The 911,872-nt window shown below is 65.7% G+C and carries 829 protein-coding genes, 18 tRNA genes, 3 rRNA genes, 3 other RNA genes, 5 pseudogenes, 3 riboswitches and 1 other annotated feature (2 of these 862 running past the window's edge); of the genes and pseudogenes, 372 read left to right on the top strand and 486 right to left on the bottom strand.

Going from position 1 to position 911,872, the window contains the following annotated elements; genetic code table 11:
- A protein-coding gene (locus tag GO608_RS16010; protein WP_169200196.1) for a DNA translocase FtsK crosses the window boundary here: on the bottom strand, window positions 1-1,061 show its 5' end (the start). The gene continues 1,240 nt to the left of window position 1, outside the view; only the first 1,061 of its 2,301 coding nucleotides appear in the window; its start codon is at window positions 1,059-1,061; its stop codon lies off the left edge, out of view.
- Window positions 1,062-1,163: 102 nt separating this feature from the next.
- Window positions 1,164-1,835, bottom strand: a complete 672-nt coding sequence (locus GO608_RS16005) for a Crp/Fnr family transcriptional regulator (RefSeq protein ID WP_169200195.1) — start codon at window positions 1,833-1,835, stop codon at window positions 1,164-1,166.
- A 271-nt stretch (window positions 1,836-2,106) separates the two neighbouring features.
- Between GO608_RS16005 and trxB the strand changes: the two genes are divergently transcribed.
- Window positions 2,107-3,060, top strand: coding sequence for a thioredoxin-disulfide reductase (trxB, locus tag GO608_RS16000; protein ID WP_169200194.1), 954 nt, complete (start codon window positions 2,107-2,109; stop codon window positions 3,058-3,060).
- 8 nt (window positions 3,061-3,068) lie between these two features.
- A complete protein-coding gene (locus tag GO608_RS15995) occupies window positions 3,069-4,160 on the top strand; it encodes a Smr/MutS family protein (protein WP_169200193.1) in 1,092 nt (363 codons plus the stop codon).
- 36 nt (window positions 4,161-4,196) lie between these two features.
- Here the strand turns inward: GO608_RS15995 and GO608_RS15990 are convergent, their stop codons facing one another.
- Window positions 4,197-4,535 (bottom strand): P-II family nitrogen regulator, encoded by a 339-nt coding sequence (locus GO608_RS15990; RefSeq protein WP_011239769.1) that lies wholly within the window; start codon window positions 4,533-4,535, stop codon window positions 4,197-4,199.
- A gap of 54 nt (window positions 4,536-4,589) precedes the next feature.
- Window positions 4,590-6,206, bottom strand: coding sequence for an NAD+ synthase (locus tag GO608_RS15985; RefSeq protein ID WP_211159574.1), 1,617 nt, complete (start codon window positions 6,204-6,206; stop codon window positions 4,590-4,592).
- A gap of 132 nt (window positions 6,207-6,338) precedes the next feature.
- On the opposite strand from GO608_RS15985, the gene chrA reads away from it, so the two are divergent.
- A complete protein-coding gene (gene chrA, locus GO608_RS15980; RefSeq protein ID WP_169200192.1) occupies window positions 6,339-7,559 on the top strand; it encodes a chromate efflux transporter in 1,221 nt (406 codons plus the stop codon).
- 271 nt (window positions 7,560-7,830) lie between these two features.
- The gene (locus GO608_RS15975; RefSeq protein ID WP_169200191.1) at window positions 7,831-8,976 is read left to right on the top strand and encodes a GNAT family N-acetyltransferase; all 1,146 of its coding nucleotides are present in this window, start codon (window positions 7,831-7,833) and stop codon (window positions 8,974-8,976) included.
- A 52-nt stretch (window positions 8,977-9,028) separates the two neighbouring features.
- Here GO608_RS15975 and ppa read toward each other — a convergent pair whose 3' ends face one another.
- Window positions 9,029-9,556 (bottom strand): inorganic diphosphatase, encoded by a 528-nt coding sequence (ppa, locus tag GO608_RS15970; RefSeq protein ID WP_053419553.1) that lies wholly within the window; start codon window positions 9,554-9,556, stop codon window positions 9,029-9,031.
- Between the two features lie 323 nt (window positions 9,557-9,879).
- Here ppa and GO608_RS15965 point away from each other — a divergent pair, with 323 nt between their 5' ends.
- The 15 genes from GO608_RS15965 to fabG all read left to right on the top strand — a co-directional run bounded on the left by GO608_RS15965 (window position 9,880) and on the right by fabG (window position 23,546).
- Window positions 9,880-11,157 carry an HD-GYP domain-containing protein gene (locus GO608_RS15965; RefSeq protein ID WP_169200190.1) on the top strand — a complete coding sequence of 426 codons (1,278 nt, stop codon included), beginning with the start codon at window positions 9,880-9,882 and terminating at the stop codon, window positions 11,155-11,157.
- Between the two features lie 112 nt (window positions 11,158-11,269).
- Window positions 11,270-12,130 carry an HDOD domain-containing protein gene (locus GO608_RS15960; RefSeq protein WP_169200189.1) on the top strand — a complete coding sequence of 287 codons (861 nt, stop codon included), beginning with the start codon at window positions 11,270-11,272 and terminating at the stop codon, window positions 12,128-12,130.
- A gap of 73 nt (window positions 12,131-12,203) precedes the next feature.
- Window positions 12,204-12,500, top strand: coding sequence for a phosphopantetheine-binding protein (locus tag GO608_RS15955; protein ID WP_169200188.1), 297 nt, complete (start codon window positions 12,204-12,206; stop codon window positions 12,498-12,500).
- Window positions 12,497-13,189, top strand: a complete 693-nt coding sequence (locus GO608_RS15950; protein ID WP_169200187.1) for a COG4648 family protein — start codon at window positions 12,497-12,499, stop codon at window positions 13,187-13,189. Before GO608_RS15955 ends, GO608_RS15950 begins: the two co-directional genes overlap by 4 nt.
- Window positions 13,186-14,526, top strand: a complete 1,341-nt coding sequence (locus GO608_RS15945) for an AMP-binding protein (RefSeq protein WP_169200186.1) — start codon at window positions 13,186-13,188, stop codon at window positions 14,524-14,526. Before GO608_RS15950 ends, GO608_RS15945 begins: the two co-directional genes overlap by 4 nt.
- Complete coding sequence (locus GO608_RS15940) at window positions 14,523-14,825, top strand: 3-hydroxyacyl-ACP dehydratase FabZ family protein (protein ID WP_169200185.1); 303 nt, start codon at window positions 14,523-14,525, stop codon at window positions 14,823-14,825. Before GO608_RS15945 ends, GO608_RS15940 begins: the two co-directional genes overlap by 4 nt.
- Window positions 14,822-15,805, top strand: a complete 984-nt coding sequence (locus tag GO608_RS15935; protein WP_343316848.1) for a lysophospholipid acyltransferase family protein — start codon at window positions 14,822-14,824, stop codon at window positions 15,803-15,805. The genes GO608_RS15940 and GO608_RS15935 overlap by 4 nt, the downstream gene beginning before the upstream one ends.
- A 16-nt stretch (window positions 15,806-15,821) precedes the next feature.
- Entirely contained in the window at window positions 15,822-16,409 is a 588-nt protein-coding gene (locus GO608_RS15930) for an outer membrane lipoprotein carrier protein LolA (protein WP_169200183.1), read from the top strand.
- Window positions 16,406-18,760 carry an MMPL family transporter gene (locus GO608_RS15925; RefSeq protein WP_169200182.1) on the top strand — a complete coding sequence of 785 codons (2,355 nt, stop codon included), beginning with the start codon at window positions 16,406-16,408 and terminating at the stop codon, window positions 18,758-18,760. The genes GO608_RS15930 and GO608_RS15925 overlap by 4 nt, the downstream gene beginning before the upstream one ends.
- A complete protein-coding gene (locus GO608_RS15920) occupies window positions 18,760-19,560 on the top strand; it encodes a polysaccharide deacetylase family protein (RefSeq protein WP_169200181.1) in 801 nt (266 codons plus the stop codon). Before GO608_RS15925 ends, GO608_RS15920 begins: the two co-directional genes overlap by 1 nt.
- The gene (locus GO608_RS15915) at window positions 19,557-20,288 is read left to right on the top strand and encodes a class I SAM-dependent methyltransferase (protein WP_169200180.1); all 732 of its coding nucleotides are present in this window, start codon (window positions 19,557-19,559) and stop codon (window positions 20,286-20,288) included. Before GO608_RS15920 ends, GO608_RS15915 begins: the two co-directional genes overlap by 4 nt.
- A 72-nt stretch (window positions 20,289-20,360) precedes the next feature.
- A complete protein-coding gene (locus GO608_RS15910) occupies window positions 20,361-21,548 on the top strand; it encodes a beta-ketoacyl-[acyl-carrier-protein] synthase family protein (protein WP_169200179.1) in 1,188 nt (395 codons plus the stop codon).
- On the top strand, window positions 21,545-22,354 hold the full coding sequence (locus GO608_RS15905; RefSeq protein ID WP_169200178.1) for a beta-ketoacyl synthase chain length factor: 810 nt from the start codon (window positions 21,545-21,547) through the stop codon (window positions 22,352-22,354). Before GO608_RS15910 ends, GO608_RS15905 begins: the two co-directional genes overlap by 4 nt.
- Entirely contained in the window at window positions 22,351-22,830 is a 480-nt protein-coding gene (locus GO608_RS15900; protein WP_169200177.1) for a hotdog family protein, read from the top strand. The genes GO608_RS15905 and GO608_RS15900 overlap by 4 nt, the downstream gene beginning before the upstream one ends.
- A complete protein-coding gene (fabG, locus tag GO608_RS15895) occupies window positions 22,827-23,546 on the top strand; it encodes a 3-oxoacyl-ACP reductase FabG (protein ID WP_169200176.1) in 720 nt (239 codons plus the stop codon). The genes GO608_RS15900 and fabG overlap by 4 nt, the downstream gene beginning before the upstream one ends.
- Here fabG and GO608_RS15890 read toward each other — a convergent pair.
- From GO608_RS15890 to GO608_RS15875, 4 genes are all read right to left on the bottom strand, one after another.
- A complete protein-coding gene (locus tag GO608_RS15890) occupies window positions 23,543-24,406 on the bottom strand; it encodes a glycosyltransferase family 2 protein (protein WP_211159572.1) in 864 nt (287 codons plus the stop codon). The genes fabG and GO608_RS15890 overlap by 4 nt on opposite strands.
- Complete coding sequence (locus GO608_RS15885) at window positions 24,324-25,154, bottom strand: lysophospholipid acyltransferase family protein (protein WP_169200175.1); 831 nt, start codon at window positions 25,152-25,154, stop codon at window positions 24,324-24,326. Before GO608_RS15885 ends, GO608_RS15890 begins: the two co-directional genes overlap by 83 nt.
- Complete coding sequence (locus GO608_RS15880) at window positions 25,147-25,959, bottom strand: MipA/OmpV family protein (protein ID WP_247003205.1); 813 nt, start codon at window positions 25,957-25,959, stop codon at window positions 25,147-25,149. Before GO608_RS15880 ends, GO608_RS15885 begins: the two co-directional genes overlap by 8 nt.
- Window positions 25,960-26,257: 298 nt before the next feature.
- Window positions 26,258-27,172, bottom strand: coding sequence for a DNA ligase (locus tag GO608_RS15875; RefSeq protein WP_211159571.1), 915 nt, complete (start codon window positions 27,170-27,172; stop codon window positions 26,258-26,260).
- Window positions 27,173-27,372: 200 nt separating this feature from the next.
- Here GO608_RS15875 and miaA point away from each other — a divergent pair, with 200 nt between their 5' ends.
- A complete protein-coding gene (gene miaA / locus GO608_RS15870) occupies window positions 27,373-28,335 on the top strand; it encodes a tRNA (adenosine(37)-N6)-dimethylallyltransferase MiaA (RefSeq protein ID WP_169199422.1) in 963 nt (320 codons plus the stop codon).
- Here miaA and GO608_RS15865 read toward each other — a convergent pair.
- The 4 genes from GO608_RS15865 to purM form a co-directional block, all read right to left on the bottom strand.
- A complete protein-coding gene (locus GO608_RS15865) occupies window positions 28,315-29,583 on the bottom strand; it encodes a hypothetical protein (protein WP_247003204.1) in 1,269 nt (422 codons plus the stop codon). The genes miaA and GO608_RS15865 overlap by 21 nt on opposite strands.
- 63 nt (window positions 29,584-29,646) lie before the next feature.
- Window positions 29,647-32,721, bottom strand: a complete 3,075-nt coding sequence (locus tag GO608_RS15860; protein ID WP_169199420.1) for an efflux RND transporter permease subunit — start codon at window positions 32,719-32,721, stop codon at window positions 29,647-29,649.
- Between the two features lie 13 nt (window positions 32,722-32,734).
- Complete coding sequence (locus GO608_RS15855) at window positions 32,735-33,895, bottom strand: efflux RND transporter periplasmic adaptor subunit (RefSeq protein ID WP_169199419.1); 1,161 nt, start codon at window positions 33,893-33,895, stop codon at window positions 32,735-32,737.
- Between the two features lie 156 nt (window positions 33,896-34,051).
- A complete protein-coding gene (gene purM / locus GO608_RS15850; protein WP_169199418.1) occupies window positions 34,052-35,098 on the bottom strand; it encodes a phosphoribosylformylglycinamidine cyclo-ligase in 1,047 nt (348 codons plus the stop codon).
- 152 nt (window positions 35,099-35,250) lie between these two features.
- Here purM and GO608_RS15845 point away from each other — a divergent pair, with 152 nt between their 5' ends.
- The 10 genes from GO608_RS15845 to GO608_RS15800 all read left to right on the top strand — a co-directional run bounded on the left by GO608_RS15845 (window position 35,251) and on the right by GO608_RS15800 (window position 43,101).
- Window positions 35,251-36,348 (top strand): AI-2E family transporter, encoded by a 1,098-nt coding sequence (locus tag GO608_RS15845; protein ID WP_169199417.1) that lies wholly within the window; start codon window positions 35,251-35,253, stop codon window positions 36,346-36,348.
- Entirely contained in the window at window positions 36,345-37,016 is a 672-nt protein-coding gene (gene hda / locus GO608_RS15840; RefSeq protein ID WP_169199416.1) for a DnaA regulatory inactivator Hda, read from the top strand. Before GO608_RS15845 ends, hda begins: the two co-directional genes overlap by 4 nt.
- A 77-nt stretch (window positions 37,017-37,093) precedes the next feature.
- Complete coding sequence (locus GO608_RS15835; protein ID WP_169199415.1) at window positions 37,094-37,756, top strand: histidinol-phosphatase; 663 nt, start codon at window positions 37,094-37,096, stop codon at window positions 37,754-37,756.
- Window positions 37,757-37,833: 77 nt separating this feature from the next.
- Window positions 37,834-39,192, top strand: coding sequence for a polynucleotide adenylyltransferase PcnB (pcnB, locus tag GO608_RS15830; RefSeq protein ID WP_169199414.1), 1,359 nt, complete (start codon window positions 37,834-37,836; stop codon window positions 39,190-39,192).
- Window positions 39,189-39,713 carry a 2-amino-4-hydroxy-6-hydroxymethyldihydropteridine diphosphokinase gene (gene folK, locus GO608_RS15825; RefSeq protein ID WP_169199413.1) on the top strand — a complete coding sequence of 175 codons (525 nt, stop codon included), beginning with the start codon at window positions 39,189-39,191 and terminating at the stop codon, window positions 39,711-39,713. Before pcnB ends, folK begins: the two co-directional genes overlap by 4 nt.
- 8 nt (window positions 39,714-39,721) lie before the next feature.
- A complete protein-coding gene (locus GO608_RS15820; RefSeq protein WP_169199412.1) occupies window positions 39,722-40,084 on the top strand; it encodes a DMT family protein in 363 nt (120 codons plus the stop codon).
- 15 nt (window positions 40,085-40,099) lie between these two features.
- On the top strand, window positions 40,100-40,741 hold the full coding sequence (locus tag GO608_RS15815) for a deoxynucleoside kinase (protein WP_169199411.1): 642 nt from the start codon (window positions 40,100-40,102) through the stop codon (window positions 40,739-40,741).
- A 100-nt stretch (window positions 40,742-40,841) separates the two neighbouring features.
- Entirely contained in the window at window positions 40,842-41,657 is an 816-nt protein-coding gene (gene panB / locus GO608_RS15810; RefSeq protein WP_169199410.1) for a 3-methyl-2-oxobutanoate hydroxymethyltransferase, read from the top strand.
- A 30-nt stretch (window positions 41,658-41,687) separates the two neighbouring features.
- Window positions 41,688-42,518, top strand: a complete 831-nt coding sequence (gene panC, locus GO608_RS15805) for a pantoate--beta-alanine ligase (RefSeq protein ID WP_169199409.1) — start codon at window positions 41,688-41,690, stop codon at window positions 42,516-42,518.
- A 136-nt stretch (window positions 42,519-42,654) separates the two neighbouring features.
- Entirely contained in the window at window positions 42,655-43,101 is a 447-nt protein-coding gene (locus GO608_RS15800) for a CBS domain-containing protein (protein WP_169199408.1), read from the top strand.
- 110 nt (window positions 43,102-43,211) lie between these two features.
- Here the strand turns inward: GO608_RS15800 and pepN are convergent, their stop codons facing one another.
- From pepN to GO608_RS15775, 5 genes are all read right to left on the bottom strand, one after another.
- Window positions 43,212-45,920 (bottom strand): aminopeptidase N, encoded by a 2,709-nt coding sequence (pepN, locus tag GO608_RS15795; RefSeq protein WP_169199407.1) that lies wholly within the window; start codon window positions 45,918-45,920, stop codon window positions 43,212-43,214.
- A 179-nt stretch (window positions 45,921-46,099) separates the two neighbouring features.
- Entirely contained in the window at window positions 46,100-46,546 is a 447-nt protein-coding gene (locus GO608_RS15790; protein WP_169199406.1) for an RDD family protein, read from the bottom strand.
- Between the two features lie 25 nt (window positions 46,547-46,571).
- Entirely contained in the window at window positions 46,572-47,024 is a 453-nt protein-coding gene (locus GO608_RS15785) for a DUF3106 domain-containing protein (RefSeq protein WP_169199405.1), read from the bottom strand.
- On the bottom strand, window positions 46,997-47,371 hold the full coding sequence (locus GO608_RS15780) for a DUF3619 family protein (RefSeq protein WP_169199404.1): 375 nt from the start codon (window positions 47,369-47,371) through the stop codon (window positions 46,997-46,999). Before GO608_RS15780 ends, GO608_RS15785 begins: the two co-directional genes overlap by 28 nt.
- Complete coding sequence (locus GO608_RS15775) at window positions 47,368-47,928, bottom strand: RNA polymerase sigma factor (protein ID WP_169199425.1); 561 nt, start codon at window positions 47,926-47,928, stop codon at window positions 47,368-47,370. Before GO608_RS15775 ends, GO608_RS15780 begins: the two co-directional genes overlap by 4 nt.
- 121 nt (window positions 47,929-48,049) lie before the next feature.
- On the opposite strand from GO608_RS15775, the gene GO608_RS15770 reads away from it, so the two are divergent.
- The 5 genes from GO608_RS15770 to pssA all read left to right on the top strand — a co-directional run bounded on the left by GO608_RS15770 (window position 48,050) and on the right by pssA (window position 53,091).
- Window positions 48,050-49,759: an acetolactate synthase 3 catalytic subunit gene (locus GO608_RS15770; protein ID WP_169199424.1), complete on the top strand. Its 1,710-nt coding sequence runs from the start codon at window positions 48,050-48,052 to the stop codon at window positions 49,757-49,759.
- Window positions 49,760-49,908: 149 nt separating this feature from the next.
- Complete coding sequence (gene ilvN / locus GO608_RS15765) at window positions 49,909-50,400, top strand: acetolactate synthase small subunit (protein WP_053419588.1); 492 nt, start codon at window positions 49,909-49,911, stop codon at window positions 50,398-50,400.
- Window positions 50,401-50,500: 100 nt separating this feature from the next.
- Complete coding sequence (gene ilvC / locus GO608_RS15760; RefSeq protein ID WP_169199403.1) at window positions 50,501-51,517, top strand: ketol-acid reductoisomerase; 1,017 nt, start codon at window positions 50,501-50,503, stop codon at window positions 51,515-51,517.
- Window positions 51,518-51,586: 69 nt separating this feature from the next.
- On the top strand, window positions 51,587-52,234 hold the full coding sequence (locus GO608_RS15755) for a phosphatidylserine decarboxylase (protein ID WP_169199402.1): 648 nt from the start codon (window positions 51,587-51,589) through the stop codon (window positions 52,232-52,234).
- An 83-nt stretch (window positions 52,235-52,317) separates the two neighbouring features.
- A complete protein-coding gene (pssA, locus tag GO608_RS15750; RefSeq protein ID WP_169199401.1) occupies window positions 52,318-53,091 on the top strand; it encodes a CDP-diacylglycerol--serine O-phosphatidyltransferase in 774 nt (257 codons plus the stop codon).
- 121 nt (window positions 53,092-53,212) lie between these two features.
- Here the strand turns inward: pssA and GO608_RS15745 are convergent, their stop codons facing one another.
- From GO608_RS15745 to GO608_RS15730, 4 genes are read right to left on the bottom strand one after another with little or no spacing between them, the layout of a single operon-like run.
- Window positions 53,213-54,145 carry a YcjF family protein gene (locus GO608_RS15745; RefSeq protein WP_169199400.1) on the bottom strand — a complete coding sequence of 311 codons (933 nt, stop codon included), beginning with the start codon at window positions 54,143-54,145 and terminating at the stop codon, window positions 53,213-53,215.
- A gap of 53 nt (window positions 54,146-54,198) precedes the next feature.
- Window positions 54,199-55,563 carry a sensor histidine kinase gene (locus tag GO608_RS15740; RefSeq protein WP_169199423.1) on the bottom strand — a complete coding sequence of 455 codons (1,365 nt, stop codon included), beginning with the start codon at window positions 55,561-55,563 and terminating at the stop codon, window positions 54,199-54,201.
- Window positions 55,564-55,565: 2 nt separating this feature from the next.
- A complete protein-coding gene (locus GO608_RS15735) occupies window positions 55,566-56,228 on the bottom strand; it encodes a response regulator transcription factor (protein WP_169199399.1) in 663 nt (220 codons plus the stop codon).
- On the bottom strand, window positions 56,228-56,563 hold the full coding sequence (locus tag GO608_RS15730) for a PepSY domain-containing protein (RefSeq protein ID WP_041646641.1): 336 nt from the start codon (window positions 56,561-56,563) through the stop codon (window positions 56,228-56,230). The genes GO608_RS15735 and GO608_RS15730 overlap by 1 nt, the downstream gene beginning before the upstream one ends.
- Window positions 56,564-56,760: 197 nt before the next feature.
- Between GO608_RS15730 and GO608_RS15725 the strand changes: the two genes are divergently transcribed.
- The 5 genes from GO608_RS15725 to GO608_RS15705 all read left to right on the top strand — a co-directional run bounded on the left by GO608_RS15725 (window position 56,761) and on the right by GO608_RS15705 (window position 61,542).
- Window positions 56,761-57,177, top strand: coding sequence for a DUF1924 domain-containing protein (locus tag GO608_RS15725; protein ID WP_169199398.1), 417 nt, complete (start codon window positions 56,761-56,763; stop codon window positions 57,175-57,177).
- Between the two features lie 63 nt (window positions 57,178-57,240).
- Window positions 57,241-57,735: a diheme cytochrome c gene (locus tag GO608_RS15720; RefSeq protein ID WP_169199397.1), complete on the top strand. Its 495-nt coding sequence runs from the start codon at window positions 57,241-57,243 to the stop codon at window positions 57,733-57,735.
- 123 nt (window positions 57,736-57,858) lie between these two features.
- Window positions 57,859-58,344, top strand: a complete 486-nt coding sequence (locus GO608_RS15715) for a PepSY domain-containing protein (protein WP_169199396.1) — start codon at window positions 57,859-57,861, stop codon at window positions 58,342-58,344.
- A gap of 68 nt (window positions 58,345-58,412) precedes the next feature.
- Complete coding sequence (locus GO608_RS15710; RefSeq protein ID WP_169199395.1) at window positions 58,413-59,732, top strand: ferredoxin reductase family protein; 1,320 nt, start codon at window positions 58,413-58,415, stop codon at window positions 59,730-59,732.
- A 274-nt stretch (window positions 59,733-60,006) separates the two neighbouring features.
- Window positions 60,007-61,542 carry a 2-isopropylmalate synthase gene (locus GO608_RS15705; protein ID WP_169199394.1) on the top strand — a complete coding sequence of 512 codons (1,536 nt, stop codon included), beginning with the start codon at window positions 60,007-60,009 and terminating at the stop codon, window positions 61,540-61,542.
- Window positions 61,543-61,580: 38 nt separating this feature from the next.
- Here the strand turns inward: GO608_RS15705 and GO608_RS15700 are convergent, their stop codons facing one another.
- Window positions 61,581-61,940 (bottom strand): DUF2069 domain-containing protein, encoded by a 360-nt coding sequence (locus GO608_RS15700; protein WP_169199393.1) that lies wholly within the window; start codon window positions 61,938-61,940, stop codon window positions 61,581-61,583.
- On the bottom strand, window positions 61,940-62,536 hold the full coding sequence (gene wrbA, locus GO608_RS15695; protein WP_169199392.1) for an NAD(P)H:quinone oxidoreductase: 597 nt from the start codon (window positions 62,534-62,536) through the stop codon (window positions 61,940-61,942). The genes GO608_RS15700 and wrbA overlap by 1 nt, the downstream gene beginning before the upstream one ends.
- A gap of 66 nt (window positions 62,537-62,602) precedes the next feature.
- Between wrbA and GO608_RS15690 the strand changes: the two genes are divergently transcribed.
- Entirely contained in the window at window positions 62,603-63,826 is a 1,224-nt protein-coding gene (locus GO608_RS15690) for a YihY family inner membrane protein (RefSeq protein WP_169199391.1), read from the top strand.
- Here the strand turns inward: GO608_RS15690 and GO608_RS15685 are convergent.
- Window positions 63,814-65,337: a hypothetical protein gene (locus GO608_RS15685; RefSeq protein ID WP_169199390.1), complete on the bottom strand. Its 1,524-nt coding sequence runs from the start codon at window positions 65,335-65,337 to the stop codon at window positions 63,814-63,816. The genes GO608_RS15690 and GO608_RS15685 overlap by 13 nt on opposite strands.
- A 190-nt stretch (window positions 65,338-65,527) precedes the next feature.
- Here GO608_RS15685 and rpsP point away from each other — a divergent pair, with 190 nt between their 5' ends.
- The 4 genes from rpsP (at window position 65,528) to rplS (ending at window position 67,578) form a co-directional block, all read left to right on the top strand.
- Window positions 65,528-65,779 carry a 30S ribosomal protein S16 gene (gene rpsP, locus GO608_RS15680; protein WP_169199389.1) on the top strand — a complete coding sequence of 84 codons (252 nt, stop codon included), beginning with the start codon at window positions 65,528-65,530 and terminating at the stop codon, window positions 65,777-65,779.
- Window positions 65,780-65,800: 21 nt separating this feature from the next.
- The gene (rimM, locus tag GO608_RS15675; RefSeq protein ID WP_169199388.1) at window positions 65,801-66,307 is read left to right on the top strand and encodes a ribosome maturation factor RimM; all 507 of its coding nucleotides are present in this window, start codon (window positions 65,801-65,803) and stop codon (window positions 66,305-66,307) included.
- 7 nt (window positions 66,308-66,314) lie between these two features.
- A complete protein-coding gene (gene trmD / locus GO608_RS15670) occupies window positions 66,315-67,106 on the top strand; it encodes a tRNA (guanosine(37)-N1)-methyltransferase TrmD (protein WP_169199387.1) in 792 nt (263 codons plus the stop codon).
- Window positions 67,107-67,191: 85 nt separating this feature from the next.
- A complete protein-coding gene (rplS, locus tag GO608_RS15665) occupies window positions 67,192-67,578 on the top strand; it encodes a 50S ribosomal protein L19 (RefSeq protein WP_011239835.1) in 387 nt (128 codons plus the stop codon).
- Window positions 67,579-67,699: 121 nt separating this feature from the next.
- On the opposite strand, the gene lptG is transcribed toward rplS, so the two are convergent.
- Together lptG and lptF are read right to left on the bottom strand one after the other, a co-directional pair.
- Complete coding sequence (lptG, locus tag GO608_RS15660; protein ID WP_169199386.1) at window positions 67,700-68,779, bottom strand: LPS export ABC transporter permease LptG; 1,080 nt, start codon at window positions 68,777-68,779, stop codon at window positions 67,700-67,702.
- Window positions 68,776-69,855, bottom strand: coding sequence for an LPS export ABC transporter permease LptF (gene lptF, locus GO608_RS15655; protein WP_169199385.1), 1,080 nt, complete (start codon window positions 69,853-69,855; stop codon window positions 68,776-68,778). The genes lptG and lptF overlap by 4 nt, the downstream gene beginning before the upstream one ends.
- 109 nt (window positions 69,856-69,964) lie before the next feature.
- On the opposite strand from lptF, the gene GO608_RS15650 reads away from it, so the two are divergent.
- The 3 genes from GO608_RS15650 to GO608_RS15640 are packed head-to-tail and all read left to right on the top strand — an operon-like array spanning window position 69,965 to window position 72,434.
- Window positions 69,965-71,470: a leucyl aminopeptidase gene (locus GO608_RS15650; RefSeq protein WP_169199384.1), complete on the top strand. Its 1,506-nt coding sequence runs from the start codon at window positions 69,965-69,967 to the stop codon at window positions 71,468-71,470.
- A gap of 17 nt (window positions 71,471-71,487) precedes the next feature.
- Window positions 71,488-71,925: a DNA polymerase III subunit chi gene (locus tag GO608_RS15645; protein WP_169199383.1), complete on the top strand. Its 438-nt coding sequence runs from the start codon at window positions 71,488-71,490 to the stop codon at window positions 71,923-71,925.
- Window positions 71,922-72,434, top strand: a complete 513-nt coding sequence (locus GO608_RS15640; RefSeq protein ID WP_169199382.1) for a hypothetical protein — start codon at window positions 71,922-71,924, stop codon at window positions 72,432-72,434. The genes GO608_RS15645 and GO608_RS15640 overlap by 4 nt, the downstream gene beginning before the upstream one ends.
- An 85-nt stretch (window positions 72,435-72,519) precedes the next feature.
- On the opposite strand, the gene GO608_RS15635 is transcribed toward GO608_RS15640, so the two are convergent.
- The 3 genes from GO608_RS15635 to GO608_RS19545 form a co-directional block, all read right to left on the bottom strand.
- A complete protein-coding gene (locus GO608_RS15635) occupies window positions 72,520-73,824 on the bottom strand; it encodes an HlyD family type I secretion periplasmic adaptor subunit (protein WP_169199381.1) in 1,305 nt (434 codons plus the stop codon).
- Window positions 73,811-75,535: a type I secretion system permease/ATPase gene (locus GO608_RS15630; RefSeq protein WP_169199380.1), complete on the bottom strand. Its 1,725-nt coding sequence runs from the start codon at window positions 75,533-75,535 to the stop codon at window positions 73,811-73,813. Before GO608_RS15630 ends, GO608_RS15635 begins: the two co-directional genes overlap by 14 nt.
- Window positions 75,536-75,706: 171 nt before the next feature.
- A complete protein-coding gene (locus tag GO608_RS19545) occupies window positions 75,707-76,972 on the bottom strand; it encodes a CAP domain-containing protein (protein WP_169199379.1) in 1,266 nt (421 codons plus the stop codon).
- A gap of 318 nt (window positions 76,973-77,290) precedes the next feature.
- On the opposite strand from GO608_RS19545, the gene GO608_RS15615 reads away from it, so the two are divergent.
- A complete protein-coding gene (locus tag GO608_RS15615) occupies window positions 77,291-80,137 on the top strand; it encodes a valine--tRNA ligase (RefSeq protein ID WP_169199378.1) in 2,847 nt (948 codons plus the stop codon).
- Between the two features lie 97 nt (window positions 80,138-80,234).
- Here GO608_RS15615 and GO608_RS15610 read toward each other — a convergent pair whose 3' ends face one another.
- Window positions 80,235-80,465, bottom strand: a complete 231-nt coding sequence (locus GO608_RS15610; protein WP_053421243.1) for a sulfurtransferase TusA family protein — start codon at window positions 80,463-80,465, stop codon at window positions 80,235-80,237.
- 165 nt (window positions 80,466-80,630) lie between these two features.
- On the bottom strand, window positions 80,631-82,070 hold the full coding sequence (locus tag GO608_RS15605; protein WP_169199377.1) for a beta-barrel assembly-enhancing protease: 1,440 nt from the start codon (window positions 82,068-82,070) through the stop codon (window positions 80,631-80,633).
- Between the two features lie 79 nt (window positions 82,071-82,149).
- Here GO608_RS15605 and moaC point away from each other — a divergent pair, with 79 nt between their 5' ends.
- Window positions 82,150-82,665, top strand: a complete 516-nt coding sequence (gene moaC / locus GO608_RS15600) for a cyclic pyranopterin monophosphate synthase MoaC (protein ID WP_169199376.1) — start codon at window positions 82,150-82,152, stop codon at window positions 82,663-82,665.
- 285 nt (window positions 82,666-82,950) lie between these two features.
- Here the strand turns inward: moaC and GO608_RS15595 are convergent, their stop codons facing one another.
- Both GO608_RS15595 and GO608_RS15590 read right to left on the bottom strand, forming a co-directional pair.
- Entirely contained in the window at window positions 82,951-83,853 is a 903-nt protein-coding gene (locus GO608_RS15595; RefSeq protein ID WP_169199375.1) for a DNA-3-methyladenine glycosylase family protein, read from the bottom strand.
- Window positions 83,850-84,377 carry a methylated-DNA--[protein]-cysteine S-methyltransferase gene (locus GO608_RS15590; protein ID WP_169199374.1) on the bottom strand — a complete coding sequence of 176 codons (528 nt, stop codon included), beginning with the start codon at window positions 84,375-84,377 and terminating at the stop codon, window positions 83,850-83,852. Before GO608_RS15590 ends, GO608_RS15595 begins: the two co-directional genes overlap by 4 nt.
- Before the next feature lie 242 nt (window positions 84,378-84,619).
- Here GO608_RS15590 and GO608_RS15585 point away from each other — a divergent pair, with 242 nt between their 5' ends.
- From GO608_RS15585 to GO608_RS15575, 3 genes are read left to right on the top strand one after another with little or no spacing between them, the layout of a single operon-like run.
- Entirely contained in the window at window positions 84,620-85,678 is a 1,059-nt protein-coding gene (locus GO608_RS15585; protein ID WP_247003199.1) for an adenine nucleotide alpha hydrolase family protein, read from the top strand.
- A gap of 1 nt (window position 85,679) precedes the next feature.
- The gene (locus tag GO608_RS15580) at window positions 85,680-87,455 is read left to right on the top strand and encodes an AMP-dependent synthetase/ligase (RefSeq protein WP_169199372.1); all 1,776 of its coding nucleotides are present in this window, start codon (window positions 85,680-85,682) and stop codon (window positions 87,453-87,455) included.
- On the top strand, window positions 87,452-88,582 hold the full coding sequence (locus GO608_RS15575) for an SDR family oxidoreductase (protein ID WP_169199371.1): 1,131 nt from the start codon (window positions 87,452-87,454) through the stop codon (window positions 88,580-88,582). Before GO608_RS15580 ends, GO608_RS15575 begins: the two co-directional genes overlap by 4 nt.
- A gap of 210 nt (window positions 88,583-88,792) precedes the next feature.
- On the opposite strand, the gene GO608_RS15570 is transcribed toward GO608_RS15575, so the two are convergent.
- Both GO608_RS15570 and GO608_RS15565 read right to left on the bottom strand, forming a co-directional pair.
- Window positions 88,793-89,611, bottom strand: coding sequence for a THxN family PEP-CTERM protein (locus tag GO608_RS15570; protein ID WP_169199370.1), 819 nt, complete (start codon window positions 89,609-89,611; stop codon window positions 88,793-88,795).
- Window positions 89,612-90,217: 606 nt separating this feature from the next.
- The gene (locus GO608_RS15565; protein ID WP_169199369.1) at window positions 90,218-91,027 is read right to left on the bottom strand and encodes a THxN family PEP-CTERM protein; all 810 of its coding nucleotides are present in this window, start codon (window positions 91,025-91,027) and stop codon (window positions 90,218-90,220) included.
- 262 nt (window positions 91,028-91,289) lie between these two features.
- Between GO608_RS15565 and GO608_RS15560 the strand changes: the two genes are divergently transcribed.
- A protein-coding gene (locus tag GO608_RS15560) for an IS3 family transposase (RefSeq protein WP_169200665.1) occupies window positions 91,290-92,512 on the top strand; the annotation gives its coding sequence in 2 pieces (ribosomal slippage) (window positions 91,290-91,572 and window positions 91,572-92,512; 1,224 coding nt in all).
- Window positions 91,568-91,684 (top strand) — a sequence feature (AL1L pseudoknot). Its footprint overlaps the gene before it by 117 nt.
- Window positions 92,513-92,776: 264 nt before the next feature.
- Here GO608_RS15560 and GO608_RS15555 read toward each other — a convergent pair.
- The 4 genes from GO608_RS15555 to GO608_RS15540 form a co-directional block, all read right to left on the bottom strand.
- Window positions 92,777-94,669 (bottom strand): propionate--CoA ligase, encoded by a 1,893-nt coding sequence (locus GO608_RS15555; protein WP_169200377.1) that lies wholly within the window; start codon window positions 94,667-94,669, stop codon window positions 92,777-92,779.
- Between the two features lie 124 nt (window positions 94,670-94,793).
- Window positions 94,794-95,975, bottom strand: coding sequence for a GGDEF domain-containing response regulator (locus tag GO608_RS15550; protein ID WP_169200378.1), 1,182 nt, complete (start codon window positions 95,973-95,975; stop codon window positions 94,794-94,796).
- 43 nt (window positions 95,976-96,018) lie between these two features.
- Window positions 96,019-97,050 carry an oxidoreductase gene (locus GO608_RS15545; protein WP_169200379.1) on the bottom strand — a complete coding sequence of 344 codons (1,032 nt, stop codon included), beginning with the start codon at window positions 97,048-97,050 and terminating at the stop codon, window positions 96,019-96,021.
- A gap of 242 nt (window positions 97,051-97,292) precedes the next feature.
- A complete protein-coding gene (locus GO608_RS15540; protein ID WP_169200380.1) occupies window positions 97,293-99,215 on the bottom strand; it encodes an ATP-binding cassette domain-containing protein in 1,923 nt (640 codons plus the stop codon).
- Window positions 99,216-99,326: 111 nt separating this feature from the next.
- On the opposite strand from GO608_RS15540, the gene GO608_RS15535 reads away from it, so the two are divergent.
- Both GO608_RS15535 and GO608_RS15530 read left to right on the top strand, forming a co-directional pair.
- Window positions 99,327-101,450, top strand: coding sequence for a site-specific recombinase (locus GO608_RS15535; RefSeq protein ID WP_169200381.1), 2,124 nt, complete (start codon window positions 99,327-99,329; stop codon window positions 101,448-101,450).
- An 11-nt stretch (window positions 101,451-101,461) separates the two neighbouring features.
- Window positions 101,462-101,536, top strand: a tRNA-Arg gene (locus tag GO608_RS15530).
- Between the two features lie 39 nt (window positions 101,537-101,575).
- Here the strand turns inward: GO608_RS15530 and GO608_RS15525 are convergent.
- The 11 genes from GO608_RS15525 to GO608_RS15475 all read right to left on the bottom strand — a co-directional run bounded on the left by GO608_RS15525 (window position 101,576) and on the right by GO608_RS15475 (window position 117,102).
- Window positions 101,576-102,373: a S1 family peptidase gene (locus GO608_RS15525; protein ID WP_169200382.1), complete on the bottom strand. Its 798-nt coding sequence runs from the start codon at window positions 102,371-102,373 to the stop codon at window positions 101,576-101,578.
- Window positions 102,370-103,326 carry a transglycosylase SLT domain-containing protein gene (locus GO608_RS15520; RefSeq protein ID WP_169200383.1) on the bottom strand — a complete coding sequence of 319 codons (957 nt, stop codon included), beginning with the start codon at window positions 103,324-103,326 and terminating at the stop codon, window positions 102,370-102,372. The genes GO608_RS15525 and GO608_RS15520 overlap by 4 nt, the downstream gene beginning before the upstream one ends.
- Before the next feature lie 56 nt (window positions 103,327-103,382).
- Window positions 103,383-104,663, bottom strand: a complete 1,281-nt coding sequence (locus GO608_RS15515) for a nucleotide sugar dehydrogenase (protein ID WP_169200384.1) — start codon at window positions 104,661-104,663, stop codon at window positions 103,383-103,385.
- Window positions 104,664-104,713: 50 nt separating this feature from the next.
- Window positions 104,714-107,503 (bottom strand): XrtA/PEP-CTERM system TPR-repeat protein PrsT, encoded by a 2,790-nt coding sequence (prsT, locus tag GO608_RS15510; RefSeq protein WP_247003197.1) that lies wholly within the window; start codon window positions 107,501-107,503, stop codon window positions 104,714-104,716.
- Between the two features lie 2 nt (window positions 107,504-107,505).
- Window positions 107,506-108,864, bottom strand: coding sequence for a PEP-CTERM-box response regulator transcription factor (gene prsR / locus GO608_RS15505; protein ID WP_169200385.1), 1,359 nt, complete (start codon window positions 108,862-108,864; stop codon window positions 107,506-107,508).
- Window positions 108,857-110,962 carry an XrtA/PEP-CTERM system histidine kinase PrsK gene (gene prsK, locus GO608_RS15500; protein ID WP_247003194.1) on the bottom strand — a complete coding sequence of 702 codons (2,106 nt, stop codon included), beginning with the start codon at window positions 110,960-110,962 and terminating at the stop codon, window positions 108,857-108,859. Before prsK ends, prsR begins: the two co-directional genes overlap by 8 nt.
- Window positions 110,963-111,053: 91 nt before the next feature.
- A complete protein-coding gene (locus GO608_RS15495) occupies window positions 111,054-112,439 on the bottom strand; it encodes a TIGR03013 family XrtA/PEP-CTERM system glycosyltransferase (RefSeq protein ID WP_247003369.1) in 1,386 nt (461 codons plus the stop codon).
- Between the two features lie 305 nt (window positions 112,440-112,744).
- Window positions 112,745-113,689, bottom strand: a complete 945-nt coding sequence (locus GO608_RS15490; protein ID WP_211159628.1) for an alpha/beta hydrolase — start codon at window positions 113,687-113,689, stop codon at window positions 112,745-112,747.
- A gap of 104 nt (window positions 113,690-113,793) precedes the next feature.
- Window positions 113,794-114,123, bottom strand: coding sequence for a hypothetical protein (locus GO608_RS15485; protein WP_169200479.1), 330 nt, complete (start codon window positions 114,121-114,123; stop codon window positions 113,794-113,796).
- Window positions 114,124-114,210: 87 nt separating this feature from the next.
- Window positions 114,211-114,474, bottom strand: coding sequence for a hypothetical protein (locus GO608_RS15480; RefSeq protein WP_169200478.1), 264 nt, complete (start codon window positions 114,472-114,474; stop codon window positions 114,211-114,213).
- A gap of 201 nt (window positions 114,475-114,675) precedes the next feature.
- Complete coding sequence (locus GO608_RS15475; RefSeq protein ID WP_169200477.1) at window positions 114,676-117,102, bottom strand: DUF3141 domain-containing protein; 2,427 nt, start codon at window positions 117,100-117,102, stop codon at window positions 114,676-114,678.
- Between the two features lie 402 nt (window positions 117,103-117,504).
- On the opposite strand from GO608_RS15475, the gene GO608_RS15470 reads away from it, so the two are divergent.
- The 3 genes from GO608_RS15470 to GO608_RS15460 all read left to right on the top strand — a co-directional run bounded on the left by GO608_RS15470 (window position 117,505) and on the right by GO608_RS15460 (window position 119,501).
- Complete coding sequence (locus GO608_RS15470) at window positions 117,505-118,410, top strand: DUF808 domain-containing protein (RefSeq protein WP_169200476.1); 906 nt, start codon at window positions 117,505-117,507, stop codon at window positions 118,408-118,410.
- 223 nt (window positions 118,411-118,633) lie between these two features.
- Entirely contained in the window at window positions 118,634-118,912 is a 279-nt protein-coding gene (locus GO608_RS15465; protein WP_169200475.1) for a type II toxin-antitoxin system HicA family toxin, read from the top strand.
- Window positions 118,913-119,036: 124 nt separating this feature from the next.
- The gene (locus tag GO608_RS15460) at window positions 119,037-119,501 is read left to right on the top strand and encodes a ferritin-like domain-containing protein (RefSeq protein ID WP_169200474.1); all 465 of its coding nucleotides are present in this window, start codon (window positions 119,037-119,039) and stop codon (window positions 119,499-119,501) included.
- A gap of 27 nt (window positions 119,502-119,528) precedes the next feature.
- Here GO608_RS15460 and GO608_RS15455 read toward each other — a convergent pair whose 3' ends face one another.
- From GO608_RS15455 to GO608_RS15430, 6 genes are all read right to left on the bottom strand, one after another.
- Window positions 119,529-120,389, bottom strand: coding sequence for a PA4780 family RIO1-like protein kinase (locus GO608_RS15455; RefSeq protein WP_169200473.1), 861 nt, complete (start codon window positions 120,387-120,389; stop codon window positions 119,529-119,531).
- 414 nt (window positions 120,390-120,803) lie between these two features.
- A complete protein-coding gene (locus GO608_RS15450) occupies window positions 120,804-121,043 on the bottom strand; it encodes a hypothetical protein (RefSeq protein WP_169200472.1) in 240 nt (79 codons plus the stop codon).
- Window positions 121,044-121,077: 34 nt separating this feature from the next.
- The gene (locus GO608_RS15445; RefSeq protein WP_169200471.1) at window positions 121,078-121,704 is read right to left on the bottom strand and encodes an SAM-dependent methyltransferase; all 627 of its coding nucleotides are present in this window, start codon (window positions 121,702-121,704) and stop codon (window positions 121,078-121,080) included.
- A gap of 256 nt (window positions 121,705-121,960) precedes the next feature.
- A complete protein-coding gene (gene def, locus GO608_RS15440; protein ID WP_169200470.1) occupies window positions 121,961-122,488 on the bottom strand; it encodes a peptide deformylase in 528 nt (175 codons plus the stop codon).
- Window positions 122,489-122,530: 42 nt separating this feature from the next.
- Window positions 122,531-122,950: a D-aminoacyl-tRNA deacylase gene (gene dtd, locus GO608_RS15435; RefSeq protein WP_169200469.1), complete on the bottom strand. Its 420-nt coding sequence runs from the start codon at window positions 122,948-122,950 to the stop codon at window positions 122,531-122,533.
- Window positions 122,951-124,062, bottom strand: a protein-coding gene (locus GO608_RS15430) for an IS3 family transposase (protein ID WP_169200667.1) whose coding sequence is annotated in 2 segments (ribosomal slippage) — window positions 122,951-123,804 and window positions 123,804-124,062 — 1,113 coding nt in all. Because the reading frame shifts where the segments join, the coding sequence is not laid out codon by codon here. It abuts the gene before it with no gap.
- A gap of 69 nt (window positions 124,063-124,131) precedes the next feature.
- Here GO608_RS15430 and istA (GO608_RS15425) point away from each other — a divergent pair.
- From istA (GO608_RS15425) to GO608_RS15410, 4 genes are all read left to right on the top strand, one after another.
- The gene (gene istA, locus GO608_RS15425; RefSeq protein ID WP_169200632.1) at window positions 124,132-125,622 is read left to right on the top strand and encodes an IS21 family transposase; all 1,491 of its coding nucleotides are present in this window, start codon (window positions 124,132-124,134) and stop codon (window positions 125,620-125,622) included.
- Window positions 125,615-126,418, top strand: a complete 804-nt coding sequence (gene istB, locus GO608_RS15420) for an IS21-like element helper ATPase IstB (protein WP_169200631.1) — start codon at window positions 125,615-125,617, stop codon at window positions 126,416-126,418. The genes istA (GO608_RS15425) and istB (GO608_RS15420) overlap by 8 nt, the downstream gene beginning before the upstream one ends.
- A 343-nt stretch (window positions 126,419-126,761) precedes the next feature.
- Window positions 126,762-127,796: an IS630 family transposase gene (locus GO608_RS15415; RefSeq protein WP_247003192.1), complete on the top strand. Its 1,035-nt coding sequence runs from the start codon at window positions 126,762-126,764 to the stop codon at window positions 127,794-127,796.
- Between the two features lie 86 nt (window positions 127,797-127,882).
- Window positions 127,883-128,362, top strand: coding sequence for a hypothetical protein (locus tag GO608_RS15410; protein ID WP_211159603.1), 480 nt, complete (start codon window positions 127,883-127,885; stop codon window positions 128,360-128,362).
- 1,101 nt (window positions 128,363-129,463) lie between these two features.
- Here the strand turns inward: GO608_RS15410 and GO608_RS15405 are convergent.
- The 10 genes from GO608_RS15405 to GO608_RS15360 all read right to left on the bottom strand — a co-directional run bounded on the left by GO608_RS15405 (window position 129,464) and on the right by GO608_RS15360 (window position 140,977).
- Window positions 129,464-129,539: transfer RNA gene (locus GO608_RS15405), tRNA-Ala, on the bottom strand.
- A 50-nt stretch (window positions 129,540-129,589) separates the two neighbouring features.
- Entirely contained in the window at window positions 129,590-130,645 is a 1,056-nt protein-coding gene (locus GO608_RS15400) for an L-threonylcarbamoyladenylate synthase (RefSeq protein WP_169200319.1), read from the bottom strand.
- Window positions 130,632-131,792, bottom strand: coding sequence for a 5-(carboxyamino)imidazole ribonucleotide synthase (locus GO608_RS15395; RefSeq protein ID WP_169200318.1), 1,161 nt, complete (start codon window positions 131,790-131,792; stop codon window positions 130,632-130,634). The genes GO608_RS15400 and GO608_RS15395 overlap by 14 nt, the downstream gene beginning before the upstream one ends.
- Before the next feature lie 82 nt (window positions 131,793-131,874).
- Window positions 131,875-132,369 carry a 5-(carboxyamino)imidazole ribonucleotide mutase gene (purE, locus tag GO608_RS15390; protein ID WP_169119878.1) on the bottom strand — a complete coding sequence of 165 codons (495 nt, stop codon included), beginning with the start codon at window positions 132,367-132,369 and terminating at the stop codon, window positions 131,875-131,877.
- 4 nt (window positions 132,370-132,373) lie between these two features.
- On the bottom strand, window positions 132,374-133,246 hold the full coding sequence (gene folD / locus GO608_RS15385; protein ID WP_169200317.1) for a bifunctional methylenetetrahydrofolate dehydrogenase/methenyltetrahydrofolate cyclohydrolase FolD: 873 nt from the start codon (window positions 133,244-133,246) through the stop codon (window positions 132,374-132,376).
- A gap of 62 nt (window positions 133,247-133,308) precedes the next feature.
- On the bottom strand, window positions 133,309-133,917 hold the full coding sequence (locus GO608_RS15380) for an indolepyruvate oxidoreductase subunit beta (RefSeq protein ID WP_169200316.1): 609 nt from the start codon (window positions 133,915-133,917) through the stop codon (window positions 133,309-133,311).
- Window positions 133,918-133,922: 5 nt separating this feature from the next.
- Entirely contained in the window at window positions 133,923-135,794 is a 1,872-nt protein-coding gene (locus tag GO608_RS15375) for a thiamine pyrophosphate-dependent enzyme (RefSeq protein ID WP_169200315.1), read from the bottom strand.
- Window positions 135,795-135,898: 104 nt separating this feature from the next.
- Window positions 135,899-137,539, bottom strand: coding sequence for a methyl-accepting chemotaxis protein (locus tag GO608_RS15370; RefSeq protein WP_247003190.1), 1,641 nt, complete (start codon window positions 137,537-137,539; stop codon window positions 135,899-135,901).
- A 119-nt stretch (window positions 137,540-137,658) separates the two neighbouring features.
- A complete protein-coding gene (locus tag GO608_RS15365; protein ID WP_169200314.1) occupies window positions 137,659-138,294 on the bottom strand; it encodes a response regulator transcription factor in 636 nt (211 codons plus the stop codon).
- Window positions 138,269-140,977: a PAS domain-containing sensor histidine kinase gene (locus tag GO608_RS15360; protein ID WP_169200321.1), complete on the bottom strand. Its 2,709-nt coding sequence runs from the start codon at window positions 140,975-140,977 to the stop codon at window positions 138,269-138,271. The genes GO608_RS15365 and GO608_RS15360 overlap by 26 nt, the downstream gene beginning before the upstream one ends.
- A 252-nt stretch (window positions 140,978-141,229) precedes the next feature.
- On the opposite strand from GO608_RS15360, the gene GO608_RS15355 reads away from it, so the two are divergent.
- The 4 genes from GO608_RS15355 (at window position 141,230) to lpdA (ending at window position 149,160) form a co-directional block, all read left to right on the top strand.
- On the top strand, window positions 141,230-142,408 hold the full coding sequence (locus GO608_RS15355; protein ID WP_169200313.1) for an ABC transporter substrate-binding protein: 1,179 nt from the start codon (window positions 141,230-141,232) through the stop codon (window positions 142,406-142,408).
- Window positions 142,409-142,824: 416 nt separating this feature from the next.
- Entirely contained in the window at window positions 142,825-145,500 is a 2,676-nt protein-coding gene (gene aceE / locus GO608_RS15350; protein ID WP_169200312.1) for a pyruvate dehydrogenase (acetyl-transferring), homodimeric type, read from the top strand.
- A 21-nt stretch (window positions 145,501-145,521) separates the two neighbouring features.
- The gene (gene aceF / locus GO608_RS15345; protein ID WP_169200311.1) at window positions 145,522-147,288 is read left to right on the top strand and encodes a dihydrolipoyllysine-residue acetyltransferase; all 1,767 of its coding nucleotides are present in this window, start codon (window positions 145,522-145,524) and stop codon (window positions 147,286-147,288) included.
- 12 nt (window positions 147,289-147,300) lie between these two features.
- Complete coding sequence (gene lpdA, locus GO608_RS15340) at window positions 147,301-149,160, top strand: dihydrolipoyl dehydrogenase (protein WP_169200310.1); 1,860 nt, start codon at window positions 147,301-147,303, stop codon at window positions 149,158-149,160.
- A gap of 116 nt (window positions 149,161-149,276) precedes the next feature.
- On the opposite strand, the gene GO608_RS15335 is transcribed toward lpdA, so the two are convergent.
- The 3 genes and pseudogenes from GO608_RS15335 to GO608_RS15320 form a co-directional block, all read right to left on the bottom strand.
- Window positions 149,277-150,665 (bottom strand): DUF3482 domain-containing protein, encoded by a 1,389-nt coding sequence (locus GO608_RS15335; protein ID WP_169200309.1) that lies wholly within the window; start codon window positions 150,663-150,665, stop codon window positions 149,277-149,279.
- Window positions 150,658-151,610 (bottom strand): annotated as a pseudogene (locus tag GO608_RS19590) (DUF2868 domain-containing protein). Before GO608_RS19590 ends, GO608_RS15335 begins: the two are co-directional and overlap by 8 nt.
- Before the next feature lie 780 nt (window positions 151,611-152,390).
- The gene (locus tag GO608_RS15320; protein WP_247002679.1) at window positions 152,391-153,428 is read right to left on the bottom strand and encodes an IS5 family transposase; all 1,038 of its coding nucleotides are present in this window, start codon (window positions 153,426-153,428) and stop codon (window positions 152,391-152,393) included.
- 323 nt (window positions 153,429-153,751) lie between these two features.
- Between GO608_RS15320 and ssrA the strand changes: the two genes are divergently transcribed.
- Window positions 153,752-154,078: a transfer-messenger RNA gene (gene ssrA / locus GO608_RS15315) on the top strand.
- Window positions 154,079-154,156: 78 nt separating this feature from the next.
- Here ssrA and GO608_RS15310 read toward each other — a convergent pair.
- Window positions 154,157-155,395, bottom strand: coding sequence for a glycoside hydrolase family 2 TIM barrel-domain containing protein (locus GO608_RS15310; RefSeq protein WP_169198135.1), 1,239 nt, complete (start codon window positions 155,393-155,395; stop codon window positions 154,157-154,159).
- A gap of 130 nt (window positions 155,396-155,525) precedes the next feature.
- On the bottom strand, window positions 155,526-156,251 hold the full coding sequence (locus GO608_RS15305) for an SOS response-associated peptidase (protein ID WP_169198136.1): 726 nt from the start codon (window positions 156,249-156,251) through the stop codon (window positions 155,526-155,528).
- Between the two features lie 268 nt (window positions 156,252-156,519).
- Here GO608_RS15305 and GO608_RS15300 point away from each other — a divergent pair, with 268 nt between their 5' ends.
- Window positions 156,520-157,014: a methyltransferase family protein gene (locus tag GO608_RS15300; RefSeq protein ID WP_169198137.1), complete on the top strand. Its 495-nt coding sequence runs from the start codon at window positions 156,520-156,522 to the stop codon at window positions 157,012-157,014.
- Here GO608_RS15300 and GO608_RS15295 read toward each other — a convergent pair.
- Window positions 157,008-157,526, bottom strand: coding sequence for an O-acetyl-ADP-ribose deacetylase (locus tag GO608_RS15295; protein WP_247003184.1), 519 nt, complete (start codon window positions 157,524-157,526; stop codon window positions 157,008-157,010). The two genes, GO608_RS15300 and GO608_RS15295, sit on opposite strands and share 7 nt — an antisense overlap.
- Window positions 157,527-157,750: 224 nt before the next feature.
- Between GO608_RS15295 and GO608_RS15290 the strand changes: the two genes are divergently transcribed.
- The 3 genes from GO608_RS15290 (at window position 157,751) to GO608_RS15280 (ending at window position 162,845) form a co-directional block, all read left to right on the top strand.
- On the top strand, window positions 157,751-158,089 hold the full coding sequence (locus tag GO608_RS15290) for a 4a-hydroxytetrahydrobiopterin dehydratase (RefSeq protein ID WP_169198138.1): 339 nt from the start codon (window positions 157,751-157,753) through the stop codon (window positions 158,087-158,089).
- 353 nt (window positions 158,090-158,442) lie between these two features.
- Window positions 158,443-160,239, top strand: coding sequence for a thiamine pyrophosphate-requiring protein (locus GO608_RS15285; RefSeq protein WP_169198139.1), 1,797 nt, complete (start codon window positions 158,443-158,445; stop codon window positions 160,237-160,239).
- A gap of 65 nt (window positions 160,240-160,304) precedes the next feature.
- Window positions 160,305-162,845: an NAD-dependent epimerase/dehydratase family protein gene (locus GO608_RS15280; RefSeq protein WP_169198140.1), complete on the top strand. Its 2,541-nt coding sequence runs from the start codon at window positions 160,305-160,307 to the stop codon at window positions 162,843-162,845.
- A gap of 40 nt (window positions 162,846-162,885) precedes the next feature.
- Here the strand turns inward: GO608_RS15280 and GO608_RS15275 are convergent, their stop codons facing one another.
- The 4 genes from GO608_RS15275 to coxB are packed head-to-tail and all read right to left on the bottom strand — an operon-like array spanning window position 162,886 to window position 167,379.
- Complete coding sequence (locus GO608_RS15275) at window positions 162,886-163,695, bottom strand: cytochrome c oxidase assembly protein (RefSeq protein WP_169198141.1); 810 nt, start codon at window positions 163,693-163,695, stop codon at window positions 162,886-162,888.
- Window positions 163,686-164,033 (bottom strand): hypothetical protein, encoded by a 348-nt coding sequence (locus GO608_RS15270; RefSeq protein WP_169198142.1) that lies wholly within the window; start codon window positions 164,031-164,033, stop codon window positions 163,686-163,688. Before GO608_RS15270 ends, GO608_RS15275 begins: the two co-directional genes overlap by 10 nt.
- Window positions 164,033-166,540, bottom strand: a complete 2,508-nt coding sequence (gene ctaD, locus GO608_RS15265; protein WP_169198143.1) for a cytochrome c oxidase subunit I — start codon at window positions 166,538-166,540, stop codon at window positions 164,033-164,035. The genes GO608_RS15270 and ctaD overlap by 1 nt, the downstream gene beginning before the upstream one ends.
- Entirely contained in the window at window positions 166,537-167,379 is an 843-nt protein-coding gene (gene coxB, locus GO608_RS15260) for a cytochrome c oxidase subunit II (RefSeq protein WP_169198144.1), read from the bottom strand. The genes ctaD and coxB overlap by 4 nt, the downstream gene beginning before the upstream one ends.
- A 30-nt stretch (window positions 167,380-167,409) precedes the next feature.
- Between coxB and GO608_RS15255 the strand changes: the two genes are divergently transcribed.
- A complete protein-coding gene (locus GO608_RS15255) occupies window positions 167,410-167,913 on the top strand; it encodes a DUF2231 domain-containing protein (protein ID WP_169198145.1) in 504 nt (167 codons plus the stop codon).
- On the opposite strand, the gene GO608_RS15250 is transcribed toward GO608_RS15255, so the two are convergent.
- Window positions 167,908-168,321, bottom strand: coding sequence for a CopD family protein (locus GO608_RS15250; RefSeq protein WP_169198146.1), 414 nt, complete (start codon window positions 168,319-168,321; stop codon window positions 167,908-167,910). The genes GO608_RS15255 and GO608_RS15250 overlap by 6 nt on opposite strands.
- A 440-nt stretch (window positions 168,322-168,761) precedes the next feature.
- Here GO608_RS15250 and GO608_RS15245 point away from each other — a divergent pair, with 440 nt between their 5' ends.
- Entirely contained in the window at window positions 168,762-172,727 is a 3,966-nt protein-coding gene (locus GO608_RS15245) for an EAL domain-containing protein (protein ID WP_169198147.1), read from the top strand.
- An 80-nt stretch (window positions 172,728-172,807) separates the two neighbouring features.
- Window positions 172,808-174,220, top strand: a complete 1,413-nt coding sequence (locus tag GO608_RS15240; protein ID WP_169198148.1) for an aminotransferase-like domain-containing protein — start codon at window positions 172,808-172,810, stop codon at window positions 174,218-174,220.
- On the opposite strand, the gene GO608_RS15235 is transcribed toward GO608_RS15240, so the two are convergent.
- From GO608_RS15235 to acs, 6 genes are all read right to left on the bottom strand, one after another.
- Entirely contained in the window at window positions 174,211-176,292 is a 2,082-nt protein-coding gene (locus GO608_RS15235; protein ID WP_169198149.1) for a sodium:solute symporter family protein, read from the bottom strand. The genes GO608_RS15240 and GO608_RS15235 overlap by 10 nt on opposite strands.
- A 70-nt stretch (window positions 176,293-176,362) precedes the next feature.
- A complete protein-coding gene (locus GO608_RS15230; protein ID WP_169198150.1) occupies window positions 176,363-178,531 on the bottom strand; it encodes a 3'-5' exonuclease in 2,169 nt (722 codons plus the stop codon).
- Between the two features lie 3 nt (window positions 178,532-178,534).
- Window positions 178,535-178,906, bottom strand: coding sequence for a response regulator transcription factor (locus tag GO608_RS15225; protein ID WP_169198151.1), 372 nt, complete (start codon window positions 178,904-178,906; stop codon window positions 178,535-178,537).
- A 29-nt stretch (window positions 178,907-178,935) separates the two neighbouring features.
- Window positions 178,936-181,692, bottom strand: a complete 2,757-nt coding sequence (locus GO608_RS15220; protein WP_169198152.1) for a sensor histidine kinase — start codon at window positions 181,690-181,692, stop codon at window positions 178,936-178,938.
- An 11-nt stretch (window positions 181,693-181,703) separates the two neighbouring features.
- The gene (locus tag GO608_RS15215; protein ID WP_169198153.1) at window positions 181,704-181,901 is read right to left on the bottom strand and encodes a hypothetical protein; all 198 of its coding nucleotides are present in this window, start codon (window positions 181,899-181,901) and stop codon (window positions 181,704-181,706) included.
- 199 nt (window positions 181,902-182,100) lie between these two features.
- Window positions 182,101-184,080, bottom strand: coding sequence for an acetate--CoA ligase (acs, locus tag GO608_RS15210; protein WP_169198154.1), 1,980 nt, complete (start codon window positions 184,078-184,080; stop codon window positions 182,101-182,103).
- Between the two features lie 249 nt (window positions 184,081-184,329).
- On the opposite strand from acs, the gene GO608_RS15205 reads away from it, so the two are divergent.
- The 16 genes from GO608_RS15205 to GO608_RS15130 all read left to right on the top strand — a co-directional run bounded on the left by GO608_RS15205 (window position 184,330) and on the right by GO608_RS15130 (window position 199,931).
- Complete coding sequence (locus GO608_RS15205; protein WP_169198155.1) at window positions 184,330-185,862, top strand: fumarate hydratase; 1,533 nt, start codon at window positions 184,330-184,332, stop codon at window positions 185,860-185,862.
- Between the two features lie 203 nt (window positions 185,863-186,065).
- Window positions 186,066-187,058, top strand: coding sequence for a hypothetical protein (locus GO608_RS15200; protein WP_169198156.1), 993 nt, complete (start codon window positions 186,066-186,068; stop codon window positions 187,056-187,058).
- A gap of 97 nt (window positions 187,059-187,155) precedes the next feature.
- Complete coding sequence (locus GO608_RS15195; RefSeq protein ID WP_169198157.1) at window positions 187,156-188,007, top strand: DUF6502 family protein; 852 nt, start codon at window positions 187,156-187,158, stop codon at window positions 188,005-188,007.
- A complete protein-coding gene (locus GO608_RS15190; RefSeq protein ID WP_169198158.1) occupies window positions 188,004-189,566 on the top strand; it encodes a DUF5666 domain-containing protein in 1,563 nt (520 codons plus the stop codon). Before GO608_RS15195 ends, GO608_RS15190 begins: the two co-directional genes overlap by 4 nt.
- On the top strand, window positions 189,563-190,315 hold the full coding sequence (locus GO608_RS15185) for a hypothetical protein (protein WP_169198159.1): 753 nt from the start codon (window positions 189,563-189,565) through the stop codon (window positions 190,313-190,315). The genes GO608_RS15190 and GO608_RS15185 overlap by 4 nt, the downstream gene beginning before the upstream one ends.
- A 291-nt stretch (window positions 190,316-190,606) precedes the next feature.
- Entirely contained in the window at window positions 190,607-191,032 is a 426-nt protein-coding gene (locus GO608_RS15180) for a c-type cytochrome (RefSeq protein WP_169198160.1), read from the top strand.
- Window positions 191,033-191,069: 37 nt separating this feature from the next.
- Entirely contained in the window at window positions 191,070-192,452 is a 1,383-nt protein-coding gene (locus GO608_RS15175; protein WP_169198161.1) for a cbb3-type cytochrome c oxidase subunit I, read from the top strand.
- A gap of 188 nt (window positions 192,453-192,640) precedes the next feature.
- Window positions 192,641-193,237 (top strand): cytochrome c oxidase subunit 3 family protein, encoded by a 597-nt coding sequence (locus tag GO608_RS15170; protein WP_169198162.1) that lies wholly within the window; start codon window positions 192,641-192,643, stop codon window positions 193,235-193,237.
- Between the two features lie 13 nt (window positions 193,238-193,250).
- Entirely contained in the window at window positions 193,251-193,556 is a 306-nt protein-coding gene (locus GO608_RS15165) for a cytochrome C oxidase subunit IV family protein (RefSeq protein WP_169198163.1), read from the top strand.
- Window positions 193,553-194,353, top strand: a complete 801-nt coding sequence (locus tag GO608_RS15160) for a CbbQ/NirQ/NorQ/GpvN family protein (RefSeq protein ID WP_169198164.1) — start codon at window positions 193,553-193,555, stop codon at window positions 194,351-194,353. Before GO608_RS15165 ends, GO608_RS15160 begins: the two co-directional genes overlap by 4 nt.
- A gap of 41 nt (window positions 194,354-194,394) precedes the next feature.
- Window positions 194,395-194,802: a hypothetical protein gene (locus GO608_RS15155; protein WP_169198165.1), complete on the top strand. Its 408-nt coding sequence runs from the start codon at window positions 194,395-194,397 to the stop codon at window positions 194,800-194,802.
- Between the two features lie 3 nt (window positions 194,803-194,805).
- The gene (locus GO608_RS15150) at window positions 194,806-195,876 is read left to right on the top strand and encodes a 4Fe-4S binding protein (protein ID WP_211159331.1); all 1,071 of its coding nucleotides are present in this window, start codon (window positions 194,806-194,808) and stop codon (window positions 195,874-195,876) included.
- Window position 195,877: 1 nt separating this feature from the next.
- Entirely contained in the window at window positions 195,878-197,743 is a 1,866-nt protein-coding gene (locus tag GO608_RS15145) for a nitric oxide reductase activation protein NorD (protein WP_169198166.1), read from the top strand.
- 2 nt (window positions 197,744-197,745) lie between these two features.
- Window positions 197,746-198,525 (top strand): Crp/Fnr family transcriptional regulator, encoded by a 780-nt coding sequence (locus GO608_RS15140; protein WP_169198167.1) that lies wholly within the window; start codon window positions 197,746-197,748, stop codon window positions 198,523-198,525.
- Between the two features lie 52 nt (window positions 198,526-198,577).
- Complete coding sequence (locus tag GO608_RS15135) at window positions 198,578-199,756, top strand: HD-GYP domain-containing protein (protein WP_247003182.1); 1,179 nt, start codon at window positions 198,578-198,580, stop codon at window positions 199,754-199,756.
- A 99-nt stretch (window positions 199,757-199,855) separates the two neighbouring features.
- A tRNA-Thr gene (locus tag GO608_RS15130) sits at window positions 199,856-199,931 on the top strand.
- A 307-nt stretch (window positions 199,932-200,238) separates the two neighbouring features.
- Here GO608_RS15130 and GO608_RS15125 read toward each other — a convergent pair.
- Window positions 200,239-200,673 (bottom strand): nucleoside deaminase, encoded by a 435-nt coding sequence (locus GO608_RS15125; protein ID WP_247003180.1) that lies wholly within the window; start codon window positions 200,671-200,673, stop codon window positions 200,239-200,241.
- 248 nt (window positions 200,674-200,921) lie between these two features.
- Between GO608_RS15125 and GO608_RS19705 the strand changes: the two are divergent.
- Window positions 200,922-201,059 (top strand): annotated as a pseudogene (locus tag GO608_RS19705) (IS21 family transposase); the annotation flags it as partial.
- A gap of 121 nt (window positions 201,060-201,180) precedes the next feature.
- On the opposite strand, the gene GO608_RS15120 reads toward GO608_RS19705, so the two are convergent.
- The gene (locus GO608_RS15120) at window positions 201,181-202,065 is read right to left on the bottom strand and encodes a universal stress protein (RefSeq protein ID WP_169198169.1); all 885 of its coding nucleotides are present in this window, start codon (window positions 202,063-202,065) and stop codon (window positions 201,181-201,183) included.
- A 235-nt stretch (window positions 202,066-202,300) separates the two neighbouring features.
- On the opposite strand from GO608_RS15120, the gene GO608_RS15115 reads away from it, so the two are divergent.
- Window positions 202,301-205,036, top strand: a complete 2,736-nt coding sequence (locus GO608_RS15115; protein WP_169198170.1) for a cation-transporting P-type ATPase — start codon at window positions 202,301-202,303, stop codon at window positions 205,034-205,036.
- A 55-nt stretch (window positions 205,037-205,091) separates the two neighbouring features.
- Window positions 205,092-205,634: a hypothetical protein gene (locus tag GO608_RS15110; protein WP_169198171.1), complete on the top strand. Its 543-nt coding sequence runs from the start codon at window positions 205,092-205,094 to the stop codon at window positions 205,632-205,634.
- A gap of 43 nt (window positions 205,635-205,677) precedes the next feature.
- Here the strand turns inward: GO608_RS15110 and GO608_RS15105 are convergent, their stop codons facing one another.
- Together GO608_RS15105 and GO608_RS15100 are read right to left on the bottom strand one after the other, a co-directional pair.
- Window positions 205,678-206,457 carry an alpha/beta hydrolase gene (locus GO608_RS15105; protein WP_211159332.1) on the bottom strand — a complete coding sequence of 260 codons (780 nt, stop codon included), beginning with the start codon at window positions 206,455-206,457 and terminating at the stop codon, window positions 205,678-205,680.
- A gap of 74 nt (window positions 206,458-206,531) precedes the next feature.
- A complete protein-coding gene (locus GO608_RS15100) occupies window positions 206,532-206,894 on the bottom strand; it encodes a YajD family HNH nuclease (RefSeq protein WP_169198172.1) in 363 nt (120 codons plus the stop codon).
- A gap of 224 nt (window positions 206,895-207,118) precedes the next feature.
- On the opposite strand from GO608_RS15100, the gene GO608_RS15095 reads away from it, so the two are divergent.
- Window positions 207,119-208,015, top strand: coding sequence for a ketopantoate reductase family protein (locus GO608_RS15095; RefSeq protein ID WP_169198173.1), 897 nt, complete (start codon window positions 207,119-207,121; stop codon window positions 208,013-208,015).
- Window positions 208,016-208,072: 57 nt separating this feature from the next.
- Here GO608_RS15095 and aroD read toward each other — a convergent pair whose 3' ends face one another.
- Window positions 208,073-208,855: a type I 3-dehydroquinate dehydratase gene (gene aroD / locus GO608_RS15090; RefSeq protein WP_169198174.1), complete on the bottom strand. Its 783-nt coding sequence runs from the start codon at window positions 208,853-208,855 to the stop codon at window positions 208,073-208,075.
- A gap of 230 nt (window positions 208,856-209,085) precedes the next feature.
- Between aroD and GO608_RS15085 the strand changes: the two genes are divergently transcribed.
- Window positions 209,086-209,162, top strand: a tRNA-Met gene (locus GO608_RS15085).
- 215 nt (window positions 209,163-209,377) lie between these two features.
- On the opposite strand, the gene GO608_RS15080 is transcribed toward GO608_RS15085, so the two are convergent.
- Complete coding sequence (locus GO608_RS15080) at window positions 209,378-210,478, bottom strand: DUF3616 domain-containing protein (RefSeq protein WP_169198175.1); 1,101 nt, start codon at window positions 210,476-210,478, stop codon at window positions 209,378-209,380.
- Between the two features lie 86 nt (window positions 210,479-210,564).
- On the opposite strand from GO608_RS15080, the gene GO608_RS15075 reads away from it, so the two are divergent.
- The gene (locus tag GO608_RS15075) at window positions 210,565-211,401 is read left to right on the top strand and encodes a DODA-type extradiol aromatic ring-opening family dioxygenase (RefSeq protein WP_211159333.1); all 837 of its coding nucleotides are present in this window, start codon (window positions 210,565-210,567) and stop codon (window positions 211,399-211,401) included.
- A 46-nt stretch (window positions 211,402-211,447) separates the two neighbouring features.
- On the opposite strand, the gene GO608_RS15070 is transcribed toward GO608_RS15075, so the two are convergent.
- Entirely contained in the window at window positions 211,448-211,915 is a 468-nt protein-coding gene (locus GO608_RS15070) for an Rrf2 family transcriptional regulator (protein WP_169198176.1), read from the bottom strand.
- Between the two features lie 228 nt (window positions 211,916-212,143).
- Window positions 212,144-214,807 (bottom strand): anaerobic nitric oxide reductase flavorubredoxin, encoded by a 2,664-nt coding sequence (gene norV / locus GO608_RS15065; RefSeq protein ID WP_169198177.1) that lies wholly within the window; start codon window positions 214,805-214,807, stop codon window positions 212,144-212,146.
- Window positions 214,808-215,431: 624 nt separating this feature from the next.
- Here norV and GO608_RS15060 point away from each other — a divergent pair.
- The 5 genes from GO608_RS15060 to GO608_RS15040 all read left to right on the top strand — a co-directional run bounded on the left by GO608_RS15060 (window position 215,432) and on the right by GO608_RS15040 (window position 219,422).
- Window positions 215,432-215,761, top strand: coding sequence for a hypothetical protein (locus GO608_RS15060; protein WP_169198178.1), 330 nt, complete (start codon window positions 215,432-215,434; stop codon window positions 215,759-215,761).
- A 348-nt stretch (window positions 215,762-216,109) separates the two neighbouring features.
- Window positions 216,110-216,868, top strand: a complete 759-nt coding sequence (locus GO608_RS15055; RefSeq protein ID WP_169198179.1) for a Crp/Fnr family transcriptional regulator — start codon at window positions 216,110-216,112, stop codon at window positions 216,866-216,868.
- A 186-nt stretch (window positions 216,869-217,054) separates the two neighbouring features.
- A complete protein-coding gene (locus GO608_RS15050) occupies window positions 217,055-217,204 on the top strand; it encodes a lmo0937 family membrane protein (protein ID WP_168953719.1) in 150 nt (49 codons plus the stop codon).
- A gap of 127 nt (window positions 217,205-217,331) precedes the next feature.
- Window positions 217,332-218,666, top strand: coding sequence for a Crp/Fnr family transcriptional regulator (locus GO608_RS15045; RefSeq protein ID WP_169198180.1), 1,335 nt, complete (start codon window positions 217,332-217,334; stop codon window positions 218,664-218,666).
- Window positions 218,667-218,720: 54 nt separating this feature from the next.
- The gene (locus tag GO608_RS15040) at window positions 218,721-219,422 is read left to right on the top strand and encodes a VIT1/CCC1 transporter family protein (RefSeq protein ID WP_169198181.1); all 702 of its coding nucleotides are present in this window, start codon (window positions 218,721-218,723) and stop codon (window positions 219,420-219,422) included.
- Between the two features lie 26 nt (window positions 219,423-219,448).
- On the opposite strand, the gene GO608_RS15035 is transcribed toward GO608_RS15040, so the two are convergent.
- A complete protein-coding gene (locus GO608_RS15035; protein ID WP_169198182.1) occupies window positions 219,449-220,177 on the bottom strand; it encodes an alpha/beta fold hydrolase in 729 nt (242 codons plus the stop codon).
- A gap of 244 nt (window positions 220,178-220,421) precedes the next feature.
- Between GO608_RS15035 and GO608_RS15030 the strand changes: the two genes are divergently transcribed.
- The 3 genes from GO608_RS15030 (at window position 220,422) to GO608_RS15020 (ending at window position 230,070) form a co-directional block, all read left to right on the top strand.
- Window positions 220,422-220,595: a CsbD family protein gene (locus GO608_RS15030; RefSeq protein ID WP_169198183.1), complete on the top strand. Its 174-nt coding sequence runs from the start codon at window positions 220,422-220,424 to the stop codon at window positions 220,593-220,595.
- 218 nt (window positions 220,596-220,813) lie between these two features.
- Window positions 220,814-221,128 (top strand): BON domain-containing protein, encoded by a 315-nt coding sequence (locus GO608_RS15025; RefSeq protein WP_169198184.1) that lies wholly within the window; start codon window positions 220,814-220,816, stop codon window positions 221,126-221,128.
- Between the two features lie 92 nt (window positions 221,129-221,220).
- The gene (locus GO608_RS15020; protein WP_343316845.1) at window positions 221,221-230,070 is read left to right on the top strand and encodes a GH36-type glycosyl hydrolase domain-containing protein; all 8,850 of its coding nucleotides are present in this window, start codon (window positions 221,221-221,223) and stop codon (window positions 230,068-230,070) included.
- A gap of 93 nt (window positions 230,071-230,163) precedes the next feature.
- Here the strand turns inward: GO608_RS15020 and GO608_RS15015 are convergent, their stop codons facing one another.
- Complete coding sequence (locus GO608_RS15015; RefSeq protein WP_211159334.1) at window positions 230,164-231,441, bottom strand: phospholipase D-like domain-containing protein; 1,278 nt, start codon at window positions 231,439-231,441, stop codon at window positions 230,164-230,166.
- 386 nt (window positions 231,442-231,827) lie between these two features.
- On the opposite strand from GO608_RS15015, the gene putA reads away from it, so the two are divergent.
- Entirely contained in the window at window positions 231,828-235,505 is a 3,678-nt protein-coding gene (gene putA, locus GO608_RS15010) for a trifunctional transcriptional regulator/proline dehydrogenase/L-glutamate gamma-semialdehyde dehydrogenase (RefSeq protein ID WP_169198185.1), read from the top strand.
- Window positions 235,506-235,522: 17 nt separating this feature from the next.
- Here putA and GO608_RS15005 read toward each other — a convergent pair whose 3' ends face one another.
- The 10 genes from GO608_RS15005 to GO608_RS14960 form a co-directional block, all read right to left on the bottom strand.
- Window positions 235,523-236,083 (bottom strand): DUF2889 domain-containing protein, encoded by a 561-nt coding sequence (locus GO608_RS15005; protein WP_169198186.1) that lies wholly within the window; start codon window positions 236,081-236,083, stop codon window positions 235,523-235,525.
- Between the two features lie 94 nt (window positions 236,084-236,177).
- The gene (gene mnhG / locus GO608_RS15000) at window positions 236,178-236,489 is read right to left on the bottom strand and encodes a monovalent cation/H(+) antiporter subunit G (protein WP_169198187.1); all 312 of its coding nucleotides are present in this window, start codon (window positions 236,487-236,489) and stop codon (window positions 236,178-236,180) included.
- The gene (locus GO608_RS14995; protein ID WP_169198188.1) at window positions 236,486-236,767 is read right to left on the bottom strand and encodes a K+/H+ antiporter subunit F; all 282 of its coding nucleotides are present in this window, start codon (window positions 236,765-236,767) and stop codon (window positions 236,486-236,488) included. Before GO608_RS14995 ends, mnhG begins: the two co-directional genes overlap by 4 nt.
- On the bottom strand, window positions 236,764-237,246 hold the full coding sequence (locus GO608_RS14990; RefSeq protein ID WP_169198189.1) for a Na+/H+ antiporter subunit E: 483 nt from the start codon (window positions 237,244-237,246) through the stop codon (window positions 236,764-236,766). Before GO608_RS14990 ends, GO608_RS14995 begins: the two co-directional genes overlap by 4 nt.
- Window positions 237,243-238,865, bottom strand: a complete 1,623-nt coding sequence (locus tag GO608_RS14985) for a monovalent cation/H+ antiporter subunit D (RefSeq protein WP_169198190.1) — start codon at window positions 238,863-238,865, stop codon at window positions 237,243-237,245. Before GO608_RS14985 ends, GO608_RS14990 begins: the two co-directional genes overlap by 4 nt.
- 64 nt (window positions 238,866-238,929) lie before the next feature.
- Entirely contained in the window at window positions 238,930-239,277 is a 348-nt protein-coding gene (locus GO608_RS14980) for a Na+/H+ antiporter subunit C (protein WP_053419697.1), read from the bottom strand.
- Window positions 239,277-242,177: a monovalent cation/H+ antiporter subunit A gene (locus GO608_RS14975; RefSeq protein ID WP_169198191.1), complete on the bottom strand. Its 2,901-nt coding sequence runs from the start codon at window positions 242,175-242,177 to the stop codon at window positions 239,277-239,279. The genes GO608_RS14980 and GO608_RS14975 overlap by 1 nt, the downstream gene beginning before the upstream one ends.
- A 129-nt stretch (window positions 242,178-242,306) precedes the next feature.
- Window positions 242,307-242,383 (bottom strand) — tRNA-Arg (locus GO608_RS14970).
- A 211-nt stretch (window positions 242,384-242,594) separates the two neighbouring features.
- On the bottom strand, window positions 242,595-243,482 hold the full coding sequence (locus GO608_RS14965; RefSeq protein ID WP_211159335.1) for a cache domain-containing protein: 888 nt from the start codon (window positions 243,480-243,482) through the stop codon (window positions 242,595-242,597).
- Between the two features lie 119 nt (window positions 243,483-243,601).
- Complete coding sequence (locus GO608_RS14960) at window positions 243,602-245,290, bottom strand: glycoside hydrolase family 13 protein (protein ID WP_169198192.1); 1,689 nt, start codon at window positions 245,288-245,290, stop codon at window positions 243,602-243,604.
- Between the two features lie 153 nt (window positions 245,291-245,443).
- Here GO608_RS14960 and GO608_RS14955 point away from each other — a divergent pair, with 153 nt between their 5' ends.
- Complete coding sequence (locus tag GO608_RS14955; protein ID WP_169198193.1) at window positions 245,444-246,439, top strand: glucokinase; 996 nt, start codon at window positions 245,444-245,446, stop codon at window positions 246,437-246,439.
- Between the two features lie 33 nt (window positions 246,440-246,472).
- Here the strand turns inward: GO608_RS14955 and GO608_RS14950 are convergent, their stop codons facing one another.
- The 3 genes from GO608_RS14950 to GO608_RS14940 all read right to left on the bottom strand — a co-directional run bounded on the left by GO608_RS14950 (window position 246,473) and on the right by GO608_RS14940 (window position 248,998).
- Window positions 246,473-247,330: a metallophosphoesterase family protein gene (locus GO608_RS14950; protein ID WP_169198194.1), complete on the bottom strand. Its 858-nt coding sequence runs from the start codon at window positions 247,328-247,330 to the stop codon at window positions 246,473-246,475.
- On the bottom strand, window positions 247,330-248,313 hold the full coding sequence (locus tag GO608_RS14945) for a diacylglycerol/lipid kinase family protein (protein WP_169198195.1): 984 nt from the start codon (window positions 248,311-248,313) through the stop codon (window positions 247,330-247,332). The genes GO608_RS14950 and GO608_RS14945 overlap by 1 nt, the downstream gene beginning before the upstream one ends.
- Before the next feature lie 181 nt (window positions 248,314-248,494).
- Complete coding sequence (locus tag GO608_RS14940; RefSeq protein ID WP_169198196.1) at window positions 248,495-248,998, bottom strand: inorganic diphosphatase; 504 nt, start codon at window positions 248,996-248,998, stop codon at window positions 248,495-248,497.
- A 168-nt stretch (window positions 248,999-249,166) separates the two neighbouring features.
- Between GO608_RS14940 and trmA the strand changes: the two genes are divergently transcribed.
- From trmA to GO608_RS14890, 10 genes are all read left to right on the top strand, one after another.
- On the top strand, window positions 249,167-250,267 hold the full coding sequence (trmA, locus tag GO608_RS14935) for a tRNA (uridine(54)-C5)-methyltransferase TrmA (protein WP_169198197.1): 1,101 nt from the start codon (window positions 249,167-249,169) through the stop codon (window positions 250,265-250,267).
- Window positions 250,268-250,314: 47 nt separating this feature from the next.
- Window positions 250,315-251,316 carry an AI-2E family transporter gene (locus GO608_RS14930; RefSeq protein WP_211159336.1) on the top strand — a complete coding sequence of 334 codons (1,002 nt, stop codon included), beginning with the start codon at window positions 250,315-250,317 and terminating at the stop codon, window positions 251,314-251,316.
- 78 nt (window positions 251,317-251,394) lie between these two features.
- Window positions 251,395-252,609 carry an amino acid aminotransferase gene (locus tag GO608_RS14925; protein ID WP_169198198.1) on the top strand — a complete coding sequence of 405 codons (1,215 nt, stop codon included), beginning with the start codon at window positions 251,395-251,397 and terminating at the stop codon, window positions 252,607-252,609.
- 98 nt (window positions 252,610-252,707) lie between these two features.
- Entirely contained in the window at window positions 252,708-253,694 is a 987-nt protein-coding gene (locus tag GO608_RS14920; RefSeq protein ID WP_169198199.1) for a zinc-dependent alcohol dehydrogenase family protein, read from the top strand.
- Between the two features lie 227 nt (window positions 253,695-253,921).
- The gene (locus GO608_RS14915) at window positions 253,922-254,182 is read left to right on the top strand and encodes a PepSY domain-containing protein (RefSeq protein ID WP_169198200.1); all 261 of its coding nucleotides are present in this window, start codon (window positions 253,922-253,924) and stop codon (window positions 254,180-254,182) included.
- A gap of 73 nt (window positions 254,183-254,255) precedes the next feature.
- Entirely contained in the window at window positions 254,256-254,810 is a 555-nt protein-coding gene (locus tag GO608_RS14910; protein WP_169198201.1) for a cytochrome b/b6 domain-containing protein, read from the top strand.
- Window positions 254,807-256,888, top strand: a complete 2,082-nt coding sequence (locus GO608_RS14905) for an LTA synthase family protein (protein ID WP_247003178.1) — start codon at window positions 254,807-254,809, stop codon at window positions 256,886-256,888. The genes GO608_RS14910 and GO608_RS14905 overlap by 4 nt, the downstream gene beginning before the upstream one ends.
- A 181-nt stretch (window positions 256,889-257,069) precedes the next feature.
- Window positions 257,070-257,813: a glycosyltransferase family 2 protein gene (locus GO608_RS14900; protein ID WP_169198202.1), complete on the top strand. Its 744-nt coding sequence runs from the start codon at window positions 257,070-257,072 to the stop codon at window positions 257,811-257,813.
- Window position 257,814: 1 nt separating this feature from the next.
- Complete coding sequence (locus GO608_RS14895; RefSeq protein WP_169198203.1) at window positions 257,815-258,087, top strand: lipid-A-disaccharide synthase N-terminal domain-containing protein; 273 nt, start codon at window positions 257,815-257,817, stop codon at window positions 258,085-258,087.
- A gap of 3 nt (window positions 258,088-258,090) precedes the next feature.
- On the top strand, window positions 258,091-259,614 hold the full coding sequence (locus GO608_RS14890; protein WP_247003176.1) for an ArnT family glycosyltransferase: 1,524 nt from the start codon (window positions 258,091-258,093) through the stop codon (window positions 259,612-259,614).
- 83 nt (window positions 259,615-259,697) lie between these two features.
- On the opposite strand, the gene GO608_RS14885 is transcribed toward GO608_RS14890, so the two are convergent.
- The gene (locus GO608_RS14885) at window positions 259,698-259,901 is read right to left on the bottom strand and encodes a hypothetical protein (protein WP_169198204.1); all 204 of its coding nucleotides are present in this window, start codon (window positions 259,899-259,901) and stop codon (window positions 259,698-259,700) included.
- Window positions 259,902-260,177: 276 nt separating this feature from the next.
- On the opposite strand from GO608_RS14885, the gene GO608_RS14880 reads away from it, so the two are divergent.
- A complete protein-coding gene (locus GO608_RS14880; RefSeq protein WP_169198205.1) occupies window positions 260,178-261,626 on the top strand; it encodes a tryptophanase in 1,449 nt (482 codons plus the stop codon).
- 100 nt (window positions 261,627-261,726) lie between these two features.
- Here the strand turns inward: GO608_RS14880 and GO608_RS14875 are convergent, their stop codons facing one another.
- From GO608_RS14875 to GO608_RS14825, 11 genes are all read right to left on the bottom strand, one after another.
- Entirely contained in the window at window positions 261,727-262,089 is a 363-nt protein-coding gene (locus tag GO608_RS14875; RefSeq protein ID WP_169198206.1) for a diacylglycerol kinase, read from the bottom strand.
- Complete coding sequence (locus GO608_RS14870) at window positions 262,086-262,715, bottom strand: phosphatase PAP2 family protein (RefSeq protein WP_247003174.1); 630 nt, start codon at window positions 262,713-262,715, stop codon at window positions 262,086-262,088. Before GO608_RS14870 ends, GO608_RS14875 begins: the two co-directional genes overlap by 4 nt.
- A gap of 126 nt (window positions 262,716-262,841) precedes the next feature.
- Window positions 262,842-264,926, bottom strand: a complete 2,085-nt coding sequence (locus tag GO608_RS14865) for a heavy metal translocating P-type ATPase (protein WP_169198208.1) — start codon at window positions 264,924-264,926, stop codon at window positions 262,842-262,844.
- Window positions 264,923-265,306: a YtxH domain-containing protein gene (locus tag GO608_RS14860; protein WP_211159338.1), complete on the bottom strand. Its 384-nt coding sequence runs from the start codon at window positions 265,304-265,306 to the stop codon at window positions 264,923-264,925. The genes GO608_RS14865 and GO608_RS14860 overlap by 4 nt, the downstream gene beginning before the upstream one ends.
- Window positions 265,287-265,631, bottom strand: a complete 345-nt coding sequence (locus GO608_RS14855) for a hypothetical protein (protein WP_169198209.1) — start codon at window positions 265,629-265,631, stop codon at window positions 265,287-265,289. Before GO608_RS14855 ends, GO608_RS14860 begins: the two co-directional genes overlap by 20 nt.
- Window positions 265,628-265,990 carry a hypothetical protein gene (locus GO608_RS14850; RefSeq protein ID WP_169198134.1) on the bottom strand — a complete coding sequence of 121 codons (363 nt, stop codon included), beginning with the start codon at window positions 265,988-265,990 and terminating at the stop codon, window positions 265,628-265,630. Before GO608_RS14850 ends, GO608_RS14855 begins: the two co-directional genes overlap by 4 nt.
- A gap of 1 nt (window position 265,991) precedes the next feature.
- Window positions 265,992-266,693 carry a ferritin-like domain-containing protein gene (locus GO608_RS14845; RefSeq protein WP_169198210.1) on the bottom strand — a complete coding sequence of 234 codons (702 nt, stop codon included), beginning with the start codon at window positions 266,691-266,693 and terminating at the stop codon, window positions 265,992-265,994.
- Window positions 266,686-267,021: an HMA2 domain-containing protein gene (locus GO608_RS14840; RefSeq protein WP_053419716.1), complete on the bottom strand. Its 336-nt coding sequence runs from the start codon at window positions 267,019-267,021 to the stop codon at window positions 266,686-266,688. The genes GO608_RS14845 and GO608_RS14840 overlap by 8 nt, the downstream gene beginning before the upstream one ends.
- Before the next feature lie 26 nt (window positions 267,022-267,047).
- Complete coding sequence (locus GO608_RS14835) at window positions 267,048-267,533, bottom strand: HMA2 domain-containing protein (RefSeq protein ID WP_169198211.1); 486 nt, start codon at window positions 267,531-267,533, stop codon at window positions 267,048-267,050.
- Between the two features lie 187 nt (window positions 267,534-267,720).
- The gene (locus GO608_RS14830) at window positions 267,721-268,647 is read right to left on the bottom strand and encodes a c-type cytochrome (RefSeq protein ID WP_169198212.1); all 927 of its coding nucleotides are present in this window, start codon (window positions 268,645-268,647) and stop codon (window positions 267,721-267,723) included.
- Window positions 268,648-268,657: 10 nt separating this feature from the next.
- Window positions 268,658-269,236: a c-type cytochrome gene (locus GO608_RS14825; protein ID WP_281505765.1), complete on the bottom strand. Its 579-nt coding sequence runs from the start codon at window positions 269,234-269,236 to the stop codon at window positions 268,658-268,660.
- A 286-nt stretch (window positions 269,237-269,522) separates the two neighbouring features.
- On the opposite strand from GO608_RS14825, the gene GO608_RS14820 reads away from it, so the two are divergent.
- Complete coding sequence (locus tag GO608_RS14820; protein ID WP_247003168.1) at window positions 269,523-270,242, top strand: mechanosensitive ion channel family protein; 720 nt, start codon at window positions 269,523-269,525, stop codon at window positions 270,240-270,242.
- Between the two features lie 61 nt (window positions 270,243-270,303).
- Here the strand turns inward: GO608_RS14820 and GO608_RS14815 are convergent.
- Window positions 270,304-271,391 (bottom strand): IS3 family transposase gene (locus GO608_RS14815; RefSeq protein WP_169198214.1). Its coding sequence is split into 2 segments (ribosomal slippage): window positions 270,304-271,139 and window positions 271,139-271,391, totalling 1,089 coding nucleotides; the frame shifts between segments, so codons are not numbered across the junction.
- A gap of 373 nt (window positions 271,392-271,764) precedes the next feature.
- On the opposite strand from GO608_RS14815, the gene GO608_RS14810 reads away from it, so the two are divergent.
- A complete protein-coding gene (locus tag GO608_RS14810; RefSeq protein ID WP_169198215.1) occupies window positions 271,765-273,048 on the top strand; it encodes a tyrosine-type recombinase/integrase in 1,284 nt (427 codons plus the stop codon).
- A gap of 257 nt (window positions 273,049-273,305) precedes the next feature.
- Entirely contained in the window at window positions 273,306-274,571 is a 1,266-nt protein-coding gene (locus GO608_RS14805) for an IS256-like element ISAzo34 family transposase (protein ID WP_169200659.1), read from the top strand.
- A gap of 143 nt (window positions 274,572-274,714) precedes the next feature.
- Here the strand turns inward: GO608_RS14805 and GO608_RS14800 are convergent, their stop codons facing one another.
- From GO608_RS14800 to GO608_RS14775, 6 genes are all read right to left on the bottom strand, one after another.
- A complete protein-coding gene (locus tag GO608_RS14800) occupies window positions 274,715-275,518 on the bottom strand; it encodes a hypothetical protein (RefSeq protein WP_169200656.1) in 804 nt (267 codons plus the stop codon).
- A complete protein-coding gene (locus tag GO608_RS14795) occupies window positions 275,496-275,705 on the bottom strand; it encodes a hypothetical protein (protein WP_169200655.1) in 210 nt (69 codons plus the stop codon). Before GO608_RS14795 ends, GO608_RS14800 begins: the two co-directional genes overlap by 23 nt.
- Complete coding sequence (locus GO608_RS14790; protein ID WP_211159660.1) at window positions 275,695-275,886, bottom strand: hypothetical protein; 192 nt, start codon at window positions 275,884-275,886, stop codon at window positions 275,695-275,697. Before GO608_RS14790 ends, GO608_RS14795 begins: the two co-directional genes overlap by 11 nt.
- Window positions 275,887-276,118: 232 nt before the next feature.
- Window positions 276,119-276,853, bottom strand: coding sequence for an IS21-like element ISAzo4 family helper ATPase IstB (istB, locus tag GO608_RS14785; protein ID WP_169200633.1), 735 nt, complete (start codon window positions 276,851-276,853; stop codon window positions 276,119-276,121).
- A gap of 22 nt (window positions 276,854-276,875) precedes the next feature.
- The gene (istA, locus tag GO608_RS14780) at window positions 276,876-278,435 is read right to left on the bottom strand and encodes an IS21 family transposase (protein ID WP_169200634.1); all 1,560 of its coding nucleotides are present in this window, start codon (window positions 278,433-278,435) and stop codon (window positions 276,876-276,878) included.
- A gap of 517 nt (window positions 278,436-278,952) precedes the next feature.
- Window positions 278,953-279,522 carry a recombinase family protein gene (locus GO608_RS14775; protein WP_169200627.1) on the bottom strand — a complete coding sequence of 190 codons (570 nt, stop codon included), beginning with the start codon at window positions 279,520-279,522 and terminating at the stop codon, window positions 278,953-278,955.
- A 784-nt stretch (window positions 279,523-280,306) separates the two neighbouring features.
- Here GO608_RS14775 and GO608_RS14770 point away from each other — a divergent pair.
- Window positions 280,307-281,389 carry a type I restriction endonuclease gene (locus GO608_RS14770; protein ID WP_169200628.1) on the top strand — a complete coding sequence of 361 codons (1,083 nt, stop codon included), beginning with the start codon at window positions 280,307-280,309 and terminating at the stop codon, window positions 281,387-281,389.
- 241 nt (window positions 281,390-281,630) lie between these two features.
- On the opposite strand, the gene GO608_RS14765 is transcribed toward GO608_RS14770, so the two are convergent.
- A tRNA-Ser gene (locus GO608_RS14765) sits at window positions 281,631-281,724 on the bottom strand.
- A gap of 60 nt (window positions 281,725-281,784) precedes the next feature.
- Window positions 281,785-283,008, bottom strand: a complete 1,224-nt coding sequence (locus tag GO608_RS14760; protein WP_169197768.1) for an aspartate kinase — start codon at window positions 283,006-283,008, stop codon at window positions 281,785-281,787.
- Between the two features lie 255 nt (window positions 283,009-283,263).
- Between GO608_RS14760 and GO608_RS14755 the strand changes: the two genes are divergently transcribed.
- Window positions 283,264-283,566: a helix-turn-helix domain-containing protein gene (locus GO608_RS14755; protein WP_011236189.1), complete on the top strand. Its 303-nt coding sequence runs from the start codon at window positions 283,264-283,266 to the stop codon at window positions 283,564-283,566.
- A 23-nt stretch (window positions 283,567-283,589) separates the two neighbouring features.
- On the opposite strand, the gene GO608_RS14750 is transcribed toward GO608_RS14755, so the two are convergent.
- Complete coding sequence (locus GO608_RS14750; RefSeq protein ID WP_169197767.1) at window positions 283,590-284,444, bottom strand: radical SAM protein; 855 nt, start codon at window positions 284,442-284,444, stop codon at window positions 283,590-283,592.
- A 96-nt stretch (window positions 284,445-284,540) separates the two neighbouring features.
- Here GO608_RS14750 and queD point away from each other — a divergent pair, with 96 nt between their 5' ends.
- The gene (gene queD / locus GO608_RS14745) at window positions 284,541-284,990 is read left to right on the top strand and encodes a 6-carboxytetrahydropterin synthase QueD (protein WP_169197766.1); all 450 of its coding nucleotides are present in this window, start codon (window positions 284,541-284,543) and stop codon (window positions 284,988-284,990) included.
- Window positions 284,991-285,043: 53 nt separating this feature from the next.
- Here queD and GO608_RS14740 read toward each other — a convergent pair whose 3' ends face one another.
- The 6 genes from GO608_RS14740 to purN are packed head-to-tail and all read right to left on the bottom strand — an operon-like array spanning window position 285,044 to window position 291,144.
- Window positions 285,044-286,213 (bottom strand): DesA family fatty acid desaturase, encoded by a 1,170-nt coding sequence (locus tag GO608_RS14740; RefSeq protein ID WP_169197765.1) that lies wholly within the window; start codon window positions 286,211-286,213, stop codon window positions 285,044-285,046.
- Between the two features lie 14 nt (window positions 286,214-286,227).
- On the bottom strand, window positions 286,228-287,640 hold the full coding sequence (locus GO608_RS14735; protein ID WP_169197764.1) for a mechanosensitive ion channel family protein: 1,413 nt from the start codon (window positions 287,638-287,640) through the stop codon (window positions 286,228-286,230).
- 2 nt (window positions 287,641-287,642) lie between these two features.
- Complete coding sequence (locus GO608_RS14730; RefSeq protein ID WP_169197763.1) at window positions 287,643-288,218, bottom strand: phospholipase D family nuclease; 576 nt, start codon at window positions 288,216-288,218, stop codon at window positions 287,643-287,645.
- Window positions 288,211-289,494, bottom strand: a complete 1,284-nt coding sequence (locus GO608_RS14725) for an RsmB/NOP family class I SAM-dependent RNA methyltransferase (protein ID WP_169197762.1) — start codon at window positions 289,492-289,494, stop codon at window positions 288,211-288,213. The genes GO608_RS14730 and GO608_RS14725 overlap by 8 nt, the downstream gene beginning before the upstream one ends.
- Before the next feature lie 13 nt (window positions 289,495-289,507).
- The gene (locus tag GO608_RS14720; RefSeq protein WP_169197761.1) at window positions 289,508-290,479 is read right to left on the bottom strand and encodes a DUF3108 domain-containing protein; all 972 of its coding nucleotides are present in this window, start codon (window positions 290,477-290,479) and stop codon (window positions 289,508-289,510) included.
- On the bottom strand, window positions 290,461-291,144 hold the full coding sequence (gene purN / locus GO608_RS14715) for a phosphoribosylglycinamide formyltransferase (protein WP_169197760.1): 684 nt from the start codon (window positions 291,142-291,144) through the stop codon (window positions 290,461-290,463). Before purN ends, GO608_RS14720 begins: the two co-directional genes overlap by 19 nt.
- A 240-nt stretch (window positions 291,145-291,384) precedes the next feature.
- Here purN and mutL point away from each other — a divergent pair, with 240 nt between their 5' ends.
- From mutL to parC, 6 genes are all read left to right on the top strand, one after another.
- Window positions 291,385-293,292, top strand: a complete 1,908-nt coding sequence (gene mutL, locus GO608_RS14710; protein WP_169197759.1) for a DNA mismatch repair endonuclease MutL — start codon at window positions 291,385-291,387, stop codon at window positions 293,290-293,292.
- 100 nt (window positions 293,293-293,392) lie between these two features.
- Window positions 293,393-295,369, top strand: coding sequence for a DNA topoisomerase IV subunit B (locus GO608_RS14705; protein ID WP_169197758.1), 1,977 nt, complete (start codon window positions 293,393-293,395; stop codon window positions 295,367-295,369).
- 135 nt (window positions 295,370-295,504) lie between these two features.
- Window positions 295,505-296,320: a TIGR01458 family HAD-type hydrolase gene (locus tag GO608_RS14700; protein ID WP_169197757.1), complete on the top strand. Its 816-nt coding sequence runs from the start codon at window positions 295,505-295,507 to the stop codon at window positions 296,318-296,320.
- A 122-nt stretch (window positions 296,321-296,442) separates the two neighbouring features.
- Window positions 296,443-296,673, top strand: coding sequence for an antitoxin (locus GO608_RS14695; protein ID WP_169197756.1), 231 nt, complete (start codon window positions 296,443-296,445; stop codon window positions 296,671-296,673).
- A gap of 5 nt (window positions 296,674-296,678) precedes the next feature.
- Window positions 296,679-297,110 carry a type II toxin-antitoxin system tRNA(fMet)-specific endonuclease VapC gene (vapC, locus tag GO608_RS14690; RefSeq protein ID WP_211159276.1) on the top strand — a complete coding sequence of 144 codons (432 nt, stop codon included), beginning with the start codon at window positions 296,679-296,681 and terminating at the stop codon, window positions 297,108-297,110.
- Window positions 297,107-299,467 (top strand): DNA topoisomerase IV subunit A, encoded by a 2,361-nt coding sequence (gene parC / locus GO608_RS14685; protein WP_169197754.1) that lies wholly within the window; start codon window positions 297,107-297,109, stop codon window positions 299,465-299,467. Before vapC ends, parC begins: the two co-directional genes overlap by 4 nt.
- Window positions 299,468-299,540: 73 nt before the next feature.
- On the opposite strand, the gene motD is transcribed toward parC, so the two are convergent.
- The 13 genes from motD to GO608_RS14620 form a co-directional block, all read right to left on the bottom strand.
- On the bottom strand, window positions 299,541-300,389 hold the full coding sequence (gene motD, locus GO608_RS14680; protein WP_169197753.1) for a flagellar motor protein MotD: 849 nt from the start codon (window positions 300,387-300,389) through the stop codon (window positions 299,541-299,543).
- A gap of 54 nt (window positions 300,390-300,443) precedes the next feature.
- Window positions 300,444-301,193, bottom strand: coding sequence for a flagellar motor protein (locus tag GO608_RS14675; protein WP_169197752.1), 750 nt, complete (start codon window positions 301,191-301,193; stop codon window positions 300,444-300,446).
- A gap of 23 nt (window positions 301,194-301,216) precedes the next feature.
- Window positions 301,217-301,984, bottom strand: coding sequence for an RNA polymerase sigma factor FliA (locus GO608_RS14670; RefSeq protein WP_169197777.1), 768 nt, complete (start codon window positions 301,982-301,984; stop codon window positions 301,217-301,219).
- A gap of 113 nt (window positions 301,985-302,097) precedes the next feature.
- The gene (locus tag GO608_RS14665) at window positions 302,098-302,904 is read right to left on the bottom strand and encodes a MinD/ParA family ATP-binding protein (RefSeq protein WP_169197751.1); all 807 of its coding nucleotides are present in this window, start codon (window positions 302,902-302,904) and stop codon (window positions 302,098-302,100) included.
- 1 nt (window position 302,905) lies between these two features.
- A complete protein-coding gene (gene flhF, locus GO608_RS14660; protein ID WP_169197750.1) occupies window positions 302,906-304,450 on the bottom strand; it encodes a flagellar biosynthesis GTPase FlhF in 1,545 nt (514 codons plus the stop codon).
- A 112-nt stretch (window positions 304,451-304,562) separates the two neighbouring features.
- Window positions 304,563-306,668 carry a flagellar biosynthesis protein FlhA gene (gene flhA, locus GO608_RS14655; RefSeq protein ID WP_169197749.1) on the bottom strand — a complete coding sequence of 702 codons (2,106 nt, stop codon included), beginning with the start codon at window positions 306,666-306,668 and terminating at the stop codon, window positions 304,563-304,565.
- Between the two features lie 32 nt (window positions 306,669-306,700).
- Entirely contained in the window at window positions 306,701-307,840 is a 1,140-nt protein-coding gene (gene flhB, locus GO608_RS14650; protein ID WP_169197748.1) for a flagellar biosynthesis protein FlhB, read from the bottom strand.
- Between the two features lie 166 nt (window positions 307,841-308,006).
- A complete protein-coding gene (locus GO608_RS14645; protein ID WP_425532305.1) occupies window positions 308,007-308,465 on the bottom strand; it encodes a DUF192 domain-containing protein in 459 nt (152 codons plus the stop codon).
- A gap of 35 nt (window positions 308,466-308,500) precedes the next feature.
- Complete coding sequence (locus GO608_RS14640; protein ID WP_169197747.1) at window positions 308,501-309,112, bottom strand: rRNA large subunit pseudouridine synthase E; 612 nt, start codon at window positions 309,110-309,112, stop codon at window positions 308,501-308,503.
- A gap of 87 nt (window positions 309,113-309,199) precedes the next feature.
- Complete coding sequence (gene hbdR / locus GO608_RS14635) at window positions 309,200-309,940, bottom strand: HTH-type transcriptional regulator HbdR (RefSeq protein ID WP_169197746.1); 741 nt, start codon at window positions 309,938-309,940, stop codon at window positions 309,200-309,202.
- A 136-nt stretch (window positions 309,941-310,076) separates the two neighbouring features.
- On the bottom strand, window positions 310,077-310,838 hold the full coding sequence (locus GO608_RS14630; RefSeq protein WP_169197745.1) for an enoyl-CoA hydratase/isomerase family protein: 762 nt from the start codon (window positions 310,836-310,838) through the stop codon (window positions 310,077-310,079).
- A gap of 319 nt (window positions 310,839-311,157) precedes the next feature.
- Entirely contained in the window at window positions 311,158-311,976 is an 819-nt protein-coding gene (locus tag GO608_RS14625) for an enoyl-CoA hydratase family protein (RefSeq protein WP_169197744.1), read from the bottom strand.
- A gap of 67 nt (window positions 311,977-312,043) precedes the next feature.
- Window positions 312,044-312,790, bottom strand: a complete 747-nt coding sequence (locus tag GO608_RS14620; protein WP_169197743.1) for an SDR family NAD(P)-dependent oxidoreductase — start codon at window positions 312,788-312,790, stop codon at window positions 312,044-312,046.
- A 451-nt stretch (window positions 312,791-313,241) separates the two neighbouring features.
- On the opposite strand from GO608_RS14620, the gene GO608_RS14615 reads away from it, so the two are divergent.
- Window positions 313,242-314,486, top strand: coding sequence for an MFS transporter (locus tag GO608_RS14615; RefSeq protein WP_169197742.1), 1,245 nt, complete (start codon window positions 313,242-313,244; stop codon window positions 314,484-314,486).
- A 120-nt stretch (window positions 314,487-314,606) separates the two neighbouring features.
- Here GO608_RS14615 and hbdA read toward each other — a convergent pair whose 3' ends face one another.
- From hbdA to rlmD, 13 genes are all read right to left on the bottom strand, one after another.
- Window positions 314,607-316,178, bottom strand: coding sequence for a 3-hydroxybenzoate--CoA ligase HbdA (gene hbdA / locus GO608_RS14610; protein WP_169197741.1), 1,572 nt, complete (start codon window positions 316,176-316,178; stop codon window positions 314,607-314,609).
- Between the two features lie 65 nt (window positions 316,179-316,243).
- Window positions 316,244-317,278, bottom strand: coding sequence for a TRAP transporter substrate-binding protein (locus tag GO608_RS14605; protein ID WP_169197740.1), 1,035 nt, complete (start codon window positions 317,276-317,278; stop codon window positions 316,244-316,246).
- Between the two features lie 40 nt (window positions 317,279-317,318).
- The gene (locus GO608_RS14600; RefSeq protein WP_169197739.1) at window positions 317,319-318,650 is read right to left on the bottom strand and encodes a TRAP transporter large permease; all 1,332 of its coding nucleotides are present in this window, start codon (window positions 318,648-318,650) and stop codon (window positions 317,319-317,321) included.
- A complete protein-coding gene (locus tag GO608_RS14595) occupies window positions 318,647-319,291 on the bottom strand; it encodes a TRAP transporter small permease subunit (protein WP_169197738.1) in 645 nt (214 codons plus the stop codon). Before GO608_RS14595 ends, GO608_RS14600 begins: the two co-directional genes overlap by 4 nt.
- Before the next feature lie 158 nt (window positions 319,292-319,449).
- Window positions 319,450-320,628 carry an acyl-CoA dehydrogenase family protein gene (locus tag GO608_RS14590; protein ID WP_169197737.1) on the bottom strand — a complete coding sequence of 393 codons (1,179 nt, stop codon included), beginning with the start codon at window positions 320,626-320,628 and terminating at the stop codon, window positions 319,450-319,452.
- Between the two features lie 141 nt (window positions 320,629-320,769).
- Entirely contained in the window at window positions 320,770-321,552 is a 783-nt protein-coding gene (locus GO608_RS14585; protein ID WP_169197736.1) for an SDR family NAD(P)-dependent oxidoreductase, read from the bottom strand.
- A gap of 382 nt (window positions 321,553-321,934) precedes the next feature.
- Window positions 321,935-322,387: a GNAT family N-acetyltransferase gene (locus tag GO608_RS14580; RefSeq protein WP_169197735.1), complete on the bottom strand. Its 453-nt coding sequence runs from the start codon at window positions 322,385-322,387 to the stop codon at window positions 321,935-321,937.
- A 62-nt stretch (window positions 322,388-322,449) separates the two neighbouring features.
- Entirely contained in the window at window positions 322,450-322,719 is a 270-nt protein-coding gene (locus GO608_RS19540; RefSeq protein WP_281505741.1) for a BadF/BadG/BcrA/BcrD ATPase family protein, read from the bottom strand.
- Window positions 322,716-322,949 carry a BadF/BadG/BcrA/BcrD ATPase family protein gene (locus GO608_RS19535; protein WP_281505740.1) on the bottom strand — a complete coding sequence of 78 codons (234 nt, stop codon included), beginning with the start codon at window positions 322,947-322,949 and terminating at the stop codon, window positions 322,716-322,718. Before GO608_RS19535 ends, GO608_RS19540 begins: the two co-directional genes overlap by 4 nt.
- A 169-nt stretch (window positions 322,950-323,118) precedes the next feature.
- Window positions 323,119-324,423 carry a benzoyl-CoA reductase, bzd-type, subunit O gene (gene bzdO, locus GO608_RS14570; protein ID WP_169197734.1) on the bottom strand — a complete coding sequence of 435 codons (1,305 nt, stop codon included), beginning with the start codon at window positions 324,421-324,423 and terminating at the stop codon, window positions 323,119-323,121.
- Between the two features lie 19 nt (window positions 324,424-324,442).
- Window positions 324,443-325,582, bottom strand: coding sequence for a benzoyl-CoA reductase, bzd-type, subunit N (gene bzdN, locus GO608_RS14565; protein WP_169197733.1), 1,140 nt, complete (start codon window positions 325,580-325,582; stop codon window positions 324,443-324,445).
- 369 nt (window positions 325,583-325,951) lie between these two features.
- Window positions 325,952-326,039, bottom strand: a tRNA-Ser gene (locus GO608_RS14560).
- Window positions 326,040-326,178: 139 nt separating this feature from the next.
- The gene (gene rlmD, locus GO608_RS14555) at window positions 326,179-327,480 is read right to left on the bottom strand and encodes a 23S rRNA (uracil(1939)-C(5))-methyltransferase RlmD (RefSeq protein ID WP_169197732.1); all 1,302 of its coding nucleotides are present in this window, start codon (window positions 327,478-327,480) and stop codon (window positions 326,179-326,181) included.
- Here rlmD and GO608_RS14550 point away from each other — a divergent pair.
- Window positions 327,464-328,087, top strand: a complete 624-nt coding sequence (locus GO608_RS14550; RefSeq protein WP_247003163.1) for a hypothetical protein — start codon at window positions 327,464-327,466, stop codon at window positions 328,085-328,087. The two genes, rlmD and GO608_RS14550, sit on opposite strands and share 17 nt — an antisense overlap.
- Window positions 328,088-328,188: 101 nt before the next feature.
- Here GO608_RS14550 and bamC read toward each other — a convergent pair whose 3' ends face one another.
- The 3 genes from bamC to GO608_RS14535 form a co-directional block, all read right to left on the bottom strand.
- Complete coding sequence (gene bamC / locus GO608_RS14545) at window positions 328,189-329,325, bottom strand: NlpB/DapX family lipoprotein (protein WP_169197731.1); 1,137 nt, start codon at window positions 329,323-329,325, stop codon at window positions 328,189-328,191.
- A 23-nt stretch (window positions 329,326-329,348) separates the two neighbouring features.
- Window positions 329,349-330,227, bottom strand: coding sequence for a 4-hydroxy-tetrahydrodipicolinate synthase (gene dapA, locus GO608_RS14540; protein ID WP_169197730.1), 879 nt, complete (start codon window positions 330,225-330,227; stop codon window positions 329,349-329,351).
- Between the two features lie 93 nt (window positions 330,228-330,320).
- On the bottom strand, window positions 330,321-331,247 hold the full coding sequence (locus tag GO608_RS14535; protein WP_169197729.1) for a histone deacetylase family protein: 927 nt from the start codon (window positions 331,245-331,247) through the stop codon (window positions 330,321-330,323).
- Between GO608_RS14535 and mltB the strand changes: the two genes are divergently transcribed.
- Window positions 331,228-332,607: a lytic murein transglycosylase B gene (gene mltB, locus GO608_RS14530; protein WP_425532304.1), complete on the top strand. Its 1,380-nt coding sequence runs from the start codon at window positions 331,228-331,230 to the stop codon at window positions 332,605-332,607. The two genes, GO608_RS14535 and mltB, sit on opposite strands and share 20 nt — an antisense overlap.
- A gap of 21 nt (window positions 332,608-332,628) precedes the next feature.
- Here the strand turns inward: mltB and rpoS are convergent, their stop codons facing one another.
- From rpoS to GO608_RS14480, 10 genes are all read right to left on the bottom strand, one after another.
- Window positions 332,629-333,564, bottom strand: a complete 936-nt coding sequence (rpoS, locus tag GO608_RS14525) for an RNA polymerase sigma factor RpoS (RefSeq protein ID WP_169197727.1) — start codon at window positions 333,562-333,564, stop codon at window positions 332,629-332,631.
- Window positions 333,565-333,574: 10 nt separating this feature from the next.
- Complete coding sequence (locus tag GO608_RS14520) at window positions 333,575-334,465, bottom strand: peptidoglycan DD-metalloendopeptidase family protein (protein ID WP_169197726.1); 891 nt, start codon at window positions 334,463-334,465, stop codon at window positions 333,575-333,577.
- Window positions 334,462-335,118: a protein-L-isoaspartate(D-aspartate) O-methyltransferase gene (locus tag GO608_RS14515; RefSeq protein ID WP_169197725.1), complete on the bottom strand. Its 657-nt coding sequence runs from the start codon at window positions 335,116-335,118 to the stop codon at window positions 334,462-334,464. Before GO608_RS14515 ends, GO608_RS14520 begins: the two co-directional genes overlap by 4 nt.
- Complete coding sequence (surE, locus tag GO608_RS14510; protein WP_169197724.1) at window positions 335,115-335,858, bottom strand: 5'/3'-nucleotidase SurE; 744 nt, start codon at window positions 335,856-335,858, stop codon at window positions 335,115-335,117. Before surE ends, GO608_RS14515 begins: the two co-directional genes overlap by 4 nt.
- Before the next feature lie 170 nt (window positions 335,859-336,028).
- On the bottom strand, window positions 336,029-337,186 hold the full coding sequence (locus GO608_RS14505) for a GGDEF domain-containing protein (protein ID WP_169197723.1): 1,158 nt from the start codon (window positions 337,184-337,186) through the stop codon (window positions 336,029-336,031).
- A 291-nt stretch (window positions 337,187-337,477) separates the two neighbouring features.
- Window positions 337,478-338,320, bottom strand: coding sequence for a CheR family methyltransferase (locus GO608_RS14500; RefSeq protein ID WP_169197722.1), 843 nt, complete (start codon window positions 338,318-338,320; stop codon window positions 337,478-337,480).
- Complete coding sequence (locus GO608_RS14495) at window positions 338,313-341,918, bottom strand: response regulator (RefSeq protein ID WP_247003161.1); 3,606 nt, start codon at window positions 341,916-341,918, stop codon at window positions 338,313-338,315. The genes GO608_RS14500 and GO608_RS14495 overlap by 8 nt, the downstream gene beginning before the upstream one ends.
- A gap of 37 nt (window positions 341,919-341,955) precedes the next feature.
- Window positions 341,956-343,872, bottom strand: coding sequence for a putative bifunctional diguanylate cyclase/phosphodiesterase (locus GO608_RS14490; RefSeq protein WP_169197720.1), 1,917 nt, complete (start codon window positions 343,870-343,872; stop codon window positions 341,956-341,958).
- Window positions 343,873-344,269: 397 nt separating this feature from the next.
- A tRNA-Thr gene (locus tag GO608_RS14485) sits at window positions 344,270-344,345 on the bottom strand.
- 123 nt (window positions 344,346-344,468) lie between these two features.
- Window positions 344,469-345,368: a LysR family transcriptional regulator gene (locus GO608_RS14480; RefSeq protein WP_169197719.1), complete on the bottom strand. Its 900-nt coding sequence runs from the start codon at window positions 345,366-345,368 to the stop codon at window positions 344,469-344,471.
- A gap of 167 nt (window positions 345,369-345,535) precedes the next feature.
- On the opposite strand from GO608_RS14480, the gene GO608_RS14475 reads away from it, so the two are divergent.
- From GO608_RS14475 to GO608_RS14455, 5 genes are all read left to right on the top strand, one after another.
- Window positions 345,536-346,249 (top strand): haloacid dehalogenase type II, encoded by a 714-nt coding sequence (locus GO608_RS14475; RefSeq protein ID WP_247003159.1) that lies wholly within the window; start codon window positions 345,536-345,538, stop codon window positions 346,247-346,249.
- A 10-nt stretch (window positions 346,250-346,259) separates the two neighbouring features.
- The gene (locus GO608_RS14470; protein ID WP_169197718.1) at window positions 346,260-347,033 is read left to right on the top strand and encodes a sulfite exporter TauE/SafE family protein; all 774 of its coding nucleotides are present in this window, start codon (window positions 346,260-346,262) and stop codon (window positions 347,031-347,033) included.
- A gap of 15 nt (window positions 347,034-347,048) precedes the next feature.
- A complete protein-coding gene (locus GO608_RS14465) occupies window positions 347,049-349,226 on the top strand; it encodes a malate synthase G (protein ID WP_169197717.1) in 2,178 nt (725 codons plus the stop codon).
- 211 nt (window positions 349,227-349,437) lie between these two features.
- On the top strand, window positions 349,438-349,995 hold the full coding sequence (locus tag GO608_RS14460; RefSeq protein ID WP_169197716.1) for a DUF2946 family protein: 558 nt from the start codon (window positions 349,438-349,440) through the stop codon (window positions 349,993-349,995).
- A 51-nt stretch (window positions 349,996-350,046) separates the two neighbouring features.
- On the top strand, window positions 350,047-350,844 hold the full coding sequence (locus tag GO608_RS14455) for a Mut7-C RNAse domain-containing protein (protein ID WP_169197715.1): 798 nt from the start codon (window positions 350,047-350,049) through the stop codon (window positions 350,842-350,844).
- A 23-nt stretch (window positions 350,845-350,867) separates the two neighbouring features.
- Here GO608_RS14455 and GO608_RS14450 read toward each other — a convergent pair whose 3' ends face one another.
- Window positions 350,868-351,293 carry an acyl-CoA thioesterase gene (locus tag GO608_RS14450; protein WP_011236286.1) on the bottom strand — a complete coding sequence of 142 codons (426 nt, stop codon included), beginning with the start codon at window positions 351,291-351,293 and terminating at the stop codon, window positions 350,868-350,870.
- A gap of 233 nt (window positions 351,294-351,526) precedes the next feature.
- Between GO608_RS14450 and GO608_RS14445 the strand changes: the two genes are divergently transcribed.
- From GO608_RS14445 to GO608_RS14425, 5 genes are all read left to right on the top strand, one after another.
- Complete coding sequence (locus tag GO608_RS14445) at window positions 351,527-351,886, top strand: CidA/LrgA family protein (RefSeq protein ID WP_169197714.1); 360 nt, start codon at window positions 351,527-351,529, stop codon at window positions 351,884-351,886.
- Complete coding sequence (locus GO608_RS14440) at window positions 351,883-352,614, top strand: LrgB family protein (protein ID WP_169197713.1); 732 nt, start codon at window positions 351,883-351,885, stop codon at window positions 352,612-352,614. Before GO608_RS14445 ends, GO608_RS14440 begins: the two co-directional genes overlap by 4 nt.
- A 75-nt stretch (window positions 352,615-352,689) precedes the next feature.
- Complete coding sequence (locus tag GO608_RS14435) at window positions 352,690-354,315, top strand: MFS transporter (RefSeq protein ID WP_169197712.1); 1,626 nt, start codon at window positions 352,690-352,692, stop codon at window positions 354,313-354,315.
- A gap of 83 nt (window positions 354,316-354,398) precedes the next feature.
- Window positions 354,399-356,450, top strand: a complete 2,052-nt coding sequence (fusA, locus tag GO608_RS14430; protein ID WP_169197711.1) for an elongation factor G — start codon at window positions 354,399-354,401, stop codon at window positions 356,448-356,450.
- Window positions 356,451-356,556: 106 nt separating this feature from the next.
- Window positions 356,557-356,817 (top strand): DUF4212 domain-containing protein, encoded by a 261-nt coding sequence (locus tag GO608_RS14425; RefSeq protein WP_169197710.1) that lies wholly within the window; start codon window positions 356,557-356,559, stop codon window positions 356,815-356,817.
- A gap of 89 nt (window positions 356,818-356,906) precedes the next feature.
- On the opposite strand, the gene icd is transcribed toward GO608_RS14425, so the two are convergent.
- Window positions 356,907-358,151 carry an NADP-dependent isocitrate dehydrogenase gene (gene icd / locus GO608_RS14420; RefSeq protein ID WP_169197709.1) on the bottom strand — a complete coding sequence of 415 codons (1,245 nt, stop codon included), beginning with the start codon at window positions 358,149-358,151 and terminating at the stop codon, window positions 356,907-356,909.
- A gap of 231 nt (window positions 358,152-358,382) precedes the next feature.
- Entirely contained in the window at window positions 358,383-360,620 is a 2,238-nt protein-coding gene (locus GO608_RS14415) for an NADP-dependent isocitrate dehydrogenase (protein WP_169197708.1), read from the bottom strand.
- Between the two features lie 326 nt (window positions 360,621-360,946).
- Here GO608_RS14415 and aceK point away from each other — a divergent pair, with 326 nt between their 5' ends.
- Window positions 360,947-362,722: a bifunctional isocitrate dehydrogenase kinase/phosphatase gene (aceK, locus tag GO608_RS14410; RefSeq protein WP_169197707.1), complete on the top strand. Its 1,776-nt coding sequence runs from the start codon at window positions 360,947-360,949 to the stop codon at window positions 362,720-362,722.
- 12 nt (window positions 362,723-362,734) lie between these two features.
- On the opposite strand, the gene GO608_RS14405 is transcribed toward aceK, so the two are convergent.
- From GO608_RS14405 to coaBC, 3 genes are all read right to left on the bottom strand, one after another.
- A complete protein-coding gene (locus tag GO608_RS14405) occupies window positions 362,735-363,169 on the bottom strand; it encodes an NUDIX hydrolase (protein ID WP_169197706.1) in 435 nt (144 codons plus the stop codon).
- A complete protein-coding gene (gene dut, locus GO608_RS14400) occupies window positions 363,170-363,619 on the bottom strand; it encodes a dUTP diphosphatase (protein WP_169197705.1) in 450 nt (149 codons plus the stop codon).
- A gap of 116 nt (window positions 363,620-363,735) precedes the next feature.
- The gene (coaBC, locus tag GO608_RS14395; RefSeq protein WP_169197704.1) at window positions 363,736-364,938 is read right to left on the bottom strand and encodes a bifunctional phosphopantothenoylcysteine decarboxylase/phosphopantothenate--cysteine ligase CoaBC; all 1,203 of its coding nucleotides are present in this window, start codon (window positions 364,936-364,938) and stop codon (window positions 363,736-363,738) included.
- 47 nt (window positions 364,939-364,985) lie between these two features.
- Here coaBC and radC point away from each other — a divergent pair, with 47 nt between their 5' ends.
- The 6 genes from radC to GO608_RS14365 all read left to right on the top strand — a co-directional run bounded on the left by radC (window position 364,986) and on the right by GO608_RS14365 (window position 369,759).
- The gene (radC, locus tag GO608_RS14390; RefSeq protein WP_169197703.1) at window positions 364,986-365,663 is read left to right on the top strand and encodes a RadC family protein; all 678 of its coding nucleotides are present in this window, start codon (window positions 364,986-364,988) and stop codon (window positions 365,661-365,663) included.
- Window positions 365,664-365,870: 207 nt separating this feature from the next.
- Window positions 365,871-366,182, top strand: coding sequence for a 50S ribosomal protein L21 (rplU, locus tag GO608_RS14385; protein ID WP_053419788.1), 312 nt, complete (start codon window positions 365,871-365,873; stop codon window positions 366,180-366,182).
- An 18-nt stretch (window positions 366,183-366,200) separates the two neighbouring features.
- The gene (gene rpmA / locus GO608_RS14380) at window positions 366,201-366,464 is read left to right on the top strand and encodes a 50S ribosomal protein L27 (RefSeq protein ID WP_011236299.1); all 264 of its coding nucleotides are present in this window, start codon (window positions 366,201-366,203) and stop codon (window positions 366,462-366,464) included.
- A 79-nt stretch (window positions 366,465-366,543) separates the two neighbouring features.
- Window positions 366,544-367,758 carry an Obg family GTPase CgtA gene (gene obgE, locus GO608_RS14375; protein WP_169197702.1) on the top strand — a complete coding sequence of 405 codons (1,215 nt, stop codon included), beginning with the start codon at window positions 366,544-366,546 and terminating at the stop codon, window positions 367,756-367,758.
- 18 nt (window positions 367,759-367,776) lie between these two features.
- A complete protein-coding gene (proB, locus tag GO608_RS14370; RefSeq protein ID WP_169197701.1) occupies window positions 367,777-368,892 on the top strand; it encodes a glutamate 5-kinase in 1,116 nt (371 codons plus the stop codon).
- 36 nt (window positions 368,893-368,928) lie between these two features.
- The gene (locus GO608_RS14365; RefSeq protein WP_169197700.1) at window positions 368,929-369,759 is read left to right on the top strand and encodes an HDOD domain-containing protein; all 831 of its coding nucleotides are present in this window, start codon (window positions 368,929-368,931) and stop codon (window positions 369,757-369,759) included.
- Window positions 369,760-369,822: 63 nt separating this feature from the next.
- Here the strand turns inward: GO608_RS14365 and GO608_RS14360 are convergent, their stop codons facing one another.
- Together GO608_RS14360 and GO608_RS14355 are read right to left on the bottom strand one after the other, a co-directional pair.
- Complete coding sequence (locus GO608_RS14360) at window positions 369,823-370,596, bottom strand: PEP-CTERM/exosortase system-associated acyltransferase (RefSeq protein ID WP_169197699.1); 774 nt, start codon at window positions 370,594-370,596, stop codon at window positions 369,823-369,825.
- Between the two features lie 91 nt (window positions 370,597-370,687).
- Window positions 370,688-370,981, bottom strand: a complete 294-nt coding sequence (locus GO608_RS14355) for a hypothetical protein (RefSeq protein ID WP_169197698.1) — start codon at window positions 370,979-370,981, stop codon at window positions 370,688-370,690.
- On the opposite strand from GO608_RS14355, the gene GO608_RS14350 reads away from it, so the two are divergent.
- The gene (locus GO608_RS14350) at window positions 370,980-373,772 is read left to right on the top strand and encodes an AMP-binding protein (RefSeq protein ID WP_169197697.1); all 2,793 of its coding nucleotides are present in this window, start codon (window positions 370,980-370,982) and stop codon (window positions 373,770-373,772) included. The two genes, GO608_RS14355 and GO608_RS14350, sit on opposite strands and share 2 nt — an antisense overlap.
- Before the next feature lie 141 nt (window positions 373,773-373,913).
- On the opposite strand, the gene GO608_RS14345 is transcribed toward GO608_RS14350, so the two are convergent.
- Window positions 373,914-374,705 carry a cytosine permease gene (locus GO608_RS14345; protein ID WP_169197696.1) on the bottom strand — a complete coding sequence of 264 codons (792 nt, stop codon included), beginning with the start codon at window positions 374,703-374,705 and terminating at the stop codon, window positions 373,914-373,916.
- A 41-nt stretch (window positions 374,706-374,746) separates the two neighbouring features.
- On the opposite strand from GO608_RS14345, the gene GO608_RS19530 reads away from it, so the two are divergent.
- The 6 genes and pseudogenes from GO608_RS19530 to GO608_RS14320 all read left to right on the top strand — a co-directional run bounded on the left by GO608_RS19530 (window position 374,747) and on the right by GO608_RS14320 (window position 377,958).
- Complete coding sequence (locus GO608_RS19530; protein ID WP_281505739.1) at window positions 374,747-374,869, top strand: hypothetical protein; 123 nt, start codon at window positions 374,747-374,749, stop codon at window positions 374,867-374,869.
- A gap of 67 nt (window positions 374,870-374,936) precedes the next feature.
- A pseudogene (locus GO608_RS19585) lies at window positions 374,937-375,808 on the top strand (2-hydroxy-3-oxopropionate reductase).
- A gap of 38 nt (window positions 375,809-375,846) precedes the next feature.
- Window positions 375,847-376,472 (top strand): annotated as a pseudogene (locus tag GO608_RS19700) (glycerate kinase type-2 family protein); the annotation flags it as partial.
- A 138-nt stretch (window positions 376,473-376,610) separates the two neighbouring features.
- Window positions 376,611-377,108, top strand: a complete 498-nt coding sequence (locus GO608_RS19695; protein WP_425532314.1) for an MOFRL family protein — start codon at window positions 376,611-376,613, stop codon at window positions 377,106-377,108.
- Window positions 377,109-377,174: 66 nt separating this feature from the next.
- Window positions 377,175-377,579 carry a GlcG/HbpS family heme-binding protein gene (locus GO608_RS14325; RefSeq protein ID WP_169197695.1) on the top strand — a complete coding sequence of 135 codons (405 nt, stop codon included), beginning with the start codon at window positions 377,175-377,177 and terminating at the stop codon, window positions 377,577-377,579.
- Entirely contained in the window at window positions 377,533-377,958 is a 426-nt protein-coding gene (locus GO608_RS14320) for a pyruvate kinase (RefSeq protein ID WP_247003152.1), read from the top strand. The genes GO608_RS14325 and GO608_RS14320 overlap by 47 nt, the downstream gene beginning before the upstream one ends.
- Window positions 377,959-378,043: 85 nt before the next feature.
- Here the strand turns inward: GO608_RS14320 and GO608_RS14315 are convergent.
- From GO608_RS14315 to GO608_RS14270, 10 genes are all read right to left on the bottom strand, one after another.
- A tRNA-Pro gene (locus GO608_RS14315) sits at window positions 378,044-378,120 on the bottom strand.
- Window positions 378,121-378,168: 48 nt separating this feature from the next.
- Window positions 378,169-378,552: a MerR family transcriptional regulator gene (locus GO608_RS14310; protein ID WP_169197694.1), complete on the bottom strand. Its 384-nt coding sequence runs from the start codon at window positions 378,550-378,552 to the stop codon at window positions 378,169-378,171.
- Window positions 378,533-378,844 carry an integration host factor subunit alpha gene (locus GO608_RS14305; protein ID WP_011236311.1) on the bottom strand — a complete coding sequence of 104 codons (312 nt, stop codon included), beginning with the start codon at window positions 378,842-378,844 and terminating at the stop codon, window positions 378,533-378,535. The genes GO608_RS14310 and GO608_RS14305 overlap by 20 nt, the downstream gene beginning before the upstream one ends.
- A gap of 4 nt (window positions 378,845-378,848) precedes the next feature.
- On the bottom strand, window positions 378,849-381,227 hold the full coding sequence (pheT, locus tag GO608_RS14300; protein ID WP_169197693.1) for a phenylalanine--tRNA ligase subunit beta: 2,379 nt from the start codon (window positions 381,225-381,227) through the stop codon (window positions 378,849-378,851).
- A 7-nt stretch (window positions 381,228-381,234) separates the two neighbouring features.
- Window positions 381,235-382,266 carry a phenylalanine--tRNA ligase subunit alpha gene (gene pheS / locus GO608_RS14295; protein ID WP_169197692.1) on the bottom strand — a complete coding sequence of 344 codons (1,032 nt, stop codon included), beginning with the start codon at window positions 382,264-382,266 and terminating at the stop codon, window positions 381,235-381,237.
- Window positions 382,267-382,333: 67 nt separating this feature from the next.
- Window positions 382,334-382,693, bottom strand: a complete 360-nt coding sequence (rplT, locus tag GO608_RS14290) for a 50S ribosomal protein L20 (RefSeq protein ID WP_011236314.1) — start codon at window positions 382,691-382,693, stop codon at window positions 382,334-382,336.
- Window positions 382,694-382,705: 12 nt separating this feature from the next.
- The gene (gene rpmI, locus GO608_RS14285) at window positions 382,706-382,903 is read right to left on the bottom strand and encodes a 50S ribosomal protein L35 (protein WP_011236315.1); all 198 of its coding nucleotides are present in this window, start codon (window positions 382,901-382,903) and stop codon (window positions 382,706-382,708) included.
- Window positions 382,904-383,044: 141 nt separating this feature from the next.
- Window positions 383,045-383,566 carry a translation initiation factor IF-3 gene (gene infC / locus GO608_RS14280; RefSeq protein WP_011236316.1) on the bottom strand — a complete coding sequence of 174 codons (522 nt, stop codon included), beginning with the start codon at window positions 383,564-383,566 and terminating at the stop codon, window positions 383,045-383,047.
- 28 nt (window positions 383,567-383,594) lie between these two features.
- The gene (gene thrS, locus GO608_RS14275) at window positions 383,595-385,511 is read right to left on the bottom strand and encodes a threonine--tRNA ligase (RefSeq protein WP_169197691.1); all 1,917 of its coding nucleotides are present in this window, start codon (window positions 385,509-385,511) and stop codon (window positions 383,595-383,597) included.
- A gap of 153 nt (window positions 385,512-385,664) precedes the next feature.
- Window positions 385,665-385,741 (bottom strand) — tRNA-Val (locus GO608_RS14270).
- Between the two features lie 270 nt (window positions 385,742-386,011).
- On the opposite strand from GO608_RS14270, the gene msrA reads away from it, so the two are divergent.
- Both msrA and msrB read left to right on the top strand, forming a co-directional pair.
- Window positions 386,012-386,611 carry a peptide-methionine (S)-S-oxide reductase MsrA gene (gene msrA / locus GO608_RS14265; RefSeq protein ID WP_247003150.1) on the top strand — a complete coding sequence of 200 codons (600 nt, stop codon included), beginning with the start codon at window positions 386,012-386,014 and terminating at the stop codon, window positions 386,609-386,611.
- Window positions 386,611-387,102 carry a peptide-methionine (R)-S-oxide reductase MsrB gene (msrB, locus tag GO608_RS14260; protein ID WP_169197689.1) on the top strand — a complete coding sequence of 164 codons (492 nt, stop codon included), beginning with the start codon at window positions 386,611-386,613 and terminating at the stop codon, window positions 387,100-387,102. The genes msrA and msrB overlap by 1 nt, the downstream gene beginning before the upstream one ends.
- A 30-nt stretch (window positions 387,103-387,132) precedes the next feature.
- Here the strand turns inward: msrB and GO608_RS14255 are convergent, their stop codons facing one another.
- The 11 genes from GO608_RS14255 to GO608_RS14205 form a co-directional block, all read right to left on the bottom strand.
- Entirely contained in the window at window positions 387,133-388,734 is a 1,602-nt protein-coding gene (locus GO608_RS14255; RefSeq protein WP_169197688.1) for a cytochrome D1 domain-containing protein, read from the bottom strand.
- A gap of 17 nt (window positions 388,735-388,751) precedes the next feature.
- Window positions 388,752-389,957 carry a heme d1 biosynthesis radical SAM protein NirJ gene (nirJ, locus tag GO608_RS14250; RefSeq protein ID WP_169197687.1) on the bottom strand — a complete coding sequence of 402 codons (1,206 nt, stop codon included), beginning with the start codon at window positions 389,955-389,957 and terminating at the stop codon, window positions 388,752-388,754.
- Window positions 389,958-390,144: 187 nt separating this feature from the next.
- Window positions 390,145-390,462 carry a plastocyanin/azurin family copper-binding protein gene (locus tag GO608_RS14245; protein ID WP_169197773.1) on the bottom strand — a complete coding sequence of 106 codons (318 nt, stop codon included), beginning with the start codon at window positions 390,460-390,462 and terminating at the stop codon, window positions 390,145-390,147.
- Window positions 390,463-390,508: 46 nt separating this feature from the next.
- Window positions 390,509-391,387: an ethylbenzene dehydrogenase-related protein gene (locus GO608_RS14240; protein ID WP_169197686.1), complete on the bottom strand. Its 879-nt coding sequence runs from the start codon at window positions 391,385-391,387 to the stop codon at window positions 390,509-390,511.
- 47 nt (window positions 391,388-391,434) lie between these two features.
- Window positions 391,435-392,043, bottom strand: a complete 609-nt coding sequence (locus GO608_RS14235) for a NapC/NirT family cytochrome c (RefSeq protein WP_169197685.1) — start codon at window positions 392,041-392,043, stop codon at window positions 391,435-391,437.
- A 68-nt stretch (window positions 392,044-392,111) separates the two neighbouring features.
- Window positions 392,112-393,776, bottom strand: a complete 1,665-nt coding sequence (locus GO608_RS14230) for a nitrite reductase (protein ID WP_211159279.1) — start codon at window positions 393,774-393,776, stop codon at window positions 392,112-392,114.
- A 264-nt stretch (window positions 393,777-394,040) separates the two neighbouring features.
- The gene (gene ahbB, locus GO608_RS14225) at window positions 394,041-394,625 is read right to left on the bottom strand and encodes a siroheme decarboxylase subunit beta (RefSeq protein WP_169197683.1); all 585 of its coding nucleotides are present in this window, start codon (window positions 394,623-394,625) and stop codon (window positions 394,041-394,043) included.
- Complete coding sequence (locus GO608_RS14220; RefSeq protein WP_169197682.1) at window positions 394,625-395,104, bottom strand: Lrp/AsnC family transcriptional regulator; 480 nt, start codon at window positions 395,102-395,104, stop codon at window positions 394,625-394,627. The genes ahbB (GO608_RS14225) and GO608_RS14220 overlap by 1 nt, the downstream gene beginning before the upstream one ends.
- Complete coding sequence (gene ahbB / locus GO608_RS14215; protein WP_211159275.1) at window positions 395,101-396,138, bottom strand: siroheme decarboxylase subunit beta; 1,038 nt, start codon at window positions 396,136-396,138, stop codon at window positions 395,101-395,103. Before ahbB (GO608_RS14215) ends, GO608_RS14220 begins: the two co-directional genes overlap by 4 nt.
- A gap of 27 nt (window positions 396,139-396,165) precedes the next feature.
- The gene (locus GO608_RS14210; RefSeq protein ID WP_169197681.1) at window positions 396,166-397,359 is read right to left on the bottom strand and encodes a cytochrome D1 domain-containing protein; all 1,194 of its coding nucleotides are present in this window, start codon (window positions 397,357-397,359) and stop codon (window positions 396,166-396,168) included.
- Window positions 397,360-397,406: 47 nt separating this feature from the next.
- Window positions 397,407-397,778: a c-type cytochrome gene (locus tag GO608_RS14205; protein ID WP_425532303.1), complete on the bottom strand. Its 372-nt coding sequence runs from the start codon at window positions 397,776-397,778 to the stop codon at window positions 397,407-397,409.
- Window positions 397,779-398,015: 237 nt separating this feature from the next.
- On the opposite strand from GO608_RS14205, the gene cobA reads away from it, so the two are divergent.
- Together cobA and GO608_RS14195 are read left to right on the top strand one after the other, a co-directional pair.
- Complete coding sequence (cobA, locus tag GO608_RS14200) at window positions 398,016-398,846, top strand: uroporphyrinogen-III C-methyltransferase (protein WP_169197680.1); 831 nt, start codon at window positions 398,016-398,018, stop codon at window positions 398,844-398,846.
- A gap of 66 nt (window positions 398,847-398,912) precedes the next feature.
- Window positions 398,913-400,646 (top strand): nitrite reductase, encoded by a 1,734-nt coding sequence (locus GO608_RS14195; protein ID WP_169197679.1) that lies wholly within the window; start codon window positions 398,913-398,915, stop codon window positions 400,644-400,646.
- Between the two features lie 158 nt (window positions 400,647-400,804).
- Here GO608_RS14195 and GO608_RS14190 read toward each other — a convergent pair whose 3' ends face one another.
- The 17 genes from GO608_RS14190 to gyrA all read right to left on the bottom strand — a co-directional run bounded on the left by GO608_RS14190 (window position 400,805) and on the right by gyrA (window position 419,464).
- Window positions 400,805-401,047: a GlsB/YeaQ/YmgE family stress response membrane protein gene (locus tag GO608_RS14190; protein ID WP_169197678.1), complete on the bottom strand. Its 243-nt coding sequence runs from the start codon at window positions 401,045-401,047 to the stop codon at window positions 400,805-400,807.
- Between the two features lie 19 nt (window positions 401,048-401,066).
- Window positions 401,067-401,855 (bottom strand): 3'-5' exonuclease, encoded by a 789-nt coding sequence (locus GO608_RS14185; protein ID WP_211159274.1) that lies wholly within the window; start codon window positions 401,853-401,855, stop codon window positions 401,067-401,069.
- The gene (locus tag GO608_RS14180; protein WP_247003148.1) at window positions 401,855-402,295 is read right to left on the bottom strand and encodes a YdbL family probable chaperone protein; all 441 of its coding nucleotides are present in this window, start codon (window positions 402,293-402,295) and stop codon (window positions 401,855-401,857) included. Before GO608_RS14180 ends, GO608_RS14185 begins: the two co-directional genes overlap by 1 nt.
- Window positions 402,292-402,483 carry a hypothetical protein gene (locus tag GO608_RS14175; protein WP_169197676.1) on the bottom strand — a complete coding sequence of 64 codons (192 nt, stop codon included), beginning with the start codon at window positions 402,481-402,483 and terminating at the stop codon, window positions 402,292-402,294. The genes GO608_RS14180 and GO608_RS14175 overlap by 4 nt, the downstream gene beginning before the upstream one ends.
- A 64-nt stretch (window positions 402,484-402,547) precedes the next feature.
- A complete protein-coding gene (locus GO608_RS14170) occupies window positions 402,548-404,524 on the bottom strand; it encodes a translocation/assembly module TamB domain-containing protein (protein WP_169197675.1) in 1,977 nt (658 codons plus the stop codon).
- A gap of 19 nt (window positions 404,525-404,543) precedes the next feature.
- Entirely contained in the window at window positions 404,544-405,434 is an 891-nt protein-coding gene (gene cysM / locus GO608_RS14165) for a cysteine synthase CysM (RefSeq protein ID WP_169197674.1), read from the bottom strand.
- Between the two features lie 111 nt (window positions 405,435-405,545).
- A complete protein-coding gene (locus GO608_RS14160; RefSeq protein ID WP_169197673.1) occupies window positions 405,546-406,868 on the bottom strand; it encodes a UDP-glucose dehydrogenase family protein in 1,323 nt (440 codons plus the stop codon).
- Between the two features lie 73 nt (window positions 406,869-406,941).
- Window positions 406,942-408,117 (bottom strand): lipopolysaccharide assembly protein LapB, encoded by a 1,176-nt coding sequence (lapB, locus tag GO608_RS14155; RefSeq protein WP_169197672.1) that lies wholly within the window; start codon window positions 408,115-408,117, stop codon window positions 406,942-406,944.
- A 3-nt stretch (window positions 408,118-408,120) separates the two neighbouring features.
- A complete protein-coding gene (locus tag GO608_RS14150) occupies window positions 408,121-408,429 on the bottom strand; it encodes a LapA family protein (RefSeq protein WP_169197671.1) in 309 nt (102 codons plus the stop codon).
- 92 nt (window positions 408,430-408,521) lie between these two features.
- The gene (locus GO608_RS14145) at window positions 408,522-408,806 is read right to left on the bottom strand and encodes an integration host factor subunit beta (protein ID WP_011236339.1); all 285 of its coding nucleotides are present in this window, start codon (window positions 408,804-408,806) and stop codon (window positions 408,522-408,524) included.
- Between the two features lie 12 nt (window positions 408,807-408,818).
- Complete coding sequence (rpsA, locus tag GO608_RS14140; RefSeq protein ID WP_169197670.1) at window positions 408,819-410,528, bottom strand: 30S ribosomal protein S1; 1,710 nt, start codon at window positions 410,526-410,528, stop codon at window positions 408,819-408,821.
- A 102-nt stretch (window positions 410,529-410,630) separates the two neighbouring features.
- Window positions 410,631-412,565, bottom strand: coding sequence for a bifunctional 3-phosphoshikimate 1-carboxyvinyltransferase/cytidylate kinase (locus GO608_RS14135; protein WP_169197669.1), 1,935 nt, complete (start codon window positions 412,563-412,565; stop codon window positions 410,631-410,633).
- A 2-nt stretch (window positions 412,566-412,567) separates the two neighbouring features.
- Window positions 412,568-413,470 (bottom strand): prephenate dehydrogenase, encoded by a 903-nt coding sequence (locus GO608_RS14130; RefSeq protein ID WP_169197668.1) that lies wholly within the window; start codon window positions 413,468-413,470, stop codon window positions 412,568-412,570.
- A 19-nt stretch (window positions 413,471-413,489) separates the two neighbouring features.
- Window positions 413,490-414,587, bottom strand: coding sequence for a histidinol-phosphate transaminase (gene hisC, locus GO608_RS14125; RefSeq protein ID WP_169197667.1), 1,098 nt, complete (start codon window positions 414,585-414,587; stop codon window positions 413,490-413,492).
- A gap of 31 nt (window positions 414,588-414,618) precedes the next feature.
- Window positions 414,619-415,683: a prephenate dehydratase gene (gene pheA, locus GO608_RS14120; RefSeq protein ID WP_169197666.1), complete on the bottom strand. Its 1,065-nt coding sequence runs from the start codon at window positions 415,681-415,683 to the stop codon at window positions 414,619-414,621.
- 24 nt (window positions 415,684-415,707) lie between these two features.
- On the bottom strand, window positions 415,708-416,808 hold the full coding sequence (gene serC / locus GO608_RS14115) for a 3-phosphoserine/phosphohydroxythreonine transaminase (RefSeq protein WP_169197665.1): 1,101 nt from the start codon (window positions 416,806-416,808) through the stop codon (window positions 415,708-415,710).
- Between the two features lie 25 nt (window positions 416,809-416,833).
- The gene (gene gyrA, locus GO608_RS14110) at window positions 416,834-419,464 is read right to left on the bottom strand and encodes a DNA gyrase subunit A (protein ID WP_169197664.1); all 2,631 of its coding nucleotides are present in this window, start codon (window positions 419,462-419,464) and stop codon (window positions 416,834-416,836) included.
- A gap of 208 nt (window positions 419,465-419,672) precedes the next feature.
- On the opposite strand from gyrA, the gene GO608_RS14105 reads away from it, so the two are divergent.
- The 3 genes from GO608_RS14105 (at window position 419,673) to ubiG (ending at window position 422,633) form a co-directional block, all read left to right on the top strand.
- The gene (locus tag GO608_RS14105; RefSeq protein ID WP_169197663.1) at window positions 419,673-420,992 is read left to right on the top strand and encodes a TRZ/ATZ family hydrolase; all 1,320 of its coding nucleotides are present in this window, start codon (window positions 419,673-419,675) and stop codon (window positions 420,990-420,992) included.
- A 103-nt stretch (window positions 420,993-421,095) separates the two neighbouring features.
- The gene (locus tag GO608_RS14100; RefSeq protein WP_169197769.1) at window positions 421,096-421,812 is read left to right on the top strand and encodes an OmpA family protein; all 717 of its coding nucleotides are present in this window, start codon (window positions 421,096-421,098) and stop codon (window positions 421,810-421,812) included.
- 116 nt (window positions 421,813-421,928) lie between these two features.
- Window positions 421,929-422,633 (top strand): bifunctional 2-polyprenyl-6-hydroxyphenol methylase/3-demethylubiquinol 3-O-methyltransferase UbiG, encoded by a 705-nt coding sequence (gene ubiG, locus GO608_RS14095; RefSeq protein WP_169197662.1) that lies wholly within the window; start codon window positions 421,929-421,931, stop codon window positions 422,631-422,633.
- Window positions 422,634-422,862: 229 nt separating this feature from the next.
- Here the strand turns inward: ubiG and rrf are convergent.
- The 6 genes from rrf to tyrS form a co-directional block, all read right to left on the bottom strand.
- Window positions 422,863-422,976, bottom strand: a 5S ribosomal RNA gene (gene rrf, locus GO608_RS14090).
- Between the two features lie 92 nt (window positions 422,977-423,068).
- A 23S ribosomal RNA gene (locus GO608_RS14085) occupies window positions 423,069-425,953 on the bottom strand.
- A 282-nt stretch (window positions 425,954-426,235) separates the two neighbouring features.
- A tRNA-Ala gene (locus GO608_RS14080) sits at window positions 426,236-426,311 on the bottom strand.
- Window positions 426,312-426,323: 12 nt separating this feature from the next.
- Window positions 426,324-426,400: transfer RNA gene (locus GO608_RS14075), tRNA-Ile, on the bottom strand.
- Between the two features lie 75 nt (window positions 426,401-426,475).
- Window positions 426,476-428,013: ribosomal RNA gene (locus tag GO608_RS14070) — 16S ribosomal RNA — on the bottom strand.
- Together the 16S, 23S and 5S rRNA genes with 2 tRNA genes alongside form the textbook arrangement of a ribosomal RNA operon.
- Before the next feature lie 372 nt (window positions 428,014-428,385).
- On the bottom strand, window positions 428,386-429,585 hold the full coding sequence (gene tyrS / locus GO608_RS14065) for a tyrosine--tRNA ligase (RefSeq protein ID WP_169197896.1): 1,200 nt from the start codon (window positions 429,583-429,585) through the stop codon (window positions 428,386-428,388).
- Between the two features lie 156 nt (window positions 429,586-429,741).
- On the opposite strand from tyrS, the gene GO608_RS14060 reads away from it, so the two are divergent.
- Window positions 429,742-430,983: a peptidoglycan DD-metalloendopeptidase family protein gene (locus GO608_RS14060; RefSeq protein WP_425532302.1), complete on the top strand. Its 1,242-nt coding sequence runs from the start codon at window positions 429,742-429,744 to the stop codon at window positions 430,981-430,983.
- Between the two features lie 96 nt (window positions 430,984-431,079).
- On the opposite strand, the gene erpA is transcribed toward GO608_RS14060, so the two are convergent.
- From erpA to rplM, 4 genes are all read right to left on the bottom strand, one after another.
- The gene (erpA, locus tag GO608_RS14055; protein WP_168954805.1) at window positions 431,080-431,430 is read right to left on the bottom strand and encodes an iron-sulfur cluster insertion protein ErpA; all 351 of its coding nucleotides are present in this window, start codon (window positions 431,428-431,430) and stop codon (window positions 431,080-431,082) included.
- 89 nt (window positions 431,431-431,519) lie between these two features.
- Complete coding sequence (gene argC, locus GO608_RS14050) at window positions 431,520-432,548, bottom strand: N-acetyl-gamma-glutamyl-phosphate reductase (protein WP_169197897.1); 1,029 nt, start codon at window positions 432,546-432,548, stop codon at window positions 431,520-431,522.
- 125 nt (window positions 432,549-432,673) lie between these two features.
- A complete protein-coding gene (gene rpsI / locus GO608_RS14045) occupies window positions 432,674-433,066 on the bottom strand; it encodes a 30S ribosomal protein S9 (protein WP_011236353.1) in 393 nt (130 codons plus the stop codon).
- Window positions 433,067-433,079: 13 nt separating this feature from the next.
- Window positions 433,080-433,508, bottom strand: coding sequence for a 50S ribosomal protein L13 (gene rplM / locus GO608_RS14040; protein WP_011236354.1), 429 nt, complete (start codon window positions 433,506-433,508; stop codon window positions 433,080-433,082).
- Between the two features lie 545 nt (window positions 433,509-434,053).
- On the opposite strand from rplM, the gene GO608_RS14035 reads away from it, so the two are divergent.
- Window positions 434,054-434,473 carry an OsmC family protein gene (locus GO608_RS14035; protein WP_169197898.1) on the top strand — a complete coding sequence of 140 codons (420 nt, stop codon included), beginning with the start codon at window positions 434,054-434,056 and terminating at the stop codon, window positions 434,471-434,473.
- A 36-nt stretch (window positions 434,474-434,509) separates the two neighbouring features.
- Here GO608_RS14035 and coq7 read toward each other — a convergent pair whose 3' ends face one another.
- The 4 genes from coq7 to GO608_RS14015 all read right to left on the bottom strand — a co-directional run bounded on the left by coq7 (window position 434,510) and on the right by GO608_RS14015 (window position 436,620).
- The gene (coq7, locus tag GO608_RS14030; RefSeq protein ID WP_169197899.1) at window positions 434,510-435,130 is read right to left on the bottom strand and encodes a 2-polyprenyl-3-methyl-6-methoxy-1,4-benzoquinone monooxygenase; all 621 of its coding nucleotides are present in this window, start codon (window positions 435,128-435,130) and stop codon (window positions 434,510-434,512) included.
- Between the two features lie 19 nt (window positions 435,131-435,149).
- Window positions 435,150-435,662: a CNP1-like family protein gene (locus tag GO608_RS14025; RefSeq protein ID WP_169197900.1), complete on the bottom strand. Its 513-nt coding sequence runs from the start codon at window positions 435,660-435,662 to the stop codon at window positions 435,150-435,152.
- Between the two features lie 93 nt (window positions 435,663-435,755).
- Window positions 435,756-435,890, bottom strand: a complete 135-nt coding sequence (locus tag GO608_RS14020) for a DUF3501 family protein (RefSeq protein WP_247003146.1) — start codon at window positions 435,888-435,890, stop codon at window positions 435,756-435,758.
- 136 nt (window positions 435,891-436,026) lie between these two features.
- Window positions 436,027-436,620, bottom strand: a complete 594-nt coding sequence (locus tag GO608_RS14015; RefSeq protein WP_169197901.1) for a CBS domain-containing protein — start codon at window positions 436,618-436,620, stop codon at window positions 436,027-436,029.
- A 12-nt stretch (window positions 436,621-436,632) separates the two neighbouring features.
- Between GO608_RS14015 and GO608_RS14010 the strand changes: the two genes are divergently transcribed.
- The gene (locus tag GO608_RS14010) at window positions 436,633-436,818 is read left to right on the top strand and encodes a hypothetical protein (protein ID WP_169197902.1); all 186 of its coding nucleotides are present in this window, start codon (window positions 436,633-436,635) and stop codon (window positions 436,816-436,818) included.
- A gap of 63 nt (window positions 436,819-436,881) precedes the next feature.
- On the opposite strand, the gene GO608_RS14005 is transcribed toward GO608_RS14010, so the two are convergent.
- The gene (locus tag GO608_RS14005) at window positions 436,882-437,412 is read right to left on the bottom strand and encodes an RNA pyrophosphohydrolase (RefSeq protein WP_169197903.1); all 531 of its coding nucleotides are present in this window, start codon (window positions 437,410-437,412) and stop codon (window positions 436,882-436,884) included.
- 199 nt (window positions 437,413-437,611) lie between these two features.
- Here GO608_RS14005 and GO608_RS14000 point away from each other — a divergent pair, with 199 nt between their 5' ends.
- Together GO608_RS14000 and GO608_RS13995 are read left to right on the top strand one after the other, a co-directional pair.
- Entirely contained in the window at window positions 437,612-439,363 is a 1,752-nt protein-coding gene (locus tag GO608_RS14000) for a proline--tRNA ligase (protein ID WP_169197904.1), read from the top strand.
- Between the two features lie 17 nt (window positions 439,364-439,380).
- Window positions 439,381-440,028, top strand: a complete 648-nt coding sequence (locus tag GO608_RS13995; RefSeq protein ID WP_169197905.1) for a transglycosylase SLT domain-containing protein — start codon at window positions 439,381-439,383, stop codon at window positions 440,026-440,028.
- Window positions 440,029-440,106: 78 nt separating this feature from the next.
- On the opposite strand, the gene GO608_RS13990 is transcribed toward GO608_RS13995, so the two are convergent.
- Window positions 440,107-440,724 (bottom strand): bactofilin family protein, encoded by a 618-nt coding sequence (locus GO608_RS13990; protein WP_169197906.1) that lies wholly within the window; start codon window positions 440,722-440,724, stop codon window positions 440,107-440,109.
- A 323-nt stretch (window positions 440,725-441,047) separates the two neighbouring features.
- On the opposite strand from GO608_RS13990, the gene GO608_RS13985 reads away from it, so the two are divergent.
- The 4 genes from GO608_RS13985 (at window position 441,048) to GO608_RS13970 (ending at window position 445,043) form a co-directional block, all read left to right on the top strand.
- Window positions 441,048-442,457: a sensor histidine kinase gene (locus GO608_RS13985; RefSeq protein WP_169197907.1), complete on the top strand. Its 1,410-nt coding sequence runs from the start codon at window positions 441,048-441,050 to the stop codon at window positions 442,455-442,457.
- Entirely contained in the window at window positions 442,447-443,100 is a 654-nt protein-coding gene (locus tag GO608_RS13980) for a hypothetical protein (RefSeq protein WP_169197908.1), read from the top strand. Before GO608_RS13985 ends, GO608_RS13980 begins: the two co-directional genes overlap by 11 nt.
- The gene (locus tag GO608_RS13975; protein ID WP_169197909.1) at window positions 443,097-444,500 is read left to right on the top strand and encodes a sigma 54-interacting transcriptional regulator; all 1,404 of its coding nucleotides are present in this window, start codon (window positions 443,097-443,099) and stop codon (window positions 444,498-444,500) included. Before GO608_RS13980 ends, GO608_RS13975 begins: the two co-directional genes overlap by 4 nt.
- Before the next feature lie 213 nt (window positions 444,501-444,713).
- Window positions 444,714-445,043 carry a BON domain-containing protein gene (locus tag GO608_RS13970; protein WP_247003144.1) on the top strand — a complete coding sequence of 110 codons (330 nt, stop codon included), beginning with the start codon at window positions 444,714-444,716 and terminating at the stop codon, window positions 445,041-445,043.
- A gap of 91 nt (window positions 445,044-445,134) precedes the next feature.
- On the opposite strand, the gene tldD is transcribed toward GO608_RS13970, so the two are convergent.
- From tldD to GO608_RS13955, 3 genes are all read right to left on the bottom strand, one after another.
- On the bottom strand, window positions 445,135-446,580 hold the full coding sequence (gene tldD, locus GO608_RS13965; RefSeq protein WP_169197911.1) for a metalloprotease TldD: 1,446 nt from the start codon (window positions 446,578-446,580) through the stop codon (window positions 445,135-445,137).
- 79 nt (window positions 446,581-446,659) lie between these two features.
- A complete protein-coding gene (locus GO608_RS13960; RefSeq protein WP_169198010.1) occupies window positions 446,660-447,499 on the bottom strand; it encodes a carbon-nitrogen hydrolase family protein in 840 nt (279 codons plus the stop codon).
- The gene (locus GO608_RS13955) at window positions 447,499-451,386 is read right to left on the bottom strand and encodes a YhdP family protein (protein WP_169197912.1); all 3,888 of its coding nucleotides are present in this window, start codon (window positions 451,384-451,386) and stop codon (window positions 447,499-447,501) included. The genes GO608_RS13960 and GO608_RS13955 overlap by 1 nt, the downstream gene beginning before the upstream one ends.
- Before the next feature lie 139 nt (window positions 451,387-451,525).
- On the opposite strand from GO608_RS13955, the gene glnE reads away from it, so the two are divergent.
- From glnE to GO608_RS13930, 5 genes are all read left to right on the top strand, one after another.
- Window positions 451,526-454,210, top strand: a complete 2,685-nt coding sequence (gene glnE, locus GO608_RS13950) for a bifunctional [glutamate--ammonia ligase]-adenylyl-L-tyrosine phosphorylase/[glutamate--ammonia-ligase] adenylyltransferase (RefSeq protein ID WP_247003142.1) — start codon at window positions 451,526-451,528, stop codon at window positions 454,208-454,210.
- 161 nt (window positions 454,211-454,371) lie between these two features.
- Window positions 454,372-455,877 carry a CYTH and CHAD domain-containing protein gene (locus GO608_RS13945; RefSeq protein WP_169197914.1) on the top strand — a complete coding sequence of 502 codons (1,506 nt, stop codon included), beginning with the start codon at window positions 454,372-454,374 and terminating at the stop codon, window positions 455,875-455,877.
- Window positions 455,878-455,974: 97 nt separating this feature from the next.
- Window positions 455,975-456,427 carry a SixA phosphatase family protein gene (locus tag GO608_RS13940; protein WP_169197915.1) on the top strand — a complete coding sequence of 151 codons (453 nt, stop codon included), beginning with the start codon at window positions 455,975-455,977 and terminating at the stop codon, window positions 456,425-456,427.
- 148 nt (window positions 456,428-456,575) lie between these two features.
- A complete protein-coding gene (locus GO608_RS13935) occupies window positions 456,576-457,505 on the top strand; it encodes a hypothetical protein (protein WP_169197916.1) in 930 nt (309 codons plus the stop codon).
- Window positions 457,506-457,553: 48 nt separating this feature from the next.
- Window positions 457,554-457,727 (top strand): hypothetical protein, encoded by a 174-nt coding sequence (locus GO608_RS13930; RefSeq protein ID WP_169197917.1) that lies wholly within the window; start codon window positions 457,554-457,556, stop codon window positions 457,725-457,727.
- A gap of 33 nt (window positions 457,728-457,760) precedes the next feature.
- Here the strand turns inward: GO608_RS13930 and mnmA are convergent, their stop codons facing one another.
- The 3 genes from mnmA to GO608_RS13915 are packed head-to-tail and all read right to left on the bottom strand — an operon-like array spanning window position 457,761 to window position 460,052.
- On the bottom strand, window positions 457,761-458,858 hold the full coding sequence (mnmA, locus tag GO608_RS13925; RefSeq protein WP_169198011.1) for a tRNA 2-thiouridine(34) synthase MnmA: 1,098 nt from the start codon (window positions 458,856-458,858) through the stop codon (window positions 457,761-457,763).
- Window positions 458,859-458,874: 16 nt separating this feature from the next.
- Window positions 458,875-459,585: a hypothetical protein gene (locus GO608_RS13920; RefSeq protein ID WP_169197918.1), complete on the bottom strand. Its 711-nt coding sequence runs from the start codon at window positions 459,583-459,585 to the stop codon at window positions 458,875-458,877.
- Between the two features lie 11 nt (window positions 459,586-459,596).
- Window positions 459,597-460,052: an NUDIX hydrolase gene (locus tag GO608_RS13915; protein WP_169197919.1), complete on the bottom strand. Its 456-nt coding sequence runs from the start codon at window positions 460,050-460,052 to the stop codon at window positions 459,597-459,599.
- Window positions 460,053-460,344: 292 nt separating this feature from the next.
- Here GO608_RS13915 and GO608_RS13910 point away from each other — a divergent pair, with 292 nt between their 5' ends.
- The 4 genes from GO608_RS13910 (at window position 460,345) to GO608_RS13895 (ending at window position 463,518) form a co-directional block, all read left to right on the top strand.
- Entirely contained in the window at window positions 460,345-461,265 is a 921-nt protein-coding gene (locus GO608_RS13910) for a branched-chain amino acid transaminase (RefSeq protein ID WP_169197920.1), read from the top strand.
- A 10-nt stretch (window positions 461,266-461,275) separates the two neighbouring features.
- Window positions 461,276-461,476: a zinc-finger domain-containing protein gene (locus GO608_RS13905; RefSeq protein WP_169197921.1), complete on the top strand. Its 201-nt coding sequence runs from the start codon at window positions 461,276-461,278 to the stop codon at window positions 461,474-461,476.
- A 109-nt stretch (window positions 461,477-461,585) separates the two neighbouring features.
- Window positions 461,586-462,017 carry a YybH family protein gene (locus GO608_RS13900; RefSeq protein WP_169197922.1) on the top strand — a complete coding sequence of 144 codons (432 nt, stop codon included), beginning with the start codon at window positions 461,586-461,588 and terminating at the stop codon, window positions 462,015-462,017.
- An 88-nt stretch (window positions 462,018-462,105) separates the two neighbouring features.
- Window positions 462,106-463,518: a phosphomannomutase/phosphoglucomutase gene (locus tag GO608_RS13895; protein WP_169197923.1), complete on the top strand. Its 1,413-nt coding sequence runs from the start codon at window positions 462,106-462,108 to the stop codon at window positions 463,516-463,518.
- 112 nt (window positions 463,519-463,630) lie between these two features.
- On the opposite strand, the gene alaS is transcribed toward GO608_RS13895, so the two are convergent.
- Window positions 463,631-466,252, bottom strand: a complete 2,622-nt coding sequence (alaS, locus tag GO608_RS13890) for an alanine--tRNA ligase (protein ID WP_169197924.1) — start codon at window positions 466,250-466,252, stop codon at window positions 463,631-463,633.
- Window positions 466,253-466,383: 131 nt separating this feature from the next.
- Between alaS and GO608_RS13885 the strand changes: the two genes are divergently transcribed.
- The gene (locus GO608_RS13885) at window positions 466,384-466,935 is read left to right on the top strand and encodes a cob(I)yrinic acid a,c-diamide adenosyltransferase (RefSeq protein WP_011236389.1); all 552 of its coding nucleotides are present in this window, start codon (window positions 466,384-466,386) and stop codon (window positions 466,933-466,935) included.
- Between the two features lie 8 nt (window positions 466,936-466,943).
- Here GO608_RS13885 and dinB read toward each other — a convergent pair whose 3' ends face one another.
- The 4 genes from dinB to yjgA form a co-directional block, all read right to left on the bottom strand.
- Window positions 466,944-468,029, bottom strand: coding sequence for a DNA polymerase IV (gene dinB / locus GO608_RS13880; protein ID WP_169197925.1), 1,086 nt, complete (start codon window positions 468,027-468,029; stop codon window positions 466,944-466,946).
- Window positions 468,030-468,186: 157 nt separating this feature from the next.
- On the bottom strand, window positions 468,187-469,269 hold the full coding sequence (aroG, locus tag GO608_RS13875; protein WP_169197926.1) for a 3-deoxy-7-phosphoheptulonate synthase AroG: 1,083 nt from the start codon (window positions 469,267-469,269) through the stop codon (window positions 468,187-468,189).
- A gap of 93 nt (window positions 469,270-469,362) precedes the next feature.
- Window positions 469,363-469,953 (bottom strand): molybdopterin adenylyltransferase, encoded by a 591-nt coding sequence (gene mog / locus GO608_RS13870; RefSeq protein ID WP_169197927.1) that lies wholly within the window; start codon window positions 469,951-469,953, stop codon window positions 469,363-469,365.
- A 48-nt stretch (window positions 469,954-470,001) separates the two neighbouring features.
- The gene (yjgA, locus tag GO608_RS13865) at window positions 470,002-470,574 is read right to left on the bottom strand and encodes a ribosome biogenesis factor YjgA (RefSeq protein ID WP_169197928.1); all 573 of its coding nucleotides are present in this window, start codon (window positions 470,572-470,574) and stop codon (window positions 470,002-470,004) included.
- 61 nt (window positions 470,575-470,635) lie between these two features.
- Between yjgA and pmbA the strand changes: the two genes are divergently transcribed.
- The 9 genes from pmbA to ribD all read left to right on the top strand — a co-directional run bounded on the left by pmbA (window position 470,636) and on the right by ribD (window position 480,734).
- Window positions 470,636-471,976: a metalloprotease PmbA gene (gene pmbA / locus GO608_RS13860; RefSeq protein WP_169197929.1), complete on the top strand. Its 1,341-nt coding sequence runs from the start codon at window positions 470,636-470,638 to the stop codon at window positions 471,974-471,976.
- Window positions 471,977-472,128: 152 nt separating this feature from the next.
- Window positions 472,129-473,211 (top strand): TRAP transporter substrate-binding protein, encoded by a 1,083-nt coding sequence (locus tag GO608_RS13855; protein WP_169197930.1) that lies wholly within the window; start codon window positions 472,129-472,131, stop codon window positions 473,209-473,211.
- 234 nt (window positions 473,212-473,445) lie between these two features.
- The gene (locus GO608_RS13850) at window positions 473,446-474,528 is read left to right on the top strand and encodes a TRAP transporter substrate-binding protein (protein WP_169197931.1); all 1,083 of its coding nucleotides are present in this window, start codon (window positions 473,446-473,448) and stop codon (window positions 474,526-474,528) included.
- A gap of 158 nt (window positions 474,529-474,686) precedes the next feature.
- Window positions 474,687-475,295, top strand: coding sequence for a TRAP transporter small permease subunit (locus GO608_RS13845; protein WP_169197932.1), 609 nt, complete (start codon window positions 474,687-474,689; stop codon window positions 475,293-475,295).
- Entirely contained in the window at window positions 475,292-476,980 is a 1,689-nt protein-coding gene (locus GO608_RS13840) for a TRAP transporter large permease (protein ID WP_169197933.1), read from the top strand. Before GO608_RS13845 ends, GO608_RS13840 begins: the two co-directional genes overlap by 4 nt.
- Window positions 476,974-477,633, top strand: a complete 660-nt coding sequence (locus tag GO608_RS13835; protein ID WP_211159303.1) for a histidine phosphatase family protein — start codon at window positions 476,974-476,976, stop codon at window positions 477,631-477,633. Before GO608_RS13840 ends, GO608_RS13835 begins: the two co-directional genes overlap by 7 nt.
- 163 nt (window positions 477,634-477,796) lie before the next feature.
- Window positions 477,797-479,047, top strand: coding sequence for a serine hydroxymethyltransferase (gene glyA, locus GO608_RS13830; RefSeq protein ID WP_169197934.1), 1,251 nt, complete (start codon window positions 477,797-477,799; stop codon window positions 479,045-479,047).
- A 90-nt stretch (window positions 479,048-479,137) separates the two neighbouring features.
- Complete coding sequence (gene nrdR, locus GO608_RS13825; RefSeq protein ID WP_169197935.1) at window positions 479,138-479,653, top strand: transcriptional regulator NrdR; 516 nt, start codon at window positions 479,138-479,140, stop codon at window positions 479,651-479,653.
- A complete protein-coding gene (gene ribD, locus GO608_RS13820; protein ID WP_169197936.1) occupies window positions 479,634-480,734 on the top strand; it encodes a bifunctional diaminohydroxyphosphoribosylaminopyrimidine deaminase/5-amino-6-(5-phosphoribosylamino)uracil reductase RibD in 1,101 nt (366 codons plus the stop codon). The genes nrdR and ribD overlap by 20 nt, the downstream gene beginning before the upstream one ends.
- An 18-nt stretch (window positions 480,735-480,752) precedes the next feature.
- Here the strand turns inward: ribD and GO608_RS13815 are convergent, their stop codons facing one another.
- The 5 genes from GO608_RS13815 to gpmA form a co-directional block, all read right to left on the bottom strand.
- Complete coding sequence (locus GO608_RS13815; RefSeq protein WP_169197937.1) at window positions 480,753-481,508, bottom strand: HesA/MoeB/ThiF family protein; 756 nt, start codon at window positions 481,506-481,508, stop codon at window positions 480,753-480,755.
- Between the two features lie 81 nt (window positions 481,509-481,589).
- On the bottom strand, window positions 481,590-482,039 hold the full coding sequence (locus tag GO608_RS13810) for a hypothetical protein (RefSeq protein WP_169197938.1): 450 nt from the start codon (window positions 482,037-482,039) through the stop codon (window positions 481,590-481,592).
- A 20-nt stretch (window positions 482,040-482,059) separates the two neighbouring features.
- Window positions 482,060-483,445 carry a S41 family peptidase gene (locus GO608_RS13805; RefSeq protein ID WP_169197939.1) on the bottom strand — a complete coding sequence of 462 codons (1,386 nt, stop codon included), beginning with the start codon at window positions 483,443-483,445 and terminating at the stop codon, window positions 482,060-482,062.
- A gap of 42 nt (window positions 483,446-483,487) precedes the next feature.
- Window positions 483,488-484,816 (bottom strand): murein hydrolase activator EnvC family protein, encoded by a 1,329-nt coding sequence (locus GO608_RS13800; RefSeq protein ID WP_247003140.1) that lies wholly within the window; start codon window positions 484,814-484,816, stop codon window positions 483,488-483,490.
- Window positions 484,817-484,829: 13 nt separating this feature from the next.
- Window positions 484,830-485,579 carry a 2,3-diphosphoglycerate-dependent phosphoglycerate mutase gene (gene gpmA, locus GO608_RS13795; protein ID WP_169197941.1) on the bottom strand — a complete coding sequence of 250 codons (750 nt, stop codon included), beginning with the start codon at window positions 485,577-485,579 and terminating at the stop codon, window positions 484,830-484,832.
- A gap of 161 nt (window positions 485,580-485,740) precedes the next feature.
- Between gpmA and GO608_RS13790 the strand changes: the two genes are divergently transcribed.
- From GO608_RS13790 to GO608_RS13765, 6 genes are all read left to right on the top strand, one after another.
- Entirely contained in the window at window positions 485,741-486,070 is a 330-nt protein-coding gene (locus GO608_RS13790) for an ArsR/SmtB family transcription factor (protein WP_169197942.1), read from the top strand.
- Between the two features lie 93 nt (window positions 486,071-486,163).
- A complete protein-coding gene (locus GO608_RS13785; RefSeq protein ID WP_169197943.1) occupies window positions 486,164-486,580 on the top strand; it encodes a rhodanese-like domain-containing protein in 417 nt (138 codons plus the stop codon).
- Window positions 486,581-486,582: 2 nt separating this feature from the next.
- Window positions 486,583-486,843 carry a glutaredoxin 3 gene (grxC, locus tag GO608_RS13780; protein WP_169197944.1) on the top strand — a complete coding sequence of 87 codons (261 nt, stop codon included), beginning with the start codon at window positions 486,583-486,585 and terminating at the stop codon, window positions 486,841-486,843.
- Between the two features lie 118 nt (window positions 486,844-486,961).
- On the top strand, window positions 486,962-487,441 hold the full coding sequence (gene secB, locus GO608_RS13775) for a protein-export chaperone SecB (RefSeq protein WP_169197945.1): 480 nt from the start codon (window positions 486,962-486,964) through the stop codon (window positions 487,439-487,441).
- 5 nt (window positions 487,442-487,446) lie between these two features.
- The gene (locus tag GO608_RS13770) at window positions 487,447-487,896 is read left to right on the top strand and encodes an SH3 domain-containing protein (protein ID WP_169197946.1); all 450 of its coding nucleotides are present in this window, start codon (window positions 487,447-487,449) and stop codon (window positions 487,894-487,896) included.
- Window positions 487,897-487,901: 5 nt separating this feature from the next.
- Window positions 487,902-488,888, top strand: coding sequence for an NAD(P)H-dependent glycerol-3-phosphate dehydrogenase (locus GO608_RS13765; protein ID WP_211159316.1), 987 nt, complete (start codon window positions 487,902-487,904; stop codon window positions 488,886-488,888).
- An 86-nt stretch (window positions 488,889-488,974) separates the two neighbouring features.
- On the opposite strand, the gene GO608_RS13760 is transcribed toward GO608_RS13765, so the two are convergent.
- Entirely contained in the window at window positions 488,975-489,439 is a 465-nt protein-coding gene (locus tag GO608_RS13760) for a tRNA (cytidine(34)-2'-O)-methyltransferase (protein ID WP_169197948.1), read from the bottom strand.
- Window position 489,440: 1 nt separating this feature from the next.
- Entirely contained in the window at window positions 489,441-490,094 is a 654-nt protein-coding gene (locus GO608_RS13755; protein WP_169198013.1) for a ComFC family protein, read from the bottom strand.
- 114 nt (window positions 490,095-490,208) lie between these two features.
- Here GO608_RS13755 and bioB point away from each other — a divergent pair, with 114 nt between their 5' ends.
- From bioB to GO608_RS13740, 3 genes are read left to right on the top strand one after another with little or no spacing between them, the layout of a single operon-like run.
- A complete protein-coding gene (bioB, locus tag GO608_RS13750) occupies window positions 490,209-491,195 on the top strand; it encodes a biotin synthase BioB (RefSeq protein WP_169197949.1) in 987 nt (328 codons plus the stop codon).
- Between the two features lie 5 nt (window positions 491,196-491,200).
- Window positions 491,201-492,094 carry a malonyl-ACP O-methyltransferase BioC gene (bioC, locus tag GO608_RS13745; protein WP_211159305.1) on the top strand — a complete coding sequence of 298 codons (894 nt, stop codon included), beginning with the start codon at window positions 491,201-491,203 and terminating at the stop codon, window positions 492,092-492,094.
- A complete protein-coding gene (locus tag GO608_RS13740; protein WP_169197950.1) occupies window positions 492,091-492,750 on the top strand; it encodes a pyrimidine 5'-nucleotidase in 660 nt (219 codons plus the stop codon). Before bioC ends, GO608_RS13740 begins: the two co-directional genes overlap by 4 nt.
- A 15-nt stretch (window positions 492,751-492,765) precedes the next feature.
- Here the strand turns inward: GO608_RS13740 and hemB are convergent, their stop codons facing one another.
- Together hemB and yihA are read right to left on the bottom strand one after the other, a co-directional pair.
- Window positions 492,766-493,782, bottom strand: a complete 1,017-nt coding sequence (gene hemB / locus GO608_RS13735; RefSeq protein WP_169197951.1) for a porphobilinogen synthase — start codon at window positions 493,780-493,782, stop codon at window positions 492,766-492,768.
- Window positions 493,783-494,000: 218 nt separating this feature from the next.
- Complete coding sequence (gene yihA / locus GO608_RS13730) at window positions 494,001-494,651, bottom strand: ribosome biogenesis GTP-binding protein YihA/YsxC (protein WP_169197952.1); 651 nt, start codon at window positions 494,649-494,651, stop codon at window positions 494,001-494,003.
- Between the two features lie 132 nt (window positions 494,652-494,783).
- Here yihA and GO608_RS13725 point away from each other — a divergent pair, with 132 nt between their 5' ends.
- From GO608_RS13725 to phoU, 4 genes are all read left to right on the top strand, one after another.
- Window positions 494,784-495,410 carry a c-type cytochrome gene (locus GO608_RS13725; RefSeq protein ID WP_169197953.1) on the top strand — a complete coding sequence of 209 codons (627 nt, stop codon included), beginning with the start codon at window positions 494,784-494,786 and terminating at the stop codon, window positions 495,408-495,410.
- Between the two features lie 192 nt (window positions 495,411-495,602).
- Entirely contained in the window at window positions 495,603-496,856 is a 1,254-nt protein-coding gene (moeA, locus tag GO608_RS13720) for a molybdopterin molybdotransferase MoeA (RefSeq protein ID WP_169197954.1), read from the top strand.
- A gap of 30 nt (window positions 496,857-496,886) precedes the next feature.
- Window positions 496,887-497,549 (top strand): ribose-5-phosphate isomerase RpiA, encoded by a 663-nt coding sequence (gene rpiA, locus GO608_RS13715; protein WP_169197955.1) that lies wholly within the window; start codon window positions 496,887-496,889, stop codon window positions 497,547-497,549.
- Window positions 497,550-497,630: 81 nt separating this feature from the next.
- Window positions 497,631-498,335, top strand: coding sequence for a phosphate signaling complex protein PhoU (gene phoU, locus GO608_RS13710; RefSeq protein ID WP_169197956.1), 705 nt, complete (start codon window positions 497,631-497,633; stop codon window positions 498,333-498,335).
- An 82-nt stretch (window positions 498,336-498,417) separates the two neighbouring features.
- Here the strand turns inward: phoU and GO608_RS13705 are convergent, their stop codons facing one another.
- From GO608_RS13705 to GO608_RS13685, 5 genes are all read right to left on the bottom strand, one after another.
- Complete coding sequence (locus GO608_RS13705; RefSeq protein ID WP_169197957.1) at window positions 498,418-498,690, bottom strand: oxidative damage protection protein; 273 nt, start codon at window positions 498,688-498,690, stop codon at window positions 498,418-498,420.
- A gap of 3 nt (window positions 498,691-498,693) precedes the next feature.
- Window positions 498,694-500,451, bottom strand: a complete 1,758-nt coding sequence (locus GO608_RS13700) for a sensor domain-containing diguanylate cyclase (protein WP_211159306.1) — start codon at window positions 500,449-500,451, stop codon at window positions 498,694-498,696.
- A 43-nt stretch (window positions 500,452-500,494) separates the two neighbouring features.
- Window positions 500,495-501,850, bottom strand: a complete 1,356-nt coding sequence (gene argA / locus GO608_RS13695) for an amino-acid N-acetyltransferase (protein ID WP_169197958.1) — start codon at window positions 501,848-501,850, stop codon at window positions 500,495-500,497.
- 102 nt (window positions 501,851-501,952) lie between these two features.
- A complete protein-coding gene (gene pap / locus GO608_RS13690; protein ID WP_169197959.1) occupies window positions 501,953-503,464 on the bottom strand; it encodes a polyphosphate:AMP phosphotransferase in 1,512 nt (503 codons plus the stop codon).
- 18 nt (window positions 503,465-503,482) lie between these two features.
- Window positions 503,483-504,208, bottom strand: a complete 726-nt coding sequence (locus GO608_RS13685) for a 16S rRNA (uracil(1498)-N(3))-methyltransferase (protein ID WP_169197960.1) — start codon at window positions 504,206-504,208, stop codon at window positions 503,483-503,485.
- Between the two features lie 42 nt (window positions 504,209-504,250).
- Here GO608_RS13685 and GO608_RS13680 point away from each other — a divergent pair, with 42 nt between their 5' ends.
- The 8 genes from GO608_RS13680 to fba all read left to right on the top strand — a co-directional run bounded on the left by GO608_RS13680 (window position 504,251) and on the right by fba (window position 513,897).
- Window positions 504,251-504,808, top strand: a complete 558-nt coding sequence (locus tag GO608_RS13680) for a thioredoxin family protein (RefSeq protein WP_169197961.1) — start codon at window positions 504,251-504,253, stop codon at window positions 504,806-504,808.
- Window position 504,809: 1 nt separating this feature from the next.
- Window positions 504,810-505,619 (top strand): inositol monophosphatase family protein, encoded by an 810-nt coding sequence (locus GO608_RS13675; RefSeq protein WP_053419904.1) that lies wholly within the window; start codon window positions 504,810-504,812, stop codon window positions 505,617-505,619.
- Between the two features lie 137 nt (window positions 505,620-505,756).
- Window positions 505,757-506,632, top strand: coding sequence for a phosphoribulokinase (locus GO608_RS13670; protein WP_169197962.1), 876 nt, complete (start codon window positions 505,757-505,759; stop codon window positions 506,630-506,632).
- A gap of 144 nt (window positions 506,633-506,776) precedes the next feature.
- Window positions 506,777-508,810: a transketolase gene (tkt, locus tag GO608_RS13665; RefSeq protein ID WP_169197963.1), complete on the top strand. Its 2,034-nt coding sequence runs from the start codon at window positions 506,777-506,779 to the stop codon at window positions 508,808-508,810.
- Window positions 508,811-508,854: 44 nt separating this feature from the next.
- A complete protein-coding gene (gene gap / locus GO608_RS13660; protein ID WP_169197964.1) occupies window positions 508,855-509,871 on the top strand; it encodes a type I glyceraldehyde-3-phosphate dehydrogenase in 1,017 nt (338 codons plus the stop codon).
- Window positions 509,872-509,934: 63 nt separating this feature from the next.
- Complete coding sequence (locus GO608_RS13655) at window positions 509,935-511,119, top strand: phosphoglycerate kinase (protein WP_169197965.1); 1,185 nt, start codon at window positions 509,935-509,937, stop codon at window positions 511,117-511,119.
- Window positions 511,120-511,153: 34 nt separating this feature from the next.
- The gene (pyk, locus tag GO608_RS13650; protein ID WP_169197966.1) at window positions 511,154-512,602 is read left to right on the top strand and encodes a pyruvate kinase; all 1,449 of its coding nucleotides are present in this window, start codon (window positions 511,154-511,156) and stop codon (window positions 512,600-512,602) included.
- A 230-nt stretch (window positions 512,603-512,832) separates the two neighbouring features.
- Window positions 512,833-513,897 carry a class II fructose-bisphosphate aldolase gene (gene fba / locus GO608_RS13645; protein WP_169197967.1) on the top strand — a complete coding sequence of 355 codons (1,065 nt, stop codon included), beginning with the start codon at window positions 512,833-512,835 and terminating at the stop codon, window positions 513,895-513,897.
- A gap of 12 nt (window positions 513,898-513,909) precedes the next feature.
- Here fba and GO608_RS13640 read toward each other — a convergent pair whose 3' ends face one another.
- Entirely contained in the window at window positions 513,910-514,680 is a 771-nt protein-coding gene (locus tag GO608_RS13640; protein WP_211159307.1) for a DUF3047 domain-containing protein, read from the bottom strand.
- A 172-nt stretch (window positions 514,681-514,852) separates the two neighbouring features.
- Here GO608_RS13640 and GO608_RS13635 point away from each other — a divergent pair, with 172 nt between their 5' ends.
- The 9 genes from GO608_RS13635 (at window position 514,853) to GO608_RS13595 (ending at window position 524,314) form a co-directional block, all read left to right on the top strand.
- The gene (locus GO608_RS13635; RefSeq protein ID WP_247003138.1) at window positions 514,853-515,557 is read left to right on the top strand and encodes a TIGR04283 family arsenosugar biosynthesis glycosyltransferase; all 705 of its coding nucleotides are present in this window, start codon (window positions 514,853-514,855) and stop codon (window positions 515,555-515,557) included.
- Window position 515,558: 1 nt separating this feature from the next.
- Entirely contained in the window at window positions 515,559-516,209 is a 651-nt protein-coding gene (locus tag GO608_RS13630; protein WP_169197969.1) for a TIGR04282 family arsenosugar biosynthesis glycosyltransferase, read from the top strand.
- A gap of 269 nt (window positions 516,210-516,478) precedes the next feature.
- Window positions 516,479-516,880: a PA2779 family protein gene (locus tag GO608_RS13625; RefSeq protein ID WP_169197970.1), complete on the top strand. Its 402-nt coding sequence runs from the start codon at window positions 516,479-516,481 to the stop codon at window positions 516,878-516,880.
- A gap of 16 nt (window positions 516,881-516,896) precedes the next feature.
- Entirely contained in the window at window positions 516,897-517,850 is a 954-nt protein-coding gene (locus GO608_RS13620) for a PA2778 family cysteine peptidase (protein ID WP_247003136.1), read from the top strand.
- 58 nt (window positions 517,851-517,908) lie between these two features.
- Window positions 517,909-518,673: a YiaD family glycine zipper/OmpA-like lipoprotein gene (locus GO608_RS13615; protein ID WP_169197971.1), complete on the top strand. Its 765-nt coding sequence runs from the start codon at window positions 517,909-517,911 to the stop codon at window positions 518,671-518,673.
- A gap of 110 nt (window positions 518,674-518,783) precedes the next feature.
- Entirely contained in the window at window positions 518,784-520,067 is a 1,284-nt protein-coding gene (locus tag GO608_RS13610) for a DUF3422 family protein (RefSeq protein WP_169197972.1), read from the top strand.
- A 66-nt stretch (window positions 520,068-520,133) separates the two neighbouring features.
- The gene (locus tag GO608_RS13605) at window positions 520,134-521,069 is read left to right on the top strand and encodes a phosphoribosylaminoimidazolesuccinocarboxamide synthase (protein ID WP_169197973.1); all 936 of its coding nucleotides are present in this window, start codon (window positions 520,134-520,136) and stop codon (window positions 521,067-521,069) included.
- 286 nt (window positions 521,070-521,355) lie between these two features.
- A complete protein-coding gene (locus GO608_RS13600) occupies window positions 521,356-522,126 on the top strand; it encodes a DUF2189 domain-containing protein (protein WP_169197974.1) in 771 nt (256 codons plus the stop codon).
- Between the two features lie 130 nt (window positions 522,127-522,256).
- A complete protein-coding gene (locus tag GO608_RS13595; RefSeq protein WP_169197975.1) occupies window positions 522,257-524,314 on the top strand; it encodes a M3 family metallopeptidase in 2,058 nt (685 codons plus the stop codon).
- A 46-nt stretch (window positions 524,315-524,360) separates the two neighbouring features.
- Here the strand turns inward: GO608_RS13595 and GO608_RS13590 are convergent, their stop codons facing one another.
- The gene (locus GO608_RS13590; protein WP_211159310.1) at window positions 524,361-524,519 is read right to left on the bottom strand and encodes a hypothetical protein; all 159 of its coding nucleotides are present in this window, start codon (window positions 524,517-524,519) and stop codon (window positions 524,361-524,363) included.
- A 242-nt stretch (window positions 524,520-524,761) separates the two neighbouring features.
- Between GO608_RS13590 and xth the strand changes: the two genes are divergently transcribed.
- The 3 genes from xth to GO608_RS13575 all read left to right on the top strand — a co-directional run bounded on the left by xth (window position 524,762) and on the right by GO608_RS13575 (window position 526,533).
- Window positions 524,762-525,523, top strand: a complete 762-nt coding sequence (gene xth / locus GO608_RS13585) for an exodeoxyribonuclease III (RefSeq protein ID WP_169197977.1) — start codon at window positions 524,762-524,764, stop codon at window positions 525,521-525,523.
- Window positions 525,524-525,557: 34 nt separating this feature from the next.
- On the top strand, window positions 525,558-526,238 hold the full coding sequence (locus GO608_RS13580) for a Crp/Fnr family transcriptional regulator (protein WP_169197978.1): 681 nt from the start codon (window positions 525,558-525,560) through the stop codon (window positions 526,236-526,238).
- Between the two features lie 100 nt (window positions 526,239-526,338).
- Window positions 526,339-526,533 (top strand): YgaP family membrane protein, encoded by a 195-nt coding sequence (locus GO608_RS13575; RefSeq protein WP_169197979.1) that lies wholly within the window; start codon window positions 526,339-526,341, stop codon window positions 526,531-526,533.
- A gap of 29 nt (window positions 526,534-526,562) precedes the next feature.
- Here GO608_RS13575 and rsmA read toward each other — a convergent pair whose 3' ends face one another.
- The 4 genes from rsmA to GO608_RS13555 are packed head-to-tail and all read right to left on the bottom strand — an operon-like array spanning window position 526,563 to window position 532,134.
- Entirely contained in the window at window positions 526,563-527,360 is a 798-nt protein-coding gene (gene rsmA / locus GO608_RS13570) for a 16S rRNA (adenine(1518)-N(6)/adenine(1519)-N(6))-dimethyltransferase RsmA (protein ID WP_169197980.1), read from the bottom strand.
- Window positions 527,357-528,337 (bottom strand): 4-hydroxythreonine-4-phosphate dehydrogenase PdxA, encoded by a 981-nt coding sequence (gene pdxA, locus GO608_RS13565; RefSeq protein WP_169197981.1) that lies wholly within the window; start codon window positions 528,335-528,337, stop codon window positions 527,357-527,359. Before pdxA ends, rsmA begins: the two co-directional genes overlap by 4 nt.
- 9 nt (window positions 528,338-528,346) lie before the next feature.
- Window positions 528,347-529,696 carry a peptidylprolyl isomerase gene (locus GO608_RS13560; protein WP_169197982.1) on the bottom strand — a complete coding sequence of 450 codons (1,350 nt, stop codon included), beginning with the start codon at window positions 529,694-529,696 and terminating at the stop codon, window positions 528,347-528,349.
- Window positions 529,697-529,749: 53 nt separating this feature from the next.
- The gene (locus GO608_RS13555; RefSeq protein WP_211159318.1) at window positions 529,750-532,134 is read right to left on the bottom strand and encodes an LPS-assembly protein LptD; all 2,385 of its coding nucleotides are present in this window, start codon (window positions 532,132-532,134) and stop codon (window positions 529,750-529,752) included.
- Window positions 532,135-532,282: 148 nt separating this feature from the next.
- Between GO608_RS13555 and GO608_RS13550 the strand changes: the two genes are divergently transcribed.
- The 9 genes from GO608_RS13550 (at window position 532,283) to hemF (ending at window position 541,871) form a co-directional block, all read left to right on the top strand.
- Window positions 532,283-533,287, top strand: a complete 1,005-nt coding sequence (locus GO608_RS13550; RefSeq protein WP_169197983.1) for an aminoglycoside phosphotransferase family protein — start codon at window positions 532,283-532,285, stop codon at window positions 533,285-533,287.
- A complete protein-coding gene (gene murU / locus GO608_RS13545) occupies window positions 533,287-533,976 on the top strand; it encodes an N-acetylmuramate alpha-1-phosphate uridylyltransferase MurU (protein WP_247003134.1) in 690 nt (229 codons plus the stop codon). The genes GO608_RS13550 and murU overlap by 1 nt, the downstream gene beginning before the upstream one ends.
- Window positions 533,977-534,045: 69 nt before the next feature.
- A complete protein-coding gene (locus tag GO608_RS13540) occupies window positions 534,046-535,398 on the top strand; it encodes an aminopeptidase P N-terminal domain-containing protein (RefSeq protein WP_169197984.1) in 1,353 nt (450 codons plus the stop codon).
- Window positions 535,385-536,557 carry an FAD-dependent monooxygenase gene (locus GO608_RS13535; protein ID WP_169197985.1) on the top strand — a complete coding sequence of 391 codons (1,173 nt, stop codon included), beginning with the start codon at window positions 535,385-535,387 and terminating at the stop codon, window positions 536,555-536,557. The genes GO608_RS13540 and GO608_RS13535 overlap by 14 nt, the downstream gene beginning before the upstream one ends.
- A gap of 140 nt (window positions 536,558-536,697) precedes the next feature.
- Complete coding sequence (dusB, locus tag GO608_RS13530; protein WP_169197986.1) at window positions 536,698-537,717, top strand: tRNA dihydrouridine synthase DusB; 1,020 nt, start codon at window positions 536,698-536,700, stop codon at window positions 537,715-537,717.
- Window positions 537,714-537,950 (top strand): helix-turn-helix domain-containing protein, encoded by a 237-nt coding sequence (locus GO608_RS13525; RefSeq protein WP_041645644.1) that lies wholly within the window; start codon window positions 537,714-537,716, stop codon window positions 537,948-537,950. Before dusB ends, GO608_RS13525 begins: the two co-directional genes overlap by 4 nt.
- A gap of 74 nt (window positions 537,951-538,024) precedes the next feature.
- On the top strand, window positions 538,025-539,620 hold the full coding sequence (purH, locus tag GO608_RS13520) for a bifunctional phosphoribosylaminoimidazolecarboxamide formyltransferase/IMP cyclohydrolase (protein WP_169197987.1): 1,596 nt from the start codon (window positions 538,025-538,027) through the stop codon (window positions 539,618-539,620).
- Window positions 539,621-539,639: 19 nt separating this feature from the next.
- Window positions 539,640-540,929 carry a phosphoribosylamine--glycine ligase gene (gene purD / locus GO608_RS13515; protein ID WP_169197988.1) on the top strand — a complete coding sequence of 430 codons (1,290 nt, stop codon included), beginning with the start codon at window positions 539,640-539,642 and terminating at the stop codon, window positions 540,927-540,929.
- 3 nt (window positions 540,930-540,932) lie between these two features.
- Window positions 540,933-541,871 carry an oxygen-dependent coproporphyrinogen oxidase gene (gene hemF, locus GO608_RS13510; protein WP_169197989.1) on the top strand — a complete coding sequence of 313 codons (939 nt, stop codon included), beginning with the start codon at window positions 540,933-540,935 and terminating at the stop codon, window positions 541,869-541,871.
- Window positions 541,872-541,893: 22 nt separating this feature from the next.
- Here the strand turns inward: hemF and GO608_RS13505 are convergent, their stop codons facing one another.
- The 4 genes from GO608_RS13505 to hemC all read right to left on the bottom strand — a co-directional run bounded on the left by GO608_RS13505 (window position 541,894) and on the right by hemC (window position 546,129).
- Complete coding sequence (locus GO608_RS13505; protein WP_169197990.1) at window positions 541,894-543,069, bottom strand: heme biosynthesis HemY N-terminal domain-containing protein; 1,176 nt, start codon at window positions 543,067-543,069, stop codon at window positions 541,894-541,896.
- A 9-nt stretch (window positions 543,070-543,078) separates the two neighbouring features.
- Window positions 543,079-544,227: a uroporphyrinogen-III C-methyltransferase gene (locus GO608_RS13500; protein ID WP_247003132.1), complete on the bottom strand. Its 1,149-nt coding sequence runs from the start codon at window positions 544,225-544,227 to the stop codon at window positions 543,079-543,081.
- 125 nt (window positions 544,228-544,352) lie between these two features.
- Window positions 544,353-545,144, bottom strand: coding sequence for a uroporphyrinogen-III synthase (locus GO608_RS13495; RefSeq protein ID WP_169197992.1), 792 nt, complete (start codon window positions 545,142-545,144; stop codon window positions 544,353-544,355).
- 40 nt (window positions 545,145-545,184) lie between these two features.
- Window positions 545,185-546,129: a hydroxymethylbilane synthase gene (gene hemC, locus GO608_RS13490; RefSeq protein WP_169197993.1), complete on the bottom strand. Its 945-nt coding sequence runs from the start codon at window positions 546,127-546,129 to the stop codon at window positions 545,185-545,187.
- Window positions 546,130-546,350: 221 nt separating this feature from the next.
- On the opposite strand from hemC, the gene ppc reads away from it, so the two are divergent.
- Complete coding sequence (gene ppc, locus GO608_RS13485; protein WP_169197994.1) at window positions 546,351-549,101, top strand: phosphoenolpyruvate carboxylase; 2,751 nt, start codon at window positions 546,351-546,353, stop codon at window positions 549,099-549,101.
- Between the two features lie 25 nt (window positions 549,102-549,126).
- Here the strand turns inward: ppc and GO608_RS13480 are convergent, their stop codons facing one another.
- Entirely contained in the window at window positions 549,127-549,888 is a 762-nt protein-coding gene (locus GO608_RS13480) for a LytR/AlgR family response regulator transcription factor (protein WP_169197995.1), read from the bottom strand.
- 169 nt (window positions 549,889-550,057) lie between these two features.
- Here GO608_RS13480 and argH point away from each other — a divergent pair, with 169 nt between their 5' ends.
- The 5 genes from argH (at window position 550,058) to GO608_RS13455 (ending at window position 554,570) form a co-directional block, all read left to right on the top strand.
- Window positions 550,058-551,515, top strand: coding sequence for an argininosuccinate lyase (argH, locus tag GO608_RS13475; protein ID WP_169197996.1), 1,458 nt, complete (start codon window positions 550,058-550,060; stop codon window positions 551,513-551,515).
- Between the two features lie 219 nt (window positions 551,516-551,734).
- Window positions 551,735-552,310 (top strand): hypothetical protein, encoded by a 576-nt coding sequence (locus tag GO608_RS13470; RefSeq protein ID WP_169197997.1) that lies wholly within the window; start codon window positions 551,735-551,737, stop codon window positions 552,308-552,310.
- A gap of 6 nt (window positions 552,311-552,316) precedes the next feature.
- Window positions 552,317-552,598, top strand: a complete 282-nt coding sequence (locus GO608_RS13465) for a hypothetical protein (RefSeq protein WP_169197998.1) — start codon at window positions 552,317-552,319, stop codon at window positions 552,596-552,598.
- The gene (locus tag GO608_RS13460) at window positions 552,595-553,467 is read left to right on the top strand and encodes an HprK-related kinase A (protein WP_169197999.1); all 873 of its coding nucleotides are present in this window, start codon (window positions 552,595-552,597) and stop codon (window positions 553,465-553,467) included. The genes GO608_RS13465 and GO608_RS13460 overlap by 4 nt, the downstream gene beginning before the upstream one ends.
- Window positions 553,464-554,570, top strand: coding sequence for a nucleotidyltransferase domain-containing protein (locus GO608_RS13455; protein WP_169198000.1), 1,107 nt, complete (start codon window positions 553,464-553,466; stop codon window positions 554,568-554,570). Before GO608_RS13460 ends, GO608_RS13455 begins: the two co-directional genes overlap by 4 nt.
- Before the next feature lie 32 nt (window positions 554,571-554,602).
- Here GO608_RS13455 and grxD read toward each other — a convergent pair whose 3' ends face one another.
- The 9 genes from grxD to groES all read right to left on the bottom strand — a co-directional run bounded on the left by grxD (window position 554,603) and on the right by groES (window position 563,008).
- Window positions 554,603-554,926: a Grx4 family monothiol glutaredoxin gene (gene grxD / locus GO608_RS13450; protein WP_169198001.1), complete on the bottom strand. Its 324-nt coding sequence runs from the start codon at window positions 554,924-554,926 to the stop codon at window positions 554,603-554,605.
- A gap of 93 nt (window positions 554,927-555,019) precedes the next feature.
- A complete protein-coding gene (gene prmC, locus GO608_RS13445; RefSeq protein ID WP_169198020.1) occupies window positions 555,020-555,856 on the bottom strand; it encodes a peptide chain release factor N(5)-glutamine methyltransferase in 837 nt (278 codons plus the stop codon).
- Between the two features lie 7 nt (window positions 555,857-555,863).
- Complete coding sequence (gene prfA / locus GO608_RS13440) at window positions 555,864-556,943, bottom strand: peptide chain release factor 1 (protein ID WP_169198002.1); 1,080 nt, start codon at window positions 556,941-556,943, stop codon at window positions 555,864-555,866.
- A 46-nt stretch (window positions 556,944-556,989) separates the two neighbouring features.
- Complete coding sequence (gene hemA, locus GO608_RS13435; RefSeq protein WP_169198003.1) at window positions 556,990-558,243, bottom strand: glutamyl-tRNA reductase; 1,254 nt, start codon at window positions 558,241-558,243, stop codon at window positions 556,990-556,992.
- A 142-nt stretch (window positions 558,244-558,385) separates the two neighbouring features.
- Window positions 558,386-558,461, bottom strand: a tRNA-Phe gene (locus tag GO608_RS13430).
- Window positions 558,462-558,545: 84 nt separating this feature from the next.
- The gene (locus GO608_RS13425) at window positions 558,546-560,033 is read right to left on the bottom strand and encodes a sensor histidine kinase (RefSeq protein WP_169198004.1); all 1,488 of its coding nucleotides are present in this window, start codon (window positions 560,031-560,033) and stop codon (window positions 558,546-558,548) included.
- A complete protein-coding gene (locus GO608_RS13420; RefSeq protein WP_169198005.1) occupies window positions 560,008-560,694 on the bottom strand; it encodes a response regulator in 687 nt (228 codons plus the stop codon). Before GO608_RS13420 ends, GO608_RS13425 begins: the two co-directional genes overlap by 26 nt.
- Window positions 560,695-561,019: 325 nt before the next feature.
- Window positions 561,020-562,672 (bottom strand): chaperonin GroEL, encoded by a 1,653-nt coding sequence (groL, locus tag GO608_RS13415; protein ID WP_169198006.1) that lies wholly within the window; start codon window positions 562,670-562,672, stop codon window positions 561,020-561,022.
- Between the two features lie 45 nt (window positions 562,673-562,717).
- Window positions 562,718-563,008, bottom strand: a complete 291-nt coding sequence (gene groES, locus GO608_RS13410) for a co-chaperone GroES (RefSeq protein WP_053419949.1) — start codon at window positions 563,006-563,008, stop codon at window positions 562,718-562,720.
- 225 nt (window positions 563,009-563,233) lie between these two features.
- Here groES and GO608_RS13405 point away from each other — a divergent pair, with 225 nt between their 5' ends.
- Complete coding sequence (locus GO608_RS13405; RefSeq protein ID WP_169198007.1) at window positions 563,234-563,584, top strand: hypothetical protein; 351 nt, start codon at window positions 563,234-563,236, stop codon at window positions 563,582-563,584.
- An 86-nt stretch (window positions 563,585-563,670) separates the two neighbouring features.
- Here GO608_RS13405 and GO608_RS13400 read toward each other — a convergent pair whose 3' ends face one another.
- Window positions 563,671-565,428 (bottom strand): autotransporter assembly complex protein TamA, encoded by a 1,758-nt coding sequence (locus GO608_RS13400; protein WP_169198008.1) that lies wholly within the window; start codon window positions 565,426-565,428, stop codon window positions 563,671-563,673.
- A gap of 116 nt (window positions 565,429-565,544) precedes the next feature.
- Window positions 565,545-566,546, bottom strand: coding sequence for a class 1 fructose-bisphosphatase (locus tag GO608_RS13395; RefSeq protein WP_169200530.1), 1,002 nt, complete (start codon window positions 566,544-566,546; stop codon window positions 565,545-565,547).
- Window positions 566,547-566,782: 236 nt separating this feature from the next.
- On the opposite strand from GO608_RS13395, the gene GO608_RS13390 reads away from it, so the two are divergent.
- Complete coding sequence (locus tag GO608_RS13390; RefSeq protein WP_169200529.1) at window positions 566,783-568,048, top strand: D-amino acid dehydrogenase; 1,266 nt, start codon at window positions 566,783-566,785, stop codon at window positions 568,046-568,048.
- 152 nt (window positions 568,049-568,200) lie between these two features.
- Here GO608_RS13390 and GO608_RS13385 read toward each other — a convergent pair whose 3' ends face one another.
- The 10 genes and pseudogenes from GO608_RS13385 to GO608_RS13335 form a co-directional block, all read right to left on the bottom strand.
- Window positions 568,201-568,641 (bottom strand): ClpXP protease specificity-enhancing factor, encoded by a 441-nt coding sequence (locus tag GO608_RS13385; RefSeq protein WP_169200528.1) that lies wholly within the window; start codon window positions 568,639-568,641, stop codon window positions 568,201-568,203.
- A 34-nt stretch (window positions 568,642-568,675) separates the two neighbouring features.
- On the bottom strand, window positions 568,676-569,272 hold the full coding sequence (locus GO608_RS13380; RefSeq protein WP_169118182.1) for a glutathione S-transferase N-terminal domain-containing protein: 597 nt from the start codon (window positions 569,270-569,272) through the stop codon (window positions 568,676-568,678).
- A gap of 96 nt (window positions 569,273-569,368) precedes the next feature.
- Window positions 569,369-570,124 (bottom strand): cytochrome c1, encoded by a 756-nt coding sequence (locus GO608_RS13375; protein WP_169118181.1) that lies wholly within the window; start codon window positions 570,122-570,124, stop codon window positions 569,369-569,371.
- Window positions 570,121-571,389 (bottom strand): cytochrome b, encoded by a 1,269-nt coding sequence (locus GO608_RS13370; RefSeq protein WP_169200527.1) that lies wholly within the window; start codon window positions 571,387-571,389, stop codon window positions 570,121-570,123. The genes GO608_RS13375 and GO608_RS13370 overlap by 4 nt, the downstream gene beginning before the upstream one ends.
- Window positions 571,390-571,392: 3 nt before the next feature.
- Window positions 571,393-571,986, bottom strand: a complete 594-nt coding sequence (gene petA, locus GO608_RS13365; RefSeq protein ID WP_169200526.1) for a ubiquinol-cytochrome c reductase iron-sulfur subunit — start codon at window positions 571,984-571,986, stop codon at window positions 571,393-571,395.
- Window positions 571,987-572,174: 188 nt separating this feature from the next.
- Window positions 572,175-572,768, bottom strand: a complete 594-nt coding sequence (gene recR / locus GO608_RS13360; RefSeq protein ID WP_169200525.1) for a recombination mediator RecR — start codon at window positions 572,766-572,768, stop codon at window positions 572,175-572,177.
- Window positions 572,769-573,092 (bottom strand): YbaB/EbfC family nucleoid-associated protein, encoded by a 324-nt coding sequence (locus tag GO608_RS13355; protein WP_011236490.1) that lies wholly within the window; start codon window positions 573,090-573,092, stop codon window positions 572,769-572,771.
- 24 nt (window positions 573,093-573,116) lie between these two features.
- Window positions 573,117-575,094, bottom strand: a pseudogene (gene dnaX / locus GO608_RS13345) (DNA polymerase III subunit gamma/tau).
- 144 nt (window positions 575,095-575,238) lie between these two features.
- An RNA gene (ffs, locus tag GO608_RS13340) (signal recognition particle sRNA small type) lies at window positions 575,239-575,337 on the bottom strand.
- Window positions 575,338-575,468: 131 nt separating this feature from the next.
- Complete coding sequence (locus GO608_RS13335) at window positions 575,469-577,160, bottom strand: AMP-binding protein (RefSeq protein WP_169198124.1); 1,692 nt, start codon at window positions 577,158-577,160, stop codon at window positions 575,469-575,471.
- A gap of 157 nt (window positions 577,161-577,317) precedes the next feature.
- Between GO608_RS13335 and GO608_RS13330 the strand changes: the two genes are divergently transcribed.
- Window positions 577,318-578,616, top strand: a complete 1,299-nt coding sequence (locus GO608_RS13330; protein ID WP_169198123.1) for an SGNH/GDSL hydrolase family protein — start codon at window positions 577,318-577,320, stop codon at window positions 578,614-578,616.
- A 170-nt stretch (window positions 578,617-578,786) separates the two neighbouring features.
- Here GO608_RS13330 and GO608_RS13325 read toward each other — a convergent pair whose 3' ends face one another.
- The 5 genes from GO608_RS13325 to nirB form a co-directional block, all read right to left on the bottom strand.
- Window positions 578,787-581,603: a nitrate reductase gene (locus tag GO608_RS13325; protein ID WP_169198122.1), complete on the bottom strand. Its 2,817-nt coding sequence runs from the start codon at window positions 581,601-581,603 to the stop codon at window positions 578,787-578,789.
- Between the two features lie 32 nt (window positions 581,604-581,635).
- A complete protein-coding gene (locus GO608_RS13320) occupies window positions 581,636-583,423 on the bottom strand; it encodes a bifunctional protein-serine/threonine kinase/phosphatase (protein WP_247003126.1) in 1,788 nt (595 codons plus the stop codon).
- A gap of 20 nt (window positions 583,424-583,443) precedes the next feature.
- Complete coding sequence (locus GO608_RS13315; protein ID WP_169198121.1) at window positions 583,444-584,658, bottom strand: nitrate/nitrite transporter; 1,215 nt, start codon at window positions 584,656-584,658, stop codon at window positions 583,444-583,446.
- A gap of 117 nt (window positions 584,659-584,775) precedes the next feature.
- Window positions 584,776-585,120 (bottom strand): nitrite reductase small subunit NirD, encoded by a 345-nt coding sequence (nirD, locus tag GO608_RS13310; RefSeq protein ID WP_169198132.1) that lies wholly within the window; start codon window positions 585,118-585,120, stop codon window positions 584,776-584,778.
- 17 nt (window positions 585,121-585,137) lie between these two features.
- Window positions 585,138-587,609, bottom strand: a complete 2,472-nt coding sequence (gene nirB, locus GO608_RS13305) for a nitrite reductase large subunit NirB (protein ID WP_169198120.1) — start codon at window positions 587,607-587,609, stop codon at window positions 585,138-585,140.
- Window positions 587,610-587,970: 361 nt separating this feature from the next.
- Window positions 587,971-588,055, top strand: a riboswitch (cyclic di-GMP riboswitch).
- A gap of 102 nt (window positions 588,056-588,157) precedes the next feature.
- Here nirB and GO608_RS13300 point away from each other — a divergent pair.
- Window positions 588,158-589,954 (top strand): S8 family serine peptidase, encoded by a 1,797-nt coding sequence (locus tag GO608_RS13300; RefSeq protein WP_169198119.1) that lies wholly within the window; start codon window positions 588,158-588,160, stop codon window positions 589,952-589,954.
- A gap of 97 nt (window positions 589,955-590,051) precedes the next feature.
- Here GO608_RS13300 and GO608_RS13295 read toward each other — a convergent pair whose 3' ends face one another.
- Window positions 590,052-590,825 (bottom strand): choice-of-anchor N protein, encoded by a 774-nt coding sequence (locus tag GO608_RS13295; RefSeq protein WP_247003124.1) that lies wholly within the window; start codon window positions 590,823-590,825, stop codon window positions 590,052-590,054.
- Window positions 590,826-591,169: 344 nt separating this feature from the next.
- Here GO608_RS13295 and gspG (GO608_RS13290) point away from each other — a divergent pair, with 344 nt between their 5' ends.
- Genes gspG (GO608_RS13290) through GO608_RS13240 form a run of 11 tightly spaced genes read left to right on the top strand, consistent with a single transcriptional unit; the run spans window position 591,170 to window position 600,634 of the window.
- A complete protein-coding gene (gene gspG / locus GO608_RS13290) occupies window positions 591,170-591,616 on the top strand; it encodes a type II secretion system major pseudopilin GspG (protein ID WP_169198117.1) in 447 nt (148 codons plus the stop codon).
- A 15-nt stretch (window positions 591,617-591,631) separates the two neighbouring features.
- Window positions 591,632-592,810: a type II secretion system F family protein gene (locus GO608_RS13285; RefSeq protein ID WP_169198116.1), complete on the top strand. Its 1,179-nt coding sequence runs from the start codon at window positions 591,632-591,634 to the stop codon at window positions 592,808-592,810.
- Window positions 592,807-594,498, top strand: coding sequence for a GspE/PulE family protein (locus GO608_RS13280; protein WP_169198115.1), 1,692 nt, complete (start codon window positions 592,807-592,809; stop codon window positions 594,496-594,498). The genes GO608_RS13285 and GO608_RS13280 overlap by 4 nt, the downstream gene beginning before the upstream one ends.
- A complete protein-coding gene (locus tag GO608_RS13275; protein ID WP_169198114.1) occupies window positions 594,479-595,204 on the top strand; it encodes a hypothetical protein in 726 nt (241 codons plus the stop codon). Before GO608_RS13280 ends, GO608_RS13275 begins: the two co-directional genes overlap by 20 nt.
- The gene (locus GO608_RS13270; protein WP_169198113.1) at window positions 595,195-595,749 is read left to right on the top strand and encodes a hypothetical protein; all 555 of its coding nucleotides are present in this window, start codon (window positions 595,195-595,197) and stop codon (window positions 595,747-595,749) included. The genes GO608_RS13275 and GO608_RS13270 overlap by 10 nt, the downstream gene beginning before the upstream one ends.
- On the top strand, window positions 595,746-596,294 hold the full coding sequence (locus tag GO608_RS13265; RefSeq protein ID WP_169198112.1) for a hypothetical protein: 549 nt from the start codon (window positions 595,746-595,748) through the stop codon (window positions 596,292-596,294). Before GO608_RS13270 ends, GO608_RS13265 begins: the two co-directional genes overlap by 4 nt.
- Window positions 596,291-596,806: a hypothetical protein gene (locus GO608_RS13260; protein ID WP_169198111.1), complete on the top strand. Its 516-nt coding sequence runs from the start codon at window positions 596,291-596,293 to the stop codon at window positions 596,804-596,806. The genes GO608_RS13265 and GO608_RS13260 overlap by 4 nt, the downstream gene beginning before the upstream one ends.
- Before the next feature lie 20 nt (window positions 596,807-596,826).
- Window positions 596,827-599,208, top strand: a complete 2,382-nt coding sequence (locus tag GO608_RS13255) for a secretin N-terminal domain-containing protein (RefSeq protein WP_247003122.1) — start codon at window positions 596,827-596,829, stop codon at window positions 599,206-599,208.
- 10 nt (window positions 599,209-599,218) lie between these two features.
- On the top strand, window positions 599,219-599,698 hold the full coding sequence (locus tag GO608_RS13250) for a type II secretion system protein (RefSeq protein ID WP_169198110.1): 480 nt from the start codon (window positions 599,219-599,221) through the stop codon (window positions 599,696-599,698).
- Between the two features lie 17 nt (window positions 599,699-599,715).
- The gene (locus GO608_RS13245; protein ID WP_169198109.1) at window positions 599,716-600,132 is read left to right on the top strand and encodes a type II secretion system protein; all 417 of its coding nucleotides are present in this window, start codon (window positions 599,716-599,718) and stop codon (window positions 600,130-600,132) included.
- Window positions 600,119-600,634 carry a type II secretion system protein gene (locus GO608_RS13240; RefSeq protein WP_247003120.1) on the top strand — a complete coding sequence of 172 codons (516 nt, stop codon included), beginning with the start codon at window positions 600,119-600,121 and terminating at the stop codon, window positions 600,632-600,634. The genes GO608_RS13245 and GO608_RS13240 overlap by 14 nt, the downstream gene beginning before the upstream one ends.
- A 79-nt stretch (window positions 600,635-600,713) precedes the next feature.
- Here the strand turns inward: GO608_RS13240 and rlmB are convergent, their stop codons facing one another.
- Both rlmB and rnr read right to left on the bottom strand, forming a co-directional pair.
- Window positions 600,714-601,481 carry a 23S rRNA (guanosine(2251)-2'-O)-methyltransferase RlmB gene (gene rlmB / locus GO608_RS13235; protein ID WP_169198130.1) on the bottom strand — a complete coding sequence of 256 codons (768 nt, stop codon included), beginning with the start codon at window positions 601,479-601,481 and terminating at the stop codon, window positions 600,714-600,716.
- Between the two features lie 178 nt (window positions 601,482-601,659).
- Window positions 601,660-604,191 (bottom strand): ribonuclease R, encoded by a 2,532-nt coding sequence (gene rnr / locus GO608_RS13230; protein WP_211159325.1) that lies wholly within the window; start codon window positions 604,189-604,191, stop codon window positions 601,660-601,662.
- A gap of 38 nt (window positions 604,192-604,229) precedes the next feature.
- On the opposite strand from rnr, the gene GO608_RS13225 reads away from it, so the two are divergent.
- Together GO608_RS13225 and GO608_RS13220 are read left to right on the top strand one after the other, a co-directional pair.
- A tRNA-Leu gene (locus GO608_RS13225) sits at window positions 604,230-604,314 on the top strand.
- Between the two features lie 142 nt (window positions 604,315-604,456).
- A tRNA-Leu gene (locus tag GO608_RS13220) sits at window positions 604,457-604,541 on the top strand.
- Between the two features lie 74 nt (window positions 604,542-604,615).
- On the opposite strand, the gene GO608_RS13215 is transcribed toward GO608_RS13220, so the two are convergent.
- The 19 genes from GO608_RS13215 to GO608_RS13125 form a co-directional block, all read right to left on the bottom strand.
- Entirely contained in the window at window positions 604,616-605,926 is a 1,311-nt protein-coding gene (locus GO608_RS13215; protein WP_169198107.1) for an adenylosuccinate synthase, read from the bottom strand.
- 5 nt (window positions 605,927-605,931) lie between these two features.
- Window positions 605,932-607,086, bottom strand: a complete 1,155-nt coding sequence (locus tag GO608_RS13210; protein ID WP_169198106.1) for an ATP phosphoribosyltransferase regulatory subunit — start codon at window positions 607,084-607,086, stop codon at window positions 605,932-605,934.
- A gap of 5 nt (window positions 607,087-607,091) precedes the next feature.
- Window positions 607,092-607,277 carry a DUF2065 domain-containing protein gene (locus tag GO608_RS13205; protein ID WP_053419978.1) on the bottom strand — a complete coding sequence of 62 codons (186 nt, stop codon included), beginning with the start codon at window positions 607,275-607,277 and terminating at the stop codon, window positions 607,092-607,094.
- A 4-nt stretch (window positions 607,278-607,281) separates the two neighbouring features.
- Window positions 607,282-608,163 (bottom strand): protease modulator HflC, encoded by an 882-nt coding sequence (gene hflC, locus GO608_RS13200; RefSeq protein ID WP_169198105.1) that lies wholly within the window; start codon window positions 608,161-608,163, stop codon window positions 607,282-607,284.
- Window positions 608,163-609,425 carry an FtsH protease activity modulator HflK gene (hflK, locus tag GO608_RS13195; protein WP_169198104.1) on the bottom strand — a complete coding sequence of 421 codons (1,263 nt, stop codon included), beginning with the start codon at window positions 609,423-609,425 and terminating at the stop codon, window positions 608,163-608,165. Before hflK ends, hflC begins: the two co-directional genes overlap by 1 nt.
- A 14-nt stretch (window positions 609,426-609,439) precedes the next feature.
- The gene (hflX, locus tag GO608_RS13190; RefSeq protein ID WP_169198103.1) at window positions 609,440-610,597 is read right to left on the bottom strand and encodes a ribosome rescue GTPase HflX; all 1,158 of its coding nucleotides are present in this window, start codon (window positions 610,595-610,597) and stop codon (window positions 609,440-609,442) included.
- A gap of 44 nt (window positions 610,598-610,641) precedes the next feature.
- Window positions 610,642-610,887, bottom strand: a complete 246-nt coding sequence (gene hfq / locus GO608_RS13185) for an RNA chaperone Hfq (RefSeq protein ID WP_011236521.1) — start codon at window positions 610,885-610,887, stop codon at window positions 610,642-610,644.
- 94 nt (window positions 610,888-610,981) lie between these two features.
- Window positions 610,982-612,310 carry a ribosome biogenesis GTPase Der gene (der, locus tag GO608_RS13180; protein WP_169198102.1) on the bottom strand — a complete coding sequence of 443 codons (1,329 nt, stop codon included), beginning with the start codon at window positions 612,308-612,310 and terminating at the stop codon, window positions 610,982-610,984.
- Window positions 612,311-612,324: 14 nt separating this feature from the next.
- Window positions 612,325-613,467 carry an outer membrane protein assembly factor BamB gene (gene bamB, locus GO608_RS13175; RefSeq protein WP_169198101.1) on the bottom strand — a complete coding sequence of 381 codons (1,143 nt, stop codon included), beginning with the start codon at window positions 613,465-613,467 and terminating at the stop codon, window positions 612,325-612,327.
- A gap of 3 nt (window positions 613,468-613,470) precedes the next feature.
- Window positions 613,471-614,118, bottom strand: coding sequence for a tetratricopeptide repeat protein (locus tag GO608_RS13170; RefSeq protein WP_169198100.1), 648 nt, complete (start codon window positions 614,116-614,118; stop codon window positions 613,471-613,473).
- A complete protein-coding gene (gene hisS / locus GO608_RS13165) occupies window positions 614,105-615,403 on the bottom strand; it encodes a histidine--tRNA ligase (protein WP_169198099.1) in 1,299 nt (432 codons plus the stop codon). Before hisS ends, GO608_RS13170 begins: the two co-directional genes overlap by 14 nt.
- A gap of 28 nt (window positions 615,404-615,431) precedes the next feature.
- Window positions 615,432-616,676 (bottom strand): flavodoxin-dependent (E)-4-hydroxy-3-methylbut-2-enyl-diphosphate synthase, encoded by a 1,245-nt coding sequence (ispG, locus tag GO608_RS13160; protein ID WP_169198098.1) that lies wholly within the window; start codon window positions 616,674-616,676, stop codon window positions 615,432-615,434.
- Between the two features lie 6 nt (window positions 616,677-616,682).
- Window positions 616,683-617,618: a RodZ domain-containing protein gene (locus GO608_RS13155; protein ID WP_169198097.1), complete on the bottom strand. Its 936-nt coding sequence runs from the start codon at window positions 617,616-617,618 to the stop codon at window positions 616,683-616,685.
- Window positions 617,615-618,412: a type IV pilus biogenesis/stability protein PilW gene (gene pilW, locus GO608_RS13150; protein WP_169198096.1), complete on the bottom strand. Its 798-nt coding sequence runs from the start codon at window positions 618,410-618,412 to the stop codon at window positions 617,615-617,617. Before pilW ends, GO608_RS13155 begins: the two co-directional genes overlap by 4 nt.
- Window positions 618,413-618,414: 2 nt before the next feature.
- Window positions 618,415-619,641, bottom strand: a complete 1,227-nt coding sequence (gene rlmN, locus GO608_RS13145) for a 23S rRNA (adenine(2503)-C(2))-methyltransferase RlmN (RefSeq protein WP_169198095.1) — start codon at window positions 619,639-619,641, stop codon at window positions 618,415-618,417.
- 87 nt (window positions 619,642-619,728) lie between these two features.
- Window positions 619,729-620,154 (bottom strand): nucleoside-diphosphate kinase, encoded by a 426-nt coding sequence (gene ndk, locus GO608_RS13140; protein WP_053419987.1) that lies wholly within the window; start codon window positions 620,152-620,154, stop codon window positions 619,729-619,731.
- Between the two features lie 131 nt (window positions 620,155-620,285).
- Complete coding sequence (gene sucD / locus GO608_RS13135) at window positions 620,286-621,179, bottom strand: succinate--CoA ligase subunit alpha (RefSeq protein ID WP_169198094.1); 894 nt, start codon at window positions 621,177-621,179, stop codon at window positions 620,286-620,288.
- A gap of 11 nt (window positions 621,180-621,190) precedes the next feature.
- Window positions 621,191-622,351, bottom strand: coding sequence for an ADP-forming succinate--CoA ligase subunit beta (sucC, locus tag GO608_RS13130; RefSeq protein ID WP_169198093.1), 1,161 nt, complete (start codon window positions 622,349-622,351; stop codon window positions 621,191-621,193).
- Window positions 622,352-622,599: 248 nt separating this feature from the next.
- Window positions 622,600-623,154 (bottom strand): DUF2889 domain-containing protein, encoded by a 555-nt coding sequence (locus GO608_RS13125; RefSeq protein WP_169198092.1) that lies wholly within the window; start codon window positions 623,152-623,154, stop codon window positions 622,600-622,602.
- 83 nt (window positions 623,155-623,237) lie between these two features.
- Here GO608_RS13125 and GO608_RS13120 point away from each other — a divergent pair, with 83 nt between their 5' ends.
- Window positions 623,238-625,172, top strand: coding sequence for a type IV pilus assembly protein FimV (locus GO608_RS13120; RefSeq protein WP_247003118.1), 1,935 nt, complete (start codon window positions 623,238-623,240; stop codon window positions 625,170-625,172).
- A 27-nt stretch (window positions 625,173-625,199) separates the two neighbouring features.
- Here the strand turns inward: GO608_RS13120 and GO608_RS13115 are convergent, their stop codons facing one another.
- Window positions 625,200-625,946 (bottom strand): Nif3-like dinuclear metal center hexameric protein, encoded by a 747-nt coding sequence (locus GO608_RS13115; protein WP_169198090.1) that lies wholly within the window; start codon window positions 625,944-625,946, stop codon window positions 625,200-625,202.
- Between the two features lie 84 nt (window positions 625,947-626,030).
- Between GO608_RS13115 and GO608_RS13110 the strand changes: the two genes are divergently transcribed.
- Complete coding sequence (locus tag GO608_RS13110) at window positions 626,031-627,194, top strand: Do family serine endopeptidase (RefSeq protein ID WP_169198089.1); 1,164 nt, start codon at window positions 626,031-626,033, stop codon at window positions 627,192-627,194.
- A 32-nt stretch (window positions 627,195-627,226) separates the two neighbouring features.
- Here the strand turns inward: GO608_RS13110 and tatC are convergent, their stop codons facing one another.
- The 10 genes from tatC to hisB all read right to left on the bottom strand — a co-directional run bounded on the left by tatC (window position 627,227) and on the right by hisB (window position 632,767).
- The gene (gene tatC / locus GO608_RS13105; RefSeq protein WP_169198088.1) at window positions 627,227-628,018 is read right to left on the bottom strand and encodes a twin-arginine translocase subunit TatC; all 792 of its coding nucleotides are present in this window, start codon (window positions 628,016-628,018) and stop codon (window positions 627,227-627,229) included.
- The gene (tatB, locus tag GO608_RS13100; protein WP_169198087.1) at window positions 628,015-628,512 is read right to left on the bottom strand and encodes a Sec-independent protein translocase protein TatB; all 498 of its coding nucleotides are present in this window, start codon (window positions 628,510-628,512) and stop codon (window positions 628,015-628,017) included. Before tatB ends, tatC begins: the two co-directional genes overlap by 4 nt.
- Before the next feature lie 105 nt (window positions 628,513-628,617).
- Window positions 628,618-628,845: a Sec-independent protein translocase subunit TatA gene (tatA, locus tag GO608_RS13095; protein ID WP_169198086.1), complete on the bottom strand. Its 228-nt coding sequence runs from the start codon at window positions 628,843-628,845 to the stop codon at window positions 628,618-628,620.
- An 11-nt stretch (window positions 628,846-628,856) separates the two neighbouring features.
- Window positions 628,857-629,204, bottom strand: coding sequence for a histidine triad nucleotide-binding protein (locus tag GO608_RS13090; RefSeq protein WP_169198085.1), 348 nt, complete (start codon window positions 629,202-629,204; stop codon window positions 628,857-628,859).
- Between the two features lie 10 nt (window positions 629,205-629,214).
- Window positions 629,215-629,541, bottom strand: coding sequence for a phosphoribosyl-ATP diphosphatase (locus GO608_RS13085; RefSeq protein ID WP_169198084.1), 327 nt, complete (start codon window positions 629,539-629,541; stop codon window positions 629,215-629,217).
- Complete coding sequence (gene hisI, locus GO608_RS13080; RefSeq protein WP_169198083.1) at window positions 629,538-629,939, bottom strand: phosphoribosyl-AMP cyclohydrolase; 402 nt, start codon at window positions 629,937-629,939, stop codon at window positions 629,538-629,540. Before hisI ends, GO608_RS13085 begins: the two co-directional genes overlap by 4 nt.
- The gene (hisF, locus tag GO608_RS13075; RefSeq protein ID WP_169198082.1) at window positions 629,936-630,694 is read right to left on the bottom strand and encodes an imidazole glycerol phosphate synthase subunit HisF; all 759 of its coding nucleotides are present in this window, start codon (window positions 630,692-630,694) and stop codon (window positions 629,936-629,938) included. The genes hisI and hisF overlap by 4 nt, the downstream gene beginning before the upstream one ends.
- Entirely contained in the window at window positions 630,694-631,443 is a 750-nt protein-coding gene (gene hisA / locus GO608_RS13070) for a 1-(5-phosphoribosyl)-5-[(5-phosphoribosylamino)methylideneamino]imidazole-4-carboxamide isomerase (RefSeq protein ID WP_169198081.1), read from the bottom strand. Before hisA ends, hisF begins: the two co-directional genes overlap by 1 nt.
- 55 nt (window positions 631,444-631,498) lie before the next feature.
- A complete protein-coding gene (gene hisH, locus GO608_RS13065; RefSeq protein ID WP_169198080.1) occupies window positions 631,499-632,137 on the bottom strand; it encodes an imidazole glycerol phosphate synthase subunit HisH in 639 nt (212 codons plus the stop codon).
- Between the two features lie 42 nt (window positions 632,138-632,179).
- Window positions 632,180-632,767 (bottom strand): imidazoleglycerol-phosphate dehydratase HisB, encoded by a 588-nt coding sequence (gene hisB, locus GO608_RS13060; protein WP_169198079.1) that lies wholly within the window; start codon window positions 632,765-632,767, stop codon window positions 632,180-632,182.
- Window positions 632,768-632,945: 178 nt separating this feature from the next.
- On the opposite strand from hisB, the gene hisC (GO608_RS13055) reads away from it, so the two are divergent.
- Window positions 632,946-634,016: a histidinol-phosphate transaminase gene (hisC, locus tag GO608_RS13055; protein WP_169198078.1), complete on the top strand. Its 1,071-nt coding sequence runs from the start codon at window positions 632,946-632,948 to the stop codon at window positions 634,014-634,016.
- A gap of 45 nt (window positions 634,017-634,061) precedes the next feature.
- Here the strand turns inward: hisC (GO608_RS13055) and hisD are convergent, their stop codons facing one another.
- A complete protein-coding gene (hisD, locus tag GO608_RS13050) occupies window positions 634,062-635,378 on the bottom strand; it encodes a histidinol dehydrogenase (RefSeq protein WP_169198077.1) in 1,317 nt (438 codons plus the stop codon).
- Window positions 635,375-636,016, bottom strand: a complete 642-nt coding sequence (gene hisG, locus GO608_RS13045; RefSeq protein WP_011236550.1) for an ATP phosphoribosyltransferase — start codon at window positions 636,014-636,016, stop codon at window positions 635,375-635,377. Before hisG ends, hisD begins: the two co-directional genes overlap by 4 nt.
- A gap of 132 nt (window positions 636,017-636,148) precedes the next feature.
- Here hisG and rnk point away from each other — a divergent pair, with 132 nt between their 5' ends.
- Entirely contained in the window at window positions 636,149-636,544 is a 396-nt protein-coding gene (rnk, locus tag GO608_RS13040) for a nucleoside diphosphate kinase regulator (RefSeq protein ID WP_169198076.1), read from the top strand.
- 27 nt (window positions 636,545-636,571) lie between these two features.
- Here the strand turns inward: rnk and murA are convergent, their stop codons facing one another.
- The 11 genes from murA to GO608_RS12985 form a co-directional block, all read right to left on the bottom strand.
- Complete coding sequence (murA, locus tag GO608_RS13035) at window positions 636,572-637,822, bottom strand: UDP-N-acetylglucosamine 1-carboxyvinyltransferase (protein ID WP_169198075.1); 1,251 nt, start codon at window positions 637,820-637,822, stop codon at window positions 636,572-636,574.
- A gap of 8 nt (window positions 637,823-637,830) precedes the next feature.
- Window positions 637,831-638,088, bottom strand: a complete 258-nt coding sequence (locus GO608_RS13030) for a BolA family protein (protein WP_169198074.1) — start codon at window positions 638,086-638,088, stop codon at window positions 637,831-637,833.
- Between the two features lie 10 nt (window positions 638,089-638,098).
- Entirely contained in the window at window positions 638,099-638,869 is a 771-nt protein-coding gene (locus GO608_RS13025; protein WP_169198073.1) for an ABC transporter permease, read from the bottom strand.
- Entirely contained in the window at window positions 638,862-639,758 is an 897-nt protein-coding gene (locus tag GO608_RS13020; RefSeq protein ID WP_169198072.1) for an ABC transporter ATP-binding protein, read from the bottom strand. The genes GO608_RS13025 and GO608_RS13020 overlap by 8 nt, the downstream gene beginning before the upstream one ends.
- Window positions 639,755-640,057 carry an STAS domain-containing protein gene (locus tag GO608_RS13015; RefSeq protein ID WP_169198071.1) on the bottom strand — a complete coding sequence of 101 codons (303 nt, stop codon included), beginning with the start codon at window positions 640,055-640,057 and terminating at the stop codon, window positions 639,755-639,757. Before GO608_RS13015 ends, GO608_RS13020 begins: the two co-directional genes overlap by 4 nt.
- Window positions 640,054-640,710: an MlaC/ttg2D family ABC transporter substrate-binding protein gene (locus GO608_RS13010; RefSeq protein WP_169198070.1), complete on the bottom strand. Its 657-nt coding sequence runs from the start codon at window positions 640,708-640,710 to the stop codon at window positions 640,054-640,056. Before GO608_RS13010 ends, GO608_RS13015 begins: the two co-directional genes overlap by 4 nt.
- A gap of 6 nt (window positions 640,711-640,716) precedes the next feature.
- Complete coding sequence (locus GO608_RS13005; RefSeq protein WP_169198069.1) at window positions 640,717-641,556, bottom strand: MlaA family lipoprotein; 840 nt, start codon at window positions 641,554-641,556, stop codon at window positions 640,717-640,719.
- 25 nt (window positions 641,557-641,581) lie between these two features.
- Window positions 641,582-642,049: an outer membrane lipid asymmetry maintenance protein MlaD gene (mlaD, locus tag GO608_RS13000; protein ID WP_169198068.1), complete on the bottom strand. Its 468-nt coding sequence runs from the start codon at window positions 642,047-642,049 to the stop codon at window positions 641,582-641,584.
- Window positions 642,046-642,840 carry a lipid asymmetry maintenance ABC transporter permease subunit MlaE gene (mlaE, locus tag GO608_RS12995; RefSeq protein WP_169198067.1) on the bottom strand — a complete coding sequence of 265 codons (795 nt, stop codon included), beginning with the start codon at window positions 642,838-642,840 and terminating at the stop codon, window positions 642,046-642,048. Before mlaE ends, mlaD begins: the two co-directional genes overlap by 4 nt.
- On the bottom strand, window positions 642,837-643,664 hold the full coding sequence (locus tag GO608_RS12990) for an ABC transporter ATP-binding protein (protein ID WP_211159324.1): 828 nt from the start codon (window positions 643,662-643,664) through the stop codon (window positions 642,837-642,839). Before GO608_RS12990 ends, mlaE begins: the two co-directional genes overlap by 4 nt.
- 148 nt (window positions 643,665-643,812) lie before the next feature.
- Window positions 643,813-645,789: a monovalent cation:proton antiporter family protein gene (locus GO608_RS12985; RefSeq protein WP_169198065.1), complete on the bottom strand. Its 1,977-nt coding sequence runs from the start codon at window positions 645,787-645,789 to the stop codon at window positions 643,813-643,815.
- A gap of 149 nt (window positions 645,790-645,938) precedes the next feature.
- On the opposite strand from GO608_RS12985, the gene GO608_RS12980 reads away from it, so the two are divergent.
- From GO608_RS12980 to GO608_RS12955, 6 genes are all read left to right on the top strand, one after another.
- Window positions 645,939-646,934 (top strand): KpsF/GutQ family sugar-phosphate isomerase, encoded by a 996-nt coding sequence (locus tag GO608_RS12980; RefSeq protein ID WP_169198064.1) that lies wholly within the window; start codon window positions 645,939-645,941, stop codon window positions 646,932-646,934.
- Complete coding sequence (locus GO608_RS12975) at window positions 646,934-647,455, top strand: KdsC family phosphatase (RefSeq protein ID WP_169198063.1); 522 nt, start codon at window positions 646,934-646,936, stop codon at window positions 647,453-647,455. Before GO608_RS12980 ends, GO608_RS12975 begins: the two co-directional genes overlap by 1 nt.
- 8 nt (window positions 647,456-647,463) lie before the next feature.
- The gene (gene lptC / locus GO608_RS12970; RefSeq protein ID WP_169198062.1) at window positions 647,464-648,045 is read left to right on the top strand and encodes an LPS export ABC transporter periplasmic protein LptC; all 582 of its coding nucleotides are present in this window, start codon (window positions 647,464-647,466) and stop codon (window positions 648,043-648,045) included.
- Complete coding sequence (gene lptA, locus GO608_RS12965) at window positions 648,042-648,614, top strand: lipopolysaccharide transport periplasmic protein LptA (RefSeq protein WP_169198061.1); 573 nt, start codon at window positions 648,042-648,044, stop codon at window positions 648,612-648,614. The genes lptC and lptA overlap by 4 nt, the downstream gene beginning before the upstream one ends.
- 72 nt (window positions 648,615-648,686) lie before the next feature.
- Window positions 648,687-649,463 carry an enoyl-CoA hydratase gene (locus GO608_RS12960; RefSeq protein ID WP_053420023.1) on the top strand — a complete coding sequence of 259 codons (777 nt, stop codon included), beginning with the start codon at window positions 648,687-648,689 and terminating at the stop codon, window positions 649,461-649,463.
- 352 nt (window positions 649,464-649,815) lie between these two features.
- A complete protein-coding gene (locus tag GO608_RS12955) occupies window positions 649,816-650,382 on the top strand; it encodes a phasin family protein (RefSeq protein ID WP_169198128.1) in 567 nt (188 codons plus the stop codon).
- A gap of 99 nt (window positions 650,383-650,481) precedes the next feature.
- On the opposite strand, the gene GO608_RS12950 is transcribed toward GO608_RS12955, so the two are convergent.
- The 10 genes from GO608_RS12950 to miaB all read right to left on the bottom strand — a co-directional run bounded on the left by GO608_RS12950 (window position 650,482) and on the right by miaB (window position 661,544).
- A complete protein-coding gene (locus GO608_RS12950; RefSeq protein ID WP_169198060.1) occupies window positions 650,482-651,711 on the bottom strand; it encodes a PilT/PilU family type 4a pilus ATPase in 1,230 nt (409 codons plus the stop codon).
- Between the two features lie 140 nt (window positions 651,712-651,851).
- Window positions 651,852-652,643, bottom strand: a complete 792-nt coding sequence (locus tag GO608_RS12945) for a lysophospholipid acyltransferase family protein (RefSeq protein ID WP_169198059.1) — start codon at window positions 652,641-652,643, stop codon at window positions 651,852-651,854.
- A gap of 8 nt (window positions 652,644-652,651) precedes the next feature.
- Entirely contained in the window at window positions 652,652-653,185 is a 534-nt protein-coding gene (gene gmhB / locus GO608_RS12940) for a D-glycero-beta-D-manno-heptose 1,7-bisphosphate 7-phosphatase (RefSeq protein WP_169198058.1), read from the bottom strand.
- Window positions 653,186-653,200: 15 nt separating this feature from the next.
- Window positions 653,201-655,288, bottom strand: coding sequence for a glycine--tRNA ligase subunit beta (gene glyS / locus GO608_RS12935; RefSeq protein WP_169198057.1), 2,088 nt, complete (start codon window positions 655,286-655,288; stop codon window positions 653,201-653,203).
- Window positions 655,288-656,208 (bottom strand): glycine--tRNA ligase subunit alpha, encoded by a 921-nt coding sequence (gene glyQ / locus GO608_RS12930; RefSeq protein WP_169198056.1) that lies wholly within the window; start codon window positions 656,206-656,208, stop codon window positions 655,288-655,290. Before glyQ ends, glyS begins: the two co-directional genes overlap by 1 nt.
- A gap of 127 nt (window positions 656,209-656,335) precedes the next feature.
- Window positions 656,336-657,835: an apolipoprotein N-acyltransferase gene (lnt, locus tag GO608_RS12925; protein ID WP_169198055.1), complete on the bottom strand. Its 1,500-nt coding sequence runs from the start codon at window positions 657,833-657,835 to the stop codon at window positions 656,336-656,338.
- A gap of 40 nt (window positions 657,836-657,875) precedes the next feature.
- Complete coding sequence (locus tag GO608_RS12920; protein ID WP_211159323.1) at window positions 657,876-658,724, bottom strand: CorC family transporter; 849 nt, start codon at window positions 658,722-658,724, stop codon at window positions 657,876-657,878.
- Between the two features lie 49 nt (window positions 658,725-658,773).
- A complete protein-coding gene (gene ybeY / locus GO608_RS12915) occupies window positions 658,774-659,232 on the bottom strand; it encodes an rRNA maturation RNase YbeY (protein WP_247003116.1) in 459 nt (152 codons plus the stop codon).
- Window positions 659,233-659,234: 2 nt separating this feature from the next.
- Window positions 659,235-660,206 (bottom strand): PhoH family protein, encoded by a 972-nt coding sequence (locus GO608_RS12910; protein ID WP_169198053.1) that lies wholly within the window; start codon window positions 660,204-660,206, stop codon window positions 659,235-659,237.
- Window positions 660,207-661,544 carry a tRNA (N6-isopentenyl adenosine(37)-C2)-methylthiotransferase MiaB gene (gene miaB, locus GO608_RS12905; RefSeq protein ID WP_169198052.1) on the bottom strand — a complete coding sequence of 446 codons (1,338 nt, stop codon included), beginning with the start codon at window positions 661,542-661,544 and terminating at the stop codon, window positions 660,207-660,209. It abuts the gene before it with no gap.
- A 52-nt stretch (window positions 661,545-661,596) separates the two neighbouring features.
- On the opposite strand from miaB, the gene GO608_RS12900 reads away from it, so the two are divergent.
- Window positions 661,597-661,673, top strand: a tRNA-Met gene (locus tag GO608_RS12900).
- A gap of 87 nt (window positions 661,674-661,760) precedes the next feature.
- Here the strand turns inward: GO608_RS12900 and GO608_RS12895 are convergent.
- Together GO608_RS12895 and GO608_RS12890 are read right to left on the bottom strand one after the other, a co-directional pair.
- Entirely contained in the window at window positions 661,761-662,243 is a 483-nt protein-coding gene (locus tag GO608_RS12895; RefSeq protein ID WP_169198051.1) for a cupin domain-containing protein, read from the bottom strand.
- A gap of 276 nt (window positions 662,244-662,519) precedes the next feature.
- Window positions 662,520-663,425, bottom strand: coding sequence for a LysR family transcriptional regulator (locus GO608_RS12890; RefSeq protein WP_169198050.1), 906 nt, complete (start codon window positions 663,423-663,425; stop codon window positions 662,520-662,522).
- A 155-nt stretch (window positions 663,426-663,580) separates the two neighbouring features.
- Between GO608_RS12890 and GO608_RS12885 the strand changes: the two genes are divergently transcribed.
- The 4 genes from GO608_RS12885 to maiA all read left to right on the top strand — a co-directional run bounded on the left by GO608_RS12885 (window position 663,581) and on the right by maiA (window position 667,327).
- The gene (locus GO608_RS12885) at window positions 663,581-664,618 is read left to right on the top strand and encodes a cupin domain-containing protein (RefSeq protein WP_169198049.1); all 1,038 of its coding nucleotides are present in this window, start codon (window positions 663,581-663,583) and stop codon (window positions 664,616-664,618) included.
- Window positions 664,619-664,643: 25 nt separating this feature from the next.
- Complete coding sequence (locus GO608_RS12880) at window positions 664,644-665,354, top strand: fumarylacetoacetate hydrolase family protein (RefSeq protein WP_169198048.1); 711 nt, start codon at window positions 664,644-664,646, stop codon at window positions 665,352-665,354.
- Window positions 665,355-665,456: 102 nt separating this feature from the next.
- On the top strand, window positions 665,457-666,653 hold the full coding sequence (locus tag GO608_RS12875; RefSeq protein WP_169198047.1) for a 3-hydroxybenzoate 6-monooxygenase: 1,197 nt from the start codon (window positions 665,457-665,459) through the stop codon (window positions 666,651-666,653).
- A gap of 11 nt (window positions 666,654-666,664) precedes the next feature.
- The gene (maiA, locus tag GO608_RS12870) at window positions 666,665-667,327 is read left to right on the top strand and encodes a maleylacetoacetate isomerase (protein ID WP_169198046.1); all 663 of its coding nucleotides are present in this window, start codon (window positions 666,665-666,667) and stop codon (window positions 667,325-667,327) included.
- 95 nt (window positions 667,328-667,422) lie between these two features.
- Here maiA and GO608_RS12865 read toward each other — a convergent pair whose 3' ends face one another.
- The gene (locus tag GO608_RS12865; RefSeq protein ID WP_169198045.1) at window positions 667,423-668,268 is read right to left on the bottom strand and encodes a LysR family transcriptional regulator; all 846 of its coding nucleotides are present in this window, start codon (window positions 668,266-668,268) and stop codon (window positions 667,423-667,425) included.
- 100 nt (window positions 668,269-668,368) lie between these two features.
- On the opposite strand from GO608_RS12865, the gene GO608_RS12860 reads away from it, so the two are divergent.
- Window positions 668,369-669,565, top strand: coding sequence for a YbfB/YjiJ family MFS transporter (locus tag GO608_RS12860; protein WP_169198044.1), 1,197 nt, complete (start codon window positions 668,369-668,371; stop codon window positions 669,563-669,565).
- A gap of 70 nt (window positions 669,566-669,635) precedes the next feature.
- On the opposite strand, the gene GO608_RS12855 is transcribed toward GO608_RS12860, so the two are convergent.
- From GO608_RS12855 to ftsY, 4 genes are all read right to left on the bottom strand, one after another.
- Complete coding sequence (locus tag GO608_RS12855; RefSeq protein WP_169198043.1) at window positions 669,636-670,766, bottom strand: radical SAM/SPASM domain-containing protein; 1,131 nt, start codon at window positions 670,764-670,766, stop codon at window positions 669,636-669,638.
- 79 nt (window positions 670,767-670,845) lie between these two features.
- Complete coding sequence (gene ftsX, locus GO608_RS12850; RefSeq protein WP_169198042.1) at window positions 670,846-671,748, bottom strand: permease-like cell division protein FtsX; 903 nt, start codon at window positions 671,746-671,748, stop codon at window positions 670,846-670,848.
- Window positions 671,745-672,407, bottom strand: a complete 663-nt coding sequence (locus GO608_RS12845; RefSeq protein ID WP_169198041.1) for a cell division ATP-binding protein FtsE — start codon at window positions 672,405-672,407, stop codon at window positions 671,745-671,747. The genes ftsX and GO608_RS12845 overlap by 4 nt, the downstream gene beginning before the upstream one ends.
- Window positions 672,404-673,561 carry a signal recognition particle-docking protein FtsY gene (ftsY, locus tag GO608_RS12840; protein WP_169198040.1) on the bottom strand — a complete coding sequence of 386 codons (1,158 nt, stop codon included), beginning with the start codon at window positions 673,559-673,561 and terminating at the stop codon, window positions 672,404-672,406. The genes GO608_RS12845 and ftsY overlap by 4 nt, the downstream gene beginning before the upstream one ends.
- A 140-nt stretch (window positions 673,562-673,701) precedes the next feature.
- Between ftsY and GO608_RS12835 the strand changes: the two genes are divergently transcribed.
- The 5 genes from GO608_RS12835 to GO608_RS12815 are packed head-to-tail and all read left to right on the top strand — an operon-like array spanning window position 673,702 to window position 677,752.
- Entirely contained in the window at window positions 673,702-675,075 is a 1,374-nt protein-coding gene (locus GO608_RS12835) for a M16 family metallopeptidase (protein WP_169198039.1), read from the top strand.
- 1 nt (window position 675,076) lies between these two features.
- Entirely contained in the window at window positions 675,077-676,459 is a 1,383-nt protein-coding gene (locus GO608_RS12830; RefSeq protein ID WP_169198038.1) for a M16 family metallopeptidase, read from the top strand.
- On the top strand, window positions 676,456-676,995 hold the full coding sequence (gene rsmD / locus GO608_RS12825) for a 16S rRNA (guanine(966)-N(2))-methyltransferase RsmD (RefSeq protein ID WP_169198037.1): 540 nt from the start codon (window positions 676,456-676,458) through the stop codon (window positions 676,993-676,995). The genes GO608_RS12830 and rsmD overlap by 4 nt, the downstream gene beginning before the upstream one ends.
- Complete coding sequence (coaD, locus tag GO608_RS12820; RefSeq protein WP_053420047.1) at window positions 676,992-677,483, top strand: pantetheine-phosphate adenylyltransferase; 492 nt, start codon at window positions 676,992-676,994, stop codon at window positions 677,481-677,483. The genes rsmD and coaD overlap by 4 nt, the downstream gene beginning before the upstream one ends.
- Window positions 677,484-677,497: 14 nt before the next feature.
- Window positions 677,498-677,752 carry a YfhL family 4Fe-4S dicluster ferredoxin gene (locus GO608_RS12815; protein ID WP_169198036.1) on the top strand — a complete coding sequence of 85 codons (255 nt, stop codon included), beginning with the start codon at window positions 677,498-677,500 and terminating at the stop codon, window positions 677,750-677,752.
- Window positions 677,753-677,829: 77 nt separating this feature from the next.
- On the opposite strand, the gene GO608_RS12810 is transcribed toward GO608_RS12815, so the two are convergent.
- Window positions 677,830-679,806, bottom strand: coding sequence for a dynamin family protein (locus tag GO608_RS12810; protein WP_169198035.1), 1,977 nt, complete (start codon window positions 679,804-679,806; stop codon window positions 677,830-677,832).
- Window positions 679,807-679,962: 156 nt separating this feature from the next.
- Window positions 679,963-680,778, bottom strand: a complete 816-nt coding sequence (gene mutM / locus GO608_RS12805) for a bifunctional DNA-formamidopyrimidine glycosylase/DNA-(apurinic or apyrimidinic site) lyase (RefSeq protein WP_169198034.1) — start codon at window positions 680,776-680,778, stop codon at window positions 679,963-679,965.
- A gap of 193 nt (window positions 680,779-680,971) precedes the next feature.
- Here mutM and GO608_RS12800 point away from each other — a divergent pair, with 193 nt between their 5' ends.
- The 7 genes from GO608_RS12800 to pth all read left to right on the top strand — a co-directional run bounded on the left by GO608_RS12800 (window position 680,972) and on the right by pth (window position 686,560).
- Window positions 680,972-682,693, top strand: a complete 1,722-nt coding sequence (locus GO608_RS12800; RefSeq protein ID WP_169198033.1) for a tetratricopeptide repeat protein — start codon at window positions 680,972-680,974, stop codon at window positions 682,691-682,693.
- A 29-nt stretch (window positions 682,694-682,722) separates the two neighbouring features.
- Window positions 682,723-683,274 (top strand): lipoprotein insertase outer membrane protein LolB, encoded by a 552-nt coding sequence (gene lolB / locus GO608_RS12795; protein WP_247003113.1) that lies wholly within the window; start codon window positions 682,723-682,725, stop codon window positions 683,272-683,274.
- Window positions 683,256-684,110, top strand: coding sequence for a 4-(cytidine 5'-diphospho)-2-C-methyl-D-erythritol kinase (gene ispE / locus GO608_RS12790; RefSeq protein ID WP_169198031.1), 855 nt, complete (start codon window positions 683,256-683,258; stop codon window positions 684,108-684,110). The genes lolB and ispE overlap by 19 nt, the downstream gene beginning before the upstream one ends.
- Before the next feature lie 19 nt (window positions 684,111-684,129).
- A tRNA-Gln gene (locus GO608_RS12785) sits at window positions 684,130-684,206 on the top strand.
- Window positions 684,207-684,282: 76 nt separating this feature from the next.
- Window positions 684,283-685,233, top strand: coding sequence for a ribose-phosphate pyrophosphokinase (locus tag GO608_RS12780; protein WP_053420051.1), 951 nt, complete (start codon window positions 684,283-684,285; stop codon window positions 685,231-685,233).
- 79 nt (window positions 685,234-685,312) lie between these two features.
- The gene (locus tag GO608_RS12775) at window positions 685,313-685,918 is read left to right on the top strand and encodes a 50S ribosomal protein L25/general stress protein Ctc (RefSeq protein ID WP_169198030.1); all 606 of its coding nucleotides are present in this window, start codon (window positions 685,313-685,315) and stop codon (window positions 685,916-685,918) included.
- Window positions 685,919-685,969: 51 nt separating this feature from the next.
- Window positions 685,970-686,560, top strand: a complete 591-nt coding sequence (gene pth / locus GO608_RS12770) for an aminoacyl-tRNA hydrolase (RefSeq protein ID WP_169198029.1) — start codon at window positions 685,970-685,972, stop codon at window positions 686,558-686,560.
- Between the two features lie 130 nt (window positions 686,561-686,690).
- Here the strand turns inward: pth and GO608_RS12765 are convergent.
- Window positions 686,691-686,777: transfer RNA gene (locus GO608_RS12765), tRNA-Leu, on the bottom strand.
- A 47-nt stretch (window positions 686,778-686,824) separates the two neighbouring features.
- Here GO608_RS12765 and queA point away from each other — a divergent pair.
- The 5 genes from queA (at window position 686,825) to secF (ending at window position 692,336) form a co-directional block, all read left to right on the top strand.
- Window positions 686,825-687,862, top strand: a complete 1,038-nt coding sequence (queA, locus tag GO608_RS12760; protein WP_169198126.1) for a tRNA preQ1(34) S-adenosylmethionine ribosyltransferase-isomerase QueA — start codon at window positions 686,825-686,827, stop codon at window positions 687,860-687,862.
- On the top strand, window positions 687,852-688,964 hold the full coding sequence (gene tgt, locus GO608_RS12755) for a tRNA guanosine(34) transglycosylase Tgt (protein ID WP_169198028.1): 1,113 nt from the start codon (window positions 687,852-687,854) through the stop codon (window positions 688,962-688,964). The genes queA and tgt overlap by 11 nt, the downstream gene beginning before the upstream one ends.
- A 101-nt stretch (window positions 688,965-689,065) precedes the next feature.
- Complete coding sequence (yajC, locus tag GO608_RS12750; protein ID WP_169116586.1) at window positions 689,066-689,392, top strand: preprotein translocase subunit YajC; 327 nt, start codon at window positions 689,066-689,068, stop codon at window positions 689,390-689,392.
- 74 nt (window positions 689,393-689,466) lie between these two features.
- The gene (secD, locus tag GO608_RS12745; RefSeq protein WP_169198027.1) at window positions 689,467-691,332 is read left to right on the top strand and encodes a protein translocase subunit SecD; all 1,866 of its coding nucleotides are present in this window, start codon (window positions 689,467-689,469) and stop codon (window positions 691,330-691,332) included.
- Between the two features lie 71 nt (window positions 691,333-691,403).
- Window positions 691,404-692,336, top strand: coding sequence for a protein translocase subunit SecF (gene secF, locus GO608_RS12740; protein ID WP_169198026.1), 933 nt, complete (start codon window positions 691,404-691,406; stop codon window positions 692,334-692,336).
- Window positions 692,337-692,431: 95 nt separating this feature from the next.
- Here the strand turns inward: secF and GO608_RS12735 are convergent, their stop codons facing one another.
- Window positions 692,432-692,749, bottom strand: coding sequence for a DUF2322 family protein (locus GO608_RS12735; protein WP_169198025.1), 318 nt, complete (start codon window positions 692,747-692,749; stop codon window positions 692,432-692,434).
- A 78-nt stretch (window positions 692,750-692,827) separates the two neighbouring features.
- Window positions 692,828-694,195, bottom strand: coding sequence for an adenylosuccinate lyase (gene purB, locus GO608_RS12730; RefSeq protein ID WP_169198024.1), 1,368 nt, complete (start codon window positions 694,193-694,195; stop codon window positions 692,828-692,830).
- 131 nt (window positions 694,196-694,326) lie between these two features.
- On the opposite strand from purB, the gene apaG reads away from it, so the two are divergent.
- Window positions 694,327-694,710, top strand: a complete 384-nt coding sequence (gene apaG, locus GO608_RS12725; protein ID WP_169198023.1) for a Co2+/Mg2+ efflux protein ApaG — start codon at window positions 694,327-694,329, stop codon at window positions 694,708-694,710.
- A gap of 57 nt (window positions 694,711-694,767) precedes the next feature.
- Here the strand turns inward: apaG and GO608_RS12720 are convergent, their stop codons facing one another.
- From GO608_RS12720 to GO608_RS12670, 11 genes are all read right to left on the bottom strand, one after another.
- On the bottom strand, window positions 694,768-697,839 hold the full coding sequence (locus tag GO608_RS12720) for an EAL domain-containing protein (RefSeq protein ID WP_169198022.1): 3,072 nt from the start codon (window positions 697,837-697,839) through the stop codon (window positions 694,768-694,770).
- 711 nt (window positions 697,840-698,550) lie between these two features.
- Window positions 698,551-699,051, bottom strand: coding sequence for a hypothetical protein (locus tag GO608_RS12715; RefSeq protein WP_169198021.1), 501 nt, complete (start codon window positions 699,049-699,051; stop codon window positions 698,551-698,553).
- Between the two features lie 245 nt (window positions 699,052-699,296).
- Window positions 699,297-700,562, bottom strand: coding sequence for an IS256-like element ISAzo34 family transposase (locus tag GO608_RS12710; protein ID WP_169200659.1), 1,266 nt, complete (start codon window positions 700,560-700,562; stop codon window positions 699,297-699,299).
- A 199-nt stretch (window positions 700,563-700,761) separates the two neighbouring features.
- On the bottom strand, window positions 700,762-701,118 hold the full coding sequence (locus GO608_RS12705) for a hypothetical protein (RefSeq protein ID WP_169200449.1): 357 nt from the start codon (window positions 701,116-701,118) through the stop codon (window positions 700,762-700,764).
- Between the two features lie 106 nt (window positions 701,119-701,224).
- Complete coding sequence (locus GO608_RS12700) at window positions 701,225-709,627, bottom strand: ADP-ribosyltransferase-containing protein (RefSeq protein ID WP_169200450.1); 8,403 nt, start codon at window positions 709,625-709,627, stop codon at window positions 701,225-701,227.
- A 10-nt stretch (window positions 709,628-709,637) separates the two neighbouring features.
- The gene (locus GO608_RS12695) at window positions 709,638-710,834 is read right to left on the bottom strand and encodes a hypothetical protein (protein WP_169200451.1); all 1,197 of its coding nucleotides are present in this window, start codon (window positions 710,832-710,834) and stop codon (window positions 709,638-709,640) included.
- Window positions 710,821-711,069, bottom strand: coding sequence for a hypothetical protein (locus tag GO608_RS12690; RefSeq protein ID WP_169200452.1), 249 nt, complete (start codon window positions 711,067-711,069; stop codon window positions 710,821-710,823). Before GO608_RS12690 ends, GO608_RS12695 begins: the two co-directional genes overlap by 14 nt.
- On the bottom strand, window positions 711,069-711,494 hold the full coding sequence (locus tag GO608_RS12685; protein ID WP_169200453.1) for a hypothetical protein: 426 nt from the start codon (window positions 711,492-711,494) through the stop codon (window positions 711,069-711,071). Before GO608_RS12685 ends, GO608_RS12690 begins: the two co-directional genes overlap by 1 nt.
- A gap of 54 nt (window positions 711,495-711,548) precedes the next feature.
- On the bottom strand, window positions 711,549-711,743 hold the full coding sequence (locus tag GO608_RS12680) for a helix-turn-helix transcriptional regulator (RefSeq protein ID WP_169200454.1): 195 nt from the start codon (window positions 711,741-711,743) through the stop codon (window positions 711,549-711,551).
- A 223-nt stretch (window positions 711,744-711,966) separates the two neighbouring features.
- Window positions 711,967-712,245 carry a MerR family transcriptional regulator gene (locus tag GO608_RS12675; protein WP_169200455.1) on the bottom strand — a complete coding sequence of 93 codons (279 nt, stop codon included), beginning with the start codon at window positions 712,243-712,245 and terminating at the stop codon, window positions 711,967-711,969.
- Window positions 712,246-712,290: 45 nt separating this feature from the next.
- Window positions 712,291-712,644: a hypothetical protein gene (locus tag GO608_RS12670; protein ID WP_169200456.1), complete on the bottom strand. Its 354-nt coding sequence runs from the start codon at window positions 712,642-712,644 to the stop codon at window positions 712,291-712,293.
- A 626-nt stretch (window positions 712,645-713,270) separates the two neighbouring features.
- Here GO608_RS12670 and GO608_RS12665 point away from each other — a divergent pair.
- Complete coding sequence (locus GO608_RS12665; protein ID WP_169200660.1) at window positions 713,271-714,467, top strand: IS256 family transposase; 1,197 nt, start codon at window positions 713,271-713,273, stop codon at window positions 714,465-714,467.
- A 570-nt stretch (window positions 714,468-715,037) separates the two neighbouring features.
- On the opposite strand, the gene GO608_RS12660 is transcribed toward GO608_RS12665, so the two are convergent.
- From GO608_RS12660 to secA, 6 genes are all read right to left on the bottom strand, one after another.
- Window positions 715,038-717,890, bottom strand: a complete 2,853-nt coding sequence (locus GO608_RS12660) for a VapE domain-containing protein (protein ID WP_169200037.1) — start codon at window positions 717,888-717,890, stop codon at window positions 715,038-715,040.
- A 277-nt stretch (window positions 717,891-718,167) separates the two neighbouring features.
- Window positions 718,168-718,389, bottom strand: a complete 222-nt coding sequence (locus tag GO608_RS12655; protein ID WP_169200036.1) for a helix-turn-helix transcriptional regulator — start codon at window positions 718,387-718,389, stop codon at window positions 718,168-718,170.
- Between the two features lie 176 nt (window positions 718,390-718,565).
- A complete protein-coding gene (locus GO608_RS12650) occupies window positions 718,566-719,021 on the bottom strand; it encodes a hypothetical protein (RefSeq protein ID WP_169200035.1) in 456 nt (151 codons plus the stop codon).
- Complete coding sequence (locus GO608_RS12645; RefSeq protein WP_281505732.1) at window positions 719,018-720,223, bottom strand: tyrosine-type recombinase/integrase; 1,206 nt, start codon at window positions 720,221-720,223, stop codon at window positions 719,018-719,020. The genes GO608_RS12650 and GO608_RS12645 overlap by 4 nt, the downstream gene beginning before the upstream one ends.
- A 195-nt stretch (window positions 720,224-720,418) precedes the next feature.
- On the bottom strand, window positions 720,419-721,657 hold the full coding sequence (gene argJ, locus GO608_RS12640; RefSeq protein ID WP_169200033.1) for a bifunctional glutamate N-acetyltransferase/amino-acid acetyltransferase ArgJ: 1,239 nt from the start codon (window positions 721,655-721,657) through the stop codon (window positions 720,419-720,421).
- A 151-nt stretch (window positions 721,658-721,808) separates the two neighbouring features.
- Entirely contained in the window at window positions 721,809-724,532 is a 2,724-nt protein-coding gene (gene secA, locus GO608_RS12635; RefSeq protein WP_169200032.1) for a preprotein translocase subunit SecA, read from the bottom strand.
- A 171-nt stretch (window positions 724,533-724,703) separates the two neighbouring features.
- On the opposite strand from secA, the gene GO608_RS12630 reads away from it, so the two are divergent.
- A complete protein-coding gene (locus GO608_RS12630) occupies window positions 724,704-725,138 on the top strand; it encodes a DciA family protein (protein ID WP_169200031.1) in 435 nt (144 codons plus the stop codon).
- 5 nt (window positions 725,139-725,143) lie between these two features.
- Here GO608_RS12630 and GO608_RS12625 read toward each other — a convergent pair whose 3' ends face one another.
- The 21 genes from GO608_RS12625 to rsmI all read right to left on the bottom strand — a co-directional run bounded on the left by GO608_RS12625 (window position 725,144) and on the right by rsmI (window position 746,564).
- Window positions 725,144-725,332, bottom strand: a complete 189-nt coding sequence (locus tag GO608_RS12625; RefSeq protein ID WP_169200030.1) for a hypothetical protein — start codon at window positions 725,330-725,332, stop codon at window positions 725,144-725,146.
- Between the two features lie 8 nt (window positions 725,333-725,340).
- Entirely contained in the window at window positions 725,341-726,261 is a 921-nt protein-coding gene (gene lpxC, locus GO608_RS12620) for a UDP-3-O-acyl-N-acetylglucosamine deacetylase (protein WP_169200029.1), read from the bottom strand.
- A 263-nt stretch (window positions 726,262-726,524) separates the two neighbouring features.
- Window positions 726,525-727,664 carry a cell division protein FtsZ gene (ftsZ, locus tag GO608_RS12615; protein WP_169200028.1) on the bottom strand — a complete coding sequence of 380 codons (1,140 nt, stop codon included), beginning with the start codon at window positions 727,662-727,664 and terminating at the stop codon, window positions 726,525-726,527.
- A 139-nt stretch (window positions 727,665-727,803) separates the two neighbouring features.
- Complete coding sequence (ftsA, locus tag GO608_RS12610; RefSeq protein ID WP_169200027.1) at window positions 727,804-729,033, bottom strand: cell division protein FtsA; 1,230 nt, start codon at window positions 729,031-729,033, stop codon at window positions 727,804-727,806.
- Window positions 729,030-729,866 carry a cell division protein FtsQ/DivIB gene (locus GO608_RS12605; RefSeq protein ID WP_169200026.1) on the bottom strand — a complete coding sequence of 279 codons (837 nt, stop codon included), beginning with the start codon at window positions 729,864-729,866 and terminating at the stop codon, window positions 729,030-729,032. The genes ftsA and GO608_RS12605 overlap by 4 nt, the downstream gene beginning before the upstream one ends.
- Window positions 729,859-730,773 (bottom strand): D-alanine--D-alanine ligase, encoded by a 915-nt coding sequence (locus GO608_RS12600; protein ID WP_169200025.1) that lies wholly within the window; start codon window positions 730,771-730,773, stop codon window positions 729,859-729,861. Before GO608_RS12600 ends, GO608_RS12605 begins: the two co-directional genes overlap by 8 nt.
- A gap of 11 nt (window positions 730,774-730,784) precedes the next feature.
- A complete protein-coding gene (gene murC / locus GO608_RS12595) occupies window positions 730,785-732,200 on the bottom strand; it encodes a UDP-N-acetylmuramate--L-alanine ligase (RefSeq protein WP_169200024.1) in 1,416 nt (471 codons plus the stop codon).
- Entirely contained in the window at window positions 732,197-733,270 is a 1,074-nt protein-coding gene (gene murG / locus GO608_RS12590) for an undecaprenyldiphospho-muramoylpentapeptide beta-N-acetylglucosaminyltransferase (RefSeq protein ID WP_169200023.1), read from the bottom strand. The genes murC and murG overlap by 4 nt, the downstream gene beginning before the upstream one ends.
- Window positions 733,271-733,343: 73 nt before the next feature.
- Window positions 733,344-734,576, bottom strand: coding sequence for a putative lipid II flippase FtsW (gene ftsW, locus GO608_RS12585; RefSeq protein WP_169200022.1), 1,233 nt, complete (start codon window positions 734,574-734,576; stop codon window positions 733,344-733,346).
- Complete coding sequence (murD, locus tag GO608_RS12580) at window positions 734,573-735,973, bottom strand: UDP-N-acetylmuramoyl-L-alanine--D-glutamate ligase (RefSeq protein ID WP_169200021.1); 1,401 nt, start codon at window positions 735,971-735,973, stop codon at window positions 734,573-734,575. Before murD ends, ftsW begins: the two co-directional genes overlap by 4 nt.
- Window positions 735,970-737,058 carry a phospho-N-acetylmuramoyl-pentapeptide-transferase gene (mraY, locus tag GO608_RS12575; protein WP_169200020.1) on the bottom strand — a complete coding sequence of 363 codons (1,089 nt, stop codon included), beginning with the start codon at window positions 737,056-737,058 and terminating at the stop codon, window positions 735,970-735,972. The genes murD and mraY overlap by 4 nt, the downstream gene beginning before the upstream one ends.
- A gap of 3 nt (window positions 737,059-737,061) precedes the next feature.
- Window positions 737,062-738,465 carry a UDP-N-acetylmuramoyl-tripeptide--D-alanyl-D-alanine ligase gene (locus GO608_RS12570; protein WP_169200019.1) on the bottom strand — a complete coding sequence of 468 codons (1,404 nt, stop codon included), beginning with the start codon at window positions 738,463-738,465 and terminating at the stop codon, window positions 737,062-737,064.
- Window positions 738,462-739,970, bottom strand: coding sequence for a UDP-N-acetylmuramoyl-L-alanyl-D-glutamate--2,6-diaminopimelate ligase (locus GO608_RS12565; protein ID WP_169200018.1), 1,509 nt, complete (start codon window positions 739,968-739,970; stop codon window positions 738,462-738,464). The genes GO608_RS12570 and GO608_RS12565 overlap by 4 nt, the downstream gene beginning before the upstream one ends.
- The gene (locus tag GO608_RS12560) at window positions 739,967-741,721 is read right to left on the bottom strand and encodes a peptidoglycan D,D-transpeptidase FtsI family protein (RefSeq protein ID WP_169200017.1); all 1,755 of its coding nucleotides are present in this window, start codon (window positions 741,719-741,721) and stop codon (window positions 739,967-739,969) included. Before GO608_RS12560 ends, GO608_RS12565 begins: the two co-directional genes overlap by 4 nt.
- Before the next feature lie 10 nt (window positions 741,722-741,731).
- The gene (gene ftsL, locus GO608_RS12555) at window positions 741,732-742,025 is read right to left on the bottom strand and encodes a cell division protein FtsL (RefSeq protein ID WP_169200016.1); all 294 of its coding nucleotides are present in this window, start codon (window positions 742,023-742,025) and stop codon (window positions 741,732-741,734) included.
- Window positions 742,022-742,960 (bottom strand): 16S rRNA (cytosine(1402)-N(4))-methyltransferase RsmH, encoded by a 939-nt coding sequence (gene rsmH / locus GO608_RS12550; protein WP_169200015.1) that lies wholly within the window; start codon window positions 742,958-742,960, stop codon window positions 742,022-742,024. Before rsmH ends, ftsL begins: the two co-directional genes overlap by 4 nt.
- Window positions 742,957-743,400, bottom strand: coding sequence for a division/cell wall cluster transcriptional repressor MraZ (gene mraZ / locus GO608_RS12545; RefSeq protein ID WP_169200014.1), 444 nt, complete (start codon window positions 743,398-743,400; stop codon window positions 742,957-742,959). The genes rsmH and mraZ overlap by 4 nt, the downstream gene beginning before the upstream one ends.
- 282 nt (window positions 743,401-743,682) lie before the next feature.
- An RNA gene (gene rnpB, locus GO608_RS12540) (RNase P RNA component class A) lies at window positions 743,683-744,110 on the bottom strand.
- A 23-nt stretch (window positions 744,111-744,133) separates the two neighbouring features.
- Window positions 744,134-744,556 carry a hypothetical protein gene (locus GO608_RS12535; RefSeq protein WP_169200013.1) on the bottom strand — a complete coding sequence of 141 codons (423 nt, stop codon included), beginning with the start codon at window positions 744,554-744,556 and terminating at the stop codon, window positions 744,134-744,136.
- A gap of 12 nt (window positions 744,557-744,568) precedes the next feature.
- The gene (gene pyrC / locus GO608_RS12530; RefSeq protein WP_169200012.1) at window positions 744,569-745,603 is read right to left on the bottom strand and encodes a dihydroorotase; all 1,035 of its coding nucleotides are present in this window, start codon (window positions 745,601-745,603) and stop codon (window positions 744,569-744,571) included.
- A 100-nt stretch (window positions 745,604-745,703) separates the two neighbouring features.
- Complete coding sequence (rsmI, locus tag GO608_RS12525; RefSeq protein WP_247003108.1) at window positions 745,704-746,564, bottom strand: 16S rRNA (cytidine(1402)-2'-O)-methyltransferase; 861 nt, start codon at window positions 746,562-746,564, stop codon at window positions 745,704-745,706.
- Between rsmI and GO608_RS12520 the strand changes: the two genes are divergently transcribed.
- From GO608_RS12520 to GO608_RS12510, 3 genes are all read left to right on the top strand, one after another.
- Window positions 746,563-746,982, top strand: coding sequence for a YraN family protein (locus tag GO608_RS12520; RefSeq protein WP_169200011.1), 420 nt, complete (start codon window positions 746,563-746,565; stop codon window positions 746,980-746,982). The two genes, rsmI and GO608_RS12520, sit on opposite strands and share 2 nt — an antisense overlap.
- Window positions 746,983-747,080: 98 nt before the next feature.
- A complete protein-coding gene (locus GO608_RS12515; protein WP_169200010.1) occupies window positions 747,081-747,677 on the top strand; it encodes a phosphoheptose isomerase in 597 nt (198 codons plus the stop codon).
- Window positions 747,674-748,315, top strand: a complete 642-nt coding sequence (locus GO608_RS12510) for a BON domain-containing protein (protein ID WP_169200009.1) — start codon at window positions 747,674-747,676, stop codon at window positions 748,313-748,315. The genes GO608_RS12515 and GO608_RS12510 overlap by 4 nt, the downstream gene beginning before the upstream one ends.
- 176 nt (window positions 748,316-748,491) lie before the next feature.
- Here GO608_RS12510 and mpl read toward each other — a convergent pair whose 3' ends face one another.
- A complete protein-coding gene (gene mpl, locus GO608_RS12505) occupies window positions 748,492-749,850 on the bottom strand; it encodes a UDP-N-acetylmuramate:L-alanyl-gamma-D-glutamyl-meso-diaminopimelate ligase (RefSeq protein WP_169200008.1) in 1,359 nt (452 codons plus the stop codon).
- Between the two features lie 97 nt (window positions 749,851-749,947).
- Between mpl and GO608_RS12500 the strand changes: the two genes are divergently transcribed.
- From GO608_RS12500 to GO608_RS12465, 8 genes are all read left to right on the top strand, one after another.
- Window positions 749,948-750,550 (top strand): hypothetical protein, encoded by a 603-nt coding sequence (locus tag GO608_RS12500; protein ID WP_169200007.1) that lies wholly within the window; start codon window positions 749,948-749,950, stop codon window positions 750,548-750,550.
- Entirely contained in the window at window positions 750,547-751,095 is a 549-nt protein-coding gene (locus GO608_RS12495) for a TlpA family protein disulfide reductase (protein ID WP_169200006.1), read from the top strand. Before GO608_RS12500 ends, GO608_RS12495 begins: the two co-directional genes overlap by 4 nt.
- A 62-nt stretch (window positions 751,096-751,157) precedes the next feature.
- Complete coding sequence (gene aroQ, locus GO608_RS12490) at window positions 751,158-751,649, top strand: type II 3-dehydroquinate dehydratase (RefSeq protein ID WP_169200005.1); 492 nt, start codon at window positions 751,158-751,160, stop codon at window positions 751,647-751,649.
- 49 nt (window positions 751,650-751,698) lie between these two features.
- Complete coding sequence (gene accB, locus GO608_RS12485; RefSeq protein ID WP_169200004.1) at window positions 751,699-752,151, top strand: acetyl-CoA carboxylase biotin carboxyl carrier protein; 453 nt, start codon at window positions 751,699-751,701, stop codon at window positions 752,149-752,151.
- A 129-nt stretch (window positions 752,152-752,280) separates the two neighbouring features.
- Entirely contained in the window at window positions 752,281-753,645 is a 1,365-nt protein-coding gene (gene accC / locus GO608_RS12480) for an acetyl-CoA carboxylase biotin carboxylase subunit (RefSeq protein WP_169200003.1), read from the top strand.
- 22 nt (window positions 753,646-753,667) lie between these two features.
- The gene (prmA, locus tag GO608_RS12475; RefSeq protein WP_169200039.1) at window positions 753,668-754,573 is read left to right on the top strand and encodes a 50S ribosomal protein L11 methyltransferase; all 906 of its coding nucleotides are present in this window, start codon (window positions 753,668-753,670) and stop codon (window positions 754,571-754,573) included.
- Window positions 754,573-755,913, top strand: a complete 1,341-nt coding sequence (locus tag GO608_RS12470) for a DUF3426 domain-containing protein (RefSeq protein WP_169200038.1) — start codon at window positions 754,573-754,575, stop codon at window positions 755,911-755,913. Before prmA ends, GO608_RS12470 begins: the two co-directional genes overlap by 1 nt.
- 61 nt (window positions 755,914-755,974) lie before the next feature.
- Window positions 755,975-756,367, top strand: a complete 393-nt coding sequence (locus GO608_RS12465; RefSeq protein ID WP_169200002.1) for a diacylglycerol kinase — start codon at window positions 755,975-755,977, stop codon at window positions 756,365-756,367.
- A 40-nt stretch (window positions 756,368-756,407) separates the two neighbouring features.
- Here the strand turns inward: GO608_RS12465 and GO608_RS12460 are convergent, their stop codons facing one another.
- The 33 genes from GO608_RS12460 to GO608_RS12300 form a co-directional block, all read right to left on the bottom strand.
- Window positions 756,408-756,884 (bottom strand): outer membrane lipoprotein, encoded by a 477-nt coding sequence (locus GO608_RS12460; RefSeq protein WP_169200001.1) that lies wholly within the window; start codon window positions 756,882-756,884, stop codon window positions 756,408-756,410.
- Window positions 756,885-756,889: 5 nt separating this feature from the next.
- Window positions 756,890-757,825 (bottom strand): carbohydrate kinase family protein, encoded by a 936-nt coding sequence (locus GO608_RS12455; protein WP_169200000.1) that lies wholly within the window; start codon window positions 757,823-757,825, stop codon window positions 756,890-756,892.
- A gap of 99 nt (window positions 757,826-757,924) precedes the next feature.
- On the bottom strand, window positions 757,925-758,335 hold the full coding sequence (locus GO608_RS12450) for an HIT family protein (protein ID WP_169199999.1): 411 nt from the start codon (window positions 758,333-758,335) through the stop codon (window positions 757,925-757,927).
- 81 nt (window positions 758,336-758,416) lie between these two features.
- Window positions 758,417-759,292, bottom strand: coding sequence for a glycosyltransferase family 2 protein (locus GO608_RS12445; RefSeq protein WP_169199998.1), 876 nt, complete (start codon window positions 759,290-759,292; stop codon window positions 758,417-758,419).
- Window positions 759,293-759,318: 26 nt separating this feature from the next.
- Complete coding sequence (locus GO608_RS19525; RefSeq protein ID WP_281505730.1) at window positions 759,319-759,852, bottom strand: acyltransferase; 534 nt, start codon at window positions 759,850-759,852, stop codon at window positions 759,319-759,321.
- An 80-nt stretch (window positions 759,853-759,932) separates the two neighbouring features.
- Entirely contained in the window at window positions 759,933-760,832 is a 900-nt protein-coding gene (locus tag GO608_RS12435) for a peptidyl-prolyl cis-trans isomerase (RefSeq protein ID WP_169199996.1), read from the bottom strand.
- 41 nt (window positions 760,833-760,873) lie between these two features.
- Window positions 760,874-761,887, bottom strand: coding sequence for an FG-GAP repeat domain-containing protein (locus GO608_RS12430; RefSeq protein WP_169199995.1), 1,014 nt, complete (start codon window positions 761,885-761,887; stop codon window positions 760,874-760,876).
- Between the two features lie 229 nt (window positions 761,888-762,116).
- A complete protein-coding gene (locus GO608_RS12425; protein ID WP_169199994.1) occupies window positions 762,117-762,965 on the bottom strand; it encodes a hypothetical protein in 849 nt (282 codons plus the stop codon).
- A 223-nt stretch (window positions 762,966-763,188) separates the two neighbouring features.
- Complete coding sequence (locus GO608_RS12420; RefSeq protein ID WP_169199314.1) at window positions 763,189-763,665, bottom strand: hypothetical protein; 477 nt, start codon at window positions 763,663-763,665, stop codon at window positions 763,189-763,191.
- A 53-nt stretch (window positions 763,666-763,718) separates the two neighbouring features.
- Window positions 763,719-764,717, bottom strand: coding sequence for a class I SAM-dependent methyltransferase (locus GO608_RS12415; protein WP_169199315.1), 999 nt, complete (start codon window positions 764,715-764,717; stop codon window positions 763,719-763,721).
- On the bottom strand, window positions 764,714-765,634 hold the full coding sequence (locus GO608_RS12410; protein WP_169199316.1) for an NAD-dependent epimerase/dehydratase family protein: 921 nt from the start codon (window positions 765,632-765,634) through the stop codon (window positions 764,714-764,716). The genes GO608_RS12415 and GO608_RS12410 overlap by 4 nt, the downstream gene beginning before the upstream one ends.
- The gene (locus GO608_RS12405; protein WP_211159468.1) at window positions 765,634-766,545 is read right to left on the bottom strand and encodes a lysophospholipid acyltransferase family protein; all 912 of its coding nucleotides are present in this window, start codon (window positions 766,543-766,545) and stop codon (window positions 765,634-765,636) included. Before GO608_RS12405 ends, GO608_RS12410 begins: the two co-directional genes overlap by 1 nt.
- Complete coding sequence (locus GO608_RS12400; protein ID WP_211159469.1) at window positions 766,527-767,756, bottom strand: ABC transporter ATP-binding protein; 1,230 nt, start codon at window positions 767,754-767,756, stop codon at window positions 766,527-766,529. Before GO608_RS12400 ends, GO608_RS12405 begins: the two co-directional genes overlap by 19 nt.
- On the bottom strand, window positions 767,753-768,523 hold the full coding sequence (locus tag GO608_RS12395) for an ABC transporter permease (protein ID WP_169199318.1): 771 nt from the start codon (window positions 768,521-768,523) through the stop codon (window positions 767,753-767,755). The genes GO608_RS12400 and GO608_RS12395 overlap by 4 nt, the downstream gene beginning before the upstream one ends.
- Window positions 768,523-769,755: a glycosyltransferase family 4 protein gene (locus GO608_RS12390; protein WP_169199319.1), complete on the bottom strand. Its 1,233-nt coding sequence runs from the start codon at window positions 769,753-769,755 to the stop codon at window positions 768,523-768,525. Before GO608_RS12390 ends, GO608_RS12395 begins: the two co-directional genes overlap by 1 nt.
- The gene (locus GO608_RS12385; RefSeq protein WP_211159470.1) at window positions 769,752-770,759 is read right to left on the bottom strand and encodes a glycosyltransferase family 2 protein; all 1,008 of its coding nucleotides are present in this window, start codon (window positions 770,757-770,759) and stop codon (window positions 769,752-769,754) included. The genes GO608_RS12390 and GO608_RS12385 overlap by 4 nt, the downstream gene beginning before the upstream one ends.
- Window positions 770,760-771,411: 652 nt before the next feature.
- Window positions 771,412-773,820 carry a type II secretion system secretin GspD gene (gene gspD / locus GO608_RS12380; protein WP_169199320.1) on the bottom strand — a complete coding sequence of 803 codons (2,409 nt, stop codon included), beginning with the start codon at window positions 773,818-773,820 and terminating at the stop codon, window positions 771,412-771,414.
- A complete protein-coding gene (locus tag GO608_RS12375) occupies window positions 773,817-774,491 on the bottom strand; it encodes a hypothetical protein (RefSeq protein WP_169199321.1) in 675 nt (224 codons plus the stop codon). The genes gspD and GO608_RS12375 overlap by 4 nt, the downstream gene beginning before the upstream one ends.
- Window positions 774,488-775,030 (bottom strand): type II secretion system protein GspM, encoded by a 543-nt coding sequence (gene gspM, locus GO608_RS12370; protein WP_169199322.1) that lies wholly within the window; start codon window positions 775,028-775,030, stop codon window positions 774,488-774,490. Before gspM ends, GO608_RS12375 begins: the two co-directional genes overlap by 4 nt.
- Window positions 775,027-776,055, bottom strand: a complete 1,029-nt coding sequence (locus GO608_RS12365) for a PilN domain-containing protein (protein WP_169199323.1) — start codon at window positions 776,053-776,055, stop codon at window positions 775,027-775,029. The genes gspM and GO608_RS12365 overlap by 4 nt, the downstream gene beginning before the upstream one ends.
- Window positions 776,045-776,902: a type II secretion system minor pseudopilin gene (locus GO608_RS12360; protein WP_247003106.1), complete on the bottom strand. Its 858-nt coding sequence runs from the start codon at window positions 776,900-776,902 to the stop codon at window positions 776,045-776,047. Before GO608_RS12360 ends, GO608_RS12365 begins: the two co-directional genes overlap by 11 nt.
- 91 nt (window positions 776,903-776,993) lie before the next feature.
- Window positions 776,994-777,677 carry a prepilin-type N-terminal cleavage/methylation domain-containing protein gene (locus GO608_RS12355; RefSeq protein WP_169199325.1) on the bottom strand — a complete coding sequence of 228 codons (684 nt, stop codon included), beginning with the start codon at window positions 777,675-777,677 and terminating at the stop codon, window positions 776,994-776,996.
- Window positions 777,677-778,069 (bottom strand): type IV pilus modification PilV family protein, encoded by a 393-nt coding sequence (locus GO608_RS12350; RefSeq protein WP_169199326.1) that lies wholly within the window; start codon window positions 778,067-778,069, stop codon window positions 777,677-777,679. The genes GO608_RS12355 and GO608_RS12350 overlap by 1 nt, the downstream gene beginning before the upstream one ends.
- On the bottom strand, window positions 778,069-778,554 hold the full coding sequence (locus GO608_RS12345) for a GspH/FimT family pseudopilin (protein WP_211159471.1): 486 nt from the start codon (window positions 778,552-778,554) through the stop codon (window positions 778,069-778,071). The genes GO608_RS12350 and GO608_RS12345 overlap by 1 nt, the downstream gene beginning before the upstream one ends.
- A complete protein-coding gene (gspG, locus tag GO608_RS12340) occupies window positions 778,551-778,985 on the bottom strand; it encodes a type II secretion system major pseudopilin GspG (protein ID WP_169199327.1) in 435 nt (144 codons plus the stop codon). The genes GO608_RS12345 and gspG (GO608_RS12340) overlap by 4 nt, the downstream gene beginning before the upstream one ends.
- Window positions 778,986-779,102: 117 nt before the next feature.
- A complete protein-coding gene (locus GO608_RS12335) occupies window positions 779,103-780,392 on the bottom strand; it encodes a type II secretion system F family protein (RefSeq protein ID WP_169199328.1) in 1,290 nt (429 codons plus the stop codon).
- A complete protein-coding gene (gene gspE / locus GO608_RS12330) occupies window positions 780,385-782,124 on the bottom strand; it encodes a type II secretion system ATPase GspE (protein WP_169199329.1) in 1,740 nt (579 codons plus the stop codon). The genes GO608_RS12335 and gspE overlap by 8 nt, the downstream gene beginning before the upstream one ends.
- A 122-nt stretch (window positions 782,125-782,246) precedes the next feature.
- On the bottom strand, window positions 782,247-783,434 hold the full coding sequence (locus tag GO608_RS12325) for a glycosyltransferase family 4 protein (protein ID WP_169199330.1): 1,188 nt from the start codon (window positions 783,432-783,434) through the stop codon (window positions 782,247-782,249).
- Window positions 783,421-784,242, bottom strand: a complete 822-nt coding sequence (locus GO608_RS12320; RefSeq protein ID WP_169199331.1) for a symmetrical bis(5'-nucleosyl)-tetraphosphatase — start codon at window positions 784,240-784,242, stop codon at window positions 783,421-783,423. Before GO608_RS12320 ends, GO608_RS12325 begins: the two co-directional genes overlap by 14 nt.
- A 12-nt stretch (window positions 784,243-784,254) precedes the next feature.
- Window positions 784,255-786,141 (bottom strand): polysaccharide biosynthesis protein, encoded by a 1,887-nt coding sequence (locus GO608_RS12315; protein ID WP_169199332.1) that lies wholly within the window; start codon window positions 786,139-786,141, stop codon window positions 784,255-784,257.
- A complete protein-coding gene (locus GO608_RS12310) occupies window positions 786,138-787,118 on the bottom strand; it encodes an MraY family glycosyltransferase (protein ID WP_169199333.1) in 981 nt (326 codons plus the stop codon). The genes GO608_RS12315 and GO608_RS12310 overlap by 4 nt, the downstream gene beginning before the upstream one ends.
- Entirely contained in the window at window positions 787,115-788,101 is a 987-nt protein-coding gene (locus GO608_RS12305) for a UDP-glucose 4-epimerase family protein (protein WP_169199334.1), read from the bottom strand. Before GO608_RS12305 ends, GO608_RS12310 begins: the two co-directional genes overlap by 4 nt.
- Entirely contained in the window at window positions 788,102-789,109 is a 1,008-nt protein-coding gene (locus GO608_RS12300; protein WP_169199335.1) for an NAD-dependent epimerase, read from the bottom strand.
- A 147-nt stretch (window positions 789,110-789,256) separates the two neighbouring features.
- Between GO608_RS12300 and waaA the strand changes: the two genes are divergently transcribed.
- Window positions 789,257-790,549, top strand: a complete 1,293-nt coding sequence (waaA, locus tag GO608_RS12295; protein WP_169199336.1) for a lipid IV(A) 3-deoxy-D-manno-octulosonic acid transferase — start codon at window positions 789,257-789,259, stop codon at window positions 790,547-790,549.
- 16 nt (window positions 790,550-790,565) lie between these two features.
- Here waaA and GO608_RS12290 read toward each other — a convergent pair whose 3' ends face one another.
- The 5 genes from GO608_RS12290 to GO608_RS12270 all read right to left on the bottom strand — a co-directional run bounded on the left by GO608_RS12290 (window position 790,566) and on the right by GO608_RS12270 (window position 797,436).
- Complete coding sequence (locus GO608_RS12290) at window positions 790,566-791,939, bottom strand: TolC family outer membrane protein (protein WP_169199367.1); 1,374 nt, start codon at window positions 791,937-791,939, stop codon at window positions 790,566-790,568.
- 21 nt (window positions 791,940-791,960) lie between these two features.
- Window positions 791,961-792,284: a rhodanese-like domain-containing protein gene (locus GO608_RS12285; RefSeq protein ID WP_169199337.1), complete on the bottom strand. Its 324-nt coding sequence runs from the start codon at window positions 792,282-792,284 to the stop codon at window positions 791,961-791,963.
- A gap of 84 nt (window positions 792,285-792,368) precedes the next feature.
- On the bottom strand, window positions 792,369-793,022 hold the full coding sequence (locus tag GO608_RS12280) for a protein-L-isoaspartate O-methyltransferase family protein (protein WP_169199338.1): 654 nt from the start codon (window positions 793,020-793,022) through the stop codon (window positions 792,369-792,371).
- 71 nt (window positions 793,023-793,093) lie between these two features.
- Window positions 793,094-796,336, bottom strand: coding sequence for an efflux RND transporter permease subunit (locus GO608_RS12275; RefSeq protein ID WP_169199339.1), 3,243 nt, complete (start codon window positions 796,334-796,336; stop codon window positions 793,094-793,096).
- Window positions 796,333-797,436: an efflux RND transporter periplasmic adaptor subunit gene (locus GO608_RS12270; RefSeq protein WP_169199340.1), complete on the bottom strand. Its 1,104-nt coding sequence runs from the start codon at window positions 797,434-797,436 to the stop codon at window positions 796,333-796,335. The genes GO608_RS12275 and GO608_RS12270 overlap by 4 nt, the downstream gene beginning before the upstream one ends.
- Before the next feature lie 515 nt (window positions 797,437-797,951).
- On the opposite strand from GO608_RS12270, the gene GO608_RS12265 reads away from it, so the two are divergent.
- From GO608_RS12265 to GO608_RS12240, 6 genes are all read left to right on the top strand, one after another.
- Window positions 797,952-798,230: a hypothetical protein gene (locus GO608_RS12265; protein ID WP_169199341.1), complete on the top strand. Its 279-nt coding sequence runs from the start codon at window positions 797,952-797,954 to the stop codon at window positions 798,228-798,230.
- A gap of 52 nt (window positions 798,231-798,282) precedes the next feature.
- On the top strand, window positions 798,283-798,555 hold the full coding sequence (locus tag GO608_RS12260) for a hypothetical protein (RefSeq protein WP_169199312.1): 273 nt from the start codon (window positions 798,283-798,285) through the stop codon (window positions 798,553-798,555).
- Between the two features lie 93 nt (window positions 798,556-798,648).
- On the top strand, window positions 798,649-798,930 hold the full coding sequence (locus tag GO608_RS12255) for a hypothetical protein (protein ID WP_247003104.1): 282 nt from the start codon (window positions 798,649-798,651) through the stop codon (window positions 798,928-798,930).
- Between the two features lie 69 nt (window positions 798,931-798,999).
- Window positions 799,000-799,290, top strand: a complete 291-nt coding sequence (locus tag GO608_RS12250) for a hypothetical protein (protein ID WP_169199342.1) — start codon at window positions 799,000-799,002, stop codon at window positions 799,288-799,290.
- Between the two features lie 159 nt (window positions 799,291-799,449).
- Window positions 799,450-799,641 carry a hypothetical protein gene (locus GO608_RS12245; protein WP_169199343.1) on the top strand — a complete coding sequence of 64 codons (192 nt, stop codon included), beginning with the start codon at window positions 799,450-799,452 and terminating at the stop codon, window positions 799,639-799,641.
- A gap of 77 nt (window positions 799,642-799,718) precedes the next feature.
- Window positions 799,719-800,483, top strand: a complete 765-nt coding sequence (locus tag GO608_RS12240; protein ID WP_169199344.1) for a PP2C family protein-serine/threonine phosphatase — start codon at window positions 799,719-799,721, stop codon at window positions 800,481-800,483.
- 49 nt (window positions 800,484-800,532) lie between these two features.
- Here the strand turns inward: GO608_RS12240 and GO608_RS12235 are convergent, their stop codons facing one another.
- The 8 genes from GO608_RS12235 to GO608_RS19520 form a co-directional block, all read right to left on the bottom strand.
- Window positions 800,533-801,849: a sigma-54 interaction domain-containing protein gene (locus GO608_RS12235; protein ID WP_169199345.1), complete on the bottom strand. Its 1,317-nt coding sequence runs from the start codon at window positions 801,847-801,849 to the stop codon at window positions 800,533-800,535.
- Entirely contained in the window at window positions 801,846-804,911 is a 3,066-nt protein-coding gene (locus tag GO608_RS12230) for a peptidase domain-containing ABC transporter (protein ID WP_169199346.1), read from the bottom strand. Before GO608_RS12230 ends, GO608_RS12235 begins: the two co-directional genes overlap by 4 nt.
- A 16-nt stretch (window positions 804,912-804,927) precedes the next feature.
- Entirely contained in the window at window positions 804,928-805,680 is a 753-nt protein-coding gene (locus tag GO608_RS12225) for a peptidylprolyl isomerase (protein ID WP_169199347.1), read from the bottom strand.
- A 34-nt stretch (window positions 805,681-805,714) separates the two neighbouring features.
- The gene (locus GO608_RS12220; protein ID WP_169199348.1) at window positions 805,715-807,088 is read right to left on the bottom strand and encodes a beta-barrel domain-containing protein; all 1,374 of its coding nucleotides are present in this window, start codon (window positions 807,086-807,088) and stop codon (window positions 805,715-805,717) included.
- Window positions 807,072-809,561 carry an FHA domain-containing protein gene (locus tag GO608_RS12215; protein WP_169199349.1) on the bottom strand — a complete coding sequence of 830 codons (2,490 nt, stop codon included), beginning with the start codon at window positions 809,559-809,561 and terminating at the stop codon, window positions 807,072-807,074. The genes GO608_RS12220 and GO608_RS12215 overlap by 17 nt, the downstream gene beginning before the upstream one ends.
- Before the next feature lie 89 nt (window positions 809,562-809,650).
- A complete protein-coding gene (locus tag GO608_RS12210; RefSeq protein ID WP_247003101.1) occupies window positions 809,651-811,072 on the bottom strand; it encodes an efflux transporter outer membrane subunit in 1,422 nt (473 codons plus the stop codon).
- A 53-nt stretch (window positions 811,073-811,125) separates the two neighbouring features.
- On the bottom strand, window positions 811,126-813,051 hold the full coding sequence (locus GO608_RS12205) for an HD domain-containing phosphohydrolase (RefSeq protein ID WP_247003099.1): 1,926 nt from the start codon (window positions 813,049-813,051) through the stop codon (window positions 811,126-811,128).
- A 31-nt stretch (window positions 813,052-813,082) separates the two neighbouring features.
- A complete protein-coding gene (locus GO608_RS19520) occupies window positions 813,083-813,217 on the bottom strand; it encodes a hypothetical protein (protein WP_281505728.1) in 135 nt (44 codons plus the stop codon).
- Window positions 813,218-813,728: 511 nt separating this feature from the next.
- On the opposite strand from GO608_RS19520, the gene GO608_RS12200 reads away from it, so the two are divergent.
- Together GO608_RS12200 and GO608_RS12195 are read left to right on the top strand one after the other, a co-directional pair.
- Window positions 813,729-815,081 (top strand): serine/threonine-protein kinase, encoded by a 1,353-nt coding sequence (locus tag GO608_RS12200; protein ID WP_247003097.1) that lies wholly within the window; start codon window positions 813,729-813,731, stop codon window positions 815,079-815,081.
- The gene (locus tag GO608_RS12195) at window positions 815,069-815,461 is read left to right on the top strand and encodes a DUF4384 domain-containing protein (protein ID WP_247003095.1); all 393 of its coding nucleotides are present in this window, start codon (window positions 815,069-815,071) and stop codon (window positions 815,459-815,461) included. Before GO608_RS12200 ends, GO608_RS12195 begins: the two co-directional genes overlap by 13 nt.
- Before the next feature lie 48 nt (window positions 815,462-815,509).
- Here GO608_RS12195 and GO608_RS12190 read toward each other — a convergent pair whose 3' ends face one another.
- The gene (locus tag GO608_RS12190) at window positions 815,510-816,691 is read right to left on the bottom strand and encodes a formylglycine-generating enzyme family protein (protein WP_169199352.1); all 1,182 of its coding nucleotides are present in this window, start codon (window positions 816,689-816,691) and stop codon (window positions 815,510-815,512) included.
- Window positions 816,692-816,998: 307 nt separating this feature from the next.
- On the opposite strand from GO608_RS12190, the gene GO608_RS12185 reads away from it, so the two are divergent.
- From GO608_RS12185 to GO608_RS12175, 3 genes are all read left to right on the top strand, one after another.
- Complete coding sequence (locus GO608_RS12185; RefSeq protein ID WP_169199353.1) at window positions 816,999-817,421, top strand: DUF4399 domain-containing protein; 423 nt, start codon at window positions 816,999-817,001, stop codon at window positions 817,419-817,421.
- A gap of 54 nt (window positions 817,422-817,475) precedes the next feature.
- Window positions 817,476-817,907 (top strand): DUF4399 domain-containing protein, encoded by a 432-nt coding sequence (locus tag GO608_RS12180; protein WP_211159472.1) that lies wholly within the window; start codon window positions 817,476-817,478, stop codon window positions 817,905-817,907.
- A gap of 242 nt (window positions 817,908-818,149) precedes the next feature.
- Window positions 818,150-818,740, top strand: coding sequence for a hemerythrin domain-containing protein (locus GO608_RS12175; RefSeq protein ID WP_169199354.1), 591 nt, complete (start codon window positions 818,150-818,152; stop codon window positions 818,738-818,740).
- Between the two features lie 92 nt (window positions 818,741-818,832).
- Here the strand turns inward: GO608_RS12175 and GO608_RS12170 are convergent, their stop codons facing one another.
- Together GO608_RS12170 and GO608_RS12165 are read right to left on the bottom strand one after the other, a co-directional pair.
- Window positions 818,833-819,378, bottom strand: coding sequence for a hypothetical protein (locus GO608_RS12170; protein WP_169199355.1), 546 nt, complete (start codon window positions 819,376-819,378; stop codon window positions 818,833-818,835).
- An 11-nt stretch (window positions 819,379-819,389) separates the two neighbouring features.
- Entirely contained in the window at window positions 819,390-820,559 is a 1,170-nt protein-coding gene (locus tag GO608_RS12165; RefSeq protein WP_169199356.1) for a zinc-dependent alcohol dehydrogenase, read from the bottom strand.
- A 208-nt stretch (window positions 820,560-820,767) separates the two neighbouring features.
- Between GO608_RS12165 and GO608_RS12160 the strand changes: the two genes are divergently transcribed.
- Together GO608_RS12160 and GO608_RS12155 are read left to right on the top strand one after the other, a co-directional pair.
- The gene (locus tag GO608_RS12160; protein WP_169199357.1) at window positions 820,768-821,721 is read left to right on the top strand and encodes a YihY/virulence factor BrkB family protein; all 954 of its coding nucleotides are present in this window, start codon (window positions 820,768-820,770) and stop codon (window positions 821,719-821,721) included.
- A 138-nt stretch (window positions 821,722-821,859) separates the two neighbouring features.
- Complete coding sequence (locus GO608_RS12155) at window positions 821,860-822,873, top strand: c-type cytochrome (protein WP_169199358.1); 1,014 nt, start codon at window positions 821,860-821,862, stop codon at window positions 822,871-822,873.
- 121 nt (window positions 822,874-822,994) lie between these two features.
- On the opposite strand, the gene GO608_RS12150 is transcribed toward GO608_RS12155, so the two are convergent.
- Both GO608_RS12150 and GO608_RS12145 read right to left on the bottom strand, forming a co-directional pair.
- A complete protein-coding gene (locus tag GO608_RS12150) occupies window positions 822,995-824,191 on the bottom strand; it encodes a nickel-dependent hydrogenase large subunit (RefSeq protein WP_169199359.1) in 1,197 nt (398 codons plus the stop codon).
- A 186-nt stretch (window positions 824,192-824,377) separates the two neighbouring features.
- A complete protein-coding gene (locus GO608_RS12145; RefSeq protein ID WP_169199360.1) occupies window positions 824,378-825,805 on the bottom strand; it encodes a carbonic anhydrase in 1,428 nt (475 codons plus the stop codon).
- A 161-nt stretch (window positions 825,806-825,966) separates the two neighbouring features.
- Window positions 825,967-826,154, top strand: a riboswitch (yybP-ykoY riboswitch).
- A gap of 6 nt (window positions 826,155-826,160) precedes the next feature.
- Between GO608_RS12145 and GO608_RS12140 the strand changes: the two genes are divergently transcribed.
- The 3 genes from GO608_RS12140 (at window position 826,161) to thiC (ending at window position 829,785) form a co-directional block, all read left to right on the top strand.
- A complete protein-coding gene (locus GO608_RS12140) occupies window positions 826,161-826,739 on the top strand; it encodes a TMEM165/GDT1 family protein (RefSeq protein WP_169199361.1) in 579 nt (192 codons plus the stop codon).
- Window positions 826,740-826,824: 85 nt separating this feature from the next.
- A riboswitch (TPP riboswitch) is annotated at window positions 826,825-826,926 on the top strand.
- A 45-nt stretch (window positions 826,927-826,971) separates the two neighbouring features.
- On the top strand, window positions 826,972-827,817 hold the full coding sequence (gene thiD / locus GO608_RS12135; protein WP_169199362.1) for a bifunctional hydroxymethylpyrimidine kinase/phosphomethylpyrimidine kinase: 846 nt from the start codon (window positions 826,972-826,974) through the stop codon (window positions 827,815-827,817).
- Between the two features lie 51 nt (window positions 827,818-827,868).
- Window positions 827,869-829,785, top strand: a complete 1,917-nt coding sequence (thiC, locus tag GO608_RS12130; protein WP_169199363.1) for a phosphomethylpyrimidine synthase ThiC — start codon at window positions 827,869-827,871, stop codon at window positions 829,783-829,785.
- A gap of 188 nt (window positions 829,786-829,973) precedes the next feature.
- On the opposite strand, the gene GO608_RS12125 is transcribed toward thiC, so the two are convergent.
- Complete coding sequence (locus GO608_RS12125; RefSeq protein WP_247003093.1) at window positions 829,974-830,531, bottom strand: hypothetical protein; 558 nt, start codon at window positions 830,529-830,531, stop codon at window positions 829,974-829,976.
- Between the two features lie 237 nt (window positions 830,532-830,768).
- On the opposite strand from GO608_RS12125, the gene GO608_RS12120 reads away from it, so the two are divergent.
- Window positions 830,769-831,302, top strand: coding sequence for a DUF2478 domain-containing protein (locus tag GO608_RS12120; protein ID WP_169199128.1), 534 nt, complete (start codon window positions 830,769-830,771; stop codon window positions 831,300-831,302).
- Window positions 831,303-831,392: 90 nt separating this feature from the next.
- Window positions 831,393-831,647: a YkgJ family cysteine cluster protein gene (locus GO608_RS12115; RefSeq protein ID WP_169199133.1), complete on the top strand. Its 255-nt coding sequence runs from the start codon at window positions 831,393-831,395 to the stop codon at window positions 831,645-831,647.
- 90 nt (window positions 831,648-831,737) lie between these two features.
- Here GO608_RS12115 and GO608_RS12110 read toward each other — a convergent pair whose 3' ends face one another.
- Window positions 831,738-833,936: a PhoX family protein gene (locus GO608_RS12110; protein ID WP_169199127.1), complete on the bottom strand. Its 2,199-nt coding sequence runs from the start codon at window positions 833,934-833,936 to the stop codon at window positions 831,738-831,740.
- A 206-nt stretch (window positions 833,937-834,142) separates the two neighbouring features.
- On the opposite strand from GO608_RS12110, the gene GO608_RS12105 reads away from it, so the two are divergent.
- The 8 genes from GO608_RS12105 to mgtE all read left to right on the top strand — a co-directional run bounded on the left by GO608_RS12105 (window position 834,143) and on the right by mgtE (window position 842,617).
- Window positions 834,143-834,967, top strand: a complete 825-nt coding sequence (locus GO608_RS12105) for an undecaprenyl-diphosphate phosphatase (RefSeq protein ID WP_169199126.1) — start codon at window positions 834,143-834,145, stop codon at window positions 834,965-834,967.
- 62 nt (window positions 834,968-835,029) lie between these two features.
- On the top strand, window positions 835,030-835,614 hold the full coding sequence (locus GO608_RS12100) for a YqiA/YcfP family alpha/beta fold hydrolase (RefSeq protein WP_169199125.1): 585 nt from the start codon (window positions 835,030-835,032) through the stop codon (window positions 835,612-835,614).
- The gene (locus tag GO608_RS12095) at window positions 835,611-836,525 is read left to right on the top strand and encodes a methyltransferase domain-containing protein (protein WP_169199124.1); all 915 of its coding nucleotides are present in this window, start codon (window positions 835,611-835,613) and stop codon (window positions 836,523-836,525) included. Before GO608_RS12100 ends, GO608_RS12095 begins: the two co-directional genes overlap by 4 nt.
- Before the next feature lie 93 nt (window positions 836,526-836,618).
- On the top strand, window positions 836,619-838,526 hold the full coding sequence (locus GO608_RS12090; RefSeq protein WP_169199123.1) for a ribonuclease catalytic domain-containing protein: 1,908 nt from the start codon (window positions 836,619-836,621) through the stop codon (window positions 838,524-838,526).
- Between the two features lie 12 nt (window positions 838,527-838,538).
- Entirely contained in the window at window positions 838,539-839,468 is a 930-nt protein-coding gene (locus GO608_RS12085; RefSeq protein WP_169199122.1) for an energy transducer TonB, read from the top strand.
- A complete protein-coding gene (gene aroE / locus GO608_RS12080) occupies window positions 839,465-840,304 on the top strand; it encodes a shikimate dehydrogenase (RefSeq protein WP_169199121.1) in 840 nt (279 codons plus the stop codon). The genes GO608_RS12085 and aroE overlap by 4 nt, the downstream gene beginning before the upstream one ends.
- Entirely contained in the window at window positions 840,301-840,993 is a 693-nt protein-coding gene (gene mtgA / locus GO608_RS12075) for a monofunctional biosynthetic peptidoglycan transglycosylase (RefSeq protein ID WP_169199120.1), read from the top strand. Before aroE ends, mtgA begins: the two co-directional genes overlap by 4 nt.
- 181 nt (window positions 840,994-841,174) lie before the next feature.
- Complete coding sequence (mgtE, locus tag GO608_RS12070) at window positions 841,175-842,617, top strand: magnesium transporter (protein ID WP_169199119.1); 1,443 nt, start codon at window positions 841,175-841,177, stop codon at window positions 842,615-842,617.
- A gap of 46 nt (window positions 842,618-842,663) precedes the next feature.
- On the opposite strand, the gene hemL is transcribed toward mgtE, so the two are convergent.
- Genes hemL through thiD (GO608_RS12055) form a run of 3 tightly spaced genes read right to left on the bottom strand, consistent with a single transcriptional unit; the run spans window position 842,664 to window position 845,459 of the window.
- Entirely contained in the window at window positions 842,664-843,947 is a 1,284-nt protein-coding gene (gene hemL / locus GO608_RS12065) for a glutamate-1-semialdehyde 2,1-aminomutase (protein ID WP_169199118.1), read from the bottom strand.
- A gap of 47 nt (window positions 843,948-843,994) precedes the next feature.
- Complete coding sequence (thiE, locus tag GO608_RS12060; protein ID WP_169199117.1) at window positions 843,995-844,621, bottom strand: thiamine phosphate synthase; 627 nt, start codon at window positions 844,619-844,621, stop codon at window positions 843,995-843,997.
- Complete coding sequence (thiD, locus tag GO608_RS12055) at window positions 844,614-845,459, bottom strand: bifunctional hydroxymethylpyrimidine kinase/phosphomethylpyrimidine kinase (RefSeq protein WP_169199116.1); 846 nt, start codon at window positions 845,457-845,459, stop codon at window positions 844,614-844,616. Before thiD (GO608_RS12055) ends, thiE begins: the two co-directional genes overlap by 8 nt.
- 135 nt (window positions 845,460-845,594) lie before the next feature.
- Here thiD (GO608_RS12055) and GO608_RS12050 point away from each other — a divergent pair, with 135 nt between their 5' ends.
- The 11 genes from GO608_RS12050 to GO608_RS12000 all read left to right on the top strand — a co-directional run bounded on the left by GO608_RS12050 (window position 845,595) and on the right by GO608_RS12000 (window position 858,619).
- Window positions 845,595-845,747, top strand: coding sequence for a rubredoxin (locus tag GO608_RS12050; protein ID WP_211159447.1), 153 nt, complete (start codon window positions 845,595-845,597; stop codon window positions 845,745-845,747).
- Window positions 845,748-845,851: 104 nt separating this feature from the next.
- Window positions 845,852-846,238 (top strand): response regulator, encoded by a 387-nt coding sequence (locus GO608_RS12045; RefSeq protein WP_169199114.1) that lies wholly within the window; start codon window positions 845,852-845,854, stop codon window positions 846,236-846,238.
- A gap of 23 nt (window positions 846,239-846,261) precedes the next feature.
- Complete coding sequence (locus GO608_RS12040) at window positions 846,262-846,627, top strand: response regulator (RefSeq protein WP_169199113.1); 366 nt, start codon at window positions 846,262-846,264, stop codon at window positions 846,625-846,627.
- Between the two features lie 5 nt (window positions 846,628-846,632).
- Window positions 846,633-847,148 carry a chemotaxis protein CheW gene (locus tag GO608_RS12035; RefSeq protein ID WP_169199112.1) on the top strand — a complete coding sequence of 172 codons (516 nt, stop codon included), beginning with the start codon at window positions 846,633-846,635 and terminating at the stop codon, window positions 847,146-847,148.
- Between the two features lie 51 nt (window positions 847,149-847,199).
- Window positions 847,200-849,344 carry a methyl-accepting chemotaxis protein gene (locus tag GO608_RS12030; protein WP_169199111.1) on the top strand — a complete coding sequence of 715 codons (2,145 nt, stop codon included), beginning with the start codon at window positions 847,200-847,202 and terminating at the stop codon, window positions 849,342-849,344.
- Window positions 849,345-849,365: 21 nt separating this feature from the next.
- On the top strand, window positions 849,366-854,732 hold the full coding sequence (locus GO608_RS12025; RefSeq protein WP_169199110.1) for a hybrid sensor histidine kinase/response regulator: 5,367 nt from the start codon (window positions 849,366-849,368) through the stop codon (window positions 854,730-854,732).
- A gap of 128 nt (window positions 854,733-854,860) precedes the next feature.
- Window positions 854,861-855,427, top strand: coding sequence for a YqgE/AlgH family protein (locus tag GO608_RS12020; protein WP_169199109.1), 567 nt, complete (start codon window positions 854,861-854,863; stop codon window positions 855,425-855,427).
- Window positions 855,420-855,890, top strand: a complete 471-nt coding sequence (gene ruvX / locus GO608_RS12015) for a Holliday junction resolvase RuvX (protein ID WP_169199108.1) — start codon at window positions 855,420-855,422, stop codon at window positions 855,888-855,890. The genes GO608_RS12020 and ruvX overlap by 8 nt, the downstream gene beginning before the upstream one ends.
- Window positions 855,877-856,377, top strand: coding sequence for a bifunctional pyr operon transcriptional regulator/uracil phosphoribosyltransferase PyrR (gene pyrR, locus GO608_RS12010; RefSeq protein WP_169199107.1), 501 nt, complete (start codon window positions 855,877-855,879; stop codon window positions 856,375-856,377). The genes ruvX and pyrR overlap by 14 nt, the downstream gene beginning before the upstream one ends.
- Window positions 856,370-857,341: an aspartate carbamoyltransferase catalytic subunit gene (locus tag GO608_RS12005; protein ID WP_169199106.1), complete on the top strand. Its 972-nt coding sequence runs from the start codon at window positions 856,370-856,372 to the stop codon at window positions 857,339-857,341. Before pyrR ends, GO608_RS12005 begins: the two co-directional genes overlap by 8 nt.
- Window positions 857,342-858,619, top strand: coding sequence for a dihydroorotase (locus tag GO608_RS12000; RefSeq protein ID WP_169199105.1), 1,278 nt, complete (start codon window positions 857,342-857,344; stop codon window positions 858,617-858,619).
- A gap of 98 nt (window positions 858,620-858,717) precedes the next feature.
- Here GO608_RS12000 and GO608_RS11995 read toward each other — a convergent pair whose 3' ends face one another.
- The 4 genes from GO608_RS11995 to GO608_RS11980 are packed head-to-tail and all read right to left on the bottom strand — an operon-like array spanning window position 858,718 to window position 861,124.
- Window positions 858,718-859,011 carry a DUF167 domain-containing protein gene (locus GO608_RS11995; protein ID WP_169199104.1) on the bottom strand — a complete coding sequence of 98 codons (294 nt, stop codon included), beginning with the start codon at window positions 859,009-859,011 and terminating at the stop codon, window positions 858,718-858,720.
- Window positions 859,012-859,016: 5 nt separating this feature from the next.
- Window positions 859,017-859,595: a YggT family protein gene (locus tag GO608_RS11990; RefSeq protein ID WP_169199103.1), complete on the bottom strand. Its 579-nt coding sequence runs from the start codon at window positions 859,593-859,595 to the stop codon at window positions 859,017-859,019.
- A 6-nt stretch (window positions 859,596-859,601) separates the two neighbouring features.
- Window positions 859,602-860,414, bottom strand: coding sequence for a pyrroline-5-carboxylate reductase (proC, locus tag GO608_RS11985; RefSeq protein ID WP_169199132.1), 813 nt, complete (start codon window positions 860,412-860,414; stop codon window positions 859,602-859,604).
- An 8-nt stretch (window positions 860,415-860,422) separates the two neighbouring features.
- Window positions 860,423-861,124 (bottom strand): YggS family pyridoxal phosphate-dependent enzyme, encoded by a 702-nt coding sequence (locus GO608_RS11980; protein WP_169199102.1) that lies wholly within the window; start codon window positions 861,122-861,124, stop codon window positions 860,423-860,425.
- A 104-nt stretch (window positions 861,125-861,228) separates the two neighbouring features.
- Between GO608_RS11980 and GO608_RS11975 the strand changes: the two genes are divergently transcribed.
- Both GO608_RS11975 and GO608_RS11970 read left to right on the top strand, forming a co-directional pair.
- A complete protein-coding gene (locus GO608_RS11975) occupies window positions 861,229-862,272 on the top strand; it encodes a type IV pilus twitching motility protein PilT (RefSeq protein ID WP_169199101.1) in 1,044 nt (347 codons plus the stop codon).
- Between the two features lie 150 nt (window positions 862,273-862,422).
- A complete protein-coding gene (locus tag GO608_RS11970) occupies window positions 862,423-863,556 on the top strand; it encodes a PilT/PilU family type 4a pilus ATPase (protein ID WP_169199100.1) in 1,134 nt (377 codons plus the stop codon).
- A gap of 88 nt (window positions 863,557-863,644) precedes the next feature.
- Here GO608_RS11970 and GO608_RS11965 read toward each other — a convergent pair whose 3' ends face one another.
- From GO608_RS11965 to GO608_RS11955, 3 genes are all read right to left on the bottom strand, one after another.
- A complete protein-coding gene (locus GO608_RS11965) occupies window positions 863,645-864,805 on the bottom strand; it encodes a THUMP domain-containing class I SAM-dependent RNA methyltransferase (protein WP_169199099.1) in 1,161 nt (386 codons plus the stop codon).
- A 106-nt stretch (window positions 864,806-864,911) separates the two neighbouring features.
- Entirely contained in the window at window positions 864,912-865,331 is a 420-nt protein-coding gene (locus GO608_RS11960; RefSeq protein WP_169199098.1) for a CopD family protein, read from the bottom strand.
- Window positions 865,331-866,218 (bottom strand): SDR family oxidoreductase, encoded by an 888-nt coding sequence (locus tag GO608_RS11955; RefSeq protein ID WP_169199097.1) that lies wholly within the window; start codon window positions 866,216-866,218, stop codon window positions 865,331-865,333. Before GO608_RS11955 ends, GO608_RS11960 begins: the two co-directional genes overlap by 1 nt.
- Window positions 866,219-866,239: 21 nt before the next feature.
- Here GO608_RS11955 and GO608_RS11950 point away from each other — a divergent pair, with 21 nt between their 5' ends.
- The 4 genes from GO608_RS11950 to GO608_RS11935 all read left to right on the top strand — a co-directional run bounded on the left by GO608_RS11950 (window position 866,240) and on the right by GO608_RS11935 (window position 872,762).
- Window positions 866,240-867,265 carry a CDP-6-deoxy-delta-3,4-glucoseen reductase gene (locus GO608_RS11950; RefSeq protein WP_169199096.1) on the top strand — a complete coding sequence of 342 codons (1,026 nt, stop codon included), beginning with the start codon at window positions 866,240-866,242 and terminating at the stop codon, window positions 867,263-867,265.
- 4 nt (window positions 867,266-867,269) lie between these two features.
- Window positions 867,270-868,406, top strand: a complete 1,137-nt coding sequence (locus GO608_RS11945; protein WP_169199095.1) for an EAL and HDOD domain-containing protein — start codon at window positions 867,270-867,272, stop codon at window positions 868,404-868,406.
- A gap of 153 nt (window positions 868,407-868,559) precedes the next feature.
- The gene (locus tag GO608_RS11940; protein WP_169199094.1) at window positions 868,560-870,554 is read left to right on the top strand and encodes an ATP-binding protein; all 1,995 of its coding nucleotides are present in this window, start codon (window positions 868,560-868,562) and stop codon (window positions 870,552-870,554) included.
- A 51-nt stretch (window positions 870,555-870,605) separates the two neighbouring features.
- Window positions 870,606-872,762, top strand: coding sequence for a putative bifunctional diguanylate cyclase/phosphodiesterase (locus tag GO608_RS11935; protein WP_169199093.1), 2,157 nt, complete (start codon window positions 870,606-870,608; stop codon window positions 872,760-872,762).
- Window positions 872,763-872,843: 81 nt separating this feature from the next.
- Here the strand turns inward: GO608_RS11935 and GO608_RS11930 are convergent, their stop codons facing one another.
- Window positions 872,844-873,152 (bottom strand): c-type cytochrome, encoded by a 309-nt coding sequence (locus GO608_RS11930; RefSeq protein ID WP_169199092.1) that lies wholly within the window; start codon window positions 873,150-873,152, stop codon window positions 872,844-872,846.
- Window positions 873,153-873,553: 401 nt separating this feature from the next.
- Between GO608_RS11930 and GO608_RS11925 the strand changes: the two genes are divergently transcribed.
- Window positions 873,554-873,907 carry a hypothetical protein gene (locus tag GO608_RS11925; RefSeq protein WP_169199091.1) on the top strand — a complete coding sequence of 118 codons (354 nt, stop codon included), beginning with the start codon at window positions 873,554-873,556 and terminating at the stop codon, window positions 873,905-873,907.
- A gap of 48 nt (window positions 873,908-873,955) precedes the next feature.
- Here the strand turns inward: GO608_RS11925 and queF are convergent, their stop codons facing one another.
- The gene (gene queF / locus GO608_RS11920) at window positions 873,956-874,807 is read right to left on the bottom strand and encodes an NADPH-dependent 7-cyano-7-deazaguanine reductase QueF (protein WP_169199090.1); all 852 of its coding nucleotides are present in this window, start codon (window positions 874,805-874,807) and stop codon (window positions 873,956-873,958) included.
- Window positions 874,808-874,968: 161 nt separating this feature from the next.
- Window positions 874,969-876,423: a TolC family outer membrane protein gene (locus GO608_RS11915; RefSeq protein ID WP_169199089.1), complete on the bottom strand. Its 1,455-nt coding sequence runs from the start codon at window positions 876,421-876,423 to the stop codon at window positions 874,969-874,971.
- Window positions 876,424-876,658: 235 nt separating this feature from the next.
- Here GO608_RS11915 and GO608_RS11910 point away from each other — a divergent pair, with 235 nt between their 5' ends.
- Window positions 876,659-877,345, top strand: a complete 687-nt coding sequence (locus tag GO608_RS11910; RefSeq protein WP_247003091.1) for a transglutaminase-like cysteine peptidase — start codon at window positions 876,659-876,661, stop codon at window positions 877,343-877,345.
- A gap of 43 nt (window positions 877,346-877,388) precedes the next feature.
- Window positions 877,389-879,341, top strand: coding sequence for a bifunctional diguanylate cyclase/phosphodiesterase (locus tag GO608_RS11905; RefSeq protein WP_169199088.1), 1,953 nt, complete (start codon window positions 877,389-877,391; stop codon window positions 879,339-879,341).
- Here GO608_RS11905 and GO608_RS11900 read toward each other — a convergent pair whose 3' ends face one another.
- The 6 genes from GO608_RS11900 to GO608_RS11875 all read right to left on the bottom strand — a co-directional run bounded on the left by GO608_RS11900 (window position 879,342) and on the right by GO608_RS11875 (window position 888,335).
- Window positions 879,342-880,565, bottom strand: coding sequence for a glycosyltransferase (locus GO608_RS11900; protein ID WP_169199087.1), 1,224 nt, complete (start codon window positions 880,563-880,565; stop codon window positions 879,342-879,344). It abuts the gene before it with no gap.
- Between the two features lie 73 nt (window positions 880,566-880,638).
- The gene (locus tag GO608_RS11895; RefSeq protein WP_169199086.1) at window positions 880,639-883,554 is read right to left on the bottom strand and encodes a retention module-containing protein; all 2,916 of its coding nucleotides are present in this window, start codon (window positions 883,552-883,554) and stop codon (window positions 880,639-880,641) included.
- A gap of 211 nt (window positions 883,555-883,765) precedes the next feature.
- A complete protein-coding gene (locus tag GO608_RS11890; protein WP_011236823.1) occupies window positions 883,766-884,110 on the bottom strand; it encodes a hypothetical protein in 345 nt (114 codons plus the stop codon).
- A 3-nt stretch (window positions 884,111-884,113) separates the two neighbouring features.
- Entirely contained in the window at window positions 884,114-884,737 is a 624-nt protein-coding gene (locus GO608_RS11885; RefSeq protein ID WP_169199085.1) for a LuxR family transcriptional regulator, read from the bottom strand.
- Window positions 884,734-886,152, bottom strand: a complete 1,419-nt coding sequence (locus GO608_RS11880; RefSeq protein WP_169199084.1) for an HlyD family type I secretion periplasmic adaptor subunit — start codon at window positions 886,150-886,152, stop codon at window positions 884,734-884,736. Before GO608_RS11880 ends, GO608_RS11885 begins: the two co-directional genes overlap by 4 nt.
- Window positions 886,152-888,335, bottom strand: coding sequence for a type I secretion system permease/ATPase (locus tag GO608_RS11875; RefSeq protein WP_211159445.1), 2,184 nt, complete (start codon window positions 888,333-888,335; stop codon window positions 886,152-886,154). The genes GO608_RS11880 and GO608_RS11875 overlap by 1 nt, the downstream gene beginning before the upstream one ends.
- A gap of 232 nt (window positions 888,336-888,567) precedes the next feature.
- Here GO608_RS11875 and GO608_RS11870 point away from each other — a divergent pair, with 232 nt between their 5' ends.
- From GO608_RS11870 to GO608_RS11850, 5 genes are read left to right on the top strand one after another with little or no spacing between them, the layout of a single operon-like run.
- The gene (locus GO608_RS11870) at window positions 888,568-889,020 is read left to right on the top strand and encodes a Fur family transcriptional regulator (protein ID WP_169199082.1); all 453 of its coding nucleotides are present in this window, start codon (window positions 888,568-888,570) and stop codon (window positions 889,018-889,020) included.
- Window positions 889,017-889,277: a hypothetical protein gene (locus GO608_RS11865; protein WP_169199081.1), complete on the top strand. Its 261-nt coding sequence runs from the start codon at window positions 889,017-889,019 to the stop codon at window positions 889,275-889,277. Before GO608_RS11870 ends, GO608_RS11865 begins: the two co-directional genes overlap by 4 nt.
- Window positions 889,274-890,041, top strand: a complete 768-nt coding sequence (locus GO608_RS11860; RefSeq protein ID WP_169199080.1) for a metal ABC transporter ATP-binding protein — start codon at window positions 889,274-889,276, stop codon at window positions 890,039-890,041. The genes GO608_RS11865 and GO608_RS11860 overlap by 4 nt, the downstream gene beginning before the upstream one ends.
- Window positions 890,038-890,907 (top strand): metal ABC transporter permease, encoded by an 870-nt coding sequence (locus tag GO608_RS11855; RefSeq protein WP_169199079.1) that lies wholly within the window; start codon window positions 890,038-890,040, stop codon window positions 890,905-890,907. Before GO608_RS11860 ends, GO608_RS11855 begins: the two co-directional genes overlap by 4 nt.
- A 29-nt stretch (window positions 890,908-890,936) precedes the next feature.
- Window positions 890,937-891,848, top strand: a complete 912-nt coding sequence (locus GO608_RS11850; protein ID WP_169199078.1) for a metal ABC transporter substrate-binding protein — start codon at window positions 890,937-890,939, stop codon at window positions 891,846-891,848.
- A gap of 19 nt (window positions 891,849-891,867) precedes the next feature.
- Here the strand turns inward: GO608_RS11850 and egtB are convergent, their stop codons facing one another.
- The 5 genes from egtB to GO608_RS11825 all read right to left on the bottom strand — a co-directional run bounded on the left by egtB (window position 891,868) and on the right by GO608_RS11825 (window position 895,997).
- Window positions 891,868-893,169: an ergothioneine biosynthesis protein EgtB gene (gene egtB / locus GO608_RS11845; protein ID WP_211159442.1), complete on the bottom strand. Its 1,302-nt coding sequence runs from the start codon at window positions 893,167-893,169 to the stop codon at window positions 891,868-891,870.
- Between the two features lie 36 nt (window positions 893,170-893,205).
- Window positions 893,206-894,012, bottom strand: coding sequence for a sulfite exporter TauE/SafE family protein (locus GO608_RS11840; protein WP_169199077.1), 807 nt, complete (start codon window positions 894,010-894,012; stop codon window positions 893,206-893,208).
- Window positions 894,013-894,431: 419 nt separating this feature from the next.
- Window positions 894,432-894,734 (bottom strand): cell division protein ZapA, encoded by a 303-nt coding sequence (locus GO608_RS11835; protein ID WP_169199076.1) that lies wholly within the window; start codon window positions 894,732-894,734, stop codon window positions 894,432-894,434.
- Window position 894,735: 1 nt separating this feature from the next.
- Window positions 894,736-894,930 (bottom strand): hypothetical protein, encoded by a 195-nt coding sequence (locus GO608_RS11830; protein WP_169199075.1) that lies wholly within the window; start codon window positions 894,928-894,930, stop codon window positions 894,736-894,738.
- Between the two features lie 68 nt (window positions 894,931-894,998).
- On the bottom strand, window positions 894,999-895,997 hold the full coding sequence (locus tag GO608_RS11825; RefSeq protein WP_169199074.1) for an EAL and HDOD domain-containing protein: 999 nt from the start codon (window positions 895,995-895,997) through the stop codon (window positions 894,999-895,001).
- Here GO608_RS11825 and GO608_RS11820 point away from each other — a divergent pair.
- Window positions 895,971-896,318 carry a hypothetical protein gene (locus GO608_RS11820; RefSeq protein WP_169199073.1) on the top strand — a complete coding sequence of 116 codons (348 nt, stop codon included), beginning with the start codon at window positions 895,971-895,973 and terminating at the stop codon, window positions 896,316-896,318. The genes GO608_RS11825 and GO608_RS11820 overlap by 27 nt on opposite strands.
- 163 nt (window positions 896,319-896,481) lie before the next feature.
- Here GO608_RS11820 and ilvD read toward each other — a convergent pair whose 3' ends face one another.
- A complete protein-coding gene (gene ilvD, locus GO608_RS11815; RefSeq protein WP_169199072.1) occupies window positions 896,482-898,332 on the bottom strand; it encodes a dihydroxy-acid dehydratase in 1,851 nt (616 codons plus the stop codon).
- A 165-nt stretch (window positions 898,333-898,497) separates the two neighbouring features.
- On the opposite strand from ilvD, the gene GO608_RS11810 reads away from it, so the two are divergent.
- From GO608_RS11810 to bfr, 10 genes are all read left to right on the top strand, one after another.
- A complete protein-coding gene (locus tag GO608_RS11810) occupies window positions 898,498-899,184 on the top strand; it encodes a YceH family protein (RefSeq protein WP_169199071.1) in 687 nt (228 codons plus the stop codon).
- A gap of 43 nt (window positions 899,185-899,227) precedes the next feature.
- A complete protein-coding gene (lgt, locus tag GO608_RS11805; RefSeq protein ID WP_169199070.1) occupies window positions 899,228-900,022 on the top strand; it encodes a prolipoprotein diacylglyceryl transferase in 795 nt (264 codons plus the stop codon).
- Between the two features lie 18 nt (window positions 900,023-900,040).
- Window positions 900,041-900,424 (top strand): hypothetical protein, encoded by a 384-nt coding sequence (locus tag GO608_RS11800; RefSeq protein WP_169199069.1) that lies wholly within the window; start codon window positions 900,041-900,043, stop codon window positions 900,422-900,424.
- Window positions 900,425-900,703: 279 nt separating this feature from the next.
- Window positions 900,704-902,083, top strand: coding sequence for a malonyl-CoA decarboxylase (locus GO608_RS11795; protein ID WP_247003088.1), 1,380 nt, complete (start codon window positions 900,704-900,706; stop codon window positions 902,081-902,083).
- 12 nt (window positions 902,084-902,095) lie between these two features.
- On the top strand, window positions 902,096-904,543 hold the full coding sequence (locus GO608_RS11790) for an EAL domain-containing protein (RefSeq protein ID WP_169199068.1): 2,448 nt from the start codon (window positions 902,096-902,098) through the stop codon (window positions 904,541-904,543).
- Window positions 904,540-905,766 (top strand): hypothetical protein, encoded by a 1,227-nt coding sequence (locus GO608_RS11785; RefSeq protein ID WP_169199067.1) that lies wholly within the window; start codon window positions 904,540-904,542, stop codon window positions 905,764-905,766. Before GO608_RS11790 ends, GO608_RS11785 begins: the two co-directional genes overlap by 4 nt.
- Window positions 905,767-905,776: 10 nt before the next feature.
- A complete protein-coding gene (locus tag GO608_RS11780; protein ID WP_169199066.1) occupies window positions 905,777-906,202 on the top strand; it encodes a hypothetical protein in 426 nt (141 codons plus the stop codon).
- A 104-nt stretch (window positions 906,203-906,306) separates the two neighbouring features.
- Window positions 906,307-906,513 carry a hemin uptake protein HemP gene (gene hemP, locus GO608_RS19580; protein ID WP_169199065.1) on the top strand — a complete coding sequence of 69 codons (207 nt, stop codon included), beginning with the start codon at window positions 906,307-906,309 and terminating at the stop codon, window positions 906,511-906,513.
- Window positions 906,514-906,557: 44 nt separating this feature from the next.
- Complete coding sequence (locus GO608_RS11770; protein WP_169199064.1) at window positions 906,558-906,788, top strand: bacterioferritin-associated ferredoxin; 231 nt, start codon at window positions 906,558-906,560, stop codon at window positions 906,786-906,788.
- Window positions 906,785-907,261 carry a bacterioferritin gene (bfr, locus tag GO608_RS11765; RefSeq protein WP_169199063.1) on the top strand — a complete coding sequence of 159 codons (477 nt, stop codon included), beginning with the start codon at window positions 906,785-906,787 and terminating at the stop codon, window positions 907,259-907,261. The genes GO608_RS11770 and bfr overlap by 4 nt, the downstream gene beginning before the upstream one ends.
- A gap of 347 nt (window positions 907,262-907,608) precedes the next feature.
- Here the strand turns inward: bfr and GO608_RS11760 are convergent, their stop codons facing one another.
- Together GO608_RS11760 and GO608_RS19515 are read right to left on the bottom strand one after the other, a co-directional pair.
- On the bottom strand, window positions 907,609-907,809 hold the full coding sequence (locus GO608_RS11760; RefSeq protein ID WP_247003384.1) for a hypothetical protein: 201 nt from the start codon (window positions 907,807-907,809) through the stop codon (window positions 907,609-907,611).
- Window positions 907,806-908,018 (bottom strand): hypothetical protein, encoded by a 213-nt coding sequence (locus GO608_RS19515; RefSeq protein WP_281505725.1) that lies wholly within the window; start codon window positions 908,016-908,018, stop codon window positions 907,806-907,808. The genes GO608_RS11760 and GO608_RS19515 overlap by 4 nt, the downstream gene beginning before the upstream one ends.
- A gap of 209 nt (window positions 908,019-908,227) precedes the next feature.
- On the opposite strand from GO608_RS19515, the gene GO608_RS11750 reads away from it, so the two are divergent.
- The 5 genes from GO608_RS11750 to GO608_RS11730 all read left to right on the top strand — a co-directional run.
- Window positions 908,228-908,443 carry an energy transducer TonB gene (locus tag GO608_RS11750; protein WP_247003357.1) on the top strand — a complete coding sequence of 72 codons (216 nt, stop codon included), beginning with the start codon at window positions 908,228-908,230 and terminating at the stop codon, window positions 908,441-908,443.
- A 2-nt stretch (window positions 908,444-908,445) separates the two neighbouring features.
- Window positions 908,446-909,219 carry a MotA/TolQ/ExbB proton channel family protein gene (locus tag GO608_RS11745; RefSeq protein WP_169199675.1) on the top strand — a complete coding sequence of 258 codons (774 nt, stop codon included), beginning with the start codon at window positions 908,446-908,448 and terminating at the stop codon, window positions 909,217-909,219.
- Window positions 909,219-909,635 (top strand): ExbD/TolR family protein, encoded by a 417-nt coding sequence (locus GO608_RS11740; protein ID WP_169199674.1) that lies wholly within the window; start codon window positions 909,219-909,221, stop codon window positions 909,633-909,635. The genes GO608_RS11745 and GO608_RS11740 overlap by 1 nt, the downstream gene beginning before the upstream one ends.
- A gap of 294 nt (window positions 909,636-909,929) precedes the next feature.
- Window positions 909,930-911,141: an efflux RND transporter periplasmic adaptor subunit gene (locus GO608_RS11735; protein ID WP_343316842.1), complete on the top strand. Its 1,212-nt coding sequence runs from the start codon at window positions 909,930-909,932 to the stop codon at window positions 911,139-911,141.
- A protein-coding gene (locus GO608_RS11730; protein ID WP_169199672.1) for a MacB family efflux pump subunit crosses the window boundary here: on the top strand, window positions 911,138-911,872 show its start. Its footprint extends 1,251 nt past the window's final position; the window shows 735 of its 1,986 coding nt (coding positions 1-735); its start codon is at window positions 911,138-911,140; its stop codon lies off the right edge, out of view. The genes GO608_RS11735 and GO608_RS11730 overlap by 4 nt, the downstream gene beginning before the upstream one ends.

The raw sequence follows: 911,872 nt of genomic DNA, 5'->3' as shown, positions 1-911,872 counted from the left end.
AGCGCACGCGAAAGGTCTTTCGCGAGATTCACCACCTGGCTGCCCTTGACGCCGGTCGCCGGCTCGATTTCGTAGCGCGTCACGACCGGCCCGGGATACGCCGCCAGCACTTTGACCTCGACGCCGAAATCCGCGAGCTTCGTTTCGATCAGGCGCGACGTCGACTCCAGCAATTCGGCCGACGGCGGCTCGAGGTCGGCCGACGGCCGATCGAGCAGCGCGAGCGGCGGCATCGATCCGGCCGGCAGATCGACGAAGAGCGGCTGCTGCCGGCCTTTCTCGACGCGCTCGGGCTTTGGCGTGTCGACCATCGCCGGCTCGATCCGCGCCGGCTCGATGCGCCCGGACGGGGACGGCGACGCTTCGGCTTTGCGCCGCTTCGGCTCGACGAGCGCGGCCTTTTGCGCCACCGGTTGCGCCGCCTTGCGCTCGGTTCGGCCACGCCACGCCTGCCGCAGCGTGCTGCACCCGCGCTCGACCGAAGTGCCGATCCGCTCGACGAGCGACAGCCACGAGATGCCCGAGAAAAGACTCAACCCGGACGCGAACAGCGCCAACAACAGCAGCGTGCCGCCCGTAAAGCCGAGATAACGCTGCACCGCCGCGCCCAGTTCCATGCCGACGAGGCCGCCGGGAGCCAGCGGAATGCTTGCGCCGTGCGAGTGAAAGCGCAGCGATTCGAGCGCGCTACTGGCGACCAGCACGACGAAGAAACCTACCAGAACGATGAAGAACGACCGCCTGTCGAGGCGCAGGTCATGCTTCAGCCGGCGAAAGCCCCACACCAGCCCGTAGCCGAGAAAAACCACCCACCACCACGCGGACACGCCGAACAGGTAATACAGCAGATCCGCGAGCCACGCGCCAAAGCGCCCGCCCGGGTTGGCGATACGCGACACTTCGGCGGCGTGCGACCAGCCCGGATCGGCCTTGCTGTAGCCGAGCAGCACGAGGCCGACATACAGCGACATCACGCCGAGAATCAGCCAGCGGGCTTCTTGCAGCAGCAGCGAGATCTTTTCCGGCAAAGGCTGGGAGCGTGAGGACAGGCGGGACGACATGAGGAGAAACTTGAGGCCGGAGGAAAACGACGGTGCGAAATTATATGCGATCCGTCAACATGGCCGTTGCCGCTGTTGCGAAGGGAAACAGACCGGATCGATTCAGACGATCTGCAGGCGATCGCGCAGCACGATGCCGGCGCCGGTTTCCTCGATAAGCCCTTGCGCGGCGAGGTCCTTCATGACCCTGCTGACCATCTCGCGCGACGCACCGATCATTTTCGCGATGTCCTGCTTCGTGATCTTGCGCACCACCACCGTATCCCCGTTCACTTCCTCGGACATTTCAAGCAGCAGGCGCGCGACGCGGCCGTAGACGTCCATCAGCGCGAGGCTCTCGATCTTGCGATCGGCATTGCGCAGGCGTTCGGCGAGGTTGGCCATGATGCGCCAGGCCACTTCGAAGTTGCCCTGCATGATCGTGCGAAAATCGTTTTTCGCGATCATCACGAGGTCGGAAGGCATCACCGCGACGACGGTCGCCGAGCGCGGTTGCTCGCCGAACATGCCCATCTCGCCGAACAGTTCGCCCTGCCCCAGAATCGTCAGGATCACCTCGCGGCCGTCCTCGTCGCTGACGACGACCTTGAGGCTCCCGGTCAGGACCAGGTAGACAAAATCGCAGCGCTCGCCGGCATGCACCACGCTCTGCCCGCGGGGAATGCGGCGCATCATCGCGGAGCGGGAAACCATCGCCAGGGTGTCGTCGGACAAACCTTGAAACAGCGGAAAGGTCTTCAGGGCAGTGGTAGACACCGCGGTAGGCTGGGTCATGGCGACTCCGAAATTAGCTCGAACGTGCGTACCAGAAAACAGGAAAACTGGCGATGGACAATGCCACTGATTATACCGGAATCCACGATTGACTTTCCCGCCCGAACCGCGACATCGCGCGGATTGGGCACGTCATCTCCCCTGACAACGATGCATCTGCACTGGCAAAACTCGCTTTTGCGATCGTCACACGCTATGGACATCATTGAATCGGCGCGATAAACCGCTCGGCTATAATCCCGCTGTCGCCAACCAGGAAGAAGATCACGCTATGACAACCAAGCACGCCCGCCTGCTCATCCTCGGCTCCGGCCCGGCCGGTTACACGGCCGCAGTGTACGCTGCCCGCGCCAACCTCGATCCGGTCCTGATCACCGGACTGGCGCAGGGCGGTCAACTGATGACCACGACCGATGTCGACAACTGGCCTGCGGACGCCGAAGGCGTGATGGGCCCGGACCTCATGGCCCGCTTCCAGAAGCACGCCGAACGCTTCAACACCGAAATGATCTTCGACCACATCCACACCGTGAAGCTCGGCGAGAAACCGTTCAGGCTCATCGGCGACGCCGGGGAATACACGTGTGACGCGTTGATCATCTCGACCGGCGCGACGGCGAAATATCTCGGCATCCCGTCAGAAGAGAAATTTTCCGGCCGCGGCGTCTCCGCATGCGCGACCTGCGACGGCTTTTTCTACAAGAACCAGGACGTCGCAGTGATCGGCGGCGGCAACACGGCAGTCGAAGAAGCGCTGTACCTCGCCAACATCGCGAAGAAGGTCACGGTCGTGCATCGCCGCGAGAAATTCCGCGCCGAGAAGATCCTCATCGACAAGATGATGGAGAAAGTCGCAGCCGGGAAAATCGAGCTTGCGCTCAACTCGACGCTCGACGAAGTGCTGGGCGACAACACCGGCGTGACCGGCATGCGGGTCAGGGATGCGAACACCGGCGCGACCCGAGACGTCGCGTTGCAGGGCGTGTTCATTGCGATCGGCCACAAACCGAACACCGACATCTTCGAAGGCCAGCTCGCGATGGAAAACGGCTACATCGTCACCAAGGGCGGCCGCGAAGGCGACGCCACGGCGACCAGCGTGCCGGGCGTGTTCGCTGCGGGCGACGTGCAGGATCACATCTACCGCCAAGCGGTGACATCCGCCGGCACCGGGTGCATGGCGGCGCTCGACGCGGAGCGCTACCTGGACGCGCTCGCCGGCTGAGCACGACCATGGCCCGGCGGCTTCCCCCTGCTGCACCGAAACCGGGAGGCCGAACCGGGCGCGCGCTGCATACCCTCGAGGAACTTGCCGCGCTGCGCGGCAAGCTGACGCCGGCCGCGAGCAGCCAAAAGCCGGCGCAACCGGAGTCGGCCTCGGCTGCGGCCAAGCCCACCCGCGCCGCGACAGCCAACGGAATTCATCCGGGCGCTTCCCCTGATGACGATCCAGCACTGTTCCGCGACGCCGTGCGCAATGTCGCACCGCTTACCAAAGGGGGCGGGCGAGCGGAAATCGAGACACCGAAGCCACCGCCGCTGCCGCGTCCCCGATCGGTCGAACCCGATGCGCCGTCTCCCGCCAAGGGCTTGCCCGCCGACACACTCGAGGATGCGGCGCTCTTTCGTTCGGCGATCGGCGACGTTACGCCGCTTCGCGACCCGGGGCACGCGGAGCTCGGTCGCGCCCGTCCCTCGCCCTATCCGCTGCACATGCGGGACGAAGATCGGCACCGCATCGAGACCGATCCGACGTCGCTGCTGCTGCCGCCCGATCCCGACGCGCTCGATCCGGCGGAGCTTTTCCGTCATGCGGTGCGCGGCGCCCGGCAGATCGAGTCGCGCGACCGGGTCGAGCTGCAGCCTCCGCCGCCGCCCCCGGAGCCGCTGAAGCACAGCGAAGACGAGCAGGCTGCGTTGCGCGAATCGCTCGACGCGCCGATGAGCCTCGAAGACCGGCTGGAAATGGGGGACGAGGCGATATTCCTGCGCCCCGGCCTGCCGCGCCGCGTGCTCGTGGACTTGCGCCGCGGGCGCTGGGTGCTGCAGGGAGAAGTGGACCTGCACGGCTACAATCGGGACGACGCCCGCGAAGCGCTGGCACGCTTTCTCGCGGCGAGCCTCCAGCAGGGGCGCCGCTGCGTGCGCGTGATTCACGGCAAGGGGCTCGGGTCGCCGGGCAAGCTGTCGATCCTCAAGCACCTGTCGCGCGGCTGGCTCGCGCAACGCGAGGAAATCCTCGCCTTCTGCCAGGCCGGTCCGAACGAAGGCGGCTCCGGGGCGCTGCTGGTGCTGCTGCGGGCCGGCAATCCGCCGAAGGAGTGAACGCGGCCGGCAACCGGGGCGGAAGCAATCAGATAATCAGATCGCGGCTTCGTCCGTTTCGCCGGTGCGGATGCGCACGACCTGCTCGACGGCCGTGACGAAAATCTTGCCGTCGCCGATCTTGCCGGTGCGCGCAGCCTTGATAATCGCTTCGACCGCCTGATCCACGAGGTCGTCGCCGAGGACGATCTCGACCTTGATCTTCGGCAGAAAATCAACGACGTATTCGGCGCCGCGATACAGCTCGGTGTGGCCCTTCTGGCGGCCGAAGCCTTTGACTTCGGACACGGTCAGCCCGGCGATGCCGACTTCGGACAGCGCTTCACGGACCTCGTCGAGCTTGAACGGCTTGATGACGGCTTCGATTTTCTTCATGCAATTTCTCCTCGAGGGCTGGCGGACGCGCCGCTTCGGATCGGTCCTGTGCGGTCAGTATTCGTCCTGATAGCGCGATGTTATCGGATAACGCCAGTCCCTGCCGAAGCCACGCCTCGTCACCCGGATGCCGACCGGTGACTGGCGGCGCTTGTATTCGTTGCGCTTGAGCATCCCCACGGTGCGCCGCACGTCGGCTTCGGGGAAGCCGCGCGCGATGATCTCGCGCGGCGATTCGTCGCGCTCCATGTAGGCCTCGATGATCGCGTCGAGCACGTCGTACGGCGGCAGCGAATCCTGGTCGGTCTGGTCCGGTTTCAGCTCCGCCGACGGCGGGCGGGTGATGATGTTTTCCGGCATCACCGGACTGACCGTGTTGCGCCAGCGCGACAGGCGGAACACGAACGTCTTGTAGAGATCCTTCAGCACCGCGAAGCCGCCTGCCATGTCGCCGTACAGCGTCGCGTAGCCGGTCGCCATCTCGCTCTTGTTGCCCGTCGTCAGCACGATCGCGCCGGTCTTGTTCGACAGCGCCATCAGGATCATGCCGCGAATGCGGCTCTGCAGGTTTTCCTCGGTGGTGTCCGCCGGCAGCCCCTCGAACTGCCGGGCGAGCAGGTCGGCGAAAGTGTTCATCGCCGGCTCGATCGGGATTTCGTCGTAGCGCACGCCGAGGTTCGCGACGAGTGCACGCGAATCGTCGAGGCTCATCTGCGCCGTGTAGGGCGAAGGCATCATCACCGCACGCACCCGCTCCGGCCCGAGCGCGTCGACGGCGATGCACAGCGTCAGCGCGGAATCGATGCCGCCGGACAGGCCGATGATCGCGCCGGGAAAACCGTTCTTGCCGAGGTAGTCGCGCACACCGGTCTTGAGCGCCTCATAGACTTCCTCCTCGATCGGCCGTGCGGGAACGATTTCGCCCGGCTCCCAGCGTCCGCCGCGAAAATGCAGCACGTCGAGCCGCTCCTCGAAGGACGCCGCCTGATACATGACCTTGCCGTCGGCGTCGAGCGCGAACGATGCGCCGTCGAAAACCAGTTCGTCCTGGCCGCCGACCATGTTGCAATACACCACCGGCAGGCCGGTGTCGGCGACGCGCCCGCGCAGCACTTCGTAGCGGCGCGCGAGCTTGTTCATGTGGTACGGCGACGCGTTCAGGCCGAGCAGCAGTTCCGCGCCTTCGGCGCGCAACAGTTCGGCCGGGCCCGACTCCCACAGATCGGCGCAGATATTGACGCCCAGTTTCACGCCGTTCAGTTCGAACACGCACGCGTCGAGGCCGCGGTCGAAATAGCGTTCCTCGTCGAACACTTCGTAGTTCGGCAGCAGATGCTTGTGGTAGGTCGCGAGGACTTCGCCGTCGCGAATCACCGACGCGGCGTTGTAGCGCCAGTCGCGGCGCTCTTCCGGATGCCCGAGCACCAGCGTGATGCCTTGGGTGTGCAGAGCGATGCGGGCCACTTCCCGGCTGCATGCACGGTAGAAATCCGGTCGCAGCAGCAAGTCTTCGGGCGGATAACCGGATAGCGCCAGTTCGGGCGTCAGCAACAGGTCGGCGCCGGCTGCACGGGCCTGGTCGAGGGCGCGGATGATCCGGTCGGCGTTGCCGGTGAGGTCGCCGACGGTGAAATTCAGCTGGGCGACAGCGATAGCGAGCGTTTTGTCCATAGACGCAACTATACCGTTTCAGCCCGCAATCGGCGGAGCCGCAAGCCCAGTCGCCAAGCGCCGCGGCAGGATTCCGGGGCCGCGTCTGGACTATCATGGCCGACCGACATTGCCGACCGACAGGCGAACCGCATGGCCATTCCGGACACCCTCGCGAGGCAGGCCGACGAGCACGGCCCGTGGGCCGTCTTTCTCGTTTTCCTGCGCCTCGGCCTGACCTCGTTCGGCGGCCCGGTTGCACACCTCGGCTACTTTCGTGACGAATTCGTCACCCGCCGGCGCTGGCTCGGCGAACGCAGCTACGCCGACCTCGTCGCGCTGTGCCAGTTCCTGCCGGGGCCGGCGAGCAGCCAAGTCGGCATGGCGCTGGGCCTGGCTCGCGCCGGTTACGCGGGGATGTTCGCAGCGTGGGCAGGCTTCACGCTGCCGTCGGCGATCGCGCTGATCCTGTTCGCGCAAGGCGTGTCGCGTCACGGCGGCGTCCTCTCGCCCGGCGCGCTGCACGGCCTGAAAGTCGTCGCGGTCGCGGTGGTGGCGCAAGCAGTGTGGGGAATGGCGCGAAACCTCTGCACCGACGCGCTGCGCATCACGGTCATGGCGATCGCGACCTGCGTCGTCCTCATCGACTCGACGGCCGGGACGCAGGTCGGCGTAATCGGCGCGGCGGCGATCGCCGGAATGGTCCTGTTCAGACCCGAACCGGCCGTTGCCCACGATCCGCTACCCATTCTCGTCACGCGCCGTGCGGCCGTCGGATGCCTGTGCGCTTTCCTTGCGCTGCTGATCGGCCTGCCCCTCTTCGCGCAGTTCGTGGCGAACCCGGCTGTCGCGATGATCGACGCCTTCTACCGTGCCGGAGCGCTGGTGTTCGGCGGCGGGCATGTCGTCCTGCCGTTGCTGCAGGCCGAGGTGGTGCCGAGCGGATGGGTCGACCGCGAAACTTTCCTCGCCGGCTATGGCGCCGCGCAGGCGGTGCCCGGACCGCTGTTCACGTTCGCGGGGTTTCTCGGTGCAGCGATGAACGATGGGCCCGGGGGCTCGGCGGGAGCTGCGATCTGCCTGGCGGCGATTTTCGCCCCGTCGTTCCTGCTCGTGGTCGGCGCGCTGCCGTTCTGGGAGCAACTGCGCCGCAGTCCCCGAGCACGCTCCGCGCTGGCCGGAGTGAACGCAGCGGTCGTCGGCCTGCTGCTGGCCGCCTTATACCAGCCGGTGTGGACGAGCGCGATCCACCAGCCGCGAGACTTCGGGCTCGCCGTCGTCGCCTTCGTCGCGCTGGTGTTCTGGAAACTCCCGCCGTGGGTCGTCGTCGTCGGCAGCGGCCTTGCAGGATGGCTGATGAGTGCCGCAATTTGACCGGCTTGCCACCCTCGACTGCCGGGTTCAATTCTCCCAGTACGGGGACAGCGAAAGCCGTTCGCCTCGTCCGATCGGTCGTTTTCACCCACAGGGGGCGTGGGGAAAGCTGTGGATAAGACGTGAGCAAGCGCTCCAAGTCCCCTGCCCGCAAGGAAAATACGAGGATGCGCAATAATCGGGCACCTGCGCGAACGCCGCCGGCACGCGACAAACGAACCGCGCCGGCCGCGGTCCCACCGCTCGCTTCGACCACTACCGGGCTGCCAACGTGCCGACATACCGCTTTCGCCGTTTCGACGATGTGAACGGCATCGTTCCCGCCGCCTGGGATGCGCTCACCGACGGGCAGGCCTGCGTGTCGCACGCCTTCCTCGCCACCCTCGAGACGACCGGATGCGTCGGGCTTGGCACGGGCTGGCTGCCGCGCCATGCAACGCTGTGGGAAGGCGCACAACTGGTCGCGGCGATGCCGTTGTACGAGAAGCACCACTCGTACGGCGAATACGTCTTCGACTGGGCGTGGGCCGAGGCGTATTCGCGCCATGGCCTCGCGTACTATCCCAAGTGGCTTGCGGCAGTGCCGTTCACACCGGTGCCCGGGATGCGCCTGCTGGGCCGCGACACGACAAGCCGGCAAGCGCTGCTACAGGCAACGCTGGCGTTGGCCGAGGAAAGCGGCCTGTCGTCGCTGCATGTGCTTTTCCCTACCGAACCCGAGGCCGGATGGATGCGGGAAGCCGGCCTGCTGATCCGCCAGGGCGTGCAGTTCCACTGGTTCAACGCGCGTTACCAGGATTTCAACGACTTTCTCGGCAGTCTGAATCACGAAAAGCGCAAGAAAATCCGCCAGGACAGGCGCCACGCGGCCGCCCATGCGCTGACGTTCCGCTGGCTCGACGGCACGACGGCGAACGCCGCCGACTGGGCGTTCTTCCATCGCTGTTACGCGGCGACTTACGCGCTGCACCGCTCGACGCCCTACCTCCGCGCGCCGTTCTTCACGCAGCTGGCGTCGCGCGCGCCGCACAGCGTGCGCCTGCTGCTCGCCGAACGCGAGGGCAAGCCGGTCGCAAGCGCTTTTTTCCTGTGCGACGGCGAAGCGCTTTACGGCCGCTACTGGGGCGCGACCGAACATCTGCCGTTCCTGCATTTCGAGTTGTGCTATTACCGGGCGATCGACTACTGCATCGGCCATCGCCTGAGCCGCTTCGAAGGCGGCGCACAGGGCGAGCACAAGCTCGCGCGCGGGCTGCTGCCGGTCGTCACGCGCTCCGCGCACTGGATTCGCGAACCGCGCTGGCGCGACGCAGTGGACCGCTTTCTCGCGCAGGAAACGGCGGGCATCGATTTCTATCTCGACGAACTCACCGAGCGCTCCCCGTTCCGCACGTCGCAAAGGACAGCGCCGGAATGAGAACGGCCCGCGCTCGGCGGGCCGTTCTCAGACAAAACTGCTTGCAGTGTATTTATTTTGCGGCGTTCTTCAGGCCGTCGAGGATTTCCTGCTTCGCGTCTTCCACCGTGCCCCAGCCGAGCACCTTGACCCACTTGCCCGGCTCGAGATCCTTGTAATGCTCGAAGAAATGCACCGTCTGCTTCATCAGCAGCTCGGGCAGGTCGTCCGTGGTCTGGACCTTGTCGTACAGCGGCGTGAGCTTCGACACCGGCACCGCGACGACTTTCGCGTCCTGGCCGCCGTCGTCTTCCATCTTCAGCACGCCGACCGGACGGCAGCGGATCACCACGCCCGGCATCAGGGGAAACGGGGTCACCACCAGCACGTCGACCGGATCGCCGTCGCCCGCGACGGTGTGCGGCACGTAGCCGTAGTTGATCGGGTAGCGCATCGACGTGCCCATGAAGCGATCGACGAACACCGCGCCGCTGTCCTTATCCACTTCGAACTTGATCGGCTCGCCCTGCGCCGAAATCTCGATGATGACGTTGATGTCGTTCGGCACATCCTTGCCGGCCTTCACGAGGTCGAAACCCATAATTCCCTCTCCCATGGAAAATGTGGCGCGGATTATAAGGGGAAACGCGTCGCCCGTCGCTGATCGCAACGCCCGCTCAAGCGCGCGCCAGGTTTCGCGACCCACCCTCGACGCGCGGCGTTCGAACCGGACCGGCCGGCGCGCGCTGCAACATTGCGTTGTCATGTGACGAACAACACGGCCGCGGCTGCCGCGGGATGATAGCATCACGCCCGGCTGGCATCTTCGGCACCCTTGCAACCGGCATTCAGCACCGATGAGCACCGCGCAGCGCACGGCGCGTGCCACAGCCATGATCCAGGAAGAATTCCCAGCGGCACACCATGCTATTCAACTCGGTCAACCGGCACTGCCTGCACAACATCGTCCAGCTCGCCCAAACCCATACCGTCGAAGCCGCCGAGGACATCTTCGACGAACGCGGCATCAAGCTGTGGGCCAAGGGCAGGCCGGTGTCGGCGGATCTGCAGGAAAAGCTGCTGCGCCGCAAGCTGGCCAAGCCGCTCGAGGCGACGCTCGCCGTCGAAGGAGCCGTCGCCTTCTCCAACGTCGTCGATGCCTGCCGCGCGCAGGCCGAGGACAATCCGCTGTTCGCCCGTTTCGCCAGTCGCGACGCGCTGGCGCTTCTTGGCGGTCTCAGGACGATACCGCTGCCGCAACCGCTGCGCCTGCTGCTGACGACTGCCCACGCCAACGGCAACCGCAGCTTCGGGCACGCCCTCGCGACGATACTGGTGTGCGCCTGCATCGCGACCCGGCTAAACGCCAGCGAGCACGATGCGCAGACCCTGCTGACGGCCGCGTTGCTGCATGACCTGGGCGAGATGTACATCCATCCCGACTACCTGAGCGGGAGCCAACAGTTGCGGCCACACGACTGGAAGCACGTCGCGAGCCACCCCCGCATCGGGCAGTTGCTGATCCAGGAGCTGACGACGCTCCCGGCCGCAATCGGATTGTGCGTCGCCCATCACCACGAACGGCTCGATGGCAGCGGCTATCCGAACCAGCTCGAACGCAGCAAGCTTCACCGCCTCGGCGGCTGGCTCGCAGTTGCGGAAACAGTCGGCGCGATTCTCTCGGGAGGGCACCCCGGAGCACCGTTGCGCGCGGCGCTCGCGCTGCGCCTGGTGCCGGAAGAGTTCGACCGGGACGCCGTCGCCGCCGTCACCCAGGCGCTGCGCAAGGACGGCGACAGCTTCGGCGAGGACGACTGCCAGGGAGGGGCCGACACTCACGCGACTCATGCCCGGCTCGATCGTGCGATCACCCGTGCCGAAGACTTGCACGCGTCCCTCGACACTCCGTTCGCGCGCCAGAGCGTCGCAATGGCCCTGCAGCAACTGCACAATCTCGAAAAGTCCCTGCGCGCCACCGGCGCGGCCGAAGCCGCTTCGCTCGGCGAAGAACTCGACCGGCAGCTGGTCGCGGAAAGCAGCCAGGTCGCCCGGGAAATCGACTGGCGGATGCGCAGCCTCGCACGCAACCTTTATTTGCGCGCCGAAACCCACGCGGATGGAGCCGACCTGGCACTGCTGGCGCCGCTGATCGAGACGCTGGACGACGCTTCGCCGGCGGGAGCTGCCGCTGCGTCCGCCTGATCGCCCGGAATGGTACGAGCCGCTTTGCACCGGCCGTGCCGCTTATTCGATCACACTTACCGGGCCCGTCCGGGCACGCTAAACTCTTCGCAAGCCTCCAGCAGGAATGGACATGGACGAATTCGAAGCTCAAATGCAGGCGTTTCGCAAACAGATCGAACGGGAACTCGAAGAGGACAACATCAGCTTTCCGACCTCGTTCGACGTTTCGCTGCGCATCAAGCGGCTCGCCGACAATCCCGAATCGACGCTCGACGAGATCACGACCGTGGTCAAGGCGGAACCGGTGCTGAGCGCGAAAGCGGTGCGGATGGCGAACGCCATCGCGCTCAACCCTTACGGCAAGCAGACGACGAATGTCGGCGACGCGGTCGGGCGCATCGGCCTGTCCGCGCTGCGCTGCCTCGCTTTCGCCGTCGCCGCGGAACAGCTCGTGCAGGACCACCGCTCGCGCAACCTTCGCCTGATCGCTTCCGGCCTGTGGATGCATTCGCTCGATGTCGCGGCGTGGGCCTACGCGATCGCCAGGCACCTGAAAGTGGCCAATCCCGATACGGCAATGTTCAGCGGCATGATGACCGACATCGGCCAGTTCTTCCTCGTCGCGCGCGCCGCCGATTATCCGGCGCTCGAGAGCGGCATCGAACGCTTCGCGGAGTTCGCCGCGACGTGGAACGAGCCGGTCGGCCGCGCGGTGCTGGAAGCCTTCGAACTGCCCGACGAGATCCTCGACGCTTTCCCCTACGAAGACCCCTACGGGGGTTCATGGCCACCGGCCGAGCTGGCCGACGTCCTGTTCATCGCGTCGCTGGCCGCCGAGACGCCGCACCCGTTCGACACGCTGCTCGGCATCCGCGGCCGACCGGCGTTGCTCGGCACATCGATTTCGGGCATCGAAAGCACCCAGCTGACGCAGCTGCTCGACACCGCCCGGGCGCAGCGCCAGCACATCCTCAACGCCGTGTGCGCCTGAGCGGCGAGCGGCAGTTTTCGATAGAATCCCGCGGTTTGCTTTCCCGATCGCCCACCCAGACATCGCGCCACTAATGAAAGAAATCGCTCCTGCCCCGCCCGCTCCGGACAACCTCGACGCACTCCGGCTCGAGGTTGCCGGGATCATCGTCGAAGCGCTCAACCTCGAGCAGGCGCCGGAATCGATCCCTCCCGACGACTCCCTGTTCGGCGAAGGCCTCGGGCTCGATTCGATCGACATCCTCGAAGTGGCCCTCGTGGTATCGAAACGCTACGGCTTCCAGCTGCGCGCCGATGACGACGACAACGTCAGGATCTTCCGTTCGCTGCGCAGCCTGACCGGATACATCGCCAGCCACCGCACGCAATGAAGCTCGATTTCGAGCGCGGCACGCATCGCGCCGCACTGGTCTGCATCGTCGTGGCCTGGGCGGTGGCGGCCCATTACACGACCGCGCTGGTCGAGACTTCCTCGTGGGGAGCGCTGCTCGGCGTCGCGCCGTTCGCGTTCGTCGCCGCAACATTCGCCTGGCACTCGCCGTTGCGCACTGCGCTGCTCGCGCTGCTGGCTTTCGCGGCGCTCGGGCTCGCGCTGCTGTGGCCGACGCTCGCGCGCAACGTCGGCTGGATGTATTTCATCCAGCATGTCGGCACCAACGCCCTGCTCGGCATCGCGTTCGGCCGCACCCTGATCGGCGGGCGCGAGCCGATGTGCACGCGCGTCGCGGCGCTCATCCACGGCGCACCCGGTCCCGCGCTCGCCCGCTACACGCGCGGCGTGACGCTCGCCTGGACGCTGTTCTTCGGCCTGATGACGATGGCGTCGGTCGCACTGTTCGCGTTCGGACCGCTCGACGTGTGGTCCGCTTTCGCGAACCTGCTGACTTTTCCGCTCGTGGCGCTGATGTTCGCCAGCGAATACGCGGTGCGCCTGCGAGTCCTGCCGCCCGAAGAGCGCAGCGGCATCCTCGACGCGGTGCGCGCCTACCTGCAGCCGCCGGCAAGCGCTGCGCTCGCAGCATCGCGCGGAACGCCGGCAACGCGCCCGGCCCAACGATGAGCGAGGTTGCGCTGCCGCTGCTGGGCCATACGTGCCTCGGTGCCGCCCTCGCATGGCGTGACGGCGAACGCATCAGCGTCGCGCGCTTTCTCGGCGACGCGCACCGGCTCGCCGCGTTGCTGCCGGCCGGCGGCCACGTGCTCAATATCTGCGCCGACCGCTACCGCTTCACGGTGGGACTCGCGGCCAGCCTGCTCGCCGGCAAGGTCAGCCTGCTGCCGTCGACGCACACGCCGGAGACGGTGCGCCAGCTCGCGGCGTTTGCGCCCGATGCGTTCTGCCTCGCCGACGGCGCGTGCGACATCGACCTGCCGCAGTTCCAATACCCCGAACTCGCCGGCCCGGACCATGCCGGCCCGGTGCCCGCCGTCGCCGCCGACCAGCTCGTCGCCTGCGTGTTCACCTCCGGGTCGACCGGAACGCCGGTGCCGCACCGCAAGACCTGGGGCGCGCTCGTGCGCAACGCCGCGGCCGAAGCCGAGCGCCTCGGACTGTCGCCCGCCGCGCCTCATGCGATCGTCGGCACGGTGCCGCCGCAGCACATGTACGGCTTCGAGTCGACGGTGCTGCTCGCGCTGCAGGGCGGCGGCGCGTTCTGGGCCGGACGGCCGTTCTACCCGGCCGATATCGCCGCCGCGCTCGACGCCGTGCCCCGCCCGCGCGTGCTCGTCTCGACGCCGTTTCACCTGCGCACGCTGCTCGCCGCCGACGTGGCGCTGCCCGTCACCGATCTCGTCGTCTCGGCGACTGCCCCGCTGTCGGGCAACCTGGCCGCCGAAACCGAAGCGCGGCTGCGCGGCCCGCTGCTGGAAATCTACGGCTGTACCGAAACCGGGCAGACCGCGACGCGGCGCACCGCGCTGACAGCGGAATGGCAGCTTTTTCGCGACGTTCGCCTGAGCGTCGAGGACGGCCAGGCGTGGGCATACGGCGGACACGTCGAGCAGCGCACCGCGCTCGGCGACATCCTCGAACCAACCGCCGACGACCGTTTCCTGCTGCACGGACGGTCGGCGGACCTCGTCAACATCGCCGGCAAACGCAGTTCGCTGAGCTATCTGAACCACCAGTTGAACGCGATTCCGGGCGTGGTGGACGGCAGCTTCGTGATGCCGGACGACGAGCAGATCGACGGCGCGACGCGCTTGTGGGCGGTCGTCGTCGCGCCCGGTCTCGACCGGGCCGCGCTGCTGCACGCGTTGCGCGAGCGCATCGACCCGCTGTTCCTGCCGCGCCCGCTGCTGTTCGCCGACCGGCTCCCGCGCAACGCGACCGGCAAGCTGCCGCGCGCGGCGCTCGACGAGCTGTGCCGCCGCTTGCGCGGCGATCACGCATGAAGTTCGAAACCACGATCGTCGTCCCGCCGGACCATCCGGCATTCGCCGGGCATTTCCCCGGTCAGCCGATCCTGCCCGGCGTCGTGCTGCTTGGCTGGGCAGCCGGCGCGCTCGGCACCGCGCTGGGCCGGCCGGTGCCGCCGTGCCAGATCGCCGCGGCAAAGTTCCTGCAGCCGGTCCGTCCCGGCACCTCGCTGCTGATCCGCCATGTGCGCCAGCCCGGCGGTGCGTGGCACTTCGAGATTCTCGCCGGCGATGCGACGGTCGCGTCGGGCACGTTGAAAGTGACGGCGCCGTGACTCGCACCCGAACCGCAGCCGCGCAGCCCCCGGACCTGGACGGTTCGGCGGACGCCCGAGCGCCCGCGGCCGACACCAGCTGGACGCAACGCCCCGAGCGCAGCAACCAGGCGATGTTGCGGCTGATGACGTGGATTTCGCTGCGTCTCGGGCGTCGCGCCGGACGGCTCGTGCTGCGGCTCATCGCCGGCTATTTTCTGCTGTTCGCGCCCGCCGCACGGCGTGCGTCACGGGCGTACCTGGCGCGCGTGCTCGAACGCGCGCCGCGGCCGGCCGAATTGTTCCGGCATTTCCTCGGTTTCGCGACGACGATCCACGACCGCATCTATCTCCTCAACGAACGATTCGACCTGTTCGACATCCGCGTCCACGGCGGCGAACTGATCCGCGACATCGTCGCCGACGGCAATGGCGTGTTCCTGATTGGCGCCCACATCGGGAGCTTCGAGGTGATCCGCGCGGTCGGGCGCCAGCAGCCGGGGATCAGGGTCGCGATGGTGATGTACGAAGACAACGCGCAGAAAATCAACCGCACGCTGGCGGCGATCAATCCGGCCGCGCAGCAGGACATCATCCCGCTCGGCCGACTCGATTCGATGCTGCAGGTGCGCGAACGGCTCGACGACGGCATGCTCGTCGGCATGCTCGCCGACCGCAGCGTGGGTCCGGACGCAGTCGAACGCGTCGATTTTGTCGGCGCGCCGGCAAACTTCCCCGCCGGACCGTGGCGCATCGCGGCGATGCTGAAACGTCCGGTGATCCTGATGGTCGGCCTCTACCGCGGCGGCAACCGCTACGACATCCATTTCGAACAGCTTGCCGATTTCAGCAACGTCACGCGCGAAACCCGCGGCGCGGCGCAGCGCGACGCGATCGTCCGCTACGCCGCGCGGCTCGAACATCACGTGCGGCAAGCACCGTTCAACTGGTTCAACTTCTTCGATTTCTGGCAACCGGCGCGCAGCCGGGACGCCGACTGACGTCCGGGAGCCGCTGGTGCGACGAGCCGGCCTGATCCCGCTGCTGTGTGCTGTCGCGCTCGCGATCGCAGCGCCGCTCGCTGCTGCCGAAGCATGGAGCCTCGAACAGCTGATGCACGCGCTCGGCAAGCAGCGCTCCGGTCGGGCGCACTTCGTCGAACGCAAGCACCTCGCAATCCTCGACGCCCCGGTCGAGTCGTCCGGCGAGCTGCGCTTTCGCGCTCCCGACCGGCTGGAGAAGATCACGCTCGAGCCGCGCCCCGAATCGCTGGTGCTCGAAGGCAACACCTTGACGGTGGTGCGCGGCGAGCGCCGCCACGTCGTGCAGCTGTCCGATTACCGTGAGATCGCCGCGTTCATCGACAGCATCCGCGCGACCCTCGCCGGCGACCGGGCCGCGCTCGAGCGGACTTACGCAACAAGCCTCGCGGGCACGCCCCAGAGCTGGACACTGACGCTGCTGCCGCGCGACCCGAAAATGGCCGAAGTCGTGCTGCGCATCACGATCAGCGGCAGCCATGCGCAATTGGACGGCATCGAGATCCTGCAGGCCGACGGCGACAGCTCGGTGATGGAGATCGTCCCGGAGCGCGTCGCGCGATGACGCGACGCCTCCTGCCGGCGCTGCTGGCGTGGCTCGCGTTCGTCGGGCTGTCCGTCGCGGTCGTCAGCCAGACGCGCTTCACCAGCGATCTGTCGGCCTTCCTGCCCGCCAGCCCGACCGCCGAACAACAGGTCCTCGTCGATCAGCTGCGCGACGGCATGGTGTCGCGCCTGCTGCTGATCGGCATCGAAGGCGGCGACGCCACGATGCGCGCGGCGCTGTCGCGCGAGCTTGCGCGACAGCTGCGGGCCGATCCGGCGTTCGGCGTCGTCGCCAACGGCGAACCGGTCCATCGCGAGCGCGACCAGGCGCTGCTGTTCGGCAACCGCTACCTGCTCAGTCCCGCCGTCACGCCGCAGCGCTTCAGCGTCGAAGGCCTGCATGCCGCGATTAGCGAGTCGGTCGATCTGCTTGCCTCGCCGCTGGGCATGCTGACGAAGTCGCTGCTGCCGCGCGATCCGACCGGCGAGATGATGCAACTCCTCGAACGTCTCGACGGCGACGCCCGTCCTGCGCTCGTCGACGGCACGTGGGCGTCGCGTGACGGGCAGCGCGCGCTGCTGCTCGCGCAGACGCGCGCCGCCGGTTCCGATCTCGACGCCCAGCAGGAAGCGATCGCGAAAGTGCGCGAAGCGTTCACGACCGTCGCGCAGGCGCAGCAGGCCGGCGACGCGCGCTTGCTGCTTTCCGGCCCCGGCGTCTTCGCCGTCGCCTCGCGCGCGACGATCCAGGACGAAGTGCTGCGGCTGACGCTGGTGTCGATCACACTGATCGTCACGCTGCTGCTGTTCATCTACCGTTCCGCGACCGCGCTGCTGCTCGGGCTGCTGCCAGTCGTCTGCGGGGCGCTCGCCGGAGTCGTCGCAGTGAGCCTCGGTTTCGGCGTCGTCCATGGCATCACGCTCGGCTTCGGCACGACGCTGATCGGCGAAGCGGTCGACTACGCGATCTACCTTTTCGTCCAGTCCGCGCCGGCCGGCGAGCGCAACGAAGCGGAGCGCCGCCCCGGCATCGCGGCGTTCTGGCCGACGATCCAGCTCGGCGTGCTGACGTCGATCTGCGGGTTCGCGACGCTGCTGTTCTCCGGCTTCCCGGGGCTCGCGCAGCTCGGTCTGTATTCGGTCGCCGGCCTCGTCGCGGCTGTCGCGACGACGCGCTTCGTGCTGCCTCATCTGCTGCCATCGGGCTTCGCGATCCGCGACGTCGGTCCACTCGGAGTGCAGCTGCAGCACCTGCTGGTGAACGCACGCCATCTGCGCTGGGGAATCGTCGCGCTGGCGCTGGCCGCCGCAGCGGTGATCCACGTCAACCGCGACCGCGTATGGAACCGCGAGCTCGCCGCGCTGAGCCCGGTCCCGGCTGCAGACCAGGCCCTCGACCTCGCACTGCGCAGCGATCTCGGCGCCCCGGATGTGCGCCATCTCGTCGTCGTCAGCGGCCGCGACGCCGAAAGCGCGCTACAAGCCGCCGAAGCAGTCGGCACGCGCCTGCAGCAGCTCGCGAACGAAGGGGCGATCGGAGGATTCGAGAGTCCCGCGCTGTATCTTCCGTCGCAGGCAACGCAGCTCGCCCGCCGCGCGAGCCTTCCCGAACCGCCCGAACTGGGCCGCCGGCTCGAACTCGCGACGACCGGCCTGCCGCTCCCGGCCGCGCGCCTCGGGCCGTTCGTCTCCGATGTCGCCGCCGCACGCGAACGGGCGCCGCTGACGCGCGCCGATCTCGACGGTACGAGCTTCGCCCTCGCCGTCGATTCGCTGCTGATCCCGCAGCGGGACCACTGGATCGCGCTGCTGCCGTTGCGCGCGCCGAGCGACGGGCCCTTTGCGCATGCGATCGACCCGAACCGCGTGCGCACCGCGGTCGAAGCGACCGACGCACGCGCGCTGTTCATCGACCTGAAAGGCGAATCCGACCGCCTCTATTCCGGTTACCTCAACGAAGCGCTGCTCCTCGCGCTCGCCGGTGTTGCGGCAATCGTCGCGCTGCTCGGGCTCGTGCTGCGCTCGGCCGCCCGCGTGCTGCGCGTGCTCGCGCCGCTCGTCGCAGCGGTGCTGGTCGTCGTCGCCGGCCTCGTGCTCGCCGGCGTCACGCTGACGATCCTGCATCTGGTCGGCCTGCTCCTGATCGTCGCGGTCGGCTCGAACTACGCCCTCTTCTTCGACGGCAGCGAAAGCTCCGGGGGACCGACTCCGCGCACGCTCGCGTCGATGCTGTTCGCAAACTTGACCACTGTCGCCGGTTTCGGCGTGCTGGCGTTCTCGTCGGTGCCGGTGCTGCAGGCGATCGGCGGCACCGTCGGCCCCGGTGCGATCCTCGCACTGCTGTTCGCGGCAGTCCTGTCGCGGCCCTGATGCCCCGCCGCTACCGCCCGACCCCGCTGATCGGACTGTCCGTCGCACTGCACGGCGCGGCTGCCGGCGGGCTGCTGCTGCAGCCGGATACATGGCCGTGGGCGGCGGGCGCGCTCTCAGCGAACCACGCGCTGCTGACCACTGCCGGCCTGCTGCCGCGCTGCCGGCTGCTCGGCCCGAACTGGACGCGCCTGCCGACTGCGGCGGCGGGGCGCGGCGAAATCGCGCTGACGATCGATGATGGCCCGGATCCGCACGTGACGCCACGCGTGCTCGACCTGCTCGACCGCCACGGCGCACGGGCGAGCTTCTTCGTCATCGGCCGGCGTGTCGCACAGCATCCGGCGCTCGCGCGCGAGATCGTCGCCCGCGGCCATGCGCTCGAAAACCACAGCGAACAGCACCTGAAAAGCTTCTCGTTGCGCGGGCCACGCTGGTTCGAGCGCGAGATCCGGGCAGCGCAGCAGACGATCGCCGCATGCTGCGGCGACGTCCCGCGCTTCTTCCGCGCCCCAGCCGGACTGCGCAATCCGTTCCTCGAACCGGTGCTGGCCCGCCTCGACCTGCAGCTCGCGGCGTGGACGCGCCGCGCTTACGACACGCGTAATGGCGACGCGGGAAAAATCGGCGACCGCCTGCTCGGCGGGCTCGCGGGCGGCGACATCCTGCTGCTGCACGACGGCAACGCCGCACGCAGCCAAGACGGCACGCCGGTGATCCTCGACGTGCTGCCGCGCCTTCTCGCCGGCTGCGCGGCCGCCGGACTGCGCCCGGTCACTTTGCGGGCGGCGATCCGGTGAGCGACACCCTGTTCCGCGCACTGCTCGATGCGGCGAGCGCCGCGTACCGTCCGGCGGGTCCGTTCGCGTACCACTTCGCGCGCGGCAAGCTCGGGGGGGACCCGCTGTTCCGCAAGGTGCTGCAGCGCGGCATGTTCCCCGCCGCAGCCCGTGTCGTCGATCTGGGCTGCGGCCAGGGGCTTCTGGCGTCGTGGCTGCTCGCTGCGCAGCGCCTTCATGAGGGCGGACGATGGGCGGGAGAGTGGCCGGCACCGCCGAAGCTGCTGGGGCTGCGCGGCATCGACCGCAATCCCCGCGATGTGGCGCGGGCGCGCCGCGCGCTCGCCGAGGATGCGGCGCTCGTCGAGATCCGGCAAGGCGACATCGCGACGCTCGAAGGGGCGGACTTCGGCCCGGTCGACGTCGTCACGGTTCTCGACGTGCTGCACTACCTCGACTTCGCCGCTCAGGAAAGCGTGCTGCGCAAGGTCCGCGCCGCGCTGCCCGCCGGCGGGCTGCTTTTGGCCCGCGTCGGCGACTCAGACGCCGGCCTGCCGCACCGCCTGTCGACCGCGGTCGACCTCGCCGTCGCGTTCGCCCGCGGGCACCGTCTGCCGCGGCTGTACTGCCGATCGTCGCGAAGCTGGATCGCACTTCTCGAAGGGCTCGGCTTTTCAGTGCAGGGCGAGCCGATGGGCCGCGGCAAATCGTTCGCGAACGTGATGCTCGTCGCACAGGTGCCGCTTTGAAGCGGCCGCTGCGCTTCAGGCGCGTTGCCGCGATTTGTTAAACTAGCGCCTTTGTCCGACGCCCGAGCCGCCGTGAACCCGCTGCTGATCTCCCGCTACACCGCCACCTCCTGCCTCGGCAGAGGCATCGGGCCGATGCGCGATGCGCTCGCCGCGGGCCGTTCGGGCCTGAAACACTGTGACTTCGATGGCGTTGCGCTCGAAACCTGGATCGGCGAAGTCGCCGGCGCGGACGACGAGGCGCTGCCGGAGCACCTGCGCGGTTTCGACTGCCGCAACAACCGGCTCGCGCAGATCGGCTTCGAACAGGACGGGTTCGCCGAGGCGGTGCGGGACGCGATAAGGCGCTACGGCCCCGACCGGATCGGCGTGTTTCTCGGCACAAGCACCGCTGGGATCCTCGAAACCGAGCTCGCCTACCAGCGCCGCGATCGGGCCAGCGGCGCGCTACCGGCCGGTTTCAACTATGCCGGCTCACACAATCCGTTTTCAGTCGCCGCGTTCGTGCAGGCCGCGTTCGGACTTGGCGGGCCGGCGAACGTCGTGTCGTCAGCCTGCTCGTCGAGCGCCAAAGTGTTCGCGTCGGCGCGACGCATGATTGAAGCGGGCCTGATCGACGCGGCGATCGTCGGGGGCGTCGATTCGCTGTGCCTGACGACGCTGTACGGCTTCGCTTCGCTGGAACTCACGTCGAAGCAGGCGTGTCGGCCGTTCGACCTGGGCCGCGACGGCATCTCGATCGGCGAAGCGGCTGCGTTCGCGCTGCTCGAACGCGTCAGCGAGCCACTTGCCGACGATGCGATCCTGCTCCTCGGCGTCGGCGAATCGAGCGACGCCTATCACATGTCCTCGCCGCACCCCGAAGGCCTCGGCGCGCGACGGGCGATGGAAGCGGCGCTCACCGCCGCTGGGCTGGAGCCGGGCGACATCGACTACATCAACCTGCACGGCACGGCGACCCCGAGCAACGACAGCGCGGAGAGCAAGGCCGTGCGCGCGCTGTTCGGTGCAGCGACCGCCTGCAGCTCCACGAAAGGGGCAACCGGCCACACGCTCGGCGCGGCCGGCGGCGTCGAAGCGGTGATCGCCGCGCTGGCGCTGCGCGACGGCTTTCTCCCCGGCAGCCCCAACACGTGCGATCCCGAGCCGGACATGAATTACCTCCTCGCCAGCCGCCCGGCACGCGTCCGGCGCGTGCTCAGCAACTCGTTCGGCTTCGGCGGCACGAACTGCAGCCTCGTGATCGGCCGCGCGCAATGACCGGCCCGACCCGTTCGCTGCCCGGCGCGTGGATCAGCGGCATCGGCCTGCTCGGCCCGGGCCTGCGCGACTGGCCCGGCGCCGCCGCGATCCTCGCCGGCGAGGCCCTCTGGGTGCCGGCCGATACCGTGCTCAGCGCGCCGGAACAGCTGCCCGCGGCCGAACGGCGCCGTTCGGTGCGCGTCGTCAAGCTCGCGCTGACCGTCGGCCTCGAAGCCGTGACGGCCGCCGGAGCCGACGCATCGGCTCTCGCAACGGTGTTCAGTTCGTCCGGCGGCGACGGCCACAACTGCCACCTGATCTGCGAAGCGCTGGCATCCGACGATCGCCAGGTCTCGCCGACCCGTTTTCACAACTCGGTGCATAACGCCGCTGCCGGCTACTGGGGCATCGCAACCGGCGCGACGGCTCCGGCAGCCGTGCTGTGCGCGTTCGACGGCAGCTTCGCCGCGGGACTCCTCGAAGCGCTGGTGCAGGTCAGCGTCGAGCGCGTGCCGAGCCTGCTGATCGCCTACGATGCCGACTACCCGGAACCGCTACGCGCGGCGCGCCCGGTGCCCGATGCGTTCGGCACGGCGCTGCTGCTGACGCCGGAGCCGGGCGCGACTCACTTCGGCCGCATCCGTGCCGGGCTGACGACTGCCGCGGCCGACGCGCTCGCCGATCCGGCCCTCGACACGTTGCGCCGCGCGATTCCCGCTGCCCGCAGCCTACCGCTGCTCGCCGCGATCGCGCGCGGCGAAGCGGGGCGGATCGTGCTCGACTATCTCGACCATGCCCGCGTCGCGGTCGACTTCAGCGCATGACCTCGCAACCGGCGCCACTGGACCGCGCCGCGATCGCCGCGCGCATTCCGCATCACGGCTCGATGTGCCTGCTCGACAGGGTCGATGCGTGGGACGCCGAATCGATCCGCTGCCGGGCGACCAGCCACCGTGATCGGGCCAATCCGCTACGCGATACGCGTGGCCTGCCAGCGACTGCCGCAATCGAATATGCGGCGCAGGCGATGGCGGTCCACGGCGCGCTGCTCGCACCAGCCGATGGCACGCCGCGTGCGGGTTACCTCGCCAGCGTGCGCAGCGTCGAGCTCGCCGTGGCGCAGCTCGACACCATTGCCGGTGAACTCGAAGTCCGTGCGGAGCGGCTAACCGGCAACGACAGCCAGGTGCTGTACGGTTTCACCGTCTGCGCCGCAGGCACGACGCTCGTTTCGGGGCGTGCCGCAGTGATTCTCGATGCGGCCGCGCCCGGCGCCGGCCTTTCCCGGAGTCTCCCTTGAAACGCGCCCTGGTCACCGGCGGCAGCGGCGGCATCGGCGCCGCGATCTGCCGCCGCCTCGCAGCCGACGGCTGCCACGTCTTCGTCCATGCTCATCGCAACCTCGACCAGGCGCGCGCGCTCGTCGACGACATCCTGGCGGGCGGCGGCAGCGCAACGCCAGTCGGGTTCGATGTCACCGATGCCGCCGCAACATCGGCCACGCTCGAGACCCTGCTCGCCGAAGCGCCAATCCAGATCCTCGTGAACAATGCCGGCATCCACGACGACGCGGTGTTCCCGGGGATGCGCGCGCAGCAGTGGCAGCGCGTCATCGACGTGTCACTGAACGGGTTCTTCAATGTCACGCAGCCGCTGACGATGCCGATGATCCGCACTCGTTGGGGGCGCATCATCACGATCTCGTCGGTTGCGGCGATCACCGGCAACCGCGGCCAGACGAACTACGCTGCGGCGAAAGGGGCGCTGCATTCGGCGAGCCGCTCGTTGTCGCAGGAACTCGCGAGCCGCGGCATTACCGTCAATGTCGTCGCACCGGGAATCATCGACACGGCGATGAGCGAAGACACGTTCGACGCGGCCGCGATCGCCCGGCTGGTGCCGATGAAACGTGCCGGCCGCCCGGCGGAAGTCGCCGACCTGGTCGGTTTCCTCGCGTCCGACCAGGCCGCGTACATCAGCGGCCAGGTGATCTCGATCAACGGCGGGATGATCTAACTCTGACGCTCGGCGCGCTTGCCGCGGCCGGAAGCGTAGCGCCGCGCGGCGAGCAACGGCAGGCGCAGCAGGAAGCCGAAGAACAGCCGCGTGTGCATCCACGTCAGCAGCAGGTTGTCGCGCAGGTAGTTGAAATGCGATACGCCGCCTTCGTCGGGCGCGAAGTATCGCACCGGCGCCGGCAGGTTCACCGGCGGCACGCCGGCCCAACTCATCCGCACGACCGCTTCGGGGTCGAAATCGAAACGGCGCATCCAGCGCTGCCCGCGCATCACGCGCGCAAGCGGCGCGATCGGATAGACGCGGAAGCCGAACAGCGAATCGCCGATTCCCGTCCACAAGGTTTCGAGGTTCGCCCACCAGTTCGACACGCGCCGGCCCCGCACGCGCAGCGCCGGAGCACCGGCGTCGAACACCGGCACACCAAGAATCATCGCTTCGGGCCGCGCCTGCGACGCCGCCATGAAGTCCGAAATCAGCTCGGCCGGGTGCTGGCCGTCCGAATCCATCGTCAGCACGTGCGTGAAGCCTTCGCCCGCAGCGAGCTCGATACCGTGGAGCACCGCCGCGCCCTTGCCGAGGTTTTTCGGCAGCACGATGACTCGCAGCCCCGGATCGTCGTCCGCCATCGCCCGCAGAGCCTCGGTCGTGCCGTCGGTGCTGCCGTCGACGACGACCCACACCGGCAGCCATTCCCGGCGCGCCGCGCGCACGGTGTCGAAAACCTTGCTTCCCGGGTTGTAGCTCGGGATCAGCAGCAGGTGAGTGGAAGCGGATTCAGCCGCGCTCGGCGCTGGCTGCGGCGTCGTCGTGCCGTCGGGGCGACGCTGCGGATGCCGGAAAGTCGGGAAGCGTTGCATGCTGGAGTTCCGACGCAAAGTAGTGTTCGAGTTCCCGCATGAATTCCTGCACATTGCGTGCCGGCTCGAAGCGTTTGCCGAGCCGCACGTGGTAGGTGACCGGCATTTCAGGCCGGCGGAACAGCGGCCAGCCCTTGCACAGGTACGGCGACGCGGTTTCGATGAAGATCGTCTGCACCGGCACTTTCGCGCGGCGTGCGATCAACCCGACACTGCTCATCAATGGGTTCATAGGCAGTCTAGTCGTGCGCGTCCCTTCCGGAAAGACCAGCAGGTGACTTCCAGCGGCCAAGTCTTCGGTCGCGCGCATGACCATGCGCAGCGGTGAATCGTTGCGGATGTAACGGGCAAGGCGTGCGCCTGCGCCGAGGAAAACGTTGTCCATCAGCCCCGCCTTCATGATGCACGCGACGTCGGGCAGGCGCGAAATCACCATCACGGCGTCGAGCAGGCACGGATGATTCGGCGCGAGGATCAGCGGCCCTTGCCCACGCAGCGCATCGAGTTCGCGCAGATCGAAGCGGCACGCGCCGATCAAGGTCAGGAAGCGCAGATAGCCGTGGAAGTTCCAGCTGATCACGCGACGCCCGAGCTGCCGCCCGAGCGAGCCTGGCAGCAGCGGCTGCAGCGCCATTGCGAACGGCGTCCACAGCAGGCACACCGTCCCGAGGTAGAAGAGGCCGAGGTGCAGCAGCACGGTTTCGTGCGCGACGCGCAGCCAGCTACGCCGGATTGCGGGCTCACTCATCGGCCAGCACCCGCTGCGAGGATTCGCCGATCAGCCAGGTCACGGCAAAGCCCGCGGCGAAGTAATTGCGGCTCGTCACAAGCGGGCTGTCGAGGAATACCGCGCCGGCCAGCGTGTCGTAGCGGACGAAAGCGCCGGCCCACCCACCTGCAAACCGCTTCGACAGCGCTGCGAGGAACTGCGTGCCGGCATAGCCGCCTTGCGCGTCGTATACGGGTCGGGCGGCGGTCGCATCGCGCACATCGACGCCATAGAAATAACGGTGCTGGCGGCGGTCGCCGAACACCGGGCCAGCGACGAGCCCGAGCGTCCAGCCGTCCATCCCGGGAGGGTCACGCCAGTCGAGGTTGAGCTGCGGCGTGAACTGCCACCCGGTCGATTCGGGATGGCTTTCGACCGTCACCCCGACGCGCAGCGGCAAGCGTACGCGCAGCTTCCGGCGCTCGTCGGCGCTCTGCCACAAGCGCACGTCCAGCGAGGGTCCGATCTCGACCGTCGGCTCGAGATCGTCCATGCCGGCGCGCACGTCCACGTCCTCACTGCTGGCCGGGGGCGACGCGGCGAGGCTCAGACTGAGCTCGACCCGCTCGGAGTCGAAGAACGTGCCGCGCAGGCCGCGCCGGTCCGCTTTCAGGAATTCGCCGCGGTAGATCACGTATGGCACGGGAAGCACGAACACCCGGTTCTCGTCCGAGCCGCGATACGCCGGAAACTGCAGCACGCCGACTCCCGCACCGAGTTCCCACAGCGGTTTTTCATCGTCTGCAGCGATGCACGCTCCGGCCGCCACGAGCATGCCTGCCATGACGACTGCGCGTGCCCGCCTCGGCAGGCAACTCCGGCGCACGGCGGTCATTCGGCCACGGCCAGAACGTACGCTCCCGAGTCCGGGCCGCTTGTCGCCGTGATCGACCGGGCCGAAACCCGACCGAACTCCACACCTGCCATCATGCCTCCCGGATGAATCTTCATTTCGCTGATCGCGCGGAATTATACCGGCTGCCCGCACCGATGGTGGTCCCCCGGCCGGTCCCTGACAGGGTCGGCCCGGACACGGCTTAGAATCTGTCCACCTGCATGCGCCGCGACGAATCACGGCCGAATCACGGCAGTTCGCGCACCCGCAGGTAACGGGGAAAGCGCGGCAGGCCTTTCGCGGTGAGTTCGCGGTAACGGTAGGTCACGGTCGCGCCAATGGGCGGAGGAGCGCGCCGTTGCGCGTCGGAGAATCCGCTGCCGATGCGAAAGCGGCGTCCGTCGGGCGTTTCGACTTCGAGCGCCCCGAGCATGCCCTGGAGCCGGCCCTTGCCGGGCCGATGCGCCACGACGCGCGCTTCGGCGTCCAGCCAGGGCGTCAGCTTCAGCAGCACGTCGCTGCGCCCGGCAACCCACTGCGCATCGGCGCGATGCAGCATAAGGCCTTCTCCCCCGGCAGCGACGACACGCTCGAAGCGGCGCTGCAGCGCTGCCGCGTTGGCGACACGAAACTGCTCGACCGCCTCCAGCCACGGCGGCCCGCCGGCCGTGACTGCCCTGATCCTGGCGATGCGCGCGGTGAAGCTGCCGGGTGCTTCCGGCATCTCGAACACCATGTAACGTACCTGCCGCCATTCGTCGTCGACCGGTTGCTGCTTGCGCACCACGCCCGACAGCTGCTCGAAGCTGCGCCGGCCGATCCACAACTCGCCGTCGAGCGCCTCCCGCGGCAAGCCGTCCAGGAACCATTGCGGTGCCGCGATCGGCTGCCCGCTGCGAAAGCGCAACATCCGCCCGTCCCACAGTGCCCTCACGCCGTCGAGCTTTTCGCTGACCCAGTATGCCGCCGGATCGACGTCGTCGCGATACACCATTGCGAGCGTCGCGGCAGGTCCGCTCGCGGTATCGGCAGCCGCCGGCAGCGGCGACGCGAGCAGCACGACGGAAAGAAGCGTCGCAAGGACCTGCGGCCGGACGCCGTTTTCGCGGCTGACTCGACCGATGCGGCGAAAACGGGAAAGCGACAGCGAGAATGGGCTCATCGGGCGCGGGCCTCCGGGTTGTGATGCGATTGGCATTTTACGGCCTTTCGCGCGTGACAGCACCGCGATCGGCGCCCAACGCTTTGGGACCTCGTCCCTTTGCGCGGCCTACGGGAACGCGCGGGACGCCGATCGCGCTTCGCCGCTACAATTCCTTCCCGGATTCTCCGCCACCGCTCCCCGCCACCGCCCAGCCCCCGATGCAGCCCTCCGTCCTCCTCCTGCTCGGCCCCACTGCCAGCGGCAAGACCGCTTCCGCACTGGCACTGGCGCGCGTGCTGCCGATCGAGATCGTCAGTGTCGATTCGGCCCTCGTCTATCACGACATGGACATCGGCACCGCGAAGCCGACCGCAGCGGAACGCGCCGCCTGCCCGCACCACCTGATCGACATCGTGTCGCCCGAAGAAAGCTACTCGGCAGCCCACTTTCGTCGCGACGCGCTGCGGCTGATCGGCGAGATCCACGCGCGCGGGCGCATCCCGCTGCTCGCCGGCGGCACGATGCTGTACTTCAAGGCGCTGCGCGACGGGCTGTCGGACCTGCCCGCTGCCGACGCCGACCTGCGCGCGGACATCGATGCCGCCGCGGCGCGCCTCGGCTGGCCCGCCCTGCATGCGCAACTCGCACAGCTCGATCCGGACGCCGCCGCGCGGCTCGACCCGGCCGACGCGCAGCGCATCCAGCGCGCGCTCGAGATCGTGCGCTTGACCGGACGCCCGCTTGCCGAGAGCTACGCCCGGCGCGAGGCCGCAGCGCTGCCGTTCCGCATGCTGCCGATCGCGCTCGTGCCGTCGGATCGCGCGGTGCTGCATGCGCGCATCGAGCAGCGCTTCGACCAGATGCTCGCGGCCGGCCTCGTCGACGAGCTGCGTGCGCTGCGCGCGCGCTACACGCTCGACGCGGCGCTGCCGTCGATGCGCTGCGTCGGCTACCGGCAGGTATGGGAATATCTCGACGGCCGCGACGATTACGACACGATGCGCTTCAAGGGCATCGCCGCGACGCGCCAGCTCGCCAAGCGGCAGCTCACGTGGCAACGCCAGTTCCGCGACAGCTGGCCCGGGCTCGTCGAGCTCGACTGCCTGCGCGCGGACCTGACCGATGCCGTCGGCGCAGCCGCAACGCGCCTGCTCGCCGCCTCACGGGACGCCGCGCACTAGCGCGACGCCGAACAGCCACACGACCGCGAGCGCGTAGGCCGCGATGCAGTAGCGCAGGTTCGCACGCGCGAGCCCGAGCGCCGGCAGCGCGAAGCGCCCTTGCAGCGACAGATGCACGCCGGACATCGGATTGAGCGCAAGGCCGATGCCCCAGCTCATCAGGAACATCAGCGCGAGCAGCAGCGGGTCGGGCGCGAGCGGCGCGAGCCACGCCGACGCGATGACGATCGTCACCACCGCATGCACGCCGATCGCCGACAGCGCAATCATCAGCCCGAGCACGAGCGCCGCCTGGAGCGGGCCGAATCGCTCGAACGGCAGCCAGCCGGAATCGGTCTGCATCAGCGCCTGCAGGCCGGTCGCGAGCACGCCTGCGGCGAGGAACAGCATCAGCTCGCCGGACATCGCCGGCAGGCGCCGCTGGGCGTGATCGATGATGCGTTCGAGGCCGTCGCCCGGCCCGCTGCGCACAAACACTGCGGTCACGCTGATCGCCAGCGCCGCACCGGTGATGATCGCGAGCGACGACCACGCGGGCAGCAGGAAATGACCCGCGCTCACGATGCCCGTCAGCGCGAGCGGCAGCCACAGCGCCGACAGGCGCATCGGAAAACCGACGAAGTCGGGATCCTCGCCCGCTGCCGCCGGCGGCAGCGTCCGCCCCGCGACCCACACCAGTACCGCTGCCAGCGGGGCGCCGGCAAGCGCTACGTCGGCAAGGCGGGCCTGGGGCGCATACGTCAGCGCGACCGCCATGGCGCCGAAGAACGGCGACCACAGCGCCGCGAGCATGAAGGGGCGCGCGATCGCGGCGGCCTGTCGCGGCGACAGCCGCCCGGCCTGCGCAAGCCGCTCGGCGACGATGAAAATCACCGACATGTTGATCACGGCGCCGAAAACGTGCACGCCGGCCATCGTCTGCCACAACGCGCGTCGCCCGCGCGGAAGGGGTCGGTCGTCGTCGCTCCCCATGCCGACGAGCTGCAGAAAGCTCACCGCGGCGAGCATTCCGAGCAGCGGCGTGTTCTTCGTCAGCAGGCCGCTCCACGAAGGGCTCTGGTCGCGCCACAGCGCAACCGCGAGCGCGACGGCGCCGAGCCCGGAAAGGATGATCGCGAAGCGGTGCTGCTTGTGGTCGAGGCGCGGCCACAGCGCGATTGCCGCACCCCACGCGGCGAGGCCGGCGGGCCAGGCCGGAACGCCGGTGCGCGCACCGTACGCGAGCGACAGCAGCACCAGCGCCATCATCAGCCACGCGGCGAGAGCCGAACGCGGCCGCGAAAGGACTTGTTGAGGCTGCGAATGCGGCACTTATTCTGTCGCCGCGACCGGCTGTTCGGCCTCGATGCGGGTGCGCTCGCGGCGTGCGAGGAGCGTATAGACGGTCGGCACGACGAACAGCGTGAACACCGTGCCGAGCAGCAGGCCGCCGACGATGACCCAGCCGATCTGCTGCCGGCTCTCGGCGCCGGCGCCGGTCGCGAGCGCGAGCGGGATCGAGCCGAGCACCATCGCCCCGGTCGTCATCAGGATCGGGCGCAGCCGCAGCACCGACGCGGCGATGACCGCATCGCGCAGCGCAGCGCCCTCGTCGCGCAGCTGGTTCGCGAACTCGACGATCAGGATGCCGTGCTTCGTGATCAAGCCGACGAGCGTGACGAGCCCGATCTGGCTATACACGTTCAGCGTGCCGCCGGTGAAATACAGCGCCGCGAGCGCGCCGGTCATCGACAGCGGCACCGTCAGCATGATGATGAACGGGTCGCGGAAGCTCTCGAACTGCGCCGCGAGCACGAGGTAGATGAACGCCAGCGCAAGCACGAAAGTCAGCGCGAGGCTCGCCGAGCTGGTCTTGAATTCGCGCGACTGGCCGTCGTAGTCGATCGCGTAGCCGGCGGGCAGCACTCGCGCCGCCGTCTGTTCGAGAAACGCCAGCGCTTCGCCGAGCGCAAGATCCGGCGCGAGGTTTGCCGAGATCGTCACCGACCGCCGCTGGCCGAAGTGGTTGAGCTCGCGCGGGCTGACCGTCTCGCGCACCTGCACGAGGTTCGCGAGCGGCACCATCTCGCCGCTTTTGCCGCGCACGTAGATCTCGCGGATGTCGCGCGCAATGGCGCGGCTTGCCGCCTCGACCTGCACGATCACGTCGTACTGCTCGGCGTCCTTCTTGTAGCGCGTAACCTGCCGCCCGCCGAGCATCGTCTCGAGCGTGCGGCCGATCACGTCGACGGGAATTCCGAGGTCGGCGGCGCGGTCGCGGTCGACGTCGACGGCGAGTTCCGGCTTCGTCAGCTTCAGGTCGGTGTCCGGCGACACGAAGCCCGGATGGGCGCGCAGCTCGTCGAGCATCCGCTCGGTGTGGCGTGCGAGTTCGTCATACGACTCCGACGTTGTGATGACGAAGCTGACCGGACGCGAGCGGGAGCTCTGCCCAAACGCGGCGGGCAGCACGGGGAACGCGAGCAGCCCCGGTACCGCCGAGAGCTTCGGCCGCAGCTCGCCCGCGATCTCGGCGGCGCTGCGCTCGCGCTCGGCCCAGTCGGTGAAGCCGGCGAACGAGATCCCTTGGGACACCGTCGGGTTGCCGGAAATGACGAGGTAGCGGTCGACTTCCGGCGTCTGGGCGAAAATCGCCTCGACCTGTTCGGCGTAGCGCCCCATGAAGTCGATCGTCGCGCCTTCCGGCCCCGAAAAGATGCCGACGACGCGGCCGCGGTCCTCGACCGGCGCGAGTTCCGTCTTCAACGTCTTGAGCAGCACCAGCGACAAGCCGGCGACGACGATGAACGCGAGCACCACGGCCCAGCGCAGTTGCAGCGCGGCGATCAGCGCGCGGCGGTAGCCGTTGGTCAGCCCGCCGAGGAACCGCTCGATCGCGTTGTAGAAGCGGCCGTGCCGCTGCTCGTGGCGCAGCAGCTTCGAGCACATCATCGGCGACAGCGTCAGCGCGACGAAGCCCGACACGATCACCGCGCCGGCGAGCGTCAGCGCGAACTCGGTGAACAGCTTGCCGGTGCGTCCGGTCATGAACGCGACCGGCGCATACACCGCGGCGAGCGTGATCGTCATCGCGACGACAGCGAAGCCGATCTCGCGCGCGCCCCGAAAAGCCGCCTGGACGGGCTCCATGCCGTCCTCGACATGCCGGTAGATGTTCTCGAGCACGACGATGGCGTCGTCGACGACGAGGCCGATCGCGAGCACCAGCGCGAGCAAGGTCAGCGTGTTGATCGAGAAGCCGAACACCAGCATCAGCGTGAACGCGCCGACGAGCGACACCGGAATCGTCACCAGCGGCACCAGCATCGCGCGCCAGTTGCGCAGGAAGAAGAAGCAGATCATCGCGACCAGCAGCACGGCCTCCCAGATCGTCGCGAACACCGATGCGATCGAGCGTTCGATGAACACGGTCGTGTCGTTCGCGATGCTCATCGTCATGCCTTCGGGCAGCTCGGCTTCGAGCACCGGCATCATCTCGACGAGCCCGCGCTTGAGGTCGAGCGGGTTCGCGACCGACTGCTTGATCAGGCCGAGCGACACCGCCGGCTTGCCCATGAAGCGCACCAGCGTGCGCTCGCTCTGCGCGGCGACTTCGACGCGACCGATGTCGCGGATACGGACCGGGCGCCCATCGGCCGTCCCGGGTTCGCGCACGACGATCGCCTCGAACTCCTGCGGCTCGTCGAGATCGGTCTGCGCGACGACAGCGAATTCGCGCTCGCGGCTTTCGATGCGCCCGGCCGGCAGCTCGACGTTCTGGCGCCGGATCGCGTCCTCGACGTCCTGCGGCGTGAGGTTGAACGCCGCCAGCCGGTCGCGATCGAGCCAGATGCGCATCGAATAGCGGCGCTCGCCGAACACGCGCGCGTCGGCGGCGCCGGAGAGCGTCTGCAGCCGCGGCTTGACGATGCGGCTGGCGATGTCGCTCAGTTCGAGCGACGAGTGGCGATCCGACGAGAACGCGATCCAGATGATCGGGCTCGCGTCGGCCTCGACTTTTGCGATCACCGGCTCGTCGATGTCGTCGGGCAGCTGGCGCCGCGCGCGGGACACACGGTCGCGTACGTCGGCCGCGGCGCTGTCGGCGTCGCGCTCGATGCGAAAGCGGATCGTGATCTGGCTGCGCTCCTGGCGGCTGATCGACTGGATCACGTCGACGCCTTCGATGCCGGCGAGCGAATCCTCGAGCGGCTTCGTGACCTGCGATTCGACAATCTCGGCGCTCGCGCCGGTGTAGGTCGTATCGACGGTGACGACCGGCTCGTCGATGTTCGGGTATTCGCGCACCGTCAGGCGCGAATACGACATCAGCCCGACGAGCAGCACCAGCAGCGACAGCACCGTCGCGAACACCGGACGCTTGATGCAGATTTCGGACAGGATCATCGCGCGTCTCCGGTCAACCGGCTCCGCCGGCGACGCCTGCCGAAGGCACCTCGCCGGTCCCGTCCGCGCGCACGACGCGCACCGGCGCCCCGTCGCGCAGCTTGAGCTGGCCCGCCGTCACGACGACGTCGCCGGCCTGCAGGCCGCGCACGACTTCGACGCGGGTGCCGCGCCGCACCCCGGTCGACACCTCGACGCGCTGCGCCTTGCCGTCGACGACGCGATAGACGAACTGCACGTTGCCGGGCGCCGACACCAGCGCCTCCTCGGGCAGGATCGCGACGTCAGCGCGCTGCTGCAGGATCAGCCGCACGCGCGCAAACATCCCCGGGCGCAGCCGCAGTCCTTCGTTCGGCAACGTCGCGCGCATCACGACGGAGCGCCCCTGTTCATCGACGAGCGGGTCGATCGCGGCGACCCGCGCTTCGAAGCGCTGATCGGGAATCGCGTCGGAGGTGAGTTCGAGCGTCTGCCCGGGGCGCACGCGCGCGAGATAGTTTTCCGGCAGGCGGAAATCGACTTTCAGCGTCGCGATGTCCTCGAGATTGACCAGGTCGTCGCCTTCCTTGACGTAGTCGCCGACGCTGACGTTGCGGATCCCGACGACGCCCGCGAACGGCGCGCGGATACGCATGCGCTCGAGATGGGCCTGGGCGAGCGCCATGTTCGCGCGCGCGACTTCGAGCTGCGAAGCGGCTTCGTCGCGCGCGGTGTGGCTAAGGAACTTGCGCTTGAAGAGATCGTCAGTGCGGCCGTAATTCGCCTCCGCGAGCGCGAGGTTCGCTTTCGCCTGCTGCACTTCGGCCTGCTGCACCGCTGCGTCGAGTTCGATCAGCACTTCGCCGCGTCGTACCGGCCCGCCTTCGCGGAACCGGATCGCGGCGATGCGGCCGGCGACTTCGGGCCGCAGCACGACCGATTCGTTCGAGCGCAGCGTGCCGACCGCAGTGACGTCGTCGGCGACGGTCTCGGACGTCACGGTGACGGTCTCGACACTGACCGGCACCGCATTGGCCGCAGCACCGGCTGCGCCGCCACTGCCTCGCTCGGCCACAGGCGCCGCGCCGGGCGGCTGCGGTATCGCCGGGCTGCGGTTCGCGTAATACGCGTAGCTCGCAAGCGCGGCGAGGCCGACGAGGCTGAGGGCGACGATCAGGCGACGAGGGGCGGGCATGAAGGACGGAGGCTCTGGTGACGGACCTGCCCGCGACGGGACTGGCGAAAGTTCGGAAAAACCGCGCGCATCGGATGTCGGCGCGCCCCTGGCGTTTGCCGCGCGCGCCGCGGCGCGGAGAGGCACCCGCGCAACGGACCGCACATCCGGCCGAACTCAGCCGACTGTCGTCTGCGCCGCGCCTTCGGCCCGCGACTCGATCCGGCCGAGCCGATAGACGGTTTCGCCCGCGGCCTCGAGGTTCTGCACGGCCACGTCGGCCTGCGCCGCCGATACGATAACGACCATGCCGACGCCGCAGTTGAAGACGCGATACATTTCCTGCGCGTCGACGTTGCCGGCGTCCCTGAGCCATTGGAACAGCGGCGGCAGCGTCCACGACGACGCCTCCAGCCGCGCCGTGAGCGTCTCGCCGAGGATGCGCGGCACGTTCTCGAGCAGGCCGCCGCCGGTGATGTGCGCCATGCCCTTGACGACGCCGGGGATCGCCTGCATCAGGCCGAGCATCGGCTTCACGTACAGGCGCGTCGGCTCGAGGATCACGTCGCGCAGCGGACGGCCGTGGAAGTCGGCGTCGAGGTCGGGCTTGGCAAGGTCGATGATCTTGCGGATCAGCGAATAGCCGTTCGAATGCGCGCCGCTCGACGCGAGGCCGAGGACGACGTCGCCGGGGACGATCCGCGAGCCGTCGATGATCTCGGACTTCTCGACTGCGCCGACCGCGAAGCCGGCCAGGTCGTATTCGCCGTCGGGGTACATCCCCGGCATCTCGGCGGTCTCGCCGCCGATCAGCGCGCAGCCGGACAGCTCGCAGCCGCGCGCAATGCCGCCGACGACCGCTGCCGCAGTATCGACATCGAGCTTGCCGCAGGCGAAGTAGTCGAGAAAGAACAGCGGTTCGGCGCCCTGGACGAGAATGTCGTTGACGCTCATCGCGACCAGATCCTGGCCGACGGTGTCGTGCCTGTTCAGCTGGAACGCGAGCTTGAGTTTCGTGCCGACGCCGTCGGTGCCCGACACCAGCACCGGCTCGCGGTACTTTTTCGACAGCTCGAACAGCGCGCCGAAGCCGCCGATGCCGCCCAGCACTTCAGGGCGCATGGTGCGTTTGGCGAGCGGCTTGATGCGGTCGACGAGCGCGTCGCCGGCATCGATATCGACACCGGCGTCGCGGTAGGAAAGCGAAGGTTTCGGGGAGCTCAAGTGGGTTCCTCTAGCGTGCGGAATGCGGGGGTCGGCCGGACCTGGCGAGCGGGAAACTTGAGGCCGCAACGCCAAGTGGCTACATTTACGGGTTTCGCGGGTCACTCCGGCACTTGCCGGGCATCCGCGCCAAGCTCGCGATTTTACTCGAAATGACCCAATCCCGCGCCGACCGTCTGCAATCCGCCGTGTGGGTAGGCGTAGCGCTTGCGCTCGTCGCGCTGCTCTACGCGCTCGGGCCGATCCTCGCGCCGTTCGTGATCGCGGCGGTGTTCGCATACATCTGCGACCCGGCGGTGCGCTGGATGGTCCGACGCCGCATCCCACGCCCCCTCGCAGTGCTGCTGGTGATCCTCGGCCTGGGCGCGATGTTGCTGCTGCTGCTGCTGATCCTCGCGCCGATGATCTATCGCGAGGCGATCGCGCTCGTCGGCCGTCTGCCGGATCTGATCGAGCTGCTCAATTCGCGCGTCGCGCCGCGACTGCTGGAGCGCTTCGGCATCGACGTGCAGCTCGATACGGCGTTCGTGCGCACCTGGATCACCGAGAACTGGAGCACTGCGCAGGACCTGGTGCCGGTCATCCTCGGCCACCTCCGCGAAGGCGGCAGCGCGCTGGTCGGCCTCGCGGCGCTCGTGCTGCTGATCCCGGTCGTGATGTTCTACCTGCTGCAGGACTGGCCGCACCTGGTCGCGAACGTGCAGGCCATCATCCCGCGCCCGATGCTGCCGCGCACGTTGCGCATCTTCAACGACATCGACTCGGTGCTGTCGCAGTTCCTGCGCGGCCAGCTCTCCGTGATGCTGCTGCTCGCGGTGTTCTACAGCGTCGGCCTGTGGCTGGCCGGACTGAAGTTCGCGCTGCCGGTCGGCGTCATCACCGGCCTGCTCGTTTTCATCCCGTACGTCGGCTTCGGCGGCGGCCTGATCCTCGCGATCCTCACTGCACTGCTGCAGGCCGACGGCTGGTCGCCGCTGATCGGCGTCGCGATCGTGTATAGCCTCGGGCAGGCAATCGAGAGCTTCGTGCTGACGCCCTACCTCGTCGGCGAGCGCATCGGCCTGCATCCGGTTGCGGTGATCTTTGCGCTGATGGCGTTCGGCCAGCTGTTCGGCTTCGTCGGCGTGCTCGTCGCGCTGCCGGCGAGTGCAGCGATCCTCGTCGGCTTGCGCGAACTGCGTACCGCGTGGGTCGCGAGCCGCCTCTACCAGGGCGACAACGAATCGCGCATCGAGGAGATCGGCAAGTGAAACAGCTCGTGCTCGACATCCGCCCCGATGCGCCGCCGACGCTCGACAACTTCGTCGTCGGCAGCAACGACGAACTGGTCGCCGCGCTCGACGCGATCGGACCCCACGCCGCTCACCTGTATCTTTGGGGCCCCGCAGGCAGCGGTCGCAGCCATCTGTTGCGTGCGGCGGTCGCCGGCGCGCTCGCCGCAGGGCGGCCGGCTCTCTACATCCCGGCCGCCGAGGCGGGTGACGAGCTGTCGCAGACCGGCGGCGCGCTGCTCGCGGTCGACGACGTCGACGCGCTCGACGCCGCGGCGCAGGTCGCGCTGTTCAACGCGTTCAACCGCGCGCGCGGCAACGGCCAGACGCTGCTCCTCGCTGGTGCGACCGCTCCGCTGCAGCTTGCGGTGCGCGAGGATCTGCGCACGCGCGTCGGACAGTGCCTGGTCTATGAAGTCCGCCCGCTCGACGATGAAGCGCGCGCGGCGATCCTGCGCACGCTCGCCGAACGGCGCGGCCTGCCGCTCGCCGACGAAGTGACCGATTTCCTGCTGCGCCACGGCCGTCGCGACCTGCCGAGCCTGCTCGCGGTGCTCGATGCGCTCGACTCCGCGTCGCTCGAACGCAAGCGCGCGGTCACGCTGCCGCTGTTGCGCGAGATGATCCAGGCCGGTCTCGACATATGAGCGCGGGCCCCCATCCTCGCATCGCGCCCGGCACGCCTGCTGCCCCGAACTACCCCCTCCCCTTCAAGGAAACCAGCTTGGACCTCGTACTCTTCGACCTCGACAACACGCTGCTCGACGGCGACTCCGATTTCGCGTGGGCGCAGTTCCTCATCGCCAAGGGCGTGCTCGACCGCGAAGTGCAGGAAGCGAAGAACATCGGCTTCTACGAGCAGTACAAGGCCGGCACGCTCGACATCTTCGAGTTCCTCGACTTTCAGCTCGCCCCGCTCGCGCGCCATCCGCGCGCGCAGCTCGATGCGTGGCACCGCGAATTCATGGCGACCGCCGTCGCGCCGATGATCACCGACAAGGCCCGCCGGCTCGTGCGCGAACAGCTCGACCGCGGCGCGCTGGTCGCAGTGGTCACGGCGACGAACAGCTTCGTCACCGGCCCGATCGTGCGCGAATTCGGCATTCCCCATCTCGTCGCGACGGTCCCGGCGCAGGAACACGGCGCCTTCACCGGCAAGCCGCGCGGCACGCCGGCGTTCAAGGCGGGCAAGATCGAGCGTGTCGACAGCTGGCTCGAGTCGCTCGGCCTGTATCACGGCAGCTTCTCGCGCTCGTGGTTCTACAGCGACTCGCACAACGACCTGCCGCTGATGGCGCGCGTCACCGATCCGGTCGCCGTCGACCCCGACGACACGCTGCGCGCGCAGGCGCTCGCCAACGGCTGGCCGGTCATCTCGCTGCGGTAAGGTGGCAGCAGTGCCCTGCAACCCCTGCGCATCGGTTATGATTGCACGCTTATGTTGACCGCTCCGCCCTCTTTCCAATGATCCGCAAGCTGCTGCGCAAAGTCTTCCAGCGCGCCGCGCTGCCAGTCGTGAATACCGAACCCGCGCTGATTCCCGTCGCTCAGCATGGCGTTCGCCGCGAACAGATCTCGCCGGTCGCGCGCAAGGTCTGCACCGTGCTGCAGGAACACGGCCACAAGGCCTTCGTCGTCGGCGGCGCAGTGCGCGACCTCCTGGTCGGCCACCCGCCGAAAGACTACGACGTCGCGACGAGCGCGACGCCCGAGGAAGTCCGTGCGCTGTTCCGCCGCTCGCGCATCATCGGTCGCCGCTTCAAGATCGTTCATGTCATGAGCGGTCCGGAGACGATCGAAGTGTCGACGTTTCGCGCGAGCCAGGTGGCGGAGAGCACTGAAACCGACGAACACGGCCGGGTGCTGCGCGACAACGTCTTCGGCTCGCAGGCCGAGGACGCAACCCGGCGCGACTTCACCGTCAACGCGCTGTATTACGATCCGACGACCGAGCAGATCGTCGATTACCACCACGGCGTCGCCGACCTGAAGCAGAAGACGCTGCGCATCATCGGCGACCCGCGCGCGCGTTACCGCGAAGACCCGGTGCGGATGTTGCGCGGCGTACGACTCGGCGCCAAGCTCGGGCTGACGCTCGACCCTGCCGCGCGCAACCCGATTCGCGAAATGGCATCGCTGCTCGAAAACGTGCCGGCCGCGCGGCTCTTCGACGAGATGCTGAAGCTGCTGTTCTCCGGCTACGCGCTGAAATGCCTTGAGCAGCTGCGCGAGGAAGGCCTGCACCACGGCCTGCTGCCGCTGCTCGACGTGATCCTTGAACAGCCGATGGGCGAACGCTTCGTCAGGCTGGCCCTCGAGAATACCGACGAGCGCGTGCGCCAGGACAAGTCGGTGTCGCCGGGCTTCCTGTTCGCGACGCTGCTGTGGCACGAAGTGCTCGCCGCGTGGGAAACGCGCAAGCGCAACGGCGAGCACACCCAGCCCGCGTTGTTCGCGGCGATGGACGACGTGCTCGAAGCGCAGGCCGGCAAGCTCGCGATTACGCGGCGCATCGTCGGGGACATCAAGGAAATCTGGGCGCTGCAACCGCGCTTCGACAAGTGCAGCGGCAAGACGCCCTACCGCCTCATCGAACAGCCGCGTTACCGCGCCGCATGGGACTTCCTGCGTTTGCGCGCGCAGTCGGGCGAAATCGACCTGGCGCTCCCCGAGTGGTGGGACCGGTTCGCACACGCCGGTCACGACGCGCGCGAAGCGCTGCTTGCCGAGGCAGCCGGCCGCGGCGAAGCGCCCGAGCGCAAGCGGCGCCGCCGCCGGCGCAAGCCGGCCGAGGCCGACACCGCCGCCGTCGACGCGTCATGAAACGATCCGGCCCCGGCCGGACCGGCGCCCCGCACGCTCCTGTGCGCGCCTTCGTCGCGCTGGGCGCGAACCTCGGCCAGTCGGTCGCGACGCTCCGGACCGCGTTCGAAGCCCTCGACAAGTTGCCCGACACGCATGTTGTCGCGCGCTCGGCGCTGTACCGCACAGCCCCGGTGGGTGTGCGCGGGCAGCCGGACTTCTTCAACGCGGTCGCCGCGCTCGAGACGACGCTGCCCGCACGGACGCTGCTCGACGCCTTGTTTGACATCGAAGCGCGCCTCGGCCGCACCCGCGCGTATCCTCAGGCGCCAAGAACGCTTGATCTCGACCTGCTGCTCTACGGCGACGACTGCGTCGATGAACCCGGACTCCAAATCCCGCATCCGCGCATGCACCTACGCGCCTTCGTGCTCGTCCCGCTCGCGGAAATCGCTCCGGCGGCGACGATCCCCGGCCGCGGGCGCGTCGCCGACCTCCTGTCGGAAGTGCGTGACCAGGCAGTCGAAAGGCTGCCGGACTGACCCCTCCGATGCCTGCGTGGCTGCAGACGATTCCGGTATGGCTTCAGACTGCGCTGCTCCTCGCCGCGTCGAACGTGTTCATGACGTTCGCGTGGTACGGGCACCTCAGGAACATGCAGTCGAAAGCCTGGTTCATCGCGGCGATCGTGAGCTGGGGCATCGCGCTGTTCGAATACCTGCTGCAGGTGCCGGCGAATCGCATCGGCGCGACGCAGTTCAGCCTTGCGCAGCTCAAGATCCTGCAGGAAGTCATCACGCTGCTCGTGTTCATACCGTTCGTCGTGCTTTACATGAAGCAGCCGATGAAGCTTGATTACCTTTGGGCCGCGTTGTGTATGCTGGGTGCGGTATATTTCATTTTCCGCAACTAGAGACGGGTCCGGCACATGCTCGACAAGGCGCGCTACATCGTCATCGAAGGGCCGATCGGCGCCGGCAAGACCTCCCTCGCGCGCCGGCTCGCGGAGCGGCTCGAGGCCGAGACGGTGTTCGAGCAGCCGGAGCGAAACCCGTTTCTCGGGCGTTTCTATCAGGACCCGCAACGCTGGGCGCTGCCGACCCAGCTGTCATTCCTGTTCCAGCGCGTCGACCAGCTCGCCGCGCTCGCCGAACGCGCCGATGCGCACCCGCGCGTCGTGTCGGACTTCGTTCTCGACAAGGATCAGCTGTTCGCAGCGCTCAACCTCGCCGATGACGAACTGGCGCTCTACCGCCGGATCTTCGAGAGCATGCAGCCGGCCGCGGTACGGCACCCCGACCTCGTGATCTATCTCCAGGCGAAACCCGAGACGCTGATCGAGCGTATCCGGCGCCGCGGCGTGGAAAGCGAACGCCGCATCACGGAACGTTACCTGGAACAGGTCGCCGAGCGCTACGCGCGGTTCTTCTACGATTACGAAGCGGCGCCGCTGTTCGTCGTCGACGCCGAGATCCTCAACCCGGTCGAGCAGGACGATGACTTCGAGCTCCTGCTCGACCGGCTGCGCAACATGCGCGGGTACCGCGAGTTCTTCGGCTACGCCGGCTGACCGCCTCCTCGCCCGGAGCTTTTCGCAACCCGCTTTTCGCAGACCCACTTGTGCGCCGCGACATTTTGCGGAAAACTCCGGCTCTCCTCAGGAGTCCCCCATGAGCTACCTCCAGGACGACAAACCCGTCACCCTGTTCGAAATTGGCAAGATGCGCGCCGAAGGGCGCAAGATCAGCATGCTCACCTGCTATGACGCGAGCTTCGCGTCGCTGCTCGAGCGCGCCGGGGTCGACATCCTCCTCGTCGGTGACTCGCTCGGCAACGTCGTGCAGGGACAGAAGTCCACGCTGCCGGTGACGCTGGAGCACATGATCTATCACACCGAATGTGTCGTGCGCGGTGCGACCCGCCCGTTCATCGTCACCGACATGCCGTTCGGTTCGTGTCACGAGAGCTCGTCGCAGGCGATGCGCAACGCTGCCCGCCTGCTCGCCGCCGGCGCGCAAATGGTCAAGCTCGAAGGCGGCGCCTTCATGGCCGAAACCGTCCGCTTCCTCGTCGAACGCGGCATACCGGTATGCGCCCACATCGGGCTCACGCCGCAGTCCGTGCACCAGTTGGGAGGTTATCGCGTGCAGGGGCGCAGCGAGGCCGCAGCGGCGCAGTTGAAGGCCGATGCGCTGGCGCTGCAACAGGCCGGCGCCGCGCTGATGGTCATGGAAATGGTTCCCGCCGCGCTCGCTCGGGAAATCACGGCCAGCCTCGCCTCGATGGCGACGATCGGCATCGGCGCGGGACCGGACTGCGACGGCCAGGTGCTCGTGCTGCACGACATGATCGGCGTCTATCCGGGCAAGAAAGCGCGCTTCGTCAGGAATTTCATGACCGGGAAGACAGGCATCGACGAAGCCGTCGCGAGCTACGTCCGAGCGGTCAGGGACGGCAGTTTTCCCGCCCCCGAACACTGTTATTGAGCCGCGCCCTTCGCGCTCCGAGACCTCGCCATGCAGATCCACACCACCATCCAGAGCCTGCGCACTGCCCGCGCTGCGGCCAACGGCAAAGTCGCCCTCGTGCCCACGATGGGCAACCTGCACGACGGGCACATCGCGCTGATGCGGCAGGCCGCAGGCCATGCCGATTCGATCGTTGCGAGCATTTTCGTCAACCGCCTGCAGTTCGGCCCGCGCGACGACTTCGACCGCTATCCCCGGACATTCAAGGACGACTGCGAAAGGCTCGAGGCGGCGGGCGTCGCCCACCTGTTTGCGCCGGACGAAGGCGAGATGTACCCGCAACCGCAGCAGTACCACGTCGACCCGGCGCCGGCGCACGTCACGATCCTCGAAGGCGAGTTCCGTCCCGGCCACTTCCGCGGCGTCGCGACGGTCGTGCTGAAGCTCCTCAACATCGTGCGCCCGGACGTCGCGCTGTTCGGCAAAAAGGACTACCAGCAGCTGATGGTGTTGACGAACATGGTGCGCGAACTGGCCGTCGCGGTCGAAGTGGTGCCGGGCGAGACGATCCGCGCAACTGACGGGCTCGCGCTGTCGTCGCGAAACGGCTACCTGTCTGCCGAAGAGCGTGCCGAAGCGCCGCGGCTGTACCGCGAACTCGCCCGCATCCGCGATGCGGTGCGGGGCGGCGATCGCGATTTCCTGAAGCTCGAAACCGAGGCGACGGCCGGGCTCGCCGCGCATGGCTGGCACCCCGATTATGTCGCCGTGCGCCGCCGTTCGGACCTGCAGCCTCCGGGTCACGCGGACGATCCGCTGGTCGTCCTCGCCGCGGCGAAGCTCGGCCACACGCGGCTGATCGACAATCTCGAAATCTGAACTGAATCGGGCGCCGCCCGCCCGCTTGCCCGCGCAGGTGGCGCTTGCGTCCGCGCCGAAGTCGATTCAAGCTATGACGACGTGTTCATCGGTGCCACCCGGCACGGCAGCCAGCGACAAGAGGAGGGAAGCAGCAATGACCACCACGACAGTGCGGCAGATTCTGGAAACGAAAGGCGCGGGCGCGCACGCGGTGTCACCGGCCGTCAGCGTGTTCGATGCGCTGGCAGTCATGGCCAAGCACGACATCGGCGCCGTGCTGGTGACGGAAAACGATCACCTCACGGGGATATTCACCGAACGGGACTACGCGCGGAAACTGGTGCTGAAAGGCCTCAGTTCGAAAGAGGCGACGGTTGGCGAGCTGATGACGCCGAACGTCTGCACGATCACGCCATCGCACACCGTCGATGAGGTCATGAACATCATGACCGAGAACCGCTTTCGTCACCTGCCGGTCGTCGAGCGCGGCAAGATCGTTGGCATCGTGACGATCGGCGACGTCGTCAAGTCGATCATCGTCCAGCAGGAAGAGACGATCAGCCACCTGTCGAGCTACATCGCCGGCGACATCACGAACTGAGGGGCAGCGGCGACGCAGTCTGCAGGACCGGCTGCGCGGGCCGCGGAGCACACTGCACCCGGCCCTGCTCACCTCGTCTTCCGATTCCGGCTGGCTGCGCCAGCGTCCCGCTAGCGACCGTCCTGCAGCGCCTTGTCGATGATCTCCGCGACGTCGGGTGACAGTCCGGTGACACTACGCACGCGCTCGAGCTGCACGCCGACACGATCCCGGATTTCCGGAGTGAACCGGCGCCAGCTCTCGAGCGCCCGCGCGACGCGCGACGCGACCTGGGGGTTGCGCCGGTCGAGCGCCCGCACCTGGTCGGCCCAGAACACGTAGCCGCTGCCGTCCGGCAGATGGAACTCTGCAGGGTTGGCGCGGAAAAAACTCCCGAGCAGCGCATAGACCTTGTTCGGATTCTCGATGCTGAACCCCGGATCGTCCATCAGCATGCGCACTCGTTCGAGCACCGGCGCCGCTTCGGCATCCCAACGCCACGCGCCGGCCTGCAGCGCGAACCACTTGTCGAGCACGAGCGCGTCGTCACGGTAGCGGCGGTGAAACGCGTCGAGCGCCGCCTCGCGCGCCGGACTTGCGCTGTTGACCAGCGCGGCGAGCGCGCCGAAGCCTTCCGTCATGTTGTCGAAACGCTCGAACTGCGCGTGCGCCCGCTCGAGACCTTCGCCGACTCCGGCGGCAGCGAGATACTTCAGCGCGAGGTTGCGCAGCGCGCGTCGTCCCGCATCGGCGGGGTGATAGCGGTACGGCCCGCTCACTTCATGCTTGCGGTAAAGCGTCAGCCACTCGTCGCTGAGCGCCCCGCCCAGTTCGCGCATCAGCGCCATCAGCGCCGCGCGCAGCGGCGCCGGATCGGCGACCGCCATCCGTTCGAGCAGATAGGCTTCGGCCGGTAGCGCAGCCGCCTGGGCCCTGAAGGCGGGGTCGAGCGCGTCGTTCGTCAGCAGGGCGCGGAAGGCGCTGACGAAAGCGTCCGGCACCGCCAGCGGACGGCCTGCGGCAGCGTCGGCAGCGAGCGCAAGGACAACCCGTTCCGCATAGCGCTGCGCCGCGTCCCAGCGGTTGAACGCATCGGAGTCGTGGGCCATGCGGAACGCGAGGCGCGCGTCGTCCTCGTCGAGCTCGAGAATCACCGGGGCGGAAAAACCGCGCAGCAGCGAAGGAACGGGCTCGAAGTCGAGGTCCGTGAACTGGAAGCTTTGCTCCGCTTCGGTCAGCTCGACCAGTTTCGTCGTCGCGCCGTGGTTGTCGGCCTGCAGCCGCAGCGGCAGGTCGGTGCCGTCCGGCCCGATCAGGCCTACCGCGACCGGTATCACGAGCGGCAGCTTTTCAGGCTGGCCCGGCGTCGGTGGAGTGTGCTGTGTCAGCGTCAGCGTCAGCGTGTAGCTGCGGCTTTCGGCGTCGTAGCGCCCTTGCGCCGTGACTCGCGGCGTGCCGGCCTGGCCGTACCAGCGCATGAACTGGTCGAGGTCGCGGCCGTTCGCTTCGGCCATGCAGTCGACGAAATCGTCGCAAGTCACCGCCTGCCCGTCGTGATAGCTGAAATACAGGTCCATGCCGTTGCGAAACCCTTCCGCTCCCAGCAGCGTGTGCAGCATGCGGATGACTTCGGCGCCCTTCTCGTACACTGTCGCGGTGTAGAAGTTGTTGATTTCCTGATAGCTATCCGGGCGGATCGGGTGCGCCATCGGCCCCGCATCCTCGGCAAACTGCGCGGTGCGCAGCACGCGCACGTCGTCGATCCGCTTCACCGCGCGCGCCGACGCGGCAGCGGCCTCGCCTCCCGCCTCGGCCATGCGTCCGAGCATGTCAGCGGAGAACTGCTGGTCGCGGAATACCGTCAGCCCTTCTTTGAGTGTGAGCTGGAACCAGTCGCGGCAGGTCACGCGGTTGCCGGTCCAGTTGTGGAAGTACTCGTGCGCGACGACGCTTTCGATATTCTCGTAATCGACGTCGGTGGCCGTGTCGGGCTTCGCCAGCACGTACTTCGAGTTGAAGATGTTGAGGCCCTTGTTCTCCATTGCGCCCATGTTGAAGTCGCTCACGGCGACAATCATGAAGCGGTCAAGATCGAGTTCGAGGCCGAAAGTCTCTTCGTCCCAGCGCATCGAATGGATCAGCGAATCCATCGCGTGCCCGCTGCGGTCGAGATTGCCGTCTTCGACCCATACCTGCAGTAGCACCTCGCGCCCGGACGCGGTGTTCACCCGCCGTTCGAGCGACACCAGATTCGCCGCGACGAGCGCGAAGAGATATGACGGCTTCGGAAACGGATCCTCCCACCTGGCGTAGTGTCGGCCCCCGTCGAGCGGTCCCTGTTCGATCAGGTTGCCGTTCGACAACAAGACCGGGCACGTCGCTGCGTCCGCCTCCAGCGTGACGGTGAAACGCGTCATCGCGTCAGGCCGGTCGGGAAAGAAAGTTATGCGGCGAAAACCTTCCGCTTCGCATTGGGTGAAGAAGCCGCCGCGAGACAGGTAGAGACCCGAAAGCGTGGTGTTCGCCGACGGGTCGATGCGGGTGGCGATTTCGATTTCCGCGCTTTCTCCCGCCAGCGCGATCTCGATTCCGTCAGCGGTCCGCGTCATTGCATCGGGCGCCGGTTGCGCTCCGTTGACCGTCAAGTCGAGCAGCTCGATGTCTTCGCCGAAGAGCCGCAGCGGGGCCGCGGGCGCGAGCGCGTTGCGTACGCAGCGCAGACGGCTTTTGACGATCGTCGCCACCGGATCGAGGTTGAAGTGCAGGTCGAGGTGGTCGATCCGCCACGCGAGGGGCACATAGGCGGAGCGAAGAATGCTGGGGGCGTTTTCCGTTTTCATTGTCGTCTCCGGTCGAACCGGATCCCTTCAGGCAAATTCAAAGTATACGCAGGATTTGGGAGGGACGAATGCGCCGCGCGGAGGGGGGAAGACCAACGACGGTTCGCGTCACGACGCAGAAGGCCGCTTCGCTGCCGCCGCAAGCGGCACCAGCTGCGTAAGTCCGACGCGGCGCGGGGTCAGGCTGGCCGAAACACGACGCGCGTTCCGGCGAGCCGGTCATGCAGGAACTGGCGGTCGCGGTCCACGAGCGCCCACGCCAACCCCAGACCGAAGCACAGCACGGAAGGCCACGCGAGCGTGTAGCGCAGCCAGGCTGTCGCGAGCGGCAGCGCGCGTCCGTCCGTCGCCGTCACGAGCTGCAGGCGCCAGGTCTGCATCGCCAGCGTCTGGCCGTGCCGCCGCCAGTACCAGACGAAGTACGCTCCCAGCACCAGATACACATGCAGCCACGCGAACCATCCCGCGGGAGCGACGTTCAGGACGACGCCGAGCACAAGATACGGGACCATGAACGTCAACCCGAGGACACCGAGCAGGAGCAGTGATTCGTACAGCATGCTGGCGAGGCGGCGACGCAGGCCGGCCAGTTCGACGCGGGGGCGCTGCGGCAAAGGGGTGTTCAATCGAAGATCCAGTCTGGCTAGAGTTTCATTTGTCGTCCGCGCGCAACGGCGAGCGCGGCTCGGAGCGGCGATCGCGCCTGTCGTGCTGCGGCTGGCGTTCTTCCGGCGGGATGCTGCGGTAGCGCTGCCACAGCTCGGGCAGCGACTCCCGCTTGTCGGGGGGAATGTTGCGCAAGGTCCGGTACTGGTCGCGCGCCCGTTCGCGCTGTTCGGGCTGGAGATCGGCCCACGCCTTCATGCGGGCGCGGATGCGCTCCTGCTCCTCGCGCGTGAGCCGGCCATAGCTGTTGGCAATGCCGATCCATTTCTGCCGGTGGGGCTCGCTCAGGCTGTTCCAGTCGTCAGCGAGCGGCGCGAGGATTTGCCTCTGTTCGGCGTTCAAATCGCGCCATCCGGGCGCTCCGATCGGCGTCACCGCTCCCGCAGCACCGGCGAAAACCAGCGTTGCGATCAGGATTGCGAGTCTTGCTGCAGCCATGCCTTGAAATCCGCGTCGAGGTAAGCGTCGATCGGCAGGTCGTCGATCAACAACGCCGTATCCACTTCCTGAAGGGAGTTGACGCGCGACCAAGTCACCCAGTAATCGCCGGCAAGCACCGTCGCGAGGACCGCGAACACCAGTACGGCAGGCCTGAGCACGGCAGGAAGCATCAGGCGAAAACGAAGCTTCCGGCCGAAAAACCGTCCAGACTTTCCGGCCCGGGAACTCGCCCGAAGCGCCTCTTCGCGTGCACTGCGCAGCCGGCAAGCGAGCTCGCCGTCGATTTCGCGGGTTGCGGCCGAAAGATGAACCGCGAGCTTGTGCCCGAACTCCTGTTCGTTCATAACACGATCCCCTTTGCCTTGAGGGCTGCCGCCAACGTTTGCGTGGCGCGCGAACAGTGGGTCTTCACGCTCCCTTCCGAACACCCCATCGCAGCGGCGGTTTCGGAAATATCCATTTCCTCCCAGTAACGCAGCAGGAAGGCTTCGCGTTGACGATTGGGCAGGCGGGCGATTTCCCGTTCGATCGCCGCCATCGTCCTCGCGCGTTCGAACTGCGCGTGCGGCGTGCCGGCGTGAGCGGCATCGGAGTCGGCAGTCAGCGTATCGAGGGGATCCGCATCGTCGTCGCCCGACGTGAATGACGACAGCAGCGTCGTCCACGCGTTACGCACCTTCTGCCGCCGCAGCGCGTCGTAGATCACGTTCTGCAGGATGCGCTGGAACAGCAGCGGGAGTTCGGCGGGCGGACGGTCGGCGTAGCTGACCGAGAGCTTGAGCATCGCGTCCTGCACCGCATCGAGCGCCGCCTCGTCGGTCCTCAGCGCGTACACGGCCTGCTTGAACGCACGCTTTTCGACGCCTTCGAGGAAGGTCGAGAGTTCTACCCGGGAAGCCAGCTGTGAGTCCTTCAGAAGCCCGACTGTTCAGTGGTTTGCTGCAACGCGGCGGCAGCCTTGACCAAATGTCGAGTGACCGGTAACGTTCGCTGTTTAGAACGTAACAATGAGCGAGTTTGTAATGGTGCTGACTGGTGCGGAAATTGTAATCAGGTGTCTTCAGGAAGAAAAGGTCGAATATGTGTTCGGCTACCCTGGCGGCGCCGTCCTCTTCATCTACGACGCACTCTTCAACCAGGACAAGGTACGCCACGTACTGGTGCGCCACGAACAGGCCGCAGTGCACGCGGCCGACGGCTTTGCGCGCAGCACCGAAACCGTAGGCGTCGCGCTGGTAACTTCCGGCCCGGGCGCGACCAACGCCATCACCGGCATCGCCACCGCCTACTGCGACTCGATCCCGATGGTGATCATCAGCGGCCAGGTTCCGACCGCCGCGATCGGCCAGGACGCGTTCCAGGAAGTCGACACCGTCGGCATCACCCGCCCGTGCGTCAAGCACAACTTCCTCGTCAAGGATGTCCGCGACATCGCGACGACGATCAAGAAGGCGTTCTACCTCGCCAAGACCGGCCGTCCGGGGCCCGTGCTGGTCGACATCCCCAAGGATGTCTCGATGCACAAGTGCGAATTCGAGTACCCGCAAGAGGTCTCGATGCGTTCGTACAACCCGGTCGTCAAGGGCCACCAGGGGCAGATCCGCAAAGCCGTGCAGCTGCTGCTCGAAGCCAAGCGCCCGATGATCTACACCGGCGGCGGCGTCGTGCTGTCGGATGCCGCCGAACAGCTCACCAAACTCACCCGCCTGCTCGGGTTCCCGATCACCAACACGCTGATGGGCCTCGGCGGTTACCCGGCGAGCGACCGCCAGTACCTCGGCATGCCCGGCATGCACGGCACGTACGAAGCCAACATGGCGATGCATTACAGCGACGTGCTGCTCGCCATCGGCGCGCGCTTCGACGACCGCGTCATCGGCGACCCGGCCAATTTCGCCGAAGAGCCGCGCAAGATCATCCACGTCGACATCGACCCGTCGTCGATCTCGAAGCGCGTCCGCGTCGATGTCCCGATCGTCGGCGACGTCAAGGAAGTGCTCGAAGAGATGATCCGGCAGATCGAAGCCTCGTCCGCCCGCCCGGATGCCGAGAACGTCGGCACGTGGTGGAAGCAGGTCGACGAATGGCGCCGCCGCGACTGCATGAAGTTCAAGAACTCGGACGAGATCATCAAGCCGCAGTTCGTGATCCAGAAGCTGTGGGAAGTGACCGGTGGTGAGGCCTTCGTCACGTCCGACGTCGGCCAGCATCAGATGTGGGCCTCGCAGTACTACCGCTTCGACAAGCCGCGCCGCTGGCTCAACTCCGGCGGCCTCGGCACGATGGGCGTCGGCCTGCCCTACGCGATGGGGGCGCAGCTCGCGCACCCCGGCTCGCCGGTCGCGTGCGTCACGGGCGAAGCCTCGATCCAGATGAACATCCAGGAACTGTCGACGTGCAAGCAGTTCCGGTTGCCGATCAAGATCGTGAACCTCAACAACCGCTATCTCGGCATGGTGCGCCAGTGGCAGCAGCTCTTCCACGGCGAGCGCTACTCCGAGTCGTACATGGATTCGCTGCCGGATTTCGCGAAACTCGCCGAATCCTACGGTCACGTCGGCTTCAAGATCGAAAAGCCGGCCGACGTCGAAGGCGCGCTGCGTGAAGCGTTCGGCCGCAAGAACGACCTGGTGTTCCTCGACTTCCAGATCGACCAGACCGAAAACGTTTACCCCATGGTCCAGGGCGGCAAGGGTCTCACCGAGATGATCCTGTCCGCCGAAGACCTGTAATCACCGTTCGTTTCGCGGGGCGCGCCGACACAACCCACGGCGCGCCGCGCGACGGGGCGCTTACCGGCTCCCGTCGCCGCGGATGCCGGCCTCCGGCAGTCCGTATCCGCGGGAGCACGGTTCAATCGTAGACCTCGAAAGAGAACATCATGAGACACGTCATCTCCCTGCTGATCGAGAACGAATCCGGCGCGCTGTCGCGTGTCTCGGGGCTGTTCTCGGCGCGCGGCTACAACATCGAATCGCTGACCGTGGCGCCGACCGAAGACGCCTCGATGTCACGCATGACCATCGTCACCTCCGGGTCCGACGACATCATCGAGCAGATTACCAAGCAGCTCAACAAGCTGGTCGAAGTGATCAAGGTCGTCGACATTTCCGAATCGGCGCATATCGAGCGCGAGCTGATGATCACGAAAGTCCGCGCAACCGGCAAGGACCGCGACGAGATGAAGCGCATGGCGGACATCTTTCGCGCCCGCGTCATCGACGTGACCGACACCTCTTACGTGATTGAGCTCACCGGCAGCCAGTCGAAGCTCGATGCCTTCATCGATGCCATCGATCCGGCGCTGATCCTCGAAATTGTCCGCTCCGGCGTATGCGGCATCGGCCGTGGCGACCGCATCCTGAAAGTCTGACGGCGAACTCACCTGCCGAACTAGCCATTTGCGACCGGTGCGAGCGCCGCTACCATGGCGAGCGCCGGAAGCACTCCCATCGAAAGTTGAAAGGAACAACATGAAAGTCTATTACGACAAGGACGCCGACCTCTCCCTGATCAAGGGCAAGCAGATCACCATCGTCGGCTACGGTTCGCAGGGCCATGCGCACGCGCAGAACCTGAAGGATTCCGGCTGCAAGGTCACGGTGGGTCTGCGCAAGAGCGGTGCCTCGTGGAAGAAGGCCGAAGCGGCCGGCCTCGACGTCCGGGAAGTCGCCGAAGCGGTCAGCAGCGCCGACATCGTCATGATCCTGCTGCCCGACGAGAACATCCCCGCGGTGTATTACAACGACGTCGAGCCGAACATCAAGCAGGGCGCGACGCTCGCGTTCGCGCACGGTTTCAATGTGCATTACAACCAGGTCGTGCCGCGCGACGATCTCGACGTCATCATGGTCGCGCCGAAAGGCCCCGGCCACACCGTGCGTTCGGAATACCTCAAGGGCGGTGGCGTACCGTCGCTGATCGCGGTGCATCAGGACCGCTCCGGCAAGGCCAAGGACATCGCGTTGTCGTACGCCGCGGCCAATGGCGGCACCAAGGGCGGCGTCATCGAGACGAACTTCCGCGAAGAAACCGAGACCGATCTCTTCGGCGAACAGGCGGTGCTGTGCGGCGGGGCCGTCGAGCTTGTGAAGATGGGCTTCGAGACGCTGACTGAAGCCGGCTATGCACCGGAGATGGCCTACTTCGAGTGCCTGCACGAGCTCAAGCTGATCGTCGACCTGATGTACGAAGGCGGCATCGCGAACATGAACTACTCGATCTCGAACAACGCCGAGTACGGCGAGTACGTGACCGGCCCGGAAGTCATCAACGAGCAGTCGCGCGAAGCGATGCGCGCCGCGCTGAAGCGCATCCAGACCGGCGAGTACGCGAAGATGTTCATCCAGGAAGGCCGCACGAACTATCCGTCGATGACGGCGCGCCGGCGCCTCAACGCAGCGCATCCGATCGAACAGGTCGGCAGCCAGCTGCGCGACATGATGCCGTGGATCAAGAAGAACAAGCTCGTCGATCAGTCGAAAAACTGAGCTGTCTCGGACAGCAGGCCGGGTTCCGCGTCTTGCCGGAACCCGGCCTTTTTTTATCTCGAGTACATCATGCCCAACAATTATCCCCACCCGCTCCTCGCCCGCGAAGGCTGGCCTTTCATCGCGATCGCGCTCGCAGTCGCGCTGGTCATCAACGGCGCGGCCGGCTTCGGCTGGGCGCTGCCGTTCTGGCTGCTGTTCATCTTCGTCGTGCAGTTCTTCCGCGATCCGCCGCGGCCGATCCCGCAGGGCGCGAAGGACGTGCTGTCGCCTGCCGACGGTCGCATCGTCGCGATCGAGCCGGTACGCGATCCGTATCTCGACCGGGACAGCGTCAAGATCAGCGTGTTCATGAACGTGTTCAACGTTCACTCGAATCGCAGCCCCGTCGATGGCGAAGTCGTCGCACGCTGGTACAACGCCGGCCGTTTCGTCAATGCCGCGCTCGACAAGGCCTCGGTGGAGAACGAACGCAACGCGCTGCACCTGCGCACCCGGGACGGGCACAACGTCACCTGCGTGCAGGTCGCCGGCCTGATCGCACGGCGCATTCTGTGCTATGTCGAAGCGGGAGCGTCGCTTGCCCGTGGACAGCGCTACGGCTTCATCCGTTTCGGCTCCCGCGTCGATGTCTACCTGCCCCCAGGCAGCCGCGCTCGGGTGACGATCGGCGACAAGGTTTCGGCATCGAGCACGATCCTGGCCGAGCTGCCCTGATTGCGCGGGGCATGTCATGACATCCCGGGGCTGCGCTAGAATCGTCATTCGGCATCCCGGCCCATAGCGGAACACGCCTCTTCATGCCCATGATCTCCCCCGAGAAACGCCGGCGCGGCATCTACATACTGCCGAACCTTTTCACCACCGCGGCGCTGTTCGCAGGTTTCTACGCGATCGTGCAGGCGATGAACCTGCGTTTCGAACATGCGGCGGTGGCGATCTTCGTCGCGATGGTCCTCGACGGCCTGGATGGCCGCGTCGCACGCCTGACCCACACCCAGAGCGAATTCGGCGCCGAATATGATTCGCTTTCCGACATGGTTTCGTTCGGCGCGGCCCCGGCGCTAGTGATGTACGAGTGGGCGCTCAAGGACATGGGGAAACTCGGCTGGATCGCGGCGTTCATCTATTGCGCCGGCGCGGCGCTGCGACTGGCGCGCTTCAACACCAACATCGACGTCATCGACAAGCGCTACTTCCAGGGACTCCCAAGCCCTGCGGCCGCGGCGTTGATTGCGGGATTGGTGTGGGTCGTCATCGACAACGGCCTGACGGGCGAAGACGTGCGCTGGTTCGCCGCGGCGCTGACGATCTTCAGCGGCCTGTCGATGGTTAGCAACGTACTGTTCTGGAGCGGCAAGAGCATCAACCTGCGCAAGAGCGTGCCGTTCATCGTCGTCATCGCGCTGGTGCTGGCCTTCGCACTGGTATCGAGTTACCCGCCGGGGGTACTGTTTGCGCTTTTCCTCGGCTATGCCATCTCCGGCTACGTGGTCTACATCTGGCGCTTCATGCAGCGGCGGCGCATGCAAGAAGCGGCCGTCGGACCGCGAGACGACGAATCCGCCCCCTGAGCCCCGCCTGCAAGAGGCGCGCAGCGCAAGGCCGGGAGGCGAGCCCGCCCCACGCTCTGGGAGCGGCGAGTTCCCTGCGGAACTGCACCACCCCTGAGGATTCGCCCGCGCAGGCCGCTCTTCAGGCGCGCAGTTCCGCAGTCAAGCGCTTCAGGTCGAGCGTGCGGGCACGCTGGGCGATTTCCGGCGCGTAACGGTCCTGTAGCCCGCGCGCGCTGTCGGTGAGTTGGGCGAAACTCGTCTTCAGCGCCGCGGCGTCGAGCTTGCGCCCGTCCGCGTAATAGCGCTTCGCGACATGTCCGAGCGCATAAGTCGTCGCGAACGAGAACACCGAGCCCGTCGCCTCGCTACCGATCGTCCGGCCCGCGCCGCCCAGCATCTTGCCGAGCAGTCCGCCGACGAGCTTGCGGCCGAACTGCTCGACGTACTGTGACGTCAGGCCGACTCCGACGGTCGCGAGAAAATCGGCGATGTGCCGCCGGTCCAGTTCGAAGCCGTGCGCCTTGCCGACGCGATACACGAGCCGCGTCTGCAGCGGGATGATCGCCATCGACGCCAGCGACTCGGGCAGCAATTCCAGCGCGCCGTTCAGGATCGCGGCGTTGAGGATCATCTTGTCGAGTTCGGCCTGGTCGGGTCCGGTGGCGGCGGGTATTTCGGTGATCGGCTTGTCGACCGGCGCCTCGGCAAGCGCATCGGCATCGCGCACGATGGCTGCCGACGCGGCCCGCGCCAGTCCGAGCACGCCGCTGAGCCGGTCGAGAAAAGCAGTTTCGCCGGCATCATGCACGCCGTCCGCGTCACACACGCCGACCGCCATCTCGAACGCGAGCTGGCGCAGTTCCGGACTGCCGAGCGCTTCGACCGCCTGCTCGAGGCTGATGCGCTTGAGCAGCACGTCCTGATACAGCGGCATGAAGTCGATGCCGGCTTGCGCCGACAGCGACTCGGCAACGCGGCGGACGTGCTCGCGCTCGCGCGGGTCCTGGTGTCCATCGGCGAACGCCGCCATCAGGCAGATGGTGATCAGGGAGCGGGTCTGTTCTGGATTCATTGCTGTCTCTCACGGTACGTTGGAAAATTCGAGGGCCGACATTGCGGCGAAACCTACGCCGCCGGCAGCGTGAGCACGACGCGCAGGCCGCCGGTCGAGGCCGCGTCGAGCCGCACGTCGCCGCCATAAAGTTGCGCGAGGTCACGCACGATCGCCAACCCGAGCCCAGAGCCGGGCGTGCGTTCGTCGGCGCGCACGCCGCGCCCGAACACGGATTCGCGTTCCGGCGCCGCAAGCCCGGGGCCGTCATCGTCGACGACGATCACGAGCTGGCTGCGCTCGACCGCCACGCGGATCTCGACACGGCGGCGCGCCCATTTGCACGCGTTGTCGACGAGGTTTCCAAGCATTTCCTGGAAATCCTGCTCTTCGCCGCGAAAAGCGGGTTCGCCGGCGCAGGCTTCGATCACAATCTCGAGGTCGCGTTCCGCATGCACGCGCTTCATCACCCGCACCAGCGATTCGACCAGCGGAAGGACTGTCGTGCGCATTCCGGGCACTTGCACCGCGGCGGCAGCGCGCGCGCGCGCCAGATGGTAGTCGACCTGACGCTGGGCGGTCGCGACCTGCTCGGAGACGAGACGGGCGAGCGGGCCGTCCTCGCGCGCCGCAGCGTTGCCGAGCACCGCCAGCGGCGTCTTGACGGCGTGGGCGAGATTGCCTGCCTGGGTACGCGCGCGGGTAACCACTTCGGCGTCGTGCTGCAGCAACGCGTTGAGTTCGTCGACGAGCGGCTGCACTTCGTTCGGATAGGCGCCGTTCAGGCGCCGCGTGCGCCCGTCGCGCACTTCGCCGAGCGCACTGCGCAGCCGGCGCAGCGGCGCAAGCCCGACCGATACCTGGAGCACCACCGCGGCGACGAGACCGGCCGCCAGCACGCCGAGGGCGATCGCAAGCAGGCCGACGAACTCGCGCACCGGGTCCGTCATGACGCGCTCGTCCGCGGCGACGATAAGGCGCAGCGGCTGGTCTGGGAAAGCGGCCGGGCGGACTACACGCTCCATCATCACCACTTGGGCACGATCCGGTCCGGCGATGCGGTGGACGTGGAGTTCGCCGTCGGCCGGGCTATCCGCGGGCACGCGGAGCGTCGTGTCCCACAGTGAACGCGAACGCAGCACCGCGGGCTGCCCCCCGTTCGCAGCGCGGTCGATCTGCCAGTAGAGTCCGGAATACGGCTTCTGCAGCCGCGGGTCGCTCAGTTCGGCGCGCAATCGCGGGGTGCCGTCGATGGCGAAATCGAGATTCGCGGTGAGCTGGTCGAGATGGATGCGCAGTTCGGCTTCGAACCGCTCCGCGGCATGGCGCCGGAAAAGATCGGCGAGAACGAATCCGGTCACCGTCAGCGTCCCGAGGATCCACACCAGGCTGCCCGCGAGCAGCCGCACGCGCAGCGAACCGGGCGGTGCGCCGAACATGTTCACGCGGGACAAACCATGCGGTAGCCGAGGCCTCTGACTGTTTCGATCATCCCGGCGGGAAGCTTCTTGCGCAGACGACCGATAAAGACTTCGATGGTATTCGAATCGCGGTCGAAATCCTGGGCGTAGATGTGCTCGGTGAGATCGCTGCGCGACACGATCTCGCCCTGGTGGTGCATCAGGTAATCCAGCACGCGCAGCTCGTGGCTGGTCAGGTTCACCGCCTGGCCATTCACGCTGACGCGTCCGGCGCGCGTGTCGAGCAATACCGGACCGCAGGCGAGCTCGGCGCTGGCGTGGCCGCCGGCGCGCCGGATCAGTGCCCGCAGGCGCGCGAGAAGCTCTTCCATGTGGAACGGCTTGGTGAGGTAATCGTCGGCGCCGGCATCGATCCCGGCGACTTTTTCATGCCAGTTGTCGCGTGCGGTGAGGATCAGCACGGGCATCGTGCGTCCGGCCGCGCGCCATTTCTTCAGCACCGTGATCCCGTCCATCAGCGGCAGGCCGAGATCGAGCACCACCGCATCGAGCGGCTCCACGTCGCCGATGAAGTGGGCATCCCGCCCGTTGTCGGCACGGTCGACCGCGTAGCCGGCAGCGGCGAGCGCTTCGACAAGCTGCGCGGCGAGTGTCGGTTCGTCTTCGACGACCAGGATATGCATCAGCGCTTTCCCCCTGTTCCCGGTGCACGTTCGCGATCACGCAGGACGACTCCGTCGCGTGCGTCGATCTCCAGTTTGACGAGCGCCCCGCCCGCCTTCAGCACCTTGATTTCGTATATCCAGCGGCCCTTTTCCTGTTCGAGCTCGACTTCGATGACCTGTCCCGGGTGATCGCGCTCGACGTTGTCGAGTATCCGTTGCAGCGGCATCACCTCGCCCTGCTCGACCGCGCGGCGGGCGCGATCGTGGTCGTGCTCGTCATCGGCGAGAAGAGCAGACGGTCCCAAGGCAAGGACGGACGACACGATGACGGCAATGAGGGAAACGAAGCGCACGAGTGACTCCTGGTTGTAGCGATCTGCTGCGAGTGTTCCGGCAGCCCCGTTTTTAGCAGCGTCGCCATGAACGCACCGTGAACGGCTGCTTCAGCTTCGGTTCAGGTAGGTCTTTCCACACTGCAGTCACGGTTCGCAATGGCCCTCACCAGCCCTCTCGCCCGGAACCACAGTGCCGCCACGACAAGGATGGAAACATGACCCCCACACGCTATGCAATCGGTTTCCTTTGCGCCTTCGGCCTCGCATCGACGGCAATCGGCGGCCCGCGGGAAACCCTGATCGATCGCTATGCGGCGGCGGCGAAGGCCGCCGATCCCGGTTTTTCCGGGTTTTCGGCCGCCCGCGGCGAAACCCTGCACCGTACGCAACACAACACGGGCAAGGCCGACACCCCGGCCTGCACGTCCTGCCACGGAAACGACGCCCTCAGCGCCGGCCGCACCCGCACCCGCAAGCCGATCGAGCCGATGGCGCTGTCAGTTTCGCCGGAGCGTTACAAGGACGCCGCGAAAGTCGAAAAGTGGTTCAAACGCAACTGCGACGAAGTGCTGGGGCGCGAATGCACCTCGCTCGAAAAAGGGGACTGGCTCGCCTACATGATGAACCAGTGATCGCCCTTCCCCACCCTTCCACGCCCTTCCGAACCGTTTTGCCTGCAAGGAAAGGAGAATCACATGAACATTCCCATACGTTCGGTCGTCGCCGGCCTGCTCGTCATCGGCCTGACCGCCGCGGTGCTGACCAAGGCCCGTGCCGGCGGCGACGATTATTTCCCGCCCGTCAAGGACAAACCCACTGTCGACGAATGCGGCAGCTGTCACATGGCGTTTCCGCCGGCGATGCTGCCGGCCGCATCCTGGCAACGCATGATGGTCGAGCTCGACGACCATTTCGGTGACAACGCCAGCCTCGACCCCCAGACCGCCGCTCATGTCACACGCTATCTCGTCGATAACGCCGCCGACGCCGGTGGGCGCCGCTACGGACGCAAGCTGATGAAAGGCGTGCCGGCGGGGGCTTCTCCGCAGCGCATCACCGAACTGCCGAAATGGGTCCGCGAGCATGACGAGGTATCCCGCAGCGAATGGCAGCACAAGGACGTCGGCTCGAAGGCCAACTGTCCCGCATGCCACGTGGACGCCAACGACGGCTATTTCGAGGACGACTGACCAATGCCCGGACGATGAATGCAGCATGAACACGCGCTTCAGGCTTCGTTCAGCACCCCCCTCGCACAATGACGTCACGGTCACACCCCGACCGACAACCGAGAAACACAAGGAGATCCAACCATGCGCACTTCACACCTCGTCACCGCCATCGCCCTCAGCGCCGGCCTGCTCGCCACGGGCGTCACGATCGCCCCGGCATTCGCCCAGAACGCCCCCATCGACAGCGCCGCCACCGCCAGCACCGCCGAACGGGGCAACTGGCTGTCGATTCCGCAGATCCACGACAAGGTCGTCGCCGCAGGTTATCGCGACATCAGCGAAATCGAACGCGAAGACAACGCATACGAAGTCAAGGCCATCGACCGCGACGGACGCAAGGTGAAACTCGTCGTCGATCCGACGAACGGCGACCTCGTCCGCGCCGATCGCAAGGGGCGCGACGGGCGCCGTGGCGATGACTCCGGAGCCCGATCGACGAGCGACTCCGACCGCGACACGGAGCGCGACAACCGGCGCGAGGACGGCCGCGAGGCGGAGCGCGGCACCGAACGTAACTCCGAGTTCGACCCCAGCGCCCGGCTGACCCGCCCCGGCCTGGGGGTCTGAGTGAACGGCCCGGTTCGGCCAATGCCGCCGCCGGGCCCTTTTCCGCCCCCCGTCACGCGGACACGGCCATGAAGACTCTACTCGCCAGCTTCCTCGCGCTCGTGACCCTCGCCTGGGCAATCACTTCGTCATCGAGCCCCGCCGAGGGGGCCTCGCTGCCCTGGGCCGTGCGGCAGGAGGCGTTGTACCTCACCGGGCTGTGGGCGTTTTCGCTGATGTCGCTGGCGATCGTGCTGGCGACGCGGCCGGCGTGGCTCGAGCAGCCGCTGGGCGGCATGGACCGGATCTACCGCGTGCACAAATGGTCGGGCATCCTCGCGATCAGCTTCGCTGCGTTGCACTGGCTCATCGAAATGTCCGACGGCGTCATCAAGTCTGTGGTCGGCCGCGAAGGCCGGTTGCCGAAAGAGCACGAAGGCGGCTTTCTCGAAATCATGCGCGACGTTGCCGAGGATTTCGGCGAATGGGCGATCTACGCGCTGATCGCGATGCTCGTGCTGACGCTGTGGAAGCGCCTGCCATACCGGCTGTGGCGCTACCTGCACCATGCGATGCCGATGCTGTACGGCATGCTCGCGATCCACGCCGGGTTCCTCGCGCCCCTCGACTACTGGACGAGCGCGATCGGTGCCCTGCTCGCCCTGTTCATCGCCGCCGGCACCGTTTCGGGCTTGCGCTCGCTGTCCGGACGCATCGGGCGGGCGCGCCAGGTCGAAGGCAATATCGAGGTCGTGCGCGAACAGGCGTCCGGCCTGACGGAGGTCGTCTGCCACCTCGAGGACAGCTGGCGCGGCCATCAGCCCGGGCAGTTCGCGTTCGTCACGTTCGATCACGTCGAAGGCGCCCACCCCTTCACGATCGCCTGCGCCGACCGCGGCGACCGGCGCATCACGTTCCAGATCAAGGCCCTGGGCGACTATACGCAGGGCCTGGCGGCACGGCTCGCCGCCGGCCAGCCGGTAAAGGTCGAAGGACCGTACGGCCGCTTCGACTATCGCCGCGGCACGCGCAAATCGGAACAGGTGTGGATCGCCGGCGGCATCGGCGTCACGCCTTTTCTCGCGTGGCTCGAGTCGCTGCAGGAAGCGCCGGCCGAAGCCCCGGCTGCTCACTTTTACTATTGCACGCGCCAGCGCGACGACGACCCGTTCGTTGCACGCCTCGAATCGCTGTGCGCCGCGCTGCCGACGATCCGCCTGCATGTCGTCAGCACCGACCGCGACCGGCCGCTGACCGCCGAAGCGCTGCATGCCCGTCACGCCGGTGAGCGCCAGCCGGAAATCTGGTTCTGCGGACCACGGGCTTTTGCCCAGGCACTGCGCAGCGGACTGCGTGGTTTGGGCATGGGGCGAGTCCGGTTTCACCAGGAGGCGTTCGAAATGCGCTGAAGCCGGACGCAATCGCGAAGATCGACAAAAACAATCGGCCTCGCGCTTGCGCAATTTCCGGCCCCTGTTTTATAGTCCTGAGCATGACTTTCGAACGCGACCCCTCCCTCCTGTCGCTTCGCCTTCTGCCGGCGGGCCTGCTGCTCGGCCCGCTGCTGCGCCCCGCGCGCTAAATATATTCCCCCTCCCTTCGTGTTGTTTGCCTGCTGCCGGCGTGAAAGCGCCGGCACTTGTCATATCCGCTTTCGCTATCCCATTTCCCCAGGAGCCGACGATGAAAGACCACTTGATCGTATTCGATACCACTTTGCGTGACGGCGAACAAAGCCCCGGAGCGTCGATGACCCGCGACGAGAAACTGCGCATCGCCCGGCAACTGGAGCGGATGCGCGTCGACGTCATCGAAGCCGGTTTTCCTGCCGCCTCCAATGGCGACTTCGAGTCTGTACGCGCGATTGCCGAGGCGATCAGAGAATCGACGGTGTGTGGCCTCGCGCGCGCAAATGAAGCCGACATCCGCCGCGCCGGCGAGGCGATCGCTCCTGCTGTGCGCGGGCGCATCCACACCTTCATCGCGACCAGCCCGATCCACATGGAAATGAAGCTGCGGATGTCGCCCGACCAGGTCGTCGAGCAGGCGGTGCGCGCGATCGGCTGGGCGAAAGAATACACCGACGACATCGAATTCTCGGCCGAGGATGCCGGCCGCTCGGAGATCGACTTTCTCTGTCGCATCTTCGAAGCTGTCATCAAGGCCGGCGCGAAGACGATCAACGTGCCCGACACCGTCGGCTACAACGTCCCCGAGCAATATGCGCAGACCATCCGCACGCTGATCGAGCGCGTGCCTGGTGCCGACAAGGTCGTCTGGTCGGTGCATTGTCACAACGACCTCGGTCTTGCCGTCGCGAATTCGCTCGCTGCGGTCATGGCCGGCGCGCGCCAGGTCGAATGCACGCTCAACGGCCTCGGCGAACGGGCCGGCAACGCGGCCCTTGAGGAACTGGTGATGGCGGTGCGCACGCGCCAGGACGTGTTTCCGTGCGACACGCGCATCGACGCCACGCAGATCGTGCCCGCGTCGAAGCTGGTGTCGGGCGTCACCGGCTTTCCGGTCCAGCCGAACAAGGCGATCGTCGGCGCGAACGCCTTCGCCCATGAATCCGGCATTCACCAGGACGGCGTGCTCAAGCACCGCGAGACCTACGAGATCATGCGCGCAGAAGACGTCGGCTGGGGGGCGAACAAGCTCGTGCTCGGCAAGCATTCCGGACGCAACGCGTTCCGCAGCCGCCTGCAGGAAATCGGCATCGTCGTGGCGTCGGAGGAACACCTGAACCACGCGTTCGCACGCTTCAAGGAACTCGCCGACAAGAAGCACGAGATTTTCGACGAGGATATCCAGGCGCTGATGAGCGACGAGGTCGTCACTCCCGACCAGGAGCACTACCGCCTCGTCGCCTCGCGCTTCCATTCCGAAACCGGCGAGACGCCGCGGGCCGACCTTACGCTGTCCGTCGACGGCCAGGAGACGCGGACTTCAGCAGAAGGATCCGGCCCTGTCGATGCCGCGTTCAAGGCGATCGAGGCGATCGCCAGCAGCGGCACCGAGCTGCTGCTGTATTCGGTCAATGCGATCACCACCGGCACCGATGCGCAGGGCGAAGTCACCGTTCGCCTGGCCCGAGAAGGCAAGGTCGTCAACGGCCAGGGAGCCGATACCGATATCATCGTCGCATCGGCGAAAGCCTATCTCAACGCGCTGAACAAGCTGCACAGCAAGCTCGAGCGGCTGAACCCGCAGTTGTGAACCACGGTGGCCGCCAGCGATGACGCCGGCAGCCACCGTCACGCGTTCGACTGCCGCTGGCGCGACGGGGCCGAGAGCCGTGCATACAGCACGGCGCTCGCAAACAGCAGCATCGCGAGGACCGCTTCGGCGATCGCGAGGGCTCCGGCCAGGCCGGAATCACTCGTGCGCACGACCCCTTCGACGAGATACAGCAGCACCAGCATCGACAGCCACTGGTAAGTGTACCGCCGCCCTTTCAACACGCCGAACAGCGCCGGCATCAACGGCAACACCTTCAGCATCATCCACGAGCCGCCCGGCCGCAGCGGCGCGAGCCGGATTTCCCACAGCAGGCACAGCGCGATCAGGGCGACGAGCAGGACGCTCGATGCGAGGTTCAATGCGCGCAGCGTCATCACCCCTCCGCGAGTTTCAGCGCGCTCGACGCGAGGCGCCGCCCGAGCGCCACCGCGAGGCGGATCTCGTCGTCGCTCGGTTCGGGATTGCCATCCGCGCCCGACACGTGACTCGCGCCATACGGTGTGCCGCCGCTTCGCGTGGCGTTCAGTTCGGGCTCGGAATACGGCAGGCCGACGATCAGCATGCCGTGGTGCAGCAGCGGCAGCATCATCGACAACAGCGTGGATTCCTGCCCGCCGTGCAGGCTGGCGGTCGACGTGAACACCGCTGCCGGCTTGCCGGCGAGCGTGCCATTGACCCAGGCGCCGGCGAGCCCGTCGAGAAAATATTTCAGCGGCGCAGCCATGTTGCCGAACCGGGTCGGGCTGCCGAGCGCGAGGCCGATGCACTCCTGCAGGTCGCGCGCCTCGGCATACGGCGGCCCGGCGGCGGGAATGTCGTCCTCTACCGCTTCGCATACCGTCGACACGCGCGGCACGGTGCGCACGCGCGCCGCGACACCCGGCACCTGGTGGATGCCGCGGGCGACGTGCTCGGCGAGCGCGCGCACCGAGCCGCGATGGCTGTAATACAGGACGAGGATTTCTTTCATATCGGCAGCCGCAGCTAGAATGACGAAATTATACGCGCCTCCCTCGCGCCGCCCGGAACCCACTCGATGATGCCGCTGACCGCCGCCCGGGAGTTCATGCGCCTCCTGGCCGGACGTTTTCTCGCCACCCGCTGCCCGCAGGTCGCAGGCAGCCTCGCCTTCACGACGCTGCTGGCGATCGTTCCGCTGGTCACGGTGATCATCGCGCTGTTCAGCAACTTTCCCGCGTTCTCGCGGCTCGGCGCGTCACTGCGCACTTTCCTGCTCGAAAACCTCCTGCCGGACCGTGCCGGTCAGATCATCGCGACCTACGCGTTCCAATTCTCGCAGCAAGCGGCCGGGCTCACGCTGATCGGCACCGTGCTGCTGGTGCTGACCGCGCTGATGCTGCTCATGACGATCGACCACGTCTTCAATCACATCTGGGGAGTGCGTCGTCCGCGCCCGCTCCTCACGCGCCTCATGGTCCACTGGTTTGCACTGACCCTCGGCCCGCTTGCGCTCGGCGGCAGCGTGCTCGCGACCGGCCATCTGGTCGCGACATCGGTCGCGCTGGCCGGCGAAGGGTCGTGGCTCGGCGCAACGTTTGCCCGCCTCGTGCCGACCGTCCTGCTCGGTTCGCTGTTCAGCGTTCTGTACTACGCGGTTCCGAACCACCCGGTGCGGATGCTCCACGCGCTGGCCGGGGGCGTCGCCGCAGCGGTCGCGTTCGTGCTGATGCAGCGGCTGTTCGGACTCTTCCTCGTCCGCATGCCGACGTATACGCTGATCTACGGTACTTTCGCGGCGCTGCCGATCTTTCTCGTCTGGCTCTATCTGTCGTGGGTCGTGATCCTGCTCGGCGCCGCGCTGTCGGCGACCCTGCCCAGCTTCTTCGAGCGCGCGCGCATCCTGCGCGCATTCCCCGGCGATCGGGCGTGGGCCGCCGTAACGATGCTCATCGCGCTGGCCGACGCCCAGCACGTCGGCACGACGCTGCCATTCGCGACGCTGCAAACCGGCGCGCGCGTCAGCAGCAACGAAGGCGAGGCCCTGCTCGGCGAGATGCGCGACGCGGGCTGGGTTGCGCACACCGAAGAGGGGAACTGGCTGCTGAGCCGGCAAGCCGCGGAGATCGGCTTGGCAGCGGTCGTGAGCCGCTTTGCGCTGTCGCCGGGCGCTTGGCGCGAAGCTGCGGGCGGCGACGAGGCGTCGCGGCGCATCGCCGAGCGGCTCGCCACGGCCCTGCATTCCGCCGATCTGCCGCTGTCCGCGCTGACTTCAGCGGGGAACCGGGTTCAGACGGGGTAGAGATCGATTTCGTACTGGAAGATTTCCACGCTCGCCGTCTGCATGTCCAGACCGAGGACTCGCGCCTGCGCGACATACAGGTGATCGCTCTCCTGCACGAGGCTGAACGCGCGCGACGTGCAGGTGCCAGCCGGGGCGACGAGCGCCGGATGGCGGCGCAAGGGGGGCACCGGCGCCAACCGCAGCGCTGGGACCATCGCATTCGTGTCGCCGCCGCCAAATCCCACCGAGACGGCGCTCCACCCGGATGCGATCACCTGCAGCCCGAGCTCGACCCGATCCGGGCTGTCGTTGCGAATCCAGCGCACGAGGCACAGCGTCCAGGCCTCGGCGGGATCCCGGCGCAGTGCCAGCGGCATCCCCGCCGCCACACTGCCCGTCACACCCGACACCGCGATGATCGCGTACCCACCCGAACTCTCGTTGATCACGGTCCATTCGACAACGCCCGCAGCGTCGGCAGCATCGCCGCTCACATCCCGGATCACCTGCAGCCCGACACACACCTGCACGGGATATCGGCCGGAGCGCCGCACCTCGGTGCGGCTCGGCGGAGACATCCAGCGCTCGCGCATCCGCCCGAGCAGCGACAGCGCCTCGTCCGGAGTCAGCCCGACCGGCAGTCCCGGCCCTTCCACGCCGAACGCCTCACTGTCCGGCGCAAACCCCACCGACTCCTCGGGAGAAATGCCCGCCCTGAGCCATTCGAGCTTCGGCAAAAGCGCACGGGCGACGCCGTAAGCGGAGAAATACAGCAGCTTGTCCGACAGGGGCGGCTTGCCGCGCGCCATCGCCACCGGCGGGGCCCCCGTCGCCTGGTCGATCCAGAATGCGGCCGAGAGCGGCAGGAGTGGCACGCGCGAAAACTCCGCCGCGACTGCCGCCTGTCCGAGGAAATCGTGCGCCCACACGACTTCCCGGGCGGTCAGGGTTTCCGGTTGCAGCGCGGCGAGCGCCAGGAGACGCTTGAACTGCAGCGCCACGTCCGCTGCAGCGGTGCCGGCAAGCGCATCCCCATTTCGGTCCGCATTGTCGCCGGCGACAACGAGTTCGCAAGCGAGGCGCCACAACTCGCCCGGAGCCGGTCTGCCGCACATCATCGCGACCAGGCAGGCTTCCTCCACCAGCCGCAACGCTCGTGCGCAGTAGACGTCCGGATCGCTGCATGTCCGTACTCCCCCGTCACGCACGACCGCCATCACCCGCTGCAGACTTCCGGCGATCTCCAGCAGCGCGACGGTCAGTTCGGCTGCCGCGGCGTGCTGGCTGCGCGGCACCGGCAGCGCCGCGGCGAGAAGCCGGGACTTGAAACGTTCGCAGACATCGAGCACCCGCGCTTCGAACTGTTCGACGCACTGCAGGAACCGCGCGTTGCCGACCGACAGCGCCGAAAGTGCGGTGAAATGGGCGCGCAGCCTTTCCAGGTCCACGACCGGGTCGTCGGCCGGCTCCGCGTCGAGCCACGCAAGTGCCGCGGCGATGCAAACCGGAACGGGTTCGGGGAAAGTCATGCGGATGGGGTTCCGTCCAAAGGACCGGACATTCTATTCAAGAATCACGGCGCCGCGCTCCTTGCACGGTCTCCATATCCGGGAACATTGACCGCGCGTGAAATGCATCACGACGAAGACGGCCCTTGTCCCCGTCACGCATATGCCCTACAATCGTCGGCTTTTCGCACCTACTGATCAGGACACCCAAATGGTCGTCATTCGCCTTGCCCGTGGTGGCGCCAAAAAGCGCCCGTTCTACAACATCGTCGCCGCCGATTCGCGCAACCGTCGCGATGGGCGCTTCATCGAGCGCGTTGGTTTCTACAATCCGATGGCTTCCGAGTCCGAAAAGGGCCTGGTCGTCAACGCCGAGCGCCTGGAATACTGGAAGCAGCACGGCGCGCAGCTGTCGCCGACGGTGCTCCGTCTGGCCAAGCAAGCAGCGAAAGCCGCTGCCTGATCGTTCCGGCGGCTTGCCGACATGATCGTACTGGGGCGCATTGTCGCCCCTTTTGGCGTCAAAGGATGGGTCAGGGTTCATCCTTTCGGGGATGATCCGCTGTCCTGGGGCGAGATGCCGCAGTGGTGGCTCGCGGGCGACGCCGACGCGCCCGAATCGGCGTGGCAACCGGTCAGGCTCGCGGGCTTCAAGGAGCACGGCGCCGGACTGGTCGCAGCCTTCGTCGGCCACGACGATCGCAATGCAGCCGAAGCGCTTCAGGGCCGCTTCATCGGCGCGCCGCGCGAAGCGCTCCCCAAACCCGACGCGGACGAATACTACTGGGGTGACCTCATCGGACTGGCGGTCGTCAACCAGGCCGACGAAGCACTCGGCACGGTCGAAGCCCTGATGTCGACAGGCGCCCACGACGTATTGCAGGTGCGTGACGGGGACGATGAACGGCTGATTCCGTTCGTCGCGGCCTACGTGCTCGACGTGGATCTCGCAGCGCGGACGATCCGTGTCGATTGGCAAAAGGACTGGTGAAGGCAGCGTGAACACCCCGGCGACCGCAAGGCGCTTCGATGTGATCACGCTGTTCCCGGAGATGTTCGCAGCGCTGACGGCGAGTGGCATCACGCGGCGAGCGCTGGAGCGCGGTCTCTACGAGATCGCCTTCCACAGCCCGCGGGATTTCGTCTCCGACCCGCACCGCACGGTGGATGACCGCCCGTATGGCGGCGGGCCGGGGATGGTGATGCTGGCCGAACCGCTCGAAAAAGCGATCGGCAGGGCAAAAACGGCGCAGGAGCAGGCGCTCGGCGCCGCGGGACGCGTGATTTACTTGTCACCGCAAGGCCGACCGCTGGATCATGCCAAGGTCGTGGAGCTGACTGCTCTGCCGGCGCTGACGCTGCTGTGCGGACGGTACGAAGGGGTCGATCAACGGCTGATCGATCGCTGCGTCGACGAAGAACTATCGCTCGGGGATTTCGTCCTTTCGGGCGGCGAACTGCCGGCGATGGTGCTGCTCGACGCGATCGTACGCCAGCTGCCCGGGGCGCTGAACGATGCGGACTCGGCGCAGGAGGACTCGTTTGTGGATGGCCTGCTCGACTGCCCCCACTACACGAGACCCGAGATTTACGAAGGGGAGCGCGTACCGCAGGTGCTGCTCTCCGGCAATCACGCCGCGATCCGTCGCTGGCGGCTCAAGCAGGCGCTGGGCACGACCTGGCGACGGCGCCCCGACCTGCTGCAGGGGCGCACGCTGAGCAAGGAAGAATTGTCGCTGCTTGGAGAATTCAGGCACGAACAAGAAGGGGTCGAAGGCGACATCGCCTGAAGGCCCGCATACAAACCGCATGCATCAGGCTTCTAGCCTGCTCTGCTTGCAAGGCCAAGTGCCATTGAAACGACAGGAGTCGCAAATGAACCTGATTCAGCAGCTCGAACAGGAAGAAATCGCCCGCCTCACGCAGAACAAGACCATCCCCGCGTTCGCTCCCGGTGACACCGTGATCGTGCAGGTGAAAGTCAAGGAAGGCACGCGCGAACGTCTGCAGGCCTACGAAGGCGTCGTGATCGCGAAGCGCAATCGCGGCCTGAACTCCAACTTCATCGTCCGCAAGATCTCCTCGGGCGAAGGCGTAGAACGCACGTTCCAGACCTACTCACCGCTGGTCGACAGCATCGAGGTGAAGCGCCGCGGCGACGTGCGCCGCGCCAAGCTGTACTACCTGCGCGAGCGCTCGGGCAAGTCGGCACGGATCAAGGAAAAGCTCAACTACAAGGCGCCGGCCGCGAAGAAAGCTTGAGCGGACGTCGATCAGTAGCTGGAAACGGGCCTTGCGAGGCCCGTTTTTTTGTCCACCTCACTGTCCACCTCACCGCTCGACTTCACCGCTGGGCGGGCTTCCGCCGCCGCCCGGCGTTACGTCAGCGCCGTTCGACCCAGACCAGCATCCCCGCTGCGGCGGCGAGGAACAGCGCGCTCGGCGTCAGCGCCGCCAGCGCAGGTTGCCAGCTGTTGATCACGCCGAGGCTCGAAAAGAGGCCATTCAGCAAATGAAAGCCGATACCGAGCATGACGCCGAGGAACACTTTCATGCTGACTCCGCCCATGCGGTCGTGGGTGAAGGAAAACGGCAGCGCCAGCGCCATCATGACGAGCGCCGCGAACGGATAGACGAGCTTCTTCCACAGCGCGATTTCATAACGGTCGGCGTTCTGGCGATTCTCGCGCAGGTGGGTGATGTACGCGAAGAGAGTCGTCACCGACATGCGTTCCGGAACGACCATCAGCACGCTCAGGACTTGCGGCGTCAGGTCCGAACGCCACGTGAGCTCCGCCAGATCGACGACGTCGGTGTGGTCGCCGAGGAATCTCGTCTGCCGCACCCCTTCGAGCCGCCACCCCTGCTGCGCGGCGTCGTAACGCCCGGTTGCTGCCTCGCTGATCGACAGCAGCGCGTGTTGCGCATCGAAATCGTAGATCCGCACCTTTTCCATGCTGCGGTCGGGCAGCACTGTGCGCACATTCACGACGCGCGGACCATCCTTGACCCACAGCCCGGAGCGCAACTGGTTCGACACTGCCGAATGCGTCGCCGTGAGCCGCCACTGCTGCGCCGCCTGCTCGGCAGGCGGTGCGACGTATTCGCCGATGACGAACGTCAGCACGACGAAGATCACGCCGATCCCCCCCAGCGCGCGCAGCATCGCTGGCGTCGACATTCCGGAGACTCGCATGACGGTGATTTCGGAGTGGCGCGCGAGCGTCGTCAGCGCGTACAGCGTGCCGATCAGCACTGCGACCGGCAGCAGTTCGTACACCCGGCCCGGGATGAGCATCACGACGAAAATCAGCGCCTGGTGCAGTTCGTAGCCGTCCTTGCCGACCACATCGAGCTCGTTGATGAAGTCGAAGAACACGAACAGGCCGAGGAAGGCCAGCAGCACCATCGCCGTCGCGCCGAGGATTTCCCGCGCGAGATAGCGGGTCAGCACGCGGTTCATGCGCGGGCTCGCCAGAACGGGGAAATCGCCAACCGCCGGTAGAACATCAGCGCAAGAACCGCGAGGACGACGACATGCGGCAGCCAGACCGCCAGCTCGAACCGCAGCCGTCCCTGCGATACCCAGGCCTGGAACACGCTGATCGCATTGCTGTAGACCAGATACGTCAGGATCGCGAACAGCAGGTTGTTCGCGCGCCCGGCACGAGGATTGACAAACGACAGCGGGATCGCCATCAGCGCCAGCAGCAGCGCGGCGACCGGCATGCCGATACGGCCGAGCAGTTCGCCGAGCTTGCGGGGCGTCGGGTCGGTCAGCAGTTCCAGCGTCGGAGTGGTGCTGGCGCGCGAGGCCGGGCCTGCCGCTTCGCGTTCCTCGACGAGAACACTGTAGCGGTCGAACTCGAGCACACGGTATTCGGGCGAACCGGGCTCGCCCTCGTAGCGCCGGCCCTTCTCGAGGACGACGAAACGGTCGCCCTCCGCGTCGGTGCGCAACGACCCTTCGGCCGACACGATGATATCGAGCCGTCCATCCTTCTCGGTGCTGACGAAGACGTTGCGAACCTTGCCATCCTCGCCCGCTCCCGTCTCGACGAAGAACACCCGCTGCGCGCCGACCGACTCCCGGAACACCCCGGGCGCAATGCGCGAGGCGTCGTTGCGCGCATCGATTCGCGCCTGGTATTGCGCGCTCTTCATCTGCGCCCACGGCGCGACGAACAACGTCACCGCCGCGATCGTGAACACGACCGGCAACGCAAAGCGCAGCACGGGACGGATGAACGCGGTCAGCGGCAGCCCGGAGGCGAACCAGACGACCATCTCGGAATCGCGGTACGAGCGCGACAGGGACAGCAGCACCGCGATGAAAACCGTCAGCGACAGCACGATCGGCAGGCGGCTCAACGAACCGAAACCGATCAGTGCGACCACCGCATCGGACGGCAGGCGCCCGCCGGCAGCCTGACCGAGCAGGCGAATCAGCACCACGGTGATCAGAATGGCGAACAGCGCCACGAACACACCGGCGGCCGACTGGAAGAACTCACGCTGAAGAGCGCGGCTGAAAATCATCGCGCGAAGGATTCGATATGCGTTGGGGAAAGTGACTTTTGACGCATTCGCCGGGGACGGGCCATAATCGGCGGCAATCGGAACGTCGCGTCTATCAAAGGAGCTGTGCGTGGAATTTACCATAAAGACCGGGACGCCGGAAAAACTGAAGACCGGCAGCGCGGTGGTCGGCGTCTTTGCCGACGGACAGCTCAGCGACGCTGCAGCCGCCCTCGACAAGGCTTCGAAGGGGAAATTCGCGGCGCTCCTCGGCCGTGGCGATCTGGAAGACAAGGCCGGCTCGGTGCTCGCGATCCACGACCTGCCCGGCAGCGCCTGCGAACGCGTGCTGGCCGTGAGCCTCGGCAAGCGGGACGAGTTCGGCGACAAGGCGTGGCGCGATGCGCTCGCCGCCGTCGGCAAGGCTCTCGCTGCGGGGGCGGCGAACGATGTCGCCGTATGCCTCGCCGACACTCCAGTACCCGGGCGCGACATCGACTGGGCGCTGCAGCAGCTCGTCCGCGCGATCGCGGATGGCGCCTACCGCTTCGACGCGACGAAGAGCAAGGACAAGAACAAGGACTCGAAGCGGCGCGGCGCGGGCAAGGTCGTGCTGCTGACGCGCGAGAAGATCACGGCGAGCATGGAGGTGGCGGTCCAGCGCGGCCAGGCGATTGCAGAAGGCATGGCGCTGGCGAAGGACCTGGGCAACCTCCCCGGCAATTTCTGCACGCCGAGCTATCTCGCGGACACCGCGGTTGCGCTCGGCAAGCAGTACAAGCTCAAGGTCGAAGTGCTCGACCGCGACGACATGGAAAAGCTCGGCATGGGCTCGCTGCTGTCGGTCGCGCGCGGCTCGCACCAGCCGCCCAAGTTCATCGTCATGCACTACAAGGGCGGCAAATCCAAGGACAAGCCGGTCGTGCTGGTCGGCAAAGGCATCACTTTCGATACCGGGGGCATTTCGCTGAAGCCCGGCGCGGAAATGGACGAGATGAAGTTCGACATGTGCGGCGCGGCGAGCGTGCTCGGCACGTTCAAGGCCCTCGCGCGCATGGCGCTGCCTATCAACGTCGTTGGCCTGATCCCGACGACCGAGAACATGCCGGGCGGCGGCGCGACGAAACCGGGCGACGTCGTCACGTCGATGAGCGGGCAGACGATCGAGATCCTCAACACCGACGCCGAAGGCCGGCTGATCCTGTGCGACGCGCTGACTTACGCCGAACGCTTCAAGCCCGTCTGCGTCGTCGATATCGCAACGCTCACCGGCGCCTGCGTCATCGCGCTCGGCAAGATCCCGAGCGGACTGCTGGCGAACGACGACGCGCTCGCGCGCGAACTGCTCGACTGCGGCACCCTCTCCGGCGACCGCGCGTGGCAACTGCCGCTGTGGGACGAATACCAGGAGTTGCTGAAGAGCAATTTCGCCGACATGGGCAACATCGGCGGGCGTTTCGGCGGCACGATCACGGCAGCATGCTTCCTCGCGCGCTTCACGAAGGCGTACAAGTGGGCGCACCTCGATATCGCCGGTACCGCATGGGTGTCGGGCGACGCCAAGGGCGCAACGGGGCGGCCGGTGCCGCTGCTCGCCGAGTTCCTGATCGGCCGCAGCCAAGGGACGCCGAGCTGAACGCGGCGTCGACGCTCATGACGCGGGTGCAGTTCTATCACAACGCCGAGAACCCTCTCGCGCTGGCGTGCGAACTGGCGGCCCGCGCCTACGCGGGGGGGCGCCGGGTTGCGGTGCGGGTACCGGGCGCAGCCGCGGCACGCGAGCTCGATCAACTGCTGTGGACCTTCGATCCGCTGTTGTTCGTCCCCCACGCGATGGCGGACGCGCCCTTGGCAGCCCGCACTCCGATCGTCATCGGCGATGCTGCCCGGACGATCCCCTGGCCGCATGCCGAGTTGCTGTTCAATCTTGCCGACGATATCCCGCCGGATTTCGAGCGCTTTCGCCTGCTCGTCGAGATCGTCGGCCAGAGCGAAGCGCTGAAGCTCCCGGCACGGGCGCGTTGGGCATACTACAAGCAGCGCGAACTGCCGCTGCAGGCGTTCGATGCGGTACGGCGGGAGGCGATATGAGCAGCCGGGGCGAGCCACTGCGGATCGATCAGGACGACGACCTGAAAGCTGCCGACGAACTCCTCGACAAGGCCGATGCGCTGCTGCGCCGGCACAAGGGCGCGGAGCTTCCGGAACCCGACGAATTCGTCGTGCTCGACGACGACGAACTGCCGGTTTTGACCGACATCGTCGACCCGTCCGAACTGGAAAGGCTGGAGCTGGCCGAACCCCGACCTGCAGCAGCGGTGGTGCCGGACGAACCCGTCCCGATCGCGGCGAGCGAACTCGCCGAACAACTCGTCAGCCTCGACGCCACAATTTCACGTGAAGTCGAAACCTGGTTCGCCACCGAACTGCCGCAACTGCTGTCGCGCGAACTCGACAAACTCGCCGATCGCCTGCGGGTCGAAACGCTCGCCCACCTGCGCGCGACCCTGCTGCCGGCCTTGTCGGAGCGCATCTCGCGCAGCCTGGAAGGAGGTCCGGGCAACGACTCCGGATCTCGCACGATCTCGCGCGACAAATAGAGACGGCATCTCGGCGCTCGCGGGCACCCCGAGCCGGACCGGAATTTCTCCAGTCCGCCGAGCGCTTGCGCGTGAGGGGCAAAACTCAGCTCTCCTTGAAGGCGCGGTTGATGCTGTCGATGATCGGGTCGAAAAGGTAGCGCATGGCGCTGCGCTTGCCCGCCACGATTTCGACCTGAGCGAGCATGCCCGGAATCAGCAGGCCGCGCTCCACCTTGTCCAGTTCCTTCGCATCGATCTCGACCCGAGTCTTGTAGAAGGGGCGACCCTGCGCATGTTCGTCGCGGAAGGTGCTGCCCGATACATGGGTCACCGTGCCGACGAGGCTGATATGCGAGCGCGCCTTGTACGCTGTCAGCCGCACCCGCGCCTCCAGCCCCGTCCGCACAACATCGATGTCATCGGGCAGGACACGCGCCTCCACGACCAGGCGTTCAGCGACCGGCACCACATCCAGCACCGCGCCTCCCGGCGGCACGACGCCGCCTATCGTCGTATAACGCAGATCGTTGACGACGCCATCCTGCGGCGCCACGAGACGCGTGCGCGCCAGGCGGTCGCGCGTCACCGTCACTCGCTCGCGCGCCGCCGCCGCGGCCTCCTGGGCACGGCGCAGTTCTTCCAGCAGCGTGCTCATCCAGTCATTCTTCAGCTTTGCGATCGCCACCTCGGTATCGGCCAGACGCTGGCGCGATCGCGCGATTTCAGCCGAGTTTTCCGAGAGCCGGGCGACGCTTTCGGCCTGCTGACCCTGCAGCTGCAGCAGGCGCGGGCGCGAGATGAAGTTCTTGTCGAACAGCCGCTGGTTCAGCCGGCTCTCCTCTTCGGCATTCGCCTGCAGTTCGACCAGTGCGGCTCCCTTGCCTTCCCAGCTCTGCAGCTCGCGGCGGATACCGTCGAGGCGCACGTTCAGGCCGGCCTCTTCCTTTCTCAGCGCGTCCTGGCGCGACTCGAATAGGCGCACCTGCGCCATCACGCTCGAGGAAGCCGCCACGTCGGGCGCAGGACGGTAGGGACGGCCGTCACGCTCGGCCTCCAGTCGCTGCAGCAGGGCCTCCTGCGCAGCACGATCGGTTTCCGCGATACTGAGCTGTGCGCGTGCCTCGGTGTCCTCGAGCCGCAACAGTTCCGTGCCCGCTCTGACGGATTCCCCTTCGCGCACCAGGATTGCCTGGATGATGCCGCCTTCCAGATGCTGAACGGTCTTCACCCGCCCCGCCGGAATCACCTCGCCGTTGGCAATGGCTCCGGAATCGAGTTCGGCGAAAAAGCCCCACAGCAGCAAAAATCCGAAGAAGCATCCCGCGACCGCGTAGAAAGCGCGCGTATCGAAGCGGGTATCGGTCGGAACGACAGCCGTCTCCCGATTCGCGCCGTCAAACGCCGACACGTCTGCCCCCCGGGACTGCCCGCGCTGCGGCCGGCAGTTGCAGGCGCGCGAGCACCTCCTCGCGCGGCCCGAACTGCTGCACTTGTCCGTCCGCCAGCACCGCCAGCATGTCGACATGGGCCAGCACCGAGGGACGATGGCTGATCATGACGATCGTCGCACCGCCTTGGCGCGCGCGGCCAACCGCCTGTAGCAAGGCCGTTTCGCCTTCGTGGTCCAGGCTCGCGTTGGGCTCATCGAGGACGATCAGCCGCGGCTGCCGGAAAAGCGCGCGGGCCAGCCCGATGCGCTGGCGCTGCCCGCCCGACAGCACCGCCCCGCCGGTGCCGATCTGTGTATCGTAGCCATCGGCGAAGCGAAGAATCATGTGATGGCATCCCGCCATCTGCGCCGCTGCGACCACTTCGGCATCATCTGCCGGGCTGAAACGCGCGATGTTGTCGCGGATCGAGCCGGCGAAGAGTTCGACGTCCTGCGGCAGGTAACCGCAGTACCGGCCGAACTCCGCCCGGTTCCAGGCGAACACGTCCGCACCGTCGAGGCGGACCGAACCGGACGCGGGTTGCCACACCCCGCAGATGAGCTTGCCCAGCGTGGACTTGCCGGCAGCGGACGGGCCGATGAGCCCCAGCCAGCAGCCCGGTTCGAGACTGAAGCTGACTCCCTTGATCGTCGGCTGAACGGCCCCGGGCGGCGCATACACCAGGCGTTCGACACTGAGCTCGCCGCGCGGCACGGGCAGCGACATCGCCGATTCAGTGCCGGGAAAGTGCTCCAGGGCGGTATTGATGCGGTCGAGCGCGGCACGCGTCGATACGAAGCCTTTCCAGGCCCCGATCATCGCCTCCAGCGGTGCCAGGCCCCGCGCCGCCAGGATGCCGGCTGCAACCATTACGCCGATGGTGATTTCGTCATGGATCACGTACCACGCACCAGCAGCGGCAAGCAGCAGGTTGAGCAGCAGGCGCACCGCCTTCACCACCCCGGACAGGTGCGCAGCCCGCTCGGCTGCCGCGCTCGCCAGGCTCATCGATTCAGCCTGGGCGACGTGCCAGGATGCCCGCATCGCGGTACGCATCCCCATCGCCTCGACGACTTCGGCATTCTGCATCACGCCCTCGACGCGGCGTTGAGCATCGATACCGGCCTCGCCGGCCGCGCGCAACAGCTTGCCGGTCAGGCCGTCGGTGGCCAGCGCGAGCGCCACCAAGCTCACCATGCCCGCCAGCATCACGCTGCCCAGCCCCGCGTGCATTGCATACACGCCTGTCAGGAAGACCGGGACCAGCGGTGCGTCGATCAGGCTCACCAGGCCGTGCGCTCCGGTCAGGAACGAGCGCATCGTCTGCAAATCGCGCAGCGCCTGCGCCGAGGGTTCGGCCAGGCGCGCCGAATGGGCGATCGACGCATCCATCAGGCGAGGCCCCAACGCCAGCGCGTAGGCATTCCCCACGCGCAGCAGCATGCGGGCGCGCAAGGTGTCGATCAACGCCGACAGCGACAGGGCGACGGCGACGATCAGCGTCAGCAGCCACAAGGTATCGAGGCTGCGCGAGGTCAACACCCGGTCGTACACCTGGAGCGAATAGAGCGGCAGCGCGAAGATGAGCAGGTTGATGACGATGCTGGCGACAGCCACGGTCACCAGCGAGCGACGGTCGAGGCCCGCGAGCGCGGGGGAGCGGAGCAACGCCGCGAGCGATTTAATCATCGAAGAACGTTGCGGGGAGAGTCCGCCACGTGGGCCTGCATTTGTGCAGCGCTGCAGGGGTCCAGGGCGCGGGCGATGGAGGGGCAAGCCCGCCTCGACCCGACGTGCGGATGCAGGGAATGTCGGGCGGCGCGATCTGGGGGAAGCGGGGACCGCTCCGCTCTGACATGCTCAAATGACGTAGAAGTCCGCTTGGGTGACAGCGAGTCCTGGCGTCAACTGAGCGAACTGCTGCGCCGCCATCGCGCCCGTACCGTCGGCGTCAAAATAGACCGCGCCTGTCCCGGCATCGTAGATCACCCGATCCGTCGCATCGTGCGCTTTCGTACCGGCATGGAAGGCAGACGTGCGCAGGCCGCCCGTAACCAGGCCGGTGTAGATCGCGTTCTCCAGGCGGATCGTATCGTCCACCGGCGAAAAGTCGGTAATGCGGTCGACCGCGCCGACAAACGGCGAGTCGAACACGAAGATGTCGGTTCCCGCCCCGCCGCTCAGCACGTCTGCGCCCGCTCCGCCCCACAGCCGGTCGTTACCGGTACTGCCGTACAGCCGATCGTTGCCGCTACCGCCGTACAGCTGGTCGGCGCCGGCCCGGCCGTACAATGTGTCGGCGCCGCCAAGACCGAAGATCACGTCGTTGCCGGTCGTTCCGCTCAGCGTGTTCCCCGCCGACGTGCCGGTAATCGTGCCGGGCTGCGTTGTCGAGGCCACGGTGCCACCGCTGGCGATCGGGTCCACCAGGTCGAGTTTGACGTTCCGCGTGCCGATCGTGGCCTGCTGGCTCGTCGTGGTGAATCCGCTACCGGAAAACGTCACCGTGTAGGTGCCGGCGGCCAGCCCGATGTCGTAACCCCCTGCTGCCGTCGTTGTCGTGGTTGTCACCGCTCCGGTGCTGTTGTTCCTGGCGCTGATGTTGAAGCTGCCCAGGCCTTCGCCGACGTCGTAACGTCGGTCGCCGTCCAGATCGTCGAAGGCGACCCCGGTCAGGAAAGGGCTGGATGCGGTACGGGCGAAGTTCTGCGTGACGAACGCGCCCTCGTAGCTACCGTACTGGCCGACTTCAAGACCGACGCCGATCTCGCGGTAGGTGTCATTCAGGAGGTTGGCGCGGTGGCCGGAGGAGTTCATCAGGTTGGTGTGAAGCTGCAGCACTTCGTCCTGCAGGCCTGCCGGAGCGCGCGTGCTCATCCAGGCAATGTTCTCGGCCCACGCCCACGAGCCGCTGAACACGTAGCCCGCCGCCTTCATGCGCTCACCTGGACTCGATCCGCCTGCGCCGGTATGCGAGAAAGTGTCGGTCGCGATCATCCATGAACTGTGACTCTCGGCCGATTCGTTCAGATCGCCATCGAAGGCCAGCGGCTGCGCGCCCACCTTGGCGCGTTCGCTGTTGATGAGTTCGAGCATGTACTGCTCGTAGGCATTGGCTTGCGACATGCGGACTGTCCTGGTGTTATTCGATCAAGGATTCGGATGGTGCAGGCACTGCGGTCCTTTGGTGCCACACTCAAGCGTTGTTCACAACTCTGCCCGCAACGGGGCGAGACATTAGACATGAGCAGTCCAGACCCTGCAACCCGCTGATCGGCCTGAAAAATGTAAGCAGGAGTAGCGGAGGACAACTACTCGGCGAGGCACGGGCACGACGCTGTCTCTGCGTTCCAATGCAGATTGCCTGACCGATCTGTCGCGTTCCGGGAGCCCGCCCTCGATCCGCTATAATCCGCCTTTTGCCTTCAAGCCCCTGAGCACACCATGGAACTGGCCAAAAGTTTTGAGCCCGCGGCGATCGAAGCCCGCTGGTACCCGGAATGGGAATCGCGCGGTCATTTCGACGCCGGCCTCGACAAGTCGAACCCGAACGCGTTCTGCATCCTGCTGCCGCCGCCAAACGTCACCGGCACGCTGCACATGGGGCACGGCTTCAACCAGACGATCATGGATGCGCTGACCCGCTACCACCGCATGCGCGGCTTCAACACGCTGTGGCAGCCCGGCACCGACCACGCCGGCATCGCGACGCAGATCGTCGTCGAACGCCAGCTCGACGCGAAAGGCATTTCGCGCCACGACCTCGGCCGCGAGAAGTTCGTCGAGAAAGTGTGGGAGTGGAAGGAATACTCGGGCGGCACGATCACACGGCAGATGCGCCGCCTCGGCACGTCGCCCGACTGGAAGCGCGAGCGCTTCACGATGGACGAGGGCCTGTCGAACACCGTCACCGAGACTTTCGTGCGTCTCTACAACGAGGGCCTGATCTACCGCGGCAAGCGGCTCGTAAATTGGGACCCGAAGCTCGGCACCGCGGTGTCCGACCTCGAAGTGGTGTCCGAGGAGGAAGACGGCTTCCTGTGGCACATCACCTATCCGTTCAGCGACGGGCCGGTCGGTGAATTGGAAGGCCTGACCGTCGCGACGACCCGGCCCGAGACGATGCTCGGCGACGTCGCGGTGATGGTGCATCCGGAAGACGAACGCTACGCCCACCTGATCGGCAGGACGGTGCGCCTGCCGCTGTGCGACCGGGACATCCCGATCATCGGCGACGACTACGTCGACCGCGAGTTCGGCACCGGCTGCGTCAAGGTCACGCCAGGGCACGACTTCAACGACTACGCTGTCGGGCTGCGCCACAATCTTCCGATGATCAGCATCCTGCGCCTGGACGCGCACGTCAGCGACGACGCGCCGGAGAAATACCGCGGCCTGGATCGCTTCGTCGCGCGCGAAATCATCGTGCAGGATCTCGAGGCGCAAGGGCTGCTCGCCGGCATCAAGCCGCACAAGCTGATGGTGCCGCGCGGCGACCGCACGAGCGCGGTCATCGAGCCGATGCTGACCGACCAGTGGTTCGTCGCAATGACGAAGCCTGGCGCGGACGGCAGGAGCATCACCGCGAAGGCGCTCGAATGCGTCGCGTCGGGCGAGATCCGCTTCTATCCGGAGAACTGGATCAACACCTACAACCAGTGGCTCAACAACATTCAGGACTGGTGCATCTCGCGCCAGCTGTGGTGGGGCCATCAGATTCCGGCGTGGTACGCGGACGTCGAAGGCGACGCACGCGTGTGGGTCGCGCACGACGAAGCCGAGGCAAAATCGCTTGCCGCGAAGGACGGCTACACCGGCCGCCTGCGCCGTGACGAGGACGTCCTCGACACATGGTATTCATCCGCGCTGTGGCCGTTTTCGACGCTCGACTGGACCGCCGAGTGGCCGGAAAAGTCGAACGACGCGCTCGACCTCTACCTGCCATCATCGGTGCTCGTCACCGGCTTCGATATCATTTTCTTCTGGGTCGCGCGCATGGTGATGATGACGAAACACATCATCGGCCGGATCCCGTTCCGCGACGTCTACGTCCATGGCCTGATCCGTGACGCCGAAGGCCAGAAGATGTCGAAATCGAAAGGGAACGTGCTCGATCCGATCGACCTCATCGACGGCATCTCGGCCGACGAGCTCGCGAAGAAACGCACCGTCGGCCTGATGAACCCGAAGCAGGCGCAGAGCATCGAGAAGAAGACGCGCAAGGAATTCCCGGAAGGCATCCCGGCGTTCGGCACCGACGCGCTGCGCTTCACGTTCGCGTCGCTCGCGACGCCGGGGCGCGACATCAAGTTCGACCTGTCGCGCTGCGAGGGCTACCGCAACTTCTGCAACAAGCTGTGGAACGCGACGCGCTTCGTGCTGATGAACTGCGAAGGCCAGGATTGCGGCATCGGTGCGGCGGCCGGCAGCGCCGCATGCAACGTCGCGAACCTCGATTTCTCGTTCGCCGACCGCTGGATCGTGTCGAAGCTGCAGCGCACCGAAGCCGACGTCGCACAGCACTTCAAGGACTACCGCTTCGATCTCGTCTCGAAGGCGGTGTATGAATTCGTCTGGGACGAATACTGCGACTGGTATCTCGAACTCGCGAAAGTCCAGATCCAGGGCGGCACTGAAGCCCAGCAGCGTGCGACGCGCCGCACCTTGCTGCGCGTGCTCGAGACGGTGCTGCGCCTCGCGCATCCGCTCATTCCGTTCATCACCGAGGAGCTGTGGCAGACGGTCGCGCCGCTCGCCGGGCGCAAGGACACCGACAGCATCATGCTGGCCCGCTATCCGGAGGCCGACCTGTCACGGCTCGACGAAGCGTCTGAGGCGAAGATTGCCGAGCTGAAGGCGATCGTCGGCACCTGCCGCAACCTGCGCAGCGAGATGAACATCTCGCCAGCCCAGCGCATGCCGCTCGTCGCCGCGGGCGACGCGACGACGCTCAAGAGCTATGCGCCCTATCTCGCCGGCCTTGCGCGGCTGTCGGACGTCGCGGTCGTCGACGAGATCGGCACCGACGAACTCGCTCCGGTCGCCGTCGCCGGCCGCTTCAAGCTGATGCTGCGCGTCGAAATCGACATTGCCGCAGAGCGCGAGCGCATCGCGAAAGAGATCGCCCGCCTCGAAGGTGAAATGACGAAGGCTGAGAGCAAGCTCGCCAACGAGAGCTTCGTCGCGCGCGCGCCGGCCACAGTCGTGCAGCAGGAACGCGAGCGCCTCGCCGGCTTCGGCGCCACGCTCGAAAAACTGCGTCCGCAACTGGAAAAACTCGGCGCACGCTGACTTAGCAACGGCACAATGCAAGGGGCCGCCCGCAGTCGATGGGCGGCCCTTTTTTCATGGCGCCGAGGCGCAGCGATAAAAAAGGGGCGGCGGAATCCTACTTGCGCCGCAGGAAAAATTCGAAAGCCTGGTCGGCAGTCTCGCCCTGCTGCAGCAGGTCGTTGCCGGTCTGCTTCGCGAACGCCTGGAAATCCTTCACCGATCCGGGGTCCGTCGCGAGCACGCGCACCACCTGTCCGGGGGTCATTTCCGCGAGCATTTTCTTCGCGCGCAGGATCGGCAACGGGCAGGTGAGCCCGCGTGCATCGACTTCCTTGTCGAAATCCATCAGTCCATTCCTCGTCGCATTCCTCGATCGATCAAGCGCCGGATTCTAAAGGCTCGCCGCCCATTCGCGAAAGGCGACCTGCGCGCCTCACGAGAAAACATCGGGCCGCGCCAAGTTTTTTGCCCCTCTCGGGGGGCGAAAACCGCAAAGCCGCCTCCGAGGCGCTCAATTCCCCTCGCGCCTGTCGAGCCTGCGCTGGCGTTCCTCGGCTTTCAGTTCGCGCACCCGCGCATCGACGGCGGAAAGTTCGTAGAAGTCGCCGTCCCCCGCGCGACGCGCGAGGTCGAGTTGCTCGATCGCCGCCGGCAGACTTCCCTGCAGCACGTACACTTCCGCCTGGGCGCGATGCTGCGCGGTGCGGCGGCCAAGCGCCGCCTCCGAGCGCGCAACGAGCGTCCACATGCGGTCATCGTCAGTGCGACGCAGCGCGTCCGCACGCGCCATCGCGGCCGCCTCGTCGGCGCGGCCGGCCTGCAGCAAGGCATCGATCAGCGCGTAGCGCAGCGCGCGGCTGTCGGGAAACCGCGTCTGCGCCGCCTCGAGAACTTTCACTGCAGCGGCAGGTTCACGCGCGGCAAGCCGCAACTCCGCCGCGAGAGATTCGATGAACGGCGATGCGGGAGCGCGGCGCCGCACCGCGTCGAGCGCCTTGGTCGCCTCATCGATCCGCCCGGCCGCGAGCAGCGCGCGCGCCAGACCATAGTGCGCCGCGGCGTCGGCCTCGGGTTTCGCCGCCCGCGACTGGAATTCCCGCACTGCGTCGAGCGGCGCGACCGCAGTGACGCGCAACTTCGCCCGCACGAAGCCGAAATCCTGCGAATCCGGCACCTGCCGATAGCGCATCTGTGCGACACGGTTGCCCATGTCCGAAATCCGCTCGCCGGTCAGCGGGTGGGTGCGCAGGTAGCTCGGCGCATTGTTTTCATAGAAACGGCTCGCGCGTTGCAGACGCTCGAAAAAGCTCGGCATGCCGCGCACGTCGTAGCCTGCGCCTTCGAGCGTCTGCAGCCCTAGGCGGTCGGCCTCGCGTTCGAAGTCGCGCGTGTAGCCGAGCTGCGACTGGATCGCCCCGGCTTGCCCGGCAGCGATCGCCGCCTCGCTGATCTGCGAATTGCTGCGCGCCGCGAGCACCGCGACGAGCAGCGACGCGAGCATCACCATGCTCGACTGGCTCTGCTTGCCGACCAGTTGGGCAATATGGCGCTGCGTCACGTGGGCGATTTCATGCCCCAGCACCGAAGCGAGCTCGGATTCCGATTCGGCGGCCAGGATCAACCCGCTATGCACGCCGATGAAGCCTCCCGGCAGCGCGAAGGCATTGAGGGTCGCATCACGGATGACGAAAAAGTCGAACTCCTGATACGGCGCCGCACTCGCCGTCACGAGCCGCCGCCCGAGGCGATCGATGTAGTCCTCGATTTCGGCGTCGTCGAGATAGGCGGCATCGCGGAAACGGATCTCGCGAATGATCGATTCGCCGATCCTGCGCTCGGCGAGCGGAGAAAGCTCGGACGCCGCGACGTCGCCGAGATCCGGCAGATCGGCCGCGTTCAGGCGCGGCATCATCGCGACGCACAGCAGCAGGATAAAAAGTCGTTTGATCATCGGGTGCTATGATACCCATCCACTTCCAACCGTTCCGCGCGGAATGTATCGCGCTATGGCCGCGACGCGCACAGAGCTCATGACCCAACCCGGCACGCCTCCGATCGTCACCCCGATCCTCACCCATTTCGACGCCGACGGACAGGCCCACATGGTGGATGTCGGCGACAAGCGCGAAACCCGTCGCGTCGCGGTCGCACAAGGCCGGATCACGATGCAGCCGGCGACCTTCGCGATGATCCAGTCCGGCACCGCGAAAAAGGGCGACGTGCTCGGCATCGCCCGCATCGCCGCGATCCAGGCCTCGAAGCGCGCCAGCGAGCTGATCCCGCTGTGCCACCCGATTGCGCTGACGCGGGTCGCAGTCGAGTTCGCGCTCGACGCCCCGGCGAGCGCGGTCGCCTGCAGCGTGACCGCGGAGACCGTCGGACGCACCGGTGTCGAGATGGAAGCGCTCACCGCGGTCAGCGTCGCGCTGCTGACGATTTACGACATGTGCAAGGCCGTCGACCGCGGCATGCGCATGGACGGCATCCAGCTGGTCGAGAAACTCGGCGGCAAGTCGGGGCACTGGGTCGCCGGGAGCCCCGGGTAGCGGATCCTTGCAGCCACGTGCGGCGACGTGCGCCCTTCCCCCAGGACGCGTCCCCGGGGACAGCCGATTTCACCTCGACCGCAGTTGCGGCAACCCTTAATCGAACCTTGCAAGTTGACGATCGCGAACTAGAATAGGGGTGTGCCCCGCGTGGTCGGTCAACGTCTTTCGGAGGTAGTATTTCGGAAAGACAAGCGTAATTGCAGATCGGCCATAACGCGGGGCTATTTCTTTGTGTCCGGCTGGTTCCACCTCCCCCTTCCCGGAAGCACGCCCGGCCGCATGCTAAGGGAGCTTCCCCAGCCCGACGGCCCAAAGGTGGGCCGCAATCAAGGCGCGCCATGGCGAGAATTCGGCAAGCCAGCGTTTCGTCTGTCCTTCGGTGACGCTGTCCGGGCAATCGAGCACCGCCTGCAGGCTGCGGCGCACCGCGACGTCGCCATGCAGCGATCCATCCAGCCAGCCGAAACCCCGCAGCAGCGCGTAATCGATCGTCCACGGCCCGATGCCGCGCACTCCCATCAGGCGCTCGCGGATCTCGTCGACCGGCAGCGTCGCGATCCACGTATCGAGCGGCAGCTCGTCCTCCACGACGAGACGGCCGAGCCTGATCAGCGTCTGCGCCTTCGCCTGCGAGAAACCGGCTGACCGGAGATCCGTCTCGTTCAGCACGGCAAGCCGTTGCGCATCGGGATAGCAGGCGAGACCGGCCGAATGGCGCAGCCCGGCAACTTCGATCAGCCGGCGTCGTAGCGAGATCGCCGCGCGCACGCTGATCTGCTGTCCGGTGATGGCCCAGCTGAGCGCTTCGAACGGACTCGCAGACAGCGGCACGCGCAGCCCGGGATGGCGGGCGATGAGCGGGCCCAGTTGCGGATGGTCGCGATAGGCCCGCTCGAACACCTCGACGTGCTGAGTCAGGCCCAGCATGCGCGGCAGCAACTGTGCGAGCGCCGCAGGCGCAGCGGCGCTCGGCGCTCCGTCGAGCGTGAGTTCGGCACTCGCCTGTGCGTCGTCGAACCGGATCGTCAGGCATGCCGGGCGGCCTTCCCACGCGACGCCTTTCTGCAGCGTTTGCCCCTCGACTCGTTCTGCAACCGCGAGCGGATCGCGGCGATGGAAAGCGAGCACATCGTCGGTGCGGAAATCCGCCGGCAACCCGACTTCACAAGTCAGCACCGCGGTCATCGCCCGGCCTCGCGATCGAGCAGCGCACGCTTGCGTTCGATCCCCCAGCGGTAACCCGACAGCTGCCCGTCGTTGCGCACGGCGCGATGACACGGAATCGCAACGGCCAGCGGGTTTGCGGCGCACGCTCGCGCCACCGCCCGGACGGCCTTCGGCGCGCCGATTCGCCGCGCGATCTCGGCGTAGCTCGCTGTCTGGCCCGCCGGAATCTCCTGCAACGCCTGCCACACCCGTTGCTGGAATGCCGTGCCGCGAATGTCGAGGGGCAGATCCAGCCCGAGCCCGGGAGCTTCGACAAACCCGACCACAGTCGCGACGCTTCGCTCGAAATCGGGGTCACCGCCACTCAGCATGGCTCGCGGAAAGCGATCCTGCAGATCACACGCGAGCCGCTCCGGATCGTCGCCGATCAGGATCGCGCACACTCCCCGCGTGCTCGCGGCGACGAGAATCGCCCCCAGCGAACATTCGCCGATCGCAAACCGGGCGGTTGCTGCTGCGCGTGTTTCACGTTTTGCCGTCATGATCCTGCATCCTTTCCGTGGTCCGATGGCTAGAATCTAGCGGACGCCGGATAATGGCGCACTCCGGCTCTTGCTTTCGCATTCGGTGGACCGCGAAACTGTGGGGCAGATCCGTAGCGAACGAAGGCCTTCAAGGAGCCGCGAAACTCCCGTTTCGATGAATCATCCGCAGGCGGTGACAGAACTCCCATCGAGCGGCCGGACCCAGGGGATCAATCAGGATGAAAAAATGCAGGACATGCTTGCTGCCGGACATCGTACCCGGAGCTGATATTGACGCCAGCGGAGAGTGCAGCTTCTGCCGCGCCCGGTCGCCCGACACTCAGGCGACTTCCGCGGCTTTGAAGTATCGCGAAAACCTTGAAGCCACCCTGAAAGCAGCGCGCAACCATCCCGGCTCCGAATACGACTGCGTCGTGCCGCTCAGCGGCGGGAAGGACAGTTTGTACCTCCTTCACCGCTTGAAAGTCGATTACGGTTTGCGGGTGCTCGCGTTCACCTGCGATATCGACCTGCCGCCCGTCGCATGGGACAACATCCGCCTTGCGCTGCGCAAGCTCGACATCGATCACGTCGTTTTCAGACCCGCGCACGGGTTCCTGACAAAGCTCTTTCGCTACCTCTTGTGCAACCAGGAAGCGCGGGGCGCGGTGTACACCGTTTCCTATGTCTACGCACCGCTGTTTGAAGGCGCAGCAATCCGCCTGGCGCTGGAGAAAAATATCCCGCTCGTTCTCGCAGGCTATTCGCCGGGCCAGCCCGAACCCGAACGCATGCTCTACGAGTTCGATCCCGCGCTGATCAGAAGCGAGGACTGGACGCCGCCGCACCTCGTCGAGAGCGGGGAATTTTCCGCCGACGAACTCGCGGCTTTCTACAATCCGCTCAAATTGCCGAAAAACACCCCCTTCCCGCGCTATCTCGCTCCTTACCACGCGTGGGACTACGATCAGGAGCAGGTGATTCGCAAGGTGACCGAGCTCGGGCTGGTGCAGCGCAGCTCCCACGCAAACCCGATCGTCAGCAACTACCCGATCAACTGGCTGATGATGTTTTCGGACCTGAAGCACTTCGGTTACAACCCTTATGTGCCCGAGTTCTCGGCGCTGATTCGGGAAGGGAAGGCCAGCCGAAATTACTGGCGGCTGGCGACTCCCCTCGTCAACTTCATGATCCGCAACAAGATCGGTTTGGGACGCGAGGTGCGCCGCAGCATGAACTGGTTGAGTCTGGCCGAAGCCGATCTTCGCATCACATTGCCGAGAGGCGCCTACGACCCTCCGCTGTTGCGCCGCGCCTGAAATGAACGCTTCGTTGCAGACACTGCCGGAGCGCTTGCAGGCTCGAGCCGCCGCATCGCCAGATCAACTCGCATATCTGCATCAGGTCGATGGGCGCGAATGGCAGCCGATCACGTGGCGCGAACTCGCGCGACGGGTCGACACCCTCGCCGGACATTTCTCCGACCTCGGCCTGCAAACCGGCGATCGGGTAGCGATCACGCTGCCCACTTCGCCCGAATGGGAATATTGCCAGCTCGCGGCGCTTGCGGTGGGGGCTGTGGTTGTCGGCATCGACGCACACGACGCGCCGCGCAACGTGCGGCATATCCTGGAGCTCACCAAGCCGCGCCTCCTGATAACTTCCACCGCCGACATGCTTCGGACGTTCGGCGAGCTGTGGCGGATTCCGCAGATCACGATCACCTGCGAGCCGCACCCCTCGGCGGGCCACGCTCGCACTCTCGGACGGCTGCTGGAAACGCAGAGCGGCCCTCGTTCCCCGGCGTCTCCTCCCCTGCCCGAAGACATAGCCACGATCGTCTTCACTTCAGGCAGCACCGGACAGCCGAAAGGTATCGCGTACTCGCATCGGCAGATCGCGCAGGCATGCGACACCATTCTCGAGCGTTTTCCTTCGCTGCGACAGGATTCACGTCTGGCTTGCTGGCTGCCCCTGTCGAACCTCTTTCAGCGCATCATCAACTTCTGCGCGTTGAGCTGCGGGGCGAGATCGTATTTCGTCGACAAGCCGGATCAAATCGTCCGCCTTCTACCCCAGATCCAGCCGACGTTCTTCCTCGGCGTCCCCCGTTTCTTCGAGAAGTTGCACGCCGGGATCCTCGCCGAGCTCGCGAAGCAGCCTGCGCCGGTTCGCGGTCTCATCCATGGAGCATGGACCGTCGGCTGCCGCATTGCCGAAGCGCGCCGCGCCGGGCGACGACCGGCGCTGGTGTGGCGCGCGCTGCACCCGCTCGCGACACCTCTTCTGGGCCGCGTGCGGTCGGTCATGGGGCACGAACTGCAGTTCATGGTTAGCGGCTCTGCGCCGATGCCGCGCTGGCTGCTGGAGCGTTTCCACGGGCTGGGCTGGCTTGTCCTCGAAGCCTACGGCATCAGCGAGAACGTGATTCCGGTCGCCGTGAACACCCCCCAGCGCTTTCGATTCGGAAGCGTCGGTCAGGCGCTTCCCGGCAACGAACTGCGGGTCGCCGACGACCATGAGCTATTGGTCCGCGGTGCCGGCGTGTTTTCGGGCTACTACGGCGAAACAGCCGACGTGGCGCCGCTCAGCGCCGACGGATTCCTGCAGACCGGCGATTACGCCAGGATCGACGACGAAGGCTACGTCTGGCTCGAGGGACGCAAGAGCGAAGTGTTCAAGACCTCGACAGGCCGCCGCATCGCTCCAGCGCCGATCGAGGCAGCACTGAAGCAGCTCGACTACGTCGATCATGCGGTCGTCGTCGGACGCGATCGGCCCTACCCCGTTGCCATTCTCGCGCTCGACTCCCGTCACCCGCGTGCCGGTGAAATTCACACCGCGGCGACATCCGCGGCCATCTCGGCTGATGTCGCTGCCGCCTGTGAAGGCTTTAGCGACTACCAGCGTCCCGGGGCAATCATTCTCAGCCAGCAAGCGTTCACCGTCGCAGGCGGCGAACTCACGGCCAACCTCAAGCTTCGGCGCAAGCCGATCGAAGAACGATTTCGCGCGCAGATCGAGGAAGCATACGACCGTGCATCTCCACGCGCGCCAACCACCCCCTCCCGACCCCGAGTGATCAACGCCCCATGAATACCTATTTCGTCACCGGCGCGTCAGGCGCTGTCGGCAGTGCCCTCGTTCCTCTGCTGTACGCGGATACGCGCACGCGCGTGCGCATTCTCCTGCGAGCAAAGTCGGAACATCACCTGACCGAACGCATGGAAGAGTTGTGCCGGTTCTGGAAGCTGGCGCCGGACGCCGAACCTCGCACGCGGCTCACCGCGCTGCGCGGCGATGCATCGCAGCCCAGGTTCGGCTTGAGCGACAGCGAGTACGCGACCCTGTGCGCCGACACCACGCACATCATTCACTGCGCAGCCAGCGTGCGCATGAACGACACGCTGGACGACGCGCGCCGCTCCGCAGTCGGTTCGGCACAAGAAATTCTGTCGCTGGCCCGCACGCTGGCGCGCAGCGGAACCTTGCGCAAAGTGGATTTCGTCAGCACCGTAGGCATCGCGGGCAAGCGTCCCGGCGCGCTGCCCGAACGCTGGATCGACGAACCGCGCGCGTTTCACAACACCTACGAGCAGTCCAAGGCGGAAGCGGAAGTTCTCGTTCGCGCGGGGATCGAACAGGAGCATCTGCCGATCACGGTGCATCGGCCCAGCATGGTGATAGGCGATTCGCGTGACGGCCGCATCATTCACTTCCAGATCTTCTACTTCATCTGCGAATTTCTTTCCGGCCGCCGCACTTATGGAGTGTTACCGGATCTGGGCGAGGTGCGACTCGACATCATCCCGGTTGATGCCGTTGCCAGTGCAATCGCACGCGCGACCGTCGATGAGCAGACCGTAGGTCGAATCTACCATCTGTGTTCGGGCCCCGACCGTTCGATTCCGCTCAAGACATTGCGATCGCGCGTCCAGGAGACATTCAGGCGCCACGGTCTCGCCGTTCCGTTCGGCATCCTGTTGCCGCACCGCTTGTTCGCGGTGGTGCAACAGGCCGCTATACGTTTCGCTCCGGCGCACCGCAGGGGGGCCCTCGCGACTCTTCCGATCTATGTCGACTACCTCGGCGACCAGCAAGGGTTCGACAATAAAGAATATCTGGCCTGGCTGTCGGCTAGCGGCACGAGCCTACCGCGCTGGGAAGACTATCTGGCGCGGGTTCTCGAGCGCTACCTGGACAAAAAGCATCCGCGTGGATGAAACAAGCGGGACTCTCGAGCGCAGTCCTGCCGAAGAAGCACGGCGCGTGCTGCACGCGCGGCAGGAAAAACGTGAGGAGGGGCATTTCCTGCGAAATGCCCCTCCCGGGTGAAGCCTTGAACACCCTTCAACGAAATGCGGAGTAACCGACAGGGCTTTTCAGATCCTGCCGGTTACTCCGCATCCGGTTAGCAGGCTGAAACTCTCGCTTCAGACCTTCTTCGTGCCAGCCTTTTTCGCCTTGCGCCACATACCCGCTCCGGGTAACGCGGCCAGACCGATACCCAGCAACGCGAGCGTTCCCGGCTCCGGCACCTCGACTTGGTCGATACGTGCCTGGATAAACAATTGGCTTGTCTCCGCTTCCGCAGTGAAGATGATGTTGCCTTCATCGTCGAAGAACGTGCCTGTATCCTCGTCGGGATCAATTTGGAAAGAGAGCATCCACCTCTCGCCCAGGGCGGAGAACAGGAACGTGTTGATCACGGCGTCCAGATTCGGTACTGCGAAAATGTCGTCGCATTCGCTCCCGAGCGGATTCGGCGCGGGGCAGTCAGCCAGGTCCACGTTCCGCGTTTCCGTGAAGCTTACATCCAGAATGACTTCCGGAAGGCTGCTGGTGCCCGTGAGATCGAAGGTTGCGCCGGCGAGACTGAAATTATCGCGCATATCGACAGTGAAATTGAACGTCGAACCAGGAATGACATTGTTCTCGTGCTCAACCAGGGCGACGTTAAACCAGCCGGCATCGGACACGAGGTTAACAGGATCGTTGGTCGGGGGAAGAATACTCAGGAAGCTATGCGCACTGGCTGGGTTACCCGTGTCGCGCCATTGCAACTCATCCTCCGTTGCACTGACAAAGCCGCCGAGTCCGACGCCGGGGTCGACGGAGCCGGGAATAAACGCGAGGAGGTTTTCCGCCTCGAATACTGTTCCCGGCGTTGCATGAGCGACTCCGCCCATGATTAATCCCCCTGCCATCAGGCTTGCTGTCAGCAAAGTGTTACGGAATCTGCTCGTGGTCATGACAAATCTCCTTTTCCAACATCGAACCTTCGGATCTGGCTGGCCAGAGTCGCGCCTCCCTCGAGAAGCTTCGACGTTTCTCCGCCCGGTTCTCCTCCTGCATAGTCCATGCCAGATCACTTATCTCTTTCATTTAACTGGGTTTTATGAATTATGCACGGAGGCAGAGTGTAAAATATTTCGACGGCGCCGGAAGAGTGCTTGCGCCAGCTTTCGAGTGGAGAGAATTCAGGGGATTCGACTTGTCGAGGCACGCGGCCGGACATGACGGGGGAAATTCGCGCCGATTCCAGAGACGACGATCGTCCCGGGCAGCGCTTCGATACGGCAGAGGCGTTACGGTCCCGTGAGCCGTCCCAAATCGGACTCCGCCAAACGGACGAAGGCCCGCGAGGGGCCTTCGCCATCGGGCGAGAGGTTGCGGGTCAGCCCGCCAACGACGTCCTGAGCTGCTCGAGCCGGGCTGGATCGTCGATTATCGTCAGATCGCCCGGGTTACGGCCTTTGGCGAGCGCCCGGATCGAGCGGCGCAACATCCTCCCCGAGCGCGTCTTCGGCAGCGGCGGGACAACGCCGACAATACGTTTCTCGTTGGCACCGCATTCATCAGGCCGTCTTCATGCCAGCCTTTTTCGCCTTGCGCCACATGCCCGCTCCCGGCAATGCGGCCAGGCCGATACCGAGCAATGCGAGCGTACCGGGCTCCGGCACTTCCGCTTGGTCGATACGCGCCGTGATGACGATCTCGCTTACAAAATTTTCGGCGGTGTAGATGATGTTGCCCGCGTCGTCAAAGAACGTTCCCTCGCCCGCGCTGGCGTCTACGTCGAACGTGAGGAGGAATTGTTCTCCATTGGCCGTAAACAGGAACGAGTCGATGACAAGGTCCAGGTTACCAATCTGGAAAATGTCGTCGCAGGTGCTGCCCAGCGGATTCGGGGCGGGACATGGCAGGTCGTTAGGCGTTTCAGTAAAATTCACGTCCAAGATCAGTTCGGGGAGTTGATTGGTTCCAGTGAGGGCGAACGTCGCGCCCGAAAGAGTGAACTGGTCGAGCAGATCGACGGTGAAAGCGAAGCTTCCCACCGGGATGATGTTGTTCGTATGCCGAATCCGCGCGACCTCTTCCGCTCCCAAATCGGAGGAGATGGCCACATCCGTGTTGCTCGGCGGAATAATCGTCAGGAAGCTGTGATTATCGGTGGGGTCCCCCGTGTCGACCCATTCCAACTCGGTGGAGGACACATCGACAAAACTGCCGCCTCCAAGGACCGTGGCGCTGTCGGGGTCGAATGCAAGGCTGTTGTTTCCGGTAAAGAGAGTTCCCGGCGTTGCATGAGCGACCCCGCCCATGATTAATCCGCCTGCCATCAGGCTAGCTGCCAGCAAGGTGTTGCGGACTGTGCTCGTGGTCATGACAAATCTCCTTTTCCAACATCGAACCTTCGGATCTGGCCGGCCAGAGTCGCGGCTCCTTCGAGGAACTTCGACGTTTCTCCGCCCGGCTTTCAGCTTGCATAGTCCATGCCAGACCCCTTATCTCTTTCATTTGAATGGGCTTTATGCCTGATGCACGGAAACGGGGTGTAAAATATCCCGACGCACTCGAAGGCGCACTGACACGAACCTGAATCGCCCCGGGTTTCGCGGAGGCTCCAACTCTTGAGAAGATGGAGCCATGAAGAAATCAGCGAAGTTCTCCCCCGAGGTGATCGAGCGCGCGGTGCGTCTGGTGTTCGAGGCCAAGGATCAGTACGAATCCCAGTGGGCGGCGATCGTGTCGATCGCGGCAAAGATTGGCTGCACGTCGGAAACATTGCGCCGATGGGTTCGGCAGCATGAGCGCGACACGGGCCAGCGCGAGGGGCTCACGAGCGCCGAGCAGCAACGCATCAGGGAGCTCGAGCGCGAGGTGCGCGAGCTCAAGAAGGCCAACGAGATCCTGCGCCTGGCCAGCGCGTATTTCGCGCAGGCGGAGCTCGACCGCCGCAACAAGTGATGAACGGATTCATCGACACGCACCGCGAGCGCTTCGGGGTCGAGCCGATCTGCAAGGTGCTGCAGGTCGCCCCGTCGGCCTATCGGCGCGCCGTGGCACGCCGGCGTGATCCGGCTTTGCGCTGTGCCCGAGCCCGCCGCGACGAGGTGCTGGAAGGTCACATCGAGCGGGTGTGGCAGGCGAATCTGCAGGTGTATGGCACGCGTAAAGTGTGGCGGCAGTTGCAGCGCGAAGGCCTCGAGGTCGCCCGCTGCACCGTCGAGCGACTGATGCGGGCCCAAGGGCTGCGCGGCGCGATGCGTGGCAAGGCGGTTCGGACCACCCGGCCCGATCCTGCTGCACCTTGTCCGCTCGATCGCGTCAATCGGCAGTTCGCCGCCGAGCGGCCAAACCAGCTCTGGGTCTCCGATTTCACCTATGTCTCGACTTGGCAGGGTTTCGTGTACGTGGCCTTCGTCATCGACGTCTTCGCCCGCTACATCGTGGGCTGGCGGGTGAGCCGATCCATGCACACGGAATTCGTTCTCGACGCGTTGGAACAGGCCTTGTGGGCGCGACAACCCGAACGCAACGCCTTGATTCATCATAGCGATCGCGGCTCGCAGTACGTCTCGATCCGCTACAGCGAGCGGCTGGCAGAAGCAGGCATCGAGCCGTCGGTCGGCAGCCGGGGCGACAGCTACGATAACGCCCTGGCCGAGACGATCAACGGGCTGTACAAGGCCGAAGTCATCCACCGGCGTGGCCCGTGGAAAAGCGTCGAAGCGGTCGAGCTGGCCACCCTCGAATGGGTCTCATGGTTCAACCACCACCGCCTGCTTGAGTCGATCGGGTACATTCCCCCAGCCGAAGCCGAGGCAAACTATTACCGCAACCTGAGCGAGCAGGCGGTCGTCGCCTGACTCAAACAAAACCGCCTCCGCGAAACCCGGGGCGATTCAACCTTCGAGTGCGGAGACTTCGTGGGATTCGACTTGTGGAGGCTCGCCGTCACGGGATGACGAAGGAATTCGCCCCGATTCCCGAAGCGAGGATGCTCCCGGGCAGCGCTTTGATGCGGCCGAGGCGATACGGTCCGTGAGCGGTCGTGAATGGGGCTCGACCCACCGCGACGAAGGCGCCCGCGCGAGGGGCCTTCGTCCTGGTGAGAAAAGGTTTCTTTCGGGTCAGCCCGCCAGCGACGTCCTGATCTGCTCGAGCGTCCCCGGATCGTCGATCGTCGTCAGGTCGCCTGGATCACGGCCTTCAGCGAGCGCCTGGATCGAGCGGCGCAACATCTTGCCCGAGCGCGTCTTCGGCAGCCCGGAGATGAAATGCACACGCGCGGGGCGGGCGATCGCACCGAGCAGGGTGTCGACGGTCTTCATGACATCCTTCTCGAGTTGGGCGCGTTTCTCGGCGGTATCGACGCGCGAAGCGTCCTTGACCACCGCGAAAGCCATCGGCATCTGCCCTTTCAGCGGATCGGCGACGCCCACGACTGCGACTTCGGCGATCGCCGCATTCGCCTGGATCGCCTCCTCGATCTCGCGCGTGCCGAGCCGGTGACCCGCCACGTTGATGACGTCGTCCATGCGGCCGAGGATCGTGTGGTAGCCGTCTTCGTCCTTAATGCCCCAGTCGGACGACGAGAACACGACGGGGTCCTGGAACAGCGTGAAATACGTGCTGACGAAACGGTCGTCCTGCCCCCACACGGTCGACAGACAGCCCGGCGGCAACGGCGGGATGACGCCGACGATGCCTTTCTCGTTGGCACCGCATTCACTGCCGTCCTCGCGAAAGATGCGCAGGTCGTAGCCATACACGGGGAAGCTCGGCGAGCCGTACTTGATCGGCGTCTCCTCGATGCCGCGCACCGCGGAGAGCATCGGCCAGCCAGTTTCGGTCTGCCAGTAGTTGTCGATGACCGGGATGCCGAGCTCGTCCATGATCCACTTGTGCGTCGTCTCGTCGAGCGGCTCGCCGGCGAGGAAAAGATGCTTCAGCGACGACAGGTCGTATTTCTTCAGGAAAGCCGGGTCCTGCTTCTTCAGCACGCGCACCGCGGTGGGCGCCGAGAACATGACGTTGACCTTGTATTTCTCGACGATCTGCCACCAGATCCCGGCGTCCGGGCGCAGCGGCGTGCCTTCATACATGATCGTCGCCATGCCGGCGAGCAGCGGTCCGTAGATGATGTAGCTGTGACCGACGACCCAGCCGATGTCGGAGGTCGCGAACATCGTCTCTCCGGCAAAGCCGGTGAAGATGTGCTTCATCGACGACGCGAGCGCAACGGCATAGCCGCCGGTGTCGCGCTGCACGCCCTTCGGCTTGCCGGTGGTGCCGGAGGTGTACAGGATGTAGCTCGGCTCGGAGGACTCGAGCCACGTCACGGGCACTTTCGCGTCGAGGTGCTTCGCGCGCAGCTCGGCATAATCGACGTCGCGGCCTTCGACTTTTGAGAAGCCCTTGTCGAGCCCGCGGTCCACGATCAGGACTTTCTGCGGCGGGAATTCGGCGATCTTGCACGCTTCATCGACGAGGTGCTTGTACGGCACCGGTTTGCCGTTGCGCATGCCGGCATCCGAACTCACCATCAGCACCGGCTTCGCGTCGTCGATGCGCGTCGCGAGCGAACCCGCGGCAAAGCCGCCGAACACGACCGAATGAATTGCCCCGATGCGTGCGCAGGCGAGCATCGCGAACGCCGCTTCGGCGATCATCGGCATGTAAATCAGCACGCGATCGCCCTTGCCGACGCCGAGTTCCTGGTAGATCGCGGCCATGCGTTCGACCTCGCGCTGCAACTGCGCAAACGAGTACACCTTCTCCTCGTCGGTCTCGGTCGAGATATACACCAGCGCGCGGTCGTCGGGGCGCGCGGCGGCATGGCGATCCACGGCGTTGTAGCAGAGGTTCGTCTCGCCTCCCTTGAACCATTTCACGAACGGGGGCTGCGAAAAATCGCAGATCTGCTCGGGCTGCTTGTTCCAGTCGATGAGCCGGGCTTCTTCCGCCCAGAACTCGTCACGGCTGTCGATGGAACGGCGATGAAATTCCTTGTACGTCGTCATGAGCATTCCTCTCCCTTCAAGATTCCCGTCATTTGCGAACGACTTCCAGGCGCTCCTGCGGCTCCCATCCCGGACCTCGGGAGCGCCCCGTGACTGCCTTATATTTTTCTATTGGCAATGCTGTTCAACTTTCCGCCGCGGTGTCGTTTTCCGCACTACCGTCCATTTGGTATTTTTCCAGACGATCGAGCGGGATTCCGCAACGAAGCCGTGATTCTAGCAACTGCAGCAGCGGAAGCAGCGTGGCGATGACCTGCGGCAGCTGCGACGTGAGCTCGGCGCTTTCTCCGGCCCGGATACGCTCGAGAGCCTGGTCGATGCTGACCGCCTGCCTGCTCAGCCGATCGACGAACGCCTGCGCGACTTCTCCCCGGTCGCCGATGACACGGTTGCCTCCGGCTTGCCGGCCGGTCTGTGCTCGCTGCGTTGCGAGCCCGACCAGTTCGCTCACAGTGCCGATGTCGTCGTTCGTCGCATTCGACACGCCGATCGTCACGCTGATGCGAATGCGCTCCTCGCGATAGGTCATCACGAGCTTTTCCATCGCCTTCTGCAGGCGCAGCGCGAACGCGCAGCACCCGCCCCAGCCGCCTGCCGGCGAGAGCACGGCGAACCGTGCCGGGGCAAGCTCCGTGACGGTATCTTCCTTGCGCACTTTGGTGGAAAGTATTTTCGACAGCTTGCGCGTGACGAGCTGGGCGACGTGGGCGCCATGCACCACGACGAGCTGCTCGTAGCGGTCGATCTCGACGACCATCGCACTGATGTTGCCGCGGCGACGCCGCGCCAGCGCGAGTTCCTGCTCCGCGCGCCAGTTCAGGCAGGCCTCGGTGACCAGGCCCGAGACCGGATCGACGGGACTATGCTTCGCGAGCGCCGCCCGGCTTTCCTCGAGCTCGCGCCGCGTCTGCGCGAGTCGGGTCAGCGAATCGAGGCGGGCAAGCAGCTCCGCAGCGCCGATGCCTTTGGTGATGAAATCGTTGGCGCCGAGACGGCGCGCGCGTTCGCGCGCCGAATCGTCCTCATCGCCGGAAATCACGATCACCGGCAGGTCATGGATGCGCGACAGCTTCGACGCGCGGACGCGCTCGAGCAGGCCATACCCGTCGAGCTGCGGCATGCCGATGTCGGTCAGCACCAGGTGAATCGTCGGATCCACCAGCAACGCCTGCCAGCCGGCTTCGCCGTCAGCCTCCTCGCGGAATTCGAAACGCCCGCGGATCAGCTTGATGACCGATGCCCGCACCATGCGCGAGTCGTCGACAATCAGCACTTTCGGCAACGGCTGATGCTCTTCCTCTCTCATGATCGGGAATCTCCGGTAACACGCCCGGGGTCGTCGGGTGTCGTCAGGCGCCTATCCGCACGACGGTACGACCTTTCACTTCGCCCTTCAGGAAGGCGTCGAATGCACCCGGCAATTCGTCGAACGCAATGGTGCGTGTAACGGCCGCGAGGTGACGCGGCTTGAGATCGCCCGCGAGACGCTGCCAGACGCGCTCGCGCGTCGGAAAATTCATGTAGCCCGAATCGACGCCGAGCAGGCTCACGCCACGCAGGATGAACGGAAACACCGTCGTCTCCAGATGAAAGCTCGCGGCGTTGCCGATGCTCGCGACGGTGCCGGCCTGCTTCATCGTCGCGAGGATCCAGTGCAGGATCTTTCCACCGACGTTATCGACCGCGCCGGCCCATTGCGTCGCTTCGAGCGGGCGCACGTTGTCGAAGTCGATCGTGCTGCGCAGTCGCACCTCGGCGGCGCCGAGCATCCGCAGGTAATCATCTTCGGCCTCCTTGCCGGTCAGCGCGACGACGTGATAGCCGAGGCGCGACAGCATGTCGATCGAAAGTCCGCCGACGCCACCCGTCGCACCGCTCACGACGACCGGGCCGCGCTCGGGGGCGAGCCCGTTGTCTTCCATTCGCACGATCCCCAGCGCGGCCGTGAAGCCGGCCGTGCCGAGCGCCATCGCTTCGAAGAGATCCAGTCCATCGGGCAGCGGCACGACCCACCCGGCCGGCACGCGCGCGTATTCGGCATAACCGCCGTGGTGCGACACGCCGATGTCGAAGCTGGTCGCGATCACCTTGTCGCCGGGGCGGAAACGCGCATCCGCGCTTTCCACGACTTCGCCCGACAGGTCGATGCCACCGACGCATGGAAAACGCCGGATGATCTTGCCCGCACCGGTTGCGGCGAGCGCGTCCTTGTAGTTGATGCTGGAATAATGGACCCGGATCAGCACGTCGCCCGCGTCGAGTTGCTCGCGGGTCAGCGTTGTCATGCGGCTGAAGACTTTCCTGCTTTCGTCCTGATCGATCAGGAACGCTTTGAACGGCGCAGTCACTTGGGGCAACTCCTCTCGGTTGGGATGCGTCATGAATATGGACGTCACGGTTTCGGACGCCCCGGTTTTTTGGACCGATTATAGCCAAATCCCCGGCTCGACTTTTTCACGGTCCGTCCGGCCTATGCGACTGCCACTCCGGTTCAGGGGGCCCGCAAGCCGACGAATCGAAGACTCACCCCCAACCCATGCCCTCGTTGACACAGCCCTCGATTCGATCGACGTCGATGTCGCATTTCTGTCCGCGCAGAACGTGCCGGTCCTCTCGCACCCCTTCACCCGCCCGCTCGCGTCTCCAGAGCCTCCCAGCGCGCCAGCGCCTCTTCGATTTCCCGCTCGACGGCATCGAGCCGCTCCTTGATCGGCACGGCTTCCTGCGGCGCTTCCTGGTACAGCGACGGGTCCGCCAGGCGCGATTGCAGCGCTGCCTGCTCCGCCTCCAGCGCCGCAATGCGGTCGGGCAACGCGTCGAGCTCCCTTTTCTCGTTGAACGACAGTTTGCCGCCCCGCGACGCTGTCGCCGCAGCCGCTTTCGGCGCGGGCGCAGCGCTTTTGGCCTGCGTCGCGGCAAGCCGCGCCTGCTCCGCGCCGCGCTCCGCTTCGGCCTGCTTGACCCGCTGCCAGTCGGCGTAGCCTCCAGCGTATTCGCCCCAGCGCCCGTCACCTTCGGCCGCGATCACTTGGGTCACGACGTTGTCGAGAAACGCGCGGTCGTGGCTGACGAGGAACAGCGTGCCTTCGTACGCGGACAGCAATTCCTCGAGCAGATCGAGGGTCTCGATGTCGAGGTCGTTGGTCGGTTCGTCGAGCACCAGAACGTTGGCCGGCCGCGCGAACAGCCGGGCGAGCAGCAGCCGGTTGCGCTCGCCGCCGGACAGCGATTTCACCGGCGAACGCGCACGCTGCGGCGCGAACAGAAAATCGCCGAGGTAACCGATGACGTGCTTGCGCTCGCCGCCGATCTCGACGAAGTCCGAACCCGGGCTGATGACCTCGGTCAGCGGCAGTTCCGGGTCGAGCTGCTCGCGCAGCTGGTCGAAGTAGGCGACGGTCTGGCGCGTGCCGCGGCGCACCGTCCCGGCGTCCGGGGCGATCTCGCCGAGGATCAGCTTCAGCAGCGTCGTCTTGCCGGCGCCGTTCGGGCCGATCAGCCCGATGCGGTCGCCGCGCAGGATGCGCGTCGAGAAGTCGCGCACGACGACGCGATCGCCGAAGCGTTTCGTCACGTCGATCAGTTCGGCGACCATCTGGCCGCTCTGCTCGCCTTTGTCGACGGCGAGCTTCACGTTGCCGAGCCGCTCGCGCCGCGCCGCCCGGTCACGACGCAGCGCCTCGAGCCGCCGTACCCTGCCCTCGTTACGCGTACGCCGCGCCTCGACCCCCTTGCGTATCCACACTTCTTCCTGCGCGAGCACCTTGTCGAATCGCGCGCTCGCTTTCGCCTCCGCGTCGAGCTCCTCCGCCTTGCGCCGCTGATAGTCGCTGAAACGCCCGGGATAGCTCGCGAGTTTGCCGCGGTCGAGCTCGATGATGCGGGTGGCGACGTTGTCGAGAAACACGCGGTCGTGGGTGATCACGACGACCGTGCCGCGGAAATCCCGGATCAGTGCTTCGAGCCACAGGATGCCGTCCAGGTCGAGGTGGTTCGTCGGCTCGTCAAGCAACAGCAGATCGGGCTCGGCCACCAGCGCCCGCGCCAGCGACACGCGCTTGACACCGCCGCCGGAGAGGCTCGAAACCAGCGCGTCACCGGGCAGGCCGAGGCGCAGCAGGATCTCATCGACCCGCTGGTTGAGCCGCCACGCGTCGGCGGCTTCGACCGCGTGCTGCAGCGCCTCGAGCCGCGCCAACGTCTCTTCACTGGCCGATTCGGCGACGGCGTGCATCGCCGCGTGATACTCGACGAGAAGGCGCGCGGCATCCCCCAGGCCGTCGGCGATTGTCGCGAACACGTCGCGTTCGAGCGGGAAATCGGCCTCCTGGGGGACGTACGCCACCTTCAGCCCGGACTGCCGCCACACCGACCCGTCATCGAGAGACGACTGCCCGGCCAACACCCGCAGCAGGCTGGATTTGCCCGAGCCATTACGTCCGATCAGCGCCACGCGCTCGCCCGCGTCGAGCTGGAAGTCCGCATGTGAGAGCAGATCCACGTGCCCGTACGCGAGACAGGCGTTGTCGACAGAAAGCAGCGGCATGGTGAAGGACTCATTGGAATGAAAAGCCATTTTACCGGCCTGCTACCATAGCGGCGCATTCGAGCATAATGCGGTGCAACATTTTGCAGACAACACCATCGACGAGGCAGCATGGAAGCATTGTTGGGGCGATTCCGCGAAGAACACGACGACGATCTCGCACTGTGGGTCGCGCTGGTCGATGAGTTGCGCCCGGCCAAAGCTTCCGACACGCAAGCGGCGATCGCGGGGTTGCGCGGCCTGACGCACACGCTCGCCTCCCGGCACGACCTTGCAGAAGGCCTGTGCGACGCGCTGATCCGCCTCTTTCGCGAGCGCAAGCAGGTGTCGCTGTACGTCTCGTCCGGCCTGCTCCCGTCCACCGGTTTCTTTTCCGAGACGGCACACCGCATTTCCGGGCGCCTGCTGCCCGAAGTCGTCGACACCGACTACATGAAGGACGTGCTGAGTGTCGTCTTCCACCGCAAGGACGACGAGGCCTGGGTCACCGCAATCCCGGACGCGGAGTGGATCGAGTTCCTGCGCAGCGTTTTCGGATCGACTCCGCTCCAAGCGGACAGCACTGAAGAGGGTTACGGGCTGCCGCACGCCGCCGCCGAAATCCTCGAGGCGCTGCGGGTATTGTCGTATCACGTGTCGGCAATCGGGCTGGAGCCCGAGCTGATCCGCGTAGATCCCACACTCGAGGAACACGAATCGCCCTTTCTGGCGCAGAACCAGGAACTGGTCGCCTATCTCGACCACTATCGGCGCGCCTGGAAGGACGGCTCCGAGTTGGTCGAAGACGAAAAACACTTGCAGGTGATGCTCGACCAGTGCGACGACGTCCTCCTGCGGATCCGCAAGCGCGCGGCCAAGATCGGCACCAGCCTGGCGCTCACGTTCAAGCTCGAACGCCTCCGCCAGCACCTCGACCGGATGGCCGACCTGCTGTTCCTGCTCCATCAGCTGCACGCCGAGCGACGCATCGACGCGGTCGCGGCGCAGATCGTCGGGATCTTCAAGCAACTGGTGCATGCCGAGTGCCGCAAGAACAAGCTCTCCGACTACTGGGGGCAGAACGTCGAACTGCTGTCGATGCGCATGACCGAAAGCGCAAGCAAGACCGGCGAGCACTACATCACCTCGACCCGTCGCGAATACTTCGGCATTCTCGGCTCGGCAGCGCTCGGCGGGCTGATCATCGCAGCGATGACGGGCCTGAAGATCGTGCTGGGCCGCGAGGGTTTCGCCCCCATGACCGAAGCCCTGGCGTTCTGTCTCAACTACGGCATCGGCTTCGTGCTGATCCACATTCTCGGCGGCACGGTCGCGACCAAGCAGCCTGCGATGACGGCCAACGCGATCGCCGCTTCGATCGGCGAAGCGCAGGGCAAGAACAGCGACCTCGAGAACCTCGTGGAGCTCATCGCGCGCACCGTGCGCAGCCAGCTTGCCGCAATCCTCGGCAACATCGGCATCGCGATTCCAATGGCGATGCTGATCGCGATCGGGATCCACTGGCTTACCGGGGATCCGTTCACCGAGCCGGGCAAGGCGCGCGAACTGCTCAGGCAGGTCGATCCGGTCAGCGGCGCGGTCCTGTTCGCGGCAATTGCCGGTTTCTGCCTGTTCCTGTCCGGGCTGATCGCAGGCTACTACGACAACCTGTCAGCCTACGAACGCATTCCGCAGCGGCTGTTGCAGCTGCGCTGGCCTCGTCGGGTGTTCGGTGCCGCGCGCATGCAGCGCGTCGCGGCTTATGTCGAGAACAACCTCGGCGCGCTGGCGGCGAATTTCTTCTTCGGCTTCCTGCTCGGCGGCGTGACGGCACTCGGGGTCCTGTTCGGCCTGCCGCTGGACATCCGCCACATCGCCTTCTCGTCCGCCTACGTCGGCTACGCTGCCGTCGGCATGGATTTCACGTTGAGCTGGCAACTCGCGGCGCTGTCGGCAGCCGGCATCGCGCTCATCGGACTCACGAACCTCGGAGTGAGCTTCGCGCTGACCCTCTACGTCGCGCTGCGCGCGCGCCGCATCACCTTCGCGCAGGGACGCGAACTGGGAAAAATGATCGTCCGGCGCTTCGTCTCGCGCCCCCGCGACTTCCTGCTACCGCCTCCCTCGACGGCGCAGGCCGAAGAGCAGAATGGAGAAGCTTCGCTTCCCCAGCGCGAACCCCACAATGGCCACGTCAACCACAAAATCCACGGAAACGGCAAAGGCGTGCTTGGTCACCGGCGCTCGAACGGCTAGAATTGCGCGCTCTCCTCGTAGTTCAATGGATAGAACGAGCGCCTCCTAAGCGCTAGATGTGAGTTCGATTCTCGCCGAGGAGACCACTTCGCAACCTCCAGCACAGCCGGGAGCGCGTCGCCCCGTCATTCCAGCCCTTTCAGCAGCGCCTTCAGGTACTCGACGGGAATCGCGTAGCTGATGCCCGACGGGTCGCTCAGAATGTTTTCCTTGGTGGACTTGACGAACACCATGTTGATCACACCGACCAACCGCCCCGTCTCGGAATCGAATACCGGGCTTCCGCTGTTTCCGGGGTAAGTCGTCGCATCGAGCTGATAAATGCGGAAAGGGTCTTTCGACAAGCGGCGGATCAGCGCCTGATTGAGATGCTGCGCACGTAGCTGCGGAATACCGATCGGGGTGATCGCGGCGACGATGCCACGGTGCGTCACGGGTGACAGTCCCAGGACGCTGCCGATCGGAAAACCGGTCAGGGCGATGCTCTGACCTTCGCGGACGCGGTCCGAAGACACGTCGACGGACAGGGAAGGCAGCGGCGGTCCGCCTTCGAGCCGCAACACTGCCAGATCGTGGTTCTTGTCAATCGCAAGCTTGCTGACCTTGCGGATCGTCGCCTGCCCCTCGCCGGGAACTGCCACCGCGAGGGTTTCCATCTGATCATCGGCCAGCGCATCGGGGACGACGTGCGCATTGGTCGCGATCATCATTCCATCGCCGACTGCGAAACCCGTGCCGAGGAACTTGAAGGCGGGAGCCCGGGTGCGCTGGAAGGTGCCGACCGCGACCACCGATGGCTTGATGCGCGACACCGTGTCGACCAGGTCTGCCACCGCCGGAAGCGGTATCAGCCCTGCAGTGGCCGTCGTGGCGGCGACAACGAGGCTGCGCCGAAGCGCACGGTTCGCCGCGCTGAAATTCATGTATCGCTTGCTCCCTCACTTGCCGCTTGCCCTGCCGGCATTTTTACACTGGGCCGTGCGATGCGGCTGTCGAACGGATGGTCTCGGCGGGCGACGAAGTTCAATATACGGCTCACATAGGCGCGAGTTTCAGGGTAAGGCGGCACACCCCGGTACCGGTCGACGGCGCCCTCGCCGGCATTGTAGCCGGCAGCCGCGAGCGCGATGTCGCCGCGAAAATACGCGAGCAGCCAGCGCAAATAAGCGAGCCCCCCCTTGATGTTTTCGCGCGGATCGAACGGATCGCGGACGTTGAAGCGTGCCGCCGTATCCGGGATCAGCTGCATGACGCCCATTGCATTCTTCGGCGAGACGGCTCCCGCATCGAGCCGTGACTCGGCCACCGCGATCGCCAGCGCGAACCGGGGGCTGATCTGATAGGTGGGGGCGAGCTCGATGATCATGCGCGCAATGCGCTGCCGTTCGGCTGACAGCGAGCGGATGTGGGTCTCCGGATTCCACTCATGGTCGTCGAGCGCGACCGCCGGCGCGGCGTTGAGGCAAGGGGGAACCTGCCCGCTGTGACCGCCGGTGAAGCGCAGCATCCGTCGTGCCTGCACGTCCCCGCGCGCGGCCGCCATCGCGAACAGCGTTCCGGCATATGCATCGTTACGCTGCGTCCCCCGTCCGTTGGCATACATCCAGCCGAGGGCGTACATCGCTTCGGCATCGCCGAGGCGGGCCGCCTCGCAATAATGCGCGACTGCGCGGACCGGATTGCGGGGCACGCCTTCGCCATGCTCGTGGGCGACGCCCTGCTGGACAAGATAGCGTGCATGTGCTGCGAGCTTCGCGTCGGGGATGCCCTGCTCCTTGCGCTCGCCGGCATACGCGGACGGCGCCACGGTGCCGGCCGCGAGGACGAAAAGCAGCGCTGCACGACAGCGATCATGGCGGAGTTTGTAGCGTTTCATCATCCCCCCCAATGGCATTGGCCCGGCTGCCGATACAGGTGTTCTAGCAGATGCTCCTAGAGTCGCCAAACCGTTACACCCGCCTTGGCCAATGCATCGGCGTCATAGGACGATTTCACGTCGGAGAAAACGCCGCCCGGCAGGAGCTTGCCTGCGAACTCATCCAGTTGCATATCGAGATAGGGCGCATGGGAAACGGCCGCCACCATTGCCGCGGCCTTCGGCAGCGCTTCCCACGACTCCAGACGAATGCCGTATTCGCGGGCGGCCTCGGCTGGCGCCGCGACAGGATCATGGACATGCACGGTGCAACCGAAGCTCTCGAGCTCGCGGATCACGTCGATGACCTTGCTGTTGCGCAGGTCGGGGCAATTTTCCTTGAACGTGAGCCCCAGCACGATGACATCGCAGCCCCTGATCGGATGCCCCGCCTGGATCATCTGTTTGACGGTTTGTTCGGCGACGTATTTCCCCATGCCGTCGTTGATGCGCCGCCCGGCGAGAATGACCTGCGGATGATGGCCGAGCATTTCCGCCTTGTGCGTCAGATAATACGGGTCCACTCCGATGCAGTGGCCGCCGACGAGGCCGGGCCTGAACGGCAGGAAGTTCCACTTCGTCCCGGCCGCCTGCAGCACTTCGGTGGTATCGATTCCGATCTTGTGGAAAATCACCGCCAGTTCGTTCATCAGCGCGATATTGAGATCGCGTTGTGTATTCTCGATGACCTTCGCGGCCTCGGCGACCTTGATGGAACTGGCCGCATAAACTCCGGCGCTTATGATTGCGCCATAGATTTCCTTGACCTTCTGCAGCGTCTCCGGCGTATCGCCTGAAACGACCTTGACGATTTTCGTCACCGTGCGCTCCTTGTCGCCCGGATTGATGCGCTCAGGGGAATAACCGACAAAGAAATCCTGCTTCCACTTCAGTCCCGATTCCCGTTCGATGATCGGAATACAGACTTCTTCGGTCGCTCCCGGGTACACAGTGGATTCGAACACCACGACCGCTCCGCGCTTGAGGTTGCGCCCCACCGTTTCGGACGAGCGGATCAACGGAGTGAAATCCGGCTTGTGAGCAATGTCGACCGGCGTCGGCACGGCCACGACGATGAAGTCCGCCTCGCGGATAGAAGCCGGATCGGAATGACAACCGAGATGAATCGCGGCGCGAAGATCGTCTGACGACACTTCCCCGGTCGGATCGACGAAGTCGCGGTAAGCCGCGACCTTGTCGGCCGAAAGATCGAAGCCGATGGTCTTGAATTTCTTCCCGAACTCGACGGCAAGGGGAAGCCCGACGTAGCCGAGGCCGATCACAGCGAGAGTTGTCATGGCGAAGGGTCCTTTTTGGTGTTCGTATCGCGGTGTCCGAATCCTGTGCCTTACAAGCCCTGCTTCAGACTCGTCGCCTGCGCGCGCAGCGGACTGCCCTCGGGCGCCTGCGTGGCAAGATGCTCGAGTTCCTTGAGCGCGTCGCTTTTGCGATCCGCCTTGAGATATGCCTTGGCGAGATTCAGCCGGAGCACCCCCGCGTCCGGTGCCAGGCTGACGGCCTTGCGCAGGTTGTCGAGGCCCTCGTCACGCTGGCCGTGCTCGACCTGAAGCATCCCGAGGGTATCGAGGATCGCGGGATTATCAGGGGACAGGGACAACGCCGTCCGGGCAAGTTCGATCGCCGCCGGATCCCCACGCTGACCTGCGATCCAGGCGAGGTTATTCATCACGGAAGGGTTGTTCGGAACGAGTTCATCGAGCTTTTCGTACAGCTTCCGCGCGTCGTCGAGGCGCCCCTCCGCGACTGCCCGCTCCGCCAGATAGTTGCGCATCGTCACATCCTTTGGATGGGTGCGCATCCAGTCCGCGGCCGTCCTGGCAGCATCCGCCGCTTTCTCGGCCTTGAACTGGGCGGCATGAAGCTTTACGGCTGCCTGCGGCGATGAGGCAAGCTGGAGCGCTTTGCCGTATGCCTGAACCGCCGGCGTCCACGTGCCGGCGGCCATGTGAATATCGCCTTCGGCGAGCAGGCCGATCGACTCTTTCGGACGCTGCCTCTGCACTGTCTTCGAAATGGCCAAGGCCTCCTCGATCCGCTTGTCTTCGACAAACAGGGAGACAAGACGCTGCTGCGCGTCGAGGAGGTCTGCCTTGTGCTCGAGCGCACGCCGCAGCGAGCGTTCTGCTCCCGAATGATCCTTCGCGAGCCGCTGCAGGTCTGACAACTTGATCAGCGGACCCGGGGTCTGGGGCACCAGGCCGGTCAGCTTGTTGAGGGATGAGATCGCCTGCTGCCGATCGCCTGCCGCAAGCTGGGCTTGTGCCAGCAACCCGATCACCTGTACGTCCGACGGATGGGCGACTGCCAGTTCCTGGGCGACGGTCAGCGCCTTTTTCGCCTCCCCGGCCACAAGGTGATGACGCGTCACCGCGAGCCGTGGCGCCACCGCCGCGGGATTGGCGCCGGCTGCGCGTTCCAGTGCCGACAGCACTTCGCCGGGTTTGGCGCCCGTGCGCTCCAGCAGCGTGGCGAGGAACAAATGGGCTTCGATGTTTTTGGGATTGGCTGAAACGATCTTCTCGAATCGCCTCTTGGCATCATCCGGACGACCATCGGCAATATCCATTCGTGCGAGATTGGCAGACGCCGCGAGGTAGTCCGGATTCAGCTCGAGCGCTTTTTCGAACGCCGCGCGGGCACCCGCGACGTCCTTCTTGCCCATCAGGATTCCGCCCTTCAAGATGTGGGTCTGCGGATTTTCCGGCTGCTTGGCTTCGAGCTGCTGCTGGGTACGCATCGCCTTGTCGAATTCCCCGCGCCGCAGATGGACGAGAATCAGCGCGAGATCGGCCTGTCCGCCATCGGATTCGAGTTCGGACGCCGCTTCGAGGTCGGCGATGGCCTGATCGGCGTCGCCGCCCATCAGGCGTGAAACCCCCAGGCGCGTGCGCGCGCTCGCGTTCTCGGGCTCGGCGGCCGAGACCTTCGCGAAATATTCCGCTGCGCGGTCGAGATCACCCGTCGCGGTGTAGATCCTCCCCGCAAGCGCCATCGTCGCACTGTCCACCGACGCTGCATCGAGCAGCGGCTGCAACGTCTCCAAGGCGCGACTCGGTTCGCCCGCAGCCAGTTGCGATGCCGCCAACATCCGGCGCGCCAGCACCTGGCGCGGAGCCCGTGTAAGCACCACGCCGAGGTGTTCCTGCGCGAGCACTTGCTGGTTCAGGCGGCCATAGACGACGCCTGCGAGCAGGCGCGCCGCGAGAAAATCGGGAGCAAGGCGAACGGCCTCGGCAACTTGGTCACGTGCTTCCGTCATCCGGTTGTTACGCAATTCCACCAGCGCCTGCAGGTAACGCGTCGACGCGTGCCGGGGCGCAATTTTTTTCATCGCATCGAGGCGCGAAACCGCTGCATCGAACCGGTTTTCCCGCAGCAGGGCCGACACGAGGGCAAAGTGGTAGTTGACGGCTTCGGGACGTGCCGCGACTGCAGCCTCGAGGGCAGTCACGACCTCTGCAGGCTGATTGCGCAGCATCATCACGTCGGCCCGCAGCGCATGCGCTTGCGCAGCATCGGCCTTGAGCGCGAGAGCACGATCTGCCTCGGCGAGCGCCCCGTCTGGATCACCGCCGAAAAACTTGATGCGCCCCAGGCCGACCCGGGTCTGCGCGTCGGACGGCGCCACCGCAACGGCTGCCTCATACGAGGCTCTCGCCTTTTCGAGTTCCCTCTTGGCGAAATGCGCATCCCCAACCGCACCGAGCAGCGCCGCCTGCCCGGCAGGATCTTCGAGCGCCTTGCCATCGAACGCCTTCAGCACCTCATCGAACTCTCCCGACCGGACAAGGGCGCGCGCGAGCAGCGGACTGACCTGCGCGTCGGGATAACCCCGCTCTGCAGCCCGACGCAGCTCTTTGACCGCGCCGGCAACGTCGCCCTGCTCCAGATTGATCTGTCCGAGGAGGAAACGCGCCTCGGCAAGACTGCCGTCCTTCTGCAGCGCATTCTTCAGCTGGATCGCGGCCGCGTTGGTGTCCCCTTTCGCCAGATATTCCTTCGCCGATCGGAGCATCGTCTCCGGATCGTCGCCGCAGGCCGTGAGCAGCGCCGCGCACAGGGCGGCGGTGACGATGCGACCCGCGAAGGACCGCGCTGAAACTTTCCGCTCGGACACGATCAGTTCTCCTTCTTCAAAGCGAAACGGTTCATGAGGTCGTAAAGCGACGGACGGCTCACGCCGAGAATCTCGGCCGCGCGGGCAATATTGCCGTTGGTGCGCGCCAGCACCCGTACGACGGCCCGCCGTTCCGCCTCGTCGCGCACCTGTCGCAAGTTGAGGTGCTGCAGATCGGGGTCGACGCTGTCCAGACCGAGATCGTCGGCCGTGATGCGGCTTCCCTCGGTCATGATGACGGCGCGCTTGAGGCAGTTCTCCAGTTCCCGCACGTTGCCCGGCCAGCGATGCGATTCGATTGCCGCCACCGCGTCGTCGCCCAGGTGCATCGTTCCCCGTCCATTGGCCTGCGCGAAGCGCTGCACGAACGCATGCGCGAGAAGCACCGCGTCGCCGTCGCGGTCGCGCAGTGGCGGGATTTCGATGACGATTTCGGCAAGCCGGTAATAGAGGTCCTCGCGGAACAGCCCGGCGCTGATCTGCGCCTTCAGATCGCGGTGCGTCGCGCACACGATCCGCACATCGACCGCGATCTCTTCCCTGCCGCCGATCCTCTCGATGACCCGCTCCTGCAGGAAACGCAGCAGCTTCGCCTGCAGCGCCATCGGCAGATCGCCAATTTCGTCGAGGAAAAAAGTCCCCTTGTGCGCAGCTTCGATCTTGCCCTGCGTCTGTTTCACGGCCCCGGTAAAAGCCCCTTTCTCGTAGCCGAACAGTTCGCTCTCGAGCAGAGTCTCCGGGATGGCTGCACAGTTGATCGCGACAAAGCGCTCCTTGGCGCGCGTCGACATCGCGTGCAGGCCGCGCGCCAGGATTTCCTTGCCGGTGCCGCTTTCCCCGAGGAGCGCGACCGTGACGTTCGCCGGCGCCACTTTCTCGACGGTGCGGCAGACCTTGAGCATCGCCGAATCCCGCGTCAGGACGGCGGACAGGCTGCTTCCCTGGAGCGCTGCCAGACGCAGGTTTTCCATTTGCAGGTCGTGCAGGCGAAAAGCGCGGTCGATCGTCAGGCCGAGCAACTCGGGTTCAAAAGGCTTGCCGAAGAAATCATAGGCCCCCATCGCGACCGCCTTCACCGCGTTTTCGCGGTCATGCTGCCCAGTCAGGACGATGACCTTGGTATCGGGGGCCAGCGCGAGCATTTCCCCCAGCAGGCGAAATCCCTCGACGGCGTCATCGGGCGCGGGGGGCAGCCCGAGGTCCATCGTCACGACCGCCGGCTCATGACGCCTCAATTGCGTGATCGCGCTTTCCCGATCGCTCGCAACAACTGTTTCGAAAGCGTCGAAAGCCCAGCGCATCTGTTTCTGAAGCGCCGGATCGTCCTCGACGATCAGCAGCGTACGCCGCTTGTCATTCATGATTTTCGCGTACCTTTTCCCGTGTTGCTGGCAAATCCGGATCGGCCCGGGCAGAAACGGGCAATACCACGGTCACGCAGGTACCGCGCCCCGCTTCACTGTCAAAATGAATACGGCCTCCCAGTTCATGAATGTACTGCTGGGTCTCGTAGACCCCAATACCCATTCCCGTGGATTTACTTGTGTGAAACGGCTTGAACAGGCGCTCTTTCATGAACTCCGATGTCATTCCGCAGCCGCTGTCCTCGACAGTGATACGGGCCGAAGACCGGTCCGGCATATCCACCTTCATTGTCACCTTGCCATGGTCCTGCGTCGCATCGAGCGCGTTCTGCACGAGATGTCCGATCACCCGCTCGAGCCGTTCGGGATGCGCCTGGACTTGGAGGCGCTCATCGCGGTCCGCGAACACCTCCACCGTCGGCTGCTGATGGCGCTTCGCCGCCTGGATACGGTCGGCCAGCGCACAAAGATCGACTCGCCTGTGCGGATCGATCGAACGTTTTTCCTGCAATTGCGCCATCAGCGCGCGCATGCGCGATTCGACATGCGCGACCGTGTCGAGCATGTCTTCCTGGAACGCCGGATTGTGTTTGTGGCGCTCGGCGTTGCGAAGCATCAGCGACAGCTGGGCGACGAGATTCTTCAGGTCGTGAACGACGAACGCCGACATGCGGTTGAAGGAGTCGAACTTGCGCGACTCGAGCAAGGCTTCGGTGACCTGCATGCGGGCGAGATAGCTCGCGGCCTGGCGTTGCGCCGTCTTCAGCAGATCGAGCACTTCCCAGTCGATCTCGAACGCGGTGCGAGGTGAATTGAGCACCACGAAACCGACCAGCGCGCCCGACGATTTGAGCGGCACGACGAGCCACGCGTCGGGTATTGCGGACAGCCACCGCGGCAACGCCAACCCATCATAGTGGGCGGGACGCGAGCGGAACTCCTCGAGATTGATGACCCATTCGCGCTCGTCGAGAAAACGGCATAGAGCACTGCCATCGTCCTCGAAAGCGTCCGAAGCCCCCTGATTGAGGCGCGCATTGACCGAGAAGCGGCCGCTCGCGTCCTTCAGCCAGAGCGTTCCGCCGGAACTCTCGACCAGGTCCGAAAGGGCCTTTATGACCGATTGTCCAAGGTCCAGCGTGCCGCCCGCGGACGATAGCGCTTGGGTGAAGCGCAACCATTCGTTGCGATAATCGTAGCGGTAGGGGAACAGGTGCTTGTTGATGAACACTCTCAGACGGGCCCGCTGCGATCCCGAGAAGAGGAAAACCAGCAGCAGCAGGAGCCCGGCGAACAGCAGGGTCAGCTGCAGCGCCCTGCCCCAGTTCCCGCCGAAATAGCGAACGTAGTATCCGGCCGCCGCGATCACCAGCAGGTACAGGCCCGACACCGCGAGTGCAGTGGAATGGAACGCCATCTCCCGTGATACCGAGATCTGGAGCGTCCACGACGGCGTACGGGCCGCTGAAACGGCGACCAGAGGAATTACCAGAGCATGGGCGATGCCCCGCACCCCCCACACGTCCGGATCGAGCCGGCCGAACAGGAATCCATCGGCGAACAGGTACAGTTCGAACACATAGCCTGCGGCGAGGCCGAGGCACAACGGTTTCAGTCCCCAGCGCGATTCCGTCGGTATCGCACGGAAAAGCTGCTCGACGAGCACCAGGCCGAACACCGCGGCCACCAGAAAGGCAGCTAGCATCAGGCTTGCCGGCTTGAGGTCGACGGGCAGATCGAGGGCGGAAAGCGCTACCGCGATCAGCTCGGCGGCGACCACGAGCCCAGCGAACGCCGCGGGCCACCGCAGCCGATGTCCCCCCAACGGCCGCAGCAATACAAGCAGGAACGCGAACCAACAGGCGCTGCGGAAGACATCCAGCGCCGCGGCCACCACCGCCAGCCACGCGCTCGGATAGAGGACGAGAAAAGTGCCGGCCAGCGCCCATGACGCGCTGCTGCCCACGGCAAGAAGCAGAAAACCGCCCGGAATGCCGCCGCGCCATGCGAGCAGAAGGTACAGACCGAAAAGAAGGTAAGCTCCAGCGGCTCCGCCGTAGCCCCATACCGCGACGTCGGACAGCTCGACACCCATCAGCTCCCCCCCGAGCAAGTCGTTTCGGCGACAACAGGACCTGGATTGTCCCCCTCCGCCGTATCGGCGAAAGGCGGTAGCCGATATCCGGTCAGTTCGCGCCCTCCCCGGTCAGGACGACCCGGACCGTTTCGAACAGCACGAGGGTATCGAGCACGACGGTGTGGTTCTTCACGTAATACAAATCGTATTGCAGCTTTTGAATGGCATCGTCCACCGAAGCGCCATATTGGTATCGAACCTGCGCCCAGCCGGTGACGCCCGGCTTGACGCAGTGGCGAACAGCATAGAAGGGGATCTCCTGCGCCAGTTGATCGACGAAGAACGGGCGCTCCGGGCGGGGTCCGACGAGACTCATTTCACCTTTCAGGACGTTGAAAATCTGCGGGAGCTCGTCGATGCGCAGCTTGCGGATCACCCTCCCGACCCGTGTAACCCGGTCGTCACCGGATACCGCCCACCGCGGCTTGCCGTCCTTTTCGGCGTCGCGCCGCATGCTGCGAAACTTGATGACGCGAAATACCCGCCCGCCCAGCCCGACCCTCTCCTGCCGATAGAAAATCGGCGCGCCATCCTCCAGCGCGATCAGCAGCGCGGTGACCGCCATCACCGGCAGGGCGGCCAGCAACAGGATCGACGATGCAGCCAGATCGAAGCAGCGCTTGACGAACGCGCGCGCGAGGCCTTGCCTGAAACCGTCGCCATAGATCAGCCAGCTGGCCTTCAGCGAATCGATGCGGACCTGTCCCTGCACACGCTCGAAGAAGGACGACAGATCCAGCACCCGCACGCCCCACACCTTGCAGTCGAGCAGTTCACGAATCGGAAGGACACCGCCTCGGCGTTCCCGCACTGCGACGATCACCTCGTTCACCCGAAGCTGCCGGACCGTCTGAAGAAGGTCCTTGCAATCGAGCACGCGGCCCCGGTCGACGTCGACCGAATCCTCCCCTTCCACCGCGTAGAAGCCGACTACTTCCATGCCGCTGCGCATCGGGCTGCCGAGCGATCGCTCCACCGTCAGCGCGTCCGCCCCGGTACCGATAATCAGCACGCGCGGGGCGAACATCGAAGTTGCCCAGTGACGGTTGACCATCGCCCGCATCAGGAGGACGAGACCCAGCAACAGCATTACCGAGATCTGCATTGCCTCGGAGGCGAAATAGTTCCACGGAAGCACGAGGAACACTCCGAAAGCCACCGGGATACTCACCACAATCGAGATCAGCACGCGCCCTATCGTGGTGCGCGTCGACCGCTCCCCTTCAGCCGGCCGATACAGACCCATCGCGCTGTTCAGCAGAATCATCGCGAACGCGAAAAGCAGCGCCGAAGGCACGATGACGCGCCAGTCGACCGCCCCGCCTCGCACCTGTGCCGCCACCGCGAATATCACCGCCATGAAAAGCACGAGGGCGTCGAAAACGACCTGTTGCAGGACGTGGGACGGAAAATAGTGACTGAATATTTTTAGCATCGGCACATCCTGGATTACGCGTGCAATCGGAATCACTTGGCCCCGAAAGGATTCATCCCTTTCCGGACCGAGACACGTACCTACCGCGATTACATCCACTTCCGGCTCGTCCACACGATAGTCCCTGCTGGACGGCATGTACATCAGACCTGCATATTCGCGACGTTCAACCGACACTGTCGGGTCGCGGTGCGCATTGCTCCATGTGCAATTTGGGTTGCGGCATCGCAGCATTCCCCCCTCTACTGCCCACTCCCGCTTCATCCGGTCTTCGGGCTCAGGTAGTGCCCTCGACGAATCGACCGTCAGGCCCGGACTGCCTGGCGCAGGCCGGCAGTGATCCGGTCCACGGCATGCGTGGCTTGCGGAAAAAACTGTCCCAGCGTGATGAACCCGTGGACGACCCCGTCCACCGCGACGTGTTCGATCTCCCCCCCCTCCGCTCGTACCCGCTCTGCAAAGGCCCTGCAATCGTCCGCCAGAGGATCGCATTCCGCCGTGACGAGAAGGATCGGCGGCAATCCGGCCAATGACGGCGCGCGCATCGGGGACGCACGCCAGTCCTCGTCATCGCCTGCCGGAAGGTAGTGACCGTAAAACCATTCGAGGCTCTCCCGGTCGAGGAGATACCCCTGGCTGAAAAGTTGGCGCGACGGGCGCTCGCTGGCGATCTCGGTGCTCGGATAGACCAGGAACATGAACCGGATGGCGACACTTGCCCGTTCATGGGCGAGGAGCGCGCCGACGATCGAAAGGTTTCCGCCCGCACTATCGCCCCCCAATGCAATACATTCACGGTCTATGCCCAACAGTTGCGCCTGTTCTGCTGCCCACTCAATAGAAAAAATAGCATCCTCGACTGCGGCCGGAAAGGGATTCTCGGGCGCGAGCCGATAGTCGATCGACAACACCGCGCAGCCCGAGCCGTTTGCCAGCTGACGGCAAAGAACGTCATAACTTTCGAGGTCTCCGACGCACCAGCCGCCGCCGTGAAAGTAGATCAGCAGCGGAAGCTCGTCGTCCTCCGCGCTCTCCAGCGGGCGGTACAGGCGCGCGTTCAAGGTGCTCCCGTCCGCCCGCGTCATCGCCACTTCCGCTGTCGTCGCAACCGCCGGAGAAGGCAGACCCCATGCCCACTGCAATTTCCGGAATGAATGTCGCGCCTGATCGACGGACAGCTCGTGAAAACGCGGGGCGCCGACACGGTAGACCATGTCCAGCAGTGCCTTGGCCTGGGATGAGAGGGGCATGCGCAGAATCCGGGGCCCGGCGCAGGGCTGAACCCCGATATGAAAATCAGGAGGTCCTGATTCTAACGGAGAGCAGCGGCACGACGGAGAATCGAAACAGACGGTTAATGTTCGGACGGGACAATGCGAGCCCCGGACTGGCGCAGGATGAGCTCCGTTGCCTTGCGGTCGGTGTTCGAGGCGAGCTCCACTGTCAGCACGCACGCTCCGATATGCGCCATGTCGGCAACATCCGGCAATTCCTCGCTCGGCCCCTGCCCCGGCTGATTCGAATACGTCTGGCCGGGAAATTCGGCGGCGACGCCGTCGGCGGTGAGATCCGTGCTGATGGCAATGCAGTTTTCCGCCAGGCCGGCTTCCAGAAGACGCGATTTGGCCTGTTGCGCCTCGCCCGGGCTGGCGAACACTCCCGTCATTACCGTGTTGCGTGTCATCTTCGACTCCTGTTCAGCGTGAAGCCAGAAACGATTTGGCATGGGCGAGTTCAGGCCGCCCGGTATCCGGGCCTCAAGGCGACGCGATCAGTTCGCCGCCGGATCCTTCTTGCCGCCCTCCTTGAACGCCGGATTCGAATGGTCGTTCGCCTGTCCCGGGAGCGGCGTGGGGGGAGTTGGCTCGTTGGGCGGATCCGCTTCCGGAAGCGGCGGAGGCGGGGTCACCGGCGGCGGCGCATTTTCCTGCTGGGCGGGCGGCTCGGCGGGAACGTCGGGAGGCGGCTCCTCTTTCTTCTCGCATGCGGCCATGAACAGTGCCGCGGCGATGACGACCGGTAAGAAGTACGTCATGGTCCGCATCCTTGGAGAATGTGTCGTTTATTCTTAGCATCCACTGTGGTCCGTCGCCACCCGCCAGGCAACGTGCCCAGAGGTGTGCGATTGAAGCGACGCAGCGGCACGAGGTGGTGCGGCTGCGTTCCCTCCCCCGCCGTCCGGCCGATCGGTGACGTTCGGCAGGCGGAGGGGACGTGGCGTGACTGTGAAACGCGATCAGGCGTTGCGCGGTTTGCGCGCCGCGCGTCGTCGCGAGGCAGCGGCGGGCTTGTCGCCGTCCGGCAGGCCGATGTCGCCATCCTGTGCGCCCTGCGCTTCGGCCGCCGGTAGACCGCTCGTCACCGTCTGTTGAGCCTCCGCGGTTCTGGCGATTGGCGCAGGCGAACCAGGCTCGGTCGCGCCGACCGGCGAGGATTCCGGGGCCGCGCCCGCGGAGGTCTGGGCCACAGCCGTAGCGTTCGGGCGGGCACGGTGGAACAGCGACTTGATGCGTTTGAAGCGATCCGCAGCATGGGCGCTGAGGTCACCGCTGGCGGCCAGCACATGCTCGATCTGCGTCAGGTGGCCATCGATATCCGCGGCACTCTGTCCTTTGAGCAAGGTCGGAATCGCCTCCAGCGCCTCCTCGCGGTCGTGCTTGAGAATGAAGAACTGCTCGCGCAGCAGGTGCTTGAAGTCGGCCAGCTTGAGGCTCGGCTCGAGTTCCGCACGCGACGCACGCATCCGCTTGAAGTTGCGCTCGTCGGTGGCAGGGGCTCCGCCCAACACGTAGATGATCGAACGCATCTTGGCCTCGTGACTGCCGCCCGCTGCAACACGGGCGTGAAGCTCGGCCTGACGGCGCTGGATGAAGCGACGATGCTCCAGTTCGGTGCCGGGGCGACGGCGGTGCGCCTGTCCGTCGGCGCGCAGGCCGACGAGAACCTGCAGCAGCGGCTGGCCATAGATGCTCAGGAAAAGCTGTTCGCTGGCCTTGTCGCGCAGGTCTCGCCACGTGTCGAGACCGCGAGCGATCTGCTCGGAAACGAGGGTCTCGGCCCTGCGGAAAACGTTGTCCTCACCGACCGGATGGCGGTCGGACCGCACTTTCTCGGCGAGCGCCGGCAGCGACAGGGTGAGCGGGTTGCGGTCGGAAAGCAGGCGGTAGCCGAGACGGTTCGGATGCATGCGCCGCATCCATTTGGCCGACTCGGGCGTCGACAACGCGCGCACCCAAGGCTGCAAGAACAGGCGATAGAGGCCGAGGTTGATCTCGGAGATGCGGGCGACGGTGGCGAAACGCGCTTCATCGTCGGGCCGATGGCCGATCTCCCTGTCGAGTTCGGCGACAGTGCGCGGCGTGAACTCCAGCAGGTACTCGCGCTCGATCAATCCGGCATCGGCACGCTCATCGGCGCGCGAAATCGACGTCTCGTAGAGCCCCGGCGGCAGCACGTCGATGTAGTCCATGTTGGCGGTGAATTCGGTGTGCTCCTTGCGCGAGACGCTGCCCGAAACGAAGATGCCTAAGTGACCGGTGCTGTCGTGCACGCAATAAACAATCGTCTGCTCGTTGGCAATGATGCCGTCAACCCCTTCATAGAGGTCGCGCACCCAGCCCAAGGCCTGGGGCGGCGGCGTGATGTCGTCGCCCCGCGAGCAGAACACCACGACCGGCGAACGCACGTTGCGCAAGTCGATGCGCCGCCCGTCGGAGGTCATCAGCTGGGCGGTCGAAAGACGGTTGCCGATGAACAGGTTATCGACGATGTACTGGATCTCCTGGCCGCCGAGCACCACGTGGCCGCCCCACCAGCGCTCGAACTCCAGGTAACGCACAGCCTCGGTATCGACGTTCGCGAACACCCGGTACTGCTTGGTCCACCATGTGTTGGCGGGGTTGAGGTTTTCAAAGTTCTGCACCAGCCACGCGCCATCGAACAGCCCGTTGCCCATATCGCTCAACAGCGCCGTCATCCAGCTGCCGCCGGACAGGCCGCCGGTGTAGCGCATCGGCGCCTTGCCACGCTCGCCCGCCCAATACGAAAGCGGCGAACCGGCGATAAGGATCGGGCCGAACAGATCCGGCTCCAGCGCGGCGGCCATCATGATCTGCCAACCGGCCTGGCAATTGCCCACGACCATCGGTTTTTCTGCGGTTTTCGGATGACGTTCGATGACGCAGCGCAGGAATGCGACCTCCGCCTCGACCACGTCTTCGACCGTCTGACCCGGTTCGGGATAGGGCAGAAAACCGACGAAGTAGCATGGATGCCCCGCGCGCAGCGCGACGCCGATCTCGCTGTCGGGCTTGAAACCGCCGATGCCCGGGCCGTGTCCTGCGCGCGGATCGACGACGACGAAAGGCCGCCGCTGCGGGTCGATCTCGATGCCCGCCGGAGGCAGGACCCGCATCAGCTCGTAATTCACCGGCCGCGGCAATTCACGGCCGTCCATCAGCACTTCGGTCTCGAAACCCAGCACGCTGGGCTTGGTCTTCTCGATATGCTCGAGGTACTGGTTGCCACGATGGCGCATCACGTCCATGAACAGCACGCTGCGCTCGACTGCATCCCGCCAGTAGTCGAACGCGGACCGTGCGAAACCGAACGGATCCATCAGGGGCAGTGTCGCTGCCGAAGGTACCGGTATCGGGAAATTCATTCTGAACTCCATGTATTGTCGTGGCGGAAGGCAAGTGCCATGCTCCACGAAATTCTAATCTGCCGCCCGGCCTCGTAAGCCGGGCCATGCCAGTCCTAGGTGACACCCGCAATTGGGAAGTGTTCCAGGCGCTCGCTGTCGATCCTGGCGTCGTCCCGGCAATGGCTGAAAAAAGCGATTGCGGCTGGCGTTCGCTTGGCTTGCCTTTATTGTCCGACGCTCGTGGGCAGCAATGTTCCGCCTACAAGCTCCAGCCGTCTACCCGGACGTCGCATTTCCCCGGCAAGATTTATCCAATGGGCTCGGTTCAGTGCCGTGTTTGCCCGAAACCTGTACGTTCCCTCGTCCGAATCTGCTACAAACTTTCATTTTCTATTTTCTGTCTGTCACGGAGCCTTTGCCATGGCCGGAACCACTTTGCTCGCGCTGATCGACGACATAGCGAGCATCCTGGACGACGTCGCCACGATGACCAAGGTGGCGGCCAAGAAGACGGCCGGAGTGCTTGGCGACGACTTGGCCCTCAATGCACAACAGGTCACGGGGGTACAGCCAGACCGGGAACTCCCGGTCGTCTGGGCAGTGGCAAAAGGTTCACTGCTGAACAAGGTGATCCTCGTCCCGGCGGCACTGCTGATCAGCTGGCTCGCGCCGTGGCTCATCGCCCCGTTGCTGATGATCGGCGGTGCATTCCTGTGTTTCGAAGGCTTCGAAAAGCTGGCCCACAAGTTCCTGCACTCACCCGCCGAGGATGAAGCGGAACATGGGAAAACCTTGCAGGCGCTGAGCGACCCGAGCGTGGACCTGGTTGCGCTCGAAAAGGAAAAGATCAAGGGGGCAGTGCGCACCGATTTCATTCTTTCGGCCGAGATCGTGGTCATCACGCTGGGGACGGTGGCGGCCGCCTCCCTGATGCAGCGGGTGAGCGTACTGGTCGGCATATCGCTGCTGATGACGGCAGGCGTGTATGGTCTGGTGGCCGGCATCGTCAAGCTCGACGACCTCGGGCTACACCTGCAGCGCAGCCCGTCTCGCCTGCGGCGCAGCTTCGGCGCAGGGCTGCTGCGCACCGCGCCTTGGCTGATGAAGACACTCTCGGTCCTGGGCACCGCAGCCATGTTCATGGTGGGCGGCGGCATCCTGCTGCACGGTTGGCCCGCGCTCGCTCACTCCGTGGAAGATTTTTCGGCAGCCTTCGGCGGGCTGTTGAGCGGCTTGCTGTATACGGCGGCAGGAGCGGGGATCGGCGTGATCGCCGGCGCCGTCGTGCTGGGCGCTGTCACCTTGCTGCAACGCCTGCGCCGATGATTCGAATGGCTTGACTGATTGAAGAAAATCGAGCGCGAATCGATGGTCAAACCGATCGCAAATTGCGTGGCAGCCCGCCAGGGACTAGGATTCGTTCATTCACGTCGCATGACCGGGGAGGCTGCGATGGGTTCGGCGAGGCAAGTCTTCGCCATTCTTGCGCGATGCGTGCCGGCATGGACAGCCGACCGACCGTGATGCCCCGTCGATAGGAGGCCGGATCATGAGTCACAAACACCGGGCCGTCTTGGAATCGATTTTTCACGAACCGCCCAAAAGCAACATTCAGTGGCGCGAGGTGGAGTCGCTGCTCAACCATCTCGGCGCCGTCATCGAGCCAGGCCACGGCGGACGCTTCCGCGTCGAGTTGAATCGCCACGAGTTCTTCCTCCATCACCCTCACCACAGCAACGAGTTCAGCAAACAATCCATCAAACAGTTGCGCGAGTTTTTGGCCGACGCCGGAGTCACTCCCTCGCTCTACGACGCGAATCACCAATAAGGCATGCCGACCCCAGCGACGAGCCTCCGGAGTTGCACTCCCTGCGCCGGCAGCGCAGCGGGCCGTGGTCTAGAGTGAATCCACACGCGAGCGCGTCTCGCGAAGTGTCACAACGGAGGACGTCATGGGGGAATTCGACAAGGAACCGGTCGTCGCGGTCCTGAACCGCATCCTCGAATCCGAGCTGGCTGGCGTCGTGCGCTACACGCATTACTCCTTCCTCGTGTTCGGCTTCGGCCGCATCCCGATTGTCTCGTGGCTGCGCGAGCAGGCCGACGAGTCGCTGATGCATGCGCGCACGGTCGGCGAATGGGTCACGACGCTCGGCGCCTACCCGTCGCTCGCGATCGGCCCGCTGCTCGACTCGCACAAGCACGACATCGGGGCGATCCTGCGCGAGTCCCTCGAAGCCGAGCGCGCCGCGCTGCAGCTGTACCGCGATCTCCTCACGCTCGTCACGGACCGCTCGGTCGCGCTCGAGGAATTCGCGCGGCGGATGATCGAGGTCGAGGAATTGCACCATGCGGAAGTCGACAAGATGTTGCGCAAACCCGGCGACGTGTCGGCGTTCACCCCGCAGTCGCCGTAAGAAGGGATGCTGGTCGCGGCGCCGGGTTCAGGCAGCGGGAGTCTCCGCAGCCGCTCTACCCGCTTGCCGCACCGCCTCCTCCTTGCGCGCCGCCTCGATGACCTGCATGACTTCGTCGAGATCGGCGAGCCCTTGTTCGACTTGGAAGACGCCGGTGAGCGCGCTCTCGGGCTGCAGCTTCCCGGATTCGTACAGCGACCAGATCTCCTTGCCGTAGGCGGTATCCCGCAGCTCCGGGGCGAACTGACTGAAGTACGCGGCGAGGTTGTCGACGTCGCGCTCGAGCATGGCGCGGGCGTTGTTGTTGGCCGCTGCATCGACGGCCTGCGGCAGATCGATGATCACCGGGCCGGCCCGGTCGACGAGCACGTTGTACTCGGAGAGATCGCCGTGGACGATCCCGGCGCAAAGCATGCGCACGACCTGTCGCACGAGATCGGCGTGATACTGCCGCGCATCGTCCTCGCCCAGCACCACATCGTTGAGCCGCGGAGCCGGTTCGCCGTCTTCATCGGTCACCAGTTCCATCAGCAACACGCCTTCGTGGAAGTCGTAAGGCATCGGCACACGCACGCCCGCCGCGGCGAGGACGCGCAGCGCATCGACCTCGGCGTGCTGCCATGCGGCTTCCTGTTCCTGCCGCCCGTAGCGCGAGCCCTTGGCCATTGCACGCGCCTGGCGGCTGTTCTTGATCTTGCGCCCTTCGGTGTAGTCGACCGCCTTGTGGAAACCGCGCTTGTTGGCCTCCTTGTAGACCTTCGCACAGCGCACTTCATCACCACACTGGACGACATAGACCATAGCTTCCTTGCCGCTCATGAGCTGACGAATGACGTGGTCGACGAGACCATCGGCCACCAGCGGTTCGATTCTGCTCGGAGTTTTCATGCGTGCGAATCCGCTCCTGTGCGGGTTACATTTGTGCATGCGCGATTGCTGCGCAGCGTGGGGAAGGCGGCGAAGGTCGATCGGTAGTCGCCCCATCCGCCCCAGCATGGTACGTCACCCCGTCAGGAAGCTGGCAAAAGGCTTCCACCGGGCTTTCCACAGGTTGCGCACCGCATCATGTCATTCCCTTATCCTTGGCGCGGGAGTGTCAGAGTGGCAGAGGGAACGGGGAAGATTTATCGAAGGATAAAAAAATTCATTGCTTATCTTGTTGCAACGCACAAGCTCTTCGCCTACTCTTCAGTTGTCTCCTCCACCCTCCTCCTTTGGTGTGGATTTCAGCCCGGGCCCGAAAGTGCTCGGGCTTTTTCTTGGTTTCTGCGGACCTCGTTTCTGCGGACCTATTGGGAGACGTCAGGCGTTCGGGTCGTTCTTTCTGACGCCGCGCAGGTTCAGCGCGAAAAGCCCGATCTGCAGTCCGATCAGCGCGTACGCACCGTCATGCCAGCCCCACGCGATCCACAGCACGTTGCTAGCGATGAAGCACCAGAAGCCCCAGCTGCGCTTGCGCGAATCCCGCGATCCGACGAGCCATGCGGCGACGAGCGTGACGATCATCGCCGGCCACTGCAGCGCGTCCAGAAATTCCGTCATCACCGCCCGGCGGGGAGGAGTGGGGAAGAATTTTTCAAGGCTTGCGCACAACGAGCCCGATCAGAGCAGAACAGCCGCGGTGAGCCGTGCCTTCCGAGAGGTCATCCTCGTATTCGACGAGCTCCTCGATCTCCCAGTCGGAAAACGCATCGCGCAGCAGCTCGCTCGTGTACAGGTTCTCCACCGCCGAAGGTCCGCCGGTGCGGTACTCGAGTTGCTTCGGAGTGTAGCCCTGCAACAGGATCCGCCCGCCTGGGCGGACAAGCTGCTTCATCGCGGCGAACTGCCGTTCGCGCGCGGCAGCGCCGACGAACTGGATGAAAATTCCGACGACCCAGTCGAAAGCCCCGGTGAACTCCGTCGGAGGCCAATGAGGCGCCATGACGTCCGCCCGGACGAAATCCACATCCACACCACGACCGACCGCGAGGCGACGGGCTTTTTCGATTGCGACACCGGAAATTTCGACCGCGGTCACGTCAAGCCCCTGCTCGGCCAGCCACACCGAATTGCGGCCCTCGCCATCGCCCACCGACATGGCGTTGCGACCGCTCGCGAGAAGCTCCGCGCGGCGCGCGAGAAAGCGGTTCGGCCCGGTGCCGAACAGGTACTCGTCACCGGCGTCGCGGTAGCGCTTGCTCCAGAGGAGTTCCTGCTCCATTCGATTTCTTCCCGTTGTCGTGGATAAAACATCCCCGCCGCATTCGTAGGATCCGTGCCGCAGTCGACCCGCGGCCTTGCCGACAGTTCGCAGCGGTAGTCGCGAATGCGGAGAATAAGCCCGGCCGTCTGCGCAGGACTAGCGGAGAGCGGCCGACAACTGCCCTTCTGCCCAATCGCGCCTTGGGCATGGATCGCGGTGAGCCCAACTTTGTCGGGCGGTGACAGGCGGGATCACGAACCGGGATCGCCTCAGGCTATGCCTTGTCCAGCTCGGGGAACAGCACATCGGTGTAGCCAAAGCGACTGAAGTCGCGCACCCGCATCGTATAAAGCACTCCCGCCAGATGGTCGCACTCGTGCTGCACCACCCGGGCGTGAAAACCTTCGACAACGCGATCGATCGTCCGCCCCTGCGGATCGACGCCCTGATAGCGGATGCGCGTGTGGCGCGGAACCATGCCGCGCAGTCCGGGAACCGACAGGCACCCTTCCCAGCCCTCCTCGACAAGTTCGCCGAGCGGGGTGATCACCGGGTTCAGCAAGACCGTATGCGGCACGGGCGGAGCGTCCGGGTAGCGTTCGCTGCGCTCGAAACCGAATATCACCACCTGCAGCCCGACGCCGATCTGTGGCGCGGCAAGCCCGACGCCACCATGGGCCACCATTGTGTCGAACATGTCGACGACAAGCGCGGCGACTTCTGCGGTGTCGAAGGCGTCGACCGGCGCGGCCGGCCGGAGCAGGCGCGGGTCGCCCATGCGAAGAAGAGTACGGATCGTCATGGATTCGGTCTTTGAGTGGAAATAATGACGACAACAACCGGATCAGTCGGCCAGCGCCGTCGGCAGGATCCTCAGCGGCACGGTGACCGGGCCATCGTTGACCAGATGAACCTGCATGTCGGCACCGAACTCGCCGGTCTGGACCTCGGCATGCAAGTCGCGAGCACACCGCACGAACGCCTCGTACAGACGCAGTCCGTCGGCGGGCGCGGCAGCTCCGCTGAAACTAGGCCGATTGCCGCCCGAGGTGTCAGCAGCCAGCGTGAATTGACTCACGATCAACAGCCCCCCGTCCACATCCTGCACCGACCGGTTCATGCGTCTCTGAGCATCTGGGAAGATGCGTAATTTCAGCAACTTGGCGAGCAGGCGCTCGCCTTCGTCTTCGGTGTCGCCGCGCTCGGCACACAAGAACACCAGCAGCCCGTGGCCGATCTGACCTGCCTGATTTCTTCGGACCACTCATTCCTGGAGAACGGCTTCCGGGTGGGTGGTTGAAATACACAGGCGCTTGAACTCTGCCGGAGTTCTCCGGCCGAGGCTCGAGTGCGGGCGAACGTCATTGTAATGTCGGCGCCATTGCTCGATGACGACCTTGGCTTCGACGCGGTTGCGAAACCATTCCATCGACAGGCACTCGTCGCGGAATTTTCCGTTGAAGCTCTCCGTCGTGCCGTTCTGCCACGGCTTGCCCGGATCGATCAGCGCCAGATCGAGATTCTCCCCCGCGGCCCATTTCAACAGGGCCTTGGAGACGAATTCCGGCCCGTTGTCCGAACGCAGCACCTTCGGTGCGCCGTGGACTGTGACCAGTTGCGACAGCACCTCGATCACGCGCCCCGAACGAATCGAGCCGGCGACATCGATCGCAAGGCACTCGCGGGTGAACTCGTCGATCACCGTCAGACACTTGAGCTGCTGTCCGTTGGCGCAGGCGTCGAACACGAAATCATAGGCCCAGACCTGTCGCGCCCCCGTCGGTGGCCGCGGTCGCGGCCGCGAGGCGGCAATCCGCTTCCTGCATCGCTTCCTGGGCACTTGCAGCCCGGCTTGCCGCCACAGTCGCCACGCTCGGTCGCTGCTCATCGGATATCCCTGACGTTCGAGAAACACCTGAATGCGGCGGTAGCCATAACGGGGATATTGGGCCGACAGCAGGCCCATCGCGGCCAGCGCCGGGGCATCCTTGCGCTGCATTCTCGACTCATAGCGCATGGCTGAGCGCGCCACCGACATCAGCGCACACGCCCGGCGTTCCGACAGCCCCCGCCCTCGGGCGTACGCAACCTGTCGGCGACGGGCGGGTGCGCTCACCATTTTTTTGCCGCGATCTCCTTCATGACCTCGATCTCGAGGTCACGCTCGGCCAGCAACTTCTTCAGCCGGGCGTTCTCCTGTTCGAGCTGGCGCAGCCGCTTGACCTCGTCGGCGTCCATCGTCCCGAAGTGCTTGCGCCACGTGTAGATCGTCTGCTCGCTCACTCCGTGCTTCTTCGCCACTTCGGCGACCGGCGCCTTGTCCGCTTCGCGCAGGATCGTCACCATCTGGGCTTCCGTGAATCGGCTCTTTCGCATGACTTCCTCTTCTTGTTGGAAGCCATCCTCTCAAGTTTCACGTGGTCCGAAAATCCCCAGGCAGGTCACATGAACATGCTGGGTAAAGTGAGAAGGTTGTACTACCGTGACGGGCTGTCGCTGTCGGAGATCGAGCGACGCACGGGGCTGACGCGCAAGACGATCCGCAATGGGCTGAATGCGCCCGATGGGGTGGAGCCGAAGTACCGGCGCCGCGGCGGCGACACGAAGATCACGCCGTATGCCGCGCAGCTCGTGAAGATGCTGGAGGTCGATGCGCGACGACCGGTGCGGGATCGGCGCAGCGCGCTCAAGCTCTTCACCGAACTGCAGGCGCAGGGGTTTGACGGCGACTATAGCCGCGTCACCGAATTCATCCGGCGCTGGCGCGTGCAGGGCGGCGCCGCGGTCACCAAGGCGTTCGTGCCGCTGCAGTTCGAACCGGGCGAAGCGCACCAGTTCGACTGGAGCGAGGAACACCTCGTGATTGGCGGGGTGTGGCGCAAGATCCTCGCCGCCCCTCTGAAGCTGTGCTACAGCCGTGCCTTTGTCGTGCAGGCCTACCCGACGCAGAGCCACGAAATGCTCTTCGACGCGCATGCGCGGGCGTTTGCAGCCCTGGGGGGAATCGCCCGGCGTGGCATCTACGACAATATGAAGACGGCCGTCGACCGCGTGAAAAAGGGCAAGGCGCGCGTGGTCAATACGCGCTTCGCGGCGATGGCCTCGCATTACCTCTCCGACCCGGACTTCTGCAACGTGGCGGCGGGCTGGGAGAAAGGCGTCGTCGAGAAGAACGTGCAGGACAGCCGGCGGCGCATCTGGCAGGACGCGGCGGCGGTGCGCTTTGGCTCCTTCACGGAATTGAACCTGTGGCTGCTGGCGCGCTGCCGCAGCCTGTGGCAGGAGCTCAAGCATCCCGACTACGACCTCACCCTGGCCGAGATGCTCGACCAGGAGCGGGCGCAGCTGATGCCGATGATCGTGCCCTTCGACGGCTATGTGGAGACCGTCGGCAAGGTGTCGAGCACCTGCCTCGTGAGCTTCGACCGTTGCCGCTACTCGGCGCCCTGCGAACTGGTGGGTCAGGTGGTCGGCATCCGCGTCTATCCGGAGCGCATCGACCTCGTCGCGCACGATGCGGTGGTGGCACGCCACGTGCGCAGCTTCGGCCGCAACGAGGCCCGCTACGACTGGCAGCACTATCTGCCGCTGATCGCACGCAAGCCCGGGGCGCTCCGAAACGGCGCCCCCTTCGCCGACATGCCCGGGCCCCTGCAGCGGCTACGCGCCTTGCTCCTCAAGCGCGAAGGCGGCGACCGCCTCATGGCCAAAGTCCTTGCCGCCGTCCCCGCGCACGGACTGGAGGCCGTGCTGGTGGCCATCGAAATCGTGCTCGAATCGGGGCGCCCCAGCCCCGAGCACGTCGAGAACGTACTGAGCCGCCTCAAAACGGCCCCGCCGCCTGCGCAGGTCGCCACGGCGCTCACTCTCAACGAGGCGCCAGAGGCCGATCCGCAACGCTACGACCGCCTGCGCGGGGAGGTCAGCCATGCGTGACCTGATCGCCGAACTCAAGAGCCTGCGCCTGTACGGCAGGGCCGACGCGTGGGCTGAACTGACAGCCCAAGGGGAGGCGACCGTGCAGAGTTCGCGCTGGCTTCTCGAACATCTGCTGCGGGCCGAGGACACCGACCGGCACGTGCGCTCGATCGCCTACCAGCTGCACGCGGCAAAGTTCCCGGTGCATCGCGACCTGGCCGGTTTCGACTTCGAACAGTCGAAGGTTGATCGCGAACTGATCCACGAACTGGCTACCCTGTCCTTCACCGAAGCGGCCCACAACGCCGTGTTCATCGGCGGAACGGGTACCGGGAAATCGCACCTGGCGACCGCGCTGGGGGTCAGCGGCATCACCGGTCACGCCAAACGGGTGCGCTTCTACTCCACCGCGGACCTCGTGAATCTGCTCGAGCAGGAGAAGGCCGCGGGCAAGGCCGGGCGGCTTGCCTTCTCCTTGCTGCGCATGGATTTGGTCATCCTCGACGAGCTCGGATATTTGCCCTTCAGCCAGTCGGGCGGGGCCTTGCTCTTCCACCTGCTCTCGAAGCTCTACGAGCACACCAGCGTCATGATCACGACCAACCTGACCTTCGGCGAATGGGCGACCGTGTTCGGCGATTCAAAGATGACCACGGCGCTGCTCGACCGGATCACCCATCACTGCCACATCGTCGAGACCGGCAACGAGTCCTACCGCTTCCATCAAAGCTCGGCCGACGCGCAGTCGCGCATCCGGGCGCGCGAGCAGAGCAAGCGTGGCAGGATCGCCGAGACGGAGGATGAACCCTTTTGAGCGGCCGCCGCGCAGAGGGAACCCGCTTCGGGCTACGCCCTGCGCGGGTTCCCTCTGCGCACGAGCAGGCGGCTCTTCCAGAAACCGAGCATCGAAACCGGGAACCGATCCGTTGGACTACACTGAAGGGTAGTCACTGCAATGACGCATGGCTAAAGTCCCTGGGTAAAATTCAACGCGCACGGCTGGGTAATTTTGGATGCGCGCCGACAAACGACGCGCCTAGTAACAGGAGACCGCCCCACAAGAGCCATGCAGACCACGTGGCTTTCTCTCTGGCTGCCGTCCAGTCGGAATTACTAACCTTCTCGTAAGTATTGTCATGCTATGAGACAATACGCGGATGAAATGCAAACGGAACTCGGACGGTCGCGCGATCGACCACCACTCGCTTCAGGTGATGCGCCAACAGGCGATCAAGGCGGTCCGCGAAGGGCAGACAGCGCAAAGTGTAGCGGCCGCCTTCGGCGTGAATGTGCGCAGCGTCTTTCGGTGGCTGGCCGACTTCGCCAGCGGCGGGCAGAACGCGCTGCTCGCCAAGCCGATCCCGGGGCGTCCGTCGAAGGTGAGCGCCGAGGAGATGCGCTGTCTCGCTCAGGCCGTTCGGGATCACACGCCGCTGCAGTACAAGTTCGAGTTCGGCTTGTGGACGCTGTCGCTGATCCGCGCGCTGATCATTCGGCAGTTCGGCAAGGCGTTGTCGATCGCCACGGTCAGCCGGCTCATGAAGGTGCTCGGATTCAGCGCGCAGAAGCCGCTCTACCAGGCATGGCAACAGGACGCCGCGCTGGTGCGGCACTGGGAAGCGGAAACCTATCCGGCGATCCGCGCCGAAGCGCGTGCGACAGGCGCGACGATCTACTTCGCCGACGAGTCGGGAATCCGTTCCGATTACCACACCGGCACGACGTGGGCGCCGCGTGGGCAGACGCCGGTGGTCGAGGTCACCGGCCGGCGCTTCTCGCTGAACATGATCTCGGCGGTGAGCCCGCAGGGCGAGTTTCGCTTCATGCTCCACGAGGGTTCGGTCACCGCCACGGTGTTTCGCGACTTCCTCAAGCGCCTGATGATCGGCGCCGACAAGCCGGTCTTCGTCATCGTCGACGGGCACCCCATTCACAAGGCGAAGCTGGTTCGAGCCTACGTCGACAGCCTGAACGGCCAACTCAAGCTCTTCTACCTGCCGCCGTACTCGCCGCAACTGAACCCCGATGAACAGGTCTGGGCGCATGTGAAGCGCCAGGTCTCGAAGCGCCTGGTGCAGGACAAGGACGAAATGAAGCGGCTGGCGCTCGGCGCACTGCGTCGGATTCAACGACTGCCGAGGCTCGTCAAATCGTTCTTCCATCAGCCCGAGTGCCAGTACGCGATCATCTGACATTACTTTCAATAAAGTTAGTAAGTTTCTGAAGCCGCAACTGGGCACGTTGAATTCTCTCTTTGTGGGCTATAAGCACCTTCACCATGATTCCCTGGAAGGAAGAACAAAGACATATGATAGATCATTCCAGCGTGCCTCTTCGCGGTCTCACTCCCTTCATCACCGGACTTGGCGCGGTTGATGACCTTGGCGACCTTCTCAGTGGATCGCTGGTCAAGCTCGATGGTCTCGACCTTCTCAGCGTCAATCTGCTGGAGGTCTTCGGGGAGGCTAGAGGTCTTCTCCTGCTCGTTGAACCACTTCCGCAGTTGCGCTGGGTGGGTCAGTTCGGTATCCGCCGAGCGGAGACCAGCAGCATGGCCTGCCCACCACATAGCATCAGCACGTGTGTTGGTCTTGATGTCATCGAAGCCATGTGCCTTGAGCCACTGGCTGAACTTCTGGTCGGCCTTGTTCGCCTTCCGACCCGCCAACAGTGCCTCTCCAACCTCCCGCCACAGTTCCCGCTGTTCCGCTGCGGTTGCCTTGATGCGGGACCAAGCGCGTTGCTTGACAGCCGGTGAACCGACTTGGGACACTTCCCGTAGGCAGTCGTGGTTGTGACTGCTCGTGCGTGATCACACTTTGATCACACTGGAGATGTGCAACAGGGGCACAAAAGAGAAAAGGACCAGTAGGCTACTTGGCGTAACCTGCTGATCCTTCTTAGGAATTCTGGTGGTGGGTGGGCGACCAGGATCAAACCAAATATTAGCGCTTGTGGGTAACGGGGAGCAAGTGAGGGCAATGACGCTTCGACCACTTCAATGCTGACCGAAAACCGTCGGTCGAGATCAAAAGCTCTTGAAAGACATACGCCAATGGCAGCCGTAAACATGGCTCTCAGCGCCGCTTGTCACGACCCAAGGCGGACTACGCCTTCAAAGTGAATCGCCCCGGGTTTCGCGGAGGCCGTTTTGTTTGAGTCAGGCGACGACCGCCTGCTCGCTCAGGTTGCGGTAATAACTTGCCTCGGCTTCGGCTGGCGGAATGTACCCGCAATGTCCGTGAGCGCCGTTTTAACGCGACGTCGATCGGTAAGAAAGCACTCCGTGGCAGTCCTTTGTGAGGCTCCGCATGGCTGACGGAAACTGGTACAACGGATACAGCCCGAAAGAACGTGACGCAAAGTCCAGGGCCATGAACCGCCTAATTGCCAAGGGCGAGCTCCCGCTAGCGACGGGCCCTTGCATGCTTTGGGGGGATCCAGACGTTCGCGTCGAAGTTCACGATGAAGACTATGGAGAGCGTTCAAAACACCCTACACGACTACCGACAACGATCGGCAGAGCCGGGGGACGCCGTAATGCCCGCACCCACGACGTCCAAGCACGTATCTCTCGGCTTTGCTCACGTCATAGGCTCGAGCGCAGTCGCCCTCGCCAACCAAATCATGATTCAAACCGGCCTTCGTAACCCGTTGATCTTCATAGGACGCGTGCGAAACCGCCTTTCGCACAAACAGAGAGTAGAGAGCCCTCTCTGCCTCATTTTTGTGTGATTTATGACGAATGTGGGGTTTCTGGCGCGCCCGCACCTTTCGCACGGATCGCCGGAACCCGCGCCAGTGCTGGCGTTTCGAGCGGACGTGAAAAAGGCCAGAGCAACGTCTGGCCTTTTTGAATTGGTGGACCGAAAGGGGATCGAACCCTCGACCTCTGCATTGCGAACGCAGCGCTCTCCCAGCTGAGCTATCGGCCCTCAAGAGCGGCGAATTATAGCGGTGACGTTTTCATTTTGAAAGGGGTTTTTCACGTTTCGTCGGCGTCTCCGGAGCCGGCCGCGGCGCGGCCGAGGCGGTCGTTGATCGCTTGCCACTCATCGGTTGCGGGCAGGGTTTCGACGACGATGAAATCAGCGCTGCAGGCGTCGAGGTCGCGCAGGTTCGCGTAGAGTGCGTGCGCATAGCCGGCAGCGTCGATCGGTGCGGCGCGCCAGATCAGGCGTGCATCCTGGGGATCCTGGCAGCGGCGCGCCAGAACGGCGACACGGCTTCCTTCCGCGGCGAGCGTGGCCGCGAGTTCGACGAGTTGCGAAGCGGCGGCCATCTGCAGGGGCGTGCGCGGCGCGTAGTGCGCCGATAGCGAGCCCGATACGCGCGGTTCGCCGTCGTCGGTGGCGCCGTCCCTGTCGTCCCCGATGCTGGCCTGGCCGATCGGGGCTGTCCGGAACTGCGCGGGGCGACCGATGACGCGGGCGATGTCTGCGGCGGAGATCGCGCCGGGGCGCAGGATCTGCGGTGCATCGCGTGACAGGTCGAGGATCGTGGATTCGATGCCAACCGCGCACGGGCCGCCATCGAGGATCAGCGCGACCTTGTCGCCGAGTTCCTGCCGCACGTGCTCCGCGGTCGTTGGGCTGATGCGCCCGAAGCGGTTGGCGGATGGCGCAGCGATGCCCGAATCGAAAGCCTGCAGCAGCGCGAGCGCGACCGGGTGGTCCGGCACGCGCAGGCCGACGGTGTCCTGGCCGCCGGTGATGGCGTTGGGGACGCCATGGTGGCGCTTCAGGATCAGGGTCAGCGGCCCGGGCCAGAAGGCGCGGGCAAGCGCGAAAGCGTCGTCCGGAATCTCGCGCGCCCAGCGCGCCAGATGGCCGGCGTCGGGCAGGTGGACGATCAGCGGGTGGTCGGCGGGACGGCCTTTCGCGGCGAAGATCCTGCCGACCGCGGCAACATTGAGCGCATCGGCGGCAAGCCCGTAGACCGTCTCGGTCGGCATGCCGACGAGTTCACCCGCGCGCAGCAGCCCGGCGGCGCGGCGGATCTCGTCGTCCGGGATCGCCGGAGCGACGTCAGCGCTCGTCATCGCGGATGCCGATCGCTGCCCGCCCGTGCAGCGCCGCGGCGAGCGTTTTTTCGGCGTCATCGCCGATCACCGTGAAATGCCCCATTTTTCGCCCTGCGCGCGCGTGATGTTTCGCGTACAGGTGCAGCCGGAGATTGGGCACTGCGTGGAGCACGGACCAGTCGGGCTCACGGTATGTGCTGCTGGCATGCGCGTCGTCGTACCAGAGTTCGCCGAGCAGATTCACCATCACCGCGGCGCTGTGCGCGCGCGGCTCGCCGAGCGGCAGTCCGCACAGCGCCCTTACCTGCTGCTCGTACTGGCTGGTGACGCAGGCATCGATCGTGTGATGGCCGCTGTTGTGCGGGCGGGGCGCCATTTCGTTCACGTAAAGTGCGCCGCCGCAGACGAAGAACTCGACGCCGAGCGTGCCGACATAGCCGAGCTTCCCCGCGATCTGTCCGGCGACCTCGCGGGCCCGCGCGATGAGTGCCGCGGCGACCCCGGCCGGCGCGATGGTGACGTCGAGAATGCCGTGACGGTGGCGGTTTTCGCACGGATCGAAACAGCGCACGTTGCCCGCCTCGTCGCGCGCGAGGACGACCGACAATTCGCAGTCGAGGTCCAGCATCTTCTCGAGCACGCAGGCTTCGCCGCCGAACTGATGGAACGCGTGCAAGGCTTCATCGGGATTTGCGACACGCGCTTGCCCCTTGCCGTCGTAGCCAAAGCGGGCCACCTTGAGGACTGCGGGGAACAGGCCCGCACCAGCGTTGCGGACTTCGGCCTCGTGGCGGACGACAGCGAACGGGCCGTGTGGCAGGCCGTTGTCGGCGAGAAAAGTCTTCTCTGCGATGCGGTTCTGGCATACCGCGACAGCGCTCGCCGAAGGGTGCACCGAAAGGAATTTGGCGAGGTAATCGAGCGTTGCGGCCGGGACGTTTTCGAACTCGGTCGTCACGCCAGCACAGGTCGCCGCGAGCTCGTCGAGTGCGGCGTAGTCATCGTAGGCGGCGACGAGGTGGCGGTCGGCGATCAGGCCGGCCGGGCTGTGCGAGTCCGGATCGAGCACCCACACGCGGTAACCCATTTCGTGGGCGGCAGAAACGAAGAAGCGGCCGAGTTGGCCGCCACCAAGCATGCCGAGGATTGCGGGAGGGAGGATCATCGCGCCCTCCGCAAGAGCGTCCCCAGGAATGCGTTCGTCCTCAGGGGCAGCGTAGCGGCTAGCGCCGCGAGCGTGGGGACTGTCATACCGGATCCAGGGTCATGTCGAGCACCGCCTGCGTCTGGCGGGCGCGGAACGCGGCGAGTTTTTCGGCGAGTGCGGCGTCCTCGTTCGCGAGCAGCGCGACGGCGAAAAGCGCCGCATTGGCTGCACCGGCTTCACCGATTGCGAAAGTCGCGACCGGGATGCCTTTCGGCATCTGCACGATCGACAACAGCGAATCCTGCCCCGACAGCGCTTTCGACTGCACCGGCACGCCGAGCACGGGCAGCGTCGTCTTCGCCGCGACCATGCCGGGCAGGTGTGCCGCGCCGCCTGCGCCGGCGATGATCGCCTTGAGGCCGCGTTCGCGCGCGCTGTCGGCATAGACGAACATCAGGTCCGGCGTGCGGTGGGCGGACACCACGCGAGCCTCGTACGGCACGTCGAATTCGGCGAGCATCTTCGCCGCGGCCTGCATCGTCGGCCAGTCGGAATTCGAGCCCATAATGATCCCGACGAGGGGCTTGTCGCTCATCGTCTCAACCTTTGCGGCGCGCGACGCGCTCGGCCGACTCGACGGTGTTCGCGAGCAGCATCGTGATCGTCATCGGGCCGACGCCGCCCGGCACCGGCGTGATCAGCGACGCCACCTCCTTCGCCGACTCGAAGTCGACGTCGCCGCACAGCTTGCCGGCATCCGGCCCTTCGTTCAGGCGGTTGATTCCGACGTCGATGACGACGGCCCCCGGCTTGATCATGTCGCCGGTGACGAAACGCGGCTTGCCGATCGCGGCGACGAGGATGTCGGCGCGACGGGTGTGGAACGCGAGGTCGCGCGTCTTCGAGTGGGTGACGGTGACGGTCGCGCCGGCGTTGGTCAGCAGCATCGCCATCGGCTTGCCGACAATGTTCGAGCGGCCGATGACAACCGCTTCGGCGCCCTGCACCGGCACGTCCCCGGCTTCGAGCATTTTCATGACGCCGTGCGGCGTGCACGGCAGGAACGCTTCCTGGCCCTGCGACAGCCGGCCGACGTTCTCGGCGTGGAAGCCGTCGACATCCTTCTCGACGCGGATCGCCTCGAGCACTTCGGCTTCATTGAACTGCTTCGGCAACGGCAGCTGCACGAGGATGCCATGCACCGCGGGATCGGCGTTGAGGTCGGCGATCTTCGCCATGACTTCGCCGGCATCGACATCGGCGGCAAAATCAAAACGCAGCGAACGGATGCCCGCTTTCTCGCACGCGGCAACCTTGTTGCGCACATACACTGCCGACGCGGGGTTCGCGCCGACCAGGATCACCGCGAGACACGGCTGCACGCCCCGGGCGGCAAGGGCGGCGGCGCGCTCGGCGAGTTCGCCGCGGACGCGCGCGGAAAGGGCGTTGCCGTCAAGAATGCGAGCGGTCATCGTCGTTATCCCAAAAACCGGCGATTTTATCGCACGATCAGGGGCCTGTGCGCGTGCGACGCTCACGCGGCGAGCGTTTCTCCCGCGACCGCGCGCCGGCCGGCGGCGAACGCCTCGCGATTGGCGTCGACGAGCTTCGGTTTGCGGCTACCGAAGCGTGCCAACACCGCGTCGCGCAGCACTTCCGCCGGGAACGGCAGCCAGTCCGAACTCGCGCCGAGCATCACCGTGTTGCCGAGGCGGATGTTGCCGAGCTGCACCGCGAGGGCCGTCGCGTCGAAATCATGCACCCGCAGGCCGAGCGTGCGCATCTGCGCGACCGGTTGCTCGGGATAGTCGAACAGGCCGATATTGACGACCGGCGGCACGATGCGCCCGCTATTGACGAGCGCGACGCCGGCCGGGCGCAGCATGTGGCCCCAGCGCAGCGCTTCGGCCGACTCGAAGCCGATCAGCAGGTCGGCCTCGCCCGGAAGAATCTGCGGCGACAGCACCTCGTGGCCGAAGCGCAGGTGCGACGTGACGACGCCGCCGCGCTGGCTCATGCCGGCGACTTCGGTTTTCTTGACGTCGAAGCCGAGCGAGATCGCCGCTTCGGCGAGGATTTCGGTGGCGGTCATGACGCCCTGCCCGCCGACGCCGCACACGAGAATGTTGGTCACTTTCGACATGTCGCTCATTTCCTGACGAACTGCACGGGCTGCAGCGTTTGCACGGGCTCGGCGTGGATGATCGCTTCGGGCGCGCACGGCTGCACGCACAGGCCGCAACCGGTGCAGGCCGAAGTGTCGATGCGCACGAACGACAGGTCGACTTCCTTGCCGGACGCCTTGACCTCCTTGTCGCGACGGGTCACGTGAATCGCCGGACACCCCACATCGACGCAGTTGCCGCAGCCCGTGCAACGATCCTCTTTCACCAGGTACGGCTTCGTCGGCACGTAGTGGTCGATCAGCACGCACGGGCGATCGGTGATGATGACGGACGGCTCCTCGATCTTCGTCTCTTCGCGCAGCGCCTTGAACAGCACCGGCAGCTGGTACGGATCGAGGACGCGGATGCGCTCCTTCTTCACGCCGAGCGCTTCGCACAGCTTGGCGAAATCGACGCGCGTGGTTTCCTCGCCGTGCAGGTCGCGCCCGCTGCCCGGGTTGTCCTGCCCCCCGGTCATGCCGACGGCGCGGTTGTCGAGCAAGAGCACCGTGACGTTGCCGCGGTTCCACGTGATGTCGAGCAGGCCCTGCATGCCCATGTGCATGAAAGTCGAGTCGCCGATCACGGCGACGACCTTCTTGTTCTCATCGACCTTGCCGCGCCCCTTGTCCATGCCGAGCGCAGTGCCCATCGACGCGCCCATCGAGATGCAGGAGTCGAGCGCGTTCCACGGATGGCCGGCACCGAGGGTATAGCAGCCGATGTCGCCGGCAATCATCACGTTGCGCATCTGCGACAGCGTGTAATAGACGCCCAGATGCGGACACGCGACGCACATCGTCGGCGGACGCGGGAACACTTGCTGCGGCACGACGTGCTCGGGCTCGGCGACGACTTCGCCGCGCAAGCGGGCGACGCCGAGGTGCAGCGCGTCGGGCGCGAGTTCACCGGTGCGCGGCAGCACATCCTTGCCGTGGCACGCGATGCCGGCGGCCTTGAGCTCGGTCTCGAGCAGCGGCTCGGTCTCCTCGACGACCAGCACGGTGTCGACGGTCGCGGCGAATTTGCCGAGGCTATCGAGCGGCGGCGGACAGGAGAGACCCAGCTTGAAGACCGGCGCATCGGGGAAAGCCTCGCGCACGTGCATGAAGGCCGGGCCGGAAGTCACGAAGCCGATACGCCGGTCGCTGCCGTCGACAACGAAGTTCAGCGGCGAAGTCTCGGCTTCGGCGCGCACCGCGGCTTCGCGCTCGAACATCAGCGGCAGGCGCGGCTTCGCGTTGCCCGGCACCATCACCCAGCGGCGCGGGTCCTTCGTGAAACCGCCCGGCTCGACCGCCTCGCGCTCACCGGCGACGACGACACCCTTGACGTGGCAGATGCGCGTCGTCAGGCGCAGGATCACCGGCGTGCGAAAGCGCTCGGAGAGTTCGAACGCCGCACGCGTCATCGCATAGGCTTCCTGCGAGTCGGCGGGCTCGAGCACCGGCAGATGCGCGAAACGCCCCCAGTAACGCGAATCCTGCTCGTTCTGCGACGACGACATGCCGACGTCGTCGGCGACGGCGATCACGAGCCCGCCCTCGGTGCCGGTTACGGTCATCGTCATCAGCGCATCGGACGCCACATTCAGGCCGACGTGCTTCATCGCGCAGAACGCGCGAGCGCCGACCATCGATGCGCCGAGCGCGACTTCTAGCGACACCTTTTCATTGACCGACCATTCGGTGTACAGGTCGGGATACTTCGCCAGCACCTCGAGAATTTCGGTCGACGGAGTGCCGGGATAGGCGGCGGCGACACGCGTGCCGGCCTCCCACACTGCACGCGCCACGGCTTCGTTACCGGACAGAAAAAGCCGGGCCGCTGCCGGCACGGGCTGGGACGCAGACATCGGATGGACCCCGGGGATTAAAGAGCACAAAGATTACCGATCGGTCGACTTTACTCCGTTGATCCAGATCAAGCGACGCAACGTTGCCGCGACGGGAGCGGAAATCAGCCGATACGGAATCCGGCCGTCAGCTGCTCCAGCGCTTCGGCGCTGTGCCTGAGGCGCGCCGTCGACTCGTTGCTGCCGCGGATCTCGGCGCTGCTGCGCTCGGCGACCTCGGCGACTTCCTGCATGTTCGTCGCGACGCTGTTGCTCGCCGAGGACAACTCCTTCATCGACGACACCACTTCCTCGAGGCGCACCAGCGTGTCCCGCGCGCCCTCGCGAATCTCGTGCAGCGCCTCGGCAGCCTGCTTGGACAGGCGCGCGCCCGAATCGACTTTCGACACGATCTGCTCGATGCTGGCGACCGCGCTTTCCGTTTCGGCCTGCACCGAGACGATGACCTGCGAGATCTGCGTCGTCGCGGCGCCGGTGCGCTCGGCGAGCTTGCGCACCTCGTCGGCGACGACCGCGAAGCCGCGTCCCTGTTCACCGGCTCGCGCCGCCTCGATTGCGGCGTTCAGGGCGAGCAGGTTCGTCTGGTCGGAAATCTCGCGGATCACGTTGGCGATCTTGCCGATTTCACCGGAGCGGTCGCGCAGCACCTGGATCTGCGCCGCAGCGCTGGTGACGGTGGCGGAGATCTGCGCGATGCCCTCCGACGCGTCGCGCGCAAGCCCTTCGCCGCGCAGCGCGACTTCGACGGTGCGCTGCGAGTTGCCGCACACTTCTTCAGTGTTCTCCGACACATGCGCGATGCTCACCGCCATCTGCTCGATCGCCGCCGCAGTGCCACCCGCGACTTCCGACTGGCGCATCGACGCTTCGTGGATCGAGCGCCCGGTATCGGCCGCTTCGCGCACCGCCACCGTCACGTCGCGAGCGTTGTCGCGGACCCGCCGGATCACTTCGGCAAGGCGCGACTGCATCTGCTCCATCGCATACGTGATGCTACGCGTGTCGCCTGCCGCGACCTTGAGGTGCGAAGTCAGGTCGCGTTCGGCGATCTGACCGGCCACCTGCTGCAGCTCCGACGGTTCTCCGCCGAGCTGGCGCAGGATTCCGCGCCCGATGCGCCACGACAGCAGGATCACGAGCAGCGCCGCGAGGGCGCCGAAGACGAAGGTGTAGCGCGTGTGCTGCCAGAACGTCTCGTCGACATCGTCGACATACACGCCGCTGCCGACCAGCCAGCCCCACGGCGCGAACCCCTGCACGTAGGACACCTTCGGCTGCGGTTCGCTCTTGCCCGGCTTCGGCCACACGTAGTCGACGTAGCCGGCGCCGAACTTGCCCACGACTTCGACGAATTCGATGAACATGCGCTTTCCGTTCGGGTCGGCCGCGGCGCGCATGTCCTTGCCATCGAGATCGGGATTGACCGGATGCATCAGCGTGTGCGGGTGCATGTCGAGGATGAAGAAGTATTCTCCGTCACCGTAACGCATGCTCTTGATAACACCCATTGCCGCGGCCTGCGCGTCGTCGCGGCTCATCTCCCCGGCGAGTTCCCGCCGCTGGAAATGCTCGATCACGCCATGCGCCGACTCGACGGCGTAACGGGTGCTGCTCTTGCGTTCGTCGAGCATCACTTCGCCCAGCGAGGCGAGCGACTGCCACATGACCGCAGCGAACAGCCCGAATGCGATCAGGACAATGAGACGCAGGCGAGTGCCCACTTTCAGATGGAAAAAATTTGGCACGAAACACCCCGGGGGAAATATTGAAGCGGAAACCGACGGGGTTCTTATCGGACCGGCGCAGCGAAACTTTAGGCGTGCCGCCCGCGCCGGCGGGCGGCACCTTCCCGGAGCGAAACCGCTCAGCGTGCCGCGTCTGGCTCGGCGGAAATGACGTGCTGAACCAGTTTGGCGAGCGAGTGGGCGCCCATTTTCTCCATCACCCTTGCACGATGCACTTCGACGGTCTTGATGCTGATGCCGAGGACGTCGGCGATCTGCTTGTTGAGCTTGCCGGCGATGATCAGGTCGAGCACTTCGCGTTCGCGCTGCGTCAGACTGCCGAGCCGGCGCGTGGTGTCGGCTTCGAGCCGGCGCTTGCCGCGGCTTTCCTGTTCGGCGGCGAGGCACCGTTCGATCAGCCCGAGCATGTCGCGGTCGCCGAACGGCTTCTCGATGAAATCGACTGCGCCTTTCTTGACCGCCGACACCGCCATCGGCACGTCGCCGTGGCCGGTGATGAAAATCACCGGCAGCGTCGAACGCTGGCGGCGCAGTTCCTCGAACAGTTCGAAACCGCTCATGCCCGGCATCCGCACGTCGAGCACGAGGCAGCCGGCCATCGCCGGCTGGTACGCGGCGAGAAACTGCTCCGCCGATTCGAAGGCGACTGCGCGGTAACCGCTCGATTCGAGCAGCCACACGAGCGAATCGCGCAGGGCCTCGTCGTCGTCGACGATGTAGATGTTCTGCTCAGGCACGCCGGACGACTCGCTCACTGGCAACCTCCGTAGGCAGCGTAAAGGAGAAGATGGTACCGCCATCGGGGTTCGAGTCGACCACCAGACGCCCATCGTGGAACTCGATGATCGAACGACAGATGTTCAGCCCCATCCCCATCCCTTCGGCCTTGGTCGTGTAGAACGGCGTGAAGAGGCGCGCACGATCATCCTCCCCGATGCCGTGGCCGCGGTCGATGACCGACACTTCGACGGCGCTCGGCCCGAGCGCGCGCGCCCTCACGATCAGCACGCGTTCGTCGCGCGGCAGGTCGGCCATCGAATCGATGCCGTTCTTGACGAGGTTCAGCACCACCTGCTCGATCATGATGCGGTCGGCAAACACCGCCGGCAGTGCGGCCGCGACGTCCGAGACGATGCGCGAGCTCATCCTTTTGGCGTCGATTTCCGCGAACCCGATCGCGTCGTCGAGCACTTCGGAAATCTGCACCGCGCTGCGGCGCGGCTCGCTCTTTTTCACGAACTCGCGCACGCGGCGGATGATCTTGCCGGCCCGCTCGGCCTGGAAGCTCGCTTTCTGCATCGCCGCGAGCAGGTCTTCGCCGCGGACGTTCCCCGCCTGGATGCGGGTCACGCAGCCCATGCAATAGTTCGCGATCGCGGCCAGCGGCTGGTTGAGCTCGTGCGCGAGCGTCGAAGCCATCTCACCCATCGTGATCAGGCGCGACGTGCGCTGCAGGCGCTCGGCTTGCTGGCGCGAGACCTCAGCGGTCTGCTTGCGCTCGGTGATGTCGGTGGCGATCCCCATGCGCACGACGCGGCCGTCGACCCAGCGCGTCGCGCGCTCGCGCACGTGGTACCAGCGCCCCGACAGCGGATGCTGCAGTTCGCCATCGAAGAGTTCGCGTGGCATGTCGGCCGGCTTGAGGGCGTGCGGGTCGAGCCGGTAGTCACCGCGCTCGGGCTGCGGCACCGCGACGCCATGCACCGTACGCCCGACGGCGTCGAAACCGTGGATGCTCTTGAATGCGCGGTTCGCGAACAGGATTTCATCGCTGCCCGCGTCGGCGACGAACACGGCCGCTTCGAGCCCGTCGAGCACCGCCTCGAAGCGCTCGTGGGCGGCTTCGAGCGCCGCGCGGATGCGCTTAGGCTCGGTGATGTCGGTCACCGAGGCCATCCAGCCGGTCTGCGTGCCGCTGTTGTCGATCAGCGGCGACAGGTAGAAGCGCGCGTCGAGCCGCTCGCCGTTCTTGCGCCGAATGCGCATCTCGAACCCCCCGGGCGGCGCCCGCCCGAGCAGTGTCAAGTCGAGGTTGTCGCTGCACAGCTGCAGGTCCTCGAGCGGCCAGTACGGGAACGGCCGCGACGCGCCGATGAGTTCGTCAGGCTCGAAACCGACCATGCGGCAAAACGCGGGGTTCACATAGATGATGCGTCCGTCCAGATCGATCGCCCGCATCCCGGTGACGACGGATTCCTCCATCGCCTTGCGGAACGACGACTCGGCGCGCAGCGCATCCTCGCCCGCCTTGCGACCGGTGATGTCGTGCGCGACGGCGTAGACGAGCTTCTCCTCGCGTACCGGGTTGATGCTCCACGCAAGCCACTTGAAGCTGCCGTCGACGCAGCGGCAACGGTTCTCCAAGCTCACCGGCTCGCCTGCCGACAGCCGGCGCATCTGCTCGACTGTGGCGGAGACGTCGTCGGGATGCACCAGATCGAGCAGCGGGTGACCGAGCAGGTCGTCCGGCGCGTAGCCGAGAATCCGCTCGAATGCGGGGTTCGCGCGGCGGAATACGCCATCGAGGCCGACGATGCACAGCAGGTCGAGCGACAGGTTGAAGAGGCGGTCACGTTCCTTCTCGACCTGCACGCGGCGCTGCACGTGGGTGCGCAGCAGCCACAGGCTCCACAGCACGATCACCGACAGGCCGAGGATCATCGCTGTCGGCAAGGCCTGGGGCAGCTGGCTGCCGGTGCGGAACGCGGTGGCCCGCAGCGTGAGCCCGTTGCCCGGCGGATCGAGCGGAATCTGGTACGACACGCTCTCGTCGAGATCGCGCACGCGCGAATTGACGGCCAGGCTCTCGCCTTTGTCGCTGATCAGCGCGAGCCGGTATTTCTCGGCGAACCAGCTCGGCACGAGGTGGCGGACCATGCGGTCGATCGAATATACGCCGATCACCGCGCCGAGAAATTCGCGCCCGCGCCGCACCGGCACATAGACTTCGAGCACCACCTTGTCGCGCGGATTCGCGTAGGGCGCGCCGTAGCTCGGCCGTGAAAGTTCGCGCGCACGGTAGAACGCCTGCGTCTGCAGGCCGGACAGCCCGTCGCCGACGAGCCAGTCGGTGGTGTCGAACGGCGCCGACCAGCGCACCGCCTCCTCCGGACCGACCCACACGATATTCACCAGCTCGGCGTTGTTCGCGATGTGCTGGTTCGCGCGCACCTGGAAGCCGTCCATGTCGAGCGCGTCGGCAGCCAGATCCCGCGCGAGCTGCCCGAGAAACTCCTCGGTGCCCTGCATGTGCAGGCGCATCGTCTGCTCCGCCCACTGGACGTCGCGCGCCACCGCGTTGCGCTCGCTCTCGGCTTCACGCGTCTGCAGCAGCCACACCAGCGCGAGCATCGTCAGCGCGAACACGCCCACGGCCACGTACGGCGCGGTCCAGTACCAGCGGGCTCGCGTGAAACGGGACGAATCGATGTCGTTCATGAAAGCGAAGACCAAGGCAGACGGCAGTTCCGGAGTGAAGCGCAGGGCAGCGAAAGCGTCGCCCGATGGCTCGAGCGCATTCTTGCCGCGGCGCGTCATCGGCGACATCGGGTCTTTCCCCTACCGTTGGAGCGGATTCAGGAGGCCCGCACCCGCGACGGGCGCAATCCGGCGCTGCGGGTTTTCGCCAATTCTTGCCCGGCCGCATGCCGCGTAAATTGCCCTTTCGACGACAACCCTGGCAGACTTCGCGTGCCACGCCTGATCCTTGCCCTATTGTGCCTGCTCGCGCTGTCGGTCCACGCCGCGCCGCCGCTGCGGATCGGGGTGTCCGGCCCCTTCACGGGCGGCTCGAGCCCGATGGGCATCTCGATGCGCGAGGGGATCCGCATCGCCGCGGCCGAAATCAACGCCGGCGGCGGCGTTCTCGGCCGGCCCATCGAGCTCATCGAACGCGACGACGAGGCGCGCAACGAGCGCGGCGCCCAGGTCGTCCAGGAACTCATCGAGAAGGAGCACGTCGTCGCCGGCCTCGGCATCGTCAACACCGGCGTCGCGCTCGCGAGCCAGCGCGCGTACCAGCATGCGCGCATTCCGGTGATCACGTCGGTGGCGACCGGTTCGGTCATCACGAAGCAGTTCGTCCCGCCGCAATATCCGGACAATTTCGTCTTCCGCATCTCGGCGAACGACACGCTGCAAGCGGCGATGATCGTCATGGAAGCGATCGACCGGCGCGGCCTGAAGCGCGTGTCGATCTTCCACGATGCGACCAACTACGGCCAGCTCGGCCGCGAGGACCTCGAGCGCGCGCTCGCCGCACGCGGCGTCCATCCGGTCACCGTCGAGCGCTTCCAGATCCGCGAATCGGACATGACGACGCAGCTACGCCGCGCGCGCGAGGCCGGCGCCGAAGCGATCCTGACCTACGGCATCGGCCCCGAACTCGCGCAGATCGCCAACGGCATGGCGCGGATGAACTGGCGCGTGCCGCTGATCGGCAGCTGGACGCTGGCGATGTCGAACTTCATCGACAACGCCGGGCCGAATGCCGAAGGCGCGCGGATGCCGCAGACCTTCATCGCCGAGCCGACGACGCCGCGGCGCCGCGCGTTTCTCGACGCGTGGAAAAAATCCAGCGGCAGCGCGCGCATCCCGGTGCCGCCGGCCGCGGCGCAAGGGTATGATTCCCTCCTCTTGCTCGCCGCCGCGATCCGGCAGGCTGGCAGCACGGAAGGCGACCGGATACGCGAGGCGCTAGAAGAACTGCGCGAGAAGGTCGAGGGAGTCATCATGACTTATCACCAGCCCTTCTCGAAGGACAACCACGAGACCATCACCAGCGTTCATGACATTTTCATGGGCGAGGTGCGAGACGGCAAAGTGGTGTTCGCCTATGACGAGGATCGGCGCAGAGCGTCAGGCAAATGAGCCGGGCGCCTCCTCTCCCGTTTTACCCATCGGCCGGGGGACCTCTCCCTCCCTCCCTCTCCCCCGGCCGATTTTTTTCCACTGCTCCGCATCTTCCGCGGTCCCGCACTTTTGCGCGACTCCGCACGCCGCCGCGACTGCTTTCGCCGGCCCTTTCGCCTGGCAGCCGCGCGTCGCCGCGAGACACGTTCGACCTGTCCCTTCGCTTCCCGCAGCAAACTGCCTGTGACCTGCCTGCAAGACCCCCGCTGCGAGTCATTCGCCATGAAATTTACTGCATCTTTATTGCGCATCACGAAAACACATTTTAGAATGTGAAACTTGCTGACCGGATGCAGGGTCGGCGATCCACGATTCAGCCCCGACTGCTCCACAAGAGCGGAAACCGCAAACCTCAATCGATGAGGAGACAGAGAATGGCCGCTACATCGAACGTGATCCTGCAGCCCGACCAGGACAGCCAGGAAACCCAGGAATGGCTCGACGCTCTCGCCGGCGTCGTCGCCAACGAAGGCCCCGAACGGGCCCACTTCCTGATCGAGAAAATGATCGAGGCCGGCCGTGAGGAAGGGATCGACATCCCCTATTCTGCGACGACCCAATACATCAACACGATCCCCGCCAGCCAGCAGCCGAAATACCCGGGCAACCCGGACATGGAGATCAAGCTGCACTCCTACATCCGCTGGAACGCGATGGCGATGGTCGTGCGCGCGAACAAGCACACCAACGTCGGCGGCCACATCGCGTCGTTCGCGTCGGCTGCCGCCCTTTATGACGTCGGCTTCTCACATTTCTGGCGTGCGCCGACGAAGGACAACGGCGGCGACCTGATCTTCTTCCAGGGCCACTCGGTGCCGGGCGTCTATGCCCGCGCGTACATGCTCGGCCGCCTCACGGAAGAACAGCTCGACGGCTATCGCCAGGAAGTCTCCGGCAAAGGCATTTCGTCGTACCCGCACCCGTGGCTGATGCCGGACTTCTGGCAGTTCCCGACGGTGTCGATGGGTCTCGGACCCCTGTGCGCGATCTACGCGGCGCGCTTCATGAAGTATCTCGACAGCCGCGGCATGGTCGAAGCGAAGGACCGCAAGGTATGGGCTTTCGTCGGCGACGGTGAAACCGACGAAGTCGAGACGCTCGGCGCGATCGGCATGGCCGCGCGCGAAAAGCTCGACAACCTGATCTTCGTCATCAACTGCAACCTGCAGCGCCTCGACGGCCCGGTGCGCGGCAACGGCAAGATCATCCAGGAGCTCGAAGCCGAATTCCGCGGCGCCGGCTGGAACGTCATCAAGGTCATCTGGGGCACGCACTGGGACTCGCTGCTCGCGCGCGACACCAAGGGCCTGCTGAAGAAGCGCATGATGGAATGCGTCGACGGCGAGTACCAGACTTTCAAGGCGAAGAACGGCGCCTACGTGCGCGAGCATTTCTTCAACACCCCGGAACTGAAGGCGATGGTCGCCGACTGGACCGACGACGAGATCTGGCGCCTGAACCGCGGTGGCCATGACCTGTTCAAGATCTTCTCCGCGTACAAGGCGGCGGTCGAGCACAAGGGCCAGCCGACGCTGATCCTCGCCAAGACGATCAAGGGCTTCGGCATGGGCCAGGCCGGCGAGGCGATGAACATTTCGCACCAGCAGAAGAAGCTCGACACCGACGCGGTGCGCCGCTTCCGCGACCGTTTCGAGCTGCCGGTGCCCGACGACCAGATTGCGGAGGTGCCGTATCTCAAGTTCGCCGACGATTCGCCCGAGCAGAAATACCTGCTCGAACGCCGCATGGCGCTGGGCGGCTTTCTGCCGGCTCGCCGCCGCCAGGCCGAAGCGCTTCCGGTGCCGCCGCTCGCCACGTTCGCCGCGCTGCTGAAATCCTCCGGCGAAGGCCGCGAGCTCTCCACGACGATGGCCGTGGTGCGCATCATGAACACGCTGATGAAGGACAAGCAGATCGGCCGCCATGTCGTGCCGATCGTGCCCGACGAATCGCGCACATTCGGCATGGAAGGCATGTTCCGCCAGTACGGCATCTGGAACCAGCAAGGCCAGAACTACGTGCCGGAAGACCATGACCAGCTGATGTTCTACAAGGAATCGAAGACCGGCCAGGTGCTGCAGGAAGGCATCAACGAAGCCGGCGCGATGGCCGACTGGATCGCCGCCGGCACCGCGTATTCGGTGCATGGCGTGCAGATGATCCCTTTCTACATCTTCTATTCGATGTTCGGCCTTCAGCGCACGATGGACCTGTGCTGGGCGGCAGGCGACCAGCGCACGCGCGGCTTCCTGATCGGCGGCACTTCGGGACGCACGACGCTCAACGGCGAAGGCCTGCAGCACGAGGACGGCCACAGCCTGCTGCTCGCGAACATGATCCCGAACTGCGTCAGCTACGACCCGACTTTCCAGTACGAAGTCGCCGTCGTCGTGCAGGACGGCATGCGCCGGATGTTCGCCGAACAGCAGGACGTCTATTACTACGTCACCGTGCTGAACGAGAACTACGAGCATCCCGAGATGCCCGCCGGCGCCGAAGCCGATATCATCAAGGGCATGTATGCGTTCCGCAAAGGGGGCGAGTCGACCAGCAACCTGCGCGTGCAGCTGCTCGGTTCCGGCTCGATCTTCCGCGAAGTCATCGCTGCCGCCGACCTGCTGAAGAACGACTGGGGTATCGAATCCGACCTGTGGGGCTGCCCGAGCTTCAACGAGCTCGTCCGCGACGGCCAGGACGTCGAGCGCTTCAACATGCTGCATCCGCTCGATGCGCCGCGCGTCAGCCACGTCGAGAAGTGCCTCAAGGACACGAGCGGCCCGGTTGTTGCCGCAACCGACTACATCAAGCTGTTCGCCGAGCAGATCCGCCCCTTCGTCAAGCGCACCTACGTGACGCTCGGCACCGACGGTTTCGGCCGCTCGGACACGCGCGAGAAGCTGCGCCACTTCTTCGAGGTCGATCGCCACTGGATCACGGTCGCGGCGCTGAAGGCGCTCGCCGATGACGGCCTGATCGAGCGCGACAAGGTCGCCGCCGCGCTGCTGAAGTACCAGCTCGAGCCGAACAAGCCGAACCCGATGACCGTCTGAGCGCCCCAGGGAGACAACAACATGAGCGAACTCATTGAAGTGAAAGTCCCGGACATCGGCGACTACGCCGACGTGCCGGTGATCGAGCTGTTCGTCAAGCCCGGCGACACGATCAAACTCGAAGACCCGATCGCGACGCTCGAATCGGACAAGGCGACGATGGACGTGCCGTCGACCGCCGCCGGCGTTGTGCGCGAAGTGCTGGTGCAGGTCGGGGACCGCGTCGCCGAAGGCAAGGTGCTGATCAAGGTCGAGGCAGCCGGCGCCGGAACCGCTGCCGCACCGGAAGCGGCCGGCAACGCGGCGGCGCAGGCGACGCCTGCGAGTTCTGGCGCCGCGCTGGAACAGTCGATAGCGTCCGCCCCGTCCGGCGCCGCTGCGCCGGCGCCTGCCCCTGCTCCCGCACCCGCCGCGACCGGTCGCAGCACCGAAGTGAGAGTCCCGGACATCGGCGACTTCTCCGACGTCCCGGTGATCGAGCTGTTCGTCAAGGTCGGCGACACGATCAAGCTCGAGGACTCGATCGCGACGCTCGAATCGGACAAGGCGACGATGGACGTGCCGTCATCGGCCGCCGGCGTCGTCAGGGAAGTGAAGGTAAAAGTCGGCGACCGGGTTTCCGAAGGAGCAGTGCTGATCGTCGTCGACAGCGCGGCTGGCGCGGCTGCCGCTCCGGCCCCCGCTGCAACGCCCGCTCCCGCGGCAACGCCCGTCGCGGCGCCCGCCGCCGCCCGCATCGCAGCTGCCGACGCGACGCCGGCCGATGCGCCCGAGGCATTCGAGCAGTCGAAGCTGTCCGCTCCCGCGTTGCCGCAGGCCGGCGCCCCGTCCGCGGTGGCCCTCGGCGGCAGGGTGCATGCAAGCCCGTCGGTGCGCGCCTACGCCCGGGAACTTGGCGTCGATCTCGCGCAGGTCCGCGCGAGTGGCCCGAAAGGCCGCATCGTCCGGGAAGACGTCACCGCGTTCGTCAAGGGCGCGATGCAGAGCGGCATCGTGCCGGGCAAGGCCGCTGCGGCCGGGGCGGGCGTAAGCGTCGGCGGCGGCCTCGATCTGCTGCCGTGGCCAAAAGTCGATTTCTCGAAGTTCGGCGAGATCGAGACCAAGCCGCTGTCGCGCATCAAGAAGATCTCCGCACAGAACCTCGCGCGCAACTGGGTGATGATTCCGGCCGTCACGTACCACGAGGACGCCGACATCACCGACCTCGAGGCTTTCCGCGTCGCGATCAACAAGGAGCACGAGAAGTCGGGCAAGAAGCTGACAATGCTCGCGTTCATCATCAAGGCGTCGGTGCGCGCATTGCAGCAGTTCCCCGAGTTCAACACCTCGCTCGACGCGAGCGGTGGTGAAATGAACCTCGTCTACAAGAAGTACTTCAACATCGCGTTCGCCGCCGACACGCCGAACGGGCTCGTCGTGCCGGTCATCAAGAACGCCGACAAGAAGAGCGTGTTCGAGATCGCTGCGGAATCGGGCGAGCTCGCGAAGAAAGCGCGCGACGGCAAGCTGGGGCCCGCCGACATGTCCGGCGCGTGCTTCACAATCTCTAGCCTCGGCGGCATCGGCGGCACGTATTTCGCGCCGATCGTCAATGCGCCGGAAGTCGCGATCCTCGGCGTCAACAAGTCGGTGATGAAGCCGGTGTGGGACGGCAAGCAGTTCGTGCCGCGCCTCACCTTGCCGATGTCGCTGACTGCCGACCATCGGGTCATCGACGGGGCGCTCGCGACGCGCTTCAACGTCTATCTCGCCCAGCTCTTGTCCGACTTCCGTCGGGTCATGCTGTAAGGAGACCGCGACATGAGCCAGATCGTTGAAGTGAAAGTCCCGGACATCGGCGATTTCTCCGACGTCCCCGTCATCGAGCTGTTCGTGAAGCCGGGCGATTCGATCAAGGTCGACGAGTCGATCTGCACGCTCGAGTCCGACAAGGCGACGATGGACGTGCCGTCGTCGGCCGAGGGCGTCGTCCGTGAAGTGCTCGTCAAGGTCGGCGACCGCGTCGGCGAAGGCGCGGTGCTGCTGAAAGTCGAGTCGCAGGGCGCAGGGGCCGGACCAGCGGGCGCCGGCGACGCGAAGCCCGTCCCCGCCGCTGCAGCGCCGGCGGCGCCCCCATCTCCCTCGGCGGCGGCGCCAGCGCAGAGTGCCGCGAAACCCGGCACCTACGCCGGTTCGGTCGACGTCGAGTGCGACATGCTCGTGCTCGGCGCCGGCCCCGGCGGCTACTCGGCGGCGTTCCGCGCGGCCGACCTCGGCCTGAAGACCGTCATAGTCGAGCGCTACGCGACGCTCGGCGGCGTGTGCCTCAATGTCGGCTGCATTCCATCGAAAGCGCTGCTGCACGTGGCCGCGGTCATCGACGAGGCCGAGCACATGGCCTCGGCCGGCATCAGGTTCGCGAAGCCGGAAGTCGACATCGACGCGTTGCGCGCGCACAAGGACAAGGTCGTCGGGAAGCTCACTGCGGGCCTCGCCGGCATGGCCAAAGGCCGCAAGGTCGAGGTCGTGCGCGGCTATGGCCAGTTCCTCGACGCGAACCACGTCGAAGTCGAGCTGACCTCCGGCAGCGGCCAGGACAAGACCGGCGAGAAGAAAGTCGTGCGCTTCGGCCAGTGCATTGTCGCCGCCGGCTCGGCCGCGGTGCATCTGCCGTTCATCCCGAAGGATCCGCGCATCGTCGACTCGACCGGCGCGCTCGAGCTGCGCACTTCCGACGGCAAAGCGCCGGCGAAGATGCTAGTCATCGGTGGGGGCATCATCGGCCTCGAGATGGCGACCGTCTATTCGACGCTCGGCACGCGCGTCGATGTCGTCGAGATGCTCGACGCGCTGATGCAGGGCCCGGACCGCGACGCGGTCAAGGTATGGGAAAAGCAGAACGCGCAGCGCTTCGACAACATCATGCTGAAGACGAAGACCGTCGCCGTCGAGGCGAAGGACGACGGGCTGTGGGTGACGTTCGAGGGCGCCGATGGTGGCAAAAGCGCTCCCGCCGGGCCGCAACGCTACGACATGATCCTGCAGGCGGCCGGGCGAAGCCCGAACGGCAGCAAGATCGGCGCGGAGAAGGCCGGCATCACCGTCACCGAACGCGGTTTCATCCCGGTGGATGCGCAGATGCGCACGAACGTGCCGCACATCTTCGCGATCGGCGACATCGTCGGCAACCCGATGCTCGCGCACAAGGCGGTGCACGAAGGGCACGTCGCAGCCGAAGTCGCGGCCGGCGAGACACAAGGCAAGTCGGAGCTCGCCCGGTCGGCGTTCGACGCGACCGTGATCCCGAGCGTCGCCTACACGCACCCGGAAGTCGCGTGGGTCGGATTCACCGAAGAGCAGGCAAAGCGGGAAGGCCGCAAGGTCGAGACCGCGAAGTTCCCGTGGGCCGCTTCGGGGCGCGCGATCGCGAACGGCGCCGACTACGGTTTCACGAAGCTGATTTTCGACGCCGAGACGCATCGCGTCATCGGCGGCGCGATCGTCGGCCCCTCGGCCGGCGACATGATCGGCGAAGTGTGCCTCGCGATCGAGATGGGCGCGGACGCGGTCGACATCGGCAAGACGATCCACCCGCACCCAACTTTGGGCGAAACCATCGGCCTCGCGGGCGAAGTGGCGCACGGCAGTTGCACCGATATCCCGCCGATGCGCAAAAAATAGGCTCGAGCGCTTCACGCAGCAAGCACGGGGGCGCTGCGGCGCCCCTGTTTCATCCGGCCTTGACCATCGAGGAAAACCCCGGTCAGAGCTCGACGGCGGGACGGGTTTCCCCGCTTTCAGGAACTCGCCGTTGCCCCTTCCGACAACGATCGCGCCAACGTATCGACTGCTTCCTGTCGCGCGTCGTCCGCCGGCCCGGCGCCGAAAAGTCCTGACCATTCACGATGCGCGCGCGCGCGCAGCAAGGGCTCCGGGATCGGCCCTTCACGCCATTGTCGCAGCTGCGGGTCGACGAGCCGGATCGGCGCGACCGCCGCGTGGCCGCGGGTCTCGAGCGCGTCGATGAGGCGCAGCTGGCGCAGTGCGAGCAGGCGCAGGATCGCATCGTCGACGCTCAGCTCGCGCTGCCCGCGCAGTTTCTCGACGACACGATCGCCGAACTGCCGCACTGCCTGCCAGCCTCCTCCGGCGAGCGCTCCGAGCGCAGCGGCAGTACCGAGCGTCAGCCCGCCGAGCATCAGGTCGATGCCGACTCCGGCGGCTGCTCCCGCCGCCGCACCGGTGCCGAGCCGCACGCCCATCGCCCGGAAGGTTTCCGGGTTGAAGAGATCGCTCTCCCAGCGCCCGTCGAGCAGCGGCAGATCGGCCGCATCGACATTATCGGAACGGAACCGGTAGAGCGCGAGCAGCGCGTCGACGCAAGCCTGCTCGCGCCGCCGCACGCGCTCGTGCAGCGCCACGACCGCGCGCTCGATCACCTGCGCCTCGGTCGCGACGGCAACCCGCGCCGCGGCGACGTCGACCAGCAGTTCGGCAACGAGCCCCAGCGCGGCACGATGCCGGGCTCGCGCCTCGCGCTCCCGGCACGCGACGAGGCGTTCGAGCGCGGGGCGATGCGCATCGACGAGTGTCGCGAGCTTCTCGTACAGACGCCGCTCGCCGTCGCGCTCAGGTGCGACCGTGTCGAAGCGCACGACTGCGTGCAGTCCGAGCCGCGCGAGCGCCTCGCGCCACGATGATTCGTTGGCGGCCGAATCGCACACGAAGTTCAGCACCGGCAGCAGCGGGATCGCACAGCCGCCGAGGATTGCGAGCTCGTCGCGATGCTTCGCGAGGACCGAATCGCGTACGTCGACGACATAGAACGCCGCGTCGCTCGCGAGCATCTGGCGCAGCACTTTCGCCTCCTGCTCGAAGCGGTGGCCGGCGACCGGGGTCGCGACGAAGCGCTCGATCCGGGCGGTATCGTCGAGCCGCTCGCCGCCCGGGGGCTCGATCGCCTCCAGCCGCTCGAGCAGCGCGATCGGGTCTTCGAGCCCGGGCGTGTCGTACAACTCGACGAGCACCTCGCCGTCGGCGAGCAGCCGCGCGCCTTCGACATGACGGGTCGTACTCGGCCGGCTAGATACCTCGCCGAAGCCGGTGTCGCGCGTCAGCGTGCGCATCAGAGACGTCTTGCCGGTATTGGTGTGCCCGACGACGGCGATGCGCAGCGGCCTAGTCATGTTCGGCTCCTGTCTCAGCGCCACGCAGCCAGTCCGTCGCGGCCGCCGGCGTTTCGATGACCCGTTCGGCCCTCATGCCGATGCCATCGAGCGACTCCCGCCAGTGGGGCGCATGCCCGCCGGCCCCGGCTCCTTCGCCCCCGGTCAGCCATACCCGGCAGTCGCCCGCGTGGCGCGACAGCTCGGCAATCAGTTCGAGGCTGCCGCGATCCGGCGTCTGGCGCGCGTCGCACGCGACCAGCAACCGCGCCGGGGGGTCGGCCTGCAACTCGGCGACGAGGCGCTTGCGCTGCTCACGGCTGTCGATGACTCCCGCATCGCGCACCCCCGCCGGCAGCGCGAGCGGCCACCCCGCCCCCGCGGGCAGCTCGAGCCCGACCGCGAGCGGCGAGCCGCTGCCGACCGAGTGTGCGCGATCCGCCCGCGGCCCCAGAGACGCCCCGGATCGGCATCCGTGACCCCGATCCGCTCGCTCGCCGGCGCGAGCCGCTCGGCGAGCACCGCGTAGCCGGGCAATGCCAAGTCGAGCCGCAGGCGCGCGCGCCCGACCCGCCACAGCACAAGACACATCGCCCACAGCAGCGCCCGCGGCACGATGCCATACATCGTCACGCAGCCCAGGAGCCACGACGACCATGCGATGCGCGCCGCCTCGTCGATGGCGGGGGCGGTGCCGCTCGCGCGCACATGCTCCGCGTCGGGCACCGCGAAGCCGACCTGCGCAGGCAGCCAGCCGACGATGCGCACGAGATGCACGAACACGTCCGCCGACAGGATCGTCGTTTCCCAAGCGAAGCCGTAGCGCCGTGCGGAGAGCGTCGCGAGCAGGCCGACCAGCGCGCCACACAGTGCAGCGAGCCACAGTCCGTGCGTCACTGCCCCGAGCCACCAGCGCAACAGCCGCGCGCGCCCGAGCAGACCCGCGAGGGCCTTCGCGACGTACATTGAAGCGGGACCGGCCGGCGACAGCCGCGTCGACAGCCACAGCCAGACGCGCCCGAGTGCTCCGCCCGCATCCCGCCCGCCGAACGACAATCCGAGCGCCCACAGCAGCAGGCTCAGCAGGTGCACGCCGAGCAGGCCGCCGAGCGCCCATACGACATTGACCGCCCGCGTTCCGTCGCCGAGCACCGCGAGCGCGGCACCGAACCCGCTCGCCAGCGCGACGGCCGACGCCAGCATCAACACCAGCCGGGATCGCCCGCCCCACGCCGCGATCATCCCGGCCATTCCGTCGCGCTCGCCCAGCAGCAGTGCCCGGCGCACGATCCGCTCCTCGATTCCGCCACCGGTCGCGCGCACCGCGGCTACCGCATCCCGGTCGTCGAGCGGGCCCGCCGCCGCCTCGCGCAGCCGGATCGCCTCCGCCAGCCAGCGCGATTCGAAGGCTGTCAGTCGCATGGAATCGGGGGCAGGCATGCGCGAAATCGGGTCCGGATCACGATCAGGACGACAGGATAGCGGATCGGCGGCTGCAGTCCCGCCCTCCGCTGCCGTCCGCCGTGTTCCTCGCCCTGCTCCGCTTCCAGCGTCGGTGCAGGATGCGCGAGCAAAACAGGCGGGCACCTCGAATAACCCGAGGTTTTCAATGAACCCCGGTGCGACACGATGACCGCGACCGAATTCGGTTCAGTTCCTTCGGCAAATCACCGCTTCTTCCCGCGGTGTCGCTCAGTTTTTGCCTCGAATCGCCTCGGACATCGGCGATGCGGCCCATTTCGGGCGTCAGAAGGCCTCGATTCCGGCCTTCCTGAAATAGACCAGCCGCTTCAGGTTGTAGCAGGCAGCCATCATCGTCATCGCAAAGTTCGCCCGCGCCTGACCGATGGTGCGCAGCAGCTTGCCGCCCATCTGCTCGATGGCCCCGAACACGTGCTCGACCCGCGCACGCGTCTTGGCGATGCGTTTGTTGCGTCGCTGCTGGCACTCGGACAGCGGCTTGTTGCGCTTGCCCTTCCGCTGGATCTGGTTGCGAAAGCCGTTCTCCTTGAGCCTGGCTTCACGCTGCTCGGACGGGTAGCCCCGATCGGCATAGACATCGCGGCTCGTGTTGCGCGTGTCGAAGACGTTGTCAAAGTGCTGGCTGTCGTGCGTGCTGGCAGTATCGGTCTCGATTCGGCGGATGATCTTGTACTTCTTGTCGATGTTGATCGACAGCTTGTAGCCGAAGTAGCTCTTGCCGTGCTTCCTGGTCCAGGTCGCCTCAGTATCCTTCTGGCGCCGCTTCGCCGGGCGCCACGAGGCGGGCATTGCGCCTTGCTCGATCAGTTCCTTCTCGCCGCGGCGGTTGTGCTGCTTGGGCGCCGGCACCAGCGTCGCGTCGATGATCTGACCGCCGCGCGCGATGAACCCCTTCTTGAGCAGCTGCGTCGAGACCCCGTCGAACAAGGCCTTCGCCCCCGCTTCACCAATCCGGTTCTCGAAGGTCCACACCGTGGTGCGATCCGGAACGTTCGTCGCATTCGCCAGTCCGCAGAAGCGCTTGTAGCTCATGCGGTCGAGCAACTGGTACTCCATCTGCTCATCGGACAGGTTGTACAGACGCTTCAACACCAGGATGCGCACCATCGTCTCGGTCGGGTATGGCGGGCGCCCGCCCTGCGCACTCACGAGTCGCGGCGCAATCATATCGACCTCGGCCGCCAGCGCGGGAAAATCGATATGCGATTCGATCTCGACCAGCGGGTCACCCAGCGTGTCGATCTTCTTGCAGTGGGCATCAAAGGCAAACAGGTCGGTCTTGATGGCGCTGCGCGGTTTCATCGATGTCGGCTGTGGCGAGATTGAGGACGCTGTAATTTTACCAAGGGTGGGCGAGTCGAGGTTTTTCGAGGCGCCCAGGCATAAAACCCCGTGGTGATATGATCACTGCATGGCGCAAAAATATGTCCGTCAAACGGGAATGCCCAAAGCGTGAATTAATCCGGGGTTCCGACCGCTGCCCGCAAGACACTCACAAGCGACTGTTGCAGAACGGAAAAACGACCCGCTATGAGGGTTTCAGGAAAAAGGCGAGAAGGATCGTGAATACCTGCTTCGATCAAAAAAACCACTGTCGCGCCGGCGCGTAAAAAACTCTCTACAAAAAACTCCCGTACACTTGAATCGAAGGGACACTGCCCTTATAGTGCAAAGCATGGTTGTAATTCCGGCAACCCGGAGACGTTCTGGACGCGGGTTCGATTCCCGCCACCTCCACAGTGGGCATTCTCGAGAGTGTCCAGTGTGGGGGTGCACCGGTTTCGACAGGGCGGGCGATGGTGAGCAGGCAACCCGAGAGGCGACGGACGTAATCCGCGCAAATCCACAAACGCCAACGATGAGCGTTTCGCTGTAGCCGCTTAAGGCAACAGCCGGGGCCGCCTGAGCCCTGTTACCAAAGACGGCTGGCGGGGGCTTCGGCCCCCGCTTCACGTTCACCGTAGTTGGTCATCGGTTGCTCGGTTGCAACCTGGCTGTCCTTCCCCCGTGATCCTGGCCGCCAACGGGGCTCACCGCACCAAGAACGGCAGGTTTGCCGTCGCAGCCTTGCCGTTGCGGTCGCGCAGGGTGATGAAGAGCCGGTAGGGGCCGGGCTCGCGGGGGGCCACAAAGCGGACAGTGGCGGCATCGGCCTGCAGCGTCTGCACCGGAACACGGGCGGGAACAGGCTCCGTATCGGAATCCGGCTTCCAGCCGGGGCTCTCGGCCAACACCTTCCATTCGGTGGTTAACGTCGATCCGTCGAAGGATACTGCGTCGACGCCGGCCGAGATTTCCTGCCCTGGCGCGAATTCGTCGGCGGCAATGCCAATGCCGTGGATCACCGGAGCGGACTCGGGCACCCGCTTGCCCCACGCACGGCTTAGCGCATCGGTCATCGCAGTGAGGCTGCCATCGGGCAGCAGAAGGCCGTGCCAGGTTTCGGTCTGTTCCTGCTTCGCGCCCCACAGGAACGGGAAAACGCCGACGACTTGCGGCTCGCGGGCGAGATGGTCGAGCGCATCGCGAAAATAGACCGCTTTCTCGGTGCTGGTGGGCTCCACCGGCGCGCCCCAAGGCTTGCGTCCGGCCTGCCATTGACCGAGCGGGCCCAACTCGGCGATCACGATCGGTTTGGCGACGCCTGCCGCTTGCAGCCGGCGCACGATCTCGAACACGGAACCGCCGAAAGCGTTGACGCCCAGCAGATCCGCGTTCGGGCAGCAATCAGCGAGCCGTCGGAGATTCTCGTCGCTGTTGTCGGACACCACCATCAACGTCGGGTGCGCCGGATCGACCCCCTTGACGATACCGGCCAGGCGGTTCACCTCGCGCCAGGCCGGCATCGGCTCCGGCTGCGCGAGTTCCACCTCGTTGCCGACCCCCCAAGCCAGCAGCGCAGGATGATTGCGATGTCGTATGACAAAGTCGCGTATGCGCTGCTCCTGCGCATGCACCATCGCAGGATCGTCGAGCCGGAAGCCCAGGCGCGGATGAGCCACCCACAGTCCCATCACCACTTTCAGCCCGAGGCGCTCGGCCTCGTCGAGCACCCACGCGTCCGCCTCGCTGTACACTCGCACGACACGAGCGCCTGCATCGGCGAGCTTCTTCAACCCGATCCGGTCGCTGCTGAAGGCCGCACCCTGCCACCGTGACTGCCCGACGGGAACATCTGCCGACAATGCGGACAGGGCCAGCGCAGACAGGAATGCCGCCGCGAGCGCAGCAGCGAGACAACGGATGGAAGCAGTCTTTCTTGTCGTCATACCCTCAAACGTCCTCGCTCCGATTTCGGCTGGCCCTACGTCGAGCATTCATGAAAAACGGCAAAAACCCAAGCACCGCAAAAAAACTCCACCGCGCAGCCTATGCTCGAATCCGTCGCGCTCGGCCAGGTCATGCCTCATCGTCCCGATGATGTCGGATCGGCAATGCAGAGTCGGAGGGAGCTTCGAGCGGCGCGACGAGTTCGGGGCCTTCATTGCGCACGTTGCCGACGCGCTTCGTCACCGCCTGCATCCGGACCAGAGCGGACTCGTACGGCACGAGCAGCCGGCGCACCAGCTCGGGATGGGTTTCCTTGCTCAGCCACAGATCGTAATCTTCCTCGGGGACGATGACAGGCATGCGCTCGTGGAGCTCGCCCATCGCGTCGTTCGCCTCGGTGGTGATGATCGCGAAAGTGTCGAGCGTCTCGCCGTCGGGCTTGCTCCAGCGCTCCCATAGCCCTGCGAAAGCGAACAGGCGGTCATTCGCCGGACGAATGAAATACGGCTGTTTTCCGCCCGCGACCTTCTGCCATTCGTAAAATCCCGACGCCGGCACGAGGCAGCGGCGGCTCTTGAACGCGTTGCGAAAGCTCGCCTTCTCGGCGAGCGTCTCGCAGCGGGCGTTGATCAGGCGCGCGCCGATCGTCTCGTCCTTCGCCCAGGACGGAATCAGGCCCCAGCGCAGCAGATGCGCCACCCGCTCACCCGAAGCCAGCTGCCGGATGACGGGCAGCCTCTGCGTCGGCGCGGCGTTGTAGCGCGGAGGCAAGTTTCGAACCAGCGAATCGATATCGCAGCCGAACTGCTCGCGCAACCGCGAGATCGCGTCATAGAGGGCGTAGCGACCGCACATGCCGCGACTCCTTTGCCGAAGGGGGTGTCAGCGACAATAGTAGTTCGTTTGCCGGGCAGCGGATAATCCCTTCCAGGCGCGCCAGGCGCCAGGCGGACAGGTCGGCGTTGTTGTGCCATCTTGCCGCAGAAGTCCGACGGGCGATCCCGGAACGGGGCCGGAATCCTGCACTGCCATCAAGCTGCCGGGTGCCTCCAACCGGCATTGCGAATTCGACAAGGGCGACTTCGATACTCGCTCGCGGGATGGACGGAAAGGAGAAGGAAACATGCATTCTGCGAAACAGCCTTGGTGGAGAGGCCGTCGCGGCGAATGGTTCGTCGTCCTGCAGGCGTTCCTTATCGCCCTCATCCTGTTCGGGCCGAGAACCGCCCCCGGCCTGCCGCCCCGGCCGGAGACCGCAGCCGCCGTCACGTCAGTCGTTGGCGCCTTGCTGATCGCTGCAGGACTGGCGATGTCAGTCGCCGCGGCACTGCACCTCGGCTCCAACCTCACTCCCCTGCCCCATCCCAAGGAACACGCGACGCTGGTGGTGACCGGCCCGTATCGATGGGTGCGGCATCCGATTTACAGCGGATTGATATTGATGGCGGTCGGCTGGGCGCTGTTCATCCACGGATGGCTGACGCTGATTTACGCCGCCGGGCTGTGGCTGTTCTTCGACATCAAGTCGAGACGGGAGGAACGCTGGCTGACCGAACGCTTCCCCCACTACACCGAATACCAGCAGCGGGTGCGCAAGCTGATTCCGTTCATTTACTGAGCTCGATCCGGACCGCTCGACAGCAACGCGTCGTAGCGCGTGAAATCCGCCGAACTGAAGCAACAGAAAATCACTTCCCGGAGCGAGCCGGACTCCTCCAGCGCCGTCCGTACCATGTTCACGGCGATCTTTGCCGCGAGGTCGGCCGGATAGCCATAGACGCCCGTGCTGATGCACGGAAACGCGATCCGCTCGACGCCGTGCTCTCGGGCGAGCCGGAGCGCCTGCGAATAGCAGGCAGCGAGCAAGCGATCTTCGCCATCCTGGCCGCCGTGCCAGACCGGTCCGACGGTGTGGATCACGTAACGCGCCGGCAAATTGTAGCCGCCCGTGATCTTCGCCTCGCCTGTCCTGCAGCCCCCGAGAGTGCGGCATTCGGCGAGCAAACCCGGGCCCGCTGCCCGGTGAATGGCGCCATCCACGCCTCCGCCGCCCAACAGCGACGCGTTGGCCGCGTTGACGATCGCGTCTACAGCCAGGCTGGTGATATCGGCCTTGACGGCGCAAAGCATTGCTTCCGACATGTACCCGTCCAATATGATCAAACGTCAAGTTTCACATCTGCTTCCCGGTCATTGTAGGCCCACGCTCAAAACCGCTTCCACCCTTGTCCCTACGGCCTTCGACGGCTGCAGCATTTGAACGTTGCTCCGGGACGATCTACATTGGATCGTTCGTCGGGAGGCGCAGCGTTTGTGTTCGCCCGCATCGGACTCGTCTTTGGAGGAATCCCGACATGAGCGATGAGCTACAGTCCAGGACATGCACGCCATGCCGCGGCGACGTGCCTCCACTGACGAAAGCGCAGGCCCAGCGCCAGCTGGCGCAGACGCCGGCGTGGACCCTTTCGGACGACGGGCGCTGCATCGAGCGCAGCTTCACTTTCGGCAACTTCAAGGACGCGATGAGCTTCGTCGCGAAGCTCGGAGATCTGGCCGAAACCGAGGGCCATCACCCGGACATCTGCTTTGGCTGGGGCTGGGCCCGCGTGACGTGGCAGACGAAGAAGATAAACGGTCTCCACGACAACGATTTCATCATGGCAGCCAAGACCGACGGGCTGGCGCCAAGGTGACGCGCGCAGGTGCCTTTCCGGCTTCCCCTCGCCGCAGCCGTTCGTGAAAGCCTTGCCGCAAGCGCCGGCACCGCTGCCGCGAACGGGAAATTGTTTCAACGCGCTGTAGTTTTTTCAGCCGGGCGACGAGCTGCAGACGCAGCACGCACCAAGGCCGGAGTCCGGGTGCGTCTTCGACAAGCCTTTTCGGCGAAGGCCTGCAGTCGCGGGCAGCGCAGGGCCCGGGCGGCACTGGCGGCAATCCGTTTTCCGCGCACCGAAGCGCCCCAGCCCCGTCCGGACGGGCCGAATCTTCTTCCCGGCATCTGCCTTGCAGCGTTCGGCATTCCGAAAGCCCGGGACGGAGAACGATCATGAGCGACACAGTCGGCGACTTCCTGCTCCAGCGCCTGTCGGCGTGGGGCGTGCAGCGGGTATTCGGCTATCCGGGCGACGGCATCAACGGCATCATGGGCGCGTTCGGGCGCTACGGCGAAGGGCTGCGCTTCGTGCAGGCGCGCCACGAGGAGCTCGCGGCGTTCATGGCGTGCGCGCACGCGAAATTCACCGGCGAAGTCGGCGTGTGCCTCGCGACTTCGGGCCCCGGCGCGATCCATCTCCTGAACGGCCTCTACGACGCGAAGCTCGACCACCAGCCGGTCGTCGCGATCGTCGGTCAGCAAAGCCGCGCCGCGCTCGGCGGCGACTACCAGCAGGAAGTCGACCTGCTGTCGCTCTTCAAGGACGTCGCGCACGAGTTCGTGCACATGGTGACGGTGCCCGAGCAGGTGCGCCACGTCGTCGATCGGGCGATGCGCATCGCCCGCGACCGGCGCACCGTCACCTGCATCATCTTCCCCAACGACGTCCAGGATCTGCCCTACCAGGCGCCGCCGCGCGAGCACGGCACAGTCCATTCGGGCATCGGCTACACGGGGATTCGCATCGTGCCGCGCGAGGACGATCTCGGGCGCGCGGCCGCGATCCTCAACGCCGGGCAGAAAGTGGCGATGCTCGTCGGCGCGGGCGCACTCGACGCGACCGACGAGATCATCGAAGTCGCCGAGCGGCTCGGCGCGGGCGTGGCCAAGGCGCTGCTCGGCAAAGCGGCCGTGCCCGACGAGCTGCCGTTCGTCACCGGCGCGATCGGGCTGCTCGGCACGAAGCCGAGCTGGGACCTGATGAACGACTGCGACACGCTGCTGATGGTCGGCTCGGGTTTCCCGTATTCGGAGTTCCTGCCGAAGGAAGGCCAGGCGCGCGGCGTGCAGATCGACATCGAGCCGCGCATGCTCAACCTGCGCTATCCGATGGAAGTGGCGCTGCTTGGCGACGCGAAGGAGACGCTGCAAGGGCTCTTGCCGCATCTGGTGGCGAAACCGGACCGCGCGTGGCGCGCGACGATCGAGCACGGTGTCGAACGGTGGTGGCGCGTGCTCGAAGGCCGCGCGCTCAACACCGCGCACCCGATCAACCCGCAGCGCGTGTTCTGGGAGCTGTCGCCGCGCCTGCCCGAGCGCTGCATCCTCACGTGCGACTCGGGATCGGCGGCGAACTGGTACGCGCGCGACTTGAAGATGCGACGCGGCATGATGGCGTCGCTCTCGGGGGGGCTCGCGACGATGGGGCCGGCCGTGCCGTACGCGATCGCGGCCAAATACGCCCACCCGGACCGCCCGGTGATCGCCTTGGTCGGCGACGGGGCGATGCAGATGAACGGCATCAACGGGCTCGTGACGATCGCCAAAGTGTGGCGCGAGTGGGCTGATCCGCGCCTCGCGGTAATGGTGCTCAATAACGGCGACCTCAACCAGGTCACTTGGGAGCAGCGCGCCATGGAAGGCGACCCGAAGTTCATCGACGCGCAGGCGGTGCCCGATTTCCCGTACGCCGAATACGCGCGGCTGCTGGGCTTGGGCGGCATTCGCGTCGACGACCCGGAGCAGGTCGGCGCGGCGTGGGACGCGGCGCTTCACGCGGACCGACCCACGCTCCTCGAGATGGTCACCGACCCGGACGTGCCGCCGCTGCCCCCGCACATCAGCGCGAAGCAGGCCAAAGCGTACCTGTCGGCGCTGCTGCACGGCGACCCCGACTCGCTCGGCATCGTCGTCGCCAGCTTCAAGGAAAGCTGGGACAGCCTGTTCCCGCCGGGATCGATACCCGGCTGAGCGCGACGCCGTTCTTTTTTCCGCAACCCGGCCGCCTTGTGCGTGCCGATCGCGAGGAGGGTTTCATGGCGTCAACGAAACCGCTGGTACTCATCACCGGTTCCGCGGGCCGACTCGGCAGCGCGATCGGCGCGGCGCTCGGGGAGCGCTTCGCCGTCGTCGGGTTCGAGCGCGATTGCAAGCAGGCGGCCAACTGCATCGACGTCGACCTCACTTCGCCTGACGCGCTCGCGGCAGCCTGTCGCACCCTTCGCGAATGCCATGGTACGCATATCGCCTCGGTCATTCACCTCGCCGCCTATTACGATTTTTCCGGCGAGCCGGATCCGAAATACGACGAAGTGAATGTGCAGGGCACGCGCCGGCTGCTCGAGGCGCTGCAGGATTTCGACGTCGATCAGTTCGTCTACGCGAGCACGATGCTGGTCCACGCGCCGACCGAGCCGGGCGCCCCGATCGACGAGAACAGCGAACTCGCGCCGAAGTGGCCGTACCCGCAATCGAAGCTCGAAGCCGAAGAGGCCGTGCTCGCGACGCGCGGGCGCATTCCGGCCGTGATCCTGCGCATTGCCGGCGTCTACACCGACGACTGCGAAGTCCCGTCGCTCGCCTACCAGATCCAGCGCATCTACGAGCGCCAGATGCTCGGCCACGTCTTCCCCGGCGATCCGACCCACGGCCAGACTTTCGTGCATCTGGACGATGTCGCCCAAGCGTTTCGGCTCGTCGTCGAGAGACGCCATGGACTGGGGGACGAAACCACGCTGCTCCTCGGCGAGCCGGTGACCGAAAGCTACGAGTCGCTGCAGAACCTGATCGGGCAGCTCATCCACGGCGAGCCGTGGGGAACGCGGCGGATACCCAAACCCGTCGCCGCGACCGGCGCGTGGGCGCAGGACGTCGTCGAAAAAGTCACTCCGGACGCAATCGACCGCGGCATCGAGCCCTTCATCCAGCCGTTCATGGTGTGGCTCGCGGACGACCACTACGAGCTCGACATCTCGCGGGCGACCGAGCTCCTCGGCTGGCGGCCGCAGCACAGCCTACGCCGGGTCCTGCCGAAAATGATCGGCCGGCTCAGGCAAAGCCCGGCTGCCTGGTACAAGGCGAACCACATTCCGCTGCCGCTGTGGCTCGAGGATCTGGCGGCGCAGCCGCAGCCCGAGGCGCAGCTCCTCGCCGAATACGACGCGCTCGATCGGCGCGAACACCGACAGACGATCTGGTGCCATTTCGCGAACGCGGCGCTCGGCCTGTGGCTCGTTTCGTGCCCGTTCATCTTCGGACTCGCCGATCGCTGGATGGAGCCCGGCGAACTCGTCGCGCCCAACCAGCGCGGCCTCGTCCTGTCCGACACCTGGATGACCGCCAGCGACATCGTCAGCGGACTGCTGATCACCGCCTTCGCGCTGGCCTCGCTGTCGCGGCGCATCGCGTGGGCGCGCTGGGCGACTGCCGCCGTCGGTACCTGGCTGCTGTTCGCGCCACTGGTGTTCTGGAGCCCGAGCGCCGTCGCCTATGCCAACGATACGCTCGTCGGAGCGCTGGTGATCCTGTTCGCGGTCGGCGTGCCCTCGACACCGGGCATCGGCCCGGTTGCGCGTCTGGCCGGGCCGGACACGCCTCCCGGCTGGGACTACAGCCCGTCGTCGTGGAACCAGCGCATTCCGATCATCGCGCTGGCCCTGGTGGGCCTGTTCATCTCGCGCTATCTGGCCGCGTTCCAACTCGGGCATATCCCCGCAGCGGGGGATCCGTTCTTCGGCGACGGCACCGAACGCATCATCACGTCTTCGGTTTCCGAAGCGTGGCCGGTTTCCGACGCCGGCCTCGGCGCGGCCGTCTATGTGCTCGAGATCGTCACCGGGATCATCGGCGACAAGCGGCGCTGGCGCACGCTGCCGTGGCTGGTGCTGCTGTTCGGTGTGCTGATCGTCCCGCTTGGCGCGGTGAGCATTTTTTTCATCATCATCCAGCCGGTCGTGATCGGCACGTGGTGCACGCTGTGCCTCGTCGCCGCCGCGGCGATGCTGCTGCAAATCCCGTACTCCTTCGACGAGATCCTCGCGACTCTCCAGTTTCTCAAGGAGCGCCGCCGGCAAGGGAAGTGGCTGTGGCACGTGCTGCTGCACGGCGACACCATCGACGGCGGAAGCGCGGACTATTCGGACAATTTCGAGGAACGCGCGCCGGTGGTGCTGCGCGAAATGCTCAAGGGCGGCGTGACCGTGCCGTGGACGCTGTCGCTCAGCATCGTCCTCGGGGCGGTCCTCATGCTCAGCCGGCTGCTGTTCGACGCGACCGGCACAGCGGCCGACAACGACCATGTCGTCGGCGCGCTGGTGATCACCTTTTCGATCATGGCGCTTGCCGAAGTCGCGCGGCCGTTGCGCTTCATCAACGCCGCTTTCGGCGCCTGGCTGCTGCTCGCGCCCTGGCTTCTCGACGGCTATACCGGCCTGGGTACCGCGACGGTTTCGATCATTGGTCTGCTGCTGGTCGCGCTGGCCTTGCCGCGCGGCGCAGTCGAAAGTCACTACGGCGCGTGGGACCGTTACGCGAAAGCGGGAGAGCGCTGGTCGAGGCTGGCGACGCCAGGCGGCTGACACTGCGGGGTCGCGACAGCCGGCGACGCCATTCGCGGATTCAATTCCGCGCCGGCACCGCGGCTGGCGCCGTTTCTTCGCCGAGCCGGCTCCACACGATCCAGCCGGCAGCGGCCAGATAGGCGAAGCCGCCCGGCACCCACATGATGAGCCCGGCCAGCTGCTGGTCCTCGAGGGCGCGCGCATCGCCGTAGAACGATACCCTGCCGAAAGTCAGCAACGCGCCCAGCAGCCCAGTGTGGATCAGCGTCAGCAGGATCGCGAGCAGCGCCGGCGCGAACCGGCGGCTGCACAGGACGGCCCACCAGAAGAGCCAGCCGCTTGCGACAAACAACACATGCTCGATCAGGTGCCACCACGGATCGTCTAGCGCCAGCCGGTACAGGCGCGGGGTGTGCCAGATCCAGATCAGCGCGCCGTGCACCGTCGCCGCCGCGAGCGGATGACGGCCGCAGCGCAGTATCGTCGCCCACAGGGGGCGCAATAGCGCACCGGTTGCGGCGCTCCACTGCGGCAAGGGGCCGGCCAGCGCTCCAAGCGGCGCGACCACGACGATGAGGAGCATGTGCTGCACCATATGCAGCGCCGTACTGTCCTCCGCCCAGCGGTCCAGCGGGCCGAACGCGGCCAGCGCGCCGATCGCCATCGCGGCGCAAAACCACGTCGCCTGCGCCAGGCCCGGCGGCACCCGTCGCGCCCCGAGGGCGTAGAGCCCGCACGCCGCTCCCAGCAGCCCCGCACTCAGAAGCAGCGGAAAGCCTGCGGGCAGCGACCCGGAAAGCGCGTGCGCCGCGGCTGGCCGCACCGTGACAAGCAGCGTCACCAGAACAAAGGCCGCGATCAGACGCATGGCGGCAGGCCCACGATCGGCAGCGCGATGAACAGCGTCGCCAGCACCGCGACCAGATGCACGCTCGCACCGACCCGCGCGATGAAGCGCTTCGCCCGCTCGTCCTTGCCGACCCGGCGCGACGCGCGCCAGCACAGCGCCGACAAGCCGAGCAGCAGCGCCACCGTGGCGAGCGACGCGCCGCCCAGCACGATGTTGAGCCAGTTCCACGGCCCTGCTGCCGCGTCCGGCGGCCCGATCGCGCAACCGACCGACAGGCCGCTGTACAGCGCGATGAACCACATACCCCATACGATCAGGCCGAGCGGAATCTGGAGCGGATGGTAAAGCCACGTCATCAGACGCCTCCCCACGTCGAAGGAAACAGCACCAGGGCTACGTAGGCGCTCCACATCACGCCGAGGTTGTAATACCAGAGCTGTCCGAGCACGATCGGCTCGTACGGCGCGGCACGGTCGACATAGCCGTAATGGACCCGCCACGCCTGCAGCGCGATCGCGATTCCCGCCAGGACGCAGTGGAAAAGGGCGTAGCCGAGGACGACGGCAATCACTGCGTCGTGGGCCGTCCCCTTCGGTGCGAGATCCGACGTGTACATCAGCCACAACAGATGTGCCGACTGCAGCAGGCCGAGCGCCGCGACCGCGGCAAGTTGCCCGCACAATCCCTTGTCCGAGCCCCGCCGCAGCGCCGCGAGAACCCGCCGCAGCCACAGCGTTGCCGCGCTCAGCAGCAGCGCATTCGCGAGCAAGCCGCGGGCGTCGAGCGGAGACTGCGCCGGCACCTGCCACTGCGGAGCGACGGTCCACAGGTAGAACCAACCGAAGAGAAGCGCTGCATAGAGCGCGCCGTCCGCGAGCAGCGTCACGCCCATCCCCCATCGTCCGGGGCCGTCGTGCGTGCGCCAGTGCAGCGGCGGGTCGCCGGCCGAAACCGGAACCCCGATGCCGGACTCTTCGTGGGCGCCGTTCTCCCACGACCAGCGCAGCACGAGGATCGCCGCCACGACGGTCGCGAAGCTGGCCACGGCATACGCTTTCACCAGCAGCCCGATGCACACCACCGACAGCACCAGCGCGACGGCGAACGGCAGCCAGGTGTTGCCGGGCAAGTGGATGATCTCGCGCACTTCGCCGGTCACGGCATCGGTGCCCCAGGTTTCGCGACGCCCGTGCGCGACCGTCGCCAGACCCTGCTCGCCGCGCGCCATCTTTTTGGCCAGCTCGGGCTGGTCCCACAGCGGGTAGCGGCTGTCGACGGTTGGCAGGCTGATGAAGTTGTAGGCGGCCGGCGGCAGCCGGGTGGCCCATTCGAGCGTATCGGCATGCCACGGATTCGGCGCGGCGCGCACGCCGAAGCGAAAGTGCAGCAGCACGTCGACTAGCACCGTGGCGATGCCGATCGCCATGATGAAACTGCCGATCGAGGAAACAAGGTTCGGAACGTCCCAGCCGAGCCCCGGCGCATACGTGTAGGCGCGCCGCGGCATCCCCAGCAGCCCGGTCCAGTGCATCACGAGGAACGTGAGGTTGAAGCCGCCGAAGACCAGCCAGAAACCCCAGCGCCCGAGGCGCGCCGACGGCATGCGGCCGGAAAAATGCGGCAGCCAGTAATAGACCGCGGCGACCAGCGGAAAGAACATTCCTCCGACCAGCACGTAGTGGAGATGGGCAACGACGAACTGGGTGTCGTGCACCTGCCAGTTGAACGGCACCAGCGCCAGCATCACGCCGGTCAGCCCGCCGGCGACGAATATCACGAGGAAGCCGAAGAGCCACAGCATCGGCACGTGATAGACGGGCCGGCCCAGCCACAGCGTGGCGAGCCACGAGAAGACCTGCACGCCGGTCGGGATCGCGACCAGCATGCTCGCGGCCGAAAAGAACGCCTGCGCCAGATGCGGGATGCCGACGGTGAACATGTGGTGCACCCACAACGCGAAGCTGATGAAGCCGGTCGTCAGCACCGCAACGACGACCCAACGGTAGCCGACGATCGGACGCCGGGCGAACACCGGCAGCACCGTCGAGACGAGGCCGGCCGCGGGCAGGAAGATGATGTACACCTCCGGATGGCCGAAAAGCCAGAACAGGTGCTGCCACAGGATCGGGTCGCCACCGCGGGCGACGTCGAAAAATGCCATTCCCGCGGCGCGCTCGAGTTCGAGCAGGATGCTGCCGAGGATCAGCGGCGGGAAACCCAGCACGATCATCATCGCCATTGTCAGGATGTACCACGCATAGAGCGGCATGCGCTGCAGCGTCATCCCGGGCGCGCGGGCACGCAGGATCGCCACCACCAGTTCGACCGCCGCGGTGACGGCGGAAATCTCGACGAACGTGATCCCCAGCAGCCAGAAATCCGAATTCACGCCCGGGCTGTACGGCAGGCTCGACAACGGCGTGTACATGAACCAGCCGGCGTCCGGAGCGAGCTCCAGGAACAGGCTCGCGGCGAGGATCAGCCCGCCGAAAAGGTAGCACCAGTAACCGAGCGCCGACAGCCGGGGAAACACCAGATCCCGCGCGCCGAGCATTTTCGGGATCAGGTACACCGCCAGGCCTTCCATCATCGGCACGGCGAACAGGAACATCATCACCGTGCCGTGCATCGTGAACACCTGGTTGTAGGTGTCGGCGTCCATGAAAGTCTGGTCCGGCAGCGCGAGTTGGGCGCGGATGAGCATCGCCAGCAGCCCGCCGAAGATGAAGAAACCGAGGCCCGTCAGAAGGAACAGCAGGCCGATGCGAGTGTGGTTCACGATCGTCGCCGCTCGCCAGCCGCGCGGATTGCCCCACACCTCTTCGAACTGCTGGTGGAGTTCGTCGGGGCGGCCGTCGATCATGGCAGGAAGGCGACGCCGGAGACGAGTCGGGGCGGGTTGCGCGCAGCCCCCGGAGCTGCGGGTGCGGGAAGTGCTCCGCCCGGAGTCGCGCCGGCCGGGTCCTTCCCGCCCACGTGTGCGGCTGCGGCCCGCTCCGTGAGCCATGCGGAAAAACCCGCCTCGGTATGCACGTGCACTTTCAGCACCATGTGCGCGTGCCCCGTGCCGCAGAATTCCGAGCACTGGCCGCGCAACGATCCCGCCTCGTCCGCCTGCAGGCGCAGGACGTTGGTGCGCCCGGGCACCGCGTCGATCTTGGGCCCGAGCCGCGGCACCCAGAACGAATGGATGACGTCGGCGCTGGTGACGTGGATATGCACCGCGCGGCCCGCTGGCAAATGCAGCTCATCGACGAGCACGACGCCGTCGCCCGGATATGCAACGTCCCACTGCCATTGCCGGGCCGTCACGTCGATGCGCAGCGGCGCTTCGCCGCGCCGCGGCAGCATCCGATCGCCGACGGGAACCCCGAACCCGAGCAGCAGCACGATGCTCGCCGCCGGCAGCAGGATTCCGCCACTGACGACCCACCGCCGGCTGATCCGTTTCGCCTCTTCGGGGCTGAAATCGCGCGGCCGGCGCAGCATCGCCACGATCCACGCCGCAGTGACACCCACGAGCACGACGGTCGCGACGATCAACATCGGCCACCACAGCAAAGTTACGCCGCGCGCTGCGGGGCCGGCCGGGTCGAGTATCGACTGCGGACCGTCGCACGCGGCGAGCCACGGCACGACGAGCGCCGGGAGCATCGATTGCACCGACAGGGCAGCAGCCGGCCGCGCCGATGGGAGCGGCACGCCTGCCCTCCGTCCACGCACGAGGTCAAAATGCCCGTACCCGCCGACTCCGGCGCCGAATCGATCGTCAGCCGCGCCGCGCTGCGCGGCCACCCGCTTCACCCGATGCTGATCCACTTTCCGGTCGCCGCGCTCATCGGGCTCGTCGCGACCGATGTCGCGTGGCTCGTGAGCGGCGATCCGTTCTGGGCGCGCGCCGGCCTGTGGCTGGCCGGCGTGGGCGCGGGCGGCGGCTGGATCGCGAGCCTGCTCGGTGTCGCCGACCTGCTGCTGGTCGAGCGCATCCGCGAAAAGATCACTGCGTGGTGTCATGCCGTGATCGCCGTGATGATGCTTTCGCTGGCTTCGCTGAACTGGGCGATGCGCTACCGCGAAGGGGCCGAACAGCTCGCGGGGTGGGAACTCTACCTGTCGCTCCTGACAGCCGGCACGATCGGCCTCGCGGCTTATCTCGGCGGGCGGCTGGTCTACGAACATGCGGTCGGCGTCGAACTCGGTCATAGGGCGGCCATCGAGGACTCGACCGGGCTATAGCGGCTTGGCCAGCACCAGCCACAGCGTGACGCCGAGCAGGACCGTCAGCACGCTGCCGAGGATCGTGCAATGACGGCGAATCCTTCCTTCCGGGCGACGCTCGATTTTCAGGATCAGGACGCCGCACAATGCATGACCGATCACCAGCAGGCAGACGACCGAAAGCTTCAGGATCAGCCACGGTTCGAGCGCCGCGGCGCCGGGGAACAGCAAAGTGCCGGAAATGATCGCGAGGAGCGCCGCGGGCGATGAAACCAGCGTGAACATCAGCCTCATCAGATGAGTGTGGTGGCGGTAGAACATCGGCTGGTTGTGATGCGTGCCTGCAGCGATCATGGCGGGCATGTACAGCAGCGTGCCGCACCAGGCCAGCAGTGCCGCGAAGTGAAGCAGCTTGAGCAAGTGCATTCTGGCCTCCGTTCGACAGCGTCGCCACGGCCCGGGTGACTCCGTCCTGGGCCGAGAAGCAAAACGGGGGCCTATATGGTGTCGGGCAGCGTCCACAGACGCTCCCCAAGGGGTTGCTGTAAAAGTTTCAGCCGGAGCGGCGGAAAAATGCCCAGGCAGACAAAAAGCCGGATTACGCGTCCCGACGCCAAATCCTGAACGTTGCCGGTGCGGAAAATAATGCACACTAGTGCCGATTCCGACTGTGGCGTTCCGGATGGAAACGATTTAATGCACTTTATTACCGTCATCAGGCCATTCTGCATAATAGTTGATCGACCTGGCATGGACCACGTCTCCGGACCCTTGGCCCCGACCGCCGGACCCGGCCCTGCCCTGCCCCGTGCGCCCGCCCGGGACTGCGATCCCTCGGACAGGATGCGGGATCCGGGAGCGAGAGCGTGAGCAAACCGGAAAATGCCGAGGAGGGGCGCATGGATGGCATCGATGAACGGCCCTGCGCCGAAACCCAGTGGGAAGACGCTGCGCGCGACCCGTTGCTCCCGGACATGGCGGCGGTGATCGACGTGCTGCGGCGGCACTGCGCGGTGGATTTTTCGGACTACAAGACCGGCACGCTTTCGCGCCGCGTAAGCCGCCGCATGACGCTGACGGACTGCGACACGGTGTCCGCGTATCACGAGAAAATCGTCCGGGACGACGTCGAACGCAACGCGCTGTGCGACGATCTGCTGATCAACGTCACGGAGTTCTTCCGCGATGCGGCCGCATTCTCGCTGCTCGCCGATGAAGTGCTCCCGGACATGTTGCGCGGGCGCAATCCGTCCGACCCGTTGCGGCTGTGGTCGGCCGGATGCGCGAGCGGCGAGGAAGCCTACACGCTGGCCCTGCTCGCGCTCGACGCCGCAGGCCGCTTCGGCTTCACCGGCGACGTCAAGGTCTTCGCGACCGACATCCACCCGGGCGTGCTGAGCGACGCCTCGCAGGGAATTTTCCGCGACGACGCGGTGCGCGGGATCCCCGAAGCGCTGCTGCGGCGCTATTTCCAGCGCACGCACGAGGGCTGGCGCGTCGATGGCACGTTGCGGCGCCATGTCGTCTTTGCCCGCCACAACCTGCTGACCGATCCGCCCTTTACGCGCATCGACCTCGCGCTGTGCCGCAACTTGCTGATCTATCTGCAGAACGGATCGCAGCTGAAGGCGCTGGCGCAGCTTCACTTTGCACTCAAGCCGCAGGGCCTCCTGATGCTCGGCGCGAGCGAAACCGTCGGCGAACACGCGGCGCGCGCGTTCATGACGGTCGATCGCTCGAGCAAGCTTTACCGCAAGCAGGGAGCCGCGCTGCCCCGCTCGTGCAGCATTCTCGTTCCCCCGCTGTCGACGCTGCCCGACGTCCTTCCCGGGAATGGCGCAGGTACGCCGGAGGAGCTCGAAGCGGAGCTGCTCGCGACGCGCGAACGGCTGCACGAGATGATCGTCGAGCTCAAGAGCAGCCACGAACACATCGATCTCGCGAACGAGGAACTGACTGCGTCGAACGAGGAGTTGCAGAGCACCAACGAGGAATTGAAGTCGGTCAACGAAGACCTCTACATCCTCAACCGCGAACTCGAAGACCGCAATGCTGCGCTGGCAAACCTGAACCGCGACTACGACCACCTGCTCGCGAGCACGAAAATCGGCACCGTGTTTCTCGATGCCGGGCTGCGCGTGCGCCGCTTCAGCGCCGCCGTCGAAGACGTTCTCGCGTTGCGCGCCTCGGACGCAGGCCGTCCGCTCGCGGAGATCGCCTACCACGCCGGGGACGCGTCACGCTTCCTGGCCGATCTTCAGCACGTCGCAGCAACCGGCGAAGGCGCGGAGCGCGAGGTGGACGTCAGCGGCCGCTGGTACCTGGAACGCATGCTGCCGTTTTACGGCGAGGGCGGCGTGCGCGACGGCGTCGTGCTCACCTATACGGATATCAGCCGCGTCAAGACCGCACAGGCCGAAGTCGCCGTGCTCGCAGCCGAGCGCACGCGCCTGCAAGGGATTCTCGACGCGCTGCCCGACGGCGCGTACATCGTCGGCGCCGATCACGTCATCGAGTATTTCAACCCGGCGCTCGAACGCCAGTTCGGCGCACCGGCCGGACGCAAGTGCTTCGAATACCTCCATAGCCGCAGCGAAGCCTGTACGTGGTGCAACAACGATGCAGTGTTCGCGGGCGCGTCGGTGCAGGCGGAATGGACGGCGCCCAGCGGGCGCAGCTACGACCTGTTCGAGATGCCGTTCCGCAACCCCGACGGGACGCTCAGCAAGTTCGAGATTTTTCACGACATCACGCCCGTCAAGGAGAGCCGGCGCCAGCTCGCCGAGGCCACCATGCTGGCGCACGTCGGGTACTGGGAATGGCAGCTCCCCGCCGGCGTCCTTCACTGGGGGGAGCAAACCGACCGCCTCCTCGGCCACGCGCCGGGCGAGGTCACTCCCAGCGGCGCCACCTTCCTCGCTCACGTTCATCCGGACGACCGCGAGCGCGTCGCCGGCGACCTCGCGGGCGCGGTTCGGAACAATCGTTCCTATGTCAGCGAATTCCGCCTCATCCGCGCCGATGGCGCGCTGCGCATTGCGCGCGCGAACGGTCACCTGCAGTACGACCGGGAAGGCCGCGCGGTGCGCGTGTGCGGCGCGATCCAGGACATTACCGAGCTGCGCGCCACCGAAACCGCGCTGCGCAACAGCGAAGAACGATTTTCGATCGCGATGACGGCAGCACCGTTCGCAGTCGCGATCACGCGCGTCGAGGACGGATGCTTCATCGAAGTGAACGACAAGTACGAAATCCACTTCGGCTGGAAACGTGAAGAGCTCATCGGCAAGACTTCGGTCGAGGCCAACCTGTGGCCGGACCCCGAGAGCCGCCAGCGCTGGCTCGAAATGCTCCGGCAGCACGGTTCGGTGCTCGATTTCGAGACTGTCGGGTGCGACCGCAGCGGCGCGGTGCGCCAGGTCAGCCTGTCGTCCAAATACATCGACATCGACGGCGAGAAACACGTGCTCACGTTCGTGCACGACATCACCGACCGCAAGGAAGCCCAGGCGCGCATCGAATATCTCGCCCATCACGATGCGCTCACCGGATTGCCGAACCGCGTGCTGTTTCGCGACCGCTTCGCGCTGGCCACCGCGTGGGCGGAGCGCGCGCACGCAAAAGTCGCGCTGCTGTTCGTCGACCTCGATCATTTCAAGACCATCAACGACACCCTCGGCCATCCTGCCGGCGACGGGCTGCTGCAAGGGGTCGCTCTGCGGCTGCGCGAATGCCTGCGCGAGACCGACACCGTGAGTCGGCTCGGCGGCGACGAGTTCCTGATCGCGCTTACGGATGTCCGCCACCCACAGGCGATCAACAGCGCGACGGCGAAGATTTTCGACGCGCTGACCCGCCCCTTCGAACTCGAAGGCCATGAGCTGACGAACACGATGTCGATCGGCGTCGCAATCTGGCCCGACGACGGCAAGGATTTCGACACGCTGCTGAAGAACGCCGACACCGCGATGTACCAGGCCAAGCGTGCGGGCCGCAACACCTGGCGCTTCTACACCGAGCAGATGAACGCAGACGCCGTCGAACAGCTGCAGATCCGCACGGCATTGCACCGCGCGCTCGAAAACGACGAGTTCCTGCTGCATTACCAGCCGCAGATCAACCTCGCGAGCGGCCGTGTCGTCGGTGTCGAAGCCTTGCTGCGCTGGCACTGTGACAAGCGCGAACTGGTCCCGCCGGGCCGCTTCATCCCGGCAGCGGAAGACAGCGGCCTGATCGTCCCGATCGGCGACTGGGTGCTGCGCGAAGCGTGCATGCAGGCCGTGCGCTGGACGCAGCAGGGCCTGCCGGAGCTGACCGTCGCGGTCAACCTGTCGGCCGTGCAGTTCCAGCGCGGGGATCTCGAACGCAGCGTCGTGCAGGCGCTGTCGATGTCGGGCCTCGATCCGTCGCGACTAGAACTCGAACTGACCGAGTCGTTGCTGCTCGTCGACACGGAATCCGTCATCGAAACGCTGCGACGACTGAAATCGCTCGGCGTACGCCTGTCGATCGACGACTTCGGCACCGGCTATTCGAGCCTCGCGTACCTGAAGCGCTTCGCCGTCGACAAGCTCAAGATCGACCAGTCGTTCGTCCGCGACATCGCGACCGACCCGGACGATGCCGCGATCGTGCGCGCGATCGTCAGCATGGCCCGCACCCTCAAGCTGCAGGTTATCGCCGAAGGCGTCGAAAGCGAGGACATCGGCCGTTTCCTGTCCATTTTCAACTGCGACGAGGCGCAGGGATACCACTACGCGCGGCCGATGCCGGGCGACGCGCTGGCCGAATGGCTGGTGGCCAGCAGTCGCGGCTCGGGGGGGCCGCGATAAAAAACGTCGCGATTGCCGGCCGGAAGATTGTGATTCGATGGGGAGCCGCCCGCGAAAACACGGCGAGCACGAGGAAGCGGATGAATCTTTATGACCGCCTGACGCTGGACATCGAACAGCGCATCCGCGAGGGCGTGCTGCGTGCCGGCGAGCGGCTGCCGTCGGTGCGCCAGGCGTGCCGATCCCAGCACTTGAGCGCTTCGACGGTGCTGAAAGCCTATTACCAGCTCGAGAGCCGCGGGCTGATCGAGGCGCGGCCGAAGTCGGGGTATTACGTGCGGCCGCGCCTGCGCCAGCCGCTGCCCGAGCCGCAGGTCACGCGCCCGGTCAGCCGGTCCACGGAGTTGAACGTCAGCGACTTCATTTTCGAGATCCTCGAGTCAGTCAAGGACCCGACGGTCGTGCCGTTCGGATCGAGCTTTACGAGCCCTCACCTGTACCCGCTGGCGAAGCTCGGCCGCTATCTCGCCGCTGCCGCGCGCCACCTGGACCCGCTGTCGACGGTCACCGACCTGCCGCCCGGCAACGAGGAACTGCTGCGCCAGATCTCGCTGCGCTACCTGACCGGCGGCGTCGCCGTGCCACCGGGCGAGATCGTCATCACTTCGGGCGCGATGGAGGCGCTGAACCTGTGCCTGCAGGCGGTCACGCGTCCCGGCGACCTCATCGCGGTCGAGTCGCCGACCTTCTATGCCGGCCTGCAGGCGATCGAGCGGCTCGGGCTGCGGGTCGTCGAGATCCCGACCCACCCGCGCGAAGGCGTCAGCCTCACCGGGCTCGCCGACGCGCTGCGCCAGCACCCGGTCAAAGCCTGCCTGCTGATGCTGAACTTCCAGAATCCGCTGGGCGCGCTGGTGCCGAACGACAACCGCCGCGCGCTGGTCGAACTGCTGCGGCGGCACGACGTGCCGCTGATCGAGGACGACACCTATGCGGAACTGTACTTCGGCAAGCAGGCACCACTCGCGGCGAAATCGCTCGATACGAGCGGACTCGTGCTGCACGTGTCGAGTTTCTCGAAATGCCTCGCGCCCGGCTACCGCGTCGGCTGGGTCGCTGCCGGCCGGTTCGCGCAGAAGATCCAGCGGCTGAAAATCTCGACGAGTCTCGCAACGACGATTCCGGTACAGATCGCGCTCGCCGATTTCCTGCGGCACGGCGCATTCGATACCCACCTGCGCCGGCTGCGCTCGGTACTCGAAGTACAGGAAGCGGCGATGGCCGCGGCGATCGAGCGTCATTTTCCGGACGACATACGCTTTGCACGGCCCCGCGGTGGCTATCTGGTATGGGTCGAACTGCCACCCCGGCTCGATGCGCTCGCGCTGCACCGGACCGCGCTCGCTGGCGGCATCAGCATCGCGCCCGGACCGATCTTCTCGGCCAAACGCGAGTATCGCAACTGCATCCGCCTGAACTTCGGCCATCCGTGGTCCGCCCGGTTCGACAGCGCGATGGCGACCCTCGGCGGAATGATCGCCGATCAGCTCTGAGTTCGGCGTCGCACTGCGACGGAGTCCGGCTGCGCCTCGCTGTCCTCCGCCGGGAGCCGTGGATAACGGACGTAATCGACGAGATCCTGGATCTCCTGCGACGGCGGGCGGGTCAGCAGGCTCACCAGCACGATCGTCGCGAAGCCGAGCGGCACACCGAACACGCCGGCCGAGATCGGGTTGATGTCGAACCAGGCCTGTGCCATCGAACCGCCGAAGAACGGATGGGTGCGCACCGCGTAGTACAGCGTGACGACGAGCCCGGCCAGCATGCCGGCAACCGCTCCGGGGCGGTTCGCCCGCTTCCAGAAGATTCCCAGCACCAGCGCGGGAAAGAACGCGGCGGCGGCAATCGAGAACGCGAGGCCGACCATGAACAGGATGTTGTCGGGGCGCATCGATGCGACCCACGCCGCAATCACCGCGACGACGAGCAGCTGGGATTTCGCGATCACGAGCCGGCGCTGCGTGGAGGCGCGCGGATTGACGACCTTGTAATAGAAATCGTGCGACAACGCGTTCGAGATCGTCAGCAGCAGCCCGTCCGCAGTTGACAGCGCGGCCGCGAGTCCGCCCGCCGCGACCAGCCCCGACACGACGTACGGCAGGCCGGCGATCTCCGGCGTCGCGAGCAGGATCACGTCGGTGTTGAGCCGCAGTTCGGCCAGCTGCAGGATGCCGTCGCCATTGATGTCCTCGATCGCGACCATCCCGACCTTGCCCCACGAGGCCACCCAGTTCGGCAGCAGCGAAAGACTCGATCCGATGATGTTGTTGTACACCTCCCACTTCGCGAACACCGCGTAGGCCGGCGCCGTGACGTACAGCAGGAAGATGAAGAACAGCGACCAGAACACCGAGCGCCGCGCCTCCACGACTCCCGGCGTGGTGTAGTAGCGCACGAGCACGTGCGGCAAGGCAGCGGTGCCGATCATCAGCACGAACACCAGCGCGAGGAAGTTGTTGCGCGCGACGCGCTTTTGCACCGGCGTGTCGCCGGGGTGGGCTTCGGCGTGGCGGGGCGGCGGCCGCGACCGCGCGGCGGCCTCGACGCGCGCCTGCTCCCACGTCGCCCGCGCCTGGTCGGGCGTCTTCGGCAGATCGCGCAGCGCCCGTTCGGCGTGCGCGATTTCGCGCGCCGCGGCATTGTCGATGCGCAGCCGGTTCAGGCGTTCGATCAGCGAGCGCCGTTCTTCCTCGAGCGAATCCGGCAGCGCGGCGATCTTCGCCTCGTAATCCGCCGCGCGCTGGCCGAAGCGTTCGCGCACCTCGATTTCGCGCGGCTCGACGAACAGCTCGGTCTCCTTGGCGGAAAGCCGGTCGAGCACGCTGCCATATACTGCCGGGGGAACCGGCACGCCGGTGACCTTGTACGACAGGATCACCACCGGCACGAGGTAGGCGACGATGAGGATCACGTACTGGGCGACCTGCGTCCATGTCACGGCGCGCATGCCGCCGAGGAACGAACAGACGAGGATGCCCGCGAGGCCGACGAACAGGCCGATCTCGAACTCGACGCTGACGAAGCGGCTGGTGATCAGGCCCACGCCGTAGATCTGCGCGACGAGATAGACGAAGCTCGCGAGCACCGTCGCGACGAGACCGACGATGCGCGCGACATTGCCTTCGTAGCGTGCGCCGAGGAAGTCGGGAATCGTGTATTGGCCGAACTTGCGCAGGTAGGGCGCGAGCAGCAGCGCGACGAGAACGAAGCCGCCCGTCCAGCCGGTGACGAACGCGAGGCCTTCGAAGCCGGAAAAGTACAGCGTGCCGGCCAGGCCGATGTAGGACGCCGCGCTCATCCAGTCGGCGGCGGTGGCCATGCCGTTGAAGACCGCCGGAACGCGCCGGCCGGCAACGTAATACTCCGACACGTCGGAGGTGCGGCTCATGACACCGATGCCGGCATAGATCGCGATCGTCGCGAACAGGAACACGTGCCCGATGACGCCCGGCGACATGCCGAACTGTTCGCCGATCGCGAGCAGCCCGACGAACGCGAGGAAGCTGCCGGTGTACCAGCCGTAATAGCGCCGCAGGCGGCGGCCAAAGGCGGACTGCGTGGTCAAGGGCGCACCGCTTCAGTCCATTGACGGGCCTGCAACCCGCACACCGTAACCCCAGCCACCCGTTCGGGTTTCAATATTTGACCCTCGCGTAATACGATTTTTCAGCCGCCCGGCGCGCCTCGCCGAGCGTGTGGATGCCTTTTTCGGCGAGCAGCGGGATCAGCTTCAGCAGCACTTCGGCGGTCACGATGGCGTCGCCGAGCGCGGTGTGCCGACCGACGATCGTCAGATTGAGGCGCTCCGCGATCGCCTCGAGGCGGTGCGAATCCTGGTTCGGATGGACCACCGCCGACAGCAGCAGCGTGTCGAGCACCGGCTGGTCGAAGCGCAGGCCCGTCATGGTCTCCTTGAGCTGCAGGAAGCGCATGTCGAACGCCGCGTTGTGCGCGATCAGCACTGTGTCCTGCGCGAACGCGTGGAATGCCGGCAGCACCCTGGCGATCGGCGGCTGCCCGGCGAGCATGTCGGGGGTGATGCCGTGGATCTTGACCGACTCCGGCGACAGCCCACGCCCCGGGTCGATCAGCTGCTCGAAGGATTCCTGGCGCAGCAGCTTGCCGTTGACGATGCGCGTCGCGCCGATTTGGATGATCTCGTCGCCTTTCGACGGGTCGAGCCCGGTCGTTTCGGTGTCGAAGACGGTGTAGGTCAGTTCGCTGAGCAGGCGATCCTCGAGCGCGTGTGATTTTTCCGACCATTTGAAGAGGTCGAAATCGTAGTATTCCGGCCGCGCCTCGCCGTGAAGGAACGCCGCTGGATCGAGTTCCTCCTGCGGCAGCGCGGCCGGCAGCACGATGCGGAAGAACGCGCGGTGGCGCACCTTCTCGCGCTCCAGCCACATCTCGCCGTCATTGCGCTCGATGACGTCGCGCACGGTGAGCGGGCTGCTTTCGTCGGCGAAGCGCATCGGCTCGAGTTCCCAGCTCATCACCGTCTCGGTGCTCATCGCCTGCCCCGACCAGATCAGGTCGAGGTGCACCAGGCGCTCCGCCCCGCTCAGCCGGAAACGCACTTCGCGTATCTCGAACTCGTCGGACAGCCGGCTCGCGAGGTAAGTCAGCGCCTGCAGCAGCGAGAAGCTATCGACTTTCACCCACAGCGACTCGTCGACCTCCTCGAGCTTGGCCGGCACCTTCAGCACCTTGACGATGCGCCGCTGCGCCGCGGCGACGAGGTCCGCGCCCAGCATCTCCTCGAGCGGCCAGCGCGCCTTCAGCGCATCGGCGAACTCGTTCGCGGTTTCGTCGAGACGCCGGCTCATCGCGCGGACCTCGTCGCGAATGACCTTGCGAAACCGCTCCTGCAGCTCGCTCTGCAGATCGGGGTAGTCGAGCATTTCCGCCGCTGCCCGCACGTTCGCCAGCGCCGCCCGGTTGCCCTCGGTCAGCGTGTGCAGCATCTGGTCGCGGCGGGATTCGTTCTCGAAATTGCGCGTGATGTCGTCGAGCATCAGGATGAACCCGGTCATGCTGCGCTCGGCGACGCCCTCTTGCGCCACCGACAGCACCGGCGCCATCTGCGCCCGCAGCAGGTGGCCGGCACGCGTCGTGGTGACGAACTTCGCCACCGGCTGCACGTTGCTGCGCTGCAGCCGATGCTGGATGCTCTCGAGCGCGTGGCTGATCAGGTTGCGGTCGAACACGCCGTAGATCGAACGCCCGAGCCCGATCAGCTCGCCGCCGTTCGCCACCGTCGGGGCCTGCGACAGCGAGCGGAACTGCGTGCGCGCACGGTTGTTGTAGAGCAGGATGCGTCCGTCGAGGTTGCAGACGAGCACGCTTTGCGTCAGCTCGGACATCAGCGCGGCGAGGCGATTCTTCTCTTCCTCGAGCGACTCCTTCGCTCGCGCGATCTGCGCCTCGACGTCCTGCAGCAGCGCGTCGCGCTGTTCGGCCAGGGCGTTGACGTAGCGCGCCAGCGCCCTCACTTCCGGCGGCCCGTCCTCCTTGACGCGGAACTCGCGATTCGCGCCGAGCATCAGGTTGAGGTTCTCCCCCATCGTCAGAAGGCCCTGCACGTAGCGCCGAAAAAGGTTGCGCAGCACGGCGATGCCCATGACGAATCCCATCAGGGTCATCAGCGCCCCCAGCGGCAGGTGCGGTGCGATCACGTCGATCAGCAGTTCCCTGCTGCCTTCCCTCGTCTCCAGCCAGACCAGCAGTGCGGTGACGACGAACGGGCCGGTCATCAGCAACGCCAGGACGATCACCGCCAGCAGGAAACGCCTGCGTGCCGTCATCCGTCAGCCCGCCGCGAGCATGCTGCGCACGCGTTCCACCAACTCCTTCGTCGAGAACGGCTTGGTCATGTAGGCGTCGGCCCCCAGCGCCAGCCCCTTGGCAACCTCAGCGTCGCGCCCTTTTGCCGTCAGCATCAGGATGCGCACCGACTGCAGGTCGGGATCGGCCTTGATTTCCTGGCACACCTCGAACCCGCTTTTCTTCGGCATCATCACGTCGAGCAGCACCAAGTCGGGCAACTCGGCGCGAATTCGCGCGACGGCCTCCTCGCCATCGGTGGCGATCGAAACCTCATATCCTTCGCGCTTCATCAGGAATTCGAGCGAAATGACGATGTTCTGTTCGTCGTCGGCGATCAGTATCTTTTTGGCCATGCTTCTCCCTCTCTCCCGCGTATTCTATGTCATTGCACGACAGCCACCGCGTCGGGATGGGGAGCGTGCAGCGGCAGCACGAACGTAAATACCGTGCCCCGCCCCGGCGACGATTCCACCCATAGCCGCCCGCCGAAATGCTCGACGATCTGACGGCTGATGGGCAGCCCGAGGCCGGTGCCCTGCGGCCGCGAACGCTCGTCTCCACCCTGCCGGAACTTCTCGAATATCACGCCGTGCAGCTCCGGCGGGATGCCCGGCCCGTTGTCCGACACCTCGACGCGCACCTGCCCGGCTTCGGACGTCAGCGCGACGCGGATGCGGCCCGCCCCCTGCGGCACGAACTTCGCCGCGTTCGACAGCAGGTTCAGCATCACCTGCACCAGCCGGTCGTGGTCCGCCTTCAGGTGCGGCGCTTCGTCCGGCAGCACCAGCTCGACCGTTGCGCCGCGGTCGCGGAACAGCTGGGCCGTGGTGTCGACGGCCTGCTCGACGAGGGCGCGCATGTCGATGTCGCTGTTGTGCCACTCCGCATGGCCGGACTCGATCTTCGCCAGGTCGAGCACCTGGTTCACGAGGCGCGTGAGGCGCTCGGTTTCGGACACGATGATGCCGAGAAATCGCATCCGGTCCGGGACGGCGATGTCGGGATCGTCGAGCAGCATTTCGGAGAATGCGCGGATCGACGTCAGCGGCGTGCGCAGTTCATGCGACACCGACGACATGAAGTCGTCCTTGAGCCGGTCGAGTTCCTTCAGCCGCTCGTTGGCCGCCCGCAGTTCGGCAGTGGCCGCTTCGAGCGCCCGCGACTTCTCCTCGAGTTCGTGCGAGTACGCGCGCACCTGCGAGGCCTCGTCGAGGATGTCCATCACTTCGTCGAGTCCCAGCGGCTCCTCCTGCACGACCGACGCCACCATGACGCGCGCGGACGCGCTGCCGATCGCACCGGCGAGTTGCGTCTCGGCGAACTGCACGAGCCCGGCATCGGGCTGGATCTGTGGGATGCCGCTGAACCCGCGCTGGCGGGCGTAGTCGGTGAAAGCGCGCTCCGCTCGGGCGGTGCCGAGAAAGCGCGCCACCAGCGGCAGGAGATCCCGCACCTGCGCGCTGCCGCGCCAGAACATCGCCGGGGACGTGCGGCCGCGCCGGAAGACATCGACGAAAAGCGTCGCCTGGCTCGCCTCCTGCCCGGTCGGCGCGCGCAGCAGCGAGACGAAAAGATAGCAGGCGATGTTTGCCGCGAGGCTCCAGAACAGTGCATGGCTGATGTTGTCGAGCCCCTGCAGTCCGAACAACTGCTCGGGCCTGAGGAGCGCGATGCCGAACAGGCCGTGTTCGAGGAACGTCGGATCGAGCCACCCGGATTTCGCCACCGACGGCAGCATCAGCGTATAGGCCCAGACGACGAAACCGGCGAGCAGTCCGGCCAGTGCTCCTTCGCGCGTGCCGCCGCGCCAGTACATTCCACCGAGCATCACGGGGGCGAACTGCGCGACCGCGGCGAAGCTGATCAAGCCGATGCTGACCAGCGCATAGGCTTCGCCGGCGAGGCGGAAATACAGATAACCGAGCAGCAGCACCGCCAGGATCGCGCCGCGCCGGATTCCCAGCAGCAGGCCGGTAAGATCGCCGTGCGCCGTACGGTTGAAGCTGCGGCTGCGCAGCACGAGCGGCATCACGAGATCGTTGCATACCATCGTCGACACCGCGATCGTCTCGACGATGACCATTCCGGTCGCGGCGGACAGTCCGCCGACAAACGCGAGCAGCGCCAGCGCGCTGTGACCATGGGCGAGCGGCAGCGACAGCACGAAAGTGTCGGGGTCGACCATGCCGCGACCGAAAAACAGCAGCCCGCCGAGCGCGATCGGCAGCACGAAGATGTTGATCAGGAACAGATACGTCGGGAACAGCCAGGTCGCGCGGCGCAGGTGCTGTTCGTTCACGTTTTCGACCACCATGACCTGGAACTGCCGCGGCAGGAAAATCACCGACAGCATCGCCAGCAGGGTCAGCGTGAACCAGCCGCCATAGCCGGCGCCGCTGGCGCTTTCGACGGTGAGGAGCCCGGCGAGCTCGGGGTGGGCGAATGCGCGCGTGAAGAGATCGCCGAAACCGTCGTACATGCCGTACGTGACGAACACGCCGAGGACCAGAAACGCGAGCAGCTTGACGACCGATTCGAACGCGATCGCCGCGACCATGCCTTCGTGCCGCTCGGTCGCATCGAGGTGGCGCGCGCCGAACAGGACGGTGAACACCGCAAGCGTCAGCGCGACGTACAGCGTGCTGTCGCCGACCCAGCTGCCGCGGGCGAGCGCAAGGAACTGCCCGTCGCGCTCCCCGGTGAGCACTGCGTAGCCGCTCGAAATCGCCTTCAGCTGCAGCGCGATGTACGGGACCATCCCGACCACCGCGATGATCGTGACCAGCCCGCCGAGCAGATGGCTCTTGCCGTAGCGGCTGGCGATGAAGTCGGCGATCGACGTGATGCGGTAGGTTTTGGCGATGCGGATCATCTTCAGCATCACGATCCACGACACGGTCATCGCCAGCGTCGGGCCGAGATAGATCGGCAGGAACCACACGCCGCCGGAAGCCGCGCGACCGACGCTGCCGAAATAGGTCCACGCCGTGCAATACACTCCGAGCGATAGCGCGTAGGTCCACGGATTCGAGATCACCGAGCGCCCCTGCTCCGCGCGGCGATCAGCGAAATAGGCGACGGCGAAAAGGAGCAGCAGGTAGGCGAACGAGACAGCGACGACGACAGTGCCGGTGAGCATGCGGCCGATCCTCAGCGTGCGCCACGCTCGACGATCCACGCGACTGCGACCAGCAGCAGCGCCCAGATGCCGAACAGGAAAACCCACAGCGTCGGCAGGCCGAGAAAAGGCTCCGGCCGGTCGAACAGTGAAAGCACCGGATAGTTGAACAGCAGCACGCCGGTCAGGAAAACCGCCACCAGCCGCTGTCCGGCAAGACCCTTGCGCATCAGGGACTCCTCATGATGACGACGGCCCCCGGATTATAGCGACACGCGGAATTCGCCCTTCGCCGCCGGCGCCCGGAGGCTGCAAAAAAAAAAGCGCGCTTTCGCGCGCCTTCTCCTCGTCCCCCCAGGTCAGCCAGAGCGGCTGCCTCATTGTTCTGGTCGGAGCCGGCTCTCTGCGGGCCCGTGCCCCGCAAGGGGTTCAGCTCAGCGGCTGGCCAAGCTGATCCAGAATCGCCGGATTCTCGAGGGTCGACGTGTCCTGGGTGATCTCCTCCCCCTTCGCCAGCTGACGCAGCAGCCGGCGCATGATCTTGCCCGAACGGGTCTTTGGCAGGTTCTCGCCGAAACGGATGTCCTTGGGCTTGGCGATCGGGCCGATCTCGTGGCCGACCCAGTTCTGCAGTTCCTTGATGATCGCCTTCGCCTCTTCGCCGCTCGGGCGCGCGCCCTTCAGCACGACGAACGCGACGATCGCCTCGCCGGTCAGGTCGTCCGGACGGCCGACGACTGCCGCTTCCGCAACTTTTTCGTGCGCAACCAGCGCGGACTCGATCTCCATCGTGCCCATGCGGTGGCCGGAGACGTTCAGCACGTCGTCGATGCGGCCGGTGATCGTGAAGTAGCCGGTGTCCTTGTCGCGGATCGCGCCGTCGCCGGCGAGATACAGCTTGCCCTTGAAGTCGTCCGGGTAATACGACTTCTTGAAACGCTCCGGATCGCCCCATATGGTGCGGATCATCGACGGCCACGGACGCTTGACGACGAGGATGCCGCCCTGCCCGTTCGGCACTTCGGTGCCGGTCTCATCGACGACCGCGCACTGGATGCCCGGGAACGGCAACGTGCACGAACCCGGCACCAGCGGCGTCGCACCCGGCATCGGCGTGATCATGTGCGCGCCGGTCTCGGTCTGCCAGAAAGTATCGACAATCGGGCAGCGCCCGCCGCCGACGTTCTCGTGGTACCACTCCCAGGCGGCCGGGTTGATCGGCTCGCCGACCGAGCCGAGGATGCGCAGGCTCGACAGGTCGTATTTCTTCGGATGCACGTCGGGGTTGTTGTCCGCGGCCTTGATCAGCGAACGGATCGCGGTCGGGGCGGTGTAGAACACCGTGACCTTGTGGTCCTGGATCATCTTCCAGAAACGCCCGGCGTCCGGGTAGGTCGGCACCCCTTCGAACACGATCTCGGTCGTGCCGCAGGCGAGCGGGCCGTAGGTGATGAAGGTGTGACCGGTGACCCAGCCGATGTCGGCGGTGCACCAGAAGACGTCGTCCGGCTTGATGTCGAAGGTGTACTTCATCGACATGATCGCGTGCAGCAGATAGCCGCCGGTCGAGTGCTGGACACCTTTCGGCTTGCCGGTCGAACCCGACGTGTAGAGCAGGAACAGCGGATGCTCGGCATCGACCCATTCCGGCTCGCAAGTGTCCGACTGGTTCGCGCAGACGTCGTGGAACCACTGGTCGCGGCCCGCTTCCATCGCCGTTTGCGCACCGGTGCGCTTGACGACGATGACGTTGCGGATCGATTCGCAGCCGCCGAGCGACAGCGCTTCGTCGGCGATCGGCTTGAGCGGCAGCGCCTTGCCGCCGCGGTGCTGACCGTCGGACGTGATCAGCGCGACGGCGCCGGCGTCGTTGATGCGGTCACGCAGCGCCTGCGCCGAGAAGCCGCCGAACACGATCGAGTGGGTCGCGCCTATCCGGGCGCACGCCTGCATCGCGACGACGCCTTCGATCGACATCGGCAGGTAGATGACGACGCGGTCGCCCTTCTTGACCCCCATGCCGCGCAGCGCGTTCGCGAACCTGCTGACGCGGGCGAGAAGATCCTTGTAGGTGACGCGGGTGACTTCGCCGTTGTCGGCTTCGAAAATGATCGCGACCTTGTCGCCGAGACCGTTATTGACGTTGCGGTCGAGGCAGTTGTAGGAGACGTTCAGCTGGCCGTCGGCGAACCACTTGAAGAACGGCGCATTGCTCTCGTCGAGGACCTGGGTGAAAGGCTTCTTCCACTCGATCAGTTCGCGGGCGTTGCGCGCCCAGAATCCTTCGTAGTCGTCTTCCGCTTCCTTGCACAACGCAAGATAGGCTTCCATGCCGGAAACCGCGGCGTTCTTGACCATCTCTTCCGAAGGCTTGTAGATGCGCGTCTGGGTCTGCTGCTCGTTCGACATATTCACCTCTCCTCAACTGTTCTGAATGGTTGAAGCTGCCCTGTTGCGGGGGCGGCCGGTGGGTTCCAGCCTGTATTGTCGTTCGCGGAAGGCTCCGCGATCTGCTGCGCATTTAAGAGCAGCTATCTTACACAGGACTTACACGCCCTGCGGAGGCCGCGAATCCGGTCTCTTCCTGCACTGCAGCACGCATCCGGCCCCGGGCTGATAGAATTGCGGCCCCTTGCCCCGCCACCTTGGAGACGCATCATGACCGTGATTCGCGAAGAAGACCTCATTCAGTCCGTCGCGGATGCCTTTCAGTTCATCAGCTATTACCACCCTCTCGACTTCATCGAGGCGCTCGGCGAGGCCTGGAAGCACGAGGAGAACCCGGCGGCGAAGGACGCCATCGCGCAGATCCTGACGAACTCGCGCATGTGTGCCGAAGGCCACCGCCCGATCTGCCAGGACACCGGCATCGCGGTCGTCTTCCTCAAGGTCGGCATGAACGTGCAGTGGGACGCGACGATGAGCGTCCAGGAGATGGTCAACGAAGGGGTGCGCCGTGCGTACACCAACACCGACAACAAGCTGCGCGCCTCGGTGCTGCTCGACCCGGCCGGCAAGCGCCAGAACAGCAAGGACAACACCCCTGCAGTCGTCCATTACGAGATCGTCCCAGGGGACCACGTCGAGGTCACCTGTGCGGCCAAGGGCGGCGGCTCCGAGAACAAGACCAAGTTCTACGCGCTCAACCCGTCCGATTCGATCGTCGACTGGGTGCTCAAGACCGTGCCGACGATGGGCGCCGGCTGGTGTCCGCCGGGCATCCTCGGCATCGGCATCGGCGGCACGCCGGAGAAGGCGATGCTGCTCGCGAAGGAATCCTTGATGGCGCCGGTCGACATCCACGAGCTGCGCGCGAAAGCCGCGTCCGGCGCCCAGCTTTCGCGCGTCGAGGAACTGCGCCTCGAGCTGATGGACAAGGTCAATGCGCTCGGCATCGGCGCGCAGGGTCTCGGCGGCCTCACGACCGTGCTCGACGTCAAGATCCTCGACTACCCGACGCATGCCGCGAGCCTGCCGGTGGCGATGATCCCGAACTGTGCGGCGACCCGCCACGTGCATTTCGAGCTCGACGGCTCGGGCCCGGCGAAGCTCGAGGCACCGAAGCTCGAGGACTGGCCGGACGTCACGTGGCAGGCCGACACCAAGGTCGCCACGCGCGTCAATCTCGACACCCTGACGAAGGAAGAAGTCGCGTCGTGGAAGCCCGGCCAAGTGCTGCTCCTGAACGGCAAGATGTTGACGGGCCGCGACGCCGCACACAAGCGCATCGCCGACATGCTCGCGAAAGGCGAGAAACTGCCCGTCGACTTCACGAACCGCGTCATCTACTACGTCGGCCCGGTCGACCCGGTGCGCGACGAAGTCGTCGGCCCGGCCGGCCCGACCACCGCGACGCGCATGGACAAGTTCACTCGCATGATGCTTGAGCAGACGGGCCTGATCTCGATGGTCGGCAAGGCCGAGCGCGGCCGGGCGGCGATCGACGCGATCCGCGACAACAAGTCGGCCTACCTGATGGCGGTCGGCGGTGCGGCCTACCTCGTCGCGAAAGCGATCAAGACCGCCAAGGTCGTCGGCTTCGCCGATCTGGGCATGGAAGCGATCTACGAGTTCGACGTGCAGGACATGCCCGTGACCGTCGCCGTCGATTCGACCGGCACCAGCGTGCATGAGACCGGTCCGAAGACGTGGCAGGCGAAGATCGGAAAGATCCCGGTCGCGACCGCCTGATCGTCACCGCGACGCCTCCATCCTGAAAGGCCCGCCGGGGAAATCCGGCGGGCCTTTTTCGTTTTGCCTGCGGGTTCCCCGCGGCCTCCCAACATGCTGAAACAAAGCTGGAGCCCAAAGCGCTTGACCGCCCTAGCGTGGATTCCCTACGCTTCGTTTGCGTGGGAATTTTTCCCACTTATTATCTCAACCCGGAGATCAGGATGAAATACAAATGGCTCGCCGCGCCGCTGTGCGCGACCTCGGCGCTTTTCCTCGCGCTCAACAGCCCCTCGGTCACCGCCGCGGTCGCAGAAGTGACCACAACGATTTCAGCTCCCGCCGACGACGCCCCGTCCCGCGACGCGCAGGATGATCTCGACACCATCGCAGGGGAGGTGACCGACGTTCCCGATGACGAGGCTGATGCACCGGATGACGTGACTGACGCTCCCGAGGACGTGGCCGACATTCCCGATGACGTGATTGACCCCCCGGATGACGTTGCCGATTTGCCGGACGACGAGCCCGACGATGTTCCATCCGATGGCGGCACAATGAATCGTGGCGCCGCGCCGGTGCAGACGACCGAGACCACGGCGAATGACGACGGCACGACGACCGTGACGCGGACGCGCACGCTCGATGCCACCGGCAATGCACCGGCCCGCATGCGCACGAGCACGATGACCTTCTCGGCAGACGGGAAGCTCTTGGAGCAGAGCCGCAGCGACATACGCACCAGCGCCGACGGCGTCGCCGTGCGCGAAAAGACCTCGAGCTTGGAATTCGTCGACGGCCAACCCGCGCGCACGCGCACCGATATCAAGCGCGACGCATCGGGCGAGATCCTGCGCAGTCGCGAGCGCGTCGACCGGATCGAGCGTCCGGGCAAACCGGAGCGCGCCGAGAAGGTCGAACGTGCCGAGAAGGTCGAACGTGCCGAGAAGGTCGAGCGCCCGGAGAAGGTCGAGCGCCCGGAGAAGGTCGAGCGCCCGGAGAAAGTCGAGCGTCCCGAGAAAGTCGAACGCCCCGAAAAGGTCGAGCGTCCTGAGAAGGTCGAACGTCCCGAAAAGGTCGAGCGTCCCGAAAAGGTCGAGCGCCCCGAAAAGGTCGAGCGCCCCGAGAAGGTCGAGCGCCCCGAGAAGGTCGAGCGTCCCGAAAAGGTCGAGCGTCCCGAAAAGCTCGAACGTCCCGAGCGCGGCGGGCGAGGCTGACGCATAGCGCAACAATTCGGCAGATTGCAGCCGCCTCGCCGTGGAACTTCACGCGGGGCGGCGATAGTATGATGGACTGCTGGAGAAAATCTGCCCAATGCATCCGCCCACCCCACCCGCGTCCCTGCTGCATGCGCTGCGTCGCGTGATGCGCCCGCTGGTGCGCCTGATGCTCAGGAAGGCCGTGACCTACACCTATTTCTCCGACATGCTCAAAGGCATCTTCGTCGAAATCGCCGCGGCCGAATTCCGACTCGACGACAAAGCGCCGAGCGACAGCCGCATCAGCCTGATCACGGGCGTGCATCGCAAGGACGTGCGGCGACTGCGCGAAGCGGCGCCCGAATCGGACGCTCACCTACCCGAAGCGCTGTCCCTCGGCGCGCATCTCGTCAGCATCTGGATGAGCCGACCGCCGTTCTGCGAGCACCCTGGCCGCCCGATGCCGCTGCCGCGGCTCGCGAGCACTGGTGGCGAGTGCTCGTTCGACGCGCTGGTCGCCCAAGCGAGCAAGGACATCCGCGCACGCGTCGTGCTCGACGAGTGGCTGCGCCTGGGCATCGCCTGCCTCGACGAACAGGACCGGGTCCATCTTCAGACGACCGCTTTTGTCCCGCAAAAGGGCTTCGACGAGAAAGCCGCGTATTTCAGCCATAACGTCCATGACCACGCCTGCGCTGCGGTCCATAACCTTACGACCGACGCCCGGCCGTTCTTCGAACGCAGCGTGCATTACGACACGTTGTCGCCGGCGAGCGTCGAGACGCTGCGTGATGCAGTCGCAGCCGAAGGCATGCAGGCACTGATGGACTTCAACGCGCTCGCCGCAAAGCTCGAAGCGGGCGACCGGGCAGCAGCGGTCGAATCGCCGCAGCGGATCACGATCGGCCTGTATTTCTATACCGAGCCGGGCGCGGATTCAGCCCCTGTAGAGAGGGAACCCCGATGAGGCTGCGCCCACCTCGATCGGCTGCGCTTTCTGCCTTGGCCAGGAGGTGCGTACTCGGGCTCGGGCTCGGCTTATGCGCACCGCTGGCGCTCGCGGCCGCGCAGGTATGCGTCGACCCCGGCGGCACGGGCGGAACCGGCGACACGCTTCGCGATCATGGCATCGGCGGCACGGGCGCCCCGGCACGCGATCCGGGCGGGATCGGCGGGACGGGGGCGGTCGCGAATGAAGGCGGCGCCGGCGGGACCGGCATTGTCGGCATGATCACCGGCTTCGCGTCGGTGTGCGTCAACGGCGTCGAGGTGCATTACGACAATGACATCGAACTTGCCGAGAACGGCGTGCGGGCCGATATCGAACGCCTGGCGATTGGGCAGGTTGTCGCGATCGAGGCCGGCCTGTCGTCGCGCGGCCTCGAGGCACGCAACATCGCCATCCTGCACGCCTACGAAGGACCGCTGACCGCGCTCCCGGCAGGTCCGGCGCCGCTGCGCGTCATGGACCAGCCCGTACTCATCGCGCCCGACGCCCATGTCGCCGAAGGACTGCAGCCGGGCGAGCCGGTTCGCGTCAGTGGACTGCGCAACGCCCGCGGCGACGTCCTCGCGACCCGCATCGAACGCGCCCCTGCCCTGACGACGGCGAGCGCGATCGGGACGCTCGTGCGCAGCTCGCTGCAAGGCCTGCCGCTCGTCGGCGCCCACCCGGCGCTGCCGGCTTCGTCGACGAAAGTCCTCCTTGTGCGCGGCCGCTGGAGCGCCGCCGGATTCGATGTCACCAGCGTCCGCATCGATCCGGACATCCCATTCGCAGGGCGCGTGCGCAATGCGCTCGTCGAAGGCCTCGTTCAGGCTCGCGACGGCAAGCGGGTCACGCTGGGGGACTTCTCGGTAACGCTGGATGCCGATACCCAATTCGACGGCGGCGACCCAGCTGAACTCGGAAGTGACCGCCGCGTCCGCATCAGCGGCACGTTCAGCGGCGCCCGGGAGGTGAAGGCCGGGCGCGTCGAGTTCGTCCGCGAACGTCCGGACGGCCGACGGGACGGCACCGGCACGTCGAGGGGCGACGGGGCGGACGATGCGTCTGGACAGGGCGGCGAAAAACGGCAGCAGAACGAATCCGGCACCGGGAACACAGAAAACGGCCTCGACGCGACCGGCGGGCCGCAGCGCGGAGCGAATGAAAACCGTCCGCAAGACCGGATGGAGCGTCCCGACCGCAACGAAAAGGCAGACAAACCGGATCGTGTGGAGCGTCCGGACAAGCTGGACCGCCCGGAAAAGCTGGAGCGTCCGGAGAAGGTGGAACGACCCGAAAAAATCGAACGCCCTGAAAAAATCGAACGTCCGGAAAAAATCGAGCGCCCTGAAAAAATCGAGCGCCCTGAAAAAGTCGAGCGCCCGGAAAAAGTCGAGCGCCCGGAAAAACTCGAGCGCCCGGAAAAAGTCGAGCGCCCGGAAAAAGTCCAACGCCCGGAAAAAGTCGAACGCCCCAAGCGCGGCGACCTCGACGACCAGAACGATTTCGCATCCAAACAGGCCCGGAGAATTTCATGAGAATTGCTCGAATGCTGCCGATGACGCTGCTGGCGGCCTTCGCCCTGCCGGTCTGTGCCGGCGAACTGACGACCTCGATAGGAATGGATTATTCGAGCGGCGACTACGGCACCGACAGCACAAGCGAAACCTGGTACGTTCCCGTGGTCGGGAAATACGAGAGCGGACCGCTCGCGCTGAAACTGACGATCCCGTACCTGCGCATTACCGACCCGGCAGTCGGCCCCGAGGGCGAACCGCTGCCGGGAGGTTGCCGTGAGACCGAGAGCGGGCTCGGCGACATCGTCGGCAGCGCGGGCTACGCGCTGCTCGACGGCAGCCAGGAGCACGGCGTGCTGCTCGACGTCATTGGCAAGGTGAAGCTGCCGACCGCGGATGAAGACAAATGCCTCGGCACCGGCGAGACGGACTACTCGCTACAGTTCGACGCCGCGAAATCCTTCGGCGCCGTAACCGGTTTCGGCACACTCGGCTGGAAGAAATTCGGCGACCCGTCGGACAGGAACTTTCGCAACCCGGTCTTCGCCTCGCTCGGCCTCGCGACGAAGCTCGCGCCCGCCACGACGATCGGCGCCGTATATGACTGGCGCGAGAAGGTCACGTCGAATGGCGACGAGATCAGCGAAGTCGCGCTGTTCGCGAGCCAGAAGCTCGACGAGGCCTGGAAACTGCAGTTGTACGCGGTCAAAGGGTTCTCGGATGCGAGCCCCGACTGGGGTGGCGGCCTCGTCGTCAGCCGCGCCTACTGAGCGACTTCCGCCTGGCATCGACCACCGCACCCGGAATTGCTGGAAGGGGAACTTTCAGCAATTCCGGGAGCATGGGGAGTTGACAGCGGCGAAAAACTTCCTGCCATTTCGCGGCTTTTCGCCTAAAACCATTGAATCGACAGGGAAATACACTAGCCCTTCGGAGGAGGCCAGTTTGTTGTAACTTGATTCAAATCATGGAGCCCCCTTCCCCCTCTGCTCAGAATGCGGCTAACCTTCGGGTTATCCATCAACCAAGCGGACGCATGACAAAACAATGAGGGGAAAACCATGAGCGGCACCTTCACAAAGGCGATGGCTCGCAACATCTTCTACGGCGGGACAGTGTTCTTCTTCCTGCTTCTGGTGGCGCTGACCGTCGACACGACGACCAACCTCCATAAGTCGGACAACAGCGCGAACCTGACGCCTCAGGTGGTAGCGGGCAAACACATCTGGGAAACGCGCAACTGCATTGGCTGCCACACCCTGCTGGGTGAAGGTGCGTACTTTGCACCGGAGCTTGGGAACGTCTACCCGCGTCGCGGGCCGGAGTTCATCAAGGCGTGGATCCAGTCCCAGCCGACCGGCGCGCCTGGCCGCCGGCAGATGCCGCAGTTCCATCTCACCGACCAGGAACTGGACGATCTGGTCGCCTTCCTGAAGTACACCTCCGAAATCGACGCCCAGAAATGGCCTCCCAACATCGAGGGCTGAGCGCAGCGAATCGAAAACCTCAAGGGGATAACAAACCATGAAATACACCTCGCAATCGGTCGCGCTGCCATACTTCATAGCGGCGATCGGTCTTTTCGTCGGTCAGATCGTTTTCGGCCTGGCCATGGGCCTGCAGTACGTAGTCGGGGATTTCCTGTTCCCGGAAATCCCGTTCAACGTCGCGCGGATGGTCCACACCAACCTGCTGATCGTCTGGCTGCTGTTCGGCTTCATGGGAGCGGCCTACTACCTGATCCCGGAAGAAGCCGAAACCGAGCTCTATAGCCCGAAACTCGCGCTGCTGATGTTCTGGATCTTCCTGATCGCCGGCGCGGCCACGATCCTCGGCTACCTGCTCGTCGACTACGCGACGCTTGCCGAGATGACCGGCAACAACATCCTCGCGACGATGGGACGGGAGTTCCTCGAGCAGCCGCTGCTGACCAAAATCGGTATCGTCATCGTCGCGCTGGCCTTCCTGTTCAACATCAGCATGACGATGTTGAAGGGCCGCAAGACGGTGATCAGCATCGTCATGCTGCTCGGCCTGTGGGGTCTGGCGATCTTCTTCCTGTTCTCGTTCTACAACCCGGGCAACCTGGTCAAGGACAAGTTCTACTGGTGGTGGGTCGTGCACCTTTGGGTGGAAGGCGTGTGGGAACTGATCATGGCCGCGATGCTCGCGTTCGTCCTGATCAAGGTCACCGGCGTCGACCGTGAAGTCATCGAGAAGTGGCTGTACGTGATCATCACGCTGGCGCTCGTCACCGGCCTGATCGGCACCGGTCACCACTACTTCTGGATCGGCACGCCGGGTTACTGGCAGTGGTGGGGTTCGATCTTCTCGGCGCTGGAACCGATCCCGTTCTTCGCGATGACCGTCTTCGCGTTCAACATGGTCAACCGTCGTCGCCGCGAGCATCCGAACAAGGCTGCAGTGCTGTGGGCGCTGGGTACCGGCGTGATGGCCTTCCTCGGCGCAGGCGTGTGGGGCTTCCTGCATACGCTGGCTCCGGTGAACTTCTACACGCACGGTTCGCAGATCACCGCGGCCCACGGCCACATGGCGTTCTATGGCGCCTACGTGCTGGTCGTGCTGACGATCATCAGCTACGCGATGCCGTTGCTGCGCGGTCGTGCGGCGAATAGCCAGCGCGCCCAAGTGGTTGAAATGTGGAGCTTCTGGCTGATGACGATTTCGATGGTCTTCATCACGCTGTTCCTCACCGCCGCCGGCATCCTGCAGGTGTGGCTGCAGCGCGTCTCCGACACGCCGATGCCGTTCATGCAGGTGCAGGATCAGATCAACCTGTTCTACTGGATGCGCCTGTGGGCGGGCGTGGTGTTCGCGGTCGGCCTGGTCACGTACGTGACGAGTTTCTTCATCAAGGGTGAAAGCAAGCCGCTGATCACCCCCTGAGGAGTTTCGAAAGTGGTCCTTCAACGGCGTTGAAGGACAGAAACATAGGGCGGCGCAAGCCGCCCTTTTTCTTTCTGCTCACGCAAATCGTTCTCGTTACATCTCCGGGGAATGAATTAACCAGAATCAAGGTCCGGAAGGGGTACGCTCCCTAGACTGGACCCATGAATACAAGCAGCCAAACCCTGATGACACCCCTCTCCGCCTCCAACTCCGCATTGGAGACCACGGCGCGACGCCTTCCCGGCGACCTCGCGATATGGTTCTTCATCCTCGCCGAATTGCTGGCGTTTGGCGTGTTCTTCGTCGTATACGCCTTCACGCGCGCCAATCACGTGGAACTCTTCAACGCCGAACAGCTCACGCTCGACCGCACCTCCGGTGCGATCAACACCGTGCTGCTGCTGACGTCGAGCTTCTTCGTCGTGCGCGCCGTGCAGGTCGCCGAAGCCGGCTTCAGTCGCCGCGCTGCGCCGTGGCTGGCCGCAGCGTTTGCGTGCGGTGCCGGTTTTGTCGTCGTGAAGATCTTCGAGTACGCGGAGAAGATCGGTGCCGGCATCAGCCTGTCGTCGAGCACGTTCTACATGTTCTACCTGTCGCTGACGTTCTTCCACTTCATGCACGTGATCCTCGGTCTGGTGATCATCGCCGCGATGTGGAACGGCGCTCGAACCGGCCGCTACGGCCCCGACAACATGAACGGGATCGAGACCGGCGCGGCGTACTGGCATATGGTCGATCTGGTGTGGCTGATCCTGTTCCCGCTGATCTACGTGATGCGCTGAGAGGTCCAACACAATGCAATCCTCGCTTTCCTCCCCCCCGCACGCCTCGTCCCACGGCACGTCGAATCGCGCGGCGATCATCTGGGCAGCGCTGATCTTCGCCACGATGCTGACATGGCTGGTCGGCGAACGCGGCGACGCCGGCCCTGCGATCACCGCACTCCTGATGACGATCGCGTTCGCCAAGGGCACCCTGATCATCCTCGACTACATGGCGTTGCGCCGCGCGCCGCTGATGTGGCCGCTGATCGCGCTCGGCTGGATGCTCCTCGTCTGCTCGATGATCGGCCTGGCCTACTGGAAAGGACTTGCAGCATGAAGATGGAAGCATCCCTCATGGAAATTCCGTTCTACGAGCCGGCCGGCGATGAAATCAGCGTGTTCGAGCACGCGTGGAAAAACCGCCTGCCGCTGCTGATCAAGGGTCCGACCGGCTGCGGCAAGACGCGTTTCGTCGCGCACATGGCCGCAAAGCTCGGTCTGCCGCTCTACACGGTCGCCTGCCACGACGACCTGACGGCTGCCGATCTGGTCGGCCGTCACCTGATCGGCGATGGTCAGACCGTATGGTGCGACGGCCCGCTGACGCGCGCGGTGCGCGAAGGCGGCATCTGCTACCTCGACGAAGTCGTCGAGGCGCGCAAGGACACCACGGTGGTGCTGCACCCGCTTGCCGACGACCGCCGCATCCTGCCGATCGACCGCACCGGCGAGTTGCTGTCCGCGCCGCCGTCGTTCATGCTCGTCGTATCGTACAACCCCGGTTACCAGAACCTGCTGAAAGGCATGAAGCCCTCGACACGGCAACGGTTCGTCAGCCTGCGCTTCGATTTCCCTGCCAGCGCCCGCGAGGAATCGATCCTGCTCGGCGAAGCCGGCTGCGCGCCCGACCTCGCGCGTCGCCTGGTGTCGATCGCGCATGCGTTGCGCACGCTGAAAGACCAGGATCTCGAGGAGGCGGCGAGCACGCGGCTGCTCGTCTATGCGGCACTGCTCGTGCGCGATGGCATGGACCCGGTCACGGCGTGCCGCGCGGCGATCGTCGAGAGCCTCACCGACGACCCCGAGGTTGCCGACGCGCTGATGGAAGTCGTGGCGGCGACCTTCGGCCGCTGAAGGCGGGCCGGCAGCCGGTCCGACCGCAAGGAATCGACGCGATGCCAGAGCCCGAACACGATCTGCTGAAGGAAGACCTGCCCGGTCCGCCGCTCGCGGTGGCGGCCGAATCGCTGTTCCTCGTGAACCTGATGATCGCCCCCGGCCTCGCGTTCGTCATTCTTGTCGTGCTGTGGTGGCGGCATCGGCTCAGCGCACCGGCGCTCGCGCGCAATCACCTCAAGCAGACCGTCGTCGCCAGCCTGTGGGGAGGCGGCCTGCTGGTTGGGGTCAGCGTCGCGGTGTTCCTGCTCGGCGGCTTCGCGAACCCGTGGTCGTGGGTCGTCGGGGTGCTGTACTTCGTCTGCTTCCACGCAATGCTGATCCTGTTCGGCGTGATCGGCCTGAACCGCGCGATGCTCGCCCGCCCTTACCGTTTTCCCATCATCGGCCCGAAGCTCGTCGAGTAAATCATGAACGCCCCGCAGTTCTCGCCACTTTCACCCCAGACGTCGCCCGATACGGCTCAGGCCGACAGGCCGGATGCCGCACGCCGGCCGTCCCGCCGGGTCATTCCGATCGCCGCAGCGAAACCGGCCGGGCACAACCGCACGCAGAAAAAGCGCACCGCGTTCCAGATCGGCTTTTTCACGCTGTTCATTCTTGCGCCCGTACTCGACCTATTCCGCTACGACCTCGTCGCCGGCCATGCGTGGCTGCTCGGCATGGAATGGCGCCTGGGGCTCGACGACTTCGTCGCCGGCCGCATCAGCGCGCTCGAAGCCGGTTCGAACGTGATGTTCCGCCTGTTCGTGCCGATCCTGGTCGGCGGGGCCGCGTTCCTATGGGTCTCGTGGAAGTGGGGACGACTTTACTGCGGCTGGCTGTGCCCGCATTTTTCGGTCGTCGAAACGATCAACAAGCTGATGCAGCGCGCATCGGGCAAACCGAGCGTGTGGGTCCGGGAGCCGCTGCCGCCATGGAAGGCCGACGGCACACCGTGGCGACCAGACGCCCGCTGGTGGGCAGTCGTCGTGCCGGCCGCGGTGTTTTTCGCGTTCCTGTGGTCGGTGGTGTTTCTGAGCTACCTGCTGCCTCCGGCCGAAGTCTACGGCAATCTCTTCGGCGGTGAGTTCACGCGCAACCAGACGATCTTCCTCTCCGCGGCGACCGTCGTGCTGACGATGGAATTCCTTTTTGCCCGTCACCTCTTCTGCCGTTATGCGTGCGCAGTCGGCCTGTTCCAGAGTCTCGCATGGATGAGTAACCGCGACGCGATGGTTGTCGGTTTCCAGAGAAAGCGCGCCGTCGACTGCGCCAGCTGTCTGCCCGACCGGCAGTCCGCGTGCGACGCGGTCTGTCCGATGCGCCTGACCCCGCGCAACATCAAGCGCCTGATGTTCACCTGCACGCAGTGCGCGCAGTGCGTCGAAGCCTGCGAGCAAAGCCAGCGCGACAACCCCCAGGGGCCGCTGCTCGCGTGGGTGAGCAGCGAAGCCGCCCGCCAGAATGAAGCCGGGTTCCGCTCCGGCAAGGAACGCTAGGATGGAAGAAGCCGTTGGCAAACTCTGGCACCGCTGGGTCACCCGCACGGCGCTGGGCAATCATCCCGAAGCTGTCGTTAAGCTGAAGGAGATCGAGCGCACCGCCGGCGTGTTCTTCCGCGCCCTCGGCGGCGATCCCGGCCTGCGCGTCGCCGCTGCAACCGAGGACGAACATGGCGCGCGGCGCAGCCTGCTGAAACGCATCGCGGGCGCCGGCGAGCGGGCCGCCCGGGCACGCATGGACGCCTCGACGCTGCGGCTGCCGCCGGAGATCGACGCCTTTCCCGAGCGCTCGCTGAACCGCGACCTCTACCTGTGGCTCGCCGCGCTCGCCGCCGCGCACGGCGGTATCGAAGCGGATGGGCCGGACGCGGCCGACAACGATTTCCGCTGCAACCAGTTCGCGACCTGCGCGGCGCTGCACATGTGGCCAGGGATCGAACCGCGCTACCGGCGCCTCGTCGCGGCCTATCTGCCGACGCGCCCGCGTCCCGAGAAACTCCCTGCGGCCGAGGCCGAACGCGAACGTGCGATTCGCCAAGCGCTCGAAGCGCCCGGCACCGTCCGCGCGCTGCCGCCGGTCCCAGCCGGAACACCCCCCGCGCAGCCGGTATTGCTGTGGCTCACCGGTTCCCTGTCCGGCACCGCCGCGAGCCGCCGCAACACCGGCGCCGACCCCGAGCAGACCGCCGACGGCGGGCCGCCGTCGTTCGATGAAAACGAGCGCCACGCCCACCGTGCGGAGCAGGTCGACATGCCGCAGGAAAAGAACGGCCTGCTGATCTTCTTCCGCGCCGAAAGCCTGCTTGCGGTCGCCGAGTTCCTGCGGGTCAACCGGCCCACCGACGACGAGCCGGACCCGAATGCCGCCAGCGCCGCCCGCGACCTCGATCACTTGTCGCTCGCGCAAGACACGGACCGCGTCGCGTCGAAAGTGCGCTTCGATCTCGACCTCCCTTCGGCAGCCGAGGACGACATCGTGCTCGGCGCCGGCATCCCGCTGCCGGAATGGGACTACCGCAAAGGCGTGTTGCTGCAGGATCACGTGCGTCTGGCCGAGCTCGCCGCCCGCGACGCCCCACCCTGCCCGCTGCCCGAACCGCTGCGGCGCACCGCGCGACGACTGCACCAGCAGTTCGCCGCGCTGCAGCCCGGCCGGCGCTGGCTGAAGGCGCGCCCCGACGGCACCGAACTCGACCTCGACGCGGTGGTCCGCGCCCAGACCGACCGGGCGGTCGGGCGCAATCCGTCCGACCAGCTTTATCTGTCGCTCGAAAAACGCGAACGCGATCTGGCCTGCATGGTGCTCGCCGATCTGTCGCTGTCGACCGACAGCTGGGTATCGAGCGAAGCGCGCGTCATCGACGTCATCCGCGACGCGCTGCTGCTGTTCGGCGAGGCGCTCGGAGCGACGGGCGATCGCTTCGCAATGGCCGGATTCTCGTCGGTCAAGCGCAGCCAGGTCCGCTTCCATCGGCTGAAAGACTTCAACGACCGCTTCGACGATCGCATCCGTGGGCGCATCAGCGCGATCAAGCCGGGCTACTACACGCGGCTGGGGGCGGCAATCCGGCGCACAAGCCAGTTGCTCGCAGCCGAACAGGCCGCGCGGCGCATCCTGCTGATCCTGTCCGACGGCAAGCCGAACGATCTCGATCTGTACGAAGGACGCTACGGCATCGAGGACACTCGCGTCGCCGTCGGCGAAGCGCGCAAACAGGGCCTCGTCCCGTTCTGTGTCACAATCGACCGCGAGGGCGCGGGTTACCTGCCGCACCTCTTCGGCCCGGCCGGTTACGCGGTGATTCGCAAGCCCGAGGAGTTGCCGGCGCGACTTCCGCTGTTCTACGCTCAACTGACACGGTAATCATGCCGCGTATTGCCTGTTCGCCCGGAACCCGAAGCGAACCCGTCTCTTCCACCGCGTGTTCCCCGAGCGGGCAAGAGCACGCCGAGACCGACCGCCTGTGCAGGCTGCTCGTGCACGTGCCGCTCCTCAGCGGTTTCAGTCCCGCCGAGATCGCCCGCTTCGCTCACGGCGTGCGCGAGCAGAACGTGGACAGGGGCTGCGTGGTTTTCCACAAGGGCGACCCCTGCCACGGCTTCCACCTGGTGCTGGCCGGCCAGGTCAAGCTCGCTTTCACGTCCGCCGAGGGGCACGAGAAAGTCATCGAGATCATCCTTCCGGGCCAGACGTTCGGCGAGGCGGTGATGTTCATGGACAAGCCCTACGTCGTGATGGCCCAGGCGCTGACCGACTGCAAGCTGCTGCACATCTCGAAGAGTGTCGTGTTCGACGAGATGGACCGCGATCCGGTGTTCTGTCGCAAGATCATTGCCGGTCTGTCGCACCGCCTGCACCACCTGATCGCCGACGTCGAGACCTACTCGCTGCGCTCCGGGCGCGAGCGCATCGTTGGCTACCTCCTGCGCCAGGAGGAAATCGACGGCGAGCCGAGGACTAGCGGTTACGTGTCGGTGCGCCTCCCGACCAGCAAAGGCACGATCGCATCGCGCCTGAACCTCACCCAGGAACATTTCTCCCGCATCCTGCACGAACTCATTGAAGCCGGGTTAATCTGTGTCGAGGGACGCACGATTCACATCCCGGATATCGAGAAGCTGCGCACGACGCAGGGCCAATTCTAGCTCCTGTCGATCTTGACACTGCGTTCCCGGCAGCGAAGCAGCAATTTCCGAAATGGGTCGCGAGGTCAAGGTTATGGACGCCCCGGTAAGCTGGCAGGAATTCGCCGCCTCGGCAGCTCGCCAGGCGAGCAACCTGCATTTCTCTTCGGTAGCCGCAAAGATGCGCGGCGTGCATGAGCGTATCCACGAGCGGCATCCGCTCATCGAACGCCTCGCGGTCGCGCTCTACGACCCCGACCTGAAACGGCTGCGTACGTTCGTCGACAGCACCGACAGCGGCACCTCGCTGCGAGCTTACGAGTGCCCGCTCGCCGACGTGCCTTCGCTTCTCGCCATTGCCCAGAGTGGCAAGGCCCGAGTCCTCAACGACCTGAGCGCTGCGATCAGCCCCGACTCCCGGCATTCCCGCTGGTTGCTCCACGAAGGCTACCGGTCGAGCCTGACCGTCCCGATCATGCAGAACGAGCAGCTGCTCGGTTTTCTGTTCTTCGATTCGCGCACGCGCGACGCTTTCCCGGACGATGTCGTCGCCGATCTGCTTCTCTCCGGCCATCTCATCGGCATGATCGTCACGCAGGAACTCGCGACAGTGCAGATGCTCGTCGGCGGCCTGCGGCTCGCAAGCCAGTTCGCCCATGTGCGCGATCTCGAGACCGGCGCCCACCTCGACCGCATGGCGCGCTACGCACGCCTGATCGCGCGGGAACTAGCGCCCGCGCACGGTCTGTCCGACGACTACATCGAACATGTTTTCCTGTTCGCCGCGCTCCACGATATCGGCAAGATCGGAGTCCCGGACAGCATTCTGCTCAAACCCGGACGGCTCGATGACGCCGAGCGGGACGTGATGCGCGAGCACGTGGCGATGGGCGTGCAGATGGCCGAACGGCTGATCAACGATTTCAGCCTTGCCGGCCTCGAGAACATCGGCATGCTGCGCAATATCGTCAGCGCCCATCACGAACGCATGGACGGCAGCGGCTACCCGAGCGGACTAGCGGGCGAGGCAATCCCGCTCGAAGCCCGCATCGTTGCAACCGCCGACGTCTTCGACGCCCTCGCCTGCGCCCGCAGCTACAAGGCCGCCTGGACGCTCGACAACGCCTTCGACGAAATCGCCCGGATGGGCGGCGCCAAGCTCTACGCCCCCACCGTCGCGGCACTGCTCGACTGCCGCGAGGAAGTCGAAGAGATCTACCGCCGCTTCCAGGACGATACCCGGACTCACTAGATCCCCGCTGCCGCGCCCCCCGGGGGACAGCGAATCGCGCGGCAGCCGGAAGATCGGGGTACGAGTCTCCACCCGGAGTTGCGCTATAATCCGGCCCGCGCCGGCATAGCTCAGTTGGTAGAGCAACCGCCTTGTAAGCGGTAGGTCATCTGTTCGAGTCAGATTGTCGGCACCAATAGGATCAATCAGTTACGCCAACCTCTCGGGGTTGGCGTTTTAGTTTTTGAGTATCGTGTAGCCACTGTGTAGCCGAATCTAAGCATTTCCGGACGAACGTTCCGTTCGAGACCTACTTGGTAGCCGTCCCAGCTACAAACTCCGGCGCCAGCGTCCGCTTCGCCCGTCTGGCTACAGCCGGACCCGACCGCATTCGGCCTTTCTCAGTTCGAATTGCTCAAGGTCAGGTAACTGAGTGGAGCGGTCTGCCGGTATGCCTAATCAAGGGTCGGTATTAGCGCCAGACTTTGACTTCCCATGGCGATTCAAGCCGGCGTCTCGCCAATATCCTCATGCCAGAGTTCCGGATTTTTGGCGATGAAGGTCTGCATCAAATCCATACAAACCGGATCCTGAAGGACGGTGACTTCAACGCCCCGGGAACGCAGCCATTCTTCCTCGCCCATAAAGGTCAGGTTTTCCCCGACGACGACCTTGGGAATGCCATAAAGAAGGATCGCGCCGCTGCACATCGCGCAGGGCGACAAGGTCGTGTAAAGCACCGACTCGCGATAGACCTGCGCGGGCTGTCGGCCAGCGTTTTCGAAGGCATCCATCTCGCCGTGTCTAATGACGCTTCCCTGCTGGATCCTTCGGTTATGCCCTCGACCGATAACTTTTCCGCGATGGACGATCACCGATCCGACCGGAATGCCACCTTCCGCCCCTCCTGATTGAGCTTCTTCGATGGCCGCCAGCATGAATGGATCCATGGTCGCTCACCCCTCCACTGATAATTCGGGAATATAGCCGATGTGCCGCCCTGTGAGCATCGGTCCCGTAAGCGGCCACTCGTCGCGTCATGGCCCAAGCGAGCGGCCGTGCCACCGTCGAACGGATCGAGGCCGCACGCCCACGTTGGATTCCAGCAGTGGTGTTGTGGCGCGAGATCCGCGAGCGCGGCTAGGAAGGGGGGCTGACGCAGCTGAAGGTCTATCTGCAAGCTCACAAGCGCGCCGCGCTCTCGTCGCTACCGGTGTCGACCGCGCTCACCCCGCCCGCCGCGCCTTCTCGCAGGGTTCTGCCGCGCGAGAGTCTGCAGCATCCGCTGTCGGTCTACGACGCGCTGCTCGGGGAGACGGCATGAACCTTCAGCACGAACGGATCGGTGCGCTATGCACGCAGCTCAAGCTCGAGCGGATCGGCAGTGACTGGAGCATGCCGGAGGTGCGGGCACTCTCCGCCGCTTCATCCCTGCAAGCCGTGCTTCAGACGGACACCAGCACGTCCCCCTGGGACTCGGTCAGCACGTGCTTGGTGACACTCCCGAGCAGCAAGTCCTCCAGCATGCTTTCGCCGTGCTTCCCCATCACGATCAGGTCGCAATCCTGCTCCTGCTCCTGTTCGATGATGTTCCGCGACGCGTCGCCGTGGACGACGATCAGGCGCGTGCGCTCGAGCGGCAACCCCGCTTCGTCACGCAGCTCGCGCAGTTTCGCCAGCGCCTCCTGCCGGGCGGCGATGCGATAACGGGCAAGCAGTTCGTCTTCGATACCCGCGAATCGCAGCTTGCTCTCGAAAGGCACCTCGAACGCATGCAGTAACACGACGTCCGCCCGGGGCGCGATGGCTTGGGCGTTGCGCAGCGCCCGCAACGAAAACGACGAAAAGTCGACGGGCACGAGCAGTGTCCGGTAAGGCTCGTGGGGAGCTTGCTTGGCGATGAGCATCGGCCAGCGCGTCTTGCGCACCATCCGCTCGGCGGTGGAGCCGACTAACAGATGTCGCATGAAACTGCTGCCGCCTGCCCCGAGCACGAGGAGATCGGCGGATATCGTGTCGGCGTGGCCGACGATTTCCGCCAGCACCGGACCGGACGCGACCTGGACCCCTGCTGCTATGCCATGCTGCTTCAGCATATTCGCCGCCAGCGCGCGCATTTCTTCCAGTGCAGCATCGAGCACCCGCTGTCCGGTTTCGGCCGGGACGTCGGCGATGAGGAGGCGGAGCTTTTCCACCGCCGTAACATTTGCGACGTGGAACAGGTCAAGGCTCGCGCCCACTTCGCGGGCCACGAGGGCGGCGCGGTCGGCGGCGTGACGCGCCGGAGCGGAAAGATCGGTTGCGACTAGCAGCCGCTTGATGGGATTCATGGCCGCAGCCCTCCATTCGGCAAGAGATGCAATACCGCGAGCATAACGGGCGTTGCGTTCGACATGGGACAGATCGCTCGGTAGAATTTCCCGGCGTTCGCTGCAGTGCGTCAATACATGGCCACGATATTACCTTAGGCCGGCACGAAGGAGTCCCGATGACCCAGGTTCGCCCGGACAACCTACCAACGACGGGCAAGCGGGACGTTCCCGCTCCGCACGCCGCGTCGGTCCGATGAACGACCGGTCAACGGCCGAGTCCTTCGAACGCGCGCCTGAACAGTGGCACACGCTCGACCCGGACGAAATCCGACATCATCTGCAGACACCGCACGGCGGACTGCCGGAAGCCCAAGCCCGGCGCCGGCTCGCGCAATACGGGCCGAACCGGCTCGCCCCGCCGAAGCGCCGCGGCCCGCTGCTGCGTCTGCTGATGCAGTTCCACAACATCCTTCTCTACGTGATGATGGGCGCGGCAGTGATCACCGCCCTGCTCGGCCATTGGGTCGATACCGGCGTGCTGCTCGCGGCCGTCGTGATCAACGCGATCATCGGCTTCATCCAGGAAGGCAAGGCCGAAGCCGCGCTCGACGCCATCCGGGCGATGCTGTCCCCCCATGCCACAGTGGTCCGCGATGGCCACCGACGCGAAATCGACGCGGCCGATCTCGTGCCGGGCGACCTCGTGCTGCTCGGTTCCGGCGATCGCGTTCCGGCCGACCTGCGCCTGGTTTCGGTGCATGAGCTGCGCGTCGAAGAAGCGGCGCTGACCGGCGAATCGCTGCCCGTCGAAAAAGGGACGCAAGCGGTGGCGGCGGATGCGCCGCTCGGCGATCGCTACGGCATGGCCTATTCGGGCACGCTGGTCGTCTATGGCCAGGCCAAAGGCATCGTCGTCGGCACGGGCGGGGCGACCGAACTGGGCAAGATCAATGAGCTGCTTACCGGCATCCAGGCCCTGAGCACCCCGTTGTTGCGCCAGATCGACCGTTTCGGCCGCATCCTGGCGATCGCGATTCTCGCCCTCGCGGCGGCGACGTTCCTGCTCGGTACGCTGGGGCGCGGTCATCCCGCTTCGGAAATGTTCATGATGGTCGTGGCGCTCGCCGCGTCGGCGATTCCCGAGGGACTGCCGGCGATCATGACCGTCACGCTCGCACTCGGTGTGCAGCGCATGGCGCGGCGCAACGCGATTGTCCGGCGCCTGCCCGCGGTCGAAACGCTGGGCTCGGTCACGGTGATCTGTTCGGACAAGACCGGCACGCTGACGCGCAACGAAATGACCGTGCAGCGCGTCGTGTGCGCGGGCCACGTGTTCGACGTCGGGGGCGTCGGCTATGCGCCGGTCGGCGATTTCAGCGTCGACGGGCACATCATCGACACCGACCGCTATCCGGCGCTGTCTTTGGCGATCCGCGCCGCCGTGCTGTGCAACGACGCGCATCTGCGCGAAGACGACGGCCTGTGGCGGGTCGAAGGGGATCCCACCGAAGGCGCGCTGCTGGTTCTCGGCGACAAGGCCGGCTTCACGCGGAACGTCGCGGATTCCGAGTGGCCGCGCCGCGACAGCATCCCGTTCGAATCCCAGCACCGCTTCATGGCCACCTACCACCGCGACGCCGACGGCGACCCGTGGATTTTCGTCAAGGGAGCACCGGAACGCATCCTCGACATCTGCGCGCAGCAGCTCGGTCACGACGGCGAGCGCCCGCTGGACGCCGATTACTGGCGCCGCATGGCAACCGACACTGCTGCCCAGGGGCTGCGCCTGCTCGGCCTCGCTTGCAAGCGCGCCGCTCCCGCGGAAGACCACCTGCGTTTTGCCGACGTGGAGGACGGCTACACGCTGCTCGCGCTGGTCGGCATCATCGACCCCCCGCGCGAAGAGGCGATCCATGCCGTCGGCGAATGCCACCGCGCCGGCATCCGCGTCAAGATGATCACGGGCGACCATGCCGAAACCGCCCGCGCGATCGGCGCGCAGCTTGCGATCGGCATTGGCAAGCCGGCGGTCACCGGCGCCGAGGTCGCGATCATGGACGACGCTGCCCTGCGCCGCGTGGCGATGGAGGTGGATGTTTTTGCCCGTGCGAGCCCGGAGCACAAGCTGCGCCTGGTGCAGGCACTGCAGAACGACGGCCAGGTAGTCGCCATGACGGGCGACGGGGTGAACGACGCTCCGGCGCTCAAGCGCGCCGACGTCGGCGTCGCGATGGGCATGAAAGGCACCGAGGCGGCCAAGGAAGCGGCCGACATGGTGCTCGCCGACGACAACTTCGCGACGATCGCCGCAGCGGTGCGCGAAGGCCGCGCGGTCTACGACAACCTCAAGAAGTTCATCCTGTTCATGCTGCCAACCAACGGCGGCGAGGCGCTGGTCGTGATCGCCGCGATCCTGTTCGAGCTGACCCTGCCGCTGACCCCGGCGCAGGTGCTGTGGATCAACCTCGTCACCTCCAGCACGCTGGGCCTTGCGCTGGCTTTCGAACCGTCGGAGCCGAACATCATGGCGCGCATGCCCCGTCCGCCCCGCGAGGCGCTGCTCTCCGGCTTCTTCATCTGGCGCGTCGTGATGGTCTCGTTCCTGATGATGACCGGCGCACTCGGCCTGTTCCTGTGGGAACTGGCACACGGCACGAGCCTCGAAATCGCCCGCACCATGGCGGTCAACGCGGTGGTGGTCGCCGAAATGTTCTACCTCGTCAACAGCCGCTACATTTTTGCGCCGGTGACCAATCGCGAAGGACTGACCGGCAACCGCTACGTGTTGGCGGCCATCGCCGCGTGCATCCCGCTGCAGCTGGCATTCACGCACGCTCCGGCGATGCAGGCGGTCTTCGGGTCCGCGGACCTGTCGGTGATCGAATGGCTCAAAGTCGTCGCCGCCGGGCTCCTGGTGTTCTGCATCGCGGAGTTGGAGAAATTGGTGATGCGGCGGGCACGGCTGGCTGCGGCCGAAGGACCGGCTTGAGCGAAGCGACCGCGGGAACCGCGCGTCCAAGCACCGCAGGACGTAAAATCGACGCATGACATCGAATGCACTCAACGACGAGGCCGAGGACGACTCGCCGCCTTCGGTCAAGGAAGCACGGCTGTGGCGTGACGACGGATGGACTGCGCGCGTCATCAAGAACGAAGACGACGAAGGATGGGCGGTCGAGATGATCATGGACGGCGAACCCGAGCCAGCCCTGGTCGGGCCGTGGACAATGGGGCGCGACAAGAAGAACCCGAAGCCGCTCGACGTCAACGCGTTCAACACGCTCGTCAAGACCGCTTCGGAGGTCCTGCGCCGCCACGAGCAGCAACGGCACGCGATGTTCCACAAGAAGGTCACGGTGAACACGCCTTCCGGGCGGATCAGCGTCACGCTCGACATCGTCCCCGGCGAATTCGATCCGCACGCATTGCTCGCGGCGTTTGATGCCACCGGCGAGGAACTGGCCGCGCTGCGCGTGGAGGCCGGGTTCAAGCTGACGACGACCAGCGCGAACGCGTGGCTCGAAACCCTGCTGCCGGATTCAAGCAGCTCGGATCTGGATTCCGATCACCCCGATAACGGGGATTGACCTGAAGCGGACCGCGGCACTCGCCCGGCACATCCCGAGTCGATCACCGCGATTCCTCGAGCAGGAACGAGATCGCGTCGCGCCACCAATGCTCATCCACGTGATCGACCCAGTCGTTGTGTTCCGCGCCCTCCACCACCGCCAGCCGCTTGGGGTCCCCGAGCGCCCGATAAAGGGCGGCGCCGAAGCGGGCGGGGACAATGCTGTCCTGCTCTGCGACGACGACCAGCACCGGGCGGTCGAACGACGCCAGATGGGCGACGTTGTCGTATCGGTCGTGCAGCAGCCATTGCACGGGCAGCCACGGATAGTGGAACGTCGCGACGTTCTCGAGTCGGTCCCAAGGCGTGATGAGCAGCAACCCGGCAATCCTGTCGCGCTGACTCGCGCTCGTCGCCGCCGCGACGCCGGCGCCGAGTGATTCGCCGATGAGCAGCAGCGGCCCGCCGTGCAGGCGATGGGCGAGCGCGACGGTATGTTCGGCATCGGCGACCAGATTCTGTTCGCCTACCCTGCCGCCACGCGGACCGTAACCCGGATACTCGGCCAGGATCACGCGCAACCCCAGCCTCGCGAGCACGGCCGCGTAGAAGTTCCGATGGCCGGCATGTCCGGCGTTGCCGTGAAAGACGATTGCCGTGGCGCGCGCGGCGCCCGCGGGCTCGGCGATGAGGCCGCGAAAGTCCTCAGGCGTCGGCCACGCGCGCAGCCGGTCGGACACGACCTCACCCAGCGTGGCCGTGTCGGGGAAATAAAGCCAACGGTCCTGGAACATGGTGACCCCGGCAATCATGATCAGAGAGGCAATGACGAGCCGCAGCATCGTTCGAAAGAGCACTTTCGCCTCGTGCGAGCCCGGGCTGCGCCAGCCGACGCGTTGCGCCTCGTGTGACTGCGCTATGTACCCCCTTTCAGCCGCGATTTCAGATCCGCGAACGGCTGATGCGTGGCGGGGGAAAGTTCCTCGCCCCCGGCGCTGCGCCCTGCGCAATCGAGAACTCGCGAATGTTCGGCGTCGTGGCAATACACGCAGAGCAGTTCCCAGTTGCTGCCGTCGGGCGGATTGTGGTCGTGGTTGTGATCGCGGTGATGCACAGTGAGCTGGTGCACGTTCTCGCGCGTGAATTCGCGTGCGCAACGGCCGCAGATCCACGGGTAGATCTTGAGCGCCCGCTCCCGATACCCTTGCTCGCGCTGCTCCCGGGCGCGTCGCGCTTCGGCGACGAGCCGGTCGAGCCGCTCGTGATCCGGCTTGCTCATCTCGACTGCTCCCGCGAAATGACCGTGTCGAGTCATTGTCGCGCGGCAAGCGAGGCGATTCAAATACCCCGGGCACGACCGGCGATCGACTTGCTTCTCCGGAGCAAGGAGCTCGCCCGCCCGAATCTCCTCTCGCGCGCGACGGCGTTACCATGAGCGCCTACGACAATCATGAATGATGAGACCCGCCTCGCAGTTCGAGGCGCGACTTTGGAGCGAGCAGGATGGATATTGCAGTGATGGGTGCCGGCGCGGTCGGCTGCTACTACGGCGGGATGCTCGCCCGCGCAGGTCACGACGTGGTCCTGATCGGGCGGGCGCCGCATGTCGAGGCAGTGCAGCGCGACGGGCTGTTCCTCGATACGCAGACTTTCCAGGCCCATGTGCCGATGCGGGCGAGCACCGATCCGGCAGCCGTGCGGGGAGCGCAACTCGTGCTGTGTTGCGTGAAGTCGACGGATACCGCCGATGCAGCGGCGCAAATGGCGCCGCATCTTGCACCCGCCGCACTGCTGCTGAGCCTGCAAAACGGCGTCGACAACGCATCGCGGCTGCAGGCGCTGCTCGGACGCGAGGTGGCACCGGCAGTCGTCTATGTCGCGACCGAAATGGCCGCTCCGGGCCACGTCAAACACCATGGACGTGGCGAACTGGTGATCGGCCCGTCGGCCTCGAGCGAAGCGCTGGCCAAGCTGTTCGCCGAAGCCGCCGTGCCGGTGCAGATCTCGGACAACGTCATGGGCGCGCTGTGGGCCAAGCTGATCCTCAACTGCGCCTACAACGCGCTGTCCGCGATCACGCAACTGCCTTACGGTCGCCTCGTGCGCGGCGAAGGAGTCGAAGACGTGATGCGCGACGTCGTGCGGGAGTGCCTCGCCGTCGCGCAGGCTGAAGGCGTGAAAGTGCCGGGAGACCCCTGGGACGCAGTGCAGCATATCGCGCGCACGATGCCGACGCAGTTCTCCTCCACTGCGCAGGATCTCGCACGCGGCAAGCGCAGCGAGATCGACTACCTCAACGGCTACGTGCTGCGCAAGGGCGAAGCCTTCGGCATTGCGACGCCCGTCAACCGCGTCCTGCACAGCCTGGTCAAGCTGCTCGAAGCGCGGCAGGCCGGCTGAAAATCCGGCAGGCCATCCTAGCCGGTACGCGCGGAAAGCCGCTCCGCGCGGCCGGACTTATCCGCCCTTGAGCGAGCGCTGCAGGACTTCGAGCACCGTCCTCAGGTCCTCGATCGGCACCTGTCCCGGCGCGGAAGCTTGCTGGCCGACGGCGAAGCTTACCGACGAGCCGAACACCCAGCCGAACAGGCGGCTCAGCGAACCATAAGCGCCCATCGACATGCTGATGACCGGAAGCGAAATCGTCTTCTGCGCTTCCAGGGTCGCCTGCAGCAGCGTCAGCACGTCCTCGAGCCCCTGCGGCATCACCGCGATCTTCGCGATGTCGGCCCCCGCTTTCTCCATCCCCACGAGCTTCGCGACGATCGCGTCGGCCGGCGGCGTCTTTTCGAAATCGTGAAAAGACGCGATGAGCTTCGTGCCGGTCTCGCGGGCGAGCGCGACGGCCTGCTCGAAATGCTCCGGCTCGCTACTCAACTCGTAGTCGAGGAAGTCGACCGCGCCCGAACGCGCGACCTCCCGGTACATCGACAGCACTTCGTCCTCACAGAGGTCGATCGGCTCACCGCCTTCGCGGGTCGAGCGGCGCGTGAAAATGACCGGAATGCCGGCCGAACGCGTGCGGATCTCCTTCGTGAGTTCGACGACACGGCCGACGTCGGAAATCCCGGAATAGAAATCCACTCGCCACTCGAGGAGATCCGGCCGCTTCGCGACGATCACTTCCAGCTCGTGCAGCACCGCCGCTTCGTCCCTGCCGACGAGCGGCGCGCAGATCAACGGCTCCTTGCCACCGGCCACCAGCTGGCCTTTCACTTCGAGCGACCTCGTCATTGCCATGGGGGGTAGATTCCTTGAAATCTCAAACAGGTCCGGGATCGGGCAGCGGCTGAGCCTGTGACGGAGGAATGCCGGGATTCCCGAAAACACAGCTCGCGCACAAATCCGGCCGGCCGACAGCATAGCGTCGCCCGCCCGTTCCTTGTAGCCGGCGCCCCGCCTGTCTCGACATTTTTCGGCAACATTCATTGACGGCATCCGTGATGTCGACTATAGTTCTGTTTCTCCGACGCGGGGTGGAGCAGTCTGGCAGCTCGTCGGGCTCATAACCCGAAGGTCGCAGGTTCAAATCCTGCCCCCGCAACCAAAAAAGTACAGAAAACCCAATCACTCACGGTGGCTGGGTTTTTTGCTTTTGGGGTCGCTGGACGCGGTGCCCACACTTGTTCCCTGCTCACCGTGCTACGGGTTGCCGTCACGCTCCGTTCCGTAGGAACGGACCACGGAACAGTGCAACGACTTGAACGTTTTTTCGCGACCCGGCCGGACATGATTCCGGGTTCCCGCTCGACGCCGGCCGGCTCACCGTCGCGCTGCGCGCCGAAGCAGCAGGTCGCCGAATACCGTGCATTCGCCATCCTTACGCGCGGAGTCGGGCGAATCGTAGAGGACGATCCATCCCGGCGCGGGCAGACCGAGCTCGCGTGGCACCTCGCAAATAGCCTCGGCCCGGTTGATGCCCCGTCCGTGCGGCAGGGACAGCCGCTGCGGCAAGGCGGCTTCGAAACGCACCGGCTCGCGGTTCTCGGCCAGCACGGAACGGGCGTTTGCCCACCTGAAAACGCGAATGTCGCCGTCGAGCACCATCGTCGGCCCGGCGAGGAGATGCAGATCGTCTCCGGAAAAGTGCAGGTCGCGGATGCCGAGGCCTTCGAGTTGCAGGAAATGCTTGCGGATGAGCGTGTTGCTGTCGTCGAGCGGCGCCAGCCGCAAGTCTTCGCCATGCGCCTCGACAGCGATCTCGAGCAAAGCGGCCCAGCCTCGCAGCACCGGGCCTCGCAGCCCCAGCAACAGGCGCTTCCCATCCACCGCGAGCCCCTCGATGTCGAAGCCATTGTCCTTGCCGGGAAGGTTCAGGTACGGCCCGAAATGAGGGTCATCGTCGAGCAGCGCGGTCAGTTCGTTCGAGCGGGCATCCCCGGCGAGCTTTTGTGCGCGACGCCCGTCGCTGGCTTCGCGCACGAGACACGGCACGCCGTGCCGATCGGGCTCGATCGGAAGACGCGCGAGCATCCTTCTGTTCGCGTCGAGCGTCACTTTCGCGAGCCGCTTCGCGTTATCGGCATGCGATCGATGGGCCTTCGGGTTCTTGCGCTTGAGCCCGTGCGAGCCGACCACCCAGAGGTAGCCGTCGACGACCGCCATTCCCTCCAGGTCGGCCTCTTCGTCGGGATCGCCGGGCAGGTCCAGCAGGTCGGCAAGGGAGACATTGGAGGGATCGCCGTACCGCAACGCTTCCGTGCCGAGCGGATCGAGACGCCGCAGACGACCGATGCCGCAGGCTTCGTCACCGGCGACCCACAACCAGTCCCCCGAAAAAGCGGCCCCCGAGAGGTTGGTGTGGACGAGTGAGCCCGGCGAGAATTCCAGACGTACCGCGTTGCCGATGCGTGAATTGGGCATGGGTTTCACCTCAGCAGGATGCAACCGGGCGGCGCCGCAAGTGGTACTTTCGCAGCGTTTGCGTTTCCCCCAGGAGAGTGGCGCATATGTCAGCAACTACGCAAGCCGTTCCCACGCGCATCGATTCCCGGATGCCGACCCTGTTCATTCCCCATGGTGCCGGCCCTTGCTTCTTCATGGACTGGAACCCGCCCACGGCATGGGACGCGATGGCGGGCTTCCTCAAGAGCGTGGCCGGCACCCTGCCGCAACGCCCGCAAGCCGTGGTCCTCGTTTCAGCGCACTGGCTGGAGTCCGTGTTCAGCGTCACCAGCGGCGCACGACCGGAGCTGATCTACGACTACCACGGTTTCCCGCCGCACACGTACGAACTGCGCTATGACGCGCCGGGCGAGCCCCGCCTCGCGGAACGGATTGCCGCGCTGCTCGGCCAGGCGCAGCTCCCGGCGAAAACGGACCCCCATCGCGGCTTCGATCACGGCATGTTCATTCCGTTGAAGCTGATGTTCCCGGCTGCCGATATCCCGGTGGTGCAACTGTCGCTGCGTCGGGATCTCGATCCGCTGGCGCATCTGCAGGCAGGCCAGGCACTCGCGGCGTTGCGTGATGAAGGGGTGTTCATCGTCGGCAGCGGCATGAGTTTTCACAATATGCGGGGTTACGGCGACCCCCATTTCGGGCCCGTGTCCGACGAGTTCGACGGTTGGCTCACGGCTGCAGTCGAGGCGCCGCCGCAATCCCGTCATCAGGCGCTGGTCGATTGGGCGCACGCGCCTTCAGCCCGTCTTTCGCACCCGCTGCAGGCCGAAGAGCATCTGCTGCCGCTGATGGTGGTCGCCGGTGCCGCCGGCGAGGACGGGGGTCAGCGGGTCTTCTCGGATCGCGTGCTCGAAACCACGCTTTCCGCTTTTCGGTTCGGCTGAAGCGACGACACGACTGCTGCCGGCGGGCATTGCTTCGAGGCGCGGTTCAGGAGTGCGCGACGTGCGCGCTCCTTTCTTGCGCAGGAGGAAACCACCTGAGCAATTTCTCGAGACGTTGCGGCTCTTGCTGAAGATCGCTCAGGTGGTATTTCCCGAGCACTGCCAGGAACGCTTCCTGCGCCTCGTCCATGATGCCAACCAGCCGGCATGACGGCAGGATTCGGCAGGTCGGCTCGTGGCAGTTTACCGGCGTCAGCGTCTCCTCGACGGCCTCAACCACGGCGCGCAAGTTGATTTTCGTCGCCGGACGATTCAGGCGAATGCCGCCGCCTTTCCCTCTGAGAGCTTCGATATAGCCCAGCTTGGCGAGGTGGTTCACGATCTTGACCAGGTGATTGCGGGGAATGTCGAAATGCTCCGACACGATGGAGATCGTTACCAGTTCGGCGGGTTTTTGCAGTCCGAGGAAAATCAGCGTGCGGAACGCGTAATCGGTGTATCGGGTCAGTTGCATCGCGGGCCCTTGCATGTCCCGGCACTTCTGCCCCCTTCCCGCTGCACCACAGACCCAGACAGGACGGACCGGGCAATCGGCCGTACATGTCAGATTACCACGCGGTCGCCAGATAGGTGTATCTATGATGCAGCTTATGAGGAGCGAGCGACCCTTCCGGGCCGCCCGCGTCCCGTTTCCGCTCGTCAGCGAAAGCGACGCCGCGCTCGTCGATAGCGCGGACAGGCCTCAGAGCAGTGCGGGCAGCTGTTGCAGCAGCGCCATGCCGTTGCCCAGATGCTTGCCGGTTACGACATAGCCGACAAATTCGCCCTCGTCATTGACCGCCTTGCCCGTCAGGCCGGTTTCATCGGCCTCCACCGTCCATTGAAGGCCGTCGGCGACCGTCACACCACCGACCTGGATCGGCATCGCGGGCGTTTTCACCATCGTCGGCATTGCAGGCAGGCGCAACCCGGTACGCTCGCCGGCGAGCGTTTTCGCCAGCGCCTGGGCCGCCAGCGACAGGGGATGCATGAACGGCAGCACCCGCCCTTCGATCTCGGCGCAGTCGCCCAGCGCATAGATGTGCGCGCTGCTGCTCTGCAACTGCGGATCGACCTGGATTCCCCGATTGACCTGGAGGCCGGCCGCTTTCGCGAGTTCGACGCGCGGCCGCACTCCCGCTGCCACCAACACCGTGTCCACTTCAAACGTTTCCCCGTCCGAAAGCCGCACGGTGACCCCTCCGGCGCTCGAGTCGATCGACACGATGTTTTGGCCCAGATGCAGCCGGCACCCCTTCTGCACCAGCCTCGCTTCCAGTTCCTGGCTGACGAACTCGGGCAACACCTTGGCAAGCGTACGGGGGGCGACGTCGGTCAGCCACACCTGCTGCCCGCCTTCGGCCAGATCGAGCGCGACCTCGGTGCCGGTCAGGCCCGCTCCGATCACCAACACCCGCGTTCCCCGTGAGAGCTGGTGCAGATAGGTTTCATAGTCCGAGAGATTGTTCAGCGTGATCACCCGATCGACGGCGTTTCCTTCGAGCGGAGGGATCCACGGAGTCGCCCCGAGCGCGAGGACGAGATCCCTGTAAGGCTGGATTTCGCCGCCGAAACTGATCGTCTTCGCCTCGGCGTCGATCGAATCCACCCGCGTATGCGTCTTGATCGTGACGTTGAACTCGCGGGCGAGTTCTTCCGGCGAACGCTGCACCAGATCCGATGGCCCGAGCTTGCGGCTGAAGCCATGGACCAGTTGGGGCTTTGGATAGTCGGCACCAGCGTCGGCGGTGATCACCAGCACTGGCGTGTCCTGATCCTGCGCCCGGAAAGCACGGACCAGCTGATAAGTGGCGCTGCCGCCGCCAATGATCACGACCGGCGCGGGCTGGAGTCCGTCCCCCCTGGAAGCGTCCGCCGCACCGTCGCGGTGCGGATGCAGCGGCTCGAACTCGGATTTGCCGAGGAGGCATTCGGGGCACAGGAACGTTTCCGGCACCGCGGACCACGGCGTGCCGGCATGGACGCCCTGCCCCGATTCTCCCTTTGCCGGGTCATAAACCCAGCCGCAGGTCCGGCACCGCATCGAACCGCCGTCAGCCGCGACGACGTTCGGGGTCGCAGTCGCTGCCGCAACGGGATTTGCGGCCGGGCGGGCCGGCGACCGGGCGAATGCGGATGCAGGAGCGTTCTCCCCTGCCTGGACAGGTGCGTGTTCGCCACGCCATTGCTGCGCAATGCGCCGGCCGAATGCGAGGCATTCGTCGAGCGCGCCATCGGTCGGCTTCCAGACCGCTTCGATCCCGCCGCTAACCTTGAAGCCCGCCTCCTCCAAGCGCTGGCCGATTCGGTCCACGGCGCCGCCGCTCCAGCCATGGCTGCCAAACGAGGCCGCGTGCTTGCCGCGGAAACGCAGGCCCCGCATTTCTTCGAGCAGCGCTGCGACCTGGGGCAACATGCCGTTGTTGACGGTCGGAGAACCGACCAGAATGCCTTTCGACTTGAACACCTGGGTCAGCACGTCGTTCTTGTCGGAGATGGCCAGGTTGAACATCTTGACTTCCACCGAGGGGTCGGCCGAACGGATCCCCTTGGTGATCGCCTCTGCCATCTGACGGGTGCCGTTCCACATCGTGTCGTAGATCAGCGTGATCTGGTTTTCCTGGTAATCGTCGGCCCACGCCAGGTATTGCTCCACGATCTGTGCCGGATTGTCGCGCCAGATGATGCCGTGCGACGTGCAGATCATTTCCAGCGGCAGCTTGAACGACAGCACTTCGTGGATCTTCGCGGTAACACGGGCACTGAACGGCGTGAGGATGTTCGCGTAGTACTTGAGGCACTCGGCGCGCAATTCCTCCTGGTCAACGAGGTCGTTGAACATCTGCTCGCTCGCGTAGTGCTGGCCGAAGGCGTCGTTGCTGAACAGCACCGCATCCCCGGCGAGGTACGTCATCATGCTGTCCGGCCAATGCAGCATCGGGGCTTCGACGAAGACGAACTGCTTGCCGTTGCCCAGATCCAGCGTATCCCCGGTCTTGACGACCTTGAAATTCCAGTCCTTGTGAAAGTGTCCTTTCAGGGACTTGACGCCGTTTTCAGTGCAGTAGATCGGCGTGTCGGGAATCCTCGCCAGTAATGCCGGCAAAGCGCCGCTGTGGTCGATTTCGGCGTGGTTCGCAATGATGTAGTCGATCTTGTGGAGATCGATTTCCTTTTCCAGATTGTCGACGAACTCCTGCGCGTAGGGGCTCCAGACCGTATCGATCAACGCGACCTTTTCCTCGCGCACGAGATAGCTGTTATAGCTCGATCCCTTGTGCGTCGAGTATTCCGCACCATGGAATTCACGCAGTTCCCAATCCTGTTTTCCGACCCACGTGATATTACTTTTCACAGCAAACGACATTGCACACTCCTAATTCGATAAAGGTTTCGGCCCCTGAAATACAGGGCACAAACCATGGATTTTTAATAAATATTATACATGCTTCTTATCATAGTTGCTTGCATTACCCGGAACGACATGGAGACGGCAATATGCATTGTTGTTTTGTTCATACGCCGCTTAAAGCCTGCCATTCCGCCGCTGTAAGCTGATCCGTAAGTCTGTCAGCTCCGCCAAAAGCAAGGATTGCAGGCTATCAGAAGATGTATATTTCTTGCAACTTCAAATTCAAGTAATTTCCACATGCTGCCCATAATCGCAATTTTCAAGGATTTAAATTGATCCTCGTCAATTCCAGCGACAGCTCCGCTCGTGACATTATTCCTCTATCATCAATCCCATTGCGGCATCATCGTTTTTTTCCCGCAAAGCTGAAAGGGATATTCCCGCACTTTATCGCCGGCATGACTCGTTGTCTGTTTGCGGACAAATTTCCCTGATGCAATGTCGGTTTAATCGTGATTTGCAAAAAATAATCTAAATCAAAGTGCGCAATCACAGCGGCGCTTATTCTTAATCACGACGCAACTGAATTGCGCCACTATTTCAATCCTGTTAATCGTTACACTATCTTTGGGGTTAAAAATGCAGAAATATCTGAAAAGCACGGGTATCGCTCTTGTCGCCGCATTGGGCGCCTCCGTTGCGATCGCGGATTCTTCATCGGCACCGGTGCGCATCGGAGCCGAAGCGGCGTCACACAATCATGTTATGCACGCGACCGCCGGATTCCAGAACGAGCCGGCAATGAATGGGTGGCGCCGTGTCGAAGGTGAAGCCGTGTGGGTGCTCGACATGAAGACGCCCGCGGGCGCGGAAGGAAAAACGCGCGCCCAGGTCCATCAGGAGCTGATCGCTTTCCGGAACGACCCGGAAGCGCTGGGGCGGCACGCGAGCTTCTATCAGTGGCCGTAACCGCTGGAAAGGAGCTGTGCTCCTCATAGGCAAAACCCGGCACCCGCTCGGGTTTTGCCTCTTCCCGCGATTTGGAAACGACACCATCTCCCTGCCGATCTTCAGGTCCGGCCGGTCGGAAAAGAACAGCGCCGCGCAAATCGGCGCAGGCGGCAGGCCGTGGAAATCCGCGGGAGCGAAGTACTACAGGTGAGGATGGCGGACGCAGCCGCCCGATCTTCGGAGTCCCCTCTGTGCAGTCCGACGGCTCCCGAACCGGCGTTGCACCTATACTGTGAAGGCCGTCAGGATTCATTCAGCCACAATGTGGATGCGTATTGATAACGCCTGACGATCGGGAGATCCATCATGCCTGGCACTCACGATCCCCGTCGGAATCGCCTTCTCGCTGCCCTTCCCGCGCAGGACTACGCGCGCCTCCTACCGAGCCTGGAATGGGTCCCGATGCCGCTCGGCAAAGTGCTTTACGAGTCCGGCGCCCAGATGCATTACGTCTATTTCCCTACCGACGCGATCGTGTCACTGCTCTATGTCATGCAGGACGGCGCCTCGGCCGAGATCGCCGTGGTCGGCAACGAAGGCATTGTCGGCATTTCCCTCTTCATGGGCGGCGAGACCACGCCGAGCCGTGCCGTCGTGCAAAGTGCCGGCCACGCATTCCAATTGAAAGGCCAGCTGCTGAAGGATGAATTCGAACGTACCGGAGGGCGTCGCTCGGGCGTCTTTCACGATTTGCTGCTTCGTTACACCCAGGCGCTGCTGACCCAGATGGCGCAGACGGCAGTGTGCAACCGTCACCATTCTCTCGACCAGCAGCTATGCCGCTGGTTGCTGCTGAGCCTCGATCGCCTCCCGTCGAACGAGTTGCTCATGACCCAGGAGCTGATCGCCAACATGCTCGGCGTGCGCCGCGAGGGCGTCTCGGAAGCTGCCGGAAACCTGCACAAGGCAGGCTTGATTGCGTACCACCGAGGCCACATCACCGTGCTCGACCGCCCGGGGCTGGAGGTACGGGCCTGCGAATGCTATGCAGTGGTCAGAGCGGAATGCGATCGCCTGCTTCCGCCGTCGCAGGATTGCCAGGACGGCGACGTTTCCGCAAGGTAGATCTCCGGCGAGCATCGCCGTTGTGTGCGCTGGCAGACAGACGCCCGGGATCGAATCGAATATTGATACGCCTACGGCCGGCGGCACTTCCGGCATCCCTGTCGATCGCCCACACCCCCCACGCTCCCGAATCCCGTGCCGCCGCCCGGATCCTGGCATCTCAACCCGACGGACAAGGAGAATCTCATGCTTTATACCATTGCAGTCGTACTGCTGATCCTGTGGCTACTCGGGCTGGTCACTTCGACCACGATCGGGGGATTCATCCACATCCTGCTGGTGGTCGCGGTCGTGATCGTGCTGCTCAGAATCATCAGCGGTCGCAAAGTGCTGTAGCGGTGCTTCGGCCCGCAAGCCGATTCATCAGGCATCCACTGTCACGAAGGTCGCGCCACCGCCGCCAAGCACAAGGGCCGGATCGCAAGCCTGTGAACCGGCAGCTTGACGATATGAGGACCGCGCAATGCCCGATACGCTGACCCACAATCCGAGGCAGAACCGGGTTCTGGCAACTCTTCCGGTGACCGAATATGCCCGGCTGGTGGACGATCTGGAACTCGTGACCTTTCCGACGGGGGAAGTCCTGTATGAATCGGGTGACAGCCTGGAATTCGTCTTTTTCCCGACGACGTCCATCGCCTCGCTGATCTTCTCCACGGAGAACGGCGCGTCGACCGAACTGGCGATGACCGGCAACGACGGTCTGGTGGGCATCCCGCTGGTGCTCGGCGGCGACACCACGACCCATGCGGTCGTGGTTCAGAGCGCAGGGGGTGCGTACCGCCTGCGCGCGGAAATCATGCGCTGGGAACTCGATCAGGGAGGAAGCCTGCAGCGCCTCGCCCTGTGGTACGCGCAGGCGCTGATGACGCAGATGGCGCAGAGTGCCGTCTGCAATCGACACCACACGGTCGACCAGCAACTGTGCCGCTGGCTCCTCCTCAGTCTCGACCTGCTGCCCGGGAACAAGCTCGATGTCACCCACGAAATGATCGCCCGGATGCTGGGCGTGCGTCGCGAAGCCATCACGGAGGCGGCCGGAAAACTGCAGGGGGCCGGACTGATTCAATACCGCCGCGGGCATGTCACGGTGACCGATCGCCGCGGCCTGGAAGCGCGCGCCTGCGAATGCTACGGCGCCGTCAAGTCGGAATGCGACCGTCTGTTTCAGATGCTGCCGGCCCACCGGTCGAAGTGTCGCGTACGGCCGAATCCGGCCACACTGCGCAAGCGCGCCGAAGCCCGGTTGAAGCAGGCCCGGCCCATCCTGCCGGGAGCGCCGTGGGATACGGAGCGCCTGCTGCACGAACTGCAGGTGCACCAGATCGAGCTGGAGTTGCACAACCAGGAGCTTCGTCAGGCTTACGACGAAGCCGATTCGCTGCGAAAGCAATGCGCCGACATGTACGACTTCGCCCCGGTCGGCTACTTCACGCTGGATGCGCTCGGCGTCATCACGAATGTCAATCTCGCCGGGGCGATCTTGCTCGGGATCAAGCGCTCCGAGCATGGGCGGCATCGTTTTGCCGCTTCCGTCAAGCCGGAGTTCCTGCCGGAGTTCAACCGCTTCGTCAGCGACGTGCTCGATGCAAAATGCAAGAAGAAATGCGAGATCGTCCTGGCGGCCGGCAGCCAACGCCCCGAAGCGATCGTCCGGATCGAGGCTGTCCCGGATGAAACCGGCCGCGAATGCCGCATGGTGGTGAGCGATATCACTGCCGAAAGGCGGGCCGAAAAAGCACTGCAGGAGCGTGAACGCATTCGGCATGCACGGTTCGAATATTCACCGCGGGCTTGACGGCACATCTGTAGCAGCCATGCTGTATGGATCGACGCCCATGGAGTGCCGATCATGAAGTCCGCGCGCCGCCACACTGAACGTCACCGCACCGATCGGATCGGCTGGATGCGTGCCGCCGTGCTCGGGGCCAACGACGGCATCGTGTCGACGGCCAGTCTCGTGGTCGGGGTCGCGGCTGCCGGGTCAGGTCAGGGAGCAGCGGTCGTGGCCGGTGTTGCCGGACTGGTGGCCGGAGCGATGTCGATGGCCGCAGGCGAATACGTATCGGTGCATTCGCAGGCCGACGCGGAAAATGCCGACCTGTCGCGCGAGCGCGTCGAGCTCGAGCGGCAGCCCATTGCGGAACACCGCGAGCTGGCCGCGATTTATATCGCGCGCGGTCTCGAGCCGGGCCTCGCGCACGAGGTTGCCGACCAGCTGATGGCACACGACGCGCTCGGCGCCCACGCGCGTGACGAACTCGGAATTTCGGAAAGGCTCAGCGCACGGCCGGTGCAGGCCGCGCTGTCGTCGGCCGCGAGCTTCGCGGTCGGGGCAGCGCTGCCGCTCGCGGTAACCGCGCTCGCCCCTGCGCACGGCCTGATCGGGTGGGTTTCGGGGACATCGCTCGCGTTCCTCGCCCTGCTCGGGGCCGTCGCCGCCCGCGTCGGCGGCGCCTCCGTGCTGACAGGGGCGTGGCGCGTCACGTTCTGGGGCGCGCTCGCGATGGCGGTCACTGCCGGCGTTGGCGCGCTGTTCGGGGCCGTCGTTTGAGTGGGTGACGGACGCCCCGGCCCTCGTCAGGTTCCCGGCGTCTTCGGCGGCACCGCGAGCGCCCCCAGCCAGTCGCGCAGCAGCCCGGTGACCTGTTCGGGCTGCTCGAGCGGCACGAGATGACCGCATTCCTCGATGACATGAAGCCGCGCCCCGGAAATCCCCGCCGCCAGTTCACGGTGCACGTCCGGCGGCGTGATGAGATCGTCCTGACCGCACAAAACCAGCGTGGGGCATTCGATGTCGGCGAGCGTGGGCCGGCTGTCCGCGCGGCCCATGATCGCGCGCTGCTGGCGTACGAACACGTCGTACCCGAGCCCGGTCGCCATCGACTGGAACACGCCACCCACCTCGGGGGTGTTCGCATGCTCCGGGTGCGCCATGCGCGCCAGCAGTTTTTCGATGACCGCTGGAAAATCGGTGGCGCCAAGTTCGATGAGCTCCTCGCGCGCCTTCGTGGCTTCGGGAGTGTCGGGGCGCGCGCTCGTGCTGAGCAGCGCCAGGGCACGCACGCGGTGCGGTGCCCGGCGCAGGATCTCGAAGGCGACATACCCGCCCATCGACATCCCGGCGAGCACGAACGGACCTTCGGGCGCTTGCGCCAGCGCATCTTCCGCAAGTCCGGCCATCGAATCCGAACCGGTCAGGTCCGCGATCGTGATGCCGGCCACGTCCGCGAGCCCATCCGCCTGGTGCTCGAACAGGCTCGCCCCGTTCAGCAGCCCGGGCAACAAAAGCAGGTTCATCTTTTCCATGTCGGTCCCTCTCCTCGATCTGTTGCTCAAGCCGACGCGCCTGCGTCTGAAATAAGTTTAGCCGCCCGGGCAAGCCGCATCAGTGCGGCATCACACACAGTTTCTCCCGCCGGGAATGACAACACGCTCAATGTGCGCTGCCGTACAGACTGCAAATTGCATCGCACGCATCCTTGTTGAGCCGGATGCCGCAGATGCGACACGGCGCCCTGGGCAATGTTCAACCGAATCACGGGAGCAAGACATGAACAAGGATCAGGTCAAAGGTCGAGTGAAAACAGTGGAAGGCACCGTCAAGGAAGTGACCGGCAAGGTCGTCGGCAACAAGAGCCTCGAAGAAAAGGGCAAGGCCGAGAAAGTTGTCGGCAAAGTCCAGTCCGGCTACGGGGATATCAAGGAAGACATCAAGAACGTCTGATGATCGCTGCCCTGCGGGGCAGACCAGTTTCTCGCGAAGGCGATGGGGCAGCGGCAAACCCTGCCGCGACTGTCGCCTCGCCCATTCACTCACGCCGGGAGACGTGATGCAGCGGTGCCAACCGACCGGCAAGAAATGCCTCTCGATAGGAAGCCGGAGTCGAGAAGAAATAAACAACAAGCAAGAACGCTTTTTGATGCACCTCTGGAGAATCACTCATGACACAGCTCGGCAAGTATTTTTCCGCGTTCTTCCTCGCCATCGCGCTGATCACCGCAGTGGGCTGTTCCTCGACGGCGAAGCAGGAAGGGACCGGCGAATACATCGATGACACGGTCATCACGACCAAGGTGAAGGCGGCGATCCTCAATGAGCCGACACTGAAAGTCGCAGAGATCAACGTCGAAACCTTCAAGGGCGTCGTGCAACTGAGCGGGTTCGTCGCCTCGCAGGCGGACATCAACAAGGCAGTCGAGATCGCACGGGGCGTAAGCGGCGTGAAATCAGTCAAGAACGACATGCGGGTCAAGTGAGGAAAGTGGGCCGTGGCCTCCCACCCGATGTCACGTTCGGGAGCGGTCGCGACGGTCCGCTGCCATTCGTTCGAATCTCCCTGGCGGCACAGGTGCAGGCACGGCGTGACGATCTCGCCGCGACGCTGCAGCAGTTGAAGGCAGGGCTCCCCGGCAGGAGCCGGCCGCGCGTCCCCCCGGCGGAGGAGCCCCCGCTGCGATCGGAGTTGTTCAGCGCCGATCAGATGGAGCAGCACGGCAAGGCGCTCGCTGCCTCGCATCGTCTGGCTTCGGGACGGGCGCCGGATCAGCTCCTCGATCGGCTGGCGGCGAACGAAAATGCCTTGGTCGGCGTGTGCCGCCTGCTGACCGCCGCGGTCAGCGAGAACCATCGGAGTACGCCGGCCGCCGAATGGCTGCTCGACAATTTCTATCTCATCGAAGAGCAGATCCACACCGCCAAGCGGCATCTGCCGAAAGACTACAGCCGGGAGCTGCCCCGCCTCGATGAGGCACGAGCGGGGCGGTCGGCCGGACGGCCCCGCGTCTATGACATCGCGCTGGAGACGGTCGCGCACGGCGACGGTCGCGTGGATACCGAAAGTCTCGGCCGTTTCGTCGCGGCCTACCAGACTGTCTCGCCCCTGAAGCTCGGCGAGTTGTGGGCGATTCCGATCATGCTGCGGCTGGCATTGATCGAGAACCTCCGTCGCGTCGGCACGCGGATCGCAGCCGCATGGGAAGAGCGCGACCTGGCCGGTTCCTGGGCGGACCGCATGACGGAGACTGCGGAAAAGGATCCGAAGAGCCTGATCCTGGTGATTGCGGACATGGCGCGCTCCAACCCGCCGATGGGCAGCGCGTTTGTCGCCGAGTTGGCGCGCCGCCTGCAAGGGCGCGGCCCCGCCCTGGCCCTACCCCTGACGTGGATCGAGCAGCGCCTCGCCGAATCGGGACTGACGATCGACCAGTCGGTGCAGTCGGAGAACCAGCAGCAGGCCGCCGACCAAGTGTCGGTCAGCAACAGCATCGGCAGCCTCCGCGCCCTGGGGGCGATCGACTGGCGCGAGTTCGTCGAGAGCCTGAGCGTCGTCGAGCAGACACTGCTGGAGGACCCGGCCGGCGTCTATGGGCAGATGGATTTCGCAACCCGCGATCGCTACCGCCACGCAACGGAAGCGATCGCGCGCAAAGGCCGCTTGGCCGAACGCGAGGTCGCCCGCAAGGCCGTCGAACTGGCTGAGGCCGCGGCGAGGAGTGCCGACAGCGGGAGCGCCGATCGTGCAGCTCATGTCGGTTTCTATCTCATTGACAAGGGTATGGCTGAGCTCGAGCGGGCAGCCGACGTTCGGCTACCCGCCCTCGAGGCGTTGGGCAGAATTGCAAAGCGGAGGCCATTGATTCCGTATCTCGGCACGATCGCGTTGATCACGCTGCTCGTGACCGGGTGGCTGCTGTCGCAGGCGTCGGAGTCCGGACTATCCGTCTGGATGCTGCTCGCGGTCGGTGCCGTTTCGCTGCTCGCCGTGAGCCAGTTGTCGGTCGCGCTGGTGAACTGGCTCGCGACGCTGCTGGCTGCGCCGCATCCCCTGCCCAGAATCGACTACTCCAAAGGGATCCCGCCGCACTCCCGCACGCTCGTCGTGGTGCCAACGATGCTGACGAGTGCCTCGAACATCGAGGATCTCGTCGAGGCGCTCGAAGTCAGGTTTCTGGCGAACCGCGATCCCAGCCTGCACTTCGGCCTGTTGACGGACTTTCTCGACGCGGACCAGGAATCGCTCCCGGAGGATGCCCCGCTGATGCAGCTGGCCGGGACGAGGATCGACGAGCTGAACGAGAAATACGGCCGAGACGAGGGCCACCCCCGGGACGACATTTTCTTCCTCTTCCATCGCCCGCGGCGATGGAACCCGCAGGAACGCGTCTGGATGGGGCATGAGCGCAAGCGCGGCAAGCTCGCAGACTTGAACGCCCTGTTGCGGACCCAGGAGCGCGGCGCCGCGGAACATCGCTTCGCGCTCGTCGTCGGCGGCATCTCGGTCCTGTCGGGCGTGAAGTATGTCATCACGCTCGACACCGATACGCAGTTGCCGCGCGACACGGCGCGGCAACTGGTCAGCGCCCTGGCGCATCCGCTGAATCGCGCCCGCTATGACAGTGCCAAGCGCCGGGTGTGCGAAGGCTACGCTATCCTGCAACCGCGCGTGTCGGTCAGCCTGCCGGGGACGAACCGCTCGCGCTATGCGCGTCTGTACGGCGGCGAGCCGGGCATCGATCCGTACACCCGTGCCGTGTCGGATGTTTATCAGGACGTGTTCGGCGAAGGTTCGTTCATTGGCAAGGGAATCTACGACGTCGATGCGTTCGAGCAGGCGCTCGACGGCTGCTTTCCCGACAATCGCATCCTCAGCCACGATCTTCTCGAAGGCTGCTACGCGCGCGCCGGTCTGCTGAGCGATGTGCAGGTGTACGAGGACTATCCTGCCCGTTACGGCGCCGACGTGAGCCGCCGTCACCGCTGGATTCGGGGGGACTGGCAGCTGGCGGGGTGGTTGCTGCGGCGTGTGCCGGGTGAAGGCGCGCGCCAGACGAACCCCCTGACGATGCTGTCGCAGTGGAAGCTCGCCGACAACATGCGCCGCAGCCTCGTCCCGGCAGCACTGACCCTGCTGTTGCTGACCGGATGGGCACTGTTGTCGTCGCCAGGGCTATGGACGATGGCGGTGATCGGTATCCTGCTGATCCCGTCGATGTGCGCCGTGGTCCTCGACCTGTTCCGCAAGCCGGACGAGGTGCTGATGCGCCAGCACGTCGCAGCCGTCGCACGCTCAGCGGCGCGGCGCTTCATGCAGGTCGGCTTCGAGCTGGCCTGCCTTCCGTATGAGGCCTTCTTCAGCCTCGATGCAATCGCCCGCACAGCCTGGCGGATGACCGTCACGCAGCGGAGGCTGCTCGAATGGAAACCGTCGGGCGAAGTCGATCGCGAATCGGCCGGCCGGGACCGCGGCGCCCTCGCCGCGGCCATCCGCACGATGTGGGTGGCCCCTGCGATCGCCGTCATGATGGCGATCCACCTCGCGCTGTCGCGGCCGGAAGCGCTGGTGGTGGCATTACCGGTCCTGCTGCTATGGTTTGCGTCGCCAGCCCTCGCGTGGTGGATCAGCCGCCCGCTCGCTCGCCGCAAGCCGAGCCTGACGGCCGGACAAACCCTCTTCCTGCGCGCGCTGTCGCGACGCACCTGGGCGTTCTTCGACAACTTCGTCGGGGAGGACGATCATTGGCTGCCGCCCGACAATTTCCAGGAGTACCGCGTTGCCGCGATCGCGCATCGCACTTCGCCGACCAACATCGGCCTGGCGCTGCTGGCGAACCTGTCCGCGTACGATTTCGGCTACCTCCCCGGAGGACGGCTCGTCGAACGCACGGCGAACACGCTGCGCACGATGCACGACCTCGAGCGCCACCGCGGCCATTTCTACAACTGGTACGACACGCAGACGCTGCAGCCACTGCTGCCGCTGTACATATCGACCGTGGACAGCGGCAACCTCGCCGGCCACCTGCTGACCTTGCGGGCAGGCCTGCTCAGCCTTGCCGATGATCCAATACTGCCGGCACGGCTGTTCGACGGCCTGTGCGACACGTTCGAGATCCTCGTGCAAACCCTGGAAGGGACGGACGGCATGGCCGCGGACCGGCTCGCGGCGTGCCGAAACGAACTGGCATCCGCGACCGCCGGCCAGCCGCTCACGCTCCCCGCAGCGCACGCGACGCTGCTGCGGCTCGCCTCCTGCACCGCCGCGCTCGTGACGGCCCTGGGCCCCGCCGTCGGTGGCGACGACACCGTGCCCGAGAGCGAAGCCCACGGATGGGTGCGGGCACTCGTCCGGCAATGCAATGACGCGCTCGACGAACTCGACCACCTTGCGCCGTGGCTGTCGCTGCCGCCGCCGGACCTGGAAGCGGATTCCGCCTCTGCCGCGCTCGTCGCCCTCCCCGGCCTCCTGACGCTGCGGCGACTCGCACGGCTCGACACCGAGCTGGGGCCGGCCCTTGCGGCCCCGCTTCATGCCCGGTCGGCAGAACACCCGTGGCTCAGCGATCTGCAGCGGTCCATCGCCGACGGGAGCGCTCGCGCCCGCGACAGGATCGCGGCGATCGACCGCTTGGCGGTGCAGTGCGGCGAGTTCGCGCAGATGGATTATGACTTTCTGTTCGACAAAACCCGTCACCTGCTGGCCATTGGTTATAACGTCACGGAATGCCGGGTGGACGTGAGCTACTACGATCTGCTGGCCTCGGAAGCGCGATTATCCAGCTTCGTCGCGATCGCGCAGGGACAGCTGCCGCAGGAGAGCTGGTTCGCACTCGGGCGCCTGCTCATCGGCGCCGGCGGAGAACCGGCTCTGCTGTCGTGGAGCGGCTCGATGTTCGAGTACCTGATGCCGCTGCTCGTGATGCCGACGTACGACAACACCCTGCTCGACCAGACGTGCAAGGCTGCGGTGGCGCGGCAGATCGAGTACGGGGTCCAGCGCGGTGTGCCGTGGGGCATCTCGGAATCCTGCTACAACACCGTCGACCTGCATCTCAACTACCAGTACCGCGCCTTCGGCGTGCCGGGCCTGGGACTCAAGCGCGGGCTCGCCGACGATCTCGTCATCGCGCCCTATGCGTCGGTGCTCGCGCTGATGGTCGCGCCCGAGCAGGCCTGTGCGAATCTGCAGCGGCTCTCCGCCGAGGGGTTTCTCGGGAAGTTCGGCTTTTACGAAGCGATCGACTACACGCCGGCGCGGCAGCGACGCGGCCAGTCGCACGTCGTCGTGCGCGCCTTCATGGCCCATCACCAAGGCATGAGCCTGCTGGCGCTCGCCTACCTGGTGCTTGATCGGCCGATGCAGCGCCGGTTCGAGTCGGACCGGCTGTTCCAGGCGGTCATGCTGCTGCTGCAGGAACGGATCCCCAAGGCGACGGCTCTGTTTTCACACACCGCGCAGCTGTCCGACGTACGCGCGACATCGGTCGCCGCGGAAATGCAGATTCGCGTCTTCACCAGCCCCGACACGCCGATACCCGAAGTGCAGCTGTTGTCGAACGGCCGCTACCACGTGATGGTCACGAACGCAGGGGGCGGCTACAGCCGCTGGAAGGATCTCGCCGTCACGCGCTGGCGCGAAGACGGCACCTGCGACAACCGGGGCACGTTCTGCTACATCCGCGACCTCACGAACGGACCGGGCGGCCAGTTCTGGTCGACGGGCCATCAGCCGACGCTCAGGCGAGCGGACAGCTACGAGGCGATTTTCTCCGAAGGGCGCGCCGAGTTCCGGCGCCGCGATGTGGCGGGCGCAGGCGACGGCGATTTCGAGACATACACCGAGATCGTCGTGTCTCCGGAAGATGACATCGAGCTGCGGCGAGTGCGCATCACGAACCGATCCGAACAGCGCCGGATGATCGACGTCACGAGTTACGCCGAAGTGGTGATCGCGCCACCGGACGCGGATGCGCTTCATCCGGCCTTCAGCAATCTTTTCGTGCAGACCGAGATTCTGCGCGAGCGGCGCGCGATCCTGTGCACACGCCGGCCCCGCTCCGCCGGCGAACCGACGCCGTGGATGCTGCACCTGATGGCGGTGCACGGCGCGGAGGTCGGCGAAGTGTCCTACGAGACGGACCGTCCGCGCTTCATCGGCCGTACGCGAAGCGCCGCCGACCCGCTGGCGTTGAGCGAGGCGGGGCCGCTATCGGGCACCGACGGCTCGGTGCTGGATCCGATCGTTGCAATTCGTTATGTGCTGGCCCTCGATCCGGAACAGTCGGCGACGATCGATATCGTGTCGGGCATCGGCGAGAGCCGCGACATCGCGGTGGGCCTCATCGACAAATACCAGGACCGGCATCTGGCCGACCGCGTCTTCGACCTGACGTGGACTCACAGCCAGGTCGTGCTGCGCCAGCTCAACGCGAGCGAGGCCGACTCGCAACTTCACGCCCGGCTCGCCAGTTCCGTGATCCACGCCAACGCCTCGCTGCGCCCCGATGCGGCCGTGCTCGTCAAGAATCGCCGCGGGCAGTCCGGGCTGTGGGGTTACGCGATCTCCGGCGACCTGCCGATCGTACTGCTGCAGATCGCGGACGCCGCCAACATCGAGCTCGTGCGTCAACTCGTGCAGGCCCACGCGTACTGGCGCCTGAAAGGGCTGGCGGTGGACCTCGTGATCTGGAACGAAGACCACGCCGGTTACCGGCAACGGCTGCAGGAACAGATCATGGGGCTGATCGCCTCGGGCACCGAAGCGAGCGTCATCGACCGGCCGGGCGGCATCTTCGTGCGGCCCGCCGAGCAGATCTCGAGCGACGACCGCATCCTCTTCCAGTCGGTCGCGCGCGTCGTTCTGAGCGACCGTTGCGGCACGCTCGCCGAACAACTCGACCGTCGCGGGCCGGTCGAACCCCGCCCGCCCCAGTTCGTGCCGAGCCGATCCTCACTGCCCGGGGCCACCGCCGACGCCAAAACCACCAACGAAGAGCCACACCGCGATCTGATTCTGTTCAACGACCTGGGCGGATTCACCCCCGACGGGCGTGAATACGTCATTGCGCTTGCGCCCGGTCGGGTGACACCGGCGCCGTGGGCGAACGTCCTCGCGAATTCGCACTTCGGCACGGTGATCTCGGAGAGCGGCGTCGCCTGCACGTGGAGCGAGAACGCGCATGAATTCCGTCTCACGCCGTGGCATAACGACCCGGTGAGCGATTCGGGCGGCGAAGCGCTGTACCTGCGCGACGAAGAGAGCGGCCGGTTCTGGTCGCCGACGCCGCTGCCGGCGCGCGCTGACGTGTCCTGTGTGATCCGGCACGGGTTCGGCTACAGCGTCTTCGAGACCTGCGCCGAAGGCATCCGCTCCGAACTGTGGGTGTATGTGGCCAGCGATGCGGCCGTCAAATTCACGGCGCTGAAAATCCGCAACGAATCGGGTCGGCCACGCCGGCTGTCGGCGACCGGCTACGTCGAGTGGGTGCTCGGGGACCTGCGCGCGAAATCCTCGATGCATGTCAGCACCGAAATCGATCCGCGCAGCGGTGCGCTGTATGCGCGAAATCCGTACAGCACCGAGTTCGGCGATCGGGTCGCTTTCTTCGACGTGGATGACCCGGCACGCAACCTGAGCGGCGACCGCACGGAATTCCTCGGGCGCAACGGCACCCTGCAAAATCCTGCCGCGATGAGCCGCTCGCGCCTTTCCGGCAAGTTCGGCGCCGCGCTGGATCCGTGCGGCGCACTTCAGGTGAGCTTCGATCTGGCTGACGGGCAGGAGCGCGAGATCGTCTTCCGGCTCGGCGTCGGGCGCAATCTGGACGACGCCGGCGAGCTCGTGCAGCGCTTCCGCGGCGCCCCTGCCGCACGCGACGCACTCGAAGCGGTGCACCGGTACTGGCGCCATACGCTCGGTGCAGTGCAGATCGAAACACCCGATCCGTCGCTCGATGTGCTGGCGAACGGCTGGCTCGTGTACCAGACGCTCGCGTGTCGCATGTGGGCCCGCAGCGGCTACTACCAGTCGGGCGGTGCGTTCGGGTTCCGCGACCAGCTGCAGGACAGCATGGCGCTGGTGCACGCCGAACCCGCGCTCGTGCGTGCGCACCTGCTGCTGTGCGCAGGTCGGCAGTACGTGGAAGGCGATGTACAGCACTGGTGGCATCCGCCGTCGGGCCGAGGCGTGCGGACGCGGTGTTCGGACGACTACCTGTGGCTGCCGCTCGCGGTGTGCCGCTATGTGACGAGCACCGGGGACAGCGCGGTGCTGGACGAAGTCGTGCATTTCCTCGAAGGCCGTCCGGTGAACCCGGAGGACGACTCCTACTACGATCTGCCCGGCCGCTCCGTCGAGGTGGCGAGCCTGTACGAGCACTGTGTGCGCGCGATCCGGCACGCTCTGCGTTTCGGCGAGCACGGCTTGCCGCTGATCGGCTCGGGGGACTGGAACGACGGCATGAACCGCGTCGGAATCCAGGGCAAGGGCGAAAGCGTCTGGCTCGGTTTCTTCCTGTTCACCGTGTTCGCGCAGTTCGCCCCGCTCGCTCGCGCCCAGGGCGACCCCTCTTTCGCCGAACTCTGCCTCGCCGAAGGCGAGCAGCTGCGTGAAAGCATCGAGCAGCACGCGTGGGATGGCGAGTGGTATCGGCGCGCGTGGTTCGACGACGGCACGCCGCTTGGGTCCGCGGCCAATGCGGAGTGCCGCATCGACTCGATCTCGCAGAGCTGGTCCGTGCTGTCCGGGGCCGGCGACGCGAGGCGTTCGCACCGGGCGATGAAAGCGGTCGATGAGCGGCTCGTGCGCCGCGACTGCGCGCTCATGCAGCTTCTCGATCCGCCTTTCGACAAGTCGCCCCTCGATCCGGGCTACATCCGCGGCTATGTGCCGGGCGTGCGCGAGAACGGCGGGCAGTACACCCACGCCGCGATCTGGGCGGCAATGGCCTGGGCCGCATTGGGCGAACGCGAGCGTGCATGGGAGTTGCTGACGATGATCAACCCCGTACACCACACGCTATCCGCGGAGGGGATCGCGACCTACAAAGGGGAACCCTATGTCGTCGCCGCCGACGTCTACGCAGTGGCGCCGCACCTCGGCCGCGGAGGCTGGAGCTGGTACACTGGCTCGGCCGGATGGATGTACCAGTTGGTCGTCGAATCGCTGCTGGGCCTACGGCTCGCCGGCGCGATGCTGCATTTGGCACCCTGCCTGCCCGCCGACTGGCCCGGGTACACGATCCGCTATCGGTATCGGGAAACCGTTTATCACATCGCCGTATCGCAATCGCGTCCCGGCGAAGATGCCCAAAGCAGGGTGACGTACGTTACGGTGGATGGCGTCGAACGACTCGACAGGACGTTCCCCCTCATCGATGACCGGCAGGAGCACCGGGTCGAAGTGAACGTCAGCGCGAGGTAAGTCCGGACCTTCCCTTGCAGCCGGACGGCGCACCGCTTGGCCTCGCGAGGTTCCCGGCCGCGTCATTTGCGCAATTCGTCCCTTCTCTGCCCGTCACAGCTGCGACTTCAGCGGCAGCACGAATTTCTCGATCAGCTTGTCCTTCATCGGCCGCTGCTGCCACATTTCATACGTGTAGGCCTGCGCCTGCGCGAGATCGGACTCGAAGACCGCGATCATTTTCTCGGCGAACGCCCGGTCGTATAGATTGAGGCTCGCCTCGTCGTTGAGGCGGAACGAACGGATGTCGAAATTGGTGGATCCGACCGACACAACCTCGCGGTCGACGACCAGCAGCTTCGTGTGCAGCATCGTCGGCTGGTATTCGTGGATCTCGATGCCGGCCTGCAGCAGCGGCCCCCATCCGGCTTTCGACGCGAACCGCACTGCTTCCGAATCGATGTACGGGCCGGGGAGCAGGACGCGGACGCGCACCCCGCGTTCCCGGGCGGCGATCAGCGCCTTGACGATCAGCGCGTCCGGCACGAAGTACGACGCGGCGAGGTCCAGCGAATGTTTCGCCGCGGTCACCGCCATCATGTACATCAGGTGCATGCTCTCGCTGCCGCCCGACGGCGACGCGAGGAAGAGGTGCGCGGCCACGTCTCCGACCGGGGAAAGCTCCGGGAAATAGGCCGGACCGCTGAGCACTTCGCCGGTCGTCTTGATCCAGTTGTCGTTGAACGCCGCCTGCATCTGCGCGACGGCCGGGCCCTCGACGCGGTAATGGGAATCGCGCCAATGTTCGGGATCCTGCGCGTGTCCGAGCCATTGGTCCGCGACCCCGACGCCGCCGGTAAAGCCGATGCGCCCGTCGACAACCAGCAACTTGCGGTGCGTACGGTTGTTGAGCCGGTCGAGCGAGTACCAGTGCAACGGCCGGTAGCGATGGACCCGCACCCCGGCCTGCTCCATCTTCCGCAGCAGGCGCTCGTCCATCTTGATGCTGCCCGCCCAGTCGATCGTGACATGGACCGGAATCCCGGCTTGCGCGCGCTCGGCCAGCGCATCGGAGAATTCCCTGCCGATTTCGCCGGACCAGTAGATGTACGTCTCGAACGTGATCGAAGTGCGGGCGCCACGAATGGCCTGCAACATCGCCGGGAATATCTCGTCACCGTTCTGCAGTGCGGTGACGCGGTTGCCTGCGATGATCGGCGGCCCCAGCAGCACCGACATCTCGCGCCGGAACTGCGGCGCGGCGACGGGGAAGCGGTGCGCGAGCACCTGTTCCAGCTTCTTTTCCGGCGTGGAGAAGTTCATCCCCACCAACGCCACGACTCCGGTGCCCACCGCCGTGATCGCGGCAGTCCAGAGCATGCGTTTGGACATCCATTTTCGTGGCATCGAAAGGCCCTTTTCGGCGAGAAGCAGACAGTCCGACGCGGCAGGCTCGCGTTCTGCCCGCCACGTGGGAAATTGAAACACAGAAGCGCATGACGAGGTGAGGCCTGCTTACCCGAAGTGACCTCTCGGGCCCGGTGCGGGGGCGGCTCGGCACTGAATCTGCACCATTCGGTTGTCAAAACGCTCCCGTCGCGCCCGCAGGCGAGGTTCGGCCTTGCGGAGGGCAGTGCGTGAGGCCGTCCAACCGTGCAAGAATCCCGTCCACCCGTCGCAGGCCCGCCGCGCTCGATCGCAGGCTCAGGGTGACGGCCGGATGTGTACGCGAACGGCAGCCTCAATGCCCGATCGCGCTTTCAGGAGTCCTCCTCGCGATGAAGCCCGAAATCCCTGATCCCGCCACTGCCGCCCTCCCCGCCGCCGCACGTTCCGAACTGCGCCGGCGCATCGACGCCGTCTGGCGAACGCCCGAACCCGAGTGCGTGCCGCCGCTGATCCGCGCCGCGCGGCTCGATGCGGAAATGCAGGCGCGCATTCGTGTGCAGGCGCGCGAGCTGGTCGCAGGACTGCGGGCGACGCGCACTCGCTCCAGCGGCGTCGACGCGCTGATGAAGGAGTTTTCGCTGTCGAGCCAGGAAGGGGTCGCGCTGATGTGTCTCGCCGAAGCGCTACTCCGGGTGCCGGACTCCGGGACTGCCGACCGGCTGATCCGCGACAAGCTCGGCCACCGGGACTGGCACGCGCACCTCGGCCACAGCCCGTCGCTGTTCGTCAACGCTGCGACCTGGGGACTGCTGGTGACGGGCAGGCTGGTGGGGACGAGCAGCGAGCAAGGGCTTTCGAGCGCTCTCACGCGGATGCTCGCGCGCGGCGGCGAACCGCTGATCCGCCGCGGCATGGACTTGGCGATGCGCCTGCTCGGCGAGCAGTTCGTCACCGGCCGCAGCATCGCCGAGGCGCTCGAGCGCAGCGCGGCGGCGCGGCGGCGCGGCTATCGTTACTCGTTCGACATGCTCGGGGAGGCGGCGATGACGGCGGCCGACGCGCGGCGCTACCTGGCCGGCTACGAGCAGGCGATCCACGCCATCGGCGCGGCGTCGGCCGGCCGTGGCGTGGTCGACGGCGACGGCATTTCAGTCAAGCTGTCGGCGCTGCATCCGCGCTACGTGTGGTCGCAGCGCGAGCGCGTGCTCGCCGAGCTGCTGCGGCGGCTGAAATCGCTGTGCGTGCTGGCGAGGGACTACGACATCGGCCTGAACATCGACGCCGAGGAAGCCGACCGTCTGGACCTGTCGCTCGACCTGCTCGAAGCGCTCGCGCTCGACGACGAGCTCGCCGGGTGGCAAGGTTTGGGCTTCGTCGTGCAGGCATACCAGAAACGCGCTCCGCAGGTGGTCGACTGGATCGTCGACCTCGCGCGGCGCAGCGGCCGGCGCCTGATGGTGCGGCTCGTCAAGGGCGCGTACTGGGATGCGGAAATCAAGCGTACCCAAGTCGAAGGCCTCGCCGGCTACCCCGTTTTCACGCGCAAGCTCTACACCGATGTCGCTTACCTCGCGTGCGCCAGACAGCTGCTCGCGGCACGCGACGTCCTCTATCCGCAGTTCGCGACGCACAACGCCCACACGCTTTCGGCGGTGTTCCAGCTCGCGGGCGACGACTACGCGGCCGGCGACTACGAGTTCCAGTGCCTGCACGGCATGGGCGAGCCGCTCTACGACCAGGTCGTCGGCGACGCCCCTTCGCGGCGCAGGGTGCGCATTTATGCGCCCGTCGGCAGCCACGAGACGCTGCTCGCGTACCTCGTGCGGCGCCTGCTCGAAAACGGTGCGAACTCGAGCTTCGTCAATCGCATCGTGGATGAAAACGTCAGCATCGACGAGCTGGTCGCCGATCCGGTCGAGGAGGCGTTGCCGCTCGCCGGCGCACCTCACCCGCGGATTCCGGTGCCGGCCGACCTGTACGGCAGCGAGCGGCGCAATTCGGCGGGCCACGACCTCGCGAGCGAGCCGGTCCGGCAGCGCATCGGCGCTGCGCTGCAGCTCAGCCGCAGCGTCGTGCGCCGCGCCGGACCACTGCTCGCGAACGGTGCAGCATCCCCCGCCTCGCGCGACAACCTGCGCCCAGTGCGCAATCCGGCGGACCACTCCGACGTCGTCGGGATGGTCGTTCACGCCGATGAGATCGACGTCGAACGGGCGCTCGCGGCGGCATCCGGCGCCGCGCCGGGCTGGGCGATGCGGGCTCCGGCGGCACGCGCCGCCTGCCTCGAACGCGCTGCCGAGCTGATCGAGCGCGACACGGACGAGCTCGTCGCGCTGGCGGTCCGCGAAGCGGGCAAGTCATGGGCCAATGCCCTCGCGGAAGTGCGCGAGGCCGTCGATTTCTGCCGCTACTACGCCGCCCGGGTGCGCGACTTCGACAACGCGAGCCATGCCGCGCTCGGACCGGTGCTGTGCATCAGCCCGTGGAATTTCCCGCTGGCAATTTTCACCGGCCAGATCGCGGCGGCGCTCGCCGCAGGCAACCCGGTGCTCGCCAAACCGGCTGAACAGACCCCGCTGATCGCTAACGCGGCAGTGGCCCTGTTCCGCGAAGCCGGCGTGCCCGCGGCCGTCCTGCAGTTGCTCCCCGGCCGCGGCGAGACCGTCGGCGCAGCGCTGGTGGCCGACCCGCGCGTGCGCGGCGTGCTGTTCACCGGCTCGGTCGAAGTCGCCACGCTGATCAATCGCACGCTCGCCAGCCGCGGCGGCGACGTGCCGCTGATCGCCGAAACCGGCGGGCAGAACGCGATGATCGTCGATTCCACGGCGCTCGCCGAACAGGTTGTCGGCGACGCGATTGCGTCGGCCTTCGACTCCGCCGGCCAGCGCTGCTCGGCGCTGCGCGTGCTGTGCCTGCAGGACGATGTCGCCGACGCCGTGCTCGCGATGCTGCGCGGCGCGCTCGATGAAATGCGGCTCGGCGACCCGTCGGACGTGCGCAACGACATCGGTCCGGTCATCGACGTGGACGCCCAGGCGGCGCTCGAGCGCCACGTCGCCGCGATGCACGCGAACGGCGCACGAATCACGCGTCTTGCGTTGCCGCAGCGCTGCAGCCGCGGCACTTTCGTCGCACCGACGATCATCGAGGTCGGCGACATCCGTGATGTCGGCGGCGAGCACTTCGGGCCGATCCTGCACGTGCTGCGCTACCGCGCTGACGAGCTCAACCGCCTCCTCGACGCGATCAACGCGACCGGCTACGGCCTGACAATGGGCGTGCATTCGCGCATCGACGAGACAATCGATGCGGTGATCGCGCGCGCCTGCGTCGGCAACCTCTACGTCAACCGCAACATGATCGGCGCCGTCGTCGGCGTGCAGCCTTTCGGCGGCGAAGGTCTGTCCGGCACCGGTCCGAAAGCGGGCGGCCCGCTGTATGTGCATCGCCTGCTGCGCCGCAGCCTGGGACCAGCGCTGGATGGCCGCGAGCAGCTGCCCGACAGCGAGGCGTTCGGCTGCCTCGTCGCCTGGCTCGACGGCACAGGGCGGACGCTGGTCGACGACATCGGCCACGCATTCCTGCACGAGCGGATCGCCGCCTGCCGCGCGAAGCGCCTCGCCGGCCTGGGCCTCGCGCTGCCCGGTCCGACCGGCGAAGACAACAGCCTGCGTTTCGTCCCGCGCGGCCTCGTCGCCGGCGTCGCCGCGACGACCGTCGGGCGTCTGCACCAGCTCGTCGCCGCGCTCGCGAGCGACAATCGCATCGTGTTCGCGGATGATGCCGTGCATCGCGCACTGTTCGACGCCTTGCCGGACCCGGTGCGAAAAGCGGTGACGCTGGACAGCGACTGGGAAGACCACCCGTTCGGCGCGCTGCTGCTCGACGGCTCTGCGGCAGAGGCCGATACGTGGCGCGTGCGCCTCGCCGAACGCGACGGCCCGATCGTGCCGCTGTTGCAGCCCGAACCCGAATACGATCCGGCTCGGCTCGTCCATGAGCGCACCGTCAGCATCAACACCGCCGCCGCCGGAGGCAATGCCAGCCTGATGGCGCTCGGCGCCTGACGGCAGTCAGCCCGGTTTCACTCGTCGGCGAGTTCCGGATATTCGCCGCGCAGCGTCTCCCCGTCGCGCCGCCATGCGAGGCATTCGCCGACGAACGCGACGGCGCGTGCATCTGGCCAGCGCCGCGGGTCGGGATCGATGGCGATCTGGCGCGCGATGCGGTCCGGCCAGGAGGCCTGCGTATAAGTGTTGCCGACCTGGGTGATGAGATCGGTCAGATGCGCGCATCCTTCCGTGCCGCCGACGCGCTCGCGCACCTGCCGGCCGAATCCGGGGCCGATGTGGAGCCCGATGAGGCGACGATAAGCCGCAGCGGCTTCCGGACACACCGGCCACGGCGATGCCATCATCCGCGCCTCCACGTCGAGGATCGTGAAATCCTGGTCGATCAGGAACGCGATCGTCATGTGATGGATCAGTTCGCCGGGACGGATCGGCTCGCGCGAGCGAAAAATCATCTCCTGCGCTTTCTCGTCCGCGACGGTCGCTTCGACTTCATACAGGCCGTCCTTGCGGCGATAGGCGCGGCAGGTGATCTGTCGCGTATGCGCGAGTTCGCGCTCGCATTCCCCAAGCATTCCGGTTTCCTCCCGAGCGGTGGCGGCGGCGTTCGTCACCGCGATAGCAAAAGTCAATGGTAATGGCCGCGGGCGAAGATCGACAGCGAGCTGTTCATCCACGCGGGCGGTAGAGCGAGGCGCGCATCAGCAGCATCGCAGTCACCGGCGAAGTGAGGACGACGAATACCGCGATCAGCAGTTCATGCACCACCGGCCGCTGCGCGAGCGCCGACGAAACCAGGATCGAGGCGAGCAGGATGCAGCCGGCACCCAGCGTGCTTCCCATCGTCGGCGCGTGGATGCGGGCGTGGAAATCGTGCAGCCGCAGCAGTCCGAGCGAACCGACGAGCGTCAACAGGCCTCCGACCACCAGCAGCGCAGCTGCGGGGAGCGCCGCCCACAATGGCACGCTCATCGCGTTCATGGCTCGATGACCTCGCCGCGCAGCAGGAACTTGGCCATCGCGGTGGCGCCGACGAAGCCGAACAGCGCGATCAGCAGCGCGATGTCGAAGTAGATGCCCGAGCCGAAACCGATCCCCAGCGTGAGCACGACGAGCATGCCGCTGATGTACAGCGTGTCGAGGGCGAGCACACGGTCCTGCGCCTGCGGGCCGCGCAGCAGGCGGATCGTAGCGCATCCCATAGCGACCGAAACGCACATCAGGGCGAAGTACACCGCCCACGGAAGGACGTGATTCATCCGAAGATCTCCATCAGAGGTCGTTCGTAACGCTGCTTGACCGTTCGTATCCACGTGACTTCGTCCTGCAGATCGAGGATATGCAGCGTCAACACGTTGCTCTCCGTGTCGTGTCCCGCCCACACCGAGCCGGGGCAGCCGGTAATGATCATCGCCAGCACGGCGAGTCCGTGCGGATCGCGCAGTTCGAGCGGAATCTTCACGAAACCGACGTGCGGCTGGCGCTTGGACGCGCCGAGGATGATGCGGCCGACCGCGATGTTGGAGCGGATGACATCGACGAGGACGACGACGAACAGGCGAACCGCGACGTCGAAGCGCCGCGGCCACGCGAACACCGGACGCAGGGCGGCGACGGCGAGCGTGACCAGGCCTGCGAACAACACGCCGAGCGCGATCTGCGCCGGCGCGAAGCTGCCGTTGAGGGCCAGCCACATCACCAGGAGGAAGACCGGCAGGACCGGCACCCTGCGTCTCATCGCGCGAAGCCTTCCGTCACCGTCATCCCCGGCAGCACCGCCTCGACGTAGCCGCGGCCCTCGAGGTATTGCGCGGTGGTATTGAAATACGTCATCGCCGGCCCCGCACCGCCGGCGAGCGCGACGCACAGCAGCAGCAGCGCGGTGACGGGAACGGCTTCGGTCCATTGCAGCCGCGGCACGCTGCGCTCGGTGCTCCAGAAGATGCGCGTCCCGATGCGCGACAACGCGACCACGCCGGCGAGGCCGGAGAGCAGCAGCGCGGCGATGAACAGCCCGGGGTGCGGGGCGTTGGAGCCGGGCCCCGGCTCGAAAGCGATCGCCGCGGCGAGCAGCGTGAACTTCCCGACGAACCCCGACAGCGGCGGCAGCCCCGTCACGAGCACCGCACACAGGACGAAAGCCAGGCCGAGGAAAGCCATTGCGGCCGGGATCGGAAAGCCGACGACGCTCTCGATCTGCCTCGGGTCCTGGGGATCCTGGAGCCCGAAGGCTTCGAAGCTGACCGCGAGGAGGTCGGCGGCGATCGCCCGGCCGCGTTCGGCCATTTCGATGACCATGAAGAACGCGGCGCTCGCGAGCACGGAGCTGACGAGATAGAACAGGCCGGGGCCCGTCAGCGCGTAGCCGTCGAAACCGAACGCCGTCAGCAGCGTTCCCGACGAGACGATCACCGTGCAGCCGGCGAGGCGGTCCAGCTGCTGCGCGGCGAGCATTCCGAGCGTCCCCGTCGCGATCGTCGCGAGGCCGGTGTAGAACATCCATTCGCCACCGAACGGCGCCGGCGCAGCGTCGCCGAGCAGCGTTTCGAAGCGCACCAGCGCATACACGCCGACTTTCGTCAGGATCGCGAACACGCCCGCCACGGGCGCAGCTGCCGCCCCGTAGGCCGGAACCAACCAGAAGTTGAGCGGCCAGGCGCCCGCCTTGACGAGGAACACGACGCCGAGCAGCGCCGCGGCCGCGTCGACCAGCGCCCGTTCGTCCCCGACGAGGAGCGGGATGCGCAACGCCAGTTCGGCGATGTTGAGCGTGCCGGTGACACCGTAGATGAGGGCCGCCGCAATCAGGAAAAGCAGCGACGCGACGAGATTGACGACGATGTAATGCAGTCCCGCCCTGACCCGTGTCGCGCCCGAACCGTGCAGCACGAGCCCGTACGACGCGGCGAGCAGCACTTCGAAAAAGACGAACAGGTTGAAGAGATCGCCGGTCAGGAAAGCGCCGCTGATCCCCATCAGCAGGAACTGCGAAAGCGGCAGGAAATGCGCGCCGGCGCGCTCCCACCGTGCGAGCGAATACACGAGCGTCGCGAGTCCCAGCGTCGCGCCCAGCGTGAGCATGATCGCCGACAGGCGGTCGACGACCAGCACGATGCCGAACGGCGCGGCCCAATCGCCGAGCGCATAAACGCCGACGTCGCTCCCCCAGGGCGCACTGATCAGTCCGCCGCTCATTCCCAGCAGCGTGATCGCGACGACCAGCTGCGCGATCGTCGAGGTCAGCGCGAGAATCGTGCGCGCCCGCCGCCGGGTTTCCCCGAACAGCAGCATCGCCGCTCCCGCGAACAGCGGCAGTACGACCGGCAGGATCGGCAGATGCTGCAGCCAGCCGCTCATGCCGGGGCTCCACAGATGGGGCCGTCGACCGGGCGAGGTATCGCGACAGAACGCATCGGCTTCGTCATTCCTGCTCCGGCTCCCGCCCGTCGACGTGGTCGGTGCCCGTCAGTCCGCGCGACGCGAGCAGCACGACGAGGAACAGCGCGGTCGTCGCGAAACCGATGACGATCGCCGTCAGCACCAGCGCCTGCGGCAGCGGATCGGCGTAAAACGCGGGGTTGCTGCCGTGGGACGGCACGATCACCGGCGCGCGGCCGAGATTGAGCCGCCCCATGCTGAAAATGAACAGGTTCACCGCGTACGCCAGCAGCGACAGGCCGATGATGACCTGGAAGGTGCGGGGGCGCAGCAGCAGGTACACGCCTGAGCCGCCCATGATCCCGATCGCCAGTGCGAGGATGATTTCCATCAGACGAATCCTCCGCGATCGAGCATCGCCTTGCGGTGGTGGCTGCGCAGCGACTGGTGCGCGAGCGCGACGAGCATCAGCACCGTCGCTCCGACGACGAGCATGTAGACCCCGAGATCGAACAGCAGCACCGTCGACAGATGGATTTCACCGAGCAGCGGCAGCTCGCCGTGCCAGGACAAGTTCGACAGGAACGGCTCGGTCGCAAGCCACGCCCCGGCTCCGGCTGTTCCCGCGGCAAGCAGCCCGGTCGCGATCCAATATTGGGGATGGATGCGCAGCCGCGACTCCACCCATACCGTGCCGCCGACGATGTACTGCAGGATCACCGCGGTCGCGAGCACGAGCCCGCCGACAAAGCCGCCGCCCGGCGCATTGTGCCCACGCAGCAGGAAGAACAGCGACACCAGCGTCGCCAGCGGCAGAAGCAGTCGCACGATCACCGCCGGCAGCATCAGGTAACCGTCCGGCAAGGGCGCGGCAGGGTCCGGCAGCCGCTCTTCACTGCCGCCGTCCGCTCCGTCCTGCTCGCTTTGCTGGCGTGGCAGCGCGACGCTCTCGGGCGCCGGGCGGAAGCGGCGCAGGAGCGCATACACGGTCAGCGCGACGATCCCGAGCACGGTGATTTCGCCGAAGGTGTCGAACCCCCTGAAGTCGACGAGGATGACGTTAACAACGTTCAGGCCGCCGCCCTCCGACAGCGCCCGTTCGACGAAGAACGGCGAGATGCCGTCGGTCGGAGGGCGAGTCAGGATGGCATAGGCGAGACCGGCGAGCCCGAGTCCCGCCACAGTGGCGATGAGGGTGTCGCGGCCGCGGCGCACGCGCGTGCTCAGCGGCACACGTTCGCCCAGGCGGAAGCGCTCGTCGCGCCGCGGCAGCCAGCGCAGCCCGAGCAGGATCAGCACCGCAGTGACGACCTCGACGGTGAGTTGCGTGAGCGCGAGATCGGGCGCCGAGAACCAGACGAAGGTCAGGCTCGTCGCCAGCCCCGCGCCCCCGGACAGGATCAGCGCCGCAAAGCGGTGATGCTTGGCCTGCCATGCGGCGGTGACCGCGCACGCTGCGCCGATGACCCACATCAGCACGAAAGCCGGATGAGGAGGAAGGATCGGACGCGTGCCCCACGACCAGCCTGCGGTCAGCGCCGGATAAAGCGCACCGCCGACCGCGACTCCGACCACCAGCAGCAGTTGCGTCTGCAGGCGGCGCGAGGACAGCGCACGCAGCGCACGCTCGGAACCAGACATGATCGCGGTCTGTGCCAGATCGAACGCCCGCTTGCCGTCGAAGCGGCCGAGCAGCGGCGCGCGGATCGCCGGATAGCGCCACAGCAGAACGTACAGCAGGATTCCCCCGGCGAGCGCGCTGAAGCTCATCAGCACCGGCAGGTTGAACCCGTGCCACACCGCGAGGCTGTAAGCGGGCGCGTCGGCGCCGAGGATCGCCGTCGTCGCCGTCTTCAGGAATGGGCCGACAGTTTGCGCGGGAAAAACTCCGATGAGCAGGCACATCAGCACCAGCAGCGCGCTAGGCAGCAGCATCCAGCGCGTCGGTTCCTGCGGCGCGCGCGGCAGGTCGGTCGTCTTGGGCCCGAGGAAAACCTCGGCGATGAAGCGCAGCGAATAGCCAACGCTGAACATCCCCGCGACCGTCGCCGCGAGCGGCAGCCCGATCCGCTGCACGTCGGGGCGCTGCAGGAATACGGTTTCGGAGAAGAACATCTCCTTCGACAGGAAGCCGTTGAGCAGCGGCACGCCGGCCATCGACGCGGCGGCGACGAACGCCAGCGTCGCGGTGAGCGGCATCGCCCGGTAAAGGCCGGACAGGCGCTTCAGGTTGCGCGTGCCGGTCTCGTGGTCGACGATGCCCGCGGCCATGAACAGCGAAGCCTTGAACGCGGCATGATTGACGATGTGGAACACCGCGGCGACCAGCGCCAGTTGCGTGTTCATGCCGAGGAGCAGCGTGATGAGGCCGAGATGGCTGATCGTCGAGTACGCGAGCACGCCTTTCATGTCCTCCTGGAACATCGCCAGGTAGGCGCCGATCACCAGCGAGAACAGTCCGGCGCCGCCGACGATCCAGAACCATGCGTCGGTCCCGGAGAGGACGGGCCACAGCCGCGCCAGCAGGAACACCCCCGCCTTGACCATCGTCGCCGAGTGCAGATAGGCCGAAACCGGCGTCGGCGCCGCCATCGCGTGCGGCAGCCAGAAATGGAACGGGAACTGCGCGCTCTTCGTCAGGGCGCCGAACGCGATCAGCGCGAGCACTGCCGGATACCAGGGATGGGACCGGATCACCGCACCCGAATCGAGCACGACGTCCAGGTCGTAGCTTCCGACCATGTGGCCGAGCAGGAGCACGCCGCCAAGCAACGAAAGTCCGCCCGCGGCCGTGACGGTGAGCGCCATGCGCGCCCCCCGTCGAGCGTCCACGCGGTGATGCCAGTACGCGATGAGCATGAACGAGGCGAGGCTCGTCAGCTCCCAGAACATCGTCATCTGGATCAGGTTGCCCGACAGCACCACGCCGAGCATCGCGCCCATGAACGCGAGAAAAAAGGAGAAGAACCGCGGCACCGGGTCGGCCGGCGACATGTAATAGCGCGCATACACGACGACGAGCGTCCCCATCGCGACGACCAGCATCGCGAACAGCCACGCGAAGCCGTCGAGCCGCAGCGAGAAGCTCAGCCCCAGTTCCGGCGCCCACGGCAGCGACGCACGGACGACACCCCCGTCGGCGACCTGCGGGTACAGGCTCGCAGTCAGCAGGGTCGTCGCGAGCGCAACCAGCCCGGCGAGCCATGCTTCGGCGTTTCGGGCGTTCGACGGGAGGAAGGCGGCGCACAGGCTGCCGGCGAACGGCAGCAGTATGATCAGGAGCAGAGTCATTTTGCTCCAATGCTAACCCGTAATTGCGGGTCTCGGCGAGCCAGCATGCCGTGATGCTAAAAGGCGTTATCGCCGGAGCGCAGAAGCAAAAAGGCCAGTCTTTCGACTGGCCCAAGTGCTTGATTATTCTGGCGCGCCCGGAGAGATTCGAACTCCCTACCCCTTGGTTCGTAGCCAAGTACTCTATCCAGATGAGCTACGGGCGCTTTGTGAAGAAGCGAGATTTTAACAGGTCTCGCTGCTGCGTCAACCACCTCGCGGCATTTTTTCGGAATCACCGTAATTTCGTCGAAAACCTTGTCGAATCATCGATTTGGTGAAGTTTTCCCGCTCTTGCGAGCTACCGCGAGACGCCGCAGGCGGGCATTATGGACACGCGCGATGCGCGAAGCAAGCATTTTTGCTGGCCAGCGCGGCTCAGCGCGTGTAATAGCCCACTCCGACGATCTTGTCGCCAACCTTGCGGAAAAAGCTGTGTTTCGACTCGAGCTTTTCCGTCAGTGGATTGCGCCACGCGTAATCGAGTTCCCCTTCGCCCTTGCGCCCGACGATGTTCAGCATGTCGGTGACGACGGCCTTGCCTTTCGGGTCGCGCAGCGCGCTGCCGTCGGTGCCGACCATCGCGGGAGAACCCCCGTGGGCGACGAAGCGCCGGGTCGGGATATCGATGACGAAGACGTAGAGATCATCCTGGATGAAACCGCCATCGACCGCATTGAAAGCGTCCAGCGCGGCGTCGCCCTTTTCGTTCAGCGCGGTCACGGCGCGCTCGAGCAGGCCTTTCGCCTGCTCGGCAGTGGCGCGCGGCGTGTAGTAGCCGACCGCGATGATGCGGTCGTCCACCCGCTCGAACAGCGTGACTTTCGGCTCGACGCGGTTATCGACGCGGTTGAGCCAGCGGTACTCGATACGGCCGTGGCCCGTTTTCGCCGCGGTGTCGAGCATGTCGCGGAAAAACTCCTTGCCCGAGACATCCTTCATCGTCGCGACGTTGCGTCCGACGAGCGTCGCGGACGGCCCGCCGCTCGCGAGCATTTCGCCGTCCAGGGTCAGCACATATACGTAAAGCTCCTTGTCGCTGAAGGCCGGCGACCGATTGAAATCGGCCAGCGCGGCTTCGCCCTTCTCGCGATAGTGCGCGACGGCCTTCTCGAGCAGGCGACGGCTGCGGTTCTCGTCGGCGCGCTGGACGAGGTCGGCCTGTGCGGTCGGAGCGGCTGCGGCGGATGCGGGTGCGGCCGCGTGGGCCGCCGGAAATGCGAAGCTGCACAGGCACAGGGAGGCGATGCGAAGGATGGTTTTCATGGCGTGGAATTAGTTTCAGTAATGATTGGATGCACAAAAATTATCGGATATGACGTTGATTGTCGAGACATGTCCGTTACGCGGGCTCCGCCGCCTTTGCGCAGCGGCAGCCGGTCCGGTCACCGGAGGCGGTACACGCGCGCTTCATACGGCCTGAGCAGCAGGCGGTCCGTCGGCGGGTGGGGCTCGACTGGCTGGTTCGCGAGCAGCAACCCGCTGCCGTCGGGCAGCAGGCCCGGCTCGTGGTAACGGGCTTCATCGGGCGTCATGTTCGTGACGATCACGTAGCGCTGCGCGCCATGGGTGCGGCTGTATGCGTAGACCTGCGCATCGTCCTCCATCAGCAGTTCGTAGTGGCCATGGATGAGCCCTGGCTCGCGTTTGCGCAGCGCGATGAGGTGGCGGTAATGGTTCAGCACCGACGCGGGGTCGCGCTCCTGCAACTCCGCGTTGATCTCGTTGAAGTTCGGATTGACCCGCAGCCACGGCGTGCCGGTGCTGAACCCGCCGTTCGCCGACCCGTCCCATTGCATCGGCGTGCGCGCGTTGTCGCGCGAGACAATCGACAACAGTTCGATGATGTCGCGCTCGGCGACTTCTTCACGCTTCATCAACGCGAAACGGTTCTTCGTCAGGACATCGTTGAAATCGGCGAGCGCCGCAAAGCGGCTGTTCGTCATGCCGAGTTCCTGCCCCTGATAGATGAACGGTGTGCCCTGCATCAGGAAATACATCGTCGCGAGCGCAGTCGCGCTCTCGCGCCAGTAGCGCCCGGTGTCGCCCCAGCGCGAAACGACCCGGGGCAAATCGTGGTTTTCGAGGAACAGCGCGTTCCAGCCGATGCCATCGAGGCTCTTCTGCCATTTCGTCAGCACGGCCTTGAGCGCCGGAAGGTCGAGCCCGTTGCGCGGCGCTTTCTTCCACAGCGCGGAATGCTCGAACTGGAAGATCATGTTGAGCCGCCGATGCTCCTCGCCGACCCAGGCTCTGGCCTGCTCCGGCGACACGCCGTTGGCTTCGCCGACGGTCATCACGTCGTAGTGGTCGAACGTGTGGCGGCACAACTCGTCGAGGTAGTCGAGCACGCCATCGACGTTCATGTGCCTCTCGAACGACGGCACGTAATCGAGGCCGTGCGGATTGGGCATGTCGGGCAGCCCCGGCTCCTTCTTCTTGTGGCTCACGGCGTCGAGCCGGAAGCCGTCGACGCCCTTGTCGAGCCACCAGCGCACCATTTCGTAGATCGCGGTCCGCACTTCAGGATTGTCCCAGTTCAGGTCCGGCTGGCGCTCCGAGAACAGGTGCAGGAAATACTGGTCGGTCTTGTCGTCGTATTTCCACGCCGAGCCCTTGAAGATGCTCTCCCAGTTGTTCGGCTCGCGCCCGTCCTTGCCGTCGCGCCACAGGTACCAGTCGCGCTTGGGGTTGTTCAGCGAACCGCGCGATTCGAGAAACCACGGGTGCAGGTCGCTGGTGTGGTTCGCGACGAGGTCGAGGATCAGCCGCATGCCGCGGCGGTGGACTTCGGCGAGCAGGCGGTCGAAATCCGCCATCGTGCCGAAGTCGTCCATGATCGCCCGGTAGTCGCTGATGTCGTACCCGTTGTCGTCGTTCGGCGACCCGAACACCGGGCAGATCCAGATCACGTCGACGCCGAGCGACTTCACGTAGTCGAGCCGCGTAGTGATGCCATTCAGGTCGCCGATCCCGTCGCCATTCGAATCCATGAAGCTGCGCGGATAGATCTGATACACGACGGCTTCCTTCCACCATGCCCTGCCCGCCGCGTCGTCGCCTGCCGTCCTCATCCGTGCCTCTCCTCGCTGTTCCGTCGAATCATCGATTGTCGCAGTTCCGGCGCGTTCGGCGGAGGGCTGCATGCGGACCGGGGCCGGCAAGGTGGACACTTTTGCGCGCGGCGGGCACTCTCCCGGTTCTGTCCATCCGCTTCGATCGCCCCGATGTCCACTGGCTGCTCCGACACCTACCCCCGGCTGATCGGCGATATCGGCGGCACGCACGCCCGCTTTGCCGTCATCGACTCGCCCGGCAGCCCGCCGACGCGCTTTCGCACGCTGTGCTGCGACGATCACCCCGGACTCCTGGAGGCCGTCCAGGCTTACCTGCTGCTGGAACAGGGGCTTGCCGGGCCGTGTGTGGCGGCGTTCGGCATCGCCAATCCGGTCGAAGGCGATCTGGTACGGATGACGAATCACGACTGGTCGTTTTCGATCGAGCAGCTGCGCATCGATCTCGGACTGGCGCGGCTCGTCGTCCTCAACGACTTCACCGCGCTCGCGCTGTCGCTGCCCGGGCTGCAGGCCAGTGAACGGCGTCAGATCGGCGGCGGCCACGAGCGCGCGGGGCGACCAGTCGCGCTGATCGGACCGGGCACGGGCCTTGGCGTGTCGGGACTGGTGCGCTGCGGCAACGGCTACGCGCCGCTCGAAGGCGAAGGCGGGCACGTCACGCTGGCCGCGTCCACGCCACGCGAAGCGGAGCTCATCTCAGTGCTCGCCGCGCGCTTCGGCCACGTGTCCGCTGAGCGGGCGCTATCGGGACCGGGCCTGATCGCCCTGCACGACGCGATCCGGCAGCTCGGGGGCGCCCCGCCGCTGGCCCTCGAAGCGGACGAGATCAGCGCCCGTGCGATGGCCGCGAGCTGTCCGTGGTGCGCCGAAACGCTGCAGATCTTCTGCGGGATGCTCGGCAGCGTCGCCGGCGATCTCGCGCTGACGCTCGGCGCGTTCGGCGGCGTGTATATCGGCGGGGGAATCGTGCCGAAGCTCGGCGACTTCTTCGATCGATCGGATTTCCGCCGGCGCTTCGAGCAGAAAGGACGGTTCTCGGACTACCTCGCACGCATACCCTGCTACGTGATCCTGGCCGAATATCCTGCGCTGCTCGGCGCCGCGACGGCGCTCGATAACGCGCTCGCCGGCGAAACGGGCACCTGACGGAAAAACCGCCACAGCAACCGGCCGTGCCGGTCAGCCCGGCAGCGGCACCGCGCCCTGCGACAGCAAGCTCCAGCCCGATCCGGCGCACACCGCCTCGCGACACGTCGCGACCGTGAAACGCCCGATGCGCGGGTCGTGATCGCGTTCCTCGATTTCGATGCGCCGCAGGCCCGCCTTGCCCGGCCCCCCCGGCTCGATCGGCGCGAAACGCACCAGATTGTACGAATTGGGCCGACCGTTGCGCCGCCGCGTCGACATCGACGTGCCGGCCTGCAGCACCAGCGCATCGCGCGACCCGTCTCCGGTTGTCACGCAGTACGGCAAATGGATGTGTCCGCCGAGAAACAGGTCGGCCCCCGCGGCGATCCAGGCGGCGAGCGCCGCGTCGGCACCGTGGACGCGGTTGCGCCGGTCCGAAGGCTCGATGATCTCGAGCGGGTGGTGCAGTGCGACGACCTTGAAAGCCTCGCCGAGGGCCGCAAGCTGGCGGGCGACCTCATCGACGAGCGGCGCCGGCAGTTCGCCGTGCTTGTGGCGCAGCATGCGTGTCGAATTGACGCCGACGACGGCGACGCGGCGGCCTCGCCACAGCGGCGAAAGCGACGCGCAGATATGGCGACGGTAGAAGCGGTAAGGCTGGGTGAAGCGCGTGAACAGGTCGAACAGCGGCAGATCGTGATTGCCGGGCAGCGACAGCACCGGAAGCGGCGCGAGGCTGTCGAGGAAAGCCCGTGCAGCGCGAAACTGCGCCTGCCGGGCGCGCTGCGTGATGTCACCGGTCAGCACGACGAGGTCCGGCGCTTCGCGCAGCAAGTCCTCGCGCAGCGCATCGCGGACCGGGGCATCCTCGGTGCCGAAATGCGGGTCCGAAATATGGGCGAGCCGCATCACGCGCGCACCTCCGGCACTGCCGGCACGAGAACCTGCAACGCCTCCGGCACCGATCTCACGACGAGCGGCAGCTCGCAGTCGACGAGTTCGCCGTCGAGCGCGACGCGGATATGCCGCGTGCCCTCGTCGAGCCGCTCGATCTGCACCGTCAGCGCGCAATACTGGCGCAGGTTTTCGGCGGTTTCGAGGCGGGCCAGGGCGCCGCGCAGCACCAGCGCCAGCAGGTCATGGCGACCGACCTCCCGCAGCGCGAGCACCGCCAGTTCGCCGCGCGCAACGCACACCGCCTCGTCGAGGCCGAGCTGCTCCATCTGCAACGCATTGCGGCCGAAGAACACCGTCAGCGTCGACAAGTTCAGCGGGTGGCCGTCGATCTGCAGCGCCAGGCGATATGGACGGTGCTCGCGCATCAGCGTGACGAGCCCGGAGACGAACGCGACGAAGCGGTTGCGCCCGAAGCGGCGCTTGTGCACTTCACGCCATTCGAGCAGGCGCCGGTACAGGCCGATGCTCGCGTTGTTGAGGAAGACCCTGCCATTGACCTCGCCGATCGCGACACGGCGGATCGACCCGTCCACGGCCACTTGCGCCGCAGCCGCCGGATCGAGCGGAATGCCGAGTTCGCGGGCGAAATAGTTGAAGGTCCCGAGCGGGATCACCGCGAACGGCAAACTGCGCTGGTACGCGACCGCAGCGACTGCGTTGAGCGTGCCGTCGCCACCGGCCGCCGCGAGGATGCCCGGGCGCCGATCGGCCGCCCCGCGAACGAGCGCCGCCAGGTCGCGCGGCCGCTTCGCGACCAGCAGCTCGACATCGCGGCCGCTCGCCTCCAGCACTTTTTCGATCGCCGCGCCGGCTTCGGACTTGTCCTCGCGGCCGGAGCCGGCGTTCATGACGACAGTGATCGGCAACCGCCGCAGATCGGCGGCCGGCGGCGACGGGGGAGGCACCGGGTGAAGGGACAGGGTCTCGCGAGTCAAGGTTTCCTCCAGTGTGACCGGATGGCCTGGCAGTTCGACTCGACGTAATGACGGGGCGCTGCGCCGGCAGTTCCGGAGAAATATCCGGGCAAAAGCAGCTGTCCACGGGCCAACGGCGAGTCCCGCGTCGCCGCGAGTGCCGAATGGGGCAGCCGTAGCGATAGCATTCGCCGCCCTCCGATCAGAACCCGATCGCCGGTCCGCTCCACGTCCCGTCTCTCGGTCGCGCCCGGCCCATCGCTTCGGCGACTGGGCACCAGCCTTCGCAGGCGTTACGCCCCGCGCGGCCCCTCCACAGGTTCAGCAACCCCTTGCAGCGGGCGTAAAGATGAAAGAAACGCAGCACCGCGCGGCACTCGGCCGAACTCGGGCGATGCGCGGCGCACACCAGCTTGTCGTCGGTCATGCCGCGGTCCCTCAGGATCACCGCGCCCCACGCTCTCGTCACGACCCGGCTGCCGAGCGGCAGGCGCGGTCCGAGCACGAGCGCGTCGAGCAGATCCCCTTCGCACCCGATGTAGGCCGGCACCGAGCCGTAATTGAAAGGGCATGGCAGCGGCGAGATGAAATCGACGTGACCCGTCGAGCCGCGTTTGACGAAGCTGCCTTTCGGAATCTCGATCAGGACTTCAAACTCCGGCGGCTCCTGATCGAAGAAAGAAGGACTCGAAGTTGCGTCGTTCATTGCAGAAGCCTACGCCTTTCCGGCGTGCCGCGACGGACAAGGGTATATTTCGTCCTCGGCCGAGAGCCCGGACTACCGGGCGTCGCGGCTTTTTCGCCGTTTCGCGCGCTTCGCCCGGAAACGGCCCTCATACACACCGCAATACCCTCGGCAATATCCACGGATTTCATGCCCCTACCCGCCATCGACCCCGCCGAATACGCGTCGCAGCTCGCGGACAAAGTGACACAGTTCAAACACGCTTTCGCCCCCTTTGCCGTCCCCGAGCCAACGGTCTTCCCCTCCGCGCCGCTGCACTATCGGCTGCGCGCCGAATTCCGCATGTGGCACGATGGCGAGCGCGTCGATTATGCAATGTTCGACCCGGCCGAGCCGAAGCAGCCGATCGCGATCGAGCAGTTCGACATCGCCGCCGAGCCGATCTGCGCGGCAATGCCGCGGCTGCGCGAACGGCTGCAGGCCAGCGAAACCCTGAAGCGCCGGCTGTTCCAGGTCGAGTTTCTCGCCACCCTCCGCGGCGAACTGATGATCAGCCTGATCTACCACCGGCCGCTCGACGAAAGCTGGGAAGGGGCAGCCCGCGAACTCGCGGCCGAACTCGGCGTGCAACTCATTGGACGCAGCCGCAAGCAGAAGATCGTGCTGGACCGAGACTGGGTGCTGGAACAGTTCGGGCTCGACGGGCGCCAGCTCCGATACAAGCAGATCGAAGGCAGCTTCACGCAACCCAACGGCGGCGTAAACCGGCAGATGCTCGGCTGGGCATGCGAACAGGCGCGCGGAGCCGGCGGCGACCTGCTCGAGCTGTATTGCGGCAACGGCAACTTTACCGTCGCGCTGGCACCGCTGTTCGATCGGGTGCTTGCCACCGAAGTCAGCAAGACGTCGGTCGAAGCTGCACACTACAACCTCGCCGCGAACGACATCGGCAATGTCGCGATGGTGCGCATGTCGAGCGACGAGATCAGCGCCGCGCTCGCCCGCACGCGCGAATTCCGGCGCATGAAGGACGTGGACCTCGACAGCTATCGGTTCTCGACGCTGTTCGTCGACCCGCCGCGCAGCGGGCTGGACGCGCCGACGATCGAGCTCGCGCGCGGTTTCGACCGTATCCTGTATATCTCCTGCAACCCGCATACGCTGCAGGAAAACGTCGCTGCGCTGCAGGGGACGCACGGCATCGCAGCCGCGGCGGTGTTCGACCAGTTTCCCTACACCCGGCATCTCGAGTGCGGGTTGCTGCTGACGCGGCGCGCAGGCGTCAGATGAAGCGGGCCGCGGGCGGCATGGACCGGCAATAGGGAACGGTTTCGATCTTGACCGAACGCTATGCGCTGATCGCCGCCTGGGTCCTTGCGGCGGCGTCCCTTTTCCTGGTGCTGCGCCTGGACCTGTTGCCGGCGCTGCTAACCGGGCTGCTGGTTCACGAACTGGTCCATCTGCTCGCCCCACGGCTGCCGAAGCAGCTCTCGGGGCGGCGAAGCAAACCAGCCGCGCTGGTGCTGGTCGTTGGGGTGGCCACGATCGTGGTCGTGGCGATGGTTCTGGGCGTGGTCGCTTTTTTCCGCAGCGACGCGGGTGATCTCGCGAACCTGCTCACCCGCATGGCGACGATCATCGAAGGGCTGCGCGAATCGGTGCCGCCGTGGGTCGTCGACCACTTTCCGAACGGCGTCGATCCGATCAAGGAAGCGATATCGCGCTGGCTGCGGGAACATGCGATCGAAGTCGGAGGGGTGGGCAAGGAAGCGGGCGTCGTCATGGCCCACATCGTCGTCGGCCTGATCATCGGCGCCATGGTTTCGCTGCACGAGCTGCAAGCCGGCCAGGAATATGCGCCGCTCGCCCGCGCGCTGAGCGAGCGTGCCGGACGGCTCGCCGACGCTTTCCGCCGCATCGTCTTCGCGCAAGTGAAGATCTCGGCGATCAATGCCTTCTTCACCGCGCTGTATCTGCTGGCCGTGCTGCCGCTGCTCGGCGTGCAACTGCCGTTGGTCAAGACGATGATCGCGGTGACGTTCATCGCCGGCCTGCTGCCGATCATCGGCAACCTGATCTCGAACACCGTCATCATCGTCGTCAGCTTCGCCCATTCGCCGCAGGTCGCTCTCGGTTCGCTGGCATTCCTGGTCAGCGTGCACAAGGCGGAATATTTCCTCAACGCCCGGATAGTCGGCGGCGAGATCCGCGCCAAGGCGTGGGAGCTGCTGTTGGCGATGCTCGTGATGGAGGCCGCTTTCGGCCTGCCGGGCGTCGTCGCGGCGCCGATCTTCTACGCCTACCTCAAGGACGAACTGCGCGCCCGCGGGCTCGTTTGACTTGTACGCGGCACCTGTCACGATAACCCCCGAATTAACCCCGAATTCCACCCACCACTGCAAAGGACCTGCTTTCCCATGTTCGAGCACGTCGACGCCTATCCCGGCGACCCCATCCTCTCCCTCGTCGAAACTTTCCACCGCGACCCGCGCCCGCAGAAAGTGAACCTCGGCATCGGGCTCTACTACGACGAAGACGGCCGCATCCCGCTGCTCGGCTCGGTCGAGAAGGCCGAGGCGGCGCTGGCGGCGAATCCGGGCCCGCGCCCCTATCTGCCGATGGAAGGGGCGGCCGACTTTCGCGCCGCCGTGCAGAAACTCCTGTTCGGCGCGGACAGCGCGGCGCTGCGAGCCGGGCGCATCGCGACGATCCAGACCATCGGAGGCTCGGGCGCATTGAAGGTCGGCGCCGACCTGCTCAAACGGTATTTTCCGGCGAGCGAAGTGTGGGTCAGCGACCCGACCTGGGACAACCATCGTTCGATCTTCGAGGGCGCCGGCATCGAAGTGCACGACTACCCGTACTACGACGCGGCGAGCGGCGGCGTGCGCTTTAACGAGATGCTCGCGACGCTGCAGTCGCTGCCCGCGCAGAGCATCGTGCTGCTGCATCCGTGCTGCCATAACCCGACCGGCGTCGACCTGTCCAAAGCACAGTGGCAGGAAGTGATCGCGGTGGCGGCGTCGCGCCGGCTGATCCCGTTCCTCGACATCGCCTACCAGGGCTTCGGCGACAACCTCGACGACGACGCCTACGCGATCCGCGCGATGGCCGACGCCGGCGTGAGTTTCTTCGTCAGCAACTCGTTCTCGAAGAACCTGTCGTTCTACGGCGAGCGCTGCGGCGGCCTGTCGGTCGTGTGCAAGGATGCCGACGAAGCCGAACGCGTGCTCGGCCAGCTGAAATTCACCGTGCGCCGCAACTACTCGAGCCCGCCCGTACATGGCGGCCGGGTCGCCGCCGCGGTCATGAACGATGCCGGACTGCACGAGGAATGGGTCGTCGAGGTGCGCGGGATGCGCGAGCGCATCAAGGCGATGCGCCAGAAGCTCTACGAAGTGCTGAGCAGCACGTTGCCGGGGCGCGATTTCAGCTACTTCGTCAAGCAGCGCGGCATGTTCAGCTACACCGGGCTGACGCCGGGGCAGGTCGATCGCCTGCGCGAGGAGTTCGCCGTGTACGTCGTGCAGTCCGGCCGCATGTGCGTCGCCGGCCTCAACCGGGGTAACGTCGATTACGTCGCGAAAGCGATGGCCACCGTGCTGCAGGAGCCGGGCACCGCCGCTGCCTGACCCTTCCGCGCACCGCGTGCGGACGCAGCGGCGCTCGTCGCCGCGCCGCGCGCTATGATTCCATTCGGGCCGATCAACCTGCCCGGGAGGGATCCGACATGCGCGCGATGGTTCTCGACGCTCCCGACACGCCCTTGCGGCTGGCCGAGCTTCCGGTGCCGCAGCCGGGTGTCGGGGAAATTCTGCTGCGGGTCGAAGCGTGCGGGGTCTGCCGCACCGACCTGCATCTCGTCGACGGCGAACTCCCCGAGCCGCGGCTGCCGGTCATTCCCGGCCACGAGATCGTCGGGCGGGTCGTCGCGCTGGGCGCCGGGGCGAGCGGTTTCGCGCCCGGCCAGCGTGTCGGCGTACCTTGGCTTGGCCGGACTTGCGGCCATTGCGGATACTGCGCCGAGGGCCGCGAAAATCTCTGCGACGACGCGCGCTTCACCGGTTACCAGCTGCCCGGCGGCTACGCCGAATACACCGTCGCCGACCAGCGCTTCTGCTTTGCGCTGCCGGACTCGCAACCCGCTGCCGAACTCGCGCCGCTGCTGTGCGCGGGGCTGATCGGCTATCGCGCACTGAGCATGGCAGGCAGCGCGCAACGCATCGGCATCTATGGTTTCGGCGCCGCAGCGCATATCCTGGCGCAGCTGCTCGCCCATCAGCGCCGGCCGTTCTACGCTTTCACGCGCCCCGGTGACGACGCGAGTCAGGCGTTCGCGAGAGAGCTCGGCGCCACCTGGGCAGGCGCCGCAGGCGAGAACGCGCCCGACGCACTCGACGCGGCGCTGATCTTCGCCCCCGCAGGCGAACTCGTGCCGGCGGCGCTGCGCCAGCTGAGAAAAGGCGGCACGGTCATCTGCGCCGGCATCCACATGAGCGACATCCCGTCGTTTCCGTACGAGATCCTGTGGGGCGAGCGCGTCATCCGCTCGGTTGCGAACCTGACGCGTGAAGACGGCAGGCGTTTTCTCGAGATCGCCGCCGCAGCGCCAATCCGTACGCATATCGAACATTTTCCGCTGGAACGCGCGAACGACGCGCTGCTCGCGCTGCGTCGCGGGCAGATACAGGGCGCGGTCGTTCTCGTGCCCGACTGAAATCCCCGCCGACCGCCCTGCAGGACCGAGGCGCGACGACACGATCGGCTCCGTCTCCATTCCGGCCTCGCCACCCCGAAGGCGCTCATCGCCAGCGGCCTTCTGCGCCCGGAAACTTCGCGAGGTGATTGCAACGCGCGATTGCAGTTCAGGTTTTGTTCATGTTCATGCGTTTAGATTCCGTCCGTGCCCCGACCGGGGTACGCCAACCGAATCAGGACGCGCATATGAAAAAGCTGCTCGCATCGACCGTCATTGCCCTTTCCGCCACCGCCGCGATCGCCGGCCCGACCTGCAACGTGCCGCAGGAACAGTGGATGAAGGAATCCGACTTCAAGGCCCGCCTCGAAGCCCAGGGCTACCAGATCAAGACCTTCAAGGTGACCAAGGGCAAGTGCTACGAAATCTACGGTTTCGACAAGGACGGCAAGAAGGTCGAGATCTACTTCGACCCGGCCACGGCAGCCGTACTTGAAACCAAGCGCTGAACGACGCGCTTTTCACGGCATGCCGAGCGGGCTCTCTCGGGGAGCCTGGCTACCTATCGCTGAGAGGACGACGATGAGAGATCCCGATCCTGCCAGGGCGATTCGCGTCTGGGATCCGTTTGTGCGGGTGTTCCACTGGACACTGGCGTCCTGCGTATTCCTGAACTTCTTCGTCATCGACGACGGCGAGATACTCCACGAGTGGATCGGCTATGTCGCCAGCGGGCTCGTCGGCGCCCGCATCGTGTGGGGATTCGTCGGTTCGCGACACGCGCGCTTTGCCGACTTCCTTCCGACCGCTGCCGGCATCCGCGAACACCTGCGCAGGATGATTCGGGGCGAGCCGGACTTTCACGCCGGCCACAACCCCCTGGGCGCAGTCATGATGCTCGTGCTGATGGCGCTGGTGCTGGGCCTCGGCGTTACCGGTTTCATGCAGACCCTGGACGCTTTCTGGGGCGAAGAGTGGCTGCAGGAACTCCACGCAACGCTGGCCTCGACGCTGATCGGCCTGGCCGGACTGCACGCCGCGGCCGCTGTCTTGATGAGCCACCGCGAACGCACGAATCTCATCGGGGCGATGCTGACGGGAGTCAAAGTCCGTTCCCAAGCGAGTCGGCGGCGATGATGACACGCTCCATCTCGGCGCCGGGCCATCCCATCCCCGAGCAGCAGCTTCACCGGGCACCCACGCTCGGCTCCCATCTCGCATTCATGGCGCTGTCCGCAATCGCATTGTTGCTGATGTTCACCGCGCTGCGCATTGCGCTGCTCATCTACAACCGGGCGTTGATCGGCGACACGCCGATCGCACCCTTCGTCGAAGCGTTCCTGACCGGCCTGCGATTCGACCTGCGGCTCGTCGTGTACCTCTGCGCACCGCTGATCCTGGCGATGGCGGCCGGGCGGGCGATGGCAGCGCGAAGCGCGCACAGGGCCTGGCTGACGGCGGCGGCGAGCGTTTCGCTGTTCCTCGGCGTGATCGAACTCGACTTCTACCGGGAATTCCACCAGCGCCTCAACAGCCTGGTCTTCCAGTACCTGCGTGAAGATCCGGCGACTGTGCTCAGCATGTTGTGGCACGGCTTCCCAGTGCTGCGCTACCTGGCGGCCTGGCTGCTGGCAAGCTGGGGGTTGTTCCGGCTCTTCGCCGTCATCGACCGGCTGACCGCGCCCCGGCGCGATGATTCCCGCAGCGCACGCCGTTTCGATGCGGGCCCGCGCTGGCTTGCACTGGTGCTGTGCCTGGCGGTTTCGGTCGTTGCCGCGCGCGGCACGCTGCGCCAGGGACCGCCGCTGCGCTGGGGCGACGCCTACACGACCGACTCGATGTTCGCGAACCAGCTCGGGCTCAACGGCACTCTCACTCTCGTCGCCGCGGCGAAGAGCCGATTCCTCGAGTCCGGCGACAAGATGTGGAAAGCTTCGATGCCGCAGCACGAAGCGACCCGGATCGTGCGCAGCATGTTGCTGACCCCGGGCGACCGCCTCGTCGATGCAGAGAGCGCGAACATCCGCCGCGACGTCACTCCGCCCGCCGCCGGCACGTTGCCGATCCGCAACGTCGTCGTGATCCTGCTCGAGAGCTTCGCCGGGCATTACGTCGGCGCGCTCGGCAGCAAGGATGGAATCACGCCGCAATTCGACCGGCTCGCGCGCGAAGGCGTGCTGTTCACGCGCTTCTTCTCGAATGGCACGCACACCCATCAGGGCATGTTCGCGACGATGGCGTGCTTCCCGAACCTGCCGGGCTTCGAATACCTGATGCAGATGCCGGAAGGGGGACACCGTTTTTCCGGTCTCCCGCAGCTGCTGCGGGCGCGCGAGTTCAACGACGTCTATGTGTATAACGGCGATTTCGCGTGGGACAACCAGTCCGGCTTTTTCGGCAACCAGGGCATGACGCGCTTCATCGGCCGCAATGACTTCATCGACCCCGTGGTTTCGGACCCGACCTGGGGCGTGTCGGACCAGGACATGTTCGACCGCGCGGCCGAGGAACTGCAGAAGGATTCCGGCGGCAAGCCGTTCTACGCGCTGCTGCAAACGTTGTCGAACCATACGCCGTACGCGTTGCCGCAGACGCTGCCCGTCGAGCCGGTCACCGGCCACGGTCCGCTCGACGATCATCTGACCGCAATGCGCTATTCGGACTGGGCGCTCGGGCAGTTCTTCGAGAAAGCGCGCAAGTCGGAATATTTCCGCGACACCTTGTTCGTCATTGTCGGCGACCACGGCTTCGGCGCCGACGAACAGATCACCGAGATGGACCTGCACCGCTTCAATGTTCCGCTGTTGCTGATCGGACCCGGCATCCAGCAGGCTTTCGGCACGCGGCACGATTCCGTCGGAACGCAGATCGACATCGTTCCAACGATCATGGGACGCTTCGGCGGCGAGGTGCGTCACCAGTGCTGGGGACGCGATCTGCTCAACCTGCCGGCAGGAGACGAAGGCATCGGCGTCATCAAACCGTCGGGGAGCGACCAGACGATCGCGATCCTCAGGGGAAGCCGCATCCTCGTCGAACCGAAGGGCATGTCGCCGCGGCTCTATGATTACCGGCTCGGCGACGCCCCCGGCAGCACGCGGGTGAACAATGCCGCGGACGAAGCGCAGCTGCGCGGCATGTTGCATGCATTCGTGCAGACTGCCACGCAGAGCCTGCTCGGAAACACCGCGGGCGTAGCGGCGCAAAGCCGGTGAGCCTGCGGCAGCCGGGCCGGGCCGATGCAAAATTTGGATAAACTAATACCCACGCTCGAAGTCTGGATATTTTCTTGCGAAAAACTGCCCCATCCCGGCCGCAATGTCGGCCGCGCCTTCGCCGGCAGCTGCGCCCACCGGCTGGCGGGGCAACAACCTGTGGCAACAATCGAGTCACCCCATGCACGATAACGTTTATGTTTCCGTCCTTATTCCTGCAAGGAACGAAGCCGGCAACCTTGCGCCGCTCCTCGAAGAAGTGCGCAGCGCGCTCGCCGGCGAAGCCTACGAGGTCATCGTCGTCGATGACGGCAGCACTGACGGCAGCGCGTCCGAGCTGCGGGCGCTGAAAAGCGCTGGCTTCCCCCAGTTGCGCATCCTCAGCCATCCCCGCTCGCTCGGGCAAAGCACATCGCTCTACCACGCAGTGCTCGCTGCGCACGGCCACTGGCTCGTGACGCTCGACGGCGACGGCCAGAACGACCCGGCGGACATTTCCGGGATGCTCGCGCTGGTGCGCGGCACCGAAGGTCGGCCGGACGGCATCAAGCTGGTGGCAGGCCACCGCGTCACTCGCCGCGACACGGCCAGCAAGCGCTGGGCATCGCGCTTCGCCAACGGGCTGCGCAGCAGGCTGCTGAAGGATGCGACGCCCGATACCGGCTGCGGCCTCAAGCTCATCGAACGGGAAGCGTTCCTGCGCCTGCCTTATTTCGATCACATGCATCGTTTCCTGCCAGCGCTGATCCAGCGCCACCGCGGGCGAACGATCGTTCACCCCGTCAATCACCGGCCGCGCAGAACCGGCACGTCCAAATACGGAAACCTCGACCGGGCGCTGGTCGGCATCCTCGACCTGTTCGGCGTGTGGTGGTTGATCAGGCGCACCCGCCTGGATACGGTCGCGACCGAAACGGAGGGCTGAGATGGGCAAGGAAACACTCTGGCTGGTGATCGGCTTCGCCGGCCAGCTGACGTTCACGGGCCGCTTCGCGCTGCAGTGGCTGTACAGCGAATACAAGAAACGCAGCCTCATTCCGGTCGGCTTCTGGTATTTGAGCCTCATCGGCAGTGCGCTGCTGCTGGCTTACGCGATCCACCGTGAAGATCCGGTGTTCATCGTCGGGCAGTCGTTCGGCTTCATCATCTACCTGCGCAACCTGCAGCTGATCGCCCGGCAAAAAGAGCAGGAAACTTGAGCGGTGCGCAACGCTATTTCGTCACGCATCGAGCTCATCGGCCTGATGCTGCTGGCGCTGCTGATGGTCGGCGCCGGACTCGGCTTGCGACAGCCGCTGAACGTCGATGAAGAGCGCTTTCTCGGCGTCGCGCTGGAAATGCTGCAGGACGGCTCGTGGTTCATTCCGCATCGCGCCGCCGAAATCTATCCGGACAAACCGCCGCTGTTCATGTGGACGGTGGCGCTGTTCGTTCAGCTCACCGGCTCGCCGGTGGTCGCGCTGTTCCTCCCGGCGCTGCTCGCCGGGGTGGTCGCGACAGCGTGCCTGTACGATCTCGGGCGGCGCCTGTGGCATCGGCGCATCGGGATCATCGCCGCACTGCTGTTTCTCGCGAGCTACCAGACTTACAGCATCCTGAGGGCCGGGCAGATCGACGGTTTCCTGTGCCTGTGGATCGTCCTCGCCGTGTACGGCCTCGTGCGGCATCTCATGCTCGGCCCGGCGTGGGGGTGGTTTTACGTCGCGTGTGCCGCGATGGGATTCGGCGTCATTAGCAAGGGCGTCGGCTTCCTGCCGGCCCTGATGCTGATTCCGTACGCCTGGGCCGTGCATGCCGGCTGGTCAGGCGTCACCCGCATGCCTGGCGAGGGTGTGCGCTGGTCCCTCGGCCTCGCCGCGACGCTGGCGGCGATATCGCTGTGGCTGTTGCCGCTGGTCGTCATGGTGTTGCTGCAGGCGGACGCCGACAGTCTCGCGTACGTGAAAGAGATCCTGCTGCGACAAACCGCCGAGCGCTACACGAAGGCCTGGGCGCACCAGGAGCCGTTCTGGTATTTTTTTGCCGAAGTGATCCCGAAGTACTGGCTGCCGATCGTGCCGGCACTGCCGTGGCTCATCCCGGCATGGCGGCGCCAGCTGGCGAAGCGGGACGGTCGCACGCTGGTGCTGCTAGGCTGGGTGGCGCTGGTGCTGCTGTTCTTCTGCCTGAGCAGCGGCAAGCGCAAGCTGTACATCTACCCGGCGTTGCCCGGCCTGGTGCTGGCGGTCGCGCCCCTCGTGCCGTGGCTGCTGCGCCGCTGGTTTGCCGGCCGCCCGCGTGCGCGAAAGCTCTTTCTCGGCGCGGCCCTGCTCTGGTTCGTCGCCTGGTTCGTGGAAGGTTTCATCGAACCGGTCCGCGACGGCCTCAATCCCCACGAGGGCATCATGCGCCAGGCGGCCGAACTGACGGGCGGAGCGGAACTGGCACTGATCGACTGGCGCGAAGGGCACTGGTTGTTCGCGCGCCAACCGATCGTGCATTTCGGCTTTCAGTCGGAGGTCACGGTGGATCATGCCGCAAGTTGGCTGCGAAGCCATCCGCAATCGTTCGCGCTCGTTCCGCTGCCGGATCTGGCACGGTGCTTCCGGGAGGACAAGGCGCGCAGGCTCGGCGAGACTTCCCGCGCCGATTGGTTTCTGGTCGGATCGGACGCGGATAACGGGCGATGCGGCGGCAAGCCGCCAGCCAGGGTGTACCGATTCACCTGGCACTCGCCGTTGCAGTAAGCGCCTGAAGGGATCCGGCTCAGCGGGGAACCCAAAGAGTTCAGGAAGCACCGAGCGCTGTTTTCGGCAGCGCCCTGCTGGGGTTACGCGCTGCCGGACTCTGTCCCACCGTTCGCGCGTGGGGGTCGCAAGCCGGCGTCATCGGCCGACGGCGCTTCGTCGATGTCGGCCGGAGCTTCGCCAGCGCCGGCTTTAGCGGCGAGCTTCTGCCGGCGTTTTTCTTCCTGCCGGCTTTTCTTCGCCAGATCCCGCTGGCGCTTTTCGAACTGGTAATTTGGTTTTGCCAAGAGATTCCCTTTGGTTCGGCCAAGCCGATTGAAACGAGGTGGACGCGGGCCCGCGATCGAGCCTCCATCCGCCGACTATGCCACAACCGCCCCGCCTGCGCTCGGCCGTACGGGTTTCATACCGTCTCTGCTGCCGTTCCCGCGGCGTGACGAAACGGCAAGGATCGTTCCGCGTTTGGTCCACCGCAACAGGCAGGGGATAATCGCCGCCGGCAATTCTTCCCTCGAGAATCGATTGCTTCACCCCGAAATTCGACAGCATCCGGAGGCAACAACATGGCACAGGTGAAGTTTTTCAGCGGAGAACAGGTTCCGCTGGAAATGCACAAGGTACGCATCGTACAGAAGCTGAACCTTCCACCGGTGGAACACCGGCTCAAGGCGATCACCGAAGCAGGCAACAACACTTTCCTGCTGCAGAACAAGGACGTCTTCATGGACATGCTCACCGACAGCGGTGTCAATGCCATGAGCGATCAACAGCAGGCCGCGATGCTGATCGCCGACGACAGCTACGCCGGCAGCGCGACCTACACCCGCCTCGAAAGCAAGCTCCAGGAAATCTTCGGCCTGCCCTATTTCCTGCCCGCCCACCAGGGGCGCGCGTGCGAGAACATCCTGTCGCAGGTGCTGGTATCGCCGGGCTCCATCGTGCCGATGAACTACCACTTCACGACCACCAAGGCGCACATCACGCTGAACGGCGGCATCGTCGAAGAGCTGATCTCGGATGCCGGCCTCGAAGTCGTCAGCGTGCATCCCTTCAAGGGCAACATGGACATCGCCAAGCTGTCGGCGATCATCGAAGGGCACGGCTCCAGCAAGATTGCGTTCGTCCGCATGGAAGCGGGCACGAACCTCATCGGCGGCCAGCCGTTCTCGCTCGAGAACCTCGCCGACGTTCGCCGGGTGTGCGACAAGCACGACGTCCTGCTCGTGCTCGATGCGAGCCTGCTTGCGGACAACCTCCACTTCATCAAGAACCGCGAGGAAAGCTGCAACGATCTGAGCATTCGCGAGATCACGCGCAAAATGGCGGACCTATGCGACGTCATCTACTTCTCGGCCCGCAAGCTCGGCTGCGCACGCGGCGGCGGCATCTGCATCAGGACCGAGGAGCTGTACCGCAGGATGCGCGGGTTGGTCCCGCTGTATGAAGGCTTCCTCACGTACGGCGGCATGTCGGTGCGCGAGATGGAAGCGCTGACGGTCGGCCTCGACGAAACGATGGACGAGGACGTGATCAACCAGGGGCCGCAGTTCATCAGCTTCATGGTCGACGAGCTGCAAAAACGCGGTGTTCCGGTCATCACGCCGGCCGGCGGCCTCGGTTGCCACATCAACGTCATGCAGTTCCTCGAGCACGTCCCGCAGGCGCAATACCCTGCCGGCGCACTCGCCTCGGCACTGTATATCGCCAGCGGCATACGCGGCATGGAGCGCGGCACGCTCTCCGAGCAGCGCGACCCCGACGGCAACGAAGTTTTCGCCAACATGGAACTGGTCCGGCTGGCGTTGCCGCGCCGGGTATTCACGCTGTCGCAGGTCAAATACGCGATCGACCGGATCTCGTGGGTGTACGAAAACCGCCACCTCATCGGCGGCCTCGTGTTCACCGAAGAGCCTGAAATCCTGCGTTTCTTCTATGGCCGGCTGAAGCCCGTTTCGGATTGGCAGCAAAAGCTGTTCGAGAAATTCCGCGAGGATTTCGGCGACAGCCTGTAGGACTGGGCCCAGTAACCGGCGGCCGTGCGGAAAAGGGTGGCGGCCGCCGCAGCGGCCTCGCCGGCCGGACGCCGCCTGTTCTCGAGCGGCCATTTGAGCTTCAGGACCAGCCGCGGAACCACTGCGCGGCGAAAACGATCCCGACGACGAGCGCCGTCGCGGCGGCCACGAGCACCGCGCCTGCCGCGATGTCCTTGCATGCGCCGATCTCCGGATGCCGTTCGGGATGAAGGTGATCGGCCAGCGTCTCGAGCGCGGTGTTGACGAGTTCGGTCACCATGACGAAACCCGCCGTCAGCGCAAGCACCATCCACCAGACGAGCGGCGGACGGGCCACCAGCAACACGCACAGCATCGCCCCGCCCGCCAGGACATGCGCGCGGAAGCTCTTCTCGCGGCTGATCGCCAGCTGCAGGCCGTGCAGCGCGAAACCGAGGCGTTCGCGGAACCCACGGCCTTTCACGCGCGCTCCCCGTTGCGGATTTTCACGAGCTCCGCCGCACCCCACCATCCCAGCGCCCACGCCGCGCCGGCGGCCCACCCGGCGAGAACGTCGGTCGGCCAGTGGACCCCCAGATAGATCCGGCTGAGGCCGACGATCACGGTCAGCGCCAGCGCGATCGACATCACATAGAGCTTGAGCCGGCGCCGCGGCACCAGTCGCGCCAGCAAGGCTCCGAGCGTCAGATACACGACCGCCGAGAGCATCGCATGCCCGCTCGGAAAGCTTGCCGAGATGACGAAGTCTCCGTGCGGAAAAATATCCGGCCGGGGCCGGGAGAAAGCGCCCTTCAGCAAGACGGAAGCCAGCGTCCCGCTGCTGGTGCCGAGCAGCACGAACATCGCCGTGCGGTGCCGCCTGGCCAGGAGGAGGAAGACCGTCACCGCCGCAACCACCAGCCCCAGCACGGTGAAGCTGCCCAGCGCCGTGATATCCCTCGCGGCCGCCTCGATCCACGGCGGGCCCAACGGGGCCTGCGCGTCGCCGGGCGGACGCAGCGCCATCAGGATCGCGTTGTCGAACGCGTGCGTATCCCCTTCGACGACATCTTCCGCGACCTCGATGAAGATCCACAGCGCGGACGTCACGGCAGCGACTATGCCGAGTATCCGCGGCTCCAGCCAATTCCGAAGAAAACGCAAAATGCTGCCTCCGACGAACCACCTGCCGTTCCTGCCGGTTCGGTTCCTTCTGGATCCGCGCTGCCGCGGCGTTCAGACGCTGCTGCGGCGCAAGGCGTTGAGCAGGATCGCGATCGTGCTGCCGTTGTGCAGCATCGCAGTGGTGATCGGCGACAGCAGCCCGGCTGCAGCTGCAGCGAGAATGCCCGTGTTGAGTCCCACCGTCAGGCGATAGTTGGAACCGATGAGCGCCATCGTGCCGTTCGCCAAGGCCTTCGCGTCGGCCACGCAGGCGATGTCGTCCTCGAGCAGCGCCACGTCGGCGGTCAGGCGCGCAATATCCGCACCTTTTTGCATTGCAATGCCGACATGGGCACCGGCGAGCGCCGGAGCGTCGTTGATGCCGTCGCCGATAAAGGCGATGCGCGCGCCTTGCCGCGAAAATTCTTCGACGATCCGCGCCTTGTCCTCCGGCAGCAACTCGGCATGGCAGCCATCGAGCCCGAGATGCTCGGCAAGTTCTTCGGCCCGCTCGCGGTGGTCGCCGGTGAGCATCAGGATCCGCTTGGCGCCCAACTCGCGCAGCCGGAGAATGGTCGCCGCGCTGTTGGCGCGCACTTCGTCCTTCAGCGCCAGCACGCCGAGGAACCTGCCGCCGAAGCCGATGTAGAGCAGCGTCTTGCCTTCCTCGTAAAGCCGGTCGACGGTCTCGAGATGTGCCGAAATGTCGATCCCTTCGTCATCGGCGACGAAATGCCGCGAGCCGATGACGATGCGCTGGCCATCGATGACGCTTGCGACGCCGTGGGCGACGATGAACTGCACTTCCTGGTGATCGAAATGCTGCCCGTGTATCGCGCGCGCTGCGGTGACGACCGCGTGCGCCAGCGGATGGACGTAGTGCTCCTCGACCGAAGCCGCGAGGCACAGCAGGTCTTCCGCAGTGTAGGTGCTGTCGAACGCGATCGAATCGGTCACGGCGAGCGTGCCTGCGGTCAGCGTGCCGGTCTTGTCGAAGATGAAGGTGTCGGCATCGGCGAGACGCTCGAGGGCGCTGCCCCCCTTGACGAGGATTCCGGCACGCCCCGCGCCGTACATCGCCGACTTGAAAGCGACCGGCGTTGCGAGCTTGAGCGCGCAGGAATAGTCGGCCTGCAGCACCGACGCGGCCCGACGCCAGTCGCCCGAAATAAAATACGTGGCACCGGCCAGCCCCAGCACGATCGGCACGAGGCGGTCGGCAAGGCGCGCGGCGTCGAGTTGTGCCGCGCTTTTCGCCGTCAGCGACTGTTCGACGTAGTCGGCGATGCGCGCAGCGGCCGTGCGGCTGCCGACCTGTTCCGCATACACTCTCAGGCGGCCCTCTTCGACCAGCGTCCCGGAAAGAACCGCGTCGCCCCGCCCCTTCGCTACCGCGGCGCTCTCGCCCGTCATCGTCGCTTCATTGACGGTGGCTTCGCCTCCCAGCACAGTGCCGTCAACGGGAACGACAGCGCCGTCCGCGACGATCACCGTATCGCCGACCGCAACTTCACCGGCCGCAACCAACACTTCCTGCCCGCCGCGCTCGATCCAGACCTCGTCGCTTGCCGGACGCAAAAGGTGTTTGAGCAGATCGTCCGAACGACGGGCGATCGAAATCTCGAGGTATTCCCCCAACGCCAGCATGAAAGTGGTCGTATTGGCGGCCGTATAGTCACCGCGCGCGAGCGAGATCGATACCGCCATCGCCTCCAGCACATGCGACGAAATGCCGTTGGCGACGAGGTCCTCCAGCGCATGCCTGAGCAGGGGCGCGGCCGCCCCGAGCGTCACCGGAAGCTGCAGCGGCTGCGGCAGAAAACGCGTGATGGCCAGTGTCGCCAGACTCGCGACCATCGACGCCGGTCCGCCTTCTTCGACAACGGCCGATCCCCGTACCGCCGCAAGCGGGGCAGACAAGGCCCCAAGCGCTGCACGCAAGGTCTCGAGTTCGACCTCCTTGTCATCGAAATGCAGCACCAGCGAACGGGCCGCGCGATTGACTCGCGCTTCGAGCACGCCGGGGATGTTTTCGGCGGCCCGCTCGATCGTCCTGGCATCGGTCGGCGTGCCCGTCCGGCAGCGGTAGCGAAAGCGCGCGCGCCCGCGCGTGCGATGGACGAGTTCGAGCGTGCCGAACCACGGACCCGAAGTCATGCGTCGCCGCGGCGCTCCGCTTCTGCTTCGGCCTTGAGGTCGGCCATCTGCTCCTTCATCTCCTCCAAGCCGCCGACCACGTTCGAATAGAGTTTGATGCCGGTCTTCACCAGTTTGGCGCGCAGTTCCTCGTCACTGAGCACGTACGCGGCCGCAGCCCCGATTACCGCTCCCATCAGGAACTGTTCGTACTGGCCCGACTTGAGCCGGCCGGGAAGCCCCCGCAGGAAATCCTCGTCGACCAGTCCGGCGCCGAAACCACCCGCATGATGGCCCTGCGCGCCGAAACCGCTGTAATGCGGGTGTTCACCCCAGGATCCGCCGGCGTAAGCCGCGGCCTTGTCGCGGTGCTTCGCCTTCTTATGCTTTTTCTTGCCCAAGAGCCTTCTCCTTGTTGTCTTTGCGCGCAGGTTTGCGCAACAGGTAATCGACAGCGATTACCGCGGCCGCGCCGCCGGTGACAGCCACTACGGCCGTCCGGTAATCGCGACGCTGCAGGGCGCCTGCTGCCGTCCCGCCTGCCGCGAGGGCGATTCCGCCTTGCAGTGCCTGACGCAGGATGGCTTTGCCGGCATTCGGCGCCGTGGCGCTTGCCGCCCCACTCGGCAGCGCTGCGAGGAGGCCGGTGGCGACGAACCCGCGGACAAAATTCGCCGACGCGGGATCTGTGGCGGGGGCCGGATAGGGGCGCAGCCGCCGCTTCACGGCTTGTCCTCGTCGGGCTTCTCGGTTTGCGCGCGTTGACCGGCGGACTCGGCCCTACCGGATGCGGGCTTGCGCCGGCGACGCGGAGCAGCCTTCGACTCCGGCTTCACTTTCGACTCCGCCGGGGTTGGCGCCGCTTGCACCTGGGCTGCCGTTTCGAGCGGCGGTTCGGCGTCTGTGGCGAGCTTCGCGCGCAAGTGGGCCGACGAATGTTCGATCGCGCTAAGACTCGACACAGTCGCCTCCCGCAGGCGCTCCTGGGCTTTGTCGAGCGTGGCGCGGGTCTTGCCCGCCTTGAGCAGCCGGATGCCCAAGGCACCGGTCACCAGGCCGACGGCGAATGGAAGCAAGGGGTACATGTCATCCCTCCTTTTCTTGTTGGTTGCGTTTACGCTTGTCCTTGACGAACAGAACGCCTGCCCCGCCCGCGACGAGCCCGGCGATCATGGCCGGGCGAGTGTTGCGCAGGAGCGGGCCGACGACGCCGATGGCGTGGTGCTGGCTCCCGAGCACGGCGAAGGTTTTCTCGAGAAAATCGGCGAATAGACCATGCTGGATATACGCTTGTTCGGGTGCCACGCCCTGTCGCGCATGAAGCGCTTCCTGCCGCAGCGCATCGGTCACGGCGCGTTGCAGCATCGGCAAATGACGTTCCAGTGCGCTCGCCTGCAAACGCTGGAAGGTCCGGCGGACTTGCGGCTCGGCGATTCCCGTCAGGAGCGATTCGTAAAGGCGCACCCGCCCGATCTCGCCGGCCACGGCCCGCTCGCAGTTGGCGCGCCAGTCGGGCGCCAACGCGGTTTCGAGAGGAAAGGGATCGAGCGGGAGCGGCACGCCGAAGCGCCGTGCGAGCGTTGAAAGGGTCGCCGTGTGCTTCTCTTCCGATTTGGCGAGATCGGCGAATGGAGCGCGCGGGCCGAACGCCTCGACCATCTTCGTGTAAAAGGCCCGTGCTGCATAGGCGTCGTAGAGCGCAATGCGCAGCCCCTGCTGCAGCGGCGCAAATGGCGCAGCGGGGTCGATTCGCCGGCTGCGCAAGATCGCTTCGTCGTAGTTACGCACCAAGCAGCTCCCGATGCTTGGTCACCAGTATGTCCAGCAGTGTTTCCGCCGCGGTCGAGCGCACGCCGCCCAACAGATCCGGCCAGGCGGCGGCCGGGATCGTGCTCGTGTCGTATTCGATCGTGCAGGAGCGGGCCAGAATATTGAGCTTGACCGAATGCACGCCGGAGATGCTATCGAGCGCACGCCCGAAGCGTTTTGCGTCGCCGATTGCCGCGAGCCGAGCCGAGTCCAGATCGCCCTCGAGCTTGAGCCGTATGCGTCCCGGGATGTGGTGCGCGATACGCAGGTAGCCGGTGAAGCGTTGCAGTTGATCGAATTCGTCCATGGGGGATTCCAACACGGTATTTCGAGCTATTTCAACAAGTGGCGCCGGTGCACGGCCATGTGAATCGCAAGCAGCGCCGTGAACAAGCCTCCGGTGGCCGCGTGCAGGTGCTTGTTCCCGACCGCCGCCAGCGCAAGCGACGCCCCGAGACTACCGAGCATGCCAATCTTCGAGTAGGTATTGAGGCGCCGCGCAATGGCGCGCCTCGAACCGAGCTTCCAGCGCCCGGGGGAAGCCGGCTGCACCGCGTTCGGCGCTTCCCGCACGGTCTCCGGGACTTCTCCCAGCACCTTCCCGGCCGCGGTCGTCACCTGCGCTTCCATCGTCGCCCTGTCGATCCGGGCGGCGTCGTAGCGCATCAACAGGCTGCCGGCGTTGATGCTCCCTTCGACGGCCAGAGCCCCGTCGAGATCCTCCAGCAGCGCTTGCAGGCGAGCATGCCGATCGGGTTCACGCAATGCCCGATTGCGTAGCCGCAGCCGGCCCGGTATCGAGGAAACGATGCAATTCATGCGAGTCAACTGTGTCGATATTTCGAACATTATGCTCGACTTTACCGCTCGATGCCCGGGGCGAAAGCGTTCCGGGGTAAAGGACAAACCGGTTCTGCCCGGGTGACCCGGCGACCATCATCGGCGGTTGGCGCTTCGAGCGCCACCCGGCATCGATTCGCGACGCTGGAACCGAAAGACCTGAGCATCATTCCACGCCCTGGCCCAGCATCCTGCCGTTGACGACCATACCGTACAGGTTCACGCCGTCGTTCGCGTGGTACTTGTCGCGCGTCTTTTCGACCGACCCGTCGATCAGCCTGGGGTCCTGCGGCCGCTCGTGACTGTTCATGAACGCCGCGACATGCCAGGCGTCCTCGTCCGACAGCGTGCCCCCCTTGCCCAGCGGCATGTTCTCCTTGATGAACGCCGCGGCAGTATTGATCCGGTGCATCCCGGCTCCCCAGTTGAACGAGTCCGCCCCCCACAGCGGGGGGAATACGTAGTTTTCGCCCGCTTTTTGCCCCTCGCCATCGGCGCCATGGCATATCGCGCACTGGTCCGCGTAGATCCGCTCGCCCTTCGCGAGATCGAAGCCGCCTGCCGGCGGCGGCACTTCGGGATAGGCGCGGCCGGGCAGCTCCTGTCCGGTCGGGGCCCCCATCGCGAGCCAGTACGAATATGCAGTAAGCGCAGCGATGACGCGGCTTTCGGCTTCGGGCGCCTTGCCGTTCATGCTGAACTGGAAACAGCCTTGCAGGCGCTCGGTGTAGCTGTTGACCCTGTCGTTTTTCTTGCGATACGCCGGGTACATCGTGTAGGCGGCCCACAGCGGCGCGGAGTTCGCCCTTCGCCCCTGTTCGAGGTGGCAGTTGCCGCAGCTGAGCCCGTTGCCGACGTACTCCGGCGCGCGGTTCTTCGTATCGACGAAGATCGCGCGCCCTTCTTGCACCAGCTTGCCAAAAGCGTTGTCCGGGATTTCCCTTTCCAACGGCGGCCTGAAATAGCGCCCGCTCGCGGGTGAGTCCGGGCGAGTGAGAATCTGCGACTGGTCTTCCGCGATTTCGGCCCCCTGAGCCGCGAAGGAGGCAAAGCCGAAGGCGCTGAGCAGCACTGCCGTACACGATATCTTCATGTCTGCGCTCCTATTTCTTCAGGCCCGCGAAGTATTTCGACACCGCCTCGATCTCGTCTGCTGTCAGGCTGCGCCCGATATGACCCATGAGATCGTTCGGATCGTTCGTGCGCGTGCCCTGTTGCCAAGCTATCAGCTGGGCGGCGAGGTACTGCGCGGGCTGGCCGGCGAGCGGCGGAAAGACTTCGCCCACCCCTCGTCCGCCCGGCCCGTGGCAGGCCACGCATTCCGGGATGTTGCGATCCCACGCGCCGCGCAGCGCCAGCGTTTCTCCCAGCTCCTGCACCTCGGCCCCCTTGCCGACCGGTGCCACCTCGGGATAAGCCTGGGCGGTGAGCATCGCGGCGAGCGTATCGATCTCTTCGCGTGTCAGCGCCGAAGCAATCGGCTGCATGATCGGATTCGCCCGAGCGCCGGAAGCAAAGTCGGCGAGCTGTTTCTTGATGTAGTCGGCGGGCAAGCCCGCGAGCCGCGGAAAGCCGCCGGCTTCCATACCCTCTCCCTGCGCGCCGTGGCAGCTTGCACATGCAACGGCTGCGGGATTTGCGCCGCCACGACTGTAGACGTCGGCCGGAGCCTGCGCGTGCACCGCGCAAACGAGGAAAATCCCGGCAATAGGCCCGTATCTGAGAATCATGAACGCCTCCGCGCAGTTCCGATCGAGCCATGACGGCCGTCACTTCACCGACAACCGCTGTCACCGAAAAGTGCCCTCGCGCCGCCGCATAGTCGCGGCATGCGGATCCTTACAGCGGGAAAGGTTAGTCGGGCGAATATCTCCGCCGCGGCCCACAGCATTATTCCCGGTCGCTGCGGCCCATGCTGATTGTCGCGCTGCATCGAGCAGCATCCGCTCGACCATGATGACGAGTTCCTTGCGCCGCGCGGTCAGGCCGAGCATGGGCTTGTTCTTGCGAGCGCAGTGGCTTCAATCCTGTTGCCCGTCGCCGCGCGGCTGCCCGCCGAGCCGGTCGACTACAATCTGCGCCTCGCGGCGCGGGCTCCTGCCGCAAGTTCAGATCCTTCCGACGCCGATGACACAGATTCTTCCCGAATGGGCCCTTCCCTGGCTCGCAACGATCACCCTCGGCCTGCAGATCATTCTGATCTTCGTCGGCGCCGGCGCGCTGCGCATGCTGGTGAAACGCCTGATCCGGCGGATCGGCGAGCGCTACAGCCTGCCGGCGGAAATGGTCATCGGCGCACGCAGGGGGAGCACGTTCCTCATCTACTCCGGCGCGCTGCTGCTGATCCTCGACCGCCTCGGCGTATCGGCCACCGTCCTGTGGACCGCCCTGACCGGATTCGCCGCCGTCGCAGCGGTGGCCTTCTTCGCCGCGTGGAGCGTGCTGTCGAACATCTTCTGCACGCTGCTGATCCTCACCGTCCGGCCGTTTCGCCTCTTCGATGAGATCGAGCTGTTGGAAAACGGCGAAAAACCCGGACTCAAAGGCCGCGTGATCGATATCAACCTGATCTACACGACATTGCAAGAGACCTCCGCCGAGCAGGCCGAAACGGTGCTGCGAGTGCCGAACAGCCTCTTCTTCCAGCGCACCATTCGCTGCTGGGGGCGGGAATCGGGGTCGAGATGATTGCGCCATGCTTCATCCCAGGGGGTAATCCCCCCGGATTTAGGGGCGCTCGGAAGTAGAGCTACGCGGCCATAGCCAGCCGCTGTTTTGGAGTGATGCCGCCCAAGGCCATGTTTGGGCGGTCGTGATTGTAGTTGTACATCCACTGCGTGGCGAAGAGCTGGACCTCGTCGAGGTCCGACCAGTAATACTGCGATAGCCACTCGTAACGCACCGTGCGGTTGAAGCGCTCGACGTAAGCGTTCTGCGCGGGCTTTCCCGGCTGAATGTAATCCATCCGGATCTGCCGCTGCTCGGCCCAGCGCTGAACCAGGCCACTGATGTTCTCCGGGCCGTTGTCGCAACGAATCGCCACGGGTTTGCCGCGCCACTCGATGATCTGCTCCAGAGCCCGAATCACGCGCTCGGCTGGCAACGAGAAGTCGATCTCGATGCCCAAGGCTTCGCGATTGAAGTCGTCGATCACGTTGAACAGGCGCAAGCAGCGACCGTCTTCGAGCTGATCATGCATGAAATCCATCGACCAGACTTGGTTGATCGCTGTCGGCACCGCCAACGCTTCCGGCTTCTCCCTGACGAGCCGCTTGCGGGGTTTGATCCGCAGATTGAGTTCGAGCTCCCGGTAAATTCGATAGATCCGTTTATGGTTCCAGGCGAAGCCCTTCACGTTGCGCAGATACAGGTAGCACAACCCGAAGCCCCAGTTGCGATGGTTGTCGGTCAGCCTCATCAGCCAGTCGGCGATTTCCTGGTTCTCGCTGTTTCGCTTGGCCTCGTAGCGATAGCAGGTTTCGCTCACTTGGAAGATATCGCAGGCCAAGCGGATCGGGATGCCGCGTCGCGCAACCACTTCCTTGGCCATCTCACGCCTACGAGATGGCCGCGTTACTTTTTTGCCATCGCCTCCTTGAGGATGTCCGCCTTCAGTCGCTCTTCGGCGTACATCTTCTTCAGCCGGGCATTCTGGGCTTCCAGCTCCTTCATCCGGGCCATCATGGAGGTATCCATGCCGCCGAATTTCGCCCGCCACTTATAGAACGTCGCCGAGCTGATGCCCAACTCCCGGCATAGCTCCGGCACCGACAGCCCGCCCTCCACGCGCTTGAGTGCCTCGATGATCTGGCTGTCCGAAAACCTCGATTTCTTCATCTTGTAGAACTCCCTCACTTCGAGAAAATTCTACTTCTGACGGCCCTTATCTGGCGGGGGGATTACCAGGGCACTAACCGCTGTTTTTCTCCGTTGATCGGCGAGCGGGCCGTCGAGTGGCATCGGCAAAGGCGGTGCCCCTGATAGAAGCGTTTTTCTTTGTGGTTCTGGATGCTGGGTGCAAGAAAAAAGCGCCTCGAAAGGCGCTTGATTCCTGATGCAGTGGCGGAGAGTGAGGGACACTCCGCACGAAGGCATGAAAGCCCAGTAAACACGCCAGTTATAGGCTTATAGACCGTATGATGTGGTAAGAACAGGTGGTAACTTGATATGGTAATATCACCTCTCCGCCACTCCTTCAGAGCCTCCCGCGATGCCCAACATCGAACGTCGAAACAACACTTGGTATGCCACTCTCCACGTACCTTCAGATGTCCGCGAGAAGCTCGGGAAGTCGAAGTTCTTCCAGACCTTGAAGACATCCCACAAGGCTACTGCTGAGAGTCGAGCATCAGTTCTGGTTGCCCGATGGAAGACTGAGATTACTCAAGCTCGGGGAGGAGCTTCGGACCCCTTCATCGAGGAAGCCTTGGTATGGCGCCGGGAGCTTCAACACAACCCTGACCCCGAAGTAGTTCATAGCTTGATGCTGGAGCATGCTGAGGAGGTTGTAGAGCCTTCCAAGGGTCTCGCTGCTGCCAGAGCTTTCGTATCCATCGCCATCGGTCAGTATCGTCCCTTGTCACAGATCATCCCCGAATGGAAAGCGAGCCAGCAGCATTTAGCAGCGAAGACCGTTGATCAGATGGTGAAGGACGTAGGCCGGATGGTTCAGCAGTTCCCGACCATCGAGGGGATCAACAGGAAGTCCGTTCGTGAGTGGCTCGACGGTTTGAGCAAAGGCGATAAGCCGCTCTCTCCCTCCTCCATCACCCGTATCGTCGGCTTCTGCCGGAACTTCTGGCGTTACCTGCAGGAGACTCAGGAAGTCCCTGAAGACGAAGACACGCCGTTCGTGGTCCCCTCCTTCGCCAAGGTTTCCAAGCGCAACGGGACCAAGAAGGGCTGGATACCATTCCATCCATCCGACGTGGTGCGACTCCACGCTGAAGCCACCAAGAACGATCAGCCTCTAGCCGACTTGATCCTCCTCGGTGCCTACACCGGGGCACGGATCGAGGAACTGTGTTCCCTCAAGTTGGCTGACGTTGGAGCGGATTACCTCCGTATCACTGATGCAAAGACCGAAGCGGGTAACCGAACTGTCCCGATCCACTCAGCCTTGGTCGAGACTGTCGAGAGACTGAAGAAGACGCGGAAGGCGAATCCGGAGACTGGAAGCGATGACGGCTACCTGCTATCGGGCCTGACGTTCAACAAATACGGTGACCGATCCAACGCAATCGGAAAGCGGTTCGGGAGACTGAAGGATGAACTCGGCTACGGGGAGCAGCAAGTCTTCCACTCGATCAGGAAGACCGTTGTGACCATGTTGGAGAACGCGGGCGTATCGGAGAACCTCACGGCGGATATCGTCGGGCACGACAAGCCACGGATTACCTACGGTCTGTACTCGGGCGGAGCGTCGCTGGAAGTGATGCGGGAGGCCATCGAGCGCATTCGGTACCCTCTGGGCACCAGCAATGCCACCTCCTAGCGAACTGCACACCCCTGTGCATTTTGCACACCCAGATATGCAGAAATCCCGCCTTATGGTTGCACAGGGGACCACCGCAGACCCCTCAACCCCGTCCGCAGTCCGCCGCCTCAAGTGCTCCTCAGTCTCTGCGGTCATGAGATATAGTCAAGACTGGTGTATGACCAGATCCTGATAGAAGGGCTTGATGAGGCGGCGTGCCTCTGCTGAGAATTGAGTTGTCGAGACCAAATTTTCAGCAACCACGGAGGCGCGCCTTGAAGAAGGATACGAGTGAGCAGTCGGTTGAGCAATCGGAAGTGGGGCTGTCGCTGGAGGAGCTGATCCGGCGCGGCGCGCGGGATCTCATCGAGCGGGCGATTGAAGTGGAGGTGCAGCAGTTGTTGGCCGAGTACGAGAACGTGCGGATGCTGGGCGGGAGCCGAGCGGTGGTCAGAAATGGCTACCTGCCGGCACGCGAGGTGCTCACGGCGGTCGGCAACGTCGAGGTGCGGGTACCCAAGGTGCGTGACCGCTCGGGCGCTGGGGTGAAGTTCAATTCCGCCTTGGTGCCGCCGTATGTTCGCCGCTCGGCGCGGGTGTCGGCGGCGTTGCCGTGGCTGTACCTGAAGGGCATCTCGACGGGCGACATGCGCGAGGCGCTCACCGTGCTGCTCGGCGATGAGGCCAAGGGCCTCTCCCCCAACGTGGTGAGCCGCCTGAAGGCCGAGTGGGCGAGCGACTACGCCGGCTGGATGAAGCGGGATTTGTCCGGCAGCCGCTACGTCTATTGGTGGGCCGACGGCGTGCACACCAGCCTGCGCGGCGAGGACGATGCCCGCCAGTGTCTGCTGGTCGTCATCGGCGTGCGGCTCGACGGCACCAAGGAACTGGTCACGATCGGCGACGGGCACCGCGAATCGAAGGCGTCCTGGCTCGAGTTGCTGCGCGACCTCAAGGCTCGTGGCCTCGAAGTCGGTCCGCGCCTGGCAGTAGGCGACGGGGCGCTGGGCTTCTGGGGGGCGCTCGACGAGCTCTACCCCGAAACCCGCCGGCAGCGCTGCTGGGTGCACAAGAGCGCCAACGTGCTCAACGCGCTGCCCAAGAGCCTGCAGGCCAAGGCGAAGGCGCAGCTCCACGAGATCTGGATGGCCCCGACGCGCGCCGCGGCCGTGAGCGCCTTCGAGCGCTTCGTCGAGAGCTACCAGGCGAAGTACCCGAAGGCGGCCGACAAGCTCGTCAGGGATCGCGACGCGCTGCTCGCCTTCTACGACTTCCCGGCCGAGCACTGGATTCACCTGCGCACGACCAACCCGATCGAGTCGACTTTCGCCACCGTGCGTCACCGCACTACCCGCACGAAGAACTGCGTGTCGCGCTCGAGCTTCCTCGGTCTCGCCTTCAAGCTCGTGCAGGAAGCCGAGAAATCCTGGCGGCGGATTCGCGGCGTTGAGCGCATTGCCGAACTGATGGGCGGCGTCGTCTTCAAGGACGGCGAACCCGTGAAAGACGAAGAGCACGAACAGCAGCGGCTCGCCGCCTGATCAGCCATGCCGGACGGGTCCATACACCAGAATTGACTTTAGCTCTGCGGTCATCCCCTGCCTCCATAAGTGGGTCTCAGGATGATGACGAAAAAAATACCCCACCACAGAGGCGGGGCTAAACACTTCGTCAGGGGCTGGGATTAGTCATCATCCCACCGGCCTTCTTCTTTGGGCATCTGCCACATCTGCTTGAAGAGATTCAGGTCATATCGCTCAAGGGCATCCCAGAACATGTGCGGCTTGTTCGAGAGAGTCCGCCCGAAGGTCTTCGCCAGTTTCTCCACGATCTCGGTCACCTTCTCGTCGTGCATTTCCTCGGTGTAAGGCTGTGCCTCCAGTCCCTTCGCAGCACACTGGGCCTGCCACCAAGACGCCGGCAGTGGCTCTGAAGGCTTCGCGTCTTTGAGCGACGTACGGACCCGGCGCATTGTCGCTATCAGTCCATCGCTGACACCTGCATTGAGACGCTGCTCCTTCTTGGTCCCGATCCCCAGCATTACCAGCCGCCATGCTGCTTCCCTCCGCTCCCGGGGGGTCATCGGAAGCTTGGTACGAGAGTTCGCTCGCAGGGCTTCCGCATACGCTTCTGTGAGCGTCCCTTCAAACGCCTTGGCGGGAACGTGACGATCAGGACGAGCGCTCCGGTACGCCTTCAGTCGATGATGACCGTCAATGCAGTACCACGCTGCCCCAGACCACCAAACCGTAATCGGCTCCAAGTCCTCATCACTGCGGAGGCCTTGTAGCGCCTTTGTCAGTTCGGCTTCGTGGTACAGAGACTGCCCGCTGCCGCGCTCCCTGTGCTGGAACACGCTCTCGCGAATCTGAATGTCCTTCACAGGGAGAATGTCCCCGGGAACCTCCATCGGCTGTCTCTGCTGGCTCTCCTCGATTAGTCGTCCGAAGAACTGCGCGTGCTGTTCAGTGACGTTCGCTACGGTCATGGCTGGGAACTGCTCCCTCTACGTTGGCGGTCATGCTCTGGTGCTGCTTCACGATGATGCTCAGGACTTCGTTGTTCGTGAGACGAACCCCGTGCCGGGCCTCGTAGGCTCGCTGGAACTGCTTCAGGTGGTCGAACACCGACACCGGCAAGGCGAACTGCCGGAAAACTGCCTTCTCATGCTGCATGGTCGGTATCCTCCAGCGGGTCGCCAAGGTCGCAGCTGAACTCTTCCAGAGCACTTTCGAGGAACCTGACCCGCCACCGAAGTTCTTCCTGCATATCGGCTAGCCGTCTTACGGTGTCGGTGAGTGAGCCAATAAGTTCGAGTTGTTTCTGGGTGAGGCTTACGAGGTCTTCATACTGCATGGATGCTTCCTTCAAGTTGGTCACCTGCGCATTCCGACGAACGTGACCGCCTGCACCGACGAACGTGACCGGTGGGGTCTGCGCGCGAAGCGTGGTGTTCAGATTCTAACCGCGTCGGTCACGATGATGCTCGATTCGAGGGCTGATGCAGGCTTATCCACAGGCGCCCGCCAGCGCGCCTCATACGCTGGCGGGCGGGCGCCTGTGGGTAAGGCGTCTCGCGCGCACGGCCTCATGCCTTTTCCTTTCTTCTCATCGACTCGCCCTTGAGGGCGAGCTTGTGCGCGGCGTGCACGACGCGATCGAGAATGGCATCGGCGAAGGTCGGGTCGCCCAAGTAGGTGTGCCAGTGCTCGATCGGCAGCTGGCTGGTGATCACGGTCGAACGCGTGCCGACCCGGTCGTCGAGCAGCTCCAGCAGGTCGCTTCGCTCCTGAGCCGACGGCGCGGCCAGGCCCCAATCGTCGATGACGATGAGATCCATGCGCGCGAGCTGCATGAGGCGTCGGCTGAAGCTGCCGTCGGCATGCGCGATGCGCAGCTCCTCGAAGAGCCGCGGCAGACGCACGTAGTAGGCCGCGAGGCCCTGCCGGCACGCCGCGTTGGCGAGCGCGCAGGCGAGCCACGTCTTGCCGCTGCCGGTGGGGCCCGTGATGAGGCAGTTCTGGTGGTGACGAATCCATTGACCGGTGCCGAGCGCGGCGATCTGGCTGCGCTCGAGGCCGCGCCCGGCGCGGTAGTCGACGTCCTCCAGGCACGCGGCAGCGGCTTTGATGCGGGCGGCCTTGAGCAGCCGCTCGATGCGTTTGCCGTCGCGCAGCAGAATCTCGCGATCGATGAGCTGGGCGAAACGCTCCTCGAAGCTGAGCGCGGTGATGGCGGGCTGGGTGAGCTGCTCCTCGAAGGCGCGGGCCATGCCTTCCAGGCGCAGGGTGCGCAGTTGTTGCAGGCTGTGTTGCATCAGCATCGATGTTCTCCGGTGGGTGGAATCAGTGGTAGTAGCGCGCACCGCGCAGGTTCTCGTGAGCGGCCGGTAGCGCAAGCTCGCTTTGCTGCGCAGTGGATGCGGGCAGCGGCGCGCGGTCGAGCCCGCTCTTGAGGATCGAGGCGACGTTGCGGTAACGCATCGCCCCGAGGGTGACGGCGCGGGTCGCCGCGGCTTCGAGGCGTTCGTTGCCGTATTGACGACCGAGGCGCATCAGCCCGAGGCATGCCCGGTAGCCCTGCTCGGGGTGCGGCATGCGTTCGAGTTGGTGGCTGACCACCTGCTCGGTGTGAGGTCCGACCGTGGCGCCCCAGCCGATGAGTTTGCCCGGGGACCACTGGCGGTGCGCCTGATGCGATGCGGGCATGTGTTCGGTGAGCGTGGTGAAAGCCCCGTGCCGGTGGCTTCTCGCATGCACCGCAACGCGACGGCCTGCGGCAAAGCATTCGATGCTGCTCGCGGTGAGGCGCAACTCCACCGGTTGGCCGGCGAGCGCATACGGCACGCTGTAGTAATGCCCGTCGAACTCGACGTGGTAGTCGATGTTGGGCTTGGCCCGTTTCCACTGGGCGAACTGGAACGCGGTGGCGGGCAACGGGCGCAGCGCCGGCCGATCGAGCGTCTCGAACGCTTCGTGGCGCGAGCCTGGCAGGCGCCGGAAGGCACGCGTGTTCAGCGGCTCGAGTAACGCGGCGATCGCCTCGTTCAACTCCCCCAGCGAGAAAAAGCGCCGGTGACGCAGCCGCGCCAGAATCCAGCGCTGCACGATCTGCACGCCGACTTCGACCTTGGCTTTGTCCTGCGGCTTGTAAGGGCGCGCGGGCAGGATCGCCACGCCGTAGTGCGCGGCGAACTCGGCGGTGGTGCGCTGCAGTTGCGGCTCATACCGGTCGGCTTGACCGATGAGCGAGCGCGTATTGTCGGGCACGACGAGCTCGGGCACGCCGCCGATGAAGGCCAGCGCCCGGGCGAGCGAGCCCAGCCAGTCGGCCTGCGACTGCGTCGCCGTGGCGCAGGCGAACGTATAGCTCGAGGCGCCGAGCACCGCGACGAAGATCTGCGCGCGCGAAATCTCGCCCGTGTCGGCGTCGACGATCGGCACCGTGTGGCCCGCGTAATCGATGAAGAGTTTCTCGCCGGCGCGGTGCACTTGGCGCATCGAGCGCTTGAGCGTGCGGGCGAACGCGCGGTACAGGTCGCAAAAGCGCGAGTACTGATAGCTCGGCCCGTCGGCCGTCTGCACGTACTCTTCCCACAGCAACGCCAGCGTGACGTTCTTTCGCTTGAGCCCCTGATGCACCGCCGCCAGATCCGGCGGCACGTAGCCCGCCGTCGCCCCGCGCGGGCGCATCGTCCCTCCGAGCCACCCGCGCAGCTGCGCCTCGTCGGCCGCGGACAATTCGGCCCATGGCCGGCCGCACTCCTCGGCCGCCTTCACATACTTGGCGACCACCCCCTTTGAAATCGACAGCGCGCGGGCAATGCGCTCGTGCGACAGCGCGCAGTCGTATTTGAGCCGTAACAGCTCCCTGATCTTGTGCATGGCAATCCGCTCCGCCGGCATCCCGTCTCCGCGCAAAGCACGCGAGGGTAGCCGGCCTGACAAACGACGTTGCCACGCTTGGCCTCACAAACCCGTTCCGATTTGATCGTGACCATTGATTCCGACATCGTGACCGCCCATTCCGACAACTGGCCGAAATCGGTCACGATCAAATCGGAATCCGCGGTCACGACCCGCGGAATCACCGGTCACACTATTTCGGATTCACCGGTCACGTTGGGTCGGAATCCGCAGTCACCTCCCCGGCGGACGCCGAGAAGAGAAGGGACAAACGGAACGTGTCGCGAAAAACGTGCTGACAAAATCCCGCTTTCTCTTCTCTGGTGGCTCTTTTGACGAACGTCGGCGATCTTGCAGGGATCGTGCAAAACCATCCCGTCCGCTGATTACGTCGTTCGCATAGCCTGATCGGACAAAGCGAACTGCTCGTTTCGCTGTACTGAAAAGAAAAAGGGCGATCCGAAGACCGCCCCTTTTGCTTCCCATCCAACTCAGCCGCTTGACTATCGCCTCCCGACTACCCCGGGATTACAGCAGCACACGCTCGCTTCACCGATGCCGTAGAAATCCCGAAGTGTTCCGCGGTGGCCTTGATGCTGGCTTCGTTCTCCAGACGCCACCGAGCCACCGCAGCATCATCGATCACTTTCTCCCGTCCAAGGTTTTTCCCTTCTGCCCGGCTCCGCTCTATCCCTGCCATCTGCCGTGCCTTGATGTTCTCCCGCTCCAGTTCCGCCACAGCGGCAAGCATGGTGAGCATCAGTTTCCCAGCAGGGGTCGCAAGGTCGAACCCTTCCCGCATGGACACCACGGACACGCCTTTCGCCTTCAGAGCTTCCACAGTGGATAGAACATCAATCGTGTTCCTTCCTAGCCGATCAATGGCAACAACAACAACCGTATCCCCCTCCCGGACATAGGCCAGCAGGGAGGCCATAGCAGGACGCTGGCCGGCTGGAATCGCACCGGACATCCCATCGTCACTGAACCATTTCGCAACCTTGTAGCGGGCTTCTATGGCCCTTCTCTGGTTCTCCGTGGTCTGATCGTCAGTGCTGACTCGGACGTAGGCGATGGTGGCGGACATGCTCTGCTCCTCTGGCTCAAATGGTATGGATCAGAGTGTAAAGATGGATCAGAACAAAATCAACAGCAATGATCCATACCGCAGGGGATCGCTGCAGAATGGCTCACAGGGCGTACCTTCTGATCCAACTCTCATGTCCGCTATCGCCGGTCTCGCTCGGTCGTCGGTGGGTAGGTGTTACCACCCCTGTAGTGACCTGAGATACGCAACTGTGGAGAGGCACGACAGCTCATCATCGACAGGGGGCAGTGCTTCAGTGGAGAAGTCTGTGTGTCATCGGATGACATGAGGCTCTGACCGCTGTAGAGGCCGAAGGGGACCACGGGGGACTCTTGCAGCCTGCCGAAGTCAGGAGACCTCAGAGAAATTTGCGGTGAAACTATTGACGGTCCCTTCTCACATCTCGCACTTGATGAACGTTACGTCCTGCTCCCGCAGCAAGTCCACGTATGCGTCATCAGGGGAGACCACGACCAACTTTCCCCGGAAGGCAGTTCGGTATAACTGAAGTTGCCGCATCAGCTCTCCAACCGTCGGAAGTTTCACCTTCGCTTCGATGAGGACTAGCGGCCCTTCCCGCCACGTGACTCCAATCCCGCCGTGATCGTCACTCTCTGAAATCAGCAGCATCGCACAGGCATAGCTGCTTCAGAGCATGCGGCAGCTGGAAAGGTGAACGAGTTCATCCTCCGCTTACGCTCGCATCAGCGCCGGTTACCTCCTGTTGCATTCCTTGCAAGTATGGAAATACGATAGGCCAGTTTGACCGGCCAACGAGGGAGCCATGGAATTTATTGATAAGCTGAAGGGACTTGCCGAGAAGATCCGCCAGCAAGCCAGCGCGATCCAAACAGAGGAGGCCACCAAGAACGCCTTCGTGATGCCCTTCATCAGTTCGGTACTCGGATACGACGTCTTCGACCCGACCGAAGTGATTCCCGAGTACGTGTGCGACGTGGGCACGAAGAAGGGCGAGAAGATCGACTATGCGATCCTGAAGAACGGCGAGATCCAGATACTTGTCGAGTGCAAGAAGATCGGCGAGCCGCTGAACATCAGTCATGCGGGACAGTTGTTCCGGTACTTCCATGTCACGAGCGCGAGAATCTCAATCCTCACGAACGGACAGGTTTACAAGTTCTTCACGGATCTTGACGCGCCCAACAAGATGGACGAGAAGCCGTTCCTTGAGCTGGACCTTCTCGACATCGATGAACACTCGGTCCCTGAACTTCTCAAGCTGACCAAGTCTGCCTTCGACGTCGAGTCGATCCTCAGTGCTGCGGGGGAGCTGAAGTACGTCAGCCAGATCAAAAAGCTCATCGGCTCCCAGTTCACTTCGCCGGAGGACGACTTCATTCGGTTCGTCGCCGCCCGCGTGTACGAAGGTGCGATCACCCAGAAGGTGCGTGAACAGTTCGCTATCCTCACCCGGAAGGCCACCGTTCAGTTCCTGAGCGATCAAGTGAACGAGCGGCTCAAGTCCGCCATCAGCACCGGAGCGGTGGCGGGCACACCGACTCAGACGCATACCCCGGAAGAAACCAGCAAGGAGACCGCGCCTAACGATGCGGACAAGGTAGCTACCACGCTGGAAGAACTCGAAGGGTTCCACATCGTCAAGGCGATTGTTCGCTCGGTACTAGACGCGAAGCGAATCGTAATGCGCGACACACAGAGTTACTGCGGGGTCTTGGCGGACGACAACAACCGGAAACCGATCTGTCGGCTGCACTTCAACCGCAGCCAGAAGTACCTGGGGCTGTTCGATGAGGCGAAGAATGAGACCCGGCACCCAGTAAGCTGCCTCGACGACATCTATCAGTTTTCCGAGCAGTTGAAGACGGCAGCCGCCTATTACGCTTAGGCGAGGGTGGGCGAGGGGCGGTCGAAAATGATGTCCCCGCCCTACCCCCGCAACCTCGCGGAGGTTCGTCGAAGCATCCATGATGCGGACCGATAGGCAGGAATCCCGGTCCCGACGAAGCGGACAACTACTCATAACCGGGCTACCACCGGGGAGGTGGTAAGAGGATGTGGTATATAAGGGAAGAGCCACATTCTCTAAGTCTTTGTTTCGACTAGAAAATGTGGCCCTAACGTGGTACTGGCGGAGAGTGAGGGATTCGAACCCTCGATGCGAGTTTTAGCCCGCATGCTCCCTTAGCAGGGGAGTGCCTTCGACCTCTCGGCCAACTCTCCAACCTTTAGAGGCCGTGATCATAACGATTCTGCGGCCACCGGTCAAACTTCGGCAGCAATTCAGGCGGATTCGAGACCGAAAGCCTTGTGCAGCACGCGCACGGCGAGTTCGAGGTACTTCTCCTCGATGACCACCGAGATCTTGATCTCGGACGTCGAGATCATCTGGATGTTGATGCCCTCTTCGGCGAGCGTACGGAACATTTTCGATGCGACGCCCGGATGCGAGCGCATGCCGACGCCGACGACCGACACCTTGGCCATCGTCTTGTCGGCCTCGATCGCGCGGGCGCCGATGTGGGCCCTGACGGTTTCGAGCACCTTGACTGTCTTGTCGAGCTCGCCGCGCGGGATCGTGAACGAGAAGTCCGTCGTGCCGTCATGGCCGATGTTCTGGATGATCATGTCGACGTCGATGTTGGCGTCGGCGACCGGACCGAGGATCTGGTACGCGATGCCGGGCTTGTCGGGCACACCGAGCACCGTGAGCTTGGCCTCGTCGCGCGTGAAGGCGATGCCGGAGATGACGGGTTGTTCCATGTTCTGATCTTCCTCAACTGTGATGAGCGTGCCCTCGCCTTCCTCCTGGAAGCTCGACAGGACGCGCAACTTGACCTTGTACTTGCCGGCGAATTCGACCGAGCGGATCTGCAGGACCTTCGAGCCGAGGCTCGCGAGTTCGAGCATTTCCTCGAAGGTGATCGTGTCGAGCTTGCGGGCTTCCGGGACGACGCGCGGGTCGGTCGTATAGACGCCATCGACGTCGGTGTAGATCTGGCACTCGTCGGCCTTCAGCGCGGCAGCGAGCGCCACGCCGGTGGTATCCGAACCGCCGCGGCCGAGCGTCGTGATGTTGCCGTGCTCGTCCACGCCCTGGAAACCCGCAACGACGACGATATTGCCTTCGTCCAGGTCCTTCTTGATCGGAGCTTCGTCGATATTGAGGATCCGTGCCTTGGTGTGGGCGCTGTCGGTGAGGATGCGGACCTGGCCGCCGGTATAGCTCTTCGCCTTGACGCCGATGTCGTGCAGGGCCATGCACAGCAGGCCGATCGTGACCTGCTCGCCGGTCGATACGACGACGTCGAGTTCGCGGGCATCGGGGTGCGTCGCGACCTCCTTGGTCAGCGCGATCAGACGGTTCGTCTCGCCGCTCATCGCCGACACCACCACCACGACCTTGTGCCCCTGCGCCTGGAATTTCGCCACTTTGCGGGCGACGTTCTTGATGCGCTCCGGGTTACCCACGGAAGTGCCGCCGTATTTCTGAACTATCAGTGCCATCGTCGTATCCAAGTGCCTGTGGATAAAGGGAGGAATTCTATCGAATGCGGCGAAAATTTGCAGGCCGGCGTCGTGCCACCTCCCGATCGCACGATTTATTGATTTTGACTAGGTTCGGATGCGCCGGTTTTTTTCATTGTATGTGGAAAGAATAGTGATCTATACTTCGGCTACCCTACAACTTAAGTCGTAGGAACTCGGCTACGTACCGCCTTGTCTTATAAGCGGGCTGGATACCCTACAGAGGATGTGAGCATGAAAAACACCGACACCATCGACGTTCGCGAGATTCGGCGCAAGCTGGGTCTGAACCAATCGCAGTTCTGGTCGAAAATCGGGGTCACGCAGAGCGGCGGCTCGCGCTACGAGAGCGGACGCAACATTCCGCGCCCCGTGCAGGCCCTGCTGCGCCTCGTGCATATCGAGCAGATCGACATCAACAAGGTCAAGAAGGAAGACGTGGAAGTCGCGGAATTCCTGAAGACGTCGAACCCCGAGCTGTACAAGTCGCTAAAGAAGGAAGCGCGTGCCAAGCGCAAGGAACGCACGACGCGCTGACCCGATCGTCACTTCCCGCCGGATCAGGGGCTGATGCGAACCATCAGCCCTTTTTTTCGCACCTTCGCCGCGATCGCCTCGAGCTCGGCCTCATCGAGCGGCGCCAGATGCACGGCCTCGGGCTGCATCGACGGCCGCGCGATTCCATATAGCAGCACGCCGGCAAGACGTTCCGGCCCGGCGCGCATAAGCAACTCGATATAAGCATCGATATCGTCACCCGACGGTGAAGCGCCATCCCAGCGGAACATGCAGGTCTGGACCCACGTCGTGCACAAGCCGGCGCTGACCGCCAGGTTGCGCGCCACGACGTCGGGGTCGAGCGACACGCCGTTGATGCGCTCGATCGACGCCTGCGTTCCCGCATCGACCTTGAACCAGACTTCTCCGCCCGCCTCGCCAAGAAGCCTTAGTCCTTCTCTCACCCTCGCCTGCCCGACCAGGCTGCCGTTCGTGATCAGGCGCAGCGGCCCCTCTCGACCGAGACCGACGGCGTCGCGCAACCGCACGACGAGCGACACCGCTTCCGGGAATGCGGCCGCGCTGGTCGGCTCGCCATTGCCGGAGAACGCGATGTCGCGCACGACGCGCAGGCCTTCCGGGACATGGCGCTCGAGGTAATCGCCTTCGACCAGCGCATGGAGGAAACCCGACAGTTCGGCTTCGAGCAGCGACAGGTCGATCTCGGGCGCCCGCCCCCGCACGAGACCGGGCACTTGGCAATACGCGCAATGCCAGTTGCAGGCGCTGTTCGGATTGAGGTTGATGCCGACGGAAACCCCGCCAGCGCGCCGCGACAGCACCGGGTAAACATAGGTCAGCCCGGCCAGGTCGCGGTCATGGTTGCGTATGGAAAGGGTCTGGTCGCGTGCCGTCATGGGTCGAAGCCGGTGAATGAAAAGGTGCCAAAGGGCGCGCCGGGAAGAGCGTCGGGAAGCGGCTATAATTCGGGCCTGTTTTCCCCGGGATCAATCATGCGCATCACTCGCCGACTGGAATTCGATGCCGGCCACCGGATTCCCGATCACGCCAGCCAGTGCCGCCACCTGCACGGCCATCGCTACGCGATCGAGATCACGCTGTCGGGCGATATCATTAATGCCGCAGGCGAAGCCGTCAACGGCATGGTGATGGATTTCGGCGACGTCAAGCTGATCGCCAAGACGCACGTCGTCGACCGCTGGGATCACGCATTCCTCGTATACCGCGGCGACAGCGCCGTCGTCGATTTCCTCGCGACGATGCCGGCCCACAAAACGGTCGTGCTCGACACCGTGCCGACCGCTGAAAACCTCGCCAGCGAAGCGTTCCGCATCCTCGACTCGTGCTATCGCGACCTCTACGGCAATCACCTGCGACTCGAACGCGTCCGCCTTTATGAAACCCCCAACTGCTGGGCCGACGCGCTGCGCCCTGGCGAGTGAGCCCTTTCCGGTTCCCGCGATGCCCGATCGGCCGGTGTGCCGGGCATCGGAAATCAGGCGGTGTACTGGCGCAAGCGGAACGAAAATTCCTGCAATTGCGCGATGCCGCTCTGCTCGGCGCGCGCGATCCAGTCGTGCAACTGCGTGAGCAACTGCTCGCGGGAAGCCGTCGAACGCGCCCAGATCGCGACGAGATCCCGCCGCATCGAGGCGATCGTCGATAATGCTGCGCTGTCGACAAGCGCGAGCTCGAGCGCGCGCCGGTCGTCCGGCGCGAGATTTCTGTCCTCTCCCGACAGCACCCAGCGGCGCAGCGCCCGCGGGTTGAAGTTCCGGCCGTGGGTCGCGGCGAGCCGCTCGATCTCGTCGCCGCAGAGGCGCTTGAGCGATGCGACATAGCGGGTCATCACGTCGTAGCGGTGTGTGATGATCGCCTGCAGCGTGTCGAGGTCGGGAACATTCTTGGCCTCGCCGAACTTCGGCGACGGAATGACCTTCCGCACTTTCGCGAGGCCGAGCAGCGCGAGCACGCGGATATACATCCAGCCGATGTCGAACTCGTACCACTTCGCCGAAAGCTTGGCCGAAGTCGCGAAACTGTGATGATTGTTGTGCAGCTCCTCGCCGCCGATGAGGATGCCCCACGGCACGAGATTCGTCGCCGCATCGCTGCAAGCGAAGTTGCGATAGCCGACGTAATGCCCGAGTCCGTTAACGACGCCGGCTGCCCAGATCGGTATCCACATCATCTGCACCGCCCAGATCGTCAGCCCGAGCGGGCCGAACAGCACGAGGTCCGCGATCAGCATGATTGAGACGCCGACGATCGAATGCCGGTAGACATGGCGTTCGAGCCAGTCGTCCGGCGTGCCGTGGCCGTAGCGGGCGAGAGTTTCCTTGTTGCCCGCTTCGGCACGATAGAGTTCCGCGCCCTGGAACAGGACCTTCCGAATCCCCAGCACTTGCGGGCTGTGCGGGTCGTCGGCGGTTTCGCACTTGGCGTGGTGCTTGCGGTGCACGGCGGCCCATTCCTTCGTCACCATGCCGGTCGTGAGCCACAGCCAGGCGCGAAAGAAATGACTCGCGATCGGGTGAAGTTCGAGCGCACGGTGCGCCTGATGCCGGTGCAGGAAGATCGTCACCGAGGCAATGGTCACGTGAGTGAGTCCCAGCGCGACGAGAATGTAACCCCACCACGGAAGATCGATAAGTCCTGCAAGCATGTGGAACCCGTTCCTTAGATGTCGATGTCCTCCGAATCATCGCGGAGGAGTGCTGCGCGCGATCTTGCCGCCTTGTCCCCGCGAGTCGCGTCGTCGATCGCATGGTTTGCACCCGAAATCTTGCCCGTTTCCGAAAAAACGACCGAAGGCAGCGGCGACAGCAGCCGCACTTCGCGTTGCGGGAACGGAAACTCGATTCCTTCCGCGCGGAAGCGCTGCCACACCGTGAGGTTGATGTCCGAACTCACGCCGAGCGTGCCTTCCTGGGGGTCAGCAATCCACAGTCCCAAGCGCAAATTGATTCCGCTGTCGGCAAATCCCACCAGAAAGGCGTTCGGAGCCGGTTGGTCGAGCACTCGGGGCTGAGCCTGGGCAATCTCCACGAGGATTGCCATTGCACGCTCGACGTCAGAACCGTAACTCACCTGAAAGTTCAGCGGCACCGCCACCCGGGTGTCGGTGTACGTTTCGTTCTGCACCACCGAACCGACCAGCACCTCGTTCGGCACCAGCGATTCGACGCCGCTGGGCGCACGGATGACGGTGTATCGGGTGTTGATCTGCGTGACGATGCCGCGCTCGGCGCCGACGCTGATCATGTTGCCGATTCGCAGCGAGCGGTCGAGCAGGATGATGAAGCCGGAAACATAGTTCGCAGCGATCTTCTGCAGGCCGAAGCCGAGACCGACACCGAGCGCGCCGCCGAACACCGACAGCGTCGTCAGGTCGATGCCGACCATCGGCAGCGCGACGAGCACTGCCACCAGCACCAGCGCCGCCTTCGCGACGCGCAGCATCACAATGCGCACGTTCTCGTCGAGGCCCGCCGTGGTCGCCAAGCGACGCTCCAGCAGCCCGGCTGCCCAGAGCGCAACGAGCAGCGTCAACAGCACCATCGCGATGCCCTGCAGCAGGGTCCACAGCGAAAGCCGCTGGCTGCCGAGCGTGAACGAAACGGAGTCCAGCCCGCCAATGACCTGCGGCAGCCAGCCGACGATGTGCAGCGCGACGACCGACCACGCGACGGCGGCGAAGATCCGCTCGAAACTCGCGATCCAGCTCGATCGGCCGACGGCCTGCCGCACCGCGAACATGACGAGGCGGATCAGCGCGAGCGAGATCAGCAACGGCACCGCGACATTGAGCAGGCTCACGTTGTGAAACTCGTCCAGCACGGCACGCGCGCCGATGACCAGCACCAGCGCCGCAAGCGGAAACAGCACGCGGCGCAATCCGCTGCGCCCGAATCGGTAAGCCGGGGTGTCGGCGTGGTTGTTGGCCGCGACCCGCAGCAGCGTCGAGCGCGCGAACAGCCATGCGAGCAGCAGGCAGCCGGCGAGCGCCGCAAGCTGCCACAGCACGGCAGGGCTTTGCAGATCACGCCAGGTTTCGGTCAGCAGCAGTGCAAACTGCGAGTCATCACGCACGTTCAGGGCTTCCAGGGCAGACGGGTGACCGGCGTCGCGTCCTCGCGATGGCGACGCCAGTTGTCGAGATAGGCAGCGGCGAGCGGACAGTTGTCACGCAGCACGAGCAAGTTTTCGGCATTGCGCTTGTTCGCCGACCATGTGAAATTGTACGAACCGGTCGCGACCACGCACGACGGTCCGCCCCCGTCGGCGATCAGCACCTTGTTGTGGGCCGCGGCGTAACGCGTCTCCAGCGCGACCGGCACGCCGGCCTCGAGGAGGCTCGGCAGCGCATTGCCTTTGCCGCGCCGGTTCATCTGGGCATCGGCGAGCACCTGGACATGCACGCCGCGCCGGTGAGCCTTAACGAGCGCATCGGCGATCGGACGACTGGTGAATACGTATGCCTGCATATGCAGCGTTTCGCGCGCCGCGCCGATGACGCGCAGCAGCGCCTCCTCGCCGCCGTCCTCAGGCGAGAACACGACTTCGATCGAACCGCGCGCCGGTAGCGTGCGCCCGCCGGACGCGAACGCGAGCGCCGGTGCCGCGAGCGCGACGAGCACCAGCAACACACGGCACAGAGGGTCACGCATCGGCCGGCGCCCGCTCCAGCACCGCGGCGAAGAAGCCGTCGGTATCGTGCTTGCGCGGCGACAGGCGCAGGCGTGCCCCGGTGTCGAGCGCGATGCCCTGCTTCTTCAGCACCTCGGTCGCGTCGACCTCGCGGAACTCCGGGTGCGCCGCGAGGAATGCGTCGACGACGGCATCGTTTTCCTCGACGAGCAGGCTGCAGGTCGCATAGACGAGCCGCCCTGCCGGCTTTACGAGGCGCGCCGCCGATTCCAGGATCGCGCCCTGCTTCGCGATCATTTCCGCGACCGATTCCGGCGTCTGACGCCATTTCAGGTCCGGGTTGCGGCGCAAGGTGCCGAGGCCGCTGCACGGCGCATCGACGAACACCCGGTCGGCCTTGCCGGCGAGGCGCTTGACCTTCGCGTCGCGCTCGTGCGCGATCAGCACCGGATGCACGTTCGACAGGCCGGCGCGCGCGACGCGCGGCTTGAGCTTCGCGAGCCGCTTCTCCGACACGTCGAACGCGTACAGCCGGCCGGTCGAGCGCATCAGCGCCCCGAGCTGCAGCGTCTTGCCGCCGGCGCCGGCGCAGAAATCGACGACCAGCTCGCCACGCTTGGGCTGCACGAGGAAGCCGAGCAGCTGGCTGCCTTCGTCCTGCACTTCGAACGCGCCTTCGAGAAACAGCGGATGCTTCTGCAGCGCGGGCTTGGCGCCGAGGCGGATGCCGTGCGGCGACAACGGACACGGCTTCGCCTCGATGCCGGCGAACTTCAGCTTTTCGAGCACTTCGCCGCGATCGGCCTTCAGCACGTTGACGCGCAGGTCGAGCGGCGCCGGGCGGTTCAGGCTGTGCGCGAGTTCGAGCACCTCCGCTTCGCCGTGCGTGGCGAGCAGCCGCTCGGCGAGCCAGTCGGGCAGGTCGGCGCGCTCGGCGAACGAGCCTTCGTCGAGTTCGCGTGCCTTGATGCCGGAGATCCAGTCGCGCTCGGTCGCCGATGCAAGCCCTTCGAAATGGCGCATCGGCCAGCCTTCGCCGCGCGCGAGCCACGCGAGCAGCAGCGTGCGCGGCCGCACATCCTCGCCTACCAGCCGGCGCAGCCAACGCAGGCGGCGCACGATGCCATACACCGCTTCGGCGATGAAGCCGCGGTCGCGGTGCCCGATTTCGCGGTTCTCGCGGAAGTAGCGCGACAGCACCACGTCAGCCGGGTGTTCGAAAGTGAGCACCGTCCCGAGAACGCGGGCGGCATGGATCAGCAGGCTGCGCGAGGCAGCCTCGTCGTGTTTGGACATCGTCAATCGGTTCTCACTGGTGGTTGGATGCGGCGGCGCGATCGTCCGCCCGCAATTCGATCTTTTCCTGCACTGCGGCAAGCGTCCCGATCGGCCCGGACGAAGCGCCTTTGCCATCGCCGGGACCAACAGGCTTCGCGGCGGGCTTGCCCGCCGGCGCCAGGCGCACTTCCACCGCCTGCTGATCGAGCACGTCGCCCTTGTCGTCGGTGATGCGGATGCGCACCGGCAACGTGCCGTATTCCGGCGCCAGCCACACGTCGATCGAGAGTTTCCCGTTCAGCGCCCGAGTGCGCAGGCGTTGTGTGTCGAGCCTGCCGATCGGCAGCACCAGCCGTTCGGCGCCGACCCGCTCGAGCACCGAAGGCGTCGCCGACTTGCCGCTGACGACCTGGAGTTGATCCGGCAGGGCAGCGGTCTCGGTCAGGCCGATCTGGTGCCACAGGCTCAGCAGGTCCTGGTCGCCGCGCTCGACGGGCGCGGTACGAGTGCGGCTGCCGCGTCGCATCGTCACCTGCGCGGTGTTCCAGTCGAACTCCGCCGTCTCGGGCTTCTTGCCCGACTGCTCGACGCGGAACTGCTCGGGGACGAGCCCTTTCGGGCCGATCCTCCCCTCGCTGCGCTGCTCGTACTGCAGCGAGCGCAGCAGACCCATGACGCCGGTGGTCTTGACCGTCACGCTCATGCGGTAGCGCTTGTCGTCGTGCGTCCAGTCGTGCACCGCCTCGCCGACTTCGAAGCCGCCTTCCCCGTACATCACGCGATAGCGGATGCTGCCGTGCGCAGGCCACGCAGCGACGCCCGGCTTGCGCGGATCGCCGTGCGGCACGGCAGCGGGCTGACCGGGTGCTGCCGAAGGCGCGGCCACCGGCTGCAGCCGGACGGCGGACTGCGCCGGCGCGACGAGAGTTTCAGCCGCGCCGGCCAGCGCGACATGGACCGCCAGGGATACGCCGATCGCGGCGATCAGGAGCCGGTGCCGCATGCTCCGCTCGCGGTGATCGGCGCCGCTTCGAGCGCCGGGACGGTCCACCCGGCGTCGGGCCGTGCTTCGCCCTGCACCGACACCCTGCCCGCGGGGGAAAGCGCCAGGCGGCCTTCGACGAACCAGCGCACGGCCTGCGGATAGATGCGGTGTTCCTGCGCCAGCACCCGCGCGGCGAGAGTTTCCTCGTCGTCGCCGGACAGCACCGGCACGGCCGCCTGGATCACCACTGGGCCGCAATCGAGCGCCGCGGTGACGAAATGCACCGTCGCGCCATGGATGCGGATGCCCGCGTCGAGCGCGCGCCGATGGGTGTGCAGGCCCGGGAATGCGGGCAGCAGCGACGGATGGATGTTGAGCAGGCGGCCTTCGTAATGCCGCACGAAATCGTCGCTCAGCACGCGCATGAAGCCGGCGAGAACGACCAGGTCCGGCCGGTGCACGTCGATCGCTTCGGCCAGCGCCTTGTCGAACGCTTCGCGCGTCGCGAACGCCTTATGATCGACGACGGCCGTCGCGATGCCGCGGGAAGCGGCGAACTCCAGCCCCTTCGCGTCCGGCCGGTTGCTGATCACCGCGCTGATGGTCGCACCGGGGATGGCGGCACGCACGATGGCTTCCATGTTGCTGCCGCGGCCGGAAACGAGAATGACGATCGACTTCATAGGTGGATTCTTGAGGTTTGAATCGGGCGCGCCTTGAACGCGCCGGCGGGAAAAACGGCGGCCCATGCGCTGCAGCGCCGCGAAGCCGGCCGGGACGATGCGGCCGAAGCTTCGCCGGCATGATACCGGAAGGCCGCCGAAGCTTCAGGCCGGCGGGGCAAATGGGTATCCCGGCGCCAGCGGCCGATGCGGGCGCGCGGGCTCGTATAATCGTCGCTCTCCGAGCTTCCCGCCGCCCGCATGTCTGCCCATCGCCCCGCCGCCATCCGACCGCTCGCCGACATCCTCGTCAACCAGATCGCTGCCGGCGAGGTCGTCGAGCGGCCTGCGTCGGTCCTGAAGGAAGTGCTCGAAAACGCCCTCGACGCCGGCGCTCGTGCGATCGACGTGCAGCTCGAACAGGGCGGCGTGCGCCGCATCCGCGTCGCCGACGACGGCTGGGGCATCGAACGCGACGATCTCGCGCTGGCGCTCGAACGCCACGCGACGAGCAAGATCGCGACGCTCGATGATCTCGAACAGGTCGGCACGATGGGCTTTCGCGGCGAAGCGCTCGCGGCGATCGCGGCCGTCGCACGCCTCACGCTGACGAGCCGCGCCGAAGGCAGCGCGCACGCGTGGCGCATCGACGGCACCGACCGCAGCCTCGCGCCGGCCGCGCTGAACCAGGGCACCGTCGTCGACGTCGCCGAGCTTTTCTACAGCACGCCGGCGCGACGCAAATTCCTGAAATCCGAGGCAACCGAGTATGCGCACTGCGACGAGGTGTTCCGCCGCGTCGCACTTGCACGCCCCGACATCGGCCTGCAGCTCGCGCACAACGGCCGCGTCGTCCATCGCCTGCCCACAGGGGATCCGCTGCGGCGTGTCGCGGCACTGATGGGCGACGATTTCCTGCAGCACGCGCGCAGCCTCGATGCCGATGCCGGGCCGCTGCGCCTTGCCGGCTTCGCCGCGCTGCCGGCATATTCCCGCACGAGCCGCGACGCGCAGTACCTGTTCGTCAACGGCCGCTTCGTGCGCGACAAGCTGCTGACGCACGCGGTGCGCCAAGCCTACGCCGACATCCTGCACGGCAGCCGCCATCCGGCCTACGTGCTGTTCCTCGAGCTCGACCCCGCCGGCGTCGACGTCAACGTGCATCCGGCGAAAATCGAGGTGCGCTTCCGCGAGCCGCGAGCTGTCCATCAGTTCGTGTTCCATGCACTGACGCGCAGCCTCGCCGCCTCCGGCGCCGGCATCGACATCACGGGCGGTAATGCCGATGCGGCCAAGGCTGCGACGGAAGCGGAGCCGGCCGATTCCCCCGCGCCGGCACGCGCTGCGAATCCGCTTCGGTATGCAAGCGCTGTCGGGCGCGGCGCACCCCCTGTGCAGGGCCGCCTCGCAATGGAGTCGGCGAGCCGCAGCTATTACGACTTCGCCGCGAGCGCCCGGCCGACGGCCGAAAGCGCCTCGTCCCCGCCCGACGCCAGCGGATTCCGCCCGACGGCCTTCCCCCCGTCCGCAGGCCGCCTGCCGGGCGAGGCCGGCCTGGCCGAAGCGCACCTCCCGGCGGAAGCCACAGGCGCTCCGCTCGGCTACGCAATCGCGCAGCTCCACGGCATCTATGTCCTCGCGCAGAACGCCGCCGGCCTCGTCCTCGTCGACATGCATGCCGCGCACGAGCGCATCCTCTACGAGAAGCTCAAGACGGTGCTCGACGGCCAGCCCGCGGTGCAGCACCTCCTGATCCCGGCGGTGCTGTCGGTCGGCGCGAAGGACATGGCGGCCGCCGAAGAGTGCGCCGAAGTCCTCGCCCGCATGGGCTTCGAAGTCGCACCCGTCGGGCCGGCCGAACTCGCGGTGCGGAGCGTCCCGGCGCTGCTCGCGTCCGCACCGATCGGCGAACTGCTGAGAAAGCTCATCGAGGAGCTGCGCGAATTCCCGGCGTCCGAAGTCGTCACCGCACGACGCAACGAGCTGCTCGCGACGATGGCGTGCCACGGCGCGGTGCGGGCGCACCGCAATCTGACGATCCCGGAGATGAATGCGCTGTTGCGCGACATGGAAGCGACCGAGCGCGCCGACCAGTGCAACCACGGCCGGCCGACCTGGACGCAGCTGACGATGGGCGATCTCGACCGCTTTTTCATGCGCGGGCAATGAGCTGCGCGGCTCGCAGCCGCATGCCCGATCCCCGTTCAACGAGTATCCTTGCACCCCCCGGCTTTTCGCCGTGCGGCCACGAAGCGCAGATCACACACTCATGACAGGCAAGCACCACTACGACGAATCGTCCTTTCGCGTCCTCAAGGGGCTCGAACCGGTGCGCGAGCGCCCCGGGATGTACACTCGCACCGACTCGCCCGCCCACATCATCCAGGAAGTCATCGACAACGCCGCCGACGAGGCACTCGGCGGCTTCGCGAAAAAAATCCACGTGACGCTGCACCCCGACGGCTCGATCAGCGTCGCCGACGACGGCCGCGGCATCCCGGTCGGCCTGCATCCCGAGGAAGGCGTGCCGGTCGTCGTGCTCGCCTTCACGCGGCTGCACGCCGGCGGCAAGTTCGACAAGCGCGACGGCAACGGCGCGTACGCGTTTTCCGGCGGCCTGCACGGTGTCGGCGTCGCCGTGACGAACGCGCTGTCGACGCGCGTCGACGTCGAGGTCAAGCGCGACGGCAAGATCCATCGCATCGAGTTCAGTGAGGGCGGCGAGAAGGTCGGCGCGATCACTATGGCGGACGATTGCGGCCGGCAAAGCGGCACGCGCGTTCGCGTGTGGCCGGACGCGAAGTATTTCGAGGCGCCGCGCGTGCCGCAAGGCGAGCTCGAGCGCCTGCTGCGCTCGAAAGCGGTGCTGCTGCCAGGCGTGTCGGTACGGCTCGACATCGAGCAGGCGGGCGGCGCGGCGCTGACGAAGACCTGGACCTACCCCGAAGGCCTGGCCGGCTATCTGCGCGAGCAGGCCGGCGACATCGAAGCGGTCGCGCCGCTCTATACCGGCGAAAAATACGCCGGCAAGGACGACCCCGCCTATGCTCCCGGCGAAGGCGCGGCTTGGGCGCTGGCATGGTTCGAGCACACGGTGCCGAGCGAATCCTTCGTCAACCTGATCCCGACCGTCGCCGGCGGCACCCACGAAAGCGGCCTGCGCGCCGGCATCTTCGACGCGGTGAAGAGCTTCATCGAACACCACGCGCTTTTGCCGCGCGGCGTCAAGCTGCAGCAGGAGGACGTCTGCGGCCGCATGAGCTACGTGCTGTCGGCGCGGCTCTTGGACCCGCAGTTCCAGGGCCAGGTGAAGGAAAAGCTCAACTCGCGCGAGGCGGTGAAGCTCGTTTCGTCGATGATCCGCGACCCGTTCGAAATCTGGCTCAACAATCACGTCGAAGCCGGCCGCGCGATCGCGGAACTGTCGATCCGGCAGGCGCTCGCGCGGCAGAAGAGCGCACAGAAAGTCGAGAAGAGAAAGACTTCCGGCGTCGCGGTGCTGCCGGGCAAGCTCTCCGACTGCGAATCCGAGGACCTTGCCGATAACGAGCTTTTTCTCGTCGAGGGCGACTCGGCCGGGGGCTCGGCGAAGATGGCGCGCAACAAGGAAACCCAGGCGATCCTGCCGCTGCGCGGCAAGGTGCAGAACTCGTGGGAGATCGACCCCGACCGCCTGCTCGCGAACGCCGAGATCCACGACATCGCAGTCGCGCTCGGCGTGGATGCGCATGCAGCCGGAAGCAACCCCGATCTGTCCGGCCTGCGCTACGGCAAGGTCGTCATCATGTCCGACGCCGACGTCGACGGCGCGCACATCCAGACGCTGCTCCTGACGCTGTTCTTCCGCCATTTCCCGGAACTGATCGCGCGCGGCCACATCCACGTCGCGCAGCCGCCGCTGTACCGCGTCGACGTGCCCGCGCAGGGCAAGAAACGCCCCGCGCGCAGGCTCTACGCGCTCGATGACGGCGAGCTCGCCGCGATCCGCGACCGGCTCGAGAAGGAAGGCTTCAAGCCGGACGCGATCGAAGTCGGCCGCTTCAAGGGCCTGGGCGAGATGAACCCCGACCAGCTGCGCGAGACGACGATGGACCCGGCGACACGCCGCGTGCTGCCGGTGCAGGTGCGCGCCGACGCCCTCGAGGACACGAAGCGCATGTTCACGCTGCTGATGGGCAAGGGCGAAGCGTCCGGTCGGCGCGCGTGGATGGAGGAGAAAGGCGACAGCGTCGAAGCGGACGTCTGACGCGGTGCCCGCGGCGCGGGCGACCTTTCCGCAACGCAGCAAACCTCCTATAAAGAAGGCACCGAAAAGGCGCCGCCGGGTTGCCGGCGGACCGATCCTGCACAGTCCCGGCAACGAGTCCGACACCCGAATGACATGTCGTCACAACCCTCGTCACAACCCGTATCCGCCGCCACCGCCCGCCTCGCACGTCGCCCTAAGGCGCTGCTGATCGACCTGGCCGGCGTGCTGCACGTCGGCGATCAGGCCCTCGAGGGTTCGGTCGCCGCACTCGCGCGACTGCGGCAGGCGGCGCTGCCGCTGCGCTTTCTCACCAACACGACACGTTCGCCGCGCCGCACGATTGTCGCGAAGCTGCGCCGGATGGGGTTCGACGTCGCCGAGGACGAGATCCAGACCGCCGCCCATGCCGCGCAGCAGCTCGTCAGGCAGCGCGGCCTGAAGCCGCTCTACGTGGTCCACCCGGACCTCGCGGAGGAGATGGGCCCGAGCGCCTCAGCGCCCGATGCGGTCGTGATGGGCGACATGGGACCGTACCTGGACTACGCGCAGTTGAACGCCGCGTTCCGCCTGCTGATGGCCGGAGGCGCCTTCATCGCGATGGCGAAGAACCGCTACTTCATGGAGGAAGACGGCCTGTCGCTCGACATGGGCGCTTTCGTCACCGGCCTCGAGTTCAGCAGCGGCGTGCCGGCCGAGATCGTCGGCAAGCCGGCCGCAAGCTTCTTCCACAGCGCGCTCGCGGAGCTCGGCATAGCGCCCGCCGAAGCGGTCGTGATCGGCGACGACCTGCACGACGACGTCGGCGCGGCCCTTGCCGCAGGCATTCCGGCGATCCTCGTGCGCACCGGCAAGTTCCGCCCCGGCGACGACGCCGACCCGGCAATCCGTCCCGACTGCATCGCGGACGACTTCGCCGGGGCGGTCGATCGGCTGCTCGCGCTCGACTGACTGTGCCTCACCGCAGCGACGCGCGCGGGGGGCAGACCCCCCTGCCGCGCTGCAGCCAGGTGAGTGAACGTCCCGGGGCAATGATATATACTGACGATAGATTCCCTGATTTTGGAGCCGCCATGGATACCGCCAAGCTTTTCACGAACGGCCGCAGCCAGGCGGTACGCCTGCCCAAGGAGTTCCGCTTCGAGGGCGACGAAGTGTTCATCAAGCGCGTCGGCGATGCGGTGGTGCTGCTGCCGCGCCACGGCTGGGGTACGCTGTTCGGGGCGCTGGATGCCTTCGAGCCGGGGTTCACGATCAAGCGCGACGAGCCGGAACAAGCGGAACGCGAGGCGCTGTTGCCGTGAGGTACATGCTCGATACCAACATCTGCATCTACCTCATCAATCATCGCCCGGCCCACGTGCGCGCCCGCTTCGATGCGCACCCGATCGGCGACATCGGCGTATCGGTCATCACCGCCGCGGAGCTCGCGTATGGCGTAACGAAAAGCGCTTCGACCCGCAACCGCGCGGCGCTGGAAACCTTTCTGCTGCCGCTCGAGGTGGCACCCTTTGACGACAAGGCAATCTGGCGCTATGCGGAACTGCGCACGCAACGGATGCGGCGCGGCACGCCGATCGGCGCGCTCGACACCCAGATCGCCGCGCATGCGCTTGCGCTCGACTGCACGCTGGTCACCAACAACACGCGCGAATTCGAACGGGTTGATGGCCTGCGCCTGGAAAACTGGGCCGACCAGCGCCTGATGGAATCCCCTGCCTCTTACTTCACCGCTCCATGACTATCGAATCCCTGGACCTTTTCAGCAGCCCCCCGCCGACGCCGCCCTCTCCGCCCGCTTCCGCCGGCAAGGACGCTTTGCCTCCCGACGACGGCACGCTCGCCCTCGACCGCTATGCCGAGCGCGCCTACCTCGCGTACGCGATGAGCGTCGTCAAGTCGCGCGCGCTGCCGCAGGTCGAGGACGGCATGAAGCCGGTGCAGCGGCGCATCCTGTACGCGATGAACGAGATGCGCCTGTCGGCGGCATCGAAGCACGTCAAGTCGGCGCGCGTCGTCGGCGACGTCATCGGCAAGTACCACCCGCACGGCGACACCAGCGTCTATGACGCGATGGTGCGCGTCGCGCAGGACTTCTCGCTGCGCTATCCGCTCGTCGACGGCCAGGGCAACTTCGGTTCGCGCGACGGCGACTCGGCTGCGGCGATGCGCTACACGGAGTGCCGGCTGACCCCGATCGCCGAACTCCTGCTTGCCGAGATCGACCGCGGCACCGTCGATTTCGTGCCGAACTACGACGGCGCGTTCGAAGAGCCACAGCTCTTGCCCGCGCGCCTGCCGTTCGTGCTGCTCAACGGCGCTTCGGGCATCGCCGTCGGCATGGCGACCGAGATCCCGCCGCACAACCTGCGTGAAGTCGCCGACGCTGTCTGCCACCTGATCCGCAATCCGGATGCCGGGCTCGACGACGTCCTGCCGCTGTTGCCCGGCCCGGATTTCCCCGGCGGCGGCCAGCTCATCTCGTCGCCCGACGCGATCCGCGACGCCTACGCGTCCGGGCGCGGTAGCCTGAGGATGCGCGCGCGCTGGCGCATCGAGGAACTCGCGCGCGGCCAGTGGCGCGTCATCGTCGAACAATTGCCGCACGGCGTATCGGCTGCCGGCGTGCTCGCCGAGATCGAGGCGTTGACGAACCCTCAGCCGCGCGGCGGCAAGAAGGACGTCAGCCAGGAGCAGAAGAACCTCAAGCAGCTCGTGCTCGGCGTGGTCGAGACGGTGCGCGACGAGTCGAGCGACAAGTCGCCGGTGCGCATCGTGCTGGAGCCGCGTTCTTCGCGCCAGAGCCGCGACGAGTTCATGGCGGTGCTGCTCGCGCACACCAGCCTCGAAAGCTCGGTGTCGGTGAACATGACGATGATCGGGCATGGTCCCGTACAGGGGGGCCGGCCGCAGCAGAAAAACCTCGTGCAGATCCTGCGCGAGTGGATCGACTTCCGCTACGTTACCGTCGAGCGGCGCACGCGTCACCGCCTCGACGAAGTCGACCGGCGCCTGCACATCCTCGAAGGCCGGATGATCGCGTTCCTGCACATCGAGGACGTGATCCGCGTGATCCGCGAATCCGACGAGCCGAAGCCGGCGCTGATCGAGGCGTTCGGCCTGTCCGAGATCCAGGCCGAGGACATCCTCGAGATCCGCCTGCGCCAGCTCGCGCGCCTCGAAGGTTTCCGCATCGAGAAGGAGCTCGCCGAGCTCAAGGAAGAGCGCGGGAAGCTGCAGCACCTGCTCGACAGCCGCGCGGCGATGACGAAGCTGATCCTCAAGGAGATCACCGACGACGCGAAGAAATACGGCGACGAGCGCCGTACGCTGATCGAGAGCGTCGCTGCCGTCGCGCCCGCCGAAATCAGCGTGCCCGACGAGCCGGTGACGGTGCTCGTGTCGAAGAACGGCTGGGTGCGCGCGCGCCAGGGCCACGGCATCGACGCCGCGGCCGTCACGTACAAGGCGGGCGACTTCGCGTTCGCGGTCATCGAGACGCGCAGCACGTGGCCGCTCGTCGTCCTCGACACCCACGGCCGCGCCTACACGATACGCGTCGCCGAGCTGCCCGGCGGGCGCGGCGACGGCGTGCCGATCGCAACGCTGGTGGACTTCCAGAACGGCGCCAAGCTCACGCAGCTCGTCTCCGCCGAGCCGGAATCGGCGTGGCTGTTCGCCAACTCCGGCGGCTACGGTTTCATCTGCACGCTCCTCGAAGCGACGAGCCGCCAGCGCGCCGGCAAGGCGTTCATGAATATCGAGAAAGGCGAAAAAGTGCTGGCGCCGGCGCGCGTGCTCGGCGAGCGCATCGCCGCGGTCTCGGAGAACGGCCGCCTGCTGGTGTTTCCGCGCAGCGAGATGAAAGTGCAGGCCGGCGGGCGCGGCGTCATCGTCATGGGGCTCGACGAGGGCGAATCGATGGTCGCGGTCGCGGCGCCGGCCGATGCCGCGGTGCTGAAAGTCGCAGGCATCGGCCGCGGCAACAAGGCGACGAGCGTCGACCTGAAGCCCGCGCAGCTCGCGACGCTGGTCCACCGCCGCGCGCGCAAAGGCGCGCCGCTGGCGATCCGGATCAAGCCGACCGGGCTGCTCTGAACCCAGCCGGCGCAAGCGCGCGCGTTGGGGGTCCGCGACACCGGCCCGCCCGCGCGTTCGGCGAACCCCGCGTTTACTGCACCCGCTCGGCGCCTGCCTCCGTCGCGTCCGGCATGATCGACCGTATCGGATCGCCAGCGCGGATTCGTCCGGGGGTGCGCGGCGCGGGATCGCCGAGCATCGACTCGATCAGGATCGTGACCCGCCGGTTGCGCGCCCGGCCTTCTTCGTTCGCATTGTCGGTAAGCGGGCGCTGGTCGGCATAGCCGGCCGCGGTTAGGCGATCGCCGCGCACCCCGGTGTCGATGAACAGCCGCACGACCGATGACGCCCGCACCGCAGACAGCTCCCAGTTCGACGGGAAGCGTTCGGTGCGGATCGGCAGGCTGTCGGTGTGGCCTTCGACGGTGATCGGGAAATCCGCGCCGGCGAGCACCTGCGCGACGGCTTGCAGCACCGCGATCGCCGGCGCGGCGAGCGTCGCGTCACCGGGCGCGAACAGCACGCTGGCGTTGATCTCGACCGTGATTCCATGCACGCCTTCGGCAACGCCGACCTGTCCGGCCGCGGTGAGCGGTTGCAGCACGCGGCGTATTTCGTCCGCGATGCTGTTGAGACGCTTCATTTCGGCTTCGCGCCGCGCGGCGGTTGCCGACTCGCGGACGGGGCGCGCCGCGGGCGCCGGCGGCGGCGCGGCGGAGCTCGAGACAGCGATGATCTGCGCCCCTGTCGGGCTGATCGCACCACTGCGAAAAGCGCTGACGAGGGAATCGGACAGGACGCGGTACTTGCCCTCGTTGACGGACGACAGCGAATACATCACGACGAAGAACGCGAACAGCAGCGTGATGAAGTCCGCGTAGGAGACGAGCCAGCGCTCGTGATTCTCGTAGTCTTCGTCAGGGGTGCGGCGACGCGACATGGGCGGGGGCTGGGGGCTAGGGCCGAGCGGCGCGCGACGACAGGAGGAATCGGTTCACCGACTTCGGCTCACATAGCCCTGCATGCGGCTCTCGATGATGCGCGGGTTGTCGCCGTTGGCGATGCCGACGAGTCCGTCCACCAGCATCTCGCGCTGCGAGACACCGCTCGCGACATGCGCCAGAAGCTTCTTCGAAATCGGCAGGAAAATCAGGTTTGCAAAGGCGACGCCATAGACCGTCGCGACGAAGGCGACGGCGATGCCCGAGCCGAGCCGGGACGGATCGGAGAGGTTTTCCATCACGTGGATCAGGCCCATGACCGCGCCGAGAATGCCGATCGTCGGCGCGTAGCCTCCGGCCGCTTCCCAGATCTTCGCGCCGAGCCGCCTCTGCGCACTCCATGCGTCGATTTCGACTTCGAGCACGTCGCGCAGGTGCTGCGGCTCGACGCCATCGACGAGCAGCTGCAGCCCCTTGCGCATGAACGGGTCGGGCAGCGCATCGATGCGCTCTTCGAGCGCAAGCAGGCCTTCCTTGCGCGCGATGTGGCTCCAGTTGGTGGCCTGCGCGATGAGGTCGGCGTGGTTCGAGGGCGGCGGCACGAACACCCATTTCGCCATCCGCATGCCGTCGCGAAACACCGGCAGCGGGCTCTGCAGCATCACTGCACCGAGCGTGCCGCCGACGACGATCAGGAACGCGGTTGGCTGCACCAGCGACGAAATATGGCCACCCTCGAGCACCTGCCCCGACAGGATCGCGGCGATCCCGAGCGTGAGGCCGATGAGACTGGTCTTGTCCATGTCGGGAGTCCGTGGCGCGCCGTTCAGACGGCGGCGGCCCGCGTCTTGCGCGGCCTGCCGCGACGCTCGCCCGCCGCCTCGCCCGCGCCGAGCACGCGTGCCCGCAGCCGCGCGACGGCCTGGCTGTGCAGTTGGCACACGCGCGACTCGGAGACGCCGAACACTTCGCCGATCTCGCGCAGATTGAGCTCCTCGTCGTAATACAGTGCCATCATCAGCTTTTCGCGCTCGGGCAGGTCCTCGATCGCCCGCACCAGGGTGTTGCGCATGTCCGACGCTTCGAGAAGATCGAGCGGATTCGATTCGTGCTCGCCGAGGTGGCGCTCGAAGTAGTCCTCGCCTTCGTCGCCGGCGAAATCCTCGAAGTGCACCAGCTGATAGCCGCGCGCGTCCTGCAGCATGCGCTGGTATTCGGCGAGCGGCATTTCGAGCGACTCGGCGAGCTCGACTTCGGTCGGCTGACGGCCGTGGCGCTGCTCGAGGCTGTGGATCGCGCCCTCGATGCGCCGCATGTCGCGGCGGATGCTGCGCGGCAGCCAGTCGTTGTCGCGCAGCCCGTCGAGCATCGCCCCGCGCACGCGCTGCACCGCGTAGGTCTCGAATTGCGCGCCGAGACCATCCTCGTAGCGGTTGATCGCGTCGAGTAGCCCGAGCATGCCGTTCTGGATGACGTCGTCGATGTGCACGCTCGCCGGCAGCTTCGCCATCAGGTGGTAAGCGAGGCGCTTGACCAGCGGAGCATAAGTCTCCACCAGCTGGCTCTTGTCGAGGTTTCCTTCGGGGTCGTACATCCACTTCGCCTGTATTTTCCGGGCTCCCGGCCGCGGCGCCGGGGCTTCCTGCTTTTCGTCGGCCTGCCAGGGTCCGGCGGGTTGCGCCTTGCCTCGCGGATAAGTCAGTCCGATCATGGTCGCCGGTCCGCGTGCGCCGTCACGGCGGGCCGGCGCGCGGACAGCGCGAGGCGGCGCAGGAACGCGGTTTCGCCTTCTGACGCAGCCGTGCACTGCGCGTCGGCGGCCAAGCCCGCCGCAATGTCGTCGCGCTCGACCTCGCCGAGCCACGCCAGCGGCACCCCGACGTGGCGCCGCACCAGAGCGTTCAGACTCGCAAAGAACGCGCTCGCGTCGTCGCGATGACGCGCACGCGAGACGGCAACATGCAGCGCTCCGGCTCCGGCAGCAGCGATATGCTTGATTGTGCGGTATGCCTCGGTCGCGCCGCTGCGGCTCGCTTCGGCGACGACGAGCCGGCGCGGCGCGGCGAAGACGAACGGCGACGGATCGCCTGCCGAGGCGCAGCTCGCGTGAATCAGCACGAAGCCGGCGAGGCGATGCAGGCTGTGCAGCGCGCCGACGAGGCACTGGCGGCGCTCCTCGTCGAGCAACGGCAGCGCGAGCGCCGCGGCCGCCACCGGAACCCGGCCCAACAATCCCGGCACCGGCTGCAGCAGTTCGCGCGCGGCGAGGCGCCCGCCGAGCACACCCAGCAGGTCGGGGCCGTCGGCGAGCCCGAGCGGGACGGCAAGTGATTCGTGCCCGGCAGCCTCGTCGAGCAGCAGCACCCGGCCGCTCCGACGCGCGACCCGGTGGGCGACGTGGATCGCCGCCGCCGCGCGATGTGCCCCGGTCGCATACAGCGCGACCACGGTCGGCGGCGCCCGCCGGAAAAGCCGGCGCAGTCCGGCCGCCTGGTCCTCGCGCGTGTCGATCATGTCACGCCCCCCGGCCCGATGCCGCGAGCATCAGCGCCGCCTCGTCGCCCTCCAGCTTCCATGCCGAACCGGCCGCCTGCTCGCGCAGCGCGCGATGCAGCAGGTAGGCGCGATTGGGCAGGTGGAGGTCCTCCGGAACGCGCTGGCCGTTGGCGACGTAGAAAACGTCCAGTTCGTTGCTGACCGCGACATCGATCGCCGGAGCGAGCGATGCCGCCTCATCGACTTTGGTCAACACGCAGCCGGCGAGATCCGGGCCGCGATACGCGCGCACGACATCGGCGAGCGTGTCGCCGCGGCACGTCGCGTTCAGCAGCAGCAGCCGGCGCACATTGCCGGCGCCCATCAGCATCGCTGCCTGTTCAGCGACCATGCGGTCGCGCTGGCTCATGCCCATGGTGTCGATCAGCACCATGTGCTTGCCGCGCAGTTCGGCAAGCGTCTGGCGCAGGTCGGCGGCGTCGCGCACCGAGAACACTGGCACACCGAGAATCCGTCCGTAGATGCGCAGCTGCTCCTGTGCGCCGATCCGGTAACCGTCGGTCGTGATCAGCGCGAGCTTCTCGGCGCCATGGCGGACGACGCAGCGCGCGGCGAGCTTGGCAGTCGTTGTCGTCTTGCCGACACCGGTCGGCCCGACCAGCGCGTAGACGCCGCCCCGGTCGATGATGTCGGTATCCGACGACTTGACACGCAGTTCGCGGCCCAACGCATTCCTGACTGCGATTCGGGCGTTCTCGGTGCTGGCGTCGTCGGCGACGGCGCCAGCCAGCCGGCGCGCCAGAGGGCCGGAAAAACCGGCTTCGAGCAGTTCGCCGACGATGTCGGCACGCGCCGGCGCGGTGCGCCGCGCTTCACCCCAGGCGAAGCCGGAGAGCTGGCGCTCGATCAGTTCACGGATGCCGGTCAGCTCGTCCATCAGCCGCGCATTCGCCTGCTGCAGGTCGCGGAGGCGCATGTCATCCGCCTGGGGTGGGGCGCAAGGCGCCCCGCCCGGAACCGCCGCGACAGGACGTGCTTGCGCTGCAGGCCCTGTCTGCGGCCGTTCGGCAGGCACCGCGTGCGCAGCGGGTTCGGGCGCGTACCAGTCGTCCACGAGCGGATCTGTGCTCCGCGGCATTGCCGGTGTGCGCAGCAGGTCCGTGCCCTGCGGCATTGCCGGTGTGCGCAGCAGGTAGTCGGGGGTTTCGAGTCGCGGTGGCTGAAACGGCCGGACGACCGGTGCCGCCGCCTTGGGCGCTGCGGACGGTCTCGCCGCAGCAGGTCGCTGAGCGGACAGGCTGACGTGAAAATCGTCGTCGATATCGGGCAGCGGCGCCAAGAACGGCGTCCGGGCGGGAGCGGCCGCAACCGGAGCGGCAGGGGCCGGGGGCGTCGGACGGGTCGCGCTGTGCAAGGCCCCGACTGCGTCGGCCGGCAGCGCGAGGATCTCGACGCCGCCTTCGACGGGGCGGTTCGCCAGCACGATCGCATCGGCGCCGAGTTCGGCCTTGAGTGCACGCAGTGCCTCGCGGGCGGTCTGGGCGAAATAGCGCTTCACGTTCATTTGAGTGTCCCCCGGCTACGCACTCGGCGCAGGATGGTTCCGATTATCGTCGGCGCCGCGGACCCCGATAGGGTGGAATAAAAGCGGTTTCCCCCGCCTATTCGGACCGGCGTCAGCGTGCCGCGCCACCGACCATCGCGGTGACACGAATCGTGCGCGTCTCGGGCACTTCGGAATTCGCGATGACCTTGAGCGAAGGCACGGCCCGCCGCAGGAAGCGCGACAGCAGCCAGCGCAGTTGCGGCGGCACCAGCAGCACCGGCGGCAGCCCGATGTCCTCCTGGCGCTGCGCGACTTCCGCAGCGTGACGCAACAGGCCGTCGGCGAGGCTCGGCTCGATGACGCCACCCTCCCCGCCGCCGGCGCCGACCGCCTGGCCGAGGATGCGTTCGAGCGAAGGATCGAGCGCCATGACCTGGATCTCGGCATTGCCGGGAAACAGGCTCTGCAGGATCGAGCGGCCCAGTCCCTGGCGCACGCGCGACGTGAGCTCCAGCGGGTCCTGCGTGCGCGGCGCGTTCTCGGCGAGGATCTCGATGATCGTGCGCATGTCGCGAATATTGACCCCCTCTTCGAGAAGATTCTGCAGCACCCGCTGCACCGTCGATACGGACAGCAGCGCCGGCACGAGGTCCTCGACGAGTTTCGGCGTGTTCTTGCCGATATGGTCGAGCAGCGCCTGGGTTTCCTGGCGTCCGAGCAGTTCGGCGGCGTGACTGAGGATCAGGTGGTTCAGGTGGGTCGCGACGACCGTGCTCGCGTCGACAACCGTGTAGCCGAGCGCGTGCGCCTGTTCGCGCTGGCCGGCGTCGATCCAGAATGCGGGCAGATCGAACGCCGGGTCGCGCGTCTCGCGCCCGGCGAGCGGCCCGGTGACGCGGCCTGGGTTGATCGCGAGGAACTGGCCGGGATAGGCCTCGCCGTTGCCGATTTCGACGCCCTTCAACGCGATGCGGTAAGCGTTCGGCTTGAGTTCGAGGTTGTCGCGGATATGCACCGGCGCGGACAGGAAGCCCACGTCCTGCGCGAACTTCTTGCGCAGGCCGCGGATGCGCTTCAGCAGCTCACCGTCCTGCCCCTTGTCGACCATCGGGATCAGGCGGTAGCCGACTTCGAGCCCCAGCACGTCAACCGGCGCGACGTCGTTCCAGCTCGCCTCGAGGTTCTCGGCCGGCGGTTCGAGGGCGGCGGCAGCTTCGGGCGCGGTACGCGCACCCTCGACCGCGTCGCGCCCGGCGTCGCCCATGCGGCGCCACGCGAGCCAGCCGAGCAGGCCGGCGATCAGGATGAACACGAGGTTCGGCATCCCCGGAATCAGCCCGAGCACGCCGATGATGCCGGCAGTCAGCATCAGCACCTGCGGGTTCGAGAACACCTGCGCGATGACGAGGTTGCCGATGTCGGACTCGTCACCGACCCGCGACACGACCATGCCGGCCGCGACCGAGATGATCAGCGCCGGGATCTGCGCGACGAGGCCGTCGCCGATCGTCAGCAGCGTGTAGGTCTCGATCGCAACGCCGGCGTCCATGTCGTGCTGCACGATGCCGACCATCAGCCCGCCGAGGATGTTGATCAGCAGGATCAGGATGCCGGCGACGGCGTCGCCGCGCACGAACTTCGACGCGCCGTCCATCGCGCCGTAGAACTCGGATTCCTGCGCGACCTCCTTGCGGCGGCGTTTCGCCTCGGCCTCGTCGACGAGGCCGGCGTTGAGGTCGGCGTCGATCGCCATCTGCTTGCCCGGCATCGCATCGAGCGTGAAGCGCGCGCTGACTTCCGCGATCCGCCCGGCGCCTTTCGTGACGACGACGAAGTTGATCAGCACGAGGATCACGAACACGACGAGGCCGATCGCGGTGTTGCCGCCGACGAGGAAATGGCCGAACGCCTCGATGACCTTGCCCGCCGCATCCGGACCGGTGTGGCCTTCGAGCAACACGATGCGCGTCGAGGCGACGTTCAGCGCGAGGCGCAACAGGGTGGTCACCAGCAGCACGGTCGGGAACACCGAGAACTCCAGCGGCTTCTTCGTGTACATCGCCACCAGCATCACCATCACCGAGATCGCGATGTTGAACGTGAAGAACACGTCGAGCGCGAACGCCGGCAGCGGCAGCACCATCATCGACAGCACCATGATGATGAAGACCGGCGCGCCGAGCATTCGCAGGTTCGCCGGCGTCATCAACGCGCGCAGGTTCAGGGCTTGGAACATTGCCTACCTCAAGAGAGTCGGGGAGTGGCGCATCAGGCGGGTGCGCCGGGGTCCATGTCTTCGGGCACCGGCAGCTTGCCCGGCACGGCGGGCGGAAGGCCGCCGCCGGCCATCCAGCGGTTGAGCTGGTACACGTAGGCCATGACTTCGGCCACCGCGGTGTAGAGCGCGCCCGGCACCGCCTGCTCCAGGTCGCAGTGCTTGTACAGCGCGCGCGCGAGCGGCGGCGCCTCGAGCAACGGCACCTTGTGTTCCTTCGCCAGCTCGCGGATCTTCAGCGCGACCTCGCCGCGCCCTTTCGCGACGACGACCGGCGCGCCCATTTTCTGCGCGTCGTACTTCAGCGCGACCGAGAAATGCGTCGGGTTCGTCACGACGACGTCTGCCTTTGGGACTTCGGCCATCATCCGCCGGCGCGCCATCTCGCGCTGCATGCTGCGAATGCGACCCTTGACGTGAGGATCGCCTTCCTGCTCCTTGCCTTCGCGCTTGACCTCTTCCTTCGTCATGCGCAGGCGCTTGTGGTATTGCCACAGCTGGAACGGCACGTCGACCAGCGCCAGCAGCGCGAGCCCCATGATGATCAGCAGCGCGGAAAACAGCACCGCCTGCAGAAAATCCGGCACCGCGCTCTCCACCGCCTCGGACGTCAGCGCGAAGATGTGATCGCGTTCGCGCCACATTGCGAAAACGCCGACGCCGCCGACGACCGCCGCCTTGAGCAGCGACTTCAGCATTTCGACCAGCCCGTGCAGCGAGAACATCCGGCCGAAGCCCTTGAGCGGATCCATGCGGTCGAACTTGAGCCCGAGCGCCTTCGGCGAGAACACGAAGCCGCCGAGCAGGATCGGCGCGCCGACCGCCGCCACCATCAACACGCCGAACAGCGGCAGCATCGTCAGCAAGGCTTGCGTGAACAGGTCGCCGAAGTCCTTCAGCATCAGCTGCGGGTCGAACGCGACTGCGCGCTCGAAGCGGAAGCCGTGGCGCAGGATGCCGAGCACGCGTTCGCCGATCCACTCGCCCATCAGCCACAGGCCGCTCGCGCCGGTGATCAGGACGAGGAAAGTCGACAGCTCGCGCGACTGCGGAACCTGGCCTTCCTCGCGGGCCTGCTCCAGTCGCCGTGGCGATGCCTGTTCCGTTTTCTCGAGATCGCTGTCTTCGGCCATCGCCGGCTCCTTGCCTGCATCGCGCCGCAAGCCGCCCGCGCGATGCGGGCGAACGACGAGCAGCGGCAATTATCGCGGCGCGGCGACAGGCGACGGTGGCCGATAAGCGGCGGGAAAGACCCTTAATTCAGGAGCCGGAAGGCGAAACCGGGACGAACCAGTGTGCTCAGCGCGCGGCGGGGAGCCGGTCGATGCCGCGGATCCGGGCGCCGGGCGCGATATTGCGTCCCGCAAACCAGTCCCGGTTCATTTCCAGCGCGAAGCGTGCCGGGCCGGCGGCACAGTGGCTGTCCTCGCTTCGCGGCTGCATCTGCTCGATGTTGAGGATGCGCCCTTCGTCGTCGAGAAACGCGACCGACAGCGGGATCAGCGTGTTCTTCATCCACATGCAATGGCGGGCGTCGTGGGCGAAGACGAAGATCATGCCGCGGTGCGCCGGCATCGCGGGCCTGTTCATCAGGCCGGTCTGGCGCGCTTCGTCGGTGTGCGCGAGTTCCGCCTCGATGCGGTACATCCCCGCCCCGAGTTCGACGAGCGGCAAGTCGGCCTGCGCGGCCGGAACCTGGAGCAGACAGCTCACGAGAAACAGTACGGTGTGACGGACGGAACGACGTGGCAGGAACATGGCAGCAGCCCAGGGGCGGTTTTCGACGCGGAATTCTACCTTCGCCCACCTCTGCGCTGTCCGTCCCCGCCCGCGGATGGCTTCGCATCGGGCACTGCCGCGCTTTCCACTTGCTCGCTGCGCCACTGTCCGGGAGCGAGCCCGGACAGCGACCAGTCGCCGATCGCGACCCGGATCAGCCGCAGCGTCGGAAAACCGGCTTTCGCCGTCATCCGTCGTACCTGGCGGTTCTTACCCTCGTGCAGCACGATTTCGAGCCACGACGTCGGCACGTTCTTGCGGAACCGCACGGGCGGATCACGCGGCCACAGCCACTCCGGCTCGGCGACTCGGCGCGCGCCGCATGGACGGGTGACGAAATCGCCCAGATCGAGCCCGCCCCGCAGCGCAGCCAGCGCCGCGTCGTCGGGCTCGCCCTCGACCTGCACGACGTAGGTTTTCGGCAGCTTGTGGCGCGGATCGGCGATGCGGTGCTGCAGGGCGCCGTCGTCCGTGAGCAGCAACAGGCCTTCGCTGTCGGTGTCTAGCCGGCCGGCGGGATAGACGCCGGGCACGGGGACGAAAGCCTTGAGCGTGACGTGCGCGCCGTCGCCGGAAAACTGGCAGATCACGCCGTATGGCTTGTTGAGGAGGATCAGACGGGACATCGGATCGCTGCTTCGGCCGGCCGCCTCCGGTGCGGCGCGCGGCGCTCCGCGTCCCGCGGCCCGGCTCTCGCGAACCGCCACCCCCGTTCAGTCGTTGGACGATTTGACGCCGGCCGAGGCGGCGGTGGCAGTTGCCGCAGCGGAGGCGGGAGCTTCGCTCACCGCCTCCGCTGCGCTCTGGCGGATTCGCGTCAGCACCGTCTTGCCCTTGGTCGTGAGGAAAGGTTCGACCATCAGCTGGAGGCCTTCATCGACGTATTCGGCGAGCGTGTAGCGATCGCGGAACGCCCAGTATTTCAGCGCCCACGCATGCGCGAACGTGACGCACTGGTAAGACAGGAGATGCTCATTGATCGGGCGCATGAAACCGCCCGTGGTGCACGCGCGAATCGCCTTCTCGATCAGGCGATTGGTACGGGTTTCGCCGTCCATGATCAGACCGCGCCGATCGGCACGCAACGACTTCGTCGAGCGATAGGCGAGCACCGTCGCGTCGCGCTGCGCATCGACGATCGCGCAATACGCCCAGATCGCCCGGCACAGTCGCTCGACCGGGTGCGTCAGGCCTTCGATCTGGCGCGGAATCTCGTTCTCGTAAGTGTCGAGCACCTGCTTCAGCGTCAGGAACAGGATGTCGTCCTTGTCGCCGAAGTACTGGTAGATCAGCCCGGTGCTCACCTTGGCCTCGCGGGCGATCTGCAGAATGGTCGTCGTGTAGTAGCCTTCTTCGGAAAAAAGCTTCGTCGCCGCGCGGATGATCTGGTGACGGCGCTCCTCGACCAGTTTCGGGTCGGAAACCACGCTCTTGACGCTCTCTGCTGAACTCATGATCGTTCCTCGGGGATGTTCTGTTGCTGCCGCTGGCCGGCGCCGGAATCGCGCTGGACATCGTATTGTGCCACCAGTGCGTGCGTGTTTCCGCGCCCGCCGTCATGCCAGCCCGGCACCGCGGTGCCTGTGCCATTTACTGCCGCTGCTTGTCGAGGAATTGCTGCACGCGCCGCTGCGTCTCGGCGTCGGCGAGCAGCGCCGCGCTGCCGGCGAGTTCCACTTCGAATCCATTTTCCTCGGCGGCGACCGCAACGTCGATGCAGCGCTTGCATTCGGCAAGCGCCATACCCGGCAGCGCCGCAATGCGTTCGACCACGGCGCGCGTGACCGATTCCAGCTCGGCAGCAGGCGCGACCCAGTGGGCACAGCCGAGCGCCACCGCTTCTGCGCCGCCGATGACTTCGGCACCGAGGATCAGCCGCCGGGCGACCGCCTCGCCGCAGATGCGCGTCATGCGCTGCGTGCCGCCGGCCGCCGGCAGGAGGCCCAGCCGCGCTTCGGGCAGGCCGATCCGGGCGGAGTCGGCGACGACGCGCAGATCGCACGCCAGCGCGAGTTCGAAGCCGCCGCCCATCGCCGCACCGCCGATCTCGACGACCGACACCTGCGGGAGACGTTCGAGGCGCGCATACACTTCCTGCATTCGGCGCGTCATCGCGATCATCTGCCTGCGCCCGGTCTCGCTGTCGAACAGCGAGCGGATCAGCTCCAGGTCCGCGCCGGCGCAGAACACCCGCTCGCCGCTGCGAATCCACAGCACGTTGACGCGCGGCATGCGTTCGATCTCGGCCAGGATGCCGTCGAGCTGCTCGATCCATTCCTCGTTGATCGCATTGACCGGGGAGCGGCACAGCGTCACCGTCGCGACCGAAGCTTCAATAGTTAGCGAAATCATAAATCCCTCCCGATGGAACCCGACTCCCGGCCCGGGGCGCTGCTACGGCGTCCGCTGAAAGGGGAATCGGCACGGCGCGGTCAAGAATAAAAAGGGGCATCGCCGGCGTTTGCGGACGTCGGAGGAGATGAGCAGCGTGGTATCACGCAAGCCGTTCGATGCGATGCCCCGAAAGCGGATCGCCAGAGCCACGTTCCGGCGGAAGCCGCAGCGGCGCAAGGGACGACGCCCTCTGGCGCCGCCTCCCATGGCCGCGCGGCCATGTCTTCCCCTCCCTGCCCCGACGCCGTACCGACACCGGGGCGCTGCCGTTTGCGGCTCAGTTGCCTTCGAACTTCGGCACCTGCTTGTTCACGAACGCGTTGTAGGCGCGCGTGAAGTCCTTCGTCTGCATGCAGATCGCCTGGGCTTCGGCCTCGGTCTCGAGCGCCTGCTCGATCGTCTGGTTCCATTCCTGGTGCAGGCACTTCTTCGTCATCGAATGCGCAAACGCCGGGCCGTTGGCGAGCGACAGCGCCATCTCCTGCGCGCGTTCGAGCACCTTCTCGGCGGGCACGATGTCGTTGAAGTAGCCCCAGGCGCGGCCTTCCTCGGCGCTCATCGAGCGGCCGGTGTAAAGGAGCTCTGAAGCGCGCCCCTGGCCGATGATGCGCGGCAGGATGCTGCACGCACCCATGTCGCAGCCGGCGAGGCCCACGCGCACGAACAGGAACGCGGTCTTCGCTTCGGGCGTTGCGTAGCGCAGGTCGGACGCCATCGACACGATCGCGCCGGCGCCGGCGCAGATGCCGTCGACCGCCGAGATAATCGGCTGCGGGCAGTTGCGCATTTCCTTGACGAGGTTGCCGGTCATGCGCGTGAAAGTCAGCAGGCCGTTCATGTCCATCTTCGTCAGCGGCCCGATGATGTCGTGCACGTCGCCGCCCGAGCAGAAGTTGCCGCCGGCGCCGGTGATGACCACGCTGCGGACGTCATCGACATACTGCAGCTTGTGGAAGGTGTCGCGCAGCTCGGCGTAGCTCTCGAAGGTCAGCGGATTCTTGCGCTCGGGACGGTTCAGGGTGATCGTCGCAACGCGGTCGGCGACTTCCAGCTTGAAATGCTCGGGGCGCCATTCGGCAGCTTTCAGCTTGTACATGAAATTCTCCTGATGATTGACTGTTGGGAAAGGATTGGGGTTTGGGATTGGGCTGGCAGGGAACCGGTCAGCCCGCGAGGGTCAGACCGCCGCTCACGCTGATGACCTGGCCGGTGATGAAACTCGCCCGGTCGCTGGCGAAGAACAGCACTGCATCGGCAAGTTCGGACGGCTTGGCAAGGCGCCGCATCGGCGTCGCCTTGACGAAGGCCTCGCGGTGCTTCTCCGGCACCGCCTGCAACAGCGGCGTGTCGGTCGGTCCCGGGCAGACACAATTGACGTTGATGTTGTAACGCGCGACTTCGCGGGCGAGCGACTTGGTGAATGCGATCGCACCGCCCTTCGCTCCGGAATACACGGTTTCCCCGAGGCTGCCGACGCGCCCCGCATCGCTCGCGACGGTGACGATCTTGCCCGCGCCGCGCTCGATCATCTGCGGCAGGAACGCGTGCGAAACCGCGATCGGCCCGAGGAGGTTGAGGTCGATGACCTTGCGCCAGAAGTCCGGCGTGTTCTCCATGAACGGCTGGATCTTGCCCCACCCCGCGACGTTCGCGACGATGTCGATCTGGGGGCGGCGGCGGTAGGCCTCGTCCTTGAACGCGGCGATCGAATCGAGATCGGTGACGTCGAGGCGGATGAAATCCACGCCCAGATGCTGTTCGCACAACGCGCCGGCGACGGCGGCGCCTTTCTGCTCGTTGATGTCGCCGATCAGCACATAAGCCCCGGCGCGCGCCAGCGTTTCCGCGGTCGCCAGGCCGATCCCCGATGCTCCGCCGGTGACTACTGCAGTTTTTCCGTCAAGCCGCATTTTGTTCTCGCCTCCTGATTCACAAAGTTTTTGCCTGGTCGGGTGTCCGGATGCCGGCCTTGCCACTCACGAACCCCTTTTGTCACACGCCGCGCCTGGTTTCGTATGGAAGCGCAGCCGGTGTATGAATGATTGTTCAGTCAGTCTATCAAGTCAACCCCCTGATGCAGGAATCCTCTCGTCTACGCGTTAAAGCCACCCTGGCACGCGTTGGCACAGCCCCGATCAGGCGAGCGTCATCGTCGCGGGAACAAGAAATATCCCGTTGCATGATGTAACACGAAAGAGATCGACCCTTTATCTACGACGCTCGCGGACACCGGTTGTCGATCGACGTTCGCCACCTTGGGAAGGCGTCGGATCGAGAAGCCGGGCAACGGTTTTCGCATCGCACGCAGTTGACTGTTGTGACTGAGCGCTCAATCATTCATCCACACTTCGGGGGAAAGCAATGCAGAAGACGTCATGGGCCGCGGTAGGCATCGCGATCTTTTCAGGCATGGTGGCGGCAGCCGCCATCGGCAAAGTCCCGCCCGCGCTGCCGGCGGTGCGCGACCAGCTCGGGCTGACGATGGTCGAGGCGGGCTGGGTGATGTCGACGTTCGCGACGTTGGGCGGCTGTTGCGCGCTGTTTTTCGGCGGCGCAAGCGCCCGCGTCGGCGAGCTTCGCCTGGCGCTGCTCGGGCTCACGATGATGGTGTTGGGCGCGCTCCTCGGCGCTTTCGCGCAGAGTTACACGCTGCTGCTGGTGTCCCGCGTGCTCGAAGGCAGCGGCTTCATCGCCGTCGTCGTCACCCTCCCCTCGCTGATCACGCGCAGCACGGCGCCACGGGACTACCGCCTCGCGCTCGGCCTGTGGAGCATCTACCTGCCGTTCGGCAGCAGTATTGTGATGCTGACGGCGCCGTTCCTGCTCCCGTCGCTCGGCTGGCGGGGACTGTGGCTCGTTCTCGCCGGCGCCACGCTCGCCTGCGCGACGCTGCTCTACCGCATGCGCCAGCGTTTCGTCGCCCCGGCGAACGTCGCCAGGGGCCCCGCTTCCGGCGTGATCCTCGACACCCTGCGCAGTCCGGGCGCGTGGTGCCTGACCGCCGCGTTTTTCACGTATACGCTGCAGTGGTTCACGCTGATGGTGTGGCTGCCGAGCTTCCTCGTCGAGCACCGCGGCCTTTCGGTGTCGCTCGCCGGCGCGCTGACCGCAGGGGTGGTCGCGGCAAACGTGCCGGGCAACATATTCGGCGGCTGGCTCGTCCACCGCAATATCCGCCGCGGCACCCTCATCTGCGGGACCTCGCTGTTCATGCTGGCGTGCGCGTTCGGCATTTTCGACGAGCGCCTGCCGGACGCGCTGCGCTACGGCCTGTGCCTGCTGTTTACGTCTGTCGGCGGCATTCTCCCGGCTGCCGCGTTCTCGGGCCTGACCGCCCATGCGCCGTCGCCGCGGCACATCGGGGCGGTCAATGGACTGCTCGTGCAGGGGTCGAACCTCGGCCAGTTCGTCGGGCCGCCGGCGATCGCGGCAGCCGTTACCGCGGGCGGCGGAGACTGGCGCGCCGCGACCGGTCTCATGGCGGGGGCCGCCGTGACCGGAGTTGCCGCCGGCCTGTTGCTGCTGGGGATCGAACGCCCGAAGCGGGATACGCGCAGCGCTCCCGCGGAACATGCGGTCGCAGAAGGAGGCAGCTCGGGCTGCTGAAGAACGCCGGGACGAAACAACGGCGGTCTTTTGACCGACGTTTATGTGCTTGCTGCTGCAAAGCCGCGTCGGGTTGGCCGGGCTGGAGCCATGCCCGGCCAACCCCCGACGTCGTTCACGTCATGCGGCCGTTTTCATCATTTCCCGCAAACGGTATTTCTGGATCTTGCCGGTGGCGGTGCGCGGCAGCTCCTCGACGAAGCGGATCGTGCGCGGGCACTTGTAGATCGACAGGTTCGCTTTCAGCGTCTTGAGCACTTCCTCGGACAGCCGCGCCTCGTTGGCCGTCGGATCCTTCGCCACGGCGATCAGCGCGAGACGCATCAGCCCGTCGTCCTGCTGGATGCCGACGACCGCGGCCTCGGAGATACCCGGCGCGGTCATTGCACAGGATTCGATCTCCGACGGGCTCACCCATTGCCCGGAGATTTTCAGCATGTCGTCGGCGCGCCCGTTGTGGTACCAGTACCCGTCGCGGTCGAAACTGAACATGTCGCCCGGGTAGTACCAGCCGTCCCGCAGCGCCTTCGCGGTCAGCTCGGGCTGCTTCCAGTAACCGGCGAACTGTGACGGCGTCCTGATCGCGATCAGCCCGGGCACGTCAGGGGTGACGATCTCTTCGCCGGCTTCATCGACGAGGCGGACTTCGGCCCACGGCACCTTCTTGCCGCAGGAACCCGGCCGCTGCTCGAGCGAGTCGTTGACGAGAAACAGGAAGATCGTCTCGGAAGCGCCGATGCCGTCGATGATCGGTTTGCCGCAGACTTCGAGCCAGCGCTGGTAAAGCGTTTCGGGGAGCTTCTCGCCGGCCGACAGGAAATAGCGGATCTCGCGGCAGGCGGGCGTTTCGGCGACGCCTTCGCGCAGCAGGTTGCGATACATCACCGGTGTGCTGAAAAAAAGCGTCGGCTTGTGGCGCTCGATGATGCCGGCCATAAGTGCCGGGTCCGGCCAGCCCGGCGCGATGATCACGGTCGCCCCGCAACGCAGCCCGCCCATCAGCGAATGGCCGAGCGCCCAGCCGAAAAACATCTTGGATGTGGTGAAGATGCGGTCTCCCGGCACGACGCCGAAATACTCGCGCTCCATCTGGTCGGCGATCAGCACGCATTCGTGCGTATGCATCACCGCCTTCGGCCGGCCGGTGGTGCCGGACGAGTAGACCCAGAATGCGACGTCGTTCGGTGCCGCCGGCTCCGATTCGAGCGCATCGGAGCAGCCCGCGACGAAGCTCTCGAGCGACACGCAACCCGCGGGAGGCGCGGCGCCGCGGACGACCACCAACGGCCGGGATGCGAGCTCACCGGCGATTTCCTCGTACAGGTGCACAAACTCGGCATCGATCATCAGCACCCGGCACTCGCTGTCCTCGATGACGTAGCGTACGTCGCGCGGCGCGAGGCGGACGTTGAGCGCGACCGAGACGGCGCCGATGCGCAGCGTGCCAAGGTAGGCCGCGACCATTTCGGGGGAGTCGTCCATGAGGAAAAGTACTCGCTCTCCCTTGACGAGGCCGTGCTCCTTCAGCGCGTTACCGGTGCGATTGACCATCGCATTCAGTTCGCGATAGCTCACCGAGCGGTCGCCGCTGACGATCGCGGCCTGCTCGCCGAGACCCAGGGAAAGGGGGCGACCGATGATTTCGTCGGCCGCGTTCATCGTTCCGTATCGCGCGGTATTGTCAAAACTCATGTCTGCTCCACAACGACAGAAAAAAATCCCCGGCGCAAGGACCGGGAAGCGAGACGACCTTCGGGTCAGTTACTCAGCAGCGCCTGGGCTTCGGCGAGCAGTTTCTGTCCGTCATACCCCTTCGCAGTCACCTCCTTGACCCAGTCGGCAGTCACCGACTCGGAGGCTTTCTGCCACTTCTTCACTTCGTCCGCAGGCACCATGTAGAACGTGTTCTTGCGCTCGACACCGGACTGCCGCCCCGCGAGCGTCGCATCGTCCCAGACCTTGCCGGCCCATGCCGACACTTCGGCGCCGCTGTTCGCGTCGATGACCTTCTTCAGCTCCGGGGGCAGGCTGTCGTATTTGGCCGGGTTCATCGCCAGCACGAAAGCCGAGGTCGACAGCAGCGGCATGCTCGGGTCGGTCTCGGTGTGGTATTTCACGACTTCCTGCACCTTCATCGCCGGCACCACTTCCCACGGGATCATCGCTCCGTCGATGACCCCCTTCGCCAGGCTCTCGGTGACCAGCGGCACCGGCATCGGCACGGGCGTCGCGCCCAGCGCGGTGAGCATCCGCGTCGCCAAGCGCGTCGGTGCCCGCACTTTCAGGCCGCGCAGGTCGTCCATCGTCTTGACCTGCTTCTTCGAGGTATGCAGCGCCATGCCCGAGATCACGTGGAAAACGAGCGGCCGGACGCCCTTGTATTCGTCGGTCGCGTTTTTCGTCGCGTAGGTCCACAACGCCCGGCTCGACTTCTCGCCGGAGATGCCCATGAACGGCAGCTCGAACGCTTCGGTCACGAGGAAGCGTCCCGCCTGGTAGCCGGGCAATGCCCAGACGATGTCGGCGATGCCGTCCTTGGCCTGGTCGAAGAGCTGCGGCGGCGTGCCGCCCATCTGCATCGCCGGGTAGATCTGGCATTTCAGCCGGCCCGCGGATTCCGCGCTGATCTTCGCGCACCACGGTTCGAGGAACTTCAGCTGCGTGTTCGACGACGGCGGCAGGAAGTGATGCACGCGCAGCGTGACGACATCGTCTGCGGCCTGGACCTGGGCTGCGCCGAACGTCATCAGCACGGAAGCGCAAAGCGGGGTGAGCAGGTTGCGGGTTTTCATCGGTTTTTTCCTTTGAACAGATCGAATGAACCGGGCCGGGCTAGCCGCCGAAGGTCCGTACCAGGTACAGCGTGATGACCGGGAAGAACATCAGCAACACGATGCGCGCAAGGTCCGAGGCGAGGAACGGCATCACCCCCTTGAACGTGTCGCTGAGCGGGACGTCCTTGGCGAGACGGTTGATGATGTAGATGTTCATCCCGACTGGCGGATGCACCAGACCGATCTCGACGACCATCAGCACGAGGATGCCGAACCAGATCGATTTGTCCGCCTGGCTGAGATTCCAGAACTCCAGGCCCATCACCACCGGATAGAAAATCGGGATCGTCAGCAGGATCATCGCCAGCGCGTCCATGACGCAGCCGAGGAAGACGTAGATCAGCAGGATCGCGGTCAGCACCAACAGCGGTGACAGGCCGCTGTCCTTGACCCAGTTGGCGAGCTCGGCCGGCATCTGCGTGAGTGCGAGGCCGGTGTTGAGCATGTCCGCACCCAGCAGCACGAGAAAAATCATCGCTGTCGCTTCGGCTGCACCGAGGATGCTGTCCTTGACGCCTTCGAGGCGCATGCCGCCCGAGACGACCGCGAGGATGCCGCATGCGGCCGCGCCGAGCGACGCCGCTTCGGTCGGGTTCGCCCAGCCGCCGTAGATGCCGACGATCACGACCAGGAAGATCAACGCGACCGGCATCACGCTCACCACCGAGCGCAGCTTCTCGGCGAGCGGCACGTGCGGTCCGGCAGGGCCGGCGTCCGGCTTGAGCGTGACGATGATGCGGATCACGAGCATGTAGCCGAGCATCGCGATGAGGCCCGGCAGCACCGCCGCCATGAACAGCTTGCCGATCGATTCCTGGGTCAGCACGGCGTAGATCACGAGCGGCACCGACGGCGGGATCAGGATGCCGAGCGTGCCCCCTGCGGCCAACGCGCCCGTCGACAGCGAGCCGGAATACTTGTAGCGCTTGAGTTCCGGCAGCGCGACCTGACCCATCGTCGCGGCCGTCGCCAGCGACGAGCCGCAGATCGCGCCGAAGCCCGCACAGGCCCCCGTCGAAGCCATCGCGACGCCGCCGCGCCAGTGACCGACCAGCGAACTCACGCAGCGGAACAGCGCGCGCGACAACCCTCCATGCGTCGCGAACTGCCCCATCAGCAAGAACATCGGGATGACGGCGAGGTCGTAGTTCGAGAGCCGCGCATACGCGAGGTTCTTCAGCATGTTGAGGAAAGGCGACCAGTCACCGCCGGTCATCGTCAGGAAGCCGCCGGCCCCCACCGTGAACATCGTGATGCCGATATGCACCCGCAGCACGAGCATCACGAGCAGGAGGCCGAACATCGTGATGCCGATTTCGATGCCGCTCATTTGGCTTCTCCCAGTGCATGACGGAAGCGCCGTCCAGCAATGTACAGGCCGGTGAGCGCGAACAGGATGAAGCTGGGCACGATCAGCGCGATCGCGATCCATCCCGGCCATCCGAGCATCAGCGATGCCTCACCCGACTCGAACGACGACACGGCGCCGATCGCGGTGCGCCACGAAATCAGCAGCGCGACGGCACACATCAAGAGCGCAGCGAGGCCATCGAGGAAGGCGCGCAGGCGCTCCGGCATCCAGGTCGTGAAGAAATCGACCTTCACGTGTCCGTCACTCATCTGGCAGTACGCGAAGAACGTCGCCGCGGCGACGGCCGCACCCATCTGCAGGAGCTCGAAATCACCGGGAACGGGCATTGAAAACAGCTTGCGCCCGACGATCGAAACCAGCGACATCGCGATCAGCACGATGAACAGGACGCCGCCCGCGAGCGCGAAGGCGCGCGTAGCCGCGTGCAGCCGCATCCCCCACGGCCCGTGCGGCAGCGCTTCGGGATGGGCGACGTGTTCGACGGAACCGGGCTCGAGCTGGATTCCCTCTCCGTCGGCGGGCACTTTCGGCCGAACCGGAAATCCTTCGACGCCACGCGGCGTAGCCGTCGCATCGTAGCTCGCAATGCTTGCATGCATGTTCTGTCTCCTCTTATCTGGACTGCATCAACAGCCAGTCACACAGGAACGGGTATCTTCCCGATTGATCCCGGCCCACGCCGCAAAGTCGTGGCTGGGGCGGACGCCGGACGCGAGGGCGAAACGATTCCCGATCGCTCGCCACCGCACGGCCAGCGTCAGTGCTCCTGCTCGCGTGCGTACGCCGAAAGCGTCTGCCGGGCGATGATGAGTTGCTGGACTTCGGTCGCGCCTTCGTAGATGCGCAGCGAGCGGATCTCGCGGTACAGGCGCTCGACGGGATGATCGCTGACGACTCCGCAGCCGCCCCACATCTGCACCGCGGCATCGATGACCTGTTGCGCGGTCTCGGTGGAAGTCATCTTCGCCATCGCGGCGGCGCCGGTGATGGTCCGCCCCTGGTCGCGCAGCCACGCGGCGCGGTAAGTCAGCAGCGCCGAGGTGTCGACTCCGGTGGCCATTTGCGCGAGCTTCGCTTGCGTGATCTGGAAATCGGCGAGCTTCTGGCCGAACATGTCGCGCGTCGTCGCGCGCTTGAGCGCTTCGTCGAGCGCGCGCCGCGCAAAACCCAGCGCCGCGGCAGCAACCGACGTGCGGAAGATGTCCAGCGTCTGCATCGCGACCTTAAAGCCCTGACCGGGCAGCCCGAGGAGGCAGGACTTCGGCACGCGGCACTCGCGAAAGCGCAGGCGGGCGAGCGGATGCGGCGCGATGACGTCGATGCGTTCGGCGATCTCGAGCCCCGCCCTGTCGGCATCGACGATGAACGCGGAGAGCCCGCGGGAACCGGGCGCTTCGCCGGTGCGGGCGAAGACGACGTAAAAATCGGCAATGCCGCCGTTCGAGATCCACGTCTTCTCGCCGTCGATCACGTACTCGTCGCCGTCCTGGTGCGCGCTGCACGCCATCGCGGCGACGTCCGAGCCGGAGCCGGGTTCCGACAGCGCGAAGGCGGCGATCGCCTGGCCGGCTGCGACGCGCGGCAGGTAGTCGCGTTTCTGCGCGTCCGTACCATGCAGCGTGATCGCGCCGGAACCGAGCCCCTGCATGCCGAACGCGAAGTCGGCGAGTCCGGAGTGACGCCCCAGCGTCTCGCGCAGCAGGCACACGGCGCGGGTGTCGATGACGTCGTGGCACCCCCCGTACGCGGTGCCACCGACGACGTAGCGCAGCCAGCCGGCAGCGCCCAGCTTTGCCACCAGCTCGCGGCACGCGGTGTCCAGATCGCTGCCGTGATGTTCCGTCACGTTGGCCGACGCCCAGGCCTCGAGTTCGGTCTGCAGTTGACGGTGGCGCTCGTCGAAGAACGGCCACTCGAGATAGGTCTGATCACTCATCTACTTCTCCTCCTGCATACGGGAAGGTGAGCCGATGTCACCTCCTCCTCTGGTTCATTGCGTCGGTCGGCGCTGCCCCCGGCCGTAGTGTTCAGCCGGCGCCGGGCGACGATTCCTGCACCGCCCGGGGCCCGCGCGACCTCACATGACTTCTCCACCGGACACCGAAATCGCCTGGCCGGTGATCGCTTCCGCTCCCGGCAGGCAAAGCCACAGCACGGCGTTCGCGACTTCATCGGGACGGACCAGACGGCCCTGGGGGTTGTGCTTAGCCAGCTCGACTTGCGCTTCGGCTTCGCTGCGGCCCGTCTTGGCGCGGATATTCGTGATCGCCTCGCGCACGATGTCGGTGTCGGTGTAACCGGGACAAACCGCATTCACCGTGATGTTCTTCTGGGCCAGTTCGAGCGCCAGCGCGCGCGTCATGCCGATGACGCCGTGCTTGGCAGCGCAGTAGGCCGAAACGTAGGGATAGCCTTTCTGCCCGGCGGTGCTCGCGACGTTGACGATGCGGCCCCAGCCGGCGGCGAGCATTCCGGATAGCACTGCCTTCGTCCCGAGGTAGGTGCCGGTGAGGTTGACGTCGAGCATCTGCTGCCACAGCGCGAGATCGGTCTTGACGAACGGCGCGCTCGATGCCTGACCGGCATTGTTGACCAGAATCGAGACCGCCCCGAATCGACGTGCGGCAGCGTCGAAAGCGGCCGCGACGGAGGCCGGGTCGGCGACGTCGACAGCTTCGCAGTGCATATCCGTGAGTGCGCGCAACGCCTCCGCCCGCTCTTCGAGCGGTTCGCGCGTGCGTCCCATCAGCGTGACGCACGCGCCCTGTTCGGCCAGGCGCTGGGCGATCGCGGCACCGATGCCGCGGCCGCCTCCGGTGACCACTGCGTGCTTGCCGGAAAGTTCGCGCACCGTACTCATTTCATCATCTCCTTCCTTGAGTGAAACCCGCCGCCCTCTGCACGGGACTCCGCTTCCTGTTGCGCCGGCCGCGTACCCCGTCAAGGCTGCGCTGCTCCCAAATCAATGAATGAATTGTCACTCATTCATCTCGACACGTCAAGCCATATTCGACGTTGAAAGGACAATTCTTCCGGTCCCTGGATGGGGGGGATGAGGCTCGTTTCTTACGGAGGAGATGAGGGCGAAGGCAGGGTCAATGCGGACCTGGGGATTGTCCAGGGCCCGGCTCAACACGGCGAGTGTGGAGCGCGGCGCGCTTCGGGTGACTGCAGGTGGTCGCGCGACAAGATGTCGCTGCCGGCGGGCAGACCTTGCCGGTCTCACCGCGCCGGCTCTCCCGTCAGGGCAGCTGATATTCCAGATTCACCAGCTTGGATGGCGTGAACTTCTGCCGCGAGAAGAATTTCTCGAGCGCGAAGTCGTCCCAGTTCACCAGCGTGTAGACTTTCTTCACGCCCGCCACCTTCATGTTCATCATGAACTGGTCGAGCATTTCACTCGCGATGCCGTGGTTCTGGAACTCCGGATGGACGCCGATGGTGTCGATCGTCGCCGACGTTTCGGGGATTCCGAACTCGCCGAAATAGACGTCCCCCATGACGAAGCCCACGATCCTGCCATCGACTTCACAGACGATCGACGAGTTGATGTTGTGAGCGGAATTGAGGATCGTCTCGAACTTGCGTTGGTAGTAATCGTGACGGGAGCGCTTGGCACCGATTTCGTCGATTGCGACGACCGCGCCGAGATCATCCTTCTTCAGTACGCGCATTACACGGTTCTTTTCAGCCATTTCCCCTTCTCCTCGATAAATGCAGCGCCAGCAGGGATGCCGGCGCTGCTTCAGCCCCGACTTCAGGCCGCTTTCGCCTGCTTCTGCATCAGCGTGTAGCCAAAGAGCGCTGCGCCCAGCGCGCCGGCGATCTGGCTGTCGATCTTGGTCTCGACCTGCTTGATGCCGAGGATGCGCTCGATGCGCTTCACGACACCCGGGTTCTTCGCGATGCCGCCGGTGATGAAGAAGCCTTCCTCGACGCCGATGCGCTCGAGCAAGCTCACGACGCGCTCGGCCATCGCCTGGCAGTAGGCCGCGATCACCTTGTTCTTGGTGTAGCCGGCTTTCAAGAACCCAGCGCTTCGGACTTGGCGAACACGACGCAGATCGACGACACCGCTTCCGGCTCGACATCGACGTCGAACGAGCGCGGGCCCAGTTCGGCGATCGGGATCTGCATCAGGTCGGAGATGACTTCCATGCCGCGCCCGGTACCGGCCGCGCACTTGTCGTTCATCAGGAAGTTCGTCACCTTGCCTTTCTCGTCGCAGTGGATCGCCTTGCAGACCTGGCCGCCCATGTGACGCTGCGCGAGCCCATGTCGATTCCTGCGGTAATCATCCTCGTGTCCTCAGTCGAATTCAATCCTGATATGCCTGTGAACTGGGCGCGCCGAGACGGCACCCGCGGTACGCAAGGTAGGGCGGGTGCCGTCGAGGGCGGAACGGCGCGCAGGCGGCGCGAAAAAATCAGGCGGCGAGGCGGCGCAGGCCGAGCTGCTCCATGAACGCATCGACGCGGGCCTGGGTGCGGACTTCGTCGAATTCGCGCTCGTCGCCCATGTTCCCTTCATAAGTCATGATCGGGATGCCCGCCTTCGCCATCGCCTGGCGGTTCTCCATGATGCCGACGGACAGACCTTCGCAGCCGCGGTTCAAGTGCATCATGCAGCCGTCGACGTTCCAGTCGCGCGCGATGTTGAGCATCATCTCGGACTTCACCGACGGATCGAAGAACTGCTGCCACAGCGGCTTCGACAGGTTCCAGTCGGCATAGAGACGCAGCGCGGTGTCGCGGTCGTTCATCTCGACCCCCTTTTCCCACGGCAGCGTGCGCGCGCCCCAGCTACCGTCGGCCTTGGTCTCCCACGTGCCTTCGAGGCCGAAGGTGTAGAGCGAGCCGATCGACACCGCGCCGTAGCTCTCCAGATAGCGGAAGATCTTGAGGAAAGGCCACGGCGGCTGCGTGTCCGACATCAGACGGCAGCGCTCGTTGGGCACTGCGGCGATGCCGCGCGCGACGCGGTCCTTCACTTCCTCGTACAGCTCGTCGTAGAAGTCCGCGCACCACTGCGAGGACTTGTGCAGGATCGCCAGCACGTACAGCGAGTACATCGTCTTTTCATCGAGCGGCGCCGGCACGGCTTTCTGCAGTTCGCAGATCTGCGCCCAGCGCGCGGTCGAGCGCATCTCGTTCTTGATCGCGCGGATCAGCAGCTCGTCGTCGCACTTGCGACCCGTGGCTTTCTCGACGAACTCGATCGAGTCGTGCAGCTGGCTCGTCACGTAGTCGAGGCGGTCCGGCGTCAGGTCCTTGTACGCGCCGACCGACACGTCGACGTAGAAGTCCGGGATTTTCTTCGTGCGCGAGACGTGCTGATACCACTTCGCGTGCGAGCAGCAGATCTGCGTCTGGAAGATGAAGTCCGAGGTCGGCCACTTGCCGCCGTAGAAGTACTCGTCCAGGTGCATGCTGCCCCAGTAGATGCGCATGTACGAGCACATGTCGCGCGCGAAGCCATACGATTCGGCCGCATCGAGGCAGCGCTGCGTGAATTTGCGGTCGAGCGACACGCCAGCCGAATACGGCTCGCCGGTCAGCGGATAGACGTCGTCGCCGAGCGAAGTCGGGATCGCGTCGAACGACCAGCCGGCCGCCGACCAGCGGATGCCGCCGTTGTCCTTCGCGCGCGCGAAGTTCTGGTAGTACTGCTCGCGCAGCTGCTTGGCCTTGCCCCACAGCTTGAGCGGTTCGGTCGGGTACAGGTTCGTCATGGTTGGTCTCCTTGAGGGCTCAGAACAGCTCTTCTTCGCTCAGCGTCTCGAGCATCGCTTCGATGCGGATGCGGAACGGGCCGATCGGGTTCGTGATGTCGAATTCGAGGAACAGCGTCGGGATGCCGTTGGCTTCGAGGTGACGCTTCAGGTCCGGGTAGTCGCCCTCGTGGGGGTCGCAGAACTTCTGCTGCAGGAAAATCGCGGCCTGGACGTTGTATTCCTTCGCCAGGTTCAGCACGTGGTCGTAGCGCGTGTGGACCGGGTAATCCTTCGTCGGACACGCCGGGCGGTCGCAGTAGCGCTCGGCGATCGCGCGGATGACGTCGTCGCCGGGCTTCGAGGCGTTCCAGAAGTAACGAGTGCCCGAGCACTGGTCGTCGATGACGATCGTCGCACCGACCGACTCGACCATCGCCATGAACGCGACGTCGTCGTTTTCTGAGCCGATCGTCATGAAGCGCGCGCCCTGCGGACGATCGAGATTGCGCTTCGGCAGTGCCGCCAGCACTTTCTTCAGCTGCTCGTTGTGCTCGCGCTTGTCGATGAACTGGGCAGTGATCGACGCATACAGCGCTTCGACGCCGGTCACCTGCGGGTTCGTTTCCTTGCGGTAGTCGAAGAGCTCGCGCAGCAGGCGACGGTTCTCGTCGACGACGGCCAGCGACTCGCGCAGCATGTCGTCGGTGATTTCCTTGCCGGTCAGCGTCTGCAGGAACACGCGGAAACGCTGCACTTCGGCGATATGCGCCTTGCGCGAATGTGGCGACTGCACGTCGTTCGGCATCGCGACGTAGTAGTCCCACTTCACCGTCGGGACATTCTGGCGCCACGAACTGTAGGTCTGGCGGTACTGGATGCACGACTGCGTCAGCGTCACGCCTTCGGCGTAGTCGTAGCGGCCGAGCAGGCCTTGGGCGAGCGAATCGCGACAGAACGGGCAGAACATGCCGAAGATGTGCGGCTCGGTCACGTTCTGCGGCTCATGGGCGCCGAGCACGCGCACCGGCAGCATGCCGGCAGCGATCAGCAATTCCTCGGGCGAATAGGTACACATCGTCGCCACCACCTGCCCCCCCGTGCGCGCCTTCCAAGCCCGCGCGTAGTCGTGACGCTTCTCGTACCACTCCTTGAACTGGTCAAACAATCCGTCGTTCATGAACCTGCCTCCTTAAGAATGTTCCGCTGCGCGGCGGATCCGGCCATCTCAGAAACCTATCGAGCGATATAAACCCCTCTGCCCGGGTCTTCACTTGTTTGATGTCAATCAAACGACTGAATGAACACTCACTCTACTCGCGGTCAATCGGGAATGCAAGCGTTCAGGGAAAATCTGATTCCGCCACCGAACAGGGGTGGCGCGGGAGTGTCAGCCGGTCGGCGCGATGCCGCAGTCGTGACTCAGCTAATCACGACGGCATGACCCACTAAGGCTGGGCGACTTGCCCTCAATCTCGTTTCGGCTTTGCTGCGTGGGGTGCGGGGTGAACGGAAAAAGCAGCCCAAAAAGCCGCTTTTTCTCGTATTTTGGCGGAAGCGGTGAGATTCGAACTCACGAACGGTTGCCCGTTGCCGGTTTTCAAGACCGGTGCAATCGACCACTCTGCCACGCTTCCCGGGCGGTTCAGGCAGGTTTCCGGTTGCGCTGCCGTGGTGCCGAGAGCGGCGGAGTATACCACCGGGCGCGCCCTGCACTGCCACACGAAAGTTGCCGGCCGCAGCGCGGGCGATTGTGCCCCAGGGGAGTCCTCCGCCTCAATTCCGCTCGAAAAGGGCGATCGACTCCACATGCGAGGTTTGCGGGAACATGTTGGCGATGCCGGCACCTCGCAGCACGTAGCCTTTCTCATGCACCAGCACGGCCGCATCGCGCGCAAGCGTCGCCGGGTTGCAGGATACGTACACGATGCGTGCGGGCGATTGCAGCACGCTAAGTGCCTTGACGACCGCGATCGCTCCCTCCCGCGGTGGATCGATCAGCAGCTTGTCGAGCCTGCCGAGCGCAGCGAGGCTATCTTCGGTCGCTTCGAACAGGTTTGCGGCGTGGAATTCGTTGCGGCCGTGCAGGCCGTTGCGTCGCGCGTTCTTGGCCCCACGCCTGACGAGGGATTCGCTGCCCTCGACGCCTATCACGGTGGCTCCGCAGCGAGCGATCGGCAGACTGAAATTTCCCAGTCCGCAAAACAGGTCGGCGATACGCTCGCCGGGCCGGGGATCGAGCAACTGCAACGAACGGCGGATCAGCAGGCGGTTGATGTCGATATTCACCTGGGTGAAGTCGGTCGGCTGAAACGCCATTGCAACGTCGAACTCGGGCAGGGTATAGGCGAGCGGCGTTGCACCTTTCGGGTGAAGCGGATGCGCCGTCGCCGGCGCCCCCGGCTGCAGCCACACCTGCACGCCGTGCTCGTCGGCAAAGGCCGCCAGCCGTGCCTCGTCGGCAGGAGTCAACGGCAACAGGTTACGGAACACCAGCACGGTCGCCGTGTCGCCGATCGCGATTTCGATCTGCGGCAGCCGGTCGGCGATCGAGAGTCCGCCGACGAGCTCGTGCAGCGCCGGCAACATCCCCGAGACGTGAGGAGGCAGGACCGGGCAGCTACGCATGTCGGCGATGTAGCTGCTGCGCCGTTCGTGGAAACCGATCAGCACTCCGCCTTTTTTCGGCACCACCCTCACGCCGATCCGCGCACGATAGCGATACCCCCAGGACGGGCCGTGGATGGCTGCATAGATGATGCCGGGCCTTACCTTTCCGACGTGCCACAACGCGTCCTCGAGCACGCGTTGCTTGGCGGCCGCCTGCGCGACCGAGTCGAGATGCTGCATCGAGCATCCGCCGCACACGCCGAAATGCTCGCACCGAGGTCGAACGCGCTGGGCGCTGGCCTTGATGATGCGTGTCACCTCGGCGAGGTCGTAACTCGGGCGCTGACGATAGACCGTATATTCGACCCGCTCGCCCGCAAGTGCCCCTTCGACGAAGACGACCTTGCCGTCAACGTGCGCGACCCCGCGACCTTCGTGATCCAGCGACTCGATGACTGCGACAGGCATTGAAGATCCGCCAAAAGTCGGTAATTTTACGTCTCTCCGCAGCACTTTTCCCAGCGGTACACCGCAGGCAGGAAAACTTCACCGCAGTAAATGTCCGATCGGCTTGCTCGGCCGCCCATACAACTGGAAACACGCCGGCGGGAAAGGCTACAGCCCTTGTGTCGTGCGGAGTCGTGCCGTTTATCCCGGTGCGGCACTGCAACACATAACGAATGATTGCGACATTGACATGCTAGAATTTCCATTGGTCTACCGCTTGCATAATCGTTTTGACGATCGGCAGCCAGGGCGGATCAACTGCTGTCATCACCTCTATCTAATAAGGAAACCAGACATGAAACAATCGCTCCTCGTCGCTGCCCTCCTCACTTTCGCCCTGTCCGCATGCGGCGAGAAGGAAGAGCCCGCCGCTCCTCCGCCTCCCGCGCAGGAAGCAGCCCCCGCAGCCGCCGTCGAGGAAGCCGCTAAGGAAGCCGTGGAAAGCGCCAAGGAAGGCGCGGCCAACGCGGTCGAAGCAGCGAAGGAAGGCGCCGAGCAAGCTGTTGCAGCAGCCAAGGAAGGTGCCGAGGCCGCAGTCGAAGCAACGAAGGAAGCCGTTCAGAAGTAACTGCCGGTTCCGCAACGAAAAAGCCGGTGCGAGCCGGCTTTTTCACGAGTCCAGAAACGATCTTCGCGTCGCTCCGGGTCCCGCCAGGGGGGCGTCACACCTCAGCGCAGTTGCTCTTGCAACAGCGTGAGAATCTTGCGCGCCGTAGCCGACGAATCTTCCCCGCCTTCGCGCGTCATCACGGTGATCACCGAGGCATCCTCTTCACCCTGCACCCGCAGGCGATATTCGCTGCCGCTCGCCGCAACTTCGTCCTTGCCGCGCCAGAACGCCAGCTTCGACAGGAAGCCCTCGGATTTCTTCGACTCGACATCGACCTCCGGGTCGACGTAGCGCACGAAATACAGTCCCTTCGAACGGTCGCGATCCTCGACAGTAAAACCGATCCGGTCCAACGCGAGGCCGACCCGCCGCCACGCGCGATCGAAAGACTCCTGCATCGACAGGCTCGCCTTCCCGCCGGCACTCTGCAGCGTTGCGCGCTCGGCCTCGGGGGCCGCGGCAAGGATTGCCTGCGCGCGCTCTTCCTTCGCGCCGAGCCGCACCATCAGGCGGCGCAGCATCTCGGCCTCGAGGTCCGGATCGGCTGCCCGGGGCTGCCAGATCGTCGTGTCTTTCGCTTCGGTGGGATAGATCTCCACCATTCCGCGATGGCTGATATAGATCTCGACCGTGTTCGGCTCCTTGCCCGGCTCGAGTCGCGTGCGGAATTTGTCCCGCTCCGGCGTCGAGAACAAACCGTCGAGCACGCCGCCGATCGCGGAACGCAGGAAATCCTGCGGAATTTTCGCTCTGTCCTCGGCCCAATCGGTTTCCATCACCCCGACTTGCGGGCGCTCTATGTTCACGATGAAGCCCAGTTCGAGCCAGAAATCCTTGACCTGCGGCCACAGCACGTCCGGATTCCCCGGAACGACCAGCCAGCGCTGCGTGCCGGCACGTTCGACGCGCATGCTTTGCACTGCAGGCAGAACGTCTTCGGTTGCTGTCGCCTGCGGCTGCGCAGCCCGGTCATTGGTATAGGCCGAGTAGGTCGCGACGCCGCGCGGCGAGACGTCGGGCACCGCATACCGGTCGTCGCGCGTCGGAGCGGTGAGGTCGGGAGGGATCTCGAGCGGCGGCAGCTGGCGCGCACTTTTATAGTCGATCTTCTTCGATTCGACCAGTGAGCCGGAGCATCCGGCCAGGGCGAGTGAAAGGGCGAGAAGTGAAGCCGAAGTGCGGACGCTACGATTCATGAGTTTCCGAAAGTCCTGAAGATTCAAACGTTCACGCCGGCACGACGCATCGCGAGCAGCACGCGCTCCTGCGAGCCTGACGACAGCGGGGTCAGCGGAAGGCGCAGGCCGGACTCCATCAGGCCCATGCGGGCCACGGCCCACTTGACCGGAATCGGATTGGCTTCGCAGAAGAGATCGCGATGCAGACCGACGAGGCGCGCGTTGATCTCGCGCACCCTCAGCGCATCTCCCGCGAGGGCCGCGGCGCACATCTCGTGCATTGCCCGCGGCGCGACGTTGGCGGTGACCGAAATCGTGCCGTGACCGCCGAGAAGGATGAAAGCCGCTGCCGTCATGTCGTCGCCGGTGTAGAGGGCGAAGTCCTTCGGCGCGCGCTCGATCAGGTCGCAGGCGCGGTCGATGCTGCCCGTCGCGTCCTTGATGCCGATGATGTTCGGTATCTCGGCCAGGCGCAGCGTCGTGTCGTTCGACAGATCGGCGACGGTGCGCCCGGGCACGTTATAAAGGATCAGCGGCAGTTCGACAGCTTCGGCGATCGAACGGAAGTGCCGGTAAAGGCCTTCCTGGGTCGGGCGGTTGTAATACGGAACGACTGAAAGCTGCGTGACTGCCCCCGCCTCCTGTGCAAACCGGGCCAGTTCGATCGCTTCGGCTGTCGAGTTGGCGCCGGCGCCGGCGATCACCGGGATGCGTCCGGCAGCATGCTCGACAGTCGTGCGGATGAGTTCGCAATGCTCTTCGACGTTCACCGTAGGCGATTCGCCGGTGGTGCCGACGACCACGATCCCGTCGGTGCCTTCGGCTACGTGGAAGTCGATCAAACTGCGCAGACGGGGGTAATCCAAGCCGCCATCCTCATGCATCGGCGTGACGATGGCGACAATCGATCCGGTAATCATGGAAGTGGCCGAAAGATTAAAAACGCTGATTCTACCCGATCAACGGCAGACGACCACCCTGGCGCAGGCGTCGATCGCGGCGCGTGCCCTCCATCAGAGATCGGCCAGCGCCTTGATATGCGCAACCACCGAACGGGCGAGCGAAGACAGCGCGTATCCCCCTTCAAGGACGGAAACGATGTTCTTGTGTCCGCAGTCCGCCGCAAGCGCCTTGATCTGCTGCGTCGCCCAGACATAGTCGGACTCGACCAGACCGAGCGATCCCATGTCGTCTTCGTAGTGCCCGTCGAAACCTGCGGAGATGAAGATCATCTGCGGGTTGTGGTTTCTCAGCGCGGGGATCCACAGGTCGCTGACGATCTGGCGGAAAGTGTCTCCGCGCGTACCGGCCGGGACCGGCACGTTGACCATGTGTGTCGCTGTGCAGTCCGCGCCGCTGTACGGATAGAACGGATGTTGGAAAATGCTCGCCATCATCACGCGGGGATCGTCACGGAAGATGTCCTCGGTGCCGTTACCGTGGTGAACGTCGAAATCGACGATTGCCACGCGCTCCAGTCCGTGCGCTTCGAGAGCGTGGCGCGCCGCGATCGCGACATTGTTGAGGAAGCAGAATCCCATCGCCCGGCCCCGTTCCGCATGGTGACCCGGCGGGCGCACCGCGCAGAACGCGTTCTCGATCTCGCCCTTCAGCACCAGATCCGTCGCCAGCACGCCCGCACCGGCCGAACGCAACGCGGCCTTCATGGTCTCCGGATTCATTGCGGTATCGGGATCGAGGTGACGGATGCCATGCTCGGGCACGCTGTTCATCAGCTCTTCGAGGTACGCGGCAGGGTGTGCGCGAGTGATCTGCTCGGGTGTCGCCTGGGGCGCGTCGTAAAATGAAAGATAAAGGTCGAGGCCGGCTGCGATCAGGCGATCATTGATCGCCGCAAGCCGGTCGGAGCATTCCGGATGGAACGTCCCCATATCGTGCAGCCAGCATTCCCGGTGCGTAATGAACGCTGTCGTCGTCATATCCCTCCCCTCACTCGTTGCAGGCGATATCACCGCGGCCTGGCTTTCGAACCGTTTCGTCGCCTGCGTCGGGCGCAGCCTGATGATCTTTGTCGTCTATTATCACCGCTTCCCGGTCAATTTCACAGTGCGCAGCCCCATGCCTCACGACCATGCCGCCCCTGCCTGGCGAAGCAATCCCGGCCCTTCCCGTCCTCGGACGGCCCCACGATTTTACGCCGGCAAGTCAAGCTGCCCCGCCCTGCATCAGCGCACTGCATATTGCCGACCCCCTGGTTTTTTTTGGCCGGAACAGGGTGACCACGGGTTCCCGGCGACCACCCAGCACCGAGACACCGAGACACAAATGAAACAACGCGTTATCACCCCACTCCTTGCGCTCGCCCTCCTCTCGGGTACAGCGCTCGCCGATGCGTCCTATGTCCAGCGCGAAGAGGTCAGGACGTTCGTGCGCACAATGGAGGAAAAACACGGCTTCGACGGCGGGGAAGTGCTCGTCGCGCTCGACCGTGCCCGCCATGAGCCCGACGTCATCCGCCTCATCAGTCCTTCCGGCTCGCCCGGCGTCCGCTCATGGCAGCGCTACCGCGCCCGCTTTCTCGACTCGGCACGCATCGTTGGCGGAGTTGCGTTCTGGCAGGAGCATGCGGCGACCTTGCAGGCTGCGCACGAACGCTACGGGGTGCCCCCGGAAATCGTCGTCGCGATCATTGGCGTGGAAACCTACTATGGCCGCAATACGGGAAATTTCGAGACGCTGTCGGCGCTGACGACGCTGGCGTTCGACTATCCGCCACGGGCGCGGCTGTTCCTGCGCGAGCTCGAAAACCTGTTCCTACTGGCACGCGAGCAGCGACGCGACCTTTTCAGCTACTACGGCTCGTATGCGGGAGCGATCGGCTACCCGCAGTTCCTGCCCAGCAGCATCCGCAGCTACGGCGTTGATTTCGACCACAGCGGCGGCATCGATTTCGATCTGGAACCGACCGATGCGATCGGCAGTGTCGCGCGCTACCTCGCCGAACATGGCTGGGTGCGGGGTGAGGTCGTAGCGGAGCCGGCACGCGTCACGCCCGAAGCCGACTTGCAGGCGCTGGTCGACGCAGGCATCAAACCCGCGCTCACACCGGAACAACTGGCACAGGCCGGCGTGACGAGCCTCGATGGCACGTTACGCGCGACTCCTGCAACCCTCGTCGACCTTGCGACGCCTGATGCCGGAACCGAATACTGGCTCGGATACCAGAACTTCTACACGATCACGCGCTACAACAAGAGCAGCTTCTATGCGATGGCCGTGTTTGAACTGTCGCAGGCCTTGCGTGAACAGCAAAAGACTGAAACCGCAAGCGTCGAGTGAACGAACGCGAGCGGGACGGGCTTACAGCAGTTCGTCGCGCGAAATGCCGCGCCGTTTGACGGTCCTTCGCAACTGGCCCAGCGCCTCGAGCTGGATCTGGCGCACCCGCTCACGCGTCAGGCACAGCCGCGACGCGAGCTCCTCAAGCGTCATCACTTCGCATTCGTCGAGCCCGTATCGATGCCGGATCACGAGGCGCTGCTTTTCGTTCAACATCCCGATCCATTCCTGGATCAGCCTCTCGACCTCCGCATCCTGGATGTGGGTATCGGGAGGCTCGGCCTGATCGTCAGCGAGCGATTCGCCGATCGAAAGAGTCGGGTCGATCTCGAGCGGCGCGTCGAGCGACGCGGTGTGTTCGCTCAAGGCGAGGATCGCGCGCACCTCCTCGACCGACTTGTCGAGACGATGGGCGACCTGCTCGAGCGTGAACTCGCCGTTGCCCGACGCTTCGAGGGTGCGCTGCGCGCGCAGCACCTGATTCAGCTCCTTGACCACGTGCACCGGCAGGCGGATCGTGCGCGACTGGTTCATGATCGCCCGCTCGATGTTCTGACGAATCCACCAGGTTGCGTAGGTCGAGAAGCGGAAGCCGCGCTCGGGGTCGAATTTCTCGAGCGCATGCATCAGGCCGAGATTTCCCTCTTCGACCAGATCGAGCAGCGGGATGCCGCGATTGAGGTAATGCTTCGCGATGTTGACGACCAGGCGCAGATTGCGCTCGATCATGATCTGGCGAGCGGAAAAATCGCCAGTCCGCACTCTTCGCGCAAGCGCGGCCTCTTCGGCTGCCGTAAGCAGCGGATTCGCCCCGATCTCGTTCAGGTAGATCTGGGTGACGTCGCTGAGAAACTCGTTCTCGAACGCGGGCGCGACCCGCTCGACGAACACCTCCACCTCGGGGGGCAGATCCGGCTCCTGACTATCGGCATCGTCACGACTCACCGGATCGTACATAGCCTCCTCGTTAGCGTGCAGGCAGATATTTCATCGGATCCACCGGACGTCCCTGCTTGCGAATCTCGAAGTGAAGCTTCGGGCGATCCGCATCGGTACTTCCGAGCTCTGCGATTCTCTGACCCTTGGTAACCGACTCCCCTTCCTTGACCAGCAGCTGCTGGTTGTGCGCGTATGCCGTGAGATAGTTCGCGTCGTGCTTGATGATGACCAGTTTTCCATAGCCGCGCAAGCCGCTGCCCGAATACACTACCTTGCCTCCCGCCGAGGCAATCACCGGATCACCCGGTTTGCCGGCGATATCGAGCCCCTTGTTGGCGGCTTCGTCGAACGTACCGATGACCTGGCCGCTTACCGGCCACAACCATACGGCATCGGCAGCCACCGTCCTATCCGCTTCCGGCGCGGTCGGCGGCACAACCGGAGGCAGGGTCGAGCGAGGCTGGACGGAAGCCCACGCTTCGTCGCTATAAGGCTGCTTTCCACCCTTCGGCTCCTGCTTGACCACCACGCCGTTGCCGTCGCTTCCCGGCTTCACCGGCTGCACTTCCACGGGTTCACCGATCGCGATCGGCTGCGCAACTGCATCCACCGGGGGGCCGACGAGCAATTCGCGGCCCACATGTATTTGATTCGGATCCGTCAAATTGTTCCAGACGACGAGATCCTTTGCTGTCACCCCATGCAACCGTGCGATCCCCATCAGGGTGTCGCCCGGCCGAACCACATGAACGGGCTGCTTGGCACCGGTGGTCGGAGCCTCGGATGGAGCCTGGGTCGAGGGGGGAGGCGTCGTGTCGCGGACAGGAGCCGGGCCGGTCGCTGCGCAGGCCGACAGCAGCGCAGCGAGAAGGACGGGGCCGAAAAACTTCAACGAAGCGGATTTTACTGAATGGATCATTCGGTACCAGTGAGCAAGGGGACGAAGCGCACCGCTTCGAACCGGCTTTCCCTGAAAATATTGCCGTGCCGCTCGGTCATCACGAGACGCTGGTCGGCGGTCCCGAGCGGGATCATCAGCCGCCCGCCCGGAGCGAGTTGCTCCTTCAGCGAGCCCGGAATGCCGGCCGCAGCGGCAGCCACAATAATGGTGTCAAAAGGAGCAGCTTCGGGCAATCCCAGATTGCCGTCGGCGTATTTGAGACGAACGTTCGGCAGCCGCAAGGGCCGCAGGTTTTCGCGGGCACGGTCGAGAAGGGGGCGAATGCGCTCGACGGCATACACTTCGGTCGCCACGAGGGACAGTACCGCGGCTTGGTAGCCGCAGCCGGCGCCGACTTCAAGCGTCCGTCCCAGTTCGCGGCCGGCGCGCAGGATCTCGATCATGCGCGCGACCACCAGCGGTTGCGAAATCGTCTGCTGGTATCCGATCGGCAGCGCCGTGTCGTCGTATGCGCTGAAGGCGAGGCCTTCATCGACAAACGCGTGGCGCGGGATCTGCATCATCGCCCCGAGCACCTTCTCGTCGGCAATCCCCTGCGCCCGGAGCCGCTCGACCATGCGCGCACGGGCACGACTCGAGGCCTGCCCGGGGTCCGGGGGGCGCATGTTCATCTACCGACCCATTCGGCGACGCTGGAAATGAGGCCGTTGTGGGTGAGGTCGATCTGTAGCGGGGTGACGGAAACGAAACCTTCCGCCACCGCCTGGAAATCGGTACCCTCCCCTGCGTCCGCAGCCTGCCCCGCTGCGCCGACCCAATAGACGGTCTCGTTGCGCGGAGTCGTGCTGCGGATCACCGGTTCGGCCTTGTGCCGCTTGCCCAGCCTCGTGACGCGGATGCCGCGCAGTTCTTCGTAGGGGCGGTCCGGCACATTCACGTTCAGCAGTACCGGGTGCTGGAAAGGGACGCGGGTGAATCGCTCCGCGAGATCGCGCGCGACACGCGCAGCTGCCGAAAAATCGGTCGCCGCCTTGCTCACGAGAGACACCGCAATTGCCGGCACTCCGAGCAGGAACCCTTCGGTGGCAGCGGCGACCGTGCCCGAATAAATCGTGTCGTCGCCCATGTTCGCGCCGTGATTCACGCCCGACACGACCATGTCCGGAAGGTGATCGAGCATGCCGGTGACCGCCAGGTGCACGCAGTCGGTCGGCGTGCCGTTGACGAAATGGAAACCGTTTGCCGCCCGCCGCAGTGACAACGGGCGATCGAGCGTCAAGGAATTGCTTGCGCCGCTTCGGTCACGCTCGGGCGCCACCACGGTAACGTCCCCGACCTCCTGCAGCGCTTCAGCGAGGGCGGCGATCCCCGGAGCAAAATAACCGTCGTCGTTACTCACCAAAATGCGCATGATTCTTCCGTTCGGAATGGCACGAGCGCCCACACCGTGCCCGGTGTACGCAAGAGAAGCGGGGAATGTTAGCACAGCGGCACACGCCCTCTGCACCGCATCGGCACGCCCCTCTGAAGCGGCGCTGCCGGCACTCTCATGAGACCGCCCCCTTGCGGGGCGGCACACTTCTAGCAGGCGCCGAAGCAGACTTGGTCTCGGCCGTTGTGCTTGGCGTGATACATCCGCTGATCGGCTTTCTCGATCAGAGCTTTCCAGTCGCCAGTGCCATCGGTACAACGCTCCGCCAGGCCGATGCTGGCGGTCACCGGCGTGCCATCCGGCCCCATGCCCAGACCGAGCCTGCACAGGCGCTCGATCGCCGTCCGCGCTTTCGCGAGATCGGTATTGGGCATGATGACGACGAATTCTTCGCCGCCCCAGCGGACCAGTATGTCGACCCGACGCAGCGCCGCCGTGATATGCGCGGCGAGCGTGATCAGGACCTTGTCGCCCGCTTCATGGCCGAAGCGGTCGTTGATGCTCTTGAAGTGATCGACGTCGATGAAGGCGACCGTGATCGACGCCTGGTTGCGATTCGCGAGGCCCAGTTGCAGTTCGAGCATTTCTTCGCCGCTGCCGCGCGAAAAGGCGCCGGTCAGGGGGTCTCGCACCGACTGGCGGACCAGCGCTGTCATGAACGCGAGCTGGCTCATCCCGGCAGTGATCGATACGCCGGTGATCAGCACCAGCAACCAGAACGAGCCGGCAAACGACGGCCAGTTGAGCGTCGACCAGCTCAGATAGCCGGCAAGGGCCTGGGCGAGCAGGATCGGGCTCGATATGAGCACGTTCTCGATCAGCGTCAGCGGGAAAACCGACAGGCCCGCAAGCAGGACGAACGGCAGGAAAGCATAGCCGGCGCCGATCGCTGCCGAGAGCTCGGACAGCTGGTACGTCCCGAGCAGGGTGTGCGAAGCGACATAGAATGCCGTCGGAATTGCGAACAGGATCGCGATCGCCCCGTAGGCATCGAACAGTTTGCCCGATGGCCGGTAGAAGATCAGGACAGTCGCGAACGCCGCGCTGGCAAGAAGCCGCATCAGCGCGAGGGTGACCCACAGCGACGGCGGAAAGACGACGAAGTCGATCACGCTCCACAGCGGCGTGAGCACGGCGAACAGAAACGCGAACATCCGCACGCGATTGACGATCATGGTCGCCCGGCGCCGCATCAGAAGCGGCATGTGCCGGTTCGGAAGGAAGAGGTAGCCGAGTTCCGACTTATCCAGCTCGCCCGGCAACGGGCCGGCGAATCTGTGCCACAACACGTCGGCCAGATATGACATTCCTGCTCTTTCCCTTCAGAACGTTGGTTCGCTGATTGATGACCGAGCGCCAGTCTAGCAGCCGGCTTTGGCCGTTTTCAGCGTCGATCTGCGGGAAAACGAGACGTTTTTCTCGGCTCGATGCCGATTTCGCAAGGATTGACGAAGTCATAACCCAGGTCGAGCGCGGCACACCGGGGCGCGTCACCCGACGGATCCTTTCTGCAGAATCGTCATAGGGAAGAGTCGGCTGAAGGGACCCTTGCGCCTCTCGCCGTTCTCGTCCCACTTTGGAGCCGGGCCGCAGGACGCTCAGTCGTAACGCTTCCTGTAGATGCGCATCGGACCATCGAGTTCGGCGAAGCGGGCTTCGATGCTCGTCCGTTCGAGCACCTCCTTGAGCCCGAGGCAGAGAAATCCGCCGGGCGGGAGACTGTCGTCGAACAGGCGCAGGCAGCGTTCCTTGAGCGGCGGCTTGAAATAGATCATGACGTTGCGGCACAGGATCATGTTCATTTCGCCGAACTCTGCGTCGGTCGCGAGGTTGTGCGGCGCGAAGACGATATTTTTCCGCAACGCCGGGGACAGGAGCGCATGCTCGTAGCGCGCCGTGTAGTAATCCGCGAAAGACGCGGCTCCGCCGCTCAACTGGTAGTTGCGGGTGAACAGCTGCATGCTCGCGACCGACAGGATGCCTTCCTGCGCGCGCTCGAGGATCGCCTCGTTGATGTCGGTCGCGTAGATCCGGTAGCGCCCCGCCATCCCCTCCTCGTTGAGCAGGATCGCCATCGAGTAGGCTTCCTCGCCGGTGGCACAGCCTGCGTGCCAGATCTTGACAAACGGATACGTCCGTAGGAAGGGAACGACTTTCGTGCGCAGCATCCTGAAGAAGCCGGGGTCGCGGAACATTTCCGTGACGTTGATCGTGATTCCGCGCAGCAGCGAATCGAAGACGCGGCGATCGCGCAACACCCGTGACTGGGCAAGCGAAAACGTCTCGAAGCCGGATTCGGCCAGCCAGTGCACGAGGCGGCGCCGAATCGAGGCTTCTGCATAGTCGCGGAAGTCGTAGCCGTATACCTGCTCGATTCCCTCGAGCAGCAGCCGTATTTCGACCTCTTGCAGGTCCGGTTGCGCGTCGCCCCACTCAGACACGCTGATACATCCACACCCGAATCAGCGAAAACAGCTTGTCGACATCGATCGGCTTGGCGATGTAGTCGCTCGCTCCGGCCTCGAGGCACTTCTCGTAATCGCCTTTCATCGCCTTGGCGGTCATCGCGATCACCGGAAGTTGGCTGAAGCGCGGATTGCGGCGGATTTCGCGCATCGCGGCATAGCCGTCGGTTTCCGGCATCATGATGTCCATGAGCACGATCGACACGTCCGGATGCTCTTCCAGACGGGCCAGCGCCTTGCGGCCGTTGTCCGCCTCGATCACGATCATGTCCTTTTCGGCAAGCACGCTCGACAGCGAGAACAGGTTGCGCATGTCGTCGTCGACCAGCAGGACTTTCCTGCCTTCGAGCATCGCCTCCTTGTCGAGCGCCGCGCGGATCATGCGCCGCTTGTTGGCGGGCAGCCGCGTTTCGACCTGGTGCAGGAACAGGGTCACTTCGTTGATCAGGCGCTCGGGGCTCTTCGCGCCCTTGATCACAATGCTCTCCGCATAACGCCGCAGCCTGCGCTCGTCATCCTCGCTCAGCTCGCGGCCGGAGTGGATGACGACCGGAATGCGCTCGCCACGTTCCATTGCCTGCATATGATCGAGCAGGTCGAAACCGGACATCTCCGGCAGCCCCAGGTCGAGGACGACGCAATCGAAGCTTTCAGATGCCAGCAGATCGACCGCTTCGCGTCCCGAAGCGGCCACGGAGATCTCGACGTCCTTGTCGTCGAGCAGCGCGACGATGCTGTAGGCCTCGTTCTGGTCGTCCTCGACGACGAGGAGCCGCTTGACCGACTTCGTCACCGAGCGCTCGATTGCCCCGAGGACGTCGTTCAGCTGGTCACTGTTGAGGGGTTTTGTCGCGAAGCCGATCGCCGCCATCCCCAAAGCTTTTTGCCGCTCCTCGAGGCAGGTGAGGAAATGCACCGGGATGTGGCGGGTGCGCGGATTGTCCTTCAGGCTGCGCATCACGTTCCAGCCGTCGATGCCGGGCAGCATCACGTCGAGGATGATTGCGCTCGGCAGCTCCCGCTCCGCGAGTTCGAGCCCTTTTTCCCCGCTCTCGGCGACGAGGACGGAGAACCCGCGCTCCCGGATCGTTTCCTGCAGGATCTTCGCGAACTCGTGGTCATCCTCGACGACCAGGATGCTGCGGTCGCCGGCTTTCGAATGAACGGGCTCCTCCGTTTTTGCGGAACGGACCGGCACCTCGGACTCGGTAGCGATCACCGGCGGCTGCGCGAGCAGCGCGGCGGGCGGACGGCGCCGCTCCCGTGCCTTGTCGCTTTCGACGCCGAGCGGCAGGTACAGGACGAACACGCTGCCCTTGCCCTCGCTGCTGCTCATGCGGATATCGCCATTCATTCTGCGGGCGAGCTCGAGCGAGATCGAAAGGCCCAGCCCGGTGCCGCCGTATTTGCGGCTGATCGAACCGTCGGCCTGCCGGAAGGCATCGAAAATCCCTTGCTGCTTGTCCGGCGGAATCCCGATGCCGGTATCGCTGACTGCGAACGCGATCGCGGGCACCGGCAGGGGATTCGCGCTCCCGCAAGGGAAAGTCACGCACAGCCTGACTTCGCCGTGTTCGGTGAACTTCAGGGCGTTGGAAAGAAGGTTCTTCAATATCTGATGAACGCGCTGCGAATCGCCGTGGAACGTTGGGGGCACATCCGCCTCGACTTCCAAACTGAAAGCGATCTGCTTCTGCTCGGCCTGGGACTGGAACAAGGTGCGCATGGAGGCGGACAGGTCCTCGACGGCGATATCGGCGAAGTCGAGTTCGATCCGCCCTGCCTCGATCTTCGACAGATCGAGAATATCGTTGATGAGGTCGAGCAGATCGGTGCCGGCCGAGTGGATCGTCGACGCGAACTCGACCTGCTTTTCGCTCAGGTTGCCGTCCTTGTTCTGCATCAGCAGGCTGGACAGAATCATCAGGCTGTTGAGCGGCGTGCGCAGTTCGTGCGACATGTTCGCGAGAAATTGCGACTTGTATGCGCTGACGCGCTCGAGTTCCTGCGCCTTCAGGCGGAGGTCTTCGGCAGCGAGCTTGATCTCGCGGTTCTTCGCCCGGATGTTTTCGCGCTGCGTCTCGAGCATCTGGGCGCGTTCTTCCAGCTCCTCGTTGCTTTGCTGCAGTTCCTCCTGCTGCACGCGGAGTTCTTCGGCCTGCTGCTGAGTCTCTTCGAGGAGCTCGGCCATCCGCTGCCGCGACAGACTGACGCTCAGGCCGATCGCGATGGCTTCCTGCGCCAGGCTCAGAAACTCGAGCTGGATGTCCGTCATCTCGGAGAACGTGCCGATCTCGAGTGCGCCGATCAGCCGCGTTCCATGCAGCAACGGCAGCGCGAGGACGACTTTCGGCACCGACTCGCCGAGCGCGGAGGCGATCGGCAGATAATCGCCCGGCACGTTCGCGAGGCAGATCGGCTTGCGTTCCCGGGCCGCCTGCCCGATCAGCCCCTCGCCGAGGCGGAAGCGGTCGCCGAGGTTCTTGCGCCGGGTGAAGGCATAGCTCGCTGCGAGGTTCAGTTCCTCCGCGCGCTCGTCGAGCAGATACAGCGCGCCCACCCCCGCTTTCAGGTATTCGACGAGGTACGCCAGCACCTTGTCGGCAATCTCCAACGTCGCCGGCTCTCCCCGCATCACCGAGTTGAGCTCATTCAACCCGCTCTTGAGCCAGTCCGCATCCCGGGCCTGCGCGCGCGCCTGGCGCAACGACGAAGTCATGTTGCGGAAGGAGTGGTCGAGCTCGTTCTGGACGGCGCTCAGTTGCGCCGCCGCCTTGAGCAGGACCCCGGTTTCGTCGTGCGGCAGAGCTTCCGGGTCGATCTTGAGGGGTTTCGACTCTGCGATCTCCTGGCTCAGGTCTCCCGCGCCGATCGCCTCGACGACGCGTGCCTTGTCCGAACTGCTTTCGATCACCCGCTTGACTTCGCCAGCCGCGCGTCGCAGCGAGCGGTTGACACTGTGCGTGACGATGAAGGTCAAGGCCGCTCCCGCAGCCAGGATCAGCACCAGCGTGACGACGAGCAGGCGCTTGGCGGACGCCGCCTCGTTCCCGGCAGCCTGCTGGTAGTTCGAGGCCCGCTCGACCGAGAAATTCGAAACGACATTCATGCGGTCGAGCAGCGCATTGACGAGCCCCTCCGAACGCTCGCGGTGCAAAACGATCGCCTCGGCGCGACGGCCGTTTTTCACCAGCGCGATCGTCTCGGCGCGTGCCGCCCTCCAGTCATCCCGCGCCCGCTGAATCCTGTCCAGGTCGGCCGGGCTGCCACTGTAACGCTCCCGCAGCAGCGCATACCTCTCGTCATTTTCCTTGCGCCGCGCCTCGAGCCTCTGCTCGAGGCTCTCGACTTCCGCGGGGTCGGCATAGTGCACCAGAGTGTTCATGACCTGCTGGGCGACAAGGGCTTCGGTCTTCGCTTCGCGAATCGCGAGGGCCACCGTGAACGGGTGCCGGTACATGCTCGCGGTCGTCTCAGCGAGGCCTTGGATGCTGCGCAGGCTCATCACACCCAGCAGCAGAGTCGCCACCAGCATCAGGGAAAACCCGGCAACCAGGCGGGTGGTGATACTCATTTGTCTTAGCATTGCTTGATACTCTTTGTGCTGAGCCTTACTTTTCGGCGAGGCTAAGCTGGTTTTCGCAGTTCACCGCCAATGCGCGCCAGCGCATGTTGCCCTGCATGCGTTTGGCCCCACCGGTGGTGAATTTCTTCGTCAACTCGCTCGCCGAGAGCGGCTTGCTGTAGAGGTACCCCTGGTATTCATCGCATCCGAGCCTGCGCAACGCGCCGAGCTGGGCTTCGTTTTCCACCCCTTCAGCGATGACGTTGAGCCCGATCGCGTGCGCCATCTGGACGATCGCCGTGACAATGGCATGAGTGTCGCGGTCGTGCGGCAGGTCGCGCACGAACGATTGGTCGATCTTGAGGATGTGAATCGGAAGCGCCTTGAGGATCGCGAGCGACGAGTAGCCGGTGCCGAAGTCATCGACCGCGATCGACACGCCGGTTGCGCCGATCTGCGCGAGCACGCTCGCCGCCTGGTCCACATCGCGCATCAGCAAAGTTTCGGTGATCTCGAGTTCGATATGCGCCGGAGACAGTTCGTGCTCGTCGAGCAGGCGCGCGAGCGTGTCGGGCAGCGCCGAATAGATCTGCGGCTCGGCGACATTCACCGCGATTCGCACGGTGTCCTTGAGCCATCCCGCATCCTGCCATTGCCGCGCCTGACGGCATGCCGCACGCAGCGCCCATTCGCCCAGCGGCACCAGCATGCCGGTCTCTTCGGCGAGCCCCATGAACTGTTCGGCAGAAAGGAATCCGAGTTGGGGATGGTGCCAGCGCAGCAATGCTTCCAGCCCGGCGATCGTTCCGTCGACGACGTTGACCTTCGGCTGGTAGTGCAACTCGAATTCGTCGTTGTCCAGCGCCTGCTGCAGCTCGCGCTCGTGTCGGATGCGTTCGAGGAGGCGACGGTTGAGCTCCTCGTGATAGAACTCGTGGCCGTTGCGCCCCCTCTGCTTTGCTTCGTACATCGCCAGATCGGCATTCTTCATCAGCACGCCCGCACTCGTCCCGTCATCCGGGTAAAGGCTGATCCCGACACTGGCCGACACTTTCACCGTGCTCGAGCCAAGCTCGAACGGATGCGCCAGCGCGGCGCAGATCTTGATCGCCACTTGCGCGGCATCGTCCCTGTCGTGCAGGTTTTCGAGCAACACGACGAATTCGTCGCCGCCGAACCGGGCCAGCGTGTCAGCCTCCCGCACGGCGCAGCGCAGCCGCGCGGCGACCTGTTTCAGCAGCTCGTCCCCCTTGTCGTGCCCGAGCGAATCATTGACGTGCTTGAAGCGATCGAGGTCCAGAAACAGCAATGCGAGACGGTCATTCTGGCGACCCGCGACAGCGATCGCATGTGCGAGACGCTCGTTTAGCGAGCGGCGGTTGAAAAACCCCGTCAGCGTGTCCCGAAGCGCGAGATCCCGAGCCAGCTTTTCCGCCCCCCGCCGCTCTGCAACTTCCGTCTGCAGGGCCGCGTTGGCCCGCTCCAGATCCTCCAGGCGCTGTACCTGCAGCTCGCGATTGAGATCCGCGAGCAAAGCCGCCTTGTGCTCCAGTTCCCGCCGTTGCCGACACAGCTCGACGAACACCCCCACTTTTGCCTGCAGCACCTGCGGGACGAGCGGAGTGAAGAGGTAATCGGCCGCGCCGGCCTCGTAACCCTTGATCCGGTCGAGTTCGTCGGACCGGTGAGCGGTCAGGAAGATGATCGGTATCGCCGCCGAACGGGGGCGGCCGTGAATTAGCCGGGCAGTCTCGAATCCGTCGAGTCCGGGCATGTTCACGTCGAGCAGGATCGTGGCGAATTCATGATCGAGAAGCTGCCGCAGCGCCTCCTCGCCCGATCGCGCAGTCATGATGGTGAAACGCAGCTGCTCGGCCGCCGTTTCAAGCAGGGCAGTAATCGCTTTAAGACTGGCGTCGTCGTCATTGACAACGAGCACCAGCGGGTTCTCTTCGGGATCCATAGGGGGTGCCCGGTACGAATGCGGTTTTAGTGGGATGCCTCAAGGCACAAAATTGCGAACTATAGGGCATGAAAGGCCATCAGCCAGAGCGCAGAGCTACTCGCGCGAGAGCATCGCCCGCAGCGATATCCGGAATTTCAACCTTGCGATCTTCAGGCTCTCAGGGCGCACTCCAGCCACGAAAGCCGCTTTCCGCCTAGGGGTTATTCGGTTCCGGGAGCAGTGAGGAGGGACACGAGTGCGGTCCAGGATTCCCTCCCTGCATGCGGTTATCCGCGACGATTTGATACAAAATCGTCCCCTCTACGTGCAGAGAGGCGAGCGGACTCGCCCGAACCGGCCGCCCGACAAGCAAAAAGGCCAATCCCTGAAGGATTGGCCTTTTTGCTTGAATCTATGGTGCTGCTGACCGGAATCGAACTGGTGACCTACTGATTACGAATCAGTTGCTCTACCGACTGAGCTACAGCAGCAAGGCGGCGAAATATACATCAGGTAGGCGCAGGGTTCAACTGTCGCGTGTGCATAAAAGGGTTGTACTCGTTCGCGGCAAAACGGGCTGCCACCGACGGCTGCCTTCCCATTGCCCACGCCGATCAGCCCGGCCGCCAGTAGTCCGGGCGACCGTAGTGATTTTTCAGGTGATCGATGAAGAGCCGGACGCGCAGCGCGAGATGCTTGCGCTGCGGGAAGACGGCGTAGATGCCCGTCGTTGGCGCGGCGAACGTGTCCAGCACCGACACCAGACGCCCGGCGCGCAGGTCGGCGTCGACCTCCCACAGCGAGCGCCATGCAAGGCCGTGACCGGCGAGCGCCCACTCGTGCAGCACCGCGCCGTCGTTGCATTCGAACCGGCCGCCGACCTTGAGCGTGATCGTCTCCCCGTCCTCATCGCGGAACAGCCAGCCCCGCTGCTGACCGAGCGACAGGCACTTGTGGCCGGAGAGATCCTGCGGCACCGCCGGCGCGCCGAAGCGAGCGAGGTAGGCCGGGCTCGCGACGACGACGCGGCGGTTCTCGGCGAGCCGGATCGACACCAGGCTCGAATCGGGAAGCTCGCCGATGCGGATCGCGCAGTCGATGCCTTCGTTGACGAGGTCGACGACCCGATCGCTTAGATCCAGCATGCATGACACGTCCGGGTTCATTTCGAGGAAATCGCGCATCAGCGGTGCGACGTGGATGCGGCCGAAGCCGGCGGGCGCCGACACCCGGATGTGTCCGCTGGCCTTGACTCCACCGAGGCTGACCGACGCTTCGGCATTCGCCAGATCGTGCAGGATGCGCTGGCAATCCTCAAGGAACGCGGCGCCTTCGAACGTCAGCGCGATGCTGCGCGTCGTGCGCGTCAGCAGCTTGACTCCCAGGCGCTGTTCCAGCGCGTCGAGCCGTCGTCCGATGATGGCTGGCGTGACACCCTCGGCCCGTGCTGCGGCCGAAAGGCTGCCTCGGCTCGCAACGCTGACGAAACTCTCGACCTGTTTGAACGTGTCCACTTTGTACTAAAAGTAACAGATAAATTGACTGATGCACGTCTTCTATCGCGCCCATGATACCAATACACTCCTCCTCAACTTCGGGGTGGAGAACACGCTGCCCGATAAACGAGATGCCTTCGTCCAGCAGGGTTGCCGGTCGCAAAGGCGCACGAACCGGAATTCCGATGACGATGAAACACACTGGCCAGATCCGCGCGATCGCTTTCGACGCTTACGGCACGCTCTTCGACGTCTATTCCGTCGGCGCGCTCGCCGAGCAGCTTTTTCCCGGCCACGGCGAAGCGCTGACCGCGCTGTGGCGGCTGAAGCAGATCGAATACTCGTTGCTGCGCACCCTGTCGGGCCGCTACAAACCGTTCCTCGAAGTGACCGACGACGCGCTGCGGTTTTCGGCGAGCCGGCTCGGCCTGGACATGAACGATGCCCGGCATCGCCAGTTGATGAACCAGTATTCGTGCCTGTCGCCGTTCCCTGAAAACCTCGGCGCGCTGAAGACATTGCGCGAACTCGGCGTGCCGCTGGCCGTGCTGTCGAACGGCACGCCACGGATGCTCGATGTCGCGATCAAGAGCGCCGGCATGAACGGACTGTTCGATCATGTGCTGTCGGTCGACACGGTGCGCCAGTACAAGACCGCCGACGCTGCGTACCAGCTCGGCCCGGACGCTTTCGGCTGCGCGGCGCGCGACATCCTGTTCGTCTCGTCGAACGGCTGGGACGCGGCCGGAGCGACCTGGTTCGGCTACACGACCTTCTGGATCAACCGCTCGGGCCAGCCGCTGGAAGCTCTCGACGTGACGCCGTCGGTGATCGGCCAGCGGCTCACCGACGTCGTCGATTTCGTCCGTCCGCGCCTTGTCGGCGCACCCCGCGCATGAGCGTTCACCGATGACCCCGACCGAACTCCTCGTCATCGGTGCCGCCGCGGCGATGGCTGGCGCGATGAACGCGGTCGCCGGCGGCGGGACGTTCTTCTCGTTCCCGGCGCTGCTTGCGATCGGCGTGCCGCCGGTGATTGCGAACGCCAGCAACGCGGTCGCGCTGTGGCCGGCGAGCCTGTCGAGCGCCTACGCCTATCGCAGCGAACTCGTGCGCTTCGGCAAAGGCCTGCCGGCGCTCACCGCCGTCGCGTTCGTCGGCGGCATCGCCGGCGGCTTGCTATTGCTGTCGACGCGCGACGACACGTTCTCGATGCTGATTCCGTGGCTGTTGCTGATCGCGACGGTGATGTTCGCCGGCAGCGGACGGATTTCCACACTGCTCGCACGGCTGCGCGGGCAGGCCGCGAGCGGCCCGTCCCATGCGACGCCGGGCGGTCTGCTGTTTCAGTTCGGGGTGTCCATCTACGGCGGGTTCTTCGGTGCCGGCATGGGCATCGTGATGATCGCAGCGCTGGCGATCCAGGGCCATCGCGACATCCACGACATCAATGCGCTGAAGAACTGGCTGTCGGCGGTGATCTACAGCGTCGCCGTCGTGACCTTCGTCATCGCCGGCGCGGTGAGCTGGCCTCACACGCTCGTCATGCTGGCGACCGCCGCGGTGGGCGGTTACTGGGGCGCGGTCGGCGCCCGCAAGGTTCCTGCCGTGTGGTTACGGCGCTTCATCATCACGGTCGGCACTTCCCTGACCATCTACTATTTTTACACGACCTACCTGTAATAAAGGCGAGACATCATGACCGAACGAATCCAATGCAATCAGCTCCAGGTGGACGCGGCGCTGCACCGCTTCATCGAAACCGAAGCCCTGCCCGGCACCGGGATCGACGCCGGCGCGTTCTGGAAAGGCTTCAGCGATCTGGCCAACGAACTCGCGGTCAAGAACCGCGCGCTGCTCGCCGAGCGCGACCGTCTGCAGGTCGAGATCGACGCCTGGCACCGTGCCCACCCGGGCCCGATTGCCGACATGTCGGCCTACCGTGCCTTCCTCGAGCAAATCGGCTATCTGCAGCCGGCCCCGGCCCCGTTCAAGATCACGACCGCCAATGTCGATATCGAGATCCGCGAGCAGTGCGGGCCGCAGCTCGTCGTGCCGATCATGAACGCCCGGTATGCGCTGAACGCCGCGAACGCGCGCTGGGGCAGCCTCTATGATGCCCTCTACGGCACCGACGCGATCCCGTCGGACGGCGGCGCGGAAGCCGGCGCGTCCTACAACCCGGTGCGCGGGGCGCGCGTCATCGCCTTCGCCCGCGACGTGCTGAACCAGGCCGCGCCGCTCGCGCAGGGTGACCACTCGAAGGCCGCCGGCTACGCCGCCGAAGGCGGCAAACTCGTCGTCACGCTGCAGGACGGCACGAAGACCGGCCTGGCCGACGCGTCGAAGTTCGCTGGCTTCCAGGGCGACGCGGCGGCGCCGAAGGCGGTGCTGCTGAAGAACCACGGTCTGCACCTCGAGATCCAGTTCGACCGCAACCACGCGATCGGCAAGACCGACGCCGCCGGCATCAAGGACGTGCTCGTCGAATCGGCCATCACGACGATCATGGACTGCGAAGACTCGGTCGCGGCTGTTGACGCCGAGGACAAGATCGTCGCGTACCGCAACTGGCTGGGCCTGATCACCGGCACGCTCGTCGAGTCGTTCGACAAGGGCGGCAAGACGGTCGAGCGCACGATGAACGCGGACCGCGAATACACCGCGCCCGACGGCTCGCAGCTGCGGCTGCATGGTCGGTCGCTGCTCTTCATCCGCAACGTCGGCCATCTGATGACCAATCCGGCGATCCTGCTCGCGGACGGCGCCGAGATTCCCGAAGGCATCCTGGACGGCGTCGTCACGACGCTGATCTCGCTGCGCGACATGAAGCTCAAGCACAACTCGCGCACCGGCAGCATGTACATCGTCAAGCCGAAGATGCACGGCCCGGCCGAAGTCGCCTTCGCAAGCGAACTCTTCGGCCGCGTCGAGCAGCTGCTGGGCCTGCCCGCCGACGCGATGAAAGTCGGCATCATGGACGAGGAGCGCCGCACCTCGGTGAACCTCGCCGCGTGCATCAAGGCGGCCGAGTCGCGCGTCGCGTTCATCAACACCGGCTTCCTCGACCGCACCGGCGACGAGATGCACACGGCGATGGAAGCGGGGCCGATGATCCGCAAGGGCGACATGAAGAGCTCGGCGTGGATCCAAGCCTACGAGCGCCAGAACGTGCTGGTCGGCCTCGACTGCGGGCTGCGGGGCAAAGCACAGATCGGCAAGGGCATGTGGGCGATGCCGGACCTGATGGCCGAGATGCTCAAGCAGAAGATCGGCCACCCGAAAGCGGGCGCGACGACTGCGTGGGTGCCGTCGCCGACCGGCGCGACATTGCATGCGCTGCACTACCACCAGGTCGACGTCCAGGCGGTGCAGCAGGAAATGGAGAAGATCAGCCTCGCCGCCGAGCGCGATACGCTGATGAACCACCTCCTGACCGTCCCGGTCGCCGCGAGCGCGAACTGGAGCACGGCCGAGATCCAGCAGGAACTCGACAACAATGCGCAGGGCATCCTCGGCTACGTCGTGCGCTGGATCGACCAGGGCGTCGGCTGCTCCAAAGTGCCGGACATCAACAACATCGGCCTGATGGAAGACCGTGCGACGCTGCGCATCTCGAGCCAGCACATCGCCAACTGGCTGCGCCACGGCGTGACGAACGAGGCGCAGGTCATGGAGACGCTCAAGCGCATGGCCGCGGTCGTCGACCAGCAGAACGCCGGCGACCCGCTGTACCGTCCGATGGCGCCGAACTTCGACGACTCGGTGGCGTTCCAAGCCGCGAAGGATCTGATCTTCAAGGGCTGCGCGCAGCCGAGCGGTTACACCGAGCCGCTGCTGCACCGCTGGCGCCAGGTCGCGAAAGCGCGCGGCTGACGCTGGCGTTTTCTTTCGCCGACAGCCGGGAGCGGACGTGCTCCCGGCGGCATGCGCTCCGGCACCGCTCCTTGTTTACCGGGCGGCCAGCTGTTTTCCGTACCAGGACCGCGTCGATCGATCGTGCGCGACGCAGCACCCCGCCTGCCCCGACACGTTCCGCTTGGCGACGAAACGCTCATACTGCTGCTTTTGATCCGCGACTTTCCCGATGACCACGCCCGATCTCTCGACCGATGTCCGCTGGCCCGACGTGCCCGCCGTCCATGGATGGCTGTCGCTCGACCGTCGCGGCGGCTGGCGGCTCAAAGGAGAGCCGGTCACGCACGCCGGGCTGAACGGTTTTCTGAACACGAATTACCGTTCGGACAGCGACGGCAACTGGTTCGTCCAGAACGGGCCGCAGCGCGTCTTCGTGACGCTGGATTACACGCCGCTGGTCCTGCGGCTCGACGTCGATAGCAGCCTCACGGCGCACACCGGCGCGACGACGGCCCCGGCCATTGCCGCATACCTCGACGAGGACGGCAACGTGCTGCTCCAGGTGTCGCAGGGGGTCGGATTGCTCGACGACCGGGATCTTCCCGCGTTCGTCGAGCAGTGCCAGGCCGACGACGGCGGGCCGGCGAGCGACGCCGCCTTCACCGAAGTCATGGGCGGCGGCTCGGGAGTGGGCTCGGGAGTGATATGGCACGGCCTTCCGCTGCAGTCGATCAGGCATGCGGAAGTCGCCGCGCGTTTTGCATTCCAGCCCCGCCCGGAGCCCTGAACGCGCGGTTTTTCCCGCTCTTCCTCCGACACCCAATGCGAGAGCACAGCGATGGTGACGGCGACATTCCGATTCTATGAAGAGCTGAATGACTTCCTCGCGCCGGGGCGCCGTCGGCGTGAGTTCGACGCGCCGTGCGCGCAGGCGGCAACGGTCAAACACATGGTCGAGGCGCTCGGCGTGCCGCACACTGAAATCGAGCTCGTGCTCGTCAACGGCGAATCCGTCGATTTCGGCCGCCTGCTGCGCGACGGCGATCGCGTCGCGGTGTATCCGAAGTTCGAATCGCTCGACATCACGCCGCTGCTGCGTGTGCGGCACCACCCGCTGCGCGTGATGCGCTTCGTCGCCGACGCGCATCTCGGCGGGCTCGCCCACCTGTTGCGGATGACGGGCTTCGACACGCTCTACGACAACCATTTCGACGACGGCGAGATCGAGATCATCGCCGGGCGCGACAGCCGCATCGTGCTGACGCGCGACCGCGAACTGCTCAAGCGCCGCACGCTGACGCACGGCTGTTATGTGCGGGCGCTCAAGCCGGCGCAGCAGGTGCGCGAGATCTTCGATCGGCTGGACCTCGCCGGCAGCGCAAAACCTTTCACGCTGTGCCTCGACTGCAACGCGCCGCTGCGACCGATCGACAAGGCCGAGGTCGAAGACCGCCTGCCGCCGGGAGTGCGCGCGAGCCACACGCGTTTCAGTACCTGTGACGTGTGTTGCCGCGTCTTCTGGGAAGGATCGCACTGGCGGCGAATGCGCGCGCTCATCGATGAACTGCTCGCCGGCTCCCCGCCGCCCGCAGCGCAAGCCCCGGCTGCGCCAGACTCCGATCGCGACCCGAAGTGAGAGCCACCTCGCTGCGACACGCGCTACTGCACCATCGGCAACCTGAACTCCTCGGCGTGCAGCGCGACCTCCGGCGGGAACGGCTGCGAGCGGCGTGTCACCGGATTCAGGCACACGACAGTGCAGTCCGAAGTCGAGCAGACTTCGCCGGTTTCGGTGTTGACGATTTCATGGCGGAAGCGCACCACTTTTTCCCGCATTTCGAGCACCCCGCTGCGCACGAACACCGTGTCGCCCGGATACAGCTCCTTCTGGTAGCTGATGTTCTGCTGCACCATCGCCAGATTCACCGCACCGCTGCGCAACAGCGACGCCGACAGCCCGAGCATCGCGTAGAACTGCCAGCTCGCCGCATCGTGGAATTCCATGTAAGCGCGGATGTTGATATGCCCCATGTGATCCCGTTGCCATTCATGCACCGTGCCGCGCGCCGTTTCGACCATCGTCATTGCCATCTCCTCGTGCCATCGCCACTGTCATCGAGCCGCAACGATAGGGCGTTCGGGCAGGTGTCGGCAATACCGGGCAATCGCAGCCCTGCCGCGGGGCGATCCGTCATACGAGCCTGGCGCCCGCCGGCCCAGCCCGTTACCTGCGCGTTCGCCGCTCTGCGGGGACGGACGCCGCACGGTGCCGCTAGAATGTCGCGATCATCCCGCTCGGCCAGCTCCGGAGAGACTTCATGATCGGCGCCCTCACGCTACTCCTCGTGTTCCAGCTCGTCGGCGAAGTGGCGGTGCGCGGGCTGAATCTGCCGATCCCGGGTCCGGTCGTCGGCATGGGCCTGCTGTTCGTCACGCTGATCGTGAGGAGCGGGCCCGGCGAACAATTGCGCGCCACTGCGAACGGCGTCCTGCAGCACCTGTCGCTACTGTTCGTACCGGCAGGCACCGGCGTCATGCTGCATTTCCAGCGGCTCGCCGACGAGTGGCTGCCGCTGACCGTGGCGCTGGTGTTCAGCACCCTGCTGTCGATCGCAGTCGCCGCGCTGCTGCTGCAAAGGTTGACGCACCGCACACCGAGTCACGGAGAATCCCGATGACGCCGGTGCTCGGCGAGGTCTGGGTCTATCTGTCGACGACGCCGCTGCTCGGCCTGACGCTGACGCTGCTCGCGTATCAGGCAGCGCTGTGGCTGTACCGCCGCGCGAACCATCATCCCCTGCTGAACCCGGTGATGCTCGCGGTGGTCATGCTGGTGCTTGTGCTGAGTGTGACTGACACCCCGTACGGAACCTATTTCGACGGTGCTCAGTTTGTGCATTTCCTGCTCGGCCCGGCCACTGTCGCGCTGGCGATCCCGCTGCATGCGCAGTGGGGGCGCTTGCGCAGCATGCTGGTGCCGCTGCTAGCCACACTCGTCGCCGGGTCGCTGACCGCGGCGCTGACGGCGGTCGGCATTGCGGCGCTGCTTGGGGCGAGCCGCGAGTCGATGATGTCGCTTGCGCCGAAGAGCGTCACGACGCCGATCGCGATGGGGGTCGCCGAGCGTCTCGGCGGCCTGCCGTCGCTCACCGCGGTACTGGTGATCTGCACCGGCATCCTCGGCGCGATCTGCGCGCGCTATGTCTACGGGATGCTGCGCATCGACGACCACGCAGTGCGCGGCTTCGCGATCGGCATTGCGTCGCATGGCATCGGCACGGCACGCGCGTTCCAGGTCAGCGAACAGGCGGGTGCGTTCGCCGCGCTCGGCATGGGACTCAACGGACTGCTGACCGCCGCCTCGCTGCCGTGGGTCCTGCCATGGCTCGAGCGGCTGATCGGCTGACGTGCCGCCGCACCGCTTTCCCCTTTCGTTTTCCCCGTCAACCCGATCCGCCCCCTGACCACCGGAATCTCCACCTTGAGCACTGCCCTGTACCGCTGGTTCGACCGCAACATCCTGGAACTCGGCCGCGAGATGCGGCTGTCGTACCTGCCGCCGCTGATGGTGTATGTCGCAGCCGGTGTGTCGGGCCTGACCGGGATCGTCGGCACGTTCTTCGTCAAGGACTACCTCGGCCTGTCGGCGGCTTTTCTCGCCGCGCTCGGCTTCTGGGCCGGCATTCCGTGGGCGCTGAAGATGCCGATCGGCCATCTCGTCGACCTGATGTGGCGGCACAAGGCCGGGTTCGTCTATCTCGGCGCGGCCCTCATTGCGACGAGCCTCGCGATCATGATCGGGCTGATCTCCCGGCCGGACGAGATGCGCACCGTGATGAGCGCCGAAGCGTGGTTCGTGGTGTCTGCGCTGCTCGCGCCGCTCGGCTACGTGATGCAGGACGCGGTCGCCGACGCGATGACGGTCGAAGCGGTGCCGCGCCTCGACGCCGACGGCGCCCCCTACCCGGCCGAGACGGTAAAGCTGATGCACACGACGATGCAGATGCTCGGGCGCGTCGCGATCATCGGCGGCACGGTGCTGGTGTCGCTCGCGAACGTCGCGATGTTCCAGGGCGCCGAAACCCTGCCCGAGTCCGCGAAAGTCGAGATCTACGTGCGCATCTACGAGCTCGCGCTGGTGATCCCGCTGCTGTCGATCAGCGGCGTGCTGCTCGCCGGGGCGCTCAAGCGGCGCGAGGCGCGGCGACTCGAGGCGCTCGGGCACAGCCGCGCGGAAGTCGATCGCCTGGTGCACGCTCCCCAGGAAAAAACGGCGCCGAACTGGTGGATCCTGGGCGGCAGCGCGGTGTTCGTCGCGCTCACCCTCGGCGTCGGGCTGTCCGGTATGCCGTACGGCCAGGAGCTGATCTTCGCGTCGTCGTTCGCGATCATCGGCGTGATGATCGCGAAGCTGCTGCGCGAACTCGCCCCGGAGGCGGCGCGCACGCTGCTCGGCACCGTCATCGTGATCTTCGTCTTTCGCGCGATGCCGACCCCGGGGGCCGGCGCGAGCTGGTGGATGATCGATGTGCTCGGCTTCGACCAGAGCTTCCTGTCGCGGCTCGACCTGATCACGAGCACGCTGACACTCGCCGGCCTGTTCCTGTTTCGCCGCTTCATGGCGGAAAAATCGATCGCGCAGATCGTCATCGTGCTGACCGTTGCCGCGACGCTGCTGTCCGCGCCGATCGTCGGCATGTTCTACGGCCTGCACGAATGGACCGCGCGGCTCACCGGGGGGCTCATCGACGCGCGCTTCATCGCGATCGCGAACACCGCGCTCGAGTCGCCGCTCGGGCAGGTGTCGATGGTGCCGATGCTCGCGTGGATCGCGAATTCTGCGCCCGCTCACCTGAAGGCGACGTTCTTTGCGGTGATGGCGTCGTTCACGAACCTCGCGTTGTCGGCGGCGCAGCTCGGCACGAAATACCTGAACGAGATTTTCACCGTCAGCCGCGAAGTGCGCGACCCGGCCAGTGGTGCCGTGACGATTCCGGCCGATTATTCCGAACTCGGCGTACTGCTCATCACCGTCACGCTGCTGGGATTGTCGCTGCCGCTGCTGGCGATCGCGGCGACGCGGCTGTTCGGACTGCGCAGCGCCTGAACGGGCCTGTCCGACCTGCGGGCGTTGCACGCGCGGCGCGACAGGCGGAAACTCTAGTCAAACGACAACGGGAGGACAACGCCATGACACCGACCTCTGTACACGACATCCGCAACGTCGCCCTGCTCGGCCATTCCGGCGGGGGCAAGACGACTCTGCTCGAAGCGCTGCTCGCCGCATCGGGGACGATCGGCGCGGCTGGCAGCATCGAACGCGGTGACACGGTCAGCGACTTCGACGCGCAGGAAAAGGCGATGGGCCATTCCCTTGCTACATCGATTGCGCACTTCGAATGGGCCGGGCACTGGGTCAATATGCTCGACACCCCGGGCCTGCCGGATCTCGCCGGACGGGCGCTGTCGGCGCTGCCCGCGGTCGAGACGGCGGCAGTCGTCGTCAGCGCACAGGCGGGCATCGAAAGCGGCACGCGCCGGATGATGGACGCCGCGACCGACAAGTGCCGCCTGGTGGTCGTATCGAAGATCGACGCTGCGAGCACCGCGGATCTCACTGCGCTGATGGAGAAACTGACGAGGACCTTTGGTCGCGAATGCCTGCCCGTCAACCTGCCGGCCGCCGACCGCACCCGGGTCATCGACTGCTTTTTCGCGCCCGACCACGATGCCGAAACCGCATTTTCGTCGGTCGCCGCGGCGCACGAGGCGATCATCGATCAGGTCGTCGAACTCGACGAAGCGCTGATGGCAAGCTATCTCGAGCAGGGTGAATCGCTCGACCCCGAGCAGCTTCACGCGCCGTTCGAACAGGCGCTGCGCGAAGGCCATCTGATCCCGGTGTGCTTCGTTTCGTCGCGCACCGGCGCCGGCGTGAACGAGCTGCTCGACATTCTCGGCCGCCTGATGCCGGACCCGACCGAAGGCAATCCGCCGCGCTTTCTCAAAGGAGAAGGCAGCCAGGCGCAGCCGGTCGAAGTCGCGCCGGATCCCGCCCGCCACGTCATCGCGCATGTGTTCCAAGTCGCGAACGATCCGTACCGCGGCAAGCTCGGGCTGTTCCGCATCCACCAGGGCACGCTCGGCCCGAACACCCAGCTCTATATCGGCGACAGTCGCAAGAGCTTCAAGGTGGCGCATCTGCTGCGCCTGCAGGGCAAGAACCAGGTCGAGACGCCGGTCGGCGTGCCGGGCGATATCTGCGCCGTCGCGCGCGTCGACGACATCCACCCCGACGCCGTGCTGCACGACTCCCACGACGAAGACACCTACCATCTCGCCGCGCCACGCTATCCGCAGCCGGTGTTCGGTCTCGCGCTGATCACCCGAAAACATGGCGACGAACAGAAACTGGCCGAAGCGCTGGCGCGGCTCGTCGACGAGGATCCGTGCCTGGAAGTGGGGTTCGATCACCAGGCGCGCCAGACGGTGATCAGGGGGCTCGGAGAACTGCATCTCAAGATCGTGCTGGAGCAGTTGCGCACGCGCTGGAACCTGCAACTCGACACTGCGACGCCGACGGTGCCGTATCGCGAAACCATCGCCGCCACCGCGGAGGCGCGCTACCGCCACAAGAAGCAGAGCGGCGGCGCCGGCCAGTTCGGCGAGGTCGCGCTCCGCGTCGAGGCTCTTCCGCGCGGATCCGGCATCGAACTCGGCAACGAGGTCAAAGGAGGCGCGATCCCGACGAACTTCCTCCCGGCCGTCGAGAAAGGCGTGCGCCAGGCGCTCGCCGAAGGAGCGTTGTCCGGCTTCCCGGTGCAGGATGTGCGCGTCGTGCTGACCGACGGCAAGCACCATGCAGTGGATTCGAACGAAATCTCGTTCGTCACCGCCGGGCGCCACGCGACGCTCGACGCCCTGCTCGCCGCGCGGCCGGTCGTGCTCGAACCGCTGGTGACGGTCACCGTGAAAATCGAGGACAGCCATTTCGGCGACATCACCGCCGAGTTCGCCGCGCGCCGAGGCCGACTCACGGCCACCGAGAGCCCGGCGAGCGGGTGGACAGTGCTCACTGCGACCGTGCCGATGGCCGAGATGGAAGGCTTCGAGGCGCGGCTCAAAGCGATCTGCGCCGGCGAGAGCGAATTCGTGCTCGTCGCGAGCGGCCACGAGCCCGCCCCGCAGGAGGTGCAGCAGCGGCTCGCAAAGCTCCACGCCGAGCGAAGTTCCGGCCAATAGCGCAGGACGCCTCCCGCACCGGGAGAACCGGGCGCATGCGCCGGGGACGCTGCTCCCCGACCACATGCGCTCCCTGTTGCGCTCATCCGGACCTTCGGCTGGAACAATGAAACTGACCGAACAACAGCGGACCTACTGGCGCCGCACCCTGCAGCTCACGGTAGCGCTGCTCTCCGTCTGGTTCCTCGTCACGTTCGGAGCGGGTTACTTCGCCGACGAACTCAACCGGTACTCCTTCCTGGGCTTCCCTCTCGGCTTCTACATCTTTGCCCAGGGATCGCTGCTGACCTACCTGGTCATCATCGGCATCTACGTCCATGTGATGAATCGCCTCGACCGCCGCCACGGGGTCAGCGAACGCCGGTAGGCGAACCTCCCGGGGAACGGCGCGAACGTTCGCCGTAAACGCAAAAAGCCCCCTTTCGGGGGCTGCGAGGTGTATCGACGGACCGCGAGTTACATGCGCGCGATCATCGCGTCGCCGAACGCGGAGCAGGACACTTCCTGGGCGCCTTCCATCAGGCGCGCGAAGTCGTAGGTCACGACTTTGTCGCCGATGGCGGCTTCCATGCCCTTGATGACGAGATCGGCCGCTTCCGTCCACTTCATGAAACGCAGCATCATCTCGGCCGACAGGATCAGCGAACCCGGGTTGACCTTGTCCAGGCCGGCGTATTTCGGCGCCGTACCGTGCGTCGCTTCGAAGCAGGCGTACTGGTCGGAAATGTTCGCGCCCGGGGCGATGCCGATGCCGCCGACCTGGGCAGCCAGCGCGTCGGAGATGTAGTCGCCGTTCAGGTTGGTCGTCGCGATCACGTCGTACTCGGCCGGACGCAGCAGGATCTGCTGCAGGAAAGCGTCGGCGATCGAGTCCTTGACGACGATTTCGCGGCCGGTGTTCGGGTTCTTGAACTTGCACCACGGGCCGCCGTCGATCGGCTGCGCGCCGAATTCCTTCTGCGCCAGCTCGTAGGCCACGTCGCGGAACAGGCCTTCGGTGAACTTCATGATGTTGCCCTTGTGCACGATCGTCAGCGACTTGCGATCGTTGTCGATCACGTACTTGAGCGCGGCCCGCACCAGGCGCTGCGTGCCTTCGACCGAAACCGGCTTGATGCCGATGCCGGACGTATCCGGGAAGCGGATCTTCTTGACGCCCATCTCGTTCTGCAGGAACGCGATGATCTTCCGGACCTGCTCCGAGCCTTCCTGCCACTCGATGCCGGCGTAGATGTCCTCGGTGTTTTCGCGGAAGATCACCATGTTGGTCAGTTCCGGGTTCTTCAGCGGCGAAGGCACGCCCTTGAAGTACTGGATCGGACGCACGCACTGGTAGAGGTCGAGTTCCTGGCGCAGCGCGACGTTCAGCGAGCGGATGCCGCCGCCGACCGGAGTCGTCATCGGGCCCTTGATCGACACCGAGTATTCCTTGAGCGCGTCGAAGGTTTCCTTCGGCAGCCACTCGTCCGGGCCGTAGACCTGAGTCGACTTCTCACCGGCATAGACTTCCATCCAGTGGATTTTTCTCTTGCCGCCATAGGCTTTCGCGACTGCCGCATCGATGACCTTGATCATCACCGGGGTGATGTCCACACCGATGCCATCACCTTCGATGAACGGGATGATCGGATTGTCGGGGATGGGCTGGCCGGGAATGATTTTCTGACCGGCGGCCGGGACCGTGATGTGAGATGTGCTCATGCCTACTCCCTCTATGTGGACTCGATTCGATTGACTCAGTTTTGCACTGAAAACCTTCGACTGGCAGCTTGGGGAATCACCTCGCACGCGGGCGCCCGCGGGGACGACGTATGCGGATGATGCTCCTCCCCCACTCGGGATATCAATTATGGCGCAAAACCCCGGCGCCTTCTTCCGGCGCCAGGATTTCCGCCTGCGCGCGCCCCTTCCGCGGCGGGCGCTTCGCCACGCTCAGGCCGAGGCTTCCGCCAGAATCGCGTTGAATGTCGCGCTCGGGCGCATCACCGCGCCGGTCTTCGCCGGATCGGGCAGGTAGTAACCCCCGATATCGGCCGGACGTCCCTGGGGTGCACGCAGTTCGTCCACGATCTTCTGCTCGTTCTCGGCCAGCGCTTTCGCCACCGGCGCGAAACGCGACTTCAGTTCCGCATCGTCGTCCTGCGCCGCCAGCGCCTGCGCCCAGTACAGCGCAAGGTAGAAGTGGCTGCCCCGGTTGTCCAGCTCACCGGTCTTGCGCGACGGCGACTTGTCGTTGTCGAGCAGTTTTCCAGTCGCCTCGTCGAGAGTTCTGGCGAGCAGCTTGGCCTTGTCGTTGCCGGTCTTGATGCCCATGTCCTCGAGCGACACCGCCAGCGCGAGGAACTCGCCGAGCGAATCCCAGCGCAGGTGGTTTTCCTCGACCAGCTGCTGCACGTGCTTCGGCGCCGAACCGCCCGCGCCGGTTTCGTACATCCCACCACCGGCCATCAGCGGCACGATCGACAGCATCTTCGCGCTGGTGCCCAGTTCCATGATTGGGAACAGGTCGGTCAGGTAGTCGCGCAGGATGTTGCCGGTCACCGAGATGGTGTCGAGGCCGCGAATGACGCGCTCGAGCGTGTAACGCATCGCCCGTACCTGCGACATGATCTGGATGTCGAGCCCGCTCGTGTCGTGATCCTTGAGATAGGTCTCGACTTTCTTGATCAGCTCCGCCTCGTGCGGACGATAAGGATCGAGCCAGAACAGCGTCGGCATGCCGGAGTTGCGGGCACGGTTGACGGCCAGCTTGACCCAGTCGCGGATCGCAGCGTCCTTGGCCTGGCACATGCGCCAGATGTCGCCTTCCTCGACGTTCTGCGTCAGCAGCACTTCGCCAGTGGCGATATCGACGATGCGCGCCTCGCCGGCTTCCGGAATCTCGAAAGTCTTGTCGTGCGAACCGTATTCCTCGGCCTGCTGCGCCATCAGGCCGACGTTCGGCACGGTTCCCATCGTCGTCGGATCGAAGTTGCCGTTGGTCTTGCAGAAGTTGATCATCTCCTGGTAGATCCGGGCGAAAGTGCTCTCCGGCATGACGGCCTTGGTGTCTTTCGGCTTGCCGTCGGCACCCCACATCTTGCCGCCGATGCGGATCATCGCCGGCATCGAGGCGTCGACGATCACGTCGTTCGGGGCGTGCAGGTTGGTGATGCCCTTGGCCGAGTCGACCATCGCCAGTTCCGGGCGGTGCTCGTGGCAGGCGTGCAGGTCGCGCACGATCTCGTCGCGCTTCGATTCCGGCAGCGTCGCGATCTTCTCGTAGAGGTTCGACATGCCGTTATTGACGTTGACGCCCAGCTCGTCGAAGAGCTTGCCGTGCTTCTCGAAAGCCTCCTTGTAGAAGATCTTGACCGCGTGACCGAACACGATCGGGTGCGAAACCTTCATCATCGTCGCCTTGACGTGCAGCGAGAACATCACGCCGGTCTTGCGCGCGTCTTCCATCTGCTCTTCGTAGAACGCGCACAGCGCCTTCTTGCTCATGAACATCGAGTCGATGATCTCGCCGTCGAGCAGCGCGACCTTCGGCTTGAGCACGATGGTCTCACCACGCCGGGTGACGAGATCCATCCTTACGTCGCGGGCACGATCCAGCGTCATCGACTTCTCGCCGTGGTAGAAGTCGCCGCTCTTCATGTGCGCGACGTGGGTGCGCGACGCCATGCTCCACTCGCCCATCGAGTGCGGATGCTTGCGCGCATAGCGCTTGACCGCGGGGGGCGCACGGCGATCCGAGTTGCCTTCGCGCAGCACCGGGTTGACCGCGCTGCCGAGCACCTTGCCGTAGCGCTGCTTGATGATCTTTTCTTCGTCGGTCTTCGGCGTTTCCGGATAGTTCGGAATCGCGTAACCCTTCTGCTGCAGCTCGGCGATCGCAGTGGTGAGCTGCTGCACGGCGGCGCTGATGTTGGGAAGCTTGATGATGTTGGTGTCCGGATCCTGCGTCAGCCGGCCGAGTTCGGCGAGGTTGTCGGGCACCTTCTGCGCGTCGGTCAGGTAGTCCGAAAATTCGGCAAGGATACGAGCGGCGACCGAGATGTCGCTCTTCGCGATATTGATGCCCGCAGGCTGGGCAAACGTCTCGATGATCGGCAGCAGCGAGTAGGTCGCCAGCAGCGGCGCCTCATCGGTGAGCGTGTAGATGATGGTCGGACTCTTCGTTGTCATGCATTTCTCCCTCGTTATTTTGCCCTGTGCGAAGCCTGACGGACGCAAAAACAGGACGAGACACGGCCCTGAAGGCCTGATCGCATCCGCTCATTTCCTGACGGCGCATGATTATAGACCTGCGAGTGCAGCCGGTTGCCGCCAGCCGCACAATCTTACTCTTGTATAAGATACAAGATATCCACGATCGACCTACCGGTACGAGCGGTTCTGCGACCGGGTCGGGAGGGGTGCTCCAGCCAACCCCTATCAGGTTTCGGGATAAAATGGGCGGCGTCACGCTGCTGCGCGCCAACGTCGCACCTCATCACCGAGACGAGGAACCCATGGACGCACCCGTCGGGGAAAACCCGGTCGCCCAATCGATCGCCCAGGCGATGATCGAAGGCTTCAACAAGCATTACCGGATCTTCCGCGAGACCTCGCGCCGCGCCAAGGAAAGCTTCGAGGCCGCCGATTGGCAGGCGCAGATCGACGCGGTGCGCGAGCGGGTGCAGTTCTACGACGAGCGCGTCGATGAGGCGGTCCGGCGACTGCACGAGGAGTTCGACGCCGATTCGCTCGACGACAGCACCTGGCAGCAGCTCAAGCTCCAGTACATCGGCATCCTGATGCGGCACAAGCAGCCCGAGCTCGCCGAGACCTTCTTCAATTCGGTGTGCTGCAAGATCCTGCACCGCACGTATTTCAACAACGACTACCTGTTCGCGCGCCCCGCCGTCTCGACCGAATACATCGAATCCTATCCGCCGGTCTACAGCAGCTATTACCCGCAGGACGAAGGCCTGCGCACCACGGCGCGGCGGATCATCGAGGATTTCGACTGGCAGCGGCCGTTCGCGGATCTGGACCGCGACATCGACAACATCCTGCGCGCCGTGCACGAACACCTCGGCGAATGGCCCGACATGGAAGTCAATTGCCAGATCCAGGTGCTGTACTCGGCGTTCTACCGCAACAAGACCGCCTACATCATCGGCAAGGCGATCAACGGCTACCAGGAATATCCGTTCGCGCTGGCAGTGCGCCACAACCCCGCCGGCCGGCTCGAAGCCGACACGATCCTGCTCGACCCGTGGCGCATCTCGGTGCTGTTCTCGCTGTCGCGCGCGTATTTTCTCGTCGATATGGAAGTGCCGTCCGGCTACGTCCACTTCCTGCGCTCGATCATGCCGAACAAGCACCGTTCCGAACTCTATACGATGCTCGGGCTCGGCAAGCAGGGCAAGACGATGTTCTTCCGCGACCTCATCGCGCACCTGCGCCACTCGAACGACCAGTTCATCGTCGCGCCCGGCATCCGCGGCCTCGTGATGCTGGTGTTCACGCTGCCGTCCTACCCATATGTGTTCAAGATTATCAAGGACGTGTTCGGCGCGTCGAAAAACATGGACCGCGCGACCGTCAAGCGCAAGTATCTGATGGTGAAGCAGGTCGACCGTGTCGGACGCCTGGCGGACACGCTGGAGTTCTCGTACGCCGCGCTGCCGCTGTCGCGCTTTCACCCCGAGCTGCTCGACGAATTGCGCGCGCTGGCGCCGTCGTCATTCGAGATCGAAGGCGACTCGGTGATCATCAAGCACCTGTACATCGAACGCCGCATGACGCCGCTGAACATCTACCTCGAGCGTGCCAACGACGACCAGGTCGAATACGCGGTGCGCGAATACGGCAATGCGATCCGCGAGCTGGCGACCGCCAACATCTTTCCCGGCGACATGCTGTGGAAGAACTTCGGCGTGACGCGCTACGGCCGCGTCGTGTTCTACGACTACGACGAGATCGAGTACATGACGGCGATGAACTTCCGCAGGATCCCGCCGGCGCCGTATCCGGAGATGGAGATGGCCGCCGAGCCGTGGTATTCGGCGGGTCCGATGGACGTTTTCCCGGAAGAATTCGCGACGTTCCTGCTCGGCGCCCCGCGCGTGCGCAAAGCTTTCCTCAAGCACCACCGCGACCTGCTCGACGCCAAATTCTGGCAGGACGTGCAGGCCTCGATCCGCAAGGGTTACCTCGAGGATTTCTTCCCATATCCGACCGAACTGCGTTTTTGCAACATGTGGAGCAAAAAGCGCGGACGCGCAGACCAGGCGGCCTGACGGGCACCCGGCTCACGCGTCGTCCTGCCACCCGAGTTCCAGCAGCCACGGCATCGGACGCTCGGCCAGGGCGCTGCGGATGTAGGGAACGGTCGCCCTGGGAAGGCAGTCACGCCCGAACCAGCCGAGCCGGTCGCATTTGTCCGGCTCGCGAATCTGCGGCTCGCCGGTGAAGCGGCCGGCGCGGACGAAGAAATCGACACGGTTCGTGTCGGAGCGGCGGTGCACGACGCCGACGTATTCGAGCGCATCCGCATGCAAGTAAAGCCTGGTTTCCTCGGACATTTCCCGCACGGCCGCTTCGAGCAGCGATTCACCGGGCTCCACATGGCCGCCGGGAAGGCTGTACAACCCGTCGAAAAACCCAGTGCCCGCGCGTCTGAGCAGCAGCACTTCGCCGTCCCGCTCGACGATGACGTGTACGCCGACCGGAACTCCGTGACGCATTCAGTGCTTGCCGGTGCTGCCGAACCCGCCCGCGCCGCGATCGCTCTGCGGGAATTCATCGACGATGTTGAAACCGACTTGCAACACCGGCACGACCACCAGCTGCGCGATGCGCTCCATCGGCTGGACCGTGAAGGTTTCGCGCCCCCGGTTCCAGGCCGACACGAAGATCTGCCCTTGGTAGTCCGAGTCGATCAGACCGATGAGGTTGCCGAGCACGATGCCATGCTTGTGACCGAGGCCGGAGCGCGGCAGCACCATCGCCGCGAGGCCGGGATCGGCGAGGTGGATCGCGAGCCCGCTCGGAATCAGCGTGGTTTCGCCCGGGTGCAGGGTCACCGGTGCGTTCAGGCACGCGCGCAGGTCGAGCCCGGCTGCACCCGGCGTCGCATACGCGGGCGCATGGGTGCGCAGGCGGTCGTCGAGAATCTTGACATCTATTCGGTGCATTTTCCCCTCGGAACTTGAATCGTCGCCCGCGCAGTCCACAAGCCGCCGCAGCAAACAAAATGACTTTTATCGATTATCGCGCCCGTTGGTCCCGCGTCATAACACCTCGGTCGCGCTCATCTCGCCAGGCGGGTCGCCCGCATCGCCAGCAGACCGGCCAGATGCTCGACGATCTTCTGCGCGACGACGGTTTTCGGCGCGCGCGGCTGCGGATGACGACCGGCGTCGTCATACAGGATCACTTGGTTGTCGTCGCTGCCGAGCCCGTCCTGCACGAGGTTACCGACCAGCATCGGCAGGCGCTTGGCGCGCCGCTTGCCTTCGGCGTACGCATCGAGCTCGCGGCTTTCGGCGGCGAAACCCACGCAGAACGGTGCATCCGGGCGTGCTGCGACTTCGGCGAGGATGTCCGGGTTGGGCGTCAGCGTGAGCTCGGCGGACGACTTCTTCACCTTGTGCTCGGCTGCGGACAGCGGCCGGTAATCCGCGACCGCGGCGACGCCGATGAAGACGTCGGCCCCCGGCAGCGCCGCGACAACGGCATCGCGCATCTGCAGCGCGCTGCACACGTCGACGCGCTCGACGCCGAGCGGCGCCGGCAGTCCGGTCGGCCCGCTGACGAGCACGACTTCGGCACCGGCGCGCCGGCAGGCCTGCGCGAGCGCATAGCCCATCTTGCCGGAACTCGTGTTCGTGATGCCGCGCACCGGATCGATGGCCTCGAACGTCGGCCCCGCGGTCATCACGACCTTGCGCCCGGCGAGCAGCTTCGGCTGGAAAAAAGCGATCAGGTGCTCGAGCAGTTCGTCAGGCTCGAGCATCCTGCCCATGCCGGTCTCGCCGCAGGCCTGGTCCCCGGCGGCCGGGCCGACCACCGTGGCACCATCGGCGGCGAGCTGCGCGATATTGCGCCGCGTCGCCGGGTGCTCCCACATCTGGCGGTTCATCGCCGGCGCGACGAGCAGCGGGCACTCGCGCGCGAGGCACAGCGTCGTCAGCAGATCATCGGCGATGCCGTGGACGAGCTTCGCGATGACGTCGGCCGTCCCCGGCGCGATCACGATAGCGTCGGTGCCACGCGTCAGGTCGATATGCGCCATGTTGTTTTCGACGCGCGGGTCCCAAAGATCCGACCACACCGGGTTGCCCGACAGCGCCTGGAAAGTCACCGGCGTGACGAAACGCGCGCCGCCGGCGGTCAGCACGACGTGCACGTCGGCCCCCGCTTTTCCCAGCAGCCGCACGAGTTCGGCAGCCTTGTACGCGGCAACTCCGCCGGTGACGCCAAGCACGATCCGGCGCCCGCTCAATTCGCTCATGGCATATTCCGTATAATTAACGAATACATCCTCACACCCGCTACCCCATGGCAATCACCGACTGGCCGGAAAACGAGCGCCCGCGCGAGAAACTCCTCACTCGCGGCACTGCCGCGCTGTCCGACGCCGAACTGCTCGCGCTGTTCCTGCGCGTCGGCATGCGCGGAAAAAGCGCGGTCGATCTCGCGCGCGAGCTGCTGCAACAGTTCGGCTCGCTGACCCGCCTGTGCGCCGCCACTGCCGCGGAATTTTCCGCGATCCCAGGCATGGGCCTCGCAAAGTATGCCCAACTGCAGGCGGTCATGGAACTGGCGCGGCGCGCGCTGGCCGAGCAGATGAACGCTGGCGACGTGTTCGAATCACCGCTGGCGGTGCGCGACTGGCTGCGCCTGCGCATCGGCTCGCTGCCGCACGAGGTGTTCCACGTGCTGCTGCTCGATGCGCGCAATCGCCTGATCGAAGCGGTCGAACTGTTCCGCGGCACGCTGACGCAGACCAGCGTCTACCCGCGCGAAGTCGTGAAGCTCGCGCTGACGCACAACGCGGCAGCAGTGATTCTCGCGCACAACCACCCTTCGGGCGCCACCGAGCCGAGCCCTGCGGACGAACTGCTGACGCGCAGTCTCAAACAGGCGCTCGAACTCGTCGATATCCGCGTCCTCGATCACTTCATCGTCACCGCCCACGCGCAGCCCCTGTCGTTCGCCGAGCGCGGGTTGCTGTAGCGCGGCGGCCGGGCGCAGGCTGTCCCAGCCTGCCGAAATGGCAAAAGCACTCGCCCGGGCTTCGCAGTGGTGGTCATGCCCGCCCTGCCCCGCGAACTCCGCCGCCGCCTCCGTTAACCGGCTGAAAGCCTTGAAATCCTTGACTATCATCCACTTCGCAATTAGAGTGCTCGATTCTTTTGCAAACCCATCAACTGGAGCAACACCATGTACGCGGTGATAAAAACCGGCGGCAAGCAGTATCGCGTCGCAGCCGGCGAAAAGATCAAGGTAGAACAGATACCGGCAGACGTGGGCTCCGAAATCACCATCGACCAGGTTTTCATGGTCGGTGAGGGGGAGTCGGTCAAGATCGGCACTCCGGTGGTTTCCGGCGCCGTCGTCACGGCGACCGTGGTGTCCCACGGCCGTCACGACAAGATCAAGATTTTCAAGATGCGCCGCCGCAAGCACTACCAGAAGCATCAGGGGCATCGCCAGAACTACACCGAGCTTCGCATCGAAGCGATCTCGGCCTGAGCCCGGAGGTAATTCGACATGGCACACAAAAAAGCTGGCGGCAGTTCCCGTAACGGCCGCGACTCGGAATCGAAACGCCTCGGCGTCAAGCGCTATGGCGGCCAGTTCGTGCTCGCCGGCAACATCATCGTTCGCCAGCGCGGCACCGAATACCATCCGGGCGAAAACGTCGGCATCGGCAAGGACCACACGCTGTTCGCCCTGAAAGACGGCACCGTGCAGTTCACGATCAAGGGCGCGCAGCGCCGCCGCACCGTCGTCATCGTGCCCGAAGCCGCCTGAAACCCGGCGGCGTTCCGGTTCGAAAAGCCCTATCCTTGCGGTAGGGCTTTTTTGTTTTTGCCACAGGCACATCATCATCATGAAGTTCATTGACGAAGCACGCATCGAGGTCATGGCCGGCGACGGCGGCAACGGGTCGGCGTCGTTCCGGCGCGAGAAATTCGTACCGCGCGGCGGCCCGGACGGCGGCGACGGCGGCCGCGGGGGCAGTATCTATGCGCTCGCGGACCGCAACCTCAACACGCTCGTCGACTACCGCTTCACGCGCATGCATCGCGCGCAACGCGGCGAGAACGGCGGCAACAAGGACTGCTACGGCAAGGGCGGCGAAGACATCGTGTTGCGCATGCCGGTCGGCACGGTGATCACCGATCTCGAAACCGGCGAACTCGTCGCCGACCTCGACGAGGACGGCAAGCAGGCGATCATCGCGCGCGGCGGCAAGGGGGGCCTGGGCAACCTCCACTTCAAGTCGAGCGTCAACCGCGCCCCGCGCAAGCGCACGATGGGCGAGGAAGGCGAGCGTCGCGCGCTGCGCCTCGAACTGAAAGTGCTGGCCGACGTCGGCCTGCTCGGCATGCCGAACGCCGGCAAGTCGACGTTAATCCGCGCAGTCTCGGCGGCCAAGCCGAAAGTCGCCGACTATCCGTTCACGACGCTTGCGCCGAACCTCGGCGTCGTGCGCACCGACGAGAACCGCAGCTTCGTCATCGCCGACATCCCCGGGCTGATCGAAGGGGCGGCTGAAGGGCATGGGCTCGGCCACCAGTTCCTGCGCCATTTGCAGCGCACGCGCGTGCTGCTGCATCTCGTCGACCTCGCGCCGTTCGATCCCGACGCCGATCCGGTGCGGGACGCCAAGGCGATCGTCGAGGAACTGCGCAAGTACGATGAATCGCTGTACAACAAGGCGCGCTGGCTTGCGCTGAACAAACTCGACCTGATTCCCGAAGACGAACGCGCCGCGCGCGTCGCCGCCTTCCTCGAAGCCTACGGGCCGGTCGAACGCCATTTCGAGATCTCGGCGCTGACCGGTGACGGCTGCAGGAAGCTGGTCTTCGCGATCCAGGACTTCCTCGATGCCGGGCGTGCCCAGGCGGAAGCCGAGAAAGCGGCCCGCACCCATGCGGAAACGCTCGCCGCGGCCGAAGCCGAAGCCCGCGTCGAAGCGGCCTACCAGGCACGGCTGCAGGCGCTCCTCGCCGAAGGCGACACTGGCACCGGCGACGACGACCGCGACGGGAACGAGAACGATCCCACCGATGAGCAGGACACCCACCGGCCCAATCATTAGGAACCTTCGCAGTCCGTCATGAGAGACAAGATCCGCAACGCGCGCCGCCTCGTCGTCAAAGTCGGCAGCGCACTCGTCACGAACAACGGCGCCGGACTCGACAAAGCGGCGATGGGCGACTGGGCGCGCCAGATCGCCGCGTTGCGTGCCACGGGCAAGCAGGTCGTGCTGGTATCGTCCGGCGCGATCGCCGCGGGAATGCAGCGCCTCGGCTGGCAAAAGCGCCCGCACGAAATGCACAAGCTGCAGGCCGCGGCGGCGGTCGGGCAGATGGGCCTCGTCGAAGCCTACGAGGACGCCTTTTCGCGTCACAATCTCCACACCGCGCAGATCCTACTGACCCACGACGACCTCGCCGATCGCAAGCGCTACCTGAACGCACGTTCGACGCTGACGACGCTGCTCGAGCTGGGCGTCGTGCCGATCATCAACGAGAACGACACGATCGTCACCGACGAGATCAAGTTCGGCGACAACGACACGCTCGGCGCGCTGGTCGCGAACCTCATCGAAGCGGATGCGCTGGTGATCCTCACCGACCAGCAAGGCTTGTACACTGCCGACCCGCGTTGCGACCCCACTGCAACGCTCGTCTCCGAAGGCCGCGCCGAGGACAGATCGTACGAGGCGATGGCGGGCGGCGCCGGCACCGGCATCAGCAGGGGCGGGATGATCACGAAGATTCGCGCCGCCCAGCGTGCGGCGCGAAGCGGCGCGCACACGTGCATCGCGAGCGGCAACGAAGCCGACGCGCTGATCCGCCTCACGCAGGCCGAACCGCTCGGCACCCTGCTCTACGCGACCAGCTCGCCGCTGCAGGCACGCAAGCAATGGCTCGCCGACCACCTGCAGCTCGCCGGCGACCTCATCCTCGACGAAGGCGCGATCGCCGCGTTGCGCAGCGGGCGCAGCCTGTTGCCCGTGGGGGTCGTCGAAGTCGGGGGCGAATTCGAGCGCGGCGCAGCGGTTGCCTGCCGCAGCGCCACCGGCGACGAGGTCGCGCGCGGCCTCATCAACTACAGCAGCAGCGAGTGCCGCCGCATCGCGCGCAAATCGAGCACCGAGATCGAAAAGCTGCTCGGCTACATCGACGAACCCGAACTGGTTCACCGCGACAACATGGTGCTGCGATAAGCCGCGCGACTTCGTGAAAGCCTGCATTCATCGACGATGGCGAACGACGTTTCCCCACAGCGCTTCCTGATCCAGATCGCGGACGACCTCTCATCCGGCGACATCACTTTCCCGACCTTTCTGGACGCGGCGATGAAGATCCGGACGGCGCTCGACAACCCGATGCTGACCGTCGATGAACTCGCGCGCGTCATCGGGGCCGAGCCGCTGGTATCGGCCAAAGTCATCCGCCTCGCCAACTCGGCCGCGCTGAATTTTTCCGGAAACGATGTCTGCGATGTCAGGAGCGCGGTGATTCGTGTCGGTTTTTCGGCAATTCGCGCGCTTGCGATTTCCGTCGCGATCGAGCAGCTGATGCTCGACAGGGAAATGGCCCCTTATGCCAGCAAAGCACGCCGACTCTGGGAACACAGCCTCGACGTCGCCACCCTGTCGTTCGTCATCGCCCGCAAGCTGACCCGTTTCAACCCGCACGAGGCGATGTTCGCCGGCCTCGTGCACGACGTCGGTTACTTCTATCTGCTGTCGCGCGTTGCCCGCCATCCCGGAGTCGCCCACGAAGACGACCTCTCCCGCCTGCTTTCCGAATGGCATGCGGCCGTCGGCCACGCCGTGCTCGGCGCACTCGATGCGCCCGATGCCATTCTCGACGCGATCTCCGGCTGCGAGACGGCGTACGAAGGCGACTCTCCGGCCACCCTGGCAAACGTTCTCCACTTGGCGAACCGGCTCAGCACCCATCCCAATCCGTTTTCGCGCCCGGGGGAAACCCCTGCCACGCAGCCAGCCGCCTCCATTGCGGTCGCGGAAATCGTTGCCGAGTCACGCGACGAGCGGAACTCGCTGATGTCCGCCCTGGGACAGTAGTTCGCCGGCATTGTGCTGCCGATCAGGGCAGGACACGAGATAGGGCCAAGAGATCTCCGCTCCTCAGGTAGCGACCATCGCCGCCCGCCTCCCCTCGTAGCCCGCCATGACGCCGCCGCGGATAAGCTCCCACATCGGGCGAATCAGCGAACGCAGCCCTTCCTTGCTCTGCTCTACGTCCATCATCGACGGTACTCGGGTGCCGCGATGTTCGATCGGCGGCCCGACCTGCACGATACTGAAACCCAGCCGGGACAAATGGGCGGCGAGGCGCGGCTCGGTGATAACGAAAACCTTTTCTATGGCGCATTGCTCAGCCAGTGCCATCGTCCCCAGATACAAACCGACCGGGATGAATGGAAAACGCGGGCTCGCGCTCGAGCCGAAGTCGCGGTTTCGCAGCGTCATCTCGGTGTGCTTTTCACCGCGACGGCGACGGTACATTTGCCTGACCGCGAGCCGGGAGACTTCCGCGATCTTGTGTCGCGGCAGAGCACGCGAATCGATCGTGTGCTGATCCAGGTTCGCCCGGCAAGTGCTCTCGAACGGAAAAGGATGAGCAGGGTCCTCGGGGCGCGCGAGGACCAACCGGGTGCAGCCGACGAGCGTATGGGAGGCGTCTGATGTGCGCAGCAGGCAATGAACGCTGTGGCGATCGTATTCGTCGGTTTCATGCCGATCCTCGCGCAGCGGCTCGAAGCCGAGGTCTTCGCAGTACACCTCATGCCGAATCGTGAAGACTTGGTCGCGCGTGGATTGATCCAGCGCGGGCAAAATCTCGAAGCGGCTCCCGAATCCCTTACCCAGGTCGGAATCACAAGAAAACGGTGTGCGCATAATTTTCCCCAGTGCGCTCGAATTCGCTGAACCGGCCGATTTTATGATCCGTGCCGCCCTATCCGCAGCGCAGAAAAGGAGCGGGCTCCTTTCATAATCTTGCAGCCGCGTTTGACGCGATGTACCGTCTGAATCCGCACCATTCAGCGCTCATCGTATCCAGTCGATGAGAAATCGGAAAGCCGTCGAACTGAGGGCGATTGATTTTTAGTAACCGGCCTGTCCGCAGCGGGAACCGGCAGCCGTTCATGGTATCGACAACCTCTTTGTAGTCAAGTCTCAGCGCGGATTCAACGCGCGACACGCCGGTGCTGCCGAAGCCCGCCAAGCGTCGGCAGGCACTCAGCAACAAACGGCGGCAGGCCAACACGCAGGACTTCAGCATGAATCGACTCTCGGCGGCGACCGGTGACGCGGAAGTTCTGCAGATCGTGCGCGTGCTCGTCGCCGAGCTTCGTCCGGGACAGCAGTTGACGCCGGAACTGGACAGCCATCTCGAGCAGGATCTGGGGCTCGACAGTCTTGCACGCGTCGAGTTGCTCGCGCGCCTCGAGCGCGCTGCCGGCGTCCGCCTGCCCGCCGGCACGCTCGCCGCCGCCGAGACTCCGCGCCAGCTGCTCGCTGCGCTGCGCGCCGCGCATCCCGAACTTGCAGGACTGCAGACCGACATCGTCCTGCCGGAAACGCCCGGCGACGCGATCGAAGCCCCGGCCCAGGCCGCCACGCTGGTCGAGGTGCTGGAGTGGCACGCTGCGCGCTCGCCCCGGCACGTGCACATCCGCCTGCTGCGCGACGACGTCGAGATCGCGACGCTGACGCACGACGATCTGCTGCAGGGTGCGCGCCGCATTGCCGCGGGCCTGCAGCAGCGAGGACTCGCGCGGGGCGAAGCCGTCGCAATCATGCTGCCGACTGCGCTGGAGTTCTTCACGAGCTTTTTCGGCGCCTTGCTGGCCGGAGGCGTGCCCGTGCCGATGTATCCACCAACGCGACCGTCACAGCTCGAAGACCACCTGCGTCGCCAAACCGGCATTCTCGACAGTTGTCAGGCGCCCGTGCTGATCACCGACACGGACGTGCGGACCGTCGCGCGCCTGCTCGCCACGCAGGCGCCAAGCCTGAAGCGGGTCGCGACCGTGCAGGAACTGGCAGCGAGCCCCGCTCGCAGCACGTCAACCACGGTGGGTGCAGCCGACCTTGCCCTGCTTCAGTACACCTCGGGCAGCACTGGCAACCCCAAAGGTGTCATGCTCAGCCACGCCAACCTGCTCGCGAACATCCGGGCGTGGAGTCGCACGATCGGGATGAGCGCCGACGATGTCACTGTGAGCTGGTTGCCGCTGTATCACGACATGGGCCTGATCGCTGCCTGGCTCGGCAGCCTGTACAACGGCTCCCCGCTGGTGCTGATGTCGCCACTGGATTTCCTGTCGCGGCCCGCGCGCTGGCTGTGGACGATACACCGCTACCGCGGCAGTCTCTCCGCAGGGCCGAATTTCGCCTACGAGCTCGTTATGAAGCACGTCGAAGACGCCGAGCTCGCGGGGCTGGACCTGTCGTGCTGGCGATTTGCGGTCAATGGGGCCGAGCCCGTGAGTCCGGACACGATCGAGCACTTCAGCGAGCGCTTCGCGCCCTACGGTCTGCGCCGCGAGACCCTGACGCCGTCGTACGGGCTCGCCGAGAACGCCGTCGGGCTGACAGTTCCCCTCCCCGGGCGGGAGGCGCGCATCGACCGCATCGCGCGCGAGCCGTTTTTCCGCGACCGCAAGGCGCTCTCGGCAACGGCGAGTGACACGACGGCGATTCGCTTCGTCGGCTGCGGCAAGCCGCTGCCCGAACATGAGGTTCGCATCGTGGATCCGGCCGGCGCCGAACTCCCCGAGCGCCACGTCGGCCGCATCGAGTTCCGCGGCCCGTCGGCCACGTCCGGCTATCTGCGCAATCCGGAGGAAACGCGCAAGCTGTGGCACGGAGACTGGCTCGACACCGGCGATCTCGGCTACCTCGCCGACGGCGAGCTGTTCGTCACCGGCCGCGTCAAGGACATGATCATCCGCGGCGGACGGAACCTGTATCCGTACGAACTGGAGGATGCGATCGGCGCGCTGCCGGGCGTGCGCAGGGGCTGCGTCGCCGTGTTCGGCGCTGCCGACCCCACCACCGCGAGCGAACGGCTCGTCGCCGTCGTCGAAACGAGGGCGACGCGGGACGACGAGCGCAGTAGCTTGCAGCACACGGTCGAAGGCCTCGCCATCGAACTGCTCGGCGTGCCGATCGACGAAGTCGTGCTGGCCCCGCCGCACAGCGTGCTGAAAACATCAAGCGGAAAAATCCGCCGTGTCGGGACGCGCGACCTCTACCTCAGCGGCCTGCTGGGCCGGCAACGCAGCGTACGCATGCAATTGCTGCGCCTCGCGGCGGCGGGACTCGCGGAGCGCGCCTCGCGAACACTGTCTCGCTGCGCGGCGCTGCTGTGGGCGGGCTGGGCGTGGACAGCTCTCGTGCTGCTTGCGGTACCGGCCTGGCTGGCGGTCGCGGCGCTGCCCCGCCCTGCCATCGGCTGGCGCATCGGAAGCCTTGGAGCGCGCCTGCTCGCGCGGCTGGTCGGCATCCGCCTCGACGTCCGCGGCCGGGAAAATCTCCTCATGCATGCGCCCTGCATCGTCGTCGCGAACCACGCCAGCTATCTCGACGGCCTGATCGCAGTCGCCGCGCTCCCGCGACCTTTCGCGTTCGTCGCAAAACGCGAACTGCAGGACAACCCGATCGCCTATCGCTTCCTGCAGGGACTCGGCGCCGAGTTTGTCGAGCGCTTCGCAGTGCAGGACAGCGTCGACGCCGCCCACCGCCTCGCCACCCGGGCGCGTGAAGGGGCAGCGCTGTTCTACTTTGCCGAAGGCACTTTCGTCGGACAGCCGGGGCTGCGCGAATTCCGCCTCGGTGCCTTCCTCGCCGCGTGCGAGGCCCGCCTGCCCGTGGTGCCGGTGACCATTCGCGGCACACGAACCGTGTTGCCCGATGCGACATGGCGCCCTCGCCGCGGCCCGATCACCGTATCGATCGCGCCCCCGATCCTGCCACAGGGCACGGACTGGAGCGCGGCACTCGCGCTGCGCGATGCAACGCGCGCAACAATCCTCGCCCAGTGCGGCGAGCCCGACGCGACTGCGTAAAAGCCCAACACAGGCGGGAAAGCACCCTCTCCCGCGCGCGCTGATCTTCGCCGGCGCGAGATTCGCGAGGCCGAACGCGGCGGGGATGAAGTTCGCCACTGTTTTGATGTATGACGGCCGCGCGCTCCCCGGCCGTCGTGATCAGGCCCCGGGCCTGTAAGGGTGGTGCTCGATCCCGTGGCGGGCGATGTCGGCGCGACGGCACACCCACACCCGGTCGTGCTTCTCGACGTGGTCGAGGAAGCGCTGCAGCGCGCGGAAGCGCCCTGGGCGGCCGAGCAGCCGGCAATGCATGCCGATGCTCATCATCGCGGGCCGTTCGTCGCCCTCGGCGTACATCACGTCGAAGGCGTCGTGCAGGTATTCGAAGAACTCGTCGCCGTGCGAGAAGCCCTGCGGCAGCGCGAAGCGCATGTCGTTGGTGTCGAGCGTGTACGGCACGACCAAGTGCGGCACGGTCTCGCCGTCGGTCTTCTGCACTTCGGTCCAGAACGGCAAGTCGTCGCCGTAGTAGGTGAGCGACACCAGAATGAAGCCGCTGCCGATGTTCTCCAGCCACTTGATGCCTTGGAAGCCCAGCACCGACAGCGCAATCTGCAGCAACTGGAACACCACGAACCAGAACACCAGGTTGTCGAAGCCGAACATCGACACCGACACCGCGTTCAGCGCGCCCGCGCCGACCCAGCTCTGGAAGCCGTACCACACGATCGCCGGCACCGCGCGCACGAGCCCGGGAAACTTCGTGCCGGCGAAGCCGAAGGCGCTGCGCGCCTGCACCACGAAGGGGATGCCGTACTTGTAGCCGGCTGCACCATTCACCGCAAGCGCGATGCCGATAATGAAGCAGCCGATCGCGATCGCGAGGGTTGCCTGCAGCAGGTTCAGGGTGCCGACCACGCTGGAACCCATCGCAAAAGTGCCGATCGACACGCAGCCGCCGGCATACGCCGATCAGAGCCCAGGAGGAGAACATGGCCCGCATGAGAGCAGTCGACGCCGCCGCCGCGGTGTTGCGCAGGGAAGGCATCACCACGCTGTTCGGCATCGCCGGCGCAGCGATCAACCCGTTGTATTCGGCTGGACCGAGGCGCTGATGCGCTAAAGCCCTGCACCGCCAGCCCCGCCGGAGCGCGCCCATCACTTACAAGGAACGGAGAAACAATGGCAGACATCGGATTCATCGGACTTGGCATCATGGGCACCCCGATGGCCCAGCACCTCATCGACGGCGGCCACACGCTGTTCGTGAACACCCGCGGAAAGACACCCCGTCAGATCGTCGATGCCGGTGCGACCGTATGCGAGAGCGCGCGTGAAGTGAAGGCCGAGTTCATCATCCTGATGGTGCCCGACACGCCAAACGTCGAAGAGGCGCTCTTCGCCACAAACGGCGTCGCCCAAGGCCTGACTCCGGGCAAGATCGTTATCGACATGAGCTCGATCAGCCTGGTGGCGAAGCAGTTCGCCCAGCGCATCGACGATCTCGGCTGTGAGTACCTCGACGCGCCCGTTTCGGGCGGCCAGGTCGGAAGGCCGCCACGCTCTCGATCATGGTTGGCGGCATGTATTCGACCTTCGAGAAGGCGCTCCCGCTGTTCCAGCTGATGGGCAAGAATGTCACCCTCGTCGGCAAGAACGGCGACGGCCAGACCTGCAAGGTCGCCAACCAGATCATCGTCGCGCTGAACATCGAAGCGGTCGCCGAGGCGCTCCTTTTCGCGGCAAAGAACGGCGCCGATCCGGCTCGCGTGCGCGAACCGCTGATGGGCGGCTTTGCGTCCTCCCACATCCTGGAGGTGCACGGCGAGCGTATGATCAAACGCGCCTTCGACCCGGGCTTCCGCATCGAACGGCCCCAGAAGGACCTGAACCTCGCGTTGACCGTCGCGCGCCAGATCGGCATGTCGCTGCCCAACACCGCGACCGCACAGGAACTGTTCAACGCCTGGGCCGCCTACGGCGGTGCGGGCCGTGACCACTCGGCTATGTTGCAGGCGCTGGAGAAGATGGCCAACTTCGAAATTGGTCAGTGAGCCGAGCGTTTCGCACGAGCGACAACAGGAAGCCGAGAATGCCCGCCACTCCCCGTGAAGTCCTGGCGCAGATGTTCACCGCCGCCGTGCAGGCGGCACAGCCCGAGCGCTGCCTCGCGCGCCACCTCCCGGCGCCGCCGAAGGGCCGTACGATCGTCCTTGGCGCCGGCAAGGCCTCGGCCGCGATGGCGCTGGCGCTCGAACGCCACTGGCCCGGTGAGCTCTCCGGCGTTGTTGTCACCCGCTACGGCTACGCCGTGCCTTGCGAGCGGATCACGATCGTCGAGCTGCACACCCGGTGCCCGACGCCAAGGGCCTGGCGGCTGCGCGCCGCATGCTGCAGGTCGTGAAGGGTCTCACCAACGACGACCTCGTGATCTCCCTGATTTCGGGCGGCGGCTCGGCGCTGATGCCGCTGCCGGCCGAAGGGGTCACGCTCGAGGACAAACAGGCGATCAACCGCGCACTGCTCATCTCGGGTGCGACGATCTCGGAAATGAACTGTGTGCGCCGACACCTCTCGGCAATTAAAGGCGGACGGCTCGCCGCAGCCTGTTATCCGGCGCGAGTCGTCAATTTGCTGATCTCGGACGTGCCGGGCGACAACCCGATAGACATCGCCTCCGGCCCCACGGTCGCGGACCCGACGACCTGCGCCGACGCGTTGGAAATCGTCGCGCGCTACGGCATCGAACTCCCCGCGGCAGCCCGGGCCTTATTGGAGAGCGGGGAAGGCGAATCGGTCAAGCCGGGCGACCCGCGCCTGGCGCGCGTCACCACGAAGCTGATCGCCACGCCGCAGATGGCGCTCGAAGCCGCAGCAAAGGTGGCGGCCTGCGTAGGCTACACACCGGTGCAGCTCGGCGACAGCATCGAGGGCGAGGCGCGCGACGTCGGCAAAGTCATGGCCGGCATCGCACTGCAGGTGCGCCGCCACCGTCAGCCCGTCGCGGCTCCCTGCGTGCTGCTGTCCGGCGGGGAGACGACCGTGACCGTGCGCGGCAAGGGACGCGGTGGGCGGAACGTTGAGTTCCTGCTTGCGCTCGCAGTTGCGCTCGACTCCGAACCCGGCGTGTTCGCGGTTGCGGGCGATACCGACGGCGTGGATGGCCAGGCGGAGATCGCCGGCGCCTTCGTCACGCCCGACAGCCTGAAGCGGGCGTGGGCAAAAGGCATCCGGCCACGCGACAGGCTCGCCGACAACGACGGACACAGTTTCTTCGAGGCACTCGGCGATTCGCTCGTAACCGGCCCGACGCTCACCAACGTCAATGACTTCCGTGCCATCCTGGTGCTCTAGGCGCGCCAGGCCTGTTGCCCGCAATCGCATCAAAGAACGGAACGGAACGGACATAGGAGAAACCCGATGAAGAACATCAAGGCCTTGACCCTGGACGACGTCAGACGGATTGCGGCGGCGGCCGAGGCGGAGGCGCTCCGTCAAGGTTGGGCCGTAACCATCGCCGTATGCGATGCAGGCGGCCATGCGCTCTGGCTGCAGCGCATGGACGGCGCGCCGTTGCTGAGTGCCAGCGTTGCGCCCGAAAAAGCCCGTACGTGCGTGATGAGCGGCAAACCGAGCAACATCTTCGAGGACATGGTGAATAACGTCCGCTTTGCCGCGCTCTCGATGCCGGTCATGCCACTCGAAGGCGGCGAACCCATCATCGTCGACGACATCGTGATCGGCGCCATCGGCGTTTCGGGGGTGAAAGCCGGCGAAGATGCGCAGGTCGCGCGCGCCGGCCTTGCGGCGCTGGAGCAGTCGTGAACAACAGCAACGAATCCCCGATGAGACGTCATCGCCAGTCACGCATCCTCGCGACACTCGAGCCATCGAGTTCCACCCCGAGCGCCTTCGCACGATCCGCAAAATCGAACGCGAGGCCGGCCGCCCGATCCGCATGCTGATGGATCTGCAGGGCCCGAAGCTGCGTATCGGCACGATGACCGACGGCAAGGCTCAGCTCGTCACCGCCTCCGACTTCCGCCTCGATCTCGACCCGGCACCCGGCGCCGCAACGCGCGCCAACCTGCCCCACCCCCAGATCTTCGCCGCCCTCGAAACCGGTACCGAACTGCTGGGCAGGACTCTCTGGCAGGGTGCGGGCAAGCGTGGCCCGATTTGGTGCGGGCGTGACCGGTGGTAATCCTCCAGTGGATGCGCGCACCTTCGGCACGGGGCTGTAAAGCAAAATGGCCAATCTTTCGATTGGCCATTTTGCTTGATTCAATTGGTCGGGGCGGCGGGATTCGAACTCGCGACCCCTTGCACCCCATGCAAGTGCGCTACCAGGCTGCGCTACGCCCCGACACAAGCGAGCATTATAGCGATATTCTCGACATTTGCCAGTGCTGACTCAGGCCTTGAGGTGCTCCAGCGTGGTGACGATTTCGGACCGCACATGGGCGATCACCGACCGCAGACGGGAGACTTCCTCGGCCTCTTCATGCTGGTGGATTGCCGTCTCGCCGAGCTTGTTGCGAGCGCCCGAAATGGTGAAGCCCTCCTCGTAGAGCAGTTCCCGGATGCGGCGGACGAGCAGGACTTCATGGTGTTGATAGTAGCGTCGGTTACCGCGCCGTTTCACCGGTTTGAGCTGGGTGAATTCCTGTTCCCAGTACCGCAGCACGTGCGGCTTGACGGCGCACAGTTCGCTGACCTCGCCGATCGTGAAATACCGCTTGGCCGGAATCGGAGGCAGCTGGGTTGTCGGAGTCTCATTATGGCTGCTTGCTTGCATCGCTCAGTTGCTCCACGGCGGCCTTGAGTTTCTGACTGGCGTGAAAGGTCACGACCCGGCGCGCAGTGATCGGGATTTCCTCGCCGGTCTTCGGATTGCGACCCGGCCGCTGCGGCTTGTCGCGGAGCTGGAAGTTGCCGAAGCCCGAGAGTTTCACGCACTCCCCGCGCTCCAGCGCCTGGCGGATTTCCTCGAAAAAGCCTTCCACCATGTCCTTGGCTTCGCGCTTGTTGAGGCCGACCCGCTCGAAAAGCAGGTCAGCCAGTTCCGCTTTGGTCAGGGTGACGTTCATTGCACTATCCACGCAGCCGCGCCCCCAAGGAGGTTTCCGCATGGCGGACGATCGCGTCGACCGCGGCATCCACTTCGGCATCTTCGAGCGTGCGCTGAGTATCTTGCATCAACACCCTGAACGCAAGGCTCTTTTTCCCGGCATCGATGCCTTTGCCATGGTAGACATCGAACAGCTCTATCCCCATCACAATCTCCGCCGCCGCCTCGCGCATGACCTCGATCACCCGCGCCGCCGTCAATGCCTGCTCGACGACCAAGGCGACGTCGCGCGTCACTGCGGGTTGCCGGGAAATCTCGCGATACGCGGGAAGATCAGCCAGGAGCGCGGCGTCTAGTTCAATCTCGAACACGACGGGCGCCGTTCCCATTTCATAGCGCTGCACCCATACCGGGTGGATCTCGCCGAGGAGTCCGATACGCCGGCCGTCGAGCAGGATGCTGGCGGCGCGCCCGGGATGCAGCGCGGGATCGGACAGGCGTTCGAATTCGAGCGCACGCGGCGCGAAAAGCGCTTCCACGTCGCTCTTCACGTCATAGAAATCGACCTGGCGGCTCGCAGCGCCCCACTGTTCGGGCAACGCAAGACCCGCTGCGAGCCCTGCGACGCGCAGCGGTTGATGAAAACCGGCAACCGGCTCACCGTCCGCCTTGCGTTCGAAGCAGCGGCCGATCTCGAACACGCGCACCCTGGCCTGCTGGCGCTTGCGATTCGCAACCAGGTTCGCCGCAAGGCCCGGGATCAGGCGGGAGCGCATCACGCTCATCTGGCTCGCGATCGGATTCGCCAGGCGGATCGGTTCGGCGTTCGCACAGAAATCCCGCTCCCAGGCTTCCTCGACGAACGCGTAGTTGACGACCTCCTGGAAATCGCGCGCCGCCAGCAGATGGCGGACGTCCCACACGGAACGGCTCGACTCGGAACGGTCGAGCATCATCAGGGAACCTTGCGGCGCGCAGGCCGGAATGGCGTCGTAGCCGTGCAGGCGCGCCATCTCCTCGATCAGGTCTTCCTCGATCTCGATGTCGAAGCGGAACGACGGCGGCGTGACGAGCAGCGCGTCGCCCTCGCGTTCGACCGACAGATGCACGCCTTCGAGCAGCCTCACGATCGCGTCGTCGCCGAGATCGATACCAAGCAGGCGGCGGGCGCGCGCAGGACGCAACCGGACTGCCGGGCGCGCTGGCAGGTGGTCCTTGGCGACCGCTTCATCGACCGGCCCCGCGGCCCCGCCGCAGATGTCGAGAACGAGCCGGGTTGCGCGCTCGATCGCCCGTCCCGCGAGTTCGAAATCGACACCGCGCTCGAAACGATGTGACGCGTCCGAGACGAAGCCGTAGCTGCGTGCGCGCCCGGCGATGGCTGCCGGGGCGAAGAATGCGCTCTCGAGGAACACATCGACGGTGTCGAGCGTGATGCCGCTGTCTTCACCGCCCATGATCCCGGCAAGGGCCAGCGCACGCGCCTCGTCGGCGATCAGCAGCGTATCGGCCGCGGGAACGACGGTCTGCTCGTTGAGCAGGCGCACTTTTTCGCCTGTGTTCGGATAGCGGACATGGATCGCGCCGACGAGCTTCGCATTGTCGAACGCGTGCAGCGGCTGTCCCAGTTCAAGCATCACGTAGTTGGTCACGTCGACGAGCGCGCTGATCGAGCGCACGCCGCTGCGCTGCAGGCGTTGCTTCATCCAGTCGGGCGTCGGCGCCTTCGCATCGACGCCGCGAACGATGCGGCTGCAATAACGCGGGCAACCGTCGGGTGCGTCGAGGACGACGGCGCGGCGATCATCGACGGCCGGCACCACCGCCTCGATCTGCGGCAGTGCGAGCGGCTGGCCGGTCAAGGCCGCGACTTCACGCGCGACCCCGGCGAGGCTGAGACAGTCCGAGCGGTTCGGAGTGAGCTTGATCGTGAAGAGCGTGTCGTCGAGCGTGAGGAAATTCCGGATGTCCTGCCCGATCGGAGCATTGCCCGGCAACTCGAGCAAGCCCCCGTGATCGTCCGACAATCCAAGTTCTCGCGCCGAACAGAGCATGCCGAAGGACTCGACGCCGCGCAGCTTTGCCGCCTTGATGTCGAAACCAGGCAGTTTTGCCCCCACCATCGCGCACGGAACGCGCAAGCCCGCTGCCGCATTCGGCGCCCCGCAGACGATCTGCAGCAACTCGTCCTGCCCCACGTCAACCTTGCACAGCTTCAGCTTGTCGGCGTTCGGATGCTTCTCGGCCGCGATGATGCGACCGACGACGACGCCCGAAAATGCCGCTGCGGCCGGCACGGCCTCCTCGACTTCGAGACCCGCCATCGTCAGCAGGTGGCCGAGGGACTCGCTGTCGAGCGGAGGATTGACGAGGCTCCGCAACCAGTGTTCCGAAAATTGCATGATTCGATTACCTGAATTGGCTCAAGAAGCGCAGATCGCCTTCGAAGAAGAGGCGCAGATCGTTCACGCCGTAGCGCAGCATCGTCAGCCGGTCTGGGCCCATGCCGAACGCGAAGCCGGTATAGCGTTCGGGATCGATCCCGCCAAAGCGCAACACGTTCGGATGAACCATCCCGCAGCCGGCGATTTCGAGCCAGCGGCCTTTCAGCGCCCCACTCATGAACGCCACATCGATCTCGGCACTCGGCTCAGTGAACGGGAAGAACGACGGGCGGAAGCGGACCTGCAGGTCTTCGGTCTCGAAGAACTTGCGCAGGAAATCGGCGATCACGCCCTTTAGATCGGCAAAGCTGACCGATTCTCCGACCCACAGGCCTTCGACCTGATGGAACATCGGCGAATGCGTCGCGTCGGAGTCGACGCGATACACGCGTCCCGGAACGATCACGCGAATCTCCGGCATCGACTCGCGATCGCCGTAGCGCGCGACGTGGTCGAGCATCGTGCGGATCTGCACCGGACTGGTGTGAGTCCGCAGCAGCACGTCCTCGTGTCCTTCGAGGTAGAAGGTGTCGTGCATCGAGCGCGCCGGATGGTTTTCCGGCGTGTTCAGCGCAGTGAAGTTATGCCAGTCGGTCTCGATTTCCGGACCGTCGGCGACGACGAAGCCGATCGAACGAAACAGCGCCTCGATGCGCTCGAGCGTCCGGCTGACGGGATGCAGCCCCCCCTGCGCGACGCCTCGCCCCGGTAGTGTCACGTCGAGCGCTTCGGCGGCGAGCTGGGCGACCAGTACCGCTTCGCGCAGAGCCTGCCGCCGGGCTTCGAGGGCGGCCTCGATCGCATCTTTCGCGCGATTGATCTCGGCGCCGGCGACGCGCCGCTCTTCTGCGGCGAGCTTGCCCAGGCCTTTCAGCCGCTCGGTCAGCGCTCCGGTCTTGCCGAGGTAGCGCGCCTTGACCTGTTCGAGCTGGACGCCGTCCGCTGCCGCGGCGAACTCCGTTGCCGCCTGTTGAACGAGTTGATCGAGCTTATCCATTTGCTTGCCGTGGAAAATTCAGGAAAAAAAAAGGAGGCCAAGCCTCCTTTTTTCATGCCGCATGTTCTTACGCAGCGAGTTTGGCCCGGGCTTGGTCGGCAAGCGCCGCAAAGGCGGGTTTGTCGAACACCGCCAGATCGGCCAGAACCTTGCGATCGACTTCGATCGCCGCCTTTTTCAGGCCGTTCATGAAGGTGCTGTATGTCAGCCCGACTTCACGCGCGGCGGCGTTGATACGCGCAATCCACAGCGCACGGAACTGGCGCTTGCGCTGGCGGCGGTCACGGTAGGCGTATTGCCCGGCCTTCATCACCGCCTGCTTGGCGATACGGTAGACGTTCTTGCGGCGACCGCGGTAACCCTTGGCCTGATCGAGAACCTTCTTGTGGCGCGCGCGCGCCGTTACCCCGCGTTTAACTCTGGACATGGCGGTCTCCTATCAAGCGTAAGGCAGCATTGCGCGGATCAGCTTTTCGTCGGCAGCGTGAACTCCCGTCATGCCGCGCAGCTGGCGCTTGCTCTTGGTGGTTTTCTTGGTAAGGATGTGGCGCTTGAACGCCTGGGACCGCTTGATCCCGCCACTAGCGCGAACCTTGAACCGCTTCGCGGCTCCGCTCTTGGTCTTCATCTTGGGCATTGCTAACTCCAGGTTTATGAATGCCGTCAGGTAGCGTCGCCGTGCGGCGCGTTTTCAACCTGACACCACTTGTTTTCCGGCAGGCTTGCTGCCGGTAGTTGCCTCCCGCCGGAGAGCGGAGGGCAAATTCCGTATCGCGGATCAGCGGTTCTTCTTCGGCGAGATGACCATGATCATCTGACGCCCTTCCATCTTGGGCATCTGCTCGACCTGACCGATCTCTTCAAGATCCGCCTTCACACGCTCAAGTTGCCGCAGCCCGAATTCCTGGTGGGCCATCTCGCGTCCGCGAAAGCGCAAGGTAACTTTGCACTTGTCGCCTTCTTCGAGAAAACGCTTCAAGTTCCGCAGCTTGATCTGGTAGTCGTTCTCATCCGTTGCCGGACGTAGCTTGACTTCCTTGATCTGCACCTGCTTTTGCTTGAGCCGGGCTTCGTGGGCCTTTTTCTGCTCCTGGTACTTGAACTTGCCGAAATCCATCACCCGGCACACCGGGGGCTGCGCCATCGGCGCAATTTCGACCAGATCCAGACCAGCCTCTTCGGCCGCGTTCAGGGCTGCATTCAGCGAAACAATGCCGAGGGGCTCGCCGTCCTCGCCGACCAGACGGACTTCGGGCGCGCTGATCTCTTCATTGACGCGCTGCTTTTTTTCTTGAGCGATGGTTCAGTTCTCCACGAATGCCAAAAAATCAGATCGAGCCCGACCGCGCCTCAATTTCGCGCTGCCAACGCTCGATCAATGTATCGAGGGGCATCTGGCCAAGATCCTGACCTCCCCGCACGCGCACTGCGACGACCCCTGCTGCCTTTTCCTTTTCGCCGATGACGATCTGGTAAGGCAGCTTGTGCACGCTATGTTCGCGGATTTTATAGTTAATCTTTTCGTTACGCAAATCCGCCTCGATCCGGAAACCCGCCTGCTTCAGCCGCCTGGCGACTTCGGTTGCGTAGTCCGCCTGCCCTTCGGAAATGTTCAGCACGACCGCGTGGACCGGGGCCAGCCATAACGGCAGGGCACCGGCGTAGTGCTCGATCAGGATGCCGATGAAACGCTCGAGCGAGCCGAGGATCGCGCGATGCAGCATTACCGGATAGTGCTTGGCGTTGTCCTCGGCGACGTACTCGGCTCCCAGCCGCACCGGAAGGTTGAAGTCGAGTTGCAGGGTGCCGCACTGCCATACGCGGTTGAGGCAGTCTTTCAGCGAGAACTCGATCTTCGGCCCGTAGAAGGCGCCCTCGCCCGGCTGCAGGTCGTACGCCAGCCCCTGGGCATCGAGCGCAGCGGCGAGCGCAGCTTCCGCTGCGTCCCACTGGTCGTCGGTGCCGACGCGCTTGTCGGGACGCGTCGACAGCTTGATCAGGATCTCGGTAAAGCCGAAGTCGGCATAGACTTTCTGCAGCAGCGCGATGAAGGCCGCCGATTCGGCCTGCACCTGATCGTCTGCGCAGAAGATGTGCGCGTCGTCTTGGACGAAATTGCGAACGCGCATGATGCCGTGCAGCGCGCCCGAAGGCTCGTTGCGGTGGCAGGAGCCGAACTCGGCCATGCGCAGCGGCAGGTCGCGGTAGCTTTTCAGCCCCTGGTTGAAGATCTGGATGTGGCACGGGCAGTTCATCGGCTTGACCGCGTAGTCGCGCTTCTCGGACTGCGTCGTGAACATGAGTTCCGAGTACATGTCCCAGTGGCCGGACTTTTCCCACAGCGAGCGGTCGACAATCTGCGGCGTTTTGACTTCCTGGTAGCCATTGTCGAGAATCGTGCGGCGCATGTACTGCTCCACCTGCTGCCACAGGGTCCAGCCCTTCGCGTGCCAGAACACCATGCCCGGCGCCTCTTCTTGGATGTGGAAGAGGTCGAGCAGCCGGCCGAGCTTGCGGTGATCGCGCTTTTCGGCCTCTTCGAGCATGTGCAGGTAGCTTTCCAGGTCCTCCTTCTTCGCCCACGCGGTGCCGTAGATGCGCTGCAGCATCTCGTTCTTCGAGTCACCCCGCCAATAGGCGCCGGCGACTTTCGTCAGCTTGAAGACCTTGAGCTTGCCGGTCGAGGGCACGTGCGGCCCGCGACACAGATCGATGAAATCTCCCTGGCGATACAGCGACACGTCCTCGGCTTGCGGGATCGAGGCGATGATTTCGGCCTTGTAGTGCTCACCCTGCGACTTGAAGAACTCAACCGCCTTGTCGCGCGGCCAGACCTCGCGCGAGACCGGAATCTCGCGCCGCGCAAGCTCGGCCATGCGCTTTTCGATCTTCTCGAGATCCTCCGGCGTGAACGGACGCTTGTAGGCGAAATCGTAATAGAAGCCGTTCTCGATCACGGGGCCAATTGTCACCTGCGCTTCGGGAAACAGTTCCTTGACCGCATGCGCAAGCAGGTGCGCGGTCGAATGACGGATCACGTCCAGCCCTTCGTCACCTTTTTCGGTAACGATCGCGAGCGGGGTGTCGGTCTCGATGCGATACGAGAGGTCGACGAGCCGTCCATCGACTTTGCCGGCGAGGGCCGCTTTCGCGAGGCCTGCACCGATCGATGAGGCCACGTCGGATACCGTGACGGGATGATCGAAGCTGCGTACGGAACCGTCGGGAAGCGTGATATTCGGCATGATCTCGAGGCCTCGGACAAATGTTTCGACGAATTGTGGACGAAAAAAAAGTGCGGGCGAACCGCACTTTTTTCTGGAGCACTACAGCGGAGCCCGATTTTCAGTTTCCGGCTTCGGTAGTAGTTCGGAACATCACTGTCCAGCTCCATATGTTGGTAGGCGCGATTGGACTCGAACCAACGACCCCCACCATGTCAAGGTGGTGCTCTAACCAGCTGAGCTACGCGCCTGCTAAGAGCTGCGCATTATAGGTATGCCCGCTATGCAGCGCAATAGTCCGCGCAGAAATTTTTCCGGAACGAGCTTCTCTCGGGGATTTCCTTCAACCCCTCGCCCGGACGTAGGCGAATCAGGCGGCACGGGCGGGAGCGGGAACGAGAAGTCGTATCGACGGAAATGAAACGCGGACTTTACGGTCCAATTGCAGTGGAACAGGAGGTTTCTCGATGACGAGGCATGAGGGCGGTTTTGTTTCACGGCTGTCCGGCAGGTGGGCCGGCGTGCTGGGGCTTGCGCTGATGGTGGCCGGGGCGGGCACGGGACAGGCGGCTCCGTCCCCATCGCCCGCGACGGCGATTTTCGCCGGTGGCTGCTTCTGGTGCATGGAGCCGCCGTTCGACGGGCTCGACGGCGTCGTGTCGACAACCTCCGGCTACACTGGGGGACACGTGCCGAATCCCGGCTACGAGGCGGTCTCGTCAGGACGCACCGGGCACGCCGAAGCAGTGCGGATCGAGTACGACCCGGAGAAAATCAGCTATGAACAGCTGCTCGACGTGTTCTGGCGCAATATCGATCCCACCGATCCCGGGGGACAGTTCTGCGATCGGGGCAGCCAGTACCGCGCACAGATCTTCTATCAAAATGATGGGCAGCGAGCCGCGGCCGAACGCTCGCGCGCCGCGCTCGTCGCGAACAAACCGTTTGCCCAGCCAGTCATCACTGAAATCGTGCCGGCGACGAAATTCTATCCGGCCGAGGAATATCACCAGGACTATTACCTGAAAAATCCGCTGCGCTACAAGTTCTATCGGCACCGCTGCGGGCGCGACGAGCGGCTCGAAGCCCTGTGGGGCGTGAATGACGGAGAGAAGAAGTGATGAAGAGACGACTCTTTCTTGCGGCCCTTTTCGGTAGCGCAGCGGCACCGCTCGTTCGCTCGGTCGAGCAGAGCACCGCAACCCCGCCGCCGAAAATCGGGAAGATTCACCGCAGCGACGAGGAGTGGCGAAAGCTGCTCACGCCCGAGCAGTTCCGCGTACTGCGGCGCGACGGGACCGAGCCGGCTGGCAGCAGTCCGCTGAACGACGAGAAGCGCAACGGCGAATACGTATGCGCCGGCTGCGAGCTTCCGCTCTTCACGTCAGACATGAAGTACGACAGCGGCACCGGATGGCCGAGTTTCTTCACGACGATTCCGGAGCACGTCGAAACGAAGCTCGACTTCAGGATGATCCTGCCGCGCACGGAATATCACTGCGCGCGCTGCGGGGGGCACCAGGGCCATGTGTTCGACGACGGCCCGCCGCCGAGCGGCAAGCGCTGGTGCAACAACGGCGCCGCGCTGAAATTCGTGCCGGCGGCCGGCTAGCGACTGCGGCGCCCGGGCCCCGCGCGTGCTTCAGTGGCTCGTGCCTTCCTCGCGCATCGTCTTGTTCCAGACGTTGTATTTGCCGACGGGCTTTTTCATTGGCAAACGCTTGACCTCTTCGAGCGTCTGCGCGTCGTAGACGATCAGCGCCCCGTCCATCTCCCACAGGCTCGCGAGCGCGTAACGGCCGTCGCGCGTGAACTCGACGTGGGCGAGCGTCTGGCCGGGAGGGGCTTTGAGCTCCCTGACGATCTCCAGCGTCTGCTTGTCGATGACCTGGAGGATGTGCTTCGCATCACGGCTCATCATCGAATCGACGAAAGCGTAGCGGCTGTTCTCGTGGCTGCGCAGGAAGAATCCCGGGCCGCGCGTGGGGATGCGCTTGACGACGCTCCAGTCCTCGAGATCGATCACCGTGACTTCGGCCGCCTTGAGGTTCGTACTCGCCATCACCCGCCGCCCCTGCCACTCCCAAGTGATGCCGGAACCAAGGTGCGGCATGCCGTCGAGCGGCAGATCGGCAATCTTGCGGCGAACGTCGAGATTGACGACCTGCCCGACGCCCTCGCGCGATGCGCCGAGCACTGTCGAATAGTCCTGGGTGAAGAAGAAGTCGTCGAGCACTTGCGCGAGCTCGGTGCGGCGCGGGTTCAGGTAGCCGCGAACGAACGCGCCCTCGCGGTACTGGTAGTCGTGGACGTAGCCGGTCGGGATCTCCTCCGCCGTCGGGTCGTAGCTGATTTCCCAGACCTCGGGCACGTCCTTCAATGCGGCGACGAAGGCATTGCGCGGCGTCGCTTCATACACTGCGGAAACGCGCGAGCTGCGCTTGCCTTCGCGGTCGGTGACGTCGATCGATTTCAGCAGATTCAGGTCACCGTCGAGCAGCACCAGCGTATGCGGCAGATAGTTTGCGACGGCGACGTGCCGGCCGTCCGGCGACACTGCGACGTTGCGCGTGTTGATGCCGGCGCGGACCTCGGCGACGACCTTGAGATTCCACAGGTCGTACTTCGTCACCCAACCGTCTCGCGAGCCGAAAAACACGAACCGGCCGTCCTTGGTGAACTTCGGCCCGCCATGCAGCGCCAGCCGCGACGCAAAGCGGTGAATCGATTCGAGCTTGTCGCCGTCGAGCACCGACACGTGGTGGTCGCCCCCTTCGACGACGACGAAGAGGTTCATCGGATCGGCGTCGAACACGGGCTTTGCCGCCAGCGTCGCCGGATCGACATGCTGGATGCGCGACGCGCGGATGTCGGCTTCGCTCCATTTCGGCGCCGGAACGACCGGCGTGTAGATCAATGCGCCGAGCGCGGCGATCTCGTCCGCTTTCAGCGCTGCGCCGAACGCCGGCATCTGGGTCGCGACGCGGCCCTCGCGGATGACCTCCAGCGCCTCTTCCTTGCGCAGGCGCGCGAGATTCTCCGGCAACAGCGCCGGCCCGCTACCGCCGAGGCGATTCGCACCGTGACAGGAGGCGCAGTGTTGCTGGTAATGACGGCTCGCCATGTCGCTGTCGGCAGCGCGTACCGGATTGAAAGCGACGAAGGCCGCCACAAGCAGCACGGGGGCGACGAAAAGACCGGCTGAGGACCGGAATGTTGCCGCTTTGGAACGAAGAAAATTCATTCGATGTCTCGGGGGGATCAGGCAGGACGGCGGCGAGGCACGAAAGGAGTGGTTTTGACCCGCTCGCTGCCGTAGTCGGCCGCCGTGACGCCGATCTCCTCGTCGCTGAGATAACAGGCCGGGTCCTCGACCCATGGATCGCCGGTGATCTGCTGCGCGCGCACGCGCGAGCTGCCGTTGCATACCGCGAGGAACTTGCATTTGCCGCAGCGCCCGCCGAGGAGCCGGGGATGGCGTTTGAGGCCCGCCATCAGAGGATTCGACAGGTCGCTCCAGATCTCGGAGAACGGTCGCTCCCGTACATTGCCGAGAGGCACATGCCACCACATCGTGTCGGGATGCACGACCCCCAGGTTGTCGATGTTCGCGACGTTGACGCCGCTCGCATTGCCGCCCCACTGCAGCAACTTTGCACGGATATGCTCGGCGTGCTCGGGAAACCGGCGCGCGACCCAGTGATACATGTAGACGCCGTCGGCATCGTTGTTGCCGGTGACGAATTCCTTGTCGATGCCGCGTCGATGCAGCGCCAGGGAGGTGTCGAACAGCAGATCCATCGCTTCGCGCGTCGTGCGATGCTGCGCATCGTCGCCGCGGTGCTTGTTGCCGCGCCCGGCATAGTTCAGGTGCGAGAAGTAGAACTTGTCGATGCTCTCGTCCTCGACGAGGCGCAGCAACGCGGGCAGGTCGGCGGCGTTGTCCTCGGTCATCGTGTAGCGCACGCCGACCTTGATGCCGCGGGCCGTGCACAGCCGAATGCCACGCATCGATGCCTCGAAAGCGCCTTCGAGACGGCGAAACCTGTCGTGCGTGGCGCCGATGCCGTCGAGGCTCACGCCGACGTAATCGAAGCCGATCTCGTCGATCCGGTCGATGTTCGATTCGTCGATCAGCGTGCCGTTGCTCGACAGGCCGACATAGAAGCCCATTTTTTTCGCATGGCGGCCGATCTCGAAGATGTCGGGGCGCAGCAGCGGCTCGCCGCCCGACAGGATCAGCACCGGCACGCGGAACGCCTTCAGATCGTCCATCACCCGAAACACTTCCCCGGTCGACAACTCGCCAGGAAAGTCGGTGTCGGCCGAGATCGAGTAGCAATGCTTGCAGGTGAGGTTGCAGCGCCTGATCAGGTTCCAGATCACCACCGGCCCGGGCGGGTTGCGGTGCGGGCCCGCCGGCGTGGGATGATCGAGTTCGCGGATAAAGTTCGAGATGCGAAACATGGCGGGCTCTCCTGAGTGCGGCCATTACATCGGACTGCAACCCGCCGGGAAATGACGGCGGTCAAGGGGATGGCGGACGGGAACGCGGTCGCGTGGGTGAGGACGACAGCAACATGCAAAAACTGCTGCCTCGGCCGCAATGACCAGCCACCCTACAAGCCCTCACGCGCGAAGCAGAGTTGCAGCATCAATCGCCGACGATGACGACGCCCTTCATTTCGGGATGAGGACCGCAGTGATATTCGAAACGCCCTGCCTGCGGAAAGGCGCGCGACCATTTCTCGTCCGGGAAGAACCGATCGGACTCTTCGCCCGTCCCCTCGAACAGCACCGAATGGCTGGTCCTCTTCTCGCGGTTCAGCCACGTGACCGTGTCGCCCGGCTTGATTCGCACTTCGGCCGGTTTGAAGCGGTAGTCCGAAATTTCCACGATCAGGTCGGCTGCCTGCAGAGGCGCGGAAAAACCCAGTACAAAGAGGCCACCCGCGAGGGTGGCCTGGAACATCGCACGCACGATTGTCACTCCTGCGGCAGATGGAGGGGTAGCGAAGTTACTGTTTGGCAGCGGTAATGTCGGCCTTCGCATCGATACCGAGCTTGTGCCCGAGCGACACGTGGTGGAAACGACCCGCCGCGTTGTCGTCATGGATCGCGAAACCGAAATTGTAGACCTTGCCGGACTCGAGGGTTACGTCACCCTCGCCCCCGCCCGACAGCTTGCGCGTAAACACCACGGACCAGTTGTTGCCCTCGAGCTTGCCATCGGCCTTCACGAGCCCTTTGCCGCCTTCCATCACGCGTTTATCGGCGACGTACCCGTCGAAGCCCTTCTTTTCGCCGCTGCGCCATTGCATCAGGTCATAGAACTTGCCTTCGGCCAGTGAGCCACCCTTGACGTACTTCGTCTTGGTATCGGCTGCGCCCGGCATCGTGCGCGAATCCGTGTGACAGGTTGCCCAACAGCCGGCCTGGTCCGCGAGTTCGACCTTGCCGCCGGATTCGAGCATGAACGCGACTTTGACCGGGTTCTTGTCATCCATCTTCGCGGCGCCCGATGCCTTGGGCTGTTCCCACGTGAAGCGCAGGTAGAGGTTCTCGCCATCATGCGAAGCCTGCACCTTAACGGGGATGGCGGGCGCCTTGCCGGCGATCGGGCTCGGCTCGATCTTCTGGCCGCTGACCATCTTCGTGCCCATGTCCTTGGCTTCTTCATCGTGGCAGTCTGCGCAGCGCTCGCCTTTCTTGAGTGCGCGCGCGCCACCGTGCTCGGTCCCCTTCGTGATCCATTCGATGGGCGACACCCCGGGATAGAGCAGCGTGATTTCCTTTGCGGGAATCTTGCTCCAGTCCGCCGGTGCCGCAGCAAGTGCGCTGCCCGCGCCCAGCGTCAGGAGAGTAGTCATCGCACTCACGATCAACGTCTTTCTCATTTTCGGTTCCTCTCGGTGGATGCTCGAAATTCGTGGCTGCCTGCCGCTCACAGGTCATCTTCCTCGGTCATGCCTTCGGGTTTCTGATGCGCGATGCCCTTGTGGCAATCGATGCACGTCATGTTGTCCTCACGTGCCATCTCGTGCTGCTTGCGCGCACGCTGCTTCTGCGACTCAGTGTTCATGCTGTCAAGGCTATGGCAGTTTCGGCATTCGCGCGAATCGACGGACTTCATCCGCGCCCATTCCCGTCGCGCCAGTTCCAGTCGCTTCGCCTCGAACTTCTCGCGCGTGTCGATTGTGCCGGTGAGCTTGCCCCACAGCTCGCGCGACGCCTGGACCTTGCGGATCATTTTGTGCGTCCAGTCCCGCGGCACGTGGCAGTCGGCGCAAACCGCGCGCACGCCGGTGCGGTTCGAGTAATGGATCGTCTTCTTGTATTCCTGATAAACGTTGTTGTTCATCTCGTGACAGGAGATGCAGAACTGCTCGGTGTTCGTCGCCTCCATTGCGGTGTTGAAACCGCCCCAGAAAAAGACGCCGACGATGAAACCGACCGCCAACAGGCCGCCGAGCGAGTACTTCACGCTCGGACGGCGGAGTCGTGCCAGGAGGCCGCGGGAACGTTGTTTTGGATTGCTGTCTGGATCCGTCATGAGAATCTTCCTCGTCACCCCCTCCGGGCCGCGGCCCGGAGGGTTTCAGAACCCGATCGACGAGGCGATCAGTAGATGTCCTGCATCGTGTTGAACACGTTGAACTTGCCGGTCGGCGTGACGATCGCAGGGTCGGTGATGACCTTCTTCAGCTTCAGCGTCTTGTCGTCGTAGATCACGATCGCCGACTGGTCAGTTTTGCCGCCCCACAACGAGATCCACACCTCGTCGCCCGCCTCGTTGTACTCGGGGTGCGTCGCGCGGCGGATCGCCTTGCTTTCGGGCAACCCGGAGTCCTTCGCGACGTCCAGGCGCTTCGGCTCCTTCGACAGGTCGTTCATATCAAAGACATAAACGGACTCGGCGACCTCGCGTTCCGGGTTCATCGGCGCGTCAGCCCAAAGGTTCTTCGACTTCGGGTGCGTCTTGACGAACAGGTTGCCTGCCCCCGGCATCTTCAACTCCTGCACGACCTTCCAGTTCTGGTCCTTGTGCTTGGCGTACTTGGCTTCGTCGGACGCGGTCGAAATCACCGAAATCACGTCAGCACCGAGGTGGCCGGTCGTCCACACCGGACCGAACTGCGGATGCACGAAGTTCGCGCCACGGCCCGGGTGCGGGATCTTCGCCGTGTCGATCAGCGCTGCGAGCTTGCCGGTCTTCGTATCCACTGCCGCGACCTTGTTCGAGGCGTTCGCCGCGACCATGAAGTAACGCTTGGACGCATCCCAGCCGCCGTCGTGGAGGAACTTCGCCGACTCGATCGTCGTGGTCTTCAGGTTCTTGATGTCGGTGTAGTCGACGAGCATGATCTGGCCCGTTTCCTTGACGTTCACCACCCACTCCGGCTTGATGTGCGACGCGACGATCGACGCCACGCGCGGCTCCGGGTGGTACTCGCCGTCGACCGTCTGACCACGCGTCGACACGACCTTGATCGGCTCGAGCGTCTCGCCGTCCATGATCGAATACTGAGGCGGCCAGTACGTGCCGCCGATCAGGTACTTGTCCTCATAGCCCTTGAACTTCGAGGTATCGACGGAACGCGCGTCGGAGCCCAGGCGCACCGTGGCAACTGTCTTCGGCTCCTCGTACCACATGTCGATGATCGTCGTCAGGCCGTCGCGACCGACCGTGTAGACGTAGCGCCCGGATGCCGACAGCCTCGAGATATGCACCGCGTAGCCGGTGTCGAGCACCTTCCAGATCTTGTGCGTGTCGCCGTCGATCAGCGCGAGCTTGCCGGCGTCGCGCAGCGTCACCGCGAAGACGTTCTTCAAGTTGATGTTGTTCATCTGCTTCTTCGGACGCTCGGAAACCGGAACGAGCAGCTTCCAGCTGTTCTTCATGTCCTGAAGCGAGAACTCGGGCGGCACATCCGGCGTGTTCTGGATGTAGCGCGCCATCATGTTGATCTCTTCCTTCGTCAGGATGTCGTCGTAGTTGACCATCCCGCCTTCGGTGCCGTAGGCGATGATCTTCTCGAGACGTTCCGTACCGAGCTTGAGCGTGCCGCCCTCGGTTTTCGTGCCGTCGGCCGCGGTCTTGGCCCAGTGCGGCTCGAGGTTCTTGCCGGTCGCGCCCTTGCGCAGCACCCCGTGACAGCCGGCGCAGCGCTCGAAGTAGATCTGCTTCGCCTTGTCCTTTTCCTCCTGGGTCATTTCGGGGGCGGATTGCGCCCAGACCGTGCTTACTGCCAGCGGCAGCAGCGCCAGCGCGAACGCCTTGCCCATCCAACTCTTGTTTTGCACGTCTTTCTCCTTAAGCAGCTCGGGATGTGAAACAACAATGCAGCCAGTATCGATCTGATAACCGCGGGCGATCCTTGATATGCGTTAAATTTCCCTATCCCCTCTGTGGATAAAACCGCTTGACATAACAATTTCTTATCATAACGTAAAAAGCATAAGCAATTTGCAATCTGGAGTTGCCCGCGGGGGCGAAACGTCAGGGTTTTACCGGGCCGCGCAGAGGGCTGCTACCCGCCTGGGGAAAACTCACTCGCGCTTCTGCACACTTTCTGCTGCGCCACCGATTCGCAGCCCCGTTTTCTTCAGGATCGCAGACGAAAACAACACCTCGCGGCTGCGGCAGGCGCCGGGAAAGTTTGTCGCGATGCGGCCTGCGATGTCGCCGATCTGCTGCCGCACCTCGTCATGGCTGCGTCCGTGGACCATCGCGAAGAGGTTGTACGGCCAGTCCGGGAGACGGCGCGGGCGTCGATAGCAGTGGGTAACGGCATCGAGTGCACCGATGAACTCGCCGACGGCATCGACACATTCGTCCACGACATCCCACACGCTCATGCCGTTCGCGGTGTAGCCGATCGCATAATGATTCGGTACCGCCCCGATGCGACGGATGACTCCGCGCTCGAGCATCCCGCGCACGCGACAAAGCAGTTCGTCGACCGAGAGGCCGACTTCCCGGGCCACTTCGTCCCAAGGCTGCGGGACCAGCGGCAGCCCGCTTTGGGTCGCGACGATGATGCGTCGCTCGATCGCCTCGTCGCAGTCGACGCCGGGCGCGGCACCAGGGTCACTGGGGTCGTGCGCGGGCAGTTTTCCCCGGTCTGCGGTCATCACGCCTCCAGCTTCATTTCGACGAAGTACTCCCGTTCCTTCGGAAACAGGAACACCGGCAGCCCGATCGCCGCTTCGATCCGCCTTGCCGTCGCAGCAATGCCCTGCGGGGTTTCGGTCGCCAGGACGAACCACATGTTGAGCGCGTGGTCGCGTCGGTAGTTGTGCGCCACTTCGGCAAAGGCATTCACTTCGGCCGTGACGCGGTCGAAATCGGCTTCCGGCACGCGGATCGCCGCAAGGCAGAACGCGCCGCCGATCCGTTCGATCTGGAACATCGGCCCGAACCGCGTCAGCACCCGCTGATCGAGCAGGCGCTGCAGCCGGTCGATGACCTGCCCCTCGTCGATCCCGAGCCGGACGGCGACGTCGGCAAACGGGTTGCGCACCAGCGGAAAATCCCCTTGCAGCATGTTGATCAGCGCCCGGTCGGTCTCGTCGAGCAGCGGCGCCTGCCCCTTCGCGGTCGCCCGGCTCATGCGTCACTGTCCGCCAGATAACGTGCGCCCTGCTGCTTGAACCGCCGAGTGCTGAACAACACTGCGCCCGGCCAGCGATTCATGCGGTGGCGCGCGGCGATGGCTTCGCGCACTTCGAGCACCGCTTCGCGCGATTTGCCATGGATCATGCAGAACAGGTTGTACGGCCAGTCCGGCAGGACGCGGCTGCGCCGATAGCAAAGCGTCACTGAAGATTCGGCTGCGAGACTGCGGCCCAGTTCACTGACCTGGTCGTCCGGAACATCCCAGACGCACATCGCGTTCGCGCAAAAGCCGAGCTCATGGTGGCGCACGACGATCCCGAAACGCTTGATCAGGCCGTTTTCGAGCCACGAAGCGATCAGCTCGATGACCATCGCTTCGCTGAGGGCGACATTGCGCCCGAGCGCGGCGAACGGCCGCGGCAGCAACGGCAACCCCGACTGCAAGGCGGCCATCAACCGGCGCTCGATGCCTGGCAGCGCGCAGGCCGTCTCACCGAGGGGCGGCAGATCCCGCGTCGCAACGCTGGCAGCGCCGCGTACCGCACCGCCGAGATCGAAGCCGAGATCGATGTGGAACTCCTCTTCGAGCGGCAGCACGATGACGTTGCAGCCGGTGTCCCGTTCGATTTCCGCGACGATCTGCCGCAATCGCTGCTCCGACGCCGCCGTGATCACGAACCACAGGTTGAGCCGATGTTCGCGCTGATAGTTGTGATTCACTTCCGCCACCGCGCTGACGCGGGCAGCGATCGACTCGAGCCGCGCTAGGGGCGCGGCGAGCGCCGCCAACGCGCTCGCGCCGACACGCCGCGGCGCGAACACTGCTCCAACCCGGCTGAGGACGCCTGAGCCCAGCCAGTCCTGCAGCGCGGCGAGAACAGCCGGCTCGCTCAATCCGCATTCCGCCGCGATCGCGGCAAACGGTTCGGATACGAGCGGAAACCCGCGCTGGTAGTCATTCAGCAGCCGAAACGTCGCCGCGTCGGGCTGATGAACCACTCCGCGCCCGGCCATTGTCGTGGTGCACATCTGCGTGGCGCTCGTGCAAGCCATGTTCTAGAAACCTGTCCGGAATGCGCGGCTGGTGAAGAAAATGCCGCTCGGGCTGGCGGCGGGAAGCTCGGCGCGCTTGTCGCGCTTCGCGGTTCCGTAGATCACGACCTTGTTGTCGTCGCGCGCAGACACCCAGACCTCCTCGCCTTTCGGGGCGAATTCCATATGGAGAATCGCGCGGCCGGGCTGCAGCGTATCGACGATGGCGTTTCCGACCGTATCGATCACCTGGATCCAGCTGTTGTCCGGGAAGGCGAAATTGACCCACACCTCGCGGCCGTCGGGCCTCGCCATGACGAAGACCGGCTGGCTCTTGACCGGAATCCGCGCCACCTCCTTCCAGCTGCCGAGTTCGACGACCAGGACTTCGTGACGGCCGATCGCCGGCAGGTATGCGCGGCCCGCGGCAACCGCCCAGCCGCGCAGGTGCGGCATCTTGTACACCGGCAATGCCTGCTCGCCCCGGCCATAGCCCGGCAGGATCGTGCGCACGCCCTCTTCCGGATGCCACAGGTCGAGCATCGACAGACCGTCCTCGCCGAACAACCCGGCGATGTAGTAGCGCCCGTCGGGCGTCACCAGCGCATCGTACGGTTGCTTGCCGGACGGGTAACGTTCAGTCTTCGGATGGCGCGGATCGGACAGGTCGGTGACGCGGATTTCGTTGGCGTCGAACAGCGAATAGACGAAGCGGTTGCCCGGCAGATCGGCCAGCCCGACGACTTTCGAGCGCTTGCCATCCGTGCCGTAGGTGGCTGGCACATCCGCGAGCAGTTCGAGCGTGTCGGCGTCGAAAGCCTTGATTCCGCCCGGTTCGTAGTTCTGCGCGACGAGGATGCGGCCGTCCTGGGAAATCCCGCCGCCGATCGCGTTGCCGGCCTGTACCACGCGGTTCGCGATCGTCGCGGTGAGGAGATCGACCTTCGTCAGCCCCCCATCACGGCCGAAGACGTAGGCGTAGCGGCTGTCGCGTGAGAACACGACCGATGCATGGGACAGATCGCCGAGGCCGGAAACCTGCGCGAGCGCCCGGCGATGCGTCGTCTCGATGACCTGCAACTGGCCGGTCGCGCGCTCGACGACGACGCCGAGGTCGCCGGTGCCCCGCAACGCGACCGGCTGTTGGGATGCGCACGCCGACAGCAGGAGCATCGAGACAGCCAATGCTGCACGCTTCACTTTGCTTCCGGGAATCATGCGTCTCTCTTTTTCAGGGGCCGATGCGCAGGCTGGCGAAGGCACCATCACCGCGTGTCCGCCGTCTGTTGAGCGGACTCGGGGCCGCCATCCGCGGGAAAACCGTCGACGAGCCGTTCCACGATCCATGCAGCCTCCGATTCATCGACCAGGCCGCGAAACGGCGGCATCGGCGTACCAGGCCGGCCATTGACAATCGTCGCGACCAGCCCCTCCGAAGGCTTGCCGCGTAGCGTCGCAGGAGTGAGGGCCGGGCCGAGGCCGCCCTGCAAAGTCAGGCCGTGACACGATCCGCAGTCCTGGCGAACCATATGCACCAGCTCGCGCTGCCGCTTGTCGTCGGGGGCAGTGTCTTGGGCGTGGACCGGGAAAACCAGCGCCGGAAGGAAAGCCGCGATCAGGATGCTTCGACAGAACACGCTCGGGTCCTCGTCAGTCCGCACTGGAAAGATGGGCCATCACGGACGGGAGGCGGGATGCCAACCTGATCCGCTCAGGTATGGCCGCAGTATCGTGCCGACATAGCCTGGCCCTCCTTGATATCGGTTAATTTCCCGGACGGTAAGTAGGGATAAAGTGGCGACGCCCGAACGCCCTGTTCGCGCCATTCGAACCGCCGCGGAGCACGGATTCGCGGCACACGCGGAGAGCCATTCATGAGCAAGCATATCGGCGGCTTCGATCCTTCGGGAGACGGTCCCGATGACCCGGCAGCATGCAGACGATCGGGCAAGGTGTATCTGGTCGGGGCGGGCCCCGGCGATCCGGAGCTTCTCACGCTGAAAGCGGCACGCCTGCTGTCGAAGGCGCAGGCCGTCGTCTATGATCACCTTGTCGGCGAGGAAATCCTCCACTTGGCCGATCCGGCGGCGAGGATGATCTATGCAGGCAAAGAGGCGGGATACCATTCATTGCCGCAGGACCGGATCAACGGTCTCCTGGTCGATCTCGCCCGCAGCGGGCTCGAGGTCGTACGGTTGAAAGGGGGCGATCCGTTCATGTTCGGGCGCGGCGGCGAAGAGATGGAGGAGCTCCTCGAATCCGGGATCGAATGCGAAGTCGTACCCGGGATCACCGCGGCATGCGGCGTCTCGGCCTGTACGGGCATCCCCCTGACGCATCGCGACCACGCACGCTCGGTGATCTTCACTACCGGGCATCTCAAGGATGGCACCGTCAATCTCGACTGGCCGGCGCTGGCCCGGCCAAACCAGACGGTCGTCATCTACATGGGGCTCGGCGCGCTCGACATCATCTGCCAGCAGCTGATCACCCATGGGCTTCCGGCCGATACGCCGGCGGCGGTAGTGCATGCGGGCACCACGAACAGGCAAATCACCGTGACCGACCGACTCGACCAGCTCTCGGCGACCGTGAAACGGGCACAGCTCAAGTCGCCGGCGCTGATCATGATCGGGTCGGTCGTGTCGCTGCACGCCCTGCTTGGCAATGGAACAACAATCGAGGAACTCGCGCTGACGGGTTGAGTTCCTCGACAACCAGTACCCGACAGAGTCGTTGCGCCACCAGTTCATCCCTGAAGGAGATCGACGATGGGTATCAAGAGGAATCGGATCAGCGGCGTCTTCCTGCTTGCGAGCCTGCCGCTCGCAATGTCGCAGGTATTCGCCCAGGCGAACACCGAGGAGCATGTCGGCGAGGCAGAGGCGAAGTACCAGGCCGGCGGTTCTCCGCTGGCCGATGTCGAGATGTACCAGGACATCAATCCCGACGCGCCGAAGATCACCAAGGCCGAATTCGCGAAAGCCCAGAATATCTACTTCCAGCGCTGCGCCGGCTGTCACGGCGTGCTGCGCAAGGGGGCGACCGGCAAGCCGCTGACACCCGACATTACGCTCGCCAAGGGCAGCGAATACCTCAAGGTCTTCATCAAGTACGGCTCGCCCGCCGGCATGCCGAACTGGGGAACGTCGGGAGAGCTCACCGACGAGGAAGTTGACCTGATGGCGCGCTACATCCAGCAGTCGCCTCCGCAACCGCCCGAGTTCGGCATGGCGCAAATGAAGGAAACGTGGAAAGTCCTCGTCCCCCCCGAGCATCGGCCGAAGAAGAAGATGAACGACTACAACATCTCGAACATCTTCTCGACGACGCTGCGCGACACCGGCGAGATCGCGCTGATCGACGGCGACACGAAGAAGATCATCAATATCGTCAAGACCGGGTACGCGGTGCACATCTCCCGCATCTCGGCCTCAGGCCGTTACCTGTTCGTGATCGGACGGGATGCGAAGATCAACATGATCGACCTGTGGATGGAGAAGCCGGACAACGTCGCCGAGATCCGCATCGGCCTCGAGGCCCGCTCGGTCGACACCTCGAAGTACAAGGGCTACGAGGATAAATACGCGATCGCCGGCGCGTACTGGCCGCCGCAGTTCGTCATCATGAACGGCGATACGCTCGAGCCGCAGAAGATCGTGTCGACCCGCGGCCTCACCGTCGATACGCAGGAATACCATCCGGAGCCGCGCGTCGCCGCGATCGTCGCGTCGCACTTCAAGCCGGAGTTCGTCGTCAACGTCAAGGAAACCGGCAAGACGCTGATGGTCGACTACTCCGACCTCCAGAACCTGAAGACCACCGAGATCGGTTCCGCGCCCTACCTGCACGACGGCGGCTGGGATGTGTCGAAGCGCTACTTCATGGTCGCAGCGAACCAGTCGAACAAGGTCGCGGCGATCGATGCGAAGGACGGCAAGCTCGCCGGACTCATCGATGTCGGCAAGATCCCGCACCCCGGACGTGGCGCAAACTTCACGCATCCGACCTACGGACCGGTGTGGGCGACGGGCCACCTCGGCGACGACACGATCGCGCTGATCGGCACCGATCCGGAAAAGCACAAGCAGTACGCGTGGAAAATGGTCGATACGCTGAAGAGTCAGGGCGGAGGGTCGCTGTTCATCAAGACGCATCCGAAGTCGAAGCACCTGTACGTCGACAACCCGCTTCATCCGGACGCGAAAGTCAGCCAGACGGTCGCGGTGTACGACCTTACGAACCTGCAGGGTGGCTTGAAGGTGCTGCCGATCGCCGAATGGGCCGAGCTGAAGGACGACGGCGCGAAGCGGGTCGTGCAGCCGGAGTACAACAAGGACGGCAACGAGGTGTGGTTCTCCGTGTGGTCGGCGAAGGACAAGGAGTCCGCGATCGTCGTCGTCGACGACAAGACACTCGAGCTGAAGACCGTGATCAAGGATCCGAAGCTGATCACGCCGACCGGGCACTTCAACATCTATAACACCCAGCACGACGTGTACTGAGCGCCCCCCGAGGCTTTGCCGTTTCCGCCCCTCAGGGGGACAAGAAAACGGGGGACGGCCGGGCGTTTTCTTGAGAGGTTGTGCGGCAGCGGGTGCCGCCGACCGTTCAGCACCGACGGCCAGCTTCACGCTGGCCGTTTTTCAGCTCTCTGCGCCGATCATTTGCGCAGGCGGGTCACGATGAACAGAATGATGATTGCGCCGATCAGCGCGCCGATGAAGCCGGAGGGCTCCCCCGGCCGATACAGGCCGAGGAACTGTCCGCCGTACGTCGCGAGCATCGCTCCAGCGATACCAAGCAGCGTCGTCATGATGATCCCAAGGCCGTCCTTGCCCGGATGCAGCAGGCGGGCAAGGAGTCCGACGATGAAGCCGATGATGATGGTCCCGATGATCGACATTAGCATATCTCCTTGAGGTTCAGACTCCGGGCCAGGCGGCAAGGAACTGCTTCCAGTGCGGCGCGTCGATGCGCGCGAGGGCTTCGCGCACGACTGCGAGTTCAGCTCCATGCGACGCCGCATCGAGCTGCCCGCGCATGCGCTGAAAACCCAGGTACACCAAATAGGTGTTGACGACGTCGGTTTCGCAGTAATCGCGGATTTCCGCTGCGCGTCCGTCCTGCCACGCGGACCACACTGCCGAACCGTCCATGCCGAGCTTGCCGGGAAACCCCATCAGCTTAGCCACCTCGTCGAGCGGTGCATTCGCGCGCGGCTGGTACAGCGCGAGCAGGTCCATCAGGTCGAGGTGCCGGTTGTGGTAGCGGCCGATGTAGTTGTTCCACTTGAAATCGCGCGAATCCTGGTAGTCCCCTTCGCCCTGGTCCCAGTACCGCGGCGCCGACACGCCGTGTTTCAGGCCGCGGTAATGCAGCACCGGCAGGTCGAAACCCCCGCCGTTCCACGACACGATCTGCGGCGTGAAGCGTTCGATGCCGTCGTAGAAGCGCTGGATGATCTCGCCTTCCGTGCACTCCGGTTCGGACAGCGAGAACACCCGGAACTGGGAGGCGTCCCGCAGCACGCACGAAATCGTCACGACGCGCTGCAGGTGATGCTGCAGGAAGTCGCTGCCGTTGGCCGCGCGCCTCTCCTGGAAAGCGAACTCGGCGACTTCGTAATCGTCGAGATCGTCGGGCAGATCGTTGAGCACGCGAATGCCTTCGACATCCGGGATGGTCTCGATATCGAAGACGAGGACCGGCATCACTTGCGCACCCAGCTGCCATCGCGCTGGATCAACCAGCCCGGCTGGGCGCGCTCGATCCAGCGCCGCGCGAACGTGGCGCGCACATCCGCCTCCCATTCGGGATGACCGTTGGCGCGCGCAATTTCGCGGTAGAGGGCGGCGCGATCGGCGTTTTCAGCCGCGACCAGCGCATTCGCTTGGCCGCGCTGCGCGAGCGGGACGCCGGAGGCATCGCGCAGGGCGACGTTGCCATCGGCCGCCAGCCCGACGGCACCCGACGCGTACAACGGCGCGAGCTTCGCATGACGCTGCTGCATCGACTGCTTGAGCGCCGCAATCGTCGGCGTGTCGATTTCGATGTTCCCCTGCGCGAACACCAGTCCGGCAAAGCCGAGCAGCAACACGGCGATCCAGCCGCGCCATTTCATCATCGCCTTCGTCATCGTCATCGCATTCATTTCGTCTCCCCGTCCTGTTGCGGTCGGATCGTCGGCGTCTCGCCTTCGCCCAGCTGCCAGACGTCCTCGATGATGCGATCGGCGGCTTTTTCCGCGGCCGCAGCGGGAAAATAGATATTGATCGTCACGCAGGCGCTGGCGATCGCCACCACGGCGCCGAGCACAGCGACTCTGGGGAATGCGGTCATCCAGCCTCCTGTTCCTGCCCGTGGCGAGCCGGGCCTGTTGCGGCGAAGCCGCGAATTCCGACTGCTACTGGATGACGGGCGACGCGTTCGACGCAATCACCCGCTGCAGACGATCGATCAGCTCGTTCCAATCGACGCGCCGATTGTAGCCGATGACATTCAGCGCGGGGATGCCGCCGCCACGCACGATGTAGTAGCCGTCACCGGGCGCCATACGGTCGTCCAGCCCGTCCATGCGGCATACGCCATCGCGCAGGACGCAGGAGATGCCGATGTCGCGATAACCGAATGTCTCGAACAGGCCGAGCAGTCCGCGCTGCAGCGCGGCGACCGCCCCGGGCCCGCCGAGCGCGCTGATGTTCTGCACCGCGCGCTGGCTGATCCGCCGCGGATAGTTTCCGGGGCTGCTGAGGACGCGAGCATCGAAGCGCACCGGTCGCCAGCGGGCGAGTTCCAGCCCGAGGACATGCGCGTCGACAAACCCCGACACGCTGCCGAACGAGAAGGCTTCGGTCAGTTGCGCGAGGTCGAGGTGGCGCGCCTGGACGTCGGCGTAGAGATGCGACGCGACGCCGAACGGTTCGAGCAGTTGCAGCCGCGTCGCCTGCAGGTAGCCGTCGAACACCGAAATCACCAGAGCGCCGTCGAGCGAGATTTCGCCCGGTGCGACGCGCAGCCCCGGCAGCGACGCGCTCAGCACGCCGGACATCGGGGGCAGGCCGGCCGCCTCGGCGAGCAGCGCCATCGAGATCGGCTCGACAACCGCGGCGCCACTGCCATGCCAGCCCGTCGCATCGTGCGCGAGCGCCAGCCGCTCCAGCACCAGCGCTCCATCGAGCACCGGGATCGCGACGCGGTCGACGTCGACGCGCTGTCCATCGAGCTGCGCGATGAGTTCGAAAGCCCCCAGCGCGAGCTTCTGCCAGCGGCCGCCACCGACCGCCAGTCGCGCTTCGGTGCGAGCTTCGGCGCGCCAGGGCACGACGCCGGTCAGCGGCCCGAAACTCAATTCCTTGTCACTGAGGCTGAAGCCCGCCTCGTCGAATGCAAGCTCCACCGTGGTCGGCACTCCCTCTTCAACTGTCGCTGCGGCGCTGACGTGACCGGAAAACCGCAGCCGATCCGTTGCGGACGGCGCAAACGCCGGAGCGAGATAGCGCGGACCGACCACCGCGAGATCGGCGTCGGCGACCGAAAACGCCAGGCTTCTCACGGCTACGGGTTGCAGGCCGATTTCGGCGTTTGCGGCGATTGCGCGCACGCCTTCGAGTTCAAGCCGCGCGCGTGCTACCGTGAGCATTTCCCCTTCAAGCCGCCCTGCTGCCTCGATAACCGGGCCGGCCACGAGGTACAGCGGGTGCAGATATGCCTCCCCGGCGTTCCACGCCACCCGCCCCTGCCAGTCCCAGCCGGCGAGCCCGCGCCGCGCCGCCAGATCGATGTCCAGGCCCACCCCTTCCGCCGCCCGCAGCCCATCGGCCTGCGCAAATCCGCCGTCTCCGAGCGTGCCGGAAACCTTGATGCGGGCGCCGTCGCGCGTCGGGGAATATTCGATACGACCGGCGAGCCGTCCCACCGCATTCCAGCTTGCCAGATCGACAAGCTTGCCCAGACGTGCGACGGAAAGCCCTTCAAGCGACGCGACGATTCGGCCGTCCGGGCGGATCACGATATCAATCGCTTCACGGCCAGGCATGCGGAGGTTGAGTTCCCCGCTCTTGTTCCGCGTGTCCAAATGCAGGTCGATCGCCGTACGTTCGAACAGGCCCGGAACGGTCAACATGCCTCGGAGGCAGCGCACCACGGCACGTTCGAGGCGAAAGTCGGGACAACGGATCGTGACGTCCTGCCAGTCGCGCTTGCCGATCGCGAAGCGTTCGATTGCCAGTTCGGCTGCCTCGCCTTCATCCCCGAGACGGACATGCAGGCCTTCGATGACGAAAACGGGATGCGCGAGGCGGCCCAGGTCGAGCTGCAGGGCGCCCGCGCCGGCAATCCCCGACCAGGCCAGAAGCAAAAGCAGAAAAGCCAGGCGCATCATGCGCTGGCCGGAACGGAACTCAGCCCGGAAACACGCCGGTCGACAGGTACCGGTCGCCACGATCGCAGATGATGGACACGATCACCGCATTTTCCAGGTCGGCCGCAATGCGGACGGCGACGTGCATCGCACCGCCCGAGGAGATCCCGGCAAAAATACCTTCCTCGCGCGCCAGGCGCCGTGTCATTTCCTCGGCGTCGGCCTGGCTCACATTTTCGATCGCATCGACCCGCGGTTTTTCGTAGATCTTCGGCAGATAGGCTTCGGGCCACTTGCGGATGCCGGGGATCTGCGAGCCCTCATCCGGTTGGCAGCCGATGATGCGGACCGCCGGATTCCTTTCCTTCAGGAAGCGCGAGCAGCCCATGATCGTCCCGGTCGTGCCCATGCTGCTGACGAAATGCGTGATCCGGCCGCCCGTCTGCTCCCAGATTTCCGGGCCGGTCGCTTCGTAATGAGAGAGCGGATTGTCGGGATTCGCGAACTGGTCGAGGATGATTCCCCGGCCTTCGTCGCGCATTCGCTCGGCGACGTCCCGGGCCATTTCCATGCCGCCGTCGCGCGGGGTCAGCACGAGCTCGGCGCCGAACGCCCGCATGGTCTGGCGCCGCTCGACGCTCTGGTTTTCCGGCATCACGAGGATCATCCGGTAGCCACGCATCGCCGCCGCCATCGCCAGCGCGATTCCGGTATTTCCGCTGGTCGCCTCGATCAGCGTGTCCCCGGGGCGAACCTCGCCGCGCGCTTCCGCATGGACGATCATCGACAGCGCCGGCCGGTCCTTCACCGATCCAGCCGGGTTGTTGCCTTCGAGCTTCGCGAGAATGACGTTGTTGCGGCCCGCGCCGATGCGCTTGAGGCGCACCAGCGGCGTGTGGCCCACGTAGTCTTCCAGCGTCTTGTAGTCCATGTCCCTGTGGTCCGGTCTGATTTCGATGGGCCGATAGTAAGCGGGCAGCCCGTCCGCGCAAACCCGCGGGGCGGCATAAGCTTATATCGGCAATCGTTCCGGAACGGAGGCTCAGCGCCGTCCGATGCCGTGGTATTCGAGGCCGACGCGTGCCATGACCGAGGGTTCGTACATGTTGCGCCCGTCGAAGACCACCGCGTGCCGCAGCATCTGCCTGATCTGGATGAAATCGGGGCTGCGGAACTCCTTCCATTCGGTGACGATGATCAGCGCATCGGCACCTTCGAGGACATCCATCGGCCGCTCCGCATAGGCCAACCGCGGTTCGTCGCCGAAGATGCGCCGCGCCTCCCCCATCGCGACCGGATCATACGCAGCGACCGTCGCGCCACGCCGCAGCAACTCGGCAACGATTACCCGACTCGGGGCGTCCCGCATGTCGTCGGTGTTGGGCTTGAAGGCGAGTCCCCACAGTCCGAAGTGGCAATCCGACAGGTCCTCGCCGAACCGCGCGACGACCTTGTCGACGAGACGCAGCTTCTGCGCCTCGTTGGCCGCCTCGACGGCGTTCAGGATCAGCAGATCCTGACCGCGCTCGTCGCCGGTGTTGATCAGCGCTTTCACGTCCTTCGGAAAGCACGAACCACCGTAGCCGCAGCCGGGATAGAGAAAGTGCCAGCCGATGCGCGGGTCAGAGCCGATACCCTGACGCACGAGTTCAATGTCCGCGCCGAGCGTCTCGGCGAGGTTCGCCAGTTCGTTCATGAAGCTGATGCGGGTCGCAAGCATCGCATTGGCGGCATATTTGGTCAGCTCGGCGCTCCGGACATCCATAACCAGCATCTTTTCGCGGTTGCGCTGAAACGGGCCGTACAATTCGCGCATCAGATCGATCGCGCGCTCGTCGTCCGCCCCGACGATGATCCGGTCGGGGCGCATGAAGTCATCGACCGCCGCGCCTTCCTTCAGGAACTCCGGGTTCGACACGACACTGAACGGAAAATCGGCTTCGCGGGCCGCCAATTCCGCAACGATCGCCTCGCGAACGCGGTCGCCCGTACCCACCGGGACCGTCGACTTATTGACGACGACGCGGTAGCCATCCATGTGCCTGCCGATGTTTCGCGCCGCCGCGACGACGTACTTCAGATCCGCCGACCCATCCTCGTCCGGCGGCGTCCCGACCGCGATGAACTGCATCGTTCCGTGGCGCGCCGCCTGTTCGACGTCGGTAGTGAAGAACAGCCTGCCGGCCTCGACATTGCGGCGCACGATCTCCAGCAGCCCCGGTTCGTGGATCGGAATTCCGCCGCCCTCCAGGATGCGGATTTTGGCCGGATCGACATCCAGGCACAGCACATCGTTGCCGACGTCCGCGAGGCAGGCCCCACTGACGAGTCCCACATAACCGGTACCCACGACGGTGATTTTCATGAATCGTCCTCAAATGGAAGAGACAGCAAACCGGCGGGCGAGCCGTGCCACTGGCGACAGCCCTCACAGGCGCTTACGGCGCGAGATCGTATTCTTCGGTGCGACGCGGAGGATAGGTTTCCCAGCCGCCGCACGCGGGGCAACGCCACTGGAACTGGCGGGCCTTGAACCCGCATTCGGCGCAACGATAACGCGCGACCCGGCGGGTGTGGCCATGGATTAACTGTTTTACAAGTTCGATGTCGCTGCGCTGCTCGGCCGGCGCATTCAGCAATGCGGCTTCGAGCAACTTGTCGAGCCCGAGCAAGGTCGGATTGCGGCGCAGCTCTTCCCTGACGAGGTCATAGGCCGCGCGCGATCCCTCCTTTTCGAGTTCCCAGTGGAACACCTCGTCGAGGAGGTCGAGCGAGGAATGACGCTCGAGCCACGAGCGCAGCAGCGTCTGCCCCTGCTCGACCCGGTCGAGCCGCTGGTGGGCGTCCATGATGCGTTCGGCGACCAGCGCAAGGTAGACCGGGTCCTGGCTCTCGACGCGCTTCCACACTTCGATGGCCTCGTCGTAGCGCTTCTCCGCCGCCATGAGATCGCCCAGGACGATGCTCGCTCGGACACACCGCCGATTGATCGCGAACGCTTGGTCAAGATGGCGTTGGGCTTCGTCGTTCCGCGAGCTTGCCAAGGCGAGGGTCGCCAGCTCGCAATAGAAATTCGCGACTTCCTTGCGCCACAGGACGCTCTCGTGATCCGGCAGCGCCTTTGCCGCCTCGATCGCCTTTGCCCAGTCCTTCTCCTGCTGGTAGATCTCGAGCAGAAAACGCACTGCAATGTCATTGAGGCGGGTGTCCCGAAGCTTCAGGAACACCGCCTCGGCGCGGTCCAGCAACCCGGCCTTCAGATGATCCTGACCGAGTTCGGCGAGCGCCTGAAGGCGCTGCTCATCGGAGAGGTCCTCGCGGTCGACGAGGCTCTGGTGCATGCGAATCGCGCGATCGGTCTCGCCGCGGCGTCGAAACAGGCTTCCCAGCGCGAAATGCAGCTCGATCGTTTGCGGATCGATCTTCACCGCTTCGATGAACGCATCGATCGCCTTGTCCTGCTGTTCATTGAGCAGAAAATTCAAGCCCGACAGGTACGAACGCGGCAGCGCGCGCGATTCATGCACCACCTGACGTATGTCGATGCGCGCGGCCAGCCAGCCCAGCGCAAAAAAAAGCGGCAGCGCCAGAAACCACCAGAATTCGATTTCCATTGCTCAAAAAGTCTCGGGCGCCTGGACTTCGGCCGTGCTCGGAACCTGGGCGGCCGGACGGTCACGCGTGGCGCGGTCGAGTTGGCGCCGCAGGCGGCCGATTTCACGACGCTGACGCAGCAGCGAGCCGAAAGTCGCCGTCACGCCGAGCAGCGCACCGGCGGTGAATGCGACGAGGATGACGAACACCAGCGGCAACTGCCAGCTGCTGCCGAAAAAGAAATGCAGGCTCACGAGGTGGTCGTTCTTCACTGCGAAACCGAACAGCAGAAAGAACAGCAGGAGCCGGATGATCCACATTACGACGCGCATGGGATGAATTATCTCCGAGCGAAGGGCAAAAAAGAAGGCGGCTCGCGCCGCCTTCCCGGACATTCATGATGCAGCCCCGATCGCCGCGCAGCTCATCCGGCGATGTCGACGCGCTCGCGTAGCTCTTTGCCGGCCTTGAAGTGGGGCACGTACTTTTCCGGAACCAGAACCTTGTCTCCGGATTTCGGATTACGCCCCACCCTCGGCGGTCGATAGTTCAATGCGAAGCTGCCAAATCCCCGGATCTCGATGCGATCCCCGCGCGCAAGCGCTTCGGACATCGCATCGATCACCATCTTGACCGCGTAATCGGCATCCTTTGCGACCAGCTGCGGAAAACGCGCCGCGAGCCTCGCAATCAGCTCCGATTTGGTCATATCCAACCGGATTTACTGCTTCTGCTCGTTGAGCTTGGCCTTCAGCAGCGCACCAAGGTTCGTGGTACCGCTGGCCGCGGAACTGTCCGACGCAAACTTCTGCATCGCGTCGCTCTGCTCGGCCTGGTCCTTCGCGCGGATCGACAGGTTGATCGAACGCGTCTTGCGGTCGACGTTGATGATCATCACCTCGACTCCCTGACCTTCCTTCAGCACGGTCGTCAAGTCATCGATACGATGCGCGGCAGCTTCCGAAGCCCGCAGGTAGCCTTCCACATCCTCGTTCAGCGCGATCACCGCACCGCGCGCGTCGACCGATTTCACGGTGCCGCCGACGATGCTGTTCTTCTCGTGCGTCGCGATGAAATTCGTGAACGGATCGCCTTCGAGCTGCTTGACGCCCAGCGAGATGCGCTCGCGCTCAACGTCGATCGCCAAGACGACAGCCTCGACTTCATCGCCTTTCTTGAAGCGACGCACGGCCTCTTCGCCAGTGTCGCTCCAGGACAGATCGGACAGGTGCACCAAGCCGTCGATGCCGCCGTCCAGGCCGATGAACACACCGAAATCGGTGATCGACTTGATCTGGCCGCGGACCTTGTCACCCTTCTTGTGGTTGATCGCGAAATCGTCCCACGGGTTCGACATGCACTGCTTCATGCCGAGCGAGATGCGGCGGCGGTCTTCGTCGATCTCGAGGATCATCACTTCGACTTCGTCGCCGAGCTGAACGACCTTCGTCGGGTGGATGTTCTTGTTGGTCCAGTCCATTTCAGACACGTGGACCAGCCCCTCGATGCCCTGCTCGACTTCAACGAACGCGCCGTAGTCGGTGATGTTCGTCACCTTGCCGAACAGGCGCGTGCCCTGCGGGTAACGACGCGCAATGCCCACCCACGGGTCTTCGCCGAGTTGCTTGAGGCCGAGCGAGACGCGGTTCTTTTCCTGATCGAACTTCAGGACCTTGGCGTCGATCTCGTCGCCGACGTTGAGCACTTCAGACGGGTGACGCACGCGACGCCACGCCAGATCAGTGATGTGCAGCAGGCCGTCGATGCCGCCGAGGTCGACAAACGCGCCGTAGTCGGTGATGTTCTTGACGATACCCTTGACGACCGTGCCTTCCTTGAGGTTCGCGAGCAGCTTTTCGCGCTCTTCGCCCATCGTCTCTTCGAGCACGGCGCGGCGCGACACCACGACGTTGTTGCGCTTGCGGTCGAGCTTGATGACCTTGAACTCGAATTCCTTGCCTTCGTACGGCGAGGTATCCTTGACCGGACGCATATCCACCAGCGAGCCCGGCAGGAACGCACGGATGCTGTTCGTCATGACCGTCAGACCACCCTTGACGCGACCCGAAATCAGGCCCTTCACCAAGGAGCCTTCGTTGAGCGCCTTTTCCAGATCGTTCCAGGCTGCGATCCGCTTCGCCTTCTCGCGCGACAGACGGGTTTCGCCATAGCCGTCTTCCAGCGCGTCGATGGCGACGTGGACGAAGTCGCCGATCTTGACTTCGAGTTCGCCGCGGTCATCGCGGAACTCTTCGATCGGCACGTAGCTCTCGGACTTCAGGCCGGCATTCACGACGACGAAGTTATGGTCGATGCTCACGACTTCGGCGGTGATCACCTCGCCGGAGCGCATCTCCTGACGGGCAAGGCTTTCTTCGAATAGGTCGGCAAAACTTTCCTGGAAATCGGAAACGGGGGTGGCAGTGGTCATAAAGAGTGAAGGTCCAAAAGCCGCCCGAAAGCGGCTACCAGTAGAGGATTGAAAATCAGGAAGCAAACCTTTCCGGGTCTGCTTCTCGCCTGCGGGAACGCGCTAACGGCGGACCCGGTCGAGCACGAAACCGACCGCCTGCTCCACGTCGATTTCAGTCGTATCGAGGAGCACCGCATCCGGCAATTTCTTCAAGGGAGCGACAGTCCGGGCGGCATCGCGCGCATCCCGTTCATGAAGATCCTTTAGAAGACTTTCCATGCTAGCACCCATCCCTTTTTCCATCAACTGCTTATAGCGCCGCTGCGCGCGTGCCTCGACAGTCGCAGTGAGGAATATCTTGACTGTCGCGTCCGGGAACACGACCGAGCCCATGTCGCGCCCTTCTGCAACGAGGCCGGGCGCACGACGGTAATCGCGCTGGCGATCGAGCAGGGCAGCGCGCACCGCAGGCAAGGCTGCCACCTGCGAGGCGCCGACCGAACACGCTTCGCTGCGGATAGCGTCGGTGACGTCCTCGTCGTCCAGCACCGCTCGCGCTGCACTGAAGCGGGCGGGCAATCGCGCAGCGAGCGTAGCGAGCACCGGCTCGTCATCCAATGAAAGCTCCGCACGCATTGCCGCGAGCGCGACCAGGCGGTACAGCGAACCGCTGTCAAGGTAGTGGTAGCCGAGCGCAGCGGCGACGCGCGCGGCGACCGTACCCTTGCCGGAGGCCGACGGTCCGTCGATCGCAACGACCGGGACCGGCCGGGTGATGCGGGCGAAGCACTCGAAATAGGTCGGGAAAGTCTTGTTCACGCATTTTGGATCATTGATGCGCACGCGGCAGCCGCCCAGGCTCACCAGCGAGAAGCACATCGCCATGCGGTGGTCGTCATAAGTGTCGATCGCCGCCGGCAGAAGCTCCGCAGGCGGTGTGACGCGCAGGAAATCCGCGCCCTCCTCGACAGTGGCGCCGACCTTGCGCAATTCTTTCGCCATCGCCGCGATGCGATCGGTTTCCTTGACCCGCCAGCTGGCGATATTGCGCAGCGTGCTTGGACCGTCGGCAAACAGCGCCGCGACGGCGAGCGTCATCGCGGCGTCGGGAATATGGTTCAGGTCGAGATCGAACGCCTTCAGTCGTCCGCTCTCCGGTGCCCGCGCTTCGATCCAGTTGTCGCCGATGTCGACCCCGGCGCCCAGTTCGGCAAGCGCCTCGGCGAAGCGCACGTCGCCCTGGATGCTGCTGCGGCCCACGCCTTCGACGCGAACCGGTCCGCCGCCGATCGCCCCCGCGGCAAGAAAGTACGAAGCCGACGATGCGTCCCCTTCGACGAACACCGTGCCGGGGCTGCGGTAACGGGCGCCGTCCGGAACGGTGAAGCGGGTCCAGCCCTCGCACTGCACCTCGACGCCGAAACGCGCCATCAGATCGAGCGTGATCGAGATGTACGGCTTCGAGATCAGCTCGCCAACGACTTCGATCGTGGTCCGCGTTCCGGTGAGCGGCAACGCCATCAGCAGCGCGGTGAGGAACTGGCTCGAAACGTCGCCACGCACGCGCAGCACACCGCCAGGGCGAATCATGGCCGGCAGGATATGCAGCGGCGGAAAGCCTTCGACGCCGACATAGCGCACGTCCGCACCGATCTGCCGCAGCCCGTCGACGAGGTCGCCGATCGGCCGCTCGTGCATCCGCGGAACCCCCGTCAGGCGGTATTCGCCGCCCGACAGCGCGAGTGCAGCGGTCAGCGGGCGGAATGCCGTGCCGGCATTGCCCAGGAACAGGTCCGCGGCCTTGACAGGAAAGGGGCCCGCGGCGCCGTCGACACGATAGTCGTCGCTGTAACCCTGGCGTACCCACGACACGCCCAGCGTGCGCAGCGCGTCGAGCATCCGCTCGACGTCGTCGGACGCGAGCAGGTCACGGATTTCCGTCCGTCCCTCGGCCAGCGCGGCAAGCAGCAGCGTGCGGTTCGAAATACTCTTCGAGCCCGGCAGGCGTACTCGCCCCGTGGCGTCGAGCATCGGCGGAAGGTCGAGAAAGTCCATGGTCACTCGGGCATCGGAACAGCGTTGGCAGAGGTGGAAAATTGCTCGGCCCAGGCATTGCGGGCCGCGCGCGCCTCGCCGAACAGTTGCTCGAGTCGGTCGCCGTCGGCAGACAGCAGCAGCGCCCGAAGCTGCGCGAGCTCGGCCAGATACTGGTCCAGCTCACCCAGCAGAGCCTGTCTGTTGGCGATGCAGATATCCCGCCACATCTCCGGATGGCTGCCCGCGATACGCGTGAAGTCGCGAAAGCCGCTCGCGGCGTACCCGAACAGCTGTTCGGCGTTCGACCGCCCGGCCAGGTCGTGCACCAGCCCGAACGCCAGCAGATGAGGCAGGTGACTGACCGCCGCAAACACGCGATCGTGCTCCTGCGGCGGCATCTCGTGCACCAGCGCCCCGCACGCCTCCCACGCTTGGCGCACGCGCAGCACCGCCTCCGGCTCGTTTTCGGGCAACGGCGTGACGACGACTTTCCTCCCGTCGTACAGGCCGGCGAACGCCGCCTCGACACCGCTGCACTCGGCGCCGGCGATCGGGTGCGCCGGGACAACGTACGGGAGATGCTCGGGAAGATTGCGGTAGATCGCCTCGATGACGTCGCGCTTGGTACTGCCGGCGTCGGTGACCACCGTTCCCGGCGCCAGATGCGGCGCCATCGCTGCCATTACCGTATCCATTTGCCCGACCGGAGTAGCCAGCAGGACGAAATCGGCGCCGTCCAGCGCATCGGCCCAGCCGGCGGCCGCCTTGTCGATGACGCCCAGCGCCACTGCGCGAGCGAGCGATGCCGGGCTGCGCCCGATCCCGACGATGCGTCTGACCAATCCGGCCCGGCGCAGCGCCAACGCGAACGAGCCGCCAATCAGGCCGACACCGCAGACGACCAGCTTGTCGATCATGAACATTGTCTGTCCCTTGCCTGAGTCATGCGAGCGCCTGCCGCAGGGCGGTGATGAAACGGGCGTTCTCTTCCGGCAGGCCGATCGAAACGCGCAGCCATTCGGGCATGCCGTAGCCGCCGATCGGCCGGACGATGACGCCTTGTTTCAGCAGCGCCAGATTCGCTGCTCCTGCATCCCCGACCCTGAACGTGACGAAATTGCCCGCCGACGGGATCCATTCCAGCGCGAGCTCGGCGAGCGCCTCGGTGATCTGCGCCATGCCGCGCCGATTGACGTCAGCACTGCGGGCGAGAAACTCCTCGTCGGCGATCGCAGCCGTCGCTGCCGCGAGCGCCACGCTGTTGACGTTGAACGGCTGGCGGACGCGGTTCATCAGGTCGACGACATCGGGGTGCCCGATGCCGTAGCCGACGCGCAGGCCCGCCATGCCATATGCTTTCGACATGGTTCGGGAAACGAGCAGGTTCGGAAAGCGCGGCAACCACGAGAGACTGTCGTAACGCTGCTGTTCGGACAGGTATTCGGTGTAAGCCTCGTCCAGCACCACGAGCACATCGGACGGCACCCGGGCGAGGAAAGTTTCGAGCTCGTGGCCGTCGACGAAGGTGCCGGTGGGGTTGTTCGGGTTCGCAATGAACACGATTCGCGTGTCGGGCGCGATCGCCGCTGCCATTGCGGCCAGATCGTGTCCGTAAGCCCGCGCCGGCACCTCGATGCCGCGCGCGCCCATTGCATTGGTCGCGAGCGGATAGACGGCGAATGCGTGCTGCGAGAACACTGCAGAACTGCGGGGGGCGAGGTATGCATGCGCGGCGAGCTCGAGGACGTCGTTCGAACCGTTGCCGAGCACGATCTGCTCGGGTTGCACGCCGAAGCGCGCGCACAGCGCTGCCTTCAGCTCGAAGCCATTGCCATCCGGGTAGCGCTCGATGTCGACGAGCGCCGCCTGGGCGGCTTCCTTGGCGCGCACGCTCATGCCCAGCGGATTCTCGTTGGACGCCAGCTTGACGATGTTGGCTTCGGGGATCCCCATTTCCCGCGCCAGCTCGCCGATCGGCTTGCCGGGCGGATAGGGCGTGATTGCGCGGATGTGATCGGGGGCCTTGCTGGCTACGCTCATTGCGCTCTCCTCGTGGTCGGTCCCGTTCCGCTCAGATCACCGCGACCGGGTACGACCCCAACACTTTGACGAACCCGGCACGTTCGTTGAGTTCCTTCAAGGCCGCGGCCACCTCCGGGTCGTCGCGGTGGCCTTCGATGTCCATGTAGAACACGTACTCCCACAATCCGCCGCGCGCGGGACGGGATTGCAGCTTGCTCATGCTGACACCGTGCTTCGCCAGCGGTTCGAGCAGCGCATGCACCGCGCCCGGCCGGTTCGGCGCCGAGCACACCAGCGAAGTCTTGTCCTGGCCCGAGCGGTCCGCGTCGTGGTGCGCGATGACGAGAAAGCACGTCGTGTTGTTCGGATCGTCCTCGATGTTCGCAGCCAGCACGCCGAGGCCATAGAGGTCGGCCGCCGCTTCGCCCGCGATCGCGCACGATTCGGCATCTTCAGAAGCGAGGCGCGCCGCCTCGGCGTTGCTCGCGACCGGTACGCGCGAAAGCGACGGCAGGTGGCGGTTCAGCCACTCGTGGCACTGGGCGAGGGACTGGGCGTGCGAATACAGCCGCTTGAGCGCGCCGATGCCCGCAGCTTTCGACAGCAGGTGTTGATGGATGCGCAGCTTGACTTCGCCGCAGATCTGCAACGGATTCTCGAGCAGCAGGTCGAGCGTGCCGCCGACCACGCCTTCGGTCGAGTTCTCGACCGGGACGACGCCGTAGTCGACGTTACCGGCTTCGACAGCGCGAAAGACCTCGTCGATGGTCGAGGTCGGCACGAAGTTCGGCGCCGAGCCGAAATGCTTGCGTGACGCGCTCTCCGAAAAGGTCCCTGCCGGCCCGAGGTAGGCAACCCGGAGCGGCCGTTCGAGCGCGAGGCACGCCGACATGATTTCGCGGAAAATCCGCTGCACCGCGAGATCCGGCAACGGTCCGGGATTGGCAGCACCGAGGCGGCGCAGCACCTGCGCTTCGCGCTCCGGGCGATATACGTTGCCCTGCTTGATCTCGCCGACGCGCTGGGCGTGCCGCGCGCGTTCTGCAAGGCGCACGAGGATTTCCTCGTCGAGGCGGTCGATGTTTTTCCTGAGGTTCAGCAGTTCGTCACTCATGCTCGCCCTTTCAGCCGTGCGTGTTCAACCGTTTCGCGCGGAAAAATCGCGCATGTAATCAACCAGCGCCTGCACTCCGGCGAGCGGCATCGCGTTATAGATCGAGGCGCGCATCCCTCCGACCGACTTGTGCCCCTTGAGCTGCGTCAGCCCCGCGGCTGTCGCTCCGGCGAGGAAAGCATCATTGAGCGCGGCGTCGCGCAGCAGGAACGGGATGTTCATCCGCGAGCGGCTGTCGTGCGCGACGCGGTTCTCGTAAAAATCGCTGGCGTCGAGAAAATCGTAAAGCAGGTTCGACTTCGCGACGTTGTTCGCCTCGACCGCCGCGAGCCCGCCCTGCGCCTTGAGCCAGCGGAATACGAGTCCCGCGATGTAGATCGCGTAGGTCGGCGGCGTGTTGAGCATCGAGCCGTTCTCCGCCATCACGCGATAATCCATCATCGTCGGCGTCATCGGCGCAGCATGGCCGAGCAGGTCCTCGCGCACGATGACGACGACCAGCCCGGAAGGCCCGATGTTTTTTTGCGCCCCGGCATAGATCAGGCCGTAGCAGCTGACGTCTATCGGGCGCGACAGGATATGCGACGACATGTCGGCGACCAGCGGCACGCCCGCATCCGGCAACAGGTTGGCATCGCGCAGTTCGACGCCGTGAATCGTCTCGTTAGTGCAAAGATGCAGATAGCGCGCCCGCGGGTCGAGGTCGAGTTCGTCGGGGCGCAGCAGGCGCGTGAATCCGGCGGTCTCCGTGGAGCCGGCGAGCCGGACTGCGCCGCCGAGCGCGCCGGCCAGATGCTTCGCTTCACCGTAGGCCTTCTTCGACCAGGTCCCGGTCACGAGATAGTCGGCCGACCCTCCGGCGAGCAGATTCATCGGAATCTGCGCAAACTGCTGAGTCGCACCGCCTTGCAGGAACAGCATGCGGTAGTTGTCCGGGATCCCCAGCAGCTCGCTCAAATCCGCTTCCGCCTGTTCGACGATCGACGTGAACTCCTTGCCGCGATGGCTCATTTCCATCACGCCGCAGCCCGCGCCATGCCAGTCGAGCATCTCTTCGGCGGCCTGTCGCAGCACCGCCTCGGGCAGCGCCGCGGGTCCGGCGCTGAAGTTGTATACGCGTGTCATCGTCTGGAACTCCCCCTTCGCAGTCTTACTCCGGCAGGCCATCCGTTTGCGTGCCATCCACTGCAGACGCGGAGTCGGCCGAGGCGATGCCGTCGTCTGGAACGTCAGCCACTGGTTCGTCGACTTCGGACTCCGCGACTTTCTCGATCCCCGCCAGCGAGGTACCCTCGTCGAGGTTGATCAGCGTCACGCCCTGCGTCGCCCGGCCCAGTTCGCGGATGTCCTGCACCCTGGTCCGGATCAGCACGCCGCCGGTCGAAATCAGCATCACCTCGTCGCTTTCCTCAACGAGGCAGGCGCCAACGAGCTTGCCGTTGCGATCCGAGGTCTGGATCGCGATCATGCCCTTGGTGCCGCGCCCGTGGCGGGTGTATTCGGCAACCGGCGTGCGCTTGCCATAGCCGTTTTCGGTCGCTGTCAGCACCGACAGCTCCTCGTCCTTCGCGACCAGCATCGCGATCACGCGCTGGCCTTCCTCGAGATTCATGCCTCGCACGCCGCGCGCCTCGCGGCCCATCGGGCGCACGTCGCCTTCGGGGAAGCGCACCGCCTTGCCCGCGTCGGAGAACAGCATCACGTCGCTGTTGCCGTCGGTGATCGCGACCCCGATCAGGCGATCGCCGTCGTCGAGGTTCGCCGCGATGATGCCGGCCTTGCGCGGATTGGAGAACGCCGTCAGCGCGGTCTTCTTCACCGTACCCTCGGCGGTCGCCATGAAGACGAAATGATCGTCGTCGAAAGCCTGCACCGGCAGCACTGCGTTGATCTTCTCCCCTTCCATCAGCGGGAAAAGATTGACGATCGGACGGCCGCGCGAGTTGCGCGTGCCTTCGGGGACTTCATACACCTTGAGCCAATAGACGCGACCGCGGCTGGAGAAGCACAGGATGTAGTCGTGCGTGTTGGCGACGAACAGGCGGTCGATGAAATCGTCGTCCTTCATCCCGGTCGCCTGCTTGCCGCGACCGCCGCGACGCTGCGCGCGGTAGTCGGTCAGCGGCTGGCGCTTGAAGTAGCCGGCATGCGACAGCGTCACGACCATGTCTTCGGGCGCAATCAGGTCCTCGATGTTGATCTCCGCCGTGTTCAGCACGATCTCGGAGCGGCGCGGGTCGTCGAACTGGTTACGGATCGCACCCAGTTCCTCGACGATGATTGCGGTAATGCGCGGCGGATTCGCGAGAATGTCGAGCAGGTCGGTGATGACCTCCATCACTTCGCGGTATTCGGTAACGATCTTGTCCTGCTCGAGTCCGGTCAGGCGCTGCAGGCGCAGCTCCAGGATCGCCTGCGCCTGCGCGTCCGACAGCCGGTAGCCCTGCGCCGAAAGGCCAAACTCGGGCGCCAGGCCGTCGGGCCGGTAGCTGTCGGCCAGCGCGCGCGCGAGCATCTCCTCGACCAGCGCGGAATGCCACGTGCGCGCCATCAGGCCGCGCTTGGCGTCGGCCGGGGTCGGAGCCGCTTTGATCAGCGCGATGATCTCGTCGACATTCGACAGTGCGACGGCAAGCCCTTCGAGAATATGTCCGCGTTCGCGCGCCTTGCGCAACTCGAACACCGTGCGCCGCGTAATGACTTCGCGCCGGTGTGACAGGAAGCAGTCGAGCATCTGCTTCAGGTTCAGCGTGCGTGGCTTGCCATCGACAAGCGCCACCATGTTCATGCCGAACGTGTCCTGCAGCTGGGTCTGCTTGAACAGGTTGTTCAGCACGACTTCGGGCACTTCGTTGCGCTTGAGCTCGATGACGACGCGCATGCCGGACTTGTCCGACTCGTCGCGAATCTCGCTGATGCCCTCGATCTTCTTTTCGTTCACCAGCTCGGCGATGCGCTCGAGCAGCGTGCGCTTGTTCACCTGGTACGGCAGCTCATCGACGATGATCGCTTGGCGGTTGCCTTTTTCCAGATCCTCGAAGTGCGTGCGCGCGCGCATCACGACGCGGCCGCGGCCGGTACGGTAGCCGTCGTGCACGCCTGAGAGTCCGTAGATCAGCGCGGCAGTCGGAAAGTCCGGCGCCTTGACGAGGGCGATCAGCTCTTCGATATCGGTGTCCGGATTGTCCAGCAGCTTCAGGCACGCATCGAGCACTTCGCCGAGGTTGTGCGGCGGGATGTTCGTCGCCATGCCGACGGCGATGCCCGACGACCCGTTAATCAGCAGGTTCGGGATCTTTGCCGGCAGGATCAGCGGTTCCCTCTCCGAGCCGTCGTAGTTCGGGCCGAAATCGACCGTTTCCTTGTCGATGTCGGCGAGCAACTCGTGACCGATCCGCGCCATGCGGATTTCGGTGTATCGCATCGCCGCGGCGTTGTCGCCATCGACGGAACCGAAGTTTCCCTGGCCGTCGACAAGCATGTAGCGCAGCGAGAAATGCTGGGCCATGCGCACGATGGTGTCGTAGACCGCAGAGTCGCCATGAGGGTGATACTTGCCGATGACGTCGCCGACGATCCGCGCGGACTTCTTGTAAGCCTTGTTCCAGTCGTTCGACAGCTCGTGCATCGCGAACAGCACGCGCCGGTGAACCGGCTTGAGGCCATCGCGCGCATCGGGCAACGCGCGGCCGACGATCACGCTCATCGCGTAGTCGAGATAGGAGTGCCGCATCTCGTCTTCGAGACTGATCGGCAGCGTTTCCTTGGCAAACGGGGTCATTTAGCGGCGGCGGCGAAAACCGCTGGGTCAAAAGCGTGCAATCTTACCATGCGGCGGGTACCGGACGGTCCGCATTGCCAGGGTGGCCGACGGTACGCATCACGAACGCGCTGATGGCGGCACAAACCGACGTATGCTTAAATCGTAGGAAAAACCGAGATGCAAAGCTGTCGCCTCTGCACAGCCCCTGCATCGTCTGGAGCGAGAGTTGAGCCAGCCCGCAGACCTCCTGATTCACGCTCGCTGGATCCTTCCCGTCGAGCCCGCGAACGTCGTACTCGAGCACCATGCCGTCGTGGTGCGCAACGGGCGCATCCTCGCGATATTGCCGCAGGACGAAGCGCGCTCGCGCTATCATGCGCCAGAGTCCTTCGAACTCGCCGAGCATGTCCTGATTCCGGGGCTGATCAATCTTCATGCGCATGCGGCGATGACGCTGATGCGCGGAATCGCCGACGACCTGCCTTTGATGCGCTGGCTGCAGGAGGCGATCTGGCCGGCTGAAGGCAGGCAGATGTCCTACGCTTTCGTCCGCGACGGCACGTTGCTCGCAGCGGCTGAAATGCTGCGGGGCGGAATCACGACCTGCAACGATATGTATTTCTACCCGGATGCGGCCGCTGAAGCGTTCGACCAGGCGGGCATGCGGGCCGTGCTCGGCATCACCGTGCTCGAATTTCCCACGCCCTACGCCACTGATGCGGACGACTATCTGCGCAAGGGACTGGCAGCGCGGGGGCAATGGCACACGCATCCGCGAATCGATTTTTCGCTTGCCCCGCACGCACCGTATACGGTTTCGGATGAAACCCTGGCGCGCGTCGCCAGCCTCGCCGCCGAACTCGACACGACGATCCACATCCACCTCCACGAGACGCTCCAGGAGATTCAGGACTCTCATTCCCGTCATGGCGCCCGTCCGCTCACCCGACTTGCGCGCCTCGGTCTGCTCGGCAGCAACCTGCTCGGGGTCCACGCGGTTCATCTCGACCAATCCGATTTCGACCTGCTCACCCTGCATGGCTGCAGCATTGCCCACTGCCCCACTTCGAACATGAAGCTGGCAAGCGGGATCGCACCGATCGCTCGCCTGAGGGAAGCCGGGATCACGGTAGGCCTTGGCACTGACGGCGCAGCCAGCAACAATCGCCTTGATCTCTTCCAGGAAATTCGGCATGCCTCTCTTCTTGCGAAGGTCTCCACCCTCGACGCCACCGCGATTCCTGCCCACGCCGCCATCCGGATGGCGACACTCGATGCCGCCCGCGCCTTGGGACTGGGAGACCGGATCGGATCGATAGAGCCAGGCAAGGCAGCCGACCTTTGTGCGGTCGCGCTGGACCGGTTCGAGACCCTCCCGTGCTTCAATCCTGCCTCGCATTTGGTCTATGTTGCAGGACGGGAGCACGTCTCCCACGTGTGGGTCGGCGGAGAAATCCGTGTAAATAAAGGGAATTTGATGTTGCAATTAAACGACAGCGAATTGCTCGCGCTTACTGCACTGTGGCAAACTAAGCTTGGTAGCTGAACTGGATATGTTTGGCTCTTACTCTTGGCGGGTACTGCTCAATTCGATTCGCCCGGTTAATCAGTCATCCCCACTCATCCTCCTGCCCATCGACGAGGAAATCATGATCAAACAGACTAAAAAGCAGATGTTCATACTGGCCGCAATCGCCTCGATCGGCCTCTCCGCACCGGCCGCCTTTGCGCAGGCAAAGGATGTCGTGGTCGATGGCAAGGGCGAGATTCCCTACGTTATCGATTCGCGCAACGTCGTCGCGCGTAGTGGCACGGGCTTGTGCTGGCGCACCGGCTACTGGAGCCCGGCTGCTGCTGGTACCGCCATGGCGGGCCAGTTCCCGGCGGGCTGCGAATGCGACAGCGATATCGTGCCGAAGGAAAAGTGTACGCCGGCAGTGATTCCGGCGGCAGTTCCCGCCCCTGCCGCTCCCGCGCCGAGGCCCACCGCTGAAAAGATCAAACTCTCGGCCGACACGCTGTTCGACTTCGACAAGGCCGTCCTCAAGCCCGAAGGCAGGAGCAAGCTTGATCAGCTGGCCGAGCAGGCGAAGAGCGTCAAGCTGGAAGTGATTCTCGCGGTCGGCCACACCGACCGTCTGGGCTCCGACGCCTACAACCAGAAGCTGTCCGATCGCCGCGCCAACGCGGTGAAGACCTACCTGGTGGGCAAGGGTGTCGAAGCAAATCGGATCTATACCGAAGGCAAGGGCGAGCGCCAGCCGGTCACGGGCACGAGTTGCTCGGACAGACTCGGTCGCAAGGGGCTCATCGAATGCCTGCAGCCGGATCGTCGCGTCGAAGTTGAAGTGATCGGCACGAAGTAAACGATCCATCCGAGTGCCTGTGAAGGCCCTGCCCCGGCAGGGCTTTTTCATTTGGCCAGCGAAAGGGGAACACGGCTGCACCGCACTGGTCCCATCGTGACAAAAGACTTCAGGCAATGAACATGAATGCAGACCCCGCAGAACTGCAAAAATTCAGCGAACTTGCCCACCGCTGGTGGGACACCACGTCCGAATTCAAACCGCTTCATGAAATCAACCCGTTGCGCCTCGACTGGATAGACAGGAATGCGGGGCTTGCAGGCAAGCGTGTCCTGGATATTGGATGTGGCGGAGGAATCCTGTCCGAGAGCATGGCAGCCGCAGGTGCTCATGTCACAACAGGTATTGACCTGTCAGAAAAGGCTCTCGGCGTCGCTCGCCTTCACCTGTTCGAAAGCGGGCAGAAAGTCGACTATCACCATGCGAGCGCTGAGGAATTCGCCGCGCAACATGCTGAGGAGTTCGACATCGTGACTTGCATGGAAATGCTCGAGCATGTCCCTGATCCTGCAAGCACGGTGGCCGCGTGCGCCCAACTGGTCCGACCCGGCGGTGACGTATTTTTCTCGACAATCAACCGGAATTTCAAGGCGTATCTATTTGCAGTTCTCGGAGCCGAATACATCCTGAAGCTATTGCCGCGCGGCACGCACGATTATGCGAAATTCATCAGGCCATCCGAACTTGCACGCTATTGTCGCCAAGCCGCCCTGGAAACCACTGAATTGCTGGGCATGAGCTACAACCCCTTGACACATGTGTATTCACTCGGAAATGACACCGATGTGAATTACCTCGTTCACGCCAAACGTGCACCCTGAATATCGTAGAGCTCGTGAAGGAAGCTGTGCTCTATTCAGAATTTATTGGAATACTGGAGTCGTAAAAAGCACGTAAAAGCATTGTGCCCCGAAGATTCCGCGGGTTTTCTTCCGGCCGAGCGACGCGACGCTTCTGGCCGATCGGGCGGGAGGGGGTTTTGCGCGGCGTGCAGACAGCAAAAAGCCGCTTTCCCGTGGAGGGGGAAGCGGCTTTTCGGTGCAAGGGGTAGTCTGACGATGACCTACTTTCGCACCCGCATTGGGCACTATCATCGGCGCGCTCCTGTTTCACGGTCCTGTTCGGGATGGGAAGGGGTGGGGCCAGGAGGCTATGGTCGTCAGACTGTAAAGGGTAACAAAGTGGGGAAGCAAAGTGTGGGGGAGTGGCGTGATGCGTTTTTCGGTGAGTTGTCGCGGTGTTGGATCCAGGGTTATAGGATCAAGCCTCACGGGCAATTAGTATCGGTTAGCTCAACGCATTGCTGCGCTTCCACACCCGACCTATCAACGTTGTGGTCTTCAACGACCCTTCAGGGGGCTCGAGGCCCCGGGGAAGTCTCATCTTGAGGCGAGTTTCCCGCTTAGATGCTTTCAGCGGTTATCTCTTCCGCACTTAGCTACCCGGCGATGCGACTGGCGTCACAACCGGTACACCAGGGGTGCGTCCACTCCGGTCCTCTCGTACTAGGAGCAGGTCCTCTCAAACTTCCAGCGCCCACGGCAGATAGGGACCAAACTGTCTCACGACGTTTTAAACCCAGCTCACGTACCACTTTAAATGGCGAACAGCCATACCCTTGGGACCGGCTACAGCCCCAGGATGTGATGAGCCGACATCGAGGTGCCAAACTCCGCCGTCGATGTGAACTCTTGGGCGGAATCAGCCTGTTATCCCCAGAGTACCTTTTATCCGTTGAGCGATGGCCCTTCCATACAGAACCACCGGATCACTATGACCTGCTTTCGCACCTGCTCGACTTGTCGGTCTCGCAGTCAAGCCGCCTTTTGCCATTGCACTATCAACACGATGTCCGACCGTGTCTAGGCGACCTTCGTACTCCTCCGTTACCTTTTGGGAGGAGACCGCCCCAGTCAAACTGCCTGCCATGCACGGTCCCCGACCCGGATTCACGGGCCAAGGTTAGAACCTCAACGACACCAGGGTGGTATTTCAAGGTTGGCTCCACGGAAACTGGCGTTCCCGCTTCACAGCCTCCCACCTATCCTACACAAGTCCCGTCAAAGTCCAATGCAAAGCTACAGTAAAGGTTCATGGGGTCTTTCCGTCTTGCCGCGGGGAGATTGCATCTTCACAAACATTTCAACTTCGCTGAGTCTCAGGAGGAGACAGTGTGGCCATCGTTACGCCATTCGTGCAGGTCGGAACTTACCCGACAAGGAATTTCGCTACCTTAGGACCGTTATAGTTACGGCCGCCGTTTACCGGGGCTTCGATCAAGAGCTTGCACCCCATCACTTAACCTTCCGGCACCGGGCAGGCGTCACACCGTATACGTCCACTTTCGTGTTTGCACAGTGCTGTGTTTTTAATAAACAGTCGCAGCCACCGATTCTCTGCGGCCCCTTCGCCCTTCGGATGTACTCCTACAAGCTAACGGGGCATACCTTCTCCCGAAGTTACGGTATCAATTTGCCGAGTTCCTTCTCCTGAGTTCTCTCAAGCGCCTTGGTATTTTCTACCTGCCCACCTGTGTCGGTTTGCGGTACGGTCGATCCTAGACTGAAGCTTAGAGGCTTTTCCTGGAAGCATGGTATCAACCACTTCGGGCTCAAAGAGCCCTCGTCATCACGCCTCAGCTCAGCCCCGCGGATTTGCCTACGGGGCACGCCTACACGCTTAAACCGGGACGTCCAACACCCGGCTGGCCTAACCTTCTCCGTCCCCCCATCGCATCTAGGACCGGTACGGGAATATTGACCCGTTTCCCATCGACTACGCATTTCTGCCTCGCCTTAGGGGCCGACTCACCCTGCGCCGATGAACGTTGCGCAGGAAACCTTGGGCTTTCGGCGAGGGTGCTTTTCACACCCTTTATCGCTACTCATGTCAGCATTCGCACTTCCGATACCTCCAGCATCCCTCTCGAGACACCTTCGCAGGCTTACGGAACGCTCCCCTACCATCTCTTGCGAGATCCGCAGCTTCGGTTCATGGCTTGAGCCCCGTTACATCTTCCGCGCAGGACGACTCGACTAGTGAGCTATTACGCTTTCTTTAAAGGATGGCTGCTTCTAAGCCAACCTCCTAGCTGTCTGGGCCTTCCCACTTCGTTTCCCACTTAGCCATGTATTTGGGACCTTAGCTGGCGGTCTGGGTTGTTTCCCTCTTGTCCCAGGACGTTAGCACCCCAGGACTGTCTGCCGTATATCACTTTGCGGTATTCGGAGTTTGCTATCGCGGGGTAGATCGCAGTGACCCCCCCAACGATTACAGTGCTCTACCCCCGCAAGTGTCCGTACGACGCACTACCTAAATAGTTTTCGGGGAGAACCAGCTATTTCCGGATTTGTTTAGCCTTTCACCCCTATCCACAGCTCATCCCCTAATTTTTCAACATTAGTGGGTTCGGACCTCCAGTGCGTGTTACCGCACCTTCATCCTGGCCATGGATAGATCATCCGGTTTCGGGTCTACGCCCAGCAACTCAATCGCCCTTGTCAGACTCGGTTTCCCTACGCCTCCCCTATTCGGTTAAGCTCGCTACTGAACGTAAGTCGCTGACCCATTATACAAAAGGTACGCAGTCACCCCACGAAGGAGGCTCCCACTGTTTGTATGCATGCGGTTTCAGGATCTATTTCACTCCCCTCCCGGGGTTCTTTTCGCCTTTCCCTCACGGTACTGGTTCACTATCGGTCGATCACGAGTATTTAGCCTTGGAGGATGGTCCCCCCATCTTCAGACAGGATTTCTCGTGTCCCGCCCTACTTGTCGCACGCTCAGACCCGCCACCTACTTTTCGCATACGGGACTATCACCCTGTATCGTCGGACTTTCCAGACCGTTTTGCTAAGTAGATGGTTTAGTCGTGCAGGCTCCTCCCCGTTCGCTCGCCACTACTTGGGGAATCTCGGTTGATTTCTGTTCCTGCGGCTACTTAGATGTTTCAGTTCGCCGCGTTCGCCTCCACACGCCTATGTATTCAGCGCGGGATACTCCAAAAGGAGTGGGTTTCCCCATTCGGACATCGGGGGATCAAAGCTCCATTGCCAGCTCCCCCCCGCTTTTCGCAGGCTTGCACGTCCTTCATCGCCTGTGATCGCCAAGGCATCCACCACATGCACTTAGTCGCTTGATCCTATAACCATGGACCCTGTGTTGCCAGGGCACCCACCGCCATAGACGAACTCACGCTTGTGCGCGCACTCACCTGCCGCTGGTTCAAAGCGCAGATGAATGCAAAAATGCAATCACACCAACCCATGCAACAGTGCGCCTTGCGGCCCACTGTCGCACACTTTACTTCTTCCACTTTGTTAAAGAACGCGACCTCAAAAACCTGCCAAGGCCTAAGCGCTGCGGACCCGACGATCCGCACCGCTTAGCCCTTCGACGCCTGCTTCTGCCCACCCCCGAACGCTGGTGGAGGATGACGGGATCGAACCGTCGACCCCCTGCTTGCAAAGCAGGTGCTCTCCCAGCTGAGCTAATCCCCCCGCTTGATCGTGTGGTGGGTCTGGTTGGGTTCGAACCAACGACCCCCGCCTTATCAAGACGGTGCTCTAACCAGCTGAGCTACAGACCCTCATGCCTTCGAGGCTCTCGTTGCCTGAACAACCGATAAGTTGTGGATACTGCGCCGCCGCGGCGTCATCTCTTGAAAGGAGGTGATCCAGCCGCACCTTCCGATACGGCTACCTTGTTACGACTTCACCCCAGTCATGAATCTCACCGTGGTAAGCGCCCTCCCCGAAAGGTTAAGCTACCTACTTCTGGTGAAACCCACTCCCATGGTGTGACGGGCGGTGTGTACAAGACCCGGGAACGTATTCACCGCAGCATGCTGATCTGCGATTACTAGCGATTCCGACTTCACGTAGTCGAGTTGCAGACTACGATCCGGACTACGATCGGCTTTGTGGGATTGGCTCCACCTCGCGGCTTGGCAACCCTCTGTACCGACCATTGTATGACGTGTGAAGCCCTACCCATAAGGGCCATGAGGACTTGACGTCATCCCCACCTTCCTCCGGTTTGTCACCGGCAGTCTCGCTAAAGTGCCCAACCTAATGATGGCAATTAGCGACAAGGGTTGCGCTCGTTGCGGGACTTAACCCAACATCTCACGACACGAGCTGACGACAGCCATGCAGCACCTGTGTCCTGGCTCCCGAAGGCACTCCCGCATCTCTGCAGGATTCCAGGCATGTCAAGGGTAGGTAAGGTTTTTCGCGTTGCATCGAATTAATCCACATCATCCACCGCTTGTGCGGGTCCCCGTCAATTCCTTTGAGTTTTAACCTTGCGGCCGTACTCCCCAGGCGGTCGACTTCACGCGTTAGCTGCGTTACTCAGGAAGTTACCTTCCCGAACAACTAGTCGACATCGTTTAGGGCGTGGACTACCAGGGTATCTAATCCTGTTTGCTCCCCACGCTTTCGTGCATGAGCGTCAGTATCGGCCCAGGGGGCTGCCTTCGCCATCGGTGTTCCTCCACATATCTACGCATTTCACTGCTACACGTGGAATTCCACCCCCCTCTGCCGTACTCTAGCCGTGCAGTCACAAGCGCAGTTCCCAGGTTAAGCCCGGGGATTTCACACCTGTCTTACACAACCGCCTGCGCACGCTTTACGCCCAGTAATTCCGATTAACGCTCGCACCCTACGTATTACCGCGGCTGCTGGCACGTAGTTAGCCGGTGCTTCTTCTGACAGTACCGTCATCCAGGCGGGATATTCACCCGCCCGATTTCTTTCCGTCTGAAAGAGCTTTACAACCCGAAGGCCTTCTTCACTCACGCGGCATGGCTGGATCAGGCTTGCGCCCATTGTCCAAAATTCCCCACTGCTGCCTCCCGTAGGAGTCTGGGCCGTGTCTCAGTCCCAGTGTGGCTGATCATCCTCTCAGACCAGCTACGGATCGTCGCCTTGGTAGGCCTTTACCCCACCAACTAGCTAATCCGACATCAGCCGCTCCAATCGCGCGAGGCCCGAAGGTCCCCCGCTTTCCCCCTCAGGGCGTATGCGGTATTAGCTACGCTTTCGCGTAGTTATCCCCCACGACTGGGTACGTTCCGATGCATTACTCACCCGTTCGCCACTCGCCGGCAGGCCGAAGCCCCCGCTGCCGTTCGACTTGCATGTGTAAAGCATGCCGCCAGCGTTCAATCTGAGCCAGGATCAAACTCTTAAGTTCAATCCAACAAAGTACTCAAAATCATCTCTGACTTGCGAGCACTCAATCTTTGCAATTGCCGAATCCACCCGAAGGCAGTTCGACCACCGCAGCAACCCAGTACCCACACTTATCGGTTGTTCAACTTTTTAAAGAACTGCTGCCGTTGCAGCGAGAAAGAGATTCTGATCGACTTCGCCGCTGCCGTCAACCCCCACCGGACCTTTTCCTGACCACCGGGGAAGCTCTCTCCATCGCCACCGCGCCTCGCACCGTACTGCCAAAACCGCTCGGTGCCGCGAAGAGGGCGAATTATAGACACTTCCGATAGGCAGTCAACCTGTTGCTGAACCGTTTGTTGATTGAAGCGATCCCTGGTCACGGAAATTCTTGTCAATTCAGCACCACGGATGCGAATTTCCGTTTCCCCACCTGCAGAACCACGGTTTGATCGCGCCGCAGCACAAGACCTTTGTCCTCCACTCGCTCCCCATTCAGTCGAACCGCGCCCTGCTCGATCATACGCAGTGCTTCCGAGGAACTTCCAGTCAGTCCTGCCTGTTTGACGACCTGGAACACCGGCAAACCGCCCTCCCCGACTGTGACATTCACTTCAGGCATATCGTCTGGCAATGCACCCCGTTGGAATCGGGCTTCGAAATCAATGAGGGCATCCTCTGCAGCAGCATGGTTGTGGAACCGGGTCACGAGCTCCTGCGCCAACAGCACCTTCAGTTCGCGCGGATTACGTCCACCTTCGACCTCGACGCGACAGTGTGCGATTTCGCCGGCAGGACGAAAGGACAGCAAGTCGAAATAGCGCCACATCAAACTATCGGAGATCGACATGATCTTCCCGAAGATTTCGCGGGGCGCTTCCGTGATACCTATGTAGTTGCCGAGCGACTTTGACATCTTGTTAACGCCGTCGAGCCCCTCCAGCAGCGGCATCATGAGAACGCACTGTGGCGCCTGTCGCTCATGCTTCTGAAGCTCTCTGCCGACCAGCAGATTGAATTTCTGGTCGGTCCCTCCGAGTTCGACATCCGCCCGCATCGCCACCGAGTCGTAGCCTTGGCACAGAGGGTACAGAAACTCGTGGATCGCGATCGGCTGCCCTCCCGCGTAGCGCTTTGCAAAATCGTCCCGCTCCAGCATCCGCGCCACCGTGTGCCGTGATGCCAGTCGAATCATCCCCGCTGCCCCGAGGGACTCCATCCACGAGGAGTTGAAGCAGATCTCCGTCTTGTCCGGATCGAGAATCTTGAACACTTGCTCCTGATAGGTACGTGCATTTTCGAGGATCTGCTCACGCAACAAGGGCGGCCGAGTGGCGTTCTTCCCGGACGGATCACCGATCATTGCGGTAAAGTCGCCGACCAGAAACAACACCTGATGACCCAGTTCCTGGAAGTGCCGTAACTTGTTGAGCAGGACGGTGTGCCCCAGGTGCAGATCGGGGGCTGTCGGGTCGAAACCTGCCTTCACGCGTAGAGGGCGATCCGACTTGAGTTTTTCGACAAGTTCCGCTTCGATCAGTAACTCTTCAGCTCCCCGCTTTATCAGCTCAAGGGCTGCCTGTACGTCAGTCATGCATTTCTCCATTCGTTAGGGCAGCCGGAAAAACTTTGCTAAACTCGCGCAAGTTTTTGCCCAGTGTTTCCCATGCAGGCACGAAAAAACACGATTCTAGCCGAACTGTTCCGCCATCTCCCTTCGGGCCGCCGGCGATGGATGCTTGGGGCTCTCATGGGCACCTCGCTTCTGAGCGTCGTCGCGGCCACTGCAGTGGTTCCCGGCGATGCCTTGCCGCCGTTTCCGGTGCAATCGGTCATCGAGCAGCTTGGATCCGTTACCGTCCAGCCTAGTGCCAGTACCCCGATCCCGTTCGTTTTCGACGAGCGGGTGCAGCCGGGCGATACGATTCAGACGCTCTTTCGCCGTCTCAAGATTGACGACCAGGAAGCGCTCGATTTCCTGTCTGGCGATCCTGAAAGCCGAAGCGCACTTCGCCAGTTGCGCGCAGGACGCTCCGTACTGGCGCTGGTTGACGGGCGTGGAAAGCTTGTTTCCCTGACTTTGCCAGTGGCGAGAGGCGATTCAAGCTTCACGATCGAGGGCACTCCGGAGGGGATCCGTTCGCGCAGTCAAGCTCACCCCGAGGTGGATACCCACATCGAGATGCGCGCCGGAACGATTCGTCATACGCTTTTCGGTGCCACGGATTCGGCAGGTGTTCCTGACAGCGTCGCAACAAAGCTTGCAGAGATTTTTGGCACCGAGGTCGATTTCAGCTCGGATCTACGTGCGGGAGATCAATTCAGCGTCGTCTACGAGACGATCTACGACAAGGGAGCTCCTGCGGGTAGTGGACGAGTGCTGGCGGCGGAGTTCGTCAACCAAGGGAAAAAATATGCGGTGGTACTGCATCGCGACGCGGATGGGAGCGAGGCGTATTACACACCCGAGGGTCGCGGGCTGAATGAGGCGTACCTAAGGTACCCTTTGGAGTTCTCCAGAATCTCGTCCACCTTCGGACGGCGCCTGCACCCCATTCATCGAAGTTGGCGCAGCCACAACGGCGTGGACTTTGCAGCTCCGACCGGCACGCCTGTGAAAGCGGCCTCCGACGGCGTTGTAAACTATGTGGGCAGGCAGAACGGTTACGGCAACATTGTTGTCTTGCAACACCGGGACCGCTACTCCACCGCCTATGCTCACCTCCACGGCTTTGCCGGCGGTCTTCGAAAAGGCGCAAAAATCAGGCAGGGCGATCTGATCGGCTATGTAGGGTCGACGGGCTGGGCGACCGGTCCGCACCTGCATTACGAGATCCGCGTGAATAATGTCGCGCACGATCCGATGAAGATCGCGCTACCTACGGTCCAGCCACTAGGACCCACTGCGCTCGCCGCATTCAAGAGTCAAACCGCACCACTGCTACAACGATTGGCGCTCCTGAATCGAACAGTGGTAGCTCAAGCCGATTGAGCTTTCCCGCGCAGGAAGGCTGAAAGGAAAACGGGGTGCACCAGCACCCCGTTTTTACTTTGCCTTGGCGGAGACAAACCCAAACGTACTTTCCGCTCACGCAGAAAACGAAGAACCGCAGCCGCAAGTGCTTGTCGCGTTCGGATTGCGAATCACGAACTGGGATCCTTCCAGCCCCTCGCTGTAATCGATTTCGGCCCCTACCAGGTACTGGTAGCTCATCGGATCGACCAGCAACGTCACGCCGTTTTTTTCGAAGGCAGTGTCGTCTTCGTTCACTTCCTCATCGAACGTAAAACCGTACTGGAAACCGGAACATCCGCCGCCGCTCACGAAAACGCGCAGTTTCAGTTCGGGGTTGCCCTCCTCCTCGATCAGTTCCTTGACCTTCGTGGCCGCACTATCCGTGAAGACCATCAACTCTGGGGTGTCAACTACGGTGTTCATATTTTCTCCTCTATCAGAACACTGGCACATGATGCGCCACGGGAAGCATTTTCGTCAAAGTCCGATCGCCGGTCCATCCGATAGTTCCCTTACGGGGACACCGGAACGATATCGAGCCCGAGCGACTCATCCAGCTCAAACATGATGTTCATGCACTGGACAGCTTGCCCGGCTGCACCCTTGACGAGATTATCGATAACCGACAAGACCACGACGACATCACTGCCGTGCGGCCGATGAACGGCCACACGGCAAAGGTTGCTTGCCCTCACCGAACGGGTTTCCGGATGACTGCCTGTGGGTAGAACATCGACAAAGAGCTCGTCCTGATACCGTTCTTCAAACAGCTTCTGCACATTCACATCTGTCGAAAGCCTTGCGTAAAGCGTCGCATGGATGCCCCGAATCATCGGCGTCAAATGTGGAACAAAGGTCAGGCCAACGCCCTGCCCGGCCATCGCCTCGAGTCCTTGACGAATCTCGGGTAGATGCCGATGTCCCGCCACTGCGTAAGCTTTGAAGTTGTCGGCGGCCTCGGCAAACAACGTGTGCACTTCCGCCTTGCGTCCTGCACCCGAGACACCGGATTTCACATCCGCGATCAAATGCGACAGGTCCACTACACCGGACTCGACCAACGGCAGAAAGCCCAGTTGGACTGCGGTCGGGTAGCAACCCGGATTAGCCAGTATACGCGCCGACCGGATGCGCTCGCGGTTTCGCTCCGGCAAACCGTAGACTGCTTCGGCCACCAGCTCGGGCGAAGCATGCTTCATCCCGTACCACTTTTCCCATTCCGCGACGTCACGGATGCGGAAATCCGCCGCCAGATCGATCAGCCGCACCCCGGCGTCGACGAGCTCCCTCGCCTGCTGCATTGCGATCCCGTTGGGCGTGGCGAAGAAGACTACGTCGCAGCGGTCGAGCGCCGCGTCCTGCGGAGTCACGAAGCGCAGATCGACACGACCGCGCAGACTCGGAAACATGTCGCAAACAGGCATACCGGCGTCGCCGCGCGAGGTTATCGCAACCAGGTTCGCCTCGGGGTGGCGGGCAAGCAGCCTCAACAGTTCCACCCCGGTATATCCCGTTCCACCGACCACACCAATCTTAATCATGCCTTCTCCTTACCGTGACTGCCTTCCTGAGCGATGAATTATCGCACTCGCAGCGGTTGAATCTTGAGTCCGAAACGAGAAAAGCCGCCTCGAAGGGCGGCTTTTCTGCTTGCAGATACGAAGTATCAGCGCTTCGAGAACTGCTTGCGGCGACGCGCCTTGCGGAAACCGACCTTCTTCCGTTCGACTTCGCGAGCATCGCGAGTCACGAAGCCGGCCTTGCGCAGCACGGGCTTGAGTTCTGCATCATATTCGATCAGCGCTCGGGTGATGCCGTGGCGAACGGCGCCGGCCTGACCCGACTCGCCGCCCCCGGTCACATTGACCATGATGTCGAAACGGCTGTCGTTTTCGGTCAGCACGAGCGGCTGACGCACGATCATGCGACCCGTTTCGCGCGAAAAGAACTCGTCGACCGGCTTGCCGTTGACGACGATGTTGCCGGAACCCGGCTTGATGAACACACGGGCAACCGCAGTCTTGCGGCGGCCGGTGCCGTAGTTGTAACTCACAGCCATTGATCGGCTCCTGTCAGATCTCGAGAACTTGGGGCTGCTGAGCGGAATGCGGATGTTCGCCACCCGCGTAGCACTTCAGCTTCTTCAGCATGGCGTAACCCAGCGGCCCCTTCGGCAGCATGCCCTTCACCGCCTTTTCCAGCACGCGCTCGGGAAAGCGCTGCTGCAGCTTGGTGAAGTTGGTTTCGTAGATTCCGCCCGGATAACCAGTATGACGGTAATACTTCTTGTCCAGCGCCTTGTTGCCGGTCACCCGCAGCTTTTCGACATTGACGACGACGATGAAGTCACCCGTATCGACGTGCGGCGTGTAAATGGCCTTGTGCTTGCCACGGAGGCGACGGGCCACTTCGGCGGCAAGCCGGCCAAGCACCTTGTCCGACGCGTCGACAACAAACCAGTCGCGCTTGACTTCGTGCGGCTTGGCAGAAAACGTTTTCATTCGAATCCTCGATCTTGTCCGGCCTAGGGCGAAGGCCAATAAACGGAAAGCTCGTGATGGTACCCGCAACCCTATCGGGAAGTCAAATTCGGGCTACCGCAACCCTGTCCCATAGACGAGGCAAAAAAAACGCAGCCCCTGAAGGACTGCGTTAAATCCACACCAAAGGAGGAGGGTGGAGGAGACACTGCTTGGATCGCCACACGATCTCGATCCGACTGGTCACGATTATGCTGAAACCCGCCTCCCCTCACAAGCTTTTATTGTGCATTGCACTATAAATGTTTTGATTACTCTATAAACATTGTTTATTTAATCACAAACTATTGATATTGATCAATTTACAGCGCCGGCATGGCCAGTATTGAACCGCCTGGGGGTGATATCCCGTTATGCATTTCATATGTGTTATTGCGCCGCAATAGAAACCCTTGGTGCTACCCCCTCTCGCGCCGGGTTGGCCGCACAGATTTGCCATCCGGTAAGATGCCGCTCCGCCTCGCCCAGAGGTTCCCTCGCTCATCAAGCGGACAACGGAGTAGATGATGGAATGCACGATCAAGTGGGTCGATGGAATGACTTTCCTTGCGGAGACAGGCACTGGTCACGTCGTGGCGATGGATGGCGCACCGGAGGCGGGCGGCCGCAATCTTGCCCCCCGGCCGATGGAAATGATGCTTGCCGGAGCTGGCGGGTGCACGGCGTTTGACGTCGTACTGATCCTTAAACGCGGCCGCCAGGACGTTCGCGGCTGCGAGGTAAAGCTCTCGAGCGAGCGGGCGGAAGCAGACCCGAAGGTGTTCACCCGCATCACGTTTCACTACATCGTCCGCGGTAAAGGGTTGAAGCCCGAGGCGGTGGAGCGCGCGATTCACCTCTCAGCAGAGAAATACTGTTCGGCGTCGATCATGCTCGGCAAGACTGCGGAACTGGTGCACGAATGGGACATCGTCGAGTGCGAGTGATGGGCCTGCCTGGAGGCCCATCACGAGTTTAGCTCGCTATACCCGGTACGCGGTCGTCGTCATCACGCGGGCCATCAATCTCATCGCTCCCTTGAAGGGTGCAGGCAGTTCGTGAGCCCCGAGGGCGAGCGCGACGTCGGCGTGATGCGCCTCGTCCGCCTTCATCTGCTCGAGGATTTCACGAGACTTGCGGTCCTCGGGGGGCAAACGCTCCAAATGGCCACTGAGATGCGCTTCGACCTGGCGCTCGGTTTCGGCCAGGAAGCCGAGATTCCATCGGTCGCCCAGCCTCCCGGCCAGCAGCCCCAGCGCCAGCGACCCGCCGTACCATAACGGATTCAGCAGGCTCTTGCGCCCGCCGAGTTCGGAAATGCGCTGCTCGGTCCACGCCAGGTGCTCGGTCTCTTCGTCCGAGGCCCGCGCGAGCTCGCGTTTGACGTCGAGATCGCCGGCGCTCATCGACTGCCCCTGGTACAGCGCCTGGGCGCAGATCTCGCCACTGTGGTTGACGCGCATCAGGGCCGCCACATGCTGCCGATCACGATCCCCGAGATGCGTTTCGGGCACATCCACGCCGGGGATCGGGCGCACGCTGCGCGCGGGCGCGAATAGCGTGCGCAAAGCCTTGTCGAACTGGACAATCGCTTCGTCGATCATGAACACCTCTGAATGTCGGTCATTTCAATGCCGGCTCCCTGCCGCGCAGGCGCCGCAGCACTTCGCCGACGTCCCGGGGCGGGACCACTCCGTCGCAGAAATATTCCTTCGCCAAAGCTGCACGCGGACGGTTGTATGCGGTGTCGATGATCGGCTGCCAGCCGGCGTCGCGCGCCACCGCCCACTCGCCCCCGTCGCGGCCGACCGCATAGATACGCCATCCTGCCCCCTCGCAACGAATGCCTTCGAAAGTGACGTTCTCGGCGCCGCCGGCAGTGTGCACCACGAGTACGTAGCGCACGACGCCGTCCTCGCCGACGGTCAGGCTATGCTCATCGAGCAGAAAACGGTTGCGCGAAGTCACATCGACGGGGAATTCACGCAACGCGGAGGGAAGCGGCGGACTGGGCAACTCGTAGTCGCCTTCCTTCCAGTTCGGATCCGGGTCGCTGAAAAGACCAGCGCAAGCGGCGCCGGAAAAGAACACGAGGGCCGTTACCCCCGCTTGGACGATGGTTTGGAACGGTTTCAAGCTTGCAGGTCTCCGCACAGGGACAAACGAATCCTCTCGGGCAGCGAATCCACCACCGCAGAGCAAGCCGGGTGATCGATCCCGATTGTGAGCTCAACCGGCGTTTAACGCCGAGATCATGTCCGGCGGCAGCTCGAATCGGAGGAAATGCACCGCAGAGGTCTTTTCGGCATTGTCACGTTCCGGATCCTCTTCGGCAATCGAAAAAGCCTCGAAGGCCAGTATCACGTCCGCGCGGCCGGCCGATGTGTAGCCCCCTACGGCTCAAGGTTTTCGAGATGTTCGTGTGCGCTTGCCCGGTCTCGTCTTCGGCCTTCCAGGAGGGAAAGCGCCATGAGACACCATGTGAGCCGGGCTTTATGGATCAGGCGGAGATCGCCGCTTCGATTTCAGCGAAATTCCTCGCGATCTCGGTGCTGACCGGCTGGGGCTCCCCGAGCTGGCGCGCGATCTGGGACGCCGAGAAAATCCCCCTGATCAAGCCCCGTCCCCCCTCGCAGCGTTCCAGCACCAGAGCATGCTGCCGACCGGAGCGTTTCAACGTCGCGAGAACATGCCCCACATCCGCGCGCATGACCTCGCCCAGCTCGACGGCCTCGGTGCGCTCGAGTGGCGTCATGACGGAATGGACGGTCAGTTCGCCGACCCGGACCCCGCGTTCCTGCGCGGTCCGCACCGGGCCTTCGCCCAGCAAGTCGGCGACCGAGATCACCCCCATCACCTGGTGACGCGAATCGGTCACCAGCAACAGTCGCACTCCGCGCAGGATCATTGCGCGGTTGGCATCGGCCAGCGACGTTTCAGCCGCGATCGTCGCCGCGGGAATTCTCGTGAGGTCGGTCATGACCTCTATCGCGGGGGAGTTGCGGGAGACCCGGCGGTTGTTATCGGTTCTTGCGACTTCGCAGTGCAGGCCCGCAAGGCGCGCTTGCGGAAGCGGATCGAATTCCCGGTTCATGGACACCTCCCATTGCAGAATATCGACAAGCGCACCGACACCATGTCGTTGATCTTTTCGGCCTGCCGCAAGCACATCTTTTTCATGTCCGAGAAGCTTGGCAGAGGCCGCGGCCGAACGGTCGGAACGCATCCCTTCGACCGAGTCGTTTCCGGCGAGTTCATCGCCGCAAATCGGTGGAATTCGGAAAGAGAATGAGCGGGCTCAAAGAAAACGCCCCGCGTGCCGAACATCGGCAGGCGGGGCAACGAGGAATGGCGTTCAAGGCTCGCGCACTTCGGCCAATGCCTTGTAGGCCTCGGGTGGGTCCCGTGGCCGCGTCCGGAACAACGTCTTCGACAGTTCGAACAACGCCTGCTGGTACACCTGCCGCTTGAACTCAATCACGGCTTCCAGCGGCACCCAATAGTCACTCCAGCGCCAGGCATCGAACTCCGGGTGAGTGCTGGCTCGCAGGCAGACGTCGGAATCACGCCCTACCAAACGCAACAGAAACCAGATCTGCTTCTGTCCCCGGTAGGTATTGCGCCATTCCCGTTTGATCCAGTGCTTCGGAACGTCGTACCGCAACCAACCACGCGTGCGGCCGAGAATCTTCACATGCTCGGGACGCAGACCCACTTCCTCGAACAGTTCACGGAACATGGCCTGCTCCGGCGTTTCGCCGTGCTTGATGCCACCTTGCGGGAACTGCCACGAATGCTCACGGATCCGCTTGCCCCAGAAAACCTCATTGCGCGTGTTGACCAGAATGATGCCGACGTTCGGGCGATAGCCTTCACGATCGAGCATGATCAAACCTTCAATTCAAGAACTGTCACAATTTTTCCACATTTACAGAGGCTTGGAAAGGCGAACCACCGGAAGCGTTCCCGTTTCACAGCTTCGCGGCCGACGTGCAGCACGCCCGGCGGCATAGCGCAATCTGCATATCGGTCGTCGACACGGTAAAATCGCGTCTTTGCTCACCAGCCCGCCCCCCGGATCCAGCATGCGCGCCAGCCAGTATTTCATCTCCACCCTCAAGGAAGCCCCGTCGGACGCCGAGGTCGTCAGCCAGAAACTGATGCTGCGCGCGGGCTTCATCCGCAAAGTCGCAGCCGGCATCTACAGTTACCTTCCCATCGGCCTGCGCGTGATCCGCAAGGTCGAGGACATCGTGCGCGAGGAAATGAACCGCGCCGGCGCCCTCGAACTGACGATGCCGCTCGTTCAGCCGGCCGAACTCTGGAACGAGACCGGCCGCTGGGAACATATGGGCGCCGAGATGCTGCGCTTCAAGGATAGGCACGAGCGCGACTTCGCGCTGCAACCCACATCCGAAGAAGTGGTCACCGATATCGCTCGGCAGGAATTGAAGAGCTATCGCCAGCTGCCAAAGAACTTCTACCAGATCCAGACGAAGTTCCGCGACGAGCGCCGGCCGCGATTCGGCGTGATGCGGGGCCGCGAGTTCACGATGAAGGACGCTTATTCGTTCGACCGCGACGCGGCCGCCGCAGGCCGCAGCTACGATGCGATGTACGCTGCCTACTGCCGCATTTTCGATCGCCTCGGCCTGACGTACCGGGCTGTCGCTGCCGACACGGGAGCGATCGGCGGGGATCGCTCGCATGAGTTCCAGGTGATCGCCGACACCGGCGAGGATGCAATCGTCTACTGCCCCGGTTCCGCCTACGCGGCCAACATCGAACTTGCCGAAGCGCTGCCGTTGCTAGCGACCCGTGACGCGCCGGCCAAGGCGCTCGAAAAGACCCCCACCCCGGGCAGGACGACCTGCGCAGAGGTCGCGAAGCTTCTCGACGTGCCGCTCGAGACGACGGTGAAGTCGCTGGTCCTTGCGACCGATGACGTCGATGACGCGGGCAAGCCCACCGGCGTCACGGTGTGGCTGCTGCTCGTGCGCGGCGATCACGAACTGAACGAGGTCAAGGCGGGCAAGATCCCCGGCCTGAAGGCGGGGTTCCGCTTCGCGACGGAAACCGAGATCACCGAGCGCTTCGGCTGCAAGGCCGGCTACCTCGGGCCCGTGGGCGTGAACAAGGCCGTCAAGATCGTCGCCGATCGCACTGTCGCGAACATGGCCGACTTCATCTGCGGCGCCAATGAAGCCGACTTCCACCTGACCGGCACGAACTGGGGCCGCGACCTTCCCGAACCCGATCTCGTCGCCGACCTGCGCAACGTCGTCGAAGGCGACCCGAGCCCGGACGGCATGGGACGGCTCGCGATCCAGCGCGGCATCGAAGTCGGCCACGTTTTCTACCTCGGCACCAAATACTCGCAGTCGATGAACGCGACGTTCCTCGACGAGGACGGCAAGCCGAAGCATTTCGAAATGGGCTGCTACGGCATCGGCGTCACGCGCATCCTCGGTGCGGCGATCGAGCAGAACCACGACGCCCGCGGCATCATCTGGCCGGACGCGATCGCCCCGTTCCGCGTCGTCGTCTGCCCGGTCGGCTGGGGCAAGTCCGAAGCGGTGCGAAACGAAGCGACGAAGCTCTATGAAACACTGCGCGCCGACGGCATCGACGTGATCCTCGACGACCGCGACGAGCGTCCTGGCGTGATGTTTGCCGACTGGGAACTGATCGGCGTTCCGCATCGCGTCGTCATCGGTGGTCGCGGACTGAAGGAAGGGATGGCCGAATATCAGGGGCGACGCGACGCCGAGGCGGCGAAGATTCCGCTTGCCGAACTCGCGGCCTTCGTCGGGTCGAAGCTCCAGCCGGCCGCGTGAGGAGCGCCGATGGCGGCATGAGTGCCGCATACGGCCTCGTGCTGAGTGTCGTTCTGCTCGCGGGTCTCGCCGGCGCTCCGCGGCAGGCGCTGGCCGGGCGCCAGCAGTACGAACCCATGGCGGCGAGCGTGCGCTCAGCGCTGCACGCAGCTGTCAGCGACGCGGGCGCTCCGGAACTCCTGATTACGAACGAGGGCGAGCGGGTCCGCTGGCTGCAGGACATGTCCCGTCGCCTCGAAAAACGCATCCCGGACCGTCAATACCGGGAAGAATTGCTGACTGCAGTGCACTACGAAGCCACGCGGGCAGGACTCGATCCGCAACTCGTGCTGGGTCTGATCCAGGTCGAGAGCGGTTTCCGGAAATACGCGGTGTCGAGCGCCGGAGCGCGCGGCTTCATGCAGGTGATGCCGTTCTGGATCAAGACGATCGGCCTGCCGGAAGACAACCTCTTCCATCTGCGCACGAACCTGCGCTACGGCTGCACGATCCTGCGTCACTACGTCGATATCGAAAAAGGCGATCTGTACCGCGCGCTGGGACGCTACAACGGCAGTCTAGGCAAGCCGGAGTACCCGAACCTGGTACGCGCAGCGTGGGAGAAGCACTGGAGCTACTCGTCGCTGCGGCTCGCCTCCGACGACCGGGCAAGCCGCGCGAACTGAACTGAAGAGCGGCGCGCCCGGAGCAGCTCACCTCTCGCGAGCCGCCTCCTGGCGCGTGTCGCTACGACACGACAATCGTCAGCCGGCGCCCACGACTGCGACTTTCGGCAGCGACTCCTCGCGCGGCACGGCTCTCCCCGCCTCCTTCGCCGAAGCCAAGGACTGGACGTCGCCCGACAGCTCGCCGCCTTCCTCGATCAGGATCTTGCCGTAGCGGATCTTGCCGCTGACACGACCCGTCGCGTGGATCACGAGTTGGGTGCGGGCAGTGAGTTCGCCCTCGAACCGGCCGTGGATTTCCGCGATGTCGATGCCGACCGTCCCTGCGAACGAGCCGCTTTCGGCGATGCGAATGACGCGGCTGTCCATCGTCGCTTCGACGCGACCTTCGACGATCAGCGTGTCGCAATCCAGTATCTCCGCGCCTTTGAGCTTGACCTCGGGCCCGACGATGAGGCGGCTACCCGAAGCGTAACCCGCATCTTCCGCGGCCTCGTTGGCGCGAGGAAGAGAGGTCGAGGCGGCGGTCCCGCCTCCGACGCTGCTCGTGCCGGCATCGCGCGCGGCTTGGGATGTCTCGGCGGAAGTGTTGGAACTGGCCGGCTGAGCGGCTGCGAAATTGCCCGGCCCTATGCGCGGTCCGCGCGCGGCCTGTGGATCGGCAGCTTTCGGGAACACTGGGGATTTGCTGAACATGATCTCTCCTGGGGTGAATTCGCGTCAGACGACCCGGGACGCGAACGCAAAATCCAGGCCATGAAGATTTAGTCTTTTAAATTCATATTCTTGGAAATATAAGCTGGAACAGTACACGAGATTTTTAGCCATGCTGTGTCGCCTGCAAGCGACGCCTTTCACGGCACTTCATCATAAACAATTGAATATTATCGAGTTGTTCATGTCGCTTCAGAGAGACATAGGTGTAGCCAAAAAGCGCCAGCTTGCATTTCCTTACGGACCCCGACCCAAAGCCCACTCTAAACTGCGACGCCGGACTTCGAGCTATTCGCCGGCCGTCCATGTCCCGCCTGTCCTTCAGTTCCACGCTGCTTGCGAGCTTTCTGCTCATCGCCGCGATCCTCGGCACCGCCGCGCTCGGCGGACTGCTGACCCTGGAAGACTTTGCGGCGCGCAGTCGGGACGGCGCAAAGCACGCGCTCGGTTTTTCCAGCGCGCTCCAGGAACTGGGTGAACGCACGGTGGATCTGGAACGCAGCGCTCGGCAGTTTCTGGTTCTCGACGATCCCGTCCTGCTCAAGCGGTTCGAGCAGGCGCGCGACGACTCGATGACCGCGCTGGTATGGATTGGCGGTCTCGGAAGCGCGAAATCGCAAGCGCTTGTCACCCAGTGGAGCGACGCCGCTGAGCGGGCCGCGGCAGCGTTGAACACTGGCGCGGGAGCCGACGCCGCGCTCCAGGCACTCGGGGAGTTGCCGATCCTCAACGAACAGCTCGCCGCGGAACTCCGTCTGCAGCTGGAGGCCGAGTCGAACCGGCTGCTCGACGAACTCGACGGCAATCGGGAACAGCTGGCGTGGCACCTCTTGGTCGCAGTGACGGCGGCCTTCCTGCTCGCCGCGCTCACCGGATGGTGGGTGCTGCGTCCGCTGAACCGGGTCGAAGGCGCGATCGAAGCCCTCGGCGAGAGTCGCTTCGACGAACCAGTCATCATTGGCGGGCCGGCCGACCTGCGCCGGGTCGGGCGGCGACTGGACTGGCTGCGGGTGCGCCTCGCTGACCTGGAAGCGAACCGGACGCGAGTGCTGCGCCATGTCTCGCACGAACTGAAAACTCCGCTCGCATCCTTGCGCGAAGGGATCGCGCTGCTCAAGGACGGCGTCGTCGGCGAGCTCACGACCGGGCAGCACGAAGTGGTTGGGATTCTCGAGCACAATACTCGCGCGTTGCAGCTGCGCATCGAAGGATTGCTGGGCTACAACGCCGCGGTGTTCGACGCGCGCAGCCTCAAGCGGCGGAAAGTGGCATTGCGACCGCTGGTCGAGTCGGTGGTCGCGGAACAGCAATTGCAAATACAAAGCCGGAATCTTCACGTCGATATCGACGTAAACGGCGATGTCCCGCCGTTGACCGCCGACCCCGACAAGCTGCGGATCGCGTTCGCGAACCTGGTCGCGAACGCGATCTCGTTCAGTCCGCCAGGAGGCGAGGTGCGGCTGAAAATCGCCTGCGAACTGCACGGGGTGACGATCGACTGCATCGATGAGGGCCCCGGCGTGCCTGAAAACGAATCCGAGCGCATCTTCGAACCTTTTTACCAGGGTAGCCGGCAACCGGCGATGCCCCGTCATGGCAGCGGTCTGGGCCTTTCGATCGTGCGCGAATTCGTCCACGCGCATGGCGGGAAAATCGAGCTGCTGCCCACCTCCGCAGGCGCTCACTTCAGGATTGCACTTCCCCATGAAAGCTGAAACCGAAACGGGTCGCTTTGCCGCGTCGGCTCCGGCACCTTCCGTGGCCCGGCGTCCGTTGTGCGTCGAAAAGACGTTCATCGCCTTGCTGGCTGCCCTCCTGTTCGCAGGGTGTGCGACGTTGGCTGCACCCGGCGCCGGCGACGAGCGCGGCGATCAGTCGAAGGACGCCGACCGGCGCGCAGTCGAGAGCGCAATCGAGTACTACCATTTCGTTCGCCGGCTCGAACCCATCGAGCTGGAACGGGAACGGGACGCTCTTGCGGTCGGCGTGGGTGAGCCGCTGCAGCAGCTGCTCCAGGCGATCGCGCTCGCCCGCCCGCCGGGAAGCAATATTCCCCGTGCGCTGGCGCTGCTGGGAGTCGTCGACGCCTCGACACGGCCGGAAGCGGTCGCGTTGCGTCCGCTAGTGCGCCTGCTCGCCGACCAATTTGCCGAGCAGCAACGTCTCGAGACGGCAGCGCGATCCCTCACCCGGCAACTCGAACACACTGGCCAGCATCTCAAGGAAAGCCGCCGGCACGCCCGACAGCTCGAGGAAAAGATCGAAGCGCTGACCGAGATCGAACGCACGCTGCCGGAGCGTCCGGCGGCCCACGCGGCACCGCCGCCGCCCCCGACGGAACGGAGGATCACGCGATGAAAGCCCCTCACAGCCCCGCCCCCACTGCCGGCGCCCACCTGCTGCTCGTCGATGACGACACCGACCTGCTCAAGCTGCTGTCGCTGCGCCTGCATGCAAGTGGCTATCGCGTCAGCACCGCCGAGACGGCGGAGGCTGCGCTCGGGCGCATCGCGGTCGAACGCTTCAGCCTGGTCGTCAGCGACGTGCGCCTGCCCGATCGCGACGGGCTCGCGCTGTTCGAGGAAATCCGGCGCACCTGCCCCGTGCTGCCGGTGATCCTGCTCACCGCGCACGGCAGCATTCCCGACGCCGTCGAAGCGACCTCCCGCGGTGTCTTCGGCTATCTGACGAAACCTTTCGACAGCCAGGCGCTGCTCGAGAAGATCGCGCAGGCCCTGCAGGTGGGCGGCCCGATGCACGTCGGGGACGACGCCGACGGCAGCGACTGGCGCGATGAAATCATCAGCCACAGCAACCGCATGGCGACAGTCCTGGACGAAGCCCGCCTCGTCGCGGCATCGGACGCGAGCGTCCTCATCCGCGGCGACAGCGGCACCGGCAAGGAACTGCTCGCGCGCGCAATCCACCGCATCAGCAGCCGCGCGAATGCGCCATTCGTCGCGATCAACTGCGGTGCGATTCCGGAACAGTTGCTCGAATCGGAACTCTTCGGCCACGTGAAAGGGGCCTTTACCGGCGCGGCAACCGCCAACACCGGGCTTTTCCTCACCGCTAACCGCGGCACGGTGTTTCTCGACGAGATCGGCGACATGCCGCTCGCGCTGCAGGTGAAGCTGCTGCGCGTGCTGCAGGAGCGCGCCGTGCGCCCTGTCGGGGCGAGTCGCGCCGAGCCGATCGATGTGCGGATCATCTCCGCGACGCACCGCGACCTGGAACTCGCGCTTGCCGAGGGACAGTTCCGCGAGGACCTGTTCTACCGGCTCAACGTCGTCAGCCTGACCTTGCCGACGCTCGACCAGCGCCGCGAGGACATCCCGCTGCTCGCCAACCATTTCCTCGAGGTGATCGGGCGCAAATACCACAAACGGCTGCGCGGTTTCGCCCCCGAAGCAATGGAAGCCCTCGCGACGGCAGCCTGGCCGGGAAATATCCGCCAGCTGCAGAACGTCGTCGAACAGGCCTGCGCGCTCGCGACGACGTCATTGATCCCGCTCGCCCTGGTCGAACGGGCGCTACGGGTGCCGAGCATCGAAGCCCTGAGTTACGCCGAAGCGAAGCAACGCTTCGAACGCAACTACCTCATCCAGCTCCTCAAGCTCACCGACGGCAATGTTTCGGACGCGGCGCGCCTCGCGGATCGCAACCGCACGGAGTTCTACCGTCTGCTGCAACGGCATGCGCTGACTCCCAGCCTGTTTCGCGACGGCGGAGTTGTCGCCCGCGAACGACAGCAATAACGCCTTCGATACAACGTCTTGTCCGGGGCGCCCCGCTTTAGTCGCCGCTCCCCGACAAATTCGGCCCGACAGCGCGCGAACGCGCACCGTCCGACCCTGCCCTGCTACAGCAACCCGTTGATTGAGGTCGCCATTCGGCAACTGGCATGAAGTCTGCTGCTACGGGGATCCGGCCTTCGCCTTTTTAGCCTGTTTATTGCACAAGGAGCCTGCATGATCAGACGGAAGACTATTGCCTCCGTGCTCACCACCACTGCAATCGCTTTCTGCATTGCCCCCACACCCGCCCGGGCAGCGGACATGGCTTCCGCCGCCGCGCCGCCCAACGAACGCGACCGCGGGCTGCAGCGCGACGTCAAGAGCGCGCTTGTCGCCGATCCGGCGCTGCAGCAGACCCATATCGCGGTATTCACTGAAGGGGGACAGGTGACGCTTGCCGGCGTCGTCACCACCCCAGCGCAGCGGGACCGCGCACAGCGCAATGCGATGACAGTCCGCGGCGTGCGCCAGGTGGAGAACGCAATCGAGGTCACTGAACCCTGAGCGGCACCGACGGAGGCAGCTGGGTACTACTCCGCCGGGGCTACAAGCAGCTCCGCGTCCCGGTGTTTGGACGCAGGGGCGCCGGCGATCTTCAGCCGGTTCCGCCGACGGTCAAGCCATCGATGCGCAGCGTCGGCTGCCCCACCCCGACCGGCACGCTCTGGCCATCCTTCCCGCACGTGCCGACGCCCGGATCGAGGGCCATGTCGTTGCCGATCATCGATACACGCGTCAGCGCGTCCGGGCCGTTGCCAATCAGCGTCGCGCCCTTGACCGGGCGCGTGACCTTGCCGTTCTCGATCAGGTAGGCCTCGGCGGTCGAGAAAACGAACTTGCCTGACGTGATATCGACCTGCCCGCCGCCGAAATTGGCTGCATAGAGGCCTTTTTTCACCGACTTGATGATTTCCTCATGCGACTTGTCGCCGTTCAGCATGTAGGTGTTCGTCATGCGGGGCAGCGGCAGGTGGGCGAACGACTCGCGGCGGCCATTGCCGGTCGGCTTCACGCCCATCAGGCGCGCGTTCATCGTGTCCTGCATGTAGCCGGTGAGAATGCCGTCCTCGATCAGCATGGTGCATTCGGTCGGATTGCCTTCGTCGTCGATCGTCAGCGAGCCGCGGCGATCCGGCAGCGTGCCGTCGTCGACGACCGTGACGCCTTTCGCCGCCACCTGCTGCCCCATGCGCCCGGAGAACGCGGAACTGCCCTTGCGGTTGAAGTCGCCTTCCAGGCCGTGGCCGATCGCTTCGTGCAGCAGGATCCCGGGCCAGCCCGGCCCGAGCACGACGCTCATCGTGCCCGCCGGCGCCGGCCCGGCGCCGAGGTTCGTGCGGGCCTGATGCACCGCGGCGAGGGCATATTCGCGCAGCCGGTCGTCGTCGAAATAACCGTAGTCGAAGCGGCCGCCACCGCCGCCGCTGCCTTGCTCCCGGTCGCCGTTTTCTTCCATGATCACGGTGACCGAAACTCGCACCAGCGGACGCACATCAGCCGCCATGTGGCCGTCGCTGCGCATCACCATGACGACTTCCCACGAGCCGGAAATGTGCGCCATCACCTGCGTGACGCGTGGGTCTTCGTCGCGCGCGAAGCGTTCGAGCCGTTCGAGCAGCTTCACTTTCGCGGTGTCGTCGAGCGAGGCGAGCGGATCGTCGCCGCGATATAGGCGCGGGAGGCCGGCATGCGGCCGGACTGCGACGCTGCGCTGCCCGCCACCGTCCGCGATCGCCCGCGTGGCTTCAGCAGCCGCAGTGAGCGCCGGCAGCGAAATGTCATCGGAGTAGGCGAAAGCGGTCTTCTCGCCGCAGATCGCGCGCACCCCGACGCCCTGCTCGATGTTGAAGCTGCCGGACTTGACGATGCCTTCCTCGAGGCTCCAGCCTTCGGAACGGTGATACTGGAAATACAGATCGGCATAGTCGAGCTGGTGGCTCAACAGCTTGCTGAACACTTTCTCGAGTTCCGGATGGCCCAGATCGTAGGGGTTCAGCAGGTACCGGTCGGCAACCTTAAGCGAATTTTGTGTCGGGCTCATTGTTTGTCCAGTCGTTGGATCGCCCCGTTCGACAAGGCCGACCCGATAAAGGTCACCGGAGTCTCGTCCGGCCCCCGGTTCAGGTTGCGAGGCAGCGGTGCCGCAGCGCCGGCAGGCTCTCGCGCACCGCCGCGATACGCTCCGGATCGAGGTCCGCGGCGACGACGCCGGGCCCTTCGTCCCGGCATGCGAGCACCTCGCCCCACGGGTCGACGATCAGGCTGTGTCCCCAGGTCACGCGCCCGCCCGGGTGGCGTCCGCCTTGCGCCGGGGCCATCACGTAGCACTGGTTTTCGATCGCGCGCGCACGCAGCAGCACTTCCCAATGGTCGCGGCCGGTCGTCCACGTGAAGGCCGCCGGCAACACGATCAGATCGACCTTGCCCATCGCGCGGAAGAGCTCGGGAAAACGCAGGTCGTAGCACACCGACAAGCCGACGCGGCCGCACGGGCCGTCAAACGTGACCACCTCGTGCCCGGCCTCGATCGTCGCGGCCTCGTCGTACTGTTCGCTGCCCTTGCGAAAGCCGAACAGATGGATCTTGTCGTAGCGGGCGACCTGCTTACCGCCCGGGTCATACACCAGCATGCTGTTGCGGACCTTGCCGTCGGCGTCGGCGACGAGCGGAATCGTGCCGCCGACGAGCCACACGCGATGACGCACGGCCGCCTCGCGCAGGAAGTCCTGCAGCGGACCGTGGCCTTCGGTCTCGCGGATCGCGACTTTCGCCGTTTCGTCCGGCGTAATCAGCGGAAAATATTCCGGCAGCGCGACGAGCTGCGCGCCGTCGGCCGCCGCTTCGGCAACCAGCGCTCCGGCGACGCGCAGGTTCTCCGCGACATCCGGGCCGGACACGGTCTGGATCGCCGCGATCCGGCACGCTCCGGGCGAAGGGTCTGGGGACACGCTCACGTTCATCATTCCTGGTCAGGTTGCGGATTCGCCGCGGCCGAACGGCCGGCGAGCTTCTCGACCTTCGGATCCGCCCAGCTGCCGGTGATCGCGTAATTGAAGGCGAACAGCTTTTCGATCGGGTCGCTGAGTGCTTTCTGCGCGACGTAGGCGACGACGCCGGCGACCGGATTGATCAGTCCGGCCGCCGCGCCGATCGCGACCGATTCGGACAGCGTCGGCTGAACCGTGACTTTCAGATCCTGGGTTTCCCTTTCGACGTCCGCCGAACCGCTCATGAGGATCCGGGCCGCCGGGCCGCGGATCAGCAGATCATCGGTCCGCATGACGCCGGCGCTGACGTCGATGCTACCGGAAATGCGATCGAACGCGAATCCTTCACTGAGAACGTCGCGAAAATCCAGCGTCAGCCGTCGCGGCAGCGCCTGCAGGCTGAGGACGCCGAGTAGGCGGCCCATCCCCGGCTCGAGCTTGCGGAACTGGCCGTTGCCCGCTTCGACGAGCATCGCACCCGACAGCGACGGGTAGTGGATGCGCGTCGGTGCGCCGCTCCAGCCGAGCTTGCCGCTAAGGAGTGCGTGGCCGCCGCGCACCGCCTCCTCGTAACCCATGCGCGTCGCGAAACGGCCGATGTCGTTGGCTTCGAGACGGAAATCGAGCGTGGTACTGGGGCGGGTGCCGGGACGCCACTCGCCACTCCCCGTGAGCGTCGCATCGGCGTTGGCGATCGCGAAGGCATCGAGATGCCAGACCTCGCCGCGATTGCGCGCCTGCAGCTCGAGGCGGCCTAGGTCGATGCCGCGCAGCACGAAGCGGTCGGCGACGACATTCAGTCCGGGCAGCCGGCGCGGCGGCTCGTAGGCGTCGAGCGGATCAGCGCCGCCGCCGTCGCCCTCGTCCGCGGCACCGACGACAAGACGCTTCAGGCGCGCCTGGAGCGCGCCTTCGCCGCGCTCGCGCCAGTCGAACTCGCCCTCGACTTCAGTGCTCGCGATGCGTCCCTTCCAGCCGCCGGCATCGGTTCGGGCCGCGAGCCGCACCCCCGACAGGCTCTGCCCGAATGCCGTCGCGCGCTTCGCCTGCAGCTCGATGCCCGCCAGGGGCGGCATCTGCCCGGCGACAGCACCCGTGCCCGGCTGCTCACCGGTGCTCTCGTCGCCATCGAAGACCGCACGCCACGCATCAACGTCCAACTCGTCGAGATCGGCGACCACCAGCACGCCGCGGTCGGCCTGGCGCAGCGGCGCAAACAGCGCCAGGCCACCACGTTCGATCTCCCATCCCTGCTCGCTGCGTCGCCGCACGAGCTCGAGTTCGGCGCGCCCGTCGAGCGAGACGCGGATGTCCTCACGCGCGCCGCCGGGAAAGGCGAACGCGACGTGCAGCGGCCAGCGCGCCGTCGCACTCTTGTTCATCGGCGCCGGCAGACTGGACGCCACGCCCGACAGGTCGGACTGCACGACGACGCGGGTCTGCTGCGCGCGCAGGTCGATCGTCGCCTGCCACGGCAGCGTTCCCGACAGGTGCGCGAGCACCGGCCAGTCCTGCGCGTGCCGCAAGGCCTGGATGCTGGCCGCACCCGTCGCCCTGAAGCTCACGCCGCCGTCCTTCGCGGCATCGGCAACCAGTTGCATCGGTTCGCCGAAAAGCCGTCCGTGCGCATCCGGGATCGCGAGGTCTTTTTCGGTGAAACGCACCCTGCCCGCAGCTTCGGTCACCGGGGGCAACGCGTCGACGAGCCACAGGCGATTGTCGGCGAAGCGGAATTCGCCTTTCACGGTGCTGTCGGCGATGTCGCGCAGCGGCATCACCAGCTTCAGGTCGAGCGTTCCACGCCCCTCGGCGCGCATGCCGTCGGTGAAACCGTCGATCCGCCCGCTGACCGGGCTCGCCGAGACGAAGCGGAGAAACTCCGCAGTGGGACCGCCTGCGCGCCCGTCGATCGTCATCACCTCGCCGGCTGGCGCGTCGAGCTCCGGCACCTCCGCGACGACGCGGCCCAGCGTCGCGCCGAAGATGCGCGCCCGCTCGGCAACGATTCGCATCCCCGGCCCATCGAAACGGACTTCGCCGTGGATGTCGGTGATCGCCGGCCACCCTTCGGCATAGTCGAGGCTCGCCCCGGCGACGCGCGTCGTCACGAGGAACTGGCCCGATGCGCCGTCGCGAAACGGAAAGTCGTCGAGCTTGCCCCGGAGCCGCAACCGCGCCTCCGGCACCGTGCCGCCACTGAGGGCGTGGCGCAGCCAGTCGCGCGTCGCGTCGTTGACGACTTTCGGCAGGTAGCGCCACACGGCCTTGCTTTCGGCGCGCGTCAGGTGCGCCGCGAGGTCGATTTCTCCACGCCCTTCGGCCGCAGGCCGATACCAGCCGGAAGCACTGCCAGCGGCATCCGGGTTGTCGAAACTCGCACGGTCGATCGCGATCTCCAGTTGCCCGTCCTTCCGCGTCCAGCCGCCGTCAGCGCGCAGCATCGAAAACGCGAGGCGGGATTCCGGGAAGACCGCAGGCAGGTCGAGCGCCATGTCCTGCCCGACGAGACCGAAACGGCCGCGCTGCTCGTCGCCTTCGATCTCGCCGGACAGCCCCGCGAGGCCCGGCAGCACGCCTTGCGGGCGCAGCCCGAGCTCGTGGAACCGCGTCTTCAGGCTCCAACTGTCCGGCCGCGCGACATCGCCGCGCCATGCGAGCTGCAACGCCTCCAGCCGCCCCTGCGGATCGACCGCCGCAAGGCGCTCACGCACCGCCTCGTCGAACGGCAGATGCGCCGCCAGACGCGCGAGCACGGCGAAATCGAGCCGGTTCGCACTGAACTGTCCCCCATCCGCGTTGCCGTCGATCGGCTCGCGCAGCATGAAGTCGAGATCGACAGGCTCGACCTCCAGGCCGTCGTCGGTGACGATTCGCAGCGCCCGCGTCGATGCGCTCAGTCCCGCTGGCGAACGCCGCCCGGACAGCCAGCCGCGGGCGCTGGCGAGCTGCAGTTCGGGCAGGTCCGCAGCGAGGCGAGTCGCGACCTCATCGGCAGCGAAATTCGCCGTGAACGCTTCCGGCTGCCCGCGCGTGAATTCCAGCCACGCCCGCACGCCGCCGCTGCCCGCTAGTTCGATCGGGTAGTCGATCCATGCTCGCCATCCTCCCAAATCGGCCTGTGCGAGAGCCAAGTAAAGCTCGCCACTCCACGTCGCGGGCTCGGCAGGCTGTGCACTCGTGATGTCCCCGCGCAGGTCGAGTGTCGACGCGAGCGCCGCCGGAGGCGTGGCCTGCAGGCCGAAGCGGTAACGTCCCCCAGCGTGGGCAAGACGAAAATTCACGTGCTCGAGCCGCAGCTCGGGCGCGGCGCGCTGCGCATCGTGCCAGCTCACCGCTGCGTCGCGGATCACGATCTCGCGCTGCCCGAACAGCCAATCGGACAGCCCGCCGGAAGGGCCGCCTGAGGCGACCGGAATCCCGGCAACGAAGAGCTGCCCGGCGGCGTCGCGCCGCAACGCCAGTTGCGGCGCATGCAGGACGAGCCGGTGAAAGTGCGGCTGCCCGCGCAGCAGCGACGACCACGCGAGCGTCGCATCGACGGTGTCGAGCCGCAGCGCGGGACGGCCTTCACGATCGCGCAGTTCGACGCCCGACAGATGCAGGCGCGGACGCAGCCCCGACACGTCGGCCGACAATGCGTCGATCGAAACCGGCAGGCCGAGGGCGTCGCCGATCAGCGCGGCGAGGTGGCCGCGGTACTGGTCGGCACGCGGCAGCAGCACGTCGCGCACGAGCAGGAACGACAGCGCCGCGACGAAGAATGCGACCGCGAGCCCGATCGCCACGGGACCCCACGCGGCGCGGCGGCGCGTGGCCGGGGAGGCGGCGTGTGCGGCAGGAAGGACGGAAGGAGCGTTCATCTCGACAATGCTTGAGGCCGATGCTGCACGACTGAAAACGGACAGGCTTGGCTACAATCCGCTCCACGTCCTCCGCGCCGACGCCGCCACGCGGCGTCAGGAGCCCGCCATTCTAACAATGATCCGGAGCTCGCCTCCCATGTCCGTCGACTCCTCGCCGCTGCCCGAACCGCTCCGCCGCGCCGCGTCCATTTCCCGATTCATGCGCCGCATGCTCGACAGCCGGCCGTGGCTCGCCGCACAGCTCGCTGGTTCGATCGGACAACCGCTCGACAGCGAGGCGATGTCGTCGTTCCTCGCGAACCGCGGCCTCGATGAAGCGAGGCTGCGGGCGAGTCTGCGCCACTTGCGCAGCTGGGTCCTCTGCCACGTCCTGGCGCGCGACCTGAACGGATTCGCGGACCTCGCCGAAGTGACCGAAACGATGACCGTCCTCGCCGAAGTGACGGTGCGTGCCGCGTACGAAGTGCTGCGCGAAGGGCTCGTCGCGCGTTATGGCGCGCCGCTGTCGCCGACCGGCTGGGAGCAGGAGCTGCTGGTCATCGGCATGGGCAAGCTGGGCGGGCGCGAACTCAACGTGTCGTCGGACATCGACCTGATCTTCGTCTACCCGGAAGACGGCGACACCGGCGGCAACAAGGTGATCAGCAACTTCGAATTCTTCGAACGGCTCGGCAAGCAGATGATCCAGGCGCTCGCCGACGTCACCGAGCATGGCCAGGTGTTCCGCGTCGACATGCGTCTGCGGCCGAACGGCGATTCGGGGCCGCTGGTGTGCTCCTTCGATGCGCTGGAAAACTATTTCATCACCCAGGGTCGCGAATGGGAGCGCTACGCGTGGATCAAGGCGCGCGTGCTGGCCGGCGAGCGCTATCACGAGCTGGAACAGATCGCGCACCCGTTCGTGTTCCGCAAATACCTGGATTTCGGCTCGATCAACGCGATGCGCGCGCTGCACGCGCAGATCCGGCGCGAAGTCACGCGGCGCGACCGCGTGAACAACATCAAGCTCGGGCCCGGCGGCATCCGCGAGATCGAATTCACCGCGCAGGTGTTCCAGCTGATTCGCGGCGGGCGCGAACCGGGACTGCAGGTACGCGCGACGCTCGACGTGCTCGCGGTGCTCGGCGAGCGCGGCATGCTCACGCCGCAGACAGTCGGAGAGCTGGCCGAAGCCTACAACTTCCTGCGCCGCCTCGAGCACCGGCTGCAGTACCTCGACGACGCACAGACGCACGACCTGCCCGGCAACGACGAAGACCGCGAGTGCATTGCGCGGGCGATGGACTTTCCCGACTACGCGTCCTTCCTCGGCGTGCTCGACCACCATCGTGCCGCGGTGAGTCGCCATTTCGATCACGTGTTCGGCGATCCGAGCGAGGAAGCCCACACGCTCGACAGCATGTGGGCGGCCGCGCGGGACATCGAGCAGGCCGAACCGATCCTCTCGCGCCTCGGCTACGGCGACCCGTCCGGCGCCGCACACCGGCTTGCGGCGCTGCACGGGAGCGCACGCTACCAGCAGCTGCCGAACCACATCCGCAGCCGCCTCGACGCGCTGATGCCGCGCGTCGTCGAAGTCGCTGCCGCGACGCCGGGCCCGGACGAAACGCTCGCGCGCTGCATCGACCTGATCGAGGCGATCAGCCGCCGCGGCGCCTACCTCGCGCTGCTGCAGCAATACCCGCAGGCGCTGCGGCGCGTCGCCGACCTCGTCGGCGCGTCACGCTGGGCGGCGCAGTACCTCACGCGCCACCCGATCCTGCTCGACGAACTGCTCGACGACCGCAATCTCGAACCGGCTCCGGACTGGGACGCGCTGCGCGCGCAGATGCGCGACACGCTGGACACGCTCGAGCCCGACATGGAGCGCCAGATGGACGTCATGCGCGAGCAGCACCACGCGCAGGTGTTCCGGCTGCTGACGCAGGACATCGCCGGCCTGCTGTCCGTCGAGAAGCTCGCCGACCACCTGTCGGCGCTCGCCGACCTGATGCTCGAACTCGCGCTGCCGCTGGTGTGGCGCAAGATCAAGATCCGTCATCGCGACGAGCCGGCATTCGCCGTCATCGCGTACGGCAAGCTCGGCGGCAAGGAACTCGGCTACGCGTCGGACCTCGACATCGTGTTCCTGTTCGACGATCCGGCCCCCGAGGCGCTCGAGGTCTACACCCGGCTCGCGCAGCGCATCAACACCTGGCTGTCGAGCCAGACCGCCGCCGGCATCCTGTTCGAGACCGACCTGCGGCTGCGCCCGAACGGCGATTCCGGCCTGCTCGTGACGTCGATCGAGTCGTTCCGCAAGTACCAGCTCGAATCGGCATGGGTGTGGGAACACCAGGCGCTGACGCGCGCCCGCTTCGCCGCCGGCGACGCGACGATCGGCGCGGCTTTCGAGCGCATCCGCTGCGAAGTGCTGCGCCTGCCGCGCGACCTGGACAGCTTGCGTGCCGAAGTGCTGACGATGCGCCGCAGGATGAGCGCCGCGCACGCCGGAAAAAGCGAACGGTTCAACCTCAAGCACGACGCCGGTGGCCTCGTGGACGTCGAATTCCTGATCCAGTACCTCGTGCTCGGCCACGCGCACCGCTACCCGGAACTCACCGGCAACCTCGGGAACATCGCGCTGCTGCGCATCGCCGGCGAACTCGGCCTGATTCCCGCCGAGCTGGCTGCGCGCTGCGGCGACAGCTATCGCCTGTTCCGTCGCCTGCAGCACCGCCAGCGCCTCAACGGCCTGCTGTCGCTGGTCGATCCGGACGAGGTCGCGGCTGCCCGGGAATCGGTCCAGGCGCTCTGGGCAATCGTGTTCGGCAGCCCCTGAGCTGCGGCGGCGCCCCGCCCTGAGCCGCGGCGGCGCCCCGCCCTGAGCCCGCCGCTGCGCGCCGAACTCCCGCCGCGCTCACATCGCATCGCCATGCATCTTCGGTAACGGCACGCGGACTACAATCGCCCACTTCTTCACCCATCGTCCGCCTCCTTCCGATGAGCCAGGAAATCGAACTCAAGCTCAGCCTGCCTGCGAAAGCGGTGCCCGCGCTGCGTCGCCATCCGATCTTCAGCGGTGCCGCCCGGCAGGGCAACGCCGTGACGCTCGACAACACTTACTTCGACACGCCGGAGCTCGCGCTGAAGCAGCGCAAAGTCGCGCTTCGCATTCGCCGCCACGGGCGGGTGCGGCTGCAGACGGTGAAATGCTCGGCTGTCTCCGCAGGCGGCCTGACGCAGCGCCCGGAATGGGAACAGCCGTACAGCGGCGCCTTCGATTTCGCCGCCATCGATGCGCCCAAGGTGCTGAAGCTGCTGAAGCGGCACGAAGCGGCGCTGCAGCCGGTGTTCTCGACACGCTTTCGCCGCGAGACGCGCCTGTACGCCCCGCGCGAAGGCGTGCACATCCTGATAATGATCGACACCGGCGAAGTGATCGCCGGCGAACAGCGCGAGCCGATCTGCGAGCTCGAACTGGAGCTCGTCGAAGGGGAACCGCTCGACCTGCTGCTGCTCGCGTCGCAACTCGCTGCCGACCTCCCGCTGCTGCCGAACGACGTCAGCAAGGCCGAACGTGGCTACCGGCTACATCTGGGCGGCGAGCCTGAAGCGATGCGCGCCGAAGCGTCGACGATTGACGCGAACGAGACGCCGGTCGAAGCGTTCCGGACGCTGGCGTCCTCGTGCCTGCGGCAGTGGCAGGCGAACGTGAGCGCCGCGGCACATAGCAGCAAACCGGAATTCATCCATCAGTTGCGTGTTGCGTTGCGGCGCCTGCGCTCGCTGCTCGCGCTGTTCGCGCCCGCCCTGCCCGCGGATTTCGTCGCCGACTGGCGCGAACGGCTCAAGCACAATGCCGATCGCTTCGGCGACACGCGGGACCTCGACGTGCTCTACGACGAAGTGCTCGCTCCGGTCGTCGCGGGCGCGACGACCGAAGAACCGGCGATCAGGCGGCTGGCCGGACTCGCGCTCGCCGCACGCGATGAAGCGCGCGACGCGGCGGTCCATGACCTCGACCTCGCTGCCCAGGGCCGCCTGCTGATCGGATTCACCGCCGCACTCCATGCGCTGCCGACCAACGAGCTGATCGACGCGATCGATCTGCGCAATTTCGTGCGCCTCCAGCTCACGCGCCTGCGCAAGAAAGTGCGGCGACGCTTCGAAGCCGCGGCCGATCTGGTGCCGGCGCATCTGCACGCGTTGCGGATCGCGCTCAAGCGCCTGCGCTACGGAGTCGAGTTCTTCGCTCCGCTGTTCCCCGCCAAGGCCAGCCGGCGCTATCTCGAGCGCATCGTCCGGGCCCAGGATGCGCTGGGCTTCGTCAATGACGTCGATGTCGCCCGCGGACGGTTGCTCGGGTGGGCCGGCGAGGACGCCGAACTGCGCGCGGCGGCGGCTTTCGTCAGCGGCTGGCACAGCCCGAGATATGCGCGCCTGGCGCGGCGTTCGCTGCGCGAGCTCGAGCCGCTGCTGTGGGGCAAGACCCCGTGGGCCCGCTGAGCGCGTAAGGGCACTCGAACCGAGGGACGACGGTCGACCCGTCATCGAGGCGTAACCAGCCGCATTCAGGCTGTCGCCCTTTGACCGGGAGCAAGCGATGGATTTGTTGTTGTGGCGTCACGCGGAGGCTGTCGAAGGCAGTCCGGACGGGGCCCGAGAACTGAGCGCGCGCGGGCGCGAGCAGGCGCGGCGCATGGCGCGCTGGCTCGACGAGCACCACCCGAAAGCACTGCGGATACTCGTCAGCCCGACGGTGCGCACGCGCCAGACCGCGCTGGCGTTCACGCGGGATTTCGAGATCGTGCCGTCGATCGGGCCCGAGGCCGGCGTCGCGGACCTCATCGCCGCGGCCCGCTGGCCGGAGGGGCGCGGCGCGTGTCTGATCGTCGGCCATCAGCCCACGCTGGGGCGGCTCGCGGCGCTGCTTTTGTGCGGCGCGGAAGCCGACTGGACGATCAAGAAAGGCGCGCTATGGTGGTTCAACAACCGCGTGCGCGAAGGCGAGCCGCAGACAGTGCTGCGGGCCGCAATCCCTGCCGATTTAACCTGATTCGGGAGGGCGTAGGGATGTGAAGCGCCCAAACTGCCCAACCTGGGGCGTGCCGCATCCAGGATGACGGGGAAACATGATTTCGTGCAGTGCACAACGCCCGGTTTCATGCCTAAACTGTCAGTCACATGAACCGAAATGGGCCGCCATGAACACACTGATCGCCAATGGCACTGTTCGCGTCATCGGGAACATCGAACGCGTCTTCTACGACGGTTACTGGATCAAGGCCTACGATCCGCCCGTGGACTCGCTGCGAGCAAAGAAGCAGCTGATCGAAGCCCTGACGCGCCGGCTGTTCAATCACGTCGAACACGGCATCAACATCCCGGGACGTCGGCTGAACGAAGCGCGACAGGCCTTCGAGTCGGAGACCGAACCGGCGCGCAAGCGGGTCAAGGGAGCGATGCTCGCCGGAGCATTGTTCAACCGCGCGACCGACATCTTCACGAAACTCATGGAACTGCAGGAGCTCGGCATCGAGATCGACGAGGAAAACGCGTTGATGCGCGAGTGCGGCTTCTGTCTGCAGGAAGCGCTGACTTTCGGCAAAATGGTGCTGCACCGCAGCGGCGAAGAGGGCATCGACGAGCTGTGGGGCGAGCCGTTCCGGGCATTCTCGATCCCGGTCGAAGCCTTCTACGACAGCCGCTATATCAAAATTGCCCAGACCCTGCGTGACATCGATCGCATTGCGCAGGTGATCGTCGGGACTTTCGGCGGGACGCGGCTGTTCGAAGGCATCGAAGGCCCGGTGCTGCGCTTCACCGAGGCCGCCAAGATCAAATGCGAAACGCTGCGCACCGACCCGGCGATTTTCGACGTGTGGGCGGATTTCGCCGTAGCCGGCGAAGAACTCGCCGCGTTCGCGCCGCGGCTCGTCGGCGCGACGTCGGCAGAGGACCTGCAGCTTGCGGCCGACGGGCTGCAGCTCATCGTGAAAGGCCGTGATCTCGTTGGCCACATCACGCGGGCGCGGGTGGCGATGCCGAAGAGCACGCGCGAATACATCGAGCACTGCGAACATTACAGTGCGAGAATTCACAGTCATTTTCAGGGCTGCATGAGCCTGCCCTGAACCCACACCGGCCCGCCACCGTGGCCGATTCCTACCAGGACAAAGTCGATGAAACGCACCGATCTCGAAAAACTCAACGGACTGAAAATCCAGGGCCGGATGAAGCGCGACGGCACGCCCGAGCGGTTCCGCTCGGGGGCCGAAAACGAGGCGAAGGCGCCGCTCAATCCGTTGATCGAAAAATTGCTGCGCAAGAGCCTCGGAGCCAAGAGCGGGGGCTGAGCGTCCGCGCCGGGCCAAGCCCGACCGCAGCGGTCAGGCGATCACGCCCCCGCCGAGGCACACCTTCGATTCATACACGACGACGCTCTGCCCCGGCGTCAGCGCCCATTGCGGCTCCGCGAACACGATCTCGGCGCGCCCGTCGGCAATCGCCTCGATCTCGCACGGCATGTCCGGCGTCCGGTACCGCGGCTTCGACGTGTACACCCAGTGCGTATGCGGGTCGCGACCGGCGATCCAGTGCAGGTCGGTCGCGGCTAGGCGGGTCTTCAGCAGGGCCGGATGTTCGTGCCCCTGAACTGCGTACAGCACGTTGGCCTTGACGTCCTTGCCGGCGACATACCACGCATCGTGCTCACCCGCGTCGTCCTGGCGGCCTTTGATGCCGCCGATGTGCAACCCTTTGCGCTGGCCGATCGTGTGGTACATCAGGCCCTGGTGCTCGCCGATGACGCGACCGTCGTCGAGGTTGCGGATCTCGCCCGGGCGCATCGGCAGGTAGCGCATCAGGAATTCGCGGAATGGCCGTTCGCCGACGAAGCAGATGCCGGTCGAATCCTTCTTCCCGGCGACATGCAGGCCGGCGTCGGCCGCGATGCGCCGCACGTCGCGCTTGTAGAGGGCGCCGAGGGGAAACAGCGTTTTCGCGAGCTGCGCCTGGCTCAGCCGGTACAGGAAATAGCTCTGGTCCTTCGTGCCGTCCTCGGCCTTCAGCAGCTGGTATTCGCTGCGCCCGTCATTGGTCCATTCGCGCACCTGCGCATAGTGACCGGTGGCGATACGATCTGCGCCGAGCGCCATCGCATGATCGAGAAAACAGCGGAACTTGATCTCGGAATTGCACAGGATGTCCGGGTTCGGCGTGCGCCCGGCCTCGTATTCGCGCAGGAAATCGGCGAACACGCGATCCTTGTACTCGGCCGAGAAATTGACGACTTCGAGGTCGATGCCGATGACGTCGCAGACCGACGCCACATCGACGAGGTCCTCACGCGTCGAGCAGTACTCGTCGTCGTCATCGTCCTCCCAGTTCTTCATGAACAGGCCGGTCACGTCAAAACCCTGCTGCTTGAGCAACAGCGCGGTCACCGAGGAGTCGACGCCGCCGGACATGCCGACGACGACCTTCATCCCGTTGGGATCGGTATTACTGGACATTCGGTCCTTCTCCATTGAGCCATTCGGCCAGCGGCAGCACGACTGCCGGCTCGCCATGATTTCCGAACCAGCTATCGACGACGAAACGTCCGGCCGGGGCAGCGATCTCTGCAGCACCAGGCGCCAACGCTTCGGGGTCGTGCGGTCGCGGGATGTCGTCGACGACATTCTGGCAGTCGCACAGCGCGAGCAACAGCGGCACGTGATCGGGAACACTGCCCGCCACAGCGTCGGGAACCTCCGGTGCCGCCGGCCAAGGGGGCGGGACCTCCTCGATCAGCGCCGAGAAATGCTGGAAGATCACGCGCGAGCGACGCGCCGGCTCGAGCACGCGGTGAAAACGCAGCCAGCCGCGGCTTGCCATCAGCGCGAGCAGACGCGTCGTTGTCGTCGCGTGGTCAATGCAGTCCATTCGCCCGTCGATGCCGTCATCGAGAAAATTGCCGGCACGATCGGCCGCGATCGGCGATTGCTCCCCGGCGATCCGGTGCAACGCGGCGACCGCGAGCGATATCGCCGCCCGTTCCCGCTCTGCATCGCCGGCGTCCGAAAACAGCCGCCCGACCTCGTCGAGCCGCTGGTCGCCAAACCGCACTTCCGCGCTCGCCGCACAGCCGTAATTGAAGCAGACGTCGACGGAGGCGGCCGCCTGCACGGCACTGCCGACGGACATCGCGAAGATGAACGGCCAACGATGCATCGGTGCCGCAGTCAGCCGGGGTAGTGCGTGATGAACTCGAGCGGGTAGCGGCGCCCGGCAATCCAGTCGTCGATGCAGCGCATCACGAGCGGACTGCGGTGGCGGGCCCTGCAGTTGCGTAGCTCGTCCGCCGTCAGCCACACTGCCCTGACGATGCCGTCGTCGAGTTTCGCGCCGGTCGACTCGCCGAGCACCGGCCCGCCAAAGGTGAAGCGCAGGTAGGTGATGTCGCCGTCCGGCACCGGCCACTGATAAACGCCGACGAGGCACTCCGGCACGAAACGGTACGCGGTCTCCTCGAGCACTTCACGCGTCGCCGCCGCGACCAGCGACTCCCCTTCTTCGAGATGCCCCGCCGGCTGGTTGAAGCGCAATCCGTCGGCAGTCTCTTCCTCGACGACGAGGAAGCGGCCGCCGCGCTCGATGATCGCCGCGACGGTGACGTTGGGTTTCCAGGATCTGTTCATCGCTTTGCCGCGCAAAGGCGCAATTTTAGCGCCTCGGGCGCTGCCCTTGAAGGTTGCGGCGCGCCGGCACTTGATGACGCGCAGGCGCCCACGGCTTTTCGTCGTCTACAGTTTTATTTCGCCAAACCGTCCGGCGACTTGCCGGACGCATGGTCCGGCAAGTCGCCGGACAGGTGCCGAGAACGCGCCGCGGCGCGGCAAAAATACCGGACTTTGCGCTAGAATCGCCCGCTTGATCCGCTTCGCCGCGGACGCCTACACCAACCTGATTTTCCGCTGGAGAACACGCACCATGTCCATGGCTGACCGCGACGGTTTCATCTGGCAGGACGGCAAACTCGTGCCGTGGCGCGAAGCCACGACTCACGTCCTGACCCACTCCCTGCATTACGGCCTGGCCGTCTTCGAGGGCGTGCGCGCGTACAACACCGCCAAGGGCACCGCGATCTTCCGCCTCGCCGAGCACACGCAGCGCCTGATCAACTCGGGCAAGATCTACCGCATGGAGATCCCGTTCTCGAAGGAAGAGCTGATGGAAGCGCAGAAGGAAGTCGTGCGCGCCAACAAGCTCGAATCCTGCTACCTGCGCCCGCTCGCGTTCTACGGTTCGGAGAAGATGGGCATCTCGACGCGCGGCGCGACCGTGCACGTCGCGATCGCCGCGTGGCCGTGGGGCGCATACCTCGGCGAGGAAGGCCTCGAGAAGGGCATCCGCATCAAGACGTCGTCCTACTCCCGCCACCACGTCAACGTCACGATGCCGCGCGCGAAGATGTCCGGCAGCTATGCGAATTCGATCCTCGCCAACCTGGAGGCGACCGAGGACGGCTACGACGAGGCGCTGTTGCTCGACACCCAGGGCTTCGTCGCCGAAGGCTCGGGCGAGAACCTCTTCGTCATCAAGGACGGCAAGATCTACGAACCCGAGATCGCGTCGGCGCTGACCGGCATCACGCGCGACTCGGTGATCCAGGTCGCACGCGAATTCGGCTACACGGTCGAGTCACGCCGCATGACGCGCGACGACATCTACATCGCCGACGAAGCCTTCTTCACCGGCACGGCGGCGGAAGTGACGCCGATCCGCGAACTCGACAACCGCACGATCGGCGAAGGCCGTCGCGGCCCGATCACCGCCAAGATCCAGGCCCGCTTCTTCGATATCGTCAATGGCCGCGCGCCCGAATACGAGCGCTGGCTCACCCACGTCTGAGGATTCCTCCATGGCCGAAACTCGCGACAAGACCCAGCCGATCGCCGTCACGGCGGCTGACCTGCCACTCGCCTGCCCGCGCCCCGACGCCCCGCTGTGGGCGCGGCACCCGCGGGTGTTTCTCGACGTGCTGAAGGAAGGCGAATCGGTGTGCCCGTACTGCAGCGCCAAGTACGTGTTCACCGGCGAGCATCCGAAAGGCCACCACTGAACGGCCTCGCCGCGCGGGGGCCTCTTCCCGGCTGTCCGTTCCGTAATCAATGGGGGGCGAAGATGCTTCCGCGCAGTTTCGCTCGGTTGCGGGAGAGGATTGAAACATCGTGAGCAAACCCATCTACACTTCGGTCGCCGAAGCGGAAGCGGCGTTCTACGACGCGCTGGCACGTTCGGACCTCGATGCAATGATGACGGTCTGGTCGGAAGACGACGAAGTCGTCTGCGTGCATCCGGACACGCCGCGCCTGGTCGGCCTCGCCGCAGTGCGCGAATCGTGGCGGCAACTGTTCGCCGGCGGCACGCGGCTGCAGGTGCGCACGTCCCACCACGTGGTGTGCCAGAACATGCTGCTGACGATCCACAACGTGATCGAACACGTCGCGGTCGAAGGCGAGGACCGGCTACCGCCGCCGATGATCGCGACCAACGTTTATACGCGCGGAGCGCTCGGCTGGCGCCTCGTCATGCACCACGCATCGCCGGCGCCGGAAAACCCGCACGCGCCGACTCACGGCACGTCGCACGTCATGCACTGAACGGGCTGTAACAGCCCGGACAGGGCGCCCGCTGGCAGGTCTGCGATAATGCCGCCCGTCATTCACCCACCTTCGACCGGCCTGCGCCATGACTCCTACTCCGAACTCCGCGACGCCCTCCTCCTACGCTCCGCCCGCTGCCGAGATCTTCAAGGCCTACGATATTCGCGGCATCGTCGACAAGACGCTCACCGCCGAAGCCGTCGGCGCGATCGGCCATGCGCTGGGTTCCGAGGCCCGCAAACGCTCGCAGCGCGCGATCGCGATCGGCCGTGACGGGCGCCTGTCGGGCCCCGAACTGGCGGGCGCGCTCGCCGACGGCATCCGCGCCGCCGGCGTCGATGTCATCGACATCGGCTGCGTGCCGACGCCGCTGACGTACTTCGCCGCCTACCATCTCGGCACCGATTCCTGCGTCAGCGTCACCGGCAGCCACAACCCGCCCGACTACAACGGCCTGAAGATGGTGCTCGGCGGCGAGACGCTCCACGGCGACCTTATCCAGGACCTGCGCCGGCGCATCGTCGACAATGACCTCACCCATGGTGCAGGCGAGCTGCGCGAAGCCCGGGTCCTCGACGCCTATCTCGACCGCGTCACCTCCGACGTGAAGCTCGCCCGGCCCGTGAAGATCGTCATCGACTGCGGCAACGGCGTCGCCGGCGCGGTCGCCCCGCAGCTTTTCCGCCGCCTCGGCTGCGAACTCGTCGAGCTCTTCTGCGACGTCGACGGCACGTTCCCGAACCATCACCCCGATCCGTCCAAGCCCGAGAACCTGCAGGACGTCATCCGTGCGCTGCGTGACACAGACGCCGAACTGGGCCTCGCGTTCGACGGCGACGGCGACCGCCTCGGCGTCGTCACGAAAGCCGGGCAGATCATCTACCCCGACCGCCAGCTGATGCTGTTTGCCGCGGACGTGCTGTCGCGCGTGCCGGGCGGCGAGATCATCTACGACGTCAAATGCACGCGCAACCTCGCCGCCTGGATCCGCGAGCACGGCGGCAAGCCGACGATGTGGAACACCGGCCACGCGCTCGTGAAGGCGAAGCTTAGGGAAACCGGCGCGCCGCTCGCCGGCGAGATGAGCGGCCACGTGTTCTTCAAGGAGCGCTGGTACGGCTTCGACGACGGCCTGTACGCCGGCGCGCGCCTGCTCGAGATCCTGTCGCGCGCAGCCGATCCCAGCGCGGTGCTCGACGCGCTGCCCGATGCGGTGAGCACGCCCGAGCTCAATATCAAGATGGCCGAAGGCGAGCCGTTCGAGCTTGTGCGCCGGCTGAAGGAGTCCGCGCGCTTCGACGGCGCCACCGATGTCGTCACGATCGACGGCGTGCGCGTCGAATACGCCGACGGCTTCGGCCTCGCGCGGCCGTCGAACACGACGCCGGTCGTCGTGCTGCGCTTCGAAGCCGACTCGCAGCACGCGATCGAGCGCATCCAGGCGGATTTCCGGCGCGCGATCGAAGGCGTGTGGCCGGGCGTGCAACTGCCATTCTGAGCGACCCGCGCGGCCTGCGAGGGGACGGCCGGGCGCGGCCGCGGTCCACTCGCGGCCGGTCGGAACCGAAAAAAAGCCGCCCGCAGGCGGCTTTTTCCGGAAGCGCGGGTGCTCAGAGGCGCGCTTCGGCCCAGGCTTTGACCGACGCGAGCGCTGCCGGCAGATGCGCCGGTTCGGTGCCGCCTGCCTGCGCCATGTCGGGGCGGCCGCCGCCTTTGCCGCCGACCTGCTGCGCGACCATGTTGACGAGCTCGCCCGCCTTCAGCTTCGCCGTCAGATCCGCCGTGACCCCCGCGATCAGGCTCACGCGCCCGTCAGCGACCGCTGCGAGCACGATCACTGCGGACTTGAGCTTGTCCTTGAGCTTGTCGAGCGTCTCGCGCAGCGTCGCGACATCGGCGCCTTCGAGCATCGCGGCGAGCACTTTCGCACCCCGCACCTCGACTGCCTGCGCGACGAGCTCGTCGCCCTGGCTCGCGGCAAGCCGCGACTTCATCCGCGCAAGCTCTTTTTCGAGCGCGCGCACGTTGTCGAGGATGCCGGCGATGCGCTCCGCGACCTCGTCGGGCTGCACTTTCAGCAGCGCCGAGATGCCCTGCACGCGCCGCTCCTGCTCCTGCGCGTAGCGCAGCGCGTTCGCGCCGGTCACCGCCTCGATGCGACGTACGCCGGCCGCGACGCCGCCTTCCGAAACGATCTTGAACAGGCCGATGTCGCCGGTGCGGGTCACATGCGTGCCGCCGCACAGTTCCTTGCTCGAGCCGATCGCGAGCACCCGCACCTCGTCACCGTACTTTTCGCCGAACAGCATCATCGCGCCGGACTTCTGCGCGTCGTCGATCGACATCACCCGCGCCTCGGTCGCGATGTTCGCGAGGATCTCGGCATTGACGAGCTCCTCGACTTCGCGGATCTCCTCGGGCGACAGCGGCGCGGTGTGCGCGAAGTCGAAGCGCGTCTTGTCGGCGTCGACCTGCGAGCCTTTCTGCTGCACGTGCGCGCCGAGCACTTCGCGCAGCGCCTTGTGCATCAGGTGCGTGACCGAATGGTTGCGCTGCGTGCTCGCGCGCGCCTCGCCGTCGACCCGCGCGACGAGCTCCTGCCCGAGCGCGAGTCGCCCGGTCTTGACGACACCGTGGTGCCCATACACTGCGGCCTGGATCTTCTGCGTGTCCTCGACCTCGAAAATCCCGGCGCTGCCGCGCAGCTCACCCCGGTCCCCGACCTGGCCGCCGGACTCGGCGTAGAACGGCGTGTTGTCGAGGACGACGACGCCGATGTCGCCTTCCTGGAGTTCCGCGACCGGCGCGCCGTCCTTGTACAGCGCCAGCACCTTGCCGCGCTCCTCGAGCCGCTCGTAACCGTGGAACTTCGTTTCCGGGCCCTCGTATACGAGGTTCATCGCCATGCGGAACTTGCCGGCGGCGCGCGCCTGCTCTTTCTGGCGCGCCATCGCCGCGTCGAACGCTGCCGCGTCGACGGTGACGTCGCGTTCGCGGCAGACGTCGGCGGTGAGGTCGAGCGGAAAGCCGTAGGTGTCGTGCAGCTTGAACGCGGTTTCGCCGTTGAACGTCCGGTTGCCGGCCGTCGCCATCGCGGCCAGCTCGGTTTCGAGAATCGCCATGCCGTTCTCGATCGTCGCGAAGAAACGCTCCTCTTCCTGCTTCAGCACGTCGGCGACGCGCGCCTGCCCGGCTTTCAGCTCCGGGTATGCGACCCCCATCTCGGCCACCAGGTCCGGCACCAGCCGGTGGAAGAACGCCGCTCGTGCGCCGAGCTTGTAGCCGTGGCGGATCGCGCGCCGGATGATGCGGCGCAGCACGTAGCCACGCCCCTCGTTGCCGGGGATCACGCCGTCGGCGATCAGGAACGAGCACGCCCGGATGTGGTCCGCGATCACGCGCAGCGAAGGGCTGTCGAGGTCCGCACATATGGTCTCGCGCGCCGCCGCGCGGATCAGGTTCTGGAACAGATCGATCTCGTAGTTGCTGTGCACGTGCTGCAGCACCGCCGAGACGCGCTCGAGGCCCATGCCGGTATCGACGCTGGGCTTGGGCAGCGGATGCATCACGCCCGCGTCGTCGCGGTTGAACTGCATGAACACGTTGTTCCAGATCTCGATGTAGCGATCGCCGTCCTCGTCCGGCGATCCCGGCGGGCCGCCCCAGATCTCGGGACCGTGGTCGTAGAAGATCTCGGTGCACGGGCCGCATGGTCCGGTGTCGCCCATCATCCAGAAGTTGTCGGACGCGTAGCGCGCGCCCTTGTTGTCGCCGATGCGGATCACGCGCTCGGCCGGAACGCCGATTTCCTTCGTCCAGATGTCGTAGGCTTCGTCGTCGTCCGCGTAGACGGTGACCCACAGCTTGTCCTTCGGCAGCCCGAACTCTTCGGTCAGCAGTTCCCACGCGTACGTGATCGCGTCGCGCTTGAAGTAGTCGCCGAAGCTGAAGTTGCCGAGCATCTCGAAGAACGTGTGATGCCGTGCGGTGTACCCGACGTTCTCGAGGTCGTTGTGCTTACCGCCTGCGCGCACGCATTTCTGCGACGTCGTCGCGCGGCTGTACGGCCGCTTGTCGAAGCCGAGGAAGACGTCCTTGAACTGGTTCATCCCGGCGTTCGTGAACAGCAGCGTCGGGTCGTCGTGCGGCACCAGCGAACTGGAGGCGACGATCTGGTGACCTTTGGATTCGAAGAACTTCAGGAACTTCTCGCGGATTTCAGCGCTTTTCATGGGGGAGGTTCGCCTGGACAGATCGGATCGACACAGCGGAATTCGTAAAACGGCGATTCTAACGGATGAAAGGAGGGCGAGAGGCTTCGCCTATAATCGGCCGACCCCCAACTGCACAGGAAGACGAGAAAATGGGACATCGGCTCTCGAAGATCTACACCCGCACCGGCGACGCCGGGACGACCGGGCTGGGCGACGGCAAGCGCGTTGCGAAGAACAGCCTGCGCATCGACACGCTCGGTGAAGTCGACGAACTGAACGCGGTCGTCGGGCTGCTGCTGTGCGAGGACCTGCCGGACGACGTGCAGGCGCTGCTGACGGACGTGCAGCACGATCTCTTCGACCTCGGCGGCGAAATCTGCATCCCCGGCATGAGCATGATCAGCCAGAAACATGTCGACAAGCTCGAGACCGAACTCGACCGGCTCAACGAGCCGCTCGAGCCGCTGAAGGACTTCATCCTGCCCGGCGGCAGCCGCGCCGCGGCGCTCGCGCACCTCGCGCGCACGGTTTGCCGCCGCGCGGAACGTGCGATCGTCGCGCTGGGACAGGAAGAAGCGATCAACGACGGGCCGCGCCAGTATTTGAACCGGTTTTCCGACCTGCTGTTCGTGCTCGGACGCGTGCTCAACCGTGCCGCAGGTCGCGGCGACGTGCTGTGGCAGAAGGGCAAGAACGCCTGAGATCAGCGTCACGGCCGACCGTCGTCGTGCGGAGCGAGGCCCGCGAACAGCTCAAGCTGCGGGTCCGGCGCCGCAGGGGCGGCGAAGCGCACCCCGACACCGAGCAGGCGCACCGGCAGCGCGCGGCGCCGATACCCTTCCGTCAGGAGCTTGATCCATGTTTCCAGGCCCGGACTCGGATTGACGCACTCGGCTGTGGTCCGGGTGAAATCGGAGAACCGTAGCTTGACGAAGACCTTGTGGACCGTCTCGCCGTCTTGTAGCCGCGCCATCCGGCGCGAGAATTGCTCGACGAGCGCCGGCAACGCATCGAGGCAGGCCTGCAGATCGGGAAGATCGCGGTTGTAGGTCGTCTCCACCGAAAGCGATTTGCGCTCGCGGTCGGGCGCAACCGGCCGGTCGTCGATGCCCCGGCACAACCGATGCAGTTTCGCGCCGAAACTGCCGAATTCCTGTGTCAGGTCGGCGACGCCCCAGGAGCGCAGATCACCGCACGTCTCGACTCCGAGCCGCAGCAGATGCTCGGCGGTGACCTTGCCGACGCCGAAGATCTTCTTCACCGGCAACTCGGCGACGAAGCGGTCGACCTCTTGCGGCGGCACGACGAACTGGCCGTTCGGCTTCCTCCAGTCGCTCGCGACCTTCGCGACGAATTTGTTCGGCGCGATGCCGGCTGACGCGGTGATGCCGACTTCGTCATGAATGCGGCTGCGGATCTCCTGCGCCATCAGCGTCGCACTGCCGCGGCAGCGATCCACCGCGGTGACGTCGAGATAGGCCTCGTCGAGCGACAGCGGTTCGACGAGCGCGGTGTATTCGCGGTAGATCGCGAGGATCTGGCGCGACGCGGCACGGTAGCGGGTGAAGTCCGGCGGCAGCAGCAGCAGGTGCGGGCACAGCCGCAGCGCGTGCGCCGTCGACATCGCCGAGCGCACGCCGAAAGCGCGCGCCTCGTAGTTGCACGTCGCGACGACGCCGCGCTCGTCGGGCTTGCCGCCGACCGCAAGCGGACGGCCGACGAGCGACGGATCGTCGCGCATCTCGACTGCCGCATAGAAGCAGTCGCAATCGCAGTGGATGATCTTGCGCGACACGCGCTGTGCCCGATACGGAGGATCGACGTTGCGAATTCAGGCGCCGGACCCGGCATCCATCACGGGTGGTCCGGGAAGTCGCGGCGTCTTGCGGCAGGTCGGCGCATCCATGATCCCGGCCTTCAACTGCCGGCGCGGCAGCTACTCGAGCGCCGCGTCACTCCAGGTCGGCGCGTTTGACGCGGCGCTGGCGTACCGCCTCGGCGAGGATTTCGAGCACGGTGACGCTGTCTTCCCAGCCCAGGCACGCGTCGGTGATGCTCTTGCCGTACTCGAGTTCCTTGCCCGGAATCAGGTCCTGGCGCCCTTCCTTCAGGTGCGACTCGACCATCACGCCGATGATGCGGTCGTCGCCGTCCGCCATCTGCACGCCGACATCGCGCGCGACCTCGATCTGCAGGCGGTGCTGCTTGCGGCTGTTCGCGTGCGAGAAGTCGATCATCACCTTGCCCGGCACGCCCGAAGCGGCGAGTTCCTTGCAGGCTGCATCGACGCTGGCGGCATCGTAGTTGGTGCTCTTGCCGCCGCGCAGGATGACGTGGCAGTCCTCGTTGCCGAGCGTCGTGACGATCGCCGAATGCCCCGCCTTGGTCACGGACAGGAAATGGTGCGGCGACTGTGCAGCCTTGATCGCATCGACGGCGATCCTGACGTTGCCGTCGGTGCCGTTCTTGAAGCCGACCGGGCACGACAGCCCGGATGCGAGTTCGCGGTGCACCTGGCTCTCGGTCGTGCGCGCGCCGATCGCGCCCCACGCGATCAGGTCGGCGATGTACTGCGGCGTGATCATGTCGAGGAACTCGGTGCCCGCCGGCAGGCCCATCTCGTTGATCTCCCACAGCAGCTTGCGCGCGAGCCGCACGCCTTCGTTGATGCGGAAGCTGTTGTCGAGGTATGGGTCGTTGATCAGGCCTTTCCAGCCGACCGTCGTGCGCGGCTTCTCGAAATAGACGCGCATCACGACGAGCAGATCGTCCTTGAGGCGCGCCGCCTCGACCTTGAGCTTGCGTGCGTATTCGAGCGCCGCGTCCAGATCGTGGATCGAGCACGGCCCGATGACGACCAGCAGGCGGTCGTCCGCGCCGAACAGGATGCGGTGGATCCCCTGCCTCGCCTCGTACGCCACTTCGGCCGCTTTCGGCGTCGCCGGAAATTCGCGCAGCACGTGGGCGGGCGGAATCAGTTCCTTGATCTCCTGGATGCGGACATCATCGATGTGAATCTTCACTGAGGCGGACATGGCGAAACTCTGTTGGGCAGCGTTGGCAAGCGCACGATTCTAGCCGAAGATCGCCCGTTCCTGCGCCGGCAGCGTCCCGCAGCGCGTCCGGAGTCAGGCCTTTTTCGCCCGGATCGCCTGCTTCGGACGGAAGGCCTTGATGACGTCGTCATTGGTCTCGACGTACGGCCCGCCGATCAGGTCGATGCAGTACGGAATCGCCGCGAAGATGCCGACGTGGCTCACCGAACCGTCGGCCGCGCGCAGTCCTTCGAGGGTTTCACGGATCGATTTCGGCTGTCCAGGCAGGTTGACGATCAGGCTCTTGCCGCGGATCACGGCGACCTGCCGCGACAGGATCGCGGTCGGCACGAAGTTGAGGCTGATCCGGCGCATCTCCTCGCCGAAGCCGGGCATCTCCTTTTCGCCGACCGCAAGGGTCGCTTCCGGCGTGACGTCGCGCGGTGCCGGGCCGGTGCCGCCGGTGGTCAGGATCAGCGCACAGCCGGCGGCGTCGGCAAGCTCGATCAGCGTGCGCTCGATCGTCGGCCGGTCGTCCGGAATCAGCCGCATTTCGGCGCGCCACGGCGAAGTCAGCGCGCGATCGAGCCACTCGCGCAGCGCCGGAATGCCCTGATCCTGATACGTGCCGTCGGAGGCGCGGTCGCTGATCGACACCAGGCCGATCGTGATTTCGTCACTCATGAGAATCCCCTTTCGATCATCGGCCACTGCCGGAACACCCGGCGGTGCTCACTCTTCGTCGTCATCCTGCGGCTCGTCCGCCGGCGGTGCGGCAGCGCCGGCGTCGAGGTCCCGCAGCACGCGGAACAGCTCGCGGAACGCGCGCGGCGGCTTGTTCTGCTCGCGCTCCTTCAGCGCATTGCGACGCAACATGCGCAGCTGCTGGAAATCCGCCTCCGGCCAGGTCTCGGCGATCCTCTGCAGCACCTTCTCGTCGTCGAGCACATCGGCGCGCAGGCGCTCGAGCCGATGCTGGCGCGCGATCTCGGCCTTCGACAGGCCGTTGAACACGTCGAGCTGCGCCTGGATAGGTTCGGGATCGATGTGGCGCATCAGCTTGCCGACGTATTGCATCTGGCGGCGCCGCGCCTCGTGCTTCGTTATGCGCTTGGCCTCGCGCACCGCGTCGGCGAGCGCTTCGGGCATCGGCACTTTCTTCAGCTGGTCGACAGACAGCGCGACCAGTTGCTCGCCGAGATCCTGCAGCGCGTGCATGTCGCGCTTGCGCTGGCTCTTGCTCGGCGGCAGCGGCAGCGCTTCCTCGTCGTCGGGCAGGTTGTCGTCGTGGTCGGCGTGGATCATGAAAAGTACAGTGCGTGGGAACGGGGTAAGATTATAGCCTTTGCTCCCTGGTCTCCCGCCCATGTCCGCTCAAGGCTTCTCGTTCCCCCCCGACCGGCTGCACGAAATCGCCGCCGATGTGCTGAAATTCGCAAAAAAGCGCGGCGCGACGGCATGCGAAACCGATGTTTCAGAAGGGTTCGGCCAGTCGGCGACGGTGCGCAAAGGCGAAGTCGACACGATCGAATACAACCGTGACAAGGGCATCGGCGTCACGGTCTACGTCGGCCAGCAGCGTGGCCACGCGAGCACTTCGGATTTTTCGAAGGCGGCGCTGAAGGCGACCGTCGAAGCGGCCGTCTCGATCGCCCGCTTCACCGCGCCCGACCCGTGCGCCGGCCTCGCCGAGCCGGAGCTGATGGCAAAAGACTGCCCGGATCTCGACCTCCACCACCCATGGCAGCTCAGCGTCGAGGACGCGATCACCGCGGCGCGCGAGTGCGAGGAGGCGGCGTTCGCCGTGAGTCCGAAGATCACGAATTCCGAAGGGGCGAGCGTCTCGACACAGGAATCGCACTTCGTCTCGGCGAACAGCGCCGGCTTCATCGGCGGCTACGCCAGTTCGCGCCACAGCATCTCGTGCTCGGTCATCGCCGGCGAAGGCGACGGCATGCAGCGCGAATACTGGTACGACTCGCGCCGCGACGCGGCCGACCTGATGGCGAGCGATCTGGTTGGACGGCGTGCAGCCGAACGAGCCCTCGCCCGCCTCGGCGCGCGCAAGATCAAGACCTGCGAGGCGCCGGTGCTGTTCGAAGCGCCGCTGGCGGTCGCGCTGGTCGGGAATTTCGTCCACGCGGTCAGCGGCGGCTCGCTGTACCGCAAGTCGTCGTTCCTGCTCGACAGCCTCGGCCAACCGGTGTTCTCGCCGATCGTGAACATCTCCGAGCGCCCGCACGTGCCGAAAGGCTTCGGCTCGAGCCCGTTCGACAGCGACGGTGTCGCGACGCGCGACCGTGAAGTCGTCAGTGACGGCGTGCTGCAAGGCTATTTCCTGTCGACCTATTCGGCACGCAAGCTCGGGCTTCAGACGACCGGCAACGCCGGCGGCTCGCACAACCTCGTCGTCGGCGCCGGGGGCATGGACTTCCCGGCACTCGTCAAGCACATGGACCGCGGCCTCGTCGTCACCGAACTCCTCGGCCACGGCGTCAATTACGTCACCGGCGACTACTCCCGCGGCGCGGCCGGCTACTGGGTCGAAAAAGGCAAGATCAAGCACGCGGTCGAGGAAATCACGATCGCCGGCAACCTGCGCGACATGTTCCGCAGCATCGTCGCGATCGGCAACGACGCGCTGCCGCGCGGCGCGAAGCATTGCGGCTCGGTGCTCATCGAGCGCATGAAGATCGCCGGGCGCTGAACGCGCTGCATCTCATTGTCGTGGCGTGGCATACCGGATGGCCGTACGCTTTTGAAGCGGCGGGCGTTTCTCTGTGAGGCCGCGCCCGCACCACCCTTCGGGAAATCTCGCCGGCATTGCCGGGAATTCATAAAGCACAACAAGGAGAGATCGTGGAACGTCGAAAATTTCTCAGAAGCGCGGGTCTGGCCGGCGTGCTCGCCGGAGCCAGCGCCCCGGCGATCGTCCATGCGCAGGAAAACATCCGCTGGCGTCTCGCGTCGAGCTTCCCGAAGTCGCTCGACACGCTGATCGGCGCCGCCGAGACTTTCGCGAAGAACGTCGCCGAATCGACCGGCGGCAAGTTCACCGTCACGGTGCATGCCGCCGGTGAACTGGTGCCGGCCTTCGGCGTCGTCGATGCGCTGCAGCAGGGGTCGATCGAATGCGCGAACACCGCGCCCTATTATTTCTTCGGCAAGGACGAAGCGTTCGCGTTCGACTGCGCGATCCCGTTCGGCATGAACGCACGCCAGCTCACGGCATGGATGTATGAGGGCAATGGCCAGAAGCTGCTGCGCGAATTTTATGCGCCCTACAACATCATCAGCCTGCCGATGGGCAACACCGGCGCGCAGATGGGGGGCTGGTACCGCAAGGAAATCAAGTCCGTCGCCGACTTCGACGGCATGAAGATGCGCATCGGCGGCTTCGGCGGGCGCGTGCTGGCAAAACTCGGCGTGGTGTCGCAGAACATTCCGGCCGGCGAGATCTACTCGGCGCTGGAAAAAGGCACGATCGACGCAACCGAGTTCGTCGGCCCGCACGACGACCTCAAACTCGGCCTGCACCGGGTCGCACCGTATTATTACTATCCGGCATGGTGGGAGGGTAGCGCACAGACCACGCTGTACATCAACGCGAAGGCCTTCAACGGGCTGTCGAACGAGTACAAGTCGATCGTGCGCCAGGCGGCATCGGATTCGCACGTCGTGACCCAGGCCCGTTACGATGCCCGCAACCCGGCCGCGCTCAAGCAGCTGATTTCCGAAGGCGCCAAGCTCAAGCGGCTACCCAAGGATGTCATGGACGCCGCGTTCAAGGCGTCGCGCGAAGTCTATGCCGAGCTGAACGACAAGAACCCGGCGTGGAAGAAGATCTACGCGGACTACTCGCGCTTCATGCAGGCACAGTACCAATGGACGCCGCTCGCCGAAGGCAGCTACGACCAGTACATGGCCGCGCAGAAGCTGTAACGAGCCCGTCGGAACGCCCGCCGGCAGCAACGCCGGGGGGCGCTTCCGGAAAGTCCCTTTCCGCCTACCCGCGGGCATGGCGAACACCCCTGTCGTATCCCTGCAGCTACCGCCGCCCAACCCCTTCCGGCCCGGCTGAAACACAGGATATTAGGGTTTCCCGCGAATTTCGCCGCCGCGCGAACCCTTGTACTCTCAGCGCCATTCCAACAACGGAAGGCCAAGGGAGACATCGTGGAACGTCGTTCATTTCTGAAAAATGCAGGTATCGCCGGAGTCCTCGCTGCCGGTTCCGCCCCCGCCATCATCCACGCGCAGCAGAACCTGCGCTGGCGTCTGGCGTCGAGTTTCCCGAAGTCGCTGGAGACGCTCTTCGGCGGGGCCGAGACTTTTGCGAAGAACGTCACCGAAGCCACCGGCGGGAAATTCACGGTGAGCGTCCATGCGGCCGGCGAACTCGTCCCGGCTTTCGGGGTCGTCGATGCGATCCAGCAGGACACGATCGAATGCGCGCACACCGCGCCGTATTACTTCTTCGGCAAGGACGAAGCTTTTGCGCTCGACTGCGCGATTCCGTTCGGCATGAACTCCCGGCAACAGACCGCGTGGATGTACGAAGGCAACGGCCTGAAGCTGATGCGCGAATTCTATGCCAACTACAACATCATCAATTTCCCGATGGGCAATTCGGGCGCGCAGATGGGCGGCTGGTACCGCAAGGAGATCAAGTCGCTCGCCGACGTGAACGGACTGAAGATGCGCATCGGCGGCTTCGGCGGCCGTGTGCTGGCCAAGCTCGGCGCAGTGCCGCAGAACATTCCCGCAGCGGAAATCTACCAGTCGCTCGAGAAAGGCACCGTGGATGCCGCGGAGTGGATCGGGCCCTATGACGACCTGAAGCTGGGCCTGCACAAGGTCGCCAAGAACTACTACTACCCCGCGTGGTGGGAAGGCAGCACGCAGTTCTCGGTCCTGATCAATACGAAGGCGTTCAACTCGTTGTCGAACGAGTACAAGGCGATCGTACGCCAGGCCGCCTCCGACGCGCATGTCAGTGTTCAGGCGACTTACGACGGCCGCAACCCGACGGCGCTCAAGCAGCTGATCGCCGAAGGCGCGAAGCTCAGCCGCCTGCCGAAGGAAGTGATGGACGCGGCCTTCAAGGCGTCGCGCGAAGTCTATGCCGAGCTGAACGACAAGAACCCGAACTGGAAGAAGATCTACGCCGACTACTCGCGCTTCCAGGCCGACGCGTATCAGTGGGAAGGCATCGCCGAAGGCAGCTACGACCAGTACATGTCGGCACAGAAACTCTGATCTGCATCACGCACGGCCCCCGCCGGGGGCCGGCGCCGCTTCCCGCCGCCCGATGCGGCGCTGTAGCATCCCGCGGGTAGCATCGAATTCTCGCGCCAAGCGCGGCCCCCGCATGCCGCCGCTCGCGCCACTTCCTTCCGTTTCAGGCGAATTACCCGATGGGAACTCTGCTCAAGTTGTCACACCTCATCGACGCATTCAGCCGCTTCATCGGCAAGTCGATCATCTGGCTGGTGCTGGCCGCGACGCTGATCAGCGCCGCCAACGCCGTCGCCCGCAAGGCGTTCAGCATCGGCTCGAACGCGTTTCTCGAAATCCAGTGGTACCTGTTCGCCGCAGTGTTCATGCTCGGCGCCGGCTATGCATTTCTGCAGAACGCGCATGTGCGCATCGACGTCATCGCGAACAAGATGAGCAGTCGCATGCGCAACTACGTGGACGTCTTCGGAATCATCGTCTTCCTGCTGCCGCTGTGCTATTTCATGATCAGCTTCTCGTGGCCTGTTGTGCATGGCGCCTACGTGTCCGGCGAGATGTCCTCCAACGCCGGCGGCCTGATCCGCTGGCCCGTCTACGCGCTGGTTCCCGTCGGCTTCGCGCTGCTCGGGCTGCAGGCCGTCTCCGAACTGATCAAGCGCGTCGCCTTTCTCACGGGCCGCGGCCCGGACCCGCTGGCCACTGCTGGACATGACGAAACGAAGGACCACATCCACGCCGCCGTCGGCGACACCTCCGAGACCAACGCTGCCGGCGAGTCCCAAAAATGATTGAATTCGTCTCCGCCAACATCGCCCCGATCATGTTCGGGGTCATCATCTTCTTCCTGCTTTCCGGCTTCCCGGTCGCGTTTTCCCTTTCGGCTTGCGGGCTGTTCTTCGGCTTCGTCGGCCTCGAACTCGGCCTGATTCCCGCCGCCCTGTTCCAGGCGCTGCCGTTGCGGGTGTTCGGCATCATGCAGAACGACACGCTGCTGGCGATCCCGTTCTTCACGCTGATGGGCCTGATCCTCGAACGAAGCGGCATGGCCGAGGATCTGCTCGAGACCGTGGGACAGGTGTTCGGCCCGATCCGCGGCGGCCTCGCCCTCGCGGTGATCTTCGTCGGCGCACTGCTCGCGGCGACGACCGGCGTCGTCGCCGCGTCGGTGATCTCGATGGGCCTGATTTCGCTGCCGATCATGCTGCGCTACGGCTACAGCCGCCCGGTCGCCGCCGGCGTCATCACCGCCTCCGGTACCCTCGCCCAGGCAATTCCGCCGTCGCTGGTGCTGATCGTCATGGCCGACCAGCTTGGCCGCAGCGTCGGCGACATGTACAAGGGCGCGATGATCCCGGCGCTGATGCTCGTCGCGCTCTACGCACTGTTCATCGTCGGGCTGGCAATCTTCAAGCCCAAAATGGTGCCCGCCCTGCCGCCCGAGGCGCTCACCTACCGGGAACCCAACGGCAGTTCGGGCATGCCCTCGCTCGGCGTCCTCTTCGTCCTTGTCACCGCGATTTCGGTCGCGCTGGGCAAGTACTACGGCGAAGTCCTGAGCTTCATGGAGGGCCAGCCGGTGACGGAGCCGGCCCTCGACGAAACGATCGTCGTCGCGATGACTTTCGGCACCCTCTTGGCGCTGCTTCTCGCCGTCCTGAACCGCATTTTCCGGCTCGGCCTGCTGTCGCGCATCGCCGAACGCGTGACGTTCGTGCTGATCCCGCCGCTGACGCTGATCTTCCTCGTGCTCGGCACGATCTTCCTCGGCGTCGCGACACCGACCGAAGGCGGTGCGATGGGGGCAGTCGGCGCGCTGGCGATGGCAGTGTCGCGTCGCCGGCTCGATTTCAAGACGCTGCTCCAGGCGCTCGAAGCGACGTCGCGGCTGTCGATCTTCGTACTCTTCATCCTCGTCGGGTCGACGATCTTCAGCTTCGTCTTCACCGCGGTCGACGGCCAGATCTGGGTCGAACACCTGTTCGACCGGCTGCCCGGCGGGCAGCTCGGCTTCCTGTTGTTTGTGAACACCGTGATCTTCTTCCTCGGTTGCTTCATCGACTTCTTCGAGATCGCGTTCATCCTGCTGCCGCTGCTCGGACCTGTCGCTGAAAACATGGGCATCGACCTGATCTGGTTCGGCGTGATCATCGCGATCAACCTGCAGACCTCGTTCCTGACGCCACCGTTCGGCTTCGCGCTGTTCTACCTGCGCAGCGTCGCGCCGGTCGCCTCGTACCCGGATCGTGTCACCGGCAAGCGCATCGAGGGCGTCAAGACCGCCGACATCTATCGCGGATCGATCGCGTTCGTCATCATCCAGCTGATCATGGTCGGTCTTGTCATCGGCTTCCCGCAGCTGGTGACCGGCGGTCTCGATGACAACGTCAAGATCGATCTCGACACCATCCAGATCCAGCGGCCGCCGGGCGACGGGGGCGGCTGGGGCGACAACACGGGCGGCGACGCATGGTGATGATGCGGGCGACGCGGCTGTGCCTGGTTCGCCACGGCGAAACGGCGTGGAACGCGGAAAGACGCCTGCAGGGACACTTGGACGTGCCGCTCAATGAAATCGGTCACGCCCAGGCGGAAGCGACTGCCGCGAGCCTCGCCGAACACCGCTTCGCTGCGTTCTACTGCAGCGACCTGCGCCGCGCGCAGCAGACCGCGGCGGCGGCGGGCCGCACGCTCGGGTTCGAGGCGACGCTCGAACCCGAGCTGCGCGAACGGCACTACGGGATATTCCAGGGCCTCACCTACGACGAAGCCCGCGAGCGATTCCCCCAGGACTTCGCCCGCTTCCACGCCCGCGACCCCGACTTCGCGTTTTGCGGCGACGGCGAGAGCCTCGCCGCCTTCGCCGCACGCATCCACCGTGCGCTCGACCGTATCGCTGCCCGTCATGCAGGCCGGCAGACGCTGGTCGTCACGCACGGCGGCGTGCTCGACATCGCCCATCGCCTTGCGACGGGCAAGGCGCTCGACGCGCCGCGCGACTTCACGATTCCGAACGCCGCGCTCAACTGGATCAACTGGATCGAGTTCGACGGCCGCCGCTGGCACCTTCTCGCGTGGGCCGATCAGGCTCACTTGCCAGCCGCCCGCGACGAACTGCCGAACACCTGACGGTCCGCCTCGACACAGCCGCCTGCGATCGGCAGGGCGCCCTTGCCGCGGACGCGTCTGCAAGAGATGTCCGCGCCGCCGAGGGCGAATGCTTGCCCCACCATGGCCGCTTGCGGTGCGTGCTAATATCCGCTTTTAAAACCAATCGCTTCGAGTCCGTCTCATGTTCTCTGCGCAAGACACCCTCGCCAAGGTCGACCCCGAACTGTGGGCAGCCATCCAGGCCGAAAATCGCCGCCAGGAAGACCACATCGAACTCATCGCTTCGGAAAACTACGTTTCCCACGCCGTGATGGAGGCGCAGGGTTCCCAGCTGACCAACAAGTACGCTGAAGGCTACCCGGGCAAGCGTTACTACGGCGGTTGCGAGCACGTCGACGTGGCCGAGCAGATCGCGATCGACCGCATCAAGAAGCTGTTCGACGCAGAGGCCGCCAACGTCCAGCCGAACTCCGGTTCGCAGGCGAACCAGGCAGTGCTGATGGCCTTCGCGAAGCCCGGCGACACGATCATGGGCATGAGCCTTGCCGAAGGCGGTCACCTCACGCACGGCATGGCGCTGAACATGTCCGGCAAGTGGTTCAACGTCGTCGCCTACGGTCTCGACGAAAAGGAAGAGATCGACTACGACGCGATGGAACGGCTCGCACGCGAGCACAAGCCGCGCGTCATCATCGCCGGCGCTTCCGCCTATTCGCTGCGCATCGACTTCGAACGCTTCGCGAAAATCGCGAAGGAAATCGGCGCGATCTTCTGGGTCGACATGGCGCATTACGCCGGCCTGATCGCCGCCGGCTACTACCCCAACCCGGTGCCGCACGCCGACGTCGTGACTTCGACAACGCACAAGACGCTGCGCGGCCCGCGCGGCGGCATCATCCTGATGAAGGCCGAACACGAGAAAGCCATCAACTCGGCGATCTTTCCGGGGTTGCAGGGCGGCCCGCTGATGCATGTCATCGCCGCCAAGGCGGTCGCTTTCAAGGAAGCGCTGACTCCGCAGTTCCGTGATTACCAGGAACAGGTCATCGCGAATGCGCGAGTCATGGCCCGCGTGCTCGGCGAAGAGCGTGGCCTGCGCATCATCTCGGGACGCACCGAAAGCCACGTCTTCCTCGTCGACCTGCGCTCGAAAAACATCACCGGCAAAGCGGCCGAAGCGGCGCTTGGCTCGGCGCACATCACGGTGAACAAGAACTCGATTCCGAAGGATCCCGAAAAGCCTTTCGTCACTTCCGGCATCCGTATCGGCTCGCCGGCAATGACGACGCGCGGCTTCACCGAGATCGAAGCCGAGCAGGTCGCGCACCTGATCGCCGACGTTCTCGATGCGCCGCAGGACGAGGCAGTCCTCGCGGAGGTCCGGTCCAAGGTCGCCGAACTGTGCGCCCGTCACCCGGTGTATGGAAAATAGGAGATTGCGCCTGAGCCGCGGACGGGTGCCCGCGCACGGCTGCGGCTTTTCGCCGACCGCTCGGGCCGCCGCCGCGCCCCGGCGCCGATCATGAAGTGCCCTTTCTGCGGCGACCCGAATACTCAGGTCGCCGACACGCGTGAGAACGAAGGCGGCGAAGTGGTTCGCCGCCGGCGGCGGTGCCCGAAGTGCGACAAGCGCTTCACGACGTACGAGCGCATCGACCTGAAGATGCCGCACATCGTCAAACGCAATGGCAACCGTAGCGAGTTCGAGCACGACAAGCTTGCCGGCAGCATGAAACTCGCGTTGCGCAAGCGCCCGGTCACGCTCGAAGCGCTCGACGCGGCGGTCGACCGCATCGAGGCGAAACTGCTCGCGCTCGGCGAACAGGAAGTGCCGAGCGAGAAAGTCGGCGAACTCGTGATGCGCGAACTGAAGAAACTCGACAAGGTTGCCTACATCCGTTTTGCCTCGGTTTATCGCAACTTCGCCGACGTCGACGAATTCGCCGAGGTGATTCGCGAAGTCAAAGCGCGCCCCAAGCGCAGTCGTCCCGCAGAACCCCCGGAACCGACATCCGAGAATGACCTATTCCGAAGCTGACCATGTCGCGATGGCCCGCGCGCTGCAACTGGCCGAGCGCGGGCTGGAGACGACGACGCCGAACCCGCGGGTCGGCTGCGTCCTGACGAAGGAAGGCCGCATTGTCGGCGAAGGCTGGCATCAGCGCGCCGGCGAGCCGCACGCCGAAGTCATCGCGCTGCGCGCCGCCGGCGACACCGCGCGCGGTGCGACCGCCTACGTCACGCTCGAACCCTGCACCCATCACGGGCGCACTCCCCCGTGCGCCGACGCGCTGATCGCCGCCGGCGTCACGCGCGTCGTCGCGGCGATGGAAGATCCGAATCCGCTCGTCGCCGGCACCGGAGTCGCCCGCCTGCGCGCAGCGGGCATTGCCGTCACCACGGGCCTGCTCGCGACCGACGCGCACGAGCTCAACATCGGCTTCGTGTCCCGCATGACACGCGGGCGCCCGTGGGTGCGGCTGAAAACCGCCGGCACACTCGACGGCAAGACTGCGCTGAGCAACGGCGTGAGCCAATGGATCACGGCAGACGCGGCGCGGCGCGACGGGCATCGCTGGCGCGCGCGCGCGTGCGCAGTACTCACCGGCATCGGCACCGTGCGGGAGGACGATCCGCAGCTCACAGTGCGAGCCGTGCCGTGCGAACGCCAGCCGCTGCGGGTCCTCGTCGACGCGCGGCTCGAAGTCGCTCCGTCGGCGAAACTGCTGCAGGGAGGAGGCTGCCTGATCGCCACGGCCATCGAGGACCGCGAGAAGAGCGCGGCGCTGGCAGCGCTCGGTGCCGAAGTCGTCGTGCTGCCGAATGGCCTGGGGAAAGTCGATCTGCCGAGCCTGATGCGCGAACTCGGCATCCGCGGCATCAACGAAGTGCATGTCGAAGCGGGGCTCAAGCTCAACGGTTCGTTGCTGCGCGAGAACTGCGTCGACGAACTGTTGCTCTACGTCGCGCCAATGCTGGTCGGCGACGCCGCCCAGGGACTGTTCAACCTGCCCGAACTCGTGCAACTCGACCGCGCGATACGGCTGCAATGGCGCGACGTCCGCTTCATCGGCGGCGATCTTCGCCTGCTCGCCCGTCCGCTGAAAGCCGGAACCTGAAGCGAGTCGCCCGAAAACTCAGTCGTCCCGGCCGGCGCACACTTCGCAGGCCGGATCGCGACCGAGCAGGACGCTGCGCCATTCCATTGCGAGACCGTCGAGCAGCAGCAAACGGCCGTCGAGCGACGTGCCGCAGCCGATCAGGAGTTTCAGCGCCTCGGCCGCTTGCGTCGCCCCGATGATGCCGGTGAGCGGCGCGAACACGCCCATCACCGCGCAACGCACTTCGTCGACCTCCTGGCCTTCGGGAAACAGGCAGTGGTAGCAGGGGCTGTCGGAGCGGCGCAGATCGAAGACTGAAACCTGCCCGTCGAAGCGGATCGCCGCGCCGGAGACGAGCGGCTTGCGAAAGCGGACGCAGGCACGATTGATCGCATGACGCGTGGCGAAATTGTCGGAACAGTCCAGCACCAGGTCCGCCGCAGCGACCTGTTCGTCGAGCGCCGCTCCGTCGAGGCGCATCGCGAGCGGCTCGATCCGCGCCTGCGGGTTGAGCCGGAGCAGCGTGTCGCGCCCCGACTCGACCTTCAGGCGCCCCACCCCTTCGGCGGTGTGCAGGATCTGGCGCTGCAGGTTCGTCAGATCGACGGTGTCCCCGTCACACAGCACGACGGTTCCAACTCCCGCCGCCGCAAGATACATCGCTGCCGGCGAGCCGAGCCCTCCGGCCCCGATCACCAGGACTCGCGACGCGAGAATCGCCTCCTGCCCCTCGACGCCGATTTCGGGCAGCAGGATATGCCGGCTGTAGCGCAGAAGCTGGTCGTCATTCATCGGAGAGAAAAACCCGGGTGAGGCGGGAGCGCCGGCATGGAAAAGGAAGGAGCCCGGGGGAAGGAACCCGGGGAACCCTGCCTACTTGTATTCGCGGAATTCCACCGGCGTATCATCGTGATCGCCGTGGAGGTGATGGTCATACACCGTCACGTAGACTTCGTTGGACTTCTTGATCAACCGCTCGGGCGACCCGAGATTGTGCCGCTGCGTTTCCTCGCAAAAATAAACGAAAGTCCGCACCAGCCGCCAGTAAAGCGCGTTGTCGAGGTGGAAACCTGCCTCGGACAACGCGCTCTCGACGATTTCGAGCGAAAACTCGAGCACCGAATAGGAGACGACCAGCGACAGGGGATGTTCCCCCGTCGCAACACGCAATCCCCTGAACGTCTGCAGCGAGCGCATCGCCTGCGTGACCTGGCCCGGCGGCAGGGATGTGAAACGGATTTCCCGCTGTTTCTCCAGTCCGGCTCCGGCAACCGGGTGGTCATGATGCCTGCCGGCCAGCTTGTAGGCAGTCTCCCGACGCATCACGTCTCCTTATCGCGCTTTTATTCCTTCTTATTCTGGACGATCTGCAGGCCCTTGAGAAGGTTGATCGCCTGATTGAGCTGGTAGTCGTCCTTGCTCGCGAGTTCCGGACGCGGCAGCGCTTCGGCCTCGTCGTCGGCAGGCGACTGTTCGCCCGTCTTCGGTTCGTCGGCCTTCTTCGGCTCTGCCTCGGGATCGCGGTCGTTGCCGAGGTGACGCTCCAGGTCGGCCTCGCGCAGGCGCCGCGAGGAGCCGTTTGCCGTTTCCTCGACGATGATGTCTGGCTCGATGCCTTTCGCCTGGATCGAGCGGCCGCTCGGCGTGTAGTACCTGGCCGTCGTCAGCTTGATCGCGGTGTTGCTGTTGAGCGGCAGGATCGTCTGGACCGACCCCTTGCCGAACGTCTGCGTCCCCATCACGACCGCGCGGCGGTGGTCCTGCAATGCGCCGGCGACGATTTCGGAAGCCGATGCGGAACCGGCATTGACGAGCACGACCATCGGGAGCGTGCGAGCGGCCTCCGGCAAGTCTTTGAGGAAATCCTCACGGCTGCCACGCAGGTAATCGTCCGCCCGCGCACGATATTCACGCTTCGCGTCATCGGTCCGCCCATCCGTCGACACCACCAGCGTATTCGCTGGCAGGAACGCCGAAGCCACTCCGATGGCGCCGTGCAGCAAGCCGCCGGGATCGTTGCGCAGGTCGAGCACCAGGCCTTTCATGTCACCTTCCTTGGCGAGCTTGGCAAGGTGCTCGGCGACGGCTTGCGAGGTGTTTTCCTGGAACTGCGCGACGCGCAGGTAACCATAGCCCGGCTCGACCATCTTCGACTTGACGCTCTGCACCTTGATCACTTCGCGCGTCAGCGTCAGCACCACCGGGCGATCCTCGCCCTTGCGCACGATGGTCAGCGTGATGTCGGTCTTCGGTTTGCCGCGCATGCGCTTGACCGCGTCGCTGAGCGTCATGCCCTTCACCGGCGTTTCGTCGAGCTTGACGATCAGGTCGCCGGCCTTGACGCCCGAGCGGAACGCCGGAGTGTCCTCGATCGGCGAAATGACCTTGACGAAGCCGTCTTCCATGCCCACTTCGATGCCGAGCCCGCCGAACTCGCCGTGCGTGCCGACCTGCAATTCCTTGTACGCTTCCACGTCGAGGTACGCGGAGTGGGGATCGAGCCCGTTCAGCATGCCGCTGATCGCGTGGTTGATGAGTTTCTTGTCCTCGACGGGTTCGACATAGCCCTGCTTGATCGCGTTGAACACGTCGGCAAATGCGCGCAGCTCCTCGACCGGCAGCGGGGCAGCTGAAACTTTGTCGGCACTGGCGGGGAAATTGAGACTGATCAGCACCCCGGCGAACACGCCGGTCATGATCAAACCCGCTTTCTGAAGCTTGTTACGCATGACTACTCCATCGAGGAAAAAACGCCGGGAACCCCGGAAAAGCTAATTGAGCCGCACCCACTGCAGGGGATCGACCGGCTGTCCGCGGTAGCGGATTTCAAAGTATAAACCCGATTCGGAGGCGCCTCCGCTCGCCCCAACGCTGGCGATCGGATCCCCTCCCGCAATCACGTCGCCGAGCTCCTTCAGCAAGGCGTCGTTGTTGCCGTATATCGACAGGTAGTCACTGCCGTGGTCGACGATGATGAGGTTGCCGTAGCCGCGCAGCCAGTCCGAGAACACGATCTCGCCCGCCGCCACTGCCCGCACCTCCGCACCGCCGGAGGCGCGTATGAAAACGCCTCGCCACGTCGTGCCACCTTCCGCCCTTGGAGCACCGAAACGTCCAACCAGTTCGCCGCGGACCGGAAATCGCATCTTGCCGCGCAACTGCGCAAAACTCACGCCTGTCGGAGTGGCCTCCGCAGCCTGCCGGACTTCGCCGACCACCGCTTCCGAACGGGAGCGCGGTGTCGTCCGCGCCGCTCCCGCCGCGTCCGCCCGTTTTTCCGCTGCCGCCCTTGCCGCCGCGCGGGCCGCAGCTTCCCGCGCCGCCGCAGCGGCCGCGGCACGCGCGGCTTCCCGTTCGGCCGCCCGGCGGGCGAGGACCTCCACCAAGCGACCGAGCCGCTGCTGATCCTGGTGCAGCGTCTCCTCTTCCTTGCGCTGGCTGAGCAGTTGCCGGGATATCCCGTCGAGGGCCTGCTTGCGCCTGCCCTGCATCGATTCGAGCGTGGCATGCTGAGTGCGCTGTTGCGCCTCGAGCGCCACCAGGTGGTCGCGCCGGCCGGCAATCGACTCGCCGAGCTCGGCTTTCTGCCGCAGATCCCCGCGCAGCGACTCGATCAGCGCTAGGCGCGCCCTGCCGAGGTGTTCGAGATAATGAGCGTCGCGTGCGAACTGATTCGCGTCGCGGGTCGACAGGAACGGTGCGACCCCGCCGCCCGCGCCATGAATATAGTGCCGGCGCAGCCACTCGCCCAGTTCCGCCTGCCGCCCCGCGATCCGGGCTTCCACCGCGTCCTGCTCGGCTTCGAGGATCGCAAGCGATTTCTCGGTCGTCGCCCGCTCCGCGGCCAGGGCGTGCAGCCGGCGCTGCGCCTGCGAAACTGCCCTTTCCGCCGCGGCGAGCTCGGCGGCAGCGCCCGAGCGGGTTTCCTCGGTATCGGCAATCTCCTTGCGCAGATCGGCGATGCGGCGTTTCACCTCTTCGAGGTCGGAACGCTTCTGCACGACCTCGGCCGGCTCGCTGGCCCGTGCCGCCGGGGCGCCGAGCAGGAGCGCCACCGCCAGCGCAGGGACAAGGGACCGCAACCCGAGCAGGACCGTCATTCTCGGGCGGCTTTCAACCCTTCGCCTTGCCCTGCCCCGCCACCGCCGCCTCGGCCGCGCGGATCGTGTCGGCATCAGCGAGGTAGTAGCTCCTGATCGGGCGCAGGTTCGCGTCCAACTCGTAGACGAGCGGCTGCGCGGTCGGGATGTTCAGGCCGACGATCTCGCTGTCCGAGATGTTGTCGAGATACTTGATCAGCGCGCGCAGGCTGTTGCCGTGGGCCGCGATGAGGATGCGGCGGCCGGCGAGGATATTCGGCACGATCACCGTCTCCCAGTACGGAACGAAGCGCGCAACCGTGTCCTTGAGGCATTCGGTGCGCGGGAACTGCGCACGCGGCAGCGATGCATAACGCGGGTCGCCGCTGGTGAGCCGTTCGTCGCCCTCCGGCAGGGGCGGCGGCGGGGTGTCATAGGAACGTCGCCAGACGAGCACCTGGTCGTCGCCGAATTTCGCTGCGGTCTCGGCCTTGTTGAGCCCTTGCAAGTCGCCGTAATGCCGTTCGTTCAGACGCCACGAATGCTCCACCGGCAGCCACAGCGAGTCGAGTTCCTCGAGGACGATGTTCAGCGTCTTGTTGGCACGCTTGAGCACCGACGTATAGGCCAGGTCGAAGGTGTAACCCTCGCGTTTCAGCAGCTGGCCGGCAACCCGGGCCTCCTCGACACCCTTCTCGGTGAGATCGACGTCGGTCCAGCCGGTAAAGCGGTTGTCCTTGTTCCAGGTAGACTCGCCATGGCGAAGCAGAACGATTTTGTACATGAACGCTCGGGAAAAAGTGGTTGAAATTGTGAAGCTGACATCGGACGCCAGGACGAGGCCGGAACCGGAGCGCCCGCGGCGCAACACAAACACACCGGACTCGCCCTTAATCGGGCCGCGGTATTTTATACTAGTCATCTGATCTGCACTTCACGGCCACAGTGGACAACAACGCCATCATCGACCTGATCGACAAGCACGAGCACATCGAGACCGCCGCTCGCGCCCTCAAGGCGATTGCACACCCCCTGCGGCTCAAGATCCTGTGCGTGCTCGGCGAGAGCGAAATCTGCGTCCAGGAAATCGTGGAGGCGGTCGGCACCTCGCAGAGCAACATCTCCCAGCACCTCGCGATCCTTCGGGACAAGGGAGTGCTGCAAACCCGCAAGGATGCGAATCGCGTCTATTACCGCGTCTGCGACCAGCGGACGCTGCAGCTGATCGTGCTGATGCGCGAAGTGTTCTGCGGCGTCGCCCGCGACAGGCTGTAAGCCGGCACCGCCGACTGCAATCCCGGCTGCCGCCTCAATTGTCATCTCGATTATCACCCTTCGCATCGACCCCCTAGAACGGAGCAAGATTTCGTGGAATTCCTCCAGCAAAACTGGTACTGGGCTGCGCTTGCGGTAGCGAGCGGCAGCTGGCTGCTGTTCGACTTCGCGCGCGCGCAAGGCGACAAAAGCCAGGTATCACCGATCGAGGCGACGCTGCTGATCAACCGCGAAGAGGCGATCGTCGTCGACATTCGCGACCAGGCCGAATACGCCCGCGGTCATATCCCGAACGCGCGTCACATACCGCAGGGCGATCTCGAACGACGCAGCGCGGAGCTCGCGAAATTCAAGGATCGTCCGCTGATCGTTTATTGTTTCACCGGTGCTCGCTCGTCTGCGGCGGTCGCAACGCTGAGGAAAGCGGGATTCGAGAAACTCTTCAACCTGCGGGGCGGCCTCGTCGAATGGGAAAAAGCCGGGCAGCCGGTCAGCCGCAAGAGGAAATGAACATGGCAAAAATCAGAATGTATGCCACGAACGTGTGCCCCTACTGCGTGCGTGCCGAACAGCTCCTCAAGCGCAAGGGCGTGACCGACATCGAGAAGATCCGTGTCGATCAGGATCCGTCGCTGCGCGACGAGATGATCAAGCTGACCGGGCGCCGGACGGTGCCGCAGATCTTCATCGGCGACCAGCATGTCGGCGGTTGCGACGACCTGTTCGATCTCGACCACGCCGGCAAGCTCGACCCGCTGCTGGCCGCCCCCTGAGCGTCCTGAACGCACGCCGCGCCGTTTACGCCCCCGCCGCCCCTAGCGGGGCGATCTCAACATCATCTGCACCGACCTGATCCACTTCCCCGATTCACTTCCTTTTCCAGGCCTTTCCATGACCGAAAACGCACAAGCCGCGCAACCCGTCTTCTCGATCGAAAAACTCTACGTCAAGGATCTCTCGCTCGAAGTGCCGAACGCGCCGAAGATTTTCCTCGAGCGCGAGAATCCGCAGATCAATGTTCAGCTGCGCACCGAGGCCAGCAACGTCGACGAAGGCGTTTTCGAAGTCACGCTGACGGTGACCGTGTCGTCGAAACTGGCGGAAGACCGGACGGTGTTTCTCGTCGAAGTTGCGCAGGCGGGCATTTTCCAGATCCGCAACATTCCGGAAGGCGATCTCGAGGCGGTGATGATGATCGGCTGCCCCAACATCCTTTTCCCGTATGCGCGCGAATCGGTGTCGGATGCGATCACCCGCGCCGGTTTCCAGCCGGTGGTGCTTGCCCCGGTGAACTTCGAATCGCTGTATCAGGCCCAGCAGCAACAGCAGGTCACAGCCGCCGCGCAGGCCGGCGAACTCCCGATCCAGTGAGACGAATGCGCCCGAACCTCCGCTTCTCGCTGTCCCTCGCCGCCGCGCTGGCCCTGTCGGCCGGCGCCGCCGAAGCGATCGAATTCCGTTCGGTCGGCGAACCCGCCGTGCTGTTCGACGCGCCTTCCGAGAAGGGCAAGCGCCTGTACATCGTCGCGCCGGGCACTCCCGTCGAAGTCGTCGTGACGCTCGACAAGTGGGTCAAGGTGCGCGATGCGGGCGGAGCGCTGACCTGGATCGAACGTCGTGCGCTGTCCGAAAAACGCACCGTGATGGTCGCCGTGCCGCGGGGCGTGGTGCGCCAGCGCCCCGCGGACGATGCGCCGGCGGCGTTCGAGACCGTCAAGGACGCGGTCCTCGAATTCGTCGCGCAATCGGGCGATGGCTGGATCCAGGTCCGCCACAAGGACGGCACGCAGGGCTATCTCAAGATCAGCGAGGTGTGGGGGCTTTGACGCGGATGCGCATCGCCGTGTTCGGCGCCGGCGCCTGGGGCACCGCACTGGCGCTCGCGTTCAGCCCGCGCCACGACGTCATCCTGTGGGGCCGCGACGCAGGCCACATCGACACTCTCGCGACGACGCGGCACAACGAGCGTTATCTGCCGGGCGTGCCCCTTCCGGAAGAATTGGCCCTGACGGCCGATTTTGCCGCCGCTGCACGCGCCGCTGATCTGCACCTCGTCGTCACGCCGCTCGCCGGGCTTCGCGCCACGGTGGGCGAACTCAAGACGCTGCAGCCCGGCACCCCGTTGATCTGGGCGTGCAAAGGTCTCGAAGCCGGGAGCGGCAAGCTGCCGCATGAAATCGTCGCCGAGGAGCTCGGACCCACAGCCCTGTGCGGCGTATTGACCGGCCCCAGCTTCGCCGCCGAAGTCGCCCGCGGAATGCCGACCGCGGTGACGCTGGCCGCGGTCGACCCGGCTTTCGTCCGTCACTGGGTTCATGTGCTGCACCAGCCGCGTTTGCGCATTTACGCGAACTCCGACCTCGTCGGCGCCGAGATCGGCGGCGCGGTCAAGAACGTGCTCGCGATCGCCGCAGGCGTGTCGGACGGCATGGGGTTCGGCCTCAATGCGCGCGCGGCGCTGATCACTCGCGGGCTGGCCGAAATCGCGCGGCTCGCCGAAGCGCTCGGCGGACGCCCCGAGACCCTGATGGGTCTCGCCGGCATGGGGGATCTGATCCTGACCTGCACCGGCGACCTGTCGCGCAACCGACGCGTCGGACTCGCACTCGCCCAGGGCAAGACCCTCGTCGAGATCCTCGGCGAACTCGGCCATGTCGCCGAAGGCGTGTCCTCCGCCCGCGAAGTCGTCAAGCTCGCTGCCCGCCACGGCGTCCAGATGCCACTGTGCGAAGCCGTCGAGACCCTGCTCCACGACGCCCGCCTCGGCCCGCGCGAAGTCGTCGAGCAACTGCTGTCGCGCGAGCCGCGGCACGAGTGAGCCGCAAGGCGTTCGCGCCTGTTCCAGCATCACAGCGCCGCCCGGTCCGCCCCCGTCGCTTCCCCGCGGGGCGGACGCGCCCGAGCTCAAGTCGCGCCTGCAAATCCCAGTTGGCGCCACGCCTCGAAAACGACGACCGCGACGGCGTTCGACAGGTTGACACTGCGGTTGGCCGGGCACATCGGGATGCGCAGCGTCTGCATGTCCGGCACCGAATCGAGAACTTCGGCCGGCAGCCCGCTGGTTTCGCGCCCGAACAACAGCACGTCGTCCGCACGGTAGTCGACGAGATCGTAGCGCGTCCGGCCCCTGGTGCTCAGCGCCAGCAGGCGCCGGCCGGCGAGCGCGGACAGGCACGCGTTCCAGTCATCATGAACGGTGACCGTCGTCAGGTCGTGGTAATCGAGGCCGGCGCGCGCGAGTTGCCGGTCGGAGAGATCGAAGCCGAGCGGGCGCACGAGATGCAGCCGCGCACCGGTGTTGGCCGCGAGCCGGATCGTGTTGCCGGTATTCGGCGGGATTTCGGGCTGGAAGAGAACGATATCGAGCATGTCAGTCGGGGGAAGGGGTGCGTGCCACGACGAGGTTTTCGACTCGCGCGGCGCCATGCATCTTGAGCGTGCGGGCGAGCTCATCGAGCGTCGCGCCGGTCGTCATGACGTCGTCGACAACGATCACCGTGCGGCCGACAAACGAGGCCGCGCAACGGAAGGCGCCCCGCATATTGACGCTTCGCTCCTTCCACGGCAAGGACACCTGCGGCGCGGTGTTCAGCGCGCGCCCGACACCGGCGAGTTCGAGCGGCATGCCCCACGCGCGTCCGAGCGGGCGGGCGATCTCGACGGCCTGGTTGAAACCGCGCTGGCGCAGCCGACGGACATGCAGCGGCATCGGCAGCAGGACCGCAGCCGGCCGGGGCTGGCCGAGCGGCAACAGCGCCTCGGCGAAAAAATTCGCCAACGCCAGCCGGTGCCGATACTTGAGCCCCTGGACCATCCGATTCACGGGAAAAGCGTACGCAAACGCGGCACGGCTCGCATCGAACGCCGGTGGGCTGCGCAGGCAGCGCCCGCAGGTGGCACCATCGGCAGTCGGAACAGCACATACCGGGCACGACGCCGGCTGGCGCGGCAGATCGTTCCGGCAGGCGCTGCACAGCGCCGCTGCGCCCGACATCGAACCGCACACGAAGCAGTCCTGCGGCATCAGCAAGTCTGCGATCCGGCGTGCGCGAAAGCGCAACGCATCGAGCACGTTTGACAAGATTTCGGCCAATGAAGGAACATGCGAGGCTTCGCATTACATCCCGGAACCGCTTTCATGACAATGACTTCAGCGCCCGCTGCCGAACGCCAGGCCGACCCGGCCGTACCCCGCACCCAGTGGACCGTGGCCGAAGCCGTCGAGCTGTTCGAACAGCCTTTCATGGACCTGCTCTTCCGCGCGCAGCAGGTGCATCGCGCGCATTTCGACGCGAACGCGGTGCAACGCTCGACGCTGCTGTCGATCAAGACCGGCGGCTGCTCGGAAGACTGCGGCTACTGCTCGCAATCGACGCGCCACAACACTGGCCTGGACCGTGAACAGCTGCTGAAAGTGGCCGAAGTCGTCGAGCACGCGAAAGCGGCAAAAGCGAAGGGAGCGTCGCGCTTCTGCATGGGCGCGGCGTGGCGCGGGCCCAAGGACAAGGACATGGAGACGGTGCTCGCGATGGTGCGCGAGGTCAAGGCGCTCGGCCTCGAGACCTGCGTGACGCTCGGCATGCTTAAAGGCGACCAGGCGCTGCAGCTCAAGGAAGCCGGCCTCGACTACTACAACCACAACCTCGACACCGCGCCGGAGTTCTACGGCCAGGTCATCACGACGCACACGCTCGCCGACCGCCTCGACACGCTCGAACAGGTGCGCGGCGCGGGCATCAACGTCTGTTCCGGCGGCATCGTCGGCATGGGCGAAGGACGGCGCAGCCGCGCCGGGCTGCTGGTGCAGCTCGCGAACATGGCGTCGCCGCCCGAATCGGTGCCGATCAACAACCTCGTGCCGGTGCCCGGCACGCCGCTCGAAAACGTCGACAAGATCGATCCATTCGAATTCGTCCGCACGATCGCCGCGGCGCGCATCATGATGCCGACGAGTTTCGTCCGCCTGTCCGCCGGACGTGAGCAGATGAGCGACGAGCTGCAGGCGCTATGCTTCATGGCCGGCGCGAACTCGATCTTCTACGGCGACCGCCTGCTGACGACCGACAATCCGGACACCGACCGCGACGAGGCGCTGTTCGCGCGCCTCGGCCTGCGTCCCGCCTGAGCAGGATGAGCGCTCCGGCCGACTTCGCCCTCGCCCGCGAACTCCTCGTCCGGCGCTTCGGTCGTGCCGCGGTGACTTACGACGAGGTCGCGGTGCTCGCGCGCGAAGTCGCGCGCCGGATGGACGAGCGGCTCGACTACATCCGCATCGAACCGAAGCGCATCCTCGACCTCGGCTGCGGCACCGGGGCGGACTTCGAGGCGCTCGGCAAGCGCTACCCGAAAGCGATGCGCATCGGCGCCGACTTCGCGCTGCCGATGCTGGACCGCGCGCGCGGCGAGCGCAGCTTCTTCGGGCGGCTGCGCTCGCTTGGCCGCAGCGCGCCGCCGTCGCTCGTCTGCGCCGATGCGTCCGCCCTCCCGTTCGCCCGTGCCAGCGTTTCGCTGGTGTGGTCGAACCTGCTGCTCAACTGGTTCGCTGATCCGCTGCCGGCGTTGCGCGAGATGCACCGCGTGCTCGAAACCGACGGCCTGCTGATGTTCTCGTCGCTCGGGCCGGACACGCTGAAAGAGCTGCGCGCGGCCTTGCCCGATGCGCACGGCGAGCGGGTGCACCGCTTCATCGACATGCACGACCTTGGCGACGCACTGGTCGCGGCCGGCTTCTCCGATCCGGTCATGGACATGGAAGTGCTGACGCTGACCTACGCGAACATCGACGAACTGCTGCGCGACCTGCGGCTTTCCGGCAGCGCCAACGCGAGCCGTGCACGGCCCCGCGGGCTCTCGGGCAAGTCGGGCTGGGCCGCGGCGCGCCATGCCCTCGAGGCGCTGCGCCGCGACGGGCGCGTGCCGGCGACTTTCGAGATCGTCCAGGGCCACGCATGGAAAGCGCAGCCGAAGACGACCGAGGACGGCCGCGCGGTCATGCAGTTCCAGCCGCGCAAGCTGCGGGGATGAACGCTCCGCTCCCGCCCCGACTGGTGTGGCTGTTCGACCTCGACAACACGCTGCACAACGCCAGCGCCCACATCTTCCCGCACATCAACCGCAGCATGACGGCGTACCTCGAGCAGCACCTGTCGCTGAGCCCGGAGGAAGCGAACGCGCTGCGGGTTCACTACTGGCATCGCTACGGAGCGACGCTGCTCGGCCTCGTGCGCCACCACGGCACGAACCCGCACCACTTTCTCGAGGCGACGCATCGCTTCGAGAAACTGCACAAGCTGATGGTGTTCGATCGCGCGCTGCGCTCGATGCTGCGTCGTCTGCCGGGGCGCAAGATCGTGTTCTCGAACGGCCCGCAGCGTTACGCCGAAGCGGTCGTCGAGGCGATGGGCATCCGCCGGCATTTCCATGACGTGTTCGGCATCGAGCAAATGCGCTTCCATCCGAAGCCCGGCGTGCAGGCGTTCCGCCACCTGCTCCACGACCACCGCCTGGATCCGCGCCGCTGCGTGCTCATCGAGGATTCGGCCGAGAACCTGCGCACCGCGAAGCGGCTCGGCATGAAGACCGTGCTGGTCGGCGAGGGCCTGAAGCAGCCGGCCTACGTCGACATGAAGATCAGCTCGATCCTGCGCCTGCGCCGCGCCGCCCGGCCCTGGCTCGCGTGACGTCGGACGGAAGGGTCAGGCGGCGGCCTTCAGCCAGCGCGCTGCGTCGAGCGCGAAGTACGTCAGGATACCGTCGGCGCCGGCACGCTTGAACGACAGCAGCGCCTCCATCACGCACGCCTCCTCCGCGAGCCAGCCGTTCGCGATTGCCGCCTTCAGCATCGCGTACTCGCCGCTGACCTGGTACACATACGTCGGCACCTGCAGCTCGGTCTTCACCCGGCGGACGATGTCGAGGTACGGCATCCCGGGCTTCACCATGAACATGTCGGCCCCTTCGGCAATGTCGAGCGCGACTTCGCGGATCGCCTCGTCGGAGTTCGCCGGGTCCATCTGGTACGTATATTTGTTGCCCTTGCCGAGACTCCCGGCCGAGCCGACCGCATCACGGAACGGGCCGTAGAAGCTCGACGCGTACTTCGCCGCGTACGCGAGGATGCGGGTGTGGATCCGGCCGTCGAGGTCGAGTTCGGCGCGGATGCGCGCGATGCGCCCGTCCATCATGTCGGACGGCGCGACGACATCCGCCCCGGCCTGCGCGTGGCACAGCGCCTGTTTCGCCAGCGCCTCGAGCGTCTCGTCGTTGAGCACATAGCCGCGCGGGTCGTCGGGATCGATCAGCCCGTCCTGGCCATGGCTGGTGTAAGGATCGAGCGCGACGTCGGTGATCACGCCGAGTTCAGGAAAACGCGCCTTCAGCGCCTGCACGACCCGCGGCACGAGGCCGTCGGGATTCCACGCCTCTTCGGCGCCGGGTGTCTTGCCCCCGGCCTCGATGACCGGGAACAGCGCCAGCGCCGGCACGCCGAGCGAAACCGCCTCTTCGGCGACGCGCAACAGGTGGTCGAGCGACACGCGGTTCACCCCCGGCATCGACGGCACCACTTCGGTGATGCCGGTCCCTTCGAGCACGAACACCGGATAGATCAGGTCATCGGTGGAAAGCCGGGACTCGCGCATCAGGCGGCGGGAAAAGTCATCGCGGCGCATCCGCCGCATGCGGGTCGCGGGAAAGGTTCCGGTAGGGCGCATGGTCAGTCCAGTGAAGTGGGGCGAAACACCCGGTAACGAAACCGCGGAGGAACTTCGCCGAAAGAGGCTTATCTTATCGTACAGATGGTGACGAGCCATCTCCCGCTTCACCTCCCTGAGCGGGTGCCTTAATCCAGTTAAGGCGTTTGACCCCGGGCTTTATCCCCTTTAGCCCGGGGTTTTTTATTGCCCGGTCGTTTATTCGTGCGGCGTATCGATTATTTCCCTGCCGCGCGCAGCTGGGCCGGGGTCGGAATTGCCGGCAAGTCGTCGCTCGGCAGACAGAGCCAGCCCGCCACCTTGTGCTCGACCTCTTCCATGCCGATTTTCTTCAGGCTGGAGAACAGTTGCACGCTGATCTGCGGCCCGATTGTCGCAACTTCGCGCCGAACGCTGGCAAGCGTGGCCGCAGCCTCGTTGCGCGACAGCTTGTCGCATTTTGTCAGCAGCGCGTGGATCGGTCGCCCGCCGGGCACGAACCAGTCGATCATCTGCCGATCGAGCGGGGTGAGCGGATGACGCGAATCCATGATCAGCACCAGTCCGACCAGGTTTTCACGTTTGCGCAGATAGTGCTCGAGCAGCCCCTGCCATTGGCGGCGGATGTTTTCCGGCACTTTCGCGTAGCCATAGCCCGGCAGGTCGACGAGCACCGCGCCACAATCGAGGCGAAAGAAATTGATCAGCTGGGTGCGCCCGGGCGTCTTCGACACGAATGCCAGACGGGTATGATCGGCAAGCGTATTGATGGCGCTCGACTTCCCCGCGTTGGAGCGCCCGGCGAACGCGATTTCCGCGCCTTGCGGAGGGGGCAAATCCCCTGATTTTGCAATGGAAATTTCGAATCGTGCGTTACGGAAGATCGGCATCTGGGAATTGGCAAGAACAAGGGCGAGAGCAAGGACGGGGTTGGGGCGCGCCCACCTTGCATCGCGCAAAACGGGGTACTTGATATAGAATAACGCGTTTGTGACGACCGCTCACGGCTTTCTGAGGACACCATGATCAAGCGTTCCCTGCTGCTCCCGCTGCTGCTGGTTGCCGGCGGCCTTCAGGCCCAAGAACCGGCTCCCGATCTTGCAAAGGCGAAAACGACGGCCGAAACCGTCTGTGCCGGCTGCCATGGCCCGGACGGCAACAGCCCGATTTCGGCCAATCCCAAGATCGCGGGGCAGCACGAGGAATATCTCTACAAGCAACTGAGGGCGTTCAAGTCGTGGGACGGCAAGCCGCCCGAGCGCGAGAACCCCATCATGGGCGCCATGGTGGCCGGACTCGAAGACGCGGACATGAAGGCGCTCGCGGTCTACTTCGCGTCGCAGAAACTGCAGCCCGAGAGCGCGAAGAACGCAGCGACGGCACAACAGGGCCAGGACATCTGGCGTGCCGGCATCGCCGCGAAAGGCCTGCCGGCCTGCGCAGGCTGTCACGGCCCGACGGGCGCCGGCATGCCGGCCCAGTACCCGCGGGTGGCAGGCCAGTTCACCGAGTACACTGAAGCGCAACTGAAAGCTTTCCGCGACGGCGTACGCAAGAACGATCCAAGCCAGATGATGCAGACGATCGCGCTGAAGATGACCGATGCGGAAATCAAGGCCGTCTCGGATTACGCGGCAGGACTGCGTTAAGAGCTCAACAGCAGGATCGCGGTTCGTGAATGGGGTGGCTCGACCACCCTTTTTCTTGCCGGCCCGCGAATCGCCGGGCGCTACCGGCGCCCTTGACCACCACGACACGACATGAGTTGCCGCACTGGCGGTCGACCGTGCGATGATAATCAGCAGTGTGGCGGCGCGCCGCCGCGTCAAGGGATGAGAGTCATGAATCAGAACTCCGGCGCGAAGTCCGCGCCCCGCTCCCCCCACCTGACCACCGCCGAAGCGCGGCGAACGATTCTCGAACGCCTGGCGCCGATCGGCGGGTGGGAACGCGTCGCGGTCCGCAACGCGCTCGGACGGGTTTTGCTCGACGACGTGATCGCGCCGTGCAACGTGCCGGGCCATGACAACTCGGCGATGGACGGCTATGCGGCGCGGTTTCGCGATCTCGCTGTCGGGCACGAAACTGCGCTTACGGTGGTGGGCACTGCGTTCGCCGGCAAGCCGTTTTCAGGCATCGTCGGTGCCGGACAAGCAGTTCGGATCATGACCGGCGCGCCGATTCCCCAAGGCGCTGACACCATCGTGGTGCAGGAAATGGCCCGCGCCGGCGACGGCCAGGTGTTCATCCCGCCGGGACAGCAGGCGGGGCAAAACCTGCGCCGGGCGGGCGAGGATCTCGCCCTCGGCAGCGTCGCGCTGCCGGCTGGCAAACGCTGCGGCCCCGCCGAACTGGGTCTGATCGCTTCGCTCGGCATCGCCGAAGTCACCGTGCGTCGACGCCTACGCGTCGCGTTCTTCTCGACAGGAGACGAACTCGCGTCGATCGGCAAGCCGCTCGCACCCGGCGAAGTCTATGACAGCAACCGCTACACGCTCTTCGGCGCACTTTCCCGTCTGGGCTGCGACATGCTCGACATGGGCGTCGTGCCCGACAACCCGGCGGCCCTCGAAGCCGCTTTTCGCGGTGCCTTAGCCGATGCGGACGTGATCCTGACCAGCGGCGGCGTTTCTGTCGGCGAGGCCGACTTCATCCGCGAACTGGTGAATCGCCTCGGCGAAGTTGCGTTCTGGAAAATCGACATCAAGCCGGGACGGCCGATGGCTTTCGGCCGCGTCGGCGATGCCTGGCTGTTCGGCCTGCCGGGCAATCCGGTCGCGGTGCTGGTGACTTTTTACCAGTTCGTGCAGGATGCCCTGCTCGTCCTCTCCGGCGTTTCGCCGTTGCCGGAACCTGCGCTGTTCGAAGTCCCGTGCGGCGAAGCGATCCGCAAACAGGCCGGCCGCCGGGAGTTCCTGCGCGGCCAGCTGGAAACGGTCGACGGCCGGCAGACGGTGCGCCTAGCCGGAGCGCAGGGCTCGGGAGTGCTGCGGTCGATGTCCGAGGCGAACTGCTTCATCGTCCTGGCCGAGGAGCGCGGCGACGTGGCGGCCGGAGAAGCAGTGACGGTGCAGGTTTTCGACGGACTGATCTGAAGCGACGTTTCACCGGATGGACATTTCACCATGACCCAGGACGAACTCAAGAAGGCAGCCGCGATCGCGGCACTCGACTACGTCGAGGACGGCATGATCGTCGGTGTCGGCACCGGATCGACCGTCAATCATTTCATCGACGGTCTGGCCGGCATCAAGGAGCGCATCGCCGGAGCGGTGTCCAGTTCGGAAGCCAGCGCGCGTCGCCTTGAGGCTCACGGCATCCCGATTCTCGATCTGAACGACATCACCGACCTGCCGGTGTACGTGGATGGGGCCGACGAGATCGACGCCGGTTTTTGCATGATTAAGGGCGGAGGCGGCGCGCTGACCCGCGAAAAGATCGTCGCGGCGGTTGCGCGCCGGTTCATCTGCATCTGCGACACGAGCAAGAAGGTCGCCTGTCTCGGCCGCTTTCCGCTGCCCGTCGAGATCATTCCGATGGCTCGCGCCTACGTCGAGCGCGAACTCGCGGGGATCGGCGGCCGGCCCGAATTGCGCGACGGATTCGTCACCGACAACGGCAACCTGATCCTCGACGTGCACGGTCTGATGATCACTTCGCCGCGCGCGCTCGAAACCGAGCTGAACCAGATTGTCGGGGTGGTGACCAACGGCCTGTTCGCGCGCCGCGGTGCGGACGTGCTGCTGCTGGCAACGCCCGCCGGGGTCGAGCGACAGGTTGCAAGCTGAGCAGCCTGCACATCTGACGCCCACCTGAAACATTCCGGTCACTTTTTGCTGCTAGCCTCCTCGCACACTGAGGATTCCGACATGCCGAGCAAACACACTCTCACTCATTTCGACACCGAACTGGAAGCCATCCGCAAGCGCCTGCTGGAAATGGGCGGCCTCGTCGCGCAGCAGCTGAGCCGCGCGATCGAGGCGCTGGGCAGCGGGGACATGGCAACGATCGAAGCGGTCATCGAAGACGACCGACGCGTCAATGAAGAGGAAGTCGCGCTCGACGACGCGTGCATCCTGCTCATTGCGCGCCACGGCCCCACAGCGCGCGACCTGCGCATGGTCATGACGATGATCCAGATGATCACCGATCTCGAACGGGTCGGCGACGAAGCGAAGAAGATCGCGAAGGCGGGCAGGCAGATCATCGGTTCCGACGCGATGTTCGTGCCGAAAGTCGAACTGCGGCACGTCGCGGCGATGGTCGTCGACATGCTGCAGCGCGCACTCGACGCCTTCGCCCGCATGGATCCTTCGGCGTCAGCCGACATCGCCCGCGAGGACAAGGAGGTGGATGCGATCTTCAAAGGCATCATGCGCCAGCTGATCACGTACATGATGGAAGATCCGCGGCTCATCACGCGCGCGCTCGACGTGCTGTTCATCGCCAAGTCGATCGAGCGGGTCGGGGACCACGCCAAGAACGTGTCGGAATACGTGGTGTATATGGTCAGGGGCCGCGACGTGCGCCACGAAGGGATCGAAGCGCTGGAGCGCGAGTCGGGCAGGCGCTGACAGGGCTGCTGCGGCCGGAAAAACGAAGGGATGACCCGCAGGTCATCCCTTCTTCGTTTGCAGCCGCGGCATGCGCCCGGATTTACTGTGCGGGCGGAACGTAGCCGCCGACCTGGTCCGCGCCACCGCCGAAGAAATGCTTTTCCATCTGTTCGGCGAGGTACTTCCGCGCCCGCGCGTCCATCAGGTTGAGGCGATTTTCATTGATCAGCATGGTCTGGTACTTCACCCACTGCTGCCAGGCTTCCTTGGACACATTCTCGAAAATGCGCTTGCCCAGCGCGCCTGGCACCGGCGGCAGGTCCAGCCCTTCCGCTTCGCGCCCAAGCTTGATGCAATTGACCATACGGGTCATCGTTCAATCCCCTCTGCAAATGGGTTCATCGGATTCTGAAGGCACCATTCTATCGGATTCATGCGCTCGACTCCCGGCCAGCGTCCATCTGTCGCGACCCCGGTTCTTCGAGCAGTACATCGCCTGATCGGCGACCGCGATGAGCTGTTCTGGGTTGTCCGCGTGTTGCGGGAACAGCGCGATCCCGAGGCTCGCAGTGAGGCTCGCGGAGCGCCCCTCGAATTCGAAGCGCTGCGTCTCGATGACTTCGAGGATGCGCCGGGCGAGTTCGCACAGATCGCGCTCTTCGGCATCCGGCACCAGCACGCCGAATTCGTCGCCGCCGAGGCGGAAGAACATCTCGTTGCGCCGGATCACGCCGCCGACGGCCTGGGCGAGGCCGACGAGCACGGCATCGCCCGCCTGGTGACCGAACTCGTCGTTGATCGGCTTGAAGCCGTCGAGGTCGATCGCGATCAGGCCGACGCGCACTGCGTGGCGGCTTGCCTCGGCCACCAGGCGATTGAGCTCCTCGTGGAAGCGCCGCCGGTTGAAAAGGTTCGTCAGCGGATCGCGTTCGGCCAGCTCCACCATCTTCCGGGCGATCTTTCGCTCTTCGGTGACATCCTCGTAGATCCACACCCGCCCGATCCAGCGCCGGCCCTGGACCGGCTCCGCGACCGACTCCACGACCGTCGACACGTCGGTGACGATGCGTCCGTCGCGCAGGCCGATCTCATGCGTTTCGCTGACACCATGCATCTGCAGCACGCCCGCGATGTGCTCGAAATACGCTTCGGGCTGCTCCAGCAACGGGGCCACGCGGCTTTGCAGCACCACATCGCGCATCCCGATCAGGTTCTCCTCGGGCGCGAACCCCCAGATGCTGAGCATCGCCCGATTGTAGTAGAGCACTCGGTGATCCCGATCCATGAACAGGATGCCGAGGCGGATCACGTTGAGCAGAGCCGAAAGGCGCTGGCGCTCATCGTTGCTGCGGGCCAGGTAGCGTTCGCGAAGTGCCTGCGCGCGACGCAGCTCGGTCACCGTTTCGAGCAGCTTGTATTCGGTTTCCTTGCGCGCCTGGATGTCTTCCGCCGACATCCGCAAACCTGCCGGATGAGTGGAATCGTCGCCGAGGGGCCGCCAGTGGCACGCCACCCAGCAGATGCGCCCGTCGGCGCGCATCAGACGCATCTCGAAATTCGCCGGCGGGCCGCCTTGGGCGACTTTGCGCGCCGTGCGCAAACAATAATTGCGGTCCGACTCATGCACGAGGAACACGATCGCATCGGGCGCTGCGAGGCATTCAGCAGGCGTACGGCCGGTGATGCGGTGGATCGACGGGCTGATCCAGACGAGGCGCCCGCCGACATCAAACAGCGCCTCGAGGCCATACACCCCTTCGGCCACCTCCCGCAGCCGCCGCACTTCGTCGGAGGCGGCGTCGATGCGGGCGAGCGCGTCCTGCGGCCGAACCTCCCGCGAAGGCGCGAGCGGAATCGCCGCGTCGGCATCGAGTCGGTCGAGCCGCGCCGCGATCGCGATATTGCCCTGCTCCCTTTCGCGCGTCCGACGCAGCCTGTCGCAGTGCACGGCGGCTCCGGCCAGCAGGCCGATTACGGCGATCGTGACGATTGCCCCAAGACGCGCGCCCTCGGCACCGCCATACATTCCGATTCCCACGGCGAACGCGGCAAGTATCGCGGCGACCACACCGGCGAGCACCGGAAGCAGCTTCGCGTCGCTCCCTTCGCCGCTCAATTCGTCGCCTCCTCGCATACTGCGAGGAACCTCTCGGCGGCAGGCAATGCATCGCGAATGTTCATAGCGGCTTCGTGAACACCTTGGAACGGCGCTGGTAGTTGTAGAGTTCGCGCTTCTGCCGCGGCAGGGCGTCCGGCCCGATCTCGCTGAAGCCGCGCTCGCGGAACCAGTGGGCGGTGCGCGTCGTCAGCACGAACAGCCGCTCGAGGCGCTGCGCCCGCGCGCGCTGTTCGATCCTTCGCAGCAGCTGGTCGCCCAGCCCCGCCCGCCGGTATTCGGGAGTCACTGCAAGGCAGGCGAGTTCGGCGGCGCGTTCGTCGCTGAACGGGTACAGCGCGGCGCACCCGACGAGCACCCCATCGTGTTCGACGACAGTGAAGCGGTCGACTTCCTGTTCGAGCAGCTCGCGGCCCCGCCGCACCAGCGTGCCGTCCGCTTCCATCGGCGAGATCAGCGCGACCAGCGCGGCGACGTCCTCGAACGTGGCTTCGCGCAATCGGAACAGCGGGTCGCGTGACACGACAGTGCCGACTCCGGCGTGCGTGAAAAACTCCAGCAACAGGCCGCCGTCCTTGTCGTGGTCGATCAGATGCACGCGGGCAACGCCACGGCGCACGGCGCGGATCGCACAGGGCAGGTAAAGATCGAGATCCTCGGTCAGCCCTTCACCGGCGTTGAACATGCGCTCGGCTTCGTCCGCGGTGACGGAATCGATCAGATGCTGGTCGTCATCCAGCAGCCCGGGCGCATCGCACAGATAGATGAGCTTTTCGGCGTGGACCGCTATCGCGACCGCTTCCGCGACTTCCTCCATCGGCAGATTGAAAATCTCTCCGGCCGGCGACACGCCCAGCGGAGTGATCAGCACGACGTTCTGCTGATCGAGGTCGGCGTTGATTTCCTCGGCGATGATCTTGCGCACCGCGCCCGTGTACAGGTAATCGACGCCGTCGACGACGCCGACCGGGCGCGCGGTGATGAAGTTGCCACCGGTGATCCGCATATAGCTGCCCGCCATCGGCGTATTCGGCAGCCCTTGGGACAGCAGCGCTTCGACTTCGATGCGCGTCACCGCCATCGCTGCCTTGACGCATTCGAGCGCGTCGGCGTCGGTTACGCGCAGGCCATTGTGGTAGCGCGGCTCGAGCCCGCGCCTTGCCAGTTCGGCATCGATCTGGGGACGCGCACCATGCACGAGGACGAGACGGATGCCCAGCGCCGCCAGCAGATTGCAGTCGTACGCGAGACTTTGCGCGCGCGCGCCGGCGGCGACTTCACCGCCGAAGCCGATCACGAACGTCCGGCCGCGAAACGCGTGGATGTAGGGCGCCGCCCCGCGCACCCAGGCAACGAACTGGTCGGTGCTCGCAGGGACTTCGGTTGCGGCACGGGAAGGAGTGGTTTGCCCGTTCAAGCGATCACCGTCAGGAGTCTTTGAGCTGCGTGCGCGGCCGAAGGGGCGGCGCGGAGCCAGCAAGATCCGCATTCTAACGAAACAAGGACGTTTCGCGCGCGCTTACCGCCTTCCGCGGCGCGAAACGTCGTTTTTCAGCTCGGTTTCAAGCCGTACACAGAGGGTTTGCAACACTTTGATACGCGCGAACAACTTGTTTTCCGCTTCGACCAGCGTCCAGGGCGAGGTTTCGGTGCTGGTTCGATCGACCATGTCGCAGACTGCCCGTACGTAATCGTCCCAGCGTTCGCGATTGCGCCAGTCGTCCTCGGTGATCTTGAACCGCTTGTGCGCTTCGGCCTCGCGCGCCCTGAACCGCAGCAGTTGCTCGTCCTTGCCGATTTGCAGCCAGAACTTGACGACGATCCCGCCGGCGGCGGCGAGCTGATCCTCGAAATCGTTGATTTCCGAGTATGCACGCATCCAGTCCGCCTCGGAACAGAAGCCTTCGACCCGCTCGACGAGCACCCGTCCGTACCAGGAGCGGTCGAAGATCGCGACCTTCCCTTGCCGCGGCAGATGGCGCCAGAAACGCCACAGGTATGGCTGCGCGCGCTCTTCCTCGGTCGGCGCGGCGACCGGGATGACGTGATAGAGACGCGCGTCCAGCGCCGCCGTCACGCGCCGGATCGCGCCCCCTTTTCCCGCCGCATCGACGCCCTCGAAGACCAGCACCAGCGAACGCTCGCGGAAAGCGGGATGGCGCGTCAGCAGCGCGAGCCGGCACTGGTAGCGCTCGAGGAGCTCGTCGTAGGAGTCCCGCTCGAGCGGCTGGTCGAGCGTCAGGCTGTTGAGGATGTTGCGCTCGTCGAGTACCGGCGGCAGCGGCGCCTGGGTTTGTCGCGGCGTCCAGGCTCGGGTCGAGACGTCGAGGCGTTTGCGCATCGCGTCGAGCAACGTGCGCCCGACAAGCAGCGCCCGGAAGCGCGGGTCGGAGCCATCGACGATCAGCCACGGCGCCTCGCCGCTGCTCGAATGGCGCAGCACGTGTTCGGCGACTTTGCGATAGCGAGCGTATTGTGCGTAGTACTTCCAGTCCTGCCGGGTGACGCGCCAGCGCGTGCGCGAATCCTTTTCCAGCGCCTTCAGCCGCTTCCTCTGTCCGTCCTTCGACAGGTGGAACCACAGCTTGATCAGCAGCACCCCTTCGCGCACCAGCATCGTCTCGAAGCGCTTGATTTCATCGAGATGCTGGTCGAGTTCGGGCTTCTTGCTGAGCCGCTCGACCCGTTCCCGGATCGGATCGGTGTACCAGTTGCCGAACAGCACGCCGATCTTGCCGCGCGGCGGCAACGCGCGCCAGAACCGCCACATGAACGGGCGTTCCGCTTCGTCGGTGGTCGGCGAATCGAACGCCCAGCTCTGGATGTGGCGCGGGTCCATCCACTCGTTGAGCAGGTTGACGGTTTCCCCCTTGCCCGCGCCATCGATGCCGTTGATCAGCACGACGACGGCAAACGCCTTCTGCTCGAGCAGGTCGAACTGCGCATCGAGCAGTTGCGCGCGCAACTGCGGCTCCACCGCGTCGTATTCGGCCTTGTCGATCTTGTGGCCGAGCTCAGCCGACTCGAACACGTCGCCTCCCGTCCGGATTCAGAAGTCGCCGCACAGCGCCTGCAGCGCCGCGACTGCAGCGAGCCCGGCCGTCTCGGTACGCAGCACTCGCGGCCCGAGGCCGACCGGAACGCACCCCGCAGCCTGGCACATCGCGAGCTCATCATCCGACCAGCCGCCTTCGGGGCCGACGAGCAGGTGCAGCGCTGCTTCGGGGCGGGCGAGCGACGCCAGGCGGCGGCCGTCGACCGGGGTCAATACGAACCTCGACGCCGCTGCGGCGCTGCTGGCGAGATACTCGCGCAGCCCGGTGATCGGCTCGATCTCCGGCACGCGATTGCGCCCGCTCTGCTCGCACGCGGAAATCGCCACTTGCCGCCAGTGCGCGACGCGCTTTTGCGCCCGGTCGCCCGACAGCTTCAGCACCGAACGCTCCGCGTGCACCGGGACGAGCGCCGACACCCCGAGCTCGACGGCCTTCTGCACGATCCAGTCCATCTTCTCGCCGCTCGCGAGCGCCTGCACCAGCACCAAGGACAGCGGCGATTCCCGTTCCAGCGCGTGGTGTTCGCCGCGTACCGCGAACGCGTCCCGGCCGCGCACTTGCAGGCGGGCGACCAGCTCTCCACCGCGTCCGTCGAACAGCACTAGCGGGTCGCCGTCGCGCAGGCGCAACACGCGCAACGCGTGGTGCGCGAGCGCGTCCGGCAGCTCGATTTCGCCCGAGTCAGGCAATGGACAGGGAAAAAAGAAGCGAGAAATCATCATGCTATTATAAGGAAACCCTTGTCTTTCCGGAGCTTCCCGATGGTCGCAACGACAACTCCGCTGTGCAATTTCGGCTGGCCGGCGCCGGACTTCGACCTGCCGGGCGTCGACGGCAAGCGTCATACGCCTGCTTCGGCGCGCGGCCCCAACGCCCTGCTGGTGATGTTCATCTGCAATCACTGCCCGTACGTGAAAGCCGTCATCGACAAGCTCATCCGCGACACGCGCGAGCTGGCGGAGCACGGCATCGGCAGCATCGCGATCATGGCGAACGACCCGGCCGACTATCCGGAAGACTCGTGGGACAACATGGTGCGCATCGCCCGCGACCTCGACTTTCCGTTTCCGTACGTGCTCGACGCGACACAGGCGGTCGCGAAAACGTACGGCGCGGTATGCACGCCGGATTTCTTCGGCTTCAACGGTCGGCTCGAGCTGCAATACCGTGGCCGCCTCGACGCATCGGGCCGCGGCCCGACACCGGCCGACGCGCGCCGCGAGCTCTTCGACGCGATGCTGCAGGTCGCGCGCACCGGCGAAGGGCCGCGCGAGCAGACCCCGAGCATCGGCTGCTCGATCAAATGGCGGGAGGCGTGACATGTCGACTGTCGGGCAACGACTCGCCTGTGCCCGTGCGCTCGAATCGGTCGTGCGCGACATCGCCCGCGAAGTCATCCTGCCGCGCTATCTGAAGACCGCGCGCAACCGCAAGCCGGACGGGTCGCTGTTCACCGAAGCCGATCTCGAATCGCAGGCGCGCTTCATCGAAGCCCTGCCCCGCCTGCTGCCCGGCCCCGTGCTCGGCGAGGAAATGAGCGGCGAAGAGCAGGCGCACCTGTGGAGCAGCGGGCGGGCCGGCATGTGGTGCATCGACCCGATCGACGGCACCACCAACTTCGCCAACGGCATTCCGTTCTTCGCTGTGTCGATCGCGTATCTGGTCGAACAGGAAACCCGCTTCGGCGTCGTCTATAACCCGGTCACCGACGAATCGTTCTATGCGGCGAAAGGCGCCGGGGCGTTCCTCAACGGCGTCGAGCTCCCTCTCCGTCCTGCTGCGCCGCGCCTGCACGACGCGGTCGCCGGCATCGACTTCAAACGCATCAGCCATCACCTCGGTGACGAACTCGCGGTGCGTCCACCGTATTTCTCGCAGCGCAACTTCGGATCGAGCGCGCTCGAATGGTGTTTCGTCGCCGCCGGCCGGCTCGACGTCTACCTGCACGGCGGGCAGATGCTGTGGGACTACGCAGCAGGTCGGCTGATCCTGGCCGAAGCCGGCGGGGAGGCTGCGGCGCTCGATGGCGGCTCGCTGATGGCCGGGCCGGCGATCAAGCGCGGCATCATCGCCGCGGCCAATCCGACGCTGTTCCTCGAGTGGCGCAGCTGGGTGGCCGCACACTCCTGAGCTTCCCGACCGACCTCATCCGGCCTGCGTGCGACAGCTTCACCCCATACCGCGAACCTCACCGCTTTCAAGATCAGCGCTTCAAGATCACCGCTTCAAGACCACATCTCCCACGAACCTGTCCGCGGAACTTCGCCATGTCCATGAAACATCCGATCATCGCCGTGACGGGCTCCTCCGGCGCCGGCACGACCACGGTGAAACACACGTTCGCCGCGATCTTCCACCGCGAGCGCGTCAACGCCGCGATCGTTGAAGGCGACAGTTTCCACCGCTACACGCGCAACGAGATGAACCGCATGATCGAGGATGCGGAACGGGTCGGGCAGCGCGGCATCAGTCATTTCGGGCCGGAAGCCAACCTCTTCGAAGAGCTCGAGAACCTGTTCCGCGCGTACGGCGAATCGGCGACCGGACGCAGCCGCTCGTACATCCACAACGAGGAGGAATCAGCACGCCTCGGCCTGGCGATCGGCACCTTCACCGAATGGGAAGACCTTCCCGTCGGCACCGACTGCCTGTTCTACGAAGGGCTGCACGGCGGCGTCGTCGCCGACAAGGTGGATGTTGCGCGGCACGTCGATCTGCTGATCGGCGTCGCACCGGCGATCAACCTCGAATGGATCCAGAAGCTGCACCGCGACACGAAGATTCGCGGCTACTCGATGGAAGCCGTGCAGGACACGATCCTGCGCCGCATGCACGACTACGTGCATTACATCGTGCCGCAGTTCTCGCTCACGCACATCAACTTCCAGCGCATCCCGATCGTCGACACGTCGAATCCGTTCATCGCGCGCGACGTGCCCACGCTCGACGAATCGATGGTCGTGATCCGCTTCAAGGACCCGCGCGGCGTCGATTTTCCCTATCTGCTGCGCATGATTCACGAGTCGCAGATGTCGCGCGCGAACTCGATCGTAATCCCGGGCGGCAAGATGGACCTCGCGATGCAGCTGATCCTGACGCCGCTGATCTGGAAGCTGATGGAACGCCGGCGGCAGTGGGTGTAGGACCGGCCCGATCCTTCAGGCGGCGGCAATAGCTTTGCCGCGCCAGACACTTATCCATTTTGCACTGCAGCAGGCCCTACCCCATCGCTGCCGTTTTCGGCGATAATTCCGCTTTTTCCAAGCCGTCACAGGCCAGAGAAAGCCATGCCGCCAGCCGCACACACGATTCCGCGCAACGTCACCCCCCCGGTCTTCAACCCGGTCACCGGCGCGATTCGCGCGCTCGCGATGGACGCCGTCCAGCAAGCCAACTCAGGCCATCCGGGCGCCCCGATGGGCATGGCCGAGATCGCCGAAGTCCTGTGGCGCCGTCACCTCCGCCACAATCCGGCGAACCCGCAATGGGCCGACCGCGACCGCTTCGTGCTGTCGAACGGCCACGGCTCGATGCTGATCTACGCGCTGCTGCACCTGACCGGCTACGATCTGCCGATCGAAGAGCTCAAGCGCTTCCGCCAGTTGCACAGCAAGACTCCCGGCCACCCCGAGTACGGCTACACGCCCGGCGTCGAGACGACCACCGGGCCGCTCGGCCAAGGCCTCAGCAACGCCGTCGGCATGGCGATCGCCGAAAAGGTGCTCGCCGCCGAATTCAACCGGCCCGGCCACGACATCGTCGACCACCACACCTACGTGTTCGTCGGCGACGGCTGCCTGATGGAAGGCATCTCGCACGAAGTCTGCTCGCTCGCCGGCACGCTCGGCCTGGGCAAGCTGATCGCCTTCTATGACGACAACAGCATTTCGATCGACGGCGACGTCGCAGGCTGGTTCACCGACGACACGCCGAAGCGCTTCGAAGCCTACGGCTGGCATGTCGTGCGCGACGTGCAGGGTCACGTGTCGACCGAGATCGACGACGCGATCCGCGCGGCGAAAGCCGAGACCGGCCGGCCGACGCTGATCTGCTGCAAGACGATCATCGGCGCGGGCTCCCCGGCCAAGCAAGGTTGCCACGACTGCCACGGCGCGCCACTCGGCGCCGCCGAGATCGCCGCGACGCGTCAGCAGATGGGCTGGACGCACGCGCCGTTCGAGATCCCCGCCGATGTCTATGCTGAGTGGGACGCCTGCGAAGCCGGCAGGGTCCGCGAAGCCGACTGGAACGCGAAGTTCGCCGCGTACGCCGAGTCCTTCCCCGAAGCTGCTGCCGAATTCGAGCGCCGCATGAAAGGCGAGCTGCCGGCGAACTGGGCCCAGCACGTGGACAGCGTGCTCGCGAAGTTCGGCGAGAAGGCCGAGACCATCGCGACGCGCAAGGCGAGCCAGAATTCGATCGAGGCGTTCGCGCCTGCGTTGCCCGAGCTGATTGGCGGCTCGGCTGACCTCGCCAGCTCGAACCTGACGCTGTGGTCCGGCTCGAAAGGCGTGTCGAAGGACTCCGGCGGCAACTACATCTACTACGGCGTGCGCGAGTTCGGCATGGCCGCGATCGCCAACGGCATCGGCCTGCACGGCGGACTGATCCCCTACACCGCGACGTTCCTGATGTTCAGCGAATACGCGCGGAACGCATTGCGGATGGCGGCGCTGATGAAGCTGCGCCAGGTGTTCGTGTTCACGCACGACTCGATCGGCCTCGGCGAAGACGGCCCGACGCACCAGCCGGTCGAGCAGACCGCGACGCTGCGCCTAATTCCCAATATGCACGTGTGGCGTCCGTGCGACACCGTCGAAACCGCAGTCGCCTGGGCAAACGCGATCGAACGCCGCGACGGCCCGTCGTCGCTGCTGTTCTCGCGCCAGAACCTGCCGTTCCAGACGCGCAGCCCGGAGCAGGTCGCGGCGATTCGCCAAGGTGCCTACGTGCTGTCGGAAGCGGCGAACGGCAAGCCGCAGGCGATCATCATCGCCACCGGCTCGGAAGTCGGCTTGGCGATGGCAGCGCAGCAGGCGCTCGCCGGCGACAACGTCCACGTGCGCGTCGTGTCGATGCCCTCGACCAACGTGTTCGACCGCCAGGAAGCCGCGTACAAGGCGTCCGTGCTGCCGCTTGGCGTCCCGCGCGTCGCGGTCGAAGCCGGCGTTACCGGCCTGTGGCACAAGTATGTCGGCCTCGAAGGCGCCGTCGTCGGCATCGACACCTTCGGCGAATCCGCTCCAGCCGGAGACCTGTTCAGACATTTCGACATCACCGCCGACGCGGTCGCGCGCGCGGTGCGCTCGGTCCTTCTTTAACCGCCCCGTTCCTTATACCTATATTCCTCGAGGGAGATTCTTCGATGACCATCAAAGTCGCCATCAACGGTTACGGCCGGATCGGCCGCTGCACGCTGCGCGCGCTGTACGAGCTGGGCCTGCGCGACCAGTTCGAGATCGTGGCGATCAACGCTTCCGGCGATCTCGCCACGAATGCGCACCTGACGCGCTACGACACGACGCACGGCCGCTTCGCGACTCCGGTCGCGACCGAAGGCGACAATCTCATGATCGTCGGTGACGACCGCATCCCGTTCTTCTCGACGAAGGATCCGCTGGCGGTGAACTGGGGCGAGCTCGGCGTCGACGTGCTGCTCGAATGCACCGGCGCTTACACATCGAAAGCGAAGGCCGAAGTGCTCCTGAAGCAGGGTGCGAAGAAAGTGCTGATCTCCGCTCCGGGCGGCGACGACGTCGACGCGACGATCGTCTACGGCGTGAACCACGACGTGCTGACTCGCGACATGACTGTCGTGTCGAACGCGTCGTGCACGACCAATTGCCTCGCCCCGGTCGCGAAGGTGCTGCAGGACAACATCGGCATCGAGCAGGGCCTGATGACCACCGTCCACGCCTACACCAACGACCAGGTGCTGGTCGACGTGCGCCACAAGGACCTGCGGCGCGCGCGCGCTGCAGCCCACAACATCATCCCGACCAAGACCGGCGCAGCGAAAGCCGTCGGCCTCGTGCTGCCGGCACTGAAAGGCAAGTTCGACGGCTTCGCGCTGCGCGTGCCGACGATGAACGTGTCGCTCGTCGACCTCACCTTCACCGCCAGCCGCGCGACCTCGAAGGAAGAGATCACCGCACTGATGAAGGAAGCTGCCAACGGAGCGATGAAAGGCGTGCTGGCGGTCAACGAAGAGCCGCTGGTGTCGATTGACTTCAACCACGACGCGCACTCGTCGGTGTTCGACGCGACCCAGACCCGCGTCATGGACGGCACGCTCGTCAAGGTGCTGGCGTGGTACGACAACGAGTGGGGCTATTCCTGCCGCATGCTCGACGCCGCCCGCGTTTTCCATCAGGCCAGATAACCGTCCACCGACTCCCGACGCCCTGCTCTTCGCAGGGCGTTTTTCCATCCGGAAGAAATCCTCATGAACGTCAAGAAACTCGCCGACCTCGACGTCGCCGGCAAGCGCGTCTTCATCCGTGCCGACCTTAACGTGCCGCAGGACGAAGCGGGCAACATCGTCGAGGACACCCGCATCCGCGCGTCCCTGCCGTCGATCCGCTACTGCCTCGAACGGGGCGCCGCCGTCATGGTCACTTCGCACCTCGGCCGACCGACCGAAGGCGAATGCCGCGCCGAAGACACGCTCGCGCCGATCGCCGTGCGCCTCGGCGAGCTCCTCGGCAAGCCGGTACGCCTGATCCGCGACTGGGTCGAAGGTGGCTTCGAAGTCCGCGCCGGCGAAATCGTGCTGCTCGAGAACTGCCGCTGCAACAAGGGCGAGAAGAAGGACAACGAGGAACTCGCGAAGAAGATGGCCGCGCTGTGCGACATCTACGTGAACGACGCGTTCGGCACTGCGCACCGCGCCGAAGCGACGACCCACGGCATTGCGCGCTTCGCGCCGGTCGCGTGCGCCGGCATGCTGATGGGCGCCGAAATCGACGCATTGACGAAAGCGACCGAGAATCCGGCCCGTCCGCTCGTCGCGATCGTCGGCGGCGCGAAAGTGTCGACGAAGCTGACGATCCTGAAGACGCTCGCGCAGAAAGTCGACCAGCTGATCGTCGGCGGCGGCATCGCGAACACTTTCCTGCTCGCGTCGGGCAAGCGCATCGGCGAATCGCTCGCCGAACCGGAGCTCGTCAAGGAAGCGCAGGCGATCATGGACATGATGAAAGCGCGCGGCGCTGAAGTGCCGCTGCCGGTCGACGTCGTCGTCGCCGACGAAGTGTCGGCGCTCGCGCGCGCGAACCGCATTCCCGTCGACGAAGTCGGCCCGCACGACCGCATCCTCGACGTCGGGCCGAAGAGCTCGGCAAAGCTCGCCGATATCATCGCGCACGCCGGCACGATCGTGTGGAACGGCCCGGTCGGTGTGTTCGAGCACAACCAGTTCGCCGGCGGCACGAAAATGATGGCCTCGGCGATCGCGCACTCCGAAGCGTTCTGCATCGCCGGCGGCGGCGACACGCTGGCGGCGATCGCGAAGTTCCACATCGCGCAGGACATCGGCTACATTTCGACCGGCGGCGGCGCCTTCCTCGAGTTTCTCGAAGGCAAGAAGCTGCCCGCGATCGCTGCGCTCGAAGCGCGCTTTGCCGACTGACCCCCTCCCCCGACCGACCCGCAGCGGACAATCCATGCCACGCCACACCAAGATCGTCGCCACTCTCGGCCCCGCCTCGTCCGACCCGCAGGTGCTTGAACGCATGGTCCACGCCGGCGTCGATGTCGTGCGGATGAATTTCTCGCACGGCAAGGCGGAGGATCACGTCGCGCGGGCCGAAGCGATCCGCGAAGCGGCATCGCTGGCGGGCCGGCCGGTCGGCATTCTCGCCGACCTGCAGGGACCGAAGATCCGTGTCGGCAAGTTCGCCGAAGGGCAGGTCGAACTGCGGCGCGATGCCGAATTCATCCTCGACGCGCGCTGCGAGCTGGGCAACGCGGAGCGGGTCGGGCTGGACTACAAGGACCTGCCGAAGGACGTCAAGGCCGGCGACGTGCTGCTGCTCGACGACGGACGGCTGAAGCTGACGGTCGCGCGCGTCATCGGCCACGAGATCCACACCGTCGTCAAGGTCGGCGGCACGCTGTCGAACAACAAGGGCATCAACCGCCAGGGCGGCGGCCTGACTGCGCCGGCGCTGACCGCGAAGGACATGGACGACATCAAGACGGCGGCGAAGATCGGCGTCGATTTCGTCGCGGTGTCGTTCCCGAAGAGCGCCGCCGACATGTACATGGCGCGCCAGCTGATGCGCGCGTCAGGCGTCGATGCGCTGCTGATCGCGAAGATCGAACGCACCGAAGCGGTCGCGAACCTCGATGAAATCCTCGACGCGTCCGACGGCATCATGGTCGCGCGCGGCGACCTGGCCGTCGAAGTCGGCGACGCCGCGGTGCCGGCGCTGCAGAAGAAGATGATCCGCGCCGCACGCGACCGCAACAAGCTGACGATCACCGCGACGCAGATGATGGAGTCGATGATCACGAGCCCGGTGCCGACGCGCGCCGAAGTTTCCGACGTCGCCAACGCGGTGCTCGACGGCACCGACGCGGTGATGCTGTCGGCCGAAACCGCTTCCGGCAGGTTCCCCGTCGAGGTCGTCGAGGCGATGAGCCGCGTGTGCCTCGAAGCCGAGAAGTCTTCCGACGTGGCGCTCGACCGCGACGTGCTGAACCGCGTCTTCACACGCATCGACCAGTCGATCGCGATGGCAGCGATCTGGACGGCGTGGCACCTCAAGGTCAAGGCGATCGCGTCGCTGACGCAGACCGGCTCGACCGCGTTGTGGATGAGCCGCCTCAACAGCGGTGTGCCGATCTACGCACTCACTCCCGAAGTGAGCGCGCGCAACCAGATGACGTTGTACCGCGAAGTCTTCCCGCTGCTGATGTCGCAGACGCACCAGGACCGCGACGTGCTGCTGTGGGAGGCCGAGCAGATCCTGATCGACCAGGGCGTCGTCGAGCGCGGCGACCTGATCGTGCTGACGATCGGCGAGCCGATCGGGGCGTCCGGCGGCACCAACACGCTGAAGATCGTCCGCGTCGGCGAACACCCGCCGCCGCACGTTTCCGACCAGTAAATCCGACCCCTCCCCGGCCGGCCTGCCGGGGCGAGCGCGCGCGACGTCGCCCGCAGGCACGGGACGCGGGCAAGCTACGTGCTTTTCCGGCTCGGCCTGCGCGGGCCGTTTCACATCGAAACGCCGTTCGCCTACGCCCCGGCCCACGATGCACGAACAGCGCTAGAATGCGGTCCAAATTTCAACGTCGCGCGCCCGCCCTGCCGGCGACCCAACTGCGGAGAAGTACCATGCCCCTCGTTTCGATGCGCCAGCTGCTCGATCACGCCGCCGAGAACGGCTACGGCCTGCCGGCGTTCAACGTCAATAACCTGGAACAGGTCCAGGCGATCATGGAAGCGGCCGCCGAGGCCGACAGCCCGGTCATCATGCAGGCTTCGGCCGGCGCGCGGAAATACGCCGGCGAGCCGTTCCTGCGCCACCTCATCGACGCGGCGATCGAAGCGTACCCGCATATCCCGGTCGTCATGCACCAGGACCACGGCCAGTCGCCGGCGATCTGCATGGCCGCGATCCGCTCGGGCTTCTCGAGCGTGATGATGGACGGGTCGCTGCTCGAAGACGGCAAGACCCCGTCGTCGTATGACTACAACGTCGCAGTGAGCCGCGAGGTGGTCAAGTTTTCCCATGCGATCGGCATCACCGTCGAAGCCGAGCTCGGCTGCCTCGGCTCGCTCGAGACCGGCCAGGCCGGCGAGGAAGACGGGCTCGGCGCCGAAGGCACGCTCGACCATTCGATGCTGCTGACCGACCCCGACCAAGCCGCCGACTTCGTCAGGCAGACCGACTGCGACGCCCTCGCGATCGCGATCGGCACGAGCCATGGCGCGTACAAGTTCAGCCGCAAGCCGACCGGCGACATCCTCGCGATCGACCGCGTCAAGGCGATCCATGCACGCATCCCGAACACCCACCTCGTCATGCACGGCTCGTCGAGCGTGCCGCAGGAACTGCTCGAGATCATCAGGCAGTACGGCGGCGACATGAAGGAGACGTACGGCGTGCCGGTCGAGGAGATCCAGACCGCGATCAGATTCGGCGTGCGCAAGATCAACATCGACACCGACATCCGCCTCGCGATGACCGGCGCGGTGCGCAAGTTCATGGCCGAGAATCCGTCGAAGTTCGACCCGCGCGAATTCCTCAAGCCGGCGCGCGAAGCGGCCAAGCTGGTCTGCAAGGCGCGCTTCGAAGCGTTCGGCTGCGCCGGCCAGGCGAGCCGCATCAAGCCGATGTCGCTGGAAAAAATCGCTGCCCGTTACAAGAGCGGTGAATTGACCCAGGTCGTGCGCTGAGCGCGCATCGCGTCATCGGTCGGCGACGAAGCGCAGGTCGCCGAACAGCGTCGTCACCCGCTCGCCGGTGTTGTCGGTATCGGCGCTGACAGCGACACCGACGATGCGCGGCGCCGCTTCGCCGAAGGCCGCGCGGAAATCGGCAGCGACATTGCGGCGCACGCTTACCCACTGCCCGGCATGCGCCGCGCCGCTGTCGACGACGACCATCCTGACCCGGTCGGTATAAGGGTTCGGGCCGATCGCCCCTGCCGGCTGCGCCGTGCCCCATACGTACGCGAGCGCGGCCGCGGGCAGATCGGCTCCATACAGGGCGCGCCCGAGCGTGATTTTGGCCCGGTCGGCGAGCGACAGCCGTTCGACCGGATAGTCGAACAGCACATACACCCTGGCGGCGTAGTCGTCGCCGCTCTTGTGGCTGAAGTCCGAGCCGGCCACCGGCCGGGAAACTTTCCAGCGCCATTCCAGCACCGGCGTTTCCGCCGGGTCGACGTCGAGCGGCTGGGCGAGCGTCGACGCGGCGGCCTCCGAGCGGACCCGCAGGACTGTCCGCCCGTCGTCCTCGACGAGGTCGAAGCGGTTCTGCCGCTCGACTCGCGGCAGCGGCTGGTGTCGCCACGGAGCCGGCGGCGGCGTGTCCGGTTCGGCCGCCGAGAACGGTGCCGGTGTTTGCGACAGGAGCGGCGACGGGAAGATTTCCGCGGCGAACGCCAGCAAACATGCGGGTACGATCCTTCCGATGCTGTGCGCGACGCGACGGCAAAGTGGCAACACTCTTTTCATGCGCGTCTCCCGCAGCATAGGGTTGTCGATGCCCCCTCGCCGGGGGAGCTTTCCGTTCCGACGGACGGCAACGATGTGACTGGCCACGAGTGTAGACTGCGGGCCGCTGTCGCCGGCACGCTCCCGGCATAGAGCGGTGCCTCGCGTACGCACCACGCCCATGGAAAAACCCGTGCCTGCTCCGCTGTCCCGGCTGCATCGGACGATGAAGCTGTCGATCGTCATCCCGGTCCTGAACGAGGCCGGCAACCTCCCCGGGCTGCTCGCGCGGCTCGCCCCGTTGCGCGCCCGCGGCACCGAGATCATCGTCGTCGATGGCGGCAGCAGCGACGGCTCGGCCGGGATCGCCGAACGCGCCGGTGTCGTCGTCATCCGAAGCCCCGCCGGCCGGGCGCTCCAGATGAACGCCGGCGCTGCCCGGGCGACGGGCGACGCGCTGCTGTTCCTCCATGCCGACACGACGCTGCCGCCGTCCGCCGACCGCATCGTCGCTGCAGCGCTGCACGGCAGCTGCGCGTGGGGCCGTTTCGACGTCCATATCGACGGCCGCAGCCCGATGCTGCCCCTCGTCGCGGCGATGATGAACCTGCGTTCGCGGCTCACCGGCATCGCCACCGGCGACCAGGCGATTTTCGTCACGCGCGCGGCTTTCGAGACCGTCGGCAGCTTTGCGCCGTTGCCGCTGATGGAAGACATCGAATTCTCCCGGCGCCTGAAAGCGCTCTCTCCTCCGGCGTGCTTGCGCCAGCGCGTGCACACCTCGGGACGACGCTGGGAGACGCGCGGCGTGTGGCGAACGATCCTGCTGATGTGGCGGCTGCGCTGGGCGTGGTGGCGCGGCGTGCCGGCCGAGCAGCTCGCCGAGCGGTACCGCTGACATGACTGTCGACGTCGCGGCGAAGCCCCTCCGCATCCTCGTCTTCGCCAAGGCGCCCCGGCCCGGCTTCGCCAAGACGCGGCTGATCCCCGCGCTCGGGACCGTCGGTGCCGCGGCGCTTGCGCGGCGCATGCTGGACGATACGCTCGCCGCCGCCCTCGCCGCCGCAGTCGGGCCGGTCGAACTCGTTGCCACTCCGCATGTCGGCACGCTCGCGTGGCGCGATATCGCGTTGCCCGCCGGAATCGCGGTCGCTGACCAAGGCGAGGGAGACCTCGGTCGACGCATGGCCCACGCGGTGCGGCGCACGACCGAACGGGGCGAAGCGGCGTTGCTGATCGGCACCGATTGCATCGAGCTCGGCCCCGCGGTGCTGCGTGCCGCGGCAGCCACCCTGCGCACGCACGACGCGGTGATTCACCCGAGCACCGATGGCGGCTACGTGCTGCTCGGCCTGTCGCGTTTCCACCCGCGGCTCTTCAGCGGCATCGCGTGGAGCACCGAAACGGTCGCTGCGGTGACGGTCGCACGCCTCCGCGAGATCGGCTGGTCATTGCATATCGGAGACGCGATGCATGACATCGACGTGCCCGGCGACCTGCGACATGTCCCCGCACTCCCCCCACCACGACACGGGCCGCCACAGCAGTAACGCGTTTTGCAAGTGGCCCGGTTCGCGACCCATCGGCATGGCGATGCGCTCGGACACGCCGTCGAAACGACGGACCCCTTCCTTCTCGCCGACCCGCGGCAGTGATTGCCGAAGCGCTCGACGTGCGACCGCATTGACATACTTTTGGATACTCCTTTGTCCTCGCGAACGCCGGTGGCTGCGCCTAGAATGAAACGGTCCGGACCGTTCCGGGGTGCGAACGGTGAGGGCGCGGCGATTCCCGGTCGAACAAGAAGAGGAGACGAATCATGAAACAGCTACAACGACTGTTCGCAATGCTGCTGGTCATCTGCTTTTCGAATGCGACGATGATCCAGGCCGCGCAGGCGGCGCTCGTCACGACCGAACAGATCGCCGGCATGGCCGCAGCTTCGCCAGAAGATTCGCCGCATGCGCGTCTCGGGGCGCTGATGACCCGCGCCGACGTGCAGGCCCAGCTTGAGCGCTTCGGTTTGAGTCCCGACGTCGCCAAGGAGCGCATTGCGGCCCTGACCGATGACGAAGCATCGCTGCTCGCGCAGCAGATCGAAAACGCGCCGGCCGGCGCCTCCGACGTGCTTGGCGTGCTGCTGTTCGTGTTCATCGTGCTGCTCGTCACCGACATCCTCGGTTTCACGAAGATCTTCCCGTTCACCCGTTCGATCCGCTAGCGCACCGAACGACGCCGTGCGGCCCGGCTTTCGCCGACACCCTGCGCTCCCTTTCGCCGCGCTGTGCGCAGCGATGCTGCTGATGCTCGCGCTGACGGGCTGCGCGGTTCAGGCGCCGCAGTTGCTCGGCCGCCCGCCGCCCGACCTGCCACGGCAGGTCGAGCTGGTGGAGACACCGTTCTTCCCGCAGCTCGAACTCCAGTGCGGACCAGCGGCGCTGGCGACGGCGCTGTCGGCGAACGGTCCCGAGATCCGGCCGGAAGCGCTCGTCGACGAGGTGTTCCTGCCTGGCCGCGAAGGTTCGCTGCAGCTCGAGATGCTCGCCGGCGCTCGGCGCCACGGCATGGTCGCGACGCTGCTGCCGGGTTCGCTCGAAGCGGTGATGCGGGAGACCGCAGCGGGCCACCCGGTGATCGTGCTGCAGAACCTCGGCCTGTCATGGGCGCCGACCTGGCACTATGCGGTCGTGGTCGGCTACGACCTTGACGCGGCGGCCTTCGTGCTGCGCTCCGGCACGACCAAGCGCCTCGAACTCGCGTTCCGCACTTTCGAACACACTTGGGACCGGTCGCAGCGCTGGGCCTTCGTCGCGCTGCCTCCCGGCAGGCTGCCCGTCACCGCGACCGAGGACGAAGCGACGCGCGCGCTCGTCGCATTCGAACGCAGTGCGCCACCCGATGCCGCCACGCGAGCCTACGCCGCGGCGCTCGCGCGCTGGCCCGACAGCCTGGTGCTGGCAATGGGCCTAGGCAACGCGCGCCATGCAGCGGGCGACAAGGCCGGCGCCGAACAGGCGTTCCGCAACGCCGCTGCCCGCCACGACTCGGCCGCCGCATGGAACAACCACGCCTCGGTGCTGCTCGAACTCGGACGACGGGATGAAGCGAGACGCGCCGCCCAGCGCGCGGTCGAGCTCGGCGGCCCGCTACGCGAAACCGCGCTCGCGACGCTGCGTGCCATCGAGCGATAGGATCGATGGCATGGGGCAGAATCCGTACATAAAACACAACAACACGTAGAGGTCACGAATGATGAAAACAGCCCTTCTTGCCACCGTCACGACGCTGCTGATCGCCGGGTGCGCCCAAAACCCCTACTACGGCGACACCGCGAAAACCGCCCGCGGAGCGACGATCGGCGCCGGTGCCGGCGCAGTGCTGGGCAGCGTCGTGTCGGGATCCGGTGATCGCACCAAAGGCGGCCTGATCGGCGCGGCCGTCGGCGCGACGGTCGGCGGCCTGATCGGCCGCCAGATGGACAAGCAGGAAGCGGAACTGCGCGAGCAGATGGCAGGCACCGGCGTCGAGGTCCAGCGCCAGGGCGACACGATCCGCCTGCAAGCCCCGGAGAACATCACGTTCGACACGAACCGCGCGGATATCAAGCCGCAGTTCCAGCCGGTGCTGGGTCAGCTCGCGCAGAGCATCCAGCAGTATCCGGACACCGTCGTCCAGGTCGAAGGGCACACCGATTCGGTCGGCTCCGCGAGCTACAACCAGACGCTGTCCGAGAACCGCGCCAGCGCGGTACGCAGCTACCTGATCCAGCGCGGCGTTGACGCAAACCGGCTGGCAGCAGTCGGCTACGGCCTGACGCGTCCCGTTGCCGACAACAGCACCGCTGCCGGACGCGCGCAGAACCGGCGCGTCGAAATGCTGATCGTTCCGGCGCAGCAGCCGGCACAGCAGCAGCAGCCGGCACAGCAGCAGCAGCCGGCACAGCAGCAGCCGATACAGCAGCGGCCGGTACAGCAACAACCCGCGCAGCAACCGCTGCAAACTCCGCGCTACTGAGTCCGGGTCGCCTTGCCGCCGGGCGTTGTCGGGACGCCCGGCGCGGCGGAGCTTCCGCGATGCCGGCAGGATGGGTACTCTTGCACACTCCTGCGGCTCGTCCCCTCATCATGCCCCTGTTCGAAGAACACCCGCAGCGCCGCGCGCTGAACGACGAAGTTCACTCGCGCCCGCCGGTGCCGCTCAATACGCCGGAATTCGTCAGCTACCTCGCCTTCCTGCACATCGACGGCAGCGCCGATCTCGAGCCCGCGCACCTCCACCAGCTCGCCGCGCAACTCGGCTTGCCGGAGCCTTCCACCGACACCGGCCACGTGTCGCTCGACACCGGCGAATTCCGTGTCAGATGGGAACGGCACAGCGAATTTTCGAGCTATACGTTTTTTCGCGTCGGCGATGGCGCCGAGCCTGCGCTGCAGGCGGTTCCCGCCGAGTGGCGCAAGGGCATCCCGGGTCAGCTGATCGTCGCCACCCAGGTCGAAGTGCGTGATGCGGACGATGTTCCGCCGGAAACGGTCATCGCCCAGGAGGGTCATGAGTTCATTCCGACTGTCGCGTCGCAGATTGCCAGCGGGGCCGGATGGGTGCTGACCGACTTCCGCATCGTCGAGGGTTTTTCACGCTTCGTCGTCTTCAACCGCTCGCTGACTCCGCGGCAGGCCGGCCGCAGCGTCCAGCGGCTCGTCGAGATCGAAACCTATCGCATCATGGCGCTGCTCGCGTTCCCCGTCGCGAAGGACGTCGGCCGGCTGCTCGCGCGCGCCGAGGGAGAGCTCGCCGACCTGATGGACAACATGGGCAATTCGACTTCGACCGACGACGAACGCCACGTCCTGAACCGGCTGACCCGGCTCGCCGCCGAAGTCGAGCGCTCCGTCGCGCGCACGACGTTCCGCTTCGGCGCCGCCGCCGCGTACTACCAGCTGGTACGCCAGCGCATCGAGGACCTGCGCGAAGTCCGTCTCGACGGTTACCCGCCGATTCGCGAGTTCATGGACCGCCGGCTCGCTCCGGCAATCGCAACCTGCGCGACGATGGCGCGCCGGCAGGAAGACCTGTCGGGCCGCATCGCGCGCAATTCGCAGCTGCTGCGCACGCGCGTCGACATCGAGATCGAGCGGCAGAACCAGGAACTGCTCGCGCAGATGAACCGGCGCGCGAAGCTGCAGCTGCGGCTGCAGGAGACGGTCGAAGGCCTGTCGGTCGTCGCGATCACGTATTACGCGTCGCAGCTCGTGCAATACCTTGCGAAAGGCGGCAAGGACTACCTCGCCCCAGCCACCCCGGAAGTCATCACCGCGGTGTCGATTCCGATCATCGCCGGCCTGGTCGCGCTCGGCCTGCGCCGCATGCGCCGCCAGCTTGCCGCGGAGGAGGCGGTGCCGAGCCACTGAGCGGCGCGGCGAGCGGCTGCCGGACAAGCTGGCCTATAATCGCGTTTTGCCTGAATGAGTCCGATCGTGGCCCAACCCCTGTTCGAATCCACCATCAAGAGTCTGCCGTTGCTCGGTCGCGGCAAGGTCCGCGACATCTACGCCGTCGATGCCGACAAGCTGCTGATCGTCACCAGCGACCGGCTATCCGCGTTCGACGTGATCCTGCCGGACCCGATTCCGGACAAGGGGCGCGTGCTGACCGCGATGGCGGCGTTCTGGTTCGCGCGCCTCGGCCACATCGTGCCGAACCAGCTCACCGGCATCGACCCCGAATCGGTCGTCGCAAGCGATGAGCGCGACCAGGTGCGCGGCCGCGCGCTCGTCGTCAAGCGGCTCAAGCCGCTGCCGATCGAGGCGGTCGTGCGAGGCTACGTGATCGGCTCGGGCTGGAAGGACTACCAGGACAGCGGCGCGATCTGCGGCATCAGGCTGCCCGCAGGGCTCGCGCAGGCCGCGAAGCTGCCGTCGCCCATCTTCACCCCTGCGTCGAAAGCCGACGTCGGCGATCATGACGAAAACATCTCGTTCGCCGAAGCCCAGACGCGGTGTGCCGCCGAACTGACCGGTCTTCTCGCCGGCACCGGGACGAACGGTGCGCAGCTCGCCGCGCAGGCGCGCGACGCGGCAATCGCGCTGTACGTCGAAGCGGCGAACTATGCCGCGGGGCGCGGCATCCTCATCGCGGACACGAAGTTCGAGTTCGGCGTCGACGCCACCGGCACGCTCCACCTCATCGACGAGGCCCTGACGCCGGACTCGTCGCGTTTCTGGCCGGCCGACAGCTACCGCGAAGGCATCAGCCCGCCGAGCTACGACAAGCAGTACGTGCGCGACTATCTCGAGACGCTGACGTGGGGCAAGAAAGCGCCCGGCCCGCACCTGCCGGCTGACGTCATCGCGAAGACCGCGGCAAAGTACCGCGAAGCGTTCGAGAGCCTCACCGGACAATCGCTGGCCTGAACAGCCCGGCTTCCGACGACAGGCCCGAACCGGTAGCGCCGGAAAAGCGGAGCGCCTTCCGCGGTATTTTCTGCCGGCGGGCGGCGCTCCTCTCCCTACCCGTCAGCCCACGCAGGAATACAGGGGGCGTCCGCGCCGGGACCGCACCGCAACGAGCCCGGTGAACCGGTTTGCCGGTCGCGAACTTGCCGCTGGCGCCTCTCTCTAATTTGCGTCGCGCGGCCCGCACCGACGGCGAAAGGGGGGCGGGCAGAAACTCGCGACTCCTGTTCCGGAGGAAGCCGTCATGGACAAGCCACACGGTGCGCTCGATCGCCATTTCCAACTGCCTCAGGTGCGACGGGTCGACAGCGGGCGGCCTTTCGCGTGGCTGCGGAGGGGCTGGGCCGACATGCGCGACAACCTGCCGGCAAGCATGAGCTACGGGCTGCTGTTCGCGGCCGCCGGTTCGTTCATCCTCGGCTATGCGACCGGCCTGCCGCATCTGTTCACGGCAGCGATTTCCGGCTTCTTCCTTGTCGGCCCGGTCGCTGCGGCCGGCTTGTACGAGATTTCGCGGCGTCACGACCGCGGCGAACCGGCCAGCTTCGTCGATTCGCTGCGCGGGTTGAGTACGCATGCCGACCACCTGCTGTATTTCGGCGCCTTCCTCGCTTTCGTGCTGCTCGGCTGGGAACGGCTGTCGGCGATCCTGTTCGCGTCGTTCTACCCCGGGGACGCGAGCGGCCTGGGCAGCTTTTTCCTGAACGTGTTCCTGACCGGCGCTTCCGCCTCGTTCGTCGTGTGGTATCTCATCATCGGCGGCGCGATCGCGGCCGTGGTCTTCGCGCTGTCGGCGGTGTCGGTGCCGATGCTGATGGACCGCGACACCGACGTCGTCACCGCGATGGTCGCGAGTGCGCGCGCGGTTGGCGTGAACTTCGGCACGATGGCCTTGTGGGCGCTGATCATCGTCGTGCTGATTGCCGTCGGTTTCGCGACGATGGCCGGCATGATCGTGCTGCTGCCGCTGCTCGGTCATGCCAGCTGGCATGCCTACAAGGATCTCGTCGAGTAACGCTCGTTCTGCCCCCGACGTGGCGAAGAGCCGCGCCCGGGAAACCCCGCAGCGGCGATGCGGTTAGAATGCGACACGTGCTCCAGCGCCGTTTCCTCCCGTCCTCCTCCCAGTCTGCCGGAGAATCCCCATGTCCAATCCCCTCCTCGATTTTTCGGCGCTGCCGCGCTTCGACGACATCCGCCCGGAGCACGTCGCGCCGGCAATCCGCCAGCTCATCGACGAGAACCGCGCGCTGATCGCGGAACTCGTCGCCGACCCCGCGCCGCCGACTTGGGCGAACTTCGTCACGCCGATGACCGAGGAAGGCGAACGGCTCGGTCGCGCATGGGGCATCGTCGGCCACCTGCACAGCGTCATGGACGTGCCCGAATGGCGCGAAGCCTACAACGCGATGCTGCCCGAAGTGTCGAGCTTCTATGCCGAAGTCGGACAGAACCTCGAGCTGTTCGAGAAATACCGCCTGCTGCACGACAGCGCCGAATACGACATGCTGTCGCCGGCGCGCCAGCGGATCATCGACCACGAGCTGCGCGACTTCCGCCTGTCGGGCGCCGAGCTGCCGGACGCCGACAAGCCGCGCTTCAAGGAAATCCAGGAAGAGCAGTCGGCGCTCGCGGCGAAATTTTCCGAGAACCTGCTCGACGCCACCAACGCCCATGCCGAATGGATCGACGATGAAGCAGGACTCGCCGGCCTGCCGGACGACGCGATCGCCGCGGCGCGCGCAGCCGCTGAACGCGACGGCAAGCCGGGCTGGAAATTCACGCTGCAGATGCCCGCGTACCTGCCGGTGATGCAGTACGCCGACAACCGCGAACTGCGCGCACGAATGTATCGCGCGTATGGGACGCGCGCGTCAGAACAGGGCAGGCCGGAGCTCGACAACGGGCCGCTGATCGGCCGCATCCTCGCGCTGCGCGCCGAAGAGGCGAAGATGCTCGGGTACCGCAACTTCGCCGAAGTGTCGCTCGTGCCGAAGATGGCCGAAACGCCCGAGGAGGTGCTCGCCTTCCTGCGCGAGCTGGCGACGAAAGCCAAGCCGTTCGCCGAGCGCGATCTCGCCGAACTGCAAACCTTCGCCCGCACCGAACTGGGCCTCGATCCGCTCGAGCCGTGGGACATCGGTTATGCGTCGGAAAAGCTGCGCCAGGCGCGTTACGCCTTCTCGGACCAGGAAGTGAAGCAGTATTTTCCCGAGCCGAAAGTGCTCGAAGGCCTGTTCGGCGTGATCCGCACGCTGTATGGCGTCGACATCGTCGCCGACGCCGCGCCGCTGTGGGATCCGGGCGCCCATTTCTTCCGCATCGACCGCGATGGCGCGACGCTGGGGCATTTCTACCTCGACCTGCACGCGCGCGAGACCAAACGCGGCGGCGCGTGGATGGACTCGGCGCGGAGCCGCTACGTCGGCCCGCGCGGCACGCAGACACCGGTTGCGTACCTCGTGTGCAACTTCCCCGGCCCGGTGGGAGGCAAGCCGCCTACTTTCACGCACGACGACGTGCTGACGCTGTTCCACGAATGCGGTCACGGTCTGCACCACCTGCTGACGCAGGTCGACGACCTCGCGGTATCGGGCATCCATGGCGTCGAATGGGACGCCGTCGAACTGCCGAGCCAGTTCATGGAGAACTTCTGCTGGGAATGGGACGTGCTCAGCGGCATGACTTCGCACGTCGATACCGAGGCCCCGCTGCCACGCGAGCTCTTCGACAAGATGATCGCGGCAAAGAACTTTCAGAGCGGTATGCAGACGGTGCGACAGCTGGAGTTCTCGATGTTCGACCTGCGTCTGCACAGCGAGGTCGACGCGTCGGCCGGGCCGGTTCCGATCGAGCGCGTCATGGAGCTGCTCGACGACGTGCGGCGCGAAGTCGCGGTGATGATCCCGCCGCCCTGGCACCGCTTCCCCCACAGCTTCTCGCACATTTTCGCGGGCGGCTACGGGGCCGGGTATTACAGCTACAAATGGGCTGAAGTGCTGTCGGCCGACGCGTTCGCGGCGTTCGAGGAAGCGGGCGCCGGGAAAGGGACCTTGCTGGATCGTGAAACGGGGGAACGCTTCTGGCGCGAAATCCTTTCCGTCGGCGGCAGCCGGCCGGCGCTCGAATCATTCAAGGCTTTCCGCGGCCGCGAACCGCGGGTCGATGCGCTGCTCAGGCACAACGGCATGGTGAGCGCCTGACCCACCGCGGCCCCGCTGGCCGGGCGGCAGCGGGGCCGCGGGAGATTCAGAGATAGGAGGCACTTCCCTCCAGCACGCGCCGCTGCACGTGCAGCGGGACACCGCGCTCGGTCATGTTCATCTGCGCGTTCGCATGGTCGCCCCCGCGGGCGAGGTAATCCATGATTGTCCCGACGAACTGGCGCATGGCCCAATCGACACGCATTTCCAATCCACTGAATGCCACCGTCGCCCCCTTTCATGGCGAAATGCATGAATATGCATGACGCCATGTCATAGCCTCCCGAGAGCCAAAGCCAGTTTTGTGCCACGTGCAGGACACGACGTGAATACAATGAATTGCAGCGGGCACGGCGAGGGCTGCGCGCAGCATCGCCGCACGATGTAAGAATTTTCGACACCGCCGATCCGGCTAAACTGTTCAATCCCCAGGCCATCCTGCACACGATGAAAATCGCCACCTGGAATGTAAACTCCCTCAAGGTCCGCCTGCCCCACGTGCTCGACTGGCTCGTGGCCAACCGGCCCGACGTGCTGTGCCTGCAGGAACTCAAGCTCGAGGACAAGTCGTTTCCGGTGGCCGAACTCGAAGCGGCCGGCTACCAGGCGGCGTTCAGCGGCCAGAAGACCTACAACGGCGTGGCGATACTGAGCCGCTCTGCGCTCGCCGACATCGGCTACGGCATCCCCGGTTTCGATGACGAACAGAAACGCGTGCTCGCGGCGACGGTGAACGGGGTGCGCGTAATCTGCGGGTATTTTCCGAACGGACAGGCGGTCGGCTCGGAGAAATTCGCGTACAAGCTGCGCTGGCTCGCGGCCCTGACGGAGTGGCTGCGCGAAGAACTCAAGGCACATCAGCGGCTGGTGCTGACGGGCGACTTCAACATCGCCCCCGAAGACCGCGACGCACATCCGGACTGGAAGGACGAGATCCACGTCTCGCCTGCCGAACGCGCCGCTTTCGCCGCGTTGACCGGGCTCGGCCTGGTCGACGCTTACCGGCTTTTTCCGCAGGACGAAAAGAGCTTTTCGTGGTGGGATTACCGCATGGGCGCGTTCCGCCGCAACTTCGGCCTCCGCATCGACCACATCCTGCTGTCGCCGGCGCTGCGCGATGTCTGCTGCGCGTGTACGATCGACAAGGCGCCGCGCAAGCTCGAACGCCCGTCCGACCATGCTCCGGTGATCGCCGAACTCGAGTTGTAGCCCCATCGGCGCAGCGCGCGACGGAAAGACGATGATGACGACTTCGCCCATGCCAGAGCCGGCCCGCCTCGCCCACCGCTATCCGGTACTCGCCGCGCTGTCCGAATCGGCCCGGCAGCGCGTGCTCGACAGTGCGCGCTGGGCGCGCGTGCCGGCCGGCGCGGTGCTGTTCGACGACCACCAGGCATGCGAAGGATTTCCGTTCGTCGTCGAAGGGTCGGTGCGCGTCGTCAAGTGCGCCGCCAACGGCCGCGAGCTGCCGCTGTATCGGGTCGCGGCGGGCGAAACCTGCATCATCTCGTCGTCCTGCCTGCTCGGCCACGAGGACTACAACGCGCGCGGCATCACCGAATCCGACACGGTGCTGATGCTGCTGCCGAAAGCCGAGTTCGACGCGCTGCTCGCCGAGCCGGCGTTCCGCAATTTCGTCTTCCACCTGTTCGCCGAGCGCATCGCCGACCTGATGCAACTGGTCGAGGAAGTCGCGTTCCAACGGCTCGACCAGCGCCTCGCCGGCCTGCTGCTCGGTAAGGGGCGCGTGCTGCACGTCACGCACCAGCAGCTCGCCGACGAGCTCGGCAGCGTGCGCGAATTCATCAGCCGCCTGCTCAAAGGCTTCGCGGCGCAGGGGCTGGTGAAGCTGTCGCGCGAGCAGATCCAGATCCTCGATCCGGCGGGGCTGCGCCGTATGGCGAGCGAAGGTCGCCACGAGTAAGGCGAGGCGGAGGCCGCGGCTGTGTAACCGAGGTTACAGACCGTGCGGCGCTGTGGTGGTCCAATACGCTCGTCATCCACCCAGCGCAACGGAGAACACCATGAATGCAAACGTCGGCGGCATCGACCGGATCCTGCGCATCGTCGCCGGGCTGGTCCTGGTCATTCTCGCCATCCTCGGCATCGGCAGTCCCTGGACCTGGATCGGTGTCGTCCCGCTCACGACCGGGCTGCTCGGCTGGTGCCCCGCCTATACCCTCTTCGGCCTGCGCACCTGCCCGCTCAGGAAAGCCTGAGGGCTACGGGGCGATCTGCTGTCCCGGGATCACGCGTTGGCGAGCGCGCGCGGCGACCTCGCGGCGATGTAGTTCGTGATCGCGACGTAGTCGGCTACGGTCAGGCGTTCGCCGCGCAGGCCCGGGTCGATCCCGAGCGCAGGGAAATCCGCTTCGTCGAGCCATTCGCGCAGCGTGTTGCGCAGCGTCTTACGGCGCTGGCCGAACGCCCCGGCAACGACGCGCTCGAGCAGCGCCTCGTCCTTCGCGGTGCGCTGCTCTGCCGGCAGCGGCATCATGCGGACGATGCTCGACGTGACTTTCGGCGCGGGGCGGAACGCCCCGGGCGGCACGTCGAACAGCCGTCCCATGCGGAAGCGGTACTGCAGCATCACCGACAGGCGGCCGTAGTCCTCGGTGCCCGGCTCGGCGACCATGCGCATCACGACTTCCTTCTGCAGCATGAAAGTCATGTCGCGCACGTGGGCCGCGAACTCCGCGAGGTGGAACAGCAGCGGCGTCGAGATGTTGTACGGCAGATTGCCGACGACCCGCAACGGCGCGCCGAGCGTCGCGAAATCGAACTTCAGCGCGTCGCCTTCGTGGATCGTCAGCCGCTCCGGCGAATAACGTTCGCGCAAGCGGGCGATCAGGTCGCGATCGATCTCGACGACGTGCAGGTGACCGAGCCGTTCGACGAGCGGATCGGTCATCGCGCCGAGGCCCGGGCCGATCTCGACAACGATTTCGCCCGGCAGCGGGCGGATCGCGTCGATGATCTTGCGGATGATGTTGGGGTCGGACAGGAAGTTCTGGCCGAAGCGTTTGCGCGCGCGGTGTTCGCTCATCGGGCGGCATCCCGGCTGCGCACCATCGCGATCGCGAGTTCGACCGCGGCGAACAGGCTGCCCGGATCGGCCCGGCCCGTGCCCGCGAGATCGAGTGCAGTGCCGTGATCGACCGACGTGCGAATAATCGGCAGCCCCAGCGTGACGTTCACCCCGCCGCTGAAGCTCGCATGCTTGAGCACCGGCAGGCCCTGGTCGTGGTACATCGCGAGCACCGCGTCGCCCTGCGCGAGCATATGCGGCACGAACAGCGTGTCGGCCGGCAGCGGTCCGACGAGGTGCATGCCTTCGCCGCGCAAGCGCTCGAGCACCGGCGCGATGACGTCGATTTCCTCGCGCCCCATGTGCCCGCTCTCGCCGGCGTGGGGGTTGAGGCCGGCGACGAGAATGCGCGGCGCGACGAGCCCGAAGCGTCCGACCAGATCGGCGTGCAGGATGCGCAGCGTCTCGTCGAGCAGCGCCGGTGTGATCGCAGCCGGCACGGCCGCGAGCGGCAGGTGAGTTGTCGCGAGCGCGACGCGCAGTCCGCCGCCGACGAGCATCATCACGACGCGCGGCGTGCCGGTGTGCTCGGCGAGGTATTCGGTGTGACCGCTGAACGCGACGCCGGCGTCGTTGATGACGCCCTTGTGCACCGGCGCGGTGACGATGGCGCCGAACTCGCCGCTGCGGCAACCGTGCAGCGCGCGGTCGAGCAGCGCCAGCACGTAGCCGGCATTGGCAGGATCGAGCCGGCTGGGTCGTGCGGCGACGTTCAGCGGCAGGTGCAGCACGTCGAGCACGCCCGCTGCCGCAGGCACGTCCGGCGTATAGGCGCGCACGATCGCCGCGCCGTCTGCGCGCGCCCGGATCAGCTCGAGGTCGCCGAGCACGACCGGGCGCAGCGGCCAGTCACGGCGAGAGAGGTGCGCGCACAGCTCGGGCCCGATGCCGGCCGGCTCGCCGCTGGTGATTGCAAGGATCTGAGGAGAAGCCACGGTGCCGAGCTATTCCCTGCCGGTCCGGTACTCGACATACGTGCGGTCGCGCAGCTGGCGCAGCCAATCCTCGAACGCCTCGTCGGCCTTGCGCTCGCGCAGCGCATTGCGGGCCGCATTGCGCTTGCGCTCGTCGGACACGTCCTGAACCCGGCGCGCCTCGACCTGGATCAGATGCCAGCCGAACGGCGAACGCACCGGCGCACTCACTTCGCCCGGCTTAAGCGCGTTCATCGCGCGCTCGAATTCGGGGACGGTGTCGCCCGGGCTGAGCCAGCCGAGATCGCCGCCTTTCGCCGACGACAGGTCCGCCGAATGGGCTTTCGCGAGATCGTCGAAACTGGCGCCGTTGACGATCCGCTCGCGCAGCCCCAGCAGGCGGCTTTCCGCGTCGCTGTCGTTGAGGATTTCCGAAGTCCGGATCAGGATGTGACGCGCCCGCGTCTGTTCGAGTTGCTGGGGCCCGGCCGCCGCGCCGCCGCGCTTGTCGAGCAGCTTGACGATATGCAGGCCAGCGGAGCTGCGCAGCACCGGCGACACGCTGCCGGGGCTCAGCTCGCGCACCGCCTCGGCAAACAGCGGCGGCAGGCGGTCGCGGCTGCGCCAGCCGAGCGCACCGCCGTTCATCGCATCCGGGGCGTCGGAATAGCTAGCGGCGACACGCGCGAAATCGTCCCCGGAGTTGAGCCGCTGTTTCGCGGTTTCGGCGCGCGCCACGAGGCTCGCCATCTGCTGCTGCGTTGCCGCTTCGGGCACGCGGATCAGGATGTGGGCGAGCTCGAATTCCTCGCCGGACAGTGCGTCGGCGTTGTTCGCGAGGAAGTTGTCGACTTCGGCGTCGGTCACGACGATGCGGCTGTCGACTTCGCGCTCGCGCAGGCGCGTCAGCAGGATTTCGGTGCGGATATTGTCGCGGAAGCGGCTCCAGCTGACCCCGTCCTTTTCGAGCGCGGCCTGCAGCTGCGCCATGGTCAGGCGGTTGCTCTCCGCGATCCGCGCGATCGCCCGCTCGAGCGTCGCCTCGTCGACCTGCAGCGACGTGTCGCGCGCCAGCTGCAACTGCGCCCGCTCGAGCACCAGACGCTCCAGCAACTGCCGCTCGAGCACGTCGGCTGGCGGTTGCGGCGTGCCTTGGCGGTTCAGCTGGTGAATCGCCTGTTCGACCCGCTCACGCAATTCCCTCGCCGTGATGACTTCGTTGTTCACGACCGCGGCGATGTGGTCGACTTCGACGGAGCGGGGATTGGCCGCATGAACCGGAAACAGGGCTGCGGCGCAGGACAGGGCGGCGAACAGGACGAGACTGAGGCGGGATGGAGTTCGACGCCAGGAAATGCGACGCAAGGGAATTCGTATCATGGTTTCTCGAAAAATGAATCGACTCGTGTAACGCTGAAATACGGCCGCCGGATTCAGTAGACACCGAAAACGCGGTCGGACACGGGTTCGTTGATCTTGCCATATCCCGCAACGCTGCGTTTGAGCAGATTGACCGGACTGGAACCGACACTGGCCAGGCCGTTGAGTTCAAGCTGCACGAACAGCGCCTCGGTGACGTCGTCGGGATTGGTCGCGAAGCGGTGCACCGCGCTGCGCACCACCCAGCAGCCGCCATCGTATTCGAGGCCGGCGATGGTCTCGGTGATGCGGTTTTCCTTCAGCGAGCGCGTCACGCGCGCGACGCCGTACCAGCCGCGGCCGAGCGGCCACTGCCCGGAAAGGTCGAGGTCCTCCAGCACCTCGCGCGAATAACGGTAACCAAGATTGAGCGCCTTCGCGAATTCCGGCTGATAGCGCACGGTGAAGTTGAAGCGCTCCGTCAACTGCTCGCGCGGGTTGTACTGCCACGCCGAATCGATCGACGAGCTCGTCGTCACGCGCCCGCTGAACGCCGCAAGCATGTCGGCGCGGCGCCCGCCGCGGCGCGGTTCGCCCGGCAGCGTGACGCGCTGGTCGTCGAAATAGTAGCGCTGGCCGACGGTTGCGCGCAGGCGCTCGGCCCCGGTTCCCGGATCGATCAGCCGCGACGTCACGGCCGCAGTGACCTGGTTCGCGTCGGCGATGCGGTCGCCGCCGGCATAGAGGTTTTCGGAGAAGATCTGCGCGAAGCCGAAGTCGAAGCGGGCCGTGTCGAAAACCGGGATGTCGTCCTGATTGCGGTACGGCGTGCGCACATAGTAGATGCGCGGCTCCAGCGTCTGGAGATAGTCGCGGGCGAACAGCGTCGTGTCGCGCTCGAAGTGGAGTCCGCTGTCGAGCGTGAAGATCGGCAGCGTTCGCGTGATCGAGTCGCTCTCGCCGGCCAGGTCGCGATCGAGCGCGTACTGCGTGTGATGCACGCCGATTTTCGGCGTCACGTAGTAGCCCGGCCGCTCGAACGGCAATGACAGCTGCGGATACAGCGTGAAGCGGCTGCCTTCCGCCTTGCGGCTGTCCGAGTGTTCGAACTGCACGTATTCGCCGCGAAAGCCGAAGACCGTCCCCGCCGCCATGTCCTGCCGGTTCGCGTTCAGCAACAGCTGCGGCAGGCGCCGGTAAGGATCTTCGCCGGACAGCGTCTGGTAGCTTTGCACCAGCGCCGACGCGCTCCACCAGTCGCTCGCGACATAGCTGAGCCGGCCTTCGCGCAACAGGTTGACCTGCGACGCGACCGACAGGCGCGAGCTGAGGTCTTCGAAATACTGGTCGTCGGAAACGGCGTTCAGGTCGAGCGAACCGTACAGGTTCGGCGTGATCCGCTGCTGGTGCTGCACCGATCCGAGCGCGCGCTCCTCGCCGGTGACGGCGTCGCGCGGCAGCCATTCGACGCGGGACTCGCCGCGGTAGCCGGGCGTCAGGTAACGGAACTCACCCCCAAGTTGTACGCCGCGGCGCCCCATGAAGCGCGGCGCGAACGTCGCGTCGTAGTTCGGCGCGAGGTTCCAGTAATAGGGCACGGAGATGTCGACGCCGGCCTTGTTCGAAACGCCGACCGTCGGCGAGAGGAAACCCGACTGGCGCTGGGCGACGAGCGGAAATTCCGCCCACGGCCACCAGAAGATCGGCACGTCCTGGAAGATCACCGACCCGCCGCGCACGACGCCGACTTCGCGATCGTAGTCGAGCTCGAGGTCGCGCGCCTTGATGTACCAGTCCGGGTCGTCGGCTTGGCAGGTCGACCACGTCGCGTTCTCCAGGCGGTAGTGGTTCTCGCCTTCGAAGTGCATCACGTCGGCATGCCCGCTGCCGGAGATCTCGCGCACGGGCTCGCCAGGCGCAGGATCGGAGCGGCGACTGAAACGGTATTCCGGCGCCTCGAATTCGCCAACCTGCTCGGCGATCTTCAGATTGGCACGTGGCCCCTCGACCCGGTCCGTGCCCTGCGCCAGCAGCACATTGCCTTCGGCCCGCGCCTCGTCGGTCAGCTCGTTGTATGTCAGCCGGTCGGCTGACAGCAATATTCCGTCGCGCCGCAGCTCGGCGTTGCCTTCGGCGACCAGCTCGACGGCTCGCGTTCCGCTGATCTGTTGCGCGCGGATTTCGGTCGATCCCGCAGCGATCGGCGGGCTTTCCGCCGCCGCAGGGTCGGCAGCCGGTTCGGCGGGAACTCCGGCCGCTGGGGGCACGGCAGCCGGTGGCGATTCCGGCGTGGTCGATGGCCTCGCCGGTGCAGGCGGCGGCGCCTGCACCTCAGGCGCCTCCGCGCTTCGGGCCGGCGCCTGTCCGGCCGGGCGTTCCGGCCGGCTCTTCACCAGGTCCGGGGAAACCACCAGACGTGGCAATCCTGCCGCCACCGCAGCTCCCGAGAAGCAGCACATCAGCAGCGGGATAAGCTTCAGCCGCGTTCTCAATCGCGTTTCGCGCAAGCGTCTTCCCCAATCGTCAAGAGTCAGCCCGACGGCGAGCGGCACGGTCGAAGCCTTTGATAAACTCACCGATTTTACACGAAGCCTCGCGGAGAACCCGGTGCAAAGACTCACCCAACTGAACGCCTGGCTGACGGCGCAGCTACCCGGACAGGATTTCGAACTGAGCCCGGCCTCGGCCGACGCCAGCTTCCGGCGCTATTTCCGCGTGCGTTTTGCCGACGGCAGCCCGAGCCGCATCGTCATGGACGCACCGCCCGAACACGAGGACACGCGCCCTTGGCTCAAGGTCGCCGAACTCTTCGGCGCCGCCGGCGCACACGTTCCCGAAGTGCTGGCGCGCGACCCGGAGCACGGCTTCCTGCTGCTGTCCGATCTCGGCAGCACGACCTACCTCGCCGCGCTGACCCCGGCGAACGCCGCGAGCCTCTATGCCGACGCCCTCGGCACGCTGATCGCGATCCAGAAAACGAGCCGCCCCGGCGTGCTGCCGGACTATTCGCGCGAGCTGCTGCGGCGCGAGCTGATGCTGTTCCCCGAGTGGTACATCACGCGCCACAAGGGCGTGAGCCTCGACGAGCGCCAGCGCGCCGCGCTGGAGGGCGTGTTCGACCGCATCCTCGCCGTCAACCTCGCCGAGCCGCAGGTCTTCGTGCATCGCGACTACCACTCGCGCAACCTGATGTACCTCGCCCAGGGCGCCAACCCCGGCGTCATCGACTTCCAGGACGCGGTGTACGGCCCGCTGACCTACGACCTCGCTTCGCTGTTCAAGGACGCCTACATCCACTGGGAAGAGGAGTTCACGCTCGATCTGCTCGCGCGCTACTGGGAAGCCGCGCGCAAGCTCGGACTGCCGGTGCGCGAGGATTTCTCCGACTTCCACCGCGACTACGAATGGATGGGCGTGCAGCGCCACGTCAAGGTGCTCGGCATCTTCGCCCGCCTGTGTCACCGCGACGGCAAGGACGGCTACCTCGCCGACATGCCGCGGGTGATGGACTACCTGCGCCGCGCGTGCAAACGCTACCGCGATCTCACGCCGCTGCTGCGGCTGCTCGACCAGGTGGATCCCGAGCCGGTCGAAGTCGGCTACACGTTCTGATGCGCGCGATGATCCTCGCCGCCGGGCGCGGCGAGCGGATGCGCCCGCTGACCGACGCGTGCCCGAAGCCGCTGCTCGTCGCCGGCGGGCGGCCGCTGATCGCGTGGCATCTCGAGCGGCTGCGCGCCGCGGGCTTCACCGACGTCGTCATCAACCACGCCCATCTGGGAACGATGATCGAAGCGGCGCTCGGCGACGGCCGGCAGTTCGGGCTGCATATCGCGTACTCCGCCGAAGCCGAGGCGCTGGAGACCGCTGGCGGCATCCGCCAGGCGCTGGCGCTGCTCGGCGACGCACCTTTCCTCGTCGTCAACGGCGACGTTTTCTGCGACGCGGACCTCGCCGCGCTGCGCCCCGTCGGCGCCGAACTTGCCGCAACGGGCGACCTCGCCCACCTCGTGATGGTGCCCAACCCGGGCCATCACCCCGGCGGCGATTTTCGCCTCGACGGCGAACGCCTGCACCGCGACGGCGAACCGCGGCTGACGTTTTCCGGCATCGGCGTCTATCGGCCGGCGCTGTTCGCCGCCGTCGCAGCGGGAACGAAAGCGCCGCTGGGCCCGCTGCTGCGGGAGGCGATGGACGCGGGCCGGGTGCGCGGCGCGCTCCATCGCGGCTACTGGCTCGACGTCGGGACGCCGCAGCGCCTCGCCACGCTCGACCGGCATCTGCGACAGGTCATCGACTGAGCGCCGCTCGCGAACAGGGTCGGTTCCGCAGGGTCGAAACCGCAAATCGCCCCGTGCCATAATGAATTCATGAAAAACCTTTCAGAGCGCCCCGTGCCCGACATCGCCCCGTTTCACGCCCGCCGCGAACGACTTCTCGCGCGCATGAACGCGCTCGGCGGCGGCATCGCGGTGCTGCCGACCGCCGCCGAATGCACGCGCAACCGGGACACGCACTATCCGTTCCGCCACGACAGCTACTTCCATTACCTGACTGGCTTCGGCGAGCCCGAAGCGGTGGTCGTGCTGGTTGCCGGCGAATCCCCGCGCTCGATCCTATTCTGCCGCGAGAAGAACGAGGAACGGGAGATCTGGGACGGTTACCGTTTCGGCCCCGATGCGGCCCGCGAGCGCTTCGGCTTCGACGAAGCGTGGACGATCGGCGACCTCGACCAGCGCCTGCCCGACCTCCTCGCGAACCAGCCGAAGCTGTGGTGCGCCCTGGGCTACGAAGCCGACTGGGACGCCCGCGTGATGCGCGCACTGAACACAGTGCGGGCGAACGCGCGCGCCGGCGCAGTGCCCCCGCATGCGATCCACGACGTGCGTACCGAGCTCGACGAAATGCGCCTTGTGAAGGACGACTCGGAGCTCGCAATCATGCGCCGCGCAGCCGCAATCTCGGGTGACGGCCACCGGCGCGCGATGGCCGCGACCCGCCCCGGCCGCCACGAATACGAGGTCGAGGCCGAACTCCTGTACAGCTTTCGCCGCGCCGGCAGCCAGGCGCCCGCCTACCCGTCGATCGTCGCCAGCGGCCCGAATGCATGCGTGCTGCACTACGTCGAGAACGATCGCATGATGGCCGACGGCGAGCTGCTGCTGATCGATGCCGGCTGCGAGCTCGACGGCTACGCGTCCGACATCACCCGGACATTTCCCGTCAATGGCCGGTTCACCGGCGCGCAGCGGGACGTCTATGAACTCGTGCTCGCCGCGCAGCGCGCTGCGAAAGACATGATCCGTCCCGGCGTGCTGTGGAACGACCCGCACGACGCCGCGGTGCGGGTCATCGCGCAAGGCCTGCTCGATCTCGGCCTGCTCTCCGGCCCGCTCGATGCCGTCATCGAACAAGGCCTCTACCGGCGCTTCTACATGCACCGCACCGGCCACTGGCTCGGCCGCGATGTCCATGACGCGGGCGAATACAAGCGCGCCGGCGAGTGGCGGCCGCTCGAACCCGGCATGGTGCTGACGGTCGAGCCGGGTTGTTACATCCGCGCCGCCGCCGACGTGCCGGAAGCGTTCTGGAACATCGGCGTGCGCATCGAGGACGATGCCGTCGTCACCGCAACCGGGTGCGAATTCATCACCGATGCGGCGCCACGCTCGATCGCCGACATCGAGGCGGTGATGCGCGAGGGCGCCGGTGCGACAGCCTGACCTCTTGGTCGTCGGCGCCGGGCCGGTCGGGCTCGCGCTGGCGCTCGCGCTGAAAGACAGCGGACTTGCGATCGTGCTTGCCGACGCCCGCCCGCGCGCGGCCGTGCTCGCCGACCCGCGTGTGCTCGCGCTCGCGCACGGCACGCGCCTGACGCTGGAGCGCCTCGGCGTGTGGGACGCGCTGCCGGTGACGCCGATCCGCCGCATCCACGTCTCGCAGCAAGGGGGGTTTGGCCGCACCGAACTGCGGGCCGAGGACTACCATCAGCCGGCGCTCGGCTACGTCGTCTCGGCCGGCGCGCTCGCGGGAGCCCTGCGCGCGGCGGTGGACCGCAGCGGCATCGCCGTCCTTGACGAAACGGAAGTCACCGCGCTCACGCCGCAGGCTGACGCTGTCGTTGCCACCCTCGTTGCCACCCTCGGCGGCACTGCGGCGAGCGCCCCGGACGACACGCCGTGCCGCGCGCGCCTCGTCGCCTGCGCTGAAGGCCGGCTCGAGGCCGGCAGCCGGGACGTCGTCGAGCACGACTACCGCCAGCACGCCCTCATCGCGCGGATCGACGTCGACGGCGGTCATCACCATCGCGCTTTCGAGCGCTTCACGCCACAGGGCCCGATCGCGCTGCTGCCCTGCGACAGCAACTATGCGCTGGTCCAAGCCGTTTCGCCCGAACGCGCCGACGAGCTGCTCGCCCTCGACGACGCGGGCTATGTCGCGCAGTTGCAGGACCGCTTCGGCACCCGCTTGCGGTTCGGCGCTGTTTCCCGCCGCCATCGCTATCCCCTCGGCCTGCGCTACCGGCGTGATCCGGCGGGCGCCCGCACCGTGTGGCTCGGCAACGCCGCCCAGACTCTCCATCCGGTCGCCGGACAGGGCTTCAACCTCGCGCTGCGCGACGTCTGGGCGCTCGCGGACACGCTGCTGCGCCACCGCGGCGATCCGGGCGGCGCGGCAGTCCTGGACGCCTATGCCGATTCCCGCGGCCTCGACCGCTTCGGCGCGATCCACTTCACCGACGCGCTTGTGCGCGTGTTCAGCAATGACTTCGCCCCGCTGCGCCAGCTGCGCGGCGCCGGCCTGCTGGCCCTCGACCTCATCCCGCCGCTGCGCGATTTCGTCGCGCGGCGGATGATGTTCGGCGCGCGCGCCTGGCCCTGAGCGGCACCGTCCCGGCGGGGCGCTGCGCGGGCGCAAAAACGACAGGATGTGATGCAATCGGCGTCGGCGCTGCATTCCGCTGCTCGGCCGGCGGCGCATGGGGTAAAATGCGCCCTCTTCCCCGAACACCCTCTCCATCCATGCAGTACGCCGGTTTTACCCTGCGCAACAATCTTTTCGTCGCCCCGATGGCGGGCGTGACCGATCGACCGTTCCGCCAGCTGTGCAAGAAGCTCGGCGCAGGCGTCGCAGTCAGCGAAATGGTCACATCGAACTCGCTGCTCTACGGCAGCGCGAAAACCCGTCGCCGTGCCGAGCACACCGGCGAGGTCGAGCCGATTTCGGTGCAGATCGCCGGCGCCGATCCGGCGATGATGGCCGATGCCGCGCGCTACAACGCGGACAACGGCGCGCAGATCATCGACATCAACATGGGTTGCCCGGCGAAGAAAGTATGCAACGTCATGGCAGGCTCGGCGCTGATGCAGAACGAGCCGCTCGTCGCGCGCATCCTCGAGGCGGTCGTCGCCGCCGTGCCCGCCACTCCGGTGACGCTCAAGTTCCGCACCGGCTGGAACCGCGACAACCGCAACGCGCCAGCGATCGCCCGCATCGCCGAAGCATCGGGCATCCGTGCGGTCGCGATCCATGGCCGCACGCGCGCCGACCAATACACCGGCAACGCCGAGTACGACACGATCGCCGAAGTGAAATCCCTCGTGAAGATCCCGGTGATAGCCAACGGCGATATCACGACGCCCGAGAAAGCCCGCTACGTGCTCGACTACACCGGCGCCGACGGCGTGATGATCGGCCGCGCCGCGCAGGGCCGGCCGTGGATTTTCCGCGAAATCGAGCATTACCTCGCGACCGGCACGCTGCTGCCGCCGCCGCTCGTCGCCGAGATTCTCCAGGTATGCCGCGAGCACCTGGGCGACCTGTACGCGTTCTATGGAGAGGAAACCGGAGTCAGGATCGCGCGCAAACACATCTCCTGGTACACGAAGGGCCTCGTCGGCTCGGCGGCATTCCGCCGCACGATGAACCAGCTGTCAGATGTGCGCGAACAACTCGAGGCTGTTGACGACTTCTTCGGCCGCCTCGCCGAGCAGGACGCCCGCCTGCGCTACGAAGAACTTCCGCAGGAACTCGCAGCATGACCCGCTCGAACGAGATCGCCGAATCGATCCATCGCACCCTTGACCAGTACTTCCGCGACCTGGACGGTGAGAAGCCGGCCGCAATTTATGACATGGTGATTCGCAACGTCGAGCGCCCGATGCTCGAATTCGTGCTTCGCCAGGCCAATGGCAACCAGACCGTCGCCGCCGAGATGCTCGGTATCAACCGCAACACGCTGCGCCGCAAGCTGACCGAATACGAACTGCTGTAGCGCAGCCCGACCCTCACTCCCCCCGCGGCGAAGCCGCCGCGTCGCCCACCCGATTTTTTCTTGCGATCCTCACGATGAAAGTCTCCCAAGCCCTGATCAGCGTCTCCGACAAGCGCGGCGTCCTCGAATTTGCCCGCTCGCTCGATGCGCTCGGCGTCAAGCTGCTGTCGACCGGCGGCACGGCCGCGATGCTGCGCGAGGCCGGCCTGCCGGTCACCGACGTGTCCGAGCACACCGGTTTTCCGGAAATGCTCGACGGCCGCGTCAAGACGCTGCACCCGAAAGTGCATGGCGGCATCCTCGCGCGTCGTGACCTGCCCGAGCATATGGAGACGATTGCCGCACACGACATCTCGCGCATCGACCTCGTCGTCGTGAACCTCTATCCGTTCGCCGCAACCGTCGCCAAGCCCGACTGCACGCTCGACGACGCGATCGAGAACATCGACATCGGCGGCCCGACGATGGTGCGCGCGGCGGCCAAGAACCACGGCAACGATGCGGGCGGCGTCGGCATCGTCACCGACCCGGAAGACTACGCACCGATCGTCGCCGAGCTGAGATCGGGGGACGGCGCGCTGAGCTACAGGACGCGCTTCGCGCTCGCGGTAAAAGCTTTCACGCATACTGCGCGCTACGACGCGGCAATTTCCAACTACCTGACGGCGCTGAGTTTCGACGATGCCGGAGCAGCCACGCGGCAGGCCTACCCGGAGCGCTTCCAGCTCGCGTTCGACAAGGTCCAGGACCTGCGCTACGGCGAGAATCCGCACCAGTCCGCGGCCTTCTACCGCGAGCCGTCGGTCCCCGAAGGCGTGATCGCGGCGTACCGGCAGCTGCAGGGCAAGGAACTGTCTTACAACAACATCGCCGACGCCGACGCGGCATGGGAATGCGTCAAGGCGTTCGACGTCGAGGCCGGCCGCGTCGCGTGCGTCATCGTCAAGCACGCGAACCCGTGCGGCGTGGCCCTCGCCGAAACCCCGCAGGCCGCTTACCGCAAGGCTTTCTCGACCGATCCGACGTCGGCCTTCGGCGGCATCATCGCGTTCAACTGCGAAGTCGACCGGGCCGCTGCCGAGGCCGTCGCAGCGCAGTTCCTCGAAGTGCTGATCGCGCCGTCGTACAGCGCCGACGCGCTCGCGGTGCTCGCCACGAAGCAGAACGTGCGGGTGCTGACGTGCGCGCTCGGCAAGCCGTCCGGCGCCCTCGACCTGAAGCGGGTCGGCGGCGGGCTGCTGGTGCAGAGCGCCGACGAGGCGCGCATCGCGGTCGCCAATCTCAGAATCGTCACCCGCCGCGCGCCGACCGAACAGGAACTCGGCGACCTGCTGTTCGCGTGGCGGGTCGCGAAATACGTCAAATCGAACGCGATCGTGTATTGCCGTGACGGCATGACGGTCGGCGTCGGCGCAGGACAGATGAGCCGCGTCGATTCGGCCCGCATTGCCGCGATCAAGGCCGAGAACGCCGGGCTGACGGTGCACGGCTCGGTCGTCGCCTCCGACGCGTTCTTCCCGTTCCGCGACGGGCTCGACGTGCTCGGCCAAGCCGGCGCGACCGCGGTGATCCAGCCGGGCGGCTCGATGCGCGACAGCGAGGTGATCGCGGCGGCGGACGAACAGGGCGTGGCGATGGTGTTCACCGGTTTCCGTCATTTCCGGCATTGAGAGCGGCACAGGAAAACTCATGAAAGTTCTCGTCATCGGCTCCGGCGGCCGCGAACACGCGCTGGCCTGGAGACTCGCCCAGTCGCCCAAAGTCACACGCGTGCTGGTTGCCCCGGGCAATCCGGGCACCGCGCGCGAACCGCTGCTCGAGAACGTCGCGGTCACTGCGATCCCGGACCTCGTCGAACTCGCGCGCACCGAGCAGGTGCAATTCACCGTCGTCGGCCCCGAAGCACCGCTTGCCGCCGGCGTCGTCGACGCTTTTCGCGCCGCCGGGCTGCCGATCTTCGGTCCGACGAAAGGCGCGGCGCAGCTCGAAAGCTCGAAGGACTTCGCCAAGCGCTTCATGGCCCGGCACAACATCCCGACGGCGAAGCACGCGACTTTCTCCGACCCGTCCGCGGCCCACGACTATGTCGAGAGCGAAGGGGCGCCGATCGTCATCAAGGCCGACGGCCTCGCCGCCGGCAAGGGCGTTGTGGTCGCCGCGACGCTCGCCGAAGCCCATGCCGCGATCGACCTGATGCTGGGCGGCAGCCAGAGCGGCGTGCAGTACGACGAAGCCGGTGCACGCGTCGTCATCGAGGAGTTCATGGCGGGCGAGGAAGCGAGCTTCATCGTCATGGCCGACGGCAAGCATGCGCTGGCGCTGGCGACTAGCCAGGACCACAAGCGCCTGCGAGACAAGGACGAGGGCCCCAACACCGGAGGCATGGGCGCCTATTCGCCGGCGCCGGTCGTGACGCCCGAAATCCATGCCCGCGTGATGCGCGAGATCATCCTGCCGACTCTTGCCGGCATGAGTGCCGACGGGCTGGCCTATACCGGCTTCCTGTACGCTGGCCTGATGATCGACGAAGCGGGCCAGCCGCGCGTCGTCGAGTTCAACTGCCGCCTGGGCGACCCGGAAACCCAGCCGATCATGATGCGCCTGAAGACCGACCTGTCCGACCTCGTCGAAGCGGCGATCGGCGGGCGGCTCGACCAGGTCGAAGCCGAATGGGACCGCCGCGTCGCGCTCGGCGTCGTGCTCGCCGCCGCAGGCTATCCCGAGGCGCCGCACAAGGGCGACGTGGTATCCGGGTTCCCGGCCACCGAGAGCGAGGACGTGCATGTCTTCCATGCCGGCACCGCGGAGCTGGACGGGCGGGTTGTGACTGCCGGAGGCCGCGTGCTGTGCGTCACCGCGCTCGGCGACAACATCCGCAGCGCGCAGAAGCGCGCCTACGAGGTGGCCGACGGGATCATTTTCGAAGGACGCCAGTACCGCCGCGACATCGGCCACCGCGCCATTGCCCGCAAAGGCTGAACGATGGACGCGCCCGATTCGCGCGTCGTCAGGCAGCACCTGCTCGACCTGCAAAGCGGCATCGTCGCCGCACTCGAACGGTTCGACGGCGGCAGCTTCCGCGAGGATGCGTGGCAGCGTCCGGCGGGCGGCGGAGGCCTCACGCGCGTCATCGAGGAAGGCCATTTCTTCGAACGGGGCGGGGTCAATTTCTCGCATGTGATCGGCGACGCGATGCCGGCTTCGGCAACCGCGCGCCGCCCCGATCTCGCGGGCCGCGCATTCGAGGCGATGGGCGTGTCGCTCGTGCTGCATCCGCGCAACCCGTACTGTCCGACGGTGCACATGAATGTGCGCTTCTTCATCGCGTCGCACCCGGACGCTGCCGTTGCACCGCCCGCCGCGGCGCCGGTGTGGTGGTTCGGCGGAGGCATGGACCTGACGCCCTATTACCCGTACGAGGAAGACGTGCGCGCTTTTCACCGCGCCTGCCGGGCCGCGGTGCTGCCGTGGGGCGGGGAGCCGGAATACCGTCGCCTCAAGGAATGGTGCGACCGGTACTTTTTCCTCAAGCACCGCAACGAACCCCGTGGCGTTGGAGGCCTGTTCTTCGACGATCTCGGCGCCGACGGCAAGACGGACTTCGACGCCGCATTCGGGCTCGCGCGCAGCGTCGGCGACGCATTCCTCGACGCCTACCTGCCGATCATCGAGCGGCGGCGCGACGTCGAATACGGCGATCGCGAACGCGACTTCCAAGCCTACCGCCGCGGCCGCTACGTCGAATTCAACCTGGTGTTCGACCGCGGCACGCTGTTCGGCCTGCAGTCGGGCGGACGCACCGAGTCGATCCTGATGTCGCTTCCGCCGCTCGTCAAATGGCGTTACGACTGGCAGCCGGAGCGGGGCAGCGCCGAGGCGCGTCTATACGACGAGTTTCTCGTTCCGCGCGACTGGTGCTGACGGCCCCGCGGAGCGAGGCAGCTCAGGCAGCCGAATGTTCGGCTGCCGTGCGATAGTGGGCGTGCGCCTCTTCGGGCCGTTCGAGGCGTTCGAACAGATGCGCGAGCGCGAGGTGGGTTTCGATCGTCGGCGCAAGGTTCAGCGACGCTTCGAGGTAACTCTGCGCCTTGCCCCACAGCTGCGCCGCCACGCATAGCCGGCCGAGCGCATACAGCAGGTCCGCATCCTTCGGGTGCTTGCGCAGCCACCCTTCGGCACGCGCCAGGCAGCCGGCCGCATCGCCGTTCGCACACTGGGCGTACAGCCGCGCCAACCCCCCATCCCACTCGGTGTCGAGCATGCGTTCCACGGTCTTGCGCACCAGCGCTCCCTGTCCCGCTGCGGCAAGATAGGGAACGGCTTCCTCGACCATGCGCCGGTCACCCAGTTCGGCAGTGGGAATGCTGCGCCAGTACGCCGCGAGCGCTTCGCCGTCGCCGGCCAGTTCGCGTATCCGTTCGACGTGCGCGCGGCGCACCACCGGTTGTGCCTGCTCGTCCGTCAGCGCCTTGTGCTTGCGCAACTGCCGCGCGAGGCGCAGAACCTCTTCCCAGTGCCCGAGCGCCGAAGCCACTTTCAGCGACAGGCGCAGCGCAGCGATGTGCCGGTGCCCGGACAGGCGCAGATTTTCGAGCCGTTCGGCGGCTTCCTCGAAGCGCCGCCCTTCGACCGCGAGTTCAGCTTCGGTCATCAGGCGCGCAACACGGGCTTCTTCTTCCTGCTCGGCAGCCCGCCCGATCCAGATCCGGTAGCGGGCGTCATCATGCATGCCATGCGCCGCACGCGCTGCGACCAGCGCCGCCATCGAGCGGCTTTCCCCGGCGTCGAAAGCGCTGCCGGAGAGCTTCAACGCCTGCGCGAAGCGACCTTCGAAAAGCGCCCGCAAGCCCTCGCGCAGCGCTCGGCCGGCCTTGTCCTTGCGCCGGCGCTCGCGAAACACGCCGACCCGCCCGGGCAGCGCGAGCGTTTTTCCGACCAGCCGGAGCACCACGTAGCCGATGAAAAACGCCGCGAGCAGCGCGACGATGAGAAGATTCAGTGACAGCTGGGCGCGCCACGGCGGCAGCACGACGAGCACGTAGCCGGTGTTGATGCTCGCGAGCATCGCCACCCCGGCAGCGAGAGCGAACAGCGCGATGAGCCAGAGCAGAGTACGCATCGGGCCTCCTCAACGCTCGCCGGCGACCGGCGGCTGCTCGCGCGGCTGCGCCGGCGCAGCAGGCGCCGACCGGCCCTCGGGAGCGGAAGCTGCACCGGCGGGTGGACGGCCCGCACCGGAAGCGGCACCACCACCGGGCGCTGGCGTGCCGTTGAGCGGCCGCCGACTTTCGGCCGAGCGCGCCTGCAGCATCCGCAGTGCAGCGATGCTTTCGGTCGGCGTCGGCTGCTCGACCTTGACCGGCATTGCCTGCAACGCCGCGAGTTCGGCGAGCGTTTCCTGCACTGCCGGGTCGCGCTCGTCGAAAAAGCGTTCGATCCAGCCTCGCGCCTGCGCGAGGTCGGCGGCGAAAGTCCGGCCGTCGCGGGCGAGCAGCGCGAGCCGCGCGGTCAGCAGGCGAATCTTGAGATTCTCGCGCAGGTAGGTGCTTTGCGCCGGCGCCAGCAGCACCGGTTCCGACTGGTCGAGACGCTCGATTCGCACCAGCGTCAGCATTTCGCGCCAGATGTCGCCCGCCAGTCCGGTGATGAAATCGATCACCGAAGGGTCGGCCGAAGCGCCCTCCGGCGCGTTTGCCCCCTCGTTGCCGACGGCAGCGGGGTCGTCGAGTTGCCCGGCGAAAGCCAGCGGCAGCGTGTCGACCCGCTCGAGCAGCGCCTCCAGGCGCAGCGCGATGCCGGGGATGTCGACCTGCGGCGCAGCCTGGAGCCGCTCGATGTCACGCACCAGCGCGCGGCGCAAGGCCTGGAATTGGCCGCGGTCCTGCGCCGCGAGCCGCGCCTCGGCCCCCTGCAACGCGATCAGCGCAGCTTCGTGGTTGCCGGCCAGCTGCAGTTGCTGCGCGGCGATGCCGATCGCCTGCTCGGCCTCGGCGACGATCCGATCGTCCCGCGTTCGCGAAAACTCTTGGTAGAGATTTTCGAGCGCGGCGGCCTGCCCTTCGGTGGCCGCGACGTGCGCCTCGAGCGCGCCGATCTTGCCCTGCAGCGACGCGATCGACTCCTGCTGCTGACGCGCCGATCCCCGCGCTTCGGCAAGCGCGGAATCGCTCGCCGCCAGGCGCTGGGCGACTTCCTCGCGAATCTCGATGACGCCCGAGCGCAGCTCGTATACCTGCCAGCCGGCGAGCCCGGCCACCGCGAGCGCGACCAGCGCCACGGTCGTGGCGAGGCCGCTGCCCCGCTTCGAGGAGGAAGCCGGCGGCGTGGAGGACGAGGTGGACGGCGTCGATCCGGAGGGGGTATCGGAACGCGGAGGCTGGGAAAGCGCTGGAATTTCTTCTTTCATGCCGGAGAGTTTAACCGAGGTCGCTGGAAATGAGATTCGAGTGCGCGAATGAGCCCTTCGTCACCGGGACCGGTTTCGACGACGCACACGAAGCCCGCCGCGCGGGCGTGGGCCGCGATTCTCGGGTGCGGCGCGAAGATCGGGACCGGGCACAGCAGGCGCAGGCCCTCGGCGCCGACGATCGCGACGAGCTTGGCGACGCCTTCGCTGCTCGTCAGCGTGATCGCATCAAGTGCGCCGCGCCGCGCGAGGTCGAGCAGCAGGGCCGGGTCCTGGTCGGGCTGGAAGCGGCGATAACAGCTCACGTATTCGACGTCGGCGCCGTGTTCGCGCAAGGTTTCGCCGAGCAGGTCGCGACCGCCGTCGCCGCGGAAAATCACGATCCGCCGGCCGCGCACCGCTTCGGGCCGGAATTCCGGAAGGGCGAGCACCGACTCGCTGTCGAACCCGCTGCGCGGCGCGACGACGGCGCCGAAACCGAATGCTGCGAGCGCCCGCTCGCTCCCCTTGCCGACCGTCGCGACGACCACGCGCTGCGGCCACGCGCGCCGCGCGAGGATCGGCGTGAGCGCGTGCTGGACGGCGTTCGGGCTGACGAAAAACGCGAGGTCGAACTGATCGAGCCGGGCAGCGATGTCGTCGAGTTGCGCGCCGTCGACGGCGCCGATCGCGAGCACCGGAAAGCGCACCGGAATGCCGCCGCGTGCAGCGATCGCCTCGCACAGGCTGTCGGCCTGCCCGGCCGGGCGGGTGACTGCGACGTGACGTCCGCAGAGTGTCTTGCGCATCGTCGGCGTCATCGACAAGGCCGTGCCGTCCGGACCGGGCTCACCCCAGGCGCGCGAGAATGTCTTCGGCCCCTTGCGCGCGCAAGTCGTCGGCCAGTGCGAGCCCGAGCGCTTCGGCATCGGCCGCATCGCCTTCGCGTTCGGCGCGGACCATGCGACTGCCATCGGGCAGCGCGACGAAGCCGCGCAGCCACAGCCGGCCGGCGCGCATCTCGGCGTAGGCGCCGAGCGGCACTTCGCAGCTGCCCGCGAGCGCGCGCGAGACCGCACGCTCGGCGCGCACGCAGGCGGAAGTGTCGGCATCGTTCAACGGCGCGAGCCAGGCCGCGATGTCGGTGCGCTTGGCCAGGCATTCGATGCCGAGGGCGCCCTGCCCCGCCGCCGGCAGCGACACTTCGGACGGCAGTTCGGCACGGATGCGATTCGTCAACCCGAGCCGCTTCAGGCCGGCGGCAGCGAGGATGATCGCGTCGTACTGCCCCTCGTCGAGCTTGCGCAGCCGCGTGTCGAGGTTGCCGCGCAGGCTCGTGACCGCCAGGAACGGGAACTGCGCATGCAGCTGCGACTCCCGACGCAGCGACGAGGTGCCGACGACCGTGCCCGGCGGCATGTCGGCGAGGCTCGCGTAGCGCGGCGACACGAACGCGTCGAGCGGCACTTCGCGCGCCGAGATGCACGGCAGCGCGAACGGTTCGGCCAGTTGCATCGGCACGTCCTTCATCGAATGCACGGCGATATCGGCGCGCCCCTCGAGCAGCGCGGCTTCGAGTTCCTTGACGAACAGCCCCTTGCCGCCGACTTTCGCGAGCGGACGGTCGAGGATCTGGTCGCCGCGCGTCGTCATGCCGAGCAGTTCGACGCGACAGCCCGGGTAGAGCGCTTCGAGCCGGGCCTTGACGTGTTCGGCCTGCCACAGCGCGAGACGGCTTTCGCGGGTGGCGATTACGATGCGTTCGGGGGCGGGAAAGTCGGGGGTAGCGCTCACGGTGGGCAGACTCGTCACGGAGGAATGGATCGATGTCGCCCGCGGCAAAGGGTTGCCGCAACGCAACATCAGGGTTGGCGCCAATGGCGCACGGGCTGGCCGGCATTCTAGCATGGGTGCAAATTGAGCCTTTCGTGCCTCGGCGGGCGCAAGCCCCATCACGTCGGCCGGCGAGCCGGCCGGCCGCTCCCACAACGTAGCCCCCACACCCGGAACAGACCATGACTGAAGACAAGGACGCCCCGCTGCGCGAAGACATCCGGCTGCTCGGCCGCGTACTGGGTGATACCGTGCGCGACCAGCAGGGCGAAGCGGCATTCGCCCTCATCGAGCGCATCCGCCAGACTTCGGTGCGCTTCCGCCGCGACGACGACAAGGCGGCACGGCGCGAACTCGAAGGCATCCTCGACGCGCTGTCGCGCGAACAGACGATCGAAGTCGTGCGCGCGTTCAGCTATTTCTCGCACCTGTCGAACATCGCCGAGGACCAGCATCACATCCGCCGCAGCCGCGCACACCTGATCGCCGGCTCGGCGCCGCGCGAAGGCAGCGTCGCGCACGCGCTCGTGCGCGCGCTGGCGAGCGGATTGCCGCCGGGCCGGCTCGCGGCGTTCTTCGACACCGCGCTGATCTCGCCGGTGCTGACGGCGCATCCGACCGAAGTCCAGCGCAAGAGCATCCTCAACTGTGAGACCGACATCGCACATCTCCTCGACGCGCGCGATCGCATGACGCTGACGCCGGAGGAGCGCGAGGAAAGCGACGACGCGCTGCGCCGCGTGGTGCTGACGCTGTGGCAGACGCGGATGCTGCGCCCAGCCAAGCTGTCGGTCGTCGATGAAGTCGCGAACGGCCTGTCGTACTTCGACACGACTTTCCTGCGTGAGCTGCCGCGGCTCTATGCCAACCTCGAAGACCAGCTCGCGAGCCGCGACCCGGCGCTCGCCGGACTCGAATTGCCGGCGTTCCTGCAGGTCGGCAGCTGGATCGGCGGCGATCGCGACGGCAATCCTTTCGTCACCGCCGACGTCCTCGAGCGCGCGCTCGCGATGCAGGCGGGGGCCGCGCTCGGCTTCTATCTCGACGAACTGCACGTGCTCGGCGCGCGCCTGTCGCTCGCGCTCGGGCTGGTCACCGCCTCCGATGCGCTGCTCGCGCTCGCCGACCGCTCGCCCGACCATTCCCCGCACCGCAACGACGAGCCCTACCGCCGCGCGATCTCCGGCATCTACGCGCGGCTCGCGGCGTCGCACCGCGCGTTGCTCGGCACCGAACCGCCCCGCCACCCGGTGGCAGTGGCGGAGCCCTACGCCGCCGTCGCCGAACTCGCCGACGATCTCGACGTCATTCACCGCTCGCTCGTCGCGAACGGCTCGGCGGCGCTCGCGCGCGGGCAGCTGCGCCGGCTGCGCCGGGCGGTGCGCGTGTTCGGCTTTCACCTCGCGCCGATCGACCTGCGCCAGAATTCCGACGTGCATGAGCGCGTCGTCGCCGAGCTGCTCGCGGCCGCACAAGCCGGCACCGACTACGCGGCGCTCGACGAGGCGGCGCGCGTCGCGCTGCTGCTCGAGGAACTCACGACGCCACGGCCGCTCGCGTCGCCGCACGTGCGCTATTCGATTGAAACCGAAGGCGAGCTGGCGATCTTCCGCGCTGCGCGCGCGGCCCACTGGCGCTACGGGACCGGGGCGATCCCGAACTGCATCATCTCGAAGACCGACGACGTCTCCGATCTGCTTGAACTCGCGCTGCTGCTGAAGGAAGCGGGCCTGCTGCGACCGCACGAAGGGGCGCTGGACGTCAATATCGTCCCGCTGTTCGAGACGATCGAGGATCTCGCGAACGCGCCGGCGGTGATGGACCGCCTGTTCGCGCTGCCCGGATACATGAACCTGCTCGCCGCCTCCCGCGACCGCACGCACGAAGTCATGCTCGGCTATTCCGACAGCAACAAGGACGGCGGCTTTCTGACGTCCGGCTGGGCGCTCTATAAGGCCGAGATCGGCCTCATCGAGGTGTTCGCCCGCCACGGCATCCGTCTGCGGCTGTTCCACGGCCGCGGCGGTTCCGTCGGACGGGGCGGCGGCCCGAGCTACCAGGCGATCCTCGCGCAGCCGGGCGGTGCGGTGCAGGGGCAGATCCGGCTCACCGAGCAGGGCGAAGTGATCGCGGCGAAATACGGCAACCCGGAAGTCGGCCGGCGCAACCTCGAAGTCATCGTCGCCGCGACGCTCGAGGCGAGCCTGCTCGCCGATCGCGCTCCGGCACCGCGCGCCGAGTTCCTCGACACGATGCAGGCGCTGTCGGACGTCGCGTTCGCTGCGTACCGCGGGCTGGTCTACGACACCGAAGGGTTCGAACGCTATTTCTGGGAGTCCACCGTGATCTCGGAGATCGCCGAACTGAACATCGGCTCGCGGCCCGCGTCGCGCAAGAAAGGCACGCGCATCGAGGACCTGCGCGCGATCCCGTGGGTGTTCAGCTGGTCGCAATGCCGCCTGATGCTGCCGGGCTGGTTCGGCTTCGGCAGCGCGGTGAAAACGTGGCTCGCGGCCCACCCCGACGACGGCATCGCCCGCCTGCAGGCGATGCACCGCGAATGGTCGTTCTTCGCCGCGCTGCTGTCGAACATGGACATGGTGCTGGCAAAGACCGATCTGGCGATCGCGTCGCGCTATGCCGGCCTCGTCAAGGACGTGAGCTTGCGCGAGGCGATCTTCGAGCGCATCCGCACCGAATGGCACGACACTGTCGAGGCGCTGCTCGCGATCACCGGCCAGCGCGAGCTCCTCGACGGCAACCCGCTGCTCAAGCGCTCGATTCGCAACCGTTTCCCCTACCTCGATCCGCTCAACCACGTGCAGGTCGAACTGCTGCGCCGCCACCGCGAGACGCACGACGACGCGCGCATCCGGCTCGGGATCCATATCTCGATCAACGGCATCGCGGCCGGTTTGCGCAACAGCGGCTGAGGAAGTCGGCGCGTCGGAGCGAGAGTCAGAGCCCGAGCGCGTGCCGGACCGCCGGCCACTGGCGCCGACTGATCGCCAAGCGTTCGGCGAGGCCGGCGAGCACGACGTCCCAGTGCGGCTCCCCGTCGTCCTCGCCCGCGCGTTCGACACCCGTCACGGCGCTGCGCGAGACGAGACAGTTGCGATGGATGCGGACAAAGCGATCGCGGAACTCCTGTTCGAGCTGGACGAGCGACTCATCGAGCAGGAACTCGCGCGCCGCGGTGCGCGCAGTGACGTACTTGAGTTCCGCGCGCAGGAACAGCACGTCGGCAACCGGCACCAGCACAATACGCCCGCGCTCGTTCACGCTGAAATGGCGCCTTGCACCGCGCGAAAGACCGGCCAGCAGCGCGTCGGCAGCGGGCGAACGCCTGCGTGCGCGCGCGAGCGCTTCGGTAAGCCGCGCCGCGCGCACCGGCTTCAGCAGGTAGTCGGTCGCCGCCAGGTCGAACGCCTGCACCGCGTATTCGTCGTATGCCGTCGTGAAGATCACCGCAGGTGGGCACTCGAGACTGCCGAGGTGGCGCGCGAGTTCCACCCCGTCCATGACCGGCATGCGGATGTCGGCGAGCACGACGTCGGTCGCCAGGTCTTCGATCAGGCGCAACGCTTCGAGCCCATTCGCCGCCACACCGACGACGCGTGTCGGCTGCGTCTGCGCGATGTCGTCGAGCAGGTCCTTGAGGCGTGCGCGAGCGGGCTCCTCGTCGTCAACGATGACGACCCGCAGAGCAGCGTCGGTCATGCAGGAATTCTCCGTTGTGGCGACGCGGGGAAAGCCCGCGTCGCAAGCGCCTTGCAGAAGCCGGCGAAGCTTTTGCTTTATACTTTTCACCCCTTGTATGCGACGGACGAAGTCTGCGCCGCCGCAGCATCGAACGGTTTTCCCGGTCGGTTTTCCTTCCACGGACATTATGACAGACACCTCTTCCTCGCAGCCGGCCAAGGCGTGGTCCGGCCGTTTTTCCGAACCGGTCTCGGACCTCGTCAAGCGCTATACCGCCTCGGTGTCGTTCGACCAGCGCATGGCTCAACAGGACATCCGCGGCTCGCTCGCGCACGCGAAAATGCTCGCCCGTCAGGGCATCATTGGCGCGCAGGATCTCGCCGACATCGAGCGCGGCATGGTACAGATCCGCGGCGAAATCGAGCGCGGAGAGTTCGACTGGAACCTCGACGACGAGGACGTGCATCTGAACATCGAAAAGCGCCTCACCGCGCTCGTCGGCGATGCGGGCAAGCGGCTGCACACCGGGCGCAGTCGCAACGACCAGGTCGCGACTGACATTCGCCTGTGGCTGCGCGACGCGATCGACGAGATCCTCACGCTGATCGGCGAGTTCCAGAATAACCTGCTCGACGTCGCCGAAGTGAATGCAGCGACGCCGATGCCCGGCTTCACGCACCTGCAGGTCGCGCAGCCCGTCACGTTCGGCCACCACCTGATGGCCTATTTCGAGATGACGCGCCGCGATGCCGAGCGCTTCCAGGATTGCCGCAAGCGCGTGAACCGCCTGCCGCTCGGAGCCGCGGCGCTCGCCGGCACGAGCTACCCGATCGACCGCGAATTCGTCGCTGCCGAGCTGGGCTTCGACGAAGTCTGCTACAACTCGCTCGACGCCGTTAGCGACCGCGATTTCGCGATCGAATTTTGCGCCGCCAGCGCGCTCTTGATGACTCACCTGTCGCGCCTGTCTGAAGAGCTGATCCTGTGGATGAGCCCGCGCGTCGGCTTCATCGACCTCGCCGACCGCTTCTGCACCGGCAGCTCGATCATGCCGCAGAAGAAGAACCCCGACGTCCCCGAACTCGTGCGCGGCAAGACCGGCCGCGTCAATGGCAGCCTGATCGCGCTCTTGACGCTGATGAAAGGCCAGCCACTCGCCTACAACAAGGACAACCAGGAAGACAAGGAGCCGCTGTTCGACACCGCCGACACGGTGATCGACACCTTGCGCATCTACGCCGACATGATCACCGGCATCAGGGTCAAGGCGGACGCCATGCGCGACGCCCTCAAGCAAGGCTACGCGACGGCGACCGACCTCGCCGACTATCTCGTCAAGAAAGGCCTGCCGTTCCGCGACGCACACGAAGCGGTCGCGCTCGCCGTGCGCGCAGCCGAGGCGAAAGGCTGCGACCTGCCGGACTTCAGCCTCGACGAGCTGCGCGCCTTCTCACCGCTCGTCGGCGAAGACGTGTTCGCAGTGCTGACCGTCGAAGGCTCGCTGGCGTCACGCGCGCACGTCGGCGCCACCGCCCCGGAACAGGTCCGCACGGCCATCGCGCGAGCCCGCGGCGCGTGGATCCAACTTTTGAGCAGCGGCTGCGGCAATCGGAACGGAAATATTACGCGGGTGTTCGACCGTTAAGCATGACGGAGCGTCGGGGAATTTTACATCCGCCTTTCAGGACTCCGCACAGTGTCGAATTTGTTCTTTTTATATCAGTATCTTGCCCAACCGAGATAGAACGGGTGCAAAATTTGCTTCTCTTCGAGGGAGCTTAAAAAGAATCAAAAATTTCACTCAGATGGCGATAGCCCATATATTCTTTTGGCAACAAAAGAACGAATTTCGGAGGAAATTTTCATGCGCGACGCCCAGCAGTCGAATTCGGTCGAGCAGCGCCGCAAGCTGCTGAAGGGCGCCTTGGCGGCTTCCGGAGTGATAACCATGGGGTACAGCGGGTCGGCGCTGGCTTCAATCAATTGTATCGAGAAAGTACGAACCGACGTGGGCTTCCCGGGCACTGATTTGCAGTTCAGAGAATTTGCTCCAGATCCTCTTTTGGGGGAGCAGGACTGGGCTTGGGTGAAAGTGGAAATCCGTAGATTCACCGTCATATTCAATGGAACTCTGACAGAGTTTGCTGGTTTTCAACCTGCCATCGATCCCGCTGTCGTTGACGCTATGGCTCCTGTTTACACAGTGCCCACTCTGGAGTGGCCGATGCTGCTTGCCACCGACCCATCTTTATCTTTAATTGGCTCCTACGATCCCCCCCGCTATGGTTGGGTGTTGGCTTATTTCGACGACAGTGGCGCGATAACAGGCGTTTTTCCAACCACGAACACTTTTGAGGAAGGTTTTACGCCGGCGACAGACCTTTGCCTGGCGTCCATAAACCCGACCCTGGACCGGACGAACATGTCCTTTGGGGGCTGAATTTGGATGGTTTCTCCGACGGGGCTGACTCCCGGTGAATGGTTACAGCGTTACTGCCCGGTCCTCGACGGGCAGTTCGTTTTTCTGAACCCGCTGTCTTGGGAAACGCATCTGTTGACCGAGAGCGCAGTACTGGTGCTGCGGGAAGCTGCTGTCAGCATCGAGGAAAACCGGTTTGACGCCTTCCTCGACGAGGTGGCCGAAGCCGGCGGATGGCCGCCCGGACTCGAATTTCTGGCCCGCTCCCTCACGACGCTTGTCGACCAGAAACGGGAAGCGGGACAATGACTGTCTCGCTCGACTACCGGCTGTTCGACGTCGGCGCTGCCCGCATCGCCGTGGCATCGTCGCTCGACGCTTTCCGCCGCCACCTCGATACCGTGTATCCCCATCAGGAAGTGCTCGACGGGTCCGCCTTTGCCGACGTGCGCATGTCGCTGCTGCCCCAGTCCGCATGGCGCTTGCACACTCGCCAAGTCGAACTGTGGTCGGAAGGACAGCGGCCGTTCGAACCGTATCCGGCGAATAGCGCACTGCCGCTATTTGAATGGGGCAGCAACTGGTTGCTGGCGCAGCGGCTCAACGCTTACCTGCTGCTGCACGCCGGTGTCGTGGCGCGCGACGACAAGGCGCTGATCCTGCCGGCCGAGCCCGGTTCGGGCAAGAGTACGCTGACCTGTGCCCTGCACTTGGCCGGTTGGCGCTTCCTGTCGGACGAATTCGGCGTGATCGATCCGGAAAGCGACGAAGTTCTGCCGATGCTGAAGCCGGCCGCACTGAAGAACCAGTCGATCGAAGTCATCGGCGCACGCCCCGGAGCGGTGATCGGCCCGGTGTTCCCCAAGACGCGCAAAGGCGACGTCGCGCACTTCGTACCCGATCGACGAAGCTTCGAGGCACGCCATCGTCGCGCCCAACCCCGCCTGATCGTCTTCCCCCGCTACCGGTCCGGCGCCCCGCTGCGAAGCAGGCGAGTTCCGGCGGCGCAAGCCGCACTGCGCGTGGGGCTGAACAGCTTCAACTATCAAGTGCTCGGACCGGTCGGCTTCGGCATCACGACACGACTGGCACAAAGCGTCCGCGCCCACGAACTGGTGTACGGGGATCTCGACGAAGCGGTCGCCCATATCGAAACCCTGTTCCGGGATGCCGGATGACCAACCACGCCTCGACCTCCGACATCGCCGATGTCCCGCTGCTGCTGATGGGCCTCCGAACACCGCTGGCGATCGATGAGGCGCGCTGGGAACGACTGCTGCGCATCGGACGCCTCACGGGCCTGCACGGCCGGCTGGCGGCACGCAATCTCCTGCACCCGGAACTTCCCCCGCCGGTGCGGCGGCATCTTCTGTCGTCCGCACGGGTCGCCGCATTTCGCTCCCAGATGCTACGCGCCGAACTTTTCCATCTGGCTCCACTGTGCAGGAACGATTTCCCGGTAATCCTGTTGAAAGGCAGCGCGTACGTACTGCAACGACGCAGGATGGCGGAGGGGCGTTTCGCTTCGGATATCGACTTGCTCGTGCCGCGCGAACAATTGCGCGTCATGGAGGACCGGCTCAAGGCCGCGGGCTGGCAAGCGCAGAAGCTCGATGCCTATGACGAACGCTACTACCGGGACTGGAGCCATGAGACGCCGCCCCTGCGTTACCCGGGGCGCACGCTGGAAGTGGATTTGCACCATGCGATCACGCCCGTGACAGGACGCCGGGCGTTCGACCCTGCCACCCTGTTCAACCGCAGCCAGCCGATTCCCGGCACCCCGTTTTACGCATTATGTGCGGAAGACCAGGTGCTGCACGCCTGCCTGCACTGCTTCAACGATGGCGACCTCGAACTGCGCGTGCGCGAGGTGGTGGATATCGACGGACTGGTACGCGAATATGCCGATCGTCCCGGTTTCTGGGACCGGCTGGGGCAGCGCGCGACCGAACTCCGTCTTGAACGCCCGCTGTGGTATGGATTGCATTACGCTCACAAGTGGTTGGCATGTCCGGTTCCGGGGTCGGCGGTGGCCGCGCTGAAGCAACCGCCGGCCTTGCATCGGCGACTGATGGACATGCTGGTTCCGATGACGATGTTGCCACCCTCACCGGATCACCCGCCCGCACTAAAGGTCAAGTGTGCCCGCGTGCTGATGCTAGCGCGCCACCATCTGTTGCGCATGCCGCCTCATATGCTGGCACCGCACCTGACGCGGAAGTCACTGCGCCGGATGCGTGCCCACCTTAGGGGTAACGTTGAAGCGGGCAGTGCCTGAAAGCCGACGGGGATCCCCGTTGGCCAGGAATGTTACGAGGCGACACCTGCATTCTGCAGCATCGTCTTCAATTCGCCGTTTTCATACATCTCGCGCATGATGTCGCAGCCCCCGACGAATTCGCCGTTCACGTACAGCTGCGGGATCGTCGGCCAGTTGGCAAACTGTTTGATGCCGTTGCGGATTTCGTCGTTCTCGAGAACGTTCACCGAAAAGAATTTCGGCACGCCGCTGTGCTTGAGGATCTGCACGGCTGTCGACGAGAAGCCGCACTGCGGAAACTGGGGCGTGCCCTTCATGTACAGGACGACGGGGTTCGTGGTGACCTGTTCGCGGATGACTTCCTGGATGTCCATGGTTCATGTCCTAAAAGTTGAGTGTTTCAGTCGGGTAATTCTATGGATGGATGTCGCACGCGTCAATAGCCTCCGCGCGAGGGCTTGCCACGGTCAGCGACCGCGCCATTGCCCCCCCGACACCCGTTCGATGCCCGCCAGATCCTTCCAGGACGCGATCGACGAAAACCCGGCATCAGTCAGCAGCCCGCGTACCGCGGCAGCCTGGTCAAAGCCGTGCTCCATGAACAGCCAGCCGCCGGGCTCGAGGTGGCGCGGCGCCTGCGCGGCGATGGCCGCGAGGTCGTCGAGCCCGTCGGGGCCGGCGGCAAGCGCGGTGCTCGGTTCGAAGCGCACGTCGCCCTCTTCGAGATGCGGGTCGGCGGCCGCGACATAAGGCGGGTTTGCGACGATGAGTTGATAGTGATCGTCGCCGAGCGAAGAAAACCAGTCGCCAAGCACGAAGGAGACGCTCGCGCGCAAGCGCGCCGCATTCGCCATCGCCACCCACAGCGCTTCGCGCGAACGATCGACCGCGACGACGTCGGCCTGCGGCAGCTCGAGCGCGAGGCTGACCGCAAGCGCGCCACTCCCGGTGCCGAGGTCGAGTACGCGCGTATGCGGCTTGTCGCCGAAATGCGCCAGCGCCAGTTCCACCAGCAGCTCGGTGTCGGGACGCGGAATCAGCACCGCCGGCGTCACGATGAACCGGTGGCCGAAGAACTCGCGCTCGCCGGTCAGGTACGCCACCGGCTCGCCGGCCTCGCGGCGCTCGACGAGCGAGCGGAACTCGGCCCACTCCGGCGCTTCGAGCCTGGCTTCCGGATACGCTGCCAGGCGCACCGCCGAGCACTGCAGCACGTGCCGCAGCAGAAGGCGCGCATCGACGATCGCGATTCGCGCCCGCGCCCAGTTCAGGGCGCCGCCGATATCAGGGGCAGCTTCAGCCATTTTCAAGTCAGTCGCCTCCCAGCGCCGCAAGCTGGTCGGCCTGGTGCTCCCGCGTGAGCGCATCGATGAGCTCGTCCAGATCGCCCTGCATCACCGCGTCGAGCTTGTAGAGCGTGAGGTTGATGCGATGGTCCGTGACGCGCCCCTGCGGATAATTGTACGTGCGAATGCGTTCAGACCGGTCGCCGCTACCGACCAGGCTCTTGCGCGTGGCGGCCTCGCGCGCCTGCTGCTCGCGCAATTGCCTGTCGTGGATGCGTGCGGCGAGCACCGACATCGCCTGCGCGCGGTTGCGATGCTGGGAACGATCGTCCTGGCACTCGACGACGATGCCGGTCGGAAGGTGCGTGATGCGCACTGCCGAATCGGTCTTGTTGATGTGCTGGCCGCCAGCGCCGCTGGCGCGGAACGTGTCGACGCGCAGGTCCGCGGGATTGATGTTCACCGCTTCGACTTCATCGGCCTCGGGCATCACCGCCACCGTGCACGCCGAAGTATGGATGCGTCCCTGCGTTTCCGTCACCGGGATGCGCTGCACGCGATGCCCGCCCGACTCGAACTTGAGCTTCGAATACGCCCCGGCACCCGCCACGCGCAGAATCACTTCCTTGTAGCCGCCCAGATCCGACGGGCTCGACGACACGATTTCGACTTTCCAGCGCTGGCGCTCGGCGTAGCGCGTGTACATTCGCAAAAGGTCGCCGGCGAACAGCGAAGCTTCGTCGCCCCCGGTGCCGGCACGCACTTCGAGAAACAGGTTGCGCTCGTCGCTCGGGTCGCGCGGCAGCAGCGCACGCTGCAGTTCGGCCTCCAGCGCCTGCAGGCGCCCCGCCCCCGTTTCGAGCTCGCTCTCGGCGAGCTCGCGCATCTCCGCGTCGGCGAGCAGCGCGCGCGCGCTCTCGCAATCGGCCTCGGCTTGGCGGTACGCGCCGTACAAGGCGACCACCGGCTCGATCTCGGCGCGCTCGCGTCCGAGCGAACGGAACCCGTCCAGGTCGCGCACCGCGTCCCCGGACGACAACTCGCGGTCGAGTTCCGCCAGGCGGTGGGTCAGGAGTTCGAGCTTGTCGCGGATGCTCTGCTTCATGAAGGGCGGGATCGAGTGGAGAACGAAACAGGTTGGGGGCCGACGACTAATCGGGGGAGTTGAGATTGAACAGCTGCTGCACGAGCCGGCTCGCATCGGCCTGCTGCTCGCCTTCGGACTGGTTGAGATAGCGGGTCGGACTGTGCATCAGCTTGTTGATCAGCCCATGACTGAGCGCATCGAGCACTTTCTGCGGGTCTTCGCCTTTTGCCAGCAGACGCGTCGCCCGCTCCAACTCGACCGCGCGCACCGTCTCCGCGTGCTGGCGCAGCGCGCGGATCGTCGGCACCGCATCGCGCGCCTGCATCCAGTGCAGGAAACCATTGACGCGCGAATCGATGATCTCCTCGGCTTCGAGCACGGCCTGCTGTCGCGACTCGAGACCCGCGTCGACGATCTGCGCAAGATCGTCGACGGTGTACAGGAAAACGTCGTCGAGTTGGCCGACTTCGGCTTCGATGTCGCGCGGCACCGCAAGATCGACCATCACGATCGGGCGGTGGCGGCGCGCCTTGATGGCGCGTTCGACCATGCCCAGACCGACGATCGGCAGCGGGCTCGCCGTACAGGACACCACGACGTCGAAGTGCGGCAGCATCTCGCCAACCACGTCGAGCCGCATCACTTCAGCGCCGAAGCGATGTGCGAGCAACTGCGCGCGCGCTTCGGTGCGGTTCGCGACGGCGATCCGCTTCGGGCACGCCCCGGCGAAATACGCGGCACACAGTTCGATCATTTCGCCAGCGCCGATGAAGAGCACGCGCTGGTCCGACATCCGCTCGAAAATGCGTTCGGAAAGGTGCATCGCTGCCGCCGCCATCGACACGATGTTCGCTCCGATCGCCGTCGTCGAACGCACTTCCTTCGCGACGGCGAATGTGTTCTGGAACAGTTTGTGCAGTAGCGTGCCCATCGTCCCGGCTTCTTCGGCACGGCGGGCGGCGTCCTTGACCTGGCCGAGGATCTGCGGCTCGCCGAGGACCATCGAGTCGAGCCCGCTCGCGACGCGGAAGACATGCCGGATCGCGTCGCGTTGCGGGTAGGTGTAGAGGTACGGCGAGACTTCACTCAACGGCAGGTGATGAAAACGTGCCAGCCAGTCGGCAGCGTGCTGCGGCTGCTCGGTGGCGAAGTACAGTTCAGTGCGATTGCAGGTCGACAGGATCGCGGCCTCGCGCACCGTCCGCTCGTGCGTCAGATCATGCAGCGCGTCGTCCAACCGCTCGGGCTGAAACGCCATCTGCTCGCGAATCGTGAGCGGCGCCGTATGATGATTCAGGCCAAGAGCATAAAGTTGCATGCGCGATCGCAGTGGAGCGTAATGCCGCGAATTATAGCACTCCGCGAAACTGCGAAAGATTGAGCAAAATCAGGCAGTTCTGGCAGGCCTTCGGCAGCCCGAAAGAAAACGGGCCGGCAAGTGCCGGCCCGTTTTCGTGTTCTGGTGGCCAGGGACGGAATCGAACCGCCGACACGCGGATTTTCAATCCGCTGCTCTACCAACTGAGCTACCTGGCCGGGAAAGCGCGCATTATAGCCGAATCGGGACCGCCGTCAATCACCGATGCAAAAATCGTTTCCGCATCAGCGAACGCCGGTTCCTCACGTTACCGAAAATGACGGGAGGAAAGGCTGGGCCGGCGGGGTGACCAGCGGTCCGCGCGGGAAAAGGACTTGTGCTGTCGTACCCGGACCTGTCGGGTTCGGATTCAGCGTCACCGTGGCGCGGTGCAGTTCGGCGATCTCCCGCACGATCGGCAACCCGAGGCCCGAGCCGTCCACCCCGCTTCCAAGCACACGATAGAAGCGTTCGAAGACGCGCTCGCGGTCCGCTTCCGGAATGCCGGTACCGGTATCTTCGATCTCCAGCACGATCGCTCCCGCGACGCGGGTTCGCGCGGTGACGCGCCCCCCAGGGGGTGTGTATTTGATCGCGTTGTCGAGCAGGTTCTTGATCAGTTCGCGAAGCAGCACCGGGTTGCCCTCGATCGGCAACGGCCGCCCCGCATCCTCGACCCCCAAGTCGATTCCTTTCACCTGCGCGCGCGGATAGAGCTCGAGCGCCACATCCCGCACCATCGCGTCGAGGTCCACCTGCTCCACCGCGTACAGTTTTTCGAAGCTCGCTTCCGCGCGGGCCAGCGACAGCAGTTGGGTGATCAAATGGCTGGCCCGGTCGGTGCTGTCCGCGATCCGCTGCAACGACTCGCGCAGTTGCTCGGGGTCCGTTTCGAGCAGCGCAAGGTCGGTCTGCATCTTCAGGCCGGTCAGCGGCGTGCGCATCTGGTGAGCGGCGTCGGCGATGAAGCGCTGCTGCGCGTGCAAGTTTTCTTCGAGGCGCGCCATCATGTCATTGAACGCGACGATCACCGGCCGCACTTCCTCCGGAACGCTCGCCGCGGCGATCGGCGACAGGTCCGTCGGACGCCGGCGGCGGATCAGGCTTTGCAACCGGTTCAACGGCGCGATGCCCCGTGTCAGGCCGACCCACACGAGCACGACCGCGATCGGGATGATCGCGAACTGGGGCAGCAGCACGCCGGTCACGACGCGCGAGGCGAGATCGCTGCGCTTGTTGCGCGTCTCGGCCACCTGAACCAGCACCAGCGGGCTTGCGGGTTCGGGCCAGGCACGCAGATACTGGTACGCGACGCGCACCTCCTCGCCATGAATCACGTCGTCGCGGTACAGCACCTCTTCCGCGACCACCGTCGCAGGGGGCGCGACCCACGAAATTTCGCGGTCTCCGGTGACAACTTCGCCGCTGCCGTTGGCGACCTGGTAATAGACGGTGTCGTCCTGGTCGGCGCGAAACAGCGCCCGCGGCGGCGCCGGAAAATGCACCACGATATTCCCGTCTTCGACCGACACGAGGCGTCCGAGCGCCCGCACACTGTCGGCCATCGCACGATCGTAGGGCTGGTTCGCGAGATTGTCGGCGACGTTGTGCGTGACGATGATGGAGATCGGCCACAGGAACAGCAGTGGCGCGAGCATCCAGTCGAGGATTTCGCCGAACAGCGAGTTCGGCTGCGCCGGGGGCCGGTTCGCTGCCGCCGTCTTGTCAGGCTTTCGCCGTCTGGACCGCATCCGGGTTTTCCAGGCAATAGCCGAGTCCGCGCACGGTGACGATGCGCACGCCGCTGTCTTCGAGCTTCTTGCGCAGCCGGTGGACGTAGACCTCGATCGCATTGCTCGAGACCTCTTCCCCCCAGCCGCACAGGTGATCCACGAGCTGATCCTTGCTCACCAGTCGCCCGACCCGCAGGACGAAGACTTCGAGCAGACCGACTTCCCGCGCCGACAATTCCACCACTTGCCCGTTGATCTTCGCCACCCGGTCAGCCTGGTCGTACGAAAGGCTGCCGATCTCGATGCGCCGCGGTTGTCCCGTGCCTCGTCGCGTCAGCGCGCGCACGCGTGCCTCCAGTTCCGGCAGCGCGAAAGGCTTCGTCAGGTAGTCGTCCGCCCCGGCATCGAGTCCTCGCACACGCTCCTCGACCCCGTCCTGGGCAGTGAGGATCAGCACCGGCAGCGCCGACTTGCGCGCGCGCAGCCGTTTCAGGACGTCGATCCCGGGGAGCTTCGGCAAGCCGAGGTCGAGAATCAGCAGGTCGTATGTCTGGCTGGCCAGCGCGGCATCCGCCTCGCTGCCGGAAGCGACGTGATCGACGGCATACCCGCCGCGTTTGAGGGCCCGCCCAAGGCCGTCGGCAATGACAGAGTCGTCTTCAGCAAGAAGGATCCGCATGGAAATATGGAAAATATGGATGTAAGTTGTCCGTAAGCGGGCGCGCCTAGTCTTACCCCCGCTGTTCTCCTATTACCGGCCCGGGGAATGGCGGCGCCTTTCGGCCCGCACATTCCGGGGAGCGCCGGTGTGCACAACCTGCACAACCCGCGCTCCCTGCCCCTTTTTCCCCACGATCGATTGATTATCCCACCTTTCCGCAGCGTGGCGCGTCGACACGTCCATCGCCCACCCCAAAGCAAACGGCCCCGCCGCAGCGGAGCCGTTTGCTTTGGCGCCACCGGGCCCGCAAGCCCGGAAGCACGAGGCGAACCTCAGACTGGCATTACATGCCCATGTCCATGCCGCCCATACCACCCATGCCGCCCATGCCACCCATGCCGCCCATCGACGGCTTTTCTTCAGCCAGCTCGCCGACCATGCAGTCGGTGGTCAGCATCAGGCCGGCGACCGAGGCTGCATTCTGCAGCGCGATACGCTCGACCTTGGTCGGATCCAGCACGCCCATGTCGACCAGGTCGCCGTACTCGCCGGTGGCGGCGTTGTAGCCGAAATTGCCCGTGCCTTCGACGACGCGATTGACGACGACAGAGGGCTCGTCACCGGCGTTGGAGACGATCTCGCGCAGCGGCTGCTCCAGCGCGCGCAGCACGATCTTGATGCCGGCGTCCTGGTCGTGGTTGTCGCCCTTGAGGGTGCCGAGGTTCGCACGGGCACGCAGCAGCGCCACGCCGCCGCCCGGGACGATGCCTTCTTCAACCGCGGCACGGGTCGCGTGCAGCGCGTCTTCGACGCGGGCCTTCTTCTCCTTCATCTCGACTTCGGTCGCGGCGCCGACCTTGATGACGGCAACACCGCCGGCGAGCTTCGCCACGCGCTCCTGCAGCTTCTCGCGGTCGTAATCGGACGTGGCTTCCTCGATCTGCGCGCGGATCTGCTTGACGCGGCCTTCGATGCGCTCGGGTTCGCCGGCGCCGTCGATGATGATCGTGTTTTCCTTGCCGATCTCGATACGTGCCGCCTGGCCCAGCTCGGCCAGCGTCGCCTTCTCCAGCGTCAGGCCGACTTCCTCGGCGATGACTTGGCCGCCGGTCAGCACGGCGATGTCCTCGAGCATCGCCTTGCGACGGTCGCCGAAGCCCGGCGCCTTGACGGAGCAGGTCTTCAGGATGCCGCGGATGTTGTTGACGACGAGGGTCGCCAGCGCTTCGCCTTCAACGTCTTCGGCGACGATCAGCAGCGGGCGGCCGGCCTTCGCGACCTGCTCGAGCACCGGCAGCAGATCACGGATGTTCGAGATCTTCTTGTCGAACAGCAGGATGAACGGGCTTTCGAGAATCGCGACCTGGCGGTCCGGGTTGTTGATGAAGTACGGGCTGAGATAGCCGCGGTCGAACTGCATGCCCTCGACGACGTCGAGTTCGTTCTGCAGCGACTTGCCGTCCTCGACGGTGATCACGCCTTCCTTGCCGACCTTGTCCATCGACTTGGCGATGATTTCGCCGATGTCGGCGTCGGAGTTTGCCGAGATCGAGCCGACCTGGGCGATTTCCTTGCTCGTCGAGCAGGGCTTCGACAGCTTCTTCAGTTCTTCGGTGACCGCGATCACCGCCTTGTCGATGCCGCGCTTGAGGTCCATCGGGTTCATGCCGGCAGCGACGAACTTCATGCCTTCGCGCACGATCGACTGGGCCAGCACGGTCGCGGTCGTGGTGCCGTCACCGGCGATGTCGGAGGTCTTGGACGCGACTTCCTTGACCATTTGCGCGCCCATGTTCTCGAACTTGTCCTTCAGTTCGATTTCCTTCGCGACGGAGACGCCGTCCTTGGTCACCGTCGGGGCGCCGAACGAGCGCTCGAGCACGACGTTGCGGCCTTTCGGGCCGAGAGTGACCTTGACCGCGTTGGCCAGGATATTGACGCCGGCGACCATGCGGTCACGGGCGGAATCACCAAACTTGACTTCTTTTGCAGCCATCGTTCATTGCTCCTTGAATTCGTGGGACGGGATCGACCGGGGCGCTCAGGCCTCGACGACGCCCATGATGTCTTCTTCGCGCATGACGAGCAGTTCGTCACCCTCGACTTTGACGGTCTGGCCGGCGTACTTGCCGAACAGCACCTTGTCGCCGACCTGGACGGCCATCGGGCGAACCTTGCCGTCGTCGAGGATCTTGCCGTTGCCCACCGCGAGCACTTCGCCCTGATCGGGCTTTTCGCCGGCCGAGTCGGGGATGACGATGCCGCTGGCGGTCTTGCGCTCGGCTTCCAGGCGCTTGACGATCACGCGATCATGCAAGGGACGAATTTTCATCGTGATGACTCCTTCAGTTCGAATTCAACATATCTGCGGGCAGACCCGCAGCATAAATTTATCAAGGGCGCGGACCGGCCCGGGACGGTTAGCACTCACTGCCAACGAGTGCTAATAATAGGGACGGCCCCGGCCGATTTCAAGAGCGCGGAAAGTGTTTTCCTGCCACCGCAGGCAGGCACGCCGAATGCTGCGCCCTTTACTCCCTCGAAAAGGAGAGCAGACATGGCCAAAAGCAGCATTCTCGGTGGCGACGAGACACCCAGCGTACCGCCCGGTCACAGCACCGCCGACCTGGGCCCGAGCGACAGTTCCGACAGCGGCAGCGACATCGCCGGCGCGCCCGGCCTGGTTGACGACGCGGGCATCGCGACGGACAGCGGCACGACGTCGGACATGGATCATGGTCGTGGCGCAGGCGCGGACATCGGCGACACCGATCTCGACAGCGACACCGATGCCTCCGGCACCGGCGAACGCCGCGCCGCGGGCCGCGACGACAGCAGCCGCGAGGCGAACGACATCCAGCCGGACAGGATCACGCGCAATCCGGGCGGTCTGACCGGCAAGCCGTGACGGCCTTGTCGAGCAACTGAAAAATCTGCCGATATCCCGCCGGAAATACCTGCTCCTGTTGCCACGGTTCAGGCCGACGACGGTGTTCAGAACGCGATCGCGATGCCGAAATGCAGGCGCAGCCGCTTTTCCTCGTGGCCGTACGCGAGATCGACGGCGAGCGGGCCGGCAGGACTTTTCCAGCGCGCGCCGACGCCGTAGCCGGTCTTGAGCGCGAAGGCGTCGCGACTGTCGGCAGCATCGCCCGCATCGACGAACGCCGCCGCTCCCCACTGCGGCAGGAACCAGCGGACATATTCCGCGCTCAGCGTCGCGAGGTAACGCCCGCCGACTGTCGCATCGCCCTCTCTGACGCCCAGGCTCTCGAACGCGTAGCCGCGCACCGTTTGCGTGCCACCGGTGCGGAACAGGAAATCGTGCGGTACGCCGTCGCGACTCGGCGCCAGCGTCGCTCCGCCTTCGACGCGCAGGATCAGCACGTCGCGTTCGACAAAAGGCAGGTAGCACACGTAGCGGCCGTAAAGCCGGAGGAAATCCTGGTCGGACAGTAGCGCCTTCGCGCCGCCGCCGATATCGAACTGCAGCACGTCGCCTCGCCGCGGATCGAGGAGGTCGTCGACGCGCCGCCGGATCCACGTCCAGTTCGCCGTCAGCGAGTTGCGGCTCGTCGATGGTGCGCCGTCCGGCTCGCGTTGTTCGTGCTGCAGCCGCAGCGCGAGTCGTGTGTCGATGTTGCCCCGTGTCCTGGTGCGCGCCACGCCCACTGCCTGGGTCGTCAGCGTCAGTCCCTCGACAGTGCTGCGCTCGATCGCGCCACCAAAGCTGTCCCGGTGACCGGCTCGCGCGGGCGGCAGGAAAACATCTGCGTACGCAGCGTTTCGGCGCTGCTCGAGGCGCACTCCGGTGGCCAGCTCCCAGCCGCGGTCGAGGAAATTCACGTCGCGCCAGCTCATCTCGGTGCGAAAACCGGTATTGGTCGAATAGCCGACGCCGAAACCGAGATATCGGGACTGCGCTTCGGTGACCTGGACGCGGATCGGCACGGCGGCGGCAAGCGCCGGATCGCGCTCGATATCGACGGTCACCGAGGCAAACTGCGGGGAATTCTGCAGGGCCGCCTGCAGCAAAAGGAGGCGCTCCTGATCGAACGGTTCGCCAGCCTCCAGCATGTTGAAACGTTCGACGAAATCGGGCGGAAGATCCTGCAGGCCCGACACCTCTAGTGGGCCGAGGAAAAAGCGCGGCCCGGAGTCGACTGTCACCGAAAGCTGCACGGTCGCGTTGTCCGGATCGACTTCGGCCCGGCTGTCGACAATGCGCGCCGCCGCGTAATCGCGCATCGCAACCCCGTCGAGGAGGCGCGCTTTCGCATCGTCCCAGGCGCTCTGGCGAAAAGGTTCTCCCGGCTCGAGAGGCCAGGCCCGGCGCAGCGCAGCGCGACGGGCCGCGCGCGCCTCGTCGTCGCCGGCCAGATCACCGTCGAACAGCAGCTCGACACCTGCGATGCTCGCCCGCGGACCGGGCTCGACCGACAGCCGCCACCGGCCGTCCGGCTCGCGCTGCAAGCGGATCTCGGGCGTGAAATACCCTTCGGTCGCCAGCAGTTCCGCTGCTTCGCGCCGCGTGCGCCGGGCCAGCGCGACGCGGTCGGCCTGCACCTCCGGCAAGACCTGCCCGTCGGGATCGAGGATGCGCAGATGGCGCTCGAGCAGCGGCCGCACGCTGTCGGGGGCGTCGAGTTCGACCTGCAGCAAGGCCTGAGCGAACACGGTGCCGGACGAAAGCCCGAGGCACAGCGTGATGAGCCGCAGCCGCAGCCACGCATGAGTCCGTAAAGCTGTCATGCCAGGATTCTACGGCAGAGGTACGGGGTCGGCAGTTTCCGGATCTTGCTGCGCCTTCCGGCTGCGGCCGGTGCCCACCCCGCGGTCCGGCCCGCCCCCATTCCCGGATCCGCCGCTCAACTTTCGAGATGATAGGCGGTCACGCGCTCCACTTCATGGGTCGAACCGAGGATTACCGGCACGCGCTGGTGCAGCTTTTCCGGCTGCACGTCGAGAATCCGCTGGCGCCCCGTCGTCGCCGAGCCGCCGGCCTGCTCGACGATCATCGCCATCGGATTCGCCTCGTACATGAGGCGCAGCTTGCCGCCCTGGTCACGACACTTCTCGTCCAGCGGATACATGAAAATGCCGCCGCGCGTGAGGACGCGATGCACATCGGCGACCATCGAGGCGACCCAGCGCATGTTGAAATCCTTGCCGCGCGGCCCCGTCCTGCCCTGCTGCAACTCGCCGACATAGCGCTGCACCGGCGACTCCCAGTGGCGCGCGTTCGATGCGTTGATCGCATATTCCTGGGTATCCACCGGCACCGTCATAAACGGGTGGGTGTAGACGAAACTGCCCATCTCGCGATCCAGCGTGAAACCATGCACGCCGTTGCCGACCGTGAGGATCAGCAGGGTCGAGGGGCCGTACAGCGCGTACCCCGCGGCGACCTGCTCGCGACCGGGCTGCAGGAAGCACTCTTCGGTGGGCTCCTTGATCCCTTCGGGGAAGCGCAGCACCGAGAAGATCGTGCCGACCGAGATATTGACGTCGATGTTCGACGAACCGTCGAGCGGATCGAACAGCAGCAGGTAGCCGCCCTTCGGGTAGTCGAACGGAATCTGATGCACTTCCTCGACCTCTTCGGACGCCATCGCCGCGAGGTGCCCGCCCCATTCGTTGGCCTGCAGCAGGATCTCGTTCGCGATCACGTCGAGCTTCTTTTGCGCCTCGCCCTGGATGTTGTCGGTGCCCGCCTCGCCGAGCAGATCGGCAAGCGCTCCTTTCGAGACATTGACGGCGATCGCCTTCACCGCCCGGGCGACGACTTCGATCAGCAGTCGCAGGTCGGGGCTAGTGCGGCCGGCGCGCTGCTGCTCGATCAGGAATTGGGTTAGCGTGACGCGTCGCATGAATTGACTCCTTGTTGGTCCAGCCGGGCCAGACTTCAGTTTGTTTCGCAAGCTTGCGGCGCGGATTATCCCGCGGAAGGCGATCGAGCGCACCACCGTACGCGAACGCGGTTATGATCCTTGCGCGATCGCTGCCCCTGCATGTCCGCACCGCCTCGTACTGCGCCACGTGGGCATCGGGGACGTCCGGTCCGGCGCGGCTCAAAAACTGTTTCCGTTCAATCCACTCCCTGACTATGCACGTTCTGGTTCTCGGCGCCGGTGTCACTGGCGTCACCACCGCCTGGTATCTCGCCAAAGCGGGCTTCGAAGTAAGCGTGGTGGACCGCCAACCCGAGGCCGCCCTTGAAACCAGCTACGCCAACGGCGGCCAGATCTCGATCAGCCACCCTGAACCTTGGGCGAACCCGGCGGCGCCGCTCAACGCCCTGCGCTGGTTCGGCCGCGAGGACGCCCCGCTGCTGTTCCGCCCCCACGCCGATCCCGCCCAATGGGCCTGGACGCTCGCGTTCCTGCGTGAATGCCTGCCGCACCGGGCGCGACGCAACACCGCGGCCATTGCCAGTCTGGCCGTGCATAGCGGCGAACGCCTGCGCGCGCTGCGCGCGGAAACCGGCCTCGCCTACGATCACCTCGAGCGCGGCATCCTGCATCTGTTCTTTACGCCACAGGAGTTCGCGCGCGTCGGCCCCAAGGCTGCGGAACTCGCGACCTACGGCATCCCGGCCCGCCCGTGCAGCCGCGACGAATGCCTCGCGATCGAGCCTGCGCTCGCCGGCACGGCCGGAGAGCTTGCGGGCGGCCTGTATGCCCCGAACGACGAGTCGGGGGACGCGTTCGGTTTCACCCAGGCGCTTGCCGAGCGGGCGGCGCAGGCGGGCGTGCGCTTCCATTACAACACCACCATCACCCGCATCGACCACAGCGGCGGGCGCATCGACGGCATCGAAGTCCACGACGCCGACGGGCGCAACGGCGGGCTTACCGCCGCGGCCTACGTGCTGTGTCTCGGCAGCTACAGTCGCTCGCTGGTCGCCCCGCTTGGCGAGCACCTGCCGATCTACCCGGTGAAAGGATATTCGGTGACCGTCCCGCTCCGCGACGCGCAACGCGCGCCCAGCGTGAGCCTCACCGATGAGTCGCGCCGCATCGTCTGCTCGCGCCTCGGCGACCGGTTGCGCGTCGCAGGGACGGCCGAATTGAACGGCTACAACACCGGCATCAACCTGACCCGCTGCCAGGCCATCCTCGACTGGCTGGAGGCGCGTTTTCCCGGCGCCACCGACACCGCCGCGGCGCAGCTGTGGGCGGGGTTGCGCCCCGCCACGCCCGGCAACGTCCCGCTGATCGGGCGCAGCCGCGTGCCCAACCTTTGGTACAACACCGGCCACGGGACATTGGGATGGACGCTTGCCTGCGGCTCTGCCAGCTGCCTCGCCGCCCTGATGTCGGGCCGTCCGGCGCCGGTGCCCAACTTCCCGTTCCTGGGAAACAAAACCTGACCTGCGCACGGTAGCGTTCGCCCCGCTGACCGAGGGCCTTCCCAACCTCGCAGTCACGCTACCGCCTGCGGGCGAACCCAGACCGGTAAGACATTCCCGATTCGGCCCCGGCCCCAATACACCGGAACGCCCCCGGGCTGTGCGGCAGCCGGTTACTTGACGATCTTCAGATGGTTGCGGGGCGCTGTCGGACGCTTTTCCACAGGCGGCGTGGCGACAGAATTGTTCTCGTCCTGCTGTCCGCCGAGCTCCTCGCCCGGGACACCCGATGCCTCGACCGCCGCCTCAGGCTCGAACGCCATGCCGTGCCCGTTCTCCCGCGCGTAGATTGCAAGGACGTTGGACACCGGGACCGACAGCGCGTGGGCGACGCCGCCGAAACGCGCCTGGAAAGTGATCAGGTCGTTGCCCATGACCAGTTGCTGCGTCGCTTCGGAACCCAGGTTGAGCACGATCTGCCCGTCTTGCGCATAGCCCGCCGGGACCACGGTACGCTCGTCGACGAGCACCGCGATATGGGGCGTGAAGCCCTGGTCGACGCACCATTCGAAAATGGCGCGGAGCAGGTAGGGTTTGGTAGATATGTTTGTCATGGTCGGTAGCGCCCCTCACACGGGGCCTCGGCGTTCAGCGCCGCATCACCTTTTCGGACGGGGTCAGGGCGTCGATGAAACCCTGCCGGCTGAAAATGCGTTCGGCGTATTTCATGAGGTTCGCAGCGGCCTTCGGCAGTTCGATGCCGTAATGCTCGAGACGCCACAGCAAGGGGGCGATCGCGACGTCGAGCATCGAGAACTCGTCGCCTAGCATGAACTTCTGCTTGACGAAGATCGGTGCGAGTTGAACGAGTTGGTCACGCACGTGGGCGCGGCTCTTTTCGACGCCCTTCTGGTTCTTCTCGAGCACGTCGATGTGCGAGAACAGTTCCTGCTCGAACGTGTGCAGCAACTGGCGGGCACGCGCGCGCAAGATCGGGTCGGGCGGCATCAGCTGCGGATGCGGGAAGCGCTCGTCGATGTACTCGTTGATGATGTTCGCCTCGTACAGGACGAGGTCGCGATCGACCAGCACCGGCACCCGGTTGTACGGGTTGATGATGGCGATGTCTTCGGGCTTGTTGTAGAGGTCGACATCGATGACCTCGAAGTCCATTCCCTTTTCGAAGAGCACGATCCGGCAGCGGTGACTGAACGGATCGGTTGTGCCGGAATACAGGTTCATCATGTTGTTGCAGCTCCTGATACAAAAGCAAAGCGCACCACGCGATGACCGCGTGGTGCGTCAAATTCAATGAGTGCGCGGATCAGGTCCGGCGGGTTCTCAGTGAATATCCTTCCAGTAATTTTTCTTCAAAGCATAGGAGAGCACGAACAGCCCCGCCAGGAAGATCAATACGTACATCCCGATCGTCTTGCGTTTGTCGGCCATCGGCTCCCCCATCCAGACGAGGAAGGAGACCAAGTCGGCAACCGTCTTGTCATATTCCTCGACGCTCATCCTGCCCGGCGTCGCAAGTTCAAGGGCGACCGATTTCGTGCCGTCCTCGTGCTCGGTGACCTTCGCGACCTGTTGGCCCTGCAGTTCCCACAGCGCGTGCGGCATGCCGACGTTGCCGAATACCACGTTGTTCCAGCCTGTCGGGCGCGCCGGATCGCGGTAGAACTGACGCAGATAAGTGTACAGCCAGTCGGCGCCGCTGCCGAACTCGGATGCGCGCTGGCGCGCGATCAGCGTCAGGTCGGGCGGGGTCACCCCGAACCACACCTTCGATTCGGCCGGGCGCATCGCGATCTTCATCAGGTCGCCGACGCGTTCGCCGGTGAACATCAGGTTGTCGCGGATCTGCTGCTCATCGAGACCGATCTGCTGCAGCGTGTTGTAACGCGCGAAGCTCGCGCTGTGGCAGTTCAGGCAGTAGTTGACGAACACCTTGGCGCCATTCTGCAGTGCGGCCGGGTCGGAGCTGACCGGCGCCTTGTCCAGATGCAGTTCCGCCCCGGCGGACAACGCGAGAGCCGGCGCGAACAGCACGATGGCGGCCAGGCGCTTGAGAGTCTTGATCACACGAATGCTCATTTGAACGTCACCCTTTCCGGTTCGGGTTTGCACTTGTCGAGTTTGCTGTACCACGGCATCAACAGGAAGAACGCGAAGTACAGCACCGAGCAGATCTGGGCGACCAGGGTACGACCCGGGGTCGGGGGCAGCACGCCGAGGTAGCCGAGGATGAAGAACGCGACCAGGAACACCGCCAGGATGGCCTTGAACAGCCCGCCCTTGTAGCGGATCGACTTCACCGGGCTGCGGTCCAGCCACGGCAGGAAGGCGATGATCACGACCGACGCGCCCATCGCGACGACGCCCCAGAACTTCGCATCGACGCCGAACAGCGGGTACGTCACCGCGCGCAGGATCGAGTAGAACGGCGTGAAGTACCACACCGGCGCGATATGCGGCGGCGTCTTCAGCGGGTCGGCGGGGATGAAGTTGTTGTACTCGAGGAAGTAGCCGCCACCCTCGGGCGCAAAGAACAGGATTGCCGAGAACACGATCAGGAAACCGACTACGCCCATGATGTCCTTCACGGTGTAGTACGGGTGGAACGGGATGCCGTCGAGCGGGATGCCGTTGGCGTCCTTCTTCTTCTTGATCTCGACCCCGTCCGGGTTGTTCGAGCCCACTTCGTGCAGCGCGACGATGTGCGCCAGCACCAGGCCGATCAGCACCAGCGGCACGGCGATCACGTGGAACGAGAAGAAGCGGTTCAGCGTCGCGTCGGACACCACGTAGTCACCGCGAATGACCAGCGACAGGTCCGGCCCGATCACAGGGATCGCGGAAAACAGGTTCACGATCACCTGCGCACCCCAGAACGACATCTGCCCCCACGGCAACAGGTAGCCCATGAATGCTTCGGCCATCAGCGCAAGGAAGATCAGCGTGCCGAAGACCCAGATCAGCTCGCGGGGCTTGCGGTACGAGCCGTACAGCAGCCCGCGGAACATGTGCAGGTAGACGACGACGAAGAACGCCGACGCGCCGGTCGAGTGCAGGTAGCGGATCAGCCAGCCGCCCGGCACTTCGCGCATGATGTATTCGACGCTGGCGAAGGCGACGGGGATGCCGGACGCGTTCACCGAAGCATCGGGCTTGTAGTGCATGACCAGGAAGATGCCGGTCACGATCTGGATCACCAGCACCAGCAGCGCGAGCGACCCGAAGAAGTACCAGAAATTGAAGTTCTTCGGCGCGTAATATTCCGACAGGTGCGCCTTCCAGGTCGACGTGAGCGGGAAGCGCGCGTCGATCCAGTGCATCAGTTCTTGTGATTTTGTAGTCATCGCTTAGGCCTTTCCGTCGTCACCGATGAGAATCCGCGTATCCGCGAGGAACTTGTAGGGCGGAATCTCGAGATTGTCCGGCGCCGGCATGCTGCGATAAACGCGCCCGGCAAGGTCGAACAGGGAGCCGTGGCAGGGGCACAGGAAGCCGCCCGGCCAGTCGGGCCCGACGCCGCTCTCGGCACCGACCTTGAACTTGTCGCTCGGCGAACAGCCCAGGTGGGTGCAGATGCCGACCGCGACGAGATATTCGGGGTTGATCGAACGGTGCTTGTTTTGCGCGTATTCCGGCTGCATCGGCTTTTCCGAAGCCGGATCGCTCACCAGCGGCTCGGTCTTTTCCAGCGACGCGAGCATTTCGGGCGTACGCCGCAGGATCCACACTGGCTTGCCGCGCCACTCCACAGTCATCATCTCGCCTGGCGCGAGCTTGCCGATATCCGCTTCGACCGGGGCGCCTGCCGCCTTGGCACGTTCCGACGGCGTCAAGCTGGCAACGAACGGCACCGCCGTCGCGACCACTGCAACGCCGCCGACCGCCGACGTTGCGACAAGCAGTTGTCGCCGGCCACTGTCCATCTTCTGATCCACGCTCATGACATCATCCCTGAAAAAAAGCCATTTCCGGATACAAAAAAACTGCCGGATTCTATCAAACTGGCCGCAACATAAAAAGCATAAAGCTCAAAGGTGTATTCGGATCATGGATTTAGCATTCCGCGCGGGCGCCCGGAACGCAGCTGCAACGAGGTGTTTTGTGCGGCGCAGCAGCATGCTGCCGGGGGTCAGAGCGGGCGCCTCTCGACGAGCGCCTGCGCGATCGTGCCGGTGTCGGTGTGTTCGAGTTCGCCGCCCACCGGCACGCCCCGCGAGAGACGGCTGACCTTGACGCCGCGCGCGGCGAGCAGTTCCGCGACGATGTGGGCCGTCGCCTCGCCTTCATTCGTGAAGTTCGTCGCGAGGATCACTTCCTGCACGGTGTTGTCGGCGACCCGGGCGAGCAGCTTGTCGAGCTTGAGTTCGCGCGGACCGATGCCATCGAGCGGCGACAGACGGCCCATGAGCACGTAATACAGCCCGTTGTACGCATGGGTCTGCTCGATCACCGCGAGGTCGGCCGGCATTTCGACGACGCATAGCAGCGACGCGTCGCGCTGGGGGCTCGCGCAGCGCTGGCAGATCTCGGTTTCGGTGAAGGTGTTGCAGCGTTCGCAATGACGCAGCACCGCGAGCGCATTGCCGAGCGCCCGGGCAAGGCGTTCGGCGCCGCGCTGGTCGCGCTGCAAAAGATGGTAGGCCATGCGCTGCGCAGACTTCGGCCCGACCCCGGGCAGGCCGCGCAACGCGTCGATCAGTTCGTCGAGACTGGAAGGGGACATTCAGAACGGCAGCTTCATCCCGGGCGGCAGGTTGAGGCCGGACGTGAAGCCCGCCATTTTCTCCTGCGTCGTCGTTTCCACGCGGCGCACCGCGTCATTGACAGCGGCCGCGAGGAGATCCTCGAGCATTTCCTTGTCGTCCATCACCGAGTCGTCGATCGTCACGCGGCGCACGTCGTACTTGCAGGTCATCAACACCTTGACCATCCCGGCGCCCGACTGCCCCTCGACTTCGACCGAGGCCAACTGGTCCTGCATCTTCTTCATGTTTTCCTGCATCTGCTGGGCCTGTTTCATCAGCCCGGCAATTCCGCCTTTCATCATCGCCAGATTCTCCGCAAGAGAAATTCAAAGTGGTCTTACCGACGCTTCCACGAGGGACGCGTCGAATCGTTCGATCAGTTCACGCACGAAAGGGTCGCTCTCCAACGCCGCCACAGCCTCGACGTGCCGCGCCCGTTTTTCCGCCTGGTCGCGTTGCGCCGGGGTTTCGCCGGCGATCGCGCCGGTCTCGATCCTGAGCCGCAGCGGACCGCCATACTGCGTCGCGAGCGCGTCCTGCAGGCGGTCGAGGAGTCCCGGATTCATGCCCAGCAAATGGCGATGGGTTTCGGACAGCCGGAGGTTCAGCACGCCGTCGGCAAATCCGGTCCATTCGCAGTGCTGCGCGAGTTCCCGCATCATCCCGCCGAGGCCGAGCGCGCGCAGGATCGCATGCCATTCGCCGGCAGCGAAGGCCGATGCGATTTCGGTCACCGTTGTGCCCAAAGGCGCAGCCCTGGCTTCCGGCCGCTCGACGCACGCAACAGCACTTCCGGCTGCCGCCGTCGCGCTTCTTGCCGGCGCGGGCCGCTCGACCTCAGTGTTGCCTGAGCGCAGGAGGGCCGGCGAAGCCGACGAGACAGGTTGCGACACGGAGCCTTCACCGGCAAACGCTTCCGGCGGCAGATCCTCCCACGGCGGAACGGAGTTCGACGGTTCGATCGGACTTTCGGCGACTGCCCCCGCAGGGCCAGGCGTCGACAAACCTGTCCCGACTTCGGCCATCGCGCGTTCGCGTCGGGGCTGCTCCGCTGGGAGCACCCTTGCCACCGGTGGTCTTGCCGCCGGCGCCGTGTCGCGTGGCGCCGCCGGTGCCGTCGCCCGTGCTGCGAGGCTCGCACCCGGATGGGGGACGGGGATGACACGCGCCCGCCCGGCCCCCTCCGCCGGCCGCATCGTCGGGACTGCCGAGGGCCAACGGCTGCTCGGGGCGAAACGCGTGCAGGCGCAACAGGCTCATCGTGAAGCCTGCATAGTCGTCCGGCGCCAGCGACAGTTCGTCGCGCCCGTGGATCGCGATCTGATAGGCGAGCTGCAGGAACTCGGCGTCGAAGGCTTCGGAATACGGCGCGAGACGTTGGCGTTCCGTCTCGTCGGCGATCGCTGCCGGGGCGAACTGCGCGAGCGCGATGCGGTGCAGCAGCGAGGCGAGCGCCTGCAACGCCGCGTCGAACGACAGACTGCGCGCCTCCATGCGGTCGGCCACGGCGAGCATCCCGGCGACGTCGCCCGCGGCCAGCGCGTCGAGCACTGCGTACAGATGGTCATCGCCGACCGTACCGAGCATGTGCGAGACCTGCTCTTCCTCGACGCGCCCCGAACCGTGCGCGATCGCTTGGTCGAGCAGCGACAGTGCATCCCGCATCGAGCCGTTTGCCGCCTTGGCAAGGTGGCGCAGCGCGTGGGCCTCGAAGGGCACGCCCTCGGCCTCGAGAATGCCGCCGAGATGGTCGATGATGTGCCCCGGCGGCATCTGCTTGAGGTTGAACTGCAGGCAGCGGGAGAGCACGGTCACCGGGATTTTCTGCGGATCCGTCGTCGCGAGGATGAACTTGACGTGTTCGGGAGGTTCTTCGAGCGTCTTCAGCATCGCGTTGAACGCATGCCCGGTCAGCATGTGGACTTCGTCGATCATGTAGACCTTGTAACGCCCCTGCACTGGCGCATAGACCGCCTTGTCGAGCAGCGCCGCCATGTCCTCGACGCCGCGGTTCGAGGCCGCGTCCATCTCGACGTAGTCGGGAAAACGGTCCGCGTCGATCGCGCGGCAGGCCGCGCAGGTGCCGCAGGGTTCGGGCGTAACGCCGGTCTCGCAGTTCAGCGCTTTGGCGAGAATGCGCGAAATGGTCGTCTTGCCGACGCCGCGCGTACCGGTGAACAGCCACGCGTGGTGCAGCCGGCCGGTAGCGAGCGCATGGCTGAGCGCACGGACGACGTGTTCCTGGCCGATCAGCGTCGCGAAATTCTTCGGGCGCCACTTGCGGGCGAGAACCTGATAGCTCATGGCGGGATTCTAGCAGAGCAGCCTCCGTCCCGCGGCGCCATCGCCCGCACCGCCACAGCGCGCACCGAGAGGAAACGGGAGCCGGCGGTCCGAAAATGCCGAAGGGCGTCTTCGTGGGAAGACGCCCTTCGCGCGATTGTCCGGGGTGGCGAGCCTGACCCCCGGCACTTGCAGGGAACGGCTGTGGCTGCTGCCTTCCGGCCCTGACCAGGTTCACCGCGCTGCAATGCGGGGAGACCCGCCACGACCGCAATTGTACCAGCTTTGCAGCGGCCGGGCCGCTCCGGTGATGCGGTGCGCAACTGTTGCGACACCGTTCGGGCAGAGCCTGTCGAAGCCCTGCCACAGGCTCAGGGAGAACGGGTCTCTTGGGATCAGCCCTTCAGCTCCGGGAAGTCCTCTTCGAAGAACTCCAGCGGCCCGCGCACGGTCGAGGCGTCCTTGCCCTGTTCGCTCCTGCGCAGCTCGACGCGCCGGATCTTGCCCGAGATGGTCTTCGGCAGGTCCGAGAACTCGATGCGGCGAATGCGCTTGTACGGTGCGAGCTTGTCGCGCGTGAAGGCGAAGATGTCCTTCGCAAGCTCCTTGCCGGCCTCGAAGCCGGGCGCGAGGATCACGTAGGCTTTCGGCACTGCGAGGCGCAGCGGGTCCGGGCTCGGCACGACCGCGGCTTCGGCAACCGCCGGGTGCTCGATCAGCACCGATTCGAGCTCGAACGGGCTGATGCGGTAGTCCGACGCCTTGAACACGTCATCGGCCCGACCGACGTAGGTGATGTAGCCGTCGGCATCGATGCTCGCGACGTCCCCGGTGTGGTAGTGACCGTTGCGCATAACTTCGCTGGTCTTCTCGGCGTCCCCGGCGTAGCCGAGCATCAGCCCGACGGGGCGCTTCGCAAGCACCAGCGACACTTCGCCCTCTTCGGCCGGCTTGTCGTCGGCGTCGAGCAGCGCGATCGTGTAGCCGGGCAACGGCCGGCCCATCGAACCGGGCTTGAGCACCTGCCCCGGCGTGTTGCCGATCTGCGCCGTCGTTTCGGTCTGGCCGAAGCCGTCGCGGATCGTGATGCCCCACGCCTTCTTCACCTGGTCGATGACTTCCGGGTTGAGCGGCTCGCCGGCGCCGATCAGCTCGCGCAGGTTCGTTTTCACCGACGCGAGGTCCTGCTGGATCAGCATGCGCCACACTGTCGGGGGTGCGCACATCGTCGTGATCTCGTATTTCACCAGCACGTCGAGCAGCGCGCGCGCGTTGAAGCGGTTGTAGTTGTACAGGAACACGCATGCGCCGGCGTTCCACGGCGCGAAGAAACAGCTCCACGCGTGCTTCGCCCAGCCCGGCGAGCTGATGTTCATGTGGCGGTCGCCCGGCTGCAGGCCGATCCAGTACATCGTCGACAGATGGCCGACCGGGTAGGACTGGTGGCTGTGCTCGACGAGCTTCGGCTTCGACGTCGTGCCGGACGTGAAATACAGCAGCAGCGGATCGGTGACGCGGGTCACGCCTTCGGGGGTGAATTCGGGCGACGCTGCGTATGCGTCCTCGAACGAGAGCCAACCGCCAGTCGCACCGCCGACGCTGATGCGGGTGTAGTCGCCCGGAAGTTCCGCGAACTTGTCGGTGTGGGCCTTGCCGATGACGACATGCCTGACTTGGCCGCGGTCGAGGCGATCGAGCAGATCTTCGGGCGTCAGCAAGGTGGTCGCCGGGATCACGACCGCGCCGAGCTTGATCGCCGCCAGCATCGTTTCCCACAGCGGCACTTCGTTGCCGAGCATGATCAGGATGCGGTCGCCACGCGCGACGCCCTGCGCGCGCAGCCAGTTCGCGACGCGGTTCGAGCGCGCCGACATCTCGGCGAACGACAGCTTCGCCTCGCGGCCGTCTTCCTCGACGATCCACAGCGCGGGCTTGTCGTTGCCCTGCGCCATCGTGTCGAAGTAGTCCAGCGCCCAGTTGAACTCGGTCAGTTGCGGCCACTGGAAGCCGGCGTACGCGGTAGCGTAGTCGGTCCGGTTGGCCAGCAGGAAGTCGCGGGCTTTCAGAAACTCGGCAACTGCAGTCATGTGCTCTCCTTTCCCATGTGCCACGCCCCGGACGCCCGTCCGCGACGCGTGTTATACGCCGGCTCACCGTCCCTGGCTGCCACGTCCTGCACCGCCAAATGGCGCAGAAGCGGGGGAACAGTCCGCTGCTGGCGGAATGATTCGGATCCGGCGATTCGTGAAGATCGCCGGGCGGTATTGTGACGTTGACGTCAACGTCACGCAATCATCTCCTGACGGTAGCCCGCAGGGGGTCGAGCGGCCAATCGCCTTCGAGCATCGTGTTTTATCGAATCCGCATATCGATCCCTGTCCGGAGGAAAGTGTCGAAAAATTTTACAGCCTGCTTGCACGCGATCGAAGGGCCTCAAGTTGTTCCCGTTTAAACAGCGGTTTGCATGCCGCAGGAATGCCCCTTGCTGCCTCTCGAACCACTCTTCATCGACCACGCGGCGAGGGCTTCATGCGTATGTTCAGCACTGTCAGGTCCATGGTTTTGCTCACGCTGCTTCCCGTCACGGCGCTCGCGGCACCTTTCAGCAATGTCTATTTCTTCGGCGACAGCCTGTCGGACACCGGCAACGACTTCCTTCTCAGCAGCGCGATCCATGCGGACGATTCGAGTTTTCCTATCGTCCCCGACCCGATCGGCTACCCCGCTTCCGGGCGCTTCTCGAATGGTCCGGTATATTCGGAACTCTTCGCGAGCCGACTTGGTTTCGACCTGCAGCCGTCGCTGCTCGGCGGGACGAACTACGCTTATGGCGGCGCCGGGACCGGTTCAGTGATCCTGCCGTTCTCGCTCAGTTTCATCGAGCAAGTTGAGCAATACGTCGCCGCTCCGGGCGGCGCGGACCCCGACGCGCTCTACGTCCTGTTCGTCGGATCGAATGATGTTCAGGATATTTTCACCGGTGCGCCACCCGCCGCGACGATCGAGGCCGCGATCGGCCGGATTGGCATGGCCGTCGAGGCGCTCGCGCTCGAAGGGGTGAACCATTTCCTCATTCCCAACATCCCAGATCTGGGGCTCGTGCCGGCGACCACCGGGAACGGCGCGATTGCGCGAAACGAGGAGGCAACCGCTGCGAGCCTCGGGTTCAACACTGCCCTCGCCGCGTTGCTCGACAGCCTCGACCACCTCGACATCCGGGCTTTCGACACGTTCGCGCTGCTCAACGATGTAGTCATGAATCCTGCCGCCTATGGCCTTGCGGACGCGCAGCACTGGTGTCAGCGCGAGATCGGCATCGCGCCGGACGGCCAGCCGCAATACGAGCTGCTGTGCAGCGAGGCCGAAGCCGACCGTCATCTCTTCTGGGACTACACCCACCCGACGACTGCCGGACACCGCGCGTTGGCAGATGCGCTGTTCGCCGCCCTCCAGATCCCGGAACCGGGAACGTTCGCGCTGCTGCTCACGGGCCTGGCCGCGTACTCGCTGCGCCGTCGCGCGCCGCGCTCCGCCCGCGCGTAACCAGCCCTGCCGGCGAAGGCAACAGCGATGCGGGCGCTGGCCTGCATCCTGAAAAGGGATGCATGAACTCCGATCACCGCATCCTGTTCGTGCCGGGTCTCGACCGAGCATGTCGCTCGGCACGGGGGGGAAAAAACCCGGCGCCTTCGGCCGGCACGACCCATGCCCGTTTACGCCACGCTGCGTCCGGCGGCGACAAGGCGCTTGATCTCCGGTATGCACGAGCCGCAGCTCGTGCCGCATTTGAGTTTCGCCTGCAGCACGCCGAAGCCGTCGCCGCCCGCGATCGCTGCGGCAATGTCGCTTTCCGCCACGTTCAGGCACGTGCAGACGATACGGCCGCGGCTCTTCGCCGCCTCCGGCGGGTTCGCCAACGGCGCGAGAATCCAGCGGCGCAGGTCCGTGGTCGGCCGGCGCTCGACGAGCACGTCGCGCAGCCAGCCGGCCGCCGCGGTCTCGCCGGTGAGGCGCAGACCGACGAGGAGTCCGTTGTCGATGCGCGCGCGCTTCGTCACGCCGCGCCGCGTGTCGCTATACGCGAGGCAATGCTCGTCGTCGAGCCCGAGCAACGCATCGAGCTCGGCGAGCCACTCGGGCGGGATCGGCTGGTGGTGCGCGATGCGCAGCACGACCGCAGGATGGTCGCGGCCGGCGAGCGCCAGCGACGCGTAACTGAAGCGTTCGAGCCACGGCGCGAGCGCCGCCGCGCGTTCCAGCGCGAGGCCGGCAGCGTTGGCCGTGACGCCGCCCGCGGGGACCTTGCCAGGGATATCGATCGGCGCGGCGTCCTCGTTCCCGTTCCCCTCCTCGTCGCCGGCCGCACCGGGCTCGCCGCGCATGATCAGCGCCTGGAAGGGCAGCACCGCCTTCTCGACCTGCACCGCCGCATGCTTGAGCTCGGGCTGCTTCGAGTAGGGGTCGACGTCGCGCAGCGTCAGCGCGTTCGCACCGGCCGAGTTCAGGCTATTGCCGCCCCAGTGCATCGCGATGAACGCCTGGCCGGAGCGGATTTCGGCGGAGGCTTCGGCGCGCAGCACGACGTCGCCGCGGCGGCTCCTGACGTGCACCAGATCGCCGCTCTTGAGCCCGCGCAGCGCGAGGTCGTCGGCGTGCATCTCGATGCGGGCCTCGTCGACGTGGTTGTACAGCCGCGCGACCTTGCCGCTGCGGCTCATGCCGTGCCACTGGTCGCGCAGGCGGCCGGTCGTCAGGTGCAGCGGATAGCGCGCGTCGGCGCGCTCGGCGGTGAGCCGCTCGGTCGGCACGACGAAATGCGCCCGGCCGTCTGTCGTCGCGAAGCGGCCGTCGGCGTAAAGGCGTGAGCGGCTCGCCGCGTCGGCGACGTCGGCGCCTTCCGGGAAGGGCCACTGCTGCGGGCCGGCCGCATCCAGCAGCGCGTACGACAGCCCGCCGATGTCGAGATCGCGGCCGCGCGTCGAGGCGGCGTGCTCGGCGAAGATTTCCGCCGGCGACGCGTACGGGAAGAGTCGCGCCGCGTCCTTGCCGAGCCGCGGCCCGAGTTCGCGCGCGAAATCGCAGACGATGCGCCCGTCGGCCCTCGCTTCGCCCGGCGGCGTCAAGGCGCGATGAACGTGCGTGATGCGCCGCTCCGAGTTCGTCACCGTGCCTTCCTTCTCGCCCCACGTCGCGGCAGGCAGCAGCAGATCCGCGAACGGCGCGGTCTCGGTGTTGCAGTAGGCCTCCTGCAGCACGACGAAGTCGCAGCGCGAGAGCGCTTCGCGCACCCGCTCCTGCTCGGGCAGCGACTGCGCGGGGTTCGTGCAGGCGATCCACAGCGCCTTGATCTTGCCGTCGTGCGCCGCGTCGAAGAGTTCGATCGCCGTCAGCCCCGGCGTCGAAGGCACGCTGTCGACGCCCCACAGCCGCGCGACTTCGGCGCGATGCTCGGGGTTCGCGAGGTCGCGGTGGCCGGACATCAGGTTCGCGATGCCGCCAACTTCGCGCCCGCCCATCGCGTTCGGCTGGCCGGTCAGCGAGAACGGGCCGCAGCCGGAACGACCGATCTTACCGGTCGCGAGCGACAGCGCGATCAGCGCAGTGCCGTTGTGCGTGCCGTGCGTCGACTGGTTCAGCCCCTGACACCATAGCGACATCGCAGCGTTCGCCTCGCCCCACCAGCGCGCGGCAGTGACGATGTCGTCGGCGCCGCGCCGGCCGAGCCCGCAGACTTCGGCGGCGATCGCCGGCGTGACGTCGCGGACGTGGTCGCGCAGCGCGTCGAACCCGGTCGTGTGCTCGCGCACGAACGCCTGGTCGACATGTCCTTCCCACAGCAGCACGTGGAGCATCGCGTTGTAGAGCCAGATGTCGGTGCCGGGCAGCACGGGCAGGTGCAGGTCGGCGGCCGCGGCGGTGTCGGTGCGGCGCGGATCGACGACGATGATCTTCATGCCGGGGTGCGCGGCCTTCGCGTCCTCGATGCGGCGGAACGCGACCGGATGCGCGTACGACGGGTTCGCGCCGGCGATCAGAAGGCAGTCGGTGTGCGCGAAGTCCTCGTACGAACAGGGCGGCGCATCGGCGCCCAGCGTCTGCTTGTACGCCGCGACGGCGCTCGACATGCACAACCGCGAGTTCGAGTCGATGTTGTTCGTGCCGATCAGCCCTTTCACGAGCTTGTTGAAGACGTAGTAATCCTCGGTCAGGAGCTGCCCGGAAATGTAGAACGCGGCCGACTCCGGGCCATGCTCGTTGATCGCGGCGGCAAAACGGTCGGCGGCGGCCGCGAGCGCGACGTCCCAGCTGACACGTTGGCGCGGCACCCCGCGGGCGGCGCGCAGCTCCGGATGCAGCAGCCGTGTTTCGGGCCGCGCGGAGAGGTGCAGCGTCGCTCCTTTCGTGCACAGGCGCCCGAAGTTCGCCGGATGTTCGGGGTCGCCGGCGACGCCGGTGATGCGGCGATCGTCATGTTCGATCAGCACGCCGCAGCCGACGCCGCAGTAGGGACAAGTGGCTTTCGTTTTCATCGGGGGCTCCGCGGGAGAGGCTCATCATCGGTCTAGCGCCGACTGAGCAGGAACAACAGGATCAGGTTCAGCAGCAGCGACGCGGCGGCGAGGAGCTTGACTGCGAGCGCCGGGTTGCGCGCGATGAGGGGCATGCGGCGCTGCGTGGCGAGCGGGCGGTGGGCGCTGCGTTCGAGCGCGAGCACGAACTCTTCGGCAGTCTCGAAGCGGTCCTTTGCGTCGCGCGCGCAGGCTTTCAGCAGCACCGCTTCGAGCCATCCCGGCGTGTCCGGGCGGTAGCGCGTCGGCGGCACCGGCTCGCCAAAGCGCGGCCGCTGGAACGGCTCGACCTCGCCGTACGGGTACTTGCGCGTCAAGAGTTCGTACAGCGTCACGCCGCACGCGTAGAGGTCCGACGACTCGTTCGCCGTCCCGCCGCTGAAGAGTTCCGGCGCCATGTACGACGGCGTGCCGGGATTGTTGATTTCGCGCAGGTCTTCGGCGTCCGACGCGGCGACGCCGAGGTCGAGCAGGCGAAGCTGGCCTTGCCGGTCGATATGGACGTTGTCGGGCTTGACGTCACGGTGCACGATGCCGAGCCGGTGCAGGCTGCCGACCGCGCGCAGCAGCGGCCCACCGATCGCGACGAGCTCGTGCGGCGCGAAGCGGTGGCCGCGCGCGAGCTTCGCTTTGAGCGTCTCGCCTTCGTGCCAGCTCATCAGGTAATACAGCGCGCTGCGCGCGTCGGCTTCCGCGACCGCGGGGAAGCTTTGCGACGGGACGCGTCGCGCGAGCCATTCCTCGCGCAGCAACGCGCCCCCCGCCTCGTCGTCGGCCGCGTCGGGGCGCAAGGTCTTCAACACCAGCGCCTCATCGGTCGCGAGACGCGTGACGCGGTACAGCAGCGTCACGCGCGATTCGTGCAGCAGTTCCTCTACCCGCAAGTCGTCGAGCACGTCGCCCGCCTTCAGCCGCGGTGGCAGCGGCAGGTGGCGCGCGCTGGCGTACCGGTCGCGCAGCGTGTCCCGCGGCACCGCCTCGACGTTCGCGACCAGCGCGGTGCAGTTGTCGGTCGCGCCGCGCGCCAAGGCTTCGAGCGTCAGCACGTCGGCCGCGTCTTCGGCGCCCGGGTGGCGCTTGAGGATCTCGATGATGCCGCCGTCGCCGAGCGTGCCCCACACACCGTCGGTGACAAGCACGAAACGATCGCCGGCGGCCAGCTCGCCGTCGTCATAGTCGACGGCGAGCTGCGCATCGAGTCCGACCGCGCGACGCAGCACGTTGCTGAGCTCGGGGTGTTCCCAGGTGTGGTCTTCGGTCAGGCGGCACAGCTCACCCTCGCGCAGCAGGTACGCGCGCGAATCGCCGACGTGCGCGACGTGGTAACGGCGCCCGCGCAGCACGAACGCGGTCAGCGTCGTCGCCATGCCGGCGTACTCGCGCGACTTCGCCGACTGGGCGAGCAGCCAGCGGTTCAGCGCGCCGATCACGGCGTCGAGCGATTTCTCGACGCTCCACGTGTCGGGCGTCGAGAAATAGTCGGCGAGGAGCCCGCGTACCGAATATTCGGCCGCCTCCCGGCCGCGCGCGTGGCCGCCGACACCATCGGCGATCGCGAGCAGCAGCCCCTTGGCGGCGAGCGGCGCGCCGTCGGGCGTCACCGCGCCGACGAAGTCCTCGTTGCCGGGCCGCAGCCCCTGCTGCGAGGCGTGGCCGAGCGTGACTTCGAGTGATTTCGCTGCAGCACGAGGCGACGACGACGCGGGGACGGGGACCGCCGCGTTCCCCGGCGGCACGGGAGCCGCCCTGAACCGCGAACTCGCATCGATGATCCGCGCCACGCCGCTTCTCCCCGAACGCGTCAGATCTTCGCCGATGTCAGATGCGCCGCACCCCACGTCGTGCGCCAGCGCGTCTTGACCGCAGTGAGCCCGACCAGCGCCGCGAGCGCGAGCGCGGCGAAGATCAGGAAGCCGGATTGATAGCTGCCGGTTGCCTGTTTCGCGTAGCCGAGCGACGACGCGAGATAGAAACCGCCCACGCCGCCGGCCATGCCGACGAGCCCCGTCATCACGCCGATCTCCTTGCGAAAGCGCTGCGGCACGAGCTGGAACACCGCGCCGTTGCCCATCCCGAGCGCGAGCATCGCGGCGACGAACACCGCCAGCGCCATCCACGCCGCCGGCAAACCAACGCTGACGATGCCGAGAAACAGCGCCGCGAGCACGTACATCACCGACAGACTCTTGATGCCGCCGATGCGGTCGGCGACCATGCCGCCGATCGGACGCACCATCGAGCCGGCGAACACGCACGCGGCGGTGAAATAGCCGGCCATCTTCGCGTCGAGGCCGTACTGCGTATTGAAGTAGATCGTCAGCGACGACGCCAGCCCGACGAAGCCGCCGAAAGTGACCGCGTAGAAGAACATGAACCACCACGCATCCTTGTCCTTCAGCACCCTGAAATATTCTGCGACCCGCTTCGCCGGCGGGCATTCGGGCGCATCCTTCGCGACGACGAGGTAGAACACGAACACCAGCACGAGGGGCACCAGCGCGAGGCCGAACACGTTCGTCCAGCCATACGCGATCGCGAGGCCCGGCGCGACGAGCGCGGCGATCGCGGTGCCGGAATTGCCGGCGCCGGCGATGCCGAGCGCCGTGCCCTGATGCTCCGGCGGATACCAGCGCGACGCGAGCGGCAGCGCGACCGCGAACGACGCGCCGGCAACGCCGAGAAAGACGCCGAGCACGAGCGTCTGCTCAAAACTGTGGATGCCGAACTGCCACGCGACGAAGAGCGCGGCGATGACGATGACCTGACCGATCGCGCCGGCCGTCTTCGGCTTCAGGTGGTCGACGAGCACGCCCATGAAGAGCCGCAGGATCGCGCCCGCGAGCACCGGGAGCGCGACCATCAGGCCTTTTTGCGCGTGGTCGAGGCCGAGGTCGGCGGCAATCTGCACGCCGAGCGGGCCGAGGATGACCCACACCATGAACGCGAGGTCGAAATACAGGAAAGCTGCGAGCAGCGTGGGCGGGTGGCCGGCTTTGAGGAAAGCTTTCTTGTCCATCGGGTTGGCTCCGGAATCGGTGGTGCGATCAAAGGGTTCGGTGGAAAGCGCGGCGCTCCTGGCTGCGGCGAAACGGAGACTGCGTCGAAGCTTCGCTTTCCGCCCTGCCCGGCGCGCTTACGCTTTCAGCAGCACCAGCCCGTCGACGAGCTTCACGGCGAACGGCTTCGTGCAGCCGACGTCGGGCGCGGCGGCCTCGCCGCTGTCGAGCTGAATCTTCCAGCCGTGCAGCGGGCACGTGACCTGACGCCCATGCACGATGCCCTGCGACAGGGGACCGTTCTTGTGCGGGCATTTGTCATGCATCGCGAAGACCTCGTCGTCGGCTGTGCGAAAGATCGCGATGTCGCCGTGCTTGGACGCGACGACGCGCGCACCGAGCACCGGAATGTCGTCGAGCACGCAGATCGTCTTCCAGCCGGCATCGGCATCCGCGTCGGTATCGGTCTTGCGAAGGGTCATGGCATTCATCGTCTTTCTCACGCTTCCAGGGTTTCGAATTGCGCGCGCAGCGCCGGGGCCGCATCGGCCGCGTAACGCTCGGCCCACGGATCCTTGTAGTCCTGCACCGCGTACAGCAGGCGCTCGTACAGGGCCTTCCGGTTCGCCGCGTCCTCGACAACGCGTTTCTTGACGTGCTCGAGGCCGACGCGATGCACGTAATGCACCGTGCGCTCGAGGTAGAAACCTTCCTCGCGGTAGAGCTGCAGGAACGCCGCCGAATATTCGAGCACTTCCTCGCGGGTCGCGACCTTGCACAGGAACTGCGCGACTTCGGTCTTGATGCCGCCGTTGCCGGCGACATACAGCTCCCAGCCGGAATCGACGCCGATGACGCCGATGTCCTTGATGCCGGCCTCGGCGCAGTTCCTCGGGCAACCCGACACCGCGAGCTTGACCTTGTGCGGGCTCCACATGCCGAACAGCATGCGTTCGAGATCGACGCCCATCGCCATCGAGCGCTGCGTGCCGAAGCGGCAGTGCTCGGCGCCGACGCAGGTCTTCACCGTGCGGATGCTCTTGCCGTACGCGTGGCCGGTCGGCATGCCGAGGTCTTGCCAGACGTGTGGCAGATCTTCCTTCCTGATGCCCAACAGATCGATGCGCTGCCCGCCGGTGACTTTGACGGTCGGCACGTTGTACTTCTCGGCAACGTCGGCGATGCGGCGCAGTTCGGCCGGCGTCGTCAGGCCCCCGAGCATCCGCGGCACGACCGAGTACGTGCCATCTTTCTGGATGTTCGCGTGCGCACGCTCGTTGATGAAGCGGCTCTGCGGGTCGTCCTTCGCCTCGTGCGGCCACGTCGAGATCAGGTAGTAGTTCAGCGCCGGGCGGCAGGTCGCACAGCCGTTCGGCGTCTTCCACGCCATCATGTCCATCGCGTCCGGGATCGACAGCAGCTTGTGGTCGCGGATCGCTTTCCTGACGTCGCCGTGCGACAGCTCCGTGCAACCGCACACCGCCTTGTCGTGCACGCTGACCGCCTGGTAGGCCCCGCCGATCGTCGAGGCGAGGATCTGCTCGACAAGCCCGGTGCACGAACCGCACGAGGACGCGGCCTTCGTGTGCTTCTTGACGTCGTCGACGGTGAAGAGGCCTTTCTCCTTGATTGCCTTGACGATCGTGCCCTTGCACACGCCGTTGCAGCCGCACACTTCGGCAGTATCGGGCATCGCCGCCGCCTTGTTCTCGCCCTTGTGGCCGGCGTCGCCCAAGTTGTTCTGGCCGAACATCAGGTGGTCGCGGATCGCGCCGATGTCCTGGCCGTCCTTCATCAGCTGGAAGTACCACGCGCCGTCGGCGGTGTCGCCGTACAGGACCGAGCCGACGATGCGGTTGTCGCGGATCACGATGCGCTTGTAGACGCCGCCCTGCCTGTCGTGCAGCACGATCTCTTCGGTATGCGTTCCTCCCGAAAAGTCGCCTGCGGAGAACACGTCGATGCCGGTGACTTTCAGCTTCGTCGAAGTTACCGAGCCTTCGTAACGACCGATGCCGAAGTTTGCGAGGTGGTTCGCGCATACCTTGCCCTGCTCGAACAGCGGCGCGACGAGGCCGTAGGCGACGCCGCGATGCGCGACGCATTCACCGACCGCGTAGATGCGCGGGTCGGTGATCGTCTGCATCGTGTCGGAGACGACGATGCCGCGCACGCGCCCGTCCCCGCAGAAGAGACCCGCGGACTCGGCGAGCGCGCAGTTCGGGCGGATGCCGGCGGCGACGACGACGAGGTCTGCCGGTATCTCGCCGCCGTCCTTGAAGCGGATCGCGGCGACGCGGCCGCCGTTGCCGTTGCCACCGTCACCCTCGACGAGTGCGTCGGTCGTCTTCGACAGCAGGAACTTCATGCCTTTGGCTTCGAGCGAAGCCTGCAGCATGTCGGCGGCGGCGCGGTCGAGCTGGCGCTCCATGATCCAGCCCGCCAGATGCACGACGGTCACGTCCATGCCGCGCAACATCAGCCCGTTCGCGGCTTCGAGGCCGAGCAGCCCGGCGCCGATGACGACCGCGTGGCGGAAGCGCGCCGCCGCGGCGATCATCGCCTCGGTGTCGGCGATGTCGCGGTACGCGAGCACGCCCGGCAGCTCCTTGCCCGGAATCGGCGGGATGAACGGGGTCGACCCGGTGGCGATGAGCAGGCGGTCGTATTCCGCCTCGGTGCCGTCGTTGGCAATCACGCGCCGACGCACCCGGTCGATCTTCGTGACCATCTTGCCGGCATGCAGTGTGATGCCGTTGTCGCGGTACCAGTCGAGATCGTTGAGCATGATCTCCGGCAGCGTCATCTCGCCGGCAAGCACCGGCGACAGCAGAATGCGGTTGTAGTTGCCGTGCGGCTCGGCGCCGAACACGGTGATGTCGTACAGGTCGGGCGCGTGCCTGAGCAGTTCCTCGAGCGTGCGCACGCCAGCCATGCCGTTGCCGATCATCACGAGTTTCACTTTCTTCATGCCGTATCTCCTTGCGAATCCAGTCGAGCTGCCTGGCGTGCTGCGATGACGCCGAGCGCGACAACGCCTCGACCGAGTTATCGCAAGACCGGTGCCAGCTTTGCGGGACTCTTTCAAGAGACTGTTTTGATTGTATTTATCGAGCAGGTCACATTAGAAAATGGCGGTTCCGTGGCCGCACCGAGAACACCATTCCGGTGCATCGTCCGGTATGCTGCACCACAACATGGCGTGCCGCGGCGCAGGCAAACGGTCCCGCAGCGCACCCGCGAGCGGCTTATATTGTTTCAAAATGTAAGTCAAAAGAACTCTGCCCAACTTGTGTCGTAAATTTCCCGCGCTGGCAGTGCGCTGTCGGCAGCTCTGAAAAAGGCAAACCCGTCGAAAGGCGGGGACGCAAAATCACCGGTCTACAGGGGTCGCCCCATGACAGCGGGATTGCCAGGCGATGGAGTCGCGCTCCTCTCGGACGGGTGCTGTTCATCTGCTGTCCGCATTTCCTCGCGTGTTCCAGGGATCGACCCAGAGAAACGCGAGAGGAATCGAAGATGAACGATACGCCCAGGAACGTCCGCCCCGACCGGTCCCGGCGGGTTTCACCGCAGCGCCGCAATGTTTCCCTCGTGCTCGCGCTGGCCCTTGCCGGTTCGGGAGGCTCGATGGCGGCATACGGGGCGAGCGACACTCCCGCCTGGGTGCCCGGACGAATCCTGGTCCAGCCCCGCCCCGGTTTGCCGGAAGCCGCCCTCGAGAAGATCCTCAAAGCTCACGGCGGCAAATCCGTCGAGCGCATCGAGGCGATCGACGTTCATATCGTGCAGCTGCCGCCCAATGCGTCCGAGAAAGCAGTGGCCGCGCTGCTGAGCAAGAACAAGCATTTGAAGTTCGCCGAGCCGGACATGATCGTGCCGCACGACAGTACCAACGATCCCTACTACTCGAAGGCCTGGCACCTTCCGAAGATCGGCGCACCGACTGCCTGGAGCACCAGCACCGGGGAGCGAGTCACCATTGCCATCCTCGATTCGGGCGTCGATGGCAGTCACCCCGATCTCGCCCGCAAGCTTCTGCCCGGCTGGAATTTCTATGATGGCAACTCGAACACCGCCGATGTCAGCGGTCACGGGACGAAAGTGGCCGGAACCGCTGCGGCGGCGAGCAACAACAGCCTCGGAGTCGCGTCGGTAGCGGGTGGCGCGATGATTCTTCCCGGACGGGTCGGCAGCCCGAGCGGCACCGCGTCGTACAGCACGATGGCAAAAGGCGTGACGTGGGCGGCCGACAACGGCGCGCGAGTGGCGAACGTCAGCTACAGCGGTGCTCGGGGGTCGTTGACGGTGCAGAACGCCGGGCAATACCTGAAGAGCAAAGGTGGCTTATTGGTCACCTCCGCCGGAAACTCCGGTGCCGAGGAAGCCGTTGCCCCGAGCGACACGCTGATTGCGGTATCCGGCACCACGAGCAGGGATGTCAAGGCGAGTTGGTCGAGTTACGGCGGCTACGTGGACGTCGCCGCCCCGGGAGCCAGCATCTATACGACGGTGAACGGCGGCGGGTATGGGTCCGTAAGCGGGACGTCGTTCGCGAGTCCGGCTGCCGCCGGCGTCGTCGCGCTGATGATGGCGGCCAACCCCTCGCTCTCGCCGGACGATATCGCCGGACATCTTTTCAAGACCGCTGTCGATTTGGGAACCGCAGGTTTCGATAAATACTACGGACATGGCCGGATAAATGCCGCGGCTGCGGTGCAGGCGGCTGTTGCGGCCGTGGCGAAGGATACGGCAGCGCCGACCGTGAACATCGTTTCGCCCTCCGGCGGCGCAACGGTCCAAGATCTGGTGACCGTCGACGTGGCGGCGAGTGACAACGTCGCCGTTAGCCACGTCGAGCTGCTTGCGAATGGCGCCAAGTTCGCCAGCACCGCGAGCGCGCCTTACGGTTTCAGCTGGGACAGCACCACGGTCGCCGACGGGGGCGTCACGCTTACCGCGCGCGCCTACGATGCGGCGGGCAATTACGCGTCGCGCGCCATCAACGTGACGGTGGCCAACACTGCCACCTCGGACACTGCTGACACAGTGGCTCCGGCGGCGACGATCAGCAACCCCGGCGACGGCAGCAAGGTTAGCGGCAACATCACGGTACAGGCCCATGCTTCCGATAATGTCGGAGTGTCGTCGATGCGCCTGTATATCGACGGCGCGCTCGTCAGCACCGTCACCGGGAACAGCCTGAGTTATCGCTGGAATACGAGGAAGATTGCCGCCGGCCCGCATGCAGTGGTGGTGGACGCGTTAGATGCTGCCGGAAACACGGACCGCAAGACCGTGTCCGTGTCCCGCTGACGCTGTGATGGCAACCGGGCGGCCATTCCATGCAAAAGCGAAGCGCGCAGGACTGCCTGCGCGCTTCGCCCGAATCAGGCCGCAAAGAGAGCCGCAATCACGCCCCGGTTTTCCTGCGGCGCATTGCCCACAATCCCAGCAGGCCGGCTCCCAGGAGGAGGGTCGTACCGGGCTCGGGAACTTCCTCTTCGCCGCCCTCGCCCCCACCGCCGGGGCCACTCTGGGCGTCATGGGAGAACGGCGCGAACAGGGACTGGTCGACGTCGCCGACGACGCAATTCGGGTTGTTGCCGCAGCTTGCAATCACTTCGAGGTTGTAGAGGTCGAAGTGGATCGAAACGCTTTCGTCGAGATCCCCGACGTCGATGGTAAAAGCCTGATAGAACATGCCCGTACCTGTGATCGGGCCTTGGCCGGTATCGTCCTGCGTGTTGTATTCGCCGGACTCGGACGCCCCGACAAAATCGAAGGTGTATTCGGAGAAGAAAGTGTCGAAGATGCTGTGGTCGGCGAGATCACCGGGATCGGAGAGTTGTGTCGCGACGGTTTCGATCGGCGGCACGCCATAGGTCATGTCCGCAGTCACGGCGATCGTGCCGCTGTTGAACGTGAACGATCCCAGATCCGAGTCCGCGGGCCCCGTCGGGGGAACAACCGCCATCGACAACCCGTAGGTGTCGGTCAGCGTGCTGGACGCGTCGGGAATCAGATACGCATACAGCGTGAACGTGTCGTCTTGGGCGATGACCGTTTGGGTATCGGGATCGTATACGCCGCCGAGGATATCCAGTTGCAAGGTCGGTTGGGCATGCACTGCGCCTGCGAAGGCGAGACTCAATGCGGCCGCTAAAGTTTTATGCACGATTTTCATGATCCAGCCCTCATCTCCGTGTTTGTTGCGCAGGGGTCTCAAAACGATTTACTCCCCTTCACGGCGTCTAAAGCACATTCCGTACCGAACACGTACACAGATGATTGGAAAGCGTTTTTTTGGCTTTTCTCTTCCGCGTTAAGGCTATGTGTAAAAATCGCCGACAGCGTGCGAAAGTTGCTTGACAGATGAAAGCTGCTACCGAAAGTCCGATTTTTTTCTGCGCGGTGCCTCGCCCTCGCGCAGCACGACGGCGGAGAAAGGCCGCCGCCCCTGCTTTGGCGGTGCCATGCGACAATTTCGCGCCTGATTTATCACGAGAAAACGCAGAAGACAGGATGGTCATGACTGCAACTCGGCCGCCGCCGAGTGGGGCTGCCCGTTTCTCCCGCCGTCCGCGCGGCTTCACCCTGCTCGAACTGCTCGTCGTGATGGTCATCATCGGCCTTCTCGCCGGCTACGTCGGCCCACGCTTTTTCGCGCAGATCGGCAAATCCGAAGTCAAGACCGCCCGCGCGCAGATCGACGCGCTGGAAAAGGCGCTCGACCAGTACCGCCTCGACCTCGGCCACTATCCTTCCACTGAGCAAGGCCTCGATGCGCTGGTGAACTCGCCCGGCGAGGAACGCTGGGAGGGCCCTTACCTGCGCAAGGCCGTGCCCAGCGATCCGTGGGGGAAGTCCTATGAGTATCGCTATCCGGGCGAACGCAGCGAGTTCGACCTCTACTCTTTCGGTGCCGACGGCCAACCCGGCGGCGAAGGCGACGGGGCGGATGTGGTGAACTGGTAAGCGCCGCGGCCCTTCATGCGCTACCGCCTCAAGGCCCTCGCCGCCGACGCGTCCGTGATCGAAACCGAGCTGGAAGCCACCAGCGAGGGCGAAGCGCGGGCGCTCGCCGCGGCGCAGGGGCTGTCGATCCTGACCCTGCGCGCGACTGCGGGCGCCTCGCGCGTCGCCGGGCGCTTTCCGCTGCTGCTGTTCAATCAGGAGATGCTCGCCCTGCTGCGTGCGGGCATTCCGCTCGCCGAGGCGATTTCCGCCCTGGCTGAAGGGGAAGGCCGCCGGGCCGTGCGAGCCGTGCTGCTGAAGCTGCAAGGCGCACTGCGCGAAGGGCGCTCGCTGTCGAACGCACTGGAAGGCGCGTCCGAAGCGTTTCCGTCGTTCTACATCGCGATGATCCGGGCGGCGGAACGCACCAGCAATCTCGACCTCGCACTGGAGCGTTACATCGCGTACCAGCAACAGGTCGAGACGCTGCGCGGCAAACTCGTGAGCGCGGCGATCTATCCGGTGTTGCTGCTGGCGGTCGGTGGGCTGGTCGTGCTTTTCCTGCTGGGCTACGTGGTACCGCGCTTCTCGCATATCTACGCCGACGTCGGCGGCAATCTTCCGTGGCTGTCGCGGGTGTTGCTCGACTGGGGCCAATTCGTCGAACATCACGCGGCCGGGCTCGGCGTCATCGTGCTGGGGGTCGTCTTCGCCACGATCGCTACGGCGCGCGCTCCGGCGCTGCGCGCCGCGGCCGGTCGCCAGCTCTGGAAGCTGCCCGTGCTGGGCAAGCGGCTGAGGGTGTTCCAGCTCGCCCGCTTTTACCGCACGCTGGGCATGCTGCTGTCAGGAGGAATTCCGGCGATCACCGCGCTGCGCATGGTCGCCGGCCTGCTTTCGCCGGGGTTGCGTGGCAGCCTCGAACTCGCGATCGAAGGCATTCGCGAAGGCCGCGCATTTTCCGCGACGCTCGCGGCCCACGGCCTCACGACCCGAGTGGCGCTGCGCATGCTGGAAGTGGGCGAACGCGCCGGCAATCTCGGCGAGATGCTGACCCGCTCGGCCGAATTCCACGAAAACGACACCGCGCGGCAGGTCGAATGGCTCACCCGCCTGTTCGGACCGCTGCTGATGCTCATCATCGGCTGCGCGATCGGCCTGATCGTCGTGCTGATGTACCTGCCGATCTTCCAGCTCGCCGAAACGATCGGATGAACCACGAAGCCGTGATCCCCGGGCACGACTTGACACGCCCGCAGCGCCCGCCTTTCTCCGCGAACGAACTCGCCGCTGCGCGCGCGGCCGGAGGCCGGCTGCTCGATGCGCTCGCCCGGCTCGAAGCCGCGCCCGCCGAGCGGCTGGCGCGTCTCGGGGCAACCGTCCATCTGCCCGTCGTCGCCCCTGCCCGCCTGATGAATCTCGCTCCCGACTTCGCCGCGATCGACTTCGAGACTTCGCTGCGGCGCGAATGCGTCGCCGTGCGGGACGAGCACGGGGCGCTGCTGGTGGTGCTGGCCGATCCGTTCGATGACGACCTGCTCGACGGCCTCGGCGCGCGTCTGGTCGAGCCTTTCACGCTGGCGCTCGCGGACCGCGACGACCTCGGCGGCTGTCTGGCGCGCCACGAGGACGAAGTGCGCCGCGCCGCCGGCGTGACCGACGCGCGCGAGGCCGGCAGTGGCAGCGATGACGTCGAGGACCTGTCGCTGCGGCGCATCAGCGCCGACGCGAGTCCTGTCGTGAAGCTGGTCAATTCCACGCTCTACGACGCGCTCAAACAGGGCGCGAGCGACATCCACCTCGAGGCAGTGCCCGGCGGCCTCGTCATCAAGTATCGCGTCGACGGCGTCCTCTCCCGCGTCGGCGGCGCTTCCGGCAACGAGTTGGCCGAACAGGCGATTTCGCGCCTCAAGGTGATGGCCGAGCTCGACATCGCCGAAAGCCGCGTGCCCCAGGACGGTCGCTTCAAAGCGCAGGCGGGCGGGCGCGAGATCGACTTCCGCGTGTCGATCATGCCCAGCATCCATGGCGAGGACGCAGTGCTGCGCATCCTCGACAAGGAGCACCTGACGCGCGAGATGAGCGGCCTGACGCTCGAGGCGCTCGGATTCGATCCGGGCTCGCGCAGCCTGCTGCGCCGCCTCGCCAGCGAGCCTTACGGCATGCTCCTCGTCACCGGGCCTACCGGCAGTGGCAAGACGACGACGCTCTACGCGGTGCTCGGCGAAACCAACCACGGACTGGACAAGATCGTCACGATCGAGGACCCGGTCGAATATCAGCTCGCCGGCGTGCTGCAGATTCCGGTGAATGAAAAAAAAGGCCTCACGTTCGCCCGCGGCCTGCGTTCGATCCTGCGTCACGACCCGGACAAGATCATGGTCGGCGAGATCCGCGACCCCGATACTGCCGAGATCGCCGTGCAGGCCGCGCTCACCGGCCACCTGGTGTTCACGACCGTACACGCCAACAGCGTGTTCGATGTGATCGGCCGCTTCATGCACATGGGGATCGATCCCTACAACCTCGTCGGCGCCCTTAACGGCGCGGTCGCCCAGCGCCTCGTGCGGATCAACTGCCCGCACTGCAGCCGCGACGTCGTCCCCGACCCGCAGCTCGTCGCCGAGTCGCAACTGGGCGACAGCGCAAGCTTCCGTTACCGCGCCGGCACCGGCTGCGGCCACTGTCGCGGCTCGGGCTACCGTGGCCGACGGGCCGTCGCCGAAGTGCTGCTCCTCGACGACGAGCTGCGCGAACTGATCGTCAGCCGCGCGCCCCTGCGCAGCATGAAGGAGGCGGCGCATCGCCGCGGCTTCCGCTCTTTGCGCACCGCCGTCACGCAGCTGGTGGAGAAAGGGGAAACGACCCTCCAGGAGTTGAACCGTGTCACGCTCCTCGGCTGATCTGCTGCTGTGTCTCGAAGCCGGGGCATGGACGCTCGGCACGGGGGCGGGCGCGCGCCGGATCGCGTTCGGCGAAGCGACGCCGGCGGCCGCGCTGGAAGCGCTCGAGGCCAGCGCCACCCCCGCGCGCAGCCGCCTGCAGGTCGTCATCGACGACAGCTGGCTGCGCTACCTGGTCGTGCTCTGGCCCGCTGCGTTGCGCGGCCGCGAGGAGCGTCACGCTTACCTCGCCCACCGTTTCCGCGAGGTACACGGCGTCGCCGAGCCGGAATGGACTTTCGCATTCGACCGCGGCCCGGTGCACTTCCCGGTCCTCGCGTGCGCAGCGCAGCGCAGCGTGACCGATGCGCTCCAGGCTTTCGCCCGCGCACGCCGGCTGCGCCTCGTCGGCGTCGCAGGTTGCTTCGTGCATCGCTTCAACCGGTTGCAGCGCCGCCTCGACAGCGCTCCGGGAGCGTTCGGTGCGCTCGCGGTAGCACGTGGCTCCCGGCTCACCGTCGGCTTATGGCGCGACGGGGCGTGGCAGGCGCTGCGCAGCCAGAACGTGGGCGAGGACGGCGCGCAGGTCCTGCGCCAGACGCTCGAGAGCTGGACGCTGCGCATGGCGGGGGCGGATCGCGCAGGCGCGCTCTATACCTCCGGCATCGCACCCGCCGCGCCTGCGGGCTGGAGCATCGAAGACACGGGAGACGCTTCATGGCCCTGATTCGCGGCGCCCCAGCGCCGCTGGTCCTCGATTTCGCGCCGCTTCGCCGCCGTTCCGGCTGGCTCGGCTGGGTGCTGCTGAGCGTCGGGCTCGTCGCCGTCGGCTTCGAGGTAGTGGCGTTCGAAGCCGCCCGGACCGACCTCGCCGAGCGCGAAGCGATCGTCGCCCGCCTGCGCCACCAGCTGCAGCGCAAGCTTTCGGCAGCCCCTGCGCCCCCGTCGCCTCCCCCTTCGGCGAAGGAAGTTCAGGCAGCGAATAAGGTCGCGGCGCAAAGGAATGCGGACTGGAGCGGCCTCTTCGCCGCGCTTGCGCGCACGCGCAGCGACGACGCCGCGCTTCTCGAAATCCATGCCGACGCTGCGGGCGGAACCCTGCGTCTCGTTGGCGAAGCGCCCGCGCTCGGCGCCGCCTTCGACCATCTCCACCGCCTGCAGCAACAAGGCGGGCTGCGCGATGCACGCATCGATCGCCATGAATGGACGAGTGGCGACGGGGGCGACGTCGTGCGTTTTGCCACCAGCGCGCGCTGGAGAACTGCGCGATGAGGCATGGTGCGCGCCTCCAGGAAGCGGTCCTGCGGGCGATCCTGCACGCGGGCTGGCCCGGTGCGCTCGGCGCATCGCTGCTCGCCTTTGCCTTGGCGTTCGGATTCTCCGGCGACGCCGAGATCGGCGCGCAACGCGACGCGCTCGCCGAGGAGCGCGCCCGGCTGTTGCGTCCCGCGCGACCTGCAGCGCATGCGACGCCCGATCCCCGCAGCCGAATCGACCGCTATTACGCGGCGTTTCCGGTGAGGGCGGCATTGCCGGCGAGGCTCGACCACCTGCATGCAATGGCCGAAGCGCAAGGCATCGCGATCGAGGGCGCCAGTTACGACAGCGCCGACGTCCCTGACACCCCGCTGGAGCACATCTCGCTTGCGCTTCCGATCAGCGGCAACTTCACGCGCGTCTACGCCTGGCTTGCCGAGACGCTGCGCGAGATGCCCGAACTCGCGCTGGAGTCGCTGTCTGTCAAGCGCGCCGCCTCCCGAAGCAGCGAGGTTGAAGGCGAGGCGCGGTTCGTGCTTTTTGTGAGGAAGGAGCGATGACGCGAGACAAACGCCGCAGGTTCGTCATCGGCGCCGCGCTCGTCGCCACCTTGGCGGCAACCTGGTGGGCGGCTTCGCTGGAGGACGAGACCGGCTTGGCGGCGGATGAAGACAGCGCGGTTCGCGACAGCCGGCGCGCGCCGGCAACGACCCGGCGCGCCCGCGTGCCGCAGCCGATGCCGTCGCTGAACGGGTTGAGCGTCGACCGCGCGCCTCTGCCGGACGTGGCCGCCGACATCCTGCCGCCAATGCAGCTTCACCCTCCCGCCGAGCTGGCAGTCCCGTCCCCCGTACCCGACGCGCCGCCCTTACCTTTTCGCTTCGTCGGCGCGCTGGAAGAACGCGGCGAGCTGACTGCGTTCCTCCTCGAAGGCGAACAACTGCGCGTCGTGCGCGCGCACGACACCATCGACGACCGCTACCGGGTCGAACGCGTCACGACCGCCTTCATCGAATTCACTTATCTGCCGCGGCGCACGCGCCAGGTACTCACCGTTTCGGGCTCGTCATGATCCTCAGTACACGCATCGCCATGGCGACATTCCTACCGATTTTCCGCATTCCGCCCGGGCAGCGGGGCCGTCGCGATCCGGGGGCGAAGTGGATGGACTACGGGCGCGCGATTTTCGCTGTCCTGGTGCTGACCTCCTTTCTTTCCGCATGCAGCACGACGAAAGACCCGGTCGAACGTAGCCGCGCCGAATTTTCCGGCGGCGATCGCACCGAGGCTTTCATCCGCCTGCAGCAGGCAGTGCGCGATACGCCCGACGATCCCGAACTGCGCGCCTATTACCTCCGGCAGCGCGAGCTGCTCACCGCGGAGCACCTCGCGGACGCCGAACGCGCCCGCGCGGCGGGACGTCTGGACGAAGCCGCACGACGCTATCGCGAGGCACAGGAGATCGATCCCGATCATCCTCGCGCCCGGGCCGGGCTCGAGGCGATCGAAGCCGACCGGCGCCGCGCGGCGCAATTCGCCGAGGCCGAAGCCGCGTGGGCGCGGAACGACCTCGCGACCGCCGAGCGGCTCGTGCGCGGGCTGCTCGCCGGAGCACCGAACAACGCCCGCGCGCGCAGGCTGCTGCGCGACATCGAGGAGCGCGCCGAGCGTCGGGCACCGCCGGCCGAGGCGCTCAGCGGTCCGCTCGCGAAGCCGGTGAGCCTGCAGTTTCGCGATGCGCCGCTGCGCGTGGTTTTCGAGGCGCTGTCGCACGCGGCCGGGCTCAATTTCGTCTTCGACCGCGACGTCAGGATCGATGCGCCGGTGACGCTTTTCGTGCGCGACAGCTCGGTCGACGAAGTCATCAAGCTGGTCGCCATCACGCAGCAGATCGAGCGCAAGGTGCTTAACGCGAATTCAGTACTGATCTATCCCGCGACTCCGGCGAAGCAGCGCGACTACCAGGAACTCGTGACGCGCAGCTTCTACCTCGCGAACGCCGACGCAAAACAGGCCCAGAGCCTGCTCAAGCAGTTGGTCAAGAGCAAGGACATGTTCATCGACGAGAAGCTCAACCTGCTGGTGATCAAGGACACGCCCCAAGCAGTCCGCCTCGCCGAACGCCTGCTCGCCTCGCTCGACGTCGCCGAGCCCGAAGTCATGCTGGAGGTCGAAGTGCTGGAAGTGGCGCGCAGCAAACTGCGCGAGCTCGGCCTCGATTTTCCCGACGAGATCGGTTATGGCCTGCTGCGCAGCCAGCAGCAGATCACTCAGACCCAGACTGCAGCCGGAATCGTCAGCGAAGTCGTCACGCTGCCCGGCAGCGAGATCGCGCCGGGCGTCGTGCCGCGGGCGCAGTGGGGCGACCTCACCGGCTACGTGACGAATCCGGCCCTGACCCTTCGCCTGCGCGCCGAGGACGGCGACACGAACCTGCTCGCGAACCCGCGCATCCGAGTGAAGAACCGCGAGAAAGCGAAGATTCACATCGGCGAGAAGTTGCCCGTGTTCACGACGACGTCGACCGCGAACGTCGGGGTTTCGGCATCGGTGAGCTACCTCGACGTCGGCCTGAAGCTCGACGTCGAACCGGCGGTGACGCTCGATGACGAAGTCGCGATCAAGGTCGCGCTCGAAGTCAGCAACATCGTCCGCGAAGTGCCGGGGCCGTCGGATTCGCTGGCCTATCAGGTCGGCACGCGCAGCGCCGCGACGGTGCTGCGGCTGCGAAACGGTGAGACCCAGGTCCTCGCCGGCCTGATCAGCGACGAGGAACGCCGCAGCGCGCAGCGCCTGCCCGGCCTGGGCGACCTGCCGCTGATCGGCCGCCTGTTCTCGAGTGAGCGCAACAATGCGAGCAAGACCGAGATCGTCCTGCTGATCACGCCGCGCATCGTGCGCAACATCGTCGCCCCGTCGCTCGCGCGTGCCGACCTGCCTGCGGGCACCGACGCGAGCATCGGCGCGGCGCGGCTCGCGCTCGGCCCGACCCTGCCCGGCAGTCTCGGGCTGTGGGGTTCGGATACGGGCGCGCCGAGCCAGCCGCCCGACGCCCTCCCCCGCAGGCCATCGCTCCCGGACGACGCACCGCCGCTCGCGCCGCCCGCGACGGAGCCGGACGGCCCGGCCGTCCTGAGCATCCAGGGGCCGTCCACGGCCCGCAGCGGGGAGCGGATTCACGTCACGCTCGATCTCGTCGTGCCGGGCTCGATCGCCGGGGGCGAAGCCATCCTCGGCTTCGATCCGCTGCGTCTTGAACCTGCGGGCGGCCAGCCGGCCGGGAATGGCCGAATCAGCGTCGACCTCCCCGCGGGCGTGGAGCACGTCACTGTCCAGGTGCCGTTCGTCGTGCGTCCGGGCACGAGCGGCACGCTCGATATCTCGCTCGACGAGGCGATCGTGCGCCGCAGCAGCGGTGAAACCACGACGCCCGAAGGCAGCGGAGGCGTCGTCAGCCTCGAGGTAACGCTTTGAGGAGGGCAACGTGAGCGCAAGAGCGGTGCGCGGCTTCACGCTCATCGAACTCGTCGTGACGGTTGCGATCGTCGCCGTGCTCGCGAGCGCCGCGATGCCGCTTGCCGAGCTCACCGCGCAGCGCGCGCGGGAGTCGGAACTGCGCGCGGCGCTGCGCGCGATTCGCAGCGGCATCGACGCCTACAAGGCCGCTTTCGACGCGAACCGGATCGAGCGCGAGGCCGGAGCTTCGGGCTATCCGCCCGACCTCGCCGCGCTCGTCAAGGGCGTGCCCGACATCACCGATCCGAACAGCCGGAAAATCTATTTTCTGCGGCGCATTCCGCGCGACCCCTTCTTCACCGACCCGAGCGTGCCCGCCGAACGCACTTGGGGCCTACGCAGTTATGCGAGCCCGCCGGAGACGCCGGCCGAAGGCGAGGACGTTTTCGATATTCACTCGGTGTCACGACGAGTCGGGCTGAACGGGATCCCGTACCGCGAATGGTAGAGAAATCCGGACCGGACATGACTGAGCACCGCTCCCCGAACGTTTCGCGCGGCCCGTCCCGCCCGGCCGGTTTCACGCTGATCGAACTGCTGGTGGTGATGGCGATCATCGCGACCCTGCTGTCGATTGCGGCGCCGCGCTATTTCAACCACCTGGACCGGGTGCGCGAAGCGACGCTGCGGCAGTCCCTCGCCGTCGTGCGCGACGCCATCGACAAGTACCGCGCCGATACCGGGATCTATCCGCAGAAGCTGGACGACCTGGTGAGCCGGCGCTACCTGCGCGCGGTGCCGAAGGATCCGATCACCGAATCCGACGCGACGTGGGAGTTCCTGGCGCCGCCGGACGGCGACGGCGAAAACGACGGTGTCTGGGACATTCGCAGCGGCGCCCCAGGACAGGCCTCCGATGGCGGGAATTATGCGGACTGGTAAGCACCAGCGCGGCTATACCTATCTCCTGGTGCTGTTTGCCGCCGCTGCGCTGGGATTGTTCGCAGCGGAGGTCGGAGTCGTGTGGCAGAAAGTGGCGGCGCGCGAACGCGAGGCCGAGCTTCTCTTCATCGGCAGCGAGATCGCCCGCGCGATCGGCCGCTACCATGCCGACTCGCCGGGGGCTCCGGCGTGGCCGACGAGCCTCGATGAACTCGTCGAAGATCGCCGCTTCCCGACCGTCAGGCGTCATCTGCGGCGCATCTACCCCGACCCCCTGACCGGGCACCCGGACTGGGGGCTGGTGCGGGAGGGCCAGGCGATCGTCGGCATTCACAGCCGGGCGACCGGTGAACCGATCCGCAAGGCCGATCTGCCGCCCGAGCTAGGCCCCGCTGCGCCCAGTGCGGCGCGCTACGACGAGTGGATCTTTCGGCCGGCTGAACCGATTGCGAGCGATGCGGCTTTGACGAGGGCCGCAACCGCCGGGGTCGCTCGGCGATAGCCACGCGTCGGGCGCTTGCAAGAAAGCAGCCTGCCCCGATGCGCCGCGGGCAGGCCGCATACGAAACGGGAAATCCCGTTCAGGCCGTCCTGCGGTCCCCCGCTTGGGGTGCCGTGCTCTCCAGCTGCGCGCTGCGCTGACGCCGCGCCTCGAACAGGCAGATGCCGCTCGCGACCGAGACATTCAGGCTCTCGACGGTGCCGAGCATCGGGATGCGGGCGAGTTCGTCGCAGGTCTCGCGCGTGAGCCGGCGCAGGCCGTCGCCTTCGGCGCCGAGAACCCACGCGACGGGCCCTTTCTGGTCGACTTCGTACACCGATTTCTCCGCCTCGCCAGCCGCTCCGACGACCCAGATACCCGCTTCCTGCATTTCGCGCAGCGCGCGGGCGAGATTCGTCACGGTGACGTACGGCACGCTGTCCGCGGCGCCGCTGGCGACCTTGATTGCGGTCGCATTGAGGCCGACTGCGCGGTCCTTCGGCGCCACGACGGCATGCGCGCCGACAGCGTCCGCGACGCGCAGGCAGGCGCCGAGGTTGTGCGGGTCCTGCACGCCGTCGAGCACCAGGATTAGCGCGTTTTCCTCGAGCACTTCGAGGACGTCGGCAAGCTTCAGCTCGCGGCTCTTCGCATCGACGCGCGCGACGACCCCTTGGTGGCGGCGCGTGCCGACCATGCCGTCGAGACGCTCCGCCTCCGCCTGGATCAGGCGCACGTTCTGCGACTCGGCGAGCCGCACGACGTCTTTCGCGCGCGCATCGGTACGCTGTCCGGACAGGTAAAGCTCGAACACCGAGTCCGGGTCGCGTCTGAGCTTGCCGAGCACGGCATGGAAACCGTAGATCAGCCGCGACTCCCCGCGGCTTTCACGCGCCGCAGGCGCGTCGGGGGCCTCTCCCGGGTCCGACTCCTTGCGGCTTCGTGCCGGGCCGCGGCTGTCGGCGGCAGAGCCGGCGTCGCGCTGATGCGCCGGGCGCCTGCCGGCTGCCGTCGTATGGCTCGGGCGTTCGTTGCTTGAGGACTTGTTAGCCACGGGCGGTGCCTTTCTTTTTACCTGTTGCGGGTTTATCGGTGGCCGGTTCACCAGCCGGCTTTGCCTTGCGGGGCTTCTTCGCGACCTTCTCTTGTGGCGAGGCCGCCTGCTCGTCCGGCGTGACCGTGACGGGAGGCTGGAACAGCGCCGCGACCTGTTTGCGTCCGCGTCCCGTCCGCGGGGCGGCCGGCGCATTGACGACCGCGCTTGCGACCTCGGCGACCTCGCCCGCGTCACCGACTTCGACCCCCACAGCCCGCTTGCGCTCCTTGGCGGTCTTGCCGACCCGTTCGGTCGGCCGCTGCGGCCCTTCGATCAGGCGAAAATCGATCTTGGTCGTCTCCAGATCGACGCGCACCAGCTGCACGCGCACGCGGTCGGAAAGCCGGTAACGCGCCCCGGTGCGCTCGCCGGCAAGTTCGTGGCGCGTTTCGTCATAGTGGAAATAGTCGCTGCCCAGATCCGAGATGTGCACCAGCCCCTCGATGAAAATTTCGTCGAGGGCGACGAAGAGGCCGAAGGGTACCACCGCCGACACGCTGCCGGAAAACTCCTCGCCGACCTTGTCCTGCATGTAATAGCACTTCAGCCATGAGACGACGTCGCGCGTCGCCTCGTCGGCGCGCCGCTCCGTGGCCGAGCAGTGCATGCCGATCTGGTCCCAGTCACCGGCCTCGTACGTACGGTTCTCGAGCGCCGCCTTGATCGAGCGATGCACAAGCAGGTCCGGGTAACGCCGGATCGGCGATGTGAAGTGCGTATAGGCTTCGTACGCGAGACCGAAGTGCCCGACGTTGTCCGGGCTATACACCGCCTGACGCAGCGAACGCAGCATCACCGTCTGCAGCAGCTGCGCGTCCGGGCGCTCTCTGACTTTCTCGAGTAGCTTGCCGTAATCCCCCGCTTTCGGCTCGTCGCCGCCGCCCAAGCCAAGGCCGAACTCGGCGAGGAAGTTGCGCAGCTTCTCGAGCTTCTCGGGCGTCGGTCCTTCGTGCACCCGGTACAACGCCGGATGTTCGCGAGTCTGCAGGAATTCCGAGGCGCAGACATTCGCCGCGAGCATGCATTCCTCGATCAGGCGATGCGCGTCGTTGCGCACTTCGGGGACGATGCGCTCGATCTTGCCGGCGTCGTCGAAGATCATCCGCGTCTCGGTCGTCTCGAAGTCGATCGCGCCGCGCTTCGCCCGCGCCTTGAGCAGCACACGGAACAGCTTGTCGAGATTTTCGAGGTGCGGCAGCAGCGCGCCGACTGCCTCGCGCGCGCCCGCATCCTGTTCATACAGCGCGGCGGCAACTTGGTTGTATGTGAGCCGCGCGTGCGAGAACATCACGGCCGGGTAGAAGCGGTATGCCTTGATCGCACCAGTCGGCGAGATACTCATGTCGCACACCATGCACAGGCGTTCAACCTGCGGATTCAGCGAACACAGCCCGTTGCTGAGCTTTTCCGGCAGCATCGGGATCACGCGGCGCGGGAAATACACCGAGTTGCCGCGGTCCTGCGCGTCCGCGTCGAGCCCGCCGCCGGCCTCGACGTAGTGCGATACGTCGGCGATCGCGACGATCAGCCGGAAACCCCGGCCCTGGCGCTCGCAATACACCGCATCGTCGAAGTCCTTCGCCGTTTCGCCATCGATCGTCACCAGCGGCAGGTTCGTGATGTCCTCGCGGCCCGCCCAGTCCTTCTTGCGCACCTTGAGCGGCAGCTTGCGCGTCTCGGCCTTTGCTTCGGGCGAAAACTCGTACGGCAGTTCATGCTTGCGCAGCGCGATCTCGATTTCCATGCCGGGATCGGCATAGTTGCCGAGCACTTCGACAATCTTGCCGATCGGCTGCGCGAATTTCGTCGGCTGCACAATCAGTTCAACGGTCACGACCTGGCCCGGCACTGTCTTCTTGCCCCCCGGCGCGAGCAGGATGTCCTGGGCGAGACGGCGGTTTTCCGGCACGACCACCTGAACGCCGTGCGCATCGAGCACGCGCCCGACGACGCGGGCGTTCGCGCGTTCGAGCACTTCGACGATCTTGCCTTCGGGCCGGCCGCGCCGGTCGACGCCGGTGACACGCGCGATCACGCGGTCGCCGTGCAGCACTTCACGCATTTCCTTCGGCCCGAGAAAGACATCGGGCTGCCCGTCGTCGCGGATCAGGAAGCCGAAGCCATCGGCATGCCCCGCGACGCGGCCGCGGATCAGGTCCGCCTTGTCCGGCAGCAGGAACGCATCGCGCCGGTTGCGGATCACCTGGCCGTCGCGCTCCATCGCGCGCAGACGGCGCTCGAACAGCGGCGCTTCGTCGGCGGTGACGTCGAGCGCACCGCACAGCTCCGCGAAACTCATCGGCACCCCTTGCTCAGCGAGCGTCTGCTCGACATATTCGCGGCTCGGCAGCGGATTCTCGTACTCTGCGGATTCGCGCTCGAAGAACGGATCGGCGCGCCGAATATCACTCGGCGGGTGGCTTCCCGCGGGGCCGGCAGGACTCTTCGTTTTCGGTCTGGAATTTTTTGGTCTTGTAGTCATTGACATTCTCGGATTGATGCTTATAATGCGCGGCTCTTGCCCAGATGGCGGAATTGGTAGACGCACTAGTTTCAGGTACTAGCGCTGCGAGGCGTGGAGGTTCGAGTCCTCTTCTGGGCACCAGTTCTGCAGGAAAGCCGACCTTGAGTCGGCTTTTTTGTTGCCTGTCCTTCCTGTTCCATCCTTCGCGTCGTGAACTCGTTGCAGCCGGGTGTCGGCGCCCCACTTTGCCAAAACCCGACTTGCCGGTATACTCCGTCCGCCTGCCCAGATGGCGGAATTGGTAGACGCACTAGTTTCAGGTACTAGCGCCGCGAGGCGTGGAGGTTCGAGTCCTCTTCTGGGCACCAGATTCAAGCAAAAGCCGGTCATTCGACCGGCTTTTGCTTTTTCCAGCCCTGCGCGAGCGCCGCGACTTGCGCTCTCAGGCACCGAAAGGATGGCGGCGCAGGATCGTTTCGTCGCGCTCGGGGCCGGTCGAGATCACGTCGATCGCAATCTCGCAGATCTCCTCGATGCGGTGCAGATACGCACGCGCTTCCTGCGGCAGCGCGTCCCAGCTCTGCGCGCCGAAAGTCGTGCCGCTCCAGCCCGCCATCGTCTCGAAGATCGGCTCGCAGCGCGTGACCTCTTCGGACCCCATCGGCAGCAGATCGATGCGCTGGCCGTCGAGCATGTAGCCGGTGCAAAGCTTCAGCTCCGGCAGGCCGTCGAGCACGTCGAGCTTCGTGATGCACAGGCCGGTCACGCCATTGATGATGATCGAGCGCTTCAAAGCGGCGAGGTCGAGCCAGCCGCATCGGCGCTTGCGTCCGGTGACCGTGCCGAACTCCCGCCCTTTCGACGACATCTGCTGCCCCGGCGTGCCGGCGGTCTCGATGTCGAGTTCGGTCGGAAACGGACCGCCGCCGACACGCGTGCAATAAGCTTTCGTGATCCCGAGGACGTAATGCAGGCGCCCCGGACCGACTCCCGAGCCCGCGGCCGCCTGACCGGCGACGCAGTTGCTCGACGTGACGAACGGATAGGTGCCGTGGTCGATGTCGAGCAACGTGCCCTGCGCGCCTTCGAACAGCAGGCTGCCGCCGGACTTGTTGACCGCATACAGCTCGGCGGAGACGTCGGCGACCATCGGCCGGATCTCTTCCGCATCGGCCATCGCCTGCTCGAACACCGGCTCGAATTCAACCGCTTCGGCATCGAGGTGCTGCGTCAGCACGAAATTGTGATAGTCGAGGTTCGCGCGCAATTTTGCGGCAAAGCGCTCGCGGTCGAACATGTCATAGACGCGCAGCGCGCGCCGCGCGACCTTGTCCTCGTAGGTCGGGCCGATGCCCTTGCCGGTCGTGCCGATCTTGTCGCCCGCGCTTTTCGCTGCCTCGCGCGCGCGATCCAGCGCCGCGTGGTAGCCGAGGATCAGCGGACAGCCCGGGCTGATGCGCAACCGGTCGCGCACCCTTATGCCGCCTGCCTCGAGCGTGCGGATCTCGGACAGCAGGTGGTGCGCGTCGAGCACGACGCCGTTGCCGATGTAGCATGCGACGCCTTCGCGCACGATGCCCGACGGCACGAGGTTCAGCTTGTATTCGTTCGCGCCGATCACCAGCGTGTGACCCGCGTTGTGCCCGCCCTGGAAGCGCACCACGCCGCGCGCATGATCGGTCAGCCAGTCGACGATCTTGCCTTTGCCTTCATCGCCCCACTGGGTACCGACAACCACTACGTTCTTAGCCATTTACTTCATTCTCCCTGAAGCGATTCGACCGTCCAGCGGCCCTCACGCCTGATCAGTTGCCGATCGCAACCGGCCTCGTTCCAGCTTCCGTCATGGCCGGGGAGTTCGGTCATCACGACCTCGCCCCGGCTGCGCAATTGTGCGATGACCGCTTCCAGCCCAGCGTCGCCGTCGGCCGGCGCGAGGATCGCGCCGCGCTGCCCCGCATCCGCTAGGCGCACCGCCAGTTCGCGCAGGTCGAGGCTGAAGCCGGTAGCCGGCCGTCCGCGGCCGAAAGCTTCCCCGACCCGGTCGTAACGCCCGCCGAGCGCGAGCGCCGCCGGCGAGCTTCCACCGTAAGCTGCGAACACGACGCCACTGTGGTAATGGTAGCCGCGCAGGTCTGCCAGATCGAAGCTGATCGGCAGGTCGCCGAGCGCCGCGGCAAGGCGGCTCAGATCGTCGAGCGCCGCGCGGATTTCGGCGTCGTCGGGCAGACACACCCGCGCCTTGTCGAGCACCTCGGGGCCGCCGTAGAGGCCCGGCAACGCAAGCAGTGCGGAGCGCACCGGCTCGGCGACGCCGGCGACGAGCTCGTGCAGGTCCGGCAGATCCTTCGCCTGAAGCAGGTCGAAGAGTTCCTCCTCGCGCCCTGGCACCAGGCCGGCGCGCGCCGCGAGCACGCGAAACAGGCCGACGTGCCCGAGGTCGATGCGGCTCGCCGGGACCTCCGCCAGGCGCATCACCTCGGCGAGCAGCCGAATGATTTCGATGTCGGCCTCGAGGCCCGCATGGCCATACAGTTCGGCGCCGAGCTGCAGCGGCTCGCGCGTCGCCGTGAGCGTCGAAGGCAGGGTATGCAGCACGCTGCCGCAATAGCACAGCCGCGACACGCCGCGACGATTCAACAGGTGCGCGTCGATGCGTGCGACCTGCGGCGTCATGTCGGCACGCACGCCCATCGTGCGGCCGGACAGCTGATCGACGAGCTTGAAAGTCCGCAGCTTGAGATCCTGCCCGGCTCCGGTCGTCAGGGAGTCGAGATATTCGAGCAACGGCGGCACCACGAGCTGATAGCCATGGGAGCGGAACGCGTCGAGCAGGCGACGGCGCAGACGTTCGATCTTGTCTGCCTCGGCCGGCAACGCGTCCTGGATGTGATCGGGAAGAACCCAGCGCATGATAGTCAGGAAAGGAGAAACAGCAGCAGGATGCCGATCAGCATCGACGACAATCCGATGAACCGGATCTGACCGTCAGCCATCTGCGCCAGCCGCAAAAAAGTTTCGCGCCAGGCGGCTGGCGCGACAAAGGGCAGGATGCCTTCGATCACCAGCATCAGTGCGAAGGCCATCAACAAGGTGTTGCCCATCCGTTCAGTTCTTGCTGCCCCCGCCGGAATCCTTCATGAATCTGAAAAACTCCGAACTCGGGTCCACGACCAGCAGGTCGTTCTTGCTGTCGAAAGCTTGGCGGTAGGCCTCGAGGCTGCGGTAGAACGAGTAGAACTCCGGATTCCGGCCATACGCTTCGCCGTAGATGCCCGTCGCCTTGGCGTCGCCCGCACCCTTGGCCTGCTGCGCGTCGCGGTAGGCCTCGGCGATGATGACTTCGCGCTGACGATCCGCATCGGCACGTATCTTCTCCGCAATCGCCCCGCCTTCCGAGCGCAGCTCGTTGGCGACGCGCTTGCGCTCCGCCTCCATGCGACGATAGACCGATTCCGACACCTCGAGCGGCAGATCGACGCGCTTGAGCCGCACATCGAGGATCTGGACGCCGATCTTGCGCGCGTCCTCGTCGGCACGCGTACGCATGTCTTCCATGATCTGGTCGCGCGCGCCGGACACCACGTCATGCACCGTGCGCCGGCCGAATTCCTCGCGCAGCCCGGAATTGACCGTCTGCAGCAGGCGGATGCGCGCGCGCGCCTCGTCCCCGGCCACCGAGACGTAATAGAGCTTCGGGTCGATGATCCGCCACTTGACAAAGTGGTCGACGAGGACGTTTTTCTTCTCCGCGGTGATGAAGCGCTCCGGCTCCGGCGTATCCATCGTCAGGATGCGGCGGTCGAAGAAGCGCACGTTCTGGATCATCGGCCACTTGAAGTTCAGGCCCGGCTTGTCGATGACTTCCTTGACCTCGCCGAGCTGGAATACGACCGCGAACTGACGCTGATCGACGGTAAATAGCGTCATTGACGCAAGGACGCCGATAAACAGCAGCGCGCCCGCAACGAGCGACATCTTGTCACGCATCAACGCTCTCCCCGCTCACGGTCACGCAACACATCGCGGCTGCGGGCATCGAAGGAACTGTCGGCCCGCGGTGTCGGGACGGGTGCGGCCGGGGTCGCAGGCGCCGAAGTCACCGGCTCCTGCGCTGCCTGCCCCGTTCCGACGCCCTGCAGCAGCTTGTCCAGCGGCATCAGGAGCAGATTCCCGTTGCCCTTCGCATCCACCATCACCTTGCTGGAATTCGACATCACGTGCTGCATCGTATCCAGATACATCCGCTCGCGCGTCACGTCCGGTGCGCGCCGGTATTCCTCGAGCACCTGGGTGAAGCGACTCGCCTCGCCCTCGGCATTCGCCACTACCCGCTCCCGATAGGCATTCGCCTCCTCGATAAGACGGGATGCCGTTCCGCGGGCGCGCGGTATCACGTCGTTCGCGTAGGCCTCGCCCTCGTTGCGCGCGCGCTCGCGATCCTGACCCGCTTTCACCGCGTCGTCGAAGGCTGCCTGAACCTGCTCCGGCGGCTGCGCATTCTGCATCGTCACGCGGCTGACCTGGATGCCGGTTTCGTAACGATCCAGAATTTTCTGGATCAGTTCGTGGGCGCTCGCCGCGATCTGCTCGCGTCCTTCATACAGCACGAAGTCCATCTTGCTTCTGCCGACGATCTCGCGCATCGCCGATTCGGCGGCCTGGATCACCGACTCGTCCGGAAAGCGGTTGTTGAACAGGTAATTCTCCGGGCTGCTCAGCACGTACTGGACCGCGAACTGGATATTGATGATGTTTTCGTCATCGGTCAGCATCAGCGACTCGCGCAGCACCTTGTTGCGCTCGGTGCCGCGATACCCGACCTCAACGGTTCGCACCCCGGTCAGATCGACGATCTCATTGCTCTCGATCGGATAAGGCAGGCGCCAGCGCAGGCCGGGATCGGTGGTCTGGACGAAGTTGCCGAAGCGCAGCACGACGCCGCGCTGGTTCGCGTCGACAATATAGAAACCGCTCGCGAGCCAGACGATGAAGATCAGCGCCAGCAGCGCGCCAATTCCGCCGCCGAACTGGCGGAAAGAAATCTGTGGCATCTGCGGTCCGCCGCCGCCTCCACCGCTGCCGCCGTTGCGTCCGCCCCGCTTGCCACCGAACATGCTCGACAGCCGCTGGTTGAAATCACGCCAGATGTCTTCGAGATCCGGGGGACCCTGTTTCCCGCCGCGATTTCCGTCGCCGCGTTTGCCGTCGTCATTCCCCTGGTTGCCCCAGCGAGGGTCATTGAGTGACATTAGAACGCCTGTAATCACGTTTGAATAGGATCGATGTCGGTGAGATTCGGCGAAGATCCCGCAGGATCTTCCGGGGCAGCCGCAGCCGCACGTGCCGCTTCGGCCAGAGCATCGCGCAGCAGGCCCAGTCCTTCGCCTGTCCTGGCGCTCAAAAAAACGCGGTCGATCTTACCATATTCATCCCGATTGACCGCCGCTTCGGCCTGGGTGAGGTCGATCTTGTTCATCACCATGATCTGCGGCACGTCGCCCGCGCCGATCTCGACGAGCACGCGATTGACCGCATCGACCTGCGCCTCACGGTCCTCGCTGGCGGCATCGACGACGTGCAGCAACAGGTCGGCGCTGGCGGTTTCCTCGAGCGTCGAGTGAAAGGCCGCGACCAGTGAATGCGGAAGATCGCGGATGAAGCCGACGGTATCCGAGAGCACGACGTTGCCCCCCTCACCGACATACAGGCGGCGCGAGGTCGTGTCGAGCGTTGCGAACAGCTGGTCGGCCGCGTAAGCACCGGCTTTCGTCAGCGCGTTGAAAAGCGTCGATTTGCCGGCGTTCGTGTACCCGACGAGGGACACCGACAGCACGCCTCGCCCGAGCCGGCCGCGCCGACGCACGCGCCGCTGCTTCTCGATCCGGGCGAGCCGCTCTTTCAGCGTCCTGACCCGCATGCCGAGCAGGCGGCGGTCGGTTTCGAGCTGCGTCTCGCCGGGCCCGCGCAGGCCGATGCCGCCTTTCTGCCGCTCGAGGTGAGTCCAGCCGCGGACGAGCCGTGTCGACAGGTGGTCGAGCTGCGCGAGTTCGACCTGCAGCTTGCCTTCGTGGCTGCGCGCGCGCTGCGCGAAGATGTCGAGGATCAGTGCAGTGCGGTCGATGACACGGCACTCGAGCGAACGCTCGAGGTTGCGCTGCTGTGCCGGCGACAGCGCGTGATTGAAAATGACGAGGTCGGCGTCATGAACGCGCAACGCCTCGGCGATCTCGTCGACTTTTCCGCGCCCGGCGAACAGCGCGGGATCGGGCTTCGCACGCCGCCCGCCGATGACCGCTTCGACACTCGCGCCCGCGCTGACGGCGAGCAGCCTGAGTTCGGAAAGGCGTTCGTCGAGTGCCCCCTGATTCAGATCGAGTTGAACAAGAACGGCCCGCTCACCGGAAGCAGGACGCTCAAACATGGAGACTCGACAAAGCCGGGAATGACTGCTCGATGGATCGGGACTCAGCTATTGCCTTCACCCGAATCCTGCTGCTGGATATTGACCGGACGTGCAGGCACGACCGTGGAGATCGCATGTTTGTAGACCATCTGGGTAACGGTGTTCTTCAGCAGAACGACGTATTGGTCGAAGGATTCGATCTGGCCCTGCAGCTTGATGCCATTCACCAGGTAAATCGCGACCGGCACATGCTCCCTGCGCAAGGTATTCAGAAACGGGTCTTGTAGAAGTTGCCCTTTATTGCTCATTTTAAAACCTCGAAGCTCTATATCTTCTTGTGAATGTAAAGGATTTTATGCTGCGCCGCAATATTGGCGCCGGCACGTCCTCCCGGTGCGGAGCCTATTCTTTCCCTATAAACGGATTGTGCGCAGTACGGAATTGTATCCGCAACGGCGTCCCCTGCAGCTTGAACGCTTCCATGAAGGTCCGTTCGAGATAGCGCACGTACGAGGTCGGCACATGGTCGAGTGCCGCGCCGTGAATGACGACGACCGGGGGGTTGTTGCCGCCCTGGTGCGCATAGCGCATCTTGGGCCGGAAAACACCGTGGCGCGGGGGCGCCTGTTTCGCGAGCGCCGCCTGCATCGTGCGCGTGAGGCGCGGGGTCGACAGATTGATCATCGCGGCAGCATAGGCCGCATCGACCGACTTCATGACTGCGGCAACGCCCGCCCCTTTCAGCGCCGAAATGTAGTGAAAGCGCGCGAAAGACAGGAAATTGAGCTTGCGGGCGAGATCCTGCTTGATGAGCTCACGGCGGTAGTCGTCGACGTCGTCCCATTTATTCACCGCGACGACCAGCGCTCGGCCCGCCTCGAGGATGAATCCGGCGATATGCGCGTCCTGGTCGGAAATGTCCTGCGAAGCGTCGAGCACCAGGACGACCACGTTCGCCTGCTCGATCGCCTGCAGCGTCTTGATCACCGAGAACTTCTCGACCGCCTCGAACACTTTGCCGCGCCGGCGCAGGCCCGCCGTATCGATCAGGGTGTAGCGGCGCCCGTCCCGCTCGAACGGGATCGCGATTGCATCGCGTGTCGTGCCCGGCATGTCGAACGCGATGACACGCTCCTCGCCGAGCAGGCTGTTGACGAAAGTCGACTTGCCGACGTTCGGGCGGCCGACGATCGCGATCCGCGGCGTGCGCCCCTCGTCCTCTTCGGGTTCGGCATCCGGCGGAAAGGCGCCGAGCACGAGATCGAGGAGCTGTTTCACCCCCTCGCCGTGGGAGGCGGAAACCGGCAGCGGATCGCCGAGCCCGAGCGCATGGAATTCGGCCGCGACCATCGTCCGCTCCATGCCTTCCGACTTGTTGACGACGAGGTAGACCGGGCGCCCGGCGCGGCGCAGGCGTGCAGCGATCTGCTCGTCATGAGGCGTGAGGCCGCTGCGGCCGTCGACCATGAACAGCAGCGCGTCGGCCTCGGCAATCGCCTGCTCGGCCTGCCGTGCCATCTCGTGCATGATGCCGTCCTTGGCGACGGGATCGAAGCCGGCCGTGTCGACGACGAGATAATCGCGGTCGCCGACGCGGCCGATGCCGTAGTGGCGGTCGCGCGTCAACCCGGGCTGGTCGGCCACGAGTGCGTCACGGGTTTTCGTCAGCCGGTTGAACAGCGTGGACTTGCCGACATTGGGCCGGCCAACCAGAACTATTGTGGGTTTCAAGCGCTCATTCCCGCCTAGCGGACTTCAAAGACGCGGATGTTGCCGTCACGCGTCTGGATGACAAAACCCTGGGCACCGAAGCGGCGCGGATCGGCAACGATCGCGCTGTCGTCAGCGCGCGCCCGCGCCGCGAAAGCGCCGCTCTCGCGGTCGAGGAGATGCACGTAACCTTCCATGTCGCCCACGGCGACGAAGTTCCCCGCGACAAGCGGGCGCGATACGGTCCGTCGCGCCAGCGCATCCTGTTTCCACGCGCTCGCGCCGCTGCCGGCCTCCAGCGCATGGACGGCGTCCCTGTCGTCCGTGATGTAGACAAAGCGCGCGTCGCGGTCCATGCCCGCGCTGCTCGAGAACTCGCGCGACCAGATCGCGTTGCCGTTGGTCGCGTCGAAGCACGCCGCGCGTCCCTGATAGGCCACCGCGCACACTTCCCGCCGGCCGAGCACCGGCGTTCCGGCGACGTCGGCAACCCGCTCGAGTTCGGTCGCGCCGCGCGGCGTCGCCACCGTCAGCTCCCACAGCGGCCCGCCGTTGGCGAGATTGACCGCGACCAGCTTGCCTCCCGGATAGCCGACGAGCGCCACGTCACCTTCGATCGTCATGCCGGCGAAACTGCGCAGCGCCAGCGGCGGCGTCGGCCGCTGGAACACCCAGCGCCGACTGCCATCGCGAGCGTCGAGCCCGATCAGGCGGCTGTCGGACGCGCGCACGACCACCACCGCGTCACCGACTGCCGGCGGCGCTAGGACTTCGACTCCTGCCGGAACTCGCCAGCGCGGCTCACCGGTCGCGGCGTCGTATGCGACCACTTCGCCGCCAGTCGTCACGACGACTGCCAGGCGACCGTCGCTGCCGACTCCCGCGGACAGGCGCTTGCCGACTTTCGCCGTCCACACGGCTTTTCCATCCTGGTAGCGCGCGACCGTGCCGTCGTGCGCCGCCGCATACACTTCATCGCCGACCACGGCCGGCTGGAACACGTACGGCCCCGACGAGCCGACTTCCGCCTGCCAGACCGTGTGCAGCTCGGCCGAAGGCTTGAAGGCGAGGAGCTCGGCCGGCTGGGGCGTCGACGAGGCAAAAGGATTCAGCGACGAGCAGCCGGCGGAAAGCGCGAGCGAGCCCGCGAGCAGCAGGGTGACCAGAGGACGCGTCATCGCTCAGCCCTCCAGCGCCTGAAGCTTCAGGCGGACCACTTCGCGCAACGTCTCGCCGCCTTCGGTGCCGCCCTGCGCGATCGCGTCCAGCGCGCCCTGGTAGGCGCTGCGGGCCTCGTCAGGCTTGCCGCTCGCCGCGAGCACATCACCGCGCAGATCGGCGAAACGCCCTTTCAGCGCCGCATCCGGCTCGGCTTGTAGCCGGGCGAGCGCATCGGCATGGGCGCCTTCGTCGAGCAACACGCTGGCGAGCCGCAGCCGCGCAATGTCACGCAGCGCCGGGTCGTCACCGTTTTCCACCAGCCACTCGAGCTGGGCACGCGCGTTCTTTCCCTCGCCGGCGCTGAACTGCACTCCGGCCGACAGCAGCGCGGCCATTTCGGCATAGGGGGTGCCGGAGAATTTTTCGATGATCTGCCCGGCGGCCTCGCGGGCTTTCTGCGCGTCGCCTCGTTCGGCGGCCTGCTGCACGACAAAATACAGCGCGCCGGCCTCGCTCGCCTGCTTGTTCTGGTACCACCTGAAGCCCTGCCAGCCGACCGACGCGAGCGCCGCCGCGACCGCGAGCGTCGTTATGAGCTTGCCGTACTGAGCCCACCAGGCCTTCAGCTCGGAAATCTGCTCCTGTTCTTCCAGGTCATAAACTGCCATCTTCTTCCTCATTTTCCGTGAACAGGCATTCGGCCACCGCATTGGCCAAGCCGTCGAGCGCGACACGCTGCTGGCCGCCGGGGCCGCGCAACGGCTTGAGGCCGACTTCGCCCGTCGCCGCCTCGTCGTCACCGATGACGACTGCGATCGGCGCCCCGCTTGCGTCGGCTTTTTTCATCTGCGACTTGAAGCTGCCGCCGCCACAATGCGTCAACACCGCGAAGCCGTGGCCGCGCAGCGCCTCGGCGGCGCGAAACGCGAGGCGCTGCGCCTGCTCGCCGAGATTGACGACATATACATCCGGCTGGGCCGGTTCGGCCTCCCCGCCCCCTTCGCGCCACAGCGCGAGCAGCCGCTCGATGCCCATCGCGAAACCGGCGGCCGGCGCCGGACGGCCGCCGAGCTGTTCGACAAGGCTGTCGTAGCGGCCGCCGGCGCACACCGTGCCTTGCGCGCCGAGCCGCGTCGTCACCCACTCGAACACGGTGCGGTTGTAATAGTCGAGGCCGCGCACGAGCCGGTGGTTGATGCGGTACGACACGCCGGCGTCCTTGAGCAGCACCTGTACGCCGTTGAAGTGCTTCAGCGAATCCTCGCCGAGGAAATCGAGCAGCCTGGGGGCATTGTCGACGAGGTCCTGCAGCTCGGGGTTCTTCGTGTCGAGAATGCGCAACGGATTCGTGTGCAGGCGCCGCTTGCCATCGTCGTCGAGGCGCTCGCGATGCCCTTCGAGGTATGCGACGAGTTCCGCCCGGTGGCGCGCCCGCTCGTCCGGCGATCCCAGCGAGTTCAGCTCGAGTTTGACGTCCTCGAGCCCGAGGTCGTCCCACAGGCGCGCGCACATCAGGATATGTTCGGCGTCGATGTCGGGACCGTCGAAGCCCAGCGCCTCGACACCGATCTGGTGAAACTGGCGGTAGCGCCCTTTTTGCGGCCGCTCATGGCGGAACATCGGGCCGTGATAGTAGAGGCGCTGCGCGCCGGCCGACAGCATCTTGTGCTGGATCGCGGCGCGCACGCAGGATGCCGTGCCTTCCGGGCGCAGCGTCAGCTGTTCGCCGTTGAGCGCGTCCTCGAAGGAGTACATCTCCTTCTCGACGATATCGGTGACTTCGCCGATCGCACGCTTGAAGAGCGGCGTCGGCTCCACGATCGGCATGCGGATCGGGCGGTAACCGTAGCTGCGCAGCCAGTCGCGGACGATGTCTTCGAAATGCTCCCAGGCTTCGGCCTCGTCGGGCAGGATGTCGTTCATCCCGCGTACGGCCTGCAAGGCCTGAATCATCGGTTTTTTTTCTGTCATAAGCTGAAGTTCAGCCCGCCTTTTTCACGTATCGGGTGGCCACGTAGTCGTCGACGATGGCCTTGAATTCGGTGCCGATATTGTCGCCGCGCAGCGTGACGGTTTTCTCGCCATCGACGAACACCGGAGCCGCGGGAGTCTCCCCGGTGCCGGGCAGCGAGATGCCGATGTTGGCGTGCTTGCTCTCGCCGGGCCCATTCACGACGCAGCCCATCACCGCGACGGTCATGTTCTCGACGCCGTCGTACTGCTCGCGCCACACCGGCATCTGGTCCCGCACGTAGGACTGGATGCCCGACGCCAGTTCCTGGAAGAACGTGCTGGTCGTGCGCCCGCATCCCGGGCACGCGATCACCATCGGCGTGAACGCGCGCAGGCCCATTGTCTGCAGGATTTCCTGCGCGACGACGACTTCCTGCGTGCGGCTGCCGTTCGGTTCCGGCGTCAGCGAGATGCGGATCGTGTCGCCGATGCCTTCCTGCAGCAGTACCGCGAGTGCCGCGGTCGAGGCGACGATGCCTTTCGACCCCATTCCCGCTTCGGTCAGCCCGAGGTGCAGCGGATAGTCGCAGCGCGCCGCCAGATCGCGATACACCGCGATCAGGTCCTGCACGCTCGACACTTTCGCCGACAGGATGATGCGGTCGCCCCCGAGCCCATATTCTTCGGCTTTCGCCGCCGATTCGAGCGCCGAAACGACGAGGGCTTCGCGCATCACGGCGTTCGCGTCGCGCGGCTGCGCGAGCTTCGCGTTCTGATCCATGACGCGCGCCAGCACGGACGGATCGAGGCTCCCCCAGTTCACGCCGATGCGCACTGGCTTGTCGTGGCGGCACGCGATGTCGATGATCGCCGCGAACTGCGGGTCGCGCTTCGCGCCCGCGCCGACGTTGCCCGGATTGATCCGCAGCTTCGCCAGCGCCTCGGCGCAGGCCGGATGCTCGGCGAGCAGCTTGTGGCCGTTGTAGTGGAAGTCGCCGACGAGCGGCACGTCGACGTTGAGCGCCAGCAGGCGGTCGCGGATATGCGGCACGGCTTTCGCGGCCGCCTCGTTATTGACGGTGATGCGCACGAGCTCGGAGCCGGCGCGGGCGAGCTCGGCGACCTGCATCGCGGTCCCGAGCACATCGACGGTGTCGGTGTTCGTCATCGACTGCACGACCACCGGCGCGTTCGAACCGATGTTGATCCGTCCCACCCTGACCTGCCGCGTCTTGTGACGGACGAGTGATCCCGAAGAAGAATTCGTTGCCATTTCAGCTCACTTCACGGTCAGCTTGGCGACGCCGACGCGAATATGGGGAACAAGATCCAGCGGCTGGCCGCGAAATTCCGTCGTGACCTTTTGGGCGTTGCCGACGACGAGCCCGAATGGCGGCTGGCCCTGGACCGTACGGGTGCTGCCGGCCGGATTGAGGCCGGAAAAAATGACCTTCCCCGTCGCATCGCGCACCTCCACCCACGATTCACCGGCGAAACGGAACACCAGGTGTTCGACGCCGGGCAGTCCGGTGGGAACGGTCGTGGCCGCGCTGTCTCCCGCAATGGGCGCGGGAGCGGCTTCCGGCGAAGGCGCCGCGATAGGCGCCTGCGGCGGCACGTCATTCGCCGCCACGCCATCCGGTGCCACCGCAGCAGGCGAGGACAGTTGCGGTGCCACGTCGGGCTCGGCGGCGGGGGCCGGAGGTTCGAGCGGCACCGGCAATGGCGTTGCCTCCCCTTCGGACGGGGCCAATTCGACAGTCGCGGTTTCGGTATCCGGCATCTGGAACCAGTCGAAAAACCATCCCGCGACGACAACGGTCAATAAGGCGCCGGCAACCAGCGCTGCCGGCAGACGGGCCGAACGCGTCGCCCTGCCGCTCGGCATCACGCCTTCGGCATTCGACAGCGGCGCGAGTTCGACCGGCATCGCAGCGGCGTTTTTTGCGAGGCTGGCGAGCAGCGCGGCCGGGTCGAGCCCGAGATACCGCGCGTAATTGCGCAGGAAGCCGCGAACAAACGCCGGCCCGGGCAGCAGGTCGAAGCGCTCGGCTTCCATCGCCTCGATCTGCCTGGTGGTCAGTTTCAATGCATACGCGACGTCGCTCACCGTCTCGCGGCGCGCTTCGCGTGCACGACGCAGCATCTCTCCGACAGAAGTTGCAGCAGCCGGCTCGACCGCGGTCGTGCCCTCTTCACGATGAACGTCGTTCACTCGTAATTTCCCTGATTCATTGCCCGATGTTCCCCGCTGTCGGCAAAACGGCCGCGCAGTTGCGCCGCGTAGCTCGACTCGGCCTCGCGGTTGCCGAGCTTGCGCTCGGTCCGCACGCCGAGCCATACGGACTCCGCCGTCGGCTCGCTTTGCTGGTGCAACTGCACGAGATGGTTCCGCGCAACCTCATAGGCGCCGCGGCGGTAGGCGATCGCGGCGAGGTGGTAGAGCGCCTGCGCGTTGGATGGGTCGAGCTCTGCCGCGCGCTGGAACTCGGCCTCGGCCGCGGCGTCGTTGCCGCGCCGCAGATGACACAGGCCCGCGTTCGCGTAAGGCCGCGAAGGCGTGCGGTAATAGGGGTTGCGCGCGGCGAGCGCGAGCCGTTCGAGCCCTTCCGCTTCCTGCCCCGACACGCACAGGAACCAGCCGTAGCTGTTGTTGAATTCCGGGTCATTCGGCGCCTTCTGCAGTGCGCGCAGAAAATTGTCGCGCGCCGCGTTCCGGTCGTCGATGAACATATAGACGAGACCCATCAGGTGATAGGCCGGCGCGTACGCCGAATCGCTCGCGAGAGCCGCCCGCGCCTCGTCGAGCGCAACCGCGTAGCGCCCGACCTGGAGATAGGCCATGCCGAGATCCACGTGGACCTTGGCGCTCGCGGTCGCCGGATTCGTCGCCGGCACGTCGGAGACGGGTCGCTCCGCAATCGGGCGTCCGGCCCCCGATGGCGCCGCGCACGCCGTCAGCCCGAACACGGCCGCGTAAAGGAGCAGCGGCACTGCCAACCCGCCCATCCTCAACGGCCCTCCATCGACTTCACCAGCCTGACCGTGCGCCGCGACCGGTCCTGCACTTGTCCCGCGAGCTGCCCGCAGGCCGCATTCACGTCGTCGCCACGCGTCTTCCGCGTCGTCGTGACGATCCCGGCATCGATCAGGATCCCGGCAAAGCGCCGGATGCGGTCGGCCGGGGACCGATCGAAGCCGGAATTCGGGAAAGGATTGAACGGAATCAGGTTGAACTTGCACGGCACGTCGCGCACCAGCTCGATCAGCGCGCGGGCGTGCGCATCCGAATCGTTGACGCCGTCGAGCATGACGTATTCGAACGTCACGAAGTCGCGTGGCGCCCGTTCGAGGTAGCGCCGGCACGCCGCCATCAGCTCGCGCAACGGATATTTGCGATTGATCGGCACGAGGCGGTCGCGCAACGCGTCGTCCGGCGCATGCAGCGACACCGCCAGCGCCACCGGACACTCGTCGCGCAGGCGATCCATTGCCGGGACGATGCCGGACGTCGACACCGTCACGCGCCGGCGCGACAGTCCGTACGCGTGATCGTCGAGCATCAGCCGCAACGCGGTGACGACGTTGTCGAAGTTCGCGAGCGGTTCGCCCATCCCCATCATCACGACGTTGCTGATGACACGGCCGTTGTGATCCTCCTCCGGCTCAGAGGATCGCCACGAGTCGGATTGGACGCCCTTGGCGTCCGCGCCACCATGGTCCCGCTTGGTCGCACGGGACGCGTGGTCGGGCTCGCCGTCCCCGTCCTTCGAGCCTGCCGGCGACGCGCTGCCGCCGAGGAGCCGGTTCGCGAGCCACAGCTGGCCGATGATCTCGGCGGCCGAGAGGTTGCGGTTGAACCCCTGCTTGCCGGTCGAGCAGAACGCGCAGTCGAGCGCGCAGCCGGCCTGCGACGAGATGCACAGGGTGCCGCGGTTCGTCTCGGGAATGAACACCGCTTCGACCGCATTCGCGCTGCCGACATCGAGCAGCCATTTGCGCGTCCCGTCGGCCGACACCGAATCGCGGATCGCGCGAGGCGCGCGGATGCAGGCTTCTTCGGCGAGCTTCGCGCGCAGGCTTTTCGCCACATCGGTCATGTTGCCGAAATCGGTTTCGCCGAAACGGTGCATCCAGCGCATCACCTGGCGCGCGCGAAAAGGCTTCTCGCCCCGTTCAGCGAACCAGTTGACGAGACCGTCGACGTCGAAATCGAGCAGATTGACCGGTGTAAGCATCTGTGTTCCGTACAGCTCCCATAATGCAATCGGCCCGCTATCGATGAAGATGCGCGGGCCGATGCGCGGGCTTTCCCCGTGAGGGGTTCAGCGGGTGTAAACGTTCATGCCGGGAAAGAAGAAGGCAATCTCGACGGCCGCCGTTTCCGGCGCATCGGAACCATGGACCGCGTTCGCGTCGATGGATTCCGCAAAATCTGCACGAATCGTGCCGGCGTCAGCTTTTTTCGGATCGGTCGCGCCCATCAGGTCGCGGTTCTTCGCAATCGCGCTCTCGCCTTCGAGCACCTGGATCATCACCGGCCCGGAAATCATGAAGGACACGAGATCCTTGAAGAACGGGCGCTCCCGGTGCACGGCGTAGAACTGGCCGGCTTCGCGCTCGGACAGATGCACCATCTTCGATGCGATGATCTTCAGGCCTGCATCTTCGAAGCGCTGGTAGATCTTGCCGATCACGTTCTTCGCGACGGCGTCGGGCTTGATGATGGACAGGGTACGTTCGATTGCCATGAAAAACTCCGGATGGACGATAAGCGGAAAAAAGCGCAGCGGAGGATTCTAGCAGTTTTTCCCTGCCGGCTCCCAGCAACGAAAAGCGCCGGGCGAGCCGGCGCTTTTCCACTGCGCGGGGTGAGTCGTGCTTACAGCATCGCCTTCAGCAGCTTGGCCATCTCGGACGGATTGCGGGTCACCGTGAAGCCGCACTCTTCCATGATCGCGAGCTTCGCGTCGGCAGTGTCCGCGCCACCGGAAATCAGCGCGCCGGCGTGGCCCATGCGCTTGCCGGCCGGCGCGGTGACGCCGGCGATGAAGCCGACGATCGGCTTCTTCATGTTGGCCTTGCACCACTGCGCGGCTTCGGCTTCGTCCGGACCGCCGATCTCGCCGATCATGATTACCGCATCGGTGTCCGGATCGTCGTTGAACATGCGCATCACGTCGATGTGCTTCAGACCGTTGATCGGGTCGCCACCGATACCGACCGCCGACGACTGGCCCAGACCGATTTCGGTCAGCTGCGCGACGGCTTCGTAGGTTAGCGTGCCCGAACGCGACACGACGCCGATGCGGCCCTTGCGGTGGATGTGACCCGGCATGATGCCGATCTTGATCTCGTCCGGCGTGATCAGGCCCGGGCAGTTCGGTCCCAGCAGCAGCGTTTCCTTGCCGCCCTTGGCAACCTTCTCTTTCATCTTGTTGCGCACGATCAGCATGTCGCGGACCGGAATGCCTTCGGTGATGCAGATCGCCAAGTCGAGGTCGGCTTCGCAGGCTTCCCAGATCGCATTGGCCGCACCAGCCGGCGGCACGTAGATCACCGACACAGTCGCGCCGGTTTCAGCGGCGGCTTCCTTCACCGACCCGTAGATGGGGATGTCGAAGATTTTCTCGCCCGCTTTCTTCGGATTCACGCCAGCGACGAAGCAGTTCTTGCCGTTCGCGTATTCCTGGCACTTCTCGGTGTGGAACTGGCCGGTCTTGCCGGTGATGCCCTGGGTAATGACTTTGGTGTCTTTGTTGATCAGGATGGACATTCACACTCTCCTTACTTGACCGCCGCGACGATCTTGGTCGCAGCTTCCGCCATCGTGTCGGCGGAGATGATCGGCAGGCCCGACTCGGCGAGAATCTTCTTGCCGAGGTCTTCGTTGGTACCCTTCATGCGCACCACGAGCGGGACGGAGAGATTGACTTCCTTGGCTGCGGCGACCACGCCGGTGGCGATGGTGTCGCACTTCATGATGCCGCCGAAGATGTTGACCAGGATGCCCTTGACCTTGGGGTTCTTGAGCATGATCTTGAACGCTTCGGTGACCTTCTCGGTCGTCGCGCCGCCACCGACGTCGAGGAAGTTGGCCGGCTCGGCGCCGAACAGCTTGATCGTGTCCATCGTCGCCATCGCGAGACCGGCGCCATTCACCAGGCAGCCGATGTTGCCGTCGAGCGAGATGTAGGCGAGGTCGAATTTCGAAGCTTCGATCTCGTCCGCATCTTCTTCGTCGAAGTCACGGAAATCGACGATTTCCGGGTGACGGTACAGTGCGTTCGAATCGAAGTTGAACTTGGCGTCGAGCGCCTTGATGTTGCCGTTGCCTTCGAGGATCAGCGGGTTGATTTCCGCCAGCGAGGCATCGGTTTCCATGTAGCACGTGTACAGGCGCTTCAGCGCATCCACGGCCTTGGCGACCGAAGCTTCCGGCACGCCGATACCGCGCGCGAGGTTCTCGGCCTGCGCGTCGGTCAGGCCGACCAGCGGGTCGACGAATTCCTTGAGGATCTTCTCGGGCGTGCTGTGCGCGACTTCCTCGATGTCCATGCCGCCTTCGGAGGAGGCCATGATCGCGACCTTCTGCGTGGCGCGGTCGGTCAGCGCCGCGACGTAGTATTCCTTCTGGATGTCGGCGCCTTCTTCGATCAGCAGGTTGCGCACTTTCTGGCCTTCCGGGCCGGTCTGGTGCGTCACGAGCTGCATGCCGAGGATGTCGCTGGCGTGCTGGCGGACTTCATCGAGCGAGCGGGCGAGTTTCACGCCCCCGCCTTTTCCGCGCCCGCCCGCATGGATCTGTGCCTTGACGACCCAGATCTTGCCGCCCAGTTCTTCAGCCGCCTTGACTGCGCCATCCACCGACACGGTGTGGAAACCGCGCGGCGTGACGACGCCGTACTTTCTCAACAGCTCTTTTGCCTGATACTCATGAATCTTCATGGTTGCCCTTCGATCGAAGACGCGACGCCCAAGCGGCGCGAACAGGTTGATGGGACGCTTCGGAGCTTCGCTCCGCGACGGGCGCCGTCTCCCTCGTCCGACGCACGCCGCTGCCGACCGGACACTGCAGCCCGGCCCCGTCTCATGACTCGCTCCCGAAACGGGCGCGATTGCCGCAAGATCGCGGAATTATAACCGGAATTGCGCAGTGCGGAATTTCAGCCCGGACTGCCCGTACCCGATACGGATCACGAGTCGTTCGCCCGGCTCCGATGCCACTTCGGGTAGTACAGGCGCACCGTCTGCGTCGAGGTCTCGAGGGCGTGGCAACGGTCGAGCTGGAACGGCTTCTCGCCCCCGTCCTCGTTGTCGCGGCGAAAAGTGGCCAGCGTCTGGATTGCGGCGGTCGGCAGGCTCAGCAGCAGCTCGGTCATGTGGGAGCAGCCGCGCACATCGCTGAACATTTCACTGACGGTCCGGCGAAAACCGCGCATCAGGTTCAGGCCGATCAGCTGCCGGTACGCCGGCGCGATGGTCTCGCAGCCACCCGGATACGGCACGCGCTCGGAACAGGCTTCCGCGTCGACGATCGTGAAATCGGCGTCGAGGGTGACGCGGAGCCTCATCTCGTGGATCGCGTCGCCGGCCGGACGGACACCGGAAGCGAGCACATAGTCGAGCTCTTTCGTGTCCCGCAGGCAGGCTTCGAGCTCGAGCATTCCGTCGTCGCGCCGGTATCCTTCGACGTTTATCTGGCGCAAATGGACTTTCTGGCGGGGAACACGTGGAGGAGGAAGGGGCATCGTCACGTACGGCAGCGTATGGGATTTCGATACTACCGTGAATTCCGAAGTCGTGACGGGAGCGCTGCCATGAAATACGAGCCTTGGCAGGCACCCATGCCCCGGCCGGGGGGCAGAGAGCCGCAAGCCGGATCCGACGTTTTCCGCATTACTGCACATCCGCCTGCAGAATGCCCGCTCCCTGCACATGCAGACTGTTTAAAATGGCGGCACGATTTGACACAAGATGTAACGCTTCCCTGCCCCAATGCGGCGCCGACGAGCCGACCATGAACAGAACCGCACACCTGGCCGTCTCCTTTTCCGTTGTGCTGAGCGTCACGGCGCTTGCGGCTTCGTCCGGCACGGCAGCGGTCGCGCTCGGCGAAGCGGTGGCGGTGTCGGCAATCGGGGCGCCGCTGCGAGTGGAGATCGCGATCGCCGGGGGAGAGCCCGCTCGCACCGGCGAATGCCTGAAGCTGACGCCAGGCACCAGCGAAGGCGGCGTGCCATGGGTACGGGACGCACGGATAGGCGTCGTCGGCCAGGGGCGTGCGGCGCGCATTGTCGTGTCCGGGACGGCACCGCTCGGCGAGCCGGTAGTGCAACTCGGGATCGAAGATACGTGCGGCGCGCACCTGCGCCGCGAATACACGCTGCTGCTGTCCTTTCCCGACTTTCCGCCGGAAGCGCCAGCAGTCGCCGATGAAATCGGACCTGAACTCCAAACCCCTCCCGCGCCGCCCGAGCCCTCCGCCTTCAGGACGAAACCACGCACTGTCCCGGGCGGCGGCACGTCCTCCGTGCAAGCTGCACGTTCGGCAAGAAAGACACCCCGAACGCCCGCACCCGCCTTCGCCTCTGCCGCGGAAAGAGAACCTGCGCTCCGCGACGAAGGCCATCCGTCTCCCTCCGGCACAGAAGTTCGCCGTCAAGACGGTTTGCGCCTCAGCAGCGCAGCCCTCAAAACGGAGCCGCCCAGGACGGCAACGGATGGGGGGCCGGATCAGTTGCAGCGCGAGCAAAGCGCGATCGCCGCGATCGACCGGACGATCGTCGCCCAACTCGAACTGAACGAACGCATCCGCCGGCTGGAGCAAATCCAGGCGGCGATGATGGAGCGATTACGCGCAACTGCCGGCCCCATTTCCCCAACGAGCACAATCGCCCCCTCCGCAACGGCGCCGTCTGCAATCACGCCCGCCTCCTTCACGCCCGCCTCCTCATGGCGCGACTGGATCGTTCCTGCGACGGTCCTCGCCACCCTGTTCCTCGTCCTGGCCGCACGGGGGCTGTGGCTGCGCAGACACCGAGCTGACGCTGCAACCCGGTCGGCCGCGGCCGGCCTTGCGAGCCTCCCATCACTTCCTGCCCTGCCCGGGCGACTCGACGCCCCGTGCGCAACACGAGGCACTCCCGCCGCGCCGGCCTCGTCGGCAGGACCCGGATTCCCGCTGTCTGCAGCAACTTCCGTCCAGGCGCGCCCACCCGTTTCACGGCCTGAATACCCGCGCACGAAACTCCCGGCGGCGGCGCTCCTCGTCGAGGACGAAGCAGAGGAGCATGAATCGGCGATCGAACTCGCTGAAATCATGATGGCTTTCGGCCGCGTGCAAGGGGCGGCCGAGACGCTCGCCGAGTTCATCCAGTCGAACCCAAAGAAAGCCGTCACGCCGTGGCTGAAACTGCTCGAGGTGTACCGAGCCGCGGGATTGCGGCCCGAGTTCGACACGCTCGCGCGGCAGCTGAACAAGACGTTCAACGTCAAGGCGGTAACCTGGGACACGTTCGACGAGGCGCGCCGGCCGACGAACACGATCGAACAGATGCCCCACGTCATGAGCCGGATCCAGGTCCTGTGGGGGAGTCGCGACTGCCAGGCCTATCTGGAAAACCTGGTCCGCGACAATCGCGACGGTCTGCGCGAAGGCTTCCCGCTCAGCGTGATCGACGAGATCCTCGTCCTGGCGGGCGTTCTCGAAGAGGGTCTCGGCCCGTATCAGCCCGACGTCCGGAAAGAGCTGTCCCTCTCGTCCTGACTCCGCGGCCGCTGCACCGCCCGGCAATCAGACCGGATTGTCGAGATCGGCAAAGCGGGCGTCGAGCCCGAAAGCGTCGGACAGGTACTGCGCGAGCGCGTGGACGCCGTAGCGCTCGGTCGCGTGGTGCCCGGCGGCGATGAACGCGACGCCGGATTCGCGGGCAACGTGCACCGTCTGCTCGGAGATTTCCCCGGAGACATAGAGATCCGCCCCCGCGGCGATGGCGTCCTCGAAATAACCCTGGGCGCCACCGGTGCACCATGCCACCTGCCGGACGACGCGCTCGGGATCGCCGACCAGCAACGGCTCACGGCCGAGCCTCGCAGCGAGCGAACGCGCGATATGGCCGGCGCTGTTGGGCTGCATCGGGGTTCCGATCCAGCCCAGTTCCTGATCGCCGAACCGCCCTTCCCCACGCCACCCCAGCAGCTTGCCCAGCTGAGCGTTGTTGCCGAATTCCGGGTGGGCATCGAGCGGAAGATGGTAGGCGAGAAGGCTGATGTCGCTGCGCAGCAGGGCGGCGAGGCGGCGCTTGCGGATTCCCGTGATGCGGCCGTCCTCGCCGCGCCAGAAGTAGCCATGGTGCACGAGCAGCGCGTCGGCCCCTTCGGCGACTGCCAGATCGACCAGCGCCTGACTCGCCGTCACTCCGCACAGCACCCGCCTCACCTCCGGGCGTCCTTCCACTTGCAATCCGTTTGGGCAATAATCCCTGAATCGTGCGACATCCAGCAGTTCATTCAGATGGGTTTGCAGCTCGATGAGTTGCATGCGCTCTCCGCTCACCAACTTGTCCGGTTTGGTCCGATTCCTCCGCGGGTAGCTGTTCGGCCGCTCGCGCATCAGAGCAACATTATGCGCCGCCTGTGGCTGATCTTCGCGCAGGCCGTGACGATCAGCGTCGCGGTGCTGTTTGTCCTCACCACCCTGAAGCCGGAGTGGCTCAAAGGTGCTGCGCCGTCCTCGGTGGTGGAAATCCTCGAAGCTCCCGGCGCCGCTTTCGATTCGGCTGTCGTTGCCCCGGGTTCGTACGCGGAAGCCGCCAAACGTTCGATGCCGGCGGTGGTGCACATCTACACGACAAAGGACGTCGCGCGCCCGCGTCATCCGCTTCTCGATGATCCGATCTTTCGTCATTTCTTCGGCGAGCGCCAGGACAACGCACCGCCGCAGCGCGCGTCGGGGCTGGGCTCGGGCGTCGTCGCGAGCCCCGACGGATTCATCCTCACGAACAATCACGTGATCGAAGCCGCGGACGAGATCGAGGTCGCACTCAACGACGGGCGGAAATTCCCCGCCAAGCTGGTCGGCCGCGACCCGGAGACCGACCTCGCGGTGCTGAAGCTCGAAGGCAACGGAAAGCTTCCGGCGATCACCTTCGCGGCAACCGACGCCGTCGAGGTCGGTGACGTCGTGCTTGCGATCGGCAATCCGTTCGGCGTCGGCCAGACGGTGACGATGGGGATCGTTTCGGCGCTCGGCCGCAGCCAGCTCGGAATCAATACGTTCGAGAACTATATCCAGACGGATGCGGCGATCAATCCCGGAAACTCCGGCGGCGCGCTCGTCGACAGTCACGGGAACCTCGTCGGAATCAATACCGCGATCTACTCGCGCTCGGGCGGCTCGCTCGGTATCGGTTTCGCGATACCGGTCTCGATCGCGCGAAACGTCCTCGAGCAGATCGTTTCCACCGGTGAAGTGACACGCGGCTGGATCGGCGTCGAGATACAGGAAATGACTGCCGAACTGGCCGAATCCTTCGGCCTGCCGAAAGTCGATGGCGCCCTGATCGCCGGCGTGTTGCGCGGCAGTCCCGCAGAGCGTGCGGGAATCCGGCCGGGCGACGTGCTGCTCAGCGTCGATGGCACCCCGGTGCACGACCCCAGAGGAATGCTGGAAACGGTCGCAGCCCTGCCGCCGGGACACGAAGCGCTGTTCCGCGTGCGCCGGCCGACTGGCGAAGTCGATCTGAAAGTCCAGGTCGGACGCCGGCCGACCCCGCCGGCCGAACGCTGATCGCGCTTGCGCGTCCGGCGCGCAAACCGTGCTTATTTCCCGTCCGGCTCCGGAGCTTCGAGGCGATCGAGGCCCGGCTCGACCCGCTCAGGCTCGCCCGTTTCCGCATCGCGCTTGCCGACGAACTTCGCCAGCAGGATCCCGACTTCATAGAGCAGGCACATTGGCACCGCGAGCATGAACTGGGATACGACATCGGGAGGCGTGATGATCGCGGCAATGACGAACGCGCCGACAATGACGTAGGGCCGGACTTCGCGGAGCTTGGCAATGCTGACCACGCCGGCCTTGACGAGCAGGATCACCGCCACGGGAACTTCGAACGTCAGACCGAAGGCGATGAACAGGGTCATGACAAACGAAAGGTACCGCTCGATATCCGGCGCGGGGACGATGCTCTTCGGCGCGAATTCAGCGATGAACTTGAAAACGGTGCCAAACACGAAGAAATAGCAAAAGGCCATGCCGAGCAGAAACAGCAGCGTGCTGCCGAGCACCAGCGGCAGGCCGAGCCGGCGCTCGTGAGCATACAGTCCCGGCGCGATGAACGCCCAGGCCTGATAGAGCACGAAAGGCAGCGCCAGAACGAAAGACACCATCATCGTGACCTTGACCGGCACGAAAAACGGCGTGACCACGCCGGTCGCGATCATGTGCGTGCCTTCCGGCAGCGTATTCATCATCGGCCGGGCAAGCAGGTCGTAGATCTCGCCGGCCCACGGCATCAGGCAGACAAACACCACGATGACCGCAACCATCGCCCGCAACAGGCGATCGCGCAGTTCGACGAGATGCGAAATGAAGGTTTCCTGAAGCTCGCTCATGCTTTCTCCGAGCGCGCCGTGGAGACGGCGGCCGGCTCCCTGCCCGCCGAAGCCGGATCACCTTGCTGCGCAAGGGACACGGGAGCGGGAGTCACCGGCCCTTCCGCGACGTGCGTGACCGGCCGGGGGCCGGCAACAGCTGCCGATCCGCCCGCCCCGGACGGCTCGGCGCCTGGCATACGATCGGGATCGACCGTCACGCCGGATTTCACCTCCGCGACGGTCTTATTCACGTCCGCCTCGATTTTCGCCGCCTCGCCCCGCATCGACGATTCCAGTTCGCGTGCCTGTTGTTCCACCTGCTGTTGCAGCGCCTTAAGCTCTTCGAGCTGCATTTCACGCTTGATGTCCGACTTCACATCCGAGACATAACGCTGCAACCGACCCAGCAGATGGCCGGCGGTACGGGCCACCTTCGGCAGGCGCTCCGGGCCGACAACGATCAGCGCCACCACTGCGATGACGACAAGTTCCGAAAAACCGAAATCGAACATGATTTTAGCTGGTTGTCCCGCGTGGATGCTGCGCTCGCGGATCGCTCCAAAACGAAGGGGCGCACTGCAGCGGCGCCCCTTTGAGCGGGTAAATCCCGTGTGAGGTCAGTGGCTGACCTTGTGGCTCTTGTCCGTCGCCTGCGCATCGAGCGTGTCACCGCCGATCTTCTGCTGCACGTCGTCACCGGACTTTTCGGAATCCCGCATGCCGTCCTTGAAACCCTTGACCGCGCCACCCAGATCCTGGCCCACATTGCGCAGCTTCTTCGTACCGAAGACCAGCACCACAATCACCAGAACGATCAGCCAGTGCCAGATACTGAATGAACCCATTACGTCTCTCCTTAACGCCTCAACATGGCCGGAAGCACCTCCGGGCCGCCCACGATGTGGACGTGCAAATGATACACCTCCTGCCGTCCCACCCGTCCCGTGTTAACGATCGTTCGAAAGCCGTCAGCGCATCCTAGTTCCCCGGCGATCCGGGCAGATTCGGTCATCAACCGGCCCATCACTGCTGCGTGCTCCGGCCGCAACTCGGCCATCGACGGGATGTGCAGCTTCGGGATCACGAGGAAGTGAACCGGCGCGACAGGATGGATGTCGTGAAAGGCGAGGATGTCTTCGTCCTCGTAGATCTTTTTCGCCGGGATCTCGCCGGCCACGATCCTGCAGAAGATACAGTCGCTCATGGTTCGTGCCTCACGAAGTCGTGCGGGATTTCTTCTCGTCGATGCCGGAGACCCCTTCGCGGCGCCGGAACTCGGCGAGCACGTCATCGACCGACAGGCCGAAATGCGTCAGCAGCACCAGCGAGTGGAACCACAGGTCGGTGACTTCCCAGACCACGTGGAGCATGTCCTTGTCCTTGGCTGCCATGATCGTCTCGGCCGCCTCCTCGGCGACCTTCTTGCAGATCGCGTCGGTGCCCCTGGCATACAGGCTCGAGACGTAAGACGAATCCGGGTCCGCTTTCTTGCGCTCGGCAAGGGTCGCGGCGACTCGGTGCAGCACTTCGATATCGATCATTTGTAGATATCCTTCGGATCTTTGACGACCGGATCGACAGCTTCCCACGAACCGTCGGCCAGGTAGCGCTGGAAAAAACAACTGTGGCGGCCGGTATGGCAGGCGATGCCACCGACCTGCTCGATCTTCAGGAGGACGACGTCGCTGTCACAGTCGACGCGGATCTCCAGCACCTTCTGGACATGGCCGGACTCCTCGCCCTTGTGCCACAGGCGGCGGCGCGAACGGGACCAGTAGATCGCCTCGCCGGTTTCGGCGGTGCGCTGCAGTGCCTCGCGGTTCATCCACGCGAACATCAGCACGTCACCGGTCGCCGCTTCCTGCGCGATCACCGGCACGAGTCCCTGGTCGTCCCACTGCACGTCGTTGAGCCAGCGCACGGAGTTTGGTCTGCTCACAGCCTCACCTCGATGCCCCGGCTGCGCATCAGCTCCTTCGCTTCGCGCACAGTATGCTGCCCGAAGTGAAAGATGCTGGCGGCGAGCACCGCATCCGCGCGCCCCTCCGAGACGCCCTCGGCCAGGTGCTCGAGCGTCCCGACGCCGCCGCTGGCGATCACCGGGATCGGCACCGCGTCGGCGACAGCGCGCGTCAGTCCCAGGTCGAAACCGATTTTCGTGCCGTCGCGGTCCATGCTGGTGAGCAGGATTTCACCGGCGCCGAGCGCGGCGACCTTCTGTGCCCACTCGACTGCGTCGAGCCCGGTGTTGTTGCGCCCGCCGTGCGTGAACACCTGCCACCTGCCGGGCGCCGTCTGTTTCGCGTCGATCGCGACAACGATGCACTGGCTGCCGACTTTGCCGGCGGCGTCGGCGACGACCTGCGGGTTATTCACCGCGGCGGTGTTGATGCTGACCTTGTCGGCGCCGGCATTAAGCAGCCGGCGCACATCCTCGACCGTGCGCACGCCGCCGCCCACCGTCAGCGGGATGAAAACCTGCTCGGCAACCTGTTCGACAACATGCAGGATGATGTCGCGAGCATCCGAGCTGGCAGTGATGTCGAGAAAGGTGATCTCGTCGGCACCCTGCTCATCATAGCGGCGCGCGATCTCGACCGGATCGCCGGCGTCGCGCAACTCGACGAAATTCACCCCCTTGACGACCCGCCCGGCACTGACATCGAGACAAGGGATGATGCGTTTGGCAAGCATCAGGCTTCGCCGCCGTTGAGTTCGTCGGCGCGCGCCTGTGCGGCGGCAAAATCCAGCGTCCCTTCGTAGATGGCGCGCCCCGTGATCGCGCCCATGATCCCTTCGGCCTCGACTGCGCACAGCGCATCGATGTCCGCGATGCTGGCGATGCCGCCGCTCGCGATGACCGGAATGCGCAGCGCCTGCGCAAGGCGAACGGTCGCTTCGACATTGACGCCCGAGAGCATGCCGTCGCGGCCGATGTCGGTGTAAATCACCGCTTCGACGCCGTAGTCCTCGTATTTCTTCGCCAGGTCGACGACGTCGTGGCCGGTCATCTTCGACCAGCCGTCGACGGCGACCTTGCCGTCCTTGGCATCCAGGCCGACGATGATGTGGCCCGGAAACGCGCCGCATGCGTCATGCAGGAAGCCAGGGTTCTTCACCGCAGCGGTGCCGATGATGATGTACGAAATGCCGTTGTCGAGATAATGCTCGATCGTGTCGAGGTCGCGGACGCCTCCGCCGAGTTGCACCGGGATGTCGTCGCCGACCTCATCGACAATCGAACGGATCGCGGCGCCGTTCTTCGGCTTGCCGGCGAACGCACCGTTCAGATCGACCAGGTGCAGGCGTCTCGCCCCTTGTTCGATCCAGTGCCGGGCCATCGCGGCCGGATCCTCGGAAAATACGGTCGCGTCGTCCATTTCGCCCTGCTTCAGGCGTACACAATGGCCGTCCTTGAGATCGATAGCGGGAATCAGCAGCATACGGGGGATGGGGTCAATATCAGAAGTGGATGGGAAACGGCAATGGCCAGACGGGTCAGGGCGCCCAGGAAATGAAATTCGCAAGCATTTTCAGGCCCGCCTGGGCGCTCTTTTCCGGATGGAACTGAACCGCGAAGATGTTAGCCCGGGCGACTGCACTGGTAAACCTTGTCCCGTAGTCGCTTTCGGCGGCGACCAGCGCCGCGTCGGCTGGCGCGACGAAATAGCTATGGACGAAATAGAAGCGCTCGTTGTCCGGGATCCCCTCCCACATCGGATGAGGCTGGCGCTGGCACACTTCGTTCCAGCCCATGTGCGGCACTTTCAGCCGGCTGCCGTCGGCCGCGACCATCTTCGCGTCGGGGAAGCGGACCACGCCCCCCGGCAGGATTCCGAGTCCGGGCACGTTTCCTTCCTCGCTGTGCTCGAACAGCATCTGCTGGCCGATGCAGATGCCGAGGAAAGGCTTCGACGCTGCGGCGGTTTTGACCACCTCGCGCAGGCCGCGCAGGTCGAGTTCGCGCATGCAGTCGGGCATCGCGCCCTGCCCGGGGAACACGACCCGTGCGGCGGCGGCGACGACGGCCGGATCGGAGGTCACGGTCACCCGCTTGCCGGGCGCCACATGTTCGATCGCCTTGGCAACCGAGCGCAGATTGCCCATGCCATAGTCGATGATGGCTACATCGCTCATCGCGGAATCGCTCGTATCGTAATCAGATGAATCGGGAAGGAATCAGAGGGCGCCCTTGGTCGACGGAATCGCTCCCGCCGCACGCTCGTCGCGTTCGGCCGCCATCCGCAACGCGCGGCCGAAAGCCTTGAAAATCGTTTCGCACTGGTGGTGGGCATTGTCGCCGCGCAGATTGTCGATGTGCAGCGTCACGCCGGCGTGATTGACGAAGCCCTGGAAGAATTCGCGCGCGAGATCAACATCGAAGCTGCCGATCCGCGCCCGCGTGTAGCTGACGAAATAATGCAAGCCGGGGCGTCCGGAAAAATCGACGACGACACGCGACAGCGCCTCATCGAGCGGCACGTAGGCGTGACCATAGCGGCGGATGCCCCGCTTGTCGCCCAGCGCCTTGGCGAAAGCCTGCCCGAGCGTGATGCCGACATCCTCGACGGTATGGTGGTCGTCGATGTGCGTATCGCCCTCCGCCCGGATATCCAGGTCGAACGCACCGTGGCGGGCGATCTGGTCGAGCATGTGGTCGAGGAACGGCACTCCGGTGGCGAAAGCCGCCTTGCCACTGCCATCGAGGTCGATGCGCGCGGTGATCCGGGTTTCGAGGGTATCGCGAGTAACTTCGGCTTGCCGCATGGAAGTGGGAACAAAAATGAGAAGGGCCGGAAGCCGGCAGGCATCGTTCTCGCGCCATGATACCATCGCCCGCGAGTCGCGCCGCAATGCTGCCGTTGCGGTACCTGCGCGAGCGGCGACATGCGGGACGCAGCAGCGATCCCTTTCCCTTTCCGGTCCGACACACCCTGATCCGCCGATGAGCCAATACTGGAGCGCCGTGGTCCACGGCCTGACCCCTTATGTCCCGGGCGAGCAGCCCAAGCTCGCCAACCTGGTCAAGCTCAACACCAACGAGCATCCGTATGGGCCGTCGCCGCGCGCGCTCGCGGCGATCCGCGCCGAAGCGTCGGACGCGCTGCGGCTTTACCCCGACCCGCACGCCGACCGGCTCAAGGCCGCGATCGCGGCACGCTTCGGCGTCGAGCCGCGCGAGGTGTTCGTCGGCAACGGTTCGGACGAAGTGCTCGCGCATACGTTCATGGCGCTCCTGAAGCACGAGCGCCCGCTGCGCTTTCCGGACATCTCCTACAGCTTCTACCCGGTCTACTGCGGGCTGTACGGCATCGCGTTCGAGACCGTGCCGCTCGACGACGACTTCGCGATCCGCCCGGCCGACTACCTGCCGCATGGTCCGCTCGCCGCCGGCGGGATCATCTTCCCGAACCCGAACGCACCGACCGGCCGGTTGATGCCGCTGAGCGACATCGAACGCGTCGTCGCGGGCAATCCGCAGTGCGTCGTCGTCATCGACGAAGCGTATGTCGACTTCGGCGGCGAATCGGCGATTCCGCTCGTGCGGCGCCATCCGAACCTGCTCGCCGTCCAGACGTTGTCCAAATCGCGTTCCCTCGCCGGCCTGCGCGTCGGCTTCGCCGTCGGCAACCCGGATCTGATCGAAGCGCTCGACCGTGTCAAGGACAGCTTCAACTCGTATCCGCTCGACCGGCTAGCGATCGCCGGCGGTGTGGCCGCGATCGAGGACGAGGAGCACTTCCAGCGCACCCGCACGGCGGTGATCGCGACCCGTGAGCGCCTTTCGGCGGATCTCGCGTCGCTCGGCTTCGACGTGCTGCCGTCGGCAGCGAACTTCGTGTTCACCCGGCATCCGCACCGCGATGCGGGAGAGCTCGCCGCGCAGCTGCGCCAGCGCGCGATCATCGTGCGCCACTTCCGTCAGCCGCGAATCGAACAGTTCCTGCGCATCACGGTCGGCACCGACGCGCAGTGCGCAGCCCTCGTCGAAGCGCTGCGCGACATCCTGCGTTAGGGCAGCGCGGCGGACGTCGCTGGCCTCTGCCCGCCCGTCGGGGGGCTATCGGTCGTGCAGGCGCATTTCGGCCGAGCGCGCGTGCGCCTGCAGGCCCTCACCGCGGGCGAGGATCGACGCGACGCGGCCGAGCGTCTGCGCGCCGGCTTCGGATATCTGCACGAGGCTGGTGCGCTTCTGGAAGTCGTACACGCCGAGCGGCGACGAAAAGCGCGCGCTGCGCATCGTCGGCAGAACGTGGTTCGGCCCAGCGCAGTAATCGCCGAGCGCCTCGACCGACCAGTGCCCGACGAAAATCGCTCCGGCATGGCGGATGCAGCCGACCCACGGCTCGGCATCGTCCAGCGACAGTTCGAGGTGTTCGGGGGCGATGCGGTTCGCGATCGCGCAGGCCTGCTCGAGGCTGTCGACGTGGATCAGTGCGCCGCGGTTCGCGAGCGACGCGGCGATCGTCTCGCGACGCGGCATCGTCGGCAGCAGGCGCTCGATCGACGCGGCGACCGCGTCGATGAAAGCTGCGTCCGTGCACAGCAGAATCGACTGTGCGAGCTCGTCGTGCTCGGCCTGCGCAAAGAGATCCATCGCGACCCAGTCGGCATGGCCGCTGCCATCCGAGATGATCAGCACTTCGGACGGACCGGCGACCATGTCGATGCCGACGGTGCCGAACACGCGGCGCTTCGCTTCGGCGACATAGGCATTGCCGGGCCCGACGATCTTGTCGACCTGCGGCAGGGTCTGCGTGCCATATGCGAGCGCGGCCACCGCCTGCGCGCCGCCGATCGTGAACACGCGGTCGACGCCGGTAATCGCGGCCGCGGCGAGCACCAGCGGGTTCTTCTCGCCGTGCGGCGTCGGCACGACCATGATCAGCTCGCCGACCCCGGCGACCTTGGCCGGAATCGCATTCATCAGCACGGAACTCGGGTACGACGCGCGCCCGCCCGGCACGTACAGGCCGACGCGGTCGAGCGGCGTGACGATCTGGCCGAGCCGCGTGCCGTCGGCTTCGACGTAGTCCCAGGATTCGGCGCGCTGGCGTTCGTGATAGACGCGCACGCGGTCGGCCGCGACGCGCAGCGCCTCGCGCTGCTCGACGGTGAGGCTGTCGAGCGCCGCTTTCAGCTCCGACTTCGGCAACTCCAGCTGCGCCATCGACTTCACGTCGAGATGGTCGAAACGCCGCGTGTATTCGAGCACCGCCGCATCGCCGGTGGTGCGCACCGCGCGCAGGATATCGCTGACCGCGGCGCCGATGCGTGCGTCCGCGCCGCCTTCGAACGCGAGCAGCGCATCGAGGGTCGCCAGGAATTCGGGTTCGCGCGCGTCGAGGCGGCGGATCGTCGCAGCCGGTGCAGTCATTTCACGGCTCCTGCAAAGGCCTCCAGCAGCGGCTGGATAAGTTCGCGCTTGAGCTTGAGCGAAGCCTGGTTGACGATCAGGCGCGAGCTGATCGGCATGATCTCTTCGACTTCCTCGAGATTGTTCGCGCGCAAGGTGCTGCCGCTCGACACGAGGTCGACGATCGCATCGGCGAGGCCGACGAGCGGCGCGAGTTCCATCGAACCGTACAGCTTGATCAGGTCGACGTGCACGCCTTTCGCGGCGAAATGCGTCTTGGCGCTGTTGATGTATTTCGTCGCAACGCGAACGCGCCCTCCCGGCCGGGACGCCGCGGCGTAATCGAAGCCCTTGCGCGTCGCCACGCACAGCCGGCATTTCGCGATGTCGAGGTCGAGCGGCTGGTACAGCCCCGCTCCGCCGTGCTCGAGGAGGACGTCCTTGCCGGCGATGCCGAGATCGGCAGCGCCATACTGCACATACGTCGGCGTGTCGGTTGCGCGTACGATGACGAGGCGCACATCCGGACGGTTCGTGTCGATGATCAGCTTGCGCGAGGTTTCGGGATTGTCGGCGGGTACGATGCCGGCCGCCGCGAGCAGCGGCAGCGTTTCCTCGAAGATGCGGCCCTTCGACAGGGCGAGGGTGATGCTGGACACGGACGGCGCCTCGGAAGAAATCGGGCCGACATTGTAACCCGGCACGCCTTCTGTTAGCCTGCAGCGGTTGGCTGAACCGCGCGGCGGTTCGGCCATTTTTACTTTTCCAGCAAAGATTTGAGGTGAGATGAGATGAAACCCGAGATCGTGATCTCTTCACGCGACCTGGAGCGCCTGGAAGGCCTGCTGTTCTCGCCCGCCGCTCGCAACCGCAGCGACCTGAACGGCCTGCGCGATGAACTGGAGCGCGCCGTGGTGCGCGAACCGGACGAGATGCCGGTCGACGTGATCACGATGAACAGCCGGGCGCGCTTTCGCGAACAACCCAGCGGCCGGGAATACGAGCTGACTCTCGTCTATCCGGGCGATGCCGAGCAGGGCTCCGCGAAAGTGTCGGTATTCTCGCCGGCCGGCAGCGCGCTGCTCGGCCTGTCGGTCGGCCAGGCGATCGACTGGAAGACCGACGACGGGCGTTCGATCCATCTCGAAGTGCTCGAAGTCCGGCAGCCGGAAGCCGCCGGACACTGAGCTGCCGGCGTGCGCCGCGCCTGCCGCTCAGGCGACGCGTCGCACGTGGGCGCCGAGCGCGGCGAGCTTCTCCTCGAGCCGCTCGTAGCCGCGGTCGAGGTGATAGATGCGCTCGATGACCGTTTCGCCTTCGGCGACGAGGCCGGCGATGACGAGACTCGCCGAGGCGCGGAGGTCGGTCGCCATGACCGTCGCCCCCTGCAGCCGCTCGACCCCCTGCACCACGGCGGTGTTGCCGTCGATGCGGATGTCGGCACCGAGACGCTGCAACTCGACCGCGTGCATGAAGCGGTTCTCGAAGATCGTCTCGCGGATCATCGCCGCGCCGCTGGCGACCGCGTTGATCGCCATGAACTGCGCCTGCATGTCGGTCGGAAACGCCGGGTACGGGGACGTGCGAATGTTCACCGACGTCAGGCGCGCCGGGGCTTTCAGGCGGATCGCGTCGCGCTCGGCGACGACATCGCAGCCCGCGTCCATCAGCTTGTCGACGACGGCATCGAGATACGCGGTCGACGTGCGCGTCAGCCGGATCTCACCGCCAGTCGCCGCCGCCGCGCACAGGTAGGTGCCGGTTTCGATGCGATCCGGCATGATGCGGTGCGTCGCGCCGTTGAGGCGGTCGACGCCACGGATGCGGATGACGTCAGTGCCGGCACCCGAGATGCGCGCCCCCATCGCGACGAGGCAGTTCGCCAGATCGACGATTTCGGGCTCGCGCGCAGCGTTCTCGATCACCGTTTCGCCGTCGGCGAGACAGGCCGCCATCATCAGGTTCTCGGTGCCGGTGACCGTCACCATGTCGGTGAAGAGGCGCGCGCCGGCGAGGCGCGGCACGACCGCGTGCACGTAGCCGTGCTCGACGGTCACCTGCGCGCCCATCGCCTGAAGGCCCTTGATGTGCTGGTCCACGGGGCGCGCCCCGATCGCGCAGCCGCCGGGCAGGCTCACGCGCGCTTCGCCGCAGCGCGCGACGAGCGGCCCGAGCACGAGGATCGACGCGCGCATCGTCTTGACCATCTCGTACGGCGCGACCGGGTTGTCGATCGCGGACGCATCGAGCGTGACCATGGCGTTGTCGCGGCTGACCTTGACTCCCATCTGCCCGAGCAGGTTCAGCAGGGTGTCGATGTCGTTCAGCTGCGGCACGTTCGTGAACGTCATCGGCTCGCGGGTCAGCAGCGCGGCGCACAGGATCGGCAAGGCCGCGTTCTTCGCGCCGGAAATCGCAGCTTCTCCGGCCAGGCGCACGCCGCCTTCGATCAGTAGCTTGTCCATCGCGTCGCTCAGAACCCGAGTCCGCCGCGCACTTCCGCCCACTTCTCGGGCGTGAAGGTCTGCAACTGCAGCGCATGGATCTCGTTGCCCATCAGCTTGCCGAGCGTCGCATACACGGCCTGGTGCTGGCGCACTTTCAGCTTGCCCTCGAATTCGGCGCTGACGACGATGCCGGTGAAGTGAACGCCGTCGTCGCCCTGGATTTCGACGAATTCGCAGGGCATCCCCTGCTCGATCAGTCTCTTGATTTCGCTTGCTTCGAACATTTTGATTTCCTCAGGCACGCAGCTTGTAGCCCCGGGCGAGCATCGCCAGGGTCAGAGCCGCAAGTAACATCAGACACACACTAACGACACCCAGACTCAGCCACGGCGACACGTCGGACTGGCCGAAGAAACCGTAGCGGAAACCGTCGATCATGAAGAAGAACGGGTTGGCGTGCGACACGTCCTGCCACAGCTGTGGCAGGGAATGCAGCGAATAGAACACGCCGGACAGCATCGTCAGCGGCATGATCAGGAAGTTCTGGAATCCGGCGAGCTGGTCGAACTTGTCGGCCCAGATGCCGGCGATGACGCCGAGCGAAGCGAGGATCGCGCTGCCCATCAGGGCAAACGCCAGCGCCCAGCCCGGCGCGGCGAGCGACAGATCGACGAACGGGATCGACACCAGCAGCACGCCGGCGCCGACGAACAGCCCGCGCAGCATCGACGCGATGACGTAGGCGGCATAGAACTCGCGGTACGACAGCGGCGGCAGCAGGACGAAAATGATGTTGCCGGTGATCTTGCTCTGGATCAGCGACGACGAGCTGTTCGCGAACGCGTTCTGCAGCAGCGACATCATCACCAGCCCCGGGACGAGAAACGCCGTGTAGGCGACTTCGCCATAACCGGTGACGTGGCGGTCGAGCACGTGCGAGAAGATCAGCAGGAACAGCATCGCGTTGATCACCGGCGCCAAGACGGTCTGGAACCCGACTTTCCAGAAGCGCAGCACTTCCTTGTACAGCAGCGTGCGAAAACCCGCGAGGCGAGATTCAGGCATGGTGCATGACCTCGACGAAGACCCGCTCGAGATCGGCTTCGCCGAGTTGCATCTCGACGATCCGCCCGCCGGCTTCGCGCAGGCGCGCGAGCGTCGGTTCGACCTCGTCGTAGGTGTCGAGGGCGAACTCCGCCCAGCCGCCTTCGGCGAGCGTCGCGCCGAGACGGCCGGCGATTTCGGGACGGTCGAGACGCACGCGCAACGAATGCGTCGCGAAACGCTGCAACAGGTTGTCGGTCGTGTCGAGGGCGACGACGCGCCCCGCTTTCAGCATCGCGATGCGTCCGCACAGCGCCTCGGCCTCTTCGAGGTAGTGCGTCGTCAGCACGATCGTGTGGCCGTCACGGTTGAGCTTGCGGATGAACTGCCACAGGCCCTGGCGCAGCTCGACGTCGACGCCGGCAGTCGGCTCGTCGAGCACGATCACCGGCGGCCGGTGCACCAGCGCCTGCGCGACCAGCACGCGGCGCTTCATGCCCCCCGACAGCATGCGCATGTTCGCACTCGCCTTGGCAGTCAGGTCGAGGCTCGCGAGGATCTCGTCGATCCAGTCGTCGTTGTGGCGAATGCCGAAGTAACCGGACTGGATGCGCAGCAGCTCGCGCACCGTGAAAAACGGGTCGAATACCAGTTCCTGCGGCACCACGCCCAGCTTGCGGCGTGCATTGCGGTAATCGGACACGACGTCGTGGCCCATCACTTCGAGCGTGCCGCTGTCGGCGCGGACCAGTCCCGACAGGGACGAGATCAGCGTCGTCTTGCCGGCACCGTTCGGGCCGAGCAGGCCGAAGAATTCGCCGCGGTCGACCTCGAGATCGACGCCGGCGAGCGCCTGCACGGAGCCATACCGCTTCGTCACCGAAGCAATGCGGATTGCCGGCAGGCTCATCGAGTCGACGCGGCCGGGGCTTGCGCCGGCAACAGTTCGTCGACTCCATACAGGGCGGCGAGACTGCCCAATCCCTCCGGGACGCCGCTCAGCGTCATCCGGTGCCTGGCGTCACGGGCCGCTCGCAGCCAGTCCAACAGCAGCGCCAGCGCCGCCGAATCGGCTGTGGTGACGCCGGACAGGTCGACCGTCAGGTCGCCGGCCGCGGCCTTTGCGCGCCCGGCCTGCACGAACCCGCTCACGGTCCTCATCGTCAGCGGTCCGTCGAGCCGCAGCACTCCAGTCACGTCGCCGTTCATGAACGCGCCGGGGAACCGCTCAGGTCCTGCGTCTTCGCATGCAGGGAACGGATCAGCCCGTCGATGCCGCCAGCGCGGATTTCCTGCGTGAACGTGCCGCGATAATTCGTCACCAGGCTGACGCCGGCGACGACGACGTCGAACACTTTCCAGCCGCGATCGGTCTTTTCGAGCACGTAGTCGATGTTGATCGGCTGCGCTCCGGCCTGGCGAACCTCGGTCTGCACGCGCACCGTGGTATCGGCAGCGCCGAAGCGCGCCGGCTTGTATTCGATGACCTGGTTGCGGTACTGCGTCAGGGCATTTGAATAGGTGCGAACCAGCAGCGTGCGGAACGCATTGACCAGCTCGTTCTGCTGCTCGGGCGTCGCCTGGCGCCAATCCTTGCCGACGGCGAGCATCGTCATGCGACGGAAGTTGAAGTGCGGCAGCACTTTTTCCTCGACGAGATCGACGACGCGACCGGTATCGCCCGCACGGATCGCGTGGTCGTCGCGGACGATCGCCAGCACGTCGCTGCTCACGTCCCGAACCAGCGCGTCGGGAGCCATCAGCGTAGCCGTCGCTCCGGCACCAGGCGCCGCGGCGGGATCGGCTGCGGCACTCGCGCCGATCGCCAGGAGCAGACACAGAGAAAGGAAGAGTTTTTTCATCTTGTATTACCTTGTGGCCGGGCGGTCATCACCGGATCCGCCGCTCCCCTGCTGAAATTCGTCGGCATCCGTCGCTGCCGCGCCACCGCTGGCAGGCGCAGGCGGCGATATGGCGCCGTCACCGCCGTTGAAATCCTCGTATTCCTGCGGCGGGCTCCCGTCATGGACCCGGTAGCGACGCTGCTGCAGGTAGAAGTCGCGCGCGTAGGAATACTTGTCGAGAGTGCCTTCTTCGAGCGTCTTGTCGATGCCGAGCAGGTTCGCCCGGCCATGCACGAGACGCAGCGCAGTCAGGCTGTTGCGTGCCGCGACGTCGCTCACGCCCCAGACATTGTCGCCGTACATGTCGATCGGCAGCACGGCGGCGTCGCGCACCGTGCGCGGACCGAAGAACGGCACGACGAAATAGGCGCCTTCGCCGACTCCCCAGCGCCCGAGCGTCTGGCCGAAATCCTCGTCGCTCTTCGGCAATCCGAACTCGGAAGCGACATCGAAGACGCCGAGGATGCCGAGCGTCGAGTTCAGGCCGAACCGGGCGCCGTCGGACAGGCCTTCCCTGAACTTGCCCTGCAGCAGGTTGTTGACGCCGTTCCAGACGTCGCCGACGTTGCCGAAGAAGTTGCCGACGCCCGTGCGCACCGGAGGCGGCATCGTCGCATCGTAGGCCTCGGCGACCGGGCGGATCGCGGCGCGGTCGACCGTTTCGTTGAAACCGAACATCGCGCGGTTGTAGCGCTCGAGCGGATCGTCCGGGTTCGCGATGCGCGTCGTGCAGCCGGCGGCGAGCATCAGGCAGAGCGCGATCGCCGCGAGCGTCGTGTGTCGGGGGGAGGAATTGTTATTCATTTTTGTTCGATGCGATGCGGCAGGGTCAGTTCGCCGGCGTCTCCGCTGCCTTGTTGAACAGGAATTGTCCGATCAGCTTTTCGAGCACCACCGCGGATTGCGTGATCTGCACTGCCTCCCCGCTTTTCAGCATCTCGACGTCGCCGCCCGGCTCGAGCCCGAGGTATTGCTCGCCGAGCAGCCCGGACGTCAGGATTGTCGCGATCGTGTCGCGAGGGAATTGAAACCGGGTATCGACGACGAAAGTCACTTCGGCGCGATAGCTGCCGGTATCGAAGCCGATGTCCGTGACGCGCCCGACGACGACTCCTGCGCTCTTCACCGGCGCCCTGACCTTCAGGCCGCCGATGTTGTCGAATTGCGCCTTGATGACGTAGGACTCGCTGAAATTGGCGCTCGCGAGATTGCCGACCTTCAGCGAAAGGAACAGCAGCGCAGCCATGCCGATGACGACGAAGAAACCGACCCACAGGTCGAGCGTTGTACGGCTCATGACTGGCCCCTGAACATGAAGGAAGTAAGCACGAAGTCGAGCGCCAGGATCGCCAGCGCTGAGCTGACGACGGTGCGGGTGATCGCACGCGAGACGCCTTCGGCGGTGGGCGTGCAGTCGTACCCTTCGAACACCGCGATCAGTGACACCGCGGCGCCGAACACCACGCTCTTGATCACGCCGTTGACGACATCGAAGCGAAAATCGACGGCCGCCTGCATCTGCGACCAGAAAGCGCCTTCATCGACGCCGATCAGCACGACCCCGATCAGCCAGCCGCCGAACACGCCCATCGCGGAAAAAAGCGCGGCGAGCAGCGGCATCGAGATCACCCCGCCCCAGAAGCGCGGCGCGACGACGCGGGCGATCGGATTGACCGCCATCATGTCCATCGCCTTGAGTTGCTCGGTCGCTTTCATCAGGCCGATCTCGGCCGTCACGGCCGAGCCGGCGCGGCTCGCGAACAGCAGCGCGGCGACGACCGGCCCCAGTTCGCGCGTCAGCGACAGGGCCACGAGCACGCCGAGCGCATCGCCGGAGCCGAAACGCTGCAGCGTCTCGTAACCCTGCAGGCCGAGCACCATGCCGACGAAAAGCCCGGACACGACGATGATCAGCAGCGACAGCACGCCGCTGAAATAGACTTCGCGGATCGTCAGGTGCACGCGCAGCAGCGACTGCCCGGAATACAGCAGCAGCAAGCCGAAGAAGCGCGCCGCGAAACCGAGCCGCCACACCGCGTCGGTGACGCCACGGCCGAGCCGGCGCACGAGAGCGAGCAGGCCGTTCATGCCGCGCCCCGCCCCAGCAGGCTGTGCGCAAGAGGCTCGGCCGGATAATGGAACGGCACCGGGCCGTCGGCTTCGGCATGGATGAACTGCTGCACGAACGGATCGGTCGAGGCGCGGATCTCGTCCGGGGTGCCATGCGCGACGATGCGTCCTTCCGAGATGAAATAGACGTAATCGACGATCTGCAGCGATTCGAGGATGTCGTGGGTGACCATGATCGTGCTCGCCCCGAGCGCATCGTTGAGCCGGCGGATCAGCTGCCCGATGACTCCCAGCGAGATCGGGTCGAGGCCGGCGAACGGCTCGTCGTACATGATCAGCATCGGGTCGAGCGCAATCGCGCGCGCCAGCGCAACACGGCGTGCCATGCCGCCTGAGAGTTCCGCGGGTTTCAGCGTCGCCGCGCCCCGCAAGCCGACGGCATTGAGCTTCATCAGCACGAGGTCGCGAATCAGTTCAGGCTGCAAGTCGGTGTGTTCGCGCAGCGGGAACGCGACGTTGTCGAACACCGACATGTCGGTGAAGAGCGCGCCGAACTGGAACAGCATCCCCATGCGTCGACGCAACGCATAAAGTTCGCGCGTCGACAAGCGCGACAGGTCCTGGCCCGCGACGTTCACGGTCCCGCCGCTGGCGCGCAGCTGCCCGCCGATCAGGCGCAGCAAAGTCGTCTTGCCACAGCCGCTGCCGCCCATGATCGCCACGACTTTCCCGCGCGGGATGTCGAGATCGATGCCGCGCAGGATGACCCGCTCGCCGTATGCGAAGCGAACGTCCTGCAACTGAACGAGCGTGGCGGAGGAGTTGGATGACAAGCGAGGCAACCCGAAAAATCTTTGGAAACGCAGACTAACGCATCAGGGACGAGCGGCACTTCACGAAGATCAAGTGCTTTCGCGCATTACCCGGCGCATCGGTCAAACGGCGAAGTTTATCAGAGCGCGGACGGTCGCAGTGGCGCCCGAGAGGCGCTCAGGCCCCGCCGAGCAGGCGGCGCTCGGCCTGCTCGAGATCGGCCTGGATGCCGATCAGGACGACGACATCGCCTTCCTCGAGCTGCGTTTCCGGCCCCGGCGACAGCCCCCGGATGTTCCGCCGGCGCACTGCCGACACGCCGACGCCGACGCCGATTTCGCCGAGCCCGATCGCGCCGATCGTCATGCCCACTGCGCGGGCGCCGCCCGGCAGCGTCACCGAGCGCAGGCGCGCCTGGTTCGCGTCGGGCCCGTCCGCTGCGTCGCTCGCGCCGTGGAAGAAGCCGCGCATCAGCGCATAGCGCTGGTTGCGGATGTCACGGATGCGTCGCACGATGCGGTTGAGCGGCAGGCCGATCAGCGCCAGCGCATGCGAGGCGAGGATGATGCTGCCTTCGAAAGCCTCCGGCACCACTTCGGTGGCGCCGCCTTGCGACAGCCGCGCCATGTCCTTCTCGTCGCTCGCGCGCACGACGATCGGCAGGTCCGGCCGCAGCAGATGGGCGCGGTGCATGACTCGTAGCGCCGCTTCGACTTCGCCGAACGAAATCACCAGCGCACTCGCCCGCATGATCCCCGCGGCCATCAATGTTTCGTGGCGCGCGGCATCGCCATACACGACGGTATCGCCGGCTGCACCCGCTTCGCGCACGCGCTCCGGATCGAGGTCGAGCGCGACGTAGCTGACGTTTTCCTGCTCCATGAAGCGCGCCATGTACTGTCCGCTGCGACCGTAGCCGCAGACGATGATGTGCTTGCTGGTGTTCATCGTCTGCGCGGCGACGCGCGTCAGCTCCATCGAGCGCTGCAGCCATTCGGAAGCGACGAAACGCAGCACCAGCCTGTCGCTCAGCTGCACGATCAGCGGCGCGACAAGCATCGACAGCACCAGCGCGGCAACCGTGACCTGCAGCAGCGCCTCCGGCATCAGATTGACATCGTCGATATGCGAGATCAGCACGAAGCCGAACTCGCCGCCGGCGCACAGCCACAATGCCGTGCGCAAGGCAGTGCCACTCGACGAACCGAAAGCGCGCGACGCGGCGAAGACGATCGCCCCCTTGAATACCAGCAGCGCCACCAGCAGGCCCAGCACCGCCGCGAGGTTCGCCACGATCAGCCCGACGTCGAGGAACATCCCGACGGTGACGAAAAACAGGCCCAGCAGCACGTCGCGAAACGGCTTGATGTCCTCCTCGACCTGGTAGCGGTACTCGGTTTCGGAAATCAGCATGCCCGCCAGGAACGCCCCCAGCGCCAGCGACAATCCCACCGCCGCGGAAAGCCACGCCAGCCCGAGCGTGATCAGCAGCACGTTGAGCATGAAGAGTTCGCCCGAGCGCCGCTGCGCGACGACGGTAAACCACCAGCGCATCACGCGCTGGCCGGCGACGAGCACCAGCGCGAGCAGCACCACGGCCTTGAGCGCCGCGATGCCGAGCCTCCCGGCGAGTTCTCCGGCCGGCTGCGACAGCGCGGGGATGAGAATCAGCAGCGGCACGACCGCGATATCCTGGAACAACAGCACACCGATCGTTTCCCTGCCGTGCGGCCGGTCGAGTTCGAGGCGGTCGGACAGCAGCTTCGAGAGGATTGCCGTCGACGACATCGCGAGCGTCGCGCCGAGCGCGAAGCTCGCCCCCCACCCGAGCCCGAAGATCGTCCCCGCCAGCATCGTGAACAGCAGCGATCCGAGCACCTGCGCCGCGCCGAGTCCGAACACGATGCGTTTCATCGCGAACAGCCGCGGCAGCGAAAACTCGAGTCCGATAGAGAACATCAGGAACACCACGCCGAACTCGGCCAAATGGCTCGCGCCGTCCGACGCTTCGACCAGGTCGAGCGCATGCGGGCCGACTCCGGCGCCGACGAGCAGGTATCCGAGCACCGGCGGCAGGCTCAGGCTGCGAAAAACCGCGACCACGACGACGCAGGCCGCCAGGAGCAACAGGACCAGCTCGAGCGTGTTGTGCATGAATGAGGGTGATCGGTGGAATGTGCACGATGCGGGGCCGCTCGACCCGTCTGCTATACTTCGCAGCTTCGATTTGCACCGCCGGGCCTGCTGTTCGCCGCCGGTTTTCCGGCTGTCTCGTGCGTCAGAGTGTAACCGCTTCGAACCCTATGAACCCAGTCCCGCCCGCTCTCCCCGATGAAACCCGCTGCGTCGCCCTCGCCCGCCGCGTGCTGCACATCGAAGCCGCCGCCGTCGCGGCGCTGGCCGAACGTCTCGGCGCCGATTTCGAGCGCGCCGTGCAGCTGATCCTGCAGCGCCACGGCCGCGTCATCGTCACGGGGATCGGTAAATCCGGCCACATCGCGCGCAAGCTCGCCGCGACGCTCGCGAGCACCGGCACCCCCGCCTATTTCGTGCATGCGGCGGAAGCCGCGCACGGCGACCTCGGCATGATCACCGCCGAAGACGTCGTCATCGCGCTATCGAACTCCGGCGCCAGCGAGGAGTTGCTGACGATCGTGCCGCTCGTCAAGCGTCAGGGCGCGAAGCTGATCTCGATGACCGGCAAACCGGATTCGCCGCTCGCGCGCGAAGCCGACGTCCATCTCGACGCCGCGGTCAGCGAGGAAGCCTGTCCGCTGAACCTCGCGCCGACCGCCAGCACCACTGCGGCGCTCGCGCTCGGCGACGCGCTGGCAGTCGCGCTGCTCGATGCGCGCGGCTTCGGTGCCGACGATTTTGCCCGCTCCCATCCGGGCGGCAGCCTCGGCAGGCGCCTTCTCACGCATGTCAGCGACGTGATGCGCGGTGCGGACCGCGTTCCGCAGGTCGCGGAAACCGTCCCGATGACCTCTGCCCTGCTCGAAATGACGCGCGGCGGCATGGGCATGACGGCGGTCGTCGACGCCCGCGGCGCGCCGATCGGCATCTTCACCGACGGCGACCTGCGCCGGGCGCTCGAGCGCGGCTGCGACGCACGTACTGCGGCGCTTGCCGAAGTCATGACGCGCGCGCCGCGTAGCATCAATCCGGACGCGCTCGCCGTCGAAGCAGCGGAAATCATGGAACGGCTGCGCATCAGCCAGCTGCTCGTCGTCGGCGCCGATGGCACGCTCGCGGGCGCGCTGACGACCCACGACCTGATGCTCGCGAAGGTGATCTGATGCCGGCCCGCGAAAACGCCTCGCGCATCCGCCTGATGGGCTTCGACGTCGACGGCGTGATGACGGACGGGAGCCTGTATTTCACGCCCAATGGCGAGGAGCTGAAAGTCTTCTCCAGCCTCGACGGACATGGCCTGAAGATGCTGCAGAGCGCCGGCGTCGAAGTCGCGATCATCAGCGGGCGCAGCTCTCGCGCACTCGAACTGCGGGCGGCGAATCTCGGCATTCGCGAGCTGCACATGGGGGTAGAAGACAAGCGCGCCTGTCTCGAGGCGCTGCTTGCACGCCGGAGCCTCCCCGCCAGCGAAGCCGGCTACATGGGCGACGACGTCGTCGACCTGCCGATCCTGCGCGCATGCGGATTTTCGGCGACCCCGTCCGACGGCCACGAATTCGTCCGGCGGCATGTCGGCTACGTCGCAAGCAAGCCGGGCGGGCGCGGGGCGGTGCGCGAAGTGTGTGACTACCTGCTGGCCGCACAGGGCAGGCTCGAAGCGATGCTCTCGGCCTATCTCGTCTGAAGCCGGCGATGCGCCCGTCGATCCTGCAACTCTATCCGGTCGTCGCGCTCGTCGTGCTGGCCGGCGCCACTCTGTGGCTCGAGCGGGTCACGCGCGACGAGGACGGCGCAGCCCGCACCGAACAGCGACGCGCTCCGGACTTCATCGCCGAGCAGACCCGGCTGGTCAGCTTCGGCGCCGACGGGCAGCAACGCTACGAACTGCTCGCCGACCGGATCACGAACTACCCCCTGTCCGGCATCACCGCGCTCGACCGTCCACGACTGCGCTACGACTCAGAAGGCCGTGAGTTGCGCATCACGGCACAGTCCGGCGAAATTCACGAAGGCGGAAGCGAAGTGCTCCTGAGCGGTGACGTGCGCGTACATCGCGCGGCCGCCGCCGGCAGTCCGGCGATGAGCTTCGCTTCCGAGACCCTGAAAGTCTGGCCCGACGACGAGCGCGCCGAAACCAGCGACCCCGTCATCCTCACGCAGGGCAAGACGACTGCGCACGCCGGCGGGCTCAAGTCGGACAATATCTTCGGCACCCTCGACCTGCTCGACGGGGTCACCGTTCTCATGCCACGCACCTCGCGGACCCAACCATGAAGCATGTCCTTGCACTCGCCTTCCTCGCGCTCGGGCTCGTTGCCGCACTGCAGCCGCTGCCGGCGCTCGCGGAACTTGCCGACCGCGAAAAACCGGTCAACATCGAGGCGAACCGCCTGACTGTCGATGACCGCAACAAGGTGCACGTCTTCGAAGGCAATGTCGTCCTCACACAGGGCTCTCTCGTCATCAAGGGCGATCGGCTCGTCGTGACGCAGGGCCCGGACGGTTTCCAGACGGGAGTGGCCACCGGCAGCGACAAACGGCCCGCGACGTTCCGCCAGAAACGCGAAGGCAGCAACGAATTCGTCGAAGGCGAGGCCGAACGGATCGAATATGACAGCCGGGCGGAGCGGGCGCGCCTTTTCAATCAGGCGCGCGTCGAATCCGGCGGCGACGAAGTACGCGGGCATTACATCGAATACGATGCCCTGAGCGAGAAATACGTCGTCACGAACCAGCCCGGCACGAGTTCGGCAACGGCCGGCGACTCACGCGTGCGGGCCGTCATCCAGCCGAAAGGCTCGGCCGCGGAACCGGGCAGCGAAGCGCCGCAAAAACCCCAATAACATCCCCATAACACCCCAATAACACCCCAATAACACCCCCAGCAAAGCCTCAATCACCAGGAGATGAGACGCATGAGTTTCCAGAACATCCTCGTTGAAACGCGTGGCCGGGTCGGCCTGATCACCCTTAATCGCCCGAAGGCGATGAACGCGCTCAACGATCAGGTCGTAGATGAAATGTGGGAGGCGCTCGACCACTTCGAGGCCGACGAGGGAATCGGCGCCATCGTCATCACCGGTAGCGAGAAAGCTTTCGCCGCGGGCGCCGATATCGGCGCAATGGCGAACTTTTCGCATATGGACGCCTACAAGGGCGACTACATCACGCGCAATTGGGAACGCGTCAAGACCTGCCGCAAGCCGGTCATCGCAGCGGTCGCCGGCTTCGCGCTCGGCGGCGGGTGCGAACTGGCGATGATGTGCGACATGATCATCGCTGCCGACAACGCCAAGTTCGGCCAGCCCGAAATCAAGCTCGGCATCCTGCCCGGCTCGGGCGGTACGCAGCGCCTACCGCGGGCGATCGGCAAGGCGAAAACGATGGACATGTGTCTCACTGCACGGCTGATGGGGGCCGAGGAGGCGGAACGGGCGGGACTCGTTGCCCGTGTGGTGCCGGCCGACAAACTGCTCGACGAAGCGCTTGCGGTGGCCACCGAAGTCGCCAACTTCTCGCTGCCGGTCGTGATGATGATCAAGGAATCCGTCAATCGCGCCTTCGAAGGAAGCCTGAACGAAGGCCTCCTGTTCGAGCGCCGCGTTTTCCATGCCGCGTTCGGCCTCGACGACCAGAAGGAAGGGATGGCTGCCTTCGTCGAGAAGCGCAAGCCCGAGTTCAAGCACCGCTGACGTTGACGCACCGCCGCATCCCGGCGGCGGCGCACCAAACCTTCATCATTCCTCAGTCATTTTTACCGTGATGTTGCAATTGCAGCATCACGGTAATTTTCATACCTGTTTACCGTTAAAAAGATCCTCGCATAGAGCTCGAAACATCGCCGAAAAACCGTGTCTTGCTGGGCTTTTCGCGCTTGGTCCGGACAGCATTGGCGGGTATTCCTTGGGTATTGTGCAGCGCACAAAAAAAACGCTTGACAAGGGCCTTGCCGCCTCTATAATCCGGACCATGTTGCGACGCACCAAGCAGGCCGAAAGAGTTGCGGAGCAAATCATTGAAGCACCACCATCAGGAGATGAAGAAATGTTTGCTACCCCCGAGCAGTTTGCAGCGACCAATAAAGCCAACGTCGAAACCCTGCTGACCCTGGCCAACAACGTTTTCGCCAGCGCCGAGCGCTTTGCCGCCCTTAACCTGAACACCGCCCGCTCGATCCTCGAAGACAGCATCGCCAACTCGAAGGCCCTGCTCGGCGCGAAGGACGTGCAGGAGCTGGCAAGCCTTCAGGCCGCCCTGGCCCAACCGCTGGTCGAGAAGGCCGTCGCCTACAACCGCAGCGTCTACGAGATCGCGTCGCAGGGCCAGGAAGAAATCTCGAAGCTGGTCGAAACCCAGATCGCCGAACTGAACAAGAACCTGTCGTCGGCGCTCGACAAGGCTGTCAAGTCCGCTCCGGCCGGTTCCGACGTTGCCGTTGCCGCCGTCAAGTCGGCGATCGCCGCCGCAAACAGCGCGTACGACAGCGTCAGCAAGGCTGCGAAGCAAGTTGCCGAGATCGCCGAAGCCAACGTGGCTGCCGCGACCAACGCCACGGTCAAGGCCGTCGGCGCCTCCGCGAAGGCTGGCGTGCAAAAGGCCAAGGCCGCCTGATACGCTTCGGCTCACACCGAATCAAAAAGCCCCGCTCGCGGGGCTTTTTTCATTTCAGCGGCAGGCCGCGTCCGAAATCCGGATCGGCCCCGTTTCGAATCAGGCCGTGTGTGCCGCCGAGGCGCCGGACGCGGGCGGCAGGTCCGCTTTTTCCGCCTCGTCGGAATCTTCCTCCCCGGATTCCTCGATCGACAGGCTGAATTCGCTCCCAACACCCGACGGTGGCTGCCCGCGGCCGGCCTTCAGCTTGATCTGCAGGCGCAGCTCGTTTGCCGAGTCGGCATTCCGGATCGCCTCTTCGTAACTGATGTGGTGCGCGTCATACAGCGCGAACAGTGCCTGATCGAACGTGCACATCCCCAGTTCGCGCGACTTCGCCATGATCTCCTTGATCGAATGAAACTGCCCCTTGAAGATCATTTCGGCGATCGTCGGCGTGTTCAGCAGGATTTCGATCGCCGCCTTGCGCCCGGTGCCGTCCTCGGTCCGGACGAGACGCTGCGAGACGATCGCCCGCAGGTTCGACGAAAGGTCCATCAGGAGCTGATTCCGGCGCTCTTCAGGGAAGAAGTTGATGATCCGGTCGAGCGTCTGATTCGAGTTGTTCGCGTGTAGCGTCCCGAGACACAGGTGCCCGGTTTCGGCAAAGGCGATGGCATGCTCCATCGTCTCGCGGTCGCGGATCTCGCCGATCAGGATCACGTCCGGCGCCTGGCGCAGCGTGTTCTTCAGCGCGTGCTCCCACGAATGCGTATCGACGCCGACTTCGCGGTGCGTGATGAGGCAGCCCTTGTTCTTGTGCACGTACTCGACCGGATCCTCGACCGTGATGATGTGGCCGGCCGAATTCGTGTTGCGGTGGTCGATCATCGCCGCCAGCGTCGTCGACTTGCCCGATCCCGTACCGCCCACGACCAGCACCAGACCGCGCTTCGTCATGATGACGTCCTTGAGCACGGCGGGCAGGCCGAGCTTGTCGAGATTCGGAATTTCCGACGCGATCGTCCGGATCACCATGCCGACCTGCTGTTGCTGGATGAACACGTTGACGCGGAAGCGGCACACGTCGGGCAGCGAGATGGCGAAATTGCACTCCATCTCAGCCTCGAATTCGCGCCGCTGGCGCTCGTTCATCAGGCTCAGCGCGAGCGACCGGGTCACTTCGGCCGCGAGCCGCTGCTGACTCAGCGGTTTCATGCCGCCGTGCGACTTGATGCTCGGCGGGAAATCGGCCGAGATGAAAAGGTCCGAACCTCCCATCTGGTGCATCGCCTTCAGCAGCTTGTGCATGTAGTTGCGTGCTTCTTCAGGGCCGAGCGCGGATGCCATGCTGCCTCCCGAGTTGATTCAATGAGATCGTTGCGACCGGGCCTGACAATGGGCAGGCTGCCGGACGGAATTCGTGCCCGACTGACGGCTGTCGGGAGAGCGGATAGGACGTGTCGAAGCGGACGCTGGAGGAAGAGCGCTCAGCTCTCGCCCGAGCCCGGCGGTGCTGCCGCGACGACGCCGCTGCCCGGCTCGCCGCCGCGTTTTGCGCCGGACGTGTAGTGATGCGCGAACAGGCGATGCATCTCCGCCTCGATCCAAAGCTGGGCCCGGGCGTTGACTTCGTTCGCGTCGAGCCCTTCGGGTCCGATCGCCGGCCCGATGCTGACGATGATCTCGCCGGGATATTTCAGGAATGCGTTGCGCCGCCAGAACTCGCCGGCGTTGTGGGCCACCGGCACCACCGGCACGCCCGCTTTCTGCGCGAGCCACGCCCCGCCCGGCTTGTAGCGCCGCGTCGTGCCTGGCGCGACCCGCGTCCCCTCGGGGAATACGACGACCCAGAAGCCTTCTGCCAGGCGCGCCCGCCCCTGCTCGACGACTTGCGTCAGCGCGTCCTTGCCAGCCGCCCGGTCGATCGCGATTCCCGGAATCTGCGCGAGCCCCCAGCCGAAGAACGGCACTTTCAGCAACTCGCGCTTGAGCACGAAACACAGCGGCGGGAAGATCACCTGCAGCGCCATCGTTTCCCACGCCGACTGGTGCTTCGCCAAGATTACCGACGGTCGAGCAGGAATGTTGTCGCGCCCGAGCACGCGGTAGCGGATGCCGAGCAGATGCCGCACGAACCACATCACGAGCGGCGCCCACGAGGTGATGATGCGATGGCGCACATGCGGCGGAAGCGGAAACGTCAGCATTCCGAAGATCGCGTAAGGCGGGGTGACGATCGCGAGGACGATCGCGAACAACAGGGAGCGCAGGACGATCACGGTTTTCTTCAGGCGGTGAGGTCGGCGACGACCGTGGCGAGATCGGGATAGATCAGTGTTCCTTCCGGCAGCGCCGGATCGTCGCGCGTCTTGAGGCCCTTGCCTGTCAGCACGAGGTAGGGCTTGCAACCGACTTCCACGCCGGCCTGCAGGTCACGCAGGCTGTCGCCGACTGACGGCACGCCGGCCAGCGTGACGTTGAAGCGCTCGGCGATCTGCAAGAACAGGCCGGGCTTCGGTTTGCGGCAGTTGCACGTGGAATTCGCCGCATGCGGGCAGAAGAAGATCGCGTCGAGCCGGCCGCCGACCTGCGCCAGGCTCCTGACCATTTTTTCGTTGATCGCGTTGAGGGTGTCCATGCCGAACAGTCCGCGGCCGATGCCCGACTGGTTCGACGCGACGATGACTCGCCAGCCCCACTGGTTGAGCCGGGCGATCGCCTCGAGCGAACCCGGGATCGGCTTCCACTCGTCGGGCGACTTGATGAACTGCTCGGAGTCGTAGTTGATGACGCCGTCGCGGTCGAGGATGATCAGTTTCATCGCAGTGGGGCGCCTTTACGCAGACAGCCGCGACAGGTCCGCGACCTGGTTCATGAGGCCTGCGAGCTGGCGCAGCAGCGCGAGGCGGCTCTGGCGCGTGAGCGGCTCCTCGACCATCACCATGACGTCGTCGAAGAAGGCGTCGACCGCTGCGCGCAGGCCGGCAAGTGCGCATAGCGCATCGGTGTAATCCTCGTTCGCGACGTGCGACCGCACCAACGGCGCGACTTCGACGACAGCATGGAACAGCGCCTTCTCGGCCTCTTCCTGCAGCAGCGCGACGTCCGGTTCCGACAGTTCGTCCTCGGCTTTTTTCAGGATATTGACGATCCGCTTGTTCGCCGCGGCGAGCGCCTCGGCTTCCGGCAGTCCGCGGAACACGCGCACCGCGTCGAGTTTTGCCGGGACGAGGTCGATGCGCGTCGGGCGCAGCGCGAGCACTGCGTCGACGACGTCCACGGCGTGGCCCGCGTCGCGCAGCAGGTTCTTCAGGCGCTCGAACATGAAGTCCAGCAATTGCGACTCGAAATCCGCGGCGGTCAGCAGACCCGGCCCGAAGCCTTCCGCCGCGTCGCCGACCAGTGCCGCGAGGTCGAGTGGCAGCGGCGTCTCGATGAGGATGCGCAGCACGCCGAGCGCCGCGCGGCGCAGCCCGAACGGGTCCTTGTCGCCGGTCGGCAGCTGGCCGATGCCGAAGAAACCGACCAGCGCATCGAGCTTGTCGGCGAGCGCGACCGCGCACGCGGTGTTGCTTGCGGGCAACGTATCGCCGGCGAAGCGCGGCTGGTAGTGCGACTGAACGGCATCGGCGACGACTTCGCCTTCGCCGTCGTTGAGCGCGTAATAGCGCCCCATGATGCCCTGCAGCTCGGGAAACTCCCCAACCATGTCGGTGACGAGATCCGCTTTGGCGAGACGCGCCGCGCGCGAGGCGGCAGCGACGTCGCCGTGCAACCGACTCGCGATCCGCCCGGCGAGGCGTTCGAGACGTTCGACGCGCTCGAGCTGACTGCCGAGCTTGTTGTGGTAGACGACCGGCGCCAGCCGGGGCAGGCGGCTGTCGAGCGTGTGCTTGCGGTCCTGCTCGAAGAAGAAGCGCGCATCCGACAGGCGCGGGCGCACGACGCGCTGGTTGCCGGCGACGATGTTCGACGGGTCGGCGAGACGCATGTTCGAAACGATCAGAAAGCGGTTCAGGAGCCGGCCGGCGGCGTCGAGCAGCGGGAAGTACTTCTGGTTCGCGCGCATCGTCAGGATCAGGCATTCCTGCGGCACGGCGAGGAACTCGGCCTCGAACTCGCCGACGTAGACCGTCGGGTGCTCGACCAGTGCGGCGACTTCGTCGAGGAGGTCTGCATATTCGCCGAGGCTCGCGTGCTGCGCCTGCGCGGTCGCGACGAGCTGGCGCTCGATGTCGGCGCGACGTTCGGCGAAGTCCGGGATCACCTTCCCTTCGGCGAGCAGCGTCGGTTCGTACGCTTCTGCAGTCGCAAGCTCGATCTCGCCGCGGCTCATGAAACGGTGCCCCATCGTCGCGCGGCCGGCGTCGAGATCGAGCACGCGGCCCGGCACAACGCGCGCGCCGTGCAGCATCGCGAGCTTGTGCACCGGCCGGACGAACTGCGCGTCGCCCGCGCCCCAGCGCATCAGCTTCGGAATCGGCAGCGCCTTCACGGCCTCCTGGACGATCGCCGCGAGCACGTCGTCGAGCGCGGCACCCGGTTCGAGGCGCGTATAGAACAGCGCTTCGGCTTTGCCGTCGACGCGTCGCTCGAAGCTCGCGACCGCTTCCGGCGCGATGCCTTTCGCCTGGAGCTTCTTCAGCAGCGCCGGCGTCGGCCGGCTTTCGGCGTCGAGCGCGACCTGCACCGGCATGATCTTTTCGGTGACTTCGCGAGCCGGCGCAGTGGCGCGCACGCCCGGCACCGTGATCGCGAGCCGGCGGGGCGCGGCGAACCAGCGGAACGGCCGGTCTTCCGCGACGAGACCGCAGGCCTTCAGCCCCTCGTGGATGCGCGCGGCGAACGTCTCGCCCAGACGCGGCAGCGCCTTCGGCGGCAGCTCTTCGGTCAGGAGTTCGACGAGCAGGGTCGCGGTGGTCATCACGCGGCCTCCTGCGAAGGATTCTGATTCAGCATCGGGAAACCCAGACTCTCGCGGGAGGCGAAATAGGCTTGCGCGACGGCGCGCGACAGGTTGCGGATGCGGCCGATATATGCCGCCCGTTCGGTGACCGAGATCGCGCCGCGCGCGTCGAGCATGTTGAAGCTGTGCGCGGCTTTCAGCACCATCTCGTAAGCCGGCAGCGCGAGGCCCGCTTCCATCAGGCGCTTCGCCTCGGCCTCGTAGTTGCCGAACAGCGAAAAGAGAAAGTCGACGTTCGAATGCTCGAAGTTGTACGTCGACTGCTCGACTTCGTTCTGGTGGAAAACGTCGCCGTAAGTCACTTTCGAGCCGTCCGGATACACCGCCCAGACGAGGTCATAGACGTTCTCGACGCCTTGCAGGTACATCGCGAGCCGCTCGAGGCCGTACGTGATCTCGCCCAGCACCGGCTTGCAGTCGAGCCCGCCGACCTGCTGGAAATACGTGAATTGCGTCACTTCCATGCCGTCGAGCCACACTTCCCAGCCGAGCCCCCACGCGCCGAGCGTCGGGTTCTCCCAGTCGTCCTCGACGAAGCGGATGTCGTGCGCGTTGGTATCGATACCGAGCGCGCGCAGCGAGTCGAGATACAGCTCCTGGATATCGAGCGGCGACGGCTTCAGCACGACCTGGAACTGGTAGTAATGCTGCAGCCGGTTCGGGTTCTCGCCGTAGCGGCCATCCTTGGGCCGGCGCGACGGCTGCACGTACGCGGCGTTCCACGGCTCCGGGCCGATCGCGCGCAGAAAAGTCGCGGTATGCGAAGTGCCGGCGCCGACTTCGAGGTCGTACGGCTGCAGCAGCACGCAGCCGCGCTCGCCCCAGTACTGCTGGAGCGTCAGGATGACTTGCTGGAACGTGGGTTTGTGCGGGGACATGGTCTCGGACGGCTGGGGAGGCGGCACGCGGGCCGCGCTGCGAACGCAAAGAAGCGGATTTTACTGGCATTCGCCGGCAGGGGCGACGTTTAGTCTCGCGCTCGCGCGGGAATTGTTGCCGGACAACCTAGCCGGACACCGTTTTCAGCCTGCCGGCCGTTTGCCGCCGCGCCCCGGCGACGCCCGCACCTGCCGCGACGAGCGCCAGCAGCATCGCCGCGCGGTCGCCCCAGCGCGCATACGGCGTCAGCCCTTCGTGGCCCTGCACCGCGACGCGCAGCGCCCCTTGCGTGAACGGCGGGAGCACGCCCGAAACGCTGCCATCGGGCCGGACCACCGCGGTCATGCCGGTGTTCGTCGAGCGCAGCATCGGCCGACCGGTTTCGAGTGCCCGCATGCGGGCGATCTGCAGGTGCTGCGGCTGTGCGAACGAATCGCCGTACCACGCGAGGTTCGAGATGTTCAGCATCAGCGTCGCGTCCGGCAGGCTGCGGATCAGCTCGCGACCGAACAGGTCCTCGTAGCACACGTTGACAGCGACACGCTGCTCTCCGAGCTTCATCGGCGCCTGGTCCGGCGCGCCGCGCGTCTGGTCCGACATCGGAATGTCGACGAGGTCGTAGAACCAGCCGAACAGCGGCGGCGAATATTCGCCGAACGGCACGAGGTGACGCTTCGCGTAGGTCTGGCTCGGGGAGGCGCCGAGGCTCAGCGCCGCGTTGTAGATGCCGCCCTGCGCATCGCGCAGGAAGACGCCAAGCACGAGATTGCCGCCGGCGGCCCGGACGTCGCGCGCGAGCTCGTCCAAATAGCTCTCCGGCAGGCGGTCGGCCAGCAGCGGCAACGTCGTTTCAGGCAGCACGACGAGATCGGCCGCATGCTCGCGGGCGAGCCGGGCGTTGGTCTGCAGCCAGTCGGCGAGACGTTCGGGGCGCCACTTCAGCCCCTGCTCGATGTTCGTCTGGATCAGCGCGACCTCGAGGGGCTCGCCCACGGGTCGGGTCCAGGCGACCTGTGCGAGGCCGAAGCCCGTGACGCCGAGGCCGACGATCGCGAGCCCGGCCGCGGCCGCCCCACGTAGGCGCCGCCAAGGCGTCACGGCGGCGAGCGCGGCGGCAAAGGCGAGCAGTCCGCCGACGCCATACACGCCGATCAACGGAGCGAACCCGGCGAGCGGGCTCGGCGGAGTCTGCGAATAGCCGATCGCCAGCCACGGGAAGCCGGTGAACAGCCAGCCGCGCAGCACTTCGGCGCCAACCCACAGGCCCGCGAACAGCGCGGCCTGCCGGAAAGGGCCGCCGCGCCGCCAGCGCACGAACAGTCCCCCGACCAGCGCGGGAAAGAGCGCGAGATAGGCGCAGAACAGCGCGATCGCAAACCCTGCCAGCGGCATCGGCATGCCGCCGTAACGATGGAGCGCGACATAGAGCCACGACACGCCGGCGAGAAAGGCGCCGAATCCCCACGCGAATCCCCCGACGAAACCGCCGCGAGCGCCTGGCATGCGCTGCAGGGAGCCGGCGAGCACCGCCAGGCTCGCGAAAGCCAGCGGAAAAATCCCGAACGGCGCAAACGCGAACACCGATGCGCCGCCTGCCAGCGCGGCGAGCACCACGATCCGGACCATCAGCGCTCAGCCACTGCGCGTTTCGTGCGAAGCCCGCGCATCACGCCTGTCTCGCGTCGGCGACCGGCACCGCGTGTTCGACGAGCAGCGTATATACCCGTCGACTGTCAGCGCGCAGCACCTGGACCTTCATGTCTCCGAGGATCACGGTGTCGCCACGCTGCGGCAACCGGCCGAGCGCGCGGATCACCAGGCCGCCGATCGTGTCGACGTCGGCGTCGCTGAAATTCGTCGCGAAAGCGGTGTTGAAGTCGGCGATCTCGGTCGTCGCCTTGACCCGGTAACGCCCGTCCTGCATGAGCCGGATGTTGTCGCCGGCGAAGTCGCTGTCGTATTCGTCCTCGATTTCCCCGACGATCTGCTCGAGCACGTCCTCGATCGTCACGAGCCCCGCGACACCGCCGTACTCGTCGACGACGATCGCCATGTGGTTGCGGCTGACGCGGAAGTCGCGCAGCAGCACGTTCAGGCGCTTGGTCTCCGGCACGAACACCGCCGGTCGCAACGCGTCGCGCAACTCGAATTCCTGCCCGACGAAATAACGCAGCAGGTCCTTCGCGAGAAAGATGCCGACGACGTCGTCCTTGCTTTCGCCGACGGTGGGGAAGCGCGAATGGCCGGTCTCGATGACGAAGCTGGCGATCTTGTCCATCGGGTCGTCGACCCCGATCACCTCCATCTGAGAACGCGGAACCATCACGTCGCTGACCTGCAGGTCGGACATCTGCAGCGTGCCTTCGATGATCGAAAGCGCGTCGGCATCGAGCAGGTTGCGCTCGAACGCCGAGTGCAGCAGCGCCATGAGTTCGCCGCGATCTTCGGGCTCGCGCGACAGCAGCGCCGAAAGCCGTTCAAGCAATGAAAGGGGTTTCCCGGGGAGACTGTCCATGAAGTCGGTTTCGTTTAGAAGGCACGCTTAGGCGTAAGGATGGCACGCCTCAGGCGTAAGGGTTCGGGTAGCCGAGCGTCGCGAGCACGCGGGTTTCGATGCCTTCCATTTCCTCGGCCTCGTCGGGCGCTTCGTGGTCGAACCCCTGCAGGTGGAGCATGCCGTGCACGATCAGGTGCGCGAAATGGGCTTCGAGCGGCTTGCCCTGCTCGGCCGCCTCGCGCGCGACGACGGGAACGCACAGCACCAGGTCGCCGGCCAGCCGCTCGCCTTCGTCGTAGACGAACGTCAGCACGTTGGTGGCGTAATCCTTGCCGCGATAGTCCCGGTTGAGGCGTCGCCCTTCGGCTTCGCCGACGAGGCGCACGGTCAGTTCGGCGTCGCCGCGCAGCGCGGCGAGCGCCCAGCGCCGAACGAGCACGCTGGCCGGCGAACGGGCGCGGTTCTCGGCCCCGATCGCCCGTTGCACCGTCAGCGCGAGGCGAGGCGGCGCAGTCTCGGTGTCCACGCTCACGACTTGCGGGCGAGCGCAGCCTGGGCGTCGCGCGCGGTCTGGTTATCGTAAGCCTCGACAATGCGCGCAACGAGCGGATGGCGCACGACGTCTTCCTTCTGGAACTCGGTGAAGGCGATGCCGCGCACCGTAGCGAGCACTTCACGCGCCTCGAGCAGCCCGCTGCGGTTGCCGCGCGGCAGGTCTACCTGCGTCAGGTCACCGGTGACGACCGCCTTCGCGCCGATGCCGATGCGCGTCAGGAACATCTTCATCTGCTCGGGCGTGGTGTTCTGTGCCTCGTCGAGGATGATGAAGGCGTGATTCAGCGTGCGCCCGCGCATGAACGCGAGCGGCGCGATCTCGATGCTGCCGCGCTCGAACAGCTTGGCGACGCGATCGAAGCCCATCAGGTCGTACAGCGCGTCGTACAGCGGCCGCAGGTACGGGTCGACTTTCTGCGCGAGGTCGCCGGGCAGGAAGCCGAGCCGTTCGCCCGCCTCGACTGCAGGGCGCGTCAGGATGATGCGCTCGACGAGCTGGCGCTCGAACGCGTCGACGGCGCTCGCGACCGCGAGGTACGTCTTGCCGGTGCCGGCCGGGCCGATGCCGAACGTGATGTCGTGCGCCTGGATGTTGCGCAGGTAGTCGATCTGGCGCGGCGTGCGCCCGTGCAGTTCGGTCTTGCGCGTCAGGAGCGCCGGCGCCGGCTGGTCGGACTGGCGGCGGTTCGCGAGCTCGATCAGCCCGAGCTGGATGTCGTCGACCGACAGGTGCTCGTCGGCCTGCTCGTAGAACTCGCTGAGCGCCTTCGCCGCGAGCTGCATCTGCGCGGCACTGCCCTGTAGCGTGAAACATTCGCCGCGACGGGCGATCGTCACGTCGTACGCCGTTTCGATCTGGCGCAGGTTCTCGTCGAGCGCGCCGCACAGGTTGGCAAGCCGCTCGTTGTCGACCGGCTCGAGGACCACTTCCGTCGGACGCCCCATTCAACTCTCCGTTGTGACGATTTCGCCGCGCAGGCTGTGCGGCAGAGCGGCAGTGATCGTCAGGTCGACGAACTGCCCGATGAGGCGCGGATTGCCGACGAAATTGACGACGCGATTGTTGCCGGTGCGCGCCGCCAGTTCACTCGCATCCTTGCGCGACAGTCCTTCGACGAGCGCGCGCTCGACCCGACCGACCATCGCCTGGCTGATCGCCTGCGCCTGCTCGTCGATGCGCTTTTGCAACCGCGCGAGCCAGCGCAGCTTGGTTTGCTGCGGCACCGGGTCTGCGAGATCCGACGCGGGGGTGCCGGGCCGCGGGCTATAGACGAAGCTGAACGACGCATCGAAACCGACTTCGTCGATGAGCTTCATCGTCTTCTCGAAATCCTCCTCGGTCTCGCCGGGGAAGCCGACGATGAAGTCGGACGACAGCGACAGGTCCGGGCGCGCCGCGCGCAGCTTGCGCACGACCGACTTGAACTCCAGCACCGAATAGCCGCGCTTCATCGCCGCGAGGATGCGGTCCGATCCGGACTGCACTGGCAGATGCAGGTGGCTGACGAGCTTCGGGATCTTCGCGTACGCGTCGAACACTCCCTGCGTCATTTCGCGCGGGTGCGAGGTCGTGAACCGCAGGCGCTCGATGCCGGGGATCTCGGCGACGCATTCGAGCAGGAACGCGAAATCGCCCTGCTCGCCGCCGTCGCGCGTGATCTCGCCGCGCCACGCGTTGACGTTCTGGCCGAGCAGCGTGACTTCCCTGACGCCCTGCCCGGCGAGTCCCGCGACTTCGGCGAGCACGTCGTCGAGCGGCCGCGACACTTCCTCGCCGCGCGTGTAGGGCACCACGCAGAACGTGCAGTACTTCGAACAGCCTTCCATGATCGACACGAAAGCGCTCGCGCCTTCGACGCGCGCCGGCGGCATGTTGTCGAACTTCTCGATCTCCGGGAACGAGATATCGACCTGCGACCGCCCGCTGTTGCGCCGTTCGGCAATCAGCTGCGGCAGACGGTGCAGCGTCTGCGGGCCGAACACGACGTCCACGTACGGCGCACGCGCAACGATCGCATCGCCTTCCTGGCTCGCGACGCAACCGCCGACGCCGATGATCAGGTTCGGGTTCGATTGTTTCAGATGCTTGACGCGACCGAGGTCGTGGAACACCCGCTCCTGCGCCTTCTCGCGCACCGAGCAGGTGTTGAAAAGGATTACGTCCGCCTCTTCCGGGTTGTCGGTCTTCACCAGCTCTTCGCTGGCGCCGAGCACGTCCGCCATTTTGTCGGAATCGTACTCGTTCATCTGGCACCCGAAGGTGCGGATGTAGAGTTTCTTCATCAGCGCGTCTTGACGCCTCGTTTCTCAAACCTATATATTAGCAGGCTCGCGTGGTGATGTAGCTCAGACGGTTAGAGCGATGGATTCATAACCCATAGGTCGGCGGTTCGATTCCGCCCATCACCACCACGTTTTCGAAAGCCGTTGAGCCGCAAGGTTCAACGGCTTTTTCATATCCGGAGGCGCGCTGGACTCGCGTCCGGCCGGTCGGAAAATTCACTTCTTCCCTGCCGCACCGGAGTCGAGGTAAGAGATGCCCCACGGACCCGTGCCGTGAATCTGGAGGATTGTCTCCTCGGCGCTCGTATATGCAAACATCGGCATGCCCGCCGGAATCATCGTCACACTGCCAGGCGGATAGGCTCTGGCTTTCGCTTTGTCGACCGTCTCCCCGACACCCAGATGGAAGGTGCCGGAGAGCACCGTGACTCGTTCGAGCAACGGGTGCGTGTGCAGTGGAATCGTGAAGTTGGGCGGGAGCTTCAGGCGGAAAGTGATCGGAACGGCCTGCTTCAGGTCGCCTTCCAGCACCGCGATTTTCGCGCCGGGACCGACCGATGGCGCATCGGCCCATTTGATTTCCGACGGGACAATGGAAATGAGGCCCTCGGTCCCGGCCTCCGCTGCCATCGCCGCAGGCGTGACGAGCCCGCTCAGAATGAATGCCGATAACATCGTAACGAATTTAAGGCTGCGCATGATCTGCCTCACTATGACTGGCTGTTGCAGGGGCGGGGACGATCATCGGAACTGTTCGACCGCGCTCGGCTCCGTGCCGACCGCCTGCCGAAAATGAGCTCCCGGCCCTCTCGCCTTTCGCGCCTACCCGACCCTGAAGGGTGCAATGCAACGCGCGAGTGAATGCGTTCGGGTCGCGCATCAAAAGGCAATTCAATTCAAGCACGCGGAGCGGGGAAATCCAGCGCTTGTGAGCGAGCTGCGGCCGCGAGAATCGTGACCCCGCCCCCCGTTTTCTCACGGCGCGAGCGACGTCGATAACAGCTCCTGGATCAGCGCGCGCAGCCAGCGGTTGCCCGGATCGTTGTTGTAGCGCTCGTGCCAGTGCTGCTTGACGGCGTATTCGGGCAGCGGGAAAGGCACTGGGTACACGCGCAGCCGCTCCTCGTCGGCGAGCAGTTCGCCCAGACGCTGCGGGATCGTCACGAGCAGCGCGGTGCGCTCGACGACGTAGGCGATGCCGACGAAGCTCGGGATGCGCAGCACGACGCGACGCTTGATGTCCTGGCGCGCGATCTCGCGGTCGATGATCAGGTGGCCGGTGCCGGAAGTGCTGACGACGGCATGCTCTTCGGCTTCGAACCGCGCGAGCGTCAGGCCGCCGCGAATCCGCGGGTGCGTCGCGCTCGCCATGCACACGTAGTGCTGCCGGAACAGCGCCTGCTGGTAGAAGCCGGCTTCGAGCTGCGGCATGAAGCCGAGCGCGACGTCGACCTCGCCCGATTCGAGCATGCCGGCGGTGTTCGCCGAGAGATTCGCGATGTCGATATGGATGCCCGGTGCGACGGTGCGCAGCCGCTCCCACAGTCGGGGCAGCAGCACGAGCTGGCTGATGTCGGTCATCGCGATGCGGAACGTGCGGCGCGCCCGCGTCGGATCGAACTCGGCGCGACGGCCCGATGCGGCCGCGACCGCCGCAACGGCAACCCGAATCGGCTCGGCCAGTTCCTCGCCGAGCGGCGTCGGCTCCATGCCCCCCGACGTGCGCACGAACAGCGGATCGCCGAAATGCTCGCGCAGCTTGCCGAGCGCGATGCTCACTGCCGGCTGGCCGAGCCCGAGATTCTCGGCTGCGCGGCTGACGCTGCGCGTCTTGTAGATTTCGTCGAAGACGCTCAACTGGCGGATTTCGAGAGTTTCCATCGCTTCACTCTATTCTGTTTTCGAATAAAGGGCATTCGATGCAACGAATGGATTGAATGTCTGCTGTTCAGTACATTTCGCCCATCGATAACAATTTTGTTGATTTAGATCAAAAGAATTGATCGAAAATCAATACCCAAAGGAGGAGTGCAGCCATGTCGGAACTCGGAACCCTTGAAGATCTGCCGCTCGATTACCGGCAGGCGTTGAGCGCGCAGAATCTCGTGCCGCTGTGGCCGAGCTTGCGCGCGGTCCTGCCGCTCGGCCAGCCCGGCCCCCGCACTCGCGCGACGATGTGGTCGTACAAGAGCCTGCGACCGCTGCTGATGCAGGCCGGCGAGCTGACGCCGATCGAGAAGGCCGAGCGCCGCGTCCTCGTGCTCGCGAACCCCGGCCACGGCCTCGAGAAGATGCAGGCGAGTTCGAGCATGTACCTCGGCATGCAGTTGCTGCTGCCGGGCGAATGGGCACCCCCGCACCGGCACACGCCGAACGCGGTGCGCATGATCGTCGAGGGAACCGGCGCCTACACGACGGTCAATGGCGAAAAATGCCCGATGCAGCGCGGTGACCTGATCCTGACTCCGACCGGGCTGTGGCACGAGCATGGCCATGACGGCGACGAAGCGGTCGTGTGGCTCGACGTGCTCGACCTGCCGCTGGTCTACTACATGGAAGCGTCGTACGCGGTCGAAGGCGAGAAGCAGGACGTCATCCCGCGCCGCGGCGACCGCGAATACCTGCGCGGCGGCGTCGTGCCGAGCCCGGTGTTCACCCGCGACACGTCAGCCTATCCGATGCTGCGCTACCCGTGGGTCGACGTGCGCGCAGCGCTCGAAGCACTCGCCGCCGACCGTCCCGGCAGCGACGCGGTGCAAGTCGCCTACGTGAATCCCGAAGACGGCAGCAGCTGTCAGAATATCCTCGGTTTCTCGGCGCTGATGCTGCGCCCGGGCGAGACGCTCGCGCTGCCGGCCCGCTCCCCCGCGATGGTGTTCCACGTCATCGAAGGTGGTGCGCTCGTTTCCGCCGACGACACCGCGTTCACGCTCGCCGAGGCCGACACATGCTGCGTCCCCGGGTTCGCGCGCGTCACGCTGAAGAACCGCTCGACGACCGAACCGGCGTTCATCTTCATCGCCGACGAGTCCCCGCTGCACCGCAAGCTCGGACTCTACGAAGTCCGTGCCTGATACGCCTGCCACTGGAGAGATCACGATGAGCCAAGCCGAATACGTCTTCACCCCGCCACCGGTCCGCTCGCTGCCGGTGTGCGGCAGCAATGCCCGGTTCCCGATCAACCGCCTGTTTTTCGTCGGTCGCAACTATTACGCCCATTCGGTCGAGATGGGGAATCCCGTGGACAAGGCAACTTCGCGGCCGTTCTATTTCACCAAGGCGCCTTCGACGCTGACCGAATCCGGCGCGACCGTCGCGTATCCCCCCGGGACAAAGAATTTCCACTACGAGATGGAGCTCGTCGTCGCGATCGGCGCACCGGGTTTTCGCGTCGCCGAAGCCGATGCGGAAAAGCTCATCTACGGCTACGCCTGCGGCCTCGACATGACGCGTCGCGACCTGCAGCTCGTCGCGCGCGAAGCCGGCCGGCCGTGGGATCTGGGCAAGGATGTCGAGCAGTCGTCGGTCGCGTCAGAGATCGTGCCGAAAAGCGAACTCGGCGTCGTGTCGCAGGGGGCGCTGACCCTCGCCGTCAATGGCCAGACGAAGCAGTCGTCGGACGTGTCGCTGCTGATCTGGAGCATCCCCGAGATCATCGCCGACCTGTCGCAGTTCTATCATCTGCAGCCGGGCGACCTGATCTACACCGGCACGCCCGAAGGCGTCGGCGCCGTCAATCCCGGCGACCGGCTCACCGGGCGGATCGACGACATCGGCGAGATCAACCTCGTGATCGGTCAGCCGGAATAAGACAAAGAGAGACACCCGAGAACTGCTTCCGACCGCGAACAGCCGGGCCGGAACCTGCGGACCGCAGAGAACGGCCCGCGCATCGACACAGAGGAGACGGACATGAGCGAGACACTTCCCGTAATCGTCGCCGGCGGCGGCATTGGCGGCTTGGCCGCGGCACTGGCGCTCGTGCGCCAGGGTTTTTCGGTCAAGGTGCTGGAGCGGGCGGCCGAGATCGGCGAAATCGGCGCCGGCATCCAGCTCGGCCCGAACGCTTTCCACGCGTTCGACGCGCTGGGCGTCGGCGACAAAGCGCGCGCCCGCGCGGTCTATACGGACGAGATGGTGATGCACGACGCGCTCGACGAGAGCCTCGTCGGCCGCATCCCCACCGGGGAAGCGTTCCGCAAGCGCTTCGGCAACCCTTACGCCGTCATCCATCGCGTCGATGTGCACCTGTCGCTGCTCGAAGGCGCGCAGGAAACCGGGCGCGTCGAGTTTCTGACGTCGACCCGCGCCGAGCGTGTCGAGCAGGACGAGCACGGCGTGACGGTGTTCGACCAGCATGGCAACGCGCACCGCGGCATCGCGCTGATCGGCGCCGACGGCGTCAAGTCGGCGGTGCGCGCGCAGTACGTCAATGACCCGCCGCGCGTCACCGGCCACGTCGTCTACCGGGCGGTGATCGACAAGAAGGATTTCCCCGAAAACCTGCAGTGGAACGCCGCGAGCATCTGGGTCGGGCCAAACTGCCACCTCGTGCATTACCCGCTGCGCGGCGGCGAGCAGTACAACGTCGTCGTGACGTTCCACAGCCGCCAGCAGGAAGAATGGGGCGTCACCGAAGGCAGCCGCGAAGAGGTGCAGAGCTACTTCCAGGGCATCTGCTCGAAAGCGCGCCAGCTGATCGACCTGCCGAAGAGCTGGAAGCGCTGGGCGACTGCCGACCGCGAGCCGATCGGCCAGTGGTCGTTCGGCCGCGTGACGCTGCTCGGCGATGCGGCGCACCCGACGACGCAATACATGGCGCAGGGCGCGTGCATGGCGCTCGAAGACGCCGTGACGCTCGGCGAAGCGCTGCGCGTCCATGACAACGACTTTGTCCGGGCTTTCGATCTCTACCAGCGTTCGCGCGTCGCGCGCACCGCGCGCATCGTGTTGTCGTCGCGCGAAATGGGCCGCATCTACCACGCCAAGGGCGTCGAGCGCCTCGTCAGGAACGACCTGTGGAAAGGCCGCACGCCGGAGCGCTTCTACGACGCGATGGAGTGGCTGTACGGCTGGAACGTCGACAACTGCCTCGCCGCGGCGGCATGAGGGAGCGAGCGATGCAGCTCTACAACTTCTTCCGCAGCGGCACGTCGCATCGTCTGCGCATCGCGCTGAACCTCAAAGGGCTCGACTACGAATACGTCGCGGTCGACCTGCGCAGCGAGGAACACCTTGACGCCGCCTTCAGGGCGGTGAATCCGCAGGCGCTGGTGCCGGCGCTCGTGTCGGAGTCCCCTGAGGGCGACCTGACGCTGATCCAGTCGCCGGCGATCATCGAGTGGCTCGAGGAACGCTACCCGACGCCGGCGCTGCTGCCCGCCAGCGCCGAGGATCGCGCCCGCGTGCGCGCGCTCGCCGCGATCGTCGGCTGCGACATCCACCCGATCAACAACCGCCGCATCTTGGAATACCTGCGGAAGACTCTCGGCTGCGACGAGGCGGCAGTGCTCGCGTGGTGCGGCACGTGGATCAAGGCCGGTTTCGACGCGCTCGAAGCGCTGCTCGCGGCCGACAAGTCGCGCGGGGAGTTCTGCTTCGGCAACGCGCCGACGCTCGCCGACGTCTATCTGATCCCGCAGGTGGAGAGCGCGCGGCGATTCAACGTCGATCTGTCACCGTACCCGAACCTTCTCGCGGTCGACGCGGCGTGCGGGCAGCTCGACGCATTCTGTCGCGCCGCGCCGGCAAGACAACCCGACGCGCCGCCGTCGACAGCCTGAGCACCCGAGCCGTACAGGCCGTAAATGCGCACGCGACCGCTGGCGGCGCCTGACTCCCCGCTTCCCGGTGCCTCGCCGGAACCCGGCGACGCTCATCACGCGCCGGTCGTCACCGCGTCGGCAAGCGTCTTCAATGCTGCTATCGGTCGCGCATCGCGCAGGCGGACCATCCCGGTCGGCACACGGCCGACGTCCGCCGGCAACGCCTCGACGACGAGTTCGGCGGCAAGCGGCGAGCGTTCGACGACGCGCCGTGGCATCAGCGTCCAGCCGAGCCCGACCGACACGCAGCCGAGGATTCCTTCGAGCGTGCCGAACTCCATCACGTCGGCGCACGCCTGCCCGCTAGCACGCTGCCAAGCAAGCGCCCGGGCGCGGTACGCGCAGCCTTCACGGAAAATGATCAGCGGCAGCGCTTGGGGGCCCGCGCCGTCGGCGCACACCTGCACGAGTTCCTCGACGACAAGTTCTTCGAACTGAAGATCGGGGTGCTTCACCGGCCCGGCCACGAATGCGCAGTCGAGCTTGTGGTCGAGCACCTTCTCGGTCAGCGCGGCACTGGTGTCCGCCTGCACCCGCAGTTCCAGCGCCGGATGCGCGGCGCGCACGGCCTTCAGCGCTGCGGGCAGGTGCAGCGCGGCGAAAGTCTCCATCGTGCCGATGCGCAATTCCCCTGCACTCTCGCCGACCTGCCGCATCGCTGCGGTCGTCTGGCGTTCGAGCAGCAGCATCCGGCGCGCATATTCGAGCAGCACCCGCCCGGACGGCGCGAGCTCGATCCCGCGCCCCTTGCGGAAAAAGAGTTCCGTTCCCAGCTCTTCCTCGAGCCGGCGGATGCGGCTCGTGACATTCGACTGCACGGTGTTGAGCTTGCGCGACGCGGCAAGGATGCCGCCCTCTTCGACGACCGCCTGGAAAGTCCGCAGCGCGACGAGTTCCATCACCCATCTCCAAAAGAGAATTTTTCGTTCAGAACAAATCGTTTGTTTCGATAGATTATCCTGTCTATCGTGTCCGATCGGAAGAATTGACGAGCCTCTGATGAACGAACAGAAAGAACGCATCAAGATTTTGAGCGCAGGCATCTTCAGCCTGATTCTCGTGCTGGGTGTCGCGCGTTTCGCGTATACCCCGCTGCTGCCGCTGATGCAGCAGCAGGCGGGGCTCGGGATTGCCGAAGCCGGCTGGCTGGCGGCCATCAACTACGCCGGTTATCTCTCCGGCGCGGTGCTCGCGGCGATGATCAGCGATCTCGTGCTCAAGGACCGCCTGTACCGGATCGGGATGGTCGTTGCAGTCCTGAGCACCGCGATGATGGGCCTGACGACGGACTCCACCGTGTGGGCGGTGTCGCGCTTCATCGCCGGGCTGAGCAGTGCCGCGGGCATGCTGTTCGGCACCGGGCTGATCCTCAACTGGCTGATCCGTCACAACCACCGCAGCGAACTCGGCATCCACTTCGCCGGGATCGGCCTCGGCATTGCCGGGTGCGCGGCAGCGGTCGCGCTGATGAGTTCGTGGCTCGACTGGCGCGAGCAGTGGTTCGCGTTCACCGCGTTCGGCTGCGTGCTCCTGGTGCCGGCGCTGCGCTGGCTGCCGCCGCCCGATCGCAGCGCGGTGACGAAAACCGGCGAAGTCATGGCCGACCGGCCGCCGACGCCGCTGTTCATGCGCCTTTTCATGGTCTCGTACTTCTGCGCGGGAATCGGCTACGTCGTCAGCGCGACCTTCATCGTCGCGATCGTCGACCAGTTGCCGGGACTCGCCGGGCGCGGCACGCTGGTGTTCCTCGCGATCGGCGTCGCCGCGGCGCCGGCGTGCATCGTCTGGGACTTCGTCGCGCGCCGCACCGGGGATCTCAATGCGCTGATCCTCGCGGCGGTGCTGCAGATCGGCGGCATCCTGCTGCCGCTTGCCGGCGGCCTCGCCGCGGCGCTCGCCGGCGCGCTGCTGTTCGGCGGCACGTTCATCGGCATGGTCAGCCTCGTGCTGACAATGGCCGGCCGCTACTACCCGACGCGACCGGCAAAAATGATGGGCAAGATGACCGTCTCGTACGGCATCGCGCAGATCGCGGCCCCCGCGCTGACCGGCTGGCTCGCGGCCTCGCTCGGCGGCTACGCCGCGGGACTGTACCTCGCCGCCGCGGCGATGGTCGTCGGCGTCGTGCTGCTGCTGGTGCTGAAAGCCGTCGAACGGCGCGAAACCGCAGGCAACGTGCCGGCCTTCGAAGCCTGACGCGCAATCGCACCATTCCGTTCGACATCGCCCGGCAGGTTCCGGCCACCGGTCGATGCAGCGTTCTACGCTACGGCATCACTTCGACGTAGTCGTAGATCTCGCAGTCGGTGATCTCGCGCCGCACTGCAAGCGGCGCGTTCGCGAACCACGCGTGCGGGTCGCGGCGGTCGATCTCGGCGCCCATGAACTTCACCAACTCGCAGATCGGCTCGACGACCTGCTCGCGATACGGCGCGTCGTCGAGCACGTAACCGACGTAGAGGTTCTTCATGCAGTTGCGCCGGCAGAACGGCAGCGCTTCGCACGATTCGCACGGCATCGCAGGCGTCGGCTGCAGCGGACTCGGCTTGAGCCAGTTCGCGACGAGGTCGCCCTGCTGCATTTCCGGGCGGTGCGTCAGGTCCGGGCACGGGAAGATGCGCCCGTCCGGCAGGATGTTGAGGATATGCGTCGACGCGCGGCATTGCGACAGCCCGCTACACGCCTCGCGGGCGCGCGACGGCAGCACCTTGTTGCGCACCGTGCCCATCAGAGGAATGAACGGGTACAGCGCGGGCGAAGCGAAGAACTTGTCGATCAGCAGCGTCAGCGCTTCCTTCTTGGCGGGCATGGCTTCGGCGTCGTAGAAGCCTTCGGCCTGGGTGAACTGCCAATACACGTAGTCGAAGGCCGGCAGCAGGCTGTCGAGTTCGTCGAAGCTGATGTCAGGATGTCCCCAGGTCACGCGCGCGGTGAGCCTCCCGCCGAGCTTCGGCCGGATTTTTTCGATGTTCGCCGTCACCTTGCGATACACGCCGCGGCCGCGGTAATGGTCGGTGGTGTGCTCGGCGCCATCGACCGACACGAGCACGTTCGACAGCTTCGCCAGCACCGCATCCGGCAGCCGGTGCAGCAGCGTGCCGTTCGTCTGCAGCTGGAAGCGGAACGTCGGGTGGCGCTCCATGAGCGCCGCCATGAACGGGATGTTCAGCGTCGGCTCGCCGCCGTAGAACGTGACGTAGATCTCCTTGTCGGCGAGATGCGTCGCGATGAAGGTGTCGAGCGTGTCGAGCGAATACGCGACCTTGCCCTGCGAACCGAGGACGTCGCCGACTGCGATCGAGCAGTACGAGCACTTCAGGTTGCAGGCGAGCGTCGTGAAGATGTTGAGTTCGACGCGGTTGCCGACGATCGGCCGGCGCAGTTCGGGTGCGTTCATGATTTGTCGTGCGTGAGCTGGGGGGAAAATGTTTCCGCGGCGGGCGCGGATTATAGCCGCAGCCCGCCGCCGAGGAGCCTTACGTGAGGCGTTCGGCTAGATGACGGCGTACCGAGATCGCGCTGCCGAGCCAGCCGAGGAACGCGGCGAAGCCGAGGATCGCTGCGCTCTCGTGCAGGCCCGGCCCGCTCAGCGTGAACACCGCGCCGTAAGTCTCGGCGAGACTCGCGACCGGCCCGCGCAGCGCCTGCACGGTCGCCCACACCGTCGCCAGCGCGACGCCTCCGCCGAGCAGGCCCTGCAACGTGCCGAACCAGTAGAACGGGCGACGGATGAACGGATCGGTCGCGCCGAGCAGGCGGCTGACGTCGATCTCGTGGCGCTGCGTGAGGATCTGCAGCCGGATCGTGTTGAACGTGACGATGACGAGCGCGAAGCCGAGCAGCCCGGCGAGCAGCAGCACCGCGGACTGCCCGAGCCCGAGCAGCGCATGCAGGCGCTTGACCCACGCCGAATCGAGCTGTACGTGGGCGATGCCCGGCCACGCCACAAAGCGCGCATGGAGCTGCTCGTACGCAGCCGGATCGTCGCTGCCCGGCGTGACGATGAACGCGTCGGGCAGCGGGTTCGACGTCAGGCCGCCGAGCACGTCGCCGAGGCCGCTGTGCTCGAGCTGCCGCAGCGCTTCGTCCTTGGGCACATGGCGGTAGCCGGCGAGCTCGCCGTCGGCGCGCAGCCGCTTGTCGATCGCGTCGACGTCGGCGTCCGACGCGTCCTGCGCCATGAAGACGCTGATTTCAGGCGTGCCGGAAACGCCGCGTGCGAGCGACGCGACGTTGTCGAGGAGCAGGTAGCCGGCTGCCGGCAGCGACAGCGCGATGCCGACGACGAGCGCCGACAGCAGCGTTCCGAGCGGCTGCGCGACGAGGCGCCGCAGCGCCAGCGCGAACGCGCGCAGATGCAGCGAGAACCAGTTGATCATGCCGCGGCCTCGATCAGCAGGCCTTTGCCGAGCACGATCCGGCGCGGCTGGTGCTTGGCGAACAGGCGGTCGTCATGGGTCGACACCAGCACCGTCACCCCCGCCGCGTTGAAGGACTTGAACAGGGTCGCGATCTCGGCGGCGTAGGCGGTGTCGAGGTGCGCGGTCGGCTCGTCGGCGATCAGGATCGAAGGCCGGTTGACGATCGCCCGCGCGATTGCGACGCGTTGCTGCTCCCCGCCGGACAGCCCGGCCGGCATTTCGCGCTCGCGCCCTGCGAGGCCGACGCGGTCGAGCGCCGCGGCGACGCGCTTTGCCGCATCACGCGGCGGATGGCCGGTGATCACCAGCGGCAGCATCACGTTGTCGAACACGTTGCGGTCGTACAGCAGCCGGCTTTCCTGCAGCACCAGCCCGAGATTGCGGCGCAGGTACGGAATCGCGCGCCGCCGCAGGCCGGACACGTCCTGGCCGCTGATGCGCACCGTGCCCGAGGTCGGGCGCTCGATCGCGGCGATCAGTTTCAGCAGCGTGCTCTTGCCCGCGCCGGAATGCCCCGACAGCACCGTGAGTTCGCCGGCAGGGATCTCGAAGCTCACGCCGGCGAGTGCGGTGTAGCCGCCGGGATAACGCTTCACGACCTCTTCGAAAACGATCATGCCGCGCTGCCGGCTCCGTTCGTGTCGAACAGCGCGTCGACGAACTCGCGCGCCTTGAACGGCTGCAGGTCGTCGATTCCTTCGCCGACGCCGATGAAGCGCAGCGGCCGCGGGTACTGCCGTGCGATCGCCGCGACGACGCCGCCTTTCGCGGTGCCGTCGAGCTTCGTGACGACGAGGCCCGTGACGCCGATCGCGCTGTCGAAAGCCTTCACCTGCGCCAGCGCGTTCTGGCCGATGTTCGCGTCGAGAACGAGCAGCACTTCGTGCGGCCCGGTCGGGGAAGCTTTCGCGATGACCCGTTTGACTTTCGCGATCTCGTCCATCAGATGCAGCTGCGTCGGCAGGCGGCCCGCGGTGTCGGCGAGCACGACATCGATGCGGCGTGCCTTGGCCGCGTTGATCGCGTCGAAGATCACCGCCGCGGAGTCGCCGCCGTCCTGCGCGATGACGGTGACGTTGTTGCGCTCGCCCCACGTCATCAGCTGTTCGCGTGCCGCAGCGCGGAACGTGTCGCCGGCGGCGAGCAGCACGCTCCTGCCCTGCGCTTGGAAATATTTCGCGAGCTTGCCGATCGAGGTCGTCTTGCCCGAGCCGTTCACGCCGGCGATCATGATGATGTAGGGACTGTGGCCGGACACGTCGAGCGGTTCCTCGAGCGGCAGCAGGATCGCGTGCAGCTCGTCGGCGAGCGCCTTCTGCAGCTGGTCGGCAGTCTCGAGCCGGTCGCGCTTCCAGCGCTTGCGCAGTTCGCCGAGCAGGTGCTGCGTCGCCTCGACGCCGCAGTCGGCCATCAACAGCGTCGCTTCGAGCTCCTCGAGCAGTTCCTCGTCGATCTTGCGCCGGCCGAAGAGGCTCGCCAGCCCCCCGCCGAGCTGCTGACGGGTGCGGCTGAGTCCCGCCTTGAGCCGCTCGGACCACGAACGTTTCGCGGCGGGCCTCGCCGTCTCCGCGGCAAGCGGGACGGGAGCTTCAAAAGGAGCTTCGAAGGAAGCTTCGAAATCGGGACCGCCGTCGGCGGGCGGAGCCGGCTGCACCGCTTCGGCGATCGGTTCGGCCTGGTCGCGCGCAGGCTCCGCCGGGATCTCGTCCGGCTGCGTCTTGTCTTCCACCGCATCGGGCTTCGCGGGCTTTTTTCTCAGGAAACCAAACATGGGTATTCGGGTCTGTTGTGACGTTTGAACTTCGGCGGCGCCGAAGTCCCAATAACGCTAAGATGCGGCTGCACGTTCGAGCGGCGCCGGGTTCAGTCCGGACCGCGAGCCGCGAATTCTACCAGATGCAGGACATCTCCATGTTTCGCCAGAACTTTCCCCGCCTCGCCCTGCTTGCCGCCGCGCTGTTCGCCGCAGCGGGGCCGCTTCACGCGAATCCGTTCGAGACGACCCTCGACAACGGCATGCAAGTCATCGTCAAGGAAGACCGCCGCGCCCCGTCGGTGGTTCATATGGTGTGGTACGACGTCGGCGCGATGGACGAACCGGCAGGCGTCTCAGGCATCGCGCATCTGCTCGAACACATGATGTTCAAAGGCACGGAGAAAGTCGGCCCGGGCGAGTTCAACAAGCGCGTCGCCGCGGTCGGCGGGCGCGACAACGCGTTCACGTCGCGCGACTACACGGCATATTTCCAGCAGATCCCGCCGGCCGAGCTGGACGACATGATGATGCTCGAAGCCGACCGGATGGCGAACCTGAAGATCACGCCTTCGCTGTTCGCGCCGGAGCTCGACGTCGTGCGGGAAGAACGGCGCCTGCGCACCGAAGACGAGCCGCGCGCGCTGGTGCATGAGCAGTTGATGGCCACGACGTTCCAGGCCCACCCGTATGGCCGTCCGGTCATCGGCTGGATGACCGACCTCGCCTCGATGACGGCCGAGGATGCGCGCACCTGGCACCGGAACTGGTACGCGCCGAACAACGCGCGCCTCGTCGTCGTCGGCGACATCGACCACCAGGCGGTGTTCGACCTCGCCCGCCGCTACTACGGCGCCGTGGCCGCGCGCGAACTGCCGAAGCGCCGCATCACGCCCGAACCGGAGCAGCTCGGCCCGCGCCAGAGCGTCGTCAGGGCGCCTGCCGAACTGCCCTACGTCGCGCTGGCATGGCGTGCGCCGACGCTGCGCGATCCGGCGAACGACCGCGACGTGTATGCACTGCAGGTGCTCGCGGCGGTGCTCGACGGCTATGACGGTGCGCGTCTGCCGCGCCGGCTGGTGCGTGAGACGCGCGTCGCGGTGTCGGTCGGCGCCGGCTACGACGGCACGGCACGCGGCCCGTCGCTGTTCACGCTCGACGCGGCTCCCGCAGCGGGCAAGACCGTCGCCGACGTCGCCGCGGCGCTGCGCGACGAGATCGCGCGCATCCAGAACGAAGGGATCGCCGAGGACGAGCTCGAGCGGGTCAAGACGCAGACGATCGCCGGCGAAGTCTACAAGCGCGATTCCCTGATGGGCCAGGCGATGGAGATCGGCTTCCTCGAGGCGAGCGGCCTGTCGTGGCGCGACGAGGCGGCGCTGCTCGAAGGCGTGCGTCGCGTCACCGCTGCGGAAGTCCAGGCGGTCGCGCGCAAATATTTCACCGACACCACGCTGACCCGGGCACAGCTCGACCCGCTGCCCGTTCCTGCCGGACAGCCTCGCCCCGCGGCGCCGGCGACGAGGCACTAGCATGAATCCGACCACCCTGATCCGGAAGATCGTCCCTGCCCGCGCGACGCTGCTCGCGCTGGCTGCCTTCGCAAGCTTCGGCACGGCGATTGCCGGCCCGGACATCCAGCACTGGACCGCGCCGACCGGCGCACGCGTGTTTTTCGTCGAAAGCCACGCGCTGCCGCTCGTCGACGTGCAGGTCACGTTCGCTGCCGGCGGCGCACTCGACCCGGCAGACGCGGCCGGCGTCGCGAGCCTGACGCGCAGCCTCCTCGATGCAGGGACGGAAAACCTGAACGAACAGCAGATCGCCGAACGGATCGCCGACACTGGCGCGCGCATCGGCGGCGGCACGGACAAGGACATGGCGGCTCTGTCGGTGCGCACCCTGTCGAGCGAGGCCGAGCGCGAAGCGGCAATCGGGCTCGCCGCGCGGCTGCTCGCGAAGCCGACATTCCCGGCGGAGATCCTCGAACGCGAGCGCGCGCGCAGCATCGCCGGCCTGCGCGACGCGCTGACGCGCCCGGACACCCTCGCCGCGCGCAGCTTCACCCGTGCGATCTACGGCGATCACCCCTATGGCCGACTCGTCACCGTCGAATCGCTGCAGCGGATCACGCGCGACCAGATCGAAGCGTTTCACCAGACGCACTACACCGCGCTCGCGGCCAGTGTCGCGATCGTCGGCGACGTCAGCCGCGACCAGGCCGAACGGATCGCGGTCCGCCTCACCGAAGCCCTGCCCGCCGGGACGCCGCCCGCCCCGCTGCCCCCGCCGCAGCTTCCGCCCCGCCTCGTCGAACATATCGAACACCCGTCTGCACAGGCCCATATCCTCATGGGAATGCCGGGAATCTCGCGCGACGACCCGGATTATTTCCCGCTCGTCGTCGGCAACTACGTCCTCGGCGGAGGCGGTTTCGTGTCTCGGCTGACGAAGGAAGTGCGCGAAAAACGCGGCTTCGCGTACAGCGTCTTCAGCTCGTTCCAGCCGCTGCGCGTCGCCGGCCCGTTCGAAATCGGACTGCAGACGCGCGGCAGCCAAGCCAAGGAGGCGCGGCAGGTGACGCGGGCGGTGCTCGACGAATTCGTCGCCGCCGGCCCGACCACCGACGAACTGCAAGCGGCCAAGGACAACTTCATCAACGGCTTCGGGCTGCGGCTCGACTCGAACCGCAAGATCCTCGACTACGTGTCGATGATCGGCTTCTACGGCCTGCCGCTGGACTGGCTCGACACCTATCCGGAGCGCGTCGCCGAAGTCACCGTCGAGGCGGTGCGCGACGCTTTCTCGCGCCGTATTCGCGACGAGCACCTCGTCACGGTGGTCGCCGGCGGCGACGGCGACGCGGTCGCCAATGGTGAACGTGCCCCCGCGGCCAGGGCGGAACCTTCCAATTGAGCCGGGTGCGCATCGTCGGTGGCGCATGGCGCTCGCGCCTCATCGACGTCGCGAAAGTCCCCGGCCTGCGGCCGACTCCCGACCGCGTGCGCGAGACGTTGTTCAACTGGCTCGGCCAGGACCTCACCGGCCTGACGTGCCTCGACCTCTTCGGCGGCTCGGGCATCCTTGGCTTCGAGGCCGCTTCGCGCGGCGCCTCGCGCGTGACGATCGTCGAGCACGACGCTCGCGCGTTTGCCGCATTGCGACAGGCGGCCAGGGCGCTGGACGCGGAGCAGGTAGAGGTGATACGCGGCGATGCGGTAAGATTCGCGCAAACGGCGTCGGAACGGTTCGACGTGGTCTTCCTCGATCCACCCTACAATCAAGGCTGGCTTGAGCGGTTGGAACCCTGGCTCGACCGGGTTCTGAAGCCGGACGGCTGGCTCTATGCGGAGTCGGAAACGCCGGTAGGCGGACTTGGCGCCTGGCGGACGACGAAGCAGGGTCGCGCCGGCCAGGTCCATTTCCATCTCTTGCAAGGGAGGCAAGAATGAAGGAAGGGGTCGCGATTTATCCGGGGACGTTCGATCCGTTCACCCGGGGCCACGAGGATCTGGTGCGCCGCGCGTCGCTGCTGTTCAACACGGTCGTCGTCGCGGTCGCCGAGAGCCACGGGAAAGCACCGATCTTCACGCTCGCCGAACGCGTCGAGATCGCCCGCGAGGTGCTGGCGCCGTTTCCGAACGTCGAAGTCACCGGTTTCGACGGGCTGCTGATGGACTTCCTGCGGCAACGCGACGCGCGGCTGATCCTGCGCGGACTGCGGGCGGTGTCGGATTTCGAGTACGAATTCCAGATGGCGGGAATGAACCGAAAGCTGTTTCCCGACGTCGAAACGGTGTTCCTAACGCCGGCCGAAGAATACATGTTCATTTCGGCGACGATGGTGCGTGAAATCGCTCGCCTGGGCGGCGATGTTAGCAAGTTCGTGCAGCCTGCCGTGAATCAGCGGCTGCTGCAGAAAGTGTCTTTGAAGCGATAGCGAGGAAGTAGAAGATGGCTCTGATGATTACGGACGAATGCATCAACTGCGATGTATGCGAACCGGAATGTCCCAATGGTGCGATCTACCAGGGGGATGAGATTTACGAGATCGATCCGGACAAATGCACCGAGTGCGTCGGTCATTTCGACGAACCGCAGTGCCAGCAGGTCTGTCCGGTCGACTGCATCCCGATGAACCCGGATGTGGTCGAAACGAAGGAACAACTGATGGAGAAGTTCGTCCGCCTGACCAGCCAGAAAGTTTGAGCAGTTCCCCCGCAGTGCGGGGAGCAGACAGGCGAAGCGCACCCTCCGGGGTGCGCTTTCTTTTTCCGGACTGGCGTTTACGCGGCGCAGGGAACCGGCGCGCCGGAGCGGGCAGCGACCGCCAATACCGAGGCGCCGAGCACCGCGTGGATCGCTCGCTCGAGCCCCGTCAGCTCGTCGAGCTGCGCGAGCATCGCGACCTCGGCCTGTTCGAGTTCAGCGATCCGCTCTTCGAGCGTGTCGGTTGCCTGGTGAATGCGCTTGACGCTCTCGAGCCGGCGCTTGAGCTGGAACTGGTATTCCCGCACCTGCGTCTCGAGCGGCGACATCACCGCGCGCAGCCAGCGCTCGACGTCCCGGTTCGCGACTTCGAACGTGCGCCGCGCCTGGACCGCGACCGTTTCGAAGAAACGTTGCGTCAGCGTGTGCTTTTCGGTCGTCACGAGCGTGAGCGCGGTGTTGATCTGGCGATTGAACGCGGCTTCGAGCCGTTCGAGTTCGCGCTCGTAGCGCAACGTCGAGAACGCTTCGGGTGCGGCGAGCTTCAGTCCGTGCTCGACGCTGAAACGCTTGTACATGCTGTCGAGCATACGCGTGATCTCAGCGATCTCGCCGGCCGATCGCGCAAGACTGGCGCGCAGATTTTCGAAGAAGCCTTCCATCGCCGCGCTCAGGCCTTTCGAGAACGTGGATTCGAGCATCGCTTCGCGGGTACGGCGCGTCTCGTCGCGCAACATGTCCATGCCGAGGTGCGCGAGCAGGTTGTTCGTCAGGTTCGAGAACACGCTCCGCACTGCGTAGTACTTCTGCAGCCCTTCCTCGAACTCGGTCTTTTCGGTGCGGATCTTGCGCATCATGTATTCGATGACGCTCTGGTTCTTGCCCCGCAGATCGGTGAGCTCGTGCAATTGCTCGCGCAGCCCGGAAAGCCGCGCGCCGAGGAGTTCGCGCGCCTGCAGGATCAGGTCGTCGGTTTCGCCGAGCGCACCGTTCCGGACGATTTCCTGCTTCGTCGGCAGCAGCTCCTCGCTGAGCGCGCGCTCGAGCGCGCCGAGGCGGCTGCGCTCGAGCAGCGCTTCGTCATCGTGGATCCGCGCGACCAGCCCTTTCTGCGCCGACACCGGGAAGACGCTTTCGACAGGCACATCGAGCGCCTCGGCGACCGAGTGCAGCTGCCGGTCGATTTCCTCGTCGATGCGGGCCTCGTCGCGCAGGCCGTCCCACAGGCCGTCGATCTTGTTCAGCACGACGAGCCCGCCTCTCCTTCCTCCGCCCGGCCCGCCGCGCACGTATTCGCGCCACACTGCGAGGTCGCTGTGCGTGACACCGGTATCAGCGGCGAGGATGAACAGCACCGCGTGCGCATTCGGCAGCAGCGACAGTGTGAGTTCGGGTTCCGCGCCGATCGCGTTGAGTCCCGGCGTGTCGAGCACGACCAGCCCCTGTTCGAGCAGCGGGTGCGGAAACTGGACCACGACGTGCCGCCAGCTCGGGATTTCGACGAGACCGTCCGAACCGGGCTTGAGCCCGTCCGCGCTGTCCGGATCGACTTCGAAGCCGAGCTGCCGCGCCTCGACGGGCGACACCCGCTCGGTGTCGCCGACCCGCGAGAATCCCTGCTGCAGACTGCCGACCGAGCCGACGTCGAGCGGCAGCACGAGCCATTCCTGCGCGAAGCGTTTGAGCTCGCTGACACTCGCGTGCGTCGCGCGGGTGCGGATCGGCAGCAGACGGATCTCGGGGCGCGCATCTGCGCTCCATTCCAGTTCGGTCGGACACATCGTCGTGCGACCGGCGCTCGACGGCAGCACGCGGTCGCCATAGCCGGAGAAAAAGAGCGCGTTGATCAGTTCCGACTTGCCGCGCGAGAACTCGGCGACGAAAGCGACCGTGAGCTTGTCGTCGCGCAGGCGTTCGAGCACGCACTGCAGCCGCAGGTCGCCCTGCGCATCGCCGATCTCGTTGTGCGACAGCCATTGCCGCAAACGGCCGACCGCCGACGAGGCGGCGGCCCGCCACTGGCTGTAAGCCGAGAATTGGTCAACCAGGCTCATGTCGTCTCGCTCGCGCGCGGAGGTTCGCCCGCGCAAAAATTACACACCGCGCCAGCATAACCCCGTTTCCGGCGCCATCCAATTTGGGACACGCGGAATGTAACGACGGTATCCCGCCGGTATCGCTCCGCCGGGGGAGAGGTTTTCCGGGGCCGTTCAGCGACGCTGGCAGCGCGGGCAGAAAAAAGTCGAGCGCTGGCCGACCACGACGCGGCGAACGGGCGTGGCACATACCCGGCACGCCAGGCCTTCGCGCCCGTACACGAAGTACTGCTGCTGGAAATACCCGGCGCGCCCGTCTCCGCCGACGAAGTCGCGCAACGTGCTGCCGCCGGCGTCGATCGCCGCGAGCAGCGTTTCGCGCACCGACGCGACAAGGCGCGCGAGGCGCTGCGGCCCGATCGCGCCGGCCGGTTCGAGCGGATGGATGCGGGCGCGGAACAAGCTCTCGGACGCGTAGATGTTGCCGACTCCGACGACACGATGCGCATCCATCAGCGTCTGCTTGATCGACATCCGCACTCCTCGCGTCGCCTCATGCAGCCAGGCACCGGTAAAACCGCTCTCGAGCGGCTCGCAGCCGAGCGCCGCGAGCAGCGGATGGGACAAGCCGTCGCCCGCGTGCCACAGCACGAGGCCGAACCGGCGCGGATCGCGCAGCCGCAGCGCCTCGGCGCCGAACACCAGGTCGACGTGATCGTGCACGCCCGCGGGCTCGTCGGCCGACACCACCCGGAGGCTGCCGGACATGCCCAGATGCACGAGGACGCTGCCGTGCGGAAAGTCCAGCAGCAGGTATTTCGCGCGGCGTCGCACGTCCTGCAGTCGCTCGCCGACAAGCGTCTGCGCGAGATCCGCGGGCACTGGCTGACGCAGCCGCGGATTGCGCACTTCGAGCGCAGTCAGCGTCCGCCCGGCGACGAACGGGCGAATGCCGCGGCACGTGATTTCCACCTCCGGCAATTCCGGCATCGGCAATCCTTCTTCGAATTCCTCACGCAAGCGCGTGCTTGCTCATGCGACGTGAAACTGCATAACATGGGGCGAACGGAATCGCCTCCGGCCCTTCTAATCCACCACTACCTCGTTGGCGGACCCCAGCATACAGCCGGATACGGCGACTTGCAGCGTCCGCGGCTTCACGGAATCCCCTCGGGCATCAACCATGAATCGCACTCTTTCCCTGCTCACTGCCGGCCTCGGGCTGGCGATCGCGTTTGCGTTCCCGGCATTCGCCCAGACGGTCGACCCCGACGCCGATGCCCCTTCGACGGCGGCGACCGACATTCCCGGGCAGTCACTGACCGCGCAGATGCTGTACACGTTCCTGTTGGCCGAAATCGCCGGGGCCCGTGGCGATCTCAGCGTCTCGGTGCAAGCCTACCTCGATCTGGCGCAACGCACGCGCGACCCCCGCATCGCGCGGCGCGCAGTCGAAATCGCGCTGTTCGCGCGCGACCTCTCGGCCGCCACCGAAGCAGCCAGGATCTGGGTCGACGTCGAGCCCGAGTCCGCCGAAGCCCGGCGCGTGATGGCAGGCATTCTCTCGGGCGGCAGCGGGCAGCTCGAACAGGTGCAAATCCAGCTCGCGCGCCTGCTCGCAGAGTCGCCGGACCAGATCGAAAACCACCTGATGGGGCTCAACCGCGCGTTCGCGCGCATCAGTGACAAGCAGGCGGTGAAAGGCATCGTCGACCGCCTGACCGAACCGTACCTCGACCTCCCCGAGGCGCAGTTCGCCCGCGCGCAGGCCGCGATCGCCGCCGACGACGCGATCGCATCCCTCGCCGCGATCGACCTCGCGCTGGGGCTTCGCCCGGACTGGGAGCTTGCGATCCTGTTCAAGGCGCAGCTGCTGGCGCAGTCCGACTCGCCCGACGCGGCGCTGCAGCTCATCAAGGAGCATATCGACCGTCACCCCGAGAGCCAGAACGCGCGTGTCGCCTACGCGCGGGGGCTGGTTTCGGCGCGCCGCTTCGACGCGGCACGCGACGAATTCCGCAAGCTCCTCGACAACGCGCCGGATGATCGCGACCTGATGTACGCGGTCGGCCTGCTGTCGGCCCAGCTCGACGATTTCGACGCCGCGGCGCCGCTGCTCGAGCAGGCGCTGAACGCCGGCCATCCGGAAGCGGACGGCATCCGCCTCAACCTCGGCCAGATCGCCGAACGCCGCGACGACAGCGAAGGCGCGCTGCGCTGGTACCGCACCGTCGAGCCCGGACGCCACCACACCGACGCCCAGATCCGCATCGCGGCGCTGCTCGCGCAACAGGGAAAACTGCAGCACGCGCGCGAACATCTGCAGTCGGTGCAGGCGGGACCCGACACGATCAAGCGCCTGCGGCTCGCCGAATCGCAACTGCTGCGGGCCGAAGGGCGCGAAGCCGAAGCGCTCGAACTCCTCGACGGCGAACTGCGCAAGGCACCTGAAGACCCGGACCTGCTCTACGAGTCGTCGATGCTCGCCGAACAGCTCGGCCAGCTCGACGTCATGGAAGGGCGCCTGCGCAAGCTCATCGCGCTGCAACCGGACCACGCCCACGCCTACAACGCGCTCGGGTATTCGCTGGCCGACCGCGGACTGCGCCTCGACGAAGCCGAAACGCTGATCGCGCGCGCACTGGAACTGACGCCCGGCGATCCCTTCATCCTCGACAGCATGGGCTGGGTCAACTTCCGTCAGGGCGACACGGCCACGGCGCTCGCACATCTCGAAAAAGCCTACAGCCTGCGTCCCGACCCCGAAATCGCCGCCCACTTGGGCGAAGTGTTGTGGAGCCTGAACCGCCAAGCCGACGCCACGCGGATCTGGAACGAAGCCTTGCAAGCTCACCCGGACAGCACGGTGTTGAAGAACATCATGCAGCGTTTCGGCCATCGATGAACCGGCGTCTTGCAAGGTTCGGGGCGATCGTGGCGTTCACGACCGCCGGGCTGTCCGGCTGCGCGATCCAGCCCGCCCCGCCGGCGACGACAGTCGCGGCGCGGGCGATCGCATCGTCGTTCGAACTCGAAGGCCGCATTTCGGCGACGGACGGCGAGCGCGCCGCGAACGGCGGACTGCAATGGTTTCACTCGCCGGCCGTCGACGAATGGACCGTCCTGAGCCCGCTCGGCCAGATCGTCGGCCAACTCGTCACGACCGCGGAAGGCGCCCAACTGCGCACCGCGGACGGCCGCGTCGAGCACAGCGACGACACCGCTGCAATGCTGCACCGACTGCTCGGCGTCGCCGCACCGCTCGACGGACTCGCCTACTGGGTGCAGGCGACAGCACGCCCCGGCGCCCGCGTGCTCGACACCGACGAGCGGGGCCGGCCGGCCCGCATCACCGACGCCGGCTGGACGATCGAGTACGTCGAATATGCCGGCGCCAGCGCCGAGGCGTTGCCGCGCCGGATCGATGCCCACTGGGGCGACGCCCGGATCCGGCTTATCATCGACCAATGGACACCGCTGAATTGACCCGTCTCGCCGATTGCCCGGCGCCGGCGAAGCTGAACCTCTTCCTGCATGTCATCGGGCGCCGTCCGGACGGCTACCACCTGCTGCAAACCGCGTTTCGCCTGCTCGACTGGGGCGATGCGCTGTCGTTCGAGCTGCGCCACGACGGCGTCGTCGCGCGCGTCACCGACCTTCCCGGCGTTCCCGCCGAACATGACCTCGTCGTGCGCGCCGCGCGGCTGCTGCAGTCATACACCGGCTGCCGGCTCGGCGCCGACATCTGCGTGGATAAGCGGCTGCCGATGGGCGGCGGTCTCGGCGGCGGCAGTTCGGACGCCGCGACGACGCTGATCGCGCTGAACCGTCTGTGGCGCACCGGCGTCCGCGGTGAAGAGCTTGCTGCGCTCGGACTGCGCCTCGGCGCCGACGTCCCGTTTTTCATCTTCGGCCGCGACGCTTTTGCCGAAGGGGTCGGCGACGAACTGCGCCCGCTCGACCTCCCGCCCGCCTGGTACGTCGTCGTCGCGCCACCGGTCACCGTACCCACCGTGGAAATTTTTGCAGCGCAGGAGTTGACGCGGAATACCGAACCCATCAAAATTACGGACTTCGCAACGAGCACCACTCGTAACGATCTGCAAGCGGTTGCGTGCAGCCGTTATCCCGAGATCGGTGCAGCAATCGACTGGCTGGCGCAGTTTGCGCCGGCGCGAATGACCGGTTCGGGCGCCTGCATTTTTGCGCAGGTGGCAAGCGAGGACGATGCCGAACGCATCGTTGCAAGCTGTCCGGGGTCGTGCCGGGCATGGAAGGCGCGCAGCGTGATGCAGCATCCGCTTCGGGACTGGGTCGATTGAGCGGGCGAAAAGGTTTTACTGGGGAGTCGCCAAGTTGGTCAAGGCACCGGATTTTGATTCCGGCATTCGAAGGTTCGAATCCTTCTTCCCCAGCCAGTAAATTACGGGCAGGCCGCGCGCCTGCCCGTATCGTTTTTATCGCCACCATTCTATCGGCATCGGAGTTTCGGACATGGCCTACGGCAGCCTGATGGTCTTCACCGGCAACGCCAACCCCAAGCTTGCCTCGGACGTCGTGCGCAGACTGGGCATTTCGATCGGGGCGGCCACGGTGGGCCGGTTCTCCGACGGTGAAGTCAATATCGAACTGCTCGAGAACGTCCGCGGCAAGGACATCTTCGTCCTGCAGCCGACCTGCTCGCCGACCAACGAGAACCTGATGGAACTGCTGGTCCTCGTCGATGCGCTCAAGCGCGCGTCCGCCGGCCGCATCACTGCAGCAATCCCCTACTTCGGCTATGCCCGCCAGGACCGCCGCCCGCGCTCGGCGCGCGTGCCGATCACCGCGAAAGTCGTCGCCAACATGCTGCAGGCCGTCGGCGTGCAGCGCCTCCTGACGATGGACCTGCACGCCGACCAGATCCAGGGGTTCTTCGACATCGCGGTCGACAACGTGTATGCGGCCCCGGTGCTGCTCGCCGACCTCGACAAGCAAAAATACGATGACCTGCTGGTCGTGTCGCCCGACGTCGGCGGCGTCGTTCGCGCCCGCGCGTTCGCCAAGCGCATGGAATGCGATCTGGCGATCATCGACAAACGCCGCCCGAAGGCGAACGTGTCCGAAGTCATGAACATCATCGGCGAGGTCAAGGATCGCACCTGCGTGATCATGGACGACATCGTCGATACCGCCGGCACGCTGTGCAAGGCCGCGACCGCGCTGAAGGAAAACGGCGCCCGCCGGGTCCTGTCGTACTGCACCCACGCGGTGCTGTCCGGGTCGGCTGCGGCGCGCATCGCCGATTCCGATCTCGACGAACTGGTCGTCACCGACACGATCCCGCTGCGCGACGACGCGAAAGCCTGTTCGCGCATCCGCCAGATCTCGGTCGCCTCGCTGCTCGCCGACACCGTGCTGCGGATCAGCAACGAGGAATCGGTCAGCTCGCTGTTCATGGAATGAATTTTCGCCGCCGGCACGAGCCGGCGGCCCAACCCATCCGCCTGGTCGCGGGCGGATCGTTTCAACCAGGAGTCACACAATGCAAATCGAATTCAAGGCCACCCAGCGCGTGGAACAGGGCACGGGTGCGAGCCGCCGCCTGCGTCGCGCCGGCCAGATCCCCGGCATCATCTACGGTGCCGACGCCGACGCCCAGGCGATCACGGTCGACCACAACGAGCTCTACCACCTGCTGAAGAAGGAAACTTTCCACGCTTCGGTGCTGGGGATCGAGATCGAAGGCGCCAAGCAGACCGTCGTGCTGCGCGACGTCCAGTGGCATCCGTACAAGCAGCAAGTGCTGCACCTCGACTTCCAGCGCGTCGATGCGGGCCACAAGCTCCACCTGAAGGTGCCGCTGCACTTCATCAACAACGACACCAATCCGGCGGTCAAGCTCGGCGGCTGCATGATCTCGCACACGATGACCGAACTCGACGTCGCCTGCCTGCCGGCGAACCTGCCTGAATTCATCGAAGTCGACCTGCAGACGCTCGAAGCCGGCCAGTCGATCCACGTCTCGCAGCTCAATCTGCCCGAAGGCGTCGAAGTCGTCCACCACGGCGAAGGCGACCCGGTCGTCGCGACCGCGCTGATGGTCAAGGGCGGCGCAGCCGAGGCCGCCGAAGGCGAAGCCGCGGCCTGAGGCTGCGACTTCTCGTTCGCAGCCCGCCGGGATCATGAGGATATCGATTCGATGAGCGCAGCAGCCCCGCGCCTCGTCGTCGGCCTCGGCAATCCCGGCGCCGAATACACCGAAACCCGGCACAACGCCGGGTTTTGGTTTTGTGAGCGGCTCGCCGACAATCTCGGCGTGCGTTTCAGCCACGAGTCGCGTTTTCATGGCTTCGTCGCCCATGCACGCGATGCAGGCGTGTGGCTGCTGATGCCGCAGACTTACATGAACCGCTCGGGCCAGTCGGTCGGGGCGCTCGCGCGCTTCTACCGCATCGCGCCCGCCGAGATCCTCGTCGTGCATGACGAACTCGACATCCCTCCGGGTCAGTTGCGGCTGAAATTCGGCGGCGGACTCGGCGGCCACAACGGTCTCAAGGATACGTCGGCTCACCTCGCCACCAACGATTACTGGCGGCTGCGCATTGGTATCGGCCATCCGGGCGACCGCAACGAAGTCGTGAATTACGTGCTGAAATCCGCGCGTCGTGAAGAACAGGTGCAGATCGACGAAGCGCTCGACCGTGCACTGGAAGCGTGGCCGCTGATCGCGCGCGGCGAATGGAATGCCGCCACCACCCGACTCAACGCCCGCCCGGCCGCGCCGAGGTAGGCTGAAATGGAGCCCGGCGTTTCGTACACCTGCCCCCGGTCATTGATGGCACGTTGCTGGGAAATTGCCGCCGGCGGCAGCCCGCTTCAGTTGCAAGCCATTGATTCCACAATTAGAATCATGTCTTGACTGGTGCCGGAAGAGGGACTCGAACCCTCACAGTGTCACCACCGGCGGATTTTGAATCCGCTGCGTCTACCGATTCCGCCATCCCGGCAGGGAAGCGCCGCATTATCCATGAAACTGCCCCCCACCAGCAAGCGCATGTCACTGACTCTCGACGATTTCGATTATTTACTCCCGCCCGAACTGATCGCCCAGGCACCGCTTGCCGAGCGTTGCGCCAGCCGTCTGCTGGTGCTCGACGGCGAGCGCCTGGATGATCGCGGTTTTTGCGACTTGCCGGAACTGGTGCAGCCCGGCGATCTGCTGGTATTCAATGACACGCGAGTCATCCACGCGCGCCTGTACGGCACGAAGGAAACCGGCGGTCACATCGAAGTCCTCATCGAACGCGCGGTCGGCCCGCACGAAGCGCTTGCCCAAATCCGCGCGAGCAAGTCGCCACGCGCCGGCAGCCGGCTGCGCCTCGCGGACGCGTTCGATGTCACCGTGCTCGGCCGCGTCGGCGAATTCTTCCATCTGCGCTTCCCCGACAGCGACGACCTCCTCGATCTGCTCGAAGACCACGGCAAGCTGCCGCTGCCGCCTTACATCGACCGCAGCGCCGACGAGCACGATGAGTCGCGCTACCAGACCGTGTATGCGCGCGAGCGCGGTTCGGTCGCGGCGCCGACCGCCGGGCTCCATTTCGACCAGCCGATGCTCGCCGAACTGGCGAAGAGAGGCGTGCGCGGTGCATGGCTGACGCTGCATGTCGGCGCGGGCACGTTCCAGCCAGTGCGCGTCAACGACCTCGGCGAGCACCGCATGCACCGCGAACGGTACGTGATACCGCAGGAAACCGTGGACGCGATCGCCGCGACGCGGGCGGCAGGGCGTCGCGTCATCGCAGTCGGCACGACCAGCCTGCGCGCACTCGAAGGCGCCGCGCAGGACGGGCCGCTCGAAGCGGGCACCGGCGAGACCGAACTCTTCATCCTGCCGGGCTACCGCTTCCAGGTCGTCGATGCGTTAATCACGAACTTCCACCTGCCGAAATCGACGCTGCTGATGCTGGTGTCGGCGTTCGCGGGTCTCGAGCCGATGCGCCGCGCGTACGCGCACGCGGTCGACCACTCCTACCGATTCTTCAGCTACGGCGATGCCATGTTCATCACCCACCGCAACGATGCAATTTGAACTCCTCGCCCAGCACGGCACGGCACGTCGCGGCCGCCTGACGCTCGCCCATGGCACCGTCGACACCCCGGCGTTCATGCCGGTCGGCACCTACGGCACCGTCAAGGCGATGACGCCCGCCGCACTCGCCGATACCGGCGCGCAGATCTGTCTCGGCAACACGTTCCACCTCTGGCTGCGCCCCGGCCTCGACGTCGTCGGCGCGCACGGCGGGCTGCACCGCTTCATGAACTGGGACCGGCCGATCCTCACCGACTCCGGCGGCTTCCAGGTGTTCAGCCTCGGCGCGCTGCGCAAGATCACCGAGGAAGGCGTGAAGTTCGCGTCGCCGATCGACGGCGCGAAGCTTTTCCTGACGCCGGAAGAGTCGATGCGCATCCAGACGGTGCTGAACTCGGACATCGCGATGATCTTCGACGAATGCACGCCGCACCCGGCGACGCACGACGAGGCGGCGAAGTCGATGCAGCTGAGCCTGCGCTGGGCGCGCCGCTCGCGCGACGAGTTCGACCGGCTCGCGAACCCGAACGCGCTGTTCGGCATCGTCCAGGGCGGCATGTTCGAAGACCTGCGCGACGAATCGCTGGCCGCGCTCGACGCGATCGGCTTCTCCGGCTACGCGATCGGCGGCCTGTCGGTCGGCGAACCGAAGGAAGACATGGCACGCATCCTCGCACACACCGCGCCGCGCCTGCCCGCCGGCCGGCCGCGCTATCTGATGGGGGTCGGCACGCCGGAGGACATCGTCGCCGGCGTAGCAGCCGGGATCGACATGTTCGATTGCGTGATGCCGACCCGCAATGCGCGAAACGGCTGGCTCTTCACCCGCTACGGCGACATCAAGATCAAGAACGCGACGCACAAGCAGGACACCCGCCCGCTCGACCCGTCGTGCGACTGCTACACCTGCCGCAACTTCAGCCGCGCCTATCTGCACCACCTGCACCGCGCCGGCGAAATCCTCGGCAGCATGCTGAACACCATCCACAACCTGCGCTATTACCAGACGCTGACGGCAGAACTGCGCACGGCGATCGCCACCGGCGACTTCGATAGCCACGTCGCGCGCTTCCACTCCGATCGTTCGACCGGCATTCATTGACACGCCAACGGTCGCGGCGCCAGGCGGGCGGGCGCCGCGACGAGGCGCGACTTATCCTGCTGCTATAATCGGCCGCTTTACGCAACCACCCGGAGTCCCACGTGTTCATTTCCAACGCTTACGCCCAGGCCGCACCTGCGGGCGACCCGACCGGCGGCCTGATGGGCATGCTGCCGCTGATCCTGATGTTCATCGTGCTGTGGTTCCTGATGATCCGCCCGCAGATGAAGCGCGCCAAAGAACACAAGGCGATGGTCGCGGCGATCGCGAAAGGCGACGAAATCGTCACCCAGGGTGGCATCGCCGGTCGCGTGACCCAGGTGGGCGAAAATTTCCTGCACGTCGAAGTGGCCGACAACGTCAATATCATCGTCCAGGCCCAATCGGTCACCAACGTGCTGCCGAAGGGCACGCTGAAGACCCTGTGAGGCCCGCGGCGGCGTGAGCGTCCCGATCCGCCGCCCCTGCGCTTGGCGCCTCCCCACCCCACTTCATTCAAGTCATGAACCGCTACCCGCTCTGGAAGAACATCCTCATTGGTCTGGTCCTGTTCTTCGGCCTGATCTACACCCTTCCCAACTTCTATGGTGAAGTCCCCGCAGTTCAGGTCTCCAGCGGCAAAGCGACGCTCAAGCTCGATTCCGCGCTGGCCGCTCCGATCGAACAGGCGCTGCGCGACGCCCAGGTCCCCTACGACGGGCTGTTCGTCGACGCCAACAGCATCCGCGTGCGGCTCGCGAGCACCGAGAACCAGCTGCGCGCGAAGGACGCGATCGAGAAACGGCTCAATCCCGATCCCAGCGATCCTTCCTATATCGTCGCGCTGAACCTGCTGTCGGCTTCGCCGACCTGGCTCACCGCGATTCACGCGCTGCCGATGTACCTCGGCCTCGATCTGCGCGGCGGCGTGCATTTCCTGCTCGAAGTGGACATGCCGGGCGCGATCACGAAGCGCCTCGACGCGACCGCCGGCGACCTGCGCACGCTGCTGCGCGACAAGGACGTGCGCCACGCGGGCATCGTGCGCGAAGGCAATGCCATCCAGCTGCGCTTTCGCGACGCGGCCCAGCGCGACGCGGCACGCAACGCGATCCTCGACAGCACGCGCGACCTCCAGCTCGTCGACCGCGACGACGGCTCGACCGACCTGAAGCTGATCGCGACGCTGACTCCGGTCGCCCAGCAGACGATCCGCGACTTCGCGATCAAGCAGAACATCACGACGCTGCACAACCGCATCAACGAGCTCGGCGTCGCCGAGCCGGTGATCCAGCAGCAGGGCGCCGACCGCATCGTCGTGCAGCTGCCGGGCGTGCAGGACGTCGCGAAAGCGAAGGACATTCTCGGGCGCACAGCGACGCTCGAAGTGCGCATGGTCGACGACAGCCCGGGCGCACTCGAAGCCGCGCTCGCCGGCAACGTGCCGTTCGGCACCGAGCTCTACACCGAGCGCGGTGGCTCGCCGCTGCTGGTGCGCTCGCAGGTCGTGCTGACCGGGGATCGCCTCACCGATGCGCAGCCCGGCTTCGACGGGCAGACCAACGAGCCGGCCGTGCACCTGACGCTCGACGCCGCCGGCAGCCGCATCTTCCGCGACGTCACGCGCGAGAACGTCGGCAAGCGCATGGCGATCCTGCTGATCGAAAAAGGCAAGGGCGAAGTCGTCACCGCGCCGGTGATTCGCAGCGAGATCGGCGGCGGCCGCGTGCAGATCTCCGGCAGCATGACGACCACCGAGGCGAACGACGTCGCGCTGCTGCTGCGCGCCGGCAGCCTCGCCGCGCCGATGGAGATCATCGAGGAACGCACCGTCGGCCCAAGCTTGGGCGCCGACAACATCGCCAAGGGGTTCAATTCGACGCTGTGGGGCTTCATCGCGATCGCGGTGTTCATGAGCGGGTATTACATGCTGTTCGGCGTGGTGTCGGTGATCGCGCTGGCGGCGAACCTGCTGCTGCTGGTCGCGCTGCTGTCACTCCTGCAGGCGACGCTGACCCTGCCCGGCATCGCCGCGATGGCGCTGACGCTCGGCATGGCGATCGACGCGAACGTGCTGATCAACGAACGGATTCGCGAGGAACTGCGCAACGGCGTGTCGCCCCAGGCAGCGATCCACACCGGCTACGATCGCGCGTTCGATACGATTCTCGACTCGAACATCACGACACTGATTGCCGGCATCGCGCTGCTGGTGTTCGGCTCCGGCCCGGTGCGCGGCTTCGCGGTCGTGCACTGCCTCGGCATCCTGACCTCGATGTTCAGCGCGATCCTGATCTCGCGCATGCTCGTGAACCTGATCTACGGTCGGCGCCGCAAAGTCGAGAGCCTGTCGATCGGCCAGATCTGGAAACCCGGCAAAGCCAGCTGAACGAGCACCTGACGAACACGCAAGGAATGCGGCGCCCGGCGCCGCCCCTGATGCAACCAAAGGCCTGAGAAATGGAATTCTTCCGCATCAAGAAAGATATCCCGTTCATGCGCCATGCGCTGACGTTCAATATCATCTCGTTCATCACTTTCCTGCTCGCGGTGTTCTTTCTCGCGACCAGCGGCCTGCACCTGTCGGTCGAATTCACCGGCGGCACGCTGGTCGAAGTCACGTACCCCGAGGCGCCCGAACTGGAACCGATCCGCGAGGCGCTCGACGACGCCGGTTACCCTGACGCCCAGGTGCAGAATTTCGGCAGCGCCCGTGACGTGCTGATCCGTCTGCCGAACCGCGATGACCTCGATACTGGGCGGGTTTCCGAGCTGACCATGGCGACGCTGCAGTCGGTCGCCGGACCTGCGCCGGAGCTGCGGCGCGTCGAGTTCGTCGGCCCGCAAGTCGGGAAGGAACTCGCGTCCGACGGTGCAATGGCGCTGCTGCTGGTGATTTTCGGCATTGTCGTGTATCTGGCGATCCGCTTCGAATGGCGCTTCGCGGTGTCCGCGATCATCGCCAACCTCCACGACGTCATCATCATCCTGGGTTTCTTCGCGTTCTTCCAGTGGGAATTCTCGCTGCCGGTGCTCGCCGCCGTGCTGGCGGTGCTCGGCTACTCGGTGAACGAGTCGGTCGTCGTGTTCGACCGCGTGCGCGAAACCTTCAAGAAGCGCCGCAACCTCTCGACGCCCCAAGTGCTCGACCACGCGATCACGTCGACGATCTCGCGCACGGTGATCACGCATGGCAGCACGCAGATGATGGTGCTGTCGATGCTGCTGTTCGGCGGCGCGACGCTGCACTACTTCGCGATGGCGCTGACGATCGGCATCCTGTTCGGCATCTACTCGTCGGTGCTCGTCGCGAGCCCGCTCGTGATGTGGCTCGGCGTATCGCGCGAGCAGTTCGTCAAGCCGAAGCGGGAAAAGGAAGAAGCGGTCGTGTGAGCGCCGCGCGAGGGGACGGCGGTCCCTCGCCACGCGATACCACTCCGGGGGCGCCTCGACGCGCCCCGGCCAGAAGCACTTTCAACGCGCGGACGTCACACCGCGAAAACCTGCTTCACCCGCAGTGTCTCGCCGCGCTCGATCAGCCCGATCAGGCGGTCGATGTTCGGATGCTTGCCGGGATTCGCGCGGGCGTCCTCGCTATGCTCGCCGTACAGCTCGAGCCCTTTCCGCGCCGCTTCGGCACCGATCGCGCCGTAAAGCTGCGCGAGGTGGTTATAGACCGCCAGCGAGCCGGCCTGCCCGGCCTTGTTCTCGATCGTGGCGACGATCGAATCGTCCGCATCGATGAGGTTCAGCGCGGCCAGGTGCGAGATTTTCGGCAACTGCTTGAGGTTGTCGGCAAAAGCCATTGGAACTCCGGTTGATTGCGATGGCGGCAGAACGCCACCCGCAGGTGGCGCTCGTCGAGGCCCGTTGCGTGACAGCGCTCAGATGCGTTTCGCCAGCGCCGCGGCCTTGCCGACGTAGCTCGCGGGCGTCATCGCCAGCAGCCGGGCACGGTCCGCTTCGGGAATCGCGAGCCCGCCGATGAACTCGTGCAGCGCCTCGCGCGTGATGCCTTTGCCGCGCGTCATCGCCTTGAGCTGCTCGTACGGGTTCTCGATGCCGAAGCGCCGCATCACCGTCTGCACCGGCTCGGCAAGCACTTCCCAGGCGCCGTCGAGGTCGGCCGCGAGCCGTGCCGGCTCGGCTTCGAGCTTGTTCAGACCGCGCAGGCACGAATCGAGCGCCAGCACCATGTGGCCGAAACCGACCCCCATGTTGCGCAGCACTGTCGAATCGGTCAGGTCGCGCTGCATCCGCGACACCGGCAGTTTTTCAGAGAAGTGACGCAGCACACCATTGGCGATGCCGAGGTTGCCTTCGGCGTTCTCGAAATCGATCGGATTGACCTTGTGCGGCATCGTCGACGAACCCACTTCGCCTTCCTTGAGCTTCTGCTTGAAATAACCCAGCGAGATGTACATCCAGAAGTCGCGGCAGGCATCGATCAGGATCGTGTTCGTGCGCGCCATCGCATCGAAGAGTTCGGCCATCGCGTCGTGCGGTTCGATCTGGATCGTGTACGGGTTGAATTCGAGGCCGAGGGATTCGATGAAGCCGCGGTTGAAGCTTTCCCAGTCGAATTCGTCCCATGCCGACAGGTGGGCATTGTAGTTGCCGACCGCGCCGTTGAACTTCGCCGTCAGCGACACGCGGGCGATCGCGGCACGCGCGCGGACCAGGCGCGCAGCGATGTTGGCCATCTCCTTGCCGAGTGTCGTCGGGCTCGCCGGCTGACCGTGGGTGCGGGACAGCATCGCCAGGTCGGCGTGCTGGTGCGCAAGCTCGCGCACCCGGGCGATGACGCGATCGAGCGCCGGCAGCAGCACCGCGTCGCGCCCCTCGCGCAGCATCAGCGCATGCGACGTGTTGTTGATGTCTTCCGACGTGCACGCGAAATGGATGAACTCGGAGACTTTCGTGACTTCGGCGTTATGCCCGAGGCGTTCCTTCAGCCAGTACTCCATCGCCTTGACGTCGTGGTTCGTGGTCGCTTCGATCGCCTTGACCGCTTCGCTGTCCGCGGGCGAGAAATCGGCGACCAGCGCATCGAGTTCGGAGACGGTCACAGTGGAGAACGGCGCGATCTCGGCGAGGCCCGGCTCGGCGGCAAGCGCCTTCAGCCAGGCGACTTCGACTTTCACCCGGTTGCGGATCAGGCCATGCTCGGAGAAGTGTTCGCGCAGGCCCGCAACCTTGTCGTGGTAACGGCCGTCGAGCGGAGAAAGAGCGGTCAGGGGCGAAACGGACATAAGGGAATTTCCGGGCAAAGGTGCTATTTTACCCTTCCGGGCCCCTGGCGAGCGTTCGCCGGCGAGGATGTTCTCCGTTCGTCCGAACAACTGTCGAACCATCAAACCCGCCCCAGCCGAGAGACCAGACTATGAGCGAATCCGAAAAATATCGCATCAAGGTGGAAGCCACCGCCGAGTTTGTACCGGGACAATCCGACCCGGACGAAAATCGTTACGTCTTTGCATACCACATCACGCTGACGAACACCGGCGAGGTGCCTGCGCAGCTGATCAGCCGGCACTGGGTCATCACCGACGGCGCGGGCAAAGTCCAGGAAGTGCGCGGACTCGGGGTGATCGGCGAACAGCCGATGCTCGCGCCCGGCCAGCAGTTCAGCTATTCGAGCGGCTCCGTCCTCGAAACTCCGGTCGGCACGATGCAGGGCAGCTACCAGATGGCGGCCGAGGACGGCCACCGTTTCGACGCCGAAATCCCGGCCTTCATGCTGGCGATGCCACGCGTGCTGCACTGAGCGGAGCATCCCGCTGCCCGCGTCGGGAGGCGAATCCGGGAATTCGAATCCGGGAATTCATGTCGCTGCCAGTTCCGGGCGCCACGCCCGCAGCCACGCGGCCAGTTCGTCGGCCGGCAGCGGCCGGCTGAACAGGTAGCCCTGCACCTCCTGGCAGCCGCTCGCGCGTAGGAAGGCGAGCTGTTCCGGTTTTTCCACGCCTTCCGCGATCGTGCGGAACCTCAGCGTGCGGGCGAGGCTGACGATCGCCTCGACGATGGCTTCGCCTTCGGGGTCCTGGGTCAGGTCGCGCACGAACGACTGGTCGATCTTGAGCTTGTCGATGCGGAAGCGCTTGAGGTAATTGAGCGATGAATACCCGGTGCCGAAGTCGTCGATCGACATGCGTACGCCATCCCGGTGCAGCGCGTCCATCATCGCCCCCGCCGCGACAGGATCGTCCATCATCGCGCTTTCAGTCAGTTCGAGTTCCAGGCAACTGGCGGACAGGCCCGCTGCGGCGAGAATGCGCGCCACGACGGCAGGCAGGTTTTGCTGGCGAAACTGGTGCGCCGACAGGTTGACCGCCACCTGGCCCAGCGGCAGCCCGGCGAGCTGCCACGCCTTGAGCTGCAGCAGCGCCGTCTGCATGACCCACTCCCCGATCGGAAGGATCAGCCCGCTGCTCTCCGCAATCGGAATGAACTCCGCCGGTGACACCAGCCCGAGTTCCGGATGTTGCCAGCGGATCAGCGCCTCGACGCCTGCCACGCGCCCGAAGTCGACGAGATCGATCTGCGGCTGGTAGTGCAGCACCAGTTCGTTGCGCTCCAGGGCGCGCCGCAGCGCAGCCTCGAGCCGCAGCGTGCGCGCCGAGCGCTGCTGCATCTCCGCAGTAAAGAACCGGTAAGTGTTGCGCCCGTCGCTCTTCGCCCGGTTCGTCGCGGTATCGGCCCTTTGCAGCAGCGTCTCGAAGTCCTCGCCATCGGCCGGATACATCGCGATGCCGATCGAGGGCGTCACCAGCATCTCGTGACCTTCGATCAGCATCGGGTCGGCGGCGGCGACGATCAGTTTCTCGGCCACATGGGCGGCGCTCTCGACCTGCGCGCGCGGCAGCAGGATCAAAAACTCGTCTCCGCCCAGGCGTGCCAGCGTGTTTTCCGCGCACAGAGCATTCCGGAAACGTTCGGCGATCTCGACCAGCAGCCTGTCGCCGATGCGATGCCCGAGCGTGTCGTTGATGTGCTGGAAGTGATCGATGTCGACATACATCACGCTCAGCGACTCGCCGCTGCGCTGCGCGTTCCCGATCGCCTGGCGCAACAGGTCCGCGAACAGGCTGCTGTTGGGCAGCCCGGTAAGCGTGTCGAAATGGGACAGGCGCCGGATATGCTCCTGCGCCTCGTCACGGCGCGACAGGTCGCGCACGAACAGCGAAAAACATGCTGCACGTCCGGCATCGAACGTCACGCTGACTTCGACCGGCTTGAGTTCGCCCGACTTCGTGCGGTGCCGGGTCTCGAACGTGGCGTTGCCGTCCTCGACCGCGGATTCGATATGCCGTGCCACTTCCGAAGCGTCGGAGGCATCGAGCTGCGTGACATGCATGCCGACCAGTTCATCGCGGCAATAGCCCGAGAACTCGACGTAGGCGTCGTTGACTTCGGTCAGCAGCCCGTCGCGGTCGAGCAGCCAGAACCCGTCCTGCGACGTTTCGAGCACCGTGCGGTATTTCACTTCGCTCTCGCGCAGCGCGGCGCTCGTTCGCGCCTGCTCGGCAACCAGGTCGATGCGGTCGAGCGCGTAGCCGATGTCGGTCACCATCTCGCTGATCAGATCCCGCATCTTCACATCGAACCCCTGGACGGTCGTGTCGTAGAGGTTGAGCACCAGATGCACCTGCCCGCCGCGCAGGATCGGAAACGCTGCAGCCGAGCGCCATCCGAATTCGCGCGCCCGCGCATGCCACGGCCGCGTTGTACTCTCGGCGAGATAATCCTCGACGATCACCGGCCGGTTGCTGCGCCACGCAGTGGCAGTCGGCCCTGCCGATTCGAGGCCGTGCGGCTCGAGCGGAATCACCAGCCCGTCGACATACTCGACACCCTCCCCAAAACGCGTCACCGGGACGAGGTTGCCGCTATCCGGATCGCGGCGCCCGACCCATGCCATCGCCACGCCGCCAAGCTCCACCGCGATTTCGCAAATGCGCCGCAGCAGTTCGGGTTCGCTGTCGACCCGCACGATCATCTGGTTCGTTGCCGAGAGCGCTGCGTAGATCCGGTTCAGCCGGGCATATTGCGCGTCGTGGCAGGCGAGCGCTGCCGCCATGTCGTTGAAGCTGGTCGCCAGTTCAGCGAGCTCATCGCGCCCGGACACCCCAGCCCGGGCCGACAGTTCGCCCTGCGCAAGTTGTTGCGTCACTGCGCGCAACTCGCGCAACGGCCGCACCACGAGCCGCTGCAGCAGCCCGCCGAGCAGAATTAGGAGCAGTACGTAGCCTCCGCTGCGCAGGCCGAATTGTTGCCACCAGACTTCCGCCGCACGAACCCGCACCTCGTCCATCGGCAGCTTGATGCTCATGAGGCCGCGCAGGTCGCCAACTTTGTAACCGTAGGCCTCGCCATAGGTGTCGCGAATCGTCGCGGGCGCCGCGCCGCGCTCGCCGTGGCAGCGCAGGCAATAGGGTTCGAGCCAGATCGGTGCGGTGAAGTGATAGACATCCGGCCCGCCCTCGTCGCGGATTTCGGCAATGCGCTCGCTGGCTGTCGGATGCTGACGAAACCAGTCCATCGCCGCGATTTCGTGCGCGTCGGCGCGGTTGTCCGGATTGCGCGGACGGTCCGAGACGTTGTTGAACCACAAGCCGGTGCTGATCCATCGAGGAAAATCACTCGAGATGCGCGACAGCGCGTGCGCTGGCAGGAAGCCGATGGTTCTTTCATCAACGGGCAGCCCGCTGGCGAGGAACTGCTGCTGATAGACCCGCCGCGTCGCCATCAGCAGCGCCCGCACGACGCGCGCGTGCTCGTCGAGCTCGGCGCGCACCTGCTTTTCGATGCCGCGATAGCCGAGGTACAGGTCGGCACTCATGATCGTGACGATCACGGCAGCGACGCCCAGCCATATTTTCGATTGCAGGTTCATGCTTTCATGTAAGCCATTCGACCGCCCGGGCCGCGACGTGGCCCGAGGGACATTCGTCATTTTCCACGCCGCCAGCATCACGCCGATGGCATGAAAAACGTCATTATGGCTTCGCCGCTGGCCGAATCACGTGCACAAATCAACACCCGCGCGATGATTTGTGGCGGCAGCGAGGCGCCGCGAGCGCCATCCGGCGGTTCTCGCCGGCCCGCCGCGAGGAGGATCGCCGGGCGCGGGGAAGTGCGCCGCGCTGCGGTAGTCACACAACAGAGATGCAACCCGATGACGACGCTACGTTTTCAGCCAGGCTAAACCGCCTTGTTACTCTCAACCTTACTCACATTCGCCATCGCTGCCTTCAAAAACCCCCTCACCCGCTCTATACCTCCGCCCGATCACAAAAGAGCTAAGGCGCGCCGTCGATTTCCTTGTGCGTGCCGATCCGGCGGAGAATTGCAGTATCCCCGTCGATTTCGAACGAGAGCTTGTGCGAATGATTCGGGGTGACGTGGACCGTGTAGATGCTCGGCCTTCGATACCCACCCAACTTCTCAAAGCGAAGCATGGGAGACCGGGGATTCTTAGTGAGGTTGAGGAGCACAGTATCAACCTTCCCCTGGAGGCCGTGATCGAGGCGCTTATAGTCACGCTCAAATCGCCCGGTCATGGCAAGGCGGCGGATGACGACTCCGCCGTTTTGGTGCTCCTGCCTCATCCCGCTTTTAGCAGGGAGAGCATTTGTTCAACTGAACTGAACGGTCCGCTAACTGGTGACAAGTCGGCGTCGTGCTCCATGATCGCCCAGCGAAGCGCGGTCATGGCGGAGTGGAGATGTTGAAATGCCTCGATGGTCTCGTCGTAAGCGCTAAGGACGCAGGCCTCGTGCTCACCCCCGAGTTCGCGATCTTTGACCGCTGATTGTCGCCGAATACGAAATTGCTCGATCAGACGCTCGATGGCACTTTCGGCGTTGTGAATGGTATCGGCCGTAATGTCATCGGGGTCAATCTCGTCTTGTGGCTCTGCCTTGCAGATCAGGTCGGCAAAACGCTCAGCCTTTGCTGCAGCAGTTTGAGCCTCATCGGAAAGAGTGGTGAGCCAGTCGACGACGCCATCGACGGCGCGCAGCAGTGTGAGGTTCGCAGTGCAACTATCTGACACCACGTCGCAAAACTGGTGCACAGCCTCCGGACCTCTTAGCTTAATGTTCATTCGCATTCACTCCATATCACCGTCCTACACGGGCGGTTCCGCTTTCGATTGAGCGGATTTGGTCACTACTCATCCCACAACAAGGCCCGCAAAGCGCGGGCCAATCGGGAAGGTCTTGCCATACTTGAGAGTATAGCCACCGACTCCGATGACGTCAGCTCAGTGTTGCGGATGGACAACGGAAGCGACGGCCAGTTCTGGAGCTAAAGTCAATTCTGGTGTATGGACCCGTCCGGCATGGCTGATCAGGCGGCGAGCCGCTGCTGTTCGTGCTCTTCGTCTTTCACGGGTTCGCCGTCCTTGAAGACGACGCCGCCCATCAGTTCGGCAATGCGCTCAACGCCGCGAATCCGCCGCCAGGATTTCTCGGCTTCCTGCACGAGCTTGAAGGCGAGACCGAGGAAGCTCGAGCGCGACACGCAGTTCTTCGTGCGGGTAGTGCGGTGACGCACGGTGGCGAAAGTCGACTCGATCGGGTTGGTCGTGCGCAGGTGAATCCAGTGCTCGGCCGGGAAGTCGTAGAAGGCGAGCAGCGCGTCGCGATCCCTGACGAGCTTGTCGGCCGCCTTCGGGTACTTCGCCTGGTAGCTCTCGACGAAGCGCTCGAAGGCGCTCACGGCCGCGGCGCGCGTCGGGGCCATCCAGATCTCGTGGAGCTGCGCCTTCGCCTTGGCCTGCAGGCTCTTGGGCAGCGCGTTGAGCACGTTGGCGCTCTTGTGCACCCAGCAGCGCTGCCGGCGGGTTTCGGGGTAGAGCTCGTCGAGCGCCCCCCAGAAGCCCAGCGCCCCGTCGCCTACTGCCAGGCGCGGACCGACTTCGAGGCCACGAGCCTTGAGGTCGCGCAGCAACTCGAGCCAGGACGCCTTCGATTCGCGGTGCCCGTCGCCGATCGTGACCAGTTCCTTGGTGCCGTCGAGCCGCACGCCGATGACGACCAGCAGACACTGGCGGGCATCGTCCTCGCCGCGCAGGCTGGTGTGCACGCCGTCGGCCCACCAATAGACGTAGCGGCTGCCGGACAAATCCCGCTTCATCCAGCCGGCGTAGTCGCTCGCCCACTCGGCCTTCAGGCGGCTCACCACGTTGGGGGAGAGGCCCTTGGCCTCATCGCCGAGCAGCACGGTGAGCGCCTCGCGCATGTCGCCCGTCGAGATGCCCTTCAGGTACAGCCACGGCAACGCCGCCGACACCCGCGCCGAGCGGCGAACATACGGCGGCACCAAGGCGGAATTGAACTTCACCCCAGCGCCCGAGCGGTCACGCACCTTGGGTACCCGCACCTCGACGTTGCCGACCGCCGTGAGCACCTCGCGTGCCGGCAGGTAGCCATTTCTGACCACCGCTCGGCTCCCGCCCAGCATCCGCACGTTCTCGTACTCGGCCAACAACTGCTGCACCTCCACTTCAATCGCCCGCTCGATGAGATCCCGCGCGCCGCGCCGGATCAGCTCCTCCAGCGACAGCCCCACTTCCGATTGCTCAACCGACTGCTCACTCGTATCCTTCTTCAAGGCGCGCCTCCGTGGTTGCTGAAAATTTGGTCTCGACAACTCAATTCTCAGCAGAGGCACGCCGCCTCATCAAGCCCTTCTATCAGGATCTGGTCATACACCAGTCTTGACTATATCTCCCAGTTCTGGAATGTTGAAACGTCTTAAGCCGAACCATACGTAGTTCTTTCTGGAGAAAAACGTGGCGTTCTTTCTACCCTCACCCACCCCACGACGCCCGGCCGCTCACCCGTCGCGCTACACCCCGCGGCGGCACATGCACGGCCGGCAGCAGCGGGTTGCGGCTCGTCACCTCGCCGAAGCGGTAGCGCCGCGTCTCCTCTTTCGTGCGCGCGGTACCGCGATAGGTGACGATTTCCTCCTGCACGATGCCGCGTGCGACCATGCGGCGAAAGGCGAAGGCAAGGGGGCGCCACTTTACCCGCAGCGCCTCGGCCGCAGCGACGGCGCCGACCCATTCCCCCTCATGCGCGACCAGTACGGCCAGCGCCGCGATCTCGACCTGACGGCGGTGTTGCTCGGTGCGATGACTGCGCGGCACGGCGGCTAAGGACACGGGAAACCTCCTGCTCGATGCCGGACGCGCGCCGGCGGACATAGCGGATTTTCCGGGCGATGGGAGTGAGGGGGCGCCCTCACGGTGCGGACACCCCCTTGTCGGGCTACCTGCTGCCAGCGGCGAGCCTTTGCTGGCGCTTCGCATCCTGCTGCTTGAACCGTGCGACAAAGTCGTCATAGAGCTTGGCCTCGTCGCGCTCCATCGTGCGGATCAGGTTGCGCCGATACGCCAGGCTCTTCGACTCGTCGGCCCGGACCGCGTCGATCGCGTCGCGCTGGGCAGAGATGGCTTTGCTGTAGCTGTCGACGGCTTTGCCGAGCCCGAGCAGTTCGGCCTGTTCGTGCTGGATCCTCGACTGCAGGCTGTGCCGCTGGGCGTGGTCCTCGACCTTCACGGCGCGCCGGAACGCGTCCATCGCGTCCGTTGCTTCCTCGGCGTACTTCCAGAACCGCGCCCTGGTGCCCCGGATGTCGCCGGCCGTCTGCACGAACTTGCGCACGATCGGAACCTCCCGGCTCTCGACGTCGGCGAGCGGGAGCCCGTCGGCAGCGGTGTTCTTCACCAAGGCCGCGCTATCGACGAAGAACCGCCCGGTGCCGCCGGTTGCCGTGCCCCACAAGTAGCGCATGGTCTCGGGGCTCACGTCGAGCCAGCCCTTTTCGACCGCGCTGCCGCCCGTGATCGCGTTCAGCGTCTCGGCGCTGCGCTGCCAGACCGTGCCGACCGTCGCGCGCCACAGCTTGAGGTTGTCCGGGCGGCTCTCGTCGAACTTGCTTTCCGGGTAGATCGGCGCGTTCAGGCCGGTGCGGTTGGCGATCGGCGAGGCGATGATCTGCGCGACGGTCGGCAGCAGGAAGAGCACGTTCTTCTCGTCCCCGTCCGCATCCGCCGCGGCGCCCCACACGCTGAACTCGGAAACGAAGTTCGAGGCGAGGTGCAGAGCGATCTTCGCCGGATCTTCGCCGGCCTGCAGTTCGTGCAGCTTGCGGCCGAGCGTGAAGAAAAAGCCGTAGCCGTACGCGATTGGAATTTTCGCCCAGCCCGTGCCCGTCCAGATCGTGGCGTGGCGCTCCTTGGTGAATTCGCCGAGCCTCTCGTATTCGTCCTCGTCGCCGCCGCCGCGGGTCATGGCTATCAGGTAGCCGAGTCCGACCAGCCCCGCGGTCAGCGCCTGGGCCTGGTGCTTGTGCTTGCCCTTGAACAGCGCATGAGCGATCGACGCCGAGCCCTGCACCGCCGGGTTGAAGAACAGATACATCGCGCCCAGCATCGGCCCCAATTCTCCGCTGCGATTGAAATTCACAGTGCTGTTCTTCGCCAGCGCGGCAGCCTGTGCACGGGTCTGGCCCATCTCGACGGCAGTGCGATACGCGGCCAGGCGCATGCTGTTCTCGCCGGCCTGGTTGAGCTTCTCGACCCAGCCGACGAAGGCGCCGACGGTCTTGCGGCCTGCGACACGCGCGGCCCGCAGCGGTCCGCCGTGGCGCGCCGTCTCGAGCAGGCCGGCGTACTCGTCGTAGGCCGCCTGGACGTCGCGCCCGACGCGCTCGAGGTCGGAGAGGTACGCGGCGCCGGTCGATCCGCCATCGGCGCGGTACTGGCGGATCCAGTTCGACGCGTTGCCGGTAAAGGCGTAGCGCAACAGTTCGCCCATCGCCTTCGGGTAGTTCGCGACGGTGCGTGCGGTGAACGCGGCGCCTTCCTCGCCGGTCAGGTTGATCACGCCCGTCGTGAAGTCGCGGATGATGTTCGTCGATATGAATTCGACGTTGTACCCGGTGTAGGCCTTCGACAGCCAGGTGTTGATCATCCGCGCGCTGCGGAAAATCATGTTCATGTGCTCGGCGCCCTGCGCGTTCCAGGCGCGGGCGAGCAGCTCATCCTTGAACTGCACGCGCACCGCGTGGCCCTTCACATACACCTGCGTCTCGCTCGGATCGAGCACGGGGCTGGGCATCATCACGACGTCCAGATCGTGGCTCGTGGCGATGTTGAAATCCTTCGCGCTGCGGCCCCGCTTCAACGCCTCCTGCCCGACGTAGCGCTGCGCATCGGCGAGGTTGTGGAACGTCTCGACGGTGGCGCCGCGGTAGCTCACCGCATAGGCCTTCGCATCGCGCAGCACCTTGCGGCGCACCGGCTGGCCGATGGTGATCAGGTCTTCGTTCGCGGCCTCGATCGCGAGCTGCAACAAGTGCTGCCCGACGCGGTTTTTCTCGACCTGCAGGATCGCCCGCTCGTGGTCACGCAGGATGTTCTCGATGATCCATTCGTCGCGCGCTCCGTGGCCCAGCGCGCGCTTGACCTTCTGCTTCACGGTCAGGCCTCGGCCGGTGCCCTGGTTCGCTGCATCCTCCTCGGGGCCGCCTTTCAGCGGTATGTAGTGCTGGTAAGCCGCGGTCCAGGCGTCAGACATCTCCTGCGTGAGGATGCCGGCGTCGAGCAACAGGCGGCGCGAGTCGTCGGTGATCGCCCGCAGCTGATTGGCCAGGCGCACGAGCTCCGGCCGCTGGCGGTACTGCGCGAGCTTCGCCTGCGCCTCCGCGGTCGTCATGCCGCTGCCGCCGTCGGGCATCTCGCTGTTGAGCTTCGCGATCTGCGCATTGCGCTCCTCAGCGTGCTGCGCGTGGAGAAAATCGGCGACCTCCGCCATCGTGAACCCGGCCTTGCGGATGTCCTGGATGAGCGGTTGCACGCGAAGGGTGCGGAAGTCCTCGACCTGCGTAGCGGTCCGGCCGTGCATGCGTTCCTCGGCGCGGAACACGTCGGCTTGTTCGGAGAGCGTCACGCCCTGCGCCTTCAGCCAATCCTGGATGACGGTGAAGCGGCCGAGCTTGTCCTGCCAGCGGCGTTGAAGGCGACGGGCGAGCGTCTCCTCAGGTAGCGCCGGACGCGCGGGGTTGTAAGGCTGCCCCTGCTGCCCGACCCGTGGCACATTCGGCTCTGCGCCCTGACCCGCCACCTTCGAGCTCGTACGCCATGCGGGTTCGGCCTCTGACCGGTCGGGGCGCTTCTCGTTCTGGCTGCCGTAGTCGATGCTCGGTTCGCGCGTGATGTCCCGCTCGGCCACGCCGAACGCCCCGGAGTTGCCGGTCGCACTCTTGATCTGCTCCGGCTTGAACACGGCGAAGATGTCGCTGATCTCGGCGTAATCCTTGTGCATCGAATCTTCGGCGTTACGGAAGATCACGCCGTCATGGCCGGCCGCTTTTGCCTTCGCCACCACCGCGCCGAAGCTCTGCTCGCGGTACTCGTTGCCCTGGTAATCGACCACGAGCGGGTTCTGCAGCGACAGGTACAGCGGCAGCACGTTGGGGCCTTTCACCGGATCGGCCAGCGTGTCGCCGGTGTAGCCGGACCACTCGGCGGCTTCGGCCTGCTCGGCCGGTGTCGGTGTGTCGAGTTTCTGCGCGATCAACCGGCGCAGGTTCTCCGACAGCGTGTCGCTTTGGGCCGCGTTCTTCAGGATCGCCACGCCCAGCGACGGGCGCGACTGGGACAGCATCGCGTAGCCGGACGCGACTTTCGGGCTGGCAGCGAAGAAGAACGCCCGGCGCGCTGAGCCCGCTTTGGTGTTCGCGCCGAGCGCGAGCGGGTCGAAGAACGTCACGTCGGCCGCGGTGCCGTGATAGACGACGAGCGGCGCGCCTTGTGCGTCGATGACTTTGCTGGCGCCGAACCAGCGCTTGAACTCGGGGGTTTGCGTCTGCCGTGCGCGATAGGCCGGCGCGTCCTCGCGCACGATGTCCGCGTCGAGCGGGTCGAAGGTGCCGGTGTTGCCGATCGCGCTCTTGATCGACGCCGGATCGAAAGTCACGAGCTCGACCGTGCCGTCATCGAACACCAGCGCGGATGCATCGTAGCCGGCGGCGCGCATGCGGCGCGTGGCTTCATCGACCGTCGCCTGCGAGACACGCGACAGCTTGCGCTTCAGCTCCAGATCGGCCGGGTACGCGTTCGCCGATCGGACGAACACCGGCAGGATGTTCGGCCCGGCGTCGCCCGGCTGCTTGACCCTCGAATAGGTTTCGGCGATGAAGTCGTCGCTGCTGACGTACGCACCACGGCCCAACCAGCCCGCGTCTTTGCGGCGCGGGTGATTGAAGTCGAACGACTCTATGGTGTCGCTGGTCCCGTGGAAGAAGACTCGCGGCTCTCCGGTGTCTGGGTCGAGCGCGACTCGATCCACGCGTCGACTTCCTCGACTGTCCGCGCCTGCTCCAGCGTCGCGGGTGCCGGCGGCGGTAGTGGCCTGTTCGGGTCGTCCGGCTGGGTCATCAGCCATTCCCGGATCTGCTGCGCTATTGCTGTCGTCGTCATGTTGCCAATCTCCGAACCAGTTGATGAATGCCGGGGTGCGGACCTGTACCCACTGCCGATACCCGAGCTTAGTACGCCCTTCGGCGCGGGCCTGCTCCCAGGCGGGGCGGCTGCCATGCGCTTCGGCGGTCTGCTCGTGCTCGCTCGCGTACGAGTATGGCTCCGCTTCGGCAACGCGCGCGGCGGGTTTGAAGTTCTGGTCGAGAAAGTCGCCGGAAAACGGGACGCCGGCAGTGCGCAGGCTCAGACCGTCGGCCTGGACCACGTCAGTGAAAATGCCTTGGTGCAGCAGATGCCGCAGCGCGTGAGCGTCGCCGTCGGCCGGCAGTACGATGAACCGCGAGCCCCCCGCACCGACAGCACGAGCGGCACGCCTCACGACACCTTTGAGCTTCGCGATACCGACCGTCGAGTCGTCGGTCAGGAGCGCGGCCGGCAGATCCACGATGAGCTGCACTTCGCCGGCGCGGCGCGTGAACACGAGCGTTGCGTGTCCGCCTTCGATCTGCAGCGCCTTGCCCAGCGTCGCCACGTCCTGCGGCCCGCCGAGCTTCGTCCCGAGCAGCGCGTGTTCCAGTTCCGGTTTCGCGTGAATATCGACGCCGTTGAGCTCGGGCGCGGCGATTGTCTGCGCGCTGCCGTTGGCGTCGATCGTGGCAAACTCATTGTGGTCGATGACGACGTGACCGCGAAAGCCCGGAACCGCCGCCGCGATCGTGCGCGTCAGCTCCAGATCCGCCGCTGACGGGGCGGCGCGGCCAGACGGGTGGTTGTGCAGCACGAAATACCCGGCGGCGCCATAGGCCGCTGCGTCGCGCTGGATGTCCGGGACGATGTTCGGTAGATAGACCGCAGCCGGCAGGCGGTTCGAATAGCCTGCTTCGCCGATGATGCGCCCGCTGGCGTCCGTGTAGAAAACCCGGAACGTCTCGAAGCGTGGATCTCGATAAACCTGCGCCAGGGTGGCGAGGTCGGCGGGGCTCTCGACTACTTGCCCGACGAGTCGGTTTCCGCCGGCAGCGGTGAAGCCTCCGAAGAGCCCGCTACCAAGTACGGAGATGGCGCCTCGACCTTCAGGAAGCCCCCGCCCGGGGTCGCTTCGAGCCGAGAGCCGTCGGGCCAGATCTCGCAGCGCGTGCCGTCCGGTTTGTAGCTGATCGTCGGTAGTGCCGGGTCGGGTTTCGATGTGGTCATAGACGGTGCTCCAGTCGGCCGGTGCGGTGCGGAACGCGGCGGTGCTGCGGACGCTCTTCGCGAAGGCGTCGAGGTGCTCGGGCGTGTTCAACACCTTGTAGTGTGAGGTGCCGCTTTTGAACCGGACAAAGCCGATGCGCTCGCGCAGTTTCGCGAGGTCCTGTTCCGCATTATCCGCCCATCTCGTCAGCTCCTGCGCCTTCGCCCGTGGGGTCTTCTTCAAGCCTGCGACCCGGCGCGCCTCGCTCACGCGCTGCACCAGGTCGTGATACTCGGCGACTGCCGTCGGGTCGCCCGTCCGCTGCTTTGCCTGGTCGATCGCGGCGAGGATCGCGGCGCGCCCGTCGGGCCGGCGCGCTGCTGGCTTGCGTGGGGCCGGGGGAGCGACTGGTGCGGGTGCCGCCTCGATGGACGGAGCCGTTTCGCGCTGCGCCAGCCCCCAGCCGCCGGGCACTTCGACGGGCACCATGTTCAACGTGCGCTGCTTCGCGCTCGCGGCGGCGAGTTTGGCCGATGCGAAAGGCTGGCCGTTCGCCATCAGCGCCGGTGCAGGCGATGGTGTCTCAGCGGGCGCGGGATCGGTAGCCGGCGCTGGATCGGCAGCCGGTGCCGGTTCGGTAGCCGGTGCTAGATCGGTAGCCGGCGTGGCGCTCTGTTCAGCCTGGAACTTCCGTGCCAGCGCGATGAACTTCGACGGCTCCCACTTCACGAGTTGGTCGAGGTGCGCACGTAGTTCCTTGTCGCCGAACTTCGGCCCGAGCTTCGCCTGCATCGCTGGCCACAGCTCGGTGAAGAGCGCTTGTGCCTCGGCTTTTGCAGCCTTGCGTTGCGCGGTGTCGTCCTTCGCCTGAGCCTTCGCGGCTTTCGCCTGGTCCCGCTTGTGGCGGTCGAGCTCGGCGTTGATGCCGTTCGTGCGGCCGGGGATGTTGCGCACGCCGTGATCAAGCGAGGGGAGTGCCGCGGGCGGGATCTGCGGTACCGCAGTGCGCTCCGGCGCCGTCGGGATGGCTTCTTGCGGCACAGTCGGCGAATCGGTGCGCAGGGCCGGCGCCATCGTGCTCGACAAATCGGCCGGCGCCTGGTCGAGCGGCGCGCCTTGTGCCGTGCTGTTCGAGCCGTAGCCCGTGCCGACAGTTGCCGGCGGGACGACGGGGCGGCTCTCGACGTCGTTCTGTGCCGGCTCGATCTCGAGGTCAGCGTCACGTGGTGCTGCGGAGCGATCGACGACGGCCCAGCCGGTGAGGCGATGCTCGACCGCGAGGTCAGCGTCAGGATGCCTGCCTTGCAGGATCCGCAGCGCGACCGTTGCGCCGCCTTTGCACGGGAAGGTTGCGACGGTGTCGGGCGCCTGGTCGGTGAAGACGCCATTGGTCGGCGCCCAGCGGTGGCGCTGCAGTTGATCGCGCAGGTTCTCGACGGTGACGACGGCGGGAGGAGGTAACGTTTCGGTACGCCCTGCGAGCGGCTCGTCGAGGGGGCGGTTTTCAGTTCCGGTCCCTTGAGCCGGTGCGGCGTCCGCGGGGCGGGGAATCGCCGGGTCGGCTTGGCCCGTTATGCCGTCGATGCTGTCGGTTTTTGCCGCTTCGACGGGTGCGGGTGCGGCGCCTTCGGTCGTAGTGGTGTTCGGTTCCGTGGGTGCTGCGCTCGGCTCCGTCGGTGCGGCGGCGCGTGCCTGGTCGAGCAGCGTGTTTTGATCAATCGGCGCCGCTTCCTGCCGCCCGGTGGTGCGGACCGCGTCGCTTTCGAGTCGGGCGATGGCGAGCTCGAGCGGGTCGCCACGCTGCGCAGCGTCGGTCTCGCGCTGCCGAAGGATGGCTTCCTGCTGTGCGAGGGCCGGGTTCAAGGCGGCACGCGCGGCCGCTTCGATGCTCTCGGGCGTGAAGTCCATGCCGGTGGTGGCATCTTCCAAGGGCGCGCGCAGCTGCGTGGCAACGTTCGCGGTCGTCGCGCCAGCCCCCATGCCGAGCCCGGCGATCATGCCGTGCGCGGCCGCTTCGGGAACGCCTTCCGCCCACGGCCGGTCGGTCGCGAGGTTCGTGAACACCTGCTCCTGCGCCGACTGCGGCAGCTCCTCGACGATGCCTTCCTGTGCCGCGCCTTTGACGATCTTCTTGCCGGCGTCGACGGCGGTGTTGCGCTGGCCTGCGCCGAGTCCGATCGTGCCGGCGGCCGTGTCCGCGTCGGGCAGAACCTTCGCGGCCAGCCGGCCAATCGCAGCGGTCCCGACCCCTCCGGCGACTGCGTAGGGCGCCGCCTCGGACCACGTCCGGCCTTCTTGTCGCGCACCTTCCTGGATCGAGCCGGCCGCGGTCGCGCCTTCCGTGGCGCTGCCGACCGTCGCCAGCCGAGCCAGGATCTCCGGGCGCTTGAGAAACTCCCCCGCAGCAGCGGTGCCCGGCGCGATGCCAGCACGGGCAAGCAGCCCCGTCGCGGCACTGCGCACGGCACCCGCGGAGCCGAGCATCAGCGGTGCGGATTCAGCCATCGCCCCGACGGCGGTAGCAGGGTTCTCGAGCAGCGCACCAGCCGTATCGACGAAGCCGTCAGCGGCCTGCACACGGGCGTTCTCGGCCTTGCGCGCCTCGGAGTAGCCCGAGCTGATGATTTCCTTCGTCCGCTTCGGATCGTAGCCGACGTGCGCCAGCGCATCCCCGGCGGCGTTGCCGGTCAGCAGATCCGCGACGCCGACGACGGCTTCGCCTGCGCCGACAACGCCTTTCGACAAGTCGAGCCCCACGTCGGAGACCCGTTCGAGCGCGCGCCGGCCAAGGCTCTTTTCTTCCGGCGCGATCGGTTGATCGGTGCTCGGCGGTACCGGCGCGGCAGCACGCGACGGCAGCGGCCGCGCGGCGAGGAACTCGGCGATTTCGCTGTCGGTTACGCCGTCCGCGTGCGCACGGTCGAGGTTGAAGCCGTGCTTGGCGGCGAGATGGGCGGCAATCGCGGTGTCTTGTGCGCCGTCGGCGCGGGCCTGCTGTAAATTGAACGACATGTGTTGAGCCTCAGCGGAAGTACCGGTCGAGGTTGTTCGGAGCGGCGACGGGTGCGCCGCGCTGGTCGGTGGCTTGCGGCGCCTGGCCGGGGCGGTTGCCGGTCGTGATGCTCGGCACGTCACCGCTGCCTGCTCCGGCGCCCAGCTTCAGCCGGATGTCGCGGCGCAGCTCCTCGACGACCGCCGGATCCTTCAGCTGCATCTGTGCGAAAGGATCATCGCTGGCTTGTGTCCGAAGTGCCGCAAGCTGCCGCTCAACTTCAGCGTCGACGGCTTCGGTCGAGGCGCTGCGCCAGTAGCCCGCCTTCTTCGCTTCCGGCGGCACATAGGGTTGTTCCTGCGCCGCGGCGTCCTGCAGCACCGAGAACAAATCCGCTTCTTCCGGCGTGGCCGTGCCGGTCGCGACCTTGCGCGCAAGCGCCGCCCGCGTTGCCTGCTCCCGAGTCTTCGCGCTGAAACCCGTTGTCGGATTCGAAGCTGCCGACGATCGGCCGCCCGTGCCCGGCGCGGGTGCCTGGTTGCGTTGATGCGTGAGGGCGTCGGCGGCGCGGGTCTGCGCCTGGTTCTCGACGGTCCTGGAATGTAGTTCGCGCAGCTTGAGCTGGCGCTCCTGCTCGTCGCGCATGTCGCTAACCCCAACCAATGCGCCCAGCCCAGCTTCGGTGAGCACATCGCTCGGCTTGCCGTCGGGCCCGAGGATCGTGAACACCGTCGTCTTGCCGCCGAACTCGTCCTTGCCCGGCGCGGTGCTGAACGTCGCTCCGGCACCGTACATCGACTCGATGCCGCTCTTGAGCCGCACCGGGTCGCGCGACTTGATCGCGCCGATCAGGCCCGACTCGCGGAAGCGATTGACGGCCGGCATCAACTGCTCGATCTGGTCCGGCGCGAGGTCGCCGCTCGCGGCCAGGTCCGAGAAGATCCCGGCATTGACCGCGACCGGATCCGCGTCCGGTCCGGCCTCGCGCCAGCGCTTCGCGTGGATGCCGCGCACCCGCGCCTGGCGTTCGGCTTCCAGCTTCTTCACGGCCTGCTGGTCGCGGTTCCAGCCGTGCTCTTCGTTGAGCATGTCGAGCCGCGCCTGGTTCTGCTGCAGGTGGGTTTCCTGGTTGCGCAACTGCGCGTCCTGGGTGTTCTTCTGCTGAATGAACTGGCTGCCTTGCATCAGGCCTTTGCCGAGCCCGCCAAGTAGATCAAGTCCGGCCATGAGAGTCTCCTTCGATCGAGTTGTGCCCCGCCAGGTCCGTCAGCACCCTGTGCGTCAGGGCGCCGGGCATTTCGGGTGTGCGAGCGGCTGTGATCACCGCGGTCGCTTGCGCTTCCGTTTCGCGTACTGCGCTCCGTGCGTCGTGGATCGCTTCGAGGGCGAGGATGTGGGCAGTCTCCTGCGCGACCACGGCCCCTACCTCGGCGGCGCTGGGGGTGCGGTGGCGGCGCGCCATCACAGCACCTCGGCAATCGCGGCGCGGTCGATCTCGTCGCGCAGTTCATCGGTCAGGTGTTCGCGGAACTGCACGAGCAGCGCAGCTCGCTCGCTCGGGTCGAACAGATCGAGACCGCCGAGGCGGATATCCGGCTCGTTGTCGTCGCCGCCTTCGGCCTCGAGGAACGGCCGCAGCACGTCGGCGAGGTTTTCCGAACCGAAGCCCGCTTCGTCCGACCACAGCGCCCCATTCGGATATCGAATGTGAACCTCGTCGCGAAACCGGACGAAATCGCCCGGAAAGCGCGGTTCAACCCCGTCGGTGCTCGCTGCCCACGCAACGATGGGGCGTTCGGACACGCGGGTCGTGTAATCGCCAGGTTGCGAGATGACGATAACGGTGATGCGGGGGTCGTGATTGGCGACGACGGTGGCGGTGGTCATTGAGGTGCTCCTGTGAGGTGGCGCGGGATCGAGCTTTGCCGGGCTCGGGAGGGTTTAGCCGTGGATCTCGGCGCGCGGCCGCGAGGCGATCCAGGCCTGCAGTTCGGACCGCGGCCACGCAATGGCGCGGGCGCCGATCTTCAGCGGTGCGGGGAATTCACCGCGGGCCACGCCGCTCCGGATCGCACGCGGCGAGCGGGCGGTGATGCGCGATGCTTCGGGCATTCGGACGAGTTCGTCGTCGGGCATGGGTAGGTCTCCATCAAATCGATGACGGATCTTCGCGGCTGTCGCGGTCGAGGGGTGCCCTTGATGCCATACCCAGCGCGGCAATGACGCTTCTACCGCTCGAAACGCATATGCCTGTGAGCTGTTTTCACAAACCGTGAAGTGCGCTCACGGAGCGGACCGTGCAGACGCAAAAAAGCCGGCGCTCGGCCGGCTTTTCGATGTGGTGAGAGAGAGCTGCGTTTCAGTGCGGCGCGTTCGCCCGCCGGCGTGGATCCTCGCCACGCATCCAGCTGAGCACGTCCGCCTTTCGATAGTAGATCTTGGCGCCGCGCTTGAGATAGTCCGGCCCTTCGCCGGAAACGCGGAAATTCTGCAGCGTATTGGCGGCCAGCTCCGTGACGGCCGCCACGGTCGCGGCCGGGTGGATCGATTCGTCGGGCGCCGCCCAGAAAACGAGCTGGGCTTCGGCTTCGCGCGAGAGGGTGACAGGCGCCAGGGCGGGATTGGTCGACGGGGTCATGAGCGGCTCCTTGGGGTGATGTGTGCGTTAGACATCGTCGAAGAGTCAGCCAGCCCGAGCGATGCACGGGAGCGGACCGGAACCGGGTCGCTCGCGCCGCAGATGCGCCGCAGGGCAGGGATGCCCAGCGCACAGCCCTGGCGCTGCTTCAGCCGTTCCTACCGCATCCACTGTGGCGAGCGCGCGCTCAACATCGCACACGCGCATGCGGTCCGCCTCAGTGACCCAGCTGCGGTTCCTGCGCACCGGAACACCGACAGTGTCCAGGACGTGGAGCCAGATCCGGGAGGTGACGCAGCAGCGCGCCATCATGGCCGGGGCGGTGTCGGCGATAGCGTTGATGCGGTCGTGGAGTTCGGCGAAGTGGGTCTGGTTGATGGTTTCGGCGGCGGTGCTCAAGCGAGACTCCCTGTTTGTCGTTAATCGAAACACGGTATGTGTGTAACCGAATGTTTCCATAACCCATGCCCATCGGGAATGCAACATGTACTCACGTCCTGATCGCTCGACCGTGCGATGTACTCACGGCGTTGCTGCGGCTGACGTTGCGGCCGATGGCGATAGCTAGATGGCGGCGCGGGCTGAGCTCGCCATAGAAATCATTTATCCAATGAACGTGAAGCGCCGGGTGTGCGCCGCCACGTTTCGATACACATCCTCGCGCGCACCGGTTTCCGCTGGGGGCTGGTGGCGCCGCTCACGTTGCCGATGGGGTGCCGCGGGTGAGCACGAGCGCGCCTGTGCTCTTGCACGCGTACTGCCCGACGCGTTGTCGGCGGACGTGAGCCGCGGCGAGTGCTCCCCCGCGCGTACTGCGCCATTTCTTCGATGGGTCGGTGCCTAGTGTGCCGCTCAGGGCTCGCGCGCGCGGGAAATGTCGCAAGCCCGGGGTGGCCCTTGCCCTGCCGGTGTCGTGTCGGTAGTGTGCTGAGAAGTGTGCAGAAGCGCCTTCGGCTGGAAGGCGCGGGTGGCCATGGCTAAGGTTGATTGTCGGATCGACCTTTAACCCCGTGGAGAGGGCAGCCATGACCACGATCAAGCGTAGTTCGAAGGGCGCGACAGTGGAAGCATTGGTGGCGTCGGATCCGGAGCTGATGAAGGCGCTGATGAAGCAGGCGCTGCAGGAGGTCCTGGAAGGCGAGATGACCGAGTTGCTGGGAGCGGCGCCGGGCGAGCGCACCGACCGCCGTCAGGGCTACCGGGCCGGCTACTACAGTCGTGGCTTGGTGACGCGCATCGGAAAACTGGAGCTGCGCGTGCCACGTGACCGTAACGGCGAGTTTTCCACCGCGCTGTTCGAGCGCTATGCGCGCAGCGAGAAGGCGCTGGTCGCGGCGCTCGCCGAGATGTACGTGCAGGGGGTGTCGACGCGCAAGGTCAAAATGATCACCGAAGAGCTGTGCGGGCACAGCTTCTCGGCCTCGGCCATCTCGGCGATCAACAAGAGCCTGGACGAGGCGCTGGCGCGCTTTGCCGCGCGGCAGCTGGACGAAGCGTACCCCTATCTGATCCTCGATGCCCGCTACGAGAAAATCCGCGAAGACGGCGTGATTCGCGCGCAAGCGGTGCTGATCGCGATCGGCATCAATTGGGAGGGGCACCGCCAGGTGCTCGCGGTCGAGCTCGCCCACCGCGAGAGCCAGAGCAGTTGGAAGGACTTTCTGCTGCGGCTCAAGGAGCGGGGCCTCGCGGGGGTCGAGTTCGTCGTCTCGGACGATCACGCAGGGCTCAAGAAGGCCATTTCCGAAGTGTTGAGCGAGGCGGTCTGGCAGCGCTGCTACGTCCACTTCCTGAGGAACGCCCTTGATTACCTGCCGCGCAAGGCTGACGACGACTGTCTGCAGGAGCTGCGCTGGATCTACGACCGGCGCGACATCCAGGAGGCCCACCGCGACCTGGCCGCGTGGATCACGAAGTGGCAGGCAAAGTATCCGAAGCTCGTCGACTGGGCCGAGTCGAACATCGGCGAGACGCTGACCTTCTACCGGCTGCCGCGCCAGCATCACAAGCACATGAAGAGCACCAACATGCTCGAACGGCTCAACGAGGAGATCAAACGACGCACCCATGTCGTGCGCATCTTCCCCAATACCGATTCGTGCCTGCGACTGATCCGCGCGCTGTGCGTCGAAACGCACGAGAGCTGGCTCGAGGACAACCGCTACCTGAACATGACCCTGCTCGCCGAGCAGAAGAAGGAGGCCCTGCGGCTGGCCGCGTGAGGCCGCCACCCGCTTTCAGCGCCGCTTCGGGCTACGCCCTGTGCGGCGCTGAAAGCGAAATGACATCAACCATGTCGTGCTCACCCAATTTGCACAACTTGACGCACACAACTGTCGTGTCGGCGTTACGTTGGCAATTTGTGTTTGGGGGTTCGGCGCTTCGGCTTTGCAGGCTGGGCAGTGTAGGTAGGGCAGGTAGGGCAAGGGTAGTGCAGATTTTCGGCTGCACTACCCGGCTGAAACCCTTGCTGCTATTGACTTCTAGGACTATGGGTAGTGCAGGTAGTGGAGAATATGGAAGAAAGCAGAGAGGAAGAGAAAAAAGTGATGGAGCATGCCAAGCCCTGTAAAAATATTCCCCTACGTATACTCTCCAGAACCTGCACTACCCCGCTACCTGCACTACCCAAAACGCCTTAAATCCGCGCCGCTATTGGGATTCAGCGGGTAGTGCAGTCGAAAAAGCTGCACTACCCTTGCCCTACCTGCACTACCTACAGCCCGCAATTCGGCGGCGCAAATGAAAACCGGCCATTGGGAGGCCGGTTGTGGATGTGAATCGTAAGCGCCCTATTCGAAGTCGCCGATGAAGTTTTCCTCATCAACAACCGGCTGCGGGACGGGTCCTGCACTCGATGATGCGGTGCTCCCTACGCTCACGAAAGATCGTTGGATCGGCGGGACAAGCCAGACAGCCCGCCCTTTCGCTTTTGTCGGCTCCCCGAGCAGCGCGCGCAGTGCGCTGCCGCAATCTTTCGCCTGTGGATTCGTCGGCGTACCGTACCCGATCGCGTGCAATACTTCACTCGCAGACAGCCGGTGCCAAGTTGCCCGGTCGCTCTCGAGGTTCATGCTTGAGGCGAGAGTGTCGTAAATCGCGCTGCGCTGCTGATGGTGAGCGTTGTTCTGTTCGAGCAACTCTTCCTCGGCCGATTCCAGCCACCAGCGCTCCCCCGCTTCATACCGCACTGCAACCTGAGCCCACAACTGTTGCATGTCGATGGTGTGCCTGTACCGGACTTCCGCCACCGGGATCGTCCACCAACGGACGTTGCCGGTCTCATCGGGTAGGTAAGCTTCGGGGTTCACCGATGCGCAAAAGACCGTCCGGCGTTGGAACTCAGCGTCCGTACGAGCATAGGGAGGGCGCAGCTTATCTGCACCCTTGGAGATGAACGCCTTCACAGCGGGGATGTCCCGCTTCATCGTCGAATCCACCTCGCCAAGCTCTACAAGCCAATGCGAGAGGGCCGTTATCATGCTGTCCTTGTTTGCCGGGTCGAGGTGGGCGCCTGACAGAATGTACTGCTGGGAAAGGTCGCCCGGCAGCAGCCGCTCAAACCAAGCGGACTTGCCCAGGCTCTGCGCCCCCTGGAGGGTCAGCACACCCTTCGAATGGAACCCGGACGGTTTCAGCGCAGCGGCTACGGCACTGATCAGCCAGCGGCACACCAGCTTATCCCGCAAGGAGATGGGGAATCCATCGCGCGGGACGAGCGTGTTGAGGAGTTCTGAGATGCGGTCTTGTCCGTCCCAGCGCTTCGATTTGATCCAGTCAGCGATGACGTTGCGGGGAGCGCGAAAGGCAACGGTTCCGACAAACTCGGCGACGAGGCTGGGGGTCTTGATATCATTGACCGCCGCCAGTGAAACGACAGTGCTGATTGCCGCGTTATCGGCCTGATCGGGTGTGGTGGCGAGAGACGGAACGACGATCACGGGCTTCTTCTTGATCACATCGTAATACACGGTAATGCCGTACCCCTGCAGGAGATGTTCGATATTCTCCACCGTCGTTTTCAGGCTGGGGCCCTTCTCGGTTATGGACATATGCGGGAACCCGGACATGCCAAGGGAGGCAGGCGCGCCCGCTCGTGACAGGTCGACATGGTCAGCCCCGTGGAGTCGCGCCGACGGCGGTGCCAAGGCTTTCTTTATGGTCGGCATACTCCGCGGGTTATTCAGCGCCTTGAGCCGTTTCGAAATCACATCTGCCAGCGTATCTCGCGGCCCGCTATCGAGGCCTGCTGCCTTGATCTCCGGAACGATATCGATGTCGATGGTGCATACGTCCGCGGCGGCGATGCGTGCACGAAACAGGTCGACGGCCGACAAAGCGGCTTCGGCATCCAACACCTTCGCCTTCTTGAGCTCGGCCTGCACTTCAGGCAGCGTCGCAACCCACGCCCGCATCGCCTCGTTGCTGGCGGACTTCGTCGCGTCCGCGTCGAAAGCGTCGTCCGGATCGTCGAGGTGCCCGAACTTGTAGTGGCGTACCAAATCCCATTTGTTCGTCGCCCGCCCGCGAAGCGGATCCGTGTTGTGGGTATTTGAGATGTACTCACGGTCCGGCGTGATGAACGCCCCGCCTTTCGCACCGTTGCCCTGCAGGAAATTCAGTCGCCGGCCGTCGCTGATGGATTCGAACTCGAAGACGTCAGCGAGCCACTGCTCCATCACGTCTTCGATCGGGAACGCGCGGCAGAACGCACCGATCAAGCCCGGCTTCTCTTTCGGATCGACGAGGTTGCGATCCTCGCCTTCAATCCGCTCCCGCGCCGCAGCGAGCAAACCGGGCGGGATCACGAGCGGCACTTCGTCTCCGCAGAACCCATCGACGAGGCCGCCGCGCACCGCAACGGGATCCACGACCCCCGCTTCGAACACCGGGTCTGCCGTGTAGTGGATCTGGACCGTACGGAACGTCACGACGTCCACCTCGATACCCAGCCCATGCTTCCACGCCGTGAGCTGGCCTTCGGTGTACGGATTCTCGAGCCAGTACCACAGGTGCGCCTTGAGCTTGCCCCCTGCGCTCGGGTGCCCGGCAGAGGCCGAAAGGCGCCAGTAATAGGTGATGCCGTGGAAGCATTCCGGCAGTCGCCGGCTGATGAACTGCTCGACGGCAGCCTGCGGTGTCCGTACCGAGTCGATCCCGTCAGGCAGGTAGCCGTCGATGTCGAACATCACGAACCGACGCGCCTGCTCGCGGAAGTTGCGGGTGTTGCGCAAATACAGGCCCGGGCGTTCGGGCACCGCATCGGGCGCGAGCGCTCCGCGGATGATGCAGCAATCCGGCTCGACCGCGAGTTGCTCGAGCAGATTCGCGAGCCCCTGGATGCTGGACCGCGCCACCGCAGCCGTAGTGTAGCGCTTCGCCTGGTCGTACGGCCGGATCGTCCCGTCGGCGCACCAGGTCTTGGTGAGCGGAATCTTGGCGAGGGTTTTCAGGACCGTGATGTTTTCGGCCGTGGCCCGGAGCTTTCCGGCAGCAGCAGCCGGATCAGGTGCACCGGCGGCTGAGCGGCGCGCCGCTGCGATTGCTCTCGCCGCTTCGGTTTTAGCTGCCGCAGCGGTTTCAGCAAGGGGCGCATCCGGCTTCGGAGCCTGTGCAGCCCGGGCGGCTTCCCGGCGCGCGCTCATGCTGCACCCCCCGCGACGGTCAGAAGGTCGCCCCCGGCAGCGCGTTGTGCTAAGGTAGCGCTGTGAGGAAAGCGCACATTTTGGCCTTGGTTCGGTTGCCGCCGACCAAGGCCGTTGTACGTCTGGGGGTCGGAGCGCGAGACGGACTCACGCGTTGAATTTTCAGTCATGTTGGTTCCTTTGCTTTTGGAACCGGCTCTGGTGACATTGGAAATTGGCGAGAATGGTGCAGTTGGCGAAATGCCGGTTTGAGAGATGTACTCACTGGTGTGCCGATTCAGGCGGCCGCTTTGCTGCCGCGAGAAGTACTCACGCGTTCGGCGATCCACGCGTCGACTTCGGATTCGAGCCAGCCAACACGGTTGGCGACACCGAGATTGATCTGCCGCGGGAATTTCCCCGCCTTCGATAATTCGTAGATGGTCGATGTAGCGAGGCTGGTACGGTCCTTCACCTGCTTCAGGCGAAGGATCCGGAGGGCTGCCTTGACTTGTTCCATGGTCATACTCCTTTGCGCGGGACGCGCTGAACAACAGCGCATGGAACGAAGCGTAAAGGCTCAGAATATGCAAAAAGAAGAGGGGGCTTTTTGCACACCCCCATTGTGAGAGAGGCTCACCGGCGCACCCCCTTGCCCGACATGCCGTTTAGGCGGCAAGCGTGAGATGCCCTCAACTAGAGCCAGTCGGGGTACAGCGCCTTCGGCATCGCGTGAAAGGCGTCGGTGTCTTTGCCGTCTCGCCTGAGCTTCTCGAGCCCATCCTTCCCGTCTTGAATCGCAGCGTCGACGGCGCGCTTGGACCGGCCCGATGCGGAGGCCAGCTCCTTCGAAATCAATGTAGCGGAACCCACCCTCAGCGAGGCCGCGAGCGCGTAGCCGACCGGGTTGCCGATGCCGCGCCGGTTGCCGGCCTTCAGGCTGAGGAACTCCCCCAGGGTGCTGGTGCGAGGGTGCTTCTTGTCCGAGTTGCGCGGCTGGGCCGCGGCTGCCCGGAACGCGGTGGCGAAATGCAGCGCGAGCGGCCCGGGCAACGCTTCGTCCCGCTCGAGGAATCCAGCCGCGTGCACGAGCAATCGCCCCGCCGCGTCCTCGTCGTATGGCGCCTGTGCAAGATCTGTCTCCCAGCTCATGCGGCCACCCGCTTGAACGCCACCACCGTCCCGCCCCGCTTCGCCTGGCCTGACAGATCACACCACCACTGCAGGAGCTCGCGACGCTCGTCGAGCAGCTGCGCGTGGTTGTACGCGCGGCGGATCTGGTTGCGTTCCTGGTGCGCGAGACACAGCTCGATGACATCGGCTCGCCACCCGGCGCCGTTGGCGATGGTCGAGAACGTGCCGCGCACCCCGTGCGGCGTGAACTTCCCCGCGTAGCCGGCGCGCCGGAAAAGATCGCGAATCGCCTCCCCGCTCATCGGGCGCTTCCGGTCGGAGCGGTGGGGGAACACGTGCTCGAGCGTGCCGGTATGAACCTGCACCCGGCGCAGGATCTCGACGGCTTGCCGGGTGAGCGTAACCACGTGCTCCTGTTTCGCCTTCATGCGCCCGGGCGGGATCGTCCAGAGCCCCGCGTCAAGATCGATTTCCGCCCAGCGTGCGCCCGTCACCTCATTGATGCGGCAGGCCGTCGCCCACATCAGACCGACAGCCTCTTTCACGGTCGCTTCCCCGGGAGCGGCCGCGATCGCCTGCAAGAAGGCGCCGATCTCGTCGTTGCGCACGATCGCGTGGTGATTCACCTGAGTGGGTTTCAAAGCGCGACGGAGCGGAAACGTCGGGTCGTCCTCGCGCAGCTGCTCGTTCACGGCGAAGCGGAACACCCCGCCCACCCATGTCTTGACGAGCGCGGCCTGAGTGGGTGAGCGCTTCTCCACCTTGCGCAGCATCGCCAGAACGTGCGCCGCTTTAAGGTCGGCGATCGGGTACTGCCCGATCTCTGGAAACACGTCACCAGCCATGCGGGCACGCACCTGTCGAATGTAGTTTGCCGACCAGTCCGGGCGTTTGTGTTCGATCCATTCCGCCGTCACCGTCTCGAACGTTGAGCCCAGCGCGAGGATGCGCTCGGCCTTCTCCAGCCCGCGATGGTGTGACGGGTTGATGCCCTGCTTCACGAGCGCTCGTGCCTCGTCGCGCGCGCGTCTTGCCTCCTGCAGCCCCATCGCCGGGTATTCACCCAAGGCGTGCATGTTCTGTTTGTCGGCCAGGCGGAAGCGATAGCGCCAGAACTTCGCCCCGGAAGGCCTTACCTCGAGGCACAACCCATGCGAGTCGGCCACGCGATATGTCTTGTCCGTAGCTTTGACAGCCCGGCATTTGGCATCGGTGAGCATGACGTATCCGTCCAAAAAGTGAGTAATCCGGGCGTTACTCACACCCGAACGAGAGTAACGCTCCTCGTTACTCGCTATCTTACTCACTTTTTAGTCGGAAGCACACGGAATAAATCGGAAGGGCATGGAACGAAAAAGCCCGGCAGTACCGGGCTTTTGTTCTTACGCTGCATTCCGCAGCATTACGTAAACGGGCTAGCTGCGGTAGTCGGCGTTGATCTTCACGTAGTCGTACGAAAAATCGCATGTCCACACGGTTGCCCGTGCACGGCCCCGACCGAGGTCGACGCGCACGGTGATCTCGGCTTCCTTCATGACCCGGGCACCGTCTTCCTCGCGGTAAGTCGGGGCGCGGCCGCCGAGTTCGGCGACAAGCACCTCTTCGGCTGCGCTGCCGAGCCACACTCGGAGGCGTCCGACGTCGAGATCCTGGAGGCCGGCATAGCCGATCGCGGCGAGGATGCGGCCGAGGTTCGGGTCCGATGCGAAGAACGCGGTCTTGACGAGCGGCGACTGGCCGATCGCGTACGCCACTTTGCGGCATTCGACGATGTCGAGACCGCCTTCAACCGCGATCGTCATGAATTTGGTCGCGCCTTCGCCGTCGCGGACGATCGCCTGCGCGAGCCGGATCGACACGTCGATGACCGCGGCGCGCAGCGCGTGGAAGTCCGGGCCGAGCGGATCGGCGATCTCGGCGTTGCCGGCCTGGCCCGTGGCGACGACGATGAACGAGTCGTTGGTCGAAGTGTCGCCATCGACCGTGATGCTGTTGAACGACAGGTCGGCGGCCTCCTTGGTCAGCGCATCGAGCAGGGCCTGCGAGACGGCGGCGTCGCAGGCGAGAAAGCCGAGCATCGTCGCCATGTTCGGCTTGATCATGCCGGCGCCTTTGCTGAGGCCGGTCAAGGTGACGGTGCGGCCGCCGATCTCGACCTGCCGCGACACCGCCTTCGCCAGCGTGTCGGTCGTCATGATCGCGTGCGCCGCGTCGAACCAGCCGTCCTCGCGCAGATCCGCGTGCGCGGCGGGCAGTCCGGCGATCAGGCGGTCGACGGGCAGCGGTTCGAGGATCACGCCGGTCGAGAACGGCAGCACCTGCTCGGGTGCGACGCCCAGTGCGCGGCCGACTGCGACGCAGGTCGCGTAGGCGTCCGCAAGCCCCTGTTCGCCGGTGCCGGCGTTCGCAACGCCGGTGTTGATGACCAGCGCCCGCACGTCGCCGCCGGCGATGTGCTGCTTGCACAGCTGTACCGGCGCCGCGCAGAAGCGGTTGAGGGTGAAGACCCCGGCAACCCGGCTGCCGGCCGCAAGTTCGATCAGCGTGAGGTCACGCCGGTTGGCCTTGCGGATCCCGGCCTCCGCGACGCCGACGCGGACGCCGGGCACCGGAATGAGATCGGACGGCTGCGGAGCGGTCAGATTCACAGGCATGGTTTTCTCCGTGGAACAGAATACGAGGTGGAAGGCCGCCGTGACGGTCAACCGTGGCGGCCATGCCCGGAATAACTGGACTCCAGGTCGTGGCGGACGATCACGCGAGCGCCCCGGGGGCAAGTCCCGGCAGTTCCCCGCGCATCGCGCCTCAGCTCAGTTTGCCGTGGCAATGCTTGTATTTCTTGCCCGATCCGCACGGGCACGGATCGTTGCGCCCGACTTTCGGCCCCGCCGGCGCTGCTGCCTGCGCGGTCTCCGCAGCGGTGGCGACACCGAGCGCCTCGTCGAAAGCGGCATGCTGGTACTGCACGTTCTCGAGCTCGGGTGGCACCTCCGCCTCCTCGAGCTGTGCTTCGGTGCGCACCTGGACCGTCATCAGGAGTTTGGAGACGTCGCTGCGTACGGCATCGAGCAGGGTCTCGAACAGCTCGAAGGCCTCCCGCTTGTATTCCTGTTTGGGATTCTTCTGCGCATAGCCGCGCAAGTGGATGCCCTGCCGCAGGTGATCGAGCGCCGCCAGGTGCTCGCGCCAGTGCGTGTCGAGGCTCTGCAGCATCACGTTGCGCTCGAACTGGTGCCACGCGGTCGGATCGACCTGCGCGGTCTTCGCCGCGTATGCCTCCTCGGCCGCAGCGAGGAGGCGCTGGAGGATCGCCTCGTCGTCGAGGTTCGGTTCCGCCTTGAGCCATTCGCCGATCGGCAACCGGAGCTGGAACTCCGATGCGAGCGCCTGTTCGAGCGCCGCGATGTCCCATTGCTCCTCGACGCTGTCGACCGGCACGTGGATGCGGAAACTGTCGTGCAGCACGCCTTGGCGCATTGCGCGGACGGTCTCCGAGATGTCGTCGGCTTCGAGCAGTTCGTTGCGCTGCTGATAGATGACCTTGCGCTGGTCGTTCGCGACATCGTCGTATTCGAGCAGCTGCTTACGGATATCGAAGTTGCGCTGCTCGACCTTGCGCTGCGCCGACTCGAGCGAGCGCGTCACCATCGCGTGCTCGATCGCCTCGCCTTCGGGCATTTTCAGCCGCACCATGATCGCGTTGAGGCGCTCGCCGGCGAAGATCTTCATCAGCGGGTCTTCGAGCGACAGGTAGAAGCGCGAACTGCCCGGATCGCCTTGGCGTCCCGCTCGGCCGCGCAGCTGGTTGTCGATGCGGCGCGACTCGTGCCGCTCGGTGCCGATGATGTGCAGGCCGCCGTTGGCGAGCACCTGCTCGTGCACCGGCTTCCACTCCTCGCGCAGCGCGGCGGTGCGCGCCTCCTTCTGCTCGGGCGTCAGCGTCTCGTCGTCGCGTACTGCGGCGAGCTGCCGCTCGATGCTGCCGCCGAGCACGATGTCGGTGCCGCGCCCGGCCATGTTCGTCGCGATCGTGATGACGCCGGGGCGCCCCGCCTGCGCGACGATCTCCGCTTCGTGCTCGTGCTGCTTCGCATTCAGCACCTGGTGCGGCAGATCGACGCGGTTCAGCTCGCCCGACAGGAACTCGTTGATCTCGATCGACGTCGTGCCGACCAGCACCGGCTGGCCGCGCTCGACACAGCCGCGGATGTCGGCGATCACCGCGTCCCACTTTTCCTTCGCGGTGCGATAGACCTTGTCGTTCTCGTCCTTGCGGATCATCGGACGGTTCGTCGGCACGACGACGGTTTCCAGCCCGTAGATCGAGTGGAACTCGAACGCCTCAGTGTCGGCCGTGCCGGTCATGCCGGCGAGCTTGCCGTACATGCGGAAATAGTTCTGAAAGGTGATCGACGCGAGCGTCTGGTTTTCGGCTTGGATGCGCACGCCTTCCTTCGCCTCGACCGCCTGGTGTAGGCCATCGGACCAGCGCCGGCCGGCCATCAGGCGGCCGGTGAACTCGTCGACGATGACGACTTCGTTGTTCTGCACCACGTAATGCTGGTCCTTGTGGTACAGCGCATGTGCGCGCAGCGCCGCGTACAGGTGATGCACGAGCAGGATGTTGCCCGGGTCGTAGAGGCTCGTGCCTTCGGCGAGCAGGCCCATCCGCGTCAGGATCTGCTCGGCGTTCTCGTGGCCCTGTTCGGTCAACAGCACCTGGCGCGCCTTCAGGTCGAGCGTATAGTCGCCCGGCTTGGTGACGTTGTCGCCTTCGCCTTCCTGCTCGGTGAGCATCGGCGCGACCTGGTTGAGCTTGAGGTAGAGGTCGGTGTGGTCTTCGGCCTGCCCGGAGATGATTAGCGGCGTGCGCGCCTCATCGATGAGGATCGAATCGACTTCGTCGACGATCGCGAAGTTCAGCCCGCGCTGCACCCGCTCGCCGGTCGAATAGACCATGTTGTCGCGCAGGTAGTCGAAGCCGAACTCGTTATTCGTGCCGTAGGTGATGTCGGCGGCGTACGCGGCCTGCTTCGCCTCGTGCCCCATGCGCGACAGGTTGCACCCGGTCGTGAGGCCGAGAAAACCGTAGATTCGCCCCATCCAGTCCGCGTCACGGCTCGCGAGGTAGTCGTTGACGGTGATGACATGCACGCCCTTGCCGGTGAGCGCGTTGAGATACGCGGCCAGCGTCGCGACGAGCGTTTTGCCTTCGCCGGTGCGCATTTCCGAAATCTTGCCGTTGTGCAGCACCATGCCGCCGATCAGCTGCACGTCGAAGTGCCGCATGCCGTGGACCCGCTTGCCGGCTTCGCGCACGACGGCGAACGCTTCCGGGAGAATGCTGTCGAGCGCCTCTCCGTTGGCGACCCGCTGCTTGAAATCGGCAGTTTTCGCCTGCAAGGCCTCGTCCGGCAGCGCGGAGATTTCCGGCTCGAGCGCATTGATCGCACGTACGGTCTGGGAATACTGGCGGATCAGGCGCTCGTTGCGACTGCCGAAAATTTTCTTGAGTAGGCCGGAGATCATGGATGGTGGGGTCGGACGATTCGGCAAAGGCGCAAGTTTAGCATGTGGGTGGAATCGATCCGTATTGCAAGTCACGCTACGCCGCAAGGGCTTGACGAGGTCCCGCCCTTGCGGCGCTTGCAGACGCGGGGCGCGAAACCTACCATGGGGAATGATCGCGAGCGCACTTCCATGACCCAGCTTATCCAGCGATTTCTCGGCAGCGGCGACGCGCTGGCCCGTTTGCGCGACCACGCTGCGCGCCTGCGCAAACTTCAGGCGGTGCTGGAACAGCATCTTCCTCCGGCCCTGGCGTCCGCCTGCGCAGTCGCCAATGTCAAGAACGACACCCTCGTGCTGTTGGCACATGGCGGAGCGGTCGCCGCGCGACTCAAGCAGATCGCCCCGACCCTCGCGGAGCAGTTCGGCGCGGCCGGCCTGCCGATCCGGACGATCCAGGTGAAAGTTCAGGTGATCGAGGAGCGCGAAGCGCCGCGCCCGGCCCCGGACCGCACGCTGTCGGAGGCGGGGCGGCGCAGCCTCGCCGATTTTTCATCGAGCCTGCCGGCCGATTCGCCGCTGCGCGAATCGCTGGAGCGACTGATAGACCGCAGCCGGGCCGGTTGAAGCGCTCACGCGAGTGGCAGGAACACCCGCTCGAGCGCGAGCAGCGCGAGGAACACGAAGACGACGACGAGGCCGGCGCGAAGGAAATTCCATGCCCAGCGCCGATAACGGGAATTGCCGGTCAGCATCCACGCGATCAGCGAGGCGCCGATGCCGATCGCCGCGAGGACGGCGAGAAGACGAATGACCAGCATCGTCGGGATCAGGTCGCCGGTGCGAGCTCGAACTGATGACTCACCGCGGCGGGAGTCATTCCCGGCTGTTCGAACGTGACGATTTCCCACGCCGAGCGGTCCTCGAGCAGGACCCGCAGGATCTGGTTGTTCAGCGCGTGCCCCGCCTTGTGCGCACTGTAGGCCGCGAGCAGCGGGTGGCCGCACAGATACAGGTCGCCGATCGCGTCGAGCACCTTGTGCTTGACGAACTCATCGACGTAGCGCAAGCCGTCGGAATTGAGCACGCGGTATTCGTCCATGACAATCGCGTTGTCGAGGCTGCCGCCGAGGGCCAGTCCGTGGGCGCGCATCGAATCGACATCCTGCATGAAACCGAAGGTACGGGCACGGGCGACGTCGCGCACATAGGAATGCTCGGCGAAGTCGATCGTCACGCTGGTCGAGGTCTTGTCGATCGCTGGATGATTGAAGACGATCGAGAACGTCAGCCGGAAGCCGTCATGCGGCTCGAGCCGCACCCACTTGTCGTCCTCGCGGTACTCGACTGCCTTTTTCACGCGCAGGAAGCGCTTCGGCGCCTTCTGCTCCTCGATCCCTGCCGACTGCAGCAGGAATACGAACGGGCCGGCGCTGCCGTCGAGGATCGGAATCTCGGGCGCATCGACGTCGACGTGGAGGTTGTCGATGCCGAGGCCCGCCACTGCGGACATCAGGTGCTCGACGGTGCCCACTTTCGCCCCGTCGCGCTCCAGCCCCGAGCACATCCGCGTGTCGCAGACGGAATACGGATCGGCAGGCAGGTCGCGCGGCGGATCGAGATCGACGCGGTGAAAGATGACCCCCGTGTCTGGCGCCGCCGGCCGCAGCACGAGTTGGACCTTGCGTCCCCCGTGCAGCCCTACCCCGGTGGCCTTGACGATCGATTTGAGGGTGCGCTGCCTGATCATTTTTGAATTATTCCTGTTTCCGGCCAGCAGTTTAACACGGCAACGGGGGCCTTCCGGGAACGCGCAGGCCGGACGGGTCCACGGGCGGCACTGCCGACCACAGTTTGTTGGACCGCGGCAGGATCGTTTCGCTCCGGGGAAATGACGAGGCGGAAAACCGGGAGACGAGGCGGGAACGCGGAACGGCCGCAGGCGCCCGACGCGGACCGGAGGCAGCGGTCCGCGTCAGGGCGCCCGTCGAACGGGACGAGACGCCGGCGGCGTCAGTCGGCCTGCTTGCGCAGGAACGCCGGGATGTCGTATGTGCCCATGCCGTTTGCGCTCATCGCCTCGACGGTGGTGCGCCGGGTGTGGCGGATCACGGCGGGGACGTCGAGGTTGCCCATGTTGCCGTTGCCGCCGAGCGGGCCGTAAGTGCCCGTGCCCTGCACGACCTGCATCACCGGCTGGCGGCCGGTGCGCGGCGTGCCGAGGCCGGTCGCGACGACGGTCACGCGCACGCGGTCTTCCATCGCCTCGTCGAACACGGTGCCGTATTTCACGAAGGCTTCGGGGGCGGCGAACGCCTGCACCGTCTTCACCGCATCGCGCACTTCCGACATCTTCAGCGAGCGGCTGGCGGTGATGTTGATCAGCACGCAGCGCGCGCCGGACAGTTCGGTGCCTTCGAGCAGCGGGCTGACCGCGGCCTGCTCGGCCGCGATGCGCGCGCGATCGAGGCCGCCGGCTTCGGCCGAGCCCATCATCGCGCGGCCCATCTCGCCCATCGCAGTGCGCACGTCCTGGAAGTCGACGTTGACGAGGCCGGGGACATTGATGATCTCGGCGATGCCGCCGACCGCGCTCCTCAGCACGTTGTCGGCCGAGCGGAAGCAGTCCTCGAAGCCGGCGTCGTCGCCATACACTTCGAGCAGCTTGTCGTTGAGCACGATGATCAGGGAATCGACGTAGCGGGTCAGTTCCTCGACGCCGCTTTCGGCGACCCGCAAGCGGTTCTCGAAATCGAACGGTTTGGTGACGACCGCGACGGTCAGGATACCCATCTCCTTCGCGATCTCCGCAACCACTGGGCCGGCCCCGGTGCCGGTGCCGCCGCCCATGCCGCCGGTGATGAAGCACATGTGCGCGCCGTCGAGCGCCGCAGCGATCGCGTCGCGCGAATCCTGCGCGGCGGCGCGGCCGGCTTCGGGCTTCGATCCGGCGCCGAGCCCGGAGCTGCCGAGCTGGATCTTGTTCGGCGCGAGGCAGCGGCTCAGCGCCTGGGCGTCGGTGTTGGCGACGATGAACTCCACGCCCTGCACATTCTCGCGGATCATGTGGTCGACGGCGTTACCGCCCGCCCCGCCGACGCCGATCACCTTGATCACCGTGCCGGTCTGTTCCTTCTCAACGATTTCGATCATTTGCCTCGTCTCCTGAATATCAACCGTTTTGCGCACTGTGCCCTCAGCCACCGGATTTAGTATCAAACGAAAATTCTATAACTAAATAGCCGGTCAACACGGGCGCACCTTCAAATTCGACGGACGACTCCCCGTCCGCTCAGAAATTCTTCTCGAACCATGATTTCATCCGCCCGAACACTTGGCGGACACTGCGTGTTTCACGCGCCAGCATGCCCCGCCGGCGCTGCGCGGACCCTTCCATCACCAACCCCATCGCGTTCGCATAGCGCGGCTGGCACACGACGTCGGCAAGCCCTCCTGCATACTGCGGCGAGCCGATGCGCACCGGCATGTGGAACACTTCCTCGCCGAGCTCGACCATGCCCAGCATCACGGAGGAACCGCCGGTCAGGACGACCCCCGACGACAGCAGCTCCTCGTAGCCGCTGCGGCGCAATTCGGCCTGCACCAGCTCGAACAGTTCGGAGACCCGCGGCTCGATGACATCGGCGAGACGCTGGCGCGACAGCGGCCGTGGCGGCCGGTCGCCGACGCCGGGCACTTCGATCATCTCCTCGGGGTCGGCGAGCGTGTGCATCGCGACGCCGTGACGGATCTTGATCTCCTCGGCTTCGGAAGTCGGCGTGCGCAATGCCATCGCGATGTCGTTGGTGACCTGGTCGCCGGCGATCGGCAGCACTGCGGTGTGGCGGATCGCGCCATGAGTGAAGACGGCGATGTCGGTCGTGCCGCCCCCGATGTCGACGAGGCACACGCCCAGATCCTTTTCGTCGTCGGTCAGCACCGCGTAGCTCGACGCGAGCGGCTGCAGGATCAGGTCCATGACTTCGAGGCCGCAGCGACGCACGCACTTGATGACGTTCTGCGCCGCCGACACCGCACCGGTGACGATATGCACCTTGACCTCGAGCTTGACGCCGCTCATGCCGATCGGCTCGCGCACGCCGCCCTGGCCGTCGATGATGAACTCCTGGGTCAGGATGTGCAGGATCTGCTGTTCGGCCGGGATCGGCATTGCGCGCGCGACTTCGATGACGCGCTCGACGTCGAGCGGCGTGACTTCCTTGTCCTTGATCGCGACCATGCCGTTGGAATTGAAGCTCTTGATGTGGCTGCCGGCGATCCCGGTATAGACGTCGCGGATCTTGCAGTCGGCCATCTGCTCGACTTCCTGGATCACGCGTGCGATCGCATCGACCGTGGCCTCGATGTTCACGACCACGCCACGTTTGAGACCGCTCGTCGGCTGGGTCGCGAGCCCGATGACATTGAGGCGCCCATCCGGGCGCGACTCGGCCACCATGCAGGTGACCTTGGCGGTACCGATATCGAGGCCGACGACCAAGTCCTTGTATTCCTTGCTCATTGCTTGCCTTTCGTTGCTTTCAAGTCGCCCACCGGAGTGAGGGCGAATCCGCTCGGATAGCGGAGATCCGCTACCGCCACCTGTACTCCGACGCCATCGCGCGCGTTCGGCCACGCATGAACGAAGCGCGCCAGCCGCTGATCGGTCGGGGCCTTTTCATGGTCCCGGCCGAGCACGATCACCAAGCCGTCGTCGAGGCGCAGCTGCCACGCCTGGCGCGCCGACAGCGCGAGGCCGACGAGACGGCGGCCGAGCGGCTCGAGCACGCGCTCGAACTCGCGATGCCGTGCCTGGATGTATGCGGCCGAGCCCTGCGGGCCCGAAAAAGCCGGGATGTCGGCGTTGCTCGCGGCGATGAACACTTCGCCGTAGCGATTCACGAGCTGCGATTCGCCGCTCTCCGAAACCGTCCAGTACGCCGCCGCCTGGTGCTCCTCGAGCCGCAGTTCGAGGACATCCGGCCAGCGCCGCCGCACTTCGGCGCGGCGCACCCACGGCAGCTTCTCGAACACCCCGCGTACCTGCTCGAGGTCGACCGAGAAAAAATTGCCGCGGATCGCGGTGCGCGCGACGTATTCGAGCTGCGCCGTCGTGACCTGCGCGGGCGGCGTCAGCACGACGACTTCGCGCAGCGGGAAAAGCGGCCGCGACAAAAACCACACCACGAGCGCGTAGCCGAGCGCGACCGCGGCGAACAGCATCAGCACCTCCGAAATCAGGTTCAGCGTCGCCGGCTTGTCCCACAGTCCTTCCTTTTCGCGCGCGCGTGCCGGCCCTCGGCTGCCGCCGAGGCCGCCGTGGCGCAACGCGTCGCGGGGACGGAAGTCAGCCAAGGCGCGCGTCCTCGAGGATCGTCAGGCACAGCGCGGTGAAGTCCAGACCGACGGCTTTGGCCGCCATCGGCACGAGCGAATGGCCGGTCATGCCGGGCGACGTGTTCATTTCGAGCAGGTACGGCCGGCCGTCCGCGGTCAGCATCAGGTCGGCGCGGCCCCAGCCGCGGCAGCCGAGCACCCGCGCGCTCTTCATCACCAGCGCCTGTAGCGTCTGCTCCTGTTCGGCGGGCAGCCCGCTCGGGCACAGGTAGCGGGTTTCGTCGGTGAAATACTTGTTTTGGTAGTCGTATTTCCCCCCCGGCGCCTCGATGCGGATTACGGGCAGCGCACGCTCGCCGAGGAAAGGCACTGTCAGCTCGGCGCCGGCGACGAACTCCTCGGCGAGCACGAGGTCGTCGAAGCGCGCCGCGAGCTCCCACGCCGCCTTGAGCTGGCCCGCCGCGGTGACTTTCGTTGCGCCCATGCTCGAGCCTTCATGCACCGGCTTGACGAAAATCGGCAGCCCCAGCTCGGCGACGACGGCGTCCCAGTCGGTGTCCGCGGCGAGGATCGCGTAGCGCGGCGTCGGGAGGCCGCACGCCGCCCACACCATCTTGGTGCGCCATTTGTCCATCGCCAGCGCGGAGGCCATCACGCCGCTGCCGGTGTAAGGGATCTTCAGCAGTTCCAGCAGCCCCTGCACCGTGCCGTCCTCGCCGCCGCGGCCATGCAGCGCGATGAACGCGCGGTCGAAACCCTGCTCCTTAAGGATGTGCAGATCCTGCTGCGCCGGGTCGAAGCCGTGTGCATCGACGCCGGCCGCCTGCAACGCCGCGAGCACCGCGCCGCCGGACATCAGCGAGACTTCCCGCTCGGCAGACGTGCCACCGAGCAGCACTGCGACTTTCCCGAATTTTGCCCCCACGCCGTTGCCCCTCACACCAGTTCCTCGCTGCTTGCCAGTTTGCCGGGCACCGCACCGATCGAGCCGGCGCCCATCGTGATCACCACATCGCCATCTCGCACCGCCGCGAGGATCGTCGCCGGCATCTCGTCGATGTCTTCGACGAACACCGGCTCGACCTTGCCCGCGACGCGGATCGCCCGCGCCAGCGAGCGGCCATCGGCAGCCACGACCGGGGACTCCCCGGCGGCATAGACTTCGGCGAGCAGCAGCGCATCGACGGTCGACAGCACTTTGACGAAATCCTCGAAACAGTCGCGCGTGCGCGTGAAGCGGTGCGGCTGGAACGCCAGCACCAGCCGCCGGCCCGGGAATGCGCCGCGCGCCGCGGCAAGCGTCGCCGCCATCTCGACCGGGTGGTGGCCGTAGTCGTCGATCAGCGTGCAGCTGCCTTGCGGTGTGCCTTCGGCGTCGCGCAACGCCACCTCGCCATAGCGCTGAAAGCGCCGGCCGACGCCGCGGAATTCGGCCAGCGCCTTGACGATCGCCGCGTCCGGCACCTGCACTTCGGTCGCCACGGCGATCGCCGCCAGCGCGTTCAGCACGTTGTGCACGCCGGGCAGGTTCAGTTCGATCGGCAGCCGACTCACTGAGCCGTTGGTGCGCACGACGTCGAACAGCATCCGCCCGCCTTCGGCGCGGACGTTCTCGGCGCGGATGCCGGCAGTCTCCGACAGGCCGTAGCGCACGACCTGCTTCGACACCAGCGGCATGATCGAGCGCACGTGCGGGTCGTCCTCGCACAGCACCGCGACGCCGTAGAACGGCAGGTGCTGCAGGAAGTCGACGAACGCCTGCTTGAGCCGCGCGAAGTCGTGCCCGTAGGTGTCCATGTGGTCCGCGTCGATGTTCGTGATGACCGAAATCACCGGCGTCAGCAGCAGGAACGATGCATCGGACTCGTCTGCTTCGGCGACGAGGAAATCGCCCTTGCCGAGCCGCGCGTTCGCGCCGGCCGCATTGAGCTTGCCGCCGATGACGAAAGTGGGGTCCATGCCCCCTTCGGCGAGGATGCTCGCGACCAGCGAAGTAGTCGTCGTCTTGCCGTGCGTGCCGGCGATCGCGATGCCGTGCTTCAGGCGCATGAGTTCCGCGAGCATCTGCGCGCGCGGCACGATCGGCACATGACGCGATCGCGCCGCGACGACTTCCGGATTGTCGTTGCGCACGGCCGTCGAGATCACGACCGCGTCCGCGTCCGCGACATTCTCCGCCGCATGGCCGAACCTCACGCGCACGCCGAGCGCGGCGAGCCGCCGCGTCGCGGCGTTCTCGCCCAGATCCGAGCCGCTGACCATGTAGCCGAGGTTCGCCAGCACTTCAGCGATCCCGCTCATGCCGGCGCCGCCGATGCCGACGAAGTGGATGCGCTTGACCTTGTGCTTCATTTCTTTTTTCTCCCTGCCGCGAGTTCCTCGCAAGCCTGTGCAACCGCTTCGGTCGCGCGCGGCTTGGCCAGCGCCCGCGCTTTCGTCGCCATGTCGAGCAGGCGGTCGCGGGCGAGGCTCTCGATGATGCCTGCCAGCCGTTCGGCATCGAACTCCGGCTGCGGCAGCAGGTAGGCGGCGCCGCGATCGGCGAGAAAATGCGCGTTTCCCGTCTGGTGATCGTCGACGGCGTGCGGGAACGGCACCAGCAGGCTCGCCGCCCCGACCGCCGCGAGTTCCGCGACCGTCAGCGCCCCCGCACGGCAGACGACGAGATCGGCTTCGGCATATCTGGACGCCATGTCGTCGATGAACGGCAGCAGTTCGCCCTCGACGCCGGCCGCCGCGTACGCCGCGCGCAGCGCTTCGAGCTGCTTCGCGCCGGCCTGGTGCGTGACGATCGGCCGCTGCGCCTTGTCGATCCGCGCGAGTGCTTTCGGCACGGTGTCGTTCAGCACCGCCGCACCGAGGCTGCCGCCGACGACGAGCAATTTCAGCGGCCCGCTGCGCCCGGCAAAACGTTCGTCCGGCGGCGGCACGGCAGCAATGTCGGCGCGCACGGGATTGCCGACCCAGCCGGCTTTCTTTAGTGCGTGCGGAAAGCCCGACAGCACGCGGTCGGCGACGCCGGCGAGCACGCGGTTGGCGAGTCCGGCGACCGAATTCTGTTCGTGCAGCACCAGCGGACGGCCGAGCAGCGCCGCCATCATGCCGCCCGGGAAAGTCACGTAACCGCCCATGCCAAGCACGACGTCGGGCCGGATGCGCCGCAGTTCGCCCTGCGCCTGCCAGAAACCGCGCAGCAGGTTCAGCGGCAGCAGCAACTTGCGCAGCAGCCCCTTGCCGCGCAACGCGCCAAAGCGCACCCACGAGGTCTCGTAGCCGTGCTGCGGCACGATCCGCGCCTCCATGCCATCCGGGTTGCCCATCCACACGATGCGCCAGCCGCGCCCGCGCAACTGCTCGGCGACGGCGACGCCGGGGAAGATGTGGCCGCCGGTGCCGCCCGCCATCACGAGCAGCGTCTTCATTGGGGCACCCTCGCGCTGCGCGCGGTCCCGCCAAGCGGGACTGAGCACTTCTTGGGGCGGCCCGGCGAAGTGCTCATGCTGCGGTCCCCCGCTTCAACTGGCGCACTTCCCAGTCGACGCGCAGCAGGATCGCCAGCGCGAGGCAGTTCGCGACGATGCCCGAACCACCGAAACTCATCAGCGGCAGCGTCAGTCCCTTGGTCGGCAGCAAACCCATGTTGACGCCCATGTTGATGAACGACTGGACGCCGAACCACAGTCCGATGCCCATCGCGACGAGGCCGGAAAAATAGCGCTCCAGCTTGACCGCCTCGCGCCCGAGGACCAGCGCGCGATGAATCAGGATCGCGAACAGCGCGATCACCGTCAGCACTCCGGCGAAACCTAGCTCCTCGGCGATCACCGCGAGCAGGAAATCCGTGTGTGCCTCGGGCAGGTAGAACAGCTTCTCGACGCTCGCGCCGAGCCCCACGCCGAACCATTCCCCGCGGCCGAATGCGATCAGCGCGTGCGACAGCTGGTAGCCTTTGCCGAACGCGTCCTGCCACGGGTCCATGAAGCCGAAAATGCGGTCGCGGCGATACGGCGACAGCCAGATCAGCAGCATGAAGCCGATCACCGCGACGAGCGCGAGCAGCGCGAACACTCGCACGTTGATGCCGCCGAGGAACAGCACGCCGAACGCGATCGCGGTGATGACGACGAAAGCGCCGAAATCGGGCTCGCCGAGCAGCAGGAAGCCGACCAGCAGAATCATCGCCGCCATCGGCAGGAAGCCACGACGAAAACTGCCCATGTCGGGCAACTTGCGTACCGTGTAATCGGCGGCATACAGCGCGACGAACAGCTTCATCAGCTCCGACGGCTGCAGGTTCAGCGGACCGAGCGGCAGCCAGCGCTGCGCCCCGTTGACCTCGCGACCGACGCCCGGGATCAGCACGACGATGAGGAGCAGGAGGCCAACGAGGAACAGCCACGGCGCGAGGCCCTGCCACTGGCGCATCGACAGCTGGAACGCGGCGAGCCCGGCGCCGACCCCCACCGCCAGGAACATCGCGTGCCGCAGCAGGAAGTAATGCGACTGGTGGCCGGTGAAGCGGCTGCCTTCGGCGATGGCGATCGACGACGAGTAAACCATCACCAGCCCGATCAGCAGGAGCCCCGCCGCCGGCCAGATCAGCAGCGGATCGAGTTCGCGCTGCGAATCGGCCGGGCGCATCAGGCGGTCGACCGCGCGGCTCGTCTGCGTGCCGCCGTTTTCGTGGCGCGTGGCAAGGAAACCGGCGAACGCGCTGGCGAACTTCATGATGCGCGCACCTGCGGCAGCCGCCGTGCTGCAGCGACGAACACTTCGGCGCGATGCGCGTAGTTGCGGAACATGTCGAGGCTCGCGCAGGCAGGCGACAACAGCACCGCGTCGCCGGGCCGAGCCTGCTCGTTGGCGCGAACGACCGCTACCTCGAGGTCCGGTGCATGTTCGACCGCGACCGCCGACCCTTGCAGCGCGGACTCGATGCGGGCGGCATCGCGCCCGATCAGCACCACTGCCCGGGCGTGGCGCGCAACGGCTTCGCGCAGGGGCGAAAAGTCCTGTCCCTTGCCGTCGCCGCCGGCGATCAGCACGACCGGGCAGTCCATCCCGTCGAGCGCAGCCACCGTGGCGCCGACATTGGTACCTTTGGAATCGTCATAAAAGCGCACGCCGTCGCTGCGCTCGGCGACCAGCTCGACGCGATGCGGCAGGCCGCGAAACGCGACGACAGCGTCGGTCAGGCGCTGCGGCGCGATGCCCAGGCCGCCTTCGCACAAGGCCAGCGCGGCCAGCGTATTGCCGGCGTTGTGCCGGCCCGCAAGAGGCAGGTCGGCCAGCGCGAGCAGGCGTTGTGATCCGCGCACCAGCCACGCTTCGCCGGCGATCTCCGCGATGCCGTAGTCGTCCGTCGCCCGCGGCGCCGAAACGCCGAAGCGGATCAGCGGGCGTCCGGGCAAGGCCATCGCCGCCACCCGTCCGTCGTCGCGGTTGAGTACCTGCACGCCGCCGCCTTCGAAGATCGCAGCCTTGGTGGCAGCGTATTCGTCGACGTCGACATAGCGATCGAGATGGTCATCGCTGACGTTCAGCACGGTCGCGGCCTCGGGATCGAGTGCACGCATCGTCTCGATCTGGAAGCTGGACAGCTCGAGCACCCAGCACTCGGGCAGCGGAGCGCCCTGTGCCAGCCGGTCCATCAGCACATCAAGAGCCGCCGGGCTGATGTTGCCCGCCGCCACCGCATCCACGCCTGCCGATCGGGCGAGAGCGGCGGTGAGCGCAGTGGTGGTGGTCTTGCCGTTGGTGCCGGTAATCGCAAGGATGCGGGTCTGCGCCCGCACCCCGAGTTCGTCGAGCGCCTCGGCGAGCAGGCTCATCTCGCCGGTCAGCGGCAATCCGCGGTGGCGCGCTTCGGCGGCGACGCCGACGCGCGGGTCGAGTCCCGGACTGAGCGCAACCAGATCGATACCGTTCAGCACTTCCGCGCCGAAGCTGCCGACGACGATTTCGGCCAGCGGCGCATCCGCATGCAGCGCATCGAGCCCGGGCGGCGTCTGCCGGCTGTCGGCAACGCGCAGGCGCGCGCCGCGCAGCGTACACCAGCGCGCCATCGCCAGCCCGGACTCGCCCAGCCCGAGAACCAGAACGTGTTTTCCGGTCAGTGCACTCATCGCAGCTTCAGCGTCGACAGGCCGAACAGCACCAGCATGATCGTGATGATCCAGAAGCGGACCACCACCTGGGTTTCCTTCCAGCCGCCCAGCTCGTAGTGGTGATGAAGCGGCGCCATGCGGAAGATGCGCTTGCCGCCGCTGGCCTTGAAATACAGCACCTGGACCATCACCGACAGCGTCTCGGCGACGAACAGCCCGCCCATGATGAACAGCACGATCTCCTGGCGCACGACGACGGCGACCGTGCCCAGCGCCGCGCCGAGCGCAAGCGCGCCGACGTCGCCCATGAACACTTCGGCCGGATACGCGTTGAACCACAGGAAACCCAGCCCCGCCCCGGCGAGCGCGCCGCAAAACACCGCGAGTTCCCCGGCGCCGGCGATGTACGGCACGCCGAGGTATTTCGAGAATCCGGCATGGCCGGCGACATAGGCGAAGATCGCCAGGGCGCCTGCGACCATCACTGTCGGCATGATCGCGAGCCCGTCGAGGCCGTCGGTGAGGTTCACCGAGTGGCTCGTGCCGTTGATGACGAAATACGACAGCGCGACGAAGCCCAGCATCCCGAGCGGATACGACACGGCCTTGAAGAACGGCACGATCAGTTCGGTCTGCGCCGGTTCGTTCGCCGTCAGGCCGAGGAACAGCGCCGCGGCGAGCGCGATCAGCGACGTCCACAGGTATTTCCAGCGGCTCGCGAGCCCTTTCGGATCGCGATGCACGACCTTGCGCCAGTCGTCGACCCAGCCGACCGCGCCGAAGCCGAGCGTCACCAGCAGCGTCACCCATACGTACTGGTTGCGCAGGTCCCCCCACAGCAGCGTCGTGACGGCGATCGCGATGAGGATCAGCGCACCGCCCATCGTCGGCGTGCCGGCTTTGGTCAGGTGGGACTTCGGCCCGTCGTCGCGCACTGCCTGACCGATCTTCTTCGCCGCGAGCCAGCGGATCAGCGCCGGGCCGAAAGCGAACGAGATCAGCAGCGCGGTCATCGCGGCCATGACCGTGCGCAACGTGATGTAGCCGAACACATTGAAGGCGCGGATGTCCTGGCCCAGCCAGAGGGCGAATTCGAGCAGCATCGATTACTTTGTTTCCGTCGAGGGGGCGCCATTGTGCACCGCCACAAGGGCGTCCGCCACCCGTTCCATGCGCATGAAGCGCGAGCCTTTGACGAGCACGACGGTCTCGGCATCGAGCTTTCTCGTCAGCGCCGCGACCAGCGCTTCGACACTCGTGAAACGGCGCCCGCCGTCGCCGAAGTTGCTCGCCGCCACCGCGCTCATTTCGCCGAGCGCGAACAGCGCGTCCACGCCCTTGCTTTTGGCATAGCCGCCGATCTCGTCGTGAACCTGCGCGCTGGTCCAGCCGACTTCGCCCATGTCGCCGAGGACCAGGATCTTCTGTCCCGGGGTGGCCGCGAGCACGTCGATCCCGGCGCGCAGCGAATCGGGATTCGCGTTGTAGCTGTCGTCGAGGATCACCGCACCGTTGGGCCCGGTTCGCCGCTGCAACCGTCCCCGCGTGCCGGCGTAGGCCGCGAGCCCGACAGCGATCGCATCAAGACTCGCTCCGGCCGCAAGGCACGCTGCAGCGGCTCCGGCCGCGTTCCGAGCGTTGTGTTCGCCCGGCACTTGGAGGTCGACAACGATGCGCCCCGACGGAGTCGTCAGGTCGAGGTGGGAGCCGAGGCCGCGCAGCGTGCATTCGCCGGCGACATCGGCTTGCGGAGTGAGCGAAAAGGTGAGCGTGCGGCGCGCCGCGTTGAGCTCCCGCCAGTACCGCGCCTGCAAATCGTCGACGTTGATGACTGCGACACCATCCGGCCCGAGCGCCTCGTAGATCGCGCCCTTTTCGCGGGCGATCTCGATCACCGTCCCCATCCCCTGCAGATGCGCGCGCTGCGCGTTCGTCACGATCGCGACGGTCGGACGCGCGAGGCCGGCGAGGTAGGCGATTTCGCCGGGGCGGTTCATGCCCATCTCGACGACCGCTGCGCGATGACCGCTGCGCAGTTCGAGCAGCGTCAGCGGCAGGCCGATGTCGTTGTTCAAGTTGCCCGCAGTCGCGAGCACCGCTTCCGCACCACAGCCATCGCGCCGGGCCTGCGCGCGCAGGACCGCGGTGCACATTTCCTTGACCGTGGTCTTGCCGTTGCTGCCGGTGACTCCGATCACGGGCAGTTCGAAGCGCGCACGCCAGTGTGCGGCGAGCCGTCCCAAGGCCAGCCGCGTGTCTTCGACGACGAGCAGCGGCAACCGTGACGGCTCGGGCTGCGCGCCCGCCCACTGCGCATCGACGAGCGCCGCTGCCGCCCCTTCGGCCGCCGCCTGAGCGACGAATTCATGGCCATCGAAACGTTCGCCGCGCAGCGCGACGAAAAGCCGCCCGGCCGTGATCTTCCGGCTGTCGGTTCCCACCGAGCTGAAATGTCCCGGCGTCGTCGCGACGACACCCAGAGCTTGCGCCGCTTCGTGCAGCGTCATCATTGGTCTGCTCCCTGGCTTCGATTCCATGCATGCACCGCAAGTCGCGCCTGCTCGACGTCGGAGAACGGCAAGCGCACGCCCAGCACCTCCTGGTAAGGCTCATGCCCCTTGCCGGCGAGCACGATCACATCGTTGGCCCCCGCTTCGCCGACCGCGATGCGAATCGCCTGGGCGCGATCGACGACCCGTTCGGCGTTCGGGCCGGCGCCTTGCACGATCGCGTCGATGATCTTCAGCGGATCCTCGCTGCGCGGGTTGTCGCTGGTGACGATCACGCGGTCGGCAAGCGCGCGCGCGACATCTCCCATCATCGGCCGCTTGCCCGCGTCGCGGTCGCCCCCGCAGCCGAACACGCACACGACGCGCCCGCCCCGCCCCTGCGCCGTGCTGCGCACCGCTTCGAGCACCTGGGCGAGCGCGTCGGGCGAGTGCGCGTAGTCGATGACCACCAGCGGCTCGCCGACGCCGCCGACCAGCTGCATGCGCCCGGCCGGCGGCGTCAGCCGCGACACGCTGCGCAGGATGTCGTCCATCGGCACGTCGCGGACCAGCAGCGATCCGATCACCGCCATCAGGTTCGAGACATTGAATGGCGCGACCATGCGCACCTGCACGGTGTGGTGCCCGCCCTCCCAGCCGAGCGCGAAGCGCAGGCCCGACGGGACGTTCTGCTCACCCGCGGCGACCAGCACGCGCGCGCCCGGCACCGCGCCGGCGCGGTCCGCGAAGCGCGTATAGCCGATCACCGGCATGCCGCTCGCCGCGAGCCGCCGCGCCTGGGCGAGGCCGAAGTCGTCGTCGAAATTGATCACCGCGGCACCGATGCCCGGCAGGTCGAACAGGCGCGCCTTCGCGGCTGCATAGGTTTCCATGCTGCCGTGGTAATCGAGATGATCGCGGGTCAGGTTCGTAAACACCGCGACGTCGAACTCGACGCCATTGACGCGCTCCTGATCGAGCCCGATCGACGAGACTTCCATCGCCGCCGCGCCGGCACTTTCCGCGACGAACGCGGTGAGCATGCGGTGCACCTCGAGCGCGTCGGGCGTCGTGTTGCCGCTATCGACGAGCTCGCCGGGGAAACCGCAGCCCAGCGTGCCGATGACGCCGCAGCGCAGGCCGAGCCCGGCGAGCGCTGCGGCGAGCCACTGGCTCACCGTCGTCTTGCCGTTGGTCCCCGTCACGCCGGCGATCCACAGTTTGCCGGAGGGACGGGAATGGATCTCGTGCGCGAGGAAGCCGCCGAGGCTGCGCAAACCGGGCACCGGCACGGCGGGCACCGACAGCGCTTCGAGCCGCATGCCGTCGCTGTCGTCCCACAGCACCGCGGCGGCGCCGCGCTCGATCGCGGCGGCAACGTAACGCCGGCCGTCAGCTGCGAATCCGGGCCACGCGGCAAACAGATCCCCGGGTTGCAGGCGACGCGAGTCGGCGGTGATGCCGTGCGCGACGACACCGGACAGCCGCAGCCGTTCGAGGATTTCACGGGCGCGGGCGGCGCTCACATGCCCCCCCGTGCGGTTCGTGCCTGCTCCGCCTTGCCGGCGACCTGCAGCGGAACAAGCGGTGCATCCGGCGCTACGCCCAAGGCCCGCAGCGCCCCTTCGGTGATCTGCGCGAAAACCGGCGCCGCGACCGTCCCGCCAAAATATTGACCGGCAGAAGGTTCATCGATCATCACCGCTACGATAAGTCGCGGATCGGACGCCGGGGCGAAACCGACAAAGGACGATACATATTTGTTCGCGTATCGCCCGCCCTCGAGCTTGTGCGCCGTGCCGGTCTTGCCGGCCACGCGGTAGCCGCGGATCTGTGCGCGCGGCGCGGTGCCGCCGGGGCCGGCCGCGAGCTCGAGCATGTACCGCATCTCGCGCGCGGTCTCGACCGAATACACGCGCTTGCCGGCAGCCAGAGGGGTGTCGACGCGCGTCAGCGAAAGCGGCAGCAGTTCGCCGTCGCGCGCGAACGCGAGATAGGCGTGCGCCATCTGGATGAGGCTGACGGAAATGCCGTGGCCGAACGACATCGTCGCCTGCTCGATCGGCTTCCACGTCTTCACCGGACGCAGCCGCCCGCTCGCTTCACCAGGAAATCCGAGATCGAGCGGGGCGCCGAAACCGAGCTCGTTGAACATGCGCCACATTTCCTCCGGCGCGAGGTTCATCGCCATTTTGACGGTGCCGACGTTCGACGATTTCTGGATCACTTCCGCGACGGTCAGCGGGCCGTGCCGGTGCGAGTCGGAAATCGTCGACCGCCCGATCGACACCCGCCCCGGCGCCGTGTCGATGACGGTGGTCGGCTCGACCTTGCCACGATCGAGTGCGAGTCCGACGATGAAAGGCTTCATCGTCGAGCCGGGCTCGTACGTGTCCGTGAACACGCGGTTGCGCAATTGCGCGCCGCTGAGGTTGGTACGGTTGTTCGGGTTGTAAGTCGGGGCGTTGACGAGGGCCAGCACTTCGCCGGTGCGCACGTCGAGCACCACCGCCGCGCCCGCCTTGGCCTTGTGCGTCTGCATCGCCTGGTTCAGCGCGGAGTACGCGAGATACTGGATCTTGGCGTCCATCGCCAGCACGAGGTCCTGGCCATCGTGCGGCGGACGGATCGCCTCGACATCCTCGACGACCTGGCCGCGCCGGTCGCGGATGACCCGGCGCGCTCCCGCCGTACCGGTCAGCAGCTTGTCGAACGCTAGCTCGACGCCTTCCTGGCCCTTGTCGTCGACGCCGGTGAAACCGAGCATGTGCGCCATCACTTCGCCGCCCGGATAGTAGCGCCGGTATTCCTGCTGCTGATGGATGCCGGGAAGCTTCAGCGCGGTGATTTCCTGCGCCAGTTCGGGCGACAGCTGGCGCTTCAGATAGACGAAGTCGTGACTGGTCGCAAGCCGTCCGTTCAGCTCCTCGACACTCGTCTCGAGCAGCTCGGCGAGCTTGCGCGCGTCTGCCGGCGACAGCCGTGCATCCGATGGAATCGCCCAGATCGACCGCACCGGCGTGCTGATAGCCAACACGTCGCCATGCCGGTCGATGACGCGGCCCCGCGTTGCCGGCACCTCGATCGCGCGGGCGTAGCGCGATTCGCCCTTCGCCTGCAGGAACTCGTTGTTGAACCCCTGCAGATACAGCGCGCGTCCGACGAGCGCCAGCAGGCATGCAAGAAGGGCGGACATCACCAGCCGCGAACGCCATGCCGGAAGAACGTTCTTCAGCAACGGGTTGTGGTTGAAGGGCAACGGGCGCTGTTTTCTCATGCGCACGTCCTCACTTCGGCAGCCCTGGTTCGGCGGACTCGTGCCCTCCCTCCACCGTGAGCACCTGTCCCGGTGCAGGAGGACGCATGCCGATCCGTTCGCGCGCAATCTTCTCGACCCGCGCATGCGCAGCCCACGTGCTTTGTTCGAGCTGCAGCTGCCCCCACTCGACTTCCAGGCCCTGGGCGCGCGCCTGTTCCCGCTCGAGCTCCGAGAACAGCTTGCGCGCCTGATGCTGCGCTGCGACCACCCCGAGCGCGCTGCTCACGACGAGCGCGACCAGAAACGCGTCGGCGCGGATCATGCCGCGCCCCCTGCCCGTTCGGCGACGCGCATCACCGCGCTGCGCGAGCGCGGGTTGGCGGCAACTTCGGCGGGCCCCGGACGCTGGCTCTTGCCGACGAGCCGCAGGCGCGGCTGCGGCAGTTCGGCCGCCCGCAGCGGCAGACGCGACGGCAACTGCGGCGGACGCGATTCGTCACGCATGAAGCGCTTGACGATGCGGTCTTCGAGCGAATGAAAGCTGATCACCACCAGCCGGCCGCCGGGCTTGAGCCGCTCGACCGCAGCCGGCAGCACTAGCGACAGCTCTTCGAGCTCCTGATTGATGAAAATCCGTAGAGCTTGAAAGCTGCGCGTCGCCGGGTGCTGCCCCGGCTCGCGTGTACGGACCGCTTTTTCCACGATCTCGGCAAGCTGTCGAGTGCTTGCGACAGCCCCCCCTGCCCGAGCAGCTGCAATCGCCTTTGCAATCGCATAAGCAAACCGTTCTTCCCCATAATCCCTCAGCACCTCGGTGATTTGCGCGACCGACGCATCGGCCAGCCATTGCGCCACGGTTTGCCCGCGGCTCGTATCCATCCGCATGTCCAGCGGCGCGTCAAAACGAAAACTCATACCCCGCGCCGCCTCGTCGAGCTGCGGCGACGACACGCCCAGATCGAGCAATACGCCGTCGACATGTTCCAGTCCGAGCCGATCGAGCTCCTCGGCGAACGCGCTGAACGGCGCGTGCACGACGGTCAGCCGCGGATCGGGCAACGCGAGGGCCACCTCGATCGCGCGGGGATCGCGATCGAACGCGATCAGCCGTCCGTCGGCATCGAGCTTCGCGAGGATTGCCCTGCTGTGGCCGCCGCGGCCGAACGTGCCATCGACATAGACGCCGCCCGGCCTGATCGCCAACGCCTCGACGGCCTCCGCGAGCAGCACGGTGACATGTTGCGGAGCGGCACTCACAGCGCCAGGCTCTCGAATCCGGGGGGTAGCGCGTCGCCCGTCAGCGCCAGCATCGCCTCCTGCTGGGCCTGCCAGCCCGCATCGGACCAAAGCTCGAAATGGGCCCCCTGACCGACCAGCCAGACCTGCTTTTCGAGTTGCGCCCATTGCCGCAGCGAGCCGGCGAGCAGCACCCGCCCGGCGGCATCGAGGACTTCCTCTTGGGCAAAACCGACCAGCAAGCGCTTGAATGCAGAGGTGCGCGGATCGAAGCCGGGCATCGCCGCAATCCGGTCGCGAATCGGTTCCCATGCCGACAGCGGATAAACGAGCAGGCACTTGTGGGGGTGGGCGGTGATCACCAGGGGCGCGCCGTCAGGGACGAGTGCGTCACGGTGCCGAGCCGGAATCGCGAGGCGACCCTTCGCATCGAGACTGAGCGCAATGGCTCCCTGGAACATTCATCCCCCGCAATTCTTCTTCGAGTGAAACGTCGTATGACACTTTGACCCACCAATCCCCACCGGTTCCCACTCTAGAGGAAAGGTAAACCCCGGTCAAGCCGCGAGAACGGACTTTTCCGTTGCGACACAATGACTTATGAAAAATATGAAGACTCCGTATAAACCCTGAAAAATCAAGGCCTATAACGGATTTCAATGAATAATGGATAAAATGCAGGTAGGAATTACCCGATGTGGGGCTACCCCTTAACGGGGATGACAAGGTACTTGCCCGAAGGGATGGGAAGTTCGCCGATAAGCCGGGTTCTGTCGAGCGCCTGCGACTCGCATCACAGGCACCGGGCAGTCATTCCTCTGGGCGCCGCGTTGCCGCGGCGCTCAAGCAGCCTACCCGGGAGCAGCGCGAGCCACGCCATTGCTCCCCTATTTGGCCTTGCCCCGGATGGGGTTTGCCGTGCCAGTCCTGTCGCCAGTCCTGCGGTGGGCTCTTACCCGACGAAGCTTGCACCCCGTCCGCAACGACGCTCGACGCGCGCTGCGCACCATTTCACCCTTGCCTGATCTCCTCGCGGAGCCATCGGCGGTTTGCTTTCTGTTGCACTTTCCGTCGCCTTACGACGCCCGGCCGTTAGCCGGCATCCTGCTCTGCGGGGCCCGGACTTTCCTCCACGCACACGAATGCACGCAGCGACTGCCTGGCGAACTTCCCGCGGCGATTATACGCGCGCGATCACCGCGCCGCGGGGATAAAAGCGGCAGCGCCTTCCTGCAGCTCGAACGTGCCGACGAGTGGCCCCGGCCGCGTACCGGGGACGTTCTCCCAGTCCTGCACCTGGCATCCGGCCGTGCTGACGAGATACCAGCGATCCCCCTGATGCAGCGCCCACAGCCGGTCGCCGGCTTCGAACACTTCGAGGCGTGTCAGCTCGGTGCTGTCAGGATGGATCGCGACGCGCCGCTGGCACTGCGGCAGGCGCGACGCGATGACAGCCTGATTCACCGTGCTGCGCCAGAAATAAGGTTTTTCGCGCACCAGGATCAACGCGTGCTGGCTGCCATCGATGACGTAGGCGGTGGCGCTGTTCTCGCACGCAGCCAGCGCCGGCAGCATCGCTACGGCAACGAGGGCACGCAGCACGACGGACGGGCTCATCGCGACATCCTGTCAGAGCACGCGCCAGGCGACTGTTTCGCCGGCACGCAGCGGGACCAGCGGGTCGTCGTGCAGGTATTCGTATGCAGTCGGCACTTCCCACGCGTCTTTCGCCAGCGTGATCCGCTCGGCGTTCGGCGCAAGGCCGTAGAACGCGGGGCCGTTCAGGCTCGCGAAAGCCTCGAGCCGGTCGAGCGCTCCGGCCTGCTCGAAGGCCTCGGCGTACAGCTCGATCGCGGCGTGCGCCGTGTAGCACCCAGCGCAGCCGCAGGCGGCCTCTTTCGCGGCGCGCGAATGCGGCGCGGAGTCGGTACCGAGGAAAAACTTCGCGCTGCCCGACGTCGCCGCTTCGACCAGCGCCCGACGGTGGGTTTCGCGCTTGAGCACGGGCAGACAGTAATGATGCGGGCGGATGCCGCCGGCGAAAATCGCGTTGCGGTTGAGCAGCAGGTGATGTGCTGTCACGGTCGCGCCGACGTTCGGGCCGGCGTCCTGCACGAAGCGCGCGGCTTCGGCGGTCGTGATGTGCTCGAAGACGACGCGCAGGGCGGGAAAGCGCGCCACCAGCGGCGCCAGGACCTGCTCGATGAACACCTGCTCGCGGTCGAACACGTCCACGTCGCCGTGAGTGACTTCGCCATGCACGCACAGCACCATGCCGAGCTTTTCCATGCGCTCGAGCACCCCATGGACTTTTTCGATGCCGGTCACGCCTGCATCGGAGTTCGTCGTCGCGCCGGCCGGATACAGCTTGACGGCGACGACCGCGCCGCTCGCCTTGGCACGGTCGATTTCATCGGGCGAGGTGTTGTCGGTGAGGTACAGGCTCATCAGCGGCTCAAAGCGCAGGCCGGACGGCAGTACAGCGAGGATGCGGGCGCGGTATTCGAGCGCCTGCGCGGCCGTCGTCACCGGCGGGCGCAGGTTCGGCATGATCAGCGCGCGACCGAAGCGGCGCGCGGTATGCGGCACGACGGTCGCCAGCGCTGCGCCGTCGCGCACGTGCAGATGCCAGTCGTCGGGGCGGATCAGGGAAATCGTCTGCATGATCTTCGATTCGAAAGAGAAGCCCGGATAGGGAAACTTCGGAGTCGGGAAGCTGGAGTGGGGTTCGGGATGCGTCGCCGGCAATAATTATAGGCGCGCTTCAATCTCCCCTGAGTTCCAGCGCCCGCGCATAGAGAGCATTCTTCGGCGCACCGGTGATGTCGGCTGCGAGCCGTGCGGCGGTCTTGACCGGCAGCTCCGCGATCAGCAGCGCGAGCACCCGCTCGGCCTGCGGGTCCAGCCCTTCGCGCGCGGGCGCCCCTGACACCACCAGCACGAATTCGCCGCGCACGCGGTTCGCGTCCTCGGCCAGCCACGCCGCCGCGTCGCCGAGCGGCACCCGCACGATCTGCTCGAACAGCTTCGTCAGTTCGCGCGCGATGACGATCTCGCGCTCCGCTTCGAGCACTGCTGCGAGATCCGCGACGCATTCGACGATGCGGTGCGGCGACTCGTAGAACACCAGCGGCACCGCGACGGCGCGCAGCGCGTCGATGTCGGCGCGGCGCGCGGCGGACTTCGGCGGCAGGAAGCCGACGAAATGGAAGCCGTTATCGACAAAGCCGGCTGCCGACAGCGCGGCGATCGCGGCACACGGGCCGGGAATGGGCACCACCGGGAACCCCGCTTCGCGCACTCGCGCGACTGCGCGCGCCCCGGGGTCGGAGATCGCGGGCGTGCCGGCGTCGCTGATCAGCGCGACGTGCTGCCCCGCCTGCAGCATGCGGATCACCTGCCCGGCGGCCGCCTGCTCGTTGTGCTCGTGCAGCGCGACGAGCCGCGTGGCGATGCCGAGCGCATCGAGCAGGCGCTGGCTGTGGCGCGTGTCCTCGGCCGCGATGACTTCCACGCCCGCCAGCACGGCCTGCGCGCGCGCGCTGATATCCTGCAGGTTCCCGAGCGGCGTCGCCACCACATACAATGACGGCATACTGGAAAGGGGCGAGGAGCCGTGAGCCATGAAGGGTGACCGGAACGTGAAGGAAGGCGCCATTGTCGGCGCCTCCACGACCCGGAAGCAAGCGTCGGGAGCGGCAGCCGAAGCGCTCGCCGAGCGCTTCCTCGCGCGTCGGGGGCTCATCGTGCTGGCGCGCAACGTGCGCTGCCGCGGCGGCGAGATCGATCTCGTATGCCTCGACCACGGCATCGTCGTGTTCGTCGAAGTGCGGCTGCGCACGAACGCTCGCTTCGGCGGCGCCGCGGCCAGCATCACGCCGGCCAAGCAGCGGCGCGTCGTCCTCGCCGCGCGGTGGTGGCTGGCCGGCGCCGGCCGTCGGCACGCCGGACGGCCTTGCCGTTTCGACGCGGCGCTGCTCGCCGATCTCGACGAGGACAGGGTCGAATGGCTGAAAGCCGCGTTCGACGCCGATGGATCGTAAGCACGACGCCCGCGTTTCACCGCTCGCCCGTGCGACACGGCGTCCGCGCGCCCCCATGCTAGACTTTTGCCCCCGACGAAGTGACCCGAAGGCCATCCATGGACCTCATCCATCGCATCTCCAGACAGTTCGAAGACAGCGCGCGCGTCAAGCTCGACGCGCTCGAAGCGCTCGCCGCGCCGATTGCCGGGGCTGTGGAAATCATGATCGGCAGCCTGTTGAACAACGGCAAGATCCTCGCGTGCGGCAATGGCGGCTCGGCCGCGGACGCGCAGCATTTTGCGGCCGAACTGGTCAATCGCTTCGAGATGGAACGCCCTCCGCTCGCGGCGATCGCGCTGACGACCGACACCTCGACGCTGACGTCGATCGCCAACGACTACGATTTCACGCAAGTATTCTCCAAACAGGTGCGCGCGCTCGGACATCCCGGCGACGTGCTGCTCGCGATCTCGACGAGCGGAAACTCGCCCAACGTCATCGAGGCCATCGCGGCCGCGCACGAACGCGAAATGCGCGTCATCGCGCTGACCGGCAACGGCGGCGGACACATCAACGCCCTGCTCGGCGACGACGACGTCCATCTGTGCGTTCCGGCACAGCGCACCGCCCGCATCCAGGAAGTTCACCTGCTGACCCTGCACTGCCTGTGCGACGGCATCGATTGTCTGTTACTCGGAGTAGAAGACCAATGAGCGAATCACGCCCGCAAGTCACCCGCCGGACCTTCCTTCTCGGCCTGACCGCCACTGCAGCGCTGCCGGTCCTGCAAGGTTGCTTTCCGCTCGTCGCCGGCGGCGTTGGGGCCGGAGCGGCGATGGTGGCCGACCGGCGCACGTCGGGAGCCTACGTCGAGGATGAAGGGATCGAATGGCGCGCGGCAAGTGCCCTGCGCGACCGGATGGGCGACGCCGTGCACGTCAACATCACTTCGTTCAACCGCAACGTCCTCCTCACCGGCGAAGCGCCGAGCGAAGCGCACCGCGCCGAAATCGAACGCGTCGTCAGCGGCGTGTCGAACGTGCGCGGCATCACGAACGAAGTGCAGGTTGCCGGCATCGCATCGCTGACGTCGCGCAGCAACGACTCGGTCATCACGTCGAAGGTCAAGGCCCGTTTCGTCGATGCCGCAACCTTCGGCGCGCACCACGTCAAAGTCGTCACCGAAGCCAGCACCGTCTATCTGCTCGGCCTTGTCACGCGCCGCGAAGCCGATGCCGCGACCGACGTCGCGCGCACGACGTCCGGAGTGCGCAAGGTCGTGCGGGTGTTCGAATACATCACCGATCAGGAAGCGCGCCGGCTCGACGGCCAGCGCAGCGCCGGCACGTAACAGGCGTTTCGCGAATCGGCGGTCGGCCGCGCTGCGGCCGGCGCCTATCGACGCCGCAAACAAATACCATTCGGGCTGACCCCTTCGGCCTCGCTCAGGACAGCTTGTCGAAGCCTTGGCAGCGCCCTTCGACAAGCTCAGGGCGAACGGTTGCAACGCTTGTTTTGATTGCCGCCTTAACAGCTTCCCGGGCGCGCGAGCGCGGCGAGCAGTTTGTCATGGACCCCGCCGAATCCCCCGTTGCTCATCACCAGCACATGATCTCCCGGCCGCGCCGCCGCCGCGACGTCCTCGACGAGCCGGTCGAGATCGGCGTACGTCGCACCCCGGTCGCCGAGCGGCGCGAGCGCGCCCGCAACGTCCCACCCGAGGCCGTTCGCGTAGCAATAGACGCGGTCCGCCTGCGCGAGGCTCTCCGGCAGCCGGTCCTTCATGACGCCCAGCTTCATCGTGTTCGAGCGCGGCTCGAGCACCGCGAGGATGCGTCCTGCCGGCTCGCAGCGGCGCAGGCCTTCGACGGTCAGCGCGATCGCGGTCGGGTGGTGGGCGAAGTCGTCGTAGACGGTGATGCCGCGGACCTTTCCGCGCACTTCCATGCGGCGCTTGATTCCCCGGAAGCCGGCCAGGCTCGCGACCGCCTGCACCGGCGTGACGCCGACATGGCGGGCTGCGGCAATCGCCGCGAGCGCATTGCTGCGGTTGTGGCTGCCGCTCATCGGCATCGCCACACTGCCGACGATTTCGTCGCGCAGACGGAATACTGCCTCGCTCTCATCCGCGCCCGCTGCCGCGGACCACTGGGCCCCGTCGCCGAACCATTCCAGCTCGGACCAGCAACCGCGGCCCATCACGCGTTTCAGGCTCTCCTCGTCCGCGTTCGCGATGATCCGCCCTGAAGCGGGAATCGTGCGCACTAGATGATGAAATTGCGTTTCGATCGCGGCCAGATCGCCGAAGATATCTGCGTGATCGAACTCGAGGTTGTTCAGGATCGCAGTGCGCGGCCGGTAATGAACGAACTTCGACCGCTTGTCGCAGAACGCGGTGTCGTATTCGTCGGCTTCGATGACGAAAAACGGAGAATCGGTCAGGCGCGCCGAAACGCCGAAGTTCCCCGGCACGCCGCCGACGAGGAACCCGGGCTCGAGACCGGCGTCTTCGAGCATCCACGCGAGCATCGACGTCGTCGTCGTCTTGCCGTGCGTTCCCGCGACGGCGAGCACCCAGCGCCCCTGCAGCACGTTCTCGGCGAGCCACTGCGGCCCCGACACATAGGGCAGGCCGCGATCGAGAATCGCTTCGAGCAGCGGATTGCCGCGCGACACCGCGTTGCCGATGACGTAGACGTCCGGCGCGAGATCGACCTGCGCCGCATCGTAGCCTTCGGTCAGGCCGATGCCTTGGGCTTCGAGCTGCGTGCTCATCGGCGGGTACACGTTCGCGTCGCAGCCGGTGACAGTGTGACCGGCCGTGCGGGCCAGCAGCGCGACGCCTCCCATGAAGGTGCCGCAGATGCCGAGAATGTGGATGTGCATGAAAACTCCGGGAGCCGGGCAGCGTCTCAAGGTGATTGAAACCCGCCCGTGTAGAATGGGCGGCATTCTACATCGACCGTCTGCCGGACTCGCGACCATGACTTCCCGCGCGAATGCTTCCCGAAGCGGCAACCTGCGGCGCGGAGTCGCCGCGCTCGCCGCCCGCATGATGGCCGAGGACGGCATCAGCGACTTCGGCTTCGCGAAACGCAAGGCAGCCCGCCAGCTCGGCATCTCCGAGTCCGAGGCGCTGCCCAACAACGCCGAGATCGAAGCCGAGCTGCGCGCGTGGCAGGCCCTGTACCAGGACGAAGAGCAGCCCGAGCGGCTGCTCGAAATGCGTCGCGCGGCGATCGAGGTGATGCGCCTGCTGGGCGAGTTCCGACCCTATCTCACCGGGGGCGCACTTGACGGCACCGCGGGGCGCTACACCGAAGTCGACATCGAGCTGTATCCCGAAAGCGCCAAGGACGTCGAGATCTTCTTCCTCAACCACGACATCGGCTACGAACACCGCGAACCCCGACGCGGCGCCCCGAATGCTCCCGAAGCCATCCTGAGCTTCGACTGGAACCACGTGCCGATCAGGCTTTCGCTCTACACCGCCCACGCCGAGCGCGTCAGCCGCCGCAACATCGAGCGCGCACGCCTGCCGGCGGTCGAAGCGCTCGTTCAGGCAAGCGAAGGCCGGAGCGCATGAAAGGGATCGGCAGGCGTCACCTCATCATCGTCGCCGTCGCCGTGCTCGCCGCGGTGGCCGGTTTCCTGGTTTCCCGCAGCACGTCCGATCCCGCCCCGGCTGTGCAGGTCGATCCGGCAGCGGGGAACGCGATTCTCGCGCTGACGCTGCCTGATTCGCACGGCGAACCCCAGGCGCTGCAGCAGTGGCGGGACCGCGTGCTGGTGGTCAACTTCTGGGCGACGTGGTGTCCGCCCTGTCTGACCGAGATTCCGGACTTCGCCGCGGTCAGCCGCAGTTTTGTCGATTCCCCGGTGCAATTCGTCGGCCTCGGCATCGACAAGGCCGAGAGCGTGCGGAAGTTCGGCGAAGAGCACGACGTTCCGTATCCGCTCCTGATCGGCACCCCGCAAACGCTGGAGCTGACTTCCGCGCTCGGAAACGCGGTGCAGGCGTTGCCCTACACGATCATTTTCGACCGCGCGGGAAAGATCGCGCACATCAAGCTCGGCACCTTGAATCGCACTGAACTAGAAGGCAAAATCCGCGCACTCGTCGATGAGTAATTCACGGCGGCGCGCCGCACGCCACTGGACAAAATGCGGCTAATTGCGGCAAACTTGCCGGCATGACGCGCCAAAAACGCAGTAAAAACCCAGATGCCGCGCCTCCGCCGCAGCCCCGGATCCTGGTCCTGCACGGACCGAACCTAAACCTTCTCGGCACCCGGGAGCCCGATGTCTATGGCCGCACGACGCTTGCCGACATCCATTCCGCGATGGAAGCCCGCGGACGCGCCGAAGGCGTCCTCGTCGAATCGTTCCAGAGCAACCACGAAGGCGAGCTGATCGACCGCGTGCAGGCGTCGCCGCTCGAAGAGATCGGCTTCATCATCCTCAATCCCGCCGCTTACGCTCATACCAGCGTCGCGCTGCGCGACGCCCTCCTCGCGGTCGCGATCCCGTACGTCGAGGTGCATCTTTCCAACATTCATGCCCGGGACGCGTTCCGGCATCACTCCTATTTTTCCGACTGTGCAGCCGGCGTGATCTGCGGACTGGGGCCCTACGGCTACCTGGCCGCGCTCGAATACGCGCTGTCGGAGCTGCGGAAACCCTGACACAAACCCCCGGGCGCCCCGTGCGGCGGCGCCCCGCTCGGAGAACAGCATGGATCTGCGCAAGCTGAAGAAGTTGATCGACCTCGTCCAGGAGTCGGGCATTTCGGAACTGGAAGTCACCGAGGGCGAAGAAAAAGTCCGCATCGCCAAACACAGCACCGCCCCCGTTTCGAATTACCTCACGCAGATGCCGGCGAGCGTGCCGCAATTCGCGGCGGCACCGGCTCCGGCGATCGTGCTGACCCCGCCCGTCGATGACGTCCCCGAAGGCCTGGTTGTGAAATCGCCGATGGTCGGCACGTTCTATCGCGCCTCGGCGCCGGGCGCCAAACCTCTCGTCGATGTCGGCCAGGCCGTCGCGATCGGCGACCGTCTGTGCATCATCGAAGCGATGAAGCTGATGAACGAGATCGAATCCGAGTTCGCCGGCACCGTGAAAGCGGTCCTCGTCGAAAACGGCCAGCCGGTCGAATACGGCCAGCCGCTGTTCATCATCGCCTGAAAGCCCTCATGTTTGAAAAGATACTGATCGCCAACCGCGGTGACCAGCCGCCTGCAGGCGGCGCAGCGGCGCAGCCAAATCGCGCGGTACGCGCCGCATCCGAGCGCGATTTCGCCGCGGAGGCACCCCATGTTTGAAAAGATCCTGATTGCCAACCGCGGCGAAATCGCGCTGCGCGTGCTGCGCGCGTGTCGCGAGCTGGGCATCCGCACCGTTGCGGTCCACTCGGTCGCGGACACCGAAGCGAAGTACGTCAAGCTCGCCGACGAATCCGTGTGCATCGGCCCCGCGCAATCGGCGCTGAGCTACCTGAACGTCCCCGCGATCATCTCGGCAGCCGAAGTCACCGACGCCGCAGCGATCCATCCGGGCTACGGTTTCCTGTCCGAGAACGCCGACTTCGCCGAACGCGTCGAGCAGTCCGGCTTCGTCTTCATCGGCCCGCGCTCCGACACGATCCGGCTGATGGGTGACAAGGTCAGCGCCAAGGATGCGATGAAGGCTGCCGGAGTGCCGTGCGTGCCGGGTTCGGAAGGCGCGCTGCCCGAAGAACCGAAAGAGATCGTCAAGATCGCCCGCGCCGTCGGCTACCCCGTCATCATCAAGGCGGCCGGCGGCGGCGGCGGTCGCGGGATGCGAGTCGTCCACACCGAGGCGGCGCTGCTCAACGCGGTCGCGACGACCCGCGCCGAAGCCGACGCGGCGTTCGGCAACCCGGTCGTCTACATGGAAAAATTCCTCGAGAACCCGCGCCACGTCGAGATCCAGGTGCTCGCCGACGAGCACGGCAACGCAGTCTATCTGGGCGAACGCGACTGCTCGATGCAGCGCCGCCACCAGAAAGTCATCGAGGAAGCGCCGGCCCCAGGCATCGACCGCAAGGCCATCGCGAAAGTCGGCGAGCGCTGCGCCGAGGCCTGCCGCACGATCGGTTACCGCGGCGCGGGCACGTTCGAGTTCCTGTACGAGAACGGCGAGTTCTACTTCATCGAGATGAACACGCGCGTGCAGGTCGAACATCCCGTCACCGAGATGATCACCGGCATCGACATCGTGCAGGCGCAGATCCGCATCGCGACCGGCGAAAAGCTGTGGTTCCGCCAGCGCCACATCGAGTTCCGCGGCCACGCGATCGAGTGCCGCATCAACGCCGAGGACCCGTTCAAATTCACCCCCTGCCCGGGGAAGATCACGAACTGGCACATGCCCGGCGGCCCCGGCATCCGCGTCGATTCGCACGTCTATAACGGCTACACGATCCCGTCGCATTACGATTCGATGATCGGCAAGCTGATCGCGTACGGCGACACGCGCGAGCAGGCGATCCGGCGCATGCGGATCGCGCTGTCGGAGATGGCGGTCGAAGGCATCAAGACGAACGTGCCGCTGCATCAGGAGCTGATGCTCGATGCGCGTTTCGTCGAGGGCGGCACGAGCATCCATTACCTGGAACACAAGCTCGCCGAACGCAACGAAGTCAAGAACCTTGCCTGACCAGGCCGCGGACGCGCACATCATGTGGATCGCGGTAACCCTGCAGGCCGAAGCGCACAAGGCCGAAGCGCTATCCGAGGCGCTGATGGACGCCGGCGCGCTGTCGATCAGCATCGAGGACGCCGACGCCGGCACCGACGCCGAGAAGCCGCAGTTCGGCGAGCCGGGGCATCATCCGGTTGGGCTGTGGGATCACAGTCGCGTCATCGCGCTGTTCGACGCGGACGCCGACCTCACTGTCGCGCTGGCCCGTGCGGCGGCCGACGCCGGCTTCGATGCGGTGCCGCCTTTCACGCTCGAAGAGATCGCCGAGCAGAACTGGGTGCAGCTCACCCAGAGCCAGTTCGAGCCGATCCGCGTCACCGATCGGATGTGGATCGTGCCGTCGTGGCATGCTGCGCCCGACCCGGCAGCGATCAATATCGAGCTCGATCCCGGCATGGCTTTCGGCACCGGCTCGCATCCGACGACGCGGCTGTGCCTAGAGTGGCTGTGCGACGCGGTGCAGGCGGGCGACACGGTGCTCGACTACGGCTGCGGCTCGGGGATCCTCGGCATCGCCGCAGCGCGCCTCGGCGCCAATGAGGTGCTCGGCGTCGACATCGACGACAAGGCGCTCGACGCGGCGCGCGACAACGCCGCGCGCAACCATGTCGCGCTGCGGCTGCAGCACTCTCGCCAGCCGCTCGACGCGCGCTTCGACGTCGTCGTCGCCAACATCCTGACGAATCCGCTGTGCGTGCTGGCGCCGCTGCTCGCCGCCCGGGTCGCTCCCGGCGGCAGGATCGCGCTGTCCGGCGTGCTCGAGACCCAGACCGAACAGGTGATCGCGGCATACGCACCGTTCCTGCCGTTGCGCGTCGGCGCGACACACGAAGGCTGGGCGCGGCTTGAGGGCGGCTCTCCGCGGCAAACCGGGAGCCAGTGATGTTCGCGCGCTGCCCGGCCTGCCAGACGGTATTCCGGGTGCAGCCCGAGCAGCTGCGCGCGCATCAGGGCGAAGTCCGCTGTGGACGCTGCTATGCGTCGTTCAACGCGCTCGATCGCGTGCTGCACGTTAAACCCGCGTCGGCACCCGCCACGCCGGTGTCCCCACCGCCCGTTGCCGCAGCGCCCCGCCCTCCCGAATCGGTTGCGGAGCGCGACGACCGCTTTTTCATCCTCGACGAGCTGCCTTCAGCCCCTGCAGTGACGCAACAGGGGGCTGAACACCGAACAGGAGCAGCGCCCAGACTGGACGCCGAAACCGAAATTCCGCAGCCCGACGATTTCAGCGACAGGCTGGATTTCGAGATCCCGGAAACTTTCCTGGCTTCCTCCCGCCCTGTCGCTGCGCAACCGCCCCTACATTCCCCGCAGTCGTGGCCGCAGCACGCTAGTTACGAGGCGTTCGACGAATTCATCGACCGGCCGCAGTCGCGGCTCGACGCAAGGGGCGACGGGGATCGTGACGAGCCCGAAGCCGTCGCGACATTCATCCCCGAGCCGTTCGAACCACGCGACTACCGCGAACCCGTCCTGCCAAGCGACGGGCATCTTCCCGGCGCAACCGGCGATGCGGCCGCCGAAGACGATCCCTTGCCGCCGATCCGGCGTGCGCGCTTGGCGAGCATTGCGCCAAAACCGCTCGAGGCCCCCGATGCTGTCCAAAGCGCGACGTTACCGGACCACCAGGATGACGAGCTGTCGGCCGGATCCGCTTCCTCTCGCACTCAGGCAGCCGAAGACGCGACCGACCGCGAGCATCTCGACGCAACCTACGGCTCGCCGGCTTCCCGCGGCAGGCGCTGGCTGTCCGGGCTGGGAATCGGCATCCTGCTTAGCGCGCTGGCGGTGCAGAGCGCTTTCGTCTTCCGTGACGGCATCACCCGCACGTGGCCAAAGTTGCGCCCGGCTTATCTCTCCGCGTGCGCGCACCTGAAATGTACGCTCCCGCTGCCGCGAGTCGCCGGTGCGATCAGCATCGAAGCTTCCGAACTGCAATCCGAGCCCGGCCGCGCCGCGCGCTTCGTGCTGAACGCGACGATCCGGAACCAGGCTCCTCACCCTCAGGCTTATCCCCATCTCGAACTGACGCTGACCGACGTTCAGGACCAGCCGCTCGTGCGCCGCGTGCTCGGGCCGGCGCAGTGGCTCCCCGCCGGCCTCCTCGAACAGGGAAGTGCCGAACAAAGATTCGACGCCGGACGCGACATCGTCGTGCAATTGCCGTTCGAGGCACCGGGGGTCGAAGCCAGCGGTTACCGGGTCTATGCTTTCTATCCGTGAACCGGCGTGACGCACGAGCCCGGGCGGCTGCCGGGCCGATCCTCGATAATCTGGAATCCTGATGCAGCACTTTTCCCCGGACACCCGCAAAAGCCCGTTCAAAGGCAAGACCGGCCTGATGCGGATCTGGAACGCCTTTCGCTACTCGTTCGCCGGACTTCGTGCCGCGATCGAACATGAAGACGCGTTTCGTCAGGAATGCGTGCTGGCCGCCGTGCTGGTGCCACTCGCGCTCTTCATGCCAATCAGTGGTACGAGCAAGGCGCTGCTCGTCGGCAGCGTGCTGCTGCTGCTGATCGTCGAACTCGTGAACTCCGCAATCGAAGCGACTGTCGATCGTGTCTCGCTGGAGCACCACCTCTTGGCCAAGCGCGCGAAAGACATCGGCAGCGCGGCAGTGCTGCTCGCGCTGGTCAATCTCGTGATGGTGTGGGGATTGGTGATCTTCGGTTGAAGCGCTCCCGACCGACTTCGCGCCGGCCGGGAACGCAATCTCAGCGCGTGACCCGCGTCGTGCCGGCGTCCCGCACCAGGCGAACCCGTTCGCCGATACGGAAGTTCTCCCCGCCGTCCTCCTGCACCACCGCCAGCACCTGGCCGTTCTCGAGCCGCACGGTAACTTCGACGCCCGGCTGGCGCGTCGCGCCTTCCTCGACTGCAGCGCCAGCCAGACCGCCCGCCACTGCGCCGATCACCGTCGCGATCGCCTGCCCACGTCCGCCGCCGACGCCGCTACCGGCAATCCCGCCGACCGCGGCGCCCGCTACCGGCCCGACTGGCGTCTTCGTGCCTTCCAGCTTCACCGCCCGCACTCCCTCGACCGTGCCGTACTGGACGACCATCGTGCGCCGCGCCTCGCCGCGCTGGTAGGCGCCGCCGCCGAGGCCGGACGCGCAACCCGCCACACCCAGGGCCGCGACCAAGGCCGCGACCAGCGCGAGCCGTTGCGTTTTACCACGATTCACCTTCATCCCGCTCACCATAACGCCTCTCCAAATGCTGCCGCATACCGTTCGGCAATGTCGTTGCGCGCGGGCGCGTGGTTCTGCCCGCCGCGGTACCCAATCTTGATCGCCCCCATCACCGACGCGAGCCGCCCCGTTCGCTGCCAGTCGTAACGGTTCGCAATACCGTAGAGAACTCCGGCGCGATAGGCGTCGCCGCAGCCGGTCGGATCTGCCAGTTGGTCGGGGGCGACACAAGGAATCGTGATGCACCGGCCTTCCGCGTAGATCTGCGAGCCTTCCGGCCCGAGCGTCACGACCAGCGCTTCCACCTCTTCGGCGAGCTCGGCGAGCGTGCGCCCCGTCTTCTCGCTCAGCAATTTCGCCTCATAGTCGTTGACCGTGCAGTAACGGGCCAGTTTCAGGCATTCCAGCAGCTCGCCGCCGGACAACAGCGGCATTCCCTGCCCCGGGTCGAACACGAACGGGATCCCCGCCTCGGCAAACTGCGACGCGTGGTTCAGCATGCCGTCGCGCCCGTCCGGCGACACGATGCCGAGCTTCACGCCCGCCGCGTCCTGCACGCGGTTCAGGTGCGAATGGTTCATCGCCCCCGGATGGAACGCGGTGATCTGGTTGTCGTCGAGATCCGTCGTGATGAAAGCCTGGGCGGTGAACGTGTCGGGCACGTGCGTGAGGTGATCGTCGCGCAGGCCGAGCTCGCGCAACCGCTCCCGGTACGCTCCGGCGTCGTCGCCGACGGTCGCCATGATCAGCGGATCGGCGCCGAGCAGCTTGAGGTTGTAGGCGATGTTGCCCGCGCAGCCGCCGAACTCCCGGCGCATGTCGGGCACGAGGAACGACACGTTCAGGATGTGGATCTGTTCGGGGAGAATGTGGCTCTTGAAGCGATCATGAAAGACCATGATCGTGTCGTAGGCGACGGAGCCGCAGACGAGAATGGACATGGCGCACCTGCCGGACGGAAAAGGCGGCCATTATAGAACTCTTGCACCCCCGCCCGCGGGCCGACCCGCAGGCGCAGGCGCACGGGCAACAGCGGACGCTCAGATCACCGCGCGCAGCTTCGCCGCCATCTCCTCGAGCGCCTCGCGCGGCGGATTCTTCGCCGGCCACGCCAGCGCCAGCCCGTCGCCTTCCCAGCGCGGCAGCACGTGGATGTGGAAATGGAACACCGTCTGCGCCCCGGCCGGCTCGTTCGCCTGGAACAGCGTCACGCCCTCGCAGCCATACGCCTTCTTGACCGCCCGCGCGACCCGCGCCGCCGTGCGGAAAACCGCCGACGCCAGTTCGTCGTCGAGTTCGTAGATGTTCGCGCGATGCGGCTTCACGACCACCAGCGCATGGCCGGGATTCACCGACTGCAGGTCCATGAAAGCGAGCGTCGCATCGTCTTCGAATATCTTGGACGCCGGCAGCTCGCCTTTGGCGATGCGGCAGAACACGCAGGTTTCCATAGTCTCTCCTTCCGGGTGTTGGGGGGTGTGGGGGTGCGTTGTCGAATCGATTTCGAACACCAGCCGGTTGCCATCGCCCACTTACACGAGAGCGCCCATCCGTCCCACGAGGCCATGCCACACTCCCTTCACCATCATCCGGAAGGTTTTTCCTCGGGGCGACTTCGCGATTGCGTAAAACAAAAACTTGAGCAAAAAACGGCGGCCGTCGGCAACCTTCCAATCGTTGGGCATGCCCCGGCGGCGGTAGAGCCAAACGGCGTTGCGGAACTGGTAGTACCGTCGGGTAGGCGAGTGGATGCTGATGAGCCGGCCGAACACCCGTACCGGAGCCTCTCCGATTGCGTGATTCATTGTGGCACTGCAGACACCGAACGAGCGATATCCCATTTCCCGCGCGCGCAGTCCCCATTCGATATCCACGTAGTCGATGAAGAGGCGCTCCTCCATCCCGCCGATCGCCTGCCAGGCAGTGCTGTCGATGAGGCTGCCGGAAGTGATGACGAAATCGACATCGACATAAGGTTCGTCCCGGGTAAATTCCGCTGCCCGCAGACGCCCTCCGCGGATGCGAACGAACGGCGGAGCGTCACTGCGCATGCGGTCCACGTAACGCGGCCCGACCGCCGCGACGGCCTGTCCGGCGTCCTGGAGGGCCCGGGACGCATGCAGCAGTTCCCGGATCATGCCGGAAGACGGCAAGCTGTCCTGGTCGAACAGCGCGACATGCGTTGCACCAAGCGAAAACGCAGTCTCGGCACCTTCGTTGATCGCACGGGCAAGACCGGCGTTACCGTGCATCGGCAGATGCCGGCAACCGGCAAGCAGTTCCTGCGCCAGTTCCGGTGCGATTCCGTTATCGACGACGATGATGTCGTCGACTTGCGGCCGCAGGGCATCGAGCAAAGCCTCGAGGGAAGCCCGCTGTGGCCGATAAACAACGATCACGGCAAACACTTTTGCGGGCTGATGGTTCCTGAGCGTCATTTACCCTTCCTCAACCATGCGAGCCAGCCACTCCAGCGCGACCGGGGCACCAATTCGTCACGGGGTGCGAATTTCTTGCGATAACGCACCAGGCGAGCCGGATTTCCGACAACGATCGCATACTCCGGGACGTCGCGAGTGACGACCGCACCGGCCCCGACGACAGCCCCGCGTCCAATAGTGATCCCCTGCAGCACGATCGCGCCAGCGCCGATCCACGCGCCTGCACCGACCCGCAGCTCGCCGTGAGTCAGCCCATTATGACTCACGCGGAAATCACCGCTGTCGAATTCGTGCCCGGCGGACAACAGCTTCGCATGAGGGCCGATCAGCACGTCATCCTCGATAACCAGTCCGCCCTCCCCGGACAAATAGCTGCCGACATTGATATGCACGCGGCTGCCAATGGCCAGCCTTGTCGTCGCGCACTGCCCCGTGTCGCCGAGCACGAGGCGCACGGCCGGGTAGATTACCGAGTCGTCGCCAACGATCAAAGCCTGATCGGCACTGCCAAAGCGGAAAACCGACACATCTGCGGCAATCCGGCTCCCGGTGCCGATGCGATCGAATCCCGGGTGAGCTGCGACCGGATCGGGAACCCCGAGAATCATTACCTCCCCGCCTGCAGCGTCGGCTTGATCGCGGCAACCACCGCTTCATGCATCGTGACCTGATACCGTGCATACAGCTCCGCACGCTTGGCCTGGAGGTTCTTGCGCTGGCATTCGCGAACCAGCTGCCGCTTCGCATCGTTTCTGGCGCCGTCCCACGTGAACAAAACCGGCTCGCGCCGGTCCAGCACTTCGAAGGCGAACACATGGCCCTCCTGCGCCACCGGTCCGATCAGCTCGCCGCTTTTCGCCTCGGAAAGCTTCCGCAGCATGTCGTTCGCGGCGATTTCCTCGCGTCTGAGCTGGATGAATCCGAGGTCGCCCATTTCAAGCGCGGCTCCTCCAGCTTTTGCGGCTTCGCCGGCGCGCGCGACGACGTCGGAAAAGGACATCTCGCCACTGCGCACTTTCGTCAGCATCGCAGCGATCGCCAGCGTCGCCGGCTCACCGTCGATGGAATCGCTTTCCCGCAGCGCGACGCGGGCGACGCGGACAAAGGCCGGCGTCGCAAAGCGCGCAGGATTCGCATCGAAGAACCGGCGCGCTTCGTCGTCCGAAGGAGTCGCGCATTTTTCGATCGTCGCGAACTGCACCTTGAAATAGTAGCCGTCGTTGTCCACCGGTATGCCCGGATCGGAGGAGATGCCGAGCCGCACCCCTTCGTGCCGGAACACTTTCGAATCGACGAATTCGGCGACGGCTTCGCGGATGCCTTCCGCCGTCAATGCTTGCGCGCCCACTGCCGGCCGTTTCTGGATGAACGTCCGCAGGTCCGAAATCCTGAAGCTCTCACCGGCGATTTCGGCGAACACGGGGTCGTCCTGGTCGGCCGCGAACGTCAATCCGGAAAACATCAGCACTGCGCCCGCCAGACACCAGCTTCGCCACGAAAACATCATTTATCCCATCCCTCGTCCATCACGGCGCCCTAGCCGCCGCCTCACTCCAGCGGTTTCGCGCGCTCCCACAGCGGACCGAATTGTATATCGATGCCGCCGCCGGCGGAGTTGAAGACGAGAACGTCTTCGATGCCATCCCGGTCGATATCCGCCACCCTGAGCGGCGTCGGCAGCGAGCCGGCGGGCAGCCGGCGCATCTCCCAGCCGGCGCCGGATCGACGCGCGAGCAGCAGCTGCTCGTCTTCGCCCAGCACGACTGTACCGTCCTGCATGACGCCGGCCGCGACGTAACCGAGCGACTGCGGCGGAATTTTTTCGACCTGCAGACCGCCTTCGCCAGTCGCCAGCAGCACTTCCGCCGCGCCGACTTCGACGGCGACGACAATATCCTCGCGCCCGTCGCGATTAACATCCCCCACTGCAATATGACGCGGCGTCGTTCCCGACACGCGGTGCAGTTCGACCACTTCGAAAGCCCGTCCCGCTTCGCTGCGGGCAAGTTTCACTGCGCCGGTATCCAGTTCGGCCCACAACAGATCGGGGCGCCCGTCGCCGTCCCAGTCATGAACGACGGGATGCCACGGAGACCGTCCGGCCGGGATGAACATCGGCGCGGACAGGCGAGTATCGCCTTCGCCCCAGTACACCGCGAGCTGATCGCCGTTGTAAGGCGCCGTCACCAGATCCGTATGGCCGTCGCCATCGAAATCTCCGGTCACGAGGTCGCGCACCGGAAACGCGCTGCGCAGCTCGGCGGTTTTTTGCATGTCGCTCGCGGCGATGTGCCAGAACTGGATCAGGCCGGCCCCTTCGACGGCGACGACAAGGGTATTCGCGTCCCATGCGGCGACACTGTCGGGGTGGTAACCGGTCTCCTTCTCGGGACCGTGAGGTGCAATCTGACGATCGGGCGCGATTTTCCATACGCCGAGGAGGTTGCGCCGATGCAACGCGGCGGCAACATAAGTGTCGTCTTCACGCGGCAACAGCGTCCCGCCCCACGGATCGTCAGCTTTCGCGATCCTGACGCGGTCGGTGACGGCGGTCTGCGCCATTTCACGCGTTCCGTCGGCTCCGTGCGGAGCCAGGCCGGTGCAACCGGACAGAAGCGCTGCCGCGAACGCGACGGGCGCAATTGCTGCCAATCGGACTGTTTTCATGGCTTTACGTCAGTTTCTCGCCAAGTTCGATAAAAGCGCCCGGCCGGCGACAGTTGAAGAAACGATCACTGCAAAAAAAGAGCACCCTTACGGGTGCTCTTCGTTACAACCGGGCTAAAAAATATTAGTCGGCCGTAGCCACATGCGTATTCAGCAGGGTCTGGGCAGCACCGAACGACTGCGACGTGATGACCGAATAGCTGACTGCGGACTGCTCTACACCCTCCACGTCGGGCACGGCATAGGTGATGAAACCGTTCGTGAAATCCACCGGACGGCCGGCGATCGTGGTCGGATCGATGAAGCACAGCTCGTCGAATTCGCACGTGAAGTTCACCGACTTGCGCTGCTGCTCGTCGTTGAACATGTTCACGGTCGTCGAGGCAGCCAGACCACCGGTCGCCCACAGCGCGATGTTGGTCGAGAAATCGCTATCCATCTGATAGCGCATCGCGATTACGTCATCCGTCACCGGGGCATTGGTCACTGCAACCAGCGAATCAGGGCCGAGGTTCGTCAGATCCGAGCCGAGAACATTGCCATCCTGGAGCGGGAAGGTCGGGACGAAGGCCGCATCGGAAGCAGCGGCATCGGCCTGGAAGGCAGCGCCCGAAATGGCACGAGCGTACACGGGGGCGCCGGTTGCCGTACCGACGTGGAACACCAGATAGCCACGCTGGCCTTCGAGGCCAAGACCGGCTTCGTTGGCCCACACAAAGCCTTCCATGTCGTTGGCGGTCATGTCGAACTGACCGTCGGTGATGTGATTCGAATCCTGATCGAAGAACGTCCAGTACACCGTGATTGCAGCAGCGGTGTGGTTGGTCAGGCCGACGGCAGTCGTGTCGGTCGCGCCGTTGTGGATCACGTTCGGAACCAGCAGGCCCGATCCCGGAACGGCGACTTCATACGCATTCGCAACGCCGGCACCCAAAGTTGCGGCAACTGCAATAGCAAGACTCAGTTTCTTCATGAAATGCTCCTAGTTGAGAGTAATTTACAGCTCAGTGTGGTGCCAAACAGTTGTTGGATACCAACCTTACCAATCCCGATGCGATCAGCAATCAGCGCGTTACAAACGCTAACGGCACTATAGCGTCGGCCCATCCCCATGGCAAGTTGCCAATACCCTGACGGCAAGCGCCTATGCAAGATTACAACACTTTTCAGTTGTAGGGGCATTGCGCCGGAAGCGTTCAGTCGTCGGCGCCCGGCGCCGCCGCAGCGGGCTTGTCGCCTTTCCCGGCACGAGGCGGCAGGCGATACCAGTCTCCGTCGATGAGGCGCCACTTGTCCCACAAGTCTCCCTTGATCGGCGGATTGCGTTGCCCCATCAACGGAATGCGGTATTCGACCAGCACGTTCACTTCCGCATTGTCGTCCGCAAGCAGCCGCACTTCGCGTACCTCGGCGCGCACATACTTGATCGAGCCGCGGGTGGCGAGATAGCGCTGCAGATCGGCCTTGTCGCTGACGGAGACCGCTTCGTGCCGGTACGCGGTGAGATGGTCGCCGGCGACGCGCGCGGACCAGAACGTCTCGGCGCGCGTGCGCAGCTCCGCCGCAGGGTCGCTCCAGGGCATCGCTGCGCACCCGCCCAGCAGTGCCGCGGCGAGCAGCCCGCAGACGCGGGCAGCCGTCACCGCCGAGCGCGATCGGAAAACCGGACTCATGCAATCACTCCTTTTTGATTTGTCGTGGATATTACAGATTGATGCCCGGCCGGTCAGCGCCTGAAGAACTGCGCGAGCCAGCGGGCAAAAGGCCGTGTCGTCTCCGGCCGATCACCGTCGTGGCCGGACTTGCCGTGTTCCGGCGCGGCCTGTTCCGGAACTGCCGGTTCCAATGCTGCCTGTTTCGGCGCCAGCGGAGGCCGGCTGCGCAGGTCCGCTAGCTCGGCGTCGCGCGCGGCAATGATCTGCCGGGCTTCGGAAAACGCCTTCTGATGCTCCCGCAGATCGGCCAGCACGCGCTCATGTTCGCGCAGCAGCGTCTGATGCGTATCACCGAGCGCCTGCAGCGCTTCTGCCTGGCGGCTCAATACTTGCGCCTCGGTGGCCGGTTCGGCGAGGACGATGAACTGGTAAACATCTCCGTCCGGGACGGACGCGAACTCGCGCCGGAGTTCGTCGGAGAGGGCAAGCCAGTCGCCGCGCAGCTCGGTCTCGGCCGGCGGCACTCGGTTCGCCTCCCACGCGAGCGCGAGCCAGCCTGCCGAGTGAAGCATCGCTTCGATGCCTGCGCGGGTGAAGAATCGCAGATGAGTGCGGTCCAGCAGCCCTTTGTCACGGTAATCGAAGCGCCCGTTGATCAGCCCGGCGATGACGGCGGCGTGGCCGATGTTCGGCACCGACAGGACGAGCCGCCCGCCTTCCCGCACGTGAGGACGCAGGCGTTCGAGCACAGCAGTCGGGTCGCGTAAATGTTCGAGAACATCGGCCGCGACGATGACGTCGTATTTCGCGGCTGCAAGTTCGCGGCCGAAATCGAGTGTTTCGAGATCGCCGACGAGCATGCGCTCGCACCACCGCTCCGCCTCGCGGGCCATTTCGCTGACGCACTCCACGCCCGTGACGCGGCATCCTTGCCGCTTCAATTCACGAGTCATCGCCCCGGAAGCCGTCCCCAGCTCGAGCACCCCCTTGCCGGCTCCCACCCAGCGCAGCACCTTGTTCGCTGTCGACTCCCCGGCCGGATCGATCGCGTAGTCGTACTGTCCGGTCACAGGCTCATCGCCTCCCACGTGAGCCGCAGCCCCTCCTCGAACCGCACGCCGGGGTGCCAGCCCAATACTTCTCGCGCGCGAGTGATGTCGAGCACGATCGCCGGAATATCAAAGCCGCGTGCCGCGACATATTCCACTTCGACGGGCGCGCCGTTCAGCAATTCGAGCTGATGCACGATGTCCCGCACACTGCGCCCTTCGCCCGAAGCGATGTTGAACTGGCGCAACGGCCCGGCGTACCGGGCGGCGAGGATAAACGCGCGGGCGACATCATCGACATAGACGTAGTCGCGGATGATGCTGCCGTCCCCCCAGATCTTCAGCTGCCGCCCCTGGCGAATCTGTCGCATGAAAACGGGAATCACTCCCTGGTTCGGATCATAGTGCCGCGGACCATAGGGATTGCCGATGCGCAGGGACACGGTTTGAAGCCCCTTCTGGCGCTCGAACAGTTCGGCGTAGCGTTCGATGACAAGCTTGGTCAGGCCGTACGAAACGATGGGGAGCGTCGGCATATCCTCACGCACCGGAAGCGACGACGGAATCCCATAGACCGTTCCACCCGAAGAAGCGAAGAGCACGCGCCCCACCCCTTCGGCAGCGCAGGCCTCGAGCAGATGAATCGTCGCAACCACGTTCGTCTGAACATCAAAAGCCATGTTCACGTTCGAACTCGCGGGCTTCGTCGTGCTGACCAGGTGAAACACCCAGTCGGCGCCGGCAACAGCCTCACGAACGGCAACTTCGTCGAGAAAATCGAGCGTCAGGCACTCGAGGCGCGAATGAGGCGCGATCGAGCTGAATTCGCGAGCGAGATCACAGGCGATCACATGATGGCCCGCTTCGAGCAGCTGCGGGGTCAGAGCACAACCGAGAAAACCGTTGGCGCCGAGAACGACACAACGCTTTGACTGCATCAAACTTTAGCTCCGGAGGACCAAATATAGTCAAGGATATTCCACTGCCACCATTGCCATGGTGTAGCGCGCACGTCGCGCTCCAGTTCGCCGACCGCGGCAGCCAAGCCCGCGGAAGGGTCGGCCGGCAATGCCCGCACGTCGCCGACGAGACGACTGCCGCGCTCATTCACCGCTCCATACACCATCCGGGCTCCGGTGCGCGCCGCGATCCGTTCTATTCCGCCTGACAGTCGCAAAGTCCCGCCAAGAAAGGGGAACTCTCGCCATTCACCAAAATCGGCCATGTAGGCATCAGCGAGGACCACCCAAACTTCTCCTCGAGCCAGCCCCGTATACATCGGCCGCAAGTTGTCTCCCAGACAGATCCAGTTCCCCCGGATCACCTGACGAAGGCGGTCGATCTTCATCTGCAGGAACCGGCGCATCGCCGGAGCCAGCGCCTCGTTCGAGCTATCGACCCGCATCGTCAACATGCCGATGCGAAATCCCATCATGCCGAGTGCCGCGAGCAGCATGATAAGCCGACTGAAGTGCGCCATCACGAGAATGACACCTCTTCCTTCCTGCTGCGCCTGCGCGAGGGCACTTACGTCGTCGACATCGATCAGGCGGCGAATCGTGCCTGCGTCGAGACGGTGCATGCGAAAGACGTCCATCGTTTCGCGTGCGAGCATGTCCGTGTAGCGCCGACCCCAGCTATCCAGCAGAGGCGGGTCGCTCGCCATTTCCGGCCACACCCTGAGGTATCCGTTGCGCACCGCCGTCCTGGCGTTGACCAGATCCTGGCCACTCCACAGACCGACGCGCGTGGCCGCTGCGTATGCAAGGCCGGGAGGAAGTTGGGACAGAACCGGGAAAGCCGAGCCAAGCCGCAGACGCTGCCCGACACTCACGAGGCGTTCTCCCACTCATGCGCCATATAAACCATGCCGAACTCGCGCCCGACATGAAGGACCCGAAACGGACGAACCCGTTCCGCCATGTCCAACACCTGGATACCCGTGTCGTCCAGCACATAGGCGCTGATAAGGTAGTCTCCCGAAAGGATCGGAAACCGCGGAAACTGAACTGCCACCCGATGCTCTCCCCTCCCCTTCAACGGCCGGTCCGGCCTGACGAAGTGGGTGGAGCTGCCGAAAATGTTCTCCTTGTCGTTTCGAACAATCGAGAACCCGACATGAAACGCCCGTCCCTCTTCGTGGCTTTCAACGTCGAAGATCAGTCGAACGGGTTGGAATGTCTCCACGAAGGCGGGGTTGATACCGTCCGACGTTTCAATTGTGATGTCCACAAGGCGCACCGGAGAAACGGCGCTCGACCGTGAAGCGGACGCGGCCTCGGCAACGACGGGGGCTGCAATTTCGCGGGCGAGGGCATCCCGCTCACGCTCATAACTCTCATACGCGGTAACGACACCTTCGGTCTCGCCGATCGCGGCAACTTTTCCTTCGTGTATCCAAGCCGCCCGGGAGCACAGGGAACGTACCTGATAGAGGTTATGCGAGCAGAAGAGCACCGTTTTGCCCATATCCCGGAAGCGCATGATCCGGTCCAGGCTTTTTTTCTGAAAATACATGTCCCCGACCGACAGCGCCTCGTCAATCACAAGCACATCGGGGTCGACCGCAGTTGCGGCGGAAAACGCCAAGCGCATGAACATGCCTGAGGAATAGGTCTTCACGGGCCGCGTCAACGCTTCCTCGCTAAGTTCGGCGAATTCGATGACTTGTGAGTAGTATTCCTTCATGCGCGAGGGCGCAACTCCGTTCAGAGCGCCCATCATCAGCACATTGTCGCGCCCCGTTTCTTCAGGATGAAAGCCGGCTCCGAGTTCCAGCAGGGCCGCGACCCGCCCACCTACCGTCACGCTGCCCTCGCTCGGCCTGATCGTGCCTGCGACCAGTTTGAGAAAGGTGCTCTTGCCTGCTCCGTTTTCCCCCACTAGGCCGAAAGTCTCCCCAATTGGAATCTCGAGCTCCACCCCTCGCAAGGCCCAGTGCTCGCGGCGCAGGTGCTTTCGAAACAAGACTTCGCGCAGCCGGTCGCCCGGGTGATCATAGAAGCCGTACGCCCTGCCGAGAGACGACAGCTTGATTGCGCAACCCATGTCCCGTTTCACACGCCGTCTCCGACAGTGGGCCTCAGAACACGAAACAACGCGATTCCGCCTACTCCGAGCACCAAAGTCCAGCCAAGCAAGGCAGCGGCTTGCAAAAATCCGAACGGCAAGCCGAGAAGAATGGCCTGATGAGCCTGAATGAGAACCGCGAACGGGTTGAGTAAAAACAATGGATGATAGGCTTCCGGGACCATCGTCATCGAAAAGAGGATTGGCGTCGCATAAAAAAGAAACTGTATCAGCACCGGAAGACCGTGCACAAGGTCACGCAGATGCACGGCAAGAACAGACAGGACAAGGACGATGCCGGACACCATCAGCACCTGAAGTCCGAGTACGCCAGGCCAAAGCAGCCACCTTATCGGCTCCCCCACTCCGGCGACGGCCAGCAGTCCGAATAAGACGGCGGTGCCGACGAACTGCGGAAGCAGGGCGGAAAACACGACACTCAGCGGAAGGACTTCCACAGAAAAAACCTGTTTCTGCAGGAATTGTTCATACGCCACGATCACGCCGGTGCCGCGTGAAAGAGCTTCCGCGATTGCAAGCCAGGGCACGAGCCCGGCGAGCAGATAATAGAGGTAACCGGTGTCCGTGGTGAGCTCCGGCACACGGACTTTGAAAATGTGAGCGAAAAGTACATAAAAAAGTCCCATGGTTGCAAGGGGGCCGAGGAAAGCCCAGGCCATACCGACCAGGGAGCCGGCATAGCGGGACTTGATATCGCGCCGCAACCACATCCAAAGTATCTGCAACGTAGGGCGCATCAACTCGTTACCCTCAACTCGTTCAGCACTTTCGCCACCCGGCGTCCCTCGCGCGGCCAGTCGGTTTGACGTGCGAATGCAAGACCTCCCGCGACAATCCGGTCGCGAAGTGTCGAATCCACAAGTATTCGTTCCAGTGCATCAGCGATTGCAGCAGGCGTCGGCGCGCAAAGCAAGGCATTCTGTTCGTCCTTGAGCAACCACTCGACGTTCGGGCCCTGGTTCGATACGACCGGACAGCCGCAAGCCATTACTTCAAGCGGCAGCAAAGAAAGGTTCGTAAACGAAAGCACAAGCGCGACATCACACTGGCTATAGAGCTCCGGCAGTTCATCAAGTGCGACTACGCCTGCGTTGAGGTGGGGAAAGGGCACGTCGAACTCGCTGGCATCCCAGCCGGCAAACACCATTTCCACATCCGGCAAACGCAGATGAAGTTCGCTCAGGGCAAGCAACCCGAGTTCGAAGCCGCGGCGAGGAGTGACGTGGCGCGCGTAGAAGAAGACTCGGCGCGGACCCGGTCTTCTCGGCTTGGGTGAATAAAGATCCTTGTCATAGGAAAATCCGAAAGGAAAAGTCTTCATTCCATATTCCCGGGACAGTTTCTCTGCCAGCCAATCTCCGGCCGTGATGCCGGTCAGACCGAAATGGTAAGTCCGCTCGGCAAAGGCGTACTCGCTTCCAACCGGATAAAAATAAGGCTCGAAATCCTGCACGAAATAGAGGCGGTGCCCTGCCGCCGGCGCCTTTGCAGCCCAGTACGCCGTGTCCCAGGACGTTGCTACGACAAACTCGGCCGGTCGCATTGTCTGAACTCCGAGGACGACCTCCGCCTTGAGCGGAACGAAATGCTCGTTGATCAGATCCGAGACCTCCGCCGGATCAGCACAACCTGTATCCCCCAGAAAATGCAATCGAATACGCACCCCCTCCCCTTCCAGCATGGCAACCATGCGAAAAATGTTGAGGTGACCTCCACTACCGATCGAAAAGGGAGGAAGTATCCAGTTCATCCACCCTGCCGGGTCGAGACCGTCGTCCGTGAGGGCGATGTCCGTATCACAGAACATCCCGTACGACTTGGCTACATTTCGTTTTTGCGGCAGCAGGATCTGCGATGGAGAGCTACTCGACAATCGCCCTGCGATGCGAGTTGCCAGAAAACGCAGCGTCCCGAAAAAACCCAGTTGCCATAGTTTGTAGCCCAAGGCACGTATCAATCGATCGGTCATTCACTGCTTTCCAATGTATTGACTTTCCGCTGCACCGTACGCAACGCTCGATCACGTGAGGCCACGCGCGCGAGCAGAACAGGAAGCCTTCCCTCTCGCTCCCCTAAATACAGGCCCGCCAACTTGCTCGCAGCGTGCAAGGGGGCTCGCAACGCGAAAAACAACCGCTCGACAAGGGGAGCAGGCGACTGCCACGACCAACCCATGTTGCGGCGGGTGAGGTAGTTCCAGCTGCGGATCCCCGCCAATGGCGAAGCCACCTGCCTATAACCAAAAATCCTGTGAAGCGCTCGGGCTTCGTCATAAGCACGGCGCGCCGTCTCAATGATTCCGAAATCGTGGGAGTGGTAGACCGCCGCAGCGGGGGCATATGCTTTGCTGTACCCGGCTTCCATGATCTGCTTGGCCCACGCCTGATCTTCTGCGAAGTCCACATCCGGATATGGGATTCGTTCCCAAACGCTTCGCCGGAGACATGCATTATTGTTCGAGAAAAAGTGAAGAAACTGGCGGAGCCCCTCGTCCTGCGCGTAGCGTTCGCGATCCTCAATACGAAAAATGCTGGTGGCGCCACCAAAACCTGAAAAATGTTCTTCAAGCTCGCGCTTCGTTACCGGAGATGCCGCAGGGTAGGCCACGTGGCGGCCGAAGACACCCGCAACGGCAGGCGAAACTTCGGCCGCCGCAACCAGATTTGCGAGCCACTGGTCATCCACAGGCAAGGCGTCGTGGGTAATAAAAACAAGAAATTTTCCGGACGCCATGGACGCACCAAGATTTCGAGTGCGCCCATGGCCGAATTCGTCCGAGCGAATCTGTTTCAAGCGTACATCGGGTTTCGACTCGGTATATTGGAGCGAGCCGTCCCAGGAGCCTGAATCCAGCACGATGCACTCGAAAGGCCAGGGCGCTCTCTGTGCCAGCACCTGGTCGAGGACGTTGCGATACAACGCCCCTCCATTCTTCACGGGAATGATGATCGACGCATGAATCGCTTCGCTCACAACATGACCTCCGAAGACAGCCCCTGACGATCAAAGCTGCCCGGAGCACTGCCGCGCCTTCGATCGACGACTACAACTCTTCTGGAATGGCTGTCCACGGCGGCTTCCCTTGCCCTTGCCCTGGCCCTCTCCGCACCACTCGAGGCAACACAAATGCGTTTAATGCATGCACGAAAACAAAAAAACGAATTATCCACTTAAAATTTCCCTTGGTAGGTTTTCGCAACAGGCTAAAACCACGCGGAAAACCATTCATGCCAAGCGCAAAAAAGCCGCACCATCAGAAGTAGCTACGAAAAACATCATTTTTTGCGCAGCTACTCACAAGCGAACCAGTCGGATAATTAACCGGCATTAATGGCAAAACTTCCGCCCCAGAAATACGGCGTCACTCGAGGGTCGAACGGGAGAGGACCTGGACTTCGGCAAGATCCGGCATCTGTCCGGATCCGCTTCGACTCGCAGAGTCCGGATACTGCCAGAATCATGACCGGCGGGCTTATGCCGACAACGCTTTCAAAAGTAACTGGTTGTAATATTCGTGGAGGCCGGCCGCTACGTGCGCTGTCGCACGTCCCGGATGTCGGTCGCCTGCGGACAAAACTCCACGGCAGAGCATTACAGTCGAAAATCGGACCAAAATATACCGGAATCACTGAATAGGCACGGTGCTCTTGTCGTGACCGGGAACCGACTCGATACTTTCCGCACTGTCCCCCCGCAACGCAGAAATGCGTCTGGGCAAATGGTCCAGGCTGCGCATGCGCAACTTCAGCTCGTCTCCGATTTGGCGGAGCGCCGCGTCATTATCGACCACACGCGGGGTAAGCATTACCAACAATTCAGTACGGACAGTAGTGTCCGATGTCGTCCCGAACAGATCCCCCAATATGGGTAAATCATGCAACAGCGGAATACCTTGCCTGTCCCGATTATTGTTATCCCTAATCAATCCGCCCAGCACGATCGTTTCACCGTTTCGAACAGCCACCCTGCTCGCCAACTGTCGCTGAAGGAAGGTCCGCTGGCCTGTTGCGATGTCCACCTGACCGACATCCGTGACTGCCTGCTCGACCGTCATCGTCACCATCCCGCCCGCATTCACAGAAGGAGAGACTGCGAGTTTGACTCCGGTGTCCTTGTACTCGATCGAGGTGGTGGTGAGGCCACCATCAGTGATGGTCTGCGACGTGCGAATAGGCTGCTGGTCGCCGACGTGAATTTCTGCAGTATTGTTGTCCAGCACCAGAATGCTCGGGCTTGAGATCACGTTCAGCAGGGACTTCTGCGCAAGCGCATTCAACACGGCTCGGATTTGCCCGAGGGGATTGATTACAGAGTAGGAGAAACCCGGGTTGGTCGGCGAAAGCACACTGGTATCACCGCTGGTAAGCTGCCCTTGACCGCTCCATCCGTTCGATCCGATTTTCCCGCTGAAGTGCCACTGCAGGCCGTATTTGAGCTCGTCGTTAAGCGTGACTTCGAGAATCGTCGCTTCGATCAGAACCTGGGTCGGGGCGACATCGAGTTTCCGGAGTGCTGCTTCGATCTTGTTATATTCACCAGGAGGAGCGTATAGCAGGATCGCGTTATTCTGCTCATCGGCGACGACACGGACCTGAGAACCGAGAGAAAATTGCACCAGCTCCTGCGCCGTGACATTGGAATCATTCCCGGCACCGAGTCGAGACACACCGAAACGGCCGCTGCTCAGCCCCAGAGTGCCGGAACCTGAAGCTGATCCGCTTATCCCGAGCCCGCCGCCAAGAACGCTGGCTCCTAGCCCTGGGGCGACCGATCGTGGAGTCTGTGGTTGCTGAGCGGTAGCACCGGCACCGAAAATGCCGTTAAGCAGGTTGGCCAGGTGCTGCGCCGTTCCGTTTTGAATCGGATAAACATAGAGCTGGGGCTCGCTCCCGCCGGATCTAGGCTGATCGAACTTTTCAATCCACTCGCGTGCGGTATCCAGATAATGGGAACGGGGAGTGATCACAAGCAGCGCATTAAGGCGATCGAGCGCGACAATCCGAATGACTCCTGAAACCGGACCGGAGATTTGCAGTGCGGTCATGTCCGGAACGGCAGAGGTCCCCGCAGTCCCCGCAGTCCCCGTAGCACCTGTCGCCCCCTGGTTCGCCGGCCGAGCTGCAGGCTGAGGCGCAGCAGCACCGCCGGGAGAACCTGTGCCCGCCAGTACGGCTTTGAGCCCGGCGTCCACTTCTCGCGCGGAAGTATGTTTGAGGGGAAAGAGGCCTAGAGACATCCCCTTCAACACGTCGATATCGAAGGTGCTGACAATCTCTGTCCAACTTTCAATCTGGGCTCGCGTACCTGCGAGAATCAGCAGGTTGCGGAAAGTGTCGACGCGGACGAAGGCTTCGGGAGTTGCCAACGGTTTGAGAATATCTGCCATTTCCGCGGCACCCACATATTGCAGCGGCAAGATAACCATATTGTGCCCGAGCGGTAAACTTCCAACGTTTTCCAGCGAAGGGGCCACGCTGCGTAGCGTCTCGGGGCGGCCGATGTGATATACCCCGGCCGCATCCTTTACCACTAGAAGACCGTTTGCCTTGAGTGTGGACTCGAAAACCGAAAAAACCTTGTCGCGCGGCAAAGGCAGATGGGTATGCAGCGTTATCACGCCGTCCAAGGCCTGGCCAATCGAGTATGGCACATTGAGAATGTCGCCCATTACGGCGTGGACGACTTCTGCCACTGGCGCCTGCTCGAACTTCAGCGAGACGTCCGCACCGCGCAGTTTTACTGCTGGTTCCGACTTGGGGGGCGCGAACATGCGATCCGTGCCCCGCAAGAGAGTTGGTGCACCGCCACTTGCGCTGTCCGAGGGCGCCTCGATCTTGTCCGCGTTCTGGCCATTGTCGTTTTCCGCCCCGTGCTCCTGTGGGACGCGCCCCTCTTGCCCTGGAACGGACGCGCCGACCCTGCGACTCGTTTGAACCGAGGGAGCCATAGTGGTGCAGCCGGATACCGCCAGCACAACAGCCAGGAATAACGTACTGGATCTAAAGCGCATATTGCTCACTTGTTGCTGAATCATGGACGCTGCTGTCGAAGCTCTTCGAGACGGGCCCGTCGTTCATCTGCTCGAGCACGACGTTTTTCAGCAAGTAGACGCCGAGCTTCCTCGCGCGAGCCGGCACTCTCGGACGCCGTTCCGGCACGAGTCCCTTCGGGTCCGGCGGTCGCCCCCTCGATGGCACTCTCGGGCGACGCCTCGTTGGCGCGGGCTGAACCTGGCGCGGGCTTCGTCAAATATCGCATCTGGAGAACGGTTTGCTTGCCCCCATTTCCGACAAACACGGCGCGCGTACCGTCAACACTTTGCAGTGCCCAAGGTCCGATCTTGTCGCCATAGCGTACCCGTTTGGGTTTGCCCTCGACGAGCAAAACCGCCCCACCCTCTTTGTCTGAAGCAAATAACCCGAGAACCCTTATGTCTGCAAAGGGATCAGGCCCCTCCTCAGCCTTGCGCTCCGATTCAGGCGAAGCTCTTCGGGTTGAAATGAACAAAGGACGCAGGCGTGTTTCCCCCGAAGTTCCCTCTTCAGGAGACTTGTGTTCGATTTTCGGGATGTCAAAAAGTGACTCGTCCAGAGACCGGGGTTGCGGCGGCGCCCAGTTCTTTTCCCCGCTTTGCCACAGGAGGACAATCCCCACCGCGATTATTGCACTCAGAAGGAGCGCGTAGCGTGTGATCGGGGCAATCATGGCAGCAGGCGGATGGAGCTGACATTGATCTGGATACGAATTCTTCCTTCCGCCGCCGAAGTCCGCTGACGAGAACTCGTCACTTCGATGTTATCTACCTGTATGGATGGCCGCTCGACCGGCAGGGCAAGTAAAAAATCGGCGAGACCATTTGTGTCGGCATCGAGGGTGGCGGACAGGGGGACCAATTCCACTCCCGCCGTCTCGCGAGGCGGAAGAATCTGACTGCCGACGACCGTAACTCCGGCGGCCTCGGCGATACGCCGAACACGCTGCTGCAGATCGGCGCCGACCCGACCGCTGCCGATTTCGGCCGGGTATGCATGGCGCTCTAGCACAGTGAGTGATTCGGCAAGAGCTGCCTTGATGCGTGGGGCGGCATCGCGCAGGCCAAGCAGGCGGGCATGCCGCGACTCGATCTCCGCCAAGGTCTGCGTTGCCCAGCTATAACGAAAGAGAAATTGATCCACCACCGGGACGGCGAAAAGCATAACCAGGACAACAAGAAACCCGACGCTGAGATAGGCGCGCTGTCTCATTGCACGGCCACCGCGTTTTTTTCGTTCCGGTAGATGAACTCGACAGAAAAGGACTCCTTGCCATCGCTGCGCCGCGAGATTGCACTCGGGGTACGCACGTCGCGAAATCCCGCCTGCGCACCCAGTGTTTCGACGAGAGCAGCCGCATTGTCGGCAAATCCTCCGATACGGACCCTGTCTCCGGAGACTTCGAATCTATTGAGAAACGCCGTGTCGGGGAAAATCCGGGTGAGGGCCTCCAGCACAGCCGGCAGATCCACCTGCCCCCGGAGCTGCGCTTTCACTGCATTTACTCGCGCCATGGCCTTGAGCAATGCCTCGCGGTCAGCGACGACTTGCGCTGTTTCATTAACGAGAAGGACGTGTCGTGCCTGGGCATCGAAAACTTGTGCACGCTTCAACAGGAATGGCATCGCCACGAGCGAGAGCAGCATCAACACGAGCAGCGCCACGCTGAAAACCATCCCGATACGCTGACGAGCGCAAGCGCGCTCGCGCCGCGCCTCTCCGAAGCCTGCTATAACGATGGGCAGGCCGAGGTCGGCCCATATTTCCTGACTCCCGGCGGCAGTCTGATCCAGCGAAAGAAGGTATTTTTCCACATGAGCGCGAGAGCACAGCGCTAGACGAACATCCTGACAGCCATCTTCCCGCTCGGACGCACGCCATCCCCATACCAGCTCGTCGGCGCCGAACGGACTGTGCTCCCGGGCCTGCAATGCAACCGCCTGCTGAAGATCGGACAGGACCAGATCGGGACATACCAGATCGCGGAAAAGAACCAGATCGTCTGGCAACAGGACGGCCTGGATGCTGTTTTCCTTCGCCGGGGGAGTTGCGCGGGCCGATGCGCCTGCGCGCCACTGCGTGGAGCCGTCGGGGAGTTGCACCCTGACCGGCACCACTGGGCGAAACCAGCGAAAAAGGGGCCAGTCCAGCGCATCGGACCATCCCTGTCGCAGCGTCCGCCAGCCGCGGCCCAAATCCAGGCCGAAAAGGCTGAGATTGCCTGCGTCAAACGCCACTGGGGTATTCCCTGACCACCCGTTCCGCCGTTACCGGCTCCGCGTCAAACTCGATCCAGGGAATGCCCGTTGAACTCACGCGTCCCAGATCGAGCCACCGCACACGCGAGAGGCGTAGATCGCCCTCCTGCCGCCAAGCCTCGAAGCGGTAGTGAAGCGTAGAGGCATCGGCGAGATATTCTTGTTTCAAAGCTGTCATATCGATAAGGGGATCGTTCCGCGCGCGTGCGGCAAGGACACGATCAACGGCACGGATATTTCCTGCGGCCAGGACTGCAAGAACGGGAGCCGGCGCGTAGCGCGGGTCCACCCCCGGGGACTCACCACGGGTAGTGAGCAAGCCGCGAAGTTTATCATGAAGATCGAGACTTACCCCGAGCACCTGAACGAGGTCATCCACTGATTCGAAGGGCCCGTCACGGGGCCGGAATCGACTCTGTGCAGCTTCGTATTCAGGACGTTCGGCTCCGTCAGGCAGTGAAGACCGGTCCGGGTCTCGCCAGTCCACAATGCGATCGGCAAGGATCCGAGCGTCATTTTCGGATAGCTCCGCCCCATAGGCCAACGTTTCGCGCAGGAGATCGGTGGACGCGTGGTTAAGGTCAACGAAGCCAGACGCAGGGTACACCTCGACGTTCAATGTCCGCCCCTCGAAGGCAAACTGGAACTTGACCGGCCCCGACGCCGTAGGTGCCATGAGCATAGCCACGGCAGCAAGCCTTATCGCAGCGTCCCCTGCAGCCGCATGCTCGGCAAAAAGCCGGAAATTCTGGGTAGTGCGCAGATCTGCGCGAGCCGTGGCAATTATCCCGGTCACCAGAACGGAGAGGGCAGCGACCAGCCACATGACGGCAATCAGTGCGAGCCCGGAACTGGTGAAGGAGAAGGAAATGTTGAGGGAACGGCGTGAACAGGATCGGTCCGAACAAAACATAAGCTTATTTCCGCCGTACTGCGGGTTTTGCCACCGTTTGAGACTCGGGCTGCAGCTCGGCCTGTTCCAGTCGCACGACCAGCGGCGGCCAAGATCGCCCGCGCACGGTAATCATCACCCGGACAAATCCGGGCAGGACGGCGGGTTCATCCCACACGTCGAGCCAACCGGTTTCACCGAGGCTCTGATATTGCAGTTGCAGGGACTCGATATCGTCAAGCAGCACCAAAGATTCAAGCGCACCCCAGTCGGGAGGACTATCGTCACCGGCATAAGGGGTCAGCTGAAGAGCCAAGTATCTGCGCTCATCGGATGGTGACCTCGTGTTGCTCACAAACAAGCGTAGATGGTTAAGACCCCCGACACCATGCCGGACAGGCAGGTGTCCCAGCCAGACGAGGCCTTCAGGACCCCCTGCGAACCAGGTTCGTACCGCTTGAGTGGACGGATCCTTCCATGTGCGCGACGAAGTGCGAGCCATTGTGCGTTGAAGCAAGCCGCTAACCAATCGTAGGTCATCGGCAGCAAGCGTTTGCGCTTCAAGGCGAACACTCGTCTGTCCGAAATTGCGAAGCGCCCCTACCAAACCGAGCAGAACCAGTGACAACAGGGTGAGCGCAACAACGACCTCGACTAAAGTAAAACCCGAGTTACGTGGATTTCTTCTTCTCACTATCAGCTTACCCATCACCGCAGTTCGGATCGTTCGGGCGCAATGCTCGCCAGGGTAAGTTGCCGCTGGCGACCACGATCGGACCATTCGACCTCGACGACAATGCGATGCAGGAGCACGGGAGGAGAGTCGCCCGCTACGGGCCAGGCCTCTGAGATGAGTCGCCAACGCATGTCGTCGTACAGCCCTTGATCCCGGACGCCACCATTTGGCACCGCGGGATATTGAGCCAACATCGACTGGGCGAGGAACAGTGCGCGGGTTTGCCGATCCGCCTCGACCATGGCACGGACGCTGCCGCCAGTCGCGTGATAAAGACTGGCTAGCGAAAGTGCCATGATCGTGAGGGCGACCAGCACCTCGAGTAGCGAAAAGCCACGCTGCTGCACGATGGAGGATTTAACCATCAAATGGCGATCGCCTGCTGACTGAGGCGACCGAGGAGCCAATCGACAGTAATTCGTACGCCGTCACCTGAGGGGCGCAGAATCTCGAGCGTCCCGCCGGTGGCACCGCCGTCAGGATAAAAGCGAATGCCGCCGCGACTTTGGTCGATCTCGACATCCGCGACAATCAGTCGCATCGTCAGTCTTTCTGGCAGTTCGCTGTCAAGATGCCCTTCGATCCCGAACCGGCGTGCATCGAGGTCGACGTTGAAGGCGGTGCTTTGCCCCGAACGCAAGGCTTCCACACGGGCAAGTTTGATACCGGCGAGGACCTGCTTGACCGTCGCCCGGTACTCCATGGTTTCATATGCACGCGACACCGCGAACGGCGCCGCGCTCAAGGCAAGCACGCCAATGCTCAACGCAACAATGAGTTCGATCAGGGTAAAGCCACACTGCCTCCATCGGATGACCGATTGAAGACGTGAGCACACGCGCTGACTCAATGCCAATTGCCGACATCGGCGTTTTCGCCCTCACCCCCCGGGGAATTGTCGGCACCGAGCGTGTAGATGTCGATGTCGCCATTCCTGCCTGGAACTTCCAAATGGTAAGGATTGCCCCAGGGATCCAGCGGTAGGCCGCCCTTCTTCAGATAGGGTCCATTCCAGCCCGCAGCAGCGCTCGGCTTCGAGACAAGTGCTTCGAGCCCTTCTTCACGCGAAGGGAAACGGCCTACGTCGAGTTTGAACAGTTCCGCCGCCTGTTCAAGATCCTTGGTCTGAACGTTAGCCGTCTTGCTCTTCGCCCCACCCAGTTGCCCCAGCACGCGCGGGCCGACCAGGCCGGCAAGGAGCCCGAGGATCGCAAGCACCACGAGGAGTTCGACGAGCGTGAAGCCCTTTGCAGGCTTGCGGGAAGGATGATTTCGTGTCATTACGTTTCCAGTTCTGGCCATGTGGCGCAGCAAAAAACATGATTTTATACGCAGAGGAACCCTCGAAAACAACCTGCGAGAACATCGTGTCGATATGAGTTGATCACCCGGATGAAGCTACATCGCCAGATCATTGACAGAAAGAATGCCCATCAGGATCGACACGATGATCGCAGCGATCACCGCGCCCAGGGTCAGGATCAGCAATGGTTCGAGCAGGGTCAGCGCCCGCTTCACGCCGGCCTGCACTTCGACGTCGTGCACCCGGGCCAGCTCCTGCAGCATCGCATCTAGCCGGCCGGTTTCTTCCCCCAGCCGTATCATGTTGAGCCCGAGCGGGGTGAAGAGCTGGGTTTTTCCGAGCGCGTCCGCCATGCGCCCGCCTTGCTTGATCGCGGGGGCCACGCCCGCCATCGCCGCACGCAGTCGCTGGTTGGTCATGGTTTCCGCTGCGATTTTCAGCGCGGTGACGATCGGCACGCCATTGCCCAGCAGCGTTCCCATGCTGCGCGCGAAACGGGTGACTTCGTACTTGCGGGTGACTTCGCCGAGCACCGGCAGGCGCAGCATCCACGCATCGCGCTTGTCGCGGCCGGCCGGCGTGGCGAGCCAGCGGCGCACGAGCCAGACGAGGCCGGCAACGACGAGCACGATCAGCCAGCCCCAGTCGGCGACCAGATGGCCGGCGGCGACGATCAGGCGCGTCGGCAGCGGCAGCGCTTCGCCCATGTCGTCGAAGAGGGTTTCGAATTGCGGCACGACAAAGCCGAGCATCAGGAAAACCGAGATCGCCGCGACGACGACGAGGATCGCCGGATAGATCAGCGCCGAAACCACTGATTCGCGCAGTTCCTTGACGCGCTCGAGATGTTCGGCGAGGCGACCGAGCACGTCGGCGAGTTGCCCGCCGGCTTCGCCGGAGCGGACCATGTTGATGTAGAACTCGCCGAACAGCGCCTGGTGCGGGGCCAGCGCTTGGGACAACCCCTTGCCGGCCTTGACCGACTTGAACACGTCTTCGAGCAGCGCGGTGACCGAAGGTTTGCCGCCCATGCCGATCAGGACGCGCAGTGCCCGGTCGAGCGGCAAGCCCGCGCGCAGCATCACCGATAGTTGACCGGTAATGCTATGGACGTCGGCGTGGTCGGGGCCGCGGTCGGCGGAGAACAGGCGCATGCGCCGTCGGGCGGGGAAAGCCGCCTCCCCCGCCGCGGGCCCGGCGCCGTCCTTCCCTGCTGCCGAAGCGGCATGAAGGTCGGCGCCCCTCCGCTCCGTCACATCGAGCTGCAAGGGCGTCAACCCCTTGCCGCGCAGCGTACGCATCGCAGCTTCGCGGTTGGCGGCGTCGACATGCCCTTCGAAAATGCGGCCGTCCGCTTGCGCCGCGCGGTAGGCAAAATCAGGCATTGCCCTGATCCTGGGTCACACGCAGCAGTTCGTCGAGCGAAGTGATGCCGGCGGCGACCTTGCGCAGGCCGTCTTCGTACAACGTCAGCATGCCGCCCTTGCGGGCGACCTGGTGCAGCGTCGTCGCGTCCGCCCCGGCGAGGATCGCCTGATGTGCGGCGTCATCCATGACGAAGAGCTCGTGAATCGACGTGCGCCCGCGATACCCCGTGTGTTTGCACGCGGGGCAACCGCGCGCAACCTGCACGGTGCGGCTGCCGGACGTCATGAAACGGTCGAGCCCGGCCTTTTTCACCGCGGCTTCCGGCAGTTCGGCAGCTTCCTTGCAGTGCGGGCAGAGCTGGCGCAGCAGGCGCTGCGACAGCACGCCATTCACCGACGAGGTAATGAGGTAACGCTCCACGCCCATGTCTTCGAGGCGGATGATCGCCCCGACTGCAGTATTGGTATGCAGGGTCGACAGCACGAGGTGGCCGGTCAGCGCCGACTGCACGGCGATCTGTGCGGTCTCGGTGTCGCGCATCTCGCCGATCATGATGATGTCCGGATCCTGGCGCAGGATCGAGCGCAGCGCATGGGCGAAAGTCATGCCGATCTGCGGCAGCACTTGCACCTGGTTCACGCCTTCGAGCTGGTATTCGACCGGGTCTTCGACGGTGAGGATCTTCAGCGCGGCCGAATCGAGCTTCGCAAGTGACGCATAAAGCGTCGTCGTCTTGCCCGAGCCGGTCGGGCCCGTGACAAGCAGGATGCCGTGCGGACGGTCGATCAGCTCACGGTAGCGGGCAAGGTTGTCGGGCGCAAAGCCCATGTCCTCGAGGTTGAGCCGGATGCTCGCGCGATCGAGCACCCGCATCACGACGCTTTCGCCGTGGACGGTCGGCAGCGTCGATACGCGCAGGTCGAGTTCGTGGCCCTTCACGCGGTTCTTGATGCGCCCATCCTGCGGCAGGCGACGTTCGGCGATGTTCAGATGAGCCAGCAGCTTGATCCGCGACGTGACGGCTGCGGCGAGGCCGCTGTCGGCAAGCTCGGCGTCCTGCAGCACGCCGTCGACGCGGTACCGGATGTGGAGCCCGTCTTCGAACGGTTCGATGTGGATGTCGGACGCGCGCAGGTCAATGACGCGGGAAATGATCTGGTTCACCAGCCGGATGACGGGAGCTTCGCTGGCGAGATCCTTCAGGTGCTCGACGAATTCGCTGTCGCCGTCGATGGCGCCGAGAAAACCGTCTCCTTCGTCCTCGTCGACTTCCTCCGGGGGAGCGTAGAGGCGCTCGAGCGCCGACTGAAGCTCGGACTCGATCGCCAGCCAGGGCTCGACGGACAGGCCCGAAGCGAGCCGCAGCGCCTTGGTCAGGAAGGGGTCCTGCGGCATCGCCATCGCGACGACGACGACGCCATCGACCACCCGCACCGGCAGCACAGCGTGCGCCAGCAGATAGTCCACCGACAACCCGGGCACTTCGATCGGCTCGTCGGGAAAATCCGGCGTTTGCGCGAGCGGAATGCCAAGCTGTTCCGAAAGCGCACGGGCGACGTCGATCTCCGACAGCAGCCCCAGCCGCACCAAAACACGGCCGATGAGGTCGCCGATTTCCTGCTGTGCAGCAAGCGCCTGCTCGAGGTCACGATTGGACAGGCGATTGCTGCGGACAAGCAATTCCCCCAGGCGGGGGCGGGATGCGACCGCAACGGCGCCGTTTTCGGCAGGCGCGGACTGGGCGTTCATGTCTGGGGGGCCTTGCACGGGCAGAATCGAAGCAAGGGAGTTTACCCGGTTACCGAAAAATTATCGCCTCGCCGATCCATCGCCGGAACGCGGTCGGCGCCGGCGTGAGGATAGGCAGGCGATCAGCCACACCCCATTGCCGCAAGGATGCGCGCGTTCGCGCGGCGCACGTCGAATTGCGCCTCGGCGAGGCGCCTGCTCGCGGCCCCCATCGATGCGATTCGCTCGGGCCGCTCGATGAAACCGAGCATCGCATCGACCAGCGCATCGACATCGCGCGGCGGCACCAGCCAACCGTTTTCACCCGGCTCGACAGTATCCCTGCACCCCGGCATGTCCGTCGTGATGATCGGGCGGCCCATCGCCATCGCCTCCTGGATGCTGCGCGGAACGCCCTCGCGGTAGTACGACGGCAGGACGAAGACGCTCGCTTCGGCAATGGCCGGGCGAACGTCGCCGACGTGACCTCGCCATTCGACGACACCTTCGGCATTCCACGCACGCAGTTCGGCTTCGCTGACCGAACCCGGATTGGCGTCGATGCTGCCAAGCAGGATGAAACGTGCGGACGGATGCACGGCGCGAACCCGCCGCGCCGCCTCGACGTACTCCCGGACGCCCTTTTCGGCGAGCAGCCGGGCCGCGAGGAGAAAAGTCGGCGGATCCGTGACCGGCGGCGCGGCGGCAAACCAGCCGAGATCGACGCCGATGCCCCCGAGCATGATCACGCGCTCGGCAGCGACCATGCGGCTGCGGACGAACAGTTCGACATCGTCCCGGTTGAGGAAGAACACGCGATGCGCCCCGGCGAGGCCCGCCCGGTACAAGCCGCTGACCGCGGCGCGCAGCACGCGGCGGCGCAGCGAGAAGCCCGGGCTTTCTTCCGAATAGACATAGCCCGCGCCTTCGACCATCGCGAAGCGATTCGGCACACCGGCGAGGCGCGCCGCGAAAGTGCCATATATCACCGGCTTGATGAAATACGTGAACGCATAGTCGGGTTGCAGCTGGCGCAGCAGGCGCACGAGCCGGAAAATGTCGCGCACGTCACGCAGCGGCCGAATGCCGGCCCGCTCGAGGCTGTAATCGACGGGTTCGGCGCCGAGCGCGGCCACGGCGTCGCGGCTCGCGGTGTCGTAGTCGGGTGCGAGCGCGAACACCTGCAGGCCACGCGCGACCCAGTCGCGGATCAACGGGCCGCGGAAATTGTGGATCGAATACGCCTGGCTCGAGATCAGCGCGAGTCTCGCTTGGCGCACCGGCGCAGTCGCACGGATTTCCACCGCCGGCAGCGACTCAGAACGACCCAAGCCGCTTCCCCGCATGCACCTGGAATACCTGGCGATCCTCGAGTCTCACCGCGGTGAGCTTTTCGCCCCATACGCAGCCGGAATCGAGGGCGAGCAGGTTCGGCTCCCTGCGCAATCCGAGCGCGGACCAGTGGCCGCAGACGATGGTCGTGTCGCTGCTGGCACGGTTCGGGTGCGCGAACCACGGCAGATGATTCGGCAGCGCGCTGTCGGGCGGCCCTTTCGCATCGAATTCCATGCGCCCGTCGGGCGTGCAGAAACGCATGCGCGTCATCGCGTTGACGATCACCCGCAGCCGCTCCCACCCGGCGAGGTCATCGCTCCACGCTTTCGGCGAATTGCCCCACATGTGCTGCAGGAACGCTTCGCAGGATTCCCCCGAGAGCGCGGCTTCGACTTCGCGCGCGAGCGCCCGGGCGCGTTCGGCGGTCCATCCGGGCAGCAGGCCGGCGTGGACCATCGCGTAGTCGCCTTCGAGATGCATCAGCGGCAGTGTCCGCAGCCAGGCGATGAGTTCGTCGCGATCCGGCGCCTCGAGCACCTGCTGCAGCGTGTCGTGGCGCTTGCGGCCCGACGCGCCGGCGTACGCGATCTTGAGGAGATACAGGTCGTGGTTGCCGAGCACGCTAACCGCTGCGTCGCCGAGCGACCGGACGAAGCGCAAGGTCTCGAGCGACGCGGGTCCGCGGTTGACCAAGTCGCCGACCAGCCACAGGCGATCGTTCGACGGGTCGAAGCCGCACTGGTCGATCAGTTCTCGAAATTCGCGGTAACACCCCTGAATGTCACCGATTGCATAAATTGCCACCCTGGACTTACCTCAACATGCTTCGCGTGCCATTTTCGCTGCCACGAGGAAAGGCTTCGGGGGATTATACGGGGCATATTCCGGAACCCAGCGCCGCAGCACGCGCCGCACCTCGTCGTCGCTGCGGGTGTTGCCGGAGCGCACCCACTGCAGCATCTCGGCCATTTCGAAGCCGTCCGGCAACGAGGCGCGAGCGACACGCAGCTTGGAGTGATGCGTCGGGCGGGTGCGTTCGCTGTGCGCGAGGACTTCCTCGAACAGCTTTTCCCCCGGGCGCAGGCCGGTGAACACGATCGGGACTTCGCTCTCGCTCTTGCCGGACAGGCGGATCATGTCGCGCGCGAGTTCGAGCACCTTGACCGGCTGCCCCATGTCGAGGACGAAGATCTCGCCCCCCTCGCCCATTGCGGCCGCCTGCAGCACGAGCTGCGCCGCTTCGTGGATCGCCATGAAGTAGCGCGTGATCTCCGGATGCGTGACGGTGACCGGCCCGCCGCGTTCGATCTGCGCCTGGAACTTCGGGATGACGCTGCCGGCGCTGCCGAGCACGTTGCCGAAGCGGACCATCTCGAAACGCGTGCGGCGCGACTGGCGCTGCATTTCCTGGCAGATGATCTCCGCCAGGCGCTTGCTCGCCCCCATCACGTTGGTCGGGTTGACCGCCTTGTCGGTGGACACGAGGACGAATCGCTCGACGCCGACCGCCGCCGACGCCTGCGCGAGGATCCACGTGCCGAGGACGTTGTTGCGCACCGCCTGCCACGCGTTGTGCTCTTCCATCAGCGGCACGTGCTTGTAGGCTGCGGCGTGGAACACCACCGCCGGCGCATGGCGTTCGAGGATTTCCATGACCCGGCGGCGATCCTTGACGTCGCCGGCGATCGCGACGAGGCCGATTTCCGGAAACTCCTCGGCGAACTCCTCGCTGAGCGTGTACAGCGCGAACTCGTTCAGTTCGAACGCAATGATCTGGGCCGGCCCGAAGCGCGCGATCTGCCGGCACAGTTCGGCGCCGATCGAGCCGCCCGCGCCGGTCACCATCGCCACCCGCCCTGCGAGCATCTCGCGCACCTGCGGAGTGTCGATCTCGACCGGCTCGCGCCCGAGCAGATCCTCGAGGTCGAGGCTGCGCATCTGCGACAGCGTGTCGTGCCCGGCGATCAGCTGCTCGATCGCGGGCAGGATGAACACCCGCACGCCCGCGCGCACGCACAGGTTGGCCACATGGCGATGACGTTCGGCATTGGCGCCCGGCATGGCGATGATCGCGTGGCGGACCCGCAGCGCGTCCGCGCACTCGGCGATCTCGCCCACCGGCCCCAGCACCCGCACACCGCACACCTCGCGATGCCGTTTCAACCGATCGTCATCGAGCAGCCCCACCACATGCCACTCGCGCGAGCGGCGCAATTCCTGGATCAGGTTCATCGCCTCGCGGCCGGCCCCCAGCACCAGGACGGGTTTGCCGACGCCACGCAGCGCGCCGAACTCCCGGTGCTCCTTGAAAACACGGTAAGCGGCGCGCCCGCCGCCCATGATCGCCACCAGCAGCAGCGGATAGATCAGCAGCAGCGAGCGCGGCAGCGGTGGCTCGGGGGCGAGGAACACGGCGCCGAGCGCGATCACCACCATGCTGAGTCCCACCGCGCGACCGATGCGCAACAGGTCGGGCAGGCTGGCGAACACCCAGATGCCCCGGTACAGCCCGGCCGCGCGAAAGATCAGCGCCTCGACCGGCACGAGCAGCAGCGCGCCGTAATTTGCGATCGGCTGGTATGCCCCCAGCCCCTCGAAATTGAAGCGCAACATGAAGGCGCCGAACCAGGCAGCGACCACCGCCGCGAGGTCGAATCCGAATACCGCCAGCGAACGCCAGTGCAACGCCACGCTCAGGTTCATTTTGCGGGTTCCGTTTCCATATGACGATCCCATTGCCGGTCGATGCGGTGCCCGAGGACGATCAGCACCGCGCTCCATGCGGCAGCTCCGGCCCATCCGCCCCTATCGAGGAACAGCAGCATCACCACAGCCAGGGACGCGCCGGACAGCATGACGAGCAGCCAACGCACGCACATCGCACCGTGGGTGAACCCGCCGCGCACCATGCGCTGATAATAATGTTCGCGGTGTGCGTGCCACACCCGCTCACCCCTGCCGGCCCGGCGAACCAGGGTCACGGTCGCGTCGAACAGAAACGGCGCGAACACGAGCGGCGCAAACCACAGCGGCCACGCGCCGATGTCGTGACCGTACCAACCCAGGCCCCCGGCCAGAAAACCCGATGGAATCGCGCCGACGTCGCCCATGAAAATTCGCGCCGGATGCCAGTTGAACACGAGGAAACTGGCCGAAGCCGCAGCCACCGCGATGCACAGGCTGGCCAGCGCCGGCTGCCCGGCCTGTGCGAATCCGATTGCATAAGCGGCGAATCCCACCGCGGACATACTGCCAGCGAGGCCGTCGGCGCCGTCCATGAAATTGTAAGCGTTTATCGACCATGCGATGACGATGACCTGCAGCGCGACGAGCAGCGGCGATCCCGCGCCGTGAAAAAATACAACAGCCGCGGCCGATGCCAGATGCACGCCGAGCCGCAGCCAGAACGGCAGATCGGTCCAGTCGTCCGCCCACGACACCGCGGCGAGGACGAACACCGGGATCAGCCATATCGGTGCAGCGCCCGCCCACGCTCCGCACGCCAAGGTTGCCGCGACGATGCCGAGCCCGCCGCCGTGGGGTGTCGGCCGCTGATGGAGCGACCGATGCCCGGGCTGGTCGACGCCGCGGTCGGCGAAACGCAGCCGCAGCGCGATCGTTCCCGCCGAGATCGTCGCGGCGACCGCAGCGAGCGCGAGGAGGTCGACCGCTCCGATCATCGCGCCCGCTCCGCCCCGCAGCCCACTGCGAAGGTCTCCTGCAGCCCCTGTTGCAGCGACACTCGCGCACGCCAGCCGAGCTCGCGCCCGATCAGCGCCGACGAATAGCTTTCTGGGCCGAGCAGGCGCTCGACCGCCGCCCGGTCGAGCGGCACTGGCCGGCGACGCAGCTTCTCGAGCCAATGGCCGATTTCGCCGCCGAAGCGAAGGACGCCCGTGGGACAGCGCAAGCGGACCGGCGCGAGCCCCAGTGCCGCACGCAGCGCGTCGTACAGCTCGCGCCCCGAGTAGCTGCGCGGATCGGCGACGATGTAGGTTTTCCCCGCCGCACGAGCGTCATCCGCGACCAGCAGCATCGCCGCGAGCACGTCGTCGACATGCACCAGCGAACGCTTCGCACCGGTCTCGGGCAGCGGCGGGAACCACCCCGCGCAGATGCCGCGCGCCATGCGCTCGAGATTTCCCCGGCTGCCGGAGCCATACACCATCGCCAAGCGCAGATTGGTCACTCGCAGGCCGAAGCGCGGGCCGGCGGCGAGCACGGCATGCTCCGCGTCGCGCTTGGCCTGCCCATATGCGGTTTCGGGCAGCGCCGCCCAGGTTTCATCCACAAGCGCGGCGCCGGGCGCGCCCATCGCCTTGACGCTCGACAGGAACACCAAACCGCGCACCCCTTGACGGCCGGCGGCATCGACGAGGTTCGCGGTGCCGATGAAATTCACGTCGCGGTGGCGGCGGGCGGCAGTGTCGCTGGGCGAGTCGAAGGCGTGCGCGTGCCCTGCACAATGGAATATCTGTTCGACGCCGCGGCATGCGCGGTCGAGCGCGTCCGGGTCGAGCAGGTCGGCACGGACTGCCGACGGGCCGGGCAATGCCAGCCGCGACATCCTTCGAACGTGTTCACCCCGCGCCTCGAGCGCCGCCGCGAGCCGGCTGCCGATGAAGCCGGTCGCGCCGGTGACGAGAACGGTGCGCGCTGTCATTCAGGAGCGGTAATAGTCGCGATACCAGGAAACGAAGCGAGCGACCCCTTCCGGCACCGGCGTCGCCGGCGCGAACCCTGTCCAGGCGTTGAGTTCCGCGGTATCCGCATATGTCGCGGGCACGTCGCCGTCCTGCAGCGGCAGGAAATTCTTCTCCGCCTTCCTGCCGATCGCGTCCTCGATCGCTTCGATGAACGCCATCAGCTCGACCGGATTGTGGTTGCCGATGTTGAATACGCGGTACGGTGCGTTGCTGCGGGCGGGGTCGGGCTGCAGCGCGTCGAAACCCGGATCGGGTTCGGCGACGCGGTCGAGCGTGCGGACGACGCCTTCGACGATGTCGTCGATGTAGGTGAAGTCGCGCATCATCCGCCCGTGGTTGAAGACGTCGATCGAGCGGCCTTCGAGGATCGCCCGCGTGAACAGGAACAGCGCCATGTCGGGGCGGCCCCACGGGCCGTAGACGGTGAAAAAGCGCAGCCCGGTGGTCGGCAGGCCGTAGAGGTGGCTGTAGGTATGCGCCATCAGCTCGTTCGCTTTCTTCGTCGCGGCGTAGATGCTGACCGGGTGGTCGACGCTGTCGTGCTCGGAAAACGGCATTTTCGTGTTGCCGCCGTAGACGCTCGAGCTGCTCGCATACACGAGATGCTGCACGCGGCTGTGGCGGCAGCCTTCGAGGACGTTCATGAAGCCGACCACGTTGCTGTCGACGTACGCGTGCGGGTTCTGCAGCGAATAGCGCACGCCGGCCTGCGCCGCGAGGTGGACGACGCGGTCGAACCGTTCCGCGGCGAAGAGGCGCTCCATGCCGTCGCGACCGGCGACATCGAGCTTGACGAAACGAAAACTCGGGTGCGGCGTGAGGCGCGCGAGACGGTCTTCCTTCAGGCGCGGGTCGTAATAATCATTGAGGTTATCCAGGCCGACGACCTCGTCCCCGCGCCCGAGCAGCACTTGGCAGACATGCATGCCGATGAAGCCGGCTGCGCCGGTGATGAGAACTTTCATGGTCGGGCCCGTCCTGTTCACGTCGAGCGGCGGATTATCTCATACCCGGTTGTAATGCCGCCTGCGCAACCTACGGTTACGAAAGCGGCCTCGCACCGCACGTCGCTATACTTGCCGCACCGTTCGGACCCTTTTTCAACCTTTTTGATGCTCGCCCGCCTGCCCTACACCCTGCTCTGGATTCTCGCGCTGCCGCTCGTGCTGCTGCGCCTGTTGTGGCGCGCGCGGCGGCAGCCGGAATACCTGCGGCATGTCGGCGAACGTTTCGGGCGTTACCGCATTGCCGCGCCGGCCCCGGTATTCTGGGTGCACGCGGTGTCGGTCGGCGAGACGCGCGCCGCCGAGCCCCTGGTGCGGGCGCTGCTCGCGCGCTGGCCAGACCGCAGCGTCGTGCTGACGCACATGACGCCGACCGGTCGGGCGACTTCCAAAACCCTATTCGGCGACGATCCGCGCGTGCTTCGCGTTTATCTGCCGTATGACCTCGGCTTTCTGTCGGCGCGCTTCCTGCGCCGCTTCCGGCCGCAGGTCGGGCTGATCATGGAAACGGAGTTGTGGCCGAACCTGCTCGCAGCGTGCCGGAAGCGGCGCGTGCCGGTGCTGCTCGCGAACGCGCGCCTGTCGGAGCGTTCGGCGGCGCGCTATGCGCGCTGGCCGGCGCTGACCGGGCTCACGCTCGTCGCGTTGAACGCGATCGCGGCGCAGACCGACGACGATGCACGGCGGCTCGCTGCGCTCGGCGGCGGGCGGGTCGACGTAACCGGCAACATCAAGTTCGACATCGCTCCGCCCGAATCGCTGCTGCAGCTCGGCGACGCTTTCCGCGCGCGTTTCGGTACCCGCCCGGTGATCCTCGCAGCGAGCACGCGTGAAGGGGAAGAGGCTTCGATTCTCGACGCGTTCGCAGCGTGCGCCCCGGACGACGCGCTGCTCGCGCTCGTGCCGCGCCATCCGCAGCGTTTCGACGAAGTCGCCGGGCTTGTCCGGGCACGCGGCCTGAGCCTGCAGCGGCGCTCCGACGACGGGCCGGTCGCCCCCAACACGCGGGTCTGGCTCGGGGATTCGATGGGGGAAATGTTCGCGTATTACGCGGCAGCCGACGTCGCACTGCTCGGCGGCAGCTGGCTTGCGTTCGGCGGGCAGAACCTGATCGAGGCGTGCGCCGTCGGCACCCCGGTGGTCCTCGGACCGCATACGTTCAACTTCGCGCTGGTCGCGGATCAAGCGGTCGAAGCGGGCGCCGCGCTGCGCGCAGACGATCCCCGCGCCGGAATGGCAGCGGCGGTCGCGCTGCTTCGCGATCCGTCACGCCGCCAAGCGATCGGAGCCGCGGGACGGGGTTTCGCGGCGGCGCATCGGGGGGCGACCGAACGAACGATGGCGATCGTCGAGGAGCTGGTCGGCTGCGGCAAGGCACCGCTCCCGCCGGGGCGGCGATGAGGCGAGCGAGGACTAACTAACGCGAGGCCGGCCCGAGTTGCGCCGGCGGAAGATTCATCGCGCTCTCGGCGAGCAGCGCGTTGATCACCTGAACGTCTTCTTCGCCGAGCGTCCCCGCCGCCGCCTTCAGCCGCAACTGGGCGAGCAGCGTGTCGTAACGGGCGCGGGCGAGCTGGCGCAAGGTGTCGGCGAGCTGGCTTTGCGCATTCAGCACGTCGATGTTGATCCGTACGCCGACTTCATAGCCGAGGCGGTTGGCCTCGAGCGCCGACGTCGACGACACCTGCGCGGCTTCGAGCGCGCGCACTTGCGCCATGCCGCTGGTCACGCCGAGATAAGCCTGGCGCGCGGCGAGCGCGGCGTTGCGGCGAGCCTCCTCGAGATCGGCGTCGGCCCTGACTCGCAGCGCCGCCGCTTCACGCGTCCGCGACGAAACCGCACCGCCCGCGAACAGCGGCAAATTGAACTGCAGGCCGACGGTCTGCGCATCGCTTTCCGTCCGCCCGCCCAAGCCGGCGAAACTGCTGCTGCTGCTGCTGCCGCTGCTGATCCCGCTCTGGTGGCCGTAGGTCGCGACGACATCGACGGTCGGGTAGTGGCCCGCACGCGCAAGCTCGACCTCGCGCGCCGCGATCTCGCGCGACACCTGCTGGGCCTGCACGCCATAAGCGCCCTGCTCCGCGGCGCTCGCCCAGGCCATGATGCTGTCCGGCTGCGGCCGCGACAGCGTCACGCTGCCGCGCAACCCGGCCAGCGGCTCCGGGTCCTTGCCGATGATCTGCGCGAGCGCGTGGCGGCGCACGTCGAGATCGTTGCGTGCGGCGATTTCCTGCGCCACCGCGAGATCGAAGCGCGACTGCGCCTCGTGTACATCGGTGATCGTCACCGTGCCGACTTCGAAGCTCGCCTTCGCGAGCTCGAGCTGTTCGGCGGCCGCAGTGCGCAGCTGCGTCTGCGCGATCAGCACGTCCTGGGCGTTCAGGACATCGAAATAGGCCTGCGACACACGCAGGATCAGGTCCTGGCGCGCCTCGCCGAACTGCACGCCGGCGAGCGCGGTCTGCAGCTCGCCCTGCTTGTACTGCACCCAGTTCTGCCAGCGGAACAGCGGCTGCGTCAGCTGCACGCCGTACGCGTTGCTGTTGTAGCGCCGCTCGCCGAACTGGCTGCTATCGACGTCGTTCCACTTCGTGTCGGCCGACGCCCCGACCACCGGCAGCAGCCCGGCGCGACCCTGGATGACCCGTTCCTGGCCGGCATCGAACAGCGCGCGAGCCGCCGCATAGCGGGCGTCGTTCGCCAGTGCGTCGCGATACACATCGAGCAGATCGGCGGACCACGCCGCTGCCGGGATCAGGCTCGCCACACAGATTGCCAGCGCCCGCTTCATCGGCTTCATCCTCCGCTTCATTCAGTATCGCGCCATGCCCGGATCGACCTGCGCCGCCCAAGCTGCGACGCCGCCCGCCAGATTGATGACGTTGCGGAAGCCCTGGCGCTCGAGGAACATGCCGACCTGCGCGCTGCGCGCACCGTGGTGGCAGATGACGACCGTCTCGGCGCCGGCGTCGAGCTCGCCGAGGTGGGCCGGCACCGTCGCCATCGGCATCGGCTGCGAACCTTCGATGTGGCAGGTTTCGAATTCCCACGGCTCGCGCACGTCGAGCAGCACGGGTTTTTCGCGCGACGCATCGGCAAGCCGGTCGGCGAGTTCGGGAGCGGTCATCTGGCGCATCGTCACATCCTCCAAAGTGGAGTTTCGCTTACTCTCGCAGCGGTGGCGTGCGCCCGCGATCGGGTCGGCGGAAGCCGCCGCTGCTCAGAACCTGAATTCGTCGGGGCGCTGCGCGTTCTTCAGCATCGGCACGACGGTTTCGAAAATATCCTCGCTTTCGTACGCCCCTTCGCCGACACAGGTCACGAGCCGCGCCTTCATCACCGGCGCTTCGCCGACGAACGCGAACAGGCGCCCGCCGACCTTGAGCTGCGCCAGCAGCGCGGGTGGCAACATCGGCAGGCCGCCAGACATGACGATGACGTCGTAGGGAGCGCGGCTGCTCCACCCCGCGGCAGCGTCGCCGTCCTCGACGATGACGTTCTCGACGCCGTAGCGGGCAAGGTTTTCAGCGGCAAGCTTGACGAGTTCGGGCTCGATGTCGATCGTACGCACCCAGTCGGAGCACGCCGCGAGCAGCGCGGCAAAGTAGCCGGAACCGGCGCCGACTTCGAGCACCGTGTCGGAGCGCTTGACCTGCAGCGCCTGCAGGATCTTGCCTTCGATGACGGGCTTGAGCATCGACTGGCCGCAGCCGATCGGGATTTCGATATCGGCAAAAGCGAGCGTCTTGTAGGCGGCGGGAACGAACTCCTCGCGCCTGACCGCCATCAGCAGATCGAGCACATCCTGATCCAGCACATCCCAGGGGCGGATCTGCTGCTCGACCATATTGAAGCGGGCTTGTTCGAAATTCATTTTGGGCTTCCTGTGCAAATATTAGCACACGCTAATAGAGTGCGCGACCGGATGAGAAAAACCTTCGCATTCTAGCGCACTTGCGGCGCCGCGACGTTCGCCGCGGGACTCCCGGAGCGCTCGTCCTGCGCCGGTTTGACGCGGTACCAGGCCGCGTACAGCGCCGGCAGGAACAGCACCGTCAACACCGTCGCGACCGTCAGGCCGCCCATGATCGCGACCGCCATCGGGCCGAAGAACGCGCTGTCCGACAGCGGGATCATCGCGAGGATCGCCGCGGCGGCAGTCAGCATGATCGGTCGGAAGCGGCGCACCGCCGATTCGACGACCGCGTCCCACGCGCCGCGCCCGGCTTCGCGGTCCTGGCGGATCTGGTCGACGAGGATCACCGAGTTCCTCATGATCATCCCCGACAGCGCGATCGTGCCGAGCATCGCGACGAAGCCGAAAGGCTTGTCGAACAGCAGCAGGAACGCGGTGACGCCGATCAGGCCGAGTGGCGCCGTCAGCAGCACCATGAACACCAGCGAGAAGCTCCGCAGCTGCAGCATCAGCACGGTCAGCACGACGACGAGGAACAGCGGCATGCCGGCAGCAACTGAACTGCCGCCTTTCGCGCTCTCCTCGACCGAGCCGCCGACTTCGATGCGGTAGCCGAGCGGCAGTTTCCCGCGCAACGCGTCGATGGCGGGCGCGAGGTCGGCGACGACACTCGCCGGCTGCACCGTCCCGTACAGGTTCGCGCGCACGGTGACAGTCGGCAGCCGGTCGCGCCGCCAGATCACCCCCTGTTCGAAGCCGTATTCGGTCGTCGCGACCTGCGCGAGCGACACGCTGGTGCCGTTTGCGGTCGGGATCGCGAGGTCCGGCAAAAGGCCCAGATGCACGCGCTCGGACTCGGCGCCGCGCAGCACGACTTCGATCGTCTCGGTGCCGTCGCGGAACTGCGTCACCGCGAGGCCCTGCAGCGACGTGTTGAGCAGGTTCGCGATGTCGCGCGTGCTCAGCCCGAGCAGGCGCGCCTTGTCCTGGTCGATCTTCAGCCGCACCTGTTTCGACGGCTCCTCCCAGTCGAGATGCACGTTCGACAACTCCGGGTGCGCGCGCAGCGCCGCCGCGACTTCGTGCGCGATGCGCCGCATCTGGCCGAAGTCCTGGCCGCTGACCCGGTATTGCACCGGGAAACCGACCGGCGGACCGTTCTCGAGCCGGTTGACGACACCGAGCACGTCGGCCGGCCCTTCCTCGAAGAGCCGGATCAGCTTCGTGCGCACCGCTTCGCGCGCTGCCGGACTTTCGGTGAGGACGACGAACTGCGCGAAGTTCGTCTGCGCGAGCGCCTGGTCGAGCGGCAGGTAGAAGCGCGGGCTGCCGCCGCCGAGCCACGCAACGTAGTTTTCGATGCCTTCCTGCTCGTCGAGGAAAGCTTCGATGCGCCGCACCGCCGCATCGGTCGCGTGGTGCGACACGCCTTCGGCGAGCCGCAGGTCGACGAGCAGTTCGGGCCGCGTCGAATCGGGGAAGAACTGCTGCGGCACGAAGCGTCCGAAGACGACGATCGACCCGGCGAAAGCCAGCACCGTCAGCGCGATGACGAGCCAGCGATGCCGGACGCAGCCGTTCACGAGCGCGCGCAAGCGCGTGTAGAAGGGGGTGTGGTAGATCGCGTGTTCGTCGTGCAGCTCGTGCCCGTACGCGGCGCGCGCGGCGAAAAACCGCCCGAGCCGCGGCGACAGCCGCCCGGTGACGCGCGCGAGCCGTGACGGCTCCGTGCGCCGCGCGCGAAAGTCCGGCAACAGGTGGAAACCCAGGTAGGGCACGAACAGCACTGCCGCGACCCACGACACGAGCAGCGCGATGACCGTGACCTGGAAGATCGAGCGCGTGTATTCGCCGGTCGACGACGCCGCGGTCGCGATCGGCAGGAAGCCGGCCGCCGTCACGAGCGTCCCCGACAGCATCGGCATCGCGGTCGAAAAATACGCGAAACTCGCCGCTTTCGCGCGCTCCCAGCCTTCCTCCATTTTCGTCGCCATCATCTCGACGGCGATGATCGCATCGTCGACCAGCAGGCCGAGCGCGAGGATCAGCGCGCCGAGCGAGATCTTGTGCAGGCCGACGCCGAAGAGGTTCATGAACAGGAACGTGATCGCGAGCACGACCGGGATGATGATCAGCACGACGACACCGGTGCGAAAACCGAGCGACAGCAGGCTGACGATCATGACGATGACGACCGCCTCGGCGAGCACGGTGACGAACTCGCCGACCGAGCGCTGGACGGTGCGAGGCTGGTCGGCGACCCGTTCGAGGCGCACGCCGAGCGGCAGCTGCGCGCCGATACGCTCGACTGCGTCGTCGAGCCCGCGGCCGAGCGTGATGATGTCACCTCCGGCGCGCATCGACACGCCGAGCCCGAGCCCGTCCTCGCCCATGAAGCGCATGCGCTCGGCCGGCGGGTCGGCGAAGCCGCGCTTGACCTCGGCGACGTCGCCGAGCCGGAACGCGCGGCCTTGCGCGCGGATCACCGTGTCGGCGATCGCCTCGACATCGTCGAACGCGCCGGACGGGCGCAGCCACACGCGCTCGTCAGCGGTCTCGAAGAAGCCCGCGCCGGTCAGCGCGTTCTGCTCGGCCAGCGCATCGACGAAGTCGCGCAGCGACACGTCGAACGTCGCGAGCTTGGCATTCGACAGCTCGATGAAGATGCGCTCGGGCTGCTCGCCGAACAGGCTCACCTTGGCGACATCGGGCACGCGCAGCAATTCGCTGCGGATCGCCTCGGCGTAGCGCTTGAGGTCCGCGTAGTCGAGGCCGTCGCCGACGAGCGCGAAGATATTGCCGTAAGTGTCGCCGAACTCGTCATTGAAGAACGGGCCGATCACGCCCTGCGGCAGCAAGGGGCGAATGTCGCCGATCTTCTTGCGGATCTGGTACCACACGTCCGGAATCTCGTGCGCCGGCGTCGAGTCCTTCGCGGCGAAGAACACCAGCGATTCACCCGGCTTCGAATAGCTGATGAGGTCGTCCGCCTGCACGACCTCCTGCAGCTTCTTCTCGATCTCGTCGGTGACCTGCTCGGCGACCTCCCGCGCGCTCGCGCCGGGCCACTCGGTGCGCACGACCATTAACTTGAACGTGAACGGCGGGTCTTCGGACTGACCGAGCCGGGTGTAGGAATAAAGCCCGATCAGCGTCAGCACGACGATGAAGTACAGCACCAGCGATGGGTGGCGCAGACCCCACGCCGAGATGTTGAAACGGCCGTGGTTGAAGCGGCCGTGATCGCCCGCCTCTTCGGCGCCGCGGCTCATCGCTTCACATCCACCGCGACGGGGGCGGCTTCGTCGACCGGCCGCACGGTTTCGCCCTCGATCAAGCGATGCACGCCGGCGACGACGACGCGAGCGCCCGGCGGCAGGCCTGAACGGATCACGACGCCGTTCTCGCGAAACTCCCCCGCTTCGACTGCGAGCGGGCGCACCGTCGAGGCGTCGTCGACGATCCAGACGACGTCGCGCCCGTCGACGCGGGTCAGCGCCGGCAAAGGCAGCACCGTCTGCGCCGCCGCCTCCGACGCGAACGCGACGCTCGCCGTCGCTCCGAGCGGGAGCGCTTCGCCCGCGCGCGGGACGCTGACCCGCACTGCGAACGAGCGCGTGGCGGCATCGGCCGACGGGGCAATCTCGCGCACCACCCCCGCGAACTCGCGGTCCGGATCGGACCACGAGCGCACGACCGCTTTCGCCCCGGCCGCGAGTCCACCGACACGGCTCTCCGGCACGTGGATCAGTACCTCGCGTTCGTCGAGCCGTGCAACGCGCACCACCGGCTGGCCGCTCGAAACGACTTCGCCCGGCTCGGCAGGCGCCGCAATGACGACGCCGTCGTGGTCCGCGACCAGCGTCGCGTATTCAGTCTGGTTGCCGGCGCTTGCCGCTTCGGCGCGCGCCTGGCGCAACCGCGCCTGCGCCGCCTGCAGCGCAGTGCGGCGGCTGTCGAGCGCGGATTCGCTGATGAAATTGCTCTCGCGCAGGCTCTTGCTGCGATCGAACTCGCTGCGCGCGAGCGCAACGTCCGCTTCGGCCGCGACGACCTGCGCGCGCGCGGCGTTCGCGGCGAGCCGGGCATCCTGCGGGTCGAGCCGCGCGAGCACGTCGCCGCGCCGTATCCGCGCGCCGACATCGACGCGTCGCTCGGTGATCTTGCCGCCGATGCGGAACGCGAGATCCGTTTCGAACCGCGAACGCACTTCGCCTGTATACACGTTCACGTTCGTCATCGACCCGGACGTCTCGGCGACACTGCGCACGAGCACCGCGCGCGGCGGCTTGTCGGCGACCGGCGGGTCGGAACAGCCCGTCAGCAGCGCCAGCAGAACCAACGGGACAGCGAGGAAAACAGGGACCTTCATCGGGAACCTCCGCCCGTGCGCAAACAGCCGCGGGAGCGTTCAGGATCGAGTGGCAATGGATTTCGGCGTATTGGTCGGTGTCCGCCGCACGGCAGAACCGGCCGCAAGAATAGCGCGATATCGCCGAATGCCGTAGCGGGGCTGCGCACCGTGTAGCCGCCGTATCGACCTCGCCCGGGCGAAACGACGGCGCGCTGCGCCTCAGGCGACGACGAAAACGAGCACGAAGCGACGACATGATGTGGAGGATCGGCGCAAGCGAAAGGCCGCTGTTGCGAACGAACAAACAGGACTGCGACAGCCTGTTCGGCGGGAACCATCACAGCGCGTCCACGCGCGCCGCACCGGCGCCCAGAATCTCTGCGTTCTCTCAAATAAACGCTTATTTATCAAGATATTGCAAGAAATTCCAACCATTTACAGACAACTGGCACGGTCTCTGCGATAGGTCTGCTGAGCGCGCGAAAGTGCTCGATGCAAATCCAACCCTTAACAGAGCTCTCAGGAGAACGACCATGAAATCCAACCTGATCATCAAGGACCTGTCCCTCGACAAAGCCCTCGACCGCAAAGCCATGTCGTCGGTTCGCGGTGGTGTCGGCAATCAGGCCAACGCGACGCAGCAGGGGAATTTCCAGGAAATGTTCGCGCCGGTGGCAGTCGCCAATGGCGCCGACTTCGGCGGCAGCGGCCCGGTGAATTTCCAGGTCACGTCCACGCCGACCCAGGACGCGTGGAACGACGCCGACAACAAGAACAAGATGGGGTACGCGCACTACTACCCCTACGCGTAATACCAGCGACCCCAGCGAATCGATCCATCACCGACCCTTCAGGAGAACCATCATGAACTCGACTCTGACCATCAAGGATCTGTCCCTCGACAAGGCGCTCGATCGCAAGGCAATGTCCGCGGTACGCGGCGGCTTCTTCGATCAGGCCAATGCCACCCAGCAGGCGAACGGCCAGAAAATGACAGCGCCGGTCGAAGTCGCGAACTTCGCCAACTTCGGCGGCAGCGGCCCGGTGAATATGCAGGTCACGTCCGAGCCGACGCAACACGCATCGAACGACGCCTACAGCAAGAACAAGGTCGGCCAACCGTACTACTACTGGTAAATGGCGACGAGCCTGGCGGAGGCGACAACCGCCTCCGCCGGCTTCCGCCGCATCAACGCCTGCTTGCCCAACCTACGTTTCAGGAGAATTACCATGAATTCGACTCTCACCATCAAGGATCTTTCCCTCGACAAGGCCCTCGATCGCAAGTCCATGTCCGCCGTGCGCGGCGGCTTCTTCGATCAGGCCAATGCGACCCAGCAGCAGAACTTCCAGTCGATGTTCGCGCCGGTGGCCGTCGCCAACGGTGCAAACTTTGCCGGTAGCGGCCCGGTGATCATCCAAGTCGACTCGATGCCGACGCAAGTGGCCTCGAACGACAGCGACAGCAAGAACCGCAACCTTTTCAACGACCTCTTCCGCGGCCTCGCCTGACGCCGCGGTCCCGGTGGAAGCTTCGACACGGCTTCCACCGGATTCGGGAAAAGCTGCACCGGAGGATATATGGCTGCCATCACCGTCAAGGACCTGCTGGCCGACTTCACCCTGGACCGCAAGACAATGTCCTCCGTCAAGGGCCGGGGAGGCGCGTCGTGGGTCTATGGATGGATAAGCCCTTATATCGGGCATGCCGCGACCCGCGTCGGCGCCGTCACCAACTTCTACCAGACCAACAACATCTTCGTCGCGGATCAGATCAACAATCAGATCCAGGTGATCGACATCGACAATTCCGCTGCCAATGCAGCGATCAACGTCGCCGCGGCCCAGACCGCCGTCAACTTCAAAGGCTAGGCGGCATGCGGTGACAGCTTCGGCCTTCCAGCCCGGGACGGCGCAGGCCTTGCCGCTGCGTGCGAGCGGAAAATGACCTTCCGGACAGCTCGCGCAGGTGACCTATACTGGGGACATCGGGCGGTCGTCATTCCAGCCACGAACTTCGAGGAACCCATCATGGCCACGATAGTTATTAGGGACTTGCCGGAAAACATGGCGCTCGACCGCGAGGCAATGCGGGCAATCAGCGGGGGTGCCCGCGTGGGCGGACGTACGCCCGGCGGGCGCGCGACGCCGCGCACGGTTTTTCGTCCCGCTGCGGTCGGACAGGCGCCGCGCCGCGCCGCGCCGACGCTGCTGTTCCCGTAGCGGTCGCAACTGCCCGCACGGGAATCGACACCGGACCGCCATCAATAGCCGGCGCCCCGCAGCGCCGCAAGACTTTCATGCCCCCTGCCGACCGGATCCGCTGGACTTCAGCGGCCCGCTGCCACGTGGGTCTGGTCCGCGACGTCAACGAAGACGCGTTCCTCGACCGGCCCGAGCGCGGCCTGTGGGTCGTCGCCGACGGCATGGGCGGGCACGACGCGGGCGAGCTCGCGAGCCGCATGATCGTGTCGGCGATCGACGGTCTCTCACCGTGCGCCGACCTGGGAACCTTGATCCTGACAGCGCGGCAGCGCCTGCAGGCTGTCAATCGCCAGTTGCGTGCAGAAGCAGCCATGCGGGAAGTGCCGATCATCGGCAGCACCGTTGTCGTCATGCTCGGCTGCGGACCGTTCTGTGCATACCTGTGGGCCGGCGACAGCCGCATCTATCTCTATCGCGCCGGCCGCCTGATGCTGCTCAGCCGCGACCACAGCCATGCCGAAGAGCTGCGTGCGCAAGGCCTTGCCGATAGCGAAACGCTCGCATCCGCGCAGAACCTCGTCACGCGCGCCGTCGGCGCCCTCGACACGCTCGACCTCGACGAAGGTTCGATGCCGGTCGTCGACGGCGACATCTTCCTGCTGTGCAGCGACGGCCTGACGAATTACGCGAGCGAGCGGGACATCGCCAGCGCGCTCGCCGCCGGTGACTGCTCGCAGGCGGCCGACGCGCTCGTCGAGCTCGCGCTCAAGGGCGGCGGGCGCGACAACATCACCGCGATCGTCGTACAGGCCGAAGACTCCTGCGACTCCGACATGACGGTGCTCAACCCGGCGGTGTGAGAAGGTTCCAGCGAGCCGCCCGGACTGTGGTTCAACGGTCGTCCTCGGTTCAACGGTCGTCCTCGGCGTGCGGCGGCCGGTTGCGGAAGTCCTTCGAGCGCAGGCCGTGTTTCTTCAGCAGCGTCTGCAGATGCGAACGGTTCATGTCGCAGCGCCGCGCAAGCTCCGCGACGATGCCGCCGACCTGCTGCAGGCCGCGCTCGAGGAACAGCTTCTCGGCTTCGTCGCTCGCGGCGCGTTTTGCATCGCTGAACGATATCGAGGCCGGGGTCGTGGCCACGACACCGGTTGGGGTTGCCACCGCGGCGGCCGCATTTGCCGGAGCCGGTCGCCCGGCCTCGGGGCGGATGTCGGCAGGGAGGTGCTGCAGATCGGCGGTCTCGCCGGCCAGGCAGGAGATGCGGTAGATGATGTTGCGCAGCTCCCGTATGTTGCCCGGATAGGGATAGCTCAACAGGAACTCGCGCAGCCGCGGCGTCATGCGCACCGGGCGGCGCTTCAGCGCTGCCGCGGCCTCATCGCCGAAGAACGCGAACAGCAACGGGATCTCGTCACTGCGCTCGCGCAGCGGCGGCAGCGTCACGTGGATGACGCCGAGGCGGTAGAACAGGTCCTCGCGGAACCGGCCTTCTTCGCTCAGGCGGCGCAGGTTGCGATTCGTCGCCGCGACGATGCGGGTGTCGACGGCGATCGGCTCGTCGGAGCCGACGCGCTGGATCTCGTGCGATTCGAGCACCCGCAGCAGCTTCACTTGCCCGGACAGCGGCAGTTCGCCGATCTCGTCGAGGAAGATCGTGCCCGTGTGCGCGCTTTCGAACTTGCCTTTGCGGTCGCTCACCGCGCCGGTGAACGCGCCCTTCTTGTGGCCGAAAAGCTCGGACTCCAGCAGGTTGTCGGGGATCGCGCCGCAGTTGACCGAGATGTACGGCTTGTCGGACCGCGAGCCGTTGGCATGAATCACTTTCGCCATCAGCTCCTTGCCGGTGCCGCTTTCGCCGTCGATGAGGACCGGCAGGTCGGTCGGCGCCGCTTTCTCCGCGATTTCGAGCGCCTCGAGCAGCTGCGGGTTGTCGCCGAACGCGCCTTCGAAGACGAAGCTGCGATCGAGCAATGCGCGGCGCCGTGCGCCCGGCGTGCGTTCGACGCGGACGTTTTCGCCCGCGGCCGCCTCGACGAAGCGCTCCTTGTGCGACAGCTGCATCACTTCGTCGCGCACCGCGTTGGCCTGGCGCAGGAGCTTCTCGATCTCGGGCCGCGCGAGCGTCGGCGCCCAGCGCAGCGTCGAGCGCAGGATCTCGATCTTCTCGAGCAGCCCGGCGTACGAAATGACCGCGCTGCCGCGCAGCCCCGGAGTCAGGATCTTCATGCCGCCGCCAGCTGCTTCTGCACCAGTTGGTAATACATGCCGCGCCGATCGACCAGTTCGTCGTGGCGCCCCTGCTCGACGATCGAGCCTTCGTACAGCACGAGGATCTTGTCGGCGCGCATGATCGTCGACAGCCGGTGGGCGATGACGACCGCAGTGCGCCCGGCGAGGATGTCGTGCATGTTGCTGATGATGTTGCTCTCCGACTGCGTGTCGAGCGCGGAAGTCGCCTCGTCGAACACCAGCAGGCGCGGGTCGTGGTACAGCGCGCGAGCGATGCACAGGCGCTGGATCTGGCCGCCGGACAGGCCCACGCCGCGCTCGCCGACGATCTGCTCATAGCCCAGCGGCATCTTGCGGATGAACGCGTGGGCGTCGGCCATGCGCGCGACTTCCTCGATGCGCCGCCGGTCCGGCGCCTCGTCGCCGCTGGCAATGTTCTCGGCGATGGTGCCTGAGAACAGCAGGTTGCTCTGCATCACGTAGCCGACCTGCGCGCGGTAGTAGTCCTTGTCGATCGTCGCCATGTCGTAGCCATCGACGACGATGCGCCCGTCGGTCGGCGGGTAGAAGCCGACGAGCAGCTTCGCCAGCGTCGTCTTGCCCGAACCGCTGCGGCCGACGATCGCGACGAGCTCGCCGGGCTTGATCTCGAAGCTGATGTTCTCGAGCACGTACGCCGTCTCGTCGCCGCCGTAGCGGAAATACACCCCTTCGAGGGCGATGTGACCTTGCAGGTCCGGCAGCACGACGCGCGAAGCGGCCTCTTCCGGTCGCTGCTCCGGCTCCATGTCGAGCACGTCGCCAAGGCGCTCCATCGCGACCCCTGCGTCATTGACCTGGCTCCACAGCGCGACCAGCCCCATCAGCGGCGCGAGCACGCTGCCCATCAGGGCGTTGAACGCGATGAGCTGGCCGATCGTGAGCTGATGCGCCAACACCTGCGAGGCGCCGACCCACAGGATCGCGATCGTCGTCGCGGCGCTGAGCACCTGGCTCGCGATGCCGACCAGCACGTTGAAGCGCTGCGCGCGGTATTGCACCTCGAGCGCCTTCGCGTATTTCTTCTCCCATTTCAGGCGCACTGGCCGCTCGATACCCATGCCCTTGACCGTCTCGACGCCGCCGAGTGCTTCCATCAGGAAAGCTTTGGCGTCGGTCGACGTGGTGAACACTTCGCGCGCGTAGTTCTTGATCTTCGGCGTCACGACCACCGTCAGCGCCATGATCGGGATGACGAACGCGAGCAGCAGCAGCGTCATCTTGACGTTGTAGAGGAACAGGATCGTGAAGTAGATGAACACCATCAGCAGGTTGAGCACCGTCGTGACCGTCGATTCGGTCAGGAACGCGCGGATCGTCTGGTTTTCCTGGAAGCGCGCGAAGATGTCGCCGGTCTTGCGCTTGGCGAAGAACGAGAACGGCAGCGACAGCGTGTGCTTGAAGAACTGCGACATCATCGCGAAATCCATGTTGCGCACCATGAAGTTCGCGAGGAACGCCCGGATGCCGGACATCAGCAGCGTGAAAAGATTGGTGATGACGAGTCCGGCGATCAGGAGGTGCAGCAGGCTGACGTTCTCGTGCACGATCACGCCGTCGAGGATGTTCTGGATGATCAGCGGTGGCACGATGCCCAGCACCTGGATGACGAAAGTCGCCATGACGAGGTGCGCGAGGATCTTCTTGTACGGCCGCAGGTACGAGACGAAGCGCAGCCACGGCGAACGCGACACCGTCAGCTGCGCGAGATTCTGCCCCGGCGTGAACAGCAGGCAGGTGCCGCTCCAGCCGCGCTCGAACTCTTCGATCGCGATCTTCCTGAAGCCGACGGCCGGATCGGCGACCCACACCTGCCGCTTCGACACGCCATACACGACGATGTAGTGGTAGCCCTCCCAGTGCACGATGAACGGCAGCTCGAAGCCGAGCAGCGCGTCGAACGTGCATTGCACGCCGCGCGTCGTGAAGCCGAGCGCTTCGCCGGCGCGCGCGAGGCTGTCGAGCGTCGCGCCCTGCGTCGTGACGTTCGCGAGTTCGCGCAACTTGCCGAGCGTCATCGGAATGTCGTAGTGGCGGCAGATCATCGCCAGGCACGCCGCGCCGCAGTCCATTTCCTCGGCCTGCTCGACGAGCGGGAAGCGCCGGATCACCCGCTCGCCGAGCTCCGGCTTCGACTGCAGGTCGAGCATGACCCGCAGGTTGCGCCGTTCGGCGAGCTTTTTCTGGCGCTGCAGCTCGCGCTCGACGAAGCGGATACGCTCCTCGAGCACTTCGCGCAGCTTCGGATTGCGCTCGAGGATCTGGTGGACGGATTTTTCCGGGACCACCAGCAGCGTCGTATCGACGACCGCGATCACCGACGCGACCTGCTCCTGGCGCATCAGGCACGCTTTCTCGCCGAAGATCTCGCCGTGACCGAGCGTCGCGAGCGGGTACTCGGTGCCCTGCTCGGTGCGCACGAGGCGCACTTCGCCCTGGCGGACGACGTACAGGCGACGGTCGTCGCGCGCGTCCTGCTTGAGGATCTCCCGGCCGGCGGCGACGCGCTTGACGCCGACGCTGCGCACCAGCTCCTCGAGTTCGGCACGATCGACTTTGCCGCGCAGATCGAACAGCCGCGCGACAACGCCGCCGGCCGAGCCGATCGCAACAAAGCTGGTGACGAACGCCTGCGCCGCCGGGTTCTTCGCGAGGACCGGCTCGAACGCCTGGCGCGGGATCAGCAGCAGCTCGGTCTTCGCCGACGCGCGCGCCGAGAATTCGTGCCGGTACTCGCGCAGCATCGCCATCTCGGCGACGGTCTCGCGCGCCTTGCGCACGCCGAGGCTGATTTCCTTGCCGTGCTCGTCGGCGAACACCCGCACCGAACCGGAGCGGATCACGAACACGCCGTCGGCCGGCTCGCCGGCATTGCAGACGGTTTCGCCGAACGCGAAGAAACGCGGCTGGGCGTGCGCGGCGAGGTGATCGAGTTCGTCGCGCGTAAACGGCGACAGCAGCTCCACCGACGATAGGAAGTCGGCGACAGAATCGAGTTTCGGTGGGGCGTCGGTGGACATGATCACCTCGAGAGGGCTAGCGCATTTCGATGACGTGTTCCTGCGCCCGGGCCGCGAGCCAGCCTTCGCGCAGCAGGCGCCGCACTTCGGCCGCGGTCTCTTCGTCGAGCCGCGCCGGGTTCTTCGCATTCACGAGGAAGATCTCGTGGAACGCGCCGTCGGGCGCCGCGAACGGTCCGAGCAGGTCGCCGGGCGCGGCGTTGAACACCTTGGCCTCGATTTCGGTCTTCAGCGAACCGCGCATCACCTTGCCGATGAAGCCGCCGTCGTCGCGCGTGTCGGCGATCGAGTGCTCGCGCGCGAGCTCGGCGAAGCTCTCCGGGTCCTCTTCGAGCAGCGACATCATCTCCTTCGCCTGGCCTTCGGTTTCGAGCACGATGTGGCTGACCTCGATGCTGTCGAACTTCGGCGAGTTGAGCTGGAAGTACTCTTCGACCGCCTGGTCGTTGCAGACGCGCTGCATCATCTTTTCCTGGTACAGGCTGTCGGTGATGAACGCCTCGAACTCGTCGAGGCTCACGCCACGCGCGTCGAGGTAATGGTTCATGTCGGCCGCCCGGTGCAGCCCCAGCACGCGGCGGAACTGGTCGGCGCGCTCCTGGATCTCGTCGGCCGACACGGCGACGCCCTGCTTCTTCGCCGCATGGACGGTGAGCCGGTCGCGGACGATCTCGTCGATGAGGCTGTCGAAGCGCCCGGTGAGCTTCAGTATGCGGACGAATTCCCCGGTGCCGATGGATTCGTCGTCGATTCGCACTATCGCGGTCATCTCGTGTGCTCCTTCTGGTAAGCGCAGGATCGGGTCAGCCGCTGATCTGGCGGAACGGATCGAGCGCGAGGTCGATGAGGCGGCGCTCGCGGACGACGATCTCCGCGGTCGCCGTCATCCCGTAGCGCACCGGGTAGCGCGTGTCCGCGACTTCGTAGTGATCGCGCGACAGCGTCACGTGGCCTTCGTAGACCGGCTCCTTGCTCTGCGCGGCGGGCGAAGTCGCCGGCGAGATGAACTCGAGCCGGCCGTCGATGAGGCCGTAGCGCTGGTACGGGAACGCGTTGAACTTGAGCTTCACCGGCAGGCCTTCGCGCAGGAACGCGCGGTCGCGCTCGGCGATGTCCATCTTCAGCACCGCGCGCGCGTCCTTCGGCGCGATGCCGCCGAGCGGCGTGTTCGCCTGGATCTTGTCGCCAGGCTGCGTCGAGGCGACGTCGGTGATGACGCCCGACACCGGCGCGATGATCAGCAGGAAGTTGTCCTTGTCGATGTTCTCGAAGCGGATCCGTTCGGCCGCGTTCGCCGCGAGCCGCGCGGTCTGCAGCTGCAGCCGCAGCTTGTCCTCTTCGTTCGCGATTTCGCGCGCCGCCGCGTCGTACTGGATGCGCAGCCGCGTCAGCTCCTGGTCGCCGCTTTCGAGCTCGACGCTCGCCCGCGCGGTTTCCTGGCTGAGCCGGAAGTCCAGTTCGCCGAGCCGCGACTGCGCGACGCGCAGCGCGTTTTCCGCCGCCAGATACGCGCTCTTCTTCGCTTCGACCTCCAGTTCCGACACCCCGCCGCCGCCCGGCAGCGCCAACAGCCGCTGGAAGCGGTCGAGTTCCAGGCGGGCGCTGTCGCGCGTCCGGCGCGCGTTGTCGAGTTCGCTGCGCGCCTGCTGCAGCTGCGCGCGCTGGGCTTCGGCGAGCTTCGTCGTGCCTTCCGCGGTGCGCCGCTCGTGCAGTTGCAGCGCCGCTTCGATCTGCTGCTTCAAAGCCGCGACCTTGCGTTCGAGCAGCGCTTTGCGTTCAGGAAACTGCTTCCATTCCCGCTCGGCGTCCTCGAGCTTGAGCTGCGCCTCGAGCGCGTGCGTCGCCGCCTCGACCGCTCCGCGCGCGTTGAGGCGGGCGAGGACGTCCCCCTGCGACACCGGCTGCCCCGCTTCCATGTAGATGTCGGCGAGCTCGCCATCGATCGGCGCATAGACGCGTCGCACGTCCGACTCGGGCGCGAGCACGCCGTGCGCGGTGACGATCACGTCGGCGCGGCCGACGAACGACCACACCAGCGCGGACAGCACGAGCCCGAGGACGGCAGCGACGAGGGCGAGGCCGAAGCGCGACGGTTCGGCGATCAGGATCGCGATCCCTTCGGCGCTGTGATCCTCGAGGGCCTCGGTCAGCGGCTTAAGGTTATTTTCGCTCTTCATCGCTCTGCTCTCCGATCAGCGCCAGCTTGGCCTTGAGCAGCCCCGGCTCCAGCACCCTGTGAAGTTCCTGCAGCGACTGCCGCTGCAGCTCGGCTTCCGCGTCGATTTCGGCGCGGACCGCAACCGCTTGCTCGTCCATCTCGGTTTTCAACATCTCGTGGATCCGCGCGCCCTGTCGCGCTGCGGACTGCGCTTCGGCGAGCAGCCGGGCCTGCGAGCGGAACCTGCCCGAGATGCCCGATTCGAGCCGCTGTTCGCCGCCGATCCCCCCGGCGCTGCGATACTGGCGCCACGACGTTGCGGCACGGACCAGCAGACCGTTGGCGCGCGCGAGCGCCTGGTCGCGGTAGGCGTCGACATCGGCCCCGGTCGCGCGGATGAAATAGGCATCCTCGCTCTCGTCGAGCGATGCGTGAAACGCCAGCAGCCGCTCGTCGTAGCCTTTGCCGTCACGCGCCTGCTGCAGCGCGCCGAACTGCTGCAGCACGGCCTTCTTGCGCGCGAGCTCGGCGGCGGCGACTTCCGCCCACGGCCCCGTGGAAATCTGCTGCAGGCCAGCAAGCGCCTCTTCGCCCCGGCCTTCATGCCACGCGCGGGCGGCCGCCTGGTGCTGACGCACGACTTCGGCGGAAGGCAGTCGCGTCTCGCCGAGCTTTTCGAGGTGCTGGCGGAAAGGCGGCGTGGAAAAATGCAATTTCCCGAGCAGCGCGATCAGCGGCTCGAGGCGGCGCGCCTGCAGCGCGCGGTCGAGCTCGACGAACTGGCGCAGGTCCTTGCGCACGACGTCGAGGCCGGCGAGCCGCGGGTACTTTTCGGCGTAGTCGTCCAGCAGCGCACCGAGCGTGTCAGCGCGGCCGGCATCGAGTTCGGCCGCGATGCCCGCGTTGAGCCGCTCGATCGCGGCCAGATACACCGACTCGTCGCTTTCGAGCCGGCGCAGATGGGTCAGCACTTCGGCATGGACGTCCCTGAACTCGGGCACGTGCGCGGCGACGCGGGCGAGCGCGCGCTGGTGGGCGCGGGTATCGGCGTGCCAGCGCTGCAGCAGCGTGCCGATCCGTTCCTCGTCGGCGTAGATGCGGATCGGCGCATCTACGCCGCCGCGCTCGACGACGAACCGCTCGAGCTCGCCGACCCACTCGAGCTCGGCGAGCAGCGGCTGCGCGTCGGCGTTGTGCGCGGCCTGCGCTTTCATGTCGGCGACGAGCGCCGCGGCGCGGTCGAACGCGTGCGACTGCACGCTCCCGACCCACTCCGGGAGCTTCGCCTTCAGTAGCGCCTCGGTGCCGAGCGCCTGCAGCGCCGCATCGTCCGGATTGCTCGCGAGGTACGCGTCGGCGACCACCGCGGCGCGTGCAAAGTCGCCTGCGGTGACGAGGTGCCCGAGTTCGCGTTCGGCACTGCCGGCGCGGTAGAAGCCGAGCGCGACCGCGACGAGCAGCGCGACGACGGGAAGGGCCCAGCGCAACATCCGTTTCACCGTGCCGCGGTCGCCGCCGGCGAAAGCCTTGCCCAGTTCGCGCACGAAAAGCACGGTGCGGCTGCGCTCGCGCCGCAACGGCCGCACCCGGCTGCCGGCGTGCGCCGCCTCGTCATTGACTTCGTCCGGCTGGGGCGGCGGGGAAATGCAGAAGATGTCGAGGAACGAGTCGGGCGCCGCGATGAACATCGTCCTGTCCGGGTTGCCTGCGTCATCTTCTGCAGCGGGGGCGGCAGGGGTGAACCCGGTCAGCGTCGGCTCGGCCTCGATCTCGGCTTCGTGTTGCAGGCTCACGCGGTACACGAAGTGACTGCCGGCGAACGCGACGATGTCGCCGTCGTGCAGTTCCACGGCGTGCTCATCGAGACGCGTGCCGCCGACGAAAGTGCCGTTCGTGCTGCCCAGATCCTCGATGAACGGCGCGCCGCCTTTCAGGAAAATGTGCGCATGGCGACGCGAAATGTAATTGACCTGGTGCGGGTATGCGCTCTTGTAGCGCGCGATCACGTCGTCGATCTTGCTGATCAGGAATGGGAAGGAGGCAATGACGAGCGGTTCGAGCAGCAGGTCGTCGCGCTCGGGGGTCAGCGTCAGGCTCAGGAGCGTCCCCGCCCGCTGCACTTTCTTCGCCCGCGCGACGAGCCGGACGCGATACGACAGCACGCCGCCGAAACAGACTTCGTCGCCGTCGCGCAGCGCAGCGGGCTTCTCGCCGACCGCAACCCCATTGACGGTCGTGCCGTTCTTGCTGCCAAGGTCGGCGACGTACAGCTCGCCCGCTTCGCGGAACACTCGCGCATGGCGGCGCGACAGCTCGGCGACGATCTCCTTGTCGTACGTCGCGAACGGCAGCTCGTTGCGCCCGATCGCGAACAGCGACTCCTCGATCAGGATGTCGCCCAATTCGGGGCGCGACACCGCCTGCAGGAGCACGTTGGGCTCCTGTCCGGCAGCGGTCGGGGTCCGGGCGACGAACGCCCCCGCGTCACTCATGCGACGACACGATGGTCATGAACAGGCCTCTTTCGCGTGGCTGAGCCGATCTTTCCCGTTTTCCCATAGGCACTTCCTCATCTGCATGCTCAGCGCCGGACATTCGCGACTTCGATGGTCGGCCAGCCGCCGCCGAGCGCTTTGTAGAGCGTCACCGTGTCGGCCAGAATCTGCTGGTGGTTCGCGAGCAGCGCGAGCTGCGCGGCCAGCAGCGAGCGCTCGGTCTCGAACACTTCGAGCTGGGATACGAGCCCTTCGCGGAGCTGCGCCTCGACCTGTGCCGCGACGATCTGCAGCTGCTCGATCTGCTGCTGCAGCTCGGTGCGCTGCTGGCGGTGGGCGTCGAGGTTCGTCAGCGCGTTCTCGACTTCCTCGAACGCGGCGATCACAGTGCGCTGGTACTCGTGCTCGAAGACTTTGGTCTGGGCTTCGGTCGTCTTGAGGCGCGCCTTGATGCTCGGGTCGAACGCCGGGATGTTGATGCTCGGCAGAAAGCCGAACGTGAAGGACTTCAGCAGGTCGCCGAGCGCGAAGCTCGACGTGCCGCCGCGGCCGGTCAGGCTGATCGACGGCAGCTGCGCGAGCCGCGCCTGCCCGACGAGGTCGTAGGCTTCGAGCAGGCGGAACTCGGCGGCGACGATATCGGGGCGGCGGTTCAGCAGCTCGGAAGGCAGCCCGGCCGGCACCGCCGGCAGCTCGACGCGCTCCTGCAGCTTTCCGGGAGGCACGGTGAATTCGCCGGCCGGCACGCCGAGCAACGTCGCCAGCGCGTTGCCGGCGAGGCCGCGGGCGCGCTGCAGTTCGAGCAGGTCGCGGGTCAGCGCGTTGTTCTCGGCGCGCTGGCGCAGCACCTGCGTGCGGGGCACAAGGCCTTGCCCGAGCATCGCCTCGAACGTCGCGAGAATCTGCCGGCTGCGGTCGAGCGCGCGCTGCTGGCGGTCGATCTGCTCGTCGAGCTGGAGGATCTGGAAATACGTCGTCGCGACGTCCGAGACGAGCGTCAGATATCCCGCCCGCCAGTCCGCTTCGGTGGCGTGGAATTCGGCGGTCTGCGCCTGGACACCTTTTTCGACCTTGCCCCAGATGTCGATGTCCCAGTTGACCTGGGTGCCGAGGTTGAACTGCTTGCGGAAGTTCTGCCCGGTGCTTTTCTCGAAACTCGCGCCGGCGCCGACATCGAGCGTCGGCAGCGCGCCGGCGCGCGCTTCGCCGATCTGCGCCTGGGCGACCTGGATGCGCGCGGCGAGGATCTTGACGTCGAAGTTGCCGGCGATCGCGCGGTTGACGAGCTCGTCGAGCGTCGGATCGCGGAACTCCCGCCACCAGTTAGGCGCGATCGTGTCGGCCGCCGACACTGCGGGACGCGACCACGCCGCCTTGCCGGGCGTGTCGGGGCGCTGGTATTCGGACACTTTCACGCCCGCGCAGCTCACGAGCAGCAACGCCAGCGCGCCGGCCAGCAGCGCCCGCAGCAGCGGCAGCGTCCGCCCGCCCGGCCTTGACATCGACATTGGGAAATCCATTGCGTCTCCACCTTCCGCGGGAAAAATTCGCGCTCCGCGGCTCAGGCCGCGGCCCACGCCTTCGATTCGACGAACACCCTGAAGAGCCGCGCATCGAGCCGTCCGGCGCGGCATTCGGCATCCAGCAGGTCGAGCGCATGCTCGAGCGACATCGCCTTCTTGTACGGACGATCTCCGGCGGTCAGTGCGTCGTAAATATCCGAGATCGTCAGAATGCGCGTCTGGATGCTGATCTGCGCGCCGCGCAGGCCCATCGGGTAGCCGGAGCCGTCGAGCTTTTCGTGATGGGCGTGGGCGATCGCCGGCACGCCGCCGAGGTCGCGCGTCCACGGGATCAGGATCAGGAACGAATACGAATCGGCGACGTGCGACTCGATCTGCTTGCGCTCTTCGGCCGTCAGGCAGCCTTTCGACACGCTGAGCGCGGCGAACTCGCTGTCGCTCAGCAACGGTACGGAAACGCCGTCCGCTTCCTCGACCGTGCAGCCGAGAATGCGGTCAAGCTCGTGCGAGCGCTCGGTGTACGAAATCGCCGGCTCGTTGGCGCGGCGGATCGCGGCGAGGAACTCGTCGAGGCGCGCGACCTCTTCGCGCAGTCCCTGCTCGAGGCGGCGCTTTTCTTCGCGGAACGCGGTGATGCCCAGTTCGCGCTCGCAGTGCAGCTCGGCCAGTTTCCGGTAGGCCTGCCGCTCGAGGCATGCACACGCGTATTTGAAGCGCTGTTCGAGCAGGCGCATCTCGGCGTGGTGGAGCTTCTTCTCCTTGCGCAGCACATGCTCGCGCACGCCCACTTTGCCGAAGTCATGCAACAGCGCGGCGTAACGGATTTCGCGCAGCTGGTCCTCGGAGAACGCGATGCCGCGCAGTTCGGGTTCGTCAGTGCGGTCGACCGCCCGGGCGAGGTTCTCGGCGTAGTGCGCGACGCGGAACGAGTGCCCGGCGGTCGCCGGATCGCGCTCCTCGATCGCTTGGACCGACGCACAGACGAAGCCTTCGAGCAGGCGCTCGATATCCGAGTACAGCTGGAAGTTCTTCAGCGCGACCGCCATCTCCGCGCACACGCCGGTGAGCATTTCGAGATCCTGGCCATTGAACGCGTACGGATCCGAAGACGTATCGAGCTGGATCAGTCCGAGCACCTCGCCCTCGAGCAGCAGCGGGACGCACATGACGCTCCGGATGTCCTGTGCAACGATCGATTCCTGGCAGCCGAAGTGGCGATCCGCCAGCGTGTCCACGGAGAGAATCGACAGTTTCCTGTTTAGCACCTCGTCGACGATGGTGCGAGAAATCCTCAGCTGCTCCGGGTCCTCGACAGTGCCGTCGCGCCAGCGCGCCGCGACCGGCACCGGCGCTTCGCCTTCGTTCTTGCGCAACAGGATGAACGCGCGCTCGGCGCGCGGAAACAGCTCGAAGATCAGGTTCATGATCTTCTCGGTCAGCGTCGCGGAATTCGTGACGGCGCCGAGCGCGATGCCGACCTGCGCCATCGCGTGGAGCTTGCGAATCATCACCTGCGCGTCGCCATCCTCGGTCTGCAGCGGCCCTTCGAGCGGCCGGGCATACTGGGTCGCGTCGACCGTCTGCCGGATCACGGCCGGCGCGCTGTCGCGAGCCGGCACGAGCAGCGAATGGAACGCGAGCGGCGTCGACGAGATCGACAGCTCGTCGCCGTCGTGCAGCGGATGCCAGACGCCAGGCCGCAAGCGTTTGCCGAGCACGAACGTGCCATTGAACGAGTGCAGGTCCTCGATGAAATACTCGCCGCCGCTCAGGCACACACGCGCATGCCGACGGCTGATGGTGTGCTCGGGGATGCAGAAGAAATGCCCTTCCGCCAGCGAATCCTGCGGATCCCGGCCGATCACCACTTCGTCGTGAAGCGGGAACACTTCGCCCGTTGTGGTGACTTCGAGATACGCGGTCACGGGGCCCGGTGACTCGGGAACGGCCACTGTGTTTCGCATTCCCACCCTCCCGCGTGCGCCGGACGATCGCTTAACTTTGACTCGGGAGAAAAATGCCGGTTCCGCCCAGACTGGGCCGCGAAAGCACCTCTCCCGGCGCGCCCGCTCTGTTGTCAAAACGCGCGTCCTCGGTCGCCGCCGGATCGTTGAACGTCAAGGTTTTCATGGAGGGTCTCCCGGAGTTCCTGTTGCAGTGCGGACTGCGAGCGAACGTTTTTCGCAGGTTCGGCAGTGCTGTAGCAGGGAGCGTGCCATTTCATCGGCAGCGCGCGGCAAAACTCTCCAAATCATTGAAAAATAGTTTATTTGGCGGAAAAGAAAATTCCTCAGCGGGTATTCACCGCATCCCGCGCCGAGTGCCAGCGGGTTTCATCGAACACTTTTCGGCGGTTCTGTTTGCCGCCTTCAAACACTTGGTTCGAAAGGCCGCGTGCTGCGACCGTAGCGCTTCTCGATCGCACTCGGGCCGCCGCCAACCGGGCGCGGATGGGCTATATTTTTTAAGGAGGCTTCGATGGACGAATCCGTGCAGCGTGACGCGGGGATCGTTCCCCCTGTTCGACACGCTCCGATGCGCGCCCATCCATCAACTCGCACCATCGCCCGCGTCATCCTCGTAATCCCGAGCGAGCGCGAACGTGAGCCCGGAAGACTCCTGGCCGACCGAGGGGAAGCAGATGGCTAGTCTTTCGCACGCGATTCACGCTTTCCGCAGCGGCGGTCTGTCTCCCCACGAGTTTTTCGCGCAGGTCGATCGCGTCCTGGCGACGAACGAGCCCGACCAGGCGAAGCTCCTCGAGGTCCTGAGCGAAGAGCACACGAAGCTGCCGCTGCCGCCTGACGTGTACGCCGAAGTGCATCGGCGCATCGAGCACCTCACGGACACCGGGCACGGGGACGCGAACGATGATCAGACGCGCATGCAGATTCCTGCCGGCACCCCCGCTCCCGGCACTCCCGGCGTTCACTTCCCCGCCGCCGGAACGGCGCCATCCGACCCGGACCGCATCAAGGGCGTCGGAGACACGGTCAACGGCCGCTTCCTGCTCGAGGAATGCCTGGGCTTCGGCGGCATGGGCACGGTGTATAAGGCACTCGACCTGCGCAAGCTCGAAGCGTCGGACCGGAACCCGTATATCGCGATCAAAGTCCTGAACGTGCAGTTCCGCGGCCATCCGAAATCGCTGATCGCGCTGCAACGCGAGGCACGCAAAGCCCAGGCGCTCGCCCATCCGAACATCGTCGCGGTGTACGACTTCGACCGGGACGGGTCGATGGTGTACCTGACGATGGAGTACCTGTCCGGCAAGCCGCTGAGCCGCGTGCTGCGCGCGCAAGGTTTCCGCGGCATGCCGTACGCACAGGCGCTGCCGATCATCACCGGCATGGCCAACGCGCTCGCCTACGCGCACGAGCACGGCTTCGTTCACTGCGACTTCAAGCCGGCGAACGTTTTCCTCACCGACAAGGGTCCGGTCAAAGTCATCGACTTCGGCATCGCGCGGGTCTTCCGCCGCTCGGAGGAGGAAGCCGAAGCGACGGTCTTCGACGCCGGCAGCCTCGGCGGCCTGACTCCGGCGTACGCGAGCCCGGAGATCCTCGAACACCGCGAACCGGACCCGCGCGACGACATCTATGCGCTCGCCTGCATCACCTACGAGCTGCTGACCGGCGCGCATCCGTTCGGGCAACTGCCGGCAACCCAGGCGCGCAACGCCGGACTGCGTCCGCCGCGGCCGAAACATCTGCCGGCCAGAGCGTGGCGCACGTTGCGCACCGCGCTGTCGTTCGACCGCGAAACCCGCACTCCGAGCGTCGCGCAGTTCCTCGCCGGGATGAAACCTCAGCGGCGCATCGGGCTGCCGGTCGCCGCGGGGATTGCAGCGGCGGTGGCCGCGGCGCTCGTCGCGATCGCGTTTCTCCAGGATCGGAAACCCGCGGAAGTCGCACAGGGCGAGGTTCCCTCCGCCGCTGTCGTTGCCCCCCCGGAGGCGCCAAGGTTTCGATCACGCTGCATTTGTCGGCGCTGACCGAGGGCGATTCGCTGATCATCGACGTGACGACTCCGGCATACGAATCGTACGTCCACGTCGATTATTACGTCCTCGACGGGACTGTTGTCCATCTCGTGCCGAGTCGGCGGGCGAGAGCCAACCGGGCGCCGCCGCGTTACAGCGCGACGATCGGCACGGTGGCAGGATGGACGATTTCGAAGCCTTTCGGTACCGAGCTGATCGTGCTGCTGGTCACGCCGGTGCCGCTTTTCGACGAGCTGCGCCCGGAATCGGAATCGCGATCGGATTATCTGCGCGCTGTCGACAAAAGCCTGCGCGACATCGCCGCGAAGCATGGCCAGGACAAGATCACGGCGGATTTCGTCCAGATCACGACTCGCGCCCGTGAGCCCTGACTCCTGAAAGCGGCGACGCGCCGGACCGGGCCGACCTCTCGAGGATCGCTACTCGACGTCGCGCGCGACGCGGAACCCGTTCTGCGAGTGCCGCACGCTGGCACCGTACTTGAAGCGGGTCGACGAGAGCATGTAGTCCGCCCCTTCCCGCCAGGAGCCGCCGCGTATCACGCGCACCCGGCAATCGGGTTCGTCCCACGAACGCCCGTCGGCCGGCGCTCCTTTGTAGGAGTTGTGCCAGCAGTCGCTGACCCATTCCCAGACGCTTCCGTTCATGTCGTGCAGGCCGTACGGGTTGGCGCGGAACGAGCCGGCATTCGCCGGGCCGCCTTCGCGCCACGGATCGCCGCAGCCCTTGCAGTTCGCGTTGCCGCCGACCATCTGGTTGCCCCACCAGTATCGCGTCGTCGTGCCGCCGCGGAGCGCGTATTCCCACTCCGCCTCGGTCGGCAGCCGGTAGCTCTTGCCGGTGGCCCCGCTCAACCACTTCGCATAAGCTCGGGCATCGTCCCAGTGCAGGTCGCGCACCGGAGCGTTCTTCGCCGCGCCCTCTTCCCTCGTCAGGTGCGGACACGCACCGGCTGCGACGCAGGCGTCCCATTGCTCGTTCGTGACCTCGTACTTGCCGATCGCGAACGGCCGCGCGATCGAGACACGATGCGCCGGTCTTTCCGATGGATCGTCAGTGTTGCTTCCCATGACGAACTCGCCGCCGGGCAGCCCGACCATCACCGGGCAAGCGGGGCAATCCTTGATCTCGGCAACAGGTGCCGCTGCGGCCGGAGGTTTTTCCGGCGCCGACGGTGCGGGAGCAGGAGTGGGGGCAGGGGCTGCGCGCGGCCGTTCCGGCGCGGCGGGCGCAGCGGGCGCGGGCCGCGGACGCTCCGGCGCAGGCGGTGTCGCGCGCGGGGCGGGTGGCGTCTCGACTTTTGGCGCAGCCGCGCGCAGCCGTTCGATGCGCGCGCGGGCGAGCGGTGCGAAACGTCCGTTCGGGTACGCTTTCAGGTACGCCTCGTAGTCGCTCGCATGTTCGCTGTCCTTGATCGAGTCCCAGAACGTCAGCTCGTACTGCTCCGCGCTGTCCTTGGGGAGGATTCCGGCAAGCTGGATGGGCGCCGCAAGTGTGCTCCGCTGCGCCGTCCCGACGCCGCTACCGGCGCTCGTCGTGGCCTGGACAAATCCGGCCGCGAACGCCCCGAACACCCCGACGATGAGAAGTTCTCGCCACACGTGCAGACCCCGCTTGTCCCGTAGTGGAGATGCAGCCCGCAGCGCAGCTCCGGAGCTGGATTCAGTACGCTTCGCACGGGACCGCACCGCGCGGAGCAGGACATGTTTCCGGTCACGACCCACCGGATTCCCGGTCCCGAGCGAGGCCGGGAAACGGCTATGTCCCGATTCATTATATGTATCTTTCAGCCAACTTCCGTCCTAATCTTAGGTGGCGATCCGGCCGGCTCGCAGCGGATCCGGCAAGCGTTCGCTCCAGCGTTTATCCGACGTTTACCCCGCGTGTTTCCTGGGGAGGATGCCCGACATGTCCAGGGAAATCATTCTTGGCTCGATAGCAGCGATCGTCATGGCAATCGCGCCCGCGTCCGCAGCGGGGACACCATCGCCGAAAGATGCCGAGGCCTACATCATCTGGCCGCCGGACGGCGCCGTCATCAGTGGCGGCAAGCTGTGGGTGCGCATGGGGCTGCGCAACATGGGCGTGTGCCCGAAAGGCGTCGAACTGCCCAACGTGGGCCATCATCATCTGCTCATCGATACCGAACTCGCGACCGACGGGCAGATTCCGCTGGACCGGAATCACGTGCATTTCGGCGCCGGCGAAACCGAGGCGCGCATCGAGCTTCCGCCCGGCAAGCACACGCTGCAGCTGCTGATGGGCGATCACAACCACGAGCCGCACGATCCCCCTGTGCATTCGAAGAAGATATCGATCACGGTGCGCTGACCGGGTGACGCCCGGGTTCCAATTTGATCTTCCGTCAAGACCGGGAGCCGATCCATGCACAAGCCCATGCACAAGCTGTTCATCGCCGCCGCGTTCCTGCTGCTCGCCGAAGGCGCCGTCGCCGGCACCACCGCTGCGCCGGCCAATGCCTATCTTTACATCGGCTGGCCCAACGACGGCCAAGTCCTGCCTGCCGGACGGCCGTTCAAAGTCTGGTTCGGGCTGCGCAACATGGGCGTCGCGCCGAAGGACGTAAGCTTTCCGAACACCGGCCACCATCACCTGCTGATCGACACCGATCTGCCGTCGCCGGACCAGGAAATTCCTTCCGACCGCAACCACCTGCATTTCGGTGCGGGGGAAACGGAAACGACCGTGGAACTGCCTCCGGGCAGGCACACGCTGCAGTTGCTGATGGGCGACGACAAGCACCTTCCGCATAACCCGCCGGTGTATTCGAGGAAGATCACGATCACCGTGCGGTGAGGGCATAACGCGGAACGCGGTACCGCAGCCCAACCCATGCCACGTTCGTACCGATATCTACACACCCCTGTAAGACTTACCCCGCGACGCTCCGCCGCCATGACGTGGAGCGACTGCGCTCGCATCCAGCTCCCGCTCGCACGCCGCCGTGTCGCCATTCATCGCTGCAACGCCCTGCCCCGGCGCGGGAACGGCGCTTGCTATCCTCCACTGCAGCCCTAACTTTTGACGGAGGCCAGTCCATGAACTCGCTGATGCGCAAACTCTCCCCGAGTGCGACGCACATGATCCGTACCGACCACTCGCACGTGCTGTCCATCTTCCATCAGTACGAGACCGACACCTCGCCGCAGACCAAGAAAGCGCTCGTGCACAGCGCGTGTCTGTCGCTCGAGATCCACGCCCAGCTCGAGGAAGAAATCTTTTATCCGGCGATGCGGCAGGCGATGGCCGAAAGCGCAACGGTCGACAAGTCCGTCGGCGAGCATGAGGAAATGCGGCGTCTGATCGCGCAGCTGCGCGGCATGGAGCCGACCGACCCGCAATACGACGAGACTTTCATGAGCCTGATGCGGGACGTTCTGCATCATGCAGCCGAGGAAGAGACGATCATGCTGCCTAAGGCGGAACGCCTGCTCGGCAACCGGCTCACGGAACTCGGCGCGGAAATGATGAAGCGCCGGCTTGAACTGTCTGCGCCGCATGCAGGCGAAATCGCGATGAACGGCGTGCGCACGATGCACACCGGCACGCTGGTAATGACGACCGGGGCGGCGGTAGCAGGTGCGTACCTCCTCAAGAAAGTGTTCGACCGTGGTCATCATCACGCCTGACCGGTCGCGGTGACGTTTGTCGAGCGTCACCGTACATTCCCGAAGGCCGCGAACTTCCAAAAGCCGCGGCCTTCGTCGTTCACATCGTGCTTTTACGGACGCAGCGCCACTGGTGGCCACGGCGCGAGCAGCGCGGGCGTGGCCATGTCGGGTGGCATCTCGAAGTCCTTGCGGGCCGCGCCGCGCATCGCCACCGGCGGCAGCGGCAAGCCGCGCCGGTCGTGATAGTCGCGCACCGGGGGTCGCCCCCGCCGTTCGATGCGGTCCAGGGCATTCGCGCAGCCCGCGTCGAGCGCGGCAACTGCCGCCACGGCGCCAAGCAGCGCCCGCGAGGCGGGCCGGCGGACATTGTGCGCGCTGCCGAGCGCCGCGAAATCGAACGCGTCGCCGGCCACGCGCACCCACATCCACGGTCCCGGCCGGCGCGCGGCAAGGATGCCGATGCCGGTGACGATCTCGCGCACGCCGCACGCGCGGACGAAGCGCTCGCTGCCGCGCAGCCCGGCCACGCCGGCAACAACGCGCGGCATCAGCACCTGGGCGACGCCGAGCCCGATGCTGAACCAGCCGAGGCCGCGGGCGGCGGCGCGGGTGCGGCGGTGACGGGTCGTGGTCCTCGTGAAGGCAGTCGCACTCATCGCTCATCTCCTCAGGGCTTCAGGACGACCTTGATGCAGCCGTCTTTCTTGTCGCGAAACGTCTTGTACATTTCCGGCCCGTCCTTGAGCGCGGCAACGTGCGTGACGACGAAAGTCGGGTCGATCTGCCCTTCCTCGATGCGGCGCAGCAGATCGGCTGTCCAGCGGTTGACGTGGGTCTGGCCGGTGCGCAGCGTCAGCCCCTTGTTCATCAGTGCGCCGAACGGCAGCTTGTCGATCAGCCCGCCATACACGCCCGGTACCGACAGCGTGCCGGCCGGGCGGCACACGTAGATCATCTCGCGCAGCACATGCGGCCGGTCGGTTTCGAGCATGATCGCCTGCTTCGCGCGGTCGTACAGCGAGTCGAGCGACTGCGTCGCGTGGGCTTCCATGCCGACCGCGTCGATGCACTTCTCCGGCCCCTTGCCGCCCGTCAGCTCGTTGAGCCGCTCGACGACGCTCTCGTCCTCGCAGTTGATCGTCGTCGCCCCCCCGGCCTGCGCCATGCCGAGGCGTTCGGGGACGCGGTCGATCGCGATGACCTGCTTCGCGCCAAGCAGCACGGCGCTGCGGATCGCGAACTGCCCCACCGGCCCCGCGCCCCAGATCGCGACCGTGTCGGTCGGCTGGATGTCGCACTGCACCGCCGCCTGCCAGCCGGTCGGCAGGATATCGCCGAGGAACAGCACCTGGTCGTCGGAAAGACCGCTCGTGATCGTCACCGGCGCGACGTCGGCGTACGGCACGCGCACGTACTCGGCCTGACCGCCGGCATAACCGCCGGTCAGGTGCGTGTAGCCGAAAAGCCCCGCGGTCGCATGGCCGAACGTCTTGTCGGCGAGCGCCTTGTTGCGGTTGCTGCGTTCGCAGACGGAAAAGTTGCCGCGGCAACATTGTTCGCATTCGCCGCAACAGATCGTGAATGGCACGACGACGCGGTCGCCGACCTTGAGGCGATGGTCCGCCGCCCCGACCTCGACGACTTCGCCCATGAACTCGTGGCCGAGGATGTCGCCGGACTCCATGCCCATCATGAAACCGTCGTAAAGATGAAGATCCGAACCGCAGATCGCGCAGCTCGTCACCTTGACGATCGCATCGCGCGGATCCTCGATGCGCGGATCGGGAACGGTGTCGTAGCGGACGTCCTTCTTGCCATGCCAGCAAAGCGCTTTCATCGGGTGGCTCCTTCGATTCCCGGTATATATTTCGGGGACGGCGTCGCCCCTGCGGCGACCGGCGTCTCGCGCGTCCGCAGCAAGCGTCATTCCTGTCCGGGCCCCGAGCGCGGCGGCCGGCACGAGGAAAAGCGGGTCCAGGGCAGTGGAAAAGTTGCGCGGAGCGCAAAATGCTTGGCTGCATGAGGTCCGGCGCGAGGGGCTGTTCATGAGGAAAGTATTCGGCTACTGGTTTGGCGTGCTGCGCCGCACGGTGAATTACTGGCTCGACAGCGACGCGTTCATCCACGCTGCGGCGCTCGCGTTCTTCACCGTATTCTCGGTCGCGCCGGTCGTCATCATCGTCGTCAGCATCGTCGGCGCGGTGCTCGGCGAAGACGCGGCACGCGGCCAGATCGCAGCGCAGCTCGAACAGGCGATCGGCCCCGAGGCCGCCGAAGCGGTGCAGACTGCGGTCGCGAGCAGCCGGCTCGAAGCCAGCGGCCTGCTGCCGACGCTCGTCGGCGTCGGTGCGATGCTGTTTGGTGCGACGACCGTGTTCGCGCAGATGCAGCGCTCCCTGAACGCGATCTGGGGCGTGATGGCGAAACCCTCGCGCAGCAGCGTCTTCCTGCTCGTCAAGGCCCGCCTGCTGTCGCTGATGGTGGTGCTGGCGATCGGCTTCGTGCTGCTCGTATCGCTGCTGCTGAGCGTGATCCTGAACTCGATCATCGCCTTCGCGAGCGACTGGCTCCCGGTGCCGGCGCCGTTGCTGGCGGGCGTCGAAACAGTGGTGTCGCTCGCAGTCGTCACGCTGCTGTTCGGGACGATCTTCCGCGTGCTGCCGGACGTGATCCTGCGCTGGAAGGACGTCGCGCTCGGCGCCTTCGTCACGGCGGCGCTATTCACGTTCGGCCGGTCGTTGATCGCGCTCTACCTAGCGAAGACGGCGCCGGCTTCGACGTACGGCGCCGCGGGCTCGCTGGTGCTGCTGTTGTTATGGGTGAACTATTCGTCGCTGATCCTGCTGTTCGGCGCGGCGTTCACGCGCGCGCACCGGGAATGCCGCGGACTGCCGATCCGGCCGCGCCATTCGGCGGTGTTGGTGCATACCGAGGTGGTCGAGGAAAAGGTTTCCGACCTCGAAGGCCGGCCGCCGCCGCAACCACCGTCGTCCGCGTGAGGAGGAACCGTCGGCGGGCTGCGCCAGCTACCTAAAATGGGGAGCGAGCAGCACAGAGCACTTGTCCAGAAGAACCGGCGCGAGTAGATTAAATAAGCATTTAATAATTAAGTGAACTTCAGTGCAGAGAGGAGACAAATGAAAGCGAAACTGCTCGCGGCAAGCCTTGCCGCCGTTCTCGCCAGCGCCGCCGGCGCCGCGGACGAAGGCGCGAAGACGAGTCTGCTCGATCGTCCCGCGCCGAATCCGGAAAATCTTCCGGACGATGCGTACGACAGACTGGTGCGCTACGGGCACGAACTGACGACACGCACCTTCGCGCTGATCGGACCGGAAGTGCAGGACAAGGAAAAACGCTTCGCCGGCAACAATCTCGCCTGCACTTCATGTCATCAGGACAACGCGACCAAGCCTTACGCGATGCCCTGGAGCGGCGTGTCGGCGACCTTTCCGCAGTACCGTTCGCGCGAAGATTCGATCAGCACCGTCGAGGAGCGCGTCAACGGCTGCATGGAGCGGAGCATGAACGGGCGCGCGCTGCCGCTCGATTCGCCCGAGATGAAGGCCTTCGTGACGTACATCCACTACCTGTCGCGCGGCATTCCGGTCGGCGCGCAAATCGAGGGGACCGGCACGAAGCCGACGAAGGTCCCCGACCGGCGCGCCGACCTCGCGGCGGGCGAAGCGATCTATGGCAAGACCTGTGCCGCATGCCACGGCATGAATGGCGAGGGACAGCGTCGCGGCAAGGTCGGCGATGCCGAAGGCTACATCTTCCCCCCGCTGTGGGGGAACGACACGTTCAACAACGGCGCGGGCATGAACCGTCTGCTGACCGCGACGCGTTTCGTGAAACACAACATGCCGCAGGGCACGACGCACCTGACGCCGGTGCTGAGCGACGAGGAAGCCTACGACGTCGTAGCCTACGTGCTGTCGAAGCCGCGCCCGATCAAAGCCGGCCTCGACAAGGACTTCCCGGCCCGCTGGAACAAACCGGTCGATGCCGCATTCCCGCCGTATGTCGATGGCGCTTCCGCGGACCAGCACCGCTACGGGCCTTACCCCCCGCTCATGGAAATGGCGAAGCAGCGCGCGCAAGCGCGCGATGCAACAGTCGCACCGCAGAAGCCGGCCGAAGGCGCGAAGTGACCGTTCGCCGACGGCCGCTATGCTGGCCGTCGCGCGCCGCCGCCATCCGAAGAATAAGCCGGCCGTTGCTCGCGCGCTAGCGAGCCCTGCAATCCCCCTCCCGCCCCGCGCGGACGACGATTCACCCGTCGACAGGCTTCAGTACGATCTCGAAATCCCGGCCCGGATCGAGCGACAGCACAAGCGCGGCGAAGCGCAGGCGCGCCGCCTCGAGCGATGCTGCGCTCCAGCCCGAACCTTCGGTCACGAAGGACCCTTCCGGGTGGAAATTCCACTGCGTCGGCCCGACGATCGCATACTCGGCGACGCGTCCGTCGTCGAGCCGCACCGCGTGCAGCACCAAGCCGCGCGCGGTCTCGACCCACGCGAGTCCTGCCCGTTCGCCGAGCGGCGCCGCGTCGAGCAGCGCCGGCATATCGTCCGCGAGCGGGTGACGCAGTCGGCTCGCGCAATCTGCCAGATCGATGACGCGCGCAAACAGGCGCGCCGCGATGCGGTGGCCTTTCTCCAGCAGGATGCGCACGAGCATCGAATCCGCATGGCGCGCGAGCACGCCGGTTTCATGCGCCTGCCCGTGCAGCGACGGCGTGCGACAGAACTGCGGCGAGGGCAGCCCCCCGAGCGTCTCGCCCCATGCCTGCGCCGACAGCGGCGGCAGCAGCGGCACGGCGTCGTGCTCGGAAGTGGAAGTGCCGATTTCGATCAGGTCGGCAAGCGCCTCGCCGATCGTGCCGCCCTGGCGGGCGCGTTCGACGAACTCGCGCAACGCCGTCGGCTCACGCGTCGCGCGAAAGAAACCGCCGAGCAGTTCGACCGCAACCAGATCGAGCAGATCGCCGCCGAGCTCGTAAGCTGCCCGCCCGCCGCCGATCTGCGCGAGTCCGTGGTGCAACACGGCGAACCGCTGCCGGCGCGGCGCGTGACCGAACAGCACCGGCCAGTCGAGCATCAGCCGCGACAGATGCTCCTGCGCGGTTTCCGCCGCGACCGTGCGCTCCTCGTCGCGCGCTTCGCTGCGCACTGCGCCTTCCGCACCGGCGGCGGCAAAGGCCGCGATTGCGGCAATCGTCTGCGCCCGAGGAGCCGTTACGCCCAGCCCGGGAATCCGGGCCAGCGCCTCTCCGATCGTGCAGCCGACGAGCTGCTGCGTATCCGGCAGACGTGAGTCGAGGATGGCCGGCGCCGTGACACGCTCGCCATCCCATCGCGCCTCGACGTGCAGCGGCTCGCGCGGCGCGCGCCGCTCCCGAACTCGTTGCCGGGCCGCCGGGACAGGAATTCCGACACTGCGAGCCCCCGCTACCACCCCTTCGAACATGAACCCTCCTTGCCCCGATGACCGCCATCCGCGTTCCGTCGTCATTGCGGTTCGCTCATGAGATTCGCTCACGAGACGCAGCGGCAACGGGGGATGTCATGATAGGCGCCCCTCTGGGCCGGGGAAAGTCCGGAGCCGCCACCGAAGTGCGCCATCCGGGCGAAGGCGACTCTGCGCAGCACCTCCTCAGCGCGATTCGAGAACCAGGCGGCCGTTGAGCGGCTGGATCGGCCGCCCGTTGCGCGGATAAAGACGCGCAAAGACGCGCACCTGCTCCGCCGATATCTTCACCGGCTCCTTCATGACCGCCCACACGACGCCTTCGGTACAGGGCGGCGTCACCAGCGATCCGGCATACAGGTAGTGGGCGGGACTGGCGGGCAGGAGGCTCGCGAGGTCGATCGGCGACGCCGGCGCATAGCTGCTGCCGCGCTCCAGCGGCAGGCTGTTCCACAGCGTCTGGACCAGCGGATGTCCGTCGGAGACCCCTTCGAGCAGCACCGCGACAATCGCGGTCCGTCCGGCCGCATCGCGATGATGGAAATGCACTGTCATGTCGGAGGCCTGCCCGCCGACCCGCGCGAGCGACGGACGGTGGAACTCGAGATGCTCGAGTTCATAGCGCTGGCCGCGGATCTCGACTCCCATGCCTTCGCCGACCCGCACGTCGAGCGTGCGCCCCGTGTCGGTGATGCGAAACTGCGTCTCCCGGTAATCGAAGCGCAGGGCCTCGAGATCGACGGCGACTCCGCCGCCCAGTTCGATCGGCGACTGGCGCCTGCCTTCGGCACACAGCGACCAGTCCGGCCGCAGGCTGCCCCAGTGCTCGGGGCCCGTCGCACCTTCGTAGCTCCATGCGGCCTCGCTCACGAACGGAACCCAGGGCGCCAGCGCGGCTTTGGCGACCGGCGAGCGGGCGACCTGCATCGCACGCAATTCGGGTTTCGGCTCGGGTTTCGGCTCGGGTTTCGGCTCGGGTTTCGGCTCGGGTTTCGGCTCGGGTTTTGGTTCCGGGTTCGCCTCCGGCCGTGGCGCGATCGAAGCGGCGGCGGAAGGCGCCGCTCGCGGCGAAGCTTTCGGTGACGCCACCGGGGGCGCCGGGATCGCGATCGCTGCGAGCCCGACCGGGGAGCCGATCGTGGAATCATCGATCACCGCCGCCGTCGACGCGACGGCATCGTGCGCAACTTTTTGCAGGTCGCCCACCGACGGGGGCCGGCAGACCTCCTGCCACAAGCGCTCATCGACGCTGTTGCGCGCTGCCGATATCGGCCGCTGGTCGAGCACCGCTTCTTCGCGCAGCACGAACTGGTGCGCATCGAGGTAGACGCGCTTGACCGTCTGGAACCTGCGGTTGTGGCAATCGAAGCGATTCAGCGCCTTCACCACGGCATATCCTTCCGCAGCCGACCGTTCCGGTGACAGCACGATCCGTCCCCACGCGACCTTGCTGCCGGCATCGGACGCCATGACGCTGGAGCGGTCGATCTCCACCTGGCGCTCGCGGTCCCTGACGACCACCTCCCACGGCCCGGCGAGCGCAGCAAGGCTGACGAACGCCAGCGCGACGAGCAGGGAGCGGTGCAGGAGGGGCAGCGGGAATTTCATCGTCATCAGGGAGGCGGAGAGGTGTTACGGTCTTCGGCCGGGATCGGGATATCTTTAGCGGCAATCGGCTGCGAGGGGTGAAGGGGTGAAGGGGTGAAGGGTCCGGTCAGCCGGCGCCGATCCATTCCGGGTTGCCCGTCGAATGCCTGTCTTCCCATCAACGCGTCACATCGATAGAATTCGCTCCGTCATCAGGGAGTAGCCGCCCGCGCGCATTCGCGGGGACCACGTCAACAGACTTGCCCGTCGGGCATGGCGTGGCCAGCCTTCGGGCCTGGCGAGACTTTTGGCTGCATGCCCTCCGATTTTTCGGGCCCGGGAGGCGTGCGGTCATCCGTCCTCAGCCGGCCCGGAGAACCTGATGAATCTTCCTGCCGAAGCTTTCCTGATGTCCTCGGGTATCGTCGCGCTCGCCGAGATCGGCGACAAGACCCAACTGCTCGCCTTCATGCTCGCCGCCCGCTTTCGTCGCCCGTGGCCGATCGTCGCCGGCATCCTGATCGCGACCGTGGCGAACCATGCGTTCGCCGGCGCCGTCGGCACGTGGATCACGAGGCTGCTCGGGCCGGACCTGCTGCGCTGGGTGCTCGGCGCGTCCTTTCTCGCGATGGCGGCGTGGATCCTGGTCCCGGACAAGCTCGACGACGACGATCTAGCCACACCGAAGCTCGGCGTGCTGGCGACGACGATCGTCGCGTTCTTCCTCGCCGAGATGGGCGACAAGACGCAGATCGCGACGGTCGCGCTCGCTGCGCAGTATGGCGCCTTCGCCGCGGTCGTCGCCGGCACGACGTTCGGCATGATGATCGCCAACGTGCCGGCCGTCGTCGCCGGCGACCGCTTCGCGAACCGGTTGCCGGTCCGCCTGATCCACGCTATCGCGGCGGCATTGTTCGCACTGCTCGGCGTCGCCGCGCTGGCGGGCTTCGGCGGCGAGTGATCGCAACATGGTTCATGAGGAAATGAACGGTTGCGATCGGGACGCTAAAAATCCTTGCCCAAGCCCTTTCCGTCCGGTAACGTTCGCAGTTCGTTGGGGGTGCCCGTGCGGCTTTCGCACGCGCTGAGAAAAACCCTTTGAACCTGATCCGGATCGCACCGGCGTAGGGAAACGCTTTCATGCAGACCTGTTCACCACCGCTCCAGCCATTCTCCCGCACGGGACTGCGCGCATGACGCGCCCGCCTCCGAACGTCGTCTCGATCGCCGGCGTCGATCCGAGCGGCGGCGCTGGCGTGCTCGCCGACATCAAGACTTTCTCCGCGCTCGGCGCCTACGGCTGCGGCATCGTCGCCGCGCTGACCGCGCAGAACACGCAGGCCGTCACCGGCGTGCATACGCCGCCGGTCGCGTTCCTGCGCCTGCAGATCGACACGCTGTTCGCCGACGTCAAGCTCGCCGCAGTCAAGCTCGGCATGCTGGGGACGACCGAAGTGGTCGCGGCCGTCGCCGACCGGCTCGCCCATTTCGACGCACCCTTCGTCGTCTGCGACCCGGTGATGGTCGCGAAAAGCGGCGATCACCTGCTCGCGAAGAACGCCGTCGCGATGCTGATCGAAGCGCTGCTGCCGCAAAGCTTCATGATCACTCCGAACCTCCCGGAAGCGGGCGTGCTGCTCGAACAGCGCGCCCCCGAATCGGTCAAGGAGATGTACCGCGCTGCGGAGCGGTTGCGCGACATGCTGCCGCTGTCGTCGGAGCGCTGGGTGCTGCTCAAGGGCGGCCACCTGCCCGGCGCCGAAGTCGTCGACCTGCTGTTCGACGGCGACCGGATGATCGAGCTGCCGTCGCCGCGCCTCGAGACGAAGAACACGCACGGCACCGGCTGCACTCTGTCGTCGGCGATCGCCGCGCTGCTGCCGCAGCATGCGGGGAGCCTGCGCCCAGTCGAAGCCGCGGTGCGCGACGCGCGCCACTATCTGCTGCGCGCGATCGCGTCCGCCAACGCGCTCGCGGTCGGCCGGGGGCACGGCCCGGTCCACCATTTCCACGCCGTGTGGCCCCGCCAGCAGGCATAACGACACGCCGCGCTGCACAGCGGCCTAACTATCCCCAGATACGGAGACACCATGAACGCCAGCGAAAAATTCATCGCCGCGAAAGCCCATGTCGACGAAGCGGCGGTTGCGCCGCTGCCGAACTCGCGCAAGATCCACGTCGCAGGCTCGCGCCCCGACATCCGCGTGCCGATGCGCGAAATCTCGCAGTCCGACACGCCCGCGTCGATGGGCGCCGAGCCAAATCCGCCGATCTTCGTCTACGACTGTTCCGGCCCGTACACCGATCCCACCGCGAAAATCGACATCCGCTCCGGCTTGGTGGCGCTGCGCCAGCAGTGGATCGAGGAGCGCGGCGACACCGAGGTGCTCGCCGACCTGTCTTCCGAATTCGGCCGCGCCCGCGCTGCCGACAAAGCCCTCGACGAGCTGCGCTTCCCCGGCCTGCACCGCAAGCCGCACCGCGCGAAAGCCGGCACGAACGTCAGCCAGATGCACTACGCGCGCCGCGGCATCATCACGCCGGAGATGGAATACGTCGCAATCCGCGAGAACATGAACCGCCGCGCCTACGTCGAATCGCTGCGCGCCGCTGGGCCGACCGGCGAGAAGATGGCGAAGCTCCTGACCCGTCAGCATCCGGGCCAGTCGTTCGGCGCGTCGATCCCTGAGGAAATCACCCCCGAGTTCGTGCGCGCCGAAGTCGCGCGCGGCCGCGCGATCATCCCGAACAACATCAACCACCCGGAAAGCGAACCGATGATCATCGGCCGCAACTTCCTCGTGAAGATCAACGCGAACATCGGCAACTCGGCGCTCGGCTCGTCGATCAGCGAGGAAGTCGACAAGATGACGTGGGCGATCCGCTGGGGCGGCGACACGGTGATGGATCTGTCGACCGGCAAGAACATCCACGAAACCCGCGAGTGGATCATCCGCAACTCGCCGGTGCCGATCGGCACGGTGCCGATCTATCAGGCGCTGGAAAAAGTCGACGGCAAGGCCGAAGAGCTGACCTGGGAAATCTTCCGCGACACGCTGATCGAGCAGGCCGAACAGGGCGTCGACTACTTCACGATCCACGCCGGCGTCTTGCTGCGCTACGTGCCGATGACCGCGAACCGCATGACCGGCATCGTGTCGCGCGGCGGCTCGATCATGGCCAAGTGGTGCCTCGCGCACCACAAGGAAAGCTTCCTCTACACGCACTTCGAGGACATCTGCGACATCATGAAGGCCTATGACGTCGCGTTCAGCCTCGGCGACGGCCTGCGCCCGGGCTCGATCTACGATGCGAACGACGACGCGCAGCTCGGCGAGCTGAAGACGCTCGGCGAACTCACCAGCATCGCGTGGAAGCACGACGTGCAGACGATCATCGAGGGCCCCGGGCACGTGCCGATGCACCTGATCAAGGAGAACATGGATCTCCAGCTCGAGGCCTGCCACGAAGCGCCGTTCTACACGCTCGGGCCGCTGACGACCGACATCGCGCCGGGCTACGACCACATCACGAGCGGCATCGGCGCGGCGCAGATCGGCTGGTACGGCACGGCGATGCTGTGCTACGTGACGCCGAAAGAGCACCTTGGGCTGCCGAACAAGCAGGACGTCAAGGAAGGCATCATCACCTACAAGCTCGCCGCGCACGCCGCGGACCTCGCGAAAGGCCACCCCGGTGCGCAGATCCGTGACAACGCGCTATCCAAGGCGCGCTTCGAGTTCCGCTGGGAAGACCAGTTCAACCTCGGCCTCGACCCGGACAAGGCGAAGGAATTCCACGACGAGACGCTGCCGAAGGATTCCGCGAAAGTCGCGCACTTCTGCTCAATGTGCGGCCCGCATTTCTGCTCGATGAAGATCACGCAGGACGTGCGCGACTTCGCCGCGAAGGAAGGCCTCAAGGAAGACGAGGCGCTCGCGAAAGGGATGGAAGTGAAGGCGGTCGAATTCGTCAAGAGCGGGGCCGAGGTGTATAGCAAGATCTGACGCAGCACGCTGCAACGCAACGAGGGAATGGGCCGCAGTCACGGCCCATTTCTTTTCGGCGTGCCGAAAACCTCCCCCGGGTGGGTGAAAACGAGGTTTCGGCGCCGCCAAAAGCACAGTGCCTTTCGCCGCATCGAAAGCGAATGCGGCGGACTACGCCTTCGGCTCATCCGCCTGCGCAGCCGCGGTCAACGAAGCGACACCGGATCGGGGCGCGGCTGCGGACCCGGACCCGGCTGCGGCGGTGGGTAGGGGTCCGGCCCGGGTTGCGGGACCGGCGTTGGCGGGCCAGGATCGGGTTCGGGCTTCTGTCCCGAGGCGGATTTCGGATCGGGGTTCGGATCGGGGTTCGGATCGGGGTTCGGATCGGGGTTCGGATCGGGGTTCGGATCGGGGTTCGGATCGGGGTTCGGATCGGGGTTCGGATCGGGGTTCGGGTTCGGGTTCGGGTTCGGGTTCGGGTTCGGGTTCGGGTTCGGGTTCGGGTTCGGGTTCGGAGTCGGGTCCGGAGTCGGGTTCGGATAGGGCTCCGGGTTAGGAATCGGATAAGGGCCGGGATGAGGGGACGGGGTGGGGTGCGGCGTCTTCCCCGGGACAGGGTCGCCGATCGACAGGCGCAGGACCATGAAGATCGGCGCCCGCAGCATCGCCGCGAATCCGGCAGAAAGCGGCATCAGGGCGCGGAAGCCGCCCGTCGAAGCGCCGGTAACAAAGAGGCTCAAGCTGGTCGTGGTCGGAATGGCCATTTTTGAACTCCGCATGAACACGCCGTGCCAGGCGCGAGTGGGGAAGTGGCGCCGGACTGTGGACACCCGGCGGGACGATCGGCGATTCCCTGCAAACCGCACTCCTGCGAAACCGCCCGCGGAGCGCCGGCACCGCGGTAACGCGATCCGATATTGGACAAAAAATCCGGCTGCCGCTTCATCGCTGCGGCGCCGGATGAGAGAATCGCGTACTCATCCCGCCAGCCCGAGTCCGCCATGTCCCCTGATGCCCTGCCGATCGCCGCGATCCTGTACACGCCCGCCGACCACATCGAGCCGGTGCTGATCGAAGCCGCGCGGCAGCTCGCGCAGCAGGGAGTGCGGCTCGGAGGCGTGCTGCAGCACGACATTCCGACGACCACCGAGGATCCGTGCGGCATGGAACTCGAAGACCTGTCGGGCGGCGAACGGTTTGCGCTGTCGCAGGATCTGGGGAGCGGGTCCGAGGCGTGCCGACTCGATCCGGACGCGCTCGCGCATGCCGCGATGGCGGTGCGCAATGCGCTCGAACAGGGCGCGACGCTGGTGTTCATCAACAAGTTCGGCGCGCAGGAGGCCTGCGGCTCCGGCCTGCGCGCCGAGATGGCGATGGCAGTCGCATCGGGCGTTCCCGTCGTCACTGCGGTCGGAGAGCGCTTCCTCGACGAATGGCAGCGCTTCACCGGCGGCGGTTCGACGCTGCTCGCGCCCGACGTCGCGGCGATCCTCGAATGGTGGGACACCGTGCGCGACGCGGCGCAGCCGGCGTGACGCTGCATGGGCCCGACTCGAGCCGAGAGGATCGTGGCGCCCACTTCGCCTCCGACTCGGCTGACAACCGGCGGCAGCGCCTCGCACGTGATGCAATGCCGGGCAGGCTGCGGCGCTTGCTGCATCGCGCCGTCGATCTCGTCGCCGATTCCCGGAATGCCGAACGGCAAGGCGGCGGGGGTGCGGTGTGTTCAGCTCACTGCGACGAACCGCTGCGCGATATTCGGCCGACCGGACCGCCCGGCCTGCTGCGCCGGCCTCAAGCCCGCCGAAGAGATGTGCGGCGCCTCGTGTGCGGATGCACTGCAGTGGCTCGCGAAGCTGGAAGCGGCGACGCGTCCCTAGCGTGCGGCCCCTCCGCCGCGCGCTTCTCCTAAAAACACGGCGTGCGCCGTGCTCCTTCTCTCTCTCGTCGCCGAGAGGCCGGTCGACACGTCAGATGCCGATCTCCCCACCATCCTCGCGCGTGATGACGATCGTCGCTGAGCGCGGCCGGGCACGGCCGCCGTCCGGCCAGTGGCTGCCGAAGCGAGCTGTCGCGTAATCGGGCCGCGTGGCCTCGCCCGGGTGCTGGATGTTGATGAACAGCGCCCGTCCGTCCGGCGTTTCGGCAAGCCCGGTGATCTCGCACTCCTTCGGCCCGACGAGGAACCGGCGCAGGTTCTCCTCGCCGAGCGGCGCGCCGACGTACGTGTTGACCGCCCTGCTCGAGACGCCGTCGCTGCTGACGATCGTGCGCGGTCCGCCGTCGCCGACACTTCCGGGCACTGCCGCAAGCAGCATGCAGTTCGTGACGTCCGTGTAAGCGCGGTCGTCGGTCCCGATCCACAGCACGCCGGTCGCCGGACTGAACCACAGGCCGTCGGGGCTCGAGAAGTCGTTCGCGTCGGTGAGCCCGGAGATGTTCACCGCCTTCGCGTCCGCGCTCGCCCGCGCGCCGAACAGGAACACGTCCCACGTGAAGCTCGTCGCACCCGCTTCGCCGCCGGCCTCGGCGAAGCGGATGACATGACCATTGGGATTGCCCCGCTGGTCCTGGCCGGTCGTCTTCCGATCGGTATAGAAGCGCGGATTCGCGGCATCGAGCTCGGCCAGCGGGCGGTTCGATGCGTTCGCGTTCGTCAGCGAAACATAGACTTCGCCATTCGCCGGATTCACCGCCGCCCACTCGGGCCGGTCCATCTTCGTCGCGCCCGCGGCGTCCGCGGCGAGCTGCGCGTGGACGACGACGTCGGCCTGGTCGGCGAACGGATACGCGGCGTTCGCCCCTGTGACGTTGCCGACACCGAAGCGCAGCTCGATCCATTTGCCGCTGCCGTCGGCGTCGAAGCGCGCGACATAGAGCCGGCCGTCGTCGAGGTACTTGTCCCCCGCGGCGAGCCCCCCGTCCGCGTCCGCGGGGTTCCACGGCTGGTTCGACACGTACTTGTAGATGTATTCGTCGCGCGAATCGCAGCCCATGTACCACACGAGCGGCGCGCCAGCTCGCACCGGCCCGAGCCACGCCCCTTCGTGCGCGAAGCGCCCCAGCGCAGTGCGCTTTTGCGGCGTCGAGGCCGGCGCGAACGGGTCGATCTCGACGACCCAGCCGTACGTGTTCACGGCGTTGCGATAGTCGTCGCCGCCGTCGTCGGACGCGCCGAGCTTCATCGCGTTCCAGCGACCGTAGAGGTCGTCGGGGATGTCCGGCGTCACCGTCGCCCACAGCTCGCGTCCCTTGCCACGCACGCCGTAGCGCGCGAACGCGACGAGCTCCTTTGGGCTGCGGCGGGGATCGTCGATCGACGCGATGCGGCGGAAGTAGCTCGCCCAGTTCTCCTCGCACGTCAGGTATGTGCCCCACGGCGTGTGTCCGCTCGCGCAGTTGTTGACCGTGCCGCGCGTGCGGCTGCCGTCCGGCGCGTATTTCGTGACCATGTAGCGCGTCTTCGCCGCTGGCCCGGCGAGCGCGATGTCGGTCAGCGTGTGGATGCGGCGGTTGAAGCGCGAGCTGCGCTCGTAGCGCCATTTCCCGCCCCCTTCGACGGTCTCGACGGTTTCGACGATGGTGACGCCGTGGGCGTAGAACTCGCGCAGCACTTCGCCGGCGTCGGTGCGCACGCCGTCGGCGACCGTCTGGCCGCGCGGATGCAAGTATTCCGCCGTGATCGCTTCGTGGTTCATGCACAGCAGCCCGCGCCGCGACGCGTTCCTCTGGTGCCGGCCGTTTGCGCCGAGCCCGAAGTAATGCATGCCGTCGTGGTGATCGCCGGCGCGCAGTGCGAAGCTCGCCGGGTCGTCCTCGCCGTTGTTCAGGTATTCGCCGACGCTCGCCGCGATCGGGTCGCCGACGCGAAACAGGACGCTGTAGCGGTAGCCGTCGGGCAGCACGACGGCATCTTCGAGGCTTTTTCCAACCAGGGTGAAACCGAGGCGCGGGGTGCGGCGGCCGGGAGCGGCGGCCTCCGGGACGGCGGGCGCAGCGAAAGCGTTCGGCAGACCGGCTCCGGTCAGCGTCAGCACCGCGGCGCCGAGGCCACCGCCGAGCAGTTGGCGACGCGACAGCCGCGCGTGCAGCACGGCTTCGAAGCGCGTGTTCCCGGAGGTGTTCGTCGATGCGTCGTCGCGTGACGGGAACAGGAGGGGGTCGGTCATCGTGAAATCCTCTGCAGGGTTTCTTGTGTCGGGGGAGCTGCTCCCGCACGGTATGCGGCAATTGCTGGAGATGCATGAAGATGCATGACAGCGCAATGCCCGTTCCCCGCCGTGTCGGATCAACAGCGCCCGTTTATAGATCATTTCGCTGCCCCGCAACAATCCGCTCCGTATAATCCCCGCCTTCGACCGCCCAAGGACCCGGCATGGATCTTCCCCTCCTCGTTATCGCGCTCATTCTCGGCATTGTCGAGGGACTGACCGAATTCCTGCCGATCTCCTCCACCGGCCACCTGATCATCATCGGCGACCTGCTCGGCTACAACGACGCGACGAGCAAGGTATTCAAGATCGTCATCCAGTTCGCCGCGATTCTCGCCGTATGCTGGGACTATCGCGAACGGCTGGTGCGCGTCGCGGCCGGCGTCGGCAGCGAGCCGGCGGCGCAGCGCTTCATCGGCTTGCTGTTCATCGGCTTCCTGCCGGCGGCGGTGCTCGGCCTGATGTTCCATTCGACGATCAAGGGCCTGCTGTTCAACCCGCTGACCGTCGCAACGGCGCTCGTCGTCGGCGGCCTGCTGATTCTCTACCTCGAGCGCCGCGCGTACCATCCGCATATCAACGCGATCGACGAGATGCGCTGGCCCGATGCGCTGAAAGTCGGGTTCGCGCAGGCCGCAGCGATGATTCCGGGCACGTCGCGGTCCGGGGCGACGATCTTGGGCGGGCTCGTGTTCGGGCTGTCGCGCAAGGCCGCGGCGGAATTCTCGTTCTTCCTCTCGATTCCGACGATGTTCGCAGCGACCGTCTACGACCTGTACAAGAACCGCGACCTGCTCCACATGGCCGACCTGCCGGTGTTCGCGATCGGCTTCGTCGCGTCCTTCTTCGCGGCGATGTTCGCCGTCAAGGCTTTCATCCGCTTCATCTCGAACCATACTTTCGTCGCTTTCGCGTGGTATCGCATCGTGTTCGGGCTGGTGGTGCTCGCGACGTGGCAGCTGGGGCTCGTCGAGTGGAGCGAGTTCTAGCCGTGCCGCAGGCCGCCGCCCGCGGCTAGACTGTCGCTTTCCGGCCGTCCCGAGAGGCTCCGATGATCATCTACCTGCACGGCTTCCGCTCCGCTCCGGCGTCGATCAAGGCGCAAGCGTTGCAGCGCCACATGACTGCGAAAGGATTGGCGCACGCGTTCTGGTGCGAACAGCTGCCGGTGTCGCCCCGCGCAGCGATCGCGCTGGTCGAGGCGCAGATCGCGCACTGCCGCCGCGAACGGCCGGAGCTTCGTCCGACACTGGTCGGCAGCTCGCTTGGCGGCTTCTACGCGACCTGGCTCGCGGAGAAGCACCGGCTCGCGGCGGCGCTCGTAAACCCGGCCGTCGTCGCGCCGCTGTCGCTCGAAGCCTGGATCGGCCCCCAGACGAACCTCTACACCGGCGAGCGTTTCGACTTCACCATACGGCACATCGAGGAACTGCGCGCGCTCGACATCGCCGCGATCACGCGGCCCGAACGCTACTGGCTGCTCGCCGAAACCGGCGACGAAGTGCTCGACTACCGCGACGCGGTCGCGAAATATGCCGGCGCGCGGCAGATCGTGCTCGCCGGCGGCGACCACGGATTTTCGCGCTGGAACGATTATCTCGACGCGCTGCTCGCGTTTGCGGGACTGCCATCATGACCGGGTCCGATTTCGACGCGCGCCGCTTCAAGTCGATCGAGCGGGCCGGCTTCAACCGCATCGCCGCCCGCTACGCCGATGGCGCCCACCTGCGTGCGGACCTTGCCGACGCGCTGCTCGGCGCGGCACGGCTTGCACCCGGCCAGCAGGTGCTCGACCTCGCCAGCGGTCCCGGCCTGCTCGCGCGCGCAGCCGCCCGCCAGGTCCAGCCGGGCGGCTGGGTGCTCGCGAGCGACATCGCCGAGGAGATGCTCGCCGAAGGCGCGCGGCGCACGCTCGGCGAAACTGTCGCCGCTGCGCTGCCCGCCGGCACGCCGGCGCTTTCGTTCGCTGCCGCCGACGCCGAACAGCTGTGCCTGCCGGATGCGAGCTTCGACTGCGTGCTCGCCGGCCTCGCGCTGTTCATGTTCCCGCATCCGCAGCGGGCGCTGGCCGAGATGCACCGCGTGCTGCGCCCGGGAGGGCGGGTCGCGCTGTCGACGTGGGGCGCACGCGACGACGTCCCGCTGATCCGCTGCGCCCAGGACTGCATCGCCCGCCTGCTGCCGGCACCGAAAGTCGCACGCCCGTCGGTGTTCCGCTTCGGTGACGCAGCGGTGCTCGAAGCGGCGCTCGAAGCGGCGGGTTTCGTCGACGTGCACGTCGAGCCTTGCCGCTTCACGTGCCATTTCGCCGACGCCGCGGCCTACTGGCAGGCTTTTCTCGATCTCGCCGGCGGCGCTGCCGAAGCGCTCGCGCGCCTGCCGCAGGCCACGCAGCACGCGTTGCGCGACGCAGTCGCCGCCGAGCTCGAAGCGCATCGCAGCACCGGCGGCACCGGATATTCGATCGGCGCGCTCGCGCTCGTCGCCACCGCGCGCCGCCCGGCCGAAGGAACCCTTGCCGGGCGGAGCGCGCCCAACGGCGGGTGACGACACGGGCGCACCGGCTCTGGCCCGGGACTTCGAGCCCGCTGCGACCGAATCCTTTAAACTGTCGGGCTTGCTCATTGATGGCGGTAGCCGATGTTTGTGCTGTTCGAAGAGGACGGGGCCTTCAAGGCCGGGACGGTTCTCGCTGATAACGACTCCTCGTTGCAGGTGGAGACCTCTCACGGCAAACGGGTGAAGCTGAAAAGCAGCCACGTGCTGCTGCAGTTCCGCGAGCCCGCGCCGGGCGAACTGCTCGAACGCGCCGCGGCCGACGCCGAGGAACTGGACACCGGTTTCCTGTGGGAAGTGTGCGGCGACGGCGAGTTCGGCTTCCAGGACTTCGCCACCGAGTACCACGGCCACACGCCGAACGCGGTCGAAGCTGCTGCGGTGCTGCTGCGCCTGCACTCGGCGCCGATCTATTTCCACCGCAAGGGGCGCGGGCGTTTCCGCAAGGCTCCCGCCGAGATCCTGCAGGCGGCGCTCGCCGGCCTGGAAAAAAAGCGTCAGCAGGCCGAAGCGATCGAGCGCATGCGCAGCGAACTCGTCGCCGGACGCCTGCCCGCGGAACTCGCAGGCATGCTGCCGCAGCTGCTGTACCGTCCGGACCGCAACCGCATCGAAACCAAGGCGTTCGAGGCGGCGTGCGTCGACGCCGGCCTGTCGGCGCCGCGGCTGCTGCTCAAGTGCGGCGCGCTCGCGTCGAGCTACGATTTCCACTATCACCGCTTCCTGTTCGAATATTTCGAGGACGGCGTCGCGTTCCCGCCTTTCGAGCCGCCGCACGATCCGGCCGAACTGCCGCGCGCCGATGTCGCCGCGTTCTCGATCGACGACGCGACGACGACCGAAATCGACGATGCGTTCTCGGTGACGCCGCGCGAAGGCGGCGGCTGGCGTATCGGCATCCACATCGCCGCGCCGGCGCTCGGCTTCGCGCGCGGATCGTCGCTCGACGCGATCGCGCGCCGCCGGCTGTCGACGGTGTATATGCCGGGCAACAAGATCACGATGCTGCCGGACGCCGTCGTCGAAGCGTTCACGCTCGCTGCCGGACGCGACTGTCCGGCAGTGTCGCTGTACCTCGACGTCACCGCGGCGCTGGCGATCGTCGGGCACGAGAGCCGCGTCGAGCGCGTGCCGATCGTCGCGAACCTGCGCCACCACGATATCGAGCCGCTGTTCAACGAGCAGGTGTTGCACGAACAGGACGGCCTCGACTTCGCGTGGAAGCGCGAGCTCACTTTGCTGTGGGACCTCGCGACGGTGCTCGAAGCCGGCCGCGGCAAGGCCGAATCGAACCAGAACCAGGTCGATTTCAACTTCTACGTCGACTGGCAGACCGAGACCGCCGACGGCGCCGGCTACGTGACGATCACGCAGCGCCGGCGCGGTTCGCCGCTCGACAAGCTGGTCGCCGAGATGATGATCCTGGCGAACGCGACGTGGGGCAAGCTGCTCGACGAAGCCGGCGTGCCCGGCCTCTATCGCGCCCAGAGCGGCGGCAAAGTGCGCATGACGACGGTCGCTGCGCCGCACGACGGCCTCGGCGTCGACTGCTACGCGTGGTCGAGTTCGCCGCTGCGCCGCTACGTCGACATGATCAACCAGTGGCAGATCATCTCGGTGCTGCGCCACGAACCGCCGGCCTTCGCGCCGAAGTCGGCGGACCTGATGGCGGCGCTGCGCGACTTCGAACTGACTTACGCCGCATATGCCGATTTCCAGCGCCAGATGGAGCGCTACTGGTGCCTGCGCTGGCTGCGCCAGCAGCCCGGCATCGCGGTCGACGGCAAAGTGCTGCGCGACAACCTCGTGCGCCTCGAGACGATTCCGCTGCTGCTGAAAGTGCCGTCGCTGCCGGTGCAGCTGCCGGGCAGCCGCGTGCGCCTGACGATCGAGGACAGCGACGTGCTCGACGTCGATGTCCGCGCGCGCTACGTCGAGACGCTCGCCGAGCCGACTCCGGAAGAGGCCGCCGACGCCGCGCTGGAAAGCTGAGCCGGCTGCGCAATGTCGAGCCGCCCGACCCTCCGCCGACCGAAGCCCGCCGCGAGCGCCCTGCGCGCGCTGGCGAAGCTGAGCGGCGGCGCGGGGCGGGACGCGCGTCGGCTGCAGCTGGCGCTCGCCGTCTCGGTACTGCTGCATGCGCTGGTCCTGAGCATCAGTTTCACGCTCCCGGTGCGCCCGCCGAATCGCGACCCCGGGCTCGAAGTCGTCCTCGTCAATGCCCGCCACGCGCGCGCGCCCGACAAAGCCGACGCGCTTGCACAGGCGAACGTCGACGGCGGCGGCAACAGCGACCGGCAAGTCAGGCCGAAGACTCCGCTGCCGCCGCAGGAAGTCCGCCGCGACGGCGACACGCCCGTCGAAGCGAGAAAGCGCGTCGCCCCGCGCGCGCCGGTCGAGCGCCGCGTGCTGACGCAGCCGAAAGCCGCGACGGCAGTCTCCCGCCCCCCGCCGCGCACCAGCGAGGCGCCGCCGGCACCCGCCGCGACGCCGTCCGGGCTCGACCTGCTCAACAGCGCCGCCACCGTCGCGCGCCTGGAAGCCGAGATCGGCCGGCAGCTCGACGATTACGCCAAACGCCCGCGCAAGAAGTTCATCGGCGCGCGCACGAAGGAATACCGCTTCGCGCAGTACGTCGAGGACTGGCGCCACAAGATCGAGCGCGTCGGCACGCTGAACTATCCGGAAGCGGCGCGCGGGCGCTTGTACGGCAGCCTGCTGCTGGTCGTCGCGATCCGTGCCGACGGCTCGATCGAGCGCGTCGAGATCCAGCGCTCGTCGGGCGAGCCGGTCCTCGACGAAGCGGCAAAACGCATCGTCCGGCTGGCCGCGCCGTTCGCGCCTTTTCCCGGCGACATCCGCAGCGACACCGACATCCTCGAGATCGCCCGCACCTGGACTTTCACCAACGCCGACAAGGTAATCGCCCAGTGACCCTCGACCGCTACGCCGTCATCGGCAACCCGATCTCCCACAGCCGCTCGCCGGCGATCCACGCCGAGTTCGCGCGGCAGACCGGGGAGCAACTATCGTACGAGGCGCTGCTCGCGCCGCTCGACGGCTTTCGCGACGCGGTCGAGCGCTTTCGCCGTGCCGGCGGTCGCGGCATGAACGTCACCGTGCCGTTCAAGCTCGAAGCGTTCGCGCTCGTCGAGCGGTGCTCGCCGCGTGCGCGCGCCGCCGGCGCCGTCAATACGCTCGCGTTCGGGCCCGACGGCATCTTCGGCGACAACACCGACGGCGCCGGTCTCCTCCGCGACCTCGTCCACAACCTCGATCGCCCGCTCGAAGGGCAACGCATCCTGCTGCTCGGTGCGGGCGGCGCGGCGCGCGGTGGGCTGCTGCCGCTGCTCGCCGAGCGCCCGGCATCGCTGACGCTCGCGAACCGCAGCGTCGCCAAGGCCCACGCGCTGGCTGCGGCGTTCCGCAGCCACGCGCCGGACGTCGCGCTCGACGCGTGTGGCTTCATCGACTTGACCGGGCGGGCGTTCGACGTCGTCATCAACGCGACCGCCGCCAGCCTCGCCAACGAAGCGCCGCAGCTGCCTCCCGGGCTGTACGCGGCGAACGCGCTCGCGTACGACATGATGTACGGGCGCGGCGACACGCCTTTCCTCGCCGCGGCCCGCAACGACGGCGTCACCCAGCGGGCTGACGGCCTGGGCATGCTCGTCGAGCAGGCGGCGGAGAGCTTCCTGCTGTGGCGTGGCGTAAGACCGGATACCGCTGCGGTGCTCGCCGCGTTGCGCCGCCAGCTCGCCGGCGAATGAAAACCGTGTTGCGCGGCGCAGGCTGGGTGCTGCTGGCGCTGGCCACGCTGTTCCTGTTGTACCAGCTGTGGATTTTCACGCTCGTGCTGTGGTGGAGCCACTTCAATCCGTCGAGCACGAGCTTCATGCAGCTGCGCCTCGACGAGTTGCAGGCGAAGCGGCCGGACGTGGAACTGCGGCACGAGTGGGTGCCGTACGAACGCATCTCGATTCACCTCAAGCGCGCCGTGATCACTGCCGAGGACGACACTTTCATCGACCACGACGGTTTCGACTGGGAAGGCATGCAGCGCGCGCTCGAGAAGAACCAGCGCAAGGGCCGCGCCGTCGCCGGCGGCTCGACGATCAGCCAGCAGCTCGCGAAGAACCTGTTCCTGTCGCCGTCGAAGAGTTACTTCCGCAAGGCCCAGGAGGCACTCATCACGGTGATGATCGAAGCGGTGTGGAGCAAGCGTCGCATCCTCGAGGTCTATCTCAACGTCGTCGAATGGGGCAATGGGATTTTCGGTTGCGAAGCCGCGGCGCGACGCTATTTCCGCGTCGCGGCAAGCCGCCTCGGCCCTGCCGAAGCCGCGCGCCTGGCAGTGATGCTGCCGAATCCGCGGCGCTACGAGAAGCAGTTCGGACCGCGCCTCGCAGCCCATGCCCAGCGGATCCGGTCACGGATGGGCTACGCGACGGTGCCCTGAAACCGCCTTCCCGGGAATCGCTCGGCACCGTGGTCGCGGGCGTCGACGAGCAGCTGCGACGAACTTTCGCGGCAGCGCAGCATTTTGCGGGATCTGGGGTCGCAAGGGCGGGTCGAAGTCCGTAGAATTCGCGCCTTACGCCCTGACCCCACCCGACTCCACACCCGCCCCGGAGGCGCCGATGAGCGCGCAAGACGAGCTCCACCCGGACGACATCCAGCAGCACCTGCGCGAAGTGCAGGCGCTGCTGTCGCGCCACAAGGTGGTGGAAGAACTCGTCCATCGGCAGGACATGCCGCGCCACGAGCTCGTCGAAAACCTCGTCCACAAGCAGCACCTGGCCGAGCTGCAGACTCGCCTTGACAAGCTCCACCCGGCCGACATCGCGTACATCCTCGAAGCGCTGCCGCCCGAGGACCGCCTGTTCGTCTGGGACCTCGTCAAAGCCGATCGCGACGGCGAAATCCTGCTGGAAGTGTCGGACGCGGTGCGCGAGACGCTGATCGAGACGATGCGCCCCGACGAGCTCATCGCCGCGGCGGAGACGCTCGACGCCGACGAGCTCGCCGACCTCGCGCCGGACCTGCCGCCGGAAGTCATGCAGGACGTCTTCCAGGCGCTCGACAGCGAAGGCCGCGAACAGCTGCGCGCGGCGATGTCATTCCCGGAGGAATCGGTCGGCGCGCTGATGGATTTCGACATGGTGACGGTGCGCGAGGACGTCACGCTCGAAGTCGTGCTGCGCTACCTGCGCCGCTTCGAGGAGCTGCCCGACCACACCGACAAGCTCTTCGTCATCGACCGCAACGATCACCTGAAAGGCATCCTGACGCTCGAGTCGCTGCTGATCAACGATCCGGAGATGACCGTCGCGGATGCGATGCATCGCGAGAACATCATCAGTTTCGAGCCCGACGACGAAGCCGACGACGCGGCGCAGGCGTTCGAGCGCTACGACCTCGTGTCCGCGCCGGTCGTCGACCGCGAGCGGCGCGTCATCGGCCGGCTGACGGTCGCCGACGTCGTCGATTTCATCCGCGAGGAGTCCGAAGCGGAGATCCTCAGCCACGCCGGTCTGCGCGAGGAAGAGGACATCTTCGCTTCGGTGTGGGACTCGGTGAAGAACCGCTGGGCGTGGCTCGCGGTGAACCTCGTCACGGCGTTCATCGCGTCGCGCGTGATTGGCGCGTTCGAAGGCTCGATCGAGAAGCTCGTCGCGCTCGCCGCGCTGATGCCGATCGTCGCCGGCATCGGCGGCAACTCCGGCAACCAGACGATCACGATGATCGTGCGCGCGATCGCGATGGGCCAGGTCGAACAGTCGGCGATGCAGCGCCTGATGAAAAAGGAGATCGGCGTCGCGCTGTTCAACGGCGTCGTGTGGGGCGGCCTGCTCGGCGTGCTCGCGTGGTGGCTCTACGGCAGCGCGTCGCTCGGCGCCGTGATGACAGCCGCGATGATGCTGAACCTGCTGCTTGCCGCTGCGGCCGGCGTCGTGATCCCGATGTTGCGCATGCGCCTCGGCGGCGACCCCGCGATCGGCGGCTCGGTGATGATCACCGCGCTGACCGACTCGGGCGGCTTCTTCATCTTCCTCGGGCTCGCGACGCTGTTCCTGCTGTGATCCCGCGCCGCCGCCACAGGCGGCGGGACGGGGGCAGCCGTCCGGTTCAGCCGAGACGCGCGAACACTTCGCGCGCCGCCGCGATCGTTCCGTCGATGTCGGCAGCGGTATGCGCCGCCGACACGAAACCCGCTTCGAACGCCGACGGCGCGAAGTAGTGGCCGGCGTCGAGCATCGCGTGGAAGAAGCGGTTGAACGCGTCGCGATCGGATGCCATGACGTCGGCGAAGGACTTCGGCACGGCGGCGCTGAAATACACACCGAACATGCCGCCGACCGAGTCGGCACTGAACGTCACGCCGGCGTCGGTCGCCGCCGCGGCGAGCCCCGTGACGAGCTGCGTCGTGCGCGCGCTGAGGTTTTCGTAGAAGCCGGGTTCACGCAGCAATTTCAGCGATGCGAGGCCCGCGGCGACCGCGACCGGGCTGCCCGACAGCGTGCCGGCCTGGTACACCGGGCCGAGCGGCGCGATTTTCTCCATGATGTCGCGCCGCCCACCGAACGCCCCCACCGGCATCCCGCCGCCGATGACCTTGCCGAGCGTCGTGAGATCCGGCGTGATGCCGTAGAGCCCCTGCACACCTTGCAGGCCGACGCGAAAGCCCGTCATGACTTCGTCGAAAATCAGCACGACGTCGTATTCGGTGCAGAGCCGGCGCAGCCCTTCGAGGAAGCCCGGCAGCGGCTTGACGAGGTTCATGTTGCCGGCGATCGCCTCGACGATGACTGCGGCGATCTCGCCGCCGCGCGCGCGGAACACGTCCTCGACCTGCTGCAGGTCGTTGTAGTCGAGCACGATCGTGTGCTTCGCGAAGTCCGCCGGCACGCCGCCCGACGACGGGTTGCCGAACGTCAGCAGCCCGGATCCGGCCTTGACGAGCAGGCTGTCGGCGTGGCCGTGGTAGCAGCCTTCGAACTTGACGATCGCGTCGCGGCCGGTGAAGCCGCGCGCGAGCCGGATCGCGCTCATCGTCGCCTCGGTGCCGGAGCTCACCAGCCGCACCATCTCGATCGACGGCATCAGCTCGCAGATCAGCTCGGCAATGTCGACTTCGGCTTCGGACGGGGCGCCGAACGACAGCCCGGCGAGCGCCGCCTCGCGCACCGCCTCGACGATCGCCGGATGCGCGTGGCCGGCAATCGCCGGCCCCCACGAACCGACGTAGTCGATGTAGACCTTGCCGTCGGCATCCCACACGCGCGCCCCTTCGGCCCGACTGATGAAGCGCGGCGTGCCGCCGACCGAGCGGAACGCGCGGACCGGCGAGTTGACGCCGCCGGGGATGGACTTCTGGGCACGCTGGAAAAGGGCTTCGTTTCTGCTGGTCATGTCGATGGCAACCCGTGTGGCATTTGAAGGGAAAAAAAGCGGACGCGTCAGGCGTCGAACAGCGTGCGGTAGGCGGCGGCGCGCGCACCCGGATCGGGGGCGTCGAAGACGTCGGCGACGACCGCGAGAAGACTCGCGCCGGCCGCGATCACTTGCGCCGCGTTGTCGAGCGTGATGCCGCCGATCGCGGCGAGCGGCACCTCGAGTTCGCACCTGCCGCGGACGAACAGCTCGAGCGGGGCGCGCACCGCGGCCGGTTTCGTCGCCGACGGGAACATCGCACCGAACGCGACGTAATCGGCGCCCGCCGCACATCCCGCGACCGCGCGCGACCATTCGTTGTAGCAGGTGACGCCGAGAATCCGGCCCGGCCCGAGCGCGCGTCGCGCCGCGTCGAGATCGCCGTCCTCGCGGCCGAGGTGCACGCCGTCCGCGTCGGTCGCGAGCGTGAGCTCGAGGCTGTCGTTGACGATGAACGGCACGCCGGCTTCGCGGCACAGCGCCGCGATCTGCCGCGCCTGCCCGAGCCGCAGCGCAGCGTCCGGCTGCTTGCTGCGGTACTGCAGCAGCGCGGGCCGCCCGCCGAGCGCGCGCTCGACCTGCGCGACGAGCGTTGCCGTGTCGGGACAATCGGGCGTGATCAGGTACAGCCCGCGCAGGCGTGGGTCACGCATCGTCGCGCTCCTCGGGCCGCGCCCAGAAGAAGCGGTCAGGCAGCGCCAGCCCCATCCCCGGCCGGTACGCGCCGGACAGCGCCTGAAACGTGAACTCCTGCGCTTCGCGCACCGCTTCGGGAACTTCCATGCCGTGCGCGAGCGCAGCGGCGACCGCGCCGGCGAGCGTCGCGCCGGCGCCGAGGAAACGTCCCGGCAGCCGCTCCCACGCATCGGTGCGCACGACGCCTTCGGCCCCCATCAGGATATTGACGACCTGCGGCCCCGGCTCGCCGGCTCCGGTCAGCAACACGTATTCCATGCCGAGCGCAAGCAGGTGCGCGACCGCGTCTTCGAGCAGGAGCTGCTCGTCGGCGTCCGCGTCCTCGAGGCTGGCGTTCGCGAGCCGCAGCACTTCGTGGCGGCTCGCGACGAGCACCGTGACCTGAGGCAGGACCAGTTCGGCCAGTGCCGCGAGCATCTCGTCTGCCGCGCCTTCGTCGCCATCGACGTACGACAGCGCGGGCTCCATCACGAGCGGCAGATCCGGGTAGTCGGACAGGATTTCGGCGATCGCGGCGACGTTCTCGACGTTCCCGACCAAACCCAGCTTGAGCGCCTGCACCGGGATGTCTTCGAGCACTGCGCGCGCCTGCGCGGCAACCGCGTCGGCATCGAGCGCGAAGAGCTCCTCGATGCCCCGCGTGTCGCGCACCGCGACCGCCGCGACCACTGTCAGCGGGTGGCATCCCATGCTCGCGAGCGTCAGGACATCGGACTGCAGGCCGCCCCCGCAGGTCGCGTCGCTGGTGGCAAAACAGAGCACGGAAGGCGGAACGTCGAGGGTACCGTAGGACATTTATTCAGGCTACCTGCAGTGGGGTACGCCGGCTGGTCTGGCGCGGCAGGGAAAATGCGGTAAGATGCGGCGGATTTTACAGCCAATTCGCGCCGAGCACGCCGCCAGATGCCCAACACGCAACACAGCACCTGGATGTGCCTGGTCTGCGGCTTCATCTATGACGAAGCCGTCGGACTGCCCGCGGAAGGTGTCCCGCCGGGCACCCGCTGGGAAGACCTTCCGCCGAACTGGACCTGCCCCGAGTGCGGAGCCCGCAAGGAAGACTTCGAGCGGGTCGAGATCTGAAGTGTACGGAATGTCCGCGCAGGCCAGGCGGAACGGCGGGCCCTGACCCTGGTCCGGTTGCGCCGCGGAAGGGCCGCAAGAACGAACCAGCAAGGATTGACGTCATGGATCTGACCGGACTCAGGGTGATGGTGATCGACGACAGCAACACCATCCGGCGCAGCGCCGAGATCTTTCTGACCCACTCGGGCTGCGAAGTGCTCCTCGCCGAGGACGGCTTCGATGCGCTGGCGAAGATCGCCGACCATCGCCCCCATGTCATTTTCGTCGACATCATGATGCCGCGCCTCGACGGCTACCAGACCTGCGCGCTGATCAAGAAGAACCCGCGGCTTTCGGCGACGCCGGTGATCATGCTGTCGTCGAAGGACGGGCTGTTCGACCGCGCCCGCGGCCGCATGGTCGGCTCCGACGAATATCTCACCAAGCCGTTCACGAAGGACAGCCTGCTCAGGGCGGCAGCTGTCCACGCCAGCCGCACCACCGATTGACCGCCACGGGAGCACCGGGACAAATGACGATCAAGAAAATTCTCGTGGTCGACGATTCGCCGACCGAACGCTTCGCCCTGACCGAGCTGCTGTCCGCGCGCGGCTACCAGGTGGTCACGGCCGAAAACGGCGAGGACGCGATCGCCAAGAGCAAGAGCGAAATGCCCGACCTCATCCTGATGGATGTCGTCATGCCCGGCATCAACGGCTACCAGGCCACGCGCATGATCGCGCGCAGCGAATCAACCCGCTCGATCCCGATCATCATCTGCACCACCAAAGGCCTCGAGACCGACCGCATCTGGGGCATGCGCCAGGGCGCGCATGACTATCTCGTGAAGCCGGTCGACGGCGCCGAACTGCTCGTCCGCATCCAGGCGCTGGGCTGAGGCGGATGGCGAAGCGACTGAGCCTGCGCGAGTTCCAGGAAGACCTCGTCCGCCGTTTCGCCGAAGCACGCAGCGGTGACCGCCACGCGCTGCTGGGCGTGCGCGCAGGAACGGAAAACTGGCTGATCAACCTGACCGACACCGGAGAGATCCTGCCGGTGCCGCCGCTCGTGCCAGTGCCGCTCGCATGCGAATGGTTCCGCGGCCTCGTGAACGTGCGCGGCACGCTGTTCAGCGTCGTGGACTTTTCGGCCTTCCACGATGGCGCGCCGATCGATCCGGGCGGCGCCACGCGGCTGCTGCTGGTGGGCATGCGTCACGGCGCCAATTGCGCGCTGCTCGTGTCGCACGCGATCGGCCTGCGCAGCCCCGACGATTTCCAGCCGGACCATAACGGGGGCGACGATGCGCGGCCATGGGTCCAGGGCCGGCTGCGCGACGCGCGGGAGCGTCTGTGGCTGAAGCTCGACGTCCCACAACTCCTTGCGCATCGCAGCTTCCTGAACGCTGCCATCGACTGACGCAAACCCGTTTTTCCCCTGAACGACGATCCGAACTCGCGGAGCAAGAACATGGCCCTCAAGCTTCCAAAGCTGGACTTCACCATCGCCAGGACGGCCTACGTCGAGGACGCGCCGGCCGCGACCACGATCATGGAAGCGCCGCTGCTGCGCCGCCCTGCGGCGAAGGAGCGGAAAGCGCCGCGGCAAAAGCGCGCCCGCACCGCGTCCGAAAAGATCACCCTGCTGGGGATCGCCTTCGCGCTGACGACGATCGCGGGTCTCGGGCTGATCTTCCACCAGTTCCGCGAATCGGGGAACGTGACGACCTACATTTCCGTCGCCGGCGAAATGGAAACGCTGTCGCAACGGATCGCCAAGGCGGCGCAGCTGTCGCTGCAGGGCAACCCGCAGGCGTTCGTGGACCTGCGCAGCGGGACGAGCCGCTTCGCCGAACTTCTCGACACGCTCGATCAGGGGGGCTCGATCGCCGGCAGGGAAATCCCGCCGGTGCCTGCCGTCGGACAAGCCGGAATCGACGCGCTGCGCGGCGCGTGGAGCGAAACCGCCCGCAACGCCGCCCGCCTGCTCGACCAGGAGAAGACCCTTCTCACGCTGACCGACTCCATCACGACGCTAAACGAGGAAGACGAACAGCTGTTCGAGCAGGCCCGACACCTTGCGCAAGTCCAGCTGCAGACCCAGGCCTCCAACGCGGACCTCGTGGCGGCGAACACCGTCGTGATGTTGACGCAACGCCTCACGAAAAACGCGAACGCGCTGCTCGCCCCCAATGCGGTCGAACCGCAAACGGCTACCGCGCTCGGCAAGGATGCGCGCGCCCTCGTCGACCTCGTCGCCACGATCACACAGGCGACGACGGATCCTGCGGCGCGCGCGCGCCTGCAAACATTCGAGGCGCACGCGCAGAACACTCTCGGCGCAGTCACCCGCATCGTCGATAACATCGACGTCCTCGTGCGGGCGAAACAGGCCGGTCGCTATATCTTCTATCGTGATTCCGAGGCCCTGACGACCCACGTGCGCGCGCTGTCCCACACCCTCGACGAGAGCTCCCGCGGCCTGACTCCGGCGACACTCGGGATCGCCGTCGTCGCGCTGCTCGGTCTGGCGATCCTCGGCCTGATGGCGAAAATCAACAATGCGGAGATCGCTGCGCGCGGTGCCGAAGCCGAAGCGTTGCGCAAGAACGCCGAGAACGAACACAACCTTGCCCAGCAGGCGATCCTGCGGCTGATGAACGAGATGGGCGAACTCGCCGACGGCGACCTGACGGTGCGCACGACCGTCTCCGAGGACATCACCGGCGCGATCGCGGACTCGGTCAATTACACGATCGAGGAACTCTCGGTGCTGGTGCGGCGGATCAACGACGCTGCGGGCCGCGTTACCGCCGCGACCGAATCGGCGCAGCGCACGTCGACCGAGTTGCTCGACGCGACCGGACGCCAGTCGCAGGAGATCCAGGAAGCGGGCGCCGCCGTGCAGCAGATGGCACGCTCGATGACCGAATCATCCGAACTCGCGTTGCGCTCGGCGCAGGTCGCACGGCGCTCGCTCGACTCGGCGCACAAAGGCGCCGGTGCCGTCGAGAACACGATTCGCGGCATGAACGACATTCGCGGCCAGATCCAGGAAACCTCGAAGCGCATCAAGCGGCTCGGCGAGTCGTCGCAGGAAATCGGCGAAATCGTCGAGCTCATCTCGGACATCACCGAACAGACCAACGTCCTCGCGCTGAACGCGGCGATCCAGGCCGCGTCGGCCGGTGAAGCAGGGCGCGGCTTCACCGTCGTCGCCGAAGAAGTGCAGCGCCTGGCTGAACGCTCGGGCGAAGCGACGAAGCAGATCGCAGCGATCGTGAAAACGATCCAGACCGACACCAAGGATGCGGTCGGCGCGATGGAAACGGCAACGCGCGACGTCGTCGAAGGGGCGCAGCTGTCCGACGCCGCAGGTCAGGCGCTGGCCGAGATCGGCGACGTATCGACGGAAACGGCGCGTCTCATCGAACAGATTTCCGGCGACACGCAGCAACAGGCCGCGGCCGCGACGCGCGTGGCCGAAGCGATGAAGGAGATCCTCGCAGTCACCGAGCAGACGGCGCGCGGCACGCAGCAGACCGCTGTGTCGGTGGGCCAGCTGGCGGACCTCGCGGTCGAGCTCAAGGGCTCGGTGTCGGGCTTCAAGGTCTGACCCGCGCCATCGAGGACGCCCATGAGCCACCCTGACGCCCTGGATCTGGGCCCGCTGACCTGGGTCAAGACCGAAATCGACCTCGCGCTCGCGCGCGCCGACGAATCCCTCGAGCAAGCGCTCGGCGCAACGGGAGCCACCGCCTGCGTCCAGTTTGCGCAGACTCATCTCCACCAAGCGTGCGGCGCGCTGTCGATCGTCGGCCTCGACGGGCTGAGCCAGTTCGCGTCCTCGCTCGACCAGCTGCTGGGCCTGCTCGCGCACGGTGAACGGCCGATCGACGCTTCGACCGTGGAGCTCGCACGCCGTGCGCTGGCGACGATCGGCAACTATCTCGAAGAGCTTGTGCACGGCACGCCGGATCAGCCGCTGCGCCTCCTGTCGCTGTACGAGGAAATCGGCGCTGTCCGGGGCGTCGGGCCGCTGTCGCCGGCGGAACTGTTTTTCCCCGACCTCTCGCTGCGTCCGGCGCGCCGGGGCGTGGCGGAGGGATTGGCCGAGGACGTCCGCCAGCAACAGCTGCGCGCCCACCGCGCGCTGTTCCAGCGTGGCCTGCTGCAATGGCTGCGCACCCCCGCGGACGCTGCCGGTCCGCAGACGATGCTCACAGCGGTCAGTGAGATCGAAGCTCTGCATACGGGCAGCCCGGTCGGTGTACTGTGGTATGCCGCACAGGCTTTCCTCGAGACGCTGATCCATCAGGACCTGCCGGCACGGCCGGAAATCAAGCGCCTGTGCTCGCAGCTCGATGCCCAGCTCAAACGCCTGTCCGACATCCCCGTCGTCTTCCCCGACCGCCTCGTGCGCGAGCTGCTGTACTGGACCAGCCAGGCGCCGGCGCGCACCGATCACCAGAAGGAGGTCCGAGCGACCTGGCAACTCGACGCGCTGCTTCCGGAACCCGGCGCGACAGTCAGCGCGGCTCCGCTCGCGGCGCTGCTGAAGACCCTGCAGGGGCTGATGAGCGCGGCGAAACAGGCCTGGGACGGCTTCGCGGAAGGCCACGCCGTGGAGCTGCCGCGCTTCGACGCGCATCTCGCCGAGCTCGCCGCACAAGCCTCCCGGCTCGGCCGCCCGGCGCTCGACCGGCTGCTTCGCGGCATCGTCGAGTTCATCGCATGGCTGCGCAAAGACCCGCTGCACTGCAACGATGCGATCGCGCTGGAGGTCGCGACCGCGCTGCTGCTGTGCGAAGCCGGGCTCGAGCGCGGCGCACCGGGTGCCGGATTTTCCGTGCACGTCGACGATACGGTGGTGCGCCTGGAAGCGCTCGCGCGAGGCGAGCCGGTTGCCGCTGTCGAGCGTTCGCCGGCAACGGAGGCGGCACGCCGTGCGCAAGAGCGCGACGCGCTCGGGCAGCTTTCGCGCGAAATCCTGTCGAGCCTTGCACAGGTCGAGCAGGTTCTCGACGATTTTTTCCGCAACGAGCAAAAACGCGCGCCGTTGGCGAACCTCGCAAAGCCGCTCAGGCAGATCGCCGGCGCGCTCGCGCTGATCGGCGACGCGCCGGCCGTCGCCCTCGTCGATGACGCCGCCGACACGATCGCCGGCTTGGCAGACGCCGGGCAGGGCCTCGATCAGGGCGAACACGAACGGCTCGCGCGGCGACTGTCGGCGCTGGGTTTTTACGTCGAAGCCCTGCAGCACGGCCCGGTGCGGCTGGAACGCTTCCTCGACGCGCAAGACGTCGAAGAGACGCCGGCCCCCGCGCCCGCCCCCACGCCCACCGCCGCGCAGGCCGCAGAGCCTGCCGCGGCACCGCCGGCAGCCGAAGCCGCCGGACTCGATGCCGAACTGCTCGCGATCTTCATCGAGGAAGCCCATGAAGTCCTGGCAGCGATCGGCGAACGCCTCGACCTGTCGTGCCGCGATGCGGACGCGCCCGAGCATCTCGTCGCGATCCGCCGCGGTTTCCACACTCTCAAGGGCAGCGGCCGCATGGTCGGTCTGCACGACCTCGGCGAGACCGCGTGGGAGATCGAACAGACGCTGAACCGCTGGCTGCAGCTCGAGCGGACACCCTCACACGCCCTTCACCGGCTGATCGACGCGGCCCGCACGCTGTTGCTGGAATGGGTGCGCGATCTGGAAGCCGGCCGAAGTCAGGTGCGGGACGTCGCGGCACTGGTCGTCGACGCGCAGCGTCTGCGCAGCGACGAGAGCGCGGTCGACGCGTCGCCCCCGGCCGCACCGGAGGTAATAACCGAGCCGCAGGCGATCCCCGAATCACAGGCGATCCCCGAATCACGGGCGATCCCCGAGCTCCAGGCGACCCCCGAAGCACCGGCTGAAATCGCCCTACCGGAAGACGAGGCGCCGCCGGTGTTTTCCGCGCCTCCCGCCGAACACGACGCGCTCCCCGACTGCGCGCCGCTCGACGAGGCGAGGGCCGACGCCTTCGCACCGAGCACGCCCTTCGGCGACGACGACCTCGACGACGACCTCCTTGCCGGCCTCGAAATCGAGAGCTCGATCTTCGATTTCGGCGATCTTCCGGGAAGCGATCCCGAAGCGACCTTGTTGCCGTTCGAGCCGGAGGTGTTCGGCCTCGCACCGGGCGCGTCGTTCGAAGCCGCTGCCGCGGCGTCCCAGGCTGACGAACCGGCCGCACTGCCCGCAGCCGCCGAGCGGGAAGTCGTGCGCATCGGCGCCGCGGAAATCAGCCGACCGCTCTATGACCTCTACGTCGGCGAAGCGCGTCAGCATCTCGCGGCCCTGCACGCCGAGCTCGCGCGACTGGACGCCAATCCGACCCTGATACCGGCGGAGGAAGCGCTTCGCGCCGCGCATACGCTGGCGGGAATCTCGGGCACCACGCGGCTGATGCCGCTGCACGAGCTCGCACGCGGATTCGAGCACGCGCTCGAACGCCTGCGCGACACCGCCCAGGTCCCGACGGCCGAACAGACTGCGCTGCTGAAGTCCGTGAACGACACGCTCGACGCGATGCTGGCCGAAGTCGTCGCGCGCCGCATGCCGCTCGCAGTGCCGGAGCTCGTCGAGCAACTCGACGACGTCGGCCGCGAGACGCCCCTGGAAACCGGAATCGAAGCGGCGCCAGGCATGCGCGGCGTCACGAGCCCCGACAACACGCTCGCCGCCCGACCGGTCGAGGCCGCAAGCGTGCCGTCCGGGCCCGCCTCCGCGGTCCGGGACGAACTCGACGCGCAGCTGCTGCCGGTTTTTCTCGACGAAGGCGCGGAGCTGCTCGGCGAGCTGCACGCGGCGCTGCGCCGCTGGCGCGCGGGCGGGGCGACCGATGCCGCGCAAGCCACGGCACGATTGCTGCACACGCTGAAGGGCAGCGCGCGCATGGCCGGCGCGATGACGCTCGGGCAGCACGTCCACGATCTCGAAGCGCAGCTCGTGGCCGCGCTCGAACGCGGACAGGAGCCGGCCGGCGGGCTGATCGACGAACTGACCGCCGGGCTCGATCAGGCCGAACAGCTGATCGACGCGATCGCCGGCGGCGAGCCCGCACAACCGGCGCCTGCACCGGACGACGCGGCGCCGGCAACGCCAGCCGAGCCGGAAGGGGCGAGCGGCGCTGCGACTTTGCGCGTGCGCGCGGACGCGGTCGATCGCTTCGTCAACCAGGCGGGCGAAATCGGCATCACTCGCACCCGCGTCGCCGGCGAACTGCGCACGCTGCGCCGCTCGCTGCTCGACCTGACCGAAAACGTCATCCGCCTGCGCAACCAGCTGCGCGAAGTCGAGCTCCAGGCCGACGTGCAGATGCAGTCCCGCCTCGCGCGCAGCGACGCGCACGACGGCGAGTTCGACCCGCTCGAGATGGACCGCTACACGCGGCTGCAGGAACTCACGCGGATGATGGCCGAGAGCGTCGGAGACGTGACGACCGTCCAGCAGAGCCTGTTGCGCAACCTCGATGGCGCGGAGCTGGCGCTCAACAGCCAAGCGCGCCTGTCGCGGGATCTGCAGCAGGCGCTGATGCAGGTGAGAATGGTGCCGTTCGACAGCCTCGCCGACCGGCTCTACCGGGTCGTGCGCCAGAGCGCGAAGGAACTGGGCAAGCGTGCCGACCTCGACTTGCGCGGCGGACGCATCGAAATCGACCGCAGTGTGCTCGAACACCTGGTCGCGCCGCTCGAGCATCTGCTGCGCAACGCCGTCGCGCACGGCATCGAACATCCAGACGCGCGACGCGCCGCCGGCAAGAGCGAAATCGGCCAGATCACGCTCAATGTGAGCCAGGAAGGCAACGAAATCGCGATCGCGCTCGCCGACGACGGCGGCGGCCTCGACTACGAGCGCATCGCCGCACGGGCGCGCGCAAGCGGCCTGCTCGGCGCCGACGAGGCGGCCGACGAGTGGCGTCTGACGAACCTGATTTTCATCCCGGGTTTTTCGACTGCCGACAGCGTGTCGCCGGTCGCCGGCCGCGGCGTCGGCATGGACGTCGTGAAGTCCGAGACGGCGGCGGCGGGCGGTCGCATCGACGTTCATTCCGAGGTCGGCCGCGGCACCGAGTTCCGCATCCATCTGCCGCTCACGCTCGCCGTCACGCAGGCCTTGCTGGTCCGCGCCGGCAGCCGGACTTACGCGATCCCGTCGAGCATGATTGCGCAAGTCCTCGAACTCAAGGCCGAGCCGCTCGACGCGCTGCGCCGCGAAGGCAGCACCGAGTGGCAGGGCCGGCACTTCGCATACCGCTATCTTCCGCAGCTGCTCGGCGACGGCTTCGCCCGGCCCCCCGAGCAGCGCTTCAACTGGGTCCTGCTGCTGCGCGTCGGCGCGCAGACGCTCGCGCTGCACGTCGATGCGCTGCGCGGCAACCAGGAAATCGTCGTCAAGAACGCCGGCCCGCAGCTTGCTCGCATCGTCGGCATTTCCGGTGCGACAGTGCTCGGTGATGGCGAGATCGTGCTGATCCTGAACCCTGTCGCACTGGCGAGCCGTCGCGTCGCCGAAGCCACCGCGAGCGCGGCAAACGCCGGCGGCGAAGCGCCGGAACCGCTGGAGCCGTTCGAGGCGGCGCCGGTCCGTGTCCCCACCGTGATGGTCGTCGACGATTCGCTCACGGTGCGCAAGATCACCGGACGCCTGCTCGAACGCGAAGGCTATCGGGTGGTCGTGGCGAAGGACGGCGTCGATGCGCTGGAGCGGCTGCTCGAAGCGGTGCCGGACATCATCCTGTCGGACATCGAGATGCCGCGCATGGACGGCTTCGACCTGCTGCGCAACATCCGCGCCCACGAGCATACGCGCGACGTGCCAGTGATCATGATCACGTCACGGCTCGCCGACAAACACCGCGAGTACGCCGGACGCCTCGGCGCGAACCACTATCTCGGCAAGCCGTACGACGATAACGAGCTGCTCGGGCTGCTGCGCAACCATACCGGGCGAGCGGCCGTGCCGGCCTGACGACGCGTGCGGAGAAAACGGCGGCCTGGGAGCGTCAGTTGCTACGCGGGAGCACGAGGAAGCTGCGGCGAAAAATCCCTTCCGCCGCATTCCTGCGCATCCTCGCCACGACGAGCTAAAATGCAGCCATGAGCGCAATCACTTCGAATCTCACGCACCATTTCCTGATCGCCATGCCGAACATGGCCGATCCGCATTTCGTGCGCAGCCTCACCTACATCGCCGAGCACAACGAGCAGGGCGCATTGGGAATCATCGTCAATCGACCGATCGACATGACGCTCGCGGCACTGTTCGAACGCATCGACGTGCCGCTCGAAGCCGACGGGCTCGCCGGCCAGCCGGTTTATTTCGGCGGCCCGGTGCAGACCGATCGCGGCTTCGTGCTGCATCGTCCGGCCGGCGAATGGCATTCGACGCTCGTCGTGAACGACGAAGTCGGCCTGACGAGTTCGCGCGACATCCTGCAAGCGGTCGGCAGCAGCGGCGAGCCGCCCGAAGTGCTGGTGACGCTCGGCTATGCGGGCTGGACCGCCGGTCAGCTCGAGCAGGAGATCGCCGACAACAGCTGGCTGACCGTGCCGGCCGACCTCGCGATCGTTTTCGGACTCCCGCCCGAGGAGCGTCTCGCTGCGGCGATGCAAATGCTCGGCATCGACTTCGCGAACCTGAGCGAGTCTGCGGGGCATGCCTGAGGCGCCGGGACCAGCGCCCGCCGCCCTGCCCGCCCGCGGCACCCTGCTCGGCTTCGACTTCGGTCTTGCGCGGATCGGCGTTGCCGTCGGCGAACTCGAAACCCGCCGTGCGAGCGCGCTGCTGACCCTACATGGCGAAGCCAGCGCGCCGCGCTTCGCGGCGATCGCGAAGCTCCTCGACGAATGGAAGCCGGTCGGACTGGTGGTCGGCATGCCGGCTCATCTCGACGGCACGCCCCACGAAATGACCGCCCGCTGCCGACGTTTCGCGAACCAGCTGCATGGCCGGTTCGGCCTGCCGGTGCTCGAATGCGACGAGCGGCTGTCCTCGGCCGCGGCGGACGCCGCCCTGGCCGAAGCCGGGACGCACGACTGGCGCGCCCGCAAGGAAGTCCTCGATGCGGTCGCGGCCCAGATCATCCTGCAACACTTTCTGGACACTCATGGACATGCAAAGCCTTGATGCCGAGGCGCTCTGCAAGACGCTGGTCGAGCAGATGCGCCCGCACGTCTCACCGGCGACCGCGCTGGTGGGCATCCATACCGGCGGCGTGTGGCTCGCCGAGCGCCTGCACCGCGCGCTCGGGCTGAGCCAGCCGCCGGGTTCGATCGACGTATCGTTCTACCGCGACGACTTCGGCTCGAAAGGCCTGCATCCGCAGCCCAAGCGCACCGAGATCCCGTTCACGGTCGAGGGCGCCGACGTGATCATCGTCGACGACGTGCTCTACACCGGGCGCACGACGCGCGCGGCGATCAACGAGCTGTTCGACTTCGGCCGCCCGGCGCGCGTCGACCTCGCGGTGCTCATCGACCGGGGCGGCCGCGAACTGCCGGTCGCGCCGCGCTGGTGCGCGCTGACCCTGCCCGAACCCCTGCCCGCGAACCAGAGCCTGCAGCTCGAAGCCGGCGCGACGGGCGAACTGACGCTGAGGCTGATCGATGCGTAATCCGCAGCTCAACAAACACGGCGAACTGCAGCACCTCCTGACGATCGACGGCCTGCCGCGCAGCATCCTGACGGCGATCCTCGACACGGCCGCGCCCTTCACCGCAGTCGCCGAACGCGAAGTGAAGAAGCTGCCGCTGTTGCGCGGCAAGAGTATCTTCAACCTGTTCTTCGAAAACTCCACGCGCACGCGCACGACTTTCGAGATCGCGGCGAAGCGCCTGTCGGCAGACGTCGTCAACCTCAACGTGTCGACCTCCTCGGCCGCAAAAGGCGAGAGTCTGCTCGACACCGTCGACAACCTGTCCGCGATGCAGGCCGACATGTTCGTCGTGCGCCACGCCGCGAGCGGCGCGCCGTTCCTGATCGCGCAGCACCTGTTCGCGACCGGGCGCGACCACATCCACGTCGTCAATGCCGGCGACGGGCGCCACGCGCACCCGACGCAGGGGCTGCTCGACATGTACACGATCCGGCACTTCAAGCGTGACTTCACGAACCTCACCGTCGCGATCGTCGGCGATGTGCTGCATTCGCGCGTCGCCCGCTCGCAGATCGGCGCGCTGACGACGCTCGGCGTGCCGGAAGTGCGCGTCATCGGCCCGAAGACGCTGCTGCCGACCGACGTCGAGCGGCTCGGCGTGCGCGTCTTCCATGACATTCGCGAAGGCCTGCGCGGCGTCGACGTCGTGATGATGCTGCGGCTGCAGAACGAGCGCATGAACGGCGCGCTGCTACCGACGCCGCAGGAGTTCTACAAAGTGTGGGGCCTGACTGCCGAGAAGCTCGCGCTGGCGAAGCCCGACGCGATCGTGATGCACCCGGGGCCGATGAACCGCGGCGTCGAGATCGATTCCTCGGTCGCGGACGGCGCGCAGGCGGTGATCCTGCCGCAGGTCACGTTCGGCATCGCGGTGCGCATGGCAGTCATGAGCATGCTGGCCGGTCAGCAGGGGAGCAAGTAAATGAAGATTCGCATCGCCAATGGCCGCGTCATCGATCCGGCCAATGGACTCGACGACACGCGCGACATGTATCTCGCGGACGGCAAGATCGTCGCCCATGGGCGCGCGCCCGACGGCTTCGCCGCGGAGCGCACGATCGACGCGACCGGCCTCGTCGTCGCACCCGGCCTGATCGACCTGGCCGCTCGCCTGCGCGAGCCGGGCTTCGAATACCGCGCCACGCTCGAATCCGAAATGGACGCGGCGATGGCGGGCGGCGTCACGAGCCTCGCGATTCCGCCCGACACCGATCCCGTGCTCGACGAACCCGGCCTCGTCGAGATGCTGTGCTACCGCGCGAAGAAGCTGAACCGCGCGCACGTCTATCCGGTCGGCGCATTGACGATCGGGCTCAACGGCGAGCGCCTGTCGGAGATGGCCGAGCTCGTCGAAGCCGGCTGCGTCGCGTTCGGCCAGGCCAACGTCCCGGTCGTCGACAGCGCGGTGCTGTTACGGGCGATGCAGTACGCCGCGACTTTCGGCTTCCGCGTCTGGCTGCAGCCGCTCGCGCCTTTCCTGTCGCGCGGTTTCGCGCACGACGGCGAAGTCGCGACCCGTCTCGGCCTGCCGGGCATCCCGACCGCTGCGGAAACGATCGCGCTGTATACCCACATCCAGCTCGCCCGCGCGACCGGCGCGCGCCTGCATGTGACGCGGCTGTCCAGCGCCGAAGGGCTCGCGCTGATCCGGCAGGCGCGCGCCGACGGGCTCGATGTCACCTGCGACGTGTCGATCAACCACCTGCACCTGTCCGAGATGGACATCGGCTACTTCAACAGCAACTGCCATGTCGTGCCGCCGCTGCGCAGCCAGCGCGACCGCGACGCCTTGCGACAGGGCCTTGCCGACGGCAGCATCGACGCGCTGTGCTCCGACCACACGCCGGTCGACGACAACGGCAAGCTCACGCCGTTCAGCGAATCCGAGCCCGGCGCGACCGGCCTCGAACTGCTGCTGCCGCTGACGCTGAAGTGGGCGCAGGAAACGGGGCTGCCGCTGGGCCAGGCGCTCGCCCGCGTCACGTCCGACGCGGCACGCATCGTCGGCATCACGAAAGCCGGACATCTCAGCGCGGGCGCACGGGCCGACCTGTGCGTGTTCGATCCGGCCGCCCACACGGCCGTGCGCCGCGACACGCTACGCAGCCAAGGCAAGAACACGCCTTTCCTCGGGCTGGAACTGCCGGGACGCGTGCATTACACGCTGGTCGAAGGTCAGGTGATGCACGAGCTGAGCTGAGCTCGAGCTGAACTCCGGCTTTTCGAGGGCGCGGCAGGGACCACTGCGATCGGGCTGGACCTTGATCCGTCGGGCCCGCCGCCTCCACCGCGAACGAGCTACCCGAGCGCGCGCAGCCGGGCGAGCGCTTCGCTGCCCGCCCCTTCGATCCGCACGCGTTTCGCGCGCGAGGTTTCGCCGCTGAGAAGGCTCACCGCTGAACGGCCGACACCGCAGAAAGCGGCGAGAAAAACCGTCAGCGCGGCATTCGCTTTGCCATCGACAGGCGGCGCAGCGAGGCGCAGCTTCATCGCTTCGCCGTGCAGACCGACAAATTCGGTCTTTTTCGCGCCGGGCTGCACATGCAGCGACAGGACGAGGCTGCCATCCCCGGCTTCACGCAGCCAGTCCACGCCCGTCAGCCCACGAGCAGCGCCGCAAAGTTGCCGCGCAGCCCGCTGACGACCATCAGCACGATCTGCAGCACCAGCAGCAGCACCAGCGGCGACAGGTCGACGTTCGCGATCGGTGGGATCACGCGGCGGAACGGCCGCAGGAACGGCGCCGACAGATTGTGGAAGACCGATGCCGCCGGAGCGTGCGGGCTGACCCATGACAGCACCGCCGACATCAGCACCACGGCGATGACGAGGTAGATCGCCATGCGCAACAGCTCCAGCAGGCCGAGGCCCCAGACGCCGAGCAGCAGCCCGGCGACGCTGCCGTCGAGCGGCACTCCTCTCACCCACAGCTCGATGAACACCATCAGCGTCTGCAGCACCCACGCCGGCACGAGGCTCGCGAGATCGATCCCCATCAGGCCAGGAATCACGCGACGCAGCGGACGGACGATCCAGTCGGTCGTCGCGACGACGAACTGGCCGATCTGGTTGCGGAACGACACCCGCTGCCACTGCATGAAGAAGCGGGCGAGCAGCATCAGCGTCAGGAAGCCGGCGGCAGTGTTCAGGATCAGGAGCAGCACGTTGCCGAGCATGGGCGATCAATCCTTTCCGAGCTGTTCGCCGAGTTCGCGGCCGCGCAGGTTCGCGGCGTGCACCGCGCGCACGATCGCGTCGAACACGCCCGACGACGCCATGCTCGCGAGCGCGGCCTCGGTCGTGCCGCCTTTCGAAGTCACGCGCTCGCGCAACACGGCGGGCGCCTCGTCGGAGCCGGCGGCGAGCTTCGCCGCGCCGAGCACGGTATCGAGCGCCAGCCGCCGCGCGGTTGCCGCATCGAAGCCGAGCGAGACGCCCGCCGCTTCGAGCGCTTCGATGAAATGGAACACGTAGGCCGGGCCGCTGCCGGAGACGGCCGTCACCGCGTCCATCTGCACCTCATTGGCGATCCAAACCGTGCTGCCGACGGCGCCGAGAATGCGTTCGGCCGACTCGCGCCCGGCGGCATCGACCGAAGGATCGGCATACAGGCCGGTGATGCCTGCGCCGATCAGCGCAGGCGTGTTCGGCATCGCGCGCACCAGCCGATCGTAGCCGCCGAGCCAGCGACCGACATCGGCGAGCCGCAGGCCGGCGGCGATGCTGACGACCACCTGGCGCGCCAGGCGCCCGGCCAGCGGCGCGACGGCCGCCTTCATCTGTTGCGGTTTGACCGCCAGCACGACGACGTCGCACGCGAGCACCTCGTCATCGACGGCCGGGGCCGTGCGGATGCCGAAGCGCTCCGCGAGGCGCGCGCGGCTGTCGGCCTGCAGGTCGACCGCCTGGATGTCCGCGCTCGCAAAGCCGCGCTCCGCGAGGCCGCCGATCAGGGCGGTCGCCATGTTGCCGCCGCCGAGGAAACTGATCTTCATGCGTTCCGTCATGCTCGCTCCTCGCGCACGTTCCGTGCGCCGAAAATTGCAGTGCCCACGCGCACCATCGTCGCGCCTTCGGCGATCGCCAGTTCCAGGTCGTCCGACATGCCCATCGACAATGTATCGAGCGCGAACCCAGTGTCGTTCAGCCCGTCGCGCAGCTGTCTCAACGTCGCGAAGCGCGCGCGCAACAGCGCTTCGTCGCCCCCCGCTTCGGGAATGCACATCAGGCCGCGCAACGCCAGGCGCGGCAGCTTCGTGACCGCCGCCGCGAGCGCCGGCACTTCGTCGGGCGCGACGCCGCTCTTGCTTGCCTCGCCGCCGACATTGACCTGGATGCAGACGTTCAGCGCCGGCAGCTCGTCGCCGCGCTGTTCCGACAGCCGTTCGGCGAGCTTGAGCCGGTCGACCGAGTGGACCCAGTGGAAATGCGTCGCGACCGGGCGTGTTTTGTTGCTCTGCAGCGGACCGATGAAATGCCATTCGAGTTGCAGCGCGTGCAGCTCGGCCGCTTTCGCGACACCTTCCCGGACGTAGTTTTCGCCGAATAGCCTCTGGCCGGCGTGCGCTGCCTCGGCCACGGATTGCGCCGGCTGCGTCTTGCTGACGGCGATCAGCGCGACGTCCTCCGGCGTGCGTCCCGACGCCCGGGCCGCAGCCGCGACGCGCCGGCGCACGGCTTGCAAGTTCGCGGAGATTGATGTCATATAGCGGCGGATTTCGGCCGTGGATCAGGCGAGCGAGTATAGCATCGCGACCGGGACGCCCCCGCGCCCCGCAATCCGCCCGGTCAACCTCAAGCGACAATCCCATGGACATCACCGAACTGCTTGCCTTCGCGGTCAAGAACAAGGCATCCGACCTGCATCTGTCGTCCGGACTGCCGCCGATGATCCGGGTGCATGGCGACGTGCGGCGCATAAACCTGCCACCGATGGAGCACAAGGACGTGCACTCGATGGTGTACGACATCATGAACGACGGTCAGCGCAAGCAGTTCGAGGAAATGCTCGAATGCGACTTCTCGTTCGCGGTGCCGAACCTCGCGCGCTTCCGCGTCAATGCGTTCAACCAGAACCGCGGCGCCTCGGCGGTGTTCCGGACGATTCCGACGAAAGTACTGAGCCTCGAGGAACTGGACGCGCCGAAGATCTTCAAGGAGATCGCCAAGCAGCCGCGCGGCATCGTATTGGTCACCGGCCCGACCGGCTCGGGCAAGTCGACGACCCTCGCCGCGATGGTCGATTACGTCAACGAGAACGACTACGGCCACATCCTGACGATCGAAGACCCGATCGAATTCGTCCACGAATCGAAGCGCTGCCTGATCAACCAGCGCGAAGTCGCCCGCGACACGCTGTCGTTCAACAACGCGCTGCGCTCGGCGTTGCGCGAGGACCCGGACGTGATTCTCGTCGGCGAGCTGCGCGACCTCGAGACGATCCGCCTCGCGCTGACCGGCGCCGAAACCGGCCACCTCGTGTTCGGCACGCTGCACACCTCGTCGGCGGCGAAGACCGTCGACCGGATCGTCGACGTCTTTCCCGCTGCCGAGAAGGACATGGTGCGCGCGATGCTGTCGGAGTCGCTGCGCGCGGTGATCTCGCAGACGCTCCTGAAGACCAAGGACGGCCAGGGCCGCGTCGCGGCGCACGAGATCATGATCGGCACTCCGGCGATCCGCAACCTGATCCGCGAGAACAAGATCGCGCAGATGTACTCCGCGATCCAGACCGGCCAGGCCGTGGGCATGCAGACGCTCGACCAGAACCTCGCGGACCTCGTGCGGCGCAACGTCGTGTCGGTCGGCGAAGCCAGGCTGCGCGCGCAGAACAAGGACAATTTCGCCGGCTGATTTTCACCGGGTGAGTTCCGCCGGGCGGATTTCGTCGGATAATTCCGGCCGGATTCGCCGCGCGCCGCAGCCCACCTGTTTCACCCCGATTGGCGGCGACAATCGGACGACCCGCCATTCACAGCGGACACTTTCCGCGGGAGCGCAGCAATGGAACGCGATCAGGCCCTGAAGTTCATGCACGACCTGCTGCGGTTGATGGTGCAGAAAAACGGCTCGGACCTCTTCATCACCGCGGGTTTTCCGCCGGCAATCAAGGTGGACGGGCGCGTCACGCCGCAGTCGAACCAGACGCTGACGGCGCAGCACACCACCGAACTCGCGCGCGCGATCATGAACGACCGCCAGGCGGCCGAGTTCGAGTCGACGAAGGAATGCAACTTCGCGATCTCGCCGCCGGGGGTCGGGCGCTTCCGCGCCAACGCGTTCATCCAGCAGGGCAAAGTGGGCCTCGTGCTGCGCACGATCGCGCAGACGATCCCGAATTTCGACGAGCTCGGCATGCCGGCAGTGCTGCGCGACATCGCGATGGCCAAGCGCGGGCTAGTGATTTTCGTCGGCGGCACCGGCACCGGCAAGACGACGTCGCTCGCAGCGATGGTCGACTTCCGCAACGAGCACTCGTACGGCCACATCATCACCGTCGAGGATCCGATCGAATACGTGCATCAGCACAAGAACTGCATCGTCACGCAGCGCGAGATCGGCATCGACACCGACAACTGGGAAGCGGCGCTGAAGAACACGCTGCGCCAGGCGCCCGACGTGATCCTGATGGGCGAAATCCGCGACCGCGAGACGATGGACTACGCGATCGCGTTCGCCGAAACCGGCCACCTGTGCCTCGCGACGCTGCACGCGAACAGCGCGAACCAGGCGATCGACCGCATCATCAACTTCTTCCCCGAAGACCGTCGTCCGCAGCTCCTGATGGACCTGTCGCTGAACCTGCGCGCGCTGATCTCGCAGCGCCTGCTGCCGCTCAAGGAGCGCAAGGGCCGCGTGCCGGCAGTCGAAGTGCTGCTGAATTCGCCGCTGATCTCCGACCTGATCTTCAAGGGCGAAGTGCCGGGACTCAAGGAAGTCATGAAGCGCTCGCGCGAGCTCGGCATGCAGACGTTCGACCAGAGCCTGTTCGACCTCTACGAGGAAGAGCGCATCAGCTACGAGGACGCGCTGCGCAACGCCGACTCGGTCAACGACCTGCGCCTGCAGATCAAGCTCCACAGCAAACACGGCGACAAGGACCTGGTGTCCGGCATCCAGCACCTCGGGATCGTGTGAAACTTTCGCGGCAGGGCGCTCCCTGGCCGGAGGCATCGCCCTACTCGCCCATCGCCCTACTCGCCCATCGCCCTACTCGCCCACCGCCCTACTCGCCGCCGGCCGGCTTGCGCCGCATGCTGCCGGCGACCATCCGGTATTCGAACAGCCGGCATTCGAGCGCGCCGTTGAAGAGCGGTGTACGCTTGCTCGCCTTGAGCCCGATCAGCTTGGGCAGCGCCGGGTCGGCCGTGAGGAAATAGCAGCGCCAGCCGCTCCAGCGCTGCTTCAGCGCGTCGCCGAACTGCGGATACAGCGCCGCCAGCTCTTCCGCCTCGCCGATGCGCACCCCATAGGGCGGGTTGGTCACCAGCACGCCCGACTCGGCCGGCGGTTCGAGCTTGAGGAAATCGGCGCGGTCGAGGACCACGCAGTCGCCGAGCCCCGCCGACTGCAGATTGACGCGCGCGCGCCGCACCTGCTCGCCGACGATGTCCGAGCCGTAGATCTTCAGCTGCCGCGGCGGCTGGCGACGTGCCTCGGCCGCGTGCCGGATGCTCGCCCAGGCTGCGCGATCGAGGTGGCGGAAGCGCTCGAACGCGAAACCGCGACCGAGGCCGGGCGCGATATCCAGCGCGATCTGCGCCGCCTCGATCAGGAAAGTGCCGCTGCCACACATAGGATCGAGCAGCGCCTCGCCCGGCTGCCACCCTGACAGCCGCAGGATGCCGGCGGCAAGGTTTTCCTTCAGCGGCGCTTCGACGGCCGCCGGTTTGAAGCCGCGCTTGTACAGCGGCTCGCCGGAGGTATCGAGGTACAGCGTGACGCGGTCGCGCGTCAGGAACGCGTGGATGCGGATCGCGGGGTTCGCGGTATCGACGCTCGGGCGCTTGCCGGTCACGGTGCGGAAGTGATCGCACACCGCGTCCTTGATGCGCAGCGTGATGAATTCGAGGCTGCGCAGTGGCGACTGCTTCGCCGTGACATGGATGCGGATGGTGTCGTCGACGGTGAACCACTTCGCCCACGTCACGCCGTAGGCGAGGCGATAGATATCCTCCTCGCTCTGGTAGCGGCCTTCGGCGAGCCGCCACATGACCCGGGTCGCGAGCCGGCTCTCGAGGTTGGCGCGGTAGCACACGCGCCAGTCGCCGGAAAAACCGACTCCGCCGTGCGTCGGTGCGATCGACGCGGCGCCGAGCGTCGCGAGTTCCTCGGCGAGCGTCGGCTCGAGGCCGCGCGGACAGGGGGAAAAAAAGGATTCGGACATATCGGGGGCCACGGCGGAAAAGGAAGGAGAATCGGAACGGAGGCGGCGTCTCGGAGAGGCACGGGCGGCAAAACGGCGCGGGCCGCCTCGCCGCCGGCAGGGTACGTCAGAACGGCCTCAACACCGCGAGAAAGACGACTGCGAACAGCACCAGCACGGGTATTTCATTGAACACCCGGAACCAGACATGGCTGCGGGTGTTGCGCCCGGCCGCGAAATCACGCATCAGCCGGCCGCAGTAAAGGTGGTAGGCGATCAGGAAAACCACCAGCAGCGTCTTGGCGTGCAGCCAGCCGGCGTTGCCGAAACGGTCGCCGAAGCCGAACCACAGCCAGAAGCCGAGCACGACCGCGAGGATGCCGAGCGGCGTCATGAACCGGTAAAGCTTGTACTCCATCAGCGCGAGGCGCTCGCGCGTCGCTGCATCGTCGACCATCGCATGATTCACGAACAGGCGCGGCAAATAGAACAGCCCCGCGAACCAGCTGACGACGAACGTGATATGCAGCGCCTTGACCACCAGCATCAAATGTTTCCTCCGCGATCGTTGAGTGCCGCGGCGAACCCTTCGCGCACGGTCGGGTATTTCAGGCGTACGCGCAATTCGCGCCGGATGCGCTCGTTCGACAAACGGCGCGACTCCGACATGAACGACAGCGCCATCGGCGAGAGTGCCGCGGCGATGTCATCCCGGCTCATGCGCGGCTGCCGCGGGACGCCAAAAAAATCCGCGGCGAAGTCGAAATAGTCTCCCATCTTCATGCTCGTATCATCGACCGCGTTATACACCCGCCCCGGTCGCCCGCGAAAGATCGCAAGACAGGCGAGCTGCGCGAGGTCATCGGCATGAATGTGGTTGGTATGCACGTCCTGCGCGGCCAGCAGCACCGGCTCGCCGCGCTGCAGACGGGCGAGCGGCAGGCGGTCGGCAGCGTAAATGCCCGGCGCGCGCAGGATGCTGACGGCGACTGCGCAGCGGCGGCCGAAACGCCTCAGGCGGCGTTCGGCGTCGACCCGGCGCCGTGCCCGATCCGTCCGCGGCACGCAACGGCTCGCCTCGCCGACCCAGGCGCCGCCGCAGTCGCCATAGACGCCCGTCGTACTAATGTATATGACCCGCTGTGGTAGACTCGGCCGCTGCGCCAGCGCTGCCAGCAGTGCTGCGGTACGCGGGTCCTGGACGCCGTGTGCGGGCGGCGGGGCGAAATGCAGGACTACGTCGGCGATCCCGGCCAGTCGTGCAAGACTGCGCCGGTCGTCGAGATCCGCGAGCAACGGCATCGCGCCGCGGGAGCGGAGCGCGGCGCACGCGGCGAGGCTGCGCGTCACGGCATACACGCGGAAGCGTTTCGCCAGCCACGGAATCGCCCGCATGGCAACGTCACCGCTGCCGACGATCAATATTCTCTTCATGTTTTAATTATCTCACGCCCGATGCCGTTCCAGATTTCACTCGAGCCTGACGGACAGCGCTTCACCGCCGAAGACGACCAGACCATTCTCGACGCGGCGCTCGCGGCCGGACTGCTGCTTCCACACGGCTGCCGCGACGGGGCGTGCGGCGCATGTAAGGGGCGGGTGCTCAGCGGCGAGGTGGACATCGGCCAGGTTTCGGCGAGCGCCCTGCCCGACGCGGAGCGCGCCGCCGGCCTCGCGCTGTTCTGCCGCGCCCGCGCCCGCAGCGACCTCGTCCTCGAAGCGCGCAACGTGCGCCGCGCCGGCGACATCCCGGTCAGGAAGCTGCCTTGCCGCGTGCAGCGCCTGCGCCGCGTCGCTCACGACGTGATGATCGTCGAGGTGAAGCTGCCGACCAGCGAGACTTTCCGCTTCCACGCCGGCCAGTACATCGACTTCATCCTCGCCGGCGGCGGCCGCCGCAGCTTCTCGATCGCCAATGCGCCGGAGGATGCCGATCACCTCGAACTGCACGTCCGGCACGTGCCCGGCGGACAATTCACCGACCACGTGTTCAACACGATGAAAGAGCGCGACATCCTGCGCTTCGAAGGCCCGCTCGGCAGCTTCGGCCTGCACGAAGGCGCCACCGAACCGGCGCTGCTGATCGCGGGCGGCACCGGGTTCGCGCCGATCAAGAGCATCGTCGAGCACGCGATCCGCACCGGAGAACGACGTCCGATGACGTTGTATTGGGGCGCGCGCGACCGCGCCGGTCTTTACCTCGACGACCTGGCCCGCTCCTGGGAATCGTCGCTGCCCGGCTTCCGGTACGTTCCGGTCCTCTCCGAACCCGGCCCGGGCGACTCGTGGAACGGGCGGACGGGCCTCGTCCACCACGGCGTGATGCAGGACTTCCCCGATCTCTCCGCCCATGAAGTGTATGCCTGCGGCGCTCCGGCGATGATCGACGCGGCGCGCCGAGATCTCGTCGCCGAGCGTCACCTGCGCGCAGAAGCTTTCTTCTCCGACGCCTTCACTTTCGCTTCCGACGCGGGTCGCTGAAACCATGGCCGACACCGCCTTTCTCACGCGTGAACCGGTCGTTAACCGCAACCGGGCGATTACCGCGAACCGCCTGATTGCCCATGGCCCGCATATCGCCGCCGTGGTGGAAATGCTCAACGGACTCGGCGAGACGTGGCCGACCCATCACCCCGTTTTCCTCTGCCTCGGCAAACTCGTGCCGACGCCAGAGCTGATGAAATGGCAGGCGCCAACGAACGCGATGATCGAGATCCCGGTGCAGGCCCTCGCCCATCCGCAGACCCAGGCCTTGCTGCCGCAGCTGCGCGAAGCCGGCGTCAGCGTGTGCCTGAGCTGGTTCTCGCCGGGAACGCCTGTGCCGGCCGGCTACGACTGGCGCTTCGTCCTGATGGACAGCAGGAAGCATCAGCTGCCTTCGGGTTCGCCCGGCATTGCCCTCGCGTGGGGACTGGCGAATGTGGACGCCTTCGGGCAGGCTATCCAGTCGGGCTACGACGGCGCTTCCGGCTGGTTCTTCCTGCACGGCAACCAGCCACCGAAGCAGCTGTCGCCGGCGCACGCGCAACTCGTCCGGCTGATCGGGCTCGTGCGCAACAACGCCGAGCTCTGCGAGATCGAGGCCGTGCTGCGCCAGGACGTGGCGGTTTCCTACAAGCTGTTGCGCTACATCAACTCCGCCGGATTCGGGCTGATGTGCGAGATCCAGTCCTTCCGCCATGCGGTCAGCATCCTGGGCTACGCAAAACTGCACAAATGGCTGTCGTTGCTGCTGGTTACCGCAAACCGCGATCCGGGTGCGCCAGCGATGATGCAGACATCGATTTCGCGTGGCCGCTTCATGGAGGAGATCGGCGCGTCGTTCTTCGACAAGTCCGAGCGTGACAACCTGTTCATCACGGGCGCATTTTCGCTGCTCGACGTCATGCTCGGGACGTCGATGCACAGCCTCCTCGAAGAGATGAGCCTTCCCGCCGCGGTCAGCGACGCGCTGCTTCTGGATCAGGGCGCCTATGCGCCCTTCCTGAAGCTGGCGAAAAAGTGCGAAAGCTTCGACCCTGCGGCGTTGCAGAAGCAGGCGGCGGAACTGCAGATCGCTCCGGAGCAGATCAACCGCGCGATCGTCGGCGCGCTGGGCTTCGCGGACAGCCTGCAGGTCTGAAACGGCTCGCCTCCGACGACCCTCCTGGCGACCGCCTCCGGAGATGCAATATCTGGCATGCGGCATTCATTGCCGCAGGCATTCGGTCACATCGCGCGCAGCGCGTCGCACCTAGAATGCGCCATCGTCCCGACAAAAGCGCCCGGTCACCCGATGACGGTCCTGTCCGAGCAAGGCCTCTTCTCCTTCCGTTCTTTCGCCCCGCTGGCCGAGCACCGGGAGGATGCGCTGCGGCTGCTCGCTCCCGACGCACCCGACTGGGACGAGCTCGCGTCGCTGATCCTGCGCGATCCGGCCCTGCTCTGTTCGATTTTCGTCGCTGCCCCGCTGCCGCCGCGCCAGCGCCTCGCCTCGACGCTGCGCGTCGAACTCTCGCAGCGGCTGCAGGTCCTCGGTGCGAGCGTGCTGCGCGCCTGGCTGCTGCAGCTCGCCTGGAACGCGGCTCCTGTCGAGCGCGATGCCCGCCTGCGCTCCGGCCACGCCCTGATGGTGGCCGAATGCGCGCTCCATCTCGCGCTGGAAACGCGCTACCCGTACCCCGATGAAGCCTATCTCGCTGGATTATGGCACTCGTTCGGCGCGGTCGTCGCCCCACAGTGCGGGCTCACCGGCCCGCTTGCCGACGCGCTGGCATTCGACCATCCGCTGGAAGAAGCCGCCCTGTCCGCCCATCCGCTCGTGCTCCTGCTGCGCACGGCGCGCCGACTCGCCGGCGAGGGTTGGGAACAGGAGCTGCCAAGCCTAGCGCAGAGATGCGGCTTGACCGTCGAAGCGCTCCTGAGCCTGCGCACCGACGTTGGTTTCCTGGTGCGGCAGTCCTCGACCCGGCAGGCGCTGACCGACGGAATGGCTGATGAGCCGGGTGACGAACGGACGGGCAGCGGCGCACCGCGTGTTGCCAGGTCGGCAGCCTCTTGCGGATCGGGTCTTGATCCGGTGCTCGACACGGCGCTGTCCGGACTCCTGCGCACTGCCTTCTTCGACCTCGACCCGCAACGCGTCGCCGAGCGCCTGACAATGGCGCTGCGCCTGCTGTGCGGAAACCATGCGGAGGCGGTGTTCGTGGTCGCTGCCGACGGGCACGGCATCCTCCAGGCGCTGCCGCTGGGCGCGGGGCAGGACATTGCGCAACCGTATGGCGAATTGGGACTGCGCCTCGAGGACGAAAGCAGCATCATCGCGCTGGCGGCCCGCACGGCGAGCCCTACGTCATGTTTCCTGCGTCCCGGCATTCCCCCCCGGAGCGTCCCCGACTGGCACATCGTGCGCTGGCTCGGCCGGGAAGGGATCCGCTGCGTGCCCCTGGGATTGAAGGACGGCACAGGGGTTGCCGTCATCGCGGCCAACGAGCTCAGCCCGCTGCCGCCCGCCGTCGCCCGCGTCGTGGCGGCACTCGCGACCGCTGCTGCGCGGGCGTTGCGCGATCTCAGCCAGCGGCAGAGGGCTCGCGCTGAAACCGAAGAACGCATCGAGGCGCATCATCGCGAACATGTCCGACGCATCGTCCACGAAGCGCGCAGTCCTCTCACCGTCATCAAGAGTTATCTTGGCCTCGTCGCCCAGCACCATCCGGGCGTCACAGGACTCGCCGGAAAAATGGACGCGTTGCACGGCGAGATTGACCGCATCACCGACCTTCTGGAGCGGGCAGCCCGCCCTCCCGTTGCCGAACCCGAACCCGCGCGCTGCCGCATCCCCGAGCTGCTGCAGGAACTCCAAGGCCTGTACGGCGAGTCCCTGTTCGCCCGGCGCGGCATCCATTTCGAGTTGCGCGCCGCAGCCGCGCTGCCTGCCGCTGCAATCCCCGGTTCGGCACTGCGCCAGGTGCTGTTGAACCTGTTCCGCAATGCCGCCGAGGCCCTCCACCCCGGAGGCCGCTTCTCGGTCGCCGTTCCCGGCCAGGTGCTTGCGAACGGCAGGCAATGCCTGGAAATCCGCCTGATCGACAACGGGCCCGGCCTGCCCGCGGAACGGCTCGCGAATCTTTTCAGTCCGCGCCCGAGCGACAAAGGCAGCGGACACGACGGCATCGGCCTGTCGATCGTCCAGGAAATCCTCGAGCAATGGCACGGCCTGATTCTTTGCCGCAGCCAGGCCGGGAGCGGCACCAGCTTCCAATTGTTGTTACCTCTGGATACAAATGCCTGAACTGAGGCATTATTGTCCGTCCAGCGAATGCATTGATCGGATCGGAGAACCATGGCTATTCCGGCAGAAGAGCCTTTCTATGACAGTGCATCCGACTCTCGGACGGATTGCGCCTCGGCGCGCATCCTGGTCGTCGATGACGACGCACCGCTGCGGCGCGCCCTGCCGCATCTGCTCGCAAGCGAAGGGCGCAGCTTCGACGATTGCGCCAGCGTCGCCGAAACAATCGCACGGCTGCGCGACACGCAGTACGACCTGATCCTGCTCGACTACCGCCTGCCCGACGGCACCGGTCTTGCCGTGCTCGACTGGCTCGCGAGCCGTCGCCGCAGCGAAGCCGTGATCATGATTTCGGGCGAAGATGCGATCGACGCCGCGATCGGCGCGTTGCGACGCGGGGCGGACGACTTCGTGCGCAAGCCCTACCATGTCGCGCAGCTGCAGCGCGCGGTGCACGGCGCGCTGCACAAGACGGCGCTGGAGCGCGCGAACCAGGCGATGAGCCGGCGCCTGCGCGCGTCCGAACGACTGCACCGCTATCTCGTCGAGAGTTCGCCGGACCTGATCTTCACGCTCGATACCGCCGGTCGCTTCAGTTACCTCAACCCGCGCGTCGAAAACCTCCTCGGATTCGAGCGCGACCAGCTGATCGGCACTCCGTTCCTGTCGCTCGTGATGCCGGAAGACGCGGAGCGCATCGAACGCCTGCTGGAGGCGGAACAAAAGGGGGCTGATGCTGCCTTTTCCGTCGAACTGCGCCTGCGCCGCCCAATGCACGCCGGAGCCGGATACGTCACCGTGGCGCTGCAGGCAACGCCGATGCTCGCCGCGAGCCCCGACCGGCGTCCCTGCGGGCTCTACGGCGTCGCGCGCGACATTTCCGAGCGCAAGCGCGCCGAAGAAATCATCACTTTCCAGGCCTATCACGACCAGCTCACCCAGCTGCCGAACCGGGTGCTGTTCAAGGACCGGCTCGAGCTGGCGATCGTCCAGGCGCAGCGCCAGCGCGGCATGCTCGCCGTGATGTTCATCGATGTCGACCGCTTCAAGCTGGTTAACGACAGCTACGGCCACGCCGAGGGCGACGCGCTGCTGCGCGGTATCGCAGCGCGCCTGTCCGCTGCACTGCGACGCGGCGACACGCTGGCGCGCCTCGGCGGCGACGAGTTCACCGTCCTGCTTCCGGACATCGGCCACGCCCGCGATGCCGAAACTGCTGCGCGCAAGATCCTCGAGGCGCTCGATACGCCGTTCACGCTCGGGCATGGCGAGTTCCGCGCGACGGCCAGTGTCGGCGTCGCGCTCTACCCGCGCGACGGCGGGACTGCCGAAGCCCTGACGCAACACGCCGACATCGCGATGTATCAGGTCAAGCGTTCGGGAAAAAACGGTTTCCGGTTTTTCGACCCTGAACTCAACCACCACCACCATGACCGCATTACGCTCGAGAACGATCTGCGCGCGGCAATCGACCACTCGCAATTGCAGCTTTACTTCCAGCCGCAGGTCAGCCTTTCGCAACAACGGGTCGTCGGCACCGAGGCCTTGTTGCGTTGGAACCGTCCGGCCCACGGTTTCGTCGCCCCCGATCTGTTCATCCCGCTCGCCGAGGAACTCGGCCTGATCGGCGAAATCAGCCGCTGGGTGTTGAATGAGGCATGCGGGCAACTGGCGCAGTGGCGACAGGCAGGGTTTGCCGACCTGAAGATGTCGCTCAATCTGTCGACGCACGATTTCGAACGGGAGGACATCGTCTCCGCAGTCATCGACTGCCTGCAACGGCACGACATTCCGCCCGGCCGTCTCGATCTCGAAATCACCGAAAGCATGATGATGCAGGATACGGCGCTCGTCGCGCACAAGGTGAGGCAACTGCGCGATGCCGGCCTCGGCATCGCGATCGACGATTTCGGCACCGGTTATTCGGCGCTTGCGTATCTGCAGAAAATCCCCGTCAGCACGCTGAAGATCGACCGCAGCTTCGTGCGCGACCTCGACGGGCCCGTGACGAACCCGATCATCTCGGCAATCACAGGCATTGCGCGTGGCTTCGGGCTGCAACTGATCGCCGAAGGCATCGAACGCCCGGCGCAGGCCGAAACGCTACGCGCTCTCGGATGCGACGTGATGCAGGGCTTCTACTATTCGCGCCCCACTCCGCCAAATGAAACCATCGCGTGGATGACGAGGCCGCCGGCCAGTTTCTGAACTGAGCCCGACGGCCACTGCCTCCTCGAACGGACGCAAAAAAAAGCCAGCTCGCGGCTGGCTTTTCCGACGTGCCACCGATTACTTCTGCGACATCACCCAGGTGGCGAGCAGCTTGGCTTCATCGGCGGTGACTTGCGGGTTCGCCGGCATCGGCACCGGCCCCCACACGCCCGAACCACCTTTCTGGATCTTGTCGGCGAGCTTGGCGACCGCGTCGGCCTGACCGGCGTATTTCTTCGCCACGTCCTGGTACGAGGGGCCGACCAGCTTCTTGTCGACCGCATGACAGGCGAGGCAATTCTTGGCCTTGGCCAGTTCAGCGGAGGCGAACGCCGGAGCGGCGGACAGCAGGCCAGCGGCAACCGCGGCGGCAACGAACAGTTTCATGCTCTTTTCCTCATCAGGGGTGGTGTAAAAAGGTGGCCGGATATTAAACCAGCGACCCGGATTTGACTATGGCGCAACACTGTTGCGCGATCTCGGTTCAAGTCTCGCCAGCGCTTTACCCGAATCCAAACAATCAACGCCCCGGTCCCGGTTTGCGTTGACGTCGACTTTCCTGCCCGGAATGCAGAGCATGCGGCGCAGCGTCCCCGCGGGGAATGTTCTCCTCGCTTGGAACTGTTCGAGGCGAGAAACGCTCCCCAGCATAAGGCAGGCTCATAACACCGGACGAGACACGCGCCGGCAGGGATATTGGCAGTGGCCCGACCGAAATACGCCTGCGCAACGGTCTCGCGCAAGCCGCGTCATCCCGTATGTTGCGGCCAGGGACGAAGGGGCGACTCATGAGTGTTGGCGACCAGCAATCGGACTTCTCCCGGCCCCGCGAGCCGCTGTGGCGTCTGGCCTACCGTTTTCTGTGGCCGTTCCAGTATTTTCGCGACGTCACGCGTGGCAGCCGCTTCGAGCGCCAGCAGAACTACCGCCACAACCGCGCGATGCGCGTGTATCTGCCCGGCTTCATCATGAAATGGGTGATCCTGACGGGGCTGTCCTACAGCGCCGGAGGTGCGCTGTGCCACGTCGGCGCGGACGTTCTCGCGGCCGGCTGCTTCGTCGTCGCGTGCTGGGCGCTGATCGTCGTCGTGCTGCTCGGCGTCGATTGGCTGTGGCTCGGGCGCTTCACCGACCTGTATTAGCGGCGAGCGGTGCGCTGCGGCATCGGGCGGCCCGGAAAGCGTGCGGATTTATTGCCGCACTTCGGCGACATTGTCGAACTGCGTGAAGTGGCCGGTCGAGCGGAAGGGATTGATGTCGAGCCCGCCGCGCCGCGTGTAGCGCGCCCAGACTGCCAGATGTCGCGGCGCACAGCGGCGCAGCACATCACAGAAGATTCTTTCGACACATTGCTCGTGGAACTCGTTGTGGCTGCGGAACGAGACGATGTAGCGCAGCAGGCCCGCGCGGTCGATCGGCGGACCGATGTAGCGCACGACGACGGTCCCCCAGTCGGGCTGGCCGGTGACGAGACAGTTGGATTTCAGCAGATGCGAATAGAGCGTCTCGCTGACTTCGTCGGCACTGAAGTCGGTTTGCAGGAAAGCAGGGTCGGTCTGGTAGGTGTCGATCTCGATGTCGATCTCGTCGAGCAACACACCGTGCGGGTAGCCGAAAACACGCGTCGGCCGGCGCGACAGAATCTCGATCGACACCGCCACTGGCGCGCCCGCTGCGCCGGACAGGTCGCGCGTCAGCGTGTCATGCACGAGCGTCGGATCGACGAATCGGTGCTGGTTGAAAGAGTTCAGGTAGAGCTTCAGCGATTTCGACTCGATCAGGCGCGGTGAGCTGACCGGAACGCGGAACGTGCCAATCGCGGCGACCGGCTTGCCGCGCGAGTTCAGCCATGACAGTTCGTACGCGTTCCACAGATCCTCGCCGACGAAAGGAAGCGTGTCGGGGGCGAGGCCGAGTTCGTCGCGCTTGATCTGCCGCGCGATCGGAAACAGGAGTTCCGGGGCGTAGCTGTCGCGATAGACGACGGACTGGCCCAACGGCGATGCCTCGGCGCCGTGGTCGTGGGTGTCGGAAGGGTTCATGCCGGCGATTGTAAGGGAATTGCCTCCTGCCGGAATCGGTACCTGGATGGCGAGCGCGGATAGCGGTCCGACGCGGGGAGAATTCTCCTTCAGTCGAGGCGCTGGCTGCCGCGGCGGCAGGGACGCCGACAGCAGGCGCGTCCCCGTACGGTTAAAACCGGTCAATTGCCCGGGCGCGTCGTGCCCCCGACGGACCTGATCGCCTCGGACAGCAACGCTTCCTTGTCGATCTCGACGATTGCGGGCGCTTCCGGCGGGCAGACCGTCTGCGGATCGATGCCGCTGCGATCCTGGCCGATTTCTTCGGGCGCCGGCAGATCCTCGCGCGAAACACCGAGAGCTCCCATCAACTGCCCCAGGCCGGTGAGCGTGCGGGCCTGCGCGATAATCCGGTTGTATTGGGCGTTCACGTAGGCGCGCCGGGCCTCGAAGTATTCGTTCTCGGTGTCGAGCAGGTCCAGCAGCGTGCGCTGCCCGATGTCGAACTGCCGGCGATAGGCTTCGCGCGCCTTCTCGATCGAGAGCTGGTGCTGATCGAGATACACGAGCTGCTCGGTCAGCCGTCGCACGTCGTTGTACGCGATCGACAGCGTCTGGCGCAGGTCGCGGCACGCTTTCTCGCGCAGGTCCTTGGCCAGGTCGAGCGTTTCGGCCGCCTGGCGCAGCCGCGCCTGATCTGCGCCCCCGCGGGACAGGTTGTAGCTCAGCACGGCTTCGATTGCGCCATCGCGCGAACGTCCATCGACGCCTTCGAAGTTGTGATCGACCCCTCGGCGGGCCCGCACATCGACGCGCGGGTGGAACGCCGCCTTGCGCGACTCGATCTGGGCCTGTCCGGCGCGAACATTTTCGACCGCGGCGTTCAGCGACGGGCTGGTGACGAAAGCGCTCCGCAGCGCCTCCTGCGCGGTCGGCGGAATCGCACCCACCACGGCGTCGGAGGCAAACCGCTGCGCCTGGGCGGGCGGCGCTTCACCGACGATGCGCAGGTAGCGTGCGCTGACGTCGTGCAGATTGGAGACTTCCGTGAGCAGATTCGACTCGGCCAGCGCCAGGCGCCCGGCGGCCTGCTCGAGATCCACTCTTCGGCCCACACCGGCGCCGGCGCGTTCGGCGATCTGATCGTGGATCTGCTTGTGCTGGACGTAGTTCTCCTGCGCGAGGCGCGTCAGGTCACGGTAGCGCAGCACGTCGCTGTACGCACGCAGCGCTTCGAGCGCCGCGGTCTCGGAGACGTCCCGCAGCTCGTAATAGCGGGTGAGCTTCGCGTAGCCGAGCCGCGACACCTCGCTGCGCGTCAGAAAACCGTCATAGACCATCTGATTCAGCGACAGGCTCACGTGGCGATGATTGAAGTCGTCCGACGACTGCCGCGGGCGTTTCAGCGTTTCGCGCCCTGTGCCGGCAATCAGGTCGACCTGCGGAAAGTAGCGGCCGCGTGCGGCGCCCTGCTCTTCCGCGGCAGCACGGAATGCATGCCACCCCGCCTGCACTTCGGGATTGGCGACCACCGCCTTGCGCGCCGCATCGCGCAACGCCTCCGGGACTTCCGCCACCGCGAACCGGGGCAGCGCAGCCAGGACGGCAACACAGATCACGGCTCCCAAGTTTTTCATGTCATCTCCATAACGGTGCGTGGGTCTCTGCGCGCATCCCGCGAATGCAGGGCGCAGGTGCTTCAATCCGTTTGAATAAATGATATGCGGTTGAATTCGACGGCTCCGCCAACTACGCAACACTTCCCGTCAAATAAGGGCGCGGCACGGCCCCTGCAGCCCCCGGCCGATAGCCGATAATGGCGACGACCGAACCGCCTGCCGTCCGATGCCGACACGCCGCCTTCCGCACGGAATGTTTTCCCGGCCATGCCGACTGGGCAACTCGGCGCTCGTCCGGCTGGCCGGCCTGTGCGTGCTGATCGGCGTCGGGCTCGCGACCGCCGGCGGCGATGCGGATCTCATGGAGCGCTTGGCGGGCGAACGTTTCGGCACGAGCGGCACGGCATCGGTGCGCGCGTGGCGCCAGATGATCGCCGACGCGCTGCCGCTGGACGACCTGGAAAAGCTGCAGCGCACGAATACGTTTTTCAACCGTCGCATCCGCTTCGACGACGACGCGGCGATCTGGGAGGAGGCGGACTACTGGGCAACTCCGCTCGAGACGCTCGGCCGCGAAGCCGGTGACTGCGAGGACTTCTCGATCGCGAAATACATGAGCCTGCGGCTGCTCGGCATTCCGGCCGACAAGCTGCGCCTGATCTATGTCCGGGCGCAGCTCGGCGGCGCGCAAAACGGTCTTTCGCAGGCCCACATGGTCGTCGGCTTCTACCCCTCGCCGCACGCCGAGCCGCTCGTTCTCGACAACCTGATCGGCGAGGTGCGCCCCGCCGGGCGCCGGCCCGACCTGTTGCCGATATTCAGCTTCAACAGCGCAGGTCTGTGGATCGGCGGCGCGACCGCCTCGTCCGCGGATCCGACCACCCGCCTGTCGCGCTGGCGCAGCGTGCTCGTGCGCATGCAGCAGGAGGGCCTGCAATGACAGCCCGCCGTCCGAGCCCGACCCGTCCCGGAGATTTGCAGTCATGTCCCTGATTAAGCAACTGTGGATCGCGATCGCGATCGTGATGTCCCTGTCGCTCGGCGGAAGCCTGGTCGTCAGCACGCTCTCGGCACGGCATTATCTCGAGCAGCAGCTGCAGGTGAAGAATCTCGACAATGCCACGTCGCTGGCGCTGGCGCTGTCGCAGCTGCCGAAAGATCCGGTGACCGTCGAATTGCAGGTCGCCGCCCAGTTCGACGCCGGCCATTACCGCCTGATCCGCCTCACCGGTCCGTCCGGCGACGTCGTGATCGAACGCGAGTACGCCGGCCCCCGCAACGGCGCGCCCGACTGGTTCTCGCGGCTGATTCCGATCGAGGCGCGGCCCGGCGTCGCCCAAGTGCAGGACGGCTGGCACCAGTTCGGCACGCTCACGCTCGAGAGCCACAAACGTTATGCGTACGACGCGCTGTGGGTCGGCACGAAACAGCTGCTGCTGTGGTTCGGCCTCGGCGGCGCCCTGACCGGCCTTATCGGCACGCTGATCATCAAGCACATCACGCGACCTTTGCGGCAGGTCGTCGAGCAGGCGGAGGCGATCGGCGAGCGGCGCTTCGTCACGACACCGGAGCCGGGCACGATGGAGTTTCGCCGCTTGGTGCGTGCAATGAACACGCTGAGCGAGCGGGTGCGCACAATGCTCGCCGACGAATCACGGCGGCTCGAGCAGTTGCGCCGCCAGACGCAGCATGACGACATCACCGGGCTCCTCAATCGCGACCAGTTCATGAACCGCCTGGATTCCGTGCTCGCGCGCGACGACGCGCGTTCCGCCGGCACCTTGCTGATTGCGCGCCTCGGCGACCTTGCAGCGCTGAACCAGCATCTCGGACGCGAGACGACAAACCGCCTGCTGCGCGATATCGCCGCTCAGTATGCCGCGTTCGCCGTGCCCCACGGGGACTGGGAAGCGGGCCGCATCGGCAGCAGCGATTTCGCGCTGCTCGCGCCCGGCCAGCGGGATCCCGCAGCGATCGCGAGCGAGCTTGCGCAGCGCCTGGACACGGCGCTCAACGTCACTGCGGAAGGGCGCGGAATCCGCCTGCCGCTGGCTGCCGGCGCATTTGCGGCAGGGGAATCGCGCTCGTCGTTGCTGGCTCGCGTGGACAGCGCGCTGGCCGTGGCTGAACGCGCAGGGGAACGCGCAATCGAAATCGCCACAGAGAGCACCACCGCCCTGCCTTTTCCCGATCCTCAGGCATGGCGCACCGCGCTCACCGAGTCGCTCGAGCGCAACGACATTCGCCTCGCTCGGTTCCCGGTGCTCGGCCCGGACGGCACGCTGCTTCACTACGAAGCGCCGATGCGTCTGATGCTCGACGGCACTTGGCAGTCGGCCGGCTATTTCATGCCGTGGGTTGCGCGCCTCGGCCTGGCAGCCCGCTTCGATGCTGCCGTCGCACGCCTCGCGATGCGCGAAACCGCCACCAGCGCAACACCGCTGGGAATCAACATTTCCGCCGAATCGCTCGCCGACGCGAGCTTCCGCAGCGAACTGTTCACCCTGCTGCAGGGCAATCCGGCAGCGGCGCAACGACTCTGGATCGAGGTGCCGGAATACGGCGCGCTGCTCCACCAGCCCGAGTTTCGCGCGTTCTGCCTCGCGCTGCGACCGTTCGGCTGCAAACTCGGCATCGAGCATGCCGGTCCGCGCTTCGCCCGCTTGAACGACCTGCACGAGCTCGGCCTTGACTACATCAAGATCGACGCGGCGCTCATTCACGGCATCGACAGCGACGCCAGCAGCCAGGGCTTCCTGCGCAGCCTGTGCACGATCGCCCATTCGATCGGCCTGCTGACGATCGCCGAAGGGGTCGGCACCGAAGCGGAGAAACGCGCGCTGCCCGCTTTCGGCGTCGACGCCATGACCGGGCCGACGATCGAGGCGCCGCAGCCCCTCCAGGCCAGCCCCGCTCCCGGCGCTGTGCGACTGTAATCAGCCGATCAGCTTGCGCCGGCCGATCGCCATGTCGAAGATGCGCAGGTAACTGGCCGCCACGTTGCGGATGTGGAAGCGTTCGTGCGCATCGTGCAGCGCGTTTTCGCCGAGATGGCGGAAATCCGCCGGTGCGTCGATCACCTCCGTCGCGTATTGCACCCACGTCTGAATGTCGTCGTACTTGCACAGCAGGCCGTTGTAGCGATGCCTGATGACCTCGGGGATGAAACAGCGATCGCTGCCGATGACGACTTTCGCGCGGAACAGCAGCTCGAAGAGCCCCCAGTTTGCGGAGCCGAACTGCAACGGATACAGGAAGAGATCCATCGCTTCGACATAGCCGGCGAACTCGTCGTACGACGCGAAATCGACATGCTGGAAAGCCGAATCCTCGCCGAGCGTGATTCCTTCGCGTTCCAGCACGTATTTCATGAACGACTCGGGCCGGTTTTCCTTTTCGAAGCGGTTTTGTAGGAACGCATCTTCGTAACTGTAGAGCACTTTCGGCGCCCCGCAGAAGACGAAGCGGACGTTCTGCCTTTTTTTCAGGATTTCCTTCGCGATCAGGATGAACTGCTCGAACCCCTTCGCCGATGACAGGTCGCGCGCAGCAAAACCGACGTGGAAAACGTCGTCCTTCCGGGCGAAGGTGGCCGGACGGCGGGTGATGTCGAAGCCCTCCATCTGCGCGATCACCTTGTCGTACAGGCACGCCGGAAACATTCCTTTTGCATAGACGCTCGGCACGATCACGAGTTCGCTCTTCAGCACCTGGTGATAGCTGGTCATTTCGAACACTTTGTCGCGATAGGAGGCGTAGTCGGGCTGCGGGTACTTCGCGTCGTAGCCGTGGCGCGTGAACGACGGGAATTCGATATAGGTAATGATCGGGATATCGAATTCGCCGAACAGTTGCAGCGGAAAGCCGCCAGACCCGTGCGCAACGATGACGTCGATGCCGGTACGCGCGAGCAGTTCGGAGATCGATTTCTTGATCAGGAACGAGCGCTGGATGCGGGCTTCGAGATTCTTGGTATAGAAATAGGTATTAGCGTTCTCGGCCGGCACCTGGAACGGCACGAGGTTCGCAATCCTGTCCTTGTTCGCGTTATAAACCGAGGTCGAGCACAGGAACCACGAATGCGCGAGGCTCTCGGCATTCAGGTGCTCGTGCAAGGTCTGAAACTGCCCCAGTCCTTCGTGTATGAAAAGTATGCGCATCGCCACGCTTTCCTGATCCATCCGAAAAAATGGCGGCCCCGCAGGCCCGCCATCGCCGTCACCCCTTGACGCGTCATTCGCCCGAAGGCACGTCGTTCCTCAACATCCGGCTGATTGCGTCCTGATCGAAGGATTCGAATCCGTCGCCGCCGGAGGCACCCGAACCACTCGTTTGTCCGGAGCCTTCGATCAGTGGATCGTCGTCACTGATCACATCGATCGCCGCCAGCTGCTGAATCGGCGAATGACCGGTTTCGGCGGTCATCGTCTCGGTGACGGTCTCGGTGAAGTGGCCGACGGTCACGGTCTCGGTGAATTCGCCTACCGTCACGGTGTCGGTGAATTCGCTCACCGTGATGGTGCTGGTGAATTCGGTCAGCGTGACTGTCTCGGTCGCGCCGGTGATCGTTTCGGTCGCCGTCACTACGGTTTCGGTGACGAAGCTTGCCGTCTCGGTGCCGGAAGTCACGGTTGGGGTCGTGGCTGTGCCGAACTCTTCGATCGTCTGCGTGCCGACGGTCACGGTATCGGTCACGGCTTCGGTCGCCGTCACGTCCACCGTCTCCGTGCCCGTCGTCACGGTTTCGGTCGCGTCTTGCGTCGCCGTCAACTCGACCGTCTGCGTGCCCGTCGTCACCGTCTCGGTCGCCTCTTCGGTCGCCGTCACTTCGACCGTCTGCGTGCCTGGCGTCACCGTTTCGGTCGCGGCTTGCGTTGCCGTCACTTCGACGGTCTGCGTCCCCGCCGTCACGGTTTCGGTGAGGACTTGGGTTGCCGTCACTTCGACCGTCTGCGTCCCCGCCGTCACCGTCTCGGTCGCCGCTTGGGTTGCCGTCACCTCGATCGTCTGCGTCCCCGTCGCCACCGTATCGGTCGCGGCTTGAGTTGCTGTCACCTCGACCGTCTGCGTCCCCGTCGTCACCGTTTCGGTCGCGGCTTCGGTCGCCGTCACCGCAACCGTCTGCGTCCCCGTCGTCACCGTCTCGGTCGCCGCTTGGGTTGCCGTCACTTCGGCCGTCTGCGTCTCCGTCGTCACCGTTTCGGTCGCGGCTTCGGTCGCCGTCACCGCAACCGTCTGCGTCCCCGTCGTCACGGTATCGCTGACAGTTCCGGTAGCGGTAACGGTGACCGTTTCGGTTGCCGTTGCGATGACCGTTTCAGTCACCTGCACGTCCGTTGCAATCCCGACAAGGGGACCCAGTCTGAACGCCCCGCTCACACCGGTAATCGTCAAAGCGGTGTAATCGCCAGGAATGAGCACTTCCCCGCCTGCCGTCAAAATCGTGCCGCTACTGCCGTTAGAGGCCAACCAGTCGAAGCTCGCAGCACCGCCCGTCACAAAGATTTCGAGCGTTACGTCATTGACGGGCACAGGCTGGCCTTCGGCTTCGAAACGGATCAAGAGCGTCTCGTCCGGATTGATGTTGAGGTTATCGATCGCGATATAGCCATTGTTCGCGTTAACCAAGTGTCCCGGCGTGGTCGAAAATATGACCGTCAGCGGAGCATCGGTGACGGAATATTCTCCATTCGGGCCAGCCGCAGTGATCGCGAGATCGGACGTGTCGAGCGAAGTGGTTGTCGTGATCGTTTCGGTGACGTAGGTGCTTGTCACCGTGTCGGTCCCGACAGTCACCGTCTCGGTCGCGGCTTCGGTCGCCGTCACGTCCACCGTCTGCGTGCCCGTCGTCACGGTTTCAGTTACGGCTTCGGTTGCCGTCAGGTCGATCGTCTGCGTGCCCGTCGTCACGGTTTCAGTTACGGCTTCGGTTGCCGTCAGGTCGATCGTCTGAGTGCCCGTCGTCACCGTTTCGGTCGCGGCTTCGGTCGCCGTCAGCTCGATCGTCTGAGTGCCCGTCGTCACGGTTTCGGTCGCGGCTTCAGTCGCTATCAGCTCGACCGTCTGAGTGCCCGTCGTCACCGTCTCAGTCGCAGCTTCGGTTGCCGTCAGCTCGATCGTCTGAGTGCCCGTCGTCACCGTTTCGGTCGCGGCTTCGGTCGCCGTCAGCTCGATCGTCTGAGTGCCGGTCGTCACCGTTTCGGTCGCAGCTTCGGTTGTCGTCAGCTCGATCGTCTGAGTGCCCGTCGTCACCGTCTCAGTCGCAGCTTCGGTCGCTGTCAGCTCGATCGTCTGCGTGCCCGTCGTCACCGTCTCGGTCGCGGCTTCGGTCGCTGTCAGCTCGATCGTCTGAGTACCGGTCGTCACCGTTTCGGTCACGGCTTCGGTCGCTGTCAGCTCGACCGTCTGAGTACCCGTCGTCACCGTTTCGGTCAATGCTATCCCGGTCACCGTTTGCGTGCCGGACGTCACGGTTTCCGTGATGCCGGTGACCGTGATCGTCTGAGTGCTGCCGACAGTGGCCGTCACGATTCCACGCTCCGTCGCAGTGACGACGCCTGTCATCGTTTCGGTCACCACCCCTTCCACGGTGTCGGTGACGACCCCCGTCACCGTGCTGGTAACGGTCAGCGTTTCGGTCAGCGTCGGCGTGACCGTCACCGTCTCGTCGACGACCTGCGCGTTGCCCGTCGGCACCGGCAGCAACTCGTCCTCGGCGAAGAGACTGAAGTCGAACTCGAGCGGGTTCACCTCTTCGACGATTCGCAGCAGGCGCACGAAGTTGTTGCCTTCACCGCCGCCGCCTCCGGAGAGGCCGGCCACGGGGGCCTCGAGTATGTCATCGAGATTTGCGCCTTCATTGATCGCCTTGATGATCAGGTTGACGGTGTCGCCGGCGATGCGGGCATCCTGGGCGTCCGGGCGGGATGCTTCGGTGAGGTCGGCGGCGAGCTTGACGGACTGATTTTCGGCCATGGCGAACAGGTCGCCATCGGGGAGGATGATTTCGACGCGGGCGCCCCCGGCGGTGACGACCGTTTCACCTTCCGTCAGCACGTCCCCCTGACTGAGGGATCGAACCCTGCCTTCGGCGTCACGTGCGTATGCGTTACCGTTGACTGTAATGACGGTTGCGATGAGGCCGGCCATGATTGCTGCTCCTGGAGGATCGAGAGGCGTCGCCGGCACCCCGCCGGCGGCACGACGTCTGCTGTCGACGGATAACGTACGCCGCCCTTCGCGCCGAACCTATTGCACCGGAGGACAAGTGCCGTGAGAAATTTCACGGCCTGATGTAATTACGCCGGCATTATTCCGATGACGACGCCAATCGCCGGGAAACCGGCTGCGAAGAAACCTGTTACAGCACGTCATCGGTCCCGTCGAGCGCCCCTAGCCGGTGCATCGCCTCGCGGGTGCCGCGCCGCTCCATCAGCTTGGCCTGCGCAGCGGGCGGCAGGTCGGTGAAGCGGATCACGGCGCGGTCGATCAGCAGGTCGATCAGGTCTTCGAGCACACGCACCAGCCCGAGGTCGGAAGGGCTGAGCGGATTCGCGGATTCGGTGAGCAGGCCGCAGAAGGCGACGACTTCGGGTTCGTCACCGTTGGCGACATCCCAACCGCCTGATTCGGAGTTGTCGCAGCCGATCGGTTCGCGGCTGGCGGCGATCACTTCGCCTTTGGCGTTGCGCTTGATGAAGATCACCGTTCAGTCCGCAATCGCCGCGCTGCTGTGGGTCGACAGGCGGAGGACCAGCTGCAGCCGGTCGCGCACGCCGAGCTTGTCGAAGATTGCGCCCAAGTGCGCTTTCACCGTCCGTTCCGTGATCCCGAGCTTCGAAGCGATTTCCTTGTTGCTCAGCCCCGCGGCCGTCTCGCGCGCGACTTCACTCTCGCGGGCCGAAAGATTCGCCGGCAACGGACCCCTGCCGGGGGCGGGGAGCGCCCGGGCAGCGGCCTCGACGACTCGCGCCATCAGTGCCGCGCCGACCCACAGACCGCCATGCCGTGCGACGAGCTCGACTTCGCGCAGCATTCCGGGCACCGCCAGCGCGTGGCAATAGCCGCGCGCGCCATGCTCGAGCGCGATGATCGCCTCGTCGACTTCCGGCACCATCGTGACGACGACGAGCGGGGACTGTGGCAGCATGCGATGGAACCGGGCGACCAGCGCCGGCCAGTCGGCATGGGCGGTGGAGACCCAGATGACGTCCAAGGGGAGCGTCGTCGAGAGGACGTCGCCCGCCTTGGTGCACATGCCGTCCGGAAACGCTTCGAGCCAGCGTTCGGACGGGACCACCGCTGCAGAGCAGGCGAAGAGGTTTCGTGTCATCGTTCGGACAGTGCGTTGGCCTTGGCCCGCAGGACGGGCTTCAGCAGGTAGGAGAGGATGGTTTTCTTGCCGGTGAGGATGTCGATTTCTGCGACCATGCCGGGAATGATCGGGAGATCCTCGCCGAGGCTGGATTTTTGCGTGCGCACTCGGACGGTATAGAACGCGTTGCCCTTGTCATCAGTGACAGTGTCCGCACCGATATGCTCCACCGTCGCATCGAGCCCGCCGTAAATCGCGAAATCGTAGGCGGTGAATTTGACGAGCGCCGCCTGTCCCGGGCGCAGGAAAGCGATGTCCTTCGGCTTGACCTGCGCTTCGAGGATCAGCGCGTCGTCGAGCGGGACGATCTCGACGACCTCCCGTCCCGGCTGGACGACGCCGCCGACGGTATTGACGAGCAGGCGCTTGACGGTGCCGCGCACCGGCGAGCGCACTTCGGCATGCTTGACGCGGTCGGCGAGCGCACGGCTGCCTTCCGCCAGGCTGCCGAGCCTGGCCATCGTGTCGGACAACTCGCTGCGCATCTCGTTACGCACGCTCAGCTCGACTTCCTGGATCTTGCGCGTCGCCTCGGCGATCGCCGATTGGATGCGCGAGATCTGCGCAGTCGACTGGTCGCGATCGCCGCGCAGGCGCGACACGTCACGTTCGAGGCGCAGGATATCGACCTCCGACACTGCCCCGGACTTGACCAGCGGCCGAGTGACGCCGAGCTCCTGCATCGCCAGCTGGAACCCGCGGCTCGCCTGTTCGTGGCGCGCGCGCACTTCGTTGAGCTCCTGCTGGCGCTGGGTCAGCTGCTGGCGCGCGATCGACAGCTGGGCTTCCATGCCGGCGACGCTGGACGCGTACAGCAGGCGCTCGTGGGCGGCGATTTCGGGGACCTCGCGCAGCACTTCGTCGGGCAGCGTCAAGGCCGTGCCGTTGGTCAGCGCCTCGAGGCGCGCAGCCTTCGCCTGCAGCGCGAAGAACTGCGAGCGGTTTTCGGCCAGCGACGAGACGAAGCGGGTCGGATCGATGCGCAGCAGCAGCTCGCCCGCGTTGACAATCTGCCCTTCGCGCACCGGCATCTGCTCGACGACGCCGCCGTCCACGGTCTGGATGATCTGGACCTGCGACGACGGGACCACTTTCGCTTCGCCACGGGTGACTTCGTCGACCTGCGCGAAACCCGCCCACAGCAACAGCAGCACGATCACGCTGGCGACGACGCGCAGCAGCATACGGGCGCGCAGTGGTTCCTGCTGCAGGCGCGCCCAGTCGGCGTCGCACGCCCAGTCGAGGCCGTCGTCGGCCGCGGGCGGTGGAATTAGGTGGGCAAAAAACCGTCCGAACAACGGGCGCGCCGGTCGCGCGACCCGCGCCGACACGTCGCCGACGCGCTCGAACGCCCCCCGGCCGTAATCACCCATCACAGCGCCCTCCCGATCCGACCCTGGCGCAGCGCTTCGACGACCTGCTCCTTCGGGCCATCGGCAACGATCCTGCCGCCGTCGACGACGATGATCCGGGTGACGAGATCCAGCAGCGAAGTACGGTGAGTGACGACGATCATCGTCTTGCCGCGCGCAAATGCCCGCAGCCGGCCCTTGAGCTCCTCCTCGCTCGAGCGGTCCATCGACGCGGTCGGCTCGTCGAGCAGCAGGATCGGCGGATCATTGATGACAGCGCGCGCGATCGCGACCCCCTGCCGCTGGCCGCCGGACAACGACACCCCGCGCTCGCCGACCTGCATGTCGAAGCCTTGCGGATGGATATTGACGAACTCGGTGATGCCGGCAGTCGTCGCCGCGCGCAGCACTGCGGCATCGTCGGCGAACGGCGTCGCCATTGTGATGTTCTGCCGCAGCGACCCGTAGAACAGCGTGACGTCCTGGGCGACATAGCCGATATGGCGGCGCAGTTCGGCCGAATCGAGCTGGCGCTGGTCGATGCCGTCGATCAGCACCGCACCCGCCGTCGGACGGAACAGCCCGAGAATGAGCTTCTCGAGCGTCGTCTTGCCCGAGCCGATGCGGCCGAGGATCGCGACGTGCTCGCCGGAGCCGATCTGCAGCGACACGTTGCGCAGCGCTTCGGTCTCCTGGCCCGGATAATGGAAGCTGACGTTGCGGAACTCGATGTCGCCGCGGAACGACTGGCGGCTGATGAACGACGACGCCTCGGGGCGCTCGATTTCCTTCTTCATCAGCGTGTCGAGCGACGCGAGCGCCGTGGCTGCGGCATGATACTGAACCAGCAGTCCGGCGACCTGGCCGATCGGCGCCATCGCGCGCGACGAAAGCATGAAGCACGCGACCAGCCCGCCGACGCTGAGCCGGCCGTCGCCGATCAGGTACACACCGAGAATGATGACCACCACGCTGACGATCTGCTGCACCCACGCGGCACCGTTCGTCGCCGTCGCGGACAGCAGCCGCAACTGCGAGCCGACACGTGCGAGCAGCGCGACACTTTTCTCCCATTTGCGCTGGATCGGCGCTTCCGCGCCGAGCGCCTTGACGGTCTCCATGCCGACCAGCGCCTCGACAAGCGTCGCGTTGCGCTGCGCGCCGGCGCGATAAGTGGTTTCCGCCAGTTCATGCATCCGCCCCTGCACCGCCATCGCGTACACGAGCAGCAGCGCGACGCCGAACAGGAAAGGCAGCACCAGCGGCCACGCAATCCAGCCGATCACGAGCAGGAACAGCAGCGCGAACGGCACATCGATGAAGGCGACGACGGTGGCCGAGCTGATGAAGTCGCGTACCGACTCGAACGCACGCAGGTTCGCAGCGAACGATCCGGCCGACTCGGGACGCTGCTCCATGCGCAGGCCGAGGACCCGCTCCATGATTGCGGCCGAAAGCTTCACGTCGGCGCGGCTGCCGGCAAGATCGACGAAGTAGCCGCGCATCGTGCGCAGGACCACGTCACCGACGAGCACGATCAACATCCCCGCTCCCAGCACCCACAGCGTTTCGACGGCTTGGTTCGGGACGACGCGGTCATAGACGTTCATGACGAACAGCGGCATCGCGACGGCGAACAGGTTGATCGTCAGCGCCGCCAGCAGCACGTCCCGGTACAGCGCGCGATTCTCGGTGATCACGCCCCAGAACCAGTGCTGTCGGCGCGGGGGGCGCACTTCCGGCGCGCGCGCATCGAAGCGATGCGCGGGGCGCACGTAGATCGCATCACCGGCGTAGCGCGCCTCGAGGTCCGTCATCGGGATCTCGACCTCCGAGTCGCCCAGTTTCGGGAACACCACGCGGGCGACGTTGCGCTGCCCATCGCGGCCGATCAACATGCACGAGGACCGGCCGTGGAGCAGCAGGACGACGGGAAACAACGCCTCGTTCAGGCCCTCGAGCGGACATCGGACAATGCTGCTGTTCAGGCCCGCACGCTTTGCCGCGCGTGCAAACAGCGACGGCGGCAGGCGGGAGCCTTCGAGCGGCAAACCGGCAACAGCGGCATCACGCGTCAGGTTGCCGCCGTAGGCGCGCGCAAGCAGCAGCAGGCACTCGAGAAGAGGGTCGTCGGGTACCGGTGCGGCTGCATCGCCGGGTGACGGTTCGGCGCGAGCCGGGTCCGGCTCTCCGGCGGCTCCCATCTCCGCGAGAACGCAGTCACCAGAACGTTCGTCCGCTTCTGCCACGCACTCTCCACCGGGAATACTGGAAACAGGACCGGCAACACCGCGACTTCACGCCACTCGTTGCCTCGAACAAATTGTTACATGACTCTCCATCAGAGGCTCGTGACAGGCTTCTCACTTCAGGGCGGGGGCGCGCCGCTGAAATGCTACAATGTTGCATTAGTGACGCCCTGCTCACGCACCAGCCATGCCCGCCCCGACCCTGCCTTCCGAACAAAGCGCTGCCGCACTGATCGCCGCCTGCGGGGGACGCATCACGCGCACCCGCCTCGCCGTGCTCGGAATCCTGCGTGACAGCGCGCATTCGCTGAGCCATGACGACATCGCGGCGCAGCTGCTTGCGCTCGACGTGCATCACGACCGCGTCACGCTCTACCGCACGCTCGACTGGCTCGTCGAGCAGGGGCTCGCCCATCGCGTCAGCGGGCCGGATCGCGCGTGGCGCTTCAACAGCGGCCGCGACAACGCCGGGGCGCATGCGCATTTCCATTGCGACCGCTGCGGCCACATCGTGTGCCTGGAATCGATCCGCCCGGACGAGAGCCTTGCGCTGCCTGCGGGGTATCGCCCCGAGCGGGCCGAACTCGTCTTTCACGGCACGTGCCCGGACTGCGGCCGGCGGCGGGCCGAGGACGCATGAGTGCCGGCGCACCCGGCACTTCCCGCGACGAACCTGCCACCCCTCCTCCAACGATGAATCCCGCCCACTCTCCGGCCGCCGCAACCGCGCCGCACCACCACATCGCGCACGAGCATGGCCGGCGCGCTCCGCTCGCGCCGCCTTATCACGCCTCGTTCAGCTCGTCGGCGCTCGTGCAGGGGGTCGGCGCCCGGCTTGCGCTCGCCGCCGTCGGGGCAGCGCTGTTGTGGATCACGATCGGCTGGGCGCTGTCATGAAACGCGACACCGAGCTCCCGGCGCTGCGCCTGGAAAACCTCACCCTCGGCTACGACCGGCACCCGGCCGTGCACCACCTCAGCTGCGACATCGCGAGCGGCGCGCTGGTCGCGATCGTCGGCCCGAACGGCGCCGGCAAATCGACGCTGCTCAAGGCGCTGACCGGCGAACTCGCCCCGCTGCAGGGGACTTTTCGGCTGAAGGCCGGCCGCGCAGGCGTCGCCTACCTGCCGCAGCAAAGCGAGATGGACCGCAGCTTTCCGGTATGCGTCTTCGACATGGTCGCGATGGGATTGTGGCGTGACATCGGCGCGTTCGGCGGCCTGCGCCGCGACCAAGCCGAACGCGTGCACGCGGCGCTCGCCGCGGTCGGCCTGTCGGGCTTCGAGTCGCGCCAGATCGGCGCGCTGTCGGGCGGACAGCTGCAGCGTGCGCGCTTCGCCCGGATGATGCTTCAGGACGCGCCGCTGCTGCTGCTCGACGAGCCGTTCAACGCCATCGACACCCGCACCATCGAGGATCTGGTCGCGATCGTCCTCGGCTGGCATGCCGAAGGGCGAACGATTCTCGCGGTGCTGCACGACCTGGAACTCGTGCGCCGGCACTTTCCCGAATGCCTGCTGCTTGCGCGCGAACCGGTCGGCTTCGGCCCGACCGCCGAAGTCCTCACTAGTGAGCGGCTCGCAATCGCGCGTCGCCTCGCGAGCGATTTCGACGACGCCGCGCGCGTCTGTCAGCGGCAACCCGAGCGAGGGGCAGCATGATCGCCGATGCGCTGTTCACGCCGTTCTCCGACTTCGAATTCATGCGCCGTGGCCTCGCGGGCTGCCTCGCGCTCGCGCTGGGCGCGACGCCGGTCGGGGTGTTCCTGCTGTTGCGCCGCATGAGCCTGATGGGCGATGCGATGGCGCACGCAATCCTGCCCGGCGCGGCGCTGGGCTACCTTGCGTTCGGCCTGTCGCTCGGCGCGATGACGGTCGGCGGAATCATCGCCGGCCTGGTCGTCGCGCTCGCTGCGGGGCTCGTCGCCCGCTCGTCGATCCTCAAGGAGGACGCCAGCCTCGCCGCGTTCTACCTGCTGTCGATCGCGACCGGGGTGATGATCGTGTCGCTGCGCGGGCGCAACCTCGACCTGCTGCACGTGCTGTTCGGCTCGGTGCTCGCCCTCGATGACAACTCGCTGCTGCTGATCAGCGCGATCTCGACGCTGACGCTGTTCGCGCTGGCGCTGCTCTACCGGCCGCTGGTGATCGAATGCTTCGATGCCGCGTTCCTGCGCAGCGTCAGCGGCACCAGCCCAGTCGCCCACTACGGTTTCCTGGTCCTCGTCGTGCTGAATCTCGTGAGCGGCTTTCACGCGCTCGGGACGCTGATGGCCGTGGGCATCATGATCCTCCCCGCTGCCGCGGCGCGGCTGTGGGTCAGGCGCCTGCCCGCGATGCTGGCGCTGGCGATCTTGATCGCCCTGGCGAGCGGGATCGGCGGCCTGCTCGCGTCGTTTCATGCCGACGTCCCCGCCGGGCCGGCGATCATCCTCGCCGCCGGAGCGGTCTATCTGCTGTCGCTCGCGCTGGCGCCCGGTGGCATGCTCGGGGTGCGGCTCGAGCGCCGCCCGCATCTCGAATCCTGAACCGCCTTGTCATCACTGTCACGGAATCGATGAATCCGCTGAAAATCGCCCTCCTCGCCGCGCTTGCGCTCGCTCTTGCACTCGCAGCCCCCGCACTGCACGCCGCGCCGCTCGAAGTGATTGCGAGCTTCAGCATCCTCGGCGACTTCGTCACCCGCGTCGGGGGAGAACGCGTCGTCGTGACGACGCTCGTGGGCGCCGGCGCCGACGCTCACAACTACCAGCCTCGCCCCTCCGACGCCCGCCGCCTCGGCAATGCGCGGCTCATCGTCGCCAACGGCCTCGGCTTCGACGAATGGATCGAGCGCCTGGCGCAATCCGCGGGTTACCGGGGCACGATCCTGATCGCCAGCGCCGGGATCCGGCCGCTCACGGAGGAAGACGAACATCGACATGCCCACGAAAGCGCCGTGGACCCGCACGCGTGGCAGGACGTCTCGAACGCGAGCCGTTACGTCGCGAACATCGCCGAGGCGCTGAGCCAGGCCGATCCGGCTGGCGCGGCGGTTTACCGGCAGAACGCCGCCCGTTACACCGCGGAACTGGAAGCCCTCGACGCGACGATCCGTCGCACGCTGGCGACGGTACCGGCGGAGCGGCGCAAGGTCGTCAGCTCGCACGACGCCTTCGGCTACTTCAGCCACGCCTACGACGTGCGGTTCCTCGCCGCCGCCGGCATCAGCACCCAGTCCGAGCCTTCGGCGGGCGGCATCGCGCAGCTGATCCGCCAGCTGCGGCGCGAGAAAGCGCCTGCCGTGTTCGTCGAGAGCATCAGTGATCCGCGTCTGGCCGAACGCATCAGCCACGAGAGCGGTGCACGGCTCGGCGGGATGCTGTACTCGGACGCACTATCGAACGCCGACGGCCCCGCACCGACCTACCTCGCCATGATGCGCCACAACCTCGAGACGCTGATGAAAGGATTGGCGCCGGCACCGTGAAGGGCTGCCGCGAGGTGTTTCAGTCGCCGTCCTCGGCGAGGCGAAAGCCCTGGAACTGCCAGCGCTCGTGCGGATAGAAGAAATTCCGGTAAGTCGGGCGCACATGGTCGGCAGGCGTCGCGCATGAGCCGCCGCGCAGCACCATCTGACTGCACATGAACTTGCCGTTGTACTCGCCCAGCGCGCCGGCCGCGGCCTGGAAGCCCGGATACGGCAGATACGCCGAGGCGGTGTGTTCCCACACGTCGCCATAGAGCTGGCGCAGGCCTTCACCGGCGTCGGCGACGACAGGATGGAGATGACCCGCCTCGCGGAAGTTTCCGCTCACCGCTCGACCGGCAGCCGCCACTTCCCATTCGGCCTCGCTCGGCAGGCGCCGCCCCGACCACGTCGCGAAGGCGTCCGCTTCATAGTAGCTGACGTGGCAGACCGGTTCGTCCGGATGCACGCGGCGCATCCCGCCGAGCGTGAACTGCCACCATTCGCCTTCGATGCGCTCCCAGTACAGCGGACTGCTCCACTCCGACTGCTTGACCCGCGCCCAGCCGTCCGACAGCCACAGCGCCGGGTTGGCATAGCCGCCGGATTCCATGAAGGCAAGATACTCGCCGTTGGTCACCGGCCGGGACGCCAGCCGGAAAGGGTCGAGCCACACGCGATGGCGCGGACGCTCGTTGTCGTACGCGAATCCTTCGCCGGCATCACCGATTTCGCACAGGCCGCCGCCAAAATCTATCCACTCGAGCGAGCTGCGCGGACGCGCCGGCGCCATCGCCAGATCGGCGCGGTACGCGGGACGCAGGGGATTGACGCTGAAATTGCGCTTGATGTCGGTCAGCAGCAATTCCTGATGCTGTTGTTCGTGGTTCAGCCCGATTTCGAGCCGCTCGAGTATTTCCGGCCACGGCCGATCGCGACGGTCGTCGAGCAGCTCGAGCATGTGGCGATCGACGTGGGCGCGGTAGCGGTAGATTTCCTCGACGGTCGGCCGGGAAAGGAATCCGCGCGCCGCACGCGGGTGGAAAGCGCCGATCTGCTCGTAATAGGAATTGAACAGCACCCGATACGCGGGATCGAACTCGACGTAACCCGGCGAGTATTCGCGCAGGATGAAAGTCTCGAAGAACCAGCTCACGTGAGCCAGGTGCCACTTGGCGGGGCTCGCTTCGTCGGCCGCCTGGATGACGAAATCCTCGGTGCACAATGGTGCAACCAGCGCTTCGCTGTCTGCCCGGATGTCGCGGTATGCACCGACGCATACCTCGCGCAATGCCTCCGGATCCGCGTCGGCCATCTCGCCGACCGCCCGCAATCGCTTCATCCCCGACCTCCCTGCGCCGCCGCAAACCCGCCCGACTCAAAAGAAAATCGCGTGCAGCATCTTCGCGCACAACAGGATCAGCACGCCCGCGAATACCTTCTTCAGCGTTGCGACCGGCAACTGGTGGGCAAGTTTCGCACCGACCGGAGCGGTGAACATGCTCACGCCGCTGACCAGCAGCAACGCCGGCAGGTAGATGAAGCCCAGGCTGTATTCCGGCATTCCCGTACCGTCCCAGCCGTTGACGAGGTAACCCACGGTTCCGGCAAGCGCGATCGGCAACCCGATCGCCGCCGATGTGCCGATGGCGTTATGGACCTTGACGTTGCACCAGGTCATGAACGGCACGGACAACGACCCTCCGCCGATCGCGACGAGGGCGGATACGCCTCCGATCCCTGCCCCGACCGCGCTCATGCCGAGCAATCCGGGCAACTCGCGCGAGGGCTTCGGCTTGACGTTCGCGAGCATCTGCAGCGACACGTAAGCCATGAAGCCGGCGAAGAAAATAGCCAGCGGTTCGGACGCGACCCGGGACGCGATGAAGGTCGCGGCAAAAGTGCCGAGCAGGATTCCCGGAGTGATGCTGCGCACGACGTCCCAGCGCACGGCTCCATGGCGATGGTGGGCGCGCAGACTCGACAGCGAAGTCATCACGATCGCCGCCATCGACGTCCCGAGTGCGAGGTGCACGACGCTATCGACGGCGAAACCCTGGGCGATGAAGAGGCTCGTCAGCACCGGCACCATGATTCCGCCGCCGCCGACGCCGAGCAGGCCGGCAAAGAAACCGACGAACGCACCGAGCGCTAGGTAGCTTAACCACCACACATCGAAAACCATGCTTCCAGTCCTGTCTGCTGGGAATTATTAAGGCGGCAATTAAATGCAACCGTTCGCCCTGAGCCTGTCGAAGGGCATTGGCAGGGCTTCGACAGGCTCAGCCCGAACGGTATTTGCCTGCCGGGTTAATAATGAAAAACGCCCGCACAAAACAAGAGAGGCACGGACCGCGATCCGTGCCTCTCAATTTGGCCCCCCACCTGTTTCGTCTCCGCCGGCATCCTGAACCTGGGGTTCAGGGAGGTCGCTTCCCTTCCGCATCAGGCTCACCCGGCGAGGGGCGTGCACACCTGCGGCATCCATGGTCCGCGACCAAGTCTCTCGACATTGGTCCAAGGAATCTACGACTTCAACGAACAGGCGGGGGATTGATTTTTCAACTCACGCCAAGCTTTTGCCCAACTCGCGCCAAGCCTTTGTCAGAAAAGCTTTTCCCGCTGCGCGAGCACCCCGTCGAGGCGTGCGTTTACGAAATTGATTCTACGCTTCACGGCCTGCATGTCAAACCCGCCGGTACGCTGAAACTGCAAGAATTCGTGGGCGATGTTCAGCGCCGTCATCATCGCGAGCTTCTCCCCCGACGCATGCGTCTTGCCGGCCACGCTGGTGAGTTTTTCGTCCAGATAGGAAACCGCCGCGAGCAGATCTTCCTTGTCTTCCGAGCGACAGGTCACGGAGTAGGCTTTGCCGAGCAACGTGATGTCGAGTGTGTCCGAGGGCATGTCAGGATTCCGGCAATTGTTCGAGCAGCGATTCAAGTTTGCCCGTCGCGAAGCGCACCTTCTCGGCCAGCGCCCGGTTATCGGCCTCCAGCCGGGCAACGCGGGTCCGCAGTTCGCGTATTTCGACCCTGCCTGATTCGTACAGGCCGATCATCTGTTCGAGCTGGTTCTCGAGCTTGTTCAGTTCTGCGTCCATGCGCCGGATGGTAGAGGGCGGTCGCGAGGGGGTCAAGAAGGGCTGTCGGCGTGCCAGCCGAAGCGCAATCAGGCCTCGGCGAGCTGAACCCAGTCGAGCGCCTCGAACTGGAGCCGGGCGAGCGCGCCCGGTTCGAGGCCCAGCACGTCGGCGAAGGACTTCATCCGCTGCGCGTCGCCCTCTTCGAGCGCCAGCGCCAGTTCGAGGTACGGCGCCATGGGCCCGCGCCGGGTGAGGATCGCATCCTGCATCGCCGCCGAGAGCTTGAGCGGCCGGATCGCCTCCTCGATCGGCACTTTCAGCGCCACGTCGAGCAGCGAAAAAAGGCCCAGCACGAACAGCTGCGCAGCCGGATCCCGCTCGCCGCGAAGCGCCCCGAGCAGCTCGAGGAAACGGGCTCGTGTCAGCGCCACTTCGAGCACCGCACCTGTGCCGGGCACGCCGCGCGCGCTCCCGAGCAGCATCATCGAGACCCAGCGCTGCAGCGGCTCGCGACCGAGCAGCACCACTGCCTGCTCGACCGAAGTGATGTGGTGGTTGAGTCCCCATCCGGCCGCATTGACATAACGCAGCAGGCGATAAGCGAGCGCGAGGTCGTGCTTGAGGATCTGGGCGATTTCCTGCGTTTCGACGCCATGATGCAAGCGGGCGAGCAGCGAGGCGAGGCGTGCCGCGTGCGGCGACAGGCTGTTGCCTTTCCAGTCGTCGCGGCGGGTGACGAATCCGCCGGAAAACGCCGAGCATCCAGCGCTGCGCGCGAGTTCGAAGTCGTCGTGGGTGCCGACGTCCCATGCCCACACTGCCACCCCCGATTGTCGCCGCGCGATCGCGCGGGCGAACAGCGAGACCTCCTCGGGCACGCAGAATCCCATGCGGAACACGACCGCATCGGCGACCGGCAGCAGGCTGTCGAGCCACGGCCCGGGGTCGTGGTGGTCGAGCACGACGCGCATTCCCAGCCCCTGCAGCCGTCGCGCACGGCCGATCGTTTCGCTGCCAGCGGCACGGGCGGGGTTCTCGGGCTGGACGAGCAGCGCGACATGCAGCCCGGCGAGGCGTTCCAGCACGGGCTGCTGTGCGAGAAATCCGTCCCAGACGCGTATGCAAAGCTCGCGATTGCGCAAGGTTGCGCCGTGCCGGTAGAGGGCAAGCTGCTCGACGAGCAGCCCGTTGAGGAAATCGCGCGCGCGTCGTCCTGGGGCGCGGATGCGGCCCGCGAGATCCTCGCGCAGTTCGAACGCGTAACCAAGGGGGCACTGGTCGCGATCGAGGACTTCACTGCGACACAGCAATGGCGGAGCCAGAGCGTCCCCGTCTACAGCATCTACAGCAACGTCTTCGTCTACAGCAACGTCATCAGGCGGTGCCGCCAGTCGAACGGCGGCTGACGACACCACGATGGAGTCGGCCAAGGGCGCCGCGACTGTCGGGGGCGGCGCCGCACCGACGAGCGTCGCCGCCGGCCTGCCGCCGACCAGCCGCATCAGCCAGCCGAACAACTCGCCCACCGCAGCATGGCCGCGCCTTTCACCGGATTCCGTCCGCCTCGGGTCAGCGCTGGACTTGCGTGACGTCCCGCACGCCGCCGGTGTCGGCACTGGTCGTCAATGCTGCGTAAGCCTGCAGCGCCGCCGAGACGACGCGTTGGCGCCCTTCCGGCTTCCATGCCTTGGCGCCCTTCGCGTTCATTGCGGCACGGCGCGCGGTCAGCACTTCATCGGGTACGGCGAGGTGGATGCGCCGGTTCGGGATGTCGATCTCGATCGAGTCGCCCTCCTCGACCAGGCCGATTGCGCCGCCGCACGCCGCTTCCGGCGAAACGTGGCCGATCGACAGGCCCGACGTGCCGCCGGAGAAACGCCCGTCGGTCAGCAGCGCGCACTCCTTGCCGAGCCCTTTCGATTTCAGGTAGCTCGTCGGATACAACATCTCCTGCATGCCGGGACCGCCCTTGGGCCCTTCATAGCGGATCACGACGATGTCGCCGGCGACGATTGCATCGCCGAGGATGCCTTCGACGGCCGCTTCCTGGCTCTCGAACACGCGCGCGCGTCCGGTGAAAGTCCAGATCGACTCATCGACTCCGGCGGTCTTGACGATGCAGCCTTTCTCGGCGATGTTGCCGTACAGCACCGCGAGGCCGCCCTCCTGCGTGAACGCGTTGGCCCGATCGCGAATCACGCCGTGCGAACGGTCCATGTCGAGTTCGTTCCAGCGCCGGTTCTGCGAGAACGCGACCTGCGTCGGCACGCCGCCGGGTGCGGCCTTGTAGAACTCGAACACGGCGTTGTCGTGCGCCTGCATGACGTCCCAGCGCGACAGCGCTTCGGCCATCGTCTTGCTGTGCACCGTCGGCAGCTCGGCATGCAGCAGGCCGGCGCGGTTCAGTTCGCCGAGGATCGCCATGATGCCGCCGGCGCGGTGCACGTCCTCGATATGCACGTCGGCGATTGCCGGCGCCACTTTGCACAGGCACGGGACTTTGCGCGAGATGCGGTCGATGTCGGCCATCGTGAAATCCACTCCGGCTTCGCGCGCGGCGGCGAGCAGGTGCAGCACGGTGTTCGTCGAGCCGCCCATCGCGACGTCGAGCGTGATCGCGTTCTCGAACGCCTGGAACGTCGCGATCGAACGCGGCAGCACCGACGCGTCATCCTTTTCGTAGTAGCGGCGCGCCATGTCGACGATGGTGCGGCCGGCGCGCAGGAACAGCTGCTCGCGGTCGGCATGGGTCGCGAGCACCGTGCCGTTGCCCGGCAGCGACAGGCCCAGCGCTTCGGTGAGACAGTTCATCGAGTTCGCGGTGAACATGCCGGAACACGAGCCGCAGGTCGGGCACGCGGAGCGCTCGATCGCATCGACTTCGGCGTCCGAGCAGCTGCTGTCGGCCGCCTTGACCATCGCGTCGACGAGATCGAGCGAGATCACTTTTGCTTCCCACTTGACCTTGCCCGCTTCCATCGGACCGCCGGACACGAAGATCGCCGGGATGTTCAGCCGCAGCGCGGCCATCAGCATGCCGGGAGTGATCTTGTCGCAGTTCGAGATGCACACCAGCGCGTCGGCGGTGTGCGCATTGACCATGTATTCGACGCTGTCGGCGATCAGCTCGCGCGACGGCAGCGAATAGAGCATTCCAGCGTGCCCCATCGCGATGCCGTCGTCGACGGCGATCGTGTTGAATTCCTTTGCCACGCCCCCCGCCGCCTCGATCTCGCGCGCGACCAGCTGGCCGAGGTCTTTCAGGTGCACGTGGCCGGGCACGAACTGCGTGAAACTGTTCGCGATCGCGATGATCGGTTTTTCGAAATCGCCGTCCTTCATGCCGGTGGCGCGCCACAGCGCGCGGGCGCCCGCCATGTTGCGGCCAGCGGTGGAAGTGCGGGAACGGTACTGGGGCATGATGTCCTCGGCTCGGAATTCGGGCGCTCGGCGCTCGTCGGCCTGCGCCACTTCGGGTTCAGGCCTGGAATTCTAACCGAAGCGAAACCTAACCGAAGCGAAACGCCCGTCGGCTATCATTCCCCTCCCGCCGCGGGCACGCCAGCGGCACCGAATGGGAATGCAATGACCGACCATACTCCGGCCGACGCCGATGAAGGCTTCGACCTCGACCTCGCCGAGATCCGCGTCCTCGGCGTGCTGATGGAGAAAGCCTTCGTCACGCCGGACAACTACCCGCTCTCGGTGAATGCGATCGTCACCGGCTCGAACCAGCTCACCGGCCGCGACCCGGTGATGAATCTCACCGAAACCGAAGTCCAGGACGCGCTCGACCGGCTCATCGCGCGCAAGCTCGTGTCGAAGCGCGACCAGGCCGGCGCGCGCGTCGGCAAATACGAGCACCTCGTTCGCCTGCGCCATTCGCTGCCGCCACCCGAACAGGCTGCGCTCGCGACACTGATGCTGCGTGGGGCGCAGACCGCTGGGGAGATCCGTCAGCGCAGCGAACGCATGCATCGCTTCGACGACATCGCGGCCGTGGATAAGGTGCTCGAGCACTTGGGCGAAAAATACCCGCCGATGGTCGCCGCGGTGCCGAAAGCGCCCGGCACGAAGGAGACGCGCTACGCGCATCTGCTGGGCGGCCGGCAGGCTTTCGTGCAGATGGGCGAAGCCGTCGCGAGCGGGTACGCGGCAGGGGGTGCGGTGCGCGGGCGGACATCGGAACTCGAAGAGGAAGTGCGGCGCCTGCGCGACGAGCTCGATCTTTTGCGCAGCGAGTTCGAGAAATTCCGCTCGCAGTTCGAATGAGCGGCGCGCTCCCGTCCATCAGACTCCTTTGCGCTCACCGCCCATGCTGATCCATCCCCAGTTCGACCCCGTCGCATTTTCCGTCGGCCCGCTGTCGGTGCGCTGGTACGGCCTGATGTACCTGATCGCGTTCGTGCTGTTCATGACGCTCGGCCGCGTGCACGCGCGGCGGCGCCCCGAGCTGGGCTGGAACGCGCAGCAGCTCGACGACCTGCTGCTGTATGGGATGCTCGGCGTCGTGCTCGGCGGGCGGCTCGGCGAAGTGCTGTTTTTCCAACCCGCGTATTACCTCAGCCACCCCACGGAGATCCTCGCGATCTGGAAAGGCGGGATGAGTTTCCACGGGGGCTTTCTCGGCGTGCTCGTCGCAATGTGGCTGTATGGACGCCGCAGCGGCAAGGGTTTCTGGCAGGTGACCGATTTCATCGCGCCGCTCGTACCGACCGGGCTTGCCGCAGGGCGCCTGGGCAATTTCATCAATGGCGAACTGTGGGGCCGGCCGGTCGAGACCGACGTCCCATGGGCGATGGTGTATCCGTGGGTCGACGCGCTCCCCCGCCATCCGTCGCAGCTTTATCAGGTGGCCGGCGAAGGCCTGCTGCTGTTCGCGATCCTGTGGGTCTATTCGGCCCGCCCGCGGCCGCTGAAGGCGGTCTCCGCGATGTTCCTGATCGGTTACGGAACACTGCGCTTCGCAGCCGAGTTCTTCCGCACGCCGGATCCCGGAATATTCGGCACCCTGTCGCTCGGGCTGTCGACGGCCCAGTGGTTGTGCGTGCCGATGATCGCCGTCGGTATCGGGTTGCTCGCGTCGGCTCGGGCGAAGCCGGCGTATTGACCGGTTTCCGCACTCGCTGTGTCGTCCGTCGCCCCCGCCAGCGCCGCGAGTGCTGCGGGCAACCTGGCGCAGGTCGCGACGACATCGGCGCCGAGCGCCGACGCAGCGCGGGCAGGCATCGAGTCGAACGACGGCACGATCGAAACGATGCATGCATCCGGTGCGACGCGGCGCAATAACCCGATCAATCTTGCCGGCTCGTTCGCCGTGACGCGCCAGTCGAGCACCGTGACGTCGGGCCGGACGCTGAAATACAGCTTCAGCGCCCGGCTTTCGGCATCGGCCCTGGCGACGAGATCGAACAGCGGCGAGTTCAGCAGGAAGTCGTCGAGGCGCTCGCAGCAGCGCTCTCGCGGAGCCGCCAACATGACGCGCAGCGGCCGCCCGGGAAAGGTTTGTTGACGGTGGGGGTATCGGAGCAGCGGAAGCATTCGGGCTCGTCCCGGAAATATTTCGGCCGATCTTGCCACAGACCTGATCTTGATGACATTGGGAATTCCATGCAGCATCGGGCGGACTCGGCGAGATCCCGCAGGAGGAATCCGCGACCGGATGGAAGCGGCGGGAGGAACGTCATCTCCGTTCATCGAGGCACTGCGCCTTGTCATACCTGACACACTTCGTCACATTTACAGACTATGATCCTCTCATTGCAAGAGGAGCGACTTTAGGAGACATGACGTGGCATCCGGACTTGTTTCTCGCAGCCTGTCAAAAGTGCGCGCGATGGTCACCGGAGCAGGAGGGAAAAACGGCGAGCCGTCGGAAAAAGTGCTCGCGCGCATCCGGCGGCAACTGAAGGAGTGCGCCGAAGGACTGGGCGGCGAAGTGTCGACGCGGCTGCGCGCAGGACGTCTCGCCGAAACCTATCTGAGCCTCGACGATGCGGGACGGATCGCATTCCTGCGCATGATCGCGCTCGAGTTCGGCCCCGATCCGGAAAAAATCGCGAAAGCGCACGAAGCGTATCAGGCCGCCGTGGGGACGGAGCGCCAATGGGACGCCGAAGCGCAGCTGCGCGCCGCGATGCGCTCGTCGCGGATCCGCATCCTGACCCAGTTCAACGCGATCCCGCAGGGCGTGAAGTTCCTCGTCGACCTGCGCGCGGACCTGCTTCGCTTCCTCGAGCAACACAAGGAACTCAAGTCGCTCGACCGCGAACTCGAAGCGCGCCTGACGGCATGGTTCGACGTCGGCTTTCTCGAGCTCACGCGCCTCACGTGGAACTCCCCTGCCGCGCTGCTCGAGAAAATCGTCCAGTACGAGGCGGTGCATGAAATCCAGTCGTGGCGGGACCTGAAAAACCGGCTCGGCTCCGACCGTCGCTGCTACGCATTCTTCCACCCACGCATGCCGCAGGAGCCGCTGATCTTCGTCGAAGTCGCGCTGATGGAGGAACTCGCCGACAACGTGCAGAAACTTCTCGACGAAAACGCTCCGGCAGCCGACACGGGTCGCGCGACCACTGCGATCTTCTATTCGATCAGCGCTACCCAGGAAGGGCTGCGAGGGGTGTCCTTCGGCAATTTCCTGCTCAAGCGCGTCCTCGACGATCTCAAGCGCGACTTCCCGAAACTCGACACTTTCGCCACGCTTTCGCCGATCCCGGGATTGGTGCGCTGGGCTTCGAAGCACCCGGACAAAGTCGCCGCAGCGTTCACGGAGGCCGACTGGAAGCGCCTGGCCGCGATCGGTATCGAGAGTCCGGACTCGGAGCGGCTCAAGCCGGTACTGGCCGGGAGCCACGAATGGGTCGCCGACCGGCCCTTGGCGCGCGCGCTGCGCGATCCGCTGCTGCGGGTCGCTGCCGCTTACCTGCTCAGCGGCCGGCGAGACAGCAAGGCCATCGATCCGGTCGCCCGCTTCCATCTGGGCAACGGCGCCCGCATCGAGCGGCTGAACTGGCTCGCAGACACTTCGGACAAGGGACTCGACCAGTCGTGGGGGATCATGGTCAATTATCTCTATGACCCCGACCGCATCGTGACGAACGTCGAGACTTTCGCCGCCAGCGGGGAAATCGACGCGGCGGCGGGCGTCAAGCGGCTTGCGCGGCGCTGACGGCGAGGGACCGTGAAGTTTCCTTTCCGCAGCACGTCTATCCGTGTCCGCCTGCTGCTGGCCAGCACGGTCGTCCAGGTCCTGCTGCTGACGCTGCTGCTCGCCAACAGCGTGCGGCTGATGAACGACGCAACCTCCGCGAGCCTCGACACCCTCATCGACCAGAACGCGACGATGCTCCACGCGATGGCGATCGCATACGGCGACCAGCGCCAGTTCGATGTGCTGCAGGACGTGCTGGGGGAATTGCTCGACGAAGCAGAGGAAGGCCTTGTCTATGTGCGCATCGGCACTGCGGACGGCCGCCCCCTTGTCAGCGCCGGGATGCCCGGGATGGCCAGGCTGCCACCCGACAACTCGGACGTCGCTGACGGCAGCCATCCCAGCGAGCTGATCCACGTGCGCCGGCCGCTGCTGCTCGAACGCAACGAAATCGGCTTCCTGCAGTTCGGCGTGTCGGTGTCGGTGCTCGCGGCGGCGCGCAAGGCGATCACCGAGCAGGGCGGGATGATCGCGCTGGTCGAGATCCTGCTGACTTTCGCGCTGTTGTCGGGCATCGGTTTCCTGCTCACCCGCAAGCTGAGCCGCCTCTTGGCGGGCAGCCAGGCGATCGCCGAGGGGCGGCTCGACCACCGCCTGCCGGAGGACGGCCACGACGAGCTCGCGCGGCTTTCCCAGCATTTCAACGTCATGGCGGCGAACCTGCAGGACCGGATCGGCGAACTGCAGGACACGGCGGCGCGGCTCAAAGCCAGCGAGCAGCGGTACGAACTCGCGATCCAGGGCGCCCACGACGGACTGTGGGACTGGGACATCGCCGCCGGATCGGTGTATTGCTCGCCGCGCTGCTGCGAGATTGCCGGACTTTCGGCCGACCGCCCGCTGCAGTCGCCCGCCGACATCCTCGGCGCAATCCACCCGCTCGATGTATCGACATACCGCAACAAGCTGGTCGAGCACCTGAAAGGAAACAGCACCCAGTTCAAGGCGGAATACCGCATGCGCCAGCACGACGGCAGCTATTGCTGGGTCATGAAGCGCGGCGTCGCGCTGCGCGGCGCCGATGGCCGCGCGTTCCGCATGGCGGGATCGATCAGCGACATCCACCTGCACAAGCTGGCGCAGATGCAGCTCCAGTTCGATGCCCTCCACGACCGGCTGACGGGATTGCCGAATCGTGCGCTGTTCCTCGAGCATGTGCGCAGCGCGCTCGGCCAGCAGCAGCGGCGCGCCGACCGTTTCGGCTTTGCCGTGCTCGCGATCGACCTCGAACGCTTTCGCCTCGTCAATGACAGCTTCGGCCACGCCGCAGGGGACGAGCTGCTGAAGAAAGTGGCGGAGGCGATCCGGGCGACGCTGCGCCAGGGCGACGTCGCTGCGCGCGTCGGCGGCGACCAGTTCGCGCTGCTGCTAAATGGCATCGACGATCCGGCCGAATCGCTGCGCCTTGTCGAAGCGCTGCGCGAGAACCTCACGCAGCCGACGTCGCTCGCCGGCCACACGCTGTACCCGAAATGCCGCGTCGGCATCGCCTTGAGCACCGACCACGACGACGGCGAAGCCCTGCTGCGCGACGCCGACAACGCCCTGCAGCAGGCGCGCGAAGGGGGCTGTGAGAGCCGCGTGGCGATGTTCCATGCGTCGATGCATACCCACGCGCTGCAGAGCCTGCGGCTCGAAGGCGAACTGCGCATGGCGCTGCGCAGCGGCGGGCTGGCCGTGTATTTCCAGCCGATCGTCGCACTCGCCAATGGCAGCATCAGCAGTTTCGAAGCGCTGGTGCGCTGGCCCCATCCCACCGAAGGGATGCTGGCGCCGAACCTGTTCATTCCGCTCGCCGAAACCCTCGGCCTGATCCACGAACTCGACATGCTCGTGCTCAGACACGCTTGCGAGCACCTCCTGCAGTGGCAGCGCAGGGCCAACGGCGAACCGGTCCCGCGCGTCAGCGTCAATCTTTCCGCGTTGCAGTTTTCCCGCCCCGATCTCGCGGGCGAGATCATCGCCGAAGTGCACCGTCACGGCTTGTCCCCCGGCCTGCTGCGCGTCGAAGTCACCGAAAGCGTCCTTGCCGAGACGTCCGGCCCGGCGACTCAGGTGCTGCAACGCCTGCGCGACATCGGCATGTCGGTGCTGATCGACGATTTCGGTACCGGCTACTCGGCGCTGAGCTATCTGCACACTATCCCGTGCGACATCGTGAAGCTCGACGGTTCGTTCGTCCGCAGCCTCGAGCACGACGAGCGCCTGCGCAAGATCGTCGCGCGAAGCATCGAGCTCGCGCACGATCTGGGCATCCGTGTAGTCGCCGAATGCATCGAAACGCCCGAGCAGGACGCGCTACTGCGGGCGATGGGATGCGACTACGGGCAGGGCTACCACTATTCGCGCCCGCTGGACCCTTTAGCGGCCGAACAATTGCTGTACGGCGCTTCGACGGTAACCGAGCCCTCCACATGATCTTCCGTCCCCTGCATTGCGCACGCGTCCTCATGCTGCTGATGCTGTTCGCGGCCTTCCGTGCGCCGGACAGCGCCGCGGCCGACGCGCTAAAACCCGAATTCTCGGGTTTCGCGACGCTCGGCGCCGTGACCACCGACCGCGACGACATGTGGTTCATGCGCTACGGCGTCAACTACCCCGGCAGCAACGATCCCGATTTCAGCCCCGACTCGCTGCTGGGTCTGCAGGCGAGCCTGCGGCTTCTGGCCGACAACGACGTCACGCTGCAGGCTCTCGTCATGGAGGACGGGAGGAACAGCTACGACCCGCGGGTCACGCTCGCTTTCTTCCGCCAGACGCTCGCGCCGGGCCTGTCGGTACGCGTGGGCCGGGTCCGCGCGCCGTTCTTCATGCTGTCGGATTCGCTCTACGTGAACTACGCGAATCCCTGGGTGCGCCCGCCCGTCGAAGTGTACGGGCTCAATCCGTTCAACGACCTCGACGGCGTCGATTTCATCTACCACGCCCGGATCGGCGACCTGGACGCCGAAATCCACCCTTATTACGGCCGCAGCACGATCCCGTTTCCGCAGGGCAAGGCTCGCCTCGAGGCGAGCCGGGGCATCAATCTGGTACTGACGCAGGGCAGCTTTTCCCTGCACTTCGGCCACACTCGCGCGCAGCTCGAGATCGAATATCGCGACCCTCAGCATGTAGCGCTTGCCGCGGACCTCGATGCGGCCGGCTTGGGCAGCGTGAGGAGCGAGCTGGCGGGCGGCGACGGCAGGGCGAGCTTCGATTCAGCCGGGCTGCAATGGGACGACGGTCGTTGGCTGGTCAGCGGGGAATACGTACGCCGACGAGCCGATCGCTACGTGACGAGTTCGAGTGCGTGGTACGTGAGCGTCGGCAGGCGCTTCGGCGCCTTCACGCCTTACGTCTCATTCGCCCGCCAGATCCTCGACGAGCCCATCGCTCGTGTGGCGCTCCCCGCGTCCTTCGCGGCGCTCGAGGCTGACTGGAAAGCCTATCTGACCTCGCGCAACAACGCCCAAGGCAGCATTACCACCGGAGGGCGCTGGGATCTCTCCCCGACTGCCGCGCTCAAGGCGGAATTCACTCACGCCCGTCTGGACCGCAACGCGTGGGGGTCCTACTTCCCGCGCGGCAACGTGCAGACCAATCCGATCGGGGGACACACCGCGAACACGTTCAGCCTGTCGCTCGATGTGACTTTCTGAGGCGACCCACGTGAAACGGCTCCCCTCCGGAATCCTCGTCGCGGCGGCCCTGATGCTGTTCGCCCCGCTCGCCGTCGCGCAGATCCTCATCGTCACCGGCGCGCGCGGCGCAATCGGTGAATTGTCACGACAGCAAGCCGAGCAGTTGTACCTCGGGCGCACGCGCAGCCTGCCCGACGGGACGCCGGTCACCCTTGCGGACCTGCCGGCAGGCAGCGTGCGGGACCGCTTCTACGAGCAGCTCACCGGCAAGAACCCGAGCCAGATCCGCGCCTACTGGTCGCGCATGGTCTTCACCGGCCGCGCGCTGCCGCCTCAGCAAGTCGGAAACGTCCGCGAACTCGGCGCGCTCCTCATGGCCAACCCGAACGTCATCGGCTACCTCCCCGCCGCCGACGCCGATTCCCGCATGAAAGTGCTGCTCGAACTTCCCTGAGCGCCACGCTGCCTGCCCTCCATTCGAATCACGACCGCAAAGACGCTTGACCGATCCGGCAGGCAATGTTGTAATGCGAATCGTTCCTATTCGTTATATGAAACATGCCAAACGATCTCCTCCTCCCGCCGCGAGCCACGCACCGCCCTCCGGTCGAGGGTGCCTCGCGGGGAAGCGCGATGGAACAGCACTCGCAGCCGATCCCGAGCACTCAGCTGTTGCTCGGGCGCCCAAGCGTGACGATCGACCATGACGGAATGCATTACGTCCTGCGCGCGACCCGCGCAGGGAAACTTATCCTGACAAAGTGATCCCGCGCCAAGCGGGCGAACAAACGGAATAACGAGGCTAGACTATGTACGTCTGCGTCTGCAACGCGGTAACGGATCGTCACATCGAACAGGCAGTTAGCGAAGGGGCATCGACCTTGCGCGAGCTGCGCACGAAACTCGGCGTGGCGAGCGAGTGCGGCCGCTGCGCGACGTGCGCCCGTGATTGCCTGCGTTCCGCGCTGGCAGACCAGACCGCGACTCCGGCTCCCGCCAGCGTCGCGTCCTCGTTCTCGTTTGCCGCGGAGGCCCTATGAAAGGCGACGTCAAAGTCATCCAGTTCCTCAACAAACAGCTGACCAGCGAGCTGACCGCCGTCAACCAGTATTTTCTGCATGCCCGCATGTACAAGAACTGGGGGTTCGAGCGGCTCGGTCATCACGAGTACGAAGAATCGATCGAGGAAATGAAGCACGCCGACAAGCTCATCGGGCGCGTGCTGTTTCTCGAAGGGCTACCGAACCTGCAGAACCTGAACAAGCTCCTGGTCGGCGAAAACGTCCCCGAGTGCCTGGAAGGAGACCTGAAGCTCGAAGTGGCGGCGCGGACCGACCTCATCGAGATGATCGCGTACTGTGAAACCTGTCAGGACTATGTTTCGCGCGAACTGTTCGAGGAACTCCTCGAAAATACCGAAGAGCATATCGACTACCTCGAAACGCAGCTGGAGCTGATCGGCAAAGTGGGCCTGCAGAATTATCTGCAGTCACAGATGGAAAGCTCCAGCTAGGCGTCGTCGCCGGGTCGGGCGCGTCACGCCGCGCCCCTGCACCCGGCTGCCACTTTCCCCTCCACTTCACACCGACTTCCAGCCACTCCCGCCCGTTCTCGCGCAGAACCCGCCAGGCATCGCACCCCGACACGAACAGGCGAACATGAACCAACCGATTTCCCCGCTCCGCGGCACGATTCCGCTGCCCGCAGCCTTTGCCGCGCGTCGCGTCGCGCTCTACCTCGTCGTCACCGCTGTGGCAATCGACCGTCTTCTCGGATGACCCCTGAGTTGCCTGCAGGCCCAGCCGATGCCCCCGCAGGCCGCGCGAACCAGACCCGATGAATCTCCCGCATAGCCTTTCTTCAGATTCGTTCCTCGACCGCCAGAATGCGGCGCCGCGGGGTGCCGCGTCTACTGCGCCACGTCCGGCAACGTCCCGCCCGAGCATCGCACGCGAGTCGCGCCTGCCCGCCGGAGCCCGCAACCGGCGCGAGCGTCGCCTGATGCTCGTGCTCGTCGCGCTCGCGCACGCCGCCGCAGCGATCGGATTCGCGCGATTTCAACCGGCTCCCGCCGAAGCGCCGCTGCCGCCGATCGCCGTCTCGCTGATCGAGCCTCCCGTCGCAGTGCCGACACCCGAACCGCCGGCTCCCGCGCCACCGGCTCCCGTGCCGCCGCCGAAACTGGAAGTCAGCAAGCCGGCGCCCCCGAAACCGGCGCCACGCCGCGTCCGGCCGGCACCCACAAAAGTCGCGCCGCCGGTCCCGCTCACGCAGGCGCCTACCGCGGTCAGCCGCGAAGAGCCGCCGCCTGCGCCCGCTGCACCCGTCGCCGAAACGCCCCCACCGCCCGTCGAGGCGCCCGCCACACCCCGCCCCTTCCCGCGCAGCCGAATCCCACCCGGCCGAAACCGTCGCGGCACGCTTCGACGCCGCCTACCTGAACAACCCGGTACCCGCGTACCCGCCGCTGTCGCGCAGGATGCGCGAGGAAGGCAAAGTCCTGTTGCGCGTCTTCGTGACAGGCGAAGGCTTGCCGGGCAAGATCGAACTTTCCGCCAGCTCGGGCTCGGCGCGCCTCGACGCCGCCGCACGCAACGCCGTGTCCGGCTGGCGCTTCGTGCCGGCGAAGCAGGACGGACGCAATATCGACGCTTGGGTCGTCGTGCCGATCATTTTCAAACTCGAAGGAATGTGAACATGCCTAGCGACACTTTCGGTCTCGCGCACCTGTGGGGCCAATCCGATCTCATCATCAAGCTCGTCGCCTTCGCGCTCGTCGTCATGTCGGTCGCAAGCTGGTACTTGATCCTGGTCCGCAGCGTGCGCCAGTTCCGCGCCCGCCGCTTCGACAACGCCGTCGAAGCATTCTGGAACGCTCCGCATCTCGACGAAGGCCTCGCGCGGCTGTCCGGTGCGGCGCCCGATTCGCCGTTCGAAGCGCTCGCCCGCCAAGGCGCGGCCGCCGCCGAACATCTGCGCCGCCACACGCACGACGACACGCTGGGCGGCAAGCTCGACGCCGACGAGTTCGTCACGCGCGCGATGCGCAAGTCGATCGCACTGTCGACGGCGCAACTCGAGTCGGGCCTCACGGTGCTCGCGTCGATCGGCTCGACCGCGCCTTTCGTCGGCCTGTTCGGCACGGTGTGGGGCATCTACCACGCGCTGATCGGCATCAGCACGTCGGGGATGGCGACGCTCGACAAGGTCGCCGGCCCGGTCGGCGAGGCGCTGATCATGACCGCGTTCGGCCTGTTCGTCGCGATCCCGGCGGTGCTCGCGTTCAACGCGTTCACCCGCGCGAACCGCCTCGAGCTCTCCGAACTCGACGCTTTCGCGCACGACCTGCACGCCTGGTTCACGACCGGCACGCGGCTGGCGAGCGCCCCGACCGGCGACGTCACCGCAGGCGCGAATCCGCGCAGCGCGGCGCCGGTCAAGCTGCGCGTGCCGACACCGGGAGCCGCATGATGGCTTTCGGCGGATTCAGCCAGGAAGGCCGCGGCGCGCCGATGAGCGAGATCAACATGGTGCCGCTGATCGACGTCATGCTGGTGCTGCTGATCGTGTTCATGATCACCGCCCCGCTGCTGACCCATGCGGTCAAGATCGACCTGCCGAATGCGGCCAGCGCCGCGGCGAATGAGAAGCCCGAAACGGTGACGCTGGCGATCGACGAAGCCGGCACGCTGTACTGGAACGACCACCGGATCAGCGACGCCGAGCTGCAGGCCCGCTTCGCCGAAGCCGCGGCGAACCCAGTGCAGCCGGAGCTGCACCTGCGCGCGGACCGCGAGACGCGCTACCAGAAGCTCGCCGAAGTGATGTCGGCGGCGCGCCTCGCCGGCATCCAGAAAATGGGCTTCGTCACCGTTCCCGAGAACTGATCCGCAGGCGCGGCGGCGTCCACATCCACGTCGCCGCCTGCCCGCACCTCCCGGCCGCCGTCCGCGCGGCCTCACGCACCGGCGTCGCGGCAAGCGCCATGGGGTGATCGCCCGCTCCGCCCGGGGCGCGGGAACCCCTGCCTGCAATACGATACAAAGCAGCGACATGCCTTCCCGTATTCTTCGGGCTGCAATCCTTATCGAATACGCGGCACACTGCGCGCAGGCAACTCCAGTCCGGTCACCGACATGAATCCCTCCGCACCTTCCCCGAAGCGACGCTGGCGTCGCACCGTGATCGCCTTACTCAGTCTCGCACTGCTCGGCGCAGGAGCTTACTTCGCCTGGTCGAAATACCTCGCGAAACCCGACGAAGCGTCCGCTTACCAGCTCGCGAGCGTCTCACGCGGCGACATCGAGGACGTCGTCACCGCGACCGGCATGCTGCAGCCGCGCGACTATGTCGATGTCGGTGCGCAGGTGTCCGGGCAGTTGAAGAAAATCCACGTCGAAGTCGGCTCCGAAGTGAAAGCCGGCGAGCTGCTCGCCGAGATCGACCCGATCGTGCTGCAGAGCCGCGTCGATGCGACGCGCGCGCAGCTGCGCAACCTGCGGGCACAGCTGATGCAGCGCGAATCCGACCGGCGACTCGCCGACCTGCAGCTGCGGCGCCAGCGCAACCTGATGGCGGAAGACGCGACGACCGCGGACGCGCTGCAGACGGCCGAAGCGACGCAGCTCGGCGCACAGGCGCAGGTCGAAGCGCTCAAGGCGCAGATCGACCAGACCGAATCGAACCTGCGTGCCGACGAGGCGAACCTCAACTACGCGCGCATTTATGCGCCGATCACCGGCACCGTCGTGTCGATCACCGCGCGCCAGGGCCAGACGCTGATCGCGAGCCAGCAGGCGCCGGTGATCCTGCGCGTCGCCGATCTGTCGACGATGACCGTGCAGACGCAGGTTTCCGAAGCCGACGTGAGCCGTCTCACGCTCGGCATGGACGCCTACTTCACGACGCTCGGCGGCGAAGGGCGCCGCTGGCACGGGACGCTGCGCAAGATCGAGCCGACGCCGGTCGTGCAGAACAACGTCGTGCTCTACAACGCGCTGTTCGACGTGTCGAATCCCGAGCAGGCGCTGATGACGCAGATGACGGCGCAAGTGTTCTTCGTCGTCGCCGCGGCGCGCGATGCGCTGCTGGTGCCGATGTCGGCATTCTCCACACCAGCGGCGCAGCGTGCCACGCGCACGGCTGCCGGCGGCGGAGAAGCCCGCCCGGCGCGCCCGCGCGCCCCGACCAGCGACACCGCCGGCCCGCGCCATCGCACCATCCGGGTCGCGGCGGCCGACGGCACGCTGCAGGAGCGGCGCGTCGAAGTCGGAGTCAGCAATCGCGTCCAGGCCCAGGTGCTGTCCGGCCTCGAGGAAGGCGACCGCGTCGTCTCCGGCGCGGCGCTGCGCACCGACGCGCCCGCTGCCGCGCGACGCACGCCAAGGCTATGAAAACCGAGCCGTTCATCGGCGCGCTGGGCGCCGAGCCGAAAGTCGGTCCGTCCGCGGGCACGCCGCTGATCGAACTGTCCGGCGTGACGAAAACGTTCCGCAACGCCGAGCTCACCGTCGAGGTGCTGCACGGCATCGACCTGACAATCCTGCCGGGCGAATTCGTCGCGATCGTCGGCAGCTCGGGGTCGGGAAAATCGACGCTGATGAACATCCTCGGCTGCCTCGACCGCCCGACGAGCGGCAGCTACCGCTTCATGGGCCGCGACGTCGCAGCGTTCGATCGCGACGACCTCGCGCGGCTACGGCGCGAGACGTTCGGCTTCGTGTTCCAGAGCTACCATCTGATCGGTGGCGCTAGCGCGCGCGAAAACGTCGAAGTCCCGGCGGTCTATTCGGGCATGCCACCGGCCGAACGCCACGCGCGCGCCACCGGACTGCTCGCGTCGCTCGGCCTGGGCGAGCGCATCGAACACCGGCCGAACCAGCTCTCCGGCGGCCAGCAGCAGCGCGTGTCGATCGCGCGGGCGCTGATGAACGGCGGTCGCGTGATCCTCGCCGACGAACCGACCGGCGCGCTCGACAGCAAGAGCGGCGCCGAAGTCATGCAGCTGCTCAACACGCTGTCCGCCGACGGCCACACGATCATCCTGATCACGCACGAGCGCGAAGTCGCCGAGCAGGCCCGGCGCATCATCGAGATCCGCGACGGCCACATCGTCGCCGACCCC

Source organism: Aromatoleum buckelii, from assembly GCF_012910785.2.
Lineage (GTDB): Bacteria > Pseudomonadota > Gammaproteobacteria > Burkholderiales > Rhodocyclaceae > Aromatoleum > Aromatoleum buckelii.
Note: the sequence above shows the minus strand (reverse complement) of the source record. Positions and strands in the feature narration are given on the sequence as shown.

Bases quoted from the DNA above. Each gene is read 5' to 3' on its own strand.
- GO608_RS16005 (WP_169200195.1), bottom strand. From the start codon at position 1,835: ATGACCCAGCCTACCGCGGTGTCTACCACTGCCCTGAAGACCTTTCCG.
- trxB (WP_169200194.1), top strand. From the start codon at position 2,107: ATGACAACCAAGCACGCCCGCCTGCTCATCCTCGGCTCCGGCCCGGCC.
- GO608_RS15995 (WP_169200193.1), top strand. From the start codon at position 3,069: ATGGCCCGGCGGCTTCCCCCTGCTGCACCGAAACCGGGAGGCCGAACC.
- GO608_RS15990 (WP_011239769.1), bottom strand. From the start codon at position 4,535: ATGAAGAAAATCGAAGCCGTCATCAAGCCGTTCAAGCTCGACGAGGTC.
- GO608_RS15985 (WP_211159574.1), bottom strand. From the start codon at position 6,206: ATGGACAAAACGCTCGCTATCGCTGTCGCCCAGCTGAATTTCACCGTC.
- chrA (WP_169200192.1), top strand. From the start codon at position 6,339: ATGGCCATTCCGGACACCCTCGCGAGGCAGGCCGACGAGCACGGCCCG.
- ppa (WP_053419553.1), bottom strand. From the start codon at position 9,556: ATGGGTTTCGACCTCGTGAAGGCCGGCAAGGATGTGCCGAACGACATC.
- GO608_RS15965 (WP_169200190.1), top strand. From the start codon at position 9,880: ATGCTATTCAACTCGGTCAACCGGCACTGCCTGCACAACATCGTCCAG.
- GO608_RS15960 (WP_169200189.1), top strand. From the start codon at position 11,270: ATGGACGAATTCGAAGCTCAAATGCAGGCGTTTCGCAAACAGATCGAA.
- GO608_RS15955 (WP_169200188.1), top strand. From the start codon at position 12,204: ATGAAAGAAATCGCTCCTGCCCCGCCCGCTCCGGACAACCTCGACGCA.
- GO608_RS15950 (WP_169200187.1), top strand. From the start codon at position 12,497: ATGAAGCTCGATTTCGAGCGCGGCACGCATCGCGCCGCACTGGTCTGC.
- GO608_RS15945 (WP_169200186.1), top strand. From the start codon at position 13,186: ATGAGCGAGGTTGCGCTGCCGCTGCTGGGCCATACGTGCCTCGGTGCC.
- GO608_RS15940 (WP_169200185.1), top strand. From the start codon at position 14,523: ATGAAGTTCGAAACCACGATCGTCGTCCCGCCGGACCATCCGGCATTC.
- GO608_RS15925 (WP_169200182.1), top strand. From the start codon at position 16,406: ATGACGCGACGCCTCCTGCCGGCGCTGCTGGCGTGGCTCGCGTTCGTC.
- GO608_RS15920 (WP_169200181.1), top strand. From the start codon at position 18,760: ATGCCCCGCCGCTACCGCCCGACCCCGCTGATCGGACTGTCCGTCGCA.
- GO608_RS15905 (WP_169200178.1), top strand. From the start codon at position 21,545: ATGACCGGCCCGACCCGTTCGCTGCCCGGCGCGTGGATCAGCGGCATC.
- GO608_RS15900 (WP_169200177.1), top strand. From the start codon at position 22,351: ATGACCTCGCAACCGGCGCCACTGGACCGCGCCGCGATCGCCGCGCGC.
- GO608_RS15890 (WP_211159572.1), bottom strand. From the start codon at position 24,406: ATGCAACGCTTCCCGACTTTCCGGCATCCGCAGCGTCGCCCCGACGGC.
- GO608_RS15885 (WP_169200175.1), bottom strand. From the start codon at position 25,154: ATGAGTGAGCCCGCAATCCGGCGTAGCTGGCTGCGCGTCGCGCACGAA.
- GO608_RS15880 (WP_247003205.1), bottom strand. From the start codon at position 25,959: ATGGCAGGCATGCTCGTGGCGGCCGGAGCGTGCATCGCTGCAGACGAT.
- GO608_RS15875 (WP_211159571.1), bottom strand. From the start codon at position 27,172: ATGAGCCCATTCTCGCTGTCGCTTTCCCGTTTTCGCCGCATCGGTCGA.
- miaA (WP_169199422.1), top strand. From the start codon at position 27,373: ATGCAGCCCTCCGTCCTCCTCCTGCTCGGCCCCACTGCCAGCGGCAAG.
- GO608_RS15865 (WP_247003204.1), bottom strand. From the start codon at position 29,583: ATGATGGCGCTGGTGCTGCTGTCGCTCGCGTACGGTGCGCGCACCGGC.
- GO608_RS15860 (WP_169199420.1), bottom strand. From the start codon at position 32,721: ATGATCCTGTCCGAAATCTGCATCAAGCGTCCGGTGTTCGCGACGGTG.
- GO608_RS15855 (WP_169199419.1), bottom strand. From the start codon at position 33,895: ATGCCCGCCCCTCGTCGCCTGATCGTCGCCCTCAGCCTCGTCGGCCTC.
- GO608_RS15845 (WP_169199417.1), top strand. From the start codon at position 35,251: ATGACCCAATCCCGCGCCGACCGTCTGCAATCCGCCGTGTGGGTAGGC.
- pcnB (WP_169199414.1), top strand. From the start codon at position 37,834: ATGATCCGCAAGCTGCTGCGCAAAGTCTTCCAGCGCGCCGCGCTGCCA.
- folK (WP_169199413.1), top strand. From the start codon at position 39,189: ATGAAACGATCCGGCCCCGGCCGGACCGGCGCCCCGCACGCTCCTGTG.
- GO608_RS15820 (WP_169199412.1), top strand. From the start codon at position 39,722: ATGCCTGCGTGGCTGCAGACGATTCCGGTATGGCTTCAGACTGCGCTG.
- GO608_RS15815 (WP_169199411.1), top strand. From the start codon at position 40,100: ATGCTCGACAAGGCGCGCTACATCGTCATCGAAGGGCCGATCGGCGCC.
- panB (WP_169199410.1), top strand. From the start codon at position 40,842: ATGAGCTACCTCCAGGACGACAAACCCGTCACCCTGTTCGAAATTGGC.
- panC (WP_169199409.1), top strand. From the start codon at position 41,688: ATGCAGATCCACACCACCATCCAGAGCCTGCGCACTGCCCGCGCTGCG.
- GO608_RS15800 (WP_169199408.1), top strand. From the start codon at position 42,655: ATGACCACCACGACAGTGCGGCAGATTCTGGAAACGAAAGGCGCGGGC.
- pepN (WP_169199407.1), bottom strand. From the start codon at position 45,920: ATGAAAACGGAAAACGCCCCCAGCATTCTTCGCTCCGCCTATGTGCCC.
- GO608_RS15785 (WP_169199405.1), bottom strand. From the start codon at position 47,024: ATGGCTGCAGCAAGACTCGCAATCCTGATCGCAACGCTGGTTTTCGCC.
- GO608_RS15780 (WP_169199404.1), bottom strand. From the start codon at position 47,371: ATGAACGAACAGGAGTTCGGGCACAAGCTCGCGGTTCATCTTTCGGCC.
- GO608_RS15770 (WP_169199424.1), top strand. From the start codon at position 48,050: ATGGTGCTGACTGGTGCGGAAATTGTAATCAGGTGTCTTCAGGAAGAA.
- ilvN (WP_053419588.1), top strand. From the start codon at position 49,909: ATGAGACACGTCATCTCCCTGCTGATCGAGAACGAATCCGGCGCGCTG.
- ilvC (WP_169199403.1), top strand. From the start codon at position 50,501: ATGAAAGTCTATTACGACAAGGACGCCGACCTCTCCCTGATCAAGGGC.
- GO608_RS15755 (WP_169199402.1), top strand. From the start codon at position 51,587: ATGCCCAACAATTATCCCCACCCGCTCCTCGCCCGCGAAGGCTGGCCT.
- pssA (WP_169199401.1), top strand. From the start codon at position 52,318: ATGCCCATGATCTCCCCCGAGAAACGCCGGCGCGGCATCTACATACTG.
- GO608_RS15745 (WP_169199400.1), bottom strand. From the start codon at position 54,145: ATGAATCCAGAACAGACCCGCTCCCTGATCACCATCTGCCTGATGGCG.
- GO608_RS15740 (WP_169199423.1), bottom strand. From the start codon at position 55,563: ATGTTCGGCGCACCGCCCGGTTCGCTGCGCGTGCGGCTGCTCGCGGGC.
- GO608_RS15735 (WP_169199399.1), bottom strand. From the start codon at position 56,228: ATGCATATCCTGGTCGTCGAAGACGAACCGACACTCGCCGCGCAGCTT.
- GO608_RS15725 (WP_169199398.1), top strand. From the start codon at position 56,761: ATGACCCCCACACGCTATGCAATCGGTTTCCTTTGCGCCTTCGGCCTC.
- GO608_RS15720 (WP_169199397.1), top strand. From the start codon at position 57,241: ATGAACATTCCCATACGTTCGGTCGTCGCCGGCCTGCTCGTCATCGGC.
- GO608_RS15715 (WP_169199396.1), top strand. From the start codon at position 57,859: ATGCGCACTTCACACCTCGTCACCGCCATCGCCCTCAGCGCCGGCCTG.
- GO608_RS15710 (WP_169199395.1), top strand. From the start codon at position 58,413: ATGAAGACTCTACTCGCCAGCTTCCTCGCGCTCGTGACCCTCGCCTGG.
- GO608_RS15705 (WP_169199394.1), top strand. From the start codon at position 60,007: ATGAAAGACCACTTGATCGTATTCGATACCACTTTGCGTGACGGCGAA.
- GO608_RS15700 (WP_169199393.1), bottom strand. From the start codon at position 61,940: ATGACGCTGCGCGCATTGAACCTCGCATCGAGCGTCCTGCTCGTCGCC.
- wrbA (WP_169199392.1), bottom strand. From the start codon at position 62,536: ATGAAAGAAATCCTCGTCCTGTATTACAGCCATCGCGGCTCGGTGCGC.
- GO608_RS15690 (WP_169199391.1), top strand. From the start codon at position 62,603: ATGATGCCGCTGACCGCCGCCCGGGAGTTCATGCGCCTCCTGGCCGGA.
- GO608_RS15685 (WP_169199390.1), bottom strand. From the start codon at position 65,337: ATGACTTTCCCCGAACCCGTTCCGGTTTGCATCGCCGCGGCACTTGCG.
- rpsP (WP_169199389.1), top strand. From the start codon at position 65,528: ATGGTCGTCATTCGCCTTGCCCGTGGTGGCGCCAAAAAGCGCCCGTTC.
- rimM (WP_169199388.1), top strand. From the start codon at position 65,801: ATGATCGTACTGGGGCGCATTGTCGCCCCTTTTGGCGTCAAAGGATGG.
- rplS (WP_011239835.1), top strand. From the start codon at position 67,192: ATGAACCTGATTCAGCAGCTCGAACAGGAAGAAATCGCCCGCCTCACG.
- lptG (WP_169199386.1), bottom strand. From the start codon at position 68,779: ATGAACCGCGTGCTGACCCGCTATCTCGCGCGGGAAATCCTCGGCGCG.
- lptF (WP_169199385.1), bottom strand. From the start codon at position 69,855: ATGATTTTCAGCCGCGCTCTTCAGCGTGAGTTCTTCCAGTCGGCCGCC.
- GO608_RS15645 (WP_169199383.1), top strand. From the start codon at position 71,488: ATGACGCGGGTGCAGTTCTATCACAACGCCGAGAACCCTCTCGCGCTG.
- GO608_RS15640 (WP_169199382.1), top strand. From the start codon at position 71,922: ATGAGCAGCCGGGGCGAGCCACTGCGGATCGATCAGGACGACGACCTG.
- GO608_RS15630 (WP_169199380.1), bottom strand. From the start codon at position 75,535: ATGATTAAATCGCTCGCGGCGTTGCTCCGCTCCCCCGCGCTCGCGGGC.
- GO608_RS19545 (WP_169199379.1), bottom strand. From the start codon at position 76,972: ATGTCGCAAGCCAATGCCTACGAGCAGTACATGCTCGAACTCATCAAC.
- GO608_RS15615 (WP_169199378.1), top strand. From the start codon at position 77,291: ATGGAACTGGCCAAAAGTTTTGAGCCCGCGGCGATCGAAGCCCGCTGG.
- GO608_RS15610 (WP_053421243.1), bottom strand. From the start codon at position 80,465: ATGGATTTCGACAAGGAAGTCGATGCACGCGGGCTCACCTGCCCGTTG.
- GO608_RS15605 (WP_169199377.1), bottom strand. From the start codon at position 82,070: ATGATCAAACGACTTTTTATCCTGCTGCTGTGCGTCGCGATGATGCCG.
- moaC (WP_169199376.1), top strand. From the start codon at position 82,150: ATGACCCAACCCGGCACGCCTCCGATCGTCACCCCGATCCTCACCCAT.
- GO608_RS15595 (WP_169199375.1), bottom strand. From the start codon at position 83,853: ATGACCGCGGTGCTGACTTGTGAAGTCGGGTTGCCGGCGGATTTCCGC.
- GO608_RS15590 (WP_169199374.1), bottom strand. From the start codon at position 84,377: ATGACGGCAAAACGTGAAACACGCGCAGCAGCAACCGCCCGGTTTGCG.
- GO608_RS15580 (WP_169199372.1), top strand. From the start codon at position 85,680: ATGAACGCTTCGTTGCAGACACTGCCGGAGCGCTTGCAGGCTCGAGCC.
- GO608_RS15575 (WP_169199371.1), top strand. From the start codon at position 87,452: ATGAATACCTATTTCGTCACCGGCGCGTCAGGCGCTGTCGGCAGTGCC.
- GO608_RS15570 (WP_169199370.1), bottom strand. From the start codon at position 89,611: ATGACCACGAGCAGATTCCGTAACACTTTGCTGACAGCAAGCCTGATG.
- GO608_RS15565 (WP_169199369.1), bottom strand. From the start codon at position 91,027: ATGACCACGAGCACAGTCCGCAACACCTTGCTGGCAGCTAGCCTGATG.
- GO608_RS15555 (WP_169200377.1), bottom strand. From the start codon at position 94,669: ATGACGACGTACAAGGAATTTCATCGCCGTTCCATCGACAGCCGTGAC.
- GO608_RS15550 (WP_169200378.1), bottom strand. From the start codon at position 95,975: ATGAGAGAGGAAGAGCATCAGCCGTTGCCGAAAGTGCTGATTGTCGAC.
- GO608_RS15545 (WP_169200379.1), bottom strand. From the start codon at position 97,050: ATGACGCATCCCAACCGAGAGGAGTTGCCCCAAGTGACTGCGCCGTTC.
- GO608_RS15540 (WP_169200380.1), bottom strand. From the start codon at position 99,215: ATGCCGCTGCTTTCTGTCGACAACGCCTGTCTCGCGTACGGGCACGTG.
- GO608_RS15535 (WP_169200381.1), top strand. From the start codon at position 99,327: ATGGAAGCATTGTTGGGGCGATTCCGCGAAGAACACGACGACGATCTC.
- GO608_RS15525 (WP_169200382.1), bottom strand. From the start codon at position 102,373: ATGAATTTCAGCGCGGCGAACCGTGCGCTTCGGCGCAGCCTCGTTGTC.
- GO608_RS15520 (WP_169200383.1), bottom strand. From the start codon at position 103,326: ATGAAACGCTACAAACTCCGCCATGATCGCTGTCGTGCAGCGCTGCTT.
- GO608_RS15515 (WP_169200384.1), bottom strand. From the start codon at position 104,663: ATGACAACTCTCGCTGTGATCGGCCTCGGCTACGTCGGGCTTCCCCTT.
- prsR (WP_169200385.1), bottom strand. From the start codon at position 108,864: ATGAATGACAAGCGGCGTACGCTGCTGATCGTCGAGGACGATCCGGCG.
- prsK (WP_247003194.1), bottom strand. From the start codon at position 110,962: ATGGGTGTCGAGCTGTCCGACGTCGCGGTATGGGGCTACGGCGGAGCC.
- GO608_RS15495 (WP_247003369.1), bottom strand. From the start codon at position 112,439: ATGCTAAAAATATTCAGTCACTATTTTCCGTCCCACGTCCTGCAACAG.
- GO608_RS15490 (WP_211159628.1), bottom strand. From the start codon at position 113,689: ATGCCCCTCTCATCCCAGGCCAAGGCACTGCTGGACATGGTCTACCGT.
- GO608_RS15485 (WP_169200479.1), bottom strand. From the start codon at position 114,123: ATGACACGCAACACGGTAATGACGGGAGTGTTCGCCAGCCCGGGCGAG.
- GO608_RS15480 (WP_169200478.1), bottom strand. From the start codon at position 114,474: ATGACGTACTTCTTACCGGTCGTCATCGCCGCGGCACTGTTCATGGCC.
- GO608_RS15475 (WP_169200477.1), bottom strand. From the start codon at position 117,102: ATGAATTTCCCGATACCGGTACCTTCGGCAGCGACACTGCCCCTGATG.
- GO608_RS15470 (WP_169200476.1), top strand. From the start codon at position 117,505: ATGGCCGGAACCACTTTGCTCGCGCTGATCGACGACATAGCGAGCATC.
- GO608_RS15465 (WP_169200475.1), top strand. From the start codon at position 118,634: ATGAGTCACAAACACCGGGCCGTCTTGGAATCGATTTTTCACGAACCG.
- GO608_RS15460 (WP_169200474.1), top strand. From the start codon at position 119,037: ATGGGGGAATTCGACAAGGAACCGGTCGTCGCGGTCCTGAACCGCATC.
- GO608_RS15455 (WP_169200473.1), bottom strand. From the start codon at position 120,389: ATGAAAACTCCGAGCAGAATCGAACCGCTGGTGGCCGATGGTCTCGTC.
- GO608_RS15450 (WP_169200472.1), bottom strand. From the start codon at position 121,043: ATGACGGAATTTCTGGACGCGCTGCAGTGGCCGGCGATGATCGTCACG.
- GO608_RS15445 (WP_169200471.1), bottom strand. From the start codon at position 121,704: ATGGAGCAGGAACTCCTCTGGAGCAAGCGCTACCGCGACGCCGGTGAC.
- def (WP_169200470.1), bottom strand. From the start codon at position 122,488: ATGACGATCCGTACTCTTCTTCGCATGGGCGACCCGCGCCTGCTCCGG.
- istA (WP_169200632.1), top strand. From the start codon at position 124,132: ATGAACATGCTGGGTAAAGTGAGAAGGTTGTACTACCGTGACGGGCTG.
- istB (WP_169200631.1), top strand. From the start codon at position 125,615: ATGCGTGACCTGATCGCCGAACTCAAGAGCCTGCGCCTGTACGGCAGG.
- GO608_RS15415 (WP_247003192.1), top strand. From the start codon at position 126,762: ATGAAATGCAAACGGAACTCGGACGGTCGCGCGATCGACCACCACTCG.
- GO608_RS15410 (WP_211159603.1), top strand. From the start codon at position 127,883: ATGATTCCCTGGAAGGAAGAACAAAGACATATGATAGATCATTCCAGC.
- GO608_RS15400 (WP_169200319.1), bottom strand. From the start codon at position 130,645: ATGACGAGCGCTGACGTCGCTCCGGCGATCCCGGACGACGAGATCCGC.
- GO608_RS15395 (WP_169200318.1), bottom strand. From the start codon at position 131,792: ATGATCCTCCCTCCCGCAATCCTCGGCATGCTTGGTGGCGGCCAACTC.
- purE (WP_169119878.1), bottom strand. From the start codon at position 132,369: ATGAGCGACAAGCCCCTCGTCGGGATCATTATGGGCTCGAATTCCGAC.
- folD (WP_169200317.1), bottom strand. From the start codon at position 133,246: ATGACCGCTCGCATTCTTGACGGCAACGCCCTTTCCGCGCGCGTCCGC.
- GO608_RS15380 (WP_169200316.1), bottom strand. From the start codon at position 133,917: ATGTCGAAAGTGACCAACATTCTCGTGTGCGGCGTCGGCGGGCAGGGC.
- GO608_RS15375 (WP_169200315.1), bottom strand. From the start codon at position 135,794: ATGTCTGCGTCCCAGCCCGTGCCGGCAGCGGCCCGGCTTTTTCTGTCC.
- GO608_RS15360 (WP_169200321.1), bottom strand. From the start codon at position 140,977: ATGAACGACATCGATTCGTCCCGTTTCACGCGAGCCCGCTGGTACTGG.
- aceE (WP_169200312.1), top strand. From the start codon at position 142,825: ATGGCCGCTACATCGAACGTGATCCTGCAGCCCGACCAGGACAGCCAG.
- aceF (WP_169200311.1), top strand. From the start codon at position 145,522: ATGAGCGAACTCATTGAAGTGAAAGTCCCGGACATCGGCGACTACGCC.
- lpdA (WP_169200310.1), top strand. From the start codon at position 147,301: ATGAGCCAGATCGTTGAAGTGAAAGTCCCGGACATCGGCGATTTCTCC.
- GO608_RS15335 (WP_169200309.1), bottom strand. From the start codon at position 150,665: ATGACTAGGCCGCTGCGCATCGCCGTCGTCGGGCACACCAATACCGGC.
- GO608_RS15320 (WP_247002679.1), bottom strand. From the start codon at position 153,428: ATGAAACCGCGCAGCGCCATCAAGACCGACCTGTTTGCCTTTGATGCC.
- GO608_RS15310 (WP_169198135.1), bottom strand. From the start codon at position 155,395: ATGACGACAAGAAAGACTGCTTCCATCCGTTGTCTCGCTGCTGCGCTC.
- GO608_RS15305 (WP_169198136.1), bottom strand. From the start codon at position 156,251: ATGTGCGGTCGCTACGCCCTCTATGACGCGATCTCGCGGTTGCGCGAG.
- GO608_RS15300 (WP_169198137.1), top strand. From the start codon at position 156,520: ATGCATTCTGCGAAACAGCCTTGGTGGAGAGGCCGTCGCGGCGAATGG.
- GO608_RS15295 (WP_247003184.1), bottom strand. From the start codon at position 157,526: ATGCTTTGCGCCGTCAAGGCCGATATCACCAGCCTGGCTGTAGACGCG.
- GO608_RS15290 (WP_169198138.1), top strand. From the start codon at position 157,751: ATGAGCGATGAGCTACAGTCCAGGACATGCACGCCATGCCGCGGCGAC.
- GO608_RS15285 (WP_169198139.1), top strand. From the start codon at position 158,443: ATGAGCGACACAGTCGGCGACTTCCTGCTCCAGCGCCTGTCGGCGTGG.
- GO608_RS15280 (WP_169198140.1), top strand. From the start codon at position 160,305: ATGGCGTCAACGAAACCGCTGGTACTCATCACCGGTTCCGCGGGCCGA.
- GO608_RS15275 (WP_169198141.1), bottom strand. From the start codon at position 163,695: ATGCGTCTGATCGCGGCCTTTGTTCTGGTGACGCTGCTTGTCACGGTG.
- GO608_RS15270 (WP_169198142.1), bottom strand. From the start codon at position 164,033: ATGACGTGGCTTTACCATCCGCTCCAGATTCCGCTCGGCCTGATCGTA.
- ctaD (WP_169198143.1), bottom strand. From the start codon at position 166,540: ATGATCGACGGCCGCCCCGACGAACTCCACCAGCAGTTCGAAGAGGTG.
- GO608_RS15255 (WP_169198145.1), top strand. From the start codon at position 167,410: ATGCCCGTACCCGCCGACTCCGGCGCCGAATCGATCGTCAGCCGCGCC.
- GO608_RS15250 (WP_169198146.1), bottom strand. From the start codon at position 168,321: ATGCACTTGCTCAAGCTGCTTCACTTCGCGGCACTGCTGGCCTGGTGC.
- GO608_RS15240 (WP_169198148.1), top strand. From the start codon at position 172,808: ATGAATCTTTATGACCGCCTGACGCTGGACATCGAACAGCGCATCCGC.
- GO608_RS15230 (WP_169198150.1), bottom strand. From the start codon at position 178,531: ATGACGGCACGCAGGCGTTTCCTGCTGGCGGTGATCGTCCTGGCGTTG.
- GO608_RS15225 (WP_169198151.1), bottom strand. From the start codon at position 178,906: ATGGCCAAAAAGATACTGATCGCCGACGACGAACAGAACATCGTCATT.
- GO608_RS15220 (WP_169198152.1), bottom strand. From the start codon at position 181,692: ATGCTCACCGGCACTGTCGTCGTCGCTGTCTCGTTCGCCTACCTGCTG.
- GO608_RS15215 (WP_169198153.1), bottom strand. From the start codon at position 181,901: ATGCGCAAGGGTCTTGCCGGACAGCGGCTGGTGGCGGTTTTCCTGACC.
- acs (WP_169198154.1), bottom strand. From the start codon at position 184,080: ATGTCGAACGAGCAGCAGACCCAGACGCGCATCTACAAGCCTTCGGAA.
- GO608_RS15205 (WP_169198155.1), top strand. From the start codon at position 184,330: ATGACCGTGATTCGCGAAGAAGACCTCATTCAGTCCGTCGCGGATGCC.
- GO608_RS15200 (WP_169198156.1), top strand. From the start codon at position 186,066: ATGAAATACAAATGGCTCGCCGCGCCGCTGTGCGCGACCTCGGCGCTT.
- GO608_RS15195 (WP_169198157.1), top strand. From the start codon at position 187,156: ATGCATCCGCCCACCCCACCCGCGTCCCTGCTGCATGCGCTGCGTCGC.
- GO608_RS15190 (WP_169198158.1), top strand. From the start codon at position 188,004: ATGAGGCTGCGCCCACCTCGATCGGCTGCGCTTTCTGCCTTGGCCAGG.
- GO608_RS15185 (WP_169198159.1), top strand. From the start codon at position 189,563: ATGAGAATTGCTCGAATGCTGCCGATGACGCTGCTGGCGGCCTTCGCC.
- GO608_RS15180 (WP_169198160.1), top strand. From the start codon at position 190,607: ATGAGCGGCACCTTCACAAAGGCGATGGCTCGCAACATCTTCTACGGC.
- GO608_RS15175 (WP_169198161.1), top strand. From the start codon at position 191,070: ATGAAATACACCTCGCAATCGGTCGCGCTGCCATACTTCATAGCGGCG.
- GO608_RS15170 (WP_169198162.1), top strand. From the start codon at position 192,641: ATGACACCCCTCTCCGCCTCCAACTCCGCATTGGAGACCACGGCGCGA.
- GO608_RS15165 (WP_169198163.1), top strand. From the start codon at position 193,251: ATGCAATCCTCGCTTTCCTCCCCCCCGCACGCCTCGTCCCACGGCACG.
- GO608_RS15160 (WP_169198164.1), top strand. From the start codon at position 193,553: ATGAAGATGGAAGCATCCCTCATGGAAATTCCGTTCTACGAGCCGGCC.
- GO608_RS15155 (WP_169198165.1), top strand. From the start codon at position 194,395: ATGCCAGAGCCCGAACACGATCTGCTGAAGGAAGACCTGCCCGGTCCG.
- GO608_RS15150 (WP_211159331.1), top strand. From the start codon at position 194,806: ATGAACGCCCCGCAGTTCTCGCCACTTTCACCCCAGACGTCGCCCGAT.
- GO608_RS15145 (WP_169198166.1), top strand. From the start codon at position 195,878: ATGGAAGAAGCCGTTGGCAAACTCTGGCACCGCTGGGTCACCCGCACG.
- GO608_RS15140 (WP_169198167.1), top strand. From the start codon at position 197,746: ATGCCGCGTATTGCCTGTTCGCCCGGAACCCGAAGCGAACCCGTCTCT.
- GO608_RS15135 (WP_247003182.1), top strand. From the start codon at position 198,578: ATGGGTCGCGAGGTCAAGGTTATGGACGCCCCGGTAAGCTGGCAGGAA.
- GO608_RS15125 (WP_247003180.1), bottom strand. From the start codon at position 200,673: ATGCTGGCGGCCATCGAAGAAGCTCAATCAGGAGGGGCGGAAGGTGGC.
- GO608_RS15120 (WP_169198169.1), bottom strand. From the start codon at position 202,065: ATGAATCCCATCAAGCGGCTGCTAGTCGCAACCGATCTTTCCGCTCCG.
- GO608_RS15115 (WP_169198170.1), top strand. From the start codon at position 202,301: ATGAACGACCGGTCAACGGCCGAGTCCTTCGAACGCGCGCCTGAACAG.
- GO608_RS15110 (WP_169198171.1), top strand. From the start codon at position 205,092: ATGACATCGAATGCACTCAACGACGAGGCCGAGGACGACTCGCCGCCT.
- GO608_RS15105 (WP_211159332.1), bottom strand. From the start codon at position 206,457: ATGCTGCGGCTCGTCATTGCCTCTCTGATCATGATTGCCGGGGTCACC.
- GO608_RS15100 (WP_169198172.1), bottom strand. From the start codon at position 206,894: ATGAGCAAGCCGGATCACGAGCGGCTCGACCGGCTCGTCGCCGAAGCG.
- GO608_RS15095 (WP_169198173.1), top strand. From the start codon at position 207,119: ATGGATATTGCAGTGATGGGTGCCGGCGCGGTCGGCTGCTACTACGGC.
- aroD (WP_169198174.1), bottom strand. From the start codon at position 208,855: ATGGCAATGACGAGGTCGCTCGAAGTGAAAGGCCAGCTGGTGGCCGGT.
- GO608_RS15080 (WP_169198175.1), bottom strand. From the start codon at position 210,478: ATGCCCAATTCACGCATCGGCAACGCGGTACGTCTGGAATTCTCGCCG.
- GO608_RS15075 (WP_211159333.1), top strand. From the start codon at position 210,565: ATGTCAGCAACTACGCAAGCCGTTCCCACGCGCATCGATTCCCGGATG.
- GO608_RS15070 (WP_169198176.1), bottom strand. From the start codon at position 211,915: ATGCAACTGACCCGATACACCGATTACGCGTTCCGCACGCTGATTTTC.
- norV (WP_169198177.1), bottom strand. From the start codon at position 214,807: ATGTCGTTTGCTGTGAAAAGTAATATCACGTGGGTCGGAAAACAGGAT.
- GO608_RS15060 (WP_169198178.1), top strand. From the start codon at position 215,432: ATGCAGAAATATCTGAAAAGCACGGGTATCGCTCTTGTCGCCGCATTG.
- GO608_RS15055 (WP_169198179.1), top strand. From the start codon at position 216,110: ATGCCTGGCACTCACGATCCCCGTCGGAATCGCCTTCTCGCTGCCCTT.
- GO608_RS15050 (WP_168953719.1), top strand. From the start codon at position 217,055: ATGCTTTATACCATTGCAGTCGTACTGCTGATCCTGTGGCTACTCGGG.
- GO608_RS15045 (WP_169198180.1), top strand. From the start codon at position 217,332: ATGCCCGATACGCTGACCCACAATCCGAGGCAGAACCGGGTTCTGGCA.
- GO608_RS15040 (WP_169198181.1), top strand. From the start codon at position 218,721: ATGAAGTCCGCGCGCCGCCACACTGAACGTCACCGCACCGATCGGATC.
- GO608_RS15035 (WP_169198182.1), bottom strand. From the start codon at position 220,177: ATGGAAAAGATGAACCTGCTTTTGTTGCCCGGGCTGCTGAACGGGGCG.
- GO608_RS15030 (WP_169198183.1), top strand. From the start codon at position 220,422: ATGAACAAGGATCAGGTCAAAGGTCGAGTGAAAACAGTGGAAGGCACC.
- GO608_RS15025 (WP_169198184.1), top strand. From the start codon at position 220,814: ATGACACAGCTCGGCAAGTATTTTTCCGCGTTCTTCCTCGCCATCGCG.
- GO608_RS15015 (WP_211159334.1), bottom strand. From the start codon at position 231,441: ATGTCCAAACGCATGCTCTGGACTGCCGCGATCACGGCGGTGGGCACC.
- putA (WP_169198185.1), top strand. From the start codon at position 231,828: ATGAAGCCCGAAATCCCTGATCCCGCCACTGCCGCCCTCCCCGCCGCC.
- GO608_RS15005 (WP_169198186.1), bottom strand. From the start codon at position 236,083: ATGCTTGGGGAATGCGAGCGCGAACTCGCGCATACGCGACAGATCACC.
- mnhG (WP_169198187.1), bottom strand. From the start codon at position 236,489: ATGAACGCGATGAGCGTGCCATTGTGGGCGGCGCTCCCCGCAGCTGCG.
- GO608_RS14995 (WP_169198188.1), bottom strand. From the start codon at position 236,767: ATGAATCACGTCCTTCCGTGGGCGGTGTACTTCGCCCTGATGTGCGTT.
- GO608_RS14990 (WP_169198189.1), bottom strand. From the start codon at position 237,246: ATGAGACGCAGGGTGCCGGTCCTGCCGGTCTTCCTCCTGGTGATGTGG.
- GO608_RS14985 (WP_169198190.1), bottom strand. From the start codon at position 238,865: ATGAGCGGCTGGCTGCAGCATCTGCCGATCCTGCCGGTCGTACTGCCG.
- GO608_RS14980 (WP_053419697.1), bottom strand. From the start codon at position 239,277: ATGGAAATCATCCTCGCACTGGCGATCGGGATCATGGGCGGCTCAGGC.
- GO608_RS14975 (WP_169198191.1), bottom strand. From the start codon at position 242,177: ATGACTCTGCTCCTGATCATACTGCTGCCGTTCGCCGGCAGCCTGTGC.
- GO608_RS14965 (WP_211159335.1), bottom strand. From the start codon at position 243,482: ATGAAAACCATCCTTCGCATCGCCTCCCTGTGCCTGTGCAGCTTCGCA.
- GO608_RS14960 (WP_169198192.1), bottom strand. From the start codon at position 245,290: ATGAGGACGGCAGGCGACGACGCGGCGGGCAGGGCATGGTGGAAGGAA.
- GO608_RS14955 (WP_169198193.1), top strand. From the start codon at position 245,444: ATGTCCACTGGCTGCTCCGACACCTACCCCCGGCTGATCGGCGATATC.
- GO608_RS14950 (WP_169198194.1), bottom strand. From the start codon at position 247,330: ATGCGGCTCGCCCATATTTCGGACCCGCATTTCGGCACCGAGGATGCC.
- GO608_RS14940 (WP_169198196.1), bottom strand. From the start codon at position 248,998: ATGAACGACGCAACTTCGAGTCCTTCTTTCTTCGATCAGGAGCCGCCG.
- trmA (WP_169198197.1), top strand. From the start codon at position 249,167: ATGCCCCTACCCGCCATCGACCCCGCCGAATACGCGTCGCAGCTCGCG.
- GO608_RS14925 (WP_169198198.1), top strand. From the start codon at position 251,395: ATGTTCGAGCACGTCGACGCCTATCCCGGCGACCCCATCCTCTCCCTC.
- GO608_RS14920 (WP_169198199.1), top strand. From the start codon at position 252,708: ATGCGCGCGATGGTTCTCGACGCTCCCGACACGCCCTTGCGGCTGGCC.
- GO608_RS14915 (WP_169198200.1), top strand. From the start codon at position 253,922: ATGAAAAAGCTGCTCGCATCGACCGTCATTGCCCTTTCCGCCACCGCC.
- GO608_RS14910 (WP_169198201.1), top strand. From the start codon at position 254,256: ATGAGAGATCCCGATCCTGCCAGGGCGATTCGCGTCTGGGATCCGTTT.
- GO608_RS14905 (WP_247003178.1), top strand. From the start codon at position 254,807: ATGATGACACGCTCCATCTCGGCGCCGGGCCATCCCATCCCCGAGCAG.
- GO608_RS14900 (WP_169198202.1), top strand. From the start codon at position 257,070: ATGCACGATAACGTTTATGTTTCCGTCCTTATTCCTGCAAGGAACGAA.
- GO608_RS14895 (WP_169198203.1), top strand. From the start codon at position 257,815: ATGGGCAAGGAAACACTCTGGCTGGTGATCGGCTTCGCCGGCCAGCTG.
- GO608_RS14880 (WP_169198205.1), top strand. From the start codon at position 260,178: ATGGCACAGGTGAAGTTTTTCAGCGGAGAACAGGTTCCGCTGGAAATG.
- GO608_RS14865 (WP_169198208.1), bottom strand. From the start codon at position 264,926: ATGACTTCGGGTCCGTGGTTCGGCACGCTCGAACTCGTCCATCGCACG.
- GO608_RS14850 (WP_169198134.1), bottom strand. From the start codon at position 265,990: ATGTACCCCTTGCTTCCATTCGCCGTCGGCCTGGTGACCGGTGCCTTG.
- GO608_RS14840 (WP_053419716.1), bottom strand. From the start codon at position 267,021: ATGGACGAATTCGATCAACTGCAACGCTTCACCGGCTACCTGCGTATC.
- GO608_RS14835 (WP_169198211.1), bottom strand. From the start codon at position 267,533: ATGAATTGCATCGTTTCCTCGATACCGGGCCGGCTGCGGCTACGCAAT.
- GO608_RS14830 (WP_169198212.1), bottom strand. From the start codon at position 268,647: ATGAAGATATCGTGTACGGCAGTGCTGCTCAGCGCCTTCGGCTTTGCC.
- GO608_RS14810 (WP_169198215.1), top strand. From the start codon at position 271,765: ATGCCCAACATCGAACGTCGAAACAACACTTGGTATGCCACTCTCCAC.
- GO608_RS14800 (WP_169200656.1), bottom strand. From the start codon at position 275,518: ATGACCGTAGCGAACGTCACTGAACAGCACGCGCAGTTCTTCGGACGA.
- GO608_RS14795 (WP_169200655.1), bottom strand. From the start codon at position 275,705: ATGCAGCATGAGAAGGCAGTTTTCCGGCAGTTCGCCTTGCCGGTGTCG.
- GO608_RS14790 (WP_211159660.1), bottom strand. From the start codon at position 275,886: ATGCAGTATGAAGACCTCGTAAGCCTCACCCAGAAACAACTCGAACTT.
- istB (WP_169200633.1), bottom strand. From the start codon at position 276,853: ATGCTGATGCAACACAGCCTGCAACAACTGCGCACCCTGCGCCTGGAA.
- istA (WP_169200634.1), bottom strand. From the start codon at position 278,435: ATGCCGGCGGAGCGGATTGCCATGCACAAGATCAGGGAGCTGTTACGG.
- GO608_RS14775 (WP_169200627.1), bottom strand. From the start codon at position 279,522: ATGTCCGCCACCATCGCCTACGTCCGAGTCAGCACTGACGATCAGACC.
- GO608_RS14770 (WP_169200628.1), top strand. From the start codon at position 280,307: ATGGAATTTATTGATAAGCTGAAGGGACTTGCCGAGAAGATCCGCCAG.
- GO608_RS14760 (WP_169197768.1), bottom strand. From the start codon at position 283,008: ATGGCACTGATAGTTCAGAAATACGGCGGCACTTCCGTGGGTAACCCG.
- GO608_RS14755 (WP_011236189.1), top strand. From the start codon at position 283,264: ATGAAAAACACCGACACCATCGACGTTCGCGAGATTCGGCGCAAGCTG.
- GO608_RS14750 (WP_169197767.1), bottom strand. From the start codon at position 284,444: ATGACGGCACGCGACCAGACCCTTTCCATACGCAACCATGACCGCGAC.
- queD (WP_169197766.1), top strand. From the start codon at position 284,541: ATGCGCATCACTCGCCGACTGGAATTCGATGCCGGCCACCGGATTCCC.
- GO608_RS14740 (WP_169197765.1), bottom strand. From the start codon at position 286,213: ATGCTTGCAGGACTTATCGATCTTCCGTGGTGGGGTTACATTCTCGTC.
- GO608_RS14730 (WP_169197763.1), bottom strand. From the start codon at position 288,218: ATGCGTGACCCTCTGTGCCGTGTGTTGCTGGTGCTCGTCGCGCTCGCG.
- GO608_RS14725 (WP_169197762.1), bottom strand. From the start codon at position 289,494: ATGTCCAAACACGACGAGGCTGCCTCGCGCAGCCTGCTGATCCATGCC.
- GO608_RS14720 (WP_169197761.1), bottom strand. From the start codon at position 290,479: ATGCGGCACCGGCTCCTGATCGCCGCGATCGGCGTATCCCTGGCGGTC.
- purN (WP_169197760.1), bottom strand. From the start codon at position 291,144: ATGAAGTCGATCGTCATTCTCGTTTCCGGCCGCGGCAGCAACATGGAA.
- mutL (WP_169197759.1), top strand. From the start codon at position 291,385: ATGTCTGCCCATCGCCCCGCCGCCATCCGACCGCTCGCCGACATCCTC.
- GO608_RS14705 (WP_169197758.1), top strand. From the start codon at position 293,393: ATGACAGGCAAGCACCACTACGACGAATCGTCCTTTCGCGTCCTCAAG.
- GO608_RS14700 (WP_169197757.1), top strand. From the start codon at position 295,505: ATGTCGTCACAACCCTCGTCACAACCCGTATCCGCCGCCACCGCCCGC.
- GO608_RS14695 (WP_169197756.1), top strand. From the start codon at position 296,443: ATGGATACCGCCAAGCTTTTCACGAACGGCCGCAGCCAGGCGGTACGC.
- vapC (WP_211159276.1), top strand. From the start codon at position 296,679: ATGCTCGATACCAACATCTGCATCTACCTCATCAATCATCGCCCGGCC.
- parC (WP_169197754.1), top strand. From the start codon at position 297,107: ATGACTATCGAATCCCTGGACCTTTTCAGCAGCCCCCCGCCGACGCCG.
- motD (WP_169197753.1), bottom strand. From the start codon at position 300,389: ATGTCGCGTCGCCGCACCCCTGACGAAGACTACGAGAATCACGAGCGC.
- GO608_RS14675 (WP_169197752.1), bottom strand. From the start codon at position 301,193: ATGGACAAGACCAGTCTCATCGGCCTCACGCTCGGGATCGCCGCGATC.
- GO608_RS14670 (WP_169197777.1), bottom strand. From the start codon at position 301,984: ATGTACGACCCCGAAGGAAACCTCGACAAGAGCCAGCTGGTGGAGACT.
- GO608_RS14665 (WP_169197751.1), bottom strand. From the start codon at position 302,904: ATGATCGACACGCGCGAGGACCAGGCGGCCGGACTGCGCCGGCTTTTC.
- flhF (WP_169197750.1), bottom strand. From the start codon at position 304,450: ATGAACGTGAAGCGCTATTTCGCCCAGACCGCCCGCGAGGCACTGCGT.
- flhA (WP_169197749.1), bottom strand. From the start codon at position 306,668: ATGTTCCAAGCCCTGAACCTGCGCGCGTTGATGACGCCGGCGAACCTG.
- flhB (WP_169197748.1), bottom strand. From the start codon at position 307,840: ATGGCCGAAGACAGCGATCTCGAGAAAACGGAACAGGCATCGCCACGG.
- GO608_RS14645 (WP_425532305.1), bottom strand. From the start codon at position 308,465: ATGTTCCTGCCACGTCGTTCCGTCCGTCACACCGTACTGTTTCTCGTG.
- GO608_RS14640 (WP_169197747.1), bottom strand. From the start codon at position 309,112: ATGTCCCGTCTGATCCTCCTCAACAAGCCATACGGCGTGATCTGCCAG.
- hbdR (WP_169197746.1), bottom strand. From the start codon at position 309,940: ATGAGTTCAGCAGAGAGCGTCAAGAGCGTGGTTTCCGACCCGAAACTG.
- GO608_RS14630 (WP_169197745.1), bottom strand. From the start codon at position 310,838: ATGATTTCGCTAACTATTGAAGCTTCGGTCGCGACGGTGACGCTGTGC.
- GO608_RS14625 (WP_169197744.1), bottom strand. From the start codon at position 311,976: ATGTACAAGCTGAAAGCTGCCGAATGGCGCCCCGAGCATTTCAAGCTG.
- GO608_RS14620 (WP_169197743.1), bottom strand. From the start codon at position 312,790: ATGCGGCTTGACGGAAAAACTGCAGTAGTCACCGGCGGAGCATCGGGG.
- GO608_RS14615 (WP_169197742.1), top strand. From the start codon at position 313,242: ATGCAGAAGACGTCATGGGCCGCGGTAGGCATCGCGATCTTTTCAGGC.
- hbdA (WP_169197741.1), bottom strand. From the start codon at position 316,178: ATGAGTTTTGACAATACCGCGCGATACGGAACGATGAACGCGGCCGAC.
- GO608_RS14605 (WP_169197740.1), bottom strand. From the start codon at position 317,278: ATGAAAACCCGCAACCTGCTCACCCCGCTTTGCGCTTCCGTGCTGATG.
- GO608_RS14600 (WP_169197739.1), bottom strand. From the start codon at position 318,650: ATGAGCGGCATCGAAATCGGCATCACGATGTTCGGCCTCCTGCTCGTG.
- GO608_RS14595 (WP_169197738.1), bottom strand. From the start codon at position 319,291: ATGCATGCAAGCATTGCGAGCTACGATGCGACGGCTACGCCGCGTGGC.
- GO608_RS14590 (WP_169197737.1), bottom strand. From the start codon at position 320,628: ATGAGTGATCAGACCTATCTCGAGTGGCCGTTCTTCGACGAGCGCCAC.
- GO608_RS14585 (WP_169197736.1), bottom strand. From the start codon at position 321,552: ATGAGTACGGTGCGCGAACTTTCCGGCAAGCACGCAGTGGTCACCGGA.
- GO608_RS14580 (WP_169197735.1), bottom strand. From the start codon at position 322,387: ATGGCTGAAAAGAACCGTGTAATGCGCGTACTGAAGAAGGATGATCTC.
- GO608_RS19535 (WP_281505740.1), bottom strand. From the start codon at position 322,949: ATGGGCGGCCAGGTCTGCAAGGCGATCCACTGCGACGAGAAAGGCAAG.
- bzdO (WP_169197734.1), bottom strand. From the start codon at position 324,423: ATGACGAACCTGTACCCGACCGAACCGCTCAAGCTGTGGGGCAAGGCC.
- bzdN (WP_169197733.1), bottom strand. From the start codon at position 325,582: ATGAACGACGGATTGTTTGACCAGTTCAAGGAGTGGTACGAGAAGCGT.
- GO608_RS14550 (WP_247003163.1), top strand. From the start codon at position 327,464: ATGACTGCGACAGGCATTGAAGATCCGCCAAAAGTCGGTAATTTTACG.
- rlmD (WP_169197732.1), bottom strand. From the start codon at position 327,480: ATGCCTGTCGCAGTCATCGAGTCGCTGGATCACGAAGGTCGCGGGGTC.
- bamC (WP_169197731.1), bottom strand. From the start codon at position 329,325: ATGAATCGTAGCGTCCGCACTTCGGCTTCACTTCTCGCCCTTTCACTC.
- dapA (WP_169197730.1), bottom strand. From the start codon at position 330,227: ATGATTACCGGATCGATTGTCGCCATCGTCACGCCGATGCATGAGGAT.
- mltB (WP_425532304.1), top strand. From the start codon at position 331,228: ATGAACGCTGTCGTCGTCATATCCCTCCCCTCACTCGTTGCAGGCGAT.
- GO608_RS14535 (WP_169197729.1), bottom strand. From the start codon at position 331,247: ATGACGACGACAGCGTTCATTACGCACCGGGAATGCTGGCTGCACGAT.
- rpoS (WP_169197727.1), bottom strand. From the start codon at position 333,564: ATGTACGATCCGGTGAGTCGTGACGATGCCGATAGTCAGGAGCCGGAT.
- GO608_RS14520 (WP_169197726.1), bottom strand. From the start codon at position 334,465: ATGATCCATTCAGTAAAATCCGCTTCGTTGAAGTTTTTCGGCCCCGTC.
- GO608_RS14515 (WP_169197725.1), bottom strand. From the start codon at position 335,118: ATGAACATGCGCCCCCCGGACCCCGGGCAGGCCTCGAGTCGTGCCCGT.
- surE (WP_169197724.1), bottom strand. From the start codon at position 335,858: ATGCGCATTTTGGTGAGTAACGACGACGGTTATTTTGCTCCGGGGATC.
- GO608_RS14505 (WP_169197723.1), bottom strand. From the start codon at position 337,186: ATGTCATATCTGGCCGACGTGTTGTGGCACAGATTCGCCGGCCCGTTG.
- GO608_RS14495 (WP_247003161.1), bottom strand. From the start codon at position 341,918: ATGAGTATCACCACCCGCCTGGTTGCCGGGTTTTCCCTGATGCTGGTG.
- GO608_RS14490 (WP_169197720.1), bottom strand. From the start codon at position 343,872: ATGGATCCCGAAGAGAACCCGCTGGTGCTCGTTGTCAATGACGACGAC.
- GO608_RS14475 (WP_247003159.1), top strand. From the start codon at position 345,536: ATGACGATGAAACACACTGGCCAGATCCGCGCGATCGCTTTCGACGCT.
- GO608_RS14470 (WP_169197718.1), top strand. From the start codon at position 346,260: ATGACCCCGACCGAACTCCTCGTCATCGGTGCCGCCGCGGCGATGGCT.
- GO608_RS14465 (WP_169197717.1), top strand. From the start codon at position 347,049: ATGACCGAACGAATCCAATGCAATCAGCTCCAGGTGGACGCGGCGCTG.
- GO608_RS14460 (WP_169197716.1), top strand. From the start codon at position 349,438: ATGACCACGCCCGATCTCTCGACCGATGTCCGCTGGCCCGACGTGCCC.
- GO608_RS14455 (WP_169197715.1), top strand. From the start codon at position 350,047: ATGGTGACGGCGACATTCCGATTCTATGAAGAGCTGAATGACTTCCTC.
- GO608_RS14450 (WP_011236286.1), bottom strand. From the start codon at position 351,293: ATGACGATGGTCGAAACGGCGCGCGGCACGGTGCATGAATGGCAACGG.
- GO608_RS14445 (WP_169197714.1), top strand. From the start codon at position 351,527: ATGATCGGCGCCCTCACGCTACTCCTCGTGTTCCAGCTCGTCGGCGAA.
- GO608_RS14440 (WP_169197713.1), top strand. From the start codon at position 351,883: ATGACGCCGGTGCTCGGCGAGGTCTGGGTCTATCTGTCGACGACGCCG.
- fusA (WP_169197711.1), top strand. From the start codon at position 354,399: ATGACACCGACCTCTGTACACGACATCCGCAACGTCGCCCTGCTCGGC.
- GO608_RS14425 (WP_169197710.1), top strand. From the start codon at position 356,557: ATGAAACTGACCGAACAACAGCGGACCTACTGGCGCCGCACCCTGCAG.
- icd (WP_169197709.1), bottom strand. From the start codon at position 358,151: ATGAGCACATCTCACATCACGGTCCCGGCCGCCGGTCAGAAAATCATT.
- GO608_RS14415 (WP_169197708.1), bottom strand. From the start codon at position 360,620: ATGACAACGAAGAGTCCGACCATCATCTACACGCTCACCGATGAGGCG.
- aceK (WP_169197707.1), top strand. From the start codon at position 360,947: ATGGACGCACCCGTCGGGGAAAACCCGGTCGCCCAATCGATCGCCCAG.
- GO608_RS14405 (WP_169197706.1), bottom strand. From the start codon at position 363,169: ATGCGTCACGGAGTTCCGGTCGGCGTACACGTCATCGTCGAGCGGGAC.
- dut (WP_169197705.1), bottom strand. From the start codon at position 363,619: ATGCACCGAATAGATGTCAAGATTCTCGACGACCGCCTGCGCACCCAT.
- coaBC (WP_169197704.1), bottom strand. From the start codon at position 364,938: ATGAGCGAATTGAGCGGGCGCCGGATCGTGCTTGGCGTCACCGGCGGA.
- radC (WP_169197703.1), top strand. From the start codon at position 364,986: ATGGCAATCACCGACTGGCCGGAAAACGAGCGCCCGCGCGAGAAACTC.
- rplU (WP_053419788.1), top strand. From the start codon at position 365,871: ATGTACGCGGTGATAAAAACCGGCGGCAAGCAGTATCGCGTCGCAGCC.
- rpmA (WP_011236299.1), top strand. From the start codon at position 366,201: ATGGCACACAAAAAAGCTGGCGGCAGTTCCCGTAACGGCCGCGACTCG.
- obgE (WP_169197702.1), top strand. From the start codon at position 366,544: ATGAAGTTCATTGACGAAGCACGCATCGAGGTCATGGCCGGCGACGGC.
- proB (WP_169197701.1), top strand. From the start codon at position 367,777: ATGAGAGACAAGATCCGCAACGCGCGCCGCCTCGTCGTCAAAGTCGGC.
- GO608_RS14365 (WP_169197700.1), top strand. From the start codon at position 368,929: ATGGCGAACGACGTTTCCCCACAGCGCTTCCTGATCCAGATCGCGGAC.
- GO608_RS14360 (WP_169197699.1), bottom strand. From the start codon at position 370,596: ATGCGCACACCGTTTTCTTGTGATTCCGACCTGGGTAAGGGATTCGGG.
- GO608_RS14350 (WP_169197697.1), top strand. From the start codon at position 370,980: ATGAATCGACTCTCGGCGGCGACCGGTGACGCGGAAGTTCTGCAGATC.
- GO608_RS14355 (WP_169197698.1), bottom strand. From the start codon at position 370,981: ATGCTGAAGTCCTGCGTGTTGGCCTGCCGCCGTTTGTTGCTGAGTGCC.
- GO608_RS19530 (WP_281505739.1), top strand. From the start codon at position 374,747: ATGGCCCGCATGAGAGCAGTCGACGCCGCCGCCGCGGTGTTGCGCAGG.
- GO608_RS19695 (WP_425532314.1), top strand. From the start codon at position 376,611: ATGGCGCTCGAAGCCGCAGCAAAGGTGGCGGCCTGCGTAGGCTACACA.
- GO608_RS14325 (WP_169197695.1), top strand. From the start codon at position 377,175: ATGAAGAACATCAAGGCCTTGACCCTGGACGACGTCAGACGGATTGCG.
- GO608_RS14320 (WP_247003152.1), top strand. From the start codon at position 377,533: ATGCGCAGGTCGCGCGCGCCGGCCTTGCGGCGCTGGAGCAGTCGTGAA.
- GO608_RS14310 (WP_169197694.1), bottom strand. From the start codon at position 378,552: ATGCAAGCAAGCAGCCATAATGAGACTCCGACAACCCAGCTGCCTCCG.
- GO608_RS14305 (WP_011236311.1), bottom strand. From the start codon at position 378,844: ATGAACGTCACCCTGACCAAAGCGGAACTGGCTGACCTGCTTTTCGAG.
- pheT (WP_169197693.1), bottom strand. From the start codon at position 381,227: ATGCAATTTTCGGAACACTGGTTGCGGAGCCTCGTCAATCCTCCGCTC.
- pheS (WP_169197692.1), bottom strand. From the start codon at position 382,266: ATGGATAAGCTCGATCAACTCGTTCAACAGGCGGCAACGGAGTTCGCC.
- rplT (WP_011236314.1), bottom strand. From the start codon at position 382,693: ATGTCCAGAGTTAAACGCGGGGTAACGGCGCGCGCGCGCCACAAGAAG.
- rpmI (WP_011236315.1), bottom strand. From the start codon at position 382,903: ATGCCCAAGATGAAGACCAAGAGCGGAGCCGCGAAGCGGTTCAAGGTT.
- thrS (WP_169197691.1), bottom strand. From the start codon at position 385,511: ATGCCGAATATCACGCTTCCCGACGGTTCCGTACGCAGCTTCGATCAT.
- msrB (WP_169197689.1), top strand. From the start codon at position 386,611: ATGAAGAGACGACTCTTTCTTGCGGCCCTTTTCGGTAGCGCAGCGGCA.
- GO608_RS14255 (WP_169197688.1), bottom strand. From the start codon at position 388,734: ATGAATTTTCTTCGTTCCAAAGCGGCAACATTCCGGTCCTCAGCCGGT.
- nirJ (WP_169197687.1), bottom strand. From the start codon at position 389,957: ATGTTTCGCATCTCGAACTTTATCCGCGAACTCGATCATCCCACGCCG.
- GO608_RS14245 (WP_169197773.1), bottom strand. From the start codon at position 390,462: ATGTTCCAGGCCACCCTCGCGGGTGGCCTCTTTGTACTGGGTTTTTCC.
- GO608_RS14240 (WP_169197686.1), bottom strand. From the start codon at position 391,387: ATGAGAAAGACGTTGATCGTGAGTGCGATGACTACTCTCCTGACGCTG.
- GO608_RS14235 (WP_169197685.1), bottom strand. From the start codon at position 392,043: ATGACGGATCCAGACAGCAATCCAAAACAACGTTCCCGCGGCCTCCTG.
- GO608_RS14230 (WP_211159279.1), bottom strand. From the start codon at position 393,776: ATGGGCAAGGCGTTCGCGCTGGCGCTGCTGCCGCTGGCAGTAAGCACG.
- ahbB (WP_169197683.1), bottom strand. From the start codon at position 394,625: ATGACCGCAGACCGGGGAAAACTGCCCGCGCACGACCCCAGTGACCCT.
- GO608_RS14220 (WP_169197682.1), bottom strand. From the start codon at position 395,104: ATGAGCCGGGCGACCGCGAAGGGGCAGGCGCCGCTGCTCGACGAGACC.
- ahbB (WP_211159275.1), bottom strand. From the start codon at position 396,138: ATGTGCACCACGACAATGGCCGGGCGCGGAGTGGTTCATCAGCCCGAC.
- GO608_RS14210 (WP_169197681.1), bottom strand. From the start codon at position 397,359: ATGATTCCCGGAAGCAAAGTGAAGCGTGCAGCATTGGCTGTCTCGATG.
- cobA (WP_169197680.1), top strand. From the start codon at position 398,016: ATGAGCAAGCATATCGGCGGCTTCGATCCTTCGGGAGACGGTCCCGAT.
- GO608_RS14195 (WP_169197679.1), top strand. From the start codon at position 398,913: ATGGGTATCAAGAGGAATCGGATCAGCGGCGTCTTCCTGCTTGCGAGC.
- GO608_RS14190 (WP_169197678.1), bottom strand. From the start codon at position 401,047: ATGTCGATCATCGGGACCATCATCATCGGCTTCATCGTCGGACTCCTT.
- GO608_RS14185 (WP_211159274.1), bottom strand. From the start codon at position 401,855: ATGCCGGTCCTCGTCTTCGATATCGAGACCATCCCGGATGTCGAAGGC.
- GO608_RS14180 (WP_247003148.1), bottom strand. From the start codon at position 402,295: ATGAATGCGATGACGATGACGAAGGCGATGATGAAATGGCGCGGCTGG.
- GO608_RS14175 (WP_169197676.1), bottom strand. From the start codon at position 402,483: ATGACCGCATTCCCCAGAGTCGCTGTGCTCGGCGCCGTGGTGGCGATC.
- GO608_RS14170 (WP_169197675.1), bottom strand. From the start codon at position 404,524: ATGATGCGCCTGGCTTTTCTGCTTTTGCTTCTGGCCTGGTCGGGGATT.
- cysM (WP_169197674.1), bottom strand. From the start codon at position 405,434: ATGGACTACAAGACGCTGGAAGACTACGTGGGCCACACGCCGCTGGTG.
- GO608_RS14160 (WP_169197673.1), bottom strand. From the start codon at position 406,868: ATGAAAATCACCGTCGTGGGTACCGGTTATGTGGGACTCGTCAGTGGG.
- lapB (WP_169197672.1), bottom strand. From the start codon at position 408,117: ATGGAAATCGAATTCTGGTGGTTTCTGGCGCTGCCGCTTTTTTTTGCG.
- GO608_RS14150 (WP_169197671.1), bottom strand. From the start codon at position 408,429: ATGCGCGTCGTAATGTGGATCATCCGGCTCCTGCTGTTCTTTCTGCTG.
- GO608_RS14145 (WP_011236339.1), bottom strand. From the start codon at position 408,806: ATGACCAAATCGGAGCTGATTGCGAGGCTCGCGGCGCGTTTTCCGCAG.
- rpsA (WP_169197670.1), bottom strand. From the start codon at position 410,528: ATGACCACTGCCACCCCCGTTTCCGATTTCCAGGAAAGTTTTGCCGAC.
- GO608_RS14135 (WP_169197669.1), bottom strand. From the start codon at position 412,565: ATGGACTTTCTCGACCTTCCGCCGATGCTCGACGCCACGGGGCGAGTA.
- GO608_RS14130 (WP_169197668.1), bottom strand. From the start codon at position 413,470: ATGTTCATGATCGACAAGCTGGTCGTCTGCGGTGTCGGCCTGATTGGC.
- hisC (WP_169197667.1), bottom strand. From the start codon at position 414,587: ATGAGCGTAGCCAGCAAGGCCCCCGATCACATCCGCGCAATCACGCCC.
- pheA (WP_169197666.1), bottom strand. From the start codon at position 415,683: ATGAGTGACGAACTGCTGAACCTCAGGAAAAACATCGACCGCCTCGAC.
- serC (WP_169197665.1), bottom strand. From the start codon at position 416,808: ATGACACGCGTATACAACTTCAGCGCCGGACCCGCGGCGCTGCCCGAG.
- gyrA (WP_169197664.1), bottom strand. From the start codon at position 419,464: ATGACCCCGTTTGCCAAGGAAACGCTGCCGATCAGTCTCGAAGACGAG.
- GO608_RS14100 (WP_169197769.1), top strand. From the start codon at position 421,096: ATGATCAAACAGACTAAAAAGCAGATGTTCATACTGGCCGCAATCGCC.
- ubiG (WP_169197662.1), top strand. From the start codon at position 421,929: ATGAACATGAATGCAGACCCCGCAGAACTGCAAAAATTCAGCGAACTT.
- tyrS (WP_169197896.1), bottom strand. From the start codon at position 429,585: ATGACTGACGTACAGGCAGCCCTTGAGCTGATAAAGCGGGGAGCTGAA.
- GO608_RS14060 (WP_425532302.1), top strand. From the start codon at position 429,742: ATGGGCACCTCGCTTCTGAGCGTCGTCGCGGCCACTGCAGTGGTTCCC.
- erpA (WP_168954805.1), bottom strand. From the start codon at position 431,430: ATGAACACCGTAGTTGACACCCCAGAGTTGATGGTCTTCACGGATAGT.
- argC (WP_169197897.1), bottom strand. From the start codon at position 432,548: ATGATTAAGATTGGTGTGGTCGGTGGAACGGGATATACCGGGGTGGAA.
- rpsI (WP_011236353.1), bottom strand. From the start codon at position 433,066: ATGGCTGTGAGTTACAACTACGGCACCGGCCGCCGCAAGACTGCGGTT.
- rplM (WP_011236354.1), bottom strand. From the start codon at position 433,508: ATGAAAACGTTTTCTGCCAAGCCGCACGAAGTCAAGCGCGACTGGTTT.
- GO608_RS14035 (WP_169197898.1), top strand. From the start codon at position 434,054: ATGGAATGCACGATCAAGTGGGTCGATGGAATGACTTTCCTTGCGGAG.
- coq7 (WP_169197899.1), bottom strand. From the start codon at position 435,130: ATGATCGACGAAGCGATTGTCCAGTTCGACAAGGCTTTGCGCACGCTA.
- GO608_RS14015 (WP_169197901.1), bottom strand. From the start codon at position 436,620: ATGAACCGGGAATTCGATCCGCTTCCGCAAGCGCGCCTTGCGGGCCTG.
- GO608_RS14005 (WP_169197903.1), bottom strand. From the start codon at position 437,412: ATGCTCGATCGTGAAGGCTATCGCCCGAACGTCGGCATCATTCTGGTC.
- GO608_RS14000 (WP_169197904.1), top strand. From the start codon at position 437,612: ATGCGCGCCAGCCAGTATTTCATCTCCACCCTCAAGGAAGCCCCGTCG.
- GO608_RS13995 (WP_169197905.1), top strand. From the start codon at position 439,381: ATGAGTGCCGCATACGGCCTCGTGCTGAGTGTCGTTCTGCTCGCGGGT.
- GO608_RS13990 (WP_169197906.1), bottom strand. From the start codon at position 440,724: ATGTTCAGCAAATCCCCAGTGTTCCCGAAAGCTGCCGATCCACAGGCC.
- GO608_RS13985 (WP_169197907.1), top strand. From the start codon at position 441,048: ATGTCCCGCCTGTCCTTCAGTTCCACGCTGCTTGCGAGCTTTCTGCTC.
- GO608_RS13980 (WP_169197908.1), top strand. From the start codon at position 442,447: ATGAAAGCTGAAACCGAAACGGGTCGCTTTGCCGCGTCGGCTCCGGCA.
- GO608_RS13975 (WP_169197909.1), top strand. From the start codon at position 443,097: ATGAAAGCCCCTCACAGCCCCGCCCCCACTGCCGGCGCCCACCTGCTG.
- GO608_RS13970 (WP_247003144.1), top strand. From the start codon at position 444,714: ATGATCAGACGGAAGACTATTGCCTCCGTGCTCACCACCACTGCAATC.
- tldD (WP_169197911.1), bottom strand. From the start codon at position 446,580: ATGAGCCCGACACAAAATTCGCTTAAGGTTGCCGACCGGTACCTGCTG.
- GO608_RS13960 (WP_169198010.1), bottom strand. From the start codon at position 447,499: ATGAACGTGAGCGTGTCCCCAGACCCTTCGCCCGGAGCGTGCCGGATC.
- GO608_RS13955 (WP_169197912.1), bottom strand. From the start codon at position 451,386: ATGAACGCTCCTTCCGTCCTTCCTGCCGCACACGCCGCCTCCCCGGCC.
- glnE (WP_247003142.1), top strand. From the start codon at position 451,526: ATGTCCGTCGACTCCTCGCCGCTGCCCGAACCGCTCCGCCGCGCCGCG.
- GO608_RS13945 (WP_169197914.1), top strand. From the start codon at position 454,372: ATGAGCCAGGAAATCGAACTCAAGCTCAGCCTGCCTGCGAAAGCGGTG.
- GO608_RS13940 (WP_169197915.1), top strand. From the start codon at position 455,975: ATGGATTTGTTGTTGTGGCGTCACGCGGAGGCTGTCGAAGGCAGTCCG.
- GO608_RS13935 (WP_169197916.1), top strand. From the start codon at position 456,576: ATGAACACACTGATCGCCAATGGCACTGTTCGCGTCATCGGGAACATC.
- GO608_RS13930 (WP_169197917.1), top strand. From the start codon at position 457,554: ATGAAACGCACCGATCTCGAAAAACTCAACGGACTGAAAATCCAGGGC.
- mnmA (WP_169198011.1), bottom strand. From the start codon at position 458,858: ATGAAGGTCGTCGTCGGCATGTCCGGCGGCGTCGACTCCTCGGTGACC.
- GO608_RS13920 (WP_169197918.1), bottom strand. From the start codon at position 459,585: ATGCATCGTTGGCCGTTCATCTTCGCGATGTCCGTCGGCAGTGCCGTG.
- GO608_RS13915 (WP_169197919.1), bottom strand. From the start codon at position 460,052: ATGAACAGATCCTGGAAACCCAACGTCACCGTCGCGGCGATCATCGAG.
- GO608_RS13910 (WP_169197920.1), top strand. From the start codon at position 460,345: ATGTCCATGGCTGACCGCGACGGTTTCATCTGGCAGGACGGCAAACTC.
- GO608_RS13905 (WP_169197921.1), top strand. From the start codon at position 461,276: ATGGCCGAAACTCGCGACAAGACCCAGCCGATCGCCGTCACGGCGGCT.
- GO608_RS13895 (WP_169197923.1), top strand. From the start codon at position 462,106: ATGACTCCTACTCCGAACTCCGCGACGCCCTCCTCCTACGCTCCGCCC.
- alaS (WP_169197924.1), bottom strand. From the start codon at position 466,252: ATGAAAAGCGCTGAAATCCGCGAGAAGTTCCTGAAGTTCTTCGAATCC.
- GO608_RS13885 (WP_011236389.1), top strand. From the start codon at position 466,384: ATGGGACATCGGCTCTCGAAGATCTACACCCGCACCGGCGACGCCGGG.
- aroG (WP_169197926.1), bottom strand. From the start codon at position 469,269: ATGTCCGCCTCAGTGAAGATTCACATCGATGATGTCCGCATCCAGGAG.
- mog (WP_169197927.1), bottom strand. From the start codon at position 469,953: ATGAGTGACGAAATCACGATCGGCCTGGTGTCGATCAGCGACCGCGCC.
- yjgA (WP_169197928.1), bottom strand. From the start codon at position 470,574: ATGATCCACGCCGACCACGACGACAACCTGCCCGACGACGAGGAAGCG.
- pmbA (WP_169197929.1), top strand. From the start codon at position 470,636: ATGTCCGCTCAAGGCTTCTCGTTCCCCCCCGACCGGCTGCACGAAATC.
- GO608_RS13845 (WP_169197932.1), top strand. From the start codon at position 474,687: ATGGGAACTCTGCTCAAGTTGTCACACCTCATCGACGCATTCAGCCGC.
- GO608_RS13840 (WP_169197933.1), top strand. From the start codon at position 475,292: ATGATTGAATTCGTCTCCGCCAACATCGCCCCGATCATGTTCGGGGTC.
- GO608_RS13835 (WP_211159303.1), top strand. From the start codon at position 476,974: ATGGTGATGATGCGGGCGACGCGGCTGTGCCTGGTTCGCCACGGCGAA.
- glyA (WP_169197934.1), top strand. From the start codon at position 477,797: ATGTTCTCTGCGCAAGACACCCTCGCCAAGGTCGACCCCGAACTGTGG.
- nrdR (WP_169197935.1), top strand. From the start codon at position 479,138: ATGAAGTGCCCTTTCTGCGGCGACCCGAATACTCAGGTCGCCGACACG.
- ribD (WP_169197936.1), top strand. From the start codon at position 479,634: ATGACCTATTCCGAAGCTGACCATGTCGCGATGGCCCGCGCGCTGCAA.
- GO608_RS13815 (WP_169197937.1), bottom strand. From the start codon at position 481,508: ATGAATGACGACCAGCTTCTGCGCTACAGCCGGCATATCCTGCTGCCC.
- GO608_RS13810 (WP_169197938.1), bottom strand. From the start codon at position 482,039: ATGCGTCGGGAGACTGCCTACAAGCTGGCCGGCAGGCATCATGACCAC.
- GO608_RS13805 (WP_169197939.1), bottom strand. From the start codon at position 483,445: ATGCGTAACAAGCTTCAGAAAGCGGGTTTGATCATGACCGGCGTGTTC.
- GO608_RS13800 (WP_247003140.1), bottom strand. From the start codon at position 484,816: ATGACGGTCCTGCTCGGGTTGCGGTCCCTTGTCCCTGCGCTGGCGGTG.
- gpmA (WP_169197941.1), bottom strand. From the start codon at position 485,579: ATGTACAAAATCGTTCTGCTTCGCCATGGCGAGTCTACCTGGAACAAG.
- grxC (WP_169197944.1), top strand. From the start codon at position 486,583: ATGGCAAAAATCAGAATGTATGCCACGAACGTGTGCCCCTACTGCGTG.
- secB (WP_169197945.1), top strand. From the start codon at position 486,962: ATGACCGAAAACGCACAAGCCGCGCAACCCGTCTTCTCGATCGAAAAA.
- GO608_RS13770 (WP_169197946.1), top strand. From the start codon at position 487,447: ATGCGCCCGAACCTCCGCTTCTCGCTGTCCCTCGCCGCCGCGCTGGCC.
- GO608_RS13765 (WP_211159316.1), top strand. From the start codon at position 487,902: ATGCGCATCGCCGTGTTCGGCGCCGGCGCCTGGGGCACCGCACTGGCG.
- GO608_RS13760 (WP_169197948.1), bottom strand. From the start codon at position 489,439: ATGCTCGATATCGTTCTCTTCCAGCCCGAAATCCCGCCGAATACCGGC.
- GO608_RS13755 (WP_169198013.1), bottom strand. From the start codon at position 490,094: ATGCCGCAGGACTGCTTCGTGTGCGGTTCGATGTCGGGCGCAGCGGCG.
- bioB (WP_169197949.1), top strand. From the start codon at position 490,209: ATGACAATGACTTCAGCGCCCGCTGCCGAACGCCAGGCCGACCCGGCC.
- bioC (WP_211159305.1), top strand. From the start codon at position 491,201: ATGAGCGCTCCGGCCGACTTCGCCCTCGCCCGCGAACTCCTCGTCCGG.
- GO608_RS13740 (WP_169197950.1), top strand. From the start codon at position 492,091: ATGAACGCTCCGCTCCCGCCCCGACTGGTGTGGCTGTTCGACCTCGAC.
- hemB (WP_169197951.1), bottom strand. From the start codon at position 493,782: ATGCGCCCTACCGGAACCTTTCCCGCGACCCGCATGCGGCGGATGCGC.
- yihA (WP_169197952.1), bottom strand. From the start codon at position 494,651: ATGCCGATCTTCCGTAACGCACGATTCGAAATTTCCATTGCAAAATCA.
- GO608_RS13725 (WP_169197953.1), top strand. From the start codon at position 494,784: ATGATCAAGCGTTCCCTGCTGCTCCCGCTGCTGCTGGTTGCCGGCGGC.
- moeA (WP_169197954.1), top strand. From the start codon at position 495,603: ATGAATCAGAACTCCGGCGCGAAGTCCGCGCCCCGCTCCCCCCACCTG.
- rpiA (WP_169197955.1), top strand. From the start codon at position 496,887: ATGACCCAGGACGAACTCAAGAAGGCAGCCGCGATCGCGGCACTCGAC.
- phoU (WP_169197956.1), top strand. From the start codon at position 497,631: ATGCCGAGCAAACACACTCTCACTCATTTCGACACCGAACTGGAAGCC.
- GO608_RS13705 (WP_169197957.1), bottom strand. From the start codon at position 498,690: ATGACCCGTATGGTCAATTGCATCAAGCTTGGGCGCGAAGCGGAAGGG.
- GO608_RS13700 (WP_211159306.1), bottom strand. From the start codon at position 500,451: ATGCGAGGAGGCGACGAATTGAGCGGCGAAGGGAGCGACGCGAAGCTG.
- GO608_RS13685 (WP_169197960.1), bottom strand. From the start codon at position 504,208: ATGATTTCTCGCTTCTTTTTTCCCTGTCCATTGCCTGACTCGGGCGAA.
- GO608_RS13680 (WP_169197961.1), top strand. From the start codon at position 504,251: ATGGTCGCAACGACAACTCCGCTGTGCAATTTCGGCTGGCCGGCGCCG.
- GO608_RS13675 (WP_053419904.1), top strand. From the start codon at position 504,810: ATGTCGACTGTCGGGCAACGACTCGCCTGTGCCCGTGCGCTCGAATCG.
- GO608_RS13670 (WP_169197962.1), top strand. From the start codon at position 505,757: ATGTCCATGAAACATCCGATCATCGCCGTGACGGGCTCCTCCGGCGCC.
- tkt (WP_169197963.1), top strand. From the start codon at position 506,777: ATGCCGCCAGCCGCACACACGATTCCGCGCAACGTCACCCCCCCGGTC.
- gap (WP_169197964.1), top strand. From the start codon at position 508,855: ATGACCATCAAAGTCGCCATCAACGGTTACGGCCGGATCGGCCGCTGC.
- GO608_RS13655 (WP_169197965.1), top strand. From the start codon at position 509,935: ATGAACGTCAAGAAACTCGCCGACCTCGACGTCGCCGGCAAGCGCGTC.
- pyk (WP_169197966.1), top strand. From the start codon at position 511,154: ATGCCACGCCACACCAAGATCGTCGCCACTCTCGGCCCCGCCTCGTCC.
- fba (WP_169197967.1), top strand. From the start codon at position 512,833: ATGCCCCTCGTTTCGATGCGCCAGCTGCTCGATCACGCCGCCGAGAAC.
- GO608_RS13640 (WP_211159307.1), bottom strand. From the start codon at position 514,680: ATGAAAAGAGTGTTGCCACTTTGCCGTCGCGTCGCGCACAGCATCGGA.
- GO608_RS13630 (WP_169197969.1), top strand. From the start codon at position 515,559: ATGACTGTCGACGTCGCGGCGAAGCCCCTCCGCATCCTCGTCTTCGCC.
- GO608_RS13625 (WP_169197970.1), top strand. From the start codon at position 516,479: ATGAAACAGCTACAACGACTGTTCGCAATGCTGCTGGTCATCTGCTTT.
- GO608_RS13615 (WP_169197971.1), top strand. From the start codon at position 517,909: ATGATGAAAACAGCCCTTCTTGCCACCGTCACGACGCTGCTGATCGCC.
- GO608_RS13610 (WP_169197972.1), top strand. From the start codon at position 518,784: ATGCCCCTGTTCGAAGAACACCCGCAGCGCCGCGCGCTGAACGACGAA.
- GO608_RS13600 (WP_169197974.1), top strand. From the start codon at position 521,356: ATGGACAAGCCACACGGTGCGCTCGATCGCCATTTCCAACTGCCTCAG.
- GO608_RS13595 (WP_169197975.1), top strand. From the start codon at position 522,257: ATGTCCAATCCCCTCCTCGATTTTTCGGCGCTGCCGCGCTTCGACGAC.
- GO608_RS13590 (WP_211159310.1), bottom strand. From the start codon at position 524,519: ATGCGTGTCGATTGGGCCATGCGCCAGTTCGTCGGGACAATCATGGAT.
- xth (WP_169197977.1), top strand. From the start codon at position 524,762: ATGAAAATCGCCACCTGGAATGTAAACTCCCTCAAGGTCCGCCTGCCC.
- GO608_RS13580 (WP_169197978.1), top strand. From the start codon at position 525,558: ATGACGACTTCGCCCATGCCAGAGCCGGCCCGCCTCGCCCACCGCTAT.
- GO608_RS13575 (WP_169197979.1), top strand. From the start codon at position 526,339: ATGAATGCAAACGTCGGCGGCATCGACCGGATCCTGCGCATCGTCGCC.
- rsmA (WP_169197980.1), bottom strand. From the start codon at position 527,360: ATGAGCGAACACCGCGCGCGCAAACGCTTCGGCCAGAACTTCCTGTCC.
- GO608_RS13560 (WP_169197982.1), bottom strand. From the start codon at position 529,696: ATGATACGAATTCCCTTGCGTCGCATTTCCTGGCGTCGAACTCCATCC.
- GO608_RS13555 (WP_211159318.1), bottom strand. From the start codon at position 532,134: ATGTGCTGCTTCTCGGGAGCTGCGGTGGCGGCAGGATTGCCACGTCTG.
- murU (WP_247003134.1), top strand. From the start codon at position 533,287: ATGCGCGCGATGATCCTCGCCGCCGGGCGCGGCGAGCGGATGCGCCCG.
- GO608_RS13540 (WP_169197984.1), top strand. From the start codon at position 534,046: ATGAAAAACCTTTCAGAGCGCCCCGTGCCCGACATCGCCCCGTTTCAC.
- dusB (WP_169197986.1), top strand. From the start codon at position 536,698: ATGCAGTACGCCGGTTTTACCCTGCGCAACAATCTTTTCGTCGCCCCG.
- GO608_RS13525 (WP_041645644.1), top strand. From the start codon at position 537,714: ATGACCCGCTCGAACGAGATCGCCGAATCGATCCATCGCACCCTTGAC.
- purH (WP_169197987.1), top strand. From the start codon at position 538,025: ATGAAAGTCTCCCAAGCCCTGATCAGCGTCTCCGACAAGCGCGGCGTC.
- purD (WP_169197988.1), top strand. From the start codon at position 539,640: ATGAAAGTTCTCGTCATCGGCTCCGGCGGCCGCGAACACGCGCTGGCC.
- hemF (WP_169197989.1), top strand. From the start codon at position 540,933: ATGGACGCGCCCGATTCGCGCGTCGTCAGGCAGCACCTGCTCGACCTG.
- GO608_RS13505 (WP_169197990.1), bottom strand. From the start codon at position 543,069: ATGCGTACTCTGCTCTGGCTCATCGCGCTGTTCGCTCTCGCTGCCGGG.
- GO608_RS13495 (WP_169197992.1), bottom strand. From the start codon at position 545,144: ATGCGCAAGACACTCTGCGGACGTCACGTCGCAGTCACCCGCCCGGCC.
- ppc (WP_169197994.1), top strand. From the start codon at position 546,351: ATGACTGAAGACAAGGACGCCCCGCTGCGCGAAGACATCCGGCTGCTC.
- GO608_RS13480 (WP_169197995.1), bottom strand. From the start codon at position 549,888: ATGACCGACGCTGCTCTGCGGGTCGTCATCGTTGACGACGAGGAGCCC.
- argH (WP_169197996.1), top strand. From the start codon at position 550,058: ATGACAGACACCTCTTCCTCGCAGCCGGCCAAGGCGTGGTCCGGCCGT.
- GO608_RS13470 (WP_169197997.1), top strand. From the start codon at position 551,735: ATGCGCGACGCCCAGCAGTCGAATTCGGTCGAGCAGCGCCGCAAGCTG.
- GO608_RS13465 (WP_169197998.1), top strand. From the start codon at position 552,317: ATGGTTTCTCCGACGGGGCTGACTCCCGGTGAATGGTTACAGCGTTAC.
- GO608_RS13460 (WP_169197999.1), top strand. From the start codon at position 552,595: ATGACTGTCTCGCTCGACTACCGGCTGTTCGACGTCGGCGCTGCCCGC.
- GO608_RS13455 (WP_169198000.1), top strand. From the start codon at position 553,464: ATGACCAACCACGCCTCGACCTCCGACATCGCCGATGTCCCGCTGCTG.
- grxD (WP_169198001.1), bottom strand. From the start codon at position 554,926: ATGGACATCCAGGAAGTCATCCGCGAACAGGTCACCACGAACCCCGTC.
- prmC (WP_169198020.1), bottom strand. From the start codon at position 555,856: ATGGCTGAAGCTGCCCCTGATATCGGCGGCGCCCTGAACTGGGCGCGG.
- prfA (WP_169198002.1), bottom strand. From the start codon at position 556,943: ATGAAGCAGAGCATCCGCGACAAGCTCGAACTCCTGACCCACCGCCTG.
- hemA (WP_169198003.1), bottom strand. From the start codon at position 558,243: ATGCAACTTTATGCTCTTGGCCTGAATCATCATACGGCGCCGCTCACG.
- GO608_RS13425 (WP_169198004.1), bottom strand. From the start codon at position 560,033: ATGCGGTCCAGACGGCGAAAGCCTGACAAGACGGCGGCAGCGAACCGG.
- GO608_RS13420 (WP_169198005.1), bottom strand. From the start codon at position 560,694: ATGCGGATCCTTCTTGCTGAAGACGACTCTGTCATTGCCGACGGCCTT.
- groL (WP_169198006.1), bottom strand. From the start codon at position 562,672: ATGGCTGCAAAAGAAGTCAAGTTTGGTGATTCCGCCCGTGACCGCATG.
- groES (WP_053419949.1), bottom strand. From the start codon at position 563,008: ATGAAAATTCGTCCCTTGCATGATCGCGTGATCGTCAAGCGCCTGGAA.
- GO608_RS13405 (WP_169198007.1), top strand. From the start codon at position 563,234: ATGGCCAAAAGCAGCATTCTCGGTGGCGACGAGACACCCAGCGTACCG.
- GO608_RS13400 (WP_169198008.1), bottom strand. From the start codon at position 565,428: ATGACAGCTTTACGGACTCATGCGTGGCTGCGGCTGCGGCTCATCACG.
- GO608_RS13395 (WP_169200530.1), bottom strand. From the start codon at position 566,546: ATGCGACGCGTCACGCTAACCCAATTCCTGATCGAGCAGCAGCGCGCC.
- GO608_RS13390 (WP_169200529.1), top strand. From the start codon at position 566,783: ATGCACGTTCTGGTTCTCGGCGCCGGTGTCACTGGCGTCACCACCGCC.
- GO608_RS13385 (WP_169200528.1), bottom strand. From the start codon at position 568,641: ATGACAAACATATCTACCAAACCCTACCTGCTCCGCGCCATTTTCGAA.
- GO608_RS13380 (WP_169118182.1), bottom strand. From the start codon at position 569,272: ATGATGAACCTGTATTCCGGCACAACCGATCCGTTCAGTCACCGCTGC.
- GO608_RS13375 (WP_169118181.1), bottom strand. From the start codon at position 570,124: ATGAGCATTCGTGTGATCAAGACTCTCAAGCGCCTGGCCGCCATCGTG.
- GO608_RS13370 (WP_169200527.1), bottom strand. From the start codon at position 571,389: ATGACTACAAAATCACAAGAACTGATGCACTGGATCGACGCGCGCTTC.
- petA (WP_169200526.1), bottom strand. From the start codon at position 571,986: ATGAGCGTGGATCAGAAGATGGACAGTGGCCGGCGACAACTGCTTGTC.
- recR (WP_169200525.1), bottom strand. From the start codon at position 572,768: ATGTCCCCTTCCAGTCTCGACGAACTGATCGACGCGTTGCGCGGCCTG.
- GO608_RS13355 (WP_011236490.1), bottom strand. From the start codon at position 573,092: ATGATGAAAGGCGGAATTGCCGGGCTGATGAAACAGGCCCAGCAGATG.
- GO608_RS13335 (WP_169198124.1), bottom strand. From the start codon at position 577,160: ATGACTGCAGTTGCCGAGTTTCTGAAAGCCCGCGACTTCCTGCTGGCC.
- GO608_RS13325 (WP_169198122.1), bottom strand. From the start codon at position 581,603: ATGAAAACGAAAGCCACTTGTCCCTACTGCGGCGTCGGCTGCGGCGTG.
- GO608_RS13315 (WP_169198121.1), bottom strand. From the start codon at position 584,658: ATGGACAAGAAAGCTTTCCTCAAAGCCGGCCACCCGCCCACGCTGCTC.
- nirD (WP_169198132.1), bottom strand. From the start codon at position 585,120: ATGACCCTTCGCAAGACCGATACCGACGCGGATGCCGATGCCGGCTGG.
- nirB (WP_169198120.1), bottom strand. From the start codon at position 587,609: ATGAAGAAAGTGAAACTCGTGATGATCGGCAACGGCATGGCTGGCGTG.
- GO608_RS13300 (WP_169198119.1), top strand. From the start codon at position 588,158: ATGAACGATACGCCCAGGAACGTCCGCCCCGACCGGTCCCGGCGGGTT.
- GO608_RS13295 (WP_247003124.1), bottom strand. From the start codon at position 590,825: ATGAAAATCGTGCATAAAACTTTAGCGGCCGCATTGAGTCTCGCCTTC.
- gspG (WP_169198117.1), top strand. From the start codon at position 591,170: ATGACTGCAACTCGGCCGCCGCCGAGTGGGGCTGCCCGTTTCTCCCGC.
- GO608_RS13285 (WP_169198116.1), top strand. From the start codon at position 591,632: ATGCGCTACCGCCTCAAGGCCCTCGCCGCCGACGCGTCCGTGATCGAA.
- GO608_RS13280 (WP_169198115.1), top strand. From the start codon at position 592,807: ATGAACCACGAAGCCGTGATCCCCGGGCACGACTTGACACGCCCGCAG.
- GO608_RS13270 (WP_169198113.1), top strand. From the start codon at position 595,195: ATGGCCCTGATTCGCGGCGCCCCAGCGCCGCTGGTCCTCGATTTCGCG.
- GO608_RS13265 (WP_169198112.1), top strand. From the start codon at position 595,746: ATGAGGCATGGTGCGCGCCTCCAGGAAGCGGTCCTGCGGGCGATCCTG.
- GO608_RS13260 (WP_169198111.1), top strand. From the start codon at position 596,291: ATGACGCGAGACAAACGCCGCAGGTTCGTCATCGGCGCCGCGCTCGTC.
- GO608_RS13255 (WP_247003122.1), top strand. From the start codon at position 596,827: ATGGCGACATTCCTACCGATTTTCCGCATTCCGCCCGGGCAGCGGGGC.
- GO608_RS13245 (WP_169198109.1), top strand. From the start codon at position 599,716: ATGACTGAGCACCGCTCCCCGAACGTTTCGCGCGGCCCGTCCCGCCCG.
- GO608_RS13240 (WP_247003120.1), top strand. From the start codon at position 600,119: ATGCGGACTGGTAAGCACCAGCGCGGCTATACCTATCTCCTGGTGCTG.
- rnr (WP_211159325.1), bottom strand. From the start codon at position 604,191: ATGACTACAAGACCAAAAAATTCCAGACCGAAAACGAAGAGTCCTGCC.
- GO608_RS13215 (WP_169198107.1), bottom strand. From the start codon at position 605,926: ATGGCTAAGAACGTAGTGGTTGTCGGTACCCAGTGGGGCGATGAAGGC.
- GO608_RS13210 (WP_169198106.1), bottom strand. From the start codon at position 607,086: ATGCGCTGGGTTCTTCCCGATCACATCCAGGACGCGTTGCCGGCCGAG.
- GO608_RS13205 (WP_053419978.1), bottom strand. From the start codon at position 607,277: ATGGGCAACACCTTGTTGATGGCCTTCGCACTGATGCTGGTGATCGAA.
- hflC (WP_169198105.1), bottom strand. From the start codon at position 608,163: ATGCGTGACAAGATGTCGCTCGTTGCGGGCGCGCTGCTGTTTATCGGC.
- hflK (WP_169198104.1), bottom strand. From the start codon at position 609,425: ATGTCACTCAATGACCCTCGCTGGGGCAACCAGGGGAATGACGACGGC.
- hflX (WP_169198103.1), bottom strand. From the start codon at position 610,597: ATGTTTGAGCGTCCTGCTTCCGGTGAGCGGGCCGTTCTTGTTCAACTC.
- hfq (WP_011236521.1), bottom strand. From the start codon at position 610,887: ATGAGCAATAAAGGGCAACTTCTACAAGACCCGTTTCTGAATACCTTG.
- bamB (WP_169198101.1), bottom strand. From the start codon at position 613,467: ATGACGCGTCCTCTGGTCACCCTGCTGCTCGCGGGCTCGCTCGCGCTT.
- GO608_RS13170 (WP_169198100.1), bottom strand. From the start codon at position 614,118: ATGGCAGTTTATGACCTGGAAGAACAGGAGCAGATTTCCGAGCTGAAG.
- hisS (WP_169198099.1), bottom strand. From the start codon at position 615,403: ATGATTCAGGCCTTGCAGGCCGTACGCGGGATGAACGACATCCTGCCC.
- ispG (WP_169198098.1), bottom strand. From the start codon at position 616,676: ATGGCAACGAATTCTTCTTCGGGATCACTCGTCCGTCACAAGACGCGG.
- pilW (WP_169198096.1), bottom strand. From the start codon at position 618,412: ATGGGCGGGTTGGCAGTGCCGCTGCTCCTTTACGCGGCCGTGTTCGGG.
- rlmN (WP_169198095.1), bottom strand. From the start codon at position 619,641: ATGCTTACACCGGTCAATCTGCTCGATTTCGACGTCGACGGTCTCGTC.
- ndk (WP_053419987.1), bottom strand. From the start codon at position 620,154: ATGGCAATCGAACGTACCCTGTCCATCATCAAGCCCGACGCCGTCGCG.
- sucD (WP_169198094.1), bottom strand. From the start codon at position 621,179: ATGTCCATCCTGATCAACAAAGACACCAAAGTCATTACCCAGGGCATC.
- sucC (WP_169198093.1), bottom strand. From the start codon at position 622,351: ATGAAGATTCATGAGTATCAGGCAAAAGAGCTGTTGAGAAAGTACGGC.
- GO608_RS13125 (WP_169198092.1), bottom strand. From the start codon at position 623,154: ATGCCCCTTCCTCCTCCACGTGTTCCCCGCCAGAAAGTCCATTTGCGC.
- GO608_RS13115 (WP_169198090.1), bottom strand. From the start codon at position 625,946: ATGCAACTCATCGAGCTGCAAACCCATCTGAATGAACTGCTGGATGTC.
- GO608_RS13110 (WP_169198089.1), top strand. From the start codon at position 626,031: ATGCGCCGCCTGTGGCTGATCTTCGCGCAGGCCGTGACGATCAGCGTC.
- tatC (WP_169198088.1), bottom strand. From the start codon at position 628,018: ATGAGCGAGCTTCAGGAAACCTTCATTTCGCATCTCGTCGAACTGCGC.
- tatB (WP_169198087.1), bottom strand. From the start codon at position 628,512: ATGTTCGATTTCGGTTTTTCGGAACTTGTCGTCATCGCAGTGGTGGCG.
- tatA (WP_169198086.1), bottom strand. From the start codon at position 628,845: ATGGGTTCATTCAGTATCTGGCACTGGCTGATCGTTCTGGTGATTGTG.
- GO608_RS13090 (WP_169198085.1), bottom strand. From the start codon at position 629,204: ATGAGCGACTGTATCTTCTGCAGGATCGTGGCCGGCGAGATCCCGGCG.
- GO608_RS13085 (WP_169198084.1), bottom strand. From the start codon at position 629,541: ATGATCGATATCGAAGTGCTGCACCGAGTCGCCGCGACCCTTGCCGAG.
- hisF (WP_169198082.1), bottom strand. From the start codon at position 630,694: ATGCTTGCCAAACGCATCATCCCTTGTCTCGATGTCAGTGCCGGGCGG.
- hisA (WP_169198081.1), bottom strand. From the start codon at position 631,443: ATGCTGCTGATTCCCGCTATCGATCTCAAGGACGGCCATTGTGTACGC.
- hisH (WP_169198080.1), bottom strand. From the start codon at position 632,137: ATGAGCGATGTAGCCATCATCGACTATGGCATGGGCAATCTGCGCTCG.
- hisB (WP_169198079.1), bottom strand. From the start codon at position 632,767: ATGCGGCAAGCCGAAGTTACTCGCGATACCCTCGAAACCCGGATCACC.
- hisC (WP_169198078.1), top strand. From the start codon at position 632,946: ATGAGCCAATACTGGAGCGCCGTGGTCCACGGCCTGACCCCTTATGTC.
- hisD (WP_169198077.1), bottom strand. From the start codon at position 635,378: ATGACTGCACCGGCTGCGACGATCCGCCGCCTCGACGCGCGCGAACCC.
- rnk (WP_169198076.1), top strand. From the start codon at position 636,149: ATGAAACCCGAGATCGTGATCTCTTCACGCGACCTGGAGCGCCTGGAA.
- murA (WP_169198075.1), bottom strand. From the start codon at position 637,822: ATGGACAAGCTACTGATCGAAGGCGGCGTGCGCCTGGCCGGAGAAGCT.
- GO608_RS13030 (WP_169198074.1), bottom strand. From the start codon at position 638,088: ATGTTCGAAGCAAGCGAAATCAAGAGACTGATCGAGCAGGGGATGCCC.
- GO608_RS13025 (WP_169198073.1), bottom strand. From the start codon at position 638,869: ATGCCTGAATCTCGCCTCGCGGGTTTTCGCACGCTGCTGTACAAGGAA.
- GO608_RS13020 (WP_169198072.1), bottom strand. From the start codon at position 639,758: ATGAGCCTGCCGGCAATCCGCATTGCTTCGGTGACGAAGCGGTATGGC.
- GO608_RS13015 (WP_169198071.1), bottom strand. From the start codon at position 640,057: ATGAACGGCGACGTGACTGGAGTGCTGCGGCTCGACGGACCGCTGACG.
- GO608_RS13010 (WP_169198070.1), bottom strand. From the start codon at position 640,710: ATGAAAAAACTCTTCCTTTCTCTGTGTCTGCTCCTGGCGATCGGCGCG.
- GO608_RS13005 (WP_169198069.1), bottom strand. From the start codon at position 641,556: ATGAATAACAATTCCTCCCCCCGACACACGACGCTCGCGGCGATCGCG.
- mlaD (WP_169198068.1), bottom strand. From the start codon at position 642,049: ATGAGCCGTACAACGCTCGACCTGTGGGTCGGTTTCTTCGTCGTCATC.
- mlaE (WP_169198067.1), bottom strand. From the start codon at position 642,840: ATGAACGGCCTGCTCGCTCTCGTGCGCCGGCTCGGCCGTGGCGTCACC.
- GO608_RS12985 (WP_169198065.1), bottom strand. From the start codon at position 645,789: ATGCACAACACGCTCGAGCTGGTCCTGTTGCTCCTGGCGGCCTGCGTC.
- GO608_RS12980 (WP_169198064.1), top strand. From the start codon at position 645,939: ATGAACCCAGTCCCGCCCGCTCTCCCCGATGAAACCCGCTGCGTCGCC.
- GO608_RS12975 (WP_169198063.1), top strand. From the start codon at position 646,934: ATGCCGGCCCGCGAAAACGCCTCGCGCATCCGCCTGATGGGCTTCGAC.
- lptC (WP_169198062.1), top strand. From the start codon at position 647,464: ATGCGCCCGTCGATCCTGCAACTCTATCCGGTCGTCGCGCTCGTCGTG.
- lptA (WP_169198061.1), top strand. From the start codon at position 648,042: ATGAAGCATGTCCTTGCACTCGCCTTCCTCGCGCTCGGGCTCGTTGCC.
- GO608_RS12960 (WP_053420023.1), top strand. From the start codon at position 648,687: ATGAGTTTCCAGAACATCCTCGTTGAAACGCGTGGCCGGGTCGGCCTG.
- GO608_RS12955 (WP_169198128.1), top strand. From the start codon at position 649,816: ATGTTTGCTACCCCCGAGCAGTTTGCAGCGACCAATAAAGCCAACGTC.
- GO608_RS12950 (WP_169198060.1), bottom strand. From the start codon at position 651,711: ATGGCATCCGCGCTCGGCCCTGAAGAAGCACGCAACTACATGCACAAG.
- gmhB (WP_169198058.1), bottom strand. From the start codon at position 653,185: ATGAAACTGATCATCCTCGACCGCGACGGCGTCATCAACTACGACTCC.
- glyS (WP_169198057.1), bottom strand. From the start codon at position 655,288: ATGACCACCGCGACCCTGCTCGTCGAACTCCTGACCGAAGAGCTGCCG.
- glyQ (WP_169198056.1), bottom strand. From the start codon at position 656,208: ATGTCCCCGCACAAACCCACGTTCCAGCAAGTCATCCTGACGCTCCAG.
- lnt (WP_169198055.1), bottom strand. From the start codon at position 657,835: ATGGTCCGGATCGTGGTGCTCGCCGCGCTGGCAGGCGGCGCATCGGTG.
- GO608_RS12920 (WP_211159323.1), bottom strand. From the start codon at position 658,724: ATGGACAGTCTCCCCGGGAAACCCCTTTCATTGCTTGAACGGCTTTCG.
- GO608_RS12910 (WP_169198053.1), bottom strand. From the start codon at position 660,206: ATGGGGCGTCCGACGGAAGTGGTCCTCGAGCCGGTCGACAACGAGCGG.
- miaB (WP_169198052.1), bottom strand. From the start codon at position 661,544: ATGAAGAAACTCTACATCCGCACCTTCGGGTGCCAGATGAACGAGTAC.
- GO608_RS12895 (WP_169198051.1), bottom strand. From the start codon at position 662,243: ATGCGCAGCCTTAAATTCGTTACGATGTTATCGGCATTCATTCTGAGC.
- GO608_RS12890 (WP_169198050.1), bottom strand. From the start codon at position 663,425: ATGGAAACTCTCGAAATCCGCCAGTTGAGCGTCTTCGACGAAATCTAC.
- GO608_RS12885 (WP_169198049.1), top strand. From the start codon at position 663,581: ATGTCGGAACTCGGAACCCTTGAAGATCTGCCGCTCGATTACCGGCAG.
- GO608_RS12880 (WP_169198048.1), top strand. From the start codon at position 664,644: ATGAGCCAAGCCGAATACGTCTTCACCCCGCCACCGGTCCGCTCGCTG.
- GO608_RS12875 (WP_169198047.1), top strand. From the start codon at position 665,457: ATGAGCGAGACACTTCCCGTAATCGTCGCCGGCGGCGGCATTGGCGGC.
- maiA (WP_169198046.1), top strand. From the start codon at position 666,665: ATGCAGCTCTACAACTTCTTCCGCAGCGGCACGTCGCATCGTCTGCGC.
- GO608_RS12865 (WP_169198045.1), bottom strand. From the start codon at position 668,268: ATGGAACTCGTCGCGCTGCGGACTTTCCAGGCGGTCGTCGAAGAGGGC.
- GO608_RS12860 (WP_169198044.1), top strand. From the start codon at position 668,369: ATGAACGAACAGAAAGAACGCATCAAGATTTTGAGCGCAGGCATCTTC.
- GO608_RS12855 (WP_169198043.1), bottom strand. From the start codon at position 670,766: ATGAACGCACCCGAACTGCGCCGGCCGATCGTCGGCAACCGCGTCGAA.
- ftsX (WP_169198042.1), bottom strand. From the start codon at position 671,748: ATGATCAACTGGTTCTCGCTGCATCTGCGCGCGTTCGCGCTGGCGCTG.
- GO608_RS12845 (WP_169198041.1), bottom strand. From the start codon at position 672,407: ATGATCGTTTTCGAAGAGGTCGTGAAGCGTTATCCCGGCGGCTACACC.
- ftsY (WP_169198040.1), bottom strand. From the start codon at position 673,561: ATGTTTGGTTTCCTGAGAAAAAAGCCCGCGAAGCCCGATGCGGTGGAA.
- GO608_RS12835 (WP_169198039.1), top strand. From the start codon at position 673,702: ATGTTTCGCCAGAACTTTCCCCGCCTCGCCCTGCTTGCCGCCGCGCTG.
- GO608_RS12830 (WP_169198038.1), top strand. From the start codon at position 675,077: ATGAATCCGACCACCCTGATCCGGAAGATCGTCCCTGCCCGCGCGACG.
- coaD (WP_053420047.1), top strand. From the start codon at position 676,992: ATGAAGGAAGGGGTCGCGATTTATCCGGGGACGTTCGATCCGTTCACC.
- GO608_RS12815 (WP_169198036.1), top strand. From the start codon at position 677,498: ATGGCTCTGATGATTACGGACGAATGCATCAACTGCGATGTATGCGAA.
- GO608_RS12810 (WP_169198035.1), bottom strand. From the start codon at position 679,806: ATGAGCCTGGTTGACCAATTCTCGGCTTACAGCCAGTGGCGGGCCGCC.
- mutM (WP_169198034.1), bottom strand. From the start codon at position 680,778: ATGCCGGAATTGCCGGAGGTGGAAATCACGTGCCGCGGCATTCGCCCG.
- GO608_RS12800 (WP_169198033.1), top strand. From the start codon at position 680,972: ATGAATCGCACTCTTTCCCTGCTCACTGCCGGCCTCGGGCTGGCGATC.
- ispE (WP_169198031.1), top strand. From the start codon at position 683,256: ATGGACACCGCTGAATTGACCCGTCTCGCCGATTGCCCGGCGCCGGCG.
- GO608_RS12780 (WP_053420051.1), top strand. From the start codon at position 684,283: ATGGCCTACGGCAGCCTGATGGTCTTCACCGGCAACGCCAACCCCAAG.
- GO608_RS12775 (WP_169198030.1), top strand. From the start codon at position 685,313: ATGCAAATCGAATTCAAGGCCACCCAGCGCGTGGAACAGGGCACGGGT.
- pth (WP_169198029.1), top strand. From the start codon at position 685,970: ATGAGCGCAGCAGCCCCGCGCCTCGTCGTCGGCCTCGGCAATCCCGGC.
- queA (WP_169198126.1), top strand. From the start codon at position 686,825: ATGTCACTGACTCTCGACGATTTCGATTATTTACTCCCGCCCGAACTG.
- tgt (WP_169198028.1), top strand. From the start codon at position 687,852: ATGCAATTTGAACTCCTCGCCCAGCACGGCACGGCACGTCGCGGCCGC.
- secD (WP_169198027.1), top strand. From the start codon at position 689,467: ATGAACCGCTACCCGCTCTGGAAGAACATCCTCATTGGTCTGGTCCTG.
- secF (WP_169198026.1), top strand. From the start codon at position 691,404: ATGGAATTCTTCCGCATCAAGAAAGATATCCCGTTCATGCGCCATGCG.
- GO608_RS12735 (WP_169198025.1), bottom strand. From the start codon at position 692,749: ATGGCTTTTGCCGACAACCTCAAGCAGTTGCCGAAAATCTCGCACCTG.
- purB (WP_169198024.1), bottom strand. From the start codon at position 694,195: ATGTCCGTTTCGCCCCTGACCGCTCTTTCTCCGCTCGACGGCCGTTAC.
- apaG (WP_169198023.1), top strand. From the start codon at position 694,327: ATGAGCGAATCCGAAAAATATCGCATCAAGGTGGAAGCCACCGCCGAG.
- GO608_RS12720 (WP_169198022.1), bottom strand. From the start codon at position 697,839: ATGAACCTGCAATCGAAAATATGGCTGGGCGTCGCTGCCGTGATCGTC.
- GO608_RS12715 (WP_169198021.1), bottom strand. From the start codon at position 699,051: ATGAACATTAAGCTAAGAGGTCCGGAGGCTGTGCACCAGTTTTGCGAC.
- GO608_RS12700 (WP_169200450.1), bottom strand. From the start codon at position 709,627: ATGTCGTTCAATTTACAGCAGGCCCGCGCCGACGGCGCACAAGACACC.
- GO608_RS12695 (WP_169200451.1), bottom strand. From the start codon at position 710,834: ATGGCCGGACTTGATCTACTTGGCGGGCTCGGCAAAGGCCTGATGCAA.
- GO608_RS12690 (WP_169200452.1), bottom strand. From the start codon at position 711,069: ATGGCGCGCCGCCACCGCACCCCCAGCGCCGCCGAGGTAGGGGCCGTG.
- GO608_RS12685 (WP_169200453.1), bottom strand. From the start codon at position 711,494: ATGACCACCGCCACCGTCGTCGCCAATCACGACCCCCGCATCACCGTT.
- GO608_RS12680 (WP_169200454.1), bottom strand. From the start codon at position 711,743: ATGCCCGACGACGAACTCGTCCGAATGCCCGAAGCATCGCGCATCACC.
- GO608_RS12675 (WP_169200455.1), bottom strand. From the start codon at position 712,245: ATGACCCCGTCGACCAATCCCGCCCTGGCGCCTGTCACCCTCTCGCGC.
- GO608_RS12665 (WP_169200660.1), top strand. From the start codon at position 713,271: ATGACCACGATCAAGCGTAGTTCGAAGGGCGCGACAGTGGAAGCATTG.
- GO608_RS12660 (WP_169200037.1), bottom strand. From the start codon at position 717,890: ATGAGCGCGCGCCGGGAAGCCGCCCGGGCTGCACAGGCTCCGAAGCCG.
- GO608_RS12655 (WP_169200036.1), bottom strand. From the start codon at position 718,389: ATGGAACAAGTCAAGGCAGCCCTCCGGATCCTTCGCCTGAAGCAGGTG.
- GO608_RS12650 (WP_169200035.1), bottom strand. From the start codon at position 719,021: ATGAGCTGGGAGACAGATCTTGCACAGGCGCCATACGACGAGGACGCG.
- GO608_RS12645 (WP_281505732.1), bottom strand. From the start codon at position 720,223: ATGCTCACCGATGCCAAATGCCGGGCTGTCAAAGCTACGGACAAGACA.
- argJ (WP_169200033.1), bottom strand. From the start codon at position 721,657: ATGCCTGTGAATCTGACCGCTCCGCAGCCGTCCGATCTCATTCCGGTG.
- secA (WP_169200032.1), bottom strand. From the start codon at position 724,532: ATGATCTCCGGCCTACTCAAGAAAATTTTCGGCAGTCGCAACGAGCGC.
- GO608_RS12630 (WP_169200031.1), top strand. From the start codon at position 724,704: ATGACCCAGCTTATCCAGCGATTTCTCGGCAGCGGCGACGCGCTGGCC.
- GO608_RS12625 (WP_169200030.1), bottom strand. From the start codon at position 725,332: ATGCTGGTCATTCGTCTTCTCGCCGTCCTCGCGGCGATCGGCATCGGC.
- lpxC (WP_169200029.1), bottom strand. From the start codon at position 726,261: ATGATCAGGCAGCGCACCCTCAAATCGATCGTCAAGGCCACCGGGGTA.
- ftsZ (WP_169200028.1), bottom strand. From the start codon at position 727,664: ATGATCGAAATCGTTGAGAAGGAACAGACCGGCACGGTGATCAAGGTG.
- ftsA (WP_169200027.1), bottom strand. From the start codon at position 729,033: ATGAGCAAGGAATACAAGGACTTGGTCGTCGGCCTCGATATCGGTACC.
- murC (WP_169200024.1), bottom strand. From the start codon at position 732,200: ATGAAGCACAAGGTCAAGCGCATCCACTTCGTCGGCATCGGCGGCGCC.
- murG (WP_169200023.1), bottom strand. From the start codon at position 733,270: ATGAAGACGCTGCTCGTGATGGCGGGCGGCACCGGCGGCCACATCTTC.
- ftsW (WP_169200022.1), bottom strand. From the start codon at position 734,576: ATGAAGTTCGCCAGCGCGTTCGCCGGTTTCCTTGCCACGCGCCACGAA.
- murD (WP_169200021.1), bottom strand. From the start codon at position 735,973: ATGAGTGCACTGACCGGAAAACACGTTCTGGTTCTCGGGCTGGGCGAG.
- mraY (WP_169200020.1), bottom strand. From the start codon at position 737,058: ATGCTGCTCGAATTCGCCCTCTGGCTGGGCCAGGACATCCGCGCCTTC.
- GO608_RS12570 (WP_169200019.1), bottom strand. From the start codon at position 738,465: ATGATGACGCTGCACGAAGCGGCGCAAGCTCTGGGTGTCGTCGCGACG.
- GO608_RS12560 (WP_169200017.1), bottom strand. From the start codon at position 741,721: ATGAGAAAACAGCGCCCGTTGCCCTTCAACCACAACCCGTTGCTGAAG.
- ftsL (WP_169200016.1), bottom strand. From the start codon at position 742,025: ATGATCCGCGCCGACGCGTTTCTGGTCGCGCTCGTCGTGAGCAGCGCG.
- mraZ (WP_169200014.1), bottom strand. From the start codon at position 743,400: ATGTTCCAGGGAGCCATTGCGCTCAGTCTCGATGCGAAGGGTCGCCTC.
- GO608_RS12535 (WP_169200013.1), bottom strand. From the start codon at position 744,556: ATGAGCCCGTCCGTCGTGCTGCGTGCCCTCGTTGCCGTAGCGATGCTG.
- pyrC (WP_169200012.1), bottom strand. From the start codon at position 745,603: ATGCAGACGATTTCCCTGATCCGCCCCGACGACTGGCATCTGCACGTG.
- GO608_RS12520 (WP_169200011.1), top strand. From the start codon at position 746,563: ATGAAGGGTGACCGGAACGTGAAGGAAGGCGCCATTGTCGGCGCCTCC.
- rsmI (WP_247003108.1), bottom strand. From the start codon at position 746,564: ATGGCTCACGGCTCCTCGCCCCTTTCCAGTATGCCGTCATTGTATGTG.
- GO608_RS12515 (WP_169200010.1), top strand. From the start codon at position 747,081: ATGGACCTCATCCATCGCATCTCCAGACAGTTCGAAGACAGCGCGCGC.
- GO608_RS12510 (WP_169200009.1), top strand. From the start codon at position 747,674: ATGAGCGAATCACGCCCGCAAGTCACCCGCCGGACCTTCCTTCTCGGC.
- mpl (WP_169200008.1), bottom strand. From the start codon at position 749,850: ATGCACATCCACATTCTCGGCATCTGCGGCACCTTCATGGGAGGCGTC.
- GO608_RS12500 (WP_169200007.1), top strand. From the start codon at position 749,948: ATGACTTCCCGCGCGAATGCTTCCCGAAGCGGCAACCTGCGGCGCGGA.
- GO608_RS12495 (WP_169200006.1), top strand. From the start codon at position 750,547: ATGAAAGGGATCGGCAGGCGTCACCTCATCATCGTCGCCGTCGCCGTG.
- aroQ (WP_169200005.1), top strand. From the start codon at position 751,158: ATGACGCGCCAAAAACGCAGTAAAAACCCAGATGCCGCGCCTCCGCCG.
- accB (WP_169200004.1), top strand. From the start codon at position 751,699: ATGGATCTGCGCAAGCTGAAGAAGTTGATCGACCTCGTCCAGGAGTCG.
- accC (WP_169200003.1), top strand. From the start codon at position 752,281: ATGTTTGAAAAGATCCTGATTGCCAACCGCGGCGAAATCGCGCTGCGC.
- prmA (WP_169200039.1), top strand. From the start codon at position 753,668: ATGTGGATCGCGGTAACCCTGCAGGCCGAAGCGCACAAGGCCGAAGCG.
- GO608_RS12470 (WP_169200038.1), top strand. From the start codon at position 754,573: ATGTTCGCGCGCTGCCCGGCCTGCCAGACGGTATTCCGGGTGCAGCCC.
- GO608_RS12465 (WP_169200002.1), top strand. From the start codon at position 755,975: ATGCAGCACTTTTCCCCGGACACCCGCAAAAGCCCGTTCAAAGGCAAG.
- GO608_RS12460 (WP_169200001.1), bottom strand. From the start codon at position 756,884: ATGAAGGTGAATCGTGGTAAAACGCAACGGCTCGCGCTGGTCGCGGCC.
- GO608_RS12455 (WP_169200000.1), bottom strand. From the start codon at position 757,825: ATGTCCATTCTCGTCTGCGGCTCCGTCGCCTACGACACGATCATGGTC.
- GO608_RS12450 (WP_169199999.1), bottom strand. From the start codon at position 758,335: ATGGAAACCTGCGTGTTCTGCCGCATCGCCAAAGGCGAGCTGCCGGCG.
- GO608_RS12435 (WP_169199996.1), bottom strand. From the start codon at position 760,832: ATGATGTTTTCGTGGCGAAGCTGGTGTCTGGCGGGCGCAGTGCTGATG.
- GO608_RS12430 (WP_169199995.1), bottom strand. From the start codon at position 761,887: ATGGCGCAGACCGCCGTCACCGACCGCGTCAGGATCGCGAAAGCTGAC.
- GO608_RS12425 (WP_169199994.1), bottom strand. From the start codon at position 762,965: ATGAAGAAACTGAGTCTTGCTATTGCAGTTGCCGCAACTTTGGGTGCC.
- GO608_RS12420 (WP_169199314.1), bottom strand. From the start codon at position 763,665: ATGAGTCCGGTTTTCCGATCGCGCTCGGCGGTGACGGCTGCCCGCGTC.
- GO608_RS12410 (WP_169199316.1), bottom strand. From the start codon at position 765,634: ATGCAGTCAAAGCGTTGTGTCGTTCTCGGCGCCAACGGTTTTCTCGGT.
- GO608_RS12395 (WP_169199318.1), bottom strand. From the start codon at position 768,523: ATGCGCCCTACGTTGCAGATACTTTGGATGTGGTTGCGGCGCGATATC.
- GO608_RS12390 (WP_169199319.1), bottom strand. From the start codon at position 769,755: ATGACCGATCGATTGATACGTGCCTTGGGCTACAAACTATGGCAACTG.
- gspD (WP_169199320.1), bottom strand. From the start codon at position 773,820: ATGATTCAGCAACAAGTGAGCAATATGCGCTTTAGATCCAGTACGTTA.
- GO608_RS12375 (WP_169199321.1), bottom strand. From the start codon at position 774,491: ATGATTGCCCCGATCACACGCTACGCGCTCCTTCTGAGTGCAATAATC.
- gspM (WP_169199322.1), bottom strand. From the start codon at position 775,030: ATGAGACAGCGCGCCTATCTCAGCGTCGGGTTTCTTGTTGTCCTGGTT.
- GO608_RS12360 (WP_247003106.1), bottom strand. From the start codon at position 776,902: ATGTGGCTGGTCGCTGCCCTCTCCGTTCTGGTGACCGGGATAATTGCC.
- GO608_RS12355 (WP_169199325.1), bottom strand. From the start codon at position 777,677: ATGGGTAAGCTGATAGTGAGAAGAAGAAATCCACGTAACTCGGGTTTT.
- GO608_RS12350 (WP_169199326.1), bottom strand. From the start codon at position 778,069: ATGGTTAAATCCTCCATCGTGCAGCAGCGTGGCTTTTCGCTACTCGAG.
- gspG (WP_169199327.1), bottom strand. From the start codon at position 778,985: ATGACACGAAATCATCCTTCCCGCAAGCCTGCAAAGGGCTTCACGCTC.
- GO608_RS12335 (WP_169199328.1), bottom strand. From the start codon at position 780,392: ATGCCTGATTTTGCCTACCGCGCGGCGCAAGCGGACGGCCGCATTTTC.
- gspE (WP_169199329.1), bottom strand. From the start codon at position 782,124: ATGAACGCCCAGTCCGCGCCTGCCGAAAACGGCGCCGTTGCGGTCGCA.
- GO608_RS12315 (WP_169199332.1), bottom strand. From the start codon at position 786,141: ATGAACCTGAGCGTGGCGTTGCACTGGCGTTCGCTGGCGGTATTCGGA.
- GO608_RS12310 (WP_169199333.1), bottom strand. From the start codon at position 787,118: ATGATCGGAGCGGTCGACCTCCTCGCGCTCGCTGCGGTCGCCGCGACG.
- GO608_RS12305 (WP_169199334.1), bottom strand. From the start codon at position 788,101: ATGACAGCGCGCACCGTTCTCGTCACCGGCGCGACCGGCTTCATCGGC.
- GO608_RS12300 (WP_169199335.1), bottom strand. From the start codon at position 789,109: ATGAAAGTTCTCATCACCGGCGCAGCCGGCTTCATCGGCATGCATGTC.
- waaA (WP_169199336.1), top strand. From the start codon at position 789,257: ATGCTCGCCCGCCTGCCCTACACCCTGCTCTGGATTCTCGCGCTGCCG.
- GO608_RS12290 (WP_169199367.1), bottom strand. From the start codon at position 791,939: ATGAAGCGGGCGCTGGCAATCTGTGTGGCGAGCCTGATCCCGGCAGCG.
- GO608_RS12285 (WP_169199337.1), bottom strand. From the start codon at position 792,284: ATGCGCCAGATGACCGCTCCCGAACTCGCCGACCGGCTTGCCGATGCG.
- GO608_RS12280 (WP_169199338.1), bottom strand. From the start codon at position 793,022: ATGAATTTCGAACAAGCCCGCTTCAATATGGTCGAGCAGCAGATCCGC.
- GO608_RS12275 (WP_169199339.1), bottom strand. From the start codon at position 796,336: ATGAGCCGCGGCGCCGAAGAGGCGGGCGATCACGGCCGCTTCAACCAC.
- GO608_RS12270 (WP_169199340.1), bottom strand. From the start codon at position 797,436: ATGAAGGTCCCTGTTTTCCTCGCTGTCCCGTTGGTTCTGCTGGCGCTG.
- GO608_RS12265 (WP_169199341.1), top strand. From the start codon at position 797,952: ATGAAATCCAACCTGATCATCAAGGACCTGTCCCTCGACAAAGCCCTC.
- GO608_RS12260 (WP_169199312.1), top strand. From the start codon at position 798,283: ATGAACTCGACTCTGACCATCAAGGATCTGTCCCTCGACAAGGCGCTC.
- GO608_RS12255 (WP_247003104.1), top strand. From the start codon at position 798,649: ATGAATTCGACTCTCACCATCAAGGATCTTTCCCTCGACAAGGCCCTC.
- GO608_RS12250 (WP_169199342.1), top strand. From the start codon at position 799,000: ATGGCTGCCATCACCGTCAAGGACCTGCTGGCCGACTTCACCCTGGAC.
- GO608_RS12245 (WP_169199343.1), top strand. From the start codon at position 799,450: ATGGCCACGATAGTTATTAGGGACTTGCCGGAAAACATGGCGCTCGAC.
- GO608_RS12240 (WP_169199344.1), top strand. From the start codon at position 799,719: ATGCCCCCTGCCGACCGGATCCGCTGGACTTCAGCGGCCCGCTGCCAC.
- GO608_RS12235 (WP_169199345.1), bottom strand. From the start codon at position 801,849: ATGAAGATCCTGACTCCGGGGCTGCGCGGCAGCGCGGTCATTTCGTAC.
- GO608_RS12230 (WP_169199346.1), bottom strand. From the start codon at position 804,911: ATGTCCACCGACGCCCCACCGAAACTCGATTCTGTCGCCGACTTCCTA.
- GO608_RS12225 (WP_169199347.1), bottom strand. From the start codon at position 805,680: ATGACCGCGATAGTGCGAATCGACGACGAATCCATCGGCACCGGGGAA.
- GO608_RS12220 (WP_169199348.1), bottom strand. From the start codon at position 807,088: ATGAAGAGCGAAAATAACCTTAAGCCGCTGACCGAGGCCCTCGAGGAT.
- GO608_RS12215 (WP_169199349.1), bottom strand. From the start codon at position 809,561: ATGAGTGACGCGGGGGCGTTCGTCGCCCGGACCCCGACCGCTGCCGGA.
- GO608_RS12210 (WP_247003101.1), bottom strand. From the start codon at position 811,072: ATGTCGATGTCAAGGCCGGGCGGGCGGACGCTGCCGCTGCTGCGGGCG.
- GO608_RS12205 (WP_247003099.1), bottom strand. From the start codon at position 813,051: ATGCGAAACACAGTGGCCGTTCCCGAGTCACCGGGCCCCGTGACCGCG.
- GO608_RS19520 (WP_281505728.1), bottom strand. From the start codon at position 813,217: ATGAAAACCTTGACGTTCAACGATCCGGCGGCGACCGAGGACGCGCGT.
- GO608_RS12200 (WP_247003097.1), top strand. From the start codon at position 813,729: ATGGCTAGTCTTTCGCACGCGATTCACGCTTTCCGCAGCGGCGGTCTG.
- GO608_RS12185 (WP_169199353.1), top strand. From the start codon at position 816,999: ATGTCCAGGGAAATCATTCTTGGCTCGATAGCAGCGATCGTCATGGCA.
- GO608_RS12180 (WP_211159472.1), top strand. From the start codon at position 817,476: ATGCACAAGCCCATGCACAAGCTGTTCATCGCCGCCGCGTTCCTGCTG.
- GO608_RS12175 (WP_169199354.1), top strand. From the start codon at position 818,150: ATGAACTCGCTGATGCGCAAACTCTCCCCGAGTGCGACGCACATGATC.
- GO608_RS12170 (WP_169199355.1), bottom strand. From the start codon at position 819,378: ATGAGTGCGACTGCCTTCACGAGGACCACGACCCGTCACCGCCGCACC.
- GO608_RS12165 (WP_169199356.1), bottom strand. From the start codon at position 820,559: ATGAAAGCGCTTTGCTGGCATGGCAAGAAGGACGTCCGCTACGACACC.
- GO608_RS12160 (WP_169199357.1), top strand. From the start codon at position 820,768: ATGAGGAAAGTATTCGGCTACTGGTTTGGCGTGCTGCGCCGCACGGTG.
- GO608_RS12155 (WP_169199358.1), top strand. From the start codon at position 821,860: ATGAAAGCGAAACTGCTCGCGGCAAGCCTTGCCGCCGTTCTCGCCAGC.
- GO608_RS12150 (WP_169199359.1), bottom strand. From the start codon at position 824,191: ATGTTCGAAGGGGTGGTAGCGGGGGCTCGCAGTGTCGGAATTCCTGTC.
- GO608_RS12145 (WP_169199360.1), bottom strand. From the start codon at position 825,805: ATGACGATGAAATTCCCGCTGCCCCTCCTGCACCGCTCCCTGCTCGTC.
- GO608_RS12140 (WP_169199361.1), top strand. From the start codon at position 826,161: ATGAATCTTCCTGCCGAAGCTTTCCTGATGTCCTCGGGTATCGTCGCG.
- thiD (WP_169199362.1), top strand. From the start codon at position 826,972: ATGACGCGCCCGCCTCCGAACGTCGTCTCGATCGCCGGCGTCGATCCG.
- thiC (WP_169199363.1), top strand. From the start codon at position 827,869: ATGAACGCCAGCGAAAAATTCATCGCCGCGAAAGCCCATGTCGACGAA.
- GO608_RS12125 (WP_247003093.1), bottom strand. From the start codon at position 830,531: ATGGCCATTCCGACCACGACCAGCTTGAGCCTCTTTGTTACCGGCGCT.
- GO608_RS12120 (WP_169199128.1), top strand. From the start codon at position 830,769: ATGTCCCCTGATGCCCTGCCGATCGCCGCGATCCTGTACACGCCCGCC.
- GO608_RS12115 (WP_169199133.1), top strand. From the start codon at position 831,393: ATGCAATGCCGGGCAGGCTGCGGCGCTTGCTGCATCGCGCCGTCGATC.
- GO608_RS12110 (WP_169199127.1), bottom strand. From the start codon at position 833,936: ATGACCGACCCCCTCCTGTTCCCGTCACGCGACGACGCATCGACGAAC.
- GO608_RS12105 (WP_169199126.1), top strand. From the start codon at position 834,143: ATGGATCTTCCCCTCCTCGTTATCGCGCTCATTCTCGGCATTGTCGAG.
- GO608_RS12100 (WP_169199125.1), top strand. From the start codon at position 835,030: ATGATCATCTACCTGCACGGCTTCCGCTCCGCTCCGGCGTCGATCAAG.
- GO608_RS12095 (WP_169199124.1), top strand. From the start codon at position 835,611: ATGACCGGGTCCGATTTCGACGCGCGCCGCTTCAAGTCGATCGAGCGG.
- GO608_RS12090 (WP_169199123.1), top strand. From the start codon at position 836,619: ATGTTTGTGCTGTTCGAAGAGGACGGGGCCTTCAAGGCCGGGACGGTT.
- GO608_RS12085 (WP_169199122.1), top strand. From the start codon at position 838,539: ATGTCGAGCCGCCCGACCCTCCGCCGACCGAAGCCCGCCGCGAGCGCC.
- mtgA (WP_169199120.1), top strand. From the start codon at position 840,301: ATGAAAACCGTGTTGCGCGGCGCAGGCTGGGTGCTGCTGGCGCTGGCC.
- mgtE (WP_169199119.1), top strand. From the start codon at position 841,175: ATGAGCGCGCAAGACGAGCTCCACCCGGACGACATCCAGCAGCACCTG.
- hemL (WP_169199118.1), bottom strand. From the start codon at position 843,947: ATGACCAGCAGAAACGAAGCCCTTTTCCAGCGTGCCCAGAAGTCCATC.
- thiE (WP_169199117.1), bottom strand. From the start codon at position 844,621: ATGCGTGACCCACGCCTGCGCGGGCTGTACCTGATCACGCCCGATTGT.
- thiD (WP_169199116.1), bottom strand. From the start codon at position 845,459: ATGTCCTACGGTACCCTCGACGTTCCGCCTTCCGTGCTCTGTTTTGCC.
- GO608_RS12050 (WP_211159447.1), top strand. From the start codon at position 845,595: ATGTGCCTGGTCTGCGGCTTCATCTATGACGAAGCCGTCGGACTGCCC.
- GO608_RS12045 (WP_169199114.1), top strand. From the start codon at position 845,852: ATGGATCTGACCGGACTCAGGGTGATGGTGATCGACGACAGCAACACC.
- GO608_RS12040 (WP_169199113.1), top strand. From the start codon at position 846,262: ATGACGATCAAGAAAATTCTCGTGGTCGACGATTCGCCGACCGAACGC.
- GO608_RS12035 (WP_169199112.1), top strand. From the start codon at position 846,633: ATGGCGAAGCGACTGAGCCTGCGCGAGTTCCAGGAAGACCTCGTCCGC.
- GO608_RS12030 (WP_169199111.1), top strand. From the start codon at position 847,200: ATGGCCCTCAAGCTTCCAAAGCTGGACTTCACCATCGCCAGGACGGCC.
- GO608_RS12025 (WP_169199110.1), top strand. From the start codon at position 849,366: ATGAGCCACCCTGACGCCCTGGATCTGGGCCCGCTGACCTGGGTCAAG.
- GO608_RS12020 (WP_169199109.1), top strand. From the start codon at position 854,861: ATGAGCGCAATCACTTCGAATCTCACGCACCATTTCCTGATCGCCATG.
- ruvX (WP_169199108.1), top strand. From the start codon at position 855,420: ATGCCTGAGGCGCCGGGACCAGCGCCCGCCGCCCTGCCCGCCCGCGGC.
- pyrR (WP_169199107.1), top strand. From the start codon at position 855,877: ATGCAAAGCCTTGATGCCGAGGCGCTCTGCAAGACGCTGGTCGAGCAG.
- GO608_RS12005 (WP_169199106.1), top strand. From the start codon at position 856,370: ATGCGTAATCCGCAGCTCAACAAACACGGCGAACTGCAGCACCTCCTG.
- GO608_RS12000 (WP_169199105.1), top strand. From the start codon at position 857,342: ATGAAGATTCGCATCGCCAATGGCCGCGTCATCGATCCGGCCAATGGA.
- GO608_RS11990 (WP_169199103.1), bottom strand. From the start codon at position 859,595: ATGCTCGGCAACGTGCTGCTCCTGATCCTGAACACTGCCGCCGGCTTC.
- proC (WP_169199132.1), bottom strand. From the start codon at position 860,414: ATGAAGATCAGTTTCCTCGGCGGCGGCAACATGGCGACCGCCCTGATC.
- GO608_RS11980 (WP_169199102.1), bottom strand. From the start codon at position 861,124: ATGACATCAATCTCCGCGAACTTGCAAGCCGTGCGCCGGCGCGTCGCG.
- GO608_RS11975 (WP_169199101.1), top strand. From the start codon at position 861,229: ATGGACATCACCGAACTGCTTGCCTTCGCGGTCAAGAACAAGGCATCC.
- GO608_RS11970 (WP_169199100.1), top strand. From the start codon at position 862,423: ATGGAACGCGATCAGGCCCTGAAGTTCATGCACGACCTGCTGCGGTTG.
- GO608_RS11965 (WP_169199099.1), bottom strand. From the start codon at position 864,805: ATGTCCGAATCCTTTTTTTCCCCCTGTCCGCGCGGCCTCGAGCCGACG.
- GO608_RS11960 (WP_169199098.1), bottom strand. From the start codon at position 865,331: ATGCTGGTGGTCAAGGCGCTGCATATCACGTTCGTCGTCAGCTGGTTC.
- GO608_RS11955 (WP_169199097.1), bottom strand. From the start codon at position 866,218: ATGAAGAGAATATTGATCGTCGGCAGCGGTGACGTTGCCATGCGGGCG.
- GO608_RS11950 (WP_169199096.1), top strand. From the start codon at position 866,240: ATGCCGTTCCAGATTTCACTCGAGCCTGACGGACAGCGCTTCACCGCC.
- GO608_RS11945 (WP_169199095.1), top strand. From the start codon at position 867,270: ATGGCCGACACCGCCTTTCTCACGCGTGAACCGGTCGTTAACCGCAAC.
- GO608_RS11940 (WP_169199094.1), top strand. From the start codon at position 868,560: ATGACGGTCCTGTCCGAGCAAGGCCTCTTCTCCTTCCGTTCTTTCGCC.
- GO608_RS11935 (WP_169199093.1), top strand. From the start codon at position 870,606: ATGGCTATTCCGGCAGAAGAGCCTTTCTATGACAGTGCATCCGACTCT.
- GO608_RS11930 (WP_169199092.1), bottom strand. From the start codon at position 873,152: ATGAAACTGTTCGTTGCCGCCGCGGTTGCCGCTGGCCTGCTGTCCGCC.
- GO608_RS11925 (WP_169199091.1), top strand. From the start codon at position 873,554: ATGAGTGTTGGCGACCAGCAATCGGACTTCTCCCGGCCCCGCGAGCCG.
- queF (WP_169199090.1), bottom strand. From the start codon at position 874,807: ATGAACCCTTCCGACACCCACGACCACGGCGCCGAGGCATCGCCGTTG.
- GO608_RS11915 (WP_169199089.1), bottom strand. From the start codon at position 876,423: ATGAAAAACTTGGGAGCCGTGATCTGTGTTGCCGTCCTGGCTGCGCTG.
- GO608_RS11910 (WP_247003091.1), top strand. From the start codon at position 876,659: ATGTTTTCCCGGCCATGCCGACTGGGCAACTCGGCGCTCGTCCGGCTG.
- GO608_RS11905 (WP_169199088.1), top strand. From the start codon at position 877,389: ATGTCCCTGATTAAGCAACTGTGGATCGCGATCGCGATCGTGATGTCC.
- GO608_RS11900 (WP_169199087.1), bottom strand. From the start codon at position 880,565: ATGCGCATACTTTTCATACACGAAGGACTGGGGCAGTTTCAGACCTTG.
- GO608_RS11895 (WP_169199086.1), bottom strand. From the start codon at position 883,554: ATGGCCGGCCTCATCGCAACCGTCATTACAGTCAACGGTAACGCATAC.
- GO608_RS11885 (WP_169199085.1), bottom strand. From the start codon at position 884,737: ATGACACGAAACCTCTTCGCCTGCTCTGCAGCGGTGGTCCCGTCCGAA.
- GO608_RS11880 (WP_169199084.1), bottom strand. From the start codon at position 886,152: ATGGGTGATTACGGCCGGGGGGCGTTCGAGCGCGTCGGCGACGTGTCG.
- GO608_RS11875 (WP_211159445.1), bottom strand. From the start codon at position 888,335: ATGGGAGCCGCCGGAGAGCCGGACCCGGCTCGCGCCGAACCGTCACCC.
- GO608_RS11870 (WP_169199082.1), top strand. From the start codon at position 888,568: ATGCCCGCCCCGACCCTGCCTTCCGAACAAAGCGCTGCCGCACTGATC.
- GO608_RS11865 (WP_169199081.1), top strand. From the start codon at position 889,017: ATGAGTGCCGGCGCACCCGGCACTTCCCGCGACGAACCTGCCACCCCT.
- GO608_RS11860 (WP_169199080.1), top strand. From the start codon at position 889,274: ATGAAACGCGACACCGAGCTCCCGGCGCTGCGCCTGGAAAACCTCACC.
- GO608_RS11855 (WP_169199079.1), top strand. From the start codon at position 890,038: ATGATCGCCGATGCGCTGTTCACGCCGTTCTCCGACTTCGAATTCATG.
- GO608_RS11850 (WP_169199078.1), top strand. From the start codon at position 890,937: ATGAATCCGCTGAAAATCGCCCTCCTCGCCGCGCTTGCGCTCGCTCTT.
- egtB (WP_211159442.1), bottom strand. From the start codon at position 893,169: ATGAAGCGATTGCGGGCGGTCGGCGAGATGGCCGACGCGGATCCGGAG.
- GO608_RS11840 (WP_169199077.1), bottom strand. From the start codon at position 894,012: ATGGTTTTCGATGTGTGGTGGTTAAGCTACCTAGCGCTCGGTGCGTTC.
- GO608_RS11835 (WP_169199076.1), bottom strand. From the start codon at position 894,734: ATGCCCTCGGACACACTCGACATCACGTTGCTCGGCAAAGCCTACTCC.
- GO608_RS11830 (WP_169199075.1), bottom strand. From the start codon at position 894,930: ATGGACGCAGAACTGAACAAGCTCGAGAACCAGCTCGAACAGATGATC.
- GO608_RS11820 (WP_169199073.1), top strand. From the start codon at position 895,971: ATGCAGCCCGGCGAGGCGTTCCAGCACGGGCTGCTGTGCGAGAAATCC.
- ilvD (WP_169199072.1), bottom strand. From the start codon at position 898,332: ATGCCCCAGTACCGTTCCCGCACTTCCACCGCTGGCCGCAACATGGCG.
- GO608_RS11810 (WP_169199071.1), top strand. From the start codon at position 898,498: ATGACCGACCATACTCCGGCCGACGCCGATGAAGGCTTCGACCTCGAC.
- lgt (WP_169199070.1), top strand. From the start codon at position 899,228: ATGCTGATCCATCCCCAGTTCGACCCCGTCGCATTTTCCGTCGGCCCG.
- GO608_RS11785 (WP_169199067.1), top strand. From the start codon at position 904,540: ATGATCTTCCGTCCCCTGCATTGCGCACGCGTCCTCATGCTGCTGATG.
- hemP (WP_169199065.1), top strand. From the start codon at position 906,307: ATGCCAAACGATCTCCTCCTCCCGCCGCGAGCCACGCACCGCCCTCCG.
- GO608_RS11770 (WP_169199064.1), top strand. From the start codon at position 906,558: ATGTACGTCTGCGTCTGCAACGCGGTAACGGATCGTCACATCGAACAG.
- bfr (WP_169199063.1), top strand. From the start codon at position 906,785: ATGAAAGGCGACGTCAAAGTCATCCAGTTCCTCAACAAACAGCTGACC.
- GO608_RS11750 (WP_247003357.1), top strand. From the start codon at position 908,228: ATGCGCGAGGAAGGCAAAGTCCTGTTGCGCGTCTTCGTGACAGGCGAA.
- GO608_RS11745 (WP_169199675.1), top strand. From the start codon at position 908,446: ATGCCTAGCGACACTTTCGGTCTCGCGCACCTGTGGGGCCAATCCGAT.
- GO608_RS11740 (WP_169199674.1), top strand. From the start codon at position 909,219: ATGGCTTTCGGCGGATTCAGCCAGGAAGGCCGCGGCGCGCCGATGAGC.